Origin of the sequence: Paenibacillus odorifer (assembly GCF_000758725.1) — a bacterium.
GTDB lineage: Bacteria > Bacillota > Bacilli > Paenibacillales > Paenibacillaceae > Paenibacillus_AQ > Paenibacillus_AQ odorifer.
On record NZ_CP009428.1, the window covers coordinates 5,594,140 to 6,516,885 of the forward strand.

775 protein-coding genes, 31 tRNA genes, 9 rRNA genes, 1 pseudogene, 8 riboswitches and 3 other annotated features (2 of these 827 cut by a window edge) are annotated in these 922,746 nt (G+C 44.7%); of the genes and pseudogenes, 155 read left to right on the forward strand and 661 right to left on the reverse strand.

Annotation, left to right across the window (positions count from 1 at the left end; translation table 11 throughout):
• The 21 genes from PODO_RS24415 to PODO_RS24515 form a co-directional block, all read right to left on the reverse strand.
• On the reverse strand, positions 1–519 hold the 5' portion of the coding sequence (locus PODO_RS24415; RefSeq protein ID WP_052097289.1) for a carbohydrate ABC transporter permease. 357 nt of this gene lie to the left of the window's left edge; 519 of the gene's 876 nt are visible here — the first part of the coding sequence; the start codon lies at positions 517–519; its stop codon lies beyond the left edge, outside the window.
• 4 nt (positions 520–523) lie between these two features.
• On the reverse strand, positions 524–2,896 hold the full coding sequence (locus tag PODO_RS24420) for a DUF5696 domain-containing protein (protein ID WP_038573101.1): 2,373 nt from the start codon (positions 2,894–2,896) through the stop codon (positions 524–526).
• An 18-nt stretch (positions 2,897–2,914) separates the two neighbouring features.
• On the reverse strand, positions 2,915–3,529 hold the full coding sequence (locus tag PODO_RS24425; RefSeq protein WP_036679624.1) for a YIP1 family protein: 615 nt from the start codon (positions 3,527–3,529) through the stop codon (positions 2,915–2,917).
• A complete protein-coding gene (locus PODO_RS24430) occupies positions 3,526–5,019 on the reverse strand; it encodes an NHL repeat-containing protein (protein WP_155288188.1) in 1,494 nt (497 codons plus the stop codon). Before PODO_RS24430 ends, PODO_RS24425 begins: the two co-directional genes overlap by 4 nt.
• 8 nt (positions 5,020–5,027) lie before the next feature.
• Positions 5,028–5,888, reverse strand: coding sequence for a carbohydrate ABC transporter permease (locus PODO_RS24435; protein WP_038573103.1), 861 nt, complete (start codon positions 5,886–5,888; stop codon positions 5,028–5,030).
• Between the two features lies 1 nt (position 5,889).
• Positions 5,890–6,855 carry a carbohydrate ABC transporter permease gene (locus PODO_RS24440; RefSeq protein WP_052097291.1) on the reverse strand — a complete coding sequence of 322 codons (966 nt, stop codon included), beginning with the start codon at positions 6,853–6,855 and terminating at the stop codon, positions 5,890–5,892.
• Complete coding sequence (locus tag PODO_RS24445) at positions 6,852–9,782, reverse strand: extracellular solute-binding protein (RefSeq protein ID WP_052097293.1); 2,931 nt, start codon at positions 9,780–9,782, stop codon at positions 6,852–6,854. The genes PODO_RS24440 and PODO_RS24445 overlap by 4 nt, the downstream gene beginning before the upstream one ends.
• 167 nt (positions 9,783–9,949) lie before the next feature.
• A complete protein-coding gene (locus tag PODO_RS24450; RefSeq protein WP_038573104.1) occupies positions 9,950–11,386 on the reverse strand; it encodes an ABC transporter substrate-binding protein in 1,437 nt (478 codons plus the stop codon).
• 74 nt (positions 11,387–11,460) lie between these two features.
• Positions 11,461–14,040, reverse strand: coding sequence for an alpha-L-arabinofuranosidase C-terminal domain-containing protein (locus tag PODO_RS24455; protein ID WP_052097295.1), 2,580 nt, complete (start codon positions 14,038–14,040; stop codon positions 11,461–11,463).
• Positions 14,041–14,511: 471 nt separating this feature from the next.
• Complete coding sequence (locus PODO_RS24460; protein ID WP_244886389.1) at positions 14,512–15,207, reverse strand: ABC transporter permease; 696 nt, start codon at positions 15,205–15,207, stop codon at positions 14,512–14,514.
• A gap of 50 nt (positions 15,208–15,257) precedes the next feature.
• Entirely contained in the window at positions 15,258–16,034 is a 777-nt protein-coding gene (locus PODO_RS24465) for an ABC transporter ATP-binding protein (protein WP_038573105.1), read from the reverse strand.
• Positions 16,015–17,007 (reverse strand): ABC transporter substrate-binding protein, encoded by a 993-nt coding sequence (locus tag PODO_RS24470; protein WP_094902111.1) that lies wholly within the window; start codon positions 17,005–17,007, stop codon positions 16,015–16,017. The genes PODO_RS24465 and PODO_RS24470 overlap by 20 nt, the downstream gene beginning before the upstream one ends.
• Positions 17,008–17,243: 236 nt before the next feature.
• Positions 17,244–17,717 carry a NanQ anomerase/TabA/YiaL family protein gene (locus PODO_RS24475; protein WP_038573106.1) on the reverse strand — a complete coding sequence of 158 codons (474 nt, stop codon included), beginning with the start codon at positions 17,715–17,717 and terminating at the stop codon, positions 17,244–17,246.
• A gap of 30 nt (positions 17,718–17,747) precedes the next feature.
• On the reverse strand, positions 17,748–18,602 hold the full coding sequence (locus PODO_RS24480; protein ID WP_051491079.1) for a MurR/RpiR family transcriptional regulator: 855 nt from the start codon (positions 18,600–18,602) through the stop codon (positions 17,748–17,750).
• A gap of 23 nt (positions 18,603–18,625) precedes the next feature.
• Positions 18,626–19,504 (reverse strand): ROK family protein, encoded by an 879-nt coding sequence (locus tag PODO_RS24485; protein WP_038573107.1) that lies wholly within the window; start codon positions 19,502–19,504, stop codon positions 18,626–18,628.
• A 23-nt stretch (positions 19,505–19,527) separates the two neighbouring features.
• Positions 19,528–20,217 (reverse strand): N-acetylmannosamine-6-phosphate 2-epimerase, encoded by a 690-nt coding sequence (locus tag PODO_RS24490; protein ID WP_036679646.1) that lies wholly within the window; start codon positions 20,215–20,217, stop codon positions 19,528–19,530.
• A gap of 24 nt (positions 20,218–20,241) precedes the next feature.
• Positions 20,242–21,084 carry a carbohydrate ABC transporter permease gene (locus tag PODO_RS24495; RefSeq protein ID WP_080742596.1) on the reverse strand — a complete coding sequence of 281 codons (843 nt, stop codon included), beginning with the start codon at positions 21,082–21,084 and terminating at the stop codon, positions 20,242–20,244.
• A 13-nt stretch (positions 21,085–21,097) separates the two neighbouring features.
• Entirely contained in the window at positions 21,098–21,973 is an 876-nt protein-coding gene (locus PODO_RS24500; protein ID WP_038573108.1) for a carbohydrate ABC transporter permease, read from the reverse strand.
• Positions 21,974–22,057: 84 nt separating this feature from the next.
• Positions 22,058–23,464: an ABC transporter substrate-binding protein gene (locus tag PODO_RS24505; RefSeq protein WP_038573109.1), complete on the reverse strand. Its 1,407-nt coding sequence runs from the start codon at positions 23,462–23,464 to the stop codon at positions 22,058–22,060.
• 148 nt (positions 23,465–23,612) lie between these two features.
• A complete protein-coding gene (locus PODO_RS24510; RefSeq protein WP_218918660.1) occupies positions 23,613–24,290 on the reverse strand; it encodes an SGNH/GDSL hydrolase family protein in 678 nt (225 codons plus the stop codon).
• Positions 24,259–25,170 carry a dihydrodipicolinate synthase family protein gene (locus tag PODO_RS24515; RefSeq protein ID WP_038573110.1) on the reverse strand — a complete coding sequence of 304 codons (912 nt, stop codon included), beginning with the start codon at positions 25,168–25,170 and terminating at the stop codon, positions 24,259–24,261. Before PODO_RS24515 ends, PODO_RS24510 begins: the two co-directional genes overlap by 32 nt.
• A gap of 507 nt (positions 25,171–25,677) precedes the next feature.
• Here PODO_RS24515 and PODO_RS24520 point away from each other — a divergent pair.
• Entirely contained in the window at positions 25,678–25,863 is a 186-nt protein-coding gene (locus tag PODO_RS24520) for a hypothetical protein (RefSeq protein ID WP_036679656.1), read from the forward strand.
• Positions 25,864–26,063: 200 nt separating this feature from the next.
• Here PODO_RS24520 and PODO_RS24525 read toward each other — a convergent pair whose 3' ends face one another.
• Positions 26,064–26,993 carry a phosphotransferase gene (locus PODO_RS24525; protein WP_038574814.1) on the reverse strand — a complete coding sequence of 310 codons (930 nt, stop codon included), beginning with the start codon at positions 26,991–26,993 and terminating at the stop codon, positions 26,064–26,066.
• 248 nt (positions 26,994–27,241) lie between these two features.
• Between PODO_RS24525 and PODO_RS24530 the strand changes: the two genes are divergently transcribed.
• The 5 genes from PODO_RS24530 to PODO_RS24545 all read left to right on the forward strand — a co-directional run bounded on the left by PODO_RS24530 (position 27,242) and on the right by PODO_RS24545 (position 31,120).
• Positions 27,242–28,453 carry a sugar efflux transporter gene (locus tag PODO_RS24530; protein WP_052097297.1) on the forward strand — a complete coding sequence of 404 codons (1,212 nt, stop codon included), beginning with the start codon at positions 27,242–27,244 and terminating at the stop codon, positions 28,451–28,453.
• A gap of 104 nt (positions 28,454–28,557) precedes the next feature.
• Positions 28,558–29,106 (forward strand): hypothetical protein, encoded by a 549-nt coding sequence (locus tag PODO_RS24535; RefSeq protein ID WP_038573111.1) that lies wholly within the window; start codon positions 28,558–28,560, stop codon positions 29,104–29,106.
• 19 nt (positions 29,107–29,125) lie between these two features.
• Complete coding sequence (locus tag PODO_RS31570; RefSeq protein ID WP_141118504.1) at positions 29,126–29,356, forward strand: hypothetical protein; 231 nt, start codon at positions 29,126–29,128, stop codon at positions 29,354–29,356.
• A gap of 74 nt (positions 29,357–29,430) precedes the next feature.
• Positions 29,431–29,964 (forward strand): RNA polymerase sigma factor, encoded by a 534-nt coding sequence (locus PODO_RS24540; protein WP_038573112.1) that lies wholly within the window; start codon positions 29,431–29,433, stop codon positions 29,962–29,964.
• Positions 29,951–31,120, forward strand: coding sequence for a DUF4179 domain-containing protein (locus PODO_RS24545; RefSeq protein ID WP_038573113.1), 1,170 nt, complete (start codon positions 29,951–29,953; stop codon positions 31,118–31,120). The genes PODO_RS24540 and PODO_RS24545 overlap by 14 nt, the downstream gene beginning before the upstream one ends.
• Before the next feature lie 122 nt (positions 31,121–31,242).
• On the opposite strand, the gene PODO_RS31340 is transcribed toward PODO_RS24545, so the two are convergent.
• Positions 31,243–31,419, reverse strand: coding sequence for a hypothetical protein (locus PODO_RS31340; protein ID WP_155288189.1), 177 nt, complete (start codon positions 31,417–31,419; stop codon positions 31,243–31,245).
• Between PODO_RS31340 and PODO_RS24550 the strand changes: the two genes are divergently transcribed.
• Complete coding sequence (locus PODO_RS24550; protein WP_038573114.1) at positions 31,420–32,175, forward strand: hypothetical protein; 756 nt, start codon at positions 31,420–31,422, stop codon at positions 32,173–32,175.
• Here PODO_RS24550 and PODO_RS24555 read toward each other — a convergent pair.
• The 11 genes from PODO_RS24555 to PODO_RS24605 all read right to left on the reverse strand — a co-directional run bounded on the left by PODO_RS24555 (position 32,156) and on the right by PODO_RS24605 (position 42,672).
• On the reverse strand, positions 32,156–33,082 hold the full coding sequence (locus PODO_RS24555; RefSeq protein WP_143758705.1) for an IS3 family transposase: 927 nt from the start codon (positions 33,080–33,082) through the stop codon (positions 32,156–32,158). The genes PODO_RS24550 and PODO_RS24555 overlap by 20 nt on opposite strands.
• A complete protein-coding gene (locus PODO_RS24560) occupies positions 33,031–33,348 on the reverse strand; it encodes a transposase (RefSeq protein WP_038573118.1) in 318 nt (105 codons plus the stop codon). Before PODO_RS24560 ends, PODO_RS24555 begins: the two co-directional genes overlap by 52 nt.
• Before the next feature lie 525 nt (positions 33,349–33,873).
• Positions 33,874–34,338, reverse strand: a complete 465-nt coding sequence (locus PODO_RS24565; protein WP_038573119.1) for a DUF8821 family protein — start codon at positions 34,336–34,338, stop codon at positions 33,874–33,876.
• Positions 34,339–34,430: 92 nt separating this feature from the next.
• The gene (locus PODO_RS24570) at positions 34,431–35,330 is read right to left on the reverse strand and encodes a hypothetical protein (protein WP_038573120.1); all 900 of its coding nucleotides are present in this window, start codon (positions 35,328–35,330) and stop codon (positions 34,431–34,433) included.
• A 119-nt stretch (positions 35,331–35,449) separates the two neighbouring features.
• The gene (locus tag PODO_RS24575) at positions 35,450–36,007 is read right to left on the reverse strand and encodes a hypothetical protein (protein ID WP_038573121.1); all 558 of its coding nucleotides are present in this window, start codon (positions 36,005–36,007) and stop codon (positions 35,450–35,452) included.
• A 151-nt stretch (positions 36,008–36,158) separates the two neighbouring features.
• Complete coding sequence (locus PODO_RS24580) at positions 36,159–36,575, reverse strand: hypothetical protein (protein ID WP_036679675.1); 417 nt, start codon at positions 36,573–36,575, stop codon at positions 36,159–36,161.
• 32 nt (positions 36,576–36,607) lie between these two features.
• Positions 36,608–38,347 (reverse strand): ABC transporter ATP-binding protein, encoded by a 1,740-nt coding sequence (locus PODO_RS24585; protein WP_038573122.1) that lies wholly within the window; start codon positions 38,345–38,347, stop codon positions 36,608–36,610.
• Positions 38,344–40,125 (reverse strand): ABC transporter ATP-binding protein, encoded by a 1,782-nt coding sequence (locus tag PODO_RS24590; RefSeq protein WP_038574818.1) that lies wholly within the window; start codon positions 40,123–40,125, stop codon positions 38,344–38,346. Before PODO_RS24590 ends, PODO_RS24585 begins: the two co-directional genes overlap by 4 nt.
• Before the next feature lie 175 nt (positions 40,126–40,300).
• Complete coding sequence (locus PODO_RS32060; RefSeq protein ID WP_051491081.1) at positions 40,301–41,326, reverse strand: helix-turn-helix transcriptional regulator; 1,026 nt, start codon at positions 41,324–41,326, stop codon at positions 40,301–40,303.
• 192 nt (positions 41,327–41,518) lie between these two features.
• Positions 41,519–42,280: a SagB/ThcOx family dehydrogenase gene (locus tag PODO_RS24600; protein ID WP_038573123.1), complete on the reverse strand. Its 762-nt coding sequence runs from the start codon at positions 42,278–42,280 to the stop codon at positions 41,519–41,521.
• Positions 42,281–42,447: 167 nt separating this feature from the next.
• A complete protein-coding gene (locus PODO_RS24605) occupies positions 42,448–42,672 on the reverse strand; it encodes a helix-turn-helix domain-containing protein (protein ID WP_019908812.1) in 225 nt (74 codons plus the stop codon).
• 215 nt (positions 42,673–42,887) lie between these two features.
• Between PODO_RS24605 and PODO_RS31575 the strand changes: the two genes are divergently transcribed.
• The 8 genes from PODO_RS31575 (at position 42,888) to nagA (ending at position 52,144) form a co-directional block, all read left to right on the forward strand.
• Positions 42,888–43,055 carry a hypothetical protein gene (locus PODO_RS31575; protein WP_169744806.1) on the forward strand — a complete coding sequence of 56 codons (168 nt, stop codon included), beginning with the start codon at positions 42,888–42,890 and terminating at the stop codon, positions 43,053–43,055.
• Between the two features lie 824 nt (positions 43,056–43,879).
• On the forward strand, positions 43,880–44,767 hold the full coding sequence (gene efeO / locus PODO_RS24610; protein WP_038573125.1) for an iron uptake system protein EfeO: 888 nt from the start codon (positions 43,880–43,882) through the stop codon (positions 44,765–44,767).
• Positions 44,768–44,772: 5 nt separating this feature from the next.
• Positions 44,773–46,110: an iron uptake transporter deferrochelatase/peroxidase subunit gene (efeB, locus tag PODO_RS24615; protein ID WP_038573128.1), complete on the forward strand. Its 1,338-nt coding sequence runs from the start codon at positions 44,773–44,775 to the stop codon at positions 46,108–46,110.
• A 400-nt stretch (positions 46,111–46,510) separates the two neighbouring features.
• Positions 46,511–47,953 (forward strand): FTR1 family iron permease, encoded by a 1,443-nt coding sequence (locus PODO_RS24620; RefSeq protein ID WP_244886390.1) that lies wholly within the window; start codon positions 46,511–46,513, stop codon positions 47,951–47,953.
• Between the two features lie 197 nt (positions 47,954–48,150).
• A complete protein-coding gene (locus tag PODO_RS24625; RefSeq protein WP_038573129.1) occupies positions 48,151–49,131 on the forward strand; it encodes a LacI family DNA-binding transcriptional regulator in 981 nt (326 codons plus the stop codon).
• Between the two features lie 231 nt (positions 49,132–49,362).
• A complete protein-coding gene (locus PODO_RS24630) occupies positions 49,363–50,241 on the forward strand; it encodes a MurR/RpiR family transcriptional regulator (protein ID WP_036679688.1) in 879 nt (292 codons plus the stop codon).
• Positions 50,241–50,969, forward strand: coding sequence for a glucosamine-6-phosphate deaminase (nagB, locus tag PODO_RS24635; RefSeq protein WP_036679689.1), 729 nt, complete (start codon positions 50,241–50,243; stop codon positions 50,967–50,969). The genes PODO_RS24630 and nagB overlap by 1 nt, the downstream gene beginning before the upstream one ends.
• Positions 50,957–52,144 carry an N-acetylglucosamine-6-phosphate deacetylase gene (nagA, locus tag PODO_RS24640; RefSeq protein WP_038573132.1) on the forward strand — a complete coding sequence of 396 codons (1,188 nt, stop codon included), beginning with the start codon at positions 50,957–50,959 and terminating at the stop codon, positions 52,142–52,144. The genes nagB and nagA overlap by 13 nt, the downstream gene beginning before the upstream one ends.
• A gap of 78 nt (positions 52,145–52,222) precedes the next feature.
• Here nagA and PODO_RS30205 read toward each other — a convergent pair whose 3' ends face one another.
• The gene (locus PODO_RS30205) at positions 52,223–53,260 is read right to left on the reverse strand and encodes a YhcN/YlaJ family sporulation lipoprotein (RefSeq protein WP_052097298.1); all 1,038 of its coding nucleotides are present in this window, start codon (positions 53,258–53,260) and stop codon (positions 52,223–52,225) included.
• A gap of 201 nt (positions 53,261–53,461) precedes the next feature.
• On the opposite strand from PODO_RS30205, the gene PODO_RS24650 reads away from it, so the two are divergent.
• Entirely contained in the window at positions 53,462–54,529 is a 1,068-nt protein-coding gene (locus PODO_RS24650) for a glycosyltransferase family 4 protein (protein WP_036679693.1), read from the forward strand.
• A 76-nt stretch (positions 54,530–54,605) separates the two neighbouring features.
• Here the strand turns inward: PODO_RS24650 and PODO_RS24655 are convergent, their stop codons facing one another.
• The 8 genes from PODO_RS24655 to wecB (PODO_RS24690) are packed head-to-tail and all read right to left on the reverse strand — an operon-like array spanning position 54,606 to position 61,565.
• Positions 54,606–55,643, reverse strand: a complete 1,038-nt coding sequence (locus PODO_RS24655; protein WP_036679694.1) for a glycosyltransferase family 4 protein — start codon at positions 55,641–55,643, stop codon at positions 54,606–54,608.
• On the reverse strand, positions 55,640–56,362 hold the full coding sequence (locus PODO_RS24660; RefSeq protein ID WP_036679696.1) for a glycosyltransferase family 2 protein: 723 nt from the start codon (positions 56,360–56,362) through the stop codon (positions 55,640–55,642). Before PODO_RS24660 ends, PODO_RS24655 begins: the two co-directional genes overlap by 4 nt.
• Positions 56,363–56,396: 34 nt before the next feature.
• Positions 56,397–56,972: a class I SAM-dependent methyltransferase gene (locus PODO_RS24665; RefSeq protein ID WP_038573134.1), complete on the reverse strand. Its 576-nt coding sequence runs from the start codon at positions 56,970–56,972 to the stop codon at positions 56,397–56,399.
• Positions 56,973–56,977: 5 nt separating this feature from the next.
• Positions 56,978–57,694: a glycosyltransferase gene (locus PODO_RS24670; RefSeq protein ID WP_036679699.1), complete on the reverse strand. Its 717-nt coding sequence runs from the start codon at positions 57,692–57,694 to the stop codon at positions 56,978–56,980.
• Positions 57,691–58,662: an NAD-dependent epimerase/dehydratase family protein gene (locus tag PODO_RS24675; RefSeq protein ID WP_038573136.1), complete on the reverse strand. Its 972-nt coding sequence runs from the start codon at positions 58,660–58,662 to the stop codon at positions 57,691–57,693. Before PODO_RS24675 ends, PODO_RS24670 begins: the two co-directional genes overlap by 4 nt.
• On the reverse strand, positions 58,659–59,498 hold the full coding sequence (locus PODO_RS24680; protein WP_036679702.1) for a dTDP-4-dehydrorhamnose reductase family protein: 840 nt from the start codon (positions 59,496–59,498) through the stop codon (positions 58,659–58,661). Before PODO_RS24680 ends, PODO_RS24675 begins: the two co-directional genes overlap by 4 nt.
• Entirely contained in the window at positions 59,495–60,481 is a 987-nt protein-coding gene (locus tag PODO_RS24685; RefSeq protein ID WP_036679704.1) for a polysaccharide biosynthesis protein, read from the reverse strand. The genes PODO_RS24680 and PODO_RS24685 overlap by 4 nt, the downstream gene beginning before the upstream one ends.
• On the reverse strand, positions 60,471–61,565 hold the full coding sequence (gene wecB / locus PODO_RS24690; protein WP_038573138.1) for a non-hydrolyzing UDP-N-acetylglucosamine 2-epimerase: 1,095 nt from the start codon (positions 61,563–61,565) through the stop codon (positions 60,471–60,473). Before wecB (PODO_RS24690) ends, PODO_RS24685 begins: the two co-directional genes overlap by 11 nt.
• 123 nt (positions 61,566–61,688) lie before the next feature.
• On the opposite strand from wecB (PODO_RS24690), the gene PODO_RS24695 reads away from it, so the two are divergent.
• Positions 61,689–62,153 (forward strand): hypothetical protein, encoded by a 465-nt coding sequence (locus PODO_RS24695; RefSeq protein WP_155288191.1) that lies wholly within the window; start codon positions 61,689–61,691, stop codon positions 62,151–62,153.
• 116 nt (positions 62,154–62,269) lie between these two features.
• On the opposite strand, the gene PODO_RS24700 is transcribed toward PODO_RS24695, so the two are convergent.
• The 4 genes from PODO_RS24700 to PODO_RS24710 form a co-directional block, all read right to left on the reverse strand.
• Entirely contained in the window at positions 62,270–63,742 is a 1,473-nt protein-coding gene (locus PODO_RS24700) for a glycosyltransferase (protein WP_052097299.1), read from the reverse strand.
• Between the two features lie 169 nt (positions 63,743–63,911).
• Positions 63,912–64,082, reverse strand: coding sequence for a hypothetical protein (locus PODO_RS31345; protein ID WP_155288192.1), 171 nt, complete (start codon positions 64,080–64,082; stop codon positions 63,912–63,914).
• A 53-nt stretch (positions 64,083–64,135) separates the two neighbouring features.
• Positions 64,136–65,251: a CgeB family protein gene (locus PODO_RS24705; RefSeq protein WP_036679773.1), complete on the reverse strand. Its 1,116-nt coding sequence runs from the start codon at positions 65,249–65,251 to the stop codon at positions 64,136–64,138.
• Between the two features lie 54 nt (positions 65,252–65,305).
• Positions 65,306–66,406 (reverse strand): CgeB family protein, encoded by a 1,101-nt coding sequence (locus tag PODO_RS24710; protein WP_038573142.1) that lies wholly within the window; start codon positions 66,404–66,406, stop codon positions 65,306–65,308.
• A gap of 254 nt (positions 66,407–66,660) precedes the next feature.
• On the opposite strand from PODO_RS24710, the gene PODO_RS24715 reads away from it, so the two are divergent.
• Positions 66,661–67,419, forward strand: a complete 759-nt coding sequence (locus PODO_RS24715) for an AAA family ATPase (protein ID WP_038573143.1) — start codon at positions 66,661–66,663, stop codon at positions 67,417–67,419.
• 145 nt (positions 67,420–67,564) lie between these two features.
• On the opposite strand, the gene wsfD is transcribed toward PODO_RS24715, so the two are convergent.
• From wsfD to PODO_RS24765, 10 genes are all read right to left on the reverse strand, one after another.
• On the reverse strand, positions 67,565–68,980 hold the full coding sequence (gene wsfD, locus PODO_RS24720; protein ID WP_038573145.1) for a glycan biosynthesis hexose transferase WsfD: 1,416 nt from the start codon (positions 68,978–68,980) through the stop codon (positions 67,565–67,567).
• 8 nt (positions 68,981–68,988) lie between these two features.
• On the reverse strand, positions 68,989–70,887 hold the full coding sequence (locus PODO_RS24725) for an LTA synthase family protein (protein WP_038573147.1): 1,899 nt from the start codon (positions 70,885–70,887) through the stop codon (positions 68,989–68,991).
• A gap of 206 nt (positions 70,888–71,093) precedes the next feature.
• Entirely contained in the window at positions 71,094–72,263 is a 1,170-nt protein-coding gene (locus PODO_RS24730) for a hypothetical protein (protein WP_143761267.1), read from the reverse strand.
• Complete coding sequence (locus PODO_RS24735; RefSeq protein WP_038573152.1) at positions 72,260–72,832, reverse strand: RNA polymerase sigma factor; 573 nt, start codon at positions 72,830–72,832, stop codon at positions 72,260–72,262. The genes PODO_RS24730 and PODO_RS24735 overlap by 4 nt, the downstream gene beginning before the upstream one ends.
• A 129-nt stretch (positions 72,833–72,961) precedes the next feature.
• Positions 72,962–74,299: a 5'-deoxyadenosine deaminase gene (locus tag PODO_RS24740; protein WP_036679719.1), complete on the reverse strand. Its 1,338-nt coding sequence runs from the start codon at positions 74,297–74,299 to the stop codon at positions 72,962–72,964.
• Positions 74,300–74,369: 70 nt separating this feature from the next.
• A riboswitch (purine riboswitch) is annotated at positions 74,370–74,468 on the reverse strand.
• Positions 74,469–75,958: 1,490 nt separating this feature from the next.
• Positions 75,959–76,489 (reverse strand): GNAT family N-acetyltransferase, encoded by a 531-nt coding sequence (locus PODO_RS24745; protein ID WP_038573154.1) that lies wholly within the window; start codon positions 76,487–76,489, stop codon positions 75,959–75,961.
• A 142-nt stretch (positions 76,490–76,631) separates the two neighbouring features.
• Positions 76,632–77,048: a FliH/SctL family protein gene (locus PODO_RS24750; protein WP_038573156.1), complete on the reverse strand. Its 417-nt coding sequence runs from the start codon at positions 77,046–77,048 to the stop codon at positions 76,632–76,634.
• Positions 77,049–77,052: 4 nt separating this feature from the next.
• Positions 77,053–77,355 carry a hypothetical protein gene (locus PODO_RS24755; RefSeq protein WP_051491084.1) on the reverse strand — a complete coding sequence of 101 codons (303 nt, stop codon included), beginning with the start codon at positions 77,353–77,355 and terminating at the stop codon, positions 77,053–77,055.
• On the reverse strand, positions 77,352–77,696 hold the full coding sequence (locus PODO_RS24760; protein WP_036679724.1) for an alpha-helical endospore appendage domain-containing protein: 345 nt from the start codon (positions 77,694–77,696) through the stop codon (positions 77,352–77,354). The genes PODO_RS24755 and PODO_RS24760 overlap by 4 nt, the downstream gene beginning before the upstream one ends.
• A 24-nt stretch (positions 77,697–77,720) precedes the next feature.
• The gene (locus PODO_RS24765) at positions 77,721–78,008 is read right to left on the reverse strand and encodes a hypothetical protein (RefSeq protein ID WP_036679726.1); all 288 of its coding nucleotides are present in this window, start codon (positions 78,006–78,008) and stop codon (positions 77,721–77,723) included.
• A gap of 195 nt (positions 78,009–78,203) precedes the next feature.
• On the opposite strand from PODO_RS24765, the gene PODO_RS24770 reads away from it, so the two are divergent.
• Positions 78,204–78,719, forward strand: a complete 516-nt coding sequence (locus tag PODO_RS24770; protein WP_038573157.1) for a GNAT family N-acetyltransferase — start codon at positions 78,204–78,206, stop codon at positions 78,717–78,719.
• Between the two features lie 65 nt (positions 78,720–78,784).
• On the opposite strand, the gene PODO_RS24775 is transcribed toward PODO_RS24770, so the two are convergent.
• The 5 genes from PODO_RS24775 to PODO_RS24795 form a co-directional block, all read right to left on the reverse strand.
• Positions 78,785–79,516 (reverse strand): sugar phosphate nucleotidyltransferase, encoded by a 732-nt coding sequence (locus tag PODO_RS24775; protein WP_038573158.1) that lies wholly within the window; start codon positions 79,514–79,516, stop codon positions 78,785–78,787.
• 47 nt (positions 79,517–79,563) lie between these two features.
• Positions 79,564–80,301 (reverse strand): glycosyltransferase family 2 protein, encoded by a 738-nt coding sequence (locus PODO_RS24780; protein ID WP_038573160.1) that lies wholly within the window; start codon positions 80,299–80,301, stop codon positions 79,564–79,566.
• Positions 80,298–81,218: a glycosyltransferase family 2 protein gene (locus tag PODO_RS24785; RefSeq protein WP_094903705.1), complete on the reverse strand. Its 921-nt coding sequence runs from the start codon at positions 81,216–81,218 to the stop codon at positions 80,298–80,300. Before PODO_RS24785 ends, PODO_RS24780 begins: the two co-directional genes overlap by 4 nt.
• A complete protein-coding gene (locus PODO_RS24790; protein WP_305953534.1) occupies positions 81,215–82,057 on the reverse strand; it encodes a glycosyltransferase family 2 protein in 843 nt (280 codons plus the stop codon). The genes PODO_RS24785 and PODO_RS24790 overlap by 4 nt, the downstream gene beginning before the upstream one ends.
• 632 nt (positions 82,058–82,689) lie before the next feature.
• Complete coding sequence (locus PODO_RS24795; RefSeq protein WP_038573161.1) at positions 82,690–87,378, reverse strand: WIAG-tail domain; 4,689 nt, start codon at positions 87,376–87,378, stop codon at positions 82,690–82,692.
• 217 nt (positions 87,379–87,595) lie between these two features.
• On the opposite strand from PODO_RS24795, the gene PODO_RS24800 reads away from it, so the two are divergent.
• Together PODO_RS24800 and asd are read left to right on the forward strand one after the other, a co-directional pair.
• The gene (locus PODO_RS24800; protein WP_036679737.1) at positions 87,596–88,690 is read left to right on the forward strand and encodes a YheC/YheD family endospore coat-associated protein; all 1,095 of its coding nucleotides are present in this window, start codon (positions 87,596–87,598) and stop codon (positions 88,688–88,690) included.
• Between the two features lie 86 nt (positions 88,691–88,776).
• On the forward strand, positions 88,777–89,568 hold the full coding sequence (gene asd, locus PODO_RS24805) for an archaetidylserine decarboxylase (protein WP_038573164.1): 792 nt from the start codon (positions 88,777–88,779) through the stop codon (positions 89,566–89,568).
• Positions 89,569–90,708: 1,140 nt separating this feature from the next.
• Here asd and gpmA read toward each other — a convergent pair.
• From gpmA to pdxR, 3 genes are all read right to left on the reverse strand, one after another.
• Positions 90,709–91,452 carry a 2,3-diphosphoglycerate-dependent phosphoglycerate mutase gene (gpmA, locus tag PODO_RS24810; protein ID WP_036679780.1) on the reverse strand — a complete coding sequence of 248 codons (744 nt, stop codon included), beginning with the start codon at positions 91,450–91,452 and terminating at the stop codon, positions 90,709–90,711.
• Positions 91,453–92,233: 781 nt separating this feature from the next.
• Positions 92,234–93,019 carry a helix-turn-helix domain-containing protein gene (locus tag PODO_RS24815; RefSeq protein WP_036679782.1) on the reverse strand — a complete coding sequence of 262 codons (786 nt, stop codon included), beginning with the start codon at positions 93,017–93,019 and terminating at the stop codon, positions 92,234–92,236.
• A gap of 313 nt (positions 93,020–93,332) precedes the next feature.
• Positions 93,333–94,838: a MocR-like pyridoxine biosynthesis transcription factor PdxR gene (pdxR, locus tag PODO_RS24820; RefSeq protein ID WP_036679783.1), complete on the reverse strand. Its 1,506-nt coding sequence runs from the start codon at positions 94,836–94,838 to the stop codon at positions 93,333–93,335.
• 143 nt (positions 94,839–94,981) lie between these two features.
• Here pdxR and PODO_RS24825 point away from each other — a divergent pair, with 143 nt between their 5' ends.
• The 3 genes from PODO_RS24825 (at position 94,982) to PODO_RS31760 (ending at position 97,282) form a co-directional block, all read left to right on the forward strand.
• Positions 94,982–95,599 carry a pyridoxamine 5'-phosphate oxidase family protein gene (locus tag PODO_RS24825; protein ID WP_036679785.1) on the forward strand — a complete coding sequence of 206 codons (618 nt, stop codon included), beginning with the start codon at positions 94,982–94,984 and terminating at the stop codon, positions 95,597–95,599.
• A 111-nt stretch (positions 95,600–95,710) separates the two neighbouring features.
• On the forward strand, positions 95,711–97,012 hold the full coding sequence (locus PODO_RS24830; protein ID WP_036679816.1) for an aminotransferase class I/II-fold pyridoxal phosphate-dependent enzyme: 1,302 nt from the start codon (positions 95,711–95,713) through the stop codon (positions 97,010–97,012).
• Positions 97,013–97,162: 150 nt separating this feature from the next.
• Positions 97,163–97,282 carry a YjcZ family sporulation protein gene (locus PODO_RS31760; protein WP_212592220.1) on the forward strand — a complete coding sequence of 40 codons (120 nt, stop codon included), beginning with the start codon at positions 97,163–97,165 and terminating at the stop codon, positions 97,280–97,282.
• A 559-nt stretch (positions 97,283–97,841) separates the two neighbouring features.
• Here PODO_RS31760 and PODO_RS24835 read toward each other — a convergent pair.
• The 6 genes from PODO_RS24835 to PODO_RS24860 form a co-directional block, all read right to left on the reverse strand.
• Entirely contained in the window at positions 97,842–105,689 is a 7,848-nt protein-coding gene (locus tag PODO_RS24835) for a glycoside hydrolase family 3 N-terminal domain-containing protein (RefSeq protein WP_038573167.1), read from the reverse strand.
• Between the two features lie 262 nt (positions 105,690–105,951).
• A complete protein-coding gene (locus tag PODO_RS24840; protein WP_038573169.1) occupies positions 105,952–107,172 on the reverse strand; it encodes an ABC transporter permease in 1,221 nt (406 codons plus the stop codon).
• Between the two features lies 1 nt (position 107,173).
• Positions 107,174–107,920: an ABC transporter ATP-binding protein gene (locus PODO_RS24845; RefSeq protein WP_038573170.1), complete on the reverse strand. Its 747-nt coding sequence runs from the start codon at positions 107,918–107,920 to the stop codon at positions 107,174–107,176.
• The gene (locus tag PODO_RS24850; RefSeq protein ID WP_038573172.1) at positions 107,917–109,425 is read right to left on the reverse strand and encodes a DEAD/DEAH box helicase; all 1,509 of its coding nucleotides are present in this window, start codon (positions 109,423–109,425) and stop codon (positions 107,917–107,919) included. Before PODO_RS24850 ends, PODO_RS24845 begins: the two co-directional genes overlap by 4 nt.
• Positions 109,426–109,522: 97 nt before the next feature.
• Complete coding sequence (locus PODO_RS24855) at positions 109,523–110,299, reverse strand: SDR family NAD(P)-dependent oxidoreductase (protein WP_036679791.1); 777 nt, start codon at positions 110,297–110,299, stop codon at positions 109,523–109,525.
• A 28-nt stretch (positions 110,300–110,327) separates the two neighbouring features.
• Positions 110,328–110,783 (reverse strand): chemotaxis protein CheX, encoded by a 456-nt coding sequence (locus PODO_RS24860; protein WP_036679793.1) that lies wholly within the window; start codon positions 110,781–110,783, stop codon positions 110,328–110,330.
• A gap of 254 nt (positions 110,784–111,037) precedes the next feature.
• On the opposite strand from PODO_RS24860, the gene PODO_RS24865 reads away from it, so the two are divergent.
• Both PODO_RS24865 and PODO_RS24870 read left to right on the forward strand, forming a co-directional pair.
• Positions 111,038–111,940 carry a LysR family transcriptional regulator gene (locus PODO_RS24865; RefSeq protein ID WP_038573173.1) on the forward strand — a complete coding sequence of 301 codons (903 nt, stop codon included), beginning with the start codon at positions 111,038–111,040 and terminating at the stop codon, positions 111,938–111,940.
• A gap of 71 nt (positions 111,941–112,011) precedes the next feature.
• Positions 112,012–112,821, forward strand: coding sequence for a histidinol-phosphatase (locus PODO_RS24870; RefSeq protein WP_038573175.1), 810 nt, complete (start codon positions 112,012–112,014; stop codon positions 112,819–112,821).
• A 143-nt stretch (positions 112,822–112,964) separates the two neighbouring features.
• Here PODO_RS24870 and PODO_RS24875 read toward each other — a convergent pair whose 3' ends face one another.
• The 7 genes from PODO_RS24875 to PODO_RS24905 form a co-directional block, all read right to left on the reverse strand.
• The gene (locus PODO_RS24875; RefSeq protein ID WP_244886535.1) at positions 112,965–113,696 is read right to left on the reverse strand and encodes an NADPH-dependent oxidoreductase; all 732 of its coding nucleotides are present in this window, start codon (positions 113,694–113,696) and stop codon (positions 112,965–112,967) included.
• A gap of 210 nt (positions 113,697–113,906) precedes the next feature.
• Positions 113,907–114,449, reverse strand: a complete 543-nt coding sequence (locus PODO_RS30210; protein ID WP_051491088.1) for a GNAT family N-acetyltransferase — start codon at positions 114,447–114,449, stop codon at positions 113,907–113,909.
• A gap of 38 nt (positions 114,450–114,487) precedes the next feature.
• Positions 114,488–115,417 (reverse strand): metallophosphoesterase, encoded by a 930-nt coding sequence (locus tag PODO_RS24885; RefSeq protein ID WP_080742605.1) that lies wholly within the window; start codon positions 115,415–115,417, stop codon positions 114,488–114,490.
• Positions 115,418–115,474: 57 nt separating this feature from the next.
• Positions 115,475–116,266: a DUF3891 family protein gene (locus tag PODO_RS24890; RefSeq protein ID WP_051491089.1), complete on the reverse strand. Its 792-nt coding sequence runs from the start codon at positions 116,264–116,266 to the stop codon at positions 115,475–115,477.
• Between the two features lie 210 nt (positions 116,267–116,476).
• Positions 116,477–117,241 (reverse strand): succinate dehydrogenase iron-sulfur subunit, encoded by a 765-nt coding sequence (gene sdhB, locus PODO_RS24895; RefSeq protein WP_036679800.1) that lies wholly within the window; start codon positions 117,239–117,241, stop codon positions 116,477–116,479.
• A gap of 75 nt (positions 117,242–117,316) precedes the next feature.
• Entirely contained in the window at positions 117,317–119,059 is a 1,743-nt protein-coding gene (sdhA, locus tag PODO_RS24900; protein WP_036679802.1) for a succinate dehydrogenase flavoprotein subunit, read from the reverse strand.
• A gap of 45 nt (positions 119,060–119,104) precedes the next feature.
• Positions 119,105–119,770 (reverse strand): succinate dehydrogenase cytochrome b558 subunit, encoded by a 666-nt coding sequence (locus tag PODO_RS24905; protein WP_036679804.1) that lies wholly within the window; start codon positions 119,768–119,770, stop codon positions 119,105–119,107.
• Positions 119,771–120,174: 404 nt separating this feature from the next.
• Between PODO_RS24905 and PODO_RS24910 the strand changes: the two genes are divergently transcribed.
• Complete coding sequence (locus tag PODO_RS24910) at positions 120,175–121,077, forward strand: LysR family transcriptional regulator (RefSeq protein WP_036679806.1); 903 nt, start codon at positions 120,175–120,177, stop codon at positions 121,075–121,077.
• Positions 121,078–121,600: 523 nt separating this feature from the next.
• Here PODO_RS24910 and PODO_RS24915 read toward each other — a convergent pair.
• Complete coding sequence (locus PODO_RS24915) at positions 121,601–122,272, reverse strand: potassium channel family protein (RefSeq protein WP_036679808.1); 672 nt, start codon at positions 122,270–122,272, stop codon at positions 121,601–121,603.
• Positions 122,273–122,285: 13 nt separating this feature from the next.
• Positions 122,286–123,644, reverse strand: a complete 1,359-nt coding sequence (locus PODO_RS24920) for a TrkH family potassium uptake protein (RefSeq protein ID WP_244886391.1) — start codon at positions 123,642–123,644, stop codon at positions 122,286–122,288.
• Positions 123,645–123,706: 62 nt separating this feature from the next.
• Positions 123,707–123,884: riboswitch (cyclic di-AMP (ydaO/yuaA leader) on the reverse strand.
• A gap of 320 nt (positions 123,885–124,204) precedes the next feature.
• On the opposite strand from PODO_RS24920, the gene PODO_RS24925 reads away from it, so the two are divergent.
• On the forward strand, positions 124,205–125,881 hold the full coding sequence (locus tag PODO_RS24925; RefSeq protein ID WP_038573180.1) for a CPBP family intramembrane glutamic endopeptidase: 1,677 nt from the start codon (positions 124,205–124,207) through the stop codon (positions 125,879–125,881).
• A gap of 98 nt (positions 125,882–125,979) precedes the next feature.
• Here the strand turns inward: PODO_RS24925 and uvrC are convergent, their stop codons facing one another.
• Together uvrC and trxA are read right to left on the reverse strand one after the other, a co-directional pair.
• Positions 125,980–127,932 carry an excinuclease ABC subunit UvrC gene (uvrC, locus tag PODO_RS24930; protein ID WP_280513434.1) on the reverse strand — a complete coding sequence of 651 codons (1,953 nt, stop codon included), beginning with the start codon at positions 127,930–127,932 and terminating at the stop codon, positions 125,980–125,982.
• A 121-nt stretch (positions 127,933–128,053) separates the two neighbouring features.
• Positions 128,054–128,371, reverse strand: a complete 318-nt coding sequence (trxA, locus tag PODO_RS24935; RefSeq protein ID WP_036679814.1) for a thioredoxin — start codon at positions 128,369–128,371, stop codon at positions 128,054–128,056.
• A 354-nt stretch (positions 128,372–128,725) separates the two neighbouring features.
• On the opposite strand from trxA, the gene PODO_RS31355 reads away from it, so the two are divergent.
• Positions 128,726–128,884 (forward strand): YqzM family protein, encoded by a 159-nt coding sequence (locus PODO_RS31355; RefSeq protein ID WP_155288194.1) that lies wholly within the window; start codon positions 128,726–128,728, stop codon positions 128,882–128,884.
• A gap of 474 nt (positions 128,885–129,358) precedes the next feature.
• Here the strand turns inward: PODO_RS31355 and dnaI are convergent, their stop codons facing one another.
• From dnaI to PODO_RS24950, 3 genes are all read right to left on the reverse strand, one after another.
• Positions 129,359–130,315 carry a primosomal protein DnaI gene (gene dnaI / locus PODO_RS24940; RefSeq protein WP_036685219.1) on the reverse strand — a complete coding sequence of 319 codons (957 nt, stop codon included), beginning with the start codon at positions 130,313–130,315 and terminating at the stop codon, positions 129,359–129,361.
• Between the two features lie 18 nt (positions 130,316–130,333).
• Positions 130,334–131,872 (reverse strand): replication initiation and membrane attachment family protein, encoded by a 1,539-nt coding sequence (locus tag PODO_RS24945; RefSeq protein ID WP_038573182.1) that lies wholly within the window; start codon positions 131,870–131,872, stop codon positions 130,334–130,336.
• A gap of 240 nt (positions 131,873–132,112) precedes the next feature.
• The gene (locus PODO_RS24950; RefSeq protein WP_036685224.1) at positions 132,113–132,409 is read right to left on the reverse strand and encodes a YuiB family protein; all 297 of its coding nucleotides are present in this window, start codon (positions 132,407–132,409) and stop codon (positions 132,113–132,115) included.
• Between the two features lie 373 nt (positions 132,410–132,782).
• Here PODO_RS24950 and hemQ point away from each other — a divergent pair, with 373 nt between their 5' ends.
• Entirely contained in the window at positions 132,783–133,541 is a 759-nt protein-coding gene (gene hemQ / locus PODO_RS24955; RefSeq protein WP_036685226.1) for a hydrogen peroxide-dependent heme synthase, read from the forward strand.
• A gap of 65 nt (positions 133,542–133,606) precedes the next feature.
• Here hemQ and PODO_RS24960 read toward each other — a convergent pair whose 3' ends face one another.
• On the reverse strand, positions 133,607–133,885 hold the full coding sequence (locus PODO_RS24960) for a hypothetical protein (protein WP_036685228.1): 279 nt from the start codon (positions 133,883–133,885) through the stop codon (positions 133,607–133,609).
• Position 133,886: 1 nt separating this feature from the next.
• Positions 133,887–135,080, reverse strand: a complete 1,194-nt coding sequence (locus PODO_RS24965; protein ID WP_036685230.1) for an NAD(P)/FAD-dependent oxidoreductase — start codon at positions 135,078–135,080, stop codon at positions 133,887–133,889.
• 331 nt (positions 135,081–135,411) lie between these two features.
• Between PODO_RS24965 and PODO_RS24970 the strand changes: the two genes are divergently transcribed.
• Positions 135,412–136,386 (forward strand): NAD(P)/FAD-dependent oxidoreductase, encoded by a 975-nt coding sequence (locus PODO_RS24970; protein WP_036685581.1) that lies wholly within the window; start codon positions 135,412–135,414, stop codon positions 136,384–136,386.
• A 132-nt stretch (positions 136,387–136,518) separates the two neighbouring features.
• On the opposite strand, the gene sda is transcribed toward PODO_RS24970, so the two are convergent.
• Positions 136,519–136,662, reverse strand: coding sequence for a sporulation histidine kinase inhibitor Sda (gene sda, locus PODO_RS24975; RefSeq protein WP_036685584.1), 144 nt, complete (start codon positions 136,660–136,662; stop codon positions 136,519–136,521).
• 315 nt (positions 136,663–136,977) lie between these two features.
• Positions 136,978–137,640 carry a YheC/YheD family protein gene (locus PODO_RS24980; protein ID WP_036685231.1) on the reverse strand — a complete coding sequence of 221 codons (663 nt, stop codon included), beginning with the start codon at positions 137,638–137,640 and terminating at the stop codon, positions 136,978–136,980.
• A gap of 333 nt (positions 137,641–137,973) precedes the next feature.
• Here PODO_RS24980 and PODO_RS24985 point away from each other — a divergent pair, with 333 nt between their 5' ends.
• On the forward strand, positions 137,974–138,183 hold the full coding sequence (locus PODO_RS24985) for a hypothetical protein (protein WP_036685233.1): 210 nt from the start codon (positions 137,974–137,976) through the stop codon (positions 138,181–138,183).
• 438 nt (positions 138,184–138,621) lie between these two features.
• Here PODO_RS24985 and PODO_RS24990 read toward each other — a convergent pair whose 3' ends face one another.
• Positions 138,622–139,074 (reverse strand): GNAT family N-acetyltransferase, encoded by a 453-nt coding sequence (locus tag PODO_RS24990; protein ID WP_036685234.1) that lies wholly within the window; start codon positions 139,072–139,074, stop codon positions 138,622–138,624.
• Between the two features lie 100 nt (positions 139,075–139,174).
• Positions 139,175–139,534 (reverse strand): HesB/IscA family protein, encoded by a 360-nt coding sequence (locus PODO_RS24995; RefSeq protein ID WP_036685235.1) that lies wholly within the window; start codon positions 139,532–139,534, stop codon positions 139,175–139,177.
• 458 nt (positions 139,535–139,992) lie between these two features.
• Between PODO_RS24995 and mqnE the strand changes: the two genes are divergently transcribed.
• Complete coding sequence (mqnE, locus tag PODO_RS25000) at positions 139,993–141,099, forward strand: aminofutalosine synthase MqnE (RefSeq protein WP_038573183.1); 1,107 nt, start codon at positions 139,993–139,995, stop codon at positions 141,097–141,099.
• Between the two features lie 51 nt (positions 141,100–141,150).
• Positions 141,151–142,212, forward strand: coding sequence for an NAD(P)/FAD-dependent oxidoreductase (locus PODO_RS25005; RefSeq protein ID WP_038573184.1), 1,062 nt, complete (start codon positions 141,151–141,153; stop codon positions 142,210–142,212).
• A 411-nt stretch (positions 142,213–142,623) separates the two neighbouring features.
• Here the strand turns inward: PODO_RS25005 and PODO_RS25010 are convergent, their stop codons facing one another.
• A complete protein-coding gene (locus PODO_RS25010; protein WP_036685247.1) occupies positions 142,624–142,878 on the reverse strand; it encodes a YuzB family protein in 255 nt (84 codons plus the stop codon).
• A gap of 81 nt (positions 142,879–142,959) precedes the next feature.
• On the opposite strand from PODO_RS25010, the gene PODO_RS25015 reads away from it, so the two are divergent.
• Positions 142,960–143,208 carry a NifU family protein gene (locus tag PODO_RS25015; RefSeq protein WP_036685249.1) on the forward strand — a complete coding sequence of 83 codons (249 nt, stop codon included), beginning with the start codon at positions 142,960–142,962 and terminating at the stop codon, positions 143,206–143,208.
• A gap of 158 nt (positions 143,209–143,366) precedes the next feature.
• Here PODO_RS25015 and PODO_RS25020 read toward each other — a convergent pair whose 3' ends face one another.
• The 13 genes from PODO_RS25020 to PODO_RS25080 form a co-directional block, all read right to left on the reverse strand.
• A complete protein-coding gene (locus PODO_RS25020; RefSeq protein ID WP_036685252.1) occupies positions 143,367–144,233 on the reverse strand; it encodes a MetQ/NlpA family ABC transporter substrate-binding protein in 867 nt (288 codons plus the stop codon).
• 57 nt (positions 144,234–144,290) lie between these two features.
• The gene (locus tag PODO_RS25025; protein WP_370510930.1) at positions 144,291–144,920 is read right to left on the reverse strand and encodes a methionine ABC transporter permease; all 630 of its coding nucleotides are present in this window, start codon (positions 144,918–144,920) and stop codon (positions 144,291–144,293) included.
• A gap of 29 nt (positions 144,921–144,949) precedes the next feature.
• Positions 144,950–145,966 carry a methionine ABC transporter ATP-binding protein gene (locus PODO_RS25030; protein ID WP_036685258.1) on the reverse strand — a complete coding sequence of 339 codons (1,017 nt, stop codon included), beginning with the start codon at positions 145,964–145,966 and terminating at the stop codon, positions 144,950–144,952.
• Positions 145,967–146,068: 102 nt separating this feature from the next.
• Positions 146,069–146,204: riboswitch (SAM riboswitch) on the reverse strand.
• Between the two features lie 102 nt (positions 146,205–146,306).
• Positions 146,307–147,041: a Cthe_2314 family HEPN domain-containing protein gene (locus PODO_RS25035; RefSeq protein WP_038573186.1), complete on the reverse strand. Its 735-nt coding sequence runs from the start codon at positions 147,039–147,041 to the stop codon at positions 146,307–146,309.
• Positions 147,042–147,196: 155 nt separating this feature from the next.
• Complete coding sequence (locus PODO_RS25040) at positions 147,197–148,180, reverse strand: COX15/CtaA family protein (protein WP_038573187.1); 984 nt, start codon at positions 148,178–148,180, stop codon at positions 147,197–147,199.
• Between the two features lie 102 nt (positions 148,181–148,282).
• Entirely contained in the window at positions 148,283–148,627 is a 345-nt protein-coding gene (locus PODO_RS25045; RefSeq protein ID WP_036685265.1) for a thioredoxin family protein, read from the reverse strand.
• Between the two features lie 78 nt (positions 148,628–148,705).
• Entirely contained in the window at positions 148,706–150,334 is a 1,629-nt protein-coding gene (locus tag PODO_RS25050; RefSeq protein WP_038573188.1) for a putative polysaccharide biosynthesis protein, read from the reverse strand.
• Positions 150,335–150,360: 26 nt separating this feature from the next.
• The gene (locus PODO_RS25055; RefSeq protein ID WP_038573189.1) at positions 150,361–150,846 is read right to left on the reverse strand and encodes a DUF456 domain-containing protein; all 486 of its coding nucleotides are present in this window, start codon (positions 150,844–150,846) and stop codon (positions 150,361–150,363) included.
• A 58-nt stretch (positions 150,847–150,904) separates the two neighbouring features.
• Positions 150,905–151,672 carry a Cof-type HAD-IIB family hydrolase gene (locus PODO_RS25060; RefSeq protein WP_036685270.1) on the reverse strand — a complete coding sequence of 256 codons (768 nt, stop codon included), beginning with the start codon at positions 151,670–151,672 and terminating at the stop codon, positions 150,905–150,907.
• A 76-nt stretch (positions 151,673–151,748) separates the two neighbouring features.
• A complete protein-coding gene (locus PODO_RS25065) occupies positions 151,749–153,854 on the reverse strand; it encodes a peptidoglycan D,D-transpeptidase FtsI family protein (protein ID WP_038573192.1) in 2,106 nt (701 codons plus the stop codon).
• Positions 153,855–153,891: 37 nt separating this feature from the next.
• On the reverse strand, positions 153,892–155,961 hold the full coding sequence (locus tag PODO_RS25070) for a peptidoglycan D,D-transpeptidase FtsI family protein (protein WP_244886392.1): 2,070 nt from the start codon (positions 155,959–155,961) through the stop codon (positions 153,892–153,894).
• Positions 155,962–156,134: 173 nt separating this feature from the next.
• A complete protein-coding gene (locus PODO_RS25075) occupies positions 156,135–157,280 on the reverse strand; it encodes a transglutaminase domain-containing protein (RefSeq protein ID WP_038573194.1) in 1,146 nt (381 codons plus the stop codon).
• A gap of 63 nt (positions 157,281–157,343) precedes the next feature.
• Entirely contained in the window at positions 157,344–157,781 is a 438-nt protein-coding gene (locus PODO_RS25080; protein ID WP_036685280.1) for a hypothetical protein, read from the reverse strand.
• Between the two features lie 270 nt (positions 157,782–158,051).
• Between PODO_RS25080 and PODO_RS25085 the strand changes: the two genes are divergently transcribed.
• Together PODO_RS25085 and PODO_RS25090 are read left to right on the forward strand one after the other, a co-directional pair.
• Positions 158,052–159,239 (forward strand): MFS transporter, encoded by a 1,188-nt coding sequence (locus PODO_RS25085; RefSeq protein WP_038573195.1) that lies wholly within the window; start codon positions 158,052–158,054, stop codon positions 159,237–159,239.
• A 133-nt stretch (positions 159,240–159,372) separates the two neighbouring features.
• Positions 159,373–159,720, forward strand: a complete 348-nt coding sequence (locus PODO_RS25090; RefSeq protein WP_036685586.1) for a DNA primase — start codon at positions 159,373–159,375, stop codon at positions 159,718–159,720.
• Between the two features lie 96 nt (positions 159,721–159,816).
• Here PODO_RS25090 and PODO_RS25095 read toward each other — a convergent pair whose 3' ends face one another.
• Together PODO_RS25095 and cyoE are read right to left on the reverse strand one after the other, a co-directional pair.
• The gene (locus PODO_RS25095; protein ID WP_038574827.1) at positions 159,817–160,434 is read right to left on the reverse strand and encodes an SCO family protein; all 618 of its coding nucleotides are present in this window, start codon (positions 160,432–160,434) and stop codon (positions 159,817–159,819) included.
• Positions 160,435–160,457: 23 nt separating this feature from the next.
• Positions 160,458–161,390 carry a heme o synthase gene (cyoE, locus tag PODO_RS25100; protein ID WP_036685285.1) on the reverse strand — a complete coding sequence of 311 codons (933 nt, stop codon included), beginning with the start codon at positions 161,388–161,390 and terminating at the stop codon, positions 160,458–160,460.
• Between the two features lie 232 nt (positions 161,391–161,622).
• Between cyoE and PODO_RS25105 the strand changes: the two genes are divergently transcribed.
• Positions 161,623–162,624 (forward strand): metal-dependent hydrolase, encoded by a 1,002-nt coding sequence (locus PODO_RS25105; protein ID WP_038573196.1) that lies wholly within the window; start codon positions 161,623–161,625, stop codon positions 162,622–162,624.
• A gap of 104 nt (positions 162,625–162,728) precedes the next feature.
• The gene (locus PODO_RS25110; RefSeq protein ID WP_038573198.1) at positions 162,729–162,917 is read left to right on the forward strand and encodes a hypothetical protein; all 189 of its coding nucleotides are present in this window, start codon (positions 162,729–162,731) and stop codon (positions 162,915–162,917) included.
• 1 nt (position 162,918) lies between these two features.
• Here PODO_RS25110 and trpS read toward each other — a convergent pair whose 3' ends face one another.
• On the reverse strand, positions 162,919–163,905 hold the full coding sequence (gene trpS / locus PODO_RS25115; protein WP_036685592.1) for a tryptophan--tRNA ligase: 987 nt from the start codon (positions 163,903–163,905) through the stop codon (positions 162,919–162,921).
• A 62-nt stretch (positions 163,906–163,967) separates the two neighbouring features.
• Positions 163,968–164,207, reverse strand: a binding site (T-box leader).
• A 134-nt stretch (positions 164,208–164,341) separates the two neighbouring features.
• Between trpS and PODO_RS25120 the strand changes: the two genes are divergently transcribed.
• Both PODO_RS25120 and PODO_RS25125 read left to right on the forward strand, forming a co-directional pair.
• Positions 164,342–165,316 carry an aldose 1-epimerase gene (locus PODO_RS25120; RefSeq protein WP_038573199.1) on the forward strand — a complete coding sequence of 325 codons (975 nt, stop codon included), beginning with the start codon at positions 164,342–164,344 and terminating at the stop codon, positions 165,314–165,316.
• A 201-nt stretch (positions 165,317–165,517) separates the two neighbouring features.
• On the forward strand, positions 165,518–165,748 hold the full coding sequence (locus PODO_RS25125) for an alpha/beta-type small acid-soluble spore protein (RefSeq protein WP_036685295.1): 231 nt from the start codon (positions 165,518–165,520) through the stop codon (positions 165,746–165,748).
• 153 nt (positions 165,749–165,901) lie between these two features.
• Here the strand turns inward: PODO_RS25125 and PODO_RS25130 are convergent, their stop codons facing one another.
• Together PODO_RS25130 and PODO_RS25140 are read right to left on the reverse strand one after the other, a co-directional pair.
• The gene (locus PODO_RS25130) at positions 165,902–166,312 is read right to left on the reverse strand and encodes a hypothetical protein (protein WP_036685297.1); all 411 of its coding nucleotides are present in this window, start codon (positions 166,310–166,312) and stop codon (positions 165,902–165,904) included.
• Positions 166,313–166,925: 613 nt separating this feature from the next.
• Complete coding sequence (locus PODO_RS25140; RefSeq protein WP_038573202.1) at positions 166,926–168,725, reverse strand: M3 family oligoendopeptidase; 1,800 nt, start codon at positions 168,723–168,725, stop codon at positions 166,926–166,928.
• A 118-nt stretch (positions 168,726–168,843) separates the two neighbouring features.
• Here PODO_RS25140 and PODO_RS25145 point away from each other — a divergent pair, with 118 nt between their 5' ends.
• Both PODO_RS25145 and PODO_RS25150 read left to right on the forward strand, forming a co-directional pair.
• Positions 168,844–169,035, forward strand: a complete 192-nt coding sequence (locus PODO_RS25145) for a YycC family protein (protein WP_038573204.1) — start codon at positions 168,844–168,846, stop codon at positions 169,033–169,035.
• The gene (locus PODO_RS25150) at positions 169,032–169,262 is read left to right on the forward strand and encodes a hypothetical protein (RefSeq protein WP_036685307.1); all 231 of its coding nucleotides are present in this window, start codon (positions 169,032–169,034) and stop codon (positions 169,260–169,262) included. The genes PODO_RS25145 and PODO_RS25150 overlap by 4 nt, the downstream gene beginning before the upstream one ends.
• Positions 169,263–169,341: 79 nt before the next feature.
• On the opposite strand, the gene PODO_RS25155 is transcribed toward PODO_RS25150, so the two are convergent.
• The gene (locus PODO_RS25155) at positions 169,342–170,058 is read right to left on the reverse strand and encodes a DUF2225 domain-containing protein (protein WP_038573205.1); all 717 of its coding nucleotides are present in this window, start codon (positions 170,056–170,058) and stop codon (positions 169,342–169,344) included.
• Between the two features lie 36 nt (positions 170,059–170,094).
• A complete protein-coding gene (locus PODO_RS25160) occupies positions 170,095–170,478 on the reverse strand; it encodes a globin domain-containing protein (protein WP_038573207.1) in 384 nt (127 codons plus the stop codon).
• Between the two features lie 412 nt (positions 170,479–170,890).
• On the opposite strand from PODO_RS25160, the gene ylbJ reads away from it, so the two are divergent.
• The 4 genes from ylbJ (at position 170,891) to PODO_RS25180 (ending at position 175,882) form a co-directional block, all read left to right on the forward strand.
• Complete coding sequence (ylbJ, locus tag PODO_RS25165) at positions 170,891–172,153, forward strand: sporulation integral membrane protein YlbJ (protein ID WP_038573209.1); 1,263 nt, start codon at positions 170,891–170,893, stop codon at positions 172,151–172,153.
• Between the two features lie 74 nt (positions 172,154–172,227).
• Positions 172,228–173,031, forward strand: coding sequence for an NAD kinase (locus tag PODO_RS25170; RefSeq protein ID WP_038573211.1), 804 nt, complete (start codon positions 172,228–172,230; stop codon positions 173,029–173,031).
• 146 nt (positions 173,032–173,177) lie between these two features.
• Positions 173,178–174,362 (forward strand): copper amine oxidase N-terminal domain-containing protein, encoded by a 1,185-nt coding sequence (locus tag PODO_RS25175; protein WP_036685319.1) that lies wholly within the window; start codon positions 173,178–173,180, stop codon positions 174,360–174,362.
• 80 nt (positions 174,363–174,442) lie between these two features.
• A complete protein-coding gene (locus tag PODO_RS25180) occupies positions 174,443–175,882 on the forward strand; it encodes a S41 family peptidase (protein WP_051491374.1) in 1,440 nt (479 codons plus the stop codon).
• Between the two features lie 594 nt (positions 175,883–176,476).
• Here the strand turns inward: PODO_RS25180 and PODO_RS30745 are convergent.
• Entirely contained in the window at positions 176,477–177,178 is a 702-nt protein-coding gene (locus tag PODO_RS30745; RefSeq protein WP_080742731.1) for a YutD family protein, read from the reverse strand.
• Between the two features lie 235 nt (positions 177,179–177,413).
• Entirely contained in the window at positions 177,414–178,319 is a 906-nt protein-coding gene (lipA, locus tag PODO_RS25190) for a lipoyl synthase (protein WP_036685320.1), read from the reverse strand.
• Between the two features lie 254 nt (positions 178,320–178,573).
• Here lipA and PODO_RS25195 point away from each other — a divergent pair, with 254 nt between their 5' ends.
• Complete coding sequence (locus PODO_RS25195) at positions 178,574–179,674, forward strand: M23 family metallopeptidase (RefSeq protein ID WP_036685322.1); 1,101 nt, start codon at positions 178,574–178,576, stop codon at positions 179,672–179,674.
• 38 nt (positions 179,675–179,712) lie between these two features.
• Here the strand turns inward: PODO_RS25195 and PODO_RS25200 are convergent, their stop codons facing one another.
• Positions 179,713–181,413, reverse strand: coding sequence for a glycoside hydrolase family 13 protein (locus tag PODO_RS25200; protein ID WP_038573212.1), 1,701 nt, complete (start codon positions 181,411–181,413; stop codon positions 179,713–179,715).
• A gap of 84 nt (positions 181,414–181,497) precedes the next feature.
• Here PODO_RS25200 and PODO_RS25205 point away from each other — a divergent pair, with 84 nt between their 5' ends.
• Positions 181,498–182,565 carry a LacI family DNA-binding transcriptional regulator gene (locus PODO_RS25205; protein WP_244886393.1) on the forward strand — a complete coding sequence of 356 codons (1,068 nt, stop codon included), beginning with the start codon at positions 181,498–181,500 and terminating at the stop codon, positions 182,563–182,565.
• Positions 182,566–182,968: 403 nt separating this feature from the next.
• Here PODO_RS25205 and PODO_RS25210 read toward each other — a convergent pair whose 3' ends face one another.
• The 4 genes from PODO_RS25210 to PODO_RS25225 all read right to left on the reverse strand — a co-directional run bounded on the left by PODO_RS25210 (position 182,969) and on the right by PODO_RS25225 (position 188,232).
• Positions 182,969–186,028, reverse strand: coding sequence for an alpha-amylase family glycosyl hydrolase (locus PODO_RS25210; protein ID WP_038573214.1), 3,060 nt, complete (start codon positions 186,026–186,028; stop codon positions 182,969–182,971).
• Between the two features lie 243 nt (positions 186,029–186,271).
• Positions 186,272–186,940 (reverse strand): alpha/beta hydrolase, encoded by a 669-nt coding sequence (locus PODO_RS25215; protein WP_038573215.1) that lies wholly within the window; start codon positions 186,938–186,940, stop codon positions 186,272–186,274.
• 155 nt (positions 186,941–187,095) lie between these two features.
• Positions 187,096–187,677, reverse strand: a complete 582-nt coding sequence (locus PODO_RS25220) for a hypothetical protein (RefSeq protein ID WP_038573217.1) — start codon at positions 187,675–187,677, stop codon at positions 187,096–187,098.
• Between the two features lie 18 nt (positions 187,678–187,695).
• A complete protein-coding gene (locus PODO_RS25225) occupies positions 187,696–188,232 on the reverse strand; it encodes a hypothetical protein (protein ID WP_038573218.1) in 537 nt (178 codons plus the stop codon).
• A 254-nt stretch (positions 188,233–188,486) separates the two neighbouring features.
• On the opposite strand from PODO_RS25225, the gene PODO_RS31360 reads away from it, so the two are divergent.
• The 5 genes from PODO_RS31360 to PODO_RS30220 all read left to right on the forward strand — a co-directional run bounded on the left by PODO_RS31360 (position 188,487) and on the right by PODO_RS30220 (position 195,940).
• Positions 188,487–188,954, forward strand: a complete 468-nt coding sequence (locus PODO_RS31360; protein ID WP_143767727.1) for a DUF6385 domain-containing protein — start codon at positions 188,487–188,489, stop codon at positions 188,952–188,954.
• Positions 188,955–188,982: 28 nt separating this feature from the next.
• Positions 188,983–190,398 carry a DUF6385 domain-containing protein gene (locus tag PODO_RS32065; protein WP_244886394.1) on the forward strand — a complete coding sequence of 472 codons (1,416 nt, stop codon included), beginning with the start codon at positions 188,983–188,985 and terminating at the stop codon, positions 190,396–190,398.
• 113 nt (positions 190,399–190,511) lie between these two features.
• The gene (locus PODO_RS25240; protein ID WP_038573219.1) at positions 190,512–192,557 is read left to right on the forward strand and encodes a glycosyltransferase; all 2,046 of its coding nucleotides are present in this window, start codon (positions 190,512–190,514) and stop codon (positions 192,555–192,557) included.
• Positions 192,554–193,975, forward strand: a complete 1,422-nt coding sequence (locus PODO_RS25245) for a tetratricopeptide repeat-containing glycosyltransferase family 2 protein (protein WP_052097304.1) — start codon at positions 192,554–192,556, stop codon at positions 193,973–193,975. The genes PODO_RS25240 and PODO_RS25245 overlap by 4 nt, the downstream gene beginning before the upstream one ends.
• Positions 193,976–194,017: 42 nt before the next feature.
• Positions 194,018–195,940 carry a tetratricopeptide repeat-containing glycosyltransferase family 2 protein gene (locus PODO_RS30220; protein ID WP_169744807.1) on the forward strand — a complete coding sequence of 641 codons (1,923 nt, stop codon included), beginning with the start codon at positions 194,018–194,020 and terminating at the stop codon, positions 195,938–195,940.
• A gap of 25 nt (positions 195,941–195,965) precedes the next feature.
• Here the strand turns inward: PODO_RS30220 and PODO_RS25255 are convergent, their stop codons facing one another.
• From PODO_RS25255 to PODO_RS25290, 8 genes are all read right to left on the reverse strand, one after another.
• Positions 195,966–196,703 carry a glycosyltransferase gene (locus PODO_RS25255; protein ID WP_038573220.1) on the reverse strand — a complete coding sequence of 246 codons (738 nt, stop codon included), beginning with the start codon at positions 196,701–196,703 and terminating at the stop codon, positions 195,966–195,968.
• Positions 196,696–197,901 (reverse strand): hypothetical protein, encoded by a 1,206-nt coding sequence (locus tag PODO_RS25260; RefSeq protein ID WP_038573221.1) that lies wholly within the window; start codon positions 197,899–197,901, stop codon positions 196,696–196,698. Before PODO_RS25260 ends, PODO_RS25255 begins: the two co-directional genes overlap by 8 nt.
• Positions 197,898–199,382: a glycosyltransferase family protein gene (locus PODO_RS25265; protein WP_038573222.1), complete on the reverse strand. Its 1,485-nt coding sequence runs from the start codon at positions 199,380–199,382 to the stop codon at positions 197,898–197,900. Before PODO_RS25265 ends, PODO_RS25260 begins: the two co-directional genes overlap by 4 nt.
• 69 nt (positions 199,383–199,451) lie before the next feature.
• On the reverse strand, positions 199,452–200,531 hold the full coding sequence (yunB, locus tag PODO_RS25270; RefSeq protein WP_076141798.1) for a sporulation protein YunB: 1,080 nt from the start codon (positions 200,529–200,531) through the stop codon (positions 199,452–199,454).
• A gap of 154 nt (positions 200,532–200,685) precedes the next feature.
• On the reverse strand, positions 200,686–201,297 hold the full coding sequence (locus PODO_RS25275; protein ID WP_036685356.1) for a TVP38/TMEM64 family protein: 612 nt from the start codon (positions 201,295–201,297) through the stop codon (positions 200,686–200,688).
• A 287-nt stretch (positions 201,298–201,584) separates the two neighbouring features.
• Complete coding sequence (locus PODO_RS25280) at positions 201,585–202,454, reverse strand: glycine betaine ABC transporter substrate-binding protein (RefSeq protein WP_038573223.1); 870 nt, start codon at positions 202,452–202,454, stop codon at positions 201,585–201,587.
• Between the two features lie 13 nt (positions 202,455–202,467).
• Positions 202,468–203,301: an ABC transporter permease gene (locus PODO_RS25285; protein ID WP_036685360.1), complete on the reverse strand. Its 834-nt coding sequence runs from the start codon at positions 203,299–203,301 to the stop codon at positions 202,468–202,470.
• Positions 203,301–204,494 (reverse strand): quaternary amine ABC transporter ATP-binding protein, encoded by a 1,194-nt coding sequence (locus tag PODO_RS25290; protein ID WP_036685362.1) that lies wholly within the window; start codon positions 204,492–204,494, stop codon positions 203,301–203,303. Before PODO_RS25290 ends, PODO_RS25285 begins: the two co-directional genes overlap by 1 nt.
• Positions 204,495–204,750: 256 nt before the next feature.
• Between PODO_RS25290 and PODO_RS25295 the strand changes: the two genes are divergently transcribed.
• The gene (locus PODO_RS25295; RefSeq protein ID WP_036685364.1) at positions 204,751–205,308 is read left to right on the forward strand and encodes a GbsR/MarR family transcriptional regulator; all 558 of its coding nucleotides are present in this window, start codon (positions 204,751–204,753) and stop codon (positions 205,306–205,308) included.
• 75 nt (positions 205,309–205,383) lie between these two features.
• Here the strand turns inward: PODO_RS25295 and PODO_RS31365 are convergent, their stop codons facing one another.
• Positions 205,384–210,477: a carbohydrate binding domain-containing protein gene (locus PODO_RS31365; protein WP_052097309.1), complete on the reverse strand. Its 5,094-nt coding sequence runs from the start codon at positions 210,475–210,477 to the stop codon at positions 205,384–205,386.
• 306 nt (positions 210,478–210,783) lie between these two features.
• On the opposite strand from PODO_RS31365, the gene PODO_RS25305 reads away from it, so the two are divergent.
• Positions 210,784–211,800 carry a LacI family DNA-binding transcriptional regulator gene (locus PODO_RS25305; protein WP_036685366.1) on the forward strand — a complete coding sequence of 339 codons (1,017 nt, stop codon included), beginning with the start codon at positions 210,784–210,786 and terminating at the stop codon, positions 211,798–211,800.
• Positions 211,801–211,927: 127 nt separating this feature from the next.
• On the opposite strand, the gene PODO_RS25310 is transcribed toward PODO_RS25305, so the two are convergent.
• From PODO_RS25310 to PODO_RS25320, 4 genes are all read right to left on the reverse strand, one after another.
• The gene (locus PODO_RS25310) at positions 211,928–212,938 is read right to left on the reverse strand and encodes a ketoacyl-ACP synthase III (protein ID WP_038573225.1); all 1,011 of its coding nucleotides are present in this window, start codon (positions 212,936–212,938) and stop codon (positions 211,928–211,930) included.
• 131 nt (positions 212,939–213,069) lie between these two features.
• Entirely contained in the window at positions 213,070–213,786 is a 717-nt protein-coding gene (locus tag PODO_RS30230; RefSeq protein WP_169744808.1) for a hypothetical protein, read from the reverse strand.
• Between the two features lie 523 nt (positions 213,787–214,309).
• The gene (locus PODO_RS31370; RefSeq protein ID WP_155288196.1) at positions 214,310–214,450 is read right to left on the reverse strand and encodes a hypothetical protein; all 141 of its coding nucleotides are present in this window, start codon (positions 214,448–214,450) and stop codon (positions 214,310–214,312) included.
• Between the two features lie 31 nt (positions 214,451–214,481).
• The gene (locus PODO_RS25320) at positions 214,482–215,882 is read right to left on the reverse strand and encodes an MATE family efflux transporter (protein WP_038573226.1); all 1,401 of its coding nucleotides are present in this window, start codon (positions 215,880–215,882) and stop codon (positions 214,482–214,484) included.
• Between the two features lie 160 nt (positions 215,883–216,042).
• Between PODO_RS25320 and PODO_RS25325 the strand changes: the two genes are divergently transcribed.
• Positions 216,043–216,924, forward strand: coding sequence for an AraC family transcriptional regulator (locus tag PODO_RS25325; RefSeq protein ID WP_036685373.1), 882 nt, complete (start codon positions 216,043–216,045; stop codon positions 216,922–216,924).
• 75 nt (positions 216,925–216,999) lie between these two features.
• Here the strand turns inward: PODO_RS25325 and PODO_RS25330 are convergent, their stop codons facing one another.
• The 3 genes from PODO_RS25330 to PODO_RS25340 all read right to left on the reverse strand — a co-directional run bounded on the left by PODO_RS25330 (position 217,000) and on the right by PODO_RS25340 (position 220,459).
• Complete coding sequence (locus tag PODO_RS25330) at positions 217,000–218,610, reverse strand: extracellular solute-binding protein (RefSeq protein ID WP_155288197.1); 1,611 nt, start codon at positions 218,608–218,610, stop codon at positions 217,000–217,002.
• A gap of 68 nt (positions 218,611–218,678) precedes the next feature.
• On the reverse strand, positions 218,679–219,572 hold the full coding sequence (locus PODO_RS25335) for a carbohydrate ABC transporter permease (RefSeq protein WP_036685379.1): 894 nt from the start codon (positions 219,570–219,572) through the stop codon (positions 218,679–218,681).
• A gap of 11 nt (positions 219,573–219,583) precedes the next feature.
• Complete coding sequence (locus PODO_RS25340) at positions 219,584–220,459, reverse strand: ABC transporter permease (RefSeq protein WP_143763134.1); 876 nt, start codon at positions 220,457–220,459, stop codon at positions 219,584–219,586.
• A 503-nt stretch (positions 220,460–220,962) separates the two neighbouring features.
• Between PODO_RS25340 and PODO_RS25345 the strand changes: the two genes are divergently transcribed.
• Positions 220,963–223,197, forward strand: coding sequence for an AraC family transcriptional regulator (locus tag PODO_RS25345; RefSeq protein WP_038573230.1), 2,235 nt, complete (start codon positions 220,963–220,965; stop codon positions 223,195–223,197).
• Between the two features lie 86 nt (positions 223,198–223,283).
• On the opposite strand, the gene gtfA is transcribed toward PODO_RS25345, so the two are convergent.
• Positions 223,284–224,726, reverse strand: a complete 1,443-nt coding sequence (gene gtfA / locus PODO_RS25350) for a sucrose phosphorylase (protein ID WP_038573231.1) — start codon at positions 224,724–224,726, stop codon at positions 223,284–223,286.
• A gap of 374 nt (positions 224,727–225,100) precedes the next feature.
• Between gtfA and PODO_RS25355 the strand changes: the two genes are divergently transcribed.
• Entirely contained in the window at positions 225,101–226,093 is a 993-nt protein-coding gene (locus tag PODO_RS25355; RefSeq protein WP_036685385.1) for a LacI family DNA-binding transcriptional regulator, read from the forward strand.
• A 202-nt stretch (positions 226,094–226,295) separates the two neighbouring features.
• The gene (locus PODO_RS25360) at positions 226,296–228,110 is read left to right on the forward strand and encodes an exosporium glycoprotein BclB-related protein (protein ID WP_080742621.1); all 1,815 of its coding nucleotides are present in this window, start codon (positions 226,296–226,298) and stop codon (positions 228,108–228,110) included.
• Positions 228,111–229,429: 1,319 nt separating this feature from the next.
• On the opposite strand, the gene PODO_RS25365 is transcribed toward PODO_RS25360, so the two are convergent.
• The 12 genes from PODO_RS25365 to PODO_RS25415 form a co-directional block, all read right to left on the reverse strand.
• A complete protein-coding gene (locus PODO_RS25365) occupies positions 229,430–230,239 on the reverse strand; it encodes an alpha/beta fold hydrolase (RefSeq protein ID WP_036685387.1) in 810 nt (269 codons plus the stop codon).
• Positions 230,240–230,344: 105 nt separating this feature from the next.
• Positions 230,345–230,531, reverse strand: a riboswitch (cyclic di-AMP (ydaO/yuaA leader).
• Between the two features lie 320 nt (positions 230,532–230,851).
• Positions 230,852–231,025 (reverse strand): hypothetical protein, encoded by a 174-nt coding sequence (locus tag PODO_RS31580; protein WP_169744809.1) that lies wholly within the window; start codon positions 231,023–231,025, stop codon positions 230,852–230,854.
• A gap of 84 nt (positions 231,026–231,109) precedes the next feature.
• Entirely contained in the window at positions 231,110–231,904 is a 795-nt protein-coding gene (locus tag PODO_RS25370) for a Nif3-like dinuclear metal center hexameric protein (RefSeq protein ID WP_425311701.1), read from the reverse strand.
• Between the two features lie 24 nt (positions 231,905–231,928).
• Positions 231,929–233,983: an alpha-glucuronidase family glycosyl hydrolase gene (locus PODO_RS25375; protein WP_038573233.1), complete on the reverse strand. Its 2,055-nt coding sequence runs from the start codon at positions 233,981–233,983 to the stop codon at positions 231,929–231,931.
• A gap of 82 nt (positions 233,984–234,065) precedes the next feature.
• Positions 234,066–235,085 carry an endo-1,4-beta-xylanase gene (locus PODO_RS25380; RefSeq protein WP_038573234.1) on the reverse strand — a complete coding sequence of 340 codons (1,020 nt, stop codon included), beginning with the start codon at positions 235,083–235,085 and terminating at the stop codon, positions 234,066–234,068.
• 44 nt (positions 235,086–235,129) lie between these two features.
• On the reverse strand, positions 235,130–236,662 hold the full coding sequence (locus tag PODO_RS25385; RefSeq protein ID WP_080742623.1) for a glycoside hydrolase family 43 protein: 1,533 nt from the start codon (positions 236,660–236,662) through the stop codon (positions 235,130–235,132).
• A 47-nt stretch (positions 236,663–236,709) separates the two neighbouring features.
• On the reverse strand, positions 236,710–237,612 hold the full coding sequence (locus tag PODO_RS25390) for a carbohydrate ABC transporter permease (protein WP_036685620.1): 903 nt from the start codon (positions 237,610–237,612) through the stop codon (positions 236,710–236,712).
• A gap of 59 nt (positions 237,613–237,671) precedes the next feature.
• Complete coding sequence (locus PODO_RS25395) at positions 237,672–238,640, reverse strand: ABC transporter permease (protein ID WP_036685395.1); 969 nt, start codon at positions 238,638–238,640, stop codon at positions 237,672–237,674.
• A gap of 84 nt (positions 238,641–238,724) precedes the next feature.
• Positions 238,725–240,431, reverse strand: a complete 1,707-nt coding sequence (locus PODO_RS25400) for a type 2 periplasmic-binding domain-containing protein (RefSeq protein ID WP_036685398.1) — start codon at positions 240,429–240,431, stop codon at positions 238,725–238,727.
• 115 nt (positions 240,432–240,546) lie between these two features.
• Positions 240,547–242,082, reverse strand: coding sequence for a response regulator transcription factor (locus PODO_RS25405; RefSeq protein ID WP_038573235.1), 1,536 nt, complete (start codon positions 242,080–242,082; stop codon positions 240,547–240,549).
• A gap of 17 nt (positions 242,083–242,099) precedes the next feature.
• Positions 242,100–243,902 carry a sensor histidine kinase gene (locus PODO_RS25410; RefSeq protein WP_036685623.1) on the reverse strand — a complete coding sequence of 601 codons (1,803 nt, stop codon included), beginning with the start codon at positions 243,900–243,902 and terminating at the stop codon, positions 242,100–242,102.
• A 19-nt stretch (positions 243,903–243,921) separates the two neighbouring features.
• Positions 243,922–245,460, reverse strand: a complete 1,539-nt coding sequence (locus tag PODO_RS25415; protein WP_038573236.1) for a response regulator — start codon at positions 245,458–245,460, stop codon at positions 243,922–243,924.
• A 261-nt stretch (positions 245,461–245,721) separates the two neighbouring features.
• Between PODO_RS25415 and PODO_RS25420 the strand changes: the two genes are divergently transcribed.
• Positions 245,722–246,924, forward strand: a complete 1,203-nt coding sequence (locus tag PODO_RS25420) for an MFS transporter (protein ID WP_038573237.1) — start codon at positions 245,722–245,724, stop codon at positions 246,922–246,924.
• Positions 246,917–247,582, forward strand: a complete 666-nt coding sequence (locus tag PODO_RS25425; RefSeq protein WP_038573238.1) for a TetR/AcrR family transcriptional regulator — start codon at positions 246,917–246,919, stop codon at positions 247,580–247,582. The genes PODO_RS25420 and PODO_RS25425 overlap by 8 nt, the downstream gene beginning before the upstream one ends.
• A 38-nt stretch (positions 247,583–247,620) precedes the next feature.
• Here PODO_RS25425 and PODO_RS25430 read toward each other — a convergent pair whose 3' ends face one another.
• The 9 genes from PODO_RS25430 to PODO_RS25470 form a co-directional block, all read right to left on the reverse strand.
• Positions 247,621–248,691, reverse strand: a complete 1,071-nt coding sequence (locus PODO_RS25430; RefSeq protein ID WP_038573239.1) for a bifunctional transcriptional activator/DNA repair enzyme AdaA — start codon at positions 248,689–248,691, stop codon at positions 247,621–247,623.
• A gap of 7 nt (positions 248,692–248,698) precedes the next feature.
• On the reverse strand, positions 248,699–249,487 hold the full coding sequence (locus tag PODO_RS25435; protein WP_052097316.1) for an isocitrate lyase/PEP mutase family protein: 789 nt from the start codon (positions 249,485–249,487) through the stop codon (positions 248,699–248,701).
• A gap of 162 nt (positions 249,488–249,649) precedes the next feature.
• On the reverse strand, positions 249,650–250,576 hold the full coding sequence (locus tag PODO_RS25440) for an EamA family transporter (protein WP_038574850.1): 927 nt from the start codon (positions 250,574–250,576) through the stop codon (positions 249,650–249,652).
• A 208-nt stretch (positions 250,577–250,784) separates the two neighbouring features.
• Positions 250,785–258,161 (reverse strand): pectinesterase family protein, encoded by a 7,377-nt coding sequence (locus PODO_RS25445; protein WP_052097319.1) that lies wholly within the window; start codon positions 258,159–258,161, stop codon positions 250,785–250,787.
• 80 nt (positions 258,162–258,241) lie between these two features.
• Positions 258,242–259,828, reverse strand: coding sequence for a glycoside hydrolase family 43 protein (locus PODO_RS25450; RefSeq protein ID WP_038573241.1), 1,587 nt, complete (start codon positions 259,826–259,828; stop codon positions 258,242–258,244).
• Positions 259,829–259,903: 75 nt separating this feature from the next.
• Positions 259,904–261,274 carry a glycoside hydrolase family 28 protein gene (locus PODO_RS25455; RefSeq protein ID WP_038573243.1) on the reverse strand — a complete coding sequence of 457 codons (1,371 nt, stop codon included), beginning with the start codon at positions 261,272–261,274 and terminating at the stop codon, positions 259,904–259,906.
• Positions 261,275–261,279: 5 nt separating this feature from the next.
• Positions 261,280–262,437 (reverse strand): glycoside hydrolase family 88/105 protein, encoded by a 1,158-nt coding sequence (locus tag PODO_RS25460; RefSeq protein ID WP_218918661.1) that lies wholly within the window; start codon positions 262,435–262,437, stop codon positions 261,280–261,282.
• Positions 262,438–262,531: 94 nt separating this feature from the next.
• Complete coding sequence (locus PODO_RS25465) at positions 262,532–264,088, reverse strand: extracellular solute-binding protein (RefSeq protein ID WP_038573245.1); 1,557 nt, start codon at positions 264,086–264,088, stop codon at positions 262,532–262,534.
• Positions 264,089–264,177: 89 nt separating this feature from the next.
• Positions 264,178–265,035: an ABC transporter permease gene (locus tag PODO_RS25470; RefSeq protein ID WP_370510932.1), complete on the reverse strand. Its 858-nt coding sequence runs from the start codon at positions 265,033–265,035 to the stop codon at positions 264,178–264,180.
• Between the two features lie 383 nt (positions 265,036–265,418).
• Between PODO_RS25470 and PODO_RS25475 the strand changes: the two genes are divergently transcribed.
• Positions 265,419–266,303, forward strand: a complete 885-nt coding sequence (locus tag PODO_RS25475) for a carbohydrate ABC transporter permease (RefSeq protein WP_036685426.1) — start codon at positions 265,419–265,421, stop codon at positions 266,301–266,303.
• Positions 266,304–266,368: 65 nt separating this feature from the next.
• Here the strand turns inward: PODO_RS25475 and PODO_RS25480 are convergent, their stop codons facing one another.
• From PODO_RS25480 to PODO_RS25515, 8 genes are all read right to left on the reverse strand, one after another.
• Positions 266,369–268,615, reverse strand: coding sequence for a helix-turn-helix domain-containing protein (locus PODO_RS25480; RefSeq protein ID WP_038573249.1), 2,247 nt, complete (start codon positions 268,613–268,615; stop codon positions 266,369–266,371).
• Between the two features lie 198 nt (positions 268,616–268,813).
• Positions 268,814–271,483, reverse strand: a complete 2,670-nt coding sequence (locus PODO_RS25485; RefSeq protein WP_052097323.1) for a copper amine oxidase N-terminal domain-containing protein — start codon at positions 271,481–271,483, stop codon at positions 268,814–268,816.
• Between the two features lie 177 nt (positions 271,484–271,660).
• Complete coding sequence (locus tag PODO_RS25490; RefSeq protein ID WP_052097325.1) at positions 271,661–273,733, reverse strand: peptidoglycan D,D-transpeptidase FtsI family protein; 2,073 nt, start codon at positions 273,731–273,733, stop codon at positions 271,661–271,663.
• 542 nt (positions 273,734–274,275) lie between these two features.
• Positions 274,276–276,333, reverse strand: a complete 2,058-nt coding sequence (locus PODO_RS25495) for an iron ABC transporter permease (protein WP_038573251.1) — start codon at positions 276,331–276,333, stop codon at positions 274,276–274,278.
• An 8-nt stretch (positions 276,334–276,341) separates the two neighbouring features.
• Entirely contained in the window at positions 276,342–277,364 is a 1,023-nt protein-coding gene (locus PODO_RS25500; RefSeq protein ID WP_038573253.1) for an ABC transporter substrate-binding protein, read from the reverse strand.
• A 149-nt stretch (positions 277,365–277,513) separates the two neighbouring features.
• Positions 277,514–278,353: a BglG family transcription antiterminator LicT gene (gene licT, locus PODO_RS25505; RefSeq protein WP_036685434.1), complete on the reverse strand. Its 840-nt coding sequence runs from the start codon at positions 278,351–278,353 to the stop codon at positions 277,514–277,516.
• A gap of 129 nt (positions 278,354–278,482) precedes the next feature.
• Complete coding sequence (locus tag PODO_RS25510) at positions 278,483–280,327, reverse strand: beta-glucoside-specific PTS transporter subunit IIABC (RefSeq protein WP_038573255.1); 1,845 nt, start codon at positions 280,325–280,327, stop codon at positions 278,483–278,485.
• Positions 280,328–280,609: 282 nt separating this feature from the next.
• The gene (locus PODO_RS25515) at positions 280,610–282,022 is read right to left on the reverse strand and encodes a glycoside hydrolase family 1 protein (protein WP_038573257.1); all 1,413 of its coding nucleotides are present in this window, start codon (positions 282,020–282,022) and stop codon (positions 280,610–280,612) included.
• Between the two features lie 112 nt (positions 282,023–282,134).
• On the opposite strand from PODO_RS25515, the gene PODO_RS25520 reads away from it, so the two are divergent.
• Both PODO_RS25520 and PODO_RS25525 read left to right on the forward strand, forming a co-directional pair.
• On the forward strand, positions 282,135–283,103 hold the full coding sequence (locus tag PODO_RS25520; protein WP_036685445.1) for a LacI family DNA-binding transcriptional regulator: 969 nt from the start codon (positions 282,135–282,137) through the stop codon (positions 283,101–283,103).
• Between the two features lie 87 nt (positions 283,104–283,190).
• The gene (locus PODO_RS25525; protein WP_038573259.1) at positions 283,191–283,784 is read left to right on the forward strand and encodes a YdeI/OmpD-associated family protein; all 594 of its coding nucleotides are present in this window, start codon (positions 283,191–283,193) and stop codon (positions 283,782–283,784) included.
• Between the two features lie 20 nt (positions 283,785–283,804).
• Here the strand turns inward: PODO_RS25525 and PODO_RS25530 are convergent, their stop codons facing one another.
• Positions 283,805–284,719, reverse strand: a complete 915-nt coding sequence (locus PODO_RS25530) for a LysR family transcriptional regulator (RefSeq protein WP_218918662.1) — start codon at positions 284,717–284,719, stop codon at positions 283,805–283,807.
• A 132-nt stretch (positions 284,720–284,851) separates the two neighbouring features.
• Between PODO_RS25530 and PODO_RS25535 the strand changes: the two genes are divergently transcribed.
• The 7 genes from PODO_RS25535 to PODO_RS32070 all read left to right on the forward strand — a co-directional run bounded on the left by PODO_RS25535 (position 284,852) and on the right by PODO_RS32070 (position 290,691).
• Complete coding sequence (locus tag PODO_RS25535) at positions 284,852–286,465, forward strand: carboxylesterase family protein (RefSeq protein WP_052097327.1); 1,614 nt, start codon at positions 284,852–284,854, stop codon at positions 286,463–286,465.
• 44 nt (positions 286,466–286,509) lie between these two features.
• Positions 286,510–287,307: a sulfite exporter TauE/SafE family protein gene (locus tag PODO_RS25540; protein ID WP_038573266.1), complete on the forward strand. Its 798-nt coding sequence runs from the start codon at positions 286,510–286,512 to the stop codon at positions 287,305–287,307.
• A gap of 196 nt (positions 287,308–287,503) precedes the next feature.
• Positions 287,504–288,001 (forward strand): DedA family protein, encoded by a 498-nt coding sequence (locus PODO_RS25545; RefSeq protein ID WP_038573269.1) that lies wholly within the window; start codon positions 287,504–287,506, stop codon positions 287,999–288,001.
• Positions 288,002–288,031: 30 nt separating this feature from the next.
• Positions 288,032–288,595 carry a class I SAM-dependent methyltransferase gene (locus tag PODO_RS25550; protein ID WP_038573272.1) on the forward strand — a complete coding sequence of 188 codons (564 nt, stop codon included), beginning with the start codon at positions 288,032–288,034 and terminating at the stop codon, positions 288,593–288,595.
• Between the two features lie 31 nt (positions 288,596–288,626).
• Positions 288,627–289,307: a response regulator transcription factor gene (locus PODO_RS25555; RefSeq protein ID WP_038573275.1), complete on the forward strand. Its 681-nt coding sequence runs from the start codon at positions 288,627–288,629 to the stop codon at positions 289,305–289,307.
• A 55-nt stretch (positions 289,308–289,362) separates the two neighbouring features.
• Entirely contained in the window at positions 289,363–290,397 is a 1,035-nt protein-coding gene (locus PODO_RS25560) for a sensor histidine kinase (RefSeq protein ID WP_080742733.1), read from the forward strand.
• A complete protein-coding gene (locus PODO_RS32070) occupies positions 290,398–290,691 on the forward strand; it encodes a hypothetical protein (protein WP_342342225.1) in 294 nt (97 codons plus the stop codon). It begins immediately after the preceding gene.
• Between the two features lie 448 nt (positions 290,692–291,139).
• Here the strand turns inward: PODO_RS32070 and PODO_RS25570 are convergent, their stop codons facing one another.
• Positions 291,140–291,925, reverse strand: a complete 786-nt coding sequence (locus PODO_RS25570; protein WP_038573277.1) for a TrmH family RNA methyltransferase — start codon at positions 291,923–291,925, stop codon at positions 291,140–291,142.
• Between the two features lie 41 nt (positions 291,926–291,966).
• The gene (locus tag PODO_RS25575; protein WP_036685517.1) at positions 291,967–292,626 is read right to left on the reverse strand and encodes a potassium channel family protein; all 660 of its coding nucleotides are present in this window, start codon (positions 292,624–292,626) and stop codon (positions 291,967–291,969) included.
• Between the two features lie 235 nt (positions 292,627–292,861).
• Between PODO_RS25575 and PODO_RS25580 the strand changes: the two genes are divergently transcribed.
• Positions 292,862–293,098, forward strand: coding sequence for a small acid-soluble spore protein SspI (locus tag PODO_RS25580; RefSeq protein WP_036685520.1), 237 nt, complete (start codon positions 292,862–292,864; stop codon positions 293,096–293,098).
• Between the two features lie 100 nt (positions 293,099–293,198).
• Here PODO_RS25580 and PODO_RS25585 read toward each other — a convergent pair whose 3' ends face one another.
• The 10 genes from PODO_RS25585 to PODO_RS25630 all read right to left on the reverse strand — a co-directional run bounded on the left by PODO_RS25585 (position 293,199) and on the right by PODO_RS25630 (position 302,901).
• A complete protein-coding gene (locus PODO_RS25585; protein ID WP_036685523.1) occupies positions 293,199–294,797 on the reverse strand; it encodes a peptide chain release factor 3 in 1,599 nt (532 codons plus the stop codon).
• A 556-nt stretch (positions 294,798–295,353) separates the two neighbouring features.
• Entirely contained in the window at positions 295,354–296,904 is a 1,551-nt protein-coding gene (gene zwf, locus PODO_RS25590; RefSeq protein ID WP_036685526.1) for a glucose-6-phosphate dehydrogenase, read from the reverse strand.
• A gap of 205 nt (positions 296,905–297,109) precedes the next feature.
• Complete coding sequence (locus PODO_RS25595) at positions 297,110–297,925, reverse strand: YwmB family TATA-box binding protein (protein ID WP_038573280.1); 816 nt, start codon at positions 297,923–297,925, stop codon at positions 297,110–297,112.
• Between the two features lie 192 nt (positions 297,926–298,117).
• Positions 298,118–298,771: a response regulator gene (locus tag PODO_RS25600; RefSeq protein ID WP_036685532.1), complete on the reverse strand. Its 654-nt coding sequence runs from the start codon at positions 298,769–298,771 to the stop codon at positions 298,118–298,120.
• An 18-nt stretch (positions 298,772–298,789) separates the two neighbouring features.
• On the reverse strand, positions 298,790–299,824 hold the full coding sequence (locus PODO_RS25605; RefSeq protein ID WP_038573283.1) for a sensor histidine kinase: 1,035 nt from the start codon (positions 299,822–299,824) through the stop codon (positions 298,790–298,792).
• A gap of 30 nt (positions 299,825–299,854) precedes the next feature.
• A complete protein-coding gene (gene liaF / locus PODO_RS25610) occupies positions 299,855–300,502 on the reverse strand; it encodes a cell wall-active antibiotics response protein LiaF (protein WP_036685537.1) in 648 nt (215 codons plus the stop codon).
• Positions 300,503–300,693: 191 nt separating this feature from the next.
• A complete protein-coding gene (locus tag PODO_RS25615; RefSeq protein WP_036685540.1) occupies positions 300,694–301,398 on the reverse strand; it encodes a PspA/IM30 family protein in 705 nt (234 codons plus the stop codon).
• A gap of 3 nt (positions 301,399–301,401) precedes the next feature.
• Positions 301,402–301,869, reverse strand: coding sequence for a PspC domain-containing protein (locus PODO_RS25620; protein WP_036685653.1), 468 nt, complete (start codon positions 301,867–301,869; stop codon positions 301,402–301,404).
• 4 nt (positions 301,870–301,873) lie between these two features.
• Positions 301,874–302,551, reverse strand: coding sequence for a PspA/IM30 family protein (locus PODO_RS25625; protein ID WP_036685541.1), 678 nt, complete (start codon positions 302,549–302,551; stop codon positions 301,874–301,876).
• A gap of 44 nt (positions 302,552–302,595) precedes the next feature.
• Positions 302,596–302,901 carry a LiaF transmembrane domain-containing protein gene (locus tag PODO_RS25630; RefSeq protein ID WP_036685544.1) on the reverse strand — a complete coding sequence of 102 codons (306 nt, stop codon included), beginning with the start codon at positions 302,899–302,901 and terminating at the stop codon, positions 302,596–302,598.
• 416 nt (positions 302,902–303,317) lie between these two features.
• On the opposite strand from PODO_RS25630, the gene PODO_RS25635 reads away from it, so the two are divergent.
• The 4 genes from PODO_RS25635 to PODO_RS25650 all read left to right on the forward strand — a co-directional run bounded on the left by PODO_RS25635 (position 303,318) and on the right by PODO_RS25650 (position 308,367).
• The gene (locus tag PODO_RS25635) at positions 303,318–304,001 is read left to right on the forward strand and encodes a response regulator transcription factor (protein ID WP_036685547.1); all 684 of its coding nucleotides are present in this window, start codon (positions 303,318–303,320) and stop codon (positions 303,999–304,001) included.
• Positions 303,998–305,035, forward strand: coding sequence for a sensor histidine kinase (locus PODO_RS25640; RefSeq protein WP_051491395.1), 1,038 nt, complete (start codon positions 303,998–304,000; stop codon positions 305,033–305,035). The genes PODO_RS25635 and PODO_RS25640 overlap by 4 nt, the downstream gene beginning before the upstream one ends.
• A 102-nt stretch (positions 305,036–305,137) precedes the next feature.
• Complete coding sequence (locus tag PODO_RS25645) at positions 305,138–305,836, forward strand: ABC transporter ATP-binding protein (protein WP_036685550.1); 699 nt, start codon at positions 305,138–305,140, stop codon at positions 305,834–305,836.
• Complete coding sequence (locus tag PODO_RS25650; protein ID WP_038573287.1) at positions 305,833–308,367, forward strand: ABC transporter permease; 2,535 nt, start codon at positions 305,833–305,835, stop codon at positions 308,365–308,367. The genes PODO_RS25645 and PODO_RS25650 overlap by 4 nt, the downstream gene beginning before the upstream one ends.
• Before the next feature lie 89 nt (positions 308,368–308,456).
• Here PODO_RS25650 and PODO_RS25655 read toward each other — a convergent pair whose 3' ends face one another.
• From PODO_RS25655 to PODO_RS25695, 9 genes are all read right to left on the reverse strand, one after another.
• Positions 308,457–309,287 carry a MetQ/NlpA family ABC transporter substrate-binding protein gene (locus PODO_RS25655; RefSeq protein ID WP_038573290.1) on the reverse strand — a complete coding sequence of 277 codons (831 nt, stop codon included), beginning with the start codon at positions 309,285–309,287 and terminating at the stop codon, positions 308,457–308,459.
• Between the two features lie 42 nt (positions 309,288–309,329).
• Entirely contained in the window at positions 309,330–309,992 is a 663-nt protein-coding gene (locus PODO_RS25660) for a methionine ABC transporter permease (protein ID WP_036685560.1), read from the reverse strand.
• Entirely contained in the window at positions 309,985–310,746 is a 762-nt protein-coding gene (locus tag PODO_RS25665; protein WP_080742734.1) for a methionine ABC transporter ATP-binding protein, read from the reverse strand. Before PODO_RS25665 ends, PODO_RS25660 begins: the two co-directional genes overlap by 8 nt.
• Before the next feature lie 486 nt (positions 310,747–311,232).
• Positions 311,233–312,630, reverse strand: coding sequence for an ADP-ribosylglycohydrolase family protein (locus tag PODO_RS25670; protein WP_038573292.1), 1,398 nt, complete (start codon positions 312,628–312,630; stop codon positions 311,233–311,235).
• Between the two features lie 3 nt (positions 312,631–312,633).
• Positions 312,634–313,590 carry a nucleoside hydrolase gene (locus PODO_RS25675; protein WP_036685565.1) on the reverse strand — a complete coding sequence of 319 codons (957 nt, stop codon included), beginning with the start codon at positions 313,588–313,590 and terminating at the stop codon, positions 312,634–312,636.
• 40 nt (positions 313,591–313,630) lie between these two features.
• Complete coding sequence (locus PODO_RS25680) at positions 313,631–314,569, reverse strand: ABC transporter permease (protein WP_036685567.1); 939 nt, start codon at positions 314,567–314,569, stop codon at positions 313,631–313,633.
• Positions 314,566–315,612 (reverse strand): ABC transporter permease, encoded by a 1,047-nt coding sequence (locus PODO_RS25685; protein ID WP_036685569.1) that lies wholly within the window; start codon positions 315,610–315,612, stop codon positions 314,566–314,568. The genes PODO_RS25680 and PODO_RS25685 overlap by 4 nt, the downstream gene beginning before the upstream one ends.
• On the reverse strand, positions 315,605–317,167 hold the full coding sequence (locus PODO_RS25690) for an ABC transporter ATP-binding protein (protein ID WP_036685571.1): 1,563 nt from the start codon (positions 317,165–317,167) through the stop codon (positions 315,605–315,607). Before PODO_RS25690 ends, PODO_RS25685 begins: the two co-directional genes overlap by 8 nt.
• Before the next feature lie 117 nt (positions 317,168–317,284).
• Positions 317,285–318,424: a BMP family ABC transporter substrate-binding protein gene (locus tag PODO_RS25695; protein WP_036685574.1), complete on the reverse strand. Its 1,140-nt coding sequence runs from the start codon at positions 318,422–318,424 to the stop codon at positions 317,285–317,287.
• A 329-nt stretch (positions 318,425–318,753) separates the two neighbouring features.
• On the opposite strand from PODO_RS25695, the gene PODO_RS25700 reads away from it, so the two are divergent.
• On the forward strand, positions 318,754–319,509 hold the full coding sequence (locus tag PODO_RS25700; protein ID WP_038573295.1) for an AraC family transcriptional regulator: 756 nt from the start codon (positions 318,754–318,756) through the stop codon (positions 319,507–319,509).
• 137 nt (positions 319,510–319,646) lie between these two features.
• Here the strand turns inward: PODO_RS25700 and PODO_RS25705 are convergent.
• The 19 genes from PODO_RS25705 to PODO_RS25795 form a co-directional block, all read right to left on the reverse strand.
• Positions 319,647–319,725, reverse strand: a tRNA-Leu gene (locus tag PODO_RS25705).
• Between the two features lie 14 nt (positions 319,726–319,739).
• Positions 319,740–319,813 (reverse strand) — tRNA-Cys (locus tag PODO_RS25710).
• Positions 319,814–319,823: 10 nt separating this feature from the next.
• Positions 319,824–319,898 (reverse strand) — tRNA-Gly (locus PODO_RS25715).
• Positions 319,899–319,904: 6 nt separating this feature from the next.
• A tRNA-Gln gene (locus PODO_RS25720) sits at positions 319,905–319,979 on the reverse strand.
• A gap of 19 nt (positions 319,980–319,998) precedes the next feature.
• Positions 319,999–320,074 (reverse strand) — tRNA-His (locus PODO_RS25725).
• Positions 320,075–320,117: 43 nt separating this feature from the next.
• A tRNA-His gene (locus tag PODO_RS25730) sits at positions 320,118–320,193 on the reverse strand.
• 23 nt (positions 320,194–320,216) lie between these two features.
• Positions 320,217–320,290: transfer RNA gene (locus tag PODO_RS25735), tRNA-Trp, on the reverse strand.
• A 6-nt stretch (positions 320,291–320,296) separates the two neighbouring features.
• Positions 320,297–320,382 (reverse strand) — tRNA-Tyr (locus PODO_RS25740).
• Positions 320,383–320,387: 5 nt separating this feature from the next.
• Positions 320,388–320,463: transfer RNA gene (locus PODO_RS25745), tRNA-Thr, on the reverse strand.
• 28 nt (positions 320,464–320,491) lie between these two features.
• Positions 320,492–320,567: transfer RNA gene (locus PODO_RS25750), tRNA-Phe, on the reverse strand.
• A 10-nt stretch (positions 320,568–320,577) separates the two neighbouring features.
• Positions 320,578–320,655: transfer RNA gene (locus PODO_RS25755), tRNA-Asp, on the reverse strand.
• A gap of 25 nt (positions 320,656–320,680) precedes the next feature.
• Positions 320,681–320,757 (reverse strand) — tRNA-Met (locus tag PODO_RS25760).
• Between the two features lie 17 nt (positions 320,758–320,774).
• Positions 320,775–320,850 (reverse strand) — tRNA-Val (locus tag PODO_RS25765).
• A gap of 55 nt (positions 320,851–320,905) precedes the next feature.
• Positions 320,906–320,980 (reverse strand) — tRNA-Glu (locus PODO_RS25770).
• Between the two features lie 18 nt (positions 320,981–320,998).
• A tRNA-Ser gene (locus tag PODO_RS25775) sits at positions 320,999–321,091 on the reverse strand.
• Between the two features lie 3 nt (positions 321,092–321,094).
• Positions 321,095–321,170: transfer RNA gene (locus PODO_RS25780), tRNA-Asn, on the reverse strand.
• 61 nt (positions 321,171–321,231) lie between these two features.
• Positions 321,232–324,158: ribosomal RNA gene (locus tag PODO_RS25785) — 23S ribosomal RNA — on the reverse strand.
• Positions 324,159–324,390: 232 nt separating this feature from the next.
• A 16S ribosomal RNA gene (locus tag PODO_RS25790) occupies positions 324,391–325,948 on the reverse strand.
• Together the 16S and 23S rRNA genes with 16 tRNA genes alongside form the textbook arrangement of a ribosomal RNA operon.
• Before the next feature lie 426 nt (positions 325,949–326,374).
• Positions 326,375–327,253, reverse strand: coding sequence for a nucleotidyltransferase-like protein (locus PODO_RS25795; RefSeq protein ID WP_036680149.1), 879 nt, complete (start codon positions 327,251–327,253; stop codon positions 326,375–326,377).
• A gap of 127 nt (positions 327,254–327,380) precedes the next feature.
• Here PODO_RS25795 and PODO_RS25800 point away from each other — a divergent pair, with 127 nt between their 5' ends.
• On the forward strand, positions 327,381–327,746 hold the full coding sequence (locus PODO_RS25800; protein ID WP_036680151.1) for a DUF2614 family zinc ribbon-containing protein: 366 nt from the start codon (positions 327,381–327,383) through the stop codon (positions 327,744–327,746).
• Positions 327,747–327,863: 117 nt separating this feature from the next.
• Here PODO_RS25800 and PODO_RS25805 read toward each other — a convergent pair whose 3' ends face one another.
• The 20 genes from PODO_RS25805 to PODO_RS25905 form a co-directional block, all read right to left on the reverse strand.
• Complete coding sequence (locus PODO_RS25805) at positions 327,864–329,585, reverse strand: glycosyl hydrolase family 18 protein (protein WP_036680156.1); 1,722 nt, start codon at positions 329,583–329,585, stop codon at positions 327,864–327,866.
• A gap of 210 nt (positions 329,586–329,795) precedes the next feature.
• On the reverse strand, positions 329,796–330,227 hold the full coding sequence (gene perR / locus PODO_RS25810; protein WP_036680160.1) for a peroxide-responsive transcriptional repressor PerR: 432 nt from the start codon (positions 330,225–330,227) through the stop codon (positions 329,796–329,798).
• 126 nt (positions 330,228–330,353) lie between these two features.
• Entirely contained in the window at positions 330,354–332,255 is a 1,902-nt protein-coding gene (locus PODO_RS25815) for a DUF4097 family beta strand repeat-containing protein (protein WP_235219439.1), read from the reverse strand.
• Between the two features lie 45 nt (positions 332,256–332,300).
• Positions 332,301–332,771 carry a GNAT family N-acetyltransferase gene (locus PODO_RS25820; RefSeq protein WP_038573299.1) on the reverse strand — a complete coding sequence of 157 codons (471 nt, stop codon included), beginning with the start codon at positions 332,769–332,771 and terminating at the stop codon, positions 332,301–332,303.
• Between the two features lie 122 nt (positions 332,772–332,893).
• Positions 332,894–334,339: an Asp-tRNA(Asn)/Glu-tRNA(Gln) amidotransferase subunit GatB gene (gene gatB / locus PODO_RS25825; protein ID WP_036680163.1), complete on the reverse strand. Its 1,446-nt coding sequence runs from the start codon at positions 334,337–334,339 to the stop codon at positions 332,894–332,896.
• A gap of 11 nt (positions 334,340–334,350) precedes the next feature.
• Positions 334,351–335,808 (reverse strand): Asp-tRNA(Asn)/Glu-tRNA(Gln) amidotransferase subunit GatA, encoded by a 1,458-nt coding sequence (gene gatA, locus PODO_RS25830; protein WP_036680165.1) that lies wholly within the window; start codon positions 335,806–335,808, stop codon positions 334,351–334,353.
• A 27-nt stretch (positions 335,809–335,835) separates the two neighbouring features.
• Complete coding sequence (gene gatC, locus PODO_RS25835; protein ID WP_036680166.1) at positions 335,836–336,123, reverse strand: Asp-tRNA(Asn)/Glu-tRNA(Gln) amidotransferase subunit GatC; 288 nt, start codon at positions 336,121–336,123, stop codon at positions 335,836–335,838.
• 156 nt (positions 336,124–336,279) lie between these two features.
• On the reverse strand, positions 336,280–337,452 hold the full coding sequence (locus PODO_RS25840; RefSeq protein WP_038573301.1) for a DUF4179 domain-containing protein: 1,173 nt from the start codon (positions 337,450–337,452) through the stop codon (positions 336,280–336,282).
• A gap of 24 nt (positions 337,453–337,476) precedes the next feature.
• A complete protein-coding gene (locus PODO_RS25845) occupies positions 337,477–337,974 on the reverse strand; it encodes a sigma-70 family RNA polymerase sigma factor (RefSeq protein ID WP_036680329.1) in 498 nt (165 codons plus the stop codon).
• Positions 337,975–338,230: 256 nt separating this feature from the next.
• On the reverse strand, positions 338,231–338,614 hold the full coding sequence (locus tag PODO_RS25850) for a hypothetical protein (RefSeq protein WP_036680170.1): 384 nt from the start codon (positions 338,612–338,614) through the stop codon (positions 338,231–338,233).
• A gap of 147 nt (positions 338,615–338,761) precedes the next feature.
• Positions 338,762–339,532: an ABC transporter permease subunit gene (locus tag PODO_RS25855; RefSeq protein ID WP_036680172.1), complete on the reverse strand. Its 771-nt coding sequence runs from the start codon at positions 339,530–339,532 to the stop codon at positions 338,762–338,764.
• Positions 339,529–340,425, reverse strand: coding sequence for an ABC transporter ATP-binding protein (locus PODO_RS25860; RefSeq protein WP_244886395.1), 897 nt, complete (start codon positions 340,423–340,425; stop codon positions 339,529–339,531). Before PODO_RS25860 ends, PODO_RS25855 begins: the two co-directional genes overlap by 4 nt.
• 17 nt (positions 340,426–340,442) lie before the next feature.
• On the reverse strand, positions 340,443–340,634 hold the full coding sequence (locus PODO_RS25865) for a PLDc N-terminal domain-containing protein (RefSeq protein ID WP_036680175.1): 192 nt from the start codon (positions 340,632–340,634) through the stop codon (positions 340,443–340,445).
• Positions 340,635–340,686: 52 nt separating this feature from the next.
• Positions 340,687–340,902: a hypothetical protein gene (locus PODO_RS25870; RefSeq protein WP_036680176.1), complete on the reverse strand. Its 216-nt coding sequence runs from the start codon at positions 340,900–340,902 to the stop codon at positions 340,687–340,689.
• Positions 340,899–341,228 (reverse strand): YxlC family protein, encoded by a 330-nt coding sequence (locus tag PODO_RS25875; protein ID WP_038573305.1) that lies wholly within the window; start codon positions 341,226–341,228, stop codon positions 340,899–340,901. Before PODO_RS25875 ends, PODO_RS25870 begins: the two co-directional genes overlap by 4 nt.
• Positions 341,215–341,760: an RNA polymerase sigma factor SigY gene (gene sigY, locus PODO_RS25880; RefSeq protein WP_036680178.1), complete on the reverse strand. Its 546-nt coding sequence runs from the start codon at positions 341,758–341,760 to the stop codon at positions 341,215–341,217. Before sigY ends, PODO_RS25875 begins: the two co-directional genes overlap by 14 nt.
• Before the next feature lie 545 nt (positions 341,761–342,305).
• Positions 342,306–342,935, reverse strand: a complete 630-nt coding sequence (locus tag PODO_RS25890; RefSeq protein ID WP_038573310.1) for an MBL fold metallo-hydrolase — start codon at positions 342,933–342,935, stop codon at positions 342,306–342,308.
• A 4-nt stretch (positions 342,936–342,939) separates the two neighbouring features.
• The gene (locus PODO_RS25895) at positions 342,940–343,506 is read right to left on the reverse strand and encodes a thioredoxin family protein (RefSeq protein WP_038573311.1); all 567 of its coding nucleotides are present in this window, start codon (positions 343,504–343,506) and stop codon (positions 342,940–342,942) included.
• Positions 343,503–344,117 (reverse strand): undecaprenyl phosphate transporter UptA, encoded by a 615-nt coding sequence (gene uptA / locus PODO_RS25900; RefSeq protein WP_036680184.1) that lies wholly within the window; start codon positions 344,115–344,117, stop codon positions 343,503–343,505. Before uptA ends, PODO_RS25895 begins: the two co-directional genes overlap by 4 nt.
• A gap of 350 nt (positions 344,118–344,467) precedes the next feature.
• Positions 344,468–345,226, reverse strand: a complete 759-nt coding sequence (locus PODO_RS25905) for a glucose 1-dehydrogenase (RefSeq protein ID WP_038573314.1) — start codon at positions 345,224–345,226, stop codon at positions 344,468–344,470.
• Between the two features lie 216 nt (positions 345,227–345,442).
• On the opposite strand from PODO_RS25905, the gene PODO_RS25910 reads away from it, so the two are divergent.
• Together PODO_RS25910 and PODO_RS25915 are read left to right on the forward strand one after the other, a co-directional pair.
• Positions 345,443–345,781, forward strand: a complete 339-nt coding sequence (locus PODO_RS25910; protein WP_051491108.1) for an autorepressor SdpR family transcription factor — start codon at positions 345,443–345,445, stop codon at positions 345,779–345,781.
• Complete coding sequence (locus PODO_RS25915) at positions 345,781–346,437, forward strand: SdpI family protein (RefSeq protein ID WP_052097330.1); 657 nt, start codon at positions 345,781–345,783, stop codon at positions 346,435–346,437. Before PODO_RS25910 ends, PODO_RS25915 begins: the two co-directional genes overlap by 1 nt.
• Here the strand turns inward: PODO_RS25915 and PODO_RS30235 are convergent.
• The 6 genes from PODO_RS30235 to yyaC all read right to left on the reverse strand — a co-directional run bounded on the left by PODO_RS30235 (position 346,426) and on the right by yyaC (position 354,696).
• On the reverse strand, positions 346,426–349,026 hold the full coding sequence (locus tag PODO_RS30235; RefSeq protein WP_052097332.1) for an O-antigen ligase family protein: 2,601 nt from the start codon (positions 349,024–349,026) through the stop codon (positions 346,426–346,428). The two genes, PODO_RS25915 and PODO_RS30235, sit on opposite strands and share 12 nt — an antisense overlap.
• A 1,267-nt stretch (positions 349,027–350,293) precedes the next feature.
• Positions 350,294–351,484, reverse strand: coding sequence for a class I SAM-dependent methyltransferase (locus PODO_RS25925; protein ID WP_036680195.1), 1,191 nt, complete (start codon positions 351,482–351,484; stop codon positions 350,294–350,296).
• Positions 351,485–351,572: 88 nt separating this feature from the next.
• The gene (locus tag PODO_RS25930) at positions 351,573–352,382 is read right to left on the reverse strand and encodes a PhzF family phenazine biosynthesis protein (RefSeq protein WP_036680336.1); all 810 of its coding nucleotides are present in this window, start codon (positions 352,380–352,382) and stop codon (positions 351,573–351,575) included.
• An 8-nt stretch (positions 352,383–352,390) separates the two neighbouring features.
• Positions 352,391–353,062: a DUF6483 family protein gene (locus PODO_RS25935; protein WP_036680197.1), complete on the reverse strand. Its 672-nt coding sequence runs from the start codon at positions 353,060–353,062 to the stop codon at positions 352,391–352,393.
• Between the two features lie 194 nt (positions 353,063–353,256).
• Entirely contained in the window at positions 353,257–354,063 is an 807-nt protein-coding gene (locus PODO_RS25940) for an alpha/beta fold hydrolase (protein ID WP_038573317.1), read from the reverse strand.
• 108 nt (positions 354,064–354,171) lie between these two features.
• Entirely contained in the window at positions 354,172–354,696 is a 525-nt protein-coding gene (gene yyaC, locus PODO_RS25945) for a spore protease YyaC (protein ID WP_036680201.1), read from the reverse strand.
• A gap of 144 nt (positions 354,697–354,840) precedes the next feature.
• On the opposite strand from yyaC, the gene PODO_RS25950 reads away from it, so the two are divergent.
• The gene (locus tag PODO_RS25950; RefSeq protein ID WP_036680203.1) at positions 354,841–355,065 is read left to right on the forward strand and encodes a DUF1128 domain-containing protein; all 225 of its coding nucleotides are present in this window, start codon (positions 354,841–354,843) and stop codon (positions 355,063–355,065) included.
• A gap of 129 nt (positions 355,066–355,194) precedes the next feature.
• Here PODO_RS25950 and PODO_RS25955 read toward each other — a convergent pair whose 3' ends face one another.
• The 4 genes from PODO_RS25955 to PODO_RS25970 form a co-directional block, all read right to left on the reverse strand.
• Positions 355,195–356,199, reverse strand: coding sequence for an asparaginase (locus PODO_RS25955; RefSeq protein WP_038573319.1), 1,005 nt, complete (start codon positions 356,197–356,199; stop codon positions 355,195–355,197).
• Between the two features lie 308 nt (positions 356,200–356,507).
• Complete coding sequence (locus PODO_RS25960; protein WP_036680210.1) at positions 356,508–357,344, reverse strand: sugar ABC transporter permease; 837 nt, start codon at positions 357,342–357,344, stop codon at positions 356,508–356,510.
• Positions 357,341–358,648 (reverse strand): sugar ABC transporter permease, encoded by a 1,308-nt coding sequence (locus tag PODO_RS25965; RefSeq protein WP_038573322.1) that lies wholly within the window; start codon positions 358,646–358,648, stop codon positions 357,341–357,343. The genes PODO_RS25960 and PODO_RS25965 overlap by 4 nt, the downstream gene beginning before the upstream one ends.
• 18 nt (positions 358,649–358,666) lie before the next feature.
• Positions 358,667–360,013 (reverse strand): sugar ABC transporter substrate-binding protein, encoded by a 1,347-nt coding sequence (locus PODO_RS25970; RefSeq protein ID WP_052097333.1) that lies wholly within the window; start codon positions 360,011–360,013, stop codon positions 358,667–358,669.
• Positions 360,014–360,459: 446 nt separating this feature from the next.
• Between PODO_RS25970 and PODO_RS25975 the strand changes: the two genes are divergently transcribed.
• The 3 genes from PODO_RS25975 to PODO_RS25985 all read left to right on the forward strand — a co-directional run bounded on the left by PODO_RS25975 (position 360,460) and on the right by PODO_RS25985 (position 363,458).
• Positions 360,460–362,226: a glycoside hydrolase family 13 protein gene (locus PODO_RS25975; RefSeq protein WP_425311659.1), complete on the forward strand. Its 1,767-nt coding sequence runs from the start codon at positions 360,460–360,462 to the stop codon at positions 362,224–362,226.
• Positions 362,227–362,479: 253 nt separating this feature from the next.
• On the forward strand, positions 362,480–362,977 hold the full coding sequence (locus PODO_RS25980) for a YtxH domain-containing protein (RefSeq protein WP_038573324.1): 498 nt from the start codon (positions 362,480–362,482) through the stop codon (positions 362,975–362,977).
• A gap of 148 nt (positions 362,978–363,125) precedes the next feature.
• Complete coding sequence (locus PODO_RS25985) at positions 363,126–363,458, forward strand: DUF5665 domain-containing protein (protein WP_036680215.1); 333 nt, start codon at positions 363,126–363,128, stop codon at positions 363,456–363,458.
• Between the two features lie 189 nt (positions 363,459–363,647).
• Here the strand turns inward: PODO_RS25985 and PODO_RS25990 are convergent, their stop codons facing one another.
• The 9 genes from PODO_RS25990 to PODO_RS26030 form a co-directional block, all read right to left on the reverse strand.
• On the reverse strand, positions 363,648–364,418 hold the full coding sequence (locus PODO_RS25990) for a sigma-70 family RNA polymerase sigma factor (protein ID WP_036680216.1): 771 nt from the start codon (positions 364,416–364,418) through the stop codon (positions 363,648–363,650).
• Positions 364,415–364,870 carry an anti-sigma B factor RsbW gene (rsbW, locus tag PODO_RS25995; RefSeq protein WP_036680217.1) on the reverse strand — a complete coding sequence of 152 codons (456 nt, stop codon included), beginning with the start codon at positions 364,868–364,870 and terminating at the stop codon, positions 364,415–364,417. The genes PODO_RS25990 and rsbW overlap by 4 nt, the downstream gene beginning before the upstream one ends.
• Before the next feature lie 18 nt (positions 364,871–364,888).
• Positions 364,889–365,227, reverse strand: a complete 339-nt coding sequence (locus PODO_RS26000) for an STAS domain-containing protein (protein ID WP_036680220.1) — start codon at positions 365,225–365,227, stop codon at positions 364,889–364,891.
• A gap of 96 nt (positions 365,228–365,323) precedes the next feature.
• Positions 365,324–366,994, reverse strand: a complete 1,671-nt coding sequence (locus tag PODO_RS26005) for a response regulator (RefSeq protein WP_038573327.1) — start codon at positions 366,992–366,994, stop codon at positions 365,324–365,326.
• A 21-nt stretch (positions 366,995–367,015) separates the two neighbouring features.
• On the reverse strand, positions 367,016–367,882 hold the full coding sequence (locus tag PODO_RS26010; protein WP_051491113.1) for a CheR family methyltransferase: 867 nt from the start codon (positions 367,880–367,882) through the stop codon (positions 367,016–367,018).
• Between the two features lie 79 nt (positions 367,883–367,961).
• Positions 367,962–371,630 (reverse strand): response regulator, encoded by a 3,669-nt coding sequence (locus PODO_RS26015; protein ID WP_036680346.1) that lies wholly within the window; start codon positions 371,628–371,630, stop codon positions 367,962–367,964.
• A 2-nt stretch (positions 371,631–371,632) separates the two neighbouring features.
• Positions 371,633–372,799, reverse strand: coding sequence for a SpoIIE family protein phosphatase (locus tag PODO_RS26020; protein ID WP_038573328.1), 1,167 nt, complete (start codon positions 372,797–372,799; stop codon positions 371,633–371,635).
• A gap of 237 nt (positions 372,800–373,036) precedes the next feature.
• Positions 373,037–373,561, reverse strand: coding sequence for a hypothetical protein (locus PODO_RS26025; protein WP_051491114.1), 525 nt, complete (start codon positions 373,559–373,561; stop codon positions 373,037–373,039).
• Between the two features lie 59 nt (positions 373,562–373,620).
• Positions 373,621–374,127, reverse strand: a complete 507-nt coding sequence (locus PODO_RS26030; protein ID WP_036680224.1) for a DUF948 domain-containing protein — start codon at positions 374,125–374,127, stop codon at positions 373,621–373,623.
• 189 nt (positions 374,128–374,316) lie between these two features.
• Here PODO_RS26030 and PODO_RS30790 point away from each other — a divergent pair, with 189 nt between their 5' ends.
• A complete protein-coding gene (locus PODO_RS30790; RefSeq protein WP_036680225.1) occupies positions 374,317–374,484 on the forward strand; it encodes a DUF1328 domain-containing protein in 168 nt (55 codons plus the stop codon).
• 223 nt (positions 374,485–374,707) lie between these two features.
• Positions 374,708–375,085 (forward strand): hypothetical protein, encoded by a 378-nt coding sequence (locus PODO_RS26040; protein ID WP_036680226.1) that lies wholly within the window; start codon positions 374,708–374,710, stop codon positions 375,083–375,085.
• Positions 375,086–375,305: 220 nt separating this feature from the next.
• Here PODO_RS26040 and PODO_RS26045 read toward each other — a convergent pair whose 3' ends face one another.
• Both PODO_RS26045 and PODO_RS26050 read right to left on the reverse strand, forming a co-directional pair.
• Positions 375,306–376,379, reverse strand: coding sequence for a C40 family peptidase (locus PODO_RS26045; protein WP_038573331.1), 1,074 nt, complete (start codon positions 376,377–376,379; stop codon positions 375,306–375,308).
• Positions 376,380–376,582: 203 nt separating this feature from the next.
• Complete coding sequence (locus tag PODO_RS26050; protein ID WP_038573333.1) at positions 376,583–377,452, reverse strand: cation diffusion facilitator family transporter; 870 nt, start codon at positions 377,450–377,452, stop codon at positions 376,583–376,585.
• A gap of 133 nt (positions 377,453–377,585) precedes the next feature.
• On the opposite strand from PODO_RS26050, the gene PODO_RS26055 reads away from it, so the two are divergent.
• The gene (locus PODO_RS26055; RefSeq protein WP_036680230.1) at positions 377,586–377,771 is read left to right on the forward strand and encodes a hypothetical protein; all 186 of its coding nucleotides are present in this window, start codon (positions 377,586–377,588) and stop codon (positions 377,769–377,771) included.
• A gap of 325 nt (positions 377,772–378,096) precedes the next feature.
• Here PODO_RS26055 and PODO_RS26060 read toward each other — a convergent pair whose 3' ends face one another.
• Both PODO_RS26060 and PODO_RS26065 read right to left on the reverse strand, forming a co-directional pair.
• Positions 378,097–379,722: an ABC-F family ATP-binding cassette domain-containing protein gene (locus PODO_RS26060; RefSeq protein ID WP_038573336.1), complete on the reverse strand. Its 1,626-nt coding sequence runs from the start codon at positions 379,720–379,722 to the stop codon at positions 378,097–378,099.
• A 155-nt stretch (positions 379,723–379,877) separates the two neighbouring features.
• Positions 379,878–380,843: an MBL fold metallo-hydrolase gene (locus PODO_RS26065; protein WP_038573338.1), complete on the reverse strand. Its 966-nt coding sequence runs from the start codon at positions 380,841–380,843 to the stop codon at positions 379,878–379,880.
• Positions 380,844–381,066: 223 nt separating this feature from the next.
• Here PODO_RS26065 and PODO_RS26070 point away from each other — a divergent pair, with 223 nt between their 5' ends.
• Together PODO_RS26070 and PODO_RS26075 are read left to right on the forward strand one after the other, a co-directional pair.
• On the forward strand, positions 381,067–382,203 hold the full coding sequence (locus PODO_RS26070; RefSeq protein ID WP_036680234.1) for a virulence factor: 1,137 nt from the start codon (positions 381,067–381,069) through the stop codon (positions 382,201–382,203).
• Between the two features lie 101 nt (positions 382,204–382,304).
• Positions 382,305–382,509: riboswitch (Lysine riboswitch) on the forward strand.
• A gap of 199 nt (positions 382,510–382,708) precedes the next feature.
• Complete coding sequence (locus tag PODO_RS26075) at positions 382,709–384,190, forward strand: amino acid permease (RefSeq protein ID WP_052097335.1); 1,482 nt, start codon at positions 382,709–382,711, stop codon at positions 384,188–384,190.
• Positions 384,191–384,299: 109 nt separating this feature from the next.
• Here the strand turns inward: PODO_RS26075 and PODO_RS26080 are convergent, their stop codons facing one another.
• The 5 genes from PODO_RS26080 to PODO_RS26100 all read right to left on the reverse strand — a co-directional run bounded on the left by PODO_RS26080 (position 384,300) and on the right by PODO_RS26100 (position 391,918).
• Positions 384,300–385,439 (reverse strand): transglutaminase domain-containing protein, encoded by a 1,140-nt coding sequence (locus PODO_RS26080; protein ID WP_038573340.1) that lies wholly within the window; start codon positions 385,437–385,439, stop codon positions 384,300–384,302.
• A 139-nt stretch (positions 385,440–385,578) separates the two neighbouring features.
• Positions 385,579–387,951 carry a glycoside hydrolase family 95 protein gene (locus PODO_RS26085; protein WP_038573342.1) on the reverse strand — a complete coding sequence of 791 codons (2,373 nt, stop codon included), beginning with the start codon at positions 387,949–387,951 and terminating at the stop codon, positions 385,579–385,581.
• A 115-nt stretch (positions 387,952–388,066) separates the two neighbouring features.
• Positions 388,067–389,824 carry an ABC transporter substrate-binding protein gene (locus PODO_RS26090; protein WP_080742630.1) on the reverse strand — a complete coding sequence of 586 codons (1,758 nt, stop codon included), beginning with the start codon at positions 389,822–389,824 and terminating at the stop codon, positions 388,067–388,069.
• A 142-nt stretch (positions 389,825–389,966) separates the two neighbouring features.
• Positions 389,967–390,872: a carbohydrate ABC transporter permease gene (locus tag PODO_RS26095; protein ID WP_036680237.1), complete on the reverse strand. Its 906-nt coding sequence runs from the start codon at positions 390,870–390,872 to the stop codon at positions 389,967–389,969.
• A 65-nt stretch (positions 390,873–390,937) separates the two neighbouring features.
• A complete protein-coding gene (locus tag PODO_RS26100; protein ID WP_038573344.1) occupies positions 390,938–391,918 on the reverse strand; it encodes an ABC transporter permease in 981 nt (326 codons plus the stop codon).
• Between the two features lie 742 nt (positions 391,919–392,660).
• Here PODO_RS26100 and PODO_RS26105 point away from each other — a divergent pair.
• On the forward strand, positions 392,661–393,062 hold the full coding sequence (locus tag PODO_RS26105; RefSeq protein WP_038573345.1) for a hypothetical protein: 402 nt from the start codon (positions 392,661–392,663) through the stop codon (positions 393,060–393,062).
• A gap of 79 nt (positions 393,063–393,141) precedes the next feature.
• On the opposite strand, the gene PODO_RS26110 is transcribed toward PODO_RS26105, so the two are convergent.
• The 4 genes from PODO_RS26110 to xylA form a co-directional block, all read right to left on the reverse strand.
• Positions 393,142–394,692, reverse strand: a complete 1,551-nt coding sequence (locus tag PODO_RS26110; protein ID WP_038573346.1) for a response regulator transcription factor — start codon at positions 394,690–394,692, stop codon at positions 393,142–393,144.
• Positions 394,689–396,476, reverse strand: coding sequence for a sensor histidine kinase (locus PODO_RS26115; protein ID WP_038573347.1), 1,788 nt, complete (start codon positions 396,474–396,476; stop codon positions 394,689–394,691). Before PODO_RS26115 ends, PODO_RS26110 begins: the two co-directional genes overlap by 4 nt.
• Before the next feature lie 208 nt (positions 396,477–396,684).
• On the reverse strand, positions 396,685–398,181 hold the full coding sequence (gene xylB / locus PODO_RS26120; RefSeq protein WP_038573349.1) for a xylulokinase: 1,497 nt from the start codon (positions 398,179–398,181) through the stop codon (positions 396,685–396,687).
• A 250-nt stretch (positions 398,182–398,431) separates the two neighbouring features.
• Positions 398,432–399,748 carry a xylose isomerase gene (gene xylA / locus PODO_RS26125; RefSeq protein ID WP_036680248.1) on the reverse strand — a complete coding sequence of 439 codons (1,317 nt, stop codon included), beginning with the start codon at positions 399,746–399,748 and terminating at the stop codon, positions 398,432–398,434.
• A gap of 268 nt (positions 399,749–400,016) precedes the next feature.
• Here xylA and PODO_RS26130 point away from each other — a divergent pair, with 268 nt between their 5' ends.
• Positions 400,017–401,177, forward strand: coding sequence for an ROK family transcriptional regulator (locus PODO_RS26130; RefSeq protein WP_036680250.1), 1,161 nt, complete (start codon positions 400,017–400,019; stop codon positions 401,175–401,177).
• 193 nt (positions 401,178–401,370) lie between these two features.
• Entirely contained in the window at positions 401,371–401,571 is a 201-nt protein-coding gene (locus PODO_RS26135; RefSeq protein ID WP_036680251.1) for a hypothetical protein, read from the forward strand.
• Between the two features lie 134 nt (positions 401,572–401,705).
• Here the strand turns inward: PODO_RS26135 and PODO_RS26140 are convergent, their stop codons facing one another.
• From PODO_RS26140 to deoC, 7 genes are all read right to left on the reverse strand, one after another.
• Positions 401,706–401,942, reverse strand: coding sequence for a glutaredoxin family protein (locus PODO_RS26140; RefSeq protein ID WP_036680252.1), 237 nt, complete (start codon positions 401,940–401,942; stop codon positions 401,706–401,708).
• Positions 401,943–402,010: 68 nt separating this feature from the next.
• Complete coding sequence (trxB, locus tag PODO_RS26145) at positions 402,011–402,952, reverse strand: thioredoxin-disulfide reductase (protein ID WP_036680254.1); 942 nt, start codon at positions 402,950–402,952, stop codon at positions 402,011–402,013.
• 183 nt (positions 402,953–403,135) lie between these two features.
• Entirely contained in the window at positions 403,136–405,100 is a 1,965-nt protein-coding gene (locus PODO_RS26150; RefSeq protein ID WP_038573350.1) for a heavy metal translocating P-type ATPase, read from the reverse strand.
• A 324-nt stretch (positions 405,101–405,424) separates the two neighbouring features.
• Entirely contained in the window at positions 405,425–406,564 is a 1,140-nt protein-coding gene (aroB, locus tag PODO_RS26155; RefSeq protein ID WP_038573352.1) for a 3-dehydroquinate synthase, read from the reverse strand.
• A 1,118-nt stretch (positions 406,565–407,682) separates the two neighbouring features.
• Entirely contained in the window at positions 407,683–408,753 is a 1,071-nt protein-coding gene (locus tag PODO_RS26160; RefSeq protein ID WP_038573354.1) for a hypothetical protein, read from the reverse strand.
• 206 nt (positions 408,754–408,959) lie between these two features.
• Positions 408,960–410,252 (reverse strand): homocysteine synthase, encoded by a 1,293-nt coding sequence (locus PODO_RS26165; protein ID WP_038573355.1) that lies wholly within the window; start codon positions 410,250–410,252, stop codon positions 408,960–408,962.
• Between the two features lie 311 nt (positions 410,253–410,563).
• Positions 410,564–411,241 carry a deoxyribose-phosphate aldolase gene (gene deoC / locus PODO_RS26170; protein WP_036680262.1) on the reverse strand — a complete coding sequence of 226 codons (678 nt, stop codon included), beginning with the start codon at positions 411,239–411,241 and terminating at the stop codon, positions 410,564–410,566.
• A gap of 297 nt (positions 411,242–411,538) precedes the next feature.
• Here deoC and PODO_RS26175 point away from each other — a divergent pair, with 297 nt between their 5' ends.
• Together PODO_RS26175 and PODO_RS26180 are read left to right on the forward strand one after the other, a co-directional pair.
• Positions 411,539–411,880 (forward strand): hypothetical protein, encoded by a 342-nt coding sequence (locus PODO_RS26175; RefSeq protein ID WP_038573356.1) that lies wholly within the window; start codon positions 411,539–411,541, stop codon positions 411,878–411,880.
• Between the two features lie 10 nt (positions 411,881–411,890).
• Entirely contained in the window at positions 411,891–412,883 is a 993-nt protein-coding gene (locus PODO_RS26180; RefSeq protein ID WP_038573358.1) for a ketoacyl-ACP synthase III, read from the forward strand.
• 185 nt (positions 412,884–413,068) lie between these two features.
• Here PODO_RS26180 and PODO_RS26185 read toward each other — a convergent pair whose 3' ends face one another.
• From PODO_RS26185 to PODO_RS26210, 6 genes are all read right to left on the reverse strand, one after another.
• A complete protein-coding gene (locus tag PODO_RS26185) occupies positions 413,069–413,902 on the reverse strand; it encodes a prohibitin family protein (RefSeq protein ID WP_036680268.1) in 834 nt (277 codons plus the stop codon).
• 105 nt (positions 413,903–414,007) lie between these two features.
• The gene (locus PODO_RS26190; RefSeq protein ID WP_038573360.1) at positions 414,008–414,781 is read right to left on the reverse strand and encodes a hypothetical protein; all 774 of its coding nucleotides are present in this window, start codon (positions 414,779–414,781) and stop codon (positions 414,008–414,010) included.
• A 190-nt stretch (positions 414,782–414,971) separates the two neighbouring features.
• The gene (locus tag PODO_RS26195; RefSeq protein WP_038573362.1) at positions 414,972–415,970 is read right to left on the reverse strand and encodes an LLM class flavin-dependent oxidoreductase; all 999 of its coding nucleotides are present in this window, start codon (positions 415,968–415,970) and stop codon (positions 414,972–414,974) included.
• 21 nt (positions 415,971–415,991) lie between these two features.
• Positions 415,992–416,474, reverse strand: a complete 483-nt coding sequence (locus PODO_RS26200) for an RrF2 family transcriptional regulator (protein WP_038573363.1) — start codon at positions 416,472–416,474, stop codon at positions 415,992–415,994.
• 218 nt (positions 416,475–416,692) lie between these two features.
• Positions 416,693–418,138, reverse strand: coding sequence for a SulP family inorganic anion transporter (locus PODO_RS26205; RefSeq protein WP_038573365.1), 1,446 nt, complete (start codon positions 418,136–418,138; stop codon positions 416,693–416,695).
• A 195-nt stretch (positions 418,139–418,333) separates the two neighbouring features.
• Positions 418,334–419,410, reverse strand: a complete 1,077-nt coding sequence (locus PODO_RS26210) for a bifunctional 3-deoxy-7-phosphoheptulonate synthase/chorismate mutase (protein WP_036680279.1) — start codon at positions 419,408–419,410, stop codon at positions 418,334–418,336.
• A gap of 628 nt (positions 419,411–420,038) precedes the next feature.
• Here PODO_RS26210 and PODO_RS26215 point away from each other — a divergent pair.
• On the forward strand, positions 420,039–420,584 hold the full coding sequence (locus tag PODO_RS26215) for a glutathione peroxidase (RefSeq protein WP_038573366.1): 546 nt from the start codon (positions 420,039–420,041) through the stop codon (positions 420,582–420,584).
• Between the two features lie 66 nt (positions 420,585–420,650).
• Here the strand turns inward: PODO_RS26215 and PODO_RS26220 are convergent, their stop codons facing one another.
• The 8 genes from PODO_RS26220 to PODO_RS26255 all read right to left on the reverse strand — a co-directional run bounded on the left by PODO_RS26220 (position 420,651) and on the right by PODO_RS26255 (position 428,435).
• Positions 420,651–420,992, reverse strand: a complete 342-nt coding sequence (locus tag PODO_RS26220; protein ID WP_036680283.1) for a 4Fe-4S binding protein — start codon at positions 420,990–420,992, stop codon at positions 420,651–420,653.
• On the reverse strand, positions 420,989–422,599 hold the full coding sequence (locus PODO_RS26225) for an FAD-binding protein (RefSeq protein ID WP_038573370.1): 1,611 nt from the start codon (positions 422,597–422,599) through the stop codon (positions 420,989–420,991). Before PODO_RS26225 ends, PODO_RS26220 begins: the two co-directional genes overlap by 4 nt.
• A 159-nt stretch (positions 422,600–422,758) precedes the next feature.
• On the reverse strand, positions 422,759–423,817 hold the full coding sequence (locus PODO_RS26230; RefSeq protein WP_038573371.1) for an ABC transporter substrate-binding protein: 1,059 nt from the start codon (positions 423,815–423,817) through the stop codon (positions 422,759–422,761).
• A 47-nt stretch (positions 423,818–423,864) separates the two neighbouring features.
• The gene (locus PODO_RS26235) at positions 423,865–424,197 is read right to left on the reverse strand and encodes a 4Fe-4S dicluster domain-containing protein (RefSeq protein WP_036680289.1); all 333 of its coding nucleotides are present in this window, start codon (positions 424,195–424,197) and stop codon (positions 423,865–423,867) included.
• Positions 424,194–425,801 (reverse strand): FAD-dependent oxidoreductase, encoded by a 1,608-nt coding sequence (locus tag PODO_RS26240; RefSeq protein ID WP_036680291.1) that lies wholly within the window; start codon positions 425,799–425,801, stop codon positions 424,194–424,196. The genes PODO_RS26235 and PODO_RS26240 overlap by 4 nt, the downstream gene beginning before the upstream one ends.
• A 24-nt stretch (positions 425,802–425,825) precedes the next feature.
• Positions 425,826–426,713 (reverse strand): ABC transporter permease, encoded by an 888-nt coding sequence (locus tag PODO_RS26245; protein ID WP_036680293.1) that lies wholly within the window; start codon positions 426,711–426,713, stop codon positions 425,826–425,828.
• Between the two features lie 35 nt (positions 426,714–426,748).
• The gene (locus tag PODO_RS26250; protein ID WP_038573373.1) at positions 426,749–427,552 is read right to left on the reverse strand and encodes an ABC transporter permease; all 804 of its coding nucleotides are present in this window, start codon (positions 427,550–427,552) and stop codon (positions 426,749–426,751) included.
• A 106-nt stretch (positions 427,553–427,658) separates the two neighbouring features.
• The gene (locus PODO_RS26255) at positions 427,659–428,435 is read right to left on the reverse strand and encodes an ABC transporter ATP-binding protein (protein WP_038573375.1); all 777 of its coding nucleotides are present in this window, start codon (positions 428,433–428,435) and stop codon (positions 427,659–427,661) included.
• A gap of 326 nt (positions 428,436–428,761) precedes the next feature.
• Here PODO_RS26255 and PODO_RS26260 point away from each other — a divergent pair, with 326 nt between their 5' ends.
• Positions 428,762–431,971 carry an S-layer homology domain-containing protein gene (locus PODO_RS26260; RefSeq protein WP_038573376.1) on the forward strand — a complete coding sequence of 1,070 codons (3,210 nt, stop codon included), beginning with the start codon at positions 428,762–428,764 and terminating at the stop codon, positions 431,969–431,971.
• Positions 431,972–432,402: 431 nt separating this feature from the next.
• Here the strand turns inward: PODO_RS26260 and PODO_RS31375 are convergent, their stop codons facing one another.
• Positions 432,403–432,549 carry a hypothetical protein gene (locus PODO_RS31375; RefSeq protein WP_155288199.1) on the reverse strand — a complete coding sequence of 49 codons (147 nt, stop codon included), beginning with the start codon at positions 432,547–432,549 and terminating at the stop codon, positions 432,403–432,405.
• A 46-nt stretch (positions 432,550–432,595) separates the two neighbouring features.
• Positions 432,596–433,879 (reverse strand): ArsB/NhaD family transporter, encoded by a 1,284-nt coding sequence (locus tag PODO_RS26265; RefSeq protein WP_038573378.1) that lies wholly within the window; start codon positions 433,877–433,879, stop codon positions 432,596–432,598.
• A gap of 543 nt (positions 433,880–434,422) precedes the next feature.
• Here PODO_RS26265 and PODO_RS26270 point away from each other — a divergent pair.
• Entirely contained in the window at positions 434,423–435,508 is a 1,086-nt protein-coding gene (locus tag PODO_RS26270) for an LLM class flavin-dependent oxidoreductase (RefSeq protein WP_038573379.1), read from the forward strand.
• Positions 435,509–435,568: 60 nt separating this feature from the next.
• Here the strand turns inward: PODO_RS26270 and PODO_RS26275 are convergent, their stop codons facing one another.
• Positions 435,569–435,808, reverse strand: a complete 240-nt coding sequence (locus tag PODO_RS26275) for a hypothetical protein (RefSeq protein WP_036680302.1) — start codon at positions 435,806–435,808, stop codon at positions 435,569–435,571.
• On the reverse strand, positions 435,805–436,812 hold the full coding sequence (locus tag PODO_RS26280) for a TIR domain-containing protein (protein ID WP_170914300.1): 1,008 nt from the start codon (positions 436,810–436,812) through the stop codon (positions 435,805–435,807). Before PODO_RS26280 ends, PODO_RS26275 begins: the two co-directional genes overlap by 4 nt.
• Positions 436,813–436,961: 149 nt before the next feature.
• On the opposite strand from PODO_RS26280, the gene PODO_RS26285 reads away from it, so the two are divergent.
• A complete protein-coding gene (locus tag PODO_RS26285; protein ID WP_038573380.1) occupies positions 436,962–438,110 on the forward strand; it encodes an N-acetylmuramoyl-L-alanine amidase family protein in 1,149 nt (382 codons plus the stop codon).
• A gap of 96 nt (positions 438,111–438,206) precedes the next feature.
• Here PODO_RS26285 and PODO_RS26290 read toward each other — a convergent pair whose 3' ends face one another.
• The 4 genes from PODO_RS26290 to PODO_RS26305 form a co-directional block, all read right to left on the reverse strand.
• Positions 438,207–439,499 (reverse strand): Nramp family divalent metal transporter, encoded by a 1,293-nt coding sequence (locus tag PODO_RS26290; RefSeq protein ID WP_051491117.1) that lies wholly within the window; start codon positions 439,497–439,499, stop codon positions 438,207–438,209.
• A 206-nt stretch (positions 439,500–439,705) separates the two neighbouring features.
• Positions 439,706–441,385, reverse strand: a complete 1,680-nt coding sequence (locus PODO_RS26295; RefSeq protein WP_036680356.1) for a glutamine--tRNA ligase/YqeY domain fusion protein — start codon at positions 441,383–441,385, stop codon at positions 439,706–439,708.
• A gap of 81 nt (positions 441,386–441,466) precedes the next feature.
• Positions 441,467–441,727, reverse strand: a binding site (T-box leader).
• A gap of 45 nt (positions 441,728–441,772) precedes the next feature.
• Positions 441,773–443,329 (reverse strand): SAM-dependent methyltransferase, encoded by a 1,557-nt coding sequence (locus tag PODO_RS26300; RefSeq protein ID WP_038573381.1) that lies wholly within the window; start codon positions 443,327–443,329, stop codon positions 441,773–441,775.
• Positions 443,330–443,384: 55 nt separating this feature from the next.
• Complete coding sequence (locus PODO_RS26305) at positions 443,385–444,239, reverse strand: copper amine oxidase N-terminal domain-containing protein (protein ID WP_038573382.1); 855 nt, start codon at positions 444,237–444,239, stop codon at positions 443,385–443,387.
• A 164-nt stretch (positions 444,240–444,403) separates the two neighbouring features.
• Here PODO_RS26305 and PODO_RS26310 point away from each other — a divergent pair, with 164 nt between their 5' ends.
• Positions 444,404–445,588, forward strand: coding sequence for an oxalate decarboxylase family bicupin (locus tag PODO_RS26310; RefSeq protein WP_038573383.1), 1,185 nt, complete (start codon positions 444,404–444,406; stop codon positions 445,586–445,588).
• Between the two features lie 18 nt (positions 445,589–445,606).
• Here PODO_RS26310 and arsC read toward each other — a convergent pair whose 3' ends face one another.
• The 14 genes from arsC to PODO_RS26380 all read right to left on the reverse strand — a co-directional run bounded on the left by arsC (position 445,607) and on the right by PODO_RS26380 (position 460,503).
• A complete protein-coding gene (gene arsC / locus PODO_RS26315; protein WP_038573384.1) occupies positions 445,607–446,026 on the reverse strand; it encodes an arsenate reductase (thioredoxin) in 420 nt (139 codons plus the stop codon).
• A 21-nt stretch (positions 446,027–446,047) separates the two neighbouring features.
• Complete coding sequence (locus PODO_RS26320) at positions 446,048–447,337, reverse strand: arsenic transporter (RefSeq protein ID WP_038573385.1); 1,290 nt, start codon at positions 447,335–447,337, stop codon at positions 446,048–446,050.
• Between the two features lie 128 nt (positions 447,338–447,465).
• Positions 447,466–447,792: an ArsR/SmtB family transcription factor gene (locus PODO_RS26325; protein ID WP_036680319.1), complete on the reverse strand. Its 327-nt coding sequence runs from the start codon at positions 447,790–447,792 to the stop codon at positions 447,466–447,468.
• An 81-nt stretch (positions 447,793–447,873) separates the two neighbouring features.
• On the reverse strand, positions 447,874–448,419 hold the full coding sequence (locus PODO_RS26330) for a GNAT family N-acetyltransferase (RefSeq protein ID WP_305953525.1): 546 nt from the start codon (positions 448,417–448,419) through the stop codon (positions 447,874–447,876).
• Between the two features lie 36 nt (positions 448,420–448,455).
• Complete coding sequence (locus PODO_RS26335; RefSeq protein ID WP_052097337.1) at positions 448,456–449,799, reverse strand: sensor histidine kinase; 1,344 nt, start codon at positions 449,797–449,799, stop codon at positions 448,456–448,458.
• Positions 449,800–450,468, reverse strand: a complete 669-nt coding sequence (locus PODO_RS26340; protein ID WP_038573388.1) for a response regulator transcription factor — start codon at positions 450,466–450,468, stop codon at positions 449,800–449,802.
• 28 nt (positions 450,469–450,496) lie between these two features.
• Complete coding sequence (locus tag PODO_RS26345; RefSeq protein WP_038573389.1) at positions 450,497–452,458, reverse strand: ABC transporter ATP-binding protein/permease; 1,962 nt, start codon at positions 452,456–452,458, stop codon at positions 450,497–450,499.
• 367 nt (positions 452,459–452,825) lie between these two features.
• Positions 452,826–453,344, reverse strand: coding sequence for a DinB family protein (locus PODO_RS26350; RefSeq protein WP_038574881.1), 519 nt, complete (start codon positions 453,342–453,344; stop codon positions 452,826–452,828).
• A 169-nt stretch (positions 453,345–453,513) separates the two neighbouring features.
• A complete protein-coding gene (locus tag PODO_RS26355) occupies positions 453,514–454,170 on the reverse strand; it encodes a response regulator transcription factor (RefSeq protein ID WP_038573390.1) in 657 nt (218 codons plus the stop codon).
• The gene (locus tag PODO_RS26360; protein ID WP_038573391.1) at positions 454,148–456,529 is read right to left on the reverse strand and encodes an ATP-binding protein; all 2,382 of its coding nucleotides are present in this window, start codon (positions 456,527–456,529) and stop codon (positions 454,148–454,150) included. Before PODO_RS26360 ends, PODO_RS26355 begins: the two co-directional genes overlap by 23 nt.
• Positions 456,530–456,746: 217 nt before the next feature.
• A complete protein-coding gene (locus PODO_RS26365; protein WP_169744810.1) occupies positions 456,747–457,385 on the reverse strand; it encodes a CPBP family intramembrane glutamic endopeptidase in 639 nt (212 codons plus the stop codon).
• A gap of 769 nt (positions 457,386–458,154) precedes the next feature.
• Positions 458,155–459,387 (reverse strand): family 8 glycosyl hydrolase, encoded by a 1,233-nt coding sequence (locus PODO_RS26370; RefSeq protein ID WP_244886396.1) that lies wholly within the window; start codon positions 459,385–459,387, stop codon positions 458,155–458,157.
• Between the two features lie 239 nt (positions 459,388–459,626).
• On the reverse strand, positions 459,627–460,163 hold the full coding sequence (locus PODO_RS26375) for a DUF2812 domain-containing protein (RefSeq protein WP_036681393.1): 537 nt from the start codon (positions 460,161–460,163) through the stop codon (positions 459,627–459,629).
• Positions 460,164–460,179: 16 nt separating this feature from the next.
• Positions 460,180–460,503, reverse strand: a complete 324-nt coding sequence (locus PODO_RS26380) for a PadR family transcriptional regulator (RefSeq protein WP_036681391.1) — start codon at positions 460,501–460,503, stop codon at positions 460,180–460,182.
• Between the two features lie 137 nt (positions 460,504–460,640).
• Between PODO_RS26380 and PODO_RS31380 the strand changes: the two genes are divergently transcribed.
• On the forward strand, positions 460,641–460,811 hold the full coding sequence (locus PODO_RS31380) for a hypothetical protein (protein ID WP_155288200.1): 171 nt from the start codon (positions 460,641–460,643) through the stop codon (positions 460,809–460,811).
• An 85-nt stretch (positions 460,812–460,896) separates the two neighbouring features.
• Here PODO_RS31380 and PODO_RS32190 read toward each other — a convergent pair whose 3' ends face one another.
• The 14 genes from PODO_RS32190 to PODO_RS26450 form a co-directional block, all read right to left on the reverse strand.
• The gene (locus PODO_RS32190; protein WP_280513436.1) at positions 460,897–461,937 is read right to left on the reverse strand and encodes a globin-coupled sensor protein; all 1,041 of its coding nucleotides are present in this window, start codon (positions 461,935–461,937) and stop codon (positions 460,897–460,899) included.
• Positions 461,938–462,112: 175 nt separating this feature from the next.
• Positions 462,113–462,442: a four-helix bundle copper-binding protein gene (locus tag PODO_RS30795; protein ID WP_076148452.1), complete on the reverse strand. Its 330-nt coding sequence runs from the start codon at positions 462,440–462,442 to the stop codon at positions 462,113–462,115.
• A 106-nt stretch (positions 462,443–462,548) separates the two neighbouring features.
• Positions 462,549–462,869: a metal-sensitive transcriptional regulator gene (locus PODO_RS26395; protein WP_036681383.1), complete on the reverse strand. Its 321-nt coding sequence runs from the start codon at positions 462,867–462,869 to the stop codon at positions 462,549–462,551.
• A gap of 74 nt (positions 462,870–462,943) precedes the next feature.
• The gene (locus PODO_RS26400) at positions 462,944–463,876 is read right to left on the reverse strand and encodes a cation diffusion facilitator family transporter (protein WP_038573394.1); all 933 of its coding nucleotides are present in this window, start codon (positions 463,874–463,876) and stop codon (positions 462,944–462,946) included.
• A 230-nt stretch (positions 463,877–464,106) separates the two neighbouring features.
• The gene (locus PODO_RS26405) at positions 464,107–470,922 is read right to left on the reverse strand and encodes an S-layer homology domain-containing protein (protein WP_038573395.1); all 6,816 of its coding nucleotides are present in this window, start codon (positions 470,920–470,922) and stop codon (positions 464,107–464,109) included.
• A gap of 301 nt (positions 470,923–471,223) precedes the next feature.
• A complete protein-coding gene (deoD, locus tag PODO_RS26410; RefSeq protein ID WP_036681380.1) occupies positions 471,224–471,940 on the reverse strand; it encodes a purine-nucleoside phosphorylase in 717 nt (238 codons plus the stop codon).
• A gap of 116 nt (positions 471,941–472,056) precedes the next feature.
• Entirely contained in the window at positions 472,057–472,878 is an 822-nt protein-coding gene (locus PODO_RS26415; protein WP_038573397.1) for a methyl-accepting chemotaxis protein, read from the reverse strand.
• A 267-nt stretch (positions 472,879–473,145) separates the two neighbouring features.
• Positions 473,146–474,675: an alkyl hydroperoxide reductase subunit F gene (gene ahpF / locus PODO_RS26420; protein ID WP_036681374.1), complete on the reverse strand. Its 1,530-nt coding sequence runs from the start codon at positions 474,673–474,675 to the stop codon at positions 473,146–473,148.
• 14 nt (positions 474,676–474,689) lie between these two features.
• Entirely contained in the window at positions 474,690–475,253 is a 564-nt protein-coding gene (ahpC, locus tag PODO_RS26425) for an alkyl hydroperoxide reductase subunit C (protein ID WP_036681373.1), read from the reverse strand.
• Between the two features lie 249 nt (positions 475,254–475,502).
• A complete protein-coding gene (locus tag PODO_RS26430; RefSeq protein WP_036681371.1) occupies positions 475,503–476,381 on the reverse strand; it encodes an aminoglycoside phosphotransferase family protein in 879 nt (292 codons plus the stop codon).
• Positions 476,382–476,474: 93 nt separating this feature from the next.
• A complete protein-coding gene (locus PODO_RS26435; protein ID WP_169744811.1) occupies positions 476,475–480,098 on the reverse strand; it encodes an alpha-amylase family glycosyl hydrolase in 3,624 nt (1,207 codons plus the stop codon).
• A 253-nt stretch (positions 480,099–480,351) separates the two neighbouring features.
• A complete protein-coding gene (locus PODO_RS26440; protein WP_036681369.1) occupies positions 480,352–481,338 on the reverse strand; it encodes a phosphotransferase in 987 nt (328 codons plus the stop codon).
• 85 nt (positions 481,339–481,423) lie between these two features.
• Positions 481,424–483,166: a phosphomethylpyrimidine synthase ThiC gene (gene thiC, locus PODO_RS26445; protein WP_038573398.1), complete on the reverse strand. Its 1,743-nt coding sequence runs from the start codon at positions 483,164–483,166 to the stop codon at positions 481,424–481,426.
• Positions 483,167–483,268: 102 nt separating this feature from the next.
• Positions 483,269–483,378, reverse strand: a riboswitch (TPP riboswitch).
• Positions 483,379–483,447: 69 nt separating this feature from the next.
• Entirely contained in the window at positions 483,448–485,499 is a 2,052-nt protein-coding gene (locus tag PODO_RS26450) for a beta-galactosidase (RefSeq protein WP_038573399.1), read from the reverse strand.
• Between the two features lie 170 nt (positions 485,500–485,669).
• On the opposite strand from PODO_RS26450, the gene PODO_RS30240 reads away from it, so the two are divergent.
• Entirely contained in the window at positions 485,670–486,503 is an 834-nt protein-coding gene (locus PODO_RS30240; RefSeq protein ID WP_052097339.1) for a helix-turn-helix transcriptional regulator, read from the forward strand.
• A gap of 55 nt (positions 486,504–486,558) precedes the next feature.
• Here the strand turns inward: PODO_RS30240 and PODO_RS26460 are convergent, their stop codons facing one another.
• The 10 genes from PODO_RS26460 to PODO_RS26505 form a co-directional block, all read right to left on the reverse strand.
• A complete protein-coding gene (locus PODO_RS26460) occupies positions 486,559–487,083 on the reverse strand; it encodes a hypothetical protein (protein WP_038573400.1) in 525 nt (174 codons plus the stop codon).
• 30 nt (positions 487,084–487,113) lie between these two features.
• On the reverse strand, positions 487,114–487,614 hold the full coding sequence (locus PODO_RS26465) for a hypothetical protein (protein WP_052097341.1): 501 nt from the start codon (positions 487,612–487,614) through the stop codon (positions 487,114–487,116).
• A gap of 40 nt (positions 487,615–487,654) precedes the next feature.
• Positions 487,655–488,518 (reverse strand): hypothetical protein, encoded by an 864-nt coding sequence (locus tag PODO_RS26470; protein WP_038573401.1) that lies wholly within the window; start codon positions 488,516–488,518, stop codon positions 487,655–487,657.
• A gap of 24 nt (positions 488,519–488,542) precedes the next feature.
• On the reverse strand, positions 488,543–489,064 hold the full coding sequence (locus tag PODO_RS26475) for a P-loop nucleotide/nucleoside kinase family protein (RefSeq protein WP_038573402.1): 522 nt from the start codon (positions 489,062–489,064) through the stop codon (positions 488,543–488,545).
• A gap of 108 nt (positions 489,065–489,172) precedes the next feature.
• Entirely contained in the window at positions 489,173–489,553 is a 381-nt protein-coding gene (locus PODO_RS26480; RefSeq protein WP_036681359.1) for a hypothetical protein, read from the reverse strand.
• Between the two features lie 43 nt (positions 489,554–489,596).
• The gene (locus PODO_RS26485; RefSeq protein ID WP_080742636.1) at positions 489,597–490,520 is read right to left on the reverse strand and encodes a phosphotransferase; all 924 of its coding nucleotides are present in this window, start codon (positions 490,518–490,520) and stop codon (positions 489,597–489,599) included.
• A gap of 305 nt (positions 490,521–490,825) precedes the next feature.
• Positions 490,826–491,197: an iron chaperone gene (locus PODO_RS26490; protein ID WP_036681355.1), complete on the reverse strand. Its 372-nt coding sequence runs from the start codon at positions 491,195–491,197 to the stop codon at positions 490,826–490,828.
• A gap of 58 nt (positions 491,198–491,255) precedes the next feature.
• Positions 491,256–491,690, reverse strand: a complete 435-nt coding sequence (locus tag PODO_RS26495) for a hypothetical protein (protein WP_038573406.1) — start codon at positions 491,688–491,690, stop codon at positions 491,256–491,258.
• Positions 491,674–491,892 carry a helix-turn-helix transcriptional regulator gene (locus tag PODO_RS26500; RefSeq protein WP_038573407.1) on the reverse strand — a complete coding sequence of 73 codons (219 nt, stop codon included), beginning with the start codon at positions 491,890–491,892 and terminating at the stop codon, positions 491,674–491,676. The genes PODO_RS26495 and PODO_RS26500 overlap by 17 nt, the downstream gene beginning before the upstream one ends.
• A gap of 470 nt (positions 491,893–492,362) precedes the next feature.
• Entirely contained in the window at positions 492,363–492,851 is a 489-nt protein-coding gene (locus PODO_RS26505; RefSeq protein WP_038573408.1) for a DUF2199 domain-containing protein, read from the reverse strand.
• A gap of 234 nt (positions 492,852–493,085) precedes the next feature.
• Between PODO_RS26505 and PODO_RS26510 the strand changes: the two genes are divergently transcribed.
• Positions 493,086–494,288, forward strand: a complete 1,203-nt coding sequence (locus PODO_RS26510) for a polysaccharide deacetylase family protein (RefSeq protein ID WP_052097342.1) — start codon at positions 493,086–493,088, stop codon at positions 494,286–494,288.
• A gap of 176 nt (positions 494,289–494,464) precedes the next feature.
• Here the strand turns inward: PODO_RS26510 and PODO_RS26515 are convergent, their stop codons facing one another.
• Together PODO_RS26515 and PODO_RS30245 are read right to left on the reverse strand one after the other, a co-directional pair.
• Positions 494,465–494,869, reverse strand: coding sequence for a GNAT family N-acetyltransferase (locus tag PODO_RS26515; protein ID WP_038573410.1), 405 nt, complete (start codon positions 494,867–494,869; stop codon positions 494,465–494,467).
• A 425-nt stretch (positions 494,870–495,294) separates the two neighbouring features.
• A complete protein-coding gene (locus tag PODO_RS30245) occupies positions 495,295–496,089 on the reverse strand; it encodes a MerR family transcriptional regulator (RefSeq protein WP_052097344.1) in 795 nt (264 codons plus the stop codon).
• Positions 496,090–496,345: 256 nt separating this feature from the next.
• Here PODO_RS30245 and PODO_RS26525 point away from each other — a divergent pair, with 256 nt between their 5' ends.
• Positions 496,346–497,020: a DUF4097 family beta strand repeat-containing protein gene (locus tag PODO_RS26525; RefSeq protein ID WP_038573411.1), complete on the forward strand. Its 675-nt coding sequence runs from the start codon at positions 496,346–496,348 to the stop codon at positions 497,018–497,020.
• A 479-nt stretch (positions 497,021–497,499) separates the two neighbouring features.
• Here the strand turns inward: PODO_RS26525 and glmS are convergent, their stop codons facing one another.
• The 8 genes from glmS to PODO_RS26565 all read right to left on the reverse strand — a co-directional run bounded on the left by glmS (position 497,500) and on the right by PODO_RS26565 (position 509,636).
• A complete protein-coding gene (gene glmS / locus PODO_RS26530) occupies positions 497,500–499,332 on the reverse strand; it encodes a glutamine--fructose-6-phosphate transaminase (isomerizing) (protein ID WP_036681297.1) in 1,833 nt (610 codons plus the stop codon).
• A 640-nt stretch (positions 499,333–499,972) separates the two neighbouring features.
• Complete coding sequence (gene glmM, locus PODO_RS26535; RefSeq protein WP_036681292.1) at positions 499,973–501,313, reverse strand: phosphoglucosamine mutase; 1,341 nt, start codon at positions 501,311–501,313, stop codon at positions 499,973–499,975.
• A gap of 88 nt (positions 501,314–501,401) precedes the next feature.
• Complete coding sequence (locus PODO_RS26540) at positions 501,402–502,862, reverse strand: CdaR family protein (protein WP_052097346.1); 1,461 nt, start codon at positions 502,860–502,862, stop codon at positions 501,402–501,404.
• The gene (gene cdaA / locus PODO_RS26545) at positions 502,855–503,685 is read right to left on the reverse strand and encodes a diadenylate cyclase CdaA (RefSeq protein WP_038573413.1); all 831 of its coding nucleotides are present in this window, start codon (positions 503,683–503,685) and stop codon (positions 502,855–502,857) included. The genes PODO_RS26540 and cdaA overlap by 8 nt, the downstream gene beginning before the upstream one ends.
• 214 nt (positions 503,686–503,899) lie before the next feature.
• Complete coding sequence (locus PODO_RS26550) at positions 503,900–504,514, reverse strand: zf-HC2 domain-containing protein (protein ID WP_036681404.1); 615 nt, start codon at positions 504,512–504,514, stop codon at positions 503,900–503,902.
• Positions 504,515–504,635: 121 nt separating this feature from the next.
• On the reverse strand, positions 504,636–505,202 hold the full coding sequence (gene sigW / locus PODO_RS26555; protein WP_036681288.1) for an RNA polymerase sigma factor SigW: 567 nt from the start codon (positions 505,200–505,202) through the stop codon (positions 504,636–504,638).
• A 513-nt stretch (positions 505,203–505,715) separates the two neighbouring features.
• Entirely contained in the window at positions 505,716–508,508 is a 2,793-nt protein-coding gene (gene ppc, locus PODO_RS26560) for a phosphoenolpyruvate carboxylase (protein ID WP_038573414.1), read from the reverse strand.
• Positions 508,509–508,742: 234 nt separating this feature from the next.
• Positions 508,743–509,636, reverse strand: coding sequence for a LysR family transcriptional regulator (locus tag PODO_RS26565; protein WP_036681285.1), 894 nt, complete (start codon positions 509,634–509,636; stop codon positions 508,743–508,745).
• A gap of 165 nt (positions 509,637–509,801) precedes the next feature.
• On the opposite strand from PODO_RS26565, the gene PODO_RS26570 reads away from it, so the two are divergent.
• The 4 genes from PODO_RS26570 (at position 509,802) to PODO_RS26585 (ending at position 514,932) form a co-directional block, all read left to right on the forward strand.
• On the forward strand, positions 509,802–510,770 hold the full coding sequence (locus PODO_RS26570) for an ABC transporter ATP-binding protein (protein ID WP_038573415.1): 969 nt from the start codon (positions 509,802–509,804) through the stop codon (positions 510,768–510,770).
• Between the two features lie 90 nt (positions 510,771–510,860).
• The gene (locus PODO_RS26575) at positions 510,861–511,940 is read left to right on the forward strand and encodes an ABC transporter substrate-binding protein (protein ID WP_038574896.1); all 1,080 of its coding nucleotides are present in this window, start codon (positions 510,861–510,863) and stop codon (positions 511,938–511,940) included.
• 5 nt (positions 511,941–511,945) lie between these two features.
• Positions 511,946–513,625, forward strand: a complete 1,680-nt coding sequence (locus tag PODO_RS26580; protein WP_038573417.1) for an ABC transporter permease — start codon at positions 511,946–511,948, stop codon at positions 513,623–513,625.
• Positions 513,622–514,932 carry an MBL fold metallo-hydrolase gene (locus PODO_RS26585; RefSeq protein ID WP_038573419.1) on the forward strand — a complete coding sequence of 437 codons (1,311 nt, stop codon included), beginning with the start codon at positions 513,622–513,624 and terminating at the stop codon, positions 514,930–514,932. Before PODO_RS26580 ends, PODO_RS26585 begins: the two co-directional genes overlap by 4 nt.
• 104 nt (positions 514,933–515,036) lie before the next feature.
• On the opposite strand, the gene PODO_RS26590 is transcribed toward PODO_RS26585, so the two are convergent.
• The 24 genes from PODO_RS26590 to PODO_RS26705 all read right to left on the reverse strand — a co-directional run bounded on the left by PODO_RS26590 (position 515,037) and on the right by PODO_RS26705 (position 531,319).
• The gene (locus PODO_RS26590; RefSeq protein WP_036681278.1) at positions 515,037–515,318 is read right to left on the reverse strand and encodes a holin; all 282 of its coding nucleotides are present in this window, start codon (positions 515,316–515,318) and stop codon (positions 515,037–515,039) included.
• Positions 515,319–515,330: 12 nt separating this feature from the next.
• Positions 515,331–516,023: a M15 family metallopeptidase gene (locus PODO_RS26595; RefSeq protein WP_038573421.1), complete on the reverse strand. Its 693-nt coding sequence runs from the start codon at positions 516,021–516,023 to the stop codon at positions 515,331–515,333.
• Entirely contained in the window at positions 515,995–516,408 is a 414-nt protein-coding gene (locus tag PODO_RS26600; protein WP_218918664.1) for a hypothetical protein, read from the reverse strand. Before PODO_RS26600 ends, PODO_RS26595 begins: the two co-directional genes overlap by 29 nt.
• Positions 516,377–516,577: a hypothetical protein gene (locus PODO_RS26605; protein WP_036681274.1), complete on the reverse strand. Its 201-nt coding sequence runs from the start codon at positions 516,575–516,577 to the stop codon at positions 516,377–516,379. The genes PODO_RS26600 and PODO_RS26605 overlap by 32 nt, the downstream gene beginning before the upstream one ends.
• 2 nt (positions 516,578–516,579) lie before the next feature.
• Positions 516,580–516,861: a hypothetical protein gene (locus PODO_RS26610; RefSeq protein WP_036681272.1), complete on the reverse strand. Its 282-nt coding sequence runs from the start codon at positions 516,859–516,861 to the stop codon at positions 516,580–516,582.
• A gap of 94 nt (positions 516,862–516,955) precedes the next feature.
• Positions 516,956–517,174 (reverse strand): hypothetical protein, encoded by a 219-nt coding sequence (locus PODO_RS26615; protein WP_038573423.1) that lies wholly within the window; start codon positions 517,172–517,174, stop codon positions 516,956–516,958.
• A 25-nt stretch (positions 517,175–517,199) separates the two neighbouring features.
• Positions 517,200–517,634 carry an XkdW family protein gene (locus PODO_RS26620; protein ID WP_218918665.1) on the reverse strand — a complete coding sequence of 145 codons (435 nt, stop codon included), beginning with the start codon at positions 517,632–517,634 and terminating at the stop codon, positions 517,200–517,202.
• 29 nt (positions 517,635–517,663) lie between these two features.
• Positions 517,664–519,199, reverse strand: a complete 1,536-nt coding sequence (locus PODO_RS26625) for a hypothetical protein (RefSeq protein WP_038573426.1) — start codon at positions 519,197–519,199, stop codon at positions 517,664–517,666.
• Between the two features lie 11 nt (positions 519,200–519,210).
• The gene (locus tag PODO_RS26630) at positions 519,211–519,822 is read right to left on the reverse strand and encodes a putative phage tail protein (protein WP_036681263.1); all 612 of its coding nucleotides are present in this window, start codon (positions 519,820–519,822) and stop codon (positions 519,211–519,213) included.
• Positions 519,823–519,825: 3 nt separating this feature from the next.
• Complete coding sequence (locus PODO_RS26635; protein ID WP_076208480.1) at positions 519,826–520,161, reverse strand: hyaluronate lyase N-terminal domain-containing protein; 336 nt, start codon at positions 520,159–520,161, stop codon at positions 519,826–519,828.
• Positions 520,162–520,172: 11 nt separating this feature from the next.
• The gene (locus PODO_RS26640; protein WP_038573428.1) at positions 520,173–521,195 is read right to left on the reverse strand and encodes a DUF2793 domain-containing protein; all 1,023 of its coding nucleotides are present in this window, start codon (positions 521,193–521,195) and stop codon (positions 520,173–520,175) included.
• Between the two features lies 1 nt (position 521,196).
• Positions 521,197–521,610 (reverse strand): hypothetical protein, encoded by a 414-nt coding sequence (locus PODO_RS26645; protein WP_036681259.1) that lies wholly within the window; start codon positions 521,608–521,610, stop codon positions 521,197–521,199.
• 1 nt (position 521,611) lies between these two features.
• The gene (locus PODO_RS26650) at positions 521,612–522,670 is read right to left on the reverse strand and encodes a baseplate J/gp47 family protein (RefSeq protein ID WP_038573430.1); all 1,059 of its coding nucleotides are present in this window, start codon (positions 522,668–522,670) and stop codon (positions 521,612–521,614) included.
• Positions 522,663–523,094 (reverse strand): DUF2634 domain-containing protein, encoded by a 432-nt coding sequence (locus PODO_RS26655; RefSeq protein ID WP_038573432.1) that lies wholly within the window; start codon positions 523,092–523,094, stop codon positions 522,663–522,665. Before PODO_RS26655 ends, PODO_RS26650 begins: the two co-directional genes overlap by 8 nt.
• A complete protein-coding gene (locus PODO_RS26660; protein ID WP_036681399.1) occupies positions 523,091–523,387 on the reverse strand; it encodes a DUF2577 domain-containing protein in 297 nt (98 codons plus the stop codon). Before PODO_RS26660 ends, PODO_RS26655 begins: the two co-directional genes overlap by 4 nt.
• A 5-nt stretch (positions 523,388–523,392) precedes the next feature.
• Complete coding sequence (locus PODO_RS26665) at positions 523,393–524,355, reverse strand: XkdQ/YqbQ family protein (protein ID WP_036681255.1); 963 nt, start codon at positions 524,353–524,355, stop codon at positions 523,393–523,395.
• Positions 524,356–524,364: 9 nt separating this feature from the next.
• Entirely contained in the window at positions 524,365–525,117 is a 753-nt protein-coding gene (locus PODO_RS26670; RefSeq protein ID WP_038573433.1) for a LysM peptidoglycan-binding domain-containing protein, read from the reverse strand.
• A 1-nt stretch (position 525,118) separates the two neighbouring features.
• Positions 525,119–527,164, reverse strand: a complete 2,046-nt coding sequence (locus PODO_RS26675; protein WP_038573435.1) for a phage tail tape measure protein — start codon at positions 527,162–527,164, stop codon at positions 525,119–525,121.
• A gap of 194 nt (positions 527,165–527,358) precedes the next feature.
• A complete protein-coding gene (locus PODO_RS26680; RefSeq protein WP_036681247.1) occupies positions 527,359–527,781 on the reverse strand; it encodes a phage tail assembly chaperone in 423 nt (140 codons plus the stop codon).
• Between the two features lie 126 nt (positions 527,782–527,907).
• A complete protein-coding gene (locus PODO_RS26685) occupies positions 527,908–528,378 on the reverse strand; it encodes a phage tail tube protein (protein ID WP_036681245.1) in 471 nt (156 codons plus the stop codon).
• 1 nt (position 528,379) lies between these two features.
• Positions 528,380–529,702, reverse strand: a complete 1,323-nt coding sequence (locus PODO_RS26690) for a phage tail sheath family protein (RefSeq protein ID WP_038573439.1) — start codon at positions 529,700–529,702, stop codon at positions 528,380–528,382.
• A complete protein-coding gene (locus PODO_RS26695; RefSeq protein ID WP_036681241.1) occupies positions 529,702–529,881 on the reverse strand; it encodes a hypothetical protein in 180 nt (59 codons plus the stop codon). Before PODO_RS26695 ends, PODO_RS26690 begins: the two co-directional genes overlap by 1 nt.
• Positions 529,878–530,291 (reverse strand): phage tail terminator family protein, encoded by a 414-nt coding sequence (locus tag PODO_RS26700; RefSeq protein ID WP_038573440.1) that lies wholly within the window; start codon positions 530,289–530,291, stop codon positions 529,878–529,880. Before PODO_RS26700 ends, PODO_RS26695 begins: the two co-directional genes overlap by 4 nt.
• A 530-nt stretch (positions 530,292–530,821) precedes the next feature.
• Positions 530,822–531,319, reverse strand: coding sequence for an ArpU family phage packaging/lysis transcriptional regulator (locus PODO_RS26705; RefSeq protein WP_038574900.1), 498 nt, complete (start codon positions 531,317–531,319; stop codon positions 530,822–530,824).
• A 288-nt stretch (positions 531,320–531,607) separates the two neighbouring features.
• Between PODO_RS26705 and PODO_RS26710 the strand changes: the two genes are divergently transcribed.
• Positions 531,608–532,039: a helix-turn-helix domain-containing protein gene (locus tag PODO_RS26710; RefSeq protein ID WP_038573442.1), complete on the forward strand. Its 432-nt coding sequence runs from the start codon at positions 531,608–531,610 to the stop codon at positions 532,037–532,039.
• 28 nt (positions 532,040–532,067) lie between these two features.
• Complete coding sequence (locus PODO_RS26715; protein ID WP_036681396.1) at positions 532,068–532,481, forward strand: ImmA/IrrE family metallo-endopeptidase; 414 nt, start codon at positions 532,068–532,070, stop codon at positions 532,479–532,481.
• Positions 532,482–532,581: 100 nt separating this feature from the next.
• Here PODO_RS26715 and PODO_RS26720 read toward each other — a convergent pair.
• From PODO_RS26720 to PODO_RS26815, 20 genes are all read right to left on the reverse strand, one after another.
• Positions 532,582–532,655 (reverse strand) — tRNA-Pro (locus PODO_RS26720).
• A 14-nt stretch (positions 532,656–532,669) separates the two neighbouring features.
• Positions 532,670–532,743, reverse strand: a tRNA-Gly gene (locus tag PODO_RS26725).
• 11 nt (positions 532,744–532,754) lie between these two features.
• Positions 532,755–532,828, reverse strand: a tRNA-Pro gene (locus tag PODO_RS26730).
• 32 nt (positions 532,829–532,860) lie between these two features.
• A tRNA-Arg gene (locus PODO_RS26735) sits at positions 532,861–532,937 on the reverse strand.
• A gap of 7 nt (positions 532,938–532,944) precedes the next feature.
• Positions 532,945–533,019: transfer RNA gene (locus PODO_RS26740), tRNA-Gly, on the reverse strand.
• 6 nt (positions 533,020–533,025) lie between these two features.
• Positions 533,026–533,109 (reverse strand) — tRNA-Leu (locus PODO_RS26745).
• 16 nt (positions 533,110–533,125) lie between these two features.
• Positions 533,126–533,198, reverse strand: a tRNA-Lys gene (locus PODO_RS26750).
• Positions 533,199–533,203: 5 nt separating this feature from the next.
• Positions 533,204–533,278: transfer RNA gene (locus PODO_RS26755), tRNA-Gln, on the reverse strand.
• A gap of 43 nt (positions 533,279–533,321) precedes the next feature.
• Positions 533,322–533,397: transfer RNA gene (locus tag PODO_RS26760), tRNA-Val, on the reverse strand.
• A gap of 40 nt (positions 533,398–533,437) precedes the next feature.
• Positions 533,438–533,512, reverse strand: a tRNA-Glu gene (locus tag PODO_RS26765).
• A gap of 11 nt (positions 533,513–533,523) precedes the next feature.
• Positions 533,524–533,599: transfer RNA gene (locus PODO_RS26770), tRNA-Thr, on the reverse strand.
• A gap of 1 nt (position 533,600) precedes the next feature.
• Positions 533,601–533,676: transfer RNA gene (locus PODO_RS26775), tRNA-Asn, on the reverse strand.
• 6 nt (positions 533,677–533,682) lie between these two features.
• Positions 533,683–533,799 (reverse strand): 5S ribosomal RNA (gene rrf, locus PODO_RS26780).
• A gap of 74 nt (positions 533,800–533,873) precedes the next feature.
• A 23S ribosomal RNA gene (locus tag PODO_RS26785) occupies positions 533,874–536,800 on the reverse strand.
• Between the two features lie 139 nt (positions 536,801–536,939).
• A tRNA-Ala gene (locus PODO_RS26790) sits at positions 536,940–537,015 on the reverse strand.
• Positions 537,016–537,039: 24 nt separating this feature from the next.
• Positions 537,040–537,116: transfer RNA gene (locus PODO_RS26795), tRNA-Ile, on the reverse strand.
• 46 nt (positions 537,117–537,162) lie between these two features.
• A 5S ribosomal RNA gene (gene rrf / locus PODO_RS26800) occupies positions 537,163–537,279 on the reverse strand.
• Between the two features lie 124 nt (positions 537,280–537,403).
• A 16S ribosomal RNA gene (locus PODO_RS26805) occupies positions 537,404–538,961 on the reverse strand.
• Positions 538,962–539,321: 360 nt separating this feature from the next.
• Positions 539,322–539,552, reverse strand: coding sequence for a hypothetical protein (locus PODO_RS26810; protein ID WP_036680631.1), 231 nt, complete (start codon positions 539,550–539,552; stop codon positions 539,322–539,324).
• A gap of 253 nt (positions 539,553–539,805) precedes the next feature.
• Complete coding sequence (locus PODO_RS26815; protein ID WP_036680630.1) at positions 539,806–540,417, reverse strand: stage II sporulation protein M; 612 nt, start codon at positions 540,415–540,417, stop codon at positions 539,806–539,808.
• A gap of 108 nt (positions 540,418–540,525) precedes the next feature.
• Here PODO_RS26815 and pdaB point away from each other — a divergent pair, with 108 nt between their 5' ends.
• Positions 540,526–541,329 carry a polysaccharide deacetylase family sporulation protein PdaB gene (gene pdaB, locus PODO_RS26820; protein ID WP_036680629.1) on the forward strand — a complete coding sequence of 268 codons (804 nt, stop codon included), beginning with the start codon at positions 540,526–540,528 and terminating at the stop codon, positions 541,327–541,329.
• 50 nt (positions 541,330–541,379) lie between these two features.
• Here pdaB and PODO_RS26825 read toward each other — a convergent pair whose 3' ends face one another.
• Both PODO_RS26825 and PODO_RS26830 read right to left on the reverse strand, forming a co-directional pair.
• Entirely contained in the window at positions 541,380–542,201 is an 822-nt protein-coding gene (locus PODO_RS26825) for a PPK2 family polyphosphate kinase (protein WP_052097348.1), read from the reverse strand.
• Positions 542,202–542,444: 243 nt separating this feature from the next.
• Positions 542,445–543,035 carry a KinB-signaling pathway activation protein gene (locus PODO_RS26830; protein ID WP_038574906.1) on the reverse strand — a complete coding sequence of 197 codons (591 nt, stop codon included), beginning with the start codon at positions 543,033–543,035 and terminating at the stop codon, positions 542,445–542,447.
• Positions 543,036–543,166: 131 nt separating this feature from the next.
• Here PODO_RS26830 and gerD point away from each other — a divergent pair, with 131 nt between their 5' ends.
• The gene (gerD, locus tag PODO_RS26835; protein ID WP_036680627.1) at positions 543,167–543,853 is read left to right on the forward strand and encodes a spore germination lipoprotein GerD; all 687 of its coding nucleotides are present in this window, start codon (positions 543,167–543,169) and stop codon (positions 543,851–543,853) included.
• 59 nt (positions 543,854–543,912) lie between these two features.
• Here gerD and PODO_RS26840 read toward each other — a convergent pair whose 3' ends face one another.
• The 76 genes from PODO_RS26840 to PODO_RS27210 form a co-directional block, all read right to left on the reverse strand.
• Entirely contained in the window at positions 543,913–545,022 is a 1,110-nt protein-coding gene (locus PODO_RS26840; RefSeq protein WP_038573443.1) for an Mrp/NBP35 family ATP-binding protein, read from the reverse strand.
• A 90-nt stretch (positions 545,023–545,112) separates the two neighbouring features.
• On the reverse strand, positions 545,113–545,853 hold the full coding sequence (gene cwlD / locus PODO_RS26845; RefSeq protein ID WP_038573445.1) for an N-acetylmuramoyl-L-alanine amidase CwlD: 741 nt from the start codon (positions 545,851–545,853) through the stop codon (positions 545,113–545,115).
• 78 nt (positions 545,854–545,931) lie between these two features.
• The gene (gene sat, locus PODO_RS26850) at positions 545,932–547,101 is read right to left on the reverse strand and encodes a sulfate adenylyltransferase (RefSeq protein WP_038573446.1); all 1,170 of its coding nucleotides are present in this window, start codon (positions 547,099–547,101) and stop codon (positions 545,932–545,934) included.
• 37 nt (positions 547,102–547,138) lie between these two features.
• Complete coding sequence (locus PODO_RS26855; protein ID WP_036680616.1) at positions 547,139–547,831, reverse strand: phosphoadenylyl-sulfate reductase; 693 nt, start codon at positions 547,829–547,831, stop codon at positions 547,139–547,141.
• Positions 547,832–548,059: 228 nt separating this feature from the next.
• Positions 548,060–548,452, reverse strand: coding sequence for a 30S ribosomal protein S9 (gene rpsI / locus PODO_RS26860; RefSeq protein WP_025706574.1), 393 nt, complete (start codon positions 548,450–548,452; stop codon positions 548,060–548,062).
• A 20-nt stretch (positions 548,453–548,472) separates the two neighbouring features.
• A complete protein-coding gene (gene rplM / locus PODO_RS26865) occupies positions 548,473–548,910 on the reverse strand; it encodes a 50S ribosomal protein L13 (protein WP_036680589.1) in 438 nt (145 codons plus the stop codon).
• Positions 548,911–549,139: 229 nt separating this feature from the next.
• Entirely contained in the window at positions 549,140–549,922 is a 783-nt protein-coding gene (truA, locus tag PODO_RS26870) for a tRNA pseudouridine(38-40) synthase TruA (RefSeq protein WP_036680587.1), read from the reverse strand.
• Positions 549,923–550,239: 317 nt separating this feature from the next.
• Positions 550,240–550,605, reverse strand: a complete 366-nt coding sequence (rplQ, locus tag PODO_RS26875; RefSeq protein ID WP_019908254.1) for a 50S ribosomal protein L17 — start codon at positions 550,603–550,605, stop codon at positions 550,240–550,242.
• 34 nt (positions 550,606–550,639) lie between these two features.
• The gene (locus tag PODO_RS26880; protein ID WP_036680585.1) at positions 550,640–551,584 is read right to left on the reverse strand and encodes a DNA-directed RNA polymerase subunit alpha; all 945 of its coding nucleotides are present in this window, start codon (positions 551,582–551,584) and stop codon (positions 550,640–550,642) included.
• A 130-nt stretch (positions 551,585–551,714) separates the two neighbouring features.
• Positions 551,715–552,110 carry a 30S ribosomal protein S11 gene (gene rpsK / locus PODO_RS26885; RefSeq protein ID WP_019908251.1) on the reverse strand — a complete coding sequence of 132 codons (396 nt, stop codon included), beginning with the start codon at positions 552,108–552,110 and terminating at the stop codon, positions 551,715–551,717.
• 19 nt (positions 552,111–552,129) lie between these two features.
• Positions 552,130–552,498 (reverse strand): 30S ribosomal protein S13, encoded by a 369-nt coding sequence (gene rpsM, locus PODO_RS26890; protein WP_036680583.1) that lies wholly within the window; start codon positions 552,496–552,498, stop codon positions 552,130–552,132.
• Between the two features lie 19 nt (positions 552,499–552,517).
• The gene (gene rpmJ, locus PODO_RS26895; RefSeq protein ID WP_003322638.1) at positions 552,518–552,631 is read right to left on the reverse strand and encodes a 50S ribosomal protein L36; all 114 of its coding nucleotides are present in this window, start codon (positions 552,629–552,631) and stop codon (positions 552,518–552,520) included.
• A 53-nt stretch (positions 552,632–552,684) separates the two neighbouring features.
• Complete coding sequence (gene infA / locus PODO_RS26900) at positions 552,685–552,900, reverse strand: translation initiation factor IF-1 (RefSeq protein ID WP_036652996.1); 216 nt, start codon at positions 552,898–552,900, stop codon at positions 552,685–552,687.
• Positions 552,901–552,902: 2 nt separating this feature from the next.
• Complete coding sequence (locus tag PODO_RS26905; protein WP_036680581.1) at positions 552,903–553,211, reverse strand: KOW domain-containing RNA-binding protein; 309 nt, start codon at positions 553,209–553,211, stop codon at positions 552,903–552,905.
• 11 nt (positions 553,212–553,222) lie between these two features.
• Entirely contained in the window at positions 553,223–553,975 is a 753-nt protein-coding gene (gene map / locus PODO_RS26910; protein ID WP_038573450.1) for a type I methionyl aminopeptidase, read from the reverse strand.
• A gap of 4 nt (positions 553,976–553,979) precedes the next feature.
• Entirely contained in the window at positions 553,980–554,624 is a 645-nt protein-coding gene (locus tag PODO_RS26915) for an adenylate kinase (RefSeq protein ID WP_038573451.1), read from the reverse strand.
• A 96-nt stretch (positions 554,625–554,720) separates the two neighbouring features.
• The gene (gene secY, locus PODO_RS26920; RefSeq protein WP_036680571.1) at positions 554,721–556,019 is read right to left on the reverse strand and encodes a preprotein translocase subunit SecY; all 1,299 of its coding nucleotides are present in this window, start codon (positions 556,017–556,019) and stop codon (positions 554,721–554,723) included.
• A complete protein-coding gene (gene rplO / locus PODO_RS26925) occupies positions 556,019–556,459 on the reverse strand; it encodes a 50S ribosomal protein L15 (protein WP_036680569.1) in 441 nt (146 codons plus the stop codon). The genes secY and rplO overlap by 1 nt, the downstream gene beginning before the upstream one ends.
• Positions 556,460–556,499: 40 nt before the next feature.
• Positions 556,500–556,685 (reverse strand): 50S ribosomal protein L30, encoded by a 186-nt coding sequence (gene rpmD, locus PODO_RS26930; protein WP_036680567.1) that lies wholly within the window; start codon positions 556,683–556,685, stop codon positions 556,500–556,502.
• Between the two features lie 14 nt (positions 556,686–556,699).
• Complete coding sequence (gene rpsE, locus PODO_RS26935) at positions 556,700–557,197, reverse strand: 30S ribosomal protein S5 (RefSeq protein ID WP_036652980.1); 498 nt, start codon at positions 557,195–557,197, stop codon at positions 556,700–556,702.
• A 27-nt stretch (positions 557,198–557,224) separates the two neighbouring features.
• The gene (gene rplR / locus PODO_RS26940; protein WP_036680564.1) at positions 557,225–557,593 is read right to left on the reverse strand and encodes a 50S ribosomal protein L18; all 369 of its coding nucleotides are present in this window, start codon (positions 557,591–557,593) and stop codon (positions 557,225–557,227) included.
• A gap of 84 nt (positions 557,594–557,677) precedes the next feature.
• Complete coding sequence (gene rplF / locus PODO_RS26945; protein WP_036680562.1) at positions 557,678–558,220, reverse strand: 50S ribosomal protein L6; 543 nt, start codon at positions 558,218–558,220, stop codon at positions 557,678–557,680.
• A 30-nt stretch (positions 558,221–558,250) separates the two neighbouring features.
• On the reverse strand, positions 558,251–558,649 hold the full coding sequence (rpsH, locus tag PODO_RS26950) for a 30S ribosomal protein S8 (RefSeq protein WP_036680560.1): 399 nt from the start codon (positions 558,647–558,649) through the stop codon (positions 558,251–558,253).
• A gap of 32 nt (positions 558,650–558,681) precedes the next feature.
• The gene (locus PODO_RS26955; protein ID WP_013312154.1) at positions 558,682–558,867 is read right to left on the reverse strand and encodes a type Z 30S ribosomal protein S14; all 186 of its coding nucleotides are present in this window, start codon (positions 558,865–558,867) and stop codon (positions 558,682–558,684) included.
• Between the two features lie 49 nt (positions 558,868–558,916).
• Positions 558,917–559,459 carry a 50S ribosomal protein L5 gene (gene rplE, locus PODO_RS26960; protein WP_036680558.1) on the reverse strand — a complete coding sequence of 181 codons (543 nt, stop codon included), beginning with the start codon at positions 559,457–559,459 and terminating at the stop codon, positions 558,917–558,919.
• A 31-nt stretch (positions 559,460–559,490) separates the two neighbouring features.
• A complete protein-coding gene (gene rplX / locus PODO_RS26965) occupies positions 559,491–559,844 on the reverse strand; it encodes a 50S ribosomal protein L24 (RefSeq protein ID WP_076099615.1) in 354 nt (117 codons plus the stop codon).
• 48 nt (positions 559,845–559,892) lie between these two features.
• On the reverse strand, positions 559,893–560,261 hold the full coding sequence (gene rplN / locus PODO_RS26970) for a 50S ribosomal protein L14 (RefSeq protein ID WP_036680556.1): 369 nt from the start codon (positions 560,259–560,261) through the stop codon (positions 559,893–559,895).
• 37 nt (positions 560,262–560,298) lie between these two features.
• The gene (gene rpsQ, locus PODO_RS26975) at positions 560,299–560,565 is read right to left on the reverse strand and encodes a 30S ribosomal protein S17 (RefSeq protein ID WP_036680554.1); all 267 of its coding nucleotides are present in this window, start codon (positions 560,563–560,565) and stop codon (positions 560,299–560,301) included.
• A 43-nt stretch (positions 560,566–560,608) separates the two neighbouring features.
• The gene (rpmC, locus tag PODO_RS26980) at positions 560,609–560,806 is read right to left on the reverse strand and encodes a 50S ribosomal protein L29 (protein WP_019908232.1); all 198 of its coding nucleotides are present in this window, start codon (positions 560,804–560,806) and stop codon (positions 560,609–560,611) included.
• Positions 560,796–561,230: a 50S ribosomal protein L16 gene (gene rplP, locus PODO_RS26985; protein WP_036680552.1), complete on the reverse strand. Its 435-nt coding sequence runs from the start codon at positions 561,228–561,230 to the stop codon at positions 560,796–560,798. Before rplP ends, rpmC begins: the two co-directional genes overlap by 11 nt.
• A 2-nt stretch (positions 561,231–561,232) precedes the next feature.
• The gene (gene rpsC, locus PODO_RS26990; protein WP_038573452.1) at positions 561,233–561,898 is read right to left on the reverse strand and encodes a 30S ribosomal protein S3; all 666 of its coding nucleotides are present in this window, start codon (positions 561,896–561,898) and stop codon (positions 561,233–561,235) included.
• 13 nt (positions 561,899–561,911) lie between these two features.
• Positions 561,912–562,244 carry a 50S ribosomal protein L22 gene (gene rplV / locus PODO_RS26995; RefSeq protein WP_036680546.1) on the reverse strand — a complete coding sequence of 111 codons (333 nt, stop codon included), beginning with the start codon at positions 562,242–562,244 and terminating at the stop codon, positions 561,912–561,914.
• 33 nt (positions 562,245–562,277) lie between these two features.
• The gene (gene rpsS / locus PODO_RS27000; protein WP_038573453.1) at positions 562,278–562,556 is read right to left on the reverse strand and encodes a 30S ribosomal protein S19; all 279 of its coding nucleotides are present in this window, start codon (positions 562,554–562,556) and stop codon (positions 562,278–562,280) included.
• 76 nt (positions 562,557–562,632) lie between these two features.
• Positions 562,633–563,463, reverse strand: a complete 831-nt coding sequence (rplB, locus tag PODO_RS27005; protein WP_036680541.1) for a 50S ribosomal protein L2 — start codon at positions 563,461–563,463, stop codon at positions 562,633–562,635.
• Between the two features lie 29 nt (positions 563,464–563,492).
• Entirely contained in the window at positions 563,493–563,786 is a 294-nt protein-coding gene (gene rplW, locus PODO_RS27010; RefSeq protein WP_036680537.1) for a 50S ribosomal protein L23, read from the reverse strand.
• Entirely contained in the window at positions 563,786–564,409 is a 624-nt protein-coding gene (rplD, locus tag PODO_RS27015) for a 50S ribosomal protein L4 (RefSeq protein ID WP_036680536.1), read from the reverse strand. The genes rplW and rplD overlap by 1 nt, the downstream gene beginning before the upstream one ends.
• 25 nt (positions 564,410–564,434) lie before the next feature.
• Positions 564,435–565,058: a 50S ribosomal protein L3 gene (rplC, locus tag PODO_RS27020; RefSeq protein WP_036680532.1), complete on the reverse strand. Its 624-nt coding sequence runs from the start codon at positions 565,056–565,058 to the stop codon at positions 564,435–564,437.
• A gap of 42 nt (positions 565,059–565,100) precedes the next feature.
• On the reverse strand, positions 565,101–565,409 hold the full coding sequence (rpsJ, locus tag PODO_RS27025) for a 30S ribosomal protein S10 (protein WP_017692074.1): 309 nt from the start codon (positions 565,407–565,409) through the stop codon (positions 565,101–565,103).
• 225 nt (positions 565,410–565,634) lie between these two features.
• On the reverse strand, positions 565,635–566,984 hold the full coding sequence (locus tag PODO_RS32085; RefSeq protein ID WP_038573456.1) for a globin-coupled sensor protein: 1,350 nt from the start codon (positions 566,982–566,984) through the stop codon (positions 565,635–565,637).
• Between the two features lie 266 nt (positions 566,985–567,250).
• Positions 567,251–568,441, reverse strand: coding sequence for an elongation factor Tu (gene tuf / locus PODO_RS27035; protein ID WP_036680523.1), 1,191 nt, complete (start codon positions 568,439–568,441; stop codon positions 567,251–567,253).
• A gap of 109 nt (positions 568,442–568,550) precedes the next feature.
• Positions 568,551–570,629, reverse strand: coding sequence for an elongation factor G (gene fusA / locus PODO_RS27040; protein ID WP_036680521.1), 2,079 nt, complete (start codon positions 570,627–570,629; stop codon positions 568,551–568,553).
• 47 nt (positions 570,630–570,676) lie between these two features.
• Entirely contained in the window at positions 570,677–571,147 is a 471-nt protein-coding gene (rpsG, locus tag PODO_RS27045; RefSeq protein WP_036680520.1) for a 30S ribosomal protein S7, read from the reverse strand.
• A gap of 45 nt (positions 571,148–571,192) precedes the next feature.
• A complete protein-coding gene (gene rpsL, locus PODO_RS27050; protein WP_036680518.1) occupies positions 571,193–571,612 on the reverse strand; it encodes a 30S ribosomal protein S12 in 420 nt (139 codons plus the stop codon).
• Positions 571,613–571,745: 133 nt separating this feature from the next.
• Positions 571,746–571,997 carry a ribosomal L7Ae/L30e/S12e/Gadd45 family protein gene (locus tag PODO_RS27055; RefSeq protein ID WP_038573459.1) on the reverse strand — a complete coding sequence of 84 codons (252 nt, stop codon included), beginning with the start codon at positions 571,995–571,997 and terminating at the stop codon, positions 571,746–571,748.
• 180 nt (positions 571,998–572,177) lie between these two features.
• Positions 572,178–575,789 (reverse strand): DNA-directed RNA polymerase subunit beta', encoded by a 3,612-nt coding sequence (gene rpoC / locus PODO_RS27060; RefSeq protein WP_036680514.1) that lies wholly within the window; start codon positions 575,787–575,789, stop codon positions 572,178–572,180.
• A gap of 116 nt (positions 575,790–575,905) precedes the next feature.
• Positions 575,906–579,451 (reverse strand): DNA-directed RNA polymerase subunit beta, encoded by a 3,546-nt coding sequence (rpoB, locus tag PODO_RS27065; protein WP_038573461.1) that lies wholly within the window; start codon positions 579,449–579,451, stop codon positions 575,906–575,908.
• A gap of 422 nt (positions 579,452–579,873) precedes the next feature.
• Complete coding sequence (locus PODO_RS27070) at positions 579,874–580,473, reverse strand: class I SAM-dependent methyltransferase (protein WP_038573463.1); 600 nt, start codon at positions 580,471–580,473, stop codon at positions 579,874–579,876.
• 111 nt (positions 580,474–580,584) lie between these two features.
• Positions 580,585–580,944: a 50S ribosomal protein L7/L12 gene (rplL, locus tag PODO_RS27075; protein WP_036680508.1), complete on the reverse strand. Its 360-nt coding sequence runs from the start codon at positions 580,942–580,944 to the stop codon at positions 580,585–580,587.
• Positions 580,945–581,009: 65 nt separating this feature from the next.
• A complete protein-coding gene (gene rplJ / locus PODO_RS27080; RefSeq protein ID WP_036680505.1) occupies positions 581,010–581,513 on the reverse strand; it encodes a 50S ribosomal protein L10 in 504 nt (167 codons plus the stop codon).
• A 64-nt stretch (positions 581,514–581,577) separates the two neighbouring features.
• Positions 581,578–581,730 (reverse strand) — a sequence feature (ribosomal protein L10 leader region).
• Between the two features lie 67 nt (positions 581,731–581,797).
• Positions 581,798–582,490 (reverse strand): 50S ribosomal protein L1, encoded by a 693-nt coding sequence (gene rplA / locus PODO_RS27085; RefSeq protein ID WP_036680504.1) that lies wholly within the window; start codon positions 582,488–582,490, stop codon positions 581,798–581,800.
• A gap of 82 nt (positions 582,491–582,572) precedes the next feature.
• Complete coding sequence (gene rplK, locus PODO_RS27090; protein ID WP_036680502.1) at positions 582,573–582,998, reverse strand: 50S ribosomal protein L11; 426 nt, start codon at positions 582,996–582,998, stop codon at positions 582,573–582,575.
• 74 nt (positions 582,999–583,072) lie between these two features.
• Positions 583,073–583,606: a transcription termination/antitermination protein NusG gene (gene nusG / locus PODO_RS27095; protein WP_036680499.1), complete on the reverse strand. Its 534-nt coding sequence runs from the start codon at positions 583,604–583,606 to the stop codon at positions 583,073–583,075.
• A 21-nt stretch (positions 583,607–583,627) separates the two neighbouring features.
• Entirely contained in the window at positions 583,628–583,819 is a 192-nt protein-coding gene (secE, locus tag PODO_RS27100; RefSeq protein WP_036680497.1) for a preprotein translocase subunit SecE, read from the reverse strand.
• Positions 583,820–583,839: 20 nt separating this feature from the next.
• Positions 583,840–583,989, reverse strand: a complete 150-nt coding sequence (gene rpmG, locus PODO_RS30805; RefSeq protein WP_076099620.1) for a 50S ribosomal protein L33 — start codon at positions 583,987–583,989, stop codon at positions 583,840–583,842.
• Between the two features lie 391 nt (positions 583,990–584,380).
• Positions 584,381–585,025, reverse strand: coding sequence for an RNA polymerase sporulation sigma factor SigH (sigH, locus tag PODO_RS27105; RefSeq protein ID WP_036680496.1), 645 nt, complete (start codon positions 585,023–585,025; stop codon positions 584,381–584,383).
• 158 nt (positions 585,026–585,183) lie between these two features.
• A complete protein-coding gene (locus PODO_RS27110) occupies positions 585,184–585,705 on the reverse strand; it encodes an NYN domain-containing protein (RefSeq protein WP_036680494.1) in 522 nt (173 codons plus the stop codon).
• A 2-nt stretch (positions 585,706–585,707) separates the two neighbouring features.
• The gene (rlmB, locus tag PODO_RS27115; protein WP_036680492.1) at positions 585,708–586,472 is read right to left on the reverse strand and encodes a 23S rRNA (guanosine(2251)-2'-O)-methyltransferase RlmB; all 765 of its coding nucleotides are present in this window, start codon (positions 586,470–586,472) and stop codon (positions 585,708–585,710) included.
• Between the two features lie 36 nt (positions 586,473–586,508).
• Positions 586,509–586,943, reverse strand: a complete 435-nt coding sequence (locus PODO_RS27120) for a Mini-ribonuclease 3 (protein ID WP_038573467.1) — start codon at positions 586,941–586,943, stop codon at positions 586,509–586,511.
• Positions 586,940–588,346, reverse strand: coding sequence for a cysteine--tRNA ligase (gene cysS, locus PODO_RS27125; protein ID WP_038574909.1), 1,407 nt, complete (start codon positions 588,344–588,346; stop codon positions 586,940–586,942). Before cysS ends, PODO_RS27120 begins: the two co-directional genes overlap by 4 nt.
• A gap of 49 nt (positions 588,347–588,395) precedes the next feature.
• Positions 588,396–589,088, reverse strand: a complete 693-nt coding sequence (cysE, locus tag PODO_RS27130; protein ID WP_036680489.1) for a serine O-acetyltransferase — start codon at positions 589,086–589,088, stop codon at positions 588,396–588,398.
• A gap of 553 nt (positions 589,089–589,641) precedes the next feature.
• On the reverse strand, positions 589,642–591,105 hold the full coding sequence (gene gltX / locus PODO_RS27135) for a glutamate--tRNA ligase (protein WP_036680487.1): 1,464 nt from the start codon (positions 591,103–591,105) through the stop codon (positions 589,642–589,644).
• Positions 591,106–591,156: 51 nt separating this feature from the next.
• Positions 591,157–591,645 carry a 2-C-methyl-D-erythritol 2,4-cyclodiphosphate synthase gene (ispF, locus tag PODO_RS27140; RefSeq protein WP_036680486.1) on the reverse strand — a complete coding sequence of 163 codons (489 nt, stop codon included), beginning with the start codon at positions 591,643–591,645 and terminating at the stop codon, positions 591,157–591,159.
• Complete coding sequence (ispD, locus tag PODO_RS27145) at positions 591,642–592,340, reverse strand: 2-C-methyl-D-erythritol 4-phosphate cytidylyltransferase (RefSeq protein ID WP_036680484.1); 699 nt, start codon at positions 592,338–592,340, stop codon at positions 591,642–591,644. Before ispD ends, ispF begins: the two co-directional genes overlap by 4 nt.
• Positions 592,341–592,435: 95 nt before the next feature.
• Positions 592,436–593,524 carry a PIN/TRAM domain-containing protein gene (locus PODO_RS27150; protein ID WP_036680481.1) on the reverse strand — a complete coding sequence of 363 codons (1,089 nt, stop codon included), beginning with the start codon at positions 593,522–593,524 and terminating at the stop codon, positions 592,436–592,438.
• A 177-nt stretch (positions 593,525–593,701) separates the two neighbouring features.
• On the reverse strand, positions 593,702–594,439 hold the full coding sequence (gene pssA / locus PODO_RS27155) for a CDP-diacylglycerol--serine O-phosphatidyltransferase (protein WP_036680477.1): 738 nt from the start codon (positions 594,437–594,439) through the stop codon (positions 593,702–593,704).
• A gap of 64 nt (positions 594,440–594,503) precedes the next feature.
• Positions 594,504–595,580, reverse strand: coding sequence for a DNA integrity scanning diadenylate cyclase DisA (gene disA, locus PODO_RS27160; protein WP_036680475.1), 1,077 nt, complete (start codon positions 595,578–595,580; stop codon positions 594,504–594,506).
• A 13-nt stretch (positions 595,581–595,593) separates the two neighbouring features.
• Positions 595,594–596,961, reverse strand: coding sequence for a DNA repair protein RadA (gene radA / locus PODO_RS27165; protein WP_036680472.1), 1,368 nt, complete (start codon positions 596,959–596,961; stop codon positions 595,594–595,596).
• 186 nt (positions 596,962–597,147) lie between these two features.
• Complete coding sequence (gene clpC, locus PODO_RS27170; RefSeq protein WP_036680471.1) at positions 597,148–599,616, reverse strand: ATP-dependent protease ATP-binding subunit ClpC; 2,469 nt, start codon at positions 599,614–599,616, stop codon at positions 597,148–597,150.
• Positions 599,617–599,651: 35 nt separating this feature from the next.
• Positions 599,652–600,716, reverse strand: coding sequence for a protein-arginine kinase McsB (gene mcsB, locus PODO_RS27175; protein ID WP_036680469.1), 1,065 nt, complete (start codon positions 600,714–600,716; stop codon positions 599,652–599,654).
• A gap of 28 nt (positions 600,717–600,744) precedes the next feature.
• Complete coding sequence (mcsA, locus tag PODO_RS27180; protein WP_036680467.1) at positions 600,745–601,269, reverse strand: protein-arginine kinase activator protein McsA; 525 nt, start codon at positions 601,267–601,269, stop codon at positions 600,745–600,747.
• Positions 601,270–601,299: 30 nt separating this feature from the next.
• The gene (locus tag PODO_RS27185) at positions 601,300–601,761 is read right to left on the reverse strand and encodes a CtsR family transcriptional regulator (protein ID WP_036680465.1); all 462 of its coding nucleotides are present in this window, start codon (positions 601,759–601,761) and stop codon (positions 601,300–601,302) included.
• A 294-nt stretch (positions 601,762–602,055) separates the two neighbouring features.
• A complete protein-coding gene (locus PODO_RS27190) occupies positions 602,056–603,228 on the reverse strand; it encodes a GNAT family N-acetyltransferase (RefSeq protein WP_038573469.1) in 1,173 nt (390 codons plus the stop codon).
• A gap of 421 nt (positions 603,229–603,649) precedes the next feature.
• A 5S ribosomal RNA gene (rrf, locus tag PODO_RS27195) occupies positions 603,650–603,766 on the reverse strand.
• A 129-nt stretch (positions 603,767–603,895) separates the two neighbouring features.
• A 23S ribosomal RNA gene (locus PODO_RS27200) occupies positions 603,896–606,822 on the reverse strand.
• A gap of 173 nt (positions 606,823–606,995) precedes the next feature.
• Positions 606,996–607,071, reverse strand: a tRNA-Ala gene (locus tag PODO_RS27205).
• Positions 607,072–607,172: 101 nt separating this feature from the next.
• A 16S ribosomal RNA gene (locus PODO_RS27210) occupies positions 607,173–608,730 on the reverse strand.
• 406 nt (positions 608,731–609,136) lie between these two features.
• Here PODO_RS27210 and PODO_RS27215 point away from each other — a divergent pair.
• The gene (locus PODO_RS27215; protein WP_036678676.1) at positions 609,137–610,393 is read left to right on the forward strand and encodes an MFS transporter; all 1,257 of its coding nucleotides are present in this window, start codon (positions 609,137–609,139) and stop codon (positions 610,391–610,393) included.
• A 4-nt stretch (positions 610,394–610,397) separates the two neighbouring features.
• Here PODO_RS27215 and PODO_RS27220 read toward each other — a convergent pair whose 3' ends face one another.
• The 25 genes from PODO_RS27220 to rfbA form a co-directional block, all read right to left on the reverse strand.
• Positions 610,398–612,257 (reverse strand): transglycosylase domain-containing protein, encoded by a 1,860-nt coding sequence (locus PODO_RS27220; protein WP_038573471.1) that lies wholly within the window; start codon positions 612,255–612,257, stop codon positions 610,398–610,400.
• A complete protein-coding gene (locus tag PODO_RS27225) occupies positions 612,254–612,838 on the reverse strand; it encodes a HAMP domain-containing protein (RefSeq protein ID WP_036678672.1) in 585 nt (194 codons plus the stop codon). The genes PODO_RS27220 and PODO_RS27225 overlap by 4 nt, the downstream gene beginning before the upstream one ends.
• A 62-nt stretch (positions 612,839–612,900) precedes the next feature.
• Positions 612,901–614,013, reverse strand: a complete 1,113-nt coding sequence (locus tag PODO_RS27230; protein WP_038573473.1) for a sensor histidine kinase — start codon at positions 614,011–614,013, stop codon at positions 612,901–612,903.
• A 19-nt stretch (positions 614,014–614,032) separates the two neighbouring features.
• Positions 614,033–614,740, reverse strand: a complete 708-nt coding sequence (locus PODO_RS27235) for a response regulator transcription factor (RefSeq protein WP_038573475.1) — start codon at positions 614,738–614,740, stop codon at positions 614,033–614,035.
• A gap of 180 nt (positions 614,741–614,920) precedes the next feature.
• Complete coding sequence (gene ligA, locus PODO_RS27240) at positions 614,921–616,933, reverse strand: NAD-dependent DNA ligase LigA (protein ID WP_038573477.1); 2,013 nt, start codon at positions 616,931–616,933, stop codon at positions 614,921–614,923.
• Positions 616,934–617,010: 77 nt separating this feature from the next.
• The gene (pcrA, locus tag PODO_RS27245) at positions 617,011–619,350 is read right to left on the reverse strand and encodes a DNA helicase PcrA (RefSeq protein WP_036678664.1); all 2,340 of its coding nucleotides are present in this window, start codon (positions 619,348–619,350) and stop codon (positions 617,011–617,013) included.
• Positions 619,351–619,411: 61 nt separating this feature from the next.
• Positions 619,412–620,131: a heptaprenylglyceryl phosphate synthase gene (pcrB, locus tag PODO_RS27250; protein WP_139330100.1), complete on the reverse strand. Its 720-nt coding sequence runs from the start codon at positions 620,129–620,131 to the stop codon at positions 619,412–619,414.
• Positions 620,132–620,357: 226 nt separating this feature from the next.
• Entirely contained in the window at positions 620,358–621,224 is an 867-nt protein-coding gene (locus PODO_RS27255) for a phosphatidylinositol-specific phospholipase C/glycerophosphodiester phosphodiesterase family protein (RefSeq protein WP_038573481.1), read from the reverse strand.
• Between the two features lie 108 nt (positions 621,225–621,332).
• Positions 621,333–622,739, reverse strand: a complete 1,407-nt coding sequence (locus PODO_RS27260) for an undecaprenyl-phosphate glucose phosphotransferase (protein ID WP_038573482.1) — start codon at positions 622,737–622,739, stop codon at positions 621,333–621,335.
• Complete coding sequence (locus PODO_RS27265) at positions 622,736–623,635, reverse strand: glycosyltransferase family 2 protein (RefSeq protein WP_052097542.1); 900 nt, start codon at positions 623,633–623,635, stop codon at positions 622,736–622,738. The genes PODO_RS27260 and PODO_RS27265 overlap by 4 nt, the downstream gene beginning before the upstream one ends.
• Positions 623,636–623,792: 157 nt before the next feature.
• A complete protein-coding gene (locus PODO_RS27270) occupies positions 623,793–624,818 on the reverse strand; it encodes a glycosyltransferase family 2 protein (RefSeq protein WP_038573484.1) in 1,026 nt (341 codons plus the stop codon).
• A gap of 118 nt (positions 624,819–624,936) precedes the next feature.
• Entirely contained in the window at positions 624,937–625,800 is an 864-nt protein-coding gene (gene rfbD / locus PODO_RS27275) for a dTDP-4-dehydrorhamnose reductase (protein WP_038573485.1), read from the reverse strand.
• Between the two features lie 24 nt (positions 625,801–625,824).
• Positions 625,825–626,847 carry a dTDP-glucose 4,6-dehydratase gene (gene rfbB / locus PODO_RS27280; protein ID WP_038573487.1) on the reverse strand — a complete coding sequence of 341 codons (1,023 nt, stop codon included), beginning with the start codon at positions 626,845–626,847 and terminating at the stop codon, positions 625,825–625,827.
• 54 nt (positions 626,848–626,901) lie between these two features.
• Complete coding sequence (gene rfbC / locus PODO_RS27285; protein WP_038573489.1) at positions 626,902–627,450, reverse strand: dTDP-4-dehydrorhamnose 3,5-epimerase; 549 nt, start codon at positions 627,448–627,450, stop codon at positions 626,902–626,904.
• Between the two features lie 223 nt (positions 627,451–627,673).
• Complete coding sequence (locus PODO_RS27290) at positions 627,674–627,985, reverse strand: EamA family transporter (RefSeq protein ID WP_052097543.1); 312 nt, start codon at positions 627,983–627,985, stop codon at positions 627,674–627,676.
• 63 nt (positions 627,986–628,048) lie between these two features.
• Positions 628,049–628,417, reverse strand: coding sequence for a DUF2304 domain-containing protein (locus PODO_RS27295; RefSeq protein ID WP_038573493.1), 369 nt, complete (start codon positions 628,415–628,417; stop codon positions 628,049–628,051).
• Positions 628,418–628,431: 14 nt separating this feature from the next.
• Positions 628,432–629,142 (reverse strand): glycosyltransferase family 2 protein, encoded by a 711-nt coding sequence (locus PODO_RS27300; protein ID WP_038573494.1) that lies wholly within the window; start codon positions 629,140–629,142, stop codon positions 628,432–628,434.
• 52 nt (positions 629,143–629,194) lie between these two features.
• Entirely contained in the window at positions 629,195–630,553 is a 1,359-nt protein-coding gene (locus PODO_RS27305) for a DUF2142 domain-containing protein (protein ID WP_038573495.1), read from the reverse strand.
• Between the two features lie 217 nt (positions 630,554–630,770).
• Positions 630,771–631,760, reverse strand: a complete 990-nt coding sequence (locus tag PODO_RS27310) for a glycosyltransferase family 2 protein (RefSeq protein WP_038573496.1) — start codon at positions 631,758–631,760, stop codon at positions 630,771–630,773.
• Between the two features lie 3 nt (positions 631,761–631,763).
• The gene (locus PODO_RS27315; protein WP_038573497.1) at positions 631,764–632,702 is read right to left on the reverse strand and encodes an NAD-dependent epimerase/dehydratase family protein; all 939 of its coding nucleotides are present in this window, start codon (positions 632,700–632,702) and stop codon (positions 631,764–631,766) included.
• A 51-nt stretch (positions 632,703–632,753) separates the two neighbouring features.
• A complete protein-coding gene (locus tag PODO_RS27320; protein WP_038573499.1) occupies positions 632,754–636,560 on the reverse strand; it encodes a glycosyltransferase in 3,807 nt (1,268 codons plus the stop codon).
• Between the two features lie 21 nt (positions 636,561–636,581).
• Positions 636,582–638,018 carry a class I SAM-dependent methyltransferase gene (locus tag PODO_RS30250; protein ID WP_052097350.1) on the reverse strand — a complete coding sequence of 479 codons (1,437 nt, stop codon included), beginning with the start codon at positions 638,016–638,018 and terminating at the stop codon, positions 636,582–636,584.
• A 2-nt stretch (positions 638,019–638,020) separates the two neighbouring features.
• A complete protein-coding gene (locus PODO_RS27330) occupies positions 638,021–639,238 on the reverse strand; it encodes an ABC transporter ATP-binding protein (RefSeq protein WP_038573500.1) in 1,218 nt (405 codons plus the stop codon).
• Between the two features lie 14 nt (positions 639,239–639,252).
• Positions 639,253–640,632, reverse strand: coding sequence for an ABC transporter permease (locus PODO_RS32090; protein ID WP_244886397.1), 1,380 nt, complete (start codon positions 640,630–640,632; stop codon positions 639,253–639,255).
• A 36-nt stretch (positions 640,633–640,668) separates the two neighbouring features.
• Positions 640,669–641,541 carry a glucose-1-phosphate thymidylyltransferase RfbA gene (rfbA, locus tag PODO_RS27340; RefSeq protein WP_038573503.1) on the reverse strand — a complete coding sequence of 291 codons (873 nt, stop codon included), beginning with the start codon at positions 641,539–641,541 and terminating at the stop codon, positions 640,669–640,671.
• A 132-nt stretch (positions 641,542–641,673) separates the two neighbouring features.
• Here rfbA and PODO_RS27345 point away from each other — a divergent pair, with 132 nt between their 5' ends.
• Entirely contained in the window at positions 641,674–644,427 is a 2,754-nt protein-coding gene (locus PODO_RS27345; protein ID WP_038573505.1) for an O-antigen ligase family protein, read from the forward strand.
• Between the two features lie 75 nt (positions 644,428–644,502).
• On the opposite strand, the gene galU is transcribed toward PODO_RS27345, so the two are convergent.
• From galU to uvrB, 7 genes are all read right to left on the reverse strand, one after another.
• Entirely contained in the window at positions 644,503–645,390 is an 888-nt protein-coding gene (galU, locus tag PODO_RS27350; RefSeq protein ID WP_036678633.1) for a UTP--glucose-1-phosphate uridylyltransferase GalU, read from the reverse strand.
• Between the two features lie 321 nt (positions 645,391–645,711).
• Positions 645,712–648,234 (reverse strand): U32 family peptidase, encoded by a 2,523-nt coding sequence (locus tag PODO_RS27355; RefSeq protein WP_038573507.1) that lies wholly within the window; start codon positions 648,232–648,234, stop codon positions 645,712–645,714.
• 524 nt (positions 648,235–648,758) lie between these two features.
• Positions 648,759–650,672 (reverse strand): stalk domain-containing protein, encoded by a 1,914-nt coding sequence (locus tag PODO_RS27360; protein WP_038573509.1) that lies wholly within the window; start codon positions 650,670–650,672, stop codon positions 648,759–648,761.
• 27 nt (positions 650,673–650,699) lie between these two features.
• Complete coding sequence (locus tag PODO_RS27365; protein ID WP_052097352.1) at positions 650,700–651,797, reverse strand: S1C family serine protease; 1,098 nt, start codon at positions 651,795–651,797, stop codon at positions 650,700–650,702.
• A 128-nt stretch (positions 651,798–651,925) separates the two neighbouring features.
• Positions 651,926–652,135 (reverse strand): DUF2759 family protein, encoded by a 210-nt coding sequence (locus tag PODO_RS27370; RefSeq protein WP_036678627.1) that lies wholly within the window; start codon positions 652,133–652,135, stop codon positions 651,926–651,928.
• A 963-nt stretch (positions 652,136–653,098) separates the two neighbouring features.
• A complete protein-coding gene (uvrA, locus tag PODO_RS27375) occupies positions 653,099–655,972 on the reverse strand; it encodes an excinuclease ABC subunit UvrA (protein WP_036678625.1) in 2,874 nt (957 codons plus the stop codon).
• Between the two features lie 493 nt (positions 655,973–656,465).
• Positions 656,466–658,457 (reverse strand): excinuclease ABC subunit UvrB, encoded by a 1,992-nt coding sequence (gene uvrB, locus PODO_RS27380; RefSeq protein ID WP_036678623.1) that lies wholly within the window; start codon positions 658,455–658,457, stop codon positions 656,466–656,468.
• A gap of 179 nt (positions 658,458–658,636) precedes the next feature.
• Between uvrB and PODO_RS27385 the strand changes: the two genes are divergently transcribed.
• Complete coding sequence (locus tag PODO_RS27385) at positions 658,637–659,419, forward strand: flagellar motor protein (protein ID WP_038573511.1); 783 nt, start codon at positions 658,637–658,639, stop codon at positions 659,417–659,419.
• Entirely contained in the window at positions 659,416–660,246 is an 831-nt protein-coding gene (locus PODO_RS27390) for a flagellar motor protein MotB (RefSeq protein ID WP_038573513.1), read from the forward strand. The genes PODO_RS27385 and PODO_RS27390 overlap by 4 nt, the downstream gene beginning before the upstream one ends.
• Before the next feature lie 428 nt (positions 660,247–660,674).
• On the opposite strand, the gene gcvH is transcribed toward PODO_RS27390, so the two are convergent.
• Positions 660,675–661,067: a glycine cleavage system protein GcvH gene (gcvH, locus tag PODO_RS27395; RefSeq protein ID WP_036678614.1), complete on the reverse strand. Its 393-nt coding sequence runs from the start codon at positions 661,065–661,067 to the stop codon at positions 660,675–660,677.
• 226 nt (positions 661,068–661,293) lie between these two features.
• Positions 661,294–661,392: riboswitch (glycine riboswitch) on the forward strand.
• A 186-nt stretch (positions 661,393–661,578) separates the two neighbouring features.
• On the opposite strand from gcvH, the gene gcvT reads away from it, so the two are divergent.
• From gcvT to gcvPB, 3 genes are all read left to right on the forward strand, one after another.
• On the forward strand, positions 661,579–662,691 hold the full coding sequence (gene gcvT, locus PODO_RS27400; RefSeq protein WP_038573515.1) for a glycine cleavage system aminomethyltransferase GcvT: 1,113 nt from the start codon (positions 661,579–661,581) through the stop codon (positions 662,689–662,691).
• A gap of 106 nt (positions 662,692–662,797) precedes the next feature.
• The gene (gene gcvPA / locus PODO_RS27405) at positions 662,798–664,150 is read left to right on the forward strand and encodes an aminomethyl-transferring glycine dehydrogenase subunit GcvPA (RefSeq protein ID WP_038573517.1); all 1,353 of its coding nucleotides are present in this window, start codon (positions 662,798–662,800) and stop codon (positions 664,148–664,150) included.
• Positions 664,147–665,607 (forward strand): aminomethyl-transferring glycine dehydrogenase subunit GcvPB, encoded by a 1,461-nt coding sequence (gene gcvPB, locus PODO_RS27410; protein ID WP_036678605.1) that lies wholly within the window; start codon positions 664,147–664,149, stop codon positions 665,605–665,607. The genes gcvPA and gcvPB overlap by 4 nt, the downstream gene beginning before the upstream one ends.
• Before the next feature lie 118 nt (positions 665,608–665,725).
• On the opposite strand, the gene PODO_RS27415 is transcribed toward gcvPB, so the two are convergent.
• On the reverse strand, positions 665,726–666,517 hold the full coding sequence (locus PODO_RS27415; RefSeq protein WP_038573519.1) for a helix-turn-helix transcriptional regulator: 792 nt from the start codon (positions 666,515–666,517) through the stop codon (positions 665,726–665,728).
• Positions 666,518–666,830: 313 nt separating this feature from the next.
• On the opposite strand from PODO_RS27415, the gene PODO_RS27420 reads away from it, so the two are divergent.
• From PODO_RS27420 to PODO_RS27455, 7 genes are all read left to right on the forward strand, one after another.
• On the forward strand, positions 666,831–667,304 hold the full coding sequence (locus PODO_RS27420; protein ID WP_051491031.1) for a GyrI-like domain-containing protein: 474 nt from the start codon (positions 666,831–666,833) through the stop codon (positions 667,302–667,304).
• Between the two features lie 437 nt (positions 667,305–667,741).
• Complete coding sequence (locus PODO_RS27430; RefSeq protein ID WP_036678596.1) at positions 667,742–667,996, forward strand: hypothetical protein; 255 nt, start codon at positions 667,742–667,744, stop codon at positions 667,994–667,996.
• Between the two features lie 12 nt (positions 667,997–668,008).
• Positions 668,009–668,257, forward strand: a complete 249-nt coding sequence (locus PODO_RS27435; RefSeq protein WP_036678593.1) for a hypothetical protein — start codon at positions 668,009–668,011, stop codon at positions 668,255–668,257.
• 208 nt (positions 668,258–668,465) lie between these two features.
• Positions 668,466–670,694 (forward strand): peptidase domain-containing ABC transporter, encoded by a 2,229-nt coding sequence (locus tag PODO_RS27440; RefSeq protein ID WP_370510553.1) that lies wholly within the window; start codon positions 668,466–668,468, stop codon positions 670,692–670,694.
• Positions 670,691–672,349, forward strand: coding sequence for a beta-barrel domain-containing protein (locus tag PODO_RS27445; protein ID WP_038573521.1), 1,659 nt, complete (start codon positions 670,691–670,693; stop codon positions 672,347–672,349). The genes PODO_RS27440 and PODO_RS27445 overlap by 4 nt, the downstream gene beginning before the upstream one ends.
• Before the next feature lie 16 nt (positions 672,350–672,365).
• Positions 672,366–673,646 (forward strand): hypothetical protein, encoded by a 1,281-nt coding sequence (locus tag PODO_RS27450; RefSeq protein WP_038573523.1) that lies wholly within the window; start codon positions 672,366–672,368, stop codon positions 673,644–673,646.
• Positions 673,647–673,690: 44 nt separating this feature from the next.
• Positions 673,691–674,878 (forward strand): copper amine oxidase N-terminal domain-containing protein, encoded by a 1,188-nt coding sequence (locus PODO_RS27455; RefSeq protein ID WP_038573525.1) that lies wholly within the window; start codon positions 673,691–673,693, stop codon positions 674,876–674,878.
• 69 nt (positions 674,879–674,947) lie between these two features.
• On the opposite strand, the gene PODO_RS27460 is transcribed toward PODO_RS27455, so the two are convergent.
• The 6 genes from PODO_RS27460 to PODO_RS27485 all read right to left on the reverse strand — a co-directional run bounded on the left by PODO_RS27460 (position 674,948) and on the right by PODO_RS27485 (position 683,337).
• Entirely contained in the window at positions 674,948–677,956 is a 3,009-nt protein-coding gene (locus PODO_RS27460) for an efflux RND transporter permease subunit (protein ID WP_038573527.1), read from the reverse strand.
• 278 nt (positions 677,957–678,234) lie between these two features.
• Complete coding sequence (locus PODO_RS27465) at positions 678,235–679,389, reverse strand: cation:proton antiporter (RefSeq protein ID WP_036678577.1); 1,155 nt, start codon at positions 679,387–679,389, stop codon at positions 678,235–678,237.
• A gap of 223 nt (positions 679,390–679,612) precedes the next feature.
• On the reverse strand, positions 679,613–679,936 hold the full coding sequence (locus PODO_RS27470; RefSeq protein WP_038573529.1) for an L-rhamnose mutarotase: 324 nt from the start codon (positions 679,934–679,936) through the stop codon (positions 679,613–679,615).
• Positions 679,937–680,058: 122 nt separating this feature from the next.
• Entirely contained in the window at positions 680,059–681,219 is a 1,161-nt protein-coding gene (locus PODO_RS27475) for an ABC transporter permease (protein ID WP_038573531.1), read from the reverse strand.
• Entirely contained in the window at positions 681,212–682,384 is a 1,173-nt protein-coding gene (locus PODO_RS27480; RefSeq protein ID WP_051491030.1) for an ABC transporter permease, read from the reverse strand. The genes PODO_RS27475 and PODO_RS27480 overlap by 8 nt, the downstream gene beginning before the upstream one ends.
• Positions 682,385–682,401: 17 nt before the next feature.
• Positions 682,402–683,337, reverse strand: a complete 936-nt coding sequence (locus tag PODO_RS27485; protein WP_038573533.1) for an ABC transporter ATP-binding protein — start codon at positions 683,335–683,337, stop codon at positions 682,402–682,404.
• 164 nt (positions 683,338–683,501) lie between these two features.
• Here PODO_RS27485 and PODO_RS27490 point away from each other — a divergent pair, with 164 nt between their 5' ends.
• Both PODO_RS27490 and PODO_RS27495 read left to right on the forward strand, forming a co-directional pair.
• Positions 683,502–684,659 carry a sensor histidine kinase gene (locus PODO_RS27490; RefSeq protein ID WP_038573535.1) on the forward strand — a complete coding sequence of 386 codons (1,158 nt, stop codon included), beginning with the start codon at positions 683,502–683,504 and terminating at the stop codon, positions 684,657–684,659.
• Between the two features lie 17 nt (positions 684,660–684,676).
• On the forward strand, positions 684,677–685,330 hold the full coding sequence (locus tag PODO_RS27495; protein ID WP_036678566.1) for a response regulator transcription factor: 654 nt from the start codon (positions 684,677–684,679) through the stop codon (positions 685,328–685,330).
• A 385-nt stretch (positions 685,331–685,715) separates the two neighbouring features.
• Here the strand turns inward: PODO_RS27495 and PODO_RS27500 are convergent, their stop codons facing one another.
• From PODO_RS27500 to ftsE, 5 genes are all read right to left on the reverse strand, one after another.
• Entirely contained in the window at positions 685,716–686,600 is an 885-nt protein-coding gene (locus PODO_RS27500; RefSeq protein WP_244886400.1) for a PDZ domain-containing protein, read from the reverse strand.
• Positions 686,601–687,140: 540 nt separating this feature from the next.
• Positions 687,141–688,607 carry a S41 family peptidase gene (locus tag PODO_RS27505; RefSeq protein ID WP_038573540.1) on the reverse strand — a complete coding sequence of 489 codons (1,467 nt, stop codon included), beginning with the start codon at positions 688,605–688,607 and terminating at the stop codon, positions 687,141–687,143.
• A 124-nt stretch (positions 688,608–688,731) separates the two neighbouring features.
• Positions 688,732–690,030 (reverse strand): murein hydrolase activator EnvC family protein, encoded by a 1,299-nt coding sequence (locus tag PODO_RS27510; protein WP_038573542.1) that lies wholly within the window; start codon positions 690,028–690,030, stop codon positions 688,732–688,734.
• Positions 690,031–690,058: 28 nt separating this feature from the next.
• Complete coding sequence (gene ftsX / locus PODO_RS27515) at positions 690,059–690,973, reverse strand: permease-like cell division protein FtsX (protein WP_036678558.1); 915 nt, start codon at positions 690,971–690,973, stop codon at positions 690,059–690,061.
• Complete coding sequence (ftsE, locus tag PODO_RS27520) at positions 690,963–691,649, reverse strand: cell division ATP-binding protein FtsE (protein WP_036678556.1); 687 nt, start codon at positions 691,647–691,649, stop codon at positions 690,963–690,965. Before ftsE ends, ftsX begins: the two co-directional genes overlap by 11 nt.
• Before the next feature lie 342 nt (positions 691,650–691,991).
• Here ftsE and PODO_RS27525 point away from each other — a divergent pair, with 342 nt between their 5' ends.
• Together PODO_RS27525 and PODO_RS27530 are read left to right on the forward strand one after the other, a co-directional pair.
• Positions 691,992–693,419: a VanW family protein gene (locus PODO_RS27525; RefSeq protein WP_038573545.1), complete on the forward strand. Its 1,428-nt coding sequence runs from the start codon at positions 691,992–691,994 to the stop codon at positions 693,417–693,419.
• 153 nt (positions 693,420–693,572) lie between these two features.
• On the forward strand, positions 693,573–693,980 hold the full coding sequence (locus tag PODO_RS27530) for a CBS domain-containing protein (RefSeq protein ID WP_036678552.1): 408 nt from the start codon (positions 693,573–693,575) through the stop codon (positions 693,978–693,980).
• Between the two features lie 37 nt (positions 693,981–694,017).
• Here PODO_RS27530 and PODO_RS27535 read toward each other — a convergent pair whose 3' ends face one another.
• From PODO_RS27535 to PODO_RS27570, 8 genes are all read right to left on the reverse strand, one after another.
• Positions 694,018–694,620: a DL-endopeptidase inhibitor IseA family protein gene (locus tag PODO_RS27535; protein WP_051491029.1), complete on the reverse strand. Its 603-nt coding sequence runs from the start codon at positions 694,618–694,620 to the stop codon at positions 694,018–694,020.
• Between the two features lie 196 nt (positions 694,621–694,816).
• Positions 694,817–695,422, reverse strand: coding sequence for a type 4a pilus biogenesis protein PilO (gene pilO, locus PODO_RS27540; RefSeq protein ID WP_038573548.1), 606 nt, complete (start codon positions 695,420–695,422; stop codon positions 694,817–694,819).
• Positions 695,406–697,007, reverse strand: a complete 1,602-nt coding sequence (gene pilM / locus PODO_RS27545) for a pilus assembly protein PilM (protein WP_038573550.1) — start codon at positions 697,005–697,007, stop codon at positions 695,406–695,408. Before pilM ends, pilO begins: the two co-directional genes overlap by 17 nt.
• A 15-nt stretch (positions 697,008–697,022) precedes the next feature.
• Entirely contained in the window at positions 697,023–697,772 is a 750-nt protein-coding gene (locus PODO_RS27550; protein ID WP_038573552.1) for a prepilin peptidase, read from the reverse strand.
• A gap of 117 nt (positions 697,773–697,889) precedes the next feature.
• Positions 697,890–698,354 carry a prepilin-type N-terminal cleavage/methylation domain-containing protein gene (locus tag PODO_RS32195; RefSeq protein ID WP_052097353.1) on the reverse strand — a complete coding sequence of 155 codons (465 nt, stop codon included), beginning with the start codon at positions 698,352–698,354 and terminating at the stop codon, positions 697,890–697,892.
• 190 nt (positions 698,355–698,544) lie between these two features.
• Positions 698,545–699,750 (reverse strand): type II secretion system F family protein, encoded by a 1,206-nt coding sequence (locus tag PODO_RS27560; protein ID WP_036678542.1) that lies wholly within the window; start codon positions 699,748–699,750, stop codon positions 698,545–698,547.
• Complete coding sequence (locus PODO_RS27565; RefSeq protein ID WP_038573555.1) at positions 699,750–700,799, reverse strand: type IV pilus twitching motility protein PilT; 1,050 nt, start codon at positions 700,797–700,799, stop codon at positions 699,750–699,752. Before PODO_RS27565 ends, PODO_RS27560 begins: the two co-directional genes overlap by 1 nt.
• A 43-nt stretch (positions 700,800–700,842) precedes the next feature.
• Complete coding sequence (locus tag PODO_RS27570; protein WP_038573557.1) at positions 700,843–702,507, reverse strand: GspE/PulE family protein; 1,665 nt, start codon at positions 702,505–702,507, stop codon at positions 700,843–700,845.
• 364 nt (positions 702,508–702,871) lie between these two features.
• Between PODO_RS27570 and PODO_RS27575 the strand changes: the two genes are divergently transcribed.
• The gene (locus PODO_RS27575; RefSeq protein ID WP_038573559.1) at positions 702,872–707,473 is read left to right on the forward strand and encodes a choice-of-anchor A family protein; all 4,602 of its coding nucleotides are present in this window, start codon (positions 702,872–702,874) and stop codon (positions 707,471–707,473) included.
• An 87-nt stretch (positions 707,474–707,560) separates the two neighbouring features.
• Here PODO_RS27575 and PODO_RS27580 read toward each other — a convergent pair whose 3' ends face one another.
• The 3 genes from PODO_RS27580 to PODO_RS27590 are packed head-to-tail and all read right to left on the reverse strand — an operon-like array spanning position 707,561 to position 710,452.
• Entirely contained in the window at positions 707,561–709,360 is a 1,800-nt protein-coding gene (locus tag PODO_RS27580; RefSeq protein WP_038573561.1) for a hypothetical protein, read from the reverse strand.
• Positions 709,361–709,374: 14 nt separating this feature from the next.
• On the reverse strand, positions 709,375–709,917 hold the full coding sequence (locus PODO_RS27585; protein WP_038573563.1) for a type II secretion system protein: 543 nt from the start codon (positions 709,915–709,917) through the stop codon (positions 709,375–709,377).
• The gene (locus tag PODO_RS27590; RefSeq protein WP_038573564.1) at positions 709,901–710,452 is read right to left on the reverse strand and encodes a type IV pilus modification PilV family protein; all 552 of its coding nucleotides are present in this window, start codon (positions 710,450–710,452) and stop codon (positions 709,901–709,903) included. The genes PODO_RS27585 and PODO_RS27590 overlap by 17 nt, the downstream gene beginning before the upstream one ends.
• Before the next feature lie 188 nt (positions 710,453–710,640).
• On the opposite strand from PODO_RS27590, the gene PODO_RS27595 reads away from it, so the two are divergent.
• Positions 710,641–711,429 (forward strand): alpha/beta hydrolase, encoded by a 789-nt coding sequence (locus PODO_RS27595; RefSeq protein ID WP_038573566.1) that lies wholly within the window; start codon positions 710,641–710,643, stop codon positions 711,427–711,429.
• A gap of 130 nt (positions 711,430–711,559) precedes the next feature.
• Here the strand turns inward: PODO_RS27595 and PODO_RS27600 are convergent, their stop codons facing one another.
• The 28 genes from PODO_RS27600 to PODO_RS27735 all read right to left on the reverse strand — a co-directional run bounded on the left by PODO_RS27600 (position 711,560) and on the right by PODO_RS27735 (position 744,862).
• The gene (locus PODO_RS27600) at positions 711,560–712,396 is read right to left on the reverse strand and encodes a phosphoenolpyruvate hydrolase family protein (RefSeq protein WP_038573568.1); all 837 of its coding nucleotides are present in this window, start codon (positions 712,394–712,396) and stop codon (positions 711,560–711,562) included.
• Positions 712,397–712,439: 43 nt separating this feature from the next.
• Positions 712,440–713,648, reverse strand: coding sequence for a Tm-1-like ATP-binding domain-containing protein (locus PODO_RS27605; RefSeq protein ID WP_038573570.1), 1,209 nt, complete (start codon positions 713,646–713,648; stop codon positions 712,440–712,442).
• A 155-nt stretch (positions 713,649–713,803) separates the two neighbouring features.
• Complete coding sequence (locus PODO_RS27610) at positions 713,804–715,003, reverse strand: phosphoenolpyruvate hydrolase family protein (RefSeq protein ID WP_038573573.1); 1,200 nt, start codon at positions 715,001–715,003, stop codon at positions 713,804–713,806.
• A 137-nt stretch (positions 715,004–715,140) separates the two neighbouring features.
• Complete coding sequence (gene argH / locus PODO_RS27615; protein WP_036678523.1) at positions 715,141–716,556, reverse strand: argininosuccinate lyase; 1,416 nt, start codon at positions 716,554–716,556, stop codon at positions 715,141–715,143.
• A 94-nt stretch (positions 716,557–716,650) separates the two neighbouring features.
• A complete protein-coding gene (locus tag PODO_RS27620) occupies positions 716,651–717,886 on the reverse strand; it encodes an argininosuccinate synthase (protein ID WP_036678522.1) in 1,236 nt (411 codons plus the stop codon).
• A 292-nt stretch (positions 717,887–718,178) separates the two neighbouring features.
• Positions 718,179–719,147: an ornithine carbamoyltransferase gene (gene argF / locus PODO_RS27625; protein WP_038573575.1), complete on the reverse strand. Its 969-nt coding sequence runs from the start codon at positions 719,145–719,147 to the stop codon at positions 718,179–718,181.
• Positions 719,144–720,430, reverse strand: coding sequence for an aspartate aminotransferase family protein (locus tag PODO_RS27630; RefSeq protein WP_038573577.1), 1,287 nt, complete (start codon positions 720,428–720,430; stop codon positions 719,144–719,146). Before PODO_RS27630 ends, argF begins: the two co-directional genes overlap by 4 nt.
• A gap of 69 nt (positions 720,431–720,499) precedes the next feature.
• Complete coding sequence (argB, locus tag PODO_RS27635; protein ID WP_052097356.1) at positions 720,500–721,330, reverse strand: acetylglutamate kinase; 831 nt, start codon at positions 721,328–721,330, stop codon at positions 720,500–720,502.
• Between the two features lie 41 nt (positions 721,331–721,371).
• Positions 721,372–722,604, reverse strand: coding sequence for a bifunctional ornithine acetyltransferase/N-acetylglutamate synthase (gene argJ, locus PODO_RS27640; RefSeq protein WP_038573580.1), 1,233 nt, complete (start codon positions 722,602–722,604; stop codon positions 721,372–721,374).
• Between the two features lie 20 nt (positions 722,605–722,624).
• Positions 722,625–723,680 carry an N-acetyl-gamma-glutamyl-phosphate reductase gene (gene argC, locus PODO_RS27645; protein ID WP_038573582.1) on the reverse strand — a complete coding sequence of 352 codons (1,056 nt, stop codon included), beginning with the start codon at positions 723,678–723,680 and terminating at the stop codon, positions 722,625–722,627.
• A 177-nt stretch (positions 723,681–723,857) separates the two neighbouring features.
• A complete protein-coding gene (locus PODO_RS27650) occupies positions 723,858–724,742 on the reverse strand; it encodes a YitT family protein (protein ID WP_036678511.1) in 885 nt (294 codons plus the stop codon).
• Between the two features lie 102 nt (positions 724,743–724,844).
• Positions 724,845–725,958 (reverse strand): peptide chain release factor 2 gene (prfB, locus tag PODO_RS27655; RefSeq protein WP_139330096.1). Its coding sequence is split into 2 segments (ribosomal slippage): positions 724,845–725,885 and positions 725,887–725,958, totalling 1,113 coding nucleotides; the frame shifts between segments, so codons are not numbered across the junction.
• A gap of 365 nt (positions 725,959–726,323) precedes the next feature.
• Complete coding sequence (gene secA, locus PODO_RS27660) at positions 726,324–728,831, reverse strand: preprotein translocase subunit SecA (RefSeq protein ID WP_036678509.1); 2,508 nt, start codon at positions 728,829–728,831, stop codon at positions 726,324–726,326.
• Positions 728,832–729,100: 269 nt separating this feature from the next.
• Positions 729,101–729,649 (reverse strand): ribosome hibernation-promoting factor, HPF/YfiA family, encoded by a 549-nt coding sequence (hpf, locus tag PODO_RS27665; protein WP_036678506.1) that lies wholly within the window; start codon positions 729,647–729,649, stop codon positions 729,101–729,103.
• Between the two features lie 229 nt (positions 729,650–729,878).
• Positions 729,879–731,312: an S-layer homology domain-containing protein gene (locus PODO_RS30260; RefSeq protein ID WP_052097358.1), complete on the reverse strand. Its 1,434-nt coding sequence runs from the start codon at positions 731,310–731,312 to the stop codon at positions 729,879–729,881.
• Positions 731,313–731,629: 317 nt separating this feature from the next.
• Positions 731,630–731,827 (reverse strand): cold shock domain-containing protein, encoded by a 198-nt coding sequence (locus PODO_RS27675; RefSeq protein WP_019915069.1) that lies wholly within the window; start codon positions 731,825–731,827, stop codon positions 731,630–731,632.
• A 234-nt stretch (positions 731,828–732,061) separates the two neighbouring features.
• A complete protein-coding gene (gene fliT, locus PODO_RS27680) occupies positions 732,062–732,409 on the reverse strand; it encodes a flagellar protein FliT (RefSeq protein ID WP_244886401.1) in 348 nt (115 codons plus the stop codon).
• Positions 732,390–732,779 carry a flagellar export chaperone FliS gene (gene fliS, locus PODO_RS27685; RefSeq protein ID WP_036678499.1) on the reverse strand — a complete coding sequence of 130 codons (390 nt, stop codon included), beginning with the start codon at positions 732,777–732,779 and terminating at the stop codon, positions 732,390–732,392. The genes fliT and fliS overlap by 20 nt, the downstream gene beginning before the upstream one ends.
• Positions 732,780–732,800: 21 nt before the next feature.
• Positions 732,801–734,285, reverse strand: a complete 1,485-nt coding sequence (gene fliD / locus PODO_RS27690) for a flagellar filament capping protein FliD (RefSeq protein WP_038573589.1) — start codon at positions 734,283–734,285, stop codon at positions 732,801–732,803.
• A gap of 14 nt (positions 734,286–734,299) precedes the next feature.
• On the reverse strand, positions 734,300–734,689 hold the full coding sequence (locus PODO_RS27695) for a flagellar protein FlaG (protein WP_038573590.1): 390 nt from the start codon (positions 734,687–734,689) through the stop codon (positions 734,300–734,302).
• A 217-nt stretch (positions 734,690–734,906) separates the two neighbouring features.
• Positions 734,907–736,037: a DegT/DnrJ/EryC1/StrS family aminotransferase gene (locus PODO_RS27700; protein ID WP_038573594.1), complete on the reverse strand. Its 1,131-nt coding sequence runs from the start codon at positions 736,035–736,037 to the stop codon at positions 734,907–734,909.
• 18 nt (positions 736,038–736,055) lie between these two features.
• Positions 736,056–736,631, reverse strand: coding sequence for an N-acetyltransferase (locus PODO_RS27705; RefSeq protein WP_038573596.1), 576 nt, complete (start codon positions 736,629–736,631; stop codon positions 736,056–736,058).
• On the reverse strand, positions 736,628–737,710 hold the full coding sequence (locus tag PODO_RS27710; RefSeq protein ID WP_038573598.1) for a Gfo/Idh/MocA family protein: 1,083 nt from the start codon (positions 737,708–737,710) through the stop codon (positions 736,628–736,630). The genes PODO_RS27705 and PODO_RS27710 overlap by 4 nt, the downstream gene beginning before the upstream one ends.
• 11 nt (positions 737,711–737,721) lie before the next feature.
• Complete coding sequence (locus PODO_RS27715) at positions 737,722–739,029, reverse strand: nucleotide sugar dehydrogenase (protein ID WP_038573600.1); 1,308 nt, start codon at positions 739,027–739,029, stop codon at positions 737,722–737,724.
• Positions 739,029–740,129 carry a non-hydrolyzing UDP-N-acetylglucosamine 2-epimerase gene (gene wecB / locus PODO_RS27720; RefSeq protein WP_038573602.1) on the reverse strand — a complete coding sequence of 367 codons (1,101 nt, stop codon included), beginning with the start codon at positions 740,127–740,129 and terminating at the stop codon, positions 739,029–739,031. The genes PODO_RS27715 and wecB (PODO_RS27720) overlap by 1 nt, the downstream gene beginning before the upstream one ends.
• Positions 740,130–740,276: 147 nt before the next feature.
• Positions 740,277–742,034: a glycosyltransferase family protein gene (locus PODO_RS27725; RefSeq protein ID WP_143758634.1), complete on the reverse strand. Its 1,758-nt coding sequence runs from the start codon at positions 742,032–742,034 to the stop codon at positions 740,277–740,279.
• Between the two features lie 12 nt (positions 742,035–742,046).
• Positions 742,047–743,918, reverse strand: a complete 1,872-nt coding sequence (locus PODO_RS27730) for a glycosyltransferase (protein WP_038573604.1) — start codon at positions 743,916–743,918, stop codon at positions 742,047–742,049.
• 122 nt (positions 743,919–744,040) lie between these two features.
• On the reverse strand, positions 744,041–744,862 hold the full coding sequence (locus tag PODO_RS27735; RefSeq protein ID WP_038573606.1) for a flagellin N-terminal helical domain-containing protein: 822 nt from the start codon (positions 744,860–744,862) through the stop codon (positions 744,041–744,043).
• A gap of 592 nt (positions 744,863–745,454) precedes the next feature.
• Here PODO_RS27735 and PODO_RS27740 point away from each other — a divergent pair.
• Complete coding sequence (locus PODO_RS27740; protein WP_038573608.1) at positions 745,455–747,278, forward strand: hypothetical protein; 1,824 nt, start codon at positions 745,455–745,457, stop codon at positions 747,276–747,278.
• A gap of 91 nt (positions 747,279–747,369) precedes the next feature.
• Here the strand turns inward: PODO_RS27740 and PODO_RS30810 are convergent.
• From PODO_RS30810 to fni, 63 genes are all read right to left on the reverse strand, one after another.
• A protein-coding gene (locus PODO_RS30810; protein ID WP_141118633.1) for an IS3 family transposase occupies positions 747,370–748,721 on the reverse strand; the annotation gives its coding sequence in 2 pieces (ribosomal slippage) (positions 747,370–748,334 and positions 748,334–748,721; 1,353 coding nt in all).
• A 161-nt stretch (positions 748,722–748,882) separates the two neighbouring features.
• Positions 748,883–749,125, reverse strand: coding sequence for a carbon storage regulator CsrA (gene csrA / locus PODO_RS27755; protein WP_038574930.1), 243 nt, complete (start codon positions 749,123–749,125; stop codon positions 748,883–748,885).
• 1 nt (position 749,126) lies between these two features.
• On the reverse strand, positions 749,127–749,573 hold the full coding sequence (gene fliW, locus PODO_RS27760) for a flagellar assembly protein FliW (protein WP_038573610.1): 447 nt from the start codon (positions 749,571–749,573) through the stop codon (positions 749,127–749,129).
• 116 nt (positions 749,574–749,689) lie between these two features.
• On the reverse strand, positions 749,690–750,256 hold the full coding sequence (locus tag PODO_RS27765; RefSeq protein WP_052097364.1) for a DUF6470 family protein: 567 nt from the start codon (positions 750,254–750,256) through the stop codon (positions 749,690–749,692).
• A gap of 14 nt (positions 750,257–750,270) precedes the next feature.
• Entirely contained in the window at positions 750,271–751,188 is a 918-nt protein-coding gene (gene flgL, locus PODO_RS27770; RefSeq protein WP_038573613.1) for a flagellar hook-associated protein FlgL, read from the reverse strand.
• A gap of 15 nt (positions 751,189–751,203) precedes the next feature.
• Positions 751,204–752,787, reverse strand: coding sequence for a flagellar hook-associated protein FlgK (gene flgK / locus PODO_RS27775; RefSeq protein ID WP_038573615.1), 1,584 nt, complete (start codon positions 752,785–752,787; stop codon positions 751,204–751,206).
• A 54-nt stretch (positions 752,788–752,841) separates the two neighbouring features.
• Positions 752,842–753,342 (reverse strand): flagellar protein FlgN, encoded by a 501-nt coding sequence (locus PODO_RS27780; protein WP_036678457.1) that lies wholly within the window; start codon positions 753,340–753,342, stop codon positions 752,842–752,844.
• Positions 753,343–753,354: 12 nt separating this feature from the next.
• Entirely contained in the window at positions 753,355–753,642 is a 288-nt protein-coding gene (gene flgM, locus PODO_RS27785; protein WP_036678454.1) for a flagellar biosynthesis anti-sigma factor FlgM, read from the reverse strand.
• A 103-nt stretch (positions 753,643–753,745) separates the two neighbouring features.
• Positions 753,746–754,156 carry a TIGR03826 family flagellar region protein gene (locus PODO_RS27790; protein ID WP_038574933.1) on the reverse strand — a complete coding sequence of 137 codons (411 nt, stop codon included), beginning with the start codon at positions 754,154–754,156 and terminating at the stop codon, positions 753,746–753,748.
• A gap of 169 nt (positions 754,157–754,325) precedes the next feature.
• The gene (locus PODO_RS27795; RefSeq protein ID WP_076099675.1) at positions 754,326–755,180 is read right to left on the reverse strand and encodes a ComFC family protein; all 855 of its coding nucleotides are present in this window, start codon (positions 755,178–755,180) and stop codon (positions 754,326–754,328) included.
• Positions 755,177–757,189, reverse strand: a complete 2,013-nt coding sequence (locus tag PODO_RS27800) for an ATP-dependent helicase ComFA (protein WP_038573619.1) — start codon at positions 757,187–757,189, stop codon at positions 755,177–755,179. The genes PODO_RS27795 and PODO_RS27800 overlap by 4 nt, the downstream gene beginning before the upstream one ends.
• 138 nt (positions 757,190–757,327) lie before the next feature.
• On the reverse strand, positions 757,328–757,771 hold the full coding sequence (locus PODO_RS27805) for a glycosyltransferase family A protein (RefSeq protein WP_051491194.1): 444 nt from the start codon (positions 757,769–757,771) through the stop codon (positions 757,328–757,330).
• Between the two features lie 135 nt (positions 757,772–757,906).
• Positions 757,907–758,629: a response regulator transcription factor gene (locus PODO_RS27810; RefSeq protein WP_036681509.1), complete on the reverse strand. Its 723-nt coding sequence runs from the start codon at positions 758,627–758,629 to the stop codon at positions 757,907–757,909.
• A gap of 4 nt (positions 758,630–758,633) precedes the next feature.
• Positions 758,634–759,794 carry a sensor histidine kinase gene (locus PODO_RS27815; RefSeq protein ID WP_036681511.1) on the reverse strand — a complete coding sequence of 387 codons (1,161 nt, stop codon included), beginning with the start codon at positions 759,792–759,794 and terminating at the stop codon, positions 758,634–758,636.
• A gap of 57 nt (positions 759,795–759,851) precedes the next feature.
• Positions 759,852–762,584 (reverse strand): stalk domain-containing protein, encoded by a 2,733-nt coding sequence (locus tag PODO_RS27820; protein WP_080742649.1) that lies wholly within the window; start codon positions 762,582–762,584, stop codon positions 759,852–759,854.
• 214 nt (positions 762,585–762,798) lie between these two features.
• Positions 762,799–766,833: an Ig-like domain-containing protein gene (locus tag PODO_RS27825; protein ID WP_052097366.1), complete on the reverse strand. Its 4,035-nt coding sequence runs from the start codon at positions 766,831–766,833 to the stop codon at positions 762,799–762,801.
• A gap of 200 nt (positions 766,834–767,033) precedes the next feature.
• Entirely contained in the window at positions 767,034–768,236 is a 1,203-nt protein-coding gene (gene metK / locus PODO_RS27830; protein ID WP_036681514.1) for a methionine adenosyltransferase, read from the reverse strand.
• A gap of 339 nt (positions 768,237–768,575) precedes the next feature.
• The gene (locus tag PODO_RS27835) at positions 768,576–768,845 is read right to left on the reverse strand and encodes an alpha/beta-type small acid-soluble spore protein (protein ID WP_036681516.1); all 270 of its coding nucleotides are present in this window, start codon (positions 768,843–768,845) and stop codon (positions 768,576–768,578) included.
• Between the two features lie 153 nt (positions 768,846–768,998).
• A complete protein-coding gene (locus tag PODO_RS27840) occupies positions 768,999–769,538 on the reverse strand; it encodes a hypothetical protein (RefSeq protein WP_038573625.1) in 540 nt (179 codons plus the stop codon).
• Positions 769,539–769,625: 87 nt separating this feature from the next.
• Entirely contained in the window at positions 769,626–772,478 is a 2,853-nt protein-coding gene (locus tag PODO_RS30265) for an Ig-like domain-containing domain (RefSeq protein ID WP_052097368.1), read from the reverse strand.
• Positions 772,479–772,978: 500 nt separating this feature from the next.
• Positions 772,979–773,320 carry a hypothetical protein gene (locus PODO_RS27850; protein ID WP_036681520.1) on the reverse strand — a complete coding sequence of 114 codons (342 nt, stop codon included), beginning with the start codon at positions 773,318–773,320 and terminating at the stop codon, positions 772,979–772,981.
• A gap of 155 nt (positions 773,321–773,475) precedes the next feature.
• Positions 773,476–777,402: an S-layer homology domain-containing protein gene (locus PODO_RS27855; protein ID WP_038573627.1), complete on the reverse strand. Its 3,927-nt coding sequence runs from the start codon at positions 777,400–777,402 to the stop codon at positions 773,476–773,478.
• 160 nt (positions 777,403–777,562) lie between these two features.
• Positions 777,563–778,690, reverse strand: coding sequence for a glycosyltransferase family 4 protein (locus tag PODO_RS27860; protein WP_036681523.1), 1,128 nt, complete (start codon positions 778,688–778,690; stop codon positions 777,563–777,565).
• A 116-nt stretch (positions 778,691–778,806) separates the two neighbouring features.
• The gene (locus tag PODO_RS27865; RefSeq protein ID WP_038573630.1) at positions 778,807–779,562 is read right to left on the reverse strand and encodes a WecB/TagA/CpsF family glycosyltransferase; all 756 of its coding nucleotides are present in this window, start codon (positions 779,560–779,562) and stop codon (positions 778,807–778,809) included.
• A 6-nt stretch (positions 779,563–779,568) separates the two neighbouring features.
• Positions 779,569–780,702: a polysaccharide pyruvyl transferase CsaB gene (csaB, locus tag PODO_RS27870; RefSeq protein WP_036681529.1), complete on the reverse strand. Its 1,134-nt coding sequence runs from the start codon at positions 780,700–780,702 to the stop codon at positions 779,569–779,571.
• Positions 780,678–782,714, reverse strand: coding sequence for a DUF5693 family protein (locus tag PODO_RS27875; RefSeq protein ID WP_036681532.1), 2,037 nt, complete (start codon positions 782,712–782,714; stop codon positions 780,678–780,680). Before PODO_RS27875 ends, csaB begins: the two co-directional genes overlap by 25 nt.
• 128 nt (positions 782,715–782,842) lie before the next feature.
• The gene (locus tag PODO_RS27880) at positions 782,843–784,564 is read right to left on the reverse strand and encodes a phospho-sugar mutase (RefSeq protein ID WP_036681534.1); all 1,722 of its coding nucleotides are present in this window, start codon (positions 784,562–784,564) and stop codon (positions 782,843–782,845) included.
• 42 nt (positions 784,565–784,606) lie between these two features.
• Positions 784,607–785,029: a 3-hydroxyacyl-ACP dehydratase FabZ gene (gene fabZ / locus PODO_RS27885; protein ID WP_036681536.1), complete on the reverse strand. Its 423-nt coding sequence runs from the start codon at positions 785,027–785,029 to the stop codon at positions 784,607–784,609.
• Between the two features lie 263 nt (positions 785,030–785,292).
• Positions 785,293–785,517, reverse strand: coding sequence for a DNA-directed RNA polymerase subunit beta (locus tag PODO_RS27890; RefSeq protein ID WP_036681538.1), 225 nt, complete (start codon positions 785,515–785,517; stop codon positions 785,293–785,295).
• 10 nt (positions 785,518–785,527) lie between these two features.
• On the reverse strand, positions 785,528–786,349 hold the full coding sequence (locus PODO_RS27895; RefSeq protein WP_038573632.1) for a flagellar hook-basal body protein: 822 nt from the start codon (positions 786,347–786,349) through the stop codon (positions 785,528–785,530).
• Positions 786,350–786,401: 52 nt separating this feature from the next.
• Positions 786,402–787,280 (reverse strand): flagellar hook-basal body protein, encoded by an 879-nt coding sequence (locus tag PODO_RS27900; protein WP_038573634.1) that lies wholly within the window; start codon positions 787,278–787,280, stop codon positions 786,402–786,404.
• 47 nt (positions 787,281–787,327) lie between these two features.
• Positions 787,328–788,326, reverse strand: coding sequence for a rod shape-determining protein (gene mreB / locus PODO_RS27905; protein WP_036681546.1), 999 nt, complete (start codon positions 788,324–788,326; stop codon positions 787,328–787,330).
• A gap of 129 nt (positions 788,327–788,455) precedes the next feature.
• On the reverse strand, positions 788,456–788,743 hold the full coding sequence (spoIIID, locus tag PODO_RS27910) for a sporulation transcriptional regulator SpoIIID (RefSeq protein ID WP_036681548.1): 288 nt from the start codon (positions 788,741–788,743) through the stop codon (positions 788,456–788,458).
• Between the two features lie 272 nt (positions 788,744–789,015).
• Positions 789,016–789,759 (reverse strand): M23 family metallopeptidase, encoded by a 744-nt coding sequence (locus PODO_RS27915; RefSeq protein WP_038573636.1) that lies wholly within the window; start codon positions 789,757–789,759, stop codon positions 789,016–789,018.
• Between the two features lie 61 nt (positions 789,760–789,820).
• Positions 789,821–790,963, reverse strand: a complete 1,143-nt coding sequence (gene spoIID / locus PODO_RS27920) for a stage II sporulation protein D (protein ID WP_038573638.1) — start codon at positions 790,961–790,963, stop codon at positions 789,821–789,823.
• Between the two features lie 216 nt (positions 790,964–791,179).
• A complete protein-coding gene (murA, locus tag PODO_RS27925) occupies positions 791,180–792,556 on the reverse strand; it encodes a UDP-N-acetylglucosamine 1-carboxyvinyltransferase (protein WP_036681554.1) in 1,377 nt (458 codons plus the stop codon).
• Between the two features lie 199 nt (positions 792,557–792,755).
• On the reverse strand, positions 792,756–793,013 hold the full coding sequence (locus tag PODO_RS27930; protein WP_036681556.1) for a DUF1146 family protein: 258 nt from the start codon (positions 793,011–793,013) through the stop codon (positions 792,756–792,758).
• Positions 793,014–793,207: 194 nt separating this feature from the next.
• Positions 793,208–793,624 carry a F0F1 ATP synthase subunit epsilon gene (locus PODO_RS27935; RefSeq protein ID WP_036681559.1) on the reverse strand — a complete coding sequence of 139 codons (417 nt, stop codon included), beginning with the start codon at positions 793,622–793,624 and terminating at the stop codon, positions 793,208–793,210.
• A gap of 102 nt (positions 793,625–793,726) precedes the next feature.
• Complete coding sequence (gene atpD, locus PODO_RS27940) at positions 793,727–795,127, reverse strand: F0F1 ATP synthase subunit beta (RefSeq protein ID WP_036681562.1); 1,401 nt, start codon at positions 795,125–795,127, stop codon at positions 793,727–793,729.
• A gap of 239 nt (positions 795,128–795,366) precedes the next feature.
• The gene (gene atpG, locus PODO_RS27945) at positions 795,367–796,236 is read right to left on the reverse strand and encodes an ATP synthase F1 subunit gamma (RefSeq protein ID WP_036681564.1); all 870 of its coding nucleotides are present in this window, start codon (positions 796,234–796,236) and stop codon (positions 795,367–795,369) included.
• A gap of 150 nt (positions 796,237–796,386) precedes the next feature.
• Positions 796,387–797,898: a F0F1 ATP synthase subunit alpha gene (gene atpA / locus PODO_RS27950; RefSeq protein WP_036681566.1), complete on the reverse strand. Its 1,512-nt coding sequence runs from the start codon at positions 797,896–797,898 to the stop codon at positions 796,387–796,389.
• Between the two features lie 11 nt (positions 797,899–797,909).
• Positions 797,910–798,461 carry a F0F1 ATP synthase subunit delta gene (locus PODO_RS27955; RefSeq protein ID WP_036681568.1) on the reverse strand — a complete coding sequence of 184 codons (552 nt, stop codon included), beginning with the start codon at positions 798,459–798,461 and terminating at the stop codon, positions 797,910–797,912.
• Entirely contained in the window at positions 798,458–798,946 is a 489-nt protein-coding gene (gene atpF, locus PODO_RS27960) for a F0F1 ATP synthase subunit B (protein ID WP_036681571.1), read from the reverse strand. Before atpF ends, PODO_RS27955 begins: the two co-directional genes overlap by 4 nt.
• Before the next feature lie 97 nt (positions 798,947–799,043).
• Positions 799,044–799,256, reverse strand: coding sequence for a F0F1 ATP synthase subunit C (gene atpE / locus PODO_RS27965; protein ID WP_036681574.1), 213 nt, complete (start codon positions 799,254–799,256; stop codon positions 799,044–799,046).
• Positions 799,257–799,361: 105 nt separating this feature from the next.
• Entirely contained in the window at positions 799,362–800,129 is a 768-nt protein-coding gene (gene atpB / locus PODO_RS27970) for a F0F1 ATP synthase subunit A (RefSeq protein ID WP_036681575.1), read from the reverse strand.
• Positions 800,130–800,158: 29 nt separating this feature from the next.
• A complete protein-coding gene (locus PODO_RS27975; RefSeq protein ID WP_036681578.1) occupies positions 800,159–800,536 on the reverse strand; it encodes an ATP synthase subunit I in 378 nt (125 codons plus the stop codon).
• Positions 800,529–800,762, reverse strand: a complete 234-nt coding sequence (locus PODO_RS27980) for an AtpZ/AtpI family protein (protein ID WP_036681579.1) — start codon at positions 800,760–800,762, stop codon at positions 800,529–800,531. Before PODO_RS27980 ends, PODO_RS27975 begins: the two co-directional genes overlap by 8 nt.
• 178 nt (positions 800,763–800,940) lie before the next feature.
• On the reverse strand, positions 800,941–802,101 hold the full coding sequence (wecB, locus tag PODO_RS27985) for a non-hydrolyzing UDP-N-acetylglucosamine 2-epimerase (protein WP_038573641.1): 1,161 nt from the start codon (positions 802,099–802,101) through the stop codon (positions 800,941–800,943).
• 58 nt (positions 802,102–802,159) lie between these two features.
• Positions 802,160–802,789: a uracil phosphoribosyltransferase gene (gene upp / locus PODO_RS27990; protein ID WP_036681583.1), complete on the reverse strand. Its 630-nt coding sequence runs from the start codon at positions 802,787–802,789 to the stop codon at positions 802,160–802,162.
• A 422-nt stretch (positions 802,790–803,211) separates the two neighbouring features.
• On the reverse strand, positions 803,212–804,459 hold the full coding sequence (gene glyA / locus PODO_RS27995) for a serine hydroxymethyltransferase (protein WP_038573642.1): 1,248 nt from the start codon (positions 804,457–804,459) through the stop codon (positions 803,212–803,214).
• 115 nt (positions 804,460–804,574) lie between these two features.
• Positions 804,575–805,159, reverse strand: a complete 585-nt coding sequence (locus tag PODO_RS28000) for a TIGR01440 family protein (protein ID WP_038573643.1) — start codon at positions 805,157–805,159, stop codon at positions 804,575–804,577.
• A gap of 74 nt (positions 805,160–805,233) precedes the next feature.
• Positions 805,234–805,316, reverse strand: a riboswitch (ZMP/ZTP riboswitch).
• A 48-nt stretch (positions 805,317–805,364) separates the two neighbouring features.
• A complete protein-coding gene (locus PODO_RS28005) occupies positions 805,365–805,952 on the reverse strand; it encodes a low molecular weight protein arginine phosphatase (RefSeq protein WP_038573644.1) in 588 nt (195 codons plus the stop codon).
• Positions 805,953–805,997: 45 nt separating this feature from the next.
• Positions 805,998–806,570, reverse strand: a complete 573-nt coding sequence (locus PODO_RS28010; protein ID WP_038573646.1) for a manganese efflux pump MntP — start codon at positions 806,568–806,570, stop codon at positions 805,998–806,000.
• 104 nt (positions 806,571–806,674) lie between these two features.
• A complete protein-coding gene (locus PODO_RS28015) occupies positions 806,675–807,940 on the reverse strand; it encodes an L-threonylcarbamoyladenylate synthase (RefSeq protein WP_038574938.1) in 1,266 nt (421 codons plus the stop codon).
• 106 nt (positions 807,941–808,046) lie between these two features.
• On the reverse strand, positions 808,047–808,805 hold the full coding sequence (spoIIR, locus tag PODO_RS28020) for a stage II sporulation protein R (protein ID WP_080742650.1): 759 nt from the start codon (positions 808,803–808,805) through the stop codon (positions 808,047–808,049).
• 83 nt (positions 808,806–808,888) lie between these two features.
• Positions 808,889–810,076 (reverse strand): FtsW/RodA/SpoVE family cell cycle protein, encoded by a 1,188-nt coding sequence (locus PODO_RS28025; protein ID WP_038573648.1) that lies wholly within the window; start codon positions 810,074–810,076, stop codon positions 808,889–808,891.
• A gap of 527 nt (positions 810,077–810,603) precedes the next feature.
• Positions 810,604–811,788, reverse strand: coding sequence for an FtsW/RodA/SpoVE family cell cycle protein (locus PODO_RS28030; protein ID WP_038573650.1), 1,185 nt, complete (start codon positions 811,786–811,788; stop codon positions 810,604–810,606).
• 140 nt (positions 811,789–811,928) lie between these two features.
• Positions 811,929–812,864: a peptide chain release factor N(5)-glutamine methyltransferase gene (gene prmC / locus PODO_RS28035; protein ID WP_244886402.1), complete on the reverse strand. Its 936-nt coding sequence runs from the start codon at positions 812,862–812,864 to the stop codon at positions 811,929–811,931.
• A gap of 25 nt (positions 812,865–812,889) precedes the next feature.
• Positions 812,890–813,966, reverse strand: a complete 1,077-nt coding sequence (gene prfA, locus PODO_RS28040) for a peptide chain release factor 1 (RefSeq protein WP_036681601.1) — start codon at positions 813,964–813,966, stop codon at positions 812,890–812,892.
• A gap of 233 nt (positions 813,967–814,199) precedes the next feature.
• Complete coding sequence (ychF, locus tag PODO_RS28045) at positions 814,200–815,300, reverse strand: redox-regulated ATPase YchF (RefSeq protein ID WP_036681604.1); 1,101 nt, start codon at positions 815,298–815,300, stop codon at positions 814,200–814,202.
• A gap of 100 nt (positions 815,301–815,400) precedes the next feature.
• Entirely contained in the window at positions 815,401–816,768 is a 1,368-nt protein-coding gene (locus PODO_RS28050) for a S41 family peptidase (protein ID WP_143763750.1), read from the reverse strand.
• Positions 816,769–816,936: 168 nt separating this feature from the next.
• On the reverse strand, positions 816,937–817,407 hold the full coding sequence (locus PODO_RS28055; RefSeq protein ID WP_235219460.1) for a GNAT family N-acetyltransferase: 471 nt from the start codon (positions 817,405–817,407) through the stop codon (positions 816,937–816,939).
• A gap of 36 nt (positions 817,408–817,443) precedes the next feature.
• The gene (gene fni / locus PODO_RS28060) at positions 817,444–818,583 is read right to left on the reverse strand and encodes a type 2 isopentenyl-diphosphate Delta-isomerase (protein WP_080742651.1); all 1,140 of its coding nucleotides are present in this window, start codon (positions 818,581–818,583) and stop codon (positions 817,444–817,446) included.
• 283 nt (positions 818,584–818,866) lie between these two features.
• On the opposite strand from fni, the gene PODO_RS28065 reads away from it, so the two are divergent.
• On the forward strand, positions 818,867–820,402 hold the full coding sequence (locus tag PODO_RS28065; protein ID WP_052097373.1) for a phospholipase D family protein: 1,536 nt from the start codon (positions 818,867–818,869) through the stop codon (positions 820,400–820,402).
• A 50-nt stretch (positions 820,403–820,452) separates the two neighbouring features.
• Here PODO_RS28065 and cls read toward each other — a convergent pair whose 3' ends face one another.
• Positions 820,453–821,961 (reverse strand): cardiolipin synthase, encoded by a 1,509-nt coding sequence (gene cls / locus PODO_RS28070; protein ID WP_036681607.1) that lies wholly within the window; start codon positions 821,959–821,961, stop codon positions 820,453–820,455.
• 227 nt (positions 821,962–822,188) lie between these two features.
• On the opposite strand from cls, the gene PODO_RS28075 reads away from it, so the two are divergent.
• Together PODO_RS28075 and PODO_RS28080 are read left to right on the forward strand one after the other, a co-directional pair.
• Complete coding sequence (locus PODO_RS28075; RefSeq protein ID WP_036681609.1) at positions 822,189–823,106, forward strand: TetR/AcrR family transcriptional regulator; 918 nt, start codon at positions 822,189–822,191, stop codon at positions 823,104–823,106.
• Between the two features lie 115 nt (positions 823,107–823,221).
• Entirely contained in the window at positions 823,222–826,389 is a 3,168-nt protein-coding gene (locus PODO_RS28080; RefSeq protein WP_038573655.1) for an efflux RND transporter permease subunit, read from the forward strand.
• A gap of 693 nt (positions 826,390–827,082) precedes the next feature.
• Here PODO_RS28080 and PODO_RS28085 read toward each other — a convergent pair.
• Positions 827,083–827,775, reverse strand: a complete 693-nt coding sequence (locus PODO_RS28085) for a TorD/DmsD family molecular chaperone (protein ID WP_036681926.1) — start codon at positions 827,773–827,775, stop codon at positions 827,083–827,085.
• A 420-nt stretch (positions 827,776–828,195) separates the two neighbouring features.
• Here PODO_RS28085 and moaA point away from each other — a divergent pair, with 420 nt between their 5' ends.
• On the forward strand, positions 828,196–829,197 hold the full coding sequence (gene moaA, locus PODO_RS28090; protein ID WP_036681928.1) for a GTP 3',8-cyclase MoaA: 1,002 nt from the start codon (positions 828,196–828,198) through the stop codon (positions 829,195–829,197).
• Positions 829,198–829,322: 125 nt separating this feature from the next.
• Here moaA and PODO_RS32380 read toward each other — a convergent pair.
• The 4 genes and pseudogenes from PODO_RS32380 to PODO_RS28105 form a co-directional block, all read right to left on the reverse strand.
• A pseudogene (locus tag PODO_RS32380) lies at positions 829,323–829,430 on the reverse strand (S-layer homology domain-containing protein); the annotation flags it as partial.
• A gap of 30 nt (positions 829,431–829,460) precedes the next feature.
• The gene (locus PODO_RS28095; protein WP_038573657.1) at positions 829,461–830,513 is read right to left on the reverse strand and encodes a HAMP domain-containing sensor histidine kinase; all 1,053 of its coding nucleotides are present in this window, start codon (positions 830,511–830,513) and stop codon (positions 829,461–829,463) included.
• The gene (locus PODO_RS28100; RefSeq protein ID WP_036681932.1) at positions 830,510–831,187 is read right to left on the reverse strand and encodes a response regulator transcription factor; all 678 of its coding nucleotides are present in this window, start codon (positions 831,185–831,187) and stop codon (positions 830,510–830,512) included. The genes PODO_RS28095 and PODO_RS28100 overlap by 4 nt, the downstream gene beginning before the upstream one ends.
• Positions 831,117–832,973, reverse strand: a complete 1,857-nt coding sequence (locus tag PODO_RS28105; protein WP_038573659.1) for an ABC transporter ATP-binding protein — start codon at positions 832,971–832,973, stop codon at positions 831,117–831,119. The genes PODO_RS28100 and PODO_RS28105 overlap by 71 nt, the downstream gene beginning before the upstream one ends.
• A 361-nt stretch (positions 832,974–833,334) precedes the next feature.
• Between PODO_RS28105 and PODO_RS28110 the strand changes: the two genes are divergently transcribed.
• Positions 833,335–834,570, forward strand: coding sequence for an MFS transporter (locus PODO_RS28110; protein WP_305953522.1), 1,236 nt, complete (start codon positions 833,335–833,337; stop codon positions 834,568–834,570).
• A gap of 85 nt (positions 834,571–834,655) precedes the next feature.
• Here the strand turns inward: PODO_RS28110 and PODO_RS28115 are convergent, their stop codons facing one another.
• Positions 834,656–836,362, reverse strand: a complete 1,707-nt coding sequence (locus PODO_RS28115; RefSeq protein WP_038574952.1) for a glutamine--tRNA ligase/YqeY domain fusion protein — start codon at positions 836,360–836,362, stop codon at positions 834,656–834,658.
• Positions 836,363–836,592: 230 nt separating this feature from the next.
• Here PODO_RS28115 and PODO_RS28120 point away from each other — a divergent pair, with 230 nt between their 5' ends.
• Positions 836,593–837,141, forward strand: coding sequence for a GNAT family N-acetyltransferase (locus PODO_RS28120; protein ID WP_038573663.1), 549 nt, complete (start codon positions 836,593–836,595; stop codon positions 837,139–837,141).
• Between the two features lie 89 nt (positions 837,142–837,230).
• Here PODO_RS28120 and PODO_RS28125 read toward each other — a convergent pair whose 3' ends face one another.
• The 18 genes from PODO_RS28125 to PODO_RS28210 form a co-directional block, all read right to left on the reverse strand.
• Positions 837,231–837,875: an MOSC domain-containing protein gene (locus PODO_RS28125; RefSeq protein WP_080742652.1), complete on the reverse strand. Its 645-nt coding sequence runs from the start codon at positions 837,873–837,875 to the stop codon at positions 837,231–837,233.
• Positions 837,856–838,386 carry a GNAT family N-acetyltransferase gene (locus PODO_RS28130; protein ID WP_038573668.1) on the reverse strand — a complete coding sequence of 177 codons (531 nt, stop codon included), beginning with the start codon at positions 838,384–838,386 and terminating at the stop codon, positions 837,856–837,858. Before PODO_RS28130 ends, PODO_RS28125 begins: the two co-directional genes overlap by 20 nt.
• A gap of 68 nt (positions 838,387–838,454) precedes the next feature.
• Positions 838,455–839,675 carry an MFS transporter gene (locus tag PODO_RS28135; protein WP_036681946.1) on the reverse strand — a complete coding sequence of 407 codons (1,221 nt, stop codon included), beginning with the start codon at positions 839,673–839,675 and terminating at the stop codon, positions 838,455–838,457.
• Between the two features lie 460 nt (positions 839,676–840,135).
• A complete protein-coding gene (locus tag PODO_RS28140; protein ID WP_036681949.1) occupies positions 840,136–840,963 on the reverse strand; it encodes a formate/nitrite transporter family protein in 828 nt (275 codons plus the stop codon).
• Between the two features lie 1,535 nt (positions 840,964–842,498).
• Positions 842,499–843,863 carry an FAD-dependent oxidoreductase gene (locus PODO_RS28145; protein ID WP_038573671.1) on the reverse strand — a complete coding sequence of 455 codons (1,365 nt, stop codon included), beginning with the start codon at positions 843,861–843,863 and terminating at the stop codon, positions 842,499–842,501.
• A 334-nt stretch (positions 843,864–844,197) separates the two neighbouring features.
• The gene (locus PODO_RS28150) at positions 844,198–845,832 is read right to left on the reverse strand and encodes a formate--tetrahydrofolate ligase (RefSeq protein ID WP_038573673.1); all 1,635 of its coding nucleotides are present in this window, start codon (positions 845,830–845,832) and stop codon (positions 844,198–844,200) included.
• A gap of 249 nt (positions 845,833–846,081) precedes the next feature.
• Entirely contained in the window at positions 846,082–846,558 is a 477-nt protein-coding gene (locus tag PODO_RS28155; RefSeq protein ID WP_036681956.1) for a glutathione peroxidase, read from the reverse strand.
• A 141-nt stretch (positions 846,559–846,699) separates the two neighbouring features.
• Entirely contained in the window at positions 846,700–847,548 is an 849-nt protein-coding gene (locus tag PODO_RS28160) for a M15 family metallopeptidase (RefSeq protein WP_038573675.1), read from the reverse strand.
• A gap of 200 nt (positions 847,549–847,748) precedes the next feature.
• Positions 847,749–849,548 (reverse strand): DEAD/DEAH box helicase, encoded by a 1,800-nt coding sequence (locus tag PODO_RS28165; RefSeq protein WP_038573677.1) that lies wholly within the window; start codon positions 849,546–849,548, stop codon positions 847,749–847,751.
• A 389-nt stretch (positions 849,549–849,937) separates the two neighbouring features.
• A complete protein-coding gene (locus tag PODO_RS28170) occupies positions 849,938–851,605 on the reverse strand; it encodes an ABC1 kinase family protein (protein WP_038573679.1) in 1,668 nt (555 codons plus the stop codon).
• Positions 851,606–851,953, reverse strand: coding sequence for a phasin family protein (locus PODO_RS28175; RefSeq protein WP_036681962.1), 348 nt, complete (start codon positions 851,951–851,953; stop codon positions 851,606–851,608).
• 98 nt (positions 851,954–852,051) lie between these two features.
• A complete protein-coding gene (locus PODO_RS28180) occupies positions 852,052–852,690 on the reverse strand; it encodes a ThuA domain-containing protein (RefSeq protein ID WP_036681964.1) in 639 nt (212 codons plus the stop codon).
• A 205-nt stretch (positions 852,691–852,895) separates the two neighbouring features.
• Complete coding sequence (locus tag PODO_RS28185) at positions 852,896–853,708, reverse strand: uroporphyrinogen-III synthase (RefSeq protein ID WP_038573681.1); 813 nt, start codon at positions 853,706–853,708, stop codon at positions 852,896–852,898.
• A 102-nt stretch (positions 853,709–853,810) separates the two neighbouring features.
• Positions 853,811–855,826, reverse strand: a complete 2,016-nt coding sequence (locus PODO_RS28190; RefSeq protein WP_038573683.1) for a methyl-accepting chemotaxis protein — start codon at positions 855,824–855,826, stop codon at positions 853,811–853,813.
• Positions 855,827–856,044: 218 nt separating this feature from the next.
• On the reverse strand, positions 856,045–856,440 hold the full coding sequence (locus PODO_RS28195; protein WP_036681969.1) for a Fur family transcriptional regulator: 396 nt from the start codon (positions 856,438–856,440) through the stop codon (positions 856,045–856,047).
• 91 nt (positions 856,441–856,531) lie between these two features.
• Positions 856,532–857,629, reverse strand: coding sequence for a Ger(x)C family spore germination protein (locus tag PODO_RS28200; protein ID WP_038573684.1), 1,098 nt, complete (start codon positions 857,627–857,629; stop codon positions 856,532–856,534).
• On the reverse strand, positions 857,626–858,726 hold the full coding sequence (locus PODO_RS28205) for a GerAB/ArcD/ProY family transporter (RefSeq protein WP_038573685.1): 1,101 nt from the start codon (positions 858,724–858,726) through the stop codon (positions 857,626–857,628). Before PODO_RS28205 ends, PODO_RS28200 begins: the two co-directional genes overlap by 4 nt.
• Positions 858,726–860,084 (reverse strand): spore germination protein, encoded by a 1,359-nt coding sequence (locus tag PODO_RS28210; RefSeq protein WP_052097379.1) that lies wholly within the window; start codon positions 860,082–860,084, stop codon positions 858,726–858,728. The genes PODO_RS28205 and PODO_RS28210 overlap by 1 nt, the downstream gene beginning before the upstream one ends.
• 159 nt (positions 860,085–860,243) lie before the next feature.
• On the opposite strand from PODO_RS28210, the gene PODO_RS28215 reads away from it, so the two are divergent.
• The 3 genes from PODO_RS28215 (at position 860,244) to PODO_RS28225 (ending at position 863,957) form a co-directional block, all read left to right on the forward strand.
• On the forward strand, positions 860,244–861,791 hold the full coding sequence (locus PODO_RS28215) for an FAD-dependent oxidoreductase (RefSeq protein ID WP_038573688.1): 1,548 nt from the start codon (positions 860,244–860,246) through the stop codon (positions 861,789–861,791).
• Positions 861,792–861,939: 148 nt separating this feature from the next.
• Positions 861,940–862,659 carry a 3-ketoacyl-ACP reductase gene (locus PODO_RS28220; protein WP_036681981.1) on the forward strand — a complete coding sequence of 240 codons (720 nt, stop codon included), beginning with the start codon at positions 861,940–861,942 and terminating at the stop codon, positions 862,657–862,659.
• A 986-nt stretch (positions 862,660–863,645) separates the two neighbouring features.
• Complete coding sequence (locus PODO_RS28225; RefSeq protein ID WP_038573690.1) at positions 863,646–863,957, forward strand: antibiotic biosynthesis monooxygenase; 312 nt, start codon at positions 863,646–863,648, stop codon at positions 863,955–863,957.
• Between the two features lie 559 nt (positions 863,958–864,516).
• Here the strand turns inward: PODO_RS28225 and PODO_RS28230 are convergent.
• From PODO_RS28230 to cidR, 7 genes are all read right to left on the reverse strand, one after another.
• On the reverse strand, positions 864,517–866,742 hold the full coding sequence (locus tag PODO_RS28230; RefSeq protein ID WP_038573692.1) for an MMPL family transporter: 2,226 nt from the start codon (positions 866,740–866,742) through the stop codon (positions 864,517–864,519).
• 211 nt (positions 866,743–866,953) lie between these two features.
• Positions 866,954–868,852 carry an ABC transporter ATP-binding protein gene (locus PODO_RS28235; protein WP_036681989.1) on the reverse strand — a complete coding sequence of 633 codons (1,899 nt, stop codon included), beginning with the start codon at positions 868,850–868,852 and terminating at the stop codon, positions 866,954–866,956.
• Complete coding sequence (locus PODO_RS28240; RefSeq protein ID WP_036681991.1) at positions 868,849–870,609, reverse strand: ABC transporter ATP-binding protein; 1,761 nt, start codon at positions 870,607–870,609, stop codon at positions 868,849–868,851. The genes PODO_RS28235 and PODO_RS28240 overlap by 4 nt, the downstream gene beginning before the upstream one ends.
• Positions 870,602–870,979 (reverse strand): MarR family winged helix-turn-helix transcriptional regulator, encoded by a 378-nt coding sequence (locus PODO_RS28245; RefSeq protein ID WP_162164270.1) that lies wholly within the window; start codon positions 870,977–870,979, stop codon positions 870,602–870,604. Before PODO_RS28245 ends, PODO_RS28240 begins: the two co-directional genes overlap by 8 nt.
• Before the next feature lie 414 nt (positions 870,980–871,393).
• Positions 871,394–872,791 carry a hypothetical protein gene (locus PODO_RS28250; protein WP_036681998.1) on the reverse strand — a complete coding sequence of 466 codons (1,398 nt, stop codon included), beginning with the start codon at positions 872,789–872,791 and terminating at the stop codon, positions 871,394–871,396.
• A 164-nt stretch (positions 872,792–872,955) separates the two neighbouring features.
• Complete coding sequence (locus tag PODO_RS28255; RefSeq protein WP_080742653.1) at positions 872,956–873,264, reverse strand: aspartyl-phosphate phosphatase Spo0E family protein; 309 nt, start codon at positions 873,262–873,264, stop codon at positions 872,956–872,958.
• A gap of 75 nt (positions 873,265–873,339) precedes the next feature.
• A complete protein-coding gene (gene cidR / locus PODO_RS28260; protein ID WP_036682015.1) occupies positions 873,340–874,269 on the reverse strand; it encodes a cidABC operon transcriptional activator CidR in 930 nt (309 codons plus the stop codon).
• A 111-nt stretch (positions 874,270–874,380) separates the two neighbouring features.
• Here cidR and PODO_RS28265 point away from each other — a divergent pair, with 111 nt between their 5' ends.
• Together PODO_RS28265 and PODO_RS28270 are read left to right on the forward strand one after the other, a co-directional pair.
• Positions 874,381–874,755, forward strand: coding sequence for a CidA/LrgA family protein (locus tag PODO_RS28265; RefSeq protein WP_036682017.1), 375 nt, complete (start codon positions 874,381–874,383; stop codon positions 874,753–874,755).
• On the forward strand, positions 874,749–875,432 hold the full coding sequence (locus tag PODO_RS28270; protein ID WP_036682019.1) for a CidB/LrgB family autolysis modulator: 684 nt from the start codon (positions 874,749–874,751) through the stop codon (positions 875,430–875,432). Before PODO_RS28265 ends, PODO_RS28270 begins: the two co-directional genes overlap by 7 nt.
• Positions 875,433–875,509: 77 nt before the next feature.
• Here the strand turns inward: PODO_RS28270 and PODO_RS28275 are convergent, their stop codons facing one another.
• Both PODO_RS28275 and PODO_RS28280 read right to left on the reverse strand, forming a co-directional pair.
• Positions 875,510–876,478, reverse strand: coding sequence for a Gfo/Idh/MocA family protein (locus PODO_RS28275; protein WP_038573694.1), 969 nt, complete (start codon positions 876,476–876,478; stop codon positions 875,510–875,512).
• 53 nt (positions 876,479–876,531) lie between these two features.
• The gene (locus tag PODO_RS28280; protein WP_038573698.1) at positions 876,532–878,844 is read right to left on the reverse strand and encodes a helicase C-terminal domain-containing protein; all 2,313 of its coding nucleotides are present in this window, start codon (positions 878,842–878,844) and stop codon (positions 876,532–876,534) included.
• Positions 878,845–879,127: 283 nt separating this feature from the next.
• Between PODO_RS28280 and PODO_RS28285 the strand changes: the two genes are divergently transcribed.
• The gene (locus PODO_RS28285; protein WP_038573700.1) at positions 879,128–880,993 is read left to right on the forward strand and encodes an LTA synthase family protein; all 1,866 of its coding nucleotides are present in this window, start codon (positions 879,128–879,130) and stop codon (positions 880,991–880,993) included.
• Between the two features lie 114 nt (positions 880,994–881,107).
• Here the strand turns inward: PODO_RS28285 and PODO_RS28290 are convergent, their stop codons facing one another.
• On the reverse strand, positions 881,108–881,539 hold the full coding sequence (locus PODO_RS28290; RefSeq protein WP_051491215.1) for a MarR family winged helix-turn-helix transcriptional regulator: 432 nt from the start codon (positions 881,537–881,539) through the stop codon (positions 881,108–881,110).
• 243 nt (positions 881,540–881,782) lie between these two features.
• On the opposite strand from PODO_RS28290, the gene PODO_RS28295 reads away from it, so the two are divergent.
• Positions 881,783–883,480: a methyl-accepting chemotaxis protein gene (locus PODO_RS28295; RefSeq protein WP_038573703.1), complete on the forward strand. Its 1,698-nt coding sequence runs from the start codon at positions 881,783–881,785 to the stop codon at positions 883,478–883,480.
• A 77-nt stretch (positions 883,481–883,557) separates the two neighbouring features.
• Here PODO_RS28295 and PODO_RS28300 read toward each other — a convergent pair whose 3' ends face one another.
• The 5 genes from PODO_RS28300 to PODO_RS28320 form a co-directional block, all read right to left on the reverse strand.
• On the reverse strand, positions 883,558–885,573 hold the full coding sequence (locus PODO_RS28300; protein ID WP_038573706.1) for a bifunctional diguanylate cyclase/phosphodiesterase: 2,016 nt from the start codon (positions 885,571–885,573) through the stop codon (positions 883,558–883,560).
• Between the two features lie 233 nt (positions 885,574–885,806).
• Positions 885,807–887,465, reverse strand: a complete 1,659-nt coding sequence (locus PODO_RS28305) for a hypothetical protein (RefSeq protein WP_052097381.1) — start codon at positions 887,463–887,465, stop codon at positions 885,807–885,809.
• Positions 887,458–888,264: an ABC transporter ATP-binding protein gene (locus PODO_RS28310; protein ID WP_036682032.1), complete on the reverse strand. Its 807-nt coding sequence runs from the start codon at positions 888,262–888,264 to the stop codon at positions 887,458–887,460. The genes PODO_RS28305 and PODO_RS28310 overlap by 8 nt, the downstream gene beginning before the upstream one ends.
• A gap of 684 nt (positions 888,265–888,948) precedes the next feature.
• Positions 888,949–892,686 carry an S-layer homology domain-containing protein gene (locus PODO_RS28315; RefSeq protein ID WP_038573709.1) on the reverse strand — a complete coding sequence of 1,246 codons (3,738 nt, stop codon included), beginning with the start codon at positions 892,684–892,686 and terminating at the stop codon, positions 888,949–888,951.
• 73 nt (positions 892,687–892,759) lie between these two features.
• Positions 892,760–893,527: a hypothetical protein gene (locus tag PODO_RS28320; RefSeq protein ID WP_076099702.1), complete on the reverse strand. Its 768-nt coding sequence runs from the start codon at positions 893,525–893,527 to the stop codon at positions 892,760–892,762.
• A gap of 357 nt (positions 893,528–893,884) precedes the next feature.
• On the opposite strand from PODO_RS28320, the gene PODO_RS28325 reads away from it, so the two are divergent.
• Positions 893,885–895,240 carry a dicarboxylate/amino acid:cation symporter gene (locus PODO_RS28325; protein ID WP_036682429.1) on the forward strand — a complete coding sequence of 452 codons (1,356 nt, stop codon included), beginning with the start codon at positions 893,885–893,887 and terminating at the stop codon, positions 895,238–895,240.
• A gap of 87 nt (positions 895,241–895,327) precedes the next feature.
• Here the strand turns inward: PODO_RS28325 and PODO_RS28330 are convergent, their stop codons facing one another.
• The 4 genes from PODO_RS28330 to PODO_RS28345 form a co-directional block, all read right to left on the reverse strand.
• A complete protein-coding gene (locus tag PODO_RS28330) occupies positions 895,328–896,323 on the reverse strand; it encodes a Gfo/Idh/MocA family protein (protein ID WP_038573713.1) in 996 nt (331 codons plus the stop codon).
• Between the two features lie 162 nt (positions 896,324–896,485).
• Complete coding sequence (menA, locus tag PODO_RS28335) at positions 896,486–897,439, reverse strand: 1,4-dihydroxy-2-naphthoate polyprenyltransferase (RefSeq protein WP_038573715.1); 954 nt, start codon at positions 897,437–897,439, stop codon at positions 896,486–896,488.
• 38 nt (positions 897,440–897,477) lie between these two features.
• The gene (locus PODO_RS28340) at positions 897,478–898,254 is read right to left on the reverse strand and encodes a DUF6081 family protein (RefSeq protein WP_244886404.1); all 777 of its coding nucleotides are present in this window, start codon (positions 898,252–898,254) and stop codon (positions 897,478–897,480) included.
• Positions 898,255–898,289: 35 nt separating this feature from the next.
• Positions 898,290–899,207: a prenyltransferase gene (locus PODO_RS28345; RefSeq protein ID WP_036682043.1), complete on the reverse strand. Its 918-nt coding sequence runs from the start codon at positions 899,205–899,207 to the stop codon at positions 898,290–898,292.
• A gap of 335 nt (positions 899,208–899,542) precedes the next feature.
• Here PODO_RS28345 and PODO_RS28350 point away from each other — a divergent pair, with 335 nt between their 5' ends.
• The 4 genes from PODO_RS28350 to PODO_RS28365 all read left to right on the forward strand — a co-directional run bounded on the left by PODO_RS28350 (position 899,543) and on the right by PODO_RS28365 (position 902,772).
• A complete protein-coding gene (locus PODO_RS28350; protein ID WP_036682044.1) occupies positions 899,543–900,166 on the forward strand; it encodes an acetate uptake transporter in 624 nt (207 codons plus the stop codon).
• 54 nt (positions 900,167–900,220) lie between these two features.
• Positions 900,221–900,538, forward strand: a complete 318-nt coding sequence (locus PODO_RS28355) for a hypothetical protein (RefSeq protein WP_051491217.1) — start codon at positions 900,221–900,223, stop codon at positions 900,536–900,538.
• 120 nt (positions 900,539–900,658) lie between these two features.
• Positions 900,659–901,135, forward strand: a complete 477-nt coding sequence (locus PODO_RS28360; protein ID WP_036682046.1) for a DsrE/DsrF/DrsH-like family protein — start codon at positions 900,659–900,661, stop codon at positions 901,133–901,135.
• A gap of 125 nt (positions 901,136–901,260) precedes the next feature.
• Positions 901,261–902,772, forward strand: a complete 1,512-nt coding sequence (locus PODO_RS28365; protein WP_036682047.1) for an aminotransferase class V-fold PLP-dependent enzyme — start codon at positions 901,261–901,263, stop codon at positions 902,770–902,772.
• 12 nt (positions 902,773–902,784) lie between these two features.
• Here PODO_RS28365 and PODO_RS28370 read toward each other — a convergent pair whose 3' ends face one another.
• Together PODO_RS28370 and PODO_RS28375 are read right to left on the reverse strand one after the other, a co-directional pair.
• Positions 902,785–903,696 (reverse strand): aldo/keto reductase, encoded by a 912-nt coding sequence (locus PODO_RS28370; RefSeq protein ID WP_036682049.1) that lies wholly within the window; start codon positions 903,694–903,696, stop codon positions 902,785–902,787.
• 59 nt (positions 903,697–903,755) lie between these two features.
• Positions 903,756–904,373 (reverse strand): TVP38/TMEM64 family protein, encoded by a 618-nt coding sequence (locus PODO_RS28375; RefSeq protein ID WP_036682051.1) that lies wholly within the window; start codon positions 904,371–904,373, stop codon positions 903,756–903,758.
• A 391-nt stretch (positions 904,374–904,764) separates the two neighbouring features.
• Between PODO_RS28375 and PODO_RS32100 the strand changes: the two genes are divergently transcribed.
• A complete protein-coding gene (locus tag PODO_RS32100; RefSeq protein ID WP_244886405.1) occupies positions 904,765–904,986 on the forward strand; it encodes a GNAT family N-acetyltransferase in 222 nt (73 codons plus the stop codon).
• Between the two features lie 322 nt (positions 904,987–905,308).
• Here the strand turns inward: PODO_RS32100 and PODO_RS28380 are convergent, their stop codons facing one another.
• The 4 genes from PODO_RS28380 to PODO_RS28395 are packed head-to-tail and all read right to left on the reverse strand — an operon-like array spanning position 905,309 to position 909,716.
• A complete protein-coding gene (locus PODO_RS28380) occupies positions 905,309–905,560 on the reverse strand; it encodes a hypothetical protein (protein WP_051491218.1) in 252 nt (83 codons plus the stop codon).
• On the reverse strand, positions 905,560–906,987 hold the full coding sequence (hydA, locus tag PODO_RS28385) for a dihydropyrimidinase (RefSeq protein WP_036682053.1): 1,428 nt from the start codon (positions 906,985–906,987) through the stop codon (positions 905,560–905,562). Before hydA ends, PODO_RS28380 begins: the two co-directional genes overlap by 1 nt.
• A 2-nt stretch (positions 906,988–906,989) precedes the next feature.
• The gene (gene preA, locus PODO_RS28390) at positions 906,990–908,279 is read right to left on the reverse strand and encodes an NAD-dependent dihydropyrimidine dehydrogenase subunit PreA (protein ID WP_036682054.1); all 1,290 of its coding nucleotides are present in this window, start codon (positions 908,277–908,279) and stop codon (positions 906,990–906,992) included.
• A 45-nt stretch (positions 908,280–908,324) separates the two neighbouring features.
• Entirely contained in the window at positions 908,325–909,716 is a 1,392-nt protein-coding gene (locus PODO_RS28395; protein WP_051491219.1) for an NAD(P)-dependent oxidoreductase, read from the reverse strand.
• A 318-nt stretch (positions 909,717–910,034) separates the two neighbouring features.
• Here PODO_RS28395 and PODO_RS28400 point away from each other — a divergent pair, with 318 nt between their 5' ends.
• Entirely contained in the window at positions 910,035–911,723 is a 1,689-nt protein-coding gene (locus PODO_RS28400; RefSeq protein ID WP_036682056.1) for a PucR family transcriptional regulator, read from the forward strand.
• On the opposite strand, the gene PODO_RS28405 is transcribed toward PODO_RS28400, so the two are convergent.
• The 6 genes from PODO_RS28405 to PODO_RS28430 all read right to left on the reverse strand — a co-directional run bounded on the left by PODO_RS28405 (position 911,698) and on the right by PODO_RS28430 (position 918,408).
• Positions 911,698–913,056, reverse strand: coding sequence for an aspartate aminotransferase family protein (locus PODO_RS28405; RefSeq protein WP_036682058.1), 1,359 nt, complete (start codon positions 913,054–913,056; stop codon positions 911,698–911,700). The genes PODO_RS28400 and PODO_RS28405 overlap by 26 nt on opposite strands.
• A 31-nt stretch (positions 913,057–913,087) precedes the next feature.
• Positions 913,088–914,551, reverse strand: a complete 1,464-nt coding sequence (locus PODO_RS28410) for a CoA-acylating methylmalonate-semialdehyde dehydrogenase (protein ID WP_036682059.1) — start codon at positions 914,549–914,551, stop codon at positions 913,088–913,090.
• A gap of 105 nt (positions 914,552–914,656) precedes the next feature.
• Positions 914,657–915,757 carry an ABC transporter substrate-binding protein gene (locus tag PODO_RS28415; protein ID WP_051491220.1) on the reverse strand — a complete coding sequence of 367 codons (1,101 nt, stop codon included), beginning with the start codon at positions 915,755–915,757 and terminating at the stop codon, positions 914,657–914,659.
• Positions 915,758–915,893: 136 nt separating this feature from the next.
• Positions 915,894–916,811, reverse strand: a complete 918-nt coding sequence (locus PODO_RS28420) for an ABC transporter permease (protein WP_051491221.1) — start codon at positions 916,809–916,811, stop codon at positions 915,894–915,896.
• Positions 916,811–917,623 (reverse strand): ABC transporter permease, encoded by an 813-nt coding sequence (locus tag PODO_RS28425; protein WP_051491222.1) that lies wholly within the window; start codon positions 917,621–917,623, stop codon positions 916,811–916,813. The genes PODO_RS28420 and PODO_RS28425 overlap by 1 nt, the downstream gene beginning before the upstream one ends.
• 2 nt (positions 917,624–917,625) lie before the next feature.
• Positions 917,626–918,408: an ABC transporter ATP-binding protein gene (locus PODO_RS28430; RefSeq protein WP_036682061.1), complete on the reverse strand. Its 783-nt coding sequence runs from the start codon at positions 918,406–918,408 to the stop codon at positions 917,626–917,628.
• 281 nt (positions 918,409–918,689) lie between these two features.
• Between PODO_RS28430 and PODO_RS28435 the strand changes: the two genes are divergently transcribed.
• Both PODO_RS28435 and PODO_RS28440 read left to right on the forward strand, forming a co-directional pair.
• The gene (locus tag PODO_RS28435; RefSeq protein ID WP_036682063.1) at positions 918,690–920,282 is read left to right on the forward strand and encodes a histidine kinase N-terminal 7TM domain-containing diguanylate cyclase; all 1,593 of its coding nucleotides are present in this window, start codon (positions 918,690–918,692) and stop codon (positions 920,280–920,282) included.
• Positions 920,283–920,423: 141 nt separating this feature from the next.
• A complete protein-coding gene (locus tag PODO_RS28440; RefSeq protein WP_036682065.1) occupies positions 920,424–921,896 on the forward strand; it encodes an alpha-amylase in 1,473 nt (490 codons plus the stop codon).
• 56 nt (positions 921,897–921,952) lie between these two features.
• On the opposite strand, the gene mprF is transcribed toward PODO_RS28440, so the two are convergent.
• Positions 921,953–922,746, reverse strand: partial view of a bifunctional lysylphosphatidylglycerol flippase/synthetase MprF gene (gene mprF / locus PODO_RS28445; protein ID WP_038573719.1) — the final stretch only. It continues 1,873 nt past the right edge of the window; 794 of the gene's 2,667 nt are visible here — the last part of the coding sequence; the start codon falls outside the window, past its right edge — the gene reads right to left on this strand; it ends in the stop codon at positions 921,953–921,955.

The following is a 922,746-nucleotide window of genomic DNA, read 5'->3' on the forward strand; positions in this document are numbered from 1 at the left end:
CACCAGCGTTAAAGATTCTGCATATTTCAGCAACGACTTCAAAATGTCGCCGGGGATAAAGTTATGGAGCTTATCATATAAATCCTGATTATAAAAAATCGGTAAATTTGCGGCACCCTGATCCATCAATTTGCCCAGGATCGCCCCTGAAGCAATGATGACCGGCAAAAAGAACACGCCACGAAAAAAGGTTTTTCCTACGAGTCCTCGATTTAGCAGAATCGCACAAAAGAGCGAAAAGATAAGAATTAACGGAACCTGAGTCACCGTCGACACCATCGTCGATTTGAGCAGAGGCAAGAAATTAACATCTGTAGTAAAAGCGGCGCGATAATGCTCCATCCCAACAAAAGTGGCCAGTAAGCCGCTTTTGCTCACTTGGAGATCCTGAAAGGAATAATACAAGGAACGGCCCAGCGGAACAGCCATAAACACCAGAAATCCGACCAGCCACAGGCCGATGAAGGAATATCCTTCAACGAAATAACGCGCTCGCATCGATAGCTTTGATTTTTTCACTTCATCATCCTCCTGTTACCGCATAGCTGAATGCCTCGACGGTCTGACCAGACACGTCAACAGACTGCTCATTATAGTTGACTATAATGCTCACACCGTTTGCATAAGTCGTCCGAAAGACCTTACTTTGCAGCTGCTCATGATTCGTCATTTGCTGGTTACTAATGCTGTCATAGACCTCTTTCAATGCGAGATAATTCTGTACAGAAGGTGCCAGCCAGTTCTCAAGACTAGAGCTGAACAGCCGGTCTGCCATGGTTCTCTGAAGATCGCTAGTCGGAGCATAAGTTAATTCATAACTTGGAAGGGCTCCATATTCCAGCGCCCGTAAGGTTTGGTTACGGGAATCATCGTACAGATTAACCGGGCTTGCTGTATAAGGCACTAAGCCGTGTAACACTAGTTGATAAAAAGGAATCGCCCGATCTGTATAGACAAATTGACTGGAGTCGAGCGGCACTTGATCAATCCGGTTCACATGTCCTAATGTATAGGCAAAACCATAATCTACTGCCGTGTTAAGCTCACCCTTACGGAAGTTATCCAATGCATTAACATAAGTATCTTCTGTAAGCTGGCGGTCCGTAATGGATTTATTATCCTCATCGGAGTATAGCAAGCTTCCAAAGTGTTCAAACTGTACACCCTTCACACCCAAATCCTGGAACTTGCTCAGCTCAGCATTACTGCGTTTTGCGATAACACTAGGTTTCATTAAATAGAAATAATCATCCGTATTCCACCGGGTAGAGAGATAATAAACGTACTGCTTCAAGACTTCACGATTAATGCCGCGCACAGCATCTCTGCTTGCCTTCACGCTGTTGCTATCTTGGTAAGGTTTCACGTAGTTAGCTTTCAAATAAAGATTTACGCCCTTGCCTGCGGCATATTCCTGAAGCTCTTTAAGTCCCTTTTTACCTCCCAGCTTCTTTTCAACCGGAAATTGTTCTGGCTGGTTTCCGTATAAACCATTTTTGGACCATCCCTCGATCGTAATCTCTAGCTGAGTAACACCCTCTGCCTGATATTGATCAATCATGTCCTTGATTTGTTTAAACGTAGCTGCTTCTATAAAAGTTGAACCGATGACTTCATCACGAGAAATCCCACCGAGCACTTGAAGATACAATGGCGTGTTCTCAAGAACTACTTCCTTGACCTTTTTCTCTTCCATTAAATAATTACGGTATTCCTTCGCCATCCCAACGTAGTTAGCTTCCTCGCCTTGGAGCAGAACATAACGTACGCTACGATCGGTTTTGATCATCTCACCCTGATAATAAGGAATTTGGCCGGAATTGCCGACAAAAATAACATCATCCTTGCGCAGGGTAAATTCACTTGATGCTCTATAAAGCGAAATAGCGCGAATGCCTGATGGAACACCGTTTATTTTAGCGTCGGTATCTCCCTTAGTAACAATTGCTAAATATCCGGTGTCTCCCTGATAGATCCCAAACACTGGCAAAGCGATGGCTTTTTTAAGAGGTGCCGCCTTTTGCCAAGAGTTATCCGTAATTTCATGATTTTGTTTCACGAAGGTTTCGTCCCCGCCGTAAATGTACTCAGAATAACCTTTCAAATAAACGGGATGTTCTTTACGAAACTCCAGCAATGCCCCTGAACCATCTGGAAGCATCATTGCCCCCTCTGCATCTTCTCTAGCCGCATGAAAAAATGGCAGAACCTCCAGACTCGTGAATTTCGCATTCCCCTCTTCCTTCAAATACTCCTGTGGAATGGAAGCCTCAAATCCATTAGCCGTCAGTCTGTACTCCAGAGCAAAAGAAAGCTTCAGGCTAATAAAAGCAAACTCCGCGCGGACGACATCTTGCTCAATCGTTACGGTAACCGTGGAGTCCTCATCTTTAAGTGGGTAGACCTGTGTAATGTCAGCCCCCTGTGTGTATCTTGCATAAATCGGCGCGGTCGTGTATTTCTTAATATTTGGCATGGCTGTTCGCTCCAGCTGTGGAGATCCAAGCCACTCCTTGTTTGTGATTTTGTCTGTGATGCGAAGATTTCCCGATTTCTCATCTACATACAAAATATAGCGTTCGTTCTCCAGTGCTTTTGTTCCAGGCGTGACCGGCTGCAGCTCAACCTTCTGAACAGGTGCTGCTAAGACGGCTGGGGTCTGCTCTTCTGCAGGAACCACAGTCTCCTTTTCTTGCACGGCTGGGGTCTGTTCTTCAGCTGGTTCAGTTACCACCGTTGTTTCCTCTTGCCCAACCTCTTTGCTTTCTTCAGTCTGAACAGACTGCGCAGCGGTAGACGGATCGGCGGAACTGTGTAGGGGTTGAACATTTATCACTGCGAACAGCATCATCACAACAATACAGAGAATGCCCCGCACTTTAACTTTTTTTCTCATCGTGTTACCTTTCCCTCCTTACGCGCGCAATCTCAACTCTTTGAGCAGATCGACAATAAATGAAACAAATTGATTGGAAATACCAAACAGCAAAATACCTACGAACCAGATAATGGCGATTCCTATTACACTGATTATGGTGATAAAAATAACCTTGCGAATCTCAAAATCATGCAGGATCTTCACCTTCATTAAAATCAACCAAGCCACCCAAAGAATCACAAACTTGTGCAGCAGATTGAAGGTTGAAGCCTCATCCAGCGAAAGGACCAACGTTAACAGTGTGACTGGAAGGATAAAGAGCATGTATGGAACAAGGGCAAAGGCACTGCCCACAAAAATCTCTTTGAATTTCCCCTCACCATCCATAATCGTACTGACACCCCAGTTCGAGACACACCAGGTCAACCAAGGAACGATAAGCCAAATAAACTCATGAAACATGGAGATTTCATGCGGCTCTCTTGTTTGAAAAGCATACCCTGTAATCAGAATCGAGATCATTCGTGCCACAAAGGTCAGTAGAACGATGGCAATCCCCTGTATCCAGCGGATACGCTGCTTTCCTTGAATATCGTTATAGAACTGATAAGGATGAACTACAACCTGATGAATCATTCGCAAAGTGTTCATCCAATCTCCCCCTTTGCCGGATCCAATACTGCCTTGTTTCCTCTATACAGCCAGGCATGGAATCTCCGGTATAATCTCGGCGCACTCCAGAGCAGTACTAAGAACAGCCCGATTCCGCCGGCAAAGAAATAAGTAAAGTGCTCCCGGATATACAATTTACGATATTCGCGGAAAGCGGATGAATAGTCAGCTTTGGAATTTGAAAGCTTGAAATAGCTCATAGATTCCTTATATTGCTCTGCTTTATAAAGCGCTTTGCCGATAGCCTGATAAGCCATATCATAATTGGCGTTCAATCGCAGCACCTCTTGCCATAAGGATTGCGCTTCGTCATAGCTGCCATCTACATATAGCAAAGATGCCTGATGAACCAAATCCGCAAACGGCGTGTTCCGGAAGCGATCGATTCTGCCCCGTCCTTTATCCACTACATAGATCAGGCCATCAGCGGTTTGATCTACGGCGGAAGGAGTCACGAAGAGTCCATTCTGATCCCCGATCCCGCCGAAGCTGAATAACAAATTCCCCAGGTTGTCATATTGAAAGACTTTACTGGACTGCAAATCCAGCGCGGTTATAAATCCGTTCTTATCAATACTGATCCCCATAAAGGAAGCCATACTGAATGGACCCTCAGAGTAATAATCGCCGTACCAGCGTTTACCAATGTTCAGCGTATCTACGCCTACCGGAGATAACCGTTTGATCTGGTTATACTCTTCGCCCAGGGTTGTGCTGTAGATAAATCCTTCTTCATCCAGATCCACGTTGGAGAACTCAGAAGGTTTAACGGTCGCCAGCTGGTTCTGCTGCTCTTTGGTGGCCACCAGCTTAATTAAGAGTCGTGTCCAGGAGAAGCCTACATGGTTCGCTCCATAGAACCCCTTGAACTTACCGCCTGAGTCAATTTGCAGCAACCCCTGCGTGTTACCATCGCTCACCACATACATATAATCACGCTTATCTACGACTAATTTAGAAGGAGAATAAGAGAAATTAGCACCCAGTAATGGGCTGTCCGGTTTTAGAAACTCTTTTACGAACTTGCCATTTTTATCAAAAATAGCAATACGCGCGTTTTTTGTATCTGCTACATATACCGTTCCATCCTCTTTCACGAATACACCCTTCGGCTCTTGCAGCTTGCCGCTGCCTTCCGTATCGCCGATCAGATTTAGCAGACGACCGTCCTTATCCATATGAACAATACGGCTATTGCCCGTGTCTACTACGTAGAGTGAATCGTCATCACTAATAAAGAGAGATTCCGGATTTTTGAAGGACCCCGTATCTGTTCCTGTTGGATCGATAGAAGAATCGTAGAGATAACCATTAATCGAGCGGACCTCATTGCCGGACTGATTCCACGTATACCCCTCATATGGGGCTTCACCAGCTAGCGCCTGCCCTGGAAGCAGCAGCACTGGCAGTGTCAGCGTCACCATTAGCCCTGTTAGCAGCATTTTTTTCATATTACGTCCTATCATCATGACTCCCCCTATTCCTTCAGCCCCGAATGGGCCATTGTCTGAAGCACCATCCGCTGCGTTAATATAAAGACAAGAATAGTCGGGAGAATCATCAAGAAGCTTGCTGCTGCCAAAGTGCCTACCCTAGCAACGACTCCGGCTCCACCACTGATAGTTTGGATGGCGAGCGGCAATGTCTTCATTTCCTGAACAGTCGTATAGACCATTGAAGGATACGGATCATTCCAAGCAGAAATGAAGCTAAATAAAGCAAAAGTCGAAATCGCCGGCTTAAGCATTGGCATCACAACCACCCAGAATACCTTCCATTCTGAAGCCCCGTCTATGCGGGCCGCCTCTAATAAAGCGTCTGGAAGCTGCCGCAGGAACTGGGTCATAAGAAACATTCCCATGGGTGCAGCCAGATAAGGTAAGATCATTGCAAAATACGAATTCATTAATCCGCTGCGGCTAATCAGCAGATATTGCGGTATTTGCAATACTAAGGGTGAGAACATCAGCGCCGCCACAATCATACTAAAGATAGCGCTTTTAAATGGCATATTGTGCTTGGCAAGCGGATAAGCCGCCATTGCTGAAATTAAGACACCCCCGACCACAATCCCCGATGTAACGACCACGCTATTGAAAATAAACCGTGAGAACGGCACCGCCGAGGTTCCGGTAATTAACAACAAATCACGAAAGTTCACCATTGTCGGATTCACTACGAAAAACCGCGGTGGGAACAGGAATAGTTCGCTTGTTGGTTTTAAAGCAGTCACTGCCATATAGACAAGTGGCAGCAGCATAATTAGGCCAAACACCGTTAAGAACAGATATAAAAAGATGCCGCCATAGTCAATACGCCGTAAATTTATTTTGTGCATCCTAATCCCTCCCCAGCACTTTGAAGATGAGACGGTTGAGCCCAAGCATCAAAGCGAACAGTAATACAGCAATCGCTGACGCATATCCCATCTCAAAGCGGATAAATGCGTAGTCGAACAGATGCGCCATAATCGTATGGCCTGCATAAAGGGGACTCGGAAATCCAACAAGCCGCATACTGACGTCAAATACGGTAAGCGAACCGACCACCTGCATCACCGCACCGAATAACAGCTGCGGTTTGACGCATGGAATCGTAATGTACCAAAGCTCCTGCCAGCGGTACTTGACCCCATCAATTGAGCCAGCTTCATATAAATCTGTCGGTACATTTTGAAGTCCGGCCAGAAAAGCAAGGAAACCTACCCCCATACTCATCCATAAGGAAACTATGATGATAACGGGTACAATGGAATCCACATTTTGCAGAAATAAATAAGGTTCATTGATAATCCCCAGCTGAATGAGCCAGTGATTAAGCAACCCCTTGCGGTCGCCGGCGAACAAATACAACCAAACCACGGACATTGCTACTGCACTTGTAATCGATGGCACATAGTAGCATAGGGTATAGAAAAAGCGGAACTTCTGCGGAATCTGGCTAATCAGCCAGGCCAGCAAGAAGGCCATAATATAACCTATCGGACCTGTAATAATGGCAAATTTCAGCGTAATCCCAACAGCTTTAAGAAAGATATCATCGTCTACAAACAACAGCTTATAGTTAGAGAAGCCAATGAATCTCGGTGTCTCAATAATGTTGTAATAGCTGAAGCTTAGAACGACGGACATGATAATAGGAACAATAGTAAAAACGGTGAACAGAATCAGGAAAGGGGCCAAGAAATAATAGGAAACTTTATTTTTCTTGATATCTAACCAAAGCTGAGTCCATTTCCCGGGAGTTTTCGTCGGCTGCATCTGTACGGCTTCGTTCTGTGCCGGTGTAATTATTTCACTACTCATTTCTGACCTCCTTCCTCTTTGGCGCTTGAAGTCTGGGAAGTTTCAATTCCGAACTCTTCGCGTTTCTTACTAAGCTCTTTATTGATTTCACGTACACCTTGCTCCATCGCCTCCCGCGGGAATTTACCGTTGAGCACAATTTCATTCCAGATGTTGGCGATATGCCGGGTCGTGTAATATCCTCCAAGCACCACTTCGCGCTCTTTAAACCACTCCCACTGTTCCATAATGGCGTCGATATCATCTTGCTGCCACGGCAGACGTTTGAGTGCTTCAACATTGGCTGTATTCCAACGAGCTTCAACACCCAGCAAAGACTCAAGCTCTGAGCCGAAGTTCTCCTGTGCATCCGCACTGGTCCACCATTTCAGGAACTCCCAAGACTCTTCTTTCATCTCCGTATCCTTAAAAATAATTCCTGTCTGTGCAAGCCCGCCTGTAGAACGGTTAATCTGTCCATCGGCTTGTTCAATACCCGGCATTGGTTTCATGCCCCACCAGCCTGTCAATTCAGGTGCGGCAGTAGATAACAGAATGTATGTGGAATAATCAGCAACGCCGATTGGCATCTCTCCAGAACGGAAACGGTTATAGAAATCCGCTTGTTTCTGCAGCTTGTAGTTCGTAAAGAGTCCCGTCCACATTTTCATAGCTGTCAGTGCTTCTGGTGAATCCAGATCAGACAACATCCCATTATTCTTATAGAAATCCCCGCCATACTGGAATAAGAACGGTGCAAACTCATTAATGGCTAGACTCGGGTTGTTCGGGGCATGTGGATAATAGAAGTCCATCCCGTTTTGTTGCAGCACAGGAATCAGTTCCATAACCTCTTGCCACGTATCCGGAATATCCTTATCGCTAATGCCCAGCTGTGCCATAATATCTTTCCGGTAAAAGAGCATCGTGAAGTTCTGATTCTCAGGTAAGGCAAAATCTCCGTTATCATACTTATAAGGAATCAGTGCACCCGCTCTGAAACGTTCAGCAACCTCTTGATAATCTGAGAATTCATTCAGATTCACGAGTGAATTCCGCACCGCAAAGTCAATCGGCACTTCACCCTCAACCCCCAGTGCCACATCGGGAGCAAGTCCGGCAGTATTGGCTAATAACAGAATCTGCTTCTGATCCGCTGCAAGCGTAGGAATAATATTGACGTTCACCTTGATGCCCGTGTTTGGTGTAAAGTCCTCATCCACCATTTGCTTAATGATCTCCGCCCAATCACGTCCACGAGAGATCCAGACATCCAGCACCTTTTCATTTTTGTACGTATTCCCTATGCCGCTGTAATCCTTTGTAAAAGAACTAAAGAAGTCATACGTCATCGTCCCTACACGGGTATACCAAGGAGCCGCGTCTTTAGGCCATGGCTGATCTTCCGACTTCACTTCAATATAGTCCATTACAATACTCTGCTTCATTAATCCGTTGACCCATAAGCCAAGCGATGACTGCAGATCCGTAAATTGCTGAAGACGACCTGGAATACTTGAGGTATCCTTCGCCATTTCCAGGAACCGGTCACGTGCTTCATAAAGCGTACTCAGCTCAGAGCTTCCATCGGCAACGCCAAAAGCATACATATCCTGCACAGCATCATCCAACGTCCGCGCCATCAAATGTAAACGTGGCACAAGATTAGGAATGTTCTGCTCCAGCTGCCAATCCCCGTTTGGATCAGGGTTCGTTCCCGTTACCTGCGTGATTTCACGTCCCAAAAGAGACATTTTATGTGTAGTGTTCAGCACAGCTTCAATCATTCCGCCAACGCCCGATACTTGAACTTCCATCCGCAACGTATGCTTACCTTGTTCTAGATAAAAGAAGTACTCTCCATCCTCATTCCCTAGCTTGTTTACTTGCCATTCCGCTTTGTAAGGGAATTTCAAGGCATTCAGCTCTTGGAACGGTACCTCGCCATCAATCATAATCCGGCGTTCCACCGGTATCCCGTTTAGGAACCACTGGCCGTAACGAATTGCGATATTGTAGAGCCCTGACTCAGGAATCTCGAAATCCCATTCCGCCCATTGTCCACCCGTACGCCACCCGACACCCCCAAAACTATTAAGCACAATAGCATCTTTGTTAAAAGGTTCGGTGAGTGGCTCCCGATCCTCGATCCGCTTCAGCGTTGGATCTGAACGAAGGGAGGATTCTTCTGCCTGAATTTTGATCACTTGATTCTGAACAGGCTTGTAACCCTTATTCTCATACTCCTGCTTCACTTCCGCATAAGTCGGGAGCGGTTCTGGAGAAAATATTCTCAGTTCACTAAGTGCAGCCGGTTCCCGGATGGCTTCCAGCTTCACCGTATGCTCCCCTTTGGTCAGATAAAAGCGAAAGGGATCCGCAGTTCTGGCCTCGGCATCTCGAAACTCCCGATATTGCCAGCCTGTTACCTCTTCCCGCTTGGGATTAAATTCATTCCCTTGATTGTCCAGCCATGGCTCTGCACTTTCCTTCCACATCCGCTGGAATTCCATTTTTTTTACTTGAGAGAATAAATACTCCCCATCAATCTTTACGCTTCGAATGATCGAGGATCGTTTACCAGGAAGGGCATAATACTCCATCCCCATCTGATATAACCCATCTGCCGGAACCGTAAATTTATATTCCACCCAGCTATCCTCTGCTTTAAGCGCTAGTACCTTGCCGGGTCTCCCACCAAGATCCGTCATTACCTCTGTACCTTCAGAACTAATGGCCTTATAATCCGCCGAAGGAATAGCAAGCGTAAAATCCGATGAGTCCTTTGCTCCATCCTGCTGTTTTTCCTCGTAATAGCTTAAGTAAGAGGCTTCGAGTTTTGAATTCACACTATCGCTTTCTAAAATAGAGCTTTCATCAACATCCGCATAAACGGGGATGCCATCCATCGCTGAATTATCAAACCCTCGTGATTGATTCCACCACACTAGGGAGACTCCTAAAAGTACCAGTAACAACAAACTAATCTTATATTTTCGCAGTATGCGTAACACGCATCGGTCTCCTCCCATCTTTACGGGCCTCTCGGACTTAAGTGAATACAAGCAGGGCAGCTCTGGCAATTGCAGGCTGCCCCTCCTGTTATTAGATTTCCTTACGGCTGCATTCCCATTGCCTTTTTAAAGGCAGCAATTTCTTTAGACGCTTGCTTCAAGACATCATCACCAATTTTTTGAATAGCCGTCTTGGAATCTGTGTTCTTAGCCAGTGCATCACCGATCGCTGCTATAAAGATTTCCCAGCCCTTGTTATCCACTGGGGTAAGGTGTTTGACTGGAATATCGTTACTTAATTGCTCATATAGTTTAAATTCCTCTTGCCCACCCAGATATTCATTTTTAGTGTTTGCGTACCAATCAAGACTGGAAATATCCTTGTAACCCGGCTGAATGGAATGTTTTGTCCAAATTTTCCAAGCATTTTCACTTCTCATGCTCCACTGAATGTAAGCCCATGCCGCTTCTTTATTTTTGCTTTGCGAAGGGATAACAAAGCTTGATCCGCCCATTCCCACGTTAATTCCTATTGGCAAACGGGTTACCTTCCATTTTCCGGCAAGCTCAGGGAATGTTTCTTGAAGTCCGCGCGCTCCGAATGAACCCGATACGACACCAACTAAATCACCTTTTAGAACTAGCTGTTTACCTTCGTCTGAGCCATAACCGATATGAGGTGCCCAGCCCAGCTGTTGTCCACGTTTTGTAATATCAAGAACCTTCACCATTTTGTCCGTATTACGTGTCCAGTTCATATCCTTATCAAAGTAGCCGACTTCATCTCCTGCCCATACGATCGGGCCATCGCTCCACTCCATGAAATATTTACCGTTAGCTTTCAAAATTTGAGCCAGGTTCAAGAGATTCTCTTCATCTTGCATGTATTCGCCAAGCTCAGCAGGATCACTTGGCAATCCAAGCTCTTCAAAAATGTCTGCACGGTAGTAATAAACCCCCGGTGTCATATCCCAAGGCATACCAAGCAGCTGTGAGCTGTCTGGTGTCATCCAACGTTCCCAGTTATAAGGAGCAACCAGATCTTTATATTTTCCAGCGTTATAAGGCTCTTCCAAAAGATTCTCCAGCACATTGCCCGCCATATAGCGATTCAACTGATACATCTCTACTTCTGCTACGTCGGGCGCCCCGCTACCTGCGGCGATTGTCGTTTGCAGCTTGTCATGCAGGTCGCCAAAGGGCATAACTACCGTCTTCAGCTTAATTCCAGGATATTCAGCCATAAAAGCAGCGCCGACTTCCTCGAACACTTTTTCATTAAAGGCCCAAACGGTAACCTCACCTTGAATATCTTTGCTTGGCAGGTCGTTGGCAGGATCTGTTGCTTCCGTGCCCTCAGTAGCTGTTGCATTGGTTGGCTCACTAGCATTATTGGTTTTTTCAGTGTTCGTTTTTACGTTGTTAGCTGCATTTTTATTCGTCGTTGAGCTTCCAGCGCTGCTACAGGCTGACAGAATAAGCACAAAAACCATTAACATACATACGACTAAACTGCTCGTTTTTCTTTGCGAAATCATAACCTAACCTCCCTCTTAAATTGAACAAATAAATGCCTGTTTATAGTGAAGGAGTGAACTCCCTCCGTGACCAGCTATTTGCCCCCTTCCTTTAGTCTGAACACGGTCACGGAATATTTCGGGAATTCAAACTCCAGACTACCTTTGTCTACACTTATCTTTTGAGTTACAGGTGCCACCTTGTCAGGTTCAGCGAAGCTATTCTCAGCATTTAAATCGTCCGACTGAAGTACGGTAGCTGTTCCTTCCAGGCTTGATGTGGCAAGTCCGGCAAAAGAAACATCCGTGCGCTGAGCAGTGTCACCTGCATTAACGACTTTAACGATCAGCTCACCTGTGGCAAGATCACGGCTCGCAGTTTGGAACAGCGGCCCTGCCGGACTTTCATCGTTCACCTCTTGTATAAGCTCATCGTCGAGATAGAGCCGGATATTAGCACCTGATAATTCAATGCGGATATCGTACAATTTCCCAGTCTCAATCCTTACAGGAACCGTTCTTCCGATGACTGCTCTTGTTCCACCTACTGATTTTTCAATCGCGCTCTGCGTATTTCCCCAGCCGCCAAGATTCCACCAATAGAAGTTGCCCTCATCTTTAGAGCCGAACATAATGAGCATGCCTTCTGCTCCGCCAGTCTTTTTCGCCTTAAGAGAAAGTGTATAATCACTCCATGAAGCCTCACCGGCAACTGCGCGAATATCAATATCATTAGAAGTCTGCTTAAAAGTACCCTTGGATTGTTCCCAGTCCCCATTGTTTAGAGTCCAGGCTCCGGAATCCTTCTTGAAATGATCTTCAAAAAGAACGTCATCACCTTTCGCTACTCGTACATCGCTGTACTCTACCTGGGTGGCCCAAGTCCCCAAACCAATTCCACCTTGAATGGATTGCTTACCGGAGGTTTCTTCTTGTCCTAGAGCCACAAGTGAGGTTGGAAGAACTACATCCCCCTTATTGCTTCCGAACATCTGCTGCACATGATAAGAAGGTGTTCCGTAGCTAGTCGATGAATCAAACACAATAGCGTCCGGGTTCCAAGTACGATCCTTCGTATTCACAAACAATGGAGCATAGGAGGACATTTTCACGATATCAGAATTCCGTTCCATGCCCATCATAAAAGCGGCCTCGCCGATTGCAGCGTTCAGATTGCCTTCTCCAGCACCCTTGGTCACCGCATACTCACCAACATAAATCTCAGGACCACTCCGGTCATAAGTATCGTATCTGTTCGAGTTGCTGAGGAACCATTCAGAGGTTTCATAGTAATGCTCATCAACCAGTTCGATAGGCTCCCCTTCAACTGCCGCATTGGCAATGAGATGAATCTCTGGATACTTCTCTTTAATTGCCTTATAAAACAAGCCATAACGCTTAATATATTCACTCATCTGGAAATTGTTTTCGTTACCAATCTCTACATATTTCATATTAAAAGGCTCCGGATGACCATTGGCGGCTCTTTGTGCCCCCCATTTGCTAGTAACCGGTCCGTTTGCATATTCAATGGCGTCCAGCGCATCTTGTATCCACGGCTGAATTTCACTGACTGGAACGGTATTCTGCTTGGCTATAGGATCTCCGTTATGTGAAATCCCGATATAAGCTACATATAATGGTTCCGCTTTCAGATCTTCAGCCCATTGCAGATATTCGTGGAAGCCCAGCCCATCTGAGGAGCGATAATCCCAATATCCCTTATGACCGGGACGCGTCTCAATCGGTCCAATGGTATTCTTCCATTGATAAGCATCTGTTGGCGTTTTTCCTTCCACAAAACATCCCCCCGGAAAACGAACGAATGCGGGTTTCATCGCAGCTACCTTTTCAGCCAAATCGATGCGAAGTCCATTCTCTCTGTTGTTCCAAGTCTCAGGAAACAAAGACACCATATCGAGATAAACAGTACCTACATTTGCAGCAGAGATTACAATTCGTGCGTTTACTACAGTACCTGTAGAAGTCAGTGTGTATGTATATGGGTTCCATCCTTCTTTTAACTTATCAACGGTCTGTTCTGCATATAGCTCTTTGCCATCCGGGCTTTCTAACGTTATACGCAGTGGCATATTGTCCCCTGGCTCTGGCCGCGCATAGAAAGACAACTTGTAACTGGCATCCTTCGTCAAAGCGATCCCCCAGTAACCGTTATTCACAGCAGATACCGAACCGCCCTCGGCAGCAGATGATACTGTTAAAGCCATTGCCTGGGTCTGAGCATCGTTCAAAAGCTTAGTGCCGGTCAGAGCAAGCTTCCCTTTACTGCCTCCTTTTTCATCAATCCACCAATTGAACAATGTGACCGAACTATCCTCAAAGGAACGATTGGAAATCAGCTCTGCATATAGCCCTCCATCTCCCGCATGATTAATCTCTTCGAAAAAGGCTCCGTACAACATCGGGCTTATCTTAGCTCCCGGATTTTCCGTATCCACGGTCAACGTATACGCGGGTCCACTACTTGTATTAGCTGCTGTCGCCGGTGGAACAGTTTCCTTTCCCGCTTCACCCGTTGCTTCTACGGCAGATTCCTTAGACTGAGACAGTGGCGCGGTGTTTTCTCCCTTAGAAGCCCAATAATACGTCAGACCGCCAACTACAATCACGAAAATCAACACCGTAAGCCATAGTTTTCGTCCATATTTATTCAAAGATATTTACCCCCAACTTTTTATTAGCATTTTCATTTTCTTATGAAGCGAACAAATCCTTCCATTCGTAAAAACTTAAAATTATTCCGTAAAACCTAAATGAATCCGTTTCCATTGATAAAATACCATACTAAAATCTGGTTGTAAATAAATTAAACTAAACCTTTTTATACTTTTATGAATATAATTTCCAATAGATATGCAAGAAATTAAGAGATTTATTAGTTTTTTTAAAATAAATTCCCTCTTTTCATCTCACCATCTTTATATTCCTCTAAAATAAACGGGGGTTTACAGCCATAAGTAAGTTTATTTTTCATTTTTCCCTCCATTTATTTTACTGTTTTATTTTTCCATTCAAATAATGATGAAATTAAAATTAATTTTATTCTCACCAAAAAATCATATAAAAAAAGCTCCCCTTTGCCTAAACTCGGGCAAAGGAAAGCTATAGTTATATCTCAACTAAATTTAATTCCGCCACTTCATAAACTTGTAATCAAGAAAATCAACAAGCAAGAAGAGAATAAAACCGACCAAGCTGAACAACATAATTCCCGCATACATCTCCGGATAATCTAATCTTAACCACGCATCCATGATGAAAAAGCCCATGCCGTGCTCTGTTCCATAAATCTCCGTAAAAAACAGTACAGATATCGCTGTCCCTAGCGAAATACGAATCGTACTCAGAATCACTGACAATGCACCCGGCAGTGTCACATGCCAGAACTTCTGCACAGCGCTGGCACCTATACTAGTTAAGACATCATAGGTATTGTCCGGAATAGCCTTAACCCCATCCCTTACAGAGATGATGATCTGAAACAATAGAATCAGCATGATCATTAGGATTTTGGACGTTTCCCCAAGCCCGAAGAACAGCATCACTACTGGAAGCAGGGCAATTTTGGGAACCGGATAGGTCAAGTAAACCACAGGGTCCAGCAGTTTGTTCCAGGTCAACGAACGTCCCATTAGAAGACCTATAAGCAGTCCAATAATTAACGCCATTACCACACCTGCAAAAATTCTGAACAAGCTATACCCTACATTTATAGCAATATCCTGCGCCCCTAACTGAAACATCGCTTTATATACAGCAAAGGGACTTGGCAAAATCGAATGATTCATAAGTAAAAATGCGATATACCAGACTACATTCATACAAACAAATACAAATAGAAGCCTTACTAGATGATGAAGTCGACGTTTGTTTACCATATCTCCTGCATTACCTTTCTAATCCGCTTAGTCTGCTCAAAGAAATCTACACTGTCCCGCTTATCCTCATGCTTCATATGAAACACCAACTGATTATCAATAATCTCAGGTGTAGTTTCTTTGTTGGAAGGCATGACAATAATCTTTTGCCCCAGCAGAATCGCTTCTTCCACATCATGAGTGACAAATAACGTAGTCGTAGGGTTAGCCAGCCAGTTATCTAAAAAGAGGACCTGCAGCGTTTCCCTTGTTATCGCATCGAGTGCAGAGAATGGCTCGTCCAGCAACAGAATAGTAGGCAAAATGGCAAAAGCTCTGGCAATCGCCACTCTTTGCTGCTGGCCTCCACTAAGGGATAAGGGATAACGTTCTGCTAAATCAGAGATCGCCATCGACGAAAGCCACTGCTTAATCTGCGTCTCCCGTTCTTGCTTGGATGAACTTGCCGTATGCGTAATCTTCATCGCTATCTGAATATTATCATGTACAGTCTTCCAAGGAAGAAGCCCGTAGTTCTGCGGCACCAGCCCGATTAACGTTTCTTTCTCATGCACAGATTTCTCATTAAAAAGAATGTGTCCCTGATAGCTAGGCAGCAAGCCCGCAATCGCCCGTAATAAAGTTGATTTCCCGCTGCCGGAGGGTCCGATAATGGTGTAAATCCCGTGCTCCGGCAAAGTTAAATCTACCTGACCCAAGGCCAATTGTCCGCTCTTATATTCTACTTTCAGATCCTTTATAACGAGTCCTTTATTTCTTGAATTGGACATCAGAAATCACATCTTCGGCCGAGATATTTTTGCTGAGCAAACCTTTTTCCCGTGCCCAAGCAAATGCAGCCTCTACTTCCTTCACATCCACTTGATAAGCTGGTACATAATCTGGTACCTTGATTTCATCTTTTAATGTTTCCGGATATCCTACTTCTTTGATTACAAGATCGATATATTCGGATTGCTCATGGGATTTCATATAAGCTACTGCTTCATCATATGCAGCATACATACTGCGGATAGCCTCTGCTTTGGCATCAATTGCAGTTTGCGGGAAAGCTAAAACGAACGGATTTACTCCCGCAGTTAGCGTTGAGCTCAGTACACGCAACCCTGAGGTTTTGCCCATAGTTACAAAAGGTTCCGGCAAAATAGCCGCATCCGCCTTATTATTCTTAAGCAATTCTAAACGGGTCGGAATCTGTGGAACCTCTGTGACTGTAATATCATCTTCGGTCAGGCCCGCTTGTTTCAGCATCATTGCCACTGTATATTGTGTGGAGGTATTTTTAGACAAAATCACGGTTTTACCCTTCAAATCCTTCACATCCTGGATGGATTCATTTCCAGTCAGCAAATCAAACTCTCCAAAAGTTGTACTGGCGATCTTCACATCCAGTCCAGCCTCATTGTAAATGGAGATCGCAACCAGGTCAGCGCTTAGACCATCCAGCTTGCCTGCTTGAAAAGCTACATCCCGATCTTTGGCGCTTTTAAATGTTTGGATATCCAGCTCCACACCGTGGTTTTTATCGAAACCTTGTTCATGTGCGATGATAAAAGGAATAGCATCAATCGAGGGCAATAAACCTAGCGACAAGGAGGTAACTTCTTTTGCAGCTTCTGGAGCAGCTCCCTCTGACGATTCTGTATTTGTATTATTTTTCGAACCACAACCGACTGCAAGTGCAGCGATGACAACAACCATCATAGATAACAACAACATTCTCTTTAGACCTTTATTCTTCATTTAACTCTCCTGCCTCCATTATTCTTTCTATAGTGTAATTCTCTGTAATATTCTTTGCTCACTCATAAATGTGCATGCAAAAAAATCCTTAAGCTCTACAAAAAAAGCTTTAGGCATGTTAAGTTTACCACCAATCTTTATATTTTGTATATTTATAAATTTAGATATAAGTAAATAGAAGCGACGCAAAAAAAGCTGACAGCGGAATGGTTCCGCTACCAGCCTCAATTTCAATGTTATGGAGTTAGTAGATTTGTGTGGATTTTAATGACAGCTTTTTTAATCTGCTGCCCCGGTTGACCCATACCCGGTCTGTGAACATCATGAGGGAAAAAGACCGCGAACATGCCAGGCTTCAAAGATAACAATATTTCATCTGCTGATGGGGGATAAAGCGCATATTCTCCTTCGGCATCGTAAGGCTTAATGGGTTCGATCCCTTCTTGCAGGGTTGCCCAGCCAATCGTTTCTTCACCTTCGATCAGATAATGCACATCAATATAGGCCTCATGCTTCTCTGCGACTTGTTCCTCCAGCGATTTTGCCTCAAGAGCCATAATCGAAGCATACATTTCGTTCCCGCGAATTTCGATTCGTCCAAGATCAGGATCATGTTGTAAGATTACTTTCAATTCCTCGATAGCCTCAACAATGACAGGATTCTCATACTTGATATGCTCTTCCCAAGATGACAAAGAACCTAAGATCATAGCTTTCCATTCCCCTCACATCTTAATGTACTAAACCAGTTTCTCACTGACTGCTGAAGCTGTTGTTTCTTTATTAATTATGGATTGCTCACTAGTCTTCTTGAAATATTCTACATATAAAATATCAAGCAGATAGAGCTGCGATATCTTTGCAGATAATGAACCCCCTTGCAGCGGTCCTTCATTAGCACCACATAGCAGGGTCAGATCGGAGTACGAGGTTAGCGGTGACTTTTCAAACCTAGTAATGGATATTACTTTGGCTCCTCTTTCCTTTGCTTTTCTCGCAACCTCAATGCTATCCTTGGTCGAGCCGGAATAAGAAATCACAACAGCGACATCCCGGTTAGACATCAGTGCTGCCGACATCATCTGCAGATGTGAATCCATTAAACATTCCGTTTTGTTCGTAATGCGCATAAATTTAATTTTGGCTTCCATAGCTGTGACTAGAGAAGAGCCCACACCGAAAAATAATACACGTTCTGCATTAATCAAATACTCAATAGCCTCACTGATCTTCTGTATATCAATTAAATTATAGGTCTCGTTGAGTGCACTTACATTCGTGGTCAGCACTTTAGAAGCAACAGCTTCAATCGTATCATCCATCAGAATTTGATCGGTAAGCTGCGGGATCTCATTCTCCACAGTGATGCTATGTGCCAATGCGATCTTGAACTCTTGATACCCTTTATAACTTAAAGATTTGCAAAATCGAAATATACTTGACTCCCCAACATCACATGCATCTGCAAGATCAGTAATCGACATGTAGACTACACTTCTCGTGTTCTCCAGTACGTAGTCCGCTACCTTCTTCTCCGTATTCGTCAAATTATTGTATTTAGAATGAATTGAAGAAAAAATACTGATTGTCCGCAAAAAAGCCCCTCCTTTTCAATAAATTAATGTACGAATAAGGAGGAAGCTCCCAGCAGACCTGCCTTATTCCCTAATGAGGCTTTAACAATTCTCACTCCCGCAAAGCTTTCCATAAGCAAAGACTTCGTTCGTTCTTCTACCCTTCGAACCAAATCTTCTTGTTCCATTACGCCGCCACCAATAATAATCGCGGATGGATTGAAGATATGAGTGATAGAAGCTAAACCAACAGCCACTTCAGTAATCCATAGATCTAAAATACGTTCAAGCTGCTCATTTCCGCTCTGTATTTTATCAAATAAGGCTTTTCCATCCGTGCATTCGGGATCTGCCAGCTGAGCCCGCTTCACTAAAGCTGTGGTTGAAGCGTATTTTTCATAATATGGCAGTCCTTCTACTCCGGATGTGGCCGACAATGGGTGAGTAAAGATATGGCCAAATTCAGCCGCTACCCCATTAGCCCCTTTGTAGATTTGGCGATTAATGACGATTGCACCGCCAATACCTGTGCCAAAGGTTAGACATAAGAAATTGTTAAAGCTCTGAGCAGCTCCATAATAAGCTTCGCCTAATGCAGCTGAATTCACATCGTTCTCTACCATAACAGGTTTATGAAAATGATGGGTGACAATATCCTTAATTTTCATTCCAGTATATCTAGGTATATTTTCGTTAGCATAGACAATAAATCCTTCTTCTGCATTAACTTGGCCCGCGGTGCTTATGGCAATGGCATCAAAATGATCGTATTCTGCAATCTTTTCCAGCATTCTTGAGATTACATGAGGTCCCCCCAAGTAGCTTTCTGTTGCATACTCCTTGAAGTCATGTACATTCCCCTGTTTATCGCATATACACATCTTGGTATTGGTACCGCCAATATCTACGGCTACAATCCTCATTTCCATCTACCCTCTCTGGCGTTCTACTGAATAGCGTTCACAAACCGTTTCGTAATCTCCATCGGTCTCGTGATCGCAGAGCCAACCACTGCTGAATACACACCTAAATCAAACATGGTCTTTAATTCTTCAGGAGTGGAAACCCCACCTTCAGCTATAACGGGAACAGAGAAGTTGTTGACGATTTGTTGAACCAATTCAAAATCTGGCAAGTTGCGGCCTTTAGTAGCCTCTGTATAACCGCTCAAGGTAGTTCCAATCAGATCAAATCCCAGCTCAACAGCCTTCGCAGCTTCCGCAAATGTAGAACAATCCGCCATAAACAGTTGATCTTTGTAGGTCTCTTTTAAAAGTGGAAAAAGTTCAGAAATAGTAGATCCGTCCGGGCGAATACGGTCTGTAGCATCCATAGCAATGATATCTACCCCTTCGCGGTACAGCTCATCGACTTCCTTTTGAGTGGGTGTAATAAAGACTTCAGAGCCTTCATACACCTTTTTGATTATCCCAATGATCGGCAGATTCACTTGCTTTTTGATTTCTTGAATATCCGCTACGCTATTTGCCCGAATTCCAGAAGCCCCGCCTAAGTAAGCAGCATAAGCCATTCTCCCCATAATAAACGGGCTATGCAGCGGTTCTTCTGGTAAGGCTTGACTGGAGACGACTAATTTATGTTTTATTTTTTTAAGTACATTATTTTCAGTATTCATCAGTAACCCACTCCACATTTTTATTTATTCTTTAACTGCTCCTGCCGTAATCCCATTGGTGAAGAACCGTTGGAATAACATGAACACTAGCAACATCGGAATTGCAGCGATGGTAGCTCCGGCCATTTTATAAGCGAAATTAGGATTCAAATCCTGCATTAAGGTCGCAGTACCAACCATTAATGTTTTCATTTTGTTCTCTTGGCCTATAACCAGCTGCCACAAATAATCATTCCAGACTTGCACGAAATTTAGAATAAATAAGGCTCCAATACCAGGTTTGACAATAGGCAACATGATGCGCGTGAAGATTCTCCATTCATTTGCACCATCTATTCTCCCGGCTTCTCTTAAGGCATTAGGGGTTAAGTCGAAGAATCCCTTTAATAGGAACACTCCAAATGCACCCGCCACGTTCGGCCAAATCATACCGTTATAACTATTTACCATTCCAAATTGTTGGGTGATCCGGAATAAGGGTACAATCATAATTTCTTTAGGAATCATCAAGCTTGATATAAAGATAATGAAGATTATATTTTTACCTTTAAAATTAATCTTTGAGAATGCATAGGCGGCCATAGAGCCTACAACAATAACCAAAATAGTAGAAACACCTGATACATAAATACTATTAAACGTCCATCTTAAAGCCGGCTGGTTCTGAAATACATCCACATAGTTGGAGAATGTAATCGATTTGGGCCACCAGTCTGGAGGCATCTTCACAACATCCGAGCTGTTCTTGAGTGAACTTGTGAATAACCAATATAGTGGAAAAAGATTAAGGAGTGCGAAGAGGATAATGATCACATTCGATATCACATCAAACTTCTCTCTCTTTTTCTTGTTTTTAATCTTCGACATGTTGTATTCCCCCTCACTTCACCTTAATCATGCTTCGTAGCTGTGGCACAGACAATATCAATGTAATCACGAACATGATAAGCCCTACCGCAGAAGCTACGCCGAGTTGGTTATATTTAAAGGCATTATTATAAAGGTAGTACATCAGTGTTACGGAGGAATTGTTCGGTCCGCCACCGGTCAGTAACTGAATGACTACAAAGATTTTTAATACGGCAATAATATTGATAATCGTAATATAAGTTGTTGTAGGTCCTACCGAAGGAATCAGGATCTTTGATATCACTTGCCATCTGCTAGCACCGTCGATTTCGGCTGCTTCAAAAAGCTCTTTCGAGACACCAATCATCGCAGCTATATACAGAATAATTGCCTGGCCCACGTTAGTTGCGAAGGTTACAAATATCACGACTGGCAGAACCGTCTTTGGATTTCCCAGCAGATTAATCGTCCCTAGCCCCATGTCTTTATATAGATAAGAGATAAGTCCGTTAGCCGGATTCAGCAAAAAGCTCCAGACCATACTCATAACCACCATGGACACCATTACCGGGATATAATAACTTCCTCTAATAAAGGAAACGTACTTAGCATTTTTATCAAATACCGCAGAGGCTACGAACAATGCAAACCCCACTGTAAGTAGAACGATAAATATTACGAACACAACGGTGTTGATGGTAGCCTTAAAAAATACCGGATCATTAAACAATGTGGTGTAATTGGCAAAACCCACAAATTTCTCACTGTCATAATTAATCTGGTATAGACTCAGCCGCATCCCTTCTAAGATCGGATAGACAAGAAAGGCTAAGAATACTATCATCTGAGGTAAAATAAACAGATAACCTGTAATATTCTCTTTTAGGTAATTACTACGTAGTTTCATATCGTTTACCTTTCTAATTAACAGCCCCAGAGTCTCTTCAGACCCTAAAGGCTGTCAATCGTGTATTGTTTATCTGGTCTTAGATTATTGGAAAATTACAGAGCCAGCTTTATTGGTCTCAATCACCTTGTTGCCACTTGCCTGATAATCTTGCACAAACTGTTCCGGTGTCTTAGCTCCCATGTAAAGTGCTTGTAGCTCTGGATATAAGACCTCTCTTAATTGGCTGTATCCTGGAACGTTGCCTGTGAAGTTGAACAAATATTTAGAGTTGGCATCGTAAGCTGCAAACAGTGGATTCTCCGCTTTAAGTGCTTCGGCTACAGAACTTCTTACAGGAATACCATTCTTAGAGGATTTAACTAACTCAGGATCGCTTGAGAAGAACTTCACGAAATCTTTAGCTACTTCAGTCTTCTTAGCATCTTTGGACTTGAATACACTAGCGCCTACTACATAAGTAAAGGATAGAGGATCGCCGCTTTCCGACGGAATATTAGCAAGTCTCATATCAAATTTCGCTGCCGTACCATCCGCCATATTAGCTTTCGTACCATTAAACAGAATCGGATTAGTGAAACTGATTGCTAATTGCTGATTTTGGAACATAGCATTGGCATCATTAGAAGAAACAGATTCTGCTCCTGGATTTGTATATCCGCCGTCATATAGGTTTTTCAGCCAAGTTGCAGCTTTAACTCCGTTCTCATCGTTCAGGACAATGTTGCCTTGATCATCAAAGAACTTATTGCCGAACATTCTCATATAGGCAAGGTTCCATGTATCGCCCTGATTATTTACAGCGAATAATGCCATTGGATATGCATTCGAATACTTATCCTTCGGCAGATTGTTTTTCAGACCCTCAAGAATTTGTTGATATTCATCCAAGTTCCAAGTTTTGATTTCGGATTCTTCACCCACAAACTTTTCTAAGCCTGCTGCTTTAAACATGTCCGCGTTGTAAACCAAGGTGCCTGGGTTGTGCTGGAATGGATAGAAATAAATATCTTCTCCGAACGTTACAGCGTCCCAGTAGTTTTGAGCAATATCGCTCTTCGCGTCTTCATCAATGATGTCGGTCAAAGGAACCAATGCTCCACGGTGAACGTAATCCCCCATCGGGAATACACTCTCAAAGAACACATCTGGAGGTGTTCCTCCGCTTAAGTTAACGTTAAGCAATTGATCGCGCTGATCTCCAGCAATGACCTCTATTTGAATATCCGCATCATATTTATCATATTGTGCTTTGAATTTCTCAGCGGCGTGCTTTAGGAAGCTATCATAGTCCGCGCCTGCCTCCGTGGCATCCACAACACCCTTCCACTGTGGAGTCAGCCATACTCTGATCCCCACTTTTTCCTTCCCAGATGCAGAAGAATTATCGGATGTATTAGAGCTAGCAGCATTGTTACCTGAGCAACCTGAAATTAAAGAAATAATCACCATTAGCGCAACCATTGTCGAGAGTAAACGTTTTTTCTTCATTTATAAACCTCCCTAAAAGTTTTGTAAGCATTATCTTCTCTGAATCGCTTCGTACAAAACTTGCTTCGAAAGCATACGCTTAAAGTTTTGTAAGCATTAACTTCTCTGAATCGCGTCGTACAAAACTCACTTCGAAAGCATAGAACCCTTAATTTAAAATCCGTTTGGCATGGTATTGCACTAAATCGGCCATGCTACGATGTCCTTGCGGATCAAGATGCATATAATCAATTTCATTCATCGATACATGATCTCTGGAGTCTATAAAGTGGATGCCAGTTTCCGTTAGTAACGCTGCAAGATGCTCAGCGAGCTCCATAGACTTCTCACTACATCCGCTACCCATTGGTTTGCCAATAGGGGTATGAATATACTCTGCTCCAATCGGAGGGGGCGCGATTACTAGAACCTCTGGAGCCTTCCCCTCGGGTCCTGCACCGCTATCTTTAGCTTTAAGAGCCAACCTAACAATACCTTGTGCGATGTTATAAGAAGTTAGTCCAAACCTTTCTTTTGTATCATTGGTCCCAAGCATGATCACAACCAAGTCTAATGGCGAATGTGACATCAGGCAGGGATAGATATAGGAGATTCCAGAAAGTCCTTCAAATAGAGGGTCCTCACTGACACTTGTTCTGCCGGGAAGCCCTTCTTCGATCATTCGGTAGGCGTCACCCAATTCTGTATGAAGAATTCCCGTCCAACGAATATCATCCTTAAATCTGCGGTCTGTCTCTGCGTCGTAGCCCCAAGTATTAGAATCGCCAAAGCATACGATGGATTTCTTCATTATCTTAACCGCAATATCTTTCAATAGCTTGATCAATCAATTTCATAATGTCTGCGATCGGACCAGCATCCTCAGCGGCTACTGCCTCAAGCGGTGCTCTTACGCTGCCAATGTTTACGCCTCTTAATTTTAGAATCTCTTTTATTCCGGCATACATGGCACCTTTCAGCGAACAAAGGGCGATGATAATATCGTTGATATCGCTTTGAATTTGTCCAGCTTCTTCGAACTTACCAGCCTTAACAAATTCATTAGCTTGCAGGAACAGCTCAGGCATAACCGCATAGGTTCCACCGATTCCCGCATCCGCTCCCATGATTCTTCCCGCAACATATTGTTCATCCGGTCCATTAAATACCACTACATCTTTTCCACCCACTCTTTTGAATCTTTCAATATCCATAGTCGGCATGGAGGAGTTCTTCACACCAATCACCTTTTTGTTCGCAAGCAGCTTCTCAAATAAGGAAGGAGTCAGTGTATATCCAGTAGTCTGAGGAATGTTGTAGATAATGAAGCTAAGAGGGGTTGCCTCCATAATCTCGCTCCAATATTTATAGACCGCACTATCAGGTAACTTGAAATATATAGGCGGGATTGCGGATAATGCATCGTATCCTAAGGTTGCAGCATGTTTCGCTAACTCAATGCTATCTCTAGTGGAAGGGGCACCCACGTGGGCAATCAGTGTCATTTTACCTTTCAGGTTACTAGCTACGTAGCTTAGTACCGCTTTGCGTTCGTCGAGACTCTGGTAAATACATTCTCCTGAGCTGCCTCCCACATATACACCTTGAACTCCTTTTTCAAATAAGTAATCACATAAAGCATGCGTCCGGGATTCCGAAATATTTCCTTGATCGTCATAGCAGGCATAAAAGGCAGGTATAATTCCGTGGAACTTTGTGAGTGTCATTGTTAATCCCCCTTAAGTTGTGAGCGGTTTCTTTTCTACATAAACAAAATATCATTATATTTTGGTTTTGTAAATTATTTTCTCTATTTTTAGAAAAATAAAATTTATTTCCACCAATCTTATTTATGATTAGCAAAATAATGGTTTTCAGTGCAACTCGCAGCTAATAATCATTTATTTTTCCATATTCATTAGAAAATAATCCTGTAAATATTCCACCCTAAATTTATTTCTTCAGGGTAGTATTTGTTGGATATACGGATGTAAAAAAAACTAAAAAAGTGGTACTAATGAGTATCCTTTCAGCTCCACTAAAAATGTCTCCTACAGGGAGACACTTCTCTCCAGATGAAGCACAAAACCTAAATAACACACAATGTTCACTGAATAATCTGTGTTTTTCAGACGGACACACCTTTTAAAAAATGGAGTTTAGGATTATAATGAAAGCGTAAACAAAGAACTACAAAATCTATTTTGTTTCTTCGCCAAAGGAGGCTGGAGGAAATGCTAGCAGGACTTAAGGAACTTAAAAATTGGGTGACAGAAAACTGGAATCCAACATTGAATACAGGTAATGAGGACTACCGGAAAATGGAGTACTCCGTGGAGCGTCATCTCCACACTCCGCAATCTCCGAAACCACTTAGCTATGAAGAAGAGGCTCGCATCAAGACCGTTAAATTTCATTAACTAACCCTTCAGATAAAGATTGATTCATAACGAAGACATCAGACCGCCAGTTCTGGAAGCAACTCCAGTGGATGCGGTCTTTTATTATGCCCTGTAGTTGTATACCGAAAAAACCTCCTCCACCCTAAAGGGTGAAGAAGGCTAATAGGTTACATTCAAGGACATGGCAGTAGGTTATCAACCCAAACGCCTTGTTTAGTTCATCCTTCGATAAACCTCAGCGCGCGTTCCGATTGATAATCAGCTAGGCCTTGGGCGAATTGTTGGTCAGGAAATCCTCTATGTAGCAGCTTTAATCCACCTGAAGTTAAGGAGATATGATGGTGGAATTGATAAAATAACAGCCTATCATGATCCAGAGCATCGTTCTTTAAGTACCGATAGAAATCCCCAAAACGCATCTGCAAAAAACTATGCTCATGCTCAATATCATAAAACATTGCCCCTTCGATATCGATCAAAAAGGGTTCCAGTTTATCATTAACCATAACATGGTCAGGACCCAGTTCCCCGTGAATAAACCCATATTGCTGTCTGGGTTGAATTTTTGATTCAAGCTCGTACAACTTATCGAGCAGTTTGCTTTGATTAGACCTGATCTTCTCAATATGTTGGGAGGCATAGGCTAGCTGCACTTTCGCATTTTCCATTTGTAATAAATGACATTCGCTCATGCTGCTCTCGTTAGCATTTGCTTTCCCAAAAACATGCCTCTCGTTGGTATGCATAGCAGTAAGCATTTCCCCCACACGCTGAAAAACTTTATCTTGAACACGTGAATCGGGATGATAAAAATAGGTTTCTGCCATTCTTCCATCTATATATTCAACTAGAGCATAATCGAAAGAGTAACGATCTCTTTCCTTATTCAGATCATAAAGAGCAGGGGTCTGAACTCCATGTTGTGTTAAGTACCTGTTATTTAATTCGAATAAATGACTTCCATAGGATTGTTCATTTATATCTTCATTTGCTTTTTCTTCTTTAAAATAATTCATAGAAAGATCCCACACATACAAAACGCAGGAAAATCCATTACTGCACTCAATCTTGTAGACCACCTTTTGTGCGCCGCCATGCATGCGCGAAACACGAGCAACGAAATAACTGCTGCCAAACACCCTACTAATATAATCCTGTAAGTCAGTCTTATCGAGATGACAAGTAACGTCCATTAACAACACTCCATTTATTAGGTTTTGCCGGCTTCACAATAGTAAATAAAATCCAGCCGAAAGTATAGACTTATTCTTTCTGATCAATTATGATGTTGAATAAGGTCTTGAAAAAAACAAGCATACAAAAAGCCGTTGGAATCAATTTCAACGGCTTTTTTTTATGAAATATCTAAACAAATATAGAGGAGTACTTTCACAACATGTTCAAACGACTAACTGCACTATTTTCGATTCCCTCTTATGGCTTACTCTTTTTATGTATGTTACTGCAGGGGATGGGGATTTCACTCAGCGCACCCTTTTTATCCATTTATTTTACGGAACAGCTTGGAGTATCTGTCGGGCTGTTTGGTGTTTTTCTGGCCACCACGTTAATTGCCGGAATATGGATCAGTACACTAATCGGGAGACGCTCTGACCTTGGCTTAAATCGAAGAAACATTTACCTTGTCTCCACGCTCTGTAATGCCCTTGCTTATAGCGGATACTTGCTCATTGGGGATTTTACGATCTTATTCATTTACATGATTGTGTTCACCGCACTCGGTGCACCAGGGATGCCTCAATTGTTCGCCATAGCTAGAGAAGCAGTGAATAAGAGCGATTTTACAGATACTGCGTTTGCAAATTCTACCTTGCGTTCTGCTTTCTCTCTCGGCTTTATTACAGGTCCTTTAATCGGTACTCTGCTAATTGCTGCTGTTGGGTTTAAGGGGATTTTCTCGGGCACCATCGGAGTATTCCTGCTGGTTGCCTTACTTATTTCACTATTCCTGAAATCAAATACAGAAGTGAAAAGCAGTACTGCAGAAGTAAAAGTAAAAAGTTTCCGGTTGGGTCAGAACCGTAATGTTCTGCTTCCTTTTCTGATTATGATACTCATGTATGTAGCCCACTGGACGAGTAGCATCAATACTGCCCTCTTTATCACCAACAATCTAGGGGGAACAACAAGCGATGTCGGTTTAGTCAGCAGTATTTGTGCTGCGCTGGAAATTCCTTTTATGATCATGCTGGGACTACTTAGTGCGAAATACAGTAACCGCATCCTGATGATGTGCGGAGCCATTTTCGGAGGAGCTTATTATCTCGTTGTCATTACTTCAGGCGCGATGTGGCAAATGCTTGCAGCCCAAATTTTGCTTGCCTTTTTTGTTGCCGTTATTTCAGCGATTGGCATTAGCTACATTCAGGATCTGCTTCCAAACATGCCTGGGTATGCATCCACGCTCTACTCTAACTCATCCACGATTGGCAGACTGATTGGCAGTCTTGTTGGCGGGTTATTAGCTAGTGTTGTTGGGTACCGGTATTCATTTGTGCTCTGTTTCATACTCGTCATTATTTCTACAATCATGCTTGCGGTAAGCGGACGTTACTCTGTAGATGATCCACAAAAACTAGCGATTTAATCTAGCGGTTTAATCCGCTTTTTCGGGCTTTATTCAGCCCTTGAAACTTCTCCATATCTTCTCGCGACTAACTAACATATCCTCAAAAAAAAGGTAGGGGTTAGATGTTAAAAACTATTGCAAGAATGGTCATGTTGATGTCTTTAATCTTTCTGGCAGCATGTGCAGGGGACGTTAAACCAATCGAGGAGCCGAGCACAGGAGCAAATACGCCAACCCAAAGTCCAGCGATTAGTACGCAGAAGCCGCAAAACACAGAACCTAAGCAGCCAAATGAAGCCAGCTTTAAAGCAGAATTGTCGATAAATCTGAAATCATATTCAGATCAATTGACAGAAAATGATCTTCCCGCACTTGAAGTGCTGGAAAAAAACCTAACTGCTTTGGTTGAGCATGACCACACACTTTATCAATCCGGGTTCGTAAACAAAAAACTAGCAGAGGCTATGGAGCCTTATTATAACGAACAATATCAGTACAAATTCACAGACATTGAAAGCATCGATTCCATGTTACCCAACGAACATCAGGTGAATATAACGGTAATCGGACAACGCTTGGATATGGCCGCAGAGACCGTTGAAAATGTAAAAATGCTATACGCTATTCGGCCAAACGATCAAGGGGAATGGGTCATTTATATTATTGATTGATTGACTGACTGACTAGCTTATGAAAAATCGTCGTCCGATTCCTGACAGGGAATTTGAACGGCGATTTTTTTGTGAAAAAAACCAATTTCTCACCTTGCTAGCTCAGTTACACATTAATCGTTCGGAAGAGCACCGTGAAATGCCTTCCCATTATGCGAAGGATACCCTGCTACTAGCTACAGACAGCAAAAGTAATCTTCATCCTTTGCGAGATGCGGAGAATGGAATCATGTTTGTGGTAACCTTCTAGCTACCTACCCGATCTAATATTTAAGTAACGTTACGAACATCCTAAGACTTCTAGTCAAGAAAGCAGGTAAATCTTTGCATATAGATCCTATTGTCGTCAAAGCCAAAGCTGGGGACCCTGAAGCATTCGTGAAGTTGATGCAGGAGATAGAGTTACCTTTATACAGAACTGCAAGGTCCATCGTCAACAAAGAAGAAGATTGTGCAGATGCCCTGCAGGAGACGATGCTAAAAGCCTTTAAGAACATCCATACACTCAGAGAGCCCGCATTTTTCAAAACGTGGATCTTCCGGATTCTGATTAATGAATGCAATAAAATGCTCAAAAACAACGCAAGAACCCTCCCTTATGGAGAACTTCCCGAAGTCCCTTCCACTTCCAAGGATTATGAGAAAATCGAATTATGGGATGCCGTTCAACATCTTGAGGAGAACCTCCGGATTGTCATTCACCTTCATTACCTACAGGACATGCCGATCAATCAAATTTCCGACATTCTCGAAATTTCTACGGTAGCCGTGAAGACCCGGCTGCATCGCGCCCGCAAAAAGCTAAAGCATTCATCTCAATTCAATCAAGAAATGAGGTTGCGACATGGTAAACACTAAGTTAGAAAAACAATTAAAGAACTGCCAAAGCTTACTTCCCGATCAGTTATCGGATATTGCCCGCTCCAAGCTGAATGAGACTTACCAAATCATCAGGGAGACCGATAATTCTATTTCCCCCATTCAGAGAAAGATAGATGTATCAAGAACTTTTAATAAATGGTGGGTTTCCACTGCAGCCGCTGCAATCCTGGGAGTTACACTCCTTGCTTCCGGCTTTGTATCGCCCGCAATAGCTGATGCACTCAAGCAAATTCCGGTTCTGGGACAAATCTATTCATTATGGGGCGAAAAAAACTTAGATCCCGGTGTTCAACAAGCCGAGGATTTCATCACAAACGTAAACCAAAGCGTGACCCATGGCGATGTGACGATGAATATCCCAACATTGTTATTTGACGGAACCCGAATTCTTATGAACCTAACCACTCCTGGAAACCGTCTGGCTTCGGAGCCCAATTCGCCGCCTTCCGATGCCAATAAAGGGGCGGTGGATAAGTTTGAGGTTCTCTATAAAGGCCAACCTCTGCTCTGGAGTTACGAACACATGGATGGTGAGACTGCTTCCAGCATAATGGTTCAGGTTTTGAACACTTATTATGAGCCGAGCACAACAACACAGACTGTCCAGTTCCCTGATCAGTTTGACTTGACTGTAAATATAACGTTAAAGGGTTACGATGTCCCGTTCGAATTCGTTCTGCCTGTTACCACATCAACGCCTGTTACCGCCCTAACTTCAGAGGAGACCAAGCATCACGATAACATTAACTTGCAGATCAGTAAGGTAGAAATCACCCCAATCACAACGCAGGTATCCATTGAGTACAAAACCAAACCGGGCCAGAGCGTAGAAGAAATGCTCGCTTCTATCCCTTCGAAATATAAGGGTGCTAACGGGGGCGTCATCGCTCTTCAATTTGACATTGTGGATGAACGTGGCGTTCAACTGAAGCCTGTCGGTGCTCACCCCGTAAGCGAATCTTATAATGTTCATTTTGAACCCTTCAAGACTATACCGAGTACCGTAACCATCAAACCGTACTTAGTCGTTTCCGAAGGTCAAGCCCCAGCTGGGACTAAAGGACTGTGGGAAGACAACAATATGGTCAAGGAATATATCCCTGAGCTGGAGACTGTACTTTCGGTCCAATAGTTCATTTGTAAAAGGGACCTTATTTTCTAGGATGAAAAGGGTATGCAAAACTACAAAAGACGAAGCCATAATAGGCTTCGTCTTTTATTTAGATGACTTCAGGTAGGTTCAATCCAATAAGGTTATTTTGATGAAGCCAGCTTCGATAATTTGTCGGCAATATCTTCAGCTTGTAACAAGGAGGAGTATGAATCTGCTGCAAAATATTTTTCCATATCAATCTCAATAATTCGATTGTTTTTGACCGCATCCAACATCTTCCATGTTTTGTCAAATAATAGGTGACTTGTCGAACACATTTGAATGGATCAAATCTGATGCCCCCGGAGAGTCTCCAACCAAGTCGATATAGCCAAGCCACCTCAGCTCTTATCTGCGGGATTTATCCCGTACATTTCACTATTCCAGCCACCTCAGCTCTTTTCTACGGGATTTATACCGTACATTCCAGCATCTCAACCACCTCAACTCATTTGTACGGGATTTATCCCGTACATTTCACTATTCCAGCTACCTCAGCTCTTTTCTACGGGATTTATACCGTACATTTCACTATTCCAGCCACCTCAGCTCTTTTCTACGGGATTTATACCGTACATTCCAGCATCTCAGCCACCTCAACTCATTTGTACGGGATTTATACCGTAAATTTCACTATTCCAGCTACCTCAGCTCTTTTCTACGGGATTTATACCGTACATTCCAGCATCTCAGCCACCTCAACTCATTTGTACGGGATTTATCCCGTACATTTCACTATTCCAGCCACCTCAGCTCTTTTCTACGGGATTTATACCGTACATTCCAGCATCTCAACCACCTCAACTCATTTGTACGGGATTTATACCGTACATTCTACCGTTCCAGCCACCTCAGCTCTTTTCTACGGGATTTATACCGTACATTCTACCGTTCCAGCCACCTCAGCTCTTTTCTACGGGATTTATACCGTACATTTCACCGTTCCAGCTACCTCAGCTCTTTTCTACGGGATTTATACCGTACATTTTGGACCTCTGTCAAGAAAGTGGACAGTTACGCAACAGACATTCTAGTCAATTGCTCAGCAAAACGAACTGGAGAAAGATACCCCAGCGCGCCATGCATTCGCTTGCGGTTATAATAAAACTCAATATATTGAAAAAGTGTCTGGTAGGCTTGCTCCTTAGTTTTGAATCGTGGATTACAATAAATGAGCTCCTTTTTCAAAATGCTGTGCCACGACTCGATACAGGCGTTATCATAACAGTTACCTCTGCGGCTCATGCTGGACTCCATGCCATACGCTTTCAACTGCTTCGTATATTCATGAGAAGTATATTGAGAACCTCTATCGGAGTGATGTAATAGACCCTTTTCCGGTTGTTTAGCTTCGTAAGCATCTTGTAAGGCGCCCGAAATTAAGCTAGTTTCCATATGGTCCTCCAAGCGCCACCCCACGATTTCACGCGTGCAAAGGTCCATCACACTAGCCAGGTACAAGCGCCCTCCCCGGCAAGGAATGTACGTAATGTCGGTAACCCATACTGAATTGGGTTTGAGTATTTTAAATTGCTGGTTCAGCGTATTCGGGGCAATCGGATGGTCATGATTGGAGTCGGTGGTCTGTACGCGATACGTTTTGGAGACAATGGAGCGAAGCTTCATATGTCGCATGTACACACTCACCGTGCGTTCGGTAACGGTATAACCTTCTTGATGCAACAGGCGGGTGATCTTCGGACTCCCATACCGCTTTTGATGGTCTGCAAAATGATACTGAATTCGCTTCATTATCGCAGCCTTACGAAGCATATGCGTACTGGTTTTTTCTGTCCGCCACTTGTAGTACCCGCTCCGTGACACATGTAGGGTCATGCACATCTTCTCCAAGAGAAACTCGGAGCGATGTTTTTCAATAAACTGGAATCTCAGTTCCTTGGTTTGCTGAAGATGTGCACTGCTTTTTTTACGATCGCTAATTCCTCTTCCACATCGGCAATCTTGTTATCTTTTTCTTGAAGTTGACGTTTCATTTCTTTCAACTGTGCCTCGAGTTCCCGTACTCGATCCAAGCTAGCTGCCGGTTCATTTTTTAGTTCTCGATACTGGCTCATCCATTGATGCAGGGTACTTTTTGGGATGTTGAGCTCTTCCGCCAAGTCGCCCACTGTCTTTGTTTGCTCTTGAATGAACTGCACTGTCTGTTTTTTAAATTCTTCGTTGTACCGTTGTCGATGTTCTCCCATGTGAACACACCTCCGTGGACTCATTATCGCCAGTCTGTTAACTACTGTCCACTTTTTATTCTAGCTTCATTTCACCGTCCCAGCCACTTCAGCTCTTTTCTACGGGATTTATACCGTACATTTCACTATTCCAGCCACCTCAGCTCTTTTCTACGGGATTTATACCGTACATTTCACCGTCCCAGCTACCTCAGCTCTTTTCTACGGGATTTATACCGTACATTCCACCGTCTCAGCTACTTCAGCTCTTATCTGCGGGATTTATCCCATACATTTCACCGTCTCAGCTACCTCAGCTCTTTTCTACGGGATTTATACCGTACATTCCAGCATCTTAGCTACTCATACAAAAAAATGGTGAAGCGCACGCTACTCCAGTTTTCGTTGCTCTATATAATAAATCGGCCTCTTAAATGAGAGTCCATTCCCATAGATAACCTACGCAAATTATCTATACTGGCAAGGTTTAGGGCCATCCTTTTACAGAATGGCCCTCTCATTGATTATGTTGCAATTTTGCTTACTTTAGTATTCTTTTTTAATTACAAAAAACGAACCCCGAATTGTTCCAGCTAGTTTGGACTTCTGCCTTGCAAACTTAAACTTCTCTTCTAGCTCCTTTGGGATCTCCATCCCCTCAGAAAGCTTAAAACCAACGGCTCGCTTCTTAGGGTCATCCACCGTATACATAACGTTGACCGCAAGGCCATCCTCATAAAAGACATAAGCAAATTTAATATTTTCCACTTGAAAACGCGACGTTTCTAAAGGCTTGGCCGCAAACTCAATATCACGTTCTTCTTTTAAAATTCGGTTCACATAATCAAGGGTCTCCTGACTTTCGCTGGCTTGTACAGCCGTAAATTCATGCTTGTATTTATTCATAAAATAACGGGCCTCATTAGCACGCAGACCAGCAAGCGCATCTACTACTGGTGAAGATTCTAAACCAACCGTAGACACATTTTTAAAATCAACGATATAGGACATTTCCATCTCTCCTTTTCTCTCATTATTCCCAAAAAAACTTATCGTTACTTAGGATACAGTTCGCGTGCTGTCTGTAACGGCAAGTTTCTGTGTTAACTGCTGTGCTCTTTTTCTACTAAAGTGACCATCTCACGCTTCCACTTTTCTCGCTCCTGTGGCGGTATCGGCTCCCCTTTGTCATACAGAAATCTAATCATATAGAACCCATCCTTCGTAAGCAGGCTGGTAACAAGTTCATGCTCTAATACATTATTGTTCATCAACTGCGTCTCCACTACAGAGCTATTATCAGTCTGATGCAGTACTTGAGCGGTCAACAAGGTCTCTTGGGAGATATAATCCGCTGTATGCTTCTCTACAGAAGATGCCTCTATCTTATCAAAATAATTAATCGTGAACGTATGCGAAGGTTCGTACCGATGGTATTCTCCTAGCGGATAATATCCGATAAATTGACTGTTACTGTAGACATGGAATGTTGCAGGTACATAGCTATTAAGCTGAAAATACGGGATGAATCGCACAATACCTGAATTGATCTCTTCTCCAGGAGGAATGACCGCATCCACACCACTAAGGAAATCACCCTTCTTATCTACAAAAATCGTGCTATAAGGGCTGTACCTCGTAATCCAAATTGAACCATTCTCCTTCACAGCCTCAACGTAATAACTGATAATTTGATTTCTTTTTTCCTCACGTTCATCGGCGGGGTTGATACAGGTATGAATATGCTTCCGAGTGTATGTAAAGACTGCTTTAGTAGCATCCATTGACAGCAATTCAAATTCGAGAATTTCAGATTTTATATTATAGATTTGAAATGTCATCATTAATTGAAAGTGATTTAAAAAGGACATTCCCCTCTTATCTGGATGAAATCTTTTGCTCAAACCTTCTTCATCCTTATCCATATAAGCCTGCTCCAAGCCTTCAACCAGGGCCTGCAGTTCCTCTTTTGTGATGCCTTTATTTTTCTTAAAGAAAAACATGTCTTCTCTCCCCTCATCATCAGTCTACTTCCAATTACTTACTCCTATTTATTATACGGGCACACCTGTGTACTTTTCTAGGAATGGTTTCTTTGAGTAGGTATACCTTACAGTCATCCCTACATTTTAAAATGTTCACGAACTAACCTAAATTGTTCTTCTACGCTCATATTTAGTGTTCTTTCTATGGTTTTGATGCCCAGCTTAGTGCAAGCGCTCTTTATTTCATTGGAGAACTTAATCATAGATTTATTACTGTGTTTAATTGTTTCTTCTGGATTTAACGTATAAGCGTTAATGCAGTCCAGAATCATCTTATGGTCTTCTCTAAAGTAATATAATCTCTCTATCTCCGCATCGGACGTATAAAAACATATCATTCTCTTTTCCGGGATAAACGGTATCTCTTCGACCACTTGAAATAACCATTGGCAATGTTCATCTACAGGTTTATTAAACCACTTATTCCAATCTAAACTAGGATTAGGGAATTGAAGGGCAGGATATTCCATAGGGCTAGAGAATGGTCTATATTTTAAGAGATCATCCCCTAATGTTTGAAAACCTAATTCCTCTACAAACTTCTTGGTCATAGTAGTCTTTCCAGCACAAGGTCCACCATTTAGCCAATATACATGTTTTAATTGTTCTTTCAAATAATTATTATTTATCTTCATCCAACACACCCCGTTTATATTTAAAAAGCTTACTCTGACACGTTGGTTGTGAGGGGTTGGCGGATTCTTATCTTTCTAGACAAAAAAGCCTTCCCCACCCTAAAGGGTGAAGAAAGCTTAAATGTGTATCCCCAAATTATGGGCAGCTATATTAGGTTTTCGTACCCGAGGGTGCCTTAGCCAACTGCTCCTCCAGCCACCTTATCGCCTCAGCCTCTCCGGAGAAAGCACCTCCGGGGCAGCCGTAGGTTCTTTTAGTGGACAACGCTGTAACTGGCTTGTAGACAGCAAGCAACTTAGCATTCTGCATTACGACCGCGATGCCTGAACAATATTGGGCGATTTCCCGCTTGTTCATCTTGCACCAGTTCATATACAGCTGTGTGACCGCACGCTCTGGACGTGTGTTTTTCTCTGCGGAATGCACCATCAGCAGGCCGAAGGCAGATCGGCGCGCGAGCAGCTCTTCCCAATAAGCGATATATTCTTCTACTGTCTCCTGATCAAACGCCTCCCCCAAACTAAGGCTTATGATCGGCCAAGTGGATTCATCCTTTGTTATAGGCATACGTTTCCCTCCTAAAATGTGCTGAGCATTGCCTAAGATGTGATGCGGAATCCAACGGACTGCTGTTGCAGCTTCCAGAGCCGGTCGTACAATCCGCCGCGCAGCAGTAAGGCATCATGTCGTCCCTGCTCTACCAGCTGACCGTCTTCCAGTACGATAATGTTGTCCGCACCGCGTATGGTTTTCAGCCGGTGAGCGATAACAATGACGGTCCTGCCCGTAATCAACGCATCAATTCCTTTCTGGATTTCGGCCTCATTCTGCGGGTCAAGCGATGCAGTAGCTTCATCCAACAGCACAATTGGAGCGTTCTTGAGAATCGCACGGGCAATGGAGATCCGCTGCTTCTCCCCTCCGGAGAGCGTGCTTCCGCCTTCGCCTACCGGCGTATCATAACCAAGCGGTAATTTCATGATGAAACCATGGCAGTGAGCCATTTCCGCTGCCTGCTGAATATCCCGCTGCGACGCCCCCGGCCGCCCAAAAGCAATATTGTTCCCAATGGTATCTTGAAACAGGTACACATCCTGAAACACCACCGATACGGATCCTAGCAGATGTTCTGGATCAATCTCCTTGATGTTGCGCCCACCTAGCAGAACACTCCCTTTTTCAGGATCATAGAAACGTGAGATCAGGCGCAGCACTGTACTCTTGCCGCTGCCTGACGGACCCACAATTGCAGTCAGTGAACCTTGCGGCATTTCCAGACTTAAATTTTTGAGAACAGGCTCTCCTCCATAGCTGAAGGTTACATTGTCAAACCTAATGGTGCTGCTTTTAGGAAGAGGACTCGTAGCACCTGTCATTACCGGCTGGCGCAGCAGGTCTACTATACGTTCACCCGCTTGTTCGTTGTAGCGGAATTCGGCATAATTGGCTAGCGCCGTGGTCAATGGATCATAGATTCGTGTGCCGACAATAAGGAATACTGCCAACTGCAAAATACCGAGCTCCCCGCCTAATAATAGATGAACACCTACGTATATCATTAAGGTCAGCCCCGCACGGAGAAGAGCCATAGCGGTTAGAATAACCGGACCGAACATCCCTTCCAGCTTCACACTTTCCTTCATCAAAGTTTTAAAAGAGTTATCCAGACGGACAAATCGTTCTCCTGTCAGATTATAGGCCTTCATCACCCGTATGCCGTTCAAGTATTCTTGCAATCGGTTCGCAGCGTTCAGCTTGGCCTTCATATGATCCGCTCCGAGTCTCCGCCGAAGCTTGCCCGATATATACATGATCAGAAGAGCAACCGGCAGCGCTACGAACATGGAAATCGCCATCCGCCAGTCCAGAAACAGTAAACCAGCAAGTGCAAATATCGGCAGTACAAAAGCCCCCGCAAGCTGTGGCAGCAGATGTGAAATGCCCGTCTCAACGAGCGTGAAATCACCCATCATCATATTGGCTAAATCACCTGGGTCCCGGCGAGTCAGGTAACCCAGCGGAAGCTTCCGCAGATGTTCTGCTAATTCCGCACGTCCCTGTGCAGCAACATTGTATGCCCCGCGGTAAGCGGTACGATAGGCGGGAATCTCACTCAGGAACATCAGCACCATGACGGCGACAAGCCCTGCGCAGATCCACCAAAGGCGTTCTGTCTGAAGTTCTGCGCCCACAGTAATATAAGGAGCAAAAATCAACCGCACCGCCTCAATTACAAGCGCGAACGGAAGCACACTAACTAGATTAGCCAGCAAGGAAAAAAGTACAGGCTTCAGCAACTGCTGCGGTTTGCCGGCAGTAATATTATGCAATACCTTCATAGCTGATCCCCTCCTTTTTCCATATGCCAATCTCCGGCGTCACTGTAGGCATGCCACATTTTGGCGTAAAGCCCGTCCGCCTCAATCAAACCTGCGTGCTCTCCACGTTCCACGATTTCTCCATCCCTCAGCACCAGAATTTGTGCAGCTTCACGTATAGAGGAGAGTCGGTGAGCAATGACAATAACCGTCTTGCCGCGCATAAGCTCCGTAAGTGCTAACTGCATATGAAACTCATTTTCCGGGTCGGCAAAAGCAGTCGCTTCGTCGAGCACGAGCACTGGTGCATTTTTGAGAATAGCCCGAGCTACCGCAATGCGCTGCTCCTCACCACCCGAGAGATAGACACCGCCTTCACCAATTAACGTATCGTATCCCTGCGGCAGCCGAGTAATGAACTCGTCGCATTGTGCCGCTCTGGCTGCAGCCTGGACTTCCTCCAGAGTCGCTCCCGGTTTGCCGACAGCAATATTCTCATACAAAGTGTCATAGAACAGGAAGGTTTCCTGAAATACAAAAGCAACTGTATTCATTAATTCATGGATTGCCATATGGCGAATATCGACTCCACCGATACGGATCGCACCCACTTGCGGGTCCCAGAACCGCGGCACCAAGCTGGCCACCGTCGATTTTCCCGAACCTGACGGCCCTACCAGCGCTGTAACCTTCCCTTGTTCTGCACGGAATGAGACTTCGCTGAGCGCCGCTGCAGTCCCTGCATCTTCACTGTAGGAGAAGGTTACATCCACAAATTCAACGTCAAAAGTATGCGGGGATAGCGGTTCTGCTATTTCTGATACAGGCTGCTGTGCCAAGAGACGGTCCATCCGCTCCACGCCTTCGCCAATATCCCGAGTGCTTGAAGCCAGCAGAAGTAGCTTGTAGAGCGGAGATGAAACGCCGGGCGCCATAATTAGAAAGAACAGCAGCACAAGCGCAAAAGACATGGAATCCGGTCGGCCGCTTAGCATGAAGATGCCCACCGGCAAAATAAAGGTAAACGGTGACGCCAGCAATGTTTTGAATAAGATATAACCTGTTTGATAACGGTCCGTATACTCCAGACAATAATCGCGGTAGCTGGTCATATCACTGTAGAACTTTCTGAAAGAATGCACCGTCTGCCCGAACACCTTAACCGCCGGCATCCCCCGTACATACTGCACCGCCGAAGTATTGATCTGCTCCAACGAATCATGATACTGCTTCACACTGGCCTTGCCTCTGCTGCTCATCATAAGCGCTGACTGCACACCTAATCCTATAATTATCGGCAGCAGGCAAGCTACCGCCAACGGCGGACTAAGCCAAAACATCGCCACGATCATCAGCACCGTAGAAGCCAGCACGCTGACTAAATCGGGAAGCTGATGCGCTACGAAATTTTCCACCTTGTCGACATTCTGCTCTAGCGTTTTCTTGACCACGCCAGTTGATGTCCCATTCAGGAAACCGAGCGGCAATCTGCCCAAATGCTCGGTCATTCGCACACGCAAATTATATTGAATTCGAAAAGCCGCAATATGCGAGCACATAATACCACAATACGAAGTCACCAGCCCTCCGATTAACCCTCCAAGTGCAATCCACCCCCAGCGGATCATATACGTACCGTCGACCTGTCCAGGCGATGAAGCATGGCGCAGCAGCTCTGCCAAAATGAAATAAACAGACAAAAACGGAATCAGCATTAATACAGCGCTGACAGATGACAATATTCCGGACAAGAGCAGCAAACCTCGCTTCTCTCCGGCGATCTCCAGCAGCCTTGGCATGCCGGTTTTGGTTTTACTCACAGCTGTTCCCCCACTCTTGGTAATTACGCACAAAAAAAAGTGCACTGAGAATGATTCTCTGTGCACTAGTGTATAGGAACGTTGTTCACGATTGCTACCGTTTAAGGGATTATAATTAACCAAAACAGGAGCATCTGTGCAGGAGGATACGGACTTACAACTTAATACCGAAGAGACGCTGCCTGCCGCTGATCAGATATTCTCCTGGACGCACACCGAACTTTTTGCGGAAGGCTGCCGAGAAATGACTCACATTACCGTATCCAACCCTGGAGGCTGCTTCACTTACAGTCATACTCCCTTGTTCCAGCAGCTGCTGCGCTCTCTGCATCCGTTGTTCGATAACGTAAGCATGCACGGTATAACCAAACATTTCCTTAAAGCCCTTTTTCAGCTTAAACTCATTGAGGCATATAATGCGAGAAAGGCCTGCAAGCGTTGGCGGGTGCAAATAATCACGCTGCAAAATCTCCTTAGCGAGCCGCAGGCTCTCCATATCCTCTCTGGACAGCTTGACCGAGCACGGAATCCGCTCTGCTTCATATAAAGATTCATTGAGATAAACAGCCATTAGCTCCAGCATTTTGCCCTCCAGATAAAGTTCACGCATGCCATGGCTATAGGAACAATCCGCAATCTGCGACAGAATGAAGCGGATGGATGGTGTGATGTTATTTTTTCCAAAAAACAAACCCGCACCAGCTCCAATGCGAAGCCGTGTATCTTCGGTCAGACCACTGGTCATCCGCTCAAATTGTGCCGGGCTCATATCTATGCTGATGAATCGGTACCCCGCCCCACTCAGGTATGTGCAGTTTTCACTTCTTACCCCGCCATGAAACAGCGCAATTTCTCCCGTATCTATAATAAAATAGTCCGATTTCAGCGAAGTCCCCCACTCAATGCCATGCCCTATGCAGAAAGCCAGCTCCGTACGCGGAGTGCTAAAATTGCCCTTTGCTTCGATATCCCGATTAAACCGGAGATTAAAATCTGTCATCTGGATATACCCATGGCTAAGCAGGCTGCGGCAACTGCCTTCCCCTATTTCGACTGGGGGTTTAATCTCAAAATGAGCCCCATTAAAACGGTAATTATAATCTACCCCTTCACATGTAAGCGTCTTATGGGCATCAATCGTTTCTGCTTCTTTCAGTCCATTGCTTCGCTCCATGCTCATCCCTGCTTCCTCTTACTTTGGGTTAATTATATATGCAATGAGAATGATTATCAATTAAACATTACGATTTCCTCTTCGTTCAAACTGAGCAGTTGGGCAAATAAGCTGGAATATAAACAAAAAACCTTCCCCACCCCGAAGGGTGAAAAAGGCTTACACGCATCACTTCAAAGACATATCTAGCATTCCTAGCTATTCTCGTTTCTTGCCAACTGCACCAAGATAGATAACAAATTCTTCATCGCCGTCTAATTCTAAAATCTCATCTATCAACTTTTGATCATAGATTCCAATTGCGCAAGCACCTGCACCGATGGATTCGCTGGCTAAATAAAGGTTCTGGCAGACATGTCCAACATCGATGAGGATTTTTTTGTGAGCAGAAATATCGTACTTCCATTCGGAGCGGTAGGGTGTGGTACTCCAGGCAAACAATACAGAAGCCTTTTTGGCAAAGTTAGGGACAAAGGGCTGATCCAAAGTAATAGCATCAATCTTTTGTTCAAGTTGATCTAATTCAAACATAAATAAGAGCTTATGTTCCACAGGCAGATATCTGTAGATCCCTTGCCCAATACCCTCTACCCGCATAATCATTAAATAGGTTTCAAAGGTGTGCGTCGCCCCACTGCAGGGTACAGTCCGCAGCGTAAGTCCGTTCTTATTCATACCGCTAATCCCTTGGGTAGCCCATAATAAATAGGATAACTCCTCCAGACTCATAGTTTCCTCAGAATAGAACCGTGTACTTCTTCTTTGATCTATACAATCAAAAATATTTTCTTTACTCACAACGTCTTTGCTGACCTTGGGCAAATCAATAATTAGTGAATCTGAATCAAATGGCTTAACAATTGGCGGTTGTGCAATTCCCTTGATCTTATCTGTTTTGATATGTTTGAATTCATGAAAATTGGATTTCAGAAAATTTCTTTGTTGTTCATATCTGGTCATAACAGATCCTCCTGAACTACCTTAATATCTCTAATTTATCATGTCATAAAAATCATACGGTGATCTAACTCACTCTTCAGTTGCTTTTGGTGCGTAAACAAAAAACCTCCCTTTGCCCCGAAGAGCAAAAGAAGGCTTAAACGCGTCACTTCCGAAGACATGGCCAGCTATATTTTCAGCTCCCCAAGCTTGATCAGCTCGACAACCGCTTGTGAACGGCCTTTAACGTTTAGTTTTTGCATTACATTGGAAATGTGGTTTCGAACTGTTTTTTCGCTGATAAATAATAAGCCAGCGATATCACGAGTCGTTTTGTCCTGCACGAGAAGCTCAAAAACTTCGCGCTCACGATGAGTCAACAGAAATTTGCTGTGGTGTTCGTTCCCCTTCAATGGTGTCACCCCTCCTTGCCCTGGGTTTGTTTGGTATAACAAGGTAAAGGGATACAGTCAAAACATATTATGTATTGTTGATGTTAATGGTGCTGTAACAATTATAAAATGGGCTTAGTTCATTCAAATGCAAAATCCTGAAATTTTCATGAATAAGAACATCTTTTTTCAGGGCAAACTACGGTTTGTTGTTCCTTATTAAAGGAGGTGTATGTATGAGCCATTCAAAAAACAATCAACCCACCAAAGCAGAAGTACAAACAACGAAATTAAACAAATTACCACTCGTAGGTAAATTCGAACCTGAATTTTCTGCAGAGGAAGCTGCAGAAGTGTTCGAAAACCAACCCTCTGCCGATCATGAATCCCATAATGAACGATAAAAAGCAGATGACCTTTGATCTTATTCTTAAGCAGATCAAACCTTCAAAGAATGGGACTGTCGCATTAACAGCTTAATTAACTATAAATGAGACGGTTCGCTTCATTTAAACATCGTAAACAATATAGAGCAGCGATTCGCCATTAATGGGAATCGCTGCTTTATGTTGTGGACCGTCGGCTGCCCGCTCCAATAGTGTATTCATCAGCCCCAACTGAGGCTTTCGGACCCAGATGGCGTTATTTGCAAATTTGTCGTCTTTTGAGCGAAGTTTCGGACTCCAGTGACGCTATTCCTTAGAAACAGGCCCATATTCGGTACTTTTCAAGTCAATAGTGACTATGCGGTCCGATAGCGACTCAAATAACGAATAATGCTGCATTTAGTGTCATCTGAGTCCTTTAGTTACTGCGTATGCCCAAAGATCAACTTGTCGGTTACTGCTGACTACGCATAAACGTTCTCTGAGGCGGTTACTGCTGCGTACGCATAAAGGTTCGCTGGGGCCTTTACTGCTGCGTACGCGCAAAGGTTCGCTGGGGCTAGAGCTGAGTTCGTTGTTGCTGAATATGCGAAGAGAATAGTTGGGCCGATTACATAGTACTGTGTACGTTCGCTGGGTCGGTTACTATTCTGCTTTTTCAATTGTAATCGGATACATTACCACAAACCATACTCCCAACCCTGGGAGTTTTTTTGTCGGGCAATTATTACAATGAGATACATCACATTTTTATATTGACAGTAATTGTATACGGACTTATGATAAGTCCAGCATAATTGATAACGATTATCATTTAGATATAAAAAAGGGGTGTTTTTTTAATGAAATTTACTTATGCGGTGCCTGCAGGTCTGCTTGCAGCCTCCATACTATTTACCGGATGTACCAATAACAACAATTCTACAAATACTGCTGCTAACAGCACTACAGCCACCACTGCACCGGAGACTGCTACGGCTACCACTGCACCGGAGACTGCCACCGCTGACTTTACGTCAGCTATAGATTCATATCGTACATACGTCATCCAGCAATGTGATGAATTTGTGAAGCAAACAGAGAGTTTCACCAACGCTGTAAAAGAGGACAAGATTGATGAGGCTAAGGCGCTCTACGCTCCTGCCCGCATGTATTATGAACGGATTGAGCCTATTGCAGAAGCACTTGGCGATTTGGACCCAAATATCGATGCCCGGGAAAATGATGTAGATGCGGCAGAGTGGCGCGGTTTCCACAAGCTTGAGAAAGCACTCTGGCAGGACAATACAACTAAAGATATGACAGAAGTTGCTGACCAATTGTTGAAGGATGCACAGCTGTTACGTGCGAAAGTTGAGACCGTTGAGATCGACGCGAATCTGCTCGTAACTGGTGCTGTTGAGCTTTTAAATGAAGTCTCCTCCTCCAAAGTAACCGGAGAGGAAGAACGTTACTCGCACACAGACCTGTATGATTTCGTCGCAAACGTTGAGGGCGCGCAAAAGATATACGAGCTGTTAAAACCAGAACTAGCTAAAAAGGATGCCGATCTTGAAAAAACCATTGGTGAACGATTCGCTGCCTTGCAAGCTGAGCTTGCCCCTTTCAAATCCGGAGATGGATATGTTTCCTATGAAGAGCTGAAAGAAGATGAAGTACGTAAACTGAGTCAGAATTTGGACGCCTTGGCTGAGCCATTGTCCAACATGGGAACTATTCTAGGAGTGTGACCCTCATGAATAAACATAACAAGTTCACTGGAGTACCAGGTAATCCTGAAAGTCCCCCTCTTAATGATCAATCGAAGAATGATCCTATATTTGGTAAAAAATTAAGCCGCCGCGATATGCTGCGGCTTACTGGCGCCACTGGCCTTGGTCTTTTGTTAGGGGGCGGAGGTGTCGGTGGAATTATAGCTGCGCGTAATGCTGTAGCTGAGCCAACGAAAGCCGCAGAAGGTGATTCCAGTTCCATTCCTTTTTATGGGAGCCATCAGGCGGGAATTTTGACACCTGCACAAAACTTTATTTATTTTGCTGCCTTTGATTTCACCACAACCAAACTGGCCGATGTGAAAAAACTAATGCAAGCATGGACCACTGCCGCTGCCGCTCTTACTACTGGCGAGCTTATTGGTGACGTAAATGACAATCCCAATCTTCCGCCCTCAGACACCGGGGAAGCGGACGGGCTAAACCCTGCACGGTGTACGCTGACCTTTGGTGTTGGCCCTTCCTTTTTTGATGAAAGATTCGGCTTAGCTTCGAAACGCCCAGCCCTATTGGCCGATCTTCCGGCATTTGCGGGTGACAATCTTGATCCGAAATGGTGTGGCGGGGATATTTGTGTGCAAGCCTGTGCCGATGATCTGCAGGTTGCATTTCATGCGATCCGCAATCTGGCTCGTATTGCCCGGGGGACTGCTGTACTACGCTGGACACAGGAAGGTTTTCAACGCACTGGAGCAGCGGATCCCAAGGGGGCTACGCCACGCAATCTTTTGGGTTTCAAAGACGGCACGGGCAATCCCGATACAACTGATAACGCTGAAATGAACAAAGTGGTCTGGAACAGCAGCAGTGACGGTCCTTCTTGGATGAGCGGCGGCACTTATATGGCGGTACGCCGGGTGCGTCTGCGTATTGAAGTCTGGGATCGGTCTTCGCTAAGTGATCAGGAGGCTACCTTCGGGCGTTATCGTCACACCGGAGCTCCACTCGGAGCTAAGGATGAATTCGATGAGTTGGATCTTTCAGCGGCGGACGCTTTCGGGAAACCTGTCATTCCGGCGAATTCACACTCCGCATTGGCGCATGGTGACGGTACAGTCAAAATGCTGCGCCGCTCCTACTCTTTTTCCAGCGGTTTGGATGTCACCACGGGCCAGCTTGATGCAGGTTTGTTATTCATAAGCTTTCAACGTGATTTAATGAAACAATTCGTTGCCATTCAGCAGCGCCTCTCTAAGACTGATCTCCTGAACGAATATATGACTCACACCGGCAGCGCGGTATTTGCCTGCTTCCCGGGTATCCGCAGTGGCGGCTTTATCGGGGAAACACTACTAAGCTAAATTTATGGCTGTCCATTATTGAAGGGGGATTATCCCGATGTTATCTCTTACGCATCCTAAACGGCAAATGCCAAAGGTTGCCTTGCTGATTCTTTTTGGCTTTTTGTGTATGCTTTTGCTCTCCAGCCCCGCGGGGGCGGAGGGCGATGGCACGGTCGACGAGCTCCTGCCGCCGGTCGGCAGCGCGCTCGTCGAAGCCGGCCAGAGCCGCTGGGACGCGGCCGCCGCCGATGTAGAAGTGTTCGCTGCGCTGTGGCGCACCGCGAACACAGGCACGCCGGACCCGGCACTCGCCGGTCCGGCTGCTGCCGTTGACGCCGCGCTTGCAGACGCGGCGAAAGCCCTTGCGGCGGGCGGCGGCGAGCCCGCCAAAACCGCACTGTCCACGCTCGCGAGAAGCGTGGACGCGTACGTCACCGCCGCCTCCGGCACGGTCGGCGGTGATACTGGAGCCGCCGGACGCGAGACGGCGGCGAAGCTTTTGCCCGCGGCGGAACGCACGCGGGATGCGGCGCGCAGCGCCGACTGGAGCGCGGCAGCGGCAGCGTACCGCGACATCGTCAGCGGATGGAAGCCGGCGGAGCGCAACATCCGGGCGGACGATTCCGCCGTCTACAGCCTGCTGGAGACGCGAATAAGCCTGCTGCGGATTGCGCTGCAGGCTGAACCGCTCCGTGAGGCGTCGGCGAAATCGGAAGCAGAAGCACTATATCAGCTGCTGGCTGATTACAGTGAAGGCAAAACCATTGACGCTGGGGACACTTCCAGTGAACCAGCTTCTATAGAGGGATTAATCAACTACCTGAACAAAGCATCCTCCGCTGCCAAAGACAATAACAGCACAGAGGCCGCTAACATCATGGAGCAATTCATCGTAGCCTGGCCTTCTGCCGAGGGGCAAGTCCAGATCGCCTCACCAACAGTCTACAACAATATCGAAAACGAGAGTGTGGCTGTCACAGGTTACCTGCTCTCAAATCCACCTAAACTGGATCAAGCTTTAACCATCATGGACAATATGCTTAGTGAACTAACGCCTTTGGCTGGTGAGACCACTTATAATGCTTGGGATGCCGCTTTGATTCTGTTGCGCGAAGGACTTGAGGCTATTCTCGTCTTGTCAGCTCTTCTTGCTTACCTGAAACGTGATGGCAACGCCAAAGCGCAAAAATGGATCTGGTCCGGTGCAGCTGTCGGCCTCACCGCAAGTATCGGATTGGCTGTTGTGCTCACTTATACCATTTCTCGGGCAGCTTCCGGGGGAGCGCGGGAGATGATTGAAGGGATTACTGGTCTTGTCGCGGTAGTTATGATGCTCACCATCGGACGCTGGTTGCATAGCAAATCAAACACTGCGAACTGGAACAACTACGTGGGTAGGCAAGTTGATGGCGCGCTGGCCAAAGGAAACCTTTGGTCACTGTCCTCCGTTGCAGCGCTTGCGATTTTACGTGAAGGTGCAGAGACTACTATTTTTTATGTGGGCATGGCTCCATCCATCAAGCTGTCTCAATTACTGCTTGGGATTGGATGTGCTCTGATTATTCTTGGTATTGTAGGTTATGCAATGATTGCCTTGAGTGCAAAATTACCGATTGCCGCCTTCTTCCGTACAGCTACAATTCTTATTTATTACCTAGTATTCCGCTTTCTTGGGGAGAGCATTCACTCGCTTCAGGTCGCTGGCAAACTTCCTGCGCATGTACAAGAGGGCTTGCCTTCAATTAACTGGCTTGGCATGTATCCAACTTGGGAAACCTTGCTTCCACAGCTGCTTGTCCTGCTGTTTATTGTGTGGGAGCTGCTTCGGAACAGATCGCCAAAAGCTTCACGAACAGCTTAGTTTTATTAATACAATAGATCTACCGGTCCGTCACGCCCTTGTGGTTACGCCGGTTTAGTCCGGTAATCTCTTGCATTTACAGTCTAATTTATGAAATGGATTCCATAGCAAGCTTTTTATTTGGGAGGTTATTTGCGGACAATATGATAAAATAAAATGACTATACACAAGCACCAAAGGGAGGCTGTTGTACTCTAATGGCTAATATTAAAGAAATTGCCCGTATGGCTGGTGTTTCCGTGACAACAGTCTCGCGGGTGCTCAATAATCACCCTTATGTAAGTGAAGTCAAACGAACCGCAGTTCTAACTACAATTGAAAAATTAAACTACACGCGTAATATGAACGCTGTGCATCTGATCACTGGGCGGACTCAAGCTATAGCTGTTATTATTCCGTATACCAACTTATTTTATTTCTCAGTCATTATAGCAGGCTTGGCTCAAGAAGCACTGCTGGCTCAATACCGGCTCGTTCTGTGCCAAACCGATTATCGTACTGAAGAAGAAATTAAGGTGCTTGAGATGCTGCGCAATAAAGAAATTGACGGTGTGGTTATGGTCTCTTCAACAATGAGCTCAGAAGCTATTGAAGAATATACAGCTTATGGCCCTATTGTGGTATGTCAGGATAGAGGAGAACGCCAATTTTCTTCTGTATATATTGAGCATTATTCTGCTTTTCGCAGCGGCCTTCAATATTTGAGTGATAAAGGTTACAGCCATATTGGCTACTGTGAAGGAAGACCACACGGCAGCAGCAGCTCTATCCGACAAATTGCCTTTAGAGACTTTCTGGCGGCTACAGATCATCCTTACATTGATGAATGGATGATCTATAACTGTGTGACCGAAGAGGACGGTGCCCGCGTACTACACCAACTGCTGCAGATGAAGAATCGTCCTGATGCCCTGATTATTTCAGCAGGCGATCATATAGCGGCCGGTTTAATCATCGAAGCTTGGAAAAAGGGTATCCGCATTCCTGAGGATCTGGCCGTCATCGGATTTGATGATCAGCCTATCGGCCGAACGTTAGGTCTGACCACTGTAGATAATCAGTTAACTGAAATGGGCATATCCGCTTTTCGGATTATCTATGATCAGATCCAGCGAAATGATGGACAACCCGTTCACCGCAAGCTTGAGTACCGTATTATAGAACGCAATACAGTATAGCATCCCTTTTATCTTATATCTCCGTCGTAATTACATCATTTAACGGTCCACTTTGCAGCCTTCTGCGAGTAGGCCGTTTTTTATTTTTGCATATTCCCCTCTAGTATTCATTTTTATCCCTTGCTTCCGAATGGAATTTGTTTTATCCTAAGTATGAAAATAATTTTCTACATTTAGTTAATAATTATAAAAATAATTTCAATACCCCATTGAAACGAGGTGGATGAATGGATGTCCCCAATACTGCATGCACTCGAGCATGAGAAGGCCAAGCTCTCTCAAATGGAACGAAAGCTGGCTGAACGAATTCTCTCCTCACCAGGCGAAATCGTTCATATGGGCATTACAGAATTAGCAGAACAATGCGGAATAAGCCCGGCAACGATCACACGTTTCTGTAAGGTGCTTCATTTTAAAGGCTTCCCCGACTTCAAGGTGAAGCTGGCAGCAGAAATTGCTCATAGTGATGCCGCGCCGCAGGATGGTGGCTCTTCTTATCAAGATATTGTAGCAGGCAACCCACTCTCCGTGATTGTGGAAGCGATGCAGACGAACCATCTGACCTCCATCAGGGACACTACTTCCCTGTTAGATCTGGAGCGACTGCAGGCAGCAGTTAATTTATTGTGCCAAGCACGCCGCGTTGATCTATACGGGATGGCGACCTCTTCCATTGTTGCTCAGGATTTCTATCAGAAGCTGATCCGCATAGGCGTAAATTGCACTGCTTTTGCTGATTCCCATATGCAGATTACCTCTGCTTCATCACTCTCCGAAGGTGATGTCGTGTTCGCAGTATCCTATTCGGGAGAGACTCCCGAGACCATTGATGCCTTGATGTGTGCGAAGGCTAGCGGAGCAAGCACTATCGCACTAACCTCTTATGGCAGCAGCACCTTGGCTACTCTGGCGGATATCCCCCTATTCTCCTCATCTTTGGAGAAAGGTATGCGCCGGGGAGACATGGCCTCACGCATAGCTCAGCTTCACATCATTGATATTTTGTTCACTGGAATGGTCAGCACCCGTTTTGGGGATTTTATTCCTAGACTGGAGCAATCTTATCTCAATGTCCAACAATACCGAAACAAACGAGGAGGACAATCCTAATGAATATTCTAAAGTTCCATAGTGATGAAGATTTCGTACAAACGGGTGCGAATCTTATCGCCAGCCTACTGCAAAGCAATCCTAAAGCCGTGCTCGGTCTTGCGACCGGAAGCTCCCCAGTTGGTGTTTATGCCAAATTGGTTGAAATGCACCAAAAAGGACTTGTGAGTTTCTCTAAAGCAACTTCCTTTAATCTGGATGAGTATATCGGCTTGCCTGTCGACCATCCACAGAGCTATCGCAGTTTCATGAACGAGCAATTATTTAACCATATAGATATTGATCCAGGACAGACACATATCCCTAACGGAAACGCAGCGGATATGGAAGCAGAATGCCTTGCATACGATAAAATGCTGGAAGAAAACGGACCCGTTGACTTGCAGATTCTCGGTATTGGCAGCAACGGCCACATTGGATTCAACGAACCCGATGCTAACCTCAGCAGCAAAACCCATGTCGTTGACCTGCTTGATGATACCCGGGAAGCGAATGCCAGATTCTTCGACAGTTTGGACGAGGTACCTCGGCAAGCGATCACAATGGGCATTGGAGGCATCCTAAAAGCACGCCAAATTCTCTTATTAGTTCGTGGTGCCGGCAAAGCTGAAGCCATCCGCAATGCTGTTGAAGGCCCGATTACAACCCAATGCCCTGCATCCTTGCTGCAGAGCCATCCAAATGTAATCGTTCTCGTAGATGAAGGAGCAGGCAAATGGCTGAAATAAATAAAGAACTAGAACAGTTGCTGTTCGGTAAGGTACTGACTCCCCAAGGTTTAATTGAGCATGGTGTGATTGCCGTATCTGGAGAGCAGATCCACTATGCTGGCGATGCGGCTTGGCTCCCAGAGCGTTACGCTCATTGGCCTGCCAGTGGTCAAGCAACGGATCTTCTGATCCCCGGATTTGTAGATGTACATGTTCATGGTGGAGCTGGCCACGACTTTATGTACAGTGATACTGAATCGCTGAATGCCATCACTAAGTTCCATAGTTCCCAAGGAACAACAACAATGCTGGCTACAACCATGACCGCTTCCAAGTCTGCTATTGACCAAGTATTCTCCGAAGTCAGCGCTTATCGTGCTGCTGAAATGCCTTACACACAAATTGCAGGCATGCATCTGGAAGGACCCTTCATCAGCCCGAAATGGTCCGGCGCACAAAATCCAGAGCATATTGTTCCTGCCAATATTGAGTGGCTAGCACAATGGGAGAACGATTATCCAGGAATGATCCGGCAAGTCACGCTTGCTCCGGAACGTGAAGGTGCCCTCGAAGCTATTCTCTGGCTGCGCAAGCACGGTATAACTGCAGCGCTCGGGCATACGGATGCTTCCTTTGAAGAGGTTATTGCCGCAGCAGATGCTGGACTTAACCAAGCTGTGCATATGTTCAATGCGATGACACCCCTACATCACCGTAAACCTGGAGCGGCTGGAGCTATTTTGTTCGATAAACGCATTCGCGCAGAGATTATAGCCGACGGGATTCATGTTCATCCCGCAGCCATTTCTATATTGACCCGTCTCAAGAAAGAGAACAATTTATTACTGATTACTGATGCCATGTCTGCAACTGGACTTAGTGATGGTGAATATACAATTGGTGATTTACCTGTACTCGTTCAAAATGGCATCGCCACCCTTAAAGATAATCCTGCTGCTCTAGCTGGAAGCACACTAACGATGATTCGCGGCTTCCGTTATCTGATCCAAGAGGTAGGACTCAGCTTGGAAGAAGCCTCCCGTGCTGCAAGCCTTACGCCAGCGGCGTCCATTGGAATGGAGCGTAGCATTGGTTCCTTGGAGGCTGGAAAACGCGGCGATATCCTGCGCCTTGATGCTGAATTTAATATTTGCGGCGTATGGATCGGCGGACGTCCAATCACCACTTCATAAAATTAGCTCCAAACAAAAAAGCAACAATTCTCTCCAGATGGTGAGATTGTTGCTTTTTTATTTAGATCACAATAATCATTAATAATTACGTGTTGGGAAAATTCGTTCAACCATGGTACGGAATTCATCCACAAATCCTTTTATCGGATGACCAGCACGAGCCTCTTCAGCATAAACATTAGCGCGTTCCACGAAGTCAGGATTTGCTGATACGTATACATCCTTAATTCTCGCATCATGTTTTTTAACTTCTGCAGCAATTTTATCTTTAATTGCTTTGGTAACTGTTTCTGTTTCTCTTGTATTTATGGTGTTATTTGTGTTATTTGAGTTATTCGTGCTATTGGTGTTGTACATATGCGTCGAATTACTTCTGTAATTCGTGTCATGGGTACTAGGAGTGGTACTGCGCATGCCCATGCCCATTCCAGTTCCCATACCTTTTCCCATCCCCATATCTACATCATGTTTCGAGCCATCGCTGTTCAGCAGAGGACCATTATTATAAGTATGGTTTCTTGTCGTACCTGTTCCCATAGTACCTGTACCTGTACCCAACATACCCGCTCCCAAATTACCCATACCATTGATTCCATTTCTGGTTGCCGGTCCAGTACTTGTTGTACCAGGAACTGTATTTACAGTACCTCTTAAGGCTCCGTTCATACCATTTGTTACAGCTCCAGTATCATTCATTCCATCACGGCCAATTTTCACTCTTCCTGTACCAGACATTACGCCAGTCGGTCCATAATTGTGAGGAGTGGTTGAAGATTTTGCCCGATACGATGGAGTCCCTTTGGCACGCAGGCCAGCAGTTGCATCATTTAAAGTTACTGCTACATACGCGCTTTTACCTGCAAGCATTACATTCGCTGAACGGACTTCAGGCATAGCAGCAATCCGGTCTGCAAGCTCCTGACTAACTTCCATCTTAGTGATGTTATGCGTGCCACCGTGTACGGAATTTACACCAATACGCCCATCATTTACTCCCCGGACACTATTGGTTTGCACATTAGATTTTTCTGCCGTATTGGTTCCACACCCTGTAATACTCACCAAGCCGAGAAGCAATGCAGCTGAGACTGACATACTGATCTTGGATCGCAACATGAATTCATCCTCCATCTCTAATGTTGTATGTGTGCAGTGTACGATCGTTAGGATGACCTTCTGAAGAACAAGCTATCCTGAAAGGATTTGGAACTATGCCACTTTGACCGTCACCCGCGAGTGCAGATCGGCGTATCTTATAAACAGTAAGCCATATCTCAACAAGTCGGTATTGCTCCGCAAAAGTCAGGAGGCTTGTGCATGAAAGTTCTATTTACGTTTTATGTACCGAGTGGCGGGGTGGAGACATTAAATAAGCTGCGATGTGAAAGTCTCCAGCGAAGTGGGATCGAATGCCATGTTTTATATCTAATGCCGGGTTCAGGCCAGAATACGACCAATTTTCCGGTATTTGTCTCATCTTCAGATGAAGAAATTAAAAATTTGCTGGATACCCATAATTACGATGCTATTATTGTTACATCAGATTATTTATTACTGAAACGTCTGCGTGAACTCGGTTACCGCGGTATTATGATATACGAATCTCAAGGCCTTGGAAAACGCAGTCATGCGGAAACTCTGATCAGAGATGCTGTCCCTTATTTACGTTCTTATTGTAATGCGGTACTAATCCCGCCAACCGATCATTTGTTGGAGCTGTTTATTGAAATCTGTCCCTGGCTGCATCGTTATGTAATTCCGAATATTGTTGATGTCCAGTCCTTTCAGCATATCCCTGCTGAACCTCCGGCTAATCCGGTTATCGCTTGGGTAGGCCGGCTAGAGAGCAATAAAAATTGGCGGGAATACTTGAGAATCGCCCATGAAATTCGCCTTTATAAACCAGATCTTCATTTGTGGATGTTCCATGATCCTAATTTAGCCGCAGAGGATCAAAAACAATCCTTTCAGGAGGAGCTACACGCCTTAGGGCTGAATGATCGTCTAAGTACTTTTACCAATATTCCTAATCATGTAATGCCGATTTATTATTCCTCGATAGCCAATTCTGGTGGATTCCTGTTAGCCACCTCCATTACAGAAGGATTTGGATATGCTGTTGCCGAAGCGATTTGCTGCACTTGTCCAGTACTTAGTACAGATTCCGATGGTGTTAGATCCTTTATTGTTCATAATGTCACGGGTAAATTTTACCCGCTTGGCAATATTCCAACTGCCGTCAACGAAGGACTGGAGCTTATGAACAATATTCCTCTGCGAGAGGGTCTCCGCCAGCAAGGAAGAGGATATATGGTCTCACGCTTCGGAACCGAGAAGTATGCGCAGTCTTTTCGTGAAATGATGAATTCATATGCCATCTTCTAACCGAAATCAAGCAAAAAAACCTTCAAGCCACTTCTCAAGTGGTACTGAAGGTTTTTTATATTTTAAGGACATATTACTAAGAGTTCCTCGCTACGATCTCAAACAGTGCATTCTGAAACAATTGTGTGCTTTTTTCCCAAGTGAAATGCTGTGAATCCTGCTCCCCCTTACGAGCCAGCCGCTGGCGTAAATCCGGGTCTTTAATTAAGGTTATGATATCATCCGCGAGCCGATTCTCAAACCGGTAGGACATTAAGCAGTTGTGGCCATGCCTGCCATATTCCATATTCCCACCGGAGTAAACAGTAACGAGTGCTGCTCCACAACGCATAGCCTCGATGCCTGGTAGCGATCCCGTATCATACGTACTTGAGCTTACAAAAATATCACTCTCACTATAATGGTAACAAAGTTCAGTATCATTTGCAGGAGTCCTTATATGATATCGTTCATCCATTAATAAAGTTTGCAGTGTAGTCGACTCAGCAAATTCACCAGGAGGAATAATCAAATAAAGTTCAACTTCTGGATGAAGTCTTCTGACCCGATTTAACTGTTCAAGCAAATAATCTTGTTCACGATGACCTGAGAATCCTCCCTCCGGCTTTCGCATAACCGCGGAAACTACAAGCTTATTTTCAGGTTCACGAATGTTCAGGTTTCTAAAAACAGGATTCACACCAATGGGCACGATTGTCCCCTTAATGCCATGATTCATCTGGACGATTTCTTGCTGCCAGCGGGAAAGTACGAGCAGATTGCTGGTTAAACTATAAGATGCAAAAGAACGGCTATTGTCAGGTAAAAAAGTGGGCTCGTAGCAAAGTGCTAAGCGAATATGAATCCCTTTCCCCTCATTACTTGCCTGCTGCGATACCTCGACTGTGGTATAAAAGTTGGAGACAATCACGTCCCCCACTGGAAAATCGCTGGCCGACAAATCATCATCTGCCGCATAACGCAATTCACAATTTATCTCGTATTCAACGACACCATCGCTGGGCAAGAGGATCGTAATTTCATGACCGATCTCTGACAGACGATTAGCCAGTTCTGCCAGCATCCGTTGTGCTCCGCCCCTAGATAGAGTTAGAACAGGAAATATTAATTTCATTCCCCTCTCTCCTTTAGCAGCAGATGCGATAGAACCCCGTGATGTTTTGCTTGTACCAGTTCTATCTCTCTTTTCTGCGCCTCACTATGAATCACTGAGCCCATCTCTTGATGCACTCGATAATCAAGCTGCGGATGCTCAATATAAGACCAGCTAAAATGCGGTAAAATACGCAGCCATAAATCATAATCTTGAGTATATAACAACATTTCATCGAACGTTCCTACAGCACGAAATATATCCATATGAAGAAGAACTGTACTCCCATTCACCGGACAACCCAACATCATAGTCTCAATAAAATGGGCCCTGCTGCTAAAAAGCATACTTACCGTATCTGAGATCCGTTCTCCCTGCTCATTTATATAATAATAGGCTGTATAGTTAAATAAAGTGCCCGTACTTTTGAGCTTTTCTATTTGGTTTTTGATTTTATCCGGGTGAAATTGATCATCTGCACTGAGCCAGGCAAAATACGTTCCGGTAGCCACTTCTATCCCTTTGTTCAAAGCAGAGGCCGTCCCGCCATTATCCTTTTGTATATAAATGATCCTGTCACGGAAGGGAGTCAACTTCTCCAGCCATAGGGTAGAACCGTCGTCGACTACAATGAGTTCTATATTCGGATAGCTTTGATTCAAGACACTTTGGATGGCGAGATCCACATACGAACAGTTATAAAATGGGATGATCACCGATACTTTAGGTTCTTCACTCATACGCGCTCACCTCCTTCACCCGGAGCTCAACTTTTTATACTGTTTTACAAGCAAGCAAGGCATCTACTGGTGCATGGTCTTCACCGAACGCTTCTCGAAACGATGGGTTTTGGGCATGATGGAAGCCTTTCAGTACCGTTACCTCATACCCCAGTGCAATAAAATCCTCCGGCTCCCATCCGCTCCGGTGCTTTTGATAATGCTCCCCCTGCAAATGATAATGATCCATACCCTCCTGTGGAAAAAAGCCCCGAGGGGTAAATACAACTACTCGGTTATTGGCGATTCTTTCGGCCATCCCGAGCAGTGTCTTCGCTTCATTTTTATTAAAGTGCTCTATTGAATCAATAAAGGTAACCGCTGAAAATGTTTTGGGGAGGAACAATTTATCCATATGACTGGCATCTGCATGTACCGGAATAATATGAGGTGCCTTATATTGACGATGCAGCAGGTACGGCCTGTGAATTTCTAATCCAAGCACTACTGCGGCTTCATATCGTTCAAGCAGGGTACCGGTGCCGCTGCCGATATCCAGAATACTCTCGCAGAATTTCAACTGTTCCAGTAAGACTGGCAGAAAGTCATTCACTTCAATTTCCCGGTACATTACCTTCAGCCCCCCATAGAAGAAATCAAGTGCTGCAGCGAATTCTTGTAGCGGGCATTGGTCGCAGCTGCCTCTGCCATAATTACATCAAAATATTTGATCGTTCCCATGCCATCATGAGTCCGGTAAGCTGTAAGTGATTGATTCAACATCACAGGTGGATATCCGTTCAGAATGGCGCGGAACCATAAGTCATAATCATGTGTGTAAGGAAGTGATTCATCAAAAAGCCCTATGGCTCCAAACACCTCTCGTTTAAACATCACCGTACAGCCATTAATGGGATTACCGTGTAAAAAACAACGTAAGTAATCCAGGTGACTAGGAAACAATGGCGCAGCATTCAGCTGAACCAGCTGCGATTGAGCGTTAATATAATTAAAGTTGGTATAGGAGATTAACAAGTGGTTCTGCTCCATGAACAGAACCTGATTGTTGATCTTATCCCGATAAAATAAATCGTCTGAACTAAGCCAGACCACATAGTCCCCTGTTGCATTCAAAATGCCGTGATTCAGTGCGGAGGCGGTTCCCCCGTTGCCTTTGCCCAAATAATGAATTCGGGAGAGATACGGTGTAATTAGATTGCTATGAGCGTGCGAGCCGTCATCGACAATAATGATCTCGTAAGGTTCCCAAGACTGGGAGAGCGCACTTTGCAGGGCGTGTTCAATATAAGGACAATTATAAAAAGGAATCACTACCGAAACCTTCGGTCTCATAACAACCTCCCCTCCCCGTTAACTCGGTAATAATTCAAAATATCCATTAACGATTGGCTAAGCCCAATCTCCGGACGCCAGCCCAGTGAAGACACATCAGCCTCAGGGGTTGATGCTTCTGAATGAACCTTCTTATCCGCTGTGGCTGCGATCTCTGAAATAGCCCGTTCAGCATCTGCAGGTCCCCAGTCCATTGGCACTGGTCCTACAGAATGACTGAGCAGCTGCTCCGCGATCTCCCCGAGTTCCCGCTGCTTCCCCGAATCGATGCGATAGATGGTTCCATTTGTACCTTTACGCAAAATGTAGTCATAAGCTCTAACGGCATCTCTAACATCTAAAAAATCACGCAGCGCATAACGAGAAGAGAGCTTAAATGGAGGTATTTCCTCATCTGGCTGGACTTCACTTCGAACAATGTGCTGTGCTAATAAAGAGCAGAAGCCGGTGGAAGGACCGGGACCAATCAGATTACACGGCTCAGCCAGCAGAATCGGCTGTTTAAATAAGGTGCCCCATGCGAGGGACACCAGCTCTTCTATTGTTTTGCTAAGGCTATACGGGTGTGGTGGCCCAGCCACCACACCCGGTTTGAACTTAAGTCTGGAGCCTGCCACTAGAATCCGACTGCTCGGCAAGCTTCGCATTGCCTCTAGTAAATATAAGGTGGCCATCACATTTGTCTCCATATAAAGCAAGGGATTAAGCCATGACTCGGGTACGGAGTTCTTCCCAGCCAAATGAAGGACAGCGTCCGGCGCAGTTTGCTTGATCATCTCAGCTACTGCTTTCCGGTCACTTAAATCACAAACATATATCTTTACTCCTTCTGGAAAAAGAGTGGAGGCAGCTGTCGATTGCGGCCGCAATACAGCGATAACCTCAGCCCCTCCTGCCGAAAATAATCGAACCGCATGTTGCCCGGTGAATCCACCGGCTCCGGTAATCAGAAGTCTTTGCCCTGTCATAAATACATCTCTGACTGTTTCATCCAGTCAGCCAGTTCCTGCAGCATTAAAGGATATGAAGGCAGCGGCAAGAGGAAATCCGCTCTTGTATTCACTAGTGTACGATCCTGAATATGTTCATCCTCAGGGATGATCTCCACATTTTCTTTATGAAAAGCCGCCTGAATATGCTGAAGCAGCTCATATTTACTTACTGGCTCTGGATGCGCTAAATGGATCAGCCCCGATACGGAGGAATCCAGCATTACATCCACTGCTTTGGCTAATTGGAGCGTTGTGACCCCGTTCCACATCACCCGCCGGTATCCTGAAACTTTACCACTCTGCGCCAGGAACCAATCCATCAGACCAATACCGCCTGAGCGGATTTCGGGGCCAATAATGGAAGTGCGAATCGTAAGATGCCCGGGTTTTTGCACCTCACCGAGGCTTTTCGAAATTGCATATACAGAGGTTCCATCAGGAGCATCCTCTTCGGTGTACCCTCCGCGTGTTCCTTCGAACACGCAGTCGGTACTGATATGGATGAGCCTTGCCTGAACATCCTCCGCCTTTCGCCACAAGTGATGAGGGAGAAAGCCATTCACGTGGTAAGCCCCAATTTTGTCACGCTCCGCGAATTGATTGAGAACCCCCATTGCATTGATAATGCAATGAGGGGAAACGATATCGACCAGCTTCTCAACTCCGGCTATATCGTTCGCATCTACATACAGCCCGCCAAGATCGCTCTTATCCCGGGTTGTATGGAAGACGTGATGCTTGCCCTGGCGGCGAAAATAATCCGCCAGCATATGCCCCGCCATACCGTTTCCACCTAGGATAAGCAGCTTCATTGCAGGAACCCTCCCCGGATCAAGATGCTTTTGATCTCTTCCCGATCCATCAGATTCGTCTCTGAACTGAAGCTATTGAAAGAGACATGAGGATAAGCGCTATAATGTGCCTTTAATTCCGGCATGTTCAGCGTAGGGAGAATTACTAGATACTGTTCATCGTAGACAACGGTAGTTAAGCTTTCGAAATCGCTCATCAGAATCTCGTGGATTTTCTCCCCCGGACGAATCCCGGTCTCGACAATACTCACATTGGACTCTCCGGAAGCTTCAATCAGCACCTCAGCAAGATCGATAATTCGGCAGGTAGGCATAGTCATGACGAAGATTTCTCCACCCAAGCTAACCTCAGAAGCTTTAAATAATAATGTAATAGCATCGCGTAGGGTAAAAAAGAAGCGGGTCATTTTCATATCCGTAATGCGTACCTGACCCTTATCCTTAATCTGCTTCATGAACAAATGCACGACGCTGCCGTTCGTTCCGAGCACATTACCTCCGCGTACAGTAACGAACCGGGTGTTTGAGCCAATCAGATTGGCATAAACGAACAATTTTTCCCCGATCGCTTTGGTCATTCCATAGAAGTTGGATGGGTTCGCAGCCTTATCGGTAGAGATGTAAATTGCTTTTTCAACGCCATTTACAATGGCAGCTTCGATCACATTTTGAGTTCCCACTACATTGGTTTTGAGTGCTTCATAAGGCTGATCTTCACAGACTGGAACATGTTTGAGCGCCGCCAGATGAAAGATGTAATCAACGCCACGGCAGGCTGCAATCAGCGCATCCTTGTCACGGATATCGCCAATGATAAAGCTGAGACGTTGATCTTCAAACTCCCGGCTCATCGCCACTTGAGCGGATTCACTGCGGGAGAATACGATGATTTCCTTAGGATTTTGTGGCAGAAGTTGCCTAATCAGCTCATGCCCCCAGGAACCAGTTCCGCCTGTGACCACAATCCTTTTATTATTGAACATGCAGGTTCCCTCCAAGCAAGAATTTAACTACCTTGACCGAAACATCCGGAGTCATGTATCCTTCCGGTGCCTCCCAATCCCGATTGAGCGCCGTCATCAGCTTGACGCTGCGAAGAATACTTTTCTGATCTACACCTGAGACTACATTGCTGCCACAATCCACTGTTTCTGGACGTTCCGTCGTTCTGCGAATCGTAACTGTTGGCACTTTCATCAAGCAGCATTCCTCCTGTACAGTCCCGCTGTCGGTGATGGCACATAAGGCGTGCTGTTCCAAATAGACAAAATCAAAAAATCCGAAAGGTTCATGAAATTCAACTAGTGGGTTCATTGGAAGGGAAAATTGCTCGGTAAGTTTGGAGCGAGTGCGAGGATGAATGCTGCATATTAAACGAATTCCAAAATGCTCAGCCACTGCGTTAAGACCCGACATAATTTGTACAAGGGACTCTGGATCGTCTACATTCTCAGCACGGTGGGCCGTGACTAGAAAATACTGTCCTGAGGTAAGCTTCAGCTGCTCCAGAATGTCGCTAGTTTGGATTTTGTGCTCAAAATGGGTCATGACCTCATGGATCGGATTTCCTGTTAACACGATACGCCTGCTGGGGAAACCTTCGCTGATTAGATGTCTTTTGCTCTGCTGCGTATAAGGCATATTAATGGTCGAAACGGCGTCGATGACACGGCGGTTTTTCTCTTCTGGTACTTGGAGGTCATAGCAACGGTTGCCCGCTTCCATATGCACCACCGGAATTCCCATACGTTCAGCCAAAATCGCGCATAACGCGCTGTTCGTATCGCCCAGAAGCAAGATACGATCTGGCTGTTCTTTTAGTAAAATGCTTTCTAACCCTCCGAACATGGCGGCAAGCTGACCGCCTAGTCCTGCTTGTTTATCCTGCAGCACATAATCCGGTGCCCGCAGTCCCAGCTCAGCAAAGAAAATGCCGCTGAGACTGGCGGTGAAGTTCTGGCCTGTATGCACCAGGATGTGCCGCTCAGCATGTTCGTCGAGAAGCGGAATGATTACACTGAGGCGAATGATTTCAGGCCTCGTGCCTAAAATCGTCATGATCTTCATGAGTTCACTCCCCTGCCTGTTTAATTATGGTCTGACTTGGCTCAGTCAGCGGACTGTGCTCTGGTTGCTGGATTGAGCTCTTTAAACGGGATTTTTACCGTTCATTGCGCTCAAGTTGCTGGATTGAGCTCATTTAGCGGGACTTATACCGTTCATTTGGCTCAGATTGCTGGATTGAGCTCATTTAGCGGGATTTATACCGTTCATTTGGCTCAGATTGCTGGATTGAGCTCATTTAGCGGGAAATGTACCGTTCATTTGGCTCAGGTTGCTGGATTGAGCTCTTTAAACGGGATTTTTACCGTTCATTGCGCTCAAGTTGCTGGATTGAGCTCTTTTTGCGGGAAATGTACCGTTCATTTGGCTCAGGTTGCTGGATTGAGCTCTTTAAACGGGATTTTTTACCGTTCATTGCGCTCAAGTTGCTGGATTGAGCTCTTTTTGCGGGAAATGTACCGTTCATTTGGCTCAGGTTGCTGGATTGAGCTCATTTTGCGGGAAATGTACCGTTCATTTAGCTCAAGTTGCTGGATTGAGCTCTTTTTGCGGGATTTTTTACCGTTCATTGCGCTCAAGTTGCTGGATTGAGCACTTTTTGCGGGAAATGTACCGTTCATTTGGCTCAGGTTGCTGGATTGAGCTCAATGAAGAGCATTTTTATCTCTCTTTGTACTCAGCTTGCCACTTCGCTGCAATCGAGGCATTTACGCCGCGCGCCGCCGTCCACCGCGGCGGGCCCGGCGGCGCTTGCCCCCGGCGGTGCTGCGCCGCCGGGCAGAACCTTTACGCCGCTTGCGAGCAACGCGGCGCAAAACCAACGGGCGCCCGCTTCGCCGGCGCGCCCGGGCTTTGCCGCGCCGCTTGCGGGCGACGCGGCTTGGCAGGCCCTTGCTTCGCGGCGGCAAAGCCGGCGACGCTGCGGGTAAGTCAGGCTGGACAGCGGGTGGTTCCACCACCACCACGCTGTCAGCCTCGCGCACCGCGGGTGCGCTGCAATAGCGGAGGTTCCACATCTCCGCAAGACCCTGCAGGCGGCTCCGATAAGCCGCCGGACCATAGACGGCGTCGACGCGCTCCCGCGCTTGACTGCCTATAGTTAACGCCATTCCTGGCTGCGCCAGCATGACGTTGACTCTTTCTGCCAGCGCGGAAATGTCCGATGCTGGCACGAGATTTTCGCCGCAGCCCGCTGCGTGCAGAATTTCTCGTAAGCCCCCAGAGTCGTAAGCGACCACGGGTTTTCCAAAAGCCATTCCTTCCAGAGCAGTCATGCCGAAGCCTTCGCGGATCAGACTAGGAACCACTAGCACATCCATGGCGCAATAAGCGGATGGAAGGCATTCAGCATAACCAACAAATTTAAACCGGGTGTACAGTCCCTCAAGCTTCACCTTGCGGACACAACGCTCATAGTAGCTTTTATCACCAGCAGACCCAATGACAACAAATTTCGAGCTTGGATGAACCGCGTGCACAAGCACAGCCATTTTCACAAAATGTTCTAGCCCTTTTTCCTTGTTGATAAAAGAAGAAATATAACCGACCAGCTGTTCATGCGGTTTAACCCGCAATTCCCGCCGCCGTTCGCTCCGAAGCTTGCTCCAAGCCTCAATCATCATCTCTTTATCATTCCAAGAGGGAGGCAGCTGGATCACTTTTTCCGCTCTCACGTCCTCTGGAAAGCAAGCTGCAGCTGTTTGTGAAATAGCTAATATCTCATCACTATTCCGATGAATCAGCCCTACACTAATAGGTGTATATTCATTGTCTGTTATCGTCTCTGATATTTTCCATATCACCGGAATGCCCAGTGACTTTGCAGCCATTGCTGGCAGAGCATGCACACAGGTACTTGTAATAACAAACGCCGGGCGCAGGGAATTCAGCCAGTCTGTTAACTCGTGATACTCCCTGCTTTCCTGGAATTTCTGAGCATCTGCCTCCAACCCTGCATAAGGAGTGTACATTCCATATAAAAGAGGAATCGAAAGCAACTGTACACTTATTCCACAGCTTCGAGCCTGAGAAGTCAGCTTGCCGTCCTGAGGTGCAACGAGAATACAATTAAAGTACGGAGAAAGCTCCTGAGCGAAAAACAACAATAGCTTCTCCGCTCCCGTAATACTGCGTGTATTGGATACATGTGAAAAGAGGACGATTGTAGCTTTGTCAGCCATGGCGTTTCGGCGCTCCCTAACGAGGGGCCTGGAGCAGCCATTCACCTCCTTAAAAAATTTACAAACTTTCGCTAAATTCTATCCTTCGCAGTAAAACTCTCTTAGAAGATAGTCGCTCCTGTGACTCGCAACATCGCTTCCGCTTAGCTCTAGAATCTCGTCAGTCAATTCACTTCGCTCCCGAGCTTCGCCCCTTCGCTTCCACTCTGCTCTCGAATCTAGCCAGTCGCTTCCGCTCCGCTATACAAGCCCGCTCCAGACGTTGCTTCTTTTCATCAGGCCACAGGCATAAGCTGAGGTTCGGTTCTACAGTATATCGAGGAAAAACAGATGCCGGCACGACACCTGTCCCCTGGTAAGCGCACATTTCCATTCCATTTTCGGGCATATGACCTAGCCGTAAATTACTGTTAACAGCTGGTGTATACGTTTAGTGTAGGTGTGATCCTTAAGCGTCCGTTCAAAAGCGCGCAGGGCTATCGCACGACGTTCTTCCTCATGAGTCAGGTAATAACGGATTTTATCCATCATTTCTTGAGGGCTTGCAAAAGTCTCAATTTCTTCACCAGGTTTGTAAAAGGATCCCATATCATCTCTGGCATCCACTAATTGCAGCGTACCCGTTGCCGCGATTTCAAAAGTACGCGGATTAGGAGATACCGCCGGAATCGAAAGCGTATTGTTGTTCACTACTTCATCAATGTGCGAGCGGTGGAGGTTGATGACGATTTTGGATCCGCTGTAAGCTACCGCGGTTTCTTGTGGTGACATCCATTTGCCGATCTCAATTCGATCTCCATAAAGCGCTGCTTCAGGCAGACGATCCCACCAGATGCCATTAATCACCGTGTTATAGTTCATCAAATCCGGAAGAATCTCACGGAAGAAATTAACCCGGTTCCAATAGGCAGAGCCAATAAAACTAACTTCGCGATTCAATGGTGAACGTGTTGTAGTTGGACGGTAATGCTCGCGGTGAGCGGCAAAAGGAAGATAATGAACTTCAGGGCAGCCAAGTCCCTTATAAAAATCAATACAATTACGCTCAAGTGTGAACACAAAATCGTAATGCGCCACAATTTTAACTGTAAAATCAGTGTAATAAGGATCATCTGTAAGCCAAATGGCTGTCTTAATCCCGCTAGCCCGAAGAACGGAGATCTGCTCAAGCGGTAAATCCATACCGTCCAGCACAAGTACCAGATCCGGTCTTTGAGCGGCGGCTAACTCCACTAAGTTTTGACGTACATCTGTTATCGTGACTTGTGCGGTTAATTTTTGCAGCGCGTAGAGGACTGCATCGTCTAATGGAGAGTAGGGATATCCTTTACCAGAAGCCACATACATTACATGAATATTCCGTACAGGAAATACTTCTTCTGGCCGACCATCCAAAATCGCAAGCCGCCCCCGTAAATATCCCTCATCATATCCGCCCTTAAAACCACTCAGACGACCACGAAGCTTTTCTTCCTCTGGAGGTGTCAGAGGTAGCGGTGGTGCAGGCATAATAAATTCATTGTTGTTCATCATCATCCTCGCTCCTTTGTCCCGTTATAGATTTCATACACTTGAAGCAATCACATTCAGCAAATGAGGCAAACGCGCAGTGAATGTATGGTTGCGCATGGTTGTCTGTAGTCCCCGTAAAGCGTAAATTCGGCGCTCTTTTTCATGCTTCAGATAGTACTCAATCTTCTCCTGCAATTCCTTAGCAGAGCCAAAAGTATCCAAGTCATAACCTGGTCGATAATAATTGCCCAGATCCTCACGAACATCCGTAAGCTGCATAGTACCGCAGGCACTGATCTCATAAGTACGCGGATTGATAGAGCGTGATGGTAAACGGAAGCTATTCCGGTTATCCTGCCCCTCCTCCCACGGACGGTGAATATTAATGACTAGCTTTGCGCCACTGTAATAGTTCGCAGTTTCCTCAGGCGGGATAAAGCCATTCCTAATAAAAGGGGCAAGCTGGTCATAAGTCGCAAGCCGTTCCCAGAACCCCCCAGCGATCAGCACCTTCTTATCCTTTAGATAGGGGGCAAGTTCATCAAACAGCGCTGTCCGATTATGAAATGCATTGCCAATAAACACAATGTCGTACTTATACTGCGGTGCCGTACGGCGTGGATAGAACATCTTTGGATTGACGCAAAGCGGTAAATAATGAACGGATGGAACCCCAAAGGATTGATAAAACTCCACACAACCGAGCTCATGCGTAAAGACGTGATCATAATGCCGGCAAATCACTGAAGTATCCTCTGTAAAATAAGGATCATCCACAAACCAGATCGCAGTCCGAATGCCCAGCTTTCTGATTTCTGTAATCTGTTCTAAATGATTTTCCGGAAAAACATGCAGTCCATTCATAACCAGCACTGCCCCGGGCATCTCCCGAGCCGCGGTCTCCAGCATAGCTTCTGGAGTGCTTATCACAAGCTCACTTACAAGCTGCTGAAGCGCCTCAATTACCCCAGTATCGATTGCATGGAACCCTTGAGGAACATACATTAGCTTAAATGGCCGACAGGCTTCGACCTCTACAGTACTCCGACGCTGCACAGCCTCACACATGCCGAGACGATATCCTTCGTGATAACCGTCGCGATAATCTCGCGGACGCTTGTGTTTTCTCCTTTTTGCTTTCACGGCCTTCACCCTGCCCCGTTGTATTCTCAAGACAGTATAACTATATGCGGAGTCAGCACTCGCCTCATGGACATCTGTCATTACTAGAACTAAATTGGCAGATGTACCCTGTCTTTTGCCCGGCTTGCCCGAACCCCGTCAAGATTTCATCCACTCGCTGGATGCTGTTATACTATAAAGGTCTAGCTAGAGGCACTAAACTTGTCATCTCTGTCCAATCTGTCCGAAGATGATTATTTTTTGAAATTCACAAGGGGGGAACTATGAATAACACCACGTTGTATTTGCGACACGCGGAGCTGCTGCGTGATCTGGTGCCATCCTTTCAAACCTATCCTTTTCATCTGCCTGCTGTTCGAACGCTGGATCGCCTGACTTTTCAAAAACCAGTGACCTTTCTTGTTGGAGAGAACGGCACGGGCAAATCAACCTTGTTAGAGGGAATTGCTGCTGCTTGGGGCTTTAACCCTGAGGGTGGAACGCTAAACTTTTCTTTTAACACTCGTTCCTCGCATTCGAATCTTTATGAGTATTTTAGAATTGCTAGAGGGGTTAGACGGCCGAAGGACGGCTTTTTTCTACGTGCGGAGAGTTACTATAATGTGGCTTCTTATATTGATGAGTTGGATGAACAACCCGGTGGCCCACCGATCAAAGACTCCTACGGAGGCAAATCTCTGCATGAGCAGTCCCACGGAGAGTCTTTTTTAGCTACATTCGTTCACCGTTTCGGCGGCCGCGGTCTTTATATCCTCGACGAGCCTGAAGCAGCGCTTTCCCCCTTACGTCAAATGTCTCTGCTGGTGCGTATGCATGAGCTGGTCGGGCAGGATTCACAATTTATTATTGCTACCCATTCGCCGATTCTGATGTCCTATCCCGGTGCTGAAATTTTTCTCTTGGAGGGAGAGGGGATACGTTCCGTCGCCTTGGAGGAAACTGAACATTATACCGTGACCAAAGCGTTTATGAACGATCGTCAAGGGATGCTGCGTGAGTTATTTGAGGATGAACAAGCATAAACGCCTTCGACGGCTATAAGGACGGTAAGCGTTTAAGCGAGAAATATAAGGATAATTTACAATATGGAACATATAAATTCTTATATTTTAATAAAAACAGCAAGTCTCCATAATCGGAAACTTGCTGTTTGATTTGTTCCATAAGCTAACGTCTTACAAATCCCACTACCTTGTGAACAATCCACCCAAACATGACCACGACCATCATATCGAAGCACACATTAAAGAGGAATAAATGCTTGCCAATATCAGCCCTTCCGTCTCCCAGAATCGGAACCAAAAAGGAGAAAATCCCTATTAGCCCTAGCAGCATCAGCAGCTCGCCGGCAATTTTGCCGCGAATATCTCTGCTGCGGAAATACTGGAACAAGGCTCCCGCAAAATACACCAGATAGAATATGGAGAGAAATCCGAGCGTATGCGGAATATGTTTATTTTTGAATTGGCTCCATCCACTGTAAGTATAGGATAATGCACCTGCTGGTTTATTCTCGCTTTTCTCGTAGTTTCCTAGATAATACGGGCGAATCGCCATGCTGTTACTCGCAGCGTATTTCATATTATCTATCAACCGGTCCGGATGCTTCAGATAGAAGAACAACACATCTTTATGAGATACACGGTCATAGAAGTCCGGAACCAGCGAAGGATCATCCTGCTTAATCGCTGTATCGGTCTGAAAATAATTCGTACCCGCCAGTACCTCCAGCCGCTCCGGTAATCCGAGATCCTGCAAGTCTCCCTTCACATCCGGCGATTCGTTTAAAATCCCAAAAAACACCGTTTGATACAGATTAATATGCTTCAGATCTTTTGGCGCTGCCACATACAAAACGATGGATACAAGAAAGATGGCAATCGAAAAACGTAAAGCCAGCTTCCTCCATTTGCCCTCTCCGTCAAGCATCATAAACCGCAAGAAAATCAGAGCAAAGGCAATCCCAATCGGTGCATTCTGGATTTTGGAGGTGACCAGAAACAGAATCGCGATAAAAAACAAAGTTAATCCTTTAGTGGTTGGCTTCTCTTGGCTGGTTAATCTTAATCCTAATGCAAATGTCAGCAGCATAAACACCAGCGACACCGGTTCTCCAAACAAGGAGTTGAAATAGGCCACATACCCGATATCGTAAAATACAAATAAGATAGCTGCTCCCAGCAGCAGCCCTGTAACATAAGAGCCACGAGCATTATACTTCACCAGCAGCCAAGTTGCCGCCAGTAAAAGAAGCCCATAAACTGCACCCAGCAAACGAACATCAAAAAAGCTGCCATGGATGAGCCCGCCGATCAACCTCGGCACAAGCACTATAAAAATCTGTGAGGAAGGATAAAAGCCCCTAAACAAATCCTCATACGCAAAACGAGAATGGCTAAAGCTGAAAAACTGATCGGCATACGATGCAGCAGTATCGTAGTAGTTCAGACCGATGGTATTCATCATACGCAGAAAATCTCCATTATCGGCAACACCAATAAATGGCCCTACGAATAGCAAATAAATAATGATACCGCAGCCGGCAAGGCCTACGAGATACTCCGGTTTCCAGAACTTTTTCATGATTCCCCCTATCTCTGTGGTAACAGCTTCACATATTCGTCGGACAAATTCATTAGCTTCAAAATATAATCATAATCAGTCTGATATTTTGTAAAATCCGATACTGGCTTAAGCGTATCCAGCGACACAGCTTCACCATCAGCAAAATCTCTACCAGGCACATAGAGAATATCATCATTAAAAAATGAACCGGAAGGTAAATAATACCGCATCCCTAACACGTTACGATCAATGTTCAAGAGGTCATGACCAAATGCTGTATAACCTTCTTCCCTTAAAGAAACCCCCAATAGGTTAGCTATTGTAGGAAGAATATCCAACTGTCCACCTGTTCGCTCTACTACCTTCCCTTGCTCCATTCCTGGTACATGTACAATCAATGGAATATTAAAGCGGCTGATCCGGGAATCGTATGGAATCCCCAGTGCACTTTCCACTTGCTCCGGTGGAACATCCTGCGGCTGCAAGCCAAAATGATCACCATACATCACCAGCACAGTGTTATCCCACATTCCGTTTTTCTTCAAACCCTCTATTAAAGTTCCAATGGCATAATCAGTATAGTTAATAGCAGTCAAATAATCGCCAAGCATCGTGTTTTTCAACTCATCAGGCACTGAGATCTTCTTAAAAGAGTCCGGAATTTGGAAGGGATGATGGCTGGATGCCGTCACCATTTGTGCGTAGAAAGGAGTTCCTTTCTTCTGCAATTCTGCCATTTTCTCGACACCCGTAATATAAAGCTGTTCATCGGAAGCACCAAACGCATTAAAATGATCATTAGTAAAATAATCTTTGTCATAATAACCGTTAAAGCCAAGCGCTGGATATAGCTCGTTCCGATTCCAAAAGCCTACTTGATTCACGTGAAAGGTGTACGCCTCATATCCTTTATCTCTCAGCAGACGTGGTAGGCTCGGCAGTTCTCTGTCCCCGAATCCAGTGGACATTGCCAACGTCCCGATTGGATAAATCGACGTGTTGCTCATAAATTCAGCGTCAGAAGTATTGCCCGGACCAATCTGTTGGTAGACATGGGGGAAGTAAAATCCCTCATCTGCCAACTTGTTCAACACTGGAGTCAGCTCTTGACCCTTCAGGGATTGATGCAACGGGAAGTTTTGAAAAGCTTCCATTTGAATGACAATTACATTTTTGCCCTTTTGCGAGCCGAAATACTCAGGTGCTGTGCCCGCGGCCTTACTACTATAAGGATAGGAAGCTTGCAGCTCATCAATCTTCGCGATTGTATCCTTAATATCTCCGGTTCCAATGAGATTGTTATCTTCCTTGACCTTGATTGCGGCAACGACCTCATAATTCAGGAATCCGGCACTTTCTGCCTGCACAAGTTCATTTGTAATTCCCCGCGCAGAATTGACAGAATTGGCCGAAAAAGCAAAACCTCCAAGAATAGCCACCAGAATCACCATCATATGTGCCAATCGTGTGTTCCGGGAGCTGAATCGCTCACGCTCATGCGGATAGGCTTTTCCATGCTTCCATCTGCGGATCAAGACATAGATCACCATGATCACAAGATCAGCGAAAAATAAATAATCAATAGTCTGTATCGTTGATTCTACGCTTGCCTTCACTTGAAATACCTGATTCAGTTCATATAAAGCCAGATACGTCGGAACAGAACCAAAGTGATTGAAATATACACTGGCTGCGAACAGCAGCAGCGATAATATCCCGTTAAATGTCCAATAGACGGCTGTTCTCACCCGCGAAGGAGTAATGACCGTCAGAATCCCCATGATGAAGAGGACTGGAGCAACATCTGCTGCAATCCACTCCCAAGCAATTCTATCAAAGAACAGCACTCTTAGCAGGAGCAGCTTCAACCATAGCAGCAGGACAACAATATAGAACTGAGCTCGATTCGGCCCGTGCTTTTTCACGTTTTAATCCCCTCTTACCTTTTCATTTGTTCTGATTATGAAATCTATTCATCTTTTCTGTAAAATATCAGATTGTTCTAGTATAACAATACTTACTTTTTTTATCAAAAATGTGCACCGTTCGCTCCCACTACAAATAGGGAAACCCCACGCCTTTTCGGCTGTGGAACCTCCCTATTTAAGCCTATTATGTTATGCCCTTCAATCTAAGACTGGCTTGCTGGCGAATCCTCTTTCACCTTCCAGATCGTTAAATCACTATCATAATATACAGTGATCTCAGGACTGCCAAGCTTATGAAAGGTGAGATTCCCGGGCTCCTGATCTCTTTTAAGCAAGCTATATTCGCCCACATCAGCAACGCTAAATATCTTAGTCAGCAGAGGCGCGGCCTTCTCACGTAGACGATCCCCATCAATTAGAGACAGCTCACGGTCTAATACCGTTAGTTGTTTGGGATCTGTTTTATCACTAGCACGAGGATTTGTATCACTAATCTGCTCAATCCTTCTAGTAACAGTATCGAGCGTAACCGAAACCTTTGATCCGTATTGCAGCGTAAGTCTATCCTGATCCTTGTCCATAGCCCGAAATACTAAACTAAGCTCTTCATCACCTCCGTTACCTCTCAACACCTTCAATGCCTCTTCCCCAGCTTGACGCGTCTCTTCTGATACCGCCGAGGCCTCAAGCGTGGCTGATGCGTAATCGAATTCACCATTTACAAATCCGATACGCCATTTCTCCGCCCTAAAGTTATTTTCAATTTTCACGCTAGAATGTTGTGTAGCATCATATTCAACATATCTGAGCACATCATAAGCTGAATCATTCGCATAACCCAGTTTGCCCTTGATCTCTTCCGCACGGGTTTTCATTTCAGCGTCGATCTCTGCAGTTGTCAGCATCGCGCTCATCTTCGTTTGCACCAGTTCTCCTGTCTCATAATCGATCCAGATATATGCGGAGTCCTCATCTTTCTGGTAAGAGTAAAATATCTGCTGTTGCTCCTTAAGCCATTCCCGGTGATCTAGCGGATAAGTCTTTCCAAGTAAACTCTGCATCACCTGATCTGCGTTCCGCTGTAGCTCAGCCTCCGTGAAATGCGACGAAACCTCAGTTTGCGCAGGGTTGCTTGATTCATTACCAAGGAACCTTCCGTTCAGAAAGAATATGCCTAAGCCCAACAGTACAATAAAACTTGCCACAGCCCACATTTGCACAGATAGTCTTTTTCCTGAAAAAGATTTCGTTCCCTGTTGATCTTCTTGAATTCGGCGAATGACGTTGTCTGCATGCCTCATAGTAAACTTTTCATTTCCAAAAGGTCCTTTTCGGGCCTGAGCATACCATTCCGGTTGATGATCCTCCATCATTCTACCCCCTTTAATTTGTTCTGAATTTTTTGCCGCGCTCGGTGCAATCTTGATTTTACCGTTCCGTGACTCAAGTTCATCAGTTCAGCTATTTCTTTTATAGAGAGCTCATATTTCAAATCCAGGACCAATATTTCGCGCAGCTTGGGAGACAATGCCATAATTAGATCCCATATCTCACCAATGGACTGATTACCCAAATACTCCATCTCCGCAGATCGGGCTATACCAAGAGGTTCAATAGTTTTTTCCCGCTGCTCCACATCAACCGTGGACAATGGCTGTACACCACCCCATAAGCCCGAACGAAAAAAGCGCGATTTCCGGTGCGAAAAAACAGTATTCCTGGCAATCGTAAGCAACCATGCTTTAAATGAAGAATTCCCCCGGTACGTGCCAATCCGGTAATAACATTTAATGAATACTTCTTGGGCCAGATCATCGGCCTGTTCAGAATTTTTGGTAAGATAATAGATATAATTCCATATATCCTCTCCGTAACGGCTCATGATTTCTCTTAATTGCTGTTCATTCATCGTCTCGCTATGCTGAAGACCTTCCAGTTCCAATTAGCTTCACCTCACTTAATACGACCTCATAAAAGGCACTTTAGTTCCCTTATGTTCATATTTTCTCATAAAAAAACAGGGGGTCCAGTGATCCCCTGCAAATAAAGATATCCGAATCGCCCTCTCTCCTCAAACGATCGAGGTATGCGTAAGTAATCTTTTAATAGAACGGTTAGCTTCATTTAGTACAATTTCTTTATCCACAGTCTTTAGCAAACCTCTTTCCATCACGATCTCCCCGTCGATTATCGTTGTCTCCACATCTGCCCGCGTAGCGGAATATACAATTCTAGAGATGGGATCTACGTCGTAAGAGGGGAAGGTATGAAAATTGTAGAGATTCAGGAGCACTAGATCTGCTTTTTTGCCTACCTCGATACTCCCGATCTTATCCTCCATCCCTACGGCCTTCGCCCCACCAATAGTAGCCATACGGAATACACTGCGGGCATCCATGGTTGTGGGTCCGTGATGAGGCTTTTGAATAATCGCCGCCAATCGCATCTCATTAAACATATCCAGATTGTTATTGCATGGAGCGCCATCCGCTCCCAGACTAAGAGAAACATGCTCATGAAGCATCCCTGGTGTGTCCGCAATTCCGGAGGCCAATTTCAGATTGGAACCCGGGCAATGACTTACATGCACCCCTCGATCCCGCAAAATCCGCCGCTCCTCAGCATCCAGCCACACGCAATGCGCCAGTATAAGCCGTTCATTGGCTAATCCTAGATGATCCAGATAGACGATGTTACGCATGCCAGTCATGGCCTGCACAATCTCAATTTCCCCTAAATTCTCAGACGCATGAGTATGCACCTTCACATCGTATCTTGCGGACAGATCCCGCACCTCGGTTAATAAAGGCTCTGTACAGGAAATCACAAAACGTGGAGAAAATGCATACTGAATCCGGCCGTTTCCATAACCATTCCATTTTTCCAGTAAATCGACACTTTCCTGCAAAGAAGATGCGGTATCCTCCTGCAGCGCCTCAGGCACATCTCCCCCTTTTTGATCCATCATCACCTTGCCGGACAAGGCCCGGATTCCACTTTTAGCTATAGCCTGAAACGCAAAATCCGTATGATGGACAGTCTCCATATCCACAATCGTCGTCGTGCCGCTGGTGATCAGTTCGCCGATGCCAAGCATAGCCGAATAATAAAGGGATTCTTCATCATGCGCGGCCTCTAATGGCCAGATTCGTTTGCGCAGCCAATCCATCAGCTCCAGATCGTCCCCTTTACCACGGAATAACGTCTGGCATAGATGAATATGAGTTTGGATAAAACCCGGAATTAATGTACGGTTCGTAGCATCAATGATCTTCTCGTCACCCTGCGGGATCAGGCCAGTGCCGATTTCAACGATGAGATCATCCTTAATCCGGACATCCCCGTGTAAAATTTCCTCTTGCTTGTTCATCGTAATGATTTCGGCATTTTTGATCAAAATATTTCCCATAGCCCTTCTCCCCCTCATTGAGTTAATTCCAGCACAACTTCACGCTTGTAACACAAAAAGGCCACAAAAATATGCCTGAGCATATTTTCGTAGCCAGAAATTTACGGTTCCCGGTAGAGACCCTTAAACCAATTATTAAGGATATACGAAAAAAAGACTATTCATTTGTAATTTGAATAGTCCAATAATAATCTAAAGACAGGTTACATGTCAATATACATGACACACAATATTGATTATGTATTTTAAATAGTGATTTATAAAAGGAAATCAGTATTACATGTTATTTTAAATAACACATAATACTTTTTGATCACGATTATTCTGTTTGAAAAGATTTGTGATTACGCTACCTTGTGAATCGTGTCATATTTACTGTCATAAAAACATAGAAAATAAGCTATCCGAGAGCTATTTCATGGCTTAAGAGACAGCCGTTTCGTACGATAAGGTCGAACATTTCGAATGATTAGATCGGCCATTTCGGACAGTATCTCTGCTTACTCTAACGCGTTGTGCTAAACCGCTGTGCATATAGCGCGGTATGGTGGACTGGTTAGAGCCCGAAAGTGTACGTCTAGCTCTATTCATACTTTTGAACCTATGCCTTCCCTACTGCTACTCAACTGCTACTTCAGCACTGCTACGGCTACTACACTACTCCTACTTCCGCACTTCTGCGTTCCCCTTGTGCCTATTCCACTGCTACGTCTGGAGCTTCTGCTTCTGCTTCTGCTTCTGCTTCTGCTTCTGCTTCTGCTTCTGCTTCTGCTTCTGCTTCTGCTTCTGCTTCTACTGCTCTCGCTACGTCCACACCACAGGCGAGTCATAATCCTCCCAAGTACTTTCGGACCCAGATGACGCTATTTGCACATTTATCGCCTTTTGAGCAAGATTTCGGACTCCAGTGGCGCTATTTCCTCGTTACAGGTCCAAATGCAGTGTGTTTTATACCAATAGCTGCTCTGGAGTCCGATAGCATCCCAAATGTGGGGAAATGCTACGTTTAAGGTCATCTGGGTCCGTTACTGTCGAGTCATACTCAGCCACTGATGCTTAAGGACCCAGATGACGCTATTTGCACATTTTTCGCCTTTTGAGCATGGTTTCGGACTCCAGTGACGTTATTCCCTCGAAACAGGCCCATATGCAGTGTGTTTTATACCAATAGCTGCTCTGGAGTCCGATAGCATTCCAAATGTGGGGAAATTCCGCATTTAAGGTCTGCTGGGTCCGTTACTGTCGAGTCACAATCAGTCACTGATGCTTTCGGACCCAGATGACGCTATTTGCACATTTATCGCCTTTTGAGCAAGATTTCGGACTCCAGTGGCGCTATTCCCTCGTTACAGGCCCATATGCAGTGTGTTTTATACCAATAGCTGCTCTGGAGTCCGATAGCATTCCAAGTGTGGGGAAATTCCGCATTTAAGGTCTGCTGGGTCCGTTACTGTCGAGTCACACTCAGCCACTGATGCTTTCGGACCCAGATGACGCTATTTGCACACTTATCGCCTTTTGAGCAGGGTTTCCGTAAGCGCAAATTGCTACCTAATCAAACAAAGTTTTTGTTTAGAAAACGGTGTTATTTCCACAAAAAGAGGATATCTCAGTAGCCATTAGATGGCTCATGAGATATCCTCTGGTTCTCTCGCTATGTTAAGCTTCCGAATTCCCGTGTTTTTCTAGAACCTTCTCGAACACCGGAAAATTAGCGGTACGCCCTGGAAAAGTTACCTCACCCCTGAGGTCATAACCCAGCTTGGGATATAGGGCGAGTGCCCCAGTGTTCTTAGCATATGTGTCCAGACGGATACTTGAATAACTATTCTGGCGAGCATATTCTTCTGCAAAAGTGCTAAGACGGCGTGCAATTCCCTTTCCTTGAACTTCAGGATGCACAGCCAATCTATGCATAATTAAATGAGGCCCTTGCGTTTCTGTCCAGTCAATCTTCCCATACTGCTCGGATTGGTGCTCGTCCAACACTAGAATGCCGGCCACCGCATTGTTCTCCTCACATACCCATAGATTGCCACGTTCAATATCAAGGGAGATGATCTCCCGGTTCGGATAATGCTCGTCCCACTGATCGCTGCCACCTGCTTGCATCACCTGTACGCATTTGACAATCAGCTCCATAATTTCATCAATCTCATCTTTGCGTGCTCTGCGAATCTCAGTATCCATGAATCATCCCTGCCTTCATCTTAACCTCATATTATTTTCACTTTCATTATGAAGTTTATCACATCGGCAGCGCAGCAAACCAGTCCGCACGAAAACCGCAAGACCCGCTCACGGGCGGAGCGGATCTTGTCATCTGTGTCCCCTAGCTGAATTCCAGCTTATGCCCGTCCTCGAAGCCCTTGGCGAAACCGGCGTCGAACCCCACGTTGTATGCTTCGGTGTAGCCCTGTTGAAAGGCGTCTGCCGGGGGCGTTTCCGGCGAAACGCCCAGCTCCGGGGGGAGCGGAATTACCTGTGGAGCAGGCGGAGCCTCGCTCACGGGTACCACAAGCACCGGTGGCTGTGAAACCCTTACTTTACGAACAAGCTTACGACGAAGTCTTCTTTTCTTGCGTAGCAATAGGACTTTTTTCGACTTCCCATAACGAGCAGTTTTCCGGGCAAGAACTCTGCGGGTTTTACGGGCTAGCCCTTTACGAACTTTTGCTTTCCGCGAGAGCAGCAATGTGCGTCTACGGGTTCTGCCTGAACGTAGCGTTCTGCGGCTTTTCTTCTTCATGCTTCTACTCCTCCTGTGCTCCATGTTCTCTGGAGGTTCCTACGGCGTATGCCTTACTCAGCCATGGCGCAGCAGGAATTCCCCGTTTAGGACGATGTAGTGAAATCCCGGACATCATCCGGCACATCGCACTCTGATACCCACTTAAAATCCTGATATTGTCGCTCAATTTGCGGGCCGTCAACTCAGATTGCTCCGTCAATTCGGCGATGCTCTCCAAGATGGCCGCCAAAGCAGCCTGACTGCGCGAAATGGAGCGAATCATCTCCAGCTTGACGGCATGTTCAGAGAGACGGTCCCCGCTCATTTGCTGTCTTCTCCAAAACTAAAGCCATCACCTGACATGTCTCCAAAACCTTCCCCGCCACCATCGTCTTCGCCACTGCCCAGCACTGCTTTTAAATTGCTGTAGAGTCCGTTCTCCAGTTTGGTCAGCCCTTCGACCATCTCCACGATGACCTCGTGTATAGAGAGGGACTCCTTCAGTTGCTCACTGTGGGAATCAAAGGCTCTAGCGTGGATATGATGCTGTGCCCACTGCTTTACCTTTTCAGCTTCAACCGCCTTAGCTTCCAGAATCAACGCAACGTTCCACTGGATGGCGGCGGTGGACTCCAGCATTTGCAGATAAGCCTTTTCTCTGCTCATCTTCCGCCTCCCGCTCCTATAGCGTTACTCTTCTTCTTGACCGTTCAATTCCTTAATCACTCTGCCTACCCCATCAGCCATCGCTTCTTCCAGATCTGCAAGTGCATTCAAGTAAGCAATAATATTCTTGTTTACCTGAGTTGAGCTTTCGATCATCCCGCTGATCCCATCAAAATCAGGCTCCGCATCTGGCAGATCGTGGACAATTTGCGACATACGGACAGCCACATGGCGCTCAGCGTCTAGAATCCGCGCCATCTGTTCGTGCGTATGGGCCATGTGCTGCAGGACTTTAGTTATTTTACTCTGCACCTTCATGTCTCCTTTGCTCAAACGCCCTGCTACAGCATATGCGGCAGGAGCCGTTACGGTGCCGGGGATCCTCGACAAGTTAAGGCTCTATAAGTGACTGGATGACATAAAGATTACGTTATTGCTAAGTACATTTAAAAGGATTAAAATGTGAAATGCGCAATCCTGAGTTTACCAATGATTGGTGGGGAATATATGAAGCTTGAAAGCCAGCGGATCGATCTAATACCTTTAACTGCCCCAGAACTCTCACTAGCAATAGATAACTATTCGGAGCTACAGCAACAATTAGGCTTAGCTGCCATCAGTGCGGCGCTTGATGATGAAATGCAATATGCTATGCAGATCAGGCTAAAAAAGGTGCAGCAGGACCCCGACCATTACCTATGGTTAACGAACTGGGCCATCGTCCATCGGGAAGATCAATGTATTATAGGATTCATTATCCTTAAAGGTTACCCGAATGAGAAAGGCGAGGTTATTATAGGATATGGGATTGATGAGAAATATAGAAGAAAAGGGTATGCAACAGAGGCACTACGCACAATTACTGCATGGATTTTCTCCCATCCCCAAGCTGTCTATGTAATCGCTGACACTGAAAAAGATAATACAGCCTCCCACAAAGTATTGGAGCGTCTAGGCTCTGAGAGATACAAAGAAACTGAGGATTTAATCTGGTGGAGGATTTCCAAACCCCGAGCCCTCTGAGTAACGCGTGATTTCAAAGCCCTTGCGGCTATCTATAGCAAGATTACAACAAAAAAAGCACTGCCTTATGGCAGTGCATCCTTTAACTTTTCCCCCGCCTCGTGCAAAGACTGGAACGTCCCCGCATCACTCCACCAATCCTTAAGCACATCATAACTAAGTCTGCGATCAGCGGCGTATATATTATTTACATCAGTAATCTCCAGCTCCCCCCTTTTGGAAGGTGATACCCGCCGGATGATATCAAATACAGCTTCATCGTACATATAAATACCAGTTACACAATAATTGGTCTTCGGATGCTCCGGCTTTTCTTCGATATAAGCAATCCATGCCGCATCTTGACTATCAAACACAGGTACACCGTATCTGCGCGCGTCCTCCACCGGCTTCAGCAACACCTTTGCAGTGCCCGCTGGCTGACGAAGATAACTCTCCACATAAGGCTTCAGATCATCCATAAAAAGATTATCCCCGAGCAATACAACAAATCGTTCCCCCGGGAAAATGAACCCTTCTGCTAAATCAAGAGCCTCGGCAATGCCTCCGGCAGCTTCCTGAATTTTATAGGTCAGAGATACACCAAATGCAGCACCGCTACCTAAAAAATCCGTGTACAGGCCAGCAGACTGCTTGCTTATGACCAGAAGAATGTCGGTAATTCCTGCCCGGCGAAGCCGGTCTATGCCGTAACAGACCATAGGATATTTGCCGACCGGAAGCAAATGTTTGTTCATAAGCCGGGTCAGCGGTTGAAGTCTAGATCCTGTTCCGCCCGCCAGTATGACTCCTTTCACTTACTTTCCTCCTCTTTATCTACGTCCTTTGCCTTCGGATCTGCACTTCATATGAAATTTATAGGGTCTACATTCCATTTATCTATAAAAATCTTGCGATTTCGTTCCACCAGTTCTTGCAGTCCGGTATTGTAAACTTGCTTGAAACTTGCACTTCCTTCATGGTGCACCAAGCAATCCCCGGCGATAAGCAACCGATATCCCTTTATCCTGGTACGGTAACAATAATCATCATCTTCGTAATGTCCAGGTGAGAATCTCTCATCCAGTAGACCTACGGAAGTAAGCAGCTCTCTTTTGAATAAAAAACATAATCCTACCAGCCGTCTCGTCTCCAACCATTTCTGGGGATTTGGAAGGTTCGCCCTCTCAGCAGCCTGATGAAAATCTATCAGACCTTCATAATCAGTCTTCACCTGTTGACGTCCACTAGCATAGTTTGTGACTGGCCCAACAATACCAACATCAGGAGCACTATATAGAGCTCTCTTCAGATTAGTTAACCATCCTTGAGATACCACTACATCGTTATTCAGCAGCAGTAATTCATCACCTGAAGCTAGCTGTAGCCCCATATTGCATGCAGCTGGAAAGCCGCGATTGTCAGGCAATGAAATAAACGTTATATGATTCGCACGGCAATAAGTGTCTGTTCCGTCCGTTGAAGCATTGTCCACTACGATAATCTCATAAGGCGGCGGAGTGTAGGCACGAATAGATTCCACACAGGCCCTCAGCAAGGGCAGCGCATTGTAGGTTGGAATAATAATACTCGTCAGCGTCATATGCGATTCCTCCAAGCGGCTACCTGTCTGCGGTACTCGCGCTGAGTCTCACTACTTAGCAGACCGCCAGCTTTTCGCCGCGAAAGAACCTCATGTAGAGCCTCAGCATGATCTCCTATGATCAGTTTTTCCACAGCATTTCCAACCCCTGTATTTGCCTTGCGCAGCCGATTATGTTTAATAACATTTACCGTCCCAGCCTTCTCCACCCGTAACTTTTCTAATACAGAACGAGCTTGGGCTTTAGGTGGAACCATTAATTCACGGTAGCCTATGGTCTCAAGCGCATGCCGCGAAAGCGCATGAGGAACAGCTGTCATAGAGCTAACCCCGAGATCGTACCTATCCAGAGCATAATTCAGAAACAGTTTGCTGCGGGTGACATCATCACATAATCCAAAAGAAGGCATCAGTGAGTCTAAATCATTAAGAGCTACATCAATCCCACGATCTACAGCCGCCGTGAATGAAACGAGCTGAGAGGCCGGAATGACCATATCTCCATCCAGAAAAAGCAATATATCCCCGCGACTCAGCTTCGCACCGATAGCCCGACCCACATCATGTCCGACAGACTCTGGGCAGTGTACTACAATGGCTTGACGATGTTGTCTAGAAATAGGAAAAGAGTTATCACTGCAGCCATTAAGTACGACGATAATTTCTGCAGGTTCAAGCCGTGCAACCTGATGCAGCAGACGTGACAAGGTCTGCTCCTCATTACGCGCGGAGATAATGACTGACAAAGTCCCGCGTAACTTCGGTAACTTCAGAGTCTCCTTGCCTGCCTTCGATTGCCGAGACAGAAGCGGGCGAGTAGCAGCGTTGCCTTTTACAGAGCGATTGGCTGACCTGTGACGGATTGGGCGTTTCTTTGCCGTTCGAGCTGCTGTGCCTCGTAAAGTTGCAACCATCATCTCACCATCTCTCTGCGCCGGGCTCCGTCGCCAAAGCCCGCTCTGATCCCCCGATGTTCCAGCAACAGGGATACAGCCTCCATATGATCCGCTGTAATCAACTGCTGCAATGGATCTTTGCCGTCTTCCTTGCGCCTTACCGCATTCAATTTCCCTACAGGCACTTTGTGAGCGGCTACCACATGCAGTCCACTAAGAATTGCCTGGGCATGCGCCAGTGGAGGACGTGATAATGAATCGCTCCCTAAAATATCAAGTGCTCTGCGGCTGATTGCGTGCGGAACTGCCGTCATCGAACATCCCTTCAGATCTGGACGGCCAAGCAGAATATTCAGTGCATGTTTAGACAGCACCACCGGATGGGGGGACAGCTTCCGGACCGGACCGGAATAATCATTAAGCGCTATGTCCACTCCACCACTAACAGCAGTGACGTAAGGACGCAGCCCCGAAGCAGGTATCACCAAATCTCCATCTGTAAACAATAGGATTTCTCCCTTGGCTGCCTCAGCTCCCACACTACGGCCAGCGTCGTGTCCAAGCGGCAACTCATAGGAAATAACACGCGCACCTAGCGATTGTGCAATCCCTGCCGTTTGATCAGTGGATCCATTCACGACCACAATTACCTCGCAGCGCGGATGGACCCCTCTGGCTCCAGATATCACTCCCGCAATGGTCTGAGCTTCATTCATGGCTGGAATAATAACCGAAACATAGGGATTAGGATGGTTAACTATAGGGACTACAGCGACTTGCCGCACTGGGCGTGAAGTCCGCCGCTTCATCCGAGAGACCCGCCGTCCTGTGCGGCGGGCAGAAGTTCGTTTGGGCTTCATGCTCATCCACCTTCCTTACAGAGCCAATTCTTCAGGCTGAGGGTTACATCACAGTTTATGTACTACAACGCACAGGGTAACGGCAATTGTCTCCTGTCGTTCTGAAAACAGGACAAATGTACTCCCCACCACACTTCCGCTTAGATACATTGCGCATAGCCAGCTGCCGCGGACACAATCTGTGGCGGTAACGAACGCAGATTGTGTCCGCGGCAGGGCGATTAGGTTAGGACAGTATCGGACAAAACCGAATCTGCAGCGGATGTTTAGACATTAGCGCTATCGGACACAGTTGCTCCTATTCGCCGCATTATCACACTTTTAGATTATTAACGGACTCCGTAGCAGCTATTGGCATGAAAAGAACTCAATAATGCTCTATTTCTATACAATTGCTTCACTAGAGTCCTAAACCAGCCTTAAAAAACGACAAACCTGCAAATAACGCCATCTGGGTCCGTAAGTAGCAGCGGATGTTTAGACTACCAGGCTATCGGACAGAGCCGCAGCCACAGCGAATGTTTAGAACCCGGCGATGCTGACATGTACCGTTCCCCCCCAAAAAAACAGAGCAGCGATCTCCAATAAGGAGATTCGCTACTCTGCTATTTTTAAGAGGAACTGCTTAAGGTTCAATCAAATACGCGATCATCTGCTGCCGGCTTAGCTAAGGGAGCGCCTATAGCAATCCAAGAGATAACCCCATAGAAATGCGGAGTCTCGCGCAACCGTACTACTTGAATCACTGCTTCTCCATTGGCTCTGCTCTTTAAGGAAGCGTAGAAGTAAGGCTGATTGGTCATGGCAACAAGCACATAACCCGTATGCCCAAAGCTCTCATCAAACGATACGGTCACCTCTACACTCTCTGCATCCCCATTGAACATAAATGCTGTCATTCCAAACTGCTGTAGTGCTTCTCGCTTCCCAGCTGTTTGAATCGGACTGAAGGACAGATGATCTGTATTTACAGAGTTCGGTGCCAGATGAGTCCCGTTTACTGCACCTGGGGAAATATGATATTCCTGAACACTCTCTTCTTCCAGATGGCGGGCTTGAATCGCAAACGAAGAGATTTTGGATGCAACTACCGCTTCATCCTGAAGCTCTGTTGTCCCTACTGCACCTTCTGTCAGATGAGCGGACTCGATACTGCCTTCCTTCAGCTTAGCTCCGTTGATACTGCCATCCGGGAGCAGTGCTGAGCTGCGTGTTTCATCCGCAAGATGCTCTAATTTGATGATGCCAGGCTGCAAATGCCGATCTGCCACGATCTTGTCAGCAAGATGCTCTCCGTAAACACTCCATGGTTGTAAATGTGAAGAACTCACGGAGCCTTCGGCGAGTTTTTCTTCAGTAATACTGCCATCTGGCAACAAATCCGCACTGCGTACCTCTTCTGCCAAATGCTTCAGGGTGATGCTGTCCGATCGAATATGGCGGCCTTCCACCGCATCCCCGGCCAAATGACCTCCAGAGACGCTGCCTTGGGCCAAATGGAAAGACTGGATCGTTCCGACTTCAATCTTCTCGCCTGTAATACTGCCTTCCGGCAATAAATCAGCGCTGCGCACTTCTTCTGCCAAATGATTCAGAGTAATGCTTCCAGCACGGATATGGCGGCTATCTACCGCATTCCCCCCTAAGTGTCCCCCATAGACACTGCCAGGAGCCAAGTGGTAGGCAGTAATAGATCCACCCTCCAACTTTTTACCGGTAATGCTGCCATCCGGCAGTAACTCGGAGCTGCGTACCTCATCCGCTAGATGTGCTAGCTTGATCTCACCTTTTCCAATATGGAGACCTTCTACTGCAGACGGACTCAGATGAGTTCTATCCACACTGCCAGGCACTAGATGAATTGCTTCTACGGAGGCTTCCGCCAGCTTCTCCCCAGTAATGCTTCCGTCTGGCAGCAGTTCGGAGCTGCGTACCTCATCCGCCAGATGTGCTAGCTTGATCTCACCTTCTCCAATATGGCGTCCTTCTATTGCAGACGGACTCAGATGAGTTCCCTCCACGCTTTCAGGTACAAGGTGATTCGAATTTATGGATGCTTCCGCCAGTTTCTCCCCAGTAATGCTACCGTCTGGCAGCAAATTGGAGCTGCGTGTTTCTTCGGCCAAATGAGCCAGCGTGATCTCACCATATCGGATATGACGTCCTTCTATTGTGTCCGGACTCAAATGACTGCCATCTACGCTTCCAGGCACCAGATGATTAGAATTTACGGATTCTTCCGCCAACTTCTCCCGAGTGATGCTACCGTCTGGCAGCAAGTCAGCGCTACGTGTTTCTTCGGCCAGATGAGCTAACGTAATCTCACCTTTTCCAATATGGCGCCCTTCGACAGAACCTGAACTTAGATGAACGCCTTCCACACTGCCAGGTACTAGATGATTTGAATTTACGGAAGCATGTGCCAGCTTTACTCCAGAAATACTACCGTCTGGCAGCAATTTAGAGCTGCGTGTTTCTTTTGCCAAATGAGCCAGCGTGATCTCACCGTATCGGATATGACGGCCTTCTACTGTGTCTGGGCCTAAATGGCTGCCATCCACACTGCCAGGCACTAGGTGAATAGAACTTACGGATTCCTCCGCCAGCTTCTCTCTAGTAATACTACCGTCTGGCAGCAGATCAGCGCTTCGGGTTTCATCGGCGAGATGAGCCAGGGTAATCTCACCTTTTCCAATATGACGTCCTTCGACGGAACCTGAACTCAGATGTCCGCCTTCCACACTTCCAAACACTAAATGAATAGAATCCACGGATGCTCCCGCCAGCTTCTTCCCGGTAATACTGCCTTCAGGCAGCAAGTCGGAGGTATATGCATCTGCAGCCAGATGAGCAAGCGTGACCTCACCCGGTAGGATATGTCGACCTTCGACAGAACCCGAATTCAAATGGCTTCCGTTCACACTTCCAGGCAGGAGATGGTTGGAATCTACCGATCCTTCAGCCAGCTTCTCCCCAGTTATGCAGCCGTCTGGCAGCAACTCAGAGCTACGTACCTCTTCCGCCAGATGAGCCAGCGTGATTTCACCAGGTAGGATATGACGACCTTCAATCGTATCGGTACACAAATGGCTGCCGTCTACACTACCAGGTGAAAGATGCTGAGAATCCACGGCACCTTTTACCAGCTTAGAGCTATTAATACTGCCCTCTTGGATTTGAACCGCAGAAATAGAATTCGGAAGGATATGACCATTCCCTATAGACAACGGCCGGATATGCGCCCCACTGACACTGCCGGGATTCAAATGTCTACTTTGAACGGCACTTTCGCTTATGGTTTTCGAACTTACAGCATTTACCGACAAATGCTCAGCATGAACTGCTGACGCTGCCAGTTTACTGGATTCTATGCTGCCGTCTGCAAGCTTAGCCGAAGTGACTGCTAAATCACTGATTTTATCCGTTGAGACACTTTCCGGTGAAAGCTTCAACGAGGTCACTGCATGATCGGCCAGATGATGAGGCTGCACAGCTCCTGCTGCCAGGTGAATTTCTCTCACCGCAGCGGAAGCCAGCTTATCTCCTGAAACTGAGCCCGATTGAATCGCAGCGGAAGTCACACTATTTTCACCAAGATGTCTTCGTTCCACGGCTCCCGTGGCCAAATGATCCTTATTTACCACAGCATCCTGCAATACACGGCCGCTCACACTGGCATCCGCCAGATGCTTTTCCTCCACTGTACAAAAAGCGATATGTTCACCACTGACTACTTCACGCGCAATCGTGCTCCCAATCACTGCACCTGCTGCCAGCTTAGCTGCATTTACACTTCCATCTGCCAACTTGGCAGAAGTAACGCTCTGTGCACGAAGATGCTCCCCGCCCACAGATTCTGAAGCCAGCTGTTCTCCAGTCACAGCACCGGAAGATAAATGTTGAGTCTGAATAGCTTCTTCCTTAAGCTGCTCCGAGCCGACCGCTTCCGCCGCTATATGCGAATGATTCACTGCTTCGCGTTCCAGATGAATAGAAGTTATGGCTTGCATAGCAATTTGCGGTCCGCGAATGGCGGATTTTGCAATATGTCTTGTGGTCACTGCTTCGTCTGCCAGCTTATGTGGGAGAATGCTTTGGTCAGCAATTTTGGACGAGGTTACCGCTTGCTCCACTAACTGTGCAGTTCCTACTGCACCCTCAGCCAGCTTTAAAAAAGAGATGCTGCGGTCAGCCAAATGCCGACTCGATATTTCGCCATCACCGATATGATTACCATTCACACTTTCTGGGCTTAAATGGACGCTTCTCACGACATCTGCACCAAGTTGCTTAGAGCCTATAGCTCCATCAGCTAAATGCCCGCCTTCGATAATACCCGACTGCAGCTGTTCCTTACCGATCAATTTGCTGGCAAGCTGATCAGAACCGATCGCTCCCGGGGCCAGATGTCTGGCGGTTATCAAAGCGTCGCTAAGATGGCGGCCTTCAATAACAGCATCCGCTAGCTTTGAACTGCTGATTTCACCATCAGCAATTTTATCGCCAGATACCGCTGCATCGGCCAGCTTGGAACGGTCAACACTGCCGTTAGCTAGGTGGCGACTTGTGATGCTGCTGCTTCCTATTTTGTCACTAGTAACGGCTCCATCTTCCAGTAAATCCGCAGTAATAATCAAATCGCTTAAATGGCGGCTCTCAATGGCTTTATCTGCAATTTGACCGCCGCCTATAATCCGATCAGCCAGCTTCTCTGGACTAATACTGCCATTTTTCAGCTTCTCTCCACTAATCGAATGATCCAGCAGCTTACCGCCACTAACGCTTCCTTCTGCTAAATGCTCGCCCACAATCGATTCTGGTGCGATTTTTGCAGAAGTGACTGCCTTGTCCGCGATATTAATACTCTGTACAGCGTAATCTTGCAGCCAAGGTGTACCAATAATGCCGAACTTTAGCTTAGAACCGTCAATGGTACGTGGAGCGATTTTGGCTCCGGTCACCGCTGCATCCGAAAGATCATCTGTATAAACGGGCTGAAAACGTTCTTTCTCTGGAGGAGCGAACCATACGGTTTCAGGAAGATTATCCGCCTGTTTCTGAAGCTGCGCTTCCTCTATAAGCTCCGGCTCCAATTGTAGAACTGGAGCAGAAGTTGGCTCCTCTAGAACGACTTCAGCTATTGCTCCCCCACTTACCTGAACTTCCGCGATCTCTGCTTCACTGACTCCGTCACTGTTATTCCCCGAGCTTCTAGAGCTGCTTTTGGTATCCAGCATACTCAGTTCCTCTTTATTGGGATTATCTACAAAATAGAGTCGTTTCTGTGGACTGCGCGGCTGCTTTTTTTTGGAACCCCTCACAAGCAGTCTCCTCCTTCCATCTAATGTTTCTCCTAGGCATCATATGCAGCGGTATGGGCTTATGACACCCTTTTGCGAAGAGGCCTTCATAAGATTATGTATAAAAAAAGGCATCTGCCTTCGCGCATTCGTCCACCCTGACACGCGGGTACAAACATACTATGACAAGAGTAGAAAAAGCAGGGATCATGTAACCGATGAAACAGGAGGAACAAACATGGGGCATAAGCTCGTTGGAATATTACTAAATGCCGATATGCACCGGGGCGTTCCCCGGCTAAAAACAGGACAGGAGTCTCTATCCAACTATGAAGAGGCCGCGGCGGCATACGGTTTAGTCCCTTGCTTCCTGAAGCTCGCGGACATCGATACGGACACTGGCTTTAGTGCCGCCTATATAAAGGGAGCCAACGGATATAAAAGCGTAGTTGTTCCTACGCCTGCTGTTATCCATAACCGGGCAATATACAGCAAAAACAGCCCGGGGATGCAGCGTCTGTTGAAGCACTATCCCCTGATTTTCAATACATGTAATCGATACGGCAAAGATGAGATCCATCAGCTGCTTGAAAAAAATACGGAGCTTCGCGAATATTTACCCGTAACAACGAGAGTCTCAGGCCTAAAAGAAATGATGAATCTTTATCCCGATCTGATTCTTAAACCTTGCCGTGGAAGTATAGGGAATGGGGTCATGCGGCTGGTCCGCAAGGGATCTCAGCGTTGGACCTTGAGCTACCTCTCCCCCTCGATGCAGCGCTGGAGAAATATTCCCGTAAATCAGGCGGCGTTGCCACAAGCGCTCCGCGCACGCCTAACCTCCGTGCCTTATCTTGTACAAGAACGTATTCCCCTTGCTGAGATTGGAGGACGTCCCTTTGATCTACGCGTCACCGTTCAGCGCGGCTGGGGAGGAGATTGGCAGGTCACTGGGCTCTTCGCCAAACTGGCTGCCCCAGGGGGCTTTGTCTCCAATATAGCCCGCGGAGGAGAAGCGTTAAGCTCCTCCTTGGCGCTAGAAAAAGCCTTTTCAAGATCCACAGCGGCCCACATCCGTATGTCTGTCGAAATACTTAGCCTTGCAATCGCACGGTGTCTGGAGCAAGACCTTCCCGGACTGGCCGATATCGGACTGGATATAGGCATTACTAAGGACGGACGACTCTTCTTCATAGAATGTAACGGTCGCGACCAACGCTACGGATTTCATAAAGCCGGCCTTACGGAAATTTGGAAAGACAGCTATCGCAGACCTATGGGATACGCGCGTTTTTTAATAGAAACGAACAGTACGGTATATAACAGTTATTGATTTGTCTCCTATTCTATGTCAATATAATGCAGAGCAGAGACGACCCGTATACAACCGTACTGCTGCATTATGGAAGGGAGATGGGCATGGTAAAACAATTGCTACGGCTGATGACCGAGCTATCCTCACACCGGTGGCTTTCACGGTTAATGGGATCTTTTTCTCATAGTAGAATCAGCCGTTTTCTTATCCCGGCATTTATTAAGACTTATCAAATCCCCTCCGCTCAAGCGGAGAAAAATCCTGGAGAATATCTCACTCTTAATGAGTTTTTCAGCCGCCGGCTGAAGCCGGGCATGCGGCCTATTGCAACCGATGCTGACGCTTTGGTTAGTCCCGTAGACGCAACGATTACTGCTATGGGTGACATTACCGCCGGTACGATTATGAATGTAAAAGGGCAGGATTATAAGATCGAGGATCTCCTTAATCACTCCCCGCATCTGGAGCTGTACAAGAAGGGTTTTTTCTTCGTTCTTTATTTGAGTCCTACCGATTATCACCGGATTCACTCTCCCCTTACCGGACAAAAGGTGGAGAGCGATTATATTCGCGGACGGGCCTATCCTGTCAACGATTTCGGAATGCGACATATGAAGGGTGTCCTGAACCGCAACGAACGTCTCATTACGTATATTGCCGGGAGTTACGGGGAAACCGCGGTAGTAAAGGTAGGCGCAATGAACGTCAGCAGCATCCGTTATACGGATGCTACGGCTGCCGAGTGGCAAATAGGCGATGATCTGGCTTATTTTGAGTTTGGCTCCACCGTAGTGCTGCTCACGGAAAGCGGTACCTTTACCCCGAGACCCAAGCTTGAGGTCGACTCGAAGGTAAAAATGGGCGAACTACTGGGAACGTTGCATCGACCTTTGTAGGGAGAGTTGGGCGAATGTCAAAAATTAGAGGGTGCCTCAAAAGCCATGAAATGGCTGCTGGGTGCCCTCTTCTTTTTGAGACTTAGTGTGGAGCACAGTTGCGGACACGAACCCTCTAGCTATCGTATACCTATCGTCTAACCATCGTGTACCTATCGTTAGCTATCGTATACCTATCGTTAGCTATCGGACCCAGCTGACCTTATACGCGGATTTTTGACACATTTGCGATTCTATCGGACTCCACCGCAGCTATTGGCATGAAAAACACCCTATTTGCGCTAGATCTTAGGCAATAGCGGCACTGGAGTCCGAAACTCCGCTCAAATGGCGATAAATGGGCAAATAGCGGCTGCTGAGTCCGTAAGCATTTGCAGAGCGTTGATCGAGGTTGGTCGAGCGTTAGTTGAGGATGGTCGAGATAGTGGAGGGCTGGTCGAGATAGTGGAGGGCTGGTCGAGATAGTGGAGGGCTGGTCGAGCGTTAGTGGAAGGTGTGCGCTCGCCGCTATCGGACCCAGCTGACCTTATACGCGACTTTTTCACACATTTGCAATTCTATCGGACTCCACCGCAGCTATTGGCATGAAAAACACCCTATTTGCGCTAGATCTTAGGCAATAGCGGCGCTGGAGTCCGAAACTCCGCTCAAATGGCGATAAATGGGCAAATAGCGGCTGCTGAGTCCGTAAGCATTTGCTAGAGCGTTGGTCGAGGTTGGTCGAAAGTTAGTTAAGGGCTGGCCGAGAGTTAGTTGAGGGATGGTTGAGCATTAGTGGAGGACTAGTCGAGAGTTGGTGGAGGGATGGTCAAGAGTTAGTTGAGGATTTGAGGGCTAGTGGAGCGTTGGTCGAGGATCTACGGAGCGTTGGTCGACGGTTAACATTCAACGCTTTCGCACCCAGCTGACCTTATACGCGCCATTTTCGCACATTTGATTGGTCACAAACACACTAATAGCAAAAAGGACAGCCCCGAGGCTGTCCTTTTATCTTTTCATGTAACCCACCTAATACGCCTGTTACGCTTATTAACCTGCTACGCCCTAATGTGATTATTACGCCGCCTGTTTTGCTTACTATACCTGTACACCCGTTATACTCAATACACCTGTTACGCCTATACGCTTATTACACGCCAATTACACATGTCCCTGCTTAGCAACATCAAGCGCCTTGGCCGCTACCTGTTCCGGATCTCCTAGATAAAAGCGACTGATAGGATTCATGTCCTCATCCAGTTTGTACACGAGCGGTACTCCGGTAGGAATATTGAGCTCCAGTAATGCCGCTTCATCAATATCCTCCATAAATTTAATCAATGCACGCAGCGTATTGCCGTGGGCTGAGATAAGCACCCGTTCTTTTTTACGCAAAAGAGGTACGATCCGGTTTCCCCAGAAATCGCCTACACGATGTACAGTGTCCTCCAGGCTCTCTCCACGCGGGATATCTTCCGGACGAACACCGCTGTAGCGAATATCGTTTCTGGCATACCTAGGATCATCAAGCTCCAGCAACGGGGGTCTCACCGATAAACTCCGCCGCCAGATATGCAGCTGCTCATCTCCATATTTTAGCGCTGTCTCGCTTTTACTTAATCCCTGCAATGCCCCGTAATGGCGTTCATTCAATTTCCAAGACTTTTGCACGGGTATCCACAGCAAATCCATCTCTTCCAGTACATAGTTAAGAGTTTTAATCGAGCGTTTGAGTACCGAAGCAAAAGCCAGATCAAATGTATACCCAGCGTCCTTCAACAGCTTGCCAGCAGTCTTTGCCTCTTGGATACCCTTCTCAGTTAAATCCGGGTCACTCCAGCCTGTGAACAAATTCTGTACATTGTACTGGCTCTCACCATGACGTATTAGTACGATTTCGTACATTTTCTCTCTCTCCTTCCAACTATGGACCTTATATATTCTACCGACGAACAACATTATGCGAAACGTATCGCGGAAAGCTCTCACCTTAGTAATAACCCAATCGTAGAAATAAATATCTACCGCTACCTCATAGTTAGACCAATTAAACATCCTCAAAGGTACGTGAATGAGGCGTGCATGGACCGTGAACGGCGTGTAGATAGTGCGGTACATGAGCTTACGCTTCATTGCAGAATGTGCAACAGAAAATCTTAACTCTCACTTGAAAATACATTACATTGTACTTTGTGCAATAGATTATCGTGATGATCTCTAGAAAGGCTGCTTCTCCTGAATTTGAATGTAAGATGTGCAACAGAATTCAAATCCGACTGCTTTTAGACTCAATCCCATTGTACAAAATACAACGTGAGGCACGATGTAATGTCCATCAGTTACTCTAGTCTTCGACTTAAGTTCATTATATATATCAATTTCTAACAACACAAAAAAACCGGATGCCTCATGGCCCCGGCTATTTATATTTTTAGTCATATCATGCGATTGTATGCTTGCTTGTTCCGTTTAGAACCAGCTGTCCACGACAAAAGCGTTCGCCTGCTTTAACCGTTTTAAGCGGTTTCTAAAAACACCTCCGCCTCCACTCTTACAATCCGTGTTGCAGATTCTGCGTCTGATGATCATGCCAAGAGTCTCCTTCCAAGAAGTTATGTAAATTCTCTGTAAACTAAACTGCAAAGTATTTACCCTTGGTTGAACAAACTGAAACAAAAAAAGAGAATCAGCGGATCTCAGATGGACTTTTTCCGGTATATTGCTTGAACTGGCGGCTGAAAAAGAAAATGTCACGATATCCGAGCGCATCTGCGACCTCAGTAACATTCATTCCTGCGTACAGCAGTAAATGCTGAGCACGCTCAATCCGGGCTCGGATGACATAAGACTGCACAGAAGAGCCCGTAAGCTCCTTAAACTTAATTGAAAAGTACCGAGGCGAAAGCCCCGCACGAGCAGCAAGATCCTCTACACGATGTGCAATCCCCGGATGCTGGCTCACATAGTTCGCTATTTCGTGAATGATTTCTGTCAAATGGTTGCTAACATAACGTTCTACTGGCTTCACACGGTCCTCCCTCAGCAGATGAATCATCAGCTGCTTCAGTACAAGCTGCCCTTCTTCCTCAGCGGCGTAAGTATCCACCAGAAATAGTCGAACGTACCTAGCAAGCAGATGTTCAAATTCAACGGTTTCTGTAAGCTCACGATAGGGCAGCGGAATATCCGTCACCTCTTCGGAGACATCAAAATGAATATATGTAAGTACAAGTGGCTTTTGCGGATTATGTGTAGCACTAGTATGGTCACCCGGACGAAAAAGGAAGCAGCTTCCCTTACCTACTTGAAAGGGTTCATCGTTACGCACAACCGTCCCTTCCCCGCTCCATACATAAAATAAATCATAATTTTGCAGCGACTTCTCTCTTTTTTGCCATTTCCAGCCCGGCTCGCATACAATCTTAGCCAGAGCCGGTAAAATAACAAAAGAGGACGGCGATGCATGCAGCATAACGTTCCCTCCTAAAAGTTTTGTTAGCATAAACTACCTTGAACACTTCGCAAAACTTGCTTCGTAAGCATTTCGCTTTGTTTTGTTAGCATAAACTACCTTGAACCACTTCGCAAAACTTGCTTCGTAAGCATCCGCTTTGTTTTGTTAGCAAAGCTTGCCTCGTAAACATTCGCTTAGTATTGTCAGCAAAATCTGCTCTGACTTCGCAGCGTCCATATAGTTTTGTTTAGCTTAATCTACTCCGAGTTTCTTCGTCAAAATTCGTAAGTATTCGCTTAGTTTTGCATTTCATCTTCTTTATCATACCTTGTCATGTTGCATTTTGTACATCTTCCCACGCCAGATGCAGGCTTGTTATCCCTTCCTCCAGCTCCTCGGCATTCAGATGGGCAAAAGAAAAACAAGCGGCCGGTGCTCCCGGTGATAGCTGATATAACGCGGCATCTCTAAAATCCGTGTCGCGCCTAAGCGCTGCCGCTCGGAAAGCAACAAACTCTTCACTGCTGCGCAGCCAGCGGGCATATACATGCAAGCCCGCATCACCAGGCAGCAGCTCGAAGAGCTCCTTAAGCCGTTCCGACAGCAGCGTCCTGAGGATGCGTCCGCGTTCACCATAGATGCGTGTCATCCGGCGCAGATGACGGCCATAGCCGCCTGTATTCATGAACCGCGCCAAGGCACGCTGCTCCAGCAGCCCTACCGGCAAGGGCTCATATAGCGCCTTGGCGGCGATAGTCGGCTTTACCAGAGAGGGCGGAAGCACTGCAAAGCCTAGCCGCAGGCCCGAAAACATCGTGTTTGAAAAGGAGCCTACATACACGACCCGCTCTTCGCGATCCAGTGCTTTTAAGGGCTCAATAGGACGCCCAGCCCAACGGAACTCACTGTCATAATCATCTTCAATGATTACTGCATTATGCCGCTGCGCCCATTCCAACAAGGTCCGTCGTCGTTCCAAAGGCAGTACCACACCCGTAGGAAATTGACGGCTCGGCGTAACAAACAACAGCCGGGCATCCCAATCCTCCGGAATAAGGCCGTTGCCATCCAGCTTCCCTGCCAGCAATCGGCCTCCAGTGATCTCTACGGCTCGCCGGATCCCGTGAAAGCCCGGGTCCTCTACGACCGCTGAGCCCCCTGCATCCAGCAGCAGCTGCGTCAAAATAACGATGCCTTGCATCGAACCGCTGAACAATACGATATGCTCTGCATCCGCGCGAATCCCGCGGGTAATCCGCAGATGTGCAGCGATAGCTTTCCGAAGTCCTTCATCGCCTTGAGGTGGACAAGTGCTTTGCAGCAATCCACCTTCCTTCCCTCCGGCATAAGAGAGCGCACTGCGCCATTCGGAGTAAGGAAAATGTTCCATCCGCATACCACTACTCTGGAAGCTCACTGCTTTCTTATTACTCTTTTCATAAAAGGGTATCGGGCGCGCAAGCAGCCGCTTTCCCCATGCTGAAATAGGAATCGTAGTCTCGATTTCACAATCTCCTCCAGCAGCATCTGTGGCTTCACCCAAAGCCTGATTCTCACCGTCACTGCGACTGGCAGCTGAAGCAAAGCTATCTTCCGATACGAATGTCCCCCGCCCCGTTTCAGTCCTTACATACCCATCAGCGAGCAACATTTCATACACCTGCGAGACCGATCCGCGCGACAGCTCATAGTGCTTAGCAAGACTTCGTGTAGACGGCAACGGAGTGCCTCCCGGAAGTGTTCCTTCCAATATTCCTGCGCGGAGCGCGTGATATAACGCTAAATATTTGTAGCGGTGTATCGCCAGATATTGATCGTATGCCAGCGTGATATTCATCGTTATCCTCCTTGACCAGCAAGTGGTCCATTAAAAACTATCTTAATTGGTCCTTTTTAATTGTCAACCACTCTACTATTCTTTAAAGAACAATTACATTGGAGCAGACGCTCTAGACTAAAAAGAAAGAGGACGTGATCCCTATGCGCAGAAAAGAATTTAAAGTAGATCAGGAGGAAGAATTGGTCTCTTTTCTAAACGGAATGAGTTTTGGTTTTCTCGGGACAAGCGATGAACAGGGGCAACCGCGGGTGACACCGCTGAATTTTGTATATACAGATGGTTGTTTCTATTTCCATGGCAGTCATGCTGGTGGCAAAATGAAGTCGATCCGCAATCAGCAGAAGGTCTGCTTTACGGTAGCGGATGAGTATGCTCTTATCCCGTCTTATTTTAGCGATCCCGAGCTGGCATGCCCTGCAACCGCCTATTTTAAAAGTGTGACCGCCTACGGCACAGCCGAACCTGTCGAAGACATTAATGAAAAAGCCGGCGTACTCTCCTTATTTATGAAAAAGCTCCAGCCCGAGGGGGGGTATGATTCCATCGATGCAGAGGACCCTAGATACCGTCCCCGTCTAAAGGGAGTTGCCGTTGTGCGCATTACCCCCGAGGAGATCACTGCGAAGTTTAAGTTTGGGCAAAACCTAAAAGAAGAAGAGCGCTCCGGCATCATTTCCGGCCTGTCCGAAAGAAATAATCCACGGGATGAAGAAACGATAGAAATGATGAAAAAATACTGCCCTTTCCACGCCGAATGATATTTTTTAAAAATCGTATCTTTCCAAGTGACGGTTGCAATTGGCGGTGATATAATGTTAGGCAATGTTAACAGTATGTTATCCCCAAAGAACCCTGGAAGGATGAAACTGATGAATCCACTAGCTGGACAATTAAACGAAAGTATCAAAGCAGGAAATGAACATGTGTATGATATGCTCTCTACGCTTGGCAAAGAGATTTACTTCCCAAAAGAGGGCATCCTGAGCCAATCCGCTGAAGCAGGAGCTCACGCCAAGAAATACAACGCAACCATCGGTATTGCTACTGAAGGTGGCGTACCTATGCACCTCGGCGTCATTCAGGATAAACTCTCCGCTTACAGTCCTAAGGATCTTTATAGTTACGCCCCTCCGGCAGGTAAACCAGAGCTGCGTACTGTATGGCGTGAAAAGATGCTGCGCGAAAATCCATCGCTAGAAGGTAAAACCATCAGCAATCCCGTTGTAACCAATGCCCTGACTCACGGGCTTAGCATTGTCGCTGACCTCTTCGCAGAGCCAGGTGACGCGATTATCTACCCGGACAAGAACTGGGAGAACTACGAATTAACCTTCGGAATCCGCCGCCATGGGGAGACCGTTAACTATCCGCTGTTCACAGAAGAAATGACTTTCAACAGTGCAGGTCTGGAAGACGCGCTGCTCGCTCAAAAAGAACGCGGCAAAGCGATTGTGCTGCTGAACTTCCCTAACAATCCTACCGGATATACTCCAGGAATTAAGGAAGGCGATGAGATCGTCGCAGCTATCCTTCGTGCGGCTGAGGAAGGCATCAACGTTGTTGTTGTAAGTGATGATGCATACTTCGGGTTATTCTTTGAGGATTCACTAAAAGAATCGCTGTTCGGCAAACTGGCTCATCTGCATCCTCGTGTGCTTCCAATCAAGATTGACGGTGCGACCAAAGAAGAATTTGTCTGGGGCTTCCGTGTGGGTTTCATCACTTATGCCTCGGAGGACAAAGACCTGCTGGCAGCATTGGAGCAAAAAACACTAGGTATCATCCGTGCCACCATTTCCAGCGGTGCGCATCCTTCGCAGACCTTCGTACTAGACGCCTTGAAATCTCCGGAATTCGAAGCACAGAAGGAAGAGAAGTTCCAGATCATGAAAGGCCGTGCGAATAAAGTAAAAGCACTGCTGGATAGCGGTAAATACGGCGAGGATGTATGGACGTATTATCCTTTTAACTCCGGTTACTTTATGTGTCTGAAGCTGCACACAGTTGCGGCTGAAGATCTCCGGCTTCACCTGATTCATAATTACGGACTAGGCACTATTGCTTTGGGTGAAACTGACCTACGTATTGCTTTCTCATGTATCGAAGAGGAACAGCTCGAAGATCTTTTCGATCTTGTATACGCAGGTGTTCGCGATTTAGAAAAAGCCTAACTGAACTTTATATAGCTTACAATCAGCTCCGTTTTCATGGAGCTGATTTTTTTTGTACACGACTCCGACATTGGCCTATACACGCCCCTCTCTCCGCACATACAATACGATGTACTCAAGTACAACACACACACCGAAAGGGGAATGAACATGAGCGAAGAAGTTAGAGGCGGATATGGATGTTGTGGAGGTGGCCCATTCACTAGCACTGGCGCCATCCTGGTTCTCTTTATCTTGCTGGTTATCATCAGCCGTTCACTTTTTGTCTAACCATTAATGACAGTCTCGGGAGAGAGCTTTAAGCTCTTTCCTATTTTCAATCCCTTTTTTTTACAATAGACGTGGGTGTCCAGTAGGTCATGATAATGGCCGCTGTGACGTCCGCGTCTTTTTTTATTCCACCTTGGTCTAAGCACCAACCGCACCAACCTTCGTTACCGCAGATCACATTTGCCCGCACAAAGCAGCTATCGGACACCCCTGACCCTAAAGGCAGTATAATCCCATATTTTACTTACTTACGGACCCCAAAGCCGTTATTAGCATGCCAAACCCCAAATATGAACCTCTTCATAGGGAATAACGCCACTGGTGTCCGAATTTCCCCGATAAAGGTTATATATTGGCAAATAACGTCTGCGGGGTCCGTAAGCCTCCGGGGATAATTATGATCGGCGGCGGAGTTGCAGGCTTAATGTAGATCTAGCTAATGCGAACTTCTAAACTTAGATACTCACCCAATAACCACACCTAAAAAAGGCTGTCGCAAACGTAGAAAATCTACGGATGCGACAGCCCAAAAGCTAAAAGTATCTTTACAACTGATGTATTACAGATTGTACAGGTTGTAGATCAAAACCGCTGCCTCTGCACGGGTGGTAACACCTTGTGGATGAATCCGCAAGCCGTCTCCCTTGATCAGGCCAGCACGTATTAGTGCTGCCACACTGTCACGTGCAAATGCTGATACTTGCTGGCTATCCGTGAAACTGGACATTGAAGCTCCGTTGCCGGCTGGAAGCTGTCTGCCGGCTGCTGCAATCGCTTTTGCAGCCAGTGTCATCATTTCCTGCCGCGTAACAGAAGCGTTAGGATCAAAGCTTCCATCTGGACGACCAGTGGTGATCCCCAACTGCTTCGCCATAGCCAACGCTTCATATCTGTAATCGCCAGGCTGCACATCTGTGAAGCTTTCTGCACTATCTCCTTCCAAGCCAAACGCTTTTATAAGCAGGAGCACAAAATCTCCCCGCTTCACTTCCGCTTGAGGCACAAATTGATCCTCTGTCATTCCGTTGATGATGCCTTTAGAGCCAAGCACCTCAATCGCATTGCGGGCCCACTCAAATTTGCCGATATCCCGGAATGTCTTCTCCGTAAAGGTGATACTGTACGTACCAGAGAGAATTCCTGTAAAGGAAACCATCCCCGTAGCAGCGTTATATCTGCCACTTGGAACAACCGTTAGAATCCCCAACGAATTCAGACTATGAATCGTTATATGTCCTTCTTTACCACGTTCTTCTGATTGTGGAGTATACGGCAGGGACACCTTAACCCGCATGTCAGAACTGTTCCATACGGCTTCCTTGCCATTGATAGTTACGCTCAGTTTAAATTCTGGGCGAGAATCTGAATCCACCTTGGTTATCGTAATTACCCATGGGGTTCCTGCCTCTTTTGCCGCTTGTTTCAGCAGACTACCTGGCAGCTCCAGCACACCAAATTCAGTATGAACGACCAATGAAGTCTTATCATCTGCAAAGATTATACCGTTTGGCAATTGCAGCTCATAACCCTTAGCTTTAGCTACTGCCGGTATATCAACAGTAACCGCTGAAGTTGCTCCACTTAAGCCTGCTGTAGCAGCCTTTTTCAAGCTTTCCAGGTCTATACTTGCTCTTGCCGCACCGGTATTACTGTTCAGCACTGGTGCTGCTGTAAGGATGGTGCTGCCTGTTACACTGCCTGCATTTCCGCTTGAATCCCCCCCTGTTGTTCCGCTGTTGCCACCACCTGAGGTACCCCCGCTTCCGGAAGTTGGTGCTGTCGTTGGCTGAGTAGTCGGTTCAGAGGTTGGACTTGGGGTTGGTTCAGGCGTTGCTGTTGGTGTAGGTGTTGGTGTTGGTTCAGGTTTATCCGCAGAAACGATATATTCAAAACTGGAAATATCACTTGGCTTCCAGCCCTCTTTTACAGCAATCGCCTTAATCGTCTTGCTCTTGCCTACATAAATCACTCCACTATACAGTTCGCTGGCTGCTGTAGGTACAGTGCCATCCAACGTGTAGTGAATAGACGCTCCAGCTGTAGCTGTAGTTAACTTCACAGCAACCTGCCCTGTATAAGTTCCCCCGGCAGGATCAGCCTGCGGTGCTGACACCGTCTTCATATCAACCGCTCCGCTGATCACATACGTGAATGGAGCTACAAAACTGTTCTCCATGCCCTCTTTTACCGCTATCGTACGAAGAACTGTGACTCCTGCTGCGTCAATAGTTCCGGTATAAAGTGGACTGTCTGCTGTAGGCAACGACCCATCGGTTGTGTAATGAATCTCTGCTCCTGATGTCGCTGTAGTAAGGCTGATCGTTTGTAATCCGCTGTAAGCTCCCGGTTTCAAAGAAGAAACAGGTAAGGAAGTCTTTGAATGAATCGGCTGCTCTCCTTCTTCCGTCCGTTCAAGCGTGAACCAATCTAGATTGGCACCGTCATTATTGAAGTTCATCCGTACTACCTGTTTTCCTTGCGCAAGTTGTACGACACCACTCGCCAGCGTGTAATTCGACCAGCCACCTGTAGTAGGCATAGGCACTGTCGAGAGTTTTGTACCATTTACAGATAGCGTAGTGCTTACTCCGCCTTGTGCTGTAGCATACCGATATACGATTTTATAAAATCCGGCTTCAGTAATATCAAGCATATAATCCATAGAACCACCTGCAACGGTAAACCCGACATTTCTAAAATCCAGCACATCGCCAGTCATGGTACTCTGAATTCCATTGGGTGTAGCATCGTAATAATTCTCGGCTTCCACTTTCAAAGAACCAGTGCCATCCATGATTACTTCAGTATAAGGTTCTATTTTAATACCACTAAGCTCGTATCCTGCTGATCCAGCTTGCAGGCGCAGCTTCTGTTCACCAGCCTTCAATTGAAGAACGGTGCGTATGCCAACGGTTTGCGAGTAAAGATTCGGCACATCAACGGTTCTTAATGTCTTCCCATCCTCCGTTTTATAAATAATGCCCTTAGGAGCACCATTCGCGGAAGTCACGGTAAGCGTAAAAGTATAGTTTCCATCCTGCGGCACATTTACCCAGTAATCAATGCTGTCTCCAGCATCAATGCCGGTCAGCTTCGCTCCACTGCCTTGGCCGCTGACTGTGATACCTTGCAGCTGGTAGAATTGATCCAGTGCGTTCAAACTTGTGACTTCTATAGGTGCTGTAGCACTAGTTGTTCCTAAGAGCTTAACCTCCGCACGCAGCACGCCACCACTTGAATCGGCATAAGCATTTGCAGGCACATTCACGGTAAGCTGCAAATCACTATAATACGGGGTATGATCATTCCATGCCAGCGTCAGCTTCACATGGGTAGGGTCAAGTAAGGCAGCTGCCCCAATACTTACATGCCCCTGATCCTTACCTGGGCCCGAGACAGAAATGCTCTGAATGGCATCAGGATTAAATGTCCCTCCTGTAAGGCTGACTACCAATTCATTCCCGTTCACTTGATATGGAAGAGTACTCGGAGAAAGACTAATGCTCTCTTCGTCGTTGATTGCTGTAACTATAAGTGGCAATTTCAGAACATGGACGCTGCCAAAAGACTGATTTGATTCTGTCTGATACACATCAGCGGTAACCGTAAGCGTACGATCAGTGTCGAAATCAATAGCTCGCGTCCCCGCTAATACGACCTTCGCTGTATAATCATCCACCCGGTATACGCTATCCACAACCGTACCTTCGTAACCTTCAATAGACCAATAAGCGGTGTCCAGGTCAGGTGCATATTTGTCATTTACTAGCTTGACGATAACTTCTGCACCCTCCTCATTTCCTTCTACCAAAGCAGTCTCCGATTGAAGCCCGGGTCCGATCGTAAGCGACTGCAGATGAAATCCTGTTCCATTTACCTTCATGGTCAGCGTCTGCTCCCCGGCAGGCAAGGTTACTGTTCCATTAGCTATTTGCCAATTGGACCATCCCCCCGTCTTCGTCAAAGCATAAGTCGCTGCCGTTACCGTTGCTCCATCCTCTCCCGTCAGCAGTTCCAGCTCTGCATCATCCTGATTAGTAGCATAGGAGATCAGGAGTGGGTAGGTACCGCTGGCAGGTACATTAATCTTGTACTTCACCCAATCGCCGGGGTCAGTATAACCCACTGCACCACCCGTCACTAACACCCCTGAAGCTGTAGTGTAGTCTTGCCCTTGAAGCACACCAGGAAGCTCATGTGATCCGGAAGGCGCTTGGCGTAAAACTAATGAACGGATATTATAACCGTTCCCGTTCGTCTTCAAGGTGAGCTTGTGAATGCCCTTGTTCAGAGAGATCAAGGATTGATAATCTGCAAAATCCGCCATACTCTCCGTCTGCTGCACAATTGGAAGCGTAGCAATGACCTTACCATCTTCACTAATCTCCACCGATTTTCCGGCGCCATCGCTGAATTGAGCGGCATGCTTAAATTGAAGTGAATATTCACCGCTCTCTTTAACATCAATCACATAGTCGAAGGTGGACGAGGCGTCTGGCGAGAACCCGCCAATATAACCCTGCTCATTCACAGTGTAAACCCCTTGCGCTTCTTCAAAATCAACAGCATTCACTACACCCGGCACCGTCTGTATACCATTCAGACGTTCCCAGCTATAAGTGCCCACTGATTTCGCCGGCAGCACAGCACTAATTTGCGCACCGTCCACTAGCAATTTGAACGGCTGTGGATCCGACGTCTGGTTGATTACTACCGTCACAATCTCTTTTCCATCCGGACTAGCAAAAGCTACGTTCGTTACAGTGCTGCTTGAGCCGTAGTCACTATCAATCCGCACGTACCCCGGTTTAACGAATTTCGTATATTGGCCCATCAGATAATATTCTGGCAGCAGCCAGTAATGGTTACGGTCTCCCGAATCCTGCACAATCGGGGTTGGGTCTGGCGTTCCGGTCCACTGATGAGAGGCAATATCACTGTCCAGCATCGCTACCCAGGAGTTATAGCTGCGGGCCCAATTACGGAAATATTGAGCAATGCGGTCTGCGCCTGAGGTACCCCAGACTGCGCGTTCGGTCAAATATACATTTTTGTCAGGATAGAGATTATGGAGCTGGGTCATCAGACCAAGGTCACCGCCATAATCATGAAAAGCAGTTCCGTCCACCGCATCGTAGGCACCTAATTCAGGATTGCCAAGGATTTGTGCTGGATAGGCCATCGTGTCACCAGGATTATGATCAAATGTCCACAGCTTCACGTCTTTGAAACCATGTTCATCTAATTCCTTCCGCAGCAGTTTAGCCAGCTGGGCTTCTTGCTCCCACGGCATTTTGGTGCTTGGATATTCAATTTCCAGCAAAGGTTCATTCTGCAAGGTCAGACCTTCAAAGGTAATTCCCAGCTTCTCGTACTCCTGTACGAATTTGAGATAATATTTGGCCAGTACAGGCAGATATTCATCCTTCACTTGGCCTTTGATCATACTGTCTGTAGTCTTCATCCAACCGGGAGGGCTCCAAGGTGAGGCAAAAAACTTAATGTCCGGGTTGATGTTTTGAATTTTTTTAACCGTGCTGATGATATGGTAGTCAATGTCCTTTTGGATGGAGAAATGCTCCAAATTAATGTCGGTTTGTCCTGGAGGCATATCATCGTAGGTATAAAATTGTTTATCTGTAAAGTCAGCCGTCCCAATCGTCAACCGGAGCATACTCATTCCGATCCCTGATACAGGATCAATCATTTTCCGCAGCAATTCCTCCTGCTTCGCCGCAGACATCTTCGCCAGATTATTAACCGTCGATTCCTCCATGGAGGTACCGATCCCTAGAATAGATTGATATTTCCGGTCAGGATCAATATGGATCTCTGTACCTGCCTTCACGTCAGGAACCACAATATCCAGCTTCGCCTGCTCTTCCAGCTTCAAATCACCCTCTTGATAACGGTCAGCATAATACCATTTCCGATCGGAAGGATCTCGCTCACTCGATACCCAGGAGCTAACTACATCTGACTTAATAACATGTTTAGTGCTTTCCCCGCCATCTCCGGGATTTGATGGATCTACAGGCACATCACCTGTTCGAGTGAAGCTCACCCAGTTCAGGTTGATATCCCCACCGGTAAATTCCAGACGGATCTTTTGCAATCCTGCCTTCTTAAACACAACATTTTCTACAGCTTTCGTCTGCCAATTCTGCCAGCCACCTGTTGAGGTCACGCTTAATGTTCCTAGCTTGGTTCCCTCTGCTGATTTGATGTTGATGCCTGTAGTGCCACTATTAACGGAATAGCGGAAATCGGCTTGATACGTACCTGCTTGCTCCACATTCACGTTATATTCGAGCCACTGTCCAGCCGAGGTATAGCCGACATCGAGACCGCCACCTATATCCTGCGTATTTTCAGTTTGCAGTCCTGCGCTTTTGTTCAAAAAGTCCTCTGCCTCAATTTTGCCGGGAACCGGCAGTGAAGGAATCTCTGGAGCTTCCGGATCGACAGGAGCAGTTGGAAGCTTTGGTGTTTTCTCATTTTTGGTCAAGCCATATCCTGTTTTGAACAACACATTAGTACTGTTATTGTCTGCCGGATAATTGTTCAAAGCGAATGGCCAACGAATTGGATTTTTGCCTACAAAATCCTTAGTACCAAATAACACATCAGCTACTCCAGCACCCTCTGTACCTGGTAGCCAAGCTGCCACAAGCCCATCCCAATCTTCCACTTGGCTGGCTATCGTCATTGGACGTCCAGACACCAATACAACGATAAGCGGAATATTAGGATCAGCAGCACGTATATTCGCAAGTGTCGCCAGATCCTGCTCATCCAGATTCAAGCTGGTCCGGTCGCCATCGGTCTCGGCGTAAGGTATCTCACCGATAACAGCGATCGCCGCATCATAACCCGCAGCTCCCCGCCCGTTCAGGTTATATTTGACCGTTGTAGAAGCAGGAACAGCCTCCTTTATCCCTTCGAGGATCGTCGTGCCTTCAGTTATATTGCCCGACTTCCCTTGCCAAGTGATCGACCAGCCACCGGCTTGGTTACCGATATTATTAGCGTTTTTACCTGCTACGAATATTTTATCCATCCCGCTTAATTGCGATAGAATTGGACTTCCATTTACCTCATCGTTCTTCAAAAGAACAAGCGACTCCGCCACAGCTTGGCGGGCTAATTTGCGGCTTTCTGCTGAGCCAAATGCACTCAACAGATCCGGTTCGCTTTTGGGATGCTCGAACAATCCTGAAGCGATTTTGACATGCAGGATACGTTCTGCCGCATCATCTATGCGCTCAGTAGTAATTTTACCTTCGCCTACAAGTTCTGTGATGTACTTAATCGTATCCTTCCAAACGGTCGGCATCATGAACATATCGACTCCGGCGTTTACGGACACATACAGCTGGTTCTTCAACCCGCTAACTGCTTTGCCCTCGCTATCCACTGTGATTTGCTGCACAGCGTTATAATCCGAAATCACGAAACCGGTAAAGCCAAGCCCGCCATTTTTCTTGTCACCCTTCAAAACATCGGTCAGTAAATGTTTATGGGCATGCATTTTAAGACCTTGGATGCTGTGATAGGAGGCCATAACCGTCTGCACCCCTGCGTCTACAGCTGCTTTATAAATTTTCAAATCCTTATCCATGATCTCTTGCTCGGTATATTTAGTGATGTTGCCTTGATTTACACCATTATCCGTATAACCTTCACCTAGATAATGTTTTGCTGTTGCCGTGATTGTATCTGTCCCTGCCAATGCAGCAGCAGTCCGTCCTTGCAGTCCAAACACATAAGCCGCACCTAGTTCTGCTGAAATATCCTGATTATCACTAAAACCTTCATAGGTTCTACCCCATCTTGCATTATGAGGGGAGGCTATCGTTGGGGCAAATGTCCAGTTCGCTCCTGTTGCGGCTACTTCCCTAGCAGCAGCTGCACCAATAAGCTCAGTCAATGCGGGATCATTAGCAGCCCCTAGGCCAATATTATGCGGAAAAAGCGTTGCGCCTTTGACATTGTTATGTCCATGTACCGCATCCACCCCATAGAGCAGCGGAATGCCTAATCTGGTAGACAATGCACCATCCTGATAGCTATCTATCAAGTCTCTCCAGTTATCGCGGGTACTGTCACTTTCTTTTCCGTTAGGGAATGAGCCTCCCCCGCTGAGTACAGAGCCAAGAGCATATTTCTGTACCTCCTCAGGAGTGACGGCAGCTCTTTCTGCTTGAACCATCTGCCCAATCTTCTCTTCCAGCGTCATTCGGGATAATAGATCCGCAGTGCGCTCCTCCACACTTTTTGTGGGATCATAGTACACTGGAACTCCTGCGGCATCCGCTGCGGCCCGTGGTATACCCGCCTCAAGCACATTCAAGAATAAGGATGATAGTAAAAGCGCCACCATGAATATTGATAATCTTCTTTTCACGCCTGAATCCTCCCCCAATACTGTTTTGTTGGTACGGATGACTACGCCTATGAATGGAAGCGTATACATGATGTAAGATACAGGCTTATTATGCTGGAGCTATCTGGTAAAAGACATACAGCATTTTTTAAATACTCTGTTCCGTTTTTGCAAATTTAAGGACTTGCCCGGCTCAAATTATGCTTCCAGCAAAAAAAGGCTCTCTCATTCGTAGAATTTCTCTACTGTGAGACAGCCTTTTTATTGTGACTATGAAATTGCCTTACAGATCGTCATCATCCAATCGTGCCGATTTACGGGACAAGTATCCTTTAAACAGAAAGACTACCACAACACCTGCCGCTAAGGTAAAGACCACTGGCATCAGACGGTCACCTATGGAAGCTAAGAAAGGTAATCCAAGAATCAATGCCACAACCAGATGCGCACGGAATACAAATTGTGTCGTGTTGTCCGCCTTACTGCCTTCAGGAAAAGGATACACTGTCAGCCAAAAAGACTCGCTATGCAATTTGCGGAGTGCCGACAATTGAACACCAATGATGAACAGGAAGAACAAATAAATTCCGGTGCCAAAGTAACTATCACGGTTCCACCAATTCAGCAGCAGAGCCAGCACCGATATCCGCATAATGATTCCAAAGATATCGCCCCGGGCAAAGCTTTTGGTTAGCAGATACCGATAAGCAGTATCCTTACGCCAAGGCAGCTTAGCGCCCCATTTGGAAAGATAACGGCGGGAATACACCCGTTGCTCACGGCCCGGTACATCCACGAACCAGCCCAGAACCATCAGCGCACGTGCACCTTGATTGTTTTCCATGGCGATCAGTCTTTCCCATGGCACAGCGTGACGTCCGGGCACAGACAGTGCAGCAAGATAGGCTGCTGCCAATAACACCATAAATATCAGGCTCGGGCCGGCAGGCTGCCACAGCCAAGCGGCAATAATCAAACCTCCAACTGCCCAGCGCAAGAAAGCAAACACACCTGCCATCGGACGTGACAGCATAGCTATCTCTTTCCATAATCCATAGCTCGCGATCAGCTTCACAGCAATCAGGATCAACACTGTAAATAAAAGTCGCTTAGGAGAATCATCTGTACGTATGTACAACGGCCAAAGGGTGATCAGTACAAATAACAAACGAATGATCTTCCACACGTTTCCACTGACCCAGGAGGGTGCAAAATATTCCTTCATGCGGTGACCCTGAGGCAGCAGAAAGATCGTATCCGGGGTCTGCAAATAGGTTCGGAAGCCGCTATGCACTGTCGCAGGCAACAGTAATGCTAACATAATCCAGCGAATGGGAATGCCTTCAGGTACATTTTGTAGCAGCGATGTATACCAAGCAGAGAAGACAATCAACACGAACAGGAAAACCATGGCTACGCCGCTTTGAATGATATATCCCACATAAGGAAGCATGCTTCCCATGAATCGACCGCGCCGCGTGCGCCGCAGCTCTTTCAAATCCATATTATTTCCCTCCTTGAACCAGCTCGTAGAACAGCTGCTCCAAAGTCAGCCCCTGATGCCCGGCAGTTGCCGCTATTTCCGTCAACGTACCCTGTGCAATCACCTTACCTTTATGCAATACAATAAAACGGTCGCAATAATTCTCTATTGTGGAAAGAATATGAGAGCTTAACAGAATCGACGATCCAGAGTTCTTTAGATCCATCATGAAATCAAGCAAGGAGCGGATACCTAGCGGATCCAATCCTAAAAAGGGCTCGTCGATGACATATAATGCAGGTCGTGCAACGAAAGCGCACATGATCATAACCTTCTGTTTCATCCCTTTGGATAGATGGGTCGATAGGGTGTCCATCTTATCCTCCATATGGAACAGCTTGGCAAGATGCGAGGTGCGGGATTCATAATCCTTTTGATCTACCCCATAAGCTCTGGCAGTAAATTCAACATGCTCACGAACCGTCATTTCGTCATACAGTAGCGGCGATTCCGGTACAAAAGACAACGCATTATTGTATCCAACGGGATCTTCAGCACGCGTCTTGCCCTGTACGGTGATATCGCCCTTATGGGGCGACATCAATCCTAGAATATGCTTCATCGTCGTACTTTTTCCTGCTCCGTTTAAACCAATCAAACCAACCATTTCGCCAGGCTGCACCTGAAGTGCAATATCATGCAGCACTGGCTTATTCAGGCTGTACCCACCACTGAGACCCGTAATTTGCAATACGGGAGCATTATTCATTGACCGTCACCTCTCGGAGTTTTGTCTTTCAACCACTTTGGAGCTCCTTTATTTTTACGGTTCTTCTCACGTTCCGCATTGCTGCTGCGTTTGCTCCGTGCAGGAGTCGCATCTCCGCGTGCTCCCGCAGAAGGATTCACGCTGCGCTGTGGATCGCGCTGTTGTTCTCCGCTTGTTGTTTCACTTGTGTTAATCGTAGCCATTCTTTTGGCAGGCGGTGTACCTGCTCCAACGGATGGCGACTGAACATTGGAGGCTCCAGATGTGCTTACAGGCGGCTTGCCGCTGCCTGGAGCGGATCCATCACGGCGTTGCCCACTGCCTTCACTACTCCGTCCCCGTCCATTGCGCAAAGCGCTGCGCGCTTCATCTGCTGCAAGCACCTTACCACCGACCATCTCCCGCTCCTCAAGCGCAATATCCAATTCGCGAGCGAATTTCCGCATGATAAAGGTTTGTTGCTCTGTAACAATCGTTACAGATAAGCCGCGGCGTCCCATCCGTCCGGTACGGCCTGCACGGTGTACATAATGTTCAGAATCAAAAGCCGGATCGTAGCTAACTACCAAAGAAAGATTCTCAATATCCAGTCCTCTGGCAGCTACGTCACTGGCAACAAGCACACGAAATTTACCTTCCCGGAAACCTTTTAATACATTGCTGCGCGTTACCTTATCGGCATCTCCGTAGAGTGCTGCCGCAGTAAGCCCAAGATGATTCAGCTTAGCCTCAACCTCGGCAATATCATCTGTAGCATTCACGAACACAATCGCTTTATCGGGATTGTAATGGCGAATCACCCGGCGCAGCATGTCCATTTTGTTACGCTCTTCAGCAACAACATAATGATGCTCCAAACTTTCAGCAGTCATTACACCTGGAGCAATCCCAACCTCTGCTGGGTTCTTCATTTCACGATTAGCCAGCGCTTTCGTCTCTGGTCCGATCGTTGCCGACAGCATAACAAGCTGGCGTGAACGCAGCGCACTGCTGACAATTTTTGTGACTTCGCCAGCTCCGCTAAGCTGGAACATTTGGTCCGCCTCATCCAGAACAATAGTACTGACTTCATGCATCTTCAATTTACGAAGTCCAATCAGCTCGCGGATCCGCCCAGGCGTTCCCACAACTAGCTGTGGATGCTCACGCAGCTTGTCAATCTGGCGTTTGATTGCGGCCCCGCCAATAAGACCCATAACTCGGATTCCGCGCTGTTCACCATAACGTTCCGCCTCGCGTAAGATTTGCATCGCCAGCTCCTGTGTAGGGGCGAGCACCAGCTTTTGGACCACCTTCTGCTCCGGATTAATCGTTTGAAGCAGCGGCAATAGATAGGCCAGCGTCTTACCCGTTCCAGTCTGGGAAGCTGCAATAACATCTCTTCCCTCTAGTAGAAGCGGTATTGTCTGCTCTTGTACCGGGGATGGAGCGTTAATGCCGAATTCCGACAACCGGGCAATGAGGTCTTCCTGAATGCCGATAGCCGCAAAAGAAGCTTTATTCATAAGTGTAATTCATCCTTTTCGCTTGAGATAATATCTTCATTATATGCCAAAAAGGCCTCTCCACCAAATGGAAGGCCAATAAAGCTGACAACAGGGTCTATTTTCTGTTCATCGCATTATAAGTAAGCTTGTCCGCCAGGCGAGGAAACAGCCCGTAAAGCCGTATGCCAAACCCTGCCAGACCCGGAAGATCGAGCTCTTCTTTGCCGGTCTCCATAACCTTAACGATCTTAGAAGATACATGCTCTGGGGTCATCATCATCCGGGCTACACTCTTCTCATAATTGCCAGACGGGTCTGCCGTTTTGAAAAAATCGGTGGCGATAGGCCCCGGGTTCACAGCCGAGACGATAATTCCACTCTTCCGCAGCTCCTGACGGAGCGCATTTGTGAATCCGAGAACAGCATGTTTGGTAGCTGTGTAGGCTACAGATTTGGCTGTGCCTATCTTCCCTGCCATGGAAGCCACATTTACAATCTGGCCGCTTCCCCGCTCCAGCATATGTGGAACAACAGCCTTCGTGCACCGGACAATCCCCATGTAATTAACATCCATCATATCGTCAAATTCATGAGGCTCCATCTCCGTAAAAGCAGCAAATTTGCCGTACCCTGCGTTATTTAGCAAAATATCAATTCTGCCATATGCGGCTAAAATTTGTGCGAAGGTCTTTTGAACACCTTCAGCATCTGTTACGTCACAGGTGTACAGTCCAAAAACGCCCGGGATACCGGCTGCTGTTTCTTTCAGCTTCGCTTCAGAACGTGCTACCAGGACGGGGATTGCCCCCTTTTTACTAAGCATCTGTGCTGTTAATGCACCAATGCCGCTTGACGCTCCTGTAATCACAACAACCTTATCTTTGAGTACCATGAAAAGTATTTCAGCTCCTAACTCTTGCCTAAGAGATCATCACCTGAATATCCATCTCTCCAACCCCATCCATCAACAACGGAATACTAAGCGCTTTACGAGGCATAAAAGACATGCTTTCCATCTTCATAATCTGAGGAGGACTTATATCCACCGAAACACCTTGATTATATAGAATGGTACTGGCATTCCCACTGATCATATTGCTCAGCTCTGAAATCGCACTTTGACCCATCTCATCCATCTCGGTGATCACAAAGCCTCCCATCATAATCGATACCATTCGCAAGGCTACCTGCTCCGCGATACCAAATATAATATTTCCGCTCAGTTGGCCTGTCATCCCTACTTGAATCCATATATGATTATCGATTAGTTCAATTTCTTTAATGCCTAAACTCCCCGTAGAAGGCGAGACCTGAATTACTTGTTCTATAACAGTCCGTGCAGACTCTAGAAACGGATTAATTACTTCTGCTTTCATGAATGTCTAGTCTCCCCCTTTATCGTGCTTTGGTCATATACCAAAAGTCCCAAGCAATATGGATATATTATACTTTATATATCGGCACAATTCAGCAAAAATTAATGCATATGTCGAATTCAAACCCAAGATAGTTTACGCAGCAACATTGCTCTGCCGGGTATTATCTCCTATAATTTAAACAAATGCCAACGTGGAACGTAAGATATTAACGCAATTACACATCCAATTCGATGGTCCAAAGGAGGTATTCCATGAACATCAGCCAGCTGGAGACACTAATAACAATTTCCAAAACGATGAGCTTTCGCAAGGCCGGAGAACTGCTTAATCTGACCCAACCAGCGGTTTCAGCACAGATTAAGAGCCTTGAAGAAGAGTTCAAGACTCAGCTGGTTGACCGAAACCAGCCTGTTACATTAACGGATAGAGGGACTGTCTTTCTGGAGCATGCGGAACAAATAGTGAGGATTGTCGAGGAACTTAAGGAACGGCTTGCAGATCTTGATGAAAATCCCCAAGGTCATATAGTTCTAGGCACAACTACCTCAATCGCCATTCAAATTTTACCGCGTATTCTATCTTATTTTAAAGACCAGTTCCCCCATATCAAAACATCAATTTCCTCTATGTCCTCATCACAAATTTATCAGCATGTCGAAAACGGCATTGTTGATGTCGGCATCGGTTATTTAATTGGACGTAGCCCGGGCATGTCTACTTCCATTTTGTATTATGATACCTTCGAACTGGTGGTCTCTCCCAGACACCCTCTCGCTCAAGTGAAGACCGCTGGGATAGAAGCCTTAAGCAAGACCCCGCTAATTCTGCTCTCACCAGATACAGTGGGCCGTAAATTTGCGGATGAGGTTCTGAACAAACATGGCATTCAACCTCAGGTCATTATGGAGCTGACCAGCAGCGAGGAAGTGAAACGGATGGTCGAGCTCGATTTGGGCGCCGCCATTATTTCCAAGCAGTCAGTAACCGCTGAGGTTCGAGCCGGCACCCTCAAAATTGTGCCAATTATTGAGCTGGAAGTCACCCATCCTGTTGGCGTGATCACAAAATCAGGAAAATACGTAAACTCTGCTATGAGGCAGTTCCTAAGCGATCTTAAAGGCATGCCAGAAACCCAATTTATCGGGTCTGAATAAATCCCACCCACAAAGTGGAACCGATTACTTCTGAGCTGATTGCATAACCTTGTTTAAAGGAGATGTTCTTGATGAAATTTGATTTACACACCCATCATTTCCGCTGTGGCCATGCTGACGGAACGATTAGAGATTATATCGAAGCTGGGATTGCCGCTGGATTAGGAGTTATAGGTATTTCCGATCATACTCCCTATTTCGGAGATCCATCCGATCAGGCTTTTCCCAAAATCGCAATGGCTAAATCCGAATTTGCTAATTATGTAGATGATGTTCTCTCCCTCAAAAAAGAGTACGAAGGCGTTATCGACGTACTGTTAGGCATCGAATCAGATTACTTCCCCGAACATGCTGAGATATACCGTAAGACATTATCCGCCTACCCTTTTGATTATGTGATTGGATCGGTACATAGTGTTGGTGGAGTCAGCATTTTTAACAAAGGGCGCTGGAAAAACCTTAGCAAAAATGAGAAGATCCGCGTGAAGTCTGAATATTACCGGTTAATTGCTGATTCCGCACGCAGTGGTATGTTCCAAATACTCGGACATGTTGATGCGATGAAGGGGAATTATCCTGCTTTTTCCGAAATCCCTGCACCTCAGCCGATTGACGATTGTCTGCGTGTAATCAGTGAATGTGACGTGGCCATCGAAATCAATACCTCAGGCGGGACTAAGCTGGTCGGCGGCTGGTATCCCTCTGAAGATATTCTGGAGCGGGCACTACATTTTGGCGTAGAGGTTAGTTTTGGTTCGGATGCACATAAGCCGTCCCGGGTCGCCGAGGATCGGGACGCGGTAGCTGCACAGCTTAAAGAAATAGGCTTTACACACTGGGTTTACTACAAGCAGCGCCAAAAAGTCAAAGTTTCTCTGTAAACAAGCTTAAACGCCTTCGCCGTCCCTATAAGGACGGTAAGCGTTTAAGCGAGAAATTAAATAATGCACCAAGCGTTATTGGTTTAGGGGCAGGGTTCACCCTCCGTTAAACCAATCTCAGCTTGGTGCATTTTTTTGTTTATTTACAGATTATCACAGCTAAAACCTTGTTGTTTCAGCGTACGTTTCGCATCTCCATATTCCGGGTTGATATCATAAAAATGAGCAATCGTACTGGTCCAATCTCTCTCCGTCATCCCCTGCTGCTGCAAGAATTCACGGTGGGTTTGATTATACGCCTCCAGGAGGCCTTGTACGTCCGGATTGTATTGCTCCTCATGAAATATAGCTTCCAGTGGCAGCCGCGGCTTCTGAGAAACCTCCTCCGCTGGGTATCCCACGCAAAGGCCGACGACAGGGAATACGTACTCCGGCAGCTTCAGCAGTTCAATAACACCCGCTGTGTTGCGTCGCACACCCCCAATAGGAATGATGCCCAGTCCCATGGATTCCGCCGCTGCAATCGCGTTAGACAATGAGATTCCCACATCTGTAGCTCCAACCAAAAGTGCATCCACATCTTTCACGGCTTCAAAAGACTTGCCTTCCAGCTCACTAGCTACTTTAGCTCTATAAAAATCCATGCAAAATACCAAAAAAACCGGTGCTGCCGCTACATGCTTCTGATTTCCGCACAAAACTGAAAGCTGCTGCTTACGCGCAGGATCTTTGATGGCGATTATCGATACCTGCTGTCCATGAACCCATGACGGTGCGGCTTGAGCCGATTCAATCATTGTTTGTAGCTTCTCTGACTCCACAGGCTGGTCTGAATATTGCCGGAAAGAACGATGATTTTTTAATGTTTGTACCACTTCATTCAAAATGTTACGCCTCCTTGGTCATTCCACTCCATAGTATGTTAATCATAAACGATCGGATTCGGTACTGCCAATCACTTACGCTACTCTTTTCAATCAAAAAAAATGGACCCGAATCATCGGGTCCCAAAGCAGTATATTTTTAAAAGGGGGTCATGTACTTAGTTTAACCGCACACTGTTAGAGTTTGATAACGGCATTATTTCATTTGTGTAACAATGTGAATACTTTCATTACATCGTCCAAGGAGCCGACTTTGGGCATCACCCGCTCCAGCTTCATACCGTTCTTGAGCATCACACGTTCCGATCTAATATTATCTCCTGTGCAGCGTCCTTCGATCCTTGTTATCCCAAGGGTATGAACACTATAGTTCAAAAACAAACCCACGGCCTCCGTCGCCAGCCCGCATCCCCACCATGCCGGGTCCAGCATATATCCTAAGGTGGCTGTGCCCTCACGGCGGTTCCAATTCTGCAAAGCCACTATACCGATCAGCCGCTGCTGCCCCTTTAAATAGATCCCGGCATGCAGCGCACAAGGATCGAAGGCAAATAACATCCGGTTTACCAGCTTCTCCACCTGGGCAGATGCTGATCCAGGGCCGGAGCGTACTAGAATATGGCGCTGCACATCTGGATGGGAGAGCAGCTGCCGCAAAGCTAAAACATCCTCAGGCATGATCAGCCTCAGATCAACTGCTAAACCATGTTGTGTCTCTAACAACACTGCTCCATAGGTGCTCATCTTCTCTCCCCTTCCGTGCAGCTAAAATTCCAGCCTAATCAGCTCATGGACCGATGCAGCGTCAGAACCGTTAATTCTGGCCTACACAATAACCGAAAAGGCATGTATGTCTCTCCAAACCCTCTATTCACATACACAGGCATGGCTTTGTCTTCTGTATAATACAATCCATTTATGTATTTAAGAGATCCATAAGGTGTAAATGGCGCACCTATAAAGGGCAGGCGAATTTGTCCGCCATGACTGTGCCCGGAAAGCTGTAGATCAAATGAATAGGCCTGTGCGGTATCCGCATAATCCGGCTCATGCATCAAAAGGACGTTAAAGGTTCCTTCAGGAACACCAGTAATTGCTTTCGCTGGGTCGGGTTTACCGTGTAACAGATCATCCAGACCCGTAACCGCCATGACTGCCCCGCCTCTTTTTAGAAGGTAGGATTTATTCCTCAGCACCCGGAAGCCCGCAGACTCCAGCAGCTCGGTAACCCGCTGGGTATTCTTGTAATCATGATTGCCTAATATAGCAAATTTACCCAATGGCGCACTTAACGTTGCCAGCACCGGTACGGCTTCAACAAGATCCTCAGGATCGCTGTCCACAATGTCACCCGTGAAGCAAATAAGATCCGGTTCAGCTTTGCTTATATGTTTAGCGAGTCGGGCCAGATCCCTGGCATCCTTATTAAATCCGAGATGCGTATCACTGAAATGAACAAGCTTCATCCCTGAAAAAGCGGAAGGAAGCTCCTTAAAACGCAAGTCCAGCTTAGTGACCTCAATCCAGTTCGGCTCCCCCTGCCATGCATATCCGCTTGTAAGCAATCCTGCGCCGATTACAGCAGCCGCACTCCGAGTCAGGAACTGCCGGCGGGTAATTGTAGACTCGCTACCAGAACGCCCCTTAGAGGGGTCCTTGTGGATCTTATCGCCATTCTTATTGGGAGAAGCCCCAGACGATTGTATCTTCATAGGGAGATTCTCCTTTCTTTACCTTTTCCCCGAAAAACAGACGGTCCAAATAATAACTTATATATTATTTCGGGCAGTTAGAACAATCCGGCATTCTTCTTCCGGAGTTTCGCTGTAAGCGCGTGCAATCCCTTTTTTTGCGATTTCTGATTTTTGAACTCGTCTCAGCATAAATGCTACTTCCAGGTTTTTTACAAAAGGAAACGGTTCAAGCATTAACGTTGACTTATCCTGCCACTCCGCTGTGATAACACGACCTGACGTAAAACTGAAATCTTCAGTGCCTGAGAACCCTTCACGCCACCATGGATGCTCCTCTGATTTCGGACACCCCGGCTCATTTAAGGCCAAATACAAGGACAGATCATCGCAGAATTCTAAAAGGCGGGCATCATAATACAGCTCATCTTCTCCGATAGGCTTAGAAGCTTCAAGCTCCCGATGGATACGTGCTCTGCGTTCCTCTTCATGTTCTTGATATAACGTTAGTTCTGGATAATCGAGTCCCGAAATCTTAATAAGCCGCTCAAAATGCAAGCTGCACAGCAACGCTCCGTACGGTGTGTGTTCCTCGATCTCATCTAATCCACGCTTATAAAAGGTCAACTTAGGCACTACAGGAAAATCAATAAAGGTGTAGGGTGCTTGCTCCGCATCATTCCAGAAAGGGGTCTCATCGAGATCAATCCAACCCCTATCATGCTGGGCTACTGCCCACAGTACCTCTTCCCGGCGTCCTTCAGTTGGCACATGCTGCTCTTTGAACCCAATGGCCAGCTCTCCGGCAAGTTTCCCGTGATCATGCTGCTTAACCATTACAATTGCTCCATCTTGCTCCCGACAAATCACGATTATTCCTCCTTGTTCCACAGCTAACATTACGTTAACAATGGATATTATAGCATAAATTGGTCAATATTCTGAACTTGCTCCAGCCCTGCAAGACTTTCCCGCCTCAAGCAGATAAGAGAGTCTTAACAACATAAAAAAAGCTACCCCCAGCGAATGGAATCCACTTTGAGGATAGCTCAATAGATAAACATTTGGCGGTACTATTAATTACACACCTAACCAACGTTTGAACATATGCTTCGTTGTTTGCTTGTTTATTTCTGCAATAGATGTCGTAAGAGGAATCCCCTTTGGACAAGCGCGTACACAGTTCTGTGAGTTACCACAGCCATCGATCCCGCCATCCTCCATAAGAGCGTCCAATCTTTCGTCAGCGTTCATTTCACCTGTAGGGTGAGCATTGAACAGACGTACTTGAGAAATGGCTGCCGGTCCGATGAAATCCGTCTTTTCGTTGACATTCGGACAAGCCTCCAAACATACGCCACAGGTCATACATTTGGATAATTCATAGGCCCACTGCCGTTTTTTCTCCGGCATCCGCGGTCCCGGTCCAAGATCGTACGTACCGTCAATCGGAATCCATGCTTTCACCCTTTTTAGCGCATTGAACATCCGGGTACGGTCAATGACTAAGTCACGCACCACCGGAAATGTCTTCATAGGCTCAATGCGTACAGGCTGCTCCAGATTGTCTATAAGTGCAGCGCAGGCTTGGCGGGGTTTGCCATTAATCACCATGGAGCAAGCTCCGCACACTTCTTCTAAACAGTTGGAATCCCAGCATACGGGAACTGTGCTGTCACCTTTGGCATTCACAGGGTTACGCTGAATTTCCATCAAAGCACTGATCACATTCATACCTGGACGATAAGGAAGTTCAAATTCCTCGACATACGATGAACTTTGTGGATCGTCCTGGCGGGTGATGATAAACTTTACGTTTTTGGGAGCTGCAGCTGTTTCCGCCATAATGGTTCCCTCCTCAAATTGCCTGATTTTATTTCATGAAGCTTGCCTCGCAAGCTATTCTGTTACTGGAAAGCATTAATCCTTCGAATAATCGCGTACCCGTGGAGGAATCAGCGAGACATCCACTTCATCGTAGGAGATTTGTGGACCCTCTGCAGTCCAGGCTGCTTTTGTGGTCTTCAAGAACTCCTCATCATTACGATTTGGGAATTCCGGTTTGTAATGTGCACCACGGCTCTCATTCCGCATAAGCGCTCCAAGTGTCATCGCTTCGGACAGCTCCAGCATATTCCAGAGCTGGCGAGTGAAGGCCACACCTTGGTTATTCCAGCGCGATGCATCATTCATATTGATCTTGCGATAACGCTCCTTAAGCTCTTTGATTTTGCCAATGGTCGCTTCCAGCTTCGGATTGTGCCGCACCACGGTCATATTGGCGGTCATCCATTCGCCCAGTTCCTTGTGAATCACATAAGCATTCTCTGTACCTGACATCGCTAACAGAGATTCATATTTGTCCGTTTGCTTTTTGTGGAAGCTATCGAATACGGAAGAAGAGATATCCTGCGATGATTTCTTCAGGCCTTTAATGTATTCAACAGCCTTTGGTCCTGCGACCATACCGCCGTAAATAGCAGATACCAGTGAGTTGGCGCCTAGACGGTTCGCTCCATGATATTGATATTCACATTCTCCGGCTGCAAAAAGACCAGGAACGTTCGTCATTTGATTGTAATCAACCCACATGCCGCCCATAGAATAGTGTACAGCCGGGAAGATCTTCATTGGTATTTTACGGGGATCATCCCCCATGAATTTTTCGTAAATTTCAATAATCCCGCCAAGCTTCACGTCCAGCTCTTTCGGATCCTTGTGAGAGAGGTCCAAATACACCATGTTCTCGCCATTAATGCCCAGCCCTTGATCCACACACACATTAAAAATTTCACGTGTAGCAATATCGCGCGGCACCAAGTTACCGTAGGACGGATATTTTTCTTCGAGGAAATACCACGGTTTCCCGTCTTTATAAGTCCAGATACGGCCGCCCTCGCCACGTGCCGATTCCGACATCAGGCGGAGCTTGTCATCTCCCGGAATAGCGGTTGGGTGAATCTGGATAAATTCTCCGTTGGCATAATGTACACCCTGTTGGTACACCGCACTTGCAGCTGTCCCTGTATTAATAACGGAGTTCGTTGTTTTGCCAAAAATAATACCCGGCCCGCCGCTTGCCAAAATAACAGCATCCGCAGGAAAAGTCTCAATCTCCATCGTCTTAAGATTCTGGGCACTGATGCCGCGGCATACACCTTCGTCGTCGATGATAGCCGAAAGGAACTCCCAGTTCTCGCGTTTAGTTACGAGACCTTCAGATTCCCAGCGGCGCACCTGCTCATCCAACGCGTACAGCAGCTGTTGGCCTGTTGTCGCGCCGGCAAAAGCTGTACGGTGCCGCTTCGTTCCGCCGAAACGACGGAAATCGAGCAGACCTTCCGGTGTGCGGTTGAACATAACGCCCATCCGGTCCATAAGGTGAATGATACCTGGCGCAGCTTCACACATCGCCTTAACCGGCGGCTGATTCGCCAAAAAGTCACCGCCATAGACAGTGTCGTCAAAATGCTCCCAAGGGGAGTCGCCCTCACCTTTTGTATTTACCGCGCCATTGATGCCGCCTTGCGCGCATACGGAGTGTGATCTTTTTACAGGAACTAATGAGAATAAATGGACATGCGCACCAGCTTCCGCTGCCTTGATGGTAGCCATCAAGCCGGCCAGACCGCCGCCCACGATAATGATATCGGATGTTGCCATGATAGTTCACTCCTTTTATCGAAAATATCAGAAAGGATTCTTAAATTAAATGAAGGTCTTTATGGACTGGGCAATAGTTGCTGCAGTTTGAAATTCACTGTCACGGAAAGTAACCAGCGAAATCAGGAACATGAACGTTACTAAGACAAATATGCCAAGACAGAGGTAAGAAGATACCCGCTGTGCACGAGGACCGACGGTAATTCCCCAGCTGATTAAGAAAGACCAGAGACCGTTCGAGAAGTGGAAGCATGCAGCAACGATACCGATAATATACAGTGTCAGCAGAAGTGGCTGAGTCACGATATCGTGCATGAGACCGCCTAATTCTTCGTGCTCCACATTACCCACTGCCACCTGAACCCGTGTTTGGAACAAGTGCCAGACGATAAAGATAAAGGTAACAATACCTGTAATCCGTTGCAGGGTATAACGCCAGTTTCTTTCAATGTTGAAACGGTTCAAGTTCGGCTTGGATTGATACGCAATATAAAGTCCGTATACCCCATGGTACAGCAGAGGAAGCCATATACCGAACAATTCCAGGAAGAAGACGAGCGGTAAGCTGTTCAGCCATAACACGCTGTCAGTGAAACCGGAAGCGCCACCCTCTACAGCCGCAAAATTCGTCATCATGTGCTCAATGAAGAAGGCTCCAAGTGGGATAACGCCTAGCAAGGAATGAATCTTTCTGGAATAAAATCCTTTCATACAAAGTAACCCCTTTCCGATTAAAACAGCGTTTTCATTAATGGGTATTCACCGCCGGAACTACATTTGACACAGGATAACGTTGACAATCCAATGACATAATTCCTTAATTTACCGTTATCCTAGAGTTTACCGGACTTAGTTTTATTTTTCACAAAATGTGAATATCTTGTGTCACTTTTCATGTTACTCTTTTTTCGCTTATAAGGGAATTGCAATCTAATTATTAAACGTTATACAATAAACGCATAAGAATAGATTTTATATGATAATAATTCTCATTTAGCGAAACAACATTTTCCGACATAACCTGATTTTCCTTATGTAATAAGAACAGTTACCCTTAAGGCTATGAATTTCATCACTACTGATCATACATCGCACTAGGAGAGGAACCTCAATATATGTTTGACGATTTAGATGTTTTTGCAGCAGTTGTGGAACATTCCAGCTTAAACCGGGCCTCACGCCAGCTCAATCTATCCCAGCCCGCCTTGTCTCGCAAAATTTCTAAACTCGAGGAACGTCTGGGGGTCGCACTGTTTAATCGTTATGGCAAACGACTGGAGTTAACCGAGGTTGGGCGTCTCACTTATTCCTATGCGCTTGAACAACGGCAGCAGCGTTCCAAGTTTCTGGAAGCCCTTTCTAAATTCAAAGAGGGGGAGCCAAGGCTTGTCACCTTGGGGGCTAGTCTTACCTCACTGCAGACCACGCTTCCGCCGCTGGTTAACGCTTATATGGACAAATATCCGACCGCAGAGCTGAAGCTGATTACAGGCCGAACGCATGAGATCGTATCCTCAGTTAGTGAGGGGAAATCAGATGTAGGTCTGATCGCTTCCTCTATTCAAGAACCTGGGTTACGCTGCATTTCTCTGTTTGAGGATCAATTGCGACTGGTCGTCTCAGAGCAGCATCCTTTAAATTTATCTTCCAAGCTAACCATGGATAATCTATCCCGGCTGCCTATGATTCTCTTCTCAAAGGGTACCTGGTACCGGCGCCTGACGGACGATCTATTCCAGCGCTGCGGGATTGATCCCGATGTGCGCATGGAGATTGACTCCTTCGAAGCCATCGTGCGGCTGCTTCCGACTGTCAAAGCGGCTGCGTTGCTGCCAAAGTCTTATCTGCGTCCAGAGCTGCTGAACGGCGGCGGACTGGTGTCCTTACATATCAAGGAGCTGGAGCAGACTCAACGGACCACCTGCCTGATTTACCGTGACGATGGAAGCATGAGCACGGCGGCTCGCAGTCTGGTGCAAGTAACCGAAGAGATGTTTCTGACAGAACGTGAGCAGTAAAGCCGGACCAAATGAATCAAGGGGCGCACCTATTGATCTCCAGATGAGGCAATAAGTGAAGCACTTATTGCGTAATTAGGGAATTTCTCCCTGAAATTTAGAGATTTCTGTTCAGCAGACTTATAATTAGGGAAAACTCCCCTAATTTTCGGCTGATTGAGTAACTAATAAAGGAATCCCACTGTTTATTAGGGAGGAATTCCCTAATGTCGTTCATTTAGAGCGAATAGCGGCTATTTTTAGGGAGGTTTTCCCTAATTAGTTACACCCACTCTGTACATCGTACAAACAAAGAACGCATATCGCCCATATTCCACCGTCACAGATACCACAAATCATCTACTACAGCCGTACGAATATCACACCTAACAACTCGTCAACCGCACACCCCAATAGCACAGATCACTACGCGTGATCTATAGTCATATGGCATAGTAAAATCCATTACTTTTCCTACTCTTTACTCCATAAAAAAGAAGCTGCCCCCAAGTAGAATTCACTACTTTTGAGTCAGCTTCTTTTACTATGATTCTTGGTTCACAACTTCACTCTCAAAACGGTCAATACTTTCATTAGGACCAATGAGTACCATAACATCGCCTTCACTTAAATAATCATGGGCAGTTGGAGCGACGATTATTCCGCTTTCCCTATTTAGGGCAACAATGCTGCAGCCATATTTAGCTCTTGTATTTAAATCGGACAAGCTTCTGCCGTTCATGCAGGATGGCACGGTCAGCTCGACAATTTTATAATCCTTGGACAGTTCAATATAATCCAGCAAATTGGGCGTCACCAGCTGGTGTGCCACACGAATCCCCATATCCCGCTCCGGAAAAATAACCCGATCAACCCCCAGCCGCGACAGTGCGCGGCCATGAAGGATGGAGATTGCCTTAGCCACCACTTGCTTGACTCCAATCTCCTTTAACAAAATGGCCGCCAGAATGCTTCTCTCCATATTGTCACCAATCGCAACAATCCCACAATCAAAGTTCCGTACACCAAGCGAGCGCATAATTCCCTCATCTGTAGCATCTGCTACTACCGTATGCGTCAGCTGATCGCTCATTTCCTCCACGCGTTCTTCATGGTGGTCAATGCCGAGCACCTCGTAGCCCATTTCCATCAGCTCAAGCGCCAGGCTTGAACCGAAGCGACCTAAGCCGATTACTACAAATTGCTGTGCTTTCATTTCTAATTAACTCCTATCCAATAATTATTTTACCTTCAGGATACTTATACAGTGGTTTACCCTGTTTGGGACCGAGTGCATACGCCAAGGTTAGTGGACCTAGCCGACCTGCAAACATCGTCAGACAGAGTAGAATCTTACCGATCGCTGACAGTTCCGGAGTTAGCCCCATAGTCAGTCCTACCGTAGCAAAGGCGGAGGTCGTCTCAAACAAGATTGCCAAGAAATTACTGTCTTCAGTTGTGGAGAGTATCATCGACACAGAGGCAATTAACAACAAAGCCAGCAGTGTGATCGTTAATGCCTTGTAGATGCGCTCTTGAGCCAGCCGATAACGGAACAACACAACATCTTCCCGTCCACGCAGCATAGCAATAACAGCACCAATCATCATCGTAAAGGTTGTTGTCTTGATCCCGCCGCCCGTTGAGCCTGGAGAAGCACCAATAAACATAAGAATCACTATAAAAAATTGTGTAGCCTGCCGAAGTCCAGCAATATCTACTGTGTTCGCGCCAGCCGTACGGGGAGATACGGATTGAAAGAAGGCCGATAATATTTTACCGCCAAAATTCAGTGAACCCAGGGTACGAGTGTTAGTAAACTCGAATATAAAAATAACCAAAGCTCCGATCAGAATCAGCCCTGTACTGGTGGACAGGACAACTTTACTATGTAGAGACAGCCTGCGGGTTACCCGAAACTCCACCAGATCTGACATTACAATAAAACCAATCCCGCCGGAGACAATCAGAAACATCACAATAATATTCACAAGCGGATCATAAACATAATCAGTTAAACTGCGAAAATCCCCAAAAATATCGAACCCCGCATTATTAAACATAGACACCGCATGAAATATGCCATAATAAATCGCTTTTCCCAACGGCATATCAAAAGCCCAGCGAATAGACAGCAGCAAAGCGGCACAGCCTTCTATGACAAGAGAATATATAAGGACTCTCCGGATCAGTCGCACAATTCCTTCCATAGAGCCTTGATTCATGGCTTCCTGTAGGATTAGCCTGTCCCGCAAAGATATTTTACGCTTTAACACCAGTGAAAATAGAGTGGCCATGGTCATAAACCCTAAGCCGCCGATCTGGATTAGGATCATAATTACGGTTTTCCCAAAAATCGTGAACGAAGTTCCGGTATCCAGCACAACAAGCCCTGTTACACAGGTTGCCGAAGTTGAAGTAAATAATGCATCAATAAATTCCACGGAATTCCCGCTTGTGCTTGAAATGGGCAACATAAGCAGCAAGGCCCCTATCAGAATAATCGATGCAAAACCAAGCACCAGTATCTGCGGCGGCGAGAGCTTCAGAAACTTAAATTCAGAAATCCTGCGAAACTGTGAAGCCACTATGCTCACCTTCTTATCAAAAATTCCAACAAAAAAAGCACTGGAAAACCAATGCTAACTTGGTTCCTGCAGTAAATTAGCCTACGAGGTTAGCTGACGGATTCGGACTGTGCAGGCTGCCCTATTCGTTCCCAGAACGAAATTCACCCCTGATGAAAGTGCCATTTATCTTGTATACTCCACTTTTCATCACTTCTTATGGTTCCCCCGTTTTCACCAGAAATTCGGCTACTATACAATTGCATACAAATTATATACGTTATTTAGTGAATTCACAAAGACACAATTAATGCTCATTCACATGAAAAAATGCGGTTTAAAGAGACTGCATCAAAAGGAGTACCTTTTCTCATCACTTTTCCGTGTTTTCCCTGCAATTACACCGATTCTCACCATTCGTACACAAATGAACACGATAAAATTCATGGTATAAATTCACATGACTATTCTATACTATCTCTATTACCCATAAAAAGAACATATAATGTTTTTTGTAACCAGCCAGGCACTAATACTATAATGGAACATAATATTGTCAGTACATAACAAGGAGGCGTTACATGAATCCCGTCGGCCAGCCCATACAGCAACGTGCCCTCTCCAAGAGGCTCATCATCTCGGGCATTATCGGTCTTATTCTATTTATTATGTTTCAGATTTCCCCTTCACTGCTTAGTAGCCCTACAGGTGAAGATACCACCGTCATTAGCAAGGCAGAAGCCCGTGACCAAGCCATATTATTTGCAGAACATAAGCTCAACTACACCGAAGCACCAAACGATCAATGGAATGTACTTTACGAGACGGACTCTTCCTTTTATGGTTATATGTCTCGCGAGAAGCTTGTGGAGGACTACACCAAGAAAAAATTGGATCAAAAATATCCTTTTGATGTCTTTCGTGCAACGCTTACTCCTTCAGCGGAGCAAGAGCCGCAAATCATCGTTGACCTCAATATGTATAACGGTAAGATTGTCGCTTTCTCAAAGGCTGCAAAAGTTGCCTCCGAAGAGGGGTCAGGCATCGCTTCCGTTGGTGCAAAAGAGGACAAGGGAGCTGACCTCACTCTAGCGCAGAAGGAGAATCTTGCTCGTCCTTGGCTTCAGGAATGGGAAGTAAATCCTGCCAAGCTACAAATTGAATCGAATACAGGAAGCCATGGGCTAGTGTATACGGATAGTACTGTTCAGGTCGGCGAATCCTTATTGCACTATTATTTTGATTTCAGTGGAGAGCAGGTATCCAGCTTTAATGCCGGATTCACTGCACCAGCTTGGCATACCTCCTACGTACAAGGACAGACCTCTTTAGCGGAAAAGCTAACATTATTCGGTTACGGTATACCCACACTGATTTTAGGAATTCTGGCACTCGTCTACAGTATTCTTAGAAGAGAGCATACTTCCTTTAAACGTGGAGTATTCCTAAGCTCAGCCTATTTTGTAATCATGATGATCAGCACCTATAATATGCTGCCTGAATCAACAGGCGAAGGGCTAGAAGCACAGATTACCTCTGTCATTATGTTTATCATTTATGCTTTATACAGCCTGCTGATGTCCTCCTTGCTCTACTTCTCTTTAGTGGGCGGCAATGGCCTATGGCGAAAAGAGGGAGGCATGAACCCTTGGCCCCGCGCCAAAGAGCCCGGCTATGGACAATATGTGTTGGATAGTATCCGGGCTGGTTACATCTGGGCTTTCGTTCTGCTAGGGGTGCAGACGGTTATGTTCATCATATTATCGTTTACCTTGCACAATTGGTCTACTACAGACGCCACCCAATCTCCTTATAACATGAGATATGCTTGGCTTCTGCCTATCGTCGCATGGCTCGCTGGTTTATCTGAGGAAGCCATTTATCGCTTTTTCGGAATCCCTATGCTGAAAAAGGTGTTCCGGAACACTTTCGTCGCTTGCTTGATCACCACGCTGGTTTGGGCGTTTGGCCATACGTTATATCCGATCTATCCCATCAGCTCCCGTCCGATTGAGCTGACCGTAATCGGGCTGCTGTTCAGTTATATTTTCCTTCGTTACGGATTTATTGCTGTCATGTTCAGCCACGTCGTGTTTGACAGCATCCTGATGGGCGCTACGCTGATCTTTATGAAGGAGAGCGTAAATGTAGGCGCGGGTATCTTCGCGATTATTATGCCGTTCATAGTCGCTTACATCGTCTATCGATTTAATCCACCACAGAAGACTAAGCCGGTGGAGCCTTCTTCTTTGATTTAAGAAAATAAAATAGTGTACATCCTATAACCAAATTTAAAAAAGGGTATCATAGCAGCTTTAGTCGCTGCTGTGATACCCTTTTTCTTTTGTCACCATTGCTATGAGGTTGGCTCTTCGTCCTTGAGTGCATCAAGAATTTGTCTTGCCAGCTTTTCTCCAATAGAAAGTGTACGGAAATCATCCACGGAGGCTTCTTTAATTTTCTTAAGCGATCCGAAATGCTTAAGCAGCGCTTTACGGCGCTTCTCACCTATACCAGGTATTGAGTCCAGCTTGGAGGTAACCATGGACTTCCCGCGCTGTTCACGGTGGAAGGTGATCGCGAACCTATGGACCTCATCCTGAATCCGTTGCAAAAGGTAAAATTCCTGACTGTCCCGGGCTAGCGCGACAGGTTCTGGCGGATCTCCAACCAAAAGCTGAGCCGTCTTATGCTTATCATCCTTAACAAGGCCGCAGACCGGAATGAATAATCCCAGCTCATTCTCCAGAATATCAATAGCAGAGGAGATTTGCCCTTTCCCGCCATCGACCACGATAAGATCCGGTATCGGAAGATTCTCCTTCAATACCCGTTCATATCGCCGCCGAATGACCTCGCGCATCGTTCCATAATCATCCGCACCCACTACCGTACGAACCTTATATTTACGATACTCTTTTCGTGCAGGCTTGCCATCAATGAAGACAACCATCGCTGAGACCGGGTTAGTTCCCTGAATGTTCGAGTTATCAAACGCCTCAATACGGCTCAAGCGTTCAAGCCCCAAGCTCTCGCCTAAGCTGATCGCTGCTCCAGAGGTACGCTCTTCATCCCGTTCAATCAGCCGGAATTTCTCGTCGATAGCCACTCTTGCATTTTGACAAGCCATGCCAACCATCTGCTTCTTAAGACCGCGTTGTGGCACAAGCACCTTAATGCCCAGCCACTCCTGCAGAATGGAAGCACCGCCAGCGGCATCCACGATCCCTGCTGCCGCAGCTTCCTCCGCCGCCGTCGCACGTGCCTCAGCCTCTTCAGCCGATTCAGGAGTATCTTCACCCTGTTGTAAATCCGCTTCTGCTGGAGCAGCTATGGCGATCTCAGGTTTAGCCTCTTTATTAGCCAGAGACTCCTCATCGAGCACATCCGGCAGCAGAATCTCCTGCGGCAAAGCGGGATTATCACTGTAATACTGCGTCACATAAGACATAAAGTCACTGTAGGCTTCACCATAGAACGGGAACACGGAGGAATGGCGCTGAATCATCTTCCCTTGTCTCATGTACAGAATCTGTACACACATCCATCCCTTGTCTACAGCATAACCAAATACGTCCCGGTCCTTAGTATCTGTAGTGTTGATCTTCTGCTTCTCCATCAATGCATCGATATGGATAATCTGATCCCGCAGTTCCTTCGCCCGCTCAAAATATAACTCCTCAGCAGCTTCTTGCATTTTTTGCTGTAAATCCTTTTTAACCGCCTCATGACCTCCGCCTAGAAAAGCAGCGATATCCTGCGTAATCTGCTCATACTCGGATTTCTGAACCTCCTTCTCACACGGTGCCAGACACTGGCCCATGTGATAGTAAAGACAGACCTCCTTTGGCATCACACCGCATTTACGAAGCGGGTACATACGATCTAGGAGCTTTTTTGTCTGCTGAGCAGCATAAGCATTAGGATAAGGGCCAAAATATTTTGCTTTATCTTTAATCACCCGGCGTGTAACCTCAAGGCGCGGGTGAGTTTCATTCGTTATTTTTATATAAGGAAACGTCTTGTCGTCTTTCAAAAGCACATTATAACGCGGCATATGTTTCTTAATCAGATTACACTCTAGAATGAGCGCTTCCATGTTACTGGACGTAACGATGTATTCGAAATCAGCAATATTAGCGACAAGCCGCTGCGTTTTACCATTATGACTGCCTGTAAAATAAGACCGCACCCGATTCTTGAGTACCTTCGCTTTGCCCACATAAATAATAGTGCCTTCCTGATTCTTCATCAGATAGCAGCCAGGCAGATCGGGTAGTAGTGCCAGTTTATTGCGGATATTGTCCAAAATGATCCCCTCCAGCTAAATTGGACCCATGATTAGTTGGCATTCAGCACACAAAACGCCTCCGGAATGAACCGAAGGCGCTGAGTGGCAGGGCCGAGGCCCGAACAGTAGCATCTATCAATTATTGATGTTTTGCTACGATATTTTTCAGGGATTCTTTGGAGTTCAGTCCCACAACTTTATCTACCGGTTGACCATCTTTGAAGAAGATCAGAGTTGGGATACTCATAACACCAAAACGGGAAGCCGTTTCCGGATTCTCATCCACATTCAATTTTGCAATTTTCACGTCGTCTCCCAGCTCTGTGGACAATTCATCCAAGATTGGAGCGAGCATTTTACAAGGACCACACCAAGGAGCCCAGAAGTCTACTACTACAGTACCTTGACCTTCCACTTCGTTACTGAAGGATTGGTCAGACACGTTCACGATAGCCATGATATTGTTCCTCCTTTAAGTTTTGCGAAGCATTACGCACATCTTAAGCCAAAGCTTAGTTCATGGAAGCTGCTCCGAAATATGAGTTAATAAATTGTTTCATGTAATATGATAACCAAATTACCACTTACCGACACATTACAAGTATAACATATCTTTATGGGATATGTGAAATATCACTCGCAATTATATTGCCTTCAATGTATTTTTTTTGCGTACTCTTTTCTTTACAACCTCCCCAGCATTTCGGTATACTTAAAGAAAGCGCATTAATTGTCAATGACTTATTTCATAAAACTAATGTCAATTTGCATCTAACAATACAGGGCTTGTCCCTGTAAGGAGGCAGAAACTATGGATGTTAACGCGCAAGTACGGGACCCACGAGAACATATCAACGAAGAACCCCGCAATGATCTTGGGGATTTAATGATCGGATTTTTCGGAATGACCACGTTTATGACGGTTGTCTTTTTCGGAATGGTCATCCTTAAATTCATTCTCTCGGAGTAAAGGAATCATCGCACAATAAAAAGAAGCTGTCTCAAAAGTAGTGAATGCTACTTATGGGACGGCTTCTTTTTTTGAGAATAATGAGGGAAAACCTCCCTGATTATAGCCGATAATTGCTATAAATGAACAGAATCAGGGAATTCCTCCCTAATAATCGGGAGAATATCTATTTTCGCTGACGAATCAGTTCATTTTTAGGGAGATATTCCCTAATTAGTAGTCTAATGAGCAGAAACCTCTGAATTTTAGGGAGGTATTCCCTAATTATCGATCAGAGTGAGTATGCCCGCCAGATGTTGCAACCGGAAAGTGTGTTTGGACAATTAAAGTACACTCAAGACTTCCGGCGATCCTGCTTCGCAGCATGGAAAAAGCGGCGTTTGAGTTCGAATAACTAAAAAAACGAAGAGCAGCGATCCTCCAATAAAAGGGGAATCACTGCTCTTTTAAATTTTACATTATGAATATTCCAGCTTATCTATTGGCCCCTCGCTGATTCTCCCCATGCAGTGGAAGCACATCCACAAAAGGAGCAATGCGATCCATTAGTCGTTGGCCTTTATAGACCTCTTCACCATCTTTGCTCGTAAAGCTAAGATGTTTCTCCAAGCCATCCAATGGATAATTCGAGGTATAGAAGGTTGGTTTGCGGTTCATCCGATAATTCAAGATCGCCCCAAGTACATGATCACGAGCCCAAGGATTCAAATTTTCCGCACCAATGTCATCAAAAATAAGCAAATCACAGTTTTTCATCGTATCGACAGTTTCCTTCATTTTCTGGCCATCCATCATGATCGATTTCAAGTCCTCTATAAAGTCTGGCATGTATACGATCACTCCGGTATATCCAGCAACAGCAAGCTCATGCAGCAAATAACACATCAAAAAAGTTTTGCCTGTTCCGAAAGAGCCATGTAAATAAATGCCGCGTGAAGTCAGGCCTTCCTCTTTAACACTGGTGATATAATCAAATATTTTATTCACAGCCGAGACCCGGCGCGGGTCTTTGCCCATAATATCTATCTCATCATAACCGCCGTTAAGTACACGCTCGTCCACATAAAAGCTACGAATACGTTTGCGGATATTATCCTGATTATCTTGTGCCACTTTAAGTCGGCATGCCGTCTTGCGTTCATATAGATCCACTGAACCATTCACAGTTTCTACCGTTAGTTTACTATAATGGCCAGGAAAATCATTTGGACACTTCTCTAGTCCTGGGCAGTTCGCACAGTTTCGGCTTTCCTCTACATATTGATACAGGCGACTCATATGAAGCCGCAGTCGTGATTCGTCCAGCTCAGGATGTTCGGACTGTAATGCCTTCACAAGTGGATGATTGAATAACCCCTGTTCAAGATCGCGTTGACGCTGCCGTAGAGTTGGATTGTTGATCGAACGAAGTACATCGCCCATAGACTCCATTGTTCCACCTCTCTTTCGTTAAGGCGTTTGCGATACGCCTTTTTTCTTACTAGCCTTAATTTCTGCCGCTTTCTTCATCATCGCCGCGAATTCCTCTTCCGATACTGTTCCGGCACTTCCATCATCCAGCACAATCGGAATTTCCGGTTTATTGGATCGGCCTGTATTTTTGGCATAAGAACGTGATCGTGTTCCTCCAGCAGTATTAGGCGTTGTCCCCTTGCCCTTCACTTTGGACTGATCTCTAATATATCTTACAGCCTTCTCATAGGTGTTCACTTGTTTAACCAGCATATTGGAGGCGATAGCCTCTACAAAATTGCGGTTCATCCGCTGTTCTCCACCCGAGGCTACCATAGTCATTAAATAATGAATGAGTACATTAATTACTTCACCGCTCAGCTTATAGTTCAGATCTATTTTCTCGAACATATCCATCAGATGGCTGGGCACTGCACCCGGGAAAAAGGTTTGTAGCAGTCTTGTATAAGGTTCGTTACGCAGCATCATATTATATTGGTGAATGTCGCATTTGGACAAAAATTGTGGCGGTACTTCTACATAATACTCCATCTCAACTGATTGCTCTGGTGGTGCTATAGAATCATCATTCTCTTCGGTCGCACTGGACCGGATGGAAACAACTTTTGCAGCCGCAATTTCACGTTTTTCCTGTCGTTTCATATCTTGCCTGAAATGTTGGCTCGCTTTATATTGCAACGCATCCAGCATTACCTCGCCCTCCGGTGAGAACACTCCATCCTCATCCAGCAAACGACATAAATCCTGCGGACTCAGTTCGTATTTATGAGCAACATAGTTAATTACACCCATTTGAGTATGGTCAAAGCGCAGTTTTTCTACATGAGCCCGATTCACAGACTCCCGTGGAAAACGCAAAATAATGTCACTATATCCGATTGCCTGCTCTCCGGATTCAAGCGTGCCGGGCTGTCGAACAGAGGCTACCTCCGCCAAAGCTTGCTCCAACTCATAATCAATGACATGTGTATTAAGTTGAAAAATATCATAAAAAGGCACGGAAATATTCTCTTTGCCTATAGATCTGCGACTCCACTCTTCCGGCTCGCGATTCCAGAACTGTTCCCGTAAGGACAGCACAGCAAATTTGCCAATCTTATCACGTAACAGCAAGGTTAAATGCTGAGTGGCAAAAAAGTCGGCTGGCGATAGCGGCGGCATTAGCTCATATTCATATAAATAATCATCTGTTTCCGGCACATAGATTCGACAGGTCTGCAACAGACCCACTGCTTCTAACCGGGAAGCCTGATCAATTAAATATTTGCGGCCTTTCTCATTGGGTTCAACACCCAAAGTCATAAATAGCCTGCGCTGTTGCTCCACTCCAGAATAGCCAATGCTATCTGCTGGCACATGTTCAACCAGCAAGCGATAGAAACTGATTGCAAAGGCTCCCACCATAGGTTGATATACAGAGCTAAGCATACGTCCATCTATAACACTAAGACCAAATTCGCGGGAAACGCAGTACCGATGATGTTCGGTGAAATGATGTAAGTTACTCATCCGCATCTACGGATACCCCCTTGTTTACACGAATTCATACAGGATTCTATTCTATCACAAATTAACATAGCGAAAATGTAAATAAAATCCCAATTTCGACTCTTTTCGCAATATAATCAACTTCTTCTTACGAATATCTACCTCTATTAAACAAGAAGAAACGGCTTCGCCGTCCTCTAAAGAGGAAGGTATCCCGTTTCTCGCAGAAATATAAGACTGATTCATAACATAGGCTCTTTCGAATCTTTAAAACATCTTGTAACCGCCAAAGCGCAGCTTTTGAATGGTCCATCCACTAAGTATAGCACCTGCAAGACCAGCGACACCTGTAAGATAATCAACAAAGTGGAAACTGGAGAGATGCTCCCAGAGCGACATCGCGTTTCTATCCCAAATAGAATAGATTACGACGGGTAGAATAATAAGTACGAATAGATAAGCGGGGAACCAGGTTGTCTTCATTAACATGTTAAGAATAAAGCCGATACCAAACATCATCACAAAGAATAAAACGGCTAGGATAAACACTGGAATAAATCCCATCTTACCGTCTCCACCCCTTTCTATAAAGAAGCGCACATCTTTTACAAGCTAGTAGTAAGTTTACTAGAAAAAATGTCACGAAGCAATGAACTTTATTCAAATTCACGCACTAATTCGCACACTTACAGGATGCCTCCGTTTGCTCTTGGCGGCTTGATTGCGATACAATGCAAGTAGATTAACCAGATCATACATAGCCTATGAAGCAGATGCTTCGTAAGACTAAGTTTATGCTTCAATTGCGAGTTTTACGCGATGTTATTTTGGGCGAGGCTTATGCTTCGTAAAACTAAGCGTATGCTTTCGGAGCAAGTTTTACGCGATGTTATTTCAACGAGGCTTATGCTTCGTAAAACTTTTAAGGAGTGAGATCATGATCGAAGCCGCTTTGACACTGGAAGGCTGGTATGCACTGCATGACTTCCGCTCTCTGAACTGGACCGCTTGGACGGCAGCAGATGATGAAGAACGTGCCGTTGCCCTGGAAGAACTACATGCTTTTATGCAGGAATGGAGCCCTGTTGAGGAAGCTAAAGAAGGCAGCACCGCAGTATACTCCATAGTGGGCCAAAAGGCCGATTTTGTAATGATGTTTTTGCGCGAAAGCCTAGAAGCTTTGAACCAACTTGAGACCGCCTTTAACAAAATCGCTTTTGCTCAATATACAACCAAAGCTTATTCATATGTAAGTATTGTTGAATTAAGCAACTACGCTGCTGGTGGCAGTGGCAGCGACGGCAGCGATCCAATGCAGAATCCGCATGTTGCCGCACGGCTAAAGCCTATTTTACCGCAAGCGAAACACATCTGTTTCTATCCTATGAACAAAAAACGCGAGCTTGCCGATAACTGGTACATGCTTGATATGGACAAACGCCGGGAACTCATGGCTTCACACGGGTTAATTGGACGTTCATATGCAGGCAAAGTGAAGCAAATTATCACCGGCTCCGTCGGTTTTGATGACTGGGAATGGGGCGTGACTCTGTTCGCTGAAGATGCACTGCAATTCAAAAAGCTGGTATACGAAATGCGTTTTGACGAAGTAAGTGCTCGTTACGGCGAATTCGGACCTTTTTATGTCGGCAATCTGCTGACTGAAGAATCTTTTGAAGAAATGCTCAAGCTGTAATAACAAAAAAGGGTGTGTCTCCAGTTCGTATGGAGACACACCCTTTTTATTGCCATATTATTAGATTAAGACACCGAAGTTCCTGAATCCTCATCTTCGTTATCCTCATCATCTTCACGTAAACTTTCCAGATATTCAGCCGTGGCCCGATCCCGAGCGCGCCCTTTATCCTTCAGGCGTTCGATACCAGGGAGAATGAGCAGATCAATTTCCTTCTGAACGATATAAGCCAGATCATACTGGTTCTGATCCTCCAGATAAGATCCAACCTCTATCAGTCCGTTATAACGGTCCAATTCTTCCCGAGTCAGCAGTCCGCGTACCTGTACGCTGCAATGGCGCATCTTATAAGAATCTTCCTTTTTTCAGAACCAGCGGAATTCCGCCGATAATGAACAAGTAGCGCATATCTACAACTTTTTTCAACTGAGCTGCAGTCCAGCCCTTGTAAGTTTTGCTGCCTACTACAGCGATTCCTTGGCCTTTGCCTAGGGAAGCTACGGTTCCTTTATTGCTGAATGCGAATTTCTTCGGCTGTTGATTGCGGATTGCTGCCACCAAATTATGCGCACAACATTCACCCTGCTGCATAGCAATTTGAGCGGTTGGCGGGTAAGGGCGTCCTTCCGGATTAATCATAAGGGAGCCATCACCAATAATGAAGATATTCTCTTGGCCCGGTGCACGTAGATATTCATCTACCTTCACGCGCCCACGCATAGCTTCAAATCCGGCAGCCTCAATAAGACGATTGCCACGGATTCCGCCTGTCCAAATAATTGTGGAGGCTTTGATTTCTTCGCCTGATGCCAGAATCACCCCGTTTGGCAGACACTCCTTGATCGCAACCCCCATCTTGAAGGTAACTCCCTTTTTGGTGAGCAAGTCCATCGCATACTCAACAAGCTCAGGAGCAAAACCAGGCAGTGCTGTCGGAGCAGCCTCTACGTTATATATATTAACCATACTTGGATCAACGTCATATTCTTTACACAGTCCAGGGATACGGTCAGCTAATTCAGCTACAAATTCGATACCGCTAAAGCCGGCACCACCGACAACAAAATTAATATGCTCCTGAGCATTGTTCTCGTTCTTGTACTTAGCGAATTGATATTCAATATGCTCGCGAATTAAACGAACGGAATTGATGCTCCGGATTGTCAGTGCGTATTTATCAAGTCCAGGAATACCAAATGTTTCAGGCTCTCCACCTAAAGCAATGACAAGATAATCGTACGATAGGGTACCATCCTCCAAAATAATCTTTTTCTGCTGAGTACGAATTTCCTGAACAGATGACTTCACGAGGTCGATCTTGAATTCATCGATTAGTTTCGAAATGGACACCCGAGTGTGTTCAATACTGTCCGTACCCGCGGCAGGCATATGTAGATGGGTAGTAAAATAGTGGTACTCGTGACGGTTTACAAGCGTGACATCCGCTTCATTATAATTCAAAGCCTTCTGCAAGCGCTGTGCGGTCAAAATACCCCCATAGCCCGCGCCTAAGATAACGATTTTGGGAATACTACTCATGTTCCGGCTCCTTCCAAGAGGTAAATCTGTCTTTGTATTTTTTATTGAAACAATGTACGGTCCTTTTTGTGAATTTATACACTTATATTTAGAAGAAATTCCAATCAAACTTGAAGCATTTCTAAATTGACCATATCCATTGTAAACCTTAGTGTAGCATTAATCAAACATTAAAATACTAAAAAACGTCACACTTTTATTGACTTCTAAAGTCTTTCTTTGCAGGTATGTGTCACAATGATTATAATAAGTAGGTACACAAGTATGGCAAATTGAATATATCAACTCGGAGGTGTAATATCCCGTGACCCAAGAGCAATCCAGCGTTCCTATGAGCGACCTTTTAATCATAGGTGGCGGGCCAGCTGGCATGTTTGCCGCATTTTACGGCGGAATGCGTCAGGCATCAGTAACCCTTATTGAAAGTATGCCCCAATTGGGGGGACAACTTGCTGCCCTTTATCCAGAAAAATACATTTATGATGTGGCAGGTTTTCCAAAAGTAACAGCACAAGAATTGGTCGACAACCTGTCTCGGCAAATGGATATGTTCCAATCCAATATCCGGCTGGAGGAGAAAGTGATTTCTGTTCAAAAACGGGACGAACGTCATTTTGTGGTTACAACCGATGTAGCCGAATACCACAGTAAGGCGATCATCATTACAGCTGGTGTAGGTGCATTTGAACCTCGTCGTTTGGAATTACCCAACGCTGGACGTTTTGAAAAAGCAAACCTCCATTATTTTGTAAATGATCTAAATGCCTTTAAAGATAAAAAAGTTCTGATCAGCGGTGGCGGTGACTCTGCAGTTGACTGGGCACTCATGCTGGAACCCATCGCTGAACAGGTAACCCTGATTCACCGCCGGGATAAATTCCGTGCGCATGAACATAGCGTTGAGAACCTGATGGCTTCCAAGGTTAACGTAGTTACCCCTACTGAAATTACAGAGCTGCATGGTGAAGAGTTCATTACTAAGGTTACATTGTCAAATATCAAGACCAAAGAAACTCAAGAAATTGAAGTGGACAGCGTTATTGTTAACTTCGGATTCATCTCTTCCCTAGGTCCTATTGCCGAATGGGGTATTGAGATTGAGGGGAACTCCATTGTTGTTGACTCGCGTATGGAAACAAGTATTCCAGGCATATTTGCTGCCGGCGATATCACAACTTATCCTGGTAAGCTGAAGCTGATTGCTGTAGGATTTGGCGAAGCTCCAACGGCTGTGAATAATGCTAAGGTGTACATTGATCCAGAAGCCAAGCTTTCACCGGGTCACAGCAGTAATATGAAACTCTAAATCTATTAACACAATAAAAAAGGGTATTCTTACAGGCCTGTTGATAACAGCCTGTGAGGATACCCTTTTATGTTTGTTTGTGCCTCGCGGTTTTATATATGTAGCCTGCTACAAAGTTATCCTTTGCGCTTTTTAATGAAGAACCGCATGTACTGGAGAGTGTAAGTTTCGTTTGCGAATTTCAACGAGTAGAAGAGCGATGAAATCATGCTCTAGTTGCAGCTCTATTGCTCTATGGTAAGAGTCAAGCAGCATCTCATCCGACAATTCAACCATAAACTTCATCTACCTTTCCTTTATTTGGATCTGAATCTATCATATCAAACTATCATTTTTCGAACAAGCGTTCGCGTTATCCACAAGTACATGTGGAAATCCTGTGTATAAAATGTGTGTAAGCGTTATAAAGGTACTAGCTACACAGTGGACTATGGGGATAATAGTTATACACAGGATTGAACCACTTGTATACAGCTAAAAATATATTTTTATTGTAAATAAATCACAATGTTATTTACCCCAAAAGAACGCAACTAAACGCAATTTTATCTTACTACTCTATTATCGTCAATTCTTAAAATAATTGTTAATTTATTGAGGTCTTGTATTAACCTCCAGAATCCATATTTTCCCTGAATAATCTACAGCATAATCAAAGCCCAGCTCACCTATTCCCGGAAAATGCCGTTCCATAATTCCGATACATACATGGGTTAGTCTCCGCATCTCTGCTTTCTTCGCTGAAGCTTTAATCCGCGGCAACGATCTACGAAGTCCCTCACGACATGATAGCATCGTTCCCCCTTTACAAAGATTGGTCACGAACAGACCTGGCCGAGCCAATCTACCTACCATGGAGCGAAATTCCCAAACATCACCATTCTTAACTACTTTGACCCGATAATCAATAGGCCGCCCGCCGATTCTCGCCAGGGAAATCCCTTGTTGAATCAAATATCTGCGTCTTGCTTTCACAGTATTAAGCGCACGTCTCATGGATCCAAAATCCTTGTAAATTCGAGTTCTGTCCATATAGGTGAATCCATAACCGCGACTATCCCGAAAAACTTTGATTACACCGTAACCTCCGCCACCCACAATAGGTTTAATGACAACATTTCCATATTTACGAAGCATTGCCAGGAGCGTTTCTGCCCTGTACCCCCTCGTCATTGGGATATAGGGTGCAACCCGAGCATCGGTCAGCAACGCCTCTGTCTTCAGCCACTTACTGGCCAATTGTCTTCCTGCCATCGTCCTTTCCCTCCCTTCACAATCCAGCCTACCCTATACATTACTCAGAGAAGGTCTCGCCCTCTTGTATGATTGTCCGTGTAAGATGCCGCTCTTAGCAAAAAGGGCTTAGTGTTTAGCACAGCATCAGTCGACAGCGACAGGGTACAACCGCGGATTTTGTAGATTCGGTTCTCAAGAAATTCGACATCATTATCTTAATGGATGAGTTCACTATAACTAGAATAATCTTCAAAATCGTTGTATTATTAATAGCGGTTACATTTTCAATTTCTACTATTATAGTGAGTACTAACAGAATCACTAAAAAGCACAGCGCGGGGAGGGCTCAGAATGGCACAGTTTTTTGAGGTTTTATATTGGGTGGCTATGCTTGGGATGTCCATTGTATTGGCTGGAACGACTATACTGATCTGCGCCATCGGCTTTAAATTTATTAAAGACAAACGCAGAGCACTGGGTACGGGCTGTATCGCCTTCTCCCTTGGAGCTGCAGCGCTCATCGTATTTATGATTAATTACAAGTTTATTATTCCAGCCTAATGTACGCAGGGACTGCCTATAAGCAGCTTATTTCTATGAACAGACGGTCCGACCATCGCAAAAAAAACAACAGAGCAGCGATTCTCCAGTTATGTGGAGAATCGCTGCTCTGTGTTTTTAATCAATAGCTATCTGCTTCAACAGTGTCGTTAACCCATAAGCGTTTCGGACCCAGATGACGTTATTTGCAGATTTCCAACCTTTTAGGCGTGGTTTCGGACTCCAGTGACACTATTGCTTAAAAAGAGCTTCATATTTACTGATTTCATAGCAATAGCAGCAATGCGGTCCGTTGGCACCACAAATATGGGGAAATGCGGCGTTTAGGGTCATCTGTGTCCGATACATGGTTCGCGATACATGGTTTGCTTCCTATGTAAAAGAATAAAGAGCTACCCCAGCGCACATTAAATGGCTTCTGAGAAACTCCCCTTTTACTCATAAATCTAGCGACAGGCGTATCATATCTATGACTTGAATCCCATTTTCAAAGATCTCTTCGCTGTAATGCCTAATAAAAAAGTCTCTATCAATTCCGGTGATTCTGAATCCGCATTTCTGATAAAGTGCCAATTGTCCAACGCTCGAATTTCCTGTGCCAATTTCAATGGTTTTTGCCCCAAGCAGCTTGGCATTCTGAATCGCATGGTTCAGCAGCTGTTTTCCTATACCTTGCCCGTGTTTATTTTCGTCGACGGCGATATTAACAATCTCTACAGTCTCCGGTCTTGTCTGCAGCACAACGTAGACTCCGATGATGCTGTTATCTACCTCAGCCACACAACATAACCCTCTTCGTAAATATCCGTTAACTAAGCTCTCCGAAGGATCTGCTAATAGAAGTAATTCTAATGGAGGCTGTTCACCAGCTTTTAATTTTCTGATTTCCATTTCCGAACTCCTTGTGATGATTTTTGTCATTGAGAATAAAAAAACTCCAAGCCTGTGTTGTTAGAATCCAACACGGGGCTTGGAGCCGTGATTGCTGCTATTAGCAAGGCTCTTCGTTAGGTTTCCCTGCATCCGTAGCTGTACGGAAGCTTGAGCCGCAGCCACAGGTTGCAGTAGCATTAGGGTTGTTGATGGTGAAGCCACCCGTCATGCCGGATTCTTCAAAGTCGATTTCGAGACCGTCCAGGTAACGAAGGTTCTCCTTCTCCACAACCACTTTCATGTCTTGAATGTCCATATATACGTCCTGATCAGTTTCATTATCATCAAAGCCCATAGCGTACGAGAATCCACTGCAACCGCCGGGCGTTACTCCAATACGGAGGAACATGTTCGGTACTTCTTGTTCAGCAAGCATCGCCTTTAATTGTTCTGCTGCCTTTTCACTAATATTAATCATGATCTCATCCTCCTACAAATTCGTCTCACTTCATAAGCGGAAACTTATGTTTAAGAGGCCTTCCGGCCAAAAGTTATTTCTTAAAAATATAAGAAAGTATAAGTGTTGCACCTATTCTTTATGTCTTATATTTCTCGCTCAAACGCTTATCACCTTTATAAGGATGCCAATGACGTTTATGCTTGATAAATTCAGTATAACCGACTATTCCGTTACCCTCAAGTCACAACTGCCTTAGGCATGACCCTTCACAGCAAAAAACACCATCAATATCAAGCTGTTGATACCCTTAGGAGAGTAGGTTTATAATAAGGAAGGCACTCTAAGTAAAAATTCGGAAATTTGTCACGGAGGCAAGCTCGCCTCTTTCTTTTTTAGAATGAACAGCTACCACTTGGGTACGTCTGGAATTTATCTTCGAGCAATCTGCTCGTAAACTTTCAGGAGGAAATCATAATATGTCTACTCTTTTTACCCCCCACACGGATGCCCGAATGGCGAACATTATTGATAAGGTTCGCAGCGGCGAAAGATTGAATTTGGAAGATGGCGTTTATTTATATCAAAGCAACGATTTACTTACCATTGGCCAGCTAGCGAATGAAGTCAATATCGCCAAGAATCACAACCGGGTATATTTTATCGAAAACATGAGTCTATATTTCACCAATGTTTGCGAATCGCACTGTGCATTCTGCAATTTCCGCAAAGATGATGGAGAAGAGGGAGCCTATACCCTTTCCGGTCAGGAAATGGTGCAATATGTCGAACAACATATCCACCCGGGCGTACGCGAATTCCACATTGTTGGTGGCCATAACGACAAGGTTCCCTTCCAATATTATGTGGATTCTTTAAAGGCTTTGAACGAACGTTTCCCTGAGGTTACCTTAAAAGCCTACACTGCCGCTGAGATTGATTTCTTTACCCGTATTAGCGGTTTGAGTATTCATGAGGTACTGGAACAATTGCGTGCTGCTGGACTTAAAACACTCACCGGTGGTGGCGCAGAGATATTATCCGACCAATATCGTAAAAAAATGCGTGTAGACAAAGCTAATGTGGAAGAATATCTGGAAGTCCATCGGACAGCACATCAGCTTGGGATGAAGACCCATACCACTATGCTGTACGGCTCCATTGAATCTCACGAAGACCGTATCCGCCATATGATGCAAATCCGTGATTTGCAGGACGAAACCAATGGCTTTATGGTATTCATTCCATTGTCAATGCAGCCTAAGAATAAAAACGCTGGCATCATGCGCCGCAACTCTGCTTATGAGGATCTGAAGACCATTGCGATCAGCAGATTGATGTTGGACAATTTCGATCACATCAAAGCGTACTTCATTAACATTGGCCCTCAGCTTACTCAAGTTGCGCTGAACTTCGGTGCATCAGACGTGCATGGCACAATTCTAAAAGAACGTATCAGCCACGCGGCTGGCGCCTTAACACCGGAAGGTCTGACTCGCGACGAATTGATCTGGCTAGTGAAAGGTGCTGGACGAATTCCTGTTGAACGTGACACTTTCTATAATGAGGTTAAGGTATACGAATAAGAAAACTACCTGAGATTTGTTATCCCATATTGGAAAGGAAGTTCGGTCAGCATGAGAACAATACTCGTTCTTGGCGGTGGCTACGGCGGCCTAGCCTTAATTCAAGAATTACTCAATAATCATCTTCCTCATGATGTTGAAATTATCTTAATTGACCGAATGCCTTATCAAGGAATCAAAACGGAATATTATGCGCTCGCCGCAGGTACCGTAACTGATTATCACCTGCGCATTCATTTTCCGGTTCACCCCCGGCTTACTGTCCGGTACGGTGAAGTGAATTCCATTGATTTGGAGAGCAAAATAGTCAGTATGGAATCCGGTGAGATTGTATCTTATGATCTCCTAGCCATTGCTCTTGGCTGTACCGATAATTACCACAACATCCCTGGTGCTGATCAATATACCTGCAGCATCCAGACCTTTGCTGGTACTCGAGAAACCTACCGCCGTTTAAATGATGTGAAGCCTTACGGAACGATAAACATCGTAGGTGGAGGATTAAGCGGTGTTGAATTAGCCGCAGAGCTTCGGGAGAGCCGTCCAGATCTTAACATCGCTATTCTGGATCGCGGTGAACGTGTTTTATCTGCCTTTCCGGCAAAGCTGTCACAGTACGTAGAGGAATGGTTTCATCACCATCAGGTGCAAACGCTGGGACGAATCTCTGTATCTCATGTAGAGAAGGATTCGATTTTTAACGGTACCGAGGAAATCCTTTCAGATGTGACAGTATGGACCGCAGGGATTCAACCTGTAAAAGTAGTTCAAGATTTGAATGTGTCGAAGGACCGCGGTGGACGGATTATGCTGGATGAGTATTATCGTATACCGGATTATCCTGAGGTATATGTGATTGGTGACTGTGCCAGTCTGCCATTCGCACCAAGCGCACAAGCCGCTGGCGCACAGGGTGAGCAGGTAGCTCAGGTTATTCAAGCGACCTGGCGCGGAGAGACTCCTAAGCTTCATCCTATTCGCCTGAAGGGTACTTTAGGATCACTAGGCAAAAAAGCAGGATTCGGACTTATGGGACAACGCTCCGTCAAAGGACGGGTTCCCCGCATCCTCAAGAGCGGAGTGCTCTGGATGTCGAAACGCACTTTAGGATAAGCCTAAGGCTGGTTCATAAGTATTCAAGGTAGCTACTCTAAGATAAACGCGAGAGTAGCTTTTCTTACGTTATTGGTGCGTATACCCTGCGGACTCAGATGACCTTATTCGCAAATTTTTAGCCTTTGGAGGAGAGTTTCGGACTCCAGTGAAGTTATTGCTTATAATGAGGTTCATTTATGCTGCTTTTCAGGTGAATAGTGACTATGGGGTCCGATAGCTATCCAAATGTAGGAAGACACTCAATATAAGGTCACCTGAGTCCGGTGGCACCTTCACGGTAGCACCTGCACTCTCCAATATGTTGCCTAATCGATCAAATTGGTGGATTTTGTTCAAGCAAGGTTCCAAAAAGAGGGAGCACTCCATAATTTAGATTATGGAGTGCTCCCTCTTTTTTTCTCGAGAAATTTAGTCAAGATCTATATTAAACCAAGCCTCAAGCTCTTTGATCTTGGCTTCAATTTTCTCTTCTAGCTCTGCAACAGTGTCTGCTGCAATAATGTCACCTTCAACCATGGCGAAAGGCATTAAATAACACTCTCCACAATTGTTCAGACATCCGTATTCAATGACATCATAATCCGGATTCTCCTCCAGCTTATGCATTAGCTTGTCTGTTCCGTGACCCATGTTGCTGGAACAAAATTCAATAATTGGTCTCATGATGATCTCCCTATTCCGCCTAACCATTTTATTTTTTAACTTTTTGTACTATAATGAACTTACGAAAGGAGTGATTGAGAAATGAGTGAGAATGCACAAAGCACCGAAATGTATGATGAAGTACTAGAAGTGCTGGATAAGCTTCGTCCGTTCCTGCAGCGCGATGGCGGTGACGTAGAACTGGTCGATGTAGAAGACGGCATCGTTAAGTTGAAACTTATGGGTGCCTGCGGCAGCTGCCCAAGCTCCACGATCACCTTGAAAGCCGGGATTGAACGCGCCCTCCTTGAAGAAGTAGAAGGCGTTGAAGAAGTAGTTCAAGTATTCTAAATCCCGTTCAATAACCCTCCCGATCCTCCTGTAAAGGAGATCGGGATTTTCTTATTATAGAGGATTTAACATTCTCTCACAACCTTAGAACATAAAACCCGCAAGCCAACTTGGCTGCGGGTTCTTGTTATGACTATAGACGAATTTAGCTTAATTCCTTAAAACGCTGGAATGATCGCACCTTCGTACTTTTCTTCAATGAAAGCTTTAGCTTCTGGAGAATTCAGGGCAGCAACCAGCTTTTTGATGGCTTCGGAATCTTTATTGTCTTGACGGGTTACCAAAATGTTAGCATAAGGGGAATCTACACCCTCGATGAACAGCGCATCTTTAGTTGGCACAAGACCAGCGTCTAGTGCAAAGTTCGTGTTGATCAAAGCAAGGTCTACCTCATCCAGTTGACGTGGGAGCATAGCTGCTTCCAACTCAATGATGTCGAGGTTTTTCTTGTTTTCAGTGATATCCGCTTTCGTTGCAGCAATGTTTGTATCATCTTTCAAGGTAATCAGACCATTTTTTGCAAGTAGGATTAGTGCACGGCCACCGTTAGTAGCATCGTTCGGAATGGCAACTTTTGCACCATCAGCCAACTCATCGATCGATTTGATTTTTTTGGAATAAGCTCCAAAAGGCTCAACATGAACGGATGCAACGGAGACCAGATCTGTTTTATTATTTTTGTTTTGGTCATCCAGATACGGTTGGTGTTGGAAAAAGTTAGCGTCTAACTCCTTCTCATCAAGCTGCACGTTAGGTTGAATATAGTCAGTGAATTCTTTAATTTCAAGGGTAATTCCATCTTTTTCAAGCAATGGAGCAATAGCCTTCAAAATTTCAGCATGAGGCACAGGTGAGGCACCAATAACCAGTTTCACAGGATCTTTAGTAGGTTCACTTGTTGCTTCTGCATTTGGTGCTGTTGTAGCAGCCGAGCTCCCAGCATTATTAGATGCATTGTTGTTACCGCAAGCCGCAAGCACCGCAACCAGTGTCAGGCTAAAAAATGTAAGTAGTACTTTTTTCATTGTAAATCCCCCTCTAATCTATATTTTGTATTGAATAAGGATATATATGGATGTACCTTATTTCCGTGTGTAATGTTTTACGAGTCGGTCACCGGCCATTTGTAGCAATTGCACCAGTACGACAATAAATAATATAGAAACAATCATAATCTCCGTCTCATAGCGGTGGTAGCCGTAACGAATCGCCAAGTCACCTAATCCGCCGCCCCCAACCATACCAGCCATTGCTGTATAGGAGACCAGTGTAACCAGTGTGATCGTAACTCCAGCTAGCAGACCTGGACGAGCTTCTGGCAAAAGAACACGCATAACGATTTGGTTCGTCGATGCTCCCATACCTTGTGCGGCTTCGATGACTCCGCGGTCTACCTCTCTTAACGACGTCTCTACCAAGCGGGCAAAAAACGGAGCTGCACCAATCACCAGAGGTGGAATCGTACCGAGTACACCAATGGAGGTTCCAACAACGGCTTTGCTGAAAGGAATTAGAGCCACCATCAAAATGATAAAGGGTACGGAACGTAGAATATTTACAAGTAATGATAAGACCGAGTAAGTTACTCTGATTACTATACTATTCGATTTCCCCCATAAATACAATAGAATTCCGAGTGGTAAACCAAGAATAATTGTGAACAATCCGGAAAAAAATATCATTTTTATAGTAGCAACCGTAGCATCCATCATTTCTTGCCAATTTAGATCTGCAAAATTCATTACGAAATCACCTCCACATCAAGGCCTTGAGCAATTAGTCTGGAGATCGTTACAGCAATTGCCTCAGCTGGCCCTTCAAACCGCACAATCATCTGTCCATAAGGCACATCTTTAATCGTTGAGATGGTACCATGTAAGATTGCAAAGCTCACACCCGTATCACGCACGACATCGGATAGTGCCGAGCCGTAAGTTTTTTCTCCGAAAAAAGTAATTTTGACAGCTTGAGAGTTATCCCCGGCAGCAGCATCAAGCGCCACTCGAAGAGGCCCTTCATTCTGTGTCTCACTGCGGATGAAATCGCGTGTAACCTCATGCTGCGGCTTGAGAAATACCTCTGTAACTTTGCCTTGTTCAACAATCCCACCACCATGTATGACCGCGACACGGTCGCAGATACTCTGGATTACATGCATTTCATGCGTGATCAGCACAATGGTCAAATGGAATCTTTTATTAATATCAAGCAGCAGCTTAAGAATGGAATCCGTTGTCTGGGGATCAAGCGCAGAAGTGGCCTCGTCACACAACAGCACATCAGGGTCACTGGCTAGTGCCCGGGCGATGCCGACCCGCTGCTTTTGTCCTCCAGATAACTGAGAAGGATACTTATCTGTATGTTCTTCAAGCCCAACTAGAGCGAGCAGATCTTTCACTTTTGTATCAATAGCTGTTCTAGATGTACCTGCAAGTCGCAGTGGAAAGGCAATATTATCATACACAGTCGCCGAAGAAAGCAAATTGAAATGTTGAAAAATCATCCCAATCTTGCGCCGCTGTTCCTGTAATTGACCTTGGTTAAGGCTAGTTAGTTCAACACCGTCTACCCAGACCTCACCTTCTGTCGGACGTTCCAACAGATTAATGCAACGGATCAATGTACTTTTCCCCGCTCCAGAGTGGCCGATGACTCCGAATATTTCACCTTTCTCGATGGACAGATTCAATCCAGAAAGCGCTGTTGCCGCATTACTCCCTTTTCCATAAACCTTTGTTATCCCTTTTAGATTAATCAACTCTCGTCGCCCCCCCTTTATATTTCACTTATTCTATACAAAAAAACCTCCAACGATCGATGCAGATCGCAAGAGGCTCTGTGGGTTTATTAAGACAATGCCTTCTCATCTGCCAACGACCGCAACCTGCGCCATTGTAGGAATTAGCACCATGACATTTGTACAACGCTTCCCGCGCTGGATACAAATCGGTTGCCGGGCTTCATCGGGCCTATCCCTCCGCCGCTCTCGATAAGATAAAGTTATGAAATTATATTTTTTCTGAAATCGTACATACTTTAATGCAAGCATAAGTATAGTGAGTTTATCGATTTTTGTCAAAAGGAAATATATTGAACGATTACGATTTTATGCTCTTTGCCCTGCTTATTTCCTTACGCAGCTGTTCATTGCTGTAGCTGAATGCCGCGATTAATGTCTTACAGTTCATTTCGAGCGATTGTTTTAAATCCTCAAGATGGCTATCCAGATCCTCGAGCTGAATTTTATCATGCAGACCTTGATGCCGCTGCCACAGATCATCCTGCATTTCAGAATTCATATAATGAATTTCAGCATTTCTGCGCTTGCGTAAATTCTCCAATGGATCGCGGTAGGAGTTCTTGATCTGTTCCAGTTGATCCGCTAATGCAGGATGCACATTCAATAATTGAAGCTGACGCAGCACTGTAAAGTAAGAAAAGTGCGTTTTTAATTTGGATGTTTTGAGATCATAAAAATGATTCAGTACCGTCCCAAGCTTGTCCAGAAGAGAGAAAACCCGGATAAAGCCATCTTTATAAAAATAAACATAACGTGCATAATCGCCCTGTTCCACCGGTGTCATATCATCCATATAACCCGCGATCACTAATTTCCGGTAAAAAGCGGCCGCGAACCAACTTTGCTCCAGTTCATCCAGAGAGGAAATCAGTCCACGTGTCCAAATCTCCAGCTTGCGGTATTCATGGTCATTATCCTCATGGGCACTCATTTCCTTGCGCAGCAATGCTGCAAAAGTGGCCATATTCTCCATCGCATCAGCCAACACACCACTGTTCTTTCGAGGCGGCTCTCCAAGTAATACCCGCAGCATATCCCAGTCCTCCTAAAGTTTTGTTCAGCGTCTGCTTCCATGGACTGCTTCGTACAAAACTCGCGACGTAAGCATCGGCCAATCAGCTCCACGATATACCGATTTCCACTTTATTATTCCGCGGGTGAAGCGCCTCTATCCACGGAGGGAATGTTCTACCAAGGCGGTGGAATCATTGGGTTCGTTACATTTTTTCCAGACACGACACTACCCGCACGATTTAGCTGCCAGACTCTTACACTCATATAACATAAGACACCAAACAAACTGGCAATCAGCAAAATATGAGCCAAAGCGGCAAATATGTACAATCTTTCATTATCTAGGGTGTAAACCACAGCCGCCCCACTAAACACCTGCATCAAGCATAACAGCACTGCAGCTACACCTAGCGCTCTAAGCTCTGGATAATCCTTATGTTTCCAAAATGCTAAATGCCCAAGCAGCGCAGTAAGCATGAATAAGAGCAAAGCCGCAATCCGATGCGTAAAAACAACACCTACACCTCCGGAAAGCTCCGGAACCCATTCTCCATTACAAAGCGGCCAACCCGAACACCCGCCCTGTGAATCCGTATGACTTACAAAGGCTCCAATATACACGACAATATAAGAATAGATGGCAGTAAGACAAGTTAAATTGCGAAAAGCCTTACTTACGGGCTTCTTTTGAGCCTCCAACGTATGATCATATTCGCGCGATTCATGCCATCTCTTGGTTCCAAGAGCCAACATCATAGCGCTCGAAAAGGCGATCAAAGAAAAACCCATATGCAGCGCCATTACAGCAGCAGATTGAGATTTAATTACTGCAAGCGCTCCCATACCACCTTGAACGATGACGAATAATAAAGTCATAAATGCATAGCCCAGCAAATCGCGCCGAGTACGGGCATAACGCCAAAAAGCAAACATCGAGGCAAGTGAGAATAACCCTGCCAAACCGCTAAACAAGCGATGGGTGTATTCAATCATCGAGCCTATAGTATAAGCCGGAATTAATTTCCCATGACAGAGCGGCCATTCATTTCCGCATTCCAAGCCCGATCCAGTCTTCGTCACTACCGCTCCTCCGAGTACAGCGAGGAACATGATAAGGCAAGTAAGATAACTAAGCCATTTCAACTGATTTGTCGTCAAAAATATCACCCGCAGTTTTTAGTAATGAAGAAGCAGCCAGACTTATATTTCAAAAAACCACCGCTTTTGCACAAACAGGCGAAAGCGGTGGTTCCTTAGGAATTACTTTTGAAGGCTTTGATGCACTTGGACCGCTTTATCAAGGAAATTTTCAATCTCTTCACGGGATTTGCGCAATTTATTAACGAATCTAACCAATTCCCGTCCATCCGAATATGCGACGAAGCTTGGAATACCCATAATATTTTGTTCTTGGCTAACATCGCCCACGGCATCAACATCTACCTCAACCAGTGTAAGGCGATCTGCATAAGCCTGCTCTACCTCTGGGATAAAAGGATCGATAAATTTGCAATCCGAGCACCAGTCAGCCTTGAAGATGGCCACTGTTAATCGAGGTGATTGAATGGCTACCTGAAATTCAGCAGGAGAACTAATTTTGTCCATGATTTACTCAGTCCCTTCTTCAATATCTGTCTATTTTCTACTCTTTAAGTGAAGCAAAATGCAGGGTAGAAGTCAAACCTATTCTCTCATACGAACACGTGCAGGCTGTAACTTCATCAGCGGATTCAATAATTTTTGCAGCGCCCGCGGATAACTGGAGATTTCCTGTTTAGTCAGCACGCCCAGCACAATAAGCAGTACTAGATAAATAACAACAACTGCGGCTCCTACAACAAGACAAGTGATCAGAAACGCCAAACGTGCCGGCATCAGATCTGTTAACAGAATCCCAGCCTCATTCAAGCCATAACCAATCCCGCCGGACACAAGTACCGCAATCGCGAAACCGCCCCAACGTTTGCCCATAATTTCAAAAGGCACGATCGATTTCAGCATGCGTAAGTTAAGCAAAGTAATGACCACGAAACAAAGTGCTGTTGCACCGATGATTCCGTAGATGCCAAATACCTTACTAAGTAATAAGCTTGCCACTAATTTTACAATAATACCCGCTAACACATAATACATGGAAATTCGCGATTTGCCCATACCTAACAAAATAGAGTTCGTTGTCATCATCGTAATCTGAAAGATCGTTCCTAAAGTAAGCATGGCTACGATACCACTGCCATCTAAACTGGCGAACAATAATCCATTTACAGAATAAGCAGCTGCTACAAGCGCCAATACAATCGGCATCCCTGTCAAAATAGAAATCCGCAGAGCAAGCGTTATCTGCTTTTTCAAATGCCCCTCATCACGGCGGGCATAGGCAGCCGAAATGATCGGAATCAATGAAGTTCCAAGTGCAATAGCTAGAACAGGTGGAATGCCCGCTACACTCTGAGCACGATTGGATAAAATACCTAGCGCTGAAGTGGCACTATCCCTACCTATCTGATCAATCAATAATCGTACCGTAAGAGAAGTGTCAATTACATTCACAACCGGAATCGTAAGGGAAGACAGCACAATGGGAATAGACAGTGTAAAAATATCCTTGTAGATACCCCAAATCGGTAATTTTTGAGCAGTATCATAATTCAATCCTAATTGCTTGTCCTCACGGCGAAGTTTGACTGCAAAATAAATCATTACGCCAAACGCCGCAATACTACCGATCACGCTACCAAAGGATGCTCCCGCAGCAATTGTAGTGTTGCTATAACCTTGATGTAATAAAATATAAGCCAGCAAAATAGCGGTCAGTACGCGAGCGAATTGCTCCACGATCTGAGAAATCCCACCTGCCATCATATTGTTGCGGCCTTGAAAATATCCACGCATCATCGCTATTGCCGGAAAAAGAAGCAGGGCAGGCGCAATAGCTTTTATCGCCATCGCCGATTCAGGGACATCAGCAATATGAGTTGCATAAAATGGAGCCCCTATGTACAGCAAGACAGTCATAAACACCCCTGCTGCCACTGAAAACAGCAGTGCAGCATGATACACTTGTCTCGCCTCTTCAGGACGATTCAAGGCGTATCGTTCAGAGACCATTTTGCTGAGTGTACTTGGAATCCCAGCGGTGGCTACGGTTAGAAGCATTAAATAGATATTGTTAGAAACTCCGAACGATGCTCTCCCCACACCGTCAAAGATATGGTCCAGCGGCACACGCTGGACAAGCCCGAGTACCCTTGCCACCAAAGCTGCAGCAGCAAGGATAAGCGTGCCTTTAACAAAAGACTCTTTCTTGGACAAACTCTTTCCCCTTCTTCACTGTTAAATTAAAACCGGGCGACCCATATAAAAAAGAGGACGACCATAATTACCTGCAACACGATTTTGACCAAGGTGCTGCTAAATAAGCCGAGTATGGAGCCAACACTTACCTTAGCAGCTTTAGAAGGTGAAGATCCCACGATCAATTCTCCAATAAAAGCCCCTAGAAATGGCCCAATGATAAGACCAAAAGCCGGGATAACAAAAGGTCCCAAGATCAGCCCGATCGTGCTCCCGATAATCGATGAACGTGAGCCGCCAAATTTTTTGACACCCCACGCTCCTACAACATAATCAGCAACAAAAAGAACTACAACAATCAGTGTTTGAATAATCCAGAACCAAACCCCAAAGGGCTCAAAAGAAAAGAACCAGCCGTATACAAAAAAGGCAAGATAGATCGCTAACGCACCCGGCAGTATGGGATACACAGCCCCTGCCAATCCTACAGCAAACAAAACAATGATAAGAATCCAACCCAGGATCGTCAATTCCTTAACCTCCTACTAGCATAATGCTCCATGGATTCACTTCGCAGTACTGCTTTTATTATTTGCTGCCTACAGAGGCTGCAGCTTCGGTAAAGATATACTTTTGGATGACCTCGGCAATCCCGTCTTGATTATTGGTCGCCACCACAACATCAGCCTCTTGTTTAACCGTCTTTTGCGCGTTGCCCATGGCAACCCCAAGTCCAGCCTGCTGGATCGCCGCCAGATCGTTAAGGCTGTCGCCCACAGCTACAACTTGCGACATTTCTATTCCCAGCAGCTTGCAGACTTCCTTTATTCCTGCTGCCTTATTCACGCCTAGAGGATTAATCTCCAGATTGTGCGGAGAAGAGTTTGTAATCTCCAGTCCACCCATATCTTGAAGACGAAGCAACAGCTTATGGCGAAGCTCATCATCTTCAGTGTGATAACCGAACTTAAGCCATTCTCTACCCGTTACATCCCCATCCCAGTTATCCTGTTTGAGAACTTCGTCCAGAGAATAAGCCCAGAACCAGATGTCATCTGCTTTTGCAAGATCATACATTTCTTGTACCAGCTTGGGATCCATTAGCGATCTCCGGTATATTTCATGTGGCGCTCTCCACACCTCACTGCCGTTCACAGTGATCATCGGTGTCTCTAAACCTAGCTGCTCTGCATAGGGTAAGGCACTTACAAATGCCCGGCCTGTCGACAGACAGACATGAACGCCTGCGTTGACCGCCTTTTGAATCCATTCCACCGTTGTGGGTGTAATTATCTGTTCATCATTCAGTAGGGTTCCATCCATATCCAATGCAAGCAGGCGGTATTTGGCAATCATTTGCCACCCCTCCATTCTTGTATGCTCTCTATTGAGAAGCTGTTTATTTTTTTAAATCTTAGCCATAGGGTCAGAGTTACTCGGTACCTGTAGTCTCTCCCTCCTTCGCATTATCATTAGTATTATTGCCAGACTGGAGACTTTTCTTTGGAACTCCATCAAGCCCATATTCCCAATCATAGGCATCAAATATTTTACGTGCGACTGGTGCCGCACTTTGTGAACCAAAGCCACCTTCAGGGATTACAACCGCCACAGCCAACTTAGGATTATTACGTGGAGCATATGCAATAAATACCCCATTATCGCGAATTTCACCCTTAGCTACTTGCTGAGAGGTTCCCGTCTTACGTGCAAAGTCATAAGGGAAATCAGAAAAAGCACTAACTTCACTTCGCATCCCCTGCTTAATTTCATTCCAGTAGGACTTATCGAAGTTTGTTACTTCATCAAGCACCTCACGTTTAAACTCTTTGATTATATTTCCATCTGCGTCAGTAATCTTGCTAACCAGTTGAGGTTTAATCCGCTGTCCTTCATTAGCAAGTGTAGTAACATACTGTGCAAGCTGCATTACTGTATAACTTCCTTGTTGTCCGAAAGAGGCATAGACCAGTGCGGACTGCGCACTACCAGCAGCTTCTATATTGGTATAGTTTCTTTGACCCAAGAATTCATTAGGCAGGTCAATTCCCGTAGATACACCAAGGCCGAACTCTTTCATATAGACATCCCAGATGTCTATCCCCTTGCTTTTATATTTGTCATACAATCTTTTACCGACCATATCGACCATAAATGCATTCGAGGATTTCTCAATGGCTCTAGCAGGATCCAAAGAACCATATACGTGGTTAGAAGAGTTTCTTACCTTCGTTTCATGCCCAGACTTACCAAAAGTCGCAAAACCTTTATCCTGATAATAAGAAGAAGTTGAAAACAACCCTTCATTCAGACCCACGAGTACACTCAAAGGTTTAATCGTTGAACCTAGAAGCAGTACAGATCTTAGTCCGTTCCCTGAGGTTCCCGAAGAAATAGGAGTGATCGTTCCGTTCTGATAATTATCCATAATACTGTTCCAGACATCTGAAGACAAAGAACCTGATGTCCAAACATTCGTATCATAATCAGGCATACTCGCCATAGAGACAATATTACCAGTATCTACTTCCATCGCTACTGCATATCCCGTTAAAGCATTCGGATGCGTTCTGCCTTGTACGGTATTAGAGTGCAACCATTTGAGCTGATCTGTTATCGCCTGTTCTGTCTTCATCTGAACATTCTTATTAATCGTTGTCCAGATGTCATTTCCTTTGACAGGCGGAACGACACGCTCAATTTTCTCCGCCATATTCTGTGGATTGACGGAAATTTCCTGATATCCGTTTTGCCCGCGAAGCTCACGCTGATATTTCAGCTCCAGCCCATCGAATCCAACAAATTCATCATCCTTATACGTTAGCCCTGGCTCCGGATTGTTTTTCATAGCACTAAGAATGTTTTTATAAATATTAAGACTGTTCGCGGATTTGAAGGGTTTGATATATCCAATCGTCTGTACAGCAACCGTATCTTTATCATAATGACGAATGCTCTCCTCGACAATCTCAAGCCCCGGATATTCTCCTTTATGTTCCATGAAATAAGCTACTTCTTCAGTAGTCAGATCAGCCTTAATTCGCCGTGCCATAAAGCCAAGTGATTTACGAAAATATAAATCCAACGCATCAAGTACATCTTTCTCCGTCATCTTCTCTGCATTTGGATTACCATATTTATTGAAATCAGCTACCAGCTTGGCTGCCAAGGCATCAGACTTGGCCTTAGCCTCTGGGGTCAGCGTTGTTTTACCGGTGACTTTATCTGTTTCCTTAGCCGTATACTCTTTATTGAGCGTGATATACAGCGATTGAACAGGTGTGGAATAAGCTAGCTTCTCACCGCCTGCAGCGTATATAACCCCTCTCATGGAAGCTAACGGTACATTTTTAGTATCTCTACTCGTCTCTACCTCAGTTAAAGTTGGACCTTCCACGAACTGCAGGACAGCTAGCCGGATGATGATTACGCAAAATATAACGAACGTGCTAAAGAAAAACACGTTGAGTCGCAGGCCAATGGAACTTTTGCTGCTGGTCTCGTCAGGAGGTGAGGCCTGCTTACGGAAAAAACTCACAGTTTTTCTCTCCTTTTTCTCTAATTTAAGCTTATTGTTATTGAACGGGATCTGCCACAGGAGGAATATTCTTCTTTGGAACCCCATCCAGCCCATATTCCCAATCATAAGCATCAAAAATCTTACGGGCAACCGGAGCTGCACTATTGGAGCCAAAGCCGCCCTCCGGAATCACAACCGCTACAGCCAGCTTCGGATTCTCACGTGGAGCAAAGGCAATAAAAACCCCGTTATCACGGTTTATATTTTTTCTATCCGTTTTTTCAGAGGTTCCTGTCTTACGGGCAAAATCATAAGGAAAATCGTCAAAAGCACTAACTTTACTGCTCATTCCCTGTTTGATTTCTCTCCAGAACGATTTATCAAAGGTTACTTTATTAAGCACTTCTTTTTTAAATTCCTTAACCACCTTACCTTGCGCATCCGTAATCTTACTTACAAGCTGTGGTTTAATTCGCACACCTTCATTTGCAAGTGTAGTAGCATACTGGGCAAGCTGTAATGTAGTATAACTGCCTTGCTGGCCAAAAGATGCGTAGACGAGCGCGGCCTGCGAGCTCCCTGCAGCCTTGAAATCTGTATAGTTAATCTGACCTGGTGATTCACCGGGAAGACCACTTTGTGTTGACACACCCAGTCCGAACTTTTTCATATATTGGTCCCAGACCTCTACGCCTTTATCTCCCAGGTATTTCTTATAAAGTTGCTTTCCGACCATATCCACCATAAATACGTTAGAGGATTGCTTGATAGCATCAGCCGGATACAGTTTTCCATAGACATGACCTGATGAATTTCTAACCGATGATTTATCATCCTTACCGAAATAGGTAATCCCCACATCTGGATAAGTGCTCGAGGTGCTAAAAAATCCTTCATTTAAACCAATTAATACACTTAACGGTTTGATGGTCGATCCCATGAATACAAGAGAGCTAAAATCATGACCCGATCTCCCGGAAGAATTCGAGGTAATAGTACCATTCAGATGATTGTTCATAATTTTATTCCAGACGGATGTAGGCAACGAGTCCTTTGTCCATACATTCGAATCGTAATCCGGCATACTCGCCATAGCGACAACATTACCAGTCTCTACTTCCATTGCTACTGCATAACCTGTTAAAGCATCAGGATGAGTTTCGCCTTGAACAGCATTGGTGTGCAGCCATTTAATCTGATCCAATATGGCCTGTTCAGTCTTCATCTGAACATTCTTATTAATAGTCATCCAAATATTATTGCCTTTTACAGGGGGAACGGTCTGTTCTACCTTCTCCGCCATATTTTGAGGAGTGACCGAAATGACCTGATAACCATTTTCTCCGCGCAGTTCGCGTTGATACTGCATTTCCAGACCATCAAATCCTACATATTCTTCCGTTTTATACATAAGTCCCGGTGAAGAATTGTCTTTCATTGCACTACGAATATTTTTGTACATCGCTATGTCTTCGGTTGATTTAAAAGGTTTGCCAAAACCCACCGTCTGCACAGCTACCGTATCTTTATCGTAGTGGCGTACACTTTCTTCCACAATGGTAATACCTGGATATTCATCCTTGTGTTCCATGAAATAAGCTATTTCTTCTGAAGTTAGCCCTGCTTTTATACGACGCGGTACATAACCCAGATACTTTTTAAAGTCCAGATCAAGTAAATCCAGCACGTCCTGCTGCGTTAACTTGGGGGCATCTGCACTTCCATATTTCTCAAACTCCGCTACTAATCTTGCTGCAAGGTCATTAGACTTATTTTTCGCTTTTTCCGTTAGTGAGGTTTCACCCGTTACTTTATCGGTAGTTTTAGCTGTATATTCCTTATTTAGGGTAAGATAGAGCGACTCAACAGGTGTAGAATAGGCTATCTGCTCACCCCCGGCAGCAAAAATAATCCCTCGCATGGCTGCCAGCGGAACAAACTTCGTATCCCGTTTAATCTCTTCTTCTGTCAGCAAAGCTCCCTCAGTAAACTGCAAACCTGCAAGACGCACAATAATGATACAAAAAATAAAAAAAGTGCCAAAGAAAAACAGATTCAATCTCAGACCTACAGAATGTTTCGAAGATTTCCCGTCCGCAGGCGGGAGCTGCTTCCCAAAGCTCACCAGCTTTCTTCCCTTCTATATAAAAATAATGTCTGAATTGCCTTAGCCAGCGACATTGCTCTTATAATGAAGGTGATTTCTAAGAAGCTGATTGTGAGCATTGCACTCGCATTTATGTTAGAGCAGTTGGTATGAGTTTATTGTACCACACGGAAGGAGTGCGGCGCCCTCACTCAGAGTGCGTTCTCCCTAATATGCGTATCGTCAAAATCCTTCGGATTAAACCAATCTCCGCTGCTCGCCCAAGTGGGATCCAATGGAATCCAAGCTTGCCGGTCACTTATATAAACTTCATTCCAGGCATGTGCGCCATACCCGCCTCGACCATCATAGCCTTGCCCCGTTACAACGCGCACCTGTAACCCTTGAGAGCGGGCCATAACAGCGTAAAGACGGGCATAATCAATACATACCCCTATGCGTGTGTCGAAGGTATCCTGCGGGGTCTGTTCATGCCAAATTCTATTTTTTTCATAATTTTCCGCTTTGGCGTAATCATAAGTTACTCGTGTTCCTACCCAATCATACAGTAGTCTGGCTCTCTTCTCGTCTCCTTGCGCTTGTCCAATAATATCTTCAGCAGCTCCCACAATATCTTGTGGAATGTCATGATCGATAACTTCATATTTTCTGCGCAGAATATCATTCATCTCAGCTGCAACGGTCTTCGTCAGAATAGGCAGCTTTTTCTGCACTGTCTCCCCAACAAAGGGTTCAAATACAGCGGCAGCGCTTTGACTGTAGATCGGAGAAGATTCCACATAACGGCTAAATTGACTTTCTGGATTTAGGCCAACACAAATGAAGAGAGCGAGCACAATAATTAAACCACGAGTCAAGCCTATAATTAATCCTATGATAGCTCCACCCATACGGCTTACTTGCGTAATCTTTCTGTCCTTAAATGTCTTGGTGCGCCGTAGCTGGTGGAATGGAAGCAGCATAGACAACAATCCCAGAAGCATGCGAATTAAGATATAAGAGAGCAATAACAACAATAGAAACCGCACCAGCGGCGATTCCGCCAGCACAGACACAGCCGTATAATAAATTTGCTGCCACTGGGTCAGCTGTTTATCAGGCAGACTTATTCCTGCTGCCCAAGTCTGAACATGAGGATTGAGATACGCCGCAGCAGGAATGGCCAGCACCAAAGAAGCTATTGTAAACAGTCCTGTTCCCAGCAGACCGAATAATCTTCCGGTAGCACTTGAGAACCCTCTGCTCCAGCCTTGCAATAGTGAAAAGACTACTACCAGCAGGAGGGCGATGGAGATGATATTTGCATCACTCAGACTAGTCAACCAACCGTTTATCATATCCAATCTCCCCTTTCAGCCGCCCGCTTGCTTGTTTTTGATAATGATTTAAACTGAGGCCGTTTATTGATGTTTCCGAGCTTCCTCGATAAATGTTTGTGTGGTATCAGTAATACTCCACTTCCCAAGACTAACTCCGCGGAAAGTAACCTCTACCTTATCTTCACCAGTAGTACCTTTCACTTCAATATTCGGAGTTGTGATCGTAAATGTTCCGTCACCATTTGAAGTGTACTTCGCATCCTGCGCCTCTTTAAGCATGACCTCTTGTGCTTCCTTCTTCAGCGTGCTTACCGTTCCATCTGCCACCTTATTCACAGCGTTACCAATTTGGTCCATTGTCACACCACTATAGATGAATAGACCTACAACGATAATAATGACAATCGCCCATTTCAACATCGTTTTGACCAAATTAACAACCGCGAACAACAGAACAAGCGCAATAACAATAACTAACCAATTCTCTCTAATAAACTGTGACCACACCTCTGGATCCATCAACCTCACAACACCCCTATCGCCTAGTTTCGTCCTAAGGATTATCTCCTCCATAGACATGACGCCAATATTAATTATTATACATGAATGCCCATCATAATTCATGGTTCCACAGCCAGAGAAAGGTATACCTGCTTACAGGAATTAAAAAAGCGGTATAAGCCCTCTCTGTCCCACGTAAAGTACAAGTAGTTGCTTAAATTTGATCTTCTTAAAATACGCCTTCCTGCATTAACCTTTATTGTAGGTGGCTCTCGGAGGTGTTTCCCTGTGAAAACTGCGCTATGGCTGTACCTGTTTCTTTTTCTGGCGTTTTTTGATTTACATGCACAGTATCCTATTCTAACGCCCTTTGCCATCTCTCTTGGTGCGGGACCCGCCTTTATTGGCTGGATGATGGGCATGTATTCGTTGACCCATCTTCCTGGCAATTTGCTCGCAGGCGTACTCGTCGATCGTAATGGCAGCCGCCGCTACATCGTCTTTAGCCTTGTTACTGCGGGAGCCATTCTATTGCTGCAGGCTCACGCTCAGCTTCCGTGGCATTTGCTGATGCTACGAGCAGCAAGCGGGTTCGCGCTCGCCTTCCTCTCTCCGGCGTGCATGACCTTGCTGGCTTCATTATCATCTGATGCCACTGAGCAGGGGAAATATATGTCCGGACATGGTATCGTTCATACCTTAGCTTCAGTGGTATCCCCAGCAGCGGGTGCCTTTATCGTAGCTAAAGCTGGCTATTCCGGCACCTTCACCACATTGGGATGGCTGCTTATCGCTACAGGAATCATGGCTTTTTTCAGTGTACCGGCGCCTGCCCGGCGTTTAGTACGCCCTGTAAACTCAGCAGCACCTCCTTTAAAAAATCAGGATCTTCCTTCGGTCCCTATATCCGATCCCAATCCAGTTTCCAAACGTTATTATCTGCTGCCTTTTTTCGTTTCTTGTTCACAAGGGGTTCTGTTCTTTGAGCTTCCTCTATCTCAGACCGGAAGTAATAGCATTGTTTCCACAGGTATTCTTTTATCGCTCCTTAGCTTAGGGGCTTTGGTAACACTCAGTTTGTTCTTCCTGAACCGCTTTTCCCCAGGAGGAAGAATAGCCGTGGCCTTGCTAGGAATGGCCCTTTGTTTTTTTGCGCTCGCCTCACTTCACAGCATTCCCGCTTCCGTTATTCTCTTTATGCTGGGTGCAGCCAAAGGAATATTATTTCCTGCAATGGCTTCGCTCTTTATTAGTCTAGGTGGACCAGGACGTATGGGACGCACCTTCTCCATGCAGTCGATAGCCATGTCACTAGGTGCATTCGCAGGGCCTGTGGCCGCAGGACAACTAAGAGACGTTGTTTCGCCTTATTTCATTGCCTTTCTATTGCTGATGGTTGCACTATTACTGCTTCCGCCAAAAAATTCAGCCAAGCTGTCCACCTACTCTTCCAAATGGAATGGGCGGGCCGCATGATTTATTGTTTTTACGACATTTCCCGGGGAATGAAGATTTTCCTGTAGAAACAGTTGTTAAAACTGCTCCTCCTTCGGTAAACTATAATGAGTCTGAAAGTTCAGGCTTCATTTCCGGAGGTGATTGTCAGCAAATGTCCATTACGATTATTGTCGAAGGCAAAAACGATCGCAGCAGATTACGACGCGTGCTGGTACCGGAAGTCGAAATCCTCTGTACCTTTGGTACATTAAATACGCTCAAACTCGAGTCCCTGCGACAAAAAGTAGGAGATGGAGAAGTATATCTTTATATGGATAACGACAGTTCAGGCAAAAAAATACGCGGGATTCTCCGCGATGCCTTTCCCGATGCTGGTCACATCTATACGCGCCGGGGTTATGCCGGAGTGGAGGGCACTCCAGATGAATACAATATTAATCAGCTTGAAAAAGCGGGTCTGGAAGAGTTCATCATTTACCCTGAACCCATCCCTTTTTGATTCGCGATATATTGCCTAAGAAATTAAAAACGCCTTTTTCGTTATCCCTTCAATAAACGGGATTCGAAAAAGGCGTTTCTGTTATGCGGTTATGTTCTATTCACGAGCCAATTCATTCAGCCTATCGGCAAGAAATTCAGGCGTTACGTTATCCGTATCTCCTGCGTCATACAATGCACGGAGACGATTGTCCCGATCAACCAATGCTATGCGATTCGCATGTACGAAATTTTCTTTACTATTCCCTGCAATTAGTACTTTAAAAGAATCAGTTGCCAGTTTACGAATCACTTCCTGATCCCCCCGTAAGAAGTACCAACCCTTATAATCTGCCTGGAAACGGTCCGCAAAGGTCTTAATGGCTTCACGTGTATCATTCCCTGGATCAAAAGAAATGGAGACGAACGCCGTATCTTTTCCAAAGCTGCCCTCGTCGACCAGAATCTTCTGTGTCTGAGATAACAGGAACGTAGTTATAGGACATACATCCGGACATTGCGTGAAAAAAAAGTATACCAGCCGTGCCTTACCTTGTGTATCAGCCAGAGTAATCTGGTCTCCATCCACATTTTCAAGTGAAAAGTCCTGCACTTCTCCGATTACCGGCAGTTTTTCTTTTCCTAAATTCAAAGAATTAACTGCCAGATAACCAGCCATTACCAAAGCAAGCAATAGTAGAATCCAGGTCCATTTATAACGCTTAAAGGTCTGCACGGACAATAATACCCTCCCTCTTCTTAACCGTGAATCGTATTTAATACAAGTACGATCAAACTTACCGTTAGGTAGTTAATGGAGAAGAGGAAGTTCTTCTTCGCCCAGACTTCGTCATCTTTTGCTGCAAAGCCCATCAAGGTTATGATTAACCAAGCCAGGGACAGCGCTGTTGAAATCACCAGATAAAAAATGCCTGCATAATCGTAGGCGTACATTAACACTGGAATAGGCAGTAACAGTGCTACATAAGGAATCATTTGAAACTTCGTACGACGTGTTCCTTTGACTACAGGCAGCAGTGGGAAACCTGCGGCTCTATATTCTTCTTTACGTCTAATCCCGAGCGCCCAGAAATGGGGAGGTTGCCACAGAAACAACATCGCAAACATCAGCCAAGCCCCTAGATCAACTGTTCCCGTAACTGCAACGTAGCCAATTACCGGTGGCATAGCTCCAGAGATCGCACCTACTGAAGTGCTCCATGTTGATGTCCGTTTCAACCAAAGGGTGTATACTACAACGTAAACGAACATCCCTACAATCCCGAACAGACCGGCTAAAACTCCGGAAAAAGCAAACAGCACAATCAAACCCGCAATCCCAAGCCCAATAGCATACAGCAATACGGTTTTGGGTTTCAATCGTCCTGTAGGAAGCCCACGATCGCGCGTTCTTTCCATCTTCATATCCAGATCACGGTCGAAATAGTTATTAAAAACACAGGCCGAAGCCATAACCAGCATTGTACCGAGCAGAGTCAGAACTAATCTGCCGTATTGAACATCCCAACCTGAAGCCAGCCAATATCCTGCAAAGGCAGCGATGAGGTTAGATCGGATAATACCGGGTTTTGTTACGGTAATGAAATCACGCCAACTTGCACCTTCCGGTGGAGATTTTGCAGACATAGCTGCAGAATCGGAAGAAGCTTGAAATGTTATATGATTATCCACACCAAATGATCCTCCTTCTAAACAAACTTCTAACGTTCTAGCCGAAGCACTAAATAGACTTCGCTGTTAACTTTATCATATCAAACCCGAGGAGACTTTGACAGTCATGGCACAGTATGTTCATGAATTTGACAATTACGTGACAATATTTATTTTCAGCCCCTTAATAACCTAAGCCGTATTTGGGTAATTATTAATAATGTACTTCCGAACAACAAAGGAGAACTGACCAATGGACACCGCTACACATTTAGTTATGGGCATAGGGTTAGCCGGACTTTCTTTCGTCGATCCCGTCGTTGCTTCTGACCCTAAACTGGCCGGGGCCGTTATGCTGGCAACGATTTTAGGCTCACAGGCTCCTGATGCCGATACCGCATTACGACTAAAGGACAATGCAATATATATTCGTAATCACCGTGGAATCACACACTCCTTGCCTTTTCTAATTTTGTGGCCCGCTCTGATTGCCCTAGTCTTAGGGCCTCTGTTTGGGTTTACTGATTTGGCAGCTTTAAGCCATGTTGCACTCTGGGGTTTCATAGGTGTAGGCGTGCACGTCTTCTCTGATCTGTTTAACACCTATGGAACTCAGGCGGCCCGTCCATTCACTGAGAAATGGATCGCCTGGAATATCATCCACATTTTCGATCCATTTATTTTTGGCAGCCATATCGCAGCTATTCTGCTCTGGATCACTGGGATTGTTCCGCCTAAACCTTTATTTATTACGCTTTATGCCTGTACCATTCTTTATTATATTTGGAGAACGATTGTTCATGCCCGCCTTACACGAAACATCAAGCTTAAAGATATACACCATACTGCTGGCGAACGTTATATTGTAATCCCTACAATTTCACTTAAACGCTGGAACGTAGTTAAAGTGAAAAAAGACGGCAGTTATGAAGTTGGGCAGCTACTGAACAACCGTCTGGAATGGTTCAAACATGCGGTCTGCTCGAATCATCCCGCTGTGGAAATATCCAAGTCGCATCCAGATATTCAGTCCTTTTTATATTTCACCTCTTATGCGGTGGCCGAAGTGGAGGAGCTTCCTTCAGGATATATGGTGCGCTGGGGAGACGTTCGTTATTTACACCGCAAACAATACCCTTTTGTGGCTGTATTAGTTATGGATAACCAATATAAACCTTTAAATACTTATGTAGGCTGGCTTAGCAGCGATAAGCTCGACAAACGATTTTCCATCGACCCTGGTTCTTTACGATGAAACTGTAGACTTACTGAGAGAACTATTCTATAATCACAAAAAATCCCGGAGTATTTATAATACTCCGGGATTCATTTTAGCAGACACGGAAAGGAAGGCTCTTAATGGGTAAAGGACTCTCACTTTGGTTCGCTTGTTCTTCTATTCTTATTCTCACTGCCGCTTCAATCGCGATCAGCTATAGCTTCTGGCTAGCACTTCTGCTTGGTTTTCTCTGCGTATTGAATATTGGCTGGGGATTTATCCTCAAAGCCAGAATTAGACGCAAACAGGAAAGTTTAAGCTCTGATTAGATTAACGAGCTGGCAGAAAGCCCATCCGCTCTTTTACGCCATTCAATGTCTCAGCTGCAACAATACGTGCGCGTTCAGCACCTTCGGCAAGAATATCAGTGATCGCACCTGAACTGCGAATTTCATGATATCTTTGTTGCAAAGGCTCAAGTGTGGACACAACCACTTCCCCAAGATCCTTCTTAAAGCCACCATACATTTGTCCCTCATAACGATCGGCAATTTGCTGGAGGGACATTCCAGAACATTCCGAGTAAATACTCATCAAGTTACTAATCTCTGGCTTATTAGCCGGATCAAAGATAACTTCACGTCCAGAATCAGTCGTTGCGCGGCTGATTTTTTTACGGATCACATCCGGCGAATCCAACAGGGCAATATAGCTGCCTGCATTTGGGCTGCTCTTGCTCATTTTTTTAGTGCCATCATCCAGAGACATAATGCGTGCGCCCACTTCAGGGATATACGGTTCAGGAATCGTAAAGAATTCGCCAAAACGGTTATTAAATCGGCCAGCTAAATCACGGGTCAACTCCAAGTGCTGCTTCTGATCTTCACCTACTGGCACAAGATCCGCATTATAAACAAGAATATCTGCTGCCATTAAAGAAGGATATACGAATAGGCCCGCGCCAACCGAATCCTTACCTGATGATTTATCTTTGAACTGTGTCATACGCTCAAGCTCGCCCATTGCCGTTAGCGTAGTCATGATCCAACCCAATTCCGCATGCTGAGGCACATGGGACTGCATATATACATTCGAACGCACAGGATCAATTCCTGCCGCGATAAAGAGTGCAGCTACAGCTTCAGACTGCTCACGCAGTGCCGCAGGATCTTGAGCAACGGTGATCGCATGCATATCGACAACCATAAAGAAACATTGATGATCGTCTTGCAGCTTCACAAAATTTTTCAGCGCTCCGATATAGTTACCCAAAGTTAGAGAACCGCTCGGTTGTATGCCTGACATTACTTTTTTCAACATAATATAGACCTCCGTTAGATGTGATTTCCAATTTCCGAGAACGCAAAAAAGCCTCATCCGCAAGGGACGTGAGACCGTGGTGCCACCCTTATTCGCTGCTAAACCTTTGTATAGTCAAAAGGAAACAGCCTTAGTCTTCCGTTAACGGGGAAGATCCGGCCGGTCTACTAGGGTATCTTGCTCCCGTTCAAGCGCGGCGCTCAGGGGTCCATTCATCAAGAGTGTCCTACCGGTTCGCATCAACCACCGGCTTTCTGAAGGTACATTTCCTGCCTACTTGTCCCCGTCATCACATTCTCATCATAATTTAATGCCTTCATCATAGAACCATAAAGAGAAGTTGTCAAATCACTTAACCACTTCCGTATAAATCTGTTATGATAAGGTTATCCATGTTCTATTCGATTACAGTTACGATAAAGGAGCATATCTCATGAAACAGGTGACCAAAGGGCAGTGGGGCGGTTATGATACTTATATTTTGCACAGCCGCGAACTGGAAGTCACGCTTTTGCCGCGACTAGGAAACAACGTGATTTCATTGTTTGATGTAAAGGAACAACGGGAAATTCTGCGGCGGCCTGATGAAAGCGATCAAGCTTTCTTTATGCAAAAACCTTACCATTTTGGCATCCCGCTCTTAATTCCACCCGGAAGAATTCGTAAAGGAAAATTTCAATTCGAGGGTACAAGTTATCAATTTGACCAGAATACCGCTGGTGACAATCATATCCATGGTCTACACCGGACTCAATCCTGGTGTGTCAGCGATATTGAAGAAGACGAGGACGGTTGTGCAGTCACTACTGAATTCCTTACTGAAGATGATCCACACTGGATGGAGCAATTTCCCATTCCACTCAAATTCGAAATGACATTCAGGCTTCAGGATGCCCGGCTCAGCCAGACTTTAAAGGTTACAAATCTCGGCGATCATCGTATTCCCTTTGGGATCGGTTATCACACCTGGTTTATGATCGATGGAGAACCTGAACGCTGGAATCTCAAATTGCCCGTAAACAGCATTTATGAACTAAACGATGAATTGCTCCCTAGCGGCAATCTAATTCCACTCGGTGATCTAGATTCTCTAAATTCTGGAATTAACCTACAGGGAACTAATTTTGATACCGCTCTGCGTATTGGTGACAAGCAGCCCGTAGAAGCATTGTTATTACGCGATGATGGTTATGGTCTTCGTTATACGGCCGACGAGAATCTTTTTCGCCACTGGGTCCTGTATACCAAAGGACCAGCCGATCAATTTCTGTGCATCGAACCTTATACCTGGCTCCCGGATGCTCCTAACGTTTCCGACGATCCTTCCTTCACTGGCTTGCTGAAGGTAGAACCAGGTCAAAGCCTTGAGCTGTCCACTATGCTGGAAATGATCTATCCCGAGAATTAAAGCAGATATACATTATATCGGTCTTCCCTTGCGTTTACGTAAGAGAAGGCCGATTTTTTGTGCGAGCTTAGTTATTTAGGCTTTCCTACCCTTACTTTTAATCGACTAATAATTACCATCCTTAAAACCTTTCGATAGCATGCATGAATTAGCCTCTTAGCGCTCATACTATCTTCACAACGGGCGAAGGAGGTGACACACATGGGTCAAGCAGGTCAAGGTCGTAGCAGCCGTTCCAATAACCTTGTAGTTCCTCAAGCAAATGCAGCGTTGCAACAATTGAAATATGAAGCAGCACAAGAGCTTGGAGTAACGATCCCAGCTGACGGTTATTACGGGAACTACACTTCCCGCGAAACTGGTTCTTTGGGAGGTTACATCACTAAACGTCTAGTACAACTGGCAGAACAACAACTGTCCGGTCGTCAGTAACATCGTTATCTTAAGTGTTTTATCCGGCTGAGGTCTTAAAAAGCCCATTGCCGACTAGCTTTCAAACCTCTCACACTTCTTCCAGAAGCTGTGGGAGGTTTTTCTAATTTATACCCTATAATCCGAGCTGCATGCAATCTTTATGTAAAACGTTTAACTTAAAAATTGATCAGCACTCTCGGCGTAAGCATTACGGGGAGATCGAATCATCAGATTTGCCATATTATAATTGGACTCCAGCGTAGCATCTACGATTAGCTTCCCCTGTCTTATAGCGAATTCATAGCTGATCTCACCATGAGTCCAGCGCCGTTTGTATTTCAGACTCTCCAGTGCCATTAGACGAAAAGAAGACTGCTGACTCTCCGTTATTCCTTCCTTTACTTCTGTGAATCCACCACCCCGACCGGCTAGAGGGTGATGACGTATGCCGAATTTGCCAATGGTATTATTTCGTATTTGCACAAATACCGTACCGGAAGATAGTCCCGATAATTCCTCTTGCAGTTCCCTAAACACCAAATCCATCTGTCTTGCTAAGGATAGCTGTTCTGTCTTAAGCATATCTTTCCTCCTAAAAGTTTTGTGAGCTTAGCTTCTTCGAGTTCACTTCGTCTTTTATAAATCGAACCCTAAATATTTAGGCTAAGGATCCGTCGCTACTGCGGGGAATGTTTGGACTTCCAGCCGCTGTTGTCTCCAAATTTCTTGAATTCTTACGCGTACAGCGGGTGAAATTCGGAGACAAAGGCGGTCGCTCCCGCTCTTACAGTTCCAAAATTCCCCTCCGCCACTCCTTCCCCTTTTCCCAAGTTTCTGGTTCGATTTATATTGTTTGTGAGCTTAGCTACTTCGAGTTTACTTCGTACAAATCGGCTTAGTATGCGCTTACTTAAGCTTTTTGAGCTAAGCTCATTAGTCTTCCTTGCAAGCCTTATATAAGGCTCAAGGCTCATTATAGACCCCTTAAATACGCCAAACAACATTATTCTACAAAATTGGGTTATTATCCCTAGTAATGCGCAAAATTCATAGATCATTCGTATATTAATTTTTATAAAACGGGAGTTTTCGACATTTAACCATTAAAAAAAGACCCCTTAACCGGGGTCTTTGCGTGTTCACACTGAAATTCCGTTATTTTTAGCGCACTGAAATTTGTCTTATTTTAGACATTTCATGCTAAATGCTCAGTCATCTCCAAGAACTCGTTGATATCAGCCACGATCAAATCTGTAGCCCCTTGCCAGAAATCTGGCTTAGTCAGATCCACACCCAAATGTTTGAGCACCAAATCCTCCAATGTCATCACGCCGGTATCCTGCAACAAGCTATCATATTTGTCTGCAAAGGAAGCTCCCTCTTGTAATGCCAGACGATATAAGCCTGTACTGAACATATAACCAACAGTGTACGGGAAATTATAGAAAGGTACATCTGTGATATAGAAATGCAGCTTCGACGCCCAGAAGTGAGGATGGTATTCAGAAAGCACACCACAGAAAGCTTCTTTCTGTGCTTCCACCATCAGAGCAGACAGTTCCTCAGCATTTACAAGGCCTTCCTTACGTTTTTCATAAAAGCGAGTCTCGAACAAGAATCGAGCGTGAATGTTCATAAAGAATGCCACACTGTTCTGTATCTTCGTTTCAAGCAGTGCCAGCTTCTCCTCTGCATTGCCCGCAGCTTTAACCTGAGCATCAGATACAATCACTTCTGCAAAGGTTGAAGCGGTCTCTGCAACGTTCATTGCATAATTCTGATTAAATACAGGTTGATCATCAAGCAAGTAGGAATGATAGGCATGTCCCAGCTCATGGGCCAATGTTGAAACATTGGAAGGTGTGCCGCTGTAAGTCATGAATATCCGTGATTCTTTGCTCTCAGGGAAGGAAGTACAGAATCCACCAGGACGTTTGCCATTACGATCCTCAACCTCGATCCAGTTATTATCAAAGGCACGCTCTGCAAACTCAGCCATCTTAGGACTAAATTTACGGAACTGTGTGACGATATCCTTCGCAGCTTGATCATAAGGGATTTTGCCGGAGGATTTGCCTACAGGAGCTTCGACATCGACCCATGAGAGGGAATCCAACCCCAGCAGCTTGGCTTTGCGCTGAAGGTAGGACACGAGTACAGGTTTGCTCTTCGTAATTACGTCCCACATCGTATTTAAGGTGTCCTGTGTCATACGATTGATGCTGAGCGGATCTTTTAGAACATCGTCCCAGCCTCTGCCCTTATAGAGCTTCAGGCGGAAGCCTGCTAAGTGATTTAAAGTATCTGCGCAATTATCTGCCGCTTCAGTCCAAGCCTCTTCCCATTTATGGAACATCGCTTGACGCACTTTTGGATCTGGATCATCCAGCTTATTAAAAGCTTGACCTGCAGAAAGCAGCTTTGTTCCTTCTTCATCCTCAAATGGGATCTTGATTGAGCTTACAATCGTATCATAGTGTCCGCTCCATCCATGATATCCGTCAACAGCTAATTCCAACGCTAAGCTTTCCAGCTCAGGGCTCATCTTCTCACGGGCCAAATCACGGCTCTCGCTCAGTACGAACGTTAAAGGAGCAATCTCTGGACGAGCCATCCACTCAGCCCATACCTTGTCCGTAGTCTGACGCAGTACATTGCTAAATTGCGAGCTGATCCCTTCGAATCCGGCGCGCATGCTTGTCACTTTGGCTGCCAGTCTTACCGCACCCTTGTCCATCTGATTCTGAGCGCCTAGACAGTCTGCGAAGGAAGTGACCTCCACAAGTCTTCCTGAACAGCTCTGAAGCAATGCTATAACCTCATCCAATGCTTTTGTAGACGCAACATCCGTTGGTGCCACAGCATCCTTCACAAAGCCCTGTAAGGATAAAATATCTTTTTCAAGCTTGCTCAAGAAACCTTCTAGTTCTGCAGACGAAGACCCCCCCGGAAAAATAGTATCCAGTTCCCAAGTCAGTGATAACGGTTGTTTCATTTGTACTCACCATTCCTTTGCTTTCATTTGACTTTCTTTGTAATTGTCTTAACACCATGGTAAAGTGAATAACGATATCTGAACATTTATAGCCGATAAACTTTAGGAGGGCATTCATATGAAGCCACTACAAATTTCACCGGAAACAGCCATTACGTTATCCAAGCAACTAGGCGTTCCTTTGGAACACTTGATGCATATGCCCCAACATATTTTACTACAAAAAATAGCGGAGCTATCCAAAAAACAAAATCCCCCACAAACTGAGGGCGAAAATGAACAGACTCCTTCTGGGAAGGACTCACAATGATTCCTTTTAGTCATACCTGGCCTTATGACATCATTCTAGGCGATATGTATGTGCAATACTGTCCATTCTGCAACTCAGAGAATGTGCTTCTGCCTATGAAGCCAAAAGAATTACAAATCGTTCGTGACGGCAAGAAAAAACTGCTTGTCTTCCCCTGCTGCAGCGCCAGTCCTACAGTTATAGATAATGACGGCGATTACCTTTTGTTCGATCGAGCTGTCAGATAAGCAAATCCTAACATTTTCTTTCTACAAAGCGCAGAGGAGAATTAAATTCTCTTCTGCGCTTTTTGTTGTTCGCAAATCGTTATGAACTTGAAGACAAGCCTTCGACATCAACCTCAACCTCTACAGCCTCAGCACGCATTTGCTCCCGTAAAATAACCCACTGCTCACGTGCCGCTCGAATCATCGCCGCATCCATAATCTTCTGATCATTAATCAGACGGGAGAACCACATCACAGCCACTGAGTATTCTCCGATGCGCCGATTAAGTTCGCCGATCAGGTACATGAGCCGGGCATCATTGCCGGCAATGCCATCTTTTTCATAGACCTTAACATACTCGTCCAAAGAATAACGTAAAAAACGCTTCTCCTGCTCAGTCTCCCCTTGGTAGCGATAGAGCCAAGCAATGTGATGCAGCAGACTTGCAATAATCCGATCTTTATCGTTAATACTCTGAGCACATAAAAGCGCCAGCTTATAGGTCTCGAGCGCAGTTTCCCAGTCTCTTTTCTCCCCAAAGTCACGGCTCTTCCAGCGTTTCCCTACCTGCTCATTAAATGCCTTACGCTGACGTTCCGTCAGCTTGTCAGCCGAATTTTCTGTGGAGGCAAACCCGCAATTGGGGCAGACCCGTACAACATAATAATCCGGATTCTCATTTTTATAATACGCGCAGAAATCAGCATCACGCCGAATAGCCTTTTTTAGACTAGGACGTACCCGCGAGGTTGAAAATTCATTTTCACAGTTGCAACACTTGACCTTAATAGAATATAGGGGTATTAACTCTGTCAAGTACTCTCATTCCTTTCAGGATCAACCTGTCCCTTGTTATTCCTGGGGCATGTTAACAAAATGATGTGCAGGACCTGCAAGGCGGCTAAGCACGAATGAACGCAGTGGTTCTTCGACTCCAGTCTCCACCAGTGCCTCTTTCATACATTGTAGCCACTCATCAGCACGTTCTGGTGTAATAGGAATATGCATATGCCTTGCTCTCATCATGGGATGTCCATGTAATTCCGAATAAAGCGGACCCCCGCCAAAAAACTGTGTCAGGAATTGATATTGCTTCTCCAGAACTGGAGTAATATCTTCAGGGAACAAGGGTCCCAGCTGCGGATGAAGCTGTACCTTGGCATAGAACACTTCCACCAACCGATGTAGTGCTTCAGCCCCCCCTAGATTGTCATATATACTCTCATTTGGATTCATTGAGGTTACCAGCCTTCTTCCATATTAATGAAACGTTACTTATTTTATTATACCAAAGATAAGCATAACACGGATATCCGTCGAAAGTGCTCTCTAAACTACAGAAAAAAGGCGCTAAACTATAGTTCAGCGCCTGAAGAGTAAGGTTAGTAGGTCCTAAATTCCTCATCACCAGGAGGGACGAGAGAGACCCGGATTACATATACAAAAGCACAAACGAGAACTCCGGCTATAACGCTCATCGCCATCACTCCATCCCATTTAATCGTGTAACAGAGGGTGCATTTATTTATTACATAATATCATAATTCCTGCGAAAAAGCACAGATAATTGTAACCGCTTTCTCCATTTTTTTGTGCTGTTTGTCCCTCTTTTTGCATACATCTAACCATAGACCAGGAGGCGTTAATTATGACTTTTAAAAAGATTGGCGGCCCGCTGCTGGGATTCATATTGGCTGGTTGTATGCTGCTGATGTTACTTCATCCTGAAGCATCTCTTGCCGCAGCCTTACGTGGCCTGGCCATCTGGTGGGACGTGCTCTTCCCTTCACTGTTTCCATTCTTCGTCATTTCTGAAATCATGCTAGGCTTAGGCATTGTCCATCTCTTCGGCGCTTTACTTGATCCACTGATGCGCCCCCTCTTCGGTATACCTGGCAGCGGTGGTTTTGTCGCGGCCATGGGATATGTATCAGGATATCCCGTTGGAGCCAAATTAACCGCTAAGCTGCGGGAGCAGAAGCTGATCAGCAGAATCGAAGGTGAACGCCTTGTAGCATTTACAACCTCCTCCGATCCTATTTTTCTACTAGGGGCGGTATCCGTTGGGTTCTTTCGCGATGCTTCTTTGGGGCTAATATTGGCACTAGCCCACTACGGAAGTGGCTTAATGGTTGGTCTCCTAATGTCATTTCATGGACGTAAGGAACAAAAGACTCCCACCCAAGACCCAACAAAAAGTAGTTCTGACGCCCCCTCTGCTCCAGCAAAACAAGGATTCGGCAGAATACATGCCGCACTCCTTGCGATGTCCGAAGCCCGGCGCAAGGATAGACGGAGCTTCGGGGAGCTGTTAAAAGGAGCGATCCAATCCTCGCTACAGCTTATTATTGTCGTAGGGGGTCTGGTTGTATTCTTCAACGTGCTAATGGAGCTGCTTGCCCGTGCCGGAATCCTGCCCTCACTATTTAGCCTGGCCGGATCTCTCGTCTCCCTTGTTGGAGGGCCTCCCGAATTAGCTCAGGCCTTGATCAGCGGATTGTTCGAGGTCACCATAGGTGCTCGTTCTGCTGGTGAAGCCGCTTCTTCCATCCCGCTTCAATTCAAGGTCGCAGCAGCTGCCTTTATTCTCTCTTGGGGCGGATTATCTGTACATGCCCAAGTCGCCAGTATTTTGAACGGTACCGGGCTGCGTTATCTGCCGTTCTTAACTGCACGACTAATACATGCCATACTCGCAGCAGGTCTCGTGGTGGTGCTATGGAAGCCTGTGATGGGATCAGGATTGTCTTCTGCCTGGGTCTCTCTGCCTGCCTCCACTGCCTTTACACCATCAGCCTCAGGTGTCACTGCCAGTCTAGCTCTACTGAGTCTTATACTAGCCGCTGCTCTTCTAGTGTCACTGCTTATCCCTGCCTTTATGGCAATGCTCCGATTGATGCGCCGAAGTTGATTACATATTGTGTTCCGGGGCAAGATTGATTATGATCGGTGTATGACGGAATTATATAAAGGAGCTTGTACATCTTGAGATATTATGTTCTGGACCGCGGTGATGAGCTGTCAATCAAACTTGCCGAGCAATTTCACAAGCTGGCGGCGGAGCGGGATTTGCAACTGGATGCCGAGTCTCCGGAAATCGTCATCTCGATAGGTGGAGACGGCACAATGCTGCACGCTTTTCATACCTTTATCGACCAGATTCCCAACTTAGCCTTTGTAGGTGTGCACACAGGACACCTCGGCTTCTATGCGGACTGGCAAGCAGAAGAGCTGCCCACCTTAATCGATTATATGTGCGGAACCGGTGAATCTGAGCCGCAGAAACCGCGTATTGTGAAATATCCATTAATAGAGCTGGAGATTCACAAAAAATCGGGATCTTCGTCTCACATTGCCCTCAACGAATTTACCCTTAAAGGGGTGGATGGAACTATAATGATCCAAATCGACATCAACGATGTCACCTTCGAAATGTTCCGGGGCGATGGACTTTGTATTTCAACTCCCTCTGGCAGTACAGCTTATAACAAAAGCCTAGGGGGCGCTATGGTTCACCCTTCAATAGAAGCGCTGCAGATTGCCGAAATCGCGTCTATTAACAACCGTGTATTCCGGACAATGGGCTCGCCGCTACTACTGCCAAAGCATCATCATTGTGACATTTTTTCATGTAAAAACCAGCGTTTGCTGCTCACCGTAGATCATAACAACATTCCTGTTGATGACCTGATTTCAGTACGCTGTCAAGTTTCAGACAAAAAAGTCAGCTTCGCAAGATATCGTCCGTTTCCGTTCTGGAACCGTGTCCGTGAAGCTTTCTTAGTCTGAGATCAGGGGATCAAAAAGCTGGAGATTTCAATATCTCCGGCTCTTTTTGGTGTGACAAAACTAACACCAATTGATAGACATAGAGAGAAATCAAATGGTATAATGAGGCTATTTTACAAAGAGTTACATAAAAGGAGAGAGTACTGTTGAAAAAATTATTATCCCTCTTGAGCATAAGTCTTCTGGCCCTGATACTGGCGGTCCCGGCTTTTGCTGCTTCAAAACCGATTGATGTTTATATCAACGGCAGTAAGGTTTCCTTTACCGCAGGAACCCCTTACTTAGCGAACAATTCTGTACTTGTCCCTTTCCGGGTCATCTTCGAAAAGCTTGGACTGCAGGTGCTTTGGGATGCCAAGACTGGAACAGTAACAGGTAAAAGTTCAAATCTGGCGATCAGCCTGAAAATTGGCAGCAACCGTGCAACCGTTAACGGAACCGTGAAAAAACTGACCACCGCACCAGTCTCCTCAGCTGGCACTACATACATTCCTTTACGTTTTATCGCAGAGGCAACCGGAGGCACAGCCGTCTGGAATTCAACCAGCAGAAGCGTGCAAATTACCACCCCAGTATCCAAAGATAAGGACGAAGCAGCAATTACAGCATTAATCCGTTTGTCTAATAAGTATTTTAATGAAGAAAAAGCGATTAGCTTCTATTCCCTTATGGATTCAGAATCCTCTAATGCGGAGTCAGTGGCGGATCTCAATGCATCCTTTGAGATTTTTGATATAAAAAATACTATTGAAAGTTTGGAAATCATTGATATTACAGGCGATGACGCTACTGTTTATACATTGGAAAGCTCTCGTCGGACAGGTGGGGCCTATACGCCAGATACAGAGGACGAATACATGTATACACTTGTCCGCAAGAATGGAAGCTGGAAAATATCATCTGTGGAATCCCAAAGCTCCGTGATACTGCTGACTCGTGAACAAGCTCTAAAAACAGCAGCTAACATTCCTCAAAATGATGCGGATGCCATCAAAGGTAATATCACCAAATATTATCAAGCTATGAATGAACAAAATCCGGCGGCTGTTCTTTCCACCATGACTTCATACGGAGAAGAATATGATACCTCCCTTAAGGAAGATCTGGAAGATTTCTTTACTTCATACGACGTCACTTATACTCCAAGCGTTTCAAATATCTACTATTTTAGCGCCAAAGAAGCAGCTATTTATGTGGAAAACAAAGAGAAAGATGCCAGTGAAGAGGAAACTTTTGAGCAAGGCACTATCTTCATTTTATCCAAGTCGGATAGCGGGGTATGGACTACTGATAACACCTATAGCGTTTACTACAAACTTGTGAAATCCTAAAACCATACGTCACAGAAAGTTAATTCGTGCAGTGTATACTTTCTTATCTTATAAATTATATAAAAAGGGCGTATGATTCCATGAAATCCAATAAAGTAATAAGTGCACTTCTAGGCAGCTGTCTGGCTTTATCCCTAACTTTTGCTCCAGTAGTTTCTGCTGCCGATGCCGCTCAGGCATCTACAGATAACCGTGATCTTATCAATGAAGTCATGAATATTCTGGAGAACTATAACCTCTCCGGTGTAGATAAGGATACTTTGATTCGTGGAGCCATTGACGGCATGGTGAACACCCTGGATGATCCTTATAGCCAATACTTCAATACCGAGGAAGCGGCACAATTTGAACATGATGTTGATCTGGAATACGTTGGTATTGGTGTTAGATTGCAATATACCGCAACAGAACTCTACATCGAAGACATAACACCCGGTTCGCCTGCAGAACAAGCAGGTCTGAAACGCGGTGATACGATAGTCAAAATTAACGGAATCCCCGTTGAAGAGACCGAAGGAGACGAGTTAAGCGGAGCCGCAGGCACCAAGGTCACTCTGCAGGTGCTCCGGAATGGAGTGACTAAATCATTTCGTGTAACCCGAAATGAAATCAGCTCGACTTCTGTTACCGGAACTATTGTTGGACAGAAGATAGCCTACATCACACTGAGTGGTTTCACACAGAATTCCGATGAAGAATTTGCCGCTATGCTGAAAAAGATGCGTGCAGCAGGTATGAAATCGATGGTGCTTGATTTGCGTGACAACTTAGGCGGCTATATGGATTCAGCATACAACATTGTCTCCAATTTCATGGATAAAGGCATCATGATGTATACCTCCGATCAAACCGGAGCACTTACTCCAGTAACGATTACCAGTGGCAGCAAAATAGGCGTACCCGTCGTTATTCTAACGAATGAGTACACTGCCAGCGCTTCTGAGGCGCTTACTGGCGCATTACGCGACAATAAGCTCGCTACCGTCGTAGGCACTCGTTCTTTCGGCAAAGCACGTATTCAGAGCCTGCTTCCAATGTCCAATGGAGACATGCTGAAGCTGACTACGCAGAAATACCTAACTCCAAATAAAGAAGACTTTAATCACATCGGGCTTGCACCGGATATTGAGGTTAAAGGCAAAACTGCGCAGCTGATTACCGCTCTACAGATTGCAGGAATGAAAAGCATTGAGGTTTCCGGTGATCATCATATCTTGAATGTCAACGGGGTTGCCTTTGCTGGTAATGTGGGTCTAATAAAGCAAGGAGATAAGACTTATGCTTCTTCGCTCGTACTAGGTGCACTGATCGAAGGCGACATCACATGGGATGCCAAGAACAAAAAAGTCATCGTAACGAACGGGACAGGTAAAGCGACCGGCTTTACGTTGTCCTCCAAAGAGGCGCTTTCTCAGAACGGCGAGACCTTCATTGAATTAAATGCCTTTAAGAAGAAGTTCCCTGCGCTTGTATGGAGTTACAATGCAACACAGAAACAATTGAAATTATCTGTAAAATAGATCCTTAATCTAGCTAATCATTAAGCTGCTGAATCAAGCACCCATGAGTAAAAACAGGAGCTGTCACATAAGCCATGAAATGGCCGTTGGGACAACTCCTGTTTTTTGTTTAGTTTGATAATATTTGCACCTACGAAACATCTGTAGCACCTATCGGACATGGATGACCCTAATCGCAATATTAATCCATATTTGTTATGCTATCGGACCCCATAGTCGCTATTGGTATAAAAGACACCATAATTACTCCCCTCTTTCTAACGAATAGCATCATTGGAGTCCAAAACCCTGCTCAAAAGGCTGAAAATTCGCAAATAACGGCATCTGGGTCCTTAAGCCTCGGGGGATGATGAAACTGCTGGGTCAAGCAGCCAACGACTAATAGTATAGAGCAACAGAGCAACAGAGCAACACAGAGTAGCAGAAACACTGAGCAGCATAGCAACACTGAGCAACACCACAACACTGAGCAACACACAGCAACACTGAGCAGCGATCTCCAAGTACCGGGAGAAACGGTGCTCTGCTATTTTTTATAAGAAAAAAAGCTGGCTCATTCGTAGAAGGACTCTACTTATGGTTCAGCTTTCATCATTAAGGTTGTGAATTTTCTATGTTTTGATTGTTCTGGTTGTTTTGATTATTTTGATTGTTTTGATTGTTCTGGTTGTTTTGAGCGCTTTGAGGTTTTGGTGTGTTTTGGGGCTTCTGAGACTGACCTTGTGGCGGTCTGCCTTGGAAATCCTTTTTGGATTTCTTGCCCTGTGAATCCTTGCCCCGGTGATTTCGGCTCTGATGTTCTCTCACAGGTCTATCCTTCGCCATATTGTCCTTAGAAGAAGTCATCTCTTTAAATGCCAATGAGTGATTCGAGCCTTGCTTAGAGGATGTTTCTTTAGCAGAAAACTCTTTATCTGCAGCCGCTTCATCACTAGCTTCCGATTCTTGCTCCAAGGCCTCTTCATCACTCGGCTCTGGTATTTCTTTGATCAAAATATCCTTGAACATGCCTTCTTGTGGTACCTCTTTCAATTTATGCAGCACAAAATAAGCGCAGCCAAAATTGCAGTATTCATTAATATAATCAACCATACCCGAAATCGCTGTATCCCGATTCACCTTAGGATGGTTGTCCCGGTAAAAACCTTTCAAACGCAACTGACTGTAACCCCAGTCACCGATAATATAGTCGTATCTTTCCAGCACCTCGCTATATCTCCCGCGAAATGCCTCCGGATTCCAACCATCCTTATGATCCAACATAAGTTCATAGCCTTTTCCGCCTATTACGATCAAACCTTTTGCCGCCTGCCTTTCTTTGGGAATCATGACGTTGATTATACCACCATCTATGTGGAATATTGGGCTTTCGGTCGCTGTTCTCGAACCGCTCCTACAGCTCCAATATTCCCCTCCAATGACGCAAATCAACGATTTTTATGGGTAACCTAAGAGCAGAGATTTCAGAACGCTGTCGCTCTTCCTCCTCTTACTAACATTCTCCGTGAATTAAACCACAGAAAAGCAATAATTAGCTAGAAGAAACCGCACGCTCCTCGCGAGCTTGAGCTGCAGACTTCACCTGCTCATGCGCATGATAAGAGCTGCGAACTAGCGGGCCTGATTCCACATGGCTGAAGCCACGCTTCATTCCCTCTTCCTTCAACAGTGCAAATTCCTCCGGTGGATAATATTTCTCGACATTTAAATGTTTTGGAGTGGGTTGCAAATATTGTCCTAAAGTCAATATATCACAATTTACGGCTCGCAAATCATCCATTGCTTGTAAAATCTCATTCCACTCTTCACCGACACCAAGCATGATGCTCGATTTGGTTGGAATATTTGGTTTCATTTCCTTGGCTCTGCGCAGCAATTCCAAGGAACGAGGGTACTTCGCTTTAGCCCGTACACGATCTGACATCCGTTCCACGGTCTCAATATTATGATTAAGAATGTCTGGATTACTGTTCATGACAATCTCAAGACTATTCCGGTCTCCTAAAAAGTCTGGAATAAGCACTTCAACACTACATAACGGAAGGCGTTTACGAATCGCCGCGACCGTCTCAGCAAAAATCTGAGCGCCACCATCCGCAAGATCATCGCGGGCCACACTAGTCACCACACAGTGACGAAGATTCATTTTCTCTGCAGCTTCAGCTACACGTTCAGGCTCCTGCAGGTCCAGTTCTGTAGGCATCCCTGTATTTACTGCACAAAAACGGCATGCGCGTGTACAAATATCACCTAAAATCATGAAGGTAGCCGTACGGTTTGCCCAGCATTCATAAATATTCGGACACCTAGCTTCTTCACATACGGTATGTAAAGTTTTGGAACGCATCATGCTTTTGATTTCCTGATAGTTGTCACCGGTAGTTAGCTTAATCTTAATCCAATCCGGTTTAGGTTGCTTTGCTGTTTTATTAGACAAAATGATAAACCCCGCTTCCTCCTGAATGTGATGCTGCAGATGAAAGTTGCTGCCTCATATTATAACATGTGCGATTTACAATTGCCTGTTTTTGTGAAATATGCAGGGTGTATCATCTGGAGTTTCCAGCGAGATTTTTCTGGTACCTTTAGACAAGAACGGATAAAAAGTAGTATTTTGCACCAATCTATAAAAAAGCTTCATCCGAAGTGACTACATTCAATTTAATGCCCGGACAAAAGGAGGCTGTTATCTTGCTGGCCCTATTTAAAAATATTAAAAACCGGAGAACCCTGTTATGCCTGTCCGCGGCCGCTATCCTTTGGGGTGGTTTAAACCTTCCCGTTGCAGCAGCTGTAGCGCGGCCTACTATCCAACCGGTGATGAGCAGCGGGGATCCCGCTAGTGCTAGCAAAGAAGCGCAATGGTCTGGCCGTAGACAGATTTATGAGCAAATGAGCGCAGCTACTGGTATCCCTTGGTTTAGGTTCGCAGCCATTGATCAATATGAACGCACGCTCGCCAAAAAGGGAGCCTCAGGGCAGCCTGTCTCCACGCGCCTTACAGCCATAAAAATCCCGGCACCGGTATGGGCTGGTCCACTTAATCCGGATCAAGGGGATACTTCCCCGAAATCCATTAGCTTCTTTGATGGTTTTGGCAGTGATGGCTCAGGAGACGGCATTGCTGATCCAGAGAATGATGCGGACGTTCTGTATAGTATGGCTAGACACTTATTGAAGTATGGACAATCCGCTAGTGATTTCAGTATCGGGGTCTGGGAGTATTATCACAATGGCCGCGCCTCGCAGCGCATCACCCAGTTCGCGAAGTTATATGAACATTTTGGACGGCTGGACCTATCCGGCAATGCCTTCCCGCTTCCCCTAAGTAACCTTTATTCTTATCGTAGCACTTGGGGTACTGGAAGAAGCTGGGGCGGAGCACGTATCCATGAAGGAACAGATTTATTTGCACCTCAAGGAGTGCCAGTACGAAGCACCTGCTTTGGCTTAGTAGAGACAAAAGGCTGGAACCGATACGGCGGCTGGAGAATTGGCATTCGCGATATCGAGAACCGTTACCATTATTACGCTCATCTATCTGGATATAACAAAACCATTTCTCGCGGAGATATAGTCACCCCCGGTGAGATTATTGGCTGGGTAGGCAGCTCGGGTTACGGCAATCCCGGAACACAAGGAAAATTTCCTCCACATCTACATTTTGGCATTTACCGCGATCGCGGAATTACCGAATGGGCTTTTGATCCGTTTCCGTTGCTGAAACAATGGGAGAAACAGGAATATAGAGACTTAAAGAACAAAAGAAGCAAAAAAAGTGCTGTAAATTAGAATAAGGTCCCTTTCCTTAGAGAGGGGCCTTTTCTTTTTTAATACAACATCAAACAGCCAAAAGGTTCAATGCTGACCGTAAGCTTATTATTATTTTTAAAAGTTGCTCCAGACAATAAATCAGTTAATTCGTTCTTATCAGCTCGATATGGGCTAAGCTCTAGTTGGTACGGGTTTGGAGAATTATTGATAATCAGCCCTATCTTCTCGTGCTCCACACCCCGTATGTAGCCAAACACATTACGAACTTCATCAGTAAACCAAGGACGAAACGAACCTTTGCGCAGAACTTCATGGCTTTTTCTCAGAGAAATCAATTGTTGATACCACTTATGCAGCACTGCATTCTGAGCTTGTTCTTGCCATATCATAGCTTTTCTACAGTGGGGGTCTGTCGCCCCTTCCATCCCAACCTCATCCCCGTAATAGATCATTGGAATACCGATATAGGTCATCTGGAAAAAAACAGCCAGCATCATACGTTCAACAGCGGTACTCACGTGGTCCCAACCACGCCCACCTTCTTTACATGCCGTAAGAAACCGCAGGGTATCATGGCTGCCAAGCAACTGAAACATTGCCGAATTCGCCTGGTCATTATACAATGCCTCCTGATGGAGCAATTGCTCCATAAAGCGAATTGGCCCCGTAGATTGTTCCGCAAAAAATTCCAACACTGCATCACGAAGCACATAATTCATTCCTCCATCGAACTGATCCCCTCTAAGCCATGGCCCAGAAGCATGCATAATCTCACCGATCAGCAGGATTTCAGGATATTCAGATTTGAGCTCTTGCCGAAACCGGGACCAAAAACGCGGATTAACTTCATTGGCCACATCCAGACGCCAGCCGTCAATCCCTGTCTCGCGCACCCAATACTTCGCAACCTCAATCATGTAATTCGCCGTATCCGGATTGTCCATGTTCAGCTTTGGCATATGCGCTTCAGCTTTGGCAAACGTTTCATAATTGGGTACGGGCGTCTGCGTAACCGGAAAGGAATGAATGAAGAACCAATCTTTATACGGAGATAGCTCTCCTTTTGCCAACACATCTTTAAACGCGAAAAAGCGGTCTCCCGAATGATTAAACACAGCGTCTAAAATCACTTTGATTCCATGCCTGTGTGCCTGGCTGACCAGCACCTTCAATCCTTCCATATCCCCAAATACTGGATCAACCTTATAGTAATCGGAGGTATTATATTTATGCTCTGAAGGAGACTCAAATACAGGCGTCATATAAACAACGTTTACTCCTAACTGTTGCAAGTAGGGCATTTTGTCAGAAATGCCTTGTAAGGTCCCTTCGTTATAACTGCTAGGATAGATTTGATAGGTTACTGCATCCATGCTCCATGAAGGTAACTTCAACGCCTCAGAATGATGGAGATATGCATATTGAAAAGAACCCGCACGTTCGCGGTTCTCCGACGCCCCTCTCTCTCCATACCAGACATATTCACCCGCAGGATTAGTTACATGGAATAGATATCTGCATTTTTTCGTAGGGTTCTCAATGACCGCTTCATGTATCTCATAAACACCTGCCGACCCAATCCGCTCCATCTGCAAAGGAACTTCATGCCCCGGAGAATCATAACGGTCTGAGTAGATGACGGTACAGGATAATTGCTGTCCAGCTTGCGTGAACAGTCTGAGCTTCAAGATGCCCGTACCCACAGGATAGGCAAACGGATCTTCACTTGTATGATATAAAAACCATGTATGAGGCATAACTTCCAAACTCCTTTTTTATGCTTTTATCTTTAAATCTATGAGACTCTTTGTGATTAGAGAGACTGCTAAATTTGTGTTATTATGGTTACAAATACCGTTCTGGATTATGAGGGGAAGACAATGAAAGTAACCATTTCTGATATTGCCAAAGCAGCCAATGTGGCTAAATCTACCGTATCCAAAGTATTAAACGATTCCCCAAAAATATCACAGAAAACGAAACACAAAGTTCGCGAAATTATGAAGCAGATGAACTATACACCAAGCAGTATCGCTACTGGATTAGCCAGACAAAGCAGCTGTAATATTGGTCTCCTGGTCGATATGTCCAAGGAAAGTGAATTTCTAAACCAGTTTTTCTACAACATCATCGGTGGAATAGAAAGTGTAATTGCGCCTTTAAAATACGAGCTGACTATTTCCAATGTGCAGCATAGTAGTCCGGAAGGACATTTTCTAAATAGACTTGTATTCAGCAAACGTGTCGACGGAATCATAGCGAATAACTCCGTACTTACGGAAGAGCTTTGCGAAGAACTGAACCGCTTGGAGTTTCCCTACATCTCCATCGGCGAAATTATGACTCCCGGAAGCTGGGTCGATTTCGATAATGAAGCAGGCGGCAGCATGCTGACCTCACATTTAATAAAGCAGGGGTATTCCAAAATAGCCTTCACAGGCGGGCAGCAGCAGGAAAAGATTTATACCCATCGTCTGAGTGGATATTTGCAAGCATTGCAGCAAGCAGATCTTGCGGATCAGCAGCAATGGATTATCAATTGTAAGGCTGATGAACATGAGAGCTATCATGCTGCACTTGAGCTTCTACAGAGCGAAGATCGACCAGACTCCGTAGTATGCATGAACAGCTATGTTGCCTTCGGGGTGCTTCAAGCTGCAAAATCACTGGATATTCATGTTCCATCACAGCTCGGCATCGCAGCTTTTGATGAATATCCTCTGTCCCGTTATACTACGCCACCTCTAACCTCTCTGAATATCGACACGTTCCAGCTGGGGGTATCTTCAGGCGAGCTGCTGATGCAACGCATTCGTAATAACAACATACCCTCTAGGCATTTGCTTCTCGAGCCAGAACTCATTCCTCGTGAGTCAACTATGAGATCCCAGTTCCCAGCGGGAACTTAGTGAAGAGGCAGGAAGCTTGATTGAGCTTGTGTAGCTGACTGAACTTTATTGCGCTGCGTGCTGATTCGGCTTGATTGTCTGGAGTAACTGCTTTAGCTTGATCGAATTTGAGTAGCTAAAATGGCTACATCGGATTTAATTGCATTTTGTGCAATAGAAATCCTTATAAGATGGGTAACATTCGATTTAATTGCACTTTGTGCAGTCAAAACTCGTGAAATCGGCAAAAAACAGCCTTTTTCCTGAATTCTACTGCACAAAATACAGTTAAATCTTTCTTCCAGCTTCAAACAGAAAGTCTAATTGTACTTTCTGCAATTAAAAAACTTCATACTGCTAACCAAGGAGCGGCCCCATACGGTAGCCGCTCCTTGTTGTGTTTAAGCTGTAGATATTATGAAGCTTATAGATCCTTCCAGCGCTGAACCGTCAGATTTACGGTTTGTGCACCGCCTGATGGCGTAAGGGTTCGATTGGAAAGATCCGATCCATTCGAATTCACCTCCACATTAGTCCAAGCGCCTCGTGTAACTTTGTATTGAATTGCTGTTCCCGCCGGTAGACTTAGTGTGATGGAGTAAATACCATCACTGCCCTTCGTCAGTTGGTAGTTCGGATCTGCCACATTCCAGCTATTGAAAGAGCCGGAGAGATAAACGGGACCACTCACAGGAGTAGACGCAGGAACAGTTACTCGGAATGTAACACTATCCGCTTGTGGTTCTCCTGCGGTGATGTTGCCATTCACCATACTCCAGGTGCCCGCAGCAAAATGATAGTTATTGCCGCCATTGTTATCCCATGTGCCACTGCCATTATTAAAGGCTGCGGTCAGCCCAGCTGCCGTGCCCAGCTGAATCGTAACCGCCTTATATCCTGTAAAAGCAGAAGCTTGGAGCTGCTCGCCTGGAGACGTCGTCCAGACCGTTGAACCATCGAGCTTATAATGGATATAAGAGCTGCTATAAGCCGCATTCTTATAATAGATCGTTGCCGTGCTGCCGACAGGTGTTGCCGTTGGCGTTGGTGTAGGCGTTACGGTCGGTGTCGGAGTTGCCGTTGGCGTTGGCGTTGGCGTTGGCGTTGGTGTCGGCGTTAGCGTTGGTGTCGGTGTTGACGTTGGCGATACCGTTGGCGTCGGTGTCGGTGTTGGCGTTACGGTTGGCGTCGGTGTCGGCGTTACCGTCGGTGTAGGCGTTACGGTTGGTGATGGTGTCGGTGTTACCGTTGGTGTCGGCGTCACTGGTCCACCCGATTGAATATTGCCAGTTGGTGTATAAGTCCAGGTGCCGGCACTAAATAAATAGTTGCTGCCCCCGTTACTGTCCCAAGTACCGCTGCCATTGTTAAAGCAAGCTTCAAGCTGGCTGGCTGAGCCGATATTAATCGTTATTTTGTTGTAGCCTGCTACATCAGAGACAGGTATCGCCACACCTGGTGATGTCGTCCAAGTTCCTCCTACAGGGCGATAATGAATATAAGGCGAGGTATAGCCCTGCTTATAGTAAATAGTGACACTGTTCCCCGCTGGTGTTGTCACTGAAGCAATCGCGCTAAGGAGGGATAGATTGCCTGCTGCATCCATTGCTTTTACCGTATAGTCATACGTAGTACTGGCGGATAATCCGTTATCCGTATATGAAGTAGTTGCGGATGTACCCACTTTGACGCCGTTGCGATAAATTTCATATCCGGTCACACCTACATTGTCGGTGGAAGCGGTCCAGCTTACTAAAGCACTGGATGCATTTTGAACAGTTGCGGTCACGTTAGTTGGTACAGTTGGAGCCACTGTATCTGTAGGAAGCTGTTGTTTTGCATAAATTTTGGCTGCATTTGCACCCACGGTTACAGTGATCTGCTTGCCAGTTGCTCCACCCGATTGTACAGTTACCGTATCCGAAGTGTTCAACTGGTTATAAAGAACCGTCCCGACTGCCAAGCTGCTCTCTGCACGCAGTGGAATGGTAACGGTCTGCGAGCCGCTGGATTTATTACTAAATACGGAGATAACTTCCTGCCCCAGATTAGTTCCAGTGTCGATACGACGTGAAAAAGCATATAAGTTCTGTGCAGACCACATTTCACGTTGAGTGCCTGTACGGAGTGCCGGATTATTTTTCCGAATCTCATTAAGTTTGGCTACGTGCTTGTAGGTGCTGGCATTCTCATTAAAATAATTCTCTAATACATTGCCGTTTGCATCCCGTTTCACCATTGACCAGCGGTTCCAGGTATCGGCGATGCCTCCCGTCATAATCTGTCCATTACCATTGCCTTTGTTCTGTTCCGTACCTTGGAAGACTACGGGTGTTCCACGCACTGTAAAAATAAAAGTCAAAGCGTTCTGCAGCTTATCTACGCTTCCTCCAGCTTCTGTGAGAAAACGATTGCGGTCATGATTGTCGATAAAGGTAACCATGTGATTGGCATTTCCGTTGTAGTAGGAATCCTGTGCCAAGGTGCTTTTAATATTGGAGTCAAAAGACTGCCCATATGCGAAGCTATTTAGAACGGAGAAGAACATTGGGAAATCAAGCATGCCCCACTCCTTGTTGTTGCCGACCCAGCGTGAGACAAATTCAGCATTGCCGTCAAAATTCTCGCCAAAGGTATTAACCCCCAGATAATTTTGCAGTTCACCAATATCAGTCGGCTTCATCAGCTTGGCTGCGTCTACACGTGCACCATCTGCTCCTGTATAGTCAAACCAGCCTTTAATCGAATCAAATACGGCTTTTTTAGCGGCAGGGACATCGAAGTCAATGTCATCCAGTCCGCCTAGATCATGATTTTCTAAGTAATCCTGTGCCCATTGATCGTATCTTCCGTCTGCCAAAGACCAGTTGATATCTCCATTATGGTGATACCAAGCCGGGTTATTAAAAGGAGCTGCTGGCTGCAGACTAGGGATATCATAGTAGGCTTGGGTACCCAGCATATAATCCCCGATATGGTTCGGCACAACGTCGATCACTACCTTGATGCCAACCGCATGTGCGGAATCCACTAACTCCTTAAGCTTCTCCTTTGTACCAAAGTAGGGATTGGCTGCGTTAGGGTCCTTAACATTGTACCCGTGATACGCTGTATTTTTACCGCTGCCATTGTTCTCCCGATTCGTCATTTGCGGCTCCGCCACTGGGGAAATCCAGATCGCGGTGTAGCCCATATTTTTAATATAAGACAGCTTGTCGATCACCCCTTGCCAATCTCCGCCTTTCATATAACGGAAATCTTCTTCAGAGTTCTCGCCATAGCGAATTGCCGCTCCCGTAGCATTGTTGGAAGAGTCCCCGTCATTAAACCGGTCAACCATAATCTGATAAATGGTATCATTCTCGTTAATCGTACCGATGCTGGCCGCATCTGCCTGTTGTGGCGCTAAGATGAATAAATTAATCACAGTAGAAAGAAGAATAGATGTAATCAGAACGGGCACGTACCATAACTTACGTTTCATCGCGCGCATCTCCCTCTCTTATTAAAGCGTATTCATAACACACTAAAACCTACTTCTTGGATTAAAAACGACCTTTCCAGCGATGTTTTTGGCATAGAAACAAACGAATTTTAGGGAAACCGGTTTCCCTACTAAAAATTACCATGACACCAGACGCGTTGTCAAGCCTTAAAATTGAAATGCACAACAAAAAAAGAGCTCCTATTTCGGAAGCTCTTGGGGTTGAATATTTAGTGTTTGAGTTCAACGTCCTGTACTCTGAATAAACTGCAAGACTTCATTCATAATTCGGTCCTTCTCTTCACAATGGCACACCATATGACCACTGTTGTCGACCATCAGCACCTGTTTTTGGGTCGCCTTGATCATATGATGACGTAGGTAATCGGCGCTTCTAGTCTTCACTAGATGATCCCGTTTCCCTTGCACGATCAGGGTTGGAGTCTCAATATGCGGATAAACAGAAAAGCTTTCACGAACCAGTCGCTGGAACTCTCGAGTTGCTTTTGGAGGCGTTGAACTGAATTTACTAATATAAGTTTTTAGCATGGAAAAGCTCGCAAGGGTCTTAATAATTTCTACAGGATTCAGCGGAAACACAGGGGTAGACAACAAAGTGAGAGATTTAATCCAAGGTTTATAGCGCACTGAGAGATGTGAAGCAATAAGAGCACCGGTTGAAAAACCGATCAGATGAACTCCGTCATTTGTCTTTAACAGCTCTGTTAATTCATCCTCAGCACTTTGCTGCCAATCATGTCGATCCGAATGCAGTAAATCATTCCTGCTGCCCCCGTGCCCCTTTAGGGTAAATGTTCTGGAACGATAATTATGCTGCTCCATAAACTGGGACAAGGGAGAGATTTCATGCTCACCTCCGGTAAAGCCATGAATAAATAAACAACTTTCCATAATTGTCCCTCTTTTCACATTCCAAACTGAATTCCATCTTTATTGTATAATGCCAATCCCCTTTATTTTCTATTCATTCCAACCTTCTATGTAAAACCTTAACCAAATGATGTCAAGGTTCACCACCGTTATAGGTTCAAAATAAAATATATATTCTATTGTTCCCACCAAAGAAGACCGAGTGCAGAAGTAATCGTTAAACCTACGGCCGAGCTAGATGAAGTTACGTTAGCACAAATAGCAGTCCCCGGCGGAACGATGATGCTGCCCGTAAAGTTCTGTGAGAAAGCGCCTGGGGCTAATTGATAATTGTAAAGCGTCGTCCCCCCGCTAATTGCCGCTGTTGAAGATTGAACGGTCATCGCACTTGTAGCCGCGCTTCCGAGATTATTATTTGTTGGTGTCAAGGTTGCAGGAGAGGTTAACGTCCCCCCTTTGACAATTGTAAAGCTTCCAGACATAGCCGATAGCAGAGAAGATCCGCCGATACTGCCGCTTATACGAGATATATATACGGTTTTTCCGCTGCCAGCAGCATTACTAATCCGAATAGAAGTAATTGCAGAAATAAGACTAAGTACGACCAAACTAGACACGGATGTGTTGGTAGAATACAAGACCGCAGCCTTCGAAGCACTTATTTCAGGTGGCGCGCTGATATCCGGAGCTTGGAAGGTATTGACCATATCCACATAAAGAGGTTGATCATTGTCGTTAAACACATATTGATTAGGCATGATTATCCCCTCCCAGTTCTAATATTCCCACCAGCTGATAGATGTTGTCGCTGCTGAAGTTCCCGATGCAATCGTGATGGACGTGGTTATGGAATTTCCGGGAGGAACAACGATTTGTCCAGTAAAGTCAACAATGGCGGGACCCGCTGCCAGTAATAAAGATACTAGAGTGGCCGGACCTCCCGTAGGGGCAGCAGTCGAGGTTCTGGCCGTCATCACACTGGTTAACGCACTTCCAAAATTAAAATTTATCGGTGTAACGGTGGTTCCGGTGACCGTAGCGTTCCGAAGTAGAGATAACGTAACCGCAGCTGTTGCCGAGCTAGCTGCAACACGGGATACATACAATGTACGTCCGCTGCCTGCCGGATTACTAATCTGAACAACTAACGGTGCAGCAGTCGTTACCGTAGAAGTAAAAGGGATTCCAAACAATAGCCCCGCCTTAGCCGCTCCTCCCTCCGGAGCTGAATCTATACCAGGTGCAACATACGTGTTGACTTGTTCTGTAAAGAGTGGCTGGCTACTCTGATTAAATACTGAATCGTTTGGCATGCGCTATCCTCCCCGTACTTGAGCTTATCTTATTTTATGCCGCTCTAAGTAACAGGTTGTTTGGGAAGGTGCGTATTTTTGCTTTTGCAGCCCAATCACCTCTTATTTTTCACCATATATTATTATCACCATTCGAATGGCTAAGGATTGTCCCTAACGGTTCGCGGCTTATTGGACTGCGGTTTATTGATGCTCAGGGCTCAAACGACGGTTAGGGTCCTTTTATGGATAGGGTTCCAGAAAACCCGTAGGAGGTGAATGAAATCCATAACGGTCTGGAACTAAAAAAGCGCAGCAAAATAAAACACAAAAAAACACAGGGGAATCGCTCTCGAAATCCGCAACCTTTTCTACCTCCAAATGGTCGAAGAAACCGCCGTAAGGTCACGATCAGTCCTTTATTTTCCGAGCATCAATTTATCGGATTCCCCGTTTCCAGCTCCATTTCGCCTCTGCCTTGGCAAAAAAGCGGAACTAAAACGATGATCTCTTACGCAGTTATGAACCAAGGAGACCACCCTGTTAGCGTCCGCTTGGAGATTAGTCCGAACAGTCTTGATTCTTTTATAGATTCAGAAGAGATCGTGGCCGCAAAAGAAATGAAGGTGCTAGTGCCAAGCAGATTTTTAAAGTGGACTCGGATATCCGCCTCCACGCAACAGCCAACGGGTTTAGGCAAAATTGATGTATACGTCCAAGCCCAGTCTATAGGTATGAGTTAACAATTTTATAAGAGAGGGACGAGGAATTTTGCCTAACTACAGCTCTTTTCAAGCTAATCCCGATAATCTACGAACGCTTATTTTTGGCCGGGATGCCTCGCTGATTGATCATCCGCTTACTACAGATCCAGGCGGAAATCTAACGACAATTATCCTAGATGGTACGATTTCCAATATACTCGGAGCTACCATCACTGCGGGTACTTTGTCCTCAGCAGGAACAGTTACTAACATTCTTAACGGGACTATCACTAGCGTACTCGGGGCTACCATCACAGCGGGTACCTTGTCTTCCGCAGGTACGGTTACCAACATTCTTAACGGGACTATTACTAGCGTACTCGGAGCTACCATCACAGCTGGTACTTTGTCCTCCGCAGGAACCATTACTAACATTCTCGATGGCACGATTACCAGCGTGCTCGGAGCTACGATCACTGCCGGGACTATTACTAGTGTACTAGGCGCAACCATTACCGCTGGTACTTTGTCCTCCGCAGGAACCATTACTAACATTCTCGATGGCACGATTACCAGCGTGCTCGGAGCTACGATCACTGCCGGGACTATTACTAGTGTACTAGGCGCAACCATTACCGCTGGTACTTTGTCCTCAGCAGGAACAGTTACCAATATCCTTAATGGGACCATTACTAGTGTGCTAGGAGCTACAATCACTGCGGGTACCTTGTCTTCCGCAGGTACCATTACTAACATTCTCGATGGCACGATTACTAACGTACTTGGAGCTACCATCACTGCCGGTACTTTGTCTTCGGCTGGTACGGTAACCAATCTCTTAAACGGGACCATTACCAGCGTGCTCGGAGCCACCATTACGGCTGGTACTTTGTCTTCCGCAGGTACGGTCACCAACCTCTTAAACGGGACCATTACCAGCGTGCTCGGAGCTACGATCACTGCGGGTACTCTGTCCTCAGCAGGTACCATTACTAACATTCTCGATGGCACGATTACTAACGTACTTGGAGCCACCATCACAGCTGGTACTTTGTCTTCAGCAGGTACGGTTACCAACCTCTTAAACGGCACCATTACCAGCGTGCTCGGAGCCACCATCACAGCCGGTACACTCAGTAGTGTGACCTCTATTTCACAACGCAGCTTTATCGAACAGACGACGACGGGTATTGCAACTGCTAATGCCTATACTCCACTGCCAGCAGTGACTACGAGCGTATTGGGGACCTATTCCTTTTTCATCAATAACACTGGAGCTAACCCAGTCAACACACGAGTTGAAATCAGTGCTGACGGAACGAACTATTTCGTCGATACCACAGGAGATAATCCTTTAGCAGCAGGTTCTATCGATGTCATAGTTCCGGCAAGATTCCTGAAATATACACGCTTATCCTATCAATCAACGAATGCAGGAGCCGCCTCAACAATCAATGTAAGTTTCAACGCGCAGGGAACGTAATGCAGATGCCCATCATATGTTGTAACGAAAGAGTGCATGGATATCCATGTGCTTTTTCTTTTGATAGCAAAAGCTGATTTCTACTTCTACATATGTAACAAGGAGGAAACAACGTGAACAATATTACGCTTGGCGTCCACCTCATCGTTAACAATGAAGCTGATCTTCTGCCCCACTGTCTCACAAGCGTAGCAGGTGTTGACGAGATTGTGGTCATAGATACAGGCTCTACTGACGAATCCATAGCTATTTCCCAAGCGCACGGGGCTAGAGTATTCCAACGGGAATGGACAGAAAACTTTGCTGCAGCACGTAACGAAGGTCTCGATCAGGCGGATACCGATTGGATTCTAGTCCTTGATGCCGATGAACGCCTACAAACTCCACTTCCGGAACTCCGCAGCCTCCTGCAAAACACGCAAGCTCAGGCTTTTACAGTACACATTGATAATTGGCTTGGCGTTCGGCCTGAAGATAAGGTAAAGCACAGTGCGGTTCGTTTATTCCGAAATGGACAGGGTTATCGATATAGCGGAAGAATTCATGAAGGAATTGACGCTGCAATCCTTAAATCACATAACATCTCGGCGATTGAGCATAGTGATATTGAGATTGAACACTTCGGATATATGCCGGAAATCATGGCACGAAAAAATAAAATCAAACGCAATGAACAGCTGCTGCGACTCGCTTTAGCCGAACAACCGGAAGATCCTTTTCACTCGTATAATTTAGCAGTCACCTGCTGTCAGGACGGTCGTCTTCTGGAAGCAGAGACATTACTTCGCCAGACCCTTCACCATGTGCCACTTGAAGCTTCCTACCGTCCTACGATGATTAGAGATCTCTGTAAAATTTATCTGGCTCAAGGAAAAACCAATATCATAGATCCCTTGCTGTTGCCTGAATTGGAGCGTTATGAGGATTACTCTGACCTGCATTTTTTATTAGGCCAATCTTTGGAGAGTCAAGGTTTGTTAGAACGTGCTTTTCAAGCTTATCAGCGTGCAGCATCCATTTCTGGAGATCAGGTTAATCAAAAATATGTATCTGAGCAAGGGATGAACACCTTCCGCCCACTTTATCGACTAGGATTAATCTCAGAGCGGCTTGAGCTTCAGGAGGACGCTGCGAGATTCTACCACCGTGCGCTTCAACACCACTCTTTATATAGGCCTGCCTTGCAGGGAATAGCTTCTGCTTTTCAACGCTTAGCTGTAACCGATGAGGAGATTGCCACCTTGCTGATACAACTCGTCCCCCCAACTAATGCTGCCCAACGAGCTGCGATTATTGACAGTTTATTTGCGATAAATGCTAATGAGGCCATCACTAACTTATCCCGAGACACTTTTCCCTTGGAATTAGAGACGGCAAATTGGATGATCTCTTCGCTCATCATTACCGGCAAGCTGGAAGACGCCTATACAACGATAAGACAAATGGCCTCCTTAGCTACGCAAGATAACCATGATTTAGAATATCTGAAAAAGTGGGCTACCCTCTGGGCTATTTGCTCTTGGTCGCTTTTTGGAGAATTCCACAATGACCTGCTAACCTATGTACCAGACGAACTTCGCTTCGGACTGCAATACATTCAGAAGTGCCACCAGCAACAAAAGGTAGATCCCGTCGAAGCAGAGGTAGATCCATTAACATTACATTCCTCATTCATTTCAGATTTGATCGAACAATCAGTAAAACTACACCAGCCCGCGTTAAGCGAAGCTTTGGTAAATTTGTTCCCTACCTTTCGGTCTGAATTAGCCGCAGCATTATATAAAGAAGGGAATAGGAATGCGGCAGGCGAGCATTTTATCAGGTTAGTTAGCGATCAAGCGGCTGATGCGAAGGTTCTTTTTTATATAGGTGAGATGGTCTTTGACAAGGGGCATTACACGGAAGCCAGTGAATGGTTTCAACAAGCGCTGGAGCAAATGCCTGAGCATGAGGCTGCCCGAGTGGTTTTAGCACTCTGTTACCTTCAGCAAGCGAAGCTTAGCATGGAGGATGCTCTGAACAGCTTGGATGCAGCTAACGTCCACGGTCCACTGCAAACGGATATTGGTGCCATCCATAAATCCATCTTTTTACTAAATCGTACACCGTGGCACACACAGTGGAGCTTCCGCCAGAGCGAGGGGAGGGCAGCCAAATGAACATGCCAAGCCAAAAACCTCTGATTTCGCTATGCATGATCGTTAAGAACGAAGCAGATAGCTTAAGCCAATGTTTAAAAAGCGTACGTGGTGTCGCCGATGAGATCATAGTAGTCGACACTGGCTCTACCGACTCCACGCTACAAATTGCTCTAAGCTTTGGAGCTAAAGTTGTTCACCATCCTTGGAATGGCGATTTTGCCGCTGCCCGCAACGCGGGTCTTCAGCAAGCCCACGGACAATGGATTCTCATTCTGGATGGAGATGAGGAACTGGATGCGAAAAGTAAGGGGGAGCTGTTGCTGTGTGCGGAGCATTTGGAGTATGAAGCTTTTTTTCTGCGCATTCATAATCATAAAGGTTTAACCGAAGCTTCACAGACCATTACTGTTAATCCGATTATCCGGCTATTCCGTAACCGCCCGCAGTACCGTTTCAGCGGCATCATCCACGAACAGATTGCAGAAACGATCGTAAAAGCTACACCCAAAGCAGCTATGCATTTAAGCACCGTAGTCATCCATCATTACGGTTATGCAGACGGCGTAGTAGCAAAAAAAGATAAGATCAAACGAAATGTCGGGCTACTCAAGGAACAGCTAAAGTTAAATCCCAATGACCCCTTTCACCATTTCAATATGGCTGTTGAATATATGCGGCTTAGTGAATATCAACCGGCTCTAGAGCATATCAAAAGATCACTTAACGAAGCTCCGCCCGACACAAGTTACGTTCATCTGCTGCACAAATATCAAATCCGCTGCCTGGCAGAATTAAAAGATTTCAACGCGGCGCTGGAAGCTTGCGATTTAGGGATAACCCTACATCCAGATTATCCTGACTTGGCTCATATCAAAGGTGTGCTGCTGTTTCAAATGGGAGCCCTAGCTGAGGCCAAAACAGCATTGCTGCAAGCCTTAGTCATTGGAGAAGCCCCTTCCGGTTACCATACCGAGTCTGGATTCGGATCTTATTTGACATTTTATTTGCTGGGACAGTTATGCGAAGAAATAGGCGATCAGACCGAGGCCTGTGCCTGTTATACCAAAGCTGCTCAGCTTCATCCCGATCCAACGCCCATTATAACCCGACTGATCCGAGCCTTAAAATGTGCTGAGCGCGAAAATGAAATTTCGGGCTGGCTTCACGCTCATCTACCCGAATACACAGCTGCTAAAAGCGGACTTCTCTTAGATTTATTGCAGATTGAGGGATGTGATAAGGCAGCAAAACAGCTGATGAAGACCACAGGGCAGCCCTCATCTAATGACTCGTTATTCAACCCAGCCTATCACCCAGGGCGTTCGGAGCTTTTGTTGGCGGATCGTCTGCTTGCCTCCCTCTCTTCTTCAACCCCCTATTCTCCAGCGGCTAAAAGAGTGCGGCTCGCACTTCCACTGCCCAGAGTTTCAGATTAGGAAGGACGTATTCCTATGACCACACCGGATATTACACTTTGCATGATCATTAAGAACGAGGCAAACCATCTGGAGAAATGCTTATCCTCTGTGTGCGGGCTAGTATCTGAGATTATCATTGCGGATACAGGTTCAGAGGATAACAGTAAAGAAATCGCTCAGAGGTTCGGTGCAAAGATTATCGACATTCCTTGGGAAAATGATTTTACCAAAGCTCGGAATATAAGCCTAGAGTATGCAACTTCTGCTTGGGTTCTGGTGCTGGATGCCGATGAGGCTGTGGATCATTGGAGTGAGAATCTGCTCCAGCCCTTGCTTGGTGCCGAGTATATTCATGGGTATTGGCTGCCCATTATCCACTATGTCGGTGATATACCTAAAGCGGATTTTGTTACAGATCATGTCTGTCGATTATTCAGAAATGACAAAAGAATTATTTTTCGCGGAAGTATTCATGAGGAGATTGCCAGCAGCATTTGGGAGCTTCCAGCGGGGGAGATCGCTTATGCAGATTTGCGTATTTTGCACTACGGATATTTAGAAGATGAATTGATGCGTAAAAATAAATATAACCGCAATTTAGCACTTATCAACAACGGTCTGCGGCTTCAACCAAACCATCTTTTTCTTCGTTATGCGTTAGGGGCAGAGTATTATCAGCAGGGACAATATAAAGAAGCGGCAGAGATCCTCCTTCCGCTGCTCACCTCCACTCCAGCCCCTTCCGGTTATGTCTCAGATATTTACCTTAAGACGGCTTACGCCTTACAACTATGTGGCCGAAAGCAGGAAGCTGAGGAAGTTTTTCGTACGGGGAGCGGTCTTTTTCCCGATTTCACGGATTTATTAGAAAGCTATGCCCTCCTGTTACTGGAACAAGGGAAGCTCAGCTCAGCCAAGCACTACTTGGAGCAAGCACTTCAGAGCGGGAATACAGCACATAAATACCCTTCTTCCTCGGGCAGTGGAACGTATCGAACAGAACTACTAGCCGGGAGAGTGTGTGAGAAGTTATACCAATACCCGGATGCGTGGAGACATTACGAGGCTTCCATACAACATAAGCCTGATTATACCGAAGCGTGGAAAGAATTTGTCCCACTAAGCCTTTTTTCTGGGGAGAAGGTGATGCTACGAGCATTGACCCACAACCATCTGCACTCTTTATCCCCTGATACTTTGAGTTATCTTCTGCCCGCAGCGCTCAATGCCCGCGATCCGGAATGGCAAGCTGAGCTTTCTACAGCCAGCCAGTTACCCTTATCTGTTCAGGTTGCATTGCAGGCGATTCTGGAAATAAACAATCAACCAGAACATCTTCAGACACTCGCACCGCTTGAACAGCTGCTTCATGATCCTTCCCATCTTTCCAACCGATCCTTTGTACTTGGCTACCTGTGGGCTTTCTCTTGCCGTATTGGAGATACTGAGTCTGCCATGCGCTGGCTTGTCTGTCTATTGCCTTACAGACCGGGGATTTTATCGATCCATCATCTTTTAGCGGGGAATTATAGGCTTAAAGCTGATCTTTCGGATCTCAACTATGCAGCACAATTGCTGCTTCAGACTGGTGCTTGGAATAGTTTATTAGCACTTTATCGGCATTCGCAAGGTTCTTCCTTTCAATGGTCCAGTCTGCCGCAGCCTTTACTTTACGGTTTACTCGAAGCCCCCACCTCCATAAAAAAACAATGGTGCTCTATTTATGTCAGCAAGCCTCCTCAATATCAAACGCCTGCGGACTGTACCGAGTGGCAATTATACGCTGCGATAGCCTACTCCTGCGGAGAGGTGCCCATCCTTCATATAGAAGATGAAGCCGCTTTGCGTAGAGTCGGGGGGGCTACCGCAGCCGTGAGCCTCGCTTATTACAAGCTGCAGCTCGCAGCAGAAGTTTATCCGCAAGGGATACCGTCAGCTCATATCTCTTCTGCGCTGCTTCTGAGATCTGCCAGCCGGACTTAGCCGGTTGGCAGGGCAGATGCGGATTTCAATGCTCCTCTTGCCATTCTACCAGATGGGGCTGCTCATCAAGGATAGATTCGTACTGCTCCAGACTACCCCAGCGCCCCTCTGGATCAAGCTCCAGGTAACGCGAGTATTTTCGCCGAAGCTCCTCAGGGGATATCGCCCAACCATAATGTTTCACACGCAGCTCGGTAAGAAAACCCGGCAATACCGAATAAGAGAGCGGAAGCCTTGGCACATGATGATCCATTTTCGGAAAAAAATAATGAAAGGTCGGCAAATAGCGGACTAGTGTACGGGTATGTTTCGTGTGGATATTCCAATGCTCATCTTCACGGTAATGTGTGGTGCCGCCCCAAAAATCAAATAATCGGAAGGATACCCAGTCATACACATCCTGATCGATGAGTCGCCTCATCTCCCGTTTAGCAGACTCTTCATAGAACTCATCGGCGTCCACAGACAGCAGCCAATCCGGATTCGTAGATACCGCCAGCTCCCACAATGTTTGCCGCAGCTCCCATTCACGGTTAAACAAAGAGCTTTGCAGGGTTACGAGCTTCTTAACTTTGGCAAAAGAGAGACATAACTGAGCCGTATTATCTGTACTTCCATCATCCACGATCACAATATCATCCACGAACTCACTTAATTCCTCCAGCACCTGCTCTAAATACCTTCCGGCTTCGTTCCTAACCTGCATTATAGCAGTCAGACGATTGCCAGATGTTTTGCGGAGTGGCCCTCTATGACTACTCATCCTCCACTCTCCTTCTCAATCGTCTTACAGCCTCTTCGAGATCTGCCATCTCTGACAAAAGTGGCCATGCCTGATTGTCTTGCCCTCCCGCATTTAAAAAGCTGCGGATGGCCTCGTGCCGCCTGCCATACAGCAAGTGTATGGTGCCTTCCATGGCTTCATCCACATTTTCTTCCTGCTCATGTTGCAGCACTATTGCCTTTTCCCATTGAAAAGTCCGCACATAATTTTGCACCAGCAACGCTTTTGCCTCGGAAGAAGTTAGCGGACTTAAAATTCTAACCGCCGCTGCCTCATCCTCATTCAGGTGGAACAACTCCGCGCGAACCAGTTCATCCTGCCCGGAATGGAGCCAGCCCTCCATCCTTTCTACTGCTTGCTTCTCCTCTGCGGTAAATGCTGTAATCGCAAATTGGCGGACTGCCGTTTCCAGATTCCCTGTCTTGGCTTCTATTGCAGAAAAAAAACGGAAGTGTGAAATAAGGCAATCCAAATATTCATACAACACCATTAACTCAAAGGATTGCGCCAGATATCGATTCGCTGTGGAGTCCCCAAGCAAATACAAATAAGATGCTGCCAAATAATGTACAACAGGCTGGCTGGGCAGCTTGGCGCACATTGAGGTATAATAATCAGCCCTAAGCTGTAGTTGAATCCTAAACCAGTCCGTAGAAAGGAGGGGCTCCTCCTGCCATAAGTTCTCAATCGCCTTACTCCACAACATCTCATAATCTGTCAGAAAATAAATCCGCTCGCGCTGAAATACAACTCCATAGGATTCCTGCTGATCCCCGTCGAGATAAATAACACTCTCCCTGCACAAGCTCTGCTCCAGATAGATCCGTTCTGACCGGGTTCCTACTAGATCAGCCTTTGCTCCAAGCAAGCCGCTGTATTTATCCCATAAGACCTTATTTTCTTCTTCCGGACAGCGCTCTAACAAAGCCACTATATACCCTGCTTGCAAAGAAAGAACCTCGGGCAGCCAATAAGGAGAGGAGACCAGAAATGTGTACTCCCTCGCCTTGAGAGTATGAATATCCGCGATCATTACCGGCTTGATCTGGCTGTTAATCTGCTGCTCAAGAGTCATTCTTCCGGCAAAACAAACCTCTTCCCGCTCGGGAAGAAGATCCAACAGTCTTTTATATTCGTATTCCTCCCAGGAGCCTCTGCTCAGAATTAAATATTTCATGAGTGCGCCTCCCTGCCCCTGCTGCTATCTGCCTTCTTCCCCTGCGGTTCGGACAAATCCCCCACATAACCTATAGTTAGTGAAGCTTCAGGGTGAAGCTGCAATTGGTGCGAAGTGGACGCCTTACAGGTAATCACTCCAGGCACATTCCCGCCTTTATGAGCAACTCGCTCTAGCGGAAAAACAATTCCCGAAGGGTCTCCCTTAAGCAAATGCCCCACCTCTTCGTCCATATCCGTAGATAAACTAACGATCAGATCCGCGGAACCTTGGGTGATCGCTTTCACTACCCGTTCAACGTAATATTTCTCATACCTGATAGAGTCTGATAAATACACAGTTATCTCACTCTCAAATAATGCAGATGCATTCTTCAAAGCCCGCAGCCAAGCCTCTTGACCACGAACTGTAATCACTACATCCTGTTCATTTACTGGCAAGCCGGAAGCTGTGTTCATCCAGCTGTCCTTGATCCAGATCCAGCGAATATTCTTGTAGCTCTGCTGCTCCTGTGTAGCTGCCCATTCCTGCGGAAGATGGTCCCCATTCCCATCCTCTTCACAATAAACAATCGCCGTCACTAATGGCGTTGCCAAGGTTGCCTTACCGAGTGGAATAACAGGTTGTGTTGATTGTAAGAATCCATTCTGCGGTACAAGATGTTCTTCGTCTTCTAAGACATCTTCCAGCGCCCATTTTGTACTGTACGCCCGCCAGCCATCCGCAAGTGTTGGTCCGTTCAGCCTACTCTGGCCTCTATCAAGTGAATGTATAGCATGGACATACACAGCATCACTTAGCGCCAGCTTAGCTCCAGACTGCCGCGCTCGAAGACACCAATCGGCAATCATAAGAGGCCGCGCATGAAGCGAGGTGTCCAACCCTCCAATACGCTGAAGCAGCTCTTTAGAGAACAGGAGGCAAGAACCCGTTAGTACATCCATCTCTCGCCATTCTCCTTGGTGCCGGCTAAGACTATAGCTCACATGCGCAGCAAACTCATCATAGGTGCCGAAGTGAAGACGTTTCTTCCCTTCCCCTCTTTCGGTTGAAGAGCGAGGGGCAACCACCTTAATAGAAGCGTCATCAAAAGGAACCCACAATAGCTCATTTAGCCAGCCAGACGATACCATGGTCGAATCTTCAAGTAAAACCGCGAAACTGGTTTCGATCTGTGCCAGAGCCTGGTTAGGCATGTACTCCTCTTTCTCATAAGGAACAAAGAGAATCGACTGCTCCTGTGAGAACTGTCCGGCTAATGTATCCATAGAAAAATCAGGAGTCATTGCCACAGCAATAATGCGCACAGACTCTCCAGAATGGAGCAGCAGCAAGGGTAAGCAAGCCGCGGCACAATCCGGGCGGCTTAGCTCAACTACAAGGGTGATCCCATCTATACTCGGCAGTGGAAGTAGTCCCGTGCGTTCCAAGAACCCATACCTTCCCGCCAAGCGTTCCACATTCAGAGATTCTTGCGACATTAGGATTCACGCTCCATTTATTAAAGCTGTTCTACCTATAGTCTATGAGCGCTGAAGCGTGATATCCCCTTAATTTCCTCCGCCCGCTCCTTTATCTTCTTCCGTATGGTCTGCACCCGTACTCGCGGGATCAGTTGCCGCTGGAGACGGGTTGTTATCTTTCTGACTGTTGCTGGAGGTATCCTTACCCTGATCCACTGCTCCACTCTTATCCCCACCTACAGCTGGAGCAGGAATAGCAATTCCCGGAGCACTGCTGCCGTTCGCCCCCACAGGTTGACCTTGATTATCGTAGTAATACATAGGTACATCTCCAACAACCATCAGATAAGACACAGGAATTTCTGTATCCACTACCTGCGGCTCCATATCAAAAGGAATGACGACTGCAACCTCTGTCACAATATGAATATATACCTCGACCAGAATCATATTGATCCCAGCGTTTTGCTGGCGAGTACTGAGTTCAACCTTAACCGCACCTTGTGGTTCAATCTTGATCGGAATATCGGGTCCATAAGAAGCGATAAGGGGACTGCCCAGCGCCTGCCCCAGCGGAATATATTCTGTTCGATTATGCAATTCCTGCAGCGTAGACTGAATGACCTGTGCCGCTTGCGAAGTAATACGCATATGCTCCGCGTAGTTGAGCATGAACCCTGATATTTTCCCGTTCTTATCCGTCTTCCAATCAATTAGCTCTTCCGCATTCCCTCCATTCGCAACCTGAGAGGTAATCGCCTTATTAATCGATTCCGTAGCGATTTGCTTCACACGTATTTGTGCTAAATGCAGGATGGGCGGCTTCATATGCAGCTCCACATAGCGAAGTGACTGCAGCACCAGCACAAGTATTACTAAAGATGCTATCAGCCAAAATTTGCGTCGGCTTCTTGGCTTATGTGTTTTTCCGCCTGCAACCGTTACCTTACTCTCTGGCCGGCTGGATAACCTAAAGCGGCCTTTGCTACGTTTGGCTTCAAAGCGCGTACGCTGCGGCCTAACCGCTGCCCGGCTGGGTTTTGACTTGAATGCGGAGCTTCTTGCTGAGAATCTCCGATTCGTGTCCCCATTTATTTTTGGCAGCCGAAAATGGCCTAGATCAGGTATTCTCAGCCTTCGGTTCCCCCATTTTTTCAATCTGCCCATTGCAATAGTCCCTCCCGCCTTACGCAGAGGTCAAGCCACCTCCACTTAATTTAAGGTATTCGCTAAGAGGACAAAAAAGAAGAACGTTCCCTCCGGCAAACTACGCCTGAAGAAACGTTCTTCATCCTTTAGATCATGAACTGGGAATATGATATTAGTGCATTCTGCTCCGCTTATCCTCCTGCAAATGGTCCCAATGACGCCGAATAAAGATGCCAATGAGAATAGCAATAAACACCGCATACCAGGTAAGATAACCATTCCATTCTTCACGCGGAACAATTAAAGTTGATCCAATCGTACCGAATAACCATATATAAGATAAATTACCAAGCACGGTTCCCCATATAAAGGATGAGGCTTTAATCGGTGAAACAGCAGACATGAAATTGATTACATTGTTCGGAATAATCGGAATCGTACGCAATAGTACCAGCGTCCAAATCCCGTATCGATCCAAGTAACGTTGCCATTTATCATAGCGCTTCAGTTTGGTTCTCCATTTTCGGTCAAACCAGTTATACAGATATCTCCGAATAAGAAAATACATCAGTATTCCGCCTAGATTGCAGGCCAGCCAACTGATCAGCATGCCTCCAATTACGTTAAAAACAGAGACATGCAGCACGATCAAAATTACGAATGGAAAAAATCCTAATATACTCTGCAAAAGTGCGAGCGGGATGGTCACGAATAAAATAGATGGCCCGCTAAGGCCCAGCGTTTGCAGCAGCCAATCAATCCAGGTATTTATGGTCTCTGTCATGAAGCAGTCTCCTCTCTTGACTCCTTGCAGCAGCTGCCTCCTGATTTACTTTGACAAAGCATAAGTCTAAGTGTGTAAACTAGGTATCCATTCTTATTGAAATATAAGCACAGTACATTAAGAGCTTGTAATACTTTGCTTATATTCCCAAGAAAAACACCCCTTACGGGGTGTTTTATTGAATGAGCTTGCTTATGAAGTGTAATGTGTAAAGAACAGTAGTTAGCGTACAAGTTACATTTTTGTTTCCATTTATTCTTCACATCATAACACAGTTTTTAATTTACTTACAATTCTATACCTGCAACCCAAGCATTCACTTTATCCGGATTGCTCTCAACCCAAGTTTTAGCGGCTTCTTCTGGTGACTTACCACCCTGAACCTCAATCATTACTTTAGCCATATCTTCCGCTGTCCATTCGAATTGATCCAGGAATTTGTAGACATTCGGCATGTCATCTTTCAGACCTTGGCGGACCATCGTGTGGATCTGTTCATCCGCACCATAAACCCCTTTTGGATCTTCCAGATACTTCAGATCCATATTGGCGAACATCCAGTGTGGTGTCCAACCTGTAACAACGATTGGCTCGTTGTTGTCATAAGCCTTTTGCAGTTCCTGAGCCATCGCTGCGGATGAGCTTTCAAGAAGTGTGTAATCGCTAAGATCATATTCCGCAATAGCCTTTTCTGTGGTTGTCATAATGCCAGCACCTGGCTCAATGCCGATAATGCGATTGTTCAGCTTTGCTGCCATATCACTGTTCTTCAAGTCTTCAATAGAATTAATATCCATATAGGCTGGAACAGCCAAGCCAACCTTAGTTCCGTTTAGATTCGCACCCAAATCTTCAATTTTTGCACCATACTTTTCTAGATAAGCCGCATGGGTGCTTGGCAGCCAAGCTGCAACCATTCCATCCGCACTACCGTCTGCAACCCCAGCCCACATTGGGCCAGCATCTACCTGCAGCATTTCAACGGTAGCTCCAAGCTTAGTTTCAAGTACTTCCTTTACTACATAAGTACTCGCAATTTCCGAATCCCATGCTACATATGCTAATTTTACCTTCTCTTTACTTGATGAAGAACATCCAGCAATAACAGCAATCATCATAATAACTAACAGGAATACCCCTATATTTTTCTTCTTCATTTATTTAAAACTCCTATCTTTGTTTTGGTTTTAGTGCGTTCTGTGTCAAACGGTCCAGCAGAATGGCAATAATAACGATCGCAATCCCTGCTTCGAATCCGTCTCCTGTCTTAGCCTGTGATACCGCACGGTATACATAGGCACCCACGCCCTGTGCACCAATCATCGATGAGATAACAACCATTGACAGTGACAACATAATTGTCTGGTTCACACCTGCCATAATTGTTGGTAAAGCGATTGGAAGCTGCAATTTAACTAATTTCTGAGTAGGTGTCGATCCGAAAGCATCTGCTGCCTCTACCAGTTCCTCCGAAACCTGACGAATTCCGAGATTGGTCAAGCGAATCGTTGGCGGAATTGCAAAAATAATCGAAGCTATAACCCCTGGAACTACGCCCAGTGAGAAAAAGGATACCGCTGGCAATAAATATACAAAAGCCGGCATCGTCTGCATAAAGTCCAAAATAGGCGTAACTATATTTCTAACGGTATTTCTCTGCGCACATAAAATACCAATCGGCACACCAATTACTACAGCCAATATCGAGGCGGTTAGAACAAGGGCCAAGGACTGCATAGAAGGTCCCCATAATCCAAGATTATCAATCAGAAGCAGCCCAATGACCGCAAATAGTGCCATGCGCCATTTACCGATCCAATAAGACAAAGCTGCAATAATCACGATAAGTACTAGTGCTGGCAGGAAGGTAAGTGCATTTTCAATGCCAGCCACCATACCACCGATAATCGAATGGATGAAGTCAAACAGGGGCCCACAATAAGTCGTCAGCCAATTTTCCAACCACTCGAGTGCCTTTCCCAAAGGCAGTTTAGGAATGTCCATTATAATCCTCCTTCCGGTACCGCGTTGCCGGCGAGTGCGGAAAGAACGGCTCCTTTAATCACAATACCCTTCAATTTATCCGCTTCATCTACGACGGCTACAGGCAAATGTGTCTCAGATATTAATTCAAAGAAATCATTGAGTAGCGTTTCCGGTTGTACACGTGGGATTTCTCTCCGCGTTACTTCCAGAATAGATTTATTATCATTCAGTGCCTTAAGGGCATCCTCAGCTGTAATAACACCCAGAAGCTTATTTTCCTTGTCCACTACATACAGACTGAATATACCACTGTCACGCATTAATTGAAGCGCTACCCGAGGCCCGCGTTCAGGTCTGACTGTTTCCGGCTGACGCATTACATGAGCTGCAGTCAACACCTTGGACAAGTCCACATCCTCCACGAATCGCTCTACATATTTATTGGCAGGTTGGATGAGGATTTCTTCCGGTGTACCAATTTGCACAATGACTCCGTCCTTCATCAGTGCGATCCGATCTCCAATCCGCAAAGCTTCGTCTAGATCATGAGTGATGAACACGATGGTTTTCTTCACTCTGGCCTGTAATTCCAGCAGCTCTTGCTGCATGTCTTTACGAATAAGCGGATCCAGTGCACTAAATGCCTCATCCATAAGCAGGATATCCGGGTCGTTGGCAAGGCCCCGTGCCAGTCCAACACGCTGCTGCATCCCTCCACTGAGTTGATCAGGACGATGATTCTCCCAACCTTTCAGACCTACCAGATGCAAAGCTTCCGTTGCCAGTTCAGTTCTTTTCTTTTTATCTACGCCCTGAACTTCAAGTCCGTATGCTGCATTCTCCAGTACGCTTCGATGTGGAAATAATGCGAACTTCTGAAACACCATACCGATGTTCTTCCGTCTGAATTGGCGCAGCTGCTCCGGATTCATTTTCACAACATCTTTCCCTTTAAAAAGAACTTGCCCCCCTGTAGGCTCAATCAAGCGGTTCAACAAACGAACCAGCGTCGACTTACCGCTGCCGGACAAACCCATAATGACGAATATTTCTCCTTCTTCAATGCTGAATTCGGCTTTGTTGACTCCGACTGTCAACTTCAATTCCTGAGCAATTTTTTCCTTCGACATCCCTTGCTCTAATAAAGGAATCGCGCGTCCCGCATCATGACCGAATACTTTGGTTAGTTGTTTCACCTCTATAATAGCCATGCCGTCCTCCTTCTCCCGAAATGTTATCCGGGTTTAGTTCACTTATAGTAGTTTACCGGACTATTGAAAATTCATGCAAACACCATATACGGATAAAATTTAGTGTACAGTTTTAACTTTACGAACTTTATGTATGGAATACTCTGTTTTACGCCAAATTCCTTTCTTCATGAATTCTTTACTTATGGAGGGGGATTTGATTACAATACATTGTATAAGGTTGCAGTCTATCGACCTATTCCTCAGGAGGGACATCATGAACGATTTAGAAGGGCTTACGCCCGAACAAATAGAGAAGATTAGTAAAGCCCGTGAACGTGTGATCGATTCTATCGGCAAAAACATGGATCTGTATGGCATTACCTTGTCTATTGGACATTTATACGGTTATATGTACTTCAATCAAGGTCCAGTGACACTGGATGAGCTCAGCAAAACAATGGGAATGAGTAAAACGTCCATGAGTACGGGAGTCCGTACCCTTCTAGATCTGAAAATGATCGACAAAGTATGGGGGAGAGGGACGCGCAAAGACTTGTTCACCACTGTGCCTGACTGGCATCAGAACTTCAGTGATTACTTCTCTATTAAATGGAGAAAAGCCGTCGAAGGTAATATGATCTCACTAGCGAAATCACTTGCAGAAATTAACGATATGAAAAAAGAGTATAGTGACGATAGTAAACTTATGCAGCTCTTAAATACAGATGAAGAAAAAATAACTGAATCCATTAACTACTACCGCTGGTTGCTGAAACTAATAGAATCTTTTGAGAGTGGCAAAATTTTTGAATTTATCCCTAAAGAAACTTAAATCTAACCCACAAAAAACACACACAAAAAAACGACAGTGCTCCTGTAAAAAGGAAAACACTGCCGTTTTTTTCGTTTACCCTTCGATCAAGCTTACATCATCCAAATAAATTGTACTGCCCGCGCTAATTTCACTATTCGTCTCCGAACCGTTCCCATCTATAAGCCCTAGCAAAAACACCAGATGAACACCTGCGTCTGTTGCCCCATTCATCGTAAATGTGTAGCTGTATTCGTCCATATTTTGGGTCAAGGCTACAAGCTCAGCTTCCATATATTTGGTGTAATCCCCGCCTTTATGCTCCACAGCTACCTGAATATTGCGGTTTACTGTAGAACGAGCTTTAAACTTCAAGGTGTACGTTTTTCCCTGAACAAGTTTCAGATTTTCGTAATCCACCTGTGCGCTAAAAGGGGCTTGCCCGGTACCTGTTAAGTTGATAGCAAATTCCCCCTCTTGAACAGAGGCAGATCCGATTCCGTCAAAGTACTGGCTCCAGCCCGTTGCATCTACATCGAAGGTTCCATTATCCAGCGTACCGCTTGGCGGTATTACTGGTGGACCCCCTTGTACCTCCCTGACCACAATATCGTCAAAAGAAATCGTATGCGGCGTACTGTTAGCCGCAGGATCAGCGCCCAGCGTTTTGCCGATCAGATAATTAAGCTTCAGCGGATTGCTGTTCGACACCGTAAATTGTGCTGTATAAGTAGCCCAATCCGCATGAATATCAAACTTAGCTTGTGCGGAAGCAGCTGAAGTATTGGAGTATTCTAACACAATTTGCCGCGGAACCGTTGATTTCGCCTTGAAGCTCACCTCATACGTTTTTCCGCCCTCCAGTGGAATACCCTCTTGGAAAAATTGTGTATGCCACGCTTCCCATCCGGCCGACGTAATCAGGATTTCAGCTACGCCATCCTTCACATTAAACGCGGAGACGCCACCTTCTCCGGACCAGGTAGTCCAGCCCGTCTTATCGCTGCCAAACGAACCATTGATGACTAGATTGTTATCATTAGCTAGAATAGTCTGCGTGACAGTTGCAGTAACATAATGTTCAGCCTCAACAGTAATGGCATAACTTCCTTCGTCCGGAAATACTGCTGCTTCAATTGTGATTTTTCCCGGTTCAATAGTGTACTGCTCTGCATTAAGTATTGTACCGTTAACCTTTACCGCCATGATTTGATTCCGCCAATTTGCATTGTCGATAAAAGTAAGCTCAATCGGCTGCGAAACTCTGTTATTGCTGCTGTCGCTTAGCAGCTCCTGCGGTTTGGCCGGTGCATTTTTGATCTCAAATTTCACATTGTCAATGATAATATCATGGTTTTGAGGAATACTAATCCCCTCAACCTTCCCAAGCAGGAATTTTAGAGACAATGTATCCTTGCTTCCTTGCCGGAATTCGAATCTGTAATGATTCGTCTCCGGCGTTACCTCCACAATATTGCTGAACGAGGCCTGATACGTACCATTTTCTACTTTCACCCCGATTTTGCGGATTACGGTTGAACTGGCGTCAAATTCAACCACATAATCCATTCCAGCAGCAGCTTTCAAGTTGTTCTGAAACAACATTACAGAATACGCCTGACTGCCGGTATTCGTAATGCTAAATTTCGCTGCTCCATCTGCAACCGTAGCGCTGCTCTGACCACCCTGCTCTGTCAACAGGCGGTCCCAGGCGCTAAACCCAAAGTTAAATTCACCATTCAAGAGTGGGTAGTATATTAGCGATGGATCAAAATAGAAGCTAGTACGCAGCATCTGGAAATTATCCAGAATGACTGTATCCGCAGCACCGTTTAACAGTAATACGAATTGTCCTTCATGATCGGTTGCACCTGCAAGATTGATAAAGGTAGCTTTAATTTTTTGCTCACCTTCGCTTAAGTTAACCGGTTGTTCTGCCTGTACACTGCCGTCTTTCCCTAGTAGTTGAACCGTTCCTGTGCGTGCAGAGGAGACTGAAGCATTGAACGTAACCTCATAGTCCTGCCCTTGAATGAGCTGAATTCCCTTCTGAAGTAACCGAACCTCACCATTTTCACTGCCGCCAATCTGCAGCTTTAACTGGCCATTGTCATTAACGCTTGATTCTACCATGGCACCACCAGTTGCTTCCGTATGCCAATAACTCATCCGATTGGGTTCCCCAATATCGAAAGTACCATTGTACAGATGATTACCGTTGGCCAGCGGTTCCTTCACACTATCATGCGGGAATTGAATATTCTCAATCTCTTCTAATCTGACATTACCAAACCATACCGGTGAAGTATTGGTACCCACGTTGAACTCGACGCGTGCAGCAATATCTGAGTTTTCCTTCATTTGAAACATCGTCTCGTAATGGGTCATCGCTGAAGTTAGATCTACCTTAAGCGATGGAGAATACGCTGCAAATCCACGAGATTCTCCACCTGTTAACCGGACGCTCATACTGCGGGACATATCGGTTTTGGCATCGAAGCTGAGTTTATAGAACCTGCCTTTAGCTATAGATACGATAGCTTGGGGTTGAATCGAATAAAAATTGCCGCCACCACTGCTGATATCTACCTTCACATAATTGCGCTCCCCAATAGGAACGGTAGAAACCGTAGCTTCAGCCCCTGCTTCTTTATAAAGTACCCAATGTGCGGTATTCGGGATTCCCATACCGTCATCCCCCGGCACCTGCTCCGAATAATTGTTGTTATAGACCATGTTGCCGTCTGCCAGTGCAAGCTTGGAGCCTTCTGGATAGGCTTCCTTCTCCAGTGTAACTGGAATAGGCTCGCGGTACTCACGACCTGTCAGCTCATAGACTCTAACGTAATCGATCTCCATCGATTTTGGAAATACGGTTTCGCTAGTCGGATCACCATCAAAGTTACCGCCTACGGCCAGATTTATCAGCAAGTGGAACTTCTGATTAAACGGCGCTGGATACACATTATTGGCAGGCTGCCCATTGCTGATGCTATACCAGTCATTTTTGGTCGAATATAATTCACCATCCACATACCAGCGAATTTCGCCCGGCTCCCACTCAATAGAGTACGTATGGAACTGCTCAATCGTAGCGTTATCCGGAAATACATACTCTTTGCCGGAGTATACATTGTTCGGCGCCATACCGCCGTAATGAATCGTCCCCGCTACCGTGTTTGGACGACTGCCCCAGCCTTCCATAATATCAAGCTCACCGGAAGCAGCCCAAGTCCCGTACACATCGTTCTCCGGCAGCATCCAGATCGCCGGCCAGTACCCTTTTCCAGTAGGTGCTTTGGCCCGAATTTCAAATTTGCCATATTTTTTACTAAACAACCCTTTAGTCTTAATCCGTGTAGAAGTATATTGTTTGCCAGCTTTTTCTTCTTTGTGGGCCGTAATGATCAGGTTACCGTCCTGTTCCTTTACATTCTTCTCATCGTTGGTATACCACTGCTTCTCATTGTTTCCCCAACCTGGATTGTTGTATTGCGAACCATCTCCAAGGTCATAGGTCCACTTTGTAGCATCAATGTCTCCATCATCAAACTCATCCCCCCACACCAGTGTCCACGGATCAGTGGTCGGTGTTGGCGTCGCTGTTGGTGTCGGTGTTTCGGTTGGTGTTGGTGTCGCTGTTGGTGTCGGTGTTTCGGTTGGTGTTGGCGTTGCTGTTGGTGTCGGTGTTTCGGTTGGTGTTGGCGTTGCTGTTGGTGTCGGTGTTTCGGTTGGTGTTGGCGTTGCTGTAGGTGCCGCCGTTGCTTCAGGTGTGGCGCTTGGCGTCGTTATTGGACCTACATTCCCCGAACTGCTTGGCGCTGAGCTTGCTATTGGCAATGTTGTTTTGCCAGTGTTTCCTTTTTTCATTGCTACACCGCCAATCGTCACTCCATCGGCTTTGTTATCTATTGTGGTTACGCTTCCGCTGCCTTGAATTGCTGTAGCTCCAGCGCTCGCAGATAGGATTAGTGCCGCCACTTGTGAATTGTTCTCCAATGTTAAATGGGTCGGACTTCCCAGAGTAAGGCTGCCGACAGTTCCAAGGATTCTTAACAAAGAACCGCTGACTGCTGAGTCTGCTGAACGAACCGCTCCAAATGTTCCGCGAAGCGAAATATTGTGAGGAACGACATCCATCTCAACATCCCCAAACCCTGCCCCGGTAAGATCGCTGCTTTCTTCCAAGATTGACCCAGATAGCAGCTGCACAGTACCCACAGCTGTCGACCCGCTGGCATAAATCCGAACCTTACCATTAGGCTTGGCTACTTGAAGCAGTCCAAGAGAAGTATGGTGTAAGCCGATACTTTGCTCGCCGCCTCCCCGTACAAAAGTAGTCCCTGTTACCTTTACACCTTCAAGCTTTGCATTCCCTTCAGCTATCCCCTCGGTTAGATAAAGATTACCTTGGATGACCGTGTCTTTAAGAATCACATCAGCCCGATTAATGACTACATTGCCCTTTACTGTTCCTAGTGAAATCTCTCCTGATTTCAGGAGGAGTCCCGAAACCATTCGATCAGCCAACTGAGCTAACTCTGCACGGGTGATCCCACCATCAGGCTTAAACAAACCTCCAGGATAACCTTTTACATAACCTGCACTCGATAGAACGGCTATTGCTTTTGCGGTTTCATCGCTGACTCCGTTCAGATCGGTGAATGCTGTTGTACTGCTTTTGTCTGCATTGAAACGAAACACTTTCTCCAATGCTAACGCTGCCTCCGCGCGCGAAAGTGCTTTTGAAGGATAAATATTGTTCTTCTGATCACTGCTTAAATAACCAGCTGCAATCCCTTTGGCTATATCATTTTTATACCAGTCTGTGGTCTGGACATCAGCGGGAACCTTATCCGATTGCTCCTGATAATTAAATATACGATTCATAATAGCAGCGAATTCTGCCTTCGTGACTTCCTTACCCGGACGAAACGACCCGTCGTCATATCCGCTTATGATCCCATTTGTGCTCCAACGCTGTAATGGACCTGCGGCCCAATGATTTGGAGATACATCGGTAAACGCTTTCAATCCATTGATTGGTTCATTTTCCACTTTCGTTGCCGCTGAATCAGGTGAGTTTTCCTTTAACGCCTCTGCCGCTGAAGCATTCATGCTCCCAACCGGTGATAGCAGCCCGGTGACAAGGAGCATAGCAGCAAGTGCTGCTGTGAAATTCCTTTTCATCCTAAACATCACTCCTCGAATTTCGTAATATTCGTAATTCAAGCGAAAAATCGAAATCGGTTTCGACAATGCTATTGTTGCTTAGTTTTCTATTTTTGTAAAGATGTAATTTTGAATTTTTTTACATAGATTATTTTGGAGTAAATCTGCATAGTGAAATATATATTTGACTTGTTTCGGCAATAATAATAGACTGAAAATAATTGAATTTTCATTCACCCTATTCATAATAACTCGCAAATAACCGCTCTAGAACAGTCTTTTTCTCAAATTTCAACGATTTAGCGGAGGGTGGCATTATTAACTATGAATATCAAAATGATTGCCGAAATGGCCGGCGTTTCTGTCTCGACTGTTTCGAAAATTATGAACAATTACAGTGATGTTTCCGAAAAGACCAAGCAAAGAGTTTTGGAAATCATCGAACAAACCGGATATTCACCTTCCAACTCCGCCAAGACACTCGCAACTAAGAAGTCGAATCTGATCGGGGTTATTTTTGCTGGCGAGCTTAATGTCGAATTTACACATCCCTTTTTCGTAGAAGTGCTAAATTCTTTTAAAAAGCAGATGGGCGTTCTGGGCTACGATCTCATTTTCTTTTCCAACGAGAAATTCATCAGCAGCGGCGATTATTTCGCTCGATCTGTTCATTTTAATGTGGATGGATGTGTTATTATTTCCGGACAAAAGATGGAGCCTACCATCCGCGATCTGGATATGAGCAGTATTCCTTGTATCGGGGTCGACCTTGAGCTAAAGGGCAAAAAATCCGGCTTTGTGATGTCAGATAACTTTCAGGTTTCTTCCAAGGTCGTGGAGCATTTTTATCTGCTTGGCTATAGAGAACTTGGATTTATCGGAAGTGCAGCGGATTCAGATATTTCTAACCTGCGGGAATCCGGATATGTCAAAGCTATTGAAAGCTTCGGCCTCACTTTGAACCGTCAGTGGTTTGTTCATGGCGACGATTTCTTTGAGCCCAGCGGTTATACGGCTATGCAGCAATTAATTCAAGCCGGAAATTTACCAAAAGCCATTTTTGCGGCTTCTGATTTGCTGGCTCTGGGAGCCATCCGGGCTTTGAAAGAACACGGTCTCAGCGTGCCTGAAGATATTGCCATTATCGGATGTGACGACATTGAAGCCTGTAAATATACCAGTCCAAAACTGTCGACCATCCGCCAGAACAAAGAACGGCTTGGCATCCTCGCTGCCCATATGCTCTATGACTTGATTAACAATCAGTCTGGCGGTGGATCATTTGTAGTGGAGCCTGTGCTTATTGTGCGTGAATCCTGTGGCAGTCAATTAAATACTTAGTTAATCAACAAAAAAAGACAACGGCTTATGTAAGCGGGTTTCCGCAAACGGCGTTGTCTTTTTATTGATTATCGAAAATGTTTCGTTATCTATCTTCATTGGTCTCTAGCTGGCCGAACTCCACCTCTTAATATGGAGTAGGTATCCCTACCTGATGATCCAAATTCAACTCAATCAATTGTCCTGCCTGGGTTAATCCGGCACCAAAACCATACATCAGGATCTTTTGTCCATTTTGTACCTTGCCCTCGCGGATGCCCAAATCAAGTGCTAAAGGAATCGTGGCAGCCGAAGTATTCCCGAAATTCACAAGACTGTGCAGCACCTGCTCCAGCGGATAATTTAATCGCTCGCATATTGGCTCAATCATTCGCATATTAGCGCTGTGTGGAATAAACCAGTCTACTTCCTCCAGACCTACCTCCGCTTTTTCTAGCAGCTGTTGCACACCTAAAGGAACCGTTCTGACCGCCCAGCGAAACACTTCTCGTCCGTTCTGTACCAGCATTTGTGTATCTACCAGCTCAATATTGTTTACAGTATGGGCAAGCCCCGTACGGTAAACATGATGTGCCCCACCGCCATCACTTGCCAGCTGGAAGCCTAAAAATCCCGTCGTCTGCTCATCACTTTCCACAAGCACTGCTCCAGCGCCATCCCCAAAAAGAATACATGTACTGCGGTCAGTATAATCCGTAATCCTGGAGATCGTATCCGCACCAATAACCAGTACCTTGCGATGCATTCCTGAAGCCACATAACTGTGAGCAGTATGCAGTGCATAGACAAAACCTGCGCATGCTGCACTCAAATCCATAGCACCAGCAGTCTGCGGAATGTTAAAACGATTTTGAATCAAAGAAGCTACTGAGGGAAAGGAAAAGTCAGGTGTACTCGTAGCTACCAGGACCATATCGACATCCTGAACGCTTTTTCCATAACGAGTCATAAGATCCTGCACAGCTGCTGCACATAAATCACTTGTATACTCATCCTGCCGACTAATTCGGCGCTCACGGATTCCGGTCCGTTGCACAATCCATTCATTATTTGTATCTACGATCTGCTCCAGATCGGCATTAGTCAGTCTTTTGGCTGGGACATAGGTTCCGATAGCGGTAATTTTTGCACCTGTCATTCCAATCACCTCTTCAATTAGTATCTGATATTAGTACTTGGTACTAATTATAACTCTGTGCCTGCTAAAAAGTAAAGAAGGCCGGTAAAGCATCCTAGCTTCCCGGCACTTCCGTAACTTTACGAACCCACTTAGAAACGTTTTCTATTACGCTGCTTTCTTTTTCTGACGAACAATATAATCGCAGTTACAACAACCACCACTAAAATGATAAGCACAATCACGATATTCCATACATTAGGCACATAAACCTGCATTTGAATTGGCTCTGTATCCGCTAGTGTAACATTCCAAGTAAGGGTTCTGCCGTCCTCCACATTTGCATTATTGTCTCCATATAGATCCACAGGTAACGTTAATTTAAAGTCGAAAGCCATGTTTTGCAAAAAAGCCCGAATAATCGGCTTCGATAAACTGAGCGATCCCATATTATCCATTATGGTGTCTATGTAGCTATTTAATTTGGGCTTCGCCTCAACGTCATATTTGGTATAAAACCAATTATCTTTGGTATCTAATTTCAGGTCCACAATATCCAAGTCACCAGAGAGTGCTTTCATATCCTCAAAAGAGGCATAAGATTTCACGAATTCATAGACTGTAGATTTTCCATCTTGGCTTTTCTCTAGCTCAATCCCCTGATCCTTAAGTTTGTTTACCAGAGCATCTTCCATTTTTCCGCTAACCAACGCTTCTGCACGCGAATTCACTTTCATGTTCACTGCAATATCTACGCTTCCATTCTTATTCACTGTGACATGAGCAGTGCCTTTAGAACAGCCTGATAATAGTACAAGCATTAAGAGCAGCCCTAGTAACGAAAACCCTCTCCATTTTGACAACAACATTTCCCTCAAACCCTTCAGTAACATGTATTTATATAACGGCTACCCATTCTATAAAGGCTAACTCATTTATATCATAGAATCAAACTCTATATGAATGAATAATCAAATTTGAGAACCGTCAAACTTAAACTTTATACGCGCATAAAAAAGAGGCCCTCACAGAAGTAATCATTTCTACTCATGAGGTAACCTCTTTCATAAAAACAGCACACGTAATGTTACTTCGAACGCTAGTTGTTCATACGATGCTCAATGTTACTTGGAGTGCCTATTGTTACTCAAGATGCTCATTGTTACTTGGAGTGCTCGACGTTACTCGGGATGCTCAATATTATTCGGAGTGCTTATTGTCGCTTGGGTGCACGGTGTTACTTGGACTTTCAAAGTCGCTTTCGGACTCCAGAGCCGTTATTTCCGCACAAACGTCTCTTTTCATAAGCTATCGGACTCCAGAGTCACTATTGGTGCAAAACGCCCCCATTAGGAGCCATTTTACGAGGAATAGCGCCCCTCCAGTCCGAAACTACCCGCAAAAGGCTCTGAACCGGCAAATAGCGGCATCTGAGTCCGAAAGCACCTGTCCTCCCGTAACCGCCCAACTACCGCTCTCCTGCAGCCGCCCTACTGCCGCAACAAACAACGTCCGACTCTTAAACCACTCCATTGCCCATCAAGCTAGGCTTATAGAGTCCCGCTTATGTGGTTAACGAGGTGCTTCTTTTCCCGGCTCCATGTAGTGAAGCATTCTCTTCACTCAAGCCGATATCCGCTTGGCGGAGAACCTTTCGCCCCCTCCAGCGCGCCAGAACAAGCAAGCCTCTCACCAATTCGTCGGCTATCATACAACAATAGATACCCATAAGTCCCCAGCCGACGCTGATTCCTAACCAATAGGAGCAGCCCACGCCAATTAGGGACATAGACACGATGGAAGTATACATCGTATAACGCGTATCCCCGATAGCGTTCAGCGCGTTGCCGAGGGCCATATTCAGCATTTTGGAGGGCTGGAGCAATAGATTTAGAGCTAACAAAGAAACCCCGATCGCAATAATCTTCGGATCAGATGTGAAATAACCGAGCAGCTGTTTTCCGAACAGGAATAGTAACAGCATGTTAGCTGACACAATGCTCAAACCAATAAAGAGTGTACGATACGCACTGCGATAAGCTTCTTTCAATTTGCCTGCTCCAAATAAATGAGCAATCTGTATCTGCCCCGCCAGCGCAAAAGCATAACCAAGTGTGAAGCAAAAGGACTCCAAGGTATTAAGATACGTGCGTGCTGCTAACGCTTCGGCTCCAAGTGCAGCCAGAAAGGAATACACAATAAGCTGGGAGAATACCCAACAGGAAGAATTGATCCCGAGAGGCCAGGCAATCTTCAAAATTTGCTTGAACAGCTTGCCATTGAATATGCGGAAATCTCTAAGTCTAACCTTGATCTCGAAAGAACGCCGGAATAAGGAGTAGAGAATAATCACTCCGACCAGTCTACTGATAATACTGGAGATCGCGATGCCCGCAAGGCCTAGCTGTGGCAGACCGAATACACCAAATATAAAAATATAGTTCAGAATAATATGAATGACATTGATTATAATCCCTGTGTACATCGGTCCTTTGGTATTCCCTGTGTTACGGATAGCGGTACCGAGGGAAGCGATCATCCCGACCATAAAAAGTCCACCGCCGACGTAGGAGATATAGACATTGGAAAGTGACAATAGCTCAGGTGCTATATTTAGAACCCCACCAATAGGGCCCGCATAGAAAAACAACACAATACTCACGACAATCCCCAACACGAGGCTAACCGATACTCCCATAATAGCAATCGTGCGCGCTTCACCAAAACGTTTGGAGCCCATTCTCTGCGCGATCAGAATCCCCGCTCCACCCGCAAATGTTGTGAAAAGCGTGGTCAATGCACCGAACAATTGATTGGAAATGCCGACTACGGCGACTGCATCATCAGAGATACGGCTGACCATTAATGTATCTACCGTACCCAGCAGAGTCTGTAGAAATACCTCTATAAATATAGGCCAAGCCAATACCCAGAGTCCAAAAACCTGTCTTTCTTTTTTCACTATACAAACCCTCCTCGTAAACCATGCCTACAGACTTAGCCTAAAAAAATAACATCTTTATTCATTAGGTCAGACTAAATTATAGATGATATACTTTAGATGATGGTACAGATTTCAAACCAATTATTACATTATTCCAACCTCACTAAAAGGAGCTTCTGACATGAACATCTTGAACTTCACCGTTCCTCCGTTGCTGTACTACATTGTAAGCGGATTCCATACTTTCTCCCCCGGCCATTATCATATGAGCCGCCATAATACCCGGGTGTTCGATTTGCTTGTAGTTAAACAAGGCTGTTTATATATGAGTGAAGGCGGCCTCCCCTTTCAAGTAAAAGCGGGTCAGGCGCTCTTGCTTCGTCCAGACAGCCATCATTTCAGTACGGACAGCTGCAAGGAATCCACCTCTTATTATTGGCTGCATTTTCAAACGGTGGGTGAATGGAATATGACCGAGGATACGGCTGCTGCGCTTGAGAAGGACAACGTCAAAATAGAGAACTCCCTGCAATCTGACGAATTTGATATCCGGCCGTTTAGCTTACGCCTGCCTCAGTATACGACTCTGCTGCAGCCGTCCAAGATAGAAGAGCTGCTCTCACAGCTGAATCAGCTTGTGCCTAATTCCCATTTAAGCGATACTCCATTTCAGCAGCAGCTGTTGTTTCAGGAGGTTATTCAGCAGTTATCCGCCTCCCTCAGCCATGAGCGCCCCTCGCCCTCCAAAACATGTGCAGAGCAAGCGGCCTCCTATTTACGCAGCCATTTTCGTGAGCACATCACTGCGCAACAGCTAGGGGAAAGCCTAAGCTTTCACCCTGTATATATCGCTCGTTGCATGAAGAAGGAATACGGCTGTGCGCCGATGGAATATCTGCTGCATTATCGAATTCAGCAAAGTAAACTTTTGCTGATGCAGACCAGCTACACGATTGCCCGTATAGCCGAGGAAGTCGGCTTCAATCAGGCCCCTTACTTCAGCTCCAGCTTTATTCGAATAGAAGGGACCACTCCGCGGGAATTCCGCCAACGCTTTTCGTAGATCCTGAAGACTCTAAAAAACACAAAAAAAAGGATGCTCCCCATTTGGCTTAGGGAACAACCCTTGCTACTTTTATTATTTCAAACCCTTCTCCTGCACATAAGCGTCCCATTGCTTGATATATTCGGTCTGGATTTTCTCAAGGCCTGCTTGCTTAGCCTTTTCCATAAAGGTGGCTAAACCCGCATCAACATCCTCTACTAATCCAGCTTGCAATGGATACAGGTATTGCTTTTCCACCTGCTCTAGTGCTGCTTTTTCCGCCTGATAGGAGGTATAATCCTCAGCAAAACCTGTGAAAATATCCGGTTTCTGAATTTTGTCGAGCTCAGCGAAGATTTCCTTCACGCCGTCATAGGATTTATCAAACAACATGAACTCCGGATTCCGCCAAGCCCAGCCATTCATTCCCTCGCGTGTAAAACCGTTTGTTGAAGCATCACCAATAAGTTCATAGTAGCCGTTCGCATCAATTTTATAGTTCTTTCCTTCCACACCGTATTGTGTGAGTTGGTTGTAACGTTTATCCATGACCATCTTTTCATAGAAGGCCAGCGCACGTTCAGGGTTCTTGCTGCTCTTCGGAATGGCGAAACCATTATGAATAGGATGAACAGGTGTTGCATAACCAATGGTATTGCCATAAGGATAGTAACCTAGATCCCAATCCGGATGTGCTGCTTTCACCTTCATCAACGTATCGTTGAAGCGAGTCGGATTATCTCCGAAGATGCTTGCTGCCTTGCCCGCGATAATCGGCGCCTGGATGGTATCCTTCAAGTTCAGGACGTTTTTGGAAATCAATCCGTTTTCCTGCCAGCGTCTCATCGTCAGCAGCTCTTCTTTATGTTCCTCCGAGCCCCAATAGAGATAAGCTTTTGAAGGATCATCGTACTTAATACCAATACCGTAAGGCAGCGGACTGCCGACCTGTGCGGTAAGTGTTGAATATACATCATGAATGTTACCTCTTACATCACTGTTAAAAGAAGCCGGCGACATCTGCGGTTCATTTTTCTTGATTCCTTCCATGTATGCTTCATAGCTAGCCAGATCTGTCGGCTGAGGCAGATTGTATTTCTTGCGCAGATCCTCACGCCATACGAAGCCATTCGTTACATACTCCTTATAAGTCGCAGGAACGGTGTAAATCTTGCCATCAATCTTCACGGCATCCCACATTTCCTGTGGTACGAATTTCTGGAGCTCTGGGGCAGCTTTTGGCAACAGATCATCTATAGCCAAAAAAGCTCCCTTTTTCGCATAAGCCTGATATTGTGTCCAGTCCGCAGTGAAGATCAGATCGATCGATTGACCCGACGACAGCAGCAGCTTATATTTCTGATCCCAATCTGTCCAGGTTGTATAATTGAATTTAACGGTTGCATTCAGATCCTCTTCAGCCATTTTGTTAATTTCGGCTTCAATGCTTGAGAGATCCTTCGGCGCATCGCCTAGCATATAGAATTGCAGCTCGACCTTTTTGGAAGTGTCCAGTCCGGTCTTCTCCTCAGTAACTGCGTTCGTACTTTGTGCTGTGTTTCCTCCGCTATTGCTCTCTTTTACCGCCGAATTGTCTCCGTTTGCAGAATTAGAATTCCCCCCGCAGCCTGCCAGCAGCGTCAAGCCCAATACTGACGTAAGCAGAATAGACATACGTTTGCCCCGTTGTTTATTCATCTGAATCCTCCCTTTTCACTATGCTTCTATGTTAGCCGACTGTACCTTAACCCGGTAGTGGGCAGGTTGCGGTTCTAACCTTTCACAGCGCCGATGGTTAGGCCTTTGACAAAATAACGCTGAACGAACGGGTACAGAAAAAGAATAGGTCCCGTCACGACAATTGCCATCGCCATTTTGGTAGACTCAGCAGGGACCTCCGTAGCCAGTGACACCCCGGTTCCCGCCCCCATCTGTGCGATAAACTGTGCTGAATTAATAACATTGTACAGATAGAACTGCAGCTGATATTTATGCGTATCATTGATGAACAGTGAAGAGGTGAACCAGTCATTCCAGTAATACAAAGCCAGAAACAAACCGACTGTAGCGATGCCCGGCATGGAAAGCTTGAGTACAATCTGCCAGTAAATCCGGAAATCACCAGCCCCGTCTATTTTGCCAGAATCGAATAATTCCTCAGGAACTGCAGATTTGATGAAGTTTTTCATTAAAATGATCAAAAATGGCGTCATCAGACCTGGAAGCACCAGTACCGCATAGGAATCCAGCAGACCGAGGTATTTCGTAATCATGATGTACCACGGGACAAGTCCTCCCCCAAACAAAGTCGTAAAGTATATATAGAAGGAAAAGCTATTTCGATATTTGAAATCTTTACGCGCCAGTACATAACCGGCCATAGTCATGAAAAAAAGTCCCATTACCGTTCCAATCGCAGTTGTGCTGACTGTGACCGCATATGCCCGCAGCACCTCATCCGGGAAGATGAATACCGTCTTGTAGCCCTCCAGTGAGAACTGTGCCGGAATCAGATGATAGCCATCGCGGATAATGGACTCATTGCTGGTCAAAGACGCAGAGATAATTAGCAAAAAGGGCAGCAGGCAAGCGATCGACAGGCCAATAATGACCACATAGGCAATCCAATGAAGCATTCGCGTATATTTATCCTTTTGAATTTTCATTCCTTATCCTCCTAGAACAGGGCGTAGTCATCGTTTATTTTGCGGATTATATAGTTGACCGTCATAATGAGGACGAAGCCGAACAGGGATTGATAAACCCCGGCAGCCGTTGCCATGCCCACATCAAAGGTTACTTTAAGCGAACGGTATACATAGGTATCAAGGATATCCGTCGTATTGTAGAGCAGCCCGTTATTGCCTATTAATTGATAGAAAAGATCAAACTGGCCCTTCATAATACTGCCGAGCGCAAAGAGCAGCAGCACCACAAAGGTTGATTTCAGCATCGGCAGCGTTATATACCAAATCCGCTGGAAAATATTAGCGCCATCAATTTTGGCCGCTTCATAATATTCGTCACTAATCCCCGTAATCGCCGCCAGATAAATCACCATGCTGTAGCCAAGATTTTTCCATAGATAAAAGATAATGATCAGAAAGATCCATGCCCAAGGTTTACTGTAAACGTCGACCGGATCAAGGCCAAATTGGGTAAGTATTGTATTCAAGAAACCGCTGTCATAATTAAACAAGTTGTAGACAATTACACTGAGAATTACAAAAGATACGAAGTAAGGCAAAAACATTACCGATTGGCTAATCTTTTTAAACCATTTTCCATTGAGCTCACTCAGCAGGATCGCACAGACAATTGCCAGCACATTCCCTAGTACAATAAAAGCAATATTGTATCCTATCGTGTTCATCGTGAGCTTCACCAGCGTACCGGATCTCCAGAGGAACTCGAAATTCTGCAACCCGACAAACTTGGAATTGAACATACTGCTGTTGAAGTCGAATTGAGTGAACGCATAATAAATGCCTACCATTGGAAAATAGGAATTCACCAGAAAAAAGACCAAGGTGGGCAGCAGCATCAGAAACATTACCCGATTGTGCACCAGCTCATACAACAATCCTTTCTTCTTTCTTGTCGTTCGTAAGCGTGCTCTACCATCAGCCTGGATGCCAAGTTCGACGTTTGAAATTCCTTTGGATGAGGTTTGGCTCAAGATCTCTCACTCCCCTTAATATAGAAACTGCATAATTCCACTATAGGGGGATTCTTCTGAACACAGAAGTGAAGCTTACAAGCCTTACTGCACAAACTGGCGAAACAGGAACTGAACAATCAGGATGTTTATGTAAAAGTCTTCGGAGACCCACAGAGCTTCTCAAGCTTCGCTAACCCCGTATAATCCTTGTAGAAAAGGCTGTTTTGTACATGAATATTTAATTTGTTCACTCCCTTCAGATTGGAAAAATGCAGGATTATAAGGTTGCTCCACTGTTCCGTTCACTCTTGGGGACTTATAATAAAGGAACTTCATAATATGAATTCATCCAGAGTCTTGTCCGAGTAAGTCATATGATGATCAGGGGGGACGGTATGAAGAATAATGATCTACGGAGAAAAAGACTACTGTATGGCAAGCTGCTCACTACCATAACCCTGTGCATATCGTTAACCCTTCTTATCTCTACTTTTGTTTACTATACGTACTACATCGGTGTCGAGAAGACGCAAACCTTCCGCTCCGATCTAAGGGACCTGACCCAGACCGGCAAAAAAGTAGTCAACATGGCTGAAGTCGCGCAAACGCTTTCATTTCAACTGTATCGAACCAGCACGATTTCTCATCTGTTGTTCTACAACAAGCCTTCTATTTATGAGGTAACCGCAGCGATGTCCGATCTCGGAAACTACTTAAATTCCATGCCCTATATTGAATCCATCTATGTATATAATCCGAATAATGACACGGTTTATATTTCGGCAGCACAGGGCCAGAATGGCGTATTCACCACCCGCGAACTGGTGGACACTGAAATTATTCAGATGCTGAATCATTATCAGGATTACAAAACATTCACGCCGATTCCGCGAACCTATTCCATAAATGAACCTGAGAAGAAAACCATCTCAGTCTATACTTACCTCTGCTATGATGCCATCAATTGGGACCGCTCTATTAACTCTGCGGTTATTGTTAACATATCCGCGGCTTGGATCAATAAAGAACTGGCTAACGGCAATACACCCGGTAGTGGCAGTACCTACATTTTAGATGACCAAGGCCGTTTTCTGTCGGGGAATAAGCTGACACTGGAGAAGCTCTCCGGGGATGAAAACAGTTGGCTGGAGCATCAAGTAAAAGCACGCTCTGCCGGCTATTTCACTGCCCCTTTTAGAGGGAATAAATCACTGGTGTCCTATACTTCGCCCGATTCGCTTGGCTGGCAATATGTGCGCATTACTCCTTATGAGGTGATTACTGAACAGACCAATCATATCCGCAATACTACACTTCTGATTTCTATAATTATTCTATTGTTCGGTCTTGTTATTTCTAGAGTACTGTCCAAACGGCTTTATCTGCCGATTGATTCGATCGTAAGCCGAATGAATACCCTTGAGGCGGATAAGCGCAACAGCATGTTCACGATCAGGCAGAATTCATTACGCAATCTGGTGCTTGGCATTAAATCTCCTCATAACAACCGGCAAAATGATGTTCAACAGCTGGGTATTTCTTTTAATTTAAACGAGGGCTACCGGCTAGTATTACTACGCATTGATGAGTACGAAGCTCTGCGAAAGGAACGAGGCTCTTATCTCCTTCCGTACAAGTTTGCCATCATGAATATTGCCTCAGAGATCTGTGGACAGACTTATCAGGTGGAAACTGTAGATATGAATGACGATAGCGTGGTCATGTTGCTTAGCAGCATGACCTCCACTGAACATCTGGATACCGAGCTGATTGAAGTGCTACTGCGGCAGATCCGCGTGGCCTGCTGTGATTATCTAAAAATCGGACTGTCGTTAGTGTACAGCCCCATCAGTGATAATCCAGATGTACTAAACCGGCTGTACAGTCAGGCCAGAGAAGCTTCCAAACATAGACTGTTTTATGGTCATGGCAGCTTGATCAATGCTGAGCGCATTAGCGAGCTTCAGAACAATCTTTACTCCTATCCGGCTGACAGCGAGAAAAAGCTGGTCGATGCGCTCACAAGTGGCAGAACAGACGAAGCCCGCAGTCACTTCTCCGAAATGGTACGTGAAATGGAGCAATATCCCTATCATGTGCTGGAACTTACTGTTTCAAGGGTGACGCTAACGATTAAACGAATCGTCGATAACATCAAGAAGCTTAGTCCTACCTCCACCGAAGGGATGATGGTGATGCCTTCGCTTGAACAGTATGAAACGATAGAAGAATTTGAAGCGGCTTTTTACCAGCTTTTCGATCATATTCAGGAATTCCAAGCGGATAAGCGCAGCTCCAAGCAAAGCGATCTAATCCGGCAAATCAACCAAACCATTCAGCAATCTTACATGGACCCTTGCCTAAGTCTGAACCAAATCGCGGATGAACTTAATATGTCTCCGATTTATGTCAGCAGACTTTATAAGCAGCAGACCCTAACCACTATTGTGGATGTCATTATGGAGGTACGGATGAAGGAAGTATGCCGCCTGCTTGTAGAGAGTGATTTGTCGGTATCGGATATTGCTGAAGTAACTGGCTTCACCAGCAGTTCTTATCTCCACCGGATGTTCAAACGCAACTTCAGCCTTACACCAATTGAATTCAGACGGACCAAAAACAGTTCATAACATGAATCACCTATCCCCCAAAAAGAAGGGTGTTCCAGCAGCCATTAACCCAGCCTTTGGAACACCCATCGATATCCTATGAAATATTAAAATACCTTCGCAATATTTGCTTCATTCTCACCTGCAAGAATGGTGTATTCTTTGGTCAACAGATTCGCTTCAAGCTTCGCCACACTGTTCTCATTTTTCCAAGTGATGTTCAGCTCATTCTCACTACCTTGTTCAATCTTGATCTCACCATCAAAAGCTGGACAGCTATTTCTGAATTTTAACAATGCGAACAGCTTTTGAACAACAGGACGTTGTACCTCAGCAGCAATTTCATCTTTAGAATAATAATGGCGGTTAATATTGCGTCCTTCTTTTGTGCTTTCGAGCAGCTCAATATCATTCTCGCCAGCCAATAGACCTACATAATAAATCTGTGGAATACCAGGGGCGAAGCACTGAATAGCTCTGGCCAAAAGATATGCCTGATCATCATTGCCAAGTGCAGAATAATAAGTGCAGTTAATTTGATAAATATCCAGATTATTATAAGCGGCGGAGCTATATTTTTTCTTAACATTCGCTCCTTGGCTATATAGGCTTTCTCTGGTCATTTCAGCTTCTTCGTCGGTCATCAGGTCCTTAACATCCACTACGCCGATGCCGTCATGCGTATCCAGGGTAGTGAATTGTTTTCTCGGACAGATTTCCAGCCAATGCGCAAGCCGATTTACTTTTCCACTATACAGAGCATGTAATACCAACATTGGCAGGGCAAAATCATAGACATAATAATCCTTGTCTGCAATCTTCAATTGAATGCTGTAATGCTCATGGATTTCCGGAAGAACAGTTACGCCATAAGGTGCTACTACTTCTTTAGACAAATTCAACATTTCCCAAATATCCGGTTCTACGAAAAAGCAGTTGGTACCGATCTTTTTGTTGGCATAGGCAAAAGCGTCCAGCCGGATAATCGATGCTCCTTTATCAGCAAGAAAGGTCAGATTGTCTTTCACGAATTTCTTCGTAGTTTCCATAGTCACGTCCAGATCAATCTGCTGCTCATCAAACGTACACCAAACCTTTTCCTTCGTCCCATCTTTAAAAGTAACCTCTACGTATGGCGCCCGCGGTTTACGTTTATAAATTAAATCCACATCAACCTCAGTTGGTTCACCGTTAGGCCAGAAATCCTTGTAACGAATGAATAAATCCTTATATTCCGATTCATCCTTCTTCTCAAGGAAATCTTGAAAATATGGAGACTGCTGTGAAATGTGATTGATCATGAAATCATACATCATGTAGAACTTCTGGCTCATCTGTTCAATTTCCGCCCAGTCGCCAAAAGCTGAGTCAACCTTGGTGTAATCCATCGGGGCAAATCCCCGGTCGCCCGAAGAGGGGTAAAACGGCAATAAATGAACCCCACCCACGACTCCTTGCAAGTGTGTATCCAGTACTTCGTTTAGTTCTTTTAAATTGTTTCCCATGCTATCTGCGTAAGTGATAAGCATAGCTTCATTTTTAATCTGCATATTGGAGTTCTCCTTCTATTTCAATTTATACACTCTTGCTTCATAAGTCAGAGAAATCATCAAACTAATGTAATTTAATGAAAGCGTTCTCCTAAGGATCCTGTTCCTCCCTAGATGAACGTTTATTCAAAACCAATTTTATAGATGTGCAAATAATATGTCAAACGTTTTCATATAATTATATTCATATAATATAGACAAAATTATTGATATTTAATATTATACCTGAATATTTTGTGGTAACGTATAACATACCTATTATAACTATCAAAAACAATCTATGCTTTTACAATTGTTAGTCTTGATTAGTGTCAACAATCCAAGAAACGTTGTAGAATATAGATTAGAGCATTTTATGAAACGGGGATGAGGGTATGGCAAGTATTAAAGATGTTGCCAAGGAAGCGGGCGTTGCTGTAGCTACCGTGTCCAGAGTAATGAACAACCGGGGATATATCAGCAAAGAGACGCGTAAAAAAGTTGAACAAGCGATGGACGCCTTAGATTATCATCCTAATCAAATCGCCAGAGCCTTACAGAAGAATCAATCCTTTTTTATTGGGATTATTGTTCCAGATTCGAACCACCCTTTCTTTTCCGATCTCATCAAGTATGTTGAAATGAGTGCTAATGAAAAAAACTATAAATTGCTAATATGCAATTCTCTTGACGATCCTGAGAAAGAAGCCAACTATATTAGCATGCTTCGCCAGAATCAAGTAGATGGCATTATCATGTGCAGCCACACCATGAATATTGAAAGCTATAAAAAGGTCCCTTTCCCTATTGTCTCTTTTGACCGTTTTATTTCCTCCAACATTCCTTGTGTGGGATCGGATAATTACCGCGGTGGTGAGCTAGCTACCGAACATTTGATACAGCTGGGCTGTAAACGGTTGCTACATATCTCCGGCCCGCTAGATCTGGATATTCTAGCGAATCGTCGTCGGGATGCTTTTGTCATCACTAGTATGAAACATGGTGTAACCTACGATATTATCGAAGGTGCGCACAATAAGCTTACCTTTGATTATTTTTGGTCCTTTGTCACCGAAAATATCTCTCCAGCCCAACTTCGAGAATATGATGGAGTATTTTGCAGTAATGATATTGTGGCTTATGCTTTATACATTTATGCTGAACAGCAAGGCATTCGAGTGCCCGAGCAACTGAAAATCATCGGTTATGATTACCACAGCTTTACCCGCATGCTTCAGAGTCCTAAATTGACTACCATTATGCAACCTAGTGATCGGATCGGGGTCATGCTGACCAATACTCTCCTGCAAATGATCGAAAGTGCTGACGGAGAGCTAATCAACAACACTACTGTAGACGTAACTCTTATTAAAGGAGAGACTACTTAACGTATCTATTAAAAAGGTAGACTACCGTAATTAGCGGTGGCCTGCCTTTTTTTTGTATTGCTTCATTAATAACGACTTTCAGGAATAACGGCTTTCAGGGCAATTATTGTAACAACTTCCGCTTCTCAGAATATGCTGATTGGGCAGGTTCCCATTTTTTAAAGGAATGAACAGGAGAAGTTCAAGGAGGAGATATAGAAATATGCCTGATTACAGACCATTTAAAGGCGATGCTATCCTAAACAAGCATGGAAGGATCAGCAGTCCTATTAGAAAGAGGGAGTGTAACGCACTATTAAAAATAGTCACTGATCTCTCTGCAGTGGTACCCCCCGTACTTACGAATCCCACAACACTTCATATTGTCAATCTCCAAAGAGTGTTAAGAGAGCTATTGGAATTCTTGCATACTTCTAAGTTATGCAGCCCTTTTAGAACTGAGCTACTTTCTGTAGTAGAGATAACCATTGTATCGACCGAAGTCAGTCCCTTCTCAGTCGTAAGCGTTGGCACTAATCTTCAACTGCTATTAGCTGAGTTATTATCTTTTATTCTCGCCACGAAGATTGACCCTAATTGCAAAGATCAGCTGATTATTCAGATCAGACATATTCAGGCTTCTATTACACAAGCAATTGGATTACCTATTAAAGGTGTGACTGGACCTCAAGGGCCACAGGGACCACAGGGACCTCAGGGGCCGCAAGGATCTCAGGGGGTTCCGGGAGCAACGGGAACTACAGGGGCAGGGCTGCAAGGAATTGTTGCTTTTAATCCTGCATTAAGCCCTACTTATCCTGCCGGTCAAGTAGTAACCTTCAATGGTAGTACCTATATAGCTACTGTTGCGGGACCAACGGGAACACCTGGAAGTTCACCAGATTATTTATTAATTGCTGGGGGCTCCACAGGCCCCCAAGGACCTCAAGGCCCTCAAGGAACACCGGGACTTCAAGGACCTCAGGGGCCGCAAGGGGTAGGGCTGCAAGGGATTGTAATCTTTAATCCTGCACAAAGTCCTACTTATCCAGCAGGTCAAGTAGTAACCTTCAATGGCAGCACCTATATTGCTACCGTTTCTGGACCTACTGGAATACCCGGGAGTTCACCAGATTACTTGTTAATCGCTGGTGGCGCGATGGGACCTCAAGGACCACAGGGTGTGCAGGGGATTCAAGGGCCAACAGGTGCGCAAGGACCAGCAGGTCCAGGCGTAGGAGCAACTGGAGCGACTGGCTCGACTGGCGCTGCAGGCTTGGCAGGCCCTGCTGGTGCAACGGGCGCGACTGGCGACCCCGGCGCGGTCGGCGTTGCCGGAGCTACGGGTGCAACGGGTGCGACTGGTGATCCCGGTGTGGTCGGCGTTGCCGGAGCTACGGGTGCAACGGGTGCGACTGGTGATCCCGGTGCGGTCGGCGTTGCCGGAGCTACGGGTGCAACGGGTGATCCCGGCGCGGTTGGAGCTACTGGCATTACCGGAGTCACTGGTGCAACCGGTAACGGTGCAATTATTCCGCTGGCATCCGGAGGACCTATTATTATGACCACGGTTTTAGGTGGTTTGGTTGGAACAACAAGCCTTGTAGGCTTCGGAAGTTCAGCCACAGGCATTTCTCTTGTTGGCGGTAATATTGATTTAACAGGTACTCTCCTTGGACCGCTTATCAACTTTGCATTCTCGACTCCTCGTGCAGGGGTGATAACATCCCTTGCTGCTTATTTCAGTAATACCATAGCTTTATCGCTGCTTGGTACTACAATAAATGTAACAGCACAGTTGTACCAATCGGCCACACCAAATAACACATTTACTGCTATTCCAGGGGCATTAGTAGCGCTCCCACCTATCACAGGTACTATTAATCTAGGAACTTTTGTCAATGGAATTACAAATGATATCAATTTTGCTGTAACACCACAGACACGTCTGCTTATGGTATTCTCAGCCACTGCTACAGGCCTCTCCCTTGTAAATACAGTCACTGGTTATGCAAGTGCTGGCTTTACGATTGTATAATCATTAAAACAAATTCAAAAAAAGGCATCTGCCATTCCTTCTAAGGAGTGATAGATGCTTTTTTGGTAATATACGGTACACTTACTTGATCTTTCGGACTCAACTGCCGCTATTCGTTAATTTATCCCTGTTTAGAGAGATCATCGGACCTGAGAGGCGCTATTGGGCAGAAATGGTGCTCAATAGCGTCTATTTTGTACAAATAACGCCTATGGGGTCCAATAGCAACTCAAAAATAGGAAAATATTGCAAATAAGAGCGCTTGAGTCCGATAGTCTGTCAATGTCACTCCCCGCTCTTCTTCTCTCCTACTCATGTCCGGAGGCTGAATCCCTATTACCGAAACCTTCCTTTCCTTTGGTCTCGATCAGGAGCTGCAGATACGCTGCTTATTACACCTCCTTCTATACACTTACAATCACTACTTAGAGTCTACTGTTTCTTTCCCACGTCGGATGAGCTGCTTACTATGCCTCCCTCTATACACTTACCTTAACTACTTAGGTCTACCGTACTCTCCCACGTCGGATGAGCTGCTTACTACGCCTCCTTCTATACACTTACCTTCACTACTTAGGGTCTACCGTTCTTTCCCACGTCGGGTGAGCCGCTTACTATGCCTTCCTCTATACAATTACCTTAACTACTTAGGTCTACCGTACTCTCCCACGTCGGGTGAGCTGCTTACTACGCCCCTTCTATACTCTTACCTTCACTACTTAGAGACTACTGTTCTTTCCCACGTCGGGTGAACCGCTTACTACGCCCCTTCTATACTCTTACCTTCACTACTTAGAGTCTACTGTTCTTTCCCACGTCGGGTGAGCTATATTTGATGCTGTGGTAGGGTAGGGACATTAAGTGGCGTTCTAGGTACAATATGCTTGTAAATGTTCAACATCCACCGGTTAGTAAAATACCAAAGGCTGGCTCATTCGTAGATTTCACTACTGATGAGCCAGCCTTTAGTTAGATATCCATTATATTAGGGAAATCCTCCCTAATATTCATCGATAATCGCTTTAAAATAAGGTTTTTAGGGAAATCCTCCCTAAAAATTCATGCAAATACCCATTTATGGCTAAAAACATCCTATTATTAGGGAGGATTTCCCTAATCCACGTTCTAGGAGCCATAATTCCCTTCACTTTAGGGAGAATTTCCCTAATTCACGTGCTAGAAGCCATAATCCCCTTCACTTTAGGGAGAATTTCCTTAAAGTTCTACCCAGAAAGACGTCCCATAGCCAGCTCATTCCCCCTGGCTATGGGACGTCTTTTTCCACTTAAACGCTTCGCTTGTAAAGGTCTCCCTATAGATCAGCTAATCTGCTGACTGCCCTGCTGCTTCTCCAAGAAACGCTGAAGAATCGCATTGAATTGCTCCGGCTGGCACAGATTACTTGGATCTAATGCGTTCGGAATAATCGCCAACTGCGCATGTGGCAGCTGGGACACCATTTCCTTCATACAATTCACTCCAAATTCATTAAAGTCCCCTACAATACATAAAGCAGGACGTTTAAAAGCCTTTAAGCATCTGGTGTAATCAACATGGCTCGTAGCCAGCCTTTGCCGATAAAGCTCCCGGGGACGTTTGTCCAGCAGCCCTCTTCTAATCTCATTGTAGGCCAGACTCCAGCGCTCTCGGTACATCATCCGAATCGAAGGCAACACCAGCTCGCTTGGGAGATAATACATTAGCAAACTGCAATATGCTGCCATAGTTTGTATTTTCCCTACAATTGTTGATCCGTGAGTCCTACAGAAGCTGTCTGCGACCACAATTGCTTTTACACGCTCAGGATATTGTTTGGCAATATGCTGAACGACTAAGCCACCATAGGCGATTCCTACAAAAACTGCTTCACGGATACCTAGGTCATTCAACAGCATAATCAAATCCAGACATTGCGTCTCAATAATCTCATGTGGGGCCTCCAGCAGTTTACCAGACTTACCATTCCCCCGTAAATCGCACAAAATCACTTTATATTTATCGGAAAAATACTCCAGCTGTGGTTTGAACATACTGTGTGTTAATCCATGTCCATGGATAAACACAACCGGAGTGCCAGTTCCATTGATTTCATAATAGAGCGAAGTTCCGTTCAGTTTAGCGATAGGCAAAGGTAACACCTCTTTCATAATAAATTCTACGACTATATCTGCTTAAAAACGCAGCAAAAAACCACAGAGGGATTCTCTGTGGCTATTCATCACTAAACACGCCATTCATCCTCTCTCCATACGCTTACGAGGTTAGCTGTCGGATTCGGGCAGTGAGAGTTGCCCTACCTGCAGGGATGCATGTTATGCACCCGGAACAGGATTCACCCCATAACCAGTGCCGACTCTCACATCGGCTGCCAGTTGTTGGTTCCCCCGCTTTCCAGAAACGGAAATTAAGCGGATTGCTTATGTAATTGTAAATTTAAGATAATTGTCAGTTCTGAGATGAATCATACTCTTGTAAGGTTTGCTTGTAAAGGAGGGCTCTGGTCAAAATAATGTTGAAAGCAATGCTTTTCATTTCATATTGAGCATACTCTTCATTTTCTCTTTCTTTTGCTCTTGTTTACTCGTTTTATTTAAGAAAATGGCTCTGAACCAAGCCAAACGGAGGTTAAAACACCAGTACTTTCTATATAAAGGCCATCCTTTTCACTGGAGATATGAAAAAAGCTAAGCAGAATCAGAGATATTCCCCTGTCCACTTAGCTTCCTCTTACAATACTATGGCTACAAAAGATCGGCGTTTTTCAATGCATGCTCCCAGCTTGGAAAAAAGAACAGCGCACTTCTCATAAGCTCAGGATCGCTCTGCTTTACTTGTTTTTTACTGATCGAGCTTCCGTCGCTTTGCAGCTTTTTGATCCGACTTAATACTTCATCAGCCTCCAAAGGAATTTCCATTGAAACACTCCTTTCTCAGTGACCTGTTTCCCTTCATTTTCTCCATAATATGTTTATTTATTCCGTACTCTTTATTTCCCCAGATTAAACCATCTGATAGATGGGTTGTTCAGCAATGAACCGGCTAGGAAGCATGGGATATTTGTCTGCTAAGATTTCAGCTAAATATTTCATTCCCGGCGCTTCACTCTCCGCATGACCTAACATGATGAGCGCTTTAGATCTGCCTTGGTGCCCTGCATCCCGCACATATTCCGGAGTCTCCCACTCTGGTCCCTCTCCAGCAATAATTAAATCAAGATTGTGATCATTAAAATGCGGAATAGCCATCGTCCCGCCTCCTCTGTAACCTACTAATATCCCTACGCGTTTGCAGGACAGAGACAGGTCACCAGCAGCGCGTACATAAGAGATCCCTAGCTTACTTTTAATATACTGAGCAGCTTCCAGTACAGTCATAGCAGGAATAGTGAGAATCGTAGCAGCTGCTTGCTGCTCTTCCACGTATGCGGACCAATCTAGTTCTCCCAGCAAACCCACCATAATTCCATCCGGCTTTTGCCGATGCCAATAATCATGATAACGAAAAATAGCAATTTGGGAATGTTCGATCAGACTTTTTTTCGCATGATAAACCGGATCACCTTCTAACCACTCGCTCGCCGCATGATGGCTATAAAATACACCTTCATGCGTGATCAGCAAATTGGCTCCTAACGCTATTGCTTGCTCCACAACATTTTGTGTGGCAGAGAAGGCCGTAATAATCCCTGTGACTTCAGTTTCCGGTTCCCCTGGGTTCAGAATATCGACAGTGCCTTCTACCTGTTCCACAGTTCCCATTAAATCTTCCATAATCGCTCTAATCGTGAGGCTCACTATCATCATCCCTCGATTCGAAATCTAATAAATCTTTCTGCCTTTAAGATCCTCAATTCCGCTCTTGCGGTAAAAATACGTATTGATCCGATCTCTCCATTCCTGCGCATGCTCTGCTTGCTCTTCAAGACGTTGCTTCACTTGCATATACAATCCACTATCCACGCTGCCTTCAAGTGATTCCCATGTCGCTAGAAGCTGTGCAGCCTGCTCTGCCCCCTCGAAATGAGTATCGTAAATATGTTGTATAACCGTTTGCCCCGATTGCAGAACATGCGTGTATGGAACATGATGAAAGAACAGCAACAGCTCTTCTGGACAAGACGCTAGATTCTCATAGTTTGATGCATTAAGACCCATATACTGTCCACTATAACCCGTTCCCGATTTGACTGAACGATCCACACCAATGCCTTTATGATCCGCATAATGGTACGTTCCCCACTTGGCGTATTCATACCCATCCACATTCGGCCCATAATGATGATCCGGATTAACCATCCAACCCACACCTAATGGAGCTGTGTAAGATTCGTAAATCCTCCATGAGTCCATCAACATCCCGCGAATAGCAGCCACTAGACCTTCATCAGTGCCAAAGGTAAGCCGAATCCATTCCTCAGCTATTTCTTTTGCCGTCAGCTCCGGATTCCAAATTAATCTTCCATATCCATACAGATTAGCTTGAGCTAACCCATGCCCCGTCCAGTTCATGTCATCTCCAACATTAGTTACAGCAGCCACACCATTATACTTATTTCCCCACACCGATCCGTCCACAATATGTTTCACAAGCGTAGTTTGCCCTTTGGCATAAGTATTGAAATCAAGGACTTCTTTCCACTGTGGAACAAGATAACAGAGATGCCGCTGCTGCCCCGTATATTCTTGAGCAATCTGAAACTCCATCAGATGATTGGTATGTTCCAGTGCGCCAAACAGCGGAGATACCGGTTCTCTAACTTGAAAATCCATCGGTCCATTCTTGATTTGCAGCACTACATTATCATTAAACCGGCCATCCAATGGTTTGAAATGATCATATGCCGCTCTGGCCCGATCTGTCTTACGGTCACGCCAATCCTGCTTGCAGTTATATACGAAACAACGCCAAATCACGATTCCGCCAAACGGCTCCAGTGCTTCTCCCAGCATGTTGGCGCCATCTGCATGGTCACGTCCGTAAGTGAATGGTCCTGGTCGATTTTCTGAATCCGCTTTGACCACAAACCCGCCAAAATCAGGTATCGCCCGATAAACCTCACTAGCCTTATCTTTCCACCATTTCCGCACCGCTGGGTCCAGAGGATCAGCTGTGTCCAATGCTCCGATCTGTATCGGGCTGGCGAAGTTAGCACTGAGGAATAGCTTAATCCCGTATACGCGGAATATTCCTGCAATCAACGCGATATCAGGCAAATATTGCTCCGTTATAAATAGAGATTCAAGCTCATGAACATTCACATTGTTAATCGAAATCGCGTTGATCCCCACAGAGGACATTAATCTGGCATAATCACGTAGCCGCTTTGTATCGTTAAGAAATTGATTGGACTCGTAAAAAAAGGAGCGTCCAGCATAGCCACGTTCAATACTGCCATCAAAATTATCCCAGTGATTAATCATTCGCAGGCCGTTCACCGGATTCATAGATAAATCTAGAGCGTCTATCTCGCTTTCTGTTCCTATCAGCCGTAAAAGATGGAATACACCATACAAAATTCCAACAGACGTTAAAGCACCGATAGCGATACATCGCTCAGTAGCGTTTGTACGTATAAGGAAACCTTCAGGACCTAGTGAATCGGTTCGCTCTCCTCCGAATACTCTACCAATTAACGGATTCCCCCCTTGGAAGGTTCCTATAACGATACACGGTCCTTCTGGTTGCGCTGTGAGCAGTGGCGCTTTGCCCAGCATAGAGGTCATCCCCTGTATGAATTCCGCGGCTGCTGCCTGAATCGTCTCGTTGTCCTCCGTTACAACCAACTCACCACACCAATTTAAATATTGATTGTATAGAGATCCAGATTTCAGCTTGCCATAGTTGAGCCAAGCCTCATAAGCGGTATTTGTCATGTATATTCCTCCCGTATAAATAACCCGCCCTGGATTAAAAAGGACGGGTTCAAAATTCGCAAGCTTGAGCAGATTACCCGCTCTATAATTTGGTGACAGCGTTAAGCAATTGATGATAAGCCGGCTTAGGATTATGCTGCTCATCGAATAGAAATGGCCAATTTTTCCGTCCCCGAACAGGGAAGCCGTCCAGCCATGTATAGTCATCCGCTGCTCCCCAGAAAGTGACTGAGCTAATCACGTCGCGGTATTCTTTCAACAGAGCAAACATCGCTTCATACCGCTCTGCCTGCAGCTCGAGCAGTTCGGCAGGTGCAACCTTTAAATCCATTCGTTTGTCATCGAAACGGAACATGGACACATCCAGCTCTGTCAATTGGAGCTGAAGCCCTAAAGATGCATACTTCTCAATAGCAGCACGTATTTCATCTAAGTCCGGATCGTATAGATTCCAGTGCGCTTGCAATCCGACGCCATGGATCGGTACTTCCTGTTCCAGCAGCGACTTCACCATTTTATAGATTTTGTCGCGCTTAAGGGGATTAGACTCGTTATAGTCGTTGTAGAATAACAAAGCCTTTGGATCGGCTTCATGAGCGAATTCAAACGCTTTGCCGATAAACTCCGGTCCGACAATATCCAGCCACTTTGACTGGCGAAGAAGTTCTTCTCCTTCATCTGCAATAACTTCATTTACAACATCCCAAGCATAGATATCTTCCTTGTAACGCCCAACCACGGTCTGAATATGTGATTTGAGCCGTGCAAGCAATGTCTCTTTGCTTACACGCCCGCCCATCTTATCCTCAAACAACCAGTCCGTAGTCTGGTTATGCCAGACTAAAGTATGCCCACGCATAGCCATATGATGTTTTCGGGCGAAGGCAACCAACTGATCTGCTAGTTTAAAGTTATAAATGTCTTCAAGCGGATGCAGACTTTCAAACTTCATCTCATTCTCAGCGGTAATGCTATTGAAATGATAGGCGAGCAAATGCTCCTGTGATTGTATCGTCAACGGGTTAACGGCTGCGCCAATTTTGAAATCCTCAGCAAATATTGTTTTTAGAACAGGTTCTGTGTAATCACTAGCTTGTCTCAACAAGTTCCCTCCTGACAAACGCATTTATATCAGTATTCTAATAATTAAGACTGATAATCGAACCAATCGAAGTAGGCAGGCACCTCAGCTACCTTGCCATGACCTGTCGCATATAAGCCGATAAGAACACCCGTAAATCCATTTCCTTTTACGGCTTGGGGGGATAATGGATAAGCTGCCGCTGTTGATAGCGTATTCCACTCCTGCCCATCCAAAGAATACAGGAAGCTGTATTCGTTAAGCTCAGCCTTAGCTTTCAAATAAATTCGCTCGGCAGTAGTTGGAATCTCTGCCGCTGTATGGGTTATTCCATCCATGGTCACATGAGCTGTAATCACTCTTTGGCCGTTTTTTTGAACAAGTCCAATTTCATAATGAGCGTTCTCATCTAATCTGGCGCAAAGTCCAGCCTCCACATCAGCAATAGATGAAGGCATTTCAAGCAGTGTGCTCCATTCTGCTGAAGTATGCTGCTGTCTTCTGCCTACAAAAGCCACTTGGCCTACTTCACTGAGACCTTTCGGTTGTCCTCGAAGAGATAACCATCCCTGCCGTTCGTTTAAGGACCAGCTTCCCTCAGCCGGATTCCGCAGAAAGGCTAATCCCAGCGGCAATACATGTTCATCAAAATCATATCTTCCACTAGTCTCAGGTTTTGGTGATTGACCAGGTACACGTGAAACCTTCATTTCCAGTCCGACAGTGTCTTCATTATTATCGATCATCGGCCATCCGTCTTCAGTCCAGCTTACGGGAGCAAGGAAAGTCTCTCTTCCAAGCACAGTAAATTTTGCATCTACTAGTCTTACTCCAAGGAATACGGCCCACCAATCCCCGTTACGATCCTCAATCAAATCGGCATGCCCTAAATACTGAATGGGATTATCAGTACCGCTGTGCGTCAATATCGGATGCGGCAATCGTTCAAATGGTCCATAAGGAGAGGAGCTGCGGCCAATGATCTCCCGATGTTCCTTTGCCGTTCCTCCTGAAGCCGTCATGATATAGTACATTCCATTTATTTTGTACAAATGGGGGCCTTCCGTCCAAGGTCCACCATCCCCAGTCCAGATGACAACAGGTTCTGTTAACGCTGCTCCCGTAGCAATATCTATCTCATATTGGATGGCATGGGAGTCATAATCTGCCCCCTGCTGGGTGGTTACATAAACCTTTCCATCCTCATCAAACATTAGAGAAGGGTCAATTCCTCCATAAGGAATACTAATCGGATCTGACCACGGACCCGCAGGATCCGTAGCCGTAACATAGAAATTCCCTTTCCCGTGTATTTCGGTCGTTATCATGTAAAACGTTCCTTCATGATACCGGATCGTTGGGGCAAATATCCCTCCAGAGCTCTTGCTTTTACGTGTATCCAGCTGACTTACACGATTGAGCACATGACCTATTTGGGTCCAGTGAATCAAATCCTGACTATGAAAAATAGGTACGCCAGGGAAATACTCAAAGGAGCTGCAAACTAAATAGTAGTCATCCCCTGCCCGGATGATACTTGGATCAGGATAGAAGCCTGGAAGTATCGGATTCGTGTATGTGATTGAAGATGGGGTCATAATTTAACAGACAACCTTCCTATTACTTAATAGTGATTGCAAGCTCCTTATTCCTTCACGCTTCCTACGTTCATTCCAACTACAAAATACTTTTGCATGAATGGATAGACTAGCAAAATTGGAACCGAAGCAACAATAGTAACGGCTGCACGAATGGACTTTGGAGTAACCATTGACCCCGCTGACTCTGCAGTTACCCCTGCCCCGTTAGCTACACTTGCGTTACTGTTCGCATTCATACTAGATGATATTAGTTTCATTAATTCATATTGCAATGTACTCAAGTGTTGGCGGGAAGAAGTGTAGATAAAAGCATCAAACCATGCGTTCCATGCACCTACCGCGACAAAAAGGGCGATGGTAGCAAGAACAGGTTTACACAAAGGGAAGACTACTTTCATGAAAATCTTGAATTCACCTGCACCGTCGATTCTCGCGGATTCCATAAGACTTTCATGCAAGCCGCCAATGTAAGTACGGATGACGATCATATTAAATGCACTTATCATAGTCGGTATTACATATACCCAAAACGTATTAATCAAATGAAGATCCTTAATTAGGAAATAGTTTGGAATCAGACCCGCATTAAAATACATGGTTAGGACGAAAATAAAGGTAATCTGTTTGCGGAAAACATATTCTTTCCGGCTTAAAGTATAAGCAAGCATTGTGGTTAAAAATAGATTCAGGATCGTAGATATCACTGTTCGTGCTACCGAAATCCAAAAAGCAGGAATAATTGTACCAGAGGCAAAAACTGCCTTGTAGTTTTGTATGGTCCACTCTCTAGGCCATAGATAAATGCCGCCGCGGATGGTATCATTCCCCGCATTAAAGGAGACTGCTATAGTATTCAGGAATGGATACAAGGTAACAATAACTAGACAAACCATAAATATAGTATTGAAGGTGCCGAACACTACGGGTTCGAACCCCAAATTTCTCATCCGTTTTCCAGCATTACTTTTTGGAGATTTTTGAGGAATCAATTGAGTTTTTTCCATGATTATAACAGCCTCTCTTCCCCTAGCCGCTTCGAAGTCCAGTTAGCTAATAGCAGCAACGTTACACTTACGACTGTTTTAAATATACCACCCGCAGTAGCTAAGGAATAATTCCCTTGCCCAATCCCGTATTTCAATACAAATATATCAATCGTATCCGACCAGTCTACAGTAAGCCCGTTCCCTAATAAGTACGGAACCTCAAATCCGACATCCAGTACATGTCCTATGGACATTATCATCAGGATTACAATGGTTGGTCTAATTCCCGGCAATGTTACATTGAACATTTTTTTGTACCGGTTAGCCCCATCAATCTCAGCAGCCTCATATAAAGCTGGATCTATAGAAGCAATAGCAGCCAAGTAGATGATAGTACTCCATCCAACCTCTTTCCAGACGGTTGAAGCACCCACAATACCCCAGAAATACTTCCCTTCACTCAACCAAAGAATCGGTGAATCGATAAGATGTAATTTCATGAGTACGATGTTGATAATCCCGTCGTTAACCGAGAGGGAGACACCTACAATCCCTGTTACAATAATCCAAGAGAGGAAGTGAGGTAAGTAGGATATGGTCTGCACGGTTCTTTTCCAAAATACATTTTTGATTTCATTAAGAAGTAAGGCCAATGTTATTGCGGTTATAAATCCTAGAAAGAAATTAATTAATCCCATAGCCAGTGTGTTTCGTAGTACCCTTAAAAAGGTATCGTCCGTAAATAGAAACTTGAAGTGTTTCAAGCCAACCCACGTTTGTTCGCCAAAAGCCTTAGCTGGTTTATAATCCTGAAAAGCCATGGTCCATCCCCAGACGGGAACATAAGCAAATAATATAATATAAAGCAGCAATGGAACCGACATCCAAATTAGCTGTTTCTGATTCTTAATCAAATTCATAGTAATAGGTTGCTTCTTTTTTCTTTTAGGATGCCGGTTAACTTTTTTTCCCGTTAAAATCTCATCCATATATTTTCTCCCCACATCATCCATATATTTCAGAAAGTGGTTGGCTAATAAGCCACCACTTTCTGATTTTTAAGCATGCTCTAACTATTTAACACTCCAAGTATCAAATCTCCATTTAAGCTGTTCATTGATTCTGTCTTCGTAGGCTTTAACATCCGCTTTATTAAGTTCTTTAACAAATTCAGCCCAAACTTTATCGAAATCGGAAGGACTAGCCAAGATTGCTTTTGGCAAGAACTTGGTTTTAACTTCTCCCATCTTCGTATCGGCAATTTTTGCTGGAGAATTTTCAACAAGATCTATGGACCAAGCAGGGTAAGCTACTGGATTCGGTCCAGGCTTACTGAAGAAATCTACATAACTGTTGAATCCATATGCGTCGAGGACTTCCTTGTCAAACGCTTCCAATCCTGCCTTATATTCTTCTGGTTGGGCTGCCGCATCCGTTGAGTTACCGTCTGCAAAGTACCCTTGCATTTTCGGAGCGGTAGCATACCAAGCTTCTGCTTTGTTACTCAGCTTCCAAGTAGCATCAACTGCGTTATCCCGTTGTTCTTGGGTTCTCATAAAGCGGCCGTTTTCCACAATATAATCTTCGCCTTCAATACCCCAAGTGAGAGTTTTTTGCCAATCTTCTTGAATCAATGTGTCCATAAGTTTAAGGATTCTCACTGGATCCTTAGCATTGATAGTAATCCCGAATCCATTATTCAAGTTAAGCGCAGGGCGATCCAGATAATAATCTTTGGTGTTGGTATCATACACAAGAGGCAGACCTACATAAGTTCTCATATCTTTTTCTTGAGTCTTGAGTGAATCTTCTGCTTTACCAAAGTTCCAGTGCTGATCAAACATTCCTAGAACGGCTCCGCTGGACAATTTAGCTAAATATTGGTCATAATCCATTGTAAATGCTTCTTTATCAATAATACCCAATGCATTCATATCATTAAGCTTCTTATAGTACTGCTTAGCATAGTCTTTATCCGCAAAGATTTCTGCCACGTTATCCTTAACCACTACTCCGCCATCATTAGGATGTCCGATCAGATGCTGAGGAGCGTTAAACAATCCCCAGTTTCTCCAGTCTTTGTTATGAATTTCAAACCCAACTGTTGGTTGTCCATCAATGGTTGGATTCTTCTCTTTATACTTAACGATAAGATCGAAATACTCATCCAAAGTTTTAACCACTGGATAGCCAGCATCTTTAAGTACAGCTTTCTGAATCCAGAAAGCTGGGCCAGAGTAATAGGTTGAATTCACATCACCGTTATACGCACCATAGTTTGGAAGTGTATAAATATGTCCATCATTTGGATCCTTCATCATGTTCCAGTAAGCTGCGTAATGCGCTTTCAAATTTGGAGCGTGTTCTTCAATCAAGTCCTCGAGAGGAATAAATGCACCTGCTGCCGTCAGTTGGGTATTAGAACTCATTAGATCTGGATAATCCGAACCGGCAATCATAACGCCAAGCTTCTGTTTAAGATCTCCTGCCAAGAATTCGAAATTGAATGAGGCGCCTGTTTTTTCTTTAATCATTTTATAAATTTTATTATCTGGTGTTGGTTGCTGGCCTGCTTCTCCAAGAAAGATACTAATTTCGAAAGGTTCAATCTTATCAGAATTTGTTCCTGCTGCAGTTGAAGTGGCTGTTTCTGCTGGTTTGTCTTCCCCCTTAGCCGTCGTATTGTTGCTGTTATTTCCTCCGCACCCTGCTAAGGTAAAGCTTAGGGATAACACAGCAATCAGACTAAGTTTCCATTTGGATATTAACCTGCCCCCCATAAAGCACCTCCATATATTTGTTGGTGTAACAATGTTGTAAGCCCTTACAAGTTAAATTATAGAGGTGATAATCTTCTGAAAATACGCCAGAATTAAAGATGTACCCCCAAAAAGTTTAGGTATTAGTGTTTTTAAATTCGTTAGGACTCATATGTAGTTTTTTTTCAAATTGCTTGAGGAACTGACTATAATTGCCATAGCCCACTTTCTCAGCGATTTCACTATTTTTTAACTTATTTTGTTGAAGTAAATGTACTGCCTCTTTTATTCGGAGGTTATGCAGCTGTTCATTGAAGTTAATTCCGTTCTTCTTGATCAATAATTGTCCCAGATATACCGGGTGCAGGAAAAACACCTCTGATAGCCTCTTAATGGTAAGACATTCGCGAAAATGCTCTTCAATATAATTGTTAATCTCCTGAACAATCCCCTGTGATCTTAGGTTTTGTTCCTTAAGAAGGATATCAATACTGGCCTCACCGCAGAATAGCAAATTACGCATTAAGTCCGTCAAGGTGATCATTGAGTCTAACATCGCGGGAATTCTAATTTGATTAGATAAGGAGGACTCATGGACTTCACTGGCTTCCGAGGTAAACTCAATAATCTTATACATCATATGAATAACAATTTTCTTCACAACCTCTGGAGCGATGCGCTGCTCACGGAAACTGCGGGCTGCCGAGTTCACAGCTTGGCTAAAATCTGCGGAGTCCAGCGTATTAATAGGTCTTATCAAGTCATCCATCAGTTGAATTTGATCATAATGATAACTGAAGGGACTATCCTTAATCTCTTGATAACTCAGGACCTCTGCATTTTCAGGATAATAAAAATAATACATTAATGCTTCTTTCGCCGTTCGGTAACTGTTCCCGATCTGAAGCAAGGAGCCTACGCCAGCGCCAGCTGCAATATACAAAGCTTGTTTAGGGTGTTCATTCAGCAAGGGAGTTGCGATCTGATCGATCACAGCTCCCTCAGTGGACAATGAATTGTATCCGTATACGATTCCAAAACAATGACTCTCCAGATCCATCAGAAACATCGAATCTTTATCGGTTAGGAGGGCTGAGGCTTGCTCTCTGATCTCTGTATATAAAACCGGCTCTGTCTGTATCAGACAAATATTCCAATGGCTTTTCCCTTCCGATAATCGGTTAAGTACCTCCTGATTCGACTGCTCAGCTTTCTCATGCAGTATTCCTTTCAGGAGAGAAACAGCCTCCTCCGCGGAGGCTATTTGATTTAAACTGCGCTTCTGAGCTTCCTGCTCCAGCTCCTGATAAATCTCCAGTAATTCTTCTGCCGCTTCTTCTGGAAACACTGGCTTCATCAGATAATGATTAATTCCATAGTGTATAGCTGTCTTGGCATATTCAAACTCACTATAACCACTTAGTATGGCAAACTTAATCTCCTTAATCTCAGCTCGTTGCCAAGCTGCGACCATCTCCAGCCCATTCATTAGCGGCATATTAACATCCGTAATTACAAGATCTGGTTCGAGCTGTTTCATTAACTCCAGCCCCTCTTTGCCATTGCTGGAGGTTCCACATACCTCAAAGCCAAGCTCCTGCCAATCAATCCATAGCTGCATCGCTTCAAGCGCACTAGGCTCATCATCGATCAACAATACTTTGTATTTCATAGGGGGTCCCTCACTTTCTAGCTATTCTTCCGTTCCAGGAGTTTTAATGGAATATCAAAAGTGACAATGGTCCCTTCATCCGGAACGCTGCTGATATCAAAACGGACCTGATCTTCATAATACAATTCTAATCGGCGGTACACGTTGCGGATTCCGATATTCGTTCCCGAAGACGCTTCATTTTGCACATTACCTAATAATTCTTGCAGCTTCTCTGGCTCTATCCCTTTACCGTTATCAGAGACGGTAACTTTTAAGCGTCCCTCCTCCACTAACGTCTTCACTTTTATCACACCAAGTCCCTCTATGGCCTGTAGACCATGTTTGCAGGAATTCTCAACGAGCGGCTGCATGCTTAGCTTGGGAATCTTATATTGAAGCGACTGCTCATCGATCTCAAATTGATAATCAAATTTATCCCGGAACCGGAATTTTTCAATTTTTAAATACATCTCGATGAAAGTCATTTCTTCTTCCAGAGTGACGAGATCTTCTTTCCAGCTCAGCAGCCGTCTAAGTAATTTGGATAAACTCTTAATAATATCTGTAACATCCGAATAATTATTTTTAGTACAGACCACCAAAATGGCATTTAACGTATTAAACAGAAAATGCGGATTCATCTGGCTTTGCAGAAAATTCAGTTCAGCTCTTACTCTTTCCATCTCCAGATTATTTTTTTGAATCTCCAGTTTATATACATCATTGATCAAGGAATTAATGGTAGTGGTCATCCTGTTAAAATTACGGATCAGTCCCCCGATCTCATCCTGGCCTTCATCGATTCGAATCAGCTCAAATTTCTCATTGGATACTTTCTGCATATGTCTGGATAACCGTTTCACCCGATAATTATAGGATCTTAACATCACATATAAAAAAGCGGTTGTGATTAGCGTGACAATGGACGCCAGAATCCCTGCATAAATCCGAATCTCCATTATCGCTTGGGTAATACGCTCACCTTGTGTAATTCCTATTATCCGCCAGCCCTTTATATAACTAGCTCCGCCGACGGGTACAATATGAACGTCCTCCTTGCGCTCATCATCCTGCAGCTTGAACACGGGATAAGGTTCCGCGGTGCCTCTTTGATAGCCGCTTTGTGCAGACATAATAATCTCGTCCTGCTCGTTAACTAAATAAAGACTCAAGTAATCTTTTTCTCTGATAATCACGTCATATATTTTACTGAGATCCAAATCAATTCTAAGCAGCTTTTCAAACTTATTGTATGAGCTGTAAGCGTCCATTCGCTCAATAACACTCAAATAAGGCGCTGTAGAAATCACACTAGAGGTATCACTCATATGATAAGCGGCAAGAAACAGATGTTTATCCGCAGCCTTCGACTGCTTATACCATTCACTATTCATTACCTTTTCATTGATGACCTGATAGTTGCTGCCGGAAACAATGGAATCATTGTTCGTAAATACAGTAATCCGTTCAATCTGATTATTCACCGGCATATAGCTGTTCATGCGGTCTCTCAGCTGTTCATCAAAAGTGTCATAAAATTCAATAGAGTTCCCATACGTCCGCTCAAGCAATTCATACAGGTTCTTATCAGCAGAAAGCGTATAGCTGACAGCTACCCCACCTTCAATGAAATCATGAATATCCTTTCGGGCTCTTTCTAAGGATATCTCCAGGTTCTGCTGCTCTCTGGATTTGATCAGATCGGAAATCCGATCCAAAAAAACAAGGTTAATAATAATGATAGGGAGAAGAACACCTATGATATAAATAAGGGAAAATTTATAATTCAAGGGAATATCATTCACTACTTTTCTAAATCTGAATTTTTTTCTCTCCATATGAAACACCTTGCTTCCCCTAGAGCTGTTGGTTCTTATTCTCATTTTTATACACGGATGGTACTACCCCTACAAGCAGCTTAAATTTATCTATAAAATAATCAGTGTTAGAGAATCCCACCTGCACCGCTATATCCGATATCTTTAGCTGTGTTCGTTTCAGCAGACTTTTCGCCTCTTCAATCCGTTTAGCATTTAGGTATTCACTAAAGCCCTGACCCGTTTGCTTTCTAAACAGTTGTCCCAAATAGGTAGAATTAATATGAAATTGTTGTGCCAAATCCTGAAGCTTTAATTTATTCCGAAATTCACGATCCACATACTGAATAACCTTGTAAATCGTATTTCGTTCATTCTGCTGCTCTAATTCAGACAGATAGACGGCAGCACGTTCACACAGACTTTGTACATAACGGCTTATTATAAAATAATCACTGAGTTCACCTAGATTTCCGTATTCTTGCTGCAGCTTAATCATAATCGTATCCGGGTCTCCATTCATTCGAGCTATAATTCTACAGATCGTAAGCTCTAAATGGGCCACTTTTGCTTTTACAACTTCAAGGGTCAGCAGATTCTCGACGAAAGCAGTGAACGCTTCTTTTACACAAGGCTGGATCTGTTCCGTATCATTCGTTTGGACCTTATGCAGCAGCTGTCTGAAATGATCCTCATGAGGTTCTTCCTTTTTCAGGTTCCTAAGCTCACTATAATAAAAGACCCCTCTTTTCTGCTGGTGCGTTTTTCGTTTCCATACCTCAAGTGCCTGCCTATAAATCTCTCGAATAGAGCTCACCCCGACTATTCTGCTGCTAAGTGCTAGAAAGACCAGCTCCTGTGATTGTTCAGTGAGATCTGAATGCATCTGGTTGACGATAGTCTCCAGGCTCTCATTGCCGATAGAAGCAGACTGAAGAATGATCCCCGCTCTTCCCGATCCGTCTTGAAAGAAGCAGAAGTGTTCCTCGGAAAAATAATCACTTATCTGCGGTTGGAATGGATTCATAGAGGAGGCGGGTTCGATAAGAATACACATTACCTCTGCATCCGCTTGAAGCTTCAAGGTGTTTCGGGTTAGAAGCTCTAAATTTTCGTTATACTCCCCTTGGATCAGGCGGTTGATGATATTATTTACGATAAAAAATTGCTTTTTATCAAACTCCTCATTGGAAGCGATTTCATTTTGGATTATTGGAGTGATCCTGCTTAATAAAGCCTCTATTTCTTCATCATCAATGGGTTTTAATAAATATTCATTTACCCGCTGGCGCAATGCCGTACGTGCATACTTGAAATCATCATATCCAGACAAAATCACAAATTTAGGAGGTTTCTCCATCACCTCATTCAACTTTGTAATAAGCTCAAGACCGTTAATTACAGGCATATTAATATCCGTAAGAACCAGTTCCGGTTTATTCTCCTGGATAAGCCTCATCGCATCCGTGCCGTTTTGAGCTTCACCACAAACTTCATAACCGAATTTTCCCCAGTCGATCATCGTCCTTAGCCCCTCAAGAACCCAGGGTTCATCGTCCACGATCAGAACCTTAAGCATGATGTTCGCTCCAATCTTATTAAGATAAGCCCGCGCTTTACACCAAAATATATAGATCATGCTATCATACTTGGATAATGATGTGAATTCATAAATTTTCCTTCTTTTGTTTAAAACAGTACTTTTTTTACTTGAAAAAACATACTAAAAACAGCGTATCCTAAATTTCAGACACACCTTTACAAGGGCCCATCATTCCATTATTATAGTTTACATCGAGTAAACCTTTACACAGTGTAAACTATATGGGAGGGCTATGATATGAGCAGCTTATCTAAGTCTGCTAGATTTCCACTTTTCATTCTGATGTTGAATCTATTTATCGCCTTATTGGGGCAAGGTATGGTCATTCCCATTCTACCTGAATATCTGAAACTGTTTAATGCGTCAGGGGCTGCCGCCGGATATCTTATTGCGGCTTTTGGAGCAGCACAGTTTATTTTTTCACCTATAGGGGGACAGCTTTCGGATAAATGGGGCCGAAAATCAATGATCATTTCCGGAATGTTTTTAACCGTCCTTTCAGATCTGATATTTGCTGTATCTACGACATTGCCCCTACTTTACATCGCTAGATTTATTGGGGGTATAGGTATCGGAATCATGGTCCCTTCCAATATGGCCTATGTCGCTGATATCACCACCCATGAAACCCGTGCAAAAGGTATGGGGTACTTGGGGGCTTCCATGAATTTGGGTATGGTACTTGGTCCAGGGTTAGGCGGGATTATCGCTGGGTTTGGCATACGGGTGCCTTATTTTTTTGCGGGTGGACTTGGGCTTATCGCTACGATACTTTGTTTTTATATGCCAGAGACACTACCAAAGGAAAAACGGAAATCCGTTAACAAACAGGACCCTCGGGAATCCATTCGTAATCAAATCGTAAATTCATTCCGGACGTCCTATTTCCGCTATCTTCTGCTCATTCTGATCATGACATTTGGTCTGATGAATTATGAAACGGTGTACGCCCTTTTTGTGGAACAAAAATACGGTTTTGATGCAACGAAAATCTCAATCATTATTACGGTTGGTGCTATTATAGGCATTATTGTGCAGATCTGGCTGCTTGATCATCTGATTAAGAGACTTGGCGAGATAAAGCTTATACGTATATCATTGGTGATGACCGCTATAACCTTATTGTTGATGATATTCAAGATCAATTTAGGTTATTTATTAGTTGTATCCGGTTTATTTTTTGCTTTTAATGCTTTTTTGCGCCCCACAGTAAGTACATTGATTGCCAATTCAGCTGGCGATCGGCAAGGATATGCTGCCGGATTAAATACAACGTACACCAGTATAGGAAACATACTTGGACCCATTTTAGCGGGATTGATGTTTGACAAACATATTAATATTCCCTATATTTTTGGGGCAATTATCCTGGCATCTGCCTTTTTCATCACCTTACAAAAACCAAAAAAAGAGCAAGAAAGGAGTGTCGCCCATGACTGAGAACTGGCACCAGAATTTAAAAAACAAAAACCGGGAAGAATTAATTGCTGCGGCGAAGGATCTTTTTATGAAGCAAAGCTTTCTCAAAGTTAATATTAAGGATGTCTGCGACGTGGCTGGTGTAAGCCGGGTTACCTTTTATAAGCATTTCCAGTCCATGAACGAACTGATTTTTGAGGTCCAGATGGAAATTCTGGAGAGCATGACGCAATTTGTTAGAAGCGCACCTTCTTCAATTGAAATGAATGGTAAGCAAATGCTTGCTTCGATGCTTAATGCTTGGATTGATTATGCCCGGCAACACCCAGGTTACATCAAATTCATTCTTCTATTCGATTTGCATTTTGAAGCCTATGATTACAGTAAAGAACTCAAAGAAAAGTACAAAGATTTTGTGATGCGGAGAAAAGAACGACATTTCTTAATGGATGCTCTGGAGGCCGGAGTTAAAGATGGATCGTTAAAATTTGATACAGAACCCTTATCCACTGCTCATTTCATCTTCACGTCTATGATGGGTTTATTACAGAAAATGAGCCTGATTTCCAAAGACGATTTCAACAACGAACTTCAGGATATTCAGATTGCTAACCGATTTGTGGACATGTTAGTTCAGTATTTAAGTACAGAAAGTGATGAATCTCCTGCCTTGAAGTAAGGGGATCCATCACATTCTACGTAATAGAGAGAAGTAGTTTAAATGAAATTATTCTGATTTAAGGAGCGGTTAGACTCATGTTTGATTAACCATTCTTTTCTGGCAAGCCCGCCTCCATAACCACCCAATTCACCATTGCTGTTTATCACTCGATGACATGGAACCAAGATTGAGAGTTGATTGGTACCATTCGCCCTTGCTACAGCGCGGCAAGCAGAGGGATTGTTGATTTTCTCTGCAAGCTCCTTATAAGAAACTGTCTGTCCCAGAGGTATTTTCCGGAGTTCATTCCACACCTTTTGCTGAAAGTCTGAGCCCAGATAACGAACCGGCGTTGTAAATTCCGTAAGTTCACCTGTGAAATACAGCTTCAATTCCTCCTCAATTTGGTGAAGGACGGCTACCTTTTCAGGTAATATAGTTGCATTTAAGCGAGTGCGTAATCTTTTGATTTCATTTTCAAGACCCTTGCGATCCACAAATTCCAGCAGTAAAAGACTCTCTTCATCGGAGATGGCCAGCATGGAACCCAATATCGTTTCTATCCAAGTACAGTACAGCACTTTAATCTGCTTGGAATGATTCGGGACAGTCCCCATCGTTCGTGAAAAGGCATCCCTAAACCCATTGCTCGAATCGTACCCGCTTTCCAGTTGTGCGTTAATGATTGAATCCCCATTCCTAATATGTTTGAATGCCAGTCCTAAACGTCTAGAACGTGCATATTCGATAAAGGTCATCCCGAATTGTTTCTTAAATTGGCGGCGTGCCGTGTTTGCACTAATAGACAGCTCATCAAAATCTTTATCTGTCCATTTTCGTTCCGGATTGCTCTCAATAGCCTCTACTAGCAGCTTTACTTCAGGAGACATTTTTGTTGGATTGGATAGCGGCTGACACCTTTTACAAGGTCTATATGAAGCTAATAAGGCTTCCTTGGCTGTAGCAAAAAACTCACAATTTTCTTTTAATGGCTTTTTAGCGGGACAAGTTGGCCTACACATGATGCCCGTTGTTTTCACTCCTACAAAAAATACGCCCTCATAATTCGAGTTTTTCTCGACCAGCATCTTATAATATTTATTGATATCCTGCTCATTAGTTATCATAGTATGGTTAGCTCATTTCTAAATAAAGTCCTGAGGCGTCAAGCGTTTGCCGGGCATTTTCCTGAAGATTATGTTGTGCCTGAAAGAAACTACGCGGGCCATAGCTAATACGTTTCACGCCAATTTTTTGCAATCCATGATTTGAAAGCATACCGTCCATAACCATGATATTCACAGGCAGTGGCGATTTTTTGACAAATTGTTCAATCAAGCTTGGATCAGCGAGCCCCGGTATAAAAATCCCATCCGCTCCAGCGTCAGCATAAGCATAGGTACGTTCTATAGCTTGATTCACTAGATCCATCGAATGTTCCTTATCCTTGAAAAAAATATCCGTTCTAGCGTTAATAAACACACGCTTTTGCAGTTTGGAGGCTACTTGTTGTATGGTTTTGATCCTACGGCTTTGTTCGCTGGTCTCCCATAGTTCATTGTTAGGATGATTTACAATCTGATCTTCAAAATTGATACCACAGATGTCTAATTGAAATAACTGCTCCATGTTATGCGCTAAAGTATCCTCATCTACAGCATATCCACCTTCGATGTCTACGGTCAATGGAACCGCTACTCGTTCGGCAATCTTTGAAATCATCCAAAGCATAAGCTCAAATGTAAGCTGTTCACCATCCGAATATCCCCACGCTTCCGCCATGGAATAGCTGCTAGTTGCTACCGCCTTTGATCCAGCTTGCTCTATTGCTTTAGCTGAGGCTACATCCCAGCAGTTGTACAGGATCAGTGGATTTTTTTGATCATGCAGCGTTTTAAAATAGTCATAGTTTTTACTGTTCATAAGTGGTCATCTCCATTTAGTTAAGAATAGAACCACTATATATTAGACATCCATTATCGATACCAGAAAAATTAACACCAATCTTTTTTTCCACAAAAAAAACACCGATAGATAATCTAATCCTCTCAGGATCAGATCATACCATCGATGTCAGTTTGCCGATTAAAGTTCTACCTTACGGAGTGATTGTTTTGGTGATAGTTTGGATGACTTTTCCCCTGTCCCCATCGGTAGGATTTGTGGAGCTGCGATCCCGATCAGAACTACGATAATCCCGATCCAGCGAAGTAATGATACCTCTTCTTGCAGAACTAACACGGAGGCTACTACAGCTGCCGGTAACTCCGCTGCCCCTAAAATCGCGCCTAGACCTGAACCCAGCTTCGGAACCCCGATCGAAAAGAACAGAACTGGAATTACGATGCCCAACAAACCTAGAGGTAGGCCGTATTTCCAAAGCCCATCGGTAATCGCACCGTCATATAAAAACGAAGGAGAAAAAACAGTCATAATAATAACCATTGCACTAGTGGTCATATACAAGCTTTTATTAACGGCAGGTACCTGCGTAGCTACTCTTCCACTCACAAAAATATAGAAGGCAAACGACACGGCTGACATTAAGCCAAAAACCACACCAGTGGTCGTGATTCCACCTACACTCGGCTCAAGGATGCCCCCCGCTAATACCGTACCAATTAGAAGGATAACCATCGAAATCACTTTTTCCCGACTAGGAAGTTTTCGATCTACAACCGCCTCCAGAATTACACCGATCCAAGTAAATTGGAATAACAGTACAATCGCAATCGAAGCAGGTAATTGTTCAACGGCGAAGCCATAAAATATGCCAGTTAAACTGATGGTGATCCCAGCGGCTAATAATTTTCCGCCTGTTTTTAGCCCTAATTTCTTTCGGGAAAATAATAAGACCAGCAAGAGCAGCATACACCATCCAAAAAAGTATTGTGATCCTACCAATTGTTTCATTCTAAAGCCATCGTTCATTCCAAGCTTGACGATTGTAGAAAGCGAGCCATAACTACAAGCGCCTAAAAAAACTAGTAAAGCATATTTGAATAACTTCATATTCATCGTAAACCTCTTCCCTTTCTCTTGAGCAAGCTCATTAACATAATAAAGCCCCTTGTCATCGAAATGACAAGGGGCGATTGAAACCAAAGAATACATCTTTGACAAAATTCCGCCACTCCATCCACTGGATAGAGTTTGGTTTATTTACTTATAACAACTCCAATCATAATATGATAAATCACACAGGGTGTCAACTTGAAATTTAAGGATTTAGCTGGAACAATCGATAGACAATAACAGCTGCCTGAGCACGAGTTGTCTTGGCTTTAGGTGCAAAGTTATCTTTGCCTACACCTTGAATAATCTTTGCTCCGCTCATGAATTGTACAGCCTCACGAGCGTAGGATGAAACGTCAGCGGCATCATTGAAACTCACTGGCTGGTCCACTCCCACGACCGTAAGTTTGGCGAGTTGTGCTGCACGATAAGCCATCAACGCCATTTCCTCACGGCTAATTGTTTCATTAGCACCGAAGGTTCCATCAGATCTGCCCTGAATAATTCCTAGCTTCTGAGCAGCAGCAACGGAGCTGTAGTACCAAGCATCCAGCGAAATATCCTTAAATGTACTTGCCGCACTACCTTCCTCCAACTCTAGTGCAAGCATCAGCATCTTCAGGAACTGCGCCCGAGTTACATTCAGCTGTGGCCCGAAGTTATGATCTCCGGTGCCATTCAGAATATCTCTGGCGGCAAGGGCTTGAATGCTATTTTGTGCCCACCCTAGTCCAGCGATATCCTTAAAGGAATTTTCCGCATATCCTACTACGAATCTGCTGGAATTGTCTGGTCTGAAGATGATCTTGCCAGTTGTCGGATTAAACTGGGAGTTTCTAACCACCTCTACAGTCCCGTCTTCACGGATTTGGTAGGCTACTATTTGTTCTACACCTGAAGTTGTCTTTGGTTTGTAATCCCGTTCAACCTTCAGTCCACGCCCAAAGCTGTCAAACTGTTTGCCATCAACAAAGAACTTAAACTCATAAATATCCCCGACATCCGTCTGAAGCGACAGTGTCTTCGCGTCAACTTTGCCAACTACAAGCTTAACGCTTGCGGCGTCAGATCCTGCCATCGCAAGAAGCAGGTCAGCATTTATTCGGAACGTAGACAATCCCATGTCTATTTCCAAAAGTTGAATTGCTTTTGCTCCCGCTCCAGCCAACTCACGAGCTGGCAAGGTCAGTTCAACCACCGAGCTGGCAGAGGATGGCTTCACTGTGATTCTCAATACTCCATTCTGCATTGAGCCAATTGCTTGTTGCAGAATCGTCGAGGATACCTCTGCAATAGCTTTACCATTCACATCCGCTGTCACGGAAAGAGTAACTCCATCTGCGTTCACAGTTGGTTCCGGTTGTTTCACTGGTTTGACTGTCGTTGAAGATGAAGTACCGCCCGATTCTGAAACCTGCGATTCTGCCTTAATCTCAATGGACATCGTACCTACAACACCGGAGTCATCTTTAGCTGTCGCTCTCACCGTTACTTTGCCTGCTGCAATTGCAGTGAGCAAGCCGGTATCCGTAATAGTTGCTCGCTCAGTAGCTGATCCATCCTCATTCACTACTGACCAGGTCACTGCTGGATCGGATGCATGGTCCGGCAGGATTACAGCTGCCATTTGCAGGGTTTGCCCTGACTTGATTTCGCTCACATTATCTTTGGAGGAGACTTTTATCTCCATGACGGATATAGGCATGACATGAACAACCGATTGTGCCTCATGCAGGATGTCAAAATCAACATCTGTGTTGGATCCTCGGAAAGAAATAAATCCAAGCGGCACGGCGATTTCACGATTTGTCTTCTTCGCTTTGAAGATGATTTCAAAGAATTCCGCATCATCGGTCAGGATATTTCCTGCCTCCGTTCCAGCTACACTAACTGTTATTAGACCTGGGCTGTCCTCATTAATATGAGTGATGCTGAATCCGTCTGGCAAGGTCTGAGCGGATATGAATTCCACACCAGATACGTCATATGCCATGGTAAAGTCTACAGCATACACTTCCTTGTAGACGGAGGTAGTAACATTTGTAAGCCCTACACGGTAAGTGAAATCCTGTCCTGCCACCACTGTGACCGGTCCGTTCAGCGTTGCAGCGGGCAGATTACGGGCAATCTCATCTTGTCCGCTGATATTAATCTCTAGGCTTCCGGATACTCCACTTCCATCTAGAGCTCGCGCAGTTACTTGTACGCTACCGTTCTTTCTAGCTGTCAGCAAGCCCTTCTCATTAATAACCGCTTTATCCGTAGAGGTTATCCCATCTGCTTCAGTTACCGTCCAGATAACTTTAGGATTCGTCGCATTCTCTGGAAGCACAGAGGCTTGCAGCTGCAAGGCACCGCCCTTCGACTCAATGCTGCTAATTCCATCTTTACCCGTTACAGTAATTGAAGAGACATGTACCGCAGGTATCTGCTCTTGACCCACTAAGATCTTGGATTGCTGTGGATTCCAGCCATCACTTCCACCAAGCACAGCTTCAATCGTATAGGCAGCTGCCTCTTCTGCTGTTATTTGTTTGGACCAGCTGTAACGTGAAGCTGCATTAGCCCCCTCTCCGTAACTTAAAAACTCAGAGAACCGTGCAGTTTTGGAACGACCTTCATACCATTCATGCCAGCCAGTAGCACGAATATGAGCTCCCATCTCCGTGTTAATGAAGGTAGAGCTGCCATATTCTCTCCATGGCCGGCCCAAATCAACGGTTCCAGCAGCAACGCCCTCACTGGCAGTTAGTCGATTATTGATGAACACATAACCAGGCTTACCCGTTGCCGTGGAAGGCGCAGTAACATAGCCAGCACCCGCACTTTGAATCACATTATTCTCGAATACAGCAGCGGAATTACCAAAGATAAAGTCCACTGTACCTTCAATATGGCTGTCGACGAAATAAGCTCTTCCCTTGTCTGCGAACAGGGTATCCTGATATCCAAGAAGTTTAACATTTCTGTACACTCCCCGGTCTCCTTCAGCATATAAAGCGACTGCCTGACCGGCATCCCGCCCAGCACTGTTCTCAACCGTCATGTTCTCCAGTGTGAAATCAGTTGCCGCAACCTTTAATGTATAGCTGCCGCTGGTGCCCATTTCTTTACCATCTGAGCCAATGGTCTTCGCGGAGTCACCGTTAATAAGTACGGTACCTTCCCGGCTCTCACCGATGATACTAATATTCATCTTACTAGAAGGTACAAGCACCTTCTCCTTATACGTGCCGTTCTTCACTTTAATAATCGTGGTTAGGGCACTATTATCAGGTGCTGCTTGAATAGCGTCATTAATCGTTTTATAATCTCCTGTCCCATTCTGAGCAACAATAATGACAGGAGCTGGAATTCCCTTGACCACCTCGGATGGAAGACTGGCACCCTTATCACCGATGGCGATTACCGCATATTGATAGGCAGTCCCGTTGCTCAAGCCTTTATCGGTATAATCTGTTGCTTCGATGCCGTCGGCCACGACCGCATAACTGCCACCGCTCTCCGAGCGTAGAATTTGATAGCTGCTAGCTCCATCAGCTACATTCCAAGTCAGATGGATATCCGTGTTGCCAGGCTCAACGCTAACTCCTTGTGGAGCCTGCGGCTGGCCGGAATTCTTGTATGGAACCGCTGGGGTAGCAGCTGAATCTAGACTACTACGGGTACCGCTTATTGCTTTGACTTTGTAATAATACGGTGTTCCGTTTACGAGCCCAGCATCAGTAAAGCTTGTGTCTGATAAATCAGACCCGAGCACTTCATAAGGACCATTCGCCGATGAGGCACGTTTGACAATGTACTGGCTCGCCTCCTCAATCGCTAGCCAGCTTAGTTTCATTACACTGTCACCAGCTTCCGTGGAAACGACAGGTGTTCCCAAAGGAGATTGCGGAGTAGCTTCAACAGGCGCTGATTCTTTTCCCTCCCCGGCCACATTTGTTGCAGCTACGACGTAACGGTAGGTTTGCCCGTTGGCCAAACCTCCGACGCGGTAAGTTGTGCCGGTGATTTCTTTTGCCACGAGTTCATAGCTACCTGAAGTCTCATTCCACTTCTTGATGCTGTAGCTGGCTGCATTCTCCACAGCTTTCCAACTGAGATCCAGTTGTGCATTCCGACTTACAGCCGCAAACGATTCTGGCGCAGGCAATTTCACCGCCAAAGCGGATGGGGTAATACTAATTTCATTGGAATTTCCCGATTCACCAGTGGGCGCCGTCGCCGAGATAACATAATAATAGGTAGTTTCGTTGGTAACTTCATTATCAATATATGATGTCTCTGTAATAGCATTGGCAATAGTCTCATAAGGCCCCCCGCTCTTAAGACTTCTCTTAACATTGTAGGAAGTTGCGCCTTCAAGAGCAGGCCATGATAGCTGGGCTGCTTGGTTTCCTGGAAGCCCAGTCAGTCCAAGCGGTGTTTCAATGGGCTCAACATAGATCTTTAAATTGTCTAAGTAATAATTTCCTGAGCCGCCGCCCGGTGTCTTGGACAAGATACGCCCAATGCCGTAGCTGGCGAAATTCGTGGTTGTGAACGGAAAAGAGCCCGCAGGCTGATCATCGATATATACATCCACTTTATCGTTGTTCACATCCACCTTTAGCTTCAGGTTGTACCATTGTTTTAGGGAATAAGAGCTCATCAGTTGATGATACTGGCTGCTCCCCCTGCTCATGGTTAGCGTATATTTACCTGTAGCTTCAGGAAGCGTTGGCTTTCTGCTCTCAATGGAGAATGCCGTTTTGCTTCCATCTGTACTCTGGGCCTGCAGGAACACCGAGGTTCCCGATTCTGTCGCAAACATAAAGTCAGTGTCAATAACCAGTGCACCTGTAATTGGCGCAAATTTGCGGATAAACTGCACGCTGCCGTTCGCACCATCGAACACATTCAACACTTGATCTGACGTATTCCCTTTACTGTCAGACGGTGTGGGAGATACAATAACCTTTTGAATTTCAGTCTGTGGATTTGGAGTTACATCATAATACTCTGGTGTCACACCTACAGCAACCTGCTCGAAGTCTTCATCCACATAATAGACATTACCTGCTTCACCTTCAGCTGTAGCGCTGGCCTCATCGGAATCAAAGCTTTCACCAAGCTCATTCACCGCGCTGACCACGTAATAATAAGTTTTTCCGGAGCTGAGTCCGGAATCAGTATACAAGCTATCTTTAATTTCAGTATTAATCGTTTTGTAGGGACCGCCGGAAACCTCGCTACGTTTAACACTATACGACTTGGCAGAAGCAACGTCCTCCCAATTCAACTTCACTTTCTCTTCACCGGCTGTGGCTGTAAGTCCACGGGGTGCGGCAGGAAACTGATCACTAAGCGGTTTCAGCTCCACCTCACTGAAGACAGACGCATTATAACGATTAACCTCGTTATCTACCTTAGCAGCATCGGCTGCAAGACCAAAATAAACCGTATCATTCAGGTCAAGCTTCACCGTGCCTACCTTGCTCCATGTTACTTTATCCGGCGATACCAGACCTGTCACTTCGTTACCAAGACGAACCAGCTTCACCCAATAAGGTGTATTGATGAAACTGTCCGGTTCTGTTTTTACCACCTTGGCTCCTGTGGTGGAGCGGGTAATCATAACTCCCTTCTTGCCATATTTGACATAAGGGATTGCCAGCATCGTCATTTTAGAATTGTCATTGAGATTATCACGAATCATGACACCTGCTTTGGCATAATCGTCAGTTCCCGTTACGGAGTCGATTCTAGCAATAATTTCACCATTGCCTGTCAGGGTTTGATAAGCAAACTGAAAGTTATCAACAGCAGTTTCGCTCTCTGATGTAGCTCCGATAAGTCCAGCCGATTTGAGCGTAATTTTCCCGCTATCTGGATGAAGTGTAGTCACTCCCGCTATCCCTGGACCACCAACATCCACTGAAGTCCACGGAAGAACGGATCCAGAGGTGTTGACATGTATAGCTACGTTATCGGATTGTGTCTTGAGCCCTTTATTGTCTATAGCCTGAACAACAAGATAATAGGTACCATCCTGCACATTGTTCCAATTGAAACTATAAGGTGCTGTGGTAGCTTCGTCTTGCTTCACACCATTAACGATAAATTCCACCTTAGCAATACCATCGCTATCACTGGCAGAAGCTGTAACATTCACCTCGCTGCCTGACTCTATGATTTGGTTATTCACAGGATAATTGATAGCGGTTACAGGATTGTCCGTATGCTCATACCCTGATTTCCCTAACACAATGAGATCATTCAGATACACTTCTAAATTTGTATATCCCTCCGAAGATAACGTCGACTTCTTGCCATCCTCAGGATCGGTAGGATCTAGTCCATTAGCAATCTCCCAGCTATCATCCATACCGTCATGATCCATGTCGATTACATTGGAAGCTGTCTCTGTATAGTCTGGGTAACCGCCTATTTCAATAGGTGAATTAATATGCTGTCCAGTGCGATTCTTCACATCATTAATGACACGCGCATCGTAAGCATCACGTCTTGGCAAAGTGGCACCAGCATCAGCCATTACATTTGCGTAGGCTTCCTCCGCCGACACTGCCGTATATGGGTTAGGCATCTTTGCCGGCTCCGCAAGCTTAGAGATATTCGAATACTTTTGCACACCCTTCCAGTTGTCTTCGGTAACCTTCGGATTACCATCCATGATGTTCCCATCTATAAACAACCGGGTTTCTGGAGACACTTCCCCAAACAATTGATTTTTTACACTGGTGTAGGTGTTTGGACCATTTTTATAATAATTGTTAGTGATATTATATCGATAATCTTCTGCTCCCCCACCATAGGTCGAAGCGAATCCCCAGTTATAGATAACGTTATTAGACATTTCCGTCAGGTCCACCAATTTGGTCACCGTCGGCAAACGGGGGTTGCGGCTGGTGCTATGAGCAATCAGATTGTGAAGGAAACTGGCATTTTTGCCACCCCAGATTCCTCCGTAGCCGTGACGTCCCTTCTGGTGAGTCGTCATCAGCATACTTTCAGCGGATATCGACCATTGTACGGTAGTATTCTCGTTGTCATACAGACTGACCACTTCATCCACCGACCAGCTGAATGAGCTATGATCGATAATGAGATCCTTATGGTACCTTGATCCAAAAGCATCATCTTCACTAGCTACCCGGTCGCCTAACCGGAAACGCATATAGCGCATAATAATATTGTCAGCTTCAACAGAGGTTGTGTAGTCGGCAATTGTAATTCCGTCACCTGGAGCCGTTTGCCCGGCAATCGTCAGATTTGAGCCGGTAATCTTGAGGGATTCCTTCAGATGGATGGTTCCCCCCACTCGAAAAACAATGGTCCGATTACTTTGACTTACCGCATCGCGGAAGGAGCCGGGGATCGGAGTTTCCTTGATACCATAATCAGCCAACGTCGTCACTTCATACACAGGTTGAGCTCTTCCGCCGGTTACATATTTGCCGCCGCCTTCCGCACCCGGAAAGGCAGGAAGCGCTTCCAAAGAAGCGGCCTCGACACCACCAAATGGCATACATGTTGCAAGAAGACTCGCGACCAGCGCCCCAGATAACCATTTTTTCTTCATACAAGACCTCCTAATATCTATTGGAATAAGAAGGGGGCCCTGTCCTCAGAGCAACCCCTTCCTTAGTAAAGCCGTGTGTATTATTCCTTGCCCTGATAACGGAAATATGCGAAATCAGCACTGCTGCCACCGAACTGCTGCATATCATGCGCCGCAATGCCAACAAAGTTCCCAGTGAAGCCTCCCGATAAAAAGCTGATATTCTGCGGATCGCCAAGTGGCTTCCACTCCGTATCGTCACCCTTAAGATAAACAAATTGCCCAGTCACTTCCTGCACCTCAACCGCGATCCGCAGTGTCTCCCCTGCATTTAGTTCAATCATTACAGGCTCCGCAGTGAATTCATCCCGCTGACAGCGCATTAACCGCAGCACCTTGCCACGTCCTTCTTCATGGCTGATATACGCATAAAGATAGTTATCTTCATTCAGGTATAACAGTAGTCCTGCCATCTGCAGATAAGTATTCGGTTCATATTCAAGCGCTGTTTCGGCGCGGAAGCTTATATCCGTCTGGCGAATAGCCAGAATATGATGCTCAAACAGACTCTGCACGGATTCCCCGGCCCTGATTCTTAACCAGCCCGGTCTTTCAGCAAGGGAACACCAGCTTTCATTCCTAGGAATCCGCAGTGTATTCCAGTTCTTTTTCAATTCCGGGCCGTTAAAATCATCCTCGAATTCAAGCGTCCGCACTTGTTTCAGGACCTTCGTTCCTTTAGGTGCTGGTACCTTGAGCTGTGGCGCATTTCCGCCTGAGGTTAGTCTTAACCAGCCCTCCTCATTCCAGTGCACCTGCTGAACGGCAGTCTCTCTCCCCAGTATGGCGTATTCGCCTTCCAGGGGTCGGGTACACAAATGGGCCATATACCATTCACCTTCTGGTGTCTCTACCAGACTTCCATGGCCGGCACATTGAAGCGGCAGCTCGGGATTATCCCGTGAGGTCAACATCGGATTGAGCGGATCCACCTCATACGGTCCAAGCAGCGCCTTGGAGCGCGCTACGGTTACGGCATGCCCCGATCCAGTGCCGCCTTCTGCCGTAATTAAGTAGTAATAACCTCCCCGCTTGTAAATATGCGGCGCTTCCGTCTTCTTCAGCGGCGTGCAATCAAAGATTTTCACAGGTTCACCTATTAATTGGCATTGCTCTGGATCGTACTCCTGAATTACAATTCCGCAGGACTTGTTGCCTTCCGTAATCCGGTAATCCCACAGCTCATTCAGCAGCCATTTGCGCCCATCCTCATCATGGTACAGAGATGGATCAAACCCGCTGCTATTCAGGTATACCGGGTCAGACCAAGGTCCCTCAATATCCTCCGCAGTGATCAGATAGTTATGACAATCTTTAAAAGGCCTTTTAGTGCTCTTAACATCGGTATAAATCAAATAAAACAAACCGTCATAATAGCTAAGCTGTGGAGCCCAGATACTGCAATTTTTCGGATTTCCCCGCAGATCCACCTGATGAGTCAGAATATCTGTGCAATGCTCCCAGTCTGCTAAGTCCGCTGATTGATACACCCTCACACCGGGCAGCCATTCAAAAGAAGAAACAGCAATATAGTACATCTTCCCCGCTCTTACAATACAAGGGTCAGGATTGAAGCCTTTTAATATGGGATTGTGAATAATTCCAGTCTGAATATTATCTGCAATCATCTTCATACTCCTTCCTATTTCCATACATCCGCACCCTTCACCCTAAGCAAACCTGCAGTCTATCCTGTTCAATTATCAATCTGCCTGCTCACTTAGATCTTCCTGTGACGGGACAACGGTCACCTGCTGCACTAACTCTTCCACTTTACGGGTGTTTCTCGATTGGCAACCGGTGATATCTACCGTTTCTCCATTTTCAATATAAAAAGCCGGTCCCTCATGATTCTCGATCGTCACTTGGCGGAAGCGGATATCTCTTACGTTGCCAAGATAGAACCCACGGTTGTTCATATCCTGGATTCCTGACATCATGGCTGGACGACCAGGGATTGCATTCTCTGCCATGGAAATATCAATATCGGAAAAGGTGATTTCTGAAATGTATTGCTCCGCAAGGCCGTAAAGAAAACCTGCAGCAGCATGAACATTCCGAGCAGTAATATTAGCAAAATGAATCCGTCGGAAGCAGGGGGTCTCCTCCGTCACCGGATAAGGATTCTTGTCCCATACGTATTTGTCCTTACCACGTGGTCCGCAGAAATAATAAAGATTAAGAATAAACGGACAGATCACGTCCTCCATCACGATATTACTGACACGAATATCTTCGACAACACCTCCGCGCCCGCGTCTGGACTTCAGCCGAATTCCGCGGTCTGTCTGCTTGAACACGCAATTGCTGATCACGATATTACGGATATCTCCGCTCATTTCGCTTCCCAGCACCACACCGCCGTGACCATGAATCATCGTGCAGTTAGTTATCGTGATATTCTCACAGGCAACCCGCTCCTTCGTATCCTCCGTCCCTGCTTTAATGGCGATGCAGTCATCACCCACATCGATATTGCAGTTGCTGATGCGGACATTCACACAGGACTCTGGGTCAATGCCGTCTGTATTAGGCGAATCCGCCGGATTATAGATCGACAGATTATCAATCGTAACGTCATGGCAACAGATAGGATTCACAGTCCAGCTTGGGGAGTTCACGAGTGTCAGATCTCTAAGCGTGACTCTACGGCAGTTGTCGAAGCTGATAAGCTTCGGGCGAGGATACAGCAGTGAATCAGGAGAATTCCGATGTTTATCCCACCAAGGTGCGCCCCTTCCATCCAGCTTGCCTGCACCTGTAACCGATACATTCTCTAGATTTATTCCAAAAATACATGAAGCATGGACGTTCTGTTTCACACCCTCCCAACGGGAATCCACCACCGGATAATCGTTAGGATTAGAACTGAAGCTAAGCTCAGCTCCAGGACTGAGCTTCAGCTCAATATTGCTTTTCATGAAGATAGCACCCGTCTGATAGTGCCCGGAAGGAACATATACTGTTCCTCCCCCTGCCTCGCTTGCCGCATGAATGGCACGGGCTATAGCTTCCGTTGAAGGCTCTGGACTATTAGGATGTGCTCCGTAGTCATTTATATTGTAGATAGACATGCGCTTCACTCGCTCCCTTTCGTCGCGTCAGGACGCTGCAAATATTCATATTCTCCGCAAGCCAGGAGGAATGCGCCAAGCCCCTTCTGATCATTGGTAACGATCGGTTCACTGATATAATAGGCGTAAGTACCATCTCTCCGGTCCTCACCACCGAGTCCTGCGACCTGGCAGTTTTTATTCAGGTTAACCCAGCCATTTTGGGTTTCCAGCACAAATTCCGCAATAAGACCTTGATAAGCACGGTCAAGAGTCTCGAACCAACTATCATCGAGTACACCGATCCGAATGCCCTTAGCCATTGCATAGGTGATCATGCTAGAAGCGGAAGCCTCCAAATAATTGCCTTTACGGCCGCCCATGTTTACAACCTGATACCATACTCCAGCATCAGCATCCTGAACCTGACGAAGCGCTGTCAGCGTATCTGTCAGAATACGTGCCAAGATCTCGTAATCCGCGTGTTCCTTAGGGAGCATGCCGAGTACATCCACTAGCGCCATCACATACCAGCCCAGCGAACGCCCCCAAAAGTTCGGAGACAACCCCGTTTCAGGATCGCACCACGGCTGTACCCGCTTTTCATCCCATGCGTGAAACAGGAGACCCGTCTCAGCATCCTTAGTATGACGCTCGCACAGAATAAATTGCCGGGTCACATCGTCCAGACCCTTGCCGCCTTCATACTCAAGTAAATACTCCAGATAGAAAGGAGAGCCCATATACAAGCCATCCAGCCAAATCTGATAAGGATATACATTCTTATGCCAAAACGCACCTTCCGAGGTTCGAGGATGCGTTGTTATCTGCTTTCTTAATAAATCTGCAGCCATTTTATATTTCGCTAACCCAGTTTCTTTATGGAGCACAAACAGGATCTTCCCGTTATTTAAGTGATCAATATTATGTTCGCTCAGGCGATACCCCTTCACAGAGCCGTCTTCCTCAATAAAATAATCCATATTATCTTTGATGAATTGATAATATTTAACCTGCCCGGTCTGTCTCCACAGCAGCTCAAAACCCTTCAAGATGACTCCATAATCATAAGACCATTTTCCATGATATCCGTTATCCTCATATAATCTTGGCGTTCGCTCCATAATCGAATCTGCCATTCGAACACCCCAGCCCATACTCCTAAGTGCATTGTTGTCTTTCATTTTTTCCTCCTGTTTGAATAGATATGGTCCTAAACGCAGCCTCCCCATTTAGGACCCATCTACTATTTTCTTAGAATATAGTCTGTAGTACTTCTTAAGGATTTACAGCTTTATAAGCAGCTTCATATTCAGTAATGATTTTGCTGCCGCCGGATTTCTTCCACTTTTCAACCTCAGCTTTAAATCCGTTCAAATCAATTTTGCCAAGAATATATTTATAAGTGGCATCTGTCATAATCTTCTGCAATTCAGATCCTTGAGTAGAATAGGTCTCAGATTCCAGAGAGTAAGCAGGATTCAGTACAGCATATTTAGCATTCTCAACGATCAGCTTATCAGCTTCAACTTTGAGTGGATCAGCATCATGGATAATGAACCCATTCTCTAATGGACGAGATGCCGAAAATGGCTGAACTTCTTGCTTCCAGAGATCCGTATCCTTAATCGTAACCGCTTGTTCTCCATCAATTGTGTAGTGAACATCCTTAATACCGTAGGTCATCAAGCCATAGACATCTTCATTCATAAGATCATTAACAAATTTCAGGATCCGTCTTAACTCATTTTCATCCTTAACTTCGGATTTCGGGAAAGACAGCAGTCCCCCAATTCCGTTATTACCAGCCCAGATGGCACGATCTGCTTCATTGCCAGTGGAAGTGATATCGTTAACCATAACCAAATCCATGCCATCCTGTATGCCCTTAGACAGATTTAGCAGGTTCTTGCTGTCAAACAAGGCACCCACATAAATTCCAGCCTTTCCTTGCGCAAAATTCTGCTGCTGATCTGTTTTAGCCGTCACAGCAAAATCCTGATTGATATACCCACCATCATAAAGAGTCTTCATATAATCCATGGTTTTAACATAAGCCTCTGTATCGAACTCAGGTGTCATTTTACCCGCATCGTCAACGCTCCAATAGTTCGGTGTTCCAAAGTATGAGCCCAACGTCTTAAATGCTCCATATACAAGATCGCTGCGGTCCATGAAGCCTGTGGTATCCTTCTTGCCATTACCATCAGGGTCTTTTTCGGTAAACGCTTTCGCAACTTCCATCAACTCATCTGTTGTTTTTGGAACCTGCAGTCCAAGCTTATCCAGCCAATCTTTACGGATAACAACGCCGTTTCTAGCCAAGGACTTCTGGAAAGGAACCCCGTACAGCTTACCTGCAATCGATGCCGATGTACGTGTATCCTGTGAAATTTTAGCCAAATTCGGGAACTCATCAAGATAAGGACTTACTTCCCAGAACATACCGGCCTTCAGTGCATTACGTACAGAAGAGTTATCAAGAATAGTCAGGGTAACGATGTCCGCTAGGGAATTCGATGCTAACGAAGTATTAATACGTTCTTCTTTGGAAGGATCCGGAATCCATGAGAATTCAATCTCTGTATTCGTTAATTCTTCAATTTTTTCCAGAATAGGACCCGTTGGTGTTGTAGACGTTTGTAAAATGTTCAGCCAGCTAATCTTTGCTTTAGCATCTAGCACATCTGCAGGTGCAGCAGTTGTTTTAGCAGTTGAATTCGTTCCCCCATTTGAAGAATTTGACTCCTTCGCGTTATTGCCTCCTCCGCATGCAGTGAGTACTAACCCGCTACACAACATTAAGGCTGCAATTTTTTTGTAATTGCGATTCATCAACATTACCCCTTTTACTAATGTATTTGTTGTTGTATCTTCCACCTCTGCCCTTAAGGCAGAGGTAAGAATTCAGCATACTGTGAAGCCTAGTAAACACCATCTTCGCCGATTTTTTTAGCTAACTTGTTCGACAGCATTACGAGAATCAAGCCAACCACACCCTTGAACAGACCTACTGTGGTACTGAAACTCAATTGTCCGTTCTTTAAACCAGCTGTATAGATATAGGTATCGAAAATTTCTCCAACTTCGCGGTTCAAGGAATTGATCAGCAAGTACATATGCTCAAAGCCCAGATCCAGCGTGTGGCCAATCTTCAGAATAAGCAAGGTAATAATGATTGGACGAATCGCCGGCAGGGTGATATGCCATGTTTTGCGCAATCTTGCCGCTCCATCCATCTCAGCTGCTTCATATAACTGCGTATCCACTACGGTAATGGCTGCCAAATAAATAATGGTTGACCAACCAATTTCTTTCCAAATGATCTGTCCGATATACACGGTACGCAACCACTCGGGAGAAGTCAAAAAGCTGATCTTCTGCATCCCAAAGGCCGCTAACATCTCATTCAGCACCCCTCCATCCACATTCATAAATACATAGGAAATGGAGACGATGATAACCCATGACATGAAATGGGGGATATAAATAATCGTTTGAATGGTGCTCTTAAATAACTTGTGCTGAACTTCGTTAAGCATCAGCGCCACTATAATAGGTAGCGGGAAGAAAATAACAATGTTTAATGCAAACAAGATAAGTGTATTACTCAATAGCATAAAGAAGGTAGGTTCTGTAAACAATCGGACGAAATGCTTAAACCCAACCCACGGGCTATCCGCTATACCCAGAAACGGCTGATAGTCCTGAAATGCAATGATAAGACCGCCCATAGGCAGGTACTTAAAAATAACAAAATACAAAAATCCCGGGAGTATCATTAAATACAATAACTTGTTTCTTTTTAAACTCAGCCAGCTAGGCCCCGTTCGCTTTTTTCTTACTGGATTAACTTTCGTGTTCAGCATGGTGACGTTTGCCTCTTTCACCTGATCGGCCTCCTTGATCGCGTTTCTTTACGATTCCCAGATTACGATCATTCGTCCATTACGTATATAATCATCAGATACTGATACTCCAAGAACCCTACAGCTATAAGGTTTTCCAGACCCGTGCATCTTATAGTGATTACTACAATACATAAAGATCATCTATGCCTTATCACGCTTTTTCCTCCCAAAACAAAGCCCAAGCTAATGATTATATACGGAATAACAGACCCCTGTTAAAGTTTCAATGAAACGATTACAAGGAGGATATCTGCATGTCGCAATCATCTTTTAAAAAAGAAACTATGGGTAGCCGGCTGTTTACTATTGTAAATACCACACTGCTTACACTCATTGCCCTAGCCTGTCTTTTACCCTTTGTCAATGTGTTTGCCAGTTCCTTTGCTTCAACACAGGAGGTAGTAGAAAAAAGCTTCATCCTGTTCCCGACGACATTCTCTTTGGATGCTTACCGTTATATACTGTCAACGCCTACTATCTTTAAAGGGCTTGGCGTATCCATCGGTGTAACCTTAGTGGGTACAGTTGTTAGTATGGTTCTTACCTCTTTAATGGCTTATGGATTATCTAGAAAATATCTGTACGGAAGAGATTTTATCAATTTCGTAATCGTGTTCTCCATGCTCTTCAGCGGAGGGATGATCCCTACTTTCCTAGTAGTTAAATATTTCGGGTTAATCGATTCCTACTGGTCCATGATCATGCCTGTTGCGATCAATGCTTTTAACCTGATCATTATGCGCAACTTCTTCCAGGCGCTGCCGGAAGGGCTAGAGGAATCAGCCAAGATTGACGGCTCTAATGATTTTGGTGTATTTTTCAAAATCATGCTTCCGCTGGCGATGCCATCTATCGCGACCCTCTCCTTGTTCTACGGGGTAGCTTACTGGAATACTTATATGAGTGCAGTTTTATATATGACGGACTCCACAAAGTGGCCTATACAAGTCCTGCTGCGCCAAATTGTTATCGTCGCCAGCGGGATGCAGGGAGATAATGCTTCTGTTGATATTATCCCACCTGCTCAAACCATCAAGATGGCGGTTATCGTAGTCGCAACCGTTCCAATGCTGCTCGCCTATCCTTTCGTACAAAAACACTTCACCAAAGGAGCCCTGCTGGGTTCTGTAAAAGGCTAAAACATTGCAGCTATACAAAACAGCCAGCCCCGGTCTCCCGGGGCTGGCTGTTTGTGTTCAGCGCCTTACTTCTCCTGTTTCTGGGTTCGGTATGCACCTGGTGTTACATGTTCTTTTTTACGGAAGGATCGAATAAAGTTCTGCGGATTATGGTACTGCAGCCTTTCAGCAATTTCTTTAATGGTCATATCCGTTTCTACAAGCCACTTCTTAGCCATTTCCAGGCGATAGTTCATTAGATATTCGCTAAACGTCATCCCGTACTCTTTTTTGAAAATACTGCTTAAATAGTTCGGACTGTAATGAAGGCGATCACCGATTAATTCTAACGTTAAGTCCTGATCAAATTCTGAGCGGACAATCACCGCAATTTTATCAGATAAAAGGCGGAACTGACGGTCTGTCTTCTCCTTAACGCTGGTCACCATCGGATGAATAACTTCTTTGACCAAAATGCGTTCGATCTCTTCCGGATTACGGATGTCTAACAATCGGTGGTACAACGTAGAATTGTCCTCTGTCAGCAGAACCTCTACACCCAGCAGCTGCTCCAGCTGAATCAGATTGTTGACGAAACGTATTAATGTGACTTCGAAATTCAAAGGATTCTTACTGTGCTTCATCATTTCCCCGAGTAATGGATACAGAGAACAGGAGACTTGTTCTTCATCTCCAATCCGAATCGCGTCAAATAACTGGGACTCAAACTCAGACGGATAATGCAGTAGAACTGGACCCGAGATTACCTTCGATATATCCTCATAGAAAATGATGGACTCTTTGCCCAGATTTAAACGATGGTGCAGCGCCTGCTTACTCATCTCACAAGCTTCCTTACTAAATAATAAATTATCGTAAAAATTGCTTATTCCAACACTAACGGATAGTTTCAGGATTTCTCTAGCTGTTCGAATAATTGTCTTCGCATAGTCCAGTGCTATTCTCCGGTTCTCCTGTTCATTCGCTCCCTCAAAAATCAGGATGGTCGCTTGTGTACGGTCATTTAATAGGATAGGAATCATCCGCTTCTCCTGCGGAATCAGCTCTTCCACCAGTTTGTTGACCGCCACAAGCAGAAGGTCCTTGTCGCTAGCCTGCCGTTCCCCATAGTTATCCAGCTGTATCAGCAGCGTTGCATACACCGAATTCTGTGACAGCTCATAACCGAAACGAGGCAAACCTTGATTCAGCTCTTCTTGAGATATCCGGCTACGAAATAGATTTAGAATAAACTGAGTTTCCAACTTAGGCATCTCAGACTCAATAAGACCCTCTAGGCTTTCTTTCTCCGATAAGATGGTATCAATCGAATTAATAATCCAGTCTACCTCATTCTTGGGCTCTAGCTCTGCATTGGCAGGTAATAATCGGCGCTGAATCTGCCGGAATGGCTTGGTGAAATACAAAGAGATAACGTAAGCGACTACCGCAATCAACAATGTAATAAGCAGTACCATCATCACAATCCCGAATCGAGTTGTCTTTAGTGCATCTGAAATTTCTGATTTATCCAAAAGAGTTACGTAAATCCAATTATTATAAGAAGATTTAGCATAAATAGCTTTTATCGATTGGTGATCAGCCCGCTCCATGGCAATCGTCCCCAATTGCCCCCCGCCTCCGGCAACATTAGTAATATGGCTAAGCTGATTACTAGTCAGCAGGGACTTCCCGGTTTCCGACTCATATAAAAGCTCACCCTCCCGGTTAAGAATAAACACCGGTGTGTTTCCTTCGGTCTGAAGGGTGCTCTGCAAGGTCTGAAGTGATATATCAGATAAGGCAATCGCCTGTTTGGTCTGTGAGAATACCGGCAGGGTATTTACAAAGCGGATGCCTTTATCCGTCTTAACCCAAAATAAACCCCGGCTACGGTTATTGATATAGCTCTCATAAAGTGTCCTGCTCTCTTCTTCCGTTAAATGTGAAAGCTTCCCATTAGAAATCTGCCATTTCTGCTCCAAACTGATTAGAGAATAATTAACAAAATCCATCCCCATACTGGCAATGTAGTTAAGCTGGGAATTAATCTCGCGATACTCCTCAAAATCCTGCTCCGTGATCGGATTCTGCACAACCTCTCTGAAGGAACTGGTGGTACTGTAAGTATTAAAAGCGTATTCGATGGTCTGAATTTTCTGTTCCAGAGTGTTTTTAATTTGGGTAATTAAACTCTGTTTATCATCCGCTACTCTCTCATTTACCGAATTAATCGTTGTCAGATAAATATAGCCACCGAAGCTAATAACCAGGCCAATCCCCAGCACTAGAATAGGAACAAAAATCTTGTAGAATATCCTGCCTTTTTTCATGATAGACTCCTTAAGCATGTAATTATTTTCAATTATAGCGCTTCCAATAGGTTAAACCAAATGTTTTAAATGTGTATAATCGCAACCCTATTTTTATTAAAAATAGAAAACAAAAAAACAAGGCAAAAAACGCTTCATCAAGCCCAGTGCTCAATGAAGGTTTTTTGCCTTATATTATAATGCCTTTATTCCCTATCCTTATATTTCAATCTCTTCCGTTGAATCCGAAAGACCACCACTCTGCACGCCATTGTTATTGGCTACCGCAAGAACATATACTTTATATTTAACACCCTTAACAATTAATGCACCATTAACATCTCTTCTCGAGGCTACAATTGTAGGATTCGTTCCGTTAGGCGTTATCGACGTATAATACGAGGATTTCACCTCAATTGCTTCCGCTGATCCAAAACCTTGTTTGGACGGAACCACCAGGATTCGATATTCCGAAATGTTAGACTCGTTAGAGGAACGGTTGAAACTTACTAGTATTTTACCCTCATCCACACTGTACGTTACATTAGTGACAGAGGTTACCGGCAGCTTAGTGGATAAAGTGATGGCATTCGACTCTGAGGACAACACATTAGTGCCTGAGTACTTGCCGCTGCCAATCGTTAACACATACACTCTGTAACTGATTCCACTCTTTATTAAATTTCCGTTTACGTCTCTGGCTGAAGAATCCAAGACTTGACTGGTGTTATTTCCTGAAGTGCCTACCGCAGTGTAATTGGAGCTCGAAACAGCATTCGCCTGGGTTAAACTAAAGCTGCTGTAATAGGAAGTAGGAACAATCAGGATTCGATACTGGCTGATGTACGTTTCATCCGTGGCATGGTTAAAGGATACTTTTAAATCCCGGCCGTCTTCGTAATCATTAACGTCCCTTACATCCAAGCTCGAAATAGGAGTCAATCTGTAATCTACATTCAACGTAATTAACTGTGAACCAGAAGAAAGAATATTGCTGCCCGAGTAATTCCCGCTTCCGACCGTTAACACGTACACTCTGTAATTGATTCCACTCTTTATCAGGTTACCGCGCACGTCCCTTGATGACGAGGTTAACACTTGATTGGTGCTGGATCCTGTTGTGCTCACTGCTGTGTAGTTGGAACTGTACACATTATTGGCGTCAGATAAACTGAAGCTGTTGTAATAGGAAGTAGGTACAACCAGGATTCGATACTGGCTAATATACGTTTCATTCGTAGCGTGGTCAAAGGATACTCTTAAATCCCGGCCATCATCATAGTCATTTACGTCGCTTACATCCAAATTGTAGACAGCACTCACATTGTAGTCCACAGCCAACGTAATTAATGTTGAATCCGTTGAGAGAATGTTGGTGCCCAAATTCTTCCCGCTTCCAATCGTTAACACATACACTCTGTAAGGTGTTCCATTCTTAATCAAATTACCACGCACGTCTCTTGCAGATGAGGCTAACACTTGACTGGTGCTAGATCCTGTTGTGCTCACCGTTGTGTAGTAAGAGCTGGAGACATTATTCGCCTCAGATAAACTAAAGTTGTTGGAATAAGCTGTAGGCACAACTAGAATCCGGTACTGGCTGATATACGTTTCATCTGTAGCGTGGTTAAAGGATACTTTTAAATCCCGGCCATCTCCAAAGTCACTAACGTCGCTTACACTTAAATTAGAAACATTGACCGAGGACAGCGTAATCGCAGATGAAGCAGCAGACAATAAATTATTGGCTGTATTACTGCCACTATCTACCCCCATAACAAACACACGGTAACCAACTCCCGTCTTAATGAGGGCACCATCCACATCCCTCGCTCCAGACGATAAGATCTGGGTAATATTGGAGCCTGTTTTGTTGACCTGTGTGTAATTTGAACTGCTAACAGCATTTGCTGCCGCCAAATTAAAAGAAGAATAATTAGTAGCTTTGACTACAAATATCCGGTAAGAACTCACCTTGGATTCATCCGATACCTTATTAAAACTTACGGCTAAATCGCGGCCATCACTATAATCGCTCACATCACTTACTTGTACATTACTTGGGGCAACGACTACGGTATTAGTATTAAGCGATATAGTCGCAGAACTATACGAAAGAGCGCTGGTATTATTGCCTTTGCCCACTGCAAAAACATAAGCTACATAGGTCTGATTACCTTTAATGAGGTCACCATCAACATCCCTTGAATTTGCGGTCATTCTAATCGTAGGATTAGTGCCTCTAGCTAAAACAGTAGAATAATTGGCGGATGTAACCTTTTGTGCAGATGAGATATTAAAAGTGCTCCAAGCCTTTACAATCATTACCCGGTAATGATCCACAAGAGCTTCATTAGAAGATTGGGTGAAGCTGACCTGAAGATCACGGCCGTCACCGTTATCACTTACATCCTTCAACTGTACATTCGATGCCGGATTTACAGTTCCAGTTTTACTGCCGGAAGTCGTTATGGTCACTACTTTGGTGCTTGGGTTCCAACCCACATCATGACCCAGTGCCTCACTGACAAACCGTGTAGGAACCATCGTTCTCCCTTTCAAATTCTGACCAGGCACATCTAGAGTTACAGCTTTATTGTTAATCGTGGCTGTCTTTGAGCCAATCTTTAACATAATCGTTGTATCATCTTTAGTTGCTGTTACAGTTTGTGTTTTCTGATTCCACTTGATAGAGGCATTAAAGGCTTCAAAAATTGCCCGTAAGGGTACCATTGTCCGTCCATTCACCATCACCGGTGCTTGATCTGTGGACAATCGAACCCCGTCAATAAAAATACTGATGGGCGCAGTAGCAGCTTTCACTGAAGATTGAAACATCATCGGCAAAACTAATAAGCCCACTAAAATAGAAATCCATAACTTCTTCACAGATTCACCCTCCTGGAATGACGAATACATTTTTTTCCTACCCCTTTGACGCTCATACTAGGATAAAAGTTTCACGCTTTATGGTTACAATATTTTAATCTAGAACCCGTTCCTTTCATCCGCCACAAACCGCTCTGTAAAAAGAAAAAGAAAGCGCAGATCGCGCTCTCCTTTGTGTTATTCGCTGATACTTTTATCCACATTTTTCTTCGGAATTCCATCCAATCCGTACTCCCAATCATAAGCATCAAAAATTTTTCTCGCTACAGGTGCTGCACTACTAGATCCAAATCCGCCTTCAGGAATAACTACAGCTACAGCAAGTTTTGGATTTTCACGTGGTGCAAAAGCTATAAACACTCCGTTATCACGGTTTATGTTTTTACTATCCGTCTGTTGTGAAGTCCCTGTTTTACGTGCAAAATCATAGGGGAAATCACCGAAGGCACTTTTAACGTCACTGTTCATCCCTTTCTTTATCTCCCGCCAATAGGATTTATCGAAAGTAGTCACTTCATCAAGCACTTCTCGTTTGAATTCTTTGATAACTTTACCTTTGGAGTCCGTGATCTTGCTTACTAGCTGTGGCTTGATTCGTTGCCCTTCATTGGCTAGTGTAGCCGCATATTGCGCCAACTGTAGAACGGTATAACGTCCCTGCTGCCCAAAAGAAGCATAAACAAGTGCCGACTGAACTGAACCCGCTTTAGCTTCAGCTTTATAATTCAAATCACCCAAGTATTCCCTTGGTAAACCTATCCCTGTTGGAACACCCAGACCGAATTCTTTCATATATGTGTCCCATACCCCAATGCCCTTAGACTTGTATTTTTCGTACAATTTTTTCCCGATCATATCAACCATATATACGTTTGAAGATTTTTCAATGGCTGTATAAGGGTACAAAGAGCCGTATACATGATTGGATGAGTTCCTTACATTAGTCTCATGTCCTTCTCTACCAAATGAGGTGATCCCCTTATCTTGATAAGTAGAAGAAGTACTTATAAAGCCCTCTTTTAAGCCAATTAACACACTCAATGGTTTTATGGTCGAACCGAGCAGCACGGTAGATTCAAAATTATGCCCTGATCTTCCCGATGAGTATGGAGTTATCGTTCCATTTTGGTAATGCTTTTCAATTTTTTTATACACCTCTGGAGAGATCGAACCCGTAGCCCAGTTGTTGGTATCATAGTCAGGTATGCTTGCCATAGCAATAACATTACCTGTATCCACTTCCATGGCTACAGCGTAACCTGTTAAAGCATCAGGATGTGTTTCTCCCTGAACGGTGTGTGAATGCAACCACTGAATCTGATCTTTAATGGCTTCTTCGGTCTTTAGCTGAATTTTTTTATTAAGGGTAGTCCAGATAGTGCTTCCTTTGACCGGGGGTTCAATACTGACAATTTTTTCTGCCATATTCTGCGGATCTACGGAAACTTCCTTATAACCATTCTGTCCCCGAAGCTCCTTCTGGTATTGCAGCTCCAAGCCATCAAAGCCTACTAGCTCATCCTCTTTATAGTTAAGTCCAGGGTTCTGGTTATTTTTCATCGCCTGAAGTACATCCTTATAAAGATCTAAACTAGTAGAGGATTTGAAAAATTTCACGTAGCCAACAGCTTGTACAGCCACCGTATCGGTATCATAATGTCTGCTGCTTTCCTCTATCACTTCAAGGTTTGGATATTCGTTTTTGTGTTCTAAAAAATAAGCGATTTCTTTCTTAGTTAAACCTGATTTAATTCTTCGCGCTACATAACCAGAGAGTTTTTTTGAATATAAATCCATAGACTCAAGGATCTCTTCTGTGGTTAGTTTTTTCTCATTAGGATCACCATAAGTTTCGAAGGCTTCTGCTAACTTGCTGGCGAGTGCCTTTGATTTATTATTTGCCTCAGCAGTTAAGGTAACTTTTTTCGTAGTTTTATCTGTTTTTGTTGCGGTATATTCCTTATCCAAAGTAAGGTACAAAGATTGAACGGGCGTTGAGTATGCCAATTTCTCACCATCAGCGGCGAGGATATTCCCTCTCAATGCCGATAATGCCACTATTTTCGTATCCCGGTTAGCCTCAGCTTCAGATAACGTAGGTCCTTCGACAAATTGCAAGACCGCAAGGCGTAGGATAATTACACAAAAAATAATAAAAGTGCTAAAGAAAAAAATATTGATTCTTAATTCGCCAGAGTTGTTAATAGTTTTGCTTCCGTCTTGTACACTTTTTCTGTCGAAAAGCCTCACATAATCCCACTCCTTATTTCCAAAATTCTACAGCATAAGATTAAAGTATAAACTAGCAAACGAAAATATACAAAATTAAGAATAATAGTTAAATAATTGTTCACAAATCGATAATATCCAATTAAAAAAGCAGCTTTCCCCAGTATGGGAGAATCGCTGCTTTTTGTTTATGGGCGTTGGTGGCCTGCATCAATAAATTGTCATCATTCGCCGAGGCTTAAGGACTCAGATGACGTTATATGCGGATTTTTAGCCTTTGGAGCTTGGTTTCGGACTCCAGTGACGTTACTCCTTAGGAAGAGGGGAAAATTAAGCACTTTTCATGCCAATTGCGACTATGCGGTCCGTTGTCACTTCAAATGCGAGATAAAGCTGCGTTTAAGGTCAGCTGTGTCCGATAGCTGTAGCGTAAGCGAAAATCTTAATCGAATGAAACGAAGTTTGAGGTGTTCTAGATGGAGTAAGCTCAAATTAATCAGGGGGTGCCCCAGCAGCTATTTTTACAGCTGATGGGACCCCCCCTGATTTTTCCATAGCAAAATCTAAACTTTTCTAACCTGTGACCGGTACATTAAAAACAAGAAATACGGAGCCCCAATCAGCATAATAATAAGGCCTGAAGGGATTTCTTTCGGCGCCATTATGGTTCTTCCGAGCGTATCGGCAATAACGAGCATCAAGCCGCCAAGTAATCCTGACAAAACAATGGATCGTCTCGTATGATGACCAATCATCATCCGCACCGCATGCGGCGCCATGAGTCCAAGGAACCCTATTGTTCCTACACTTGCAACGGCTCCCGCTGCAAGCAAAACACCGATAATCATAGCCCAAAGCCGCGTTCCTCGAACCGGCAAGCCCAATCCTGTTGAACTCTCGTCGCCAAATGCCAACAAATCGCATTTCCGTCCCAAATAGTATGCAATCGGTACAAGTACAAGCAGGAATACAAATAGGATGTAAAATTGATTCCAGCTTCGTCCATAAGTCGAACCAGTTAACCAAATTAAGGAGCTACTGCTCCATAAACTTCCTTTGACGATCATAACCTGGATTCCCGCAGAGGCAATAGCCGAGACTGCGATTCCAAGCAAGATCAGAACCGATGGATTCAAGGACCTGCGCCAGGCCATAAAAAAGACAAAAGCAGCAGCCAGTGCCCCACCCACGATTGCGGCAAGCGGAACTGCAAATACCGTCAATGCTGGCCAGACGGTCATTACGGCCAAAGCACCAAAGCCAGCCCCTGAGGTCACACCAATAATAGAAGCATCTGCCAGTGGATTTCGAACAGCACTCTGAATCAATACACCACTGATTGCAAGTGCGATCCCTCCTGCAGCCGCTACGAGTGTACGGGGAAGCCGTAAATTCAGCAGAACGGAATAGGATTGATCCCCCCTATGGAACAGACTGCTTAGCAATTCACTGATCGGTATTTTTGTTCCCCCAAACGATAAGCTTACGAGGATAATAACAATGAGCAGCACGGTCATAACTATAGCCGTCGGCACAAAGCGCAGACGCAGCCCCGCTCCACCGATGCTCATCGATGATTGGCCAGAGCCTGAGCCCGATATATTTTTCATCTTGGTGAGTACTAGCCAAATGAGCCACGGGGCTCCAATAATCGCCATAACTGCACCAACAGGCATTTCACCCACACTGCTTCGCACTACACGCGCAAGCGTATCCGCTGCCGTGATGAGCAGTGCTCCCCACAATGCGCTTGCAGGAATGAGCAGGCGATGTTTGCGGATCCCGCTAAGCCGGACAAGATGGGGAGCCACTAAGCCGACGAAGCCAATCGGTCCAACCACGCTGACTACAACCGCAGCCATTAATACCGATAGGCCAAGACCCGTCGCCCGAATTAACCCTACTCGCTGTCCAAGTGAACGGGCAGTTGACTCATCGAGCTCCAGCGCATCAAATTGTCTGCCGGCAAATATCGCTGCCAATAGCAGCACTACGACAAAAGGCCAGGCATATATAACACCGTCCCAATCCAACTGGATTAGGGAACCAGAACCCCATAAAAACAGATTTTGTGTTTCAGTTCTTTTAAAAATATGTATGGCCGATGTAAACGCTCCGAGCACCATGGAGACGATCATACCTGATAAAGCCAGCCGAACAGGTGTGGCTGCCTTGCCTCCACTCAGTAAATAAGCGGCTAAAGCAGCAAGCAGTCCCCCTGCAACTGCCAGCAAAAATGGAAATTCATGCTGCAAAGCAGGAAAAGCTACCATACCAAGAACGACCATAAAGTATGCCCCGGCATTAATCCCAAGTGTATCTGAGGAAGCAAGCGGGTTTTTCGTTATAGTTTGCAATAATGCGCCAGCCACAGCCAGAGCAGCCCCGGCCAGCAGACCAATAACTGTACGTGGCATGCGGATACCCCAGAGCAGATTATGTTCCATTATATCTTGGCGATTCAGCAAGCCATCTATTACAGTAACTGCAGGGATCTTTGCTTCCCCAAAGCCTAAACTTAAAACGAACAGAATGAAGAGGACGGCAAAGCCGCCCCCAAATATTCCAATGATCCGCCAGTTCATTCCGATAGAGGCTTCTTTGCTACTCTTTTCGTTCATAACCGCACTCATTTCGTTAATGTATTTACAACTTCATCCACGATAACTTTGGAGGAGATCGGACCGCCGAACACCCAAGTAGTACTGCTCAATCCGAAGGTGCGATTCTCTTTTACAAAGTTAAGGCCATTCCAAACGGAATTATCCTTCAGTTCTTTCGTGAAAATATTATCATCCTCTTGGACGATGTAGATCAGATTTGTATCCTGAACCGCAGGTAATGCTTCAACTGTAGAGGTGCTGAATCCGTAAACCTCGAAATTTTCGGGTTTCCAGTCGTTTTTCAGACCGATCCGATCCAAAGTTTGTACCGCAAGTGAATTATCTGTAAAAAGACGCATCGTTGCTGCATTCTGGTAGCTGTATGCTTGTGTCAGTACATAGTTCAAGCCTTCCTTACCTGCATCAGCCAGCTTTGCTTTTGCGTCTGTATAATGTGCATCCAAATCAGCAAGAACCTTATCGGCTTCTGCAGTTTTGCCTACTGCCGCTGCAATCGTTTTGAAAGTATCTTCCATCAGCGTGTACTGATTGCCTTCTCCTTCATTCGGATACAAGCCGAAAATCAGTGTTGGAGCGATACTTTTAAGTTGATCATAAATTCCTTCGTGCCCACCCGTATTGGCAATAATCAGATCAGGCTTTAATGAAGCAATCGTCTCCAGATCTGGCTCGTCACGGGAACCAACATCAGTCACATTTGCATCAAGCGGTGCTTCAGAAGTCACATACAGCTTATAGTTTTCGTTATCTGCATTACCTACTGGCTGCACTCCCAGTGCAATAACATCCTCCGTAAAGGTCCATTCCAATACCACAACTCTTTGCGCAGGTTTGTCCAGCGTAATCTCACCTTTAGAATCCTTTAATACAATAGGACCGCTTGTAGATTCACTGCCCGCGTTTTCAGCAGCTGGTTTATCAGTTGCTCCCGCGTTCGATGTTGAATTGTTCTTTTGGTTAGTACCACAACCTGATACGACCAATATAATAGCAATAACCATAAATAAACTAATTAACCTTTTGTGCATTTGCTTTATCCCCCTGGATTCAACGTTCGAAGTTGATTCCATGATAACTGTTATCAATCTATTGATAATGATTATCACAGAAAACATATTAGTAATCTTATACGCGATTCTCCCGAAAGTCAAAGTTAAAATTTAATGCTTAACCGTCCCTACTCCATGATCTGGTTTGTAATTCTTTCAATGTGTATGGTCAGATACAGCATTTCATCATTTGTTAACTCACGATTGTATGTTTTATCAATATAGATTTTAATTTTCTCAACGCTTGCGAAAGCTTCCTTATACTGCTGCTTTACCAAAATAAATAAGCCATTCTCATTATCAGGAGGTGGAGTACCGTTGATGAGACGTTGTGCAAAAAATTTCAAATGAGTGATAAAACGGTAATAAGCAAGGGACTCCTCATCGTACTCTAGCCTGAAATGGCGCTTCACGATATTTAGGATGTCGTTCATGATCTTGGTGATATTCACCATGTTAGGCATCTCTTCATTTAGTTCAGCATTCACCAGATGGAGAGCAATATGTCCAGCCTCATCTTCGGGAAGTCTGACTCCGAGCTTGGAATGTATAATTTGAAGCGCAGCTTTCCCAACCTCATATTCTTCTTTATAGAATCTTTTGATTTCCCAAAGCATGGCGTTTTTAATCTTCATCCCTTTTGAGAATCTCTCCAGCGCAAAACTGATATGATCTGTCAGACTAACATAAATACTGTCATCCAGCATTTTACCGAGCTGCAGTTTGGCGAAGTTGATAATCTCTTCTGAGAGCTCCATGTGCTCGATTGGAATCTCAGAAAGCAGCGTTTTTAGCTTATCTGAAAGTTTTTGATTGCTTAAAGTGAATATCTTTTCAATTTTATCTTCTTCTAAAAAGTCTCCACGTTTTTTCTTAAAGGCCAGTCCTCTTCCCATGACTACTAGTTCAAAATTTTGGTCATCTATGACAGTAACAACATTGTTGTTTAACACTTTTTCGATCCGCATATTACAGCTCCTTACCTTTTCATTTTACAAAGCTAGCTCTTTTTTATAGTATTCTATAATAAAAAATCGATCTCTAAGTAGCAGTACTAAGAGATCGATTCCATTCATACCTTATGACTCTTCAATAGATCACACTACAACAGTCAGCAGATCTTCACCCGGTGTAATAGCTGTTTTATTGGTACCAATCACATCACTATAATTAGCCGTATTGGTAATAATTATCGGCGTTGTGCATTGATAACCTTCATTTTTTATTTGTTCAAAATCAAATTCAATCAATAGGTCACCCTGTGTAACTGTTGCTCCTTCTTGCACCTTCACATCAAAGTATTTACCTTTTAGCTTCACGGTTTCTATACCGATATGAATCAGGACCTCAACACCCTTATCCGATACTACCGCAATACAATGACCTGTTCTGAAAATAGTGGATACAACTCCACTTACCGGTGAATAAAGCTTGCCTTCTGTGGGTTCAATTGCAATCCCCTTGCCCATTGCTTCAGAAGCAAAGGCAGCATCATCTACTGAGGTTAAAGGGATTACATTACCAGCCAGAGGGCTTACAACGGTTGAACTTTTCACGGCGTGAGAAAGGATAACCTCGCTTTTTTCAGTATTCGTTTTTTCTTCTACAATATTCACTTTCTTTTTATCTTCATAACCAAATACCATGGTAATTACCATAGCCAATACAATGGTCACACCTGCTATAATCGCTTGAACGGCCAGCGGAGAGAATGCGGGAAGACTTAATACGCTCACAAATGCGAATACTTCCATCTTCACTTTGAAAAGACCACTAAGTGCTCCACCTACACCGCCCGCAATAGTTACATAAATGAAAGTCCGTTTGTAACGAGTCAGCAATCCGTAAATAATAGGTTCTGTCACACCTGAAAGCGCGCCTGGTATAAATGTACTGCCGGCCAATGTTTTCAACTGTTTGTCTTTTGTTTTCAGGAAGATCCCCAACGCTACACCCAGCTGAGCGAAGATGGCCATGCCGGCCATTGCATATATCGGATCTCCACCCTTAGCAATGTTCTCAAGAATAATTGGCACAAGTCCCCAGTGCAATCCGAGGACAGTCAAATATGTCCAAGCTATTCCCACAATTGCCCCTGTAACAATACCGCTTTTCGTACTGAGGAACAAAATAGCGTCTCCAATTAAATTCCCTACATTCACGCCAAACGGTCCGAACGCTAAAATAGTTAACGGTACAATCACAATCAAACATATCATAGGGACTAAGAACATCTGCAAATCCTTGTGTATAAACTTTCTTAGCTGCTTATCCAATAAAGCGTATATACAGATGGCGATAAAAATCGGAAACACGCTTGATGAATAGTCCGAAATTACTAAAGGAATACCTAAAAAATGTGGAGATTCAACACTTGCTAATCCCGTAATATTAGGCTCAAGTAAGGCCGCGCCGATACTACCACCCACATAAGCATTCACGCCCAGCCTAATCGATAACGTAATCCCTAAGAAAATGGGTAGAAAATAAAACACGGCATTACTAGCGCCCGCTAATACTTTATAAGTTTCGCTATCCGCACTTAGAACATGTAACGAAGCCAGTACAGTTAATAGCGCTTTCAACATACCCGCACCTGCTAAAGCACCAATCAGAGGCGAGAAGCTTCTGGAAATAACATCAAAAATCAGAGTCCCTATGGGTTTCTTTACCTTGTTCTCGCCAGAGTCACTGTTAGGGGATATGGATTTGGCAATTTCTTTATACACATCAGCAACATGGGTACCCACTATAACTTGAAACTGTCCCCCTTTGCTAACTACCCCAATAATCCCTTTCATTTTCTCCAAATTTTCTTTATCAGCTTTTTGCTCATCATTAAGTGTGAATCTTAGTCGCGTGGCACAATGAATCACATTGTTAATATTCTTCTCCCCACCGACAGATTGGATAATGTCTTTACTTAGCTGTTCATAACTCATTTTTATACACCCCTTTGTAACAGATCAATTAATCACGGATATCAGGGAACACAAAAAAACCTAAATCACATCTATGTACGAGAGAGATTATCCCCGTAAACATAAATGAAACTTAGGTTTTGCCTGCTATGCAGTAGCAATCCTGATATCCGATTAATTTATTATTTACAAATTAACATGTTCAATTAATGATGTCAACAATAAACCAGGGTCTGTATAATATTGGATAACAAAAAAAGCCCTGATAGATCAAGAATATCTTGATTACCAGGACTCTTTTTATTAGAACAGGCTTTGTCCATTCGATTCGATTACTTCTTTGTACCAGTGGAAGGACTTCTTACGGTATCTCTCCAGTGTACCTGAACCATCATCATGACGATCTACATAAATGAAGCCATAACGTTTCTTCAGCTCGGCGCTTGTTGCGCTAACCAAGTCGATGCAGCCCCAGCTCGTATACCCCATAACTTCCACGCCATCGGCAATAGCTTCTGCTACTTGAACCAAATGATCTCGCAAATAATTGATCCGGTAATCGTCGTTTACTATCTTCTCACCGTTCCCGTCTACAACCAGCTGATCGACGGCGCCAAGGCCATTTTCCACGATAAATAGCGGTTTTTGGTATCGGTCATAGAACATATTCATCACATAACGCAAGCCCTGCGGATCGATCTGCCAACCCCATTCGCTCGCTTCCAGATATGGATTCGCTACCCCGCCCAGCAGATTTCCTTCTCCTCTGATCTGTTTCTCCGGATCGGCCGTTTCACATGTGCTCATATAGTAACTGAAAGATATGAAATCCACGGTATGCTTCAGAATTTCTTCGTCCCCTGGCTCAAAATGAATGTGGATTCCATTTTCCTTAAAGAACCGTTTCATATATCCTGGATAGTAACCTCTGCTATGAACATCCGCGAAAAACATATTTTTGTGATCGCTTTGCATCGCCTTGATCAAATCGTCCGGATGCGGAGTGAGCGGATAAATTGGCATGCTCAGCACCATACAGCCTATTTTGAAATCAGGATTGATCTCATGACCGATCTTCACCGCCAAAGCACTTGCAATGAACTCATGGTGAATGGCCTGATACAGATCCTGCTTACTCAATTTCTCCAATGGAGTATTGATTCCGCCACTCATAAATGGGAACTCTAGGATAGAATTGATCTCGTTGAAGGTCAGCCAGTATTTAACCTTATTCTTGTAACGATTAAAGATCGTTCTCACATATCGCTCGTAAAAATCCACCATCTTACGGTTAACCCATCCATCATACTCTCGTGCCAAATGCAGCGGGGTCTCATAATGGGAGATAGTAACTAGCGGCTCAATGCCGTATTTATGACACTCATCAAATAGATCATCGTAGAACTGCAAGCCTTGTTCATTCGGCTCCGGCTCGTCCCCTTTCGGAAAAATCCGTGACCAGGCAATAGACGTCCGGAATACTTTAAAGCCCATTTCCGCAAACAGCTTAATATCTTCTTTATATCGGTGATAGAAGTCGATGCCAATCAACTTCATGTTATCGTCGGTAGGAACTTCTGTAGGCGCAGACTTAATGCCATGTGGCATGACATCTTGGGTAGACCAGCCTTTGCCATCATCCTGATATGCCCCTTCAAGCTGGTTAGCGGCTACAGCCCCACCCCATAGGAATCCTTCTGGAAATTGTAAGTTCATATTTCTTCCCGCCTTTGCTATTGTGATAGTATAGGTTTACTGCTCTAATCCGAATCCTAAACCTTGGAACGCGTTACATGTCAAGGATTAATCTTGCAAAGGAGATAAGCCGATGTCCACACTTGACGAAATTGCTAAGCTGTCAGGCTTTTCCAAAGCTACGGTATCCCGAGTCCTGAACGATTCTCCCCATGTCAGCAAGGAAACTAGGGAGAAAATTCTCGCCATTATGAAAGAGACGGACTATGTTCCCAATCGGAATGCCATATCTTTATCCAAAGGCCAAACCCAGCAAATCGGCATGATTACCTTAGACCTAAACGAGCTTATTTTGTGCTTCATGAACAGCTTCGTCGAAATCTCCGGCCGTTACGGGTATCAGACGATTATTTATACCACCGGCGGAGATAAGCAAAAGGAACTTCAGGCTTTCGAGGATCTCAAACAGAAAAGAGTCGACGCCCTGCTTATTCTGACCGCTGTTAACGATAAAAATGTCATAACTTCCTACTGCAAATACGGCCCGATTGTGTCCTGGCAACGCATGGACCATCCTGAAATACCGTCAGTTGCCATGAACCAATATGACGGATATGCACTCGCTCTAGAACATTTGATAGAGCGGGGTTATACGCGTATCGCTAATGCTTTTGGCCGCCCAAGCAGCATAAATACCCAGAGTAGACGACTAGCTTATGAGCAAATCATGGCCAAATATAATCTTCCCATCGTTGAGAAATGGTATTACTCCACGATTTATGGAATCCCTGACGGAGAGCAATTGGTGCGAACCCTAATAGGACAACCAGATCAGCCGGATGCCATTCTGTGCTCCAATGATTTGGTGGCGGTGGGCGTTCTGAGCGAAGCACGTAGACAGCAGCTGGATGTGCCCCGTGATCTAGCCATCATTGGTTTTGATAATTCGGAGCTGTCGCAGACGCTCGGAATTACCACTGTTCGGAATCCGATTGCGGGACAGGCGGAGAACGCCTTTCTTCTGCTGGCTCCAACCCTGCTTGGACTGGATATGGAGCTGCAGCCCCTATCGTTCCAACTGATCGAACGGGAGACAACATAGGTTGCCCATTCCCAGAAGATTACGACTGTACATTCCATAAAAAAAGTAAAATTGTATTGAAAATTATGATGAAGATGGGTGTTTTTTATGACAAATAATAAATTGAATCCTAGGGTTGATAAATTCTTAAGTAAAGCGAAACAATGGAGGGAAGAATATGAGCAGTTGAGAACGATCGTGCTTGATTGCGGGCTGACCGAAGATTATAAGTGGATGCATCCATGTTACACATTTGATGATAAAAACATAGTGTTAATTCATGGATTTAAAGAATATTGCGCACTTCTCTTTCATAAAGGTGCCTTGTTACAGGATACCAATGGGATTCTAATTCAACAAACAGAAAATGTGCAGGCAGCGCGCCAAATTCGGTTTACGAATGTGCAACAAATCGTTGAAATGGAAGCTGTTCTGAAAGCCTACATTCAAAATGCCATAGAAGTTGAAAAAGCGGGTTTGGAAGTCGAATTTAAAAAGAAAGAGGATTACCTCATTCCTGAAGAGCTTCAGACTAAATTCGCTGAACTTCCTGGCTTGAAAACTGCTTTTGAAGCCCTAACGCCTGGACGGCAAAACGCATATATTTATCATTTTTCTCAAGCCAAACAATCCAAAACCCGCGTATCACGAATTGAAAAATTCATCCCGCAAATCCTTGAGGGTAAGGGATTAAATGATTAGCGTTGCTGACAATGAGTCAATTAAGCCTTAGGGTTTATTGGCTCTTTTTTTATTTTGTCTTCTTTTAACTGCTTGTAATAATCCTCAACAAAGGCCTTGAACTTTTTAGCGACATTAGTCATGTATCGGTTGGTATACCATGAGATTTCAATGGTGCGGGTACTTATGGGTTCTTCAATGGGAAGAAGTACCACTGAGGATCCTTGAGAACCACCCCAAGTTACAGCGGGGATAAAAGAAACCCCTAGTCCCGAACGGACTAGACTGCGTACCATCGAAGGCTCATCGCATTCATAAATGATACGCGGAGCAAATCCGGCGGCGTAACATAGAGAATCCGTCGTTTCGCGCAGCTGCTTGCCTATTTTCAAACTAATAAAGCCGTCTTCCGCGAGTTCATTCAGATGTACACTTTTTCGGGTTGCGAGCCTGTGCTCATTAGGAACCGCCAGCATGATTTCTTCCGTTAATACCGGTGTGGACGCTGTTCCTGGAATCTTGAGCGGAGTAGAAGAAATACACAAATCAAAAGCCGGATACCGTGAGATCTCCTGATCCTGCTGCAATAGCTTAAATTGAGCTTCCGGGTACTTCTGGCGAAATAATGTGATCATATCCGGAAGCAAATAGGAACCCGCCTGGATAAAAATCACCACAGTTCCTGTCGGTCTCTCAGACAAGTCCAATAGCTCTGTTTTCCCCTCCTCTAACGTTTGTAGGGCTGAATCAACTTTCACAAGAAACCGCTTCCCATATTCATTTAATCGAATGTATTTTCCTGTGCGATCAAACAATTTGACATTTAATTCGCCCTCAAGATTTTTGATCATTTTACTTATAGCCGGCTGTGAGATTTGGAGTATTTCGGCTGCCCGGGTCATATTCTCAAGCTTTGCAACCGTTTGAAAGTATCGAAGCGAAAGTAAATCCAACAAAACCACCCTCTTCTATAACCTTAGAGTTATATATTTCATATAAAATAATATATTTTTCATCATCATAGCAGAACACTATAATAAAGAGAATTATAAATACACAAGAATCTGCAGGAGAAAGGGGAATTATAAATGAGCACACGAGAACCAATGAAAGAAACCATTACAATCTCCAGCGGTCAGCTTAAGGGCATACGTCTGCCAGAACTTGGGGCGATCGCATGGTTAGGAATTCCTTATGCGGAACCCCCTATAGATAAGCTCAGATGGAAGGCACCACGTGAGATAGAACCTTGGACAGGTGTATTGCCTGCAAGCCATTTTAATAATAGCAGTGTCCAATTCATTCAAGGGGACCCTGGCGGCAGTGAAGATTGCCTCTTTTTGAATATTTGGCGACCGGATCATGCCGAGGCAGGCTTACCCGTATTCGTCTTCCTCCACGGCGGCGGAAATATTGGGGGTTCGGGACGGGATTTTCAAGGTGGAGAATTGGCGTGTAAGACAAATAGTATAGTGGTTACAGTGAACTACCGTTTAGGAGCAATGGGATTTTTCCGGCATCCCTCACTCCGAACGGGGGACCCCTTGGATGACTCGGGAAATTACGGTCTCCTCGATATTCTTCATGCGCTAAAATGGCTGCACAAAAACATTGTTTGCTTTGGGGGGAATCCAGGAAATATAACATTAGGGGGCCAGTCTGCAGGTGCAAGAAATGCATTAGCTGCTTACCTTTCCCCGCTAGGCAGAGGGCTCTTCCATAAGCTTTTTATTATGAGTGGAGGTTTAACGACGGCTGCTACGAAGCAAAGCGAAGAAAAAGCAGACGACATTTTAACGGAGTTATTAATAAAAACAGGAATAGCCAGCACTCAAGATGAGGCGCGAGTATGGATTTCCACACAATCTGCGGATAAGATTTCCGACTTCCTATATCGTCAGAATGCCTTTCACTTTGTCGAAATCATTCGGGAGACTGGGCTTCAGATGGCTGCTTTTCCTCATTTGATCGAAGACGGCACGGTCATTCCTATTGGTGGCTTCGACAATCTAAATAACCGCGAGCACCCTTGCCTGCCGATCATCCTAGGCAGCACTGCCAGCGAATTCTCCGAGTTCACTTTATGGGATACTCATTTCTTCTCCCTAGTGCAAAATGAAGAGTTAGCCGGAAATGTGGAAGAAAAGAAGCTATATGAAGCATCAGTCCAATATGGGAGCGATCTGTATGCAGAATTTAATGTAGAGCAGACTACAGAGATATTTTTAACCACAATTCCAGAGATGCCGATTTATGCTTACCAGTTCGCCTGGGGGTTAAGAGACGGAGTGATCGATCCTTACATCCGTTTTCTTATTGGTGCCCCGCATGGTGCAGACATCCCCTTCTATACAGGTGACTTTTCCGGTGTCCAGGAAAGATTCCCTGCGGGAGTAATTTCCGAGCATAACGAGCCTGGGCGTAACATGCTCTCTTCCCTGATGAGGGACTATTTACGGCATTTCTTATATACCGGTAATCCTAATGCTGAGGGACAACCTGCTTGGCAACGATGCACCACCCATCCCCGGTCTGCCGAAATTCTCAGGTTAGATGCTAACCAACATCAGGCTATTGTTCAATCCGTCTGCAAACTTGTAAAAAATGATATCCTGTCCCAAATGGACAATGATCCCCGTTTAGCAGCAGAACAGCGCAATTGGCTAAAAAACAATTTATTTGCGGGACGTTTTTTCTGGTAAGATAAATGATTGTAGAATTCACGTAGAGGAAGGAACATGCTGTTGTGCTAACTTACTTACTGCTCTTAGTCATCGGGCTAGCAGCTGGCATTTCCGGTTCATTGGTCGGACTTGGCGGCGGGTTCATCGTTGTGCCTGCGTTGGCTTTCCTTTTTCCTGATATGGAGCCTTCACATCTGGCTGGCACATCAATGGCGATGCTGCTTTTCAACTCCATCTCAAGCACTTATGTGTACGCAAAGCAGAAGAGAATCGATTATCAAGCAGCGCTCACCTTTGCCGCCGTCTCGATTCCGGGTTCAGTAATAGGTGCACTCTTTACCAAGCAAATGGGCGGGAGAATGTTTTTCGTAAGCTTCGGGATTTTCTTAATCCTTGTCGCTTTATTGCTCTTGTTCAAGCCGAACAAACCCATCCATTGGCCTTTCAAACCAACCGTGAAGCGAAGCTTTTCCGATAATAGCGGTGCTCATTTCGAATATGCTTATCATATGCCTACCGGCATAATCATCAGTTTTCTTGTTGGCTTTGTAGCAAGCCTATTTGGGATTGGCGGCGGGAGTCTTATGGTTCCGACAATGACCTTACTTCTCGGCTTTGCGCCACATATCGCTGTTGCAACTTCGATGCTTCAAATTTTCCTGTCAGCTATCGTAAGCACCACAACACATGCCTTTTTATTGAATGTTGAGTGGTTTATGGTGTTAGCCCTAGCACCTGGCGCAATTATCGGCGGTCAAATTGGCGCACGCCTGGCAAAACGCCTTCCTGCCCAGCTGCTTCTAAAGCTATTAGCCGTTTTTCTCATCATCGTTTCGCTTCGTTTGATGATGAAAGGGTAGGTCATTATGTAAAAAGTCCTGATGGATCAAGAGTTTCTTGATCCTCAGGACTTTTTTATTGTGACTGTGGGACTGATACTTGGCTAATTCTATCGAATTTTAAGTCTCTTCAGGATTTCTTTAGAATTCCCCCACCTAATTCCTCAGTTTTTTTAGTTAAGATTTCTGTATTGAAGTAAGCGAAGGAGGTGTCATATTGGCCAGTAATACCATTTTAGAGCTAATCAATCAGTATGGTTATCTGATTTTTTATCTTGCTTTCACGCTAGGCCCTTTTGGAATTCCAATTCCTAATGAAATTACGATCCTCACCGGAGCTACCCTAAGCCACATGGGGATTATCAATTTCTGGATGACTTATTTCTGCATTTTGTCAGGGTTATTAACGGCCTTTACGGTTGCCTACTTTGCAGGTAAATTCTTTGGGCAAAAGCTGAAGTGCAAATTTGAAGCTAATAGACATTTTAAAAAAGCAGAGCAGATTCTAAAAAAACGAGGGCGTACAGCTATGTACATCGGCATGTTTATTCCAGTTGTACGTTACATCATTCCCATGTTGATCGGGCTCAGCGGTACAAGCTATAAACGATTCGCCCTTATTTCATATCCCAGTGCTTTAAGTTGGACCTTACTCTTCTTCTTTGTAGGAACGTACTTTGGAGATCACATCCTATCAAAAATAATAAACATCTAAATAAACTCTGAAATTATGGAGGAATTCCAAATGAGCTTCAATGAAAAACTCTTATTTTTAAGAAGTTTTATTCATGATCCAAAACAGGTAGGCAGCGTTACCCCGAGTTCCCGGTTTCTGGCACACAGCATGGTTAACCAAGCCCCTTGGCATGAAGTTAAAGCAGTCGCTGAACTTGGATCAGGTACAGGTGCAATCACCCGTGTAATCAATACTAAGGTAACTAGTACAACGAAAGTGTTACTATTTGAGATGGATAAAACCATGAGGCATAACCTGAAGACAAACTATCCGGATTTCTCCTGTTATCATAATGCTGCTAGTTTAGTAGAAACAATTAAAAGTTCACATATTCATCAGTTAGATTGTATTTTTAGTGGGCTGCCCTTTTTCAATTTTGAGCCCGAATTAAGAAATACATTAGTTGAACAGATCTACCAATCCCTTAAACCTGAGGGATTATTTATTGCCTTTCAGTATTCACTTCAAATGAAGAAGCAACTCTCCGAATATTTTAATATTGATACAATAAAATATGTGCCATTTAATTTCCCTCCCGCTTTCGTCTACGTCTGTCGTAAAAGGGAAACATAATAAAATAAATACAGAAGAGGGGCAGCGTCCATTGAATACAATTCTTGTTGCAGATGATGATTCTGAAATTCGAGATGTGATTCATGTTTACTTAAGGAATGAAGGTTACCAAGTGCTTGAAGCTGCAGATGGTCAAGAGGCGTTGAATACAATACAAACAACATCCATTCAATTAGTTATCCTTGATGTGATGATGCCTCAAATGGACGGTATCACAGCCTGTCTCAAAATTAGGGAAATATCAAATATCCCAATTATTATGCTCTCAGCCAAGCAAGAGGACATTGATAAAATCACAGGTCTAACTACCGGGGCAGATGATTACATGATCAAACCGTTTAATCCACTGGAACTACTGGCCCGTGTAAAAGCTCAGTTACGGCGTCAGTCCTTAATTGGAAAGGAAGAATTCAACTCTCTGCTTATAATTAAAAACCTGATCATAGATAAAAATAAACATTCCGTAAAGTTAAACGGAATTGAAGTTTCATTAACTCCACTAGAGTTTGCGATTTTAACCCTGCTTGCAAGCCGGCCTGGGCAAGTTTATAGTTCGGAGCAAATTTACGAGAGTGTATGGAAAGAGCCTTACGGATATTCTGACAATACCGTAATGGTTCATATTCGTAACTTAAGAGAAAAATTAGAGGAAAACCCAAGAGAACCTCTGTATATTAAGACAGTCTGGGGAGTTGGTTACAAAGTTGATTAGAATCATACGAAATCTACAAATAAATAAACGCATTCAGTCCAATATTTTAATCAGGATGGTGTTGAGTTTCATAATTACCATTGCGATAAATACCTCACTTAGCATCTTGTTCTTTCATTTTGGAAATGCAACAAAATTGGATTGGGTGTTCAATTTTCTTGCCTACCTTCTTACTCCGATGTTTTTCATTATTTTCGTTATAACATTTTTTACATTGACCCGGCGAATCGTCAAAGATTTAATTGCGCTGGAACAAGGACTTCAGATTATATCCGAAGGTAATTTGAGTTATCGGGTAAATGTTGTTCGCCAAGATGAACTAGGACTGGTGGCTTTGAACATCAACCGGATGGCAGAGCGCTTAGAGCAACAGATCATCAAGGAACGCGAAATAGAAAAATCCAAGATGGAGATGATCACGGGGATCTCACACGACTTACGCACCCCTCTTACAAGTATTATCGGGTATATTGAGCTTTTACGTACAGAATCGTACCAAGATAAAAAAGAATATACACGTTTTATTCAAAACACCTATAACAAGGCGCTTCATTTGAAGAAACTCCTCGATGATTTGTTTGAATATACCCGACTTAATTCGGTGGACTCCCGTTTAAATCTGGAGAGAATCGATTTGTCGCAGCTTTTGAATCAATTGTTATTCGAATTCGAACCGATCGCTCAAGAAAACAATGTCCACCTTATAAAAGATATAGATAAGAGTCCTATTATCACCTTAATCGACAGTGAGAAAATAGCCAGAGCCATAGATAATCTACTTATGAACGCCTTAAAATATTCCATCAGCCCGGGAAGCATTAGCATACGAATTACAACCGATTCTGAACACTGTACCATTGAGATTGAAAATAAAGGAACTCCCCTCTCACAGGATCAAGAAAACCGTCTATTTGAACGATTTTATAAGGTTGACCACTCAAGAAAAAGTCAGGGAATTCAAACCGGGGCAGGACTTGGTCTTTCGATAGCTAGGAATATTGCTGAGTTGCATAAGGGTACTTTAACGCTTAAACACACTCATGGCGTCTTCACATTCCAACTGAGATTGCCTTTCGGAGAGGATTGCTAATTGATTATGTCTGAATACTTACTTTTCTTACAAGGCTTCCTCAAAGATCCAAAGCGGGTAGGAAATATTCTACCCAGTTCGCAATTATTAGCCAATAAAATAATCCAGTCTGTACAATGGCATAATGTAAATGCCGTTGCAGAGCTTGGAGCTGGTACAGGTGCTATTACACGTCTCATGACATCACAATTAACGAATTCTACAAAAGTGCTTTTGTTTGAGCGGAATAAAAAAATGAGAGAACACTTAAAAGCAATTTATCCGGAATACATTTTCCATTCCAACGCCAGCTAATTACTTAAGAAATTGAATCAGGAAAGCATCCGTGAGTTAGATTGCATAATTTGCGGATTACCATTTTTTAATTTTTCAATTGAAACGCGTGACAAAATCCTACATCAGATTGTTAAGTCACTTAAACCAGGCGGAATTTTAGTTGCATATCAACACTCGCTGCACATGAAAAAAAGATGGGCTAAACAACTGCTTATTGAGAAAATTGAATTTGTGCCTTACACTTTCCCTCCAACATTCGTATATATTTGTCGTAAAAAAGAATGACACATGAATACTCGGAAAATAGTAATTTCTAAAGAATTTATAAGTATTGAGAATGGAAATGACCAGGCCAATATGCAGCCAATACTGTTGCAAGATTATTAAAAAAGTCCTGATGATCAAGATTATCTTGATTATCAGGACTGGATTTACTGTGAAAAACTACGTTACAAACGGTGATAATTTATCCCCGCTGTCTCATTCCCTCAAACAGCAATATCGTCGCCGCCATTGCGGCGTTCAGCGATTCCGCGCGGCCCGCCATCGGGATGATGATACTCTTGTCCACGAGACGCGCCGTTTCCGGTGAGATGCCTTTACCCTCGCTGCCAATCAGCAGCCACTGGGTGCCGTGGAAATCGTGCTCATAGCACGATTCTTCGCCCTGCAGCGAAGTGCTCACCAGCAGCGCCCCATTTTCCCGGGCCTGTGGCAAAATCTCACTTAACTCCCCCTCCACCACCGGAAGATGGAACATCGAGCCCATCGTGGACCGGATGGTCTTTGGATTATAGAGGTCGGCACAGCCTTGTCCGAGGATCACGCCGTCTGCTCCCGCTGCATCCGCGCTGCGGATAATGGTGCCGACATTGCCGGGATCCTGCACGCCGTCCAGCACAACCACAAGGCTATCCTTCTTCGCTAGGATAGCTTCTACAGCCTGCTGTTCCTTCCGCACGATGGCAAATACAGGCTGCGGCGTATTGGTGCTGCTGCATTTTGAGATGATCGCCGCCGAGACACCAATCACTTCCATTCCCTGAACGGCCTGAAGCAGCCCCTTAAGTTCAGCTGGCATTCCCTTGTCGAGGTCATAAGCAAGGCATTCCACATCTGCTTCAGCCAGCAGTGCTTCCTGAACCAGATGAACGCCCTCTACGATATATTTACGAGCCTTGTCACGGTGCTTTTTCTCCTGTAACCCGGCCCACTCTTTAACCCGCGTATTTTGCGGAGACATGATTTCCATAAAGTCTTCCTTTCTTCTGCCTTGCCATTTATTCTTTGTTCCTACTGATACGCCATCTCCAGCTTCGTCAAATTATCCTTATGCCCAACAATAACAAGGATATCGCCATCGATCAGGCGATCCTCTGCACGGGGAGAGATGTTCATTTCTTCACCTTGGCGGATGGCCATTACGTTGCAGCCAAATCTTGCGCGGATGTCGAGCTCCTGTAGATTTTTTCCGAGCATCGGTCCGGATACCTTCATATCCAGAATACTGTAGTCCGGCGACAGCTCAATATAATCCAATATATTAGGCGAAGCAAGATGATGCGCAACCCGCATTCCCATATCCCGTTCAGGATAAATCACCTTGTCCGCACCAATTTTGCTTAATACTTTGCCGTGCAGTTCACCTTTGGCTTTTGCCAGAATTGCAGGCACACCCAGGTCTTTTAGAATAAGTGTTGTCAGGATGCTAGCTTGAATGTCCTCGCCAATGGCTACAACCACCACATCAAAATTGCGAATACCAAGGGCACGCAGCGCCTCCTCATCCGTGGAATCTGCAGATACGGCATGAGTTACAATACTTGAAATCTCCTGTGTTCGCTGCTCGTCAGCATCAATCGCAAGTACATCAAACCCCATGCCGCTGAGCGCCTTAGCAACACTAGATCCGAAACGCCCCATACCGATGACGGCATATTGTTTTTTGGCCATGTCTATGTACCTCCCGTAGCATTCTATATCTCAAACAGTATAGCATAAGCCAAGAAGAAACGTCATTGCCGTCCTTTATGGATGACAACCGTTTCTCGTAGAAATATAAGGATGATATATATGTGTCAAACTTATACTATCTTATATTTGGACAAAAACTTGAATTTCCAGCTCCTTTGCAGGGCACATTATAACGAGGTCAATATCACTATATTTTCAAAAAAGGAGGTACATTATGCCCGTTACCATTGACTTGCGCCAGGCGATTCTTCATAAAGTGCACGGTCAATCTGAAGAGGATTTACGTCACATGATTGAAGGCTCTGTGGACGGTCCGGAGGCAGCACTCCCGGGACTTGGCGCCGTGTTCGAAATGATCTGGAAGGATTTAGACCCCGCTAAGCAAGATAGGTTGGTTACCATGCTGCATGATCACCTAGAGACCATTACCCCTGGGAATATCACATCGTAAACTGACCGCAACTAGTCAAAAACCTCCGCTCACCATGGTGTAACTTCACCTATGGAGGCGGAGGTTTTATTTTAACATTCAGAAAGTTATAGCGTCCTAATTATAGTAATGCTTTTGGAGCCATTTCCAGGAATTTAGCTGTCGGGTTCTTATCCATCGCTGTCCGCATAGCATATTCGTTCTCGAACAACACGACAAAATTGCCCTTCTTATCCGTCACCAACGTTGAGTTGATTCTGAATTTGCTCGCATCCGGCTTAGTATCATCTACGATCCAACGTGCAAACTGGTATGGCATTCTCTGCAACTGAACATCCACACCATATTCACCCTTCATGCGATACTCAAACACTTCAAACTGCAGTTGTCCAACTACACCAAGCAAAATATCGTCAAAGTTGACCGTGCGGAACACCTGGATCATGCCCTCTTCAGTCAGCTGATCGACACCCTTCTGGAACTGCTTCGATTTCAACGCATTTTTAATACTCACTTTAGCAAAAATCTCTGGTGAGAACGTTGGCAGCTCATCGAATTCCATATCTCCTGCTTGGCTCAATGTATCACCAATTCTAAAAATACCTGGATCAAACAGACCGATGATATCTCCCGGATAAGCTTCCTCTACGATATCGCGGTCTTGCGCCAAAAATTGCTGCGGTTGCGCCAGCTTGATATCTTTACCGGCACGTACATGCTTCACGCTCATACCCCGTTCGAATTTCCCGGACACAATACGCAGAAAAGCAATCCGGTCACGGTGAGCCGGGTTCATATTCGCTTGAATTTTGAACACATAACCAGTGAATTTCTCATTCGTTGGTTCTACTACCCCTGTAGTACTGCGGCGTGGTTCAGGCTTCGGTGCCAGATCCAAGAAATTATCGAGGAAAGTCTGTACGCCAAAATTGTTGATCGCACTGCCAAAGAACACAGGTGTGAGTTCACCACTTAATACTTTTTCATAGTCAAAAGCATCGCCTGCTACATCCAGCAGCTCCAGATCCTGACACAGTTGATCATGCAGATACTCTCCAGCCATTTCACGAATGATTGGATCACGGTATCCGTCAACCTTTTGAACCTTGATTATGGAGTGATCGTCACCTTGGAACAGCTCTACCTGATTTTTCATCCGGTCATATACGCCGCATAGCTCACGTCCACTACCGATCGGCCAGTTCATTGGCACAGAACGAATACCAAGAACCTGCTCCAGCTCTTCCATCAGATCAAACGGGCTACGTCCTTCACGGTCCAGCTTGTTAATAAAGGTGAAAATCGGAATGCCCCGTTTAGCACATACCTGAAACAGTTTGGTAGTTTGGGCTTCCACACCTTTTGCCACGTCAATAAGCATGACCGCACTATCCGCTGCAGTTAGGGTACGATAGGTGTCCTCACTGAAGTCTTGGTGACCCGGTGTATCCAAAATGTTCACGCGATGATTCAAATAATCAAACTGCATTACGGAAGACGTTACAGAAATCCCCCGCTGCTTCTCAATTTCCATCCAGTCACTCGTCGCATGTTTATTCGCTTTACGGGCCTTAACCGTTCCCGCCAGACGGATCGCGCCACCGAATAACAGCAGTTTCTCCGTTAAAGTTGTTTTACCCGCATCCGGGTGGGAAATGATCGCAAAGGTTCTGCGTCTATCCACTTCCTTTTGCAGCTTCTGATCTATTGCTTTGTTCATTACACATATCCCTTCATATATAAAATTCCTGCTTCTGCTTCAATTACACTGGGGTTCATCAAATCGGTGCTCTGCTCATTGTTCATACCCCTTCATTTCTGAATGAATAGCTCTTAGGTCTAGCTCCAGTCCGCTTCAAGTGAAAGCATCCTCTAAAGTATATCAAAATCCGGCAGACATTATCTACTAAAAAGCGCGTGCCGCAAAATATCTCCCGAATGGTCTGGATTATGATCCCCACATATCATTGCTCAAAAAAATAGATGTATTTCCTACACTTACTTGAAGTATTAGCATTTTCATTAGCCTTTAGTTGCATTTGATGCAATTAAAATTAAGTTGTGCACGCTTTTCCGCCTTATCCGGTGATTATAGTTGCAGAAAATACATCTAAAAGACTAATCACAACGAGATAAGCGATTTTAATTGTATAAAGTGCAGTTATTAGAAAAGTGCCCAGATCCCCCAAACACCGTCTGAAGTCCAATCTTTTAGATCTTAGCATTACAAAAAATCTCCCTGCATCCTCTGCAGGGAGATAGCATTAACTCAAGGTTTAGTTATTCTTCAGCCAAACCACATTATCTTCATCTTGGCCGTTTACAGGCCACCAATGGAAACCTTCTTTAGCAAGCAGTTCATCTGCTTCCACTGGACCCCAAGAGCCAGCAGGATAAGAAGATAAGTCACTAGACTCTTCGCTCCATGCTTTCGCAATACGATCCACGAACGACCATGCCGAGGATACCTCATCCCAACGAGTGAAATAAGTTGAATCTCCGCGTGCCGCATCATGTAGCAAGCGCTCATACGCTTCCGGAGAATTGATTCCAACCAGGCAGCTCTGACAGAAGTCCATAGCCAGCGGTTGAATCTCAGACTCGGAACCCGGTTTCTTGGCATTAATCTTTACGTAAATGCCTTCCATTGGGTTCACACGGATTACAAGGAGGTTAGGCTCAAGTTTATGCTTTTGTCCCAAATAAACGTTGGTTGGCATACCTTTGAACTCAACTACCACTTCCGTCGTCTTCACCGGGAGACGTTTACCTGTACGGATGTAGAAAGGAACTCCAGCCCAGCGGAAGTTATCTACAAATACACGGGCAGCAAAATACGTCTCTGTATTCGACTCAGGATCAACCTTATCTTCCTGACGGTAAGCAGGAAGGGTTTTGCCTTGGTGTAGTCCTTGAATATATTGTGCTCTTACGACATTCTCACGAACCTCATCAGATGTCGCATAAGGACGAAGGGAACGAAGTACCTTCACTTTCTCATCACGAATATCTTCTGCGAGCAGACGGCTTGGTGGTTCCATTGCAATCATAGTCAGCAGTTGCAGTATATGATTCTGGCCCATGTCCCGTAAGGCTCCCGCATGGTCATAGTAACCACCGCGTTCTTCTACACCTACGGTTTCGCCAAGTGTAATTTGAATATTGGCAATATGTTTATTATTCCAGAGCGGTTCGAAAAAAGCATTAGCAAAACGAATCACTTCGATATTCTGTACCATTTCTTTACCAAGATAGTGGTCAATCCGGTAAATTTCCTCTTCTTTGAAGACCTGACGAATCTGTTCGTTCAGCTGTTCAGCCGACTCCAGATTATAGCCAAAAGGCTTCTCAATTACGAGGCGATTCCAACCCGTACTATCCAGCATCCCACCAGCTTTAAGGTTGAAGGAGACACTGCCGAATAATTCAGGCGCCAGCGCAAGATAGAACATCCGATTGCCCGGAATACTGAATTTCTCTTCAAGAACTTCAGTTTGTGCTCTTAGCTCGCGGAAACCATCAATATTGTTTATGTCCAGAGATTTGTATTCGAAATGCTGTACAAATTCATTCCATTCGCTCTCTTCTCCCGCTTTGTAACGGCAGAATTCAAGGATGGATTCCTTCACATCACTTCTAAATTCTTCCTGAGTACGCGGGCGCCGCGCCACGCCAATTACCGCAAAATCTTGTGCCAGCTTACCTTCACGGTACAAGCTGTAAATCGCCGGGAAAAGCTTACGCCGGGCTAAGTCTCCGGTTGCCCCAAAGATAAAAAAGACAGCACCGGGTGTGTGCAGTGCATCAAGGGTTTGATTTTCAGCCATGGCTCCTCATCTTTCTGTATGTAATATAGTTTATTGACATGCTCAGCGTCGATACTAACATAAGGTGAATAACGACGTTATGTCATTTTAGCATATTCCTAAAAAGGATGCTATCACATTCCTGACAAATACTCTCGGGATTTCGCAAATTTCAATTAATATTTCTTATTATTAACTATATCTGCGCTTATATAAGAGAAAAATGTCAATATTCGATGGTTATTAAAGGAAAGCCTATAGTTACGCGGTTTGTCCCCTTCTGATCTTCATGATGCACTGCGATTTGGGCAGAAACTGACTGATTTCCACTCATCACAGAGCGATTCAAATTAGGAATCGAGTACGTACGGCTAACCGTTGAGATATCCTTGTAGCTTTCTCCTCCGGTCACAGCTTCAAACCGGTCATGCATCAATGACTCCGTCTGTGCTAGAACTATTTCAGGTGCTCCCTGTTCTTGCGCGCTTCCTTGAAGGGATACATTCCATTCGGCCTTAATTTTATTCTGTTCAAGAATCATACTTACTTCACGAGCAGCCGCTTGAAAGCCAGCTTCATTTTGCAGATCAGCCGTATCTAACGTTACAATCACATAACTGTTTCCTGCACTAAGCTCACTCCAAAATAAGGAGAGCCGCGATTCATATGGTTTTGCAGCTTCTGTACGATAAGTCATATGTCCATCTTCCTCAGTACCTGACGGTACATTCAATCCGAGACTTGTGCTTAGCTTAGTAACTTCGGCAGACAGGTCTGCGTAATTGCTGCTTTCTCCCTGCCACTTTAACACTAAACGCAGCGGTGAACCAGAAACGGTTGTTTCTTTTCCGAGATCTATTAAACTCACAAGAGCATGATTCAGTTCGGCTCCTGTTGAAGCTTGATTAACGCCCTCATCAAGAACGGTTGAATTCGCTTTAACACTTTGCAGATTAACTAGCAGAGCCGCAGCACAGCACACGATTATCATTATAAAAAAAGTCCCTTTTTTTGTTCCGTTGTTCAGCTTCATCTTCCGCATATGTCATTCTCCCTTCGAACCTCTCTAGCAATCTACTAGACAGTATGTTCGAATTAGGAGATTCTATACCTGAAATATTCCCACAAAGAGAGGGATTTGCTTCAATGCGTACTCAGATACTTTGCGGAGGCCCCAAAACTACTTTCTTATATTATAAAAAAAGACTGAAGCAGAGGCTTCAGTCCTTTGTTGTTATTCAGCTAGTCCATTTTTATATGCATAAATTGCTGCTTGGGTCCGGTCTTCCACGCCCAGCTTCGCGAGAATATTCGTCACATGAAATTTCACAGTTTTGATTCCAATAATTAGTTGATCGGCAATATCCTGATTGGATTTACCTTGCGCCAACAGACGTAATACTTCCATCTCGCGCTCCGTAAGCTCTTTATAAGCAGGTGATTCTCCTTTTGCATTGTTTCGAAAACGGTTCATCATTTTAGAGGCCACCTGTGACTCAAGCACGGACTGTCCTCTTGCCGCAGCGCGGATCGCATCCGCCACTTCACTAGCCCGCGAAGTCTTCAGCAGATAACTAAAGGCGCCCGCTTCAATAACAGGATACATCTTTTCATCGTCCAAATAGCTTGTAAGAACAATAACTTTGATTTCTGGGTACTGCTTCATCAGCTGTTTAGTCGTTTCTATGCCATCCATCCCATCCATTACGAGATCCATTAAGACCACATCGGGATTGTACTCTTGAGCCAGCCGAATGCCTTCTTCTCCACTTCCAGCTTCACCTACGACCTCAATTCCATCCTCGGTACCTAAAACTGCTGCTAGCCCGATCCGTACCATTTCATGATCATCTACGAGTAGTACTTTAATTGCTTCCTCCATCTCCATGGTTACTCTTTCCTCCTATTATTCATTGACTAACGGAACGGTAATTTCAATACGCATCCCTTTACCCGGAGCGGTAATGAACTGAATGGAGCCTCCGATTTCATTAATCCGCTCCTGCATGTTCGACAAACCATAGGAAGCTTGTTTGGTGTCGTCCATCTCAAAGCCGATCCCATCATCACGCAACGTCAAGCGAACTGTATCTCCCCGTCTATGCAGCCGAATTTCCATTTTTTCTGCTTTCGCATGGCGAAGTGTATTAGAAATCGCCTCTTGGACGATACGGAACAAGTGATTCTCTACCCCTTTTAACAGCTGCACATCAGGGTCCATCTCAAATACAATTTCGATCGGTACCTTGACCTTAAGCTCCTTGATCAATTCCTGCAGACCTTGTTCGAGGCCCTTTCCTTCCAAATAAACAGGTCTCAAATGCAGCAGCAATGCCCTCATCTCCGATTGGGCTACGGCAGACATTTCTTCTATAAGCGCAATTTGCCGCTGGGCTTTATCGAAATCCTTCTCCAACGTCCGGCCTACCGCCGTGGCAGTCATGGAGATTGCAAATAGCTGCTGGGAAACAGCGTCGTGTAGTTCACGCGCAAGCCGCTGCCGTTCCTCCATAATAGCAGATACCCGCGCCTGCTCCGCAAGCTTCGCGTTATTCGTGGACAACCGCTGCAGCGTCGTCACTTGATTCTCCCATTTGCCGCTAATCCGGCCAAGCTGTTCTCCGAGCCTTCCCAGCTCATCATCACCTAGATCCGGCATGGACAGCGTCAAATTTCCCTTTTCCCATAATACGAGGGTCTGCCTAAGACGTTCCAACTGCCGCTTCACACGAAAGCTCTGATAAAAGCCATAACCAATCCCAAAGCCCATAGGCAGAAGAATTAGGGTAACGGCTGTCCGCACGCCAAATTTCCAGCTTTCAAAAGGCTTCAAATAGCCATATGTATACATGACATACATTATCACAAGCAGCATGACAAAAGAGAACAGAGCCCCCTCACCCATGCTGCGTGATATCATGTTTTTGTTCTTTTTTTCCATACGGGGACTCTCCCTTCTCTATCAAGCTTATCAGGATAAACGTACATCTAGATCTCCCATTAAATAAGAAACACTAAATTTCACTTTGTATTCACTGCTGTCATAATTGGCTGATTTCCAATTCAGACGGTTTAACATTCCTGTATCCCGCTGGTTGCCGAATTCAATGGACCCAAAGAGCACAAAAGCTTCAATTTCCACGCCGTAATCATCGGACAGGTTAATGTCCATATCGCCAAAAATCCCTTGAAACAGCATGACCGTTTCCTTATGATCCGCCATAGCTAATGAAAGATCCACATCGGCCTCACCCAGTACATGCCAAGAGCTAAGGCTGTGCATCACCCAAGGTGAGCGGTCCCAGTCAAATCTGGATGAAAAGTTCTGCTTCTGCATAAACCCTTCCTTGCGCTGCACTCTTTTGGATTTGGTGAAAAACATCCCAAGTGAGATTAAGCAAATCCCCAGCACGAGCACCAAATGGTCCAGCAAAAGCAATACAGCACCTATCCCGAGCAGTTTATAGCCCTGCTTTACTTTGCCTGATGTCGTACGGTAGACGCCCAGCAGCAGGAACAGAAGCGCGACAATGGAGAAAAAGCCGAGCCATCTACCAAAAATCATCATGCAGCCAACAGCAATCAGTCCGATGGCAATCAAACGGTTTCGTTTATCCATTTCGCACCTCCTAAAAGTTTTGCGAAGCAAAACTCATTTTATATCGGATAGATATCCGTCACTATGAGGAATATTATCACCGTTAAATATTATAGCAAGCCGCTATAAAAGCCATATCGGTATGGAGATCCATACCGTATGGCTTCTTCTTGTCCAGCATATCATATCCGTCCAAGTTTTAGGAACAGGATTTATTGTTCTTTTTTGTTTAGAGAAGGAGCCGCAGGTGTATCATTCAGCTTGTTTTTCAGTAGCGCCAATTGCTCATCCACTTTCAGTTGCTTCTCAACATCAACGGGTTTGCTATAAGCAGCGGATGGGCTGTAAGGTGCACGCATTACATCTGCTTCAGCCTCAAGCTGCATAATTTTCTCTTCCATCCGGTGGAATCCGAGTGATGCACTGCCACTTTCAATGGAATGTACACTGCTGATTTGCGACATTTGTTTTTTGGCTTTAGCCATTTGAGCACGGGATACAAGCTCATTACGTTTGTTGCGCAGCTTGTAGAACTCATCCTTCATGTCATGCAGTTGTTGCACCAATTCCTTAGCGTGTACTTCAGCTTGTGCGTGAAGATCACTGTATTCCACTTGCTTTTGGTCAAAGTAGATTTTTTCTTCCAACAGCTTGCGAGTTACTTCTTCTTGGCCATTTTTCAGTGCCAGTTCAGCTTGTGATCCACGTTGTGCAGACATTTTTGCTGCTTCTTCCACACGTTGCTTCATACGGCGTTCGTTAGCCATTTGTTTAGCAACTGTTACTTCCGCTTCGTGAATCTCAGCCTCCATATCGCGCAGATATTGGTTAAGCATTACAATTGGGTCCTCTACCTTATCCAACAAGTCATTTACCGACGCTTTTGTCATATCTTTAATTCTTTGAAATACTCCCATGATTTACAATTCCCCTTTCTCATATTTAGACAGTTTTTGTTTGAGTTCTTCTACTTCTTTTTGCAAAGCCTTCTTCTCAATATCCTTCATCATCGCATCCAAACCGGAGTCCGGTGCGGAATAAGCGTTGTTCTTCTCAAAATTAGGATTGTAATTTGGCTGGCGTCCATAAGGTCCATATCCGCCAGTAGCTTGTGGTCCGTGTCCATGTTCCGGTCTGCCTGAGTAGGGTCCGCCGTATGGGCCACCCGGTGCCCCAGGCCCTGGTCCAAAAGGATTATAATGCGTCGGTTCCTTAGGAATGACCATTGCTGCAATGAAGTATACCGGAATCACCGCACCACCTGTGAACGGAATGCTGACCAGTAATAGAATCCGGAATAACGTGGAATCAATACCGAGTGTCTCAGATAATCCACCTGCAAGACCCGTCATCACTTTATCTCTAGTTGAACGATACAATCGACTCATAGCGTTACTCCTTTCCACCATTGTTCAGTTTCTCCTTTAGGCGAGCCATTTCTCTTTCGAGTACGGTCGCTACGGTCTCACCCGCTTGCACCGCATATTCCTGTCCCATGCGCCGCAAATCACGCAAGCTCTTTGCTTCTAATTCCCAATCCGACATCTGATCCTCCAGACGACCGAACATTTTGGGAACATCACCACCATTGCCATAAGCACTGGCTCTTTGATTCATGCGTTGCTGCAATCGCAGCGACTCCATTCGTGCCGAATAATACTGACGTTTGCTGTACACCGTTTGATACTCTATTTTCAGCTCATTCAGCTGTGCTTCAAGTTCAAACAAGGATTGCTTGCTCTGTTCTAACAGCCCGCTGTATTGCTCCAGTTTTTCCTCGTGAATGATCTTTTCTTGTAAAGCCAGCTTCGCGAGATGATCCTCGCCTGCTTTCAGTGCCAACAACGCCTGTTCTTCACGTTTGTTTCTCATGGCAGTTGCTTGGTTCACTTGCTGCTGCAATTGCTTCGTGTGGGAAGCATATTGCTGGTACAGCCTTTCAGCTTCACTGATTTCCTCACGGGTTGAATGTAGAAATTGATCAATTAGTTTCACGGGATCTTGGCTTTGCTCCAGACGTTCATTTAGATTAGCTACAGTAATATCCCTCATGCGACGAAAAACACTCATGATCTCCTGCTCCCTCCCTGCTTCTTGTTTAAGTACATTGCTTCTTAATAAGTACCATTATTACTTCTGCCTTTTAATGCTGATACGCCCCAGACGATCAACGCCACTCCTAGAAGTGGTCCAATGATCCAGGAAAGCTTCGCGATCAGGGACATCACACCAATGAACATCAGTACCCAACCGATAATCTTGCGTCCGCTCTTAATCCCGTAGTACCCGAGAACAACCAGCAATACCGGGAAAAGTAATCTGAACATTCCGTGGATCAGAGGAAGCGCAATGCCGAGCAGCATAACCGCACCAATCACAATCAGTACAACCGCTAATCCGTTTCCTTGTCTTCTTTGCATTTTTTCTCACCGCCTTTCGTTGTCCTTAACCTTATAGCCTTATTCTAGGGTAAATCGCAGACTTTCAAAACAGACCAACGACGGTTTTTCGTACTGGACCTTAGTCGAGGTAGCTGTACGACTACAGACCACTGTTGGGCTAGTTGTAGGTCATAACCAACCTTTTCACATATAAAAAGGGGATGCGCCCCCATCGAAAATTGAAAGGACACCACCCTATATAGGTGATGCCCTTTTGAGCTTTCCTTTAGGGTTAACTATGTGGCTCTTTATCAAAAAACCTCGCTCCGTAATCTTTCAATAATAGTATTCTTAGATATGAAGTCCACTTTCAACTGTCTACTAAATAAAAATCTCGCTTTCGAATAAATCCCGAGAATGTATAATGATCAAATAAGAAACAAAGGAGAATTACTATGAACATACTGATCGTTGAGGACGACCGTAGTTTAAATAAAGGGATCGCTCTCACTCTTTCTCAAAACAATGTTGTGATCCATCAAGCCTACGATATTGCCGCGGCGGAGCATATCTTCGCAGTTAACCCTATTGATCTCATCATTCTGGACATCAATCTGCCAGACGGCAGTGGGCTCGATTATTGCGAGCAACTTCGCAAGTCCTCACGCGTACCCATTATTTTCCTCACCGCCAATGATATGGAGTCCGACATTATCACCGGTTTTGCATTGGGGGGCGATGACTATATCACCAAACCATTCAGCCTAATGGTGCTTCGCGCCAGAGTAATGGCAGTACTCAGAAGAACGGAATCGCAAGGGACTGGAAAAATAACATTGGGTCCGTTAGAACTCGATTTTGAGAAACTGGAGTACAGCAAAAACAAACAATCGCTCCAGCTGAGCAAAACTGAGCAAAAGCTGCTGCGGCTGCTGGTGACGAATACGGGCAATATTTTGACCCGAGAACAGCTGATAGACAAGATCTGGAGCAAGGATGCCGAATTTGTGGATGAAAACGCATTGACAGTAGCCATCAAACGGCTGCGTGCTAAACTTGAGGATGACCCGGCAGCGCCTAAATATATCAAGACCATTTACGGACTTGGATACATGTGGACTGAAGGGCAAAAACCATGAAAACCAATAGCCCACCTGCTAATTTCAAGCAAATTCATAGGCTCTTTTTACTGATCATCCTTATACTAGTGGCCTGTTTTATCGGCAGTATAATGTTTCTGTACGGGTTCGACCCCACTCTGCTCCAACTGACTTCTCTATTCATCATCTGTATATTAGCGACAGGAGCCGTATGGGTCTGGTTATGGAACCGTCAGATCACAATCTATATACAGACCTTGGATACAGCGATTGAGCGGGCTATACATGACCAGCCGCCACTCACTAACTATGAAGAAACCGCTCTGTCTTCGATGGAACATAAACTAAAGCGGTATATAGGGATGGCTAAGGCGAATGAACGAAATATTCAAACAGAGAAAAACAAAATAAAAGAGCTGATCTCGGATATCTCCCATCAAACCAAGACCCCCCTCTCTAATATCATGGTATTCAGTCAGTTGCTGGAAGAGATGCCCGGACTAAATGAGAATGTCCGGCACTACATACAGCATATTAAAGCGCAGTCAGATAAGTTGGATTGGCTGATCCAGTCTCTAATCAAATTATCACGTTTGGAAACAGGAATGATCTCCCTACAGCAGATTGAGGCGAAACCGCTCATACAAACTCTGATGCAGGCTTTATCCCAGATTTATGCACAAGCGGAAAACAAACAAATTACGATCAATATTGACTGCGGGACACACATCTTAGCCTGCCACGATGTCAAATGGACAAGTGAAGCGCTATTCAACCTGCTCGAGAATGCTGTGAAGTACACGCCGCATAGCGGACAAATCTCCGTTCTTGCTGAAAGCAATGAGATGTTCACCTGTATTCACCTTACCGATACTGGGCTTGGAATCCCCAGCGAAGAAATCCCTCACATCTTTAAGCGGTTTTACCGAGGGAAGCAAGCGCGTGAATTCGAGGGGGTCGGCATCGGGTTGTTTTTGTCCAGAGAGATTATCACGGCGCAAGGCGGCCATATCAACGTCATTTCTGAAACTGGAAAAGGTACAACTTTCTCTGTTTACCTGCCCCAGCGCTGAAATAGAATGTGTCATTATGGTCAGAATTCAGACACTCTCCTGTCAGATTGATTTGCTACCCTTAAATTATGGACAAACAGATCTCATTGGAGGGGAAGAGTTATGCCGATTCTACAGACTGAAAATTTAAAAAAACACTATGGAAAGGTGGGCTCAAGCGTTAAGGCTTTGGACGGCATATCACTGTCAGTGGAAAAAGGGGAGTTTGTCGCCATTGTCGGCACTAGCGGCAGCGGCAAAAGCACCCTTCTTCATATGCTTGGCGGATTAGATCGGGCAACAGAGGGCAAGGTTTACGTGGACGGGAATGATATTTTTGCGATGAGTGATGAGAAGCTGACCATTTTTCGGCGCAGATCGGTTGGGTTTGTTTTTCAGAACTATAATTTGGTACCCATACTAAATGTGCGGGAGAATATTGTGCTGCCTATTGAACTGGACGGTGGCAAAGTTGACGAAACTTATCTTGATCTGATCATCCGCACTTTAGGCTTGCAGGAAAAGATGAATACTCTACCTTCTAATCTGTCTGGCGGACAGCAGCAACGGGTGGCAATAGCCAGAGCATTGGCGACCAAACCTTCAATCATCTTAGCAGATGAACCTACAGGTAATCTGGACAGCAAAACAAGCCAAGAAGTGCTGATTTTACTTAAACAGATGAGCGAAAAATTCAACCAAACCATTGTGATGATCACACACAATGAACAAATCGCTCAAACTGCTGACCGTATTATCCGTATTGAAGATGGCATCATTTTCACTGGACAACCCCGTAGCTCCGGAGTGAGCCAGCCATGATCAGCACGAATAACCATAAGACTATTGCTACTTTAGCCAAAAAAAGCCTCAAAGCCAACCGTGCTCGCAATTTCACTATCATCTGTGCCATCGTACTGACTACGCTTTTGATCACCACCGTGTTTACCTTGGCGCTCAGTATTAACAAATCGATGCAACGCGCACAAATGCAGACTACTGGCAGCGATTATCATGGAAGCTTCAAATATCTGAATCCTGCCGAGTTGGAGAAGCTGAAGAATCACCCATCCATCAAAGAGTATGGCGTTTTTCTTAAGGTTGGCGATATAAGCACCAGTCTGTTCAAGAATAACCGGGTAGAGGTCCTTCGAATTGACGAGAATTATGCCAAACACGGATTTATCAACTTTATAGCTGGCGGACTGCCCTCCCAAGAGAATGAAATCGTCCTAAATACTTGGGCGCTTGACTTGCTTGGAGCAAAACATGAGTTAGGCCAGACTGTGAAGCTGGATATAGACATTGGTGAAAAAGTCATAAGCCAAGACTTTAAGCTCTCCGGGTATTACGAAACCGATCAAAATTTGGCGATGTCAGGATTAGCTTTTGTATCCGAAGCATTTACACAGAAGAACATTTCCCATATTGACCCGGATATCTCTGAGGCAACGGGTTCTTATGTAAACACCGCAGGTCTAGGGGTGATGTTTAACAATTCTTATAATATTGAACAGAAGGTACAAAAGATTTTGACGGACACCGGCCTGGATGTACCTTATGGTGTCAATCCGGCTTATACAAGTGTGTCTCTCTCCGATAATCTAATGAATATCATTCCTTATGCAGTTGTCATTCTTATCACCATGCTGAGCGGCTATTTACTAATCTACAATATCTTTTTTATTTCCGTCGTGCGGGATGTCAAATTTTATGGCCTGCTAAAGACCATCGGTACCACACCCCGACAACTAAAAAAGATCATCTCCATTCAGGCCCGCTCACTTTATCTAGTCGCATTGCCTTTTGGATTGGGGTTGGGATATCTGCTAGGTCTGCTGATTCTCCCTATGACCTCCTCATTTTTAATCGGTTCTACTGATAATGTCTATTCTGCTAGCCCGTGGATATTTATTGGTGCAGCAGCATTCTCGTTTATGACCGTATGGATCGCCGCAAGCAAACCGGGCCGGATGGCTTCGCGAACCTCGCCGGTAGAGGCTGTAAAATTTGCAGGAGTCAGCAGCGGCGGAAAACGGAACGCCAAAAAATCAAAACATGGCGCAAAACTTCACAACATGGCGTTCTCCAACCTGTTCAGAAGCAAAAAGAAGCTGATCCTGATGCTCTCTTCACTCTCCTTGAGTATCATCTTGTTCAGTACCATTTTCACAGTAATTTCCTCACTGGATGTGAACAAATATCTGGCTTCCTTTATCTCCGGTGATTTTTTGGTTCAGAATGAAGTGTTAGTCAGTATTACAGGGCCTCGAGACGGTGATCCATACAAGCTTTCAGAGGATTTCGCCAACAATCTAAGTAAAATTGACGGTGTAGAAAGTGTTGATAAGGTTTACCACAGATATGTTCCATCTCCTATCGATGATGCTGTCCGGGCTATTTTGGAGCCAATGGCAGCTGCTGATCCACATCCCTATCTTCTCTCCACTTTAGATAAGAGGGGGGTGATCTACAATAATTTATATGGATTAGATCCGGGCTGGTTTGATCTTGTGGACAAGGATATTATTGAAGGGGAGTTTAACAGGCAGAAGTTTGCTTCAGGAAAATATGCGGTCATAGCTGAGGCCATGTTTATAGAAGAAGATAGCTACCGCGCCTATTATCATCCTGGAGATACAGTCACTTTCGAGAAGTCGGGTAAATCTTATGAAGTGATGGCAGTAGTAAAAAATGATGCAGTATATGCTGCCACAACAAAATCTTTCTCTTTGTTAGGGTACAACGTCTTCCTCCCTGCTTCGGAGCTGCAGAAGGAAATGCCGCAAGGTACAGATCCAGCCAATATTGTTTCAGCCACACTACATGTCGATCCAGCTAAAATGGATTTAGTAGAACAAGCAGCCAAGGCTCTAACAGATTCGACAAATGAATTATCCTTGAAATCCAGGGAGGATTATAAAGATGAGCTCGGTGGATTCATTCGCATTTTTCAAACCGTGGGGTATGGGCTTAGCCTGGTCATTGCTCTAATCGGGGTGCTGAATTATATCAACACTGTACTCACCGGGGTAGTCTCACGCCGCAATGAATTTGCCATGCTGGAGAGTATTGGCATGACCAAAAAGCAGCTAAAACGTATGCTGATCCTTGAAGGATTATACACCGTTTTGCTAACCGTCCTCATAACCTCAACATTAGGTGTATTGCTGACCTATAACCTTTCCAAAAGCATCACGGAAAATATGGCCTTTATGGTATTTCAGATGAGTTGGCTGCCGTTTATCCTCACCGTTCCTATTTTGTTAATTCTCGCTTACACAGTGACACTGAGAGCCTATAAAACGTTATCCCAAGCATCCATAGTGGAACGGCTGAGAGAAGCCGAGTAATGTAAGACACACCTAAATAGTCCTATTACAAAAAGGGCAGCCCGGTAAATATCGCCGGGCTGCCCTTTTTTTATAGATCCATATTCAGCTTATTTAAACGCAGGCAACGCAATATCCGCGTAATTATCCTCAAGGAACTTCTTCACTTCAGGACCGCTGATCCGTTTAGCCAGCTTTTGAATGGCGTCAGAATCCTTGTTGTCTTCACGTGCCACCAAAGTAATTGTGAATTCGGAATCTTCGCCTTCCGTAATCAGCGCATCTTTCTTCGGTGTCAATCCTAGTGGGCTCGCATAAGCCGGAGTCATGGCTACTAAATCGCCATCATCAAGCATACGGGCCAGCATTAGGAGATCGACTTCTTCAAACTTGAATTTTTTTGGATTCTCAGTAATGTCTGCTTGTGTGGCTTGAATGCCTACGCCTTCTTTTAGCTTAATAAGATCAGCTGCAGCGAACATTTGCAATGAACGACCGATGTTAGATGGATCATTAGCCATTACAAGCGTAGCCCCTTCAGAAAGATCAGCTATAGTCTTGTAACGTTTGGAGTATCCGCCATAAATAGCGTCATAGACAGGCTGTACCTCTACCAGATTAGAGCCTTTGCTTTCATTATATTGCTTCATATAAGGAACGTGTTGGAAAAAGTTAGCGTCTACCTCTTTATTAGCTAAAGCCTCATTAGGCTGCACATTGTCAGAGAGAACAACGATCTCCAGATCAATGCCATCTTCCTTAAGGAGCGGCTTCACAATATCCAGAATTTCTGTCATAGGTGGGATCAGTGTAGCGATCTTTAATTTGGTTAACTCATCATTACTACCTTTTGCAGCATTATTCTCGGCTGCTTTATTAGAGCCACAACCCGCTACGACCAATACCATTAATGTAAGCACAAGTATCATTGATTTTTTCATTAGTACTACTAACCCCCAGTTTATATATTGAACTATTTTGTATTAACGCTTATCCAACAGCCTTGCGATAGTCCCCCCGGTGAACTGAACCAATTGGACCAATACAATCATCACAAGAATGGCATAGATCATCACTTCCGTCTCAAAACGCTGATAACCATAACGGATAGCGAAATCACCAACCCCTCCCCCACCAACAACTCCCATCACGGTCGAGAAGGAGATAAAGCTAATTGTAGAAGTAGTAAGTCCAAGGACTAGACCCGAACGAGCTTCCACGTAAAGAAATTTAAAGATCAAGCCCAGCTTCGAGGCTCCCATCGATAATGCTGCTTCAATGACCCCTTTTGGAACCTCCAGCAACGACTGCTCCACTAACCGAGCATAATAGGCAATAGCGATTATAGATAATGGAACCGCTGCTGCAATCGTCCCAATGGCGGTCCCGACCAGGAAACGAGTGACTGGAATTAGCGCAACGACCAGCAGCAGGAACGGAAACGAGCGGATAATATTAACGATACTGTTGAGCACCAGAGACAACGTTGTATTCTCATAAAGCTGCCCTTTTCGGAAAAAAAACAACAAGGTGCCCAGTGGAAGCCCCAGCAGCACTGCCGCTCCAACAGAAATACCAACCATCACAAAGGTTTCACCGATCGAATCCCACATCTGTGCCTGATATTGAAGTACACTATCAAACATGATCTTCCCCCGCTTTACCAAGAATCTGATCGCGGTATGTCCCGGCGCTGGCTGCTGCTGGACGGAATTCACCGTCTTCACGAGAGAACGAATCTACAATGCACCCTTTTTCCATCACCGATACATGAGTACATATGCTTTTGACAACATCCATCTCATGCGTAACAATGACAACCGTTACTCCAAGACTTGAATTCACATGCTTCAGCACGTTCAAGATATCTGTAGTGGTTCCTGGGTCCAGAGAGGACGTTGGCTCGTCACATAGCAATATTCCCGGACTGTTCGCTAGCGCGCGGGCAATCGCAACACGCTGACGTTGTCCTCCGCTGAGCTGTGCCGGATATTGTTTTGCCTTATCTGCCAGTCCAACAAAATCCAGACACTCCTTCACACGTTTCATTCGTTCATGCTTTGGGACATCTGCCAGCTCCAGCGGGATCGAAACATTCCGCTCTACTGTGACGTTATAAACAAGATTAAATTGTTGAAAGATCATTCCAATCTTTTGCCTTGCTTTACGCAGTGCTTTACTAGGCATTTCGGTCAGGTTGTGGCCATCTACAGTAACCGTTCCCTGATCCGGCTGTTCCAGAAGATTCATCAGTCGCAGCAGCGTAGATTTCCCCGCACCACTCTCACCAATGATCCCGTGAATGGATCCCTGCTTTACCTCCAGCGATACCTCATCCACAGCCTGATAGATGCCTTCCTTCAGCTTGAACCCTTTACTTACCCGACTCAGCGACAGTATTAGAAGCTCCCCCTTCCTTTCCCTTATATAATGAACCTCCATGAAGTGAGACATTGTATTACAATTTTCTAAAATCTGTTTTATTAAAAATCTCCTTAAATAATAAGACATTTCTTCTGCTGTGTCATCATTTTTATTTAAATGATATACCAGGAAGTTTGATAAAAACCTAAAAACCCTTTATACCGGGCTCTTTTTACACATTTATTAACAAAATAAAAAGGGTTAGCAAAGGTAATCCTTCCCTCTTGAAATCATGATTCTCCTATTGCCCCACCACTAAACGCTCCACTGTTAATATAGCCATATTTGGTTTTTTTTAGTGTATGAAATGCAGTTAAAGCTACATTTGGTTCGTTGGAGTGTGATTTAAAGACCTGCTGTTACGCAAAAAAGGATGTCTAAGCCAATAGCTTAAGACATCCCATAATTCATATAGTAATCCCTGAATCCCTGATCTATTGAGTCCCATACTTGCTAAATCTTTTATGCCTTTTCGCCAAGCTCTCTGCGAATCTTCAAGAACACTTGGTAGCTGCGTTCCGCACATTCCGAAATCGCAATCGGATGAAATCCGGGCAGATCCGCATATAACGTATCGTGAAGCGGTTCAATCCATGAAGCCGGCAACTTACTTGCTCCAAGCTTCGCTCCCATAATTGAGCCCACAGTTGCCCCGTTACAGTCTGTATCCATTCCACCGTATACGGAAGTGACGACTGTTTTTTCAAAATCATTCCCGCCATAAACAAGCGACGCGGCTACAAGAGCAGCATTATTATTTGTATGGACCGCATCATAGTGGCTAAAAGTATCCCAAATGTTACGAACCAAGTCCCGCTCGCTTTTGGCCTTCTGCGCAATATCTATCCCCCGCAAAACCTCACTGGCAAGACGACTGGTACGCGGAATCTCACTAAGGCCAATCTCTAGGATCCGTTCATTATCCTTCTCTGCAAAAGCTGCCGATATCATCGCCGCATTAAACATCTCACCGTAGATGCCATTTTTCACATGTGAAAATGAAGCATCACGCCAGCCTAATTCTGCCGCAAGCTCAGGATAACCTGCTGCACCATAAGCCAGTCCATCTGCGCGTATAGCGGCACCAATCCACTCGCGGTAAGGGTTTAAGTGCATCCGCACTCTTTCCTGCCGCACCAGCCAATCCGCAGGCTTCTCGCCATGCAGATGAGAGGTCTCCTGCGCAAAATTCATATATGACTGTGTCTCCGCCGTGCACACCTGACTATATGTTAAATGTGTATGCCACAGCTTTCCGATATCCCAAGAATCCCAGTTCAGACCTTTCTGTTCCAGCAGCATAAGACCCAGGACAGTGTAACGAATATCGTCATCGCTTTCCATATACTTGATCGTCTCGCGGGTACTGGCATGTGTCCATTCGCTTAAGCCAAGACCATATTCAGCCTCTGCCCGTGAATGCCCAGGCGTATAGCCAGTAATTGGCCAGGCGTCCGCACCCTGAAACCATAGCTCAATATTCTCCCAGCCCGGACGGCCATCTTTCCCATAGAGATAGTCCCAATACTCCAGCGGTTTCCCGAGTGCGCAGCCGACACTTCTACCGAGCCAGGCTCCATAGAACTTATCTCTCCATTCCGCTTCGCTCCAGTCCGCCTCAAGCTTACGTGGGCCTTCTGGACGTAGTTGACGAATCTCCTCCAGAGAGGATGGCTCTTGATACGGAAAATCCTCACTGATCGTAAGCTCCATTAGCTCATTGTATACCTGCATCAGCTTGAGCTCATCGGCACCAGCAGCCGCTAGCTTATCCGCGAACCCATCAATCTCGCAACCTTCTTCTCCACGCTGAGCAATTTCAAACTGCACGGTCTCTTGAAGTCTCTCCCATCCTGCCATAGGCTACTTCCCTTCAGCCGCTAGCAGCAGCTCTTGATCAAGCTTTTCCAGTGAATCAAAGATCAGCCTCATAAATGCTTCCCGGTCAACTCCCACCAATACTTGCACATTCGCTGGACGATCCGTCTTCTTCCGTCTGTCTGCAACTGTCATTCCCCGCGTCAGCTTGCCTTCTGTCTCCACCGTTACATATAGATGCTCAAATTCAAATAGTTCCGGATGCAGCAGCCAGGCAACAGCACATGGATCATGCAGCGCACTGCCGACATAGCCCATTTTTTTACCGTAAATCGAATAGAAATCCAGCAATTCTCCGACCATTGTAGACACTGGTCCCCGCTCTTTCAATGCTAGGATCTCATCTTCAAAAATAGCAGCCTTATCGGTCACATCCAGACCACTCATTGTGATCGGAATCCCCGACTCAAACACAATACGGGCTGCTTCAGGATCTACATAGATATTAAACTCCGCAGTAGAGGTGACATTCCCATAAGAGATACCTCCGCCCATCAGTGAGATTTTTTCAATTCTGTCTTTAATCTCTGGATAAGCCGTGATTAGCAGTGCGATATTTGTTAAAGGAGCCATCGGCACGAGCGTAATCTTCTCCTCTGAAGAACGGATGATATTCAGCATAAACTCCACAGCACCCTGCTCTACAGGGCGGAATTTACTTGGGGGCAAAAGCGGCCCATCCATGCCCGATTCACCATGCGCTTCCTCACCTGTAACAAGCTTGCCGAACAGTGGGCCAGCAGCCCCTTTAGCTACAGGAATGTCAGCATTCACGAAGCTGATCACCTTCAGGGCGTTTTCCGTGATTTTATCTAAAATTTGGTTTCCACCAACCGTTGTAATCCCGCGCAGATCTAACTTCTCCGAATTTGCTATGGCAAGCAGTATCGCTATTGCGTCATCATGCCCTGGATCGCAGTCAATAATAATAGGTGTTGGCATAGTTACTCACTCCTTGTCTGTGTATCAATCATTTCAATCGCTATTTAACTAGCGGGCTTTTAAGTTTTTTATTCTTTTTTCGTGTCTCAGATACTGCGTAGATCACAAGTCCAATTACTGTGGCTACATAAGGAAGAGTAGCGATTAGCTCCGCAGGAATCTTCAACACCTGTAGAGCATTCGACAATGCATCTGCAGTACCAAATAATAAAGAGGTCAGCGCCGTGCCTACGGTCGTACTTCTTCCCATCGACTCAGCGGCAATGGCAATCCAGCCCCGGCCAGCGATCATATCGCGGGTAAACAGTGACAAATACCCCATCGACATATAAGCACCGCCTAAACCGGCAAAAAATCCGCTAAGCAGCAAAGCCATATACTGTATTTTCACAACACTTACACCCACGGATTGAGCCGCATGTGGATTTTCGCCCACTGAACGAATGCGCAGTCCAAGCGGTGTACGATTTAATAGATAGTAGACAACAAACACAGCCAATATAGAAACATACGTCAGAATGTGATGCCCCGATAAAATAGGTCCAAGCACCGGGATATCCTTCAACAAAGGAATCTGGACACTAGGCAAAACTTTACTCGCCAGAGAAGTGGAAGAACCCTTGTCGCCACTAAGCAGATAGAGGATAAACACAGTTCCTCCCGAAGCGAACATATTAATGGCCACACCCCCGAGAATGATATGTGTTTTGAATTTCAGGGTGAAAAAAGCTAATATTCCAGCGATCAATGTTCCAGACAGCACCGCCCCAAGCAGACCTACCCACGCGCTATGCGTATAGCTGCTTATGATGACACCCGCTAAAGCGGCAACAAGCATGATGCCCTCCATCCCAATGTTAATGATCCCTGCACGGTTGGAGATGAGTGCGCCGAGCGCGGCGAACAGAATCGGAGTCGTCACGCGAAGGACAGAGAACGCAAAGTCAGTTGTAAAAATTACATCAAACAAACTATTCACGCTTCCTTCGCCTCCTTCAAGAGCATCCGATTTTTCCAGAACTTCAGAAATTGCTCAGCCGAAATCAGAAGAATGATAATTGCCTGTATAATTGAGATCATCTCTGAAGGTACATCAGACAGACGCGCCATCATGTCAGCCCCAATTCGAATGTACGCTAGGAACAATGCAGAGCCGATTACGGACAGCGGATTATTTTTGGCTAACATCGCTACAAGGGCACCATCCAAACCATAACCAGGCAGTGACGTCCATTGGAAACGGTTATACATCCCCAGCACTTCTACGGAACCCCCCATACCTGCGATAAAACCTGCAATCAAGTGAACGAGAATAATAACCTTGGCTGTCTTCATACCGGAATAACGGGCAAAGTCCCGGTTGATGCCTGTCATGCGCAGCTCATATCCCCATTTCGTTTTGTATAGGAATAGATGAGCTGCAATAATAAGCACGATAACGATAATAAGACCGGTATGAATACGGGTACCGGAGACCATTTTACTCAGCAGTGCCGTTTTCTCGAATTTGTAGGATACATTGGCAAAAGCTTTAGCATCACGTAGATGATAGTTCAGTAGGTATAACCCTACTCCGAACAAAATATTATTGAACATTAAGGATGTAACCAACTCATTAGCATTCCATTTTGCCTTCAGAATACCAGGTATTGCCGAGAGCAAGGCTCCTACAATTGAACCTGCAGCAATAGCTACCATCGGATGCAGCCAGCCGTCCAACGTTAAATGAATAGCCAATACGGAAGTTACAACACCGGAGAAATAAAAAATCCCCTCAGCTCCCAGGTTGAACATATTGGCTCGAAACAACAAGGATACTGCCAACCCAGTGAACATGAGCGGAATCGCCATCTCAATCACATTACCAATATGACCTTTACTGGATAACGGCTCTAATAGGAATATACCAATCGTCTTCACAGGCTGATTACTGACCAAAGAGATGATCAGAAAGGCAATAGCGAGTGCAATAACGATTACCGCCGATGTTCGAATGTACTCAAAATATTTAACTTTAAACATGATTTACGGCCCTCCCGATGTGCTCCTCGTCCTGTCGATGAATCCCCAGCATATAAAGACCTAATTCTTCCTCACTAACCTTAGATGGCTCCTCGAAAAAGGCAACAATCTTACCCTCGTACATTACTAACAGACTATCGCTGATCTCCAAGATCTCATTCAAATCTGCCGACACTAGCAAAATCGCGCAATCGTCTGAACGTAATTCCAACAACTTTTGATGTATGAACTGGGCTGCGCCTATATCCACACCCCGTGTCGGCTGTTCTGCAATAAGCAGCTGCGGTTCAGTCGAACACTCTCTAGCTACGACTACCTTCTGCATGTTACCACCTGACAACATTCCTATGGGCTGAGAAGGTCCTGAACAGCGGACTTTAAATTCCTCTACAAGGGATACTGCTAGCTTGGCAATTCGTGAGCCATTCAAAAAAAGACCTTTATTCATTGCTTTTGTACGATACTGAGTAGATAGCAGATTATCAGCTATACTTGCCTCACTAGCGATCCCTTGCCGCATCCGATCCTCCGGTATATAGGAAACGCCTAGCTTACGAATATCCAAAATATCCGATTCACGGATATCCTTTCCCTTCACTAGTACAGAGCCCTGACTTGAGACACCTCTCAAGCTACCTGTAAGAGCTTCAATGAGCTGTGTCTGCCCGTTGCCTTCTACACCAGCAATCCCAACGATCTGCCCACCACGTACCGCAAAATTGATATCCGACAATAATGCTTTGCCATCTGCATCATTCACACTGAGTCCCTGCACCGTTAGTACTGGCTCACTAACAGCCAGAATCTCTTTGTCATATTTCAGCACGACGTCTCTGCCGACCATTAGTCGCGAGATTTCCTGTTCTGTCACATCCTGTGTTTGAAAAACACCTTCACTACGGCCGCTGCGCATAATCGTAATTCTGTCGCAAATCGCTTTGACTTCCTTTAATTTGTGCGAAATAAAAACTATCGTATGACCCTGTTCCCTTAATTGCTTAAGCTCGCGGAACAATTCCTCTGTTTCCTGTGGAGTCAACACCGCAGTCGGCTCATCAAGCACCAGAATTTTCGCACCACGCAGCAGCGCCTTAAGAATCTCAACCTTTTGCTTCATCCCAACTGTAAGATCCTCTACTTTTGCTTTAGGATCCACGGCCAGATTGTATTTCCTTGCGGTCTCTTCCGTCATGCGCACAGCCTCGGCATAATTAATGCCAACTCCTCTGCGCGGCTCCATACCCAGCACCATATTCTCTGCCACCGTAAAAGAAGGTACCAACATGAAATGCTGATGGACCATGCCGATGCCTCTATCAATGGCGTCCTGAGCGGATTGCAGCTTTACTTTTTCACCCTTGATATAGATCTCGCCTTCACTTGGCTCTTCCATGCCGAACATAATCTTCATTAAAGTCGATTTACCAGCACCGTTCTCACCTGCAATCGCATGTATTTCTCCCTCACGTAAAGAAAAATGCACGTCTTTATTTGCAACGACGCCATTGGGATATACCTTGGTAATTCCCCGCATTTCCAGCAGAGCTTTGTACATAGGTCTCAACGCCTTTCAACTTGGAGGTCTGCAAAAATATACAGCTGGAATTCCCCTGACTAGAAGAATCTCCAACTGTAGGTTTAACTCTATAGAGCTGATCTTAAGATTTAAAGCTTAAGGCTTAACTGCGTTACGAATAGCTTCTACCTCTGCGGTTTCCATCCCCATCGCATTATCCACTTTAATTTCTTTATTGATCAGCTTTTGCTTCACTTCTTCAACCTTGGCCTGAAGATCAGCCGGGAATACATTTTTATAAATATCATTCTCAGCAATACCTACACCATCATCTACAAAGCTCAACACATCACGTTTGCCCATTTCTAGCGTTCCCTCTTGCAATCTCTTCACTGCACCTAGAATAGCCGTATCAATCTTTTTAATAGATGAAGTAACGATTAGATTTGCTTTTTCACTATCCGTATCGTTAATCAACATTGCCTGATCGGAGTCTACACCGATTGCATATTTTTTCTTTTCTTTAGCTGCGTCAAAGATCCCAAGACCTGTACCCCCAGCCACGTTAAAAATAACATCCACGCCGGAGTTATATTGAATTAGAGACAGCTCCTTACCTTTTGCCGGGTTAACAAAATCACCAGCGTACGACACAGCCACTTTTACATCAGGATCAACATACTGAGCACCTTGAATGTAACCGACCAAGAAAGCATTAATCCCCGGAATATCCATACCGCCCACAAACCCAATCACATTCTCAGGGGTAGCATTCGGCATATCCGATTGTGTAGCTAATGCTGCTACGGCACCTGCCAAGAAAGATACTTCATTTGTCGCATAAGACATGTTGTACATGTTATCTGGTGCTTCATCGATGTCGGTATCATAATTAATGAATTTTTTGTCTGGATACAATTCTGCCGTTGCATTAAACATCTCAGTAATTTCAGAACCGCCAGAAATAATTACATCCCAATCCTCGGAAGCGATATCGTTAAATGTTGGCTCCCATTTCGTTTTATCAACGCCCATTTCAACAACCTTTGTTACTGCACCTAGTTCATCCTTAACCTTTTGCAAGCCGTTATTAGCGGAATCAAAAAATGATTTATCCCCAAGTGTCCCCGGAATCAGCAATACAACCTTGAGTTTATCCCCTGAACCTGTTTCTCCACCCTCAGCAGCGTTTGATCCAGTATTCGCAGAAGAACCGTTATTGGACGTGTTATTCCCACATGCTGTGACCAGAACCATCACCATTAATAACAACAAAGAAAGAACTTTTTTATTCATTACTCTATTCCACCCCTAATTTTAGTTGGTTAGTAATCCGGCAGAATCCCCATCTTCACCCATTGTATAATTCACGGTTCAAATGGAAATTCTCTTTTTTCCAAATAAAGTATCATTAAAAGTAATAAATTTAACGTTTAGGCTCAAAAATAGCAATAAAAATACCATTATTATTAATAATCCGCTTTATTTCCGAACGAGATGGCCAGTCAGGTTGCGAACTTTCGGATTTATTGATACGATCATAACAAATATTATTAAAAATAATTATATGATTTCGGTCATAGTTTTGTACGATTCGGCTAAAACATAAGTATTGGAGGATCATCATGGATCGTGTTCTATATATTGTAAGTGCCACACATGAGCTAAATACTTATATCCCTCCACACCAGCATGAATGCTACGAACTGGTCTATTATTTACAGGGGGTAGGGACAACCAATGTTGGCCCACGAAGTTACCATTTTCGCTCCTCTTCTTTCGCGCTTGTGCCACCCAATCATAAACATGACGAGCACCACCGTGAGGATGCAAATGTATTATTTGTAGGCTTCCACTCGGAACACCCTAATATGAGTAATCTGCTCGGCGTATATGAAGATGATAAAGATCAGACCGTTCTTCAAATCCTGCTGCGAATGAAAGCAGAGTTTACACGCAAGCAAGACGGATTCTCTGAGCTTCTAAACCTACAAATGAGCGAGATTACCGTCCATCTTATGAGGCTTCTTAGTGCCTCTGGATATCAATCCCCATCAGAAGATCGAGTACAATATGTCCTTAATTATATGAATGAGCATTATCGCCATAAATTGTCCGTCGAAACACTATCAGAAATGTCCGGATATAGCTACGATCGTTTTCGCCATCTATTTAAAGAACGTTTCGGGTCTTCACCCCTGCGGTATTTGCTGTTAAAACGCCTGGATTATGCAAAATCTCTATTACGTCATACTCAGATGCAAATCTCTGAAGTATCTGCTGCTGCAGGTTTTGTGAACGATGCCCAATTCTGCAATATGTTTAAACGAGAAATAGGTCATACCCCGCGAGCATTCCGCATTAATAATCAATCAGGTTAATCACTAATCAGATTAAAAAAAGCCGTTGAAATAGAGAAACTCCTCTATTCAACGGCTTAATCCTGTAAAACTAAGAACATAAAGAAAAAAGGTTAGTAAGATTGCTTATAAAAGCATTCTTACTAACCTTTTTAAGATACCGGCGAGAGGACTCGAACCTCCACGGTTTCCCACTCGATTTTGAGTCGAGCGCGTCTGCCATTCCGCCACGCCGGCACATATGAACTAAATGGAGGCGCCACCCAGATTTGAACTGGGGATAAAGCTTTTGCAGAGCTTTGCCTTACCACTTGGCTATGGCGCCATGTAAATTTTGGAGCGGACGACGGGAATCGAACCCGCGACCCTCGCCTTGGCAAGGCGATGCTCTACCGCTGAGCCACGTCCGCATAAAATGGCTGGGGATATAGGATTCGAACCTATGAGTGACGGAGTCAAAGTCCGTTGCCTTACCGCTTGGCTAATCCCCAATAACATTTTAAAGTAAAATGGGGCGACTGATGGGTCTCGAACCCACGAATGCCGGAACCACAATCCGGTGCGTTAACCCCTTCGCCACAGTCGCCATATTAAGTTGATATTGTTGCCATTATTCATTTTAAAGAAAATGGGGCGGCCGATGGGTCTCGAACCCACGAATGCCGGAACCACAATCCGGTGCGTTAACCCCTTCGCCACGGCCGCCATATTAAACTTTAGAAAGAACTTGGCAGGGGCAGCAGGAATTGAACCCACACCAACGGTTTTGGAGACCGTTGTTCTACCTTTAAACTATGCCCCTAAAAACTGGTGGAGGATGATGGATTCGAACCACCGAACACTTACGTGAGCAGATTTACAGTCTGATGCGTTTGGCCACTTCGCTAATCCTCCAAGGATGGTGCCGGCGAGAGGACTTGAACCCCCAACCTACTGATTACAAGTCAGTTGCTCTACCAATTGAGCTACACCGGCATGGCACTCATTCTTTTGTGATGATAAATGGTGGCTCGGGACGGAATCGAACCGCCGACACGAGGATTTTCAGTCCTCTGCTCTACCGACTGAGCTACCGAGCCATGATGAAAATGGCGGAACCGACGGGATTCGAACCCGCGATCTCCTGCGTGACAGGCAGGCATGTTAGGCCAACTACACCACGGTTCCAAAAGATATAATTGCTTAAGTTAATTGGTTGCGGGGGCAGGATTTGAACCTGCGGCCTTCGGGTTATGAGCCCGACGAGCTACCGGGCTGCTCCACCCCGCGTCAGTAAAAATATGTTATGGTGGAGGCTGAGGGGATCGAACCCCCGACCCTCTGCTTGTAAGGCAGATGCTCTCCCAGCTGAGCTAAGCCTCCATAAACAACAATTGTTATTGTACCAAAGTCCACTAGGATAAATCAAGTGAAAATTTGGTGACCCGTATGGGATTCGAACCCATGTTACCTCCGTGAAAGGGAGGTGTCTTAACCCCTTGACCAACGGGCCATACTAATTAAAAATTTGTGGCGGAGAGAGAGGGATTCGAACCCTCGAGACGCTTGTGGCGCCTACACGATTTCCAATCGTGCTCCTTCGGCCAAACTCGGACACCTCTCCATATGGCTCCCCGAACAGGACTCGAACCTGTGACAACTCGATTAACAGTCGAGTGCTCTACCAACTGAGCTATCAGGGAATATTCATACCAGGCTTAATCGCCTGAAAACTGAATCCGAAACGAATTTGCATTCTAAGTATAGGATAAGCCCTCGACCGATTAGTATTGGTCAGCTCCATGCATTGCTGCACTTCCACCTCCAACCTATCTACCTCGTCGTCTTCAAGGGGTCTTACTAATTGGGAAATCTCATCTTGAGGGGGGCTTCACGCTTAGATGCTTTCAGCGCTTATCCCGTCCGTACGTAGCTACCCAGCCATGCTCCTGGCGGAACAACTGGTGCACCAGCGGTACGTCCATCCCGGTCCTCTCGTACTAAGGACAGCTCCTCTCAAATTTCCTGCGCCCACGACAGATAGGGACCGAACTGTCTCACGACGTTCTGAACCCAGCTCGCGTACCGCTTTAATGGGCGAACAGCCCAACCCTTGGGACCTACTTCAGCCCCAGGATGCGATGAGCCGACATCGAGGTGCCAAACCTCCCCGTCGATGTGGACTCTTGGGGGAGATAAGCCTGTTATCCCCAGGGTAGCTTTTATCCGTTGAGCGATGGCCCTTCCATGCGGTACCACCGGATCACTAAGTCCGACTTTCGTCCCTGCTCGACTTGTAGGTCTCGCAGTCAAGCTCCCTTATGCCTTTGCACTCTGCGAATGATTTCCAACCATTCTGAGGGAACCTTGGAACGCCTCCGTTACTCTTTAGGAGGCGACCGCCCCAGTCAAACTGCCCGCCTGACACGGTCCCCGTACCCGGTAAGGGTACTAGGTTAGAACCTAGATACGATCAGGGTGGTATCCCAACGGCGCCTCCACCGAAGCTTGCGCTCCGATTTCTACGGCTCCCACCTATCCTGTACAGATCGTACCCAAATTCAATATCAAGCTGCAGTAAAGCTCCATGGGGTCTTTCCGTCTTGTCGCGGGTAACCTGCATCTTCACAGGTATTAAAATTTCACCGGATCTCTCGTTGAGACAGCGCCCAAGTCGTTACGCCATTCGTGCGGGTCAGAATTTACCTGACAAGGAATTTCGCTACCTTAGGACCGTTATAGTTACGGCCGCCGTTTACTGGGGCTTCGGTTCATAGCTTCGGGTTACCCCTAACCACTCCCCTTAACCTTCCAGCACCGGGCAGGCGTCAGCCCGTATACTTCGCCTTGCGGCTTCGCACAGACCTGTGTTTTTGCTAAACAGTCGCTTGGGCCTTTTCACTGCGGCCCCCTCGTGCTATTCACACTACCGGGGCACCCCTTCTCCCGAAGTTACGGGGTCATTTTGCCGAGTTCCTTAACGAGAGTTCTTCCGCGCGCCTTAGAATTCTCTTCTCGCCTACCTGTGTCGGTTTGCGGTACGGGCACCTTCTCCTGGCTAGAGGCTTTTCTTGGCAGTGTGAGATCATGACCTTCGCTACTATAATTTTCGCTCCCCATCACAGCCTAGCCTTAATGATGTGCGGATTTGCCTACACATCAGCCTCACTGCTTAGACGGACATCCATCAGTCCGCGTCACTACCCTCCTGCGTCACCCCATCGCTCATAGCGGATTACGGTGGTACAGTAATTTCAAACTGTTGTCCTTCGACTACGCCTTTCGGCCTCGCCTTAGGTCCCGACTTACCCTGAGCGGACGAGCCTTCCTCAGGAAACCTTGGGCTTTCGGCGGATCAGATTCTCACTGATCTTTTCGTTACTCATACCGGCATTCTCACTTGTGTAGTGTCCAGCGCTCTTTTCAGTACACCTTCAACCCCTACACAACGCTCCCCTACCCCAGATACATACGTATCTAGCCATAGCTTCGGTGGTGTGTTTAGCCCCGTTACATTTTCGGCGCAGAGTCACTCGACCAGTGAGCTATTACGCACTCTTTCAATGGTGGCTGCTTCTAAGCCAACATCCTGGTTGTCTGTGCAACTCCACATCCTTTCCCACTTAACACACACTTGGGGACCTTAGCTGATGGTCTGGGCTGTTTCCCTTTTGACAATGGATCTTAGCACTCACTGTCTGACTCCCGGCAATAAGTATATGGCATTCGGAGTTTGACTGAGCTTGGTAATCCTTGCGGACCCCGCACCCAATCAGTGCTCTACCTCCACTACTCTTATACCGAGGCTAGCCCTAAAGCTATTTCGGGGAGAACCAGCTATCTCCGAGTTCGATTGGAATTTCTCCGCTACCCCCACCTCATCCCCGCACTTTTCAACGTACGTGGGTTCGGGCCTCCAGTGCGTGTTACCGCACCTTCACCCTGGACAGGGGTAGATCACACGGTTTCGGGTCTACGTCCACATACTCATTCGCCCTATTCAGACTCGCTTTCGCTGCGGCTCCACCTTCTCGGCTTAACCTTGCATGTTAAACGTAACTCGCCGGTTCATTCTACAAAAGGCACGCCATCACCCATAGATCGGGCTCTGACTTTTTGTAAGCACACGGTTTCAGGTTCTATTTCACTCCCCTTCCGGGGTGCTTTTCACCTTTCCCTCACGGTACTGTTTCACTATCGGTCGCCAGGTAGTATTTAGCCTTAGCAGATGGTCCTGCTGGATTCATACGGGGTTTCACGTGCCCCGCACTACTCGGGATCCGTCTCGGAGAGAACACAGTTTAGGTTACAGGGCTTTTACCTCTATCGCGGGCCTTTCCAGACCTCTTCACCTACCATATTCCTTTGTAACTCCATGTGAGACGTCCCACAACCCCCAAGAGCAAGCTCTTAGGTTTAGGCTGTTCCGCGTTCGCTCGCCGCTACTGACGGAATCACTATTGTTTTCTCTTCCTCAGGGTACTTAGATGTTTCAGTTCCCCTGGTCTGCCTCTACACACCCTATGTATTCAGGTATGAGTAACTGCGAATTACCACAGCTGGGTTTCCCCATTCGGACACCCCCGGATCAAAGCTTGCTTACAGCTCCCCGAGGCAGTTTCGTTGTTCGCCACGTCCTTCGTCGGCTCCTGGCGCCTAGGCATCCTCCGTGTGCTCTTATTAGCTTAACCTTGATTTTTCCGAAGAAAAATCTCACTAATAACATTTACTTGTTTACACAAGTTGCTAAAAGATGTTCTAAAACGCAAATTCGTTTCGGTATCCAGTTTTCAAGGATCAAGTCTTACTTGAGAGCTTAAACTCTCAAAACTGAGCAACGAGTGAGTAACAGGCCTAAACCTGAGTTTTGGAAGCTTAGCTTCCGATTTGAATGTCCTCATTGCAGAGAACGATTCTCCATAGAAAGGAGGTGATCCAGCCGCACCTTCCGATACGGCTACCTTGTTACGACTTCACCCCAATCATCTACCCCACCTTCGGCGGCTGGCTCCCTTGCGGGTTACCCCACCGACTTCGGGTGTTGTAAACTCTCGTGGTGTGACGGGCGGTGTGTACAAGACCCGGGAACGTATTCACCGCGGCATGCTGATCCGCGATTACTAGCAATTCCGACTTCATGCAGGCGAGTTGCAGCCTGCAATCCGAACTGAGACCGGCTTTGATGGGATTGGCTCCACCTCGCGGCTTCGCTTCCCGTTGTACCGGCCATTGTAGTACGTGTGTAGCCCAGGTCATAAGGGGCATGATGATTTGACGTCATCCCCACCTTCCTCCGGTTTGTCACCGGCAGTCACTCTAGAGTGCCCAGCATTACCTGCTGGCAACTAAAGTTAAGGGTTGCGCTCGTTGCGGGACTTAACCCAACATCTCACGACACGAGCTGACGACAACCATGCACCACCTGTCTCCTCTGTCCCGAAGGCCGCTGCTATCTCTAGCAGATTCAGAGGGATGTCAAGACCTGGTAAGGTTCTTCGCGTTGCTTCGAATTAAACCACATACTCCACTGCTTGTGCGGGTCCCCGTCAATTCCTTTGAGTTTCAGTCTTGCGACCGTACTCCCCAGGCGGAGTGCTTACTGTGTTAACTTCGGCACCAAGGGTATCGAAACCCCTAACACCTAGCACTCATCGTTTACGGCGTGGACTACCAGGGTATCTAATCCTGTTTGCTCCCCACGCTTTCGCGCCTCAGCGTCAGTTACAGCCCAGAAAGTCGCCTTCGCCACTGGTGTTCCTCCACATATCTACGCATTTCACCGCTACACGTGGAATTCCACTTTCCTCTTCTGTACTCAAGCCACCCAGTTTCCAGTGCGACCTCAGGTTGAGCCCAAGGTTTAAACACCAGACTTAAATAGCCGCCTGCGCGCGCTTTACGCCCAATAATTCCGGACAACGCTTGCCCCCTACGTATTACCGCGGCTGCTGGCACGTAGTTAGCCGGGGCTTTCTTCTCAGGTACCGTCACTCCGATAGCAGTTACTCTACCGGACGTTCTTCCCTGGCAACAGAGCTTTACGATCCGAAAACCTTCATCACTCACGCGGCGTTGCTCCGTCAGGCTTTCGCCCATTGCGGAAGATTCCCTACTGCTGCCTCCCGTAGGAGTCTGGGCCGTGTCTCAGTCCCAGTGTGGCCGTTCACCCTCTCAGGTCGGCTACGCATCGTCGCCTTGGTGGGCCGTTACCCCACCAACTAGCTAATGCGCCGCAGGCCCATCCCTCAGTGACAGATTGCTCCGTCTTTCATTCTTCTCTCAGGAGAAAAAAGAAATTATCCGGTATTAGCTACCGTTTCCGGTAGTTATCCCAGTCTGAAGGGCAGGTTGCCTACGTGTTACTCACCCGTCCGCCGCTAAGTTATTTTGAAAGCAAGCTTTCAAAATAACTCCGCTCGACTTGCATGTATTAGGCACGCCGCCAGCGTTCGTCCTGAGCCAGGATCAAACTCTCCAATTAGTATTGAAAAGAGCGATATGCTCATTTTGAAACATCTGACGAGAAAATTAATTCTCTAATTTTGGATTTCACTTACGTGATTTCCTACTCACTCGTTGTTCAGTTTTCAAAGATCAAGCCGTTTATTTCGTCGATGTGTTGTTCAGCAGCGACCTTTATAATATATCACAGCACCCTCGTTTTAGTCAACCTTTTTTTTAATTTCTTTTTTCGGTTGTCTTTCGAATGTTTTCGAAAGCACATCTCTGTGTCAGAGGGACGAGTTATAATTTAACACATGAACAAGGAAAGAGTCAACCATTAATTTTCCTGAATAAATATGAGCGTTTCATATTAGTAAACAAATAAAAAAGAGAGTGCTCAGCCTCTCCCTATCCTTGCTCATCTCTCTATAATTAAACATCTTCTACTGTATCTAATTCATCTCTATAATGTATAGCGGATCGCATGCCCTTCTCCCTCGTGAACATCAGCCCAAGATGTAATCTCTCGGATTAGCGAACGAGAAACCAGCTTTCGTAAAACAAGGGGTAGTTCAGACTCTAATTGACTCAGACCTGAATGCTGCAGTAATTCTTTAATGCTCCATGCTTCCTTACGGCTATTCAAAATATTAAAGAGCAATAGACAACAGTCCGTCATTTTGGACATAATCCCAAATTCACATGCAAGAAGCACAAGCTCCACACGTTGCTCTAAGGTCTCAGTACTGACCGTTAACTCCTCATAAAGTTTATGAACAGAGGTATTCATGCTTTTAACCTGTTCCCAAATAGCTGGCTCGGGGAAAGCACCCACTTCACTCACTTCTATTCTTGCCCAATGATATAAGGCTATCAATACACAGTTGTAAGCATCCATAATAAAGCCAGCCTCTATATAGCGCTTGGATTTCACATACATATGCAAAAAGCGGGCAAACTCCATAAATGCGACCCGTTCCTTGATCGGTCCTTCAAATTGCAATATCTCGCTGCGCATTTCCTCGAGTATTCCCTTGGGGTCCCAGATCACTTCCCCCCTCATCAAACTGATAAGAAGTTCGTTATTATCCCCTGCCATAACAGCCTGCTCCAAAGCAAATAGGCCGATATGGACTGACTGGGTCCGTTGGTCACCGGCAATGGTATGGCGAACAATATGCTCTCTATCCTGTTCTTCATGCAATACTAACACTATCATATCAAAATCTTGAAGAAGTGCGCTTTGAAACGGAATATCCCCATTCTGCCGCAAAACGACCGCTCCTAAAACATTCTCATCAAACGTTTCTCCACTCAACAAAGTTACATTGGACAGTTCCATGCTTCCCTCCATTAAATTTGGCGATTTTGCGTCCAGTCAGTTATAATTCAGTTATAATTATTATTCTACATATGAAAGACAGTTCCTTCTGGACAACCCAACTATATTTAGTTAGGAGCAAACACTCATGAAGTTTAAAACGGCTAAGATCAACGCTTTTCGCACATGGGGATTACTGCTCACAATGCTCGGAATGGGACTTATGGTTTTGGGTACAGCGGGCATCGTGTTTTGGGGCTCAACTGGAAAAGTATTCGCTGGAATCGGTCTTGTAATCGGTTTAATCTCAATGATGGCAAGTCTTGCAATCTATTTCTGGGCTGGGATGCTGTCAACTAGCGCAGTCCAACTGGAATGCCCTGAATGTCACAAGCTGACCAAAATGCTGGGCAAAACAGACCGCTGTATGTTCTGCCATACCATCCTTACTATGGATCCAGCTGAGGCCAATATTACTGCGGAACAACTTAAGAGTCAGCAGCTTAATCAATAAAACACATCTTACAGAAGCTTATTACTAGCGATTTATAATGCAATCAAACATTTGCTTAATACAACAAAGGGGCCCCCGTATTGGGAGCCCCTTTGTTTATTATGAATGAAATAATAATTACTTATGAATTCCTTGTAATGCCTCCCATGCAGACAGATTACTAAAGCTGCGATTCCATGAACCGATGCCACCAAGCCCTAAAGACTTAGCAAGCTCAACTCTAGCTTTTAAGGAAACTTTGTCTTCGATCCATATTTTTTTAAGAGCGCCATCTTCCTTATACTCAACGTAATTCTGCCCAGCTGCCTTATCAAAGGTTGGGGTTAGCTTCTTCTCTTTAATAATTTTTTCAACGGCATTCATACTAACCGATTTAGAGCTTACTTTGGTCTTGCCATCTACCTGGGCCTCAGTCCAGATTCTAGTATACAGTGGAATCCCCAGAATCAGCTTCTCAGGCGGTACATCGTCTTCCTCTATGATCCGGCTTAACGAGCTTTCTACCCACGGTAGAGACGCAACAGAGCCCGCGATAGGACTAGCCGCCCAGTGCTCGTCATAAGCCATAACAATAAGATAATCAACTACGGAATTAAGAGCCTTACGATCAAGGAAAGCTGACCACATCTCACTGTTGGATTTAGGGGTTACGTCTATGGAGACGATTAAGTTTTTGGCTTGAGCCATAGGTTTTAGCTCTCGCATAAATTGTGTAACATTCTCCCCGTCTTTCGTATATACATTCTCAAAGTCAATATTAATTCCATCCAGCTTGTATAAATCTGAATACTCGAGGATCTGTACGATCGCGTTCATCCGCTTCTCATAGCTCGACAATGCCTCAGTGGTTATGTCCGGATCAAAGCTATTGCTGAGCAGCCCCCACACTTCCAACCCGCGCTCATGCGCCCATTGCACATACGCACTGTCAGCCTGACTGCGCACATTTCCATCACCATCTATGATACTGAACCAAGTCGGGCTAGCCACGTTAACCCCTGGAAGCTCACCGAATGTACTTGGATCAGGTTTACGTTGATAAACTGCTTCCCAATACAAATTCACTGACTTCCCTTTCCAGCTTCGTTCTGCCCGTGAGGGAGTGGTGCTTTTGGGTTCCACTGTTTTTTGACCGTCCGAGATAATATCACTGGCCTTGGCATAACCCGCATAACCGCTGCTTAACTGCACATACAGCCAGTCCTCATTTTCCTTATTCCAAATACTCACACTGGCTCCCGGGGACATATTCGCCACGATGGGTGCGTGAATCGATGCTTCGTTGCGAAGAGCGACTGTCTTATCTCCCGCTTCACCTTTCACTTTCCCCAAAGGTACAGTCTCCCCTGCTGTCATTAACAGCACAGCCCCGGTGGTCGTATCCTCTTCAATTTCAAATCCATAAAGGTCCTCTAATACATCTGCAGGAAGATAGGTTATCTTCTCCTTAACTTCAGGTGCCAGCCGCAGCTGCAGCGGACGATTGTTCAGACTAGCATCGGTTTTATCCTCTTGCATATATAGAAGTTCACTTTCCGTTGATAGGATGACCGATTTAGTCTTTTCTTCATAACGAATAGAGGAGTCCACATGTTCCTGCAGTAATGGTAAAGGCAAGAGCATGCTATCACCGGTCCCTGATGCGGAATATCCTGTTAGCTCTCCTTTTACGAAGATAGGATGTTCTAGGCCTTTCCAGTCTGGATCGATGTGCTGGCGATTTGGCAATACAAAAAACACAACCCAATAAGCTGCTGCCGCAATGAGCAAAAGTCCAAAAAAGCGTCGGAAAAGACCTCCGCGCTTTTTAACGCGTTTTTGTCTATATCTTCTGTCCAAAATATATCCTCCAAATATTAGATGATTTTAAGTTAAGTCTAACAATACGATTATAACATCCACTTGGTTCCGGATAACCAGTATAAGTTAGTCATTTTCACTATATTTTGTTATTTCTAAAAAAATAAAAACGTGAGTCCTCCGCTTTCGGATTTCACACGTTTATTGTGTAGCTTGGCTATACGCCCTTGAGTACTGTAGTATTCTGTCTTATTGTTGCTTCTCTCTGCAACATTTGCAAACTCCATGCAATTCCATACGCAAACCCGTAATTTTGAAGCCCGTTTCCTGCTCCGCATGTATCTCTACATCATGAAGCGATGGATAACTAAAATCTTCAATCTTACCGCATAGCTGACAGATGACATGATAATGATCAGATACATTGGCATCAAAACGACTGGAACTATCCCCGTAGGTCAACTCGCGAACCATGCCGGCTTCCATAAACATCTTGAGATTATTATATACAGTTGCAACGCTCATGCTCGGAAATTTCGGCTCTAGCGCCCGGTATATATCGTCAGCTGTAGGATGATTCATTGCTTCCATCAAATACGTAAGAATCGCATGACGCTGGGGCGTTATACGGACACCTGTTGTCTTTAATTGTTCCAGTGCATGTTGTACTCCACTCCCCATTACTGTCACCGCCTTTTGAATTTAAAAATAAAAGAAGTACTTCTTAAGATTGTAAGACTGGTTTTTCAATGTTGTCAACGAAGTCTATACATTATATTTATTATTATATAAGAAAAATTACTTTTTTCAATATTTCCTAACATTTAGATTGCTATTTCCTTCAACATGAAGCTTGAACTCACCGGTCCCCACTTCACCTGATACTTTTTTCTTATCAATTGTAAGTTCAGGCAAATCTGAAGTAATATCACCATATCCACTGGAACCATTCACTGTATAGTTGCTTAACACTGGCAAATACAATTGAATATCACCAACTGCGCTATAAATATCCCAGTCTCCAGCGACATCTGAAGAGCGAACATCAATGGTACCATTTAGAGATTCCGCATGTAGCTTGGATCTGGCTCCATCAACCTCTAAATTACCGTTTTTGGTAGTAATATCGATATCATTGCTATTTCCGATCGCACTAATATTGCCGACAGCCGTCGATAATTTCAAAGCACCGGTAACATCCCAAGCATTCATATTGCCACCGCTCGTCGTTAAATCAACGCTGCCTTGAACAGATCTGGCACGGACAGCTCCATTCAGTGTTTTTCCCTTAACATTACCAAAGATACGATGAAGGATCAGCTCTCCATTCCCCGTTTCCAGAGAAATGTCTTCAATGGCTTCTACATTCTGCAATGTGATCCCGCCATTCATGGTGCGAACATCGAGGTTAAAGCGGCGATCCTCCGGCAAGTAAATGTCTAAATCCATGCGTGGCTGGCGTTTGCCGGATTCTCCATAAGCCTTGCTATTTGAGGTTATTTTTATGTTGGGCCCTTCAACAACGTCCACAAAGGACTGTTCTGATATAGCTTCAGCCATCGGCCCATCCAACTGATCTACCCAAACTGTCGTCGTAATTTGAATATCATCCACCGGAGCACGGTGTAATAAAATATCACCATTAATACTATCAATAGATATTTTGGCTGTATTTAATTCCACCGGAACAATTAGCGGGGCTTTCTGATATTTGCTGCCTTTAGCCTCACCATAATCCACTGCTGCTGCCGTCAGATTAAGACTGACATTTTTCCATAGATATAAATAATGTTCTTGCTCTGCAACAATAAATACACTCGCAGCTAGCAATATAGCGGATAAAAGCCCACGTAAATCCAATCTGATTCTGGTTCCCTTGGCTGAACGGTTAGAGAAGATAAACATCAGCAGGAACTCAATCCCCCATAACACCGGGATGACTGGCCACCACTTCAAGAGCAGGAGCATATAGTCAGTTCCCTCTCTCCAATCCAAAAACAAAGGAACAGAAATAGCTATCAGCAATACAGAAGCCGTATATCTTCCTACGCGCCGCTTGCGAGGTTCATTGTCTTTACGCTGCACAACTGCTCTGGCAATTTCTCTAGCTCCTATAAATAAGCCACCGCATACTATAATGACAGATACAGCCATTTCAGCATAATGTTCAATAAAGAACTGGAGCCATGTTGGTTTTTGCCGGAACAGAATAAGCAGGGCGCCCCCTAATAGCAGTAAGAGCCCAAAGGATATCCCAGGCTCGCTGACGATACTACGACGCTTAGGAGCCACGTTTGCTTTGGTCACAGGGATATCAAGCTCATGATCCTCTGGGAAGCGAAGAAGCCTATCCGCTGATTGCAATACGTCATACACGTTATAAAAATAGATCGCCGGAATAATGAGCGCAAGTAAAATAAGTAGTGGAACATTAATCTGCATCCCGATGGATGAGAAATACAATAAAGCTGAGATATCCAAAAGAATTAGAAAGATGAAGGTGATCCCTTTTCGGAGAAGCCCAAAATACAAATGCCCCGTCCCAGGGATGAGAGCTGCCAGCAGTCCAGCGATAAATTTACGTTTGCGGTGGCGCCGCTTCGGACGCGGAGGAATAATCCTCTTCTGTATCTCACTCTCCTTAGTCTCTATATCAACAGAATCTTGCAGTTCTTCCTGCTCTGGGAGCATTGCAGAGTCATGTTTCATTTTGGACTCCTCCTTTCGTAAATAGTTGTCTATGAATATCTTTTTTCAAAGAGAACCACTCCGATGAAATTCAATCAATTCAACTCCTGGAGCGACTTCCTCCACACCGGTGGGCATAAAGCCATGTTTACTGTACAACGAAACGGCGGGTGTATTCTTTTTGCCTGTCGACACAATGAATTGCTCCATCCTTGCAAAATGCTCAAATACATATTCCAAAAGATGGCTAGCAATACCTCTGCGAAAAAAGTCCGGCCCCACCATCATTCGTGTAATCGTCAATTTGCCAGGAGATTCTTCCTCTACAGCAACAGCACCCATTAGTTCCTCATCTTTATCGAAGCAGCCATAAAAATCCTCTTTAGAGCTGCTGAGCATTTCTCTCGTCTCCATCAAAGGTGGAATTTCACGAAAGCCGATTAGTTCAGCTTCCAGTCTATAGGCCTTATGCTGAAGACTCCATAATTCATTAACGGTGCTTTCATCCTGCAGATTTAGCTTGTTAATTGTATTCATCCTAACCAGTCCCCTTATATGCCGCTAAGGGCCTGCCGTTGCCGACAAGCCCTTAGCTTATTACATAAGTATATTACCCCAAGTATAAACGCCTTCGGCGTCCTTTTATGGACGACAAGCGTTTAGCTGCTCAATACCTCGATGAGAAGTTTATTAGCAAGACCCGGATTCGCCTTACCTTTACTTTCTTTCATAACTTGTCCGACCAGGAAGCCGATTGCTTTCTGTTTACCTGCTTTATAATCTTCCACAGATTGCGGATTGGCGGCTACGACTGCTTCCACAATCCCTTTAATAGCACCTTCATCGCTGATCTGCACCAGACCTTTTTCCTCAACGATAACAGCTGGCAGTTTACCGCTCTCTAGCATTTCTTTAAATACTGTTTTAGCGATTTTGCTGCTGATGGTTCCGGCTGCAATCAGTCCGATCATCTCGCCTAGCCCTTGTGGTGTAATTTGTACCTGCGACAACTCCAGATTATTACCATTCAAATAGGCAAGCAAGTCACCCATAATCCAGTTAGCTACAGCCTTGGCATCCTGCGTATAGGCAAGACATCCTTCGAAAAAGTCCGCTAACAGTTTAGAGGATGTAATAACGCCTGCATCATAAGCTGTCAGGCCCAGTTCCTCGCTATAACGAGCTTTCCGTGCATCCGGAAGTTCTGGAATCGTTGAACGAATGGATTCTTTCCAAGCATCATCAATATGCAGAACGATCAAGTCCGGGTCCGGGAAGTAACGATAATCATGCGCTTCTTCTTTCCCGCGCATCGATAATGTTTTCCCTTGTGCTTCATCCCAGCGGCGAGTCTCTTGCACAACAACTCCACCATCATCCAGGATCTCAGCCTGACGATATTGCTCATACTCCAGTCCACGCAATACACCGCGGAAGGAGTTCATGTTCTTAAGCTCTGCTCTAATGCCGAATTCCTCTTGTCCTTCTGGGCGTAGACTGATGTTCGCGTCACAGCGCATCGATCCTTCTTCCATCTTGACATCGGATACGTCACAATACTGCATAATCGCACGGATTTTCTCCAGATAAGCACGAGCTTCCTCAGGAGAGCGCAGATCAGGCTCGGATACGATTTCGATAAGCGGTGTTCCCACCCGGTTAAAATCGACAAGCGAGGCAAAACCGCCATCTACGTGCGTAAGCTTACCTGCATCCTCTTCCAAATGAAGACGAGTAATGCCGATCCGTTTGGTCTCTCCATTAACTTCAATGTCGATCCAACCGTTCAGCCCGATAGGCTGATCAAATTGTGAAATCTGATAAGCTTTTGGTGAATCCGGGTAAAAATAGTTCTTGCGGTCGAATTTGCTAACATCACCAATGGTGCAATTTAGCGCCATCGCTGCTTTCATAGCGTATTCTACCGCTTGTTTGTTGAGCACTGGCAATACGCCGGGGTGACCCAAGCAGACAGGACAGGTATGAGTGTTAGGTGGGGCTCCAAATTCAGTGGAGCATCCGCAAAAGATTTTGGAGTTGGTATGAAGCTCTACGTGAACTTCCAAGCCGATGACCGTTTCGTATTTAGACATAAGTAATCCCATTCCCTCCTTTACTACAGCTGTGGACGCTGCTTGTGATGATCTGTATTTTGTTCAAAGGCATGAGCGACACGCAGAATCGTGCTCTCGTCAAATTCCTTACCGATAATTTGCAGACCTACAGGCATGCCTTCCGCAAAACCACACGGAACGCTCACAGCAGGAATACCCGCCAAGCTTACAGGAATCGTGAGAATATCGTTCAGATACATGGTCAGCGGATCTTCAGTCTGTGAGCCCAATTTGAATGCTGTCGTTGGCGCTGTTGGCCCGATGACCACATCATATTTTTTAAAGATGTCATCAAAGTCCTGTTTAATCAAAGTGCGTACCTTTTGTGCTTTTAAATAGTAAGCATCGTAATACCCGGAGCTGAGTGCATAAGTACCCAACATAATACGGCGTTTGACCTCAGGGCCAAAGCCGCGGCTGCGGGAATTAAGATATAGATCAAGCAATCCTCCGCCTTCATCTACACGTGCGCCATAACGCACACCGTCAAAACGCGCAAGGTTAGATGAAGCTTCCGAAGAGGACAGCAAATAATAAGCTGCTACTGCGTATTCCGTATGCGGTAATGATACTTCCTCCCAGACAGCACCCATTCCTTCCAGCACTTTAAGTGCAGACAAGACTGTCTCACGCACAGAAGCATCGACACCTGCTCCCAAATATTCCTTAGGTACAGCAATGCGAAGTCCGGAAACATCACCAGTCAGTGAACTCAAATAATCAGGAATTTCTACTTTAGCAGAAGTAGAGTCTTGGGCATCATAACCAGCAATCGCTTGAAGCACATAGGCAGAATCCTCTACATTACGTGTTAATGGTCCTATCTGATCGAGTGAGGAAGCAAAGGCTACCAGCCCGTAACGTGATACAAGACCGTAAGTAGGTTTGAGACCTACAACACCACAATAGGAAGCTGGCTGGCGGATGGAACCCCCAGTATCCGAACCTAGTGAGAAGAACACTTCGCCCGCAGCTACTGCTGCAGCAGATCCGCCACTGGAACCGCCCGGCACACGTTCTAAATCCCAAGGATTGCGTACAGGACCAAAGCTTGAATTCTCATTAGATCCGCCCATTGCGAATTCATCCATATTTAATTTACCGATTGTTACGGCATCTGCCTGCTGCAATTTAGAAGCTACAGTAGCGTTATAAATCGGCTGGAAATCGCTCAAAAATTGGCTGGCACAAGTTGTGCGCAGGCCTTTAGTTACAATATTATCCTTGATTCCGGCAGGAAGACCAAATAGCAATCCACGTGCTGCTCCGGATGCCAGTTTATCGTCCAAAGCGCGTGCTGTCGCACGTGCGCCCTCCTCGTTCAAGGTCAAAAATGCATTTACGTTCTTATCCCGCTCAGCGATAATCGCCAGCGATTCTTCAGTCAGTTCACTGACCGATACCTCTTTAGCAGTTAACATGCGGTGTACTTCAGGCAATCGATTTTGAAACAGGCTCAAGATTCTTCCCCCTTTCTAATTATGTAGTTATTCCAAAACAGCTGGAACCTTGAAATGTCCGTCTTCATCATCTGGAGCGTTAAGAAGTGCTTCCTCTTGCGTAAGGCTATCCTTCACAACATCCTCCCGCATTACATTGCTGACTTGCAGCACATGCGTGGTCGGCTTTACATTCTCCGTATCTAGCTCATTTAATTTCTCGGCATATTGTAAAATAGCATTCATTTGTTCTGTAAAGGTTGCCTCTTCTTCCGGGCTCAGCTGCAGACGAGCCAGCTTGGCCACATGCTGCACATCTTTAACGGTAATGCTCATAAGAAAAATCCCTCCTGTTTAAAGGGCTAAAGCGCCCGGATAACGTTTTTAATTATATTGTAGAAGCTTGGACAATTCAATGATGGGCTGTAAAACAAACGCTCCTTTATCAAAGTGAAGGGGATTCCTACACATTTTAAAGGAGCGTATCGTTCATCAATATATAGGGATTGTCATTTCCAGCTGCGGAATATATTCGACTGCCGGGTATCCATTATTGTCTAGCAAATTTCGTTTTCCACTACCCTCTCCAGTATATTTGTAGAAAAAGGTTTTGATTGTCAGTGCTTTTACATCCTTGGGCAGCGGTACAATATTAACATCCTCTTTAAGACTATAATGGATTGTGTCATCTATCTTTTTCGAATCCGACCAACCATTGCTGCCGTTTACATATTGCAACAGGTTACCTTTATCATCATAGACTTCATAATTTAATGCCAGGTTATTGGTATCTGTCAGATAAGTATAAGGAATACCCTCGAGGGCTACAGCACTCATCCGTATTTGTGTAGTTGCCGGAGTCTGTGTAATCTTCTCCACTGTGGTCGTTACATCATTGTAAGTTTGACTGATTCCGGGTTGCTGAACAATATTATGACTCGTATCCTTTTTTACAGGAATTTCAATTTGAAAATCATCATCGATTCCGGACAGACGACCTTTTACTGTCATTTGGAACTGCTCTGGTAAAGTAATGCCTCCCTCATCATAGGATTTCTCTGAAAATTGCAAAATCAACGATTGTTCATCTACTCCCGGAGAAAGGATAAGGCCAATATTGTGTTTAAAAGAATCCTCTTCTTCCTCCCCAGCAGCGTTTAAAGGCTGTCCATCAATAAATACCTGCAAATCCTGAATGTCTCCACTGAATATTCCCTCTTCATCTTCACCTTCAAGTTTCAATGCTACAGAAAGCCGTGTGCCGTCATATATAACTTCATTAGCACGGATAATAACATCTTGAACCTGATCACTGGTATCAACTGCAGTCGTTAAGCCTTGGCGACTCGCCGCTTGAAGTCCCATATCACCTGCGAGCTCAAAAATACTATTGACTAACGGAATACGTTCCAGCGACCTAGCCAATGCGGGAGAAGTAAAGCCGCTTCCAAGCACGATAACCCCCAAAACAAGAGCTGCCCCGAAGCCAAGCGCTGTCCTCTTAACATTACGAAATTTGTGCGTGGATCTCTTTATCTTCACATGATCCAGCATTGTATACGTATCCTCTTGACGTTGGCGAATCATAGAGGGAAGCTCATTTGCCGGGAGGATGTCCATATCTTTCAAAAGCAATTCAAGCTCTTGCGCTGTTCTCTTCTTCATCTGTTCCATCCTTTCTAAATATCATTAGAATCCATTCAATAAGTTTTTTCTTGCTCTGTAGAGGCGCGATTTGACTGCCGTTTCGGAAATATTCAGAAGATCGGCAATTTGCTTAACGGGCATGTCCTGAAAATAATGCAGCGATATCACGGTCTGGAGCGAAGTATCCAATCGTTCCACTGCTTCCCGCAGCTCAATTTTCTCATATTCTGCACCGGAGGAATGGCATTCCAAAGCAGTAAGGGGATCTCCAAACTCCACAATATTTGTCCGCTTGCGTTGGAGCTTATGACATTCGTTTATAAGGATGCGAAGCATCCATGTCTTGAAAAATTCTGGTTGCCGCAATCCATGGATAGACCGGTAAGCCTTTAGGGTGGCTTCCTGCATGGCGTCTGCACATTCCTCGTCCCTGCCCAAAATAGATCGGGCCATGCCGTACATTTCAGGTTCAATCTGCCGGCATAGCTGGATAAACGCTTCTTTATCGCCATTTCTCGCTTTTTGAACAGCGGTTATCATCTTCACTTGAGGTTCTCCTTTATTTAAGTTAAAACGCCTATACCGCAGATCTGCATTCTCGTATTCGGCTCTCAATAATTTAGATACATAAAACAGGAGATTGGTTGTATACCAAAAAAATAAAAAACAAACTTTCGAAAACTATAAAGAAGGAATAAAAGAAAAGATTTTGAAAATGATGTGTAAATTCAGAGGATTAATGTGGGGGAAATACTTTTTATGACAAAACAAAAAAGCCGGCTTGCGCCGGCCTTCCTTAAATCCAAGCTCGAAGATTCACTTGTTTGATGAAATCCGCTTGGGACATGCTTTCGCTTGACGTTGATTCCGTCTCTTCTATATCCATATCTTCACCGTTCATCAAATGATGGAACAGCTTCTCATTGTACGTGGACAAAGCGTAATCAATCAACGCTTCATGCGTTGCTCTTTCAGCCTCAGCTACTAATAAATGTTCTTCCGCCTCAATGTCCTCAGCCGGAACATAAAAGTTCCTATTCGCCTCTGGTACACGAATAACATAGTCAAACGCATTATCGGGATTGCGGTCGTAAGCAATTAGGTAGCCGTATTCCCCGATAGGAAGACTCTGCTCGAAAGCGTCCGCAACAATGACAATCTTCTCTCCTAAACGCAGCATCGCCCTACCTCCTAACCCCAAAATCTTTCAAGATTTTGCTTGTTTCAACAGTCTACTAAAAAAAGATAGAACTGTCTAGTTGAAGGCTGGCCGATCCTACAAATTCTATGAAAATATACTATATTTAATAAAAACATAACTTAAGTTTCAAGCGGTTAAGTTATTCTTCCTTGTCAAAAGTGCAGCACCCACTAAACAAATCAAGATCAAAATAGCTGCTGAAAGATAGGGTCCAACCCTGAATCCTTCTCCAGCCATAAGGATTTCAGCCGACAACCCGGCAAGCCCCGCAGGTGCCCATTCAAACCATGAAGGCAATAAGCTTTGGCCTAATGATAATGCTGCCATTAGCACCAATGCTAAAAAAGCGGCAACTGGGGATTTTAAAAACCCACTAAACAACAACGTAGCTGAGACAGCACATAACAGCCACAATCCATATACTCCAGCAGCTGCGATGACATCTCCCCAAGATAGTGAACCAATCAACTGCTCCGTGTAGTAAGCAGCGCCCGCTGCACCTAATCCTAGAGCAACGATCAACAGGGTCAGCTGTGCTGCCCATTTAGCCAACACTATTGCGGCTGGAGAAACCGGCCTTACCAGAATTAATTCCATAGTTCCGCTATAGCGCTCACCAGCTAAAACATTCATCGCGCCAAGCGCCAATACTAACATTCCGATTGTTCCGTACTGTCCCAAAGATTGCGCCATCACAGCTGCGGCACTCGGTATTTCATACCCCTCTAGGAGACCTGGAGGAACATCACCTGAAGCTTTTAATATTTCCGGCAAATAATAAGTAGTTAACGGCTGCATAATGCCTAATAGGATAAAAACGACAGGTATCCAGATTAACTTATAACTGCGAGCCATTTCGAGCATTTCTTTGCGATAAAGGACCCAGGCGCTTCTCATACTCCCACCACCTTCATAAATAAATCCTCTAACGTGGAAGAACCCGCTTCAAATTGCAGTAATGGAATTTCGAGCTGCGCCGCTTCTTGCAGAATCGTCCAACGGGCCATGTCTACATCGTTGACATTAAAAATGGCATGATCTCCGAACAACTGAGTCTCCAGTACAAACGGTTTGGCAGCAAGAGACTCCAGCCACTGAATAGCTTTTTCTTGCTTCTCCGTACGTAAACGAATAACAGGAAGGCTGTATTGTGAACGAAGCTGTGATAAAGATCCCTTCTCAGCAATCAAGCCTTGATTCATTAAAATAATATCATCGCAAATTTCTTCTGCATCATGCAGCACATGTGTAGAGAAAACTACAGTTGTCTCCTCACGTATTTCCCGCACCAGTCCCATTACTTCTCTGCGGCCAATCGGATCAAGTGCAGATACAGGCTCATCAAGCAATAACAGACGAGGCCGATGCACAAGCGCCTGAGCCAGACCCAGCCGCTGTTTCATCCCGCCGGAGTATCCACCAATCCGGCGACGAGCATCACCTTTAAGCCCTACACGCTCGAGCGATTCCAATGCCCTGCTGGTTGCGTCTTTAGTTCCCATTCCACTAAGCTTTGCAGCGAAAACAACATACTCATGTCCAGTCATCCACCCATAAAAAGCTGGAGACTGTGGCACATATCCTAATCCTCTGCGATATTCGGCTCCAGGACGGCTCCCCTCAAATGAAATCATGCCAGAGGTGGGTTCAAGCAGCCCTGCCAGCATACGAAGTGTGGTCGTTTTCCCAGCACCGTTAGGCCCCAATAAAGCGACGCACCGTCCTTTCTCAATTTCAAAGCTTATATCATTTACGGAAATATGCGCCCCATAGCTTTTGCGCAAATTCATAACTTGAAGGAGTGACATCAGACATCTTTCCTTCCTATTGTGAAATAAGCTACGCTACCTAATATATTTCCGCAAATAATGATAATAATCCACATCCATTTTGGGCCACGAACGTTATCCGCTTTGGCCAGTGATATCAGTCCAATAATTGCAAGCAAAGCCTGAAGAATAATTAACGGCATGATTAAACCCCATTTTACCTCTTCCATGAAGTACCACTCCTTGTAATAGGATGAAAGGAACGAGCTTCTTACTAAAGCTTTACAACTGCTTCTTCCTTCTACGTCGGTCAGGAAGTATGACAACGAGTAAATAGACTAATGCTGGGGACGGAACTGTAGTAATCGCCCACAATCCCCAGAACCAAGCTTTTTTTCCGCGCCGTCTTGCATCCCGGAACAGTAAGGTCCCTTGCAGCATTAATGCTACTGCTATGCCAAACCACAACCAAAGAGGCACATCCTGTAGCTCATTCATTCTTGTACACCTTCTCTATTTCTTCTGATCCTGGCGATCCCTAAGCCACCCAGTCCTACAACAGGAATGATCGCCTGGATAATCCAATAGATCATGGGTGCAGAAGTGAGAATGGATAGAAATGCGCAGATCAGGATCAATGAGACCCCCCAGAATAACAGTAGTTCTTTACGTTCCCTTCTCTTTCTGTGCACAGCTGCATCAGCCATTAACCACTCCAGTTCCTGTAACGAAGGTGGGGTGATGTCATCATATTGCGCATCCAAACGCACAAGCTCTTCAGTAAGCTTGTGCAAATACAGTTCTGGCTCCTTATCCTTCTCCATCCTCATTCAGCTCCTTTCGCAATTGGTTAAGACCAAGGGATACACGCGATTTGACCGTGCCTGAAGGAATTTGCATGATCACACCGATTTCTTCATAGCTATAGCCATAATAATGCTTCAGCAGCACAGCTACCCTCTGAGCAGAGGGTAGCTTGGAGATGGAATCGAGTACTTCACTCCATTCTTCCCCCCTGCTTTCAAACCGCCAACGAATCGAACGGGTGCCCTGGGCCTGTTGTTCCCGTTTCTTCCAATCTGCCTCACGTTTCCAGCGCCGCTTTCGATCGATGAATATTCTGGTAGCTATGGTGATTAACCAAGAGGAGAACGAAGAAGAACCGTTATAGGTATTGATTTTTTCCATACATCTGACCATCGTGTCCTGTACAAGATCCTCTGCCAGTAACGGGTCCATAGTCACTTTAAGTAAATATTTGAACAAAAAAGTATAATGTTCTCGCAGCAGTGAAGACAGTGCTGAAGTATCTCCCTGCTGTGCCTGCCTGATTTTCTCCAGCGCCTGATCGCTCATCTGCCCCTCCATTCAGGATTAGTTCTTATTTGTAATACGATTATGTATAGTGATTCGTTCATTCCGTTTTAATATTATTTTTTGAGCTCCCAGAGCTTACGCCGCCATGGCTGAAGCAATCCTGCTTCTGCTGGAAAATGCCAAAAAAGAGGCGTTCTTCTGGGCTCGCCTCCTGAAACCACTGGTATTCTCCCATCCTTATTCTCAGATTGTATGTCCCTGCGTTCTATGGAAGTACAAAAACCTCCCCTTCCAGAACATTCTGAAAAACATTGGCATTTACTGCTGCAAAAACTAGTCCATTTCTCCTTGGAGTCATACCATCCGTAATCCAACGGGTAATACATATTCTTCTCCAATCTATTTCCCCCCATGCTTTTAAACCTATATGTAGACAAAAAAAAGAACGCAAACCGGGATTAATTCCGCAGTCTGCGTGCTTCGCGAGGTTAATGTTACATTTAATTAACAATAGTGTAGTCCTTTTGTATCCCTTTGTCTATCAAAAATTCCCCGATTCTTGTCAGTTCTACTAGAATGACTGTTTATTGAGGAATATAAGGGTTACGAACTTTTTCAAAACCGATAGTTGTTCGTGAGCCGTGACCTGGATAAACCTTCACTCCATCATCCATTTTGTACAGCTTGCCACGAATAGAATCGAACAAATCACGTTCTCTGCCACCAGGCAAATCGGTGCGCCCAACTCCCATCTTAAACAGTACATCTCCAGAGAATAAATCATTCCCGCATAGGAAGCTGACACTGCCCGGAGAGTGCCCAGGTGTGTGGTACACCCGGAAGGTATGTCCGATGAATTGCAGAACTTGTCCTTCTGCCAGATCATACTCTGCAGGATCTGTAGTCAGAGGAGGCGAAATATCAGTCCACATCAATGAACCATTCAGCTTAGGGCTGCTGAGCCATTCACTTTCTAGTGGATGTAAATAAACAGGACATTTCTTAGCTTTACGAATTTCGTCTACGCCGCCCATATGGTCAAAGTGCGCATGCGTTAGCAAAATAGCCTCGATCTCCATCCCTTCGATACTCCGCACTAATGCCGCAGGATTCATGCCGGGATCAATAATGATTCCCTTCGTTGGATCCGCACCTGTCAGCAAGTAGGCATTGGTCTGAAGCGGACCTAAATTAAACGAACGTATATTTAGCATCGGTCTAGAATCCGGAAATCAGACTACGCAGCTCTTTTGCGATAACTGCCTGTGATTCCGTTCCTTCCCCATAAGCATGCCCCATAGCCTTACGTACTTCTGCGATTTTGCTGTCGTAATCAGCAGCCTCACGATCAGGATTCTCACGTTTGAACTCTCTCATTAGGCTCTGCACATGCTCTGGACGAGGACCCCAATGTCCAAGCACGTATCCGCCGGTATCCGCAAAGATCACAATCGGAACAGATCTTCCGCCCATGGTCAAGAATTCATCCATAAGCTCCTGATTCTCTTCCAAAATGAATACCTCTGTCTTCATTCCGGCAGTCTCCAAAATACGGAAAACCGCAGGGACATTACGTACTACATCTCCACACCAATCAGCGGCAAGGATAAGTACCCGCAAATCGTCACGATGGTTCAGACTTTCGAAATATTCCTTGTCGCTCTCATCTTCCCAAGAAAACTTCTCATACCAGGATTCAAAAGCCTGCTGGTTCTTCGTCATGCTTTCTACAAATTGGCGCGGTGTAAGACCTTTTCCAAATTTATGAGCTACATTCGGTTTCATTTTGCAGTCCCTCTCTTCTTGGATTTAAACCACTTATACACAAAATAAATGATGATTAGTGCTAACGCTACAAGAATAATTTCGTTGGTGTACTTAGCTGCTACTTCGTCAATATCTTCCCACTTATTCCCCAATGTCATACCGAGATATACAAACAAAGCACTCCATGGAATAACAGCAAGTGTAGTCAATAAAGTGAACTTACCTAAAGGCATACGAGAAATCCCCGCTGGAACGGAAATGGCATGGCGAACAACGGGAATAAAGCGTGCCGTAAAGATTACGCCTGTCCCATATTTATTGAACCACTCTTCCGAATGATCAATATGCTTCTTTTGGATAAGAATATATTTCCCGTATTTCTCCAGTACAGGCCTGCCCCCATAACGGCCAATCCAATATACAAAGATCTGGGCAATCACTCCGCCTATCGTACCAAACAATACTGCGCCGAAAAAATTAATATCTCCACTCCATACCAAGAAACCACCGAAAGCCAATACAATTTCACTCGGAATAACTTCAATCATCAGTCCGATCATAATCCCAAAATAACCAAGACTCTGAATCCATTCAAATAATGTCGAGATCAGATCAGAAATAAAATGCAAACGTGCTCCTCCTCCCTTTTCCGCAGAATATGGCTACATGTATCAAGCTAATCGCCTTTGGCATCTTTATAAGACGCTAAGCGTTTAAGCGAGTGAAATATAAGAACATAAAAGCATAGATACTAATCTTATACTTTCTTATATTTTTAAAAGCTTTGCCGCTCTGCTATATTTTCCAGTTTCTCTTAGCCTATTCTAGCACAAGCAACCTTATCACTTCTACTTACGCGGCAAGCAGCTTCTATCTTCCAATCCACACTTAAAAAGAGTTTGAGTAACAGGCATAAACAAAAAAGGTGAACAAATTCCACCAATAAAGGGAAAATGAACACCTTTTTATCTGCGCTCAATTAATAAGCCATCCAACCGGCATCAGCCGTTATCACCGATCCATTCAAAAAGCTTGCAGCATCTGAAGCCAAAAATAAGACTACCGAAGCAATCTCACTGCTTTCCCCTGTCCGTGGCATCGACGCCATACCTTCGCCCGCTTTTTGACTCCCAAAAGGACTTGGATCAGACAGATCAATATTTGTCTTTACTCCGCCCGGCGCTATGGCATTACAGCGAATCCCAAGCTTAGCGTATTGAAATCCTATATTTTTGGTCATCCCGATTACAGCATGTTTAGAGGAAGTATAAGCCACTCCCGCACGCGAGCCCGCTAAGCCGCCAATAGAGGCTACATTGATGATACATCCGCTTTCCTGCGCCATAAAAATCGGCAAAACCTTACGAATGGCTCTCATCGGACCGGTTACGTTGACCGCAAGCACCTGCTCCCACATGTCATCAGTGATCTCGTGCGCTGGCGTCATTTTATCCATAATACCGGCATTGTTAACAAGGATATGAAGGCCTCCAAACTGTGTGGTTGCGGCATCAATCATTCGCTGTGTGTCCTCTTCCTTCGAGACATCTGCCTTTACGGGATAGATAACTCCGTGTCCCTCACCCGTTTCTGCCTTTTTTGCCACCGCTTCTACATTGTCCAGATGGATATCCGCAGCAATCACTTTAGCCCCCTGTTGGGCAAAAAGAAGAGCAATCGCTTCTCCAATCCCCGATCCTGCACCTGTAACAATTGCGACTTTATTGGTTAGTATCATATATCTGCTCCTCTGCATCGTATGTTCGGTGCATCAAGGAATGCATGCCCATCGTTAGTATTAACAGGAGTCGGCTTTGGACGGCAGTTAATTTTAAAGATTCGGTGACACTTTTACACACGCTATTGCTAAGTGAATACTGCATTGACAGCTATGAAAGTGAAGAGCTATTATATATTTAGATAATTATTTAAATATCGAAAGGCAGGGTGGAATATGAATGAATCCTTTAAAGCACTAGCTGATCCTACCCGTCGCCAAATCATTCGGTTACTAAGGGAGAAAGATCGAACCGCAGGTGAAATCGCAGATTTTTTCAACATGTCTAAGCCAAGCATTTCTCACCATCTGAATGCGCTGAAGCATGCCGATCTGGTACAGGATGAGCGAAAAGGACAATTTATTATGTACTCGCTAAACACCACAGTCCTCGAAGAGGTTCTCGGTTGGTTATTGGAGCTCACTGGTACAGGTAAGCAAACGGAGACGGAGAGTAAATCGCTGGACGGAAAGCAGCAACGTCAGGATATCGATTCCAAAAAGGAGGCGGATTAATGATGAAAGATTTCAAATGGAGATGGCAGGATACCCTCATCGTAATATTAGGTTTAGCTACATTAGCCTACGCTCTGATCAATTACAGCAAGCTGCCGCAGGAGTTACCAGCACAGTTTGGAATTACGGGTAAGGTCAACAGATACTGGGACAAAAATATAGCTATTTTTGTGTTCGGAATCTTAGGCATTGTGCTCCCGCTAATCATGCAGTTCACACGCAGCATCGACCCTAAGCGGGACAATTACAAAAAATTCGAAAATGCCTATGCCATGAGCAGACTTGCTATTGGGATGCTTTTTAATCTAATGCTGGTGCTGTCGATTGCTTACGGCCTAGGTAAAGATATAAACGTTGGGAAGATCGCCATAGGCGCTGTCGGAATAATGTTCATTGCTCTCGGCAACTACATGCCACAGGTAAAAGATAATTACTTGTTTGGGGTTCGTACAGCCTGGACGCTCGCCAACCCTGAGGTATGGCGAAAAACACATCGCCTATCCGGGATAATGTGGATGATCGGTGGCCTACTTATTTTTGCAGGAGCCTTTTTGAGCGGAGCCTTGTCTCAGCTTCTTATTATTACGGCACTCGTACTTGCAATTATCGTGCCCATTCTCTACTCCTGGATGATTTCACGTCCGCTAAAATCGTAAAGCCAACATACTAAGCCGTCGACTCAAGTCGTCGGCTTGTTCTGTCATTTGGAACTCACGGTCATTATGTTGCCCTCCTTTATTAGCCTCCTCTTCTGCCAACTTTCTATATTCCAGAAGAAGTTCATTCCCAGAGGCGACGCAGACTAGGCCTTCCTTTCGCTTTCCTTCTGCAAGCTTTTTTTGCCCCATAAGAAGCATCCCTTCAATCGCCTTCACCCACTTGGCATTGTTGTACTTATCCAGCCTAAGGCTCTGGCCTATCCAATATAACGCTGCCCCCGGATGGTCACTGCTCATCCATCGTTCAGCCAGCTCCCAGCTTAAGCTGGCATTCTCGGGAGAATACAACAAACTCTGCCGAAGCAGACTCACGCTCTGTTCACCCGAGAGCAGCCTAGATAATGCTATAGCCGTTCGAGGTGACCGGGGATTCCACCCCAGCGATTGCTGTAGCAGCTCTACCTTCACCGAAGGATCCACCGACATAATCGCTTGTCGATAGAACTTCTCTCCTTGAGCGGCGTGAAAAGATAGCACCCCCAGCATAAGCGAAAAACAACATGCCGCAGTTCCGATTAGTCGGCGAAGGCGGATTTGGGGTGGTTTCTTAGGTGTGGAGTGAGCGATTAGCGGATTCGCTGGTGTAGAGACATTGGTAAGGGGGTTCGTGGATGTGGAGTGAGCGATTAGTGGATTCGCAGGTGTAGTGACATTGGTGAGCGGGTTCGTGGATGTGGAGTGAGCGATTAGCGGATTCGCTGGTGTAGAGACATTGGTGAGCCGGTTCGTAGATGTGGAGTGAACGATTAGTGGATTCGCAGGTGTAGTGACATTGGTGAGCGGGTTCGTGGATGTGGAGTGAGCGATTAGTGGATTCGCTGGTGTAGTGACATTGGTGAGCGGGTTCGTGGATGTGGAGTGAGTTGGCAGCTTGGTCTCAGACTGAGGGTGGGTAGACGCAGATTGATGTTTCTGCTTATGCTCAGCCAGAGCAATCGCTGGCAGCCAGAATAGCAGCAGCCAAAATAATCCATAGCTCCAATCAAAATCGACGACGCTGTGCAAGACGATGACCAGAAACGGCGGCAGCAACCGCGGCGATTTAGTAGCCAGCAGCCAGCCTGCTGCCAACAGCATAAGGAGTATGGCTGCAAGACCAACGAATCCTAAGTTCAACAGGATGTCGAGGTATCCATTATGCACCTGGCTGCCTACATAAGGGCGAGATTGGGCGGCAAGGTATGAATGCCGCCAAGTCTCACCCCCACGTCCCAGCCAAGGTGCCTCTACCGCTAGCCGCCAGGCGTCGCGGTAGAACAGCCCGCGCGCGGATACCGTCGATGACGGTCCGGTGATCCGCTCGCGCACGTGCAGGAGGACGGCGATCCCCGCCGCCGTCCAACCTGCCGCCGCCAATGCCAGCATGGCGGCTCGGGCAGTGCCCGCCGCGCCGCGCTGGCGGCGGCACAGCCATAGGCCGGCTAGCAGCGCGCCGGCCCAGTGCCCGGCCAGCAACAGCAGGCCGGGCACTGGCTCTACCGCCAACCCGGCACGGGCCAGTTGGCGGTAGAGTAGCGCCGCGGCGGCCACGGGCGCAGCGCCAGCAGCAAGAAGCGGCGCGATTAGCTGCCGCTTCCAGAGCAAGACGGCGGCGCAGGCGCAAGCCGCCGTCAGCCATGCGCCGCGCGACTCGGTGAGGAGCAGCGCGGCGGTGTACGGGAACAGCGGCAGCAAGCGCAGCAGCGCGGCGGTCGTGCTTCCCGCTTTTCCCTGCTCCGCTTCTACGCCTTCTTCCCCTCTGCTCCTCCGTTCCGCATCTGCGCACTCCATCCCCAGCCCAACACTTCTTGCCCCCAACATATTCGTGCTCTTTTTTGGATCCCCATAATAAACAGCAACAGCAAATAGCCGTTCCAGCAGAAAAACAGCCATCACAGCACCAAAAGCATTCGGATATTCCATCAATCCTGCTAATCTAACCCCTGTGGCGCTCACTTCTGCTGAATTGCTGTAGGCCACAGCGAAAGGCAACTTTACCACTCCACACACAGCCAATAAAGCGCTCAGGCATAAAGTCATACCCAGCATAGACCAAATTACATTTAAAATCCGGCGTCCCACCAGGTTCACCGCACAAAAACAAACCAATATTGCAAAGCTAGCATACAAGCCCCACCGCAGCATTTCATTCATAGTTCCCTGGGAAGAAAGTGGCCCGCACAACCAATGAATCACATAAAGCGATAGAATAATTAAAGGGACGCTTAATAATATTCTTAACGCCCTATTTTCTCCACTAACTTGACTAACTTCACTAACTTTACTAACCCCATTGACTCCCGTAAAACCTCTTACTGCACCTGCACCTACTCCTCCCCCACTTCTTCTCCATATGCCAACCCCAACAAGAATATAAAGCGAGCACGCACAACACAGCACAAACCATAAGGTAAGAAAGGGATACATCTCATCAGTAAAAAACAATCCCCGCAACAAACAAGCACCCACCCCAGCCGCTATCACTAAGCCTCCACAAATATATGCAATTGATGATTCCAGACTCCAGTCTTTTTTAAAACGCCACATTTAGATACCCCTGTACTCGTTAATTTATCTCTATCCTTTCCACATTTCCCTTATACAAGACTAGAACGCAAAAAGACGATACCTCTCCACAAAGGAGCCGTACCGTCCTAACCATTAGATCGCACTAGCTGTACTATCCGAATTCTCATTCAAAAAAGCTATATAGTTGTAAAAAGTACAACTAATCCCGTGCTTTCGCTGCTTACTTCCACTTTAATTGCACTTAGTGCAACTATTTTTCAAGAATCCCGCCGTATGGGGAGTATTGTTCGTTTTTAAGTGTACAAAGTGCAACTAAATCACTAAAACGCAGCTTCAGAGCATATTTAGTTGCACAAAGTACAACTAAACCAACTCACCATTAGATCGCACTAGCCGTACCGTCCTCATCATTGAATCGCACTCACTGCACCATCCTAACCATTAGATCGCACTAGCTGTACTATCCAAATTTCCATCCAAAAAAGCTATATAGTTGTAAAAAGTGCAGCTAATCCCGTGCTTTTGCTGCTTACTTCTACTTTAATTGTACTTTCTGCAACTATTTTTCGAGAATCCCGCCATATGCGGAGTATTGTTCGTTTTTAAGTGTACAAAGTGCAACTAAATCACTAAAACGCAGCTTCTGAGCATATTTAGTTGCACAAAGTACAACTAAACCAACTCGCCATTAGATCGCACTAGCTGCACCGTCCTAACCATTAGATCGCACTAGCTGCACCGTTCTAACCATTAGATCACACTAGCCGTACCGTCCTCACCATTAGATCACAATAGCCGGACCGTCCTAACCATTTGATCGCATTAGCTGCCTATCCGAATTCCCATCCAAAAAAGCTACATAGTTGTAAAAAGTACAACTAATCCTGTACTTTCACCGCTTACTTCCACTTTAATTGTACTTTGTGCAACTGTTTTTCGAGAATCCCGCCATATGCAGAGTATTGTTCGTTTTTAAGTGCACAAAGTGCAACTAAATCACTAAAACGCAGCTTCTGAGCATATTTAGTTGCACAAAGTACAACTAAACCAACTCGCCATTAGATCGCACTAGCTGCACCGTCCTAACCATTAGATCACACTAGCCGTACCGTCCTAACCATTTGATCGCACTAGCTGTACTATCCAATTTCCTATTAAAAATGCTATATAGTTGTAAAAAGTACAACTTATCGAATTAGCCTGCACCTATAAGTGCCCATTCTACAGTCATACCGTTCTACCATGCTACAGTCCTACCGTTCTACGCTCTCTACCTTAATACCCTCTACCCTTCTACCGAACTCCCAGTGGGAAGCAGATCAGCGCATACGCGTTCGAGGTATGGTTTTGCTCCCAGAAAATCGCGGAATGCGGTGTATTCGCGCCATTTGACGGAGTTGTCCCCGGTTGAACTCTTAACGGCACGAATCAAAATGTTCTTCGGCGTATTCTCCAGATCGATGAATTCCAGCAGCTGGCTGCTATAGCCCATCATGTCGAGCAATTTGGCGCGAATGGCATCTGTAGCCAAGGCAGAAAAACGCTCTTTCAGTATGCCATGCGAAAGCATAGGGCTCATTACTTCATTTTCGATTTGTGCGAATAATTCATGCTGGCAGCAAGGCACAGATAAAATTACAGACGCTCCCCAACGTACTGCTTTTTCAAGGGCAGCATCGGTAGCTGTGTCGCAAGCATGAAGTGTGATCACCATGTCTACTTGCTCCAGCTCATTGTACTCAGCAATGTCACCCACGAAGAACTTCAAGTGATCATAACCGATTTTGGCAGCAAGTTCGTTACAATGCTCAATCACATCTGCTTTTAAATCTAATCCAATGATATTAAGCTCCCGCTTCTTGCGAACGGTCAGATAGTGATACAGTGCAAAGGTCAAATATGATTTTCCACAACCAAAATCCACAATCGTCAAGGGTCGGCCGGTTGGCAGATCGGCAAGCACGTCCTCTACCATCTCCAGAAAACGATTGATCTGCCGAAATTTATCATATCTTTTGGCCAGCACTTTGCCTTCTTTGTTCATGATGCCAAGCTCCACCAGAAATGGCACAGGCTCTCCATCCTCCAGCACATAACGTTTGCGGCGGTTGTGAGCTAGATCCGGCTCTTCTTTTTTACTTGGAGACTTAGTTAGGATTGATACTTTGAATTTTTTGCTAATAAGCACCTGATAATCGGCTTCTACTGTACACAACAAGCCTTGCCGATATGTTTCTCTAAATAAAAGAGATATCTCTTCCGCCGCCAATTCTGCGGGTACGTTGCGATGTTCTACCTTTGTACCAATATAGGACGCAAACTGATAATGCAGCTTACCCTTTAGTTCAACAGGTTTAACCTGCACCTTGGTACAATTTTCGCCTTTATAACGCACTTGACTTAGGGTAGCTGTAATCAAAGTACGGTCGTTAATTAGTTGTTCAATTAGAGCTGTTAAAGATTCCACAACGCACATCTCACTTTCGGGATTAAAAATGGAGAATCTATGTCTCCTAACCATCATCGTTCATTATATCACGTGTTAACAAGGGGCGTTCCTTGTTCTAGCAGGGCTTAACATGCAGCTCTCCACTAACTATAGTTAATGCTCGCCCAGACATCTTAATCTGGTCTTTACTTACCTCTAACTGAAGCAAACCTCCACGTTTCGAAGCTTGATAAGCGGTCAACTGCGTACGATTGAGTCTATCCGCCCAAAAAGGTGCCAGTGCAGTATGCGCTGAGCCTGTTACCGGATCCTCATTCACTCCTACCTTCGGCGCAAAAAAACGTGATACACAATCAATACCTTCGATAGAGCTTTCTGCGGTAACCGCGAAGCCTCTCCCTTCAAGCCCGGATAAAGCTCCGAAGTCAGGGCTGAGTTCGCGAACCCGTGCTTCCTGATCCAGTCGTACAAGCACATTGTCAGCATATCGCATAGTTTCCACCACATTCGCTTCTGCAATACCAAGCGCTGCTGCGAGACCTGAAATTACAGGAGAGGGTTGAAGCTGATAAGGCGGGAAGTACAGTGAGATCAAATCTCCTGAACGAGAAGCTCTGAGCAACCCACTGCGTGTATAGAACCTTGCTTCCATATCAGGAGCTAGCAGTCCCCTCTCCCATAATACATGTGCACTTGCTAGAGTCCCATGACCACATAGCTTGACCTCAACTTTAGGTGTAAACCAGCGCAGGCGATATCCATCTTCCTCTGGCCAGAGAAAAGCTGTCTCTGACAAGTTCATTTCCGCTGCTGTCTTCTGCATATAACCTTCATCGACGGGATGCTCCAGTAAACATACCGCCGCAGGGTTGCCTGAATAAGCCTGTTCTGCAAAAGCATCGATAATATATAAAGGGATATTCATCGTATTCATCAGGTTCCTGATTCCTTTCGTATCGCTGTTATCCTGCCCCACTCTTTTAACCCCTGCTCTACTTCCTCCAGAGGAAGAGTACCTTGTTCCAATTCTGCAGATGACTTGAGCAGCAGTCGATTGTATAGCTTATCCCCTTCTATTACAACATTTTCTCCCTGCTCCCACAGCCGGTAGAGGCTGTCCTCCGCTTTACTATATCGCCCTACCGACTCCATATACTCCATCAGTAGCCGCTCCGTTTTAGCCGGGAGCCGATAGGCCTGCACATCCTGCAAGAGTTCATCCATTTCCTGAGTCATATGCAGCAGCTCCCGGTCTGCACCGTGAAGATCCGCGTACAAATATAAATGTAAGGCTCTCATACTTCTAAATAATGCTGCATCCTTATCGCCATTTGCGGCATAAATACTGCCTTCTTCCTTCAGCAGTTTGGCCAGACCTTGAAGCTTATCGGACTCAACCACACCGCCAAAACGAAACATATCTATGATATCTTCTACAGATAGTGAATTTAAAAGACGTGAATTCAGCGGAAAATGCCGGTTCAACAGCTCATCGATTTCCCATAAAGCTTCTGTCGTCTTCCGTTCCTGCTTTAGAGTAAGTACCTTGGCAACCATCGCCGTCATATCTTCGATCATCCGGACAATATAGTCTCTTCGAAACATGCACATCCTCCTTTTCCGTACTGTGGTAGCAAAAACTGCAGGACTCATACCACTTAAATTATTCTATTGATTTATCTTAAACCATTGCCGAATTCTATGCCAGTTAAGGAGAATACCAGATAATTAGATAGCCCTAAAAGAAAGAGGCAGCACACGCCAGAATGGCGCCGTGCTGCCTCTTTGTAGAAGATTTTTTATACGCGGCTATTATCTAAAACGGAAGCCTGGACAAAATCCTTAATGATCTCGGCTAACCGTTCAGGAGCTTCAAAAAGACTCATGTGGCCTGCACCCGATATCGTTGCTTGCGTTACATTTGGCTTATCCGCAGTAAAGGTTCGTTCAGCAGGAATCAATCCATCCTGCTCGCCAGCAACAAGCAATACCGGCAACGTAGTGGCCGTAATTACATCCCGTCGATCTGGACGCTCACGCATCGCCAGTGCAGCTCCTGCCGCTCCTTGTGGAGGCGTTTTGTAGCCGATTTCTTTAGCGCGCTCCAGCAGCTGTGGGGATGCAGAAGGGGTTGCTTCAGCAAACAAGCCTGGTACGAAGCTGTCTACGAAAGGAGTAATCCCTTCATTTTGAATCGCGCTGACACTCTTCAGTCGTTTTTCCTTAGCTTCTTCACTATCTGGATAAGCAGTAGAATGAATTAATCCAAAGCCTTTCAATCGAGAAGCATAACGCTGAGCAAACGATAGCGTAATATATCCGCCAAGCGAATGACCAAGCATGATGCATTCAGCAATCTCCAGCGAATCTAACAGACCCAGAACATCATCTGCCATTTGTTCAATACTATAAGGTCCTAGTGGAGCTTCCGAAGCTCCGTGACCACGTAAATCGGGAGCAATCACTCGGTAGCCGCTGCTTAAGACAGGAATGACTTGTTCCCAATATTCAGCGCTTCCACAAAAGCCATGCAGCAATACAATAACTTCGCCTTTCCCCTGATCACTGTAGCATATATTGCTTCCGTCACAACGAACTCTTTCCATGGCTGCTTCCCTCTTTCTAGAATACTAAGATAATGTGTCTAATATCTATTATTAAGCAAAACAGCCCGCCTTGAAACGGACAGCTTATTTTTAAGTGCCCAATGGGTACTACTGGAGTCCGAATCCTTTTGCTGCCGCTATAGCGATATGTTCTGCCATAACCATCACTCTATGCAGTGGAGTAGTCTGCAGCGTCCGATAAGGTTTCGGGCCATTCATATCTACAACGGCCGCCAAACTATAGTGACCTACGGCTGGAAGATTTGCCCCCACCGATTGTGCAGGCAGCAGTGGCTCACTCGAAACGAAGTAATATCCAAGCGCGATCGGAGGGCCCAGACAAGCATCTACCGCAACTACAATATGCCCGGAGGGAATCTCAGCCACTCTGGCCACCAAATTATCTGCATCGCAAGGAGAAGGCAACGTACCGATTACATGTCGGAAGCCATGTTCCACAAGTTTGCTGCCCGTCAACGGACCGAGTGCATCTCCTGTAGATCGATCTGTTCCGATACAAAGAAACGTGACTTCCTCGGCGGGATGCAGAGCAGCTATTTCCATGAAAAAGGACACCAGTCCAGCATCGTCCATTTTAATGCGTTTTCCGCTTCCCTGTTCTCTGATTGCCAATACATTTGCTCCCTTCGATGATATTTTTTGATCTCATGCCTTTAATTTAACATGATTTCAGTGAACCCGACAAAAAAATGGTGGTCAAGCTGCCAAACATGGTAAAATACATGAATCAGTATACAGAGAGGATGTTTTAACCTAATGGATTTAACAAAGCCTAGTCAGGAAAATGTTGAGTATATGATCGAGGCTATCAAAAACAAATTAAAAATGGCCAGTGCTGCGGCGATGCAAGCCTCCGCTTTTTCAGTAGATCATTATGAAGATATCTATGATGTATATGAGGTAGCCATGGGCAGCGACAGACTGAGTATTTCTCAGGTGGAAGCACTCGTCTCCGAACTCGGCCGTCTACGTCATAAATAATAGTTCTCCCTATACAAGAAGAAACGATGTTGCCGTCCTTTAAAGATGACCACCGCTTCTCGTAGAAAAAAGCCCTTCGCTGCGTATCCAGAAGATGGATTGTAGTCGAAGGGCTCTTTTTATATGATCCTACTTTATGAAATTAAGCTTGAACTCGGTATCCGCATGGCCTACTCGTGTACCCCCGTCATTGTAAATCACGCCTGAAAATGCATTGCGCAGCTTTTCCAAGGTATTTTTCTGACTATAACCAATTTGGTTTAAAATTCCCTGTACAATAAGTCCCCACTCTTCTTCCGACCCATCCAGAATCTTGAAGGCAATCCCCAGTCGCTCACGGCGTAAACCGAAGCAATACACACCCTTAAATCCACCTTTAGCAATAATATTATCATCTTCCAAAAGAATAGAATCAAGGCGACCAGATCCAGAAACCATCTCTGGATAAGCATTCATTGCCGTTGTAATAGTAGTAACCGCTTTGCGAGTAGCTCCATCTGCAATCAAATCCGGATTGGCTAATTTCAAATAGGCTGTCGCCAAGGCGGTCAGAGGCAGAGCAAACACCGGCAGCCCGCATCCGTCCGTACCTAAACCGATACTGTCTGGGGCCACACCAGCCATATAAGCAATGGTGTCAATAATCTCACGCTGCACCGTTTGCTCCGGCTGTGAGTATTCTTCAAGCGGCAAACCTTTGAGCTTACTGTAAGATAAGATACCCATGTGCTTGCCCGCACAGTTATGATAGAACTTTCTTTTGCCCGCACCACGAATGGCGTTCTCCCTGCTGGAATAATCCAGCGGGTAACTCGTTGCACAGATCATTTGTTGCTCATCGATGCCAATCTTGGAGGATATGCTCTCTAGCGCAGCTACATGGTAGCTCTCTCCCCGATGAGAGGCGGTCATCAGGGCAACCTCTGCGGGAGTAAAGCCGTAATGCTCCACGATCCCCCCACGTACGCCTGGAATAGCCTGAAGGGGTTTAGCAGCTGAACGGGTGAACGATACAAATTCCGGATCACCTGCATACCCCATTAAATTTCCATTCTCTCCTACGATGGCAATATGCCCACTATGGACACATTCCAGCAAATCCGCCCGATACTCTCGTACTAATACGGTTTCCAAGATATCTCTCCTCTTTTCTCTAGATGCTCTATAACTCACAAGGACTTATTAGTATTCACATTTAATAAATGCTAGAAAATAACCCCGTGCTCCGGGGATTTTTGAGTACTCCACAAACTCCCTTAAGTGTTGGTTCCATGAGGAATTCTACTCCTATTTTCATTATTCTTCAATCCTGTTCCCACCAAGAAGATTTTAGAAACCGGATAAAATATAAAAAACCGCCTCCTTCTCAGAAGCTTAATCTCTGAGTAGAAAGCGGTTTTTATCGAATTCAGCGTAGCTTCACAAGGGTAGCGCAGTTCGCCTTATCCTTTGCTTGCACCTGCGGTCAGGCCATCCACCAAGAAACGCTGTAGGAAAATGAACAGCAGCGTGACTGGGAGAGCGACCAATACCGCTCCGGCAGCGAACAACGTAAACTCGGTTGAGTTGCTCTGGTTCACCATCCGGTAAAGCCCAACGGCGAGCGTTCTTGTATCCTCCGTGCGCAATACAAGGTCGGCGAATATAAAATCCACAAAGCAGCCGTTGAAAATCATAAGGCTGGCATAGGTGAGCATCGGCTTAGATAACGGGATCATGATAGAAAGGAATACTTTCATATGGCTCGCCCCATCCATTCGCGCAGCATCTTCCAAGCTTTTAGGAATCGTATCAAAAAAACCTTTAGCCACAAAAACATTCGTGATAATAGCGCCGCTGCTGTATACGAGCACAAGTGCCCAATGAGAATTCAGTAGCCCAAGTGTGTTCAGCAGCACGTAAACTGCAATCATAGCCATAAATCCCGGAAACATCTGCAGAACTAGGAGCGCGGTTAGTGTAGTTTTTCTGCCCGTAAATCGATAACGAGAAATGGCGTACGAAGTCAGCAGCAGCAAAAAGGTGCCGAGCAGCGTAGACAACGCCGCAATCTTTAGCGTATTCATGAACCATAACAAATATTTAGTTTGCTCAAACAGTTCCTTGTAATGAACAAAGGTAAAATTCTTAGGAATCAATGAGTCACTGAACAAACTGTTTCCTGTTTTGAACGAAGACATAATAATCCAGAAGGCTGGGAAAAGACTAATAAAACTGAGCACAATCAGCAATAAATGGCTTCCAAACGTTTTTAACGCTTCCGTCAGTCTTAGCTTCATGCAATCATATCCTCCTCTTTAAAGGATCGCGTCCGCCGGTAGCTCCAGATGGAGAATGTCGCGACCATCAGGAAGATGACAATCCCGATGACAGAAGCAAAGCTATACTGCGACTGGTTCAGCGCCAGTTTATAAAGCCAAGTCACCAGCAAGTCAGTGTGGCCCGCGTACTGGTAGTTGGGATTAACCGGTTCTCCGTTAGTCATTAGATAAATGACATTAAAGCTGTTAATGTTGCCGGCAAACTGCATAATCAGGATAGGTGCGGTTGCGAACAATACCATGGGCAGCGTAATCATGCGGAATTTATAAAATGACCCAGCACCGTCTACTTCTGCCGCTTCATACATATCCTTCGGAATTGTTGTCAGCACCCCGAAGGCCAGAATCATGGTCACCGGAATACCGATCCACATATTAGCCAGAATTACAGTGACCTTAGCCCAGAAAGGATTGGTTAGCCAGGCCACCCCCTCCAATCCCAAGGCTCTTAAATAACTATTGATCGGTCCAAATTGATTATTGAACATATTGCGCATGACGAGCAGAGAAATCATATTGGGAATAGCGAACGGAACGATCAGAAGTGTGCGCCAAAGCTTTTTGCAGCGGACACGGGGCTGGTGAATAAGTACTGCAATGAGCACACCTCCAATGTAAGTCGTCGCAGTAGCAATAACCGCCCAGATCAAGGTCCAAGTCAGCACTCCACCGAAGGTGGAACTCCAGACATCCAGACTAAGCATTTTATTAAAATTACCGAAACCCACCCAGTCTACCAGATGTGCTGGCGGTAAAATCGGGTCGGCATAGTTCGTAAACGCCAGTAGCACCGAAAAAACAAGTGGTAATATCGTCAGAAAAACCACGGCCACAAAGGGAATCGCGAGGACAAGATAGGCAAAATTCCTCCGCCCCATAGCTCTGAGCGATTCAGCGAATGAATGAATGGGCTCTTTCCGGTCCCGTGCAGCTCCAACTAGGAATGCATCTCTGATGTTCAATAAATGAAAAGCTGTATAAAAGAGCAGCGCCAGCAATGCCATTAGACCATTGATCATCATAAAAATGGAGTGGTCGCCTTCCACCATCCGGGTTAATTTGCCTACCTTGACCATACGGCTTGGAAATTCCCCAAGCGTAATTAAGCCATGCAAATGTCCCATCAGATCATTAGCAATATAGTAAATTCCAGCAGACCCCACCAGCAGGAATACCAATCCTTTCAGCCACTGCCGGTTGTAGAACTGGCCCAGTCCCGGAATAATAGCCGAGAGTAGCGCTGTGCCTGTTTTTTTCCTCATGGTTAAATCACCTGCCCTTTACTTCGACTCCAGATCGGCCTGAATCGTGGTTACAGTCTGATCCAGCGTCTGTTTAACATCAAGATTTGAGTCGTTCCACAGGGACACAAACGCTGCTTTTAGGGGTTCCCAGACCGATTTAATTTCTGAAACGGAAGGCATTGGAACGGAATTTTGGAATTGCTCGAAGAATCCGCCAATAATAGGGTCATCTTTGATTTCCGGGGCTTCTCCAGCTTCTATACTCGCAGGAATCGCTCCCGTCATCTCAAAGTTCTTAAGCTGATTCTCCTTGTTGCTTGCAAAATGTGCGAACAAACGGCCTGCGACCGGATATTCCGTATATGAGTTAACATAATACGATTTGACACCGGAGAAAGAAAGACTGTCTTGACCGTCAGGTCCCTTTGGAAGAGGAGCCACACCCAGGTTAACATTTTCCTTAAACGCCGCTATGGACCATGGCCCATCGATATTCATCGCCAGCTTACCTTCTTGGAATAATTGGGTTTTCACGTCATAAGTGATATCTCCTGCATTCAAAGGCAGAATTTTTTTGAGGCTCTGCAGAAACGTAAATCCTTTGATAGTGCCCTCATTGTTCAATCCAATATCCTTGAAATTCGTATTGTTGTCTCCGTAAATATATCCGCCGAAGCTGCCAATAAACGGATAGCTGTAATATCCGACGAATTCCCACATGATTGCGAATTTGTTTTCCTTCGGATTGTTGTACGTATCTGCAAAAGCAATCACATCATCCCACGTTTTAGGAGCGTCAGGAATCAGGTCCTTGTTGTAGAACAGCGCATAGGTTTCCACCGATTTAGGATAACCGTAAAGAATGCCATCATAAGACGATGCCTGAACGGCTGTTGCCACCATCGTTGATTTGGTTTCTTCCTCAAAAACATCGTTTGGCAAAAGCAGCCCTGCTTTTACGGCTTGCCCGATCTGGTCATGGGGCAGAGTCAACACATCTGCAGCAAGTTTAGACGGACCATCCGTCGCCAGTCTTGCGCCTTGATCGCCACCCGCCATTTCCTCAACCGTGACGGGAACACCATATTCTTTTTCGAAATCAGCAGCTACCTGCTTCATGTATTCAAGCTGCTCCTTGGCTTCCCAGACCATAAGTTTGGCCCCTGCTTCTGGCTTCATTTCCTCATCAGTGGTTTTCTCTTCGGTATTTGTCTCATTTGTGGTTCCCCCCGGCTCGTTCACTGCGGAATTCGGACTCGAATTCGGCTTTGATGCGAAGTTCCCATTGCCAGAACCGCATGCGGTGACCGTCAAAGTTAACAGCAGGCATAGGACTAAACTAAATGTTACCGCTTGCATTTTGGAACGTTTACTCTTCTTCATTTGCTCATCTCCCCTTCGATCATGAGTGATTAAACCTAACCCGCATTGAAAAAAAGCATATAAAAAAGGTACAACCTCATTTGCACAAAGTGCCGAGGTTGTACCTTTGCAGGTAACAGTGCCTTTAATTTGAATGCGTGTTATGAAAAATCAAGTTCGTTCGCCCTCATTCTATAATATCCATAATTTTGATTGCAATCAGGGTATAAGTCCAAACAAGACGGTTTAACAAAGTTTTTCTTATCTTTTCTCTTATTTTCTCTTTATTCCTACCACATACTAAATATTCCACATTGTAAATTCTTGTGAAATAACCTCTTGCTTTGCTCTTGAGGGTTATGGTAAGATGCAGACAAATTTAAAGGCAATGAAACCGCCAAGGGTTCAACCTCTGAAAATCATGAGGTTGGCCCTTTTTTGCGTTTACATGCCCGAAGGGATGGAAAATGAGTATGATTCAACCGGAAGCCGTTTATCACCGTATGGGACAAAATTGGTCATATGCCTACGATGAGTCTACACTTCATATTCGCCTAAGAACTAAGCGGGACAACGTATCACAGATCGACCTTTTCTGTGGAGATAAATTTGGCTGGGACAAAACGCATGAGGTCATTCCAATGCAGCGCCTCGCTTCTGACGGCTTGTTCGATTACTGGCAAGCCTCAGTCCGTCCTGTTTACCGCAGACTCGCGTATTACTTTGCGCTTTATAACAAAGACGAAGTCCTTTATTTTTTGGAAAAAGGATTTTATCCAGAGCCACCTGCTGTTGTATATGAGGGTCTGTTCGACTTTCCATTTTTGAATCGTGAAGATGTGCACTCCCCTCCATCTTGGGTGAAAGATGCAGTATTTTATCAAATATTCCCGGAGCGTTTCGCGAATGGTGATCCCACCAACGATCCGACAGATGTACTCGAATGGGGCGGCACACCGAGTCCTCGGAATTTCTTCGGAGGAGACTTGCAGGGTGTACTAGATCATTTGGATTATCTCTGTGAATTGGGCATCAATGCTATATATTTTAATCCTCTATTTGCGGCAACCACCAATCATAAATACGATACAGAAGATTATTACTTGGTCGATCCTCATTTTGGCAGCAACACATTGCTGAAAGAGTTTGTGGACTCCTGTCATTCCAAAGGCATCCGTGTCATCCTGGACGGTGTCTTTAATCATTGCGGCCATACCTTCCCGCCATTTGTTGATCTGCTCGCGAACGGGCAATCTTCGCGTTATGCCGATTGGTTCCATGTACGCGAGTGGCCGCCACAGGTCATCGACGGAATTCCCACCTATGACACATTTGCATTCGAGCCTATCATGCCTAAATTCAACACTGAGAATCCTGAAGTCATAGAATATCTACTGAATGCAGGCCGCTATTGGATCGAGGAAATCGGTATAGACGGCTGGCGGCTTGATGTCGCAAATGAAGTCTCCCATTCGTTCTGGCGGCAATTCCGCAGTACGATCAAAAGCGTTAATCCAGAGGCCTATCTCGTAGGAGAAATCATGCATGATTCCTTGCCGTGGCTGCTTGGCGATCAGTTTGACGCCGTTATGAATTACCCGCTAACGAATATTCAAATTAATTTTTTCGCCCACGGACAGATCAATGCTGCACAATTCTCTCAGTCGGTTGCTACTATGCTAGCGAATTATCCGCAACAAATTACGGAAGCCGCCTTTAATCTGCTAGACAGCCATGATACAGTTCGTTTCCTGACACTTTGTGGCGGTGACATCAGGAAGTTAAAGCTGGCCGTTTTGTTCCAGATGACCTTTCAGGGAGCACCCTGTATTTATTATGGCGATGAAATCGGCATGGATGGCGGATACGACCCGGACAACCGAAAATGCATGGAGTGGGACTCCCAGAAACAGAATCAAGAATTGCTCGAATACTATCGCTGGACGATCAGCCTTCGTAAATCTCATCCCGCATTCCGGAGCAGTGGATTTAAAGCGCTGGAGATTCCGGGTTATCCAAAGCTGCTTGTATATGAGCGGTGGGACAAACAAAACCGATTCATAATCGTATTGAATAATGAAGATGTTATGGCCGATGTCATCATTCCTGTAACCGGGGCAGACATGATATGGGTAAACCTAAAGACGCAGAAGCGGACTGAATCCTCCACATCCCAGCTGCATCTGAATCTGCCTGAATTCGGCTATGCGGTACTCCAAGCCGTTAATGATTAATCCGTAACATTCTAAATTCAATCGTAGAAGGATGGAGACATATGCTGCATATCACAGCCTGTCTTCGCCCTTCTTTTTGCGCATAAACAAATGTTGATAAAGCCTCAAAAACGCGGTTTATATGACCTAAAGCCATCTAGGTTACCGTATCCTCCCTTAACCTCCCGTAATCTCCCCCTTGCTCTTCAACTGTTTCAGCCCATACGCCAAAGTTTATATACGAAGTAAGATAAATTATAAGGAGTGATTGGTGATGAGTAACGTAGAACATGAAGTAGAGAACGGAAGCAGCTTATTAAAAGGTATCTTTATCGGTAGCTTAATTGGTGCCGCAGCAGCCTTGCTATTTGCACCAAAGCCTGGCCGTGAAATGCGCAGTGATCTGTCAGATAAACTTTCTCTAGCTACAGACAAGACCAAAGAAGTTGCTGGTGCCGTAACTGACAAAACCAAAGCTATTGCGACAACCGTTGGCGAAAAAGCAACCGATTTGGCTAGTACGGTATCAGATAAAGCCTCTGATATCTATACCACTGTCAGTGACAGCAAACAACAGATTGCCGCCACTCTTCAAGAGGCTGGAAGTAAAATTGGTGACACTGTAAGTGAAGCCTCAAGCAATGTAAGCTCGGATGTTAAAGACGCCTCTAAAGACGTAGCTGATGAAGCCAAAGCATCCTCTAAAGAGGTTGCCAATCAGGCTAAGGATGCGAAAGAGGATGTAAAATCCTCCTATAAATCCAATTACTAATCTGCGGCATCATACAGCTATCACTTTAACAAACAACAGCCAGCTGACCGCAGCTGGCTGTTGTTTAGTTATACCTTTATTCACATCAGCAGATACAACTAGACATTCAATTAATGCCCGTTAGGGCTATAGAAAGCAGGGATGGCGCATGGCAGATTCAAATAACCAAACAAAACCTTATGAAATTGATGAACATCCTTTCGAGTTGCGACATGAAGTGAAACGCTTAAACAGTCGTCTTGATAAGATCGCTCACTCACTGGAAAAATCAGAATTCAAGGACATTCTCGACAACTATTCAGATCCGAAAAAAAGAATCATCACAAACCTGATGGCCGGTATATCTCGGGGACTTGGACTATCTCTCGGAACATTTGTAGTCCTTGGTTTATTAGGCTACATTCTTAGTCTTTTTCTTAATGTTCCAGTAATCGGAGAGTATCTTGGCGAAATTAAAAAATACATTGATGCTAATAGCTAACCGCAAGACTATCGATCTATTCCCCAACTATCGACCGCTTCCCCCGCTTGTCCGTCTAATCCTCTAGGTTGGACGGACAAGCGGGGGAATAAGTCTACAATAGTATACAAATAAAGGACATGCGGGTCTCCAGTCAGCGGAGAGAGGCATGTCCTTATCGTCGAAAATGTATACTACCCATACAGGAACTCAATAGGAAGAGTTGGCCATAATCTGCTTTAACTTCTCAGTGGCCCGCTTCTGTATGCGTGAAACGCTCATCTGTGATACCCCCAGCTTCTGGGCGATCGCCCGCTGGGATTGTCCATCTTGGAACGCTAACAGCAGCACCTGCTGCTCCTGTTCCTTCAATTGACCTAGTGCTTGTTGCAAATCCATACGTTTCTCTACGGTCTCGTAATCATTTGCGTCAGAGCTGATCAGCTCGCCTAGCGTAGCTCCTGTCTCCTCTTGAGAAAGGGGCGAGTCTAGGGAGACGTAATGATAACATTCTCTGCCCGCCAGTACTTCTACAGTTTCTTCAACAGACAAATCAAGATAATGAGCAATCTCATCCACCGCAGGCGAACGTTCCAGCTTCACTGTTAGTTCGTCAATCGCGTGTTGAACAAGTGCCCCCTTTTCTTTAATCCGTCTAGGTACCTGTATGTACCAAGATTTATCACGTAGGAAATTCTTCATATGTCCAATCATGCTTTTCATCGCATAGGGCTCAAAAGGGATTCCAAGGCTAATATCATATTGCTGTAATAACCGGATGAGCGCCATTTGCCCGACCTGATATAAATCCTCATACAAGTCGGGGCGGTTGCGAGAAATTTTTCCAGCAGCCATTTTTACCATAGGCTCATATTTCTGTATCAGCACTGTTGCGCGTTCATTATCCTTAGTCTGCTGATATTCCCAAATTTGGGTGACTGCTTCATTCATGGACTCGGGGGGAGTCACCTTATCACTCATACCTTTTCCTCGCTAAAGTTAAGGTGCTTCTTCAAAGTTACTACCGTCCCTCTTCCGGCCTCACTTACAACGCTCACGTCATCCATCAACGCTTGCATTAAGTAGAACCCTAAACCGCCGACCTGAACGTCACTCAACTCTTTATCATGCAGTGTCATACGCTCACTGGACGAGTCTTCCAAACCGTCAAAGCTCTCCCCCTCGTCTTTGACTGTAATGGATAAGGCACTTTCACCCACCTCAAAGATTACATCAACCATTCCGTCTTGTTGTCCATAGGCGTACAATACTGAATTGTTACACGCCTCTGATACAGCTACCTTCATATCTTCAATATCTTCGTAGGTGAAGCCCATTTTTGAAGCAATACCATATAAATTTAACCTAACAATATCCACATACTCTGCGCTAGCCGGCAGCTGAAGAATTACTTTTTGCACATCATCACTCATTCTTTGTTCTATCCTTTCCTAGTGGGAATTCTCTTGGGAGGCAAAAAACTTGGTAATACCAGTCATGTCAAACAGCTTCTGAATTTGGGGAGGAACATCCTCAACCATAAACTTAACGTCCATACCTTGTCTTGATTTCAGGATCGAAAGTAGAATACCAATACCCGTGCTATCGATGTATTTTAATTCTTTAAGATTTATTACTAAATCATGCTTCGTATCACCTACAAGCGGCTCCATTACCAAACGGAAATCGGAAGCAACGGATAGATCAAGTTCACCATTCAGGAAAACCGTACATACATTTTCTTTTGTCTCTGTCTTAGCGTGAAACTTATTACTTTTATGCGTGTTCATAGACGATCTCTCCTGATAAATATTTTCTATATTAATAACCTCATAGTCCTACCTTTGAAACAAATAACATTAAAATATAAACTAGTAAATCTTGGGTTACGCCTGAAAAATAGATGTATCTGGTTCAGCCATCCGATTATCGCTGCTAGAATACCGAGAGATAATCTGCTTAATACTGCTCATCTTAAGTGGCTTGCTGATATAGTCATCCATTCCTGAGGCTTTACAGCGATTCTGAATGCCATCCATGACATTCGCAGTCATTGCAATAATAATAGTCTTCTCAGCCGCCGGACCGCCTTCTCGACGGATTTGGGCGGTTGCCTCCAGGCCATCCATTACTGGCATTTGGAGATCCATAAAGATAAAATCATAGGGCTGCTTAAGCGCCATTTGCACAGCCTGTTTCCCGTCCTCAGCCATATCAGCTTCATAGCCGAGCTTATCTAGCATGCTAACCATCAGACGCTGATTGATAGGATGGTCATCTACAACAAGAATTCGGCTTCTGCTCTCCTGATTAAGAAGAAGATGAGGCGATTCCTCTTCTTGATAACCTCCTGTCAAATCTTCTCCAGGTACGGATGCTTGAATCGTAAAAATAAAGGTAGCTCCTTTTTGCTCCATGGATTCTACCCGTATTTCTCCGCCCATCATGCCTACAAGGGATTTACATATGGCTAAACCAAGCCCTGTCCCCCCGTATTTCCGTGTCATTGAAGAATCCAGCTGTGAGAACGGTTGGAATAATCGGTCGCATTTCTCTGGAGAAATACCAATCCCTGTATCCATGACCGTAAACTCGACTTCTACCTTGTGCCCAGATGTTTCTTTGATGGAAGCGACTAAATAGACACCGCCCTGATTTGTAAATTTAACTGCGTTAGCAATCAGATTAATTAATACTTGGCGTAGACGAGCCATATCTCCATATAAAAGTCTAGGCAACTTCTGATCGATAAAATAAGCGAGCTCCAGGTTCTTTTTTCCCGCTTCCACCGAAAAGAGGCTGAACACCTCTTGAATACATGTGCGAAGTTCGAACAGCTGCTCTTCGATTTCCATTTTACCGGATTCCATTTTGGTGAAATCAAGAATATCGTTTATAACCGTAATCAACGTGTCTGCACTTTTCCGAATGATCTCGGAATACTCCTTCTGCTCAGGAGCAAGGTCAGTCTCCATTAATAAATCAATCATACCCACTACGCCATTCATTGGTGTACGAATCTCATGACTCATCATAGCCAGAAATTCCGACTTCGCTTTGGAGGCGATCTCCGCCTCTTCCTTAGCCTTTACGAGCTCACTATTTATGATTTCCAGCTCTTTCGTCTTTTGCTGCAGCAGCATGGTCTGAGTCTGATGTTTTTTGCTCGTAATATACATCTCGACAAAACCTTGTATCTTAGACTTCAGAATTTGTGGAATGAAGGGTTTAACCATATAATCAATAGCCCCTGCAGAATAGCCCGCGAATAAATGCTCCGCTTCCTTACTATTCGCAGAGATAAAGATAATCGGAATTTCCTTTGTTTTTTCTCTGGCTTTAATCAACTTTGCGGTCTCGATCCCATCCATACCTGGCATCTGCACGTCCAGTACGATGACAGCAAAATCATACCTTAACAAACACCGCAGCGCTTCTTCGCCGGAGGTGGCTTTGACTAGCTCATAATGCTGGCTTTCAAGTACCGCCTCCAGCGCCAGCAGATTTTCAGGACGGTCATCTACTAGTAGTATATGAATTGGTTCTTGAAACCCCATAGGACCACCCTCCTTCATGCGTTATTTTATGTTACGGTATATTTTTTCTACTCTGTCCAAAGACTCATAACAATCGCTGTACTTCGTAAAGTGAATGGATTCTTTAGAGCCTAGAACAAGTATTCCAAAACGACTTAAACTTTCATGAAACAAGCCGTGAACATGATCACGCAGCTCATCATTGAAATAGATCATCACATTGCGGCAGAAAATAACATTAAACTCATTAAAAGAAGTATCTGTAGCTAAGTTATGCTCAGCGAATATAATGTTTTTGCGTAAATATGGCTGTAAAATAACCGAGTTATACTTCGCTGTATAGTATTCAGAGAATGCCCGGGTACCTCCCGCCTCCAAATAATTCTTAGTGTATTGCTTCATTCTGCTAATATCATAGACGCCTTCTTTAGCCTGCTGTAAAGAACGCTCATTCATATCTGTGGCATAAATCCGAGCCTTATCGTAAAGCCCTTCTTCATGAAGCAGGATGGCCATAGAGTATACTTCTTCACCAGTGGAGCATCCAGCATGCCAGATACGAATATAGGGATAAGTCCTCAACAACGGAACTACCTTCTGGCGAAACGTTAAAAATAACCCCGGGTCCCTAAACATTTCGGTAACCGGAATGGAGAGACTATAGACAAATCGTTCAAAACAGGCACGATCATGCAGCACCTTTTCTTGCAGCGCGGATATGCTGTGTACATTCTCCGCATGCACATGATGCCAGATACGCCGCTTCAAAGAAGGCAACGCATAATTCCGGAAATCATATCCATATAAACGGTGTACTCCATCAAGGAGCAGCTCGATCTCAATTTGCTCCAACTCGTCACTTCCTACCATAACGGGCTGCTCCTCATATCCGTGTTCTATCGCTTTCATTGTTATCCCGACTCCCTTATTAACACACCGTAATTCTAGTCATGTTAGTTCTTAAAAAGGTATTACCCCAAATTTGAGTTTACGAATACAACCAGACACGCATTAACGAAAGAAGTTGACCTGTTGCGATCGGTTTCTTCATATAATCAGAAGCTCCCGCTTCAATACATTTGGCACGATCCTCTTTCATTGCTTTGGCGGTAAGCGCAATAATAGGCAGTTTCTGATATTGCGGCATTTCACGGATTCGGCGCATAGCTTCATATCCGTCCATTTCCGGCATCATCATATCCATAAGCACGAGATCAAAATCTTCTTGCTCTACCAGCATTTCCAGCGCTTCACGTCCGTTCTCCGCAAACTTCACTTCCATGTGGTATTCTTCCAGTACACTAGAGAGTGCAAAAACATTACGAATATCATCATCGACGAGCAGTATTTTCTTCCCTTCGAATAACTCTTCCTTGTTATGCAGCTTCTGCAAAATTTTACGTTTATCTTCCGGAAGATTGGCTTCTACCCGGTGCAAGAACAACGTTGTCTCATCCAGTAGTCGTTCCGGAGAACGAACATCCTTGATAATTATGGATTCAGCATACTTGCGGAGCTGTGTCTCTTCTTTGCTATCTAAATCCTTACCTGTATAAATAATAATAGGAAGATCGTTTAATTCCTCATCATCACGAATCTGATCCAGCAGTTCAAAGCCGTTCATATCCCCAAGCATAAGATCCAGAACCATACAATCATATCTCTGCTTGCGCAGCTCCATCAGTGCCTCATTGCCGGTTGATACCGCGGTAATAGCTACATCATCATGACCAATCAATTCCATAATGGAACGACGTTGAATCTCATCATCTTCTACAATCAGAAGGTACTTCACAGTGCTGGACGTATAGTTCTCAATTTGTGAGAAAGCCCGCTCCAATGCTTCTCTTGAAGATGGTTTTCTTAGATACGCCATAGCCCCCATCATCAATCCTTGCTTCACTTCATCGTTCACTGAGATAACATGAACAGGAATGTGACGGGTCTGAGATGCACTTTTCAGCTCTCTAAGAATGGTCCAGCCGTCCATTACAGGCAGCTGTATATCGAGAATAATCGCATCTGGCAAATAAGTTTTTGCCATCTGCAGTCCAATATCGCCTTGAAGCGCTACTAAGCCTTTAAATCTGCGACCACGAGCCATGTCTAGCAAGATTTTCGCAAAGCTTTCATCATCTTCTATAATAAGCAGGACTTTGTCATTCGCCGTCAAATTGTCACGGTCATCCTCAATTGTCAGTTGTGGAAGGGGTACGTTAACGGCTGCTGGCACTAAGGTTGGAAGCATGTCTCCAATATATTCATCATATGTTGAATCCTCTTTGGACACAGCAGCTTCTATTTCTGCAGGTTGTTTACTGTAATTTGCCTTCACCGGCAAATACAAAGTGAAGGTACTGCCTTGTCCCTCACGGGATTCGAGCACAATAGCTCCACCCATTATACGAACCAATTCACGGCTGATCGACAATCCCAGGCCCGTGCCTCCATATTTACGGCTGGTTGTTCCGTCTACTTGCTGGAAGGCTTCGAATACAATATCTGTTTTGTCAGCCGGAATACCAATGCCACTGTCCTTCACAGCAATAGCAATATATTCATTATCACTCGGCAGATTTAGTGGCAAGAGATTAGTATCTGCCGGGCTAACTGAAAACTCGATAAAACCTTCGGTTGTAAATTTAAAGGCATTGGAAAGCAGATTTCTTAAGACCTGCTTCAACCGATGACTATCGGCAATTACGCTATCTGGCAGCGGCTCGTTAAAGGCTATCCGTAAGGAGAGTCCTTTTTTGAGCGCCTGTGGAGCAAAATTCTGCTTCACAAAGCTTTTCAGCTCAGTCAGTTTAATTTCTTCATGATTCAGTTCCATTTTTCCTGCATCAACCTTGGACAGGTCTAAAATTTCATCAATCATCTTAAGCAGGTCAGCACCTGACATATAAATCGTATGGGCAAATTCAACCTGCTTCTCCGTTAAATTACCATCCTTGTTCTCGGTAAGCAGCTGGGACAAGATCAGCAGACTGTTGAGCGGCGTCCGCAATTCATGGGACATGTTCGCCATAAATTCTGATTTATACTTACTAGTCACGGATAATTGCATAGCCTGTTTCTCTAGCTGAACCTTAGCATGCTCAATTTCATCTTTTTTCTCCTCAACCTCCTGCACTTGCTCCTCTAGTGCACGAGTCTTGGCGACGAGTTCCGTATTGTAATGTTCCAGTTCCTCCTGCTGACGTTGCAGCAGTTCTTCTGAACGCTTAAGTGCGTCCGTCTGCTCTTCCAAGTTCTCATTGGAACGACGCAGTTCTTCTTGCTGAGTCTGCAGCTCTTCTGACTGACATTGCAGTTCTTCCGTAAGTGCCTGTGACTCACGCAGTAATTTCTCTACAATCAGACGACGACTAATATTATTGAAAATAATGCTTAAATTATTCGCAAGTTGTTGCAGCAAATCATTTTTCAGACTGCTAAATGGCTGGAATGAAGCGAATTCTACTACACCGAGCAGCTCGTCTTCAAAAATAAGCGGATGAATGGAAATATATCCTGGCTGTGAATCCACAAAGCCGGATTTCACGGAGATATAATCTTCAGGAGCCCGCTCCAATCTGATTGGGTGCATATCAAGCGCACTTTGTCCTACGAGTCCTTCTCCAATCACAAAACCTTCCTTTGGTTTCTTATCGCTATCTACTGCATAATAACCACTGCTTCGCAGAAAATCGGGACGGTTAGCATCCTTTAAATATACTGCCCCAAACTGGGCTCCCAGCACAGGGGTGAACTCGTTGATAAAGGTCTGTGAGACCTGATCCAATGAGCTAACTCCCCGGAGAAGTTCTGTCACCTGAGCAACATTTGCATTCAGCCAGGATTGATCATTCTGCGCCTGTGCATAGGCCTGTTCCATTTGCTGTTTCTCTTCAAGATCTAAAGCCATTTTCTTAAAGACAAGGGCAACCTCACCAATCTCATCTTTAGAAGTAACCTTGATGCGCCTTATAGCCCGAATTCTGCCGTTGCCGAAGCTGGTAATCATCATCGAAACGACGTTAAGCCCCCGCGTAATGCTTGGAATGATCCATAGAACAACTCCAAGTCCAAGTAGTAGACCCACAATCATCATCAAGATGACCATCTGAGTAGAGCTTTGATAGGCATCTTTAGCTTTTGCGCTCTCTTCATTCATAATAAAGGCATTATAATCAGAGAGACTGTTCAGAGCGTTTAATACCGCATTCTGAATCGCTTGTCCCTCTGTGTTAGAATACGTGCTGGCATTCTGGAAATAACCAGCTGATAGCAGCTTCAATATTTTTTCCTGATAATTTAGATAGATCGTATAAGAATCATCAATTTGAGTAACGATCTGCATCTCTTCAGCGCTAGTCATTGATTCTTTTATTTTGTCGTAGTGCTCATTCGCCTTAGCTATTTTTTTATCAATCTCTTTTTTTTGTGATTCTACCGTTGATGTATCAGCGCTTAACATGGTCGTCGTTAATATTCGCGCCATATCATTCACTTCTCCACGCATACCTGAAGAAGAACGCCCCTTCATATATCTATCCTGGTAACCCTCAAGCTGACCATTCATATAATCCAAACGATCGTATCCAATCATAGTAAGTGCCAGCATAATCGCCAGCATCGCACTAAAACCAATTAAGAGTTTAGCCTTTATTTTCATCCTCATTCTGTTCCCTTCTTCAGTGAGATCCACACTATACATTTGTCATCGTCACGCTCTTTAGGAACATCAGCATTGAAAAAAGCAGCCCGTATAGTTTCTTCCTTCCATTCATGCTCAACATTTAAATGCTTAATCATGAACTTCAGCTGCTCTTCCTGTTCACCCTCAACCAGCTCCAGCAGACCATCTGTATAGAGAACCAAATGCCCTTCATCTTCGTAGGTCAAGCTCTGAGGCTGAATATCAATCCGTTCAAACAGGCCTACAGGGTGACAATTACTTTCCAGCAAGACCGGAGTCTTAGCTGTGCCCTCAAAAAACAGCGCAGGTGGATGCCCAGCGTTAACATAGTCAATACGCTTTATACGAGTGTCAATCACAAGATAAATCGTCGTAAAATAGTATTGAATCAGCTTTTTCTCAATATAAAGTTGGTTAAACCTTCGATTGAGTTCCTGAATTACCTTTTCCGGCTCTACATAGGTAGTTACCGTATCCTTTAATACTGACGCAAGGAACATGCAAAAAAGAGATGATGATATACCGTGTCCCATAATGTCTAGGAGGATTACGCCATATCGGCCATCCCCAAGGGGATACCACGCATATAAATCACCTGCCAATTCAGAGGAAGGCTGATAGATAGCATGCACCTCGAAATTCTCTTCCTGCAGCGGCAGGCTGAGTACAGCATTCTGCACAAGCGCAGCCAGTCTCAACTCCTCCTGGATTCGCTGATCCCGTTCTTTATGCCAATCTTTCTCACGTTTCAACCGCAGAGCAAGCCGAATCCGGGCCATTAGCTCCACTTTATTAATAGGTTTCGTAACATAATCTACTGCACCTGCATCCAGCGCTTCGGCCAATTTCTTAGAATCGCCTACAGCTGTAACCATTATTATTGGAATATCCTTAAGATGTTCGTATTGCTGCACAACACGACATGCTTCGATCCCATCCATTTCTGGCATCATCATATCCAGTAAAATCAGATCAATATCTGACATCCGGGGACGTCCATCTTCACTCCCAGAACCGATTCCAAGCCTTTCCAACATCTCTTTAGCAGAAGATGCGGTTACGAAATTTCGGTAATCTTCTTTTTTCAGGATTTCACGGATAATGATAACATTAGTCGGATTGTCATCCACGATTAAGATTCTCATCATCTTCACCTCACACGAATAGTATTACGACCGTAAAATTCTGCAAACCTACTAACTATATCATACGCTATTTTACAGTGTTATTTCTATTTTCATAATATGTAAATATAGTCATAGGATCAATTTACGTATTCAGCAAAGTAACCTCCAGCCCCACTATACCTAGTGGTTCTGGAGGTTACTCTATTCTAAAGACAGCCTATGTTTATTAACCAATTTGCTCAAATATGAAACACATTAGGAAGAAATACTATCAAATAAATCAATTCCTTCAAATTCACCCGCCAAATTTCGATATATTTTGAGTGCATTATTCCCTCTCATATATACATCCCCATCTTCAGCTATAAAATACGGTTTGCCCAAAGTATCTTGCAAATTATCTCTTACAGGATCGATTTCTACACCATCTACATGTAAACCAAACTGCCGTGCTTGCGGAGGTGAAACATGTACATAAAGTACCATCCCCTCGCCCACACCCACTGTCACATCTGCGTAGTGGTACTCCACCGTCTCTTGTAATGGATCATTTGTCACCGCAAGCGGATTGCCTTTGGCCAGAAACATTTCTTCCTTTGTGGCATATAAAGCAACACCTTGCAGAGAATCAAAGTCATTGATATATGGGCTGGATTCTGAAGCATGTTCAAATGCGAGAACCGACTTAGGTTGTTCAATAAAAGTAGCGATAGGCGCCAACTGTGGAGACGCATCAAAGTATGGGAAAAGAAGACCAAATAAAAGGATCATCATGTTCATGTTGTGTCCCACCTTTCTTATCTGCAGCCACCGATTACAGAAGCTTTACTATCTTATGCTTAATGACGAAATTTCTTCCAAAGAGTTGCAGCTACGTCTACACCTTTTAGCACTGTAGCTATTTTTCCCGGTGACTTCTCAGCATAAATGGCATCATAGGAGTTAACAGTACGTTCTTCAGCAGGAGTTAACGGAGCTTCTTTTATAGAGACTTCCTTACTCTTCTCCTTCAGCTCACGCGATTTACGATATTTCTCAATCACTGTGACTGACACTTGTTTGACCGTTAAGGTCAGCTCATTCATGACATCACCCAGATTCTTGACAGAATCGATGACTGGGTCAATCTTTTGAATCTTATGCTGTACATCGGCAGTGATTTCATTTGCGTGTCTGACCGTCGTTTTCACTTCATAAGTAAGCTCATCCATCGTCTTCTGTACTTCCACCAAGGTTTGGCTGACTTTGTCGAGTGAATCCTTTGCCGACTTTAAGGTTTTAATTAAAAAGAAAACAAGTACTGCGAATGCAATTGCGACGAGAGCTACACTAAGTTCAATGATCATATTCATAACCCCTTCCATATCTCATAAATATCGGCTAATCAGCCTTGTATACTGCATAGTTACCCCTGGTCCCATAAGCCGAAACATCTTGTCGAGTCTTGTCAAGAGTCCCTCTTCCCTTTTGTTTCAAAATCAAAGTCCCCGTTTATACAATGACTACATTAATCAAAAAAGGATAGGTGATATGTAATGTTAAAATGGTCCGCAATACTACTTGTAGTCGCAGTAATCGCCGGAATCTTTGGTTTCTTCAACCTTGTAGCCGCCGCCGCTGGTCTTGCTAAGATCCTGTTCTTCGTCTTCCTGGTTCTGTTTGTAATTTCTCTCTTCACGGGACGCAGAGGTAGATCTATGTAGTAGCCCCTCATTTTAATGGTGTGACTGTCGTATCCCTCCCATATCTATCCATATATCTTATTCATCATGCAGAAAGTATAGGTCATTCCTGCACGGATGTCACTTGAGAAAATAAGAAATGTTGAATGGGTGGTTCATCACGCATCATTTACGTTTACTAGCATATTAGCAAACAGCGCTTTTGGAAAAAAATACATCCAACCCCCACTAGGAGGAACCAAACATGAAAAAAATCGCCAGCCTTACAGTAGCCTTAGGTCTTATGGCTTCCATTGCTGCTACAGCTTCAGCAGCTGAAGTAACTAACACTACTACGGATCCTGCAACCGTAACTGGAAGCACTTACAGCAATTCTTTTGAAACAATTATCACTCCAGCGGATATGATTCCAGCAACACCACAAATAGTGCTGACCGAGAAAACACCTTTCTACTTTTCCGTCGGAGGTATAATTCCAGCAGGCTGGCTTGGCGTTCAGACTCTTGATACAACAGGTGAAGTTATTTCGGACACTTGGGGTAATGAATGGAGAGAAATCTACACTTGGCTAGGAAAAGCATGGGTTAAGGTTCCTGTAACAGCCAATGTGATCTTACCTTAATTATCAATATGCGAAAAAAGGGTGTCCCAAGAGCCAGAAAAATGGCCGATGGTACTGCCCTTTTTTTATGTGGAGAGTGCATATTCTGAACAGATAAAACAGGAAGAGCTACCCCCTCAGTAGAGAATTCTACTAAAAGGATAGCCCTCTTGCGCGTACGCCCGCCATCGTTCACCCGTCACAAACATGCGATGCTGTCGCTCCTGCATTTTTCATATATTTAGCGAATGACCGAACCTCCGTAGAGAAAACGATTCATCCAAGAAGCGCTTAGTTTATCTACTCTTACCCCGCCTGAAGCTACGGAATAAGTTTGTAGAACTTGTCCATCTCCTAGATACATAGCAACATGCGATATTCTAGCTGTAGATTTGTCGATTCCCTCATAAGCAGAAGCAGAATTTCCCTTATAATCCATAAAGAACATTAAGTCGCCGCGCTTCAAATTGGAAATAGACGTAACCATCGTACTATTCGACTTCACCCAATCTCCTTGTTGACGGGAATCCGCCGGCAGTTTGAGATTCGCAGCATCCATAAAAATTTGCCGGATGAAGTCCGAGCAGTCAAAGGTTCTTGTATCATTTCTGCTGGAGCCATACTCATAAGGCGTTCCTAGATATCCCATGCCTGCAGCAATTACCCGTTCGATTTGGGCTGAAGCCCCCGGTGTTGTTATAGGCGGATTGGGTGTTGGTGTAGGTGTTGGTGTAGGCGTTACCGTTCCAGATCCCCCACCGTTTCCTGAAAGTGTACTATATTGATCACTTGAACTTATATATCCGATGCTACCATCCGCCGCTTTAACTTGATACCAGTAACTGTTAGGCTGTGCCAGAACTTCTACTTTTTCTCCCTTATTCAAAAGCTTCATTACTTTTCCGCTTGTTGAAGGTGAAACCCGAAGATTCACACCATACTTAATGGTGCCAGTTTGTGCCGATGGTGTCGTTACTGAAGCAGAGGATACGCTGATATACTTATCTCCTGCACTTGTATAACCCACTGAACCATCAGCCGTTTTTACTTGATACCAATAGCTGTTAGGCTGCGAAAGGATCTGCACTTGATCTCCCTTTTGCAAGTACTTCACTATTTCTCCGTCAGTAGAAGGGGTGCTGCGAAGGCGAACACTAGCCTCGATCACACCTGTTTGAACGGCTGAAGCTGCTGTAACTGAATTAGATGAACTTGAGGCTGCCGCTGCTTGTCCAGGAGCAGATACTCCTAAACCTGCAACAATTGCAGCAGATACTAACAAAGATGCTGTAATTTGCTTATGTGATTTGATCATACGTTCCCCCAAATTCCATGATGAGATTTCAATAAAGGATTGTACTACATTATTCCTTTATGCCCTCATTATAGGCTTGCCCGGGATTTGGAACATGCTCCAAATTTCACATATAATCATGCCACTTTATGGTAACATACAGGTCTAAAGTCTTGATTTCTCCTTGAATATGTGTGTTTTTCCCTTAATATAGAATTTTTAATTTATTTTTTAGGTTCCACGTGCACCTGCACATTCATAATATTATGCATTTTGCTCATTCTTTCTTCGATGGAATCACTTATTTCATGACCTTCCGTCACAGAAATATTCGCATCCACCTCCACTACAACATCCACATGCACATGATTACCATGAACCCGTGCCTTCACATCTTTAATCTCTTCTACTCCCGGCGTTCGAGCAATCGTACTGCGTAGATCCATCAATTTATCTTCATCAAAGCCATCGGTAAGCCGATAGGTCGAATCACGAAAAATATCCCAAGCAGTCTTGGAGATAATGAGTCCGACAAGAACAGCCGCTGCGGAATCAATCCATGGCAAACCAAACTGTGCGCCTACAATCCCAACTGCGGCTCCAACACTGACCATAGCATCAGAAAAATTATCCTTAGCCGCTGCCATAAGTGCCCCACTGTTAATTTGCTTGGCCAGTCTTTTGTTATATATATATACTCCCATCATAGCCACTGCACATACAATAGCCACCCCTGCCGACCAGAGCTGTGGCGTTTCTTTTGTACGATCGAAAAAGGACCGCACCGCCTCTACAATCACTTGAATGCCCACTACCGCCATGATAAAAGAAGCCAACAACGCCGCTACGGTCTCTGCGCGGAAATGCCCATAAGCGTGGTCAGAGTCAGGTGGCTTCCGCGAAATCCGTAAACCCACCAGCACAGCTATGGATGCCACGATATCTGTTAAATTGTTGACCCCGTCCGCTACGAGTGCGCTAGATGCAAATAAATAACCGCAAACCAGCTTGAATGATGATAGGATGAGGTAAGCCGCTATGCTAACCCAAGCTCCTCGTTCCCCTTTACGTATATCTTCGTAAATATCAGTCATCTTGGCTCCCCCTCTTTTTCCCCGATTATTTAAAATACGGAAAAGAATTCTTTCAATTATTCTTGCCCTTGTGGCAGCATTTAAAAACAATTAGAATAAAGTGTAAGGACTTGCTTCGAAGGAGGTTATCATAATGAGCGAAAGCAACGATAAAGGAAAAATCAACTTAGCGGAAGCTATCCGTAAAAAACTGGAGCAGAAGAAACAACAATCTTCCTCCAAACCTGGATCCACATTTCAGGCTGGTTCCGCCAAACCGCTAAAAAGCCAAAATAACAAAAAGCCTAACAACCAACGCCGTCGTACTGGCGGATCTTAGTATTTACTTATATTTAAACATAAACGGCTGCGAATCCCTCGGGGAAACGCAGCCGTTTATACGTTCGTCCTGCCTCATAGGATGGATTAGAACTCTTCAAATTCATAACTGATTCTCTTTATTGTACGATTAGCCAGCTGAAAACATGCGCTTTGGAAAACTCAAGGGCTAAAGACTCCCGTCTTAGAAGCCCCGCGTATACTCCCCGTAGAATTCTACTTGTTAATAACTTTTCAAAATCGAAATTATAAAGACAGCTACCCTGATCCTAAAAGGATTAGAGTAGCTGCTTCATGGGTTCCTTCCGCATAGCGGAAATTAAATATTATACTTCTACAGGATACATGCGCTGGCGCATTTCCTTAATTTCTGGATTCTCCAAATATTCATCGTAGCTCATGGAGCGGTCAATTACACCTGTAGGTGTAATCTCGATGATGCGGTTAGCAATGGTTTGGATGAACTGATGGTCATGGGAAGTGAATAGAATCGTGCCATCGAAATCGATCAGCCCGTTATTCAGTGCCGTGATGGATTCCAGATCCAAGTGGTTGGTTGGTTCATCGAACACAAGCACGTTTGCGCCGTTGAGCATCATTTTGGCCAGCATACAGCGAACCTTCTCGCCCCCGGACAGCACGCTTGCTTTCTTCAGTGCTTCTTCTCCGGCGAACAACATACGGCCCAAGAATCCACGCAGGAAAGTTTCGTCCTGATCTTTAGAATACTGGCGTAGCCATTCTACAAGATTCATTTCTACACCATCGAAATAGCTGGAGTTGTCTTTCGGGAAATACGCTTGAGTTGTAGTTACTCCCCATGTATATTCCCCCGCATCCGCTTCTTGCTCACCCATGATCACATCAAACAGCAGTGATTTAGGCTGGGAGTAAGGGCCCACAAAAGCAATCTTATCCCCTTTGTTTACTACAAAGCTGATTTCATCAAGAAGCTTTTCACCTTCAACCGCTTTGGACAAACCGCTGACTGTCAGCAATTGTTTACCCGCTTCACGTTCAGGTTTGAAGTTGAGGAACGGATATTTACGGTTCGACGGACGAATATCGTCCAGTGTAATTTTCTCAAGTTGTTTCTTACGTGATGTCGCTTGTTTAGACTTGGAAGCATTGGCCGAGAAACGCTGGATAAATGCCTGCAATTCCTTGATTTTATCTTCCTTCTTCTTGTTCGAATCACGCTGCAAAGCTTGCGCAAGCTGACTGGACTCATACCAGAAGTCGTAGTTGCCGACGTACATTTGGATTTTGCCAAAATCAATATCCGCAATATGCGTACATACTTTATTCAGGAAGTGACGGTCATGGGATACGACGATAACAGTACCTTCATAGTCCATGAGGAAGTTCTCTAACCAGCCAATAGATTCGAGATCCAAGTGGTTGGTAGGCTCATCTAGCAGCAGGTTATTTGGACGGCCAAACAAGGCTTGCGCCAAGAGTACCCGTACCTTTTCATTGCCGCTCAGTTCGGCCATTTTTTTGTCATGCAGTTCACGCATAATTCCGAGACCAATCAGCATGGCAGCTGCATCTGGCTCAGCATCCCAGCCGTTAAGCTCAGCGAACTCACCTTCAAGCTCCCCTGCACGCAGGCCATCCGCTTCTGTGAAATCGGACTTCGCATAAAGCGTGTCCTTTTCTTTCATAATTTCATAAAGACGTGTATGACCCATAATTACGGTCTCAAGTACTGGGAATTCATCATACTCAAAATGGTTCTGTTTGAGTACTGCGAGACGTTCGCCTGGTGTAACATGTACCTCACCGGTATTTGCTTCGATCTCACCAGACAGAATTTTCAGAAAGGTTGATTTACCGGCACCATTGGCGCCAATCAAACCGTAGCAGTTACCAGGGGTGAATTTTATGTTTACATCTTCAAAGAGAGCGCGTTTTCCGTAGCGGAGTGTTACGCCGCTTGTGCTAATCATTACGCATTACCATCCTTTTCACTTAGGGTTTCGGCTCATTATAGCATAAATAGAGAGCAAAAAGCCCGTAAAATAGCCTTTTCAGCTGTTCTCTCCAATACTAAAGTTATTCCAGCTGCTGTACAGAGGTCGCCAGTAAGGAGGAATTTTTTCAATTATTGTCCAGTTATGCGATTCTCGGGTTGTATAACAAGCGTTTCACCATAACTGAGCGTACGGATTCTTTCTTCAGAAATACCTTGTTTAAGCCGGGCACTTTCCATCCGATCCAGCGCTTCCCGGGCCGTATCATCAGCAAGTCTATAGGTGCCGTAATGCATCGGAATCATGGTCTCCGCTCCAACATCTACAAATGCTTGTATAGCCTCTTCAGGGGTTACATGCTGCGAGGTCATGAACCACTCCGGTTCATAAGCTCCAATCGGCATGAGTGCAACATGAAGCTTATAGCGGCTCCCAATCTCCTTAAAACCCGGAAAATAACCGCTATCTCCTGCGAAATACAGGTTTGGGGGCAGCTTGTCGCTATCCGATTCGATCGGCTGCAGAATATATCCTCCCCAATGAGAAGTATTCGTGTCCCAAGGCGTTCTCCGCGTCCAGTGCTGAGTCGGCACGAAGGTAAGCTTAATTTTACCTAGCGTATTTTCCTGCCACCATTCCATTTCTATGCAGTTGCGAAATCCTTTGCGGAGCATCTTTCGTTTCAAACCTATAGGAACAACAAGGGTTGTCCCTGCTCTATATAATTTACGGATAGAAGCCATATGCAAGTGGTCATAATGAGAGTGCGAGATCAGAATCAGGTCAATGGGAGGCACTTCGCTGAGCGGAATCCCGGGTTGCCCCAATCTTTTCTCAAAGCCTAGTCTTCTCGCCCAGATTGGATCAGTAATGATATTCATCCCTTCATATTGAAGGAAAAACGTGGAATGCCCAATCCACGTAATGGTAGTCTCCAGCCGATTCTCAGCCAGATAAGATAACCTCGGTGGCGTACTTGGCACTACATATGAATAATCTTTTTTCTTCCGTCGACGCTCCTCCCGCCACTTACGAAACTCTTTAAGTGTTTTATCGGTACTCACATTGTCGAGGTTATTGTAGCGAAATTTAACCATAGAGCACCTCATCTTTAGAAGTTTGCCGAGCACGCTTTACTTTAGCGAATATAATACAACTATATTGAACGGCAGAGTATTTTGCAAAATATACAAGTTACTTGGTAAGGGTGCGCCCTTTTTCCGCAAAATATCTAAGCACCCTTTTGTGTTTCACGCCAGAAATGAGATAATATGTGTATAAAGTATGGCGGTGCATATACCGTTCAAGGGGGAGCTACGTATGAAGATTACTTTTATTGAACCGACTCCAAGTCCAAATACGATGAAGCTTCATTTGGACGAAAGTCTGGAACCTGGAATCCGCAGAACCTATACACCAGAAAGTGAACGTTCCGCACCTGCCTGGGCACGCGAAATGTTAACGATACCGGGCGTTATTAGCATCTATCATGCTGCTGACTTTGCAGCGCTCGAACGCAAGGGCAATGCGGATTGGGCAGCGATTCTAAGAGAAGTCCAGAACCGCTTCGGCAACAGCGAAGGCTTAATTGACGATTGGAATCTTGCCGATGAGAACGCTGGCGCTCATTTCGGCGAAGCCCAAGTCTTCGTCCAGATGTTCCGCGGAATTCCGCTGCAAATCCGCGTTAAGACCGGCGCGAATGAAGAGCGCATCTCCTTAGCAAACCGCTTCACGAAGGCGGTTATGGATGTGGCTAGCGCCGTGATGATTAAAGAGCGTAAGCTCACTGATTACGGCGTGCGTTATGGCGAGCCCGCGGAGATTGCACGCGAGGTGGAGCAAGAGGTTGAAGCGGCGTATCCGCAGGAACGCCTCGACTCTCTCGTGCAGCAAGCCATTGCGCACGGCGCTGAAGGCGAGTTCGTCGAGCAGAGACGAACCCGCAGTCAGGATGAGCTGCTGCGAGACCTGAAGCATGAGGATTGGCGCGTGCGCTACGCCGCGCTGGAGGATCTTACGCCGACGGCGGAGCTCCTGCCGGAGCTTAAGGCGGCGCTGCACGATCCCAAGCTGCATATTCGCAGGCTTGCGGTCGTGTATCTGGGCGACCTTCGCACGCCCGAAGCGATGGAGCTGCTCTATGAGGCGATGGCAGACAGCGCGCCAGCCGTGAGACGTACGGCAGGCGATACGCTGTCCGACATCGGCGATCCTGCCGCCACGCCTGTGATGACGGCGGCACTGACGGATAAGAGCAAGCTTGTCCGCTGGCGCGCAGCACGTTTCCTCTATGAGGTGGGCACATCCGATGCCCAAGCAGCGCTGTCAGTTGCGGCGGAAGATCCGGAATTCGAGGTTGGACTTCAGGCCAAAATGGCTTTGGAACGTATCGCTTCCGGTGAAGCAGCGGCGGGCACAGTTTGGCAGCAAATGTCAGAACGTCGTCGTAACTAATGTTCCCTACCGGATTTTGTCATTGCTTGACTTGCGAACTTGCTTTATACTAATTCCTGTTGTTTATAAATGAATGAAGTAAAGATAGCCTCGTCATACTAAGATGAGGTAGAGGTCGCGGATATAAAGAGTACGCGCGTGGAGACGTTAGAGCCGTCTATGAATCGCGTCGAAAGGAATATCTGCCGAAGTCTGCACTGTCGCTCTTACAGCGGTGCAGGCTGGGGCCGTTGCCGAAAGGCACGGAACTGTCACATTGTATAACCTGCATAGTAGCAGGTCATAATGTGTTGCGCTATCTTCACAGGGAGTATGATGCGGAGCTGTATAGATGGAAACCGCAGATATAGTCTGCGGTTTCTTTGCGTTTACAGAATTTGTATGTTTGGTGTTTGTCCATTACCTCATGGAGACCACCAAATACACTCTCCCGCTCTGCGGGAGGAAGCAGCTCAGCACTCCCCGTTCATGAATTGAAAGATTAGATCATAAGGAGTGTCAAATCATGCAGGGCAAGCAGCAAAATCTAGCACAAGGCAACATTAGTAACCCGCCTGAGCTAAAAAAATCATTTAAAGCAAGGCATTTGACCATGATTGCGCTTGGAGGATCTATTGGTACTGGACTCTTCCTCGCCAGTGGTGGCGCTATCGCTTCAGCCGGACCCGGTGGAGCACTTCTAGCCTATACGGCTGTTGGTGTTATGGTTTATTTCCTCATGACCAGTCTGGGAGAGCTCGCTACCTATTTACCGGATTCGGGCTCATTTAGCACTTACGGCACGCGTTTCGTCAGCCCCGCTTTTGGGTTCGCCATCGGCTGGAACTTCTGGTATAACTGGGCGGTTACGATTGCAGCAGAATTATCTGCCGCCACCGTCATTATTAAATACTGGTTCCCGGACAGTCCCTCCTTTCTCTGGAGTCTTGTATTCCTGCTGTTGATGTTCGGTCTTAACTTCCTGTCTGCTCGTGGATACGGAGAATCAGAATATTGGTTTGCCATTATCAAAATTATTACTGTTATCGCCTTTCTTATTGTCGGAGTTTTGATGATTTTCGGAATCATGGGTGGAAAAGCCGTAGGCTTCAGCAATTTCCAGATCGGGGGTAGCTCCTTCCACGGTGGCTTCTTCGCTTTCGTCGGTGTCTTTATGGCTGCGGGATTCTCCTTCCAAGGCACCGAGCTAATCGGTGTTGCAGCAGGTGAGAGTGAGAACCCTCGCCGCAACGTACCTATTGCTATTCGCCAAGTATTCTGGCGTATATTAATCTTTTATATCCTCGCTATACTTGTAATTGGAATGCTGATTCCTTACACGAATCCAGATCTGCTACGCGGTGGTATTGATGATATCGGAGTCAGTCCATTTACGATCGTATTTAATAAAGCTGGGCTTGCTATTGCCGCATCCGTCATGAATGCTGTCATTCTCAGCTCCGTATTGTCAGCCGGGAACTCGGGAATGTACGCCTCCACCCGCGTCCTGTACGCTATGGCTAAAGATGGAATGGCTCCACGTGCTCTAGGCAAGCTTAATCGCCGCGGTGTTCCCGTTGGAGCTTTGCTCGTGACCACAGCTGTCGGTATGTTGGCCTTTTTGGCATCATTCTTTGGTGACGGTGCCGTATACAACTGGCTGCTTAATGCTTCCGGTATGTGTGGATTTATTAACTGGCTCGGCATCGCTGTCTGCCATTATCGTTTCAGACGCGCCTTTATAGCCCAAGGTCATTCCCTTGATGAGCTGCCTTACCGGGCTAGATGGTTCCCGTTTGGACCTATATTTGCCTTAGTACTTTGTGCGGTAGCCATCCTTGGCCAGAATATGGGCGCCTTCTCAGGTGGAAGCATCGACTGGTACGGTATTGCCGTTTCCTATATCAGCCTGCCATTATTCGTCTTGATTTGGGCCGGCTATCGCTTCTTCCGCAAGAGTAATATTATTCCTTTGGATAAATGCGATCTTAGTACTCACCCAGAATAAATAGACTCCTCAAAAAAGGGATATCCAGAAGCCTGAAAGGCTGCAAGATATCCCTTTTTATATAAATCAATCTAGTATATTCAACTCCTGATTTTACTTAGCCCTTTGCCTATTCCCAAGTCACATACACTTTTAGATCACCCGTATTATCAAAAGAAGTGCTAGAATAAGACACATCCTCTAGTCCAAGTTTATATAATTCCTGTAGATCATTCTTCAGCTGGGTTCCACTACCGTGATAACGGAATAATAAAGATCCCTCTCCTGAAGCGACAGCCTTATTCGCCAGCTGAATTAAATCTGCTGCTGAACGTACAATCCGCTCCTCGGCATACAGCTCATAATTAAGGTCCTTCTGAAGCTGCTTATACACCCCGGCGCTCTGTCCTCCACGCTCTACAAGTGCCGACAAGGTCTTATAATAGGCAACCGAGGCTGCCGGATAAGACTTCGTCCAGCTATGGTCCTGACGCATTTGTGCATCAGTCTTCAAGTAATACGCGGTGCTTACCACGCCGGCTTTATCAGGTGTCGGGTCATCCCAAGTTGTGTCGAGATGATACCATCTTCCTTCGAGCAGCACTAGATTCCAAGCATGAGACTGGCTGCGTCCTCCCGGCTGTTTTGCAGTGCCCTCAACGATTTTATTACTGAATCCCGCTTCCTTGAGCAGCTTATAGGTCAACAGCGAATACCCCTGGCAAACGGCACTGCCACTCTTCAGACCTTCATAAGCCGTATATTTACGATAAGAGGTATCATACTTCAGACGCAGCACCACCCAGTCGTGGATAGCCTTAACCTTCTGATGATTATTCATGCCCGGTGTAATGATCTTCTTGAGCGTTGCCTTTACTTCTTTGTTCACAAAAGCGGTCTGCTCCAGCGTTTCCAAGTATTTCACTTCTACTGTAACCTTTACAGAGCTTTTGCTCCCTCGATAAGTGTATCCGTAGCTGTCTATGATGTAATACAAATAGGGATCGCTATTCATCGCTTGATCTAGACCCGTTTGTATCTGTGTTTTTAAATTCGAGGTTTTCCCCTCATAAGTAAAAGTGATAGTTTCTCTACGATTATTCATCGCACCGGTTAGCTTCTGGGCAATTTCACTTACAGAACGAACGGTCGGTGAAGTCGTGGCCGCATAAGCATGCCCCCAGGTCCAATACAATGTCGGGGGAATGGCTGCGCAAATAATCACTCCTCCAAGAATGACTTTTGCCAACGTGAAGCGTTTTTTCCACATAATTATTCTGATCCTCCGGCTCCTACAGACTTATTCAAAACCCTCCATTTAATAGATAATGAGGACTTGGGCAAAAAAAGACTGTTCTCTGTAGAATAATTCTACTCTGAGAACAGCCACTAAGCCAGACCGATATGGATTATTTCTTTAGGGGTGTAATGATATAGGTCTCTCCGATTGCTGTTTCAAATTCCAGCCCCGCTCCTTCAATCTGTGTACCATCCGGTTTTTGAATGAGCAAAGGCTGGTGTTGAACAATTCTGCAGGATCGGCCATGAGTCGAGGTAACCTCTGCCCTTGTTAAACAGCCCTCGCTCCATTCTATAGTCGTGACAAAGCCACCACGTGCCACCAAACCTTTCACGCTGCCTTCAGACCATTCCTTTGGAAGAGCAGGTAATAGTTCCAGACCCTCCTGATGACTCTGCAAGAGCATTTCTGCTATCCCGGCTGTAGTTCCGAAGTTTCCATCAATCTGAAACGGAGGGTGATTACCGAACAGGTTCGGCAAACTGGAATCTTGCAAAATGCGACGTAGACAGCTAACCGCACTCTCGGCATCCTTCAGACGCGCATAAAGATTAAGCAACCAAGCTGCGCTCCAGCCTGTATGGCCACCTCCGTGTTCTATGCGTTTCTTCAGTGTGAATGTTGCCGCCTCCGCTAGCTCTGGTGTGGAGGAAGGGCTAATTACGTTCCCAGGGTACAGGTCATACAAATGAGAAACATGACGATGCCCAGGCTCTTGTTCAGCGAAATCCTCATTCCATTCGCGGACAGTTCCGTCCGGTGCGATCCCCTGGTGGGCAAGCTGCTTCTGTTTCTGCATAAGCTCCTGACGCAGCTCTACATCGGTATTTAAAATGTCAGCAGCCTGAATGCAGTGCTTGAACAACTCAGCGATGAGCGATAAATCCATGGCTGAGCCAGCCGAGACACTGCATGGTATGCCTTCAGCAGTCAGAAATACATTCTCTGGCGAGGTAGACAGACCTGTAGTCCATCTTCCATCAGGCAGCTCCACTAGCCAATCCAGACAAAACAATGCGGCTCCCTTTAATAAGGGATAAGCTGTGCGCAAATAGTCCTCATCTGGACGGAAAGCGTAACGCTCCCATAGATGGCGAGAGAGCCATACCCCGCCCATCGGCCAAAAAGCCCACATCGCCTTACCGTCTGATGGAGAAGTCATCCGCCACAAATCGGTATTATGGTGTACTGTCCAGCCGCGTGCGGCATAATGAATATTCGCTGTACGGCTGCCAGCCACGCTAAGCTCCGTAATAAAATCTATTAAAGGTTCATGGCATTCGCCCAATCCGCATAACTCGGCCGGCCAATAATTCATTTCGGTGTTTATATTTGTCGTATAATTGCTGTTCCATGGTGGCTGAATATAGGGATTCCAAATGCCCTGCAGATTCAGAGCTTGTGTCCCCGGCCGTGAGCCAGCAATCATAAGATAGCGGCCATACTGGAACAGTAGCGCTTCCAGTTCAGGATCCGTCTGTCCTTCGCGGTATTGTGCCAGTCGCTCATCAGTCGGAAGCTCTCCCCGGGAGGCAGCAGATGCAAGCGTCAACTGCACACGGCGGAACAGGGATTGATGATCCTCTAGGTGGCGCTGCTTAAGCTCTGCGTATCCTTTTGAGGCTGAAGCTAACTGCTCTAGGCACAATTCCGCTGGCAGCTTGCCACCGCTTCCCGGCATCCGGTCATACCCGGCATAATCGGTTGCCGCAGCCAGACGAAGGGTAATGGAGTGCGCGCCAGAAATCAACAGCGAGCCGTTCTCCGCTACACAAGCCCCACCTTCCGTCTGGATCTCCATAACCGCAGCAAAACTTATGCCAAGGCCCTCTTCATATAATACGGCACGCGGGTGATCCCCTACGTAGTTATCAGCCACATGCGACGGGGCACGGCCAGTCATAATAAGCATGCCATTCGGAGTAATCTCCGAGTGGGAAGGATGCGGTGATGCCAGATCCGCCCAGAAATCTGGCAGAGTAGCTTGGCCCTCTCCCCCCTCCGCACGGATATGAAGAGCTATAAGCTCATCCGGTCTGCTGGCCAATACTTCACGTACGATCCTTACACCATCGGCAGTATAGGATACCGTAGCCAACGCCCGATCCAGATCAAGTTCCCTCCGGTAATCCTCTACAGCACCTGCAAAATTAAACTTCAATCGCAAATCTCCAAGTGGTTGATAGGATTCCGTCCGGCTGCCTAACATTTTGGCGTCCACCAGTGCTTCTGCTTCCTTGTATTTTCCCTCTGCTACTAGCTGTTTGGCTGGGGCTAAATGCCGCAGTGCCTCATAATTGGCTTTATCCCGCGGGAAACCCGACCATAAGGTGTCTTCATTTAATTGAATCCGTTCTTCTTCGATTCCACCAAAGACCATGCCGCCCAGCCTGCCGTTACCTACGGGCAGCGCCTCTTCCCATACAGCCGCCGGCTGCTTGTACCATAACTCATGCTGTCCGGAGTTCTTGCTCTCTCCCATGTATATTCCTCCTGTCCTGTTATGACCGGTGAAAAGCAATCAGCGGGAGGCCCGGACTTTCGTTCGGACTTCCCGCCATCTTCATGCTTTTATTGTATTAGACGAAATTTAATAATTAATCATTCCAAAGTTTCACGCGTTGTTTAACCAGCTCTTCACGCAAATCTTCAGCTTTCGTTACACCAGCTTTATCTAGCTCAGCCATGTAAGCATCCCAAACTTTATCGAAATCAGCTGGTTTAGACAAGATTGCTTCAGGGATCCGTTTCCAACTGATATCCTTCAGCTTGTTGTCAAGAACGACAATTTCGCTATCCCCAGGAATCGTGATGTTCCATGCCGCGCCCCAAGGTTTAACTTTGAACTCATCTTCACTAGGGAAGAGGTCTTTCCAAGTTGTTGCTTTGTAAGCAGCAAGTGTTTCTTTTTCAACCGCATTGTAACCTACGGTTACTTGCTCAGGGAAACGAGTTGTGTAGTAGTTACCAGATGGATCCAATACACCGTCGCCATAGTGAGCGCTCAGCAATGCGTAGTTTGAACCGACATTACCCAAGCCAGTTTCTTTTTGGAAGTTGGTAGTGTCATTATATTTACGGTCGTTCACATCTTCAGGAATGACGCGTTTGCCATCCACAACATTGTAGTGTTTGCCTTCAATACCCCAGTTAACCAATACTTGACCTTCGTCGGAAGCTAGGTAGTCCAGGAATTTAATTGCACGAACTGGATCTTTAGCATCTACGCTGATCCCAATTCCGTTACCACCCATGAAGCCTGTAGGCCAGAAGGAGGTTTCTTTGTACTCCTCAGACAAGGTTACAGGATAGTGTCCATAGCCTTGATCCAGCTTGCCTTCAGCTTTCAATGCTCTTTCTCCATCGCCATAACCCCAGTCTTGGTCAATCAAACCAATAACGCGGCCTGTAGCGATTTTAGCTTTGTACTGATCATACTTTTGAACGAAACTTTCTGGATCAAGCAATCCGATATCGTTCATGTGGTTGAGCCAGCGGAAATATTCTTTTTCAGCCGGACGACGGAAGTGATAAGTTACTTCTTGGGTGTCGATATCAATCGCATATTCACCATCGTCAGGAGAACCAGTAGTAATAAATGCTGGGTTAGTTACTGTAATGTACATGTACCAATCATCTGCATTCAGAGTCAGGCCGATGTTTTTGTTACCATTTTCATCGGTAGGATGTTTTTCCAGGTAAGCCTTGATTACGTTCTCATAATCTTGAACAGTTTTGATTGCAGGATATCCAGCTTCTTTAACAGCACGGTGCTGTAGTTCAAATCCGCCACCAGCATCAAAATATTTGTTGTCTACACCTGCATAGGTAGGGATGGCATAAATCGCATGATCATCGTCACTGTAACGTGAACGTTTCATGCCTTCTTCGCCCAATACTTTTTTGATATTCGGAGCATATTTTTCAATCAGGTCTGTTAGATCAAGCATTGCGCCTGCATCCACCAGCTTGCTGACATCAGTCTTAGCACTGATCAAATCCGGATATTCACCGCTCGCTGCGATCAAGGCTACTTTTTGTTGAGGATCACCAACTGCATATTCAGCATTTAGGGTTACTCCCGTTTTTTCCGTAATCACTTTACCAACTTCATCTTGCATACCTGTCCAGTTCGGGTTAGGGTCTGCACTGAAGAATGTCATCGTGAGCGGGGAAATATCCTCAGCCGCATTGGTCGCATTTCCAGCATTAGTTGCGTTGCCGCCTGTATTTCCAGCTGCAGCATTACCGTTGTTGCCATTGTTACCGCCGCAGCCTGCAAGCACACCGAGCAGCATAATAGAAGTGAGCGTTAATGCCGTAGCTTTGGCTTTTATCTTTCTATTACTTCCCATTAAATAAACCCTCCTTAAAATTGTTTATCTATCGTATCACAGGTGAAGACCTGTTAATACTTTACCCAGCTTGCCAAAAGAAAACGGATACACAATAGGTTTTAAGCATAGGGGAGACTAAGCTCCCCCCGTTGAACTGTGATTAGCTCTTCACAGCACCAAGTGTCATACCTTTAACAAAATACTTCTGAATGAACGGATAAACCAACAGGATCGGTACGGTTACGACAATCGTAATCGCCATTTTGAGCGACTCCGGTGAGACCTGATTGGAAGCCAGCGAAGCAATGTTGGAGCGGTAGTCGCCTCCGTTACCACTGGTTGTGGTCTGCAGAACCTTCATCAGTTCGAATTGTAATGTGGTCAAGTTAGGGCTCGAACCATTGTACAGATAAGTATCCAACCAAGCATTCCATTGACCTACTGCTAGGAACAGCGCAATTGTTGCTAACGCTGGTTTCATCAGTGGCAAAATGACCCGGAAGTAGATGGTAAAGTCATTGGCTCCATCTAGCTTCGCCGATTCCTGCAATGCATATGGCAGGCCGTCGATAAAGGAGCGGATGACGAAAACGTTAAAAGCACTGACCAATCCAGGTAGGACATAAACTGCAAAGCTGTTCATCATATGCAGATCCTTGATCAGCATGTATATAGGAATCATTCCTCCAGAGATATACATGGTCATTGCCAAGAATGTGGAAACGAATTTACGGCCTGCAAAGTCAGGGCGGCTGATCGTAAACGCCAGCATCGAGGCACTGATCAGTCCGAATAGAGTACCGACAACTGTCCGCAAAGCGGATATTTTAAACCCGGTGATTAATCCCGAGAAGGTGAAGATTTTCAAGTAATTGTCCCAAGTAAACTGGCGGGGATAGATGGTAACTCCACCGCGCACACTATCCACTGAATCATTTAGTGAGATTGCAAGCACGTTCAAAAACGGATAAATCGTGATTACAACTACGAACAGGATTACAAAATATACAAAGAAATCAAAGATCCGGTCTGACCATGACTTTCTGGTGATAGCTGATTCTCCCACGGTAACGCTCTCCTTTCATGAAAAGGGCAATTTGCTGCCACGATTGGGTTGAAGGGCCCTCTGTATTACAGAAGGCTCTCTTTTGTTGTGCGTTTGAAGATTCCATTAATCGTAAACAGTAGAATTACACTGATCACTGAGTTGAATATATTGATCGCTGTACCGTAGGAATATCTCGCCATGCCCAGTCCGTATTTCAGTGAATACAGGTCTAGCACCTGAGAATAGTCGGTAACGAGGTTGTTTCCAAGCAGGAATTGCTTCTCAAAGCCGATATTGAGCAAATTACCAATCGACATAATGAGTAGTACAGTAATTGTTGGGCGAATACCCGGAAGTGTAATATGCCATACCTGACGAAGTCTGCTGGCACCGTCTACTCGGGCTGCTTCGTACAATTCAGGCCCAATACCTGCGATAGCTGCAAGGTAGATGATGGCATTCCATCCGGTCTCTTTCCAAATATCCGATAAGGTAACGATTCCCCAGAAGAGATGGCCCTGGGCCATAAACTGGATAGGTGCGTCTATGAATCCTATTCCTAACAAGATATCGTTTACAATACCATTTTCACCAGATAACATTTTAGTTACAATCCCTGCTGCAACCACCCATGATACAAAGTGAGGCAAATACGAGACTGTTTGAGCAAATCGTTTAAAGAAACCGAGACGCACTTCATTAAGCAATATTGCAAACGTTATCGGAAAGATAAGGCCTGCGACCAAACCCATTCCACTCATCGCTAGCGTATTACGCAGCGCCAGAAGGAATTGCGAGTCACTGAACAGTGTCTTAAAGTGTTCAAAACCTACCCATTCTTGTTCAAAAAAGCCACGTGCGGGCTTGTACTTTTGAAAAGCCATCGTCCAACCCCATAACGGGAGATAACTGAAGATGAATGCCCAGATCACAAAAGGTATCGACATCATCCATAAGTACTTTTGATTCTTAAAGCTTCTCCAAAACCGTCCTCCTGAAGCAGGCTTTTTGTTGCGTGTTCGGGTATCCGGCGGGATTTGAGAAGTTACTGTGTCCGCTTTCATAAAGCCCCTCCTCTCTATGTCTATATTCTAAATCTCTGTAAGCGATTGCAGTACCCTATAAATTCGACCTAAAATCAGGTGAAAATTAGAGATTTAGAGCCAAAATAAAGCGGATACATCGTTGAAAACACTGAAAATAATCATGAATTTACTGAAAATAAAATCAAGTGAAATTATTTAATTTCATAAATCAATACGATGCTTAATCCCCTGTCTATTTCACACAATTAATACTTCACCCCATAATTAAAAAACGCCCCGAGCTAACGTTCTATAAGTGAACGTGGCCGGAAGCGAAGGCGCGGTCTGAAATGACCTTATTTAAGCAAATTGCACATCTTATTGTGTTAGGCGGACTATAAAGACCTTATTCACTTAAAAAACCACCTTTTGGAGAACATTTGCAGCTAATAACGTACATGGAGTCCGATAAATCGAAATTGGACTCGAAATAGCCCAAATAACGACTCTGGAGTCCGTCATACCCGCGAATGAAGACTGTAATGTGCTCTCAGATGAGGCGTAACAAGTATACCCGTAACCCCTGCCCTGCTCCTCAACGAAAACCTCCGTATGGTTCAATTAAAATTAATTACTTTAATATCTTCTTAGCTAGAAAATATTACCTGATACATCAGTACTTCAACTATTTCAGATACATATTCCTTATATGCACATGCCGAGTCGACATTATCTGTTGTACCTGCAATTTCTTTTCCTGAAGGAGGGTAATAGGAGAGCAATGAAAAACAAAAACATCAAGGTATTATTATTGATTATCGCCGCAGTATTATTGACACTAAATTTATTTCAATTCAATAACAACGTAAGTCATAACAGATTAATGGATAGGTTGGACCTTAATCTGACATCAGAACTCGACGGTCTAAGACTGGAATTAGAACGATCCTCAACACCAAGCATTCTTGCTGTAGAGCAAGCGAGTAAAATTGCTGCCCTTTCGACGTATTCAACATTAGGGTTCGATTATGGATATACCTTGGAAACCAGAATACATGACAAATATGTGCAAAATGAACCTTTTAAAAAGATGGATCAAATTCAAGAGTTACTTCTAGCCCTTCTAAAAGACCCTGCAAATCAAGAATTGCAGCAACGATTAGATTTATTATTAGTGAAGTAGCTTTAATTTAAGAAAAAAAAGCCACAGCTAAAGCTCAGGTTATACCTGAACTGCAACTGTGGCTTTTTGGGCTTCTATTTTAGATGTTTTTGCGAAAAGAACTCGGGGAGAGCCCTACATATTTACGGAACTTGGCGTTGAAGTAATCGGGGTTCATGTACCCTACTTTCTCGGCCACCTCATATACTTTCATGCCTTGTGCTAGGAATTGCTTCGCCTTCTCAATCCGCACTTTGTCAACATACGTATTGAAGTATTCACCGGTAGTGTTCTTGAACATTTTACCTAGATATGCGCTGTTGTAATTAAATAACTCGGATAAGGTCTCAAGCTTAAGATTCTCATTGTAACGGCGGTTGATTAGCTCCGTAATTTTTTTGATCTCATTCCCTTTGCTGCCACTGGACATTTGATCGGCGATCTCCGCCATGAAATTGACGGCCTGCTCTTGCAGGTCTACCAGATAGTGACTATGGTAGAGCTCACCGATCGGCGGGGAATGCTTAGCGGCATTGCTGCGAATCTCTGGATAGACCGGTTCGAGACGGGCCAACACCGTGCTGAGAATCCGCACAAATGTATCTTTGATCTGCTGCTCCTCACTGCCCGCAGCCAGTAGCTCCGCACAGATCGTATCCACTAGCGGTTCAATGGCAGCGCGGCTTCCGGTTTCAACAGCCAGCATTAGGCGGCTCTCCGCATCCTGCCCTTCTTCGGCGTACGCCTCCGCCACTCCAGGAAACAACATACCGGAGAGATCGGCGCTGATTAGAATCCCTTTGCGGTAAAAGAATGCCCGGCGCAGCAGTTCACGCGCCACTTGAAAAGACTGTGCCGCCTCTTCTGGTCCTGCTACAGGGCCTCCCGTTGCTGCGCTGAAGTCGTATCCCTCGCGACAAATTAAGGAAGAAAGCTCTTCCATCAGCCGCTCCTGTTCCTGCTCTCCTGGTAGCGGCTCTTGCAGCAGGAATCCAATATATGGCGGCATCGTGAAAAACATCCGCTCTTCACTGCTGCCAAAATACTGTTCTACCGCGGCCTTAACAGCCCGCTCTCCTTCCTCACTGCCGCCCGCAGGCGCGAGTAGTTCGAGTAGGATCACTTCGACACGGTCTGGTTTAAGACCCAGTGCTGCCGCATGCTTAGCAGGATCATTCACCCCCTCCTCCGCAGTTGAAGGCTGCAGCAATGCACGCATCAGGCTTTCACGATTACGGGCAGGCTCCTCTTCATTCCAGCGGCTAAAGCGATCTTCCTGAGCGATCGTGACTCTGAGTTCCTCCAAATAGTTGATCAGCTCTTCCTCATCCACCGGCTTCAGTAAATAGCCGTCAATGCGGTAAGAAATGGCTCGTTTGGCATACTCAAAGTCCGCATGACCACTTAAAATCAGCACATGGCTGGTCGAGCCTTCTTCACGCAGCTCACCGATTAACTCCAGCCCGTCCATACCAGGCATGCGGATATCCACCACAATCAGTTCCGGATAAAAAATATGATATTTCTCCTGAGCTTGCAAGCCGTTGGCGGCCGTAGCCACCACCGTATACCCCAGCTCTTCCCAAGGGATTAGAGCCCGAAGGCCTTCCCGCAGCTTTGGCTCATCATCAACAATCAATACTTTGATCATAGATTTATGTCCTCCATTGGAATACGAAACGTAATAGATGTTCCTTCATTCATCCGGCTTTCGATATTCAGTCCATATTCAACACCGTAGGATAACTTCAAACGGTCGTGTACATTGCGCAGCCCGATCCGTGCCTCTTCCTGCTCATCACGAACCTCAAGGGTATAACGGATCAGCTCCAGCTTGTCCGGAGTGATCCCGGCTCCATTATCGGTAATGGTAAAGACCGCATGATTCTGCTCACGCTTGATATTCACCGTAACCATTGCTCCATCCATCGTGTTGTCCAGCCCATGAATCACCGCATTTTCCACAAGCGGCTGCACAATCAGCGGCGGGATGTAGAGCGATTCGACGGCAGGGTCTACAATAAATTGATATTTCAAACGATCCTCATAACGGAATTGCTGAATATCCAAATAACAACGAACCACTTCAAGCTCCTGGCTAAGCAAAATTTTACTTCGGCCTACCTCCAGATTACTGCGCATCATTTTGCCAAGAAGACGCACTACCCGTGCAATCTCCACTTGCCCTTTCATATGGGCCTCCATACGAATAGATTCCAGCGCATTGAACAAGAAATGAGGATTGATCTGGCTTGCCAGCATTTTAAAACGGATATCATTCTGTTTCTGTTCCAGCAGACTGTTCTGGTCATTAGATTCCTGTACCTCGAACATCAAATCGTTAATACTCCGCACCATAGAATTGAACTGACGAGCTAGCAGAGCAATCTCATCTTTGCCATCAATTTTTAATGAAGTGTCAAAATCACCCGTACTAACGCGGTTAATATGTCTGCTTAACTGCAATAATCTACGTGAAAATAACGAAGAGAAACTATATATGATTAAAAAGGCCAATAAAACGCTTACGGCAATCACGGTAATCGAAAGCTTAATCACCCGATTAGGTTCTTTGACTATACTATCAATAGAAAAAACAGAAATAATTCGCAGGGCGTTACGGCTGGCTTGTGGTTTAAGTTCTTCTATCACTATTTTGGAGGCTTCACCATCTACTTCTGCCTCATAGCTCCCGCTTCCTTGCCCCAAAAGCTTTGTATCAAAAGAAACATCTGCCAGTTTCTTTCCTGTTCGATCGCTCCGGTTCGCAGCAATGATGTTATCCTGATCATCCACGATCATGGTATCAAATGATTCCTGGCTCAGAATTGAAGTTAGCTGGTGACTGTTTACATTAATAACGAGCACGCCAATTTTACTGGAGCCCTCCAGCTCGATTTTGCGGACAAGGCTTAAATAATTCCGCTGATCACGCTCATCCTCTATATATTCCCAACCGACGAGGCTATCGTACCGCTGTGCTCTCTGATACCACTGGCTCTCCTTAATGGCAGACGAAGGATTGATCAGCTCCCAGTTGTTAAGCAGCGTAGCATTATCAGTGTATAAACGTATGTTGGATATGTCTTTATATAATCTTAGGTATTCACGCATATCAGTGTAATCCCGATAAGCCTCAACCACATCATAAGTGCTTACATACTGGCGTATGGCGAGTTTTTTCAGCCGGGCATCATTGGACAATCGATACGCTATATCTTGCGATACACCGATGACTTCTTCTGTTCTTTTTTTTACCCGATCTACGTTAATTGAAGCTTGCTCCAGTGCGTTCTCAAACGCCATGGTCCTCATCTCAATCGTAAGATAACCACCTACCAGTAATACCGGCAAAAGTGTAGTCAGTAAAAAAGCAAGCAGCAGCTTATTGCGGATTTTGATGTCATTCAGCACCTTAACAAACCATTGAAACATGGCCTTTCGCCCCCCGAAACCTTCACTATCTCATGTACAGGCTGCCACTACCTTGGAGATATTCCATACTTTACAGAAGAAAAATGAAAACGGCAACATTTTTGAATATTGCCGTTCATCACCTCTATAAAGAAGATGGTCTTTAAAAAGGCCTTCCGCCAGATGCGAAAGACCTTTTTTTATATCAGACAGATAGATAAATGGCGCTTTATTGGCGATATGCAGCCAGCTTGTTATTCAATTCGCGGGTCTGGCCGTAAACTTCCTGATAGAGGTTGAATAAACCATCATAGATTGCCGTTTGTTTCGGATCTGGTTTATATACATCAGCAGGACGGATAAACGCTTCTGCACATTCCGCAAGGGATGTGAACCATCCACTTCCATAAGCCGCCAGCATAGCTGCTCCCATTGCCGGACCCTGCTCACTTTCGAGCTTCACGATAGATGCATTGAAAATATCAGCCTGCATTTGCAGCCAAGCCTCATTTTTAGCTCCACCACCAATTGCAATGATCTCTGTAATCTCTTTGCCTGACTCACGTACAATCTCAATGGATTCACGCAGTGAGAAGGTAATGCCTTCTAATACTGCACGTGTAAAATGCGTCAACGTATGCCCTGAATCCATACCAATAAAGCTTCCGCGAATATTCGCATCTGGATGTGGTGTACGTTCTCCTACAATATAAGGAGTGAATAACAGGCCGCCGCTGCCAGCTGGAATAGAGGAAACTCCGCTTAACAGCTCATCAAAGCTTTTGTCTGCCGCAAAGGTTTCTTTAAACCACGTAAGGCTATGACCAGCAGCTAGTGTAACCCCCATAATATAGTAGGCATCTTTTTCACCATGGTTAAAGAAATGGACTTTGCCTTCGAGATTCAAATCTTTATTGCTCTCATAAGAAAGAACTACACCAGATGTACCAATACTGCACATGGTCCGGCCTTCTCCCAATACACCCGCTCCAAGCGCGCCACAAGCATTATCTGCACCACCAGCAAATACCTTCGTTGAAGATAAAAGACCTGATGCTTCAGCAATGTCCGGCAATAAGGTTCCAGTCTGTTCAAAGGATTCTACCAATCTAGGACAAAGAGAAAGCGGAAGTTCAAAAGCCTCTGCGATTTCTGCGCTCCATTCTTTAGAGCCTACATCCAATAGCAACGTTCCGGCAGCATCGGAGTAATCCATTGCATAATCACCCGTCAACCGATAACGCACATAATCTTTTGGCAGCAGGAACTGATGCGCCTGTGATAATACTTCTGGTTCATTCTCTTGAACCCACAGAATCTTAGGCAGTGTAAAACCTTCCAATGCTTTGTTTCTAGCGATATCGATCAACTTCGCTCCAAGCGTCTTCTCAATCTTACGGCATTGTGCAGTAGTACGGGTATCATTCCAAAGAATAGCTGGACGCAGCACTTGCCCTTCTTTATCTACCAGTACCAATCCGTGCATTTGTCCGGAGAAACTTAGACCGTCTACTTGTGACGGGTCTATGCCTGATACTTCAATCAGACGGCGCAGGCTGACCAGCGTACCTTTTACCCAATCCTCAGGATTTTGCTCACTCCAGTTCGGTTGGGGTCTGCTTAGCGGGTAGGACTCGGAATGCTCAAAAGCCACCTTCCCCTGCGGGTCCACTAGAACAGTCTTCACTGCACTAGTCCCCAAATCAACACCTATAACGTATTTCATTTTTGACCTCCTAAAAGTTTTATGGAGCTTAGCTTCTTGATTCTCTTCGCAATAAAACTCGCTTCGTAAGCATCTGCTTAGTTTTATGAGCGTTTACTACGTTGAGTTACTTCGAATAAAACTTACTTCGTAAGCATCCGCTTAGTTTTGGCTACAAAAAGGGGGCTGCCGAAGAATGCTCTCTTCAGCAACCCCCGTTGCATTTGTTCAAACTAGACTCAAAGCTTAAGCTTCAAGCTCCCTGTAAAAACTACTCAGCCAAGATGTATTGGTTAAGGGTAGCTCTCAGGTATTCTTGACGTCCGGATTGGTTAGGACGTGGGTTCTCATTGTTCAAAGCATATTCAGCCAAAGAAGCCAATGTTGCTTTACCTGAAACGATGTCTGCACCAACGCCTTCAGTGAAGCTGCTGTAGCGTTTGTCAACGAAGTCTTCGAATACGCGATCTTCGATCAATTTAGCAGCAACTTTTAAGCCTTTTGCGTAAGTATCCATACCAGCAATGTGTGCCAAGAACAGATCTTCTGGCTCGAAGGAAGGACGACGTACTTTAGCATCGAAGTTAATTCCGCCTTTGCCAAGACCGTCATTCTTCAATACTTCATAAAGAGTAAGTGTTGCATCGTAGATGTTAACTGGGAATTCATCAGTATCCCAACCAAGCAGTGTATCCCCTTGGTTAGCGTCAAGTGATCCAAGCATGCCATTAATACGAGCTACACGAAGTTCATGTTCAAAAGTATGACCTGCAAGCGTAGCGTGGTTAGCTTCAAGGTTCAGCTTGAAGTGCTTGTCGAGCTTGTATTTTTGCAAGAACGAAATTGTTGTTGCTGCATCGAAATCATATTGATGTTTAGTAGGCTCTTTTGGTTTAGGTTCGATCAGGAATTGACCATCAAAACCAATTTCCTTAGCGTAATCTACAGCCATGCTGAACAGACGTGCAATGTTATCTTGTTCAAGACCCATATCTGTATTCAGCAATTCTTCGTAACCTTCACGGCCGCCCCAGAATACATAGTTGCTTGCGCCCAGACGTTTACCAACTTCCAGACCTTTCTTCACTTGTGCTGCTGCATGTGCGAAAACATCAGCGTTAGGTGTAGAACCTGCACCGTGCATATAACGTGGGTTAGTGAACATATTAGCTGTATTCCACAGCAATTTCTTGCCGGAAGTCTTCATGCCTTGTTCAAGGATATCAACGATAGTGTCGATGTTGCTGTAGAACTCACGCAAAGATGCGCCTTCTGGTGCGATATCTACATCATGGAAGCAGAAGTAAGGCAGATCCATCTTGTCCATAAATTCGAATGCTGCTTCAGCGCGAGCTTTAGCTTTATCAAGACCACTCAATTTGTCCCAGCTGCGAATTGCAGTTTCAGCGCCAAACGGATCAGAACCGCCAGCAGTTAATGTATGCCAATAAGCCATTGCAAATTTCAGATGTTCCTCCATAGTTTTGCCGGCTACGACTTCTTTAGGATTGTAGAATTTAAATGCATAAGGGTTGGTGGAACGGCTTCCCTCGTAAGAGATTTTGTTCACTGTCTCAAAATAAGCCATTGTGTAATCCTCCTCATATTGTGCTACGCTAGCAAGCGTTTACAGCATCATCTTAACACATCTTTTTGACTTTGTATATTGGTTAAACAAAGTTTTTTTATAAAATTTCCGCCTCTTTAAGTCTCCCTTGCCTATCCGTTTAATATTCAAAAAATCCAACAAACATAGATTTCCTCTTTTCTGCCGATGTATTGCAATTTCCAGCACATCACTCTAGACTAAGTGGCATACAACAAAAGGGAACTATGCTAAAAAGGATGTGTGATTCGTGAAGGTTACCGGAGATCAGGCGCTGGTCAAAAAAATCAATAAATCGATCGTACTACATACTATTCGAAGGAACTCTCCGCTCTCGCGCGCCAAGGTTTCAGAGATGACCGGACTGAATAAAGCTACCGTATCCAATCTGGTGGCAGAGCTATGCGCTCAAGAATTAGTGACTGAAGTTGGACCAGGTCAATCCAGTGGCGGCCGTAAACCGCTAATGCTGCATTTTAATAGCATGGCTGGCAGCGTAATCGGCATAGAGCTGCGAGTGAAGCAGCTGACAGCCGTCTTATGTGATTTAAGTGGTGGCATTCTTTTCGAAAGCGATTTCTCTCTGGATAATCATGCGCTGCCTTATGTACTGGAACGGATGAAAAAAATAATCTCAGACTTGATTGATAAAGCACCTGAATCCCCATACGGTATCGTCGGCATCGGAGTAGGTGTCCCCGGGATGGTGGATGAGAACGGGGTTGTTCTTTTTGCTCCCAACCTTGGCTGGGAAATGGTCGACCTGCGGGGTATTTTGGAGGGGGAATTCGCGGTTCCAGTTACTATTGATAACGAAGCTAACGCAGGTGCACAAGGTGAACTGAACTTTGGGGCGGCAAAAGATGTTAGACATCTGCTCTACATCAGTGCGGGTTCAGGGATCGGATCCGGTATTATTATTGGCGGCGAGCTGTACAAAGGTGCACGAGGATATGCCGGCGAGACCGGACATATGACGATTGAAGCAAAAGGCAAGCCGTGCAGTTGTGGGAGTCGTGGCTGTTGGGAGCTATATGCCTCGGAGAAAACCTATGACCATTCCGAGTTCTCCCTCCCTGCTCATACTACACAAGAACTGGTCCGTTATGCAGCCGCTGGACAAGAAGACGCCTTGCGCCACTTCTCATCTATGGGTGAATATCTCGGCATCGGAGTAACGAATCTAATCAATAGCTTTAATCCAGAGCTGATTGTCATCGGTGGAGCTTTATCCGAAGCAGAAGCCTGGTTAGGGGAGCCTCTTCGCGGGGTTGTCGCGGAGCGTACGCTTCCTTATCATAAGCAGCAGCTCGAGATTACCTTCTCTAAGCTGGGCAGCCGGGGCACGATGATAGGCGCGGGGTTCTCTGCGGTTATGCATTTTCTAGGCGATATTCGGGTCACCGTTTAATGTAGTCTAATGGACAACGATTTTGCGGGACAGTTTCACGAGTGAAATTCATAAGCGGATAGAATTGACGTAAAATTGCCGCATTTAGGTGGATCAAAAGTGCAGTAAAAGCAACTTAAATCCTATATAATAAAGGATAAGTTAGTGTGACATTTATCACTACAACCCCTTTTTTGAAATGGAGAGCGAGTCCATGACCTATGTTGATACGTCTGATATCTCGGCACAGATGTTCATCACTGTGTTGCTTTTTCTGCTCATTATTGCCCCTTTGATCAGTCTCGGTGTGCTCCGTTTTTTTCAAGCCAAAAAGAAATCAGGATTCATTCTGATCGGCAGCGGTGTTGCTGTATACGTCCTATTTCAGATCATTACCTCTTTCACTCAAGCTTAAATTGAACTTTGCGATTTACATCATAAAAAATAGCCTGCGCATATAAGCGTCAGGCTATTTTTGTATACCTAGACCACAAAAAGGTCACCTCCAAAATGGAAGCGACCTTTTGAATTTCTTCGCAGAAATCTTATTTAATTAACAGTCGCCAATGCTTTGTCGAACTGAGTTTTGTTCATCCCCACGATTTTGTACTCACCAATTACAGTTACAGGAACAGCTCTCATTCCCATATCCCAAACCTGCTGTGCGTAATCATCATTCTGCTCGATGTTACGTTCTTCATAGGCTACGCCTTTTTCGCTCAAAAAGCTCTTCACCTGACGGCAATGTGGACAATTTGTTGAAGTATATACAATTACATTTTCCATCATTAGACCTCCTATGGAAGATTACAGTTATGTTATTTATTGTAGCACTGGGAGTTTTCTATACCAAATTACAGAATGACCGCGCTATGTTCCAGACTTTCAATGTATTTCTCAGCATCCATAGCTGCCATACATCCACTGCCTGCTGCCGTAATCGCTTGTCTATAACGGGTATCCTGCACATCACCACAAGCGAATACGCCTGGGATATTAGTTTCAGAAGTACCGGGATTAGTCATGATATAACCTTCAGCATTAGTTGTGATTTGTCCACCCAAGAATGCAGTGTTAGGATGGTGGCCAATTGCCACAAACACTCCGCTTGCTTCAATGATTTCTTCTTGTCCTGTCTCATTGTTCAGCACTTTTAGTCCACTCACGCCTTTATCTCCAGAAGTTACTTCCAGAGGAGTACGATTCAGGCTCCAAGCTACTTTAACATTATCGCGAACGCGATCCTGCATGATCTTGGAAGCACGTAGTTCTTCACGACGGTGTACCAAAGTTACTTTGGAGGCAAAACGAGTCAAGAAACCCGCTTCCTCAAGCGCAGAATCACCACCGCCAACAACCACGATCTCTTTATTACGGAAGAAGAATCCATCACAGGTAGCACAGGTGCTCACACCGCGTCCCACATTATCCTGTTCGCCTGGGATACCGAGGTATTTTGCCGTAGCGCCAGTGGAAATGATCAAGGTATCCGTCGTAAGAACACCCAACCCTTCAACATTAAGCTTAAAAGGACGTTCTCCAAGTTCTACGCTGTTCACCCAACCCGTACGGAATTCCGCACCAAAACGTTCAGCTTGTTTACGCATATTATCCATTAAGTCTGGACCCATAATCCCATCAGGAAATCCCGGGAAATTCTCCACTTCTGTAGTGGTGGTCAATTGTCCGCCAGGTTGGGGTCCTTCGATTACTAGTGGGTTCAAATTGGCACGAGCCAAGTAGATAGCAGCAGTCAACCCCGCCGGTCCGGTTCCAACAATTATTGATTTATACATATCTATATCCTCCTTGAATTAGACGGCAGTGACGTCGCTTCTTATTTAAAATAATTATAATGTAGTCTTAATTATGCTAACTGAAAGCAAAAATGTCAATAAGCCAGACTCCCTCAGGAAAAAATCATTTGTGAACAATTTAATTTTTGGCAATAAATAATGCGCAATAACATCACTGACCTCTTACCGCAACAATCGCAGCCCATTAAGAATAACTAATATCGTACTGCCTTCATGACCGATCACGCCAAAAGGAAGGGCGATGCCCTGCACAAAGTTACTGATCATCAGAACCGCGATTACTGTTACAGCAAAAATCATATTTTGCTTCACAATACGCTGTGAACGCCGTGCCAATGAAATGGTCGAGGCGATCTCTTCAATATTATCATTCATAAGCACTACATCGGCTATCTCAAGCGCTGCACCACTGCCTTTCATGCCCATACCCATGCCAACAGTCGCTGTAGCCAGAGCAGGCGCATCATTCACACCGTCACCCACCATCACAACATTACCGTGCTTTTCACGAAGCGCCTTAATATGCTTTACTTTATCCTCTGGTAAAAGGTCGGCAAATACTAAATCTACTCCGGTTGAAGCCGCAATAACTTTTGCTGTAGCTTCCCGGTCACCCGTAAGCATAGCCACTTTAATCCCCAGCTCCTGCAGCTTCCGCACTGCAGCTTCTGCTTGTGGGCGAACTGTATCCTGCAATGCAATCATACCTGCAATATGCTCACCGTCCAAAATAATGGAGACAGTCTTCCCCTCTTCCGCCAACTGCTGCCGTTTAGTTCTCCAGAATGCTAGCTCAGAATCCATCGCAGACGAAGTCAGCTCATCCAGTAAATTGGACTTACCAATTTTCCAGAGATGCCCGTCAACTTGACCTTCAATTCCCCAGCCAGTGATGGTTTTACTTTCCTGCACACCTCGCAGCTCCAGATATTCTTCCTCAGCTTTACGCACAATGGCTTCCGCCAATGGATGGCGGGACATATGCTCAATGGATGCGCTAATCGCCAGTAATTCTTCCCGGTTGTAGCCTTCAGCTGCAATAAAGTCTGTCACCTGCGGAGTTCCCTCTGTAAGGGTCCCTGTCTTATCAAAAGCTACAACAGAGGTCCGGGCCATATTTTCGAGGTGGACCCCGCCTTTAAATAAAATCCCTTTTCGCGCACTTTTGGAAATAGCCGACAGCATCGCAGGCATAATCGATGAGACCAACGCACAAGGCGAGGCTACTACAAGAAAAACCATCGCTTTATAAAAGGTTGCGCTCCAGCTCCAGTCCAGCAAAAAGGGTGGAAGGAAAATAAGAGCCACAGTCGAGGCGAGAACTACCCGTGCATAGATGGCTTCCAGTCTTTTAATGAATCGCTGTGAATTTGGAACATCCGTCTCTGCTTCTTCTACCATCTTAATGATCTTGGAAAAAAGTGTGTTCTCTGCTGATTTCGTTACTTCAATATAAAGAGGACCTTCTCCATTGACCGTACCTGCGAATACTTCGCTGCCGGCACATTTTTCAACAGGCACTGACTCTCCTGTAATGGAAGCCTGATCTACTGCCGATTCTCCTCTGTACACCTTACCATCTGCAGGAATAAGATCCCCTGGACGTACAAGCAACAGATCTCCGATTACTAACTGATCAATAGCTACCTCGTTCATGCTTCCTTTTTCAATCCGCATGGCTGTGGCTGGTTTTAAGGCCATAAGTGAGGAAATATCCTTCTTACTCCGTTCCATCGTATAGCTCTCAAGTGCTCCACTAAGCGCAAAAATAAAGATGAGCATAGCACCTTCATTCCAGTACCCAATGGTAGCTGCGCCTAGTGCAGCCGCAATCATCAGCAGGTTCACATCGAGATCACGTTCTTTGACGAGCGTCTCAACGCCTTCTTTGGCTTTGTTCCAGCCACCAATGGTATACGAAATAACATAAAGTACTATAGAGAAAACTTCTGACCAGCTACCCATAGCCCAAGCAAAAAGCATAAGCACTCCGCTGCCAAGCGCAGCCTGCATCTCGGAGTTGCTGAGCATGGCTCTCACATCGAACCGGCGTTTTGGAGCGCCTGGTTTCTTCATGCTGCCGGAGATTGAGGTTTGCTGGGGTAAATGTTTTGATGTTGCTTGCATAATAATCACCATCCTGAAAGTTTTGTGTAGGATTACTTCATTGACTTCTCTTCGCAACAAAACTTGCTTCGGGAGCACACGCTTTGTTTTGTCTAAATGATAATGAGAGCCATTCTTAAGACCCCTAAAATGACACATGCTGCCCCGGCTTAGCCGGGACAGCATGAATGATAACTATGAGTAGTGAGAATGATAATCATTGTTGCAACAGTACAACTATATTTCCTTAGTGCAACTTATATTTTAATAATACCACCTTGAACGAAAAAGTAAACCCTACCTTCTGGGCTATTCGTCATAAATTTAAAATAACGTTTTCCTATCTTAACTGCGTATTTTATTTAAAAGCTCGGATAGGACTTGCTCTTCGACTGGCGTCGAATAAGCTCCACCTTCAAAAGACTTCATCACTCCAATTCCAGCTTGGAACACAAACCGTATACGCCCTTTGCGAACCTTTTTATCCGTATACATCTTATCGATCAGCATTCTATTTGTAATGGTTGCTGGTATTTCAGTCGGAAGTCCCGCCTTCTTCAACAAAGCAATCATACGCTGAGTTTCGTCAGCCGTTACATACCCCAACTGCTCTGCCAGCTGCACCTGAACCGCGAGTCCAATCGCAATAGCTTCACCATGTAATAATTCATAACCACTTAAAGCCTCTAACGCTCGGCCAGCAGTATGCCCCAAATTTAGAATTTGGCGCAGGTTGCTCTCCAGTTCGTCCTTTTCCACCACGCTGTACTTGATCTCACAATTATGAAAAGCAATCCGTTCGCAAACCTCTCGATCTAATACAAGTTCGCCTTCTAAGGAGACAACTCGCTCCATATTCTGTTCAAGAAACTCAAAAAAGTCAGCATCCGCGATGCAGGCATGTTTGATTGTTTCAGCCAAACCACTGCGAAGCTCACGTACCGGAAGCGTTCTCCAAGTGGCTAGGTCGATGTAGACCTTTTTAGGCTGATGAAAAACACCAATTAGATTGGTTGCAACCGGTGTATTCACGCCCGTTTTACCACCAATAGAAGCATCCGCTGCTGCTAAAAGGGTAGTTGCATAGTTCAAACTTGGCACTCCCCGACCAAATGTTCCAGCCAAAAAACCTGCCAAATCCGTTACCGCCCCGCCTCCAATGGCAAGGATACAGCAATCTCGTCCATAAGAACGGCTTAATAGCCGATCCTCCAGCTCTGCCTTCGTTTCTCGGGTTTTGGACTTCTCTCCAGCAGGGAAAGAAAAAAGCTCCGCTTGAAAATCATTCTGAAGCAGTTGTTCCAGCAAGGCTTGCCCATACAGGGCTTCAACTTTGGAATCTGTAATAATCGCGAATTTGCTTACATTCTCGACAATTCCACGTTTTAAATCCTCAATCAGAGCGCCAAAAAGACCTTCCCCAATCTCAATATCGTAAGAATGATCTACGACCTTTTGCAAGCCAACTCTAAAATTCGTGGACATCTACAGCACCCCTATTCAGTAAGATGCTAATAAAATTCGAGCCTCCACTGTCAATATCCTGTTTATGTAAAATGTAAGAAGAAGCTGGAAACAAATGTGGATGTTCCAAAACTAATGTTGCCTTGTTGGTCCTGGTGATAGTACAGAGGTTCGATGCTGATTAGTTTGAGTAGCTACTATAGGACTCAGCTGACCCTAATCGCTGGTTTTAAACACATTTGGTATTCTAACGGACCCCATTGCAGCTATTGACTTGAAAAGCACCAAATATGTACCTCTTCCTAACGAATAACGTCTCTGGTGTCCGAAACCATGCTTAAAAAGCTGAAATCAGGCAAATAGCGTCATCTGGGTCCTTAAGCATCGGGGGTTGAGGAGTGCGGAGGTTGAGTGCAGATTAGTTTAAGTGCGGTGGGTACAGTGTTTGAGCACGGAGTTTGAATACAAAGTGTGAGTACAGATTAGTTTAAGTGTGATGGTTGGGCACATGGTAGGAGTGCGGAGTTGAGTACAGAGGTTGAGCGCAAAGCATGAGTACGACACGATTGATGAAAGAATGATGCATGTTGCTCGCGTATGTAGCTACTATAGGACTCAGCTGACCCTAATCGCTGGTTTTAAACACATTTGGTATTCTAACGGACCCCATTGCAGCTATTGACTTGAAAAGCACCAAATATGTACCTCTTCCTAACGAATAGCGTCTCTGGTTTCCGAAACTTTGCTTAAAAAGCTAAAATCAGGCAAATAGCGTCATCTGGGTCCTTAAGCATCGGGGGTTGAGGAGTGCGGAGGTTGAGTTCAGAGTTTAAATGCAAAGCATGAGTGCAGATTAGTTTAAGTACGGAGGTTGGGCACAGGGTAGGAGTACCCGGTATGAGTACGGCGTTTAAATACAAAGCATGAGTGCAGATTAGTTTAAGTACGGAGGTTGAGTACAGTATTGAGCACGGAGGTTGAGTGTAGCGATTGAGTAAAGGGATATATGTACGCTGTGGAGCAGGCAGCTAACGACCAAAAAAACAGAGCAACGATTCCCCGATAACCGGATAATCGCTGCTCTGAAGTCTTTTTACGATTCTTATATGAACTGCACCGTATCGTTCATCAGAAAAAGCTTACTGCCTTCCACCGGCGGCAGTATCCAGCGTTTCTCGCTGCCTGGCGATCCAGATCAGGCAGGCCGCTCTCAGCAGCGCTTCGGTCCGCTGACCGGCGCTGCAAAAGATCCCGCTGAGCCCGATCTGATACAGATCGGCCAAAGCCGACGCTGCCGGTGTCCCCGCGGCGAGCACCACCGCCGCCGGCTTCACGCTCGTCACGGCGGCAAAGATCTTCCCCGCCGCCAGGGCGAAGTCCTCCGCGGCGGTCTCTTCCGGCGCGTGTTCGCCCGCCGCGCCGTCCAGCACTAGGAAATCGGCGATACGCGCGATTTCCGCAGCGGCGGCAGGCTCCACATCGGGCGCGATCAGCACCCCGATGCGGCATGCCGCCGCATAAGCGTGGCCGAGTGTCTGATCGGCCACGTCTTCGATGAATTCGCGCTTCGCGGCGAATTCGGCTGCGCTTGCGGTGTAGGCGACCAGCAGGTCAAGGCGGCAATCGCCGCCTTGCCGCTGGCTCTCCGCCACCGCAGCGAACAGCGCTTCGAGCTGCGCGTCCTGAAGCGCGGCAAGCTTGGCGGGCTGCGCCACCGCAAGCGACTCTGGATGCAGCAGGGTGACCGCTGCCCATTCGCCATCCGGCGATTCGAGCAGTTCGGCAGCAGCTGCGCGCAGACGATAAGAGATTCGCTGCAGAATCCGGGCTGCTTGCAGTTCATCCTCGCTAGATAACCAGTTCTCATAAAGACAGAACAGCTCTGGTTCCAGCAGCCATTCCTCACTCCGTATCAAACAAGGGCCCGCTTGAGCAGTCCTTGTTCCTTCCCGTCCAGCAAGACGTTCTTCTCTTCCTTCACGCAGCACTAGGAATGTCGATGGTTCCCCCGGCCGCTTATAATAAGACCGCTTCAAAGGCTCAATGACATCCCTCTGCTCTACTCCAGCGATAAATTCTGCGGCAGCCGAGGCTACGGACCCAGCTTGGCTCATTTCCATTCCCACAGTCCGATCACCAGCCTTATACATGAACTTGAACGGGCGCTCTTCACTACTCCGCAAACCATCCTGCTGACGTTCACCCTTCATCCTCGCACCCACCCTTTATCTTTGGATTGCTGCCGGTATGCCAAGCTATATAACATAAGCGACCGACATTTCATTACCTCACTTATAAATACGGGAGCCACACCTGAAATATGCAAGCGTTGCCAAATCCGATGAATATTCCAACTTTTTTAGGCAACAAAAAAAGCATCACCGCAGAGCGGTAATGCTTTTCGAAATATAAACTTCTATTGTTGACTGGCTGCAATAGCTTGCTCCAGATCATAGATAATATCATCAATGGATTCCGTCCCGATCGACAAACGCAGCAATTCCGGCGTTACTCCGGCTGTGATTTGCTCTTCATCCGACAGTTGTGCATGTGTTGTGCTTGCTGGGTGGATGATCAATGACTTGGAATCCCCAACATTCGCTAAATGAGAGAACAGCTTCACATTCTCAATCAATTTACGTCCCGCAGCACTTCCACCTTTAATACCAAAAGTAAGGATCGCACCTTGGCCTTTAGGCAAATACTTTTGCGCTAATTCATGAGATGGATGCGTAGGAAGTCCCGAATAACTTACCCATTCCACATCGGAGTGTGCCTCCAAATATTGTGCTACCTTCAGCGCATTCTGGCTATGACGTTCCATCCGCAAATGAAGAGTCTCCAGACCTTGCAGCAGCATCCAAGAGTTGAACGGAGAAATCGCCGCCCCTAAATCGCGAAGCAATTGAACGCGGGCTTTAATAATATAAGCAACCGGGCCCACCGCTTCCGTATAAACCACTCCATGATAGCTTGGATCTGGCTCCGTAAGACCTGGGAATTTACCGCTTGCCTTCCAATCAAATTTACCACCGTCAACAATAATCCCACCAATGGATGTACCATGTCCACCGATGAATTTGGTTGCTGAATGGACAACAATGTCCGCGCCATGCTCAATCGGACGCAATAAATATGGACTTGGGAACGTATTGTCTACGATGAGAGGAATCCCATGTTCATGGGCAATCGCTGCAACTGCCGCAATATCCAGAACATTTCCCTGTGGGTTGCCGATTGTTTCTGCATACAAAGCTTTGGTCTTATCTGTAATCGCAGCACGGAAGTTCTCAGGATTATCCGAATCTACGAAATGAACCTTAATACCAAGCTTAGGCAGTGTTGTCGAGAAAAGATTATAAGTTCCGCCATACAGGCTTGCAGCAGATACAATTTCATCCCCAGCGCCCGCAATATTTAGAATGGAAAAGGAAATAGCCGCTGCCCCGGAAGCTGTAGCAAGCGCACCTGCCCCACCTTCAAGTGCCGCCACACGCTGTTCAAATACATCCGTAGTTGGGTTCATCAGCCGAGTATAAATATTGCCGAATTCTTTAAGCGCGAACAGATCGGCTGCATGATCAGCATCACGGAACCCGTAGGAAGTGGTCTGATAAAGCGGTACAGCACGTGAGAAAGTAGTTGGATCAATTTCCTGGCCTGCATGGACAGCCAAAGTTTCAAACGACAGCTTGCGATCTTCTGACATAGGTATTTCCTCCCCTATAATTAAGTATAGAAATGATTAACAATTTTGAATTGTACTCATTCTCTCACAAACCACATCATTTGAAAAGAAAAAAATCTCATTATTCCGGTGTGAATTATTGTACTTTGGTCAAATGCTTCTGCTAGTGTCCTCTACCTACTGGATAACGCTTTCAATATAAATTAATAAAAACCTCAACCTTATGTATAAAACACAATTCCTAATCAAACTGATCGGTTAATAGCTTGAATCAGGACAGCGGCGATTGAGCTTGTCCTCCTCACTCGCCGCTTCCGATTCAGCCCCTCGGCTTAGTAATTGCTTTGGCTTGTTTCGCCTTTAGCAATCGCTACACCACCACTAGTTCCAATACGGCTTGCACCTGCTTGTACCATTACATGTGCATCTTCTGCACTACGTACACCACCGGAAGCTTTTACACCAATATTAGGTCCAACTGTAGCACGCATAAGCGCGATATCTTCTTTCGTTGCCCCGCCTGTAGAGAATCCAGTGGATGTTTTTACGTAATCTGCTCCAGCCTCAACAGATAGCTTGCAGGCACGAACTTTTTCTTCTTCCGTTAACAGACAAGCCTCAATGATGACTTTTGTCAGTGCTTTGCCACGAGCTGCATCTACAACGGCTGCAATATCACGTTTAACCAGCTCATCGTTGCCATCTTTTAATGCTCCGATATTGATGACCATGTCCACCTCGCCAGCACCTTTAGCGATAGCATCGGTAGTCTCGAATGCTTTGCTCTCTGTTGTCGATGATCCCAGCGGGAAGCCGATAACTGTACATACTTTAACCTCAGGCGTATCTTTCAGCACTTCATGGGCAGTAGCTACCCAAGCTGGGTTTACGCAGACAGAAGCAAACTTATAAGTTTTAGCTTCCTCCGCCAATTTAATAATGTCTTCTTTCCGTGCATCTGCTTTAAGCAGTGTATGATCAATAATCCCCGATAGTGTAATTTCGCTCATTTTTATTATTCCTCCATGATTTGGATAGTAGTTTTTTTCATCTCTGTAATCATACCAATAGAACTCTGCTTTGCAAAGCAAACAGGGTGAGCATGCCTACCTCAAACCTTAATTTGTGCAGATTTTATGGATTTTAAGTAGTTTATCATTCCCTAAATTATCTTTTTAAAAAAATAAAGGTTTAATCCCCTAAACTTTCCCAATTAAAAATACGATAATAGTCTTAGATAAATAGGTTTTTTTATCCTATTCATCAAAATTTTTCTTAGATAATACTTAGGAGGAGATTAATCAAAAATGGGAATCTTCAATTTCGCCACAAATGCTGCAGATCAAAAACTGAATGTACAAGTCGAAGGAACTATGTCGCCAGAAGATGCAGGACGTTTCATTAATGAATACAACCAAATCATAAGTGCATTCGACCCGAAACAATATGAGATCATCCTAGATTGCAAGACATTGAATGTATCCTCAAAGGACACACTTCCCATGCTTGAGCAATGCTACATACTGTATAAACAATCCGGATTTAAAAAAGTAACCTTTATTATTGCCAAAAGCCCTGTCCTAAAAATGCAGCTAAGCCGAGTGGCACGGGCTACGAAATTAGAAAATTACGAAATTATTGAAGCATAGGAGGCGCCACTTGGGACATATAACGATTCGCCAAGCTGCTTATTACCACCCAGAGCATATCGTAGATAACGAATATTATCTGAAGCATTTTCAGAGTATGGGCAAGGACATCAAACGATTCCTAGAAGTCATGGGTCGCGACCGGAGATACATCGTAAAAGAACAGGGTGAAAATGCCCTGACGATGGGATTAAAGGCTGCCCAAAAAGTGCTTAGCGAAGCGAATTTGCAAGGTGAGGATATGGACATGATCATGTTCGCTTCACAGACGCCAGAGTACACCTATCCTACCAATGCACTTCTACTACACCGTATGCTTCAAGGTAAACACCGGACCATTACGCAGGATTCCAATGCTAACTGCGCAGGAATGGTATCTGCCGTGGAGCAGACAAGTCGTTATATGCAAGCCAATCCCAGCATCAGGTACGCACTCGTCGTAGGAAGCGACTACAGTTCAGTGAACTGCAATACAGATGATGAAATTACTTACCCTAACTTTGGGGACGCCGCAGCAGCAGTGATTCTGGAGCGCAGCAACGAGCATGCAGGCTTCATAGATTCCCTTTATTACACCGATTCTGAGGGCTCCGAGAATATTATGTTCCCGGCCTGCGGCCTGTCGAATATTTATCAAGAGGGTATGACCCCAGAGCAGATTCGGATACGGTGGACCCCTTTTGACGGTACTGTGTGTGTAGACGCAGCTATAGCGGATATGAAAGAGCTTCTCTCACGCAACGGTCTGACTACGGACGATATCTCTGCATTCTGTCTTTCACAATTCTCACTGAAAAATATCGAGCTCATCCAAATCGGACTCGGACTAACCGCAGAGAAGTTCATTTATGTAGGCGACGAGTTCGGCTATACAGCCACAAGCAGTCCTTTTATCGCCTTTCAACGCGGAGTCGAGGACGGACGAATCAAACGTGGCGATTATGTCTTCTTTTGGTCAGTTGGCGCTGGCTGGCAAATTCCTACGATGCTTTATCAATATTAATAGTATAAAAAGCCCTACTTCTATAGAAGTAGGGCTTTCCTATCAGAGGAGCAGTTGTTGATAAACTAGGGAGTGTCCGTATAGCCAATCCCGGAATTACATAAGGTAAATAGGAGGCATCTTGGCGTTCGAGCCGCTATTGGCATAAAGCAAATTGTGAAATAAATCAGAAACCCAATAATGAATTATTTAGTCAGGGATTGAACATCCACAAAAGGTGTGGCTCCCCCTGTTACAGATGGCAGCACGCCGTTCCATTTTTCCAGCGCTTTCTCCTGAACCTCAATTTGCTTCAGCTGCACCAGCTCAGGTGTAACCTCTTGCTTCTTAAGTCTTAAAGATTCGGCCTCTGCTTGCGCCTGGGCGATTTTTTGCTTCGCTTCAATTTCAATCCGCCGGAGATCATTTTCCGCCTTCAGCGCCTGCTGCTGGGCAACCTGCTTTGCTTCAATCGACTGGTTAAACGCCTCCGAGAATTTAAAGTTAACGATGTTAATATCGTTGACGATCAGGTCATATTTTGCCAGCCTAGCGGTTAAGTGCTCACTAATCTCACTCGACACCACATCACGACGCGTAATCAAATCCTCTGCTGGATATTTGGCTGTCACTTCTTTAACGATTTCTTGAATAGCCGGATTGATAATTACACTATCAAAATTACCTCCGATATTGTTCATCAGATTAAAGGCCGAAGCCTTATTTACGGAATAGTTCACCGCCACATGTGTGGACACAGGCTGAAGATCCTTTGAAGAGGCTGAAGTATCGGTCTCCGCCTTCGTTACCTGTGTATTGACCTGAATCACTGTCTGAATAAAAGGGATTTTAAAATGAATGCCGGGTGACAATGTATTGTCATTTAATTTGCCAAAGGTTTTGTATAAACCTACATGCCCATATTCCACAGATACAAAAGAGTTCGCGCCGATCAACAATACAATGAGCACCGCTGCAATACCGCTGACTATTTTTCCCGGACGCAGCTGTTTCAATTTCGGATTCATTTGCATATTCATCCAATACCCCTCCTAGATTATGGATAATCATTCAAGCTTAACCGTCTATACGGAGGTTTAGGGTAAATGGTCGCAGGAAATATTTCAACAGCAGTGGTCATGGCGTTACCGCTCTGGGATCAGTCCTTCTACGGTCAACCGGAATTTTTTGCTCTGCTTGTCCCCGATATTAGAAGCTTCATATATTCCTTCATCCGTTAGCACCACGGAGTCCGCCTTTAAAGCATCATTAACGAAAGTTATCTCAGCGTGATCAACATTCCAGCGGTAAATGTAGGCACTCATCGGATTTCCATGTGCGGCTACACCCTCAAAAGATCCATCCTGATCAACATCCAGCTCTCTGGAATGTCCGGTATCAATTTGCAGCAAACCCGAGGGGTTACCGCTCTCGTCGATTAAATAATAGTTACTGAGCGAGTTATTTGCTCCTAGTCCTCCAGTGATTTTCAACACCTTTTCGCTAAACAGCCGCACTACTTCTACCTTGATATCCTCCGGTTGACGATAATTATAAGTTCCTATCGCCCCTAGACTGTATTGCCCTTTGGAAGTAGAAGTTCTGGCATACACATAGTCTTCGTCACTAGCCATCGTATACACACTCACTTTGACTCCTCCGAAATCTTCCAGCTTCTTCTCTGTAATCAAAGTAGCGCCTGTAGGTGGAGCAATTAGTTGAGAGACTACGGGGATTGTATCCTCCAGCTTCCACTCTAGCTTAATGAGATTTGCAGCGGTGTCCGTTGGCTTCGGTCTTGAGGTGTGGTAGTCGTTAGCCGATTGAAGGGAGGATGGGTCCACCTGATGTTGGCAACCTGCCAGCAGATTCATTAGAAACAAGGCTGTCAGCGTAACGGATTTATGTAAAGGAAACATCCTTGATCACTTCCTACCTCTTTTTAAAATTAAATCTTTCATTAATCATAGATGAAGTTAGGCATTCAAATGTTACTTTTAGGAGGCGGTAGGGTTAATTTATTGTCTTTTGAGGGGATGCGCCGATCAAAAGCTAAATTAGCATACAAAAAACCCGCATCAAATGCGGGTTAAGGTTAGCTATCCAGAATCAAGAGCCTAGCAGTTCACGCGCCAGTAGTCGGTAAACCTCTAGCCGTTTCTCCTGCGAATGTGGGATGCTGCATATCATTGCTTCTTGGAATCCATATTGTGCTTGTTCTTCTTGCAAACGTACGGCGATGTCTTTAACCGCACCAACCAAATGAATCTTGCGCCCTTCCTTGATTGACATCCGGTCAATTTCCGATAACGAAATGTTCTGAGCTTCTTCTGGTGTCAGCACCTGAGTAATCCGGCCCTTACTCATCATCAACCGAAAAATATCCTGCGGTAACGCTTCATACTCAGCTTCTTCCTTCGTTTCTGCTGTGGTCACCATATAGGATACACTGATCTCTGGTTTGTCCATAAAGATAGAAGGCTGGTAGTTATTCCGGTAATGGTCCAAGATCTCATTACTCATCGCACCATTAAAAAATTGTGCGAAGGAGTATCCGACTCCCATTTGTGCAGCTTTTCGCGCACTATTGCCGCTCGAGCCTAACAACCATACTTCAGGGAGCGCCACCTTCGTTGGAGCAGCGAGATTTTTGGCATATAGCTCATCTTCCGGAATCTGATCACTAAGCAGTTGCATGGTAATGCCAAGCTTGTCATACATATTATGCAGCATTAACTCACGGCCTTCAGATAAAGCGTACATGGCGCTTGTATCGCCACCAGGAGCTCGTCCCACACCGAAATCAATTCTCCCCGGGGAAAAAGCACTTAACGTTTTAAATACTTCCGCCAGCTTAAGAGGAGAATAATGCATCATCATTACACCGCCGGTGCCGATTCGAATACGGTTGGTCTTGGCGGCTAAACGGGCAGCCGTTACTTCCGGAGCTGAGCTAGCAAAAGTATTTCCGCCATGGTGCTCTGCCATCCACATTCTGCTATATCCCAGCTCATCTGCTAAAATAGCCAGTTCTTCTGCTTTATTCAGGGCACCTTCCGCTGTGTTACCGCTTGTCACGGGTGCCTGATCCAATACGCTTAATCTCATGCGAATACATCCCTTCTTTGGTTAGATGACCATTTTATTGCTGACCCATTCCTCTAAGACTGCAATCTTATCTTTAAAGCGTTCAGCACGCATTTCCTCCGACAACGAAGCAATAGTCTCTCGCTTTAATACAGCTTTCCAAGAGGATTCAGCTTCTTCCATCAGATTCGATAACAGGCAGCAGCTGTCTTCTTTTTCTAAATCCAACATGTCTACCAGAATCCCATTCGATGAATACAGCGACTGCTGGCCTTCCACCGCGAGGTAAACGTCATATACACGAATATCTTCAGGGCTTTTCTTTAATTTAAAACCGCCTTTAATGCCAGGAACAGACGTGATGATGTCTGCGGTTACCAGCTTTCTTAACAGTTTCTGAAAATAGGTCGCCGATGCTCCGAGCTGCTGGCTAATCGCTTCCCCAGACAACACCGCCTTATCCGGCAGCATGTTGAGTAGAACCAGTGCATATACCGACTGTTCTACCCCTGTTTTCATATGCATGTACAGCACCTCGATTTACGTAAATAGCTTGATTCAAACTGTAGATAATACCGTCCGCGTATAAAGCGGATAAACATTATCCACTTTATACTTTATATTATTTTAAATCCAAAGTAAAACCTTGCTGGCCTTTTCTTTCAGTTAATATCTGCTATAAAAAAAAGATCACGCACATAGCGCAATCTTTTTTGAGGGTATCCGTTATTTTTTTGTATGTCCTACTGTAATGATAATCCCACCCGCTGAACCAGCTGTGAGCTCTGGTCATTAAGTCCTGTAATGGTGACTTTTTTGCCATGCTCGGCGTATTTGCTCATCGTCTTCGCTATGGCATGGACAGCGGATTGGTCCCACACATGGGAGTGTAAAAAATCGATAATAATATGATCCGGATCGCTTTCGTATGCGAATTCATGAATGAAGTGGCTTGTCGTGCCGAAGAACAGCTGGCCGGAAACCGCATATGTCTTGGAAGAGGTTGCTTCCTGAACAGTTAGGCGGATCGAAGCTATTTTCCAAGCAAACGTTAAAGCACTTAGCAGAACCCCAAACAAAACCCCAATAGAAAGGTTGTCTGTAACCACCACGGTGACCACCGTCACAATCATAACCAGCGCATCGCTTAGCGGAACACGGGTTAAAGTTTTGAGTGAGCTCCATTCAAAGGTGCTGATACAGACCATTATCATTACGCCGACGAGCGCGCCCATCGGGATCTGCTTCACCACATCGCCAAGTACGATAATTAGGAATAATAAAAAGATTCCTGACACAAACGTGGACAGACGCGTGCGTCCTCCTGACTTCATGTTAACCATCGATTGGCCAATCATCGCACAGCCTGCCATCCCTCCGAAAAAACCAGTGACTACATTCGCAAGCCCCTGTCCCTTCGCCTCTCTGTTCTTATCACTACCTGTGCCCGTAATATCGTCTATTAAGGTGGCAGTCATCAGGGATTCCAATAGCCCAACTACGGCCAGTGAAAGTGAATATGGCAAAATAATAAGCAGAGTATCCAGCGTGAACGGGATTTGCGGGAGATGGAATAGTGGCAAAGTTGCTGTAATATTCCCCATATCGCCTACGGTTCTTACGTCCAGATGAAGAGCGATGCTAAGAACAGAAACGATAACGATCGCTACAAGTGCTGAAGGTACGGCTTTGGTAAACCGAGGAACCATGTAGATAATAAGCAAGGTCAGAGCTACCAGTCCGTACATCACCCAGCCTTGTCCTTTAAAATGGGTAAGCTGTGCCATAAAAATCAGTATCGCCAGCGCGTTGACAAACCCTGTCATGACCGGCTGTGGCAAAAACGTGATAAACCGCCCCAGCTTTAGCATCCCCATCAATATCTGAAACACACCAGCCAGTACAGTTGCCGCGAACAGATACTCTATTCCGTGTTCTAGTACGAGACTTCCGACTAACAGAGCCATAGCTCCCGTAGCCGCCGAGATCATTCCGGGTCTGCCCCCGGCAAGTGCCGTTACAATCGCAATACAAAAAGAGGCATATAAACCAACCATCGGACTTACTCCCGCCAGGATCGAAAAAGCGATCGCTTCAGGAATCAGCGCAACGGCTACGGTCATCCCCGATAAAATATCGGTTCGAGTGTTAGAAAACCACCCATTATTTAAGGTAAGCTGCTTCAAAATCTATTTTCCTCCTGTGACTATTAAAATGTGTGGATCTTTTGTCAGAAAAGACCCGGGGCCGGTGCAACGCTAATGTTGCTTATTGTACTCGACCCACCTTAACCTTCACAAAAAGATTAGTTAGACTTGTAAGCGCTTATACACCTCATTTTCTAGCGAATCCTTAAAATATCATGCAAATTCTATATTTCTAGATTACCGGTACAATCCGGAAGCTTTCACTTCATTAAAGAAGGTGTTGAATTCATCAATGTTCAGCTGCTGAGCGGCATCAGACAATGCGGTTGCAGGATCAGGATGCACTTCCACCATAATGCCGTCAGCTCCAGCTGCGAGTGCGGCTTTCGCACATGGAATAAGGATGTCTTTGCGGCCTGTCGAGTGAGTTACATCAACCAATACTGGCAAATGGCATTCCTGTTTGAGAATTGGCACTGCTGAGATATCAAGCGTGTTGCGGGTCGCTTTTTCATAGGTGCGAATTCCACGTTCAATCAGCATGATCTGTGTGTTTCCACGAGACATGATGTATTCCGCTGCATGGATGAATTCATCGAGTGTGGCAGCCAATCCACGTTTCAGCAGCACCGGCTTGTCGACTTCTCCGACCGCTTTTAGCAGCTCGAAATTATGCATATTACGTGCACCGATCTGGATGATATCCACATAATCAAGCGACTCTTCAATATGTCTTGGATCTACAATTTCGCTGATGGTCAGCAGTCCATATTCATTTGCTGCTTCTCGTAATATTCTTAAACCGTCCATTCCCAGCCCTTGGAAATCATAAGGTGAAGTCCGAGGCTTGAAGGCACCGCCACGCATTACACGTACTCCGGCTTTTTGCAGGGCAGCAGCTACGGTGCGAGTCTGCAGTTCACTTTCCACGGAGCAAGGACCGGCTACCATCAGTGAAGAAGCACCGCCAACCGTTACATCTCCCGGCAGAACAATCACTGTATCCTCTTTGTGGCTCTTGCGGGCTACCAGTAAAGTTTTTTTATGATCATCTGTTTGTAAGTCCAGAGAAGCTGAGAAAATTTGTTTGAAGAGGCTACGGATCGTCCCGTTAGTGAAAGGGCCTTTGTTGCTCGCTACGAGCTTATCCAGCATCTGTTTTTCCCGTTCCGGATCAAATTTAGGGACACCTTGTTTTTCTTTAACTACTCCAATCTCCTGAACAATCTTAGCCCGCTCGGAGATCAGCTCCAGCAATTGCCCATTAATTTCATCCAGACGACCTCTAAGAACATCCAATTCCACGTTACTCATTACCCTTCCACTCCCTCTTTTTGTTATAATTTGGAACGCAAAAAGGCCCCCCGTCGCAAGGGACGAGGAGCCGTGGTACCACCCTTATTTAGAATTAACCCGAATACTAGCACAAAGGAATAGAATCTCATGTTCCCCTGACTAAGAATTAATTCTGTCTTTCACCCGGTAACGCGGGGCGCGGGCCTCCCTACTCATACCTGCCACAACCTGTGACAAACTACTTCAGGGGCCGACTCGGAAGTGAACTTCGGCATTAATCGTCTCATGAGGGTGCTCTCAGTCTCCGGCACGCCTTCCCTGTTAAGATCCGCTATAATGCTTACTCTCTTCGTCATAGTCCTTATCTATGTCAGCGCGGCTTTTGCGCTGGTTTCTGCTATCTTAATCAAAAAACGTTCCCGATGCAAGATAATAATGGAACGCAGAGTAGCTTTAACGCAATAAATTTTTTTGACTGATCCATACCCATTATCTATCCTATTCCAACCTGGCAATTACGGTTCCAATTCCTTCAAGCTGTATTGTTTGACAGCGATAATTGAATTGTTTACAATTTAATTATTATAAATATTTCCTGTTCTTTTTCAAAAAGCATAGATAACTTAACTGAAGGGATGTAGCAGCCATGAGCATTTATCAATATTCAGCACGCAGTATTCGGGGAAAAGATATCGAGCTAGAGCAATACAAAGGTAAAGTACTACTGATAGTGAACACAGCAAGTAAGTGCGGATTTACCCACCAATATTCAGATCTGCAAAAGCTTTATGAGCGGTACGAGGAACGTGGCCTCCAAATTCTCGGCTTTCCTTCCAATCAATTTGGAGAGCAAGAACCCGGCAGCAATGAAGAGGTTAATGTATTTTGCCAAATTAATTACGGGGTAACCTTCCCACTCTTTGAAAAGGTTGACGTAAAAGGCGAAGCTAAACACCCTCTTTTCACCTACCTAACAGAACAGGCTGGATTTGAAGGGTTCGATATCAACCATTCTTCAGGAAAGCTGCTGCAAAGCATGCTTGAAGACAAAGATCCAGAGGCTCTGAACAATGACGAAATCAAGTGGAACTTCACTAAATTCCTGATTGATCGCGAAGGCAATGTTGTCACTAGATTCGAATCTACGGTGGACCCGCTGGATATTGAACCAGCTATCGAAGCCCTGCTGTAAGTTTCTAATATATGAAAAATCCGCCTAGCTTTCGGGCGGATTTTTTGGGTTTAAGCCTCTGCTTATTCATGTACGGTACTGCTCGGTAAACACTTCAAAATAAGGAGTCGTATCCCTCTCCGCCATCGAGCCATTCGCACCTGGTCCCCAGCCGATTTCAGCACGCCAGCTTCCCAACGCGCCTGACTGGATTAACGCCTCCTCATTTACACCGATCAGCTGATCCGCCTGTGGTGCCACGTATAAAGCATCTACAGGACAATAAGCTTCACACATGAAACAGGTCTGGCAATCTTCCTGACGGGCAATGACCGGAATCTTCCCCTGCATTTCGAATACGTTCGTCGGACATACTTTCGTACACAGCTTACAACCAACACAACGCTCCAAGCTGATTAATTCGATCATATCGCTTGCCCCTCCTTCAGCGCATTCAGTTCATGAGCATGGGGCACAGCCTCTGTACTGATGCTTATATGTTGAATACCGGATAAGATTAGCCGGTGAGTCTGGCGCGGATCAAGCTCCGGATATTCCGCTAGCTTTTGCAGTCCGCGGGTCTCTTTCCGGGCGAGTGCCGCGGTGTACATCCACCTGCCGACCGCGAGCATAGCCGCGGCTTCACGCGATTGCACGATGCCCTGAACGCTGGCAGGAGCCTGCCCGTTCAAATAGGGCATCAAGGCATTCAGCCGCTTCAAGGCTGAAGAAATGCCCGGCTCGCTGCGGAAATAATTGATCTGCAGCGGCAAGATTTCACGCTGGATTGCCGCGATTAGCGGCTTCACCTCCAGCGTTTCCGAGGCATCGGCGCCAGCCTCCAGCCCGTAGCGTCCCGCTGCGGTCAGCTTGCGGCTGTTCGCCTGTCCTCGGCAGGACAGCGCATGCTGCGCGGCTCCCTGCCCAGCCCAGCTTCCGCTGCACATGGCCCAGGAAGCGTTATAAGCCCCGCCGCCGGAGATGGCGCCGGTCACTTTCTCGCGAGATGCGGCATCTCCGGCCGCATAGAGTCCGGGCACGGTCGTCTGGCAATCCGTGCCGCTCAAGCGCAGACCCCCAGTGCCGCGCATCGTGCCCTCATAGCGCAGGGTGAGCGGGAATTTCTGCTTAAACGCATCAATTCCCGCCCGCTCCAGCGGCATAAAGAAAATCGGATGCGCTTTGCGAAGAAAATCCTGTTTCTCCGCGGTGTCCGCCAGATCCAGCGAAGCGTAAACCGGACCCTTCAGCATCAGCTCAGGAATGCTGCCAAAGGTCCGATCCCCTCTATGCAACGGATGACCGTCCGCATCATAAAGGGTGGCCCAAGCCAGCATGCGGCCACGTGTTACGGTTCCGTCCGCAAAGCTTGGCGCATATTGGCGGCTGAATTCCATGCCCGAAAGATCAGCTCCCACCTCTGCGGACATCAACAATCCTTCCCCTGTCAGCACGTTGCAACCAAGGCCTTTGCTGAGAAAAGCACAACCTCCGGTAGCCATCACAACGGCATTAGCCTTCACTTCCCAGGACTCTCCTGTCAGGCGGTTGATCCCACGCGCTCCACCGACACCGTGTTCATCGTGAAGAAGTTCCAGCGCTGGTGACTGATCAAGAATTGTGACCCCTGCTTTGCGCACAACTTTTCGCATAATCCGCATATATTCTGGTCCATGGAGATGGGTACGCAGTGAGTTTCCTTCTTCATCCTTCGGAAACGGATACCCCCACTGCTCCACTTGAGCCAGGTTCTGCTCTACCTGATCCAGCACCCGGTGAATCCAGGCATTCTCCGATAAATATCCGCCGGCCTTAAGTCTGGCCTGCACTGCCTGCTCCCGCAGCTCGGCAATGGGAGGGATAACGAGCAACGTTGTTCCACCCGGTGCAGTTGCGCCACTTGTGCCCAAGTAGCCCTTATCCGCCAGGACTACCTTTGCACCTTGCGAGGCTGCACTCCATGCCGACCACGCCCCAGCAGGACCTCCGCCAAGCACGAGGACATCCACTGTCATTTCCTTCTTAAGCTGCGACATCTTTTTTCCTCCTACACCATTAGCTGAGTTAGTTGAACTTAAAAATCACTAAAGGGAGGAGTGGCGGAGTGGCGGCCGAAAATCCAAACATTCACCGCAGTCACTCAATTACCTTTATAGAAGAATCTTAAGTTCAATTAAAGCAGCCTTTAAGCAACTTTATTTCAACTGCCAATCGCTAATATTGAAGTCTTTTTTCGCTAACTTCTCTTCGACGAGGAAGTTTTTGGTACCTTCCAGCAGCTTTATTCCTTCATCAGTGAACGCAGTATCCTTGATATCACTAATCGGATTCACTTGCTTCGCCAGCTCAGGCGTTGTATCTCCGATTTCAGCCAGAAATTGATAATACTCATCCTCATGCTGCTTCAAGTCTGCCAAGGCCTTCTCTCTAGCTTCGTTCCATGCCTTCGGAAAATCAGGGAATTTCGCCAGATAATCCTCAGACACAACTGTTGCGCTAGAACCAAGCAGATTCGGGTGCTTCGAGGCATCATCTAAGTGAGTGTAGCCTTGGTCAATCAGCTTCAGCGCAGGAACGCCTAGATTTGTTGTAGCATCTACATCTCCACGGGCTAAAGCTGCGGTAGCATCAGGAATGAGCATATGCACGAGTTTGTAGTCGGTTACTCCTTCTTCCTGTAGTAATCCAACAACATAGCGGTGCATGAAGGAGCCCTTTTGAATTGCGATAGTCTTACCTTGCAAATCTTTCACCGTCTTGGGCCCATCCTTCTTGCCGATCAAATAACCGATCGTGTTCGCGGAAGATTGTGAAATCAGACGGGTCTTGGCTCCAGAAGCGTAGGCAATAATAGCAGGTGTATCTCCAAGGCTGCCGATATCCAGCCGACCACTAATCAAGGATTCTGTCTGATCCGGACCGTTTGGAAAGCCAGTAAGCTTCACTTCAGTAATGCCGTATTTCTTCAACTCTTCTTGAATAATCCCTTTATAAAAGCCCCAACCCTCTGCGCCGCCAGGCACATTCAGTTTGTTGGAACCGATAAACCCAAAGTTCAATACCGCTGGAACATCGCTCGTGGCCTCTTCTCCCGCCTTCTCCGTATTTGATCCCCCGGAGGCAGATGCTCCATTGCCGCCCGTATTATTTCCGCAAGCCTGAAGCACCAGCATGGCCATCATAATTGTAGTTAAAAGTGCAAAACGAATCTTCCTTGAACGTTTCCCTTGAATCTCTCTGTACGCTTGTTTCATTGTTTCTCCCCCTAGGTTTATGCTATTTATTTAAATCTTAATCAAGCTCAGAACCCTGCCCTCGACGCCAATTTATACATAAAGTCATGGCTTGCTACCGGCTGCCTGCCCTTACCCCAGCCTACTTTTTCACGATAACCGCCAAGTAGTCCCTGCTCCTGAAGTTCCGCTTCTGTCACACCAATAATATTCTCAGAGTCTGGTGCAACGTAGAGAGCATCGACAGGACAATACAGCTCACACATAAAGCAAGTCTGGCAATCGCTCTGCCGGGCAATAACAGGAATGCCATCCTCTACCCGTTCGAAAACATTAGTCGGGCAGACAGATACACATTGGTTGCACTCTACACATCTGGCAGCGCTGATCACCTCAATCACGATAGAACACCCTCCTTAGCCACGGCTTCCGTCTTCACCCATACCTGATCTAATCCGCCGCTGATCAAACGATGATGCTGGCCATGATCTGTAGCCTTGAAATCCTCACGCTTATGCATGCCTCTCGTCTCTGTACGAGCAAGTGCAGAATTGTACATCCAGCGGGCTGTTGCGGTCATGGCTTCGGCTTCACGTGCCTTGACCCCTTCTGGCGTGCGTTGAATTTCGCGGCTTCGTTGCTCTTTCCACAACCCATCGAGACGATCTAGTGCAGAAGTCAGCCCTTGTTCTGTCCGGAACAAATTGATGTCATACGGCTTCACCTCAGCCTGTACAGCAGACACATACTCTGCCGTTTGGGCCGCCACTCCCGGCTTCACTTCCTGATGCACCAGTGGTGATGATGATAAGCCGACTGGACTACGCTGCGCAGCGTGCGACCCCAGACTCTGTGCATAGACAGCAGCTCCTTCACCAGCAAAAGAACCTGAAGACATCGCCCACGCCGCATTATGGCTGCCTCCGCCAGTAAAACCTCCGCAAATCAGCTCGCGGGTAGCAGCATCTCCTGCCGCGTAAAGTCCGGGAACACCTGTGCCGCAGCTTTCATCTGTAATATGGATGCCACCCGTCCCCCGAACCGTGCCTTCGAGCCGCAAAGTAACCGGAAACGCATCCTTGAACGGATCAATTCCCTGGCGGTCAAAAGGAAGGAAAAAGTTCGTCTGCGCCACCCGCAGCAGCGGTCTTAAATCCTCTGGTGCCCCATCCAGCTTGGCGTACACCTGATTACCTGCCAACAGATTCCGGGCAATTACAGAACGGCCTTTCTTGGAACCGGCTCCCTCCACAATGCTTCCATCCTCATAATAAAAGCTGGCATAGCTGTAATACGCCGTCTTGGTCACCGAAGAGAACGTAGGGCAGATCGCATAGGCATTGGAGAATTCCATGCCGGACAGATTCGCCCCAGCCTCAGCAGCGAAGAGATAGCCATCTCCGGTCAACACGTTGCAGCCAAGTGCCTTGCTTAGGAAGGCGCAGCCTCCGGTAGCAATGACGACTGCTCCTGCCTGAACAGTCCAGGTTTCTCCACTCTGAGTATGAACTCCAGCCGCTCCAGCTACGCCATGCTCATCCGCCAGGAGTTCCAAAGCTGGGCTGTGATCTAGAATTTTAACGCCTGCCTTTTTCACCAGCCTACGCATTAATTTCATATATTCCGGTCCTTGCAGACTTCTTCGGAATTGATTGCCCTGCTCATCTACAGGGAATGGATAACCGGAAACACCCAGCTTGTTCATATTGGCATAGGTTTGATCCAGCACCCGGTCCATCCAGCGAGATTCAGCCAGCTGACCGCCAAGCGCATAACGACTTGCTTTTGCCTCTTTCCGGAGCTTCTCATCCGGTTTCACATACCAGACCCCCGTTCCCGACGGTGCCGTTGCCCCACTTGAACCGCAGTACCCTTTATCTGCAAGGATTACTTTGGCCCCCTTCGCCGATGCAGTAAGGGCTGCCCACGTTCCTGCCGGACCTCCTCCGATAACGAGCACGTCTGCCACCAAATTCACCGATCCTTTTTTCACCGATCCACTCATATGTTCAAGACCTCCTCAGTTTGTTTAGCCTTCGTAACTATCGCGCCAGAACAGGAACTTTCGTTCAATAATCCGGAACAAGGAATCGATCAGCTTACCGACAATTGCGAAAATAATAATGCCTACGAATACAACCTCCGTATTAGAGTTCTGCTTCGCCTCATTGATAAGAAACCCAATACCTGACTGTGATCCAATAAGCTCTGCTACAACCAAACCAATCCAAGCTACAGCCAGCGACAACCTTAGCCCTAACAAAATTCCAGGCAGCGCCGCCGGGAGTATAAGCCTGCGCAGCTTCTGATAAGGACTGAATCCTAATACCCGAGCTACTTCGAACAATTTATTGTCCACATTGCGGATGCCCATAAACGTATTAATATAGAGCGGAAAAAATGAGCCTGTCATAATGATCACAACTTTAGATATCTCTCCAAACCCGAACCAGAGAATAATGAGCGGCGCTATAGCCAAATGGGGAACAAGCCTAAGCACTTGTACGCTAGGATCGAGTACATATTCTACACTGCGAAACAAGCCAGTCAGTACGCCGAATAGAAGACCCAACACACCTCCAATAAGAAATCCGATGCCCGCCCTACCCATGCTGACACCCAGATGATGAGTTAACTCTCCAGTAACCAACAAGTCGGTAAAAGCTCTTGCAATCGAAAGCGGAGTCGGCAAAAAGGTTGCTGAGACCAGCCCCGTACTCCCTGCCAGCTGCCAAAGGACTAACGTCACCACCGGGATAATTGCACCCATTCCCCAATCAGAGAGCAAGGGTTTCCATGCAACTTGTATTGCGGGTTTCTTCGGTGTCTTCTTGGATAAAGGAGCTGTGCCGCTGCTATCCAGCGTTTCTCTGGCTCTTTTAGTATTTTTGATAATAGCTTCTACTCCATCGCTCATGGTGCATCCCCCTTTTGTTTAATGAGCGTTCAAGGTTATCCGCGATAACTGTCTTGCCATCTCAACAACCGTCGTTCAATGTAACGGACAATGGAATCACTCAACAATCCAGCTACGGCAAAAATAATAATTCCCACGAACACCACTGGTGTGTCCGCGAATTGACGCGCATCGGACATCATGTATCCAATGCCTGAGGTAGATGCAATAAGCTCTGCCACTACTAACCCCAGCCAAGAAAGCCCTAGAGAGAGACGAACTCCAAGAATAATGTTCGGCAGCGCTGCTGGAAGTACTAACCTGCCAATCTGCTTCAACCGGCTGAAGCCAAGTACCCGGGAAACTTCAAATAGCTTGTTATCCACGCCGCGAATTCCCATGAACGTATTAATATAAAGTGGGAAAAAAGCTCCCTTAGCAATCAATAGCACCTTCGACTCCTCACCGATCCCGAACCATAAAATGAACAGCGGTACTACCGCCAGACTGGGAATCATGCGGATCATTTGCAGGGAAGGATCTAACAGCTTCTCCGATCTGCGGAACAGGCCTACGAGAAGTCCTAACAGCAGACCCAGTCCACCACCTAGCAGGAATCCAGAAAAGGCTCTGACCAAGCTGATCCTAAAGTTCGGCCACAAATCGCCTGAAGCCGCTAAAGTTACAAAAGATTCCGCAATCGTATACGGCGTAGGGAACAGCATCTCCGAGATCATTCCATAATGCCCAAGCGTCTGCCACAGAATCAGCACACTGCCCGGCAGCAAAAGACCAAGTCCTAGTGTTGCCACCTTTCCGGGGCGTCCGGAAGTTCTTATGGCTACAGCCCGATTTGTCATACTTTGAACCCACCTTTTTTCAGCTTTACGATCACTTTAAATAAACAGAAAGAGACCCTCGAATAGTAATACCTTCGAAAGTCTCCATGGGTATGGTCGACCTATTTTATATTCCGGCTCCGTCTGTAAGCTCTAGCTCATCTACCTTTTCAAAATAATTCAACACCTTCAAACGCAGCTCTTGAAAGGAGGTCGTTGTTTTTTTCCGTGGATACGGTAAATCTATCGGTACAATTTTACGTATTTTCCCGGGACGCGGCTCTAGAATCACTACCCGATTCCCCAAGAACACAGCCTCATCAATATCATGCGTCACAAAAATCATGGTTGTTTGGTTAGCCCGCCAAATGTCCAGCAATACCGTCTGCATATGGGCTCGAGTGAATGCATCCAGTGCACCAAACGGTTCGTCCAGCAGCAGTATTTTCGGATTGCGCAGAAGTGCACAAGCTATTGCTACCCGCTGGGCCATCCCTCCCGACAACTCGCGGGGATAAGATTTCTCAAATCCATTTAGCTTCACCAGATCAATCAATTCATCGACCTTCCGCCTAACCTCCTTGTTCCCTAGCGGTAAATCAGAGGCAATATTCTTCTCAACGGTAAGCCAGGGAAAGAGGCGATGCTCCTGAAAAATAAAACCCTTATCGATCCCAGGACCCCCAATCTCTGCCCCTTCCAGGGTGACACTGCCAGTGTACCCGCTATCCAGACCGGCTACGATGCGTAATAATGTACTTTTTCCACAGCCGCTGGGGCCGATGACTGTAATAAATTCGCCCTCCTGTACATGGAGATCTACATTATGGAGTGCTTGAACATGACCACCGGCAGACTCAAAACGTTTATTTAGGTTCGAAATAGACAGCAACGCTTCTCCCACCTTGACCCCTCCTTTAATCTGTATGGACAAAAAAACAGAGGCATTGCGTTTTTACATTCGCAATACCTCTGTAGGAACAGTCGGCAATCATTATTCAAAGTAAATCAATTGGAATTATAATATTTAAAATATCATCGATTTTATAAGCTGTCAACAAAAAACAAGCCCTTTTATGGAACAGAAGTGGAGTTTTTTCTAGTTCATAAGTTAGAAAAGCAATGAATTAAATCACTTTTAGTAGGATGAAAGTATTAAAAAACCTCACTTTTGCGTCGATATAATGAAGTAAGCTTATGACAAATTGGTTCTAAGGAAGGGGCTTTTGCTTGAAAAGCATATCATTAAAATGGGGAGCAACCCTTGTTGCCCTTAACACCTTGTTCGGTGGTACTCTCTATGCATCTGCAGCTGAAATCACTCCACCGTTCTCCGATTTAACCGAAATACAACAGACGAAAAGTGCCGCAATCCTCGAGGCTGCTCGTCTAGGCTTGCTTAAAGGCGATCCCAACGGACAATTCAGACCCACTGCGACAATGACTCGCCAAGAGCTGGCAGCCATTTTAGCGAAGACCTTAAAGCTAGATTCCTCAGTAAACTCCACTTCTTCCTTTAGAGACGTATCTGATTCCAGTTGGAGTGTGTCCGCTATTGAGGCTGTTAAAAAGGCAGGATTTATGGAGGGTGATCTTACAGGTGATTTTAATCCATCCAGACCTGTAACTAGAGAAGAGCTTGCAGTTATATTTGTACGTGCCATCCGCGGAACTGGAGCGCAAGGCGGACAGGCCAACAAGGTTAATGACGAATCCACAATCAGCAATTGGGCAAAAGAGTATACCGATGTCGCATTACGTCTTAAACTTATAGACTCTCCCGAAGATATGTTCAGCCCCAAAGGTACTGTTCAGCGGCAGGATATGGCTTCTTTTCTGCTGAATATTTTTAAAGAAGAACAACAAACTGCAACGATCGACAATATAGATGGAGATTTCGTAACGATCAATGGCACGCCTTACCTCATTGAAGGTAAACTCAAAGAATTAATGGGTGATAACAACCATGATGCTTTAAGAGGAGCTGTCCTTAAGTTCAATTCTTTGAATCGTCATGTGGACGGTTTGCAGGAGCTTGAAATTGTACAAAAAGGGGTTCAACTAAATACCTCCGGCTTACCCTCCGGTTCTTTGCTCAATATTTCTGGAAATGATGTTGTTATTAAAGGCAATGTTACCGGTGATTTGAAGATTAAAAATGGCGTTTCGAGTATAACTTTTCAGGGCCAAGTTGGGCAGATCATTGTGGATTCTATAACTCCAGTTACTATTCATGGCAGCGGTTCCCTGCAAACCTTAAAAATAGTTGAAGGCGGCGCTAGGATCACCATCGATCCCTCCTTGTCTATTCAAAATCTGCAGTTGCCTGGCATGAGTCTGCCTTCACATTTCATAACAAATTACACAGCCATTCAAAATAATATCCAAACGGTTCAAAATGCATCTGGAGCCGTTGCTCCTGCATATACTTCGTCCACGTCTGCTAACGCCGTGAGCGATCCGACTCCTGAGCCTACTCCGATAGCGACTCCTAGTCCTACTCCAGTGGCGACTCCTAGTCCTACTCCGGTCGCGACTCCTGAGCCTACTCCGGTGACGACTCCTGAGCCTACTCCCGTAGCGACTCCTAGTCCTACTCCGGTGACGACTCCTAGTCCTACTCCGGTCGCGACTCCGAGCCCTACTCCGGTGACGACTCCGAGCCCTACTCCCGTAGCGACTCCTGGTCCTACTCCGGCGCCGACTCCGGAGCCTACTCCCGTAGCGACTCCTAGTCCTACTCCGGTGACGACTCCTGAGCCTACTCCGGTCGCGACTCCGGAGCCTACTCCAGTGACGACTCCTAGTCCTACTCCAGTAGCGACTCCTAGTCCTACTCCGGTGACGACTCCTAGTCCTACTCCGGTGACGACTCCTAGTCCTACTCCGGTGACGACTCCTAGTCCTACTCCGGTGACGATTCCTAGTCCTACTCCGGTGACGACTCCTGAGCCTACTCCGGCGCTGACTCCTGAGCCTACTCCCGTAGTGACTCCTAGTCCTACTCCGGTCGCGACTCCTAGTCCTACTCCTACTCCAGTAGCGACTCCGGAGCCTACTCCGGTCGCGACTCCTGAGCCTACTCCCGCAGTGACTCCTAGCCCTACTCCGGCGCCGACTCCGGTGAACCATGCACCAGTCGTGCAAAATAATATTGATCCAATGTCTGCTCTGATCACAAGTGGTGTCCAAAACGTCGACATCAGTAATGTGTTCATTGATCCGGACGGCGACCCGCTTACATTCGCAGCTGCATCCTCTGACGCTAGCGTTGCCACTGTATCTGTAAATGGGAATCATCTCAACCTTGTGCCGGTCGATTCAGGTACAGCCATGATTACAATAACAGCAATGGACGGCCAAGGTGGCGTTAACACTGCTACTTTTGCATTCACTGTAACGTCTAATCAGCCACCAATTGCAATATCTGGAATCACTACTCAACTCTTAACACCAGGTATCACGGCACCACGTACATTTGATCTGGCCCAGCTTTTTCAAGATCCAGACAATGACATGCTTACTTATTCAGCTTCTATAGATAACGTAAATGCTGGTACACTTAGCCTTAATGGCAACACTCTGACGATAACTCCGGCAGCTAATAGTTCAGCGAGTGGTTTAGTGACCCTCACAGCAACGGATGATAAAGGAGGTTCAGCTACCTCAACTTTCACCTTGATTACAGCCCAGCTTGTAAACAACGGCTTTGTGCCAATAACCACCAAGCAAGGTGTATCCAATATTTCCTTCGATATTTCCAAGCTGATTCCTAATCAGAGTCAATTTAAAGTGTATACAGAAAGCAGCACAGGTTCATTGAGCGGACCTGTAACTCTGAATGGAGCTATATGGAATGGTCCTACAAGTCCAGGAACGGTATGGATAGTAGGTTCTGATGGCAAAGCGGTTGTATTATCTATAAGTGTGGCTTCACAGGGTACCTCCGAGCTATTCTTCTCAGAGTATCTGGACGGCGGTGACGGCAGAATCGCAGTTGAGCTGTACTATAAAGGAAATGGTAATCCCGCAGGAAAAGCAGAAGGTTACACCCTTGAAGTCCACCAATTTATGAAAGCCACCCAAACCAAACAGGTTTATTCCCGGCCATTATTTCCTGTACCTGTAGCAATGCCGTATATGTTTATAGATTCTACTTTTGGGGACGCATTTGATTTAATGAATATCTCCTATTACAATGATGAGCTGAGTCTATATAATCCAAAAACATATAATATTACAGCATTAGTACTGAAGAAAAACGGCCAAATCGTGGATGTTCTCGGTGACCCTACCTCTACTCAGCAATTCCTCTCCACAGGTGGAACTATTGTCCGTAAATCTGGTATATACACTGGATCACAGCAGTATTCACTTGAGGGCGAGTGGAATCAATATCCCAAAGGAACTTACCAGTATTTTGGAAGCCATACTCCTTAAACAGCCCTTTCTAATGTAAAAAACAAGCAGGCAGTGAGCCTCCAGATATTGGAGAAACACTGCCTGCTTGTTTATCTGCATTGCGTAGGGTTAAGTCGACTTTGGGTAAACCTCGGAATAACTCCTCCGGATCCCCCCGTATATTTTATATCGCCGAATCTAGATCAAATCTTTGATTTAGTTGCATTCTGTACACTTATTTCGTATAAAAAAGGGGGTGTCCTGAATATAACTGTATTCTATACAATTAAAATCCAGAAAAATCACCTTTAGCTGAGGAAATCATGAAAATAAGTGTACTGAATACAGCTATTTTTTGGGGACAATTTATTCGATGAGTTATAACTGTACAAAATACACTTATATGCTCCCACCGTCACTTCAACATATGTTCACCGCTTCAACATCTGCATTTTGCCTCCACTTGTTACTTATACTCCTGCATCTTCTTCCACTTCTTCCACTTCTTCCACTACTTCCTCTACTTCCTCTACTTCCTCTACTTCCTCTACTTCCTCTACTTCCTCTACTTCCACTACTCCTTCTACTTCCTCCACAACTTCTACCTGCCGTTTCAAAATATCACTTCAAGCATATCGCTCCCCCGGCTCTTAATAACGCTGCTTACATCAGATATCTTAAATATAAATACACGCTGGAGATCACAATGGACAACAGCATCAAAGGAAAACCGACCTTCAAATACTTCATGAACGTAATCGGGTACCCCTCTTTACCTGCCAAACCCGCTACGATCAAATTAGCACTCGCACCAATCAATGTGCCATTGCCACCCAGACAAGCCCCTAAGGCCAAACTCCACCATAACGGCTCCAAATTGCTGATCCCCATATTGCCCATCTCCTGAATCAGAGGGATCATAGTTGCTACAAAAGGAATGTTATCCAGAAATGCTGAGGTAATGGCGCTGACCCATAAAATCATCATTGAGCTCATCAGCACATCACCATTCGTTATTTCAATCGCTTTTGCTGCCAGCTCTGCAATCACACCTGTCTCTACAAGCCCTGACACCAACACGAACAGTCCGATAAAAAAGAAGATCGTAATCCACTCCACGCTGTGAAAAGCTTTTTCCAGCATTTGTTCCCCTCCGGTCAGCAGCAGCAGTAAAAATGCACCGGCCAGTGCAACTGTAGCGGACTCCAAATGTAACGCCTGATGTAAAAAGAACCCGGCAATCGTAATTGCCAATACGATCAGACATTTTCGCAGCAGCTTATGATCCGTAATCATAACCTTCTCATCCATATCCATGATGCTCTGCTGCAATTCAGGTGTAGTTTTAATTTGTTTACCGAACATCAATAACAGCAGCGGGATATACGCCAAAACAATGATGATAATCACAGGTGTCAGATTGCTAATAAAAGCCATGAAGGTCAGCTCCTTAACAGCACTGCCAATCATGATATTAGGCGGGTCTCCGATCAAGGTTGCCGTTCCGCCTACATTAGATGCGATAATTTGTGACATTAAAAAAGGCAGCGGATGTATGCGCAGTTGTCTTGTAATACTGAAGGTGACTGGCACCATAAGCAGCACTGTCGTCACATTATCCAAAAAGGCTGAAGCCACTGCGGTAATCACAAACAAAGCAATCAGTATTCTTTTCGGCTTCCCCTTCGCCAACTTAGCTGATTTCACAGCTGCGTATTTAAAGAGCCCCGTCTCTGCGGTAATCCCTACAATCATCATCATCCCTACAAGCAGTCCTATAGTATTAAAATCGATGTGCTGCAGTGCCGTCTCCTGATCCACAATGCCCATCGCTATCATGACGATAGCTCCTAACATCGCCAGAATGGTACGGTGAATCTTTTCGGAAATAATAAGTCCATAAATCAGCAGAAAAATGCCTATCGCCCAAACCGCTTGCTGTTCCATAATATCCCTCGGTCCTTCTATGTAATTTCGTTAACTTACAGTCTACTCATCATATAACCTTATTATCATAAAATAGATTTGTATTTTTCGCACGGGGATTGTGGAATCATTCCACTAAAAAACGACTCTGCCGGATGTTTATCGGAGAGCCGTTGTAGATTCGATTATTTCATTTTTAGAGCCTGAGGCTCCTTGAAAGCAGTTAACGTCCCTTTAATCTGCACAATTATCATACCGTTTAGATCAATAGCAACCAATTTCCCATCGGTCTGGGCTACATACATGTCATGTCCCAGGCACCAAACTCCTCCTCATATAAGTAACTGCCTCATTTGGATAGATTCTTAAAATCAAATATAATAACATCAGACGAGCAGGATATAACCCTTATGGATTATTATTCCATTTTGTCAAAAACAACAGAATAAATCAAAACATTTACTCACAAACTTACATTTTGTAAGTCATTGTGTTATAATAATCACATTCCTCCATACACGGACAGGCTTTAGCAAATATATGAATAACAAGGGGTTTGTGAGCATGAGTAACGAAGCAACCGCAGCACCAGCATCCGATTTTGAATTTGGTATCTATACCTTAGGAGACATCGTAGCGGATTGTCATACAGGGAAGAAGATCAGTCCAAAACAACGTCTCGACGAAGTTGTAGCTGCAGCTAAGCTGGCAGATGAGGCGGGACTTGATGTATTTGGTGTAGGTGAGCATCATCGTCTTGATTTTGTAATTTCTTCGGTGCCAGTCGTACTGGCTGCCATTTCTCAGGTTACTAACAGAATTAAACTAACGAGCGCAACAACCGTATTAAGCACCATTGATCCTGTACGGGTGTTCGAGGATTTCGCCACACTTGATTTGCTGTCGAATGGACGTGCAGAGATTATTGCGGGGCGTGGTGCGTTTGTGGAGTCTTTTCCGCTCTTCGGGTATGAGCTTGAAGATTATCACCGTCTATTCTCCGAGAATATCAATTTACTCTTGGAGCTTAACAAACATGAAGTTATGAACTGGGAGGGCTCCTTCCGTTCATCGCTGAAGGATTCGGAGATTGCTCCACGTCCATTACAGGAGAATCTTCCACTCTGGATTGGTGTAGGCGGTTCTCCAGAAAGCGCGGAGAAGGCCGGGATGCTCGGGACCGGAATGGCTATCGCCATCCTAAGCGGCAGTCCAGAGCCTTTTCAAGAGCTTGCCGCAACCTATCGGCGTGCCGGAATTCAAGCAGGACATGCACCTGAGGATCTAAAGATTGCGATCACTAGCCACGGCTACATTGCTGAAACCTCACAGCAGGCGTTGGACGAATATTACCCTTACTACTATAGTTACCGTAACTCTATCCGTCCAAAACCGGGTCAAGAGTACAAGGTGTCTCGTGATGACTTTGGGCAATATGTATCTGCTGATAACACGATGGCTGTGGGCAGCCCGCAGCAAATTATCGAAAAAATTCTCTATCAGCATGAGCTGTTCGGTCATAGCCGCTTTATGACTCAGCTCGATATCGGCGGCCTTCCTTACGCTAAGGTAGCCAAAGCCATTGAGCTTTTGGCAACAGAGGTTGCACCTGTCGTACGGCGTGAGATCGCCAAGAAGAACAACCGTTAGAATGGAATACCAAAAAGGGGCCCTCAAGCCAATGGCTGAGGCCCCCTTTTTATAAAAAAATCACGCAAAGGATGGTTTATTATTATCTACTTTTCCGCTGATAAGCTTCTTATACTCGTCGTCTCCGCCGTCCAAAGAAGGTGCAGTATAAATCTGAGCTGAAGCTGGCTGCTGAGCAGAATGACTCGAGCCTGCTTTTCTTTTGGTGCTTTTGTCATCGCCGCCTGCACTCCTGCTCCCACCACTCGCAGATCGGAGAACAGCATCAGATAAGCTGTTAATACCTTTTATTCTCTTCATGCTGAATCCTCTCCTACTAAATGATTGATGGTACGGAATAAATCCTGATTATTCCCAACTACCGCCTTAAGATCATCTGCAGATAATCCATCACTTCCTGAGAAATGAACGGAAAGAACATACTTCTTACCTAGAGGATAGCATAGGATATATACCTCTGCAACTTCCGTGCGTTGAAAAAAAGTCCATTTACTCGATAAAAATGCATCTACCACACTAGGCTGCTTCTCATTCCCTTTCGTTACAGACAAGGGATAGGAGTGACCGCGTCCGACATTCCCCCCCACCTGAACTAGTTGTTCCTTCGCTTGTGCCTGCCAGATGGCTGCACCGATTACACGACAATGCTTCGGAGGTAAAAAGGAATTGCGTATCGCCTCACTAAGTGCGTGATACTTCTCTCCATTCTCGGAGATGGTCACATTACTATTATATTGCCAAAAAAAATGAAGGATACTTTCCTTGCGCCTTAAATCCATCTTTAGCTGCTCTAAATCTTTAAGCGGGTCACGGAATCTTCCACGCTCTTGAATACTATCAATAATCTTACCACAGCTCACATCCACAGCAGCCGTAGGATTATCGTGATGCACTTCATACTCTAACGATGTAATTCCTGCTAAATCAGATAGCAGATGATATTCTTCTACATTTTCTCCAGGGATCAGATCATCACGCGCAGTTACCTGATCAGGTACTAGACAAAAAACACGGCTGCGCCGCAATCTAGCCCAAAACAAACCCATTTCAAACCCCGTATTATCGCGGGTCACATAATAATATTTACCACGTATTTTGGCGACATCATCTGGCGAGAACACAAATACGGCAAAATCGCTCTCATCCAAATTTCTCTCCAACGCCTCCATGGTGTATTCATTCGCACGAAAAGCGTTGGCATACCAAGGATGCACTTCAGCATCCCTCTTCAGCTGCTCATGAATCGCTCTTGCATAACGTATAGACTCCCTGGAAGATCCAATGAATAGCTTTGGTTTAGTCACGGCAATGCTCCTTCATCCTCTTTCCCGATATGTAATAATTATACAAGTCTTTAGACCACCAGAAAAGAGGCCTTATTCTCAAAAAATATTATTCTAAACCTCGTAAATTGGGTAAGGAATTACGACTACTCTCAAAAAGCGAGGATACTATGAACAAAATGATAGGTGTCACCCTGCTCACAGCTTGCCTTTTGGGTATAGCAGCGCCACAGTCTGCTGAAGCAAAGACAGCAGCAGGAAGTTATACCGCACAGGTATATGCGAGTTCTTTAAATGTACGCGATGAACCGGCTAAGAATGCAACTGTTGTAGGATCAATTAAGAATGGGGCTCGGGTTACTGTGACTGATGAGCAGCACGGATGGTTAAAGGTTAAGGCGGGGAGCACCTCTGGCTGGGTAGCGGGTTATTACCTAAAAAAGGTGAACAGCAACTCCCTGCAATCCAGCGCTTCTGGAACGTCTATTGCTACTAAAACCAATACTGCCTCGTCAACATCAGCCAATGCTTCTAGTAGAACTTCAAAGGCTACAGTCACGGCTGATTCTCTACGCATCCGAAGTGGCCCAGGAACACAATATAAGGTGCTCGGTTCTTTAAAAGCCAAGGATACAGTCACTCTCCTTCTTCATCAGAACGGCTGGGCTCGAATTCGCACAGCCAGCGGTGAAACTGGTTGGGTGGCAGAGCAATATATCCGAAGCGGAAGCACACCAAGCAGTACAAGCAGCATAAGCACCGTCCAGCATAAAGGCGGACTACGAGGAAAGCTGATCGTCATCGATCCTGGTCATGGCGGCAGTGATCCGGGCATGCTCGGCACTACATATAACACCATGGAAAAGGATTTGAATCTGCACACTGCACTTTATGTCCGGGATGCTCTTGTTGCTAAAGGAGCACGGGTAGAGATGACTCGCACCCGAGACGATCAAAAGCCCACGTTAGCACGTCGTGTTCAGATGAGCCAAGCCCTGCGTGCTGACGCTTTTGTAAGCGTTCATTATAATTCTTCACCTAAAAATGTGTCCGGAACGTTGACCTTCTTTTATTCAGAAGCGGATGATTTGAAGCTCGCGCGGGCGATTGAAACCCGGCTGGGGCAAGGCATCGGTCTGAAGAGCAACGGGTTGTCCTTTGGCGATTATCACATCCTAAGGGAGAATCGGATTCCATCTACCTTGGTCGAGCTTGGATTCCTTACCAATCCTATAGACGAGTCCATTGTCCGCAAGACCTCCTATCAGAAAAAAGCGGCTAAAGCCATCGCCGAAGGCGTAGCAGATTATTTTAAATAACTGGCTGGAACAACCCTCCAAAAAAAAAGCCCGACCCATGTATCTCTCAGGTATGATCTGAGGAGATTTGTGGGTCGGGCTCTTTTGACTGCTTCCTTATACGAGCATTTGATAGACCAAGAACAAGTTCAACGATACAACCAGACCGGAGATAATCCAGCCCAGAGTGGCTGTCATTTTGCGGTTCACTAACCCGCCCATAATCTGGCGGTTGCTTGTAAACACAACCAGTGGAATCAACGCGAACGCAATCCCAAAGGACAGGATCACCTGACTGATCACGAGCGCTTTGGTTGGATTCACACCAAAACCAATGATCGCTAGTGGCGGAATGATGGTAATCGCACGGCGCAAGTACAGGTTAATTCTTTTGTTGATGAAGCCTTGCATAACCACATCGCCAGCCATAGTTCCTACGGAGGAACTCGACAGTCCCGCAATGAGTAGTCCCAGCCCAAACGAGATCGCCGTTACTGGCCCAGCTAAGTGACCAAATTGCTGAAACGCGACATCCAGATCCTCAACCACGAGACCATTTTTGAAAAACAATGCCGCAGAGACAATAACCATAGCCATATTTACTGCACCTGCGATAATCATCGCAATTATAATATCTATAAATTCCAGTTTGAAAATCTGTTTTTTCTCCGATTCATTTACTCCGACAATACGATTCTGTGTAAGTGATGAATGCAGGTAAATCGCATGTGGCATCACTGTTGCACCTAGTATTCCTGCGGCCAACAGGATGCTGTCCACCCCTTCAAACTTCGGTGTAAACATGCCTACAGCAACAGCTCCCATATCTGGTTTAGCTACAATAACTTGAAAAGCGAAGGCTAATACGACTATAAGAATCATTGCGGCAATCCCTGCCTCAAGGGAGCGGTATCCCCGGCGTTGCAGCTCTAAGATAGCAAATGAACCCACCGCAGTAATCAGTGCTGCTGGCAGCATGGGAATATCAAATAAGAGATATAATCCTAATGCCGCCCCGATAAACTCTGCCAGATCCGTAGCTATAATCACCAGTTCACTTTGAATCCATAAGAAGATAGATACACTCTTCGGAAAACGATCATGAGCGATCTCAGGCAAGTTCTTGCCTGTCGCAATCCCCAGCTTGGCGGATAACGCTTGGATTAATACAGCCATTAGATTCGAGGCTACGATCACCCACAATAAAAGATATCCATATTTGGAGCCTGCCGTAATATTGGTGGCAAAATTACCCGGATCCAGATAAGCAACTGCAGCGATAAAAGCTGGGCCTAGGAAAGGAAGTAATCGTTTAATCCCTTTGATCTCCCCGTTAAGTACGGCTTGTGCTGAAACAGAGTTCTTATGTTGTTTTATATGTGGTTGTTCCACTAAAGTTTGTTCGAGCATTTCAATTCCTCCTCTTGCCCTGAAAAAGTTGTCTATATACACGAAAGTTTCCCCTGTGCAACTTATATTTAAAGTATATGCTTATTTCTGAAAAATGTAAATATGTTTCATATGGAATTTTCATTTGCTTATAATACTTATGACCAATAACAAAAAAAGCTAGACGATGATCAGAAATTACCCGATCTTCGCCTAGCTTAAGCTGCTTATGAATTTTTCTTCCATGTGTCCTTCAGCGGTACTATCCGATTCAGCACCAGCTTATCTGCCGTGGTGTACTTCGTATCCACACAGAAAAATCCATGCCGGATCAATTGAAATTTATCTTCTGGCGTTGCGTTGCCCATCGATGGCTCCAGCAAACAATCCTTCAGGATCGTCAAGGAATCCGGATTAAGATACGCGTCCCAGCGCTCACCGTCTTCTTTAGGACCGTCGTTATCTTTCAGCAGCCGCTCATATAGATGAACATCAGCTTTGATAGCATGATCTGCCGATACCCAGTGAATGGTTGCCTTAACCTTCCGTTCATTAAACCCGCTTCCGCTCTTCGTTCTCGGATCATAGGTGCAGCGAAGCTCTAGGATTTCTCCGGTAACTTCGTCCTTGATTACTTCGTTGCATTTAATGAAATAAGCACCCTTTAGCCTTACCTCGTTCCCCATAGTCAGCCTGTGATAACCTTTTGGCGGCTCCTCCATGAAATCTTCTTGTTCAATATAAAGGGTTCGTGAAAAAGGAACCTCTCTTTCCCCAAGTGACTTATCTTCACTGTTATTCTCAATCGTCAGCCCTTCATTATGATCCTCAGGATAATTAGTAATGACCACTTTTAAAGGCTTAAGAACAGCCATCACACTTGGAACCTTTGCCTTCAAATCTTGTCTAAGCGCATGCTCTAACATGGCAATATCCACAATGGTGCTATTTCTGACAAATCCAATTTCCTTCACAAAATTCCGGATACTCTCCGGTGTAAAACCTCTTCTGCGTAAACCGCGAAGCGTAGGAAGTCTTGGGTCATCCCAACCGTCTACATAATGGCCTGTAACCAGCTGTCTGATATACCGTTTACTCGTCACAACTCCGGTGATGTTCACCCGTCCAAACTCTCTTTGCTTGGGAGCCTCAGGGGTATCCAGCTCATTCAGTACCCACTCATAGAGCGGCCGATGATCCTTAAATTCAATCGAGCATAAGGAATACGTAATCCCTTCGATAGCATCTTGTATAGGATGGGCAAAATCATACATCGGATAGATACACCATTCGTTACCCGTTCTATAATGCTCCGCATGAATGATTCTGTAAATCACCGGATCACGTAAGTTGATATTAGGTGAGCTCATATCTATTTTAGCCCGCAACACTCTGGCTCCCGTCGGATAATCTCCAGCTTTCATCTCCGTAAATAACCGCAAATTCTCTTCTACAGAACGCTCCCGGAACGGGCTGTTTTTTCCCGGCTCCGTAAGCGTCCCTCTATAGGCTGTCACCTCTTCAGGTGATAAATCACAGACATAAGCCTTTCCTTTTCGGATTAACGTAACTGCGCTATTGTATATTTTCTCAGAATAATCTGATCCATAAAAAATATGGTCCGGTGGATAGCCCATCCATTGAATATCTTCGATGATGGCATTTACATACTCCAGATCCTCTTTTAAAGGATTGGTGTCATCAAAGCGCAAATGGAACTTCCCGCCATACTTTTTCGCAGTCGTATAGTTCGTGTGAATAGCATACGCACTGCCAATATGCAGATACCCGTTAGGCTCAGGTGGAAATCTCGTGCAAATATCTCTACTGTAAGTCCCTGCTCCCAGCTCTTCTTGAATCAATCTGTCGATGTAACTCTCTGCTAATACTTCCGGTTCCTCGTTCATTGGTGTTACCTCCTGTTTATAAGTGATATCCGCCTGCTTAATCTGCAAAATAAAAAGAACCTCACCTCCAAGACTTATGGTCTTGGGGACGAAATTCTCGCGGTACCACCCCAGGTTCATTAATATGTCACCATATTAATCTCATCAAGTACGGCAAAACATCTTACGCAGTGCTTATACTCTAGCTCTATAACAGGAGCTCCCGTCATACCATCCCCTTAGTCCGGTTCCGATATGCCGCTCAGAGGCTTGTTTCGATAAAATCCCCCTTACCCAGTTCTCATCATCCAGGGCTCTCTGTGAAGGAATGATTTCATGTACTCTTCTCGTCATCGCGTTTGATTATTTTGTATAGGATACCAAAAAGATAACCCTATGTAAATGTGCTTATTCCTCGCTCAGCGCCGTGAGAAGCTCCAATACTACTTCATTGTCAGGCTCTGCAGCCAAAGCTCTACGCGCGTATTCCAATGCAGCAGCTTCAGCTCCTAGCTCGTAGTTACAAATTGCCATGCTATAAAGCACTGATGCTAATGGTTCTTCCGTATTGGCATGCATAGAGCGTTCTAAGTAAACCAATGCTTCCGCGAATTTATCCATTTCATACAGCAGTAACCCCGCATCTAGCGACAGGTCATAACTCTGTTCCATCGGATAATAGCCAGTCCACATCAACTGTATTCCTCGCTGTAAATCCAGCATTTCTTCATCACTGGCACTGGGCAGTAGCTCCGAAATCTGTTCAGCACTATGGATAAACCATTCAGCATCATACCCACCCAAACGCCAAAAGGCCAAAATTTGCTGCAGCCCCATCGTATCTAATTGCTGATCCATCCATTCCTTCATACTAAAGAAATCATCGGGACCAAAACGTTCTATAAACCGCTTGTAACCCAGCCGAGTATTTGTATAGCTCAACGGAGTTGGAAGCATAAGAATACAGCCGATGTTCAGGTTTTTATAGTGATGACTGGTGAATATTGAATGCGCCCCTTTTTGTTTCAGCACATGTTCTATCGCATGATAATTCGCAGTCAAAGAGAAGCTTCCGTGATGAATCAGCAATGGAGGTTCTGCAAATTCCCAGTTCTCTAAGCGATGGTCTCCCTTATCCGCTGTAAGCAGCACGAATCCCTCTGTAGAGAGCCGCGCAAGCCGCTCCAGACAAGTGAGCCCCACCACCGGAAAGAGTATATGTGAATCCTCCAGCTTCTGCTGATAAAGCGCTATAACGTCATGATAGGGATAAGTCTCCTCTTCATAACTAGCCGCACGCCGATAATGGTACTGCGGGATGATTTTGCCGAGCGCATCGGAGGGGTTATCCGGATCAACTTCCGCCGAATACTGGATCGAAACCTCACATTCATATATTTTTCCTTCATCCACATAAATTAATTCTTGCGGAATGCTGTCAAAAAAATAATTTGCCACAATCACCAATGGCTGCTGTAAATCACCAGGCCGAATGCTGAGCTTAGCGTGTACTAAATGTAGTTCTACATCCTGCACAGCATCAAAACGTGCGAAGTCCAAAATACCCTGCTTCACGTAAGGAAGTAGGCTCGGGTGCTGCTGCCAACTGGATATATTTTTGGAAGGCAAATCGCTCATCACATAACGAAAAGGAGGTAGAGGAATATCTGCGTAGTCTACGATTTCACACAACTTTTTAAGCACATGGAACGCTAACCGGCCTGCTCCCGCTCCAAGTTCTAGAATCGTAACGGTCTCTGAGAGATGCCCTTGTCCAGCCCGGTCTTGCAGGAATCCAAAGATCATCTCTGCGTATGCTGTTGCAATCATAGGGTTACTCGTGATGTACTGCGGGACCTGATCATTATTCCAAGCCTTTAATCCCTGCTCTTCATAATATGTTCGTTGCAATTCCCAAATCGGTGCTTCGCTGAAGCGATATTGCTGTTCTTTGTTACCTGTCATCTGTTTCTTTACCCGCTCTCTGTCTAGCTTGTTTGAATAATCTATAGCAATTGCCTTATTGCGCTCTAAATGTGCGTGACCTGAAAATGACGTATTCAGCCTCTGTTGGAATGGAAACGGAAAATGATAATAATGCCGCCTTAGAGGTTAACGAATCAGGTCCTTTCAACGTTTGATAAAAAGAATTTCCTTTACTGTCCACACTCACCAGCTCTAATTCCGCGTTTCCTTTAGGGATGATGAATCCGGAGGTATTTTGCACGCCTAAGGTTAATCTATATTCTTTCCCGGATTGAGCCTGCGTTAGCATAGTAGGATATAAAGGATACGGATGTGCTGTCGTTTCGAGTGGATAAGGAGCAAGGGCAAGATCTGCCTCAGGCTTCACCCATTCCTCCCCTTTTCTGGCTCCAATGCCAAGGGTTAATTTATTCACATTATTAAATTGCACTTCCCAGCGAAAAGACTTAAGCCCTTCTAAAATAGGGGAAGCCGGAACAAACAGAGTGCCATCCTTTACCTCTGGAGCAACGCCTAATGATTCTACGGTCTCCCCATTAAAATCTGCCTCTAGCTGCCCTGCTTTAATATTTCCTACAGATCGGTCCAACAGTGAAACAGTAACACTCTTGCTCAGAGCGTCATAGAGCAAATCTGCGCCAATCGCATTGGAGAAGGCTCGAATCGGCACCATTAATTTACCTGCTTTGAAATAAGGGGCGAGTTTACCTGGAAAAAGCACGTAATATCCCCCGTATGACAGTGGCATTACCTGTGTCCCTAACTGGACAGCTGCTGACACCGATGTAGGTGTAACCGCAGATCCCGCGGCGAACATAATCACTAAAAGACCTATTACATAAGCTTTTATTTTCCCTAATCGTTGTAAGGACTCCTTGATGTGAATCATCACAAACCCCTCTCCAGTTCATCTAGAACCTTAGCCTCTATTAGTAATAATCAATGATGACCCTACACATGTCAACTTGTACCACTTCTGCTATCCATCATAAAAGACAGCATTCCGCATATATTTTCATTGAACTCTTAAGGAACAAGAAAGGAGAACATCTTATGACTTCTGCTGGACAGGATTCGGCAAAAAAAACAAACATCCCCCAGCCCATCCGAAGCGATGGCACAGGGGGATTAGATAAAGGACCCCGCGACGTTATGCGGGATCTTGAGAATCCGGATATGTTCGTTCCTCCGGTGACTGATGCGGGCCTGGTTCCCAATTTGAAATTTTCTTTCTCCGATGCGCATATGCAGCTTAATCATGGTGGCTGGTCCAGAGAAGTAACCGTCAGAGAACTCCCTATCGCAACTACACTGGCAGGTGTGAATATGAGCCTGACCCCCGGTGGAGTACGAGAGCTTCACTGGCATCAGCAAGTGGAATGGTCTTATATGCTGTTAGGCCGCGCTCGGATTACTGCTGTGGACCAGAATGGGCGGAACTTTATAGCAGATGTAGGACCTGGTGATCTATGGTATTTTCCGCCGGGTATTCCTCACTCTATACAAGGTCTTGAAGAAGGCTGTGAATTTCTCCTTGTCTTCGACGACGGAAGCTTCTCTGATCTGAATACCTTGTCTATATCCGATTGGTTCGCCCATACGCCCAAAGAGGTACTTTCAGCTAACTTTGGAATACCTGCCGAGACCTTTGACTCCATCCCCACTGAACAGGTTTACATTTATCAGGATCAAGTTCCCGGCTCATTACAAAGCCAAAAGGTGCAGTCGCCTTACGGAGAAATTCCACAGAGCTTCAAACATTCGCTATTGGCACAGCCTCCATTGAAGACTCCTGGCGGGAGCGTCAGAATCGTTGATTCCAGCAACTTTCCGATCTCCAAGACCGTGGCTGCTGCACTGGTAGAGATTGAACCTGGAGGAATGAGAGAACTCCACTGGCACCCCAACAACGATGAGTGGCAATATTATCTTACCGGAAAAGGACGGATGACTGTGTTTGCCGGAAACGGTGCGGCACGTACCTTTAATTACAGGGCTGGCGATGTTGGGTATGTTCCTTTTGCATTTGGACATTATATTCAGAACACAGGAGAAGAATCGTTGTGGTTCCTCGAAATGTTCAAAAGTGATCGTTTTGCCGACGTCTCTCTGAACCAATGGATGGCTCTCACTCCCCATGAATTGGTTCAAAGTAATTTGAACGTTGGACCCGAAGTGACCGATGCCTTACGGAAAGTGAAATGGCCAGTGGTGAAATACCCTAAGTTAAAAGAATAGGTTACTTCCTCCCTTTGCTTATTCACCAGTCTCCGCAAAATGTTTGATTCTATCTCCAATCTGGTCACGCACACGCTGGAACACTGCCCACTTCTCTTCATCCGTCCCTTGCGCTTTTGCCGGATCATCGAAGCCCCAGTGTTCCCGTTTGACCTTCGGAGGGGTCATTGGACATTTATCCGCAGCATCTCCACATAAGGTAATGACCAGATCCGCGTTGTTCAGCAGATTAGCATCAATAATATCCGAGGTCTGGCCCGTGATATCTATACCTACTTCGCTCATGGCTTGTACAGCTTTTGGATTTAGACCGTGAGCTTCAATACCGGCACTGTACACGCTCCATCCTTCTCCTAGATATTGCTTAGCCCAGCCTTCAGCCATCTGACTTCTGCAGGAATTCCCTGTACATAAAAAATAAATTGTTTTCTTGTTCATCTTGATCTTCCCCTATTCAAATTAGTTAATTAACAACCACATATAAAGACCTAAAAGCGTAATAAATAACGTTGGAATGGTTAAAATAATACCTGTCTTAAAATACGTTCCCCAAGAAATCTTCACGCCTTTAGCCGAAAGTACATGCAGCCACAGCAGTGTGGCGAGTGAGCCAATCGGAGTGATCTTCGGTCCTAAGTCCGAACCTATAACATTCGCATATATTAAAGCCTCTCTAATGATTCCAGTGGTATGCGTCGCATCAATGGCAAGCGCGTCAATCAGAACGGTAGGCAGATTATTCATCAGCGATGAGATCAATGCAGCTATGAAGCCCATACCCATCGTTGCGGCAAATAAGCCCTGATCAGCAATAGACCCAATCATCTTAGCAAGTAAATCCGTCAGCCCAACATTCCGAAGTCCATATACTACGACATACATTCCAATAGAAAAGAACACAATCGCCCAAGGCGCTCCTGTAATCACTTCTTTCACCTTGACGAAAGGGCTTCTTCTCGCGAGAAGCAGGAACAAAATAGCTATGATCCCCGCAACCACAGATACCGGAATACCCAAAAATTCGCTGACAAAATACCCTACCAAAAGAACAACCAATACAATCCATGACAGCTGGAACATTTTTTTGTCTTTAATCGCCTCATGCGGATCTTTTAGCTGTGAATCGTTAAAGTGCTTGGGAATACTTTTGCGAAAAAAGAAATAGAGCACCACGATGCTCGCCACAAGTGAGAACAGCGTAGGTATGATCATCTTGCCTGCATACTCCATAAACGTAATCCCGAAAAAATCCGCCGATACGATATTGACCAGATTGCTGACCACGAGCGGCAGTGAGGTGGTATCGGCAATAAAACCGCTGGCGATAATAAACGGAAATACTTTTTTCTCATCAAAATGCAGCGCCCTTACCATCGCAAGCACAATAGGCGTAAGAATCAGAGCCGCTCCATCATTCGCAAAAAATGCAGACACTAACGCGCCAAGAACAATGACATACACAAACATTCGTCTGCCATTCCCGCGGGCAGCCCGTGCCATATGTAAAGCAGCCCATTCAAAAAATCCGATTCGATCCAGAATTAAAGAAATCAGAATAATAGCCACAAACGCTAAAGTAGCATTCCACACGATCTGCGTTACATCCAGAACATCATTAAAGCTGACTACCCCAGCTAGCAAAGCTATGATCGCGCCACCGCAGGCTGACCATCCAATCGATAAATTACGGGGCTGCCAGATTACAAGGATTAAAGTTACTAAAAATATAAGGATAGCTACAATAGGCAAAGTGCCATCCCCCTTTTACTGCCAATCCACATCTTTTTCAACACTCCTATATAAGCATGTGACTTCAATCCAACATCATTATATAACTATATGGTTATATATAAATCAAAAAAATCCTTACCTGAAATTTAGTCGCAGCATGGCTCTTTAGCCTCTTTATTCAGTTCAGCCAATATCGATTTGGTACTAGGCATCTGTTGAAGAACAGCCTTAAGATGTGGTTTATCCTCGACATTTAACGAATAATGTACCCACTGTCCCCGCTTGCTTTCCCTAACGATTCCTCTACTTTTCAATTTCCGTAAATGCTGGCTAATCGCCGGCTGGGAAATGTCAAAGATATCAACGAATTCACACACGCACCATTCCCGCTCTTTCAGAAGAGAAAGCATTGCCAATCGGGTCTTATCTCCGAATAGCTTCAAGTCTTCAGCAATTTCCGTTAGTGTCTGCATTCCTTCTCTCCTCCTTTCGAAAGTATATAAGCTAATACTTATATTCTAGTGAACTTACCAGTGGGAAGCAAGAGTTAATTTTTAGCGGGCTACCGTCCACTCATGCTCCAACATACTGAACATCAAAGAATCCCGCCACCCATCTTTAATAAGTAAAGCATCCCTTAATCTTCCTTCATAGGTCATACCTATCTTGGTGAGCACCTTGGATGATCCACTATTCCTAGGGTCACAGGTCGCGTATATTCGATGTAGTTGCAGTTCTTCAAAACCGAACTTTAACATCCGTTTGGCCGCTGCTGTAGCGACTCCCTGTCCCCAGGCATCAGGATGGACAATATAGCCGATTTCACCGCTTCTGTCCGTATGGCTTCTAATGTTTAATTCAATCATGCCGATCAAATGTTCAGTTCCTACTGCAACTATGGCTTGCGCGAACCGAGTTCTGGGAACTTTTTGAGAGTCTTCTAGTGCTTGGTTCACAAATGAATGAGTTTGATCAGCAGTATTTGGACCCCAAGCTTGAAAACGACACACCCGCTCCTGTGAACAATACGCATGGACATCATTCCAGTCCGTAAACTTCAATTCGCGTAAATAGATAGGACTTCGCTCTAGCATCATCATCCCCCTCAAAGTTTGCCTTAAGCTTCAGCTCATTAACTATTCATAGGGCTGAGAGATAGGGATCGAGACGATAAACTGGGTTCCTACCCCAACCCTGCTCTCCACTTCTATTTTACAATCATGCATTTTTAGAATTTTTAATACAATGGATAATCCAAGTCCATTCCCTTTATGAACGCTGCTCCGCGCTTTATCCACCATATAAAAACGATCAAAAATGCGGGGCAATGCTGCCTCTGGTATGCCTTGACCAGAATCTTTAATAGAAACCTTCACAAACTCTATAGAACGCTCGATTTCGACATGAATGATACCCTCTTGGCTTGTATATTTTATAGCATTATTGATTAGGTTTTGCCAGACTTGATCAAATAAATCTTTATCCACCGTAATTTCGCAGGGCAATAAATCTAATTCTATCTGAATGTTTTTCTGTGCCCATTGTGGCTCCGCCAGAACGATCGCTCTTCTTAACTGTTCATCCAGCTGAAAAGTGGTGAGATTAACCGGATGATGTTCTGAATCCAGCGAGGCTAATCTAAGCAGATTGTCACTTAGGCGGGATAAGCGCAGCGTTTCCTGATAAATAATATCCAGATGCTCTTTTTGCTCTTCTACTGGAACGACACCATCTTGCAGCGCTCTAGTAAACCCTCTAATCGACGTAAGTGGAGACTGCATTTCATGAGAGACATTGCTGACAAAATCATCACGAACTGAATCTATCTTTTGCAGCTCACTAGCCATATGATTAAAGCTTTCCATCAGTTCCCCGAACTCATCTTGATTTTTATGCGTCAATCGTACAGATAAATCGCCTGATGCCATTTTCTTAGCAGCTTCCGTCAGACGTTTGATAGGCTTCACAATGAAACCGGACATCAAGAGAATCAGTAAACTTCCGATGACTAAAACCGTTAGAAGTGTAAAAAATACGTTACGTCTGAATGTGATCAAGCTCGACGAAAAATCAATTTTAATGATTAGCGCAGCTTTATCTTTATCTACGATGGGAATGCCAACAATAGCAACACCAGACTTATCACTAAGCATCACCGCGTCTGAGGAATCTGGCTTAAATAGAGCGGAAACCTTCTCCTTATCCACTGTAAAATCAGCATCACTCCACTCATTCACTCTCACTTTCGCAATATCGACACCATATTTATTGAGTAGTTTAGTAAATGCCTGTGCTTTTTCCGGATCATCGATTAGGTTAAGCACTTTTGCTACGTCTCCAGCTACTCTAATGAAGATATGGTTTGGGGTCACATTATTTTCGGAAAACCGTACATTTAGCAAAAAAGAGATCATTAAGCTGACGATCACAATCCCAATGAACGTAATGACAATACGCAGACGCAGGCTTTTTTTCAACATTTAGGCCAACTCCAGACGGTATCCAAGTCCTCTTACCGTAGAAATAATTAGCTCGGGAATCGATTCAAGTCTTTCTCTCAGACGTTTGATATGCACATCTACCGTACGCTCGTCGCCTTCATAATCGACACCCCAAATATTTTCTATGAGCTGAGAACGCGTGAATATTTGCCCTGGCGAACCCGCCAGAGCAAATAACAACTCACATTCCTTTTTCTTCAACTCCACCGTTCTCTGAGCCGCAACAACGGTCAAATTCCCCAGATCAATCATTACTGCGCCTAATTGAATCACACTCGAGGAGGTTAAATGATATCTTTTTAATAGTGATTTTACCCGCAGGACCAATTCTATGGGATCAAACGGTTTGACTAAATAATCATCTGATCCGGCATTAAATCCTCTGACTTTGTCCTTAGATTCTCCTCTAGCTGTAACCATCAGAATTGGAATATCGATATAAGATCGGATATCTTCGGTCAATTCAATACCATCTACATTCGGCATCATTACATCTACAATCGCCAAATCGATCTTTGTATGCGCTAGAATGTCTAATGCCTCTTGACCGTCTGCTGCTTCCACTACGGAAAATTGGTTTTTTTCAAGATATAATCGTATTAATCTACGGATATGAGAATCATCATCCGCCACTAGAATCGTGTTCATCTCTCAATTATCCTCTCCGCTAACCTATTTATTCATATCGTAGAGATTCCATTGGATCCAGTTTGGCAGCCTTAGAGGATGGCATCAAACCGGCGATAATACTAATCAGGGTACTCACAACGATCCCAAATAACACATAATAACCGGATAGATTAATAAGTTTCACTCCAAAAGCATTGTCCAAGAAAATATTTAACACATAACTAATGACAATGGCAAAGAGTACCGCAAAGATACCGCTGAATACACCTAATAAAGCTGATTCAGAAAAGAATATACGCTTAATATCTTTTTTCCTTGCGCCAATTGCCCGAAGAATCCCGATTTCCTTAGTCCGTTCCACTACACTGATATATAGCACAACCAATATCATGATCCCTGATACGAGAAGTGAAATCCCGGCAATACCAGAGAGAACTATAGTAGCCATATTCACATAAGTTGTGATTCGCTCCATGATTTTTGCCGATTGAGAACCTGAGAACCCAGCATCAACAGCGGCTGCATTAATATCATTCACATATTTCATATCGGTTGCAAAAGCATTAACTTGAATTGGACCTATTGTAATCCCCTTGTCAGCATACATTTGCTCCAAAGTCTGCGCTGGAAGATAACCCGTGGGTTGCATTTGCGCTCTTGGATCAGTGCTTTCATAAATACCAGAGATAGTCACTTCTTGTTCCAATGTGACCGGTTTATGCTTAGCATCCATTTCATTAATATATAGATGAATCGACTTCCCTACCAAAGACTCTGGACTGTCGTTTCCGCTTAATTTACTTGCCGTTTTCACGGGTAATAATATCTCTTTGTCCTCTGGAAAAGCCCCTGCGGTAATCGTCTCTTTATCAAAAGCATCCGTTAAGGTAGTTAATTGTGTAAGACTAACCGTCTGATCTGCATAAACCATAGTAGATTTGCCCGAAATGGAAGTGATGGTTTCTACATAATCAACATTTGGAATATTTCGAATGGTATCAATATCGGCAGCCGTAAACGTTTCGCCCGGCAACATCATTGCCTCTGGACCTTGCATGCCTTTAGCTTCTTCACTGGGTTTAGTTATATCCACGAGTAAAGGATCCATACTTGAATTAATTTCGTCATTCATATAGTTCGTAATTCCATTCCCTAAGGAAAGCATCAACAGTACGCTTAAAATACCAATAGACCCACCCAAAGCTACCAATACATTACGTTTGGCGTTGAGCTTCATATTCTGCAGAGCCATTTTAAAAGATGCAAATAAACTGAGATTCCGGGATGACCCCTCTCCTCCATCGTAACTAATCAAGGAGCGGTCCTTTAACTGAATATCATCTTTAATCCGTCCTTCTTCAACCTTTACGATACGGGTACCAGAGTCGGCTACTTTCTGTGAGTGGGTCACGGTAATGACCAATATCCCTCTTTTGGCTATGCTGTCCAATAAGGCTGAAATTTGATCGCCGGTATCCTTGTCCAAGGCCCCTGTAGGTTCATCTGCCAAAATAATATCAGGATTATTCGCTAGCGCGCGGGCAATGGACACTCTTTGCTTCTGTCCACCGGACAGCTGATTGGGACGTTTTTTCAGGTGCTCTTTCAAGCCTACCTCAGTCAAAATATCTATAGCACGTTTATTGCGGTCCTTCTCACTGGTATCCGTCATCTGCATCGCCACTGTAACATTCTCCAAAACTGACAGATGCGGGATCAGATTGAAATTTTGAAAAACGAAGCCAATATTGTTCTTGCGATAATCATCCATTTCCTTTTCGGTCATCGTGCTTAAATTCTTTCCGCGGACAAGGACCTCGCCCTCATAATCGGAGTCCATTCCCCCAATGATGTTCATCAGTGTGGACTTTCCGCAGCCAGACTCACCTAGAATAGAGACGAATTCACCTGTCTCAAAGCTTAGATTCACATCATGGAGTACTGGCACCTTTTCTTTACCGTACAAAGTATATGATTTCTTTACATGTTTAACTTCTAATATTTTCATTTGTTTCTCTTCCTCTCCTGGTCATACTCTATATCTCTTTTGATGTTTCATATCCTAACAAATTTGTGTGAACTGATAATGAACTGGATAGCCACATGGAAGAGTCAGAGCTACAGCAGATATTTAGGTTAAGCAATATAAAAAGGCGAATTCACACTCAAAATGAGTGGAACTCGCCTTTTCTATTCGGCTTATTTTCAAAAGAAATTAGTGCATGAGGTAATAAGCTAATCCTCCAACTTGTTTTCCGGCGTAATAAACGATGTCTATAATCACCACTGTTAATACAAATTTCGAGAGCAGCGGATATTTCTTAAATAAAGGCTTTATAGTTTTCTCTATGTACTCCATTCGCGCGCTTCCTTTCTTAAGCTAGTGCTCTTTTTCGGATCAGCCTAATCTGGCCTCTATGATTGATTTCATCCTCAAAAACGTGAAACCACATAAAATAGTAGTTCGCAGGTTTGTTATGCCAGAATTCCTCTTCAGTATATAACCAATTATCATCGACGGTTGCGAATAATTCATAAGTCTTTTGTCTAACTTCATTTAGGCGATCTAAATAATAGCTTAGGTCATTCCCCTTAATATTGGCTCGTCCTTCGTCGCCTAAATTTAATGCTGGTCCCCATCTTGTTAGCTCTTCTTCAGACAAATCTCTTTGCTCAAACGTTGCCACTTGATATGCATATTCTACAGCAGCGTAGTGCAATAATAACGCTCCAATAGAGTTACTCTGAGCATCCAATAAATAATCCAGTTGTTCCACAGTTAGACCCTTAACGGCTTCTAATGTTGTATATCTTGCATAGTTCATCATGGATAAAAGTCGGCTGATTTGCGGCGAGTAACCTGGGATATCTGTAATCAAAAATAGTTGGTTCATGTCAATCATATGGATGTTCCTCCTTGATTTCTTCAGAATAATACATCTAAATACCTGAATGGTTCAGAATTATGAATTACAGGTAATGACGATCAAGATGTCAAAGTGAGGTGCTTAACACCATGAATAAAACTAACAAAACTATGTATTGGGTTGTATGGGCTTCAACTTAGAAAGTCTCCATCCTAACAAGACCTAGTCGTTTACCCTCAACAATAGCCTCGGATCTGGAATGTACACTAAGCTTCTCAAAGATTCTCGTCAGGTTATACTCCACAGTCCTTTGTGACATTAAAAGCTTGCTGGCTATGTCTTTATTGCTTTTTCCACTAGCTACTTCTTGGAGTATTTCCTGTTCTCTTTGATTAATGGACACTTCTTCAAGCAGCCGATTATCCCGGTGATTAGAAATCTTGATATCATTTCTTCGTAGCTGTTTAAGTAAAGACACCGGAATGACCGCCTCATTCCTCAGTGCACAACGAATGGTATTTAACAACTGTTCTCGGGAAGCTGTCTTAGAGATAAATCCTGTGACCCCTGACTCCATCAAAAGATTATAATGAGCACTGATCTCATATCCGGTATAAATCACCACTTTAGATTCAGGATCACGTTGAACGGCTCTTTTGGCGAATTCAAGTCCGCTGATCGTAGGCATGTTGAGATCGCATAAGATCACATCAAATTCTTGTTGCTCCAGCCTATCCAAAGCTTCCATCGCTGACAAAACAAAAGTAACCTCCATATCCGCGTCCTGCTCAATCATAGTTTTGGTTCCTTCTCCGACTGAAGGATGATCATCAACCAACAAGATACGTATCATCGTCATCGCCTCCTCTGTGCTTTTCTTCTACAAAAGCCATTGTCGGTAAATAAATAATAACCTCCAGTCCCTTCCCTTTCTCCGAGTTAAAAGTACATTGCCCCTCTAAGCTCGCAACACGTTCTTTGATGCCGGACAGGCCCATATGCTGAAAAGATTCCCTGATATCAACTATATTCATGCCAATCCCATCATCCTTATATCGGAAATAGAGATGCTCTTGCTGGTCCAGCTCAATTTCAATCTGATTCGCCTTGGCATGTTTCCCGGCATTCCGCAGGAGCTCCTGTACTATTCGATACAACGCAATCACCAGATCATCACTTAGCTCACCAATCGGACTGGATGTAAAGGTGATAATGTAGTTAGACTGCAGCTGGGCATACTCAAACAATAGTTCCAGTGCCTTCACAATTCCGGTCTCTCTTAGCAGCGGCGGACGCAGTTCATTGCAGGTCTCCCTAATCTGATATATCACATCCAGAAGTCCCTCTTTAATCTGAAGCAGCTCTGGCAAAATATCCGCCTCAATAACATGATCGGAGATCAGTGTTTCCAGCCTGCGAAGCCAAATGAGCTGATCCTGAAGAGCAGAATCATGTAAATCTGCCGCCAGCTTTCTGCGTTCTTTCTCTGATAAGTTAAAGATCAGGCGTAGAACCCATGGTGCTGCATGTAACTCTTTTTTCATCTCTGCTTCAAGGTCTTCAATCAAGCCTTCAATAAGATATAAATTCTCATAAACAATACTCGCATAATTTGCGAGGGTATTTAACCAGTTAAGCTCATCCGAATTAAGTTTTGTATGATTCTTCTTATGATCAATCCAGAGGAAATGAAATTTTTTTTGGTGACGTCCGATTACGAGTAAGATCCCTTGTTTGAGTTGAACTACTTCTCCTACCTTAAAAACTGGAGATTTCGATAAAAATTCTATGTTGATCTCTTGGCCCGAATTGTCGACTATTTGTTCGAGGTTACTCATATCCTCATCTCTCTCAAAAAAAGCAGACAGACTAACCGGTAAAATCTCATTGATTTCCTTGTAAATTGCAGCCTCCAAATCAGACCGCTTCATCACCTTGGAGATTTGCTTCGAGAATCGCTCCAGACTACCTTGATAATGATAAAGCTCACGGAACAGTTTAGGCCGGAAATAATAATCTATTTTCTCCTTAAAGAATAAAAAAATTGTAATAGATAAATATACAACCAAAAACATCTGAATCCATTTGATCCAATCATACTCTTGCCTGCTCTGAATGATCGCAAGTACGGCTACAATCATTAGCGCCGGAAAAAAAGCAATTAATAAATAATATTTAAACCGATTAAAAGCGAAATCAATATCAAATAGTTGCCTAGCCGTCAGCAGATAAAAATAAGTAACTGGCATCAAAAACAAAAAGATCGTAGTAATTTCGTAAGGAATCAGGTTGACCCCAACAGCAATGGGTGCAGCTGAGAAGAGAACAAAAGGTGTAAACGCAAGGATTTGTCCGGTAAGCATAATTTTAAACATCGATTTAAGCGCTGTGCTTCGATAAGTAACGTATAAATGTAGCAGCTTAAATATGCTGTAAAAAATCCCGAAAACAAAGAACCCAATAATAATTAACCTTATAAAGGAATACAAGGATCTATCCCATGAGTAAACCATTAGACTGGAGGTGGAAAATAGGCTTAATAAAATAACCAGGCCGTAGTATATTTTGATTACAGTAGTAGATAAAACTAACACACCAAATCGTTTCAGATATACTTGGAGAAAGTGAATAAAAACCAGTGGAATTAAAGGCAACACGCAACCCATCGCGATTCTACCTATAAGATCAGATCTACTTGAAGCATATCCCGCAAAGTAAGTTATTCCGACTAATAAAAAGAATGAAATCAGCAGCTCTGCTGAGCGCTCCCCGCTTCTCCTGCGGTATAATAGAAGGCTTAACACTGCCAAAAAAACAAATGTCGCTCCAGGGACTACAAGCTGGGTAAACGTATGATATATGGAGGATTTATTCTCAATATCATAATGCAAAGCAAGTGGAGCACCCCCCTTGGAGTTACGAAGAAGGTCAACGGATTGAACCTGAGTTAAGCTTCCATATCTAACAGCTTCATCCACTTTGTCAATCGGTTTCCCATTAACCCGTAATAAGATATCCCCTTCCCTTAAATTCTGTTTATACCCTTCGCTAAAAACGTCTGCCTCAGCAATATAATATTGCCCTCGTTCATTCTGCTCCAGACCAACGCCAAGCAAGATATTAGAGTGAATGACCCCCACAAAATGAATAATAAGAAAAGCAAAAATGCAAAGTAACCCTGATATGAATAACTGGCGGAGTTTTACTGTCATTTCAAATCCCCCGAACGAACAAAATTATACATATCTCTATTCTTAGTTGGTATTCCCCTACCATTTTATATGAATCACACAGGAAATTATATACTTTTATGCATGATATTCCTTCCCTTCTAAATGTCCGCATTGAATTATAGCTCTATTCTGGCTTTTTGCTGTTTCACTCTGTGGTTTCGATTCAGAATCCATATAGCTGCGCAGCCATATAAAATCATTGGAACCCAACCGCTTTCCCCGGCCAAATACTACCGGAGGACAGACGCAGTTCATTTATAATGATGCCCGCAAACATAACAGATAAGGTAAAGAGCACCACCACGAGCCAGCGGCTTCCAGAGGAATGATAAGCACGCGGCCCAAGAATCGCCGGATAATGCCATATAGCCCAGATTAAGCCCATTGTTACACTAGAACTTACTCTTCCCATCCATTGAAAACGCGGGAGCAGCCAACCCCTCCAACCGATCTCTTCCCCCAAAGCAGATAACGAACCAAGGACAATGTAAACGAGCAAATATATAACAATCTCGATCCATGAATCTGGAGGAATTAAGCTTGAAGTCCATTCCATCCAATAGACAGCATAACCCGCTCCCAGTGAACCTAAGGGAATAACTAAAGCCAATATGTATTCTTTGCCTCCCCTAAATTTGAAGCCCAACCTTCTCCATCCCTCAGCACTGTATCCATCTCTCACAATCAGAAACATCATGATACATACTGCGAAAAAAGGAGTAAACCCATACAGACCCTGTGCCGATTCCGGAAGCAGTAACATCCCTAACGCCATTGCCCATACGATAATAATAAATAGTAGAGATTGTTTCTTGTCTGAGAGCAATATTATCACCTGCCTTTTTTAGATATAAGGAACTACATTTTCCTATTTAATCCAATTGTATATAAACTGGCAGGACGTTTCACCGAAAACAACGTTCGTTAAAACCACAATTCTTTTGCGGTACTGCTTATCTGTATGCCGCAAAGTCTTCAGAAAGGTTGTCCCAAAAATAGTGAAATGGTGAGCGATGTGCGATGTGCAGCGTAAGTGTAAACTAATTAGGGAAATACTCCCTGAAAATAGCCGATATTCGCTCTAAAAGGACAAAATCAGGGAATTCCTCCCTAATAATCAGGGAGATTTCTTTATTAGTTACTGAATCGGCCAAAATTTAGGGAAGTTTTCCCTAATTATATGTCTGATGAACAGAAATCTCTGAATTTCAGGGAGAAATTCCCTAATTGCTGTATAAGTGCTTCACTTATTGCATCATTTGGAGCATCATTAGGTACGCCCCATGATTCAATTGGTTATCAAATAAAGGATGCTCCGCCGTACGCCGAATGACGGAACCGGAAAGTGTATTTGGATAACCGAAGAACAAACGAAGATTGCGGGGATCTCGGGGATTACAGGGTTTTATGCATTGCAGCACATAAAAGTGACATTAGAGATCAGGTGTCTTTACTTTTGCCCATAATCTACTGAAGCAAGCTGCAGTTGACCAAAAATGCAGAACAGCGATTCTCCAATATTAGGAGAATCGCTGTTCTGTTTGGCTTTTATGGTTTTGGGCATGAACGTTTTGGGGGCAGCCTTTTTCTACCTAAATATTCTCTTAATAGGTCCACCAGTTGCCAGACATAACGATCATCGAAAATAGCTTGATGCTGTCTTCATAGTAATCTTCTGCAGCACTGCTTGCTGTGTGGCTCCAGAGAGAATTCAACCAGCTTTGGTAAGTTGATGAGGTCATCGCACTGACCCCAAATGGAGCATAGAAAGCACCGCTATTGTAACTTCCAAATACGGTTCCGTTTAGCTTGTACCCATCTTTTATACTACCAGGTGTACTGCTTACTTTAGTCTTAATCCAGCTATTCATCTTATTAAGCTGCGTAAGCGCCCTGCTGTCTCCAGTAATCAAATAATCTGTTGCGATCCGCCATGGGGTACGACAAGAATTGTAATTGTAATTCCCGTCATTGGCATCCTCAAGGAAATTCGCCGCAGCAGGTTTATACACACCCCCAGAGTAAACTACGAAATCAGGCAAGAGTCCAGTGCTAGAGCTATAACCCGTATAAAGGCTATTTATAATCGTGTACGTTTTATCGATAACATTCGTCCAGCGGGTATCTCCTGTAGCCTGTTGGAATGCTTTTAAATGATTTAGCATGAAATCCGAAGGTCTAGTTGCTGTATTATACGAGCCACTATTCGCCCAGTCACCTAGACGGATCGTCCACTGTGTCTGGTTAATCTCATTGTCCATAATCGCATTGATGATATCTTTTGCGACTTGTAAATAATTGATCGTACCACTACTTCCCCACTGCTTGTCCGCAAGCAGCAATGAGAAAGCTATATCCATATCTCCATCTGTAGCCGAATCCTCTCCTTCAATGTTTTGAAAGCTGCTATTTTGCTTCCAGGACATCAAATAAGGGTTAATTGTACTTGGATGAGCCTTGTAATAATTATATAAGCCGTCAAAATAAGTCTGAGCATTACTGTCATAACCAGCCATCAAAACTGTGAACAACATCCCGTAACCATGTGCTTCAGATACCGTTTCTCCATCTGAATTATACTTAACGTAATATTTGCCAGTGCCAGCTGGTTTGAGATAGGCCGTTTTCCACGCATCCCATTTAGTCTTCACTGAATTATCCATACTGGTCTGGGTTACATTGTTCGGCTTGATAGATCCACTCGTGTAGGTGGTGTGTTGCGGAAAAGGTTTGTTCACTGCTGCAAACGCGGAACCGGCAGGAAGAATACTAATTACCAAACATACGACAATAAGGCTTCTCCAACTCAACCTAAGCTTTGCATTCTTCTTCAACATTCCTTGCCTCCTCTTCAATTGTGGTAATAAATTTGAAAGAAAACAGCAAGCTAATTCGTATTCGCTATCATTGTAATACATAATATGGAATTAATATATAATAAATCCCATTAATAGATCATTAGTACTATATATCTGAGACTTAGATTTGTTCTCACTCCTCAACTAAAAAAAAGGATGGTTCCACAACCAACTTCATTCATGGCTGTGCATACATCCTTTAGATAAAAATTCATTCGCTATTCTCGTAATTTATTTAATTTAAGTCGATACGCAATGTATGGAAGACCCGGAAAGACCAACATACAAAGTGTGACCACTACTAACACTAGGCTGATATTCCTCACCATCTCAGGTAACCATCCATTAACGCCCAAGATCGCTAGGAAGATAAAAACAATCAAAGCTATAAGCAATGGCAAGGCTGCTTTGCTCATCGTTTTCTTTTCACGTTCATATTTGTCAATGAGGGTCCCCGTGTCTGAGTAGATAGGCGCCGTACCTGCAGCTGCCCGAAAGATATGAAACCCATTTCCGGCAGAACAGACATAGGTCCATCCGGCATCTTCAAAAATCAAATAATACTCCTCATCCACATTCGTGTGATAATCTACACTGTACTCAAAAGTCTGGGGATCTCCCTTTCTTAACTTATAACCAAATGGTGCAAAGCTTTCCAGGAGCCAGCCCCTTTTGGCATACTTACTCAATTTCTGCATATCACCTTTTTCAGTAAAAGCTAAGCCCCCGCTGGTCACATATTTTGTATTCTTCATGCCTATTCCCCACCTTTTATTTGAGAATTTGTTCTGCATGTCTAATCATTTCTTTTCGGCGCTCTACTTCTTTTCTTAGCAATCCAATCCCTTTTTCTGTTGCAATATACGTTTTTCGTTTGTCATCCTCTTCTTCTTTATACAGCTCAATAAATTCAGCCGCTAACAGCTTCTTAATAGTTGTATACATGGAAGCAGGCCCAATTGAAAATTGATTGTTCGTCATCGTTTCGATCGATTTCATAATTAGATATCCGTGTTTGGCTTCGACTAAAGATAAGAGAATATAAAATGCAGTGTCTGTGAGCTCTCCCATTTCCAATGAGTCCGTTCTTGACACTTAATCACCTCCTCATATGTATCATTAAAAGATATATCATTAAATGAACTATATCTTTTAATGATATACTTGTCAACTGCTGGCATAAAATTCAAACTACCTTCTCATACTAGGTGAAGAATATGGAGGTGAATGTCATGCCCAAAAATAGTGCCAATCCCAAAGAAGCTCCAGGTAAACATCAACCAAGTAAGAAAAACAATGCGGAGAATAACAACAATTTCAATGAAGCCGCTCAGATGGTGAACATCGATAAGGCTGCTGATTATGTGCCCAGCTTAAACGGTGTCTCCAAAACTGATGTCTAAGCTAGACCGCTAATAACTTCTTATATTTCAAACAAAAAAACACTCCTCAGAATTTTCTGAAGGAGTGTTTCAATCCGTGGCAGCTTCATTTCAAGCTCTCTAACTCAGCAGTCACTTTTTCAATTAAGTTCACGAAGGAAGCCAGCTCTTGAGAGCTTTTGACTTGATCCTTGGAATACATTGAGTTATGTTCCGATTCTTTTTTCACCTTGGAAAGGGTGGCATTGATATTGTCTAGTTTCTGGTCAATGGTTACCAATGAATCCTTTGAGCGGCGGGCTAGCTTACGAACCTCATTAGCCACAACTTCAAACCCTCTTCCAAACTCCCCAGCTCTGGCCGCTTCAATAGCCGCATTTAAGCCTAAAAGATGCGTATGATCAGCCACTTCTCTAATCATCGTACCCACTTGATGAATAGACTCCACCTCTTTGTCTAAATATAATACCGTTTGATGCGTTTTCTCTTGATAATCAGCATTTTTACTAGCTAAACTTTCTATCGATTCACTGCTATCCTTTAATTGAACCATCAAAGATACCAGCTCCTGAACGGCTGAACTCACTCCTGTAAGCAGGTGATTTTGCTTCTCAAGCAAGTTTTCAATTTTTGCTTTTTCATCCACTTCATAGGCTTCAAGAACGAGCTGTGAATCGAGATTAAACATCTTGGTTAAGGCATGAATAACAGGCTTCCACTCGTTTGGTAATATCCGTTCAAAATAAGCAGTAGCCAGATCCAGATATAATATGTACGTCCCCAAATACCAATTCGTTGTTAATCCAATACGAGAATGGATTTTCCCGATAAGCAAACGTCTTTCAATAAATGCTTCATCGATCACACCAGAGGCCATGGATAAAAAATACCACTGCTGTGTTTCTTTTAATCGATCCAGTGTACTGTGCTGCTCAATGATGTGGAGCAATTCTGGCTCCATCGTCATCTGTTTATACAGTTCCTCAACCAATGAGCTAACGATTAATTTGAATTCTTTCTCCTTGCTTTTTAATAATTCTAAATCAGCTTCAGTAATCCCTATGTAGCTAACTTGCTGGAGTCGTTCTGGACTAAGATTGATCATAACGTTGTTAACATCCCCCTCATTCTGTTTTTTCTCAGCCATCCCCTATGGCATCTATATCTCTTGATTATAAAGGTATTATTTCAATAAATTTTAACACTATATTTACCTATATTGCTTAATAATTTTACAAAACCTCACTAGTTGCCCTTAGATTTGGCTTCCTATTCATGAATAAAGGACTGCCGCGGCAGCCCTTTCAGTTTCAAGCTTTAATTTATGCCGCCATTTCACGGCAAACTTTTGCACAAGCAAAACAAGCTTCTGCACATTGCTGGCAATGTTCATGATCATGCTTTTGGCATTCGTTGCCGCAGGCTTCACAAGCTTCTGCACAAGCCAGACAAATTTCTTTTGCATATTTACTGTTCATCGACATCGCATGAGCTGCGAACTCGCATATATCTGCACATTCACGATCCAGGCGAATGCACTCCTTCATCATCCCCACATGATCCTCATCCAAACAAGCTGAGTAACAGTGATTACAAGCTACCATACATTTCAAACACTCTTCAATACACTCTTTGTAGTTTTGATGTGCCATAACACATACTCCTCTCGAAATCATCAATTAGGATAGTCCCCTACTCTATATATACCCAATTTGAGCAAATAAAAAAGGATTCCAAGGAATCCTTCCGATTGATCAATTATCTAATTAATTTATTGATGGTAACTAATAGCTCATCCAGTACCTCGTTCTCACCATCCTGGATACGTTCCACTACACAACTTTTCATATGATGCTCCAGCAAAAGCTTGCCCACGCCGTTCAATGCAGATTGGACCGAGGAGATTTGATGCAGCACATCATCACAATAGGTGTCTTTTTCAATTAACCCTTTTAGCCCTCTAACTTGACCTTCAATTCTATTGAGCCGGCTAATCAAATTCTTTTTAGTTTTATCTGAGTGATGACTTTTCCGCTCATCCGTACTGCATGATTCATGCTCGTGAGTCAGATTATCCATGCACCGATCACCCCTTTCCTCGTATTTTTATTATACTATAGCCCCCCTATTCTATTCAAAAAATAAATCATTGATTAGATTTTCAATTCTTCATGAACTATAGCGGAAGTTTCAACCTGAATGGTTGTATGTTGAATTTTGAAATGATCGGCAATTAACCGAATCGCTTGCTGCAAAATGCGTTGGTCATCTGCTTCCTCTTCAATTAAGATATGACAGCTGAGTGAATCTAAGCCCGAAGTTATGGTCCAGATATGCAGGTCATGAACATTTCTAACCCCCTCAATGCTTTCGAGGATTTCCTTTACTTCAGCTGGATTAATTGTAATCGGTGTGCCTTCCATAAGGACATGAACGGTATGTTTGATAATTCCCCATGCCCCTCTAAGAATCAATAGAGCAACCAGAACGCTTATGATAGGATCTGCAACATACCAGCCAAAAATCATCATAATTAAACCGGCAATAATCGCCCCTACCGAACCTAAAGCATCACCAAGCACATGGAGATAAGCACTACGGAGATTAATGTTATTTTTCACATCCCCTTTTCTCATAAGCGACCATGCACTAGCTACATTGGCTAAAAGACCAATACTTGCGATCAGCATCATAGAACCACTGGCAACCGTTGGCGGATCAAAAAATCGCCCATAAGCTTCTACAATGATAAATCCAGCAACTACAAATAAAGTAACTCCGTTTAAAAGTGCCGCCAAAATTTCAAATCGATGAAATCCGTACGTTTTGTTCGGAGAAGCAGGTTTGGTTGCGAACCAGACCGCTACTAGGCTTAATGCTAGAGAGCTTGCATCGTTTAGCATATGCCCACTGTCCGATAACAGGGCTAAGCTGTTGGTAATTAACCCTCCAAAAAACTCCAAAAACATAATTCCAACCGTAATGATTAACGCAATCATAAGCCCTTTTTTATTTCCACTTGGATCAAAATGATGATGCCCGTGAGCGCCATGCGAGTGATTGTGTCTTTTCTTCTTGTTCATCATGCTTAACCTCCTATTACCTTCAGCTAGATAGTATTCGTAGCCCTGCGCAGTTACATTCAAAAGCTCCAGTTCATAATAACATATGAGCATGTGTTCATATGTTATTATGAACTGGATTTTTCTTCTTGTCAATAAAAAAGCAACAAATGATTGTCTCTGACCTAATAAAATAAAGAGGACCCTCCGCAGCTCTTCCTGCATGAAGGATCCTCTCGAATCAGAACCGTGTATTAAATCAAATCTGATTGTTGCAGCAATCTTTGGATGATAGCCGCAACTTCTGCTCTCGTAATGAAGGCTTGTGGGGCAAGTACATTTCCGCTTCTGCCCGTGATGATTCCTGCTTGCAGGCTGTCTGCAATGCCACTCTTCGCCCAGCCTGATGCTTCATTCGCATCCGTGTAAATGCTCAGCAGCTCGCTTGCTTCTTTGGCAGGAAGTTTTGTCTTCAAATCGGTAATCACCATAGCTTTAGCAATAATACTCATCGCCTGTTCCCGAGTAATCTTGTCTGTAGGATGGAACGCTCCATCCTCAAAACCGTTGATTAGCTTATAGGAGTAAGCTGTCTGCACCGCATCATTATACCAATCTGAGACCTTCACATCCGTAAAGGATGTTGTTCCGCTCTCCAATTTCAATCCCAATCCACGTACGATAATCGCCGCAAATTCTGCACGTGTAATCTCCTGATTAGGGTTAAACAAATCGTCACCGACTCCATTAATAACCTTACGGGAAGCCATCTCATTGACAATGTCCTTAGCCCAGTGGGTGACGACATCCTTGAAGTTCTGTGGATCTTGAACTACAAAATACGTACTGTTCGTTAAACTGTGTATTTTCGCAAAGTTTTTGCCATCAATGGCAACAATCTGTGTGGGTACATGGCGGATCGTCCCCCCTGCTTCAAGCACTAGCCCAGTCGTAATCTTCTTAAGGTCTACACCATCCGCAAGAGGAATAGTTCTTTCCACATAGGTATTAAACTTAGTGAGTTCAACAGTTTTCCCAGCGTAAGTAACTTTCACCGTGAAATCTAATGGCTGAGCTACCAGCGTTAGCTTTTCATTGGCTGCCAACATTTCTATTCTTTTCAGTACATCCGCAGTCGGAACAGAAATTGAAATTTTCACCTTCACATCTTGTAGAGCAATGTCTGTGCCAAACTGTTTTGAAATTGCACTGATATCAATCTGTGCTGCTGATATTGTATAAGTACCCTTTGGAGTACGAATGATTAACAGCGCCTGCTTCTGCTCCATATCTTTGATGATTTGACCATTAAGCTCGCCAATAATCACATCTGAAGTCGCAGTCACAGGGATAGTTATAATTGCATTCTGGTCTTCCTTTTCGATGCGTTGCTCTATTTTTGCCTGATCTACAACAATCGTGGTAACCGTCTGCCCGTTATGCTCAGATATCGTTGCTGTTCCGGCATTTTCAACCTTACCGTTCACCAATACCTCAACCATGCTGCTAGATGGTGTAGCTGTAGCAGTGGATCCTGCTGTTGCAGTTGGTGCAGTTGGAGCAGTTGTTGCAGGTGGTGCAGTCGGTGTTGATGTCGGTGATTCTGTTGGTGTTGGTGTTGGTGTTGGCGGTGTAGGTGTAACCTCAACCTCCGTTGATGACTTTGGTGTCACGGAGTTCGAAACTTCAGAAGCTACACTACTACCAGCGCTATTAATCGCTTTAACTGTAAACGAATAAGTTGTTCCATTCGCTAGACCTGTTACCGTTATTGGACTTGTTGCCCCAACTGTTACGATATTACCCGGAGAAGCAGTAACCTCATAATTCGTAATTGGAGTTCCCCCGTTCGAATCAGGAACTGCAAATGTCACAGTCGCCTCGCCATCTCCCGCTACTGCTATTAAGCCCGTAGGTGCAGATGGTGATGTTCTTGGTTTCGTGCTGACTTCGTTAGAAGCTGCACTCTCCCCGCCCGGATTAGATGCCTTAACTACGAAATAATAAGATTGGCCATTAGTTAACCCTGTCACATCATAGTTGTAGACGGACTCGCTTACTGTAGCCACTTGTGTCTCATAGATTCCGGAAGTGATACCTTGATATATAGTGTATCCAATCGCACCCTTCACCGGATCCCATGTTAAGCCGATGATGCCATTACTTGCCACAGGTGAATGAAGTATTGGCGCGCCCGGCGCTGGAACCTGAGGCGTTCTAGTTACTTCATTGGAAGCCGCACTGATACCATCAGGATTAACAGCTTTAACAATAAAATAATAAGCAGTTCCATTAATTAATCCTACAGCATCGTAACTGTTCTCAGAGCCACTTATCGTAGCTACCTCAGCTCCATAAACACCTGAAGCTGTAGACTGATATACAGCGTAACTATCGGTACCATATACGGGACTCCAAGTAATTCGAATATGTCCGTTTCCTGCCGTTACAGACTCAATACTTGGCGCAGCAAGTTCAGGCCAGGTAAGGTCAATAACTGCACTAGTGATCTCTGCAAGACCTGTCGCATCAAATGCCAGTTGGGCTCCGGTGATTCCAGCTGCATTCGTAGCTCCCAGATCCGTAAAGGAAATGACACCTGCTACTGCCGTCAACGTCGTATTCCCCGTCAACGTCCAGCTTCCTGCGTCCTTCTTCGACACAGTAACAACCGAACTGTTGTCGCCAATGTTTACATTCCCAAACTGATCCAGCAAAGTAATTACTGGCTGCTGCGCGAAGCTGCCGCCATTGGCCTGCGGGGCACTTACGCCCGTGGTCAGCTTCATTGTCGCTGTGCTACCTGCGACAGGTGCAATGTTCAGCGCCATTGCCGCTGGCGAGGTTACACCTGCTTGGCTGAACATAACCGCTTGCGCGCCAGCTTTGTTCAGCTTCAGATCCACCTGAGCTACACCCTCAACGAAATCAACGTTGATCTTGCTCGGTGAAGCCGCCAAAGCGGTACTTCCTAAGCTTCCGTACGTTCCGTCCGGCGCAACATCATAACCTGATACCGTCACTTCTTTTGTTCCGGTAAACAGAGTGTCCGTGTCGCCCAGCGAATTCTTCACGGTCAGCGTAATGCCATTATCCACACCTACGACAGGTGTCAAAGTCGCCGCTGAGGCGGTAATGCTTTGCGCTCCCTGTGGTTGTGGAAGATTCACGGTAGCGCTAGTGATCTCTGCAAGACCTGTCGCATCAAATGCCAGTTGGGCTCCTGTGATTCCAGCTGCATTCGTAGCTCCCAGATCCGTAAAGGTAATGACACCCGCTACTGCCGTCAACGTCACATTCCCCGTCAACGTCCAGCTTCCTGCATCCTTCTTCGACACAGTAACAACCGTACTGCTGTCGCCAATGTTTACATTCCCAAACTGATCCAGCAAAGTAATTACTGGCTGCTGCGCGAAGCTACCGCCATTGGCTTGCGGAGCACTTACGCCTGTGGTCAGCTTCATTGTCACTGTGCTGCCTGCGACAGGTGCAATGTTCAGCGCCATTGCCGCTGGCGAGGCTACGCCTGCTTGGCTGAACACAACAGCCTGTGCTCCCGCTTTGTTCAGCTTCAGATCCACCTGAGCTACGCCCTCAACGAAATCAACGTTGATCTTGCTCGGTGAAGCTGCCAAAGCGGTACTTCCTAAGCTGCCGTACGTTCCGTCCGGCGCAACATCATAACCCGTTACCGTCACTTCTTTTGTTCCGGTAAACAGAGTGTCCGTGTCGCCCAGCGAGTTCTTCACGGTCAGCGTAATGCCATTATCTACACCTACAACTGGTGTCAACGTCGCCGCTGAGGCAGTGATGCTTTGCGCTCCCTGTGGTTGTGGAAGATTCACGGTAGCGCTAGTGATCTGTGTAAGTCCTGTCGCATCAAATGCCAGTTGGGCTCCGGTGATTCCAGCTGCATTCGTAGCTCCCAGATCCGTAAAGGTAATGACACCCGCTACTGCCGTCAACGTCACATTCCCCGACAACGTCCAGCTTCCTGCATCCTTCTTCGACACAGTAACAACCGTACTGTTGTCGCCAATGTTTACATTCCCAAACTGATCCAGCAAAGTAATTACTGGCTGCTGCGCGAAGCTACCGCCATTGGCTTGCGGAGCACTTACGCCCGTGGTCAGCTTCATTGTCGCTGTGCTACCTGCGACAGGTACAATGTTCAGCGCCATTGCCGCTGGCGAGGCTACACCTGCTTGGCTGAACATAACCGCTTGCGCGCCAGCTTTGTTCAGCTTCAGATCCACCTGAGCTACACCCGCAACGAAATTAACGTTGATCTTGTTTGGTGAAGCTGCCAAAGCGGTACTTCCTAAGCTTCCGTACGTTCCGTCCGGCGCAACATCATAACCCGCTACCGTCACTTCTTTTGTTCCGGTGAACGTTGTATCCGTATCGCCCAGCGAATTCTTCACGGTCAGCGTAATGCCATTATCCACACCTACGACAGGTGTCAAAGTCGCCGCTGAGGCGGTAATGCTTTGCGCTCCCTGTGGTTGTGGAAGATTCACGGTAGCGCTAGTGATCTCTGCAAGACCTGTCGCATCAAATGCCAGTTGGGCTCCTGTGATTCCAGCTGCATTCGTGGCTCCCAGATCCGTAAAGGAAATGACGCCCGCTACTGCCGTCAATGTCGTATTTCCCGTCAAGGTCCAGCTTCCTGCATCCTTCTTCGACACAGTAACAACCGTACTGTTGTCGCCAATGTTTACATTCCCAAACTGATCCAGCAAAGTAATTACTGGCTGCTGCGCGAAGCTGCCGCCATTGACCTGCGGCGCACTTACGCCCGTGGTCAGCTTCATTGTCGCTGTGCTGCCTGCGACAGGTGTAATGTTCAGCGCTGTTGCCGCTGGCGAGGTTACGCCTGCTTGGCTGAACACAACAGCCTGTGCTCCCGCTTTATTCAGCTTCAGGTTCACCTGTGCTACACCCGCAACGAAATCAACGTTGATCTTGCTCGGTGAAGCTGCCAAAGCGGTGCTTCCTAAGCTTCCGTACGTTCCGTCCGGCGCAACACCATAACCCGTTACCGTCACTTCTTTTGTTCCGGTAAACAGAGTGTCCGTATTGCCCAGCGAATTCTTCACGGTCAGCGTAATCCCATTATCTACACCTACGACAGGTGTCAACGTCGCCGCTGAGGCGGTGATGTTATATGCAAGAGTAGGTCCTAGGTTCAGGGTCATTTTAGTGAAATAATCCCCCACGACCTTAAAGTTAGTACCATCGTAAATAATGCCATTAAAATTAGAAGTAAGATCTGATGTTTCCTGAGTCCACGTGGATCCGTCTGCCGAAGAGAATAACTCCCCCTTCAATCCAACAGCCAGAAAACTTCCATTACCAAAGCTGATATTATTTAGTGCGCTAGATGATATTGTAACCTTCGTAAAAGTTACCAAATCCTCAGTGGTTAGAATTACTGCCTGCTGGCTAATTGTATCTTCTCCAACCAGAATATAAGCTCTGCCATCATAGGCAATTCCCTTTAAAGAAGTATTGGGGAACCCAATCTCTAGGGGCACATTCCACTGTATTCCATCCGATGATTTTGCGATAACAACGCTCTCTTGCTCATAAGTAGTACTATTGTATTTCATCCCAAGAGCTACAAATTGATTATTCAAGTAAGCTACTGTATTAAATGCAAAATCCCCATTTTTAAATCTCTCTGTCCATGAGGTTCCGTTAACTGAAGAATAAATTCCGCCATAATCGGAAACTGCAATATACTGATTTGTGCCAAAAGCAATACCTGTCAGATTGTCCTGCACTCCGGTATCTGTCGTAGTCCAAGTGTCACCGTTGGTCGAGGTCACCACTTTGGCGTTAAGATTGTAGTTTTCTTTATCTGTAACCGCAATAAACTTCCCTGCTCCATAAGTGACCGCATTCATTCCCGGCAGCTTAGAGGGTGTGACATCGTTCCATACTGCGGAGCTAGTAGATTTGTAAATAGAGCCATATTCCCCGGATGAGACAGCAACATAATTGCCATTACCATCCTTAGCAATACTTTTCAGATTACCGCTGACATTACTCCACGCCGAGAGGTCAGAAGAAACCAGCAAGCCGCTGCCCCCTGAGGCAACATATTTGCCATTTCCGTAAACCATATTGTTCACCATCATTGTTGTATGGGTATCCGAAGATGTCCACTGGCTGCTGTCCAGCGGAGCCGCAGGAGATTTATAAATTACGCCCTGCCCAAACAACAAATAGCTCCCATTTAAAGAACCTCCCCCATAAAATTGCTTATTATCCCATGAGGCATCAACGGTCCAGTTAACACCGTCTGTAGAGGTGAATACTTTTTTAGCATAAGGAGTCACGATATAACTAAAGAAACGATTATTTAAATAGATTACATTCGTAACATAAGGCCAGCTAGAATTATAGTGGTTGATCACAAGATCGGTTAAGGTAACCGTTGTCCAATTGATCAGATTCGTTGAGGTATAATAGACAGCATTGTTAGCAGAGACCACATATTTGTTGTCGCCATAAGCAATATCCGTTAAGCTTTGCATTCCGAATATTGCATTGGTAGAAGTGATTCCTGTGTCTGTCCAGTTAATGCCATCCGAGGATTGTAGAAGAGTTACATTATAAGAAGGTGGATTGGTGCCAGGTTTATATACTGACTGCCATACAAAAAACTTTCCATTGACCGCTTTCAACCTTTCCGGTGTGATAGCTAACGTTTTTTTTGTCCAATTTTCACCATCGAGTGAATTGTATACTGCCTTTTCGCTACCATCAATAGCTAAGAACAGCCCATTAGCGAACACAATAGAAGTTAGTTTGGGGTTCCCCGCCTTATTGGAGATAGACCAATCTACGCCATTTGATGATGTAGATATCCCTCCTTGGCCCACCGCTACAAAAACATTGTTACCAAATGCAACACTGCTCAAATTTCCAGCTGATGTGGAGCTTTGATCTATGATATTGCTATTGCTGGGTGCTGCATAAATTACTGCAGGCATAAACAGAGAACTGACGATAGAGAATACTAAACTTATTGCTAATAAAAGATTGCCACTCCGCTTAATCACAATTTTCCCCCTTTGGCATTACACCAAAATATAAATACTTCCACCATATGGAGATTAGATGTCTTTTCTAAGATTTGTAGCCATTTGGTTTGATTTTTATATCGGTATAATCCGAGAGAATTATTACGAATTTAACATTAAATTTTGATTAAAAACAACAATAATTTACACGCTTCACCTATCCATTTCCACAACCTTACAAATGAGAAAAAAACCTATTAAATATCAGGACTTAATCCTGAATTTAATAGGCTCTCAAGCTTTTGCTCGTAGAACTTTTTAAGCTACTTAATCTTTTTTATTAAATAGAAATCGCTGCTTCTAAAGCTACTTCCATCATGCCGTTGAAAGAATTTTGTCTTTCTTCTGCCGTGGTTACAGCATGAGTAACTAACGAATCAGAAATGGTAAGAATACATGCAGCTTGTTTACCTAACACTTTCGCATTATGGAACAACGCATAACTCTCCATTTCTACACAAACACAGCCATGTTCATTGTAAAATTCATTAACTCCAGGCACATTGTCTTCATGATAGAATACATCGCTGGAATGAATTCTCGCCGTCAGAACTGGCTTGTTAATACGTGTAGCCGCTGCTTCAATGACTTCGTTCAATTCTTTACTTGGCAGCTGGATATCTCCTTCTACACCGCTTTGCACATAGGCATATGTAGATTCACTCCACGCGCTATCCGCCAACACCACGTCAAATAAATTCAATTTATCTGTGTATGCTCCAGCACTACCGATACGAATGATGTTTTCCACACCATAGTTTTTGTATAGTTCATAAGAATAAATACCGATACTTGGCATTCCCATTCCCGAACCCATTACCGAAACCTCTTTGCCTTTATAAGTTCCTGTATATCCAAACATATTACGTACCGTATTAAATTGAGTTGGGTTCTCCAAATAGGTTTCTGCAATATACTTCGCTCTCAAAGGATCTCCTGGCATTAATACTGTTTTGGCGATTTCACCATTTTGTGCTGCATTGTGCGGCGTTGACATAATTTATTCCTCCTATGTTAATTACTCATTACTATCTTACTATACCATTCATCATTTTAAATATACGTTTAAAATTTTCTTTTATTGCGACAAAAATACTGCTACTGAATCTCTTTTTATAATTTATTAGCAAACTCGTTAAGTTTTTGGGACATTATCTTTATTTCCTCAATAAATGTAGAAGTATGCTGAACAGACGCCGCCTGTTCTTGGCCGATAGCTGCTATCTTCTCTATCGAATTAGCCATTTGATTCGTAATTCCCTTGATCTGTAACATGGTTTTATTTATGTTTTGCGTTGAGGCAACGGTTTCCCTTGAAAATTTCCGGATTTCCTTGGCTACGACTTCAAAACTTCTACCTTTCTCACCTGCATGCGCTGCTTCTATTGCAGCATTCAGCCCAAGTAAATTCGTTTGATCAGCAACCCTGTTAATAATCGATAGGACCTCTGTTGTATTCTCCACATCTTTTCCAGCCTGCTGAGATTGAATGAGTAGTTCCTGAGAGTGATCCGAAAGTGAACTTACGCCAAAGGAAATATTATTAATTTGCTCATTGGCTTGGGATAATGATTCCGAGATTTGTTCTACAATGGCTTTTAATTCACTTTGTCTTCGAATCTGAACTGCAATCCCGCCAATGACTTGACCCGTTTGATCGTGAAGAGGTGTTGCTGTACCTGTAAACTCAAATCCATAAAAGTGGGCTGGAACATCGGACTTCAAGGTACGATTCTCTTGTATCGCTAAGTAAAGCGGCTCTTCTTTGTTTAAAGATTGTCCTTCGTTAATGTTTAAATTTATGGTGTCGCCAGGAAAATAAGCAACGAACCGTTCCAAATCACATATCGCTATTGATAAATCAGCCGGGATCGATAATTTTATAATAGGTATAAGTGAGATAAATTTGTCTAAAGATTCAATGTTGTTAATCACAGAAATATAGTCTCCATTCCAGCAAAACGTTATTTATAGCGCACCAAGTCTAAGCAGATCATGCCTTACATACATGCATTTAATCTAAATATTTAATTTTGCTTAATTCATATTTTAGATATGTATTCGCGAAAATCTTCATAAAATCCTCCAAAAAAGTTTACAAACACCCATTTCTCTCTCACAAAAGACGGATAACATAAAAAAAAGCCCCCACTTTGTGAAAAGTGAGGGCTTTCGTTCTCTTGCTGTTACTAATAATATCGATTAGTTACGGATCAGATAATCAAATGCTCCTAGCGCTGCAGTTGCACCGGATCCCATCGAGATAATGATTTGTTTATAAGCACTATTAGTGCAGTCACCAGCAGCAAATACTCCTGGTAAGCTAGTAGCACCATGGCTATCTACAACAATCTCACCTACGCGAGTACGTTCAACTGTGTCACCTAGCCATTCTGTATTTGGAACCAGACCGATCTGTACAAATACACCCTGCAATTCAACATGGTGAGTCTCTTCTGTCGCACGATCAACATAAGAAATACCATTTACCTTATCAGTTCCGGTAATTTCTTTAGTTTGCACGTTTTTAAGAACAGTAACGTTAGGAAGGCTATAAAGACGATCTTGCAGCACAGCATCAGCTTTGAGCTCTGGAGCAAATTCCAGAACCGTTACATGCTTCACTATACCTGCAAGGTCAATAGCTGCCTCAATACCTGAGTTACCACCGCCAACAACTGCAACATCTTTGCCTGCAAACAAAGGACCATCACAGTGTGGGCAGTAGGCTACACCTTTGTTCTTGAATTCAGCTTCACCAGGCACGCCCATATTCCGCCAGCGAGCACCTGTAGACAGAATGACCGTCTTACTCTTTAGAACAGCGCCGTTCTCGAGTTCAACTTCAATTAAGTCATTTTTGTCTAGACGTCTGACACGCTGCAATTTCATCACATCAATGCCATACTCTTTTACCTGCTCTTCAAGTTTAGCTACGAGTTGAGGACCTTCAGTGTACTTCACACTAATAAAGTTCTCGATACCAAGCGTGTCGTTAACCTGTCCGCCAAAGCGTTCAGCAACAATACCTGTACGAATACCTTTACGTGCCGCGTAAATGGCTGCACTTGCACCAGCTGGGCCGCTGCCGACAACAAGCACATCATATGGAGCTTTATTGTCAAACTCTGATGCGTCCACACTGCTGCCCATTTTAGCTAAAATTTCTTCAACCGTCATACGACCACTTTCGAAAAATTCACCATTAAGGTAGACGCTTGGAACAGACATAATTTCTTTGCTTTCTACCTCTTCTTTGAATACTCCACCGTCAATCATCGTATGGGTAATGCCCGGATTAAAGATACTCATAAGATTCAGTGCTTGTACAACATCAGGACAATTATGACAGCTCAGGCTAACATAAGTTTCAAACTTATATTCACCACTAATGCCTTTGATCTGATCAATTACACTTTGCTCAACCTTAGGAGCTCTTCCGCTAACCTGCAACAGAGCCAATACTAATGAAGTAAATTCGTGTCCAAGCGGAGTTCCGGCAAAGGTTACACCCGTATCTTCACCCACACGATTTACACTAAAGCTTGGGGTTCTAGATAGTTCGGTTCTTTCCACCGTAATCCTAGCTGACATTTTGGCAATTTCATCAACTAGTTCAGTCATCTCTTGTGATGCCTCGTCAGCGCCTGCACTGAGTTTCAGTACTACATCGCCTTCCAAGAGTTCTAGGTATTGCGCTAGTTGAGCTTTTATTTCTTGATCTAGTTTCATTTAGCTTTCGCTCCTTAAATCTTACCTACAAGATCGAGACTTGGTTTAAGAGTTTCTGCACCTTCCGACCATTTCGCTGGGCAAACTTCACCTGGATGATTGCGTACATATTGCGCTGCTTTAATTTTGTTAACAAGAGCGCTAGCATCACGGCCGATACCACCAGCATTAATCTCAACAGTTTGAATAACACCGTCTGGATCAATGATGAATGTACCACGATCAGCAAGACCGTCAGCTTCGATCAATACATCAAAGTTGCGGGAAACCACATGGGAAGGATCGCCGATCATAATGTACTTCACCTTGCCAATTGCTGCGGAGCTTTCATGCCATGCTTTATGTGTAAAGTGTGTGTCAGTAGAAACGGAATATACTTCAACACCTAGTTGTTTGAGGGTTTCATATTGGTTCTGCAAATCTTCTAGTTCAGTTGGGCATACGAATGTGAAGTCAGCTGGGTAAAAGCAAACTACACTCCATTTACCTTTGAAGTTTTCTTCTGTAACATCGATAAATTTCCCATCTTGAAATGCGCTTGCTTTGAATGGTAGTACTTCTGTTCCGATTAATGACATATTGTTTAATCTCCTTTGGGTTTAATTTATGAATAGAGTGGATACTATTTATAATTATTATAATTAACCAAATTAAGGCCTGTCAAGTTATTTATAATAATTCTAATATGATAATCGTTGTCAGTCGCTAAATGTTCATACAAATTCCTTTCTTTCAGATTTAAATACAACACTTTATCATCTGACTGATGCTCATTCGTGCTTATTGACTATTATGGTTTAGTTTACATGTTTTATGTAGTTCAATTTCTACAATTCGATGTCTTCTACTATTAGATTGATAATATTCAAGGATTCTTCCGCTACTGTTGGATTAGAATATCGATTTCCATTATAGGTGATCAGTGCTTTCCATAAAGCCCACCCTCTTGCTCTATTCCACGTTTGTGCATCCATGTTTAATACCTTTTTAAAGATCCTTCTACTAGCCTCATCAAAAAAAGTCCACGCCATTGCAGCATCACAAGCAGGATCACCCACCCCTAATATGCCAAAATCAATGACTGCACAAAGCTGTCCGTCTTTGACTAATATATTTCCAGGTGCGACATCACCATGAACCCAAACTGGTTCTGACTCCCATTCAGAGTCTAATGCCAGTTCCCAGATCTTTTTCAATAGACCTTCATTAAAAATATCTTTATTATGCTCAATCGCATTTCTAGATTCCTCATCATATACAGCTAAGGACCCACCTCTATAAAAATTATGCTCTCCTGCTAAAGGTCCCCCACTAGCATCAATAGACTGTAATTCAATTAAAAAGCTCCCCAAGTCTCTCGCAAATTGATTGAGATCATTAATGTTCTCATGGGATAAAGTCTCTCCCTCTAGCCACTTATTAATAGACCAAGGCCAGGGATATTCTTTGTTAGGTGTCCCTTTCGCTAATGGTGTTGAAATAGGTAACGTAAGTCCTTTCCTTAAAAAAGGTAACCATAGTTGTTCTTTCTCCACTTGGGGAACATAAGCGGCTGCACTTGGTAATCGCACACTCATCTGTTCACCTAAATGAAAAGTCCGATTATCATGCCCACTGAATTTCACAGACCTGATCTCTAAATCGGACCATTTAGGAAATTGTTCATTTATTAATCTTGCTACTAAATCGACGTCTATAGTATGCATAATATCTCTCCACATATATGAAATTGAAGCAACACCAGTTGCGGAATCCGAGCTGATGTTGCTTCTTTTTAACTATGAAATGGATACAAGGGTCTACTTCAGATAGGTTCCTGACTCTCCGATTCCACCACTACCGTTCAATACATATACACGCGCATTTCCTTTCCCGGAGCAGTTGATTGTGATCACACCGTTGGTAACGGTTTTCGTATCACCAGTGACCGCATCCACATAAGTTCCGTTAGGAATTCCGGTGAATGTTGCATTTCCTGAGATCGTAACCAAAGCAAAGCTATCGATTCCTTTGCTACTATCAGTGTATCTTCTTTTAAATGCCAAATCACCTGATACATTTTCTGTAGAATATTGGCCTTTTTGCAAAGCAGGAACAGCTCTTCTGATTAAATTAAGTTGTCTGATATGTTTCGCCAGAGGATAATTTAACGAGTCTGCAAGTGTGCCAGTAGCATTGGTATATTTACCGTAATCTTGAACAGTAACACTACCCTCAATATGATCGCCAAAGTAAGCACGGCCTGTTGTACTTAACGGTGCATTTGGACCTACATCTATGACTGATCCTTTTTTAAACTCAATTTCAGAACCATAATAGATCGCAGGTATTCCTCGGAAGGTGAACATCAGAGCGAGATTCTCAGCCCAAGTGTCCTGTGTGCCGGCAAATCTTTGATTTTCTGGTGCCTGGTCAGGTGCATAGTCATGAGAGTCAATATAAGTTACATTCCAGGTAGCATCATTATAGAATTGATCACCGCTTCTCATACTGAATGCTTCCTGAGCAGTCTTGAAGGCCCAGTGCATTGGAAAATCAATGACATCCATACCCGATTTCATCGAATAGTCAGGCGTATGATAAGTATTTCCTGTTAAAAATGCATTGTTCGAGGTAGGCTGTCCTGCTGTAGTATAGTTATCTGCCCACTCTTGTTCCACCGATAGCTTGTTGGAAGCGTAATCATTTTGACCATCACCTGGATAGGATTTTGAGCTTTTCCAAGTATAAAATGGTGTTGATATCGCCGGAATTCCACTGTTCCAGACATCTCTGTACCGAGTAGCCACTTCCCCAAAGACAAAGAAGTCTGAGCCTCCTCTTGTTTTCCATGCCGGCACAAAATATTTGTTAAAAATATACCGGCTTACATGCTTTACAGTATCGACCCGAAAAGCATCCACACCCATATCAATATATTGATTATAGCTGTCGATTAGATACTGATTCACTAGAGGATTTTCTGTGTTTAAGTCTACACAGTCTCCCGCAATCTGTCCTGTCTGGACGGTGTAAGACTCCCAAGAAAGACTTTTTTCCGTATGGTAAATGTTATTGTTAGTCTCCGCAGTCTTCATTAAGGCAAGTCTTGCCTGATATTGCTGATCAGGGGTCATGGAATCATAGTTAGCTGGCAGCTTATCCGTAATTTTGAGCATGTTACTCACGGTGTCCGCCGCCGCCGGATCTTTTTTGAACATCGGGAACAGATTTTCTTCTCCAAAATTACCGGTATGATTGACGACAATATCTTGAATAACCTTTATCCCTCTCGCGTGTGCTGCATTGATCAAATCCTGATAAGATGCCCCTGCGGATTCATATCTTGGATCTATTTTCGCAAAATTTATTGCATGGTACCCATGATAATCATAACCGCTGGCATTCTGCACCACAGGTGTAATCCAGATGGCACTGAATCCTAAGGCTTTAATGTAATCGAGCTTTTGAATCAGTCCTTTGAAATCCCCTCTCCAAGCTGGATCAGAGTCCGGATTTCCTGCCTTGGCATCCTCCCATGCATGCTCGTTGTTACTGGAATCACCGTCATAGAACCGGGAAGTGATTACAAAATAAATCGTATCTTCACGAAAATCGCCCTTATTACCAATGTTATAAACAAAACTCTGTTTGGTTTCATTTCCGGCACCATCGATCACAAGGAATTTTAAGGTTGTCGTCTTGTTAATCAAGATAGACGGTCCCGCAAGAGATGTTAGTGCATTGCCTGAAATATAGACTTTTGAACTCGTTGTTGGTTCCGTACCATTATCTGTGTAATATGCTGTGGTTGTTGCCGCCTTGTTGTCTTTTATATTAAAAGATACGGAAACCGCTGAGCTCGAATTCCCAACAGGCAGATTCGCAGTGATAATCGGAGCTTGCAAATCGGCATTCAGATCAATCACATAAGCAAAAGAGCCTACATTACCCGCTTGCCCTATAGAGTTAACGCCGAATGCTTTGATAGTCAAAGAAGAAGGTACTTGGATTGGAGTCGTATACAACGTTGAGGTTGTCGTAGGTGTTGATCCGTCGGTCGTATAATAAATTTTATCGCCGCTATTTGTACTGGATAGGGTCACCGTTTGGGCAGAATCATAGGTTTTGGGCACAGGAGAGACGGATATCACCGGAACCTTAGGAACGTCTGGATTGGCGTCATACCATACGTTATCTGAGTTATACCAGCCCTCTTTTACGCTGCGAGATAAGTCGCCCGTTTGTTTGCCATTGCCGTCATTAAAGATCAGGCTTGCACCTGTAGCATTCGGAACAGTATAGCTATACCAATCGTTTCCGTCCGATTTCATCAGTATTCCCGGCCATGCTCCACTAGTCGGAACGGTTGCCGGATTCAGATTCCAGTAATGGATGCGGATCGCTGCATTCCAGCTTGCTGGTTTCTTAAAGTGAACGGTTAGCCCCGCTGAAGTAGGTGTAGGTGTTGGCGTCACTGTTGGCGTTGGTGTAGGAGTTACGGTAGGTGTTGGCGTTGGTGTAGGAGTTACGGTAGGTGTTGGCGTTGGTGTGGGTGTTATGGTAGGTGTTGGCGTCACTGTTGGTGTAGGAGTTACCGTAGGTGTTGGTGTCACTGTTGGTGTAGGAGTTACCGTAGGTGTTGGTGTCACTGTTGGTGTAGGAGTTACCGTAGGTGTTGGTGTCACTGTTGGGGTAGGAGTTATCGTTGGTGTTGGTGTAGCTCCGGCCGAAAGGGTCACATAGTCGATATTAATATTCCCGCTATCATCTGAGTCATATTTATAAGCAAGCGTGTTATTTCCTGCCTGTAAGGAGAGTGTTTCTGTTTGGTCTGCCCATGTATCCCAGTTGGTCAGGTTGGCTAATGTTGTCTGTGTAACCTTTATTCCATTGACATAAATGGACACCTTTTTAGCACTGCCGGATGCATTAGCATAGTGAAGCGTGGCATTATAGGACCCTTCTGCGGAAGCCTGGACGTTAAAAGTGGCAGTTGCTCCTGTAGTTGTGTATCCATCAACAAAACCGGTGCCCGAATATCCGGTGTGATTCGTATTTACTTTTGCACCACCAGACAGGGATGCACTCTCTGCTTCGTATTTCCCGGCAACCGGAATAACAACCGTCCAGTTCTTCCCGCCGTTATTGTCCCAACTATCCGTTGGAGCCGTGATGTGATAACAATAAATTAGGGTGGCGCCTTCCTGAACATTGAGGTTGGCGGTGAACGTAGTTCCATTTTTGGTCATCACCGTGTCCGTAGTATTAGCCCAGTTATTCGTAGTCCAATGTAAGGTCACAGCTGACGCTGTGGGATTGGTGTAGGTGACTGTATGATCCGTATTGCTGGCCGATGCTCCACCCGATAAACCAAATAAACTAAAAATGAGCGAAAAAATAATTAACCACGAAATATAACGCCTGGATTGTTTGGATACCAAGTAAATAACCTCCTCATAATTTTTAGTGCAGCTACGATCTTTATGCTTATCGTGTGGTGCAAACGTTTGCGAAAATGAGAAAAAAAGAAATACTTGATAGTTTTGATCTCCTCCTTCCATGATAAATAAGGAAAAAGCTCATTGAATGCGTTTACAAATAGCTCTATATGTGATGGATTTTCCTTGTTAAGATTATAGGCGCCAAACTTTTGCTGGTCAATGCATCTTTTAGGCTATAATTCAATCGTTTTCACTATAAGTTGCCTAAGATAGCATGCAAGTTATTCAGGTTCTTAGCAAGCCAATTCATTTCTTTTGCAAAACGTTTTGGAGGTACACTATGTTTGTCCATCGCGGCATTAATCCACCACGGGCTTTCCATATACCACAACAACTGCAATGATTTTGTTAAATCCCCCTGCTCCACCGTTCGTTCCTCACGATATCCGTCAATAAATGCTGAAGCTAGTGCTCCATCTAAATCTTCATCTAAAGCACATGACATCACTGCTCGCGCCACATCTAGCTGCGGATAATCATATTTGAACCGATCAAAATCTAGAATTGCAGACAATTGGCTATCTTGAAATAAAAGATTATCAACCCATAAATCACGATGTGCCCATCCAGCTTCAAGTCCTTCGAATATTTCCGGATCTATTTCTTCAGTCGCTCTCAGCTGTATCTCTAGGTCAGTGATGAGTGAAGTTTTACCCATTACCTTTGATTGTTGTAGGAGTATATTCCAATGTTCTAAACGATCCTCAGAGCTTTGGGGAATAAATTGTGGGGTTCTTTTCAAACTAATGGTCCCATCATTTAATAAACGATGCATTTTACCTGTGGCACGACCCAAATCAAACATTTGATGGATATTAATCTTACCCGGCTCTATGACACGGCCTTCACAATATTCCATTGCCATAAACGTTTCTCCCTGATCTGATTCCAGTAAAACATTATTGTTATAAGCCAACAATCCGGGACATGGGAGCCCCTGTAGATACAATCTTTTCTGTTGAGAAAAGGCAAAGTTCAGCTCTTCTGGGTTATACAATTTATATCTTTTTTTGTTGTATTGTTTAAGTAGAAATTGCCCTGAATCCGTTGTGATTTTCCATTTAAGATTTAACCAGCCACGTTTTATTGGGGTAGCATGAAGGACTTTTAATCCAAAAAAATGATAGAAACTATTACTTAAATCCTCTAAAATGGCTTCCTCTGAACGAATCGCTTCCATTTCATCAACTCCTATCTATTCAAAGTATAAAAGAAGAAGCCGCCAATGACGACTTCTTTTAGATATTTCTTTTTAGCAGAAAAAGTTATCTATAAATGAGGCTCCCGCCTTGGAGAAACTCTTCTGCCTTCTCTTGCATTCCTGATTCAATTCTCGTCGAATTACGGATATTATGAGAGATCTTCATACTGCAAAATTTCGGCCCGCACATGGAACAAAAATGAGCTGTTTTAGCGCCTTCCGCAGGCAATGTCTCATCATGATATTCTAGCGCTCGCTCAGGATCTAACGATAAATGAAATTGATCACGCCAACGAAATTCAAAACGGGCTTTCGAAAGAGCGTTATCCCGGTCTTGTGCTCCTTTATGCCCTTTCGCCAAATCTGCGGCATGTGCCGCTATTTTATAAGTAATGACCCCTACACGTACATCTTCCTTATTAGGCAGGCCAAGATGCTCCTTCGGAGTTACGTAACATAACATTGCTGTACCGAACCAACCAATCATCGCTGCACCTATAGCAGAGGTAATATGATCATACCCCGGCGCAATATCTGTAGTCAGTGGACCTAACGTATAAAAAGGGGCTTCGTTGCAAGTTTCAAGTTGCTTATCCATATTCTCTTTAATCAAGTGCATCGGCACATGTCCTGGACCCTCTACCATCACCTGTACATCATGACTCCAAGCCATAGCTGTTAATTCACCTAACGTCTCTAACTCGGCAAATTGTGCTTCATCATTCGCATCAGCAATCGAACCCGGACGTAATCCATCGCCTAGGGAAAAAGAAACATCGTACAGCTTCATGATTTCACATATCTCTTCAAAATGTGTATATAAAAAGTTCTCTTGATGATGCGCAAGACACCATGCCGCCATAATGGAGCCACCTCTTGAAACAATACCTGTCATACGTTGTGCCGTCAACGGGATATAACGAAGCAGAACTCCCGCATGAATGGTAAAATAGTCCACCCCTTGCTCCGCTTGCTCAATGAGCGTATCACGGTATACTTCCCACGTTAAATCTTCCGCTTTCCCATTCACTTTTTCCAAAGCTTGATAAATAGGCACCGTTCCAATAGGAACAGGAGAATTACGGATGATCCACTCGCGTGTCGTATGGATGTTTTTACCTGTGGAGAGATCCATTATATTGTCTGCACCCCAGCGGGTAGCCCATCTCATTTTCTCCACCTCTTCCTCTATGGATGAGGATACTGCGGAGTTTCCAATATTGGCATTGATCTTTACCAAAAAATTACGCCCAATAATCATTGGTTCACTCTCTGGATGATTGATATTCGCTGGAATGATGGCGCGGCCGCGGGCTACTTCATCTCTTACAAATTCCGGTGTCACATTCTCACGAATCGCAACGTATTCCATTTCCGAAGTAATAATCCCTTTGCGTGCATAATGCATTTGAGAGACATTACGCCCCTTTTTCGCTCGCAAAGGTTTTCTATGGAGCGCTGGAAACACTTCCGCCACAGCTTTTCCCGTTGCATTCCCGTTATCTTCAGGCTTCACGGTTCTTCCTTCGTACGCTTCCACATCCCCTCGTTCCTCAATCCAGCTTAGACGATTGGGCTCTAACCCCTGACGAATATCAGTATGAATATTAGCATCCGTGTAAGCCCCACTTGTGTCATAGACATGAATTGGGGCATTCTCCTCTTCGCCGTCTATGCCCGCAGTTGGACTAAGTGAGATCTCCCGCATAGGGACCTGAATATCAGACCGTGAACCCTTTACATAGACTTTTTGACTTGCTGGAAAAGCTGATAGATTGATTGGATCGTTGTTCAATTCGCTTGTCATCTCAATTCCTCCTATAAGGTGATTTGATCAAGCGGAGACGGTCTACTCCCCACACATAGAAAAGGCCACATCTGTATAAGATGCGGCCTTAGAGTAGACAAATAGAAATAGAGCTCCATTTCCTCCGCTGGCATTATCCAGATCAGGTTTGACGGTCGATAGTTATAACTATCCTCTCAGCCTGGTCCCACCAAGCTCCCGTGACTATAATTGCTACTTCAAAGTATAACCGAAAAGAGAGAATTATCCAAATCTACTCAAATGTGAGATCAATGTGTACGTTAGTATAACACCAATACCCCAAATCCTTCCAGAAGCACCTCGCCCGACAATGTTGTGCCGCTCAGTAAATCTGTTTTGGTCTCATGAAGATGGATCGTGACAGGAGTCTCACTATAATTAAGCAAAAAAGCATAACTGGAAGAAGCTCCGGTACGGACTTGCAGCTCTACCTCTTCTGGGAGCTCCAGCCAATTTGCTGGCGATTGTAGATCAATTAATTTTATGATCTCAGCCGCTGCCTGTTCGTTAAATACGGCTCCGTAATACCAAACCTCACCCTTGCCGCGACGATTTCTAGTTACCGCCGGTTTTCCCGCATAATAATCAGAGGCGTAAACCGCCATCACTTCAACCGAAGCTTCCTCTATTTTGAGAATATCATTAAAGTCATCTGCTCCTGTAACGACTTCGGTCGCGCCCGACCAGCTAATTGTTGTTGGCTGACGACTGCCCTTAACCATTGTGAATTCTTCAACTGTGATCCCGCATAGATCCTTAGCAGTACCTGGGAAAGGACGCATATAACATTGACCGCGCTCATCCTTATAGCCAGTTCTACAGCCGAAGATCAGTTTGCCGCCTTGTTGAACATATTCATCCAGCAGAGACGCTGTCTCATCTGTCATAATCGCTGGGTGAGGATAGATAAGCACGTCGTACCTTGCAAGCTCCTCCAGCGTTGTTTTTTTGCGCAGATAGAGCACGTCATTCGGGATATGCTTCCGCTGAAGAGCCTTGTACCACTCCTTATTGCTCTTCCACATAAACGGGCCATGCCAAACATCGTATTCTCCATCCCACTCATTGTCATAATCACGAACAATAGCAACGTTAGCCTGATTATGAGTACCGATAAACGCTTGACCTGCTGCTGCCAGCTCCTGACCGATCTGCCCCGCTTCCCGCACTCTCCGGTTAGGCTGATTATGATAGTCATTGATTCCATGCCAATAAATTTCATTGCCCATCGTAGCTGTCCGCCAGCGGAAATATAACACCATATCTGCCCCATGAGCGATCGACTGATAAGTCCATAACCGCATCTGCCCGGGCTTTGGAGAAGGCATATCCATCCGGTTCACCCAGCCACCCGGGCCTGACTGCTGCTCCATAATGCAGAAATTCGGGGATATCGAACGAACAACAGATAATGACAGTCCCCAGCCTCTATCATTCAGCGGATTCCGCTCATTCGGGTCATAAAAAATAGTAGAGAACTGAGGATAGGAATCATAGCTGAAGAAATCCAGCAGTTCATCCGTCATTTCATGGCTATCGAGATGACCGAACAGACCGTTCGTGGTTACCCATTGCTTAGGGGCAAGTTTACGAATGATATCCGCTTGGTTTTTGGCAAAAGAAATTGTATTGTCCGAAATAAACCGTTTTTCATCCAATGCCTGATGAGGATTGGGTTGCTTCGGTACTGGAGTCGGACGTGGAAGATAGACCTGAGACCAGTCACTATAGCTTTGATTCCAAAAAACAGCTCCCCATGCCTCGTTCAAATGCTCAAGCGTAACATATTTCTGCTGTAGCCATTCCCGGAAGGCCTTATGGTCACTCTCCGAATAAAATTCACTGATCTCACAGTTGAGCTCATTATCAATTTGCCAGCCAACTACACCCGGATGATTGCCGTAATGTTCAGCCATTTGTTCTGCAATACGTGCACACAGTTCCCGGTATTTAGGACTGCTGTAATTATAATGGCGGCGCATGCCATGCTGAAGTGTAACACCTTCGTAGGTTACATTTAATACTTCTGGATATTTATCAGTCAACCAAGCTGGAGGCGTTGCCGTCGGAGTACCAAGTACAACCTGAAGACCATATTTATGTGCTAGATCAATCGCCCGATCAAAGAGCCCGAACTGAAACTCCCCTTCTGTGGGTTCAAAAATAGACCAAGCAAACTCCCCCATCCGAATGATCGTAAAGCCGAGTTCACGCATCCGGCGATAATCGTCCTCCCACATGTTTTCTGGCCAGTGCTCCGGATAATAACAAACGCCAAGCTCGAATTTTTCAGTTGCGACAGGTTTCTTCATCATTACCTCCAAAGTATTAAAAATATGCTTTCAATATTTTATAATTCTATTGTAGTATCAATGATAAGAGGTCTTATATAACAAAATATTGCTATCATATAACAATCTTGCGTTTATTGCCTTAATCCAACTTGCGCTCTGTTGCGCTACAGAAATGGGTGCTGCCAAACATGAAGAAACAATGGTATTTGCCGACACCGGCTTTTTCAAAATATGTCTGTTATCCTGAATTTTTGGGACATTACACTCACTTTCCACAACATACAGAGAGAAGAAGCGAAGGGTTTCTGGGGAGTTATAACCTGCATTTGATCTTTGGTGGGGAGGGTTATGTATTCCATGAGGGCGAACGTATTCCGATGAGTAGAGGACGAGGTTTTCTGTACCCAAAAGGGGCTTATCAGCAATACGGCTCTGACCCAGGCGAGCCTTGGGATGTCCGATGGGTTCATTTTAATATTGAAATCGTCCTCCCCTTATTAGAGGAAGTGGACCAGTCCCGTGCATACCTGTTCACTTTTGATTTGGATGCTAAGCTGGACGAGCTATTCGAGGAAATGTACCTACTGAGCGCTTCCTACGTGACCCGTAGCGAGCCAAGACTATCTGCTCTGCTGTATGAGCTTCTAGTTAAATTGCTGCAGAACTCCGAGCCGCTTCACGGCTCAGTACCGCACGAGGTTAGACAGTCCATCCGGAGTGCTGCAGATATCATTCATGTCGAATGTGCCAGCCCTTGGTCTCTGGAATCGATGGCAAGATTGACCGGGTACAGCAGCTATCATTTTCTAAGGCTGTTCCGGGTGGTTATGGGCAAAACTCCAAACCGTTATTTAACCGATTGTCGGCTGGCTAAAGCCAAGCTTTTACTGGTTTCCACAGGACTCTCCATTGCTCAGGTTGCGACTCAGTCCGGTTTTGCCCAATCCAGCTATTTTATTAAAGTGTTCAGAAGGTTTGAAGGCATGTCTCCTGTGAAATACCGGCAGGCTTTTGGGGCGTAGACGATCTTCCTTCAGTCCGTAGAGATTCAATCTTAGTCTCTTGGACTTATCACCCTTAAAGATCATCCTTAAGAGAAATTTCACTCTCAATATCTAAACTTATTGTTTCGGAATGAATCTCCCCTTCATTATCATTCCATGTAATAGATAAAGTGGTGTTTTCATAATTTTGTCTATTTTTATTTAATTCGTCATACGAATACGGACCTGTTATAGACCCGATATCAGTGTTACTTAATATTGAAACGGGTCCATCCGTTGACCTAGCTTCATTTACAAGAACTGTTTCATCCTTATTATTAGTGTTTTTTTCATTGACTTCATACTTATAATAGCTACTATTCACTAAAGCGCTTGGGTCTCCCTTGAACACTAACTTCCCATGTCCCCGTAAAATTTTGCTAGATGAAATTATTATTTTGTAATCTAAAACATCCCATGTATCCCCTGTACCCTTAAGCGTATATACTTGAACACCAGTGTTTAAATTTGTTTCGACCTCTTTATTGAAATATAAATAACTCCATATCGCATTCGAAATAATAACCACAGCTACAAGTACTAGGATTAGTTTTTTCATATCTGCTCCTTTATAAATACTCCCAAACCTTTATTTATATCTTAAATTCCACTCCTTAGACCATTTCGGGAAAGCTTCTCCGGTCAATTCTTCGAGTGTTTTTCCATCAATGGTGTAAACCCAACCCATATGTAATTCATCGAAATCAGGAAAACTATAGCCTCCTATCACTTCATCGTCTGCTTCTAGCAGAAAAATCAGGGTTTGTTTTTTTGTATTATCCTTCTCATTATCTAAGGGGTGGTTTTTAACGATTAACTTACTTGTAGTTATTTCCTTACCTATATAATCGATTGGATCAACACTTTGAACACTCCAATATTGTATGTATGGCATTTCCGTCAGCAGTTTTTTATCTAATAAATATTCAGAAACAATTCCTTCATTACTAATGATCAGATAGCCCATATCGGTAATAAATTGTTCAGCTTTGCTATATTCTTTTTTTGAATTATCGCTAATTTCCTCATCACTACATCCCAATAAAAAGATTAAGAATAACGGAATTATGATTCTCCTTAATTTTTTCATAGGTTCTCTCCTTGCATTGTTTATTATCTCCGCGCTCAATTTATAGATTAATCTTATTGTATGAATTTAGTATCATCAAACTCTTTAGCGTCTTATAGGCTCTCCATTCCAACCTCGCTGTTTCACCGGGAGGCTCCCATTTTATCTGCCATCCTCCATCATCCTCCTGTTGGTATTCTAATACTTTTAAATGATCAAGAATGGTTTCATCAGAAAATATGCTGCTACAGTAAGAAGTTGGTGATGGCGAAAATTCTAGAGGAGAGAGTCCATAACTGTGGGATGCGGCATCCAAGCAAAAAAAGTTGGCAGTAATAAGCTCCTTAGATAATTTTTGAAATAATCCTTTGATAAAATCCGATTGAGGTAAGCTTTCCAATAAATAAAATGCAGTCAAAATTGTATGCGCATCATCATAGGCTTGTGCGCGAATATCTTCCAAACAAATTTCTGTCGCTTTATCAAGCCAGGAATGTTCTATCCCTTGCCATTTAAGAAGCCCGACAAGACCAGTAAGTCTGCTAAATGATGGCTCTGGAGAAAGAGGGTTATTCCAATGTTCTGCTCTTGGATAGTTCGATGATGAAGGAAATATTGTTGGAATCCCTTTTTTTAAGTCAGTATGCTTTGAAATATAATCACATGCTTTTTGAGAGAGTTCTTCGTCTTTTATGTTACAGTCATATAAGAAACGTAGTGCAAATTCCATGAAAAGTGGCTGACTACCAGGTGCCCGTAAATCTGGCTCTATTGCATTTCCAAACCCACCATCTTCGTTCTGGTAGGCTATTAGAGAAGTCACAACATTGCTTATTGATCCACCGTGGAAAATATATTCAAAAACCCTTCTTTCTAATAATCTGCCATGTGTCCAAATGAAATGGGCTGCTTTTTCAAAATCCATCTGTTCCCCTCCTCAAAATTTACGCTAAGCATTTAAGTATTCAATGACACTTTTAATATAGGATTCAATCGGTTCCTTTGTATTAACAATATGTATTCTGACATTAGAGGGCTTTTTAGCATTTTCAATAGTTTTAAGTAATGTCTCTTCAGAAGGCACTCTTTCAATCTGGCTAATCATTCTTTTTCTATTTCGCAGTCTATTATTGAGCTCGTCATAGTCATTTAATAAACATTCTACATATTTATATTCCGCATTATATTTCTGGGTCAGATTCAATCCTCTCTCTATCATCTCAGAGTATAAACAAGGGCTATCGAGTATAACATTATGACCTTGAGATAAGTGAAAATCTATCAAGGCCCATTCAATATCATACGAAATTTCCCCAACTTCCTTGAACCCAAAGTTTGCTCCAAGTGATTCCATAAGAGAAGACTTTACAATGTCGTGATCAAGAATAACAGCAGAAGTATGCTGCGCTATTACTCTGGCTAATGAAGACTTCCCTGATCCGGGGTATCCAGACATCTGAAGAAAAAACAACGAGGGCCACGGCCACTTCCTTTCAGCATAGTCTTGGGTCTTCCACAGACATAAATGAGCTCATAGCGTGAATTCTATGTTAGCTGATATGTATTCTTCTTCGAAAATCTATTCGAGTATTATCTCTTCTGCTTTATTGTTCCATGTTAGCATTAACTTTATTGTCTGTTTATTTAAATCCAATTCATTTGAAAATTCAGTCATTTTCATTTTCAAACCACCCTCTGTCTTACTCTTACCGAAACCTCCCTTAGTATTAAAATACTCACTTGAATACTCAAATATAAAAATCTTTATGGTAGGTTCAGTCCCTATATAATTGATTTCGTAATTTATCTCACCTGTTGATTCATTATGCTCAATAATTGTTTCCCAATAATCACCTTTTCCGTACTTCTGAACCCAATGGCTATTGCACCCGGTGACTAAAGTTATACACAGAACGAATAGAATAACTAAAGATATCTTTGTATGTTTTATTATATTCACCTCTATTCTAACAACAGAATTCCAACTATCTTTTAAGTTCAGGCTATATTTCGACGAGATTCTTATAAGCATTTATCGACTTCCATATAAGCTCCTCATCCTTAATTCCTTCATGAACAAATAACTTTATTGGAAAAAAGAGTCCTTCCATAATCGATAATCTAACGTCCTCCACAAATTGTGTGTACGTGTATGCGCTCCTGATTTTATTGTTAATTGAATGAAAATACAGATCAAAAATACGTGTAGTCTCCTCACTGCCATGAAACAAATCGTGGATAAATAACATAACGAGATCCTCCGTACAAAGCCCCACCTTCACAGCTTCAAGATCAATGATGCACGGCCTTGAACTGCTAAACATCGGATATAATAAATTGCCAACATTTAGATCACCATGAATGCATGTGGTATTTTGATATCTGGATATACGACTAATATGTTTCTGGGCATTTTCACGCAAGCTAAGTAAACTCTTCTCGTAAATACTAAACTGTTCTTCCCCAAGGTTATAAGTCTGGTGCTTTCTAAAAGCTAGATAATCTCTCTCCAAATACGAAATATGCTTTAAATAATGCTCTGTACTTTTCAAATGCTCGGGATGAGCTAACTCGCTTGTCCCCCAAGAAGCAGAATGAAACTGTACGATCACATCAATAATGTTTGCTAATTTATCAGAATCAATAGGTACTTCCCAGTCAGCTAAATTGGTATGTGTCGGGGTCAGATCTTCCATCAACAATATCCCCTCTTGTCCGACTGTATCATATTTATTAAAAAAGACTCTCGGAATAGATACATCCTTGGTATAGTAATGATTATAAATCATATTTTCATATGGAATATGATCTGACTTTGTGATTTTCTCTAATAACGACAAAACCTTATTGTCTTTCGTATACACTTCTATTTTATTGAGTGCTGCTCGATTGCGTATTTCTTGTTTTGTTCTTTTAATCTCAAGAATCTCAGGAACACCCTGACCTCTTAATAGCTCTAATAGTGATCATCGTTTAGTAGCATTTTCATCCTCCAATCTGAATTGGCTCTCGCCTACAGTAGCCATTTGTCTCACTTCCATTTTTCAGCATTCATCAGGTTGAACTAACGTGTATAAATTCGCTTTCAACATTCCATCCACCTTCCAAAATATTGAATATTTCACGCTGAGAATTTAAATAAAAAAGACAAATCACGTATTAAAGTGACTTGTCCTCCGGTGCTTCCACATATAAATTTGCTTAAAATGAATTGAACGCTAAATAATACGTTTTATTTCCGCCAAAAAGTTGAACAGTCTGCCTTATCCAAAATATTAAACTCGATCATTTTTTCAAGTAATGAGAAATCAACTGGACTTTCCCATCGGATGCGTAATAACTGCTTGGTATGATCATAACCTGCCTGCACAATTTCATCAGAAAAACGATTAATTCCTGCAATTTCAGGGGCAACCGCCAAATGATGTTTGGATACACTGAAGCCAATAATAAAAGTCTCGTGATCGGTAAACATAGGCTGATTCCACGCAACTTTTGGCTTTAAATCAGTAAATTTTCCAGCTACCCAAGCCAAAACTTCTTCCATTCTTTCCCGATGTTGCGGGTTATCAATCTGCGCTAAATATTCTGCAAATACTTCCATGTCATTCTCTCCTAAAAAAATATTTTCGAATAGTCTATTTGATGTTACGTCATATCAACTACATTCTCTTAGCATAATAATTAAACAGGAAGATTCCTAAGGAGATTTGAAAAATAAAAACACCACATAACACAGTGACTACAGTTTGATCTACTCCCATTAAACTAAATACAACAGTTAGAGCCATTAGGATGTAAAAGTTAACAATATTAGTTTTCCAACCGGCTTTTTCTCTTATTCTTATTTTCCGTTCATCATTAGCCTCAATTTTACTCATTCTAACTTTCTCATCATTTTTTACTTTGTTCTGAGGCTTATTAAGCCATAACGAATACACCATATTTCCTACTCCAAGCACTGCAAGGACTGAACCCACACCAATGAGCAAACCGGAAATTCCTTTTAGCTTCTCGTCGATTAAAATAAATCCACCCATATAAACCATAATAGCACCTGCAATTGTTAAGAACACCCATTTACTCGCCGTTTTCATTACCCAGCTCCTCCTCGTAAATGAAAATATCTTCAATACTCATTTCAAAAAATCGCGCAATCTTAAATGCAAGAATGATGGATGGGTTATACCGGCCATTTTCAAGTGAACCAATCGTTTGCCTGGATACTTCCAATTTATCCGCTAGTTCTTCTTGTTTAATACCTTTTTCTTTTCTAATCTCTTCAAGCCTGTTTTTCAATATCTTACCTCCTGAAGCAATTATGGAAAGTTAACTTTCCGTAAGAATAACACATTGAAGTATGTATGTAAAGCTAACTTTCCATCAGCTGAAATTGATTGCAATTTAACCCGTGATCTTTATTGGTGTAATGATTTAGGGCACGCCTTGTTGATACTACATCTGTAGAATTGGGCATGAAAAAACGCCACCCGCTAACTCCCTAATAGGAGTACGGGGTGACGTTGAGTGTTTTACGGGCGAAAACTTATGAAAGAAAAGTTCAGTTAGCTTAGCCTGCCTCAAGAATATACCCTCCGAAAGTTTGCCTTTTTAATAAAAAAGTCCCGATGATTATTCACATCATCGGGACTAACGTGTCATTGTCAGCAGAAAATAAAGTCTTAGACTTAGCAGACCAAGGAGAGCGGCGTAGATATGATTTAGTAATCTGCCGGCAGCTTCTTCGACTATACTTTCAAATTCTTCTCTTACTGACTATGATTTATTAAATGAGCAATTTCTTTAACTCTCTCCATTGTAATTCCTTCTCTTTGTTCAACTGCAAGTTGATGATTCGTTTGTTCTAATTCTATTAACGGAACAGCACCAACCTCTTGTGTATGCACCATTGTCTTTAACGATAATGTAGTTATTGGATATATTGAAAGTTCAGTCGATAACCAACCAAAATAAGGTTCTTCCGTCTCCCTTCCTTCTACGTGCAATAATTCATTAGACTTCAGAAAGTTTTCTTCACTAAGAGAAACCCACACACTCCATATAAATTTCTCTTTGCTATCAATTATTGGTATTTCAATATGTCCTCTAATAAAGAAATGCTGTTCATCAATTACACAAAAATCTCTAATTAATTCTGTTCTTTTCTCTTCTGGTACAGTGTAAAAATAATATGGTGCTTCACTTCCGTAACATAAAGGAAGTTCACTTAATTCGTTGTTACAGTGAGGGCATTTCATGTTTTCTGCTCCTTATAGTTTCTCGCCGATTTCTTATAACGTCTTATTTGGGAACTTTGTGATAATTCCATCTGTTGAGTATTCGCGAAATTACTTAGTTATCCTGCCCTTTACTTCTATAAAAAGGGCAACTCTGATCGGCTGAAAAACTGTCCAAGAATCCCTGTCACATTTTTGGGTGTCTGAAGCGTTATATATATATTAATGCAATCAGGATGTAGGGAGACTTAAACATTGAAACTAAACAAACTAAAACTAAAAAAATATTATATCCTCGTAATTTTATCGCTAATGGTCTGCTTGTCTGCTCTTCTTACGTATAAAACTATGTCTAAGCTGGAAATCACCAGTGTTGACGGATACAAGATCACAACAGATGCCTATGTTCTGAATCCGGATCATGAATTTATGCTTGCTAAAGACGTAGCTGAGCAGGTTCTTAATGCCCGTATCGGCTGGGAGAAGCAGACTCCACTTCCCGAGGGCATTTACTACAAAGATCAGGTGGCGGTACTCATGTACCATCATCTCACAGAAGAATCGTTATCGCTTTATCCCGGTGTATTATCCGCAGAACAGTTTGATGAACAAATGCGGCTGCTGGAGCAGGAGGGCTTTCAGGTCATTACGATGGAGCAATACCGGCAGTTTATGCTGGAGAATGCTCCGGTTCCCGATAATGCAGTTCTGCTGACTTTTGATGATGGTTATGAGAGCTTTTATAAGCTGGCGTTTCCTATTCTGCAAAAGCATGGTTACACCGCAATTAACTTCATCATTGTTTCTGATGTTGATAACCCGGATGGGCGGAAGGTACCAAAACTGACCTGGGAGCAGATGAGGGAGATGAAACGTGCCGGAATGGGCTTCTATAATCATACGTACAATCTGCATTATTATGGCATTGTCGATGCAGAAGGAGGTACCCGTCCGTCGGCGAGTGCCTTGCTGTACATTGATGATGAGAACCGCAATGAGCTAAATGAAGAATACTACAGAAGGGTAACCGGGGACCTGGCTCTGGCGGAACGCAGGCTAAAGGAAGAGCTAGGCAATACGGATTCAGCTATTGCTTTTCCCTACGGTTCCTATAATGAAAAGCTGCTGGATGCAAGCGATTCACTCGGAATCAAATTGAAATTCAATACCCGGGAGGGCTTAAGCTCCAGAACGAATCTGAACGCACCGCGGATTAACGAAGGGGACGAAACCCTCACCGCGGCTTTATCCATAGAACAGCTGAAGCATACTGAGCCGCTGATGGAGTTGACTGTGAATTCCAGAAAGGTCCCTCTTATCGGGACTCAGCCGCAGTTGAGGAATGGAAAATTGATGGTTCCGTTAGGCCCGCTAAGCAGATCACTGGGGATAGAGATGCATTACGACCACCGCAGCCGGACATTGAAACTGACACACAGCAGCTTGAACAAGGCTTGAGTGATAACTCAAATTTTGTACCATAGATATCAGAGGGAATACGAACGGTATCAAGCGAGTGATAATCGGACGCATGGAGGACTCTTTTACCCACGTGGCTGAAATCGTCAGATTCATAAAAAATAAGTATTAGACTGCCGCTGTTATTGTTCAATTATCGTGACCCGTTAGTTTAATCATATCAACTCTGAGATAAACATTGGTGTAGCTCCATCCTCTGTATTAAAGCCAAATTTATTATAGAAATCCACTGCATGCGGATAAGAAATTAATACTTTGGTTTTACACCCTTTATATCTATCAAGCATTATATTCATCATTTCCTTTCCTATACCTATACTCTGATAACTCGGATTAATAAGCATATAATGAAAATATACCGTTAAAACACCATCTGACAAAGCATTTATTAAACCGACAAGCTTTCCTCCTTCCCAAGCGGTAACAATTGAATGAGACCCTCCGATTGCTTGTAAAAGCTCGTTTGGATACTTGCCAGACTCCCATTCTACCGAAAGAAATAACTCTTGGAGTGCATCCTTAGTGATATCCTCTTTGCTTGAAGCGTAATAAATACTCACCCCTATACCTTCCTTTCATAAAACTAACTACGGCACAGCATCTGTTTTAAACTCCCATATTTCGATGGTTTTGCAATCCTTACGAAGCCATAAAATAATACCAACAAAGAAATTTCGGATTTATCAAAGTGAATAATCACTTTATTTACCTCAATATACTATTAAAAATATGTATAGAAAATGGATTAACTGAAGTGGAATTTGTATTTATTCACATTAGAGAATTCATGATAATACTTTTTTCACTTAAGCATACAAATCCTAAGAGGCATATAGTGTTAATCTGCCAGTTAGCTAAATAGATAACATTGAACAATAGTTAAATATTTAGCTAATCGGCGAAGTATAACGTTCTTGTCCTCAGCCTGGGGCAAGAAACGTGATTGCTTAATCAAAAAAAAGCCGCTAAATTAGCGACTTTTAATCTAACATGTGCTTTTCTTAATGAACAGTTGTATCTGATAATCCCACTGCAATATTCCAGTCACAATAATGTTATGAAGAACAAAATCTGGACACACATCGTATTCCGTCTTTGCCCTTTCAAGTAAATTTTGTAATACAGCATTCTTATTCTCTTCGGTACAGTTTGCACACAGATAGTCCCCTTCTGGTAGCACAGTTAACCCCTCTAAAGACGGATATTTCAAGCAAACAGCAAATAACCGTGTTATTCCTTCAGTCGTAAACATTCCCGCCATATCTTCAAACAGAAATTGTGAATGCAGAGAAGTCTCAATTTGTTGATAGAAATGTCTGTGATAGTCCCATAAATTCTTAAGTGTGGGGCTTTCCATTTTATTCGAAAACATAATTACCCTTTCCTCTATGTGTCTGACAAAGTAATTTTCACTTTGACTATAATCGTTGTGGAACTTATTTTCATAATGTAGATAGGCACGTTTAATTTTCGATTTTGCATACTGCAGACGAGCAATTTTATCGTCTGCTCTTTTTTCTGCCTGTTTTAGAAAATCAATTACTTTAGAGAGATCATTCTGCTGCAATATATCTTTAATATCCATTAAAGTAAGATCCATTGCTTTGAGCAGTTCAATGGTTTGCAGCTTTACGAGCTCCTGCTCGGAATAGTATCGATATCCCGACAATTCATCTTTATGGCATGGCTTGACTAACCCAATACGATCATAGTGCCGCAAGGTCTCACTGGTCATCTCTACGATTTCTGCTGCTTGCTTAATTGTAAAATAGTTGTTCATATCTACCCTCTTGACCTTTTTGTAACACAAAAGTTTATGATGATTAAAACATATGCGACTGATAAACGCAACGAAATACAAAAATGATCCGATCCAACTCTTGCAACATATTTGGGTAGACTTTTTCAAGATCATTATGTTTAGCTCTAATGCTTAGTTGCATATCGCAATTTTTTTTGCAGAGCAGCTTAGGATTGGTATTCGTAGGACTGGCTATATTAAAAAGAAAAATGATTTAACAAAGGAGCATTTTATAATGAAAAGTACTGCAAAAAAATTACTAACTACTATAGGCATATTGGTGACACTATTGATATCATTGGCAGGATGCTCCTCCCACTCCACTTCCATGGAGGAAAAAAATTACATCATCCCTGCCCAAAAGATTGATACCTTAACAATTGATGTAAAGGACAAAAAAATAACTATCCTCCAATCTAAAGATGAACAAATTCATATTGTTTACTATGAAAGTGAGAAAGATTTTTACAAGATTGATCTATCTGATGATAAAGAACTATCAATGGTAAGTGACAGTAATAAGGAATGGAATGACTATATCGGAGGAAAAGGCTCGCAAGTAACCAGAACTATTCAGGTATGGATACCTGATGCAACTTTAAAAAATTTGACTTTAAAAACATCAAATGAAAGTATTGTATTACCAACAATCGCGTTTTTGGGGACAGTGGAAGTAAACATAAATAACGGAAATATCCAACTGGACAAATTGAATGCAGGGACGGCTATAACCCTTGAAACAAAAAACGGAAATATTAGCGGTTCAATTCTAGGGTCATATGATGATTTCGCGATCTTAAGCAAGGTAAAGAAAGGAGATAGCAATTTGCCTGCCAATAAAGAGAATGGTTCAAAAAAATTATCTGCTTATACAAATAACGGCGATATTACCTTACAATTTTCTGAGTAGCCAGTAGTTAAATATTAGCTCGTATGAAGTCAGATACAATATTGAAAGGGATAACCCCTGTTTCACTTTTGAAACTTCTGGTCGTACCTCTTCGACTATTCCACCGGCCTATGACCGATACAATATCCCTCCCTCTTGTAATGGAAAATCACCTTGATAAAGTTGTTAATCCGACCCGTAAATCGATTATCTTATGATGTACCCGAGGGCCAAAATTAAGCTTGATCGTGAATTCCATCAAAATAAGGTATAAGCCGCATTACAGCGGCTTATACCTTCTCATGATTTTGTTTGACTGTTTTGAACCATCCTTTGGAAATGAATGTATCCGATGCATATAAAAAGTACTACTATCGATATAATTAAAATAATACCGTATATTGAATATTTAAACTTTCCTGCCAGTTAGCTTAATGAAGCATCGTCAGTCTAATACTTTATTTTCTTTTGACAACAACTGTACTTTTATATCACCAAACCTACTCCACAGTAACACTCTTCGCCAAGTTACGTGGTTTATCCACATCATGACCCAGCGCAAGAGAAGCATAATAAGACAATAATTGCAGAGGCACTACGGACAAAGCTGCTGTCAGCATTGGAAGTGTCTTTGGAATCACGAACACTTGATCAACTGATCTAAGCAGGTCAGTCAAATGCTCTTGGTGAGTGATTGCCAGCACGTCTGCGCCACGAGCTTTCACTTCTTTGATGTTGCTGACGGTCTTCTCAAGTACAGCTTCCTGAGTTGCCAGGGCAATAACTGGAACACCTTCTTCGATCAGAGCCAATGTACCGTGTTTCAATTCACCTGCAGCATAAGCTTCGGAGTGAATATAAGAGATTTCTTTCAGCTTCAAAGATCCTTCTTGAGCAACAGCGTAGTCTACGCCGCGGCCGATGAAGAACAAGTTTTTGTGCTCAGAAATTTGTTCAGCATAACCTTTGATCGCTTCTTTTTGAGCTAGGATCTCTTCCACTTGCTCTGGCAGAGATTGCATAGCTGCAAGAATCTTAGTAACTTGTGCTTCGGTTTGTGTTCCACGAACTTCAGCCAAGTAAAGGGCAAACAATCCAAATGCGATCAATTGTGAAGTGTAAGCTTTGGTCGAAGCTACTGCAATTTCCGGACCCGCCAAGGTTACCAACACATCGTTCGCTTCCCGAGCAATAGAGCTGCCCACTACGTTAGTGATCGCCAATACATGTGCACCGTTAGCTTGAGCTTCACGCAGAGCTGCCAAAGTATCTGCAGTCTCACCGGATTGGCTGACTACGATAACCAACGTTTCTGGAGTCACGATTGGTGAACGATAACGATATTCCGAAGCAATATCATTCTCAACCGGAATACGAACCAAAGATTCGATCATAGTACGTCCTACCACACCTGCGTTATATGCTGTTCCGCAAGCAACGACTTGAATGTTACGGATGTTCTTGATTTGTTCTTCAGTCATGTTCAGTTCAGGCAATACAACCTTGTTGCCTTCCGCATTGATGCGACCACGCATTGTGTCGCGGTAAGCCTTAGGTTGCTCGTGTATTTCTTTCAGCATGAAATGCTCGTAACCGCCTTTTTCTGCGGTAACTGCATCCCAATCGACAGTAATCATTTCCCGAGAAATAAAATTGCCTTCAATCGTCATCAATTCGACAGCATCTCTTGTCAGCACAGCCATTTCGCCGTCATTCAAAATATATACGTTACGGGTATATTCAAGCAGTGCAGGAATATCTGACCCGATAAAGTTTTCTCCTTCGCCAAGACCGATAATGAGCGGGCTAGCTTGACGCACAGCCACCAGTTTATCTGGTTCATATTCAGTCAGGACGCCTAATGCAAACGCACCGCGCATGAACGTAATCGCTTTTTGTACAGCCTTCACGATATCCCCGTCATATTCGCGAGCAATAAGATGTGAAATAACTTCTGTATCTGTTTCAGAGACAAAGTGGCATCCGCCAGCGATCAGCTCTTCTTTCAGATCCAGATAGTTTTCGACAATACCGTTGTGAACTACCGAGAACTTCATGCTGTTATCCGTATGTGGATGTGAGTTCTCATCGGATGGTTTACCGTGAGTCGCCCAGCGTGTGTGTCCGATACCTGCGCTACCTGCCAGCGGGCTGTCTTGGAGCTTCGACTGCAGATTCGCCAAACGGCCTTGAGCTTTCACTACTTGCAGTCCTTCTTGGGTAAATACAGCAATACCAGCGGAATCATATCCACGATATTCCAATTTCTTCAAGCCCTCAACCAAGATCCCCTGCGAATTCTGATTACCAATATATCCTACAATACCACACATTATAATTTCCCCCGTCCGAGTTATCGTAATGTGGCGGCATAAGGAAAGAAACGTGCCGTGCGGCATGTTTTTGAGAAAAAGCAAATATTCTGTTGTATTTTAGGATCAACAAAATAAACTGTCACTTACATTCTAATGTTCATGAAATGCACAGCCTTCTCCTCTGCCGTGGCAGAAATAACGTGTTTCCTTCTGATGCGCGCACACATGAATAATATAATTTGTTGCACCCATGAAAACGTTGTGTGAAAGGTCGCCCTTTCATTTTCCGTATCCATTTACGGCTCTGGTGCATCACCGGGAGGTCCCCGCCGAACATTTCGAACACCTCCACCTCGTCAGCTTACGTCTGCCGTGATCCGTTCAAGCCATAGCCTACATAACAAGTAAGCAGCTTTCCCTTCTCCCCCGCGCTAGACCAAGCTCTGGCGCTTGCTATTGCTAACCTCACAATCCCCGCTTTCCTTCTAGAATGACACTTAATCTATTATATGCACCTTGTAGTACTTTGGCAATGGCGCACCAACCTAAATTTTACAAAACCAGTTCAAACGATCCAATCCTAAAATAAAATAACACTGGTGCAACGAGTCCGAATCGCTCTCGCTCACTGCACCAGCCTTATAGTTAAGGTAATGGATTATACCAATTCGCGTTGAACTACTTCCACAATTTGATTCACATAAAGATCCAGATCTGCCTTATCCGGTCCCTCTGCCATAACGCGGATTAGAGATTCCGTACCTGACGGACGTACAAGCACACGGCCATTGTCGCCTAGCTTGCCTTCTACTTCAGCGATAGCCGCTTCTATAGCTACGTTATTAGGGTAATTAGTCTTATCCTGTACACGAACATTGACCAGCACCTGCGGGTATTTAGTCATCATACTCTTAACTTCGCTAAGCTGTTTGCCTGTAGCCTTAAGTGTGTCTACCAGCTGAATAGCTGTAAGAATACCATCACCAGTAGTATTGTAATCCAGGAAAATAACATGTCCAGACTGTTCTCCACCTAGATTAAAGCCTCCACGACGCATTTCTTCCATAACATAACGATCCCCTACAGCTGTCTTAGCGGTATTCAGGGATAATTTCTCGGTAGCTTTATAAAATCCGATGTTACTCATAACGGTTGATACAATCGTGCTATCCTTCAGCTTACCTGCACGGTTCATCGCATCGCCACAAATACAAAGGATAAAGTCACCATCGACTTCATCACCATTATTATCAATAGCGATCAAGCGGTCTGCATCTCCGTCAAAAGCAAGTCCCAAATCAGCTCCATGACGTAAGACTTCTTCACGCAAAGTCTCTGGATGTGTCGAACCAAATCCATCATTAATATTCAATCCATCTGGCTCAGCCCCGATAGAGATCACCTCAGCGCCAAGCTCTCTGAACAGTCTTGGAGCAAGCTCATAAGCTGCGCCATGCGCACAGTCCAGTACAACCTTGATTCCCTTAAAGTCCTGAGAAATGGTAGTTTTCAAATACTCCAGATAAAGATACTTAGCATCATTATCTACGGTAACCATACCTAAACCTGAACCGATAGGACGAGGCAATTCATCTACCTCCGCATCCATAAGCTCTTCAATTTGCAGTTCGGTTTCATCTGTTAGCTTGAAGCCATCCCCACCAAAGAACTTAATGCCGTTATCCTCTACCGGATTGTGAGAAGCTGAGATCATGACGCCTGCGTCTGCTTTTAACAATCTCGTAATATAGGCAACAGCAGGTGTACTAACTACGCCTATACGGATTACATCAGCTCCAATAGACAATAAGCCCGCAATCAGCGCGGATTCCAATAAAGGACCGGAAATACGTGTATCCATTCCGATAACAACCTTCGGTTTATCCAAGTTACCCGCTAGTACATATCCTCCACAACGGCCAATGCTATAAGCCATTTCTGCAGTCAATTCACGGTTTGCTACTCCCCGCACACCGTCTGTTCCAAAATACTTCCCCATTATTTTTCTCCTTTGAATACGCTACGTTAGCTTAATGTACTATCATATGATTTGCATACTATTTTGGTGTACCACTGGGCTCATAAGATTACGTCCCACCCGTACCTACAGGATTTTCGGAATTCGTACTTGTGTTAGCTGTGCCGTTATTCTCCGGATTGGTATCCGTTGGTACAGGCGTTGGTGTTGCTCCAGCCTCTCCGCTATGAGTGGGCTTCTCCGTAGGTTCCTCATCACCTATAACAGGTTCAGAACTTGGCTCAGGAGTAGTAGTTACCCCCCCCGTATCTGGATGAGGTGTAGGAACTGGCGCTGCAGGTGATAACAGCTGCACGGTCACAGTAAGAGGCACCCCTGAATTGGCTAGTGCGATAAACTGGGGCAGCGATACCCGCAAAGAAACCTCGTGAGTTCCAGCCGAAAGACCGCTAACATCAGCCACAACCCCTATATCTTTCTTATCAAGTTGATCTAGTAAAGCAGGCGCACCCTTTAAGGTAAGCGCAATTTCCTTGCTTGAAGGATTAATGATACTTCCTTCCAATTCATCCCCCACGCCTTGGAGCTTGATAGGTACCGCCTCAATCGTCCGCTCAGCAATTTCTGAGATGGTTAATGAAACGTTTACGGCTTCGGGCATAACTTTCTCCGTTCCAGCCGGAGCCTTCAGATCCACCCTTACTTGTTTCGTTCCAGCAGAATCTATTGCACTAAGGTTAACAGTGGCTTCATAGGCTGATAAAGCTGCCAAAGCCTCTGCTTGTCCATACACTACGACTGCTTCCTGCTCAGGTGTCAATTTGGATAATACGAGAGAATCCGGAAGTTGTCCAGTAAAGCCAATCTCCAGCGGCAAACTCTTAAACGGTAAGGTAATCGGCAATTCCACGGATACAGTAGAAGGCTCAATTACAGCATTTTTAATTTCATTTCCATCCTTATCATAAGCGTGTAGCTTCAATTTTTTCTCTTTAAATGTCTCATTCTCACCGTTAAGCTCAATGGTTCCTTGTATCTTAGCTACCTTGCTCAGTTCATTATCAGCAAGTGTGACTTCGACAGTATCTGTAGGCTGCAGGACCGGGGTGCCTATTTGGTAGCCCTCTGCAGGTTTCCCCTTCGTAACCAAGGATATGGGAAAAGACTTTGTATTCCGTGATTCTACATGTACGGTAACCTCTTTAGGATTCATTCTTACCAGGGATACACCTTTTGGCAGTTTATAATAAAGTGGCAACGTGGTATCTCCAGGTTCGACCTTAGTCAGATCAAGCATTACTTTATAGTCATCCGAGAACTGAAAGGAGATATCGGAATTTTTACCCGCTACCTCCAGACTCACACTGTCGACAGCCAAAGGTTCAAGGACATATTTATCCTCGTCAAGGCCGGTCACTTCAATCTTCACATTCTCAATAGTTTTTGTTTTAATATCCACTGTTGTCTGTCCAGAAGGCGCAGTATCGACATGAACCATCGTAAACAAAATGATCCCGAACACAAGGGCCAGAATCTTATTGAAATTGTTATTGTTCATCCACTTATCCATGATTCTTGTCCCCCTTCCGTTTCCAGAAAGTTGAACCCTTCTCCTTCAGCGATGAACTTACACTAAGCTCTTGATGGAGCTTCGATATCATGGATTCTTCCTTAATATCTCTCACGATCTGGCCATTAATTGCAAGGGAAATCTGCCCTGTCTCCTCTGAGACAATGACAGACACCGAGTCCGCAACCTCACTTATTCCTATAGCAGCGCGATGACGGGTTCCCAGTTCTTTGCTGATAAAAGGATTCTCGGACAAAGGTAAGTAACAAGCAGCCGCAGCAATCTGATTTCCCTGCATAATAAGGGCTCCGTCATGCAGAGGTGTATTGGGAATGAAGATGTTAATGAGCAATTCGGAGCTGACCAGGGAACGCATGGGTATACCTGACTCTGTATATTCGTTTAGCCCCGTCTCCCGCTCAAAAACGATTAACGCCCCTATTTTTCTACGAGATAAATAATTCACGGCTTTAATCACTTCGCCGATTAGCTTACTGATCTCCTCGTCACTTTCTCCAGCCCGTCCGAAAAATCTGCCCCGTCCAAGTTGCTCCAGTCCCCTTCGTAGTTCCGGCTGAAAAATGATAAAGACGGCTAGGACCCCGAATGTAAACATTTGATTCATTAGCCATTTAAGTGTATACAAGTCCAAGATTGTGCTTAACGCCCAAATCAAGACCAAGACCAATATCCCTTTTAAAAGCTGAATCGCCCGCGTCCCGCGTACCATATTAAGCACTTTATAAATAATGTAACTGACGATTAGGATATCAATTATATCTTTAATGGAATCTTTCCATGTTAGCTCAGTAAAATAACTCATTGCCTAAAACCCCCGTCATTTCAAATTAGCTGGGTTTATGTAAAATGTCTGTTAGCTCTGTAACATATCTAGGTTATAACGTTCAGGCTTCAGTTGCAAGTTTAGTCCCTCAATCTTTTCCGAAACCACCCAATTTAAGGAAACAAAAAAGCGCCATCTTTCCGGAAAAAGAGGCGCTAATTAATATTCCTGCTCAAGGTAACCACTGCCCGCATTAACGGTAGGCAACTTCAGAGAACATGTTCGTCACTTTATACCAGAACCAGCTTACTGCCTGGTCTATGCTTTTGACTTGCCCAGAAATATGAGCTGTTGAAGCCTGATATAGAGATCCGTCAATGACTGTCACGTTGCCGTTCACTTCTCCATATACCTGTGCTTTACCGTTCTCTATGGTAAGGTCTCCGGTAATTATTTTGCCGGAAGGTACAATTACAGTATCCCCTTTGATGACCACTTGATCCAAATCAACACCTCTAACTACAAGCTGTCTGTCTGGACTCCAAAAAGTTACGGTGCTCATCAGCATAACGACAAGGAATAGAGATGCCGCTGTAAGTGCAGGGTGTCTCTTGATCCAGGTAATAAAGGCTTTTTCTTTCTTAGTCTTTGGCAATGAACTCATTATCCGGCTCACAAGATCATCTGAAGCTACAGGATTCTGATGCATTAGGGAGAACATCAACATATCTGTCTGTTCCAATTCTTTAAACTTTGCACGGCAATCTGGACAGGATAGAAGATGCTCCTTCAATTCCCTCTGCTGCTGTTCGGGCAAGTCGTCATCCAAGTAGTCATGCATCATAGAGACGGCCAGTTTGCATTCCATAGGAGCCAATCCTTTCATGAGTGCTATTTAATTATCCTAAGACAAAGGGTCAGGACACATAAGACTTGCTTAACTTACATACGTCGCTCTCGAAAAGATGTTTCATAAAAAAAATCTATTTTTACATTTTCGGGCCTAATTTTTTACGCAAAAATTCACGGCCTCGGTGTACACGCGTCTTAATCGTGGTCACGGGCATATCCAGGACATCACTAATCTCCTGAAGTGACAGATCCTGCAGGTACCTCAGAATCATCACCGACCTGTATTTCACAGGCAGACTGTCAATCGCCTCATAGATTAGCCCCTGCGTCTCAGAGAGCAATAGTTCGGTCTCAGGTGTCACATTATCGCTCGGAATCAACGAGTAGCCATCAAGGCCCTCCTGATCGTTCATTTCAGCATCCAGCGAATAGGTTGGTTTTCGTTTACGCAATCTATCAATACAGAGGTTCGTTCCAATCCGGTAAATCCATGTGGAGAACTTCTGTTTATCATCATAACGATCCAAATTCCTATACACACGCAAAAAGGTCTCCTGAACAATATCCTCCGCCTCATGGCGATTGTTCAACATCCTGTAAGCTAAATGATATATTTTGTCTTTATATAGTTCCACAAGCTCGGCAAATGCCCTTTGGTCGCCCTTCAAGGCGAGCTTTGTCAATCTGCCTTCCAAATTCTCCACCTGTTAACTCCCCCAGACTTGCCGCCCTTGGTATTTCTTCGCAAATATCCACGGTACAAGCAATTAAATCGTAATTCAAGTTTGTGTAAAAATCAAGGATTGTATTGTAACCTTCTATGTAAACTGAGTTAAAAACTGGACAACTTGGTATAGGCGATTAAGTGCAGCTCCGAGAATTATTTGGACTTCCGGTCGCTGTTATCCTCACATTTCCTGATTATAAACCGCAAATAGCGGTCGAAATCTGAGGATAAAGGCGAACGCTGGCGCTCCTACAGTTCCAAATATTCTCTACGCTGCTCCATCACCAAATTAATAAGTGCCACGTTATTTACCTCCGATTACATCTCGGTTACTTGGGTAGGGTAATAAAAAAATATCGGGTTTGACTCTCCAATATTTAGGAACAAGTAAAGTTCACAGCAGCAATATACAGTTTATGATCACAACAACTTGTATTTGGCAAAAAAAGTCCGCCCCAAATAGGGCGGACTTTTTGTTGTTAAGACTATATCAGCCGGTATTCCGAAGACCGGCGGCAATGCCGTTGATGGTAAGCAATACTTCGCGAAGCAGTTCGCTATCATCTCCATCGATTTCACGGAGCGCTCTAAGCTCGGATAGCAATTGAACCTGCAGGTAGCTAAGCGGATCAACGTATGGATTACGGAGTCTGATCGACTCTTGAATCACAGGAACGTTATCCAGAATATCCTGCTGGCCTGTAATCTTCAGGATCAGCTCAGAGGTCAGATTAAATTCATCTTCAATCTGGCCGAAGATCCGTTGACGTGCTTCCTCGTTCTTGCCCATGCTGGCGTATTCCTTAGCAATAATCAAGTCCGCTTTTGAAATAGCCATTTGCAGCGTATCTATCAGTGTAGTAAAGAATGAGAAGTTCTCATACATATGTTGCATTATCTTCAGATTCTCTTCCTTACCCTCATAGAAACTCTGCAGTCCGGTTCCAGCAGCGTACCAGGCTGGGAGCAAATAACGGCTTTGTGTCCATGCAAATACCCAAGGAATTGCGCGTAGATCTTCAAAACGGTCGCTGTTCTTCCGTTTGGAAGGACGGGAACCGATATTAAGCTCTCCAACCTCAGGCAGAGGTGTTGATTCTTTGAAATAAGTCAGGAAATCCGGATCACGGAAGATCAAATCCTGATATTTGTTCAGTGAGACCTCAGAAATCCGGGCCACAATCTCTTCCCATTTCTCTTCATAAAGATCCGCTTGTGGCACTCTCGCACTAATTGCTGCAGTTACAAGTGCAGATGTCGCTTGCTCCAAACTGCGGTAAGCAATCCCTTGCATCGAGTAACGGGAGGAGATCACTTCTCCCTGCTCGGTAATCTTAATCCCGCCGCCAATTGTCGAAGCTGGCTGAGCAAGAATACTGCGGTTAAGTGGCATACCCCCGCGGCCGAGCGCTCCACCACGGCCATGGAAGAACTTCAGCTTGATTCCGAACTTATCCGCTGTCGCTGTAATTTCTTTTAGGGCAACACGCAGTTCCCAGTTAGCAGTAACCACGCCGCCATCTTTATTACTATCTGAATATCCAAGCATGATTTCCTGCAAATCATTCATTGCTCTTACCGCATCACGGTAGATCGGCATATTGAGCAGTGTGTTCATAATTTGCGGTGCTTCATGCAAGTCATCGATCGTTTCAAAAAGTGGCACTGCTTGCAGGGTACATACAACTGTACCGTCATTATCCTTGCGGAATAGTCCTACCTCTTTGGCGAAGACCATAACCTCCAGAATGTCACTCGCAGCTTCAGCCATACTGATCAGATAACTGGTGATACATTGTTTGCCGTACTCTTCCTGCGATGCGAAGATCGTCCGGTAAACAGCCAGACACTCCTCTGTACTTTCAGTATACGTCTGGTAAGAAGAGGTCAACGGACGTGGATCATTCAGCAATTTCTCCAGCAGATCAATCTTCTCGATCTCCGTCAACTTAGAGTAGTCCGGCGAAATGTTCATCTTCGCCAAAATTTCTGTCATGGCATTTTCATGTTCTTGACTGTGTTGACGCACGTCAAGAGTTGCCGTATGGAATCCGAACAGCTCCACTTGGCGGATTAGCTTTTTAATATAAGTATCGGCCACATAGTCGGCGTAGTGATGCCGTAGACTGCGGTCAATGACATTCAAATCATCTATGAACTCCTCAGGTGTAGCATAACGCTCAGGAGTATCCTTTTTCTCATCATCCAAAACATTTTGTGTCTTAGAGATCATGTAGCTAAGTTTAATACGGTAAGGTTCATTGTCATTGCGCCATTCTTCCATCTTGCCTAGGTTAATGATCTGACGATCAGCTTCGATGGATTCTACTAGCTCAGGCGTTACTTTAACAATACTTGTGCTAAAGCTTAGATATTTCATGAGTTCACGCATAATCCGCTGATATTCACGAATGGCCAGCTTACGCTGCATGCGTAAAGTCTGCGCAGTGACCGTTGAGGTTACCGAAGGGTTACCATCACGGTCTCCACCAATCCATGATCCAAAACGCAAGTAGGTTGGCACATGCCAATTCTGTCCAGGATAGTATTTGCTCAGACAGCGTTCAAGCTCTTGATACACATCCGGCAATACATGGAAAATAGTCTCATGGAAATAGTACATTCCATTGCGCACTTCATCGAGTACTGTTGGCTTGCGGTCACGTAGCTCATCCGTTTGCCAAAGCGTAATCACTTCATTCAATAGCTTCTCGCGAAGCTGTTCACGTTCACGGAAAGTTAGAGTAGGGTTATCAAGACCCATAACATCATCGGATATCCGTTTATGAATATCGAGAATCGCACGGCGCATGGCTTCCGTTGGATGTGCCGTCATTACAAGTTCCAGAGACAATCCTTCAATAATCTCGTTGACTTCCTCATGAGAGAAATCACGTTCACGAAGCTCTTGAATAGCGCTTTCTATAGAACCGGGTTGAACTGTCTCCCCAGCTGAACGTTCATAGTCACGTTTACGGCGAATCCGGTGGTTCTGTTCGGCAATATTCACCAATTGAAAATAAATGGCGAACGCTCTTATTACCTGATGACGGTTCTCCGGATCCAAAGAATTGATTAACTCCTTAAATTCACTATGCAGTTCAGGTAAAAATAGTGAGCGTAGCGATTTACTGGTCTCGCGGATCTTCTCCACGATCTCTAGCAGTTCGTTACCGCCTTGGTGAACCAAGACCTCTCCTAAAATGTTCCCCAAGAACCGTACGTCCCGTCGCAGCAGATTGTTAGAGTTGCTTTTGCTGACGGTAGTCGTAAGTTCGGTCATGCTGCTCCCCCCATTCTCTTCCGGATCAATGTGTTAAGTTTGTCTGTCTAAATATCGTCTATTAAAGCTTCCTCATATCATACAATAAAACCGTTTGAAAATCTGCAACTTTTTTGTGCTGTAAAGCGACACAGCACCTAAGATTATACACCAATTTCTGAATTTATACAGTCCTTATATTTTATGTATTCTTTCATATATATAATGGCTCTATCGTATATTCTCTATGTATGCTTATATTCGGATTGTGCGGAGCTGGTCAATGAACAGTCCAATTAAAGGAGAATAATGACGATCACGGTTATACGAATAATAAATATGTCTTTCAAAATTATAATCCGGAATGGCTCGCATTAGCAATCTTCCTCTGGCTACCTCGTCCTCCACAGCAAGTCGTGAAATAAATGAGACATGCTGTCCACTCATAAGCGATTGCTTAATCGCCTCCAGTGAATCGAGCAAAATATGCGGTTTTGATTCTTTTCCCTCTCGTTCAAACCATTTATCCGTCAAATGGCGTGTGCTTGATTCCTTGTCATGCAAAATAAAGCTCGCTGAAGCGATCATCGCCGAGTTTAAATTAGAAAATCCGGCAAAATCATGTGTAGGTGCAAAAACAAGGACAAGCTCATCTTCACATAAGGCTTGAGTATGCAGATCAGGCAGATAAAAAGATTCCGTAGACAAGATACCAAGATCAATCTCATGACTGGCAAGCATTTCTTTGATCACCGGTGAAGGTTTAACCGATAAAGAAATGGTAATCCCCGGATGTTGTTCGCCAAACAGCCCCAATATTTTTGGAAGAATATATGTAGCTGGAACATAACTGGCACCAATTTTCAGCGTCCCCCGGCCTGCCTGACTGAACTCTTTTACCACCCGCTCCGCCTCCGCAGCAAGCGCATTGATTTTGATTGCATAATGAAGAAAAGCTTTACCACTCTCCGTAAGAATCATTTTATCCATTCTGGATTCAAATAACTTCTCCCCCAATTGCTGCTCTAAATTCTTCAAATGATACGTAACGGTGGGCTGCTTTAGTCCAAGTTTATCTGCTACCGTGGTAATTTTTTTATGTTTATTCAGCAGTTCTACAATTTCCAGCTTCATTAGATTAAGGTTCATTCTCTTCCACTCCCTCGCCTTTTCCTAAACGGTAACATAGAAGAATTCTATGAATGTTAAAATAAATCGGCAAAAAAGTTAATATCACAGTTACATTCAGCAAATATAGCGGGAATTCTTTACCTTTACACTAAGAACAAGCTTAAGAACAGGCAGGTAGATAGAATGAAGGAAATTACAATCCACAGATTGGAAAAGAAATTCGGAGATGTGCATGCCTTAAAGGCTGCAGATCTGAAGATTCCCGCTGGAAGCTTTACGACATTACTCGGTCCTTCAGGTTGTGGAAAGACGACACTACTCCGTCTGATTGCTGGGCTGGAAACACCGGATGCAGGAGAAATTCTGATCGATGATGAGTTTATTTTTTCAGGCAGCAAAAGAATTAGCCACCCTATTCATCGCCGTAACTTTGGCATGGTTTTTCAAGATTTCGCCCTCTGGCCGCATCTGACTGTGTTCGAGAATGTAGCCTTCGGACTTCGAGCTTCCAAACAAAAAAAGAATTTACGGGTTCGGGTACAGGAGGCACTTCGATCGGTCAAGCTGGAGGGGTTAGAGCTGCGTTTTCCACACCAGCTGTCCGGTGGACAACAGCAGCGGGTTGCTTTTGCCCGAGCCGTAGTCATGCGCCCTCAGCTTGTATTATTCGATGAGCCATTAAGTGCGCTAGATGCGGTCTTGCGAGATGAAATGAGGCTGGAGTTAATCTCCTTGGTGAAAAACATGGGCATTACAGCCCTGTATGTGACGCATGATCAAACCGAGGCGATGTCTATGTCAGATGAAGTAGTTGTAATGCAAGGTGGCACTATTTTACAGAGTGGTTCTCCTGAGGACATTTATCGTAAACCGAGTCATCCCTTTGTGGCACACTTTATTGGAAAATCCAACTGGATCGTTCCGGATAAACAGATGCTGCGTCCAGAACATTTACGCTGGTCTCAGGAGGATGCTTCCTTTCTTCCTTTTACAGGGACTATTCAGCATGTGAGTTATATGGGGGATCGCTATGAGATCATTCTGAACATGGAGCAAAATGGGACTTGGACCGCTTATCATGATCGGCGCCTACCTGTAGGGGAAAAGATTCAGCTGTACGCTTCAGAGCACCAAATCCATCATCTGAATTAAGCGTCCACTGCATGGAATGGCTCTATATGATGCTGTTCCATGCAGCAAGATGCACACAACAATATTAGGGAGGCAATTACATTGAATCAAATGAAAAAGACAAAAGGGTTAAGTTCACTTCTTCTAACAACTGCACTTGGCATTACTCTAATGGGCTGCGGCTCCTCGAACACTCCTGCGGCTAACGCAAGCAACAACCAAACCGATACTGCGGCGGCGACGCAAACTGAAGCCCCACAACCAACAGAAAAGACACTAAGCGGCAATCTTGTCGTTTACAGTGCAGGCCCTGAAGGTTTAGCCAATAAAATCAAAGACGGCTTTGAAGCCAAAACTGGCGTTAAAGTTGAAATGTTCCAAGGCACTACAGGAAAAATACTTGCCCGCATGGAAGCAGAAAAATCCAATCCGGTCGTTGATGTTGTTGTCCTCGCCTCTCTTCCGTCCATGCAAGGAATGAAAAACGACGGATTATTACTTCCATATAAAGAAGCGATTAATGCAGACAAGCTGGTTAGCGATTGGTCAGATATAGATGAAGGTAACTATTTCAGTTACAGTGCATCCGCACTCGGTATTGTCTACAACACCAAAAAAGTAAGCTCACCGCCGACCTCCTGGGATGACCTCAGCAAAGCGGAATGGAAGGGTGCAGTCAATATCCCCGATCCTTCACTTTCCGGCTCGGCTCTTGATTTCATGACTGGGTATTTAAGTGCTAAGGGGGACAGTGGCTGGGATCTTTTTAAACAATATAAAAGCAATGAAGTAGCTATGGCAGGCGCCAATCAAGAGGCACTTGATCCGGTGATTACCGGTGCTAAATCCGTCGTTGCTGCTGGGGTAGATTACATGGCTTATAAAGCAAAAGCTGACGGAGAACCTGTGGATATCGTCTATCCTGCTGAAGGAACTGTAATCAGCCCTCGTCCGGCTGCGATCATTAAGACAAGCCCGAATGTAGATAACGCTAAGGCTTTTATCGACTACCTTCTCTCCGATGAAGCGCAAGCCCTTGTTGCCAAAGCCTATTTGCTGCCAGGCAGAACTGACGTGAAGGCAGAAAATCGTGCCAATCTTGAAGAAATCAAAACATTTGATGTGAATTGGGAATGGATGAATGAGCACAGCGATGAAGTTTCCTCGACCTTCACACAAATTTTTAAATAAGCGTAATGAATACTAACTCTTTGCGCTCATTTAAATGGGTGAGCGGTGGACTGGCTTTATTTATACTAACCGTGCTCGTGCTGCTGCCACTCCTGCTCATTTTCTGGACCAGTATTTATCCAGAGGGGCATCTCGACATAGCCGCACCACTACGAACCATTATGGGGAGCAATGACCTAGTAGAGGTGCTGCTGAATTCTATCGGGCTTGGGGTAAGCGTTATTCTGCTAACTACTTTGTTTGCGCTGCCTCTAGCCTGGATTATGGCAAAAACCGACTTAGGGCGTCACAACTGGCTGGATGTCGTGCTGTTAATTCCATTTATGACGCCGCCTTACATTGGTTCTATGGGCTGGATGTTGTTTATGCAGACGGGTGGGTATATGGAGCAATTTCTGCCCTCCTCCTCCGTGCTTACACCGTATTTCTTTAGCTATGGGGGTATGGTGCTGATCATGAGCCTTCACCTGTTCCCCTTCCTGTATCTGCTGCTGCGCAATGCGCTTTTGCAGATCGGGGGCAATCTGGAGGAAGCAGCCTCTGTTCACGGCGCCCCCTTCTTTTACAGATTTAAAAGAGTGATTATTCCTTTACTGCTCTCTAGCTATGGGCTTGGAGCACTGCTCATCTTCGTTAAAACAATTGCTGAATTCGGTACCCCTGCGACCTTTGGCCGTAGGATCGGCTTTTACGTTCTGACCTCTGAGATCCATAAATATATCTCCAGTTGGCCGATTGATTTCGGTAAGGCTACTTCACTAGCCTCCTTGCTGCTCGGAGTTTGCCTTGTCATGTGGTACATCCAAACTGTAATTAGCAGCCGCTACTCTTACCGTCTGATCGGTGGAAAAGGAACTCGTACTAACCGTTATAAGAGTACAGGAATCGTAGGGTTTCTTAGCTGGGGTTATGTTCTTCTATTGCTTCTGGCATCCATCGGCATTCCTTATTTCTCTATCATAACAGCCTCATTATTGAAGCTTCGGGGAGAAGGTGTATCCTGGAGCAATCTAACCTTAAAACATTATGCAGAGCTGTTATCCCCGGGTTCGCAAGGACTTGAGGCCTTATTAAATAGCTTTACATTAGCTATCGTTGCTTCCAGTATCGCTGTTATTCTCGGGACTTGGTTTGCCTTAACGGTAGGAAAAGGGGCTACATTCAAGCAGAAAATTACAGATTTATTCAGCTTGCTTCCAAATACAGTCCCGGGAATTGTAATTGTAGTAGGGCTTATTCTGCTGTGGAATGCCCGCTGGATGCCTATCCCGCTCTATAATACCTACTGGATGGTTGTACTGACTTATGTCGTACTTTTCCTTCCTTATACTGTTCAGTATGTAAAAGCAAGCTATGGGCAGATCGATTCCTCTCTGATGCAAGCGGGACAAGTATTCGGAGGAAGTAAGCTGTATGTGTTCCGCCGTATCCTGCTTCCCCTCATCCTTCCGGGGATGGTGGCTGGCTGGATGATGACCTTCACCATTTCCAATCGGGAACTGGTAGCCTCGTTACTCATTCTGCCACCTTCAATGCAGACCTCGGCGACCTATATTTTCGCCCAGTTTGAACAAGGGGCGGTAGCGATGGGGATGGCCATGGCTGTAATCTCTGTAGGCATCACTACCCTATTACTATTAGTCTTAGAATATTTAAGCCCAGATAGAAAGCGGAGACAACAATGAGCAGACTAACGATTTGGGGAGGGGCCGGAGAGCATGGCCGTTCCTCCTATCTTTTGCAGGGCAAGGATTCACGAAATGGCATCCTGCTCGATTGTGGCGTAAAAAAAGAAGGCCCAGGGGAATACCCCCTACTTGATAAGGATATTATTCCACATTTGCAGGCAGTATTTCTGTCTCATGCTCATGAGGATCATTCCATAGCGCTGCCCTTACTTTATAAACACGGATACAGAGGTAAGGTATGGACTACTAGATCCACCTCATTACAGCTTCCTGATTATTTCGAGGCCTGGGATAAATATGTGGCGGCTCAATCCGCCCCGCTCCCCTATGAGGAAACGGATAAAGAAGCTATTCAATTCAAGTATTTAGAGGAGTATGTCTCCCCTCAAACTTGGCTGACGCTTGCGCCTAACCTTCGAGTTCAATGGGGACGTAGCGGGCATTTAGCAGGTTCGGTTTGGCTGGGCTTAGAATGGGAGGACAAAACTGTATTTTTCTCGGGGGATTATACGGAGGAGTCGCAGCTGCTCACGGCAGACACACCAGCAATTATGGAAGCCGAAGCTAAAAATGTGGCTGATCTGTCCATTATCGATGCTGCTTATGGGGCAGATCCTGATGAGCAGCTTGTAAAATTACAGCAATTAGAGATAGCCATCCACAACACCTTGCAAAAAGAGGGTACAGTCCTCCTTCCCGTGCCTATCCATGGCAGAAGCCAGGAATTGATCGTATGGGCAAATGAGTGTTTTCCAGATCATCAATTGATCGTTGAAGAAGCACTCGTCGCTCCTTTACGAGCTTTAAGCAACAAGGTGGAATGGCTGAAAGAGGACGCTATTCAGCGCGTAAATGCGCTTTTTAACAGAAAAAGCTTGTGTGTTGTATCTAATTCGGACGAACGCGCGAAGGCAATGTTGAATCTTAAGGGAGCTATCGTATTCACTAATGACGGGATGATGCAGTCAGCAAAAGCACAAGAATACTTTCACCAGCTCTCTGTTTCTCCTGACAACCATGTGATTTTTACGGGACATTTAGCGGCGGGAAGCTTTGGACATCGCCTTGTTAAGCAAGCTATGATCGGAGAATCTAGCAGCGTGCGCTGTACAGTCTCACTTATCCGCTATAAAGTCCATCAAGGCTTGCCGGACATTCGCAAAATGCTCCAAACGATTCCCAGCCACCGGACAGTGCTCGTCCATGCTCCCAAACCACATATCGACCAAGTAGCTTCTATATTAAAGGGAGAAGGTTTCACAGGACTATATTCTTTACAACCCGGCAGCACGCTTTCGTTCTGAAACTTATTTATGTAATATCATAAGAAAAACAATGGGGCTCTTCCTTAGGTCTTATTCAGACTTTTTGGAACAGCCCTTTTTTATGATTCGTACCTATTATCCACTTACTCTTTCGTCGTGCCCGGGCGATCCTTAAAAGCTAGCTCAAACAACCCCGTCGCAGATAAACCTGCAAGGCCCCCAGCCCAAAGGCGAAGCACTAAATCGAGTTCGGTAAAAGGATACGCTACTACGCCGATGAACAAACCTATCAATAGTCCGATAATCGGTACTGCATTACGCGGGATGTTGATACTATTTTTGACCAACTGAACCAGTGCCAGTACGAATACCGCTAATATAGAGGCGAACGCCATAACATCATCTAAAATTGTTCCAATTTCCATCCTTTTCCCTCCTTAGCGGGTACTTGTAATCTCAACCGTTCGAGTCGCTGAATCATAACCTACCTGAGCACCCAGCGCTTCTGCAATAACACGTATAGGGACGTAGGTGATGCCTTTTTCAAGCACTCCATCTGCAACTTTAACCCCGTTAACCTTTACGACAGCAATAACATCACTCTTCAATTCTTCCTCCTCCTTCCGATGGATGACCTTATACGCTGACTCCACCGCAGATGTTGAGGGCTTTGTCCCTGCTCGTAACTGTGTGAGTGTTAACCCAAACGCCATTTGAAAATGGGGGTAATCCTTGAAGCTTGTCCAGTCGCCTCCCCACTCGAAGCCCAGCCCTTTTGCCTCCTTCACAACCTCCTGCCAATCTGCGATCTGGTTGTTATTGCCGTCCCGGCACATATCCCAAGACACACTAGATCCATTCGGCAGCAAAAGAGCAAAATCTACGGCCAATCCAAAATTGTGATAGCTATATCCGCCACGTGCATTGGTGACAATCGCTCCGGGCTTGGTGCGGCCTTGGGCATATAGAGCATCCTGCTCGGCAATTGTGCGAAATCCCTGCGTAATGAGAATGGGGATATTGAGTTTGTAGCAACGTTCGATTAGAGCAGTAGCAGCGGAACGGACTACGGGGTGTAGGTTGGTTAGACGTTGGGCTGATTTATTTTTCACCTGAGTTATTGTCAGCATGAAGTTCCTCTTTTCTGTCTATCTTTTTCAGATAAATAAATTGGTCGTATTTCCCGGAACGTGTCAGTATCGCTAATATTATAATTCCACCAGTTGTACCGAATTGGGCAATAGCCCAGCTATAATTAAGCCAAGTCAGCCATGTTGCCATGTCCACTCCTAGTAATTCTGCCAAACGGAATAGTAGAACGATAAGCATATTGAATGTATAAGCCAATAAGAAAAAAAGCATAGCCAGCATAAACACGCTGACCACACCTTTTTGGAATCTTTCGTAAAAATATTGCCTGTGGCGATGAATAATGTATAATCCGCAAGCCGTATTAGTGCCATATAGCACCAATAATAAAAATTCAATCATGTGCATCATGATCCCCTCGATCATAAACTAAATATTTGGCGAACCGGTTACGATCAATCTCCTCCTGAATTTCCTGCGAGACATTTTTATAATGACTTATGGTCAGTGTAACGCTGGTAGAGGCTCTACGGAGCTCCATCTCTTTATCAACATGCCGGGGGAGAAGCAGCCGCCGAATCCATTGTGACAGCATTCCTAACTCCCCCTGTCTTCCGTATGGTCAATCTTCAGTTTCTTTAAGACGTCCAGTGTGGGCTGCATAAACTCCGAGCGCTCCTTATCCAAAATCGCTTGCAGACGATCCCGATCCTCCTCTGCCCGATCCAGCATTTCTCGCGGTACAAGGTTCCCTTTGACAATCGCACGCAATAACACCATCAGTACGATCATCAAAATGAAAGCAACAATATAAGCCAGCCCATACTTATCTGCCAGCGGCAGCAGCTTCTCCAATTGCGCAATATCCCCTTCGCCCATTCGTCCGCTCCTTTCTATAATGATGTTGATGCGTAATAGCCCCCGGCACCACCGAGGGCACAAAAAAACACGCTCCTGTGTGGATGCGTGCTTATTATTTGGCTGATGAAGCTTGCTCAGTCGAATCGTTTTCAGCAAAATGAATATCTGATCGTTTCTCGATAATCTGATCCTTTACCAAAATCTCATTATCCGGCTGCATGTTATAGGAAGAAATGATATTCTCTATCGGACCCTCCTCACGATCAAAACGAGTGATGCAGGCATTAGCCATCAACCGAATTTTGGCGGCTGTTAATGAATCCATTGTCATGATTACAACTCACCTCCTTTTGGGTTTATATGCTGAGTAGTTCAGCCATGATGACTTCGACATCTTGAAGCCTGTCTTGCAAAGCAGTATTCTCAGCACGGAGTTGCTCGACTTCGTTTAATTCTGGTGGTTTGTTAGCTTCTGCTTCTAGATATGCTTCCCACGCCGCTTCCAGTTCTGCTTCCGTTGGTTGCGGGACTTCTAGGTTCCAGGCTGCGATGTATGGGCCGCGTTCCTCTATTTCATAATCTACGCCCTCTTCTAACTCTGCGAGGTGTGCTGGACGAAGTATATAATGTACGCCTTCTATCCAATCTACCTCTTCCGTAGTCTCACCAGGCGTCTGTACATGCTTCGTAAGCAAAGGTTCTTTAAGATACTTTACTATTGGGCCGTCGTCTCTCAAAGTGAAATCGACTCCCAACTGACTATCTGGAAATAGGAATAGCAAGTTCTTCATTAAATCCATATTTTAGTCACCTCCATTAGTTATGCCACTCTCGCAAGAGTGGCATATGTGTACTGAGAAGCCCATGAAACATTTGAATTGTGAAGGGCAACGGCATAGATATGAACACGGTCTCCTGGATTTAAAACCAAAGTAGTATTACCATTAAGGGTACAGCCTATAAGTGCAGTTGTGATAGCTCCCTCGCTCAATGTGCAGTTTAGAACTCCGTTTATATAGATCTTAATTGCAACACCGCTTGTAACACTCGTCGTAATCCCAAATCCAACCCGAACAGATAATTCATAAATCCCTCTCTCGGGCGCATAGAAACCGCCTTGTGAAGGTTCAGCTACTCCCTTCTGACTCATGTGCACACCGTTAAAAAAAAGTTTTTTATCTACACCGGCAGTTAAAGGTACGTCGCCACCGGCATCCATATACATTGCTGCAAAGGGGCGTGTATCAATCGTGTTATCTCCCCATGGGTTAAGTACACCCCTAGTTATGATACCTGCGTCAATCTGTTCATTTATTGTGCCCGCGGGCTGACCGTCTTTTTTTGTTATTGTGCCACCGTCGTATGCTGAAAGTCCAATAGTATTTGAGGTCCCAAAACTATTTCTGGATATTACCGTTGATCCTTGGTTACTGACAATGCCTTCATTACGATTAGCAGCTTCACAGCCGTAAAGTCGCAATCCAGAATGGTTACTGGCCTCGAATCCTCCAACGGAATTTGCCTTACCATCTGCAGATATACGGCAAAATAACATTTGAATAAATATCGAGTTATTAATAAAAAATCCGACTCTCGTTGTAGAAGTTGCTGTGAATCCAGTTACAACTACTTGATTACTAACACCGTAAAAGGTCATACTTTTAACCTTGAAGTTTGCGGCCGTCTCGTAGCTTGTTCCTCCGTTAAGCCATACTTCCGTGCCACCACTCACATCTGCAAAAGAGATATCTTCGGCGTACGTACCGGCAGCGACATTGATAGTAGCGCTATGAAGAACATGTTTAGGAATACTGTTAATCGCCTTTTGTATAGTCCTAAACGCCCCACCCGCCGTATTCACCAATCCCGTATTATAATCATTCCCGTCCGTCCGTACGTAGTACGTAATATCCGCTGTCGTCTGCTGCGGAGTAGTAACCAACGGCGCCTTACCATTCAACTGCCCCTGAATCCCACTAGTCACCCCATCCAAATACCCAAACTCTGCGTTCGAGACCACGCCAGTCCCAATCTTCGAAGCATCAATTCCGGCTGAAGCATTAACATCGGCGTTTACAATCACCCCAGCCGCAATAGCCGTAACTCCATCACCAGTGCTAATAACATCCCCCGTGTGATTAGGGTGCACATAATTATTCGCTCCCGTAGCAATACCCGCCAGCTTCGTTTTCTCGGCGGCGGTGTAATCGTTCGTGGACAGCTGTTTGCCTGTTACTTTATCGACCTTGCCATTAACGGCATTGTCCAAAATATCCATATTCCCGTTCAGATCGGCAATATCAACGATATCTGTTCCCTCTGGCTTCTTTAAGCCCAAATTTCCTGTGGTTTGCATATGTCACTCTCCTATCTATAAGTTCTTAATTCGTTCCATGTTTTACTGTGAGCACTCTCCCAAGTCAAAGCCTTAACAGAGTCCCACCAGGTATAGCTGAACACAAATTCATAAGCTAAATGCGCAGGTTTAATCTCTTCGATGATTTGAATCAACCCTGCCATATTCGGAGGAATCCCTAGTGTACTCACAAAATGAATCTCAAAACGGTACTCCTCAGGCACTTCCTTTACTTCAACCACTCCACCTGAAAAAGCTGATGCCGTCCGCTGAATCATCTCCGGTGTGGTGGTCCCATTTCCACGCAGCTTTGCCTTAATCATCTCTCGACGAGTGGCATAAGACTTGGATGGATCGCTGCTGAGTCCAAGTTCGGATTCCCAGCGACCAAGGCTCACTGTAGCCGTTTCAATAAACGCCTGATCCAGTACATCTATAGTACCTACCTTCAGTCCACCAATTTCTAGCCCGATGGTCTCCTGAAGCTTCTCCATTTCGCGGACATCCTTGTAATAATCCGGTAAATACTGCATTAGATCAGGCGCCTCGACTTCACCCGGATGGCTCGAATCTTTATCTGCGGAATATTGCAATTCGCTGTATAAAGAGCTGCCGTAACTCATCCTCTACACCCCCTTCAGTTGATTCCAGGTTAGGGGGCCTTTGGGCAAATAATCATGTGTATGCGCCGCTGGAGGAAATACCGTTGGTTTACCCGCTACCCCCGCCCAAGCTACACTATCCGCTTGTTGCGCAAAATCCACCTTGCCATTGTTATTCGTATCGTAAATGCTTTTCAGCATATCCCCGGTACTCTGCGCGGCTACCAGCAAGACATTACCAGCGGCGGAACCAATGTACAGCTTGCCACTGTCTGTACAATATCCAAGCTCACCAATAGCCAGCGCTCCAATGGCGCTTTCCAAGCCGCGGCGTATTTGAATCAATGTTTTTAGAGCCATTGTCCCGCCCCCTAGAATGTTCCGCCATCAATACTGGCCACGGTAAGTTTATTGCCATTCGCAGCATCATAAACGATACTGCTTCCATCCACACTTACAGCTATACCAGCTGCATCCACGGTGATTCCTTTTCCAGCGGTAACCGCAATCGCGTCTGCAGTGACTGTGATCCCATTGCCCGCACCAATGTTCAACGTCACAGTATCGGCCTGCCCCCCACCAATCAGCCCGCTCCCGGCTGTAATGGTCTGGAGTGCACCACCGGTACGTACCCATGCGCTGCCGTTCCAGCTGTAAATCTTCTGCTCATCATCGACGTAAGCGGTCCAACCGACGGCAGGAACATAAAATACCCAAGCGGCAGATTGGTATTCAACAATTTGATTCGTTTTGCCCGCCCATACCCCGGTTGCCCCTGCTGGAATAATATAACGATCACCCTCAACCGGACTGGCAGGTGGAGCCAGCAGGTTCTGGTCTTTTACCGATGCTTGCGGTTCGATGTTATGCTTAGCCAGCTCAATTTCATTTTTAATCTTTTGCGCAGACCACAAGTCTGTAATCGTAGTCCCTGCATCATTGATTGTCCGGTGCTTGGCCACATCATCAATGTGAGTCTTGATCTCAGCGGCAGTCTTTACGTTTGTGCCATCCGATACTTTATTGATATGTCCCGCACTAATATCCGCTTTAAGCACCTTCGCATAGGTTGCTCCATCAGCGATATCATCAATTGTACCTGTCAGATCGGTAAGCTTCTGCGCATTCACCCGCCGCCAAGCTGCCCCATCATCAAAATATAAATATCCGCTATTCGAACCCGTAGTCACGTAATACAAACGACCAACGGATCCTGCAACCGGACGCGAAGCTTCTGGCCCTGACAGCGCCCTGCCGACCATGGAATTGGACGTGCCGTCACCAATATAAACTTCCTTAGTATCACTGCAAAAACCAAGCTCACCTGCCTTCAACACGCCATAACTCGTTAGCTCAGCCTTTGTACCCCGCTTTATTTGTATGGTCTGTGCCATTTTACACCTCTCTTCTAAATGATCCTCCGTCAATCTGGCCCTTGTTCTTATAACGCTCTATTTCAGTTTGGACAGCGGTAAGACTCACCTGCAAACCGTTAATATCCTCTGCTTCAACCGTATCACCGGGGGTTTCGTAAGTAACATATACCTCAGGCACATCGGCAAAAATCTTAATCAACCGCCGCCAGGGCGCCTCATCCGGAAAAGACACAGTGAAATTGCGTAGCTCGATCCCGGAATACTGTGACCCTGTGTACACCGCAATGGTCTGATTATTAATATTGTCATGCGCTAGAAGACCACTGTAAACGCCATTTACAAGCGGTAATCTCTCTTCGATAACATAGCTGCTACCGTTTGCTTTTTTATTAAGTTTTTCTTGAAAAATATCAATTTGCTCTGGATAACCCATGCTACACCTCCAGTAGAACGTTACCGAACAACGGTACTTCTTCTTCGTTCAACATCACATTGCCCGCTCCACTGTTCAACTTCAGCTCTGTGTAATCCGCGACTCCTTCAGTAGCAAGCAATAATGCCCCGATGACAGACTGACTGATATAGGTTGCTGAAAAAGCCTTCTCCTTGCGATATTTCTCAAGCATCACCTGAAAGCCTTGGTTTACAGCTTGCAGTGCATAGCCAGAAGCAAGGGTTACCTTGGCACTTATACTGATGTTTTTGCCCGCAGCCGGCGCCACGGTCACAACAGCCCCTACCGGTGCTTGTCCCTCACCAGCTCCTGAGACCGGATCAATATATTGCTGCACCTGAGCCGCCAACAGCTCGGATGCGGGTTTTTTTTCGGCGTCCACAATAATCACCTTCACAGTTTTAGGACCTTTCCATAATGGAAAAACACGTGCGCCTCCCACACCCGAAACTTGCAGTGCCCACTCCATATAGTGATATTTATTTCCGCTAGTAGCTGGGCGTCTGGCTGAATCCAAATAACGCTGGCGTAACGCATCATCCGTTTCAATGTCCTCCCCAGGGATCAGAAGAGAGGCTATTTCTCCTCGCGCTAGATCTGAAATATAATCCACTGGCAGTAAAGAGCCAAAATATCGATTTCCTTCTTCTCCAGCGGTTTCACTTTCCAAGCGATACACTCCAGGAGATAACTTCTCCACAGCCGTATAATTCAGCATTTCGAGTGAGAAGCGGCTGCCGAGTGGAACATCCAACAATCCTCCATCCGCCTTATAAAAAATCCCTTTCAGCTGTGCCTTGCTGGCTTCACGCCTTACAATGCCTGACCAGGAGATGCTTCGCTCCAAGTACTCTCCGGTAGCCGTATCTGCAAAATACAGATTATTATTCACATCCAGCTCAATATACATCTGTGTCAACTCAGCGGCTGCTGGAGCCAACGCGTCATAAATGATGCTGCCCTCGCGTTTATCCAATCCTGATGGAATCCGGTCCAGCATCCGCTCCAAAAGAGCCTCATACGTCTGATCCTCATACATCCTCATTCCACTCCTTTCTCAGCTGAAAATTTCCGTAACGTGTGACGACCTTGCAGTCAAAAGTTAGATTATCTCCGGTAAACGAAACAACAATATTCTCTAAGCTAAGGATTCGTTCATCCTGAAGTAGTGCCTCACTAACGATACGTCTGATTTCAGCTCTAACCAGCAGCCGATCCTTGCCAAGCACCAACCGCCACTCTGTTCCGTAATCCGAACTGTAAATCAGATGTTCAAACCGATCGGTTCGCAAAATTTTTGCCGCTGCCTGTTGAACTGCTTCCAGTCCATCCGTTTGGCCTGTAATCCTTTTTCTCTCCCAATCCATTCGGTACGTAAGACTAGGGCTTTCCCCACGCTCAAGGTTGACCTCCCCCTCAAGCAAGACCGTTATCGGTCCAGCTTTTCCAATCGCCGGGATCATATCGGGCTCACCAGCCGATCCAGAACAATGTAGCTTTGTCCGCCCTGCATTCGAACCATTAATACGCGGTCCCCACTCGCTAATCCCCGCCGAAGTATTACTTCTTTGCCCTCGATGTCGATCTTGCTTTCCATTACCGATTCAGGCAGCACTAACGCATTCCCCGATAAAACAAACCGCTGATCCACCTGAATCTGCAAAGGAGCTGCCACCGTTACCGTTCCATAAGAAAAAGCCACGGGATTTGTACTTCCCACGGCTCCTAGACTTGCTTTTTTAATAATATCTAACATCATTTCTACACCACCTTAATATCGAGGGACATTGTATGCTCCCCTCCAGAAATCTTATGGCTGCATTGGTCCACCAGAAACAATTGAGTCTCGAATTCATCCAATAGGACATAAATGAAATTGCCTGCTCTTACACGCATATCACCAATCGCCTGTATGGAGAGACTAAGCTTTTCACGATTGTGCATTTTCAGCAGATTGTTTGCCTTCTCCTGAATTTGTGCAGCATTCGCTTTGTCATCAGCCTTTTGATACAAGTGCAGGATACCCCAGCGTTTCACATTGTCCTTGTCACTGACCGGATAGAAATCGCGTTTGCCCGATGCCTCGTTGTCCTTGTACAGAAAAATCGTGTTGTACGTATCGTCATCAATACTTTTTTTGAGCGAATAATCGTACAGATAATGCCCCGCTCCCAGCACCAGGTTAAGCAGCATAGAATCCGGTTTACGCAGCGTCAGCTTCCCAAAATCATCGTAAAAAGCCATCAGCCGCCCCTTAAACTGAAGCTCACTGCCGATGGCTCCCATAATGATGTCCAACAGCTTTTTGTCATCTTCAATTAAAGAAGGAATCCGGTACTCTGTCTCCTCCAGCACACCTGTCTTTAATCCGTAGTCCGTTGTTATTTTCTTGATCACATCACTAGCCGTAACATCCTGCAAAACATAACTACCATTGCCCAGCAAATAACGAATTTGATCATAGGCAGTCAGCTTAATCTCCTGATCCGAGCCCGTATCAATGCTGAACACAAATCCGTAAAATACATCTACATTATCTTTACTGAACTGAATAATATCACCGTTGCTGATCCCGAACTTGGGGAGCTGATAAATTCCGTTGTCCACAAGCGTTAACTCTAGCGTTGACGGTTTACCTGACCGTGCAGTTTTCCAAGAAATATCTGAGACGATGCCAGAAATATCCCATAGATTCCCTTCCTTATTCTTCACTAGCAGTTCCATAACATCCTCCTACGGCAGCTTGATGACTTTACCGATGGGCAGCTTTTTCAGCTCACTATCCGGAATGCCATTAAGCTTCTGAATGGCTTTGTACTTCGAGCCATCTCCTAGGTTTTTTTGAGCGATGCTCCATAGACTGTCTCCAGCTTTTAAGGTATAGGTAGTAGGCTTTGCCTTTTCATTGGCCCGCTTCTGCTCCGCCTTCACTTCACCTTTAACAACCTTCACAGCTACCGCCTGATAGAATACGTACTTTTTGAGAGATAACGAATATTCAATATCCCCTGACGATCCCGCACTAAGCTTCCAAGTGAAACCTTCGATGCTCATAGCCATATTCACAGCAAAATCAATTTCTAAAGATGCATCCTCACTAATTGAAGATTCCTCTAGCCATTTCTGTGGTTTGTTTAACTTCTTTTTATCCTTTTTCGTATCATCGGGATACCTCACACCGGAGAACACAAACCGAATGGGCCGACGACTCGTCATCCATTTCTTAATAAGCTCCACATATTCAAAAGGTCTCTTCAGCCCGTCCTCCTGCACCAATACGAACGGATACCTTTGTGCCGGAAAAATACTTTCAATCGTGATCTCCGTAAGCTTCGGATAAGCAATCGTATTGATCTCACCCAGATCGATAATGGTATAGCTTTTTCCATCTCCACTCTCCTTGATTTCCAAGGTCTCTGGATTGACTGGCAGCCGGATTGCATCCTCCTGATTATTAAAACCCAAAAAAATCCCGTACTCTTCCACGTTACGTATACACCCCCTGCGCCGTAGAGACAAACTCCTCGTTCAGCTTTTGCCCGATCTTGTTGATAATCGTATCAATGTCTCCGGCATTGTTAATATTTCCGGTCGTCACCTGCACCGTCGGCGTAAGCTCCACAAAATTCTGGATCGCCTGAATCTCGGCCAGCTCGCGGAGCATTTTCAGATCATCACTGGAGATGTCTACGGTGTCGTTGATGGAGCCGAGCTCGTTCACACGGTTGACGGTGTTCAGATTACCAGGTACTCCTGCATTTTGAAAAGAACCTACAGCGGAAGGCGTATTTAACGCAGGAGTCTTCGTCACAGGAACTACTGGAACCTCAGGAATGGTAGGCGATTTCGGAGGTTTCGTTGAATCATCTTGATGAGTAGTATTCCATTGATTGATTGTAGTCTCGTTATTCGTATTCCCCCCTACGTTTAGGCTTTCTTTAAATTTGTTAACATCAAATTCTTGCGTATATTTCGCAGCCGTATCAAAAGTATTTTCAATGCTCATCTCCACGTTCTGTTTAAATTGACTGCTGTCAACCCGTTCAAGATGAAGATTAATCTCTGATTCTATACCTATAAATTTACCAACAGCCCCAATTACTTTATTAATACCACCTAATAAAAAATTGGCAGCATCAATGATACCATTAATAAATCCGGTCCATAGATCAATCACATAACCTACAAAATCTGCAACGATCTGTCCGAGAGCCCTGAACATATTGGCAAGAAAATCTCTTACTGGCTGAAGAGCTGCAACAATTCCTAAAAAAGCCACAATAAGTGCAATAACAAGTCCAATTACAAGCGCAATAGGATTGGCATTTAACACAGCGTTGTAAATCCCTTGCGCTGCGGTAGCGATCCCAGTCGCAATTGCTGACATATTTGTTGCGATTGCTGCTGCACCCATAGCAATTTTATAAGCAATAATCCCAGCAACAATTCCCAAAAGAATGGGTACTACATAAGGCAACGTGCTGCTAAGAACACTCCAAAGGAATAAGGCTCCCTGTACAACTTGTGAAAAACCTTGTGCTATAATAGCCAATCCAATGGCCATCCCATCGATAATAGGCTGAAAGGTACCTTCTGAGAACGCATCATTAAGAATGCTTAACAGCGGAGAAAATGCTGCAAGTGCCCCTTGTCCCATGCCAGCTAAGGAATTGTTATAGTTTCCAAGAAGTGTCTGCCACTGATTTACGGGTGAATCCATCATGGTTTGCAGCGAAGTACTCGTCATACCTGCCGTTGTCATGATATCTCCCAAAGTACTTAAAAAAGCGCCCATGTTCCCCGTACTGGCTACTAGGTCGAGTCCACCAAGCTCCTCTTCATCTACCTGAAGCATCGATGCTAAGTCACTAGAGTCTCCATCAAATGCAGAATTAATAGCTGATGAAGTATCGCCAATATCCTTACCTTCTGGAGACATCATACTAAGCCTTGTGGAATAATCCATTAGCTTATCTAGCTGGTCCGTATTTTGTGTTTTAGGATAAAACGACAAGACACTTTCCATAGACTTGCTGACGTCCTGTCCGGTTTCTAGCGCTCTCTTCTTGAATTTATCAAACATAGCTACACCAACATCAGCATTTCCGGTTTTTGCTTTGAAAAGATCTTCCCACTTTTGCTGCTCAGCAGCTGGCACAAGCACCTTCTCCATGACACCCTTAACTTTTTCCACCATACCCTTAGCCTTTTCAAAGGCCCCCGTAAGCTTTTCCCAGGTTCCTGCTTGCTTTTCAGCTCCTCCAGCCCCTCTATCAGCCGCATCATTCAGTCTCTCCTGAGCCTGAACCGCACCTCCAATAGAAGCTTGAATTCTGGTATAAGCTGCACTGTAATTATTAGTGATGTTGTACACGGGTTTATTGACTATTTTCATACTGATACGGTTTAAGGTTGCTGAAAAGGAATTTGAAATATTTGCCGAGACCTGTGTTGTAATCTGATTGGTTATATCATTGATCCATTGATTGGAAACTTGCTGTATTCCAGCTATATTATTTTGTACACCTGCCATTCTCTCACCCCCTAACTATCTCTTCCTCGCCTTACTCCGTGCCTGATCGCGCTTCTCCTTCTCCACACGAACAGCAATCATCGCATATATTGCGGCGCGTTCGCGGGAAGACAGCTTCATCAGCTCATGGGGTAAAATGTGCAGCTCATGGAGGGCGTAATAAGCAAAATTGGCTTCACTATCGCCCTCGTTGATTAGTTTTTTACTTCATCCACCAGCTCGTTCATGTCCGTGCCAAAACCATTTAAGGCCTGCACCCGCTCACCCAACGCCGCGAATTCACCCGGAAGCAGCATTTTACGCAGCAGTGTTTCAGCGCCAAGTACGCCATAAGAACGCTGCAGTTCAGCATTTTTTAGATCCGGATGCATTACACTTGAGGTCATCAGCTTCGCCATATAATCGTTAGGCTCAATTTCAGAGGTATACACTCCGTTTTTCCCTTTGACTTTGCGGGTTGCGGCCTTGCGGCATTCCTGATTCTCATCCTCAGTCATACTGCGCAACTTCCAGGCCACCGCATTTCCTTCCTTATCCTTAAAACGCTGGGATACCACAAACTCCTCGGTCGTGTCACATGCTACATTTTGGGCAAAAAACAAACTTAATTCGCTCATTGTCTTCCTCCTAGAATTATTTATTTAGATACTTCTCCTGCTACTAGCTGCCAATAGACAGAGAAGAGACCCGTCGCTCATTCTACGTTCGGGTCTTGCTTGCTCCAATCTATCTAGTTGTCTTAATTAAAGCCCGGAACCTGCCGGAGCACCAAAAGCTTGCACAATCTGCACATCTTCAAAGGTAAAGCTAACTTCTTCTTCCAGAGCGTCTGACTCTGTATCGAGTGAGGCCATGATGACACTATCGAGGTTCACCCCTTTTAGAATAATCCGTTGTGCCCCCACGCTGGACGATGGATCCTCGTTCGTAACCTCAATATCGAAGTACTGATCAACACCCGTATTCATATAATCGAGCATCATCTGGCGGAAACGACTAGTCATATAAAAAATCGTCATCGAACCGCTGCCCGACCATCCAGTCGCTTTATGCTGAACACCCCGGCGGCCCAGTGTTTTCACTTCTGCTTTTGTTTTTTCTACTGTAGCTTCAAGAGTTTTCACATAGAACATCTCTTCAGTTTGCGTACCAATCACAGCATAAGCACGGCCCTCCTGGCCGGAAATCGTATCACTAGCTTTTAAAAATGCCATCTTAAACCACCTTCACTTTCATATATACTTTTTCTACGGAATCTACCGGTTTCACAGCCACATCCAGCACGATACTGTCACTATCTGCACCAGCCACAACTACAACATCTGTCTGCGCGTTAAAGCCCTCAATCGCACCCATATCCTGCAAATCATTCATATAAGTCGCACACTGTGACCAGAAAAGAGCACGGCCATCTTCATTATTCGCGACCTTACCGATATAGTAGTTCTCAAAAATACGCTTCATATCATTTGCAATTCCATCCAGCACGCGAAGTACACGATTTTTGGAGAATGCTTTGCCTTTGTCCGGTGAAAATGCGGTAAATGTATTAATATCCTGTTCCACCACAGCCCGTCCGCCACTGTAAGTAAAGATAAGCTCTCCTTTTAGCAACGCAGCTGTAGTCTCAGAATGGCTAAGTCTTACATCAGCATCCACCGAATCATCATAACCCTGATAAGTCAGCGATTCATTAACAGCTGCTGCTGCTGTAGCACCAGCTACCCAAGCAACGGCATTGACGTTATCAATCGTAGTTCCGTCGCTCAGTACTACCCCATTATTCACGCTAATCACACCTTCATGACCTGCAGCCGCATAATCGGATAGTACAGCCTGTACCTTTTTCCCTTCTGTATCCCGAAGCCGTCTCACAAAAGAACTGTAGAGTGCCTTGAGAGCACTATCCTGCGATACTAGACCCACTGTTTGGAATTCTTGCACCTCAAGAGCAGACAGGAAGTCACTATGTGCTCCATTCGTCACGGTTCCGTTAGCCCCCCCTGTAAGCGGCATGCCTGCAATTAGCTTCAAGCCTTCTGCACCATTTTTCTGGAATTGAACATAATCGTTCGCGACCAACTCCTCAGCCGTTCCAACCGTTTGCTTGTTCAGTTCTGTTCCATTAAGCAAAGTCTTTACATCAAAAAGAGCAACATTCTCTATATTTTTCTCAATCACAATCGAAAGATCATTTCCGCGTACACCGCCATATTTAGCTGTTACCTGAAGACCGTTATTTGTGACTGCCGCTTTAACGCCTTCATTCAATCGATAGAGCAGCAAGGTTCCCGCCCGTTTCAGCGCTTCACGCACTGGCAATAGAGTTGGATGTTCCAAATCAACTCCTAGCAGCTTATTCACATCATCCTGCGGGGTAATCTTCATGATTACTCCCGGTTCTCCCCAAGATAGGGCAAGCGCCAATGCCGTAATCCCGCGTTCTCCCATTTTGCCGATGGCACCTTGATTTGATGCTACATTTACGTATACCCCAGGGCGCACCTTATTTTGCGTTGTCCATGTTCCGCCTGCCATTAGTTCATTACCTCCTTATTTTTGAACAATCCCATAGATTGCTTTGCTTCTTCGAGCGTATAGTTCTTGCCATCCTGCAAAATAACGTTCAATATATCCTTTTCCCTCGGCGTAAAAAGTGAGGAATTCACAATCTGTTCCTTACTGAACCCATTCCCGTTACTCCCTTTAGTACTCATTTCAATCGTTCTCCTCCAATCATTTGTCCCATCTTAATGCTGTCAGGCTTGTCGTTTTGCAAATACAACATATAGTCAACTGTAAACAGCGGCCCATGCCCCTCAGTTCCAGCTTCCCAAGCTTGCCTAACTACACGAAAAGCTCCACCATCCTGCTCCATCCCTGCCATCGCCTCACTTAGCTTATCTGCCATTCTTTCAGCTTCCAGCAAATTGCCTTGCTCATAACGGATGCCAAAACGGTAGACCGCTAAATACCTGCCCTCCCGCTGCCGATCCAGTGTTGCTGAGATCAGTCCGGGATGAAAATAGGCTGTTTGAGGTTTTTCTCCTTCTACATATACAGGCACATCAGGAAAATACCGTTCAAGTGTACTTGTAATGTGTTCTCGCAATTGTTGTACCGACATCACTCCATTCCTTTCTGATCTGCGATCGTTCGTCGATCTTTGATGGTGTTAACCTTCAACTGCATGAACATTAAGCAGACACCCCCTCAACTAGTTTAAGAAAAAAGGATACTATCCGAGGTTGGATAATATCCCTTCTTCATTAGGCAAATGCGAGAAGAATCTTTCACCGCTAGGTTTGTTCTCATCACCCTTAGGGCGGAACTATTAGCAGAGCATTCATGCTCTTGCGGTGTTCTTTTGCTTCATTTGCCATGTTATAATCATACCCCCATATTTTCCTTGCGGAGAGGGTAAACGGACGAGGTTTTGGCTAGCTTTTGGATGGTATAGAGCGGTTTTTCGGAGGAACATAATTGAAGACAAGCTTAAGAGCCTTCGTCCCTCCTTTTATGGACGGCAAGTTTTTGTGCGGGATTATAAGGATAAAGTACATCCTGAAACTTATACTTTCTTATAATTCAAAAAAAGACCGCATCATCCGCTCGGACGATACAGTCTTCTTTACTAATCACACTATTCTATTTCTATTAAGTAATACTCATTTTCTCTTTCTTTACCCTAGGCGCTGTTGTTACTAAAGTTTGCAGAGATAGTAAACCGAGATCCGTTAACGCTAATGCCATCTTGTAAAAAGCCTTCGAGCGTATCTTCACGTAAGTGTCCTTACTTACCGGTGGATCAAACACATGATTGTAAATCGTATAATCGTACATCTCGTCTCTTCTCATATACCTTTCCCGTACCAGCTGCTGTTCTCTCGTATCGAGTCTCTCTACCACAGAGTCTATTGCGGAACAGTAAGCCCTCCTTGCGGCGGGGATGTCCACATTATAAGAAGCTATCGCAGCAGTCTGATCAGTTACAGTGTTAGTAGGACCATGAAATCTTTCTGTGTATGAATAAGTTGTGCTTGCTTCCTTCGCTTCAAATGTAACGGTCTTAAAAATACGGTATTTCTCCAACATGCTCTCTATAGCGACCTGGGTTCGGCGACGGTCCAACTCTGGTAAAGTTGATATGTTCATCATTTATGCACTCCTTTTGGGTTTAACTGAATGAGATTAAATTTGCGGAATTTTCCAGCCCAATGTGATAAAATAAATCTTGTTCGTATTCTGTTCGTATTTTTCTATAATATACCACTTCTTTACCAATCTCGTAAAACCCCGTTTTAGGCTGTTTTTATCGAAAAAGAGCGTATATCCCTCCATTATCTTGCCTTTTGGCAATAATATACGCTTTGTTGTTTACCTATTGGCAAAAATGGCTTATATTATTATCATAAGGTTACAGCCAATAAGGAGTGAGTTGAGATGAAACAGGAATTCGGGGATTATATGAAGCATCTTCGGGAAACAAAGGGACTCACCATTAATCAATTAGCAGCAGCAGCCGGAATTAGCGGTTCGCAAATTTCCCGGATTGAGAATGGATTAAGAGGGGTTCCTAAACCAACCACGTTACGCAAAATTGCTGAGGCCACTGGCGTCCCCTACGAGGAGCTAATGGATCAGGCAGGGTATTTGCAGGACCAGACTCTTTCAAGCGATGAGGCTGTCCCAGATTGGGCTACAAGCAAAGATAAACGAGACTTTCGAAAAATGCTAGAGGATGATGGAGAGCTGATGTTTGATGGGATTCCATTAGACAAAGAAGATAAACAGAGGATAAAAGATGTACTAACCGGATTGTTCTGGGAAGCCAAACAGATGAATAAGAGAAAAAAATCCAAAGACACTAAATAACTATACTAACATGCTGCAGGTGAAGAACATGGATGAACTGATCAATAGTCTGATTAAAAAATATAAAACCAACTGCCCGTTCGAGCTTGCCGCAGCACTAGGCATTCAAATTCGTTTCATGAACCTGGGGACTGGCACAAAGGGATTATATTATCGAAAACTAAGAAGAAGGTTTATCGTCATTCATAATGAGTTGCCTGTAGAATGGCAGCGCTTCGTTTGTGCGCATGAATTAGGGCATGATCGGCTTCACAAGGGGATCAATCGCTTTTTTCTGGAGGAAAGCTCCTATTTCTCTCCTGGGAAGCTTGAACGTCAAGCTAATGTCTTTGCTGTAAAATTACTTTCTTCGGGCAGAAGCCCCGAACAAGAGGAATCATGGAGAAACTATTATCTACGGATTGGAATTCCACCGGAAGTCCGATTTTTTTTGGAGGAATAATAGAACATACGTTCTTAGGCTGTATTTATATGTTTATTCAATACATAACAAAAAAGCCCTTACCGAAGTAAGAGCTTTTGAGCAGCGATTAAGCTGAGTATCGGGATGACACGATTTGAACATGCGACCCCCTGGTCCCAAACCAGGTGCTCTACCAAGCTGAGCTACATCCCGTTACTATAAAATTATGGAGCGGGTGATGGGAATCGAACCCACGCTATCAGCTTGGAAGGCTGAAGTTCTACCATTGAACTACACCCGCAAAGGTGAAAATCGGGATGACACGATTTGAACATGCGACCCCCTGGTCCCAAACCAGGTGCTCTACCAAGCTGAGCTACATCCCGTTATAAATACTATAATTGCTTAATAATAAAAATGGCGCGCCCTGAGAGATTCGAACTCCCGGCCTTTTGATTCGTAGTCAAACGCTCTATCCAGCTGAGCTAAGGGCGCAAAATTATGGAGCGGACGACGGGAATCGAACCCGCGACCCTCGCCTTGGCAAGGCGATGCTCTACCGCTGAGCCACGTCCGCAATAAGTGGTGCGCGTGAAGGGACTTGAACCCCCACGTCGTGAAACGCCAGATCCTAAGTCTGGTGCGTCTGCCATTCCGCCACACGCGCATGATAATAATAAAAGTGAGCCATGAAGGACTCGAACCTTCGACACCCTGATTAAAAGTCAGGTGCTCTACCAACTGAGCTAATGGCTCGCACTTGGCTGGGGATATAGGATTCGAACCTATGAGTGACGGAGTCAAAGTCCGTTGCCTTACCGCTTGGCTAATCCCCATTGATGGTACCTCTATGTTGCCCACAATCTCTTAGGAAGATTATGGTGGAGGCTGAGGGGATCGAACCCCCGACCCTCTGCTTGTAAGGCAGATGCTCTCCCAGCTGAGCTAAGCCTCCATATCTATGGGACCCTCTAAGGGTAAGTACAAGTAAAAGTTGGTGACCCGTATGGGATTCGAACCCATGTTACCTCCGTGAAAGGGAGGTGTCTTAACCCCTTGACCAACGGGCCTTGCAAATCTGTGGAGCTCTCAACCGGATTCGAACCGGTGACCTCTTCCTTACCATGGAAGCACTCTACCTGCTGAGCTATGAGAGCATGGCTCCCCGAACAGGACTCGAACCTGTGACAACTCGATTAACAGTCGAGTGCTCTACCAACTGAGCTATCAGGGAATATCCGCTTGGCAACGTCCTACTCTCCCAGGACCCTTCGGTCCAAGTACCATCGGCGCTGGAGGGCTTAACGGTCGTGTTCGGGATGGGTACGCGTGGAACCCCTCCGCTATCGCCACCAAACGGGCATTTACAGCGTAAATGCTCAGGCTTAATCGCCTGAAAACTGAATCCGAAACGAATTTGCATTCTAAGTATAGGATAAGCCCTCGACCGATTAGTATTGGTCAGCTCCATGCATTGCTGCACTTCCACCTCCAACCTATCTACCTCGTCGTCTTCAAGGGGTCTTACTAATTGGGAAATCTCATCTTGAGGGGGGCTTCACGCTTAGATGCTTTCAGCGCTTATCCCGTCCGTACGTAGCTACCCAGCCATGCTCCTGGCGGAACAACTGGTGCACCAGCGGTACGTCCATCCCGGTCCTCTCGTACTAAGGACAGCTCCTCTCAAATTTCCTGCGCCCACGACAGATAGGGACCGAACTGTCTCACGACGTTCTGAACCCAGCTCGCGTACCGCTTTAATGGGCGAACAGCCCAACCCTTGGGACCTACTTCAGCCCCAGGATGCGATGAGCCGACATCGAGGTGCCAAACCTCCCCGTCGATGTGGACTCTTGGGGGAGATAAGCCTGTTATCCCCAGGGTAGCTTTTATCCGTTGAGCGATGGCCCTTCCATGCGGTACCACCGGATCACTAAGTCCGACTTTCGTCCCTGCTCGACTTGTAGGTCTCGCAGTCAAGCTCCCTTATGCCTTTGCACTCTGCGAATGATTTCCAACCATTCTGAGGGAACCTTGGAACGCCTCCGTTACTCTTTAGGAGGCGACCGCCCCAGTCAAACTGCCCGCCTGACACGGTCCCCGTACCCGGTAAGGGTACTAGGTTAGAACCTAGATACGATCAGGGTGGTATCCCAACGGCGCCTCCACCGAAGCTTGCGCTCCGATTTCTACGGCTCCCACCTATCCTGTACAGATCGTACCCAAATTCAATATCAAGCTGCAGTAAAGCTCCATGGGGTCTTTCCGTCTTGTCGCGGGTAACCTGCATCTTCACAGGTATTAAAATTTCACCGGATCTCTCGTTGAGACAGCGCCCAAGTCGTTACGCCATTCGTGCGGGTCAGAATTTACCTGACAAGGAATTTCGCTACCTTAGGACCGTTATAGTTACGGCCGCCGTTTACTGGGGCTTCGGTTCATAGCTTCGGGTTACCCCTAACCACTCCCCTTAACCTTCCAGCACCGGGCAGGCGTCAGCCCGTATACTTCGCCTTGCGGCTTCGCACAGACCTGTGTTTTTGCTAAACAGTCGCTTGGGCCTTTTCACTGCGGCCCCCTCGTGCTATTCACACTACCGGGGCACCCCTTCTCCCGAAGTTACGGGGTCATTTTGCCGAGTTCCTTAACGAGAGTTCTTCCGCGCGCCTTAGAATTCTCTTCTCGCCTACCTGTGTCGGTTTGCGGTACGGGCACCTTCTCCTGGCTAGAGGCTTTTCTTGGCAGTGTGAGATCATGACCTTCGCTACTATAATTTTCGCTCCCCATCACAGCCCAGCCTTATCGATGTGCGGATTTGCCTACACATCAGCCTCACTGCTTAGACGGACATCCATCAGTCCGCGTCACTACCCTCCTGCGTCACCCCATCGCTCATAGCGGATTACGGTGGTACAGTAATTTCAAACTGTTGTCCTTCGACTACGCCTTTCGGCCTCGCCTTAGGTCCCGACTTACCCTGAGCGGACGAGCCTTCCTCAGGAAACCTTGGGCTTTCGGCGGATCAGATTCTCACTGATCTTTTCGTTACTCATACCGGCATTCTCACTTGTGTAGTGTCCAGCGCTCTTTTCAGTACACCTTCAACCCCTACACAACGCTCCCCTACCCCAGATACATACGTATCTAGCCATAGCTTCGGTGGTGTGTTTAGCCCCGTTACATTTTCGGCGCAGAGTCACTCGACCAGTGAGCTATTACGCACTCTTTCAATGGTGGCTGCTTCTAAGCCAACATCCTGGTTGTCTGTGCAACTCCACATCCTTTCCCACTTAACACACACTTGGGGACCTTAGCTGATGGTCTGGGCTGTTTCCCTTTTGACAATGGATCTTAGCACTCACTGTCTGACTCCCGGCAATAAGTATATGGCATTCGGAGTTTGACTGAGCTTGGTAATCCTTGCGGACCCCGCACCCAATCAGTGCTCTACCTCCACTACTCTTATACCGAGGCTAGCCCTAAAGCTATTTCGGGGAGAACCAGCTATCTCCGAGTTCGATTGGAATTTCTCCGCTACCCCCACCTCATCCCCGCACTTTTCAACGTACGTGGGTTCGGGCCTCCAGTGCGTGTTACCGCACCTTCACCCTGGACAGGGGTAGATCACACGGTTTCGGGTCTACGTCCACATACTCAATCGCCCTATTCAGACTCGCTTTCGCTGCGGCTCCACCTTCTCGGCTTAACCTTGCATGTTAAACGTAACTCGCCGGTTCATTCTACAAAAGGCACGCCATCACCCATAGATCGGGCTCTGACTTTTTGTAAGCACACGGTTTCAGGTTCTATTTCACTCCCCTTCCGGGGTGCTTTTCACCTTTCCCTCACGGTACTGTTTCACTATCGGTCGCCAGGTAGTATTTAGCCTTAGCAGATGGTCCTGCTGGATTCATACGGGGTTTCACGTGCCCCGCACTACTCGGGATCCGTCTCGGAGAGAACACAGTTTAGGTTACAGGGCTTTTACCTCTATCGCGGGCCTTTCCAGACCTCTTCACCTACCATATTCCTTTGTAACTCCATGTGAGACGTCCCACAACCCCTAAGAGCAAGCTCTTAGGTTTAGGCTGTTCCGCGTTCGCTCGCCGCTACTGACGGAATCACTATTGTTTTCTCTTCCTCAGGGTACTTAGATGTTTCAGTTCCCCTGGTCTGCCTCTACACACCCTATGTATTCAGGTATGAGTAACTGCGAATTACCACAGCTGGGTTTCCCCATTCGGACACCCCCGGATCAAAGCTTGCTTACAGCTCCCCGAGGCAGTTTCGTTGTTCGCCACGTCCTTCGTCGGCTCCTGGCGCCTAGGCATCCTCCGTGTGCTCTTATTAGCTTAACCTTGATTTTTCCGAAGAAAAATCTCACTAATAACATTTACTTGTTTGCACAAGTTGCTAAAAGATGTTCTAAAACGCAAATTCGTTTCGGTATCCAGTTTTCAAGGATCAAGTTAAAAAAGTTATTCATTTAAAAATTTATGGTGGAGCCAAGCGGGATCGAACCGCTGACCTCCTGCTTGCAAGGCAGGCGCTCTCCCAGCTGAGCTATGGCCCCATAAAATTACTCTATAATGTTATATGGTGGGCCTTGGTGGACTCGAACCACCGACCTCACCCTTATCAGAGGTGCGCTCTAACCAACTGAGCTAAAAGCCCATATAACATATATAACATTGTGAATCAACCAATGAATTGGTTGTCCGCTTGGCAACGTCCTACTCTTCCAGGACCCTTCGGTCCAAGTACCATCGGCGCTGGAGGGCTTAACGGTCGTGTTCGGGATGGGTACGTGTGGAACCCCTCCGCTATCGCCACCAAACGCATACGAAAGAGACTTGCTCTTTCAAAACTGAACACGAGTGAGTGTTCGAACCCGAAGGTTCTATTGTGGAAGTTAAACTTCCGATTTGAATGTTCTCATTGCAGAGAACGATTCTCCATAGAAAGGAGGTGATCCAGCCGCACCTTCCGATACGGCTACCTTGTTACGACTTCACCCCAATCATCTACCCCACCTTCGGCGGCTGGCTCCCTTGCGGGTTACCCCACCGACTTCGGGTGTTGTAAACTCTCGTGGTGTGACGGGCGGTGTGTACAAGACCCGGGAACGTATTCACCGCGGCATGCTGATCCGCGATTACTAGCAATTCCGACTTCATGCAGGCGAGTTGCAGCCTGCAATCCGAACTGAGACCGGCTTTGATGGGATTGGCTCCACCTCGCGGCTTCGCTTCCCGTTGTACCGGCCATTGTAGTACGTGTGTAGCCCAGGTCATAAGGGGCATGATGATTTGACGTCATCCCCACCTTCCTCCGGTTTGTCACCGGCAGTCACTCTAGAGTGCCCAGCATTACCTGCTGGCAACTAAAGTTAAGGGTTGCGCTCGTTGCGGGACTTAACCCAACATCTCACGACACGAGCTGACGACAACCATGCACCACCTGTCTCCTCTGTCCCGAAGGCCGCTGCTATCTCTAGCAGATTCAGAGGGATGTCAAGACCTGGTAAGGTTCTTCGCGTTGCTTCGAATTAAACCACATACTCCACTGCTTGTGCGGGTCCCCGTCAATTCCTTTGAGTTTCAGTCTTGCGACCGTACTCCCCAGGCGGAGTGCTTACTGTGTTAACTTCGGCACCAAGGGTATCGAAACCCCTAACACCTAGCACTCATCGTTTACGGCGTGGACTACCAGGGTATCTAATCCTGTTTGCTCCCCACGCTTTCGCGCCTCAGCGTCAGTTACAGCCCAGAAAGTCGCCTTCGCCACTGGTGTTCCTCCACATATCTACGCATTTCACCGCTACACGTGGAATTCCACTTTCCTCTTCTGCACTCAAGCCACCCAGTTTCCAGTGCGACCTCAGGTTGAGCCCAAGGTTTAAACACCAGACTTAAATAGCCGCCTGCGCGCGCTTTACGCCCAATAATTCCGGACAACGCTTGCCCCCTACGTATTACCGCGGCTGCTGGCACGTAGTTAGCCGGGGCTTTCTTCTCAGGTACCGTCACTCCGGTAGCAGTTACTCTACCGGACGTTCTTCCCTGGCAACAGAGCTTTACGATCCGAAAACCTTCATCACTCACGCGGCGTTGCTCCGTCAGGCTTTCGCCCATTGCGGAAGATTCCCTACTGCTGCCTCCCGTAGGAGTCTGGGCCGTGTCTCAGTCCCAGTGTGGCCGTTCACCCTCTCAGGTCGGCTACGCATCGTCGCCTTGGTGGGCCGTTACCCCACCAACTAGCTAATGCGCCGCAGGCCCATCCCTCAGTGACAGATTGCTCCGTCTTTCATTCTTCTCTCAGGAGAAAAAAGAAATTATCCGGTATTAGCTACCGTTTCCGGTAGTTATCCCAGTCTGAAGGGCAGGTTGCCTACGTGTTACTCACCCGTCCGCCGCTAAGTTATTTTGAAAGCAAGCTTTCAAAATAACTCCGCTCGACTTGCATGTATTAGGCACGCCGCCAGCGTTCGTCCTGAGCCAGGATCAAACTCTCCAATTAGTATTGAAAAGAGCGATATGCTCATTTTGAAACATCTGACGAGAAAATTAATTCTCTAATTTCGGACCTCACTTACGTGATTTCCTACTCACTCGTTGTTCAGTTTTCAAAGATCAATGTCTCTCATTTCGTCGTCGTTATTTATCAGCGGCGACCTTTATAATATATCACAGTGTTAAGCTGTTTGGCAAGTCTTTTTTTTGAAAAATCTTTTTTTTCAATTTTTCTTGCCTTCCGCTTCCCTTTTACACAAGCAAAAGGAGCGCGAGATATAATTTATCATGAGCACTCCTTTTTAGTCAAGCTATTTTATTAAATAATCTGAAAACTTTATAAAACTGTAGCAATTCTCGTATATCTTCAGTGTTTATACTGAGAAGAACGTCCACCCCATGCATACTTGGAAAGCTCTTTCTGAGGAGCGAAGCGAGCATACATCCGGAATACAGTCTTATATCTATTAGCGATGGCGTGCCTGATATTTTGGTCCAAGCGCTGATCACTCAAATCTAACAGCATCTCATCTAGTTCTTTTCTCAAAACATAATCCAGTTCCTTGCATTCCTTTTCGTTAAACAACATTCCCAACATATGCTTGGCCTCCTTCATGAAGTTGCAATTAACACCTTCTCTAAACCCCCAAAACTTTTGTGCATAAACAGTAAGTAACATCTCATGGAGAAAGCTGCCTTAAGATCCTCTTACACTAGATTAACCGGAGTCCTCTTTTTATAACCATAATTATTAAAAATTCCCTTTATGGTTTCGTGTCGATTATATACTCCTTACCTTTAGGCAATCCTTGGATGAACGCCCTTAATGTTATGCTCTATTCCCGGAAGTTTTATGATAAAAGTGAAAAAGTAATTGTACTTTCAATAATGGCTGCAACAAATAACAGGATTACAGTCCATATGGAAGCCGTAAGTGTTTGACGCATGAAAGCAGACCAGTCTGCGCTTCTCTCCTCTTTTCTATCTGTAGATCGAAATAAACTTGAAATCACTTTCCCGCCAAAATGCAGTCCAAAGGCACAAGCGATAATGATTGCCGGAATCTCTATAATCCCGTGTGGCAGTAATCCTTTTACGATTAAATCGAACAAATCCTGTCCTTGCAGTGCGGATAAATGTATCAAGTAGCCAATTACCGCTCCGTTTATAAATAAGAATATAGCTGGCAATATGCCGAACAACGCTCCCAGGAAAATAATAACCACGCCCTTGATGGCGTTATTCAAAAATATAAATACAAAGAAGTTCCATTGCGGATTAGAGGTGTCTCTTAAGTTTCCGCTGATCTCACTTAGCCCTTCCAATTGCTGAACCAATAGTTTTTCCAGACTACTTGTGGCTACCCAGCCAACAACCGCTCCTATTACGAAGAGCAGACAGGATAGCAGCAAAGCCTTGCGGATCGATTTAATATCTTTAACAAACGTGAAGAACGACAACATAAATACCTCCTGAAATTGTGATCTCTGTTTCTTAGGTCATAACCGTGCGGTACGAGCATACATTTAGAACAAACAAGCATTTCGCATGGGAGAGGAGCGCTGTCATTAATGAATTCTTTTTATGTATTCAGCGGCAAAAAGATCAAAAGGTTCATCTATATCTTCGCCGCTGTGCTTCTTGCTGCTGGAGTTGTCTATGTCGAGAGGGGTAATATCACCGTTTTTTCTGAGGCTGGACCTTCTGCCATTTACAGTGTGCCAACAGAGAAGAAGCTGATTGCCCTAACCTTCGATATTAGCTGGGGGGAAAAGAGACCCGAACCAATTTTGAAGGTACTTGAAGACAAGAAAGTGGACAAAGCCACCTTCTTCCTATCGTCACCATGGAGTAAGACTCACCCCGATATTGTAACAAGCATCAAAAACGCAGGATTCGAAATTGGCAGTCATGGCCATAAACACGTCAATTACAGCACTCTAAGTAACGAAGAGATTCGCACTCAGATCACAACGGCTCACACTGTGCTTACAGAATTAACCGGTAAAGAACCCAATCTAATTCGTATGCCTAATGGTGATTTTGACAAAAGAGTTCTGCAAGTGGCCAATGATCTTGGTTACAAAGTCATCCAGTGGGACACAGACTCTCTAGACTGGAAGAACATAGGTGTAGACAATATCGTGAAGCGTGTAACGACTAAAGCACATCCTGGTGATATCGTTCTACTGCATGCCAGCGATTCCTGCAAACAAACTCACGAAGCTCTTCCGCAAATTATCGATGAGCTCCGCAGACAAGGTTATGAATTCGTTACCGTCTCTGAGCTGATCAGCCAAAGCAACGCAGAGGGTAAAGAGGTTCGTGACTCGGCCTCACTAAATAGTGCCTTAGAGGATGCTGCTGGGCTGTAACGCTCCTCCCAATCTTAGGTACCGCAATAGATGTTGGTCTTATCCAAATATTAATGACGCGGGGAAATGAGCTCCGATATGTCGGGTGTGGGGGTATTCAGCTTCGGATAGCTCAGATCCAGACTCTCCAGTGTCTTTACAACGATGGATAAGGCCAAATAGTTGCGGTACCATTGATGATTGGCTGGTATCCAGTACCAGGGTGCTTTATCAATACTAGACTCCTTAAAAACATCTACATATGCCTCTTGGTAATCATCCCAAAACTCCCGCTCCTGTAGATCACTTGCGTCGAATTTCCAGTGTTTTTTGGGATCTTCAAGCCGTTCTTTGATTTTCTTAAGCTGCTTTTCTTTTGAAATATGCAGAAAAAGCTTGATAATTGTCGTTCCCTCTTCCACCAGCATCTCCTCAAACTGCCGTATGTAACGAAAGCGGCGCTTCAAGTCATCCTTTTTCAGTCCCCCATGTACCCGCGGTACCAATACATCTTCATAGTGTGAGCGGTTAAATGCAGAGATGTAGCCTTTAGGGGGGGTCTTTTGATGCACTCTCCATAAGAAATCGTGAGCTTCTTCCTCCAGAGAAGGTTTCTTGAAGCTGGTCACTATAAAGCCTTGTGGATTGATCCCTGAAAAAATGTGTTTAACCGTTCCATCCTTACCGCTGGAATCCATCCCTTGCAGAATTACGAGTAGTGAGTGCTTTTTCTGTGCAAAAAGAATATCTTGAAGTTCTGCCAACCGTTCCTTTAACTGCTCTGTTTTGGCTTCTGCTTCTTTTTTTGATTTAAAATTACCTGTATCGTCCGGGTCCAGCTTGTTAAGCTGGATTTCATTTGTGTCTTTTATCATATAGCGCTTGATGTCCATATATTCCCCTCCTGAAAGTTTTGTGAGCGATGCTACGCTTTGTATTACTACGTACAAAACTCGCTTCGGAAGCATCTACTTAGTTTTGTGAGCGTTGCTACACACAAAGAATCCGCTCTATTGTTCTTTAAGATTAACCTCCTCCAGCGGATTTTAATCGTTAGGATACATTCTAGAGCAAAAAACCCCGTCTTCTGAAGGCCAGAGCACGGGGTTCATGATTTGCTGAATTCGCCCCAGCCTTTATCCGGCTGCCGGCTTGAGAATACGGTGAAGCATCAAAATTTGGAATGCATTACAGGCGATGAGCGGAACAACAATAAACACTGTCGCACTATCAACACCTATACGGAGCACGCCGATAATTTCCACAATTGAAATAGCTGTCATAAAAAAGAGGGTTGGAATCCAAGCTGAGATGTTTGTACTTTTCACTTTGAAATAAGACACAATAATGGCAGCTAACAAAATAAAGATTCCTAATATTAGATCAGACAAGACACTTCTTTCCCCGCCAACGACGGTACGCAAAAAAATCAGTTCAAGCAATGCGAGCACAGAAAGCACCAGTTGTATGTATTTCCAAATTTTTGGTGGGAAAACACCATTGCCCATGTAATTCAAAATTAGATAAGCAAAAAAACCAAGTTGCGCATAAACACTGACAAGCATACCGTAGCCGAATAGTATCAGCGGGTATAAAAAGAAATCAGCGACACTTTTGAAATCAATTCGACCGTTCACGAATTGCAGTGCCAGACCTGCGATTACTGCTCCGCCCGCTCCTATTAGAAGGGTTGTCCAAAATAAATAAAACCATTTTTTTATACTCAGCCACTTCACCTCCCCTATGTCAGATTTATTTTACCAAGGATACCGACAAAACACCATTACATCAGCAACATAAATGTGTGTTAATGCGGCATAATACAACTGGAGAATCCTAATAAAGGAGGGCAGCGCCAATGAAATGGAGATTTATCGGATCTGTGGGTTTGGCTTTAAGCTTTGTTATGGCCTTAACGGCTTGCGGAAGTGAGCAGAGCAGTTCTTCTTCTGGTCAGGGCAGTTATAAAGAAATGAAGACCATGGTTATTGATATATTAAAAAGTGAAGATGGCAAAAAAGCAGTTGAGGAATCATTATCAAATTCCAGTTCTGGAGGCACCAGCGGAATGAGTATGAAAATGATGCCACTTCAAACAACAGAGGATATAAAAACCGCTGTTAAAGATACCCTCACTGCACCGGAATATCAAAAGGAAATCGAGAAAATTATGACTGATCCCAAGTTCGCAGGCGATTTTGCTAAAGCCATTCAATCACAAAGCAAAGAATTGCACCTGCAACTAATTAAAGATCCCACATATCAAAAATCCGTCGAAGAAATCATGAAGTCTCCAGAAATGATGACCATGTTTCTTAATCTAACCAAAACACCTGACTACCGAAAGCAATCCATGAAGACCATCCAGGAATCTATGCAGACTCCATTATTCCGGATGGAGGTATTGAATTTACTTAAAAAGGTCGTTCAGGACGAGCTCGAACCAAAGGAACAGAAAAAGGGCGGCGAAAGCGGCGATAAACAGGAAGGCAGCGGCAGCGGTGGTGAAAGTGGCAGCGGTAGCGGCGATGATTCAAGCACATAACAAAAAAGAGGCCTTATCCCACCTAACAAAGTGGGACGGCCTCTTTTTATGCACAATAATTAGTGCTCATATTTCGCAATCAGCTTATCGGCGATATCAGCAAACAACAAGGCAGTTGGTGTGTCTTCCTTGTATACAGAAGGTGAGAAATCCGGTTCAGAAATATGGTTGTCCGGTGCGCCCAATGGAACTTGTGCAAGCAGCTCCGTATGGAGTGTCTCCGCAAGCCGCGCGCCTCCACCTCTGCCAAAAATATAATCTTTTTTACCACAGTCTTTACACTCATAATAAGCCATGTTCTCAATGACTCCAATAATCTCATGTTCTGTCTGCAGAGCCATAGAGCCCGCTCTAGCCGCCACAAACGCTGCGGTAGCATGAGGGGTCGTAACAATAATCTCTTTGCTGTGAGGGAGCATCTGATGTACGTCAAGCGCCACATCACCTGTACCTGGAGGAAGATCAAGCAGCATATAATCAAGTTCTCCCCAGCCCACATCACCAAAGAATTGGCGCAGCATTTTGCCAAGCATAGGTCCCCGCCAAATTACCGGACTATTCTCACGGATAAAGAAGCCCATAGACATGACCTTCACTCCGAAACGTTCCACAGGAATAATGATTCCCTCTTCTACAACGGGGCCCTCTTCGATTCCCATCATATCAGGGATGCTAAACCCATAAATGTCCGCATCAATCAATCCAACCTTTTTACCTTTTCTAGCCAGAGCTACTGCCAAATTCACAGTAACCGTAGACTTTCCAACCCCGCCTTTACCACTGGCAATGGCGATAAAGTTAACACCAGAGTTCTCATTGATTAATTCATGATCGTCAAGGCCTGCTGCATGTCCCTTAAGTTTCCCCGGTTCATCAGCCAATGGCTCTTCCCCAGCACTCTCTCCGCGAAGCAGAGCACGTTCATAATCGGTTGCATCACGCAGCCGGATATGTACATTAGTGACTCCACCCGCTTCAAGCAACTCACGAACCTGTTGTTCTAGGTCCATGCGACTTTGCTCTTCAGGATCCAGACATACGATTGACAAAGAAATACGATCTTCTTTAATCATAATGTCACGGATCAGCTGTAGTTCCACAAGGCTTTTTCCGGTTTCCGGGTCTGTTAATGACTGCAGTATTTCCTGGACATGTTCCCTAGTCAGCATGGAAAGCACCTCTGTTTCCTTTCCGGAGGAGAATTCTTCCGGAGTTTTTGTCTATTATAGCATTACCCATCTCCTGATGAGTAGTCCCGGCTACTCGGAAGCATAACGAAGAATGCCACGATATATACTAGTCGCTACCTTGCGTTGATAAACATCATCTCCGAGCAGAACTGATTCCTGAGGGTGCGACAAGAAACCGACCTCTACAAGGATCGCAGGTATTTTTAATGCTTTTAATAGATAAACAGTATTTACAGTCTTAGCTACACGATCAGTATTCTCCAGTGTAGTTTTCAGCTCACTCTGTACAAACTCTGCGATAGCTTTATTATCCTTGTGATTGGGATAGTAAAAGGTCTGCGCCCCGCTCCATCGGTTCGAAGGCACGCTGTTCATGTGAACGCTTATAAAAAGATCTGCGCCCTTCTCTTCAATGCTTCTTACTCTTTGCTTAAGATCTTCAGTCTTGCGCTTAGAATAGCCCTTAGTGCCCTCCTGAGCCAAATCATAATCCCCTTCACGGGTCATCACAACAATAGCCCCTGCCTGTTGCAGGTAATCACGTAAATAAAGAGAGACCGCGAGATTAATGTCTTTCTCAATTAGCCCTTCCCGGCTAACTGCCCCTCCATCTGCTCCCCCATGTCCAGCGTCGATAGCGATCACTTTACCAGACAAAGGCAGACTCCAATAATTTAACGTTTTGGCAGTAGGCATGTCATACGCTATAATGCCGATCATTATAGCCAGCAGTGTTGCGCCCAGCATACATTTTTTGATACTGCTCCATGAGATCCAGACCGAGACTTTACTGTGTTTTCGGCCAGACATAACAAAGACCCCCTCGTCCCGATAGATAATACTCATCTATATGGGACAAGAAGGCCAAATAGTACTAGCTAACGATGATTAAGCTGTTACTTCTTGAGTCATGCCTTCAATTAGAATCTGCGCAACCTCAGGTCGCGTAAATTCAGGAGGTGGACATTGACCCTCCCGAAGCAAAGCCCGTACCTTTGTACCCGACAAAGTCATATGATCGTCGCCAGGATGCGGGCAGGTTTTACTGGAAGCCATATTTCCGCATCTTTTACAGAAGAAGCTGTGTTCAAAAAATAATGGAGTAATATCAAGTTCCTCAGCGGTAAAATTCGCGAAAATTTCTTGTGCTTCATAAGTTCCGTAGTAATCACCTACACCCGCATGGTCACGTCCGACAATAAAATGGGTGCAGCCGTAATTTTTGCGAACCATAGCATGAAAAATCGCTTCTCTCGGACCTGCATAACGCATGGCTGCCGGGAAAACACCTAGAAAGGTACGATCCTCAGGATAATAATTCTCCAAAAGCGCCAGGTAGCTCTTCATTCGTACATTTGCCGGTACATCATCAGACTTCGTCTCACCCACAAGCGGGTTTAAGAACAGAGCGTCTACAACCTCCATAGCGCACTTCTGAATATATTCATGTGCACGATGAACTGGGTTACGCGTCTGGAAGCCTACAACTGTTCTCCAGCCTTTGTCTGCAAATATCTTACGTGTAGCTGAAGGGTCAAAATAAAATTCTCCGAACTTTTCTGGCTGTGGTCTATTCAGCACTGTAATTGGTCCTCCTACATAGGTAGCCGGGCGGGCCAACAGCTTACTTACTCCTGGATGTTCAGGGTCTGTTGTTTTGAATACATTTTGCGCTTCAAGGTTTTGATCAACCGTATAAATACTCTCAATATCCAATAAACCGTAGATCTCGCCATCCTCTTCACCGATTAGAGATACTTTGTCTCCAATAGCTAAACCAGAGACCACATCCTCTTCTACAGCAAGTGTTATTGGAATGCTCCACACTGTGCCATCTTCTAAACGCATGTTTTTGACTACGGAGTGATAATCTTGTTCATTCAAAAATCCAGTTAGTGGAGAAAATGCACCTACCGCTATTAGATCCAAATCAGATAAAGTCCAGGTGTTCACGGCAATCGCCTTATATTCACGTGCAAGCTGCAGCAATTCTTCTCTTTCTGTACCCTCTACTACACGGTTTACTAATGTTCCGCCATGCGGACGTATTGAAGTCATTATCGTCTCTCCTTCTGGGTTCTCACGGGGATAGGTCTTACTTGTGTAATCCGCACTCAGTCTTCTCTGATCCAGCCCAACGTCCAGCACGCGGATCTTCACCAGGCATAACCTGACGTGTACATTGCTCACAGCCGATACTTGGATAGTTACGGTCATGTAGAGGGTTATAAATTACATCATTTTCACGAATATAGTTCCATACATCCTCAGTTGTCCAATCCGCAATTGGATTAAACTTAACCAAACCAAATTTATAATCATACTCAACCTTTTTGGCATTAGCACGGGTAGGCGCTTGGTCACGACGAATGCCTGTAATCCAAGCTTCATATTGAGATAGGATACGAGTCAGCGGCTCTACTTTACGAATCCCACAACATTGGTTAGGATCTACTGTCCATAACGCATCACCGTGTTGAAGTGCTTGCTCCTGCGGAGTGATTTGTGGAGACACTCGTACGAACTCCAGCCCGTATTTATCCGCCATCAAATCTCTGGTCTCATAGGTTTCCTTAAAATGATAATCTGTATCGAGATAAAAGACGTCTGTAGACGGACTAACTTTGTGAAGCATATCAACTAGCACTACATCTTCGGCACCAAAGCTGCAGGCAAAAGTAATGTTAGGAAATGTTTCTACAGCCCAGCGGATAATTTCCTCGGGTGAAGCAGTTTCTAATTCTTCGGCCTTAACTTTGATTAAATCCTCTTTCTCGAGCAGGTTCATTAAGGTATTCCTCCATCCAAAATATTAATCGTATGAATAAATGAGGTAAAAGAAGTAATAAAACCAACTAATTCTATATGAAATAGTATATAACTTTTACTGAGGAAGTCAATGCGTTTCAACCGTTAGAATTAGTAAATAGATGCAAAAAAAGCCCATTTCTTGTGGAAAGGGGCAATAAAAAATAAAACCCTCGGCCATAAGGCCAAGGGTTGAATTCTGTAGATATTAACGTTTCGAGAACTGAGGCGCACGACGTGCAGCCTTCAAGCCGTATTTCTTACGTTCCTTCATACGTGGGTCACGAGTCAGGAAGCCGGCTTTCTTCAATGCACCGCGATATTCAGGGTCAACTTTAAGCAATGCACGGGAGATACCGTGACGAATTGCTCCAGCTTGACCGGAAATGCCGCCACCATGTGCAAGAACGATTACATCGTAGTTGCCCAGTGTTTCAGTCAGGTTCAAAGGTTGTTTTACGATCATTTTCAGTGTTTCCACACCGAAATATTCGTCCATCTCACGTTTGTTAATGACAATGCGTCCTTCACCCGGTACAAGGCGAACACGTGCTACCGAATGTTTACGACGACCTGTCCCATAGTATTGTACTTGTGCCATGAAACTGTCCTCCTCTATTCTTATCCGCGAAGTTCGTAAACTTCAGGTTTTTGTGCTGCATGTGGATGCTCGGCGCCTGCATATACTTTCAATCTCAGCTTCATGTGGTCCCCTTGACGAGTCTTAGGAATCATACCATGAACCGCGAATTCAATTACGCGTTCTGGTTTAGTATTCAGCAGAGTTTCAGCATTAGTAACTTTCAAACCACCTGGGTGCATCGAGTGACGGTAGTATTTTTTGTTTTGCAATTTCTTACCGGTCAAGTGAATTTTCTCAGCGTTGATTACGATAACGAAATCTCCTGTATCAACGTGTGGAGTGAATTGCGGTTTGTGTTTGCCACGGATCAAAGCAGCGGCTTCGCTGGCCAAACGACCGAGTGTTTTGCCTTCGGCATCAATAATGTGCCAATTGCGTTCAACTTCGTTCGGCTTCGCCATATAGGTGGTACGCATGAATGTTTCCTCCTTGTTCTCGTACGAAAATCTTCTGTTTCGTATATCTTGTTTCTCATTGAATTACGATTATGTGAGTTAAGCAAAGCATTTTTTTGGCATTTTCCTGATCGGGGCTGTGGGATAGCCATCAAGAAAACACAACTTTTATATTACAGTATAAACATAACAAGTGCAAGTGATTTTTAAACATTTAGCCTATTAATTAGGAAGAAATTTATAGAAAAAACTATTCACTTTCAATCTCGTCATATTCAACACTCCACAAAGCTAACCCCATGGCCACAGCTGTTGGACCAGCATGTGATCGATCACATGCTGCCAATATTTCAGCAACCTTATCAGCAGGTATTTTACCTTCCCCCACATGGATCAAAGTCCCCATAATAATGCGAACCATGTGCTGAAGAAATCCACTACCCGTTATATAAGTATGGATAACTCCTTGATCTGATGAAGAGGGTCGGCACATACTGCGATCTACTTCCATATGAGCTTCAAAGATCGTTCGTACATGAGAAGTCTTCGTAGACCGTCGTGATGCAAACGAAGTGAAGTCATGTGTCCCTATAATTTGCGTTAAGCCTTGCTGCATCGCAGGAATATCCAACTTCACTGGATGGTGAAGCTGCCAGCGCCGTTGAAACGGATCTGGAAACCTGTTGCCATTAATCGTGTATCGGTAAGTTTTACGCTTAGCCCCTCTACGAGAGTGAAACGTTAGCGGAACTTCCCTAGCCTCTGTAACCACGATGTCTTGTGGCAGCCGGGCATTAAGCGCTAGACACCAACGTTCAGTTGGGATTCGAGAGGAGGTTGTAAAGTTAAAAGGCTGGCCATAGGCATGTACTCCGGCATCTGTGCGGCCTGAAGCAGTAATCTTCAGCTTCTCACCAGTCAGATGGAGTATGGCTTGCTCCAGCCGATCCTGAATCGTATTGCCCTGAGGCTGGGTCTGAAAGCCATCATAATTCGTTCCGTCATAATTGACCTTCATCAATAGATTGCGCATTCCGTTCTCCTTTTTAAACCGGTCAGCAGAACGTCGATCGAAGCACTGTCTGATCTTCTATTTGAAGAAATGGCTTCGCCGTCCCTAGAAGGACGGCATCCATTTTTCATATATAGAACTACAAGTCCTATAGGATCCTTAATTTCAAAAAAAAGAGCCCCTGCGGGAGCTCCTTCAATTGAACCAAGGTGATTCCCACGGTTATTAGTACAGCAGAGTCTTGCGCCTCTGCAGCACAATAACGCTGATATTTCCCCCATCTTTACTCCAAAGAGGGCTGGATGAAAGGGAAGCATCGGAAATCAATACTTGTGATACTACGCGCGGTCTACCAATTCAAGATAAACCATAGGCGCAGCGTCGCCACGACGAGGTCCTAGTTTAAGGATACGAGTGTATCCACCTGGACGCTCAGTGTAACGAGGAGCAATGTCAGAGAACAATTTTTGAATTGCATCTTGTTCACCATCAACAGTCTCGCGGCGAACAAATGCAGCTACTTGACGACGAGCATGAAGATCACCTTTTTTAGCTTTAGTGATCAGCTTTTCAGCGATAGAACGAACTTCTTTCGCTTTAGCTTCCGTTGTTTGGATGCGCTCGTATAAAAACAGATCCGTTACCATGTCGCGAAATAACGCTTTACGCGCACTGGAATCACGGCCCAATTTTTGGTATGCCATTGTGTTTTCCCTCCTTTACTAAAGCAATCTGCAGCTATTCTTCTGTGCGGAGACCCAAACCAAGTTCCTCAAGCTTTTCCTGAACTTCTTCCAAAGATTTACGACCAAGGTTACGCACCTTCATCATATCTTCTTCAGTCTTCGTGGTAAGCTCTTGTACGGTATTAATACCAGCACGTTTGAGGCAGTTGTAGGAACGAACAGAAAGATCAAGCTCTTCGATTGTCATCTCAAGTACTTTTTCTTTTTTGTCTTCTTCTTTTTCAACCATAATTTCGGCGTCTTTCGCTTCGTCCGTAAGACCTACGAACAGAACGAGGTGCTCGTTCAAAATTTTGGCTCCGAGGCTTACAGCCTCTTCCGGTCTGATACTTCCATCCGTCCAAATTTCAAGCGTCAATTTGTCGTAGTTAGTCACTTGACCAACACGTGTATTGTCTATGCCGTAGTTAACGCGTGAAATTGGAGTATAGATGGAGTCAACTGGAATAACACCAATTGGCTGATCGTCACGTTTGTTCCGGTCCGCTTGGACATAGCCGCGACCACGGCCTGCAAAAATACGCATATGAAGTCTCGCACCAGGTCCCAGCGTTGCAATGTGAAGATCCGGATTGAGGATCTCAACATCGCTGTCCGCACGGATATCACCTGCGGTAACGATGCCTTCCCCTTCAGCATCAATCTCGAACACTTTTTCCTCGTCTGAATGAATCTTCAGAGACAAGGCTTTAAGGTTCAGAATGATTTCCGTCACATCTTCCATTACGCCTGGAACGGTCGAGAACTCATGCAGAACGCCGTCAATTTGGACCGAAGTCACTGCGGCTCCTGGAAGCGAAGAAAGCAATATCCGGCGAAGCGAGTTCCCCAGAGTCGTGCCATACCCACGTTCCAGCGGTTCAACTACGAATTTCCCATAGGTACCTTCATCATTAGCTTCTACGGTCTCAATCTTCGGCTTTTCGATTTCTATCACGAGTTTACCCCTCCTTCAACGTCGCTCCTATATGAAACTGTCACCCCATCAGGTGCATCATGTAGTATGCCTAAACACCTATTATTAGCAGATGCGTCAGAATTATACCACATTCACAATACTGATTTCACTATACGCGACGACGCTTAGGCGGACGGCATCCATTGTGAGGAACCGGAGTTACGTCTTTAATAAGGTTAACTTCAAGCCCTGCAGCTTGAAGGGAACGGATGGCTGCTTCGCGGCCCGCGCCCGGTCCTTTAACCATAACCTCAACCGACTTCATGCCGTGCTCCATAGCTGCTTTAGCTGCTGATTCAGCTGCCATTTGCGCTGCGAATGGAGTGGACTTACGGGAACCTTTAAATCCTTGGCCGCCGGAGCTTGCCCAGGAAATTGCATTTCCGTGAGGATCCGTGATGGTAACGATGGTGTTGTTGAACGTGGAACGAATATGTGCCACGCCGGATTCGATATTTTTACGGTCGCGACGTTTGGTACGTACGACTTTTTTCGGTTTAGCCATTGTCTCTTATCCCCCCTTATTATTTCTTTTTGTTTGCTACCGTACGACGCGGGCCTTTCCGGGTACGGGCATTCGTTTTAGTACGTTGACCGCGAACAGGCAATCCACGACGGTGGCGAACACCGCGGTAACAGCCGATCTCAGTAAGACGTTTAATATTTAAGGAAATTTCACGACGCAGGTCACCTTCAACCTTAACCGTTTTGTCGATCGTTTCACGCAGTTTGCTGACTTCATCTTCCGTCAAATCACGGACACGTGTATTAGCGCTAATGCCTGTTTCATTAAGAATTTTCTGAGAAGTCGTTTTACCGATTCCGAAAATATAAGTCAAGGCGATCTCAACGCGTTTGTCACGTGGCAAATCCACTCCAGCTATACGAGCCATTTTACGCTACACCCCCTTCTTAACCTTGTTTTTGTTTGTGTTTCGGATTTTCGCAAATCACCATAACAGTCCCTTTGCGGCGGATTACTTTACATTTCTCGCAAATGGGCTTTACAGAAGGTCTTACCTTCATGTTAATTACCTCCTCAAAGTTTTGCGAAGCAAAACTTTTTTCGTAGTTCCCATCTATTTACGGTAAGTTATACGACCTTTTGATAAATCATAAGGCGATAACTGCACGACCACTTTGTCTCCGGTCAAAATACGGATAAAGTGCATCCGCAATTTACCGGATACATGGGCAAGTATTTGATGACCGTTCTCAAGCTCAACCTTAAACGTTGCGTTTGGCAACGGTTCAAGGACAGTACCTTCTACTTCAATGACATCTTCCTTAGCCACAGTTAGTCTCCTTTCTCATCAGCACTTATTCCGGTGGGTCCAGCATACTTCATGACTGCGAATCGCAGCTTTCCGTTTGTTACCCGCCCAGTTTCCTTCAAACTGTCCACAACCTCACTGCTGATGAAGGGTATGAGCTCAAGATGAAGAATATTCTTCTTCTTTGGCCCATCAAACTTACGTTTGTCTCCATCTGCAATGTATACAAATCTGCTATCAACAACTGCGATAACAACGGCTGCCTCTCCGGCATCTTTGCCTTTGAGAATTCTCACTAATTGACCAACCTGCGGGCTGCTCACAGTATTCAAGAGGAGATCACCTACGCATTCAGTTTTGTGAAAATTTCCATGCCGTCCGGAGTAACTGCTACTGTATGCTCGAAGTGAGCACATAGTGAGCCATCAACCGTAACGACAGTCCAGTTATCTTCCAGTGTTCTGACATGTCTCTTTCCTGCGTTTACCATCGGCTCAATCGCGAGCACCATACCCGGTTTCAGACGTGGTCCGCGGTCCGCTATGCCATAATTCGGAATTTGCGGTTCTTCATGCAGTTTTGCCCCAATACCATGACCAACATACTCACGTACGACTGAGAAACCAGCCTCTTCGATGTACTGCTGAATAGCATGGGAGATTGTAAACAAGCGCACATCCGGCTTAACTAACGCCAGTCCCGCGTACAAGGAGCCTTCCGTAACGTCCAGCAAACGCTGAGCCTCTTCGGAAATGCTGCCCACACCGTAGGTCCAGGCGGAATCACCGTGATAACCGCGGTACTCTGCACCGATATCCAGCGTAACAATATCGCCTTCGATCAGTTTACGTTTACCTGGAAATCCATGCACCAATTGTTCGTTGACTGAAGCGCAAATGCTGGCAGGAAAACCGTTGTAGCCTTTGAAAGACGGCACAGCATCTTGACTGCGAATGTATTGATCGGCGATTCTGTCGAGCTCGCCCGTTGTAATGCCAGGCTCAATGGCCTGAGCAATAAGACGGTGACTCTCGGCAACAATTCGACCAGCTTCCCTCATAAAGGCAAGTTCCTGTTCGGATTTACAAATGATCATTACATTAACCCCGCATTAAAGACACGATTTCAGAAGTAACGACATTAATTTCGTTTTCCCCGTTTACCTGACGCAAAAGACCTTTATTATCATAAAACGCAAGCAGCGGCGCTGTTTTATTATCATACTCATCCAGGCGCTTGCCTACACTTTCTTCGTTGTCATCCGGACGTTGATATAACTCACCGCCATCAATGTCGCAAATGCCATCTTGCTTCGGCGGGTTGAAGATTAAATGGTAGGATGCTCCGCAAACGCTGCAGATACGACGTCCAGTAAGACGCGCCATTAGCAATCCACGGTCAACATTCAAGTTGATGACATGATCCAAAGAAGTGTTCAAACGGCTAAGAATATCATCCAGCGCTTCCGCTTGCGAAAGAGTTCTTGGAAAACCATCCAATAGAAATCCTTTTTCGCAATCGGACTGCTGCAACCGTTCTTCGACTATCCCAATGGTCACATCATCTGGTACAAGCAAACCTTGATCTATAAATGATTTGGCCTTCAATCCTACCGGAGTTTCCTGTTTGATTGCCAAACGGAAAGCATCTCCTGTCGAAATATGAGGAATACCAAATTCTTTAACGATTTCTGCCGCTTGTGTTCCCTTGCCTGCCCCAGGAGGGCCCATGAATAAAATGTTCACGATTTCTCTCTCCCCCCAAAAGTTCGCCACCAAGCAAGAAACAGCATAATAGGTGCCGGGAAGAATAAAAACTTAAGCTTCACCGGAACCTATCACCTATTTATTGATGAAGCCTTTGTAATGGCGTTTGATCAAATGGCTCTCGATCTGCTTCATAGTATCCAATGCCACGCCGATTACGATAAGCAGCGCAGTGCCACCAATTCGAACTTCTTTGGGCAATCCAGATATAGCACCGAAGAACATCGGTAGTACAGAGATCAAAGCTAGGAACAACGCGCCTGACATAGTCAAACGAGACATTACTCTAGTCAGATATTTCTCTGTAGCTTTACCAGGACGGATACCTGGGATGTAACCACCATTCTTCTTCATGTTATCAGCCATCTGCTGAGGATTCATCTGTACGAACGTATAGAAGAACGTAAACCCGATGATCATCACTACATACAGAAGCATACCAAGCGGAGCATCGGTTGCCAAATATTTGGTAATCCATTGTGCCCAGGCATGTGTTGACCAGAAACTGGAGAGAACAACTGGGAACTGAAGCAATGATACGGCGAAGATTACCGGAATTACACCTGCCGCATTAATTTTCAGCGGAATATGTGTATTCTGTCCACCGTACATTTTGTTGCCAACTACGCGTTTAGCATATTGAACAGGAATCTTCCGAATACCTTGCTGCACGAAGATAACTGCTGTAATAATCGCTACAATCACAATCAGCACAATAACGACTTTAAGAATATTCAGGAACACCTGATCCGGCTGAATAAAGCTTGAGTTAGCCGTACTTGTGATATATCCCGGGATACCGGCGACGATTCCCGCAAAAATCAGGATCGAAATCCCGTTCCCGATTCCCTTTTCGGTAATCTGTTCACCAAGCCACATCAAGAAAGAAGTACCTGCCGTCAAGATAATGGCAACCAGCAAGTAATCAGCAAATGTCGCATTCGGCATCATTTGAGTATTGTATATCCGGTTAAACCCTATCGACGTAGCAAAACCTTGGATCAGGGCTAATATCACTGTACCGTAACGAGTGATTTGCGCCAATTGTTTTTTTCCGTGCTCCCCTTGTTTAGCCCATTCAGCAAACTTAGGAACAACATCCATCGACAGCAATTGCACGATGATGGATGCTGTAATGTACGGATAAATACTGATCGCAAATATCGAGAAGTTTTTGAGCGCTCCGCCCGAGAAGGTGTTCAAGAGTCCCATCAAAGCGTCACCGCTCTGATTTGCTGTTGCCAGTACATCTTTGTTTACACCAGGAACCGGAACAAACGAACCGATACGGTAGATAAACAGAATGAACAAGGTAAACAGGATCTTTTTGCGCAAATCTTCAACATGCCAGATATTCTTAAGCGTCTTGAACATTAGATCACCTCGGTTTTACCGCCGGCAGCCTCGATTTTCTCTACCGCAGATTGAGAGAACTTATTTGCTTGTACAGTCAATTTTACGGTCAACTCACCGTTGCCGAGAATCTTGATGCCGCTTTTGGAATTCTTGACAACACCAGTTTCAAGCAACAACTGCGGAGTCACTTCAGTTCCTTCTGCAAAGCTATTCAGATCTTCCAGGTTCACAATCGCATACTCTTTACGGGTAGGATTGACGAAACCACGTTTAGGCAGACGACGATAGAGCGGATTTTGTCCACCCTCGAAGCCCGGACGAACACCACCGCCAGAACGTGAGTTTTGACCTTTGTGACCGCGACCGGAAGTTTTACCATTTCCGCTACTAGGACCACGACCAACGCGATTGCGTTCTTTGCGGGAACCAGGAGCTGGAGCAAGTTCATGTAACTTCATCGTTTGCACCTCCTTATGTTTGTTAATTTATGCGAGGCGATTAGCCTTCAATTTCAGTTACAGATAGCAAGTGACTCACTTTATTGATCATTCCGCGAATTGCAGGACTGTCATTGTGAACCACTGTCGTGTTGAGTTTACGCAGGCCGAGCGTCTTAACAGTAACACGTTGTGTTTCTGGACGTCCGATTACACTACGTACGAGGGTAATTTGCAATTTTGCCATTGACGTTCCCCTCCTTAACCGCGCAATTCTTCGACAGATTTGCCGCGAAGTTTCGCGACCTCTTCAATGCGTTTCAGACGGGAAAGTCCCTCCAAAGTTGCATTGACCATGTTCATGGAATTCGAAGAACCCAGTGATTTTGTCAAAATGTCGCCAACGCCTGCCAATTCCAATACCGCACGAACTGGACCGCCAGCGATAACGCCAGTACCCTCTGATGCTGGTTTCAGCAACACGCGTCCTGCGCCGAAGTGTCCAGTAACGAGATGGGGAATCGAAGTTCCTACGATTGGGATGTGAATCAGGTTTTTCTTGGCGTCTTCAATGCCTTTACGGATGGCATCCGGAACTTCGCCGGCTTTACCGATACCAGCACCGACGTAGCCGTTGCCGTCGCCCACAACAACAAGTGCACTAAAGCTGAAACGGCGTCCGCCTTTTACAACTTTTGCAACACGGTTAATGTGTACAACTCTTTCTGTCAGTTCTAAACTGTTCGGATCTACACGCAAGTCGTTAACCTCCTTTTAAGAATTATTCTAGAATTCAAGACCAGCTTCACGAGCTGCATCAGCCAATGCTTGAATCCGTCCATGGTACAAGTAACCTCCGCGGTCGAATACGACCACTGCATATCCTTTTTCTTTGGCACGCTCAGCGACCAATTGGCCAACTTTCGCTGCAGCTTCAACGCTGCCGCCATTACCGATGTTAGCGCTCAGATCTTTATCAAGTGTAGAAGCGGATACGATAGTAACCCCTTTAACATCATCGATCAGTTGAGCGTAGATGTGTTTCGAAGAACGGAATACGTTCAAACGTGGACGCTCAGTAGTTCCCTGGATCTTCTTACGAACACGCAGGTGTCTTTTGAGACGAGCCTTGTTTTTATCTTCTTTTGTAATCATGACTTCCCTTTCACTCCCTTCAGTTTGCCGTAAACAGCTTCACTTTAAGATGCACGGGGTATCTTACAATTAAGTTTAAACTGGTTATTTCTTCTTACCAGCTTTACCTTCTTTGCGGATGATACGCTCGCCTTCATATTTGATACCTTTACCTTTATACGGTTCTGGTTCACGAACGGAACGGATTTTAGCAGCGTATGCGCCAACGCGTTCTTTATCGATACCTTTAACGATGATCTTCGTGTTCGCAGGAACTTCGAACTCGATACCAGCTTCCGGTGTAATTTCAACCGGGTGGGAATAACCAACGTTCAGAACGATTTTATCTCCGGATTTGCTTGCACGATATCCGACCCCAACCAGTTCCAGAGATTTCGAGAAACCTTCAGTCACACCTGCTACCATGTTGTTGACAACGGAGCGGGTTGTGCCGTGAAGTGAACGATGCAATTTGTTATCCGACGGGCGAACAACGGTAATTTCGTTATTTTCAACTGTAACCTTCATGTCTTTATGAAGCTCACGAGTCAAAGAACCTTTTGGACCTTTTACTGTAATAACGGCGTTGTCCAAAGTGACATCTACACCGCTAGGTACTGCGATTGGTTTGCGACCAATACGAGACATGTGTTGCACCTCCTTATCTTGTGACGTTTATTACCAAATGTAGCAGACAACTTCTCCGCCAGATTTTGATTGACGAGCTTCTTTGTCGGTCATAACTCCCTTAGATGTGGAGATAATCGCGATTCCTAGACCACCGAGTACACGAGGCACTTCATTGCTCTTCGTGTATACGCGAAGGCCTGGTTTACTGATTCTTTTCAAACCAGAAATAACACGCTCTTGGTTAGGGCCGTATTTCAAGAAGATACGGATAATCCCTTGTTTGCTATCTTCAACGAATTCCGCATCGCGGATGAAACCTTCACGCTTCAAAATGTCAGCGATTTGTTTCTTCATAGTAGAAGCAGGCATTTCTACCGTCTCGTGACGCACAATGTTAGCGTTACGAATACGAGTAAGCATATCTGCAATAGGATCAGACATAGTCATGTGTGTAAACCTCCTTCCCGTTTATAAACTTCTTACCAACTTGCTTTTTTCACGCCAGGGATCTGGCCTTTATAAGCTAATTCACGGAAACAAATTCTGCAAATTTTGAACTTTTGCAGTACCGAATGTGGACGACCACAACGTTCGCAACGTGTATATGCACGTACTTTAAACTTAGGCGTACGTTGTTGTTTAACTTTCATCGAAGTTTTTGCCACTTAGCCTGACACCTCCTAAACATTTTCGGAGAAAATGGATTAACCGACTTTATTTTGCGAAAGGCATTCCCAGCTGACCCAGCAGCTCGCGGGATTCCTCGTCCGTCTTAGCAGTCGTTACAATAACGATGTCCATACCGCGGACTTTATCCACTTTGTCATATTCGATCTCGGGGAAGATCAATTGTTCTTTAAGACCAAGTGTGTAGTTACCACGGCCATCAAAGGCTTTAGTGGAAACACCACGGAAGTCACGTACACGTGGAAGTGTTACGTTGAACAATTTGTCCAAGAAGTAATACATACGCTCTCCGCGCAGTGTTACTTTAACCCCAATCGGCATATTTTCGCGTAGTTTGAAACCAGCGATGGATTTTTTAGCTTTAGTGATTACTGGTTTTTGACCAGCGATCAACTGCATGTCATTAACTGCAGCATCAAGTACTTTGGAGTTTTGAACAGCGTCACCCACACCCATGTTGATGACAACCTTCTCGATCTTAGGCACTTGCATAACAGTTGTATAGTTAAACTTCTGCATCAAAGCAGGTGTAATTTCGTTAAGAAAACGTTCTTTCATTCTTGCTGCCATGAAGATTTAACCTCCTTTCTTAAGGGCTAGATTAGTCGATAATCTCTCCGGATCTTTTAGCAATCCGAACTTTTTTACCATTGTCCAAAACTTTGTAACCGATACGGGTTACTTTGCCGGTCTTCGGATCGATGTGCATTACGTTGGACACATGAATCGAAGCTTCCTGCTCAATAATTCCACCCTGTGGATTCAGCTGGTTCGGCTTTTGGTGTTTTTTCACCATATTGACGCCTTCTACCAGAACGCGGTTTTCACGAGGATAAGCAGCGATGACACGGCCTTTTTTGCCTTTGTCTTTACCACTAATCACAAGCACCACGTCATCTTTCTTCACGTGCAGTTTATTGTTATGGGATTCCAGAACTTTTTTCACTCTAGGCATTTATTACACCTCCTATAACTAACCTTCAACTTATTGGTGCCGTGTTTATTAGATAACTTCCGGTGCCAAGGAAACGATCTTCATGTAGTCTTTATCGCGAAGTTCGCGAGCAACTGGTCCAAAGATACGTGTTCCACGAGGGCTTCTGTCGTCTTTAACAACAACAGCTGCGTTTTCGTCGAATGCGATGTAAGATCCATCTTTACGACGAACGGAACGTTTCGTACGAACAACTACCGCTCTAACAACATCACCTTTTTTGACAACGCCGCCTGGTGTTGCTTGTTTAACGGAACAAACGATCAAATCACCGATTGCTGCTGTACGGCGTCCAGTACCACCCAGTACGCGGATACACATCAGTTCCTTCGCACCAGAGTTGTCAGCCACATGCAAACGTGTAAATGGTTGAATCATTATAATTTCCTCCTTCCGGAAAAACTCTCTTGATATCTTAGATGATAACCGCTGCTTCTACCACTTCAACTAGTCTCCAACGTTTGTCCTTAGACAACGGACGAGTTTCCATGAGTTTTACGGTATCGCCAATCTTTGCAACATTTCCCTCATCATGTGCTTTGAATTTCTTCGTAGACTTGATGCGTTTGTGGTACAAATTGTGTTTTTTATAGGTTTCAACAGCAACTACGATGGTTTTATCCATTTTATCACTGACCACTTTACCGATTAGCACTTTACGTGCATTACGTTCTTCACTCATTAGTTAGCCTCCTTCCTGAATACGGATCTGCGATCCGTCTCACTTAACTAATCCCAAGCACTCTTTGATGGATCACGGTTTTAGCACGAGCTATTTCCTTACGCACGTCACGAATCCGAGTTGGGTTGTCCAATTGGCCAGTTGCCAATTGAAAACGGAGATTAAAAAGTTCCTCTTTGAATCCAGCGATCTTTTGTTCAATCTCAGCAGTGGTTAAGTTGCGAAGTTCATTAGCTTTCATTTGCTTCACCACCCAATTCTTCACGTTTCACAAACTTAGTCTTTACAGGCAGCTTGTGAGCGGCAAGACGCATCGCTTCACGAGCGATTTCTTCCGACACGCCTCCGAGTTCGAACATAATCTTGCCCGGTTTAACTACGGCTACCCATTTCTCAACGTTACCTTTACCACTACCCATACGAACCTCGAGAGGCTTTTGAGTAATAGGTTTATCTGGGAAAATCTTGATCCAAACTTGACCGCCACGTTTGATATAACGTGTCATCGCGATACGAGCAGCTTCGATCTGACGGTTAGTGATCCAAGACGGTTCAAGTGCAACCAGGCCGAATTCGCCGAAGTTCAATTCAGTACCGCCTTTTGCCATACCCTTCATGTGTCCGCGTTGTTGCTTGCGGTGTTTTACGCGTTTTGGTACCAACATGATTAGTTGCCTCCTTCCTGAGCAGCTTGTTTCTTAGCTGGGGGAAGAACTTCTCCACGGTAGATCCATACTTTTACGCCAATAAGACCGTAAGTTGTATGTGCTTCAGCCGTTCCGTAATCGATATCGGCACGAAGCGTATGAAGTGGAACTGTTCCTTCGCTATAACCTTCTGAACGAGCAATCTCAGCTCCGCCAAGACGTCCGCCCACTTGAGTTTTAATCCCTTTTGCGCCAGAACGCATAGTTCTTTGAATCGCTTGTTTGAGGGCACGACGGAACGATACACGACGTTCCAATTGTTGAGCAATGCTCTCAGCTACAAGAATTGCATCCAATTCAGGGTGCTTGATTTCATTGATGTTGATGTGTACTTTTTTGCCACCAGCGATTGCTGTAACTGCGCTGCGAAGTACTTCTACTTCTGCTCCGCCTTTACCAATAACCATACCTGGTTTAGCTGTATGAATTGTAACGTTCACGCGGCTAGCCGCTCTTTCGATCTCGATATGGGAAACAGCGGAATCCTTCAATTTGCCTTTAAGGTATTCCCGGATTTTGACGTCTTCCATCAGAAGAGTACCGAAATCTTTTCCTGCATACCATTTAGATTCCCAATCGCGAATAATACCGATTCGGAGTCCGATTGGATTTACCTTTTGACCCACGTGTTATCCCTCCTTATTTCTCAGATACCACCAGTGTAATGTGGCTCGTGCGTTTATTGATCCGACTTGCGCGGCCCATGGCGCGCGGACGGAAACGTTTCATAGTAGGTCCTTGGTTAACGAAAACCTCGCTAACGAACAAACTGTTCACGTCCAAAGAATAGTTATGCTCAGCATTCGCAATTGCCGAATTAAGCAACTTTTCAACGACCGGAGAAGCGGATTTCGGAGTGTGGCGAAGAATAGCAATTGCTTCCCCCACTTGCTTACCACGAATCAAGTCAACAACCAGTTTCGCTTTACGAGCGGAAATTCGCACCGATCTTGCATGTGCTTTTGCTTCCATTGTTTAACCTCCTTTCAAACAGAGACCTTATTATTATCTTCTTGTTTTCTTATCGTCACCCGAGTGGCCTTTGTAAGTACGTGTTGGCGCGAACTCGCCCAACTTGTGACCTACCATATCTTCTGTTACGTATACAGGCACGTGTTTACGGCCGTCATATACACCAAACGTATGTCCGATAAACTGAGGGAAAATGGTTGAGCGACGGGACCAAGTTTTAACTACAACCTTTTTTTCAGCCTCGTTCAGTTCCTCAACTTTTTTAAGCAGGTAGCCATCGATAAACGGCCCCTTCTTTAAACTGCGACCCATGTGTGAATCCTCCCTTCATCCGGTTCTTCAAACCGCGAATCGACGCTTCGCGCTTTATTAACTTGCCAGAAGCGTCTTATTTAGTGCGGCGGCGAACGATATATTTATCAGATGCCTTGTTTTTCTTACGCGTTTTGTAACCAAGGGTTGGTTTGCCCCATGGAGACATTGGCGATTTACGTCCGATTGGAGCGCGACCTTCACCACCACCGTGTGGGTGATCGTTAGGGTTCATTACTACCCCGCGAACTTCAGGACGACGGCCGAGCCAGCGACTACGTCCAGCTTTACCGATTTTGATCAATTCGTGATCTTCGTTACCTACGGAACCGATAGTTGCACGGCATACGCTAAGGATCTTACGAACCTCACCGGATGACAAACGAACGGAACAGTATTTTTCTTCTTTACCAAGCAATTGAGCTTCTGTACCAGCTGCACGAACCAATTGTCCGCCTTTACCTGGTTTCAACTCAATGTTGTGGATAACTGTACCTACTGGAATGTTTTCCAGTGGAAGACTGTTACCAATTTTGATGTCGGCCGCAGGACCGGACTCTACTTTATCCCCAACTCTTAGACCTTTAGGAGCGATGATATAACGTTTCTCTCCATCAGCATAGTGGATCAAAGCAATATTAGATGTGCGGTTCGGGTCATACTCGATTGTAGCAACGCTACCTGGTATGCCGTCTTTAGTCCGCTTGAAGTCGATAATACGGTATTTACGTTTATGTCCGCCGCCATGGTGACGAACCGTAATTTTACCTTGGTTGTTGCGTCCCGCATGTTTGAACAGCGGAGAAAGCAACGATTTCTCTGGCTGGTTTGTTGTAATTTCTTCAAACGTAGACACGGACATAGCGCGTCTTGCCGGAGAGGTCGGTTTGTACTTTTTGATTGGCACTGTAGTTCCCTCCTTACTTCAACAGAGTATTATTCTACCGCTTCAAAAAATTCAAGCGGTTTGCTGTCCGGGCTAAGCTTAACGATGGCTTTTTTCCACTCTGGAGTGTAACCAGAATATTTACCATAACGTTTCAGTTTGCCAGGTACGCGCATTGTGTTCACATTTGTTACTTTTACTTTGAAAATAGCCTCGACAGCTTTTTTGATTTCGGTTTTGTTAGCACGGATATCCACTTCAAAAGCGTATTTCATTTCGCTCATGTAGTCGGAAGTACGTTCCGTAATCACCGGACGTTTGATAATATCACGAGGATCTTTCATTACGCGAACACCTCCTCTACCTTCAGAACTGCTTCTTTAGTGATGATCAGTTTGTCGTACGTCAGTACGTCAAGAACATTAATGCCGTCAGCCGCTACGAATTTCACCCCAGGGATGTTACGAGCGGAAAGTGCTACGTTATCATCATAGCTAGTAGCTACGATCAACGCTTTACGATCTACTTTCAGATTGTTCAAGATTGCTGCGAATTCTTTCGTTTTCGGAGCATTCATTGTCAAGCTATCCAATACGATAATGTCATTCTCGAGTACTTTCGAGGACAAAGCGGATTTGATCGCCAAACGACGAACCTTCTTAGGCAGTTTCCAGGAATAGCTACGTGGTGTTGGTCCGAAGACAACGCCGCCGCCTTTCCATTGTGGAGAACGAATGGAGCCTTGACGAGCGCGACCTGTACCTTTTTGTTTCCAAGGTTTACGTCCACCGCCACGAACTTCAGAACGTCCTTTTACTTTGTGTGTACCACGACGTAGGGAAGCTCTTTGCATAAGCGCAGCTTCATGTAGAACGTGTTCATTCGGTTCAATACCGAATACTGTATCGCTCAGTTCCACTTCACCAACTTCGTTGCCACTAATATTAAAAAGTGTTACTTTTGGCATTTCATGTTCCTCCTTTCTTCAATAATTATTTCTTAACGGTTTGTTTAACTTTCACGAAGCTGTTTTTAGGACCTGGGATAGCGCCTTTAACCAGCAATACGTTACGTTCAACATCAACCTTGATAATTTCAAGCTTTTGAACCGTAATAGTCGTGTGACCCATATGTCCTGGAAGGCGTTTGCCCTTAGGAACACGGTTAGCTTGGATAGAACCCATGGAACCCGGTCTTCTGTGGTAACGCGATCCGTGTGCCATTGGTCCGCGGCTTTGTCCCCAACGTTTGATGTTACCTTGGAAACCTTTACCTTTAGATGTACCAGTTACGTCAACAAATTCGCCCTCAGCAAAGATATCAGCCTTCAGTTCTTGTCCAACCTCGAGAGACCCGAGATCAACACCGCGAATTTCACGAACGTAGCGCTTAGGTGTTGCATTTGCCTTTTTGGCGTGACCCTGTTCAGGCTTATTGGAGCGTTTTTCTTTTTTATCAGAAAAGCCCAATTGCACTGCTTCATATCCGTCGATATTCAGGTCTTTCTTTTGCAGTACTACACAAGGTCCTGCTTCGATAACAGTAACAGGAATTACGTTACCTTCTGGAGTAAACACTTGAGTCATACCGAGTTTTTTTCCTAAGATACCTTTCAATGTTGACACCTCTTTTCTTTTCCTAAGTTACTTAAAATAGAATTACAATTTGATTTCGATATCTACACCGGACGGTAGATCCAAGCGCATCAAGGCATCCACAGTTTGTGGTGTTGGGTTCACAATATCGATCAAACGTTTGTGAGTCCGTTGTTCAAACTGTTCACGGGAATCCTTGTACTTGTGTACCGCACGGAGAATAGTAATGATTTGCTTCTCAGTTGGTAACGGAATCGGCCCGGACACACCTGCACCCGAACGTTTTGCTGTTTCAACAATCTTCTCAGCGGATTGATCAAGAATTCTGTGGTCGTATGCTTTCAAGCGAATACGAATTTTTTGCTTTGCCATTTTAGTCCCTCCTTCTATCGCCCAATTTGGTATCGGACATACTCCGTGAAAATTTTCTGACCTCGTCCCCATGGCAAAGGGGCCGGGTGTGTCAGTAACCTCTCACATCATCGCAACGTCTCAGAACAACATTTATTATTATATATAATAGGCAGCAGTATTGCAAGCAAAAATAGAAAAACAACGCATATTTTTTTCATGCGCTGTTCTTCTACTATATATATGTTAAAGATTTTCTGTCGCAGACTTAAAAATCTCTGCGGAGGAAGCAGTCTGAGCCGTTGCAGTTCCGATCCCCTCAATGGTTTGGATTAAGGTTCTTATTTCTTCTTCCACTATTACAATCTCCTGTGTACTGCTACGCATAGCGTCTACAATATCAGAGAACAAAAGACTAGTCTCGACCGATTGGTGTTTCCCATTCTTAGTTAAGTCCTGCACCTTACGAATCTCTTCTACAACCTGCTGAGTGAGGAGTCCTGATTTATTTGTTAGCTCTACGATCTGAATCACAGTATTCTTAGTATCCTCCGCAAGCCGGCTAACTTCTTGAGCAACCACATTAAACCCTCTACCATGCTCACCAGCTCTTGCGGCTTCAATCGTTGCATTAAGTGAGAGGATTTTAGTCTGATCAGCAATTTCCCTTACTGAGTTCACGATTTTTTGAATTTGTTTAGAGGAATCGCTTAACTCAATGATCGAGTCTTCCATCTCACTGGTGGTCTGATATATGAGATTAATTTGCTCAGTCAAATCGTCCAAGTGTTCATGCCCATCTGCAGCTAATCCCTGTGACTCCAGAGCGGATGAAGCCGTACGTTGGAATGTTCTACTTACTTCATTGCTGCTTGCCACTAGCTGCTTCACAGCAGCATTAGTATCGATGCTATAATCTATCAGTTCAACGCTAAACTCTGAAATTTTTTGTTTCAATTCATTTTTTACTAATAAATATTGCTCCTCCTTCTCTCTTATATTCTCCTTCTCATATTCTTCTAGCACCAATTGCTGCTCAAGATTAAGCAGTTTAGTCACCGTCTGAACCACTCGAAGGCGTATATTGTCATCGTTTGTTTCATTATATATAACGCGTATAAATACGTTCTGAAGATTCTGAAAAGCAGATAAGTACCATTTAGGCTCAAGCCCTACTCTTTTATGAATATTAGCGATCATTAGACGCTTTGCTATGTACTCATCGTCAACCTTTCCATTAAAAATCTCTAGGATATGACCACGTAGAGTAGTTTTTAACCTATCTATACTGCTATGTTCCAAAATAATAGCTTCGAGTTTATTTACACCTAATACAGAATTGTAAAATTGATCAATGATATAGTCTATATTCTGCTCAACAACAGGTTTCACCCTGCGTAGTAAGTTCAGATCTGCTTCAGTCAGATCAATCATCCTCATCTGCTCGTTAAGTTCGCCATGTCCTTCCAGTTTATGAAAAGACTCCGCAACAGAATGATTCTGATCCTTGAAGTCTAAGGAACGAGAGGCAGGAGAATCCACATTATTATTACGTGCAGTTAACGCATGCATGAAGGAAAAAGGACATTTCCCCATATTAACACCCTCCCACAACTCCTATTATTTTACATTATTATACCTCCTTCATTTTACTCTAAGATTAGTATAATTGTAAACAATTGATTGTTGTAATTTGACGAATTATGTAGAAAAAGATCATAATAGTATGCTTTGATTATCAATCTTTGTCGAATAATAAATCATTCTCAAAAAAAAAAAAAAAAAAAAAGCCCCTGATTCTCCGCAAGAAGAATCAGGGGTGTTTGTAATTCGGAATCTACCCGCAGATAGAAGTCGAATTATTATTTTTGGATAGAAGCTACGCTACCAGCACCAACTGTACGGCCACCTTCGCGAATGGAGAATTTAGTACCTTCTTCAATAGCGATTGGGGAGATCAGTTGTACGGTTACGGAGATGTTATCACCAGGCATAACCATTTCAGTACCTTCTGGCAAGTTGATGATACCAGTTACGTCAGTTGTACGGAAGTAGAACTGTGGACGGTATCCAGTGAAGAAAGGCTTGTGACGGCCACCTTCTTCTTTTGTCAGAACGTAAATTTGAGCAGTGAACTCAGTGTGTGGTTTAACGGAGTTCGGCTTAGCCAATACTTGGCCACGCTCGATCATGTTACGGTCAACACCACGAAGCAATGCTCCGATGTTGTCCCCAGCTTGAGCGGAATCCAGCAATTTACGGAACATTTCTACGCCCGTAACTACGGATTTCTTAGTATCTTCGTGAATACCAACGATTTCGATTTCTTCTCCGACTTTAACTGTTCCGCGTTCTACGCGACCAGTTGCCACAGTACCGCGGCCAGTGATGGAGAATACGTCTTCGACAGGCATCAAGAAAGGCTTGTCAGTTTGACGCTCAGGAAGTGGAATGTACTCATCGATTGTTTCAAACATTTCGATGATTTTTTTAGCGTAATCGCCATCTGGGTTTTGCAGAGCTTCACGAGCAGAACCACGGATGATTGGAGTATCGTCGCCTGGGAAGTCATACTCGCTAAGCAAGTCGCGAACTTCCATTTCAACCAATTCCAACAACTCTTCGTCTTCAACCATGTCGCATTTGTTCAAGAAGACAACGATGTAAGGAACGCCTACTTGACGGGACAACAGGATGTGCTCGCGAGTTTGTGGCATTGGGCCATCAGCTGCGGATACAACCAGGATAGCTCCGTCCATTTGCGCTGCGCCAGTGATCATGTTTTTAACATAGTCGGCGTGACCAGGGCAGTCTACGTGAGCGTAGTGACGGTTAGGAGTTTCATATTCAACGTGGGAAGTGGAGATTGTGATACCACGTTCGCGCTCTTCAGGAGCTTTGTCGATTTGATCGAATGCGATAGCTGCGCCACCGTAAGTTTTGGACAATACAGTAGTGATTGCAGCAGTCAGAGTCGTTTTACCATGGTCGACGTGACCAATAGTACCGATGTTAACGTGCGGTTTGTTACGTTCAAACTTTGCCTTTGCCATTTGAACAGTTCCTCCTTAATGTGGGGTTCCTTATATTTGAGCCGCCCGCATACGTGTAATCTTAGATGACTGAGTGTTTATACCCGGGACGGCAAGTTAAAACTGGTAATTATTCAGCGCCTTTGTTCTTTGCAGCGATCTCTTCCGCAATGGATTTAGGAACTTCTTCATAGTGAGAAAGCTCCATTGAGAATACGCCACGTCCTTGTGTACCAGAACGAAGTGTTGTAGAGTATCCGAACATTTCGGAAAGAGGCACCTTAGCACGGATAATTTGCGCTCCACCACGGGAATCCATACCTTCGATACGGCCACGGCGGGAGTTCAGCATACCCATTACATCACCCATATATTCCTCAGGAACAGTTACTTCTACTTTCATGATTGGCTCAAGCAGGACAGGCTTACACTTGTCTTTAGCTGCTTTGAGTGCCATCGAACCGGCAATTTTAAATGCCATTTCGTTGGAATCGACATCATGATAAGAACCATCTACGATGGTAGCTTTAACGTCTACTAGCGGGAAGCCAGCAAGTACGCCGTTTTTCATTTGTTCTTCAATACCCGCAAGTGCAGGAGCGATGTACTCTCTAGGAACCGAGCCACCCACAACTTTACTTTCGAATTTGCTACCAGTACCTGGTTCGAGGGGTTCAAATTCAACCCATACGTGACCGTATTGACCACGACCACCAGATTGGCGTACAAATTTACCTTCGACGCGAGCAGGTGCCTTGAACGTTTCGCGGTAAGCAACCTGTGGTTTACCCACATTGGTTTCTACTTTGAACTCACGACGCATACGGTCGATGATGATGTCCAAGTGAAGTTCACCCATACCAGCCAGGATTGTTTGGCCTGTTTCTTCATCAGTGTGAGCACGAAGAGTTGGATCCTCTTCAGTCAACTTTCCGAGAGCAACGCCCATTTTATCTTGGTCAGCTTTAGTTTTTGGTTCAACAGCGATCTCGATAACTGGATCAGGGAAGTTCATTGATTCCAGAATTACTGGATTCTTCTCATCACACAGTGTATCACCTGTACTGGTATCTTTCAAACCAACAGCAGCTGCGATGTCGCCAGAATACACGATGGAAATTTCTTGACGGCTGTTCGCATGCATTTGAAGGATACGACCAATACGTTCACGCTTGTTCTTAGTTGCATTAACTACGTATGATCCGGACTCAAGTACGCCTGAGTAAACACGGAAGAACGTAAGTTTACCAACATAAGGGTCTGTCATGATTTTAAATGCCAAAGCTGCAAACGGCTCTTCATCCGAAGAGTGACGAACAGCTTCTGTACCGTCATCAAGATGTCCAGTAATAGCTGGAACGTCAAGAGGAGATGGCAAGTAATCAACAACAGCATCCAGCATAAGCTGAATCCCTTTGTTTCGGTAGGAAGATCCAGCAATTACAGGGAACAATTTAACTTCAACTACGCCTTTGCGAATTGCAGCTTTAATTTCCGGAATTGTAATTTCTTCGCCTTCCAAATACTTCATAGTCAGATCCTCATCAAGTTCAGCAACTTTCTCGATCAACTCGAGACGCAGCTCCTCAACTTTGGCCAAATATTCTTCCGGAATATCCGTTACTTCGATGTTTTGGCCCAGATCATCTCTGAACATGTGTGCTTTTTGCTCAACTAGGTCGATAATACCAGTGAAATCACTTTCTGCACCAATTGGCAATTGAATAGCAACTGCGTTGGCTTGAAGGCGATCACGCATAGTTTCGATTACGTTAAGGAAATCCGCACCGATAATGTCCATTTTGTTTACATATGCAATCCGGGGAACGTTATAACGGTCAGCCTGTCTCCATACGGTTTCAGACTGAGGCTCAACGCCCTCTTTTGCACTAAATACACCAACTGCCCCATCCAATACACGCAGGGAACGTTCAACTTCAACAGTGAAGTCAACGTGTCCTGGGGTATCAATGATATTGATGCGGTGACCTTTCCACGCAGCAGTCGTAGCAGCGGACGTAATCGTGATTCCGCGCTCTTGTTCTTGCTCCATCCAGTCCATTGTAGCAGCACCCTCGTGAACTTCACCGATTTTGTGCGTACGGCCTGTATAGAAAAGAATCCGCTCTGTGGTAGTTGTTTTACCAGCATCAATATGCGCCATGATCCCGATGTTACGTGTATTTTTTAAGGAGAACTCTCTAGCCATGAAATGGATCTCCCTTCAAAATATAAGTTATTTGAATGACCTTAATCCTACCAACGGTAGTGAGCGAACGCTTTGTTTGCTTCAGCCATTTTGTGTGTATCTTCACGTTTCTTAACAGAAGCGCCTGTGTTGTTGGAAGCGTCGATGATCTCAGCCGCCAAACGCTCTTCCATAGTCTTCTCACCGCGGTTGCGAGAGTAGTTTACGAGCCAACGTAATCCCAGAGCAGTACGTCTCTCTGGTTTAACCTCGATAGGTACTTGATAGTTAGCACCACCGACACGACGAGCTTTGACTTCCAAAACCGGCATGATATTCTTGATGGCAGCTTCGAAAACTTCCATCGGATCTTTACCCGTACGTTCTTCAATCAATTTGAATGAATTGTACAGAATGCTTTGAGCGACACCTCTTTTACCACCCAGCATAATGCGGTTAATCAAACGAGTAACCAACTTGCTATTATACAACGGATCTGGCAATACGTCTCTCTTTGTAACTGGACCTTTGCGTGGCATGGATATCCCCCTTTCTTAAATGTTTATTATTCAGATATTGTTATCTTACTTCTTAGCTTTAGGACGTTTTGCACCGTATTTAGAACGAGCTTGCATCCGGTTAGCTACACCTGCTGTATCCAAAGCACCACGAACGATATGGTAACGAACCCCTGCAAGGTCCTTTACTTTACCTCCGCGAAGTAATACAACACTGTGCTCTTGTAAGTTATGTCCGATACCCGGGATATAAGCTGTTACCTCGAGACGGTTCGTCAAACGAACACGGGCATATTTACGAAGCGCTGAGTTTGGTTTACGTGGAGTCATTGTGCCTACACGAGTGCACACACCGCGTTTTTGCGGAGCGCTCAAATTTGTAGCCTCACGCTTGAGGGCGTTATACCCTTTTTGAAGAGCGGGAGATTTAGATTTTTCGATTTTGGCTTGACGGCCTTTACGAACCAATTGGTTAATTGTTGGCATGTTGTTGCCACCCCCTTCCTGAAATGATAGTCGATTTAAGAACTCTAAGCCCACAGACCCAGGCGGTTCATAAAAAGACAAATGAAAAGTTCTTGCCGCTGGTGTTCACCCCAGTACAAAAACATTTCTGTAGCTATTGTTTTAAGACGGCTGCCATCGCAGCGCCAACTTCTATTCCGCAGGCCTTGCCCAAATTCAGCATCGTATCCACATATGTGATCTTAACACCTTGTTTGTTACAAAGCAAAACTATCCTGGAAGTAAGCCTTTGATCTCCGTCCTCTGCCACATAGACTTCTGCGGCTAGGCCCAACTCTACCGCCTTGACGGTTTGTTTGGTACCGATCTTGACCTGAGCATCCTGTAGTCCTCTATCATCAGTCATTCTCTTTACCTCCAATGAACAAGGATAACATGGCTACTCACGCACCTTAGACATTTTAGCATTATCAATAGATGGTGTCAAGAAATTCAGCAACAATTTTTATAGAAATTATACACAGCAGAACACTCATGCCACACCTATGAGTAGGTATGACATGAGCACACTACCATGATTGCTAATTTATTCAGCAGGAACCGTCTCTAATGATTCAAGTTCGCTTTCTGCATTTGGATCACTTAGCTTAACGTTACGGTAACGGTTCATCCCAGTACCTGCAGGAATCAACTTACCGATAATAACATTTTCTTTAAGTCCAAGCAACTTATCTACTTTACCTTTGATAGCAGCGTCTGTTAGGACACGAGTAGTTTCTTGGAATGATGCAGCTGACAAGAAGGAATCAGTTTCAAGAGACGCCTTGGTAATACCGAGCAAGACTGGTTTAGCAACAGCAGGCTCTTTACCAGACAAAATAGCTTCCTTGTTAGCACCTTCGTACTCATGAATATCCGCAAATGCACCTGGCAACAGACTTGTGTCACCTGCGTCAATGATACGGATCTTCCGAAGCATTTGCTTGATCATAACTTCAATGTGCTTATCATTGATCTCAACGCCTTGGTTACGGTATACACGCTGTACTTCTTGCAGAATGTAGTTTTGTACCCCACGGATCCCTTTGATACGCAGCATTTCTTTAGGGTCAATCGAACCGTCTGTCAGCTCATCGCCGGCTTCGATTTCTTGGCCTTCGCTAACACGTAGACGTGAACCATAAGTTATGGAATAAGTCTTGGATTCTGCTTCACCTTGAACCTCGATTTCGCGACGGTCTTTGGTTTCACGGATTTCCTTGATTACGCCATCGATCTCACTGATTGTAGCTTGACCTTTAGGGTTACGAGCTTCAAACAACTCCTGAATACGCGGCAAACCTTGAGTGATGTCATCACCGGCAACACCGCCGGTATGGAACGTACGCATTGTAAGCTGGGTTCCTGGTTCACCGATAGATTGTGCGGCAATAATACCAACTGCTTCACCAATCTCAACGTGTTTACCAGTTGCCAAGTTACGTCCGTAACATTTCTTACAAACACCATGACGGGCACGGCAGCTCAGTACAGAACGAATTTGCAGCTTAGTTACACCTGCGTTTACAATTGCCTCCGCTTTATCGGAGTCAATCAAATCATTGCGGTGAACAATGATTTCGCCTGTTTCTGGGTGACGAACAGTTTCGAAGCAGTAACGACCTTCAATACGGTCATACAGATCCTCGATAACCTCTTTACCATCCTGAATACGACTAACTGTGAAGCCTTTATCGGTTCCACAATCTTCTTCACGGACAATAACGTCCTGGGCAACGTCAACAAGACGACGTGTCAGATACCCTGAGTCAGCGGTACGAAGTGCGGTATCGGCAAGACCTTTACGCGCTCCGTGAGTGGAGATAAAGTACTCCAAGACGGTAAGACCTTCACGGAAGTTCGCCTTGATTGGCAATTCGAAAATCCGACCTGAAGGTGTTGCCATCAGACCACGCATACCACCCAGCTGAGTGATCTGCGATTTGTTACCACGCGCTTTAGAGTCAACCATGAGCATGATAGAGTTGAAACGGTCCATCGACTTAAGCAGGATGTTCGTAAGATCATCCTTAGTCTTCGACCAGATCTCAATAACACGGTCATACCGTTCGTCATTGGTGATCAAACCACGGCGATATTGGTTAGCAACCACATCAACCTTAGCTTCAGACTCTTTCAGGATGGTAACCTTTTCCTCAGGAACAATAACGTCCGACACGGCAACTGTAACACCAGAACGTGTGGAGTAAGTGAATCCGAGCTGTTTAATTTTATCCAAAATCATAGAAGTTTTGGTTGTGTGATAAGTTTCAAAACAACGAGCAATTATCAGACCCAGATATTCTTTACCTACAGCACTGGCTTCTGGAGCGGATTCAATCAGCTCGCGAATGTTCGCGCCTTTTTCGTAGATAAAGTATTTCTCTGGTGTGCCGTGCAGCAAGTTGGTTTTGGTTGCTTCGTTGATATAAGGGAAACTACTTGGGTAGATTTCATTAAAGATGATCTTACCGATCGTAGTAATCAACATTGCATTTTGTTGTTCTTCCGTAAAGCATGTTTTGCCAAGTGCTTTAGCCGGAATAGCAACACGAGCATGAAGTCCTGCAGTTCCGCGTTGGTAAGCTGATACAGCTTCGTTAACGGTACGCAGAATCATACCACTACCCTTTTCTTCCTTGTTATCCATGGTCAAGTAGAAAGTACCAAGGACCATATCCTGGGAAGGTGTTACAACTGGCTTACCGTCTTTAGGGTTCAAGATATTACCAGATGCAAGCATGAGAATGCGTGCTTCCGCTTGAGCTTCTGCAGACAGAGGAACGTGCACCGCCATTTGGTCACCGTCAAAGTCGGCATTGTACGCCGTACATACGAGTGGGTGAAGACGAATAGCATGACCTTCCACCAAAATCGGTTCAAATGCTTGAATACCGAGACGGTGAAGTGTTGGTGCGCGGTTTAGAAGCACTGGGTGTTCTCTAATTACTTCTTCGAGTACATCCCAAACTTCAGGACTTACGCGTTCAACTTTACGTTTCGCGCTCTTTATGTTGTGGGCAAGGCCCTTATTAACCAATTCTTTCATAACAAAAGGCTTGAACAATTCTAGCGCCATTTTCTTAGGAAGTCCGCACTGATACATCTTGAGGTACGGTCCTACAACGATAACGGAACGTCCAGAGTAGTCAACCCGTTTACCGAGCAAGTTCTGGCGGAAACGTCCTTGTTTACCTTTCAGCATATGGCTGAGCGATTTAAGTGGACGGTTACCAGGACCGGTTACCGGACGTCCCCGACGGCCGTTATCGATGAGAGCATCGACAGCTTCCTGGAGCATCCGTTTCTCGTTCTGCACGATAATGTCAGGAGCACCGAGATCAAGCAGTCTTTTCAGACGGTTGTTCCGGTTAATAACACGGCGATAGAGATCATTCAAATCGGACGTAGCAAAACGGCCACCATCCAACTGAACCATCGGACGAAGCTCCGGAGGAATAACCGGAAGAACATCCATGATCATCCAATCAGGCTTGTTGCCGGAGTTACGGAATGCTTCAATGACTTCCAGACGTTTGATCGCCCGGTTACGGCGTTGGCCTTGGGCCGTACGCAGTTCTTCTTTGAGGAATTCCAGCTCTTTATCGATGTCGATATCTTGAAGAAGCTTTTTAACAGCTTCAGCACCCATGCCGGCTTGGAACCCGTAACCGTATTTTTCACGGTAGCTACGATATTCTTTCTCGGACAGAAGTTGTTTCTTTTCCAGTGGAGTTTCACCTGGATCCGTTACAACATAAGATGCGAAATAGATAATTTCTTCAAGTGATCTTGGAGACATATCTAGTGCAAGCCCCATGCGGCTTGGGATACCTTTGAAATACCAGATATGAGATACCGGAGCAGCCAATTCAATGTGACCCATACGTTCACGACGAACTTTAGCACGGGTAACCTCAACGCCACAACGGTCGCAGACTACGCCCTTATAACGGACACGTTTGTATTTACCGCAATGACATTCCCAGTCTTTTTGTGGTCCAAAGATACGCTCACAGAAAAGACCCTCTTTTTCCGGTTTCAATGTACGATAGTTAATGGTTTCCGGTTTCTTAACTTCTCCGCGGGACCATGAACGAATCTTCTCCGGAGAAGCGAGTCCGATTTTCATAAATTCAAAATTGTTAACGTCCAACAAGGAGCAACCCTCCTTAACCTAATCCTGATTTAGTACCGCTTTACCCTCTTCTGACTGTTACATCAAAAGAGGGCGTGCGGTCCTTTATAAAATGGAACTTTTAAGCTCCAGCTTGATTATTCTACTCCGACTTCTGAACCTTCTAAATTGAGGCTTAGTTTGTCGCCTGACGTCTCGTCCTCATCGTCCAATTCTCTCATTTCAATTTCCTGCTCGTCACCGCTAAGAATCTTAACATCCATACCCAGGGACTGCAGTTCTTTGATCAATACCTTGAACGACTCAGGAACACCTGGTTCCGGTACATTTTCACCTTTGACAATGGATTCGTACGTCTTCACGCGACCAACCACGTCATCGGATTTCACGGTCAAAATTTCTTGCAATGTATATGCAGCACCGTAAGCTTCAAGCGCCCACACTTCCATCTCCCCGAAACGCTGTCCACCAAATTGAGCTTTACCACCCAATGGTTGTTGCGTAACTAGTGAGTAAGGTCCTGTTGAACGGGCGTGAATCTTATCATCAACCATGTGCGCCAGTTTGATCATGTGCATGACACCAACAGTAACTTCACGTTCGAAGCGTTCACCTGTACGGCCATCATACAGTACAGTCTTACCATTACGCTGCATACCTGCTTCTTCCATCGTATCAAACACGTCGTACTCACGCGCTCCGTCAAATACCGGCGTTGCAATGTGAATTCCCAGACGCAATGCGGCCATACCAATATGGACCTCAAGCACCTGTCCGATGTTCATACGAGAAGGAACGCCCAGAGGGTTAAGAACAACCTGTACTGGCGTACCGTCCGGAAGGAACGGCATATCTTCTTCTGGCAGGATACGGGCAACGACACCCTTGTTACCGTGACGTCCGGCCATCTTGTCACCCTCAGAAATCTTACGTTTCTGAGCGATGTAGACACGAACCAATTGATTTACACCAGGAGGCAGCTCATCGCCGTTCTCACGTGTAAAGACTTTAACGTCCACGATAATACCATCACTACCATGAGGAACGCGTAAAGAGGTATCCCGTACTTCACGAGCTTTCTCACCAAAGATAGCGTGCAGGAGACGTTCTTCTGCTGTCAGTTCAGTCACACCCTTAGGAGTAACCTTACCAACCAGAATGTCACCAGCGCTGATTTCCGCACCAATACGGATGATTCCGCGCTCATCAAGATTGCGCAGAGCTTCTTCGCCGACGTTCGGAATATCGCGCGTAATTTCTTCAGGTCCCAGTTTAGTGTCGCGAGCTTCAGATTCGTATTCTTCGATATGAATCGAAGTATATACATCTTCCTTAACCAGCTTTTCACTTAACAGGATCGCATCCTCGTAGTTATAACCTTCCCAAGTCATGAACGCAACGACTACGTTACGGCCAAGAGCAAGTTCGCCCATTTCTGTGGAAGGACCGTCTGCCAGGATATCACCTTTCTTAACAATGTCCCCTCTTTTAGCTAGAGGACGTTGGTTAATACAGGTACCTTGGTTAGAACGCATAAATTTGTGTAATTTATATTTAACGATATCGCCTTTAACTTCCTTGCCTTCGACAGTCTCAACGCGACGCAGCCAAATTTCATTAGCTGAAGAACGTTCGATAATACCGTCATACTTGGAAACGATACATACGCCAGAATCCTTAGCGGATTTATGTTCCATCCCTGTTCCGACCAGCGGAGCTTTTGGAATTAGAAGCGGAACGGCTTGACGTTGCATGTTAGATCCCATCAGTGCGCGGTTGGAGTCATCGTTCTCAAGGAACGGAATGAGCGCCGTAGCGACAGATACAACCTGTTTAGGCGAAACATCCATGTAATCGACACGATTACTTGGCATCGTTGTAATGTTGTCTGAGTCTTTGTTGTAACGAACGATTACCATGTCTTCTTTAAAGGTGCCATCTTCTTCGATCAACACGTTAGCCTGAGCAACTACATAATTATCTTCCTCATCAGCAGTCAGATAGTCAATTTGCTCAGTCACCTTACCAGTCTTCGGATCCACCCAACGATACGGAGCTTCAATAAAGCCGTATTCATTGATGCGGGCAAAGGTGGACAAGGAGTTGATCAACCCGATGTTTGGACCTTCCGGCGTTTCAATTGGACACATCCGACCGTAGTGACTGTGATGGACGTCACGAACTTCAAAGCCCGCGCGTTCACGTGTCAAACCACCAGGTCCGAGGGCGGACAGACGACGTTTATGCGTAAGTTCCGCAAGCGGGTTCGTCTGATCCATAAATTGAGACAGCTGGGAGCTACCGAAGAACTCTTTAATAGACGCGATGACCGGACGAATGTTGATCAGAGCCTGAGGCGTAATCGCATTAGCATCCTGAATCGACATTCTTTCACGTACAACACGTTCCATCCGGGACAAACCGATACGGAACTGATTCTGCAAGAGTTCACCTACAGAACGCAGACGACGGTTACCCAAGTGGTCGATATCATCGGTATTGCCAATTCCGTGAAGCAAATTAATAAAGTAGCTGATTGAGGATATAATATCAGCTTGAGTAATATGCTTAACAGATTTGTCGATGTTGCCGTTAGCGATCAGCTTAATAACCCGGCCTTCTTCAATTGGCGAGAATACGTCAATTGTTTGAAGAGGAATATCTTCGCTGTCCATAACTCCGCCAGTAACGCGGTAGTTTTTAAAGGCAACATTTTTTTCGAAATATGGAATCAATTCATCAAGCAATCTACGATCGACCATTTGGCCGGATTCTGCCAGGATTTCTCCAGTAGAGTCATCAACCAAAGGCTGAGCAAGACGTTGATTGAAAAGACGGTTCTTAATGTGTAGCTTTTTATTGATTTTGTAACGGCCTACGTTAGCTAGGTCGTAGCGTTTTGGATCAAAGAAACGCGCAACCAGCAAACTTTTGGCATTGTCTAGTGTCGGCGGTTCGCCCGGACGCAAACGCTCATAAATCTCAATAAGCGCCTTCTCCGTGGAGTCCGTGTTGTCTTTATCCAGCGTATTGCGAATATATTCATCATTGCCAAGCAATTCCAGAATTTCGGCATCACTACCGAAACCGAGAGCACGCAAAAGTACGGTAACAGGAATTTTACGAGTCCGATCGATACGAACATACATAATGTCCTTAGCATCGGTTTCTAGTTCCAACCAGGCTCCGCGGTTCGGGATTACTGTGGCGGTGTAGGTTTTTTTGCCGTTCTTATCCACTTTTGTGCTGAAATAGACGCTTGGAGAGCGAACCAACTGGCTGACAATAACCCGTTCCGCACCATTAATAATAAAAGTGCCGGTCTCCGTCATCAGCGGGAAATCTCCCATGAACACTTCCTGCTCTTTAACCTCACCGGTCTCTTTATTAATGAGCCGCACCTTTACACGCAGAGGAGCCGCATACGTTACGTCCCGCTCTTTAGCGTCGTCAACCGTATATTTCGGTTCACCCAGGCTGTAATCAATGAACTCTAGTACCAAATTACCTGTGAAATCCTGGATCGGCGAGATGTCCTGAAACATTTCCCGCAATCCTTCCTCCAAAAACCAATCATAAGATTTTTGTTGGATCTCGATCAGGTTCGGGACCTCGAGTACCTCGTTAATTCTCGCATAGCTCCGCCGAGTGCGTCGACCATACTGAACAAGATGTCCTGCCAACTTTACTCACCCCTCATGTCTACTCACTTAAAAATTGATTGCGAACCCTTGTTTGGAACCGTATAATGGAACCATACTACAAGGATTCAGTCATAAATAAAAGAAAAGCCCTTATCGAAATCTTCGAAAAAAGAGCGCATTTATCCATGACCAAAATACTCCTTATCAAGTAGATTTGCCCAAAACGTACATATTATACGTCACCAAGCAATAGTTTATGCGCTATTATCTATTACCACGTAGCATTCGCTGCGTTAGAGCATAGACAACCAACTCGCAAAAACTTGCCGTGCGGCATGCGCTAGCCGGGCGACAATATATTGCTTGACATTTCAGCAAACTAAAGACATGGAGCCTATCTTAATACTGACATTTTATAATAATACCATTATCACTATCACATGTCAATAACCTATTGTATTTTATTTTTGCGCTTTAATAATACGATAGCCTTTGTCTTTCCCCACTTCTTCCACCATTGAGAACAAGCTTTCTAGTTTTGCCACTGCTGATGGAGCGCCCTGCTTCTTCTGAATTACAATCCACAGATAGCCACCCTCATTTAAATGTTCATAAGCATCTTCAAAAATCTTATGCACTACAGCTTTTCCTGCACGAATCGGAGGATTAGTTAGAATCACATCGAACTTCTGCTGCTCATTCAATGCGCCGAGCACATCGCTTTCCATTATCGTAACATTCCGGATTCCATTGTGCTGAGCATTCTCACGCGCCAGTTCTACCGCACGACTGTTAATATCAATCATGGTCACATGTCCTTTGGGAGCTAGGTATGCTGCACTTATGCCAATCGGCCCATAACCACAACCTACATCAAGCACCGCTGAACCGTCCGGAATTATCATAGCTTCAATAAGAACTCGGCTACCGTAATCGATGTCTCCTTTAGAGAATACACCGGCATCGCTCGTAAAACGAAAGCTTTTGCCTCTTAGTACGGTATCAATGCTACGTCTGTCATGACGTACTTCCGGCTGCTGCGAATAATAATGTTGCGACATCTCTTTCCTCCCTTTCCTATTATGTTAGCAGTTGGTATATACGCCCTACTAACTCTATTTATAAAACAAACCCCTTGAACAAGTTCAAGGGGTTTTCAGTAATAGAAGGAATTACTTCACTTCTACAGCTGCGCCTGCTTCTTCCAATTTTGCTTTAGTAGCTTCGGCTTCGTCTTTGCTTACTTTTTCTTTGATTGCTTTTGGTGCGTTGTCTACAAGATCTTTAGCTTCTTTCAAGCCAAGACCAGTGATTTCGCGAACGATTTTGATAACGTTGATTTTGGAAGCGCCAGCGCCTGTCAAAATTACGTCAAATTCGGATTGCTCTTCAGCTACTGCTGCTACCGCACCGCCAGCTGCTACTGGAGCTGCTGCAGTTACACCGAATTCTTCTTCAATTGCTTTAACCAGGTCGTTCAGTTCCAATACGCTCATGCCTTTAATTGCTTCCAAGATTGCTTCTTTACTCATGATTGAACCTCCATTTTATATTTAAATTTATTTGTGGTATTGATTATGCTGCAAGAGTCAAAGGCTTACGCGCTTTGTTCTTCTTTTTCAGCAACAGCTTTAACTGCAAGCGCGAAGTTGCGCACTGGAGCTTGAAGTACGCTAAGCAGCATGGACAGCAAACCATCGCGGGATGGAAGCTCAGCCAGTGCTTTCAGTTGTTCCGCGTCAATGACACGACCTTCAACTACGCCGCCCTTCAATTTCAAAGCGTCGTTTTTCTTGGCGAAATCGTTCAAAATTTTAGCTGGTGCTACTGCATCAGTTGTGCTGAATGCGATAGCTGTTGGACCAGTCAAAACTTCATCCAATTCACTCAACTCAGCCGCAGCAGTTGCGCGACGTAGCAATGTGTTCTTCAGGACTTGAAACTCAACGCCAGCTTCACGAAGTTGCTTACGCAGTTCAGTCACTTGGGAAACGTTCAATCCACGGTAGTCAGCTACAACAGTCGAAAGACTGTTTTGCAGTTTTGCAGTAACGACGTCAACCGCGTCTTGTTTTGCTTGAATTACTTTTGCATTTGCCAATGTATACACCTCCTGAAAATTTATGTGTCGGCGTTCTTTCCAAGGAAAGCTTCACCGCTCCTACGCAGGCAGTAGAAAAGCCTCCGCAGAATCACGAAGGCTTGATAAAACGAAAGTTATACGAGCAAGCTCGTTACTTCTTGTTTCTATCACAACACCTCGGTAGGAAATTAAGCACTAAGGCACCTACTGTCTACGGTAAGCATATTCAAGGTTAAGATTGATACCTTAAGTTTCACAACTGTTATAGATTATCAAAATTGACTCAAAGAGTCAACCCTTAATTATCTGAAGACGGTTGTGTTCACACGAGCGCTAGGTCCCATTGTGGAAGAAATCGAGATGCCTTTAAGGTATACACCTTTAGCAGCAGCTGGTTTCGCACGGTTCAAAGCGTCGATAAGAGCTTTAAGGTTATCGTTCAATTGTGCAGCATCAAAGGACACTTTGCCGATTGGCGCGTGAATTTGACCTGCTTTGTCGAGACGGTATTCGATTTTACCGGCTTTGATTTCTTGCACAGCCTTGGAAACATCGAATGTAACTGTGCCAGCTTTAGGGTTAGGCATAAGACCTTTACCACCAAGCAGACGACCCAGTTTACCGACTTCACTCATCATATCAGGTGTAGCTACGCAGACATCAAATTCAAACCAGCCTTGTTGAATTTTGTTGATCATGTCTTGATCACCAACAAAATCAGCGCCAGCAGCTTCTGCCTCTTTCGCTTTTTCACCTTTTGCAAATACAAGCACGCGTTGTGTTTTACCAGTGCCGTGAGGCAGGACAACAACACCACGAACTGCTTGGTCTTGTTTACGCGGGTCTACACCCAGACGAACTGCTGCTTCAACGGTTTCGTCGAACTTAGCAGTCGCTGCCTTTTTCACAAGCTCTACAGCTTCTGAAGGCTCGTAAGTTGCTTCGCTGTTGATCAGCTTAGCAGCTTCTTGGTATTTCTTACCATGTTTAGCCATGAAAATGTTCCTCCTTTGTGGTGTTAGCGGAAATTCCTCCCACATACTTGCGGGTCACGAATGACCGATTCTTCGAAAACTACTAGTCTTCGATTGTGATACCCATACTGCGAGCAGTACCTTCAACCATACGCATTGCAGCTTCAACAGTTGCAGCGTTAAGGTCAGGCATTTTTGTTTCAGCAATTTCACGTACCGCAGCGCGGCCGATTTTTGCTACTTTTTTCTTGTTTGGTTCGCCGGATCCTTTTTCTACTTTAGCAGCGATGCGAAGCAGAACAGCAGCCGGAGGAGTTTTAGTGATGAAAGTAAAGGAACGGTCTTCAAATACTGTAATTTCAACCGGAATGATCAAGCCAGCCTGGTCGGCAGTACGAGCATTAAATTCCTTACAGAATGCCATGATGTTGACACCTGCTTGACCTAACGCCGGACCTACTGGAGGCGCTGGATTCGCTTTCCCTGCAGGAATCTGCAGTTTCACCATTTTAATAACTTTTTTAGCCATGAGTGACACCTCCTTGCAAAAATAGTGGTCTTCGAACGCCAATAGCGCTCTCCCACAAGAAACCCTAGCTTATGTTATATTTTCTCCACTTGAGTGAAATCCAACTCTAGCGGGGTTTCCCGTCCAAACATGTTAACATGCACTTTGATCTTGCTCTTGTCAGCCAAAATTTCTTCCACGGAGCCCACAAAATTCGCAAACGGACCAACCATAATACGTACGGATTCCTTGATTTCGAAATCAATCTTCGCTTTAGGTTCAACCATGCCCATATGCTTCAGAATTTGTTCTACCTCTTCCGGAAGCAAAGCTGTTGGTTTAGACCCTGAGCCTGTCGAACCAACAAATCCAGTAACGCCCGGAGTATTGCGGACAACATACCAGGAATCATCAGTCTGAACCATTTCCACCAAAACATATCCGGGGTAAACTTTACGCATAACGGTTTTTTTCTTACCGTCTTTGTTTACGATTTCTTCTTCCATAGGAACAAGAACGCGGAATATTTTGTCTTCCATGCCCATGGACTCAACGCGCTTTTCCAAATTGGCTTTGACCTTATTCTCATACCCAGAATAGGTATGAACGACATACCATCTTTTTTCCATATCAAGCCACCTGGGACCTCTCTAAATAATCGCTTCAATCACAGCGGAAATACCGATGTCCAGAACCCAGAAGTAAATAGCGACAACTACAATCGTACCGAGAACGATCAATGTATAGTTGGTCAATTCTTTACGACTTGGCCAGCGAACCTTTTTGAGTTCACTCCAGCTCTCAGTGAAAAAGGAAAACATAGACTTGAAACTACGTTTCATGCCGACTACACCTCCACAGACTATCTGGTTTCGCGATGAGGAGTTTGCGAGTTACAATACTTGCAAAATTTCTTCATCTCCATGCGGTCGGGGTGATTTCGCTTGTTTTTGGTAGTCGCATAGTTTCTTTGTTTGCAACTTGTACAAGCCAAAGTGATAATTACCCGCATGATGTGCACCTCCCGAGACGTCCTTCCAATTCACATTAGAAGACGCAAATATTGATCCTAAAAAAAAGCCGCGAATTTAGGCCTACCTAAAACACTTTAGCATAATGTCAAGGTCTGTGTCAACGAAAGAATTCCGTTCTGCACTGGGTAATTCCGGGTTTAGTAGTCATATGGCCGTACCCTGTCTTTGGGTCTATCTCTTCCTCACACTTCGCTGTCTTCCTTACCATTATGGGGTATTCCGTCTGTGTATAAACCTACCTTCAACGGCAACGACTAAAATCGGCTCAAATAGTAATTTATGGTGCAAGCACCTAATTCTATCCGAGTGATTTCAAAAAGACTAAAAAAAAGAACTCGATGTCCGAGCCCTCTCTTGTTCATTATATCATCAATTGTCACGTACTTCTAGATATCTTTCTAATTTCCTTTTTACTCGTTGTAGAGCGTTATCAATAGACTTTACATGCCGCTTAAGATCTTCAGCAATCTCCTGATAGGATCTTCCGTCTAAATACAACATCAGAACCTTGCGCTCCAAGTCACTTAGAATCTCCGCCATCTTATCTTCAAGACCAATGAATTCTTCTTGATTAATAATTAGCTCTTCTGGATCTAGAACCTGTGTTCCACAAATGACATCCATAAGTGTTCTATCAGAATCTTCGTCATAAATGGGCTTGTCCAAGGAAACATAAGAGTTCAGCGGAATATGTTTCTGACGAGTGGCCGTCTTAATAGCCGTTATAATCTGTCGTGTAATGCAGAGCTCAGCAAAAGCCTTGAATGAAGAGAGCTTGTCACCTTTAAAGTCACGAATAGCCTTGTATAGACCAATCATTCCTTCTTGTACAATATCTTCACGGTCTGCCCCGATCAAGAAATAAGAGCGGGCTTTAGCACGTACAAAGTTACGGTATTTATTAATCAAGTGTTCTAATGCGCCACTGTCGCCACCACGGAAAGCCTCGACAATATCTTCATCACTTATGAAATCATACTCAGACAGCATTATTTCCTTGAGGTCGACACTCACCAAGAATCCCCCCGGCTGCAACGCAAGACACATCGTTACTTCGCGAAATATAGGATCAGTATATATTATGTTACCTTCCACCGTCAACCGGAGTTTGTCCAAAATCAATCTAGAATAGCATAAATTGGAATAAAATATTTCCTGATTCTTCCTCGATCTCACTGTCTGCGCCATTTTTCCAGCTTACTGCGCACATCGGGAGGCAGTTTGTCTTCCAAAGAATGACGAGTAGAACTGACACCGCCAGGTTCGATAGCTTTTTTTACTTGTTTTTGATTCTCTTCAATTTCCAGATGCAATTCCCTTGCCGAAATTCGCAATGCACCTTGTGCAAAAATAATATGCTGCTCTATAAAATCACTCGTAGCCACATAGATCTGCCGGCGCCGATTGCTATATTCCCCAACCAGTCGCTCAATGCATTCATCTGCGGTTTCTTTTTCCTTGGTGAAGTACACCTGGACCTTACCCTGGACAAAAGACCTTCCCAACCCCGGAACACGGTATGCATCAAAAACAGCAATAACTCTTCGTCCAGAGAAAGCCTGGTAATCTGCCAGCAAATCCATCAAGCGGTCGCGTGCTTCCTGCATACCAATCTGGGACAGTGCCACAAGTTCCGGCCAGCCACCGATCATGTTATATCCATCCACAAGCAGCACATCGCGCCAGTCGGCCATAGCTATCCCTGCAGTTGCCGGCGGCGTATCACTTCATACATAATGACTCCTGCGGCGACAGAGGCATTTAATGAATTGATCTTTCCGGCCATCGGCAGCTTAAGAAGCACATCACATTTTTCACGAATCAGGCGTCCCATTCCTTTATTCTCATTGCCGATTACAACAGCTACCGGACCCGTGAAAATATCGGATTGGTATAGATTCTGATCGGTATCCACGTCTGTTCCTACTACCCAGACTCCCTGCTCTTTTAGACGGTCAATGGTCTGACCCAGGTTTGTAACCCGGGCAACCGGAACATACTCCACAGCACCCGCGGATGTTTTGGACACGGTCGCAGTTATCTGAGCCGAACGGCGTTTAGGTACGATTACCCCATGTACTCCAGTACAATCCGCCGTCCGCAGAATCGAGCCCAGGTTATGAGGATCTTCAATTTCATCAAGCAAAATAAGGAATGCCGGTTCTCCTTTGGCTTCTGCTATAGCTAACAAATCATCCACTTCAACATAGGCAAATGGTGCTGCTTGTGCAACCACCCCTTGATGCTGCACACCTGGTGCCAGTTGATCCAGCTTACGCTTGTCCACATGCTGAATGACAATTCCCGCTTTCCGGGCTTCGGCAACGATGGGTGCTGTCAGATGCTTCTGGGCTGTCTCTGCGATCCATATTTTATTTAATGTACGACCAGCACGAAGCGCTTCAAGCACAGAATGCTTCCCTGCCAATATTTCCTCTTCAGTCTTCAATTCTTCTTCCATGTTCACTTCTCCTATTTTCTATTTCGCCAAAGCCTATCACGGCTGTTTCAACATAAACTGTATACCCTTGTGCACAATTTCTTCTATTCTCTCCTGTTGTCCTGTGTAGTACAAGTAACCAATCAAGCACTCAAAAGCTGTAGCATGACGGTATTCAAGCACATCCGCATTCTTAGGAACACTTCCCGATTTCGCATTTCTCCCCTGACGGGCGACATCCTTCTCCTCTTCCGTGAGACTAGGCTCCAAAAAGTTCAGAATTGCACACTGTGCTTTAGCGGATACCAGCCCTGTAGCAGAACGATGCAAATGGTTCGGACGCAAATTCGGAAGAGATACTAAATACTGGCGAACAGCCACCTCATAGATAGCATCTCCTACATAAGCTAGAACAATAGGCGAAAGTAGTCGCGCAGGTTTGGAAGGCTCATAAGGAAACCATCCGTTATCAAACTTGCGTTCCTCACTCATTTACGACGCCACCGCATTCCTTGTGGAGTATCCTCAAGCAATATGCCCAAGCGGCCTAATTCATCACGGATCTCGTCAGACCGGCTCCAATTCTTATTCTTACGAGCTTCAACCCGCTCGGCGATCAACCGTTCAACTTCTTCACTTGCAATTTCCTCTTCCAGTTCAGGCGTCAAACGCAGCACAGCATTCATTTCGCCAAAAGCTTGCTGCAATGCAGCAAAATCAGCAGGAGCAGCCTCGTTATTCGCAAGCGTATGGTTTGCCAGGCTCACCCAATCGAACATAGCCGTGATCGCATCAGGCGTATTGAAGTCATCCTGCATTCTAGCATGGAAATTGGCCACTATAGCCGACAGCTTATCATTAATCTCTGAGTTGACCTCACCTTGAGCACCATCAGCAGTGAGTTCAAGCCGATGTTTAACGTTACTCTCTGCAAGCGTGATCCGTTCAACGCTCTTTTCGGCGGAAGTCATAGATTCCTCTGAGAAATTCAACGGGTTACGGTAATGGGTCGATAGCATGAAATAGCGGATAGCTCCTGCTTTAAAACGCTCACGGATGTCTTTTACAAGCCAGCCATTACCGAGCGATTTCGACATTTTCTCGTCACCGATGTTGATGAATCCATTATGCATCCAGTAATTAGAGAGTGGTTTACCAGTGAGAGCTTCGGTCTGAGCGCATTCGCATTCATGATGTGGAAACTGCAAATCTTGTCCACCACCATGGATATCAATCGTATCTCCCAAGAACTCCCGCGCCATAGCCGAGCATTCAATATGCCAGCCGGGACGTCCGTCTCCCCAAGGGCTACTCCAGTGCACTTCACCAGGTTTGGCTGCTTTCCAAAGCACAAAATCCTCCGGTTTTTCCTTACGTGAGTCCACCTCAACACGGATACCAAACTGCAGCTCATCCAGATTCTGACGAGATAATTTACCGTAGTCTTCAAATTTTGAAGTGCGGTAATATACATCGCCGCCGCTTTCGTATGCGTATCCTTTTTCCTCAAGCTCTTTAATAAATCCAATGATCAGCGCCATGCTTTCCGTTACACGGGGATTCAAGGTTGCCGGTTTAACACCAAGCCCTTCCAGATCCTCACGGTAAGCAGCAATAAAAGTTTCCGCTACCTCTGCTACAGTAGTGTTCATTTCTTCGGCTTTGCGAATCAGTTTATCATCAACATCCGTGAAATTCGTAACATAACGCACCTCATTACCTAACTGCTCCAAGTAATTCCGGACCATATCAAAAACAATTATAGGTCTAGCATTTCCGATATGCATATATCCATAAACGGTTGGACCACACACATACATCTTAACTTTGCCCGGCTCCTGGGGCACAAACTGCTCCTTGCTGCGTGTCATTGTGTTATATATTTGTAAAGCCATCCTTATTCCAGCCCTTTCTGTTCTTCCGGATTCCTTAATACCGGGATGCTTAAATTTCATAGTCACCAATATACTGCTGAGCTTCTGCTATCCGCTGTGCGGTTTTTTGTTTATCTTCTGCGCCAAGCTTTTCCCTAATTTCTTCGATTTCTTTCTGCAAAAACCGCAATGAATCGACAAGCGGGTCAGGCATCTTCGTATGATCGAGCCGATCGGATACCCGTTCTCCATTACGTTTTACCACACGACCTGGATTCCCTACTACTGTACTGTTGTTAGGCACTTCACGCAACACAACAGCATTCGAGCCTATATTTGAATTGTCACCAATACGAAAAGATCCTAAAACCTTCGCACCGGAACCAATAACTACATTGTTGCCAACCGTGGGATGTCGCTTACCTTTTTCTTTTCCTGTTCCTCCAAGCGTAACCCCTTGATAGATTATAACATCATCACCGATTTCGCAGGTTTCTCCAATAACAATCCCCATACCATGGTCGATAAACAGCCTGTTTCCGATAACAGCTCCAGGATGGATCTCAACACCAGTCATAAATCTGCTAAACTGCGAAACCATACGAGCCATTGTATACCAGCGGCGTTTGAAAAAAGAGTGGGCGATCCGGTGACCCCAAATGGCGTGCAAGCCGGCATATGTGAAGACAACCTCGAACCAGCTGCGGGCAGCAGGATCGTTATCAAATACCGCCCGAATGTCCGACTTAATATGCTTAAACATCACGGTTCCTCTCTTCTTAACTTCCTTATCTCCTGTTTACAGGTACACAAGAAAGGTATTGTCTCCAGGCCCATCATCCTTATCATACATATGCTGTGAGTGTTCGCTTGGTTTGTTATCTCGTAGAAATATAAGACAAAGAGTATTGTATGAAAATTATTTTTGCTTATATTTAGACAAAAAACGCCCCTGCAGCATAATGCTGCAGAGACGTTTAACCGCGGTTCCACTCTGCTTGAACGAATCAAATGAGCCGCTATTGTAACAAACGGCAGAATTTCTTCATTCCACTTGGCATCATTAACGGCGACGTTCCCGGCGCGATCTAATGAGCCTTAAAAAGGTCATTCAACCGTGCAGCTCACAGGCGCATGTTCTGCCCCGGACAAATGAATAACTCCCAGCCCGAAAGGGTGTCCCTTTCTCGGTTATTCTCTCTGGCAATTGTCTTCAATGGACGTACTTCTCCTGATCACAGCTATTATCATATAATTCTATCTTAGCGCAAAAGACAAGATACTGACAAGGGGGTTTAGTCGTATGAAATACGACCTTAAGCGCCCTTAATTTGTGATTTCAAACGTTCGATAACGCGATTTTTGCCGAGCAAAGCAATGGTTATATTAAGATCACGTCCGTGCGTTTGTCCGGTCAGAGCCACACGAATTGGCATAAAGAGTGCTTTGCCCTTATGACCTGTTTCTTTCTGTACTTCCTTAATCAGAACAGCCATGTTGCTTGCACTGAAATCCTGACAGGCTTCAACCTTAGCCAGAAAAGCAGACAATACCTCAGGGACTTGGCTTTCAGCCAGAACCTGCGCTGCTTCCGTCTCTAACTCTAGGTGACTGCGGAAGAACAGTTCCGATAGCGCCACGATGTCAGAAGCTGCAGTCATCTGCTCTTGATACAACGCGACAAGGCTTTCCGCCCATGCTTGTTGCTCTTCGTTCAGCTCAGCAGGTATTTTACCCGCTTTTTGCAGATGTGGAATAGCTAGCGCAGAGATCCGTTTAGGATCAGCATGCTTAATATAATGATTATTCAGATGCGCCAGCTTGTTTTTATCAAATACAGCCGGGCTTTTGGACAAACGGTCCGCATCAAAAATAGAAATAAGTTCTTCTTTACTGAAGATCTCTTCTTCTCCCTCTGGAGACCAGCCAAGCAGAGAAATGAAGTTAACCAGAGCCTCAGGCAAGTAACCCAATTCATCATATTGCTCGATAAACTGAATAACGGATTCATCCCGTTTGCTGAGCTTCTTGTGGTTGTCGCCAACAATAAGCGTCATGTGACCAAATAAAGGTGGCTCCCAGCCAAGCGCTTCATAGATCATAAGCTGGCGGGGTGTGTTGGAAATATGGTCTTCTCCACGCAATACGTGGGTAATAGCCATCAGATGATCGTCAACAGCTACCGCGAAGTTATAGGTCGGAATTCCGTCCTTCTTCACAATAACAAAGTCACCCATTTCTTTTGTGTCAAAAGAAATACTGCCTTTTACGAGATCATCAAACGCATACGTACGATCTTCTGGCACACGGAAGCGAATGCTGGCAACTCGTCCCTCAGCTTCAAAAGCTAGACGTTGCTCTTCAGTCAGATCACGATGTTTGCCAGAATAACGAGGCGTTTCTCCGCGAGCAGTCTGTTCTTCACGTTCCGCTTCCAGCTCTTCCTCTGTGCAATAGCAGCGGTAAGCCAGACCTCTGTCCAGCAAATCCTGCCAATGTACACGATATAAGTCAAGACGTTCTGTCTGACGATAAGGTCCGTACTCTCCGCCCACATCAACGCTCTCATCCCAATCCATACCCAGCCATTTCAAATACTTAAGCTGGCTCTCTTCACCACCAGCGACATTGCGCTTTACGTCTGTATCTTCAATTCTGATAATGAATTTACCGCCTTTATTACGGGCGAACAGATAGTTAAACAGCGCCGTTCTGGCGTTACCTATATGTAAATGTCCCGTAGGGCTCGGTGCGTAACGCACCCGGACTTCATCCGTCATTGTATTCCCTCCGCTTCATATGGTTGAACTTAATTTACTACTTAGACCATCTCAAGATGATATCACATCTTGGAGTAGACAGACAATAGATTGTGCGGCAATTCCTTCGCCGCGTCCGGCAAAACCAAGCTGCTCAGTTGTAGTAGCTTTAACATTCACCTTGGACGGGTCGGCATTAAGCGCACGTGCGATAATCTCGGTCATTTGTGGAATGTATGGAGCCATCTTAGGCTTTTGGGCGATAATTGTTGAATCGATATTTCCCAGCTTATATCCTCGCTCACGAGCAAGTGCCCATACCTCTTCTAATAACTTCAAGCTATCTGCGTCCTTAAAGGCTGGATCTGTATCCGGAAAATGTCTGCCGATATCACCAAGTCCAAGTGCGCCTAGAATCGCGTCACTAACTGCATGCAGCAGTACATCTGCATCGGAATGCCCAAGCAATCCTTTTTCGTAAGGAATCGTAACTCCCCCAATAATACAAGGCCTGCCCTCTACCAGCTGATGCACATCAAATCCTTGTCCTACAGCGATCATGATTGTCCCTCTCCCCTGTTTCTTTCTGTGAATTCTGCATAATCCAAATCATCAGGTGTCGTAATCTTAATATTTCTGTAGCTTCCCTCTACCACAGAAACCGGAATCCCCGCACGCTCCGCCAAGCTGGAGTCATCGGTGCCCAGAAAGCCATCCCGTTCCGCCGCTGCATAAGCCTCCAGCAAATCAGAAAGACGAAAAGTCTGCGGGGTTTGAATCGCCCACAGACTTCGCCGATCCGGCGTAGACAGTACTTGTCCTTCATTATCCACCTGTTTGATCGTATCCTTGACGGGTACAGCAAGAACCGAAGCACCCATCTGCTTCGCTCGTTCGTAGCAAGCCTCAATTTCATTCGGCTGTACAAACGGACGAACACCATCATGTACCATTACCCACTGTGTCGTAAGTTTCAACAACCCTTTATGTACGGAATGCTGACGCTCAGATCCACCAGTTACTATAGCCTTAACCTTGTCCAGCTTATAGAGCTGTATCCATTCCCGGCAGCGTTCAACATCCTCTTCACCGGTTACGAGCACGATTTCAGAGATCAATTCGTGCTGCTGGAATACCTCCAGCGTATGAACGATAATCGGCTTCCCCTGCAGTAACAAATATTGCTTGCTCTCCGCAGTTCCCATTCGCGTTCCTCTGCCTGCCGCCACAATGACGACGCCCACACTGTTTGACATTAATCTGGCTCCTGTCTTTCACGTATAATCCCATCATAACGTGTTTGGCGGGCATTTCCAACCCATAGGACAGTCCCCATACACTTTATCTTCACTTATTGCGCTTTTTCCAAAAGTTTTGGCTTAGCAAATATCATTCGTCCGGCCGAAGTTTGCAGCACGCTAGTGACCAGAACCTCCATCGTAGTCCCGATATATTCCCGTCCGCCCTCTACAACAATCATCGTTCCATCGTCTAAGTAGGCTACACCTTGCCCATGCTCTTTGCCATCCTTAATGACCTGAACTACGATTTCCTCACCAGGCAGCACTACTGGCTTCACAGCATTCGCCAGATCGTTAATATTCAGTACGGAAACGCCCTGCAATTCGCAAACCTTATTTAAGTTGAAATCATTAGTGACTACTTTACCTTGCAGTACCTTCGCCAACTTCACTAACTTACTGTCAACCTCAGAGATTTCTTCAAAATCTCCCTCATAGATCAATACCTTCACATCAAGCTCTTTTTGAATTTTGTTTAGAATATCAAGCCCACGCCGTCCCCGGTTCCGCTTCAACAAATCCGAAGAATCAGCAATATGCTGGAGCTCTTCTAGTACGAATTCAGGTATGACAATGGTTCCCTCAATAAATCCCGTCTTACAAATGTCAGCGATTCTTCCATCGATAATAACACTTGTGTCGAGGATTTTATGTTCCTCAAGCCCGCGGCCTTCCGGCTCAGCCGCTTGACCCCAGCGTCCAGATGTCCACAGTGCAGCTAGCTCCTCTTTTTTCTCCAAACCGATCCGCAGCCCCAGATATCCAAAAGCTAACGTAGCTGGAACTTGCAGCAGCTGCCCAGCTTTCCCAAGCCAGATCATTGCAGGGTATAACAGGAGAGATAACAGAAGCCCCCCTGTAAGCCCAGCTGCACTTGCAGCTAATTCATTCATTGGAATACGCGAACAGTAGTGAACCGCCTCCCGCAGTTTTGAACCTCCCCATTCCGCGCATAAAGACCCCGCAAACAAAAAAATAATGGCACCCAGCACCGTAAATAAAATGCTTCCTTCTACAGGTAAGCTTTCACCCAGCTTTTCCATCCCCTTGGGGAATCCTCTTTCGAGCGCATGGTATAGCGAAAAACCTGACCAAGCACCACATATTAAGGCAAAAGACAAAATCACTTTTTTCCACATAACCTAACGCACCTCCTTTTTATTCATCCTAAATGGATCTATTCCTCACCAGTATGTTCCAATTTTCAAGACGATAAACTTGGGGTAGCGTTGGAAATGCAAAAAGGCTTTGCCATCCCCTAGGGAAGACAAAACCTTTGGTCATAATTTATTCAGTTACCTTACCTTATGGACCGATTAACCGTTCTTGGAGTGATACACTTTATCCTCTGAACGGCTACGACGACGATGACGGCGTCTGGCTGTCAATCGATCAATATTTTGCTTAAAGCCGTATAATGCGTAAATTCCAAGTAAGACAAAGATCAGCTTAGCGATTTGCTCTGGGAACACTACAGCTACAGCCACTGCAACAACAATAACCACTGGCGCTCCAACCACCGCTTTTTTCGGCAATCCAATCTTTTTGAAATTAGGATATTTAACAGTGCTGACCATCAAATAAGATAAGAGCAGTGTAGCAACGATCATAAACGGAGCCGAAACATCTTTATTAAAAAGAGCTAATGTGGCCAGTACACCACCTGCAGCAGGAATTGGCAAACCGATAAAATAACCCGGAACCCCCGGACGAACATTAAAACGGGCTAAGCGCAAAGCACCAAACACCGGAAAAATCGCAGTTACTGTCCAGCCTAATGCAGAGTTCAAATCCTGCAGGCTTGAGACGTACAAAATAACGGCCGGTGCGACTCCGAAAGAAACGACATCAGATAAGGAGTCCAGCTCCTTGCCAAATTCGCTTTCGCATTTTAGAGCGCGAGCTACTCGACCATCTAAGCCGTCTAACAGCATAGCAATAATAACCATGATAGCGGCCATGCTAATCTTACCGTCAAACGCCATCATGATACCAAACATTCCGAGCATCAAATTACCTATCGTAAAAAGACTCGGAATTGATTTTTGTATCATTTCTTCACCTCAATTTTCTAACTTTGGCCTTTAACGTCCCCAATATTACGTGATTGTATGTTATTTACATTTGCCTGTCAATAAGAACTTGCTTCTGTAAACGTTTGAGCCCATCCTGAATATTACGGGCCCGCACCTCCCCAATTCCGTCCACTTCATCCAATTCAGCAATGCTTGCGGACATCAAATTAGGCAGCATTTCAAACCGCTCCACCAGATTGTGAATGATCACATTCGGAAGCCGCGGAATTTTGTTAAGCAGGCGATAACCACGTGGAGTCACCACTTCTTCAGAGGTAATTGCCGTAGAAGAATAACCCAGTATACGGGCAATATGGTTGTCATCCATCAGATCATCATCGCTTATCCGTTTGAGACCGGCGATAATTTCACGGATTTTATCCTCCTGCTCTTCCTTAGCATAGTCTCTGTATAGAAGCCATGCTTCTTCCTCTGTATTTCCAACCAGTTCTTCCATCTGCATGCTGATCAGGCGTCCTTCGTTGCCCAATTCGTTGATATAACGTTTGATCTCCATTTTTATGCGCAGAACCATCTCTACACGCTGGATAACACCCACTACTTCAGCAACGGTAACAATGCCCTCATATTCTGAAGCTGACAAATTCGTCAGTCCTTGCGTGAGCACTGCTTTATACTTCTCGAGTGTCTGAATCGCTTGGTTAGCCTTTGCCAAAATTGCGCCGATCTCTTTGAGTGCATAACGTATCGAGCCTTGATAAAGCGTGATGATATTGCGGCGTTGTGAAATGGAAACCACCAGCTTACCCGTTTGCTTCGCTACCCGCTCCGCGGTCCGGTGACGGATCCCCGTCTCGATGGATGAGATAGAGGAATCCGGTATAAGTTGTGTATTAGCATACAATATACGCTTTAAATCCTCGCTTAGAATAATAGCTCCGTCCATTTTAGCTAGCTCATATAAATAATTGGGCGAAAAATCGCAGTTAATGGAGAATCCGCCATCCACTACGTCCATCACCTCAGGACTGTACCCTACGACAATAAGTGCCCCTGTCTTAGCGCGCAGCACATTCTCCAAACCTTCCCGAAAAGGTGTACCCGGTGCCGCCAGTCTGAGCAGATCATTCATATTCTCTAATTGGTTATATTCTTTCATATCCCTGTGCCCCCTAATCTAACGCGACCGATAGTGCATCTGCTACGGTACTGACGCCAATAATCTGGATATCTTGCGGGTGCTTCCATCCCTTCATGCTCTTCTCAGGCATAATCACCCGCCGGAAGCCAAGCTTTGCGGCCTCCTTAACGCGCATTTCCGCGCGCGAAACGCCTCTTACCTCACCGGTAAGTCCTACTTCTCCGAAGAAAACGTCGTAAGGTTTTGTTGAAATATCACGAAAACTGGAGGCGATACTAATAGCTACAGCTAGATCAATCGCCGGTTCATCCAGCTTTACTCCCCCGGCAACATTCAGGTATGCATCCTGATTCTGCAGGAACATGCCCATCCGTTTCTCGAGTACAGCGATAATAAGTGCCATCCGCTGGTGATCCATGCCTGTGCACATTCGCCGTGGGGAAGGGAAGTGGGTGGCAGCAACAAGTGCCTGAAGTTCTACAAGCACAGGTCTAGTTCCCTCCATACTTGCCACCACAGTAGAACCAGCCACGCCAAGCGGACGTTCCGATAAAAAGAGCTCCGATGGATTCTCTACTTCGGTAAGCCCCGCTTCACCCATTTCGAAAATGCCGATTTCATTCGTAGAGCCAAAGCGGTTTTTTACAGCCCGCAAAAGTCTATACGTATGATGCCGCTCACCCTCAAAATACAGCACGCAGTCCACCATATGTTCAAGCATCCGTGGTCCAGCAATAGCCCCTTCCTTGGTAACATGACCAACGAGAACTGTTGCAATTCCACGAATCTTAGCGATACGCATAAATCTTGTCGTACACTCCCGAACCTGGGTCACGCTGCCTGGCGCACTCGTTACTTCTGGCATAAATACGGTCTGAATAGAATCGATGACAAGAAATTGTGGCTGGATTTGTTCGATCGCTTCTTCTATGCTTTCCATATTTGTCTCACATAGTACATAAAGCTCCGTTGACAACGCATCGAGGCGATCCGCGCGCAGCTTAGTTTGCCTTACCGATTCTTCGCCCGAGATATACAGTACTCGCAATCCCTGTGTTGTAAGGGCATGCGAGGTCTGTAATAAGAGCGTAGATTTACCGATTCCTGGGTCTCCCCCTACTAGTACCAGCGATCCTGGTACGATCCCCCCACCGAGAACACGGTTAAGCTCACCTATACCTGTCAGTATGCGCGGTTCCTTGTCACTTTCTATACTTATGATCGACTGTGCCTTTTCTTTACTATGAAAAATAGGGGCATTCATTCCCTGTGTTTTGACTACGCTTTCCGTTTCCTCCACCATGGAGTTCCAAGCCTGGCACCCTGGGCATTTCCCGAACCATTTTGGCGATTCGTATCCACAGTCGGTGCAAAAAAATTTTGTTTTTGCTTTAGCCATTTGTTCTCCTTACGGTCCGAACTGTTTACAATTCGGATCATTTTCTTCTAATGAAAGTTTACCATTTCTACCCCCTTAACGAAAGGTCATTCGGTATTTGCATTAAATGTATATTTTAAATTGATCTATTTCCAATAAAAAAAGCTTCCGCTCCTCTATAAATAAGGAGCGAAAGCCTTGTTTATTTTATTCAGATTCTACTTCTTTTTCAAGCGCTGGCGCTACTGGAGCGTCCACTTTAGTCACCACAAGTTCTCCGCCGACCTCATCAATATTGAGGGAATCACCCTTTTGGATATTTCCTCTCAACAATTCCTCAGAAAGACGGTCCTCAATATGCTTCTGAATTGCCCGGCGCAATGGACGTGCACCAAAGGCTGGGTCATAACCTTCTTTAGCCAAGAAGGCCTTCGCTGCATCCGTAAGTACGAAATCAACATCATATTCACGCAGGCGCTTGCGGAGCTCATCAGACATCAACGTAACGATCTCAGCGATATGTTTCTCATCGAGTGAGTGGAAGACGATGATTTCGTCGATCCGGTTCAAGAACTCTGGACGGAAGCTCTTCTTGAGCTCTTCCATAACCTTGCCCTTCATATTGCCGTATTCTGCTCCTGCATCTTGCACAGCCGTGAATCCAAGTGTCGAATTCTTCTTGATTGCCTGTGCGCCTACGTTAGAGGTCAGAATGATAAGTGTATTACGGAAGTCAACTACCCGGCCTTTAGAGTCGGTAAGGCGACCATCTTCAAGCACTTGCAGCAAAATGTTGAATACTTCCGGATGCGCTTTTTCAATTTCATCAAGCAGTACTACAGAGTATGGTTTACGACGTACCTTCTCTGTTAATTGGCCGCCTTCTTCATAGCCGACATATCCAGGAGGGGCACCAACTAAACGGGACGTGGAGTGCTTCTCCATGTATTCCGACATATCAATACGAATGACCGCATTTTCATCGCCGAACATAGCTTCAGCAAGCGCACGTGCCAACTCAGTTTTACCTACACCCGTAGGACCGAGGAAGATAAACGAGCCCATTGGACGTTTCGGATCTTTAAGACCCGCACGCGCCCGGCGCAATGCCCGGCTGACAGCCTTAACAGCTTCGTCCTGACCAATCACTCGTTCATGCAACAGAGCTTCCATGTTAAGCAGACGGTCGGTCTCTTCTTCCTTCAGCTTGCTTACAGGGATCCCCGTCCAGCTTGCGACAACCTGTGCGATATCTTCAGGTGTAACTTCAGAGTCGGTGCGTCCTTGTTTTTCTTTCCACTGGTTCTTAGTCGTATCAAGCTCTTCACGGATTTTTTGCTCCGTATCACGCAGGGCAGCCGCTTTCTCAAACTCTTGGCTCTGAACAGCGGAATCCTTCTCCTTGCGGATATCATCCAAGCGCATTTCTAGTTCCTTCAGATTTGGCGGGATAGTGTAAGAGTGAAGCCTTACTTTAGACCCTGCTTCATCGATAAGGTCAATGGCTTTATCCGGCAGGAACCGATCCGGAATGTAACGATCAGACAGCTTTACAGCTTCCACGATAGCTTCATCCGTAATTTTCACACGGTGATGTGCTTCATAACGATCGCGAAGTCCAAATAGAATTTGTACCGCTTCTTCTGGAGATGGCTGATCCACCGTAATCGGTTGGAAACGGCGCTCCAAAGCTGCATCTTTTTCAATATATTTACGATATTCATCCAGCGTCGTCGCACCGATGCACTGAAGTTCTCCGCGGGCTAAAGCCGGCTTAAGAATGTTAGATGCATCAATAGCACCTTCTGCGCCACCAGCACCGATCAGCGTATGAAGCTCATCGATAAAGAGTACGATATTCCCCGCTTGGCGAATCTCATCCATGATTTTCTTGAGGCGGTCTTCAAACTCACCGCGATATTTAGTACCAGCCACTACAGAACCCATATCGAGCGTCATTACGCGTTTGTCGCGCAGTGTTTCTGGAATTTCATTATTAATGATCTTTTGGGCCAAGCCTTCAGCAATGGCTGTTTTACCAACCCCAGGTTCACCTATCAACACGGGGTTGTTCTTCGTCCGGCGGCTCAGTACCTGAATAACACGTTCAATTTCCTTGCTACGACCGATAACTGGATCCAGGTTGCCATCCTTGGCATAAGCCGTCAAATCGCGTGCTAGGCCGTCTAGAGTCGGTGTGCTAACATTAGCAGGTGTTCCGCTATGACTGGATGCAGCCTCGCTGCTTCCCAGAAGCTGAAGCACTTGCTGACGAGCTTTGTTCAAGCTGATGCCGAGGTTATTAAGCACACGAGCCGCGACACCTTCTCCTTCACGAATAAGTCCTAGCAGAATATGCTCAGTGCCGACATACGTATGTCCCAGCTTGCGGGCTTCGTCCATCGACAACTCGATTACTTTTTTGGCGCGAGGAGTATAAGCAATGTTCGTAGGTTGTTCTTGGCCTCTGCCAATCAGTGTCTCCACTTCGTCCTGGATTTTCTCAAGACCCAGACCCAAAGCGATTAATGCTTTAGCAGCAATGCCGTCTCCTTCACGAATAAGTCCTAGCAAAATATGTTCTGTGCCAATATTGTTGTGTCCTAAACGAACAGCTTCTTCCTGCGCTAGCGCTAGCACTTTTTGTGCGCGTTCCGTAAATCTTCCAAACATCATATCTCCTGCACCTCCATGAATAATAAATATCTATATTAATGTTGTGTTCCCAGTGTTTCTCGGAGCAGTTTCGCCCGATACATATCCCGTTCAGTAGCGTTCATCTCGTCACCGAACATTTTTTGCAGAAATCCTGGCTGTGTCTTAACGTTAAGCTCATTAAGCACGGAAATCGAAGGGCCTTCCAGTATGCCAAGGTCGACCCCAAGTCTCACATCAGACAGCCGTTGTGCGGATTCTTTAAGCTCCATTAGAGCTGCATAACACAAAATCCCATAAGATCTTTTCACTCGGTCTGTAATTCTTAAAGCGGAATCTACAAGCAGCCTTTCACGGGCATTTCGTTCATGCTCTATAATCTGGGTGACTACACTGTGAAGGTTCTCGATGATTTCACTTTCCGTTTGACCGAGAGTAATCTGATTGGAAATTTGAAAGATGTTCCCTACTGCTTCGCTGCCCTCACCATAAATTCCTCTTACAGTCAATCCCACTTGATTCACTGCTGACAATATGCGATTGATCTGTTGGGTCATTACTAGTGCTGGCAAATGCAGCATTACTGAGGCACGTAGCCCTGTACCCACATTGGTGGGACAACTGGTCAAGTATCCTCTTTTATCATCAAAAGCGTAATTAACAGCCGATTCGAAGATATCATCGATGGCTGTCGCACGTTCCCATGCTTCTCTTACCTGAAGACCCGGGAACAGACATTGGATCCGCAGATGGTCTTCTTCGTTAATCATGATGCTGACCGACTCATCTTCATTTAATATCACAGCTGCACCACGTGAATCATTAGCCAGATTAGGACTGATGAGATGTTTCTCGACCAATACCTTTTTGTCCAGTTCATTCACTTCAGCAAGCTTTATCAGTTGAAAAGATCCGAATTCGGCAGCAGTTTCCCCATGAAACACAGGGGCCAGCAGCTCTAATACTTCTTCCGATTGCTCTAAGGAAGCAAGCATAGGGAATGGAAGATGCTCTAAGTTACGTGCAATACGCATACGGCTGCTAATTACAATCTCGGAGTGACTGCCTCCCGAGCGCATCCAATCACTAAGCGCTTGTTCAGTAAATCGGAGACTTGACATGTCATATCCCCCCTATATATCAAAGACTTTACTCTTGTGCCATTTCTTTTTCAAGTTGGCGAATTTGATCTCGCAGCTCTGCCGCAGTTTCGAATTCCTCCTGTGCGATACTTTGCTGTAATTCCAGCTTCAATTCATCAATTTGCCGTTTGAACACAATCTGTGCTCCAGCACGTTTGGGAATCTTGCCTACATGCGAAGTGCTGCCATGCACCCGTTTAAAGAGCGGGTCCAGTGCACTGTTAAAATATTTATAACAGGAGCTGCAGCCAAAACGACCCAATTTGCTAAACTGCGAGTACGTCATCCCACAATTCTCACATTGCAGACTCTGCGTAGTCTTCGTAGCAGCCGTCTTTTCCTTACCGGCCCCTTCGAGATCAAGCAGACCGGACAGCAAGCTGTGAATGGAGAATCCTCCAGCAGTTCCCGGGATCAGTTCACCCTTCTCCCGCGCACAGCTCTCGCAGATATGAAATTCTGTCTTCTCTCCATTCACGATCTTGGTGAAATGGAGTGTTGCTGGCTTGACGCCACATTCCTGACATTGCATAAGCGAAAGCCCCTCCCTTATGATTGACAATTATTTGCCTAACAAAGAGATTAACATCGCCTTCATAATCTTGGCCCGAATCTCATCCCGATATGGAATCTTAACCGTTAGGCAATCCCGAGAAACAGCAGCGCGCATAAGACACGCCTCACGCTTGCTTAGAAAACCAGCTTCCTCCAGTTGATAAATCAACCCTTCGGCAGCGTTCTGATCTATCCCGCCACCTATAGTATGGTTTAAATGGGCATGCAGTGCCACGTTGGGTGGCAATTCAAAACGTTGAATACGAATATATCCCCCGCCACCACGCTTACTTTCCACCACATAGCCTTTTTCCAGTGTAAAGCGTGTACTAATAACATAATTGATCTGTGACGGTACGCATGAGAACTGGTCCGCCAGGTCATTTCGCTGGATTTCCACCGTACCTTCGGGACTTTCATGCAAAATATTCTTCAGATATTGTTCAATAATATCAGAGATATTGCGCATCACTCATCCTCCAGTGCTCTTTAAAGCTTCATAATATCGGTTGCGGCCCGCATCCTTAATGACATTCATTAGTGAACTTCATTCATATAAGTCTGAAGAAAACTTCACGAATTCAGAGGATCGCACTGTATGTCATCAGGTGCGTTGACTTTGACTTTCTTTGACTTTTTAATATTATAACATATTCTGTGCTAATTCCAAGAGGATTCTCTTATTTTTCACTTTTTTCAGCGAATGTATTCGGAAATAAAGAACTCTCCCAGCATCTTTCGAAGGGGAGAGCCTAATTATTTTCTAAAAATGATCAAAAAGTGCGGTTTCAGCTTGCGGAATGATTTCTTCGAGCCATTCCAGAGCCGTCGGACTACCAGTCACAAGTCCATAACGAGCCAGCTCTGCAGGGAGTTTATATCCAAACATTAGAATCGTCAGCGTGCCAATATCACAGCTTAAGTCAGCTGCATCCCGTTCACCCTCTATACGCAAGAAAGCTGCTGCTCCCTCTTCGGAGACCGTCCATTCCCACAACCCGTCATTCCATGGTGCATATTTATCTTCAATATAAATAACCTGTTTCTTCTGACTGCTGTGACGCTTAAAAGAATAACTCTCCACAAATACTTTAGCATTCACAATACGCGCCATAAAATAAGGATAGTTCTCCTGCTCTATACGCGGATCAGGCAGCAAAAAGGGTAACATATCATCGGATGGCACCAGTTTTAGCGATGCACCGGTCACCATTGAATCGTGATTCGCAAGAAATGTCCACAGCCCCTGCCGGGCCTGTTCGTTCAAAAACACAAATTCATCAATGACCAGTTCTCTATTTTCTATCTTATATAGTACGTATCCTTCAGGTTCCCCAAGCTGTGAATAAAATACCGCAGTCTGACCTTCATCATCCAGAACAGAGTTCTCCCACCAGTCCAAATCACGCTTAAGTGTTCCGTTATATCTAACTGCAAAACGATTGTATAAGTTGTCCAATACTCCGATATCTTTAACACCGCGTCTTACCTTGCCCTCAACTTCAACCTTCTTGGGAAACTTGGCAACAGGAATGGAGTATTTCTTATATTCACAATAAACTTCCCAACCAAATTTGCGATAAAAGGGGATCAAGAACGGATGCAGAAAAGATAATGTCTGCCCCGCCTCATTCATCGTTTGCAGCGTATGCGCTAGGAGCTTTGCCACATGTCCCTGTCTGCGATTCTCTGGCCATGTCGCTACCCCAGCGAGCCCTCCCATAGGTACTAATCTACCTTGTATGTACACTTGGAATGGAAGAAGAGTAAGTTTGGCTTCCAAAGTACCTTCTTCAAAAGCACCCCATACGCGTTCTGCTTTAAATCTTTCCTTAGCATTAGCCCTTTTCTCACTGGGCAGCTTGTATTGAAAAGCATATTCAGATAAATCCATGCTTAGATTAAACTCTTCTGAGTGCAACTGTCTGATATCCACAAAACTCACCTCACCATTTATGAATTTACTTTTATGGTTAGTATAACAAGAGAGTGTATTGTGTGCGAATTATAAGGATATTTTTCGAACTTTTTTTAGTTATCCACAGCTTTAAGCAGTTTCAAAAATAGTCTTGTAATCTTGTCCTATTCAAGTTAAAATAATTATCCACTTATCAATCCCTCTATCCACATAAATCCGACTATATCCACAGCAACCCGTGTATTACTTAGGTTTTCTGTTGACAGATCTACATAAATATGTACTTAATCCACACCATTCGGTGATTTTTTGCCTTTTAATTATCTATCCACATGTGCGTAAGTTTTCTGCAAATTCCAATGAATTATCCACAAGTTTTCCACAATCTATAATAGACGCAAAAAAGCCACTGTCGAGTTATCAACAGTGGTCTATTTGTGCTTGGCAACGTCCTACTCTCCCAGGACCCTTCGGTCCAAGTACCATCGGCGCTGGAGGGCTTAACGGTCGTGTTCGGGATGGGTACGCGTGGAACCCCTCCGCTATCGCCACCAAACATGCGTCTGTGAAACAGACGCTGCCGCGTGAAATTCGGTTCATCACCAGAAGTGACAATGAATTTCTAAGCGTGTTACAGGCTTAATCGCCTGAAAACTGAATCCGAAACGAATTTGCATTCTACGTATAGGATAAGCCCTCGACCGATTAGTATTGGTCAGCTCCATGCATTGCTGCACTTCCACCTCCAACCTATCTACCTCGTCGTCTTCAAGGGGTCTTACTAATTGGGAAATCTCATCTTGAGGGGGGCTTCACGCTTAGATGCTTTCAGCGCTTATCCCGTCCGTACGTAGCTACCCAGCCATGCTCCTGGCGGAACAACTGGTGCACCAGCGGTACGTCCATCCCGGTCCTCTCGTACTAAGGACAGCTCCTCTCAAATTTCCTGCGCCCACGACAGATAGGGACCGAACTGTCTCACGACGTTCTGAACCCAGCTCGCGTACCGCTTTAATGGGCGAACAGCCCAACCCTTGGGACCTACTTCAGCCCCAGGATGCGATGAGCCGACATCGAGGTGCCAAACCTCCCCGTCGATGTGGACTCTTGGGGGAGATAAGCCTGTTATCCCCAGGGTAGCTTTTATCCGTTGAGCGATGGCCCTTCCATGCGGTACCACCGGATCACTAAGTCCGACTTTCGTCCCTGCTCGACTTGTAGGTCTCGCAGTCAAGCTCCCTTATGCCTTTGCACTCTGCGAATGATTTCCAACCATTCTGAGGGAACCTTGGAACGCCTCCGTTACTCTTTAGGAGGCGACCGCCCCAGTCAAACTGCCCGCCTGACACGGTCCCCGTACCCGATTAGGGTACTAGGTTAGAACCTAGATACGATCAGGGTGGTATCCCAACGGCGCCTCCACCGAAGCTTGCGCTCCGATTTCTACGGCTCCCACCTATCCTGTACAGATCGTACCCAAATTCAATATCAAGCTGCAGTAAAGCTCCATGGGGTCTTTCCGTCTTGTCGCGGGTAACCTGCATCTTCACAGGTATTAAAATTTCACCGGATCTCTCGTTGAGACAGCGCCCAAGTCGTTACGCCATTCGTGCGGGTCAGAATTTACCTGACAAGGAATTTCGCTACCTTAGGACCGTTATAGTTACGGCCGCCGTTTACTGGGGCTTCGGTTCATAGCTTCGGGTTACCCCTAACCACTCCCCTTAACCTTCCAGCACCGGGCAGGCGTCAGCCCGTATACTTCGCCTTGCGGCTTCGCACAGACCTGTGTTTTTGCTAAACAGTCGCTTGGGCCTTTTCACTGCGGCCCCCTCGTGCTATTCACACTACCGGGGCACCCCTTCTCCCGAAGTTACGGGGTCATTTTGCCGAGTTCCTTAACGAGAGTTCTTCCGCGCGCCTTAGAATTCTCTTCTCGCCTACCTGTGTCGGTTTGCGGTACGGGCACCTTCTCCTGGCTAGAGGCTTTTCTTGGCAGTGTGAGATCATGACCTTCGCTACTATAATTTTCGCTCCCCATCACAGCCCAGCCTTAACGATGTGCGGATTTGCCTACACATCAGCCTCACTGCTTAGACGGACATCCATCAGTCCGCGTCACTACCCTCCTGCGTCACCCCATCGCTCATAGCGGATTACGGTGGTACAGTAATTTCAAACTGTTGTCCTTCGACTACGCCTTTCGGCCTCGCCTTAGGTCCCGACTTACCCTGAGCGGACGAGCCTTCCTCAGGAAACCTTGGGCTTTCGGCGGATCAGATTCTCACTGATCTTTTCGTTACTCATACCGGCATTCTCACTTGTGTAGTGTCCAGCGCTCTTTTCAGTACACCTTCAACCCCTACACAACGCTCCCCTACCCCAGATACATACGTATCTAGCCATAGCTTCGGTGGTGTGTTTAGCCCCGTTACATTTTCGGCGCAGAGTCACTCGACCAGTGAGCTATTACGCACTCTTTCAATGGTGGCTGCTTCTAAGCCAACATCCTGGTTGTCTGTGCAACTCCACATCCTTTCCCACTTAACACACACTTGGGGACCTTAGCTGATGGTCTGGGCTGTTTCCCTTTTGACAATGGATCTTAGCACTCACTGTCTGACTCCCGGCAATAAGTATATGGCATTCGGAGTTTGACTGAGCTTGGTAATCCTTGCGGACCCCGCACCCAATCAGTGCTCTACCTCCACTACTCTTATACCGAGGCTAGCCCTAAAGCTATTTCGGGGAGAACCAGCTATCTCCGAGTTCGATTGGAATTTCTCCGCTACCCCCACCTCATCCCCGCACTTTTCAACGTACGTGGGTTCGGGCCTCCAGTGCGTGTTACCGCACCTTCACCCTGGACAGGGGTAGATCACACGGTTTCGGGTCTACGTCCACATACTAAATCGCCCTATTCAGACTCGCTTTCGCTGCGGCTCCACCTTCTCGGCTTAACCTTGCATGTTAAACGTAACTCGCCGGTTCATTCTACAAAAGGCACGCCATCACCCATAGATCGGGCTCTGACTTTTTGTAAGCACACGGTTTCAGGTTCTATTTCACTCCCCTTCCGGGGTGCTTTTCACCTTTCCCTCACGGTACTGTTTCACTATCGGTCGCCAGGTAGTATTTAGCCTTAGCAGATGGTCCTGCTGGATTCATACGGGGTTTCACGTGCCCCGCACTACTCGGGATCCGTCTCGGAGAGAACACAGTTTAGGTTACAGGGCTTTTACCTCTATCGCGGGCCTTTCCAGACCTCTTCACCTACCATATTCCTTTGTAACTCCATGTGAGACGTCCCACAACCCCTAAGAGCAAGCTCTTAGGTTTAGGCTGTTCCGCGTTCGCTCGCCGCTACTGACGGAATCACTATTGTTTTCTCTTCCTCAGGGTACTTAGATGTTTCAGTTCCCCTGGTCTGCCTCTACATTTCCTATGTATTCAGAAATGAGTAACTGCGAATTACCACAGCTGGGTTTCCCCATTCGGACACCCCCGGATCAAAGCTTGCTTACAGCTCCCCGAGGCAGTTTCGTTGTTCGCCACGTCCTTCGTCGGCTCCTGGCGCCTAGGCATCCTCCGTGTGCTCTTATTAGCTTAACCTTGATTTTTCCGCAGGAAAATATCATACGATGACATTCTCTTTTGGAATCATCTCACTAATAACATTTACTTGTTTACACAAGTTGCTAAAAGATGTTCTAAAACGCAAATTCGTTTCGGTATCCAGTTTTCAAGGATCAAGTGTATAGACATAACAAATAGATGAAGTTTGTTGGTGGAGCCAAGCGGGATCGAACCGCTGACCTCCTGCTTGCAAGGCAGGCGCTCTCCCAGCTGAGCTATGGCCCCGCAAATTCCATCAAAACCGAACAAATGGATACACGTTAATTAGTTTTGGAAGCTTAGCTTCCGATTTGAATGTTCTCATTGCAGAGAACGATTCTCCATAGAAAGGAGGTGATCCAGCCGCACCTTCCGATACGGCTACCTTGTTACGACTTCACCCCAATCATCTACCCCACCTTCGGCGGCTGGCTCCCTTGCGGGTTACCCCACCGACTTCGGGTGTTGTAAACTCTCGTGGTGTGACGGGCGGTGTGTACAAGACCCGGGAACGTATTCACCGCGGCATGCTGATCCGCGATTACTAGCAATTCCGACTTCATGCAGGCGAGTTGCAGCCTGCAATCCGAACTGAGACCGGCTTTGATGGGATTGGCTCCACCTCGCGGCTTCGCTTCCCGTTGTACCGGCCATTGTAGTACGTGTGTAGCCCAGGTCATAAGGGGCATGATGATTTGACGTCATCCCCACCTTCCTCCGGTTTGTCACCGGCAGTCACTCTAGAGTGCCCAGCATTACCTGCTGGCAACTAAAGTTAAGGGTTGCGCTCGTTGCGGGACTTAACCCAACATCTCACGACACGAGCTGACGACAACCATGCACCACCTGTCTCCTCTGTCCCGAAGGCCGCTGCTATCTCTAGCAGATTCAGAGGGATGTCAAGACCTGGTAAGGTTCTTCGCGTTGCTTCGAATTAAACCACATACTCCACTGCTTGTGCGGGTCCCCGTCAATTCCTTTGAGTTTCAGTCTTGCGACCGTACTCCCCAGGCGGAGTGCTTACTGTGTTAACTTCGGCACCAAGGGTATCGAAACCCCTAACACCTAGCACTCATCGTTTACGGCGTGGACTACCAGGGTATCTAATCCTGTTTGCTCCCCACGCTTTCGCGCCTCAGCGTCAGTTACAGCCCAGAAAGTCGCCTTCGCCACTGGTGTTCCTCCACATATCTACGCATTTCACCGCTACACGTGGAATTCCACTTTCCTCTTCTGTACTCAAGCCACCCAGTTTCCAGTGCGACCTCAGGTTGAGCCCAAGGTTTAAACACCAGACTTAAATAGCCGCCTGCGCGCGCTTTACGCCCAATAATTCCGGACAACGCTTGCCCCCTACGTATTACCGCGGCTGCTGGCACGTAGTTAGCCGGGGCTTTCTTCTCAGGTACCGTCACTCCGGTAGCAGTTACTCTACCGGACGTTCTTCCCTGGCAACAGAGCTTTACGATCCGAAAACCTTCATCACTCACGCGGCGTTGCTCCGTCAGGCTTTCGCCCATTGCGGAAGATTCCCTACTGCTGCCTCCCGTAGGAGTCTGGGCCGTGTCTCAGTCCCAGTGTGGCCGTTCACCCTCTCAGGTCGGCTACGCATCGTCGCCTTGGTGGGCCCTTACCCCACCAACTAGCTAATGCGCCGCAGGCCCATCCCTCAGTGACAGATTGCTCCGTCTTTCATTCTTCTCTCAGGAGAAAAAAGAAATTATCCGGTATTAGCTACCGTTTCCGGTAGTTATCCCAGTCTGAAGGGCAGGTTGCCTACGTGTTACTCACCCGTCCGCCGCTAAGTTATTTTGAAAGCAAGCTTTCAAAATAACTCCGCTCGACTTGCATGTATTAGGCACGCCGCCAGCGTTCGTCCTGAGCCAGGATCAAACTCTCCAATTAGTATTGAAAAGAGCGATATGCTCATTTTGAAACTGACGATTCATTAAATGAATCTTTTTTTAAAAATTAACGCGTTCCATTTGTTCAGTTTTCAAAGAACTTGCTCCTGGCATTTCGACATCCAATGTCTCTCGCACAGGAATTAGAGTATATCATGTTTGTTTCTATCTTGTCAACTTATTTTTTCATCGCTTGTGTTTCGTATGTGCGATGCGTCGTAAGCACAAGAGATAATATACCATGCTGTCATTGAGTTTGCAAGCTTTTTTTGAAATAAAAAAATCATTCGTATAAATAACTTCGATACAACACAAATTGATACCATTCATCCATTATTTGTGGCTAAATAGAATTTATCGTATTCGCCAATCTTACCTTCTAACTAACAGTACAGAGAGGAGTCAAAATGAAGACCAAACCTACAGACGCTGCGTCCACGGTAGACAGCAAGGACAAGGAGCAGCGTAATCTGCAGCAGGCAACGATTTATAAAATTTTGTTAGCTGTCAGTTTTGTTCATTTATTTAATGATTCTATACAGGCAGTCATTCCAGCAATCTTCCCTATTCTCAAAGATAATCTACTGCTCTCTTTCGCCCAGATTGGATGGATCTCATTCGCTTTAAATATGACGTCATCAGTAATCCAACCCGTCATTGGATATGCTGCAGACCGTAAACCCCGTCCTATATTATTACCACTGGGTATGTGCAGCACATTTTTAGGTGTACTTCTATTGGCTTATGCCAATAGCTATTTTCTGGTCTTATTCTCGGTTATCCTGATCGGATTCGGTTCAGCCACCTTCCACCCAGAGGGTATGCGTGTTGCTCATATGGCCGCAGGTCAGCGAAAGGGATTGTCGCAATCTATTTTTCAAGTGGGCGGCAATGCTGGACAGTCCCTTGGTCCAATGCTTACGAAATGGGTATTCATCCCCTTTGGCCAGATTGGTGCCCTAGGCTTCACGATCGTCGCGGCTGCCGGAATCGCTGTTCAGACCTATGTAGCTCGCTGGTATAGAGAAATGCTAGATGCCGGTTATACCTTTCATAAAAAATCAACAGCACGAGCAATCGACCCCGCCCGCCGAAAAAGCATACGAACAGCAACGATTATTCTTGTATTCCTAGTCTTTGTTAGGTCTTGGTATGGCGCTTCTATCGGTAGCTACTACGCCTTCTATCTAATGGACAAATATCAAATGACACTGGATAAAGCCCAAATCTATATTTTTATGTATTTGGCTGCTGGCGCAGTGGGTACATTTTTTGGGGGTCCGCTGGCTGACCGTTTTGGACGGCGTAATCTCATCTTACTGTCAATGGTCGGAACCGTCCCCTTTGCGCTTGCTCTACCCTTTGTAGGTCCATTATGGGCGGCTGTATTGCTGCTGATTGGCGGTTTCATACTTCTGTCCAGCTTCTCGGTTACCGTCATTTATGCTCAAATGCTATATCCGGGCAACATTGGCACAGTTTCAGGTCTGATCACGGGACTTGCTTTTGGACTCGGCGGGATCGGCTCATTAGTCCTCGGCAACCTCATTGATAGTATCGGGATTGCTAAAGTGTTCATCGCTTGTGGCTTCCTCCCGCTGCTTGGGTTTCTTGCCTTGCTGCTTCCTAGAGATGAGAAATTAGAAGAATGGGCGGCGCAATAACTTCTCAATGATCACTTAAGGCTTTACTCATTACTGTAGAAAATAGAGCGGCAGCCTTCCCGCTGCCTTCAGTCATATAATTATCCTGATTCGTACGATCAAAACCCATCCATACCGCAGCTGTCCACTCCGAAGTATAGCCTACAAACCAAAGATCCCGATTGGCTTTCTTGCTCACGCCAGCCAAGTCCAATTGGGTCGTACCGGTCTTTCCCGCTACTGGTCTGTTCATCTGCGCTTTTTTCCCTGTTCCTTCATTAACAACATTGCGTAACATAGCCGTCATCGCTTCTGCGGTACGCGGCGAGATTACCTGACGTGATTCAGAGGGATGAGTATACAAGACCTTCCCTTTTGAATCCGTTATGGAGCGCACCATATGAGCCGCATTAAATTTGCCTCCACTAGCAAAGACACTGTAGGCCTGGGCCATTTTTAGTGGAGAAACCCCATTATGAAGCCCCCCCAAAGCTATAGATAAATGATTGTCCTCCTCCGTCAGTACAATTCCTAATTTGGCGGCAAATTGCCGCGCAGAAGAGATTCCAACCTGCTTCAATAGCCAAACAGCTGGTGCATTGATGGACTTTTTCAAAGCTGTATTCATTGTAACCTGACCTTGGTATATACCGTTCAAGTTCTCAGGCTTATAGCTGCCATAAGCAACTTTACGGTCGGACAGCATACTATTCGAGTTGAATTTCCCGCTCTCGAGTGCAGGTCCATAATCAATGATCGGCTTAAAACTGGAACCAGGCTGACGTGCATCAATAATAGCTCTGTTCAAATTGCCCTCGTTTTGATCTCGCCCACCAATCAACGCCACTACTTCTCCTGTACGATGATCCATTATGGCCATAGCTGCTTCTACCTGCTGATCTTTTCCGTCAGGTGGAAATGAAGCCTCTTTGAGAACGGTCCGCTCAAGTGCCTGCTGTGCTTTGATGTTCAAACCTGTAACTATAGTGTAGCCGCCTGTACGAAGCTCCTCTACGGATTTTCCTGTGATCTGAGCCGCTTCCTTAAGGGCGGCATCCACATAATACACTCCGGCAACCCCATTTTCGACCGCAGCTGGAGGCTGATATTGTTTATTCAGAGCTTCCTGCATTTGCTCATACGTGATTAGTCGCTGATTGAACATCATCTTTAGCACTAGATTTCTTCTCGTTTTGGATAATGCACTATTGTCTACTGGGTTATAAATAGAGGGGCCTTTAGGGATTCCCGCCAGAGTGGCTATTTGCCAGATCTCCAATTTTTTCAGATCAGACACGCCGAAGTAACGCTTCGCTGCTGCTTTTACTCCATATTGTCCCCGCCCCATATAAATCTGATTGAGGTACAGCTGCAAAATCTCACGTTTCGTCAGTCGCTGCTCCAAGGCAAAAGCAATAGAGGTTTCATTTAACTTGCGCAGCATGTTCTTATCTCTGTTCAAATAAAGATTGCGAGCAAGCTGTTGAGTAATACTACTGCCACCTTCTGATAAACTCATGTCCAAGATATTTTTTAAGAAAGCGCGTGATATCCCTTTATAATCGACCCCTTGATGGCTATAAAAACGGCGGTCTTCTACTGTTAAAAAAGTATCTATTAATAAAGCCGGCATCTCCTCAAGCGCTGCTGTAAGCCTATAACCCGAGCTCGGTAGCGGAGTCATTCGTATAACTGTTCCATCTGAAGCTGTGATGATGCTTGATTCTGGCAATTGCAGCCTATCCTCATGCCGGTTAAGTACGATCCCCCCATACTGGTATACATAAAAAAAAATCAAAAGCGCCAATACCGTACTAATAACACTCACATCAAATAATAGGTACCCTACTCGCAATATCCGGGCGCGTGCATTCCATCTGCTCATGATTCGATAATCAGGTTCTCCAGGAACCGCTCCATACTGCGCACTTCATCATTCGCTGCTGCAAGAAGTGTATGTACTTCCGCCTCATCCTCTTCAACCTCACGGAGGGTGCGAAGTATCGCCCTAGTCCTTATTAATAAAGCTACTGCTGGTGTGTCCTCTATCCGCTTTGAGCTTGCATCCCTATCTGGAACTTCTATTCTTTGCATTCGATTGAGGTTAGCAGCAATTTCACCTATTTCTCCTCCAGAAAGAACCTTGATGTTCTGAGCGACTCCTTTGTCTGCCAGCTCCGAGGTTCCCACCACTAGCGAGCGCAAATCATCAGCTATTTTCTGTGAACGAAGAACATACAGCCCACCGAAGACTAGAATAAATAGAAGGATGGCACTAGGGGTTTGACCCAAATGATTAATAACCCAATGAATAAGCCGGACAAAAAAGGCTTCTGATTGGCCCGAATAATGAGAATACAGCAAAGCGACAGCCCGCTGGACAACAAAAAGAAAGGCAGCACTCAAAAGAGCGCAACCCATAAAAATATATAAATAGCTGATACGAACCGTCCGAAGTTTTGGCATGGTAGTTCCCTCCTTGTGCCACAAGGATAACTTCCAAATCTTAAGAACCCGCCAGAGTTTTCTTAAGATTCTATGAAGAATGGGAAACGGGTAATAAAATCCGTGCGAAGAGATGTACTTTCTACATAAATAACGCCATTGTGGCGTTCGATGATACTTTTGGCAATCGCAAGTCCAAGCCCTGAGCCACCTGTATGCTGTGAACGCGACTTTTCTGCCCGATAGAATCGTTCAAAAATAAAAGGGATATCACTTTCCGCAATCCTCTCTCCAAAGTTGCTAATACGGACCACAGCATCCTTTTCCTTTTTACTGAAACCTATCTCCAATTTTCCGCCGCTTCTGCCGTAACGGATCGCGTTAGTAATCAGATTTTCATAAGCACGTACTAATTCTTTAGGCGAAGCCTCTATCCATAACTCATCAGCAACGTCCTCGATCTCATAGACCATATCCGCCTTTGTTAGTTCAGGAACCGACTCCTCCGCCAGCTGCCGTATGAAAGCCTTCAAATCCAATCTCTGCATAACCAAAGGGTACTCTCCACTATTTACACGTGTGTATTCAAAAAGATCATCGATCAGTTTACGCAGCACCAGGGATTTGTTGTAGGCTATATCCACGTAATACCGTATTTCCGCTTCTTCCTTACATCGATCTTGTTCGATGTATTCCAGAAAACCCAAGACAGAGGTAAGCGGGGTGCGTAAATCATGGGAAACACCTGTGATCAAGTCATTTTTTGCATTTACAGCTTTACGTTCCTCCTCTATGGAGTGCTGCAAACGCTCAGCCATTTCATTAATATTCTCAGCCAGCACACCCAGCTCATCCGTGGTTCTGACTTCAATTCTATGGGACATCCCGGAGCTTGTAATTTCTCGAATCCCTTTCGTGATCTCTTCCAGATACAGCACAACTTTACGAGTGTAGATAAAAAAGAATAATAAAAAGCTGATAATACCCGCTGCTGTCATTAGTGGCATAGAACCAATATGATTAATAATCCAGCGCAGTATGCGTGAATAGGGCGCCGACTCTGAAGCCGGATTTAGATAGATCATAAAGTTGACGAGTTGGTACCCTGCCATAAGCAGCAAAGCGCCTGAAAGCACACTCAGCAAAAAAGCGAACATAAACTTCCAGCGAATCGTCGTTATATATTTAGAATTCAAGAAGCCTCACCTAATCCTTTCAGGAAGGTCCGTCCAATTTATAGCCAACTCCCCAGACGGTTTGTATGTAACGTGGGCGTTTCGAATCGATTTCGATTTTGTCTCGGAGATTACGAATATGTACCATCACTGTGTTACCGCCATCTAGAAAAGGTTCATTCCATACCTTATTGTAAATTTGCTCCAAGCTAAGCACTTGACCTTGGTGTCTCGCCAAAAGCTCTAGAATAGAGAATTCCCGCGGAGTCAGTTTAATCTTCTGCTGGTCTACATACACCTCATGCTTAGACGTATCTATAGTCAGATCCTCAAAGCTTAGTCTGCTGTCGTTTCCCAACGTATTACTATCCTTATTAAATCCGTGATAACGGCGCAGCTGTGATTTTACTCGTGCCACAATCTCCAAGGGATTAAACGGCTTGCCCACGTAGTCATCTGCCCCCAGGCTCAGGCCGGAGATTTTGTCCATATCTGTATTTTTGGCTGATAGTATGATAATTGGCATTTTCCGCTCTTCACGGATCTTCATACATGCAGCTAGCCCGTCCATTTTAGGCATCATGACATCAAGAATAATTAGTTCAACTTCCTCTTTCTGCAGACATTCCAGCGCTTCCATTCCATCATAAGCCTTTAGCAGTCTATAGCCTTCATTACAGAGATAAATCGTTAACAGTTCTACAATTTCCTTCTCATCATCTACTAACAATATCGTTTCTCTCTTCACAGGAAGGGTTTCCTTTCAAATATAGTAATAAATATCTATAGCCTATATATTAGCAGATCATCCGAATTTTTTTCTAAAAAAGAAACGTTTAGTTGTATCCACGCAAAAAAGGCCCCTGCTCCTCTCGCACTTAAACGAAATGGAACCCGGAACCTTTTGGAATCGAATATAGTTTGTTACTTACATATCCAACAAGCGAATTAGCTCATCTTCATCCTCAATGACCTGAATGCCTAACTGCTGAGCTTTAGCCAGCTTACTGCCAGCTTTTTCACCAGCGATAACTAAATCCGTCTTCTTGGACACACTTCCAGACACCTTTGCTCCAAGTGCTTCCAGACGTTCAGCTGCTTCATCTCGGGTAAGCTTTTGCAAGGAACCGGTCAATACGACCGTTTTGCCACTAAAGAAGGAATCGGTATTAACAGGACGTGGTGCCTCAGGAGCCTTCGCTTCCACACCCAACGCCCGCAAGCGGGAAACATTAGCTACTACAACTGGATCTGCGAAGAAGCTGACAATGCTCTCGGCGACAATCCCACCAATGTCTGGTAACTCAGCGAGCTCCTCGGCTTTGGCCTGCATCACAGCATCCAGATCGCGGAAATGATCAGCCAACATCTTCGTCGTTGCTTTACCTGTGTTAGGGATCCCTAACGCAAAGAGAAATGAAGCAAGATCTCTACCTTTGCTATCTTCTAAAGCTTGCAGCAAATTCTGTGCTTTTTTCTCACCAAAACGGTTCAGCTGTACGAGCTGCTCAAAGTTCAGTTCATACAGATCCGCAGAGTCATGCACATTAAGCTCATCATAGAGCTGACCCGCCGTCTTCTCACTGAATGTCTCAATATCCATCGCATCACGCGAAGCAAAGTGGGTGATCCGACTGATAATCTGCGGCCTACAATTCAGTTTATTGTTACAGAAAAGATGTGCTCCGCGCATTTCTAACGGATATCCACAAGCTGGACAATCCTCAGGGAAAATAATCTCTCCACCGTCATTCTCCTCTGTTACCTTGCCGAGAATTTCTGGGATAACATCATTGGAACGGCGAATAAAGACCCGCGAACCTAAGGCGAATTTCAAGTTTTTGCGCTCAATATCACCCACATTATTCAGGGTGCAGTTCTGAACGGTAACTCCAGCAAGCTCTACAGCCTCAACCCGAGCCAGCGGAGTCACTTTACCTGTACGACCTACATTCCAGCTAACAGACTCCAGCACGGTCGTCGTTTCTTCGGCTTCAAATTTATAAGCTACTGCCCAACGTGGGAACTTGTCAGTGTATCCAAGCACCTCACGGATTCTGAAATCCGTGATCTTAATTACAGCCCCATCAATGAGGTAATCGAGACTCGAACGACTCTCCTCGATTCCAGCAAGCTGCTCAGTTACATCATCAAAATCATTGCAGTAGGTCAGGTATGGGTTCACTTTAAATTTGTTATTCCGCAGAAAATCCATCATTTCCTGATGATCAGCGAACTCCGCACCTTCTGCAAAGCCTACATTATAGAAAAAAGCGTTCAAACGGCGGTCCGCAGTAGTCTTCGGATTAAGATTACGCAGTGCACCTGCTGCTGCATTACGCGCATTCTTCAGCGGCTCTGTAGCCCTTGTATTATAATCAGCCAGCACAGACAGATTCATAATCCCTTCACCCTGAACCTCAATGACCCCATCCTTGAAGGGAATCGTCAATGGAACGGATTTGATGGTCTTCACCTGTGCAAGTATTCCTTCGCCAACTACACCATTGCCACGCGTCGATGCCTGTTCGAGAACACCATTACGATAGGTTAAATTCAGCGTTAAGCCATCGAACTTCAGTTCTACTGCATAACAAGGATCAGGAAGAGGGTTGTCTGGATTCTTAAGATTGTATTCATTCACTAACCGGAGCACCCGGGTATTCCAGCTGCGCAGCTGTTCAATATTCTGTGCTTTATCCAGACTCCAAAGCGGTGCCAGATGCCGATGCGGCGTGAAGCCCTTAAGCAGCTCTCCACCTACACGTTGTGTAGGCGAATCTGGTAGCACGAAGCCACTCTCAGCCTCCAGTGCTACAAGCTTGTCGTATAAAACATCGTATTCCTTATCGCTGACTAGCGGTGCATCCAGCGTGTAGTAGTGGTAATTATAATTATTTAATTCCGCAACAAGCTCTTCCATCACATGCATAGCATCCATGCAGGTACATCCCTCCGTCAATAAGTTTCCTAAAGTTAGCGTGGTCTAAATATCCGTTCGTTAATCGTTGTCTGCTATTATTCCACTTTGGTAATCGGCGCAAACCCCGCAAGCAGACGTTTGACACCCACTGGTGCCGGAAAAGCAATCTGCAGCTCCGTGTCATTCCCGCTGCCTTTAACAGATACAACGGTGCCGGTGCCCCATTTGCCGTGGGAGACCTTGTCACCCGCTTTGTAATCGCCAGCTGCTGCAGCCCCTGCTCCGGTAGCACGCTGTGCGCCTCCGGAGGTCACGGTCACGCTGCTCTTGCTTGCCGCCGCTGACGCCGTGCTTCCGCCGCCTGCCGGCGTAGCTCCGGCGGCGCCACCTCGGCCGCCAAAGTTCCCACGGCCACCGCTGCCGAAGCCGCGTCCGCCGTAAGCACCGCCTACCTCCGCGCCTCCGCGCTGGAAGCGGTCTTGAGTCTTAACGGTATCTTCCTTCAGTTCCTCCGGAATCTCCTCCAAGAAGCGGGACGGTTGGTTCGCCGTCGTCCGCCCAAAGAGCGTGCGCATCCGCGCACAAGAGAGAAACAGTTGTTTCTCCGCGCGGGTGATCCCTACATACGCAAGCCGGCGTTCCTCTTCCAGCTCGTCGTTGTCCTGAAAGGCACGGCTGTGTGGGAACACGCCTTCTTCCATTCCGACGATAAATACCGTCGGGAACTCCAGACCTTTGGCGCTGTGCATCGTCATTAACACAACCGCATCACTACGATCCTCTTCATCATCGTTCACACTATCGATATCTGCGATAAGTGCAAGATCCGTGAGGAAGGAGACCAGCGACTTGTCTTCATTGTTCTTTTCAAACTCCATCGTCACCGATAAGAACTCATCGATATTCTCTAGCCGCGAACGTGATTCGAGTGTATTTTCATTTTGCAGCTCCAAACGGTACTGCGACATCTCCAGTATTTTTTCCGTCAATTCGGTTACAGACAAGAACTCCACCATACGATGCAGAGCTTCAATCATATCGTAGAACTCTACTAGCATATTCCGCGTCCGTCCAGCAAAGCCCAAATCATCGACCGTTTGCAGAACGCGGAAAATAGAAACACCACGTTCACCAGCCGCAGCTGCCAGCTTACCAACCGTTGTATCTCCTAATCCACGCTTAGGAACATTAATAATACGCGTCAGGCTGATATCATCATCAGGGTTAGACAATAAACGTAGATACGCCAGCAGATCCTTGATTTCTTTACGATCATAGAACTTGATCCCGCCAACGATTTGATATGGAATATCTGATTTGATCAGAATTTCCTCTATTACCCGTGACTGAGCATTCGTCCGATACAAAATCGCGTGATTCTGGTAGGCTTGACCTTGTTTCACATTTTTGCTGATTTCTCCGGTTACAAAATATCCTTCGTCATGCTCGGAATCCGCCCGGTACACCTTAATCTTGGCGCCTTCCTCGGAATCGGTCCACAGCTTTTTCGGTTTACGGCCACTATTAAGCGCGATTACCCCATTGGCTGCATTCAGGATATTAGCGGTTGAACGGTAATTCTGTTCTAGCAGAATCGTCTTCGCTTCCGGATAATCCTCTTCAAAATTAAGAATATTCGTAATATCCGCACCACGCCAGCGATAGATCGACTGGTCACTATCCCCTACCACACAAATGCGGTGGTGGCTGTCTGCCAGCATGCGGCACAACATGTATTGTGCTCTGTTCGTATCCTGATACTCATCCACATGGATGTATTTGAATTTCTTTTGGTAAAAATCCAGAACCTCGGGAACTTCCTTAAATAATTCGATAGTCTTCATAATCAAATCATCAAAATCAAGCGAGTTATTGCTTCTCAAACGTCTTTGATACATTTTATAAACCTTAGCAACTAAACCTTCGAAATAATCACCGACTTTTTGCTCATACTGCGCCGGAGTAATCAGTTCATTCTTAGATGCGCTAATTATGGCTTGTACAGCTTTCGGTTCGAATTTTTTCGTATCAATATTGAGTTCCTTCATGCAATTACGAATTACTGATAACTGGTCTGTAGAGTCCAGAATCGAGAAGTTGGAAGTAAATCCAATGCGCTCAATATCCTTCCGCAAGATCCGAACACACATGGAGTGAAAGGTGGATACCCAAATATCTCTTCCCTCAGGTCCAACGAGCTTAGATACACGTTCCTGCATTTCCCTCGCAGCTTTATTCGTAAATGTAATCGCCAAAATCGCCCAAGGCGGCGCCTTTCGATTAGCAATCAGCCAGGCAATTCTGTGAGTCAGCACTCTCGTCTTCCCACTGCCCGCACCAGCCATAATCAAAAGGGGTCCTTCAGTAGTTTCGACAGCCTGCCTTTGTGGAGGATTCAATCGGCTGACCGCGTCTTGTATGTTAATAAGTTGCATGTGTAACATGCTCCTTTCTAAAAATGAAATTACAAATCATAAGTAGTCCATAAGCTAACCGCTAGTCGAACTGCTCTTGCACCGTCTTTTTAACAGCAAATACCGTACGAATTGCCTGCTCTACATCCCGATAAATAATATTGCCGACAACTACTGTATCACATAGAGCTGCTGCCTGCTCGGCCTCTGCCTCACAAGTAATGCCGCCTCCATAAAATAGTTGGGCTTGCTCCACCATCTCACGCACTATACGTACTGTCTCCATATCCCCAAATCTACCGCTATATTCAAGATAGACTATTGGCAGGGACATCAGCTTGTCCGCAACCTGGGCATACGCAGCCGCCTCTTCAGCATTAATGGTTGTCTCGGCCCCTGTAATCCGCGCAACTGAAGAATCACTGTTCAAAACGACGTAACCTTCCGTTAGCAGCTGATCCCATGGGATCATAAATCCATAACGCTCTATAGCTCGACGATGATGGCCTACAATCCAAGCTGGATCAGGTGTATTTAGCACCATAGGAATCATATAAAGATCAAATCCGGGTACAGCAGCTTCAAGTTCGGATACCTCGAGTGCACAGGGCAGCTCAAAACGTCTTACTCTTGATAAGAGATCTACTGTATTCTCATAGGTTACTCCTGTAGAGCCTCCTATCAATATGGCATCCGTGCCGGACAAGCAAACGGCCTCCAAATCCTCATCAGAAATCATACGATCCGGGTCCAACTTAAACACATGCCGCCAAGGTTTGATCATTTGCTGTACTGATTTCATGAGAATCATCCTTAATTGTCATTTGGGCAAGACAAAACACTCCTGCCGCCGCAAAAGATATAGATCTAGTCTATGCCAGCACAGGAGGTGTGTCAATTTAAAGCGAACAAAAATACGAACATTTTTTCGTATATAAATTTGGGGGCCCTGCAAAGTACCTGAATACGCATCTGAGGAAAGCATCACTTTGTGGGGATATATTAGTGGTAATGAGTGGAGAAAGATTTCAGCGCATACCTTTGAGGTTATTCAAATCATTTTCAGGCACAAAATCACTATAAAATCCGTCTACACCCATACGAGATAACTCTCTAATCTCATCCTCTTCATCCACTGTATGAACGTATACACGAGCTCCGATATTTTTTAACTGTTTGACAAAACTCTTGGTGGCCCTGCTAACTGGCATCGTAATATCCACACCTGTTTTTTTAACAAACTCAATAACTTGTTCATCCGTATCCTTAGATTGGTACAGGGTGTAAAGCACTTCTGGAAAAGAATACACCTTATTGATCTCATCAAGCATCGGCTGATTGTAGATCTGTGGAACTATCCGCTCCAACAACGCTGGATCCCGACGCTGCGCCGCTTGGGTCAGCAATGTAAATTGCTTCTCTATAAGATCCGGTTGGATTTCTTTGGTATCCGTAACGATATAAGCATCTGGATAATTCTGCATTAGATCAAGCACCTTCTCAATATCAAGGGGAGAGTATATATTCAGGATGGGGCTGTCCATAAATTCCTCGTAATCTAGTGCCACACCCTGTTTATTAGCAGGGAGAACCTCCAACTGACCTAAAAGCTTGCTCATATTGCCTGTCCATTCATGCCGAGCAACCAACTGATCATCCTTCGATAGCAAAAAATCAACTTCAAATACGCGAGTGCCCCGTTCATAGTTAGCGACAAATGCCTCCCAAGCATTGGTATACGCATAGCCGTTGATTCCCCCCATGGCATGTGCAACGATTTTGTGCGCTTCAAAGCCGCTCACGGGTTGCTCTTCCTCTTTGTTCAACGTTATTACAAGAATCATTATTAGTGCGACAATCATTACTACGGTTGCAATAATCTTTTTCTTATTCATAGTTGTGAGTTTCCTTTACAAAGTTTAGATTAGAAAATTAATACCCCGCTCTGCCAGTGGCAAAACGGGGTATTATTAAAATTTCACAAATCTAAATAAGTGCAGGTCTCAATATGCGTTTTTGTTAACGAAGCCGTTGCGAATCGTTTTGAAAATAATTCGAATGTCGAACAGTAAGGACCAGTTCTCGATATAGAAAATATCGTGCTTAATCCGTTCCTCAATTGAAGTGTCCCCGCGCAGCCCATTGCTCTGTGCCCAGCCCGTAATTCCTGGACGCACATGGTGCTTCACCATATACTTCGGAATTTCATCACGGAATTGTTCTACATAAAATGGTCGTTCTGGCCGTGGACCAACTACACTCATATGGCCTAGTAACACATTAAAAAATTGCGGAAGCTCATCCAGACTTGTCTTACGGATAAAGGTTCCAAATCGAGTTCTACGAGGATCTTCCCGCGTACTCCAACCTGTATCCTCTTCCCCGTCCTGCTGCATCTTCATTGAACGGAACTTATACATCATAAAATTACGCCGATTAAGTCCCACACGTTCCTGCCGGAATATAATCGGTCCCGGTGAGGTAAGACGTACGCCGAGAGCTACGATCAGCATCACGGGAGATATCATAATAATCGCGAATAGAGAGAACACGATATCAAACAAACGTTTTGCCATCTTATTACCCGTCATATCCAGTGGAATATCACGAACATTAATCATTGGCATACCTGCGAAGTTATCAAAGTAAGGACGCGCCGGTAAATAATCAAAGAAATCCGGAATAATCAATGTGCGTACCCCTGCTTTTTCACAGGCCGCAATAATCGAAGGATATTTAGAATGCGCATCGAGCGGCAAGGCTAGAATAACCTCGTCCACAGGCAGCATCTCCAGCATTCCGGATAACTGATCGACCGTTCCCAGGATAGGTTTATACCGTTGCTCCTCAATCCCGTCCCAAGTATGGTAATCGTCTAAAAAGCCAATGGCTTCATATCCAAGCTCAGGATATTGTTCCAAATTGTTGTAGAATCTTTTACCAAGAGTACCTGCGCCGATGATAAGTACGAACTGGCGGTTCAATCCTTTTTCGCGCAAAGATTTAAGCATCTTCTTCAGCACATAACGGTAAAGCATAATGGAAAGAACGTTAAATCCCATATAAATAGCAAGGTAGACACGGGAGATATCAATTTCTTTCACAAAAAACATCAAACCCAGCAGAATAAAAATACCAATTATATGCACTTGAAAAATCTTCAGAAATTCATCGACAAAACGTTTCTTACGCTTAGGCAAATACAGTGACAGGAGTATACCAATTAGAACTGCCACTCCGCCATAAATTAAACTCCAATAAGCGTAAGACTCTACGGGCAGCGTGTTATAGGATTCCATCCATCCGCTCTTGAACTTGATCCACCAAGCCGCTAAAAAGGACAGTTGGATGACAAGAAAGTCAGCAACCATATAGAGCTGTGTCAAAAATTTCTGATTCCGCCGAATCATAATCTCACCTCAGTATTCTTATCGTTACGAGCGCCAGTTTCCGTAGCAGAGCTAAGACTCTGTGCAGGTGATGGAACTGCTTTAGGAAAGATTAGGGCATTCCGCAAAAGGGACAGAGCAAATTTCACACCAACACCAGCATATACTGTTCCATTTATAATACTGTTGTACTTCCTACTATAATGCTTACGATGAAATAAAATCATTGCCCTGTGAAATTCATAGACGATCTTGAACGGTCTACGTCTGGCACTGCCGCCTTTAAGATGTACGATGGAAGTCTTCGGATAATAATAAATCTCCCACCCAGCCTCTTTAATACGATAGCACCAGTCTAAATCCTCACCGTACATAAAAAACTCTTCATCTAATCCGCCGACCTGATCAATCGTCTCCCGCCGCAACAACATAAACGCACCCACCAGACAATCTATCGGGTAATCAAGATCAGGGTCCAGATAACCTAACTGGTAACCGTTAAACTTCGGTCGATCTGGAAATAACTTACTGAAACCAAAAGCATAATAGAAGGAAGCTGACGGTGTAGGAAATCCACGCTTACACGCTTTATCCAGCGACCCATCTGGCAAAATAATCTTACATCCTGACGCCCCAACATCGGACCGACCATCCATAAAGGAGATCATCGTCTCCAGCGTGTCCCTGCGTACCACCGTATCTGAATTGAGCAAAAGCACATAACGTCCGGATGAAGCTTCCATCCCCTGATTATTTGCACGGGCAAAACCGACATTGTCGTTATTTGCGATCAACATGACACTTGGAAACTCTCTACCAATCATCTCTACCGAATCATCATGGGAATTGTTGTCTATCAAAATAATTTCATAGGAATAGTTCGTTTCTGAGTCATATACCGACCTGATACAGTCCATCGTCAGGCGACACGTGTTGTAATTGACAATAAGTATGCTTACATCTACATTCACTGCGTAACGCTCCTGACAAATATAGTAATCTACCGACAATTATTATAACATAAAACCTCCCTGAGAGGAGATGACCTTTCAGGGAGGTTTTACCAGATACTGTTCAATTTACGGGTTTCTTTCTCTCTTTTACGACGGTCTGTATATATTTTCGTTTCTTTCTCAACGCTGGGAGCTGAGTAAAAAAGGATTTCCATGCTACGATTAACTTCGGCTCTCTCAGAAGCATATAACCATGAGCGGCAATTTCATAGGGAAGAGAAACCAAGATTGTCTTCAGCATAGTTCGAGCCGATTCATTCTTGTAGATCATTTTGTAGCGATTAATGTAAGATATTCGCCGGATAAACATCGGTTTGGTACTGCGGCCAGACGTTTTCCACCCACGTTCATGATACCCAATTGCCTCAGCATCATAATACCCTTGCCAGCCAAAAAGCTGGGCTCTCCAAGCCACATCCACATCTTCCTTATATGCAAAAAAATCTGCATCAAAAAACTCCCCACCAACACTAACGTCTTCAATCATCCGCCGAGAATACATCGCCGCAGCCCCAGAAACGCCAAATACTGTCCCCGACTGTGTCCATTGTTCTGCTGGCTCACCTGCACCACGGTCAAACGCACGACGTGCCTTGTTCATCTGAAGACCAGTGCTATCTACTGATCCGTGATCAACCTTTAGCAAAAGCTTACCTGTGGCGCTGCCGATCTGCGGGTTGGCTTCCATTTGTGCGATTAGTCTAGAGATATAGTCTGGAGCCAGCGTCAAATCCGGATTGAGAACGAGCACATAATCTGTTTCTGTAGTAGCTATAGCTTGGTTATGAGCTGGGGCGAAGCCTGTGTTTTTTTGATTTTGGATAAGTAGCAGGCTCGTGGGCGCTTCCATGTTAGCTTGTGAATTGAACGGTTCTAAATCCTCTAGTGAATTACTTGAAAAAGCCCCTTTATCGATCGCGTTAAAGAACATATTCACTTTCTCTGCACAATCGTCCGAAGACGCATTATCCACAACAACAATTTTCTCAATAGGATAATCCTGTGCCATTACTGCCTCTAAGCAATCTATAATGTCATCCGCACTGTTGTAGGTCACGATATGTACACTAACTGTTTTGTTATTCATGAGTATCCTCGACTTTGTAATTTCTAATTAACTACCTGCTTCCTTCTTATTATAACGAAAGAACACAAAAAACTCCCGCATCGTTATAAACGATTTGGGAGTTTCAATTGGTGTTATTCTATTCTTTTAGCTCTAAGAGGAAATCTCTCAAGCCTTCACGCCAAGGCCGAATGTCCTCAAAACCATTCGTACGTATCGACAGATGCTCCATCACCGAATTCCGAGGACGTGGTGCAGGTCTCGGAAACTGTTCCGTGGCACACGGTTCAAGCGTAGCAGTGAATTTGAAACCCAAAATATCCTCGGCCTCTACAAAGATCGCCTGTGTAAATTCAAACCAGGTACAAGAGTCGCTATTTGACGCATGGTATACACCATACTTCTCAGTTTGAACAAGCTCAAGCAAGAATCGAGCTAAATCGACTGTATAAGTAGGCGAACCTTTTTGGTCATCGACAACTTGAAGCATTGGCTTTTCTTGACCAAGCTTTAGCATTGTTTTGACAAAGTTATTCCCGTATTTGCCGTACACCCATGATGTTCGTACGATGAAATACTTAGAGGAGAGGGATTGAACTAGTACCTCACCCGCACGTTTCGATTTGCCGTATATACTCTTAGGGTCTGTATTATCATATTCATGGTAAGGCTGTGCTCCCATACCATCAAACACATAATCCGTGCTAATATACACCAGCTTGGCTCCAGCTTTTTCAGAAGCTAGCGCTACATTTCGGCTTCCAGTAGCATTAATTAAATAAGCTGCATCAATATCACTTTCTGCCGCATCTACTGCCGTATGAGCAGCACAGTGAATAACCGCATCCGGTCCAAAACCGCCAATAACTTGGATGCACTGATCCAGATCAGTAATATCCATCTCCTGACGATCGCAAGCCAACACTTCGTGACCTTGATGCTGGAGCAGTAAAACTACGTCCTGACCTAGTTGTCCGGCCGCACCTGTAACAAGTACCTTCATAGCTATTTTACCCCCGTATCAAAATTACAATGAGTCACCTAATCGATCACCATATTGCTGTTCAGCATATTTTTGGTATTCCCCAGATTGAATACGGGTCCACCACTCGCGGTTATTGAGATACCATTGGATAGTTTCTTTAATACCTGTTTCAAATGTATGTTTCGGCTTCCATCCCAGTTCATTCATAATCTTAGTTGGATCAATACCATAACGGCGATCATGACCAGGACGGTCTTGAACATAAGTAATCAAAGAATCAGGCTTGCCTAGTTCCTGCAATACCGTGTTTACAATATGCACATTCGTACGTTCATTATTACCACCAATGTTGTAGACTTCGCCGTTCACACCCTTGTGAATAACCAGATCAATCGCGCTGCAATGATCCTCAACATACAACCAGTCGCGGATATTCATTCCATCGCCATAAACAGGCAACGCTTGATCAGCAAGTGCGCGGGAGATCATCAGCGGAATAAGTTTTTCCGGGAATTGGTACGGGCCATAATTGTTTGAGCAGCGGGTAATATTCACTGGCAGTCCAAACGTTTCGTGATATGCACGTACTAGCAAGTCTCCGCCTGCTTTGCTTGCTGAATATGGACTGTTAGGAGCCAAAGGAGTTTCTTCGGTGAATAATCCAGTCGCACCCAGTGATCCATATACCTCATCCGTAGATACTTGAACAAACTTAGTGATACTGTATTTTTTCGCCGCATCCAAAAGTACTTGTGTTCCAAGTACGTTCGTCTTCACAAACACTTCCGGCTCTAAAATACTCCGATCCACATGCGATTCAGCCGCGAAATTAACAACGACATCCACACCCTGGCTAATCAGTTCATCCATCGCAGTAACATCTGTAATATCAGCCTTCACGAACGTATAGTTCGGATGATTCTCGATCGATTTTAGGTTCTCCAGATTACCTGCGTAAGTCAATGCATCCACATTAACAATTTCGTAATCAGGGTGTTGTTGTAACATGTACAGCACAAAGTTGCTGCCGATAAACCCAGCCCCGCCAGTAACTAGCAGTTTCATTTATAGCCCACCTTTTGTTCTTTGAGATTATATTCAAGTTCTTGCTTACCACTGTTAATCAAAGTTTATTTCCGCATCTTTCAGTAATGGATGACGTTGATCCTTATCCGACAATATCGGACTAGAAGTCGGCCAATCAATACCTAAGGTTGGGTCATTCCATAATATGCCACGATCATTTTCAGGGGAATAATATTCGTCCACCTTATATAATACTTGGGTGTTAGGCACTAACGTACAAAAACCATGCGCGAAGCCTTTAGGCACCAGTAGCTGACGCTTATTATATTCGCTAAGAATTACTCCCACCCATTGCCCAAATGTTGGAGAAGTACGACGGATATCGACGATAACATCATAAATAGCACCGGATAAGACGCGAATTAATTTAGTTTGAGCTTTAGGGTTTAACTGGTAATGTAAGCCACGCAACACCCCAACCTCTGCAGAAAGAGATTGGTTATCTTGGATAAATTGATAGTTAACGCCAAGCTTGTGCATGATTTCTTCGTTGTAGCTTTCCATAAAAAAACCCCGGTTGTCGCCGTGGACCACAGGTTCTAGTATACTAGCGCCTTGTAGTTGTAGAGGTGTAACTTTCATAATCACAAAACTCCTTTACATCTAAAGTTCCAGTTTTCCTAATTCTTCGGCATGTGATTACCTGTGTTAACCACTAGCTTTCATTGAGAATTATGTCCATCGGTTTCAGTCACAAGGATTTTTTAAGTCTTCACGGTGTGAAAATAATAATCTTTATATTACGCTGTATTTGGATAAAAAAATAAATATATCTTCACCTGATCAAAAATAATATCCATATAGATTAATCCACTGCTATTACAAAAACGCCAACCATTATTACTATCATTCCTAGCCATTTCATAAGTGAAACTGGTTCATTAAATATGAACAGAGCAGCGAGTAAGCCTAGAACATAAGCTATACTTTGTACAGGGTAAGCAACACTTAAAGGCACTCTAGATAAAACAACAAACCAAACTAATGTTGCAAAAACATATAGCAGTAGACCTGCTATAATTTGGATATTAAATAATGCTTTCCATGCATTATTTAAACTAACCCCTCCCATTTTCTCTAGTCCTAATTTAAAGAAAATTTGTCCCGAAGCTAACATGACAATGTTAAATAAAAGCAACAAAGCATTAATTATACCAGATGAACGTAACGTAGTATCACCTCATTTTTCATTATTTTTTGTTCGTTTTAACTCTTCCACTTCGTACTTAAGCAACCCAATTTCTTGTGATAATTCTTTCACTTTTATTGTTGACCTCGATATCACTATAGTTAATGAAAATAAAATTAAAGTAACTCCAAAAATAGAAAGCAAGAACAGTGCATTTACAGGTATCTCTATACCCATCAGACCAGCAATCGTTTCAAACGAACTGGGGAATATGGAAAGAACAAGGACAATTAACATTATACATAACCATAACATTGAGTACTTCAACTCAATACGATATTTACGAATCATATTGATAAGAAGAACAAAGCAAAGAACAGAACCAATTAACAAAATAACTTGAAGCTTATAAGATATCATATTTTACTTCCTTCTTATACAATTTGCTTTCTCATTTTATCAATAAGTATAGCTAAAGAGACTTTCAGCATATAATATACTGATTTCAATTTTGTGATGGACGATTTTCCTCCCTGCCTCGATTTCATCTCCACAGGAACTTCCTTCAAAGAAAACCCGTTTCTCTTTAGATACATTATTGACTCAGGTTCTGGATAATCTGTAGGATATCTCTTCGAGAAAAGTTCAATTACACCTTTATTACAAGCACGAAATCCAGATGTCGGATCAGTAATGACTTGATTAGTAAGGAGCAACAAAAGATTAGAAAAATAATTTATACCAATTCTTCTTATCCTTGAACTTTGAAATCCCGTTTTCTCAATATAACGAGAACCAATTACCAAATCAGCTTCATCATTTAATAAGGGCTCTATTAATTTGGAAATATATTTAGGATTATGCTGACCATCCCCATCTACTTGAATAGCAATGTCAAAACCAAAATTGTGAGCATATTTATATCCCGTTTGAACTGCTCCACCAATACCCAAATTACACGGAAGATCCACAACTGAAACCCCTATATTTTTACACATACGACTAGTAGTATCAGCTGAACAATCATTAATGACTAATATCTCTGAATTCGGAATGTTAGTTGCTTTGATATTGTTTAAAAGCCGCAAAATATTATCTTCTTCATTATAAGCAGGTATTATCAATAGGATTTTCTTTTTATTCATACTTACTCCCTTTAAGATGTGTTGTTCTAACTGGTTCCAGGAAAATAATACCTTACCAAAATCGATGCACAACTTTTTGCAAGGATAACAACAAAACAATAAAGATCAAAGCCATGTAGATATATTGTTGCCGTATCCTTTTAATAATTGGAGTCAATAAATAAATAGAATACAGAAATATTATGGATATCGGTATAAAATACCTTCCTTGCAATCCATATATGACATTATCCTCACCTTGCGTCCATGTAAGATATAACGTGGATGCTATAATAATTACAGTTAGTAATGATACTGCAAACAAAATAAATCCTTTCTTAATATGAAGAAGATTATTATCGCTATTTTTCATTTCAATAATTACAGACGTCACGAGCATACATAGGTAGATAATGGCACTGAAATAATGTACAGAAGTCTCTCCCCAACCAAAAACACCAACAAATTGAACATATAAATAGTCAAAATCGATAAAAGTATTTACCAATTTATGAATATAATCAAAAGGGTGATGCAAAGCTGTACTCAATTGCATCATAGGATCAATTGGAAAAGTTACTTTAATACTCTTTAATATTAGCCCCCATGACAACAGAACAAGTAAACTTGAAGCTACTATAGTAGCGACGTAAGTAATATACTGCTTGAAACTGGCTGTCTTTTCTTTTGGTAATAGAAATACCAAAAGACAAATGAGGAAATATGCATTCTTAGAAGCCGCCACTATACAAGTTATTATTAATAAAGAAATAAATTGTTTTCTAGAAATAAATTTAATATTGGGATCAAAAATTAAATACATGAGGTAGGCGAAAAACAGAAATAGTGCTCCGTTTGTTAGCGCATCTGCACTAAGGGATGCTGCTTGATTAATAGTCATCGGCATAATAGCGAGCAATAAAAAAGTGTATTTCAACTTGGGGATTAATTTTATCGAGAGATAGGTCATCGCTATGTACGTAAATAGGTTGAAAAGTCGACCTAAATAGAAAGTAAATAATAAATTAAAATTCAGTAAATTTCCCAATTTGATCCCAATTGCTTGTGGTAAATATACTATTGGATGATAAACCGCGGAACTTGGAAAAAGAAAAAAATCATTTTCACCAGGAACAACATGAATTTTAGCAGCATTTTTCAAACTCTCAATCGTTGCTTTGTTTTCATAATTCCGTGTGATGGTCCCTCCTCCAACCGCAGCTTCAAAATCCCTAATTGCAATAGGAAGGTAATTTCCGATCTCACCATTAATATTTTCAGTTACTAAATTACGTTCTGAAATTTCATAAGCCCGATAAAAATGGGCGAATTCATCAGCTGATTGAAATGGAGGAACAAACACCACCCATATCAGTCCAAAAATAGATGCTAAAATCAAAAAAATATTTTGAGGCTTTAATTTCCTACTCATTCTTGTACCCACCTTCTTTCTCTATTTATCCGAATTATTCTATTAAACAAGAAAAAATCTATAGCGTAAAATAAATAAAAAACATTAATTCACTATAAATCACACACTTTTTCACAATCAGATAATATTAAAATATCATTCCATAATTGATCGCTAAATTATTAATGTTACTCTAGTGAGTACGATATCCTAGGAACTATTTCTTCTATAAATATTATCAGATATCATTTTTCAATTTTAACATCTTCTTAATTTTCACAATTCCGTATTGCAAACCCTTTTTAATAAGCCAGCATTGTATACTAACATAATTACGCATATTACTAATTTTAAATTCAGTTTTGGTAAGGTTTTTCCTATTGGTAATACCTTGACGTATTCCTTCAGAATACTCCTTTTGAAAACCAATTTTTTTATAAAATTGATATTTAAATAAATGCCCTACAATTAGGAATGGGGCGTTGAGAAGCAGTTGAATCCCTAACATATTTTTATAGAGCAGGTATACATTATTTCTGGCAGATAATTTTACTTTCACAGAATTATATCCGTTTCCTGTGGTAGCACTTCCTATGTGATAGATAATTGATTCTGCGCAATATAAATTATCGTAACCTTCTATACGAGCTCTATAACCAATGTCCACATCCTCTAAATATGCAAAAAATTGCTCATCAAAATAACCTATCTTATCAAAAACTTCCCGTCTATATATTGCCGCACCCGCGCAAGAAGTAAAAATGTACCTATTATCCAAGTATTTATTTATATTTTCACCATGTCCCTCTTGATATGCCCATCCAAACACAGTAAACGCATCACCAGCATTATCTATGAGTTTATTATCATGAAATTGGATCATTTTACTGGAACAAGAAAAAACATTTTCATCGCTCTCAATACAGGCGAGAAGATTTTCAAGCCATTTGACCGTTAGAAGAGTATCATTATTTAGTAAGGCCACATATTTACCTTTACTATTTAAAATCCCTTGATTTACTGCAGCACTAAATCCTTTATTCTCATCTAGTAATAGGCAATTAATTTCCGGCATTATTTCTAGTGCAAGTTTAATACTATCATCTGTCGAACCATTATCAACCAATATAGTTTCATAATCTTGATATGATTGTTCTTTTAAAGTAGTCAGACAGTCAATCAAAAATTTTTCGCCATTAAAATTAGGAATAACGATAGATACATTCATGATTTATTCCCTTAAAAACTTGTCGCGTTCGGACAACAGTTTTCTTATCCCCTGATCAACATTAATTTTAGACTCGAATCCCAGATATTCTTTAGCTCTTCTTGGATCGAGTACATTTCGCTTCACATCAATATCTCTCATGCCTTTGTAATCCACATGTGCTTTAACCTTAGTGATAATCTCAATCTGTTTGATTATCTCAATAATACTTGTACCAATTCCTGTGCCCACGTTAAAAATAGGTTTAACGCTATGCTCTGTATGAATATATTCCACAGCAGACATAACTGCCTCAATCACATCTGATATTTCAATGTAATCTCTTACCGTTGAACCATCGCCCCAAACGGTAATAGTATTACGAGTTAATATAGTGTCTAAAAACACTGAAATAGCACCAATCTTCTTCTCAGGGTCTTGTCCAGGACCATACGGATTGGCTACACGCAAAATAATATTATTCATATCATATAGTTGATTGTACATTAATAGAATTTTTTCAATAGTAAGTTTCATTATCCCATAATGATTCAAAGGGTGAGAGTTGCTGTCTTCATTTAGAAGATCTACCTCATTGAAATCTCCATAAACAGTTCCTCCCGAGGACAAGAAAATCACTTTCTTTATCCTCTTTCTCTTCGCTGCTTCAAGCAGTTCTAAGGTTTTTATAACATCATTCCTATAGGAGTCGGTAATATTTAACATGGAAGAATAAGGAGATACCGTACTTATCAGATGTATAACAACATCCTGGTTTTCCAGTAAATTATCAAAGTGATCTTCCGTCAAGAAATCCCCTTCTATTGCAGTGAATTCAACATCTGGCAAACTTTTATCGGTGATGTGTCGATCGTACACAGTAACATTATAGTTACTTTCACACATTTTTTTCGTTAGATGTGCCCCTATAAATCCAGCCCCGCCCAATATAAAAACATTCATAAGTTAAACAACCCTTTCGTCGGTCTCTCCCTCTTTATAAAAGGGGGAAAATCAGAACAATCTAAAATACGCAGACGCAAAATTGCTCATTTTAAATTGTTCGAATAATAATTTCGTATTTTTTGCATATTCAGAGTATTGTCCTGAGTCTGTAACCATCACTCGCATTGCATCTGTAAGTTCTTGAACATCAACTATTCTTTCCTCGTTAAGTTCAAGTATGATACCTGCATATTTATCCTCTTTTACAGAATGTAACATTTTTGGAATTTCTCCAATATTAGTAGATATTACAGGCTTATCATAAGCAAGATATTCAATGATAGAATTGGGAAGACTTTCAGATATAAAATAACTCGGAAGGATTGCTACATCAAATGCTTTTACCCATCCGATCCATTCAGATGGTTTTTTCAAGTCCATGATAAAATGGATGAACTTATTATCTTTATATTTCTCTCTCATCTCATTAGCGTATTGACCATGCCCTACTAAAATTAAATGAATCTTTCTTTCAAGTTCTTCATTTAAGTTAATAACAGCGGTGATACTCTCTTCCCAACCCTTTTCTTTTATTGCACGAGATACAAGGCCAAATACGAAATCGTCTTCTGCTATACCAAGTTCCGTCTTATCTTTTAAACCGATATTTTGTAATTGATATCCATAATACACTTTGTATAACTTATCGATATTATTTACTTCAACAGTATCAAATACTCTTTTATTCTTATTAGTTGCATAAATAATACTGTTAGCTCGATCAAGAACAGGTTTAACTAGACTTGAAAAATCATTATCCCAATCAGGATTTTCTATTAATGCCTCGTAGCATCCGTGCATAGCTAACACCCAATTAATATTTTGATTACCTTGAATTGCATGATAGGTAATTTTATCGGACCACCAAATATGACTATTTATAACCTCAATTTTCAAATCATTAATATATGATCTCAGTTCATCCGGGTTACCATTACTTTTCAAAACATTCACATTTTTTGAAATCATACCTGACATCATTGAATCTTCTAACCAAGGTCTAGCATTGTACACATACACATCTTGAAAGGAAGCAAAAAAATTGGCTAATCTAACAACCAACATTTGTCCTCCTCCCACCTCAAAATCAGGAGCAACAAATAGTATCCTTTTTTTGATACGTAAATAATTAACCGAATTAACTTTCTTTCTAGCTTCATTTTCTAAGTTCAAGAATTTATCAGCTAATACATCGTTTTTCAGTATATCCTTACTCTCATAACCTTTACAGCCTAATCTTGCATATTCATTTGGAATATGTTGAAGAAATCTATCTACTATAAATCCGGGGATCTCAAAGTTCTCTAAAATAAATAATTTGATAGCTAACATCTCTTTAAACAATTCAAGCTTCTGCTCACTTCTGCTTACAATGCTACTAGAGTGTCTTCTATGATAATTCAATATATCGGAAACAAAAGAGATCTTTCCTAATTTTAGCGCATATAAATACGCTAACCAGTCTCCTCCAATCTTATAATCGCATAGCATTTCTTCCAGTCCCTCAAGTGCAGAAGATCTGAATAATACAGCACTAGCATTAGGGATGGTATTCTTAATAGCCAGCCCCTCGACTACTTCTTCTCTACCTTCAATGCAATATGAAGAATCCCATTTAGTTAATGACAAATCCTTTGTATACTCAGAATAAATATAGCCAACTTTAGTAGAGTTTCCATCTATAATTTCAGATTGGCAATAAGCCAAGTTCACCTCGTCATCATCAAATGATGGGATTAACTTCTCTAGCATATTACTCTCACATAAATCATCAGCTTCAGCAATCCATATTAGATCTCCAGTAGCCTCTTTAATTCCTCTGATCCATTGGCCAAAACAACCCACATTCACTTCATTTTTTATTATCTTATAAGGAATATTAGATCTCTTTAGTATTCTTTCTGCCACTTGCACACTATTATCAGTAGACATATCATCCAGAAAAATAATTTCTTTTGGTTTCACTGTTTGATAAATAATAGAGTTCAATCTATCTTCGATATAATTTTCATAGTTATAATTGGGGATGATTACAGAAACCTCTTTGCTAAAAGTCTCCTCACCTTGTGTCATATGCAACAATTGGTTAACATAATCTGAAAAATCCAATTCCTTTTCGATTAATTCCAGCCCAAGTTGCTTTATACTTTCATATGATTGCTCATCGCCTAAAATCCTATAAATCTCTGATGCAAAATCTTTAGTATTCAAATATGGGGCTGGTCTAACACCTAACCTTTTAATAAATTCCCCCATGCCGCCATTCCCCTCAAAAGTAACTGTAGGCGTACCATTATCAATTGCCTCTAATACAATAGAAGGAAATGGATCTTCCCGTGAAGGAAGTAAGAATAAGTCAGCTCCCTGTAAGATCGGGGAAAGATTAGTTTGAAAATCAATTTGGTGGATATATGAGTCTAACTTTAAGATTTCCGCATCATGTTTCATCCACTTTTCCAGTATTGGTTCGACTTGCCCAACCCATACAAAATGTAGTTTTCCTCCATTCTCCCCCACTAACATTTCTTTTGCTATTGAGAAGAAAATATCAAACCCTTTACGAAGATCACCGTATCCCCCGCCTAAGAGGATAGTCGAATCTGGTTCAATCTTCAAATTTTCACAAAGTTTCTTTTTTGCAGCCTGTTTATCCAAAGCACCTCTACGTTTGTTATATATGCCTTGAGGTCTTATATGTACCTTCTTTTCATCTACTGGAAAACAATCTGCGAAAGACTCTCTAACAAAATTATTTGGAAACACAATTTTGTCAGAATATTGAACAGCATAATTTGCTGCTTCTATAAAATCATAAGTCTTTATAGAAGTGGGTAGTTCATGGACAAGTGAAATAACCTTTATACCATGTTCAAACATTAATTTAGTAAGGATATTTGAAACAACGGAGTTAGAGATACAAATATTTACTCCTTTATCCTTAAACTCATTAATTATTTTGTTAACTTCTTCTTCATTCTCTAAGTAGGAGAGAGAATTCTGATTGAAATTAATTATGGTAGCATACTTGGAAAACTCATTAACAAGTGGACCGCCTTTTAGTAACAAAACAATAACATCCTTATTAAAAACCTTCTTTAACGTTTTTACAATGTTAAGAGAAAGGATAGATGCCCCCGCATTTTGCGCATCATGAGAAACAAATAAAACAGTATTACTCTGTTTTAACGAGATTTCCCTTTTAAAATCCTGACCGCTCACTTGAATATTATTGTAACTATCCACGTTCTGATAGAGTTTACTCTTCGTTTTTTGGATAGCCTGCTTTAGCCCGTTCTCCTTCAATTCTTTAAAGAATTTTGCTCTCAGATGTGGTTGTTTACTAACAACCCTGCGTAACTTCCCCGTATATTGCTTCAATTTATTCGCCTTATACTCAGAATTGGATATCTGAATTAGTTCCAACTGACCGAGAGTAAAAGAAGAAGCCTCTGCTATTTCCAATGTAATAATCTCCGCATCAAAATCACACTTTAAGAAATACACAATGGGAGTTCCATAAAATGTTCCTAGATGGTACTTTTCATGCCTTTGATTATTGCCTTTCACATGTAATATAACTTCTCCAGTAGTCTCTGTATTCGAAATATTATATACTAATTTATAATATTTCTTACTGGTTTCAAGTTTGAAATTAATAAATACTGACTTATTATTTTCTGAAACTAATAGTCCGTGCGTACCTACAGATGCGTTCTCAACTTCTAAAGAATTTAACCGAGTCGTTTGCCTTAAAATATTTTTTTTGATATGATTTCGTTCGATAATATTCTGTACTAAATTTGTAGCTTCATTCAACTTTTATCACACCAATCTCGTTTATTTAATCATTCTAGCAATTAGTTTTCCTAGAATTGTTGAATATATTTTATTGAGTTCATTAACTCTCACGTTCAATTCTTCAGTTTTCATATTTAACTCTTCAGTTATTTGACTAACCTTCAATTCTTCTTGTTTCCTCAAGATTAATTCTTTGTCTGACCTTTCTTCTACACTTGATATTCTCTGCAACAATTCCTCTATACTTTCTTTACTCTTCTCCAGACTATCTTCAAGAAGAACTTCAAATTGCTTATTTTTCAGCTTTAAATTCGAATTTTCCAACAGGAGATCAGTATATTCCTTTTCTATCGATTGTATTTTATATTCAGAACCTCTGAGTTTTCCTAATAACCAATCAGGCTTACTAAACTCATAATCTATACAACTCAGTCTAACGATAATTCTACTTAGTTCCATTCGTGGTGAATCAAAGAGAATTTGTGGGTCTTCATGAAGAAACAAAAACGTACTCCCATCTGAAAAATCCGCGTTATTACCATATCTATCTATAACTAGTTGCTCACCGTTTTTATCAATACAAACGATTTCCTCTATATTAATGATACAATTCACATTCAATGGATCAAATCGCAATCTTTCGATCCCCTCGTATCCTATTAAATCAAATTCATACTCTCGAGAAGAAGCATTCGCTCTTATCGTTAAGCTTTGTTCTTCTGTGATACCATCACCGCAATCAACATATAGCTGCGAATAATAGTAATCTCCCTTAGTTACAACATTTCTTATTTTGCTAGAATTCTCCTGTTGGGGTTGTAGTTCCATAACAAATTGGTATAAATCACATAAGGGTCTATTTTTCAGGAATTTAACAACACCATTTGGTAACCCATCAAAAAAATTACCCAATTCTGTTTCACCCACGCGTTTTATAATTGCATCTTCCCACTTAACAGCTAAATTACAGGTAGATATCATATTTATTAAACTGGTATATGTGAAAAAACGTATATGAGTATCGTCAAGTAGACCCGTTTTTCTGTATTCAAATTTGTTGTGCAGCAAATCAATAATGACACTATTATGGGCAATATTGGGAACTGAAATCAACAAAGAACCCCCTATTTTTAGGAGTTCTACGCATTTGTTCATAACAATCTGAGGATTGTAGAGATGTTCTAATACATCAGCAAAAATAATGTGATCAAACTTCACATTTTCATACTGCTCAAACCATTTAAAATCTTCGATATTACCTATTACTACATCTTCAGCAAAAAATGAAGCTTTCTTTGCAGCAACTTCGTCTATCTCAACAATATAAACTTTACAATTTAATTGTTCCTTTAAATATTTTGTCATTCTTCCAGCAGCAGGACCAAATTCTAATACTGTCGACCCTGGTCTGATTTTTTTTATAATAAGTGACAAAGAGTTTTTAGACGAGACATCCAAATCGAAATCATATTTCACTATCAATCACCATCCATTTTCCATTTATGCGGAAGAACACAAATACCCTCACCTATATAAGCAGATCTTACAAAAAACTCTTTAATTCTTGCTCTATAATCAATGGGTACATGAGCATTGTTTTCAAAAATTGCTACATCAAAATAATAGCTGCCACCCAATAAATTAAATCCTTCGTATTCCAAATAAATAGTGTTTATTCCTTTTTTATAAGAAACTTTTTCTTTATCTAATAAAGTATTAACACCGCAGACGTAGATATCATCGATAGTATGAATAGCTACCCCAATAACTATATCTAAATTATCAGTATTCATTTCAAAATCAATCTTTAAATTGAAATTGGAGTTATATTCGATTTCATCAATTTCCTTACCATTAGTATCAATAATCTGAAATCTTTCGATAACACCTATCATATCATCATTCAGTTTTAATTTTTCTTTATTATCCTCATTTTCATTAGATTTTGTAGATTTTTCGCCGTATTTCAGATAATCGGTATAACGATCACATATCAAGTCGGTGTCGCCCTGTGCTTCGATCCTTCCTGAATTCAACCAGATTGCTCTGTTGCAATAACGCTTTATACTGTTTATATCATGAGAAACAAATAATATAGTTTTACCCTTGTCTCGAAACTCACTAAACTTTTCCATACATTTTATTTGGAATTTCAGGTCACCAACTGCCAACGCCTCATCGACTATTAATATTTCTGGATCCACATTAATAGCTACTGAAAAAGCTAACCTTGCGAACATACCACTGGAATAAGCTTTAACTGGTTGATAAACAAAATCACCTATATCTGCAAATTCCAGAATACTATTTAATTTTGCATCCATTTCCTCTCGACCAAACCCCATCATCATACCATTCAAGTATATATTTTCTATACCTGTATACTCCAAGTTAAATCCTGCACCAAGTTCTAATAATGCAGAGACTTTGCCATTAACATAAACCCCTCCAGAGGTAGGTGATGACACACCAGTAATAATTTTTAGAATTGTAGACTTCCCTGATCCGTTCTTTCCAATTATACCAACTACTTCGCCTCTATATATTTCCATGCTAACATCGTTAAGTGCATAGAAGGGACGATGGTAAGTCATTTTCCGAATACTCAAAGACTCTTTTAAACGGTGTACAGGCTTCTCATAAAGCTTGTACACTTTTGTTATATTTTCAGCTCTAATAGCCAACTCTTTACTCATATCCCTCACCTTTTCTAAAGCACATCTGCAAAATGTGGTTTCATTCTCTTCATAATTGTAATACCTATTAAGAACAATATCGATGTGAGTAACCAAAAATAAATAGATTGGTTATACCGTTCCCAGAACCATACCTTATTAATTAGAGCATCACGATATCCTTCGACAATATAATAGACAGGATTCACTTTAAGTATCCAACGATAAGAGGCCGGAAGCATAGTTGAACTCCACAAAATTGGGGTTAACCACATACCAAACTGTAATATCAAGCTAATAATTTGTCCTAAATCTTTAAAGAAGACTATGAGGGAACTCGAAATGAGCGATAAACTAAAGACAAAACAGATCGTACACAATGAGTAGTACACTACCTGTGTAGCGTACATAGAGGGATTAACACCATACAGAAGGAAGATAATAAAGGTCAGAATAACAAAAAATAAATGTACAAAGAAAGAAGATGTTATCTTCACTAAAGGAAGTAATCTAATTTGGAAAACTATTTTTTTTACTAAATAACTATACTCCATTAGGCAATTTGTCGCACTTCCCCAGGCTTCCGCAAAAAAGAACCACGGAACAATACCTGCCACTAACCATAGTATAAAAGGAACACTATGTACCGAACCCGATCTAAATCCAACTTCAAAAACAAACCAATATATCAAAACAGTAACGACTGGCTGTACGAATGCCCAAATCACACCCAAATATGAACCTGCATACTTTGTTTTAAAATCATTTACCGATAAGAAATAGAGCATCTTCTTATTGTAATACAGCTCTTGAAATAAATATTTGATATCAGAACGTAATTTCACAAAAACTAAAAAAATAATAGCAGTTAATAATGCTATACCAAAGGCAAGAAGTTGCTGAACTGTTTGATTATCTTTTATTATATTTTCTTTTATCTCGTTCGAAGGAACAAATTCAATATAAGGATCTTCTCCTAAAACTGAAACAGACAAATTTCCTTGTTCGTATTTTAAATTTTCTACTTGATTACTGTTTTTTAAATCAATATCTTTCATGTTGATTTCATAAGAGTGTAAGGGTGAGCTAATAGATATATTGCTTATAAATAAATCTCCAGGTTTTGTACCTAAATCTAATCTTAATTTTTGAACATCATCATCTAAAGGGAACTTAAGTGGTTCAAACTTTCCCACTTTATTATAATTCGCAACTACCGACTGTTCCTCATTTAACTGCTCATTATTCTTTAAAAAATACACTTGAAAATAATCTTTTTCTCCACTCTTTACAGTTAGCTCCAATTTCATTTTGTTAGATGGTTGAATAAAAAATATGAAAAAAGCGTAAAAAATAAAAAGAGATATCACTCCAACAATTCCAAATTTCGCAAGTCTTTTTTTACTAAATCTCACTATATAGTGCCCCTCTGCTAATTATATATAACAATCTCAGACATTACCTTCCGCAACATCAATTAAGTATTTTCCATAATCAGTTTTCAAAAGAGGCTCCGCCAATGCTACTAACTGTTCTTTCCCAATATAATTCATGCGAAACGCTATTTCTTCAACACAAGATATATAAAGCCCTTGTCTTTTCTGAATGGCCTCTACAAAATTCGAAGCTTGCAGTAAGGAGTCATGTGTTCCCGTATCTAGCCATGCCATACCTCTTCCCATTAGTTCAACTTTTAATTTATCCTGCTCCAGATATTTTTCAATTACAGAAGTTATCTCTAATTCCCCTCTTGCAGATGGTTCTACGTTACGCGCGATTTGCACAACATCTTTGTCGAAAAAATAGAGCCCAGGAACTGCAAAATTCGATTTAGGATTTCGTGGTTTTTCTTCAATTGAAATCACTCTCTTATCCTGATCAAACTCTACCACACCGTACGCTTTAGGGTCATTTACGTAGCAGCCAAATATTAAGGCTCCTTCTTCTAGTTTAGAGGATTCTTGCAATATCTTAGAGAAATTAAGACCATAAAAGATATTATCTCCTAATACAAGAGAAACAGCATCACCATCAATAAAATCAGCACCCAAAATGAACGCTTCCGCTAATCCATTGGGTTCACTTTGAACTTTATACATCAACTTCATTCCTAAAGCTGAACCATCTCCTAGTAAATTTTCGAAAAAAGGTAAGTCTCGAGGAGTAGATATAATTAAAACTTCCTTTATACCCGCCAACATCAAAACTGATAGCGGATAATAAATCATAGGTTTATCGTAAATCGGAAGCATCTGCTTTGATATAGCTCTTGTTAGTGGATACAACCTAGTCCCAGAACCTCCTGCTAATATTATGCCTTTCAAAATTGATCGCCTCGTTCATTAATTAGTGTTATTATTCTTTAGGAATAACTGTTACTGTTTACTAGTCTTGTAGTAAAATACTACATGTATGCTATTAATACTCATGTAATTACAGGAAAAGGAGATTATAACGTGTCGAAACCAGTATACGGTAAAAACGCCGCTCAGTCGAGAAATGTTGAAAAGATAGCAAGTCCGATTTGGGCATTAGTTGTTGGTTTTATTCTATTTTTGTGTTGGACCCCATTTCAAGTGGGATTGTTTAATGGATCGCTAGTAGATTACGAGAAGCCAATATACGTATCCGCACTATTAAGCGCACTGATGCTGCTAGTCTGTGTTGGCTTGAACTACAAAAAATTCAAGCTTGAAGAGCAGAGTGATTTAGTAGCTTGGGCAGCATTATTGCTCCCTGTGACCTATGCTCTGTCACTGTTTGTCGCAGTTTCGCATTATACGGCGATGAATATGCTGTTCATTCAGTGTACATATGCCGCAGTTTTCATTATAGCCTTTTATCTCATGAAGCAAAAGCAAGTAAATGTTGTCATTCAAAATGCTATATTAGCGATTGCGTATTTTATAGTGGGTTTTGGACTTTTAAATTGGCTAGGCAGTGGTAAATTAGCAGGAGATCTTATAGGTTGGTTCTCAAACACCGTCCGAAATGATGTCTATTTAGATGCTGTTATGACTGACTCTAACGGACTTCGTCTGACTTCGATCTTTCAGTACGCAAATACGTACGCTGCCTTCTTGATGGCCTTTCTATTTGTAGCGATATTCGCGCTTATTCGCTCTAAAAATTGGTATGGAACGTTAACACACAGCTTTATGTTGGTACCTATCATTGTTTCTATCTTACTGACGTTATCTCGTGGCGGCTTAGTCCTGCTACCTGTAGTATTCATACTCCTACTTCTATTCCTAAAACCTGCACAGCAAATCCTTTGGATTCTGCATCTAGGAGTTGCTGGTATTGCTTCGCTACTAATTACAACTCCAGTGACCAATCTGGGCTTAGAGTTAAATACAAATTTCACTTCATCCGCTGCCTTAAAGGGTTGGGGATACCTGCTGGGTGCTTCAATAGTTGTTGCCATTATCGGCTGGATGATCCAACGTTTCGTATCTCCATGGTTACATATGAAATTGGAGAAAGTGTCGTCACGTAAACGGACAGGTCTTTGGATTCCGCTCGGATCTGTCGCTCTAATTGCTATTGTAGCTTTCTTGCTTATCGGTACGAGTGCAAAAAGCATCTTACCTGACAATATGGAGACTCGCCTCGAGAACATCAATTTCCAGCAACATAGCGTACTCGAGCGGATTACTTTTTATAAGGATGCCGTGAAGGTGGTTAAGGATTATCCGGTCCTCGGTGCTGGTGGAGGAGGCTGGGCCTCACTGTATGAGCATTATCAGAACAACCCTTATACAAGCCGGCAGGTGCATAACTTCTTCTTACAATTCCTCATTGAAGTAGGTATTGTTGGATTTATCATATTTATGAGCTTCATTCTGTATATCTTCTATAAATATATTCGTGGATATGTAAAACGGGATAAAAACGAATTTGAGAATGGTTTCTTCTATCTAATTATTGCTCTATCTATTCTTGTGCACAGTCTACTTGATTTCAACATGAGTTATGCCTTTATGGGCATACTAGTTTTTATTGGCCTTGCCGGAATGGCCTCCGTTATGGATAGCAAGCCACTGCGGAAAAATTGGAATAAAGCGGGCATCCGTTTTGGATACCTCGCTGTGCTTTCTTTAGGAACCTTGTTCCTAGTGTTCTTGTCAATCAGCTATATTGGCTCCAGTAACTCTGCTTTGAAAGCTAAACAATTGAGAAGTTATAGCACTTCCTACGAAGAGCTTAGAGCCCCATTGATTGAGACTTTGAACAAACGTCCAAGTCATCCAGAATCGACAATTTATCTATCGGCCTTGGATCAGCAGGTATTTAGTCAAACACAACAGGAACAGTTCCTTGACGAGGCATACAGTGTATTAACTCGCGCACTCAAAGATGAGCCATACAACAAAAATCTTCTGCTCCAATTAGTGAGCTACTACGATCTGAAAGGTCAAAGCGACGTCGCCTTGGGTATTTACCGTGACAACGCAGATAAGTTCAACTGGGATATCGATTGGTATGATGCAATAATCAGCCGTTCCTTTGCCTTAGGTCAGCAAGCACTTAATCAAAAGGATGAGACAAAGAAACAAGAGTATTTCAATGAAGTGCAAGAAGCATATAACCACGTTCTAGCTGGGATTGAACATCTGAAGACTCTTCCACCAGAACAACTGCAAGGGCGTCCTTTCTCAGTAACGCCAACTATTGCTTTAAACGTTGGCAAAATGCAACTTTTATCCGGACAAGAGGATGCGGCGAAGACCACTCTCAAGCTTAATTCAGATGCTAATTACACGGATATTATGAACAGTGAAACTCCATGGGATATAAATTGGTACAGTTCACTCATCAGCCGTTCATTTGATTTGGGGCAGGCAGCTTATGCACAACAAGATAATCCAGATAGAATAGACAACATGAAAGCTGGCTTTGTTATTGGGCTTTTGGCCTACGATCATGTACTTGCGGATAATGATCCTTCGAAGACATTTACTCCGGATGTGACACTGAAGGTAGGGAAAATGCAATATATGTCTGGAAAGATACAAATTGCAGCCTCCATCTTAAAAACAGCCTTAAGCCAAGATTTCGCTGATGCAACCAATCGTGAGATTGCTCGTTGGTACCTTGCTGCACTGGCGAAAACTGGTGGCGAGGATCAGGCACTATACGATTCGCTGATCGCAGCTGATCCTGCGGAAGCAGCACAAGTTGAGGCCATTACAAATTCACAATTTTAATAAAAGAAAGAAACCATAAAGGCGCGCCACTGTAATAACAGCGGCGCGCCTTTTTTTAGATTATATGAGATTTACTTATAGCCCGACCTTAGCTGCTTCGCTCTCGACAAGCTCTTTCATATAACGAAGCAAGTCATCTTTAAGCTCCTCGTGTTGAAGTGCATAATGAATGGTAGTCTGGATAAAGCCCATTTTCTCACCCACATCATGACGTTTACCTTCAAAGTCATAGGCAATAATTCGTTCAACCTCGCTTAGACGTGCTATCGCATCAGTAAGTTGGATCTCTCCACCTACACCTACCTGCTGCTCACCTAGCATATCGAAGATACGTGGAGTTAAGATGTATCGTCCTAAAATTGCTAGATTAGAAGGAGCCTCTTCTCTCTTTGGCTTTTCTACTAGACGATTAGCTTTATATACCCGTTCTGCCAAAGGCGAAGCATCTACAACACCATACCGTGATACTTCTTCCCATGGAACAGGCTGAACACCCACGATAGAAGATTTATACTCGTCATAAACATCTATCATCTGTTTGAGACAAGGTTTATTCGCTTCAACAATATCATCGCCTAGCAGGACAGCAAACGGTTCGTTTCCTATGAATTTACGTGCACACCAAATTGCATGTCCGAGACCTCTTGGTTCTTTTTGACGAATGTAGTGGATATCTGCCATTTCGGAAGATTTACGAACAGATTCAAGCAGCTCCCACTTCTGCTTCTCTGCTAAGTTAAATTCCAGTTCAAAAGAGTTATCAAAGTGGTCTTCAATCGCACGTTTACCTTTCCCTGTTACAATAATAATATCCTCGATCCCGGAAGCAACAGCTTCTTCAACAATATATTGGATCGTCGGTTTATCTACAATCGGTAGCATTTCTTTAGGCATTGCTTTAGTTGCAGGTAAAAAACGAGTGCCGAGACCTGCGGCGGGAATAATCGCTTTACGGATCTTCATCACATTAACTCCTTCTATCATATACTCTTTTCAATTACATATCTGTAAGTACCCTAAAATGGCATATTTCTTTCAATTATAGCAGTTACAGCACATTTATGTCAGAGTGTTTGTTATATTTGTATATCTATTCCAATGAAATAAGAGGGTAGGAATTATAATCAAATTGCTATTTTAAATACTTTGCTGCCCCAATAATATACTATTATTTAGTATATGCAAATTAGGATGAGGACGAGATCAAATCTAATAAAAAGGGCTAAGCAATACCAGCATCTACCTGGTAGTTACTTAGCCCTTATCTTTAACTCTTAACTCTTATTACTTCGCGTTCACCAATTGCCCACGCGTTACGCCAAGTTGGTTAGTAGCCTTTAGGCTCTTCCATACCTGCGTCCCAGAGATTTCACCACGCAGAGCGCGGCTGTAGAGGCTGATTACCTCAGCCACTTGCTCTGGCGTCTCTTCCAAGAACTCCACACGGTATGAAGATACTCCTAGGTCACGGAAATTGTTCAAATACTCCGCACCAGACTGCTCAACAGCGTTATAGACGGTATTACGGCAGCCTTCATCCACACGAACTGGATGTGACATTCCAATACGGTCTTGCAAAGAAGCACGGTGCTCTTCACAAGGACGACCACAGTTCGTATAGTCAGTGCCTTCACTCATAAAGGTACAGTACACACAGTGTTCAGTATGGAACATCGGCAAATGCTGATGGATAACGACCTCCATCCGGGAAGTATCGCTGTGCTCAAGCAGATCGACCATCTGTTGAATGTTCAAGTCATAGGATGGCGTTACTATGTCACAGCCTGCCTCAAGGAACAAATCCACTGCTTTATGATTGGCGATATTCAATGAGAAATCGCCAATCAGGCGTGGATGCACAGCATCCGGTTGCTCCTGGCGGCGGCGCAGATAATAATATAACGCGCCTGTATTACGCACGAGCACAGCATCCGGCTGCAAGCGAAGAATATTCGCGTGGTAGCCGTTCTCGCCCGGCATATGAATGCGCGGCGTGGCCAGCGCTATGCTGGCCCCTGCAGCCCGTACCGCATCTACCGCTGCCGGGAACTGCTTGATAAACTCGAAGTCGGCGTAGATGTTTCTCACGCCGGCCTCGAGCGCAGCCTGCACCTGCGGCAGGCTGCGGCACAGCGCGGTGAGCTCCGCTTCACCAGCGCGCTCCGGAGCGACACCCCTGCGGGTGGCGTCGCCGTAAACCTCGATCGCCCGTTTCACGTAGACGGGCGGTTTCGGGCGCTCGCCCGCAAGCAGCTCCACCGCTTGGCGGCGGATGCTGTTCAGCTCGCGCATAGGGACGATGACTTCGCCTTGCAGATGCGACTCCAACGCGTCAAGCTGGAACACGGTCCCGCCCAGGCGGCCGAATTGTTCTTCCAGCAGCGCGGTATCCATCGGACGCTTTTGCGCGGCTTCCAGCGCGAGCTCCGAGTCCACACGGACGGTAACGTTCTTCTGAATGTCCGTCCACCAAGTCGTCAGCTTCTCGCCGACGCAGCCTTGCACTCTAACATGTACCGGAAATACCCGGTACGGCTTTTCGGTTTCATAAGTCTGGCGCAGCGCCTTATCTAACGCAGGGTCATTTGTCTTCCAAATGCGGTCACCGACATTTAGACGACGAAGATCTACATCATTACGACCGGCTACGATGTCGATGATCCAACCTTCTCCGGCTTCGCCTTCCAGCTTCACACCTTTACGACGAAGGTCGTAGACACGACCGCCTTCTTCTTTTTTCGTCGGATCCCCAGCGTCAAAAACAATTCCGTCCCCACGCTTAAGCGGTGCATGAATACGGCAGACCACTCCGTCACGCAGAATTTGCTCAACAGTCCCCAAATATACACCACGGCTTTTTGGGAAAGTCCCGTCTACCAGTTTCTTATTGTTCGTTCCATCCAGGAAACCATGTGTAAACCCGCGGGAGAAGCTTTGTTGCAGCTCACGTACCTCCTCCTTCGAAGGTTTAGACAGATCGCCTTCAAAATACCGATCAATCGCTTTACGATACTTACTAACTACATTCGCTACATATTCCGGGCTTTTGAGGCGACCTTCGATTTTAAAAGAAGTCACACCCGCCTCGATCAGCTCAGGCATTAGATCAATTGCTGCCAGGTCCTTAGGAGAGAGCAAATAAGTTACGTCTCCCATAGGTTTTACCTCACCATCCACCATCAGATCATAAGGCAGGCGACAAGCCTGAGCACATTCACCGCGGTTGGCAGAACGTCCGCCCCACATTTCAGAGGTCAGACATTGACCGGAGTAGGAAACACATAAAGCACCGTGTACGAATACTTCCATCGGCAGGCGGGCTTGCTCCCCGATCGTACGAATTTGTTTCAGATTGTTCTCACGACCTAATACCACACGTTCCAAACTAAAAGGTTTAGTAAACTCGACCGCTTCCGGCGAAGTAATGGTCATCTGTGTCGATCCGTGAATCGGGAAATCCGGTGAGATTTCGCGGATCATTTTGACCAAACCTAAATCTTGTACAATTACTGCGTCCACGCCAGCATCCACGCATGCATCAATCAGTTCTTTTGCATCAGACAATTCATTTTCAAAAACCAGTATATTAAAGGTCAAAAAGCCCTTCACACCATAGCTATGCAAAAACGCCATAATTTCCGACAGCTCGTCCATGCGAAAGTTGTTCGCTCTGGCCCGTGCATTAAACTTCTCTACGCCAAAAAAGATAGCATCCGCTCCGTTTGCTACCGCTGCACGCATGCAGTCCCAATCACCTGCGGGTGCCAATAGCTCCACGTCTTCTCTGCGTATTTGTTGCTCTTTCATTTATATCCTCCCAAACCGCCATTTGACGGGTCATTTCTAGTTGATTAACTTGATAATTGTATCAAATATCACACTTGAGCGCCATGCGTTTACCAACATTTATATAGAATAAAAGTCATAATGCTGTCAGGAAGCTGACTTCTTGCTTATTGCTCTTTACTCCGTGAATGTTGTAGAACATGCAACTTTATTGCCCAATTCAGCGCTTCGACAACTAAATGTTGTACATAATGCATCATTCTCACACTCTAGTATCGACAACTGGCACAAAAAGTTGCAACATTTACAACAATTCACTAGGAATATCGTGACATACAATAGAATGTTGTATCAAATCGAATACACTAATCCACCCTTTAGTTATTCACATTATGCCCAACTAAGATAACATTGGGTCCAATCCCTTTTCCCTCTTTATACAAAAAAAGAACGCTCCAAGCCAAATCGGCAACTGGGACGTTCTTCGTCTGATTGAATTATACGCTTCTATTCGTGTGTCAGCTACGACATTGGTACTCTTTTAACTACTTGCTGCCTGTAAACCGAAACGATTGTAACGTCTTGTCTAATAGAGCCTGCTGTTCTGCAGTGGCATTGGCATCATTCAGCGTAACGGTAATCATGTAGACCACATCATTTTTACCAAACACAACCTGCTTGCTGCGAAGAGGGATACCATTTTTGATTTGATGTGCAGTTATGATCGTAGCAGGGACATCCGCAAAGGTAGACTCCACTACACTTTCTATACGAGGGCCTTTGGGATCATTATTTTTATTTTGATAAGCATCTTTGAGAACATTAACTGTATAATCTACTGAACCCTCGGATTTTGAGTTGATCTGTAGACGTCCTCCGCTGAAGCGATATTCAATCGACTGTGTCTCAAAAATATCCTGATAAGGTGTCCATAAACTTGGAATATCAATGGCATAACCGTAGGTTTTGGATACTTTGGTTAATGTCTTATTTTTGAGCGTCTTATAATCATCACTAGCGAGTCGCCCGAAGTTCTCCTTCAGCAGATCAAAATCAATGTCAATAGAGGATATGATGGCTTTGAATTTTGCCTTATCGTCATCTTGCCCAGCAGCTGTTACATATTCAAAATAATAACGATACCCATTTTTGAGTATGAGAGCTTGATATTCTGTAGTAACACCGTTTCCGTAATTTAGCTGTAGCTCATTAATTTGTGCGGATACGCCCGAGATCTCCGACTTGTTGCTGTCTTTCAGAATATAAGCATCCGCTACAAAGTTTTCTTTAGTTTTCATTTTCAGATCTTCAGCCCAGCTCTCTAGTGTAGAACCAGCAGGTGCCGAGGTAACTGCCACACTCAGATGACTTCCCTGCTTACTCTCGTAATAGAGATGCTGGTCATCCTTACTCCAATCTGCGGGAACCTGTAGCGAAATCCCATAGTCCTCATTGTACGCGTCACGCAATCCATTTTTGACCATAGAAAGATCACGGATTTTTTTGTTTTTAGTATCAAAAGAAGGCTGGAAAGAGTTAAGTAATCCTGTGTATTTAGCAAAATCTTTATAATTAACTGCTTTGTTATCCGTCAAATAAATCTCGTAGAGTCGACCTTCAGCATATAACAGTCTACTTTCCCAGAGCGCTCCACTGGAATCTTTACTGATCAATCTAGCATAAGGTATCGCGGCTTTGGGGAACGACTCCCGATCCAATATCAACTCCCCACCTGCCTCGACCTCCCGAACCAGCTGTTCCAGCAGCCCTTCCGCATCTACCGCAACCGCCTGGTCACTTACATGAATCTCCACATAATATAGATTGTCCGCACTTGAAAAGGTAGCCACACTTTCATCCCCACCGCTATTTCCAGCGATCAGCCCAGAGGGATAATTCAGTGTCCATTGAAAATAGCTGTTTCCAATTTGAGTCTTACCAACATCGCTGTCAATCCCAGTATCCTCTGGCGTATCTTCTTCGTTGTCTACAGGAACTAGGGTAACCATAAGCTCACCCCCACTCCCTTGAGAGAGTGTCGCACCTAACACATCAGCTACAAAGCGAAGCGGTACCATCAGCACATCTGAAACCATCCTGGGCGCTGAACCCAGTTTAACTTTGATTCCATCCTTCCAAGCGATATCGCTCCCAATCGTCATCGCCCCTGAATGAGCACCATAGGTTACTTTTACCACATTGTTCTGCTCTAAGGAAACAGTGCTGCCAAACGTCTTTTTAAAAACCCCAAGCGGGACCATAACCGTTCCGTTCTCCGTATAAGGCCGCTCGATAACCACCTTCTTACCATTCACCGTAGCTGAAGTACTACCAACTTTTAGACTCAGCTGTAGCTTATCTCCTTGTGAAGCTAATGCTGTTTGTATGGGTAATATAGAAAATAGCAGTAATAAGGCCAGCATCGCAAAAAATCCTTGTCTTAAAATTTTAAAGCCCATTTACCGTCCCCCTCTCCAGTTTTCTAATCACTCTTCCGCGTGCTCGTCCTCATCCGTTTCATAATCATCTCCGCTTAACAACGGATCACCTTGAGTGAGCACGAGTTTACGGACGACGATATCCCCATCGCTTTGCATAACCAGCCGCACAGTTGCTCCCGGCAGGTAGCTTTTGAACAATTCATTAATATCAACTAGTGAGACCACACGATGCCCGTCGATGCTATATAAGACGTCCTCTTCAGCAATCCCTGACTTGAGTGCTTCTGAAGACACCACCTTCGTGACGGACAGCGGGTCCAGCGTTGGCAATCCCACAACCGTAGACCAGCTTGCCTCCAGCTCTAGCCCCAGACTCGGATGCTGGACCTCACCATATTTTAAAAGCTGGTTCATAATATACTGCACAGTATTCGCTGGAATCGAAAACCCCATATTTTCCACACCCACCGCTGAGTATTTCAGGCTGTTGATTCCCAGCACCTCACCTTTCATATTTACTAGCGGCCCTCCGCTATTTCCGGGATTAATCGCTGTGTCACTCTGGATAAGACGATAAGCCGCATCTACCTCACGGTTAAGACCACTTATAACGCCTACAGTCGCTGAATTTCGTAGAGAAAAGCTAATCGGTGTTCCGATAGCAATAACCTTCTCCCCAACCACTGTTTTGCTATTCGCTGGTATAAACTTGGCGGGCTTTAAATGGGTGGCATTGATTTTGATCAGCGCCAGATCACTAACTTCATCCAGATATGTTTCTTTAACGCTGTAGGTTTTGGAGTCCGAAGTGACTACTATGGCATTTTGCAGATCCTTGATTACATGAGCATTGGTTATAATCCATCCGTTCGATTTCACAATGATGCCGGAGCCATGCGTCAGATTGTACCGATCATCCAGGCCACTATTCCCGCCACTCTCATCTTTGCCGATAATGCCCACAACAGAAGGAGTGATACTTTTAATAATTCCAGGTATCGGATCTTCTGCCGCTGCTTTACTAACCACCTTACTAGTACTATCAAAAGCAAATACCGACTGACTCCATACTCCCGACAGCACTACGCCGCACAGTAATAGACCCAATCCTTTCTTCACCAGCTTCTCCCCAATACTCCTCATTCCTCACCAGACCCTCTCTTTGCTAATGGATAAATTTAACATTATATAATTTGAAAAAAGACGCCTTCAATGCGCCCATGGCGTTAAAGGAGTCTTTCGGTGCAAAGCTGTTCAATTTAGTTCTTTCATTAACTTAACCAATGCATCACCATGGCATAGTCAGAGATCACAAAAACCAGCAAGCTAACGGCTCCAAAACCAATGGCAAATTTGTTCTTCTGGGGAGCTTTCAATAGTCGAACAACCCCGACCAAAATCAAGATGGTAAATAAAATCATAAACACATCAAAGGTATGAAATTTAGACGGTCCTTGCGCGGCAACTTCTGCAAGCAGCATAACCTTACCTCCTCAAAAATGTTGTCAAGCAAGATCCAGTAATCCCCATATCACCTTCTATGTTATCGCTACCATTTGGGCGATGCAATAGGTTTTGTAGAAAAATTATGTATTTGTCGCAAAAAATATATTTTATCCCTGCAAAATCCGTAATAACGATGAGATTGATCACTGACAATTGGGGTGGCTTAGTGAAAGTGCTGTGAGTCCAATCAACTCTATCGTCATGAAGGTTACAATAGAAAGTCCGTTAACCGCTATAGAGATAAGATAAATTGAGCAGTGAATTGAAATTAAAATTGAAATACAGAACTTAGAACTTAACATTCTGAGCTCAAAATTTAGGTTTTTAAAGAATTAGGGAAATTCTCCCTAAAATTGTCCGATTAACAGTTCATTTTGTGGTTATCAGGGAATTCCTCCCTAAAAATCATTAGAAAACCGGGTATATGAGTAAATTCACCCGATAATTGGGGAGATTTTCCCGGATTTTACCTTATATGATCTAAAAACTCGGATTTTCAGGGAGGTTTTCCCTAATCTAACAAACAGTTATTTGATAGAGTGATATGATGATTAATTATTCGGTTTTCAAGGAACTTTTGGCCCTAACGTTAATCAATTACTTGTTAACCCTATCAACAGAATACTCCTCATTGAATCTTACTACGAACATGTCCTACATATGCCTACCTTGCCTATTATTAAATCCATTTTTTCTATAGAATTCGTATAACTTTTGCTAGAAATATCACATCATATATCTATGAGCCATCTTTCGCACAATTACCAGATAATCCTACAACGCCTTAAGTGGCTTTGACTCCATTCTAGAGGACGAGGTTAGCTATTAGCTGTTAGTTGTCAGATGTTTCCCTTCAAGAAATTATTGCTTACAACCTACAATAAAAGCCCCGGCATGATGCCGAGGCCTTATTATACATAGGTTATATTACTTACTGTTTATTTGGTTTCCGCCGTCTCAAGCATAAGCGCTTCGGTCCGCTCTGTATCACGAATCAGAACCGGCTTCAGATATTTACCTGTGTAAGACTCTGTGACAGTAATGATCTTCTCCGGTGTTCCTGTTGCCAGGACGGTACCACCGCCGCTACCACCTTCCGGTCCCATATCGATGATATAATCCGCTGTCTTGATTACATCCAGATTATGTTCAATAACAAGAACCGATTCTCCGGAATCCACCAAACGATGCAATACCTCAAGCAGACGACCAATGTCATCTACATGCAGACCTGTCGTAGGCTCATCCAAAATATAAAGTGTTTTACCCGTGCTGCGACGGTAGAGCTCAGAAGCCAATTTTACCCGCTGTGCTTCACCACCGGATAAAGTGGTTCCCGGTTGACCAATCTTAATATAACCAAGTCCTACATCCATCAGTGTTTGCATTTTACGATGGATACGCGGGATATTTACAAAAAACTCTGTTGCGTCCTCTACCGTCATCTCTAACACATCTGAAATGTTTTTGCCTTTATATTTCACTTCTAGTGTTTCCCGGTTATACCGTTTGCCTTTACATACTTCGCAAGGGACGTATACGTCCGGCAAGAAGTGCATCTCAATCTTAATGATCCCGTCTCCACGGCAAGCTTCACAACGTCCGCCTTTTACGTTAAAGCTGAAGCGTCCCTTTTGGAAACCACGTACCTTAGCCTCATTTGTCTTGGAGAATAGGTCACGGATGTCATCGAATACACCTGTATAAGTTGCTGGGTTGGAGCGCGGTGTCCGCCCGATTGGTGACTGATCGATTTCAATAACCTTATCGAGATTTTCTAGTCCACGAATTTCTTTATGCTGACCAGGACGCACCTTCACAGCCTTATTCAGCTGCCGTGCCAGACTCTTGTAAAGAATCTCGTTGATAAGCGAGGATTTACCGGAACCCGATACACCTGTCACCGCTGTAAATACACCTAATGGAATCTTCACATTCACATTTTTCAGGTTATTCTCTTTAGCACCACGTATTTCTACCCATCGATCATCGGTAGGACGGCGTTTAGCGGTAACCGGAATAAATTTACGTCCGCTTAAATATTCACCCGTTAATGAATTTGGATCTTTCATAATCTCTTCTGGCGTCCCTTGAGCCATAACTTGTCCACCATGAATACCTGCGCCCGGACCAATATCAATAATATAATCCGCTGCCATCATCGTATCTTCATCATGCTCTACAACAATTAGCGTGTTGCCTAAATCGCGCATATGCGCAAGCGTAGAGATCAGACGATCATTGTCCCGTTGATGCAAGCCAATACTTGGCTCATCCAGAATGTATAATACACCCATGAGACTTGAACCAATCTGAGTAGCCAACCGAATACGCTGCGCCTCACCACCGGAAAGCGAACCCGCTGCACGGCTAAGCGTCAAATAATCCAAGCCTACATTCACAAGGAATCCAAGCCGATTGCAGATCTCTTTTAGAATGAGATTGGCGATGGCTGTTTCTTTTTCGCTCAATTTTATCTCTTCAAACCAATGCTGGCAGTCTCCTATTGAAAGGTCCGTAACATCAGAAATATTATGATCATTGATAGTCACAGCTAATATTTCTTTTTTCAGACGTTTACCTTTACATACATGACATGGCTTAGCACTCATAAATCCTTCGATAAATTCACGAATACCATCCGAAGCAGTTTCACGGTAACGCCGCTCTAGGTTAGGTATAATCCCTTCAAAAGCAACCATCGCATCTTTCTTTTGACCGAAATCATTTTCATAACGGAAGCGGACCTTCTCACTGCCTGTACCGTTCAGTAATTTATTCATATGATCAGGTGTCAGACTGCTTACCGGAACGTTCTGTGGAATTTTAAAGTGTTCACAAACCGACTTCAGGAATTGCGGATAGTAATTAGAAGTACTTCCAGTCCAAGCTAAAAAAGCACCTTCTTCGATGGATTTCTCAGCATCAGGAATAAGCAGGTCTGGATCGACCACCATCTTCATGCCAAGTCCATCACACTCTGTACAAGCTCCAAACGGACTGTTGAAAGAGAACATCCGTGGTGCCAACTCTTCAATACTAAAACCACAAATTGGACAAGCAAAGTTAGAACTGAAAAGCAGCTCTTCCTGGCCGATGATATCCACAAGGATTTTACCGCCCGAAAGCTTAAGCGCCGTCTCCAGTGAATCCGTCAGTCGGGTCTCCACATCGTCTTTAACAACGATCCGGTCTACCACAACTTCTATTGTATGTTTTTTATTCTTTTCTAGTTCAATATCCTCAGACAGATCTCTTAGCTCCCCGTCCACACGCACACGTACGAAGCCTTGCTTGGAGATATCTGTGAAGAGCCCTTTATGCTCACCTTTACGTCCTGAAATGATTGGCGCCAGGATCTGCAACCGAGTTTTCTCGGGATACTGCATAATCCGGTCTACCATCTGTTCAACGGTCTGGGAGGTAATCTCAATACCATGCTCTGGGCAATGGGGATGACCAATACGTGCAAAGAGCAACCGCAAATAGTCATAAATCTCCGTAACTGTACCTACCGTGGAGCGTGGGTTCCGGCTTGTTGTCTTCTGATCTATAGATATCGCCGGGGACAAACCATCAATTGAATCCACATCTGGTTTCTCCATTTGTCCCAAAAACTGACGTGCATAAGCCGACAAAGATTCAACATAACGCCGTTGTCCTTCAGCATAAATCGTATCAAATGCAAGCGACGATTTACCTGAGCCGCTAAGTCCCGTCAGCACGACGAAACGGTCACGTGGAATCGTCACATCGATGTTTTTGAGATTGTGCGCCCTCGCGCCTTTAATTACAATATTTTCGTTCGCCAACGGAACCTCTCCTTTTAAAAAAACTATTTCAACTTTATTTCAAAATATTCTCAAAGCCTTTTCAAAGCCTTTCGATCCCTCCCAAACCCTCTCTTCCAAGGGAGGGCCCCAAGGGTTGCACCCTCTGGACACCCGCATTTTCTGGAGAAGGAGTATGGTGGGACGTAACTTAGTGACTATAATGCTCAGAGCGCTTATCCCTGCGGGACCGCTTGGACATTCTCGCACTACCTAAAAGCAGGTACAAGCAACTGTCATAGACGTTGCATGGTGCTGTCCCTGCGGGATACGCATAAGTACCAAGTACATTGCCTGGTGCTGTCCTACGGGATACGCGTAAGTGCCAAGTACATTGCGGGCGCTGTCCCTGCGGGATACGTTTAAGTGCCATAAACATTACTGGATACGCGGCCCTCTATTGATTCAAAAAGAACGGTCTAGGACAGCACCGTTCAATACCTATTTTAAATATCGGTGATGCATTAATGGTTTGTTACTCAGCCCGAAGCTCCAGCAATGCGTCGCGCAGCTCTGCCGCGCGTTCGAATTGCAGGTTCTTGGCAGCGTCCTTCATTTCAGCTTCCAGACGTTGGATCAGACTTTGTTTTTCTTTCTTATTCATCTTGCCACCAACACCTGTGAGATAATCGGCTTTAGACTCAGCAACCTTCGTCGCCTCGATGATGTCACGCACTTTTTTATTAATGGTGGTTGGGGTAATGCCATGTTTCTCATTATGAGCAATCTGAATGGCGCGACGGCGCGATGTTTCGCTCATCGCTTTCTCCATCGAATCAGTGATCCGATCACCATACATGATTACACGACCCTCAGAGTTACGAGCCGCACGGCCAATCGTCTGAATTAGTGAACGTTCGGAACGAAGGAACCCTTCTTTATCGGCATCGAGAATTGCAACTAAAGATACCTCCGGTAAGTCGAGACCTTCTCTCAGGAGGTTAATCCCTACCAGGACATGGAACGTACCGAGACGAAGATCCCGCAAGATCGCCATCCGTTCCAGTGTTTTGATGTCAGAGTGCATATAACGAACCTTAATACCGATTTCCTTAAAGTAGTCTGTCAGATCCTCCGACATCTTCTTCGTCAAAGTGGTAACGAGTACACGTTCATCACGTTCGACCCGGTCACGGATTTCGCTAATCAGATCATCGATCTGGCCTTCTGTAGGACGAACCTCAATGATTGGATCCAATAGCCCAGTCGGACGGATAATCTGCTGCACCATAGTTTCGCAGTGTTCCATTTCATAAGGTCCAGGTGTCGCAGAAACGTAAATGATCTGGTTCACTTTATCTTCGAACTCTTCGAACTGAAGCGGACGGTTATCCAGCGCAGAAGGCAGACGGAAACCATGCTCTACCAACACTGTCTTACGCGCCCGGTCACCGTTATACATCGCCCGAATTTGCGGAAGGGTAACATGGGATTCATCTACGACAATTAACATATCATCAGGAAAATAATCCATTAACGTATATGGAGTTGCTCCTGGCTCCCTGAAGGTTAGTGGCCCGGAATAGTTCTCAATCCCCGAACAGAAACCCACTTCCTTCATCATCTCAATGTCGTAACGTGTCCGTTGTTCCAGACGTTGCGCTTCCAGAAGCTTGCCTGCGTCACGAAGCACGGTCAGCCGCTCTTCCAGCTCCCGTTCAATATTGACTATTGCTACACGCATCGTTTCTTCCTTGGTAACAAAGTGAGAAGCCGGAAAAATGGCGACATGGTCGCGTTCACCGATCAATTCACCCGTTAAAACATCAATTTCAGTGATCCGCTCAATCTCATCGCCAAACAATTCAACGCGAATCGCATGTTCACCCTGAGATGCCGGGAAGATTTCAACCACATCACCACGTACACGGAATGTTCCGCGTACAAAATTGATATCATTGCGCTGGTATTGAATATCCACCAGTCTGCTCAGAATCTCATTGCGCGGCTTCTCCATCCCAACCCGCAAGGACAACAGCAAGCTTCCGTATTCCATTGGTGAACCGAGACCGTAAATACAAGACACACTCGCTACAATAATAACGTCACGCCGTTCGAACAAGGAGCTTGTCGCGGAGTGGCGAAGTTTATCAATCTCTTCGTTAATGCTGGAATCTTTCTCAATATAAGTATCGGAGGAGGGAATGTACGCCTCTGGTTGGTAATAGTCGTAGTAGCTGACGAAATAGTCTACCGAATTATTCGGGAAAAACTCCTTAAACTCACTTGCCAGCTGGGCAGCCAGTGTCTTGTTATGCGCAATAACCAGCGTGGGGCGATTTAATTTGGAAATAACTTGCGCGACAGTAAAGGTCTTCCCTGTACCTGTCGCTCCCAGCAGCGTCTGGTGCTTCTTACCCTGCCGGATGCCTTGTAGTAATTCATCTATGGCATGAGGCTGATCGCCCTGGGGTGTATACTCGGACTCCAATTCAAAAGTCTTCGTACTGACGACAATATCACTCATTTGCCCGTCTCCCCTCTATCGTCTAAACTAGATTAATATATTATAATTGTTGTCTGAATCTTCTCTCTCCATACGATAGTAAAAAATATGGAAGATAAGAATATGTGTTCCCGTTCATTATACAGTGTTGCTTAGATCGATGCAAACCATAATACACAGAAATGTTAGGAGCTTGAAGCATGGATATTACCGCAATAATCGGCCTAGTGGCCGGACTGGCTGCGCTAATCGGCGGCTACCTCTGGGAAGGCGGAAGCCTTTCCGGACTGCTGCAGCTTAATGCAGCTTTGATTGTATTTGGAGGTACGATTGCCGCCGTAATGATCAGCTTCCCGGCAGCTAAGCTACGCTCCATTCCCACCGCTCTGCGCATGGCTTTTGGCCGCAATCCTGAACGTGATGAAGAGAAGGCAGAAGAGCTCATCGCAATGGCCACAGTGGCCCGCCGTGGCGGCGTTTTAATGCTCGAAAAACAAGCGGAGGTACATCCTGATCCTTTTACCCGTGAAGGACTGCTGCTTATCGTCGATGGCACTGACCCTGAGCAGGTAAGACAGATTTTGGAATTGGAAATGGATGCGAAAGAATTGAAGCATGAAAGCTACGCCAAGATTTTTGAAGCCGCTGGCGGATATGCTCCAACGATGGGGATCATCGGTACAGTTATGGGACTCATTAGGGTACTGGGCAACCTTACAGACCCATCAAATCTAGGTACCTCTATCGCAGTAGCGTTCACTGCAACACTGTACGGAGTAGCCATCGCTAATCTAATATTTTTACCCATTGCTTCCAAAATCAAATCCCGCAGCCAAAGTGAGCTGCATAGCATGGAGATGCTGCTAGTAGGCATTCTTTCTCTACAAAACGGGGATCATCCGTTGCTGGTGCGTAAAAAACTGAACTCCTTCATTTCAGACACCACCACAGATGACCGTGCAGAAGCAAGAGGTTTTATATGAGACAAAGAGACCGGCGCAAACGGCGGGTAGAGAATCGAGAAAGCCGTGATCGTTGGATGATTACTTACGCAGATCTAATTACGCTTTTACTTATATTTTTCGTTATATTGTATGCGATGAGCAGCCTGGACACTGACAAATATAATATCGTTACCGGCTCTTTATCCCAGACTTTCAAGTCGAGCAGCACTGTTCTTGAAGGCGGGGATGGTATTTTAGATGCTGGAAAGACCCCTGACAACAAACCAGAGAGTACAGATGGGAATGCGAACGCAACTGCAAAACCAAATGACGGTTCTGATGAACAAACGGAGAATGAAACACCTTCAGCACGGGAGTTGGCTTTTCGAGAACAAGAGGCGAAGCTTGCTGAGTTAATGGGTGTGATCACCCACTATGTGGAGGAGAATAATCTCGGTGAACAAATATTTGTAGCCGACAAACCGCAGGGCATAGAAATCACGCTCAGCGACCGTTTTCTTTTTGATGTGGGTAAAGCAGATGTGAAGTCACCAGCCCTTCCTGCTCTTCAGCAGTTGTCTGGCTTATTCAAAGATATCGGAGCAACGATCAGCATTGAAGGACATACGGATAATACACCAGTGTCATCAGCTTCACGTTATAACGACAATTGGGAGCTATCGGGTGCTCGTGCGCTTTCTGTGCTGCGCTTTTTCTTAGATAATGAAGGACTGAACCCGGACACTTTTCAATATGCAGGTTATGCCGATACCCGACCAACAGCAGATAATACTACGGTAGCAGGCAAACAGAAAAATCGACGCGTAGAGATCATTGTACTTCGACAGCTTCAAGAGGTGGAATAAAATATAGTTGCTTGCGCTCAGAGCTAAGTTCGGCGGCAGGGGCCTTTGCAATTACCACATTGAGCTTACAAGGGGCTTCATCCAATTTAATTAGCGAAAACCTCCCTGATTATTCACCTATTATCGTATCCAATCGCGGAATGAGGGAATTCCCCCCTGATTATTACTCTTTTTAGTCTGAAATAGTGGTTTTACCGAGATGATTAGGGAGGAATTTCCTAAAACCCTAACTCTCACGCTATAATCGTCTAAAATGAGGGAGGTTTTCCCTAATTCCATACTCCACTAGACCCTCAAACCACTCGATTGGGTTTACGAATACTCGCACAATCTACATAAGAAACACAAACAGCAAGTCCCCGAATCACAGAAACTTGCTGCTAAAAATATCACACTTGATCAGACTATTTTCCGTCCCCGATTTCCAATTATTCAGCAACTAACGCGCTATAACCAGCTGCATCTAACAGACCTTTTACAGCATCAGCATACTCTCCATCAACTTCAATCTCAAAAATCCAACCCCCGCCATACGGCTGATCATTGATAAGCTCCGGACTAGCTTCTAATCCATCATTCACCTTGGTAACCGTCCCAGAGACGGGCGAATACAACTCCGATACCGTCTTAACGGATTCGATACTGCCTACGCTGTCACCGGCTGAAATGGTCGATCCTACCTCAGGAAACTCAACAAATACGATGTCGCCTAATAAATGCTGAGCATGGTCCGTAATCCCAACACGTACTACTCGCCCTTCTACTTGCTGTGCCCATTCATGCTCTTCGCTGTAAAGAAGGTTGTCTAATACTTCACTCATTTCAAGCCGCCTCATTTCCAATTTGGAGTTCTAAATTTAGTTATAGCCTAAGTTATCCCGGCTCACAATGTCAATATTACTAACAGGAAATTTAAATTTGTCATTTTTTCGACGTTTTCTTGTTGACAGCGCCCGACTATACCCGTTTAATGGAGACATACAAGAAGAAATGACGTTGTCGTCTTTTTATAGACAATAACCGTTTCTCGAAGAAATATAATTGCGGATGATGGCATAGGGAGAGACTGTCTCACTTGAAGACGGCGCCGAAGGAGTAAGCCCTAACAGGGGTGAATCTCTCAGGCAAAAGGACCTTTGTCGGACGTATCTCTGGAGAGCATCAGACGCAAGGCTAGATGCGTCAGATCACCAACGGGGAAACCTGCAAGCTAGTTACGGCAGGGTAACTCTCAGGTACAAAGGACAGAGCAGAAAGCGATTTGTGCATTTATGCATGATTGCTTCTGCCTGTCCTTTTTTCGTATGTAATCAGATCAAGGGGAGTGACGACATGGATGCTTTGAGAAGAACACCTTTTTATGATCTCTATTCCGCTTATGCGGAATCCAGATGCATTGACTTCGGTGGCTGGGAGCTGCCAGTACAGTTTACAGGTATCGTAAAAGAGCATGAAGCCGTTCGCCAGCAGGCTGGGCTGTTCGATGTCTCGCATATGGGTGAATTCATGGTGATTGGGAGCGGTGCAGAAGCCTTTTTGCAAAAAATGACAACCAATGATGTCAGCCGTCTCACGGATGGTGCGGCACAATATACACTGCTCTGTTATCCAAATGGCGGAGTTGTCGACGATCTACTCGTGTATCGCCTAAGCGAAGGGCATTATATGCTCGTCGTTAATGCCTCCAACATCGACAAAGACTTCCAGTGGCTGCAAGAGCATTTGACCTCTGAATTCGGCGAAGTCACGCTCACTAATGTCTCTGACGAGACGCTTTTGCTCGCCTTGCAGGGTCCTCTGGCAGAGACCATTCTCGCGGAAGTTACTGATGCTCCTATTTCAACACTCAAGCCTTTCCATTTCATCGAACGCGCCACCGTTTGCGGTGTAGAGGTACTTATCTCCCGTACGGGTTATACCGGTGAAGATGGCTTCGAGATCTACGCTTCGCTGGAAGGTGCAGAAACGTTATGGAACGGACTGCTTGCTGCAGGCGCGCCTCACGGATTAACACCTGCTGGACTGGGTGCACGGGATACCCTGCGTTTTGAGGCAAAATTACCACTGTACGGTCAGGAGCTATCCGCTGACATCACCCCGCTTGAAGCAGGAGTACAGTTCTTCGTGAAGCTGGACAAAATAGACTTTATCGGACGCGATGCACTAATACAGCAAAAAGAAGCTGGGATTCCCCGTCGCCTTGTCGGCCTAGAAATGATTGATCGAGGCATTCCACGCTCCCATTATCCTGTTTGGGCAGATGGGGTTAAGATTGGTGAGGTCACAACCGGAACACAGTCCCCTACGCTGAAACGGAACCTGGGGTTGGCTTTGATTGATGCTGCTTACAGTGAAATAGGCACAGAGGTTTACGTGGAGATACGCGGTAAGCAGCTTAAGGCTGTAGTGATTAAGGCCCCTTTTTACAAGTATAAACGCCTTTAGCGTCCATATAAGGACGGTGAGCTTTTAAGCGAGAAATAGAAGGATAAAGTATAGCGTGAAAATTGTACTTTCTTATATTTTAAAAAAGCCAAGGAGTGAAACCTTAATGAAGCACCGTTATCTGCCCATGACAGAACAGGACCGCGTAGAGATGATGGAGGCCGTCGGGATTCAGTCTATAGATGAGCTGTTCTCCGATATTCCTGAAGCGGTACGTTACCAAGGCACTATGCCGATGTCTGAACCACTCGATGAATACGCCCTGCTGCGCCACATGAAAGGTTTGACTGACCAAAATGCCGACTTTGATTCTCACGCCAGCTTCCTCGGCGCCGGATTATACGATCATCACATCCCTGTGGTCATCAACCATGTCATTTCCCGTTCTGAATTCTACACTGCCTACACTCCTTATCAACCGGAGATCAGCCAAGGTGAGCTGCAAGCGATCTTCGAATTCCAATCCTACATTTGCGAACTAACCGGTATGAAAGTTGCCAATGCCAGTATGTATGATGGCGCTACAGCTTTATCCGAAGCAGCGGTTCTCGCGGCTGGCGCTACCAAACGCAAAAAATTAATCGTCTCCCGTACCGTTCATCCTGAGGCTCGCCAAGTGCTACGTACTTCGGCTAATGCTTGGGGTCTGGAGGTGGTGGAGATTGACTATAAAGACGGTCTTACCGATCAAGCTAAACTTGCTGAAGCTATCGATGAAGATACTGCCGCAGTGCTTATTCAATCGCCTAACTTCTTCGGCAGCATCGAGGATCTTCGCTCGGTTGAGCCGCTGATTCACGCGGTTAAAGGTCTTCTTGTAGTCAGCGCGAACCCAATAGCTCTTGGTGTACTTGAAACTCCGGGCAAACTTGGAGCCGACATCGTAGTGGGTGATGCTCAGCCACTCGGTATTCCAGCTTCTCTCGGGGGTCCAACTTGCGGATTCTTTGCCGTAGCTGATCACCTGATGCGCCGCATGCCAGGCCGGATCGTTGGCCAAACGGTAGACCGTAACGGTAAACGTGGCTTCGTTCTTACACTTCAAGCGCGTGAGCAGCATATTCGTCGTGAAAAAGCGACATCGAATATCTGCTCCAATCAGGCGCTGCTGGCCCTCTGCGCATCCGTCTACTTGTCCGTTATGGGCAAAGAAGGCATGCGTGAAGTAGGCGAGCTAAATATTCGCAAAAGCCATTACGCTGCTAATAAACTCAGCGGACTAACAGGTGCTGAACTTGCCTTCTCCTCCCCATTCTTTAACGAATTTGTCGTGAAGCTTCCTGAAGGCAGCAGTGTGGCCTCTATTAATTTGAAGCTGCTGAAGGAAGGTTATCTTGGGGGTTATGATCTGGGTCGTGATTATCCTGAACTTGCTGGACAAATGCTGGTTGCCGTAACGGAAAAAAGAAGCAAAACCGAAATCGACCAATTCGCTAGCACACTGGAGGGCTGTTTATGAAACCGGAGCAAAGTCTAATTTTTGAATTAAGCCGTCCGGGCCGTTCGGCCTATTCTTTGCCACTATGCGATGTGCCGCAGGAAGAAACCTTGGAATCCCTAATTCCATCGGATTTACTCCGTAGCGAACCCGTCGTACTTCCAGAAGTATCGGAAGTGGATGTCATTCGCCACTACACTTCTCTTTCACGTCGCAACTTTGGTGTAGACAATGGCTTCTATCCTCTCGGTTCATGCACGATGAAATACAATCCGAAGATTAACGAAGATGTTGCCCGCTTCTCCGGCTTCGCCAAAATTCATCCCTACCAACCAGAAGAAAGTATTCAAGGCGCACTGGAATTAATGTATACCCTACAAAATGATCTGTCCGCGCTGACGGGCATGGATGCAGTATCCTTACAGCCTGCCGCAGGTGCTCATGGTGAATGGACCGGCCTCATGATGATCCGCGCCTACCATGAAAGTCGCGGCGAGACGCGTACTAAGGTTATCGTGCCGGATTCCTCGCACGGAACCAATCCTGCTAGTGCCTCAGCAGCAGGACTTGAAACGATCACGATCCCTTCCACAGATAAAGGAATGGTCGATCTTGAAGCACTGAAGGCAGCCGTCGGTAGCGACACAGCCGCACTGATGCTGACTAACCCAAGCACACTCGGCTTGTTCGAGACCCAAATTGTCGAGATTGCTGAGATCGTGCATGAAGCAGGGGGCTTACTCTATTACGATGGAGCCAACTCCAATGCCATTATGGGCATTACCCGCCCTGGCGACATGGGCTTTGACGTTGTGCATCTGAACTTGCATAAGACAATGAGCACCCCACATGGCGGTGGCGGCCCTGGAGCCGGACCAGTCGGCGTAAAATCTATCCTCATTCCATTCTTGCCACAACCTACTGTGGTAAAGAATGAAGATAGCAGCTTCTCACTTCACTTCGGTGGTCCTGAATCTATTGGACGCGTGAAAGCTTTTTATGGAAACTTTGGTATTCTGGTTCGTGCCTATGCCTATATCCGGACCTATGGTCCAGACGGACTGCGTGAGGTATCCGAAAATGCTGTGCTGAATGCGAACTATATGATGCACCGTCTGGCGCCGTATTTTGAAATCCCATATCCGGGTGTATGTAAGCATGAATTCGTGATGTCCGGCAAAAACCTCAAGCAATATGGCGTGCGCACCTTAGACGTTGCTAAACGATTGCTCGACTTCGGCTACCACCCGCCAACCGTGTACTTCCCTCTGACTGTTGAGGAATGCATGATGATCGAGCCGACGGAAACCGAAAGTAAAGAAACGCTCGACGGCTTCATCGATACGATGATTCAGATTGTGAAAGAAGCGCAGGAGACACCAGAAATTGTAATCAACGCACCGCATACCACAGAGATTAGCCGTTTGGATGAGACACAGGCTGCGCGTAAGCCAGTTTTGAATTGTTCTTGCGGTTAAGTACTTATCAAAAAAATGTTCTAGACAGATAAAAGCCATCCTCCGTTGTTGATTAATTTCGGAGGATGGCTTTTATATCTTATGTACAAACGAGTATTTTGATGTTTATCATCAAAATTTACAACTTAAGTATTTCTATCAATTCCCATCTCTCGCTGATATCCATCTTACTATAAATACTCTTAACGATATTCCGCACAGTCCCCTCTTTCACATTAAGGTCATTGGAAATTTGCAACGCACCTTTTCTTAGTGACCAGTGATACGCTACCTCCCTTTCTCTGGGCGATAATCGATACGAATCACACTTTTCCTGAAATCTGTACTCAATTAACTTTGGGCTTCGTTCCTTCAACTTCAGAACAATCTTTTCGGATAATTGTTTAATAAAGAGAATCGAAAAGCCAATTTGCCTCTCGGCTTCAAATGAAATGTCGATATATCCACATATACAACCATTTATCATTATAGGAGCGCATACACAATTCCACTCTTTAAACATTGGCATACTATGCTCTTCTCCACGCACTACTGCAATTGATTTAACCTCCATCGCTAGTGAAACTGCATTTACTCCAGAGAATTGCTTCGAAAGGTTAGTTCCACTCCTAATTCCAAAATGATCTACTTTCTTCTGAAACGCTTCGAAAGGAGTAACAATATTAATAATATTGCCGGCTTGATCTGTTAAGAAAAAAACAAAGGGCAATAAGAGAAATTCCGTTACTTTCGCCAATTCTGAATGTAGTACTTCAACCAATACCTCGTAGGGAACCAGCTCTTCTATAGAAAAGGATTTTTCTGTTTTGAGGTTACTCCAAGGTTGGCAAAATTCACACAAGGAATTATTAGATTTTTTATCTAAATCATCTACCGTAAACCAAGCTCGTTCACATTCAAGAATATCCAAAACAAACCATTCTCCCAACTTATGGTATTAATTAAACAGAGCATAACACTCCATTCAAAAGAAAACAATGACATAAGTCGTGAGGTTTGTGTTAGATCAAAAAGATAAAAAATTGTTAAATAAAGTGGATTTATTGTAAAAAAAATATATTTTAGCACAGATTAACTCAAAAGGGAATATGTACTGAGGGATATGTATCTTAATAGATATTCTAGTTACTATAAAGTTATTAATCCACTCATCAGGGAGTTTAACAATTACGATAGGTTTGTGAAAATTCACATAGTTATGATCTTTTTTAGGAGGTGCTGAATTGTTTGAAATTCAAAAAAATCAAGAAATTTTGCTTGAAAATGTCCTTTCCGTTAGAAAGAAGATGAATCAAGAAGAATTACAAATAGAAATAGCTCAAACTGCAAAAATAATAGAAAAATATCAAGCAGTGAAAGCAGGACCCCTTATTACGAGCACATTCTCGGCGGAGATTGTTAATGGGGAATATTTAATGGACATGGAGATTATGATTCCTCTCAATAAGCCTTTTCCATCAGATCAAACTTATAAACACAAAAAAATTTTCCACTTAGTTAATGCCCTATCCTGCAGATTCATGGGGAACCCTGTTGGAGTACAAAGTACATATGAATCTATTATAAAGTACATATCAGATAAGGGACTTCAACAAATCACAGCATTTTATAATGTGTACACTTCAGATAACTCTGAAGCTTCCTTAGAAAAAATGATTATTGACATTTATGTAGGTGTAAATCCATCTATTTTATAAAAATGAGGAGCCGGCTATGAAAAAAAAAATAGTGATTTTCTGTTTTAGTATCACATTAATTTTCACTATCTTGAGTTTTATTTATTATATCGATACCTTTCAAGATACTACAATTACTGTATTAGGAACTCTTTTGATTTTGAATCTATTTATCATCAGTGAATGGAATAAGCTTAGACTGGGAAATCAAAATATTAAGCTTTGGAAGGTGTATTTTTCAGTTATTTGCTCAGGAATTATATTGATAGCCAAAATGAATAGGATTACTAATGGTCCCATATGGATACCCTTTTGTTTCACAGGATTTATCGCTCTCATATTAATTGGATTGAATTTTCTAGCCAAACACGAAAAATGAATATGGAATTAAATCAGGGATTTTCATTTGATCATTCACTCCCGATTTAATATAAATCATGATTAAAGGAGGTGACATAATGGAACTCAGTTTTAATCATAGTACGTTTGAAGAACTTGATTTATCTTCGTTGATGGATCTTAATGGTGGTGGCTGGTTAACTAAAGCAGTCGGCGTAGCCTCTTCAGTAGTGGGCGTTGGGGTTGCTGCTGCTGGAGTACCAGCAATCGCTAGTAGCTGCGCAATCTTAGGAGCAATTGCCACAGTACCAGCTCTTCCTGCATTAGGTTTAGCTGCTGCAGTAGCAGGCGTAGGAGTCGCAATATTTGGATAAGGGGGGATTGAATTGGAAATTTCAAGTAGTGGTTTTGAATTATTAAAAGGATCTGAATTGTACGATATTCAGGGCGGTGCTCTTTGGGGACAAATTGCAACTGGTATAGGTGGAGTTATTGCTGGAGCCACTTTAATAGCAGTTGCGGCAACAGCACCAGTTAGTCTTCCAGTAGTAGCAGCATGCGCCTTTGGCTATACTGCCTTAACTACATCTAGTATCATTGTAATTTCCGCAGGAATTGCTAATAAAAATATATAAAACACTTTCCTGAATATTTAGTAGCTCCAAGAGAATAAATATCATTCACTTGGAGCTTATTATGATTTCTATTAGGTCAGAGAAGCAATCTTCTAGTGAGGCTTATTTACAAAAAGATTTTGTTTCAGTTACGAAATCATTCTCTACATGGATAAGATATTGTTGATCCCAATGAATATGTACAAATCACTAATAGTAGGTGGGGTTTATTCTGTTTAAGAAATACTATTGTATTAAACAGCTTGATATTAAAGACTGCGGTGCAGCCTGTCTAGCAACTATCTCCAAACAATACGGTCTCAAATATCCAATCACTAAAATTCGTGAAGTAGCCGGAACTGATAAAATGGGAACCAATATATATGGACTCATAAAAGCAGCAGAAAAACTTGGGTTTACAGCAAAAGGAGTCAAGGGAAGCCATGAAGCCTTCTTCGAAAACTTCCCACTTCCCGCTATTGCCCATGTCATTATAGATCAGACATTATTACACTATGTTGTAATCCATAAAATATCAAATAAGGAAATAATTGTTGCGGATCCAGTCCAAGGCATAGTTAAATATACACCGGAAGATTTCTTCCAAATCTGGACAAGTGTCCTTATCTTAATGGTACCCACTCCTCAATTCAAAAAAGGGGACCAAACAAAAGGTCTATTTGCTCGTTTCTTTGGATTGCTGATTCCTCAAAAAAGAATGCTAGGAGGAATTTTTCTAACATCTATACTCTACACTATCTTAGGTATACTTGCTGCATTCTATTTCCAATTTCTTTTAGACGAAATTCTACCCTTTGGATTAAAAAAGACACTTAACATAATATCTGTTGGAGTCATCATTCTCTACATATTTCAAATATTATTAAATGCCTTTCGTAGCCATATCTTACTGACGTTGAGCCAAAAACTCGATATTTCACTCATACTTGGCTATTACCACCATGTGTTAAAGCTCCCAATGAATTTTTTTGGTACACGTAAGACAGGAGAAATAATATCAAGGCTTATGGATGCTTCGAAAGTACGAGATGCCATTTCCAGCGCAACACTAACCATCATGATCGATATTATCATGGTTATTGCCGGTGGAATTATTCTATATTCGCAAAGTGCTCTTTTATTCGGAATTACTATACTTATGGTGCCAATGTATCTGGTATTGGTTTGGAGCTTCCACAAACCATTTGACCGTTTAAACCGCGAACAGATGGAAAAAAATGCTCAGCTCACCTCCTATATTGTTGAATCAATAGATGGTATCGAGACAGTTAAAGCCTATCATGCAGAATCGAAAGTGGGCTATGAAACTGAACAGAAGTTCATCTCATTTCTGAGATCTGTCTTCAGTTTTGGTCTTTTCAATAACATTCAAGCCTCCCTCAAGAGTTTTGTACAACTCGTTGGAGGAGTAGCCATACTGTGGGTCGGAGCAAGACAAGTGATAAAAGGCAATATGACAATGGGCCAATTGATTACCTATAACTCGTTATTGGCTTACTTCCTGCAACCCATCCAGAACTTAATCAACCTCCAGCCCACTTTGCAAACGGCCATTGTCGCTGCTGACCGATTAGGAGAAATTCTTGATTTGGAAGCGGAGAAGCATAATGATGAGGACAAGAAGATTCAACCTGCTTCATTAAAAGGTGATATTAAATTTGATCGTGTCAGCTTCAGATACGGTACACGTTCCCTTGTACTTCATGATATCGATTTGACACTTAGACAGGGTGAGAAAATTGCCTTTGTCGGTGAGAGCGGCTCGGGTAAAACCACACTAATCAAATTAATTATGCAATTTTACCAACACGAAGAAGGCGATATCTTAATTAACAACTACAACATTAAAGATATTCATTTAGATAGCTTAAGACAGCGGATCGCATATATCTCACAGGATACTTTCTTTTTTAGCGGAACAATTCGGGAAAATCTATGTCTGGGTGTCGATCAGGATATGGATTTGGAACTGATTGTTACCGCCTGCCAAACCGCACAGGCTCACGAATTCATCAATCAGCTTCCACTCCGCTACAACACTTTGTTAGAAGAGAATGCGACCAATATTTCCGGAGGACAGAAGCAGCGACTGGCTATCGCCAGAGCGGTGCTCAAACAGCCGGATATTCTTATTATGGATGAAGCCACTAGTAACCTGGATTCTACAACGGAGAAGGCAGTATCGGAGACGATCAATGCTTTTGAAGACATGACTACGATTATTATCGCTCACCGTTTGAGTACAATCATGCGTTGTGACCGAATTTATGTCATGGATCAGGGGCGGATTATTGAGTGTGGGACACATCAGGAGCTTCTAGATTACCGTGGAAAGTACTACGGCTTGTGGAAAGATCAACTCCCCGGGGTTGAACAAAAACAAGATCACACCATTCAATATGCTGCTGCAGGAGTAGGCGAGGTGTCTCTCGTATGAGCGCACAAATACATAACTTATCAGAAATGACCGATAGCAGAGAAATCATGGAATCCAAGACCAGTCCTGTGATTTCTATTTTCATACTTATCTTATTTATTCTATTGGGGTCTGCGTTGGTCTGGTCCTATTTTGGCCAGATCGATGAAGTCGCCAAAGCCTCTGCTGTAGTTAGGCCCAATGAAAAAGTCAGTACCATTCAGACTTCATCTGTGGGAAAAGTGGAACAGGTATATATCCATGAAGGGATGCAAATTAAGCAGGGCGAGCAGTTAATTTCCTTTGAGCATAAAGAACTCGATATAGAATTATCCAATCGTAACTCCGAAATCAATAAGCTCACTAAGAAACTGCACTATCTCGAGCTTTATAAACAAAGCATTAGCAATTTAAACAATCAATTTTCTTCTGAACATGCAGACGAAGTTTACTATTATGACATGGTAGAACAATTTCTCCTTGAATACAGCCAGCAGCAGCAGACCTATCAAGGAACCCAGGATCAGCTTACAGCTGCCATTCACGAGAATATAGGTTTGCAAGAATCTTCTGCCTTTAGTGCCGAATCCAGTTTGGATAAATCTCTTCAAAATAAAATTGAACTGGAACGAAAAAAGAAACTGCTGAATGTTGAAATTACAAACGAGAAATTGCTTGTGCAATCCATCAAAGAGAATCAAAATCTGCTTCCATCTACAGATACCAAACGGACGGAACAATATAATACATACCAAATTAAATATGTGCAACTATCTAAACAATCTGCTGAGAAAAAAGAAATCTACAACCGTTCGCTCAGCTTGGGGGACCGCCTTGTGCCTCAATCTCAGATTACAGATGAACAGCATCTATATGAAAGTTCATATTTGCAAATCAACCAATTCCAAACCGAAGCCGTGCTCAGCGCAGAAAGCAATATCACCAATTACAATCAACAATTGGTTGAGATAGAGGTCAGCCTCGATTTGCTAATAAATGGGCATGATCCCTCAGTTTCAGAACGAAAAACTTTAGAAATGCAAAAGAAACAGCTGGCTGAGCAGCAAAATGATCTACTGAATCAAGAGAAACTTAACCGGTCAACCGAAAAAACCTCATTGGAAAAGTTGAAACTTGACCGTATTGTACAGATTCATTCAGCAATAGAAGAAAATAAAAGAACCTTAATTACGCTGCAAGAGGCTATTAAGCAACTTGAGCTTGAACGAAACAAAAGACTGCTCATAGCACCAATTTCTGGGACCATTAATATTTTAAAAGAAACCAACATCGGGGACATGGTACAATCCGGCGAAGCCTTGATCTCCATTATTCCTAGCAACGAGTCAAAATATAAAATGAGCATCGCCGTACCTAACGCAGAAGCAGGAAAAATAGCGATTGGCAATAAAGTTGATTTCAGCTTTTCAGCCTTCCCTAAACAAAGTTTCGGTTCCCAAAAAGGTACGATTACATCTATCAGCACAGATTCAATTGTTCAGCAAGACGGTCTAAGCTACTATTTGGTGGAAGCAACGATATCCAATGACCCACTTGTTAATCGCAGAGGTGAACGTGGAGAGCTTCGTGTAGGGATGATAGCGCAAGCCTCTGTTATTACCGACTCCAAGAAGATCATTGATTTTGTTCTTGAAAAAATCAACTTAAAGGAATAGTGAGGTTGCCAGCTAAATGTTAAAGAAAACAGCTCTCTTGATACTTTCCTTCTTATTACTTCTATTGCCGCATTCCATTACAGCTCATGCTGATACGCAGGTATCTAGTGCAACAAAATTGCTTTCCATGGAAGAAACAATCCAGCTAGCATTAACTAACTATGTAGATATCAAGCTCTCACAATGGAATATTGCAGAAACGGATTCCAAATTCTCGTATGTATCATCTGAAAAGAAAAAGCTGGAACAAAAAAATGTAGTCATAACTAGCGGACTGCTGCCAGTAAATCCTGATATTTTTATCAGTAGTATTCCTGGTTACTCTGATTTAAGTAAAGAAGAACAGGCAGGGGTTAATCAATCCATTCTCATTCAAATTATGATTAACACATCTCTGAATCAATGGGTTAGCGCTCAGACTGAAAGCCAAAACAGTTACAATCAAGAGACTAAAACAGCGCAGCTCAAGGAATTTCGTGACCAGTTGCGCACATTAGAAACAGATAAAGTAATTAATCAGTTACGACTTCAAAAAACAGAAGCCCTCATCCGCTACTACGCTGTGCAGAAATATTATCAACTCTCTTCTCTAAAAAAAACGATTGAGTATGACAAACAAGAAAGCCAATATTGGTTTCAACATTCTGTGGATACCTTGCGATCATACGAGCATGGTCTACTGTCTAAGAGAAGTTTGGACGATTTTAATCGTAAAAATGCGGAACGAAAATCTGCTTTTGAACGTAACCTTAGGAGTTATGAAGCTCAGCTAGAACAATTTAAGCTTGAGTTAGGATTATCATCCTATTCAGAAGTCCTGCTGGATGATGTCATCTCCAGTGCACCAGAGCCTGTGAATTGGAACACTGTAGTCAGCCTCTCTAGCAATTATGATTTACGCGAGGAAGATGCACGAATCACACTCGCCAAAGATAATCTTGATGCCGTCAAAGCTTTCGATGCCGGACTCGTCACTTATTATTCTGTTCTATGGGCCAGCCAGATTTCACACAAAAATATAGTACAACAACAACTCGAAGAAAAACTGGCAACTTATAGGCCGGAAGCCAATGAAATTGATTTTGAATATTCAGAGCTGAAAGAGCAGCAACTGGAGCTCGTACGCGTCTCCCAGGATAATGATACTCTCTTAAATAGCGGATTAATTTCAGCAGCTCAGGCAGATCAGAACAAGCTCGATTTACTCAACTTAAATCGGCAATTCGATAAGCAAAAAGTAAAGTACGCTTTATTCCAAGCAAAGGTTACTCTGGCTCTTAGTGGAGTCATCCTCTAATAACCATTAAATTATCATTCATAACTCAAAGGAGAAATCACAAGATGAAAACCATATCCAGCATAATCGCAGCAACTCTTCTTTCTACCGCTATCGCATGGCCTGTCCATGCCGCAGAGAAGCCAATCTCCATTCAGATCAATCAGCAACAGCTCGCACTGAAGGGACAGGCTCCCTTCAATGATAATGGTACAATTGTCGTTCCTTTTCGCCCGGTTTTTGAAAAACTAGGACTTTCAATCGATTGGAATCAAACCACAGGTACCATAACGGGTACTAAGGAAGGGCTTACGATTACACTGCAACTAGGCAGCAAGCAGGCCAGCGTCAATGGTGTAATAACCCAACTTTCTGTTGCCCCTAAGCTCATCAATAATTCCACTTACATTCCGCTGCGCTTCGTTGGGGAGGCTACAGGTAATGAAGTCTCCTGGAATGCACACTCGAAGACAGTAACCATTACAGGCAAGACTAACCAGGTAAACCCGCAGGAAATCAATGCTTTTTTTGAAAAATACGTAACCTATACCAACAATGAGAATTATGAAGGGTTCATGAGCCTAATCGATAGCAAGTCTCCTCTTGTGGTCATCGGGCCACAGATTAAGAGCCAAATGGAACAATACGATTCGACCACTTCACTTGATCAATTAGAGGTTATCAGCCTTCAACCCACAGAGGCTACGGTTCACGCCGTTGAAACGACTACACACCTCAGCGGTCCATTCACCTTAGACAATACCTCTGAATATATTTATAGCTTAACGCGTACTGCCAGCACTGAAGACTGGAAAATCAACAACCTGCAGATTAAAGGCGTACAATATATACTCCCAGATAAACTGCTGAACGCTAAGCCAGCTGTGACGAAGTCGGATGAAACGGATATATTAGCTGTGCTTAAGAGCAACTTGGACTATACCAATGCAGAGAATATTCAAGGTGTGCTATCTACTATTGATCCTGAGTCCCCTGCTCTCGAACAAACCAAACAGCTCTTCAGCCAAATTTTCACAGTCTATGATCTAAAGTTCACTCTGGAATCTGCCAAAATCATTCATTATACCCAGGATACCACAGCCGTATATATGGTTCAGACGAGCATCAAGCTTAAGGGTCCTGAGTTTCAGGATAACCGCTCCACCTCTGTCACAACGCTGAAGAAATCCAAAGCAGGCAAATGGATGCTGGATCAGACCTATCCGATTAGTGTAGACAAGTTAACTCCATAATTATAAGGATTTGTAACAAAACATAAAAACGGCAAGCCCCATTAACCCGGAGGCTTGCCGTTTGCCTATTTAAAGCGCCGGAGCATTAGTTTTTTCTGCTCCTTTACGCTCTTTTGCCGATTTACGGAAGTAGAACAACTCGTAAATCGCCGGCACTACAATCAGCGTAAGCAGTGTTGCTGCGGTTAAGCCGCCAATGACCACAATCGCCAAGCTTTGCGAGACGATGCTGCCCATCTCGGCATGGCCGAACAGCAGCGGTGTCATGGCGCAAATGGTGGCAATCGCCGTCATGAGAATCGGACGCATCCGTGTTCCGGCAGCTTCTAGAATAGCCTCGTGAATACTCATATTGGCTTCATTTTGCTTAATCCGGTCAATGAGCACAATGGCATTCGTAACAACAATACCTATTAACATCAACGCCCCGAACAGAGCAGTGAAGTCAGGCGTTACACCGGACACGATAAGTCCAACAATTGCACCAATCGCCGCTAGTGGCAAGGAGAACATAATCGCCAGTGGAGCCCGAAGGGTTTTAAAGGTGAGTACCATGATCAGATACACCAACCCGATGGAGATTAATGCCGTCATACCCAGGTCGTTGAAATCCTCTGACTGATCAACTGACGCTCCGCCTGCAAATAAGGTCACGCCTTTCGGAAGTGTAAGACTATCGGTTTCTTTTTTAATATTCGCACCGATCTCAGATACCTTCTTCGGATCAACCTCTGCTGTAATTCGTACATACGGCTTCCCATCTTTATGGAACAACATTGCAGGCTCATTCCGAACCTCATAAGTTGCGAGCTGAGACAGTGGCTTCGGCCCCTCAGCCGTCATGAGCGTCAGTGCTTTTAAATCCTGCTCCGTTTGCGGCTGAACCATAGGATCTAACACTACACCTGCTGCATCACCATCGAGCTCAATTTGCCCCATTGGAATTGGATTAAGCATCGCTGACAGCTGCATCGAAATCTCCTGCGCATTGCTTTGCGCCGGATCTACCTTAAAGGAAAATACAGGTTTCGTATCCTCCATATTGCTGCTGACTTTTTGAATCCCCTCTACGGTCTTCAGCTTAGCGGTAACTTCTGTTGCTACATTAGTAATATCCGTAAGATTATCTCCGACAATATCAATATATTCGCTGGTAGAGCTGGATCCCATCATGCTCATTTGGTTGGCAACAAGCGTTGCTCCAGTGTATGAATCTTTTACCTCACGAACATGATCAATAAAAGCCTGAGCATCTGCACCTTTTTTCATAACAACGGTATAGTCCACTAAGGTTTCAGAGGTAACATTCCCCCACTTAGCGGCGTCCGCACTATTCCCTGATTGCATGATTACCGTTTCTGCTTGTGGCTGCTTCATCAAATCTTGTTCTAACTGCTTTCCCTTTTCCAAAATATCTTTGACAGGAACATCCTTCGGATAATTCATCTGAACAGAAACATAGCTGGCATCTGAAGCATCGAGTGCCCCTTTTGGCATAGTCACATAAGCAGCAATGGAGCCAATCAGAAGCAGGAGACCCAACGATAAGCTAACCCATTTACGGCGAAGATTCCAGTCCAGAAAGCGGATAAACCATTTAGAAGGTTCATGTTCTTTCATTGATGTCCTTCTCAGCAGCCATGAGCTTAACAGAGGAACAACCGTCAAAGCTACTACGAGTGAAGTAAGCAATGAATAGGTCACTGTTAAAGCAAACGGCAGTAAGAAAGCTTGCAAACTACCACGTAAGAGACCCATCGGCAGAAATACTGCTACCGTAGCGATGGTTGATGAGGTAATCGCTCTAGCCACTTCCCCAGTTGCGCTAATAATCATTTCACGAGAAAGGGGTTCTTTTTGCAGCCTACGGTAAATGTTCTCAATCACCACGATACTATCATCGACCAAGCGGCCTACCGCAACCGCGACTCCCCCGAGTGTAATGATATTTAAGCTTATGCCGGAAATGTTCAGCAGATATAAGGTGACCGCTAACGAAAGCGGAATGGATACTGCCGTAATCAGAGTAGCCCGCAGGTTACGCAGGAACAACAGAATCACGATCGTCGCAAATAATGCACCTAGCAATACCTCACGCATCATACTGTTCACCGAGGTAACTACCATATCCGATGTACTGAACACCACTGCTGCTTCTGCATTAGGAATAGTTTTATTAATATGATCTACGGCAGCCTGAATGTTATCTCCGACACTGACTGCATTCGCATTAGCCTCTTTGGTCACTATGGCGAATAGAACGTCTTTCCCATTCGAACGGCTGACACTTTCCTGATCCTGCTTCAATTCGACAGCAGCGATATCCTGCAGCTTAACGCCCGTAGATACAGGAAGCTTTTTTAAAGTATCCATACTATCTATCGTAGAAACTACGTTAACATTGCCGGTTTGCCCACCAATCGTTTGCTCCCCAAGGGATGCCGATACATTACGTCCTTGAAGTAAACCTAATACTTGTGGAGTCGTGACTCCCTTCTCAGCCATTAATTTTGGGTCCAGCTTAACACTGACCTGCGGAGTTACCTTACCATATAAAGCAACGTTCGCTACCCCTTCAGCTTTTTGCATCTCTGGAATGATAGTTTCTTCCGCAAGCTTAAGATTCTCTTTAGTCAGGCCTTCGTCAAAAGCAAGGGTAACCTGGGATACAGGAATCATGGAGGTATTCAACTGAAGTACAAAAGGAGCCATTACCCCTTCCGGGAACTTCAATGAATCGACGACCTTCTGGACCTCCTGCGCAGCATCCTTCATATTCGTTTTCGAATCATAAAAAATATTCACCTGCGCATATCCGTCTCCGGAAGTGGACAGTATTTCCTTCTTCCCTTTCACAAAAGCTGCTCCAGCTTCTATCGGCTTCGTTACATTAGTCTCCATAGCATGTGTATCCTGGCCAGGACCCAGCACAGTTACAGTCACTTGAGGATTATCCGCCTCTGGCATAAATTCCATCGGTAACGAAGTGTAGCTCATCCCTCCCACCACAAGAGCCATGACTACTAAAAGCCCCACCGCAGCCTTGTTACCGAACGACCATTTTGTTAACCATTTCATTTTCTTTTTCCCCTTCCACTCCACATGATTTCTGGCACTCCCCTTATGTCTGTTTGATTATGTATTAATTTCCATCCCGAGATTTAGTTTAGTCATTTTTGGCTGAAGTCAAAACAGCCCTACGGCTGGTTTCGTACTCAGTCTTAAGACGGGGAACTTTCCCCTTCTGCAGACAGATCCCCGTACTTTTTCTTGATGATGGCAACTTGAACGTGAGCATAAAAAAAGAGCCCCGTTAGCCATATAAATTGGCCAACAGGACTCCCTTTTGTTATGGTTTATTTCCCTTCCGCACGTACTGGATCACGGAACATAAATTTCAATAGTGGCGGCGTTACAAGTGTAGTTACAATGACAACAATAATGACCGAAGTAAAATACTGTTGCTGTAACAAGCCGCTTTGCAGCCCTGTGGCGGCAATGATCAACGCAACTTCCCCCCGTGAAATCATCCCTGACCCAATAATGGCAGACGAGTGGTTATCAAAGCCTGTAAGACGCGCGCCCAGACCGCCACCAAACAGCTTGGTCAGAATGGCAACCACCGTAAGCAAGATCACGAAGCCTATTTGACTGCCTACCCCTTCAAAGGAAACACTAAGTCCGATACTTACAAAAAAGACCGGCACAAAAATCGAATAAGCAATCGGCTCGAGCTTGGATTCTACCGTGTGCTTAAAGGAAGTTTGCGAGATAGCAATCCCAGCCGCAAAGGCACCAATGATTCCTGCCATCCCCATGATTTCAGCAAAATAGGCGAATGCGAAACAAATCATTAACGCTGCTGAGATAACTGCCTCTGTCACCTTCAGCGGAGCCATCCATTTCATGACCCGAGGAACAATAAACCAGCCGGCAACAATCGCTACGGCAAAGAACAACACCTTTTTCCCAATTAGAAGACCAATAGAAACGTCTGCCCCTGTACCGAAAAAGCTCATCAGAACAGCGAGCAAAATAACAACCAGAATATCATCTACTACAGCAGCCCCCAGAATTGTAGAGCCTTCACGTGTGTTCAGCTTATTCATATCTTTTAACACCTGCACCGATATGCTGACCGATGTTGCACTAAGAATAACGCCCATAAACAATGCATTATGATAAGCAAAACCAAACATTTCTCCTAAGGCGAACCCACCCAAAAAGGGTAATATAATTCCACCGACGGCTACTGCAAAAGCTGATTTCCAGTTCTTGCGCAATTGATCCAGGTCCGTCTCAAGCCCTGCTATGAACATTAACAGTAGAACACCGATCTCAGAGATATAATGAATAAACTCTCCATCCTGAACCCAGCCCAGTACCGCAGGCCCCAGTATGATTCCCACAATAAGCTTGCCTAGCACAGCTGGTTGCCCAAGCCGCACAGATAGATCACCAGCTACTTTGGTGAACAATATGATCAGCATAAGATATAAAACAAACTCCATCTTTCTATCCACTCCCTTGTTGTATATAAGAACTGCCAACCAGGAGCTTCTCCAAGCCAAAAAAAGACAAAGAGGAGCCCTTGTTGACAGGCTCCTCCAAAAAACAAATAATTATTCAATTTAACTTTATAAATTATATTATACCTATATTTAAAATAACTGTAAACCAGATGCGCCGATAATATAAATTATGCACATTTGATTTGTTCTAGAATGCAATTGCTTATTTCAGATAGAACACTTCACGTAAGGGCTGCATAGGCACCTCATCATTGAAATCAAATGACCCTTCAACCATCTTAGAGGTAATCGCATTCCAGCGGTTGCAGGCATCACTTTTGGCAATGTAATCAAAAGCCGCCTTACTATCCTCACACTCATAACAGTAAAAAAATTGATTGCCATTCTGAAAGATGGAATAGTTAGAAATACCAGCCTTACTGTGCTCCTCCAAAATTTCTGGCCAAGGATTTAAATGCATAGCTACATACTCCTCTAAACATTCTTCCTTCACCCGCCATGTCCAAGCCAATTTATTGCTGCTCATCTGCTCATCCTCCTAGAAATCCCCTCTTTTGCACATATTAAGAACTAGGGACATTTGATACCTATTATTGTACCTGAATAGAGTAGTCCAAGCTATGCATATCTATATTCTCTGGAAATTTCTTAAGCGTTAATTCCGGCTTCACTCGGACGAAGAATAGCAGAACCAATCGCCAGAAGCACGGCGGCCATAAGGCCCAAGATGGCAAAGGGCAGCCATAATTCATTCCAGCCCCCACCTGTGGCAGCGATATCGATCGCTTGGATCGCCCATTTTTGCGGTACAAAATTAGCTGCCTTCTGCATATAGTCCGGCATAATGGATAACGGCCAGAAGCAGCCTCCAAGCATACATGTCGGGGTCAGGATCAGCGAATTAAGCATGCCCGTATTATTGGGATTGCGAATCAGACCTGCTACCGTACTGGCTAAACCCATGGAAACGAGCATAAATGCTGCAAGAACCAAGAAATACAAGTAGAGCGGTAACCCAAAGTCAAACTGCAGCACATAACGGCCTAAGGCAAGTATTACAATGATTTGAATTAACCCAACGATGAAGCTTCCCAGAAAATTACCGAGGGCAATCTCATACGAACGAACCGGGGCACTGAACATACGTTTCATCGTTCTTTCTCTTCGATCATCCATAATAAGTGACACTGAACTTGTAACCAGCCCCATTAAGAACATCAAAGTAAATCCTGTGACGATGCTTAAGCCCTCTTTGGGATATAAATCATAATCCGTTCTTATACTGCCTACACTATGTTGCTCTGCTCTCTGCATTACGGCAGCAAACTGTGAGTCCGAGCCAGTAGCCTCAGCCCGAGCTGCTCCAATTAGTCCAGCAGTGTTTCGCATTTCATCAGCAATTACACGGATTTTCATTTTTACCATAATTGATGTTTCGGTAGCCTTAAGCTCATACACACTAATTTGCGGCTCTTCTCCAGCAAGCAGTGCGGAGGTGAAGTTTTGCGGTATCAAAACACCGGCTTCTCCGTTCTGATCGATAATACTCTCCCTCAAATTAGCCTCATCTGTCTTCTCAACAAGCTTATAATCACCGGTATTCTCCAGCTCGGTAAGCAAATGTTTACCTGCTGCACCATCATCCATATTCGAATATAAAATAGTAGCCGGTCTTTCACCCATACTTCCACTAATTGCTACTATCACCGACACGACAATACAGGGCAGAAGAATATACGTAAGCAGCCCATTCCGAGAACCGATCGTTCTTTTCACCATATTCCAAGCAATCGTTAAGATCTTATCCATGGTAACCTACCTTCCGGTACGAGATAACCGCTCCACTGAATAGAACTAGACAGATGATCGACATGACCAGCAGATTCGGCAAAATCTCTGAGACCTCTGCATGCAGCATCATTTTTAGAACAGCTTGTAGCACCCAGTGATTCAGGGTAAATGCCCCGACGGAGTTCACCCATGATTCCGGAAGTGGAGCCATCCCTCCACTAATAAAGGTCATGACCACAGTGATAACATTAATAATACTTCCTGCACTTGCTTTAGTTTTGCTAAACATTGAAATGACAATCGATAACGTCATGGAAGCAATGATCATTAAGAGACAGAAGAGCAGCAGCAAGCCCGGACGATTGCCCCAATTTACGCCAAACAACAAGTGAGTCAGGATAATAATCGCTGCACACTGCACTACACTTACAACCCCTACACCTAACATTTTACCAATAAACAGCTCAGAACCTTTTACCGGCATTGAAGTTATTCGGAAGAGGGTATGATTTTCTTTTTCATTAAAAAGAGAGGTACTGACGGTCAAACCGCTATATAGCAGAAACATCAGCATCATGGATACCGCATAGAATTGGGAGGCTGTATAGGATCGGCCACCTTCACTGAGCGCCCCAACCTTAACAGAAGGCTGCTCCCCCGAACTTGGTGCAGTAACGGTCAAAGCTTCTGGACCCAGCGTCATAGCTACGGACTGCTTATAGTTAATATTGTTCAAAAAGTTATCGAATACCGTCCCCGCAACCATATTATCTGTCCGATCTTTACCCAGAATAAACTCTAGCTGTGCAGTATCACCGCTTTGTACTTTTTTATCGAAGCCTGGAGGAACAATAACCGCATAACCATATTTTCCGGTACGCAAGCCGCTTTCCGCTGTCTCTCGGCTCCCTACTTTGACCGGAATGATGATATCCTTAAGCTCCGGCGTCTTCAAAAAGCTGTCTATCATCGCCGAGCTTTCATATCCTTCTCCAGAAAGATTAACTATACCAACACGTACTGGATCAATCTCAGACGCTGCCTTATCACCGATTACACTGGAAAGGGAGGCACCCAGCAGAAAGATCAAAAGCAGCGGTAGCAGAAACATATTAATGATGATTGAGCGTGAAATAAACAGCCTGCGAAGCTCATAAATCATAATTGTCCAAATATTTCTCAAAGCGTTCTCTCCCTCCTTTAATCGCGCAATGTCCGTCCTGTCAAACTAAGGAATAATGTCTCCAGATCCGGCTCCTCTATATTCAAAGAACCAATAACCCCTTCATGTTTAGCAAAAATAAATAAGATATCCTGCAGCTCATCCTGTGAGGAGGGAAGATACATTTCTACCGTTCCCTCTTTACTTTCCACTCTCGTGATCCGCGGGTGTAGACTAAGCTCATTGATTAGCTCCGGGGTGATGTTCGTTGCTTTGACCACTATTTTTTCTTCCTTAGAAACCCGTTCCCGCAGCTCCTTTTCCGTACCACAAGCAATGATATGTCCCTTATCCATAATCGCTACCCGATCACAAATGGCTGCAACCTCTTCCATATAATGACTAGTGTAGATGACGGTTGAGCCAAGCCGATTGAGCTCTTTGACCGACTCAAGGATATGATTACGAGACTGCGGATCAATCCCTACGGTCGGCTCATCCATAATAATCAGCTTTGGATGATGCATGATGGCACAGGCGATATTCAAACGTCTCTTCATCCCTCCGGAGAAGGTGGCTGGTTTTTCTTTGGCACGGTCACTAAGTCCTGTGAAAGCAAGAGCTTCCGCCACCCGCTCTTTCAGCAATTTTCCCCGCAAACCATACAATCTTCCGAAAAAAGTTACATTTCCAGCTGCTGTCATTGTATTGTACAAAGCCAAATCCTGCGGAACTAAGCCGATCTTTTTCTTAACCTCCAGTGCATACGAAGAGACTGATAACCCATCAATAACAATGTCTCCACTATCAATCTTTAGCAGGCCGCAAATCATACTTATAGTTGTACTTTTGCCCGCCCCATTCGGCCCCAGCAGACCAAAGATCTCTCCTGCTTGGATCGTAACATTCACATGATCTACCGTTAATTTGTTCTCATACCGTTTCACCACATCGGTCAACACCGCGATTGCCATCTCTTATCTCCCCTGTCGTGTGTGCTTCTATATTTTCAATTTTATTCTAGGTTGAATTTTTACGGATGTACGAAAGGTCATTTTTTGAAGGTGACTAAAGTCATCTCCTGAAGTAGTGGGATAATATGCTAAGATTATTAAAAAACATAAAGGATGACTAAGGCGTGCCCAGAGAGCTAAATTTATTGCGTTACGGACTCATCTTAATCCCTGCGTTTATTACTATTTATGTCTATCAATATAACGATTATGGAATCTTCACGCTGCATATCCTGATGCTTCTATTCCTTGTGGTGATGGTACCAAAGCTCCCACGATCCATTCACACTTTGATTAGTATCATTGAAATCTTGTTCACGGCCTGGTTATGTTATCAATATGGCAGCATGATGATTTTCCCCGCTATATCAGCACTGCTTTATTATTCCAGACTCCAGCCTAAAGCAGTGCCTTATGTGTTCACAGGTGTACATCTGATAGCTTTGAACGTTGCACTCCAGAATTCTCCATCGCTCGTAGTGACTTACATTAACTTTTCATTTCTGCTCACTGCCTACCTAAATAAGCTATTATTGAAAGCTGGCCAGCGGCGCGAAGACACTCTTCTTCTATATGATGAGTTACGCAAAAAGCATTTCGAGCTCGATGAAGCTCGCAACCGCCTGCTGGAGTTCAGCGCGCAAGTAGAAGAGTCTGCCCAGTCCAAAGAGCGCGTCCGAATCTCACGCCAGCTCCATGACGATATCGGCCACCGGCTAATCCGGATTAAAATGATGATGGAGGCCGCCCTCCAGACCTTGCCCACCTCTCCCGAGAGCGGAATGCAAATGATGGAACTGATTCGTGACCAGCTGTCGGCCAGCATGGACGATATGCGGTCCGCAGTTAAACGTATCAACTACACTCCGAAGCTTGAGGGAGCTTATGCGTTAGACCGGCTGCTCGAAGAAATTGGACGTGAGACGGGGATCGAGACCTCATACCAAGTACAGGGCATACCTTATCCACTCTATCCTAGTATTCAAGTAATCCTGTACAAAAACGCCCGTGAAGCTATAACCAACGCCTTGCGGCATGGAAAAGCAACGTCCATCCGGATCAAAATTGACTACGCGCAAGCAGGAATCACTATGGAGGTTAGCAACAATGGAGCGCTTCCCGAAGGAGAGAAACTCAGCAAATTATTGGGGCGTGGTGGGGACGGAATGAAAGGAATGTACGAGCGAACGCATTTAATCGGTGGAACACTCGAACTGAGGCAGGAACCACATTTTACAGTCATTACGCGGCTGCCCATTTATAAGCAGGATGAGATTGTATAACGAAAGGAGCCATGCTAATGATTAAAGTGTTGATTGTTGATGACGACCCCTTTATTCGCCAAAGTCTGCAAGTATTGCTAGGTATGGACCCAGGTATTGAAGTTGTCGGAGCAGCTTGTGAAGGTAACGAGGCCTTGGAATTACTTCAAAAAGGATTAAAGACCGATGTAGCTCTGATGGATATCCGCATGCCCGGCTGCGGTGGCGTTGAAGGAACGGAGAAGATTAAGCAGGCTTTTCCGCAAATTGCGATATTGATGCTGACCACTTTCGATGACGATGAATATATCATTGAAGCACTGCGTAACGGAGCTAGTGGATATTTGCTCAAAAACATACCGCCAGACCGGATCATCCAGGGCATTAAAACGGTTTTTGATGGGAACATGCTTATCCACCCTGATATCGCCCGTAAGCTGGCAACCTTTCTCCAGCCTACGGCACGGCAAGAATTGCCACAGGTACAGCCACTGGAATCGTTCGGATTGACCAAAACAGAGCTGGCTGTAGTGGCTTCTATCGCTGAGGGGCATAGCAACAAAGAAATCGCCGGACAGCTTTTTTTAAGCGAAGGTACCGTCAAAAATTACATAACGGATATATTAAGCAAATTAGAGCTCCGCGATCGTACGCAAATTGCAATTTTTTATTTGAAGAACATGCGGGGTTGAACTAGTAACATATAACATGTGAATAGGCCGCTGCCAAAGTTAGTTTTTCTTACGGACTCCAGTGAAGTTACTCCTTGGACGCGGGTTCGGAGTTCAGCGACGCTACTCCTTGGGCGGGCTCGGACTCCAGCGACGCTATTTACAATTTTATCGGCGTTTGAGCAGAGTTTCGGACCCCAGCGACGTTATTCCTCAGAAAGAGGCTCATCTGGGGTGTTTTTGATGCCAATAGCGGCTTTGGGGTCCCTTACCATTGTAAAAAAGCGAAAATGCTGCGATTAGGGGCAACTGGGTCCGATAGCAACTTCTCGCACGCGAAACTACCATCTAATCAAAAACAAAGATGCCCCATTCACCATTTCATGGCCTATGGGGCATCTTCTAGTTATCCTTCCGCTGATTCCTGCTTGGCTTCAGTGGTTTTTTTTCGTTTAAGTTGGCCGTCCGGAAGGTTCCGGCTGCGTATGCCTGTCTTCATCCCGATGATGCTGTAGATGCTGGAAGGCTTCGCCTCAGCGGTAATCATCCCATCCGTCTCCGGCACCAAAATAATACCGAGCTGATGGTGATCCCCATCATAGATCGGGCTTTGAAGGTATTTGCTCTCCCCTTCACGGTTCAGCACCTCCAGCTTGCAGAACGCTGGATTCATGCGCAGCGCCTCATGTAGCTGCGCCGCATCGGTCAACAGGACCCCGTTGACCTTCAGTAAGATCTCGCCGGGCAGGATGCCCAGCTCCTGGCCGGGACTGCCCGGCAGCACGGCCAGCACTTTGCGGCCGCGCGGTGGATGCACGAAGATGGGGCTGATGCTGCGCTCTTCCAGAGCGCTGTACCAGCTTAACCCTTCGTGCAGCACAATGGCTGCGAGCGCCGCGACCAGAGTCAGCGGGCTCCACCAAGCGGCAAGCAGGCTTAAGCCGAGCAGGACGATGCTGTAGATCAGCAGTCGTCCTGCAGTGCGGGCCGCCTTGCGCCCGGGCAGCATGCCCTGCGTCATCTCGCTGAAGCCGATGATGACGGGCAAAGAGACGATGCCAAGGCTGCCGCCGAGCAGCGAGTGCCATGGCAAATCCGTTCCTGCACCCGAAGGGAGCAGCAGGAACAGCGGCAGCGGCCAGAAGGCCTGTAGCTGATAGCCGCCAACGACCATGCCGCGCTTTCCCTTCAGGAAGAGCGGCGTTGCAAGCTTGGCCCCTTGTCTGCGGGCCAGCAGTGCCTCCGCCATGTGCAGCAGCGCAGCTAACACTAGCAAAGCAGGAATATCCATCTCCCTTATGGCGGTGGTAATATTCCCTACCGTTCCACTATCTAAAGCATCTGGAAAGAAAGAAATTACAAACTGAATGATACCTAACAAGCCTATAGAATACGCAAAGCACAAATACCGCACACGCAGTAGCGACAACACGAGACTAACTACCCAAATACAGGCTACAGCGGTACCTGATAACGATATTCCTAGCAGAACGGCTGCTATAGAGACGACCAAACCCATGACTAGACCACTCCATACCGTCCGCCACGTTTCCTGACCCCAGCTATGTAATTTTACATGTATCAGCTTTCGTTCTAATGCCACCTGCCTACGGTAATATAACGCAATAAATATAATAGCAATGTAGTAATACGGCTGGATCAATAAGTGTAAGAACGCAGTGCCCAAGTTTCCTAACAGTTCCTGAATCACATTCAAACTGTTCGTCACACTCCTTTTCGTCCGATGACTGATTTGTATATATTCTAATTCCTCTACGTCGGTTGGCATTTTCTTATCTAAAAGAAAAAAAGAAGGCTGAATTCAGCCTTCTTACTTTTTCGACGCTGCCGCCTTAATTTCCTTCTGAATCTCAGCAATCCCTTTATTCCGTTGGTTGTCGTGAGCAGGGTCTTGAATGACCTTGATCAGCGCCGCTTCCAGCGCCTCCGCTGTCTTGGCGTCAATTATGCCTGTGACTTGGAGCTTTGCTGCACTTTGGAACTTCTTCACTGCGTCCTTAGTGCCAGCATCGAAATAGCCATCTTTACGTCCAGGCTTGTAACCCAAACCGTCCAGCATCGTCTGTGCACTCTTCACATCAGCGTTGTTCATATTATACTGCAGCGCCACGCTTTTGTTAATTGGAGCCACCGAGAAGTAATCCGGCTGCGCTACCGCGATATCCGGTTTAATTCCCTTGCCGTGGATCCATGTGCCGTCTGGCGTAAGCCATTTGGCAATGGTAACTTTCAGCAAGCTGCCGTCTCCAAGCTGTTTGTCAAAGCTCGTCTGCACGGTGCCTTTACCGAAAGAATTGTCACCGATTAGCTTAGCTCCTGCCGACTGCTGCAAGGCACCCGCCAATATTTCCGAAGCACTTGCGCTACCTTTATTCATCAGCACGACCACGGGATAAGCTTTACTCGATCCTTTTGAGGTGCTAACTTCGCGTTTTTTGTCTTTGTATTCTATTTGCACTATAGATTTGCCAGCTGGAACAAATTGCTCTGCCATTTCAATAACAATCGGAAGAACACCACCTGGATCATTGCGGACGTCAATAACAAGTCCCTTCATGCCTTGCTTCTCTAACTTCTCCAGCTCTTCCTTGAATCGTTCTGCGGTATTCAAGGAGAACTGCGTAACCTCGATTACGCCCACATTGTCCTTTTCCATGGTAGCGTAGACTGTTTCGAGCTTCACATCATCCCGGGTAAGAACAAATTCCAGCGGCTCTACAGCGCCGGAACGTTGTATTTTCAAAGTGGCCTTACTGCCCTTAGGACCGCGAATCTTGGCAACAGCTGCATTCAGCTCCATACCTTCCAGCGATTCACCGTTAACGGACAAGATAACATCTTTGGCCTGAATCCCAGCTTTCTCAGCAGGTGAGCCCTTGATCGGAGAGACCACGACTACCTTGCCATTATCCGAAGAGACCTCCGCACCGATACCTGAAAAGGAACCCTCAATGCTTTCTTCGAATTTCTCAGCTGTTTCTTTACCCATATAGTTGGAATAAGGATCGCCCAGCGCTTCCATCATACCGTTGACAGCACCGTCTATCAGCTTCTCCCGATCTACTGTCTCGTAGTAATTGCTCTCAATCAGACTGAGAGCAGTTCCAAGCTTCTGGGATTCCTTCTGCTGAAGGCCAGTAACCTGCAATGCTGAGGCCAGTCCTTCTCCTGCAGCTTGTCCAATAACATGACTATAACCCGTCACGCCCAAGGTCACCAGACTACCGCATAGCAGGGCGGCGATAATCATAAACGCCGCTGTGCTTTTTTTTAACATGATGTTCCCACCGTCCCTTCTTGTCCATCTCGCAAACAACTCCATAAGTCCGTCCTGAAAGGTACGGTATCTCTTCCAGTATATGCCGTACACTCAAATAATATGAGTTATAAGTTCTTAAAAATTAGAGATAAGGCATCGGATTTACTGTCTTGCCGTCGATCCGAACTTCAAAATGGAGATGGGGGCCCGTCGAATTACCTGTAGAACCGGATTCAGCAATCACATCCCCACGATTGACTCTATCCCCAGGGCTAACCTTGATACCACCTTTACGGATATGTCCGTAGAGGGTCCAAACTCCGCCGCCATGATCAACAATTACACAATATCCATAGCCGCTATACCATTCAGCTACGATTACCGTTCCGGAATCAGCCGCATGAATATTGGTTCCTTGTGGAACTGCAAAGTCTACCCCGGTGTGTACTTTCCCCTTCTCACCCGTAATTGGGTGTGTCCGTGGTCCGTAGGAGGAAGAGATTCTTGCCGAACCTACAGGCAGCAGGAAGGGGCCATCTCCACCAGCATACGCGGTTGAGGAGTTGGAGCTTGAACTGCTGCTTGCCTTGCTAGCTGCAGCTTTCTTGGCCGCTGCTGCTGCCCGGCGTGCTGCTTCTGCTTTGGCGGCTGCTGCTTTGCGAGCCGCTTCCTCAGCTTTAATCTTATCCTTTTGGGTTTCCAAAGCAGAACGTTCGCTCGCCAGCTTAACCAGCTTCTCGTTCTGCTCTTCACTTAGATCATCGCTTTCTTGAATCTGCTTATCATAAAATGCGATAAGCTCCTGCTTCTCCGCTTCCTTCTCTTTCAGCAGGCTTCTCTGATTTTCCAAGGAGGTGTATAACTGCTTGGCTTGAGCATATTGCCCCTCAAGCTCCTGCTTCTTCTCTACAACTGTCTGCTTGTCCAGCTTGTGTTGGACTAACAGCTCCTGATCCTGATCCACAATCATCTTAAGCGAATCGGTGCGGCCCAGAAAATCAGAGAAGCTTGTCGATGAGAGCAAAACATCTAGGTAAGACACCGCTCCATCCGTGTACATCAACCGGACACGGGATCCTAAGAGTTCTTCTCTTGAGGCCACTCGTGCCTCTGCTTCATCCAATTCCGTTGCTGTAACGTTAAGGGATTCTTCTGTATCGGAAATTTTGTTAGAGATTTCGGTCATTTTACCTTTAACTTGATCCACTTGCTGCAATACATATTGTAAATTAATATTTGTCTTATTCTTATAGTGCTGCGCTTCCTGCGTTTGGGACTCCGCTTTCTCTTGCTGCGCCTTAGCTTCCTGCACCTCTTGTTGCAGCTGCTTTAATTGCTTATCGATCTCGGCAACACTTGTTTTTTTGGCATATCCATCAGAGGGTTGGAATATAGTGACAGCTAGTAACATTACGGCTAGTCCGGCGGCAATCTTCTTCAACTCGCACTCCCCATCCTTCACTCTTAAATTAAACTTTCAAAAACTTACGAATAGAAACCGTACTTCCCCAGACGCCGATTAGCACGCCTAGTCCAACTAACAGACCTACGAGCAGCAGCCAAATATCACTGAAAGGGATCAACTGCAATCCGAGCATAGGATCTCCCTGTACCGAAGATTCCAAACCGTTGTAGCCGGCATATAAAACGCCCGAAGTAATCAATGATCCAATGAGTCCAATTAATGCCCCTTCTATAAAGAAAGGCCAACGAATAAAATAATTTGTCGCGCCTACCAGCTTCATAATCCCAATCTCTTTACGCCGGGCAAGAATCGTCACCCGAATAGTATTGGAGATGAGGAACATAGACATAAGTGCCAGCCCCGCTACAAAAATAAAGCCAATGTTACGTACGGCACGCGTGATTTTAAACAATGTTTCTATCGAGCCTTTGCCATATTTCACTTTGTAGATAGGCTGCTCGGTATGTGTCTTGTTAAGGGCTTGAATCTTCTCAGCCACAAAAGCAACGGTTGTAGGTTCAATAACCTCTACCTGAAGGGTATCTGGAAGCGGGTTATTATCTTCATCGAACCCTTCCAGAAGCTCTGCTGCCTCCTCGCCCATATCCGCGCGGAGATCTTTAAGTCCCTGTTCCTTGGAGATGAACGTAATCTTGCTGACCTCCGGCATATTGCCAATTTCAGTCTGCAGGGTCTCGCGCATCTTCTGATCTGTATTCAAAGCTAGATGCACTTTGATCTGTACCTGACTGTCTGCCTCATCAGCTACAGAATTTACGTTGAGGACAAGAAGAATAAATACACCTAGAACAAAAAGAGAAACAACAATCGAAGTGATTGAGGCGATCGACATCCAGCCATTACGGAATACGCTTTTAAAGCCTTCCCGCACATGTCGCAAGAAGGTTTTAAAACTCATAACCATATTCCCCTCTCGCTTGGTCTCTGACAATGTTTCCATTCTCAATCGCAAGCACCCGTTTGCGCATTTTGTTCACAATATCTCTGTTATGGGTAGCCATTACAATCGTTGTTCCACGAAAATTAATCTCGTCAAGCAGCTGCATAATGCCCCATGAAGTCTCGGGGTCTAAGTTACCTGTAGGCTCGTCCGCAATAATAACAGAAGGATTGTTGACGATAGCCCGTGCAATAGCGATCCGTTGCTGCTCACCACCAGAAAGCTGTGAGGGCTCACGATTCGCTTTACTTCTCAGCCCAACCAAATCAAGAACCTCATTCACACGTTTCTTGATGACTTTTTTCGGCGCTTCAATAACTTCCATAGCAAAAGCTACATTCTCGTATGCCGTCATTCTGGGCAAAAGCCGAAAATCTTGAAATACAACGCCGATATTACGGCGGACATAAGGGATTTTGCGTGGTTTTAGCTTTCCTATATTGAAACCTCCCACCGAAATCTGTCCTTTGGTAGGCACTTCTTCTCTATAAATCAATTTCATAAAAGTAGATTTACCCGCGCCGGAAGGGCCGACAACGTACACGAATTCATTGCGGTCGATTTTCACTGAAACTCCTTGCAGTGCGTGAGTTCCGTTAGGGTACGTTTTCCATACATCTTGCATTTCAATCATTTTCTCACTTCCCAATTATGACATTTTCCACTTGTGCGAATCGACATTGTCCACCTCAAGTTTCCATAAACTTCAATATTTCCGCAATGTATCTATTGTAACAAATCTGTAACTGATTGAGTACCCCGTAACTGCACGACTATTCGAAAGTTTTGTAGTGACTGGACATATACATATAAAAAAGCACCTAGCGGTGCCTGTTATCAGATGTCGTAACTCCCTTTATTAGAGACTACTTATTTCTTACTAATTTATTATCGGTATCCCACGAAGTGTTCTTTAAGTTCTGTTACAGGGCCGCGCCTGCTTAGCGCAATCCAAATCCCCAAAAGGAGATTAATCATGAAAAAAATCCATGCTGCCCTCATAGTGGTTATCGCACTCGTCCTTATCGGCTCCTGGATTTACGGAGGGCTTCATCTATATGGCAGCAAAACTACGCTTCCAAAGGGTACAACCCTTGCCGGCTGGCAGGTCGGAGGCATGACCCTCACCGAGGTCCGCTCCCAGCTGGATCAGCGGCTGCGTGCCCTCGAATCCGTCCCTCTAGTGCTAAAAGTGGAGGGCAATGCAGATTTACCCCTAACTCTTAGTAAGACTGGGTTGAGTTATGAAGCCGCTGCTTTTCAGCAGGGCTTAAAAGAGCTTGCCGAAGGAACACTTTGGGAGCGGGTAAAGGCACGCTATAACTTCCCTCAGCTGTGGAAGCTTGAAACGCATCTGGAAATCGCACAATTCCAGAAAATTCTAAGTCCCACTTGGGAGAAGGAGTCCTTTGGTGAACCAGTGGACGCTACGCGGCGAATTACAGGCGATGACCGAATCGTATATACTTCTGAGAAAACTTCCCTGGAGGTCGATTGGACAGCTCTGGAGACTTCCTTAGGAGCAGCTGCCCCCACCAGCTTCAATCATCTGAATACCCTCTTGGAGAAGGGAATCACGATGGAAGTCCCTTTGTTAATCCTGCAGCCTGACATAACATTAAAGAAATTAAAGGAACAAGGTATCGAGCGAAAAGTAATGCAATTCAGCACCTCTCTAGGTGCAAGTGGACCTGGACGAAGCTACAACGTAGAAGCTGCTGCCAAAGCTGTGGATGGAACCATTCTCCCGCCTGGAGCCGTCTTTGATTATGGAAAAGCTATAGAAAAAGCAAAGGTGAATTACGGCTTCCGTGAAGCGCCGGTGATTGTGAACGGCAAGCTGCAAGCAGGTGTTGGTGGAGGGATCTGCCAAGTGTCGAGCACTCTTTACAATGCCGCACTGCGTATAGGGCTAGAAATTGTGGAACGCCGTAATCATTCCTTGCCCGTCAACTACTTGCCCAAAGGTCAGGACGCAACATTCGCTGAAGGTTATATCAACTTTCGTTTTCGCAATACGACTGGCAAATATCTCATAATTAAAGCAGCTGTGCAGGGTAAATCACTGACCATAAAGCTGTTCGGCACGTTTCCGCAAAATGTCACTTACAAAGTTCATTCAAAAACAGTAGAGGTGCTCCCTCCAGTCGATAAATACGTAAACGATTCTTCACTGCCTCGTGGCAGCTCACGCGTTATTCAAAATGGGAAAACCGGATATATTGTAGAAACCTACATTACAAAGTATGTTGACGGTAAATCCACTGAGGTGAATAAACTGTCCCGCGACGTATATTACGCACAAAAACGATTAATCGCCATTAATCGTGGAGGCGTGAGCAAATCCATAATCCCCGATGTCCCCCGAAAGCAGCTGGTGGAGGACGGGGTCCGCAGTGAATAGCTAACAACAAATAACCGGTCAGAGCCCCTAAGGTCTGACCGGTTATTTTTGCCAGCAATCTATTTTACCTGTAGCTTACGTTACCCGGCTTTGAAATTTACGATTCAGGGGTACATTAGAAGTAGACCCATAATCAGAAAGGATGAACATCCTATGACAACAGCTCTTGTAAATGATCTTACTGGTATTGTCCGCAGTGCTCCCGCTATTTTTGCCTCACGCACTTGCAGAGAAGCTCTTCGCGTCATGTTTCAGCATCCAGAATCCAAATGTATCGTCGTCTGCAATGCTATGAATGAACCCCTCGGATTGTTGATGAGCGAACGTTTCTTTTTAAAAGCTACAGGAAGATCCGGAGTAGATCTGTTCTACAGAGAACCTGCCATGAAGCTTATGAACAAAACCCCGCTCATTCTTGACATTTCCACTCCACTCGATACGGTATTGAGCCTCGCTATGAACCGCCCAGACCCTATGAAAAATGATTGTGTCATTATCACTCGCAAAGGTAAATTCGTTGGTGTTGCATATACCTCTGACCTTATCCGCGCCCAAGCGTAGAACCTCTTTGCTCTTCCTCTTCTACCCTAACCCTTCCTCAAAAAAGAATATCCGGTGACGTATCAATTCTCCAGTATCCATTCACCTTTTTCAGCTTCACATACACCGACTCACTGCCTTCCTGCCCGCTCGAATAAGGAACTGTTAAGTCAAATTCAGCGGTTGTTGCAGTTTTGGAGAGCATTCGGGCGGTGGCTTTTTCAAACATTAATGAGTTTCCAAGATCCGCATTCACCTGTGACATTCTACCTTCATGCTCCAAAAATTGAGTCTGCACATAATAAGCTGCTGCATTATGCGTGTAGGCTTTTTTTATGTAATTCATCAGCTTCGCCTTTGTCCCAATATCATTGGAAAGGTAACGGTACTCTTGCGCTTTATACATGAAGGTTTCCATCGGGAAAAAGTTGCCCCCACGGCTAGTATAGAAATAGATTGCTCTGGCATGTACAACAAGCGGTACCACACTTTTTACCGTCAAATTGTTTATAGTAGCTGGGCCTTCTTTTCCTGTGCCAATCACAGCCACATTTTTTATTGCCGAGCTTCCCACTGATGATGAAGCTGCCATAACTCCGCTACCTGCTGATAAAAGGCCTAAGGATAGGGCCAACGAACCAAGCATCCATTTTTTGTTCATCTGAAGTTCCTCCTCTTTCATCTGAAAAATACAGGCGATCGCCACTGTTTCAGCTTATGCACCCCGCAAGCTAAAATACCCAATAAACAGAGGAATGAAAACGTATTACAACTCTTTTGAAAATATAAAAAAACTCCACCCTCCTGATTCACAGGAAAAGCGGAGTAATATAGTTAAATAAAGTAGTACAAGAACCCTAATCGGATGCTGCTGCGGTGGCCTCAAAATACGCTGTAAAAGCTACGTTAGCAGTCAAAATACTCTCCGTATTGTTCTTAGTACGATCCTCGTAGGATTGCTGAAAATTGAAAGAGTCCACATTCACAATACGAGGTAAGGCTTGTAGTTCATCCATCCATTGCCGGATCCCCGAATATGTCCCTTCCACCACTGCAGTCATTTTGATCTGTTTGACCGTCGGGAATGACACCTCAGCTGAACCTGTCATTTGCTGAATCGGATTAGCCTCATCCATAACAAAACTAAGATCCTTTAGCCGCGCTTGTGAGGACGTGCTAACCTCCCGCAAATCAACAATCAGACCTTCGCTGTCATCGCCCTTTGGGAGTTCCCCCAGTAATTCCTTCTGTTCTAGATCTCCCTCAGTGCCGCTGCCCTTCAGCTCATAGATTTTGTTTTGGAGGACTTCTGCTTCCTTTTCCAACTGACTGATCTCGCTGCTCTGTGCGGAAATTTCCTTATTGGCCGGCTGAACACCCAGCATATAGAACGCAAACAATATCAGGAACAAAATCAGCACTCCCAGAACAATCGGCGAGCGATACTTATTGATCTGTTCCATCGCTGCTCACCTCCCCTTGGCTGGCATCCGTTTCACTGTTTTGAAGCTTAGCCGCTGCTAAGTTCACTTTATAAATAGCCGTATACGTATTGTATGAAATGGCATCTGCGGCTCCTTCAGTAAGCTTTTGAATAGAGGCATCGGTCGTAAAAGACATTTGGCGAAGTTGTCTTAAATAGTTGGAAGCATCCTCCATAGTGGATACATTTACAGTCAGATCTATAGAGGTCCGGTAGGTATAGTTAATATCACGGATTAGTGCCTCCTTAGGCAATCCCTCCACTAATTCGTCCAAGATAGGGACTACAATCACCTTATTGTCCTGAAGCACTGTGATGGCTGCTTTCCGATCTAGCTGTCCAGGTCCGCTGTTCTTAAGCTTCGCGAGCTCTACTTGGAGCATTAAACTGCGATCCTGCAGGCCTTGCAGCTCTTCTTTACCATTAGAAATCTGACCCTTATTGGCCGAAAAATAAATCCCCGTTCCGATCATCCCCAGCAGCCAGATCGCTACAAGCCCCATCGTGACATAAGGAAATAGCAACGTCTCCCGATCTTCTCTCGGCAATAAATCAATCGTATCCGTGTTGATGCTATTTTTTAGAGCGGTCCCGGCAGCTACACGGTAATCATTTAGTTCAGGGTCAGAAACAGCAGCACTAGCCATCTGTTCCAGACTTATTGGTGTTATTTCAAGTTCTGCTAGGGACTGCTGGAGTTCTAGGTCCAGTTGTTTACGAATCGAGGGAGTGCCCGTAATCACTAAATTGTTGATACGAGTGGAACCGTCATGCAAGCTGTATTGATAAAAGCTGAGCATACGGGAGATTTCCGCAGTGATTTCCACCATTTGCTCGGGTGATAAATGTTCTTCTACAGCGACAGCTGTTTCTGCCAAGGTTTCACTGTCTGTCAAAAGATCCATTCCCGCTAAATTTCTTCCTTTATGTAGATCAAGTAAGTTTATCGTACGAATGAAGACCGGATTCCCGTTTCTGAACATATAAATGTCCATTACCGATGGCTCCATATTAATCAGCATCGTCTCCGCAAAGCTCTCCCCGTGCCCAATGGTTATAGCACGCGCCAAGGCGGTTGCCGAAATTTCGACACTGCTTATCCGAAGACCCGCCCGCTCCAGAACTTCTACGTAATCCTGAATCGATTTTCGCGGAGCAGCAAATACGAGCAGGTGACTTTGCTCCTCATCCACTTCGAGCGTTACATAGTCATAGACAGGATTTTCAAAAGGTAAATGCAGTCCCGTCTCCACTTCCAGCTTCACGAGTTGTTCTACCTGTTTGTCATTGGTACTAGGAATACTCATTTTACGGATAATGATCTGCGAGGGTGGAATGGACAAAGAAACCTTACTTCCCCTTAACCCTTCCTTCTTCACCCACTGCCTTACCCGATCATAAAGCGCCTCGCTATCCGCCACCTGATTCTCAATGATCATGCCTGGAAGGAGCGGGAGAAACCGTTTTTTACGGACTTCCCATGACTGTTTATTCTTAAAACTAATATAACGGATTCCGGCAGCTTCAATTGAAAGTCCGGCCACTTTGGGGCCTAATCCAAGCATATGCTCGATGTCCTCCTATCCGATAAGCGAGAGATACGCGCCGATGATGTGTGAACCATATCCAAAACTAATTAAAGCTCCTATAGCTAACCAGGGGCCGAAGGGTACCGGTTGTTTACGTTTGATTACACCGAGCAGCATCAGCAGTCCGCCCACCACGCTCCCAAGCAGACAAGCCACAAAAAAGGCCAAAATTACATTCGGAAAGCCAATCACCAAACCCAGCAGCGCAAATAACTTCACATCTCCAGCCCCCATGCCACCTAATAGAACAAAAGGGATAAGAACCCCTCCCCCAAGCACAGCTCCTAGCAGGTGATGCCATAGCGGTCCTTCCGGAAATAACAGTACAAGAATCAGCAGCAGCGGTAAAAAAAACAACAATACCTTGTTGGGAATCAGCATGTACTTCAAATCCGCAACCGTCACGATAACCGCTAAACTCACAAGAATGAACCCGATGATTCCCTTACCCGTCAGGCCAAATTGCAAATACACCCATAAAAAAAGCAAACCCGTTGCCGCTTCTCCAAGCGGGTATAATGGCGGTACCCTTGTGCCGCAGTATCGGCATTTGCCTCCTGACAGCAGGTAGCTTAGCACCGGAAACAAATCCCGCGCTTTCAGCCGCGTGTTGCAGTTCGGGCAATGTGACGGCGGATTAAGCAAGGATTCCTTGGCCGGCACCCGCAGCGCTACTACGTTATAGAAGGAGCCTAGAACCAGGCCCAGTAATGTGATGTAACTTGCGATAAATATCGTCATGGCTGTCCTCTGTTAGCTTCTGGATTTTAAAAAAGGAATCGGGAAGTCCGATTCCTTAGGAAAGATTGTAAGTTTGAATTTATAGAAATTAATTAGATATTCCTGTTAGCCACCAGATCATGGTTTTGGCGTTGCTACTGGCTCTGCACTAAGCACCTTATCAGCTGAATACTCACCACTATCACTTCCCTCAGGATCAGGATCTATAGTTACTTTTTCAAGTGCTCCATCAGCGCCGTAATTAATTATTGTAGAAGCTTCAACAATCGTTTTCTTGGTACTAGGTAAAACTAGTGTCTTATCAATGTAATTTTTTAACTTAAGTTCTTGAAGTGTCACTGATGCATTTTTAAATTCTCCATTTTTTTCACCCATAATGTACATCCTGGAAGCATCATAAAGCTGTCGAGCAGTTGCTAAATCTGCATCCGTTTTTGATTTATTAATAATTCCACCAATCATAGGTATAGCAATTACCGCAATAATCCCCAAAATAACGATAACTGCCAGCAACTCAATCAGCGTAAACCCCTTTTGATTTTCCTCTTTGCTTAATCTTCTCTTAATCGCTTGTGCTAACATTTGATTTCCCCCTCTAAGTGGTGTGTGAGTGATAAAACCTATATTCTTCATTTCAGTGAAACCAGCATCATCTTCCTTGTGCTTACGGAAACAGCTCGTCCATCGTCGTCTAATCGCCAGCTTAAGTTCGTGGATCTTGCCCCGCCTCCCCGGCGTCACCCCTCTCAATATATACAAGGAACCAAGAGGTTCACATATTTCCGTACAGACTGAACATTGGCAGCATAATGGCGGCCACAATAACACCTACAACAGCGGCTAGAAAAGCAATCAATAATGGTTCAAGCAGCGACTTCAAACGGTCGACGGTATTCTCCACGTCCATCTCATAAAAGTCAGCTACCTTGGACAACATCGTGTCGAGCGCCCCTGTCTCTTCGCCAATCGCTATCATCTGCGTAACTAGTGGCGGGAAGACCCAGGCTTTTTTTAGCGGCTCAGATAGTGGATTTCCTTGTCGCAGCGAATCCCCTGCACTACGGATGAATTTCCCGATGACCTTATTTCCTGCTACCTCCTCAACAATCACCAAGGACTGTAGGATCGGTACAGAGCTGGCATAAAGAGAAGAAAAAGTACGCGTAAACTGAGCAATCGAGCCCTTTTGATTCAGCTTGCCGAACACAGGAATTTTTAACTTGGCATAATCAAGGGCGTAAGCACCCTTTTCCGTACGTTTTGTAATCTGAAAAGCTATCACTAGGAGAAGTACTCCGAGTATCCAGAAATACCATTGACCTTGAATGCTTTTGCTAAGTGCCAAGACCATCTGTGTAATTGCCGGAAGCTCGGCATCCATCGATTCAAACATCGTTACAAACTGCGGCACAATCGCCCAAAGTAGATAGATAACCGCGGCAATCGCCATAACCCCTACGGTAATCGGGTACGTAAGCGCTGATTTTATCTTCTCTGTCGTGGTGTGCTGTTTCTCAAAAAACATAGCCAACCTGTCCAACGTCCCCTCAATATCACCGGATTCCTCACCGGCACGGATCATGCTGACAAATAGCTGCGGGAAGATTTTTTTATGATCCTGAACGGCTTGTGAGAACGATATCCCGCGCATCAGGCTAGAATTAACATCTACTAACGCTTTGCGCAGTGGCTTACTCTCGGTCTGCTCTGCCAAAATACGCGTTGCATCCACAATCGATACCCCCGCCCGCATAAGCGTGGCAAACTGCCTGCAATAAATGATGAAATGAAGCGGCTTAACGGGATTACCAATATAAATGTCCATCGATAAAATCGTGGTTTTGCGCTCAATCAGTGAAAATACCGTAAGTCCCCGCTTGCGTAGCTCCTCCATCGCCGTAGGTTTATCGGTTGCCGTTAGTTTCCCTTTGATAGATTTGCCTGCGGATGTCTTCACCTGATATTCAAAAAGAGGCATCAGCTGCTCACCTCCGCCATAAACGCCTTAGCTGCTGTTGGATCAATAAGCCCCTGCGATAAATGGTCACGGATGCTCATGTCCAAGGTGTGCATGCCTTGTGAGCGTCCGGTTTGCATTACATTTTTGATCTGATGTGTTTTTTCGGTACGAATAAGATTGGCTACGGCTGGTGTATTGAGCAAAATTTCCGTTGCGCATAAACGCCCCCGACCTCCAGCCCTAGGGAACAACCGCTGACTGACTACTGCCAGCAGCACTGATGCTAATTGTGAACGAATCTGTCCCTGCTGATGGCCCGGAAAAGCGTCGATAATTCGGTCAATTGTCTGTGGTGCATCTGTTGTATGTAAGGTAGCCATCACAAGATGACCTGTCTCTGCGGCCGTAACCGCTGCTGAAATAGTCTCCAAATCCCGCATCTCACCAACGAGAATGACATCCGGATCCTGACGTAAGGCAGCACGTAATCCATTAGCAAAACTTGCGGTATCGCAGCCCACTTCACGTTGATCTACTAGACAGGTTCCATGGTTATGTAGAAATTCTATCGGATCTTCCAACGTCACTATATGCTTGCTCTCCGTCTGGTTAATATAATTCAGCATAGCTGCAAGCGTAGAAGATTTGCCGCTGCCTGTGGGTCCTGTAACCAAAATTAGACCTTGTGGCTTAAGCGACAAAGTAGTTAAAATCGAAGGCATCGACAGCTGTTCCAGACTCGGAATCTCTGCAGGAATGGCCCGGGCGGCGATACTAACCTCGCCCCGCTGACGATAAACGTTCACCCGGAATCTTACCCCACCATCAAGCGGATATGAAAAATCCAACTCGCCCGCATTCCGAAATGCTTCAATTCGTTCATTACCAAGTAGCGTTTTGGCCATATCTGCCGCTTCTTCAGCAACCACGGATTCACCCTCAAGCGAGTGCAGCTTTCCATCCATCCGAATAACCGGCGGTGATCCTACGGAAATATGTAAGTCAGAAGCTTTGGAGGAGTAAGCCGTTTGTAATAGTTGTCTAATATCCCGCGTATACGTTGGCATTAGCCGCTCCCCCTAAGTTAGAATGCTAAATCCCTGTTAACCTCTAATGTGAGACCGTCTCGCGCATGACTTCTTGAAGTGTTGTAATTCCTTGACTGACCTTGAGCAGTCCGTCATCCATCAGTTGAACAAGCCCACGCGCTTTACCTGCTGCACGCAGTTCTTCTACTGAGGCAGTGTTTGTAATGAGTTGCCGTAAGTGATCATCAATACTGAGTACTTCATGAATCGCTATTCGTCCACGATAGCCAGAATTGTTACAGCTACCACAGCCGCGTCCACGCTGTAATTCTTCCGCAGGTAGTCCTAAGCTACGTAGCATAATTGCTTCCTGTTCAGATGGTTTGTAGGTTTCTTTGCAGTCAGTGCAGATTTTGCGCACCAGCCGCTGTGCTACCACACCAATCAGCGAAGAAGCGATCAAATAAGGTTCTACCCCCATATCCCGCAATCGGGAGACGGAGCTAATCGCATCGTTTGTATGTAAAGTAGACAATACTAGATGACCCGTTAATGAGGCGCGAACAGCAATTTCTGCAGTTTCCGCATCCCGTATTTCACCAACCATTACGATATTCGGATCTTGTCGAAGAATCGAACGTAGCCCAGCTGCAAAGGTTAGTCCAATAGCCGAGTTTACGTGCACCTGATTTACTCCTTCAAGCTGGTATTCCACTGGATCTTCGACTGTGATAATATTTGCGCTTTCTACATTAAGTTGATTCAACGCTGAATATAAAGTTGTTGTTTTTCCGCTACCGGTAGGTCCTGTGATCAGCAAAATCCCATAAGGACGAGCTATCATCTCCTTAAAAGCTTCTGCATTCCCCTCACTGAATCCCAAAGCATCTATGGATTTGACCCCTGTGCTTAAGTCTAGCAACCGCAGCACAATCTTCTCTCCGTGCATCGTTGGTAATGAAGACACACGAATATCTACCATTTTGTAATCGAACTGCATTTTGATCCGCCCGTCCTGCGGCAAACGCCGTTCTGCAATATTCAGGCGGGCCATTATTTTCAGACGGGCGGTGATAAAGCCCTGCATCTGCTTAGGAATAATCCGCTCTGTCCGTAAGGTTCCGTCAATGCGGTAGCGGATGGTTAAATTATTTTCACCTGGATCCATATGTATATCAGACGCCCGCAGAGCAACTGCCTGCTGAATCATCTGGTTGACCAAACGTACGATTGGGGAGTCCTCATCTGTAATCTCTGTCTCTTCTATTTCTTCCTGTGTCGGGAGTTCTACCAGCATCTGATTCATAGAATCGCGCATGCCATAGTGACGCGCAATCGCCCGCTGCAGCTCATCTCTCGTAGAAATAGCGGGTTCGATCCGGAAGCCAGTACTCATACGTAAATCTTCTATCGCAAAATAATCCAGCGGGTCCGCCATCGCAACCATCAGCTTGCCGCCCTCTTTTAAGAATGGAAGCACCTGATATCGCTTAGCCATACTTTCAGGGATTATCTGCGTGATTGCGGGATCTATCTGGTATTTAAATAAACTGACATGCGGGATGCCGAGTTGAAATTCAAGCACTTCAATCAACTGCTGCTCCGTAATATAGCCTTGAGAGATTAGCAGATCGCCGAGCTTACGTTTGCTCTTACGCTGTTCCGCGAGAGCCTCAAGCAACTGGTCCTGCGAAATAATATTATTTTCTACCAGCAAGTCGCCCAGTCTCTTTTTTGCGATAGCCAAGTCTATTCATCTCCGTATGCCGTTATTTATGCCGGCTGAAATAATGGATATTTTTTATAAAAATAGAAATCAAAATCCCAGCAAAATTCGCTCGAAAACGAAAGATATAATTACCATAAATACGCCTTCCATAAATTTGTCAATTTTGAGTATTTTTCAATCTGACTAGGACTTTAGTTATAATTTAATAGGTATATTTCAATAGATTTATGTTGTCTATCAATGCTGAATGTCCTAGAATGTATATAACATAGATTGGATAATTTTACAACGACACGGAATGAAAAAGGCTGTCGGAATCTAGCATATACGAGACGGAATACGACCATATCTGCCAATAGTTAACAATCAGGGAGAGATGACAATGAAACTTGCCAGCAACAAAAAAGTTTTTATTTTTACAGTAACTACCCTGCTTCTCCTTCTGCTTGTTCTGCCGATCAAAAATCACTTTATGAATGTCGATGCCAGTTCAAATGAATACCAAATTCGTATGCTGGAGGTTACTGAGAGTGGGGTTAGTGAGCTTGCGTCTCTAAAAACAGGAATATCTAACCTTACCATTGACACGATGAGTATGAAGCGCTTTGTGGCGCTGCGGGATGATCTGGACGGAAGATATGATGCGGTATATATCGGGAAGGGGACTTACAATCCTGCACAGGTAAGTAATCAACAACCCGCCTCTGAGGAAAATAGAGCTAAGGCCCTTAATACCAAAAGTATGAAGAACGACATTACTCATCTGAAGGCTGATCAAATTACAAAGGAATTTATCAACAAGGGATTATATGTTTTTTTTCATAGCCAGCCCTTTAAAGACAAAGATGCAAAACCTCAAACTGAGCAAGGTATACTGTACAGCTCTTTTAACAGTTATCGTCTTTCCACCTCCAACCCAAATGTTAAGTTTGTAGATGACAGTGAACTCGCGGATATTTTTGCCGATTTAAAAAAACAAGACTCCAAATACATAAACGACTTGAAGAAACGCCCTCATCTACAAATTACGAATAGAATTCCCAACTATGACCCTAATGCAACTAACAGCAAAATCTATGTTCCTGGGGAGAAGCTTTCTTTTAATTTCAATGTCACCACACCCTCTACACAAAATAGTGCTCCGCTCTCAGTCAAACTGTACGTTGGTCTTGATAAATCCATCAAAATGGGAGAAAAACAGGTCGTTGCTGAAACTGAGATTAGTACATCCAGCGGAACTATTGAATACACTTTGCCAAAAACATACTCTGGGTTACTCTACTGGAAGCTAGAAGTTAATGATTACCACAGTACACAATTAAAAGACTTCGACAGCGGTGTAATTCGTTACCGTGGCGAGAAAACCATAGTAAATATTCTTCAGGTTATGCCTGACACTCTAACAGAAAGCAGCCTCCTGAACACTAGTAATATGAATCCGAATTTTCTCGATACATCTGACTATAAGCTCGATATAAAAATCAAAACGATGACTGAATTCAAAAACTATATTGATGACAGCTATGCTGCAACACATAGTTACGGACTAAATGGCACTTATGACATGCTCATCTTTGGATTTGTAGACGAATACTACAAAAAATCTAATTTAAACACTAATGCGATCAACGCTATTACACAATTTACTGGTACCTTCAAGCAAAGCGCCTTGTTCACTCACGATACCATCATTAATTTAGATGCAAATAAAAAGAACTGGATCAATAATTTCATGGGGATTACTGGTCAGGTGAATCCTGAGACCAACTTAGGCCATAATGCCATCAATCTTTCCACCAAGGTTAAGCCGGTGAATGACGGGCTTTTGATGCAATATCCTTTTTATCTAAGCAAGAGGGACGACAGCAACCAGCAAATCGATATTTCCACACCACAAATTGCACCAACACATAACCAGTACTTCACACTTAATTTGGAAGATCCTGAAGTAGTATCTTGGTATAACATTCAAAGTGAAGCATCAGGTACGAGGATAAAACCAAATGGAGAATATAATCAATACCAACGTGATACCGAGGATAGCTGGAATCAATATTACACATATTCCAAAGGAAATATTACCTACTCAGGTACAGGTCACTTTTTTGGAGTAAGTGATATTCCAGCCAATCTAAAGAAATTCCCGGACTGGGAACAACAATTGTTCGTTAATACTATGTATCGTGCTTTTATTGGGGCCAATCATGCTCCAGAGATTACCGTGCATACGCCGGCTAATGATTCATCGATTCCGTCTTATCAAGAAACACTCCTTGTCGACTATACAGTAACTGATTTGGACTTTAACGATCGTGATCTAACAACTGAAGTCCGTTTCAAATCAGGGAACACGTACTTTCCCAAGATTGAAATAAGTAAGATGAACATCAAATCCGGTCAAAATATATATAGAACAGTTGACAATCCGCTTCCAAACGGAGGTCTACTCGACATCGAAATTAAAGCTTGGGATCAAAATGGTGCGCTCTCAAGTAAAACGCTCAGAGTAAATGTCCTGCCGTCAAACACCAATTTGAGTGTAACACGATCTCTCTCTCAGAATGTTGTGAATGGCAAAATAGAAAAGGGAGAACCGGTCACTCTTAGTTATTCCATCACCCCAAAATCTGTACCGTTTGATAAAGTCGGCACGGTCAACCAGACCTCTAACACACAATTAATATCGGATATTGTATTTACCGAGAATCTCCCACCTAACCTGGAGATTTCAGGAGAATTACCTGCCGGTACGATCGTCACTGGAAATGCAACCAGTGGATTTAGATTGACACGCAATCTAAATGACATAACCTATTCATTAAAAACGGTGAACGGCGCCCAAATCTATAAACCAGACTCTGAACAGCCTATAACGTTCCAAATCACAGTTAAACCGACCGAGACCCAAACCTATATTTTAAATGATTCCAAACTTAGTTATATCGATATTCATGCCACATTGCCACCGCTAGGAATCTTAGGTAAATACAATGCACTTATCCTTCATACCACTTCACTTCGTGGTGGAACTATCAAGGGACCACTGGCTTCCGGGGGAACAGTCAACTTCAACAACGCGGGTATTACAGTAAATGAACAATTTAAAGACCAAGTGCCATATGGTATTGTCACGGGCGGAGATGTTTCCCTTCCTGAAGGAACAGTTTACGGAAACCTAATGGTTAAAGGCACCGTTAAAGACCAACGTCCTGGTTCTATCCAAAATGGTACCATCAATTACGGAGAACTTCTCGATTTCAACAAGCAAGAGAGTTATCTCCTTGGACTCTCTGATGCTATTGCCAAGCTGCCTTCCAATGCCACGGCGACTCATGAATACGGAAAACTTACGGTCACAGGTAACTCAGATATCAATATTGTTAATATTTCTAGTTCAGCGTTAAATACGCTTAACAGTTCCGAGCTTAAGGTTCCGCAAGGATCAACGGTAATTGTTAATGTACAACAAGACAGTAACAGTGAACCATTCTTACATTTCCCACTGGGGAGCGACGGTAGCCGTGTGCTATACAACTTCCCTAACGCCAAGCCTTTGCTAATTTCCCAAGCCAACGTATACGGAACCATTCTGGCACCACGATCTACTATAAACTTTGATGGAGGACAGGTGTATGGAACAATCATTGGAGCTTCAATGAATATGAGTAGTGCCACTTTATACCATTTCCCTTTTGCCGGTAGCCTACCAGCGGAAATCTATCCGCTACCTGTTCCAATCCCAACAGATCCTTCATCGACTAATTTAGCGCGGACTACAATTTCGTTTGAGACTTTAACTTTTACAGCCGAATATAAGATTAACGCCCTGCAATTGGATGACAAAACTATTTATGTAGGAGATGAGATTCGACTAATCCCAATAGTTACGCCTTCAGATTTAAGTAATTCTGCATTCCTCTGGACAACTAGTAATGCTTCAGTTGTGCAAATAGACTCCAACAGTGGCGATATTATCGGTTTGGCCAAAGGATCAGCACAAGTCACTGTTAAGGCTCTTGATGGTAGCGAAGTTACTGGTACTGCATTCATAACTGTAGAAGAACGTAATTCTCGTTCTCTATCAATTAAAGGATATGAAACAGGGAAAATCTATGAATCCATTACGTTAAGTGCCTCGTACGTTCAAGACAGTAAAGAACCTGAGACCAACATAACCTATATCTGGTCCGTTAAAAACATTACCTCTGGGGCAAGCACTGCTGTAATTAATACCAATCCAGAGTATCCCGGTGATGATACCGAAAAGATTTTCAGTGCGACGCAGTCAGGAACTTACCTAGTAAGTCTTACTGTAAATTCAAGTAACCCGGTTCCAATTACCCAAGAGAAAACCATAACAGTTACTAACCCACTAACCTCATTGTCGATTACAGGTCCAACAACGGTATTGATAGGAGGGCAAATCGATCTAAGCGCAAGTAGAAATCCTACGTATGCTGATCCAGCAACGCTAAGATGGAGATTCGTGAAATCAACGGATAAAAATATTACGGATGACACTATTACGAATGATCATATTGCTACTCTTACGCCTTCTAGTGATGGCTCAACCGCTAAATTGACGGCTGGTGATACCGCTAAAGAAGGACTGCTGATTGAGGTTTCATTCAAAGATATGACTTCAACACACGAGGTTAACATCGTTGAGTTAACGGGATTAAGATTTAAAGAACAGTCTATTACTATTGAAGTGGGCCATACTTTCCAATTAACCAATATTTTATGGGCATTCCCAACCTCCGTCTCGATAAAAGACATCAAAGATAACTTGAGTTGGGTAAGCGACAATTCTTCAATCGCCAGTGTCGATAATGGAACCAATATTGATACCAGAGGAACTGTTACCGGTGTTAAAAAGGGATCAACTACCATTACAGTGACTTATACCGGAAGCACAGGCGCAACAGTAGAAGCAGATATTACAGTTAAGGTTGTAGCACCCCAGAATGACGATCGTTACTAAAATTCACGTTTAAAAAACAACAAACTTCCAACGATAAATAGGGTATCCCTAAGCACTCGCTTAGAGATACCCCTTTTTCAACTAGTCTCAATGACTCACAAGCTCCAGAGGGCCTACAGTTACATTCACCTGCTGCACACGCGGGAGGCTAGACTGCTGATGAGTAAAAACATCCTGATTATATTGAATCTGAAAACGGTGACCCAAATTATATCGATCCGCATCCTGATTTTCAAAATTAAAGCCGAGGGCCGGATCCAAGGGCTCAGTTACTCCTCCTAGTACTGCGTTTACTGTAAGATTCCCTTTGGCAAAGAAGCCTCCATTTAACCAAAAGATTGACCCCACTCCGTACAAATCAGCGTCACTATCCGTGTAAAAAAAAGCTTTCATATAAAATGAATCCTGCTCAACTTTTTTCTTAGGTGGATTAGTAAAAGTATCAATTCGGTTAATGAGCACATCTCCTTGAGATATGAGGACTAACTCCTTACTACTTAAACCTTGGATCACGGCATCCTCTACTTTCGTTTCTCCTAAAACAAACATAGTAGAGTTGAATTTCACCTGACCTTTAATAGTAACATTACCTGTAACTAGAATATTAGCTTGTATCTCCAAAATTTTAGTTATATCTGGGCTATAGTTATTTACCTCCAGATCACCATTAACAATAAGCCATTTGGGCTTATTAGAAGGATTACCTGTTTTGGCTTCATCACTAAACTTTAACTGTTTGTAATCAATTCCATCGATAAGCAGATTACCGTTATAAATCGTAGAATTATTCAAATCTTTATCCAACAAGGAGTTCTGATATATTCTCAATTGTTCTTCGTATTGGCTGCACTCTAGTTCATACTTATCCTTTTCTTCTTTTGTCGGATTATCTTCAAGTACTGGCTCAGTGTAGGGTGGATTCTCATCGGGTAGTCTATCTAATGTTGTTGTGCTTAAATAATTACCCAGTTGATTATCCTTAATAGCTTGCTTAAGTTCAGACCTTTTCCCGGTCAACCCTGTCGCTTCCTCCACTTTATCAAGAAACGATTCCAGCACATTAATCTGCACGAACTTTTTTTGCGGTTTGATAAACACCTGCTCTTTATTAACTCCCAGTATGTTAGGAAGAATAATTGAGGCGTTGTTTTTATTTACTGCTGCATTAATAATTCCATTTCCGGAATATTTAATACTTTCAAGTGATTGCACATGCACCTCAGGAAGAGGTTCCGTAGATGCTAGACTGGCAGGGTCTTTTAGTAATTCTACTTTAGGATATTGAGTCTTTTCTTTAAGATCTTTCACTTTCTTATACGTATAAACAGCCGTATCGCTGATGTTTAGTTCTTCACCCGCATATATATTGCCATGGAGACCAGGTGCTCCGTTTAATGTTAATACTTTTTCCGATCCAAAAGCATATTTAAGAAAATCAGGATAGGTATCAATGACTATCTTTTGTCTCAGCTGTCTGATGACGCCATTAACTGTGGCTTGTGCTTCAATATCGACATAATATTTTTGCTTATCCTGCTTCTCATAGGTGATGCTTTTGATCGTACCGCCAGCTCCAGATAACCCCGTACTTACGCCATTGTTAACGCCGACAACTTTGGTGGTCACCTCATTAACAATACTTTTAATCTCATCTTCCATATGATCAGGATCAATATCCGTACGCCCGTCCAACTTCGTCTGTATGTATGCCGCTGCTTCATCGAGCCCCTTTTGAGCCAGATGCAGGCTCTGCACGTCGTTTTCCCTTGTCTCCGTTCGTTGTGCGCCACCCATCGTTGCCCCGAGTACAGCTACTCCGAGTATAGTAAGTAGAAGAGCAACAAACATAACTAATACTAGGGCTGAGCCTCTTTCATTATTCTTCATCCCTCCTGCTCCTCCTAGAATCCGAATTTACTTTTCAACTCCAATGGGTAATCCCTTCCGTCGTAGCTCTGAACTAGCGATAAATCTATAGATATCAAGCCGCTATCACAAGGGATGCTATTCTGACACTCTAAAGTTATAGCAGAACCCTGTTCTAATTTAGATATCGTCTCAGTTCTTGCATCTACTGGTGGATCGACTACATCAGGATTTGCTATTGTAAGAGCACCATTAACAATACGAATCTGAGACTTAGTTCCATCCTGACGTTCTAACGTAATGTAGCTATCAATAATAGTCCCTGCATCATTTTTGAGAATAGTTGGAGTGACCTTCTCAGGAGCAAATGTATACAACTCCGTTATAATTGCGGACATTAACAAATCACCTTCGTCTCGTAATGAGTTTTCAATCGATATTTTATGATAGCTTCGTAAGCCCAGCATTGTTATCCCCGAAATAATTCCCGCTGCAACTGTAAACAATGATAGTGCCACAATTAGCTCCACTAATGTAAAGCCGCCTTCTCTGCGAAGAAGATTAACGAATTTTCTCATCGGTAATATATCCCTCCACAACAGGTTCACTTTGAGGTCCGCCAGAAGAATCCGCTCTGCTGACTTTGACCAACACAGGCAACAAATATACTGCCATCTTCTGTTTCTCCGGATCACTAGATTCCAAGCTTTGGTTATGTAGATCACGCTGATATTTAATATCTATCTGATAGTTCACACCATTTATTGCAGGATTCAAAACCTGGTTTAAGATTTCTGTATCCTGAACAAGCCCCTTGTAATCCTCACATTTCAGAGAATCATCCGTATCCTTTTGGCATTTCGCCGCCTCTATCGAATCATGATTCTGCTTTATAAAAAATTCCTGCATCGCCTCAAAATCCTGCTTCTCCACATAAAACAGTGCATTCCGCGCCAGATTGACCATAATCGTTTTGTTCTGGTTCGATTTAGAGTAACTCATGGCGTTAGTAAAGTAAGACGTAAGCACCAGTGAAACTATCGATAAAATTACAATAGCTGCCAGCACTTCGATTAATGTAAATCCTTTTTCCTGCTTTAGGCCCGGTTTCATCCTACTTTCCGCCTCTCGCCTATGAAAATACTTTTCGTATTTGCACGTTTTTCCTAAATTTTCTACTTCCATTATATTCTCTCATATCCAGCTACAGCAATCCTCAAAACCCTTATAATTCAGATATTTCTACAATATCTCTCCCTTTTGGTCTATGCTATGATTTGGAAAGAGAGGAGATGAATGAAATGGCTTTAATAGAGTGCAAATTTTATTCTGAAGTACTAGGTTTGAATACCTCAATGACTGTAATTTTGCCGCAAAAAACAACTACACAAATCGGGATGAGTAATGTAACAAGAGGTGATCTTCACCCTACTTTGTATTTACTGCATGGCTTGTCTGACGATGATTCGATCTGGCTGCGCCGGACTTCCATAGAACGGTATGTAGCGGAGATGGGGATAGCTGTGGTAATGCCGAATGTGCACCGCAGTTTCTACACAGATATGGCCATGGGGGGCCGCTACTGGACCTTCATTAGTGAGGAGTTGACGATGCTGGCGCGCTCATTTTTCCCGTTTTCCGATAAACGCGAGGAGAACTTTGTAGCCGGGTTGTCGATGGGTGGTTATGGAGCGATTAAGCTGGGACTGCGTAAACCGGAATCTTTTGCAGCAGCAGCGAGTTTGTCTGGAGCACTTGATATGGCGCATAATTTCTTGAACGGGGAAGGTGCTACCACTAAAAGCAAAGAATACGAAATGATCTTCGGAAAAGAAGATACCGCCGGAACGCCGGAAGACCTTCTTTGGCTGCTTGAGGAAGTGAACCGCTCCACGGGACCAAAACCAGCGTTGTATCAATGCTGTGGCACAGAAGATTTCCTATACACCGATAACTTGAGATTCCGCGATGCCTGCCAGGCAACCTCACTTTCTTTAACCTACGAAGAAGGTCCGGGGACACATGAATGGGGATACTGGGATGCCAAAATCCGCGATGTGCTGGCATGGCTACCTTTAAGAAGTAACTAGCTGTACTTATTAGACAACAAAAAGATGCAGCCATAAGCTGCACCTTAATATCTGTTCTACTCAGATTGCCCTCTTCGGAGGGTTCTTCTCGCTTAATTGCTTACCGTCCTTATAAGAACGCCGAAGGCAATTATGCTTGTTTGGTGATATTTTTAAATAATCCAGTCTGTTCTGTGATTCCTTTTTCAGCAGCAAATCTTTCAATACTCGATGCACCAAAGAATCCGTCTATACCTTCTGTCCGTTCAATTACGTACGCCGCATCTTCCGGCTCTGCAATCGGTCCACCGTGACAAATCACCATAATATCTGGATTTACTGCTTTCCCTGCTTTAATAATCGCTTCAATTCTTTCTACACAATCATCCAATGTCAGAGCGGTCTTAGCTCCAATTGTACCTTTGGTAGTCAAGCCCATATGTGCCACCAAAATATCTGCGCCGGCTTCTGCCATGGCTTTCGCTTGCTCAGGATCAAATACATAAGGAGTGGTGAGCATATCCAATTCATGCGCAGCTCTAATCATATCTACTTCTAAACCATATCCCATGCCGGTCTCTTCTAGATTCTGTCTGAATACGCCATCGATCAAACCTACGGTTGGGAAGTTTTGTACGCCGCTAAAACCTTGTTCCTTAAGTTGTTTTAAATAAACCTCCATTACTCTAAATGGATCTGTTCCGCATACGCCTGCTAATACAGGGGTGTTTTTTACAACAGGCAATACCTCCGAGCCCATTTCGACCACAATTTGGTTGGCATCCCCATAAGATAATAACCCTGCCAGTGATCCACGGCCTGCCATTCTGTATCTTCCTGAATTATAAACAATCAGCATATCTGCTCCGCCAGCTTCGCTGCTTTTTGCAGTAATTCCAGTGCCAGCCCCCACGCCTAAAAGAATCTTTCCATTTGCCACTTCTTCTCTAAACTTCGCCATGATTTCAGTTCTTGTATTTTTGTTCATGTGTAACGCCTCCATTTAAATATTTAATTATCTTATAAAAATCTTATTTGCTCATGAGATCTATTAGCTTCTGCGCTGCTGCTTCTGCAAATTCCACATCATTAATGGCACAATCCATTTCGATAACCTCGACAACATTTCTGTTTACACCATTTCTTAAGGTATCAAATAACATTTGATCTTCCTCTACCCCATAAAAAGCTTCCCCTGCGACATCAATGCCGGATATCCCTTTAAGCGGCAGCATTAACACCGTTTTCTCTTTGGCCATATTTAATTTCTCGACAAGCTTTTTGCCGATGGCTTCATTTTCTTCTACTGTTGTTCTCATCAGAGTAACTGTTGGATTGTGTTTATAAAACTTATGTCCAGCAAATTTGGCTGGTACCGTATCATAAGGGCCAAAGTTGCACATATCAAGCGCACCTACCGAGACAACCTGTGGAATATGATGTTTACCAGCAGCTTCTAACCGATGAGGTCCAGCATTTAGCACACCACCAATAATTTCGTCCGCCCATTCTGTTGTGGTCAGATCCAATACACCTTCAATAAAACCAGCCTCGATTAGCGCTTCCATGGACTGGCCACCTACACCTGTTGCATGGAATACAAGCACTTCATATCCTCTAGCTTCAAGATAGTTACGGGCTGCCGTCACACAGGGGGTTGTTACCCCAAACATTGTTGTAGCTACTAATGGCTTTTTCTCTATCACTTGTTTATTCTCAAATTTAAGCATACCGGCGATGGCGAAAGCTGCATTGGTAAAAATCTTTGTTGAAATGGAGTTCAGACCAGCAACATCTACAACTGATGGCATCATGACAATATCACTAGTGCCTACATATGGAGCAGTATTCCCTGAAGCTACGGTCGAAACCATCACTTTAGGTACACCAATAGGTAATGCCCGCATACCCGGTGTTACAAGTGAAGTGCCTCCAGTGCCCCCAAAGGAGATAATTCCATCAAATTTGCCTTGCTTATATAATTCAGGTACTAATTTTTCCATACCTTTGGCTAATAATTCTGTTGCTAGTGCTCTATCTTTTTTGGCAACGAGCTCATATATACTTACACCCGCGGCTGCTGCTACTTCTCTATTAGAGATATCCGGTGTAAAAGTGGGCTCAAACACACCTGTATGAATTGTAAACGTACCCAGCTCCAAGCTTTCCAATAAATTTTTAATGTAGAGATATTCTTCACCCTTGGTGTCAAAAGTTCCGGCAATAGCAATCGTCTTCATTTCTTCAACCTCCTCTTCAAATATCTGCAACAAGAAATATAAGCATAATGTATAATGTGAAACTTATGCTTTCTTATATTTCAAAAAAAAAAAGCATGATCAACTTATGAGTTAATCATACTTCTTTGATTTATAGATGAAAACGCTTTTATGTCTTATGTTTTTGTGTTTATGTTAGATTTATATTGTTTTGGAGAGTACCCTTTATACTTCTTGAACATTTTGCTAAACTGCGCATAATCCTGGTATCCAACTAATGGCGCTAGCTCAGATAACTGGATATGGTCTCTATGTAATATTTCCGCCGCCTTATCCATCCGAAATTGCACAAGATACGTTTGGAAGCTGCAGCCTACTTTTTTGGTAAACAAACTACTCAAGTAACTTCGGGATACATGTGCCACCTTAGCTAAATCTGCAAACAAGATCTCATTCCTATAATTTTGAGCTACGTATTCTTTTACAAATTCAACATAATCATAGTGCTTTGTGATGCCATCTAACATTTTGACCATAAAATCATCTTCATCCAGCGTCCCCGACACTTTAAAAGCTTTGGTTATATTCGTAATGGACTTCTCCGATGGAATTCTTTCAAAAGCAGAGCCTCCGATATATCCCATCAAGTTTTGATTATTGCTGTACATATATTGCACATCAATTGGCGTTTTCACCGGACCACCGTAAACCAGCTTAATTAAATCTGGCTTTAGCTCATTGCATGTATTAAATATCTTGTCCGCTTTAACCTTGGCAGCTTCCAGAGAGAATACTTTTTTAGCGCCTAATAGCCCGCCTTCTGTTAGACCTAGATGTGCACAAATAATATCCGCTCCAGCCTCAATCATCTGTGCTGCCTGGATTTCGTCAAATACAAAAGCAATGGTAAACAAATTCTTCTCATGGGCTATTCTTATGGCTTCTACTTCAAGTAGATAACCATTCCCCTCTTCTTCGAGCGCTTCTCCAAATTGACCATCTATTAAACCAACCGTGGGGTAATTATTAATGCCGGCAAAGCCTCTATTCTTTATTTCACTTATATAGGATTCCATATCTTTTGTCGGATCAGTTGCATTGAGGCCAAAAATAATAGGGATATCTCTGACCAACGGTATGATCTCTCTAGATGCAAAGTCCATCACCATATCATTGCTATTACAAAATGGTAAAATACCAGCGAGAGAGCTCCTCCCCATCTGGCGAAATTTACCCGAGTTTAACATCAGAATGAAATCAGCTCCACCCTGCTTCGCATACTTTGCCGTTATACCAGCACCGGTGGCTACTCCAATAATATGATTGCCTACTTTTAATTCCGATCTAAGCTCGTCTAGGGTTTGCTTTCTGTTCATATCTACGAACCCTCCTATCCTAACCTAAGGATAACCGTAAAGAATACTGCTAATCCAGTCATAGTTCATTTAGATAATAAAAAAAATCCCGCCTGCCACCTATAAAGGTCTGAGGCGAGATTTGATATTGATACGGTTTACAATATAGCATCCCCGTGTTGTACAACCCATTCATTAGCTTCGTGCAATGCCAGCTCCGCCCGTTCAATTGCAGCCTTCACCTGAACGGTTGCTGTGCCGCCATAAACGTTACGAGCGTTAACTACAGCCTCCGGCTGAAGAACAGCATAGATATTCTCGTCGAAAAGCGGTGAGAATTGCTTGAACTCTTCCAGCGTCAGATCCAAGAGGAACTTGCCTTCATTGATACAGTAGAGTACCGTTTTCCCGATTACTTCATGCGCTTGGCGGAAAGGAAGACCCTTGCCTACCAAGAAGTCGGCGATATCCGTTGCATTCGAGAAATCCGTGTTCACAGCTTCACGCATACGACCTTTGTTCACCTTCATAGTGGAGATCATCGGTGCGAACAATTGTAGTGCACCAGTCAGCGTAGTAACCGTATCGAACATGCCTTCTTTGTCTTCCTGCATATCCTTGTTGTACGCCAGTGGCAATGATTTCAGCACCGTCAGCAAACCAATCAGGTTGCCGTAAACACGGCCTGTTTTGCCCCGTACCAGTTCTGGTACGTCAGGGTTCTTCTTCTGCGGCATAATGCTGCTGCCTGTGCAGAAAGCATCATCCAGTTCTACAAAGCTGAACTCTGTGCTGCTCCACAGGACCAGTTCCTCACTGAGTCTGGATAGATGTGTCATGATAAGGGAAGCATTCGCCAAGAACTCCACGATGAAATCGCGGTCGCTGACAGCATCCAGACTGTTCTCATACACACTGTCAAAACCCAGTTGTTCCGCTACAAAGTGACGGTCAATCGGGAAGGTCGTTCCAGCAAGCGCTCCTGCTCCGAGTGGTAGCACGTTGATCCGTTTGTAGCTGTCCGTCAGACGTTCTGCATCGCGGCGGAACATCGATACGTAAGCCAACAGGTGGTGAGCAAACAGGATCGGCTGTGCCCGTTGCAAATGCGTATAACCAGGGATGATGGTCTCCACATTGTCTTTTGCCTGTTCGATCAAAGCTTCCTGCAGCTCATGCAGCAAACTAACTAGCTCAACTACACGGCCACGTAAGTAAAGGTGCATGTCCGTCGCCACTTGATCGTTACGGCTACGTCCTGTGTGCAGCTTACCACCAACTGGACCGATTTCCTCGATCAGATGTTTTTCAATATTCATATGGATGTCTTCATCCGATACTGAGAAAACAACCTCTCCAGCATTGACCTTGTCCAGCACTTTGTTCAGACCTTGTTTGATTGTTTCCACGTCTTCTTGTGGAAGGATTCCGCATTTGCCCAGCATCGTGACATGTGCCAGACTGCCTTGCACATCCTCTTTGGCCAAAGCCTTATCAAAGCCAATGGAAGCCGTATATTCCTCCACCAGCTTGTTCGTTCCTTTAGTAAACCGTCCGCCCCAAAGCTTGCTCACCTGTTGTTTCCTCCTCTTGGACGCCAGAGGGCCGCTCCTATCCTGACGGGAGGAACGGCCTTCGGGGTTGCCCGTTTAAGTATATGTTATCGTACTATTTAGAAGCTCCATTTACACCTGTAGAAACTTTAAGGCGCAAAGCGTTCAAGTGGATAAAACCAGTGGCATCCCCTTGATCATAAGCTTGTGTAGGATCAGCTTCCATCGTTGCAATCTCAGGATTGTACAGGCTGACTGGGCTCTTCACTCCAGCGCCGATGATGTTGCCTTTGTACAGTTTAAGACGAACAGTACCCGTTACATTTTGTTGGCTCTGTGTTACAAGAGCTTGCAGTGCGATACGCTCTGGAGCGAACCAGAAACCATTATACACCAAAGTGCTGTAACGAGTGATCAGGCTGTCACGCAGGTTCATCACTTCACGGTCCATCGTGATGGATTCCATTTTGCGATGAGCGACGAACAGGATCGTTCCACCTGGAGTCTCATACACGCCGCGGCTCTTCATGCCGACAAAACGGTTCTCAACCATATCTACACGTCCGATGCCGTGTTTACCACCTAGATCATTCAGTTTCTCCATAACTTGAAGGGGTGATAAAGACTCCCCATTCAGGGCTACGCAGTCTCCCTTAACGAATTCGAGCTCCAAATATTCCGCTTCATCCGGAGCATCCTCAGGAGCATTGCTCAGTAGGAACATTCCTTTGTTCTCTGGTGCACTTGGATCAAACCAAGGATCTTCCAGTACGCCGCTCTCATAGCTGATATGCAGCAAGTTACGGTCCATCGAATACGGCTTCGCCGCAGAGGCTTGTACCGGAATATCATTAGCTTCCGCATAAGCGATCATTTCCGCACGACCTGGGAATTGATTGCGGAACTCTTCTAGACGCCAAGGTGCGATCACCTTGATGTTCGGAGCCAATGCAGCTACGCCAAGCTCGAAACGGACTTGGTCGTTCCCTTTGCCTGTCGCGCCGTGCGCGATAGCCGTTGCGCCTTCAGCGATGGCGATATCTACCATGCGCTTAGCGATCAATGGACGAGCAATACTAGTTCCGAGCAAGTATTGGCCTTCATAAAGTGCGCCAGATTGGAACATCGGGTAGATGAAATCGCTAGCGAACTCATCGCGCAGATCGTCGATGTATACTTTCGATGCGCCAGTAGCAAGTGCTTTCTCCTCCAGACCGTCGAGCTCTTCTTTTTGGCCGATATCGGCTGTGAAGGCGATGATCTCCGCGTCATAGGTTTCTTTAAGCCATTTCAAAATAACGGATGTATCCAATCCGCCGGAATAGGCGAGTACAATTTTTTCTTTAGCCATGGTGTGGCAACTTCCTTTCGTGTGGGCTATATAAATTAAAATAAACGTGCCTTTGCCAGCACTCTGACGATAAATCGCAATCACACTGAATATTTGGACTTCCGGTCGCTGTTATCATCAGATTTCTTTTATTTCAAACCGCATTGTGCGGATGAAATCTGATGATAAAGGCGAACGCTACGCTCCTACAGTTCCAAAAATTCCGCTCCATTACTCCATCGTCCAAAGTCTAACTTCGCCCAACATTAATTCAATTTATATAGTGATTTATATTTTATATTTTTTAAATTCCTTAACTCATCAACGCAGCCATTAAAGCTTTTTGCGCATGCAGACGGTTCTCAGCCTGATCAAAGATCACCGAGTTAGGGCCGTCAATCACGCCTGTGCTGACCTCTTCCTCACGGTGGGCTGGCAGACAGTGCAGGAAGAGATAATCGCTCTTAGCGCCTTTTACAAGCTCCTCATTGACCTGATAGTCCTTGAATGCCGCTTCACGTGCCTTTTGCTCCTCCTCGAAGCCCATACTCGCCCATACATCTGTATAGATGACGTCAGCGTCTTGTACAGCTTCTTGCGGGCTGCGAGTGACCACAATCTTCGCTCCGGTTTCTTTAGCGATCTCACGAACTTCTGCGACAACCGCGGCATCTGGCTCATAACCTTCCGGTCCGGCGATAGATACGTCCACGCCCAGCTTAGCTCCGCCAATCATTAAGGAATGCGCCATATTGTTGCCATCGCCGATGTAAGCCAGCTTCAGGCCTTTGAGCTTTCCTTTGTGCTCATAAATCGTTTGATAATCCGCCAGCACTTGGCAAGGATGTGCCAGGTCACTTAGACCGTTGATTACGGGAATAGAAGCATAACGAGCGAGATCTTCAACCTTGTCATGGCCGAAGGTACGGATCATAATTCCATCGAGATAACGCGACATTACTTGCGCTGTATCACCAACAGTTTCTCCGCGTCCAAGCTGGATATCATTTTTGCTCAAGAAAAGGGCATGCCCTCCCAGCTGATACATTCCAACTTCAAACGACACACGCGTACGTGTAGAGGATTTTTCAAAAATAAGTCCAATCGTCTTTCCCTTCAGCGGCTGAAATTCTTCGCCATTTTTCTGCTTCTTCTTCAGCTCAATCGCCGAATCAATCAGATACGTAATTTCCTCCGGGCTGTAATCGTTCAGCTCCAGTAAATCACGGCCTTTCAGTTGCTGCGCAATGGTGTGCTTGTTACTCTGTACGCCCTGACTCATGAGCTTACCTCCCCGTTTGCTTGTTTAGCATAAGTATGAATGAGTTCGCATAGGATGTCCACCGCTTGGTCGATCTCCTCTTTGCTTACATATAGATTAGGCAGCAGACGAAGAACATTAGGACCGGCTGTCACGAACAACAGACCTTTCTTTTGTCCAGCCAGTACAATATCGCCCACTGGGGATTGACATTCAATCCCGATCAACAGCCCTTTACCACGGATATCCTTCACAAAAGAACAGTCCGCCAGCTTCTCTTTCAAAAGACCTGTCAGGTACTTACCCATATCTTCGGCGCGCTGTGGAAGCTCATCTTCCAGCATCGTCTCAATCGTCGCTGCCATAACAGCTGTTGCTAGCGGTGTTCCCCCGAAGGTGGACGCATGGCTGCCCGCTGAGAAGGCTTCACGCAAATATCCTTTGCCAAGCATTAAACCTGCCGGGAACCCACTAGCAATCCCCTTAGCCAAGGTGAAAATATCCGGTTCAATTCCATAATGCTGATGAGCGAACAGCTTGCCTGTACGTCCCATACCTGTCTGTACCTCATCTACAATCAGAAGCAATCCGTGTTTCTTACACAAGGCCACTACAGCGTTCAAGAACTCAGGTTCTACCTCAAGCACGCCACCCTCTGCAAGCACCATCTCCAGCATGATAGCAGCTGTATGATCTCCGATAGCAGCTTCTAACGCTGGGAGATCATGCAAGGGTACGGTCTTGAAACCTGCTGGAAGTGGCAGGAACCCTTCTTTCACCTTTTGCTGGCCTGTAGCTGTTAGTGTGGCCAGTGTACGTCCATGGAAGGATTGTTCGAATGTGATAACCTCATAACGGTCGACACCCTTAATCTTCTGATGGTAACGGCGGGCCAGCTTAATAGCAGCCTCATTCGCTTCTGCCCCGCTATTGCAGAAAAACACTTGATCAGCGCAGCTATTCTCTGTCAGAAGGTTGGCAACTTTATCTTGTCCCGGAATATGGAACAGATTCGAGACATGCCAGAGCGTATCAATCTGATCCTTCAGCTTAGCGCCGACTTTTTCAGGAGCATGACCTAGACTGGTCACAGCCAATCCACTGGTGAAATCCAGATACTTATTGCCTTTATCATCCCATACCCAGGTGCCCTTGCCTTTAACTAAGCTGAGATCATATCTGGCGTAAGAAGGGAACACTGCACTCAGCTTGCTTGTTGCAACATCCGGTGTACCTGATCCTACTGTATCGGTCTGCTGTGCCCCTGCTTGCGAATCCAACTCCGCTTGTGTAAGCTTGCTCATTCTAAGTCACTCTCCCATCGGCTGCTCCTGTGAACAGGCTGCGCCTCTAATTTGTATTCATCTATGATTCTACGAACGAATAATACGTGTACCTATCGCTTCACCTTGCAGTACTCGACTAAGCACCCGCGGTTCTTTTCCATCCACAATGATAACCTCTGATACGCTGCCCTGAATGCAATCGATAGCTGCCCGCACTTTGGGGATCATGCCACCGTAGATTTCCCCACTTTCGATCAAGGCTTCGATTTCCTGTACAGTAACGGAGGGAAGCACAATCTTTTCACCTTCCACTGTACTCATGATGCCTGGCACATCTGTGACGACGATCATTTTGGGAGACTCCACATAGGAAGCAACTGCCCCTGCTGCCGTATCTGCGTTAATATTGTAGCGCTGACCTGCTGTATCTACTCCGATAGGTGCAATGACAGGAATATAACCCATCCCAACAATACCAGTTACGATCTCAGCCTTAACTTCTGTTACTTCTCCTACCAAACCTACTTCGTCGCTGTTCGCCACTGGTTTAGCAATAATCATATTGCCATCGATGCCCGAAAGCCCCAGAGCTAGACCGCCGCTCCCTTGAATTCGCCGGACAATCGCCTTGTTTATACTTCCTGCCAGCGTCATCTCTACAACATCTAGTACTTCCTCGGTGGTTACTCGCAGGCCATTCACAAAGCTGCTTTCAATGCCCAGTTTCGCTAGATTCTCGGAAATGGCTGGTCCTCCACCATGAACAATTACTGGCTGAATGCCCTCCTCCTGCAAATCTCGCAAATCCTCAAAAAAAGATTCAGGTAGAGCCGCAAGCGTACTGCCGCCGCATTTCATTACAAACAATCCACTACCATCTAAAGCATCTATAAGTTCAAGCTCGCTATTTAGCGTCATATGATCGGTATCCTTCCCTTATGGGCTTAACACGCCATAAATTAAGTGCGATATGCGGCGTTAATACGCACATAATCGTAAGTTAGGTCACAGCCCCAAGCCGTTGCTTTCCCGCTTCCATCATGCAGATCTACAGTGATCAGCACAGTTTCACTTTTTTGCAAATAGGCCAAAGCCTTTTCCTCGTCAAAAGCAACTGGCTTCGAGTGCAAAAGCACCTCAATATCCCCTAACGAAATGTTCACACGCTCCGGAGATACCGGAACACCCGCGCGTCCAACCGCAGCAATAATCCGTCCCCAGTTCGCATCCGCTCCAAAAATAGCAGATTTCACTAGACTAGAACCAACCACTGTTTTGGCAATCGCTGCCGCCGCCTCATCATGAACAGCACCATTCACTTGAACCTCAATCAGGTGAGTTGCACCTTCGCCATCACGAGCAATCGCTTTGGCAAGCGTCTGGCAGACATACGTGAATCCAGCAGCAAAAGCGTCCCAATCCGGATGCAGTCGTGTCAGCTTCTCATTACCGGCAAGCCCACTCGCCATCGACACTAACATATCATTGGTACTAGTATCTCCATCGACTGTAATCATATTAAAAGTAACATTCGTAGCTGAACGCAGAAGACTAAGTAAATCCTCCGCTGCAATATCAGCATCCGTGGTCATAAAGCCAAGCATGGTAGCCATGTTAGGATGGATCATCCCTGAGCCCTTTGCAGCTCCGGCAATTGTAACTTCTACACCGCCAACGAGCACCTTCACGGCGATCTCTTTTTTAACTAAATCAGTGGTAAGTATAGCTTGGCAGAATTCCTCCGCGCCAATAGCTCCTCCATCCAGCTTCTCTGGTATTGCAGTGATCCCGCTACGTACGCAGTCCATCTTCAACAGTTCACCGATAACTCCAGTCGAAGCAACAGCCACATCATTAACGGCCACACCTAAATGCTGAGCCGCAGCAGCGCGCATCTCATAAGCATCTGCTTCACCTTGTTCGCCTGTGCAGGCATTGGCATTCCCGCTGTTCACGATAACCGCCTGCAATACTCCGTTCGAAAGGCTTTCCCGAGTTACTTTCAGCGGAGCCGCCTGAAAAACATTCGTCGTATACACGGCCGCAGCCGTTGCCGGAACTTCACACAGAATCACTCCGAGATCGTTGCGATCTGTTTTTTTCAATCCACAATGCAATCCTCCGGACCTAAAACCCTTAGGTGAAGTGATGCTTCCACCCTCCAAGGTGGTAAATAACTCAATCTCGCTCATATTATTTGTACCGCTGATCCTTATGGATACACAGGTGTGTAGCCGAGGCCAAGGGTTTCCTCCCATCCCATCATCAAATTAAGGTTCTGTATTGCCTGCCCTGCCGCACCTTTTACAACATTATCAATGACGGAGACTATGGTCACCCGCCCTGTACGAGCATCTGTTGCAAATCCGATATCACAATAATTAGAGCCGCTAACTTCTTTTGTCGCCGGAATCACACCTACATCACGCACCCGCACATATGGCCGGCCCGCATAATATTCACGGTATAAATTCACAAAATCCTGCTCCGTATAATTGTCCGTCATCCCTGCATACATCGTACTCATAATTCCCCGGCTCATCGGCACGAGATGTGTGGTGAACGTTACCGTTACCTTTTCTCCAGCAATCTCTGTGAGCGTCTGCTCAATTTCTGGTATATGTTGATGCTTATTGATTTTATAAGCTTTAAAGTTCTCATTAATCTCTGCATAATGTACCATCAGGCTTGTTCCGCGTCCTGCTCCAGTAACTCCTGATTTCGCATCAATAATAATACTGTCGTGCTTAATCCAACCTGCCTGAATTGCAGGAATTAGTCCAAGAAGTGTAGCTGTAGGATAACAGCCTGGATTAGATATAAAATCAACCCCTGCCGCACGCTCTCCAAACACCTCGCAAAGTCCGTATACAGCCTGCTCTAGATATTCATCAGCCGGAGCGGGATGTTTATACCAGTGCTCATACTCTGCACCATCCTTCAATCGGAAATCACCGGACAGATCCACGACCTTAAGTCCAGCTTCCAGCAGCTGCGGCACCAGCTTTGCGCTCACACCCGACGGCGTTGCCGTAAATACCACATCCGCCCGCTCAGCCATTTGAGCCGGGTCAACGCCATCCAGCCTTCGATCAATGATGCCCGTCAAATGCGGAAAACCTTCCTCTATAGCATCCCCTGCGCTTGATGAGGAAATTACCGAAGTAATCTCTACCTTAGGATGACTTTGTAGCAGCCGAATCAGCTCTACGCCCCCATAACCCGTTGATCCAACAATCGCCGCTCTCAGCTTGCCCTCCACTGTCATCCCCACTTCCTGCTTATCATGAATTATAATAAATAATATAATGCATACCGTCTTAGAAATATGTATTATTATACGACTCAATTAATATAAATACAACACATAGTGTTAACTTTCTTTATTCCTAAATATAATTCTATTTACAAAAAAAGAGAAGCGTAGCTTCTCCTTTCGGAGAAATTACACTTCTCTTTTAAAGCCTTCACCCAGCACCTCATGCGCCTCAGTTATAATCACAAAAGCACTAGTATCTACCGATTGAACAATCGCTTTTAATCTGGAAACCTCATTCTGACCTACTACAACCATTAGCACCGTACGCTCATCACCAGTATAACCGCCATGTGCATCCAGCTTCGTCAGACCCCGATCCAGATCATTCAAAATCGCCTCAGATATTTCTTCCGTCTTGTCCGAGATTATGTAAGCCACCTTTGTATAACGGAAGCCTACCTCTATCGCATTAATGGCCTTACCTGTAACAAACAGACCGATCAGTGCATACAGTGCTTGTTCCATACCGAGTATAAAAGCAGCCAGCACAATGACCGTCCCGTCCAGCAGCACTACAGAAATCGAGAAGCTGAGACCGGATATCTTTTGAATAATCTGCGCCAAAATAGTAAGTCCACCTGTCGAGCCCCGTCCGCGGAACACAAGACCTAACCCCACCCCCACACAGATACCGCCATAAATGGAGGCTAAGAGTGGATTGGTGGTAGGTGCAGGCAAATCTTTTGTCAACAAGATAAAGAGCGGCAACACAAAGCTCCCAAGGAGCGAGCGAACTCCGTATTGTTTACCCAAGAAGATTACCCCGAGTACAAACAACGGAATATTAAGCGCCCATTGCGTAAATGCCGGCTCAGCCCCAAACCAAGCTTCAGCCAATACCGACAGACCGGATACACCACCAGAAGCAATATGATTAGGCAGAAAAAAAAGATTAAACCCCAGCGCTGTAACTAGCGATCCGAGCAAAATTAACATCGTATCCACCACATGTCGGAGTGGCCCATTCAAAGGAATCAGTGGGGGTTTATTACGTGAATTGACTTTTTGCATTTCAAAGGCTCTCCTTAAAGTGTCATCTTGCTCTACGAAAGAAGAAACGGCCATCCCATCCTAATCCATGAATGGTATCCGTTTCCCCCGAAACTTTCTCTTTTATTCTGCCTCAATCTTGATCTGGCTACGCAGGTAACCATCAATGAATACATCAATATCTCCGTCCATAACAGAACCCACATTCCCCGTTTCCACGGAAGTACGGTGATCCTTAACCATGTTATACGGATGGAATACATAGGAACGGATCTGACTGCCCCAAGCAATATCGGATTGCTCACCGCGAATCTCATCCAAATGCTGTTGCTGCTCTTGCAGTTTGCGCTCATATAGCTTGGAACGCAGCATTTTCATCGCTTGTTCGCGGTTTTTGATCTGTGAACGTTCGTTCTGACAGGTTACCACCACACCCGTAGGTAAGTGAGTAATCCGCACCGCAGAGTCTGTGGTATTGATATGCTGTCCACCGGCGCCGCTCGCCCGATACGTATCGATCTTCAAATCCTCAGTACGAATTTCAACTTCTACATCATCGGCAATTTCCGGAACGACATCACAGGATACAAAAGAGGTATGCCGTCTGCCCGAAGAGTCAAACGGAGAAATCCGTACTAGCCGATGTACACCTTTTTCAGCTTTCAGATATCCGTAGGCGTTGAAGCCTTTAATAAGTAATGTGACGCTCTTGATTCCCGCTTCATCACCCGGTAAGTAGTCCAGCACCTCAACCTTGAATCCACGTTTTTCAGCCCAACGGGTATACATCCGCAGCAGCATCTGGCCCCAGTCTTGGGATTCCGTACCGCCCGCACCCGGATGGAGCTCAAGAATAGCATTCAGCTTGTCATACGGCTGGTTAAGTAGCAATTGCAGCTCGAATTCATCCACTTTGCTACCTAAACTGCTGATCGTCTCCCCAATCTCTGCTGCAAGACCTTCATCGCCCTCTTCATCCGCAAGCTCCGCCATCATCGCAGCATCGTCGTATTCTTGTTGCAGCTTCTCGTATTGATCCACGGACGATTTCACGGCATTCATCTCGCCGATTACGCTCTGTGCCTGCTCTGGATTATCCCAGAAGCCTGGAGCAGCCATTTTTTCTTCAAAGTTCGAGATCATCTCTTGCTTAAGATCTAAGTCAAAGAGACCCCCTAAGGTCAGTTAGTTTCTTGCCTATTTCACGCAGATCCTGCTTTACATTAGCTTCAATCATATGGTCACTTCACCTTTCAAAATAGGTTGTTACGGTCTTCGCTATTGGAAAGTTAGTAATGAGTGAATGTTCAGCCATTCCGAGAAGGATTGGACTTCCGATCGCTGTTGTTTCCAGATTCCTTGAATTGATAACCGCATAGTGGTTGGAATCCCGAAACAAAGGCGAACACTCCGTTTCTCCAGTTCCAAACCTTCTCTCCATTCCACATTCACTCAAGTGCTAAATATCCAAAAAAGCGACTGGGCCGTAAACGGGGGATACCCCCGGGCCCAGCCGCTCTTTATGGTTAGTATACCCATAGAGATCAGGGCTAAAGACTTACATCTTCAACACCTGAATATGAGCGCTACTAAACGTTTGTTTTATGCGTTTTGACCGTGGCAGTTCTTGTACTTCTTGCCGCTTCCGCAAGGGCAAAGATCATTACGACCAGCTGCCGCCTCAACATGTACCGGACGTTTCTCAGCAGGTTCGCTGTTAGTGGAAATTTTATTTTCCTCTACAACGGATTGACGCTCCTGATTTGTCTCGATGTGAGCCTTCATAATATAAGTAGCTACTTCTTCTTGAATCGTAGCCGTCATAGTATTAAACATTTCGAATCCTTCGAATTGATACTCGCGAAGTGGATCTGTACCACCGTAAGCACGCAGGTGAATCCCTTGACGCAATTGATCCATCGCATCGATATGATCCATCCACTTGCTGTCCACGGAGCGCAGCACGATTACCTTCTCGAATTCACGTACCAATTCTGAACCCAGGCGTTCTTCACGAGCAGCATATTTCTCAAGTACACGTTCAAAGATGTACTCAATGATCTCTTCTGCTTCCTTGCCCCACAGAATATCGCGAGTCAAAGCACCTTCTTCAAGCAGCTTGCTGTTTACGTAATCAGCAACTTCTTGCAGCTCCCAGTTCTCAGGAATATCGTCACTGCAGTGTGCGTGAACAATACGTTCAATAACTGGCTTGATCATTTCAAGTACGATATCTTTAATATTTTCAGACTCCAGAATCTCACGGCGTTGTTTATAAATAATTTCACGCTGTTGATTCATCACGTCATCATATTGCAATACGACTTTACGAATATCAAAGTTATTACCTTCAACACGTTTCTGAGCAGATTCCACAGCACGCGTAATCATGCGGCTCTCAATGGGCTGATCTTCCTCAAACCCAAGGCGATCCATCATACTCAAAACGTTGTCAGCGCCGAAACGCTTCATCAATTCATCACCAAGGGACAAGTAGAATTGTGTAGAACCCGGGTCTCCTTGACGACCCGCACGACCACGCAGCTGGTTATCAATCCGGCGCGATTCATGACGCTCTGTACCAATGATATGCAGACCACCAAGATCTGTCACACCTTCGCCCAGAACGATGTCCGTACCACGACCTGCCATGTTGGTAGCAATCGTAACTGTACCAGGCTGACCTGCATGTGTAATGATTTCAGCTTCCGCAGCGTGATGCTTCGCGTTAAGCACTTGGTGTCTAACGCCTTTGCGCTTCAGCATTTCAGATACGAGCTCTGAATTCTCAATCGACACTGTACCCACAAGTACAGGTTGGTTCTTTTTGTGACGTTCTACAATTTCTGCCACTACAGCGTTGAACTTACCGTTCTCACTCTTGTAGACGACATCCGGCATATCTATGCGCTGATTTGGTTTATTCGTAGGGACTTGAAGAACTTCAAGACCATAAATCTTCTTGAACTCTTCTTCCTCAGTTTTAGCTGTACCTGTCATACCGCCCAATTTGCGATACATACGGAAATAGTTCTGGAAAGTAATCGTAGCAAGCGTCATGCTCTCATTCTGTACTTCGATTTCTTCCTTCGCTTCAATCGCTTGGTGCAAACCGTCACTATAACGACGGCCTGACATTAAACGTCCCGTAAATTCATCAACAATAACGACCTCACCCTCGTTAACAACGTAATCTACGTCACGACGCATAATTACGTTTGCTTTCAGGGCTTGGACGATATGGTGATTCAAGGTTACATGACTGTGATCATACAAGTTCTCAATACCAAAAGCACGTTCAGCAGTAGCTACACCTTTTTCAGTCAAGGCTACAGACTTCACTTTGATATCAACTGTGTAGTCTTCTTCAGCTTTAAGCTTTTTCACAAAGCGGTCTGCTGCAAAGTACAATTCAGTAGACTTCTCAGCTTGTCCGGAAATGATAAGAGGTGTACGTGCTTCATCAATAAGAATGGAGTCCACTTCATCAATAATACAGAAATAAAGAGGGCGCTGAACCATTTGTTCTTTATAAAGCACCATGTTGTCACGCAAATAATCGAAACCAAATTCGTTGTTCGTGCCATACGTAATATCGCAGGCGTAAGCATCTTGTTTATCAGCATGGTCCATACCGCTTAGGTTAACCCCAACCGTCATGCCCAGGAAGTTATAGATTTGTGCCATTTGTGCGCTGTCGCGCTGAGCCAAATAGTCATTGACCGTTACTACGTGTACGCCTTTACCAAGCAAAGCATTTAAGTACACTGGCAATGTTCCTACTAGAGTCTTACCTTCACCAGTCTTCATCTCGGAGATTCGGCCTTCATGCAGGGCCATACCACCAATTAACTGTACATCAAAATGCCGCATGCCAAGCGTCCGTTTGGAAGCTTCACGTACGGTTGCAAACGCCTCAGGAAGAATTTCTTCCAAGGTTTCGCCTTTCTCAATACGGGCGCGGAACTCTTCCGTCTTAGCTTTTAAAGCTTCATCGGATAGTGCTACAAATTCCGGCTCCAATCCATTAATTACATCGACTGTCTTCATGAGACGTTTAACGTCACGATCGTTTGTGTCTCCGAATATTTTCTTTACAAGTCCTAGCATGGTTAACCCCTTTCATGCAACACAGATGGTGGAACCGAGCCCATCCTCACAAAATTGAAAGGGCCATTTATAAATTCGATTCCGCTGCTTCATAAATTGTAACAGTTTGTAAGAGATGCCGCAATACAAGGTGTAACAGCCACATTTTTCATATATACGCACAAGAGCCCTATTCGCTATAAGCGAATAGGGGCTCGGTTTAAATTTCCTAGGTTCTGACTAACTCTCGAGGCCCTTTATACTTAGAGCATAACTGGCATCATTGTATCTTAGCCCTGTTCAATCAGTCCATATTTACCATCATCACGTTTGTAAACTACGCTAACTTCCGAGGTGTCGATATTGGAAAACACAAAGAAATTATGTCCTACCATGTTCATTTGCAGAATCGCTTCTTCCACATCCATCGGCTTCATCGTAAAGCGTTTGTTCCTAACCACTTCTAAATCATCATAATCTTGTTCTTCTACAGCAACAGCGGCACTAGCTCCATCCACAAACAGCGTCTTGAGTCCCTCTTGACGGAACTTACGGTTCAGCTTCGTTTTGTGTTTGCGAATTTGGCGTTCCAGCTTGTCCACAACGGCGTCTATGGAAGCATACATGTCATCGCTGCGATCTTCCGCACGAAGCGTCACGCCAGCAAGCGGAATGGTTACTTCCACCGTATGAAGGCCGCGAACTACGCCAAGCGTCACAGACCCTTCAGAGGTAGGGGGTGCTTCGAAATACTTCTCAAGTTTGCTGAGCTTCTTATCAACATACTCTCTCAAAGCGTCGGTCACGTCAATTTGTTGACCTCGAATGGTGAATTGCATGGCCACTCCTCCTTTAGTTACACCTTCATTATACCAAATTGTAAGCGCTAAGTAAAAAGCAATTCCTTACAGCCCTTACATTTAGATAACAAATGTTGTCATAGCGTTCACAAATAAAACAAGTCCGGTAAGAGCAACCAATCGCCCTACCGGACCAAAAGTAAACCTGTCGTTATTATAGTACGGATTCCACTCTTATATTCTCCGAATGAAATCACATAAGGTCAGGCTATTTGGTATGAATTTGAATGATTTCTACAGGAGACCATTGAGAACCCGATCCTGCAATAACATATACCTTATAGGCAGTATTTGCTGCTAAACCAGTTAGGGTCTGTGTACGTTTTACACCAGGAGCAAACGTAAGTGTGTCAGTCCATGGAGCAGCCAGTGCAGTACCGCTACCATTTTGACCTAAAGCAATCTGCGCTGCAGTAGGTGCCTTATCATTTGCTGGCAATACTACATATCTAACTGGGGTTGTATCGCCACCTGTTACACCATATTTAACATATACATCTGCTGTAACTGTACTAACTTGTCCCGGCTCAAAAAGCGAAATCGAGCTAGCAGTAGCTTGAGCAGTAGTCAACCGAACTGTCGTTACAGTAGACAAGTTACCAGCTGCATCCGCAAGCGTGATATATGTTGCATATTCTGTACCAGGATTCAATCCGTAAACAGAGAATGTAACCGTTGTGTTAGCTACAGTCGCAACACTACCATGGATACCACTTGCAGTCCCGTTACTAATTTGTCCTTTTTCCACCTGTAATGCAGTTGGAGCAATTACATCAGCATTATAAGGAGCTACAACATAGTATACTGCACCAGTTACGGAAGGTGTCAGGTATACATCCGCTGTGACCGAACCAACATTACCGTAGGTTGCCCCACTTACTGTTGGCGCTGTGCTACTTCCGCCACCGTTACCACCGCCAGAACCTCCGCCCGTACTACCACCTGGAGCAGCAGTTGGGGTTGGTGTAGCTGTTGGTGTCGGAGTAGCCGTTGGAGTTGGTGTAGGTGTTACACCACCACCTGTGCCACTACCAGGATAATAGATAGCTGAAGTATTGATAATACCTACAGCCTCGGCACGTGTTAACGATCTCTTAGGACCAAAGGTTCCATCTGGATAACCGTTAACAATCTTCTTTTCCACTGCGGCTGCTACAGCACCTTTTGCCCATGCTGCAATTTGTGCATTGTCTTTAAATTTGTTCGAAGTTGTATTGGTGCTCAATTTAAGTAATTTTGCAGTAATTACAGCTGCTTCTTCTCTTGTAAGCGGATTATTAGGACGGAACGTATTATCCTCGTATCCTCCGATATATCCAGCTTCCACGGCTTTAGCCACTTCACTGTAATTCCAGTTTGTGCTCTTCATGTCTTTGAAAGTTACTGTTGCTTTAGTTGTAAACCCTAATAGGCGATTTACCATAGTCACATACTCACCACGCGTAATTGCTTTGTTTGGTTTCACCGTTCCATCTGGGTATCCTCCAAGGTAACCTCTATCTAGCCATTCCTGCAGCTGACCTTGCGCCCAGTGGCCTTGAATATCCTTAGGTACAGTTGCAGCAGATACGCTGCCGAGAGACCCCAATAACATACTAGTACCTAATATTCCGGTCATAAGACCGCGCCACATCTTCTTCATCCTGCTAATCACCCTCCTAATTGTTTTGATAGCTTAGGCTATATTGAATTTCTTCGTGAATGTAGTAACCTAGGCTAACATAGTGTGTGTCGAGGTAAGATAAACAGCTCAACGTATATCTATTACCCACCTTTTGCAGAGTTCTAACATTTTCCATAAAATGAATTTACAAAATAGGCTATTTTCTTTACTAGGATTGGCTATACTAGACACATATGAACGCACAAAAAAAGGATCTTGGAAGATTCCAAGATCCCTGCTAGCGCTGTCTAAATTGCTAACCATCTACTTATATGTAGTTCGGCTTCGCCGGATGATTATAATTTGATTACGTTAGCTGCTTGTGGTCCACGTGCACCTTCAACGATATCGAATTCTACGGATTGACCTTCATCCAATGTCTTGAAACCATCAGTTTGAATCGCGGAAAAGTGTACGAATACGTCGCCACCGTCTGCAGTCTCGATAAAACCATAACCTTTTTCTGCGTTAAACCATTTTACTTTACCTTCCATTGATTAAACATTCCCTTCGTCATCAGATGAACGTGAGTCTTGCTCACAATTCGACTATACCACCGTAACTTCTTTATTGTCAATTGGAAAAGAAAATGTTTACATTCAATAATTTACCACGTAAAATAAACTATTAAATTTTCCATAAACAAGAAATAGATTCGGTACAATGATCAAAAAAAGGAGCAGACGGTATTTAATACCCGTCTACTCCTATAGTGAAACACCGATAAATTATTTTTTGCGATCCATAAGAAAACTGTCTGGGGTGTAGGCGGCCTCATAGGCGTTGCGTTGGGTTTTGGCCTGTTCTCTCTGTTGAAGCCACTTAGCTGCCTCACTTTTAAGTTGTTGCATTCTTGCAATTATCATAGGATCGGCTTCCAACAACTCTCGTAACTGATGCTGCTGGGTTACACCGATCGACTGTATTTTCACATGCTGTTCGAGTTGATCTATCAAATTTTGACGTTGTTCGACGAAATCAGTTAATTCTTCATATGAACAATTATCTAGTCTAATGATAATATCTTGAGTAATCTTATTTAACTCTAAGATACAATTATCCATGGGTTTTCTCATGTGTTGGTACCAGCTTTGACGCCTCTAACCAAGTTACTCGAAACTCAGTCAAATACTGTAGCGCCTCTTCTGCAGGTACCTTGTCTTTCTTCACATTAGCTTGAATCAACAAATGATTTATATATTCGTATAGATCATTCAAACTTTTAGATATGTCATAGGTAGGATCCAGTGTCGACATCAATTCACTAACAATTGTTTGCGCTTTCCCCAGGTTAATGTTTGTCTTTTGATAGTCAACTGAATCGATTCCTTCCATACCCGCCCTTACAAATCTAATCGCTCCATCAAATAACATAATCAGTAACTGTGAGGGGGTCGATGTTTTTACCGATGACTGACGGTATTTTTCATAAGGAGAATTTATCATTTGTGTCACCCTTTTCTCTTACTAGCTAGACATAAAACTTGATAAGCTACTTGATTGGGAATTGTACTTACTCATTGCAGTTTCCATAGCAGTAAACTGCTTATAATATCTGGTTTCCATATCAGTCAATCTGTCAGCCCACGCATCAATTCGGGAATTATAATCCTTCAGAAGTCTTCCCATAACACTCTCAGTTTTGTATGTGCTATTTATATCCGCAGAGAATTTAGATGTGCCCGCCTTCAATACAATTTTATCCAAAGCTTTATCGGCTAAGGTTGAAAGACTTGTAAATATGCCCGACCCTCCCGAAGGAGTCTGAAACAAGGATGTAACTTTTTCCGGATTATCAGTCAATGCTTGTTTTAATTTTTCTTCATTTATATATAATTTACCGTTCTCAAAGTATTGTCCTGTAGTAATCCCAAATGAACTAAGATCTCCAAGCTTAGAAGTTATTACGGACCGAAAGTCAGAAACTGTAGACTTGAGTATTGCATCATTCTTAAGCAATCCGCTTTTCGCCTTTTCCTCCCATGTTGTGATTTCACTCTCTTTCATCGCTTCCTTTTGCTCTGATGTCAATGGCGCGAAATCACGATACTTGTTCTCATCTGTTTTTTTAGTGAATAAGCTAATAAGTTCATTATATGCTTCCACGAAAGATTTAATGGTTTCAATAGCTTTAGTAGGATCTGTCTGTGTAGCAATTGTTGTAGTACCTGCTGTTCCAGACAAGCCTTGCAAAGTTAATTGAATGCCATTAACCGTGAAATTGTTGGAAGATGGAGTATATTTAACAGGAGTTTCCGTACTTCCTTGCTTACCACTGGAAATATAAACTTCAGCGTTCTCCGCATTTTTCACGGCACCAACATTCATTAGGCTTAAAAAAGAACCGCTCAACTTATTCTTCTCTAATACGTTGTCAGCCCCATATTCTTTTGCCGAAATAGTAAATCGTCCACTCACCTCATCAAAACTTGCCGTCACACCTGCTGAACTACTATTAATTTTACTAATCGCTGAGGATATGGTGTCTTCATCAGTAAAAGTAAGAGTGACCCCTCCATCAACTTTAAATTCTAATGGAGTAGTCGCACCTAGCATATCGCTCAATTTTGTTCTAATCGTTGCTTTTTCGGATGAACTGGTAGTAAGCTGTGTTGTTGACTCTAAAGAAGATTTTGTAGCCAGTTTCGTTACCTGAACACTCATTTCTACTCCATTAGCATCAGCATTTGCCTCTGCCTTTACCGCAAGAGTATTTCCACTCACTACTGCCTTTTGTGCATTCATTTGAGATTGTTTGTTCCAACTACTTAACTTATTGGCTTTGAAATCTACAAGTTTACTGTTAAGCTCACGATAACTGTCCCTCTGCCACTCTAATAGAGTTTTCTGTTGATTAAGCTTATCTAGGGGCTGCCTTTTTGCCGACATCATTTGTTTAACAATGCTATCAATGTCCATTCCTGATGAAAAACCATTAACCCTAAGAACCATTTGTTCACTCCTCCCTATACACGTTGATCGATTAGAATTCCTGCAATTTCCATCATTTTCGCTACTAGATCTAATGTTTTTTCAGGCGGTATTTCACGAATCAATTCACCAGTGTCTTCGTTTAGTACCTTAACCATAATGTCATGTGTCTTCTCGTGTACACTGATTTCTAAAATAGTTTTCGGTCCTTGTAAAGTCTTCACTGCGCGCTCAATATTCCTGATCAACTGCTCCTCTGCAACTGAGACTGAAATGCCTTCACGCTCTTTGCTACTTAAATCCTTGATATCTTTAACTGAAGTCAATTCGTTCACTGACCCGACTTTTCCATTACCAGGTATTGACTCAGACCTGCTCTGTCCACCAGTTGATGGATTAGCAGATACGGAGAACTGTACATTCATGAGCCCGACCTCCAACGACACTTAGTTTATAATATATATATCGGTTGCAGGAAGGGATAATTTAGAAATAGTACAGATAAATACTATAAAAATCATTTCAAATAAAGCGAAGGACTCCACTCAACCGTCATACAGAAATCAATCGTCAAATGTCCCACATCTTAGTACAGAGGGGACTGAAGTTCTTATTTTTTAAAATGTTTTTGAACCCTTCAAATTACGGAGCTATGCAAGTTTTAATTACCACACACACATTATGAACATCTTCCTCTGTCAGGTATGGGTGCATGGGTAATGACAACACGACATCACATAGTTCATTAGTTACAGTATAGTTCTCATCGTCTACTTCTAAATATGAAAATGCTCTCTGTTTATGCATTGGTTTGACGTAGTAGATCATACTAGGGATATCATTTTCTCTTAACCTTGCTTGCAATTCATCCCTTTGCTTTTTACTTTTCAACTTTATAGTATATTGAGCAAAACTGGAATAAAAACCTTCTGGAACAATAGGGGTTTCTACAATACCACTCAGTTCATTATTGTATTGCTGAGAAAATTTATTAACATCTTCAAGTTCGTGTTCAATAAAAGCTTTTAATTTTATAATTAGTACCGCAGCTTGAATCGTATCCAGTCTAGAATTGACACCTACCCTAACATTATCATATTTATTTTCTCCCTTACCATGAACCTTTAAAGATCTTATTTTTCCAGCTAAACCACTATCATTTGTAAAAATCGCTCCTCCATCCCCGTAACATCCCAAAGGTTTTGATGGAAAAAATGAAGTAGTTGCTGCATTACCGAAACTACAATTTTTTCTTCCATTAATATTACCTCCAAACCCCTGAGCACCATCCTCTAGCACTAACAGATTATACCTATCTGCAATTTCCTCGATCTTACAATAGTTAGCAGGAAGACCAAATAAGTCTACTGAAATAATAACTTTTGGTATTAAATTTCCTTCTTGTATAGTTCTTTGAATAGTTTCTTCTAATTTTAAAGGATCAATATTAAAAGTATCTCTCTCTACGTCTATAAATACAGGAGTTGCACCTCTAAAGGAAACAACCTCTCCAGTTGAGAAAAATGTAAAGTCAGGAACGAATACAGCATCCCCTTCTTTTATTCCATATGCCATCAACACCAATGTCATAGCTTCAGTGCCGTTAGCACAGGAAATACAATGTTCCACGCCTACATACTCAGCCAGTTGCTCTTCAAGTTTACTTATTACTTTACCATCAATGAAATCCCCATTAAGTAATACTTCTTGAACAGCCGAATCTATCTCTTGCTTATATTTTTGATATTGGGCTTGCAGATCCCTAAATTGCATACATCCACCTCTTCAAAATTACCCTTTTTCTATTCGATTTTCTTGAAGCAAACCAGAAATAACAATATATTTTTCTCCACAATATATACAGTTCGTTCTATCCTTAAGTGACTTGCCACATTTACAGACCCAACCAATCTGTTTTGCAGGTACACCTGCCCACAAAGAAAAATCAGGGACATCTTCAGTTACAACAGCACCTGAAGCTATCATCGCCCATTTACCGATAGTATTCCCACAAACAATAGTTGCATTAGCTCCAATAGTGGCACCATATCTCACTATTGTCTTTTCATATCCTTTTCTTCCTTTAGGATACTTACTTCTTGGCGTTAAATCATTCGTAAATACCATAGAAGGTCCACAAAAAACGTAATCCTCCAATTCTACTCCTTCAAAAACTGATACGTTATTTTGGATTTTGACCCCATTACCAATTTTCACATTATTTGATATATTGACATTTTGTCCAAGAGAGCAATTAGATCCAATTTGAACCCCACTTTGAATATGACTAAAATGCCACACCTTCGTTCCATCACCAATGCTTACATCATCATCAACATAACTACTTTCATGCACAAAGTGACTCATTTATTAAACCTACCTTTAAACTCCATAGTGCTCCCCTTTTCTAGGGGTAACTGTATACTTTTACCTTCATATGCTGATTTGTATATAGCAAGTACAAGTTCTAAAGCTCTTCTACCATCTTCAGCCGTAACATACGGCTGCCTATCATTTTCAACTGCTTCGATTACATCTGCATATAGTGGTCTATGGCCAAAACCATATACATTTGGTGGATCTTCATTATACATTTCTTTAACTTCATCCGGATTATCTCTATTATCCGCAAAACGCCATTCTTCAATAAGATTCACAGATTTCCCACCTGCTTTTACTGTCCCCTTTTCTCCGAAAATGTACAAGGTCTCTTCAAGATTTGTCTGAAAAACATTAACAGTTCCTTCGATAACTCCATAACTACCATTTCTAAATTTTATAATTGCCATACCAAGATCCTCAGCATCTATGTAGTCATGATTTAAATTATCTGTCATTCCTACAACTTCAACAATTTCGTCTTTCATCATCCATCTCAATAAATCAATATTATGAATACATTGGTTCATTAGGGCACCACCGTCTTGCTCCCATGTCCCCCTCCAAGGAGAATGTTTATAGTAATTCTCTTCCCTATTCCAACGAACATGAGCAGTTGCATGAAACAACTTTCCGAATCTTCCTTGCTCGACAGCTTCTCTGATTTTTTGAATAGACTTATTAAAACGATTTTGATGACATGCGCTTACCTTAAGGTTTTTTTCTGCTGCTAATTGAATAATTTTATCAGCTTCTACTAATGATAATGCAATGGGTTTCTCAATAATAAGATTACACCCCGCATTAAGAGCATCTATTGCAATTTGTCCATGGCTGCCACTTTCAGTACAAATAGCTACTAATTCGGGCCTCTCTTTTTCTAACATCTCTTTATAATCAGTATATTTCCGAGCAACATTTTTTAGATTGAATACAGTAATCACTTCGTCCATTTTTTCGGTCGCTACATCACATAGAGCAATTATCTGCAAATCATTTTCAATCGCTGCGGCTATATGATTTGGTGATATTCTCCCACACCCAATTAGTGCATATCTAAGGCTCAAGTTATTGCCTCCTATAACAATTCTATATTCCATCTACTTTGAATATCTTTCATAGCATTCTTAGTATCAAAAATCACTTTAGCGTACTCCTGTATGAGACTGTAGTCTACTGTTGTATGTGCTGTTGCAACAACTACCAGATCAACATTTTCAATGAGTTCAGCTGTCAATTCAGTTTCGCCTTTTTTTATTTTCCCATGCTCCTGATACTCAGACACATAAGGATCATAGAAAATAACCTCAGCATTCTGCCTTTCAAACTCATTAATCACTCTAATCGCTGGACTTTCCCTGTAGTCATTAATATCTTGCTTATAAGTTACTCCTAAAACTAATATTTTCGATCCATTCAAAGCCTTTTTATATCTATTCAATATTTTACTTGATCTCTCAACACAGTATTCTGGCATTCGGTCATTCACCATCATTGAAGATTCAATCATTGAAGTATGAAATCCATATTCACGTGCTTTCCATGACAAGTAATAAGGGTCAAGCGGTATACAATGGCCACCTAATCCCGGTCCAGGATAGAATGCTTGAAAACCATATGGTTTTGATTTCGCAGCTTCAATAACTTCCCAAAAGTTAATACCCATTTTGTTACTTAGAATTGCAAGTTCATTGACCAAGCCAATATTAACATTTCGGTACGTGTTCTCAAGAATCTTTTCCATTTCTGCAATTGCCGGAGAAGATACTCTGTGAATAGGTGCCTCCAAAACACTTTCGTATAAAATCGCTGCGATTTCTGTGCAATTTGGTGTAACACCACCCACTACCTTTGGTGTATTTTTAGTCTTGTAAATAAGGTTACCCGGATCAACTCGTTCAGGTGAAAATGCTAGATAAAACTCAACACCGCACTTTAATCCTGAGGTTTCAAAAATAGGTTTTAGTAGTTCTTCAGTTGTACCTGGATATGTTGTTGATTCCAACACTATCAGCATATCTTTATGCATATAAGGAACAATACTCTCTGCAGAAGCCTTGACATAACTTATATCTGGCTGCTGATGTTCATCTAGAGGTGTTGGTACACAAATACATACACAATCAGCTTTAGCAACCTGTGCAAAATCAGTAGTGGCCGAGAGCATGCCTGAACGCACGATAGCTTGTAGATCTTCGTTAACGACATCTCCAATATAGTTCACTCCTGTATTAACCAAATCAACCTTAGAATTTTGAATATCAAATCCTATAGTTTTATATCCAGCTTTTGCTTTTTCAACAGCAAGAGGCAGACCTACATATCCCAAACCAATAACACCCAGTGTTGCTGTTTTATTCATTAATTTTTGTTTTAAAAGATCCATTATGTTATCCTTCCATTTACTATAGCTTGGTATATACGGTCAGCAGCATATCCATCACCAAATAACATAGTTTGTGTATAATTCATACAATCAAGCTTTCTACTTGCTGCGGTTAAAATACTTTCACTATCAATTGAACTTAAAACATTCCAATCATTCTCTAAGGTTTCTACCCATTCTGTCTGGTTCCTAAGTGTTACACAGGGAGTCTTCAAAAAATATGCCTCTTTCTGCAGACCACCAGAGTCTGTCAACACCATATAGGCATGGGCTGTCAAATATAACATCAATAAATAACCCACTGGTTCGATAATTATTACATTGTGAGTTGTAATTTTTTGCATTTCTATCATTTTACGAGTTCTTGGGTGAAGTGGCATAATTACAGGCTTATCCATCTCTCTTAAGGCTGCAAAGATATAGGCTAATTTTTCACAATCATCAGTATTTTCAGCACGATGAATGGTTGCTAAATAGTATTCATTTTCCTGTAACTTAGGAATCATTCCATTTTCTCCATGTATCTCAGATAGCCAAATTCCATTAGAATATTGGTTTATAGACATATCTATATTCCTAAGTACTGCATCATACATAATATCTCCAGTATTAAACACATCTGAAATTATACCTTCTTGCTTTAGGTTCTCGACTGCGTTTGCGGTTGGACATAATAATAGTTTTGAAATATGGTCAGTTAATATTCTATTTTGTTCTTCAGGCATAGCCTTATTATAACTACGTAATCCTGCTTCGACATGAAATACTGGAATATGCAATTTACTCGAGGCTAACGCACCTGCCAATGTGGAATTTGTATCGCCATATACAAGTGTTCCATCAGGTTTTTCTATTTTAATTATCTCTTCGATTTTTTCGAGCATTCGTCCTGTTTGTAAACCATGGCTCCCAGAACCCACACCCAAATAATAATTAGGTATTGGAATACCGAGTTCATCAAAAAAAACATTAGACATATTCGCATCATAGTGTTGTCCTGTATGAACTAATATTTCCTCATTCTCTTCTCTAAATAATGCTGAGAATGGCGCTGCCTTAATAAACTGGGGTCGTGCACCAATTATAGTTAATATTTTCATATTGCCATTCTCCTTTCAATTATCAATTCAATATCTATATAATTCGTTAATCTATTATCTAATAGTAAATCCGAAAATTTTCTTCGCTATAATGTTTAATATAGGCTTGTTTCCAAGCCTCGTATCCCTCTAGAATGTACACTAGATTTAATTATTTTCTTTAATAACCTCAGTAAATACATCACTTAACTTTTGGGTTAACTGTCTTCTCTCAAATCCTCTTATATCCTCATTAATAACTAGATCCGAAAATTCTTTAGTCTCCCATTCTTTGTACAAGCTTAAAATATATTCTTGCATACCCTGAACATCTTCAAACTCATAATTCGCCCCTCTACTAGTCTTATTAATTAATGCTTCTACAAGACTTTCAGAAGGAGAAAGTGCTAGTATTCGTTTTCCTAATCTTAGGTATTCAAATACTTTCCCTGTATATACAGATTTATTTTTTTCCCCAGGTCCAACTATCAGTAACAAAAGATCAGCATTAGACGCATACAATAAGCTTTCTTGATGATTTAGATAGCCCAAAAAATCCACAAGATCGTCTATTCCTAATTGTTCTGCTATATCTCTCCAATGATCATCATTTTCCGTTAATGTAAAAAGAATCTCTATTTTCTCTCTAGGAATTAGATCATAGAGCACTAAATTATGGACAGCCTTCATGAAGGTTTCCGGGGTTCTTATCATATATATAATTCCGTTATGCATAATCCGGAATTTCTTATCCCCGCCCTGTTCATTACTAGTTAGTAACTCAGAGAAATCTTGTTCATCATATCCATTAGTTATTGTCTCAATTTTATTAGTTTCAAGATCAAAACTTCTAATATAATTTTGCATTGCCAACGGGGTAGTGGTTAAAATTTTATCACAGCTCTCCAAAATATTAATTTCCATGCTTTCTATCATTTTAAATAAAATGCTTTTTCTATCAAAATCTGCATATGGGTTATTAGTCCATTCATCTCTAAAATCACAAATCCATTTTTTTTCATATTTTTTCTTCAAAAAATATCCTATCAGATGATCTGAATATGGACCTGAAGTAGAATAAATAAGATCAATTTCATCAAAATTAAGAAGATCATTTATTTTGTCCAGCACTTCTTTAGCAAAAACAATTGCATGATCCGGCAGAAAAGCAAAATCATTCAATTTATCTGGATTACTTTCTAATAATTCAATATATTCCTTCAGTATTACATCATTTCCCACAACAGTCTGGTACATTTCTATTAGCTTATTAACATAATAAATATCTAAGTCTTTGTTCTCTCTAATTCTAATAACTTCAACCTCTTGCGGGATCTCTTTTTCTAATGTACTATCCGTAAATGGAAAGTCACCTTCATCCACTGTGAGAACAACTGGTTCCCATCCAAAATCCCTTAGATATTTCACAAACTTCAATGTTCTCTGTACTCCGGATCCCCCGAGAGGTGGAAAAATATACGCTATAATAAGCACTTTTTTCCTCTCAATATAATCATTTACTTGAGTTAATTTCTCAAGTTCAGTAATCTTTAATGACACAATTTCTTTTAGATCACCCATTGCTAAAGGGAATAACTTTTTATATTGTCTATAAGCACTAATATTTTCTTTTCTCATCTCGTATAAATAAGCCAGATTATATATCAAATCGCTATCATATGGTTTTTCAGTTAAGCCATCTAAAAAATACTTTTCCGCCTTTTTTAGATCGCCCTCCAGTAAAGCAATAGTCCCTTTTATTGAATATAATTCAAAATCTTTTTCCACAATTTTCTCATATTCTAGTATCATTACTTTAACTTCTTCTAAATAACCGTTCTCAATCAAATTCTGTATATTATCCTTAAAATCTCTTGAATAATTCTCCAAATTATCTAAACTCAAACTTCCCCCAACCCTTCTCATAATGTCTAATTACTAACCAGAAATAGAAAGTTTGAATTTATTTCTCATGGTTTTTTTTGTTTCACTCATTCCGTTTTTGTCATCCAACTTTTCGTATAAATTATAGATTCTTTCATAGGAACTATACTCTGGACATATATCTAGTAATTTAGTATAAAACAACTGAGAGTCTTCTAAATAATTTAAATCAAAACAAATATCTCCAAGTAAACGTACAACATTAACATTATTCGGACTTTTTCTGAATGATTCTATTAGAATATCTATAGCAAGTTCCTTGAAAGAATAACCTGATAACAATTCCCCTAATTTATAGGAATTCTCCACTGATCCTTGTAAAAAATACTCCGATAATAATTGAAAATGATCAAACTCTTTCAGAATAATCAAATGCTCTAACATCCTATAAAGTAAACCTTCAATAGGTGTAGTAATTTTCATAGATACCAGTGCATCCTGATTTATAATTGCATTCAATACTTTTGATTCCTTAATACTCAAATTCAATTCATCTCTTACCAGTAATAAAAGCTTCATATCTTTAAAAATCAGTGCCAATAATAAAACATCTTCAACATTTTGTTTCGGTATTTCATCCATTACCATCCAATTAGCTCTTGCTTCTTCATACATCTTATTATATTGCTTTGCCACCGCAATAATATTATCCTGAAGACTGACATTATAAAGGTCAACATATTTGTATAGTAGTGGATGTCGTAATTTATAAAGCACCTCAAGTATTAGCTTTAAATCTTCCTCATCACTTATCGTATATATTTGCTTGAAATTTTCATAAACCTCATCATGAGGAATGTTTGCTTTTGATACAATTTGAAAGTACTTTTCTAACCCAACACCTAATGTTCTCTTTTCTTTTAAAACCTGCGTAATTTGATCGTAGCCTTCTAATAATTGATATGCTCCCTCATGAATTTCAGCCAACTTATACCGAGCCCAATAGCCTCCATTTCCTTCTGTAACAGTTATACCTTGATCTCCAAGTTCTATACATTTTTCGAACGCCTTCATTGCATCTTTTGTATATCCAGCTTCCATAAACAAGCATCCTTGCATATATTTCATATCAGTTTCATTTGGATAAATAGGAATAGCATCTTTTAGAATCATCAAACCCTCTTCATATCTGTGTAAATCTTTTAAACACGAACAAAGGGAAACTATTATCTCTGGTATAATTATCATTTCTTTGCTTAATGAGTATGCCTTTTGCAAATAAGGTATTGCTTTTTCATGTTCTCCTAACCACATATAGGTTTTACCCATATTAAAGAAATTATATCCTGTTGGACTCTCCTTAACTTCCTGTAGCATTAGAGATAAATTACGTCTTTGCTTATCCTTATCTTGTATAACTTCATTCGTGTAACCCGAGTGGTGAATAATTAATTCTCCCGCTGAACCTTTATAATCCCCTTGATTATCCATAACATTTAGATGTTCATGTAAACGATTATGATAGATAAGTTTTTTATGATTGGCAAACAACCGTATAGCCGTATGTTTGAGTATAGTCCCGTACGACATATCATTAATAATCTTTACATAGTAATAATCAAAGTTACTAGAGATATCCTTTTGGAGATCTGCTGCAGGATCCAAGTATTCATCAGCATCTAATATAAGAACATACTGAGAAGTTGCATATTTTAACGATTCATTCCTTGCTGCTGCAAAATCATTAACCCAAGTGAAATGATATATTTTATTTGTATATTGCTTCGCAATTTCAAGAGTACTATCAGTCGATCCGGTGTCGATTATAATTATCTCATCAACTTTATTACGTACACTTTCTAAACATCTAGACAAATACTTTTCCTCATTTTTAACGATCATGCATAAAGAAACTGTCTTGATCATATGGTTATCCTCTCATAAGTCACTTGTTGTTTTACTATATATATCGGAGTTCCATACCCTACTGATTAGCAATAGTAATACAAAAAAAAGAAGCCCTGAGGCTTCCTTTTTTTGTATTACTATTAACGAAGCAATTGAAGCACAGCTTGTGGTTGTTGGTTCGCTTGTGCCAACATTGCTTGTGCAGCTTGAGCAAGAATGTTGTTCTTCGTTTGATTCATCATTTCTTTAGCCATGTCAACATCACGAATACGGGATTCAGCTGCAGACAAGTTTTCAGAAGTAGTTCCCAAGTTATTAATAGTGTGTTCCAAACGGTTTTGATTAGCGCCCAATTTTGCACGTTCAGCAGAAACTTTTGTAATAGCACTATCAAGAATAGCCAATGCTGAGTTAGCACCTACTTGAGTTCCAATAGCAACGGACTGCAAGCCAAGTCCTGATTTTCCAGCACTCATGTCGCCGATTGACAATTTAATAGCTTGACCTGTATTAGCTCCAATTTGGAATACAGCATTGCTTACGCCAGACCCATTAAGCAACTTCTTAGTATTAAATTCAGTGTCAGTCGAGATACGGGTAATTTCAGTAGTCAACTCAGTTACTTCTTTTTGAAGCTCAGCACGGTCTTCATTAGTATTTGTATCATTCGCAGATTGAACAGCCAATTCACGAATACGTTGTAGAATGCTGTGTGTTTCGTTCAATGCACCTTCAGCAGTTTGAATCAAAGAAATACCATCTTGAGCATTTTTAGTAGCCATATCCAAACCACGGATTTGACCACGCATTTTTTCGGAAATAGCCAAACCTGCAGCATCGTCGCCTGCACGGTTGATACGAAGACCCGAAGACAATTTTTCAATAGCTTTGTTAGTGTTCGTGGTGTTAGTACCCAGTTGGCGGTGAGTGTTCATTGCTGCGATATTGTGATTGATAATCATAATAATATTTCCTCCCTGAAAATAAATTAGTTCCACATCCATGTGGTAAACGCTGAACCATTAAGGTCGGCCGCCCTGCCGGACAGCGTCTAATATATATATCGACTAAATGTACTCAAGTGTTTAGTTTTTTTTCGAACTTTTTTTGCATCTTTTAAAACTCCAGTTATATGGAACTAAATCATTTGAAAATCCAAGTTTATTTATGATCTTTTCTTGCAAGTATTCTAATCACTCGAGATTGCATCTTTTTTGCTTCTCGGTGCTTTAAAAATAGAACCATGATCACTTTTCAAAAAAATCCTCATCGAGAGTTGCACATTAATCGTCTTTCATAATCCGGGTATTCTAGCGTATTTACAACACCTCATTACTAAATGATAGAGTTTTTTATAATTTAAATTATTCTCTAAAAACCCTATATATCGGCAATAAATCAGGCATTAATAAGGAAATAATAATTTACTTTTTTTACAATTTATTATTTGCTATTATTTCACCGATATTATATATAAGTACTACAATTATGATTACATAAATTTTAAGTAAAACATATGATGTGTACATTTATACATAGAAAGGATTTTTATATATGGAAACCGGGGATACTGTATCCAGTAACATCAAGTGTTTAATAGAGAATTTTGAATCTGCTATAAATAATGCAAATACAGAAAAAGCTTACTCTTTAGTTGAGTTGTATTTAAATAACTTTGGAGAAACTTCAGAGTATTATTCTATTAAATCCGTATTTTATGATTCAATTGGAGACTATGATAATTCTCTACAATCCCTAAAAAAAGGATTAGTTTTGTTTACTGATATCTCCGATTTACTCTATAATTTAGGGTGCATCTTTTATGTCAAAAAAAAATATAAAGCTGCCTTTATATTTTTTTGTCTTACAGATAGTATTTCTGAAGATAATTCTACGTATTATAACACAACTAATTATTTATCAAACTTGTCTGATATATGTGAACAAACTCAATACTCTAATATGTCAAAAATAGATGCTAAATTATTTTATAGAATTTGGAATGCCGAGAATAAAATAAGTATTGAAAATGTTAATTATAATACAGATGAATTTATCGACAATGTTTACGAACTAGTACTCGTATCTTACAAATGCATTTTTGTCCCTCGGGAAATCAAACAGAGTGTGATGAATTATGTCCTATATTGTTTTAAAAATCAATATGCAGTTGAATTGGAACATAATCTAAAAAAAACAATTTCAATAAAATTGATTGATCTTCTTGTTGAACTGAAGGATAACCTTCGTAGATTATTTAAAATAAATGTCGCAATTTGTGGTATGGGAGAAAAGACCTTTGCAGTTCGTAATATCTTGTCTTTAGATAACACTTGTATTAAGGCCTATATATCGGATAATCCCCAAATGAATTCATATGCAAATACTCCGTTAATTTGCTCAACCGATGTAGTCCAAAATGATTATGACTATTTCATTCTCATCGAATCTGATGATGTGAAAAATCTATTCATTCATGACTTAAATAAACTAATTAACTATGAGTCATATTGGAATCTTATTTTTACTCATTCACATAGTTGGGCAGTTTACCTCAATTCGATAGAACGTATTAGCGTAAGCGATGGTATTGTATTAGGTATTTCCTACACTCTCCGAGCTATTAACACAAAATACTTTACCAGAAAAATGTGTAATATTTCCGCTTCTAGCCAAGATCTATTTTATGATTTGATGCTATTGAAAGAGGTTTTATTAAAAGACAACGGTAAATTACAACATTGTGTAATAGGGTTAGCTAAATACAGTTTTGAATATGATCTTTCCTTAAGCTCCCAAAACTGGCTTTTAGGCTATTATTATTATCGAACGCAGAGTACTCACAATAATAAGGATACTGCGCTTAAAGATCAAATTAACCAAATTAATATGTTAAATGATATTGTCTTCCTAGAAGATCATACCGTGCGTTTCGCATCCAACTTTAGAGCTTTGTGTGATCAGCAGTTATATAATTATAATAATCAGTTGTTTGATAGTAATTTTCCGGATGACAATTCAAGAAAGAATTTGATTGCTGAAATCGAAAAGGACTTTGACAAAAACTACCCATTAACAGTACAAGAAAATCATCGAATATTCGAAGAAATTCTCATACTATTAAAAAAGTATAAAATTAAAGCCACTGTAGTTGTATGTCCTGTAACAGACTTCTACAAAGAACATATAAATGGTACAAAAGTAATCAATGATTTTGAAAATGCCATTAATTATTTTCAAAATAAATATCAGTTTCAATATTTGGATTATTTCGAATCTGATTTTTTTAATGAATCAGATTTTATGGACGCTTCACATTTAAATATAAAAGGAGCCGAAAAATTCACAAGACTATTGGATACAGAAATTTTATGGTGAAACTATAATGTGTCACCTTTATGTAAAAAGAAGCCCCTCAATCAATTATGAACTGTGACCGTATTTGTGGAAAGTTGAAAAAAGAAGACCTTTAAGAAGCAATTAATAGGTGACTCCTGAATTCATCGGGAGTCATCTTTTTTAATGTCCATTGATATCGCTCGGAGTTATAGTAGGCGATATAGTCATCAACCTTTGTTCGTAATTCCAAGAGAGTCATACATGTCTTGTACTCCAAATCATCCTTCAGATGGCCAAAAAAGCTCTCCATGGCGGCGTTATCCCAGCAGTTCCCTTTCCGTGACATGGACTGTGTAAACCCAGCTTCGCGTACGAGAAGGCGGAATCTAGGGTGAGTATAGTGCATTCCTTGATCCGAATGCAAAAGGGCTTCTGGATGAATATTGCCATCCAGTCGTTCAAGTAGTTTCTCCAGTGTTCGTTCTACAATTGGCATAGCCAATGAAGAAGAGAGGTAGTGAGCTAAAATTTGTCTCGTAGCCCCGTCTTTCACCACGGATAAATAAGCACATTGTCCATTACCATAATGCATATAGGTAATATCCGTCAGCAGCACTTTCTCAGGCTCTCCTTGGTCAAACTGGCGCTTGAGTAGGTTGGGACATGTTTGGTGCTCTTGTGTGGCTTTTGCCATCTTGCGATAGGGATTTGCTTGCCGGATCGTAGCAACAAGCTTATATTTTCGCATTAATCTTCGAATCTTTTTATGATTCATGATGATACCATTCTCCCGTTCCAGCCACATCTTCACGACCAATGCTCCAGCTTTACCATTCAAAGCGTCATAGTGTTTCTTGATAAGGAAAGCGTCTCGTTCGTCTGCCTTCTCTCGCAACTGTCTTGCTTCCTCAGCGACTTGCCAACGGTAATATCCGCTTAAGCTCACACAAGCTAGCTTACACAAATAACGCGTCATTCGCTGCAGACCGTGCTTACGTATCGTTTGGTTAATAATTTCGTAGCGCTCGGAGGGGGTCAACGTTTCCTCTGCATCTTCTGCTTTTCGAGCGCCTCCAGCTTTTTTAAGAAGTCGTTCTCCATCTCCAGAAGCTTGATTCGTGCTTCTGCACGTTTTAACTTTTCCTCGGTAGAAAGTTCCCCTGTCGGTCGTCTGCCCGGGGATCCTTTTCCTCGTTGTTCCTCTAGTAGTCCAGCCTCTCCCAGAGCATTATATGTATTACGCCAACGGGTTAGGCAATGCTTAGGCTTCTTGCGACCGATAATATCTAGGTTAAATCCTGCGCTAAGGAAGATCTCCATTGGGGCTTGGCCTTCCTTATAGGCCTTAACCGCAGCCAACTTAAACGTTGGTGAATAGGTAATACTCTTTTCCGTCACGTTCTCTACATTTGGATTGTTCTCTAGTTGTTTGATCTCATTTTCGTTGAATATCCTTGAGCTTCCTCTTGTTTTGTTATTCATGAAGGCTTCCTCCGTTATTTCGATATTTCGATTAAAACACAAAATGACCCGTAAGAGGGTCACTTTTTTCAAAGTTTCCATCTTACGGGTCACAGTTCATTAATTGATTGAGGGGCTTCTTTTTACATAATAATATACTGTTCTAGACCTGTAATATTACCTCATAAATCATTATTGGGACTTCGAAGCCGATCAATTAATGCATTCATATCTGAGTGTAATGGAGCTGCGGATTCATGATTAGATTCCTGAATTGTGAGAAATACCTCTTTACGAAAAATATCCACATGTTTTGGGGCTGAAATACCTATTTTAACCGTATCTCCCTCCACACTTAGCACAGTCAACTCAATTTGATCTTGAATTACAATAGATTCACCTTTTTTACGAGATAATACGAGCACTTCAGCCACAATCCTTTCCATCAGTATCTGAACTCTCATGAAACAAGCTATGTTTGGTATGATAAGGCGATTTGTGTAAAACGATTTGTTTCCCCGCTTGTTTCACCGGGTTTAATACAATGGGTGCCAACAGATTAATTGTTGATTGTGCTGTATTCTCCTTAATTGAAATAATACAGCGAACTACAATCTCCGAATCAATTTCCAATTCTTCTGCTTCATTATCAGGCAGCTCAAATTCATATGATGGATGAAAAACAAATGGATCTCCCAATAGAAAGGACACTCCTTGATCCTTAATTGACTGTAAGTACCAAAAAGGAGCCTCTGACATTGCAATCAACGCAAAGCTCTTTTCGTCCTCAAACCCAGGAATCCCTTTAGAAAAATGATATATCTGCTCTTCATCTACTTCAAGTTTCCCCCAAGACAGCGTTTCTATAATCAAGTTGTTCACTCCTCAAAAGTTATGCTGGAAAAAATAACCTCTTACAAAATCCTAATAAATTATACAAAACACAAAAGCTATAGAAGCGCTTAATGGCACATCTATAGCTTAAGAAGCTACAATTGGACATTCAATTCAGGTGGAATAAACTGAATAGAAGCATATTGCTGCATATAAATATTTAACTTGCCACGAGTATATTCAATTTCGGGATCATGTCTTTCTACTTGAATATTCACTTTTGCGGCTCGAAAATCAATTTGTGGTGCTCTCGTTTCAATATGAATATCTACATTGTCAAATGATGCCGGTCCGCGAATCTCTGGAAAAGAATTTGGTTCGGTATCTGTTCCATATACTTCTGCAATAGTATTTCCAGGCTTGAAAAATTGAGCCATTCGATTACCTTGCTCGACCTTTTTTGCAATACCCTGAAGATACAAATGTTGAATACCTGAGTATATTCTTTTGTTCATATCGAGCATATTGCCACCATTATAGGCTGCCCATGCACGAGATTGATCTATGGTAAGCTCTGGCCTAAAAGATTGGACCGTAAGTTTGCCCGGAGTGGTTGTTATATCGACCTCAGCCTTAGGCTGAGTAATCGAGTATGTGCCTAGATCAGCATCAATACCAATTACTGCAGGAGACTGATGTATTTGCAATATCGGCTGAAGCACAAAAACCACCTCCGTTATCTGATAAAGTCTACGAGAGTTGTGGAAATAATTTTCGCGCCCACAGACAAGGAAGCATTATAAATATTCTCCTGAATCTTTGACTCCATAATCAAACCCTCGTAGTCAGCATCTTCTGTCTTTGCCTGTAAATCAGTCAGGTTTACATTTAAGTCACTCAGACGTTCCTGCATTAGTTCTACACGATTGGTTTTGGCTCCTATCTCAGAACGGGCAGTCAGAATGGATTCCATACGCGTATCAATTACATCAAGTTGGCCCGAAATAGCCGTGAGATCACCAGCCTTTAATCCTGCAGAAAGATTATTAATGATTGCAAACAAATTGTCCGCATCCTCGGTATTCCCGAACACATCATTGCCAGTTGTACTTATTGGCAAACGGACACCTTCACCTACAATGAACTGAATCTGCCCAGTATCCGTAGTAATTGCTTTAGATACATCGTAAGTTCCATCTGCACCCTTAGCAAAATCATATGGTTTGGTGGTGTATTGCTCACCATTAAAGATATATTTACCATTTAGTGTACTGTTAGCGATATCCACAAGCTGCTCTTTTAGTTGCATCACTTCTGCATTGATACTGTCCAGTGCGGATTGCGGATTAGTACCTGTCGAAGCTTGTACAGTCAGTTCACGAATCTTTTGAACGACATCTCCAGCCTGTCCTAGAACTGTATCATTGAAATCAAGCCATGAAAGTGCGCTATCAACATTCTTAGTATATTGTTCATTAGAGGAGAGCTCCGCACGGTAGCGCAGGGAATAGGTAATCCCTACCGGATCATCGGAAGGCTTGTTGATCTTGCGTCCGCTGGAAAGCTGTAATTGTGTATCGTTCATTGTACGTGCATTGCGGTTTAAGTTAAGCAGAAGCTGTGAATTCATCATGTTAGAGGTTACTCTCAACATACGCTATATCTCCTTTTATCTGCCGACTGTGCCGGTGGAATTAATCAATTTGTCGAGCAGTTCATCAAAAGTAGTCATAAAACGTGCTGCCGCACTATAAGCATGCTGGAACACTAGCATATTCGACATTTCTTCATCCAGTGAAACGCCACTGACTGATTGACGCCGGGAGTTAACCTGCTCTACCAGATAATCTGAGTTATCCGTCTGACGTGCAGCCTCTTGGGATTGAATACCAAGTTGGCCAACCATAGAGCCAAAAAGTCCGCCAACAGTGTTGCTCACACTACCATCCGGTGTAGTAAATTTACTATCCTTCAGGCTAGTCAATAAGAGTGCCAACGTATTATTTCCTTTAACGACTTGCGTATTTCCATTCGCATCAACAGTTGTACGTAACGAAGTTGCGAATAAATTCACATCCGCAGCAATTTCCGGATTTAGCTTAATCGTTCCAGCCTCGCCTGATGTTACAAAGAAATCGCGTCCGGCGCTTCCATCCATCGCGTAACCTAACTTGTGAAGTCCGTTAAACCCTTTGACAATGGTCTTGACGTCCTCATACATTGTTGCGCCCTTAGGCATGGCCTGACCAGCGGTCAAAGTAACTACGGTACCGTCAGCTTGTGTAATCTTGGCATCACTAGTCAACACTGTGCCCTCAGGAAGATTGGAGCCAGCTGGCACTGTAATTTCAACGTCACCTGTAGCAATAGTGCTCGCCAAATCATTGAGCTGTTTCTTGTAATCGGCAACATAGGTATTATTGGAAAAAATCATTCCGTAAGCCTCGCCGCCCTTCAAGGTTCCGGAGGCATAAGCATTATTAAGAAACGCGCCATCTACGGTTGCAGTTACTTCTCCACCCTCTACGAGAGGTTGTCCCCCTAAAGAAATGTTATAACCTGCTTCCGTCTCTACAACAGTAATATTAGCAATTTTGGAGAGCTTGTCCGCCATCAGGTCGCGTTGATCACGTAGATCGTTCGCATGATCCCCCATACCCTCAATCTTATAGATGGATTTATTTAGATCTGCGATCGCGGTCAGGTAACCCTGAGCTTCTTTTGCTTTAACATCTATATTAGTGGTTAGATCCCGCTCCAGATTATTCAGTTGCGTGCTCATATAGTTCATAGCATCCGTCAAAGATTGTGCAGTTTGCACTACAATCTTACGGGCTGTTGGATCTTCAGGGTTCTTACTTAGATCCGACCAAGATTTCCAGAAGTTATCCAGAACTGTACGAATGCCTGTATCCGATGGCTCATTAACGATAGCTTCCAGCTTAGAGAGCGTATCTGCTTGAAGACTCCAGTTGCCGAAAGCAGCGTTCTCACCACGGTACTGATCATCCAGAAACATTTCTCGAATCCGATCGATAGATGAGAATTCCACCCCTGTACCCATTTGACCTGGAACGGTAGATTTTAACAATCCGTACGCTTCAATAGGTAAAGAGGCTTGCATATTAACACGTTGACGAGTATAACCTTCGGTATTCGCATTAGCGATATTGTGTCCAGTTGTATTAAGAGCTGCGGTCTGAGTAAAAAGGCTGCGTCTCGCCGTCTCTATCGAGTGAAATGTGGATGTCATGCTTCTTACTCCTCCTTATGTTCTGCTCCGGCAGAACACTTCATCAGTACAATTCTAACCTCGTGCATCAAAAATCCCCGACCGATTTACGTTGTTGCCTTTGTCGGACGGACGATGATAAGTGATATCCTGATTTGGTCTTCCGACCAACAGATCCAAAGAATAATCTATAAATGTAAGCGACTGCTCTATCAGCTTCTGATTTAGGTCATTGGCTTCTTTCAGGCGATGCAAAGTGCCCGAAAGCTTCTGCTGAATATGCAGCAGTCGTGCCTTGTCTTCAGGGTCAAATATAAGCCTGGACAGCTCCGTTAGGTTCAGGTTCAGGTTAGAACGAATACCCACACCTTGCAAAACGGTATATGCGGCTAATATTCGCTCTTCCTCGAGCTGCCCAATTACCTTCATTAGCTTGGATTCACGGTTAAGGATGTCGATTAACGCATCCACCTTGTTATCCATAATTGTCTGTTTCTTCTCAGCGGCCAGATCCAGCATTTGAACATGCACTCCATCTAGCCGCTCCAATAGTTCTATTAATGTCGTCAATGCCATGGATGTTTTCACCTAATTCTCGGAGGATTGCTTAAAGTAAGGGGCGAGTTTCTCTGCTAGCTTAGATGCATCAACTTGATAGGTACCTGCGGAGACCTGCTGCTTTAGATTGTCGATCTTAAGTGCGCGTTCTGGATCATTCTTGCCAGTGTTTTGTGCTTGCAAGAGTTGAATCGCTTCATCAGAGATCGAAACCTCATCCTTGCGTGTGCTTTTCTTCATTTGTTCCTGCCTTTGCGCTTCCGCGCTGCGTTGATACGGATTAATCGCGTTAATTCGTCCGGTCTCGTTAATTTTCATAACTTCCACCTTCCTTCTAATATAAAAAAGCCGATAATCTTTACTAAGTTTATCGGCGTAGACTGAAACATTCTTTATAGCTGCAAACGTTTTTTTGCAGATTTTATAGGTCACGCAGCTTATCTATGGCACGATATGCACCATCAGATGTCTTTTTAGTAGTATCCTCAGCAGAATTTTCCTTGACAGCATTCGTGAGATCTTTCCTGAGCCGACTACGACAGCTGTCACACATATGGCCATCCCGAATCAGTGTACCACACACTTCGCAAGGGTACATCATATTGGGTGCATTAGCTATAGAAATCCGGCCTTCTCGAATAAAGCGGGTAATCTCTTTAATAGAAATCCCCGTAGCATCGGAGAGCTCCTGAATGTTGGTTCCTTTGTTTTCCCGTAAATAATTCACGCAGATCTCATATTCATGCTCCAGCTCTTTGATACAGGCCTGGCACAACCCCATAAGATTCTTGACAAACAACCGGCCGCACCTTGGACAATTGTCTAGATTCATAACAAGCAGCCGCTCCTCTCCGTACATTCTGTGCAATGCATAATATTCTTATGCTCCTAGATTACATGATTGCAAGGAATTCGTCTATGGGACAGAAGAAACGCTACCAACCGCAACTAATCCTTAATGGAATGGATATAGCTGTTCACAATCATGCATTTTCCGCGTTTTAGGAACGCGCCCAGGTTAGGCTATAGATTTCCGCAGCATAATCATGGTTTGAAACCATTTGTTTTAGAATTTCGGCGCAAGCACGAATCGTGCTTCCCGTTGTATAGATATCATCAACAATAATAATTCGAATAGGACGGCTTATAGGTGAGTTATCTTTCAGCCAATCCTTAAATAGTGTGGAGACTGCCGGATTCGCTCCAAAAGCATTCTTCATATCTGCCAGTCGCTCCGCACGTCCTTTAAAGCTCTGCTTAACCGTATGATGCGTACGAATTAGTAGCGGTAGCTGAGGAATCTTCCTATGACGAGATAGAACATTGGCCAATCTTTCGGCTTGATTGAAGCCCCGTTCTAGAAGCCTGGAATCACTGACAGGTACCGGAACTAATAAATCAGCTGACCAAAGGCTGTTTTTTATGTACCTTTTATGTTGAATAAGATGAAAAAACGATGCCTTCTGGGATGAAGAAGCCCCCTGCTGCTTTTCCTCCTTTAGGGTTAAATAAGCTCTATCCAGCATGAATCCAAGCAAAGGAGCATATCGTTCATTCCCGCGATATTTGTATTGACCAAGCCATTCTCTCATCTCGTTTGTGTAGGCTACCGCACTCCGGTTACAAACAATTGGCGTGGGTTCAGCGCTGCGAGTGCAGTCTGGACAGCCTACATGCCGCCCACATATCAAACAACGTGGAGTGCGTATCCAAGGAATGGATTCCGCACAATTCTTACAGATACCAGGCAGCTGTGAGGACTGTGGGCTGTACTTCCCGCAAGTTAGACATTGAGGAGCGGAGGAGGTAAGAAGGAAAGACAGGGATTTTCGTAACCCTGTAAGCTTGGGATTCATATAGCCCCACCTTTACTGATATATCCTTGGCGGTGAGCGATGATATTCATAGTACGAATCTGAGCAATCGCTCCACGCTGGGATCGGCTCCACTGTGGGGAGGCAAATACAACATGCCCATCAGGATCGTCTTTAGAACGTCCGGCACGGCCTGCCATCTGAACCAAAGAAGCTTCGTCAAAAAGGCCACTGTCTGCATCCAAAATAAACACATCACTGCGTGGCACGGTAACTCCCCGTTCCAGGATCGTAGTAGTTACTAACAAAGAGATGATACGGTTGCGAAAAGCAGTCACCTTCTCTGCCCGAAATGAATCCTTGGACGAGGTGCCTTCAATAACCACGCCAGGAAAGCTCCGACGAAGCAGTACCAGCAAACCTTCGATATGAGCTATGCGAGACACAAACAGAAAAATTTGTGCTTTTCTGTTCAGTGACTTTCGAAGATTCTGTATAAGGGATCTTGGCATACTTCCACGCTTCAGACAGGTTAGAACAGAAGGCATATTCAAATGCTGCGGGATAGGCAAGGGATGACCATGGAAGCGGACAGGCACTCTGGCATGTGGAAGTTTGCCTAACCGGACCAAACGCTGCATTTCTTGTGGTGGCGTAGCTGATAAATAAATGGAAGAGCCGTCCACTTTACAGGCTTGTTCAGCGGCATAGGCCAACATAGGATCATTGTGGTAGGGAAACGCATCCAGCTCGTCGATGATTACGAGATCAAAACCTTGATGGAAGCGCAGGAGCTGATGGGTGGTAGCGAGCGTTAAGCGACCGCTCACCCAGCGATCTGCGCTGCCGCCATAAAGTACGGCGATGTCCTCCGCCGGAAAAGCCCGGGCGAGCCGCGGCGCGAGCTCAAGTACGACGTCGCGGCGCGGCGTCGCTACCAGCGCCCGCCCTCCGGCGGCGAGCACAGCCTCTAGGAGTGGGAAGATCATCTCCGTCTTCCCCGCTCCCGTCACCGCCCAGAGCAGAAACCGCTCTGGGCAGGTACTGGCGGACCGCTTGCGCGGCTCCGCCAGAAAACCCAGCGCAGTGCCAGCGGCTCCCGCCTGCGCTGGGCTCAGCCCCCACCGGCCTGCGGCCGCGGCGGGGTCAAGGGCGGCCGTGCACCGCACGGCCGGAAGTGCTGCGCTGCGCAACAGCAGCGCACAAGCCCGGCTGCGCCCAAGCGCGAGGCAGGCCTCGCAATAGGCGCAGCCCATAAGCCCGCACGCGGCGCATACCGTGCGACCGGTGGGGACGCTGCCGCAACGCAGGCAGCGCGAAACCGCGCGGCGAGCGACAGCGCCGCGCCGCAATATGTGCGGCAGCCTAGCCGCCGCACGCATCATAACGCCAGCTCCCGCAGGGAGCTGGCGGGCCCGCGCCCCGTGCGCAGCCGGGGGCGCACTGCCTACGGCGGCTGTAAGCAACAGCCGCCCCTGTAGATGCGCCAGTTGTGCCGCCTGGCGCCAGCAACCCCCTAGCTCTGGCAATTCTTCTGCCAGCAGCGCTTCTACTTCCGGCTCCAATAAAGAGCGCCCGGCCACAGCCCGCAATAATTGCTCTGAATCGAATTCTAGCAATCCAGAATCAAAACCCTTTTTTTCACTCCCGCAATACCTTTCGTTCTTCTTATTGTCCTGTTCTATTCCGAAACTCGATTTATTAGGCTTCCATATGAATATTCCATCATTCAGCCACTGTGACTCCCACAGTCCCCCTGCCTCTTTCTCCTCTCTCAACTCAGCCTCGAGCATTCTATTAATATATTGCCCCCACTCCTTAATCGCCCAGGTGCTCATTACGCTTCTTTGTTTGAAGCTGTCCCGGAGCTTCACAGCCCAACTTAGCGGCAACGCAGAAGAAAGCAGAACCAAACTATTCGCCGCTAAGGAACTCCCATCTTTCTTCTCCGGTCTAGCTACAGACCACCACCATCTATCTACCCTAAGATCTAATGAAATTCTAACCCTCCAGCTCCCCTTGCATTCCACAGCATATACAGCGACTTGCATAATAATCCCTCCTACCTTTCGCTTGTACTTAGCAGCTCCATATTTGATCCCAAATTCACGACTCCGTCTCCCCAAACGCAAAAAGCACACTCCCCCAGTTCTTGGAGAGTGTGCTTCACCCGTTACTTACATATTTACTTAAGATCTGTTGCGCTTTGATTCGCATCCCCTACTTCCTGCCATCCCCATAAAAGGCAGCGATACAGACTGCCCTGACAGCCGCAAGTCTACTACAATTCCTTCATGCTGCAATTCTTCACTCATCTGAAGAGAGTACAAAGATGTTGCAAGATCGATAGAGCAGCCGCTAGCGGCCATTTTGGAAACTATCCCAAGTGTTCCATCGCTCGAACCATCATCCATGAACGTTACTCGCAATCGTTTTCCAGTTAGAAGAGCTTGAAATGTCAGTGCCCGAATGTACCATTCCACAACAGATTCATGATTGCGGGTAATAAAAATATAATGAATCCATTTTCCGGACTGCGGTGTTTTACGCACCTTCTGCCGGTTATGCAACATATGAATCATCACTGCAGCGGATACATAAACAACCGCAATCCATATCAACTGGGCTACCATGGAGATGCACCTCCTCTGTATACCAACACTATATGCCGGCATTAAAAGGTCGGTGACTGCCTAGAACACCCATCAGGGAAGCAAGCTGTGTCTACTTAATTTCTTTCCTATATGTAACGTATTACTGTGAAGCTTTTACAAGGTTACCCAGCCATATTTAATCGAATTAATAACGGCTTGAGTCCGATCATCCACTTCCATTTTTTGCAAAATACTGCTAACATGGTTTTTAACTGTTTTTTCACTAATGAATAAATATTCACCGATCATTTTATTGCTCTTACCTTCAGCCATTAGACGCAGCACTTCTGCTTCACGGCGGGTCAGAGGATTGTTATCGCCAGCAATAAATTTAACACCAGCTTCCTTCACCACTGTATCTGTAGTTACACCAGTCTCGTTAAGGTAAGTCATACGCCGCAATTGATTGATAAGCTTTCCAGTAACCTTTGGATGGATAAAGGCATGTCCTTCACAGACCGAACGAATGGCATTAATAAGGGATTCGGCCTCCATATCCTTCAATAAATAACCATTGGCGCCCTTACGAAGGGTTTCAAATACATAACTCTCATCATCATGAATGGATAAAATAATTACCTTAACCTCCGGGAACATTTCCCGAAGTTTTTGAGTGGCTTCTACGCCGTTCTCAACAGGCATATTGATGTCCATCAATACGATGTCCGGTTTAGTCCCGTTACAAAACTCTAATACCTGAATACCGTCGCCGCACTCCCCTATGACCTCGATATCCTCCTCCATATTCAAAATGCGTTTCAGCCCTTCACGAAAAAGCTGATGATCATCCGCCAAAAGAACCTTAATGGGCGTTTTACTAGAGTTTAAGTTCTCCATCACACTACTCCTTCCCCTTCTCCACATTCGTCGGAATATGGATCACGATTGTTGTCCCCTGATTCTCGGCTGATACAATTTCCATTCTTCCCTCAAGCAGTTCTACACGTTCCCGCATACCTACTAGCCCGAAGCTTTCCCGATTACCTTGCTGATTTTTTAACTTTTGTACATTAAAGCCTAATCCGTTATCTTTAATCACAATCTTAATTAACTGCGCTTGGTATGTAATCTCCACCAATACGAAGCTTGGGTAGGCATGTTTTGCTGCATTAGACAATGCTTCCTGAACCAGACGGTATACCGCCGCCTCCATCGCTGAAGATAGTCGGTGTTCCTGTCCTCGGGTTTCCAAAGTCGTCCGCAGTTTCGTTTTCTCTTCAAAATCATGCACATATTTCCGCAAAGTCGGAATTAAGCCCAAATCATCGAGAGCCATCGGTCGTAAATTAAAAATAACCTTACGCATTTCTTCCAGGCTGTTACGTACCTGCCCTTTTAAATCTACTACTTCGTCCTGCACCAGCCCAAATTCCTGCTTTACCAGCATTCTTTCTACAATTTCCGTCCTAAGGACTAGATTTGCCAGCATTTGAGCGGGACCATCATGAATTTCCCGGGCAATTCTCTTCCGTTCTTCTTCTTGAGCCAGGATAATTTTGAGTCCGATCATCTGTCTGTTCTTCGCAGATTCGACAATTCTCGTCACTTGGCCTAGTTCTCCCGACAAATATTCGAGCACTACGCTCATTTGCGAACCAATTGACTCTGCACGCTCTACAGAATTTTCGACACTGCGCACTCGCATTTGTAATTCATCACGTCTGCTTCGAAGATAGACCTCTCGCTCACGCGTCATCATGAGTTCGAGCTGAAGCTCCGTAGCCTTCTCATAAGCAATACGGATATCCTTCTCTGAGTAGCGGACAAAGTCCCGGCTGACCTCTGTCAGCCGGATTCTGGAGCGGTGATACTGTAGCTCCAGCTTGTCTACCTTTTTCAATGTTTCATCCGTTTCGTCCATGACCCGCTGCAGTTCCTTGTTGAGTGCAGCAAGTTCATCACGTGCAACCTGCAATATTTCAAAAATCTGATACTTGCTGCTCTCCATCACGTCGATGGTATTTTTAATAACGCGATCAATCGCATCGGCTTGAAATTCCACGGATGCTTGCCCCTTTTCTATCGGATCGTATTAAGGTTTTCCTTATATATTAACATATCACGATTCGATAGTTACGGTCTTCGTTTTCTGTTCCCATTTTACAGTTAATCCTAACTGTTCAGAAACCAGTCTAAGAGGTACTAAAGTCCTACCCTGTAAAATAATAGGTGCTACTTCAGCACTTTGTCGCTTACCATTTAACAGGTATTCCTTTTTATTTACCGTCAGATCCAGTGCCTTGGCTCCGCGCAACACCATGATCTTCTTATTCACCTGATCCCAGGTAGCATTCCCTCCAAAAGCATCCAGCACATAACGGATCGGCACATAAGTACTGCCGTCTTTCACAATTGGAGCTACATCAATAGCCTTCTTATTTCCGTTTACGGTCATTGCTTTGGAGCCGATGCTCATCGAAGCCGTACCCTTTGGTAACCCTGCATCACTGGAAAGTGAAGGCATTGTGAAGGTGATATTATCAAAAGCAACGGTACCTGTCTTCGCCCGTTCATCTTGGCCTTCCTCTACATTGACTACATAAAGTCTCTTCAGCGTAGCCGGGAATTTAATCCCTGATCCTGACAAGTCGATGTTTATGTTCTTCCAACCGTTCCAATCGATAATCTTCGCAAGATCTACATAGGCTGTAGCTCCACTATTGTCTACAAACTCAGCACGCAGCCAATTTAAGCTCATATCGCCCATCACATCAACTGACATCGAAGTTGCAAGCGCTGGAACGGCTTTTCCACTTGTGCCGTTAAGTTGAGCATAAGCGTACATTTTACCGCTGCCAGCCGTCATATCATAACTGAGTGACAGCACCTTGGAGCCTACTCTTTCAGCCGATCCGTCTACTATTGTTGCAGTCCCCTGTACCGCTGGCACATTGGTAGTAAAGTTGACTGGATAACTTACCTTCTCGAAATCTTCCCATGTTGTAGCTGCTGCTGTCGATAATACAACCGCTGTGCTAAATCCATCATAACGAGCAATAGCGTAACCTGTAGTAACCCCTGCATCCACAGAGTTTACAGTAAGCTTGCCATTTTGCACGACTCCCTTAAAGCCTACAAACTCCCACTTCAGCGCTGAATCTGGAACGCTTATGGTTGCTCCACTCTTCGTAGCGGCCTTTACAGGGACAGATACAGTTGTCCCAGCTGTCAGTGGCGCTGTAGCAGTGCCTACACTCATGCTGGATAGATCATCTCCACCCAAGACTGTAAGGGTTGTAGAAGCGCTTGCTACGCCGCTTTTAGCCGTTAAGGTAACGGTGCCTGGCTTCACTGCCGTTACTTCTCCTGCACTTACAGTTGCGCTTCCTCCACTTGATGTCCAAGTAGGATTGCCTGCTGCTACATCTATAGGGTTATAGTAAGTGTCATAACCTTTTAACGAATAAGTAGCCTTTTGTCCAACTAATAGCGAAGTGCTTCCGCTAATTTTAATTCCTTTTACTTCACCTTGTGGTGCGTTAGTATAAACACCAAGCGCGTTAACAATGCTGCGCTGCTCTGTGCCATACTCTGTATTAAAGGTTAGTGTGGCTGAGCTTTCACCAAGAGGCCGGTCTACCATCGTTGTAGAGCCGCCTCCGTCTAAGTTAAGCCCTTTCCAGACTCCAATATTGGTCATAAAAGATTGCAGCTCGGTCAATGACATTCCTGAGCTGTTGCCATTTTTTTCAGTAGCTATGATATATACATAACGTCCATCCTGAGAGTATCCTAAAGCCGTACGTGCACGATAACCGCCAATACTGCTAGTCGAGCGAGAGAACGTTGCAGCTTTTCCGTTATTCACAAGAATCGTATGTCCACCAATCATTGTTTGCAGATTAGCAGGATCTAGCGATTGCTGCGTAGTCTTGGATTTCAGGGAGTACACACTTGTTACCGGTTGTCCAACAGTCAGATGGGCAGTAACATACCGTGCGGCTAAGCCATGGGCCCGCAAAATATAAGCTCCCTTTGGAACCGCTGTAGGAAGCGCAGCATTTTCAGATATTTGAGTAACTACGCCGTTCTCAACGAGCACCTCTGTCGGTGTGGTTGAGCTGTTTTTGGGACGATCGAGTGCGGTCCATACATCCGTATAGATATACATTGCATTAGCATGGCTATAAGTCGAGCTCCCACCTTCAGGACTATAAGCACCTTTATTGATACCGGATATCTCAAACTGTGCGCCGTCAGGTGCGGTTATCATTCCTTCAAAGCTGAACTCATCAATAAGAGGCTTACGGTCCTTAGTCACTGCAAAGGCATACATTCCATCCAATTGCGAAGGGGTGGATACCAATACTCCACTGGATACTTGTCCACCAATCGGAGCACCTTCCCCGCCTGTATTAAAATAATCTCCGTTTACTGCAGCCACGGCTCCAGTTTCCTTAGCCATCCCACCAGTACTTTGACGTGTTGTCAGGTTTCCACCTTTACCTGTCATAACATCTAAAGAAACATATGGATTGTTGAGGTCAACGCGAATAACATCCGCCAAGCCAGAAGCGCTCGCTCCTGAACGTGTAGCCGTATATTTGTATTTCATCATAATGGCGCCCGAAGTAATTACTTCTTCTCCCAGCTTGCTTACTTTAAAATTAGATGTGGCTGCGGCAGCAATTGGTGTGGAACTATGACCAAACATAGCTAAGCCTTCACTGCCAATTACCGGCATAATCCACAACACACCTGCTAATGAAGCGGCAACCCATTTTTTAGTAGATGATAATTTCATTCCCCGAACAACTTCTCTACTCTTCTTCTCCATGAAAACTTCATTCATTTCGACGTAACTCTCCCATCTCTTTTTTACTCTTCAAGTCCGTTATCAAAAGTCTGGAAACTGGTTCCTATTTTTCTAGTACTCTTTTAATAGACTGAAAATAAGCGAAAAAGTTGCGAAATTGAGAGATTTCAAGCTTTATAGAGTCTCGTAACACAAACTGTTAACATAAAAAAAGCCCAGCAGAATGCCAGGCTTTACCAATCTATTTATTCTATAAATAATCTGTTTGCTTCAGCATCCGATGCAACATCACAGCAGCTTGTGCACGAGTGGCATTACCCTGAGGCTGGAACTCACTTGTGGTCATTCCCAAAATAATCCCCGATTGCACAGCTTTAGCTACGAATTCTGCACTTTGATTCTGAATTTTGGACTTATCCTTAAAGCGAGCCAGTGTTGAGGCAGAAGTGCCGCTTAATGTAATAGGATGTTTGGTGTATTCCATTGCCCGAATCATCATGATTGCCATCTGCTCACGAGTGATATTATCATTAGGCCGGAAGGAGCCATCCGTGTTGCCTGTAATAATACCTGCCTTAGCTGCTGCACCAATATAGTCTCCCGTTTGTGTGGAAGGCTGCACATCCCGGAAGCGCTGTGCGGTCTCGCGATCGCCTAGCAAACCAAGTCCCCGGCTAAGCATTACTGCAAACTCTGCACGGGTAATCTTTTTTTCTGGACCAAATGTAGTCCCGTAACTGCTATCGATGATAGTCTTTGCACTAAGCTCAGCTACGATTGAATTACTCCAATGTCTACTCATATCTGAAAAGGCCCGGGTTGATATAAAGGTTCCTAACACCTGATTACCCTCCGTACGAGCACGAATAATCGTATAGCTACCTACCGTACTTACTTTTGTTGGCAGATAGGCTGCATCGTAATAGGAAAGATCCAGTCTAGCAGCAGATGTCTGCGCATTGTTCAATGAAGAAGTTGTACGCACAGTGTATTCTCCAGGTACCGATAATGCCTTAGCATTAGAATAATTGCTGCTTACTATCGCAGTCACCCGGACATCCATAAGACTAGTAACGCTCTGCATCCCCATAGTTTTTAGCTTTTGCTCAAATGGGGAGAACGTACCTGCCGGAACCTTTTCTAAGCGGAACACCAGCGAGATATTTTTACTGTCTGCAATCAAGCTTGTCGCTAATCCGTTCATATCGATATCGTCTAATCCTACGCTATATAAGTGATCGCCATAACGTATCATAAATTTTGTGGTTTTACTGCGATTTACAGCATCAAGCAAAGGCTTTAAAGGAACAGTCACATAGGCCGATTGTTCTGTAGCAGGCACCTCAAAAGCTAATGTATCACTACTTGCCTTATACAGATATTCAAAACTGGCCGTCAGGCGATCTGTGTTTAAGGTATATCTTTTTACAGATTGATTGTATAACGAACGGTCATCCACGATTTGTGAAGAGTCACTCTTCAGCAGCGCGTATTCTTTTCCAAACTCACTTGTTGCAATCGTCCCTAGATAGGATGGACGATTTCCCGTTCCGGTGCTCACGCCGGTTAGGTTCTTAACAGAAAGTGAAGAGAAGGAGGACAGTATATTACCACTTAAATCCTTGATCGTACCTGAACCTGACATATAAGACAAATCAACAGTTTGCCCGGTTTTTACTGCTGAGGATGTTGTTATTTTTAAAATATCCCCTGACAAAGTGTAGTTTTGTACACCCATACTGCTTCCATCTGCTCTAACTCCGAACTGATTAGCATAGAGGGAACCAGATGCCTGCATGTTTTTACTGAATGTAACCGTAAGCTCGTCGCCATTGATGGTGGCAGAACTAATCTCAGGTATGCTAGTGCCGCTATTTTCCGAGATGGACACAGGCTGCAGGTTAATATAAGCTGCACGGTTTCCATTTAAATCGCTTATTCCGGTAGTCCCCGGAACATAGGATAACGTAACATTCTGATTCACCGTCAAAGCACTCTGGAGCGTTAGCGTGACCTGTGAGCCACTGACGGATACATTCGTAACATAGTTAGGAGTGCTGCCAACAAGCACAGAGAACTGGCTGTTCATCGGGAGGTTTGTCGTTGACAAGCCTTCATTGTAATTCAGAAGGATTTTATTGCCACCTCCGGTTGCACTTTGGAACACGGGTGGAATTGTATCGTTGCTGTTGCGAATGTAGAAATCTGTGAAATCCGCAATATTTTGTCCAAAAGAATTCTGCAAAGGATAAGAGCCTGCATAATAGGAGACACGAACGGTCTGGCCATTAGAAGCATCGCTATTTAACCCTAAATATACAGTGTTCCCGCTGGAGCTTATGGAGTTGACCCCTAGAGATCCCCCATCTGAAGTCACTAGAAACTGACTATGTGCGTAAGAGGAAACTGCCTTTAAAGAGTCATTGAAATTCAACGCTACAGTTCTACCTGTGATCCGTCCATCTTTTGGTGTAGGCATGGAGGACTCGATAGTGTTAGTAACCTGCTTTGAGCTAAAGGTGCTGGCTGCATTTCCGCTTGGATCTTGAATGGTCCGCAGACCACCTGTATAGCTAACCTTCACGTTCTGTCCAACCGCTACCCCTGTACTGAGTACCACATAGGCGCTGTCTCCCTGGATATAGACACTTTCAATTGTACGATTCTCATCATTCACCGTAGCACCAAAGCTGGAGATCAACAGTGCAATGGAAGAGTTGAGACTCTCATTGTATTTTAAACGAATGGTCCGATTGTTCTCGAGTGATGCAGATGTGAGCTGTGGAGCTGTTTTATCCTGAGACAAGGTCCGGAAGCTCCATGAATTTTTGCCGCTTAGTCCATCATAGATAACACTAGCATCAATAGCGTCTACAAAAGCTCCTTTAGCAATATCAATATAATAGGTTGAGTCGCTATCTAAAGCTGTTTTAGGCGTAATTACATATTCGTTTGCAGCAGTTGTACTCCGGTTAACAGTAACCGCAACCTGTGCTCCACCACTTTTATAAAGCGCTACACCATTTTCCACAGCACTGTTATAATTCACATTACGATTGAATGTGACAGAAAATGATCTGTTGTTAGCTATGGATTCACTCCGGTCAGCTGGATTTAGCGCACTTACGTTAAGTCCTGTCAAAGAAGCCGTTGTAAATGTCCAGGTATACGCACCCGAAGCTGGAAATACATTTCCGTCTTGATCGTAAAAAGCTCCCTGCGGTATCGTCACCGTATACTGCGTACTGTTTAGCAAGGGTGATGCTGCTGATGCTGGAAGCAATGTTATAGTTCTGCTGCTTCCTCCTGTAACGGCTGGGGAGTTTACATTAAGCCATCTCGTTCTAGCATCGTTAGCTGCACCTGGAGATACTGTTATGGTTCCAGCTGCAGGCATCATAGGACGATCAAATGTAAGCTGTAGGGCACCAGTGGTAGACACCCCACCTGATCCGTTTGCCGGTGCAGGAGTCACTGGAATCTCTGCCACACCTTTAGTAGAGAAGCTCCACACATCACCGCTTGAAATTCCGGAATACGTTCGATTATCAACATCCTTAAAAGCATAAGAATCTATAAGAACATAATAGTTACTTCCGGAGGCCAATGTTTTATCCAATGTTAGTTTAACTGTAGTAGAGTTAGCATCAGTCTGAACGTTGACTCTAGTATCATCATCCTTAATTTTGAACTCTTGTACGGTTGCATTATCTGCAGACGACAAAATCCGGATGGAACCTCCACCTTTTATCAGGTTTTTATTTAAGGTTAGACTTAGCTCCTTAAGGGCTCCTGCATCCACTCTTGTATTATTAGCAGGTGAAAAGTTACCTGCCGTAATCGCTGTATTACTCTCAGGCGCAGTGGTAAATGCCCATGAAGTAACATCTGACTCATTACCATCATTATCCTTGAACAACCCCTTAGGGATTGTCACTGTATAAGTCTTGTTTGAAGTAAACTGTTGATTTAGCTTAAGCTCGTAATCTTTTGAACTACCAATAAGACCATAACTACCAATAGGAATCGTTAAAAAAGGTGAGCTATCACCTTGACCCGTAATAGTAATTTCACCTGACTGCGGGTTTACTTGACGATCAAAGCTCAGTCTAAGGGATGATCCGATAGTTACATAACTTGCTCCAGGCGCTGGTGAGACTGTTATACCAAACTCTGATGCAGCGTACACTGCTGAATTCCCTATTCCAATAGCAGGATAACCCGAACCAAGTACTAACTCTCCCGCTAGAATAAGTGCCGTCCATATTGAAATTTTTCTTTTCATTCCGTGATAGACTCCTCTCAAGCCATACTATCGTCTTTATGTATATTCTTATATTTCGGCTAAAAGGCTGGCAAAGTTTAGTAGTCTACTTCTCTATGGTTAGATTCACTAGCCCTGCTCGTTTTCGCACGCAAAATAACCCGCAGAGCTGACACCAAGGCCAACTTGCGGGTTAACATATTATAAGACCGTATGATGAATTACAACCCTGCTTGATCTCTTAGCAATTCTGCTTTATCTACGCGTTCCCATGGAAGATCTACATCAGTACGTCCGAAATGACCGTAAGCTGCAGTTTGTCTGTAAATCGGTTTACGCAAATCAAGCATAGAAATGATGCCCGCAGGGCGAAGATCAAAGTTGTTGCTGATCAGTTGAACCATTTTCTCTTCACTGATTTTACCTGTTCCGTATGTATCCACATTTATCGAGACAGGAGTAGCTACACCGATGGCATAGGCAAGTTGGATCTCACATTTGTCGGCCAAACCAGCAGCTACAAGATTCTTAGCTACATAACGAGCCGCGTAAGCCGCAGAACGGTCCACTTTAGTTGGATCCTTACCTGAGAATGCTCCGCCGCCATGACGAGCATATCCGCCGTATGTATCTACGATAATCTTACGGCCAGTTAGACCAGCATCCCCTTGAGGACCCCCAATAACAAAACGTCCGGTTGGGTTAATAAAGTATTTGGTTTCTGCATCAAGCAGTTCCGCAGGAACAACAGGCAAAATAACATGTTCTTTAATATCCGCCTGAATTTGTTCAAGAGAAATTTCCTCTGCATGTTGTGTAGATACTACGATAGCGTCTACGCGTACAGGTTTTTCATCTTGATACTCAATTGTAACTTGTGTTTTGCCGTCTGGACGAAGATAGTCCAAGGTTCCGTTCTTACGAACTTCAGATAACCGACGTGCAATACGATGTGATAAAGCAATCGGCAGTGGCATCAGTTCAGGTGTCTCGTTCGTAGCAAAACCAAACATGAGTCCTTGATCGCCCGCACCAATATTAGCTGTTTCTTCAGCTACTTGAGCAGGATCCCGGTGTTCTAAAGCAGAGTTAACACCTTGGGCAATATCAGCGGACTGCTCGTTAAGAGAACTCAATACAGCACATGTATTATAGTCGAAACCATATTTTGCACGTGTGTATCCAATTTCTTTGATGGTATTGCGTACGATGGCAGGAATATCAACATACTCTGATTTGGTACTGATTTCCCCGATCACCAGTACAAGACCTGTTGCTACTGCTACTTCGCAGGCTACACGTGCATTAGGATCATTAACTAAAAATGCATCCAATACTGCGTCGGAAATCTGGTCACAGATTTTATCCGGATGCCCTTCCGTAACGGACTCAGAAGTAAACAAATGACGCCCTTTAATAGACAAGTATAACAACCTCCCATATGGTTAGTCTGACACTGTATAAGGGATTCCTTAATGATAACAGGCCAAATAATTAAACTAAATAATATAAATAATTCAGGTTTGCCTGATTTCTTTTTATGAAGGATTTTCGCAAAATTTAATGCCTGCATTCACTAAACTCTTCAAAAAATGAACCTTTTCCATATGGAAAAGGTCTAAGGCTTTCCTCAAAAGTCATATTATCTTATTTAGGGGGTGGTGTCAATTAAACACAGAGCCCCCCGTGAGAGTATGAATATTGATTTCACGCTATAAAAAAGCAATATCAGATAAGGAATAAGGGTATCCTAACCCCTGATATTATTGAAAAAGAGACTGTTCAGCTTGCTTAATGAGTCTCTTCGTAATTTCTCCTCCAACAGACCCATTATCCCTTGAACTCAGATGCCCAAGGTACTGACTACGGCCAGAACCACTACCTCCGACTGCTCCTAACTCAGAAGCAAACTCCGTGTCTGCCCCGCCTCCATAATGAGCCCCATATAAACCAAATTCAGCTGCAATTTCATATTGCATTTGTTTCAGCATTGTCCGACTTTCAGGTACGACTGTACGATTATTACGTGCCATGTTACAGCACCTCCTGTGAATTTGTAAGATTACAGGAATATTGTGCGTCCATCACTTAATCTTCAATCGCGCCAATGATTTGTAACTTTGGAAAACAGTTTGAAGGTATGATTAAGTCCGTTTACGGGCATTATGAATATATATCATTACACATTATTTCAAGGTATATCCACCACGAACCATCACAACAAGACCAAGGGTTTGACCCTCTTGAACAGCTATACCACGACCATCACGAGGGAAGGACAATAAGTGGTTAGATGGTGCAGCTAGTCCATTTGTAAGATCTTTACCATCTGTTAAATCGGCCACACCATTCGCATCTTGTGAAACGATTACTGCTTTACCCGCGCGAACGATAAATTCAGCGCCTGCAGAAGCAATTAAAGTTTGGCCAGGCTTCACATCAACAATCACAGATTCATTACTACTATTTTGACCAGGTGTAGCTACTGGCGCTGTGGTTGCACTAGGCGCAGGTGTAGCAGTCGCTACCGGAGTCGTCACTGCACCACCTGAAAGTGCTTTCTGAATTTGCTGATCGACGTAGCTTTTAGTAACTACAGGATCATCCGTTGTGCCAGGCTGAGAACCAACACCTGCACCTTCAGCAGTAATGTTTAGCAAAGACCCAGCCCATATACCACCAGCCAGCAATACAGCAGCGGTTGTTACTTTCCATACCGATTTCAAAGAAGTTCCTCCTCATTATTGGGGATAAAAACCTATAAAAAAAGAATAGCCTCCGAAGAGGCTATTCTGTGCTTCGGTAATCGGAGATTACTTAGCGGAGATTTCTGTTTCGCCTTTGATCTTGTTGCCATCAGCATCGAAGATTGCAGCGTCTTTCTTAACTTTAACAATGATTCTGTTAACACCGTTGGCGTTAAGATCAAGTTCTTCTTTAGCACCAGCAGCGGAATCAATGATTTTCTTGGAGAATTTAACAGACCATTTTCCTTTATCAGATCCGTATTTAATCGGAGTGATAGAAAGAATGTTATCTGATGAAATTTTGTTGCTAGAATTAACATCAGTGTTGATGTAGAATTCCAGGTTCGCTTTCAAGTCAGCTTCAGTTGTAGCTTCATTCAGGTCTTTGGAGAATCCGAGAATCAGTTCAGTTGAACCTCCGCTGGATACTACAGCTGAATCAAACGCAGGGCTAATTCTGCTAGTCAGCTTACCTTTTTGTTGTGCAACTGTACCATCGATTACGTTACCAGCAGTATCAGTAACACCATTCACAGCAAAGACATAGTCTTTAGTTTCTGTGATGCTGGAGCTAGGGATATATACATATGCACGAGCACGAGTTGGGTTAGTAGCAGATGATACTTCTTCGCCTTTTTCGTTCAATGTTTTAATTGTAACGTAAGAAGTGCTTGGAAGACCAGCATTGTTCAATGTGTAGCTGTTTTTATCAAGAATTGTGGATGATTTCAAACCGCTAGCATCAAACAGATCAACAGTGATCAAAGCATCACCATAAGTGTCATCACCAACAGATTTGCTATCATAGAACTTGATAGGAGCAGCGCCATTAACAACCAACAATTCTGGAGCTTTATCGTCAGTTGAAGTAGATCCGATTGTTACAGGCAATACTGCAGCAGTCAGTTCATTTGCACTGTAGGATTTATCTACGAACAATCCTGCAGGAATACGCAATGTGTAGCTACCAGCAGTTGGTACACTTACACCAGTGATAGTGAAAGTACTTCCGCTACCTTTAACAAGACTAGAATTGTGAAGTACAGTTGTAGCTTCACCAGTAGTATCATTAATCAGTTGCAGGGTGCCTTTACCTTTGTATACAACATTTTCAGAGAATTTCAGAACCAGACCTTTATTAACAGCTGTAGTTGTGTAAGTAACACCAGTTACAGTAGGAGCTACAGTGTCTTTAGTAAAGGTAATTGCTTGGCTAGCAGCTGTTCCCAAAATGTTACCCAGAGTATCTTTTACAGAAGCTCCGAATACTACAGAACCAGTGAAAGTTCCAGTTGAAGGGAAGCTAGTCAATGGGCTTTGAAGGGTGAACTTCTTGCCATTGTCAGTAGTCAACACTTGGAACGTACCTTGGCTTTCACCAACGGAGTTCAACAAGCGAACATTACCAACCAAAGAAGCACGATCAACTGTTTTGTCGAACTCAACTTCAACATACTTGTCACTTACTGGAGTTACGCTCTTGATTACTGGAGCAGCAACGTCAGAAACTACAGTTACAGTAGTTTTGATTGGGTTAGGATTAGCTACATTACCTGCAAAGTCAGTAACGTTAAGCAACGATACATCGTAAGTTTTGCCGCTATCCAATGTTCCTGCAGACAATTTATACTCAGTGTAAGTATCATTTGTTACAGTTACAGTAGCAACTTGACCATTTACGTAAGCAACAATACCAGTAGTTTTAACTGGTTCGCTGAATTTCACGTATACATCTTTAGTAGTTGCTTTTGCAGTAGAGCTAGCAGAAGCAAGTGTTGGAGCAACTGTATCAGCAACAGTGATCAGTTGTGTGTAAGCTGGGATAGCTTCAGCAGATGTTGTTGTTACAGCATCGTTAAGAACTACAGTGTAGTTACCTTTAAGGAATTTAACTCCTGGCAGGGTAATAACAGCTTCAGTGTTGTCAGCGTTGAAGGTAACATTAGCATTAGCTACTTCGTTAACATCACTACCCACTTTAGTTACTTTTACTACGCCGTCGATAACTTTGCTGGATTCAGCCAGTGTATCAACATCGATTGAACGGTTAAATTTGATTACTACTTGTTTAGCATTTGGAGCTTCTGCGGAAACAACCTTAGGAGCTGCCAAAGTTACTTTTGTAGTGTAATCATGATCATTGTGTTTGAAGTTGATTGTAGTTTCAACGCCTGCTACAAGAGCAGTTGTCAATTCAACAGTTGTAGTAGTTTTGTCAGAGAAAGTAACAACTACTTTAGTTGGGCTCAATGCTTCAGCAGAAACGATTGTAGCTGCTTGGCTCAATTGATCAACAGCATAAGCTGTTTCAACTACCAAAGAACGGCTAGCGTTAGCTTTGAAGTTAGTGTCTTTAGCAACCAAACCTGCATTGATTACTGCTTGAGCATAACCTTTAGCCCATGCGGATGCAGAGTTATCAGTTGTAGTTGGTTGTTCCAATTTCAAAGCGCGGAACAATACAGCCGCAACTTCTTCAACTGTTACTTTACCGTTGTAATCGAAGATACCTTTAACAGTATCTTTACCTTGCATGTAGTTTACTGCAGTAACAGCTTCGATGTAAGGCACAGCCCAGTTCGATGCGTTGTAACCTTTGTCTTTGTAAGACAATTTGTTACTTACTTCAGTAAGGTCGAACAATTTAGTAACGATCTTCGCGAACTCAGCACGAGTAAGATCTTTTTCAAGGTGAGCTTGACCATCTGGGTATCCGTTGAGAATACCTTTCGCTGCCAAAGCATCAAATTTTTGTTGCGGAGTTGTTGCTGCGTCACCAAACGCTACAGAGGCAAACATCGAGAATGCCATTGCTGTAGATAATGCTACGGATAAAATTTTCTTCATAACCTTTTTTTCTCCTCCTTGGACGTTCATAAACTGAGATTTTTCTTTAGTTGAGTAGCTCATGTCACTCATTAGCCGATGCACCCCCTTTCCCGAGTTGAGCAAATTAAGTATAAATAATGTCTGTGACGGGTATCACAGAAACTGGTAAACGATTTTAGGACATGACAATACTAGATTCCTAATTATACCTAAGTATTATACAATGTGCCTCAAGTCACGTAAAGCTAATTTTTCCATTTTGTTAAATTGGCTTTACCAGCGGTTAATTTGAGCCCCTGTGTAAATGACTCTACACCTTAAACGCAGAAGATTTGAAAAAGTTGCGGTTTCTCAAAAAAAATCTTCTTTTTTATATTTTCCGGTGTGATCCCATTAGAAGATACATATGTATGTTCTACTAACTATTGTTAATCATGGGTGCCTACGGAAAACAGTATATCATAGTCGCTTTCTAAACGTCATTATGCAATATTTACTAAGAATCATTAACACTTGTACTATTAATTTAAACATTCCTACAAAAAACAAAAAAAGCGCCGTTGCCGACGCTTGCTTCTATTACATTGTTTCTAACGAATCTTCATAGATAATTGGATCAATTCCTGACGCTTCTCAGGACTCGAGTTCACATTGTCATACATTGCATCAATAGCTGCGCGGTTCTCGCGGTAGCTCTTCTCATGCTTGATTGTAGTATGAGACCATTCGATCAGAGCATTCTCAGTAACAACAAGCTCGTTGTATGAATCGTGGAATCCTGTTGCTTGTACAAGTTCTTCCATGACCTCTTGAGTGATCTCCTGTAGTGCCCGTTTAGCTGCAATTTCCTTCTCCAACACTTTTGCTCTATTCTCAAACATATTCTTGGCTTTCATGTAATCCAACTGTGCTTTTGATAAAATCGGTTTCATCGATGGCTTTCACCTTTCAGAAAATAATATTTTCTACATTATTGTATCGTAAATCGGTGCAGATTACAAAATTTATGTCGCTGGTAATTGTTATCTTTACATCAAAACTCCGACCTACGAATACTTTTCGCAGGCCGGAGCACTTTTTTTATTCTTTAGTTAAAGTTCTTAGGGAAGATGCTTGTACTCTTCTGTAAGAGTGCCACAGTAATCTTACCGGCCTCTGCTCTAGTCAACTTACCCTTCGGGTTAAAGTTATAGACGGGCTTCTTTTGGCCTGTAACAGTCACAGCGCTTCCTTCCATAATCTTAGCTTTAGATATAGCTTCAATTGCAGGACGTGAGTAGAAATCCATATTGCTTGTATCAACAAATGATTTGCTTAAGCTTGCCAGCAGTTTACTGTCATTCAAAGACATCTTGAGTTTCAACGCCCTAGCTATCATTACAGCGGCTTGTTCACGTGTTAAGGCTTGATCAGGCCCAAAGAAGCCATCACTGAGGCCTGTAACAATACCTGCCCTAGCAGCTGTCTCAATGTGTTTGAAATCCCATGTGGCCGCGACGGCTTCTGGCACAATATCAAAGAAGGTTTGTTTATTAGCATCATAGTTCAAAGGAATACTTAATGATTTCACCAACAATGTAGCGAATTCACCACGAGTGGTCAAATCATCCGCCCCGAATGCATCTGCTCGAAGATTAGTCATAAACCCTTTGGAATACAATCCATTCATTATATTTCTGCCCCATGGATGATTCGTAATATCAACAAAACCACGGCGCAGCTTCATAACAGTGTAATAACCAAATTCATCGAATGGAACGGTGATGGTATGTTTTTTCGTATCTACGACCCCGCCCAAATTCTCCCACTTACCTGAATCTGTATATCGGAATACTGTAATAGTCGATCCCACTTCATCCACAATGCTGGAGTTGAAAGTAAGCGTCAATTCACCACGTTGGGAAGGTACGATTTTTCTTGTTTGACTATACTGTGTAAAGTATCCAGTCTTTCCACTGGCATCCACGAAATGTGGGGTAACCCCGTTGGTCTCAAGATTAACGCCATCATTTCCTAGACCACCACTAAGCCAATAGATATCCGATACTCTCGAAAAGTTATTAGTAGAGACGGTTGATGTAAAGCGCAGGGCAAGATCCTGTGGAATCACAAGCTGCCCGCCCCCGCCTTCGGTTCTGTCGTCACTACCCGTTACGTTGATAATGTTCCCGTAATCATTCTTACGTTCAACAACGCCATCAGCGGGATCCGCGATACCAAACAACAGTTTTGTATTAGGATAATATTTTGCAGCACCAGAGCTAGTATATCCCTTCATAATCGTACCTTTAGGGAAGTTCAATTCCAAGGTTTTATTAAAGACACTATACTTCGTAGCTACCTTCTCCGCCATATATTGTGTATCAATCTGCACAGCACTGGCATAATACACATTTATGGTATCGCTTATTGTGGAGTTAGCACGAACCACTTGTATCTTAATAGGATTCGATTTGTCTGCTTTTAAACCCACATAATCATAGGTGAAGCGATCTTGATTTGGCAAATCCGTACGTTTTATTGCTTCTTCTTTGCCAATTATTACTTTAGTGGCACCTTCAGCCTCAATATCAAAACGAACAAAGTTTTTGTTAACAACAATTTGCTCACCTACTGTCGCTACAGGTGACAAAAGACGATATGGAGCAACTTCCCGCACTACTTCAAGACGTTGTGTAGTTCTTGCCCCTGTTTTGTTAATAAGCTCTAGGGTATAAACTTGACTTCCTGGGGCATCAAACTTAATGTCACGTAATCTTAAAATAAAGTTTTTAGCACTGCCAATGTAGTCATAATACAAACCATTTGCAGCCACTTCATCAGGATAACGTTTAGGACCAATAGGTCCAGCGGTTTCCGTACCGTCAATTAGCAGCTTATCTTGCCCCGTCGAAGTAAACACCAGAGTAGAGCCCTGATAAAGATTCAGCGTTGTAGCACCACTACCTTGTAGTACCAAGTCGAATTTATCTTTGCTTGTTGTATATTTTTCATCCTTATATACAATTTCAGCTGGCAATGCCAGCATGGCATTACGCTCGACTTCATTAGAAAGGGTTGTAGTTGTAAATGGTAAACGATTATCCCCTAAAGTAGGATGGAATTGTTTTACCCCAGAAATATTGGTATCAATGATGTAGATTTTAAGTTCTTTTTTGATAATACGTTGGTTACCAGCATTATCTCTTGAGACTCCAGTAAATACGATTTTATTCTCACCGTATACCAGTGGTCCCGTCTGACTGATTGTCACAGTGAAATTAAAAGTTGTTTTATTTACTGTTGAGTTTTTTTCTACTTCAAGCTTAAAAGGATTGCTAGTTAATGAGTTACTGTCTGTGCCGTTAATTTGCACTTGTGCATTTTCTATATTTTCGAACCCGATATATTCCCCAGAAACATTAAGTTTTCTTTCTACACTGGAATCGAATTCGTAGGTCTGACCATCTTGCAGATTACTTACATATATATAGTTTTTCGATACATATGAAATATCAGCATTATAGAAGGATTCTGATCCTTTATAACGGAATTGTACCTTTTGTTGACCATTAGAGAACCCTGATATTTTATAAATATATTCATTTGTTCCTGTGCCTGCAGTTACATAATCTATGGATAGTGGTTTATTACTCAATGGCAAATAGTTTGCAGTTATATCTGCCGGGGTTGTTGATCTATTTGTCTTCGCCATTATATAGAAACTATCCGTCTCTAACTGTTGGCCATTCAATGGCAATTTAGAGATATTGGTAAGATCACCTGAGCCTGTATATCCAGGAAGGTAGTACATTTCTGTTATAACAGTCTCATTTTTCAAAAATTTATATGAATAAAGATGAGAACTGCTGTGGCTGCCATAATCGACAGACAATTTAAAGTCATTTACACCCGCCAAGATTTCTAAATCAGCTGCAGTCTTAAATTTAACCAATTTATACGTTGGCGTAACGCCATCAGGACCAGGAATTGTTAATTCTTCTGTCACAGCACTAATCGTTACAACTTTTTCGGAACTATTACCTTTATTAAGAGTTAGCACAGCATTTGTTGCAAACGGAGCCACGTTATATGGAACTAAGATCTGTCCAGTAAAACCTGCAACACTTGGAGTCAAATCAGCAGTCAACGTAGGCACATTATCATTTAAGATATTATAGTCCGCATTGTCGTGGTTGATGTTCAAAGAAGCGTACGGTTGATCCTTATCAAAGAAATATACGGATCTGTCTATTGTTATTGAATCCGAAGCATTTTGAATAACAATCTTAAGCGTACTTAATCCCGGACTCAAGTTCAGCGCGGGGGTGAAAAATGTTCCGTCTTCCAATAGGGAAGTTTGTAATGCAGTTCCTCCATTCACGGAGACACTGACTTTAGTGGCATTCGTTACTTTACCTTGAAGAGTAACTGTAGATACTGGTACGACAACTTGTGTTCCTTCATTTAAATTAAGCGCAGAAGGACCACCCAAAACTTTTAATTCTGTTACATAGGGAACTTTATCATAAAGAACATAAAATGATTCTGAACGTTGGAGATTCCCTTGCATACCAGAAAAGGTCACCTTATTAAAACCTGTATACAAAACAAGACCAGATGCTACAAAACGGTTATCCGGGCTATTGGTATCTGTTGTTACCGCTCCCGTAGTCAGGTGAGTAGCATCTGTTACCCATTTATTAGATTGACTATCTTTTGTAAGCTGCTCTACAGTAACCTTCATCGTGGAAGATGTTACCTGAGAGTAGGTTCCTGTAATTGAAAAGGTAGGGCTACTTACTTTGTAAACACTAGAACGGTCAATAAGTCCCTCAGGATTAGGATTAGCTGTTGTTGCTACAACATCCTGTTTCAACAGAACAGTATTACGTAATGTGAGATCATCCGGACTGAAGAAAGTCGTGGAGCTCGTGGTAGCCGCTGCCGCTATGGGCGTGTATTTACCTGGGAACATAGAAACGATCAAAGCCGCCAGCATCAGCCAAACGAACGGTCTCTTAAAGCGTTGCATGTGTTATATCTCTCCTTTGAGTATAAATTCTCGTAAACCTTCACTTTGTTCTTTATCGGTCATAGGAAGCGATATTTTTAGGGAAAACAACAAAAAACTCATCCGAAAAGGGATGAGTTTTGTTAGTTATAGAAAATATTAGAATAATACCATTAATAAATTAAGATTTGGAACCTCTTTCCGGATTAGCCTTCATACGAATTCTTAAAAAGAAATCAATCAGCGGACGTTTAGTCTTACCGATCAAACCTGTAACTTCCGCACCGATCTGCAAGAAGAAGAGCATGATGCAGATGACTACAAAGGTAACCCAGTTCGCCTCGTAAAGAGCGGCAGAGGATTGAATAACAGCTAAAACTCCGAAAAATGCAGCAATACCATAAATAATGAGCACAGTCTGACGATGACTAAAGCCTAGCTCGCGAAGGCAATGATGCAAGTGACCTTTATCTGGTGCAAAGATTGGTTTCTTCTGCAGCTTACGGCGCACGATCGCAAAGAACGTGTCCGACAACGGTACACCAATAATAAGCAAAGGTGTAATAAACGAAACCACGGCAATCTGTTTAAACCCTAGCAAAGCAAGTAAAGCTAAGCAGAAGCCTAAGAACAGCGATCCCGTATCCCCCATAAAAATCTTGGCGGGATGGAAGTTGAAGAACAAGAATCCGATTATGCTACCCAGAAGCAACAGGCATAACATTGCAACCATCGTGTTACCCATCAAGAAAGCCATTACCGCAATCGTAGCAATCGCAATCCCTGATACACCAGCAGCAAGCCCGTCCAACCCGTCAATCAGGTTAACAGCATTGGTGACACCAACAATCCAGAAAATCGTAAGCGGGATAGCAATCCAGCTTTCTAATGAAGAATACGTATTGTTAAATGGAATATTCACAAAATCTACAGTAATACCAAAACCGAAAACTACAATACATGCTGCGACAATTTGGCCCAGCAGCTTCAACTTTGCTGATAATTCAAATCGGTCATCCAACCCTCCGATAAGTACAATCAGTCCGCCGCCACACAGCAGCGCTTTGATGAAGTTGGCCTCCCGCGGAGTGAACTCATATGGAATAATCGGCAATACGGCAAGCAGGCCTAACACAAACGCCAGAAAAATAGCTAATCCGCCAAGGCGGGGCATAATTTTCGTGTGCACTTTACGAGCATTCGGCACATCTGTCGCACCAATCTTAATGGCGAATTTTTTCACCAAAGGTGTGAGGCCAAGTGCGAGTCCCATGCATACGATAAATCCAGCGATGTATATGATTAACATTTGATCAGTCGACCCCCATTTCTCTACCGCATTGAATTATACGCTGTTACAAAAACAAATTCCAATCCCTTTTTTAGGCTATTCATCTGATTTTCTAGGTGAATATCGGCATTTGACTAGACTTTTGTTACTTTATCTTTCTCACGCACCACTTTTAATGCGAATTTCGGCAACGCAAGCATTCTTTTGTACCGCGTAGGCTCTTTTAATAAACGGTACAACCATTCAATTCTCATTTTTTGGAAAACTTTTGGCGCTCTCTTGCTCTTGCCAGAAATTACATCAAAGCTGCCGCCGACCCCCATCATGATCGGAACACCTAACTTGGATTTGTGTTTTGCAATCCATGGTTCCTGACTATCCGCGCCTCTGGCCACAAATAATAAGTCAGGATTGGTTTTAACAATTCCAGCAATAATTTCATCGTCCGATTCCGGACCAAAATAACCGTCATGATATCCTGCAATAATAACACGCGGATATTGCAATTGTAACCTTTCAGCGGTTTCCTGAATCACCTCAGGTGTAGAACCAAGGAGATATACCTTCCATCCATATCTTTCACCCTGTTGCATCAATTCATGTAACAGGTCAAACCCAGCTACCCGTTCGGTTACAGGCTCCTTACAATAATTAGCAGCCCATACCACACCGGTTCCATCTGGGACAACCAATTCAGCTGACTTCATTATCTCCATATAAGCTGGATCTTCCAAAGCAGTCATAACCATAATCGGATTAGCTGTAATCACTTGATGCGGGATACGGGTATGAACCGCCTCTGTCAAATAAGCAACAGTTGCTGCCATATCCACCTTGGAGACTCTAATCCCAAAAATAGGAACTGTAGGTACCGCGCTTTCTGCTTTCACTTTAGATCATCCTTTATGGTGGAAATATTCTACGATTTGCCGTGCTGGAGCCCCTGCTTCTTGAATCAACGAGGAGAGGATCGTCTCCCGCTCATTTCTCCATCCCTCTGTTGTTTCCAAAAGATGGCCTATCTCAGCAGCAACCTGTCCAGCATCTAATGATTGGGTCGTGCCCACAGGCTGACACCGAACTCTGTCTAGAAAATGATCAATTTTCGGATCATAAGAGATACCAATCAGCGGAACTCGCCGCCCTGCGGCATAAATCAGGCTATGAAGACGCATTCCGATCAGCACTTCACATTGCCCTACTTCCCGCAGCATGTGTTGCGGATGACTGGCATCTTCACAAATACTGACCTGACCCCCATGCTGGCTTATATTTTCTTCCAGCTTCTCCATCACATAACGTGAGGCTTCAATATCAGATGGAAGATGAAACGGAAGGAATCTTAAATGCAATGGTTTCTCAAGATTCGCCTTAATCAAGCCTTGAGCAAGAGCGTCCAGCTCCTTGCGATCTTGTTCCCAATAACGTACCGAAATACCTACTACCGGAAGTGAATCTGAAGACTCTGGTAATTCAGCAGCATCAGTATCATCAGGTAAAGATAAGCCCATCACCGGGTCAGGAACAACCTCTATGTTCTTCTGTTCTAATCCCATAGAAAGTAAAAGCTCGCGGGATTGTTCATCCCGCACAGAGATATAGGTACATTTGCGAAACACTGATTTGATTAATGGGTGGAAAAGCTTACGATTCACAGGTCCGATTCCTTGCGCATAAATAAAGGTCGGTTTACCCATCCACTGCGCAAGCTTGATAATACCTAAATAGTAAGGAATACTCTTGCTTCCTGTTACATCTTGCAGCAAGCTACCTCCACCGCTGATCAGACCAGAACTCTCATAAATAGCTTGACGGACTTCAACCAGCTTCATCCGGTGCACAGATTTCACTCCATATGTGGCGCTAGTCCACTCAGGATCGATGGACAAGACAATGGGTTCGATCTCTATACCTGCAGCTTGAGAATGTTGTTGCAGTGCAATCAATATAGATTGCAGTACCGCCTCATCCCCGCTGTTATGGAAACCGTAATAACCGGAAATAACTATCTTTTTAGGAGTGGCGACCATCGTTTCCAACACCCTTCTGCAATTTGCCATACGATTACGGCAATCACACCAATGATCAGTCCTAATCCAAGACCGAGCAAGCCACGAATGAGCGAGATCAGAACTGGCGAGTGAATATGTGCAAAGGTATCCACCATGGAGAGCTGACCGATTACAGCAATAATCATGATAAACGCTGCATTCCGATATCTAAAGGCCAAGAATGCGCCAAGAATTAATAACGGATGCGCTAGCAAGAACTCTTTATTACGCGGTCGAACGCCAACCGTATTCTCCAAGAATGTACGTAATACCATTTCCAGCGGACTCACACTGCCACCGTTACCTGTACGGGTCATGTAATAATAGCCAACAACCGCCAAAACAAAGGCAATGATAATCATCGCAAATGTGATTGGTGTCCGCAGCAGCTTACCTGTCTTGTTAAAGACAAAATCCCCGCGATACAAAAGTACGTAAAGTGCCACAAGACCGATAGGCGCCATATGAAGCAGACTGACACCACGGAACTGGTTGAGAACCAGGCTATAAGTAACATTATTAAGCAGTGCTATCATAAACGGCACAGCGCTCAAAGAGATCAGTGAAGTCTTAAAATAAAGCACTAAGCTATGTGTAAACCGGCGTTGCGGGCTCATAGCCTTATAGGTAAGGGGATTGCTCCGTAGAGGTGGCCCCATTTCATTAACCTTACGAATGGCAAGCACAACGGCAAGCGTTGGTGCACTTATCGCAGCGGCAAGCGCGAGCGCTTGTTCAAACATTTCAGGCTTCACTAGCATCAGGCCTGCACTTCCAATCAGACCTAACACCCAGGCAGCAAGCGTGAGCTGTGGAATGAAGTAAGAGACCAGCAGAGCCACTAAAGACACTGCTCCAACCACCGCAACTAACTTAAAGTAACGTTGATAAGAGGAATCTACAACCTCAAATGCCGTAGCTTGTCCCAACTTAAATCCATTATCTTCAATCTGCTCAACAGCTCCGCCTGGTTCGCTTAGGCTGGTAATAAGATTATCTAATGTATCTGTTACCTGTGCCTTAGCAGTATTTCTTGCAGGAATCGTGTTTAAGTAGATCATGCGGATATTCCGATCCTTTGTTGCCAGAGCGAAACGGTCCGAAATCACTTTTGGATCTAAAGCAGAATCACCCTCACTAAGGGAATATAAACGCGTCACATTATAATCCAGCAAATAAGCGAGCCTGTTAAAGCCCTTTTGCTGTTTCTTAATATTCTCAATTGCTGCAATCCCCATTCCACGTTCCTTAAGGAGATTAGCAAAGTCAGTGATACTGCCAGTATCGGCATCATCATTAAACCCTTTAACAGACTCACCTTCAAATAGAATCCGTTTAACACCCAATTCCTCATAACGATCCAACAGCTTCTTTACCGTGGCTTCATTATAAGTCAGAGAATCCACAAGACGAGGTACAATACTGAATCCCTTGTTGTGCAGCATCTCCAGTGTAAATGGATCGGGCTGGAGCGGCTTCAATGTAGCATCTTCTAGCGGGGTCTCAATGATAAGACCCTGCTGTCCGCGGAAACTCCAGTCTCTTGAGTTAATCCCAAGATTACTAAATGCTTCTTTAATTACAGGCGCTAAAGTATCGCTGTAATCAGCACTGGTAAAAAGAATATAGGTATAGTTCTCATTTTCAGGAATGATCGTGTCCGTAAGATTAGCTATATCAGCCGCACCCCATATCATTAGACGACGCGCCTTACGGTAATCTTCCAATGTGCTTTCGTAAATCGCCATGCTCTGTACACCAGCGTCTTTAAGGCGATCTAACTGTTCGGAAATATAATCTTGTGGATTTGCACGATAGCTGGCTACATCAACCAGATCACGATAATCAAATACAAATTCTACTGTCTTGGAAGACTTCTCCGTCTGCAGTCGATCATAGACCACAGGCAAGGCTGCTATAACGCCAACCACAACTATGATCCACAGCCACTTTCGGGAAGTAATATTCCAACGTTGCCATTTTTGCCGCACCAAAAGTACCTCCTCTTTCGCTTTAAAAACTCTTTTAACAAAAGTAGAAACGGATCGTCATCCTTTTAGAGACGGTACCCGTTTCTACATAAAATATAATTCACAATATAGAAGGCACTCTATATTTATTATTGTCCTCCGTCAACGCGAGCCATAACTTGTTTCGACAGTGCAGCAACCTTATCCTTAGCATTCTGCAGGGAGTCACCCACTACTGCAAAATAAACTTTAATCTTAGGTTCTGTGCCGGAAGGGCGCAGGCAGAACCAAGATCCGTCAGCCAGCAAATACTTCAGTACATTTTCCTTCGGCAGTCCATTTAAGCCCAGGGAATAATCCTGAATTTCTGTTACGGCAGATCCAGCAATTTCTTGTGGTGCATTAGAACGCCAATCATTCATGATTCCTTGAATTTGCGCAACGCCATCTTTGCCTTTCAGCGTACGGGACTCCAAGCTTTCCAAGAAGTATCCGAACTGCTCGTACAATTCCTGAAGAACATCATATAATGTTTTGCCTTGAGCTTTATAATAAGCACCTGCTTCAGCGATAAGCATAGCAGCAAGAACAGCATCCTTATCACGAGCATAATTGCCTGCAAGATAACCATAGCTTTCTTCATATCCGAAAAGATATGTGTATTCTCCGGATTGTTCGAACTGCGTCATCTTTTCTCCAATATATTTGAAGCCAGTCAGCGTATTAAATACAGTTGCACCATAATGAGAAGCTACAGCAGCCCCCATTTCGCTAGTAACGATAGTCTTTACAACCGCACCATTGCGAGGCAGCTTTCCTTGTTCCTGCAAACGACTCAAATAGTAATGAATCATCAGTGCTCCGGATTGATTGCCGGACAGAACAACAAATTTACCTTCATTGTCGCGAACTACCGCACCCATACGGTCTGCATCAGGATCTGTACCAATCAAAAGGTCAGCATTCAACTCTTCGCCCAGCTTCATAGCCAGCGTAAAAGCTTCACGTTCCTCCGGGTTCGGAGATTTCACTGTAGAGAATTCAGAATCCGGCTGCTCTTGCTCAGGTACAACATGCACCTGGGTGAAGCCGATTTTCTCAAGTACACGGCGGACTGGCAAATTACCTGTACCATGCAGCGGAGTGTATACGATTTTGAAGTCTTTTCCAAGCGTAGAGGCAATCTCTTCACTTGCAAGACTGACCGCAGCAACAGTATCAGTAAACGCTTCGTCATCCTTCTCTCCTAGCCAGTGCAACAGCCCTTGAGCTTCAGCTTCTTCTTGCGAAATCCGCTTTACACCATCAAAAGTGTCAACCTCTAGTATGTAAGAAATGACCTTTTCGGCTTCGTGTGGTACAAGCTGTCCGCCTTCCGAATTATAGACCTTATAACCATTGTATTCAGGAGGGTTATGGCTCGCGGTGATTACAATACCACCCGTTGCTTTCAAATAACGCACACTGAATGACAGCTGTGGTGTTGAACGAAGGGAAGTAAACAAATGCGCCTCGATACCATTAGCAGCCAGTACGAGAGCAGCCTCAAGTGTGAATTCAGGCGAGAAGCGGCGAGAGTCATGCGCGATAACAACCGAAGGTCTGCCTTCTCCAGTATGCTTTTCTAGAATATAATTAGCGAAGCCTTGTGTAGCTCTGCCAACAGTATAACGATTGATACGATTGCTGCCCGCACCAATAACCCCACGCAAGCCGCCTGTACCAAACTCTAAGTCTCTGTAAAAACGCTCTTCAAGCTCCTGTGGCTCATTCTCCAGAGCGCGAAGCTCTGCCTTTGTAGCCTCGTCAACAGAAGGGTCCTGCAACCAGCGGGATAATGTGTCTGCCGCTTTTGCACTTAATTGAGTCATATGAATCTCTCCTTTAGATATATTTATAAAAAAATAAAATATTTAGCTCAGAGCAAACATAATTTCTCCAGAGGCTACAACCTTACCTTCAACGGAAGCAGTAGCTTGTCCTTTTCCGATGCTGCCCTTAAGACGGGTGATCTCTACTTCAAGAGTAAGTGTATCGCCTGGTACCACTTGACCACGGAAACGGAATCCGTCCAGCCCAGCTAAAAAACCGATTCGGCCGCGATTAGCCTCTACTCCCAGGATAGCAACCGCACCCACTTGTGCAAGGGCTTCTGTAATCAGTACACCCGGCATTACCGGATAGCCCGGAAAGTGACCTACAAAGAACGGTTCATTGATCGTTACATTTTTGATTCCTACAGCTTTTTTGCCCATTTCAATCTCGATAATTTTGTCCACCAGCAGAAATGGAGGCCGATGGGGGATGATTTCTTGAATTTGGTTGATATCCAGCATTATGACAAAACTCCTTTCGGATGTTGCACATTTTCTTTTATTCTTTGCCGAAATGCATAAAATTAGGCAGGTTCGGTAAAAACTATATTTATCCTTCACCAACTGCAGAAGTGGAGGTTGAGATAAGGGGCTTTCTCCACCGGATGCGGCAGCATGGCGGAGAGGGCCCTTTTTGCTGCCCGAGGCCCCCCACCATTATACATTTTTCAGCATAAAAAAGAAAACTCCCTTGTATAACAAGGGAGTGGTTAAATCATCTTCATTTATGGAGCAAAAACCAAATCATATACATGTCTCCACGTGCTCCACTGCAGAGCATCGCTTAACTCTTTCTTACCCAGGACAACGTAACCGACGGCCAGGCCGCCTCCAAGTGCAGCTACGAGAAGCAAGGGAATAAGAACCCATTGTATCATGGTCCATTTGGAGATCCCTCGTGGAGAGGGTTCTTTCTTCTCTTCCGATTTAACTTTTTCCTGTCGATCCATTCCTTCACCTCTACGCGCGCATGTTATTGGCTAGACCAAACATCTGATCACTGGACGAAAGTGCCCGAGCTACGAGTTGATACGTGCGTTGAATCTGCATCATTTCTGTCATTTCTGAGGTCATATCGACATTCGACTGCTCCAGCCATCCTGAGCGCACTCCAATTCCAGATGCCTCGCCTGCCGCTCTTTGTACAAAAGCCTGCTGTGCTGTAACTCCATCTGCAAGCATATAGAAATTCCCGTCGACAGCCTTTAAGGCATTCTGTGTCTTAGGTTCTACTATCATTATAGTACCCGCTACCTGAACAGGTCCATTCTCCGTCTTTTTCGTTAACACACGACCGGATTCATCGATAGCAGCATTCACACCTACAGGAACCGTTAGAGGTTTGCCCTCTGTATTTAAAACGGAGTTTCCTGTGTTATCAACCAATACCATCATCTTGGCATCAGTCGTGTCAGGAATAAAGTGAAAATCACCCTGACGTGTGTACGCCGTAGTACCATTGACCTGAACACCAAAAAGCCCGTTGCCCTGAATGGCTAAGTCGGTCGGACTCCCTGTTTCTTTAAGGGGACCCTCTTCCCAATTCGTTGAGATCGAAGGCACATAAGTCCCAAAACCCATATTAAAGCCTAGGGGTGTAGAACGGCCCGGTTGGTCATAATCATCCGATTGCTGTTGTACACGAGTCAGCACGTCCTCAAAAGAGCCCTGCTTGCTCTTATAACCATTGGTATCCATGTTGGCTAGATTATCCGCTATAATATCAAGCCGCTGCTGAAGGCTCGACATGGAGACTGCTGCACTAATCGTTGAGTTGTTCATAGATCAAACCTCCTATAAGCTCTACCTGTAAAGCTCATTTCCTAAGCACTGCCTAAACCCTGCCAACTTCACTTACAGCCTTCTGCAAGCTGCCATCATAATATTGAACAATCTTCTGGTTCGCTTCATAAGCCCGATAGGCGGCATTCAAATCCACAGTAACCTGAGTAGGATCTACATTGGAGCTTTCCAAGTAACCTTGGCGTACTTGCATGTTATCTGTTCCGTTAGAGAAACGGATATCTGCCGCCTCTACATCATCAGCGTGAAATACACCATTACCGTCACGTACAAGCTCCTGTGGCTTTGTTACTACACTCACACCAAGCTTGGTCCCTGTCGGAAGTCCTGTTACTGGATTAAGCAAATTACCCTGCCCGTCCACTTTAAGGGTGTCCTGATTTCCTGTCAAGACAAGGGGCTTGCCTGTGGAATCAAGAACCTTGAAGCCACCACTGCTCAGTACCTCTCCTGTAGCCGCGTTTATTGAGAAGCTCCCATTTCGCGTATACAGATTATTCCCTTCAGCATCCTGTACAGTAAAGAAGGCCTGTGGACGATAAACAACCTCACCCTCAGGGCTTACATATTTGCCCGAACCATCAAAGGAGATATTTTGACCTGTCACAGGATCAGCTACTTGCAAATCCGTAGATAAAGCAAAATCCATGGTCTTGCCGCTCTCCCTTAAATCACCCTGTAAATATTGGGATATCGACTGTTCTGCAAAAACCCCAGTGTTAAGACGCCCCACTGGCTTGGTATTGCCATTACTCATAGCAGAGATCAATACATCCGGAAAAGCATGATTGACACTGTCAACCTGCTTGTACCCCGTTGTATTCAAGTTAGCGATGTTCTGTGTTGCCGTATCATGTCTACGCTGCTGTGTAACCATACCTGCAGCGGCTGTATATAATCCTCTTATCATGAAGGTAGTCCCCTTCCGAATCTTTTGCTACCTTTTATATCGGCTGCTTAGAACTTTTTCTTAACGACCTTGTCCAAATTATCCAGCATTATTCCTGTTCCCTTAACTACACAATGCATCGGGTCTTCCGCTATCCACACCGGAACATGTAATTCTTCCGAGAGGAGCTCGTCCAATCCATTAAGTAAAGCGCCACCGCCAGTTAGAACAACACCCCGGTCAATAATATCTGCTGATAGCTCAGGCGGTGTACGTTCCAGAACGGACTTAGCAGCTGCCACAATAGAAGAAACCGGATCCCATAGTGCTTCTTTTACCTCGCCTGAAGTAATAGTGAGCGTCTGAGGGAGTCCACTTACCATATCACGACCACGAATATCCATTTCAGCCTGCATCAGGCCTGGACGCACGGTGCCAATTGTAACCTTAATATCCTCTGCCGTACGTTCGCCGATTAACAGCTTATACTTTTGTTTAATATATCTTAAAATGGCCTCATCGAACTTGTCTCCTGCGACTTTAATCGAAGAAGCGGTAACGACGTCGCCCATAGAAAGTACGGCTACATCCGTCGTTCCGCCACCGATATCGACGACCATGTTCCCACTAGGCTGATAAATATCCATTCCCGCTCCGATTGCAGCGGCTTTTGGCTCTTCCTCCATAAAAACTTCCTTAGCCCCGCTCCGCTCCGCCGCTTCCCGTATGGACTTCTGTTCCACAGATGTAATATTTGTAGGGGCGCAAATCAGAATACGGGGCCGTGCGTACCAGGACCGGCCGCCAACGCGGTCGATAAAATACTTAAGCATCATTTCTGTGATTTCAAAATCTGCAATGACACCATCCCGGAGAGGACGGATTGTTATAATATTTCCAGGTGTACGTCCAACCATGCGACGTGCCTGTTCTCCCACCGCAAGGACTCTCTTCGTATCACTTTCAAGTGTGACCACGGAAGGTTCATCCAGAACGACTCCCCTTCCCTTAACATGTATGAGCACATTGGCCGTGCCGAGGTCGATTCCGATATCCTTGCTAAACATAATGAAAGAGCCCCCAAAGTGTTATTTTAATTGAAAAAACAGCAGTTAGTACTAAATTTAAAAATACCATACTTTAGGGGAAGTACACAATGTATTAAAGCTGAATATTTCCTTAAATTTCCGAAAATCTCATGGCTTTGATGCTACAGCAACCTCACGTTTTTTCCCCGTCGATTTTTTATATTTGATTTTTGTGGCTTCTCCCCCCCGAAGATGTCGGATGGACTTGTGATATTCGAGAATGTGCTTCACCTGATCGGCCAGATCAGGGTTGATCTCTGGCAGACGCTCAGTTAAATCTTTATGCACCGTGCTCTTTGAAACGCCAAATTCCTTGGCTATGGTCCGGACCGTATGCCTGGTTTCCACGATGCAGCGTCCGATTTTGATCGTACGTTCCTTGATGTAATCGTGCACGCTCCCGCCTCCCAACTGTGGATAGTTTGGTACATTATATGAGGGGCGGGCTTATATATTCGCGCTTTCAAGACATGACAAGCTATGGAGGGCTCATTTTATTTAATGGACAACCTAATAACCCGTGTTATTAGCATGATGAAAAGCCGTCGCTGTCCCTTTAGGTCAACAACCGTTTCCCGCGTAAACAAAAGGCTCATCACAAACATAACCTTAAAAATCCCTATATACACAAAAAAATAGGGGGCTTTCGCCCCCTGCTATAGAAATTTTTATCGCTGTGGCAGTAAATCCGATGGATTGACTACTTTGCCATCTTCGTACACTTCAAAGTGTACATGATTTCCAAGGTTCTTTTCGATCTCACTGCGACCAGCTGTGGCAAGAGTATCTCCCTGCTTCACTACATCGCCTTGTTTAACTTTTGTTTCACCAAGACTTTGGTATACAGTCTTCAAATTACCTTGATGGGTAATTTCAATCACTTTACCTAATACCGCAACATCTTCCACTCTGGTCACTTCACCGCTGAGCGCTGCTTTGACATCGAACGTATTGTTGTCTTCACGGGCAATATCGATTCCGACATTAGGAATAAATTTGTCGTTATATTGCACCATAGCGGCAACGTGATTGTCCTCTGTACCATTCTCATCATAATACGGCTTAACTACTTCTACTTCACCTGGATTAGCTACTGGCCAAGTCATACTTTCCGTTGAAGCAACAACTTCAAGTGCATCTGGACCTCCGGTTGTTGTATCAGCTTCATTAGCGGAAGTTCCTACTTGCTGCGAAGTGGCGGCAGTGTCCTGGTTGAGCGGCTTTTGGCCGGCATCCTGATAGACCCACACCAAGGTTAGTATAATTGCCGCTGCCGCCGTGTAGACTGCTGGGAATACCCAACGTTTAGATACCAGTCTGTTCCATGAAGAAGGTTTTGCACCAGGTAAATCTCCCTGAGTTTTTTTGAGAGATTCATCTTGGTTTGTTTTGTTTTTGTCTTGTTCATTCATATGGTTATCACCTCAGTAACCAGTGTTACCGGGCTTTTCTCTTTTATACGTATCTTTCAAGTTATTTTTTCAGAAGAGTTGAGATTTGTGTAAATGAGATACCACTATAATAGTGTTTGAGAATTTGGGTAGCTGTTCCACCCTCTTTGGCCATCCCATTTGCCCCCCACTGACTCATCCCTACCCCATGCCCATTTCCGAAGGTCGTGATCAAGATCTTATTCCCCTTACGGCTCCAACTGAATTGGCTGGATCGTAGGCCTAGCTTCTCCCTCACTTCACGTCCAGTAAATATAGAGCCTCCAATTGAGATCTCTTTAATCCGATGTCCAGTGGTAAGAGACAACACTTCCATAGGTAATCTCGAAGATGATGAAATCTTCGTTGTAGTTCCTGAATTGGTAGTTTCTTTGGAGGCTGGAATGACTTTATCGTTCAGACCCAATCTAGTAAGTATTTCAGAAACAGTAAAAGTGTTAGTCACCGCATAGTTTGGGGTAATCTCTTTCTCCCAAGGACTCGTCACACTGCGCAGATAGGGAATCGCTGCATTCCAATACTCTTCTGAGTTCTCAGTATATCCTCCACTGGAGGCGAAAAAGGAGGCCGTTATCGGCTGCCCTTTATAAGTCATAATCACTCCGCGCGTCTCAAGGACCGCGCGCTGCAGCTTTGCGAGGTCGGCGCTTCTTCCGCCGAGCTTCCATTGCCGTTCCAGCGTGTCCTTAGATATGTAAGCCTGATGGCTTACCGTATCGGTTACATCCGCCTCCGGAACGGGTACGCCGCTTCTGTCGCCAGCCACCAGGCGGCGCATGATAAAGGTGCGGGCCGCTACGGCCTGCGCTTTGAGCGCTTCAAGCTCAAAGTCGGCCGGCATCTCGGCCGCAAGCACGCCGCGGACGTAGTCCTCCAGCGGCAATGTCTCTATTTGTCCGCTGTGCGACAAATAGACAGAGACGTTCGGCTGCGGCGCTTCCTGCGCAGCCGTCTCCGGCGCCGCCGGAGGGGCCGTGACCGCCGGCACGGCCACAGGCGCCGGTTGTCCCCGGTGTAGCGGGACAACCGCCAGCGGAATCAGCAGCGCCGCCAGGAAAGGCGCTGCGAGCCAGGCGACGGGAATGAGTCGCCTGCGCCGGGGAGCAAGGGGACGCGAATGCCAGCGCGTTGTCTTGTTTCTTCGCAAGTAGCGGAAATCTTTCATCTCTATGGCTCCTTCCGTGAATCACTGGTGATTCTTATAGATATGAAATTACAGCAACTGCTAGAACACAATTTGAGAGAAAGAGAGTTCCTGTCCTCAATCTATTACTAGACCGCAGGCTATTAAATTGCGCACAAAAAAATCCCCATCAGATGAGGATTCCATAAAAAAAGACCAAGCTGCAATCTGCAGCCTGGTCTCTCCTAATGAGTGATATTATACCCAAGTTGGTTGAACCTGAAAGCGTGGTTTAACCTCTTCGGTTTTAGTCGATTCACTCTTGGATACTTCCGGTTTAAGAACTTCATCCTTCACGGTTTGCGCTGAAGTATCCTCCATGGAAATGCGCCAAATTTCCGCACCCAGTCCGGACAGCTTCTCAGCCAAATGAACATACCCGCGGTCAATATGATGAGTTCCGCTTACTTCAGTAGTGCCTTCAGCAACCAGACCTGCCAAAATAAGCGCAGCTCCCGCACGCAGATCCGTAGCACAAACCTTAGCTCCGACCAATTGTGCATTACCTGTAACGATCGCCGAGCGACCTTCGATCTTAATCTCAGCGTTCATGTTGTGGAATTCATCCACATGCATAAACCGGTTCTCAAATACGGTTTCTGTAACGACACTGGTACCTTCAGAACGCAGCAATAATGCCATCATTTGCGACTGCATATCCGTAGGAAAACCTGGATACGGCAAAGTCTTCAAATCAACAGCTTTGAGAGGCTTGTCACTGATTACACGAATACCGTTCTCGTCGGGAATAATGGTTACACCCATTTCTTCCATCTTAGCAATAACAGGACCTAAGTGATCTGCAATTGCGCCTTCCACATATACATCGCCACCGGTAATTGCTGCAGCCGCCATGTACGTACCTGCTTCGATACGGTCAGGGATTACATGATGTTTGACCCCATGCAGACGTTCTACCCCTTCAATACGAATAACGCCTGTTCCCGCACCACGCACGATAGCGCCCATACCATTCAAGTAATTAGCTAGGTCTACAATCTCAGGCTCCTTAGCCGCATTCTCGATAACGGTCACGCCTTCAGCTAGTGTAGCTGCCATCATTATATTTTCGGTCGCACCTACGCTTGCTACATCCAAATACACTTTGGCACCGCGCAGGCGTCCGTTGCTTTTCGCTTCAATGTAGCCCTGGCCGAGACTAATCTCCGCACCCAGTGCTTCAAACCCTTTCAAATGCTGATCAATCGGTCGTGTACCAATGGCACAGCCGCCTGGCAGGGAAATTCTTGTCTGACCAAGTCTAGATAACAGTGGGCCCATGACTAAAAAAGACGCCCGCATTTTTCGAACCCATTCATAAGGTGCTTCACAGGAAGTGATGTTTGTAGCATCCACCTGGATAATATCGTTCTGATATGTAACCCCTGCACCCAGAGATTCCAACATTTTTGATATCGTCATCACATCATCAAGCGGAGGTGCGTCTACAATGACGCTTACTCCTTCTTCTGCCAATAGAGAGGCGGCTATGATCGGTAATACGGAATTTTTTGCGCCGCTAACTTTCACGCTCCCGGTCAATCTGTTGCCACCGCGGACGATAAATTTGCTCATTTTCGGTTTCCCTCCGCGTCCATTATTTCTTAAATTATTTTTTTAGATTAAAGTAATTGCAAAAAAGTTCTCTACTCCATCAATACGCCCATTTACTCGGGCATGTTCCTTAAAGTTCAGTGTTGACATAATAAAACCTTATTATTCGACACCTTTTGACCACTGCGACCTAAGACACTTATAACTAAACTACATCCCCTTAAAACATATATCGGATCATCCCACTCCAGCTCAGGTAATCCAGGAAGAACCCCGCTACAAAACGACCAAGTACAATGGCCAACAGCAAGTGCAGCAGCCTTCCCTGAGGACTCTTGGGATATCTTATGACCAAATCGAGCTTAAGGTTCTGCAATGCCCACCAAGATAATACAACACTGAGCAAAGATACAATCATTGAGACCATACTGCTGGTTCCAACTGCACTAGACAACCCACCCGACAATATATCCTCCATGCTAACCCTCCGTGTTCGTATTACTCGGAAATCGACTCTTATATCATACTTGTGAAGGGCAAAAGAATCCAGTACTTTTACAAATTTTTAAACAATTCAGCGCCATTATCCAAAATAATGAAGGAATTTTAACCTTTTTCAATAGATTACTATAAAAAAAAGCAGTCAAACCATAAGGCTTGACTGCTTTTTTCCTACTGTTGTCCTTTTCCAGTGGACACTTTAATCCGTGTAACAGCGCGTTGCAGCGCCAATTCCGCACGGCGGTGATCGATATCATCTTGTTTGCTCCGAGTCTGGAGACGGCGCTGAGCCCGTTCTCTAGCCGCTTCGGCGCGCTCAACATCGATATCTGTTGGCAGCTCGGCACTTTCAGCCAGCACAGTTACTTTGTCCTTATGCACTTCAACGAATCCGCCATGAACGGCGATGGAGATCGTAACACCGTCCGATTTGACGGATAACGGAGCAACCTGAAGTGGAGTCACAAGCGGAATGTGTCCCGGCAAAATACCCAACTCGCCTTCGACCCCTCTTACAATCAAGCTATTCACTTGCTTGGAGTAAACGAGATGCTCCGGCGTGACAATTTCCAACAAAAAGGTATTCACTTCCATTCCTCCTTAAAGCTTTACATAGTAAAGCTCGCTTCGAAAGCATGCACTAAGCTTTACGAAGTAAAGCTTGCATCGAAAGCATTAGCTAAGCTCAGGTTACATCGATTTTGCTTTTTCTACTGCTTCTTCAATCGTACCTACAAATAGGAAAGCTGCTTCTGGAAGATCATCATGCTTACCATCCAGGATTTCCTTAAAGCTGCGTACAGTTTCTTTGATTGGTACATATTTACCCTTAAAGCCAGTGAACTGTTCAGCCACGTGGAACGGCTGCGACAGGAAGCGTTCAACTTTACGAGCACGAGCTACGATAACCTTATCATCCTCACTCAATTCATCCATACCCAAGATGGCAATGATGTCTTGAAGCTCGGTATAACGTTGCAACAATTGTTTAACACCTTGTGCTACGTTGTAATGTTCTTCGCCAACAATTTCTGGAGCTAGCAAACGCGAGCTGGAAGCCAGTGGATCAACCGCTGGGAAAATCCCCTTCTCGGAAATTTTACGCTCAAGGTTAGTTGTTGCATCCAAGTGAGCAAACGCTGTAGCCGGAGCAGGGTCAGTGTAGTCATCCGCCGGTACGTAGATTGCTTGAATCGATGTAACGGAACCTTTTTTAGTCGATGTGATACGCTCTTGCAGCTGGCCCATTTCAGTAGCCAGAGTCGGCTGATAACCAACCGCGGATGGCATACGGCCGAGAAGAGCGGATACTTCGGAACCCGCTTGGGTAAAGCGGAATATATTATCGATAAAGAGCAGCGTATCGCGGCCTTCCACATCACGGAAATATTCCGCCATGGTCAAACCGGTCAAAGCTACACGAAGACGTGCACCTGGAGGCTCGTTCATTTGTCCGAAGACCATTGCTGTCTTCTTAATAACGCCGGAATCCGTCATTTCGTGATAAAGGTCATTACCTTCACGAGTACGTTCACCGACACCTGCGAATACGGAAATACCACCGTGCTCTTGGGCAATGTTATTAATCAATTCTTGGATTGTTACTGTTTTACCTACGCCGGCACCGCCGAAGAGGCCGACTTTACCACCCTTAGCATAAGGTGCGAGCAAGTCGATAACTTTAATACCTGTTTCCAGGATTTCCGCTTGTGTTGACAATTCGTCAAATGTTGGTGCGAGACGGTGAATCGGGTTCTTTTTCTCAGCAAGAACTTCACCAGCGTTATCAATTGGATTACCAAGTACGTTAAATACACGGCCTAATGTCGCTTCCCCTACAGGAACCGAAATTGGACCTCCTTGATCGATCGCATCCAGTCCACGAACCAGACCATCAGTAGAAGACATCGCGATACAACGTACCAGATTGTCTCCCAAGTGATTGGAAACCTCAAGTGTTAGGTTAAGCTGACGACCATTGTCCAAGACGGTTTCAATTTTGATAGCGTTGAAAATCTCGGGCAACTGGCCGCGTTCAAATTCAATATCGACAACCGGACCCATAATGCTTACAACGCGTCCTTTGTTCATCTTCTTTTCCCTCCTCGAAAGCTGTTACATCAAGAAGAAACGACGTTGTCGTCATATAAAGATGACAACCGTTTCTCGTAGAAATATAAGCATTTTGTATAGTGTAAAACCTATACTTTCTTATATTGTAAGAAGAACTTACAGTGCCGTTCTTAAGGAACTATGTACCCTAAGCAAGCGGCACTGTTTCTCGTAAAATACAAGACAAGTTAAGCACTCGGTTTAACTTTTCTTGTATTTTAAGACTGCGCGTTCGCTCCGGCCACGATCTCGGTAATTTCCTGCGTAATTGCCGCCTGACGGGCACGGTTGTACGTAAGGGTAAGTTCTCCGATCATTTTCGACGCGTTCTTCGTTGCACTGCCCATAGCTGTCATTTTCGCACCCAGCTCACTGGCCTTGCCATCCAGAATTGCGCTATAAATCAAAGTTTCAGCGTACTTTGGAAGCAATACTTCTAGCACGCCTTCCGGTGAAGGTTCATATTCGTAGTTTGCAGAAGCTTCATGATGCTCTTGATTCCCTACTCCATCCATAGGCAACAGTCGCTCAACGGTTGGGATCTGGGTGATAGCATTGACGAATTGATTGTAACAAACATACAACTCATCATACGTACCATCTACAAACTGCTGTACTGCCGAATTCGCGATAGACTTGATGTCAGCAAACTTCGGCGCATCCGATAGCTCAGTAACTTCCTGTACAATCGGATATTCACGGCGACGTAGAAAGTCACGGCCCTTACGACCAATAACAAACAATGCGTACTCATCTTTGGACTTATGCTTCTCCGCGATGAGCATCGTCACCTTACGCAAAATATTAGCGTTGTAACCACCTGCAAGCCCTCTATCAGAGGTAACGATTAGATAACCAGTCTTCTTCACAGGGCGGCTAACCAGCATAGGGTGTTGAACACCTTCTGTGCCAGCAGCAATGCTCGATACAACCTCTTTTAGCTTCTCAGCATAAGGACGGGCGGCAATTGCCTTCTCCTGAGCTTTTCTCAGCTTGGATGCGGCTACCATTTCCATCGCTTTTGTGATCTGTCTTGTGTTTTGAACACTCTTAATTTGACGTTTAATATCACGCATGCTTCTTGCCATGATTTCACCACCTTAAAGCTTTGACGGAGTCAAAGCTAACTTCGTAAGCATCATCTTAGCTTTGACGGAGTCAAAGCTACTTCATAAGCACAGCCTGAGCTTCGGCAGAGCCAAAGCTCACTTAGTAAAATCCGTTAAAGTCTATCTATATTAGCTAGTAGCGAAACCTCTTTTAAAGGTATCAATCGCTGCTTTTAGAGCGGCTTCGTTATCAGCTGTCAAATCTTTTGTATCCCTGATGGATTGAGCTACATCAGCAGCACTGCTATCCATGTAAGCAAGGAATTCCTTTTCAAAACGTTTTACGTCTTTAACTGGAATATCATCCAAATATCCTTTTACAGCTGTGTACAAGCTAAGCACTTGATGCTCAACAGACAACGGCTGATTCACACCTTGTTTCAGAACTTCCATCATACGTGCCCCGCGATTCAGACGGGCAAGTGTAGATTTATCAAGATCTGAGCCGAACTGTGAGAAGGCTTGAAGTTCGCGATATTGGGCAAGATCCAAACGGAGCGAGCCGGCTACCTTCTTCATCGCTTTGATTTGAGCGGAGCCCCCTACACGGGAAACGGAGATACCGACGTTGATCGCCGGACGTTGACCAGAGTAGAACAGATCGGATTCAAGGAAGATTTGACCATCTGTAATCGAGATTACGTTCGTAGGAATGTAAGCTGATACGTCAGATGCCTGTGTTTCGATAAATGGAAGTGCGGTTAATGAACCACCACCAAGCTCATCACTAAGCTTAGCTGCACGCTCCAAAAGACGGGAGTGCAAGTAGAATACGTCACCTGGGAATGCTTCACGACCCGGTGGACGACGAAGCAGCAAGGACAATTCGCGATAAGCCGAAGCTTGTTTCGAAAGGTCATCGTAAATGATCAGTACGTGCTCGCCCTTGTACATGAAGTATTCGCCCATTGCGCAGCCTGCGTATGGAGCAATATACAACAATGGGGACGGCTCGGAAGCCGATGCAGTTACAACGATTGTATATTCCAAAGCGCCATGACGGCGAAGAGTTTCTACAACCTGTGCTACTGTGGATTGCTTTTGACCAATGGCAACATAAATACATTTCATGCCGTTGCCTTTTTGGTTGATAATCGCGTCAATTGCGATTGCAGTCTTACCTGTTTGACGGTCACCAATGATAAGTTCGCGTTGTCCACGACCGATTGGTACCATCGCATCAATGGCTTTAAGACCTGTTTGCATCGGTTCATGTACCGATTTACGATCGATAACACCTGGTGCATTATTTTCTACAGGACGGAATTCAGTTGTAGCAATTGGGCCTTTGCCGTCAAGCGGCATACCAAGTGCGTTAACTACACGGCCGAGCAGAGCCTCACCAACAGGAACTTGCATAATTTGTCCTGTACGTTTTACTTGATCGCCTTCACGAATTTCCTTGTACTCACCCAGAATAACAACACCGACGTTGCTTTCTTCCAGATTGAGCGCCATGCCCACTACTCCGTTGGAGAACTCTAGCAATTCGCCTGCCATTGCGTTTTCCAGACCGTAGACACGGGCGATACCGTCGCCGACTTGAATGACGGTGCCGACTTCGGCAACTTCGATATCGGCTTTATATTCCTCAATTTGACTTTTGATCAAAGTGCTGATCTCTTCAGGTCTGATGCCCAATATCCTCACCCCTATCTTCTATGCTTATCATTAAAGGATTTCTCGAGACGCTCCAATTTGTTAGACAGACTGCCGTCATACAGCTTATCGCCGATATAAACTTTCAGTCCTCCCAACAGGCTTGGGTCCACCACATTCGTAATCCGGATTTTACGGTTTACGAGTTGGCCGAATTCTGCAGCTACAGCTGCTTTTTCTTCTTCACTTAAAGAATAAACAGAGTATACCTTAGCATCACCAATGCCAAGAGCGTCTCCTTCAATCTTGATATACGTATCCAGCAGATCGGCAAAAATATCGGTTCTGCCTCGCTCTACTAACAATTCTACAATGTTCATCACGATGGGAGAGAGCTTATCTTGAAGCGCTGTGCGCAGCACTTTCAGCTTGTCGGACTCCGAGATGCGCGGTGCAAGAATAAACCGCTTTATCTCTTGGTCGGAATGTAATAACCCAACCACTGCCTTGAGCTCTTCTTCTACTTCAAGGGTAATCCCTTTCTCTACCGCTGCACTGTACAATGCTCTAGCGTAGCGCTTGGCAACTACCGTATCGCGGCTCATGATTGGCCTCCTACCTCTTTGAGGTATTGGTTCACAAGTTGCTCCTGCTCGCCGCTAGCACTAACTTCTTTCTTAAGAAGTTTGGAAGCAATACGAACAGATGCCGTTCCAATTTCGCTGCGCAACTCTTCCACTGCTTTGTTCTTTTCGTTCTCGATATCGCGCACAGCCTCTTCTTTGACACGTGCTGCATCTGCTTTGGCTTGTGCCAAAGTTTGTTCTACCTGTAGATTGCTTGTGATTTGCGATTGTTGAATAATCTGTTGAGCTTCCTGGCGTGCACTGTTCAGCGCTTGCTTCTGCTCTTCCACATACGCGACCGCTTGTTCTCTAGTCTTCGCAGCTTCGTCCATTTGCTGCATTACCAGCTCACGGCGCTTCTCCATAACTGCAAAAAGTTTGCTGAACGCATACTTGCTAAGCAAGAAATATAAAATCCCAAAGGCGACAATTGAAAATACTATGTTTGTCCAAACAATATCCACTGAGGTCACTCCCTTCCGTTACCGCGTCATGCGGACGTATACAAAAGTAAGGCGCGGATGGCATCGGCCGTCCCCGCCAAACCGTAACTACGGTTTATTAAGTAAACATAATCAGGAATGCGATAACTGTTGCTGCCAACGGAATAACTTCGACGATACCTACACCAATAAACATTGTTGTTTGCAAAGCATTTTTCGCTTCTGGTTGACGAGCGATGGACTCAACTGTTCTACTAACGATCATACCGTTACCAAGACCTGCGCCAAGTGCACCCAATCCAACCGCTATTGCTGCTGCTAAAAATTCCATTTGTAAATATCCTCCTTTAATTTCGGTTCATATTTGTGTTTAATGATATAAGATATCTCCCACGAAGGAAAATCAGACGATAGCCGTTCTCTTCGCAGCAGTTCATTAATGTGCTTCTTCTTCGTGAATCGTCATCTGTGCGATATAAACCATCGTCAGAATCGTAAAGATAAACGCTTGTAGTGCCCCGACGAAAATACTGAAGCCCTGCCATACAGCCAGGAACGGAATACTGAGAATCCCCAGCTTCAAAATGACTGTAATTAGTACTTCTCCGGCGAAAATGTTAGCGAATAGACGAATAGCCAACGCTACAGGTTTTGCCAGGTTTTCGATAATGTTCAGTGGCAAAAAGATTGGAAACGGCTCGATGTAGTGTTTGAAATAATGTTTGCCGTTGAGCTTAATGCCCAGAAAGTTCATCAGTACAAATACTATGATTGCCAATCCTGCAGTGACATTAATGTCAGCAGTTGGCGACTTGTACCATAAAATTTCTGCATGCTCACCATTCGCCAAGTTCTTAGTTGCTTCAATCACGTGGCCAAACACTGTTACAGGTCCATGCGCCTCAGTTACAACGGAGAAAGGCAATCCAAGTAGATTGGAAACAAAGATAAACAGAATCAATGTCAACCCTAAAGATATGTAAGGTTTTCCTTTCTTCAGATCCATGGCACTGCTTATGACACCCTCTACAAATTCCACAACCCATTCCATGAAGTTCTGAAGCTTGGATGGATTTTCAACGGAAAGCTTACGAACCGAAAGCATAACCAGAACAAATACCACTGTACAACTGATCAGAAGCATCAACACGGCGGATAAATCTATCGGTATTCCCCCGACAAATATTTTCGGCATGTCATGCATAGTATCATCCCCCTTTCTCTTTAATCTGGTTAAAGCTTATTCTTCACACTCAGATATATCCCCGCAGGAATGGCGAGAAGCTGAGGAATGAATACGCCCGAAACAGTTGCTACCAGGGAGAAATGCTCAATCTTGACCGAGAACATGGTGACCAAAATTGCGAAGCTAATCCGTGTAACAAAACCGAGGCTGAAGGCATTCCCTTCGTTGCTCGCAATCGACTGCGTAACCCGTCGAACCTTGACGGCCAGATAACGAAAGTTTACCAATCCCGCCACCAGACCCAGAGTCATGCCCAGTGTAATTGCCCGGGTCTCATGATGAAGCACCCAGCCCATTAAGAGTCCTGCCATAAGGACGAGCGTAACTCTAGTGACGGTATTGATCATGGGAGTCATATTATCCATTCTGCTCCCCCAAAAATTTTTTAATTAACAAGGCGACATTCACAATTCCCAGAATCATTCCAGTTATAGTGCCAATGGCGAGCCAATATTTTGGCCCCTCCATCAGGTCTTTCAGCCATCTTGCCGCAAAAAAACCAATAAGAATGTAAGCGGCAAGCAAAGTGCCTGCACTTCCAATGACAAGCGCGGTCTGTAACAAGCTGTCCTTGCTATTTTGTTCTTTCATGGGCTACAATCCCAACTAATTTTACTGAATTTCCTGAGTCTTTGTCAATTCATTGAACATTGCCTAAAAACCCTTGAAAACATGAAAATAATCACAGCAAAACGTTCCAAAACCATATAAACCGTACAGTTTCACTGTATGTTGATTTTAATCAGATCAGATATTAGTTTAATTGAAATTATTTATTTTTTGTGAACATTCTGTGAAACTCTTCAGGACGTTCCTTATTAACACCAAAATGGTGCAAAATCGCATTGACAATTCGTTGGGAAGCCTTGCCATCTCCATACGGGTTGGCGGCCCGACTCATCGACTGATAGAGCTCATTATCAGTCAAAAGAGCATGTGTCCGTTGATACACCTTCTCCTCGTCCGTGCCCACAAGTTCCAGCGTTCCAGCCTCTATCCCTTCGGGACGCTCCGTTGTATCACGAAGCACAAGAACAGGCACTCCATAAGAAGGAGCTTCCTCTTGCAGACCGCCGGAATCGGTCAATATCAAGTGGGTATGCGGATAAAAATTATGCAGGTCCACGACATCCAGCGGATCAATCAGCTTAATTCTTGGATGTCCTCCCAGTATCTCATGTGCAGGTTCCTTAACGGCAGGACTCGGATGCACAGGGTAAACAATGGCGACATCTTCGAATTCATCAGCGATTCTTTTAATAGCTCGGAAGATATTACGATGCGGTTCACCTTGAGATTCTCTGCGGTGAGCGGTCATCAAAATAAGTCTTTTTCCTGAAGCAAAATCCAAAACAGGATGCCGGTAATCCGGCTGTACGGTATATTGAAACACATCAGTTACGGTGTTGCCTGTGATATAAATACTTGATTCTTTTTTGTTCTCGTGTCTCAGATTACTAGCTGACCAATCGGTTGGAGCGAAATGCAGATCGGCTAATACACCTGTTAATTGACGGTTCATCTCTTCAGGATAAGGAGACAATTTGTTCCATGTCCTAAGTCCTGCTTCTACGTGCCCAACCTGAATTTGCTGCAGGAAGGAAGCGTAACTAGATAAAAACGTTGTTAAGGTGTCCCCATGCACCAGCACGAGGTCAGGCTTAACCTCCCTCAGTACAGGTTCCAAACCTTCAAGCACACGAATAGTAATCTCGTTCAAGGTCTGACGGTCCTTCATCACATCCAAATCGTAATCAGGGGTGATATTAAACACTTCCAACACTTGATCGAGCAGTTCTCTATGCTGCGCTGTTACACATACTATTGATTCGATATGCTCAGGATGCTTCTTCAGTTCAAGAACCAGAGGAGCCATCTTGATCGCCTCGGGGCGCACTCCGAAAATAGTCATTACTTTGATTTTGGACATAACCCCTACCCTCTCATCAAATATTCTCGCATTACTATACTTAATACTTAATTACTTATTACTTGGTTCCATAAAGACGGTCACCAGCGTCACCAAGGCCTGGCACGATGTAACCATGTTCATTCAAATGATCATCAAGCGCTGCTACATAAATATCAACATCCGGATGAGCTTCCTGAACTGCAGCAACACCTTCTGGCGCTGCAATCAAGTTCATCATTTTGATCTGTGTACAACCACGGTTCTTCAGTGAGGTAATCGCAGCAATTGCGGATCCGCCTGTAGCAAGCATTGGGTCAATCACTATCAACTCACGTTCCTGTACATCAGTTGGAAGCTTGATATAATACTCCACTGGTTGAAGAGTGTCTGGATCACGGAAAAGCCCTACATGTCCTACTTTAGCCGCAGGTAGAAGCTTCAGTACACCTTCAAGCATACCTAAACCCGCACGAAGAATAGGAATAAGCCCCAGCATTCTTCCCGAAATCACTTTGCTTTCCGTCTCAGTGACCGGTGTCTGTACCGTAATTGTCTCTAGTGGAATATCACGTGTAATCTCATAAGCCATCAATGTGGCAACTTCGTCAACATGTTCTCTGAAATCCTTCGTGTTTGTTCTAACGTCGCGAATAAATGTTAGTTTGTGTTGAATTAAAGGATGATCGCAAATCACCAATTTTCCCATTTACTGTCCCTCCGGTAATTGTAAGTCTTGTCTATAGCCATAGAAAGCGCTTTGCTTCTCAGTGGCTAAATCCTGTCTATTATAGCACTCCCGCCGCTGCATTTCACCTCAGAATGGTACTTGAACTCACATTGAACATATTCCCTTGTATTTCCTTGTTTTTAAAGGTAATGATTGGCTTAATTAGGAAACCAATCACTTATAAAACCTAGATTATGTTGTGCAACTTTGGCTTTTTCATACTATTCACATTATTTTCACTAATTTTATTGAAAGTTCCATGAACTTTCAAGATTAATTTCATTCAATTTCATCTATTAACTGCAGTAATATTTGTGAACAATATGCAACAAAAAAGCCTCCATCAAACCCGGAAGAGGGTATGAATGGAGGCAGAATCATTTCTTATTGGAAGCAAAAATTTAGTATTTCAACTCTGGATAAAGAGGGTATTGGTCAGTCAACTCAGCCACTTGACGGGCAGATTCTGCCAAGTTTGCCTCATCCTTCGGATTCTTTAGAACATTAGCAATGATACGTCCAATAGTGACCATTGCCTGCTCGTCCATACCACGGGATGTGACTGCAGGTGTACCAATCCGAATACCGCTTGTTACAAAAGGACTTGTAGGATCAAATGGAATTGCGTTTTTATTCACAGTAATCCCGATGGAATCTAGTACTTTTTCCGCATCTTTTCCGGTAATGTTCAGATTACGGGTATCCAGCAGCATCAAGTGGTTATCTGTACCTCCGGATACAATGTTAACCCCTTCACTGATCAACGTTTCTGCAAGAACATTAGCGTTCTTCACTACATTTTGAGCATAAGTCTTAAAGGATGGCTGCAATGCTTCACCAAATGCGACTGCTTTTGAAGCAATTACATGCATCAAAGGTCCACCTTGGGAACCAGGGAATACCGCTTTATCAATAGCAGCTGCCCACGGCTGTCTGCACATAATCATACCTCCGCGGGGACCGCGCAAAGTCTTATGCGTAGTAGTTGTAACGAAATGAGCATGAGGAACCGGGCTCGGATGAAGACCAGCAGCAACCAATCCTGCGATATGGGCCATATCTACCATAAATAGCGCACCCACATCATTGGCGATAGCGCCAAGTTTTTCGAAATCAATAATACGCGGATAGGCACTGGCACCAGCTACAATCATTTTTGGACGGTGCTTGAAGGCTGCTTTACGTACTTCATCATAATCAATTAGGAAAGTATCTTCTTGTACTCCATAAGCAACGAAGTTATAAAGCAATCCTGAAGCATTAACTGGGCTACCGTGTGTCAAATGACCGCCGTGAGCCAAATTCATTCCAAGAACAGTGTCGCCAGGCTTAAGCGCAGCCAGATAAACTGCCATATTTGCTTGAGCGCCGGAATGTGGTTGTACGTTGACATGATCCGCGCCAAACAATTCTTTTGCACGATCACGAGCAAGGTTCTCAACGATATCTACATCTTCACAGCCACCATAATATCGTTTGCCTGGATAACCCTCTGCATATTTGTTCGTAAGCACGGAGCCCATAGCTTCCATTACGGCTTCGCTAACGATATTCTCTGAGGCAATAAGCTCAATGTTGGCACGCTGACGTTTCAGTTCCAGTTCCATCGCTTCCAGTACTGCCGGGTCACTCTTACGCAATTGTTCCATGTTCTTATTTCCTCCCTAGTGTGTGTAGATATGTTGTATTTAAGTAAAAACGATTTGCCCGCCATAAAGTGACTTAGGTCTACGTTTCTGCAAAAAATATAAAAACTAAAGTTCGTTAATCACAAAACTGTGAACCACTTTGTTCTGGAGCACGATATACCGCACGTTCCCCGCCAATTAGTGGGGGTCTGGTCCATGCCGCATTCACTCTGGCTGCTCCAATGTAGCGTAGAGTCGGACGGAAAGGAACGGCTACCCGCCGTAAATGCATTCCTATCAGAGTCTCGCCAATATCTAAACCAGCATGAGCTTCTATCGTTTCCGCCAAAACAGGATCTTTCATAGCGTGATAAGCAGCCGTAGCCATCGAACCTCCAGCACCTCGTATAGGTACAGCTGATACTTCCTTCAGACCAAGTGACTCTAGCAGAGAGCGTTCCATTACAAGTGCACGATTTAAATGCTCGCAGCACTGATACACAGGATGAAATCCTTTTTCCGCTGCTACTAAACGAACACCTTCAAGCAGTTGTTCTGCAACTTCAAGTGCACCACCAGTTCCAATCCGGACACCAGCAACTTCACTTGTGCTCACTCCGATGACAACAATTTTGCCTGACCCAAGGTTACCAGCCTCCGCCAACTCCCTTAACACAGTGACGGTGGCATCAGTTAATGATAGCTCTACAACTTCGTCCATCACTCTACCTCCTCAAACTTCAAACAAGCTTATTTTAAACAAAAAAGAGCAGTCCGCAGGTAGCTGCGGATTTGCTCTTTTGCCCAGGCGACCGGCCGTTTATTCCGATGCTCCATCGTGGTTTGATCCACATTTGTCGCCAGTTACATCGGAACCGATTATTTGTAACTTCATCTTAAAGCAAAGTGAACTGAAAATCAACCATTTACATATGGCGGAAGGTTTCCAGCTTATCCAGCAAACTGAATAGCGCAGTGCGAATCTCAGCAGCAGTTAGCTCATAGTCCTCACGCGTGCCACCAAATGGATCAGAAATATCGAAGCTCGGAATACGCTGGCGAATCTCAATCATCCGCTGCAGATCCGTTGCATTCGGTTCACCACCAAGAGCTAAGCTCAACTCCGCATCTGCGTAAAGGCTGTCCAATTCCTTGATATCTTCCGTCACCGCATCTTCATCATGCACGTATTCCTTCAATGTATAGGTTTTCGTTACAGCATCCGGAAAATACTGCAGCAAATGCTGCTTATGCCCACCCGTCAAGGTCAGCACAAGGTCGGCCCAAGCGACAGCTTGACCTGTCAATTGTGACGACTCCATTGAATCATGAATTCCTTCTTCCTGCAGTATAGCTGCAGCATGTCTTGATATAGAAGTACCGGAAATGGCGGATACACCTGCAGACCGCACTTCCAGGTCGATTCCACGTTCCTTCGCGAGCTTTCGTAAAAGCCCCTCAGCCATAGGACTTCGGCATGTATTTCCGGTGCAGACGAATAAAATATGCAGCATGTTTTGCACCCCCATGAAATTAAATATTCTAATGCCGTTATTGTATCAAAAGATGAATAGCAAGCCAAACCCCAGAAGTATTGCACCGCCTAGTGCTTCTCCATAATCCCCGAGACCACGACTGACATGCCGTCCAATTAGCAACCCTAGAATCGACATTAGTCCCCCGCAGGCACCGAAGGCTAAGATGGTCAAAAGCACTCCATTCACAAACATCCCCAGTGATACACCCACGGAGAAAGAGTCAATACTCACACTGAGCGAAAGAAGTATCATCCCCCACAAGGTTCGATGATCCATAGCTCGCGAGCTTCCCGTATCCGGACGAAAGGAGTTGTACACCATATGCCCGCCTAAAAGAACTAGAAGACCTCCAGCAGCATAAGTCGTTACTTGACCTAACAGGTGTCCGACATAACTTCCTGTCAATAAACCCAGGAGAGGCATCAGCATATGAAAAACAGCAATGAGCAGACTCATTTGCAGAACATGCAGCAGACGAATACCTTTCATCCCGATCCCTACACCGAGCGAAAAGGCATCCATCCCTAATGCAACCGCCATTATAGTAATGGTAACAATCTGCCCCCATTCGGTATATACATCTCCTAAGCCCATGCTTACCCCCCCAAGTCCGAAATATCTTGTACAACAACGATATGCGGACAAGGGGGTAATCATGACTTCATATGGGAGTCATGTACGAAAAAGCAACGCCGTGGTTATCCGGCGTCGATGACGGATCCGCCGGCGGCTTTCATAAGCCGGTTCATGATGGCAGCGCCGAGGCCCGTATACGGGCAAGCCTCGGCTAAGATGTAAGTCGCTCCCGCTTCATCGAAACGCCGCAAAGCGGCATATAGGGAGCGAGCCCCTTCCTCCGGCGAGGATAACGAGCCGAGGGAAAGAACGCAGGCGGCAGGATCGGCGGGATAAAGGGCCTTATGTTCCTCGAAGAGGAGCAGGCCCGTGACCTCGCCGTTTAGCTGCGCCGCCTGAAGTTTACTTGCGGCTTCGTCCGCCACGCGCTGCGGGGAAGAGCCGCGCACTACAGCAAGCCAGCCGCGCGGTGCGTAGTGCGTGTACTTCATGCCCGGCGCGCGCGGTGCCGAGCTGTCGCCAGCAGTACTGAAACCAGCAGCAGACTTAACGGTTTCAGACCTAGCAACGGGAGTCTTTACAGCCCCCGAATCAGCCACGACAGTAGTGGTAGCGGCAACAGTTGCCTCAGCATTACCGGGCTCTGAGCTTACAGCTTCTGCTCCCACCACTGCAGCCAATTGCTCCGAAGTAATCCCGCCGGGGCGCAGCACAGCAACTTTTCCGTCAGGCTGTACCTGTACCACTGTTGACTCTAGTCCAACTCCAGCAGCACCACCATCAAGGACGCCATCGATGTATCCAGCCAAATCTTCCATCACATGTGAAGCTAATGTCGGGCTCGGTCGACCCGAACGATTAGCGCTGGGCGCCGCAACTGGACAACCCGCTGCACTTATCAGCGCCAGAGCTACCGGATGATCCGGCATCCGCACACCAACCGTATCCAAACCCGCCGTCACACAAGGCGACAGTACACCTTCACGAACAGGAAGCACAACTGTCAGCGGACCAGGCCAATAAGCTGCCATCAGCGCGGCCGCCTTAGGATGCATCTCTGCAACAAGCTCGTCCAAAGCTGCCGTATCCGCAATATGTACAATTAACGGATTGTCAGAGGGCCGGCCTTTTGCCGCAAAAACAGCCTCAACTGCCGACGTATTTCGGGCATCCGCCCCTAGCCCGTAGACGGTTTCGGTTGTAAAAGCCACTGTTCCGCCTTCGCGAAGCATTGTTGCTGCCTCCGCTATCGCCAGCTTGTCAGCTTCATTCGGCTGAAATACCTCAGAGTTCGTTCCCTCAACAGAATTCAACTTCCAGTATACAGTCTCATCTCTATTTCCACTCCGCCGCTGAACGGCGAATAAAGGATTATTGTGTTCATTCATTCTCATCACAGGCTTTCTAGAAGATATAATTTATCTTTAGCAAAAAAACGGCCCCAGTAGGGAGCCGTGATAGATCTGCTTATAAAATAGTAACATATCTGGGGTCTTACGACCATAATCCACTGATCCAGTTCCAAAGGTTTTGCAGCAGCTCCCAGACGAAGAACCGTACCTCTGGCTCAGCAGCAGTTTCTCCTGATGAAGCACTTCCTGCCGTGGAATCAGCCTGCACTGTTTTTGCAGCTGCCGATTTCACCTTAGCACTGCTATCCGCACCAGCAGCGGACACTGTTTTTGTACCTTTGTCAGCAGCAGGCGCTGCCGCATCTCCGGAGCCTGCATCGATAAAGCAAAGCGGAGGAAACAGTACACACCACCAATTTTGTCCCTTGCCCGCACCAAGTGTGACCCGCACAGCTTCATACTCCCCAGCAGGATAGACAGTACCACCGTATAATTTAGTGGGAAAAGGAACCACGCCGAGCTCCACTTTGTAGGAATATTCAATGCCCCGTTTCTCCAGCTCTGATCCAACCAGCGCATTAAGCTCCGGCAGATGATTTCTAATCAGAGCACGTGCCTGCTCCAAGCTCTGCGGATCCTCAAGAGCAGATACCCACTGGTTCATTTGCTCCACAATTTTATCACGAATTTGCCGTTTCACCAGCTGATCTTGCGCTCCGTCAGAATTAGCTAGAATACGTAACCGGATAGATTCTTGGGGAATAGATACTTCAGCTACTGCAGCATCGGTTTTTTGACCTTCCCAAGCCATCATGAGGACCATAAAAAAACAAATTAAAATGGCAGTATACTTAAAAGTTACACGTAAGGAATCTCTTTTATTCATATGATTATCGTTCATTTGTTGCAGCCCCTCTCCTCTTAACTCTCATGCTAGTAGTATGCCCGGAGATAAGAGACTGCAAACCTATGAATCTATTAAATTTATAACTTCAATGCCAGCTCCTTATGCAGCTGCAAATCTTCCTCCACATCCTGCCCATAAAGATGCACGCTCATCACGACCCCCATGCTGGCCATATTAATCAGAAGAGACGTGCCTCCATAACTGATAAACGGAAGTGTTATTCCTGTCAACGGCATCAGGCCGATAAAAGCTCCAACATTCTCAAGAATTTGATACAACAGCATAGCCGTAATTCCAATGATTAGAAATGGTCCGCTACGCTCCTTACTCTCGAGAGCAATCAATATCATCCGATGCAGCAAAATAAAAAAGAGCAAGAGAAGCAGCGCAGACCCCACAAATCCAAACTCCTCGGCAATCTGCACGAATATCGCATCCGAATAGGTATATGGGACACGATTATTCTGCACAGAGCTGCCCTGCATATATCCCTCTCCACTCATTCCCCCGGAGGCTATAGCTAATTTGGCATTTTTCGTGTGATAGCTTGCCTTATCTGTCGCTAAATCAGGTACCAGCCAAGGGTCAAACCGCTCCACTAAATGATCCTTACCAATGCCTTCAAAAAAATTGACTGCTTCATCATGATAGTTTATATAGCTCAAAATCCCAGCAAGACCAATCCCACCCACTATAAGCAAGCCGATGAGCGCATGCGACAATTTGATGTTCCCAATCCATAAAAGTCCAATTAATATTACGATGTAACTAAGGGCATTTCCCAAATCATTTTGCATAATCACTATTCCAAATGGAATGAACGTAAGAATGGTGAGAGGAACAATTCCTTTCCAGAAGGTTAAGGTAGACCCTTGTTTTCGAATTAAGATCGATGATAAAAAAAGAATTAATACCAATTTAAACAGCTCGGCAGGCTGAAACCTAAGTCCACCGATCTCAAGTCCCAATTGAGCACCGTTCTCTACTTTACCAATAAAACTAACCGACACTAACAAGACTAAGCCCAAGAGATAAATATAAAGTGCATGTTTAACAAATATCTTAAAGTCCACAAAAGCGAGCACAATAAAAACCACAAAACCTAAAATATAGTATTTAAGCATTTGTAAATGAAAGCCATCCAATTTCATCGGAGGCGTTATTCTTCCATTAGTTACACTGTATATTGAAAAAATACTAATCACCATCAGCAAAATCAGAACAGTAACAATTACCTTATCAATCCTTTTGAACTTTTGAAGCATCTGCAAGCCCCTTACTCTGTTAAGGTTTCAACTCTCCTCTCTCAGGGAAAGTCGTTCCTTTCTATTGTAAAACATTCGTCAATATAATTCCAAATTTATGTAGCCAATCTATAAAATATCTTTCTATTAAAATTACACTCTGACGTGATTTTACTCTATAATCCAAACCTATCGGACTCAGTAGACTTTATTTATGGATTTATTGCTCCACGGGAACTTTTGCGGACTCCAGAGTCGTTATTACTTGCCATTTTGCAGTAAATCCAGTCTTTTTGATCAAATAACGTCTTTGCGGTCCGATACTATCCAATAAGTAGTTAATATTCGAATATAAGGGCATCTGAGTCCGAGTCAGGATACAAATACAAATACAAATACGAATACGAATACGAATTACTTCCAGCCAGCTTACCTGAAACGGTCCGTATTACGTATTACACCAATCCGACGAAGCCGTCCACCATCAAAAAGAACCGCCAGCCCCCTATTAAACAATAAGGACCTGACGGTTCTATTTTATTTCGTGGTTACACCTGTTTGGCAGCTGCATAAGGAGTAGGTTTAGGAAAATCTTCTTCTACTTCTTGCCCGTGCAGGCGCACACTCATTACCAGCCCGATGCTGGCCATATTGATGAGCAGTGATGTACCCCCGAAGCTGATGAAAGGTAGCGTAATACCAGTCAAAGGCATCAAGCCGATAAATGCGCCGATATTCTCAAAAATCTGATATAGCATCATGGCGACAATTCCGACAATCAAGAACGGCCCGGCTCTATCCTTACACTCCAGCGCAATCAGAATCATTCGGTGAATGAGGATAAAGTACAGCAGCAGCAGCAGCGCCGCCCCCACAAAACCGAATTCCTCGGCAATTTGCACGAAAATGGAGTCCGAGTAGGTATATGGCACACGATTCGTTTGAACGGAATCTCCCTTCATATAGCCATCACCACTCATTCCTCCAGAAGCAATAGCAATTCTAGCATTGGTGGTATGATACTTAGCCTTTTCTGTTGCCTTTTCGGGAACAAGCCAAGGATCAAAACGTTCAATCCAGTGAGATCGCCCAATATCCGTAAGAAAGGTTTTAATTTCATCGTGATAATGGATATAACTCATAATTCCCGCAATCGCAGAACTAGCCACGATGACCAGCCCGATTAATGCATGCGTGTATTTAATATTGCCAATCCACAACAGACCCGCAAGAATCACAACGTAAGACAAGGCATTCCCAAGGTCATTTTGGGTAAGAACAATAAGAAATGGAAACAAGGTCAGAAGGCCGAGTGGCACAACATCCCGCCAGAACAGAAGCTTACTCTTATTCTTGCGGACAAGCATGGCCGCCAGAAAAAGAATCAATATCAGCTTGAACAGCTCAGCAGGCTGCAGACTCAGACCCCCAGGCAGGGTCAACCAGCCTTGCGCATTATTTTTGGTCTCGCCCAAAAAGCTGACGAGCACCAGCATCCCTATCCCAAATAAATAAATATATATCGCATATTTCACTAAAATTCTGTAGTCCAAAAAGGTCATTCCAATAAAAGCCACAAAACCAATAGCATAATACATCATCATACGAATATGATGTCCGTCCAGCTTCTCTCTTCCATGAGTAACGCTATATATGGCGAAGATGCTGACAACCATGAGTAATAACAGAACGACTACAATAGCACCATCAATCTTTTTAATCTTCTGAAGCACGCTCTGCCTCCCTACTCTATATCTGGGCTTTCTTTATGATCCCCTAAGAAATCCTGCTAAATTCTATTGTAAAGGAAGTCGGATTGAAAATACAATTTCTCTACCCCGGACAAAATGAACCCTCTGCATAGCAGGCAATATTATCTCGTTATGCCTAGCACATGACGCGGGATTCCAGCCAGATCATTAATGGTGATAATCTCGGTCCAATGGCCCGCTGCCGCAAGGAGTGCAGCGACTTGCTCAGCTTGACCGAAGCCAAGCTCAAAGCCGATCAGGCGCGGCGGTGCCGGGAGCAGCGTTAGCTGCTCCATCATACGGCGGTACGGGTCCAGCCCGTCCGCTCCGCCATCCAGCGCAGTGCGCGGCTCATGGTCGCGCACCTCACGCTGCAGCCCGGCGATATCCTCACCGGGGATGTACGGCGGGTTGGAGACGAGAATATCCGTCTCCATCCCCGCGAACGGCTCGAGCAGATCGCCGAGCCGAAAGTCCACAGCTGTGCCATTGCGCAAAGCGTTGCGCTCGGCCACAGCCAGAGCCGCCGGCGAAATATCGCCGGCGCAGACCCGCCACGCCGGCGCTTCCGCCGCCAACGTGACGGAGATCGCTCCGCTGCCGGCGCCGATATCGACGGCGGCCAGCGGTCTTGCGGCGCCTCCGTTGCGGGCCGCAGCGCCGCCCGCGCTATCCAGCGCCGCTTCGCCCGGCGTTACAACGCCGTTCGGCCAAAGCTCCGCGCCGTAACGTAAAATCGCCTCGACAAGCAGCTCCGTCTCCGGCCGCGGAATAAGCACGTCAGGCGTCACCTCAAAAGGCCGCCCGTAAAATTCTTGCTCGCCGATGATATACTGCACCGGCTCACCAGCGCCCCGGCGGGTAACTCCCGCCTCAAATGCTTCCTTAACCGCTGCTGGAAAAGGATCTGCCAACGCCATATAATAAGCTGCGCCAGACACTCCAAGCACATGCTCCAGCAGCAATTGTGCACTGCGCTGCGGTTCATTGCAGCCGCTCCGGCTCAAAAAAGAAGAAGCCTCCGCAAAGGCTTCCCGGATGCTTTTGACTTCCGACATGACATATACGCCATCGTTCAAAGCATTATTCTCCATTATCCATATTATCCATCAAGTCAGCTTGTTCAGCGATTGAAAGGGCTGAGATAATTTCAGTGATTTCTCCGTTCATAACCTGCTCCAAACGGTGCAGTGTCAGGCCAATACGATGGTCTGTAACCCGGCTCTGCGGGAAGTTATACGTCCGAATGCGCTCACTACGGTCACCCGTACCTACTTTACTCTTCCGTTCACCAGCATACTTCGCTTCTTCTTCCTGCCGTTTCATATCAGAGATACGGGCACGAAGCACTTGCAGCGCTTTTTCTTTATTGGAGTTCTGTGACTTACCGTCCTGACAGGTAGCAACGATGCCTGTAGGTACATGGGTTACACGTACTGCAGACTTGGTCGTATTTACAGACTGTCCGCCTGCACCACTTGAACAGAAGGTATCCACGCGAATATCTTTATCATGGATCTCGATCTCAAAAGCCTCAGCTTCCGGCATCACGGACACCGTAGAAGTAGAGGTATGAATACGACCTCCGGATTCGGTCGCTGGGATACGTTGTACGCGATGCGCACCACTTTCGTATTTCAGCTTACTGTATGCACCACGGCCGTTAATAAGGAAGATTACCTCTTTGAATCCACCAAGATCACTCGCGTTAACATCCATTAACTCAACGCGCCATCCTTGTGCATCAGCATAACGAGTGTACATCCGGTAAAGATCTGAAGCGAACAATGCTGCTTCATCTCCACCCGCTGCACCACGAATTTCAACGATTACGTTCTTATCATCATTCGGGTCTTTAGGCAGCAGCAACACGCGGATTCTCTCTTCCAGCTCCACTTGACGTTTGGAAAGGTCATCAATTTCCATCTTAACCATTTCTTTCATCTCATCATCAAGCTTTTCGCCTTGCATCTGCTTAGCAGCTTCAAGCTCTTCCATTACACTCTTATATTCAGTATACGCCTCAAATGCGGGCTGTAGGTCTGATTGTTCTTTGGAATAGTCCCTCAGTTTCTTACTGTCGTTTGCAACATCCGGATCACAAAGCAGTTCACTGAGCTTCTCATAGCGGTCCGCCAGGGATTGCAATCGGTCCAACAAGGGAATTCACCTCTCCTGATTCAATTTCAAATTCGCAAATATAACATCAAATTTGTACTGTCATAAAAATAGATATACGACTTTATATTATACCAAAGATATTGTGAAATGGCTACAGTTCCGTACGCACAATACCTTAATAAAAAGCTTATATTTTTAAAAAGGATCATCCCAGCAATAGAAACTCCCACTGCTCGAGATGACCCCTATATCATTCGTACACTTAAACCTTCTTAAACGTTAAAACGGAAATGCATTACGTCGCCGTCTTGCACCAAATATTCTTTACCTTCAAGACGCAGTTGACCACGTTCCTTCGCACCGTTCATGGAACCAGCTGCCACAAGATCCGCGTAAGCCACTACTTCAGCACGGATAAATCCCCGTTCGAAATCTGTATGAATTACACCGGCAGCTCCAGGTGCTTTGGTGCCGCGACGAATCGTCCACGCCCGAACTTCCTGAACGCCTGCTGTGAAATACGTATACAAGCCAAGCAGTTTATAAGCCGCTTTAATCAACCGGTTAAGGCCGGATTCTTCCAGTCCCAGCTCTTCCAGGAACATAGCTTTATCTTCACCTTCAAGCTCAGCAATTTCTGCTTCCACCTTAGCACTGATCGGAACAACTTCTGCACCTTCAGTAGCTGCAAAATCGCGAACTTGCTGTACATAAGGATTGTCCTCAGCACTTGCCACTTCATCTTCACTTACATTCGCCGCATACAGCACTGGCTTCAATGTTAACAAATGAAGATCACGGATAATAAGCTTCTCGTCATCAGACAATTCTATACTACGTGCAGGTTTATCTTCGTAGAGCACTTCTTTGACGCGTTCTAGCAGCTCAACTTCTTGAGCGTATTTCTTGTCGCCGCCTTTGATATTCTTACGGGAACGCTCAATCCGCTTCTCAATGCTCTCAATATCAGCAAGAATCAACTCCAGATTAATGGTCTGGATGTCGCTGATCGGATTTACCTTTCCATCAACGTGGGTAACGTTCTCATCTTCAAAACAACGAACCACATGCACGATAGCATCTACTTCACGGATATGGGCCAGGAACTTGTTGCCTAGTCCTTCTCCTTTACTGGCACCACGCACGAGACCAGCAATATCAACAAATTCAAAAGCAGTAGGTACGGTCTTGTTCGGCTGTACCAGCTCAGTCAGTTTATCAAGACGTTCGTCTGGAACTTCAACAACACCAACGTTAGGGTCAATGGTACAAAAAGGGTAGTTAGCGGATTCTGCACCCGCTTGCGTTATCGCATTAAACAATGTGGATTTTCCTACGTTAGGAAGACCGACGATTCCAGCTTTCAAAGCCATTTATATGACAACTCCTATTTTCAGCTAAATTGATCATCCGAATAAGCTATACGATCTAAACCATTATATATTAGAACATATTCGCCAGCAACACCGGATGTCAGGCAGATGTGTCCGAACGCGCAAGCTCTAATACCTTTTTTATCGCCGGCTGGTCCAGTAATGGCTTAGATTTATCCGGATCAACCTCCACATCAGGCACAGTCTTTACCTCTTCATTACAACTTCCATCAGAATTCAGACCCATTTCAAAGGAAAACCTGAAGAGATAACCGCTATTAGGCAATGCAACAACAAGCGGATCTATCCCTAGTCCATCCCCACCTGTCCTGCCGCCTACAACCGTTGCAAACCCGGTGCCTTTTACAAAGGCTGCAAGACCTTCCGATGATGAATACACAGAGCTATCTACCAGCAAATAGATTTTCCCTTTAAATCCAACAGATTTATTAGGGGTTACTACATCATTTGTTTTTCTATATGTCTTAAACATCTTTAAAGCTTCGGTTGGCAGCTTGGGCAGTTGCTCATCTTTGATGCCAGCAATAGGTTGTTGCCCCTTTGTAATCTGACGTGCTTGCATAAAGGTCTCCGCATATTTGCCTCTTGTATAAAGTAAGTATGTATTGTATTCGATAGGTTTATTGATCAACATAGGGACAAGATGAATTCTCCAATAATTACTGTTTCCTCCCCCATTTCCGCGGATATCTAATATTAATGTCTTATAGTCCTTTACCTCTATTAAAAAATCATGGATCTCGGAGCTGTCCATCTCCATGAGACTCCCGTCAAAGCTTTGCATGCCGAGATAAGCGATTCGATCGGGCTCTATAATGACTTTTTTTACATTCCCAGAAGTCTTTTTTGTTACATCTCCTACTCCATCTCCACCATTATGCATATCGTTATTGATATCATTAGAGCTTTGCTGCTCCGCTAAAGGTTTCTGGTTGTAACGGGCCAATACGTTAGGCTGCTGAAACACGTTGACCCAAGGCTCAAAACCAAAACCTAACTGAGCATACGTATGTAGATACCAGGGGTATTCTTCCTTGGATATAAAATTTGTATGCCCATTGTTTAATCTGCTAAGGACAAATCTCATACGTTTCAAAAACTCATCATCCGATTTCACGGCTGCTATTTTATTGCGGTATTCCTCTTTTTTTGCAAGCCAATCCTCTCCATTGAGACGTTTATTCACCTCTAAGAAAGGATAGTTCTCCTCAATAATCTTCCACATGTAATCAAAATCCTCTAGCCTTTGTTCTACCGTCAATGAAGGCAAAGCTATTTCTGATTGATCTTCAACTACAGCTGAAGAGGCTAGCGGTGCAACCGGACTTGCCTGGACTTGCTCAGACTCAGATTTCTTCTTTCCTGGTAAATCGCCACTGTTGCAGCTGACCAGTAATAGTAATACTACTGCAGAAACAACCACCCACGATACAGTCCTTGGCCTCACCTTAATCCCCCCTTTTCTCTCTTTATGACTTAATCCATTTTCAGGAATTTATTTTTTAATCATATTTTCCTAATCATCCTAAATCAAATATATTTATCACAATTATTTACATAATAATTCAGTAGAACAACAAAAAAGGACCTCTTTCGAGGTCCTCACACTTATGGACTATAGATCTTTAGACATTGTGATGTCAGTTACGATATATCCCATTTTTTTGTATAACTCAAATGCGCGATTGTTCTGGCCGAAGACGTGTAACCCGATTTTGGTAACATTCATCTCCCGGGCTTCTTCATCGAGTGCGATCATAGCCTGCTTGCCATAACCCTTACTCTGGAACGGTTCAAAAACATAAAAATCATAAATGAAAGCCTCGCGGCCGCCTCGGCCTTCACTTACGTTAAACCAGATATAACCAACCTGTTCATCACTGCTTATTTCTACTATAGAATATAGATAAGCACCATCTGTGTGCAGCCCTTTTGGCAAAGAGCGTGTTATGGCTTCCTCAGACAGCTTCATCGCGATCTCCGGATCCCAAGCACCGGCGCTGATCTTATCTTCCGCATAATCCCGGGTAGCTTGACCTAAGAAAAATTGAAAGGCCGACTCATCCATATGGACCAGTTTAATCATAATCTTACTCACTTCCTCGCTTCAATATTTACCATCCTATTTACGTATTAAACGGGAAGTACCACGTAAAGTTGCTAAATCTGGAGCGCCAATACCAAACATTGCTATTTTTAGCTCCAGCTCAACCTGTGCCAATGCAGCATCCAGCGCCTCTTCAGAATCGACAGCCGGCCCTAACAGATTGCGGCCAAAGCCTGCCAGATCAGCTCCAAGTGCCAGTGCTTTCGCTGCATCCACGCCATGTTTTAGTCCGCCGCTGCCAATCAAAGCGCCCTGCGGGGAAACTGCGCGCACCTCTGTGATACAATCAGCTGTTGGAGTACCCCAATCTGCGAAAGCCTCCGCCGCTGCCCGCCGTATAGGATCTACACTGCGGAACTTCTCCACCTGACTCCAGGATGTCCCGCCTGCACCCGCAACATCAATAAAAGCCGCACCTGCATTATAAAGACGTGCAGCTGCATCTCCATCAATGCCCCAGCCTACTTCTTTCACACCTACAGGGACTTCAAGTGCACGGCATACCTTCTCTATCTGGGATAGCAAAGAGGCAAAACCAGTGTTCCCTTCCGGTTGAAAGACCTCTTGCAGCCCATTCAGATGCAGTACAAGAAAATCAGCACCTGCGATATCCACAGCCCGGCGACATTCCTCAATCCCAAAACCATAGGACAGCTGTACAGCACCAATATTGGCGATAACCGGAATATCAGGTGCTTGATCCCGCACATAAAAGGTCGCCGTAAGCTCAGAGCGCTCCACTGCCGCCCGGACCGAGCCTACACCCAGCGCCCAACCACGACGCTGTGCAGCTGTGGCCAACCGGGCGTTAATCGCTCCTGTAGCTGCGCTGCCACCTGTCATCGAGCTGATGAGCAGCGGTGTACGCAGCTTGCGATCCAAAAACGTAGTCTGCAATGATATATCGTCAAAATTCAGCTCTGGAAGAGCATTATGCTGAAATCTGTAATGTTCAAACCCTGTAGTCACACCGACGCCACCTACTTCTTCATTTAGGCAAAGGCGTACATGTTCAATTTTGCGTTCGCCTGTCTTCGATGTAGGCAATAAAGATCTTTTGTCAGAAGCCTCTACAGCCGGCAGGTCCTTGCCATGATCTGCGCCAGACTGCCTAGTCGCATCATATGGCACGGCCTCTTCTGGCGTATGATTCATGCTGCGTTCCTCCTATTCCCAAACTCGATTTATTATAACATATCCCTACAGATGAATTTACAATATGAGGTTAGCGATTACAATTCTCCGGCTTAGTAATCATTAATTTCATAAACTTCGTACTAATCGTTCAAACTCATTATAGCTAGCTGAATGTTATTTATTAATGTTAAGGATATTTGGGCTGCTTCATTTCGCTCCACTAGGTGTTAATAGGTTGGTAATACACCGGAGCATCACAATCCTAAGGAAGTGCTCTGCAATAATTTCAGGAGGAACTTCCATGAATTCAGATCGTCAGCAACCCGTTCACCCCCATAAACCTAAAGATATAAACTACGCTCCCGGTTTAACTACGAAGAAACGTTCCACTTCACGCCGCCGTACACGGGTGTTATGGGCTTTCGTCATTCTACTCCTTTGGTTAACCGGCGTAATGATTTATCAGACGCACAAACCTCTACCCAGCGGTATTTCCTTTGAAAGCCCCATATACAAAACAAATCATGTATCCTTCTGGCACGACTTAACCTATTCGGACGGTACAGCCACGGGCACTCAAGAAAGTCAGATTCTTTCGAGGATTCTACAAATTATCGAGGAGTCCGATGAATTTTTGGTGATTGACCTCTTTCTTTTCAATGATTATACCCATAAAGATCAGTCATTTCCTCCAGTCAGTCGAATGTTGACGGACAAGCTTATTTTACAAAAAACTACTTATCCTGAGATGGAGATCGTCTTCATTACGGATGAGGTTAATACCAATTACAACTCTGCACCTAATCATCTCCTGGAAGAGATGAAGTCTGCAGGGATTAAAGTGATTATGACTGATGTAAATGCTCTACGCGATTCTACGCCTGCTTATTCTGCTGTCTGGCGTACCTTTATTCAATGGTTCGGACAGTCGGGCGAAGGCCGGATTCCGAATCTTATGGCCAGCGGCGGACCGGATATTACTGCTCGTTCTTATTTGAAGCTACTCAATGTAAAAGCTAATCACCGTAAGGTGGTTGTTAGTGAGAATAGCGCTCTAATCTCCTCAGGAAATATCCATGATGCCAGCGCCTATCATTCCAATATCGCTCTGGAAGTACAAGGTCCAATTATTGCTGATATTCTCCAGACGGAACAGGCCGCGGTCAATCTTTCGGATGCAGGGCCATTGCTCACTTATGAGCCGGATTTCACCAAGGATAAGGACCAGCACTCTGAAGAATCTATGGGAGTCCGCTATTTAACGGAAGGAAAGGTATATAAATATGCAAGACAAGCCCTCCAATCTGCACAGGAGGGTGACACCATTTGGATGGGTATGTTCTACCTTGCCGATGATGCAATTCTCGATGAATTGGTAGAAGCTACCGAACGAGGGGCTACGGTAAGATTGATACTGGACCCCAATCAGAACGCCTTCGGCCGTGATAAAATCGGCATTCCTAACCGTCCAGTTGCCATGAACCTGAACAAGCGCACGAACGGAAAAATCTCTATTCGCTGGTACAACACGACCAAAGAACAATATCACTCGAAGCTGCTTTTCATTGCCAAACAGACTGGAAGTTCCATCATTCTTGGCGGTTCCACCAATTTCACGACACGCAATCTGGATGACTACAACCTGGAGAATAATCTGTGGGTATCTGTAAAACAAGATCAGCCTCTTTATGCCCAGATGGAAGCCTACTTCAATCGACTGTGGAATAACGAGGACCATGAGTATACCCTACCTTTTGAGGCTTATCAGGGCGAAGTGACCTGGTTCAAATATATCCTGTTCCGGTTGCAGACCACCTTGGGCTTAACTACTTTTTAAAGCAAAAACCACCGCAGATGAGGCAAAACACCCTCTGCGGTGGTTTTTGGTTATAGTAACGGCGACATAAGTCGAGCAGCAGATTCCAGTATACGGATCACCATACGCTTATTCATAAATTCCTCATGCTCAATTAAGCTGGTAGATAATAAATCCCGCTCAAAATCAGCCACAATACGAGCAACACTCTCCGTCTGAATTAGTAATGCATTCACTTCAAAGTTAAGGTGGAAGCTGCGCATATCCATATTGGCCGTACCGATTGTTGCTATTTCACCATCGACGATAAGCAGCTTAGAGTGGATAAATCCCTTTTCATATTCATAAATCTTCACGCCAGCTTCCAGCAACGCCGGGAAATAAGAATGTGAAGCCAGAAAAGGAATCCATTTATCCGGCTTAGCCGGGAATAACAATCGCACATCTAAACCAGAAATAGCGGCTACACGCAGTGCAGTTAAGATGTCCTCATCAGGAATAAAATATGGACTGGCAATCCACACCGATTTCTCGGCAGAAGTGATCATGGAGAAGAAAATGTTTTTGAGCGCACGACGTTCGTTATCCGGTCCGCTAGCAATAATCTGTACGGCTCCATCACCTGTCATAAAGCGAAGTTGTGGAGTGAGGTAGTCTTGCTCCAGTATTTTTTCACCCGTAGTGTGCATCCAATCTTGCAGGAAAATAATTTGCATCGTCCGTACCGCTTCGCCTCTAACCAACATATGTGTGTCACGCCAAAATCCATAAGTCTTACTGCGGCTTAAATATTCATCGCCTACATTGAGACCACCCATGAATCCGACATCTCCGTCGATCACAACAATTTTACGGTGATTCCGGTAATTCACACGGCTGGAAAAAAAGGATGTTGAATTTCCGTAAGAAGCCACCTGAACTCCGGCGTCACTCATTTCCTTCAAAAAAGCTTTGGAAAGCTGAAAACTGCCAACGGCATCATACATAAATCTGACTGCAACACCGGCACGAGCTTTATCGATCAGAATTTGTTTAATGCGTGTTCCAATGTGGTCCGCCCGGAAGATGTAATACTCCATATGAATGTGATGCTTAGCTTGACGGAGCTCCAACAATAACGTACCAAACGTCTCTTCACCATTAGTGAGGATACGAGTTTCTGATGCAAAGGATATAGGAGTACGTGCTAAAGTCTTGGATAACAGCAACAGTTTTTGGCGCGAGGGATCAAAGACTGACCAATCTTGGTGCGTACGTAAAGCGTCATTCTCAATTCTTTCGTAGGCCATAAGGTCTCTTTGTGCCTTTTTATCATATTTACGGCGTTTGAACACATTTTGCCCAAATAGAAAATAGAAGACCAGTCCCAGCACCGGGATCAACGCAAGCAATAAGATCCATGACATTGTTGTAGAAGGATTACGGTTCTCCATAAAAATAGCCAAGCTAATCGAAATAACTGTCAGAGTGGAGAAGATACTAATAATCGTTCCCGCAGTACTCCCAAAAATGCCGAAACCAAAATAATAAAATGCTATGAATGCCCCAATGATAATTATAGATTGAAGTCCTCTTCTCATACTCTACCTACCTTCTTATTCATACAAGCAACACGAAATTGACACATTTTATATATTACATGAAGAACCCTTTTCTTCCTAGCTAATTACTGTGCAAAAGTCTATTTACGACAAAACTGTAACCCTTCTGTTCCGATATTTGTATTGCCTGGTTGGATGGAATATAATAATTTTGACCAACTAGTCAATTATAGAACCCAGTAGTCAGAAAGGAGGTTAATCCTTTAATGAATGATAAAACTATTGACAAGCAGGAACAAATTATTAAGATCGCCATGCAGTTATTCGCTGTGAAAGGCTCCTCGTCCACATCCATGCAAGAGATCGCTGAATTATGTGGGATTTCGAAGGGCAGTTTGTATCTGGTATTTAAATCAAAAGAAGAACTGGAGCGCAGTATCTTCCTTTATTGTTATCGGATGATTCGTGATCCCTTGTTACGTGAAGAACAGGAAACCCGACGAACACCACGTGAGAAGCTTAGGAATCAGATAGAAATTCTGCTAAGTCACGTGTACGAATTGCGCGAGTTCTTGCAGCGTCAAATTCAGGAGGTTGCGGGCAAAGGATTTGATACTGAAGTCCCGGACTGGCTGCGGAGAAACAACGCTTCCTTCTTAAGATGGTTCCAGGTGAAGATGGAGTTGCTCTATGGAAAAGACGTCGTTCCCTATACCGGAGATTTATGTATGATCGGACATGGTCTCATCAAGTCTTATATTGCGGTTATTTTTCGTAAGGATACGCAGGTACCCATTGCCGATATGGCAGATCATCTAATGAATCTAATGGATATGATTGTGTCTGGCTTACTCACTAGTAAACAGGTTCCACTAATCAACTCTGCTACTTTAGCGAACTGGATGGCGGAGAATGAGGAGAATAAACGAAAGAATCCATTACAGCTCATTAAAGAAATGAAGACTGTGGTCAGTAAATTAAATAGTATAGAATCCGAAGAAGCAGCCGATCTGCTGGAATCGCTCAATATTCTGGAAGGTGAAGTGCTTATACCTCACCCACGAAAAGCAATCATTCAGGGGATGCTGTCCAACCTCCAATCCTGCTCTGAGCTCACAGCAGAATTAGAAGAGCTGAGGAAGCTAATTGCCTCAATTCCGCACAATTCATGTGTATTTCGTTAATTGACTCTAAGAAGAGTTCGGTAGAGAGAAAGTCATGGATAGTGAGTATTATGAATTTTTATAATGGCGCCTTATTTCGTAAAGAAAAGGGCCGAGAGGAGCAGAAACGAAACTTATGAAAAGCTTAATTAATTTCTCGCTCAGGAACAAATTTGCCATTTGGCTTCTGACGATAATTATTGTGTTTGCCGGTTTATATAGCGGACTGACGATGAAGCAAGAAACCTTGCCTAATATTAGTATACCCTATCTTAGCGTAACAACCATTTATCCGGGGGCCGCACCAGAAGGCGTCGTTAATGATGTCAGCAAACCGTTGGAGCAAAAGCTCCGCAATGTGGATGGTGTAAAGACGATCACCTCCACTTCTCTGGAGAATGCCTCCAGTATCCAAATTGAATTCGATTACGGAACAAATCTGGATAATGCTACAGCAGCAGTGCGCGAATCGCTAAATGAGGTCTCATTGCCAGACAATGTGCAGAAGCCTTCCATTTCCCGTTTTAGCCTTAGCTCAATGCCTGTCGTTTCGCTCAGTCTTTCCAATGGAGATACCCAGGACCTTGAGGAATTGACACGTATTGCTGAGAACGATATTCGCCCAGCCCTAGAGGATGTTGAGGGTGTGGCTTCTATTCAAATCTCTGGTCAATACGTCAAAGAAGTATCACTTAAATTCAATCAAGATAAGCTCAGCCAATATGGACTGACTGAAGATACCGTTAAAGGTATCATTCAAGGCTCTTCCCTCCGTGTTCCACTAGGACTATTCGAGATGGACAAGGCTCAAAAGGCAGTTGTCGTGGACGGCAACATCACTACCGTTGAAGATCTTAAAAATGTGACCATACCGGTAATGCCAACTGGCGCTAACGCTGCAGGTGCTGCAGGTGCTGGAGCTACCGGCGCTGGTGCTGCTAACGGAGCTGCTGGTGCAGGTGCTGGAAATGCTGCTCCTGGCGGAGCTGCAAGTATGGGACTTCCAACCGTGAAGCTCGGAGAGTTGGCCACGATTGAGGTTGTGGGGAATTCCGAATCCATCTCCCGTACAAATGGTAAAGAATCGATCGGTATTCAGATTGTCAAAGCCAATGATGCCAACACTGTTGATGTTGTAAATGGCGTTAAAGACAAAACTGAAGAATTAAAAGCACAATATAAAGGCATTGACCTTACTGTTCTGCTTGACCAAGGTAAGCCCATTGAGGACTCCGTAAATACGATGTTGTCCAAAGCTGTGTTTGGTGCCTTATTCGCAGTAATTATCATTTTGGTGTTCCTGCGGAATATTCGTTCGACGATTATTTCTATCATCTCTATTCCATTATCCCTGCTGATTGCAGTGCTGTGTCTGCGGCAGATGAACATTACGCTTAATATGATGACACTTGGAGCGATGACGGTCGCGATCGGGCGGGTAGTCGATGACTCGATTGTAGTTATAGAGAACATATATCGACGGCTCTCCTTATCTGGTGAGAAACTGAAGGGCAGAGAATTAATCAGTGCAGCCACGCGTGAAATGTTCGTGCCTATCATGTCCTCTACAATTGTAACCATCGCGGTGTTCTTACCACTTGCTTTGGTTAGTGGTATGGTTGGTGAGCTGTTCTTGCCTTTCGCTCTAACCATGGTCTTCGCCCTGCTCGCTTCATTAGTAGTTGCGATTACCCTAGTTCCTGCAATGGCTCACTCGTTGTTCCGTAATGGATTGAAAGGTAAAAAAACTCACAGCGAGAAACCAGACAAACTTTCTGCTGGTTATCAAAAGATTCTGAACTGGTGTCTTTCTCATAAACTCGTTACGTTTGGAGTTGCCGTTCTTCTCCTTGCGGGCAGCTTATTCTTAATCAAGCCTATTGGTGTAAGCTTCATGCCATCCCAAGAGGATAAAACTGTAATGCTTACTTATTCACCAAAGGCTGGACAACGGATTGAGGAAGTTCAAGAACAAGGTCTGAAAGCTGAAAAATACATTTTAGCGCAGAAGCATATAGACAAAATGCAATATTCCATCGGCGGTGGAAGCCCGATGGGTATGGGTGGATCCAGCAATTCAGGACTATTTTTCATCGTTTATGATAGTGATACTCCTGATTTCGAAGCTGTTAAAGAGAAACTTATTGAAGGTTTGACCGCAGAAGTGCCAGATGGTGTATGGGGTGACATGTCCGCTCTGATGAGTGGAGGTATGGGTGGAAGCACTCTAACCGTGAATGTATTCGGAGATGAACTGGATCAGCTGAAGCCGGTCGCGGATGAGATTGCCTCAATCGTACAGGCTGACACCACTAATTTCAAAGACGCGGAAACAAGTCTCAAAGAAGCATACGATCAATATACGATTGTAGCGGATCAACAGAAGCTTAGCTCCCTTGGACTTACAGCCGGACAAATTGCGATGAAGCTGAGTCCAGCAGGCACGCGTCCAGTGCTCACAGAAGTAGAATTGGACGGCAAGAACTACAAAGTCTATATCGAAACAGATAAAGAAACGTACAAGAGCATTAAAGAAATGGAAGAGGCTACTTTGACATCGCCACTAGGCATCTCCGTGCCAATCGGGCAAGTCGCTAAAATTGAAAATGGCTCCTCCCCTGACTCGATTACTCGTATGGACGGTAAAATGAAGGTAGATGTTACTGCCGAAATTATTTCGAGTGACGTGAATAGCGCTTCGAACAGCGTGAAAGAAAAAGTAGATGCTATGGAATTGCCTGATGGTGTAACTGTTACCTTCGGCGGTGTAACCGAGCAGATCAATGATACGTTTGGTCAATTAGGAATTGCTATGGCGGCCGCTATTGCCATCGTATACTTCGTGCTTGTGGTTACATTTGGCGGTGGATTAGCACCATTCGCTATCCTGTTCTCACTTCCTTTCACAGTGATTGGGGTACTCGTTGCCTTGCTGATCGCTGGGGAAACCTTAAACGTGTCCTCGCTCATGGGTGCGCTGATGTTGATTGGTATCGTAGTAACGAATGCGATTGTCCTCATCGACCGCGTTATTCATAAGGAAAAAGAAGGACTCACTACGCGTCAAGCCTTGCTTGAAGCAGGTGGCACACGTTTACGTCCAATCCTGATGACTGCCCTTGCAACGATTGGTGCATTGCTGCCATTGGTTACTGGACTTGAAAATAGTGCAGGAATTATCTCTAAGGGGCTCGGCGTGACCGTAATCGGTGGTTTGGTCAGTTCCACGCTGCTGACACTTGTAGTAGTGCCAGTCGTGTATGAATTCCTGATGAAATTCCGCAGCAAAAAGGTAATTGATTAGAACTATGATGTGAACAAGTAAATAGGCTCACACGAGAGGCTGTCTCCAAAGTAGTGAATTCTACTTATGAGGCAGCTTCTTTTTTTAGAAAATAGGCTGTACATTGGATTCTCACTTTAGCAAATAGACTGTGCGCCACGCCTAGTGGTGTTCTATGCCATTAGGTTGAACGGTGTGTGGAGAGCGGTGGATGATGTGCGTTTGTGCGTAGCGGAGGGCGATATACCGTGAGCGCTGGATGATATACGAGGAGCGGTGAGCGGTGAACGATGTGCAATTTATGGTGGGTGTTTGCGATGTGTGGTATACGGCGGTGATCTGCGTTGGTCGTTTGGACGGCATACATTTGTGTTTACTGCGTTCTGTGTTTGTACGATGTGCGGAGTGGATCTTAAACTAATTAGGGAAAAACTCCCTGAAAAAAGCTGATATTCGCTCTAAATGCACGAAATTAGGGAATTCCTCCCTGATAATAAGGGGAATTTCTTTAATTACCATCGAAACAGCTAAACTTTAGGGAGCTTTTCCCTAATTAATAGTCTGATGACTGAAAATCCCAGAATTTCGGGGAGAAATTCCGCAATTATTGTATCGGTGCTTCAGTTAATCATCATTTAGTGCTTCACAACGATTCTTTTCCCCATGCTCAGCACGCAAAAGCCCGGCCTAATGGATAGGTCGGGCTTTCTAATATTAAATGCTTGTAGCTGCACTGCTCTCCAATGAAGCTCTCCAGGAACGAAGCATTTGCAGATCAAGTGGCAGAAACTCCTCAAGCATATGAGAGAGGCCTAGATATAGCGGACTATCTGTTGCTGCATTTAGTTTCTGACAGAACTGCGGTGTCCATTGAAGTAGATGCTTTTCCAAAAAGGACTCCTGAATATCAAGCAGCTCCATAGCACTTCTTATTGAAAAACTATTGTAAAGCATACGCTCATGCATGACTGCCATAAATTCGAGCTCAATAGCAATATGATCATCGGCTTCACCATTACACTTATTGAATACAATTCCAGCGGAGGTGTACACATCTGCAAGCACGTTGCAGAAATCCTCCGAACGACCTAAAATCGCTGCTTCGCGCAATTTAAAAGAACTAACGGACTGTTCTTGCATAAGCCGTTTATATTCTTTGCTCTCTTTCTCGCATATCATTGGCAGCTTGTTCGGTTCCTGACTCAAATAGCGCTTCAGCTCCCGACCGCCTTCTGTCATCTCTGCCGCTACACTCATCTGGCGATGGCGGCTCCATTGAGCCACTAGAGAGAGTGATGGTTTTCTACCCAAAAAATCCACTAAAAGCTGATATATTAATCCCCGACTTTCCAACCAACGGCTAAAAGCCTCCGGAACGGTGAGCGATGGAACAGTATGTGTACTCATTTTGCAAATCCTCCTCAATGGTTTCCCGGTCACTCTCCGTCACACACATTACCGACGTGCGGTTTCCGGTATCCTATCTGTTTTCGCAAAAGTGAACGTTAAAACTAATCCGCACCTAGATTATATCGGAAATTAAAAGCGCTTTCCGTGAGCATTCTATGTCTAAAAACTTTATTTGTCGTACTTTTGTCACACTTTTCGTTGTTCAATATGCGTTATCTTCTTATCTAGTTTGTCCAGTTTTATGTAATGAAACCCTGTCGTCCAGAACTTTGCTCATTGACGTGAATCCAAGCAATCTTTAAAATTCTAAACAAGTATAAACATCTTCGCGTTCTGTCCTGTTAGTGATGTTAGGCGTTTATACGAGAAAATTCAAGAGCAATTTATCAGCCATATTTAAAGGAAGGGAGCAACGCCATGGAGCCGCTGACGGACCCTTTTGGACGTTTACACGATTACATCCGCATTTCGGTTACCGACCGCTGCAACCTGCGTTGCATCTATTGTATGCCAGCGGAAGGGATGCAATTCCAACCGCAGGACGAGATTCTAAGTTACGAGGAAATTACCGCAGTCGTTAAGTCGCTAGCCCCTCTTGGATTACGTAAAGTACGACTAACTGGCGGAGAACCTCTTGTCCGCAAAGATCTGGAAAAGCTTGTTGCGATGATATCCGCGATTCCAGGTATAGAAGATATTTCGCTGACTACAAATGGTTTAATGCTTCCAGCCAAAGCCGCGCTGTTAAAAGAGGCTGGTCTGTCACGGGTAAACATCAGCCTAGACTCTTTACGGCAGGATCGATTTTCTATGATTACTCGTGGCGGTGAAGTCGCCAAGGTATTAAAGGGGATCGAGGCCGCACAAGCCGCCGGACTTCAACCGATAAAGCTTAACGTTGTATTGATGAAAGGAATTAATGACGACGAAATCAAAGACTTCATCTCCCTTACGCTGGAGAGTCCTCTAAATGTACGCTTTATAGAATACATGCCGATTGGCAGTGCTACTGATGCTTGGCGCCAAACTTATCTGCCTCTGGAAAGGGTTGTAGAAGCTTGTACTGAGGCTGGTTGGGAAACGGAAGCGGCAGAAATGCCCTCCGGGAATGGCCCTTCCCAGAATCGGCGGGTTGTTGGAGCCCCTGGTACATTCGGCCTGATTCATCCGGTGAGCGATCACTTCTGCGATAATTGCAACCGCCTGAGACTTACCGCAGATGGGCACATCAAAGCTTGCCTGTATTGGGCAGATGAATACAATGTCCGTCCTTTAATAAGCGATCCTGCTGCTGTGCAGGCCTTATTCCGGAAAGCGCTGGGCAACAAACCTCATAACCATGAAATGGCCTTAGCTCTGGAGAAAAAAGCACAAAGCCACACGCCGACAGCTCGGCGCATGTCTCAAATTGGTGGATAAACGTCCATCCCGGTATTATAGTTCCTCTTTTAATTTCATAAATACAAAAAACGCCGCTTTCCCACTGAACAATCTGGGAAAGCGGCGTTTGGTTTAAAGCTTAGCGATGAACTATTCAATCACTATTAGAGAGACAGAGCTTCGAGCAGCTTATAAATAGTCGCTCCTGCCTCGGCTCTTGTGGCATTATTCTCAGGACGGAAGGTGTTATCCTCGAATCCACCCAGAAAACCAGCTTCAGCTGGTTTTCACATACAGCAAATTTATTTCATTCGTACTCGCAAGCTCACCTTAAAGGCGGTTCCTTCCCCCGGACGACTATGTACAGTTACCTTACCTTCATGCAGCTCAACGATTTTTTTAACCAGTGACAGACCCAGTCCACTACCGCCACCACTTGCGGTTCTAGCTTTATCTGCCTTATAGAAACGCTCGAAGATCCGAGGCAGATCTTCCTCCGAGATGCCAATCCCGCTATCTTGAATCTCCACCTCTACCTGCTCATCCACCATGCGAAGGCTAATATGGATGTAACCGTTCTGCGGAGTAAACTTGATGCTGTTATGCAGTAGATTGGTCCAGACCTGGCTCATTAAATCTTTTACAGCAGATACATTCACTTCTTCCAGTTCAGCCTCTACCTCTATATTTTTCTCCAACCACTGTGGTTCAGAAGCCAGAATCGTATCTCTAAGCTGCTTATCCAGGCGGTAAATCTGATTTTCAAACGGAAAATTGCCCGATTCAAGCGCGGACAGCTTCAATAAATTATCACTGAGCCCAGATACACGGGTACTCTCAGCCACGATAATATTAAGGTAGTGCCTCCTGCTCTTCACACTCAAAGTTTCATCCTGCAGCGCAAGAGCAAAGCCGCGGATAGAGGTTAGCGGAGATTGAATTTCATGCGATACATTAGAGATAAAGTCTTGACGCATGGTCTCCATCTGACTCAGTTCGCTGGCCATTACGTTGATGCTCTCTACAATCTCACCAAAATCACCATAGTCCTTAGTATTATCGAGTACCACATTGAAATCACCCTTAGCAATACGCCCTAAACCTTCGATAATTGATTTATAAAAAACACGTTCCCAGCCCCGGAATAACTTGGAGGTTACCAATGCCATCATGAACAAAATCACAATTCCGACCATCACGCCGATTAACTGGGTCAAATACTCCGAAGAGGGGCGTCCAACCCTGCCATATATCCAGTTCATTAAGAAATAAGCTGCACTCCAGCTAATCCCAACGCCACCGAAGTAAATAAAAGTCATCCCAATCCGCTTAAGAAGCTCCTTAAACCGGTTCATGCCTCTGCCTCCAGCCGATAGCCTAATCCGCGGATGGTACGAATAACAAACCCGTATTTATCTGGAGCGAACCGTTCGCGTAAACGGTTGATATGCACATCGAGCGTCCGCTCATTCCCTTCAAAATCATAACCCCATATCTCTTCGATCAGCCTGTCTCTAGTCAATGTCTGCCCCGGATAGCTGCCCAGCTTAAACAACAGCTCAAATTCCTTAAGCGGCAAGGTGACTTCTCCATACTCTGAGGATACCTCGTAGGTTTTACGATTCATTCGCAGCCGGCCGATCCCCACACTTTGTGCAGCAGAGATTTGGTAACGTTTGAGCAGCGCCTTTACTCGCGCAATAAGCACCACTGGCTCAAAGGGTTTGACGAGATAGTCATCACTTCCCAGTTCAAAGCCCTTCACAATTTGGGAGGTCTCACCCTTAGCCGTCAGCATCAATATCGGAAAATCATAAGTTTGGCGCATCTTCCGGCACAGCTCCCAGCCATCCAAATTGGGCATCATCACATCAATAATGGCTAAGTCTATGTTATGGCTCTCCAGAATCTGAAGAGCCTCCAGTCCATCAGAAGCTCCATAGATGTCATCCATCCCCTCAGCTCTCAGAAATACTTCTACCAATTCGCGGATGTGCGGATCGTCGTCCGCTACTAGTATTTTTGTCATGTATCACTGGAGCCTCCTCTTTATTGTCTTGAATCTCAAGGTTATTCATCTGCAGCTGCTGGGTGGCAAATTCACGATACAGCTCATGGTTTTCCAGCAGTTCTTCATGTCTTCCCATCCCGGTAATCTGGCCCTTTTCCATAAAAATAATCTGCTCAGCATTTACAACAGTAGCCAAACGGTGCGCAATTACAATCGTAGTCCGGCCCTTCATCAAATTGGACAGTGCTTTCTGTACTACGGACTCTGATTGGCTATCCAGACTGGAGGTAGCCTCATCAAGCATAAGAATCTTTGGATTCCGCAGCAGCGCTCTAGCAATAGCAATCCGTTGCCGCTGTCCACCTGAGAGCTTCACACCTCTCTCACCAACATCCGTATTATATCCTTCAGGAAGCTCATCGATAAAGCCATCTGCATAAGCCATTGCTGCTGCTGCACGCATCTCCTCCATGCTAACGTCGCGATCCAATCCATAGGTTAAATTCTCAGCAATCGTACCTGCCAATAATGGGCTTTCCTGTGAGACATACCCGATCAGTTTCCGCCATGAGCGTAAAGAGAAGGTTGACACTGGTTTATCACCTAACTTAACCATACCTTTCTGAGGCTCATAGAATCGTTCGAGCAGTGAAAATAATGTAGTCTTGCCGCCCCCGCTCGGTCCAACAATAGCCGTCACCTGACCCGGAAGCATCCGAAAGCTTACATCGGTTAGCACATTCTCACCATTTTTATATCCAAAGCTTAGATCTTCTACCGAGATAGGACCTTCTGCACCGTTCGCCTCTTCCTGGCCCTCATATACCTCCTCTTCTGCTGCCAGGGTTTCAATAATGCGCTCTGATGCCCCTTTAGCCTTCTGAATCTGTGTAAAGAACGTGGTCAATTGAGTAAGCGGCATAATAATCTGAATAAGATACAGGATAAAGGCTACCAGCTCTCCAGCTGTCAAAGCCCCGGAAGATACCTGCATTCCGCCATAACCGATAATGACCACAAGTAACATCATAAAAACAAAAGAGACAAGTGGACTGATCATAGCGCTGATTTTGCCTTCACGAATACCAAAGGAGAGCAGGTTCATAATTCCGGTTTTGCCTGCTTCGTACTCTTTTTTCTCTGCACCCGAGGATTTCACCAGACGGATTTCTGACAATACACCACTAAGTGTCGCGGTAAAAGAGGCTGTTTCGTCCTGCATACCTTTGGAGATTTTGTACATCTGCCGTCCAAGCGGCACCAGAATCAACGCAGATAGTGGAAGAACGGTGAATAGAACAAGCGTCATTTTCCAATTTAAAAATAACAGCACAGCAATGGAGCCCACAATGGAGATCACTCCGGTAAATAAGCTGGCCAGATGTTCAGAAATCAGCGTTTTGATGATCCCTGTATCATTCGTCATCCGGCTGACGCTTTCTCCTGTTCGATTATCATTGTAATAAGCTACTGGCAATACTAAAAATTTACGCCATAACCGGTCACGTAGACCTGCAACCATCTTCTGGCCCACGTAATTCAGCAGATAGATGGAAATTCCCCCGGCGATCGTCTGCGCGATAAAAGCACCCGCTATACCCGCAATTTGCAGCTTGCTGACGGAGGCCAAAGAAAAGCCATCCACCAGATTTTTGGTGAACATTGGGATCACCAGACTAACCAATGTCGAGATCATGCTTAGTGCAATGGCTATTGCCAATAAGCCGTATGAAGGCTTGGTCTCTTTTAATAATGTGAGGAATGGCTTCAGCGCCGTTTTCCCCTTAGCTTCGGATTTTCTCATGCAAAAACTCCCCTTTTCTTGGTGACTCTGCGAGAAGAGTGTATCATCTCTGTTTCGCTTAACCCCATCCTAGCCCTGAATTGTAAACTGAAGTTAAACCCGTTGATCCGCTTTTGTACGACGTAGATAGGGTAATCCTCAGGCATATTCCTAGTAAGGAGGAGCGATCTCTTAACATTTCTGCCACCTGCAAACTTGTTATATGCGTTTTTTGTCACTTAGCGGATCAAATTTAAATAAACGTTAAAAAAATGTAAAAAAGTAAAAAAGGAAGTTTGTATCCCTTTTCAACACGTGTTACAGTGATAGAAGGGCCTAATATTGGTCAGTATATCCATGCAAGACATCTAGTGGGAAAGGAGTGACGCATTTGCGGAAAGGCGTTAACTATCCATCTTCTTTCACGTCTTTAAAATGGTTCAATTTTTTTGTATACGGAACCATGGTCCTCTTCTCCAGCTTCTTTCAACTATACCTGCTGGATGTAGGGATGAACAAATTAGAGATCGGTGCCGTATTCTCTATGGGTGCGCTAGTATCCATCTTTGCAAATCCATTCTGGGCGATCTGGACTGACCGATACCAGAATATCCGGCGAATCGTTTTGCTTATGTTAATCGGAACATTAGTGTTATCCCAGCTTATGTTTCGGGCAAATACATATGAGATGATCTACATCTCCATTCTTTTGTTCTATTTCTTCCAAGGACCGTTATTTGCTCAGAGCAATACGATGATTCTCAGCTATATTGACGGAACTAACTATCGCTTCCGTTCTTTTCGGCTTTGGGGTTCATTGGGGTGGGCACTAATTGCAATTGCCGCCGGATTGGTCCTAGATTGGGCTGGTGTATCTATCTTGTCCTATCTGTTTGCAGGCTTACTATGTGCATCAATGTTATCCATTCTTGCATTACCGAAACTTAACCATACCATTGGCATGGCTCCTATGCCGTATAGAGGCTTCAGCAAACTAATTTATAATCCCTTTTTCTTGTGTTTCATATTGTTTGGTATCCTAGTTTCCATACCGAACACCATGAACACTACATTCATGTCTTTGTATATTACGGACCTAGGCGGCTCCAAGGGAATGATTGGTCTCGCAGTATTCCTCTCCTCTATTTTGGAAGTGGGTGTATTTGTTCTCTGCGACCGATTCCTTAAACGTAAAATATCTGTTCTGCTCGGCTGGCTTGCACTGGTTAGCGCTTTATTCGTACTACGATGGTGGTTCATGGCGGACGCGACTACAGCCCTCCAAGTAGTGCTCATTCAAATTTTACACTGCATAACATTTGGTGGTTTCTTCTATGTAGGCACTCAACTGACCATGCTTCTTATTCCAAGACCTTACCGTGCTTCAGGACAAGCGCTCTACACACTGACTTGGAGCGGTATAGCCGGTATTGTTGGAGGAGTTCTCGGAGGGTGGATGTATCAAAATCTAGGGGCACAGAGCATGTATCAAGCGGGTGTCTTCTTGACACTGTTTGGAACGCTAGGCTTTACTTTCATGTGGCTCTTTGTAAACCGTGGAGGCTACCGGCCCCCTACAGAGGATGAGGAAGAACTCTCTCACATCGAAATATTATAAGCGAAAATATAAAAAACAGGCTCAAACGTACCTAAACGGGACGTTTGAGCCTGTTTTATTATAAAGAACCTGAACGAATCAAGTGTTAGCCTTGTTTTGGAGGCTGAAATGAACTCTTCAGTGAAACGATAAGATTGAATACGAGATGCCCAGGCGCCGAATATTTGCTATCTACATTAAAATAGCCATGACGGAAGAACTGGAATTTATCCTGAGCCACACTGTCCTTAAGCGCGGGTTCCACAAAACCTTGTAAGATTTCAATGGATTTAGGATTAAGCTGATCCAAGAAGCTAGGCTCCGCTTTCTCTACCGTGGAATCCAGACCTTCAACTTCTGCAGCTTCATCTACTTCTTCAGCAGAAATCAGTGGCTCGTATAAACGGAATTCTGCAGGCACAGCTTGACTAGCTTCTACCCAGTGCAGAGTACCTTTTACCTTACGGCCTGTAAATCCACTGCCACTCTTTGTTTCCGGATCATACGTACAATGCAGTTCAACAACCTCGCCATTCTCATCTTTAATGACTTCATTACATTTGATGAAATAAGCATGCTTCAGGCGTACTTCATTGCCGGGGAACAAGCGGAAATATTTATTGGGCGGATTCTCCATAAAGTCGTCGCGCTCAACATAAATCTCACGAGAGAACGGAATTTGGCGTACACCCATTTCTTCATTCTCTGTATTATTCTCCGCTTCAAGCCATTCTGTTTGGCCTTCCGGATAATTGGTGATAACAACCTTAAGCGGACGAAGTATAGCCATGGTGCGAGGCACAGTTAACTTAAGGTCTTCCCGGATAAAGTGCTCCAGCATTTGCAGGTCCACTAGACCCTGACTCTTGGAGATCCCTGCTTCGTACACGAATTTACGAATCGCTTCCGGCGTATATCCTCTGCGGCGCAGGCCGGAGATCGTTGGCATCCGCGGATCGTCCCAGCCATCCACATGTTTTTCGTCTACCAGCAGCTTCAGCTTACGTTTACTAGTCATGGTTTGAGCGAGATTCAGACGGCCGAATTCATATTGATGCGGAACTGAAGGCATCTCACATTCCGCTACGACCCAATCATAAAATGGGCGTTGATCTTCAAACTCAAGCGAACAAAGGGAGTGAGTTACTCCTTCAATAGCGTCCTCAAGTGGATGAGCGAACGTATACATCGGATAGATGCACCATTTATCCCCTGTATTATGGTGATGCGCATGAGTAATCCGATAGATGACAGGATCACGCAGATTAATATTTGGTGATGCCATATCGATCTTGGCACGAAGAACCTTCTCACCATCTTTGAATTCCCCTGCCCGCATACGGCGGAACAGATCCAAATTCTCTTCGATGCTGCGCTCACGATGTGGACTGTTCTGTCCTGGCTCTGTCAGCGTTCCCCGCAATTGGCGAATTTCATCCGCGCTGAGGTCATCTACATAAGCTTTACCTTTAGTAATTAATAATTCGGCACGTTTGTACATTTCCTCAAAATAATCCGATGCAAAACGCAGCTCTTCCCATTCATAACCCAGCCACTTTACATCTTCCTGAATGGAGTTCACATATTCCGTATCTTCTTTGGCAGGATTCGTGTCGTCAAATCTTAGGTTAGTCTTGCCACCGAACTCGTCCGCCAGTGTAAAGTTAATCCAAATCGCCTTGGCATGTCCGATATGTAAGTAACCGTTCGGCTCCGGCGGAAAGCGTGTGACAACTTCTTTTACTTTACCCGTACGGAGGTCTTCGGTAATAACATTTTTAATAAAATTGGAGGGGGTAGTACGGTTCTCCACAGCTATCAACCTTTCGTTCTGTAGTGTTACACTACTTCTTGTATAAACATGTTTCCTACTAATATACCCGTTAACTGTAGATTGTTCAATAAAAGGGGGCACATGGCCTGGATCAATTTTTAGCATCTTTAGACCTTTTGACTTCTCTGCGGGCGATAGAGTAGCATGATAATCATAAGAAAAAATCCATAATCATACATAAGGCCTTGTGCCGAAAAGGAGGCAACTGCTTGTTTAATTATGTCATCGACGAAGAGCATATCTTAAAGCCACTCATGCCTGAGCATGCTAGGCACATATTCGCGTTAGTGGAGCGCTCGCGGGAACGACTTAGGCAATGGCTTCCTTGGGTTGATGCCGTTACGGAACAGGATCACACCCTTAATTTCATTAAAAATGCTATAAAACAAGGCACCGACAATGGCGCCTTCACTGCTGGACTTTGGGTCCGCGGCGAGCTCGCCGGTGTCATTGGGTATCACCAGATTGACTGGCATAACCGTTCCGTAGGGATTGGTTATTGGCTTGGTGATGGCTATGAAGGCAAAGGTTATATGACCAGCGCCTGCCGAGTTCTAGTAGACTACGCACTGCTGGAAATGGAGTTGCAGCGGGTAGAAATTCGCTGCGCGACCGCCAACGTAACTAGCCGGGCAATTCCTGAACGGCTTGGTTTTGTGCTCGAAGGTGTGATCAGACAGGCAGAAAAGCTGCCCGATGGCTACGTGAATCACGCCGTATATGGTTTATTGCGTAGTGAGTGGCAGCTGCTCGGCTAAGTTACGTAAGCAAAGTTAAACAAACACACAAGCAGAAATAAACCTGGCTGGCATACGCCCCCAGGTTTATTTTATTGAGCAGACCAAGATTAGATCCCTGGCATACCCAGCTGTTTTCGAAACTTGTTCCGTACTACGGCTGAGAGGGCTTCCAGCTCCACAAGCTCTGCCAGAGCAGCTTCCTCTTGCAGCCCAACCTGCATTAAATGCAGTACATGCGCCACGGAAGCATTGCTGTCTCCGTTTTCTTTTTTGACAATTGCATCGCCGGTTGAAATCATTCCTTCACGAAGTACACGCAAGTAAAATCCGCTATACCTTGTATCCAGAACTTGAGCCGGAAGATCTGCGGGTCCATGCTTTTGTGAGATTTTGAAGCAAGGATATCTTGGCTGGCTAACCTGAAGCAAAGTGGTGCCTATTTCATATACATCGCCAATACACACCTCTGTCTCCAGCAGACCCGTTGTGGTGATATTTTCTCCGAAAGCCGAGTACTCCAGTTTCTTTCCCAGCTGCTGTTCCCAATAAGGATAGTGCTCAATGGGATAGGCGCACACCGCCTTGTCAGGACCTCCATGATGTTTAAGATCTGCCTGACCATCTCCAACAAATCCATTGGTATGCAGCCGAACCGATCCTTCTACAGGCGTTTTATAAATTCCGGTCTCCAAAGGTTTTCCCCGATAATCCACCGTCACCGGCCGACCGACATTAAGCGAGACGATCTCCATATCCATTTCCTCCTGTCAGCATACAGCTCATAAATATCTCATCCACATAACGGCCGCCAAGATAAAACTCCTCCCGCAGACGTCCCTCTTCCACAAAACCGCATTTCCGGTAAAAAGAAATCGCTGATTCATTACAGGATAATACACGCAGGCGAAGCTTACGAATAGCATGCGCCGCAGCATGTTCCTTAATGGCTTCCATGAGCTGCCGGCCGATGCCTAAACGTTGATAGTTCGGATGAACAGCAATATTAACCTCGCACACATGCCGGTTGCTCTCCATTCTACTAGGGCAGCCAAACCCGACATATCCGCATAGCTTGTCATCTTGCAGCGCTACGAGCTGAGAGCCCGGAGGAGCATTCAGCAAGAAATCCTCTTGTGAGCGCCACAACATAGGTCCCGGGCTAGTGTCCTCTGTCCAAATCAGATGGTCCAGATCAATCAGTTCTCGCACGTCTTTAATCTCTGATGGTCTAATAGTTAACCTTGCCTTGTTGATTTGTTTCATAAGATGTACACCCCTTGCCTTGCACCTCTATAGAATTCACAGCAGATGTTGGAATCCACTGTGTATAGTTATCTTACGGACCGCTCTAACGAATGGCCTTTACGATTGACTAAAGAATGGATGACGAAAAATCCTACAGACAGCAGCGCCATCGCACAGGCCAGCCAGGCTGTTGGTGCCAAACCACCGCTATCATACAGTCTGCCCATGAAGTAAGGGCCAATGACTCTCCCGACTGCACCAATCCCTCCGCTTAGTCCCAAATAAAATGGTGCGCTGCGCCCCGCATGATCCGAGATAAAGGATGGCATCGCTGGAGAAATCAGCATTTCTCCCAGTGTAGCAAGCACCATTCCGAGCACTAAGCCAGGATAATTAGGCATCCACAAAAGAAACGCATAGCCACCCAAATAAAACAGGGCACTTGCAGTCATTTGCGCCGTTGAGGTAGACGCGAACCAGCGCTTAATCATTGTTACCAATGGCTGAGCTGCAAAAATCAAAATACCGTTCAGTGTCCAGAGAAAACCATAAGTTTTCTTAGGCCAGCCCTCTGAAATAATGAACGGAGATACCCCTGTATTCCAGATAGAGTTACCGAGAAGCAGGAACAAAGAACCGATCCCCATATAAAGATAAATACGAGTATGCCCCATTAGCTTCCACGTGGATTGTTTCTCTGGTTCATTCTTCTGATGCCCCATTACCTCATGCGCAGGTTCTCCACCGATTTTCTTCAGATATATAAAAAAGAAACCCGCAAATACCGCCGAAGTTACACCATTCATTACAAAGCTTAGCATATAGGAAATATCGGCCAAAAAACCACTTAATGCCGTACCCAGTGCTACACCAATATTATTGGCGACATAAATAACATTAAACAGCTCACCACGCTGCTTCGTGAAACGAAAGCCGATAAATGCCTGAATGGCAGGTAATGATAAGGAATTAAATAATCCTACCAGTCCCATTGCAACCATAAATAACGTCCAGTTGTTACTAGCTGCCGGCAAGGTGAACAGTGCCAAAGCATTCATGGCGAGCGCTCCGACAATCAGCCGGTTAACGCCTACCTTATGATAGAGTGAGCCCCCGAGTAGTTGACCCACGATCCCACCAACCGATTGAATAAGAATCACCAGTCCAGCATCTGACATGCTGCGTCCAAGCTCATCAAATACATACATCGTAACGAGCGGCCACATCAGCGCACTACCTGTTGCATTAATTAGGCTGGCAATTAGAAATATTTTCACTTCTTTTGGATATGCCTGTAAAAACTTCATAAGTAGTGTACATCCCCTGTTATATATGTGTCATTAATTCATCCAGTATTATCCCAAAACAGGGTTATGAGCAAGCATACACATTGACGTTTTATCGCGATAAAGTACGCATGAAATCTAGAGAATAAAACGCACATATCGCATGAATTATCCCGTCTCCCTTGGGGTTCACGTCCGCAGCCCTTCCTAGCTCTAATATCTATTCTTATTTTAAAGCCGTGGCTGTCGTCCGTAAAGCAAACTAAACAAGAAGAAACTGATTCGCTTTTAGAAAGACGGGGTAATAGAGCCTAGAAACACTCCCCCTTCAAAATTCGCCGTGATCCGATTTCGTTCCCCCGAGCGCGGATATATCACGGCGGATTTTTTTGTGTCTACATAACAAAAAGCACCCCTAAAACATTAACGCCACCAATAAGGCAGACCTTGAATGTTCTATGGAGTGCTCTATAAGACGAGCTTAAGCGTGTTTTTTGACACTGCTGCCGGACATGCTATCTACGGATTGAATAGCCGTAGGTGCTTTACGCAAGTATGCCATCCAATAGGCAGCTGCGACAAATATTGCTCCACCCGTTAGATTGCCGAGCCAGACGGGAACAAAGTTAGTGAAGTATTGCCCCCATGAATAGTAACCTTCAAAAATAGCTGCTGGAATTAGGAACATGTTAGCTACAACGTGCTGGAATCCGATCGCAACAAAGGCCATCGTTGGGAACCAAATACCAAGGATTTTGCCGCTGAAGTTATCTGCTCCATAGGAGAGCCACACTGCCAGCGCAACGAGCCAGTTACAGCCGATACCCGAAACAAATGCCGGAAAGAATTCTGCATCGATTTTATGACCAGCCATATCCACCAATTTCTCTAAATACACACCCTCTGAAGTTAAACCCACCACATGACCGAAGAAATAAGCTACAAATAATGCCCCTGCCAGATTACTAATCGTAATGAGCAAAAGATTCTTCACAACTTCCCAAAAAGAAATCTTCTTAGCCATAAAAGCGAGCGGCACGGCCATCATATTCCCTGTCAGCAGTTCTCCACCCGCAAGGAGTACCATGATCAGCCCAACGGGGAAGACTGCTGCCCCGATAAAGTTAGCAATGGAACCCCATTCCTGTGGTGCGCCAGCAATGACGCGAATATCCAATAAAAACCCGAGCGCAATAAACGCTCCTCCCAAAAAGCCCAGAATAAGTACGGTACTTAGCGGATTATGAGCTTTTTTTATGCCGTTCTCTACAGTTACTTCGGCAATTTGCTGCGGTTTGCTATAAGCCATGGTTCCTATCTCCTTCATCTATTTACTTCAAATTTGTTCCTTTATGAACATTGTAGCGTGTCGTAAAACACATTAACGTGATAATTATCACTTTGAGAAAACTAAGTGAAAGTTTTCACTGACATGTCAAATTTACTGCGACCTGTGCACAAATAGAAGTTTATGTATGACCGACTAAGCCAGCATATCTTGTTTCGTTGGATTACATTTGAGCGTACGCAGCAGCTATCGGACACAGTTGTCCTTATATGCAGCTATATCTCACTGTAGCTATACCTCACTGTAGTCATACCTCACTATCGGCATTCTATCGGACTCGGATGACTCTAATCGTAGCTTTTGAGCATATTTGGCCCACACCCGGACATCGGACCCAGATGCCCCTAATCTTAACTTTCGAGCACATTTGGCTTGCTATCGGACCCCATCGTCGCTATTAGCACGAAAAACACACTAGTTGTACCTCGTTCTATGTAATAGCTGCACTGGAGTCCGAAATCACGCTCAAAAGGCGATTAATTGCTATATAGCGCCTTCTGAGTCCGAAAGCTTCTGCGGAGGGATGATGACTCAGCACGATCGGACTCAGATGCCCCTAATCTTAACTTTCGAGCACATTTGGCTCGCTATCGGACCCCATAGTCGCTATTGCCACCAAAAACACAATAGTTGCACCTCATTCTATGTAATAGCTGCATTGGAGTCCGAAATCACACTCAAAAGGCGATTAATTGCTAAATAGCGGCTTCTGAGTCCGAAAGCTTCTGCGGTGGGCGTTGACTCAGCACGATCGGACTCAGATGACCCTAACCGTAGCTTCTGAACACATTTGGCTTACTATCGGACATCGGACTCAGATGACCCTATTGGTAGCATTTGAGCACATTTGGCTCGCTATCGAACCCCATAGTCGCTATTGCCACCAAAAACACACTAGCTGTACCTCATTCTATGTAATAGCTGCATTGGAGTCCGAAATCACGCTTAATAGGCGATTAATTACCAAATAGCGGCTTCTGGGTCCGATAGCTTCTGCGGTGGGCGTTGACTCAGCACGATCGGACTCAGATGACCTTATTCGTAACTTTCGAGCACATTTGACTTGCCATCGGACCCCATAGTCGCTATTGCCACCAAAAACACACTAGTTGTACCTCATTTTATGCAATAGCTGCATTGGAGTCCGAAATCATACTCAAACAGCGATTATTTGCTATATAGCGGCTTCTGAGTCCGAAAACTTCTAAGGAGGGCGGTGATTCAGCACGATCGGACTCAGATGACCTTATACGTAACTTTTGAGCACATTTGGCTTGCTATCGGACATCGGACTCAAATGACCTTAACTGTAACTTTCGAGCACATTTGGCTCGCTACCATCGCCGAAGCCATTGGATTGTACCTACCTATGCAGCTAATCATTCTGCACCTAACAAAAAAAGCAGCGATCCTCCCGTTACAGGAGGATCGCTGCTTCTCTAGCTTTATAAGGTTGTCTTTTTCCTCAATAAATCACTCAGGAACAACGTTCCTTTTTAAACCGTTACAGCCTCTTTGCTTGGTACTGTTGTCGGCAGTGCTTGAAGACCCACTGTATTCAGGAAGTTCCAAGGTTTGTTGTAATGCGGTTGGAAGAAGAAATCGATAAAGGCTAGTTGGTCGATTGTCATATGATTTTGAATGCATACAGACACTGTGTTGATCGATTGCGTCAGATCCATCTTGGACATAATTTGTGCCCCGAGAATACGGCGTGTGGCGCGATCAAACACTACTTTTAACTGAACCTGCTCAAAGGTTGGCATAAATTCTGGACGGTAATTATCAATAATCATGGCGGTTTCCACGTCCATTCCTTCAGCCTTAGCTCCTTCTTCAGTAAGCCCTGTTGCAGCGATATTATCTTCATAAATCTTAATGCCCGAAGTCCCTTGTGTACCCATATAAGGAATGGTCTCTGTTACCAAGTTGCGTGCAACTAAGGTTCCCATCCGCACAGCATTGGTTGCCAGTGGGATATAGGCGTGTTTGCCTGTAGGGTTGTAGTGAATCGCACAGCTGTCGCCCGCGGCATATACATCTGGGCAGCTAGTCTGCATATAGTTATTGACCACAATGGCACCATTAGGCAGCATATCGACTTGACCTTTTAAGAGTTCAGTATTAGGACGGAAACCAATGCAGAGAATGACCAGATCTGTTTCATGCTCTCCTTTGCTTGTAATAACCTTTGTTACCTTACCATCTTTGCCCGCAAAAGAGCTGACCTTCTCATTCAGTGCCAATTTAATCCCATGATCCTGAAAAGATTGTTCGATCGGTGCAGTAAATTCTTGATCCAGATATTTACTCAGAATGCGATCTTCACCATCAATTAGCGTAACTTGCTTCCCATTCATTTGAAAAGCTTCCACCAGTTCAACGCCGATATATCCAGCGCCGACGACGGTGATTTTATTCGCTTGTTTAGCTTTTTCTATAATAGTGTTGGAATGATCATAGTTCTTGGAAAGTAAAATCCCCTCGAGTTCAAATCCTTCAAGCTTCGGCACAATCGGCCATGAACCTGTAGTCATAATCAGCTTATCGTAGGTGTCAGCGAACTCGTGGCCTGTCTCCAGATTGCGTACACGCAATGTTTTGGACTTCGTATCCACTGCAGTTACTTCATGACGCATATTGGTCTTTACGCCAAGCTCTGCAAGCTTTTCTGGTGAAGAATAGAATAGCCCCTCTGGGTCTTTAACCACTCCACCTACATACAAGGCAATTCCACAGGATAAGAAGGAAATATTATCATTACGCTCATATACAGTAATCTCGGCATCTGGGTAAAGCTGAGCAGTATTCACAATTGCGGCGGTTCCGGCATGGGTACATCCAATGACAGCTACTTTCATTATTTCTTCCTCCTTCAAATGGACAATCGGGTTATATATTTGACTTGCATGACCGATCAATGATGGAATCTGATCAACAATGGGTTAGTTGTGATTTATTTCACTTTATAAATTGATTATATTGTGATATTTATCACATTACAAGTCTTTTCCGCCTATATCCTCAAATTGTTCACAATTTTAAGTTTTTTCCGCCACTGCTGCCGAATGCGACGACCTCATTAGCTTTGCCACGTGAGAGGTACATTATGATCTGCATTTGCAGGAATCCAAAGGAAGCATAAAAAAGGCTTCCCCTCTAATACAACAAGGAGAAGCCCTTTATTAAACACTTTTACACCAGACCGTGAATCTCTCCGTCCTCGTCCATCCATAGTCCCTCAGCAGCTGGCTTAGCTGGCAGACCTGGCATCGTAACGATATTGCCTGTAATAACTACCGCAAAGCCTGCACCAAGCGAAAGAGTAATATCTCGGACACCAATCGTAAAACCTTCCGGTGCTCCGAGGAGTCTAGGCTGGTCGGAGAAGGAATAAGGCGTCTTCGCCAAACATACTTGAAGATCATTTAGCCCAAGCCGCTCAATAACCGCCAGACTACGCTTAGCCGCCGGAGAAAAGTTCACTTCTGCCCCGCGGTAAATCTCACGGACAATTTTGTTGATTTTGGATGAAATGTCGAGATCTTTCTCATACAAAGGAGCAAAGTGGCTCGTGCCACTATTATTCAAGAGCTTGTTCAGCTCAGAAGCCAGCTCCTGTCCACCTGCACTACCTTCCGCCCATACTTTTGAGATTGCAGCCGGCACGTTTAAATTGCGGCAGGCCTCCAGTACATCGTTAATCTCGCCCTCACTGTCCCCTTCAAAATGATTAATGGCAACTAAAACAGGGACTCCAAATTTACCGAGATTCTCTACATGGCGTTCTAAATTCACCAATCCCGCGCGCAGCGCCGTCCGATTCTCGGTTAGAAGCTCACCTTTAGGCACACCACCGTTATATTTCAAGGACTTAACAGTTACGACAAGAACAGCAGCAGAAGGGGTTAACTCGGCCTGTTGGCATTTGATATCCATGAATTTCTCTGCACCAAGATCCGCTCCGAAGCCTGCTTCGGTGACCACAACATCCCCTAGCTTAAGGGCATAACGAGTGCCAATAACACTGCTGCAGCCATGAGCGATATTCGCAAACGGACCCCCGTGCACAATAACAGGCGTACCTTCCAGAGTCTGTACCAAGTTTGGCTTAACTGCTTCCTTAAGCAGCGCTGTCATCGCTTCAACGGCCCCGATTCGCTCGGCTGTCACCGGTTGTCCCTCTTGGTCATAACCAATTAGAATACGGTTCAAACGCTTCTTGAGATCAATGAGGCTATCGCATAGGCATAACACAGCCATAATCTCAGAAGCCGTTGTAATCTGAAAGCCACTTTCCCGTACGGCTCCGTTTCCGTCTCCGAGCCCAGTCACAATACTGCGCAGGCTGCGGTCATTCATATCCATGACACGTTTCCAAACGATACGCTGCGGATCCAGTCCCAGCTCATTGCCTTGGAAGATATGATTATCAATCATTGCGGACAATAAATTATGTGCAGAAGTTACCGCATGAATATCACCGGTAAAGTGCAAATTAATCTCATCAGCCGGAACAATCTGCGACTTCCCGCCGCCTGTTGCGCCGCCCTTCATCCCTAAGCAAGGCCCGAGCGACGGCTCACGTAAAGCAGCCACAGTCTTCACACCTGCTGCATTCATTGCCTGCGCCAACCCGATGGTTGTTAAGGTCTTACCCTCGCCAGCAGGGGTGGGATTCACCGCAGTGACCAGAACCAGCTTGCCATCTGGCTTGTTTTTCATTTCCTCCCATAAGGATGGCGAGAGTTTGCTTTTATATTTGCCGTATAGTTCCAGATGCTGCTCGTCGATCCCTGCTTGTGCTGCTACCTCTGTAATTAACTTCATGCTTGTATAAAACCCTCCTGCCGTTATTATCCTGCTGTACTCCACTTTTTTATGCATGTTCGCACAGTTGCTATATTCTCTTCAAAGGATACATGGTCTTTTTAAAGCGTCAAGTATAATTTATCACAATAAAAATTCAAGGCAATCTCCATTAATCCTTTTAAAAAAAGAAAATCCCCGCGAGCATCGGTCGAAACCGAGTCGAAGGGATACTTGGAAGATCACTCTGCAACTAACCCCATAAAGGGTCTACAGGAGTGACTCAATATGTTGTTTCATCGTTTCCGGCGATTCTTTGGGCTCCACACGAGCCACTACATTGCCGCTGCGATCAATAAGAAATTTCGTGAAATTCCAGCTAATGTCGCTGCTGTCTCCAGCACCAGGCTGCTGCTCCTTCAAATAATTGAAAAGCGGGCTGGCATCCGGTCCATTAACATCAACTTTGGCGAAGACCGGAAAGGTAACTCCATAATTAATCTGACAGAATTCCTCAGCCTCTTCACTCGTACCTGGCTCCTGACCCGCAAACTGGTTGCAGGGGAATCCTAATACTACAAGTCCTTGATCGCTATACTGTTCGTATAGCTTCTGAAGGTCTCCATACTGTGGTGTAAGTCCGCACTTACTAGCCGTATTAGCAATCAGCAGCACCTTACCTTCATACTCCGCAAACGGCACTTCTTTACCCGAAGGTGTAACGCCGGCAAAATTGTAGATCGACATCTTTATTCCCCTTCCTTCCTTGTACTTGGACTACACTACGTATCTTACCCGAACTGTAAGGGAATGCAACTTCTGAACTCTTTGTATTGCCATAGAAAAAGCAGCCCTACCCATTTCATAGGACTGCTCTCTGCGTCTGTGTTATTTCGATACCGGAATTGCGTCATAATATTCTTCCAACGTAATATCCTTCTCATTGATATAAGTTGCAATGTCCTTGCCTACATAACGGATATGCCAAGGCTCGTACTTATATCCGGTAATGTCTTGCTTACCTTCAGGATATCTGATGATAAAACCATATTCCCCTACATGCTTGGCCAACCACTCGGCTTCCTTCGTCCCACCAAAACAGCTCTCGGCGGCACATTTTCCATCACTTCCCGAGACATCAATAGCCAGCCCGGTCTGATGCTCGCTGTAGCCGGGGACTGCACTGTAAGTACGGGCTTTTTCTTCCCCATCTCTCTCCACATAACGGTTATACAAAGTCGTCTGGGTTGCCTGTGACCGGTATGCAGAAACGCCTGCTAAATAAATTCCGTCTTCCTCTGCACCTGCGAACATCTTCTCCAAGGCTTTGGCAGCTTCACTTCGCATCATACGCTTTTCGATTTTCTCTTTGAATGTAAAACGGACATCAGGATAGACAAGATCCGTTGGTTTATAATTATCAGGCAAGCCGTACTGCTTATTTACCATCACTGTAATACTATCAGGCTCTGCAGAAATAGGATCTGGAACACTACCCGCATTATCACCGCCTGATTCAGGCGGATTAGAGGGTTCAGATGGATCAGCTACTGCCGGGTCTGTAATCCCCCCTCCATCACTTTCCCCCGTATTCCCAGGCTCACCTTGAAGATTATCCCCCACATTTATATTAGAACCGTTACTCTCCGAAGCAGAAGGAGACGTGTACTTTCCTATTCCCCAACCGACAGCAATAACGACAATTAACAAGATTATAATTTTAAATTTTTTTGACATCTGTAAGTTCTTCCTCCTCGAAGCCGAACATTCTATTTATCTATTAGACAGGCTTTCCTTCATAAATGTTTCACTAAGAACCTAATTTAAAAATAAAAATCAATATGTTCCACGCTATAAAATAAAGGTTACCATAGGTCATTAGCTTCAGCGCTAACTACCCTATGGTAACAAGTTTCATCTATAAAACTCTACTAACTTTATCTGGAAGTGCCGCGACCGCCGCTTTTAAAGCCACCGGATCCATTGCTACGGCCACCGCGTGAAGATCCACCACCGCTGTTGCGGCCGCCTTTGCCAGCAGCGCCACCCTTGGCACCGCCGTATCCACCTTTGCTGCCTTTACCACCTTTGCCGCCTCTAGACGGGCCTGAACCATAGCCGCTGCCTAAGCCGCCACGTGGAGTGCCTCCAGTGTAGGCACCGCCGTCCGCACCTCTAGCTACGTTCTCACTGTAGCCAGTGCTTGGTCCGCCCTTCCGGTTCGCACCGCGCGAACCGGCGCTAGGCGTTGCCGCGTTGCCGCTGGCAGACGCTTCGCCTCGGGAGGCGAAGGCGCCATAGCCGCCGCCTACTCGCACTACGCCGGCAGCCTTGCCGCCGCCCTTAGGAGCAGCAGCGTCATAGCCGCTGCCGCCACGCTTGCCCGCCGCCGCATCGGAACGACCGCGGCGTCCTTCTGCAGGCGCGCCCCAGCCGCCTGCTTCTTTACCGCGGCCACGGCCACCTTGCCGCGCTCCGCCTTCGCCGCGCGGAGCTCCGCCGCGGCCAGAGCCGCCGGTCTTCGGCCCGCGGCCCGTGCGCGCTGCCTCAGCGCCGCCGCTTTGGCGACCGCCGTGGCGTCCGCCTCCTTGCACAGGGATGAATTCGCCAACGCCGAATTCGTCCTTCTCGTAACGGCGGCGATCCAGCCGCTGCGAGATGCCATGCTCGATCAAATCCAGACCCTCTTGATCACGTGGAGATACGAAAGTAATCGCAAGCCCTTTGCCACCAGCACGGCCAGTCCGGCCAATCCGGTGAATATAGCTATCCACATCAAGCGGCATATCATAGTTAAAGATGTGAGTAATACCTTCAACATCCAGACCCCGAGCTGCTACGTCTGTCGCTACAAGCAGCTGCAGCTTCGCATCACGGAATCTTTTCATCACGCCTTCACGTTTACCTTGGGACAAATCACCGTGCAGCTCGTCGCATTCATAACCGGCTGCTTGCAGCGCTTCGTTCAGGTTGGATACCCGCCGTTTCGTCCGGCAGAAAATAATAGCCAAGTAAGGACGATCCCGTTCAATGAGGGATTTGAGCGCTTCTTCTTTATTGCGGTCCGAGCATTCCACTACTTGTTGTTTGATATTATCCAGCGGAATCGGAGAACCACTCTTAATGATGATATCCAGTGGCTCTTTCATGTAATTAGCAGCGAGACGTTTAATCGGATCAGGCATTGTCGCGGAGAACAACATAGTCTGACGACGATAAGGGACAGCCGTAATGATGGTCTCAACATCCTCCAAGAAGCCCATGTGCAGCATTTGATCGGCTTCGTCCAGAACGAGCATTTTTACGCCGCTAAGATCCAGCGTCTCCCGGCGCATATGATCCAAAAGTCTGCCCGGTGTACCGATGATAAGATGTCTGCCGCCTTCCAGCTTGCGCAGTTGCTTCTCTACATCCTGACCACCGTAAACCGCCAATATTTTAATATCCGTATGACGCGCCAGCTTGCGTGCCTCTTCTGTAATTTGCAAAGCCAGCTCACGTGTTGGAGCCATAATCAGCGCCTGAGGATAAGCCCGCTCCGTATGGATCTTGTCCATAATTGGCAGCAAAAAGGCCAAAGTCTTCCCTGTACCTGTCTTCGCTCTAGCTATTACATCCAAGCCCTGCACCAGTGGCGGAATGGCTTCCTGTTGCACTGGCGTAGGTTTAACAATGCCTTGACTTTGAAGCAATGTACACAGTAATTCTGAAACTCCTAAATCTTTAAATCCCGGCAAATTCTCCACCTCACTATTTTCTCGGTTTAATTTGATTACATCTCTTTCTTAACTTCCGTCTTCAAAAGCCCTGTATGAGGCAGCCTGCATAGGCTGTCCTGTTCTGGGCATATGCTTCAGATTCAGCTATATTCAAACAAAAGCGGAAGAACACCGTCACCGGCATCCTTCCGTCCCATGTATCCCTTGACCCGTTAAAAGAGTGCGGTCAAAGTTCGGTTTCTGGGCAGCAGCGATCCACCGGACGTTAAGACGGCACTCCATTTGCGTTCCATTCCACTTTATACAATAGAAGTAAAGTTAAGCTTAGAAAGTTATCTTTTATATTGTACTTGATAGAAAGGCATTTGTGTGAAACTGCTGAAGAATAATTATTCAAATCCCTTAAGCTAGAACCTTCCCGATTTAAAAATCGCATAGATCAGCCACAAGAACATCAGAAGTGCCACTACGCTGCCAACCTCCACTGTAGGGAAATTCCATAACACTGAAGGCTGTCCACGCATCGCAGTACCAATAATGAGTCCTGTCATGATGATGCTAAACGCGAGCATCACAATACTGAATGCTAAACGGTTACCTACCCGGTCCAGCTTACGCTCCAGATTCTGCATCTCAGGTGCCACAATCTCCACCTTTATCTTGCCCTTACTGATCAGCGCGGATAACTGCTTAGCCTGCCCAGGAAGCTCCAGCAGACTCTCTGTTAAGTCGGCTACGCCTCCGAGGAACTTACGCTGCAATCGACTGCCGCTAAAGCGCTGCTTCACAAGTTCCCGCCCAAAGGGTTCCGCCATCTCCAAAATACTGATGGTTGGATCTAAGTTGCTGATGACTCCCTCCAGCGTGAGCATTGTCTTCCCTAACATCGTCAAATCCGGCGGCAGCACTAGACGGTGTTTTCGCGCTATCCCGAACAGATCATTCAGGGCTTTGCCAATACTCATTTTGCTAAATGGAACATCATAATATTCATCCCGCAGCCGATCCATATCATCATGCAGCGCACTTCGATCAGCATCCTCAGGAATGACTCCAAGACGCAAAATTGCCCGGACCATTGCATCCGTATTTTTGCGCATTAGAGCGATAATAAGTGCAGATAGCTGCTCCTTCATCTCCTCATTCAGCCGACCCATCATGCCAAAATCAATCAAAGCCAGCTTTCCATCACCCATCCGTATAACATTGCCCGGATGAGGATCAGCATGGAAAAAACCATGAATGAAGATTTGTCTAAGCATCATCTCCACAATTTGCTGTGCGATGGCTTTAAGCTTAACGCCGTTACTCAGCAGCTCATCGCGACGACTCAGCGTTGTCCCTACCACATATTCCATCGTCAGCACTCGTGCTGACGTATAGTCCCAATAGATATCCGGGATGTACACTCCCTCATAATCCATCTGCTGATCGATTTTCTCTGCATTACGTCCCTCTTGGCTATAATCCAGCTCGCCAAGCAGCGATTTAGAGAACTCCTCTACCATACGGCACAGCTGATATTGCCTCGCCCAGCTGAGCCGCTTTTCAGCAAGCGTGCTTAAATCTTTGAGAATTTCCAAATCCCTGCTCATCGTTCGCAGAATACCAGGACGTTGAACTTTAACAGCTACGACTTGTCCACTGTGAAGTACAGCCCTATGCACCTGACCAATGGATGCCGCAGCAAGTGGCGTATCCTCAAAAGAGTTAAAGATTTCATCCATATGCTGATCCAGTTCCTGCTCAATGATCGCGCGCACGCGGTCGACAGGAAAAGGAGGCACATTATCCTGTAGTTTTACCAATTCCTGAATAATAGAATCAGGCAGCAGATCTGAACGGGTACTGGCGAGTTGTCCCAGCTTAATAAAGGTTGGACCCAAATCCTCCAGCACCAGCCGAATCCGCTCCCCGAGCGTAAGGCTTGTGTGTGCTTCCTGCGTTACAAGACGACGTGGAAGGGATAGTAAGTGATAGAGCCCCAGCTCTTCCACCATATAGCCAAAACCATGGCGCATAAGCGCCATGGCGATTGCCCGGTAACGTCCGGCATGTCTAATGCGTACTGCCATTTAGTCCGAACGCGTTTCCGCCGATGTTCCCTCTAGATGGGAAATTCCCTCTAGCTCGGCCAACCGGCGCTCCAATACTGCAATTCGCCCTTCCAGCTCGGCAATATCGTTTTGTACAGGCACATTCATTTCCTTCAGCACGCGTTGTACTTGCTCTTGTACAGCAGACTTGAACATGCCTCGTTCTTCCTCACCACGTTCAATCAACCGATCGACGAGAGCCCTAGATTCCGAAGGAGCAAGCTCCCCGCGTTTCACTAGTTCTTCAACAACCTTCTCTACTTTTTCCTTACTGACAATGGTGAGGCCCACTCCTAAAGAGATCGCTTTTTTAAACAAATCACTCATGGCACTTTCCTCCCAAAGATTCCGTTTCATTACATAACGGAGTTTATGATTAAAGTATACCCCACTGTGTACGTATTTCAAAAAAAACACAACATTCCTTAGTTAGTGACCGGAATACGGGCAGCCCAAGTAGCCGCCTGTAGAATTAGTTTACGTAGTGCCGGATGACGGAAGGAGGGTTCATGATGACCAGGCATTAGGAATACTACTCGTCCTAAACCGTAGCTATGGCACCATGCAGCTGGAATCCATTGACCCTCCGATTCATATTGAAGCAGAATAGTCCGCTCTGTGAACGGGTCAAATTCAAAATGATATGGCTCCTCATCCAATTGGAAATCTTCCACACCTTCGGTGATGTCATGCTCCAGCACCTTGAAGTTCATCGGTTCGTAAGCCGTGTGTCCGTTAAAACGACCCCCTATTAGCTGAGCAAGCTCGTTACGTTTCGTCAACGAAGCTCCCGTATGAAGAACAATGAGTCCTCCTCCTCCACTTACATAGCTGAGCAAACCAGCCGTTTGTTGAGGGGAGACTGTTTCGTTCCACAATTCATTGTAAGCGATACATAGGTCATAACTTGCTAAATGCTCAATGCGCATTAATTTTTTATTTTCTGAACATTGCACGGTTAATAAATCATTTAAGATCTCGCTAATTTGTTGGTCCACTCCTTGAAGTGGATGAAACCGGGGATGGGTGTAATCACCAAGTAATAGACATTTTCTCTTGTCCATGGGATCCTCCTCCTTATTCGTTGTTATTATTCGTCACATGTTGCCTATATTCTAAGGAAAACTGCCGCGAATGTCCATGCAGATGGCAGGTATATTGCTCTTTGGGCTTATTTTTCCGGGTAAAAAAGCATCCCCGGCCATGATAACAGGCGGGAATGCTTCTGTGCGATAACGTCATTCGTGTAAAGCTGACGCAACTTGTGACTTAGCGATTCGCCGCCACATATTTGCCTAGCTCTACAATCATGCTTCCCATCCGTTCATGCTCAGGCATAATGATACGCTGTACGCCCTCTTCTTTAAGCGCCTCAGAGGTAATCCGTCCTACAGAAACAGCAAGCACTTTATCCTCGAAAGACTTCAGCATTTCTTCCAGCTTTCCCTGTTCCCGGGCAAATTGACAGAGAAAACGAAACTGTGGTGCACTCGTAAAAGCCACGGCATCAATTTTGCCTGATATGATTTCTAGAAGCAATCTTTCCAGTTCGCCCGGCTCAGGTGGGGTATGGCGATACGGCAGCACTTGGCGGGTAGTAGCCCCAGCCTCCTGCAGCCATGCAAGCATATGAGGAGCTGGATCTCCGTGCAGCTGAAGAACGACTTCTTTCCCCTGCAAATTCAGGGATTGAAGCCCACGAATCAATCCGATTGTACTTCCGTCGTCGTCACGAATCTCCGGCGTAAGTCCTCTTTTTTTCAAAGCATTCACTGTCTTATAACCCCGTGCGGCAATAATAGAACCAGAAAGTACTTCTAAGAAACGTTCTTCGATCCCCATTCGCTCAGCCATATCGAAGAGAGCATCAAGTCCCATCCCTGTAGTCAGGATCGCCAAGTAGGGAGGCTGATTGATCCATGCATTCAAACCTTCCTGCAATGCCTCATCATCAAGAAATACAGTCCCTTGAGCAGGTCGGCATACTGCCGTCCCCCCCATATTCTGAACCAGCTTGGCCATTTCTTCCGATTTGCGTGGACCCGCCAAGGCGACAGTGAACCCTTTTAATTGCTCTGCCATTTCCTATTATCTCTCCTCTCTCCATTGCCTAACCCAACATTATTGTTTATCAGTATACTTGCAAAGGAGTTGAAAAGGGAAGATAAAAAGCCGGTTCTCCTATCAGAAATCATTCTTATTGCCAGAAGCGTGTATCTTAAAGCGGCTCGCCAGCTTTTGCAGTTCTTCTGCAAGACGGCTAAGGTCGGTAGACGAAGATGCCATCTCCTCTACAGAAGCAAGCTGTTCTTGTGCGGCAGTTGCGATAGTTTCCGTATTCACAGCCGCCTCTTCCGATATGCCGCGAATTTCCCCAATAGCCTTCTCCATATGATTAGACTCCACCAATAAGGTCTGCACAACCCCGCCCATGGCTTCAATCTTCTCCGCGGCACTCTTTACTGCTCTTCGGATACGGGAGAAAGAACGGCCGGAAGTATCCACAGCCTCAATACCTTCGGATACGCGCTGTCTGGTGTCTTGCATCGTATGAGTTACCAGCAGCATTTCACTATTAATAGCGGTAATCTGCTCGGCAATCAAATGTGCGGATCTCTCTGATTCCTCTGCCAGCTTACGCACCTCGGCAGCAACCACCGCAAATCCACGCCCTTGTTCCCCGGCTCTGGCTGCCTCAATGGAAGCATTGAGCGCCAGCAGATTGGTCTGGCGGGCAATCCCTGTGATAACGCCAACAATACCCTCAATTTGACTGGTTCTCTCATTCAGTTTGTCAATTACACTGCCTAGCTCTCCGACCGTTTCATGGATACCATTGATTTTGTCCACTACGCTGATAACCGAATCATTGCCTTCTGATGCTGAGAGTGAGGTCTTGTCCATCATTGTAGATACTTGCTCCATATATGTGGAAATCTGCTCGACCTCGCTGGCTGTAGCAGCAGTGCTCTCCATTCCTTTTCGTACACTAACCACCTGTCGCTCCGTCCCTGCTGCTACGTCCTGAATCGCTATGGTTACCTGCTCAATCGTTTGGGCAGTCTGATCCGCACTAGCCGTCAGTTCTTCCGCTGAGGAGGATACATTGCTTGTCATCTCCTGCACACCAATAATCATCTCGCGCAAGCTAATCACCATTAATTGAAAATTCTCTGCCAGCAGCCCTATTTCATCTTTACGGAAAACACCCATGTCTTCCGACAGATCACCTTTGGCTATCACCGCAGTTGCTTTCCGCAGCCGGAAAAGCGGTCTCAAAATCGATTGAATATTAAAATAAATCACAACCAGCGCAAGCAGAACGGAAACTACAATAACAAGCAGAGCTGTATCGCGAATTCTACTAGTTGCTGAGTTAACCTCATCAATGCTGATCGTACCTCCGATTCTCCAACCCGTCAGTTCATTGACCATAAAGGTCATCTTTTTGGACGTATCCTTGAAGACATAATCGAAGACCCCTTGTTCTTTCTCGAACATTTTCTTAACAAAATCATCAGACGATTCCTGCCCGATAGCTTCTGTAGGATGAACTAGAAACTTCTTGCTGTTATCAACGATGAGGATATAACCTTCCTTGCCTACCTTAATTGAGGTCAGCTCCCCTAAAGTAGACAGGTTAAGATTCATTGTGATCACCCCATCACCGCCCTTAAGAACCGTTGATATCGCAACCGCGGTTTCCTTATTTACGGTTTGAAAAGCAGGAGAAATCACAGCCCCTTTCCCTTGCTTCAGAGAATTAATATAGGCGCTTTCCTGCCTTGGATCATAACCCTCCGGCAGCTTAGCATCTAAAGCATGAATAGCCTTGCCATTGCTTGTACCCACATAAATGTCCAGTACATCCGGATGCAGCGCCACATATTCCTTCAGTCTGGCTTTTACAGCAGAGGAAGTCCCCCCAGATCCCTCACTGTTGATCCCCTCAGATGAAAATTCCGCGGCAAAATAAGAAATCGCATCTATTTTGGATTGAATATTAGAGTTAATGATTTCATTTACGGCCAGCACACTTTCGGTAGCATTGTTCACCAGTTGATCTTCCACTTCCTGGCTGGCAGCTTGATAGGTTCGCCAGCCTATTATAATACTGGGCAGCAGCAGTATTATTAGATATGTAAGAATTAACTTGGTACGGATAGTCATACCCGCATTTTTTTTCATAGATGTCATCATCTCTCTCTCATCTGAGTCTTAGGCAAGGATACATTTACCAGACTTAATATATAATTTTATATCTGTTTTAGGAACCGATTTTCCTCCTATCTTTCTTCGTTTTTCTCATTTTTTTTGAGAATTGTCATATAAATGCAACAAAAAAGGCCGCCTCAATGAAAGCGGTCTCTTCCGATATACTTATTATTGCCGCGGCACAGGGCTCCGGCACCTCTATCCTAATTATTCTTTTTGTTCTTACAGTTCGGGCAGACGCCCCCAAATACTACATGGGCATGACCAATGGTATAACCGGTATCCTTGGCCACTGTATCCATCCATTCACGCGGAACTTGATTCATAACCTCATCTACTGCTCCACAAACCTCACAAATGATATGCTGGTGATCATCCATACGTGCGTCATATCTGCTGGCAGCTTCACCAAGCTTAAGCTCACGAATCATTTGTTTATCTGAAAGATAACGCAGAGAGTTATATACAGTACCGTATGCTAAGCTATGTCCCTGCTCTACTAGCCGATTCATCACTTCCGCAGCAGTAGGATGGTCATGTGAATTAAGGACGATATCGTAAACGGCTTGACGTTGGGAGGTCAAATTTAGACTTTTCATTCCTATCATCCTCTAACTTATTTTTAGATCAAGTATAAATCTTGTGGATGGGAACGTCAATCCCATTTTTATCCACATGTTACTTTACAAGCTACCTAATCATTCCTGAATATTTAATATCTACATCAGCCTTCACTTGGAAATCAAGTTTAGAATAGAGCTCCTTCCACACTTTCATTTCCGTATCGTTATTAAAGTGTCTTGCTCCATAATGCAGCCCCCAACCAAAGGGATCAAGGCCACTTGCTTGAATTTTGGTCAGCAATGCTAAGATATCCTCTTCCAGTTCTTTTCCCCCAGCAACTGCAATTTTCTCCAGCATGCTATGAGTCACCAGATCTGGGCTACTACTCTCTTCGAGAATACCTTTTATCTTAATATGATAACGAATAGTAGCTTTCCCTTGCTCTGGTGTCACGATTTTATAGTGCGAGGATGACCTCTCTGTGTAATATTGAAACATAATTCCCTCGGAATGGGCGGGTAAGTTAGTCCGCAGATTCGGGCGTGACAGCAGATTATATAGCCGGGTCTCATTTGGCGTAAGAACCATTTTGATTTTCTCATTATTCAGCAGAGCAATTTTATCAATTAAAAACTCCTTTTCCCCTTTAGTCTCGATAATCGGCAGGATCGGATCAATCCCCTCCTCAAAAACATTTCTCATCAGCTGATAGGAATACACACTAGAAATAAATGGAGACTCCGTGCCTTGTCCACTCATAGCCAGGATAAGAGAATTCGATGGGATACGCTCTGATTCGGGTCTTACCTTCAGCACTTGAAGTGCTTCCGGACGCCCTATTGCAAAATTAATAATAAGCTGTATATCTCTACGTCGCACGGCCCAATCCATAACATGAAGAATATCTTTACGGGCAACCTCCTCCCCCAAAATAATTGATTTACAATGGGAGTAATCAAGCTCCTTTTCCACTCTGGATTTCATTCTACGGAGGGCTTCCGAAATGCTTGGAGACTCCTCCGTCAAGATCTGCATCTTCTCATCAATCTTGGTAACATCCCCCTGAGGGATGGCAAGCTTTAAGCTAATCTTAAAATTCCCTTCTTCTGCACCTTGGTCAACGCCGATTGCTAACACGAAAATCCGCAAATCAATCTCCTTGAAGTCACAACCAGGAAGAAGAAGGAGTAAGGTAATCCCAATTCCAGCAAGTACTCTTCTCACAGCTTCCCCCTCCTAACTTTGCGATAACAATAAAACAGCAGAGCGATGATGAACATCTCACCAAACCAGCGAATTTGCAGAAACCAGGCACCAAACATATTAAGCTGATATTGATCCAGCCCCATTAAGGACAGAACCATCGCGCTAAACAAGCTTAGAATGCCCCACTCTTTCCAGCGTTCTGCTTTTGGGGAATGTTTTTTTACAGATGAAAGGGCACCTTTAAAAAGCTCTAAACCTCCATGCCAATGAACAATTACACTTACCAGAGACAAACTCAAATAGGCAAAATAAAAAATAAACAGCATCCGTTCAATAATAAAGGATTCCATCCGAATACTGTCGGCCGTCGAGAACCATGTATACACATGTTTATCAATAGCAACGGTTCCAAAATATCCGATGGGAACTAAAAAAGTCAAGAGCAGTACGAAAAGACCCTCCACCCCTAAAATCCAGGCATGCTTCAGCTTTAGCCCATGAAATACCCGATTAAATATGGCCAGGTTTAAGTAACCACTAAACGAAAAGGTAGCCGCCGCAAGGCTCATTAGGTCCGGCTTATGCCAGAAGTATGTAGTGACCTGCAAAACAGAATCCCAATTGAAGTCCGGATTGGTCAACGCTTTTACGAGGCCATAAATAATTAACGGTAAGGATACGCTGAGAATGATTTCAAGCCCATACAAGAGTGATAAAGAATCGAAGCGACAGCAGATGCAGACCAAGACTAAAAAACTGATCACAACCGTATAGGGATTCGAATCCGGACTGATAAACCGCAGCGTGATATCTACAAAGGAAAGCAATGTAACTCCCCCGGCCACACACCATAAGCCAGCAAAAAGGACCAATAAGATTCTGGCTAACTTCTTAGGAAGCAAAGAGTCAAATATTTCCGGAAATCCCTTGCCGGGGAATTTAGCAATCAGTACAGTAAATATATAGACAAACAAAGTGCCCAAGATCGTTCCGATTAGGATGGACATCAAAGCACCACCAAAACGTCTGTCTATTAGTTCCCTTGGAACAAAATTAATGATGTTGATCAGGCTGTTCATCAGAAAAAGACAGTAGAAATAACGGCTTTTGGCCATCAATGCTCTCCACCCTTCTTCTTGCCGAGATTATCGAGAAAAAACAATCTGAAATAAGGTTGTCCGAAGCTGCGCTGTTTGCATAAATACATGGCAAATCCCACGACACAGACCACTACCCCAACCAATCCTAAAAAAGCTGCGGCAATAAGAAAAATATACTTCAGCACACGTATGGACAAGCTCATCATATTCAGCGGAATTAGAAAATTGGATATCGCAACAGCTGAAACCAATATAATCATGATATTCCCTACAAGTCCTGCTGCCGTCGCTGCCTGCCCCAAGATAAGCCCCCCTACAGTTGTAGCCGTTGGACCAATCGCCTTGGGGAGCCGTAAGCTCGCCTCAGTCAGAAACTCCATCATCATGAGCATTAAAAGCACTTCCACAAAAGATGGATAAGGTACTGTTGCACGACTACCCGAAATAAGCAGTGCAATCTGCACCCGAATAATTTCTGGATTATACGAGGTGAGGGTTACATAGAACGCAGGCAGCCAAAGTGTCATGCCTACACCGATAATCCGCAAAAGCTTCAGAAAACGCCCCACGATAGGAAATTGGATTTTATCATCCATGGATGTGAAAAAGTCATTAAAAATAGACGGCAGTACTATCGCATAACCCGTAGTATCAAGCATTATCGCTACTTTTCCTTCAGACAAATTAAACACAACCCTGTCCGGTCTTTCGGTGATAATGGACTTCGGGAGTATTCTTAATTTATCACTGCTTATAAACTTCTCAAGTTCGCCTGTAGCCTGCAAAATATCAACCTTTAACGTCCCCATTTTCTCACGTAATTCCTTTAAAACATTCTTATCCACCCGACTGTCATCGTATAGAATCGCTATCTTTGTTTTGGAGACATCGCCGATGACCATGGTCTCCATTTTGAGATTGGTGGATTGATATCGCCGACGAATCATGTTCATATTCACTGCAATATCCTCAGTTAGTGCATCTGAAGGTCCCTGAGAAATGCTTTCTGCAGATGTTTCATTAACCCCACTAATCTCCGTATTCATAGCATCAAAGAAACAGAACGTATCCTTCAAGCCCAGAAGAATATAACCGCTGAGCAAAAGCTCGATCGCTTTATCTCTCGTAGTCGCCTCTTCACTGCCCGGATACGTCATAATGTAATTTTGGTAAGCGTTGATATTCTCCATCTCATAGAACGGTGTGATTACATTTCGGCTGAGGATCTGCGAATCCGCAACGCTTTTGATATAAAGTAGGTCGACCTGCCCAAAAGAGGTAACGATCGTCTTATCGATTAAATCCGCGAACCCGTTCAGCTGGTCTTTGATCCATTCCAGAGAAATATTGTCCTTATCCTGTTGAACTGACATGGAACATCATCCCTCCTATTTGTCCTTTACGTCCCGGTTCCCCCCTTATTTTGGCACTGTTTCTTTGAATTCATGCACTGCACAATTGAACGGGGAGTTTCTTTTCACAGGACTGTGGTAATAAATGAGATGAGGATTGTACAGATGGAGGGATAATAGATGGACCGAAACCGTAAGATAACGCAAAGTCTTCCACAATTTCCGGAATCATTATGGAGAGATACCACGGATTTACCGACTTTTCCAAAGCTGGCTGAAGATATTTCTACAGATGTGGCAGTGGTAGGCGGTGGAATTACAGGCATTACAACAGCCTATCTCCTCAGCAAAGCAGGCTACAAAGTCACGCTCTTGGAAGCAGGGGAAATTCTAAGTGGCACTACGGGTTTTACCAGTGCAAAAATCTCAGCACAGCACGGGCTAATCTATCATCATTTGATAAAACATTTTGGGCAGGAACAAGCCCGGCTCTATTATCGTTCGAACAGCGAGGCTATGAATTGGATCCAGAATACGGCTGAGGAACTTGAAGTATCCTGCGGCATGAAACATGAGGCAGCTTTTCTGTACTCGGATGCTGAAGATCATAAGACGCTTAAACAACTGGAGGAAGAGTATAAAGCCTATGAACAATTGGGTCTGCCCGGAGAGTGGCTAGATAACGTCTCTATCCCTCTGATGGCCAGTGGTGCCATTAAATTACCAGGACAAGCCCGCTTTCACCCGCTGCAATATCTGAAGGGCCTGCTGAAGGTCATTCAGGATAAAGGTGGCGTAATCTATGAGCATACGATGATGGCAGATAAGGTGGAGAAGAACGATAAGCTTACGCTTTTTACTGAAAAGGACGAGTATCGGATCACCTGCCGCTACGCCGTTTCAGCTTCTCATTTCCCCTTCTACGATGGAGGAGCATTATATTTCTCGCGGCTGCATGCTGAACGTTCCTACTGTCTGGCGATCCAGCCTGAAACGGATTTTGAGGGTGGAATGTATCTAAGCGCAAGCGAACCCACCCGTTCTCTGCGTGCAGTAGAGTGGGAAGGCAGGAATCTGGTCATTGTCGGGGGAGACAATCATAAGACAGGCCAAGGCATCTGTACGATAGGACATTATGAGAATTTGGAGCTATTCGCAGGAAATCTGCTCGGCATCAAAACAATCCCTTACCGCTGGGCAGCACAGGATTTAATCACCCTAGACAGAGTGCCCTACATCGGCAAGATTTCGGACAACGAAGAGATTTATATCGCTACAGGTTTTGGAAAATGGGGCATGACAAGCGGTACGCTGGCTGCACAGATCATCTCGGATCAGATTCAGCGCAAAGATAATCCGTATACCGAATTGTACGATCCGTCCCGCTTCAAAGCTGGCACCAGCCTAAAAAACTTCATCGTGCAAAATGCCAATGTGGCAAAAGAGCTCGTGGCGGGCAAAGTGGAAATCGTCCATAAAAAGACAACTGATTTAGAAGCTGACGAAGGGGCCGTTGTGTTCCATGATGGCAAACGTGTGGGAGCTTATAAGGATCCAGAAGGTAAACTTCATCTGGTGGATAGAACCTGTACCCATATGGGCTGTGAATGCGAATGGAACAACGGGGATCGTTCCTGGGATTGCCCTTGCCACGGCTCCCGTTTCTCCTACGATGGCGAAGTTTTAGAGGGCCCTGCTTCGGTACCGCTGACGAAACTCCATGAATAATACTTTTCATGAAAAGGCAGTTCGGATTCATGAAAAATTGCAGTCCCTTTTCTAAGGGGCGATTGTAATTGCCCTATAGCATTCAGGTATAATAAGACTTGAATGAAGCAGCTGCTTCAAAAAAGTTTGAAGGAGAGTGACGATAGAGATGGATTTGAGAGGAAAGAGTGTTGTAATTACTGGTGCAGGCAAAGGGATCGGAAAAGCCTTGGCTATGGCACTGGCTAAGGAAGGTGCTAATTTAGGCCTGATCTCCAGAACTTCAGGTGATCTCGAAGCGCTAAAATCAGCCTTAACGGAAGTATATGACGTTAAAGTCAGCATTGCCGTGGCCGATATCGCCGTACGCGAAGAAGCTGAACGTGCTGTTGCTTCCCTGCAAAATGAGCTGGGAGCATTTGATGCATTAATCAACAATGCCGGGATCGCAAAATTCGGCACTTTAGTAGAAATGGACCCTGCAGACTGGGAGCGCCACATCCAAGTTAATCTCTACGGCACTTATTACGTAACCCGTGCTGCGCTGCCTGCGATGATTGAGAAAAATGGCGGAAATATCATCAATATTTCATCCACAGCCGGAGAACGCGGCTTCGCGACAGGTTCTGCTTACTGCGCATCCAAGTTCGCTCTCATGGGCATGACCGAAGCCCTCGCACAAGAAGTGCGCAAACACAATATCCGCGTCGTAGCCTTGACTCCAAGCACCGTGAACACTGGCCTAGCTTCCAATGCTGGACTTAAAATCGGTGACGAAGACCGCATGATGCAACCTGAAGATGTTGCTGAATTGGCACTGACAGCTTTGAAGCTGCCGGATCGCGTCTTCCTAAAAACAGCAGGACTATGGACCACCAATCCGCAATAAAATTGCACTGGACGCGTAGGGAGCCGGATGATCTGGGGTGATTGCACTTTGTGCAATAGAATCGCTCTAGACGAGGGCGAAGCCTTGGGTGATTGCACTAGTGCAATAGAATCCCACTAGTCGAGGGTGAAACCTTGGGTGATTGCACTTTGTGCGGGATAACGCCTCAGGCTTGCTCTGCTCCGTTATCTAATTGCACTTTGTACAATAGAATCGCTCTAGACGAGGATGAGGCCTTGGGTGATTGCACTTTGTGCAATCAGTTTAGTGGCTCCCCTCCTTTTTAGGCGATTTGGGCTTGATTCTATTGTACAGAATGCAACAGACTGCCTTATTCAGATAACATTCAGGCTATTCTGTTGCACATTCTGCAATGCAACTTCATTTGGGGGCTTTATTAGGGAACTGGGACTGGAATTAGGTGCTAGCTGTAATGGTGGTTTTGAGTAAAAACTTTGGAGTTGGGTTGGCACTTTGGCTTAGAGTAACATTACGGTTAAGGTGGCACTTTACTTGCGGTAGTTGCTTTAACGTGCAGTAGTTACTTTAACTTGCTATAGCCACTTTACTTGCAGTAGACACTTTGATTTTTCGCAGGTACCTGAGTTTGCACAATACTTAACGTTTAAATAGATAATAGTTGCACTTTGTACATCTATTCAGCGCAATTAGAGGAGAAATCATACTTTAGTTGCACTCTATACAGTTAAAAGAAGGCTATTCTCGTCGATTCACCAGATTCGCACAAATTAGTTGCAGAGAATACACTTATTCGATCGTTTGTGGTGTGACGGATAATTTAAGTGTACAAAGTGCAATTAAGCGCCCGCATTCTTGTGTCTTGTGGGATGGTCTTTTATTTTTGTTAGTTGAAAACACGATGTTACCTTGAAATCTTGGCTAATTTCCAAGGTTCTCATGTTATATTATTTCGATTCACAATGTCCTGAGAATATACTAACTTTCTGATCGGAGGTTTATCTATCATGCTGGTAGTAACTAATACTATTAAAGTAAAAGAAGGTCATGGCGAAGCTATTGCTCAACGTTTCGGAGGAAATAATGGTGTACAGGATATGCCTGGGTTTGTACGTATGGAGGTATGGCGCGGAAATGCCAAAGAAGGTATCGAGGAATTAAAAATCTGCACCGTATGGGAGAATGAGGATGCGTTCAAAGGCTGGACCTCCAGCGATTCCTTCCGTCAGTCGCACCGTGGTGCTGGTGGTAATGACGCAATCCTGGGTGCTTCCATCGATAAATATGAGCTAATGATCAGCCGCACGCCTGGTAACTAAGTATTAGGACTAACCAATCGGAGTAGTCGCTAGATTGGACCAGCAGTGTGTACGGGATTGTTGCCCGATAAGTACAGTAACTAATTAACTATTACTGCTAGGTGGGCTAATTATCTTTACCTCTTGGTTAACCAATGCAGCGGGGTAAGTATCTATTACCTCTTGGTTAACCGATGCGGCGCGCTAGTTAACTCTTACCGCCGGGCTAGCCGATGCAACGAGCTAATTGGCTTTTACCACTGGGTTAACCGTTACAGCCAGCTAATTGACTTTTACCACTAGATTAACTGATGTAGCAGACGAATTGGCTTTACCTCTTGGCTAACCAATGCAGCGGGCTAATTAACACAGTTATCGCTTCTAAATGCTAATTGCTACAGTAAAAACTTAGAGTAATTATCGTCCAGCAGACTTATTGATTAGCCTATTAGATACAGGTCAGTTAGTTGGTACAAGCAGCACTATTATCCAGCGATGTCCTGGACCTAAGACTAAACAAACAGGGATGTCCGGAGCCAATATGGCTCTGGGACATCCCTGTTTGTTGTTTATAAACTCATTATTTACTTACATCTGGCTGAGGAGTCTCCACCTCTTGATGTTTACCCGGCCAGAACGACCAACGACCAAAGAGCGTCGTAATAGCTGGTACAAGGAACGGACGCACCACGAAGGTATCCAACAGAACACCAAGAGCGGTGATGATACCGAACTGCACAAGCACCTGAATCGGCAAGCTTGCCAATACAGCAAATGTACCTGCCAGAATGAGGCCCGCAGAGGTAATTACCGAGCTGGTCTCATTCACACCTTCCGCGATAGCCTGCTTAAGCGGCATGGTTTTACGCTTTTTCCAGATATTCGAGATCATGAAGATGTTGTAGTCTTCTCCAAGTGCCACCAAGAAAACAAAGGAATACAGTGGGATCGCTCCCTGAATGGCATCAGCTCCCATCACATAGTGAATGATAATCCAGCCTAAGCCAAGCGCTGAGAAGAAGGAGAGAATAACGGTGCCGACCAGATAGATGGTGGCCACTATTGAACGCAGATATATCAACAACAGTAAGGTGATCATTCCGATGACCACGGGGATAATCAGATCGGTATCCCGATCTCCAATCTCTTTAGTGTCGTGCTGTGTTGCCGTCTGTCCGCTTACCCACACATGATCCGCAGGGTTCGCAACGTCTACATCGATTAATGCCTGCTCTGCGGTATCAAGAAGGGTAGGAATATGCCCCATCGCTTCTAGTGAATAAGGATTGCTTTTAAATTCAATATCAAAACCAACAATATCTTTGTTTACTGCCCCCTGCTGCGGATCGGAAACCGTGTCCACATAGGTAAGTCCGCCAAGAATGACCTTTAGATCCTCTCCACTCGCTTTTCCTTGGGTATCAATAATCAGCTTCGCTGGAGCCAATTCTCCGGGGGAGAACTGTTTGCCAATAAGGTCGAACCCTTCGCGGGACTCCATATTTTTAGGAAAAGAGGATAGGATATCATAGGTAAATTTGATGCCACTGGAGAATGAAGCCAGAATCCCCAGGCCGATAACGGTCACACCTACGATAGCCCAAGGCCGGGTTACTACCAAGCCGCCAATGCCCTTTTTACGGGAAACCTTGGGTTCAGGAACAGGTTTGCCTTTAGCCTTAGCCCGTTCTACCTCCATTTGCGGTGTGCGCGGAATGAATGGGAAGAACGAGGTCCGTCCGAAGATCGCCAGCAGTGCTGGTACGAGGGTTAGACTGGCAATTCCCATGATGAAGATCGACACGCTAAATGGAATGGCAAAACGATGATAAGCTCCATACTTAGCCAGCAATAATGCGAACAGCGCGAGCACGACGGTGAAGCCGCTCATAGCAATTGCACCTGAAGATTCGGTAATGGAGCGAAGAAGGGCACGACTCTTGCTCTCCTCTACCTTCAACAACTGCCGGAACCGTGAAATCAGGAACAGACAATAGTCCGTACCAGCTCCGAATAACAAAACGGTCATAATCGAGATCGCCTGTGAATCCACTGTGATCCAGCCTTCTTGCGCCATTTTTCCAAGAATCGGGCTAGTTACGCCATAAGCGAACCCAACCGCAATAAGCGGAATAAACGCCAATATCGGCGAACGATAGATCACCAATAAGAACACCAGAACAAGCATAACCGTAGCAATTAACAAGGAAACGTCTGCGTTTTTGAACAGCCCTGTAGCATCTATGGAGATGCCCACTGGACCTGTAACACGTAAACTCAGGTCTTTTCCATCTACCTTAGCAGCAGAGGGGTCTCCGCCCGTCTCCGTGTTTATGATCTTCTTCATTTCTGTCACAGCTTCGCCGAGCTGATCACTATCTGCCGTTTTATCAAAAAGCACTGGGGTTACCAGCGTACTAAGATCCTCAGATAACGAGGCTTGTAATGCTTGTGGCGGCAGTTGTCCTAATGGTGGAACAAAATTCTGATGGGGCAATGGTTGCTGCTCCAACTTCTTGTACACAGCAGTGATATGTACTAAATCATCTTGTGAAAGCCCACCTTCTCTATGCCATACGAGCAGCGCCGGCACTCCACTTCCACTAGGGAATTCTTGTTCTGCAATAGCTGCTGCCTGTACCGATTGTGAATCATCTGGGAGGTTAGGCGCATTATTAGCAACCTGAGAATTCACTGCAGGCCATAACAGGGTAAGTGCACCTACAAGCACTATCCATACGAGAAGAGTAATCCACTTCGTCTTTTTTCCTGCCACCCATTTTCCGTAGCCTGACATTCCCTTCATCCTCTCCTTTACCTTGCAGCCTTAAAAATGAGCCGCGGGTCATTTTTTATTCTATCATATATATGCTTTAATTTTTAATCAAACTTTTTTTATTTTTCAGAAAAATTAAAGCACCTCATCACATATAAAATACCCCTCTCTTCACATAAAAAATCAGCATCATGTGAAAAGAGGGGTTTATGATTAACTATACTTTTTTCTTCACTTCAATTTAGCCTACGTCCAAATCCCCTTCAGAGAACTGACTGTTATAGAGATCCGCATAGAATCCGCCTTGTGCCAGCAGTTCTTCGTGGTTGCCTTTCTCGATTACACTACCTTGGTTCATGACAAGAATGAGATCCGCATCACGAATCGTCGAGAGACGGTGGGCAATAACGAAGCTTGTTCTGTTTTGCATCAGCGCATTCATCGCTTTTTGAATCAGCAATTCAGTCCGTGTGTCGACACTGCTCGTTGCTTCATCAAGAATGAGGATCGATGGATCAGCAAGAATAGCGCGAGCAATAGTAATCAACTGCTTCTGTCCTTGTGAAATATTAGAAGCTTCTTCATTTAACACCGTATTGTAGCCAAGCGGAAGTGTGCGGATAAAGTGATCAGCATGCGCAGCCTTGGCCGCCCGCACCACATCAGCTTCTGATGCACCTTCATGACCGTAAGCAATGTTATCACGAATCGTACCGTTGAAGAGCCAGGTATCCTGAAGCACCATACCAAATTTACTGCGTAGGTCACTCCGTTTCATATCGGTAATGTTGACGCCATCAATGATAATTTCCCCGTCGTTAAGCTCGTAGAAGCGCATCAACAGGTTAATCAAAGTGGTTTTACCAGCACCAGTAGGACCGACAATAGCTATAGTCTGACCTGGACTAACCTCAATATTCATGTCCTCAATCAGAATAGCATCCTCTTTATATCCGAATTTCACATGACGGAACTCAACGGAGCCTTCCGGAGCACCTTCATCAAGCTTCACAAGTGTAGTATTAACTTCTTTGACTTCCTCTTCTTCATCCAGAAGTTCAAATACACGTTCTGCGGAAGCAATGGTGGATTGAATAATGTTAGCAATATTAGCCGTTTGTGCAATCGGCTGGGTGAACTGACGTGAATATTGAATGAAGGCTTGGATATCCCCGACATCAATCATTTTTTTAGTAACAAAAATACCACCCACAACACAGATAAGCACATAACCCAAGTTACCGATAAACATCATAAGCGGCATAATCATACCCGACATAAATTGGGAGCGCCAGCCAGAATCATATAGCTTATCGTTTATTTCATCAAAATCTTTAAGCGACTGCGGTTCGCGGCCGAAAGCTTTAATAATCCGGTGCCCTGTATACATTTCCTCTACATGACCATTCAACTGACCAAGCGATTTCTGCTGTCTCACAAAATAAGTCTGCGAACGTTTGGAGATCGCCATAATCACAATAAAGCTGAGTGGCAACGTAGTAATCGTGATTAAAGTCAGCCATGGGCTGATGGTAAGCATCATCACAATAACACCAATAATAGTGACGATTGAGGTAATCAGCTGCGTTAAACTTTGCTGCAACGTGGTACTGATGTTATCCACGTCATTCGTAGCACGGCTGAGAATTTCCCCGTGTGTACGGGAGTCAAAATACTTTAAAGGTAAACGCTCCAGCTTGCTGTTGATCTGCTCACGCATGTCATAAACTACCTTCTGCGCTACTCCAGCCATTACATATTGCTGAATGTAACTAAACAAAGCACTAAGCAGATACAATCCCGCGAGCAGGATCAGAATATCATTAATATATCCAAAATCAATGGAGGCACCCTCTACACCCATCAATTTGCCGTAAGCACCTTCGAACAGTTTGGTTGTAGCTTTACCCATAACCTTCGGACTGAAGATACTGAACACCGTACTGGCAATCGCCATAATTAGTACAATAATCAATTGAACCATACGTGGGCGTAAATATTTGATCAAGCGACGAAGTGTACCTTTAAAATCTTTAGCCTTTTCTGCCGGCATCCTCATTCCAGGACCGCCACCCGGTCCACCCGGACCTTTATGGCCGCGGGGAGCTGCAGGCTTATGTTCTCTGTTTTGTTCGCTCATGCTATTTCCTCCTCTGACAGCTGCGAGGATACGATCTCGCGGTACACATCACTGCTCTCGAGCAGTTCACGGTGAGTGCCCATTCCAGCAATTTCACCCTCATCAATTACAATAATCCGGTCCGCATCCATAACGGTGCTAACCCGCTGAGCTACGATCAATACGGTGGATTCCGTAGTTTCAGCTTTGAGAGCCGCGCGAAGTTTGGCATCTGTCTTGAAATCAAGAGCTGAGAAGCTATCGTCGAACAGATACACCTCAGGTTTTCTCACAAGCGCCCGAGCAATGGACAACCGCTGTTTCTGACCACCAGAGACGTTATTCCCGCCTTGGGCAATTTCCGAGTCAAACCCATCCTTCATCGCGGATACGAAATCGTAGGCTTGAGCCACCTTGGATGCATGAATGATTTCTTCATCCGTAGCATCCTCTTTACCGTAGCGGATGTTCTCATTAATCGTACCCGAGAACAATACTGCTTTTTGAGGGATGTAACCGATTTTGCTCCGCAGCTCTTCCTGTGTCATCTCACGCACATCCACTCCGTCTACGCGTACAGCACCTTCATTAACATCATAGAACCTTGGAATCAGGCTAAGCAGCGTAGATTTACCCGATCCGGTACCCCCGATAATTGCGGTAACTTCACCCGGACGAGCACTAAAGCTAATTTTCGAAAGTGCAGGCTGTTCTGCCCCTGGATAGGAAAAAGATACATTCTCAAACTCAACAAAACCACGTAAAGAATCGCGTCCGTCTTTTTTAGTAGCTTGAGCTGTTGTATGCAGTTCACTCTCAGTAGGATCTGTAAATTCAGGCTGCATATCCAGTACCTCATTGATACGCACGGCTGAAGCTGAAGCACGCGGAATTAACACGAACATCATCGATACCATAATCAGAGAGAACATAATTTGCATCGCATATTGGATAAATGCCATCAGGGACCCAACTTGCAGATCGCCGTCACCAATTCGAATTCCACCAAAATAAAGAATAGCAATCATAGAAAAGTTCATTACAATCATCATCAGCGGCATCAGGCCGGCCATGATTTTGTTGACCTTGATAGCTGTATCCGTAAGATCACGGTTAGCTTCGGTGAAACGTCTATTCTCATGATCAATCCGGTTAAAAGAACGAATAACACGAATACCTGTCAGATGCTCACGCAGCACCAGGTTTAATTTATCAAGCTTAATCTGAATGGCTTTAAACAGTGGCAGACCCTTCATCCCAATAAAGAAGATCGCCCCAACAAGTACAGGAATAACGACTACAAAAATCAATGATAATTTAGCATCTTCAGATACTGCCATGATGATACCACCAATCATCATCATCGGTGCCCCGATCATCATGCGCAACATCATAGTAAGTACGGTTTGAACTTGTGTAATATCATTTGTTGTACGTGTAATCAAAGATGCTGTACCTAACTTATCGAATTCATGCAGAGTGAAATTCTCTACATGATTAAAGACTCGAGCACGCGTGATTTTACCAAACCCAGCCGCCACTTTTGCCGATAAGTAACTGGCAATTACCGAACATAAAGCACCGCCACCTGCAACCATGAGCATGAAACTACCTATTTTCCAAATATAAGCGCGATCTCCTTGAACGATCCCTTTGTCGACGATGTCAGACATCAGAGTAGGAAGGTATAAATCACCCATGGACTGCAAAAATACAAGGATTAATACAGCACCAATAGCTACCCTAAAAGGCTTCAGTTGTTTAAATAATTTAATCAAGCTTCTCATCTCCGTTCATTTGTAGCCTATCCCAATCAGGTGGTGGATTATCCTCAACGTATTCATGTACCTTAAGCAATAGCTCAGTGAGCTGTTTAGTGTCTTTTTCGCCTAAGTGTTGTACAAGCTTATCAAGCATCACATCACGATAATGTTCCGCTTTTCGTGTGAGTTCTTTTCCACGTTCCGTCAATTTTACGCGTACAACTCTTCGGTCCGAAGGATCCGCGTGTCTTTCCACCATCTGTTTCGCTTCAAGACTGTTAATCAGCTGCGTGATGGTAGGAGGAGTGAATCCAAGTAGTCGGCTGATTTCAGACACCTTAAGACCCTCTTCATCAGAATGATTCCATTTTTCAATGCATATCATTAAAGTCATCTCACTTGGCTTGTGGCCCTCAACGCCCTTTTGCCATTGAGCTTTATGCAGGCGTTTCATCGCCGCAAAAAGCCCGTGTGCGACTGAATTTTCAGTATTTTCTGTATTTCCTCCGTTTATCCCAATTTCCTTCACCTCTATTTTAGTTAGGTCAACTAATTATTAAACACTATATTATTTAGGCTACCTAATTATATTTTCGCCGGATTGCTTTGTCAAATTATGAATACGCTATCAATTATTACGAAAAAGAAAACTCCCCAGCACGAGTGCAAGGGAGTAGTTATCGGTTTATGTATCTGTATATAAAATATTGCCAAGGATAACCTTTAGAATCCTGCTCCGTGCTCATAAGTTGTGATTGGTCCATTACTTCCGGAACCAACTGGGCCGATAATGATGAAGCTAAACAATGCTAAAATGCCTGCCATCATCAATAGTGATTTTTTCATCTTTTCTCACCTCCCTTATCAGCTTTCTGTATTTCTCCTGTTGATTTAGAGTTGCATAGTCCCTATTGGTCTCAAATAAGGTCACGCACTTAATGAAGTCTATTCCATTATTAGTCTTAATAGATAACTCTAAAGACTGTATGATATAGTCCACACCCGTAATATATTGTCCATTGTTTATTAGATACATGGCTATTTGATAGTACAACCGATATAATCGGTCAATATTAATGGGATCTTCAAACTGTTCAAATCGTAACATTTCCCGTGCAAAACGTTTAAGCACATCATCTACAGAAAATCTGTAATGATTAGCCGATTCCATAATAATAATGAGTCCTGGCAATATTTCTCCGGGGTGCTCAGCCAAAAAAGCTACATAGTCCGGTACAACCTTTACGTTCCCCTCCAGCATTTCCAGTGTGAAACTGTTCCCAACTGCAAATAATCGGAATTGTTCTACAGCTTGCTGGCCTACTTCATCCAACATCTCAAACCAGCCTAAGTCTGCATAACCAGCGGTATATTTCTTCGCAGCTTCATATTGACCTTGCTTCGTCAACGAAATTGCTTTAAGTAAATATCCGTGCCCATAATAAACAACGAGCGGACGTTCCGTACAGAGTTCTTCTCTTCGTTTGTCTCCGCTCCTCCGCAGTTCTTGGCGGTAAACTGCATTGGCTAAAGCTCTCAACTCATCAGCATAGATCTCCATTTCTTCCCATCTGCGAAGAGCGAAACATAGCTGTGTCAGCATCAATAAACCATCTAATTGCAAATTTTCCGGAAGGCGTCCCCTAAAAGGACTAAAGCTAATGACTGCGCGTAGCTTCTCCTCCATATCAAGTGTTTGCAAAAATTTAAAATTACGATAATGACTGATCGCGAGACGTTCACTATAACTATCCGACTCGTTCTCTACTACAATCTTGTAAAAAAACATGGATTCCTGAACTTTGCCTTTATTGAATAATTTATCAGCAACAGAATAAATGATATCCAGCGGCTTGGTAGACTCTAATAACCTGCTTAAAGTGTCCTCAATACAAGGCTGTTTGCCCAATTCAGCACAACGAATCAAAAAAGGCTCCACTCTACGGCGTGAGACCTTCTCATCATTGAAGCATTCATCAACATATAGAGGATATAACCAACCTTCTGGAAAACCAAAGGCTTTTATAATTGCATCTACTTGTCCCAAGGACATAGGCTTCGGCGGATTTCCATGCAGAATTGCACTGAGGCTGCCTCGATTCAGGCCACAAATTTTTGAAAATGAGGCGAGATTATGGCCGGAGCGGGACAAATTTTTCTCAATTTCTGAGCGTATAGTTGTTAACTTTCCCTCCACTCGGCACCCCCAAAGTTTGACTTGAAAAGATTCTATTAATTGACATTATAGGTGAAAGTTATGGATTGTACAACAAATAGATTGTACGACAAATAGAGGAGCCTAATACGCTCCTCTAGATCAGTAACATCTTCATAGTATTATAATTCTATGTTGTTGGTAGTTTAGCTAACAGTGATGGCGCTTTTGGAACTTCTACTATAGGATGTAATGCCGGCTTTCCGGTTGCGCAAATTTTCCATCATCTTATTTTGTGCCAGCAAAATATAGCTGTCTAATCGCTCACTAAGCTCTAAAACAGCACGGTCACTAAGACTCCGTTGCTCTGCAACCTCCAGCAATTCACATCTAAGACTCTCTATAGTTACAAGTAGCTCATCTTCTTTATAATCTTTTCTATGATTATTCTTGGAGGAATTTGGATTTTGTGTCACATCTCTCTCCTTCTCTCTATCAACATCTTCTCCTATCATAAGTCATGATACCAAAAAACATATTTTCAAAAAAAAGAAAAATTGTAGAGCTTCTAACAAAAACGGAATTACTATTTATTCAGAGTCCTCCGCATGCTGGTCAGGGAGCTCATTGGGATACTGTTCTCGCAAAAGTCCCTTTGCAAAAGAAATCCATTCGCGTGCCGCAAAAGATAAATAACGGTCTCTACGCCACGCCATAGCAAGCTGCCACGGAATTACCGGATCCGTCAAAGGCACAACAACTAACCGTGATCGATCCATATCCCGGCATATGGTCTCTGGCAGCAATGCGATTCCCATACCGGCAGCCACCATGCGGCTAATTAAGTCCCATTGGGAGCTCTCATAGATTACCTTAGGCTGAAATCCCGCCTTCACACATTCCGTAATAATCCGATCATGCAGCGTAAAATCCTCCCGGAACAGCACAAACTCCTCTTCGGCCAGTTCACTTAACGGAACAAAGTCTGCACCGGCCAGCCGATGTCCTACAGGTAAAATAAGATTCAGCTTCTCTTCAACAAAAGTGAAACAATGAAGTTTGGCTGTATTTACAGGCAGCACAACCATTCCGATGTCCAGCAAGCCCGTTTCTACATCTTCTTCCACTTTTTTCGCGCCATCCTCATGCAGACGAATAGTAACCTGCGGATAACGTTTATGAAATTGACCAATCACCGAAGGAAAAAAGCTCGCCCCTACCATTGGAGGCAGACCGATGCGGATGTGGCCCTGCTCCAAATTTCGTAAGCTATCCAGCTCAGAAGACAAGCTGGCGAACGACTCCACGATATTTTGCGCTTTGGTGAACAGAATTTCCCCCGCATCTGTAAGCCGGACACTTTTCCCTTCACGATAAAACAAATCCGCCTCCAGCTCGATCTCCATATTCCGGATCATTTTACTGATCGTTGGCTGAGAAATATATAAGGATTCGGCAGCCCGAGTAAAGCTTTTCATTCGTGCTGCTTGGACGAAATATTCTAATTGTCGGATATCCATCTTCCAACCTCCGATACATAGACAAAAGGAATGTCATTTATTCAATCTATTCATTTTACCTATGAAAACAATTGATGTAAACTTTCATTATCATGAAAGGAGCGAAGCCTTATGAAAAAGATTGTTATAGGCTTGCTGCAGGTAGCGGGACTTACCCTATTCTCATTACTAATCAATGCTGTAACCCCATTATTGCATATCCCTATTCCCGGAAGCATACTCGGAATGATTATATTGTTTCTTTTGCTTGAGTTTGGTGTCATTCATCTGAATTGGGTTGAAGTTGGTGCTTCTTGGCTACTGGCTGAGCTCTTGCTGTTCTTTATTCCCTCTGCTATTGGCGTAATGAAATACGCGAATATTCTGGAAACTGATGGTTTACGAATCCTCGCGGTGGTCATTTTGGGTACGATTGTTGTAATGGCCAGTTCCGGATTACTTACCAGTAGAATTTACAAAGCAAAGGAGCGGAAAGGATCATGTTAAACGCTCTGTTATTCTTCGGTCTTACGGTTGCTGTGTATCTACTGGCGAAACGCATTTATGCTTCTAGTGGCAAAGTGTACACCTCTCCATTGATCATTACACCAGTGCTTATGATTATCTTCTTACTCATCACAGGCATTACTTATGATTCTTACAATGCGGGAGGCAAATGGCTGACGGATTTGCTGCAACCGGCAACTATGGCCTTTGCAATCCCTTTGCATAAAAACTTCAAGGTGCTCAAAAAGCACGCCGCCGAAATTGCGGCAGGCGTGCTGTCAGGGACGATAACAGCGGTGATCTCTTCTATTCTGCTCGCCAAATGGCTGCATGTCAGCGGCGATCTGGCAGCCAGTCTGGTTCCACGTTCGGTGACTACGCCGATCGCTATGAGCATCTCGCAAAGTATCGGCGGTGTACCGAGTATTACTGCAGTCTTCGTCATCATTACCGGGATACTCGGTACAATGATGGGCCCTACAGTGCTCCGCATCTTCCGCATTGACAATGAAATCGCGCGTGGTGTATCGCTGGGAACCGCTGCGCATGGTACAGGAACATCCAAGGCCTTCGAGCTTAGTTCACTGACCGGAACCATCTCCAGTATTGCGATGATTCTGTCCGCGCTGTTATCCATAGGTGTGGCGCCAGCTTTACTCGCGGTATTCCTCCACTAGGCTAACCCAGCTTGAGCCAAGGACATGTCTCTTTAGCACATCTAAGGCGGCATGTTCTTTTTTTAAGAGATCTAAACCTAGAATTTAACCGGAAGTCCACTTTGTGCTGAATCGTAAGCCGCGCAGGTTACTTTAAGCGTCTTGAATCCATCCTCATAGTCACTGAGAATACGTGAACGATCACCTGTCCGTACAGCATGCAGAAAAGCTTCACTTTCCACTAAATATGGATTTCCTGTGTTTTCAAATTCGGTGCTATTGCCACTTCGCACTTCCAAGAGACGATCCGGGTTCCAATCCAGCAATCCCCGATCATTATAGAAACTAAGTCCTACACTTCCCACCGGATCAGGCAGTACACATGTATTTGAAATATTAGCTATGATTCCATTCTCAAGCTTCAGAGATACGGTACCTACATCGGCTACGCTCACACCTTCATGCTGCTCATGCATAATTCGGTTTCCGAACATGCCGTATACTTCTTTTACCTCTCCTGCCAGATAACGCACTAAATCGACGATATGAGTAGTCTGCTCGGTGAACTGTCCTCCGGATTGCTCCTGATCACGCCACCAAGCTACGCCCGGCATGCCGCCCATCCACTGGCCCATAACCATACCGATCTTATCACCACGTAGTGTTTCCTTGAGCCGTCTGACATTCTCTTGATAACGGAAATGGTAACCTACCGAGGTCAATAAATTATGTTCTTTAATATCTTGCAGCAAGCTCGCAGGAATTTCAGTAGTCATACTAAGCGGCTTCTCTATAAAAAAAGGAATATCCCTCTTGATTAATGAACGTTCAATCGCACCATGAGATTGTGGAGGCACACAGATATAAACAGCATCAAGCGTCTCTGCATCCAACATCTCTGTAATATCACCATATCCAGCAGCTCCGTATGGACGTGCCATATCTTCGCCTTTGGCTTTACTGCTTCCACAGACTGCCTGCAACTGGACATCATCCATCCCTGCAAGCAAATCAGCATGTACCTTAGAGAACCAACCCGTACCCACAATACCCACTTTTAATGTCATATTATTTCCCCCTGCCGATTGATTATGAATACCCTTTCGTAGATTATAACCTCTTACGAGCGGATAAGATAATCTCTCCATTCTTCGGGGAGCAAATGCATATATGGACTCTGCAAAAAACGGTCATCAGCCAACACGATAATGCCCGTATCCGTCTCGCTGCGAATCAACCGGCCTCCGGCTTGCAGTACCTTGCACATTCCCGGATAGACATAGGCATAATCAAAGCCATTTTTTCCTCTGGCATTAAAATATTGACGCAGCAGATTGCGTTCAAGACCAAGCTGTGGCAGGCCAACGCCAACAACCATAACCCCATTGAGGCGATCCCCTGGCAGATCCACACCTTCTGAAAAAATTCCTCCAAGTACAGCAAATCCCAATAACGTCTCGTCATTGTCTGGACTAAATGCAGCTAAAAAACTTTCTCTAGCTTGCTCACTCATGCCCGTATCCTGCATCAATGTCCGGATTTCAGGGTAATTCTCCGTAAAGGCCTGATATACGTTTTGTAAATAGAGGTACGAAGGAAAAAACACCAGATAATTGCCCTTCTTGGAGACCATTTGGCTTAGTGCTTTAGTCAACGGAACTAGGGAAGCTTCCCGGTCATGATAACGTGTGGAGACAGGTAAGACGGTTACTTCCCACTGCTCCTTCTGAAAAGGAGAAGAAACAGTTAAACTGTAATCTTCCTCCACCGCACCAATCATATCCCGGTAGTAAGATAATGGAGAAAGTGTAGCTGAGAACAGGATCTGACTGCGAAAGCTCTTGGACATCTGCCGAAGCAGATGCGAGGGATCCAAATTGAATAACTTGAGATAGACATCCCCTCTACGAACCTCAGCATAGGTAATGTAGCGTTCATCATAGGTCTTAAAGGTGCGGAGCATTCCCTGAACTGCAAAATATGTATCCAAGAGGACATTTTCCCCTTCATCTTCTCCATTCAGAGAGACAATGCTGGAGCTGGGGTGAATAAGTTCCTGTTCCGCCTCCAAAGAAAATATCTCAAGCAAAGCTGGCAGCTCCTCCGGGAACGAGTCCCACTGCCCTTGCCCCTCTTCATTGCAAATTTTGCGAAGGGAGATGAAAAAAGCATTCACCGATTTAGCGGCTTTACTCAAACTCCGGTTCATTTCTTTATATTGGCGCTGGATCTCCAGGAAAGGGGCTTTCAGCAAAGAGGCGGAGAACATTTCCCGTCCCCGGTCTACCAGATTGTGTGCTTCATCTACTAGAAGTACCGTTTCTCTCTTTCTTTCCTCTGTTAGCCGTTTCAGACTGATGCGAGGATCATATATATAATTGTAATCGCAGATCACAGCATCACAGGCATAGGCCGCATCCAATGAGAACTCAAATGGGCACACTTTGTGTTTGTGAGCATACAGTGCAATGGTGTCTCTGCTCATGAGCGTCTCGTGCTCTAACAGATCCATCAACGCCTCGTTGATCCGGTCATAATAACCATCCGTATAAGGACAGGAATCCTTACCGCAAACCCCCTCTTCGCGAAAACAGGCCTTCTCTTTAGCGGTAATAGTGATGACATGCAGCTGAAGTCCCTGCGTTAGCAACAGCGAGATGGCTTCCTGCGCGGCAAAACGGGTAACCGTCTTTGCCGTTAAATAGAACAATCCCTTAGCTTGTCCTTCGCCCATCGCTTTAAGGACAGGAAACAACGTCGACATTGTTTTCCCAATACCTGTGGGTGCTTGAGCGAACAGACTGACCTTTTCCACGACGGACTTATATACGGCTCCTGCAAAATGACGTTGTCCCTTTCGATAAGAGGAGAACGGAAAGCTCAACTCCCGAAGACTCTGCTCCTTCTTAGCCTCATGATGAACCATCATCTCGGCGTACGGAGCATATCTAGCTACTGTGTCATTCACAAATGAAATCAGCTCTTCAAAAAACAACGTTCGGTACAAGCTTTTTTTCTCATCAGTGGCCCGGTGGACATAGGTAAGCTTAACCTGAATAGAAGAAAGCTCTTGCTCCAGAGCTATCATATATGCGTACATCAGCGCCTGTGCCCAGTGAACCTCATGTCCCTCGTCCAGTAAATCCAGCAGTCCGGAGGTTGACTTGATTTCTTCGACCGTAAAGCTCCCATCCTCCGAGACAAGCAATCCATCACAACGCCCATCTACAACATAAAGCAGGTTTCCATAAGGAATTTCCGTTTTCAAATAAACCTCTTTGCGGTCACCTTCCTTATATTGCTTTTGGATTTTCTGATGAATTCTTGTGCCTTCGACCATAGCGCCCGTTCCATGAAAGCCAGGCTCAATGCTTCCGCTGCGAAAAACATATTCAACGAGAGTTCTAACTGATAAAGCTACTGTAGAGCTCATCCAGCATCACCTCCTTTTATTATCCATATATCCTTTTTGTTCCCAATTGCCATTTTAGTCCTGAATTCGCTGTATAACCCTGCATGAGAGCAGGAGCGTCAGCTTCAACCCTTTGTGTGCAACTTTACGCGCTCCACTAAGCTTATACTTAGGTTCTCGATTTTTGACATTCTATAGCTAGCCCTGCATAATAAATTTTATTACTATGGAATTATTTTGTCTGGGGCGCTGTTTCTTCCTAGCCGGGAAATAGCGTTTTATCATGTAGAAAGAAGGCGAAGCTGTGTCATCCTTTAACTTTAAACAGTGGATCGTTAAACCTTTTGTGTTTTTCACAATAATTTTTATTCTAAAAGCTTTCTTGGCATGGGGCGTAATCTTTGACGATATATTGCCCTGGAAATCATTATTAACTGAAATCCCCTTTGCTTGGGCGCTCTTCTGTATCATTGAACGTTTTGGTTCCAAGCGCAAGCTCGGATATTACATGACCGTAAATTTATTAGTGACAGCCATTTTCTTCGCAGCCATTATGTATTTTAAATATTATGGTGTTATTGTGACTTACCATGCAGCGGAGCAGGTGAATCAAGTCACCGCCGTCAGCAACAGCGTATTCTCACTAATGGATCCATACTACCTGCTGATTTTTACAGACATCATTATTCTCGGAGTTTATTTCTTCTTTAATAAAAAAGGCCGGGTCTATAAGAAAGAGAATATCAACCGCCGCCGTGGCGGAAAACTTAAGTACAGCGTTCTGTTTGCAGTCTCACTTGCTTTATGCCTGTTCAACATCTTGCCTAATAAGGCCAGCATGAACGAAATTAAGAAAGCCCAGGAAATGGGAATTCTTAATTATGAAGCCTATACGATCTTCGCTAAAGAAGAGCCTGAGCTAGTCAATTCAAGTGACATTACACAAGATGCCATCAATAAATTGAAGGGGATTAATACTACGGCTAGTTCTCCACTTCAAGGCATCGCGAAAGATAAGAACCTTATTATTATTCAAATGGAATCTTTCCAGAATTTTTTGCTAGGACTTAAATTAGACGGTCAAGAAATTACACCGAACCTGAACAAGGTGATGAAGGACAGTCTTTACTTCCCTAATTTTTATCAAATGGTTGGTCAAGGGAATACGTCGGATGCAGAGTTCGTAGTTAATACTTCCTTCTACATCCCTCCACGTGGAGCGGCAACGATGTCCTATGTAGATAAGGTACTGCCGAGTCTGCCACGTGTGCTTAAAGAAAATGGTTATCAGACTGCAACCTTCCACACCAATGTCGTAGAATTCTGGAACCGCGGCGAGCTGTATGACTCCCTGGGCTTCGATCATTATTATGATCGCAAATTTTTTGGTGAAGATGATGTCTTTTTCTTTGGCGCTTCTGATGATACGCTCTACAGTAAGACAGCCGACAAACTAAAAGAAATGGACCAACAGGAGCAGCCTTTTTACGCTCAAGTCATTTCAATGTCAGCGCATCACCCTTTTACTATTCCGGAAGAAAAATACCGTATGGAGCTGCCAGAGCGTTATGAAGGTACTTTTGTTGGTGACTATATCCGTTCCCAGAACTATGCGGATGATGCTTTTGGACATTTTGTAGAAGAGCTTAAAGCGAAAGGTGTCTGGGACAATAGTGTAATCATGATTTATGGAGATCATATGGGATTGCCGATTTATTCCCTCGATCATGATGATAAAGAATTGATGACTGAAATCTATGGTCATGAATACAGTTATGCGGATATGATGAACATCCCTCTGCTTATTCATGCAGGTGATGGCGTAGCGCCGCAGACCATTGATGAAGTAGGCGGAGAAGTGGATATCATGCCAACCGCTGCAAGTCTGCTTGGGATTTCATTAGAGAATAACGTATATTTTGGTCAAGATCTACTCAGTCAGACTTATAATTTGCTGCCAGAACGATATTATTTACCTTCTGGTTCATTCATTGCCAGCTCAGGATTGCTTATTCCTGGTAACAGCTTTGAAGACAACACTCAGTACTCTATTTATAACGATGGAACAACACCAAGTGCCACTGAGGACGAATATAACCGTGCCTTGAGGCTTTTACAGCTTTCCCACAGCTATATCACTCAGTTGCCCGACAAACAACCTAAACAATAAATTACAGGGCGTAGGCAACCAACGAACAAAAACAGCAGAGCAGCGATTCCCCAATAATGGAGAACCGCTGCTCTGCTGTTTTTTATAAAGATATCCATTCCGAAGCTTAGCTGACTAACGCTCCTGATCCTCGATCATACGGTAATACTCTGCAAAGTTGCGTAGTTCTTCGGGCTTCAGTATGGACAAATGCTCCGCCAGCAGTTCTTTGGACCGGAAATGTCCTTCTTCCAGCACCTGCTGACCCTTCTCGGTGATCGTTACTACAACCGCTCTCCGATCCTTCCCATCCGGCTCACGCTTGATATAACCCAGCACCTCCAAACGGTCCAGCATCACCGTCACTGCACTGGATTTGACCTCCATACTTTCTGCCAGCTGTACCACCCGCGACTTCTTTTCTTTCGCTATCATATTTAACAGACCCATCTGAGGCACCGTAAGTCCGAGTTCTTTGTGCAAAGACATTTGAGACATAATCTTACGCTGTACTCTCCACATGGATAGTCCCAGACGATCAATTAACGGATCTATTTGATGTGGCATATTTGTTCAACCCCAATCCGTTTTTAATAACTCAAGCGTACCACTAGAACTGGTAATGATTCAATGGTTTTGTCTACTAAACCATTGAAAGCATGCTGGAAAGCGCAAACTTCCACGAATCTCCAATTTCCGACACAGAAATACTATATTCCATGTAAGGTTATGAGCATATCAATGCGATATAATCGTAGAGGTGAGAGCTATTATCACTGAGAACATAATTTGTCAAGGTTGGTGCGAAGAATGAAATTAGCAACTAAATTAACTTGGATGATGTTCATCGTCTTACTTCTTGTAGGATCATCCATCGGGTTCTTCGGATACCGTACAGCTTATAAGCAAGTAGACGAAGCCGCAGGTATCGAATTGGTAGGATGCGCTAATATTACAACCGGCCTGATTGACCCCGCAGATATTTCCGCATTGTTGGCAGGCGATCAAAGTAAACTGGAGGCTGTAGAGGATCGAATCGGTTGGATTGTGGCACATAAGGCTATTTTTAAAGAGGCATTCATCTTATCCTTAGACGGAAAAGTACTTGCCGCAGATTCAAGCTTCCAGGCTAGAGGTTATAAAGCAGGCGATACTTTTTATTTTTCAGATGAAGATAAGCAAATGATTACTGAGCATAAGCATTCCTCCTACTCCAAGGTTTATACATACGAAGGTACCTCACTTAAGACAGGTTACGGCCCCATCTATCAGGATCATGATCCATCCAAACCTATAGTTGCGCTGATGGCCATTAATTTCGATGGCTCCATAATTCAAGAAAGAACCCAAGATATCATAGTTCAGCCCTTTATTATCGGAGCTTCCATTCTGGTTATAGCTATCGTAGCAGCTTATCTGTTAATCCGCCGAATGATAAGTCCGTTAACGAAGCTGTCTAAAGGGGTCAATCTTGTTGCACAAGGCGACCTTACTCATAATCCTATTTTATTCAACAGCAAGGATGAGATTGGTACATTAGCCCGTAATTTTAATGACATGACCCAAAGCCTGCGCTTGCTTATTACCGAGGTCAATGAGACTTCCATGCAGGTAGCTTCCTCGTCCGAAGAGCTCTCTGCCAGTGCACAGGAAACCAACCGGGCCGGTGAGTACAGCGTCAATGTTACAATTGAGCTTGCGGATAGCGCGAATTCACAGCTGCAGAATATGGAGGGCGAATATAAGTCTGTACAAGACCTGTCTCGCTTCATCACAGAGATTGCAGGCAATGCAGATAACGCGATGAATAATGCGGTCAGCAACGCTAATAAAGCCCGTACAGGCCGTGAAGCAATGGATTCCACCACACAGCAGATGAGAGTCGTAAGTGACAGCATTACCGACCTAGCAATCATTATTGAAACCTTGGGTGGTTATTCCAAAGAAATCGAAAATATCGTGGGTACTATTGCCAGCATCGCAGAGGAAACCAATCTCCTGTCCCTAAATGCAGCGATTGAAGCCGCAAGAGCTGGAGAAGAAGGAAGAGGGTTTGCGGTCGTTGCCCATTCCGTGCGTAAGCTTGCTGAGCGCTCAGCCCATTCCGCTGCGCAAATTGGCCAGCTGGTAAACATCATCGTGAATCAGATGGATCAGGCAGGAGAAACAATGAAACGCTCTACAGAAGAGATGGAGCACGGCAGAGAAATGATTGCCACGGCAGGCCAGTCCTTCTCGGAGATAGAAATGTCTGTCTCGGGAATGGCCTCACAAAGTCAGCAGATCTCCGGAACAGTTCGACAGCTTTCGCTAATTTCCGACCGTCTCGTTACAACCCTTCAGAACATCGTAAATGTCGCTAATCAGACAGCCAGCAGTGCAGAGACATTATCCGCTTCCTCAGAAGAACAGCTTGCCGCAATGGAAGAAGTTGAGTCTGCAGCAGCTTTCCTGTCCTCACTAGCTGAGAAGCTGCAAATTCTGATTGAACGATTTAAGGTTTCTTAATAGCAAAGGGGCTAGCATCCAAGCAGAGATATTCTGCTTAGACGCTAGCCCTTTATTCTATGTATTGAGATCATCTGCTACGATACTGCTGTATTCGCTATAAACCACTGGCCCAGCTCATGCACCGGCATTGGCCGCCCATAATAATAACCCTGCATCACTCTGCAGCCTAAGGATTGCAGCAGCTCAATCTGCTCTGGTGTCTCCACACCTTCCGCCACGACCTCCATATTAAGATTGGTGGCAATCGCAATGATATTACTGATAATGGCTTTCTTGGAATGCATCTTGCTCTTACGAATAAATACCTGATCAATTTTGAGTGTGTTGACTGGAATCTCATCTAAATTACCAAGGGACGAAAAGCCTGTCCCAAAGTCATCCAGTGATACCCTTACCCCAAGTGCCCGAAGTCTGGATAGCTGCGCAACCGTCTCTTCCATGTTATTCATCGCAATGGACTCTGTAATCTCCAGTTCAAGGAAATGTGGTTCTAGGCCTGAACGTGTGAGTGCTTCTTCTACAACATCGTATAAGCCCCCACCCTCAAACATCCGCGCTGACATATTAATAGAGACTGCGACATTTGCTATCTCTTCCTTATGCCAAAGCATGTTCTGGCTGCATACATCATGCAGCATCCAATAGGTAATGGGGACAATTAGTCCCGTTTCCTCTGCGATGGGAATGAATTCCGCGGGAGAAATTATCCCATGTTCAGGGTGCCGCCAACGCAGCAGTGCTTCAAGACCCACGGTAACGTTCATATACGAATCCCATTTCGGCTGGTAAACAACCATAAACTCGGAGCGTGCCAGCGCTTTACGAAGATCCTTCTCCAGCGACATCCGTCTCAGCTGATGGCGGTTCATCTCCTGATCGAACACACTGAATTTATTCTTACCCGAATCCTTAGAGGTATAAAGAGCTGTATCGGCTGCCTTCATTAACGCTGAGCGGTCAGTTCCATGCATAGGGGTCATACTGATCCCCACACTTGCAGTAACATATAGCTCATTACCTTGAATACTGTAGTATTTCTTAAGCTCATATAAAATGTGCTCTGCTTCCTCTTGCGCATCCTCCACAGTACAATCTGGAAGAGCGATCAGGAATTCATCTCCGCCCAAACGAAAGACCTTGCCTTTACTTCCTACAGATCGTCTTAATCTTATAGCGACCTCTCGCAGTAACAAGTCCCCTATATCATGTCCAAGCGTATCATTAATCGACTTAAACCGATCCAGATCCACAAAAAATACGGCACCGGATCTACTCCCGAAAAATTCATCTTTAAAATAACGTACCAGGCCATGCCTGTTCGGAAGATCAGTTAGTGGATCATAATAAGCCATCCGTTCCAGCACATGCCGGTCCAGAAATACAGCACCACCAGAAATCGCAAGCATAAATAGCGTTACCAAGGATACTCCCATTAAGAGAATAACATCAGTCTCCATAAAAAAAGTTGTATTGCCTAACAGACCGTTATATTCAAAATGAGTCGCCCTTACACTCGTATAATGCAATCCAGTTACCGAAAATCCGATAAAGAGAGCAGAGTATAACTTCCAGCGGTTAAAACCCACATAGTCTTTAAACTTGTGAAATAGAAATAATCCGATAAAAGACGAGAGCATAACGAGGATTACAGCACATGTCTGAGTCCATATCTCATAATGGATCTCCGCTGCGATCTTCATGGAGGACATCCCGATATAATGCATAGCAGAGATCCCGCTGCCCAGTAGAACACCACTAACTATTAAACAACTTTTTCTTAAACGTGGCACAAACGTAATCCGGAATGCCGAATAGCAGCACAATACACCAACCAATAACGATAATACAGCCCTGCCTGGATAATAATTCACGCTAAAAGGAAAACGGCTCGCCATAATCCCTACATAATGTATCGACCATATGCCACTGCCGAGTACACATGCCCCCGATATTAACCATAAGCGACGAACTTTCCCAAACGAGCGAGGGACTTGCGAGATCAGATTCAGCGCGGAATAAGCTGCAGTCGCCGCTAGCGCAAATGATAGTAAAACAATCCAAACGTTATAGTGGATTCCCATTTTATCCATTAGTTAACCTCTTCACCGGTTTTGAATACCGTAATCGCTGCAGCGTATTTCTCAAGTAAAAAATCAGTACACGAATATCAGATAAATGGAAGAGTGCGTAAAGATTATAGGTTATCCCTGAAAAGCAACTTTAGATGTATTCTACCTTGTATTCAGCCGATTGTCTAAGAAAATACTGGAATTTATACCCTTTTTTTATGTCGGCAAAAAATGTCCATATTTGACGCATTCACTCACCCCGGAAAGTTGGATATGTGACCTGTGGTTGATGGGGTTTTGGGGAAGGTCTTTCGCCATAACCATTGATTCAAAACTACCAGAACTAACAGATAGATGTAAATTCCTCCGGTAAATAAAGTGAAGACATAGTGAATACCCGCCATCCCCATCAGCAAAAACATAAGCATGAAGGCGACTCCAGTGTAATCCTTTTGTTTGGCTGCCTCATAACGCTCTGAAAAAGGTAAGCTCCGCGGATAAACACGAAAGCAGATGACTGAGAAAATCAGCATGGCGAATAATACCACTACTAAATCAGGTACAATGTGCACACCGAACAACAGAATGAACAATACCGCATCTACAGCAAATAAAGGTAAGACTAGCCGCAGCAGCGCCGCCTTAAGCATCCCACGGTAAATAGGCGTGCTATCGGGTAAAGGAATCAGCCTATAAATCCAAGCTCCTTTATAACTTGTAGAGTAGCGTAGCATCTGTATTACAGTCTGCATTAACATCGTGCAGAAATAGATTAACAAGTACACTTTTGAACCTTTAAGGGAACCATCATAACTATTCTGTAATATACCAAATATAAAAATAAACGGGAATGCGATAGAAAAGCCAAGTGCAGGATAGACCTTCAGCTTAAAATCGCGCTCATTCTTCATCATGGACCAAGTAAACCGAAAGAAAATTCCCTCTGCCGGTTCCTTACATACTCTGCGAGAGAGCCACTCTGCGATCTGGCCCTTGTCTTTTCCACCGGAGCCTTGCTCTGCCAGCTTTTGCAAATTCCGCTCAAACTGTGGCATCAGCTTAATATAAGCTACGATCAGTACAAGTGGGGTTATCAAAGCCAGCAATGAGAGAATGAAGTAATAGGGTTCTCTCGCTCCACCAAGCAACAGTTCAAACGGAGCCGCGAACCAAACCGGAAAAATAAAGTACTGCCACCAAGCAGGATGATAAGCAGCACCAAGCTCAGTGAGGTTGAACAACCTGGAGATGAATTGATAGCCCACCATTATTCCGATCGTTAGAAGGATTTGCGTATAATTTATAATATCCTTGAGCTTCTCCCCATCAAAAAACCGCATGATCATCAGGTAGAGCAGTGCAGTTATTACGAGGATAAAACAGTCTAACAAGACAATTGTCACCGCATACATCAGAAAAAAAGCGATCCCCTGCTTAAATAGGCTAAATACCAAAGATGGACCAGTGATCGACAATGTAACTGTCCCTAAGTAGAGAAGAACGTGGATACTTTTGGCCATATTTAAGGTGGTTCGGTTGACGGGTTTGGAAAAAAGAATATTTTTATCACGTAAATCAAGCATTACTGAAGAAAAATCAGAGATCAGGGTTGTGGAGACAAAAAACATAATGATCCCAAAGGTTAAGCTCATTTGCAGCATATAGTGATCATTGGATAGCGTTAGCGGAATTAATATTAAACCAAACAGTAAGTAAATCCACTGCAATCGCAAAGGCGAACCTTCTTTAACGTTCTCCTTTTTCTGCATACCTGCAAGCGCTGTAGGCGTTCTTCTTCCGTCCATGGTCAGTTTGATCTGCAGAATACTCCGCATGGTGTCATAATCGACTCCAAATCTTATAAATGCACCCCGCAGCTTATCCAACAGCCTCAGCACGAAGAAATCAGTCATAAGAGGATACCTCTTGCTCTTGCATGACCGCAACAAATTCACCAGCGATATCACGGTATTTATCAAATCCGGTTAATTGATTGAAAATATCTTCAAGCGTCCCTTCGCGGCCTTTCTCCTTCAGCTCCGCAAAACTTCCGTCCGCCACAATATCCCCGCCATCAATCAAAATGATCCGGCTACTGATTTTCTCAACCACATCCATGATATGTGAGGAGTAAAAAATGGTCTTCCCCCGTGCCGCCAGCGATGCAAAAATCTCCTTCACTATCATCACGCTATTAGCATCCAAACCACTCAGCGGTTCATCCAGGAATAAAATATCGGGGTCATGCAGCATGCTGGAGATAAGCAGCACCTTTTGCTTCATCCCTTTTGAGAACGAAGAAATCCGCATATCGTAAGACTTCTCCAAACCTAGCAGTGTGGTTAATTTTTTGGCCTTGTAGTCCGCCTCCGCACGACCTAGCCCATACAGCTCGCCAACAAAGGTTAGATACTCTCTTGCAGTGAGGCTATCATATAATTCGGCTACCTCCGGCACATAACCTATACGTTTCTTGTAAGAAACATCTCCATCAGCAATATCCTTACCGAAAATCTCCACTTTACCGTTATATCCTTCTACCAAACCGAGCATAATCTTCACCGTTGTACTCTTACCTGCCCCGTTAGGGCCGATATAACCAATAATTTGTCCTCTATATACCTTAAGATCAATTCCCTTTAGCACCATTCGGTCTGTATAGTTCATCCATAAACCTGAAATCGCTATGACCGGATCGTCAGCTAAACCCATATCTCAGTCCCCTTTCTAGTAACTAATCAATAATGTGAAATATTACTACTTTATGTAATTACAATAATTGTATCATTTAGTAGAATCCTCTTCCATGATTTAGTCTGCTAATCTTATGTCTAGTTAAAAAAAGAGTGGCCATTAGGCCACCCCCTAGAGATTTATAGCGAAAGGCAGCGCCACCGATGCCACGAAATGGCTGTTGGCACCCCCTTTATTTTAGTAAACCGGGCTAAGATCAGAGTCCGTTTGGTGGGGTAGCATTTTTGCGTAAGAGAGCGAGCACGCTATCGGACACAGCTGACCTTATACGCGGATTTTTACCACATTTGGAGTGCTAAAGGACCCCATAGTCGCTATCAGCATGAAAAACACCATAAACGCACCTTTTTCTAAGCGATAGCGTCGCTGGAGTCCGAAACTATGCCCCAAAGGCTGGAATGTGGAAAATAACGTCATCTGGGTCCGAAAGTCGCGCCGATAATGAATGAGCTGCTGAATCAAGCGGGCAAGAGGGCAAGCGTGCAAGCGGACAGGGCAAGGGCAACCAGCCAGCTAACAAACAAAAAAACAGAGCGGCGATACTCCAATAAAAGAGGAATCGCTGCTCTGCTGTCTTAGCCGAGTCGCCGCACTCATAGTTGAACGCTACTTACGTGACGTCCGCTATGTCTTAGTCGCTGATTATTTGGATAGCAAATTGTAAATAACCTGTGCTGCTTCTGCTCTTGTAGTGACTTCCTCCGGATTGAGTTTTCCGTTCGCTCCGGTCACTACGCCTCTCTCTACCAGCGCTTGAAGGGCTTCTTGTGCATAACCAGCGATCTGTCCAGCATCACTAAAGCCGGAAAGCGTGGCCGCTGTTTTCTCAGATGGCAGTTCACCTAGCGCTACAAGCGAGCGGTACAAGAGTGTAAATAGCTCCTGCCTAGTGATCTGAACCTCTGGCTGGAATTGATTATCTCCCGAACCCGTTGCTACCCCAAGGCGCTTAGCTGCAGCAAGATAATTCGTATAATACGTATTGCCCGCATCTGCAAAATTATCTGCGGCAACCTCATCTGGTGCGATGTCATATGCCTTAAGCAACAGGACGATGAACTGCCCTCTGGTTATTGCGGCATTAGGACTGTAATGCTCAGCATCCGTACCAGATGTGATACTGCGTGCTGCCAAGAAACCTACTGCATGGCTATACCATGAGGCATCTGGAACATCTGCAAAGCTCACTTGATTATATCCAATAATATATTGGGAGAAATGTGTGGTTACGAAATCTACAGTTCCCTTAGCGGTATTGTAATTTCCACGTACATTGTCCAAACTTCCAGTGCTGTTAATGTGATACACAATAACCGCATCTGACCGTTCTCCCGCTTGCAGCACGTACGGTACGCTGACACGAACACTGCCCCCACCGAAGGTGGAAATCGTGCTTTCACCCGCTATAACCGACAAGTCATAAACCGGTCTGTCTCCGAGAACAGCCTTGCCTTCTGCCGTTAATGACACCTTCGCGATTCTAATAATGATTTCTCCGGCATCTGAAGCTGCACTAATGCTTGCCAATGATTTGGCATCAAACGTAATCGTACCCACATTCTCATAATCAATGGTAATCTCCGCCTTCGTTCCGGCGGCTAACTCATTAATTATGCTTCTTGGAAGAGTAAGTTCAGCGGTTTGAGTATCTGAAGTAGCTGCAACACTAATTTCAAGAACAGCTTTCTTCCCATCAGCTTCTGCCTTCTTAGCGAGACTCACGAATTCAGCAGCCGTTTCTTTTGTGATCGTTGCAGTAGTCACTCCTGTGGTTTTATCCGTTTTAGTTGCTGCTGTTGCTGATAGGTTCACGGTACTCCCTGCTGTTGCCGTAGCAACCAGTTGAGGGCTTGCCGATGGTGTTGGTGTAGTCGTGCTCGGTGTAGAATTGCCACCCGATCCACCCGATCCACCTGTTCCACCTGTTCCAGGATCTGAAATAGGCACATAGGCCGGAACAACAATGTCAGTCGCTGGACTTGCCTTATAACCTTCTTTGGCTGCGTATCTCACTTGATACGTGCCCGGTATTAATCCTGTGATTTCTTTATCTGGTGCATACACATAATTAGTTACACTCGACAGCTTATATTCTAAGGCTGTCGTGGTTCCCGTAATTCTTCCATCATTGTTCGCTGCTGAGGTAGGAGCAACTCCCTGTAACCCAGTTGGAGCTGCTTGTTCCGCAGTGAATGCTGGAACGATTACTTCTGCTGCTCTACCCGCGTTAAATCCTTCTTTAGCTGCGTATCTTACCTGATAGATACCCGGCACCAGTCCAACGATCTCTACATCTGATGCGTAGACATAATCGGTAACCGTAGACAGCTTATATTCCAGCGCTTTCGTAGTTCCTATAATTTTACCGTCGTCATTGGCTGCACTGGTTGGTGCTATACCTACTAATCCTGTAGGTGCCGCTTGCTCACCATATGCCGGGACTTCAACTGTAGCGTCTTTACCTACGCTGTATCCCTCTTTTGCCGCATATCGCACATTATAGAAGCCCGGAGTAAGACCAGTGATAGCTGTACCTGTTACAGGCTTATAATCAGCTTCTCCAACGCCTTTATACTCCTGTCCTTCAGCAGAACCCGTAATTTGCCCATCATCATTAGCTTCAGAAGTAGGTGCTACGCCTACCAGTCCTGTCGGGGCTGCTTGTTGATGGGTGTAAGCAGGAACTTCCACACTTACGTCTTCGCCAGCATTATAAGGAATGATTGTGGGTCCAGCTGCGGAAGTTGGCCCTTGATAGCCCGATGTAGCGGCATATCTTACCTTATAAACACCAGGTGCAAGCCCTGTAATGGCTGATCCCGAAGCTGGGGTGTAAGCCTCGTCTCCAGCAAGCTTAAATTCCAATGCTGCACTGGTGCCTACAATTTGCCCATCCTTATTGTCGGCCGCTGTTGGTGCTACACCGGTAAGTCCTGCCGGTACAGCTTCGAGTCTGGAGAATATTTTATCCAGCGCTGTTGTAGTGTTATTGTATCTGGCTCCGATTGGGTAATTAGCCTGCACGTAATCCGGTTGGATATTCGTCCAGCTGTACATAAGTTCAACATGCCCTAGAATCGGTGAGTTTTTGCCTCCTGCATCCTTGTTGTCCTTGTTATAAGTGAACAGATATGGAACTTGAAGTCTGTCTCCGCTCACGGTGTTTCCAAGTCCATCTACATAACTAATTACAGTTGGTTTGGCAGCTGAATTGTTTTCGGTCTTGATATTGGTCAGATAAGTACGAACCAGATCAACATAAAGCTGCGCATACGGATGATTAGTGGTTCTAATCTGAAGCTCATTATTATTATGCGGATTTGCACTGCCCTTAGTGCCGCTGTTGTTATTAGGCTCAGCAACGGTCACACCAGCATCCAACTTAGTGTCGAAGAAGTAGATCTTATTGATATTATGTTTTTTGGCATATTCGTTGATATATTTAATCACCGCTTGCGTGTTAGGGCACCACGACCCGCCTAACAAAATCGCATAGTTTCCCTCACTCGCTAAAATTTGCTTCAGCTGATGATAGGTCACATGTTCATAAACAAGCGTGCCATCCGCTTCGTTGAAGATCGTAGGTTTTCCCTCATTTTCCCCTTCATAGTTCTTATTAAATGCCGCCTTGATATAAGCCGACTCGTCGATAGTGTCATATTGGGAAGCGGCACCCAGCACCTCACTTACTGATGTTTTATACGTATTAACCTTCGCCGCATCAAGTGTTCCGTTCGTCAGGAACTCATTCCACGAATAGCTCTTATCCAGGTAGGATACGACAGGAGCACTATTTCCCTGTGCATCCTTGTGATCCTTGTTGTATACCAATAAGAATGGAGACTCGAGCTTGTTAGCAGTCACAACTTCCCCGTTTTTATTGGTATAGCTGACATTGCGTTCTGGATCATCTTTGGAAGAAAGATTTAAATTCTTCAAATACTTGTTGACCAGATCAACATATTTATAGGCAAATTTATTATTGCTGTCTGCAATCTGAAGGGTGTCCCCGTCCAGCTTAGTATCAAAGTTATAAATCGTAGAGATGCCATATTCCTTGGCTACCTCGTTGATAAAGCCGATATCGGCCTGTGTATTCTCGCTCCAAGCGCCGCCAACCAGAACAGCGTATGTGCCTTCACTCTCAAAAAGATGAACGATATCTTCATACGTTGCTGTTTTAAATACATGGTTAGCATCATTTAGATGGTCATAGACATGACTGAAATAGTCAAACTGGTTAACGCCGCCTTGGGAAGAGGTTATAACCTCTGCGTTATCCGGATTAGCATAAGCTCTTCCTGCCTGTGTAGGCAGGACTAGCAGGGAGGCTGCCAGCAGCAGCGTTACAATTTTTTTGAAGGTTAATGGTCGTATCATTATGTGCACCTCGCCTTAAATAGGTTTATGGGATGAATGGGCTGAAAGGAATCCTGAATGAGCCTGCTGCTCATCAAGGACAAACCTCTTCCTCAGCGGCTGGTGCCGGTGCGGGTGCCTGAACCGTTTCCGCTGGAGCAGCTGCTGGTGCGCTGACCGTGGATGCAGGTGCAGAAGACGATGTTTTCGGTTGAGAAGACTCAACTACCGGAGCCGGGGTCGCTTTAACTACCTCTGTTGTAGAGAAGGTTATAGCTTTTTTGGAAGGTGTCTCCGTTGCTTTTGCTACAGGAGCGGCGGTTTCCTTAGGCTGTTCAGATACAACAGGAGCTGCGGTCGGCTGAACGGCTTTAGCGGTTACGTTTGCTTTTGGAGCAGTCGTAGGCGCAGCAGTTGGCGCAGGCGTTGCCGCGCTGGTTTGCGGTTTAACAGATGCAGATACCGTTGTTGCAGCTGTTGCCGTCTTAGCGGTGTCCGCAGCCGGGGATGCGGTTGCTTTAGGCTGAGCTGCGCCCGCTTCTGGAGCTGCTGAAGCAACAACCTTCGCCGCAGAATCAACAGCTGCTGGGGCCGCAGTAGCTTCTGCCGTGACTGTCTCTGCTGCTGGAGCCGAAGCTTCCGGCTGGACAGCTTCTGTTACAGGAGCTGCAGTAGCTTCTGCCTGAACAACAACTGCTGCTGCAGAAGTAGCTACTGGTAAAGCTGCTGCGGTTACTGCTGTATTACTACTCTCTTGAATGGGTGCTGCCTCTGCTGTTTTTTTGTTAGCGGATACCGCGGCATACGTCAATGCGGAGAAGACGATAGCGGCGGCAACCAAAGAGATCGAAAGCTTTTTCATATGTGTACCATCCTTTTCAAATAAAATAAGAGACCCCTTCATTACATTCTTGTACCTTAAATCCGTAACTCTCCCTTCTCTAAAGTTAAAAAAAAAGAGACTCAACGGGACGCAATTTACGCGTCTTTCGTTGAATCTCCGGCTGTCCAGTCGATTCCAATTGGCTTGTGATTAAGTTCCATATTATTCATGCCATAGTGCCTTGTCAATCAATTTTTATTTTTCGCATGGTTTTTATCGGAATTAATTATTTTTAACATATAATTACATTGACTTTACTATAAATTCTATATAGATTGATCTCAATAGGATTAATCACATTAAAAAACTAGGTTTAAGGGGGTATTGGTAGTGAACATAGATAACAACTTATTATCCGCCATCGAAACGAACTGGTATGGATTTGTCGCTTCCATATTTGTGTTTGCAATTTTGTTTCTACTGGCACGTAAACGAATTGGATTTGGCACCCGGGTACTCATCGGACTTGGCATCGGACTTATTGCCGGTATATTCTTTCAATACTTCGATTTAGAGACCAAAGCTATTAGCACATTCGGCAGCATTTATGTCAGCTTGATCCGCATGCTCGTCATTCCTTTAGTATTCGTACTCGTATTAAACAGTATTTCTTCCTTAACCAATCTGGAGTATCTACGCAAAATCGGGATCAAAACCTTCGCCTGGTTCCTCGGAACAACTGGCATCGCTTCTATTATCGGCCTATCGGTTGCGCTGCTGTTCAATCCCGGCCAAGGTATACAACAAGATGTACCCGCAGATTTTGCTGCCCGGGAAATCCCGACCTTCTCCCAGGTTATCCTCGATCTTGTTCCATCTAACCCTGTTAATGAAGCAGCTACGGGTAAGGTTGTGCCTCTACTCATTTTCGCCATCTTCTTAGCAGTAGCTATAATCAAGATTGGCTCCAAGAAACCCGAAGCCGTCAAACCTGTACGTGATCTTATTGAATCCCTAACACTGATACTGCATCAGGTTGTGAAATTCATTATTCGCCTGACCCCTTATGGCGTATTCGCACTGATTGCCGGAATCACCGCACGTTATGGCTGGGAGACATTGCAGGAGCTAGGCAGTGTAATTATAACCTCGTACGTAGCAATGATTATACATTTTGTACTTATCTTTGGCGGATTGGTTCTATTAGTAGCGAAGGTGAATCCAATTCGTTTCTTCCGGAAAGTGTATCCAACCATTACTGTTGCCTTCACAACCAGAAGCAGCTATGCAACACTTCCGGTCAATCTCGAAGTTATTACGAAGCGGCTTCATGTCTCCCCACGGATCGCGAGCTTTATCGCACCGTTAGGGGCATCTGTGAACTTTAATGCGTGCGGTGGGATTTGGCCAGCTATTGTGGCTGTATTTACCGCTCAAGTATTCGGTATTGATCTGAACTGGACCGACTATATTACACTGGTATTAGTAAGTATTATTTCTTCCATTGGTGTAGCTGGCGTACCTGGACCTGCCGTAATCTCCACCACGGTAGTCTTAACTGCTCTCGGCCTGCCGCTTGAAGGAATCGCTATCGTTGCAGGTGTTGAAGCGCTCATCGATATGGGCCGTACCGCTGTAAACGCAACTGGAACAGCTGTAACAGCTCTGTTAGTAGCTAATTCCGAAGGTGAATTTGACCGCGAAGCGTTTAATAGCAATGATGACGATGATATTCTCTTGAGCACCGTTTAAAAGCTGAGACTGTAAAAACCTCCGGAAGCTGCGTATAGCAGAGCGCCCGGAGGTTTTTTTGCATAGATTCCTATTGGATTCATCTTCTTATAGCATACTAATTCTTTCCCGCTTTTTAGCAGAAGCTAGACAAGTCTCGATCAATTGCATGCCCAGCACTGCATCCTCGGGTGCAAATAATTTTTTTCCTGTAAATACTGCTGAGGCAAAATCGTCGACCTCCCGTGTATAGGGATTCGCCCCGGTGGCATCAACCCGTCTTACCCCTTCTCCCGTATGCACAAAAAATTCGGCATCCTCATCTCTAGCATTAAAAGGCATAGGCACTTCAATCATCCCATCGGTCCCCAGAATCTCTAACAGCTGGCGGTTATATGCCCACATCCCGCAATCAAAAATCAGGCTTAGCCCCTTCGGAAACTCTACCAGCCCTGAAGCCATCATATCTACATTGTCATGCTCCGGAGAGAACATAGCCTGCACTGTCACGGCTTCCGGCTCAGCTCCGAACAGCAGTCGTGCTGCACTTAGCGGATAACAGCCGATATCATAAAGCGAGCCGCCGCCCCAAGCGGATTTAAAGCGAATATTAGAGGTATCTGTAGCGTCATTATAAGTAAAAGTGCCTCGAATGGAGCGTAATTCACCAATTTCACCGCTAGAGATAATCTCTTGCAATTCCGCAATCCGAGGATGATGCCGATACATATAAGCTTCTGCCAAATGGACTCCAGCATCATTACAAGCTTTTACCATCTCAGCCGCTTCTTCACTGTTCAGCGCGATCGGTTTCTCACATAAGATATGTTTGCCAGCTTCCGCCGCACGGATTACCCATTCCCGATGGAGGTGATTTGGCAGTGGAATATACACTGCATCAATATCCTTATCCGCCAGTAATTCCTCATAGCTGCCGTAAGCTTTATCTATTCCGAACTCTGTGGCTACAGCGCTGCTTTTTTCTAAACCGCGACTGGCTGCCGCTGTGATCATTCCCGTCTCCGAATCCATTATAGCCGGCATCACTGAACCTGTCGCAATCTGCGCGCAGCCCATGATTCCCCAGCGAAGTTTTTGCACCATCGTTGCTAACCTTCTTCCTTATAGATTACTTACTATACTTAAAGCCACCTTATCATAGAATGAAACGTTTCTCTAACAGAAAGAAGCCTGCAAATTGCAAAAAAACAGTGCCAAAAGGAGCTCCAACCCCGATAGACACTGCTTTTTTATAAAATATGAATGTTATATTAGTGCATTTAACAGCACAGCCGCACCCAGCACAACTATACGCGCAAGGTTCATCAATACGAAGTTTTTGACGGCAAGAATAAAGGTACTCGCCTTCTCCTGTTTCTCTGTGAACAAGGCAATATTTCGGCGCAGCGGGATCAGCGTAAGTAGAATCAACAGAACCAGAATAGGGTTAATCCCTAAGATCAGCAGCACTACAAGATCCAGATAAGAGACATAGTAGAGATATTTAAAAAGCACAAGCGCATTGCGGCGGCCAATGTACACCGGAAGCGTATACCTTCGATTCTCCACATCCTCATCAATATCACAAATATTATTAGCGAGCATAATCCCTGCGATCCCCAAAATAGCGGGCACGGAAAACCAGAAAAGGTACAGCACTTCCACGATGTTGATATTCAAGCTGACCCAGCCGTTCTGGAGCAGCAGTGAAACCACATGCTCATCCGTATGGATATAGGCAGAGATAAAAATAATAACAAAGCCCATAAACAAACCGGAGAACAGCTCACCTAACGGCATCCGCGAGATGGGAATCGGCCCGAACGAATAAAGTATACCGATCAAGAACGACAGTCCACCCAGCAAAAAGACCAGCAAACCCGTCTGAGTGACAAGCGCAATCCCGCACCCTGCTGCCAGCGCCAGCAAAATCACAATCGTCGCCACGACGGTGCGCTCTTTTAGCTTAAAATGAACAATCGCATTATGCGTTTCGTAGCCGTAGCCGTGGGTTTTAGAAGCTTTTTTGAAATCGTAATAGTTGTTAATCGCCGTCGTCGCCATATCGAAGCTAAGCAAAGACACGAACATCAATCCAAAACGCAGTACGTAAAAATCCTCAAACCGGTACAGGGCGTACAACGTTCCCATTAGAAACGGAATAATACTGGCTACCTTCGTCGGCAGCTCCACAAATCTTAGAAAGCTTTTAATATTCACACCATACACCCTTATCTGTCAAATGAGCCTGCAAGGCATTACTGTTCAGTTGTTGTAACCGTCACTGGGGACCATTCTGCAATAACTGTTTGTCCATGTACAGACACACTGCCTTCAGGACTCAGATCCTTCTCTGTCATAATTCCGAGCGCTACAGTGAAGTTATTGAATTTAAGCGGAATATTTTTCTCGCGGCGTACTTCCTTGCCGTTCAAATAGAATACAGCCTCATCATTGCCACGGTGATAGGTAATACGGTACGTATTGAATTCCCGTGGTTTGAAATCCGTATCTTCTTTAAAGATGCAGAAGTATTTCGTTCCAGTGCTTTCTGGTACTTGTACACCCGGGAACGGCAAAATACCATATACACTAGCGTATTTATCATTTCCCGCGAAGAAATCAAGCGCAGCGCCTGTCGTGAAATCCAGCAGGTTCAGCGATACATATCCATCATACAGATCTCCAGGTGCAGTTTCTTGTGTACGGCAACGAATTTGCAGCTCAATGCTAATCTCTCCTGCTTCCGGAATCTCCACTGGCTTGGCTGAATAATACATGTGCTTGGCATTGTCCAGAATTTGCACTTGATGATTCTCGCGAGATAACTTCGCACGTACATACAGGGTGTCATTACGAACGATAACTACAGCCTCCGGCTCACGGTAAGCCCAAAATGATCCGTCAGGCAGTGTAAATCCACCCGTCTTCCAGACCTTTCCTTCTTCTAAAATGGAGTGGAAATCCCCAAGAACCATGCGATTGCCTTTAACTTGTTGTTCTTCTGCCATCAATACCTTGTCCTTCTTTTCCATGAAAGCTCACTCCTTCTGTAGTCCATCTATTAGTATCAGATCAAGCCTTGAATTAATAAAGTTATTGCCATTACTACTCCGCAGCGTACGGAGGCTTTTTGTGAAGCACCCATCAGCGGGATATAAGCCGGCGAAGCATTATGTTGCTTGAGACTACTGTAAATGCGCAGCGGCCAGAAAGCTGTAACCAGCGCCAGCAGTGCGTAAACAGGAAGTACACCCAACAGCACACAGACTATCACCGAAGCGTAGCCAGTGAAAAGAAGTACACGTGAGAATACAAGTGCCTTTTGTTCTCCCCATACTACAACAAGCGTAAGCTTACCCGCCTGCTCATCCGCTTTCCAATGTAGGAAATGGTGATTAAACAACAATAATGTAGTTAAAAATCCGACAGGCAGCGAGAGAATTACAGGCTTCATGCTAAACTGACCGGTTTGTACGAAATAGGAGCCTAATACAGGCATAATCCCAAAAGCAATAAAAATGGCCATCTCACTATAACCTTTGCCGCGATAGCCATAACGCAGTGGCGGAGCCACATAGAAATAAGCGATTAAAGCACCAACAAGTACAAACCAGAGGATATTCCAACCGCTATATATACTAAGAATCCCACCACAGATAAGGGCAATCGCCAGCATACTCCAGGTCATCCTTGCATAAAAAGACTCCGAGAGGATCCCACCTGTCAGTAGCCCGGAGTTTGTGCTGATTTCACCAGCGGAATTCTTTGCTTCTGTATCGGTTCCGTTGCGGAAGTCCCACAGATCATTCACCATATTGGAGAACAAATGCGCCGAAATCGCCCCTATTAATGTAAGAATAAATAAAACCGGATGGAATGTCCCTTCCCATACATATGCCCCAACGGTCCCCAAAACAATCGGGATGAGCATAACAGAAAAACTCCAAAACCGGGTCGCCTTGGTAAATAATGTCCATTTGTTCACTTCAAGCTTACCGCCTTTTTCATATGATTTGATAATAATTATCACTGACTATTATACATCAATTTTCGATAGATTGTGAAGATTATCACTGCATATAATGTCTATTCTTGACATAATATTTCCGTTTGTTTGGTCAAGTAACTTGATAATGGAAGATAAAAATGTAAACAATTCCTTATTTCACGCAGGACCCCTATTTTACGACAAAAAATGAGTGTTGTTTTATAGGCAAGCACATACCGATATGATATGATAGGCAAGCCTATGAACAGCGCCCCTTACGGGCTGTTTTTAAGAGCGTAAAACTATATATAATAATGGAGGCTTTTACTGTCATGTCAGCGCAATCCCCTAACACCCAATCTGTCAAAATCGTCACTGCCGACCCTAGCGCCATCGGGCTATTCGGACTGGCTATTGTCACATTGGTCGCTTCTTCACAGAAGCTTGAATTTACAACAGGACTTAGCTATGTTATTCCTTGGGCTATCTTCCTGGGAGCATTCGCGCAGCTATTCGCCGCCATTCAGGATGCTAAGCACAACAATACCTTTGGTATGACCGCCTTTGGCGCCTACGCTTTCTTTTGGTTCGGCATGGCTAGCAGCTGGCTGATCAAGCTTGGCGTATTTGGTCCAACGCTTGCGGAGGCTGTAGATCCTAAGCAGCTCGGATTTGTATTTTTGGGTTACTTGATCTTCACACTCTTTATGACGATTGGTGCCGTTGAGGCAAATAGAGTTCTGCTTATCATTTTTGTATTGATAGATTTTCTTTTTATCGGACTAACCTTTGATTCCTTTGGGATCGCTCCAGAATTCTTCCATAAGCTTGCTGCTTGTGCTGAGCTTGGTATTGGTATTGTGTCCCTTTACGGATGTGGAGCATCCGTGCTAAACGCTCATTTCGGCCGTAGCTTCTTACCAATTGGAGCTCCGCTGGGCATCTTCAAAAAATAGAAATTGTTCTGATCTGAAACTAATACTTTTGCAAGCCGAAAGGATGCTGAGACTATGCATGTCCTGTCCTCTTCTGAATTAGCGGTAACTGCTATTTTCGCCCTTATTCTCGCAGTTATTGCCTATCTGATCATTCGGAATATCCCGAAGATGGTTGGCGATATTGCGGCTTTTCGCAAAAGAACACTGGTTTGGACCCAAGTTTCACTGGTACTAACGGTGCTTCAATTAAATTTCAAGGCAGGCGATTGGCGCTTTTCTATCGTCCTTGGACTCATCGTGTTATTTACCGGAGCTATTTGGCTGTCCGCCCGTTATTACGACATCAGTCGCAATGCAGATCCAGAATCTAAAGATCCTGAAGTACATTAGTAAATCTCAAGCTCCCGAAAGGGGGCTTTTTTTATAATTTCAGAAAGCTTCTTCGCATAGTTCTCCCCACCACAACCATACTAATGACATTCTAATAAAAGTAACGGGAGGATTATCAGGGTGAGCAAAAAAATCAATCTGCTAATGTTCAGTGGGGAATACGACAAAGCGATGGCTGGACTGATCCTAGCGAATGCCGCAAGAGATATCGATGTCGAGGTTACCATGTTCTTTTCATTCTGGGGTCTATTTTTGGTGCGTGATCCGGAGAAAATGACCCTTGAGGACAAGAGTATCTACGAGAAGCTGATGGATGTTATTACACCGAAGGGTCCTGGGCAGTTGCCACTCTCTCATCTGAACTTCAGCGGGCTGGGACGAATGATGCTGGAGGAAATGATGGAGGAACAAGGCGCACCGAAGCTGATTCATTTTCTAAAAGGGGCTCGTAAAAAAAACATCAAATTCTATGCCTGCAAGCTTTCTGTGGAGATCATGGGCTTTAAGCCCGAGGAACTGCTGCCAGAGGTCGAAATCATCGATGCTGCGGCATATTTAAAAGATGCTTTAGAAAGTGATGTACAGTTATTTATTTAAAGTCTGACTAGGCTTTAACCCAATCCCCCATGCAGGCATATACTGTTGCCATAGAAACTACTGGCACGCCGAAAATACACCCCATTAACTTAGCACTGACGGCGTACGGGCTGGAGGGAATATCCGTGCTAAACATCATCCACGCCTCTTCTGCAGAGACGCCCGCTTCATTACAAGACCATTTTGATACTTTTCGTGGTCACACCATCGGCATTCGGCATCAGATCACCACCCCATATGGCAGACAACCGCTTCTGTATGCCGATTGGACCGCAAGCGGGCGCCTATATGAACCGATCGAACGCAAGTTGCAGGAAGCCTTCGGTCCCTACGTCAGCAATCCACATACAGATTCCAACACCACCGGACTAATCATGACGCAGGCTTATAATGAAGCTCGCCAAATCATTAAGAACCATGTAAATGCCGGCCCTCAGGATGTACTGCTCTTCTGCGGCAATGGAACAACAGGAGCCGTGAACAAGCTGCAGCGTATCATGGGATTAAGGCTCCCGGAATGGCTACAGGAACATAATAACCGCGCGCTGGAAGATCGCCCCGTTATCTTCACCAGCCATATGGAGCATCATTCCAATATTCTTCCTTGGCAGGAGGGGCTTGGTGACGTCGTTACCATTCCCGCCGGAAAGGACGGAAATATTGACCCCCAGCAGCTTGAAGACCAGCTGCGATTATACCCCAATCGCCGTTTCAAGATTGGTTCATTTACAGCTTGTTCTAATGTGACTGGAATTCAGACGCCTTACGCAAAGCTAGCGGCTGCTATGCATCGTCATGGGGGCGTGTGTTTTGTGGATTTTGCCGCCAGTGCTCCCTACGTGCCTATCAATATGCACCCACCTTCCCCATTGGAGAAGCTTGATGCGATCTTTTTTTCTCCGCATAAATTTCTGGGTGGGCCGGGCACAAACGGCGTTCTAATCTTTGATGAAGCGCTGAACAATGGACGTATTCCTGACGAACCGGGTGGAGGTACAGTAGCCTGGGTCAACCCTTGGGGAGGACGCCGCTACACTAATGCGATTGAGATGCGGGAAGACGGGGGAACACCGGGGTTTTTACAGGCTTTTCGCACGGCACTTTGCGTGAAGCTGAAGGAGCAGATGAATGGAAACGGTCAATATATGGTGATGAGAGAGCACGAGCTGTGTCAGCAATTATTGGCAGGACTCAGCGACATACCGGAGTGCTCACTGCTGGCCGGAGATCATACAGAACGTCATGGAATCGTCTCTTTTACACTGCGCGATATTCATTACAACCTTGCTGTCCAGCTGTTGAATGACCGTTTCGGCATACAAGCTCGAGGCGGCTGCTCTTGTGCAGGTCCATACGGACATTACCTGCTCGGATTAGGGTGGACGCAATCCGCTCAGATTGCCGGAGCAATCATGAGCGGCGACCAATCCTTCAGACCAGGGTGGATTCGCATCTCTCTACATCCCATTATGACTAATCAGGAAGTAGAGAGAATTGTATCCGCTGTAAGGAGTATTGCGACCCATGTCCAGCAATGGAAGCAGGACTATCTTTACGATACTTCCACGAACAGCTGGAATCATATCTACGTGAAGCATTCACCCGAGATGAAGCTCCAAGAACTCTTCACCGTGTAACATTCTAACTTATCACACGTTGCCCTTCACCATGTCCAAATCAGCAGCACTGGCATTGGAGATGACTTGTTCTACATTTTTGCAGCCCGGAATTACACTGGTTACTGCGGAATGCTGGAGGCACCAAGCCAAAGCCCACTGCGCCATATCCAGACCTGATGGCACTTCATTGGCAGCAATTTCTGCTACTGCGCGCAGCTGCTTTTGTCTTACATCCTCTTTATGGTTCGCTCGCACATCACCCTGAGCAAAAATCGCATCTGGCTTATACTTGCCGCTCAAATAACCACTGGCTAACGGAACGCGAGCTAACACACCTAATTGATGCTCGATGCACAGCGGAAGAATCTCTTCTTCAGGTTGACGATCCAGCCGATTATATACTACTTGTATGGCCTCTGCCTGCACATCCGCTGCCGCAGAGGTCTGATGCACCCCCGAGCCCGATGCACTGATCGACACGCCTAAATGACGGATTTTACCGGCTTGCTTCTGTCTGTCGAGCATACTCCACAGCTTATCATTATCGAACTGCTCATCCGTTCCGGAATGGAATTGATAGAGGTCGACATACTCTGTTTGGAGTGCGCGTAGGGAGTCGTCCAGCTGCTTAAGCACATCCTCAGCACGCCATAGCTGTTCCCGCTGCAAATGCCCTTGAAAATGATGGCCAAATTTCGTAGCTACAACCCAGTCCTCGCGTTTGCGGCGCGCCAGATAATCCCCGATGAACTTCTCCGACAAGTGATCTCCGTAACATTCTGCCGTATCAATCAGGTTAATCCCCAGCTCCCCAGCCTTATCCAGCATGGCATCGACTTCAGCCTGAGTGAAATCCTTGCCCCACTCTCCGCCAAACTGCCAAGTCCCTAGGCCAATCACCGAGACATTCATTCCTGTACTGCCAAGCTTACGATATTTCATCATCATTTCCTCCTTTATTCTATTTAGATTTAGGAATTCAAGTTAATTCTGACACTATACTAAGCTATCTTGTTCCCATCCTGTGCTGTTCTAGCAAAACGCGCTTCGATGGCTTTGACTCCCCATAACGACAGCCCGATAAACAACAGAACATAGATAATCTCCCACGGCTGGCGAATGAAGCGTTCCAGATCATTGCCAATGTATGAAACTGCGAATACCATAATCGCTTTACCCACCGTAAGCGCAAGAAGATACGAACGGAACCTCATCCCGGCAAGCCCTGCTGCCATATTAATCACAACAAAAGGTCCTACCGGAAATATACTAAGCAGAAAAACATAGCTGAATCCGCTTTGCCGCACCCATGTCATGCTTTTGGCTACTTTGGGCCGTGCTGCCCATTTTCGCAAATAACGATGGGAGGCTACTTTGCGGATAATCCAAAAGGTAGTCACACAACCTGCAACCAGACCGATCCAAGAATACAAAAAACCTAACCATAAACCATATACGGCCCCATTTAGCCCTACGATCGCAATAGTTGGTAGTGGTGGTATAAATGATTTCATAAACGTTAACGCAATGCCCGGAAAGGGCCCAAACGAACGATATTGTTCCAGCAGATGCCGCAGATTATCCTCTGTCAGCCAAGACATAATATCAAGAAAATACATAACCAGCTGATCTCCTCATCCGATTGGAATTCTTAACACTTGGTCTCAATTATACACGAAGTTGCGTTCATTCCTACAGTGCATAAGGTTATGATCATTCATTCAGAAACGTTGGATCTATAAACTACCACCGAGCAGGACTTAGCGTTCGTTCTAGCCATTGAACAAAGTGAGCTTAATCGTGCCTATATCGGACAGTGGAGTAAAGAGGAGCACAATACGGCTATCCAGGATCCAGATATCCTGCATCTTACAATTTGGGAGAGGTCCGGGAAAAGAGTCGGCTATATCATCGTAACAGGACTTCAAGATATTTATCTTACCGTTTGTATTAAACGAATCGTCATCCATTCCAAAGGGCTTTGGTTATAGCAAACTGTCGCTTCATCTCGTGAGCGACTGGATCTTCCAGCACACCGAGACGTATCGGCTATGGTTAGATGTTAGAGATCACAACCACAGGGCTCGCCATGTCTACGAAAGCTGCGGCTTTACACTGGAAGGCACTCTACGTGATTGTATAAAGGTTGAGGGACATTTTGAATCTCTGCATATCATGTCCATATTACGGCATGGGTATATAGAGCGTGAGCAGCAACAGCAGAAGAAATAGATTAGGGAAATCCTCCCTGATTTTTGGACTGTCAGGTGCCTATAACTGCAAATCAGGGAAAACTTCCCTAATATTCAGCGAATTTGCGCAAAATCGGCATATTTCACTGATTTTTAGGGATATTTTCCCTAAAACGTCTATTTTGGGACCCTAATCAGCTACTTTTTAGGGAGGATTTCCCCAAAAAGTATATTCCGAGACGATAATCGGCTATTTTCAGGTAGGTTATCTCCTCGCACCCTTTCATGGGCACAATAAAAAGCCGAGCGGCAAGTTCCCTATCCTACGTGGGCTCACTACTCAGCTTTCAATTCCATTCCCTTCAAACCTCTCCACTGTAACAACCCGCCTGCTCACCTTCCGCCCTCAACCCCGCAACCACAAGGGTTGTCACGTACTTACGGGCATCCGCTGTGAGCAGTAACAGCTCTACCGAGCTTTTAGCCGGCTCCCCTCTGACAAACTTTATTCGTGCACCGTCCAAATCCTCTTGGATGCCGGCAATCGTATACCCTTTAAAAAGCAGCCCATCAATCTCCTGCTGTTCTTTGGCATATTCCGCAAAAGCAGACATTAGACTACACCTCCGCTGATTTCTGCCTTAGAAGGAAGAGGAGCCTCCGCTGCAAAACGTTTGCGTTTCAAATATTTTCCCGAACCTGCTTTGCCGACAAATTGTTTGTCACGAATAACAAATTCACCTCGACTGAGAACAGAAACAGGCTCTCCCTTCACTTCAAAGCCCTCAAACGCATTATAATCTACGTTCATATGGTGCGTGTCCGCAGAAAGGGTTCTTTCTACAGAAGGATCAAAAATGACCAGATCAGCGTCACTACCTACTGCGACCGTGCCTTTTTGCGGATACAAGCCAAACAGCTTGGCGCTAGAGGTAGCAATAATGTCTACGAATTTGTTCAATGAGATCCGGCCTTTCTGCACACCTTCCGAATATAGAATCGTAAACCGGTCCTCGATGGTCGGCCCACCGTTCGGGATTTTGGAGAAATCGCCAAGCCCCAGATCCTTTTGTCCTTTGAAATCAAACGAGCACTGGTCAGAGCCAATCGTCTGCAAGCTGCCGCTCCATAGCGCATCCCACAGAACATCCTGATTCCACTGCTCACGCAGGGGCGGAGACCACACGTATTTGGCACCTTCGAAATTAGGCTTTTCCAGCGCCGTCTGATCCAGCACTAAATACTGTGGACAAGTCTCACCGTATACGCGCAGTCCCTTTTTACGCGCTTCAGCAATCTTCCAAGCGGCTTCCGCACAGGTCACGTGTACAACATACAGCTGAGAATCTGTCAGTTCGGTTAGATAAGCTGCGCGTCCCGTAGCTTCACCCTCCAGCTCCGGCGGGCGGGTCAGCGCATGAAAGATCGGATCAGTGTTGCCTGCGGCCAAGGCCTGCTCAACAAGATATTCAATGACATCTCCATTCTCCGCATGCACCATAACGAGCGCACCTTCTTTTTTCGCGGCTTGAAGGGTCTTAAAAAGTGTGCCGTCATCCGCCTGAAAAGTATTCTTATAAGCCATAAATACTTTGAGCGAGGTAATGCCTTCTTTCTCAATTATCTCCGGAAGCTCACCCAGTACTTTATCGTTTAATTCTGAGACCATCAGGTGGAAGCTGTAATCAATCACCGCTTTATCCTGCGACTTATGATGCCATGTATCTACGGCTTGCTGTAGCGGTTGTCCTTTGGTGGTTAAGCAAAAATCAATGACTGTGGTCGTTCCGCCATATGCAGCCGCAATGGTTCCCGTCTCAAAATCATCAGCTGTAACCGTGCCGCCAAAAGGCATATCCAGATGCGTATGTGGATCAATGCCTCCAGGAAAAACATAACACCCCGAGGCATCTATAATTTCTGCACCAGGGACATCCAAATGAAGGCCAATCTCCGTAATAACCCCGTTTTCAATCGCCACATCGCCTGTATAAGTATCTGCTGCAGTAACGATGATGCCATTTTTAATAATCTTTTTCATCCTTACACCACCTCCACTTCCGAATAGGTGCCATTCAAACTTCCGATCACTTTCTGCCGCTGGTTCCAGGTCAGTGAGGCTGCCCCGGTATCCACTGGAACCATATCGATCGCGCCGTCTGCTGGACAGACAATTGAACAAAGATTACAACCTACACAATCTTCCTCGCGGACCTGTAGAATAGCTTTCCCATCTGTATTAGTTAACATATCAATACACTGATGTGAAGCATCTTCGCAGGCAATATGGCATTTATTACAGTTAATGCAGTTGTTCTCATTAATACGGGCAACGACCTTATAGTTGAGATCCAGATCACCCCAGTTGGAGTACCGGGATACCGATTTACCGATTAACTCTGTTACGGAAGCCAAACCTTTGTCATCCAAATAGTTGTTCAGGCCATCGATCATTTCCTCCACAATCCGGAAGCCATGATGCATGACCGCTGTACATACTTGAATGCCCGTTGCACCCATCAACATGAATTCAACAACATCCTGCCAGGTCGAAATCCCTCCAATACCGGAGATAGGAATGCCGACTCCCCGGTCACGGGCACACTCGGCCACCATACTAAGCGCAATTGGTTTCACAGCCGGCCCGCAGTAACCGCCATGCGCACCCTGACCCCCAACATTCGGAATGGTGTTCCAGCTATGAATATCTACACCAGCAAGACTGTTGATCGTGTTGATCATACTAATCGCGTCCGCTCCACCCTTAACCGCATGGCGGGCAACGACGGTGATATCCGTAATATTAGGCGTCAGCTTCACAATCACCGGGGTCGTCGCAACTTCTTTTACCCAGGTGGTCTGTGCCTGCACCAGATCAGGCTGCTGCCCCGAAGCAGCGCCCATTCCACGCTCAGCCATCCCGTGCGGACAGCCAAAGTTAAGCTCCAGACCGTCTACACCCACATCCTCTACCCGCTTAACAATCTCATGCCATTTATGCTGCGTTGGTTCTACCATCAGGGAGGCTATAATCGCATGATTCGGGAATCTTTTTTTCGTTTCATAGATTTCCTTCAGATTAACTTCAAGCGGACGGTCGGTGATCAGTTCAATATTGTTAAAGCCCGCAACCCGTTGCCCATTGAAATTTACTGCCGCAAAACGCGATGAGGTATTAATGATTGGATCGCCGAGCGTCTTCCACACCGCCCCGCCCCAACCCGCTTCAAAGGCCCGCTGCACTTGATAACCTGTATTCGTAGGCGGCGCGGAGGCCAACCAGAACGGATTCGGTGATTTGATTCCTGCGAGATTAATACTTAAATCTGCCATTGATGTTCCCTCCCTGTCATGTAAAATCCTATTTGATTTCTACGCTCAGCCCGCAGATCTAACAACGACCTCCTGCTGGCCTGAGAATTGTTTAACAATCGCATGGGCTGCATCTTTTCCCTGCTGTGCCGCTGATACAACCATGGCCTCGCCTTTACCTGAACCAAATATGATGTCCCCAGCGGCATAAATCTGCGGATCGGAGGTTTGGCAGGTGACCTCATTCACCCTCACAACCCCACGGTCATGCATAAGACCTAAGGAATCTATTAGATCTAGACGACGCTTTTGACCAATAGCTATTACAACTGCATCTACAGGAATCAAGAACTCAGAACCCTCGATCGGCATAGGTATTGGACGCCCATCTTTGCCCAGCTCCTCCGTCAGCTTCATCTGCACACATTCCAGTGCAGTTACATTCCCAAGCCCATCACCCACGATACGTTTCGGTAAGGTAAGCCAGTTGAACTCCACACCTTCCTGCTTCGCAAATTCATATTCAAAGTCATAAGCCGTCATCTCTTCGCGGGTCCGGCGGTAGACCATTTTCACATTGGTGGCTCCCAGCCGCACTGAGCAAGTCGCTGCATCAATAGCCGTATTCCCTGCACCAATGACAGCGACCCGCTGACCCATCAGCTCTAGTAGAGGAATGCCCGTCTTAGTGGATTCTACGAGCGCAATAGCATCATAAACTCCAGCCATTTTTTCACCCTCAATCCCTATTGGAGGCACATAACCCATACCCGCTGCCAAAACGATGGCATCATAATTCGACTTCAGCTCATCTACAGAAACATCTACTCCGACTTTCACACCTGTACGTATTTCCACACCCAGCTTCTCTACCTGCTCTACTTCCCAAAGAGATACAGACTGCGGGAGCCGAAACGATACAATCCCATGTGTATCCAGCCCACCCGCTAACGCCTTCGCTTCGTAGATCACAACAGCAAAACCTTCACGGGCGAGTTCCCTAGCCGCTGACAATCCCGCAGGACCACCGCCGATAACGGCTACCTTTTTCCCATTAGGAATGCCAGCCTTAAATAATTGAACTCCGCTGTTCATCGCCCAATCTGTCGCATAACGCTGCAGCAGTCCGATTTGGATCGGCGCCGAGGCATCATTTAACACACAGGCGCCTTCACACAGCTCATCTGTAGGACAAACACGAGCACAGCTGGCACCCACAGGATTGGAATCCATAATCGTCTGTGCCGAGCCTTTCAGATTGTCAGTGGCGATCCGTTTGATAAAGGAGGGAATATTAATGCTGGTCGGACATGCTTTTATACATGGGGCATCATAGCAATATAGACAGCGATTGGACTCATCCATGGCACCTTTATGGGTCAGAGGCGGCTCAGCCTCGGCGAAATTACGCATGAACATATCAGGTGTAAATGCTGTTAACGGAGAAGAATGCTCCATCACTAGTCCCTCCTTATGGGTAATTTTTCATATTTGTGTTATATAATATAACATTATTTCAAGTTTTGTCTGAATATTTTGCTTACATCTTTTAATTATTGTAGTAATATAAGCTTTAACAGAAATTATCTCTCAACGTTCTCCCTGATTAGGTTATATATACTGACATCCGTTAATCAAACTATAGTCATTTCGAATTTTCGTTGCATTAGACACTTTGTCTAATTTCAAAACTGTATTTTTTACGAGTGAGAATAGGCTGAGAATAACAGGGCATTAACCGAAGGCCAGAGCGCAGAAGATCGAGGGGGAGTAACTATGGACTGGGAGCTTGTATTAACCATTCGTGACGCTTTAAAAAGACCACTATTCGCAGAAGCCGAGGTGATCGGCGGGAAAAGCGGCCTAAGCCGTGCCATTCGCTGGGTGCATGTGCTGGAAAGTGCCAACTTCGAGACTCTGATTCATGGCGAAGAAATGATTTTGACTACGGGGATTGGTGCAAGTGTCGATCTCCCTTCCTCCTTGGAGTTTATGCAGAACCTGATCGATAAAAATGCAGCTTGCCTATGTATTGAGTTAGGTACGTATTTCAGCACCATCCCGCAAGAGATGATCGAATTAGCCGATAGGCATGACTTTCCGCTAATCATCTTCACCCGCACGGTTCGTTTCGTAGATATCACGTTGGATCTTCATTCGATTATCATCAACCGGCATCACCGGATGCTCCAAGAACTTGAAAAAATCTCACGTGAATTCCACCGTCTGACCTTAACTTCACAAGGAACGCTGAAAGTGCTGCAATTATTGTGCAAAAGCACCCGCACACAAATTGTCTATATGCAGCTACAAGGCAAACCCTTATTTTTCCCGGCCCTTTCGCCGGAAGAGCAGGCTCCATTGCTGAATTTTTTCACCGCCTTCGGCGACGAGCTGGAAGGAATTCAACCTGACGCTGCCCCCTATATCCGGGAATATGGACAGAAGACCATCGCGCTCAAGCCTGTAGGTGCGCTGGATCAGACCTGGGCTTACATTCTGATGGTATGCAATCACAAACCACAGGAATTCGACTGTCTGCTGCTGGATTCCGCCTCTTTGTCCATTGCTCAGGAGCTGCTGCGAACCCGGTATATGGAGGAGCGCAAGCTTTTTTCAGAAAATCTATGGGTCGACGAGCTGATCAATGGCCGCATCGAAGATGATAACCGCTTAAAGGGCCTGATAGGCTCTAATTTCAACGTGGTCAACGAGCTCCCTTACCGTGTATGCCTTATAGAGATCAAGAACCCCAGAGATGTAAAATGGAACAGCTCGGAGAACGAATGGGAGTCCATCACCTTCCACCTTTCGCTCATCCTGCGTTCCATCTTTGAGAAATATTCTTTACGTCCGCTGATCACCCTTAAGAACAATCGCCTCACCGTCATCGCCCTCGACATCCAATCAAAAATGCCTGGCAAAATGCGACTTCAACAAGCACTTGAAGCCCTGCAGAACATCCGCTCCGATGAGAAGCTCAAGGATTTGCAGCTCGTCATTGGAGTCAGCAAATCGCATAAGCGCCTAAAACGAGCCTATTCCGGTTATCAGGAAGCCCTACAGGCATTGTCGTTATACTCCTGTTACCAGAAGTCACTGCTCTTCTATGAAGAGCTGGGTGTATTCCAGTTGCTGTTGAGCTTAAATGACGGAAAAACGTTGCAGAACTTCATTCGCAGTTATCTCGGCCCGCTAATCGACCACGACCAAACCAAAGGCAGCGAGCTGCTGCTTACCCTTCGTGTTTATCTGGATCATGATGGTTCCAAACAAATTGCCGCTCGAAACTTATTCATTGTCAGACAGTCACTTTATTATCGCCTGGACAAAATAACAGAGCTACTGGGTGAAGACTTCATGCAGCCAGAGAATCGGATCTCCATTCAAGTCGCCCTGCGCGCTTACCAATTTCTATATCCAGACAAAATCACTTTACCTAGCCCCCGTTCAGCACAGATTTAAAGGTATCGATAATAAATTCTATATCTTCATCCGTGGAGGATAACGGCGGGGCGAAGGTAAGCACATTGTTGAACCCAGCTACGGTATCGCCATTTTTGCCGATGATAAGCCCCTTGGACTTACATTCGGCAATAATTCCTTTCACAATATTCAGATCAACCGGCTTCTTACTGACCTTGTCTTCAACCAGCTCAACCCCTGTCATCAAACCAAAGCTGCGGACATCACCTACAAGCTTGTGATCAAGCAGCTCGGTAAATTCTGTATTTATTCTTTTACCTAAAAGATCCGCACGTTCCACCAGCTTCTCCTGCTCGATAATCTCCAGATTACGCAGCGCCAGCGCACAGGAGGCAGGGTTGCCACCAAAAGTATTCACATGGCGAAAATGGCCATAGTCATCGCTATTGTCCTTAAATACCTCATAGATATCCTTACGAACAGCAGTCGCGGATAAAGGAAGATAAGCGCTAGTCAGTCCCTTAGCCATCGTTACGATGTCAGGCTTCACATTAAAGTTGTGATGACCAAACTTACGTCCAGAACGCCCGAATCCACAAATCACCTCATCCATAATGAGCAACACACCGTGCTTACGGCAGATTTCCTGCACCCGATCCAAATAAACCTGATGCGGTACAATGACGCCACCACCCGTAATTACAGGCTCCATAATCACCGCAGCTACCGTCTCCACGCCTTCCCAGATGATCATATCCTCTATGGACTGTGCACACTGGAGGTTGAATTCTTCCACAGTCATCCCGGCCGGGCGGCGATAGCTGTCCGGGGGAGCTACATGCAGAAACCCACCCGCCAGCGGTTCATATTTATATTTGCGCTGGGCCTGGCCTGTTGCAGATAATGCACCCAGCGAACTGCCGTGATATCCACGATAACGGGCAATGAATTTATGGCGATAATGCTGGCCGATTTGCTGCTGGTACTGGCGTGCCATTTTGAAAGCAGCCTCATTGGCTTCCGATCCACTATTGGAAAAGAAGATCACGTAATCGCCTCCGAGCCATTCATTCAGCTTCTCCGCCAGCGCAATCGCCGGGAGATGACTTTGTGTCAGAGGAAAATAAGGCAGGGTCAGCAACTGATTGTAAGCAGCTTCCGCCAGCTCCTTGCGCCCGTATCCCACATTTACACACCATAAGCCAGACATCCCATCCAAAAATCGATTGCCCTGTATATCCGTAATCCACGACCCACTCGCCGAGGCGGCAATCATAGGCGGATTCTTTTCACTATAAGGCGTAATGTTGTGCCATAAATATTCCTGATCCTTCTTCACCGCAAGCTCGCTATCGTTCCCCAGACTCTGCATAACATTTTCTCCTCTCAGCAGCTCATTTTCTCTAATAACGGGCAGTGATCATCTTTTTACGCGTATAGAACTCCACCCCATCACGCCCATTGGCATGCAGGTCTCCATAGAACGATTTCTTATAACCCGAGAAGGGGAAAAATGCCATGGGCGCAGGCACGCCCAGATTCACACCCAACATCCCTGCATCAATTTCTTCCCGAAATTCACGAACCGCCTTTGCGCTGTCTGTATAAATACAAGCCCCATTCGCGAATGGGGACTGATTCGTTACCCCAATCGCTTCACTCAGACTTTTCACACGAATCACTGACAATACCGGTGCAAAAATCTCATCCTTCCAGATGGTCATTCCCGGCTGTACATGATCAAATATCGTCGGCCCGATAAAATAACCCGCACCACCCGTAGCAGCATCCTTCCGCCCGTCTCTCACAAGCTTGGCTGCCTCAGCTTCACCAGTCTCAATGTAATAAAGCGTCCGCTCCTTATTCGACTGGCGAATTACCGGACCCAAAAACACCCCGTCATCGGCGCCATTACCAATCTTAAGCTCATCCGCAGCCGCAGCCAGACGGTTCACTAGCTCGTCAGCGATATCCTCATGAACCACTACGACCGAGCAAGCCATACACCGCTCACCTGCCGAGCCAAAGGAGGCCGCAATGATATTTTTGACCGCATTGTCCAGCTCCGCATCAGGCAGCACAATCGAGTGATTCTTAGCGCCTGCCAATGCCTGAACCCGCTTCCCTTGCGCCGTCCCTGCCTTATATACATATTCCGCAACCGGCTGCGAACCCACGAACGAAATCGCCTTCACTTCATCATGCTCCAGCAGCCCATTCACAACCTCGTGCGCCCCATGTACCACATTCAGTACACCTGGAGGAAAGCCCGCTTCGGCAAATAACTCTGCCAATCGATTAACAAGCAGCGGTGTCCGTTCAGAAGGCTTCAGCACAAAGGTATTTCCACAAGCGATGGCAAGCGGAAACATCCAACAAGGAACCATCATTGGAAAGTTAAAAGGGGCAATTCCCCCGATAACCCCCAATGGATAGCGGTACATCCCGGATTCAATTCCGGTAGCAATGTCCGGGAGCTGGCTGCCCATCATCAACGTGGGGATGCCTGCGGCAAATTCCACACACTCAATTCCACGCTGCACCTCACCTTGCGCCTCTTCCAGACTTTTGCCATTCTCCAGCGTGATCAGCTCGGCCAGCTCATGCCAATGCTTCACCAGCAGCTGTTGATATTGGAAAAAGTAGCGGGCACGACGCGGCACAGCGACCCTTTTCCACACTTGAAATGCCACTGCAGCCGCATCTACCGCCGCACCCAGCTCTTCCCTACTGGAAATGGGCACATAGGCAATCACTTCACCCGTCGCCGGATTATATACCTCTTCATCTCGCCCGGACGACGATTCTACCCAAGCTCCATTCACATAATTCTTAACTCTTTCAGCCTGCGTTACTAGGAGAGACATAGCTCGCACCTCTTTCTCTGTTTCAGATGCACTGATGGACTGCTGATTATAATAGATGACCGCCAGATCAGGCGGCCATCCACTGTAACATTTGAGCTCAACTGGTTATTTTGCCGCCATTTCTACGATTTCGTTCGTGTAAGCCTCATCTACCTTAACCGGTTCTTTAATGACACCAAATTTAAGCGAAATATCAGCAGTTTGCTGGAACGCCGCCGCATCGGTATATCCCATCTTGGCACTGTCAAAGCCTTCAGGTAGAATCAGCTTGGCAACCTCAGTCATCATTGTCAGCTGATGTTCCTTCGTTGTACTGCCGTCTTCCGCTTGCTTCATCACACTGTCCACTGCGGCTGCAGGATCAGCAATTGCATCTTTCCAGCCTTTCAGGGAGGCACGTACGAACTTTGCCGCAGTCTCTTTGTTCTCCGCAAGCCATTCCTTATTGGCGAACAAGTTATCCTCAAGCATCGCAACGCCTTCCGTATTCATGTCGATGACATTCAGATCCTCAGCCTTAATGCCTGACTCCAACACTACTTGGTACTCGTTATAGGTCATCGCTGAGGCCGCATCGATCTGATCGCCCAAGAACTGATCCATCGTGAACCCTTGCTTCGTAAAGCTCAGATCCTTATTCGGATCGAACTTATATTTATCGAATAACGCTAATAGTTCAAACTCGTTGCCGCCCATCCAGTTGCCTACTTTTTTACCCTTAAGATCAGCGGCTGAGTTGATGCCCGCCGATTTTTTGGAAACCAGGACCAATCCGCTCTTTTGATAGATTTGCGCGATCTGCACCAGCGGCATTCCCTCTTCAAGACTCGGCAGCAAGCTGGCTACCCAACCCACACCGATATCTGCGGAGCCGCCTGCCACTTGCTGTTCCGGAACGATATCAGGCCCACCCGGCAGAATTTCTACATCCAAGCCTTCTTCCTTGTAATATCCTTTATCCTGCGCCACAAAATACCCAGCGAATTGTGCCTGCGGCACCCATTTCAGCTGTAGCTTCACTGTAACTGGATCAGCAGCCGGTTCAGTAGCAGCACTTGCGTCAGGAGCTGCTGATACTTCAGGGGCAGTCGTAGCTTCAGCTGCCGAGTTATTATTGTTGCCACCGCAACCCGCCATTAAAGAAACACTCAACATCATCACGATTGCCAACAAACCACCACGAAATTTGCGTTTTTTCCCGTTCATCAACCGAACTCCCCCTATCGTAATTTAAGTTTGTAACAAGCACAGTATGGACAAGCATCGTGGTGCGTTTATGCATACAGCCGCGGGCGGTTTCTCTTTTCCATTCCCACTATGGCCGGATGTAATGAGGGCGAGATTAAGTACGCTGCGAAGGATGCCACTTAATGAATACTTTCTCCAGCCGCTCAACCACTAAATAGAAGAGCACGCCTGCAATTGCAGCCAGCACAATACAGGACCAGCCCAGTGGCATTTTGGCAACTTTAATGGAATTGGAGAGCAGATATCCAAGCCCCTTTGAGGAGAAAAAGAATTCCCCAACAATGGCGCCAATCATACTGGCAGTAGCATTAATCTTCAGTGCTGTAAATACATAGGGCAGACTGCTCTGAATCCGCAGATAACGGAACACTGCCGGTTTACCTGCCGCATAAGAATGCATCAGATCCAGCGCCAATGGATCAATCGCCGCCATGCCCTTATAGGCGTTGATCGCCATCGCTGCCATTGTAGTTGCTGTTACTATGGCAATTCGTGAGCCTATCCCATCTCCAAACCACAGATTCATGATGGGCGCGAGGGCGACGATGGGCACAGCATTTAGGGCGGCAACCAGCGTCAAGCTTCCACTCCCCCAGCGCGGCCAAGCCGTAGCGACTAAAGCGATCAGGAAGCCGATAGCAGAACCAACCAACATTCCCAGCACAGCTTCAGCAAGCGTGTATCCGGTATAGGACAACAACAAGCTGAAATTATCTCGCATAGTTTCGGCGATGGCTGTAGGCAGCGGGAGTTGATACTTTTTCAGATCAAAGATCTTATGAAAGAATTGAAATTCCCATAGTGCAAGAAATAACAGACCTGCCAGTACAGGCAGCAGCACCCCTGCACTAAATATCCTCTTCAGCATTCGTGAGCCGCCTCGACTCGCCGTAGCTTCCGCAGGTTTCGGAACGGCTACAGCATTCTTTTGTGTAGCCGTTAGCGCCGGCTGAGCCATTTCTTTACCAGTAGAGCCTATAAACGAGGTCTCCCGAACGGAGTTAGTTTCCATTAGCGGCTGCCTCCTTTCGGACGATATTCAGGCTGCCAAGGCGTTACCAGGCGTTCTATCAGACTGATTAACCAGTAGCTTACGATCCCCAGCAAGGCACCCACAATCACCGTAGACCAGAACATATAGGTGTGAGAGCTTCCATAATAGAGATTGCGCAGCATAATTACACCAATGCCATGCTGGGCACCCATAAGCTCCACCAGAATAGCTCCAGTCACAGCAAGTGGGGCAGCTATCTTAAGCCCACCGAACAAACCCGGCAAAGCCGCTGGGAATCTTAGTTTCCAATAGACCGCCCAAGGTTTGGCCGCGTAAGAATGCATCAATTCGAGCGCTGATGGATCTACACTCCGCAAGCCGCGCAGCATGTTCAGAGCCACCGGGAAAAAGGTGATATATCCCGAAATAATAATCCGCGAGGTCTGCTCATCGCGCACAATCCCGTAGATGATGGGTGCCAACCCCAGAATCGGAATCATCTGCGAGGCAATAGCATAAGGAAAAGTTAATTGCTCTATTGTCTTCGACAAACTCATCAGCACCGCCAATGAGGCACCAGCTACCGCTCCAATCAGGAAGCCAACACCAGCATTACCGAAGGTCGCAGCCCCCTCCTTCAAGAGCGTGCCTCCATACTGCCACAAGGTAGCTAACACCTCATGAACATATGGCAGCTTGGACTGTGCTAACGGCGTCTCCACCACATGGAGCAGCATCCAGGAAGTGCCTTCCCAGACTAGCAGCAGGCCAAAAATCCAGACGAACAACGGCAGCAGACGACCTCGCACAAAGATACTGCCCCCTTTCATCACTACACCCCTTCGAAGCTGTCGCGAATACGTGCGATCAGTTCGAAAAACTCTGGGCTATTTCTCATTTCCGCCGTTCGCGGACGTGGCAGAGGAATTTCGACCACAGCAGACAAGCGACCCGGATGCGGGGAAAGAACAAACACCCGGTCAGAGAGGAATATAGATTCAGGAATACTATGAGTTACAAAAACAATTGTGTTCTGCACTTTACTCCAGACAGACAATAGCTCTTCATTCAATCGCTCACGCGTAAATTCATCCAGCGCAGAGAATGGCTCATCCATGAGCAGAATTTCCGGCTCCATCGATAGCGCTCTGGCAATCGCTACACGCTGTTGCATCCCGCCGCTGAGCTGCCACGGATATTTATCCGCAAAGCTCTGCAACCCCACCAGATCAAGAAGCTCCATCGCCTTTTCCTCACGGATTGACTTCTTTACCCCCATCAGCTCCAGCGGCAATGTGATGTTATGCTTCACTTTCCGCCAGTCGTATAACACTGGACTTTGAAAAACAATGCCATATTTTTGCGCCAGCCTGGCTTCTCTGGCACTTTTCCCAGCTACCACAATGTTCCCGCCTGTTGGTGCTATGAGATCGGCCATCAGTCTAAGCAGCGTCGTTTTTCCACATCCGGAAGGTCCGAGCAGGGAGACGAACTCCCCTTTAGCAATATCAAGACTCACCTGATGCAGGGCAAGCACTTCCGCAGCTTCTGTCCGATAACGCATTTCAACATTCTCCAGCTGAATCTCAGGAATATTTGTCGCTAGTGATGACATCCTCAGCCCCCCTTTTCAAAATAAGTCATGTTTATAATGTTATATAAACTGACGTGATATAGATAAGATCAAGAAAACTTCTATCGCATGTAGTATTAACTAACATGTTACACGCTGCTCACTGGACTCTCACTAGACAATTAGTAAAATAGCTCCTGTTAAATTGCGTCATTTTGTCTAGGAGACATTTTTTTGACTACAAACCCGAAGTATTTTTTTTATATCCGTAGATATGTGGTAATATTTATCCATATCTTTCCTCGGCAGGTGACAATAGACCCATGGGATCTATAATCTCGAACTATATTGTAATTGTTGCTATATCAGGTGTGCTGAGCGTCTTATTAGCCCTTTTCGCCTATTATAAAAAAACTGATTTCTTAGGAATCAGGGCTTTTGTTATAAGCTCCTTTACCTCTGCTATTTACACCTTCGGCTTCGCATTAGAGTTATCGGGGAAAACCCTGGAGGAAATCAGCTTCTGGATTAAGTTAGAATATCTGGGGATGCCCTTCATTGCGCCAGCTAGTCTAATCATGGTGATCCATTTCGTTGGGCTGGAGACGCTGTTTAAAAAAGGCATACGGGCGGCGTTATTTATCATTCCGTTCATTACAACGCTGCTGGTTTGGACCAATGATTACCATCATCTCTTCTATAAATCCATTTATTTACGGGAAAATACGCCCACCCCACTCGTTGATGTTGTGATGGGACCTTGGTATATCGTTCACGGCAGCTTTACTTTTGGCTGTCTGCTGGCAGCCATTTGCCTCATGATATGGCAGTGGAACCGGATGAAGCGGGTATACCGCAGGCAGATCATCACAATAATAATCGGGTTAAGTCTTCCAACACTTGGCTCTTTTTTGTATCTGATGGGCTTGACTCCTTACGGAATGGATCCCGTCCCGATCATTATGAGCCTGACCTCCTCCCTATATATTTGGGCTATTTTATCCCGGGGCATGTTAACGGCTGCGCCTATTGCTCGTGAGAATCTCTTCGAGAGCATGCGGGAGGGAGTGCTTGTCACCGACCGCTCGGACATGCTCGTCGATTACAATCGTGCAGCCGCGGATATGATAGAGGGGCTCAACTCCTCATCGATTGGCAAACCGCTAGCGCAATTGTTTCTTAACGCAGGCAAAGACGCCTTGTCCTATGTGATGGACGCCGAGCCGCTGTTGCGCGAAGAACGGGAAGTGGCTTGGAACAAAGCAGAGGAGGTCTGCTATTATCAAATCCGTTCCTCTCCGGTACAAAAACAAGAGGGGCACATAGCAGGACAGATGATCATGCTGATTGACGTGACTGAACGAATACTGCTTCAGGAGAAGCTGCGCCAATTGGCTACGATGGACAGCCTAACCGGTATCTATAACCGCTCCTATTTTTTGGAGCTGAGTCGAGCTCTCCTTGCCCGGTCCGCCAGCCTGCGAAGTTCATTATCTATGATTTTGCTGGATGTGGACTTCTTCAAGAGCATTAATGACCGCTATGGACATCAATACGGAGATCAAGCTCTCCAGCATATTGTCCAAGTGTGCAGCAGACATCTGCGGGAGGGAGATCTCTTTGGCCGTTATGGTGGCGAGGAATTTGTGATCTGTCTGCCAGAGACGTCGCTGAAGCAAGCTGCATTGCTCTGCGAAACTATCCGCGCGGATATTGAACAAAGCACCTTATATACCGTCATCGGGCCCATTAATGTGACCGCCAGCTTTGGAGTTGTGGAGGCCCTAAATCCAGAGGCCACTCTAGAAGAGCTGCTATCTGAAGCCGACCATGCTCTGTATAGCTCTAAACGGAATGGACGCAACGCTGTGCATCTCTCCCAAAGGTCAGAAATCATTCTTTTCAAACCTGTTTAATGACAATCATGTCCCTTCCTGCGCATTCAACAACTGGCCTTATTTTTCATAGTCTGTTTTTAAGTTTAATAAGAGTTATCTGAAAAACTAATCAGAGTGTTGAGAGTAAAATTTGCTTGATGGGATATGGAGGCGTAAGAAATAATGAGGAACCATACAATGATGCAGTTTTTTGAATGGCATGTTGCTGCGGACGGGAAACACTGGGATCGCTTAAAAGAAACTGCACCCGCGCTAAAAGCCGTAGGCATTGATTCTGTTTGGGTACCTCCTGTGACAAAGGCCGTCTCCGCAGAAGATACAGGCTATGGCGTGTATGATCTATATGATCTGGGCGAATATGACCAAAAAGGTACGGTACGCACCAAATATGGCACCAAACAAGCACTGATCAACGCAATTTCGGAATGTCAAAAGAATGGCATCGCCGTTTACGTTGATTTGGTCATGAATCATAAGGCAGGCGCGGATGAAAAGGAAGTATTCCAAGTCATCGAGGTCGACCCCAATGATCGGATGAAAGAAATTTCGAAACCTTTCGAGATTGAGGGCTGGACAAAATTCACCTTCCCTGGCCGCGGAAATGAACACTCTGCCTTTAAGTGGAATCACAATCATTTTAACGGCACTGACTTTGACGCCAAAGAAGAGCGAACCGGCGTATTCCGTATAGTAGGCGAGAATAAAGCGTGGAATCAGAATGTTGACGACGAGTTCGGAAACTATGATTATCTAATGTTCGCTAATATTGATTACAGCCATCCCGAAGTCAAAAAAGAAATGATCCAATGGGGAAAATGGCTGGTGGACACCCTCCACTGCAGCGGCTTCCGCTTGGACGCCATCAAACATATCAACCATGAGTTTGTTAAAGAATTCGCGGTAGAGATGTTTAATAAATGCGAGAAGGACTTCTATATCGTCGGTGAATTCTGGAATTCCGACTTAGAGTCCTGCCGACAATTTCTGAATACCGTCGATTATAAAATTGACCTCTTCGATGTATCCCTTCACTACAAGCTGCATTCAGCTTCTTTGGAGGGCAGAAACTATGATCTGACTAAAATTCTTGATGACACACTGGTGCAGACCCATCCCACCAATGCTGTAACCTTCGTTGACAATCATGATTCTCAGCCTCACGAAGCCCTGGAATCCTGGGTAGATGATTGGTTCAAGCAAAGTGCTTACGCGCTTATCCTGCTGCGACGGGATGGATATCCTGTGGTCTTTTACGGGGATTATTATGGGATCGAAGGACCAACACCTGTAGCAGGTAAAAAAGATGCGATTGACCCTCTGCTGTATACCCGCTATCACAAAGCTTATGGTGAACAGAAGGATTATTTCGATCATCCTAACACGATTGGCTGGACACGGCTCGGCGTGGAGGATATTGAACACTCCGGTTGTGCGGTTGTGATCAGTAATGGTGAGAATGGCCAGAAGAGAATGTTCGTAGGAGAACATCGCGCCGGTGAAGCATGGGTGGATTTCACCCATAACCATAAAGCCACCATAACCATTGAAAAAGATGGTTGGGCGACCTTCCCGGTCAATGGCGGCAGCGTCTCCGTCTGGGCTCTGCCGGATGCAGAAGCTGACAAGAAGTAAATCACTTGTACCTGATTAAAAAGGTGCCCAACGCCGTTTGGCGTTGGGCACCTTTTTTAGTTATTCGCTTTATGCTCCGGATGTCGGGATACAAGCCTCACCAGATCCAGCGTTAAGACGGGTAATGTTAGGGACGCTGGATAAGCCAAGTAACGCGGCTCCCACTCTGGATTGAACTTTTCCTTGTAACGACGCAATCTGGCAAAACCGTAACCATGCCCATGCCCACCTCTATTAAACACTTGATGAGCCAGCTTCTCCTCCTTCAGAGCTCCGGGGTCCTGCCCCCCACTGGATGATAGAGGAGTGTTGCCTAGATTAAATCGCCGATACCCCTTGGACTTCGCCCATTCCAACATACAAACCAATAAATAATCTACCGTCCCGTTTGGGACATTCTTCCGCTGGCGCAACAAATCTACAGACAGAGTCAATCCTTGATCATACCCCGGGGCAATAGAAGCAAATGCCAGTATTGTACCTTTGGCGTTCCGCAGCACCGCAATGGGAGCCAGTTGCAGATAGTCGACCTTAAACCAGCCTAACGAATAACCCTTTTCCGCTCGGCCATTCAACCACTCGTCCGAAATCGCTCGCAGTTCTCTCAGCAAACTATCAGCAAGCGGCGCTTCTGTAATTTCAACAAACATGCCTTCCCGTTCAAAACGATCGCTTACACTTTGCAGATCACCTTTCTTCAGACCACTGAGTGCAATGTTATCAAGGCTTATCACTGCCTCTTCACCCAGCTTAAAAAAGCGATAGCCCTGCTCCTGATAGACCGATAAAAAAGCAGGTGAAGCTTGATAGAAAACTACAACCAGACCATACTGATCTGCAGCTTGTCTAA

Coding starts and splice junctions, on each gene's coding strand:
- PODO_RS25645 (WP_036685550.1), top strand. CDS start 305,138: ATGCCGATTCTACAGACTGAAAATTTAAAAAAACACTATGGAAAGGTG.
- PODO_RS32195 (WP_052097353.1), bottom strand. CDS start 698,354: ATGTTAGCACAAGCGATTAAGAGAAGATTAAGCAAAGAGGAAAATCAA.
- PODO_RS26140 (WP_036680252.1), bottom strand. CDS start 401,942: ATGGAAAATGTAATTGTATATACTTCAACAAATTGTCCACATTGCCGT.
- PODO_RS24485 (WP_038573107.1), bottom strand. CDS start 19,504: ATGAGGATTGTAGCCGTAGATATTGGCGGTACCAATACCAAGATGTGT.
- sigY (WP_036680178.1), bottom strand. CDS start 341,760: ATGAGCGATCAGGCGCTGGAGAAAATCAGGCAGGCACAGCAGGGAGAT.
- pdxR (WP_036679783.1), bottom strand. CDS start 94,838: ATGAATATCACGCTGGCATACGATCAATATCTGGCGATACACCGCTAC.
- PODO_RS25265 (WP_038573222.1), bottom strand. CDS start 199,382: ATGTCGCAAGAATCTCTGAATGTGGAACGCTTGGCGGGAAGGTATGGG.
- PODO_RS30235 (WP_052097332.1), bottom strand. CDS start 349,026: ATGTGGCGTTTTAAAAAAGACTGGAGTCTGGAATCATCAATTGCATAT.
- glyA (WP_038573642.1), bottom strand. CDS start 804,459: ATGGAACAATTGCGTAAGAGTGACCCGGCAGTACTGGAAGCGATGGAA.
- PODO_RS26825 (WP_052097348.1), bottom strand. CDS start 542,201: ATGGACATCAAGCGCTATATGATAAAAGACACAAATGAAATCCAGCTT.
- PODO_RS26690 (WP_038573439.1), bottom strand. CDS start 529,702: ATGGCAGGCGGAACATGGACAACGCAAAATAAGGTGCGCCCTGGGGTA.
- PODO_RS30220 (WP_169744807.1), top strand. CDS start 194,018: ATGATCATTAAGAACGAGGCAAACCATCTGGAGAAATGCTTATCCTCT.
- PODO_RS28145 (WP_038573671.1), bottom strand. CDS start 843,863: ATGAAAGTAGCTGTCATTGGATGTACCCATGCCGGAACCGCCGCAATT.
- nusG (WP_036680499.1), bottom strand. CDS start 583,606: ATGGAAAAAAGATGGTATGTCGTTCATACCTATTCTGGGTATGAGAAT.
- PODO_RS28025 (WP_038573648.1), bottom strand. CDS start 810,076: ATGCTTCAAAAGTTCAAAAGGATTGATAAGGTAATTGTTACTGTTCTG.
- PODO_RS27595 (WP_038573566.1), top strand. CDS start 710,641: ATGGCTTTAATAGAGTGCAAATTTTATTCTGAAGTACTAGGTTTGAAT.
- PODO_RS25585 (WP_036685523.1), bottom strand. CDS start 294,797: ATGAACAAAGCAATAGATCAGAAGCTGCAAAAGGAAGTGGATAGACGC.
- rplD (WP_036680536.1), bottom strand. CDS start 564,409: ATGCCAAAAGTAACACTTTTTAATATTAGTGGCAACGAAGTTGGTGAA.
- PODO_RS25630 (WP_036685544.1), bottom strand. CDS start 302,901: ATGCAAAGAAGACAAGGAAACGGATTAGCGGTTGTACTGATTGTGATT.
- PODO_RS25180 (WP_051491374.1), top strand. CDS start 174,443: ATGAAATCCAATAAAGTAATAAGTGCACTTCTAGGCAGCTGTCTGGCT.
- PODO_RS26330 (WP_305953525.1), bottom strand. CDS start 448,419: ATGATGATGCTAGAGCGAAGTCCTATCTATTTACGCGAATTGAAGTTT.
- PODO_RS26400 (WP_038573394.1), bottom strand. CDS start 463,876: ATGATGAACAAGAAGAAAAGACACAATCACTCGCATGGCGCTCACGGG.
- PODO_RS28375 (WP_036682051.1), bottom strand. CDS start 904,373: ATGTATTTTCTTGATATTATGTCTTGGCTGACAGAGGATAATCTGCGG.
- PODO_RS24990 (WP_036685234.1), bottom strand. CDS start 139,074: ATGGAAATCAGAAAATTAAAAGCTGGTGAACAGCCTCCATTAGAATTA.
- sdhB (WP_036679800.1), bottom strand. CDS start 117,241: ATGGCGGAAACAGCTGCAGCTCCCAAAAACGTAAAGTTTATCATCACC.
- PODO_RS25310 (WP_038573225.1), bottom strand. CDS start 212,938: ATGACAGGTGCAAAAATTACCGCTATCGGAACCTATGTCCCAGCCAAA.
- PODO_RS25650 (WP_038573287.1), top strand. CDS start 305,833: ATGATCAGCACGAATAACCATAAGACTATTGCTACTTTAGCCAAAAAA.
- cwlD (WP_038573445.1), bottom strand. CDS start 545,853: ATGTCTGGCCGAAAACACAGTAAAGTCTCGGTCTGGATCTCATGGAGC.
- PODO_RS24730 (WP_143761267.1), bottom strand. CDS start 72,263: ATGATGGAGGATCATCAACCGGAATGGTATGCTCAGGCCCGAAAAGGA.
- PODO_RS25415 (WP_038573236.1), bottom strand. CDS start 245,460: ATGCTTAAGGTTCTGATCGTGGACGATGAACCCTGGGTTCTTGAGGGG.
- PODO_RS25425 (WP_038573238.1), top strand. CDS start 246,917: ATGACTGAGAACTGGCACCAGAATTTAAAAAACAAAAACCGGGAAGAA.
- PODO_RS27505 (WP_038573540.1), bottom strand. CDS start 688,607: ATGTTAAAAAAAAGCACAGCGGCGTTTATGATTATCGCCGCCCTGCTA.
- PODO_RS27500 (WP_244886400.1), bottom strand. CDS start 686,600: ATGGATATTCCTGCTTTGCTAGTGTTAGCTGCGCTGCTGCACATGGCG.
- PODO_RS28315 (WP_038573709.1), bottom strand. CDS start 892,686: ATGATACGACCATTAACCTTCAAAAAAATTGTAACGCTGCTGCTGGCA.
- PODO_RS24980 (WP_036685231.1), bottom strand. CDS start 137,640: ATGGCAGGAAGACAATTGGCCAGTAAGTGGCTGAAGACAGAGGCGTTG.
- PODO_RS25700 (WP_038573295.1), top strand. CDS start 318,754: ATGGATCGTGTTCTATATATTGTAAGTGCCACACATGAGCTAAATACT.
- PODO_RS25420 (WP_038573237.1), top strand. CDS start 245,722: ATGAGCAGCTTATCTAAGTCTGCTAGATTTCCACTTTTCATTCTGATG.
- PODO_RS25120 (WP_038573199.1), top strand. CDS start 164,342: ATGAAACAGGTGACCAAAGGGCAGTGGGGCGGTTATGATACTTATATT.
- PODO_RS26300 (WP_038573381.1), bottom strand. CDS start 443,329: ATGACAGGTAACAAAGAACAGCAATATCGCTTCAGCGAAGCACCGATT.
- PODO_RS26070 (WP_036680234.1), top strand. CDS start 381,067: ATGAAGATTACTTTTATTGAACCGACTCCAAGTCCAAATACGATGAAG.
- PODO_RS25675 (WP_036685565.1), bottom strand. CDS start 313,590: ATGCCAACACCTATTATTATTGACTGCGATCCAGGGCATGATGACGCA.
- PODO_RS28295 (WP_038573703.1), top strand. CDS start 881,783: ATGAAATTAGCAACTAAATTAACTTGGATGATGTTCATCGTCTTACTT.
- PODO_RS27255 (WP_038573481.1), bottom strand. CDS start 621,224: ATGAATAAGAAAAAGATTATTGCAACCGTAGTAATGATTGTCGCACTA.
- PODO_RS25280 (WP_038573223.1), bottom strand. CDS start 202,454: ATGAAGAAGAAAAATATAGGGGTATTCCTGTTAGTTATTATGATGATT.
- PODO_RS26270 (WP_038573379.1), top strand. CDS start 434,423: ATGAGTAACGAAGCAACCGCAGCACCAGCATCCGATTTTGAATTTGGT.
- PODO_RS25535 (WP_052097327.1), top strand. CDS start 284,852: ATGAGCACACGAGAACCAATGAAAGAAACCATTACAATCTCCAGCGGT.
- PODO_RS25795 (WP_036680149.1), bottom strand. CDS start 327,253: ATGGAACTGTCCAATGTAACTTTGTTGAGTGGAGAAACGTTTGATGAG.
- PODO_RS28105 (WP_038573659.1), bottom strand. CDS start 832,973: ATGAGAAAATCCGAAGCTAAGGGGAAAACGGCGCTGAAGCCATTCCTC.
- PODO_RS28270 (WP_036682019.1), top strand. CDS start 874,749: ATGTTAAACGCTCTGTTATTCTTCGGTCTTACGGTTGCTGTGTATCTA.
- PODO_RS26050 (WP_038573333.1), bottom strand. CDS start 377,452: ATGACTGATATTTACGAAGATATACGTAAAGGGGAACGAGGAGCTTGG.
- PODO_RS26470 (WP_038573401.1), bottom strand. CDS start 488,518: ATGGATTTTGAAAAAGCAGCCCATTTCATTTGGACACATGGCAGATTA.
- cysE (WP_036680489.1), bottom strand. CDS start 589,088: ATGTTTAAGCATATTAAGTCGGACATTCGGGCGGTATTTGATAACGAT.
- PODO_RS27465 (WP_036678577.1), bottom strand. CDS start 679,389: ATGGAGTTTGTTTTATATCTTATGCTGATCATATTGTTCACCAAAGTA.
- rpsI (WP_025706574.1), bottom strand. CDS start 548,452: ATGGCACAAGTACAATACTATGGGACAGGTCGTCGTAAACATTCGGTA.
- PODO_RS26695 (WP_036681241.1), bottom strand. CDS start 529,881: ATGAGTACTAAAGGGAGTAACGGGAATGGGTTCAGTAAGGAACAGATT.
- galU (WP_036678633.1), bottom strand. CDS start 645,390: ATGAAGATCCGTAAAGCGATTATTCCCGCCGCAGGTCTCGGCACTCGT.
- PODO_RS25960 (WP_036680210.1), bottom strand. CDS start 357,344: ATGAAGCTAAGACTGACGGAAGCGTTAAAAACGTTTGGAAGCCATTTA.
- PODO_RS25845 (WP_036680329.1), bottom strand. CDS start 337,974: ATGATAACCGCTGTTCAAAAAGCGAGAAATGGCGATAAAGAAGCGTTT.
- PODO_RS25575 (WP_036685517.1), bottom strand. CDS start 292,626: ATGGCCAAAAAACAATATGCCGTCATCGGTATGGGGCGTTTCGGATCT.
- PODO_RS25870 (WP_036680176.1), bottom strand. CDS start 340,902: ATGAATGAGCTACAGGATGTGCCTCTTTGGTTGTGGTTTGGCATAGCA.
- radA (WP_036680472.1), bottom strand. CDS start 596,961: ATGGCTAAAGCAAAAACAAAATTTTTTTGCACCGACTGTGGATACGAA.
- PODO_RS24715 (WP_038573143.1), top strand. CDS start 66,661: ATGAATAACACCACGTTGTATTTGCGACACGCGGAGCTGCTGCGTGAT.
- rplP (WP_036680552.1), bottom strand. CDS start 561,230: ATGTTGGTACCAAAACGCGTAAAACACCGCAAGCAACAACGCGGACAC.
- atpE (WP_036681574.1), bottom strand. CDS start 799,256: ATGGAATTTTTAGCAGCAGCAATAGCGGTTGGATTGGGTGCACTTGGC.
- PODO_RS25990 (WP_036680216.1), bottom strand. CDS start 364,418: ATGAGTGATAAGGTGACTCCCCCCGAGTCCATGAATGAAGCAGTCACC.
- sda (WP_036685584.1), bottom strand. CDS start 136,662: ATGGTTGAATTGTCGGATGAGATGCTGCTTGACTCTTACCATAGAGCA.
- PODO_RS28435 (WP_036682063.1), top strand. CDS start 918,690: ATGGGATCTATAATCTCGAACTATATTGTAATTGTTGCTATATCAGGT.
- PODO_RS27895 (WP_038573632.1), bottom strand. CDS start 786,349: ATGAACAACTCAACGATTAGTGCAGCAGTCTCCATGTCGAGCCTTCAG.
- rsbW (WP_036680217.1), bottom strand. CDS start 364,870: ATGAGTGATGATGTGCAAAAAGTAATTCTTCAGCTGCCGGCTAGCGCA.
- PODO_RS26465 (WP_052097341.1), bottom strand. CDS start 487,614: ATGAAAAAATTAAGGAGAATCATAATTCCGTTATTCTTAATCTTTTTA.
- PODO_RS24435 (WP_038573103.1), bottom strand. CDS start 5,888: ATGCACAAAATAAATTTACGGCGTATTGACTATGGCGGCATCTTTTTA.
- PODO_RS26080 (WP_038573340.1), bottom strand. CDS start 385,439: ATGTGGAAAAAACGCTTCACGTTGGCAAAAGTCATTCTTGGAGGAGTG.
- PODO_RS24885 (WP_080742605.1), bottom strand. CDS start 115,417: ATGAAGATACAATCGTCTGGGGCTTCTCCCAATAAGAATGGCGATAAG.
- PODO_RS28330 (WP_038573713.1), bottom strand. CDS start 896,323: ATGGTGCAAAAACTTCGCTGGGGAATCATGGGCTGCGCGCAGATTGCG.
- PODO_RS27215 (WP_036678676.1), top strand. CDS start 609,137: ATGAAGACCAAACCTACAGACGCTGCGTCCACGGTAGACAGCAAGGAC.
- PODO_RS25290 (WP_036685362.1), bottom strand. CDS start 204,494: ATGGCTATTATAGAGGTGAAACAACTAACCAAAGTATTCGGTCATGAT.
- PODO_RS24790 (WP_305953534.1), bottom strand. CDS start 82,057: ATGAAGCCCAAACGAACTTCTGCCCGCCGCACAGGACGGCGGGTCTCT.
- PODO_RS28095 (WP_038573657.1), bottom strand. CDS start 830,513: ATGAACCGGTTTAAGGAGCTTCTTAAGCGGATTGGGATGACTTTTATT.
- PODO_RS24960 (WP_036685228.1), bottom strand. CDS start 133,885: ATGCGCCATTGCAGCGTACAGGTACGCGGACTGCTGACTCGGGAAGAA.
- PODO_RS24845 (WP_038573170.1), bottom strand. CDS start 107,920: ATGAATAATGCTCCCGTATTGCAAATTACGGGTCTCAGTGGTGGGTAC.
- PODO_RS26045 (WP_038573331.1), bottom strand. CDS start 376,379: ATGATCAAATCACATAAGCAAATTACAGCATCTTTGTTAGTATCTGCT.
- PODO_RS27225 (WP_036678672.1), bottom strand. CDS start 612,838: ATGCCAAAACTTCGGACGGTTCGTATCAGCTATTTATATATTTTTATG.
- PODO_RS26595 (WP_038573421.1), bottom strand. CDS start 516,023: ATGCTGACAATAACTCAGGTGAAAAATAAATCAGCCCAACGTCTAACC.
- clpC (WP_036680471.1), bottom strand. CDS start 599,616: ATGATGTTTGGAAGATTTACGGAACGCGCACAAAAAGTGCTAGCGCTA.
- PODO_RS28140 (WP_036681949.1), bottom strand. CDS start 840,963: ATGGCTTATAGCAAACCGCAGCAAATTGCCGAAGTAACTGTAGAGAAC.
- PODO_RS30245 (WP_052097344.1), bottom strand. CDS start 496,089: ATGAACAACTATTTTACAATTAAGCAAGCAGCAGAAATCGTAGAGATG.
- PODO_RS24460 (WP_244886389.1), bottom strand. CDS start 15,207: ATGAATGTAGTCTGGTATATCGCATTTTTACTTATGAATCATTCGATT.
- rpmD (WP_036680567.1), bottom strand. CDS start 556,685: ATGGCAAAATTGCAAATTACCCTCGTACGTAGTGTAATCGGACGTCCA.
- spoIIR (WP_080742650.1), bottom strand. CDS start 808,805: ATGAACGATAATCATATGAATAAAAGAGATTCCTTACGTGTAACTTTT.
- PODO_RS25145 (WP_038573204.1), top strand. CDS start 168,844: ATGAAGCCACTACAAATTTCACCGGAAACAGCCATTACGTTATCCAAG.
- PODO_RS26575 (WP_038574896.1), top strand. CDS start 510,861: ATGAAAAAGACAAAAGGGTTAAGTTCACTTCTTCTAACAACTGCACTT.
- gerD (WP_036680627.1), top strand. CDS start 543,167: ATGAAATGGAGATTTATCGGATCTGTGGGTTTGGCTTTAAGCTTTGTT.
- PODO_RS24985 (WP_036685233.1), top strand. CDS start 137,974: ATGGCACAGTTTTTTGAGGTTTTATATTGGGTGGCTATGCTTGGGATG.
- PODO_RS27795 (WP_076099675.1), bottom strand. CDS start 755,180: ATGAATCCCAAGCTTACAGGGTTACGAAAATCCCTGTCTTTCCTTCTT.
- PODO_RS26275 (WP_036680302.1), bottom strand. CDS start 435,808: ATGAAGAGAATAAAAGGTATTAACAGCTTATCTGATGCTGTTCTCCGA.
- PODO_RS24755 (WP_051491084.1), bottom strand. CDS start 77,355: ATGAGCGGGGACCGTCTCTCTGAACATGCCGTCAAGCTGGAGATGATT.
- PODO_RS25975 (WP_425311659.1), top strand. CDS start 360,460: ATGAGTATGATTCAACCGGAAGCCGTTTATCACCGTATGGGACAAAAT.
- PODO_RS27305 (WP_038573495.1), bottom strand. CDS start 630,553: ATGAGTAGGAAATTAAAGCCTCAAAATATTTTTTTGATTTTAGCATCT.
- PODO_RS26115 (WP_038573347.1), bottom strand. CDS start 396,476: ATGTTTCAATGGTTTGTTAAGGTGCTGAATGACATCAAAATCCGCAAT.
- aroB (WP_038573352.1), bottom strand. CDS start 406,564: ATGTCCACGAATTTTAGAGTTGGCTTGCAAAAGGTCGTAGATCATTCT.
- rlmB (WP_036680492.1), bottom strand. CDS start 586,472: ATGGAAGAAGAATTGAAGACTGAAGAGGAAATATTGGCAGGGAAGCAT.
- PODO_RS24705 (WP_036679773.1), bottom strand. CDS start 65,251: ATGCCTGCACCACCGCTACCTCTGACACCTCCAGAGGAAGAAAAGCTT.
- PODO_RS26395 (WP_036681383.1), bottom strand. CDS start 462,869: ATGGATAATCTGACTCACGAGCATGAATCATGCAGTACGGATGAGCGG.
- PODO_RS25015 (WP_036685249.1), top strand. CDS start 142,960: ATGAGTGAGAATGCACAAAGCACCGAAATGTATGATGAAGTACTAGAA.
- PODO_RS24630 (WP_036679688.1), top strand. CDS start 49,363: ATGTCCCCAATACTGCATGCACTCGAGCATGAGAAGGCCAAGCTCTCT.
- PODO_RS26650 (WP_038573430.1), bottom strand. CDS start 522,670: ATGTATGAGGATCAGACGTATGAGGCTCTTTTGGAGCGGATGCTGGAC.
- PODO_RS28235 (WP_036681989.1), bottom strand. CDS start 868,852: ATGAGCGAACAAAACAGAGAACATAAGCCTGCAGCTCCCCGCGGCCAT.
- PODO_RS27455 (WP_038573525.1), top strand. CDS start 673,691: ATGAAAACCATATCCAGCATAATCGCAGCAACTCTTCTTTCTACCGCT.
- PODO_RS31370 (WP_155288196.1), bottom strand. CDS start 214,450: ATGGAGTGGTTTAAGAGTCGGACGTTGTTTGTTGCGGCAGTAGGGCGG.
- PODO_RS25325 (WP_036685373.1), top strand. CDS start 216,043: ATGAACATCTTGAACTTCACCGTTCCTCCGTTGCTGTACTACATTGTA.
- PODO_RS27705 (WP_038573596.1), bottom strand. CDS start 736,631: ATGAGTCACTTTGTGCATGAAAGTAGTTATGTTGATGATGATGTAAGC.
- PODO_RS26580 (WP_038573417.1), top strand. CDS start 511,946: ATGAATACTAACTCTTTGCGCTCATTTAAATGGGTGAGCGGTGGACTG.
- PODO_RS25950 (WP_036680203.1), top strand. CDS start 354,841: ATGGATTTAACAAAGCCTAGTCAGGAAAATGTTGAGTATATGATCGAG.
- PODO_RS27980 (WP_036681579.1), bottom strand. CDS start 800,762: ATGAAAGAACAAAATAGCAAGGACAGCTTGTTACAGACCGCGCTTGTC.
- asd (WP_038573164.1), top strand. CDS start 88,777: ATGGTAAAACAATTGCTACGGCTGATGACCGAGCTATCCTCACACCGG.
- PODO_RS25025 (WP_370510930.1), bottom strand. CDS start 144,920: ATGATGGATGCTACGGTTGCTACTATAAAAATGATATTTTTTTCCGGA.
- fabZ (WP_036681536.1), bottom strand. CDS start 785,029: ATGCTGGATATCAACCAAATTCAAGAAATCATCCCCCATCGGCCTCCA.
- PODO_RS26350 (WP_038574881.1), bottom strand. CDS start 453,344: ATGAACCAACTATTTTTGATTACAGATATCCCAGGTTACTCGCCGCAA.
- rplF (WP_036680562.1), bottom strand. CDS start 558,220: ATGTCTCGTATTGGTCGCAAACCAATCGCAGTACCTAGCGGTGTAGAT.
- PODO_RS27270 (WP_038573484.1), bottom strand. CDS start 624,818: ATGAATAACAAAACAGTTAGTGTACATATCGTGACCTACAACAGTGCG.
- PODO_RS24925 (WP_038573180.1), top strand. CDS start 124,205: ATGAATCCCGTCGGCCAGCCCATACAGCAACGTGCCCTCTCCAAGAGG.
- PODO_RS24910 (WP_036679806.1), top strand. CDS start 120,175: ATGTTTGACGATTTAGATGTTTTTGCAGCAGTTGTGGAACATTCCAGC.
- tuf (WP_036680523.1), bottom strand. CDS start 568,441: ATGGCAAAGGCAAAGTTTGAACGTAACAAACCGCACGTTAACATCGGT.
- prmC (WP_244886402.1), bottom strand. CDS start 812,864: ATGTCGGAAGTCAAAAGCATCCGGGAAGCCTTTGCGGAGGCTTCTTCT.
- PODO_RS25045 (WP_036685265.1), bottom strand. CDS start 148,627: ATGGACAAAATTAGTTCTCCTGCTGAATTTCAGGTAGCCATTCAATCA.
- PODO_RS28055 (WP_235219460.1), bottom strand. CDS start 817,407: ATGATTAAACTGGTCCATATGGATGAGTCGGCCTTTCAATTTTTCTTA.
- PODO_RS27835 (WP_036681516.1), bottom strand. CDS start 768,845: ATGGCACGTAATAATCGTACAGTCGTACCTGAAAGTCGGACAATGCTG.
- PODO_RS24600 (WP_038573123.1), bottom strand. CDS start 42,280: ATGACCAGATATGAACAACAAAGAAATTTTCTGAAATCCAATTTTCAT.
- PODO_RS27850 (WP_036681520.1), bottom strand. CDS start 773,320: ATGAAACCGATTTTATCAAAAGCACAGTTGGATTACATGAAAGCCAAG.
- efeB (WP_038573128.1), top strand. CDS start 44,773: ATGAATAAACATAACAAGTTCACTGGAGTACCAGGTAATCCTGAAAGT.
- PODO_RS25340 (WP_143763134.1), bottom strand. CDS start 220,459: ATGTTTCTGATGCTGCTGCCCACCTTGGTCTTTTTTCTGGTGAATTCC.
- ftsX (WP_036678558.1), bottom strand. CDS start 690,973: ATGAGTTTTAAAACCTTCTTGCGACATGTGCGGGAAGGCTTTAAAAGC.
- PODO_RS25295 (WP_036685364.1), top strand. CDS start 204,751: ATGAACGATTTAGAAGGGCTTACGCCCGAACAAATAGAGAAGATTAGT.
- PODO_RS25905 (WP_038573314.1), bottom strand. CDS start 345,226: ATGATACTAACCAATAAAGTCGCAATTGTTACAGGTGCAGGATCGGGG.
- PODO_RS25200 (WP_038573212.1), bottom strand. CDS start 181,413: ATGCCTCATACATGGTTTTTATATCATACAAGTGAAGATCCGTTTGCC.
- argF (WP_038573575.1), bottom strand. CDS start 719,147: ATGAGTCAGGGCGTACAGAGTAACAAGCACACCATTGCGCAGCAACTG.
- PODO_RS26150 (WP_038573350.1), bottom strand. CDS start 405,100: ATGCAAGCAACATCAAAACATTTACCCCAGCAAACCTCAATCTCCGGC.
- PODO_RS26355 (WP_038573390.1), bottom strand. CDS start 454,170: ATGATACGTATCTTGTTGGTTGATGATCATCCTTCAGTCGGAGAAGGA.
- fliT (WP_244886401.1), bottom strand. CDS start 732,409: ATGAGAAAACCCATGGATAATTGTATCTTAGAGTTAAATAAGATTACT.
- PODO_RS27610 (WP_038573573.1), bottom strand. CDS start 715,003: ATGAACAGAAAGCAAACCCTAGACGAGCTTAGATCGGAATTAAAAGTA.
- PODO_RS31580 (WP_169744809.1), bottom strand. CDS start 231,025: ATGGAAATTCCTTTGGAGGCTGATGAAGTATTAAGTCGGATCAAAAAG.
- PODO_RS27055 (WP_038573459.1), bottom strand. CDS start 571,997: ATGACTGATGATAGAGGACTACAGGATGCTCAGGTCAAGATCGGTACC.
- PODO_RS28410 (WP_036682059.1), bottom strand. CDS start 914,551: ATGTCTCTCCTAGTAACGCAGGCTGAAAGAGTTAAGAATTATGTGAAT.
- PODO_RS25450 (WP_038573241.1), bottom strand. CDS start 259,828: ATGATTGCAGATAATATTCAGACTGGAATTATTCACAATCCCATATTA.
- PODO_RS25355 (WP_036685385.1), top strand. CDS start 225,101: ATGGCAAGTATTAAAGATGTTGCCAAGGAAGCGGGCGTTGCTGTAGCT.
- PODO_RS26245 (WP_036680293.1), bottom strand. CDS start 426,713: ATGAGCGATGGAGTAGAAGCTATTATCAAAAATACTAAAAGAGCCAGA.
- PODO_RS27620 (WP_036678522.1), bottom strand. CDS start 717,886: ATGGCTAAAGAAAAAATTGTACTCGCCTATTCCGGCGGATTGGATACA.
- PODO_RS28310 (WP_036682032.1), bottom strand. CDS start 888,264: ATGGGTTTAGCTGACGATCCGGTCATAGCGATTTCAGGTTTATGGATG.
- PODO_RS25560 (WP_080742733.1), top strand. CDS start 289,363: ATGGTGTTGAGTTTCATAATTACCATTGCGATAAATACCTCACTTAGC.
- PODO_RS28170 (WP_038573679.1), bottom strand. CDS start 851,605: ATGGCAGTACGCATTAGACATGCCGGACGTTACCGGGCAATCGCCATG.
- nagA (WP_038573132.1), top strand. CDS start 50,957: ATGGCTGAAATAAATAAAGAACTAGAACAGTTGCTGTTCGGTAAGGTA.
- PODO_RS27820 (WP_080742649.1), bottom strand. CDS start 762,584: ATGAATGAAGTTTTCATGGAGAAGAAGAGTAGAGAAGTTGTTCGGGGA.
- xylB (WP_038573349.1), bottom strand. CDS start 398,181: ATGAAATACGTTATAGGTGTTGATTTGGGGACTAGTGCAGTGAAGACT.
- PODO_RS24700 (WP_052097299.1), bottom strand. CDS start 63,742: ATGGCTGACAAAGCTACAATCGTCCTCTTTTCACATGTATCCAATACA.
- PODO_RS24585 (WP_038573122.1), bottom strand. CDS start 38,347: ATGAAGGTATTGCATAATATTACTGCCGGCAAACCGCAGCAGTTGCTG.
- PODO_RS25205 (WP_244886393.1), top strand. CDS start 181,498: ATGGTTACAAATACCGTTCTGGATTATGAGGGGAAGACAATGAAAGTA.
- PODO_RS27070 (WP_038573463.1), bottom strand. CDS start 580,473: ATGTCGCAACATTATTATTCGCAGCAGCCGGAAGTACGTCATGACAGA.
- gtfA (WP_038573231.1), bottom strand. CDS start 224,726: ATGCAGATTAAAAATGAAGCTATGCTTATCACTTACGCAGATAGCATG.
- PODO_RS26265 (WP_038573378.1), bottom strand. CDS start 433,879: ATGGAACAGCAAGCGGTTTGGGCGATAGGCATTTTTCTGCTGATTTAT.
- PODO_RS25655 (WP_038573290.1), bottom strand. CDS start 309,287: ATGAAAAAATCAATGATACTTGTGCTTACATTAATGGTATTGGTCGTA.
- PODO_RS24675 (WP_038573136.1), bottom strand. CDS start 58,662: ATGACAGGGCAAAGACTTCTGATTACCGGAGCCGGTGGATTCACCGGG.
- pssA (WP_036680477.1), bottom strand. CDS start 594,439: ATGATACAAAAATCAATTCCGAGTCTTTTTACGATAGGTAATTTGATG.
- rplX (WP_076099615.1), bottom strand. CDS start 559,844: ATGCCTAGAGTGAAAAAAGTTCTGGAATCCCATAACAATAAACTGCAC.
- PODO_RS30230 (WP_169744808.1), bottom strand. CDS start 213,786: ATGTTGTTGTCAAAATGGAGAGGGTTTTCGTTACTAGGGCTGCTCTTA.
- PODO_RS26655 (WP_038573432.1), bottom strand. CDS start 523,094: ATGATCCCGGCGATTGGAAAAGCTGGACCGATAACGGTCTTGCTTGAG.
- PODO_RS26715 (WP_036681396.1), top strand. CDS start 532,068: ATGGATGAACTGATCAATAGTCTGATTAAAAAATATAAAACCAACTGC.
- PODO_RS26375 (WP_036681393.1), bottom strand. CDS start 460,163: ATGAAGAATACAAAATATGTGACCAGCGGGGGCTTAGCTTTTACTGAA.
- PODO_RS27495 (WP_036678566.1), top strand. CDS start 684,677: ATGATTAAAGTGTTGATTGTTGATGACGACCCCTTTATTCGCCAAAGT.
- sdhA (WP_036679802.1), bottom strand. CDS start 119,059: ATGGCAACATCCGATATCATTATCGTGGGCGGCGGTCTGGCCGGCTTG.
- yunB (WP_076141798.1), bottom strand. CDS start 200,531: ATGGGCAGATTGAAAAAATGGGGGAACCGAAGGCTGAGAATACCTGAT.
- PODO_RS26590 (WP_036681278.1), bottom strand. CDS start 515,318: ATGGAAATTGGAACAATTTTAGATGATGTTATGGCGTTCGCCTCTATA.
- rplR (WP_036680564.1), bottom strand. CDS start 557,593: ATGATTACAAAAGAAGATAAAAACAAGGCTCGTCTCAAAAGACACCTG.
- PODO_RS27475 (WP_038573531.1), bottom strand. CDS start 681,219: ATGGATAAGATCTTAACGATTGCTTGGAATATGGTGAAAAGAACGATC.
- secE (WP_036680497.1), bottom strand. CDS start 583,819: ATGAAACGTAGTTTCAAGTCTATGTTTTCCTTTTTCACTGAGAGCTGG.
- PODO_RS27535 (WP_051491029.1), bottom strand. CDS start 694,620: ATGAACAAAAAATGGATGCTTGGTTCGTTGGCCCTATCCTTAGGCCTT.
- PODO_RS25105 (WP_038573196.1), top strand. CDS start 161,623: ATGGACACCGCTACACATTTAGTTATGGGCATAGGGTTAGCCGGACTT.
- PODO_RS26645 (WP_036681259.1), bottom strand. CDS start 521,610: ATGGGTTATCCAGAGCAAATTGATATTTTTCAAGAAAAACTTAATAAA.
- PODO_RS31355 (WP_155288194.1), top strand. CDS start 128,726: ATGGATGTTAACGCGCAAGTACGGGACCCACGAGAACATATCAACGAA.
- PODO_RS26290 (WP_051491117.1), bottom strand. CDS start 439,499: ATGCTCGAACAAACTTTAGTGGAACAACCACATATAAAACAACATAAG.
- rpsQ (WP_036680554.1), bottom strand. CDS start 560,565: ATGAGTGAAGAACGTAATGCACGTAAAGTGCTAATCGGTAAAGTGGTC.
- PODO_RS27880 (WP_036681534.1), bottom strand. CDS start 784,564: ATGACTCAATTAAGTGCAAAAGCGGCAGACACATTATCCCGCTGGTTG.
- thiC (WP_038573398.1), bottom strand. CDS start 483,166: ATGACAAGCGAATTGAACAACGATCCAATCAATCTATCAGCTTTTCCA.
- PODO_RS26540 (WP_052097346.1), bottom strand. CDS start 502,862: ATGGATAAGTGGATGAACAATAACAATTTCAATAAGATTCTGGCCCTT.
- PODO_RS25935 (WP_036680197.1), bottom strand. CDS start 353,062: ATGTTTCGAAGAGACTATATTGTCCGGATGATCGAAGATATGACGGCG.
- PODO_RS24965 (WP_036685230.1), bottom strand. CDS start 135,080: ATGAGTAGTATTCCCAAAATCGTTATCTTAGGCGCGGGCTATGGGGGT.
- PODO_RS25970 (WP_052097333.1), bottom strand. CDS start 360,013: ATGAAGAAGAGTAAACGTTCCAAAATGCAAGCGGTAACATTTAGTTTA.
- PODO_RS25635 (WP_036685547.1), top strand. CDS start 303,318: ATGAACATACTGATCGTTGAGGACGACCGTAGTTTAAATAAAGGGATC.
- deoC (WP_036680262.1), bottom strand. CDS start 411,241: ATGAGCGAAATTACACTATCGGGGATTATTGATCATACACTGCTTAAA.
- PODO_RS26020 (WP_038573328.1), bottom strand. CDS start 372,799: ATGAGAATCTTAATCGTGGATGACAATCCGACTAATGTTATCATTATC.
- PODO_RS27735 (WP_038573606.1), bottom strand. CDS start 744,862: ATGATTATCAATCACAATATCGCAGCAATGAACACTCACCGCCAACTG.
- PODO_RS25525 (WP_038573259.1), top strand. CDS start 283,191: ATGACAAATAATAAATTGAATCCTAGGGTTGATAAATTCTTAAGTAAA.
- PODO_RS28265 (WP_036682017.1), top strand. CDS start 874,381: ATGAAAAAGATTGTTATAGGCTTGCTGCAGGTAGCGGGACTTACCCTA.
- PODO_RS27860 (WP_036681523.1), bottom strand. CDS start 778,690: ATGTTAATCATATACATCGCTGGATTTATCGTATGCATGGGACTCGCA.
- PODO_RS27370 (WP_036678627.1), bottom strand. CDS start 652,135: ATGCTGCTTGCAGAAGTTGCCGCGCAAGGACCGTCTAAATTTCATACC.
- PODO_RS25850 (WP_036680170.1), bottom strand. CDS start 338,614: ATGCTGCGTTTAGGAGAGAAGATTGTCATTGTTGCGGACGCTTTCGAG.
- gltX (WP_036680487.1), bottom strand. CDS start 591,105: ATGACGGATGAAGTCCGGGTGCGTTACGCACCGAGCCCTACGGGACAT.
- fliS (WP_036678499.1), bottom strand. CDS start 732,779: ATGATAAATTCTCCTTATGAAAAATACCGTCAGTCATCGGTAAAAACA.
- atpB (WP_036681575.1), bottom strand. CDS start 800,129: ATGCATGACATGCCGAAAATATTTGTCGGGGGAATACCGATAGATTTA.
- PODO_RS28000 (WP_038573643.1), bottom strand. CDS start 805,159: ATGGACGAAGTTGTAGAGCTATCATTAACTGATGCCACCGTCACTGTG.
- hpf (WP_036678506.1), bottom strand. CDS start 729,649: ATGCAATTCACCATTCGAGGTCAACAAATTGACGTGACCGACGCTTTG.
- gpmA (WP_036679780.1), bottom strand. CDS start 91,452: ATGTACGAAATCGTACTAATACGTCATGGTGAGAGCCAGTACAATGTA.
- PODO_RS24440 (WP_052097291.1), bottom strand. CDS start 6,855: ATGAGTAGTGAAATAATTACACCGGCACAGAACGAAGCCGTACAGATG.
- PODO_RS26615 (WP_038573423.1), bottom strand. CDS start 517,174: ATGACAATGGATTCATTAACAGCCGCCAAAATTCGGTTGATGGCTAAT.
- PODO_RS25150 (WP_036685307.1), top strand. CDS start 169,032: ATGATTCCTTTTAGTCATACCTGGCCTTATGACATCATTCTAGGCGAT.
- deoD (WP_036681380.1), bottom strand. CDS start 471,940: ATGTCAACGCCGCACAATGCAGCACAAAATGGTGAAATCGCCAAAACA.
- PODO_RS24470 (WP_094902111.1), bottom strand. CDS start 17,007: ATGAAGAATAAAGGTCTAAAGAGAATGTTGTTGTTATCTATGATGGTT.
- PODO_RS28080 (WP_038573655.1), top strand. CDS start 823,222: ATGAAAAGCTTAATTAATTTCTCGCTCAGGAACAAATTTGCCATTTGG.
- PODO_RS26640 (WP_038573428.1), bottom strand. CDS start 521,195: ATGGCACAGACCATACAAATAAAGCGGGGTACAAAGGCTGAGCTAACG.
- PODO_RS27600 (WP_038573568.1), bottom strand. CDS start 712,396: ATGAACAAAAATACAAGAACTGAAATCATGGCGAAGTTTAGAGAAGAA.
- ispF (WP_036680486.1), bottom strand. CDS start 591,645: ATGATCGCTGTAGGACAAGGATTTGATGTGCATCAGCTGGTAGAGGGC.
- PODO_RS26685 (WP_036681245.1), bottom strand. CDS start 528,378: ATGGCATTTTTAAAAGCTAGTGATACGATTTCCGGCCAGGAGGGCCGT.
- PODO_RS32190 (WP_280513436.1), bottom strand. CDS start 461,937: ATGGCTGAGAAAAAACAGAATGAGGGGGATGTTAACAACGTTATGATC.
- argB (WP_052097356.1), bottom strand. CDS start 721,330: ATGACGCTAAATAGCGAGCTTGAACTTATAGATGCTTTAGATGGTAGT.
- PODO_RS24465 (WP_038573105.1), bottom strand. CDS start 16,034: ATGTCCAATTCAAGAAATAAAGGACTCGTTATAAAGGATCTGAAAGTA.
- PODO_RS28300 (WP_038573706.1), bottom strand. CDS start 885,573: ATGGATAAAATGGGAATCCACTATAACGTTTGGATTGTTTTACTATCA.
- PODO_RS26310 (WP_038573383.1), top strand. CDS start 444,404: ATGACTTCTGCTGGACAGGATTCGGCAAAAAAAACAAACATCCCCCAG.
- PODO_RS25620 (WP_036685653.1), bottom strand. CDS start 301,869: ATGAGTCGATTGTATCGTTCAACTAGAGATAAAGTGATGACGGGTCTT.
- PODO_RS28320 (WP_076099702.1), bottom strand. CDS start 893,527: ATGAAAAAGCTTTCGATCTCTTTGGTTGCCGCCGCTATCGTCTTCTCC.
- PODO_RS25625 (WP_036685541.1), bottom strand. CDS start 302,551: ATGAGTGTTTTTCGTCGCATGAGGGATATTACTGTAGCTAATCTAAAT.
- PODO_RS26610 (WP_036681272.1), bottom strand. CDS start 516,861: ATGGGCGAAGGGGATATTGCGCAATTGGAGAAGCTGCTGCCGCTGGCA.
- PODO_RS26600 (WP_218918664.1), bottom strand. CDS start 516,408: ATGATCGAGGGGATCATGATGCACATGATTGAATTTTTATTATTGGTG.
- PODO_RS25130 (WP_036685297.1), bottom strand. CDS start 166,312: ATGCTTAAGACAGAACAGCTATCCTTAGCAAGACAGATGGATTTGGTG.
- PODO_RS28065 (WP_052097373.1), top strand. CDS start 818,867: ATGAATTCAGATCGTCAGCAACCCGTTCACCCCCATAAACCTAAAGAT.
- PODO_RS25225 (WP_038573218.1), bottom strand. CDS start 188,232: ATGCCAAACGATTCAGTATTTAATCAGAGTAGCCAGCCACTCTTTACA.
- PODO_RS27715 (WP_038573600.1), bottom strand. CDS start 739,029: ATGGATCTTTTAAAACAAAAATTAATGAATAAAACAGCAACACTGGGT.
- PODO_RS25495 (WP_038573251.1), bottom strand. CDS start 276,333: ATGAACGAAAAGAGTAGCAAAGAAGCCTCTATCGGAATGAACTGGCGG.
- PODO_RS25895 (WP_038573311.1), bottom strand. CDS start 343,506: ATGAAACCGAATGTAGCTCATAAATTTGGAAAAGGTCTTACACCGCGC.
- PODO_RS26105 (WP_038573345.1), top strand. CDS start 392,661: ATGAAAAACAAAAACATCAAGGTATTATTATTGATTATCGCCGCAGTA.
- cls (WP_036681607.1), bottom strand. CDS start 821,961: ATGAGAAGAGGACTTCAATCTATAATTATCATTGGGGCATTCATAGCA.
- PODO_RS26040 (WP_036680226.1), top strand. CDS start 374,708: ATGAAAAAAATCGCCAGCCTTACAGTAGCCTTAGGTCTTATGGCTTCC.
- PODO_RS26295 (WP_036680356.1), bottom strand. CDS start 441,385: ATGAACGAGGAACCGGAAGTATTAGCAGAGAGTTACATCGACAGATTG.
- PODO_RS26025 (WP_051491114.1), bottom strand. CDS start 373,561: ATGAACATGATGATCCTTTTATTTGGTCTTCTTTTCCCATACTTTGAT.
- PODO_RS24685 (WP_036679704.1), bottom strand. CDS start 60,481: ATGTTCAATAATAAAAGGATTGTGGTCACAGGCGGAACTGGTTCCTGG.
- PODO_RS27290 (WP_052097543.1), bottom strand. CDS start 627,985: ATGTTAGCTTCGGGACAAATTTTCTTTAAATTAGGACTAGAGAAAATG.
- PODO_RS26565 (WP_036681285.1), bottom strand. CDS start 509,636: ATGAACCTTAATCTAATGAAGCTGGAAATTGTAGAACTGCTGAATAAA.
- PODO_RS28195 (WP_036681969.1), bottom strand. CDS start 856,440: ATGAAAAGTCTAAATTTGACCTCCCAACGTCAAGCCGTTTACGATATC.
- spoIID (WP_038573638.1), bottom strand. CDS start 790,963: ATGAAAGATTTCCGCTACTTGCGAAGAAACAAGACAACGCGCTGGCAT.
- PODO_RS27930 (WP_036681556.1), bottom strand. CDS start 793,013: ATGGAGGATATATTGTCGGGTGGGTTGTCTAGTGCAGTTGGAACCAGC.
- PODO_RS26340 (WP_038573388.1), bottom strand. CDS start 450,468: ATGAACACGATTCTAGTGGCGGATGATGATTCTCATATCCGTAGATTA.
- PODO_RS26585 (WP_038573419.1), top strand. CDS start 513,622: ATGAGCAGACTAACGATTTGGGGAGGGGCCGGAGAGCATGGCCGTTCC.
- PODO_RS26705 (WP_038574900.1), bottom strand. CDS start 531,319: ATGAACATATCAACTTTACCAGAGTTGGACCGTCGCCGAACCCAGGTC.
- PODO_RS27150 (WP_036680481.1), bottom strand. CDS start 593,524: ATGTGGAAAAAAGTGATTTTGTCTTTTGCCTTAATATGTGGTGCTTGG.
- PODO_RS24575 (WP_038573121.1), bottom strand. CDS start 36,007: ATGAAGATAAATAATAATTATTTGAAAGAACAATTAAAACATGTATAT.
- PODO_RS26075 (WP_052097335.1), top strand. CDS start 382,709: ATGCAGGGCAAGCAGCAAAATCTAGCACAAGGCAACATTAGTAACCCG.
- PODO_RS27390 (WP_038573513.1), top strand. CDS start 659,416: ATGAGACAAAGAGACCGGCGCAAACGGCGGGTAGAGAATCGAGAAAGC.
- PODO_RS24950 (WP_036685224.1), bottom strand. CDS start 132,409: ATGGGATTTATTCCAGTGTTTATCCTAGCCGTTTTATTCTTTGTGATG.
- PODO_RS25605 (WP_038573283.1), bottom strand. CDS start 299,824: ATGGAAAAAAAGAACAAAAACATGATATCACGCAGCATGGGTGAGGGG.
- rplE (WP_036680558.1), bottom strand. CDS start 559,459: ATGGCAGCAAGAATGAAAGAACGTTTTCTTAACGAAATTACACCTGCT.
- ychF (WP_036681604.1), bottom strand. CDS start 815,300: ATGGCTTTGAAAGCTGGAATCGTCGGTCTTCCTAACGTAGGAAAATCC.
- PODO_RS24545 (WP_038573113.1), top strand. CDS start 29,951: ATGGTAAACACTAAGTTAGAAAAACAATTAAAGAACTGCCAAAGCTTA.
- PODO_RS30205 (WP_052097298.1), bottom strand. CDS start 53,260: ATGTTGCGATCCAAGATCAGTATGTCAGTCTCAGCTGCATTGCTTCTC.
- PODO_RS30260 (WP_052097358.1), bottom strand. CDS start 731,312: ATGAAGAAGATGTGGCGCGGTCTTATGACCGGAATATTAGGTACTAGT.
- PODO_RS27915 (WP_038573636.1), bottom strand. CDS start 789,759: ATGAATGAACAAGACAAAAACAAAACAAACCAAGATGAATCTCTCAAA.
- rpsH (WP_036680560.1), bottom strand. CDS start 558,649: ATGACTATGTCTGATCCTATTGCAGATATGCTTACTCGTATTCGTAAC.
- PODO_RS25090 (WP_036685586.1), top strand. CDS start 159,373: ATGTCCATTACGATTATTGTCGAAGGCAAAAACGATCGCAGCAGATTA.
- cdaA (WP_038573413.1), bottom strand. CDS start 503,685: ATGAGTTATTTTACTGAGCTAACATGGAAAGATTCCATTAAAGATATA.
- PODO_RS25640 (WP_051491395.1), top strand. CDS start 303,998: ATGAAAACCAATAGCCCACCTGCTAATTTCAAGCAAATTCATAGGCTC.
- PODO_RS31575 (WP_169744806.1), top strand. CDS start 42,888: ATGAGCCATTCAAAAAACAATCAACCCACCAAAGCAGAAGTACAAACA.
- mcsB (WP_036680469.1), bottom strand. CDS start 600,716: ATGTCAAGTCTCCGATTTACTGAACAAGCGCTTAGTGATTGGATGCGC.
- PODO_RS25075 (WP_038573194.1), bottom strand. CDS start 157,280: ATGATAAACGGTTGGTTGACTAGTCTGAGTGATGCAAATATCATCTCC.
- PODO_RS26440 (WP_036681369.1), bottom strand. CDS start 481,338: ATGGAAGCGATTCGTTCAGAGGAAGCCATTTTAGAGGATTTAAGTAAT.
- zwf (WP_036685526.1), bottom strand. CDS start 296,904: ATGGCTGAAAATCAAACCCTTGATGCACTGCACACACCCGGTGCTGTC.
- PODO_RS25360 (WP_080742621.1), top strand. CDS start 226,296: ATGCCTGATTACAGACCATTTAAAGGCGATGCTATCCTAAACAAGCAT.
- PODO_RS25940 (WP_038573317.1), bottom strand. CDS start 354,063: ATGGAAAGAGTTCGTTGTGACGGAAGCAATATATGCTACAGTGATCAG.
- PODO_RS28205 (WP_038573685.1), bottom strand. CDS start 858,726: ATGGCCAAAAGCCGTTATTTCTACTGTCTTTTTCTGATGAACAGCCTG.
- PODO_RS27185 (WP_036680465.1), bottom strand. CDS start 601,761: ATGCGCAATATCTCTGATATTATTGAACAATATCTGAAGAATATTTTG.
- perR (WP_036680160.1), bottom strand. CDS start 330,227: ATGGGGAGTGGAGTACAACATGCACTGGAACAATTAAAGACAACAGGT.
- PODO_RS27900 (WP_038573634.1), bottom strand. CDS start 787,280: ATGATAAGAGGATTATATACAGCCGCTGCAGGTATGGTTACACAGCAG.
- PODO_RS27855 (WP_038573627.1), bottom strand. CDS start 777,402: ATGCAACGCTTTAAGAGACCGTTCGTTTGGCTGATGCTGGCGGCTTTG.
- atpG (WP_036681564.1), bottom strand. CDS start 796,236: ATGGCAAGAAGCATGCGTGATATTAAACGTCAAATTAAGAGTGTTCAA.
- rpsL (WP_036680518.1), bottom strand. CDS start 571,612: ATGCCAACAATTAACCAATTGGTTCGTAAAGGCCGTCAAGCCAAAATC.
- PODO_RS24570 (WP_038573120.1), bottom strand. CDS start 35,330: ATGTTTTTCTTTAAGAAAAATAAAGGCATCACAAAAGAGGAACTGCAG.
- preA (WP_036682054.1), bottom strand. CDS start 908,279: ATGGCAGATTTAAGTATTAATCTCGCAGGAATCAAATCACCGAATCCG.
- PODO_RS26160 (WP_038573354.1), bottom strand. CDS start 408,753: ATGAAGGGTGAACGTCAGCAGGATGGTTTGCGGAGTAGTGAAGAGCGC.
- ispD (WP_036680484.1), bottom strand. CDS start 592,340: ATGTCAAACAGTGTGGGCGTCGTCATTGTGGCGGCAGGCAGAGGAACG.
- PODO_RS27605 (WP_038573570.1), bottom strand. CDS start 713,648: ATGAAGACGATTGCTATTGCCGGAACTTTTGACACCAAGGGTGAAGAA.
- PODO_RS24425 (WP_036679624.1), bottom strand. CDS start 3,529: ATGAACACTTTGCGAATGATTCATCAGGTTGTAGTTCATCCTTATCAG.
- PODO_RS26490 (WP_036681355.1), bottom strand. CDS start 491,197: ATGGAAGTATTTGCAGAATATTTAGCGCAGATTGATAACCCGCAACAT.
- PODO_RS24905 (WP_036679804.1), bottom strand. CDS start 119,770: ATGAAAGGATTTTATTCCAGAAAGATTCATTCCTTGCTAGGCGTTATC.
- PODO_RS25305 (WP_036685366.1), top strand. CDS start 210,784: ATGAATATCAAAATGATTGCCGAAATGGCCGGCGTTTCTGTCTCGACT.
- PODO_RS27890 (WP_036681538.1), bottom strand. CDS start 785,517: ATGGATCGACAGGAAAAAGTTAAATCGGAAGAGAAGAAAGAACCCTCT.
- gatC (WP_036680166.1), bottom strand. CDS start 336,123: ATGAGCATTACCGTTAAAGATGTGCAGCATGTGGCCAAGCTGGCTCGT.
- PODO_RS25210 (WP_038573214.1), bottom strand. CDS start 186,028: ATGAAACGTAAGTTATGGTACGTGCCCGTTCTGATTACATCTATTCTT.
- PODO_RS26190 (WP_038573360.1), bottom strand. CDS start 414,781: ATGTTTCCTTTACATAAATCCGTTACGCTGACAGCCTTGTTTCTAATG.
- PODO_RS26000 (WP_036680220.1), bottom strand. CDS start 365,227: ATGAACACGCATAAAAGTAATAAGTTTCACGCTAAGACAGAGACAAAA.
- rfbB (WP_038573487.1), bottom strand. CDS start 626,847: ATGAAACTGCTAGTTACTGGCGGGGCTGGGTTTATCGGCAGCAACTTT.
- PODO_RS27740 (WP_038573608.1), top strand. CDS start 745,455: ATGGAAACCGGGGATACTGTATCCAGTAACATCAAGTGTTTAATAGAG.
- PODO_RS25125 (WP_036685295.1), top strand. CDS start 165,518: ATGGGTCAAGCAGGTCAAGGTCGTAGCAGCCGTTCCAATAACCTTGTA.
- rfbC (WP_038573489.1), bottom strand. CDS start 627,450: ATGAAAGTTACACCTCTACAACTACAAGGCGCTAGTATACTAGAACCT.
- PODO_RS24490 (WP_036679646.1), bottom strand. CDS start 20,217: ATGAATACTGAAAATAATGTACTTAAAAAAATAAAACATAAATTAGTC.
- PODO_RS24660 (WP_036679696.1), bottom strand. CDS start 56,362: ATGAGTGAAGAACCTAAAGTATCGGTGATCATCCCATTTTATAACTGT.
- PODO_RS24830 (WP_036679816.1), top strand. CDS start 95,711: ATGAATCCACTAGCTGGACAATTAAACGAAAGTATCAAAGCAGGAAAT.
- PODO_RS25110 (WP_038573198.1), top strand. CDS start 162,729: ATGGGTAAAGGACTCTCACTTTGGTTCGCTTGTTCTTCTATTCTTATT.
- PODO_RS25615 (WP_036685540.1), bottom strand. CDS start 301,398: ATGGGAGTATTTCAAAGAATTAAAGATATGACAAAAGCGTCGGTAAAT.
- PODO_RS26060 (WP_038573336.1), bottom strand. CDS start 379,722: ATGATTAGCACAAGCGGCGTAACACTCCGCTACGGAAAACGCGCTCTC.
- PODO_RS31340 (WP_155288189.1), bottom strand. CDS start 31,419: ATGTGTTCGACAAGTCACCTATTATTTGACAAAACATGGAAGATGTTG.
- PODO_RS24670 (WP_036679699.1), bottom strand. CDS start 57,694: ATGAGACCGAAGGTTTCGGTAGTGATTCCTTTTTATAATTGTCCTTAT.
- mqnE (WP_038573183.1), top strand. CDS start 139,993: ATGTCTACTCTTTTTACCCCCCACACGGATGCCCGAATGGCGAACATT.
- PODO_RS25985 (WP_036680215.1), top strand. CDS start 363,126: ATGGCAGATTCAAATAACCAAACAAAACCTTATGAAATTGATGAACAT.
- PODO_RS30265 (WP_052097368.1), bottom strand. CDS start 772,478: ATGAGTGACATGAGCTACTCAACTAAAGAAAAATCTCAGTTTATGAAC.
- PODO_RS25500 (WP_038573253.1), bottom strand. CDS start 277,364: ATGCACAAAAGGTTAATTAGTTTATTTATGGTTATTGCTATTATATTG.
- PODO_RS28340 (WP_244886404.1), bottom strand. CDS start 898,254: ATGGAAAAGAAGGACAAGGTATTGATGGCAGAAGAACAACAAGTTAAA.
- PODO_RS25160 (WP_038573207.1), bottom strand. CDS start 170,478: ATGAATCCAAATGAGAGTATATATGACAATCTAGGGGGGGCTGAAGCA.
- PODO_RS27695 (WP_038573590.1), bottom strand. CDS start 734,689: ATGAATGTACAGTTCTCCGTATCTGCTAATCCATCAACTGGTGGACAG.
- PODO_RS24535 (WP_038573111.1), top strand. CDS start 28,558: ATGTTAAAAACTATTGCAAGAATGGTCATGTTGATGTCTTTAATCTTT.
- PODO_RS25520 (WP_036685445.1), top strand. CDS start 282,135: ATGTCCACACTTGACGAAATTGCTAAGCTGTCAGGCTTTTCCAAAGCT.
- flgM (WP_036678454.1), bottom strand. CDS start 753,642: ATGAAAATTAACGAGACCGGACGAATTAACGCGATTAATCCGTATCAA.
- PODO_RS28405 (WP_036682058.1), bottom strand. CDS start 913,056: ATGCAGAGTCTGGGGAACGATAGCGAGCTTGCGGTGAAGAAGGATCAG.
- gcvPB (WP_036678605.1), top strand. CDS start 664,147: ATGAAACCGGAGCAAAGTCTAATTTTTGAATTAAGCCGTCCGGGCCGT.
- PODO_RS27460 (WP_038573527.1), bottom strand. CDS start 677,956: ATGAAATGGTTAACAAAATGGTCGTTCGGTAACAAGGCTGCGGTGGGG.
- PODO_RS28135 (WP_036681946.1), bottom strand. CDS start 839,675: ATGAAGTTTTTACAGGCATATCCAAAAGAAGTGAAAATATTTCTAATT.
- PODO_RS24625 (WP_038573129.1), top strand. CDS start 48,151: ATGGCTAATATTAAAGAAATTGCCCGTATGGCTGGTGTTTCCGTGACA.
- PODO_RS26660 (WP_036681399.1), bottom strand. CDS start 523,387: ATGTTAGATATTATTAAAAAAGCAAGTCTAGGAGCCGTGGGAAGTACA.
- PODO_RS25410 (WP_036685623.1), bottom strand. CDS start 243,902: ATGGAGAGAAAAAAATTCAGATTTAGAAAAGTAGTGAATGATATTCCC.
- PODO_RS27385 (WP_038573511.1), top strand. CDS start 658,637: ATGGATATTACCGCAATAATCGGCCTAGTGGCCGGACTGGCTGCGCTA.
- PODO_RS27730 (WP_038573604.1), bottom strand. CDS start 743,918: ATGATCAAGACAGTTTCTTTATGCATGATCGTTAAAAATGAGGAAAAG.
- PODO_RS27550 (WP_038573552.1), bottom strand. CDS start 697,772: ATGACGATATTTATCGCAAGTTACATCACATTACTGGGCCTGGTTCTA.
- ahpC (WP_036681373.1), bottom strand. CDS start 475,253: ATGTCATTAATCGGAACAGAAGTACTACCATTCAAAGCAAGCGCATTT.
- PODO_RS25670 (WP_038573292.1), bottom strand. CDS start 312,630: ATGGCAGGATGGGAGAGACTTCAAGAGACCGTGCAGTTTGAAATTGCT.
- PODO_RS25385 (WP_080742623.1), bottom strand. CDS start 236,662: ATGACCCCATCTTCAATCACATACACGAATCCGATACTTCCAGGCTTC.
- xylA (WP_036680248.1), bottom strand. CDS start 399,748: ATGGCTTATTTTGAGACAGTGAACAAAATCTCTTACGAGGGAAGCCGT.
- PODO_RS24655 (WP_036679694.1), bottom strand. CDS start 55,643: ATGAAATTAATATTTCCTGTTCTAACTCTATCTAGGGGCGGAGCACAA.
- PODO_RS24840 (WP_038573169.1), bottom strand. CDS start 107,172: ATGGATTTGAAAGAGCTGCGGCGCACGCGGCGCGGTCGATTCATGGGA.
- ppc (WP_038573414.1), bottom strand. CDS start 508,508: ATGACCGAACTTACGACTACCGTCAGCAAAAGCAACTCTAACAATCTG.
- rplV (WP_036680546.1), bottom strand. CDS start 562,244: ATGGAAGCAAAAGCACATGCAAGATCGGTGCGAATTTCCGCTCGTAAA.
- PODO_RS25510 (WP_038573255.1), bottom strand. CDS start 280,327: ATGAGTTATGAACAGCTAAGTAAAGACATTATCCAATCTGTCGGTGGG.
- PODO_RS27805 (WP_051491194.1), bottom strand. CDS start 757,771: ATGGTAGCCCAGTTGATATGGATTGCGGTTGTTTATGTATCCGCTGCA.
- ftsE (WP_036678556.1), bottom strand. CDS start 691,649: ATGATTGAAATGCAAGATGTATGGAAAACGTACCCTAACGGAACTCAC.
- PODO_RS26100 (WP_038573344.1), bottom strand. CDS start 391,918: ATGAAAGCGGACACAGTAACTTCTCAAATCCCGCCGGATACCCGAACA.
- PODO_RS25865 (WP_036680175.1), bottom strand. CDS start 340,634: ATGGAAGAGGTAAAATGGGGTTTAATCATGCCGTTAATTATTCTTCAG.
- PODO_RS28290 (WP_051491215.1), bottom strand. CDS start 881,539: ATGCCACATCAAATAGATCCGTTAATTGATCGTCTGGGACTATCCATG.
- PODO_RS25980 (WP_038573324.1), top strand. CDS start 362,480: ATGAGTAACGTAGAACATGAAGTAGAGAACGGAAGCAGCTTATTAAAA.
- PODO_RS26505 (WP_038573408.1), bottom strand. CDS start 492,851: ATGAAATGCCCTCACTGTAACAACGAATTAAGTGAACTTCCTTTATGT.
- PODO_RS25685 (WP_036685569.1), bottom strand. CDS start 315,612: ATGTTTAAAGTTAAATATTTTGAGTACATTCGAACATCGGCGGTAATC.
- PODO_RS26710 (WP_038573442.1), top strand. CDS start 531,608: ATGAAACAGGAATTCGGGGATTATATGAAGCATCTTCGGGAAACAAAG.
- pcrB (WP_139330100.1), bottom strand. CDS start 620,131: ATGAAATCAGTACAGCAAATGATCAAACCTTGGCGGCATGTGTTTAAG.
- PODO_RS26620 (WP_218918665.1), bottom strand. CDS start 517,634: ATGAAGAACTTGCTATTCCTATTTCCAGATAGTCAGTTGGGAGTCGAT.
- pcrA (WP_036678664.1), bottom strand. CDS start 619,350: ATGCAACTTATTAACATACAAGACGCGGTCAGCCGATTGAATCCTCCA.
- PODO_RS27630 (WP_038573577.1), bottom strand. CDS start 720,430: ATGAGCAAGCTTACACAAGCGGAGTTGGATTCGCAAGCAGGGGCACAG.
- argJ (WP_038573580.1), bottom strand. CDS start 722,604: ATGAGCGAGATTGAGTTATTTACCACCTTGGAGGGTGGAAGCATCACT.
- PODO_RS28215 (WP_038573688.1), top strand. CDS start 860,244: ATGGACCGAAACCGTAAGATAACGCAAAGTCTTCCACAATTTCCGGAA.
- PODO_RS28130 (WP_038573668.1), bottom strand. CDS start 838,386: ATGAAACAAATCAACAAGGCAAGGTTAACTATTAGACCATCAGAGATT.
- PODO_RS24530 (WP_052097297.1), top strand. CDS start 27,242: ATGTTCAAACGACTAACTGCACTATTTTCGATTCCCTCTTATGGCTTA.
- PODO_RS24650 (WP_036679693.1), top strand. CDS start 53,462: ATGAAAGTTCTATTTACGTTTTATGTACCGAGTGGCGGGGTGGAGACA.
- PODO_RS28280 (WP_038573698.1), bottom strand. CDS start 878,844: ATGAGCTCTACAGTAGCTTTATCAGTTAGAACTCTCGTTGAATATGTT.
- PODO_RS25260 (WP_038573221.1), bottom strand. CDS start 197,901: ATGAAATATTTAATTCTGAGCAGAGGCTCCTGGGAGGAATACGAATAT.
- PODO_RS25060 (WP_036685270.1), bottom strand. CDS start 151,672: ATGATTGCCAAATACCGCCTGCTTGCATTGGATATGGATGGAACCCTA.
- map (WP_038573450.1), bottom strand. CDS start 553,975: ATGATCATTTGTAAATCCGAACAGGAACTTGCCTTTATGAGGGAAGCT.
- PODO_RS26625 (WP_038573426.1), bottom strand. CDS start 519,199: ATGCAAACCACAGGAAATTTGGGCTTAAAGAAGCCAGAGGGAACAGAT.
- PODO_RS24850 (WP_038573172.1), bottom strand. CDS start 109,425: ATGAATAAAGCTTCTTTTGCGGCTATCGGCATTCAGGAAGACCTCATT.
- PODO_RS27525 (WP_038573545.1), top strand. CDS start 691,992: ATGAAAAAAATCCATGCTGCCCTCATAGTGGTTATCGCACTCGTCCTT.
- pilM (WP_038573550.1), bottom strand. CDS start 697,007: ATGCTTGGATTAGGCCCCAAAGTGGCCGGACTTTCAATTGAAGCTGCC.
- PODO_RS26450 (WP_038573399.1), bottom strand. CDS start 485,499: ATGAAGAAACCTGTCGCAACTGAAAAATTCGAGCTTGGCGTTTGTTAT.
- PODO_RS26210 (WP_036680279.1), bottom strand. CDS start 419,410: ATGAGTAACGTGGAATTGGATGTTCTTAGAGGTCGTCTGGATGAAATT.
- rplW (WP_036680537.1), bottom strand. CDS start 563,786: ATGAAAGATCCTCGTGATATTATCAAACGTCCGGTGATTACGGAACGT.
- PODO_RS27355 (WP_038573507.1), bottom strand. CDS start 648,234: ATGAAAGAGCAACAAATACGCAGAGAAGACGTGGAGCTATTGGCACCC.
- PODO_RS28355 (WP_051491217.1), top strand. CDS start 900,221: ATGCATGTCCTGTCCTCTTCTGAATTAGCGGTAACTGCTATTTTCGCC.
- PODO_RS25430 (WP_038573239.1), bottom strand. CDS start 248,691: ATGATAACTAATGAGCAGGATATCAATAAATATTATAAGATGCTGGTC.
- PODO_RS25800 (WP_036680151.1), top strand. CDS start 327,381: ATGAAGTTTAAAACGGCTAAGATCAACGCTTTTCGCACATGGGGATTA.
- wecB (WP_038573138.1), bottom strand. CDS start 61,565: ATGAAGATCATGACGATTTTAGGCACGAGGCCTGAAATCATTCGCCTC.
- PODO_RS25005 (WP_038573184.1), top strand. CDS start 141,151: ATGAGAACAATACTCGTTCTTGGCGGTGGCTACGGCGGCCTAGCCTTA.
- PODO_RS26015 (WP_036680346.1), bottom strand. CDS start 371,630: ATGAAAATAAAGGCTAAACTCTTAATTGGTTTTAGTGCGATGCTGGCG.
- upp (WP_036681583.1), bottom strand. CDS start 802,789: ATGGGAAAATTGGTGATTTGCGATCATCCTTTAATTCAACACAAACTA.
- PODO_RS26225 (WP_038573370.1), bottom strand. CDS start 422,599: ATGTCGCAGCTTAAGAAGGAAATGACAGTGGATGTCCTCGTGCTTGGC.
- PODO_RS28430 (WP_036682061.1), bottom strand. CDS start 918,408: ATGTCATCACTAGCGACAAATATTCCTGAGATTCAGCTGGAGAATGTT.
- PODO_RS27300 (WP_038573494.1), bottom strand. CDS start 629,142: ATGAATAAAAAGAAAATCCTATTGATAATACCTGCTTATAATGAAGAA.
- PODO_RS25285 (WP_036685360.1), bottom strand. CDS start 203,301: ATGGACATTCCTAAACTGCCTTTGGGAAAGGCACTCGAGTGGTTGGAA.
- PODO_RS24995 (WP_036685235.1), bottom strand. CDS start 139,534: ATGATTAATATTAGTGAAAAGGCAGCAGAACAATTAAAGGCGATGCTT.
- PODO_RS28420 (WP_051491221.1), bottom strand. CDS start 916,811: ATGGAAACTAACTCCGTTCGGGAGACCTCGTTTATAGGCTCTACTGGT.
- PODO_RS25840 (WP_038573301.1), bottom strand. CDS start 337,452: ATGAAGAAGAGAACAGCGCAAGAGCTTGAATTGCTTTTGAAAGATATG.
- PODO_RS25335 (WP_036685379.1), bottom strand. CDS start 219,572: ATGAAAATTCAAAAGGATAAATATACGCGAATGCTTCATTGGATTGCC.
- nagB (WP_036679689.1), top strand. CDS start 50,241: ATGAATATTCTAAAGTTCCATAGTGATGAAGATTTCGTACAAACGGGT.
- PODO_RS28255 (WP_080742653.1), bottom strand. CDS start 873,264: ATGATAGGAGAAGATGTTGATAGAGAGAAGGAGAGAGATGTGACACAA.
- PODO_RS24580 (WP_036679675.1), bottom strand. CDS start 36,575: ATGCCTATAACAAAGGATGAATCCACTTGGCCGATCATAAGCCTTAGT.
- PODO_RS28180 (WP_036681964.1), bottom strand. CDS start 852,690: ATGGACAAGAGAAAATGTCTATTACTTGGTGATTACACCCATCCCCGG.
- PODO_RS26250 (WP_038573373.1), bottom strand. CDS start 427,552: ATGACAAATCGGGCTGTAGCCATAAGAACTTCCGGACGCCCCGGAAAG.
- PODO_RS26230 (WP_038573371.1), bottom strand. CDS start 423,817: ATGAAACAAGCGTACAGAGAGATTCAAGGGAAACGTTCAAGGAAGATT.
- PODO_RS28400 (WP_036682056.1), top strand. CDS start 910,035: ATGGACTGGGAGCTTGTATTAACCATTCGTGACGCTTTAAAAAGACCA.
- PODO_RS26085 (WP_038573342.1), bottom strand. CDS start 387,951: ATGGGAGAGAGCAAGAACTCCGGACAGCATGAGTTATGGTACAAGCAG.
- PODO_RS28220 (WP_036681981.1), top strand. CDS start 861,940: ATGGATTTGAGAGGAAAGAGTGTTGTAATTACTGGTGCAGGCAAAGGG.
- fusA (WP_036680521.1), bottom strand. CDS start 570,629: ATGGCTAGAGAGTTCTCCTTAAAAAATACACGTAACATCGGGATCATG.
- PODO_RS26030 (WP_036680224.1), bottom strand. CDS start 374,127: ATGATCATTGAACTTAGTGTAGCTCTCGTCGCAATTGCATTCGCAGTA.
- PODO_RS25600 (WP_036685532.1), bottom strand. CDS start 298,771: ATGGAGATGGAGGAAGCAATTAAAGTACTACTCGTAGATGATCATGAA.
- cidR (WP_036682015.1), bottom strand. CDS start 874,269: ATGGATATCCGACAATTAGAATATTTCGTCCAAGCAGCACGAATGAAA.
- rplL (WP_036680508.1), bottom strand. CDS start 580,944: ATGAGTAAAGAAGCAATCTTGGAAGCAATTAAAGGCATGAGCGTATTG.
- PODO_RS28085 (WP_036681926.1), bottom strand. CDS start 827,775: ATGAGTACACATACTGTTCCATCGCTCACCGTTCCGGAGGCTTTTAGC.
- PODO_RS26215 (WP_038573366.1), top strand. CDS start 420,039: ATGAGCATTTATCAATATTCAGCACGCAGTATTCGGGGAAAAGATATC.
- PODO_RS25475 (WP_036685426.1), top strand. CDS start 265,419: ATGTCGCAATCATCTTTTAAAAAAGAAACTATGGGTAGCCGGCTGTTT.
- PODO_RS30210 (WP_051491088.1), bottom strand. CDS start 114,449: ATGAGCACCTATGGAGCAGTGTTGTTAGAGACACAACATGGTTTAGCA.
- PODO_RS27560 (WP_036678542.1), bottom strand. CDS start 699,750: ATGCCTCTTTTTGAATATCAGGTGAAGACATCCGCAGGCAAATCTATC.
- PODO_RS28005 (WP_038573644.1), bottom strand. CDS start 805,952: ATGCTGCATATTTTATTCGTCTGCACCGGAAATACATGCCGAAGTCCT.
- PODO_RS27700 (WP_038573594.1), bottom strand. CDS start 736,037: ATGCAATTTAGGGATCTGCAAGCCCAATATCAAAAATATAAGCAAGAG.
- PODO_RS28155 (WP_036681956.1), bottom strand. CDS start 846,558: ATGTCGATCTACAATTTTGCCGGCGTTACACCTTCGGGTAAAGAAGTG.
- PODO_RS30790 (WP_036680225.1), top strand. CDS start 374,317: ATGTTAAAATGGTCCGCAATACTACTTGTAGTCGCAGTAATCGCCGGA.
- PODO_RS25965 (WP_038573322.1), bottom strand. CDS start 358,648: ATGAGGAAAAAAACAGGCACAGCGCTACTCTCGGCTATTATTCCGGGA.
- PODO_RS24760 (WP_036679724.1), bottom strand. CDS start 77,696: ATGAGCAGAGAAAAGGCTTATCTGCAAATGCTGGAGTCCACCGCCGCC.
- PODO_RS31380 (WP_155288200.1), top strand. CDS start 460,641: ATGCCCAAAAATAGTGCCAATCCCAAAGAAGCTCCAGGTAAACATCAA.
- PODO_RS25890 (WP_038573310.1), bottom strand. CDS start 342,935: ATGCTAAATATACGTTCGTTTAATTTAGGTCCGCTTCAGACCAATGCC.
- ylbJ (WP_038573209.1), top strand. CDS start 170,891: ATGACTTTTAAAAAGATTGGCGGCCCGCTGCTGGGATTCATATTGGCT.
- PODO_RS26700 (WP_038573440.1), bottom strand. CDS start 530,291: ATGTCGGTACAACAATTGCGAGAACACATTACAAGTACACTTGAACGG.
- PODO_RS27530 (WP_036678552.1), top strand. CDS start 693,573: ATGACAACAGCTCTTGTAAATGATCTTACTGGTATTGTCCGCAGTGCT.
- PODO_RS30240 (WP_052097339.1), top strand. CDS start 485,670: ATGAAGAAACAATGGTATTTGCCGACACCGGCTTTTTCAAAATATGTC.
- PODO_RS25855 (WP_036680172.1), bottom strand. CDS start 339,532: ATGAGAAGCGCCTGGGTCCTTTATCGCAAAGAAATGCTCGAAATGGCT.
- PODO_RS27810 (WP_036681509.1), bottom strand. CDS start 758,629: ATGGAGAACTTAAACTCTAGTAAAACGCCCATTAAGGTTCTTTTGGCG.
- gcvPA (WP_038573517.1), top strand. CDS start 662,798: ATGAAGCACCGTTATCTGCCCATGACAGAACAGGACCGCGTAGAGATG.
- wecB (WP_038573602.1), bottom strand. CDS start 740,129: ATGAAAATATTAACTATAATTGGTGCACGACCCCAGTTTATTAAGGCA.
- rplO (WP_036680569.1), bottom strand. CDS start 556,459: ATGAAGTTACATGAACTTGCTCCAGCTCCTGGTTCCCGCAAAGAACGC.
- PODO_RS25010 (WP_036685247.1), bottom strand. CDS start 142,878: ATGAGACCAATTATTGAATTTTGTTCCAGCAACATGGGTCACGGAACA.
- PODO_RS27360 (WP_038573509.1), bottom strand. CDS start 650,672: ATGGGCTTTAAAATTTTAAGACAAGGATTTTTTGCGATGCTGGCCTTA.
- rplQ (WP_019908254.1), bottom strand. CDS start 550,605: ATGGCATACCAAAAATTGGGCCGTGATTCCAGTGCGCGTAAAGCGTTA.
- liaF (WP_036685537.1), bottom strand. CDS start 300,502: ATGGATAAACGAAACCGTTTGATTGCCATCGGACTGATTGCTGTTGGC.
- fliD (WP_038573589.1), bottom strand. CDS start 734,285: ATGGTTCTTAGGGTTAATGGTTTTTCATCAGGAATGGACATTGATAGC.
- PODO_RS27725 (WP_143758634.1), bottom strand. CDS start 742,034: ATGAGAAGGGTTGGGGGAAGTTTGAGTTTAGATAATTTGGAGAATTAT.
- PODO_RS26810 (WP_036680631.1), bottom strand. CDS start 539,552: ATGTTGGGAATGTTGTTTAACGAAAAGGAATGCAAGGAACTGGATTAT.
- PODO_RS27825 (WP_052097366.1), bottom strand. CDS start 766,833: ATGAAAAGAAAAATTTCAATATGGACGGCACTTATTCTAGCGGGAGAG.
- PODO_RS31760 (WP_212592220.1), top strand. CDS start 97,163: ATGAGCGAAGAAGTTAGAGGCGGATATGGATGTTGTGGAGGTGGCCCA.
- PODO_RS25875 (WP_038573305.1), bottom strand. CDS start 341,228: ATGGAGAAGGATAAGGAGCCAGAACTGTATTTGCACAAGCTTACTGAA.
- PODO_RS25550 (WP_038573272.1), top strand. CDS start 288,032: ATGAGCTTCAATGAAAAACTCTTATTTTTAAGAAGTTTTATTCATGAT.
- ligA (WP_038573477.1), bottom strand. CDS start 616,933: ATGGATGCTATGCATGTGATGGAAGAGCTTGTTGCGGAATTAAATAAT.
- PODO_RS26010 (WP_051491113.1), bottom strand. CDS start 367,882: ATGAAAGCGATAGAACACGGATATGAGGAGCAGCCCGTTATGGTAGGA.
- PODO_RS28010 (WP_038573646.1), bottom strand. CDS start 806,570: ATGGGCTTAGGAGATGTATATACCGAATGGGGGCAGATTGTTACCATT.
- PODO_RS25255 (WP_038573220.1), bottom strand. CDS start 196,703: ATGAGTAGTCATAGAGGGCCACTCCGCAAAACATCTGGCAATCGTCTG.
- PODO_RS27430 (WP_036678596.1), top strand. CDS start 667,742: ATGGAACTCAGTTTTAATCATAGTACGTTTGAAGAACTTGATTTATCT.
- PODO_RS28015 (WP_038574938.1), bottom strand. CDS start 807,940: ATGAATGAACACAATAATCCTTTATTCGCCGTTCAGCGGCGGAGTGGA.
- PODO_RS25465 (WP_038573245.1), bottom strand. CDS start 264,088: ATGAATCGCAATTACAAAAAAATTGCAGCCTTAATGTTGTGTAGCGGG.
- PODO_RS27120 (WP_038573467.1), bottom strand. CDS start 586,943: ATGAGTGAGGAACGCAAGTTTGATAACGGATGGTTTCCTTATGAGCCT.
- licT (WP_036685434.1), bottom strand. CDS start 278,353: ATGCGGATCGAAAAAGTGTTAAACAACAATGTTGTTACTGTCATAGAT.
- glmS (WP_036681297.1), bottom strand. CDS start 499,332: ATGTGTGGTATTGTAGGATATATTGGTAATCAGAATTCGCAGGGGATC.
- csaB (WP_036681529.1), bottom strand. CDS start 780,702: ATGGTCGCCACTCCTAAAAAGATAGTTATTTCCGGTTATTACGGTTTC.
- PODO_RS24915 (WP_036679808.1), bottom strand. CDS start 122,272: ATGAAAGCACAGCAATTTGTAGTAATCGGCTTAGGTCGCTTCGGTTCA.
- PODO_RS28395 (WP_051491219.1), bottom strand. CDS start 909,716: ATGGAGCATTCTTCTCCGTTAACAGCATTTACACCTGATATGTTCATG.
- uvrB (WP_036678623.1), bottom strand. CDS start 658,457: ATGAGTGATATTGTCGTCAGTACGAAGACTTTTGAATTGGAGTCCGAG.
- argC (WP_038573582.1), bottom strand. CDS start 723,680: ATGACAGTGGAGGGCAAGCTGAGAGCGGCGATTGTTGGATCAACGGGT.
- PODO_RS26525 (WP_038573411.1), top strand. CDS start 496,346: ATGAAAAGTACTGCAAAAAAATTACTAACTACTATAGGCATATTGGTG.
- PODO_RS24780 (WP_038573160.1), bottom strand. CDS start 80,301: ATGACGCTGACGAGTATTATTATTCCAACCTACAATGCGCTGCCCTTG.
- moaA (WP_036681928.1), top strand. CDS start 828,196: ATGGAGCCGCTGACGGACCCTTTTGGACGTTTACACGATTACATCCGC.
- PODO_RS31570 (WP_141118504.1), top strand. CDS start 29,126: ATGAAAAATCGTCGTCCGATTCCTGACAGGGAATTTGAACGGCGATTT.
- PODO_RS27575 (WP_038573559.1), top strand. CDS start 702,872: ATGAAACTTGCCAGCAACAAAAAAGTTTTTATTTTTACAGTAACTACC.
- PODO_RS27675 (WP_019915069.1), bottom strand. CDS start 731,827: ATGGAAGGTAAAGTAAAATGGTTTAACGCAGAAAAAGGTTATGGTTTT.
- PODO_RS26055 (WP_036680230.1), top strand. CDS start 377,586: ATGAGCGAAAGCAACGATAAAGGAAAAATCAACTTAGCGGAAGCTATC.
- PODO_RS28415 (WP_051491220.1), bottom strand. CDS start 915,757: ATGAACGGGAAAAAACGCAAATTTCGTGGTGGTTTGTTGGCAATCGTG.
- PODO_RS28210 (WP_052097379.1), bottom strand. CDS start 860,084: ATGTCAGTTCAACAGGATAAGGACAATATTTCTCTGGAATGGATCAAA.
- PODO_RS26430 (WP_036681371.1), bottom strand. CDS start 476,381: ATGCATACTATAGACGTCGATTTAGTAGCAAGATTAATAAATGAACAA.
- rpsG (WP_036680520.1), bottom strand. CDS start 571,147: ATGCCACGCAAAGGTCCAGTTACAAAGAGAGACGTATTGCCAGATCCG.
- PODO_RS24515 (WP_038573110.1), bottom strand. CDS start 25,170: ATGACACTCACAAAGTTCCACGGAATTATACCTGCCTTTTATGCCTGC.
- PODO_RS24860 (WP_036679793.1), bottom strand. CDS start 110,783: ATGAAAGCAGAAGTAATTAATCCGTTTCTAGAGTCTGCACGGACTGTT.
- mreB (WP_036681546.1), bottom strand. CDS start 788,326: ATGTTTAGCAAGGATATCGGAATCGACCTCGGCACGGCCAATGTGCTC.
- rpmC (WP_019908232.1), bottom strand. CDS start 560,806: ATGAAAGCTAATGAACTTCGCAACTTAACCACTGCTGAGATTGAACAA.
- PODO_RS25470 (WP_370510932.1), bottom strand. CDS start 265,035: ATGATACTCCCGGGATTTTTGTATTTTGTTATTTTTAAGTACCTGCCT.
- PODO_RS26305 (WP_038573382.1), bottom strand. CDS start 444,239: ATGATTCACATCAAGGAGTCCTTACAACGATTAGGGAAAATAAAAGCT.
- truA (WP_036680587.1), bottom strand. CDS start 549,922: ATGCGCAATCTATTGATGAAGGTCAATTATGACGGAACGAATTATGAT.
- PODO_RS28225 (WP_038573690.1), top strand. CDS start 863,646: ATGCTGGTAGTAACTAATACTATTAAAGTAAAAGAAGGTCATGGCGAA.
- PODO_RS24745 (WP_038573154.1), bottom strand. CDS start 76,489: ATGGATACTGAGATTCGCAGAGCACGCAAAGATGAGATTGATGAAATT.
- PODO_RS26185 (WP_036680268.1), bottom strand. CDS start 413,902: ATGAATATGCAAATGAATCCGAAATTGAAACAGCTGCGTCCGGGAAAA.
- PODO_RS27265 (WP_052097542.1), bottom strand. CDS start 623,635: ATGGACTGTATCAGGTCGGTATATGACTCAGAAACGAACTATTCCTAT.
- PODO_RS24505 (WP_038573109.1), bottom strand. CDS start 23,464: ATGAAGAAAAAACGTTTACTCTCGACAATGGTTGCGCTAATGGTGATT.
- secA (WP_036678509.1), bottom strand. CDS start 728,831: ATGCTAGGACTTGTAAAGAAAATATTCGGAGACACAAACGATCGTGAC.
- PODO_RS26815 (WP_036680630.1), bottom strand. CDS start 540,417: ATGTTGTCGTTCTTCACGTTTGTTAAAGATATTAAATCGATCCGCAAG.
- PODO_RS26200 (WP_038573363.1), bottom strand. CDS start 416,474: ATGCATATGAAAACAGGGGTAGAACAGTCGGTATATGCACTGGTTCTA.
- rplN (WP_036680556.1), bottom strand. CDS start 560,261: ATGATTCAACCATTTACACGTTTGCATGTGGCTGACAACTCTGGTGCG.
- PODO_RS25435 (WP_052097316.1), bottom strand. CDS start 249,487: ATGAACAGTAAAAACTATGACTATTTTAAAACGCTGCATGATCAAAAA.
- fni (WP_080742651.1), bottom strand. CDS start 818,583: ATGAATCATACGCCAGAAGAGGCCGTGCCATATGATGCGACTAGGCAG.
- PODO_RS32085 (WP_038573456.1), bottom strand. CDS start 566,984: ATGGGGAAATGTCCTTTTTCCTTCATGCATGCGTTAACTGCACGTAAT.
- PODO_RS27585 (WP_038573563.1), bottom strand. CDS start 709,917: ATGAGAAAATTCGTTAATCTTCTTCGCAGAGAAGGCGGCTTTACATTA.
- atpD (WP_036681562.1), bottom strand. CDS start 795,127: ATGAACAAAGGACGCGTTGTAAGCATTATGGGTCCGGTTGTCGATATT.
- PODO_RS28370 (WP_036682049.1), bottom strand. CDS start 903,696: ATGAAATATCGTAAGCTTGGCAGTACAGGAATGAATGTCTCGGTGATT.
- PODO_RS25375 (WP_038573233.1), bottom strand. CDS start 233,983: ATGACAAATACCGCTTATGAGGCTTGGCTCAACTATGGCAAGCTGAAA.
- PODO_RS28230 (WP_038573692.1), bottom strand. CDS start 866,742: ATGAAGGGAATGTCAGGCTACGGAAAATGGGTGGCAGGAAAAAAGACG.
- PODO_RS24450 (WP_038573104.1), bottom strand. CDS start 11,386: ATGATTTCGCAAAGAAAAACGAGCAGTTTAGTCGTATGTATGTTAATG.
- PODO_RS28380 (WP_051491218.1), bottom strand. CDS start 905,560: ATGTCTGCTTTTGCGGAATATGCCAAAGAACAGCAGGAGATTGATGGG.
- PODO_RS25860 (WP_244886395.1), bottom strand. CDS start 340,425: ATGAATTTGCGCAAAAGCTATGGGGCGCATATTTCCGTAAATGATATA.
- PODO_RS25275 (WP_036685356.1), bottom strand. CDS start 201,297: ATGACAGAGACCATAAATACCTGGATTGATTGGCTGCTGCAAACGCTG.
- efeO (WP_038573125.1), top strand. CDS start 43,880: ATGAAATTTACTTATGCGGTGCCTGCAGGTCTGCTTGCAGCCTCCATA.
- PODO_RS27315 (WP_038573497.1), bottom strand. CDS start 632,702: ATGAATGTTTTTATATTGGGCGGGGCTGGATTTATAGGGGCACATCTA.
- PODO_RS25455 (WP_038573243.1), bottom strand. CDS start 261,274: ATGTCTATCTACAATATAAATGACTACGGAGCACATCCTAATAGTCCA.
- PODO_RS28160 (WP_038573675.1), bottom strand. CDS start 847,548: ATGTCAAAAAAATTTAAAATTATAATCTTGTTAATTGTCGTTATTGCT.
- gcvT (WP_038573515.1), top strand. CDS start 661,579: ATGGATGCTTTGAGAAGAACACCTTTTTATGATCTCTATTCCGCTTAT.
- PODO_RS27260 (WP_038573482.1), bottom strand. CDS start 622,739: ATGATTCGGCGGAATCAGAAATTTTTGACACAGCTCTATATGGTTGCT.
- PODO_RS26220 (WP_036680283.1), bottom strand. CDS start 420,992: ATGATCGAATTAATCAGCTTGGAGCGTTGTGTTGGTTGTAAGCTGTGT.
- PODO_RS24665 (WP_038573134.1), bottom strand. CDS start 56,972: ATGTACCGGGAAATTGAAGTGAATGACTTTCTGCCAGTCTTACTGGAA.
- PODO_RS26240 (WP_036680291.1), bottom strand. CDS start 425,801: ATGAGTGGATCGGTGAAAAAAGGATCGGTGAATTTGGTGGCAGACGTG.
- PODO_RS27800 (WP_038573619.1), bottom strand. CDS start 757,189: ATGCAAGTCGCTGTATATGCTGTGGAATGCAAGGGGAGCTGGAGGGTT.
- PODO_RS27780 (WP_036678457.1), bottom strand. CDS start 753,342: ATGGCATTGACGACATTAATAGAACTATTGGAGCGGCTAGATGGAGTG.
- PODO_RS27470 (WP_038573529.1), bottom strand. CDS start 679,936: ATGAGCAGCAATAAATTGGCTTGGACATGGCGGGTGAAGGAAGAATGT.
- PODO_RS24430 (WP_155288188.1), bottom strand. CDS start 5,019: ATGATGATAGGACGTAATATGAAAAAAATGCTGCTAACAGGGCTAATG.
- PODO_RS25395 (WP_036685395.1), bottom strand. CDS start 238,640: ATGGATGAGATTTTAACGGGAAAAAAAGTTAACCGGCATCCTAAAAGA.
- PODO_RS28305 (WP_052097381.1), bottom strand. CDS start 887,465: ATGACTGATTTCTTCGTGCTGAGGCTGTTGGATAAGCTGCGGGGTGCA.
- PODO_RS25080 (WP_036685280.1), bottom strand. CDS start 157,781: ATGGATCCAGAGGTGTGGTCACAGTTTATTAGAGAGAATTGGTTAGTT.
- PODO_RS24560 (WP_038573118.1), bottom strand. CDS start 33,348: ATGGGAGAACATCGACAACGGTACAACGAAGAATTTAAAAAACAGACA.
- PODO_RS25215 (WP_038573215.1), bottom strand. CDS start 186,940: ATGGAAAGTTGTTTATTTATTCATGGCTTTACCGGAGGTGAGCATGAA.
- PODO_RS24970 (WP_036685581.1), top strand. CDS start 135,412: ATGAGCGACCTTTTAATCATAGGTGGCGGGCCAGCTGGCATGTTTGCC.
- rplK (WP_036680502.1), bottom strand. CDS start 582,998: ATGGCTAAAAAAGTTATTAAAATGGTGAAACTGCAGATTCCTGCAGGG.
- PODO_RS24800 (WP_036679737.1), top strand. CDS start 87,596: ATGGGGCATAAGCTCGTTGGAATATTACTAAATGCCGATATGCACCGG.
- rpmG (WP_076099620.1), bottom strand. CDS start 583,989: ATGCGGGTAATTATCACTTTGGCTTGTACAAGTTGCAAACAAAGAAAC.
- mcsA (WP_036680467.1), bottom strand. CDS start 601,269: ATGCAATGTCAGGAATGTGGCGTCAAGCCAGCAACACTCCATTTCACC.
- PODO_RS26065 (WP_038573338.1), bottom strand. CDS start 380,843: ATGGTTAAATTTCGCTACAATAACCTCGACAATGTGAGTACCGATAAA.
- PODO_RS32060 (WP_051491081.1), bottom strand. CDS start 41,326: ATGAGCATGGAGCGAAGCAATGGACTGAAAGAAGCAGAAACGATTGAT.
- PODO_RS25660 (WP_036685560.1), bottom strand. CDS start 309,992: ATGTTTGATAGTGTACTTCAATATCAGGCACAGATGTGGGATTCGATC.
- PODO_RS26675 (WP_038573435.1), bottom strand. CDS start 527,164: ATGGCAGGTGTACAAAATAATATAGCTGGAATACAGCAAGTTTCCAAT.
- PODO_RS26460 (WP_038573400.1), bottom strand. CDS start 487,083: ATGAAAAAACTAATCCTAGTACTTGTAGCTGTGGTTATTATTTCGAAT.
- PODO_RS26325 (WP_036680319.1), bottom strand. CDS start 447,792: ATGCAGACACTAACGGAAATTGCTGAAGACTTGAAGCTATTCGGAGAT.
- PODO_RS25910 (WP_051491108.1), top strand. CDS start 345,443: ATGAATGAATCCTTTAAAGCACTAGCTGATCCTACCCGTCGCCAAATC.
- PODO_RS24565 (WP_038573119.1), bottom strand. CDS start 34,338: ATGTCCTATATCGTTGATTTTAAAAATGTGTCTACGGTTGGTTTAGAA.
- PODO_RS27295 (WP_038573493.1), bottom strand. CDS start 628,417: ATGATATCTTATAAGCTTCAAGTTATTTTGTTAATTGGTTCTGTTCTT.
- glmM (WP_036681292.1), bottom strand. CDS start 501,313: ATGGGGAAGTATTTTGGAACAGACGGTGTGCGGGGAGTAGCAAACCGT.
- PODO_RS27790 (WP_038574933.1), bottom strand. CDS start 754,156: ATGAATCTAGACAATTGTCCAAGGTGCGGCCGGTTGTTTGTCAAGAAT.
- PODO_RS28190 (WP_038573683.1), bottom strand. CDS start 855,826: ATGATGACATCTATGAAAAAAAATGCGGGTATGACTATCCGTACCAAG.
- PODO_RS25815 (WP_235219439.1), bottom strand. CDS start 332,255: ATGAAACATGACTCTGCAATGCTCCCAGAGCAGGAAGAACTGCAAGAT.
- PODO_RS26165 (WP_038573355.1), bottom strand. CDS start 410,252: ATGTCAGAAGATCGCAAGCTGTCGTTTGAAACTTTGGCTGTCCATGCA.
- PODO_RS25020 (WP_036685252.1), bottom strand. CDS start 144,233: ATGAAAAAAGTACTACTTACATTTTTTAGCCTGACACTGGTTGCGGTG.
- PODO_RS25580 (WP_036685520.1), top strand. CDS start 292,862: ATGCCCGTTACCATTGACTTGCGCCAGGCGATTCTTCATAAAGTGCAC.
- PODO_RS26680 (WP_036681247.1), bottom strand. CDS start 527,781: ATGAGCGAATTAAGTTTGTTTTTTGCCCAAAATGTAGCATGTGACACG.
- PODO_RS25515 (WP_038573257.1), bottom strand. CDS start 282,022: ATGAACTTACAATTTCCAGAAGGATTCCTATGGGGTGGGGCTGTAGCC.
- PODO_RS26665 (WP_036681255.1), bottom strand. CDS start 524,355: ATGGAACTGCTAGTGAAGAATAAGGAAGGGAATCTATGGGATATTTCT.
- PODO_RS28275 (WP_038573694.1), bottom strand. CDS start 876,478: ATGACATTAAAAGTGGGTATTGTGGGTACGGGTTGGTTCTCTAAGGTA.
- PODO_RS26570 (WP_038573415.1), top strand. CDS start 509,802: ATGAAGGAAATTACAATCCACAGATTGGAAAAGAAATTCGGAGATGTG.
- murA (WP_036681554.1), bottom strand. CDS start 792,556: ATGAGCAAATTTATCGTCCGCGGTGGCAACAGATTGACCGGGAGCGTG.
- PODO_RS25925 (WP_036680195.1), bottom strand. CDS start 351,484: ATGTGCGTTGTGGAATCTTTAACAGCTCTAATTGAACAACTAATTAAC.
- PODO_RS26605 (WP_036681274.1), bottom strand. CDS start 516,577: ATGCTGTCACAATGGATTCGGCGGCTGCTTCTCCCCCGGCATGTTGAT.
- secY (WP_036680571.1), bottom strand. CDS start 556,019: ATGTTCAAGACGCTTAAGAATATCTGGCATGTTGAAGATTTGCGCAAA.
- PODO_RS25390 (WP_036685620.1), bottom strand. CDS start 237,612: ATGAGAAATTTGGGGTTCGAACCCGTAGTGTTCGGCACCTTCAATACT.
- rfbD (WP_038573485.1), bottom strand. CDS start 625,800: ATGAAGGTACTTGTTACAGGTGCGGCCGGACAACTAGGTCAGGACGTA.
- dnaI (WP_036685219.1), bottom strand. CDS start 130,315: ATGGAGTCTATGGGCGATGTACTTCGTTCGATCAACAATCCAACTCTA.
- rpmJ (WP_003322638.1), bottom strand. CDS start 552,631: ATGAAGGTAAGACCTTCTGTAAAGCCCATTTGCGAGAAATGTAAAGTA.
- PODO_RS25930 (WP_036680336.1), bottom strand. CDS start 352,382: ATGAATATCCCTTTATATATTATCGATGCTTTTGCAGAACAGGCTTAT.
- flgL (WP_038573613.1), bottom strand. CDS start 751,188: ATGTTGAGAGTAACCTCTAACATGATGAATTCACAGCTTCTGCTTAAC.
- PODO_RS25570 (WP_038573277.1), bottom strand. CDS start 291,925: ATGGAAATCATGTCTCCGCAAAATACGCGGGTTAAAGAGTGGGCCGGG.
- PODO_RS27365 (WP_052097352.1), bottom strand. CDS start 651,797: ATGAGGAGTATTGGGGAGAAGCTGGTGAAGAAAGGATTGGGTCTATTA.
- PODO_RS27565 (WP_038573555.1), bottom strand. CDS start 700,799: ATGCCAACGTATACGCGGGATATTAGACAACTATTACAAACGGCTTAC.
- PODO_RS24870 (WP_038573175.1), top strand. CDS start 112,012: ATGAAATTTGATTTACACACCCATCATTTCCGCTGTGGCCATGCTGAC.
- hemQ (WP_036685226.1), top strand. CDS start 132,783: ATGATCGAAGCCGCTTTGACACTGGAAGGCTGGTATGCACTGCATGAC.
- PODO_RS24420 (WP_038573101.1), bottom strand. CDS start 2,896: ATGAGAAAAAAAGTTAAAGTGCGGGGCATTCTCTGTATTGTTGTGATG.
- rpsK (WP_019908251.1), bottom strand. CDS start 552,110: ATGGCTAAACCGAAAAAAGTCGTACGTACCAAACGTCGCGACCGTAAA.
- PODO_RS24825 (WP_036679785.1), top strand. CDS start 94,982: ATGCGCAGAAAAGAATTTAAAGTAGATCAGGAGGAAGAATTGGTCTCT.
- PODO_RS26175 (WP_038573356.1), top strand. CDS start 411,539: ATGGGAATCTTCAATTTCGCCACAAATGCTGCAGATCAAAAACTGAAT.
- PODO_RS25405 (WP_038573235.1), bottom strand. CDS start 242,082: ATGAAATACAAAGTATTGTTGATCGATGATGAGCCTAGTGCGCTTGAA.
- PODO_RS24815 (WP_036679782.1), bottom strand. CDS start 93,019: ATGCTGCATGCATCGCCGTCCTCTTTTGTTATTTTACCGGCTCTGGCT.
- PODO_RS26090 (WP_080742630.1), bottom strand. CDS start 389,824: ATGGGAAGTAATAGAAAGATAAAAGCCAAAGCTACGGCATTAACGCTC.
- PODO_RS26195 (WP_038573362.1), bottom strand. CDS start 415,970: ATGAGATTAAGCGTATTGGATCAGGCACCCGTGACAAGCGGTAACACA.
- trxB (WP_036680254.1), bottom strand. CDS start 402,952: ATGTATAAATCAATAATTGTTGGAACCGGACCGGCGGGGTTGACTGCT.
- arsC (WP_038573384.1), bottom strand. CDS start 446,026: ATGAACAAGAAAACAATTTATTTTTTATGTACAGGGAATTCCTGCAGA.
- PODO_RS25400 (WP_036685398.1), bottom strand. CDS start 240,431: ATGGGGGGCAGGTTAATATCCAAATGGAAACTTAGTCTGATTGCTGTG.
- PODO_RS25820 (WP_038573299.1), bottom strand. CDS start 332,771: ATGAATACAATTAACAAGCTAAATCTGCAGGATGAAAGCACCGTTAAT.
- PODO_RS27110 (WP_036680494.1), bottom strand. CDS start 585,705: ATGGCCGACTGGCGCGATGTGCTGCTTGTGGATGGATATAACATGATC.
- PODO_RS25035 (WP_038573186.1), bottom strand. CDS start 147,041: ATGCTGCGGGTATTACTTGGAGAGCCGCCTCGAAAGAACAGTGGTGTG.
- pdaB (WP_036680629.1), top strand. CDS start 540,526: ATGAATTCTTTTTATGTATTCAGCGGCAAAAAGATCAAAAGGTTCATC.
- PODO_RS27220 (WP_038573471.1), bottom strand. CDS start 612,257: ATGAGCAGATGGAATGCACGCGCCCGGATATTGCGAGTAGGGTACCTA.
- trxA (WP_036679814.1), bottom strand. CDS start 128,371: ATGGCTATCGTGAACGTGTCTGACCAATCCTTCAGTAACGAAGTGGAA.
- PODO_RS26135 (WP_036680251.1), top strand. CDS start 401,371: ATGACCTATGTTGATACGTCTGATATCTCGGCACAGATGTTCATCACT.
- PODO_RS25440 (WP_038574850.1), bottom strand. CDS start 250,576: ATGAAGTTATTCAAATATGCTTTACTAGTTTTTTTAGGCGCTTGTAGT.
- PODO_RS28185 (WP_038573681.1), bottom strand. CDS start 853,708: ATGGCAGAGCAATTAAAAGGGTTCACTGTCGCCTTGGCGGGTCCACGC.
- PODO_RS31365 (WP_052097309.1), bottom strand. CDS start 210,477: ATGAAAAGGAATTTCACAGCAGCACTTGCTGCTATGCTCCTTGTCACC.
- hydA (WP_036682053.1), bottom strand. CDS start 906,987: ATGAAAAAGATTATTAAAAATGGCATCATCGTTACTGCAGCAGATACT.
- PODO_RS25695 (WP_036685574.1), bottom strand. CDS start 318,424: ATGAATAAAAAAGTTCTTTCTTTGTTGTTATTAATGGTGATGGTTCTG.
- PODO_RS26285 (WP_038573380.1), top strand. CDS start 436,962: ATGAACAAAATGATAGGTGTCACCCTGCTCACAGCTTGCCTTTTGGGT.
- PODO_RS25445 (WP_052097319.1), bottom strand. CDS start 258,161: ATGAAGAAAAAATGGTTATCTGGGGCGCTGGTCGCGAGTCTTCTTGCA.
- PODO_RS27310 (WP_038573496.1), bottom strand. CDS start 631,760: ATGAATGTATCTATCGTTATTCCTAATTTTAATGGCGAAAAATTTTTG.
- PODO_RS28125 (WP_080742652.1), bottom strand. CDS start 837,875: ATGGAGATCGTCTCGCTTAATGTCGGTCGGCCGGTGACGGTGGATTAT.
- pilO (WP_038573548.1), bottom strand. CDS start 695,422: ATGGAACAGATCAATAAGTATCGCTCGCCGATTGTTCTGGGAGTGCTG.
- PODO_RS26005 (WP_038573327.1), bottom strand. CDS start 366,994: ATGGGGTTTCAAGAACCAATTCATATACTACTAGTAGATGACCGTCCT.
- rplA (WP_036680504.1), bottom strand. CDS start 582,490: ATGGCTAAACATGGTAAGAAATACCAAGAAGCTGCTAAGCTGATCAAC.
- PODO_RS24495 (WP_080742596.1), bottom strand. CDS start 21,084: ATGTCGAAGATTAAAAACAAGAAAAAGAGAGAGAAGTTTGATGTGATA.
- PODO_RS25595 (WP_038573280.1), bottom strand. CDS start 297,925: ATGCGGAAGATGAAGCTGAACAACGGAACAAAAAAAGGGACTTTTTTT.
- sat (WP_038573446.1), bottom strand. CDS start 547,101: ATGACTTCAATACGTCCGCATGGCGGAACATTAGTAAACCGTGTAGTA.
- PODO_RS26855 (WP_036680616.1), bottom strand. CDS start 547,831: ATGAACCTGCTCGAGAAAGAGGATTTAATCAAAGTTAAGGCCGAAGAA.
- rpsS (WP_038573453.1), bottom strand. CDS start 562,556: ATGGGTCGCAGTTTAAAGAAGGGGCCGTTTATCGATGGCTACCTGCTT.
- PODO_RS25690 (WP_036685571.1), bottom strand. CDS start 317,167: ATGTACAAAGCTCTGCTGGAAATGCGGGGAATTACCAAGGTATATCCC.
- PODO_RS27445 (WP_038573521.1), top strand. CDS start 670,691: ATGAGCGCACAAATACATAACTTATCAGAAATGACCGATAGCAGAGAA.
- rpsM (WP_036680583.1), bottom strand. CDS start 552,498: ATGGCTCGTATAGCTGGAGTGGATTTGCCACGTGACAAACGCGTTGAG.
- PODO_RS30795 (WP_076148452.1), bottom strand. CDS start 462,442: ATGGCACATCAAAACTACAAAGAGTGTATTGAAGAGTGTTTGAAATGT.
- rpsJ (WP_017692074.1), bottom strand. CDS start 565,409: ATGGCAAAGCAAAAAATTCGTATTCGCTTGAAAGCATACGACCACAGA.
- PODO_RS28075 (WP_036681609.1), top strand. CDS start 822,189: ATGAATGATAAAACTATTGACAAGCAGGAACAAATTATTAAGATCGCC.
- PODO_RS27330 (WP_038573500.1), bottom strand. CDS start 639,238: ATGAGTAAAGAGTTGGCTATTAGAGCTGAAAATATAACAAAAGTGTAC.
- PODO_RS27590 (WP_038573564.1), bottom strand. CDS start 710,452: ATGAAACCGGGCCTAAAGCAGGAAAAAGGATTTACATTAATCGAAGTG.
- PODO_RS25220 (WP_038573217.1), bottom strand. CDS start 187,677: ATGCCTAATCAATATGTGTTTAACGACAATGATCAACCTCTTTATGTG.
- PODO_RS26360 (WP_038573391.1), bottom strand. CDS start 456,529: ATGACAGTAAAACTCCGCCAGTTATTCATATCAGGGTTACTTTGCATT.
- PODO_RS24750 (WP_038573156.1), bottom strand. CDS start 77,048: ATGAAGAAGAAAAGCCGCAGAACGCTACGTTCAGGCAGAACCCGTAGA.
- PODO_RS26335 (WP_052097337.1), bottom strand. CDS start 449,799: ATGTTGAAAAAAAGCCTGCGTCTGCGTATTGTCATTACGTTCATTGGG.
- PODO_RS27580 (WP_038573561.1), bottom strand. CDS start 709,360: ATGAAGAATAATGAAAGAGGCTCAGCCCTAGTATTAGTTATGTTTGTT.
- PODO_RS27975 (WP_036681578.1), bottom strand. CDS start 800,536: ATGGATAATATGACTCCCATGATCAATACCGTCACTAGAGTTACGCTC.
- PODO_RS27650 (WP_036678511.1), bottom strand. CDS start 724,742: ATGCAAAAAGTCAATTCACGTAATAAACCCCCACTGATTCCTTTGAAT.
- PODO_RS26110 (WP_038573346.1), bottom strand. CDS start 394,692: ATGATCAAAGTATTGATTGTTGATGATGAGCCAAAGCTGCGGGAAGGC.
- PODO_RS24520 (WP_036679656.1), top strand. CDS start 25,678: ATGCTAGCAGGACTTAAGGAACTTAAAAATTGGGTGACAGAAAACTGG.
- PODO_RS27450 (WP_038573523.1), top strand. CDS start 672,366: ATGTTAAAGAAAACAGCTCTCTTGATACTTTCCTTCTTATTACTTCTA.
- flgK (WP_038573615.1), bottom strand. CDS start 752,787: ATGACATCCACATTTCACTCGATAGAGACGGCGAGACGCAGCCTTTTT.
- PODO_RS24770 (WP_038573157.1), top strand. CDS start 78,204: ATGAAGCTTGAAAGCCAGCGGATCGATCTAATACCTTTAACTGCCCCA.
- PODO_RS24865 (WP_038573173.1), top strand. CDS start 111,038: ATGAACATCAGCCAGCTGGAGACACTAATAACAATTTCCAAAACGATG.
- PODO_RS24945 (WP_038573182.1), bottom strand. CDS start 131,872: ATGCGGATGAGTAACTTACATCATTTCACCGAACATCATCGGTACTGC.
- PODO_RS28245 (WP_162164270.1), bottom strand. CDS start 870,979: ATGATATGCATTGAAAAATGGAATCATTCTGATGAAGAGGGTCTTAAG.
- PODO_RS24785 (WP_094903705.1), bottom strand. CDS start 81,218: ATGATGGTTGCAACTTTACGAGGCACAGCAGCTCGAACGGCAAAGAAA.
- PODO_RS27485 (WP_038573533.1), bottom strand. CDS start 683,337: ATGGCAATCGCGGTGTTGACCGATGTGGTGAAACGGTATGAGAACAAA.
- PODO_RS26630 (WP_036681263.1), bottom strand. CDS start 519,822: ATGAGTTACGGCAGCTCTTTATACAGCGAATTGCAATATTCCGCAGAT.
- PODO_RS24740 (WP_036679719.1), bottom strand. CDS start 74,299: ATGGGAAATATTTTGATCAAAAATGCCGAAATCATTACGATGAACAAG.
- rplM (WP_036680589.1), bottom strand. CDS start 548,910: ATGCGTACCACCTATATGGCGAAGCCGAACGAAGTTGAACGCAATTGG.
- PODO_RS26345 (WP_038573389.1), bottom strand. CDS start 452,458: ATGAAAATATTAGAAGTTAAACATGTAAAGAAATCATATACTTTGTAC.
- PODO_RS28350 (WP_036682044.1), top strand. CDS start 899,543: ATGTCAGCGCAATCCCCTAACACCCAATCTGTCAAAATCGTCACTGCC.
- PODO_RS27955 (WP_036681568.1), bottom strand. CDS start 798,461: ATGAGCCGCGATACGGTAGTTGCCAAGCGCTACGCTAGAGCATTGTAC.
- PODO_RS24500 (WP_038573108.1), bottom strand. CDS start 21,973: ATGAAACTACGTAGTAATTACCTAAAAGAGAATATTACAGGTTATCTG.
- gcvH (WP_036678614.1), bottom strand. CDS start 661,067: ATGAGTGAAGTATTAGACAACCTTCTTTACAGCGAAGAGCATGAATGG.
- wecB (WP_038573641.1), bottom strand. CDS start 802,101: ATGTCCAAAATCAAAGTAATGACTATTTTCGGAGTGCGCCCCGAGGCG.
- gatB (WP_036680163.1), bottom strand. CDS start 334,339: ATGGGATTACTTATGTCTAAATACGAAACGGTCATCGGCTTGGAAGTT.
- PODO_RS26550 (WP_036681404.1), bottom strand. CDS start 504,514: ATGGAATGCAAACTGGCCGTCTCTATGATGCATGACTACTTGGATGAC.
- PODO_RS26635 (WP_076208480.1), bottom strand. CDS start 520,161: ATGGCTCTAAAAACATTGATTCAAATACGCCGCGGCTTGGAAAGCGCC.
- wsfD (WP_038573145.1), bottom strand. CDS start 68,980: ATGAAAAAGTTCTGGAAACCGGAGTATCTCGTAGGCCTTGCCGGCTGC.
- PODO_RS28175 (WP_036681962.1), bottom strand. CDS start 851,953: ATGAGTGATTTGTTTAAAAAAGCGATCTCTTTAGGAGTGGGCCTCACC.
- PODO_RS26495 (WP_038573406.1), bottom strand. CDS start 491,690: ATGAAAACGGCGAGTAAATGGGTGTTCTTAACAATTGCAGGTGCTATT.
- PODO_RS24590 (WP_038574818.1), bottom strand. CDS start 40,125: ATGCCAAGGCTGCTGGAGATCGCCGGAGAGAAGCGAGGTTTGCTGCTC.
- PODO_RS26370 (WP_244886396.1), bottom strand. CDS start 459,387: ATGTTGAAGAAGAATGCAAAGCTTAGGTTGAGTTGGAGAAGCCTTATT.
- PODO_RS25140 (WP_038573202.1), bottom strand. CDS start 168,725: ATGAAACAACCGTTATCACTGACTTGGGAACTGGATACTATTTTTCCG.
- PODO_RS25345 (WP_038573230.1), top strand. CDS start 220,963: ATGAAGAATAATGATCTACGGAGAAAAAGACTACTGTATGGCAAGCTG.
- PODO_RS28150 (WP_038573673.1), bottom strand. CDS start 845,832: ATGAAGTTAATTACAGAGGTAGCAGCACAAGCAGGGATCGACGAGCAG.
- PODO_RS28425 (WP_051491222.1), bottom strand. CDS start 917,623: ATGAAAGGGGGCAGTATCTTTGTGCGAGGTCGTCTGCTGCCGTTGTTC.
- cysS (WP_038574909.1), bottom strand. CDS start 588,346: ATGGCTTTACAAATATATAACACAATGACACGCAGCAAGGAGCAGTTT.
- PODO_RS25460 (WP_218918661.1), bottom strand. CDS start 262,437: ATGAAAGACAACAATGCACTTAGGAGTATGGGCTGGGGTGTTCGAATG.
- ahpF (WP_036681374.1), bottom strand. CDS start 474,675: ATGAAACTAGATCAAGAAATAAAAGCTCAACTAGCGCAATACCTAGAA.
- PODO_RS25915 (WP_052097330.1), top strand. CDS start 345,781: ATGATGAAAGATTTCAAATGGAGATGGCAGGATACCCTCATCGTAATA.
- PODO_RS24855 (WP_036679791.1), bottom strand. CDS start 110,299: ATGGTACTCAAAGATAAGGTTGTTGTGATTACAGGAGCGTCAAGCGGC.
- PODO_RS24475 (WP_038573106.1), bottom strand. CDS start 17,717: ATGATCTTAGGTTCTTTGTCATCTTGGGAAGAGCATATCAAGTATGAG.
- PODO_RS25245 (WP_052097304.1), top strand. CDS start 192,554: ATGAACATGCCAAGCCAAAAACCTCTGATTTCGCTATGCATGATCGTT.
- PODO_RS25480 (WP_038573249.1), bottom strand. CDS start 268,615: ATGAAAAAAGGCAGGATATTCTACAAGATTTTTGTTCCTATTCTAGTG.
- PODO_RS28100 (WP_036681932.1), bottom strand. CDS start 831,187: ATGACAAAAATACTAGTAGCGGACGACGATCCGCACATCCGCGAATTG.
- disA (WP_036680475.1), bottom strand. CDS start 595,580: ATGAAAGAATATAACCAATTAGAGAATATGAATGATCTGCTCAGACTG.
- PODO_RS26840 (WP_038573443.1), bottom strand. CDS start 545,022: ATGCTGACTAGGGAACATGTCCAGGAAATACTGCAGTCATTAACAGAC.
- PODO_RS24680 (WP_036679702.1), bottom strand. CDS start 59,498: ATGAAGCTGCTTATCCTAGGTGGAAACGGTATGGCGGGGCATATGCTG.